This window comes from Streptomyces sp. GQFP, from assembly GCF_021545335.1.
Classification (GTDB): domain Bacteria; phylum Actinomycetota; class Actinomycetes; order Streptomycetales; family Streptomycetaceae; genus Streptomyces.
The window spans coordinates 453,064-1,375,809 of the sequence record NZ_CP089312.1 but is presented as its reverse complement, the minus strand read 5'-3'; the positions used below and the strand labels follow the sequence as shown (position 1 = coordinate 1,375,809).

Here is a 922,746-nt window from a genome sequence, read left to right as displayed (position 1 = left end):
TCGGCCAGTTCTGGTAGTTGCCCCGGTAGGGTGACCCGAGCATCCAGAAGGCGGGCCAGTAGCCGAGCGCGGAAGCGCCGGTGACGTTCGGCACCTGGAGGCGGGCCTCCACGCGCAACTTGCCGCCCGCCGGGGGCTGGAAGTCGGTGCGGTTGGTCTCGATGCGGCCCGAGGTCCAGTTGCCGGCGGAGTCGCGGATCGGGGTGATGCGGAGGTTGCCGCTGCCGTCGAGCGAGACGTTGTTGGTGCTGTTCGTCATCGTCTCGATCTCGCCGGTGCCCCAGTTGGCCGGCCCGCCGGGATACGAAGTCCCGGTCGCGTACTGCCAGTTGGTGGTGGAGACGCCGGTCCCGGCGGTGCCGTCGAAGTCGTCGACGAAGACCTGCGTCCAGCCGGTGGGGGGTGTGGGCGCGGAGGCGCCGGCGGGGAGGGTGGCCGCCGTCGCCACGGCGGCGGCCAGACCGAGGGTGCTCAGGACGGCGACGAGAGCCCGTCGCCGTCTGGGTATGCCGGAGGTTTCACTCATGGGGGTGCCTCTCGGTACGGAGAAGTGAGCGCGGGTGTCTTCGAGAAGGCTTGAGAGCGCTCTCAAAGTGGGCCCAATGTGCTCTCCGGTACCGGGGCCGTCAAGACTTAAAGCAGGGAAAGTCCTTTCCTGGCGCGGAAGTTCACGTCATGAACACCGCATACGTGCTAAACCGCGCTGCCCGCCTTCCAGTCCGCCCAGGACAGGTTCCAGCCGTTGAGGCCGTTGGCGGGGTCCACCGTCACCTCGCCCGAGTTCTTGACGATCACCACGTCCCCGAGCATCGAGCTGTCGTAGAACTTGTAGCCCGGTACGGAGGTGTCGTTCGCGCCCTTCGTGTCGTGCAGGCCGACGCAGCCGTGGCTGGTGTTGGTGCTGCCGAACACCGAGGTCGAGGCCCAGTAGTTGCCGTGCACGAAGGTGCCGGACGTGGTCAGGCGCTGGGCGTGCGGGACGTCGGAGATGTCGTACTCGTCGCCGAGCCCGACCGTCGAGGACTCCATCCGGGTCTGCTTGAACCGCTCGCTGATCACCATGATCCCGGACCAGGTGGTGTGCTCGGCGTCGCCGCCGGAGACGGGATAGGTGGCCGTGGTCGCGCCGTCCCGCTGGACGGTCATGGTCTTCGCGGCCAGGTCGACCGTGCTGATCTGCTCGCGGCCGATGTGGAAGGTGACGTCCTTGGACTGGGTGCCGTAGACCCCGTCCGCGCCCTCGACATCCTTGAGTCGCAGCCCGAGCGTGATCTTCGTACCGGCGGCCCAGTAGGTCTCCGGCCGGAAGTCGAGCCGGGTGTCGCTGAACCAGTGCCCGACCACCTCGACGGCCGGTTCGGCGGTCACGGTGATCGCCTTCTGGACGGCGGCCCGGTCGGTGACCGCCTCCGTGAAGTTGATCGACACCGGCATACCGACACCGGAGGTGGAGTCGGCCTCCGGCGTGAAGTACCCGACGAAGGTCGCGGAGGGCGAGGCGGTGGTGAAGGTCGCGGTGTGCGTGGCGGCGTCGGTGACCTGCGCGGACACCTTGTACGTCGTCCCGGAGTACGGGTTCCCGGTGGACGTCCACTTCGTACGGGCCGCGTCCAGGGCCCCGGCCAGCACGCTGCCGTCCCCGCCGGTGACCGTGACGGAGGTGAGGGTGCCGTCGGTGACGGTGACCTCGACGGGGGCGGCGAAGTCGGCGTGCTGGGTGCCGTCGGCCGGGGTGACGGTGACGACGGCCTTCCTGGCGGCCTTCGCGGAGGCGCTCGCGCTCGCCTTGGTCGCCGCCGAGGCGTCGGCGGAGCTGCTGCAGCCGGTGAGCACGGCGGCCGGGACGACTCCGAGCACGGCGAGGACCCCGCGCCGTGACCACGCCGATGGCTGCTGTCCGCTCGGCTCGGACGGGTTCGATATGTGCGGAACGCCCACGGCACGCCTTTCTGAAATGACCAGGAGTGATCGATACTGCGCATGCATGGTGCGCTTTCTGTATGGGTTTGTTCTTTGAAACGGGCGCTCACCGTCTGAGATTCAGGTAAGGACGCCAGAGCACGCCAAGGGGGCGGCCCCACCAGGGACCGCCCCGCACTCCGGAGGCTCAGGCGTCGACCGTCACCCGCTCCGGCACCGGCGCCTCCTCGCGCAGTCCGAACCGGTCGTGCACGCGGCGCAGCGGCGGCGGCGCCCACCAGGCCCGGCGTCCCAGCAGCGCCATGGTCGCCGGGACCAGCAGCATCCGTACGACCGTCGCGTCGATCAGCACGGCCAGCGTCAGCCCGAGCCCGATCTCCAGGATGGGCGCGAAGCCGCCCGTCATGAACGCGCCGAAGACGACGGCGAGCAGCAGCGCGGCGCAGGTGACGACGCGGCCGGAGCGGCGCAGCCCGGTCACCACGGCCTCACGGTCGTCACCGCTCTGGGCGCGGGCCTCGCGCATCCGGGCCAGGATGAACAGCTCGTAGTCCATCGCCAGCCCGAACGCGATCGCGATGATCAGCGGCGGCGCGGTCAGGCTGAGCGAGCCCAGCTCCTCGGAGCCGAGGAGCCCGGCCAGATGCCCGTCCTGGAACACCCAGACGACCACACCGAGCGCGGCACCGAGGCTGAGCAGCGTCGTGGCGATGGTCCGCAGCGGGATCAGCACCGACCCGGTGAAGGCGAACAGCAGCGCGAAGATCCCGATCAGGACGGTGACGGCGGCCCAGGGCCCCCGGTCGGCGAGCATCTCCCGGAAGTCGACCAGCTGCGCGGCGGGACCGGTGACCTGGACGGGCTCGGCACCGCGTACGTCCCTGATCCGCTCGACGAGATCGGTCGCGGCCTTCCCGTCGACGCTGCCGCTCGGCTGGAGTTCCAGCACGGTCGTCCCACCGGGCAGCGTACGGGCCTGGGTGGTCGGCGAGAGGGCGCTGATCCGGTCGGCGGTCGCGGGGTCGGCGCCCGGCTTCAGGACGACGGTGATGGGCGTGACCCCGACACCGGGCGGGAAGTGCGCCCGTACGGTGTCCTGCAACTGCCGTGCCTCGCTGCTGGTCGGCAGCTGGGTCGCGTCCCCGAGGTTGATCTTCATCCCGGTCACGGGCAGCGCGAGGACGAGCAGCACGGGTACGACCGCCACGAGCACGGCGATCGGACGGCGCGCGGCGAAGGTGGCGAGCCGGGCGAACACCTTGCCCTCCTCACCGTCGGCCCGCACCTTGGCCGGGGGGATCTTCGCGCCGAACCGCGTCAGCAGGGCGGGCAGCAGGGTGAGCGCGGCCAGCATGTCGACGACGACCACGGCGGCCACGGCCAGCCCCATGCTGCGCAGGAAGGTGCTCGGGAAGATCAGCAGCCCGGTCAGACAGACGGCGACGGTGAGCCCGGAGAACAGCACGGTCCGTCCGGCGCGGGTGACGGTTCGGTGGACGGCCTCGACGACGTCGTCGGTGTGCCGGCGCTCCTCCCTGAACCGGACCACCATCAACAGGGCGTAGTCGACGGCGAGTCCGAGCCCGAGCATGGTCGTCACCTGGATGGCGTGCACGGAGATGTCGGTGACCTGGCTGAAGAGGAACAGCGCGAGAAACGCGCCCGCGATGCCACTGACGGCGACGAGCAGGGGCAGCCCGGCGGCACGCAGCCCGCCGAAGATGACGAACAGCAGCACCAGCACGACCGGCAGGGAGATCAACTCGGCCTTCTTGACGTCCTCTTGTGCCTGCCCGCCCAACTGCTTCCCGAGCAACGGCCCGCCGCTGACATGCACTTCGGGAGCGTCGATCGCCTCGATCCGATCGACGGCCGAGTCGATGACGGAGTCCTCGGCATCGTCGTCGAGCCCGCTCTTCAACGTGACAGGGATGATCACGGCCCGCCCGTCCTCGGCGACGAGCCCCTCGGTGACGTACGGGTCGGGCACGGCGGCGACACCGTCGACGGCACGCAACTCGGCGACGGCCCGCTCGACTTGGGCCCGCAGCCCGGGGTCGGACACGGCGAGTCCGGCGACGACACCGGTGAGGGTCTCCCCGGTCGGGGACACCCCGTCGAGATAGGCGGCGGCCACCTCGGACTCGGTCCCCGGAACGTCCGGAACATCGTCGGACAGCTTGCCGAAGACACCGGTCCCGAGACCGAACCCCAGCAGCAGAAAGAGCACCCAGACGGCAATGACGGTGAGCGGGCGGCGAGTTGTCGCCCGGGTGACGGTGGCGAGCACGGTCCCTCCCACGGGATCGGTGGACTTGATGTCACCGAACAGGCTGCTGCCGGGCGGGGGGTGGGGGGATCGCCGGGGGGAGGGGTTTCGGGGGTCGCTCTTGCGGGGGAGGGGCGGGGCGGTATGGGTCGTGCGGGGGAGGGGCGTCGCGCAGGGGTCAGCAGGCGGTCGCCGGGGTGATCTTCCGGACGTCGGCGGTGCGGAGTACGAGGGGTTTGGTGGTGTCGCCCGTGGTGGGGAGGAGGGTGACGTTCGCGGGGGTGTAGGAGACGAGCTGTCCGCAGAAATCCCCTGTGGCGGTGGCGACTTTGACGAGGTCGGCGGCGGGGTCCTCGGTCCGGGTCCAGGAGACGCCTAGGGCGGCGGCTACGAGGGTCATGCCGAGGGTGAAGGCGATCATGCTCAGGTACAACGCCTGGCGCACCCGCCGGATCTCGGTGAGGGTCCATTTCCGCAGCGACTGCCCGCCGAGATGGAGCACTTCGCCGGGCTTGCCGAAGGAGGCGCGCACAGCGATCAGCGAACCCACCACGAGGAGCAGGAAGGCCGAACCGAGCAGCACGGTCGCGACGGTCTGCCAGGGCGAGGGGAGCTTGGACAGGTCGTCGCGGCCCTTGAGTACGGCGAGGACCGTGACGAGCGCCGTGAGCCCGATCAGCCCGTTGCGCCAGCCCTCCGCCTGCTTGCGCAATTGGTCGAGCTGACTGAACTGGAGTTCCCGGGCCAGCTCCTCCCAACGACGGTCCGCACCGGCGCTCAAGGCTTGAACTTCCACTGGGCGCCGCAGCCCTCGAAGAGGGTGTTCTCCGGCTGCCCGGAGTGCGCGAAGCCGCATTCGCAGAAGAACGTCTCGGTTGCCTTGAGAGCGGCCTGTTCCGCGAGGGACGGCACCTTGTCCTTGGACCAGGGGAACAGGCCCTTCGTGCCCGCGATCCCCAGGGGGAACGTGGTGGAGGTGCCGCCGTCGCAGCGGGGGCAGACGCCGGTGACGGTGATTCCGTCGGTGTCGGCGGTGACCTGGAAGAGGTCGTCGACCCGCCCGACGTCGACCTGGGCGTATTCCAGGTTCTGCTGGTGGGGAGGGGTGCTCAAGTTGCTTGCTCCTGGGGTGCGTTCGAGGCGTCGGCGGCTTCGGTCTCGGCGACGTCCAGCTGGAACATGGCCGCGTAGACGCGCAGGCGCTCCGTCACCCAGGCGCTGTCGGTGTCCAGTTCGCGGGCCAGGGATGCGACCTGGGCTGCGGAGACGGTGCCGTGGAGGGCCGGTTCCTGGCCGTTGAGGCCCTCGCTGAGGAGGACGAGATCCTGCCAGAGGGGGAGGGTGTCCGGGGCGTCGGGGACGTCGAGGACGACGCCGAGGGGTTCGTAGCGGCTGAGTCGCTCGTGCACCCTCTGGACGGTCCGGCCGAGGCGGGCGGCTATGGCCACCAGCTCCAGGGGTCTGATGGGGGAGGAGGCCCGCGGTTGCTTGAGGGCCATGTACGCGGACAGGGCGAGGAGGTCGTGCTTGTCGGGTACGAGTCCGGTCACCGAGGCACGTTGTGCGTCGGTGAGTTCGGGGATCGGCGCGCCGAGGGCGCGGTACGGGGCGAGTTGGTCGAGTGCCTCGTCGATGGTGAGTTTGGCCTGGTGGCTGTATTCGGCGAGTCGGAACGGTGTGATGTCGTTCCAGACCGCCCGGAAGGGCTCGCCGGTTTCGATACCGCTCAACTCCGTCAATAGGGCGGAGCCACCGTCGCCCGGCGTGAGATCGAGGGCCGCAGGCGAAAGAGCCGGGGACTTCTTGCGGAGCTTGGGCCCGTGAGTGGTCAGCCGCCGCAGGGAGTCACCCAGCGACTCCCCCAGCTCGCCCGCCGCACAGACCAGAGTGGCCGCGGTCCAGGGGACACCGGGGTCGAGGCTGCTGATGAGGAGGGCGATGCGGTCGCGCGGGGAGAGGTCCAGCCAGTGGCGGAGGGGTTCGAGATCGTCGGGGACGCCCATGCCGAGCTCTTCCAGCCGCCGAAGACGGGACACGAAGGCGTCCCACGGCTCGTAGTCCAGGTCCGCGCCGAGGCCGGGCACTCTTCCCCCGGGGGCGTAGCACAGAGCCAGGACGTCGATGGGGATCGACTGGGTGGGCAACGGACTCCTGGTGCTCCCGTCGATCGTGAGCAGTTTCAGATCGCTCTCCTCCAACGGGCGGGCCTCGGCCGGCCCCGGGCTCAGGTCGGGCAGCCGCATTCCGGCCTGGGCGGCGAGATCTCCGACGGACTGCAGGAGGGCGTTGACCGTGATCTTGCGGCGTGCCGCCTCCGCCAGCAGGGACTGGAGGGTGGGCGTCCGCAGGTCTTTGGACGGGTCCCAGAACCGACTGAACATCTCCCACTGGTCCGAGCTGGGGGCGGCCGCCAACAATTGGTCCTCCGACGGCAGCCGATAGCCGAGGAACTCCCAGGGCCGCAGCTGTGCCAGGACCTCGGCGCTGGTGAGCGCGAGCCTCTCAGCCAGTCGGGCGATATGGACCGGCAGGACGTGTACCGGCAGCCCGTCGACGCTGTTGTGGCGCTCGTTCTCCGTCCAACCCGCCAACAGTTCGGCTTCCCTGGAGGTCGCGACATGAGCGGCGATGTCGGCGACCGGCACTTCGGGGACGGTCAGGCCGAGCGGTGCGTACTGGCGGCAGCGCTCCAGCAGCGCGCCGATGCTCTGACCGCTGTCGGCCGATATGGAGAACAACGCCCCCGCGGCGGGCTGCCATTGAGCCCTGCCGGGCTCCGCCCACTCGCGCATCCAGGTGAGCAACTCCAGGTCGACGCTCTCGGGAACGAAATCCAGGGCGGGCGTGTCGTCCGCCGCGACCGGGGGGATCTCCAGGCGGGGGCCGAGAATCGCGAAACGACGCAGGTCACGCAGAGCCTCGGCGAGGGTCCGGTCGTATGCGCGAGTGTAGGTGGCCAGGTCCCTGATGTCGCTGGTCATGTTGTCGAGGAGTTTGTTGTCGCCCGGGCGCGGTACGGGGTGCCCGGTGACGTTCTCGGGGAGCACGACCGTTCTGCCCACGTCGTCGACGAAGCGGATGCCCTGGTCGCGCAGGACCGCCAGGCGCCACGATTCGGTGAGGTCGGTGCCGCCGGGGGCAGAGGTTCCGGGCTCCGGCGGAAGGAGGCTGCCGTCATCCGGAAACCAGCCGACGGAGTCGAGACTGACGTCCGGCTGATGATGGGCGGAGATCCGCCGGACGGGCAGGGTGAGCCCGCTTCCGGCCAGCTCGGCGGCCACGGTCCTGGCCAGTGAGTCCTTGTCCTCCTCCAGACTCCACAGCCACTGGAGGTCCAGTCCTTCCCACCCGGCCAGGTCGGCCACGGCCCGGCGCACCTCCTCGGTGGCCCACTCCCGGTCCCAGCCCAGCAGACTGTTGCGGTTGACGCTGAGCTGCGGGGCGTGGGGGCCGGTCAGATTGATGACGTATCCGAAGGGTTCCTGCGAGGTGACGATGCCGTCGGCGAGCACCATGCCCGTGTTCGGCACCCACCACACGTGGCCTTGGGCGTCGAGCGGCGGGACGAACCTGGGTTCGTCCCGGGGGGCGGGGTGCCGCAGCTCTCCCGCCGGCCACACCACAGGTTCGCCGCCCTCTTCGCAGAGGACCAACTCATGCTCGTTCAGCCGTACTTGGTGTCTCAGCACATCCAGCGCCGACACCAACCCCTCGTTCCCCTCCGGCTCGCTCAGCATCAGCCGGACCAGAGTCCCCCCGTCCCGTATCGGATCACCCCCGTCCTTGTCCTCGTACCGCCGGATCCGGAACAGGCCGCTGCTGCTCGAAATGTCGACGATCAGGGCCTGTTGGGCGATCGAACCCTCGGCGTCCACCTCGCGGGTCACCAGGGTGACCTCGTCGGCGATCATGAAGTAGCTGAGTACGCCGATGCCGAACCGGCTGTACGGGTAGAGCTGCAGCTCGGGGGCCTCCTCCAGCCAGCGGGCCTGTTCCTGCCGGAACGCGCGGGTCTGGGAGAAGCGGCGGCCGGCCCGGCTGAACGTCTGCTCCAGCTGGGCCCGGCCCATACCGACGCCGTTGTCGCGGCACTCGATGTAGGCGCGGCCCGGGCGGCCGTCCACGGACGGTTCACGGCCCTGGGTGATACGGATCTCCGCGGTCCACTTGGAGGGGGCGCCGCCTTTGCGCCTCAGGTACTCCCACCTCAACTCGCGGTAGCGGCAGGCGTCGGCGGCGTTCTGGTACAACTCCCGTACGGCCAGGGACCGGTCGCCGTACAGCTGATGACCCATCAGCAGTTCGCGGATCTCGTCCTGGGCCAGTGCGAAGCGCAACAGCGGGGCGGAGTAGACGCGTTCCTCCGACTGCGGGCGCCGCGCGGGCAGCAGATCCCGGGTGGTGACCCGGCCCGGCAGCCGGTCGGGGAAGTCACCGCGCTGCTGTTCCCGGGCCGTGTGCAGGGCACGCAGAACGGTGTCCGCGCGCAGCGCGAGGTCGGTGAGGCCCTCGTGGAGCGCCGGGTGCGGGCACAGCATCTTCAGGTGCAGGTCGTTGCCCTCGTTGGCCCACTCCAGCTGATCGTGCAGGGTACGCACGACATCGGCCGGCCGGACCGGGTCGGCCACACCCACGTGATCGGGCAGGACATCGGGGAACTGCCGGATGTCGGCGGCGAGGAGACCGGCGAGCCGAACCAGCCCCAGCACGCTCCACAGCCGTACCGGGCACCGCTCCTCGGCGGTCGTGAGGGCCGTGGGCGCGTCCGCCAGGTAGGGGTTGTACGAGGCCAGATCGACGGGGTCGTCGGCCAGGAACCGGATGCTCTTCGCCAACAGCCAGCGAACCTCGTCGAGTTGCTCCTGGTGGTCCTGCCCCGGTCCGAGCAGCGCCCTGGCCAGGCGGCCGATCAGCTCCAGCCCGCCGGAGTCGGGCGCGTCGACCAACTGCTCGGCCACCCAACGGTGGGCCAGCCACGCGGCCAGCGCCCGGTGTGCCTCGCTCTCACCCCGTCGGCCGTGACCACGGGCCTTGCGCAGCAGCTGAGGGTGGCTCTCGTGCACGTACTGAAGCTCGTTGCGCATCTTGGAGCGGTTCTCGTCGTGGCGTACCGGATCCAGGTTCAACGGGTCCGCCTCGGAGAGCCTGCTGAGCTTGCGGGCCCACATGGCCTCCCGCAGGAACGGCAGGGCCACCAGCAGCCCGGTCTCGACCGGGGAACGGTCGGTGCCGCCGTGCAGCAGCTCCGGCATCACCCGGCGCACGGTCCGGGTGGGCAGCCCGGGGTCGTTCCACGGGTCGTCGAAGCGGCGCCGGTCCTTGAGGACGGAGACGGCGCATTCGCGCGCGAACTCGGCGATGCGCTCCCGCATGGGTGAGTCCGGGCCCTCCACACCCGGTCCGGAGATCCACAACGGGGCCTTCTCCACGTCCTCGCGCCAGCGCAGCGGGATCTCCGTGCCCTCGCACAGCTCAGGGAAGGCCGAGGCGGGCTCGTCCCCGGGCGCGTAGCTCACCTGGGGGTGTTGCTCGCCGGTGCGGCGCGCGTAGTCGGTGGTGCGCTCCTTGGCCTGGCGGAACACCGTTTCGAGGGTGCGCTGAGGGGCGTACGGGTCCAGGGCCTCGGCGAGTGCGCGGGTGAAGTGGCTTCCGGTGGCGTCGAATTGGCAGCGTTCCTCGCGATCGCAGCCGACCAGTAGCGCCAGCCGCTTCGACGGGGCGCGGACGGTGGTGGCGCCGAAGCCCGCCGAGTCGTCGTCGGGCGCGCTGTCACGGCATGCGTCCACGATGTAGACGACCGACTCCGCCTTGCATCCTGCCAGGTAGGACGTCATGTCGACGGGGAGGAGCGAGTCGAGCTGGGCCTTCGACCACTGCTGGCCGCGCGCGGGGGCGAGCGCGTCCCCGGGAACCAGGTAGTCGGTGTCTCCGACGTGCACTCCGTGCCCCGTGAAGTAGACGAGCAGCAGCTCGCACTCCTCCTGGGCCGCCCGCTCCAGCGCGGTGGTGATGTCGTTCCGCTCCACCTGCCCGTCGTCGCCCTGCCCGAGGGTGTGGACGGAGTAGCCCGACGCGGCGAGCTGTGTCCCCATCGCTTCGAGGTCCTGTGCCACCGGCTCCGTCAGGGAACCGAACCTCGACGCGGCACGCGGGGTGTCGCCCACTCCGATGAGAAGGGCGGATCGTCTGATCGTCACGCGGGGACGTTAGCGCGACTTCGGCGCGCTGTCAGGGCGTCCCCGGTGTCACCAACCCCGTCTCGTACGCGCAGATCACCGCCTGCACCCGGTCCCTGAGCCCCAGCTTGCTCAGCACGTTGCTCACATGCGTCTTGACGGTGTGTTCGCTCACGAACAGGGTCGTCGCGATCTCCGCGTTGGACAGGCCGCGGGCCAGTAGCCGCAGGGTCTCCTCCTCGCGGCCGGTGAGGATCTCCAGGCGCTGCGGAACGGGCTCGGCGGTGGCCTTCTCGCGGCGGCTGCGGACGATGTCGGCGACCAGGCGGCGCGTCACCGTGGGGGCCAGGAGGGAGTCGCCGGCCGCCACCACCCGCACCGCGTGGACCAGGTCGTCACGGCGTACGTCCTTCAGGAGGAAGCCGCTGGCGCCCGCGTACAGGGCCTCGTAGACGTACTCGTCGAGGTCGAAGGTGGTCAGCATCACGACCTTGCAGGTGGACTGCGCGCATACCCGGCGTGCCGCCTCCAGGCCGTCCATGCCGGGCATCCGGATGTCCAGGAGGACGACGTCGGGGGTGTGCCGGACCACCGCTGCGACGGCCGCTGCGCCGTCCCCGGCCTCCGCGACCACCTCGATGTCCTGCTGTGCCTCCAGGATCATACTGAAGCCGCTGCGGACGAGTTCCTGGTCGTCGGCGACCACCACCCGGATGCTCATCGCGTCACCCCGGGGCCGTCTGCCGGTCCGCGGCGGTCGGCAGGTGGACGACGACGCGGAAGCCGCCGCCCGGGCCGGGGCCCGCGGTCGCGCTGCCTCCGCAGGCGGCGGCCCGCTCCCGGATGCCGATCAGACCGTGGCCGCCCCCGTGCGCGTCCTGCTCCGGGCCCCGCCCGTCGTCCGTCACCGTCAGCTTCAACTCGTCCTCCCCCCAGTCGAGTTCGACCTGCGCGCTCGCAGCGTACGCGTGTTTCACCGTGTTGGTCAGGGCTTCCTGGACCACGCGGTAGGCGGCCACCTCCGTGTCCGGGTGGAGGGGGCGGGGGGTGCCTGTCGTGAGCAGTTCGGTGCGCAGAGCGGTGGAGTCCCGTACTTGTTGGATGAGGGTGGGCAGGGATGCGATGCCGGGTTGTGGGAGGTGGCGTCCGTTCCCGTTCCGGTTTCTCTTCTCTGCTTCCTCCTCCTTCAACACCCCGAGGATCAGCCGCAGTTGCCGCATCGCGTCCCGGCCGGCCCCGGCGATCGCGTCGAAGGCCGCCTCCGCGCGTTCCGGATCGCTGCGTACGACGACCGGTCCGGCCTCCGCCTGTACGACCATCAGGCTCACCGCGTGGGCGAGGATGTCGTGCATGTCGCGGGCGATCCGGGCCCGTTCCTGGGCCAGGGCGCGAGCGGTGTCGGCGGCTCTCTCCCGCTCCAGCCGGCGGGCGCGGTCCTCCACGGCGGCGGTGTAGGCGCGTTGTACGCGGGTCAGCACCCCGAGGCCGTACGCGCAGCCCAGGCTGGTCAGATGGAAGGCGTACTCGAAGGGAAGAGCGTTCTCCTTGTGCTGCATGACCAGGATGCCGCCGGTCACCCAGCCCACGAGCATGGCCCGGCGCTGCCAGGGCGGGGCCTGGGAGGCCATGGTGAACAGGACCACGAGGCCGGCGTACTCCACGTCGGGCGGCGGCGCGTGGTAGACGGCCATCGCCGGAGTGGCCACCGAGACCGCGCAGGCGCACACGAAGGGGGCTCGGCGGCGCCATACCAGGGGGAGTGCGGTGGCTGCGGCAAGGAGCCAGCCCTGCCAGGTGAGTTGGTCGTCGCCCTCGTCTGGGAACATCCACTGGAGGGAGGCGGCGAAGAGGACCAGTGCCGCCAGGGCGGCATCGACGGCGTAGGGGTTCGCTGTTCGTAGGCGGGCCAGGGCTGTTGAGGTCCAGGTGGGTGGGGGCATGTGCGGCTCCTTCGGGGCAAGGGGCCGGTTCAGTATTGCGAGGGGTGTGCTGCCGCGTCCTCACCGGTGCGGGGGATTTTGGCTGCGGGTGCGTTGTGGCTTGTCGCGCAGTTCCCCGCGCCCCTATCGGGGGGCTTCGCCCCCTCCTCAAGGGCGCCAGCCCAGGGCTCGGGAGATGCCTCTTGCCGCCAGTCTTACCGCCGGGACCAACACCGGTACCTGGGCGTCTGATTGAGGGACCACGATTGATACCGCTGCCACCACCCCGCCGGTCTGTCCGCGTACCGGGGCCGCCACCGACAGGGCGTCGTCGGTGACTTGGCGGCTGCTGACCGCTACGCCTGTGCGGCGGACCTCGGCCAGGACTCGGCGGAGTTTGGTCGGGTCGGTGATCGTGTGGGGGGTGAAGGCGGTCAACGGGCCCTCGCAGTAGGTCTGTTGGAAGTCAGGGTCGCTGTGGGCGAGGAGGGCGAGGCCGACGCCTGTGGCATGGAGCGGCCAGCGGGCGCCTACCCGGATGTGGACGCCGACCGCCGAACGGCCCGACAGCCACTCGATGTAGACGACCTCGCCGCCGTCCTGTACCGCCAACTGCACGTTCTCGTGCGTCGCTTCGTACAGGTCCTCCAGATACGGCAGTGCGATCTGGCGCAGCGCCAGCCCGCGTGGGGCGAGTGCCGCGACCTCCCACAGGCGGAGGCCGACGTGGTAGACGCCGGCCTCGTCCCGCTCCAGGGCGCCCCAGTCGGTGAGGGCGCCCACGAGGCGGTGGGTGGTGGTGAGGGTCAGCCCGGCCCGTCGGCTGATGTCCGTGAGGGACAGCGCGGGGTGCTCGTGGTCGAAGGCGCTGAGCACGGACAGCAGCCGGTCGGGCGCGGAGCGGGTGGTCATGGGCGGGCTGCTCCCCGTGCTACGTCGTACGGGCGGGGGTACTCCGTCGGGCGGTAGGTGACGTAGCGCCCCGCTGTGGTCGGATCCGCCTGCTCCGCGCGGGAGTTGAGGGCGGTCGCCGACGTGTCCCAGTGGCCCGTGTCCAGGCGGTCCTCCAGGGCGTGTACGGCGGCGACGGTCTCGCCGGTGGTGAACGTGCAGTGTCCGGGGCCGTCGACATGGGCCTGGCTCAGCAGGCGGCGGCCGACGCGGTCGGCGAGCGCCACGCAGGAGGCGATGGTCACGGCCGTGACGACCTGTGGCCTGCTGTACCCGTTGCCGGTGGCGTTGGTGTGACGCGGCGCAACTCCCTGGTGCCGGATGAGCGGGTTGGCTGCACGGGGTGCTCCCTGATGCCGATGCCGTGGGGGGACGTCACCGGTGTGGGGACCGAACCGGTGCCCGGTGAAGTTAGGCATCAGTTGTGTGGCAGTCAATAACTTGCACAACATCAGTTCCTCGTCGCCGGTCTCGTGTCAGCCGAGCCCGTCCTCCGCGATCCGCTGGAGCAGGGCGTGCAGGGAGTCGCGTTCGGACTGGTCGAGTGGGCCGAGCAGGTCGTTGGTCACGCGCTGGCCGGCCTCGTCGGTGTCCCGGAGGAAGGCGCGGCCGTTCCCGGTCAGGACGACGATCCGGCTGCGGCGGTCGTCGGGGGAGGGGCGGCGTTCGGCGAAGCCGAGCTTCTCCAGGTCGTCGACCAGGCCGACGATCGCGGACGGGTCGTAGCCGAGGCGTGCGCTCAGCTCGCGCTGGAGGGTGCCCTCGGCAGTGCTCAGGAAGCGCAGCACCGCGTAGTGACGCAGACGCAGGCCGGACTCCTGGAGGAAGGAGTTGAAGAGCTGACCCGAGCGCAGGCCGAGGCGGTAGAGCAGATAGCCGGTGTCCCCGTGCAGCCCGCGCATCCACGGCTCCTGCGCGTCGATCGAGGCGGGGTTCTGGACGTCCTGCTGGCGTGCGATGGCGGGCTCCCTCGTCGAGGCCCCCGGGCGGGGCGGTCTTCGTGTCCTGATCCGTGTGCTGATTTCAGCATGACGCACATGTCTGATGGCAACAACTATTGACGTCAACAATTATTGCTCCTAACTTCGATCTCGAAGCCGCACCCCATGTGAAGGGACCACCTCGTGCCCAGCATCGATCTGACCGGCAAGGTCGCCGTCGTCACCGGCAGTGGCCGTGGCCTCGGCCTCGCCTACGCACACGCCCTCGCCGCCGCAGGCGCCTCCGTGGTCGTCAACGACATCGACGAGAACGTGGCCGAGCAGGCCGTGAAGTCCATCACCGCGGCGGGCGGCACCGCCGTCGCCGAGGTGGTTCCGGTCGGTACGACCGAGGCCGCCGAGCGGCTCGTGAACCGCGCGGTCGAGGAGTTCGGCCGGCTGGACATCCTGGTCACCAACGCGGGCATCCTGCGCGACAAGGTGCTGTGGAAGATGACCGACGACGACTTCGACGCGGTGATCACCACCCACCTCAAGGGCACCTTCACCTGCGCCCGCGCCGCCGCCGTACGCATGCGCGAGCAGGGCGAGGGCGGCACGCTGATCCTGGTCGGCTCCCCGGCCGGCCAGCGCGGCAACTTCGGCCAGACGAACTACGCCGCCGCCAAGGCCGGCATCGCCGCCTTCGCCCGTACCTGGTCGATGGAGCTGGGCCGCGCGAACATCACCGTCAACGCGATCGTGCCGGTGGCCGCCACCGCCATGACCGAGACGATTCCTGCCTTCGCGCCCTACATCGAGGCGCTGAAGAACGGCGAGCCGTTCCCGGCCTTCCTCCGCAAGGGCGAGGGCTTCGGCACCCCCGAGGACTGCGCCGCCCTCGTCCCCTTCCTCGCCTCCGAGGCCGCCCGGGGCATCACCGGCCAGGCCATCGGCATCGGCGGCGACAAGGTGGCACTCTGGTCGCATCCGCAGGAGATCAAGACCGCGTACGCCGACGGCGGCTGGACCCCCGAGGCCCTGGCCGACGCCTGGCCCACCTCGGTCGGTGCCGAACTCCAGTCGGTGGGCATCCCCGCCCCCAAGTTCCCGGAGGCGTAACCATGGCGAACCTCAATGTCGAGGAACTCGTCGCGATCGACGTCCACACCCACGCCGAGATCTCCTCCAAGGGCACCTCGTCCCTGGACGACGACCTCCACGACGCCTCGTCGGCCTACTTCAAGGTCGAGGGCAAGCGGAAGCCGACCCTGGAGGAGACCGCCGCGTACTACCGCGAGCGGAAGATGGCCGCCGTCATCTTCACGGTCGACGCCGAGTCCGCGACCGGCACCGAGCCCGTCCCGAACGAGGAGGTCGCCGAGGCCGCCGCGGCCAACCCGGACGTGCTGATCCCCTTCGCCTCCATCGATCCCTTCCGGGGCCGGGCGGGCGTCAAGCAGGCCCGGCGGCTGGTCGAGGAGTACGGGGTCAGGGGCTTCAAGTTCCACCCCAGCATCCAGGGCTTCTTCCCCAACGACCGCTCGGTGGCGTACGAGCTGTACGAGGTGATCGAGGAGACCGGCACGATCGCCCTCTTCCACACCGGCCAGACGGGCATCGGGGCCGGAGTCCCCGGCGGCGGCGGAATCCGCCTGAAGTACAGCAACCCGCTGCACGTGGACGACGTGTCCGCGGACTTCCCGGAGATGAAGATCATCCTGGCGCACCCCTCCTTCCCCTGGCAGGACGAGGCGCTCGCCGTCGCCACGCACAAGCCGGGTGTGCACATCGACCTCTCCGGCTGGTCGCCGAAGTACTTCCCGCCGCAGCTGGTGCAGTACGCCAACACCCTGCTCAAGGACAAGGTCCTCTTCGGCTCGGACTACCCGGTGCTCACCCCGGACCGCTGGCTCGCCGACTTCGAGAAGCTGCCGATCAAGGACGAGGTCAGGCCGAAGATCCTCAAGGAGAACGCGGCCCGCCTGCTAGGCCTCACCAAGCCGTAGTCATAGCCATAGCCGTAGCCATGGCTCCGTAACTCGTAACTCGTATCTCGTAGAGGGGCGCAACGATGCGCAACGAGGGACTGGGGTCTTGGCCCGCCCGCCGGGCCCGCAAGACCCCCCAACGCACCGCCCTGATCCACGGCGACACCACGCTCAGCTACGCACAGCTGTACGAGCGCACCACCCGCCTCGCACACGCCCTGCGCGAGCGGGGTGTGCGCCGCGGTGACCGGATCGCCTATCTGGGCCCGAACCACCCCTCCTACCTGGAGACACTGTTCGCGGCGGGCACGCTCGGCGCGGTCTTCGTACCGCTCAACACCCGCCTCGCCGGGCCGGAGATCGCCTACCAGCTCGCCGACTCCGGTGCCAAGGCCCTCGTCTACGGCCCCTCGCACGCCGGTCTCGTCGCCGGACTGCCGGGCAACACGGACGTGCGTACGTATGTCGAGGTCGGCGCCGAGTACGAGGCGGCGCTCGCCGGGGCCTCCGTCGAGCCGATCGACGCGCCCGTCACCGCCGACGACACCTGCATCATCATGTACACCTCGGGCACGACGGGCCGGCCCAAGGGCGCCATGCTCACGCACGGCAACCTGACCTGGAACGCCGTCAACGTCCTGGTCGACCAGGACGTCATCACCGACGAACGCGCCCTGGTCTCCGCCCCGTTGTTCCACACGGCCGGGCTGAACATGCTCACCCTGCCCGTGCTGCTCAAGGGCGGACTCTGCGTCCTGGTCGAGTCCTTCGTCCCGGAGGACACCTTCGACCTGATCGAACGGCACCGGATCACCTTCATGTTCGGCGTGCCGACGATGTTCGACCAGATCGCCCGGCATCCGCGCTGGGCCGACGCCGACCTGTCCTCGCTGCGCATGCTGTCCTGCGGCGGCTCGCCGGTGCCGACGCCCCTCATCGCCAGGTTCCAGGAGCGCGGGCTCACCTTCCTCCAGGGCTACGGCATGACCGAGGCCTCGCCCGGGACCCTGTTCCTGGACGCCGAGCACGCCGTCAGCAAGGCCGGTTCGGCGGGCGTACCGCACTTCTTCAGCGATGTCCGGGTGGTACGGCCGGACCTGGCTCTCGCGGAGGTCGGCGAGACCGGCGAGATCGTGGTCCGGGGGCCGCACGTCATGCCGGGCTACTGGGGGCTGCCCGAGGAGACGGCCGCCTCCTTCACGGACGGCTGGTTCCGCAGCGGGGACGCCGCCCGGATCGACGAGGACGGATACGTCTTCATCGTCGACCGCATCAAGGACATGATCATCTCGGGCGGGGAGAACATCTACCCCGCCGAGATCGAGGACCTGCTCCTGGCCCACCCCGACATCGTCGAGTGCGCGGTCATCGGCGTCGCCGACGAGAAGTGGGGCGAGGTGCCGCGCGCGGTCGTCGTGCTCCGCGAGGGCGCGGCCCTGGACGCGGACGAGGTACTGGCCTCACTGTCCGGGCGGCTCGCCAAGTACAAGATCCCGAAGTCGGTCGTCCTCGCGGACGAACTCCCCCGCACCGCCTCCGGAAAACTCCTCAAGTCCCGGGTGCGCAAGGCATACGGCGCGGGTGCCCCGTAAAGGGGCGCGGGGAACTGCGCGACCAGCCCCCACCGGCCCGCGGCTTCAACACTGCGCTTCCACCGCAGCATCAACTCTCAGTTAAGGAACGCAACATGAGCATCACCGTCAACGGCATCGACGAACTCAAGAAGCTCGCCGGCAGCGACCTCGGCACCAGCGAGTGGATCGAGGTCACCCAGGAGCGCATCAACACCTTTGCCGATGCCACCGGCGACCACCAGTGGATCCACGTCGACCCGGAGAAGGCCGCCGAGGGCCCCTTCGGCGCCCCGATCGCCCACGGATACCTGACCCTCTCCCTCTTCATCCCGCTCTTCACCGAGCTGCTGGACGTCCAGGGAGTGACGACGAAGGTCAACTACGGCCTCAACAAGGTGCGTTTCCCCTCGCCCGTGAAGGTCGGCTCGAAGATCCGCCTGGTCGGCAGGCTGGCCGGCGTCGAGGACGTGCCGGGCGGGGTGCAGATCACCGTCGACGGCACGATCGAGATCGAGGGTGCCCCGAAGCCGGCGGCGGTGCTGCAGAGCCTGTCCCGTTTCTACGCCTGAGCATCACGGACCGGCACCAGATCGAGAAGGCGTTCCGAGGCGTCCTGGGCGAGCGGTGTGAGCCGTTCGTACACCGTCCGGAACGTCTTCTCGGCCGGTTCCGCCGGCCAGCCGTCCGGGAGGTGCTTCACCGGGAGGCGCGGATCGCGGCGGATGATCCCCAGCCACTCGGCCTGGAGGACCAGGCGCAGGGAGAGGGCGTCGTCCGCCGCCGGCAGCTCCGTCTCCCAGGGCTGCCACCGCCGTACGAACGCCTCGTAGCGCGCGGCCAGTTCGGACAGTTCCCAGGTCTCCTCGATCATCGCGCCGATGTCCATGCCCGAGTCCGCGTGCGCCCGGAACACCTTCACATGGGCGGACAGGCCGAGTTCGGCCACCAGGGCGGCGACGTCGACCTCACCCGGCGCGATCCACAGGCCGTTGAACAGCGGGCCGAAGCCGCTCCACGTCAACTGCGAGCGCAGATCGTGACGTTGACGCTGCCAGGACTCCGGGAGGGAGAAGCCGAGCAGCGTCCAGGTGCCGTCCCACTGCCGGTTGACCGCGCCGGTGTGCCAGACGCGCCGCTCACCGTCGCCCAGCACGTCCGCCGAACGCCCGGTCAGCCCGAAGTACATCCGGCGCCCCTCGCGTTGTCGGCGCAGCAGACCCCGGCTCACCATCCGGGTCAGTGTCGAGCGGGTCGCCTGCTCTCCGACGCCCGCCCGCGCGAACACGTCGATGACGCTGCCCGAGTAGACACAGACGTCACGCCCGAGCACCTGATCGCCCAGGAACGTCAGCATCAGGGACTGCGGCCGCAGCGACTCTTCGGTGGTCACGCGGCCAACGGTACGCCCCGGCGATCAGTACGTCAGCCCGTGACCTGCTGGTACGAGTACACGGTGGTCGCCAGTGCGCAGATGCCGGGCTGGATCACCTCGGCGCGCAGGGTGCCGCTGTTCACGTCGTAGTCGACGCCCTCCGCCTCGTACGCCGTCCCCGTGCAACTGCTGCGCTGCGGGAGGGCGAACAGGCTGGTCACATGGCCCGTGACCGGCTGTCCGTCCACCGCGCGTTCCAGGTCGACCTGGAGCAGCGGGCGGCTCTCCGGGAACAGGGTGCCCGAGTCGTCGTCCGAGGCGCAGAGCAGCCGGGTCGCGGTGACGAAGTCGCAGCCCTGGATGTCCCGCACCGTCTTGTCCAGGGTGATCTGCCCGGCTTCCGCCAGCGCGCCGCCCGTGGCGGGGGTGGACGCGTTGAGGAGCGGGGCCGGGAACACCTGGAGGCGGCCCTGGTCGCCCCACTCGCCCGAGACCAGCCACTGGCCGTCGGGCGAGACGGTGGCGAAGGAGTTGTTCAGCTTCTCGCCCGAGTTGAGCGCGTGCACGTACTGGTATCTCTGCCCGGCCGGGGTGGTGACCGCGAACATCTTGGACGTGGCCGTGTCCGAGCCCTGGTAGGCGTCGAACACGTACCCGTTCGCGATGTCCGGGTCACCGATGTGGTTCCAGCCGGCGATCCGCAGGTCCAGCGGGATGGAGGTGAGCCCGCGGTACAGGAGCGTGCCGTCCGCACGGGACGCCAGCCCCTGACCGCTGCCGAGGGTGTCGACCTGGGCCGAACCCGTCTCCGCCCACTGCGCGTCGGTGGCGGACGCCATGCCACCGCCGCCGAGCGCGAACGCCCCCGAGAGACCTAATAACGTTGCCAGGGACAGGAGTTGACGCTTCATCAGATCAGCCGCCTACGACGTCGACGAACACCGGGTTGGAATAGAACCACGTATCGGCCCACGGGTCACCGTTTCCGGGCTCGTGCGGGATCGGGCCGTGCGGGTCGACCGAGGCGCCGAGGTAACCGGCGCCGTGCCGGTTGCCGTCGCTGCCGCGCAGCCGGACGTAGAACGACTCGTCGCCTGCGGTCAGCGGCACGCGCAGGGTGTACGTCCCCGTGCGGCCCGACACGTCCTTCGACTTGACGACCTTGGTGTCCGGAGCCTGCCAGGTGTCCCGGTCGGCCACCGGACCGCGCACCGCGCCCCGGATCACGTCCACGTGCGCCAACTCCGGCAGGATTCCCTGGGGGTTGAGCCGCGAGGCGCTGGTCACGGTGATGTTCAGCGTGAGCTTCTCGCCCCTGCGGACCCGGAGCCGACCGCCCAGCGTGACACCCCGGCCGAACTCGCAGTCACGGGTCAGCCGGACGTCGAGCCCGTCGAGCAGATGACCGTGGTCCAGCCAGACCCGGCCCGCGCGCATGCCCTGCATCACGGCACGGTAGCCGTAGCCCGTGACGCCGACGTGGGTGCGGCTGAACTGGCCGGGCCAGAAGTCGCTGCCGGGCTGCGGGGTGTCGGTGTTCACCGGGTCGGGCAGCCTGCCGGTGTTGTCGAAGTTCTGCCCGGCCGGCCAGTCGCCGTTCTTCCAGGTGTCGAAGACGATCCGGTGCGCGTCGGAGTTCGTGGTGATCGAGAACAGGCTGCCTTCGGCCAGCATTGAGTCCCACAGACCGCCGACCGTCGCGGTCGCCCAGTCGAAACCGCCGTACGTCAGATACCCGGCCGCCGGATAGCCCGCCCAGGACTGCGCCGACGGCTTGTTCTCGTACTCGCCGCGGATCGAGGTCGTCCCGCGCCAGCCGGGGATGGCCGCGCCCTGGGCGCCGGGTGCGCCCTCCATGCCGATCATGACCTCGGGCGCCGCGTCCCGCCAGTTGCGCATCTCGTGCGGGGAGTCGATGCCCAGGCGCATCGGGTGGTTGGCGAGGACCAGCACGTCGTCGACGTATCCGGTGCGGCGCTGCTCGGCCAGCCACTTGATCGCCTTGACGGCGTGCGCCTCGTTGCGGGCGGTGTCCGTGGCACCCGTCGAGCCCTCGGTGTAGCCGAGGAGCTTGCCGTCGTAGGCGCTCTCGAACTTGGTGAGCAGATCGACCTCGTGCTTGCCGGGCGGGGAGAAGACCGTGCAGTGCTCGGCGCCCGGGATGTACCACTCCAGGCCCTGGAAGATCAGCTGGCGCGGGTTCTCCTTCCGCGCCTTGAGGATCTCGGCGTGTTCCAGCGGGGCGCCGTACTGGGCGTGCCCGAAGTTGGAGTGCTCGGTGAACACCATCCAGTCGAGGCCGAACTTCTCACCGGCGGCGGCCAGTTGGGAGAACGTGTACTTGGCGTCGTGGCTGTACACGGTGTGGATGTGATGGTCGCCGACAAGATAGGCGAGCCGAGGGTCGCTGCCACCCAGCCGGTGCGGGCCGGCGGCAGCGGCGGCGGGCGTCGCCAGCGACCCGGCGGCGAAGGCGGCACCGAACAGGCCCGCCCGGTGCAGGAGTTGACGCCGGGAGACGCCCTGGGCGTCAAGACCGGCGGGGGAGACGGAGGGGTCGGCCCAGGCAGGCAGTTGCTGCTCTGTCATGGTCGTGAGAGTCCCTTGGAGTCTAGGAAAACTAGGGGTGTCAGTGGTTCATGAACGAGCTGACGGGCAGCGCCCGTTCGACGATCCGTACGTCACCGAGGCGCGCGTGCAGGATCTGGTCGATCTTCCCCGCGTACTCGTAGCCGCCGAGCAGCCAGGGGAGCCCGACCGAGGTGATGCCGATGGAGGTCGCCTTCGGGTTGCGGACGACCGGGCAGCCCTGGACGTACAGCGTGGTGTGCCTGCCGTCGTTGACGACCGCGAGGTGCCACCAGGTCTCCAGCGGAGTCTCCTGGCCCCAGTTGGTGGCGATGCCCTGCTGGTTGAGGGGGCGCATGGCCCACTGCGGCTCGCGGTCGTTGGAGAGGGAGAGGGTGGCCAGGGGCTCGTCCGGGTCGTCGGCGGTCTTGCCCGCGGCGCCGCCCGTACCGGTACGGCTGACCACTCCGGCCCAGGCGTGGTGGTCGGGGTCCCAGTCGGCGGGGAGGCGGTAGAACGCCTCGATGGTGTAACCGGCCTTGAACGTCGCCGAGTTGAGGGGCGCGCCGTCGACCGTCCGCAGATAGGCGCCCTTCAGCGGTGACTTGAAGCCGTTGAAGTCCAGGCTGCCGTGTCCGGGCTGGTCCGGGTGGTGGTCGCTGGACCAGTTCAGGGTGGCGCCCCCGACCGTCACCAGCTGGAGGTCGTTGCCACGCCCGGACTGGTCGCGGACCGTCCCGGTGAGGGCGGCCCCGTCGGTCTGTCCGTCGAAGCGCCAGTAGGCCACCGTGCCCGGGATCACCATCTTCGACGCGGGCCGGGCGGGACGCGCGGGCACCGGGGCGAACCCGGCGAAGCGCTCCGTGAAGTCGATGTCGACGGAGAACCGGTCGGCGTCGCCGCTGAGTTCGATCTCCTGGCGCTCCAGCTCGTTGAGGCCCTTCGCGGCCCGGCCCAGGATCCACGGGGAGACCGTCTCCACGTCGATGGTGTTCCGGTCGAGGTCGAAACGGTAGAGGCGGATCATCGCCGCGCCGCCGAAGTACCGGTTCTGATAGTTCGTCAGATGCAGCTCGACGTTATGTCCGGCCGCGTTCTTGCGCGTTGCCCGACCGGCGGGCCAGTAGTGCCCGTTGAGGGTGAGGAAGATCTGGTCGTGGTCGGCGATCAGCTTGTCCCACAGCTCCTGCCCGTACGCCGACAGGGAGTCGTCCTCGACGACCAGCTCGTGCGTCGTGAGGACGACGGGCAGGGTCGGGTGCTTCGCCAGGACGTCCTTCGCCCACGCGTAGCCCTTGTCCGACAGCCGCCAGTCCAGTGCGAGGACCAGCCATTCCCGCCCGGCCGCCTTGAACACGTGGAAGGTGTTGTAGCCGTCGGCCGAGGCCCCGCCGAAGGTGCGCTTCCCCTTGAACCGGTCAGGACCGAACACGTCGAGGTACGGGGAGGCGCCCCGCTGGTCGGTGGTGGAGGACTTCACGTCGTGGTTGCCCGCGAGGACGCTGTAGCCGACGCCCTTCCGGTCCAGGAGCCGGAACGCCTCGCCGATCGCGGCGACCTCCGGCGCGGCACCGTTCTGGGTGAGGTCGCCCAGGTGGGACAGGAACACGATGTTCTCGTCCCGCCCGTGCTCCAGCAGATAGCGCAGCGATGCCTCGACGGGCGCCTTGTCGATGCTCGGCCCGTCGAAGAGGTACTGGGTGTCGGGCATCACGGCGAGCGTGAACCGACGGCTCTGCGTGTCGGGCCGCCACGACGACGAGGACGCGGATGCCGCCTTCTCCGTCACGGCCTCGGCGGCCGTCGGCAGGGCGACGGACGTGGTCGCCGCCGCCCCGATCAGCGCGGTCGCCCGCAGGAAACTACGCCGGCCGGCGCCCGCCTGGGGTGCTTCCAGGGCAGGCTCGTGCCCGGACTCGTGCGAGGTGCACACAACTGACTCCGTAAGTGGTTCTGTGAGGTGAGGGGGAGTGCGTGGGGGGAGTTACAGCGTGCGAAGAGTCCAGGCCCAGCGGTGGGTGCCCGGCTGTACGAGATAGGAGGGGAAGGTGTCGGGGCCGCACGACGCCGTGCCGAGCCCCCGGTGTGCCGCGTCGATGTGCACCACACAGCCGGGCCGGGGCCTCAGCTGGTCGTGGTGGGTGGCGGCGGCCAGGTCCCCGGCGCGGAACCGGGTCACGGAGACCTGGCGCGGCCGGTCCAGCACGACCGAGAGACCGGTGGCGTCCGGCGCCGACAGCCTGAACTGTCGTACACTGTGCCGTCCGCCGCTCTCCTGCGGCCGCAGATAAGGGGTGAACAGGGAGTCCACGGGAGCCGAGTGATGCCCGACGGGCGCTCCGGCGGCGCGGTCCGGGTAGGACTCCCAGGGGCCCTGCCCGTACCACTCCAGCAGGTCGAGCCCGGACACCGTCTCGAACACGGAACCGACCCGCGCCACATCGGCGTAGGCGTCCGGCAGTTCGGCGGTCTCCTCGACGCGGATGCCGCCCTGGACCGGAGTGAACACCTGCTCGTGGCGGATGACGCCCGCGTTCCCGGCGTACTCGGCGAGCACGGTCACCCGGCCGCCGTCGCGCCGCACGTCCACGGCCTTGCGTACGAGGGAGTCGAGGCCCCAGTCCTGCCAGCGGGCCGCCATGCCGCCCAGCTCGTCGTTGTCGGTCGGGGCCCGCCACAGGGACAGCGCGGGCGCCGACGTCAGCAGCGGGTGGACCAGCAGTCCGTCGCCGTCGACCTTGACGGGCGGTCCCGCGACCGCCCGCTCCGGTGCCTCCGGGGCGGCCCGCAGCAGCAGCTGGGGCACGCAGACCTCGGTGCCGCGCGGGGCCCACGGCTCGTCGTCGGCCGTCGTCACCCGCAGGGTCAGCCAGGCCTCGCCGCCGTCCGCCGGCAGCTCGAAGGGCAGCGGTACGGCCGCCGTCTCGCCCGGTCGCAGATCCGGCAGTTCGGCGGGCGCGGTCAGCGTACGGCCGTCCGCGAGCGTCAGTTCCCAGGTGGCCGTGAGCCAGTCCAGGCCCCGGAAGCACTGGTGGTTGGAAAGCACAAGCCCCTCGTGCCGGAACGCCTCCAGGCGCACCGGAGCCGCGATCTCCCGGTGCTCGTACATGACCGGCTTGGGCGTGCGGTCGGGGAAGACGACACCGTCGGCGATGAACGCGCCGTCGTGGATCGTCTCGCCGAAGTCGCCGCCGTACGCCCAGCGCAGGCCGGGGGCGGCGACACCGTTGTCATAGAGCCCGGCGCCCGTGCGTCCGAGTGGTCTGCCGCTGTTCACGCACTGGAGAATGCCGTGGTCCCAGAACTCCCAGATGAACCCGCCCTGAAGCCCCGGCGTTGACTCGATGGCGGCCCAGTGGTCGGCGAGCGTGCCGTTGCTGTTGCCCATGGCGTGCGAGTACTCGCACTGGACGAGCGGCTTGGTCTGCTCACCGGACAGGGCGTGCGCGACACAGTCCTCCAGCGGCGCGTACATCGGACAGGCGATGTCGGACGCCACGGCCGGATCGGCCCAGCCCGTCTTGGCCGCGCCCTCGTACTGGAGGGGCCGGGTCGGGTCGTGACGGCGCAGCCAGCCCGCCGCCGCGTCGTGGTTGGCGCCGTAGTCGGACTCGTTCCCGAGCGACCAGATGATGATCGACGGGTGGTTCTTGTCCCGCAGGACCATCCGCGAGACACGGTCCACGAAGGCGTTCAGATAGCGCGGATCGTCCGCGATCTCGTGCGCGTGGTCGTGCGACTCGATGTCCGCCTCGTCGACCACGTAGAAACCGAGTTCGTCCGCGAGGTCGTACAGCGTCGGGTCGTTCGGGTAGTGCGCGGTGCGGATCGCGTTGAACCCGAACCGCTTCAGCAGCACGAGATCGGCGCGCATGTCGTCGTACGACACGGTCCGCCCGGTCAGCGGATGGAAGTCGTGCCGGTTGACGCCCCGGATGTAGATCCGCTCGCCGTTGACCAGCAGGTCCCGCCCGACGATCTCGACGTCCCGGAAACCGATCCGCCGGTACGAGGTGTCGGCGACCGTTCCGTCGGCGCGGTGCAGCCGGACGGTCAGGCCGTACAGCTCGGGCGTCTCGGCGGTCCACGTGCGTACGTCGGGCACCCGGGCGCACATCCGGGGCTCGCCGAGGAAGTCGGAGACCCGGTCGTCCTCGGCGTTGAACCGGTCGAACTCGGCGTCCTGCGTGAGGAGTTGACCGTCGATCTCGCCGCTGACGTACCAGCCCCCGGGCAGCGCGCCGCCCGCGTCCCGCACCCGGCAGTCCACCCGCAGCTCACCGGAGGCGGGGGCACGCACGGTGATGTCCGCGAGGTGCAGCGGGTCGGTCGCGTACAGCAGCACCGAGCGCGTGATGCCGCCGTGCCACCACTGGTCCTGGTCCTCGATGTGGGTGGCGTCGGACCACTTGACCACCGTCAGCCGTACGGTCGCCGAGCCGCCCGGCCAGACGACGTCGGACAGGTCGAACTCGGCCGCCACATGGGAGTCCTTGGAGATCCCGACCGGCCGCCCGTCGACGTGCACGAGCAGCACGCTCTCGGCGGCGCCGACCTGGAGCACGATCCGCAGGCCCGCCCACTCGGCCGGGACGTCGAACTCACGCTCGTACACGCCCGTCGGGTTGGCGTCCGGAGACGCGGGCGGGAAGTCGCCCCACGGCATCTGGACGTTGGTGTACCAGGGCAGGTCGTCGGTGTCCTGGAGGGTCCAGGCGCCGGGGACTTGGGCCGAGGACCAGTCGTCGCCGACCTCGGCCGTCGGTGTCGGGAGGAGCTGGAAACGCCAGTCGCCGTCCAGGGAGGTCGCCCCGGCACGCCGGTCGACGGCGTTCATGGGGAGCCGCCCCCAGGAGGTCACCTCGGGTGACTCCCAGGGGCGCAGGGCCAGCAGCGGATCGTCTGTCATCCGCGGACCGCTCCCTTCGCGAGGTCGCCGATGATCTGCTTGGCGCCGATGGCGAACACGATCAGCAGCGGGACGAGGGCGAGCAGCGCGCCGGTCATCACGATGCCGTAGTCGGTGGTGCCGTGGGTGCCGTTGAGCTGGGACAGCGCGACCTGGAGAGTCACGTTGTCGGGGTTGGTAAGGGCGATCAGGGGCCAGGCGAAGTCGTTCCACTGGCCCATGAAGGTGAAGATGCCGAGGAAGGCGAGGCCGGGGCGGACCACCGGCAGCGCCACATGCCAGTACTGGCGCAGGAAGTTGGCGCCGTCCAGCTTGGCGGCGTCGAGCAGCTCGTCGTGGATGGCCGTCTTCATGTACTGACGCATCCAGAAGATGCCGAAGGCGTTGGCCGCGGCCGGCACGATCAGCGCGGTCATCGAGCCGATCCAGCCGATCTTCGCCATGACGACGAACTGCGGGATGACCGACAGCTGCGCCGGGACCATGAAGATCACCATGAGCAGCCCGAACAGCAGCCCCTTGCCCGGGAATTCGAACTTGGCGAAGACGAACGCCGCGAGGGAGTCGAAGAGCAGGACCAGGAAGGTCACCGCCGTCGCGACGAGCAGCGAGTTCCACATCGACCCGAAGAAGTCGATGGCGTCGAAGAGATTGCGGACGTTCTCCAGGAAGTGCGTGCCCGGCAGCAGCTTCGGCGGGTACGAGAAGATCTCCGACGAACTGTGCGTCGACATGATCACGGCCCAGTAGAACGGGAAGGCCGAGATCAGCGTGCCGACGATCAGCGGGAGGTGCAGCGCGAGCCCTCTGCGGCGGGACCCCTTGATGAATGCCATTTGCGGGCCCTTCCTAGTCGCCCCGGCGCTGCACGAGGCGCCAGTTGATGATCGAGAAGAGGACGACGACGAGGAAGATGCCCCACGCCACCGCGGCTCCGTACCCGAAGTCGTTGTTGTCGAAGGTCTGCTGGAAGAAGTAGAGGACCATCGTCTGGCCGGAGTGGCCCGGACCGCCCGCGAACGTCGAGTCGTTGGACGAGGTCTGGAGCAGCACCTGTGGTTCGGAGAAGCTCTGCAGACCCGTGACCGTCGAGACGACGAGTACGAACAGCAGCGTGGGCCGCAGCAGCGGCAGCGTGATCCGGAAGAAGGTCTGGATCGGGCCCGCGCCGTCCATGCGCGCCGCCTCGTACAGCTCGCTCGGGACGGTCTGGAGCCCGGCGAGGAAGATGATCGCGTTGTAGCCGGTCCACTGCCAGGTCATCAGTGCCGCGATGGTGACCTTGATGCCCCACGGTGTGTTCAGCCAGGCGATCTGGTCGATCCCCACCGCGTTGAGGATGGCGTTCACCATGCCGAAGTTGGTGGAGAAGATCGAGCCGAAGACGATCGCGATGGCGACGACGGAGGTGACGTTCGGCAGGAAGTACGCGAACCGGTAGACGTTCTTGAAGCGGACCGCCGAGTTGAGCATCACGGCCGTGACCATCGCCAGGAAGATCATGGGGAAGGTGGCCAGCGCCCAGATGATGATCGTGTTGCCGATCGAGTTCCAGAAGTCGCTGTCGGTCAGCAGGTACTGGTACTGCGAGAGCCCTGCCCACTCCATCGAGCCGAGGCCGTCCCAGCGGTGGAACGACAGATAGAGCGAGAAGCCGACCGGGAACAGGCCGAAGCCGAGGAAGATCAGATAGAAGGGCGAGATCGCGGCGTAGAGGTGCCAGTACTTGCGCCACCCCTTCTTCGGCCCGGCCGGCGAGGGCCGCTGCGCCACAGCCGGCGGGGACTGCTCGATGACGGCCATCAGTAGCTCACCCCCAGGTGCTTCGCGATGCGACGGCACTTGCTCATGGCGTCACTCCAGGCTTTCTTGGGGTCCTTGCCGAGGACGCCGACGTTCTTGATCTCGTCCTTGATGGGTGTCCCGAGCGCGATGTCGTACGGGCTGTTGTAGGCGACCACGATCTTCTGCGCGGCGGGCCCGAAAATGTCGGTGGTGACCTGGCCGCCGAAGAAGGGGTCGGCCTCCCGCAGTTGCTTCAGGTCGTAGGAGGCGGGCGTGGAGGGGAAGAGGCCCGCGTCGACGTAACCCTGGGCCTGGTTGGCCGCGTTGAGTATCCAGGTGATGATCTGGAAGGCCTGCTCGGGCTCCCGGCACGCCTTGGTGATCGACAGGAACGAGCCGCCGTTGTTGGCGGGCCGCACCGGCATGTCGGCGATCCGCCACCTGCCCTTGGTCTTCGGCACACCGTTCTTGAGGTCGAACGTCGCCCAGGAGGCGCCCAGTTGGCTCGGCAGCTTGCCGTCCTGCACGGCCGACAACTGGTCCGGGGTGCCGTTCACCAGGTCCGAGACGATCCCGCGCTGCTTGGCCTCGACGGCGAGCGCCCAGGCGTCGCGCACATGCTGCTGGTCGCCGATGAAGTGACGGTCCTTGTCGACGTACCGTTTCGAGCCCTGCTGGACGACGTTCTCGAAGACGGAGTTGACGTCCGTGAGCAACTGGGTGCCCGGAATACGCTTCTTGAGCTGCTCGCCCGCGGTGAAGAACGCCTCCCAGGTGCTCAGCTCCTTCGACACGTCGGCGGGCTCGTACGGCAGACCCGCCTTGCGGAACACCTCGTACTGGTAGAAGTGCGCGACCGGGCCGCAGTCGATCGGGAAGCCGACCATCGTGCCGTCGTCGGCGATGCCCTGGTCCCACTTCCACGGCAGGTACTGGCTCTTGTACTTCTCCGCGCCCAGCGTCCGCAGATCGACGAACTGGTCCGCGTTCGGGAGATAGGCGGCCATGTCCTCGCCCTTGAGCCCCGCGATGTCGGGGACATGGGCCTGGCCGGTGATCGTGGTGATGAGCTTCGAGCGGTACTGGCCGCCGATCTGGATCGCCCGGAGGTCGACCGAGCTGTCGTAGCGGGCCTTGGCGTTCTTGACGACGGTGTCGCTCAGACCGCCGCTCCAGTACCAGAGGACCATGTTGCGCCCGGTGGAGCCGGTCGGAACGGCGCAGCCGCTCGCCAGGCCGCCGAGCGCGGTGGCGGCCGTGCCGGCCAGGCCCGCGCGCAGTAGGCCTCTTCGTGAGAGCTGCACAGCTCCCACCGCCTTTCGGATCTGTTCGGTACGTGCGTTAAGGGGGGAATTACGGGAGGAAGGTGGGGGTCTCAGGGTGTGACGGGTGCGAACCGCACCGGCGGGCCGGGATCGGCCGGCAGCCGGTCGGCCAGGAAGCCGTAGGCGCGCCGCAGTTCGGGGTCGTCGAGCGTGTGCCACCAGCGGTGGACGTGGTACCAGCCGGGCGCGGCCAGCGCGCCGCCGTGATGCCGCACGGAGAGGGAGGCGGCCAGTACGGCGAACCGCAGCCGTTCCTCCAGCGGCCAGCCGCCGAGCGAGGCCGCGACGAAACTGGCGCCGAAGACATCACCGGCGCCCGTCGAGTCCACGACGTCCACGGGCAGCGCCGGGACCTCCGCGTACTCGCCGGTCGTCTGGTCGACGGCGACCGCGCCGTCCCCGCCGCGCGTGACGACGGCCACCGGGACCAGCTCGCTGAGCGTGCCCAGGGCGGCGACCGCGGTGTCGGTACGGGTGTACGCCATGGCCTCGGTCTCGTTCGGGAGGAAGGCGTGGCACAGGGCGAGCTGGTCGAGCAGGTCCGAGGACCACTGCTGGGTCGGGTCCCAGCCGACGTCCGCGTAGATCTGCGTGCCGTTCGCCGCGGCCTTGGCCAGCCAGCGGTGGGGCTCGGCCTCGATGTGCACGAGCGCGGTGCGCGCCTCGGGCGGGTCGCCGAGGAGTTCGTCCTGGGAGTACGGCGGCGGCTGCCCGTGGGTGATCAGGGCGCGGTCGCCGGCGTAGGCGAGCGAGACGGTGACGGGGGTGTGCCAGTCGTCCGCGGTGCGCGAGAGCGAGAGGTCGACGCCCTCCTGGCCCGCGAGGACGGCACGGCAGTGGGCGCCGTAGGCGTCGTCGCCGAAGACCGTGGCCAGCGAGGTCTTCAGACCGTAGCGTGAGGCTGCCACCGCGAGGTTCGCGATCCCGCCGGGGCTGGTGCCCATCCCCGACGTCCAGATCTCCTCGCCGGGCGTCGGGGGCTTGCCCAGGCCGGTCAGGACGAGGTCGAAGAAGAGCAGCCCGGTCAGCAGCACATCGGGCCGTTCGTCGTCCACGCGCGCATCCTCTCGTCAAAACTCGTCAGTTTGATGAGTTTGATGACCGGAATCGTGCGCGTCTTCGGAAGATTTGGCAAGAGTCGAGCAGAACTGAGCATAGAAATGATCGAAGATGACGAGTACTGTTCAGCGCGTGCTGGCAGAACGACGACATCAACTCATCCTGCGGGCCCTGCGCTCGGGCGGCCCCGCGGCCGTGACCGATCTCTCCGAGCAACTGGGTGTGAGCCCCGCCACCATCCGGCGTGACCTGGTCAGACTGGAGGAGGAGGGCCTGCTCACCCGTGTCCACGGCGGCGCCGTGGTGGAGGAGGGCGACCAGCCCTTCGCCGAGGTCGCCGAGGTGCGCGTCGCCGAGAAGGACGCGATAGCGGCCAGGGCCGCCTCGCTCGTCGCGGACGGCCAGTCGGTGCTGCTCGACATCGGCACCACCGCCTACCGGCTGGCCCGCCAGCTGCACGGCCGCCGGCTCACCGTGATCACCAGCAACCTGGTGGTCTTCGAGGAGCTGGTCGACGACGAGGGCATCGAACTGGTGCTCCTCGGCGGCATGGTCCGGCGCGAATACCGCTCCCTGGTCGGCTTCCTCACCGAGGACAACCTGCGCCAGCTGCACGCCGACTGGCTCTTCCTCGGCACCAGCGGCGTCCGCCCCGGCGGCCAGGTGATGGACACCACGGTCGTCGAGGTACCGGTCAAGCGCGCCATGATCAAGGCCGCCGACCGGGTCGTGCTGCTCGCCGACCGGGCCAAGTTCCCCGGCACGGGCATGGCGAAGGTCTGCGGCCCGGACGAACTGGACATGGTGGTGACGAACGCGCCGGTGGACCCGGCGACGCAGTCCTCTCTGCAGGAGGCCGGGGTGCAGGTCATCACGGCAGGAAAGGTGCAATAGCGTGAAGCTGACGATTCTGGGCGGCGGCGGATTCCGCGTGCCGCTCGTGTACGGGGCGCTCCTGGGCGACCACGCCGAGGGCCGGGTGACCCATGTCGTCCTGCACGACCTGGACGCGGGCCGCCTCTCGGCGGTCACCCGCGTCCTGGCCGAGCAGGCGGCGGGGGTGCCCGACGCCCCCGTGGTGAGCGCCACGACCGACCTCGACGAGGCGCTCACCGGCGCCGACTTCGTCTTCTCCGCGATCCGTGTCGGCGGGCTGGAGGGCAGGGCGAACGACGAGAAGGTGGCCCTCGACCAGGGCGTCCTCGGTCAGGAGACGGTCGGCGCCGGCGGCATCGCCTACGGCCTGCGCACGGTCCCGGTCGCCGAGGACATCGCCCGGCGCGTGGCCCGCGTCGCCCCCGACGCCTGGGTCATCAACTTCACCAACCCGGCAGGACTGGTCACCGAGGCCATGTCACGCCACCTCGGCGACCGCGTCATCGGCATCTGCGACTCCCCGGTGGGCCTCGGCCGCCGTATCGCGCGCGTGCTCGGCGCCAACCCCGGCGAGGCGTGGATCGACTACGTCGGCCTCAACCACCTCGGCTGGGTGCGCGGCCTCAGGATCAACGGCCGCGACGAACTCCCGCGCCTGCTCGCCGACCCCGACCTCCTCGGCTCCTTCGAGGAGGGCAAGCTCTTCGGCACCGAGTGGCTCCAGTCCCTGGGCGCCGTCCCGAACGAGTACCTGCACTACTACTACTTCAACCGCGAGGCCGTACGCGCCTACAGCGAGGCCGAGAAGACCCGCGGCGCCTTCCTGCGCGACCAGCAGGCCGGTTTCTACGACGAGATGACCCGGCCCGACGCCAGCGCCCTCACCGCCTGGGAGCGCACCCGCGCCGAGCGCGAGGCGACCTACATGGCCGAGGCCCGCGAGACGGCGGGCGCCGGCGAACGCGACGCCGACGACCTGTCCGGGGGCTACGAGAAGGTCGCCCTCGCCCTGATGCGGGCCATCGCGCGCGACGAGCGCACCACCCTGATCCTCAACGTCCGCAACCGGAAGACGCTCTCCGTGCTCGACGCCGAGGCCGTCATCGAGGTGCCCTGCCTGGTCGACGCCAACGGCGCCCACCCCGTCACCGTCGACCCGCTGCCCGACCACGCCTCAGGGCTGGTCTGCTCGGTCAAGGCGGTCGAACGCGAGGTGCTCGCCGCCGCCGAGTCCGGCTCCCGTGCGACGGCCGTCAAGGCGTTCGCGCTGCACCCGCTCGTCGACTCGGTCAACGTGGCCCGCAGGCTGGTCGACGGATACACCGCCGTCCACCCCGGCCTGGCGTACCTTAAGTAAGCGCTTTCCCTCCCGCTCGTATCTGGAGACCTCTCATGCACGACGAACGCCAGCGGATCGAGGAGCGCGTCCAGCGCCTCCACGACCAGCGGATCAAGGCGGCGATCTACGCGGCCACGGTGCCCTTCACGGTCGAGGCCTGGCAGGCGCCGGGCGAGCCGGTCTCCTTCGAGGAGGCGGCGGCCGCGCCGTACACGCCCTTCGCCATGGACACCCCCTGGGGCCCGCCCTGGGGCACGACCTGGTTCCGGATGCGCGGACAGGTGCCCGCCGAGTGGGCCGGGCGGCGCGTCGAGGCGGTCATCGACCTCGGCTTCATCGGCGACTGGCCGGGCAACCAGGCCGAGGCCCTGGTCCACCGCACCGACGGCACCCCGCTGAAGGCGGTCAACCCGCTCAACCAGTACGTGCCGATCGCCAACCCGGCCGTCGGCGGCGAGGAGATCGACTACCTGGTCGAGGCGGCCTCCAACCCGGACATCCTCGCCGACAACTTCTCCAAGATCACCCCCATGGGTGACATCCTCACCGCCGGTGACAAGCCGATCTACACCTTCCAGCGCGCCGACCTCGCGATCCTGGACGAGGTGGTCTTCCACCTCGACCTCGACATCCAGGTCCTGCGCGAGCTGATGCTGGAGCTGGGCGAGCACGACCCGCGCCGCCACGAGATCACCCACGCCCTGGACCGCGCGCTCGACCTGCTCGACCTGGACGACGTGGCCGGTTCGGCGGCGGCGGTACGAGCGGCCCTGGCGCCCACGCTGGCCAAGCCCGCCAACGCCAGCGCCCACAAGATCTCCGGTGTCGGGCACGCGCACATCGACTCGGCGTGGCTGTGGCCGATCCGCGAGACCAAGCGCAAGACGTCCCGCACCTTCTCCAACGTCACCTCGCTGGCCGACGAGTACGAGGACTTCATCTTCGCCTGCTCGCAGGCCCAGCAGTACGAGTGGGTGCGCGACAACTACCCCAAGGTGTGGGCGCGCATCCAGGAGTCCGTGAAGAAGGGCCAGTGGGCGCCGGTCGGCGGCATGTGGGTCGAGGCCGACGGCAACCTGCCCGGCGGCGAGGCCATGGCCCGCCAGCTGATCCACGGCAAGCGATTCTTCATCGAGCACTTCGGCGTCGAGACCAAGGGCGTGTGGCTGCCGGACTCCTTCGGCTACACCGCTGCCTACCCGCAGCTCGCCAAGCTCGCCGGCAACGACTGGTTCCTCACCCAGAAGATCTCCTGGAACCAGACCAACAAGTTCCCCCACCACACCTTCTGGTGGGAGGGCATCGACGGCACCCGCATCTTCACGCACTTCCCGCCGGTCGACACCTACAACGCCCGTTTCAGCGGCGAGGAGATGGCCCGCGCGACGCGCAACTACCAGGAGAAGGGCGTCGCGAACCGCTCGCTGGCCCCCTTCGGCTGGGGCGACGGCGGCGGCGGCCCCACCCGCGAGATCATGGAACGGGCGCGCAGGCTCGCCGACTTGGAGGGCTCGGCGACGGTCGAGATCGAGCACCCCGACGACTTCTTCGCCAAGGCCCGCGAGGAGTACCCCGACGCTCCGGTGTGGGTCGGCGAGCTGTACCTGGAGCTGCACAGGGCCACGTACACCTCCCAGGCCCGCACCAAGCAGGGCAACCGGCGCAGCGAACACAAGCTGCGCGAGGCCGAGTTGTGGGCGACGACGGCCGCGCTGCACGCGCCGGGCTACGCCTATCCGTACGAGCACCTGGACCGCCTCTGGAAGACGGTCCTGCTCCACCAGTTCCACGACATCTTGCCGGGCTCGTCCATCGCCTGGGTGCACCGCGAGGCGGAGGCCGAATACGCCCGCGTGGCCGAGGAGTTGGAGGCGCTCACCGCCGAGGCGGTGGCCGCGCTCGGCGGCGGCGAGTCCCGTGCGTTCAACACCAGCCCGTACGACCGGGCCGAGGTGGTCCGCACCTCGACGGGTGTCCCCATGTACGTGGAGGTCCCGGCGAGCGGCAGCGCCCCGCTGGCCGTCGCGGAGCCCCTGCAGCCGGTGACGGTCACGGGCGGCCGGATCCTCGACAACGGCCTCGTACGCGTGGAGGTCGCGGAGGACGGCACCCTGTCCTCGGTCCGCGACCTGCGGGCGAACCGCGAAGTCCTCGCAGACAAGGGCAACTTGCTCCGCCTGCACACGGACCTCCCGAACTACTGGGACGCCTGGGACATCGACAAGCACTACAAGAACCGCTACACGGACCTGCTCGACGCGTCCGCCGTCACGGTCGTCGACGAGGACCCGCTCCTCGGCGCCATCCGCGTGGAGCGCGCCTTCGGCAAGGACTCGAAGATCGTCCAGACGATCACCATCCGGGCCGGCAGTCCCCGGATCGACTTCGAGACGGAGATCGACTGGCACGAGGCAGAGAAGATCCTCAAGGCGGCCTTCCCGGTGGACATCCGGGCGGCGCACTCGTCGGCGGAGATCCAGTTCGGCCACGTCCAGCGGCCCACGCACACCAACACCAGCTGGGAGTCGGCCCGGTTCGAGGTCTCCGGCCACCGCTGGGTGCACCTCGCCGAGCCCGGCTACGGCGTCGCGGTCCTCAACGACTCGACGTACGGCCACGACGTCTCCCGCACGGTCCGCGAGGACGGCGGGACGACGACCACGGTCCGCCTGTCGCTGGTGCGCGCCCCGCGGATCCCGGACCCCGGGGCCGACCAGGGCAAGCACCGCTTCACGTACTCGCTGCTGCCCGGCGCGAGCATCGAGGACGCGGTCGCCGAGGGCTACTCGCTGAACCTGCCGCTGCGTGTCGCGGACGCGGCGGGGGCGCCGGAGCCGGTGGTGTGGGCGGACGGCGACGGTGTGACCATCGAGGCGGTGAAGCTCGCCGACGACGCGTCCGGTGATGTCGTCGTGCGGCTCTATGAGTCGCGGGGTGGTCGGGCGGAGGGTGTGCTGTGCATCGGGTTCCCGTTGGCGGGGGCTCAGATCACCGACCTGCTGGAGCGGCCGTTGTCGGAGGCTGCAGTGGAGGGTGACTCGGTGGCGGTGACGTTGCGGCCGTTCGAGGTGCAGACGTTGCGGTTGGCTGTCGGCTCCGCCGGATAGGCGGTTCTTTGGCTGCCGGCCCGGTGGGGGCTGGTCGCGCAGTTCCCCGCGCCCCTTAGGGGCGCGGGTGTGGGCGGGCCGTGTTTATGCGGCCTGCCCGAGTCATTGCCGCATCCGCCCTGACCGTCCCCGGACATGCCGAAAGCCCCCGCAACGGGTCGCGCGATCGCGCGGACGGTTCTTCCCGATGCGGGGGCCTCGTACGGGCTCCTTTCCCTGAGGGCTCTCAGGGAAGGGGGTTACGCGGTGGCTGCCGCCGGCGCTCCCGCCGATGCCTCGGCCGTCGCCTCGGCGACCGGCTCCTCGACGGTCACCGGTGCCGGTACGGCGGACAGTGTGGGCGCCGGGACCTCGTCCGCGTGGGCCGGTACCGATGCCGCGCGCACCGGACGCGGCGCGGAGACCACGGCGTAGTCCTGGCCGAGGAACGGCGGCACCAGGTCGCCCGGGTCCTCGCCGAGCGCCAACTGCACTGCGGCCCAAGGGGCGTTGATGCCGCACAGCTGGAGCTGGTGCAGTCCGCCGGCCGGGCGGGTGTTGACGTCCATGAGGACCGGCCGGTCCCCGTACATCCGGAACTGGATGTTGCTCAGGTGGTGCAGTCCGAAGCCCTCGGCGATGAGGCGCGCGGGCTCCAGCCAGGCCTCGTCGAGGGTGAAGCCGCGCCGCCTGCCGTTCTTGGTGCGGCCGATCGCCATCCGGATGCGCGAGTCGGGGCCCGTGAGGCAGTCGACGGACACCTCGGGCTGCTCCAGACGGGGCATCACCAGCCAGTCGACGCCGTCCTCGGAGTTACGCAGCACGTCGAGGACCATGTCCAACTGGACGTAGGGGCTGGGGAACCCGTTCAGGTGCGCCATCGAGAAGGGGGCACGGGTGATCACCCGGAAACCCACACCGCCCGCGCCTGCCGCCGGCTTGAAGCACGCCTTGTGGCCGTCGGCCTCCAACTGCTCGACGGCGACAAGGAGTTCGTCCGCGTTGCGCACCCGCCACCACGGCGGTACCGGCACCCCGACCGCCTCGACGGCCTGGTACGCGGTCGCCTTGTCCTGGAAGACGGCCACCGCCTCGGGCGTCGGCGCGAGCAGCTTGGTGCCGACGGCCTCGAAGTCCGCGCGGTGCTCGACGATCGCGTCCTGGTGCAGTCGCGGCACGAACACGTCGATCTCGCGGCGGTCGCACTGGTCGAGCGCGTATTCGACGTACGCGGCGGGGGACAGGCCCTCGGGCTCCATCGCGGCGGTGTCGGCGGCGGCCAGGACGGGGGAGTCGGCGTCCCCGTGGGTGGCATGGATCTCGACCGCGCGGTCGCTGGGATTTCTCCGCAGCTGTTCAATGAAGAACACGTTCTCCGCGTACGTGCGGTTGAGCCAGACGCGTACGCGAGAGACCATGCAGGGGCCACCTTTCAAGGATCACGGGCACGGCGGAGCAAGGCCGAGCCCGGCCAGGGGAGAGTTGGGAACACGACAAGCCGCCGGGTGCGAACCGGGTTTGTGGCGGAAGTGTTGAGGCGATCATAAGGCTCCGCGGACCTTGATACTGCTACGTGCGTGTTACGGAATTGACAGCAGTACACCGTGTGTTGCCTTGTGCACCAGCAGTGGCCCCTGTAGTGATCTTCACCGCCGCCCGTGGATCTTCGTGGAGGGGGCTTCCCGAGCGCGGGGAGCCCTACTTGTCCGGCCGCCGGGGATGTGTTCTTGTGGGTCCGAACGCGCGCTCGCGGAGGCGGAGTTCGGATGCGGAAGGGGCTGGGGTGGAGACGACGGCCGGCGGTGCCGGACAGCTGCTGGCGATCAGCGATCTGCACATCGGCTACCCGGAGAACCGCGCCCTGGTCGAACGGATGCACCCCCACTCGGACGACGACTGGCTCCTTGTCGCCGGCGACGTGTCGGAGAGCGTGGCCGATATCCGCTGGGTCCTCGAAACCCTCGCCGGCCGGTTCCGGAAGGTCATCTGGGCACCCGGCAACCACGAGCTGTGGACCCACCCCAAGGACGCGGTCACCCTGCGCGGCGTCGCCCGCTACGAACACCTGGTCGCCCTCTGCCGCGAACTGGGTGTGGTGTCGCCCGAGGACCCGTACCCAGTGTGGGAGGGCCCCGGCGGCCCCGTGGCCGTCGCGCCGCTCTTCCTCCTCTACGACTACTCCTTCCTGCCGCAGGGCTGCGCGACCAAGGCGGAGGGCCTCGCGTACGCGGAGAGCACCGGCATCGTCTGCACCGACGAGTACCTTCTGCACCCCGACCCCTATCCGACCCGCGAGGCCTGGTGCCGGGCCCGGGTCGCGGAGACCGAGCGGCGGCTCGCGGAGCTGCCCGAGGACCTGCCGACGGTGCTCGTCAACCACTATCCGCTGGACCGGCATCCGACGGACGTGCTGTGGCACCCCGAGTTCGCCATGTGGTGCGGCACCACGCTGACCGCCGACTGGCACCGCCGCTTCCGCGTCGCGACCATGGTCTACGGTCATCTGCACATCCCTCGGACCACCTGGCACGAGGGCGTCCGCTTCGAAGAAGTGTCGGTGGGCTACCCCCGCGAGTGGCAGAAGCGCCCCGGAGACCCGGGAAGGCTGCGCCGCATACTGCCGATGGAGGTCGGATCCGGTGATCGAGGAGCTGCTTCCGGCCACGGTGGTGGCCGTGGAAACGCACGGTGACGAGACCGTCGGCGGTGGGGACGGGGCCGGTGGACCCGGGAGCGGTGGGCCGGCCACCGGTGGGCTGGGCACCGGTGGCCTTGGAGACGGTGGCCTTGCGGGCGGTGGCCTCGGTGGCGCGACGCTGTATCCCGAGGAGCAGGCGCTCGTGACCCGGGCGGTGCCCAAGCGCGTCCGCGAGTTCACCCTCGTCCGCGCGTGTGCCCGCCGTGCCATGGAGAAGCTCGGCGTGCCGCCGCAGCCCGTGCTGCCCGGCGAGCGGGGCGCCCCGCAGTGGCCGGCCGGGCTGGTCGGCAGCATGACCCACTGCGAGGGCTACTGTGCCGCCGCACTGGTCCGCGCCACCGACCTGGCCTCGATCGGCATCGACGCCGAACCCCACCAGCCGCTGCCCGAGGGCGTCCTCGACTCCGTGGCCCTGTCCACGGAACGGGAACACCTGCGGGAGCTCGCGGAGGGCGGCCCCGGCGCGCACGGAATCCCCGTGCACTGGGACCGGCTGCTGTTCAGCGCCAAGGAGTCGGTCTACAAGGCGTGGTTCCCCCTCACCGGCAAGTGGCTGGACTTCAGCGAGGCCGACATCGCGTTCACGGCCGCCCCCGGCGCGCACCCGTACGGCACCTTCCGGGCCCGACTGCTGGTGCCCGGACCGGTCGTCGATGGCCACGAACTCGGGTACTTCGACGGCCGCTGGACCGTGCGGCGCGGGCTGCTGGGTACGGCGGTCAGCGTGCCGCACCAGCCTGCCTGAGCAGCTCGAAGAACCTCTCCTCGTTGCCCGAGAGGCCCGCCGCCGCCAGCGCCGCCTCCGCCTCGGCGAGAACGGCGGGCGGCACGACGGGTGGTCGGCGGCTTCCCGGCGGCATGTCGAAGGCCGCGCGCACGGTGTGCAGCAGCCTCAAGTAGGCCTGTACGGCGGTGCGCTCACGGTCGGTCAGTACGGCGGTCGGCATCGGTCGGCTCTCCCCGTGTCGGCGTCATTCCTGCACCTCCCAGCTTGCCGCGCGCCACTGACAATCCGGTTCCCGTACGCGTCGGTTCGCTCGCTTAGCGGAGGCGAAACCTCCTCGAAACGCCTCGTGAGAATGGGGTTCTACGCTGAAGGGAAAGGCTTTTCAGCAAGGGGTCGGCGCGTCAGCGCACAGGAACACGGGGAGGTGGGCGGTGTGACGGACGTCTCGCGTCACGGACCGGCACGCGCCGTACGGCTGCGTTCGGTGGGCGACGGCGAACTGGAACTGCGGTACCGCGTCGTGCACGGGTACCGTCGGGCCTTCCGCATGGCGGGCTCGGGCCCCGCGCTCGTCCTGATCCACGGCATCGGCGACTCCTCGGCGACCTGGGCCGAGCTGATCCCCGACCTCGCCCGCAGCCACACCGTGATCGCCCCCGACCTGCTCGGCCACGGCGCGTCCGACAAACCGCGCGCCGACTACTCGGTGGCCGCCTACGCCAACGGCGTGCGCGATCTGCTCACCACCCTCGGCATCGAGTCCGCGACGCTCGTCGGACACTCGCTCGGGGGCGGGGTGGCGATGCAGTTCGCCTATCAGTTCCCCGAGCGCACCGAGCGGCTCATTCTCGTGAGTGCGGGGGGTGTGGGGCGTGAGGTGAACCCGGTTCTGCGGGCCGTGTCTCTGCCCGGTGCCCATCTCGCGTTGTCCGCACTGCGGTTGCCGGGGATGCGCTTGCAAGTGGGGCTTGCCGTACGGCTGATGAAGCTGCTGGACACCGATCTGGGGCAGGACGCGCCCGAGTTGCTCACGCTGGTGGACGCGCTGCCCGACGAGACCTCGCGCAACGCCTTCATCCGTACGCTGCGGGCGGTGGTCGACTGGCGGGGGCAGGTCGTGACCATGCTCGACCGGTGCTATCTGACTGAGGGCATGCCGACGATGTTGCTGTGGGGGGACCGGGACAGTGTGGTGCCGGTGCGGCATGCGTATGGGGCGCATGAGGCCATGCCCGGTAGTCGGCTGGAGATTTTTGAGGGGGCGGGGCATTTTCCGTTCCACAGTGATCCGGTGCGGTTTGTGGAGCTGGTGGAGGAGTTCACTGGGGGGAGTGCGCCGGCTGACTGGAGTCGGGAGCATTGGCGGGAGTTGTTGGTGGATGGGCGGCCTGTGAGGGAGGGGGTGGGGGAGGAGGAGTTGCGGGAGGTGAGTGAGCGTAGTGCGACGTAGTTTGCTAGGTGCGGGCCGGTGGGGGCTGGTCGCGCAGTTCCCCGCGCCCCTAAAAGGCCGTCCGCGCCCCCTACTGCCAAGCCACCGTTGCTTCTCGTACCGCCGCTACCACCGGTGATTTGCGCAACGCGTGTGACATGGCCAGCAAGTCTCGGGGGCCCTCGGACGGTGCTGACGGGCCGTTCTCTGTCGCCGCCGCGTTGATCACCCTGCCCTCCGGGTCCGCTGACCTGGCCCGTATCGCCGCCGTCACCATCGCCGCGTCCGCCTCTGCCCTCGCGCCCTCGGGGGACGAGCCGGCGGCGACCGCGGCCTCGTAAGCCCTGCTTCGGACCGTTGGGTCGAAGTACGGGTACAGGCTGAGCATGCCGTCGTGGATGTCGGACTCGCGTTGGGTGACCTGGAGTTCGGCCGGGGACCACCAGGCGATGCGGACCCCGCGGTCGCCGTGGTCCGAGAGGGGGGCCAGTTCCCGCCACAGGGGGCTCAGGCGGCGGTAGGTCGACCAGGTGCTCCATACGTCGCCCACGCGCTGGAAGGCCAGCGGGATGCAGAAGCCGGCCGCGGTGACGACCTCCGCGGCGGCGGCCATCGCGGGGGCCACGTACGTGCTCAGATAGTCGAGGTTCTCGCCGTTCCAGCGGGCAATCACTGCCGTCATCTTGGCGGCGGCGAAGGCGATGTTGCAGAAGAAGCCGGCCACGATGACGAGCAGGCCGACCCGCAGCCAGCCGTGCACCTGGAGCGCCCACGGCCAGCACATCATGTTCATCGCTATGTTCGCGACGGTCAGTGCCACTAGGTACAACACGATCATCTCGCGGGTGTACGGCGTGTTCGCGTAGTGCGTGTCGAAATCGCGCAGGCGTTGCTCGGGGGCGTCGCCCAGGGCGAACAGAGCCGCCGTCGCCACGATCACCACCGCGTATCCGGCGATCCAACGGCGCGAGGCGCGGCGGGTGGACTCGGGCGGGCCGCCGCGCCAGTTGATGATCAGCACCAGGCAGGAGGCGCTGAAGGCGCTCAGCAGGCAGTACACGAGGGGCGCCGAGATGTTCGGGACGGCGGTGACGCGGTTGACCCAGGAGATCGTCGGCGGGGCCGCGAAGAAGAACACCAGCACGGACAGCAGGAGCAGCGCGTACACCGACCGCAGCAGCGGGTCCCGCCAGGCGCGCAGTACCGTTCGGCCCTTGAGGAGGAGGACGATCACCATCGCGGCGGACGGCACGTAGTAGCTGGAGTCGTTCACGCCGGGCCCTGCCTCAGCTCTGCGGCCCGCGATAGCCGAGGGAGGCCTCGATCCGGCCCGCGAGCTGGTCCCGCTGAACGGGCTTGCGCAGCGCCGAACCGGCCAGCCACGTACGGCACTTGCTGGCCAGCAGCAGGCCGAAGCTCTCGGCCTCCTGCTCGTCCGCGAGGTCGAACCGGGTGCGGGCGGCCACCTTGCGGACCGTGGCCTGGAGGTCCGCGGTGTCGCTGAGCAGGCGGGCGGCGACCGCGGCGCCGTCGACATGATGGCCGCAGTGCCCGGACTGCATGTGCCACAGCTCGTGGCCCAGGATCACCAACTGGTGGTCGGGCGCGGTGCGTTCCTCGACCACGATGAGATCCTGGTCGGCCATGTCGAGCCACAGCCCGCTGGCCGTGCCGGGCGGGAAGGGCGCCGCGCGGAACAGGACGGGACGGCCGCGGCGCCTGCTCATCGCGTCGCACAGCGCGGTATAGAGGTCGGCGGGTTCCGCCGGTGCCGGGAGCTTCAGCTCGGTGACCAACTCGCCGCACAGGCGGCGCATTTCCTTGCCGATGTTCACAGTCATCCCTCGGATCACGACTCCGGCCGCTTGACGCTCTCCAGAAGCATGTCCAGCCACTCGGCGACCTTGTCGCGATGCTGGTCGGAGGGCAGCTGCGCGGCCCGCCAGGCGATTCCGCGGACTCCGTGGTCCTGCAGCAGCCGCTCCAGCGGGTCGAAGGCGGCCGCCGCCGCCTCGCGCTCACGGTCGGCGAGCTGCTGGAGAAGCTCCTGCTCGGTGCGCTGGAGGGCGCCCGCGAGCGCCTCGGGGTCCTCCGCGGTGAGGAATCCGGCGTGCACCCTGAAGAAGCGCTGGATGGCGTCGCAGTGCTCCATCGTGGGGCGCCGGTCGCCGTTGATGAGGGCGCCCGCCTGCTGGCGCGACATACCGGCGCCGTCGGCGATCTCCTGCTGGGTGTACTTACGGCCGTTCGGCTTGAGCCGCGTGCGGCGCAGCAGGCCAAGGCGTTGCAGGAAACGGGCCTGGAGATCGGGTTCGCCGGCGCTCTGGCCGCTCAGCAGGGCCTTGACGACGCTCTCGGGGACACCGGACGCGGTGGAGAGCTGCGCCGTCCTGAAGACCTCGGTGTGCGGTACGCCGAGCCGGTCCGCGAGCGCGGTGACACGGGCCACTACGGCGGACAGCAGAACCGTCGCCGTGGCGCCCGGAACCTCGTAGCCATCCGTCACCGACAGGTCTCCCACGTCTTGGTCCGTCTTCGTCTTCGTCCGGCATCGCTGTTGCCGCGAACTGCCCGGAGAGAGTAGCGGGTTGTTCGAACTCACATCCAGCTCTCGCCACATCTGTGGCCAGATTCAGCCGTCAACAGGCATGAAATGCCACGATAGTTGACACGGCTCGTGCCGGGGCAGCAGGATCAGGGCGCCGCGTGAAGGCCGCATAGGCAAGAGGGGTGACCTCCCGATGGCATTTCAGGCAGGAGGGCAGCGGCCGGCGCCGCGGCCGGTCCCCGAGAGTCCCGAGGCCCAGGCGTATCTGCGGGACTACGCCACGCTCGTTGAGGCCGTGCCCTTTCCGTCCGTCGTCCTCGACCACCGGTGGGACGTGGTCCTCTCCAACACCGCGTTCGAGACACTTTTCCGCGCCGTCGGCCCGCATCCCACGGCCATGCCCGGCGACAACTTCCTCCGTTTCGTCCTCTTCCACCCGGACGCGGGCACGGTCCTCGGCGAGCACGAGTCGAGCTGGTGCCTGCCGATGCTCGCGCACTTCGCCGCCGCCGTGGAACGGCACAGCCAGGACCGCGGCCTGCAGTCCATCCGCCGGGACATCGCCCAGGACCCGATCATGGAGGCCGCCTACCGGCAGGGCCTGCCGCACTGGATCCGGGCGGTCGGCGCGGAGGCCGTCCAGCGCGACGGCGCCGTACGCCCCCTGCTGCACCCCGACCCGCGCTGGGGCGCCACCGAGTGCCGGGTCGTGGGAGAGACCTCCAAGTCCCTTCAGGACATGGGCTATACGAGGCTGACGCTGGTGCTCCGCGAGACGCGGCGCCCGACGGACGCCCCGCGAGGACCACGCCGCCCGCGGCGCTCGGCGAGCCACCTGAGTGTGGTGCCGGCCCCGGAGGCGTGACACGGGGACCCGGCCCCGGAACCGTCGGCGTTCAGGTCGCCGACGGCACCGGGGCCACCGCCCTGTCAGCCCCAGCACCATTCCCGGATCAGTTCTTGTCCACCGCCCTGTCCGCGACGTCCTCGACCCTGTCCGTCGGGCCGGGTGCCGGGTTCCCGCGTTTGGCCGCCTGGATCTGCTCGTACACATGGGTGCGCAGTTCGGCGAAGCGCGGGGCGACCCGGGTGTGCAACTGGTCGCGTTCGTCCGGGAGATCGATCGTCAGCTGCTCCCTGACGACGGTCGGGGACGCGGACAGGACGAGCACCCGCTGACCCAGGTACACGGCCTCGTCGATGTCGTGGGTGACGAACAGGATCGTGATCCCGCGCTGCCGCCACAGGCCCCGTACGAGGTCTTCGAGGTCGGCGCGGGTCTGGGCGTCGACCGCCGCGAACGGCTCGTCCATCAGCAGGACTTCGGGCTCGTAAGCGAGCGCGCGGGCGATCGCGACCCGCTGCTGCATCCCGCCGGACAGCTGCCACGGATACGCCCCGGCGGCGTCCGCGAGCCCGACCGAACGCAGCGCGTCCGCGACCAGTTCACGGCGCCGGGACTTGGACAAACCCTTCTGCTTCAACGGGAGTTCGACGTTGTCGCCGACGCGCATCCAGGGGAACAGGCTGCGACCGTACTCCTGGAAGACGAACGCCATCCCGGGCGGCGGACCGCTCACCGGCCGTCCCGCGAGCGTCACTTGGCCCGCCGTCGGTGTCATGAGCCCGCCCACGCACTTCAGCAGGGTCGTCTTGCCGCAGCCCGACGGGCCGACCAGGCACACGAGTTCACCCGCCTCGATGCCGAAGGTGAGGTCCCGCACCGCCTCGACCCGGCGCCCGGACCCCTCGTAGACCTTGTTCAGCCCGGATACATCGAGAAGCGCGCCCATGGACCGCCCTTTCACGTTCGAGAGGCTCACTGCGACCGCCGGGCCGAGGCGCGCAGACCGTGGTACCAGCCGAGCACCCGCCGCTCGACCAGCTGGAAGACGACGGAGAGGACGAAGCCGAGCAGGCCCAGGACGAGGATCCCGGTCCACATGTCCGGTATGGCGAAGCCGCGTTGGAACTGCACGATGGTGAAACCGAGGCCGTTGCTGGCGGCGAACATCTCGCTGATGACCATCAGGATGATGGCGATGGACAGCGCCTGGCGCAGCCCCGCGAAGATCTGCGGGCTCGCCGAGCGCAGCACCACGTTCCGCAGTCGGGCGGCTCCCGTGATCCCGTACGAACGTGCCGTTTCGGCCATCACCGGGTCGACCGCGCGCACCCCCTCGACGGTGTTGAGGAGGATCGGCCAGACGCAGCCGCTCGCGATCACGGTGATCTTCATGGTGTCGTCGATGCCCGCGAACAGCATGATGACGGGGATCAGGACGGGCGCCGGGATTGCCCGCAGGAACTCCAGTACCGGCTCGCACAGGGCCCGCACCCGCCGGTAGGAGCCGATGACCGTGCCGAGGGCCACTCCGACGACGGCCGCCACCGTGTACCCGGCGGCCAGCCGCAGGACGCTGGGCAGCACGTCCGCGCGGAGCCGTTCGGGGGTCCAGACGTCGGGGAAGGCCGTGAGGATCGTCCGCAGGGGTGGCCAGAAAGGGTTGGTGCTGTCGTCGGAGGCGAGCCACCAGAGCCCGAGCAGGACGACGGGCAGGGCGACGACGAAGACCAGCCGGAGCAGGAGCCGGGTCACACCGCCACCTCCCCGCGCACCGACTGGTGCCAGGCCAGCGCCCGCCGTTCCACCGTACGGGCGCCCACGTTGATGACAAGGCCGAGCAGCCCGGTCACCACGATGAGCGCGTACATCTCGGGCACCGCCTGCGAGTTCTGCGCGATGGCGATACGCGCGCCCAACCCCGGTGCCCCGATGACCAGTTCGGCGGTCACCGTGAGGATCAGCGCGACGGCCGCGGCCAGCCGTACGCCGGTCATGACGTACGGCAGCGCGGTCGGCCACAGCACGTACCGGATGCGCGCCCAGCCGCCCAGACCGTACGAGCGGGCCGTCTCGTCCGCGACCGGGTCCAAGTCCTGGATGCCGTACAGGACTTGGACCAGCACCTGCCAGAAGGAGGCGTACACGACGAGGAGGAGGACCGAGCGCAGTTCGCTGCCGTAGAGGAGGACGGCGAGCGGGATCAGCGCGACCGACGGGATCGGGCGCAGGAACTCGATCGTCGACGCCGTGGCCTCGCGCAGATACGGCACGACCGACACGAGCACCCCGACGGCGATGCCCGCGCTCACCGCGATGGCGAGGCCCAGCGCCCAGCCGGTGAGCGTGTCGCCGAGCGCCGCCCAGAAGGTGTCGTCGGACAGCTCGTCGCGGAGGGCGCCGGCGATCCGGGCGACGGGCGGGAAGTACGCCTCCTTGACGAGACCGAGCCGCGGCACCGCCTCGCCCAGGGCGAGGAAGACCGCGAGCCCGGTCGTGCCGAGAACGGCGTTCGTCCCTCTCACGGCAGCAACTTGTCCAGGTCGGGGGTCTTCTTGAAGAGCCCGTCCTCCTCGCCGAGCTTCATCAGCGCCTCGATCGAGGCACGGTTGGCCTCGGCGGGCCACTTCGGCAGGGTCACCTTCGCCAGTACGTCCGCGGGGATCTTGGTGTACGTCGTGATGATCTGGCGGGCCTCGTCCGGGTGGGCGTCGGCGTAGGCGAGGGACTCGGCGGTGGCCTCCTGGAACTTCTTCACCAACTCCGGGTTCTGCTGGGCGTATTGGGTGGAGGTGAAGTACATCGCGACGGTGCAGTTCGGCGCGATGTCCACCAGCGGCCAGCCGATCTCCACACCGCCCTGGCTCTTGACGGTCGCGAGGGCCGGTTCGACGACCTGGGCGGCGTCGATCTGCCCGCTGTCGAGGGCGGCGGGCATCTGGTCGAAGGCCAGCTCGACGAAGGTCACCTTGTCCGGGTCACCGCCCGCCTTGCGCACCGCCTCGCGCACCGAGGTCTCGTTGATGTTCTTGAGGGTGTTGACGGCGACCTTCTTGCCCTCCAGTTCCTTCGCCGACTTGATCGGGCTGTCCTTCTTCACGGTGATCGCGCCGAAGTCCTTGCCCTTCACACCGGTCGAGGCGATCCCGTTGACGACGGCCTTGACCGGCACGTTGTTGGACTGGGCGATCATCAACGACGTCACGTTGCTGAAGCCGAACTGGAACTGGCCGCTGACGACACCCGGCACGATCGCCGCGCCGCCCTGCGCGAGGGTGAGGGACAGCTTGAGCCCGCGCTCGCTGAAGAAGCCCTTCTGCTGGCCGAGATAGAGGGGCGCCACATCGACGATGGGGATGATGCCGACCTTGACCGTGGTGATACCGCTGGACGACGTGGTGCCGCCCGACGAGCCGGAACCGTCCGACGAACCACAGGCCGTCGCGGTGATCAGGAGCGTGGCGGCCGTGAGGCCGGTGAACAGACGACGCATGACTCCTCCTGTGGGACCGATCCTGGTGCTCCGACAGGTTGTGCCAGATGGTGGCGGATTGTGCGCAGACAGCACGGGCGTGCTCAGGGAGAACGTCTCAGCGGGAACGTAGAGCCCCGTACGAGCCAGGGTCAATGCCCGTGCCGTACCCGGTTGTTGACGTACACGGCACGCACTCATAGCGTGCGCACAGCGCACACTCGTACGTCCCCTGGAGGCTACGATGACCGCTGCCGCCCGCGCCCCGCACTTCGTCCGCTCCTTCGAACGCGGCCTGGCCGTCATCCGCGCCTTCGACGCCGAACACCCGGCGCTGACGCTCAGCGAGGTCGCCCGCGCCTGCGAACTGACCCGTGCCGCCGCCCGCCGCTTCCTGCTCACCCTCGCCGACCTCGGCTACGTCCACAGCGACGGCCGGCTCTTCCGGCTCACGCCACGCGTGCTGGAACTCGGCTACGCGTACCTCGCCGCCTTCACCCTGCCGCAGATCGCGGAACCGCATCTGGAGCAACTCGTCGCGCAGGTGGGGGAGTCGTCCTCGCTGTGCGTCCTGGACGGCGACGACATCGTGTACGTGGCCCGCGTCCCCATCCGCCGCATCATGACCGCCGCCATCACCGTCGGCACCCGCTTCCCGGCCCACGTCACGTCAGTGGGAAGGGTGATCCTCGCGTATCTGCCCGAGGATGAGCTGGACGCCCGCCTCGCCGGCGCCGACCTGCGCCCGCTGACCGACCGGACGATCACCTCAACGGCCGTACTGCGGGCGGAACTTCAGCGCGTGAGGCGACAGGGGTACGCCGTCGTCGACCAGGAACTGGAGGAGGGGCTGCGCTCGGTCGCCGCCCCGGTGCGGGACCGGGACGGCGAGGTGGTGGCCGGCGTGAACATTCCCGTCCACGCCGGCCGCAACTCCGTGGAGTCGGTACGCCGGGACCTGCTGCCCCATCTCCTGGCGACCGTCGCCCGGATCGAGGCCGACCTGGCGATGGCTACAGGTCGAGGACGAGCCGCGGACCACGGCACCGGGACACACAGATGAGCATCGTCTCGCCCGCCTCCCGCTCCTCGTCCGAGAGCACCGAGTCCCGGTGGTCCGGGGTGCCTTCGAGGACGTCCGTCTCACAGGTGCCGCAGGTGCCCTCGGTGCAGGAGTAGAGCACCTCGACCCCGGCCTCGCGCACGGTGTCAAGCACGGACACGTCGACGGGCACGGTCAGCGTACGGCCGCTGCGCTGCAGCACGACCTCGAACTCGCTGTCGTCACCGCCCTGTTGCGCCTTGGGCGTGAACCGCTCGACGTGCAGCGCACCGCCCGGACAGACGGACTCCACCGCGTCGAGAAGGGCCCCGGGACCGCAGCAGTAGACGAGGGTGCCCTCCGCCAGCCGCCCGACCTCCGAGTCGAGGTCGAGGAGCCCCGTCTCGTCCTGCGGAGCGAACGTGACCTTGTCCCCGTACCGCTCCAACTCCTCCGTGAACGCCATGGAGTTGCGGGTGCGCCCGCCGTACAGCAGGGTCCACTCGGCGCCCGCGGCCTCGGCGGCGGCGAGCATCGGCAGGATCGGGGTGATGCCGATACCGCCCGCGACAAAGCGGTAGCGGGGCGCCGGCTTGAGGGCGAAGTGGTTGCGGGGGCCGCGTACCCGGACCTTGTCGCCGAGCCCCAACTGCCCGTGCACGTACGCCGATCCACCGCGCCCGTCCGGCTCGCGCAGCACCGCGATCCGCCACGCCGACCGGTCGGCCGGATCCCCGCACAGCGAGTACTGGCGCTCCAGCTCGGGCCCGAGCACGACGTCGACATGGGCGCCGGGCTCCCACGGCGGGAGTTCTTCACCCAGCGGATGCCGCAGACTGAGCGCGAGCACGCCATCGGCGGCCAACTCGCGCCGATCAACGACGAGTTCGGCTTCGTACACGCTCATGAGCTGCTTCCTTGCGGCTGGTCGGCCTGCGGCTGATGTCCCTGGGGGTGGGAGAGCATCCACTCCCACATCTCGATGGGGTCCTGCGAGCTGTGTTCACGGCCGCAGTGACAGGTGCCGTGCAGGATGTCCGTGCCCGGCAGCCAGTCGATGCGGTAGACCTCGCCCGTGGGGCTGCTCACAGGACCTTCTCCACGGGCTTGTCGCCCTCCTCGACCAGCCGGGCGAGGATACGGCGGGCGGCGAGACCACCGGTGTCGATGTTGATGCTCAGCTCCTGGTAGCCGGTGCGCTCCGAACCCAGCGTCTCCTGAAGGAGGTTGAGCGCCACGACGTCCTGCATGACGACCGTGTGGTTGTTGCTCCGCAGGAACTCGGTGACCTCGTCGTCGTCCGTGGCCCAGTCCCGCGAGACCATCCAGAAGTCGTACACCTTGCCGTCGGACGACGGAGTGATCGCGTACGTGATCTCGGTGTGGAAGCCGTTCGGGTCGCTGCCGTCCGCCTCGGGCACCACGCCGACCGGCGCGATCCGGCTGTGCAGCAGATACAGGCACGGCGCGTGGTACTCGATGTCCTGCCAGCGGGTGATCCGCCCCTCGATCCCGGTCGACTTGGCGTAGAACGGCGGGCATTCGGCGTCCGCCATGTGCCGGCTGACCCGGACGATCCCGGCGCCCTCGTCGACCTCGGTGGTGATCGGCGTCTCGGCGACCTCGGGGGTGCCGATGTAGCCGCCGTGCAGATAGGTCTCGTGGGAGAGGTCGAGCAGGTTGTCGACCAGGAGCCCGTAGTCGGCGTCGATCGGCTCCATGCCCTGGATGGTCGTCCAGCCGGGGGAGTCGAGGTGCCGGGCGCGCGGGATGGTCTGCGGGTCGGCCAGTGCCGGGTCGCCGATCCAGACCCAGATCAGCGAGTCCTGCTCGACGACCGGGTAGGAGGCGACGCGGGCGGTGCGCGGCACCCGTTTCTGCCCCGGCACGTACACGCACGTACCAGTGGTGTCGTAGGTGAAGCCGTGGTAACCGCACACGATCCGGTCGCCGTCGAGTCCGCTCTCGGAGAGCGGGTACCGGCGGTGCACACAGCGGTCGTGCAGGGCTATCGGCGTCCCCTCGCCCTCGGTGCGATAGAAGACGAGCGGCTCCCCGAGAATCGTCCGTCCGAGCAGCTCCCGCCCCACCTCGTGGCTGTAGGCGGCGACGTACCACTGGTTCCTGGCGAAGGCGGTGGTGTGCGGCATCGTTGCGGCTCCCGTCGTTGGGTGATGGCGACATCGTCCGGAAGGGCGTCAGGGGGGCGCAATACTGCTTCCGCCTCGCGGAAGGCTCGATGGAAAAGGCCTGTTCAGAGGGCCACCCGACGGACCAGCCTTCGTCGGTCGGCCGGACCCGGCCCGTCCACGGGCAGGTCAGTCGGCTTCGGCCCCGGGCAGCAGGCGCGAACCCGCCACGGTGAAGCCGATCCGGGCCCCGCCGCCCGGGCGGGGGCCCGCGGTCACCGTGCCGCCGTGGACCTCGGCGACGTCGCGGACGATGGCGAGGCCGAGTCCGGTCAAGTGACCGCCGTCAGCCCGCCCTCGGCAGCGGTACGGGATCGGAGCCGGTCCGTTCCTCCGGGGCGGCCTCGGCGCGCGGCCGGAGGGCGACCACGCCCGCCTCCGGCACGGTGACGGGCGGGACCGCATCGACGCTTCGGCGCCCGGCTGCCCGGCGGGACTCGAGAGCCGCGATGCCGTACCACGCCAGCAGCGGCGCTACCGCGGCCGACAGCGTGCCGAGCGCGTGGTGGTCCGGGGTCAGTACCGCCGCCGTGACCGCGAACAGCGCGACGGCCGTCGCCGCGGCCCGTACCCGGCACCTCGCTGTGAGGGCGACGACCGCCAGCGCCATCAGCACATACCCGCCCGCCAGCACGCCCGGCAACGCCAAGTAGCCGCCGACGAGGGCCGCCTCGTCCGCCGGGAAGCCCTGGACGGAGGCGAAGACGGCCAGACCGGCCGCGTTGGACACGAACAGCGCGAGGGCGCCGCGCAGATAGACCGGCTGGTTCCGGGACGCCAGCCAGAACAGGGTCAGCGCCATCAAGGGCCAGGCGGCGAAGGTCTCGACGTGGCCTAGGGTCACCGTCGTGGCCTCGCTTACCGTCGCCCAGCCGGCTGTCACGGCGGTCCCGAACGGACGGGCGTTCTCGGCGGCGGACCCCGCCCAGCCGAAGCCGAAGAGGGCGTTGCCGTCCGCCGTCACGGCGAGGAGGCCGCCGTACACGAGACCCGTTCCCGCCACACCCGCCGCCCCGCGCCGCAGGCCCCTGCCCGTGATCACCTTGGACGGCGCGAGGCGTCCCCGGCGTTCCTCGCGGTGTGCGCGACGGCGCGGGGCACACGCCGTGATGCAGCTCATCGTCCGACAGCCTCCTGATCGGCCGAGGACACGACACCTCGGTGGACGCGTCGACACCCTGTTCCTGGATGCTCTTGGATCAGGTAACTGGACTGAACTCTCCGCTTATTCCCCCTGCGGTGAGTGGGACGGGTGTGATGCGCGAGACATCGAATGGGCACCTGGGGTCCCCGGAACGGCCGTCACGGTCGGTGCGACCCCAGGCCCTTCGTCTCCGCGTGGCCGATCAGAGCCCGCTCCGCCTGCAGTGGTGTGGGCGCGGCAGGCAGCGGGTCCGTGTGGTCCGCCCTGCACGCCGTCAGCAGGAACGCGACCAGGCGTCGCCAAGCGTGCGGGGCGGCGCACCGGGTCACCTTCACGACCCCCGCATTGGCCAGCAGGAACAGGAGAACGTCCTCCGGCACGAAGTCGTCCCGCAGGGCTCCGGCTTCCTGGGCCTGCCGCACGAGCTTGGTCAGGGCGGCGGACTGCCGGTCGCAGAGGATCGTCGCGACCTCCGAGTCGGGCAGCCGGAGGGTGAACAGGTCGCTCAGGCCGCGATCGGCCGCCTTCACGCCCTCCGCCGCAGCCATACGTCCGGCCTAGCAACCGGACTACAGTCTCCGGTTACTGTGCGCCACCACGGCGGTCGGGAGCAGCCGGTGGGCCCACGCCCGTCCATCTGCCCACCCGGTCACCCGCTCACCCGCTCACCCGCTCACCTGGTCATCCGGTCGCAAGGGAGACCTCCGTCGACTTGATCAGGGCGACGACCGGTGAACCAGCGGCCAGGCCCAGATCGTCCACTGCCTCCGTGGTGATCGCGGCCGTCAGTTCACCGCCCGTGACGGCGACCTTGACGGAGGCCATGGCGGCACCCGTGGTGATGCCGGCGACCGTGCCGGGGAGCTGGTTGCGGATGGAGACGCCCTCGACGGCGGCGGTGGCCAGCGAGACCTCCGTGGACTTGACCAGGGCGCGCACGACGGTGCCCTCGACAAGGCCGAGTTCCGTGACGGACTCCCGGGTGATCGCGGCGGTGAGGTCCTGACCGCCGTCGAGCCGGACCTTGACGGTGGCCATGACCTCTCCGGCGGTGACCGCGGTGACGGTACCGGGGATCTGGTTGCGGATGCTCAGACTCATGACGGAACGCCTCACAGGGGAAGGGGTGCGGAATGTCGTCCTTCGGTGTTTTTGTGAGGCTCACGCTAGCCGGGGCGGGCGCGGGGTCAGGTCAGGCCGGGTGCGCGTGGGTCCGTGTCGCCCCGAAGGGCCGACGGGTTGCCGCCCCATCGTCGACTCCCGCCGATGGGGCGGCCGTTCACGCCCCCAGTTCCTTGCGAATGCGGTCGAGCATGAACGCGGAGGATTCCTTGGCGCGTTCCTCCCAGGCGAAGACGCAGGCGGTGGCGACGCCGTCGAAGTCCAGTTCGCGCAGGGTGGAGAAGAAGACGTTCCAGTCGACCTCGCCCTGGCCGATGTCCAGGTGCTGATGGATACGGGCCGTGGTGCCGGGCGGGTTGAGGATGTAGCGCAGGCCCGACGAAGCCTTGTGGTTGAAGGAGTCCGCGATGTGGACGTGCTGGAGCTTGTCGCCCGCGTACCGCATCATCGCCGCGATGTCCGCACCGACCTCCGAGGCGCCGGAGAGATGGAAGGAGTGCGGGGCGCAGTAGAGGTAGTTCACCCAGGGCTTGTTGACGGCCCGGACCAGGTCGACCGCCGGAGTGTTCTCCTCGCAGAAGTCGTCCGGGTGGGCCTCCAGGTTCAGCGCGATGCCCTCGCGCTCGAACAGCGGCAGCAGCTCCTCCAGCGAGCGCCAGAACGCGGCCTCGCTCTCGGCGGCGCGCTCGGGGCGGCCGTTGAACTCCGAGTTCATCAGCGGGCATTCGAGGTCGGCGGTGATCTCGATCATCCGCTTCCAGTAGCGGACGGCGGCCTGCCGCTCGCCCTCGTCGGGTGAGGACCACTTGTACAGCGGCAGCACGGACGACAGCTGCACGCCGTGTGCGCGCAGGGAGTTCTTGAGTTCCGCGATCCGCTCGTCGTCCGCGCGCGGATGCAGGAAGAACGGCATGAAGTCGTCGCGCGGCGACAACTCGATGTACTCGTAGCCGAGTTCGGCCACCGTGCGCACCATGGCGTCGATCGGCAGCGCACGGAACATGTAGGGGTCGAGGGCGATCTTCACGCGGCACCTCCGTAGAGCGCGGGGCGGGGCTTGAGGTCGGTGGCGACGACGCTGCCCGACTCCAGGGCCTCGACGGTCGCGCTGGTGATGACGGTCGCGGCGTAGCCGTCCCAGGCGGACGGGCCGGTGGGCTCGGCAGCCGCCGAGACGCCGGCGATCCACTCGCGGAACTCGGTGTCGAAGGCGTCCGTGAAACGGTCCACCCAGTCCGTGAGGATCTCCGTGCTGTGCCGGCCCGCGCTGCGCAGCCCGACGGAGGCGGGGTCGGGCAGCCTGACGACGCCCTCCTCGCCGACCGCCTCGCACTGGATGTCGTAGCCGTACTGGCAGTTGACGAAGACCTCCAGATCGATCCGGACGCCCTTGGCGGTCTCGAAGAGCATGATCTGAGGATCCCTGAGATGGTCGAACCGCTTGCCGGTGGCGCGCGGGACGACCACCTGGGCGGAGACGATCTCGTCGTCGAGCAGCCAGCGCAGTACGTCGACCTCGTGCACGGCCGTGTCCAGGGCGGCCATCGCCGACGTGTACGACTCGGGGACCGTCGGGTTGCGGTGGGCGCAGTGCACGATCAGCGGCTCGCCGATCCGGCCCGAGTCGATGACCTGCTTCATCTTCCGGTAGCCGGCGTCGTAGCGGCGCATGAAGCCGACCTGGACCAGGCGGCGGCCGAGTGCCGTCTCGGCCTCGACGATGCGCAGACAGTCCTCGACGGTGGTGGCGAGGGGCTTCTCGCAGAACACCGGCTTCCCGGCGGCCACCGCGTTCAGTACGTGCTCGGCGTGGGTCGGGCCCCAGGACGTCACGAGCACCGCGTCCACGTCGTCCGCCGCGATCAGGGCCGCCCCGTCGGGCAGCACCTGGGCCCCGGCCGGCGCCGCCGCCTCCTCGGCGCGGGCCGCGTCGATGTCGGTGACCGCGGTGACGCGCGCGCCGGTGACGGTGTCGGTGAGGCGCCGGATGTGCTCCTTGCCTATCCAGCCGGCGCCGATGACGCCTACACGCACAGTCATGAGTGGTGTTCCTTTCCGCGGGGACACGCAGGGTTCCCGTATCGCTCTGCCGCGCTCTACTAGCGCGCGCTAGTTCGCTGCTGCGAGTACGATGACCCCTGTTCAAACGTCATGTCAATGGCTTCGGAGGGTTGGTTCACAGGTGGATGCGTCGGGCAGGCAGCGGCCCACGATGGTGGACGTCGCCGAGAAGGCGGGCGTCTCCCGGGCGCTCGTCTCGATCGTCTTCCGCAACCAGCCGGGAGCCAGTGAGGAGACCCGGGAACGGGTGCTCCGGATCGCGGACGAGATCGGCTACCGCCCCGACAACGCGGCCCGGCTCCTCGCCCGGGGCCGCAGCCGCACCCTCGGCGTGATGTTCACCGTCCACCAGGCCTTCCACACGGACCTCATCGAGGGCATCTACCCGGCGGCCGAACACCTCGGCTACGACGTGCTGCTCTCCGCCGCCGCCCAGGGCCGCAGCGAGGCCAAGGCCGTCGAGGCCCTGCTCAGTCACCGTTGCGAAGCGCTGATCGTCCTTGGCTCCGCCGCCGATGCCGCCTACCTCGACGCGCTCGGCGCCCGCACGGTCGTCGTCTCGGTCGGCCGCCGCGTCCCCGGCGCCCCCGTGGACTCCGTGCACAGTGCCGAGGGCAAGGGCATACGGCAGGCCATGGACCACCTCGTCGAACTCGGGCACCGCCGGATCACGCACATCGACGGCGGACGCGGCCCGGGGTCGGCCGACCGCCGGCGCGCCTACCGGGCTGCGATGCGCAGGCACGGACTGGAGCCCGAGGTCCGGGTGATTCCCGGCGATCACACGGAGCGGTCGGGCATCGAGACCGGGCAACTGCTCCTGGCGGAACGCGACCAGGGGCAGCCGCTGCCCACCGCGGTCCTCGCGGGCAACGACCGCAGTGCGATGGGCCTGTTGATGGCCCTGACCCGGGGTGGCGTCGAGGTCCCGCGCGATCTGTCCGTCGTCGGGTACGACGACAGCCACCTCTCCCACCTCATGCCGATCGGCCTGACCACCGTCCGCCAGGACGCGGTGCTGATGGCGGAGCACGCGGTGGACTTCGCCGTCCGGCGGCTGGAGAAGCCGGGGCTGGAACCGCAAGAGGCCGTCCTGGAACCGAAGTTGGTGGTACGAGGCACGAGCGGGCCACCCCCGGAAGGGGTGGCCTGAGCCGGTCAGCGCGTGCCCTTCGCCGCGAACTCCGCGACGGAGTCCGCGTTCTCCTTGGTGATGAAGGCGGGCCCGGTGAGGACCGGCGCCGTCCCGCCGCCGCTGAAGTTGCCGTTCGTCTTGTAGAGCCACAGGGCGTCGACGGCCAAGTAGCCCTGGAGGTAGGGCTGCTGGTCGACGGCGAACTGCACGGTCCCGTCCTGGACCGCCTTCACCAGGTCCTTGTTGAGGTCGAAGGTCGCGAGCTTGGCCTTGCTCCCGGCGTCGGACAACGACTGGACGGCGGTCAGTGCGATGGGGGCGCCGAGAGTGACCACCTCGTCGATCGAGGGGTCCTGCCGGAGCTTCGCGGTGATCGTCGACTTCACGGACGGCATGTCCGTACCGTTGACGTAGAGGTTGTCCGTCTTGCCGCTGAAACCCTTCTTCAGGCCGGCGCAGCGGGCCTCCAGGGCGACCTGGCCCTGCTCCTGGACGACACACAGGGCGTGCTTGGCGCCCAGCTGGTTCAGCCGCTCGCCGAAGGCCTGTCCGGCGATGTTCTCGTCCTGGCCGAAGTACTCGAGCATGCCGAGCTCCTTCCAGTTGTCCAGGCCGGAGTTGAAGCCGACGACCGGGATGCCGGCCGCCACGGCCTTGGCCACCGCGTCCTTCATGGCGTCCGGCTTGGCCGCGGTGAGCGCGATGCCGTCGACCTTCTGGTCGATCGCGTTCTGCACCAGGTTGGCCTGGTTCCCGGCGCTGGGGTCGCTGGAGTAGACGAGCTTGATGTTGTCCTTGGCCGCGGCGGCCTCGGCGCCCTTGCGGATCAGGTCCCAGAAGGTGTCGCCGGGCGCGGCGTGGGTGACCATCGCGACCGTCATCCGGGGCGTGGTCGCCTTCCCGGCCGAGGCGGCGTCCGCGCCCTCCTCGGACTTCTTGCCGCCGGAGCCGCTGGAGCAGCCGGCGGCGAACAGGACGCCGGCCAGAGCGGTGGCGGTCAGGCCGGTGGCTCGTTGGATTCTGCGCATGTCCCGTGCACCTCGCTGTGCTGGTCATGATGGGAGACGGCCATCGGCGGGGCCGCCCGCCGGTGCCTCTGGAGCGCATTAGTAGCGCGCTCTAGTGGCACGTACTATGGAGCCGCCCAACGGTGATGTCAACGGGTATGTCAGGACGTCCCAACAAAAGGTCCGGAGCTGTTCCCGGTGCGCCCGGCGCCCGCGTCGATCTGACTCCCCGTCAATTCCCCGCTTCCTCCCCCGACGCCCACAGGCGAAGCCGGAAGAGTGGCCGCGCAGCCACCCCGATCAGGGCCCCTGCCGTCCCCTCATGCCTGAGGAAGCCATGACACCCACACCCCACGCCCCCACACGCGCCCTCGCCAGGAGCCGCCCGGCCCCGTTCCAGCCCGCCTCCCGCTCACTCGGACCGGCCCCCGGCACCGCCACGGTGGAGATCGTCATCCCCGTGTACAACGAGGAGCGCGCCCTGCCCGGCTGTCTGCGCACCCTGCACGCACGCCTCGACGACGGGTTCCCCTTCCCCTGGCGGATCACCGTCGCCGACAACGCAAGCACGGACGCGACGCTCACCACCGCCCACGGTCTCGCGGACGAACTGCCCGGCGTGAGCGTCGTACACCTGGACCGCAAGGGCCGCGGTCTGGCGCTGCGCACCGTGTGGGCCGGCAGCGACGCCGACATCGTGGCGTACATGGACGTCGACCTGTCGACCGGCCTGGACGGACTGCTCCCGCTCGTCGCCCCGCTGGCCAGCGGCCACTCCGACCTGGCGATCGGCAGCCGCCTCGCCGCCGGCGCGCGTACCGTGCGCGGACCCCGGCGCGAGTTCATCTCCCGCTGCTACAACGGCATCGTCCGGCTCACCCACGGCGTGCGCTTCACCGACGCCCAGTGCGGATTCAAGGCGGCCCGTACGGACGTACTGCGGCCCCTGCTCGAAGTGACCCGCGACGACGCGTGGTTCTTCGACACCGAACTCCTGCTGCTGGCCGAGCACAACGGACTGCGCGTCCACGAGGTGCCCGTCGACTGGGTCGAGGACGTCGACACCCGCGTGGACGTCGTCTCCACCGCGACCGACGATCTGCGCGGCCTGTGGACCATGGCCCGGCTGAAGGCGTCCGGCGCCGGACGCGTCGAGCTGCCCCGCCGCCCCGAACCGGCCGCCGAGCACCCCGACGCGGTCCTGGCGCCCACCGGCCGACGCGGCGCGCTGTCCTGGGAGGTCGGTTGCTTCGTCGCGATCGGGATCGTCTCCACCCTCGGACAGGCCCTGCTCTACTGGCTGTTGCGCTCCTGGTGGTCACCCGCGGCGGCCAACCTCGTGTCGCTGCTGGCGCTCACCGTCCTCAACACCGAGGCGAACCGCCGGCTCACCTTCCGGCACACGGCAGCCCCGCCGACCCGCGCCCATCTCGGCGCCGGAGGCCTGTTCGTGCTCGGCTACCTGGCCACCTCGGCCGCCGTCCTGTGGTTCACGCACGCCGTTCCCGGCGCGTCGACGGCCGCCGAGACCGCCGTACTGGCCGCGGCGTCCGTCGTCGTCACCGTCGTGCGGTTCGCCGTCCTGCGCTCGGCCGTCTTCCGCAGCCCCCACCGCCGTACGTCCTGACGAGAGCGACCCCCTCCTCATGAGCGACTCCACGCACACCCTGCCCTCCCCGGCACCCGCCTCCGACCGACCGCTCGGCCCGGCCCGCCGCGCCCTGCCCTCCTGGGCCGCGCCCGCCGCCCTCGCGGCGATCCTCGTCCTCGCGACCGCCCTGTACGGCTGGGCTCTGGGCTCCCTCGGCTGGGGCAACAGCTACTACTCGGCGGCCGTGAAGTCGATGGGCCGGAACTGGACCAACTTCCTCTTCGGCGCCTACGACCCGGCCGGGGTCATCACGGTCGACAAACCGCCGGCCGCCCTGTGGCCGCAGGTCGTCAGCACCAAGATCTTCGGCCTTCACGGCTGGGCGCTGATCCTGCCCCAGGTGATCGAGGGCGTGGCCGCGGTGTTCGTGCTGCACCGCACCGTGCGCCGCTGGGCGGGGGAGGCCGCGGCACTGACCGCCGCCCTGGTCCTCACGCTCACGCCCATCACCGTGGCGATCAACCGGGACAACAACCCCGACACCCTCCTCGTCCTGCTTCTGGTGTCGGCGGCGTACGCGCTCACCCGCGCGCTGGCGGCCGACGGCAGGACCGCCACCTGGTGGCTGTGCGCGAGCGGCTTCCTGATCGGATGCGGCTTCCTCACCAAGATGCTCGCCGCCTGGATGGTCGTCCCCGCCTTCGCCGTCGCCTGGCTCGTGGCAGGAAGCGGCGCCTGGGCACCGCGAGTCGGGCGGCTGCTGGGCGCGGGCGCCGTCCTGGCGGCGTCCTCCCTGTGGTGGGTCGCCATGGTTGCCCTGTGGCCGGGCGACCGTCCGTACATCGGCGGCAGCGAGGACGGCTCCGCCTGGGATCTGGTGATCGGCTACAACGGACTCGGCCGTGTCTTCGGCTCCGAGGGCGGAGGCCAGGGCCCGGGCGGTGGTTCGTTCGGAGGCGGTGGCGGGTTCGGCGGTGCCTCCGGCCTCGGGCGTCTCTTCAACGACCAGGTCGCGGGGCAGATCAGCTGGCTGCTGCCCCTCTGCGCGGTCGCCCTGGCCGTCGCGGCGGGCTGCGCGGTGCTGCGCCGACGCGGCCGACTGCCGGACTCCGTACCGCTGCCCGCCGCCGGCTGGCTGCTGTGGGGCACCTGGCTGGTGGTCTGCGCGGCCGTGTTCTCCACCCAGCAGGGCATCTTCCATCCGTACTACACGACCCAACTCGCCCCCGCGATCGGCGCGTTGTGCGGTGGCCTGGTGGCCACGCTCGTACGGGCCCACCGTGCCGGACTCCGCTGGGTCCCCCTGGTCGGTGTCGCCGCGGTCGCGGTGAGCGTCGGCTGGGCGGTGGCGCTCGTCCGCCGCGACCAGGACTGGAACGGCTGGCTCGTCTGGCCGGTGCTGCTGTCCGGCTGCCTCGCGATCACCCTGCTCCTGCTGTCCCGGCGGGGCGGGCGACTGCTCACCGTGGCGGCCGGCGCGGCGGTCGTGTCGGTGCTGCTGGCGCCCGGGGCATGGGCGGTGAGTGTGCCCGCCTCGACGAGCGCGATCGGCGGGAATCCGACAGCGGGGCCGACGGGGCTGGGCTTCGGCGGGGGAGGGGACATGCCGCGGATCGGCTCCGGAGACGGGGGCCAGCCCTCGGAGCTGCCGTCCGGAATGCCCTCCGGCATGCCCGACCTCCCCGGTGGTTCTGGATCGGGTCAGGGCCAGTCCGGTGAGGTGCCGTCCGGTGGGCTGCCGACCTTCCCCGGCAACGCCAACGGCTCCGGCGCAGGTGTTGGAGCCGGAGGAGCCGCAGGACTCGGCAGCGGTGCACAACTGACCGACGATCAGCGCAAGATCCTCACCTACGTGGTCGAGCAGGCGCCCGACGCCCGTATCAAGCTCGCCGTCGAGGGCGGCGCCATGTCCACCAGCGCCTTCATCCTCGGCAGCGACGAGACGGTCGTCGGTATGGGCGGCTTCACCGGCTCCGACGACGCGCCGTCGGTCGGGCAGTTGGAGAAGTGGACCAAGGACGGCGACCTACGCTACGTACTGGGCTCGGAGTCGGGCGGCGGCCTCCCCGGCGCGTCCGGCGGGACGTCCCAGCAGCGCTCCGACTGGCTCGCGGAGAACTGCACCGAGGTGCCCGCCTCGTCGTACGGGGGCACGTCGTCCCAGGACAGCGGCGCGGGGGCGACGGGATTCGGCGGTGCCACCGTGCTGTACGACTGCGCCGCCCGCTGAGCCGACACGTACGACGCACCCCAGAACGGACGGACCGGCGTCATGACCGAACGGACCGCGGCCGAGGCCCGGCGCAGGCTTCTCGTGGTGGAGGACGAACCCAGCATCCGCACCCTGCTGGAGTCCACCCTCCGCCTCACCGGATACGAGGTGACCAGCACCGACAGCGGCCGAGCGGCTCTCACGGAGACCGCGCGCCTCGTCCCGGACCTGATCCTCCTGGACGTGACCCTGCCCGACCTGGACGGATTCGAGGTGACCCGGAGACTGCGGGCGGCGGGGAACGACGTACCCGTGCTGTTCCTGACCGCCCGCACCGGCCTCCACGACCGTCTCACCGGCCTGGGCGCCGGCGGGGACGACTACGTGCCCAAGCCCTTCAGCATCGAGGAGGTGCTGCTGCGCATCGAGGCGATCCTGCGCCGCACCGGCGCCGCGCTCCCGCCGGCCGAGGAGGAGCAGCGGCTGGGGTTCGCCGATCTGGAGATGGACGAGCACGCGCACGAAGTGCACCGCGCCGGCGCGTACGTCCCGCTCTCGCCCACCGAGTTCAAGCTGCTCGGCTACCTAATGGAGAACGCCACCCGGGTGGTGAGCAAGGCCCAGATCCTCAACCACGTGTGGGGGTACGACTTCGCGGGCGACGCACGCATCGTCGAGACGTACATCAAGTACCTGCGCAGAAAGATCGACCACGTCGATCCGCCGCTGATCCACACCGTGCGCGGGGTCGGCTACTGCCTGCGGCTGCCCCGCGAGCGGACGGGGGCCGACGGCCGGTGAGACCACTTCCGCACCGGCCGCCGGGTTCGCTGCGCACGCGGCTGATCCTGGGCGTCACCGTCCTGGCCACGGCGGCGGTGCTGGCCTCCCAGGTGGTCGGCTTCGTCGTGCTGCGTTCCTGGCTGCTGGACCGGGTCGACCAGCAGCTCGCCGACTTCCATCCACCGACGCGCGCCTACACCGACGCGCTCCGCGACGACCTCCCCGGCCCCGGCACGCTGCCCTCCGACTTCCGGGTCTACTTCTACGACTCCGAGGGCCGGCGCCTGAACCTGTCGATGGGTACGGGAAAGCGGACCGGGCCCCGGCTTCCCGACTCCGCCGCCGGTCTCCGGCTGCGCGAGGCACGTCCGGCGAGTGTCCCGGCGGCGGACGGCGACAGCAACTGGCGGGTGGTCAGGTACTCGGGGCCGGACGGGATGAGCGCGGTGGTGGCGCTGCCGCTGGACACCGTCGAGGGCGCCCTGTCGAGGCTCGGGTGGCTGGACCTCGGCCTGCTGGCGGTCACGGTCGTGGGCCTGGTCGCCCTCGGCCGATGGGTGGTCCGGCTGGGGCTGCTGCCGCTGACCCGGATGGAACGCACCGCCGAGGACATCACCGCCGGCGATCTCGGCCTGCGGCTGACCGACACCGACGCGCGCACCGAGATCGGCCGGCTGGGCAGGGTGCTCAACACGATGCTGGACCGGCTGCAGCGGGCCCTGCGGGAGGGGGAGGCGTCGGAGGCGCGGATGCGGCGCTTCGTCGCCGACGCCGGCCATGAACTGCGTACGCCCCTCACCGCGATCCAGGGGTACGCCGAACTCGCCCTGCGTCCCGAGGCGCGCCCGGAGCGCGAGCGACGGGAGGCCAACCGGCTCATCGTGCACAACGCGGAGCGCATGAGCCTGCTCGTGGACGACCTCCAACTGCTCGCCACCCTCGACAAGGAACCCTCCTACCGGCGCGAACCGGTGGACCTCCTCTCGCTCGCGGCGGACGCCGTCAGCGCCGCCGCCCTGCACGGCACCACCCACCGGGTCGACCTCGGCCCGCTGCGCACCGACGCCGACCCGACCGGCACCGACGAACTCGAACTCGTCGAGACGGTGGGCGATCCGCACCGCCTGCGGCAGATCCTGGAGAACCTGCTGTCCAACGCGCGGACCCACACCCCGCCGGGCACCGCCGTGCACATCCGCGTGGGCACGGACCGCCAGGGCCGCACCGGCGCCTCACCCGCCCTGCCCGAGGGGGCTCCCGTGGCGGTGGTCGAAGTCGCCGACGAGGGCCCGGGGCTCGGTCCGCACGACGCCGCGCACGTCTTCGAACGCTTCTACCGGGCCGATCCCTCCCGCTCCCGCGCCCACGGCGGCAGCGGGCTCGGCCTCGCCATCGCCGCCACCATCGCCGAGGGGCACGACGGCCGCCTCGAACTTGACACGGCCCCGGGCCACGGCTGCGTCTTCCGCCTCGTCCTGCCGTACCTGCCCGCCGAGTGGCGGACCGACCGGCCGGGCCGACGGGCCGACGGCGAGGCATAGCGGTCTCTTGGGCAGGGCTTGAAGGCGCCGTTGGCCGGACTTGGCCCGCCCCTCATCTCGTGTACCGACGACCTTCACACCGACGCCACCAGACCCTTCCGTGCCGTTCGGTACCCCTGGGAAACTCCAGGCGCCCCCATTCCGTCACGTACCGCTCATCGCCGTCATCAGGACGAGAGGCCCTTCACCCATGCCCGAAGTCAACCGGCGCCGCTTCCTCCAACTCGCGGGCGCGACCACGGCGTTCACCGCGCTCTCCAGCAGCATCGAGCGTGCCGCCGCCCTTCCCGCGCACCACCGCACCGGCACGATCGAGGACGTCGAGCACATCGTCGTCCTGATGCAGGAGAACCGGTCCTTCGACCACTACTTCGGTGCGCTGCGCGGAGTGCGGGGTTTCGGTGACCCGCATCCGGTCACCCTGGACAACGGCAAGTCGGTCTGGCACCAGTCGGACGGCACCAAGGACCTGCTGCCCTTCCACCCGGAGGCCGACGATCTCGGCATGCAGTTCCTGGAGGGCCTCCCGCACTCCTGGCCCGACGGGCACGCCGCCTACAACGGGGGCAAGTACGACAAGTGGGTGCCCGCGAAGGGCGCCACGACCATGGCGTACCTGACCCGCGAGGACATCCCCTTCCACTACGCGCTCGCGGACAAGTTCACCGTCTGCGACGCCTACCACTGCTCGTTCATCGGCTCCACCGACCCCAACCGCTACTACATGTGGACGGGTTACACGGGCAACGACGGCAAGGGCGGCGGCCCGGTCCTCGGCAACGACGAGGTCGGCTACGACTGGACGACCTACCCCGAGCGGCTGGAGGGGGCCGGTATCTCCTGGAAGATCTACCAGGACATCGGCGACGGCCTGGACGCGGCCGGTTCCTGGGGCTGGATCCAGGATGCCTACCGAGGCAACTACGGCGACAACTCCCTCCTTTACTTCAACAAGTACCGCAACGCCAAGGCGGGCGACCCCTGGTACGACAAGGCCCGCACCGGCACCGACGTGAAGAACGGCGACGGCTACTTCGACCGCCTGAAGGCCGACGTCAAGGCGGGCACGCTCCCGCAGATCTCCTGGATCGCCGCCCCCGAGGCGTTCTCCGAGCACTCCAACTGGCCCTCGAACTACGGCGCCTGGTACATCTCGCAGGTGCTGGACGCGCTCACCTCCAACCCCGAGGTCTGGGCGAAGACGGCGCTGTTCATCACGTACGACGAGAACGACGGCTTCTTCGACCACCTCGTACCGCCGCTGCCGCCGAAGTCCGCCGAGCAGGGCAAGTCCACGGTGGACGTGACGCTGGACCTCTACAAGGGTGACGCGAGCCGGGTGGCCGGCCCGTACGGTCTCGGCCCGCGCGTGCCGATGCTGGTCGTCTCGCCCTGGAGCAAGGGCGGTTACGTCTGCTCCGAGACCCTCGACCACACGTCGATCGTGCGGTTCATGGAGGAGCGCTTCGGGGTGCGCGAGCCCAACATCTCGCCCTGGCGCCGGGCGATCTGCGGCGACCTCACCGCCGCCTTCGACTTCTCCCGTAAGGACGCGCACCCGGTCCCGCTGCCGGAGACCGACGGCTACGAGCCGCAGGACCGGGACCGCCACCCCGACTACAAGCCCACCCCGCCGGCCGACCCGCGCATGCCCCGCCAGGAGCGCGGCACCCGCCCGGCCCGCCCGCTCAAGTACGCCCCGTACGTGGACGGTTCGGCCGACCCGGCGGCCGGGAAGTTCACGCTCGCCTTCGCCTCCGGCAGCCACGCCGGCGCCGCCTTCGTGGTGACGTCCGGCAACCGCACCGACGGCCCCTGGCACTACACGACCGAGGCAGGCAAGACCGTCGCGGACACCTGGAACTCGGCCTACTCCAAGGACGTGTACGACCTGACGGTGCACGGCCCCAACGGCTTCCTGCGGGTCTTCAAGGGCCGGGGCAAGGGCACCGCCGGACCCGAGGCGACCGCACGGCACACCGGCGACGACGTCGAGCTGACGCTCACCAACAAGGGCTCCGGCACAGTGGAGTTGACGGTGAGCAACGGGTACGGGGGACAGGCCCGCAAGATCAGGGTGCGGGCCGGGGCGACCGTACGGCACCGGGTGGACCTGGGCGCCAGCAGGCGCTGGTACGACCTGACGGTCACCTCCGGCGCTGACGCGTCGTTCCTGCGCCGGTTCGCCGGGCACGTGGAGAACGGCCGGGTGGGCGTGAGCGATCCGGCGATAGCCGCCTGCTGAGGGGGTGGGGAGTGGGGCCGGGGCGCCTTGACCGGGACATGGTTGTCATCCAGCCATGCCACGGTAGTGTGCCCCGGTGACCACGCAATCGAACATACCTGCAGGTTGGTACCCGGATCCCCACGGAGCCCCTCAGACGCTCCGCTACTGGGACGGATCTCAGTGGACCGACCACACCAATGTCGACCAGCAGCAGGCGCAGCAGCCCCCGGCCCAGCAGCCGCATGCCCAGCAGCCGCAGGCGGCGCCGGTTCAGCTGCCCCAGCAGGGATTCGGTCAGCCCCAGGGCCAACCGCAGAAGGGGTTCGGGTCGGCGCAGCCGGCCGCCGGTGCCGACCCGCGGGTCCAGCGGCAGGTGCAGCAGCAGGCCGGGGTCGCGGCGGGCGGGGCCGGTGGCGGCACGCTGTTCAGCGAGCCGGTGCTGGTGGTGAACCAGAAGGCCAAGCTGATCGAGCTGACCAACGAGTACAAGGTCATGGACCAGCAGGGCAAGGAGCTGGGCTCGGTCGTCCAGGTCGGCCAGAGCGCGCTGAAGAAGATCCTGCGGTTCGTCTCCAGCCTCGACCAGTTCATGACGCACAAGCTGGAGATCCGGGACGCCCACGGGCAGCCGGTGCTGCTGCTGACGCGGCCCCGGAAGTTCATGAAGTCGCGGGTGCTCGTGCAGCGTCCGGACGGCTCGCCGGTCGGTGAGATCGTCCAGCAGAACATGATCGGGAAGATCAACTTCGCGATCAACGCGGGCGGTCAGCAGGTCGGCGCGATCAAGGCCGAGAACTGGCGGGCCTGGAACTTCGCGATCGTCGACCACGCGGAGAACGAGGTCGCCCGTATCACCAAGACCTGGGAAGGTCTGGCTAAGACGATGTTCACGACCTCGGACAACTATGTCCTGCAGATCCACTACCAGCTGCCCGAACCCCTGCTGAGCCTGGTGGTGGCGACGGCGCTGACCGTCGACACGGCGCTGAAGCAGGATTCACGGGGTCTGGGCTGACGGGGCTGTTCACGGCTGGCGGGGCTGTTCGGTCGGTTCACAGGGGCTGACCGAAGCCGCTGTTCACAGGCGTGTTGATGACGGCCCGCCGGTTCACGGAGGGCTGGCGGTTCACAGGTGCCGGTCGGTTCACAGAGGGGCGTGACGCCCCGGCTCCGCGGCGTGTTCACAAGGACCGGTCGGTTCACAGAGACCGGTCGGTTCACAGAGCCGTGAGGGGCTCAGGCTCCGAGTCCGGTTAACGGGAACCGCTCGGTTCACAGGAACCGGTCGGTTCACAGCGACGTGAGGTGTCCCGGCTCCGACGGCTGCCGGGGCATCAACGACGGTTCGTACGGCGCCGGGTGGGCCGGGTGGGCCTCCAGCGCGAGGACCGACGCCACCGGATGCTCCTCGTCATCCAGGACCGAGACCTCAACCGCAGCCGGAATCGAGGCGGGCGCCGACACGGGCACCGACACCGGGTCCGGCGTCGACCGTGACAGTGTCACCACGCCCCACCCCGCGAGCCCCGCGCCCGCCAGCGCCAGCAGCAGGCCCGCCGCCCCGCCCTGGAGCCGTTCGCCGAGCAGCGTCAGGCCGATGACCGCCGCCGCGACCGGATTGGCCAGGGTCACCAGGGCCAGCGGGCCGCCGAGGCCGCCCCGGTAGGCGGTCTGGGACAGGATCAGGCCGCCCGCCGCGAAGGCCGAGACCAGCAGCGCCACCCCGATGACCTGCCAGCCGGGCAGCGCACCCGAGCCGGCCGTCGCCGCGACCGTGACCGTCTGGGTGAGCGCCGAGGCCACCCCGGACGCGATGCCGGACGCGCTCGCGTGCCGCAGCCCGGGCTTGGCGCCGGGGCGGGCCAGCACCCCGATCAGGACCATCGTCGTACCGGCGACCGCGAGGGCCTCCGGCAGACTCAGCACGTCGTCGGGCGCCGGACCGGACGCCGTGACCAGGATCGCCGCCAGACCGAGCAGCGTCAGGGCGGTGCCCCGCCACTCCACCGCGCTGACCCGCCGCCCGGCGACCCGCGCGCCCAGCGGCACGGCGGCGACCAGGGTGAGCGCACCCAGCGGCTGCACCACCGTGAGCGGACCGTACTTGAGGGCGACCACGTGCAGCAGCGCGCCCGCCGCGTTGAGCAGCACCGAGCCCCACCAGGCGCCGGTCGCCAGCAGCCGCCGTATCCCCGCGTCGGCGTTGCGGGAGGCGAGCCGTTCCTGGGCGACGGCAGCGGCGGCGTAAGCGACGGCCGAGAGCAGGGAGAGGGCGACGGCGACGAGAGTGGCGGTGTTCATCGTCCCGCTCCCAGTCCCGCGCCTACGAGAGCGGGCTCGTCGGCCGGGGCGAGCCTGCTGCCCTGCCCCTGCCCGGCTGTCGACTCGGTGCGGTGCGGCAGGTGGACGACCGCGAGGGCGATGCCCAGCAGGGCCGACGCCACGATCGCGTCGAGCCAGTAGTGGTTCGCCGTACCGACGATGACCAGCAGCGTCACCAGCGGATGCAGCAGCCACAGCCAGCGCCAGCGGGAGCGGGTCGCGACGATCAGGCCGATCGCCACCATCAGGGCCCAGCCGAAGTGCAGCGACGGCATGGCCGCGAACTGGTTGGACAGGGTGTCGGCCTCGGGCGAGGCGCCGTAGACCGTGGGCCCGTACACCTGGCCGGTGTCGATGAGGCCGGCCGCGCCCAGCAGCCGGGGCGGGGCCAGCGGGAAGGTGAGGTGGATGACCAGGGCGGCCCCGGTGACCACGGCGAGGACCCGGCGGGCCCAGACGTAGTGGGTGGGGCGCCGCAGGTAGAGCCAGACCAGGAAGGCGGCGGTGGCCGGAAAGTGCACGGTCGCGTAGTAGGTGTTCGCGACATGGACCGCGGTGTCGCTGTGCAGCAGCGCGGACTGCACGGCGCCCTCGCCGGGGAGGTGGAGGGCACGCTCCCAGTCCCAGACGCGGGTCGCGTTGTGGAAGGCCTCGGCGGTGTGTCCCGTCGCCAGTTGCCTGCCGAGTTTGTAGACGAGGAACAGGCCCGCGACCAGCAGGAGTTCACGGACGAGCGGCGGCCGTCGTATACCGGCGGGTTCCGCCTTGACAGGCGCGGTGCGGGCTTCCATCCCCCGACCCCTTCGGTAGTGCGTTTATGGGCGTGAACTCGTCTGTACGGGCGCTCAGCTCATCGATACGTTGGTGTACCGATACGCCAGTGTACCGAAACGGATCCGTTCCGGTACACTGGCGTATCGATGGACTTACGCCACACTGGAATCGGGAATAAGCCGCAGAGCAGCCCGACACGAACGACAGAAGTGACAGAAGCGATAGGAATGAGGAGCGCAGGCATGACGTCGCAGGCCGCGGAGGGATCGGAACCGGTCGTCGCCTCCCGCCGCTCCAAGATCACGCCGGAGCGTGAGCAGGAGTACTTCGACGCCGTGCTCCTCCAGATCCGCGAGTGCGGGTACGAGGCGCTGACCATGGAGGGCGTTGCCGCCAGCGCGCGCTGCAGCAAGTCGACGCTCTACCGGCAGTGGAAGACGAAGCCACAGTTCGTGGCCGCCGCGCTGCGCGCCAACCGGCGCGCCCGCTTCGCCGACGTGGACACGGGGACCCTCGCCGGGGACCTGCGCGAGGCGGCGCGGGCGGCGGGCGAGTGGTCGGGCCACGACACCCGGCTGATGCAGGCCCTCGGCCATGCCGTCATGCAGGACCCGGAGCTCCAGGAGGCGCTGCGCGAGGCGCTCGTCGAGCCGGAGCTGTGCGCGTTCCGCGAGATGATCCGGCGCGGGATCGAGCGCGGCGAGATCGCCGCCGACCATCCGGCGCTGGAGTACGTACCGGCGCAGATGATGGGCGTCCTGCGGGTCCGCCCGGTCCTTGAGGGTCAGTACGCCGACCCGGAGTATCTCGTGAGGTTCGTGGAGGCCGCGGTGCTGCCCGCACTCGGACTCACCTGAGACGCAGGTCGCCGCCCGTGGCATGACCGGACGGTGACCTGTTCGCGCCGACCCGTGGGGACGGGGGCGGCGCGCACCCCCCGGCCGGGTGGGGTTCCTCTTGAGCGGAGAGGCGCCCCACCCGGCCGATCCACGTGATCACACGTTCTGCCCGCTGCCGTCCCCGGACGAGACCTTGATGCCGGCGGTGATCTCGTCGATCACCGACTCCTTCTGGTCGGCGTCGACACCGAACCGGACGACGACGATCTGCTGCGGGTTGGCGGGCGCGGGGAAGGCGAGCGACTCGACGAACCCGTCGGCGCCCTTGCTCGTGATCGCCTTCCAGCGGACCAGATAGCCCTTCTGCCCGGCCACGGTCACCGCCTTGGAGGCCAGCACCTCGTGCGAGGTGATCTTCCCGTAGGTCGTACCGCCGTACGACTCCTCGGCGTTGGCCTCGATGTCCGCCTTGGCGACCGCCTCAGCGGTGCTGCCCGAGGTGCCGAGCGCCAGTGCGGGCGCCGAGTACGCCCCGCCCTTCGTGCAGGTCTTCGTCGTGTCGCCCGGGCACTTGTACGAGCTGTCCGAGGTCACCTGCCCGCCCACGCTGAGCGACTGGCCGTACCAGCCGTCGGGGATCGGAATGCTGATCCCGTTGACCGAGTCGGGCACCGACCCGCTGTCGATCGTCGGGCTCTCCGAGGGCTCGGACTGCTGCGGATCGGGCGTCTGCCCGTCCGAGCCGCCGCCGGTGCCACCACCGGGCCCGCCCTGACCACCACCGCTCTGGCCACCTGGCCCACCCTGCCCACCGGTGCCACCCTGCCCGCCGGGCACCTGCGAGCCCGCATTGCTACCGCTGCTGCCGTCGTCCTTGGTCAGCGCGTACACACCGCCGCCTATACCGGCGAGGACGGCTATCGCCACCGCGACGGCTATACCGGTGCGCAGCCCGCGCCGGGTGCCGGTGTCCGTCGGTGAATGGTCCGGATACTCCGGATACGCCCCGCCGGCGGCCAGCACCGGCGGACCCCAGGCGGGGGCCGAGCCGTCAAGACGGGTCTGTTCCGTCCATGCCTTACCGTCCCACCAGCGCTCGGTGGCGGGGCCGTCACTTGTCTGCCCGGGGTCGGGATACCAGCCGGGAGGAGTCTCCTGCGTCATGCCCCCACCGTATGAGGCAAGGGTGAAAGCCGGATGAGAGGAGTCATCTTTCCTCGGGGAAAGACGCAGAATGGCGGTCCGAGATGCGGAGATAGGGGGATACGGGAGGTCAGGTGCCGTCCACCGGCAGCCGCAGCGGGACCTTCTGGCCGCCCGGGGCAGAGGCTGGGGGTGACTGAGCCGAGGATGCTCGGGTGTCAGGCGCTGGTGCTTTCCGGGCGGGTGCCCGCGATGCCGTAGAGGTGGGCTGAGATGCCGGGACGGTCAGGGGCAGGAGCCCTCGACCAGCGGCCGCGCAGGCGCCTCCTGGGCTGTCGGGGGCAGCCGCAGTCCCTCCCCTGCCAGGGGTGCGCGAGCCAAGGACGCCGGGCGCCTGTCCTGTCCGCCGGGTGCGCGGGGAGGCCGTGGGTGGTCAGGAGTCCGAAGGCCGCGAAAGCGTGCGTCTGTCTCGCGGCGGAGGGCGGTCCCGGCTCGACGGGCGGTCAGGCGCCTTCCACCACCAGTCGCACCGGCGCCTTCTCCGCCGCCGGCGGCAGTCGCAGGCCCTCCCGGCCGGGGGTGACCGAGCCGAGGATGCTCGGGTGGTGGGCTCCGGTGCTGGCCGGGTGGGTGCCAGGCAGGCCGTGGGTCGTCAGGAAGCCGAGGACCGCGAAGGCGTAGGCCTCCTTGGCGGGGGACGGCAGGCCCAGTTCGTCCGAGGTGCGTAGCGGCACACCGGGGAGGCGGGCTCCGAGCATTGCCATCAGTACGGGGTTGCGGGTGCCGCCGCCCGAGGCGATCACCTCTGTCGCGCCCACGGTGCTGACGGCGTCCGCGACCGTCCTCGCCGTGAGCATCGTGAGCGTGGCGATCACGTCCTCGGCGGACAGGGTGCCGAGGCCGGCCAGGGCGTCCTGGAGGTAGCCGAGGTGGAACAGCTCCTTGCCGGTGGTGCGGGGTGCGGGCAGTGTGTAGTACGGCTCGTCCAACAGGCGTCGCAGCAGCGGGCCGTGGACTGTGCCCCGGGCAGCCAGGGCGCCCTCGGCGTCGTACGTGAGCCTGCCGCCGCTGAAGCCCTTCGCCGCCGCGTCGATCAGCGCGCAGCCCGGTCCGGTGTCGAAGGCGGTGCCGTCCGGGGCCGTGAGGTTGGCGATGCCGCCGAGGTTCAGGGCGACGGGCGTGCCCGGTCGGCCGCGCAGCCACAGCAGGTCGACCAGGCTGACCAGCGGGGCGCCCTGGCCGCCGGCGGCGATGTCGCGCGGGCGGAAGTCGGCGACCACGGGCAGTCCGGTCGCCTCGGCGATCCAGGCCGGTTGGCCGAGTTGGAGGGTGCCGTGCGCCTGCCCGGCATCCACCCAATGGTAGACCGTCTGGCCGTGCGAGGCGATCAACTCCGCTTCCCCGCCGCACAGTTCGCGCACCGCACGGACGGCCGCCCTCGCGAAGGCCTGCCCGATCCTGGTGTCGAGGCGGCACACCTCGGACAGGGAGGTGGCGGCCGGAGGCAGCGCCGCCGCCAGCGACTCCCGCAGTTCGGCGTCGTACGGCTCGCTCACCATTCCCAGCGGGCGCAGTACGAGGCTGTCGCCGACCAGGGTCAGCTCGGCCGCCGCCGCGTCGATGGCGTCGTACGACGTCCCGGACATCAGACCGATCACCCGCATGCCCTCAACCCGCCTTTCCGGCAACGAACTTGGGGGAGGCGGCGAGCGCGAGCACGCTCACCGCGCACACCGTCGCCGCGTAGTACGCGGGGACGTCCACGTTCCCCGTCCGTTTCACCGTCTCCGTGATGATCAGGCCCGCGCACCCCGAGAACACCGCGTTGGAGAGGGCGTAGGCGAGGCCGAGGCCCGTGTATCGCGCGCTCGTCGGAAACAGTTCGGCGAGCATCGCCGGGCCCGGACCCGCCATCAGCCCGACCACCGCGCCCGCCCCGAACACCGCCACCCCCTTCACCGGGTTCGAAGTACCCGCGTCCTGAAGGAGGTTGAGCAGCGGCACCGCCAGGACCACCACCAGCACCGCCCCGGCCAGCATCACCGGCCGCCGCCCCACCCGGTCGCTGAACCACCCGGCCGGTACGATCGTCGCCGCGAACCCCAGATTGGCCAACACCGTGGCGAGCAGCGCCTGTTGAAAGCTCGCGTGCAGGGTGCTCTGGAGGTAGGAGGGGAGTACGACGAGGAAGGTGTAACCGGCGGCGGCCCAGCCCATGATCCGCCCGGCGCCCACCGCGACGGCCCGTGCGATCTCACGGGCGGGCGGGCTCTCCGCGGCGGTCGCGGTGGCGGTCGCTCGTTCGAAGTCCGGGGTTTCCTCCAGTCGCAGTCTCAGCCACAGCGCGCCCAGCGCCAGCGGCAGTGTCAGCAGGAACGGCAACCGCCAGCCCCAGTCGGCCAGTTGGGCCTCGGTGAGCAGTGTGGCGAGCAGGGCCGCCGCGCCCGCCCCGGCCAGCAGTCCCAGCGCCACCGTGAACGACTGCCACGACCCGTACAGCCCGCGCCGCCCCGGTGGCGCGAACTCGGTCATCACGGAGACCGCGCCCCCGAACTCGCCGCCCGCCGAAAGCCCTTGGACCACCCGGAGCAGCGTCAGCAGCCAGGGTGCGAGGGCGCCGACCGTGTCGTACGTCGGCAGCACGCCGATCAGTGTCGTGGCGCCCGTCATCAGCGCGATCACCAGGATCAGCACCGGCCGCCGGCCGATCCGGTCACCGAGCCGGCCGAACACGGCCGCGCCCACCGGCCGGAAGAAGAACGCCAGTCCGAAGGACGCATACGTTTTCACCAGCGCCTCGGCCTCGCTGCCGCCCTCCGGGGTGAAGAAGCGGGCCGCGATCACCGTCGCGAAGTAGCCGTAGACGCCGAACTCGTACCACTCGATGAAGTTCCCCACCGAGCCCGCGAACAGGGCTCTGCGGGAGTGCTCCGGACGAGGGGGCCGCAGGTCGGGGGCGGGCGCGGGCGCGCTCATGGAGGTCCTTTCCGGGGGCGCGGGCGGGGCGGTCGAGGGGGCGCGTCAAGGGGCGGATGCGCGCCCGCCGCGACGGAAAATTAGCTTCATTTCAGGGGGTGTTGACTGTCAATAACTTTCACGACGCCTGGTGGCGGGCCCGCGGCGTCGCCCTGCCGTACTCCCTGTCACTCGTCCCGGCAACACCTGCGCGGACCCGCCTCCACTTCGGCAGCCGGACGGCTAGTCTCAAGTTCTGTACGTCGTTCAGGCGATACCGGGGAGGTAGCGGGATGACGGAGGAACGGCCCGGGACGGCCGGTTCTGCCGCCCTGTGGGAGCGCGACACACAACTCGCCGCCGCCGAGCGGGCGATCGACGCCCTGTGCGCCGACGCCGCCTCCTCGGGCAGCCTGCTGCTCCTCACCGGCGAGGCGGGCCTCGGCAAGACCGCGCTGATGGCCGAAACCCGGCGCATCGCCGAGCGGCGCAACTGCACAGTGTGGTCGGCACGCGGCGGCGAGACCCTCAAGTCGGTCCCCTTCAACGTCGTACGACAGCTGCTGCAGCCCGCGCTCCTGTCGCTGATGCCGGAGGAGGCCCGCGAATACCTGGGCGACTGGTACGACATCGCCGGCCCCGCCCTCGGCATCTCGGAGCCCGGCGACCGCATGGCCGACCCGCAGGGCGTGTGCGACGGCCTGGTCGCGGCCGTACGACGGCTCGCCAAGCGTGACTGGCCGCTCGTCCTGCTGATCGACGACGCCCACTGGGCCGACCAGGAAACCCTGCGCTGGCTGGCCGCGTTCGCCGAGCGGCTCGACGACCTGTCCGTCCTGGTCGTGGTCGCCCGCAGGCCCGACGAGGCCACCGGCGACCGCGCCGACCACCTGGAGGCGATCGCCAGGACGGCGGTGGGCCCCGTCGCCGCGCTCGACGCGCTGACCCCGGCAGCCGCGGCCGGCCTCACCCGCGCCACCCTCGGCCCGCACGCCGACGGCCCGTTCTGCCGCGAGGTGTGGGCGGTCACCGCAGGCAACCCGTACGAGACCGTCGAACTCCTCGCCAAGGTCCAGGACGCCGGACTGGCCCCCGTCGAGGCGTCCTGCGGAAGCCTGCGCGAACTCAACAACTCGGCGCGCGGCGGCGGCCTCGTCGCCCGTCTCCAGGACCTGGGCCTCGCGGCCACCCGCTTCGCCCAGGCCGCGGCCATTCTCGGCTCGGGCATCAGGGTGGACCTCGTGGCCCGGCTGGCCACCCTGGGTCCCAACGAGGCCTACCGCTGCGCCAACCTCCTCTGCACCGAACGCATCCTCACCGAACCCGACCTGACGGCCGGTCAGGTCACCGACAGCGAGCTGGAGTTCGTCCACCCGCTGATCGCCACCGCCGTCTACGACTCCATCCCGGACGGCATGCGCACCGCCATGCACGGCATCGCCGCTCAGGTCGTCACCGAGTCCGGGCAGGGTGCCGCGGCGGCCTCGCACCACCTTCTGCACGTCTATCCGGACGACGACGAGGAACTCGTCGACCAGCTCCGCGAGGCGGCCCGCGAGCACCAGGCGGTCGGCGCCCCGGACGCGGCCCGCAGCTGTCTGGAACGCGCCCTGCTGGAACCGCCCCGCCCCGAGAGCCACGCGCACGTCCTCTACGAACTGGGCTGCGTCACCCTCCTCACCTCGCCCGCCACCACCATCGGACACCTCCAGACGGCGCTCGCGCTGCCCGGCCTGGAGGGCGCCCTGCGGGTCGACGCGATCGTCCGCCTCTCCCAGGCCCTGCTGCACAACGACCAGATGGAGGAAGCGGTCCGCACGGTCGAGGAGGAGGCCACCCGGCATCAACCAGGCCCCGCCCGTATGCGGTTGCAGGGCGCGCAGTTCATGCTGGAGTGCCTCCACGGGGGCGACGCGCCCGCGCCGGGCCGCTCCGAGCGCCTCGCCGAGCTGGCCCGCCCCTGCACCGGCCGGGACAACTCCGAGCGTGCGCTGCTCATGCTGCGCGGCTTCGACGCCATGGCCCACGGCGAGAACGCCGAGGAGGTCGTGGAGGTGTGCGACCGCGCCCTCGTCAACGGCCGCCTCGCCCCCGGACTCGGCTGGACCGACCCCGAGTGGGGCATCGAACTGCTGCTGATGCTGGCCTGCTCGTACGCCTACACGGACCGTCTCGACCGCGCAGAGGCCCTCTACAACGAGGCCCTGCGCGCCTACGAGGCGGCGGGCTGGAGCGGCGGCCACCTCTCCCTCGCCCATGCGTACGTCGGTCTCGGGCACCGCAGGCGGGGCCGACTCAGAGAGGCCGAGACCTCCCTGCGCGAGTCCCTGCGCCTCGCCGAACGCGTCGGGCGCGGCCTGCCCCTGTACTGGTCGGCGACCTGCAACCTCGTCGACACGCTGCTCGCCCGCGGTCATGTCCAGGAGGCCTGGACCGTCGCCGAGCAGTACGGCTTCGCCCCGCCCTACCCGTCCACCATCGTGTTGCCCGAACCCCGCGCCGTACGCGGCCGGTTGCTCCTCGCCGTCGGCCGCACCAAGGAGGGCATCAACGAACTTGAGGCCGCGGAGAAGGCGGCGACCGCGCGGGGCTTCCACAACCCGGTGCTCGCCACCTGGGCCGTCGACCTCGCCCGCGCCCTGGCGACGGAGGACCCGCTCCGCGCCGCCACACTGGCCTCCGACGCCCGCCGGCACGCCGAACGCTTCGGCACGGACACCGCCATCGGCGAGGCCCTCCGCTGCCTGGCAAGCCTGGAGACCGGCCAGCGGGCGGTCCGGCTGGCCGCCCAGGCGGTCGCCTACCTGGAGGCGTCACCCTGCCAGTACGAACACGCGGCGGCCCGCGTCGAGTACGGCATCCTCGCCCGCTCGGTCGCCGAGATCCAACGCGGCCTGACCCTGGCCAAGTCGTGCGGCGCCGACGGCCTGGTGGCCCAGGCACGGGACGTACTGGAGACGGGCCGGGGCCTGCGCTGACCGACGAGGCGCCCGGCACGTGGGTCACACCCGGAGCAACTGCTCCGTGACCTTCTCCAGGCGCCTCCGCACACCCTCGTCGTATGCCTCCTCGTGCGCCCGCGCCGGGCTCGTACCGTCGAAGTACCGTCCGCTGCCCGACTCCCGGGTCACCAGCGCGAGGACGCCCGCCGCGCCGTCGGCGACGCTCGACCAAGGGGTGACCCCGGCCTCGCGGACCATCGTGGTGTCCATGTAGGTGGCCGGGTGCAGCACGTTGACGGAGATGTCCTGGGCCGCCAACTCCTCGGCCAGGGTGAAGGTATGGGCGGCGAGCGCGAACTTGCTGCGGACGTACGCCGTGGTCCCGCTGTAGCCGCGGGTGAGTTCGGGATCGGTGAAATCGAGGGGTGCCTGACCGGCCGAGCCGACGTTCACGATCCGCGAGGGCGCGCCCGCGCGCAGCGCCGGCAGCAGGGCGCGGGTGAGGACGACCGGCGCGAGGTAGTTCACCGCGAGCCGCAACTCGTGCCCGTCGGCGCTCAGTTCACGTCCCGAGCCGCGCGGACCGGCCCCGACGCCCGCGTTGTTGACGAGCACGTCGAGACTCGGGTGCGCGGCCGAGACCTCGGCGCCCAGCTTCCGTACGGCGGCCAGCGAGGCCAGGTCCGCGACGAATCCCTCGGCCACGCCCTCGGTCCGCAGCTCGGTGACGAGCCGCTCGGTGCGGCCGGGGTCGCGCCCATGGGCGAGCACGGTGTGCCCGGAACGGACCAGCTCGAAGGCGACGTACCGGCCGAGCCCCGAGGTGGCGCCGGTGATCAGAACAGTGGAATGACCAGTGGACATGCCTCCACGGTAGGCACGGGAGGCAGGCACGTACGAGATGCTGCTGGGACTACGACCGGCAGGGTCACCCTTCCGTACGGTCCTCCTCTGTGCTGTCTTCCTCCGCCAGCACGCGCTGCGCCGCCGCGAACGCCGAGTTGGCCGCCGGAACCCCGCAGTACACGGCCGTCTGGAGCAGCACCGCGCCGATCTCCTCGGGGGTGAGGCCGTTGCGGCGAGCAGCCCGGACATGCATCGCCAGCTCGTCGTAGTGGCCGTGCGCGACCAGCGCGGTGAGCGTGATCATGCTGCGCTCGCGCCGGGTGAGCGTCGGATCGGTCCAGATCTCGCCCCACGCGTAGCGCGAGATGAAGTCCTGGAAACGGGCCGTGAAAGGCGTCTGGCGCGACTGGGCCCGGTCCACGTGCGCGTCGCCGAGTACCTGCCGCCGCACCTCCATGCCCCGCAGGGGCACCGTCCCGAAGTGCGGGCGCAGCGCGGCCAGTACGGCTTCCGGGCACTGCGCGACCGCCAGATGCGAGGCGCCCGGCAGCTCGACGAGCGTGGCGCCGGGCACGGCGTCCGCGATCTCCCGCAGATGGGCCGGGGGAGTGGCCGGGTCCTGCCGCCCAGCGACGAGCAGCGTGGGCACACCGATCTCGGTCAACCGGTCGCGCAGATCGAAGGCGCCCAGCGCGTCGCAGCAGGCGGCGTACGCGTCAGGATCGGCGTTCCGGTGATCCGCCACCAGCTCCGGCACGGTGAACCCGGACGTGAACCAGCGCGCGTCGGCACTCTCCGCGAGCCCGGCCAGCCCCTCGCTCCGCACCAGCGCGGCCCGCTCCTCCCACGGCTTGCTGCCGTTGAAGTGGGCCGAGGAGCAGAGCACGGCGAGCGAGGACACCCGCTCCGGGTGGTGGAGGGCCAGGTGCAGACCGACGGCACCGCCCAACGACACGCCCGCGTAGGCGAATTGGGCGATCCCGAGCGAGTCGGCGAGCGCCAGGACCAGCGCGGCGAGATCACCGACGGTGGCCCCGGGCCCGATCAGCCCGGGCGCCGAACCCCCGTGCCCCGGCAGGTCCCAGCGGACCACGCGATGCGTGACGGACAGCTCGGGCGCCACCTTGTCCCAGAGGGCGTACGACGTCCCGAGCGAGGGTCCGAGCAGCAGCGGGGGAGCGGTGGCAGAGCCCTCGACGCGGTGGTGCAGCAGCTTGTCGGTCACGGTCGCTCCAGAGCACGGTCGGTGAGGTCTCCGGCGGAGCCGGTGTAACGGGCGGGGTCGGTCAGGTCGTCGAGGGGGAGGTCCTTCAACTCCGGCTCCTCGGCGAGGAGTTCGGCGAGCGATCGGCCCTCGGTGTAGGCACGGGCGGCCACTTCGGTGAGCAGGGCCTTCGCGCGGGCCCGGCCCAGCACGGGCGCGAGTTCGGCGGCCAGCCGCTCGGAGACGATCAGCCCGTGGGTGAGGCCCAGGTGTTGGCGCATGGTGTCCGCGTGAACCCGTAGTCCCGTGGTCAGTTCAGCGGCGTCCAGGGCGGCGCCCCCGACGGTCCGCAGCAACTCCCTGAGCGGCTCCCACTCGGCGTGCCAGGCGCCGGCCGGCCGTTCGTCCTCGGCGACGAGAGCGCCGTACAGGGTGGCTGCGAGCTGTGGTGCACGCCGGGCGGCAGCCGCGATCAGCGTCGACCGTACGGGATTTGCCTTGTGCGGCATCGCGGACGAACCGCCGCCGCTGCCCTCGGACACCTCGGCGATCTCGGTACGGGCGAGGGTGAGTACGTCGGCGGCGATCTTCCCGAGGGCTCCGGCCGTGAGGGCGAGCGCTCCGGCGAGATCCGCGACGGGGGTGCGCAGGGTGTGCCAGGGCAACAGCGGTTCGGCGAGGCCGAGTTCACGGGCGTAGGCGGCGACCAGGGCCTGCGAGTCAGTGGTTCCGTACGCGGCGAACGCGGCCAAGGTGCCTGCGGCGCCGCCGAGTTGGGCGGGGAGTGCGTGACGTACGGCCGTCAGACGGTCGCGTGCGTCCAGCACCAGCGAGCGCCAGCCCGCCGCCTTCAGGCCGAACGTCGTCGGTACGGCGTGCTGGGTGAGGGTGCGGCCCGGCATCGCCGTGTCACGGTGCTCGGCGGCGAGCCGGGCGAGGGCACGGGCGGTGCGGTCGAGGTCCGTGAGGAGCAGGTCCAGAGTGCGGGCGGCGACCAGCATCGTCGCCGTGTCCAGGATGTCCTGGCTGGTCGCACCCCGGTGGACGTACGGGCCGTACTCCGCGCCGACCGCCGCCGTCAGGTCCGCGACCAGCGGGATCACCGGGTTGCCGCCGGACCGGGCGCGCAGCGCGATCGACCGTACGTCGAAGGTGTCCGGGGAGTCGGCTGCCGCGTCGACCGTCGTGGCCGCCTCCGCCGGAGCCAGCCCCAGCCCGGCCTGGGCACGGGTCAGCGCGGCCTCGGCGTCCAGCAGTGCCCGTAGATACGCGGTGTCGCTCGTCGCGGAGGCCGCCGGGGAACCGGCCCACCCGGGGGAGAGCAGGCCGGTGTCGGCGTCGTCGGCGGTAGCGGCATCGGCAGGTGGTGTCACTCGAACTCCAGGAAGACCGTCTCGCCCTCGCCCTGAAGGCGGATGTCGAAACGGTACGTCCGCCGGAGGCCCTCGGCGGCGATCAGCGTGGCGCGCCGCTCGGCCGACAGGGAGTCGAGCAGCGGGTCGGCGCCGTCCGCCAGATACGCCCGCGTGTACAGGTGGTGCAGCAGACCGCGCGCGAACACGCACACGCTGATGTACGGCAGACCGGCGTTGCCCGGGGGCAGCGTGTACAGCGCGAAGTGGCCGTCGGCGTCCGTGGCGACCCGCCCGAAGCCCGTGAAGTCGGTGCCGTTGCGGCCCAGGTGGCCGCCCGTCACCGGGTTGCGGCGCAGGGAGCCGGGGGCGCCGGTGAGGGAGCCGTCGGGCGCCGCCTGCCAGAACTCCAGCAGGGCGTCGGGGATCGGATTGCCCTCACCGTCCAGGACGTACCCGTGGACGGTGATCGTGTCCGGGTGGCCCTTGGGCGCGACCTGCTCGCCCTCGGGGAAGGGGAGCGCGTAGCCGTAGAAGGGGCCGACGGTGTGGGACGGGGTGGGGAGAAGGTGCTCCGGGGACTCCGGGGACTCCGGGGACTCGGTCGGGGACAGCTGGGACTTCTGGGAGACGCTCATCAGTCGCGGCCTTCTTCGATCCAGGTGGCGGAGGGACCGTCGAGGACGATGTCCCACTCGTAGCCGAGCGAGAACTCGGGCTGGGACAGGTCGTGGTTGTACTGGGCGACCAGCCGGTCACGGGCGGCCTCGTCGGTGACCGAGCGCAGGATCGGGTCGTAGCGGAACAGCGGGTCGTTCGGGAAGTACATCTGCGTCACGAGCCGCTGCGTGAACGCCGTGCCGAACACCGAGAAGTGGATGTGTGCGGGCCGCCAGGCGTTGGTGTGGTTGCGCCACGGGTACGCGCCCGGCTTGATCGTCGTGAACTTGTACCGTCCCTGATCATCCGTCAGGACCCGCCCCACACCGGTGAAGTTGGGGTCGAGCGGCGCCGGGTGCTGGTCCCGCAGATGCGCGTATCGGCCGGAGGCGTTGGCCTGCCACAGCTCGATCAACTGGCCGCGCACGGGGCGCCCATTGCGGTCGAGGAGCCGTCCGGAGACGGTGATGCGCTCGCCGAGCGGCTCGCCCTGGTGCTGGATGGTGAGGTCGCTGTCGATGTCGGTGATGTCGGTGGCACCGAACACCGGCCCCGACAGCTCGACCGTCTCCGGGTCCCCGCCGTTCACCGCGACCAGCGGCTGTTTCGGGTAGCGCAGCAGCGAACTGCGGTACGGGGCGTAGTCGCGCGGCGGATGGTTCTGTACGGGGGCGCCTTCGGCGACCGCCTTGTCGTAGGCGTCCTGGAGGTCGCCGACCTCGATGTCGATGTCCGACTGGGAGAGAGCCATGGGGAGTTCCTAGCGTTCGAGGACGAGGGCGAGGCCCTGGCCCACGCCGATGCAGAGGGTGGCGACACCGACTCCCGTGCCCTGGCGGGCGAGTTGGTGGGCGACGGTACCGGCGAGGCGAGCGCCGGACGCGCCGAGCGGGTGGCCGATGGCGATCGCCCCGCCCTGAGTGTTGAGGATCGCCGGGTCGAACTCGGGCCATTCGGCGACGCAGCCGAGGACCTGGGCGGCGAACGCCTCGTTGAGTTCGAGGGTGGTGAGGTCGGCGAATGTTCTGCCGGCCTTGGTGAGGGCGCGGTTGACGGCTTCGACGGGGGCGAGGCCGAAGTAGTCCGGGTCGAGTGCGTTCACGCCGGTCGCGGATACCCGGGCGAGGGGCTCGCGGCCGGTGGCCTTCAGGCCCTCCTCGTCGGTGAGGAGGAGGGCGGCGGCGCCGTCGTTGAGAGGGGAGGCGTTGCCCGCGGTGACCGTGCCGCCCTCGGTGCGGAACGACGGCTTCAGCTTGGCCATCGCGGCGAGGGAAGCGTCGGTGCGGACGCATTCGTCGGTGGCGAAGACGACCGGGTCGCCCTTGCGCTGGGGGATGGTCACGGGGGCGAGTTCGGCATCGAACAGGCCCGCCTGCTGTGCGGCGGCGGCCTTGTGGTGGCTGGCGAGGGCGTATTCGTCCTGTTGCTCGCGGGTGATCTTGTGCTTGTCGGCGATGAGTTCGGCGGACTCACCCAGGGGGATGGTCCACTGCGGGTCCATCTTGGGGTTGGTCATGCGCCAGCCGAGGGTGGTCGAGTACAGCTCGGTGTGCCCGGCGGGGAAGGGCCGGTCGTTCTTGGGCAGGACGTACGGCGCACGGGTCATCGACTCGACGCCGCCGGCGAGGGCGATGGAGGCGTCGCCGAGGGCGATGGCGCGGGCGGCCTGGATCACGGCTTCGAGGCCGGAGGCGCACAGCCGGTTCACGGTGACACCCGGCACGGAGGTGGGCAGGCCTGCGAGGAGGCCGGCCATGCGGGCGACGTTGCGGTTCTCCTCGCCGGCGCCGTTGGCGTTGCCGAAGTAGACGTCCTCGATGCGGGAGGGGTCCAGGTCGGGGGTGCGGGCGAGGAGTGCGCGGAGGGCGTGGGCGCCGAGGTCGTCCGGGCGCACCGAGGAGAGGCCGCCGTTGTAGCGGCCGATCGGGGTGCGGACGGCGTCGACGATGTACACGTCCTTGAGACGGCTCACGCTGCTCATGGCTGGATCTCCTCGGGGATGCGGACCTTCGCGGCGGTCTTCGTCACGATCTCCTCGACCGTGACGCCCGGCGCGGTCTCGACGAGCACGAGGCCGTCCTCGTTGACGTCGAGAACACCCAGATCGGTGATGACCCGGTTCACACACGCCTTGCCGGTGAGCGGGAGTTCACACTGCTCCAGGATCTTCGGGGAGCCGTCCTTCGCGGTGTGCGTCATGACGACGATGACCGTGCGGGCCCCGTGCACGAGGTCCATGGCGCCGCCGATCCCGGTGATCAGCTTGCCCGGGATCGCCCAGTTCGCCAGGTCCCCGCCCGCCGAGACCTGCATCGCGCCCAGCACGGCGACGTCGATGTGCCCGCCCCGGATCATCCCGAAGGACAGCGCCGAGTCGAAGAAGGAGGCCCCCGGCAGGACGGTCACGGTCTCCTTGCCGGCGTTGATCAGGTCGGGGTCGACCTGGTCGTCGGTGGGGTAGGGGCCGGTGCCCAGGATGCCGTTCTCCGACTCCAGGATCACCTCCACCCCGGCAGGAAGGTAGTTGGGGATCAGCGTCGGCAACCCGATGCCGAGATTGACGTACTGCCCGTCGCGCAGCTCGCGCGCGGCACGCGCGGCCATCTGTTCACGTGTCCAGGCCATCAGCTGCTCACCGTCCGCTGCTCGATCATCTTGGCGCTCGCCTGCTCGGGGGTGAGGGCGATGACCCGCTGCACGAAGATGCCCGGCAGGTGCACCGCGTCCGGGTCGATCTCACCCGGCTCGACCAGCTCCTCCACCTCCGCGACCGTGATCCGGCCGGCCATCGCGGCGAGGGGGTTGAAGTTCCGGGTGGATTTGTTGAAGACGAGGTTGCCGTGCCGGTCACCCTTGGCGGCGCGGACCAGCGCGAAGTCGGTGCGGATACCGCGCTCCAGCACGTACTCCGTGCCGTCGAACTCCCGTACCTCCTTCGGCGGTGAGGCCAGCGAGACGCCGCCCTGGCCGTCGTACCGCCAGGGCAGTCCGCCCTCCGCGACCTGGGTGCCGACGCCGGCCGGAGTGAAGAAGGCGGGGATGCCGGCGCCGCCGGCGCGCAGCCGCTCGGCGAGGGTGCCCTGCGGGATCAGCTCGACCTCCAGTTCACCGGCCAGATACTGGCGGGCGAACTCCTTGTTCGCACCGATGTACGAGCCGGTGACGCGGGCGATACGGCCCGCCGCGAGCAGTACCGCGAGGCCGGACTCCATGGCTCCGCAGTTGTTGGACACCACCGACAGGCCCGAGACCGCGCGCTCGTACAACGCCTGGATCAGTACGTTCGGCACACCGCTGAGCCCGAAACCGCCCACCGCGAGCGACGCGCCGTCCGGCACATCGGCCACCGCCTCCAGGGCTGTGGCGACCACCTTGTCCATCCGTGAAGCCCCATCTCTTCCGAGCGTCTTCCGTGCTCTTCCGCGCGCGATTACTCAGGGCACTGAGTATTTCGGCGAGGTTTCCTTCACGCTGCCACTCGCGGGTCATGGCGTCAAGAGGGGTTGGGAAATTGCAGGTGGTAGCCCTGTTCCCGGACTGGAGACAGGGGGAGGGGTGGGCTGTATCGTCAGTACACCAACGAAATTCCGTACGCCCATACAGGCGATCACGCAGACGACCCCAGGAGCGGACATGGCCGCGGTGGACCTCTCCACCCACCCCGGGCACCTCGCCCGGCGACTGCAGCAGGCGCACTACCTGCTGTGGAACACGATGGTCTCCGAGGAGATCACCTCACCGCAGTTCGCGGTCCTGAACGCGCTGGTCGCCGAACCCGGCATGGACCAGCGCACGGTCGGGGAACGGGTGGGCCTCGACCGGTCCACGGTCGCCGAGGTCGTCAGCAGGCTCGGCCGCCGGGCCCTCATCGACAAGGTGCGCGACCCGGAGGACGGCCGCCGCTCCCTGCTGCGCCCCACGGACGACGGCGTGCGCACCCACCGCAAGCTGACCGTGCGGACGGCCCGGATGAACCAGGTCTTCCTGGCCCCGCTCTCCGCCGACGAGCAGACCGTGTTCCTCGACCTCATCCAGCGCGTCGCCGACGCGGCGGAAGGTCTGCGCAACCCGGGGGAGCCGCTCGCCTCCCAGCGCTGACCTGGTTCCCTCCCTGCCACCGGGTCCGCCCAGCGGACCTGGAACGGATACCGTGCAGGGCGAGACCGCCGCCCGGACCAGGGGATGGCCGGTCGGGAGCCGAGGAGGAAACAGGAATGGCAGCCGGAGCATCCGGGGCAGGGGCCGCGACCGAGTCCGAACCCGCGGGGATGCGTACCGTCCAGCGGGCCATCGACATCCTCGGACTCTTCGACGAGGTCCGCCCCGCGCTGACCATCCGCGAGATCGTCAGCGCCTCCGGGCTGCCGAAGACCACCGTGCTGCGCCTGCTCCAGACCCTGCGGCTCAATGGGCTCCTCTGGGTCGACGAGCACGGCCGCTACATCGCGGGCCCCGCACTGCTGCGCTGGTCCCGGCTCGCCGAACAGGCCTGGCGGCTCCCGGCCGCGGCCCAGGCGCTGCTGCGCGACCTCGCCGCCGAGCACAAGGAGACCGTGCATCTGTACGTACGCCGGGACATCCGCCGCGTCTGCATCGCCCAGGAGGAGGGACCGCAGGCGCTGCGCCAGGTCGTGCGCGTGGGCGACGAACTCCCGCTCTGGGCGGGCGGCGTCGCCAAGGCCCTGCTCCTCGACGCCCCGGACGCGCTGCTGCTCCGGGTCGCGGAGGCCTCACCGTACGGCGCCGGACATCTGACGACCCTGCGGCGCTGGATCGAGGAGGCCCGCGGCCACGGGTATGCCGTCAGCCACGGCGAGCGCGAGGAGGGCCTGTCGGCGGTGGCCGTTCCGGTACGGGGGAGGAGCGGGGCCGTGGTGGCCGCGCTGTCCTTCGGCGGGCCGAGTACGCGGTTCACGGACGAACGGGTGGTGCGATTCGCGGGGGCGCTGCGCGGAGCGGCGGGGGAGTTGGGGCGGGCGGGGTTGCCGTTCGAGGCGTGAGGTGGCGGCAGTTGGCGATGCGGGGGGATGCGGTGGGTGGCGTGGCTGGTGATGTAGCGGGTGATGTGGTGAGCGCTGGTCCGCTGACCGGACCAGTAGTTCCGCTGTGCGGATCGCGGGGTTACCCTGGAAGTCCGCACAGCACGCCACCCGGCACGGAAGGCGAACCCCCGTGAGCCCGACCCTCGTCACCCGGCCCCCGCACACCCCCGCCGACTGGTGGGTCACCGCAGACCAGGCCCGCCGTACGGCGCAGGACGGTCTCGCAGACGCCGCGACGGCACCCGACCTGCTGCGCACGCTCGCCGAACTCGACCGGGCCCGCCGTGCCTCCCTCGTCGCCGCCGGAGCCGCCGCCGAGGCCCTGCTCGCCGCGGGCACCGGCTGGCCGGAGATAGCGGCGGCCCTCGGTTTCGCCTCGGCCGACGAGGCCCGGGAGGCGCTCGGTGTCGCCAGGGCGGAGGCGGAGTCGGCGATCGGGGAACGCCTCGGCCATCGCGCCTGAACCGTAGGGGGGCTTGGCCAGGCGCTCATGAGGGGAACGGGGCCTTGGTCAGGCGCTCATAAGCGGAACGGGGACTGGCCAGACGCTCATGAGCGGAACAGGGATCTGGCCAGGCGCTCCCGAAGCCGTCCGGGGACTCGGTCAGGCGCTCCTGAGTCGTCCGGGGGGCTAGGTCAGGCCGTCGCGAACACCACCCACACCTGCCCCTTCGCGAAGTTCACCGGCGTACCGTCCGCCGTCGTGAAGTCCGTCCCGTCCGCCGCCGTCCCGCGCCGCCACTCCACCTCGAACACCCGCCCGTCGCGCAGGACTTGGGCCCGGCCCGAGCCCACGGTCTGGGTGTACGGCGAGTTGTTGCCGAGGACGTCGTGGAACCGCGACTCGCGCACCTTCACGTACTGCACGACGACCGTCGGAGCGGCGAGCCGCTTGCCGTCGGTCGCGAGGGTCGGGGTGCCGTCCATCGACACCAGCCAGCCGTGCCGGTCCGCGGACCAGGTGAAGGTGAAGCGCGCCGACGGGAAGCGGACGGTGCGCGACTTCGCCGGGGTCCCGCCCTCGGGGGCGGCGCCGTACCGGAAGCCGGTCGTCAGCGCCGCCGCTCCGGGCACGGCGTCGAGCAGCCGCTGCGGTCGCAGGTAGAGGTTGTGCGGCGCCACTTTGCCGACGCCCCGGTAGTAGGCGCCGGAAGCGGCCGACGACGGTGACTCGGCGTTCAGTGGCGCCTTGTCGATCAGCGGCAGCAGCTTGCCCTGGGCGCCGGAGAAGGCGAGCGTTGGCTCCTGGAACTGGCGGAGCAGCTCCAGATCGGACTCGCGTGCGCTGCGTACCGGCCCGACGGCCTTCGGCAGCTGTGTCGCGTACACCGCCATCAGCCGGCTCAGACCGCCCTCGACCTGCTCGGCGTACACGATGTCCGCCGCCTCAAGGCCCGTCTGGGGGCGGGCCGCGCGGACGTTGTCGATCTTCACGGCGAGGGCCGAGCCGGCGCTCATCGGGTCGTGCCCCTCGGATTCGCGCTGGTCGGGCTCCTGGCTACGGCTGTGGGTCTGTCCGCGCCCATCGTCGGGTCGGTCGCCCGAGGTGCAGCCGGCCATCAGGGATGCCGTCACGGCAGCGGCCGCCACCAGCGCCGCCGTGGCCGTTCCGCGGCGCCGTGTGCGTGCCGTTCGCGCGATCTGTCGCATGTCCACCGTCGCCACCAGTCCGTATCTCTACGATTGTGCGCTTATCTGTTCATTGGTGGCCATACCCGATTGATTCTGATCGCGCGCGGCGAAGGGGCCGAACGGCCCACGGCCGAGGTCCCCCGGGGGTGGCCTCAGCCCTCCGGGCCGAGGATCTCCGCGAGGTCGTACCCCACCGGCTCCTCCAACTGGTCGTACGTGCAGCTGTCGGCCGTACGGTCCGGGCGCCAGCGGCGGAAACGGGCCGTGTGCCGGAAGCGCACGCCGTTCTCCATGTGGTCGTACGCCACCTCGGCCACCAGTTCGGGCCGCAACGGGATCCACGAGAAGTCCTTCTTCGCCGACCACCGGCTAGGCGCCCCCGGCAGCCGCGAGGCCTCGTGGGCCGCCTCGTCCGCCCAGGCGGCCCACGGATGCTCACTCACGTCCGCCAGCCGTAGCGGCTCCAGTTCCTCTACGAGTTCGGCCCGCCGCTTCATCGGGAACGCGGCGCTCACCCCGACATGCTGGAGGGTGCCCCGGGCGTCGTACAGCCCGAGCAGCAGCGAACCCACGATCGGTCCGCTCTTGTGCAGCCGGTACCCGGCGACCACGACATCGGCCGTCCGCTCGTGCTTGACCTTGAACATGACCCGCTCGTCCTGGCGGTAGAGCAGGCTGAGCGGCTTGGCGATGACACCGTCGAGCCCGGCCCCCTCGTACTGCTCGAACCACTGCTGGGCCACCTCGATGTCGGTGGTCGCCGGCGCCACATGCACGGGCGCGGTCACGCCGGACAAGGCCAGGGTGAGCAGCGCGCGCCGGTCGGTCAGCGGGACGTCGAGGAGCGACTCGTCGGCCAGCGCCAGCAGATCGAACGCGACGAACGAGGCGGGCGTCCGCTCGGCCAGCGTCCGCACCCGGGACGCGGCCGGGTGGATCCGCTCGGTCAGCGCGTCGAAGTCGAGCCGCCCACCGAGCGCGATCACGATCTCCCCGTCCAGCACGCACCGCTCGGGCAACCGGTCCCGCAGGGCCGCCACCAGCTCCGGGAAGTACCTGGTCAGGGACTTGCCGGTGCGGCTCCCGATCTCGACCTCGCCGCCGTCCCGGAACACGATGGCCCGGAAGCCGTCCCACTTCGCCTCGTAGTGCATGTCCGGGGGGATCTTGGCTACGGACTTGGCGAGCATGGGTTTTACGGGGGGCATGACCGGGAGATCCATGGTTCGACTCTACGAGTCGTCCATGGCGTCCGCGCGCTGCGCGATTCGTCCACCGCAGCCCGGCTGTCCTGCACTTTTACCAGTGCGTGTCAGCCGGACTGTGAGACGAATGTGAGATGCCGCCGCGCTCAGCTATCCGACGGGCGGCTCGCTCTTCGGCCGTCCGCCCTTGCAGGCGCGCCGCTCGGCCAGTTCCTGCTCGGCGGTCGCGAGGTCGGCGTGGTCCTGCTCGTCTCCGTGCTCGCGAACGCGCGCACGCATGTGGTCGAGCAGATCGTTCGTGCGGTCGGTTTCGAGCCGCCCGTAGATACGCCCGTAAGCGTCTCGTAGCGAGCCCGGCACCCGGATGGGGCAGGGCTTGGTGCGCCTGGGTGGGGGACTCTCCCGCCCGCAGCTCACGCTGCTCCCTCTCTGCGGAGGCAGGGAACCTTCGCACGAGGCTTGTGCATCTGCAAGGTTTCCAGATTCTGCGTAGATGCGTGGTTAGCCATTTCGGGAAACGGAAACGGCCCTTGGTCGGTGCTCGCAACACCGCCCAACGACCTGACGGAATCCACCTGACTTAACCAGGAGACCCGCTGTGCAGAAGCCTGCCATACGTCGCGAGCGGCGCGTCACGCGTCGTATCCTCCGCGCCGCCATCTGCCTCGTGCCGTGGCCGGCCGCGCTCCCTCGCCGCGTGGCTGATCGCCTCCGGCGCCGACCGTGAGACGGTGACCGGCTGTGCCAACGGGCTGCGGACCGCGGCGAAGCGCGTGTGAGTCGAGCCAGCGGTGACCGCCCGTACGCGCCGCACCATCCACGGTGGCCGTGCCCACCAGACCCGCACAGGTCTGCCGCTACACCCGGGCGCAGGTCGCCCGCCTCGTCTCCCTGTACCGGCCGAGGGAGGCGGAGTGCAAGGCCGCGGTCGACTGCCTGGCCCTCGCCGTCGCGGCGTAACAGCCGCTCAAAATCTCCGAAATGGCGCATTTTACGCGCCATTTGCCAGACGGGTATTCGGTCTCGGGGTAATGCCCCTCGAACGGAGAAGGCCCGTCTGGCCCGCCCTCATCAGGGCGACTACCAAGAAAAGAAGAACGGCCTCGGTTGGTGGTTACGTCACCGGCCCCGAGGCCTGGGCCCATCTCTCCATCGAAGGAGCAAGACCATGGCGAAAACAGTAACAAGCGTCGCTCCCGTCGGCGTCACCAAGCACCTTGCTTCGCCGTCCCCACAGCCCGAAGCCCTCAATCTCGACGCAGAAATGCAGGCCCGTGTCGAGCAGGACGCCGCCCGCATCATGGCCGCCATCACCGACCCCACCACCGCGATCAAGGCGCTCACCGCTGCGCACGGAATCCAGGTCGTGGAGTTGGACGACCCCTTGGACGGCCTGTACGCGCACTACCTGGAGGCTGGCGGCACTCACCTCCTTGTCGTCCCCGCCGACCAGGACCCCGTCACTACCCTGTGGGCCGCCCGCGCGCTGATCGCCAACCAGGGCGTGATGCCGCGATGATGACCACTGGCACCACTGTGTGCGCGTACGAGGGCGGTCCCGCCGTCACGGTCCGCACCGGCCAGGCCGGCAACCAGTACGGGCTGTGCGCCCAGTGCGCCGTCCACACCGACCGCTGCGACACTGCCGAGACCATCCTGGAAGGCCTGCGCACCGGCTTCCGGGACGCCGGACACCTCACCGAAGGCATCAACAACCTCATCGACCAGCTGATGATCATCGTCCCGCTGACGCCCGGCAGCAACCCGCTGGCCATGCTCACCGCCGCCCTCCGGCACATCGCCCCTCAGGACGGCACCGCGGCGGAGGTGCCGGCATGACAATCACCATCCCTCGCGACCTCGCGCTAACGGTCCGACGAGGCCCCGTCACCTCGCCCGGCAAGGTCGCGGAAATCTGTGACGTCCGCCGCACAGATGGCACAGCCACCCTCGTCTACGACCGGCACCGCATCAACCCCGGCACTGCCGTGTGGTTCGCCCGCATCCTCCTGCGCGAGCACGGGTACGCCGTCTCCGAGGTGATCCTCGACGGTATGGGGCCGGACATCACCGCCCTGTTCCGGGATGCGTCCCGGCTCCGTCTGAACATCGAACTGGGCTCCCGCGTCACCACGCCCAAGGTAATCGACTGTGACGATAACGGCCCTGCCTCGTACCAGGTCCCGGGCGGCTGGGATCTCGCGGACGCGACCGACCGGCTCCCCGCAGCGCACGCGGCGGCCCGGCCGAAAGTTGTTCGCGCTCTGCGGACGATCGCCGAGGAAAAGAGGAAGAACGGCGGCATCATCGACACGGCGCTGGACGTAGCGGCCGGGATGATCCTGGAGACCGGGGACCCCGACCAGGTGTGGGACGCGCTCACCCGCGCCCTTGGCCAGGATGAGTCCGAGCGGACACAGGTTTCCGCATGAGGACCGCCGCCACGATCATCGAGCAGCTTGAGGCCAACCACGCTGCGAGCAACGCGGCCGGGCTCGGCAGCCCCGAGCTGGACGCCTTCCATAACCTGCTTGTCGAGCTGATCGCCGAGGCTCCCGAGCCGGAGTTCCGTCTCCGGGAGATCGTGGACCTCCTCGCCCGCGAACACAGCATGAGTGCCAAGTCCGCCTGAGCGGCATCCCGTTCACGGCCCCGGGCCGGCGTCCTTCGGCCGGCCCGGGGCCTGGACTCGATCCTCCTTCACCAAGGAGTTGAGGCATTGTCCAGGACAGTAACCACCTGCGCCCAGCAGCCCACCCCGATCCGACTTCCCGAGCCCGTCCGCAACCTCCTTGAGACCGTCCTCGAAGCCCTCGACCTGCCGCACCGCGGACGAGAGTCAGGTATGAGCACCCTGCCCCGCACCACCGACCACTGGTGGTACCTGACCACACCGTACGGGCAACTGCTGGACACTCTCGGCATGAAGGTGTTCACCGCCCATCCGCCCGCCGAATGGCCCGCCGACCGCGAGTTCGTGGCGGGGATCGTGATCACTCCGTCCGGCGGCATCTCTCACATCGAAGCGGTCCCCGACCTGGTCGGCATGGAACGGGAGTACACCGTCCGTGGCCTGCTCGCCAAGTGGCACGGCGTCGACACCACCGACTGGCCGGTCGCCGTGGCATGGTCCGAGAAGGGGCAGCGATGACTGAGCCCCGCACCATCACCCTGCCCACCGCGGACCACGGCCTGGTCACCGTGACCTGCCCGGCCTGGTGCGTGGGCCACCCCAACCACAGGCCCGACGACCACCGCGCCGACATCCTCCACTGTGGACCGGACGTCGCCCTTGTCTTCCGGGGCCACGACATCGGCGACGCGAGCCTCGTGCAGTCGCCGTTCTCCACGGCCGAGATCCCAGAGTTGTGCAGCAGCACGCCCGGGGTGTCCGTCAGCCTCCTCGGCCTGACCCTCGCCCCCGCCGCCCTGTGCGACTTCGCCGCCGCCCTCGACCGGCATGCCGACCAACTGCGCGACCTCGCCGACCAGTTGTACGCGATCCTTGCCGGAGGCGACCGGTGAGCCGCAGCCTCCTACGCCGCCCTACTGAGCACGCCGCCATCCGCGCCGCATGCCGGTCGCCTCGGCGCCTCCCGCCCGTCCCTGACCTCCTGGTCGCGCTCCTCGATGTCGACGCGTGCGGCGACCGCGAGGGCGTCATCCTCTGCGCGCACTGTGCAGTACGGGCCGCTGAACCGGAGGCGGGCGAGTCGTGACCAACCGTCGTTGGCGATGTAGTCGCCGACCGCGGACGTTCTCCGGGGCCTCCAGGACCGCGGCCCGGTCGAGTACGGCAGCTGGTCGTTCCGGGACCTGAAGGCCATCTTCGACGCGACCGGGCACGGCGAGTACAAGACCGGCGGCAAGATGCACGTTGGCCTTGGCCTGATCCTGGACGCCATCGCGGCCCGCGAGGAGGACGACCCCGACGACGAGGGGGCAAGGGAGGCAGGTCTTGATAGCTACGGGAAATCGGAAACGGGCACTTCAGCCTTCCCGCCGCGCCTACGTTCCCACGCTTCGGCCTGTGTGCACACAACACATGGCGCGGCGCCAGCTGACTGCTGCTGCCGATGGATTTGGGAATCGAGCGACGTGGCGCGTATGGTGCCGCTCCGCTGTAGGACCACCCGCAGGAGGGACTACGCATGACCGCTCATCAGGACGCGCTCGCCAAGGCCACGACCGCGTACATCAGCGCGGACGAGGCCCTCTCGGCGGCCATCACCTCGGCCGTACGTGTCTCAGAGATCAAGGCGGTATGGGACACGGCGCGGGCCACGCGCCTTGCATATGCCAAAGCCCTGGAAGACGCCGGGCACTCCGTGTCAGCGGGACTGGACTACGACAAGGACGCCGAGTAGGCCTGTCGCTCCGAATGCCCCAAGTGGGCGCATTCCAGGGGCATCTCTGCGTTCTCAGTGACGTACCCAGCGGCGCATGGAACACAACAGACGCACGACGAGGCCCCAGCCGAGTCCTCCCGGCTGGGGCCTCGTCGTGCTCGTGCCGACCTACAGACTGTCGAGGATCTGCGCACGCCGCTGGGCGTACTCCTCATCCGAGACGAGTCCCTGCCCCCGCAACTGATCGAGCGTCGCCAACCGGCTCGCGATGTCCGGCGCACCCGTCGGCGCGGAGCCCCCTGCCGGACTCGCAGGGGTTGAACCAGGGGCCGTTCCCTGGGCGATGTGCCGCCGCAGATCATCGGCCAGAACCTTGCCCTGATCCTTCGGCATGTTCTTGATGTCTGCCCGGTTGCCCGAGGTGTACACCGTGAGCGTGCCCAGAAGGATGCCGCCCTGCCACTGCACCGAGGAGACCTTCCCGTAGGGGAAGTCCTCGACCTTCTGCGACATGATCCCGTTCTTGTAGAAGATCAACCGCAGGTTCGTCATCGCGATCAAGCCAGCACCACCGCCGTACTGTCCTGTGGCGAGCATCTCGACCGTCTCGCCCTCCCACAGCACCTCGGGCAGTCTTTGGATCTCCCGCTTCGACCCCATAGTGCTACTTAGTTTCGCGGCCGCAGCGTCGATGTCCGGTCGCACATTGAACGTCGCCATGACGTCCCCCCTTACTGAATCGTGCCCGGATCGTACCGACCCGTCCGCAACAGCACACCGGCCACGCAAAGCCGATCAGCAGTCGAGGGGCTCGTGGTCACCGACCGCAGCGAACTCACCAGCTACCAGTTGCGGCAGCTACGCGCCCGCACCCACGCCACATCCCACGTATGCATCGTCTGCGGCCACGCCGCATCCGACAACGCCACGCCTTCCCCGCGGCCCCGCGTGCGGGGACAGGCTGGGGGACGCACGCTGAAGCCATGAACAGCCGGACTCCTTCAGGCCTTCCGGACGGACCGCTGCAACTCCCGGACCCCGGTGACGGGACGCAGTCGGCGTCGCGCCCCGAGCGCTCCCACTGGAAGATCCTCACCCATGCAGGCGCGGCCCTCGTCGGTCTGCTCGTTGGCGTGCTGATCGGCGTCACGAGCAACTCCAGCACCAACAAGGCAGCCCCTTCAGCGACGGTCACCACCACAGCGACCGCCATGCGCGCGGCCACCGACAACACCGCGTCAGCGGCCGGCAAGGTCTCCTCGGGCGAGTTCCCCGGCGATGGCACCTACGTCGTCGGCAACGACATCAAGCCCGGCACCTACCGTAGCGAAGGCCCACAGGGCGGCCTCATCGCCAGTTGCTACTGGGCCAGGCTCTCCAGCACCTCCGGCGAGCTGAAGGACATCATCGCCAACAACGCCACCAGCGGCCAGACGACCGTCACGATCGCCGCCACCGACAAGGCGTTCAACACCACGGGCTGCAAGGCATGGAAGAAGATCAGCTAGCGGAAGGCCATTCACCCCGTGCCGTGTACGCCGATTGTTCGGCGCCGCCTCCGGCTCAGGCCGCACCATAAAGGTCACCCGAAGATCCTCTGCACCCGAACTCGCGCAACGCCAGGGGCGGGTGAGGAACAGTGTCCGTAACGTGCGCCGCCGCGCCGCTCGCGCGCCCTGTATTCCCGGACGCGCCGGCCGTAGCGTTCAACCGCCGACCTCACCAGTGGGCTGGGCCGGGGCATCCGGTGCCCGGTGTCCACTGGGGGATCCCGGAGCCAGAAGTACCGGGACCCCGGCCCAACAAGTAGAGGTGAGGTGGGCGTATTGGTGGCAATCGAAGGCGCTCCGCCCCGCAAGGGGTGGGTGCGTGAGGTAGCTGAGCGGCTAGGTGTCGCACTCGCAGCGCGTGCGCTGTGGAGCCTGGTCGAGCGACTGCTCAACCACCACTAGGGGTCCGCGACCCCACGGCAGCCCCCGGGTGTATCCCCAGTCGCACGGGGGTTGCCTCCTTTCTTCGGCGGAGTCACACACTCCCCGCATTGCGACTATGCGGCACGTAGCTCTCACAAAGCCCCGCCGCGTTGACCAGCGCTTTCAATGCACCCAATCGCCCGGGCCGCCACCACTCCACTCGATCAGCCCGGACTCGGCTACGTACGTTTCGTCGATGTCCTCGATCCCGGCCCGGCGCAGGAACTCGGCGACGTCCCGCAGCGAGTACGCCCGCCCGAGGAGTTCCCCGTCGACGCGCACGCGCCGGCCGCCGTCCTCGTCGGGCGGTACACGAACACGGTCATCACGGAAGCCATGCCGTCAGCCTCTCCCACGCCAGCGTCACCCGCACCTGTGCCCCCGAGGGACGTGCCATCGCCCCGGTAAAACCACAGATCACGGCTAACACGCCGCATCGTCTTTGCCGTTGGAGCGGTCCGTCGCGCGTCGTCCAGCAAGATCCGAGATCTTCACTCATCTGTGGTCACAACACGGGCACACCGCCTCCACACGGCACACGAGAGGACGGATGATGCCCTCCTGCACACCACGTCCTTGGGGGGACCATGACTGACAGCACGCCACCACCCATGCCCGACTTCCCGCCGCCGCAGGAGCCGGTGGTGAAGAAGAACCACACCAACGCGATCGTCATCGGTGCAGCCGCTGCCGTCATCGCCGCGATCGTCACCACTGGCATCATCGTCGTGCAGTCCACAGACAACGACAGCAAGCAAGCCACCACCACTGCCGCCTCAGAGTCGAGCGCACCGGAAGAGGACGCTGTGACCGCCGTCGCAGAGGAGCCAGAGCCGACGTACGCCGAGGTCGACGCCGACAGCTTCACGATCAAGCTGCGCACCACCGAACGGCAGTGCTTCGGGTCGGCGGGCTGCAATATGACGGTCGAGCCGGACCTGACCCTGTTGGTCGACAGTGCGGACCTCGACCCGGATGCGGTGTACGAGATCACCTATGAGATCCGCGGTGACGAGTCCGGCCCGGTCATTGAGACGGCAGAGCTTTCGGACCAGACAAGTCTGAACTACACGCCGTCTCTGATCAGTACCTCTTCGGCGAGCAAGAAGATCTCGGTGGAGATCACGGATGTCGTGACCCAGGGGTGATGAGGCCACGTGAACGGCAGTACCGGCGCTGGCTGGCCTGACGTCCAATGCCCTGGCGGGGCCCGCTCGGAACACGTCCCGGGCGGGCCCTTCGTCATGCCCAGGGGTACCCGTCAACGTGAACTCCCTCGTCAGTCGTCGAGAGGCTCGGCCATGTGGGCCTTGGCGATGGCGTCGATGCGCTGGGCCAGGTCGAAGTCGGCGGCCGTCAGCCTGTGCCCGGCGTCGTGCGTCGTGATCGCGAAGCGCACCTTTCCCCACCGCAGGTCGATATCCGCGTGGTGGCTGACGAGCCGCTCGACGTCGGCGACGTGCACGATCAGCGCCACCCCGCCGTGGTAGCGGATGCCGAACGTGCGGGTGATCTCGTCACCCTCCCGGCGCCAGCCCGGTACCTCCCGCAGGGCCGCGTCGATCTTGTCCTCCGTCAGTGGCACGGATGCGTCTGCCATGCTCAGCTCCCCTCGGTCGCGGGCGCCAGAACCTCTGTGAGGTCTTGGCCGACCGGGGAATCCTGCCACGGCCGCATCGCCCGCTGAAGGGTGGCCAACTCCCGTCGCATGCGTTCCGACCGGGTCTCGACGGCGATGTCCACCACCGTGCGGGCGATCTCCAGCGCCTGGTCCGGCTCGCCCGCCCCGGCCGCCGCGGTCGCATGCCGTGCGAGATACACGCCACGGTCCCGGCGGGCCGTCTTGGGGACCATGTCGAGGACCTGGTCCCACAGGGAGACGGCCTCAGCGCCGAGGCCGAGCCGGCCGTAGCAGGTGGCGCGCTGTACTTCGAGGTAGCCGGGTGTTCGTCGGCAGGCGTTGCCCCACGGAAGGTCGTCGTCGACCCGGCCGAGGAGTCCGTCCGCCTGGTCGATGAGCCGGTCCACGGCCGTCCGGTCGCCGGTGAGGCTGGCGCCGTGGGCTTGCTGCTGCATGGCCATGATGCGGACCTTCGGCACCAGGCGCCCGGCGTCGTCGAGGGCCGCCTCGCACAGGTCGATGACCGCGTGCCCGTCCCCGAGGTCGGTGCGTACTTGCGCCTGGTTGACGAGGGAGTAGCCGATCAGGTGCAGGTCGCGGGAGCGCATCGCGATCTCCTGCGTGACGCCCCGCCAGAAGTGGGCGCCGTCCATGTCGCCGGCGTCCTGGTACAGCCAGCCGACGAGCGCCGCGTAGGCCGCGCCAACGCGGAGCAGCCCGCGGCGGGTCTCACCCTTGGCCGAGCGGACCAGCTTGTCGATCAGCTGATATTGGGCGGACACCGTGCCGATCAGGTCGTGCGGGCCGAGGAGCATGTCGGCCCGGTAGTGGCCCTCCAACTGCGTCTGGAAGTAGTCGATCAGCGCGGGGTCGACGTGCTGCGAGGCGACGGGACCAGGGACGAGCGCGGCGGCGGTGACGGACATGAACGCACGGCGTTTCACATCTGCCTCTTCGTGGTGCTCAGGGCGGATCCAGCCGGGAGGGGTGGTGAATCCGAGGTCTTCGGGCCATCGGCCGAGCGCATCGTGGATGACGATCGCGGTCTCCTCGGGCGGCCAGCCGGGGCGGTCGCCCTCCCAACGGCGCCAGGTACGCGCGGAGACGGTGAACTGCCTGTCATCGAGGAGACGTTGCCCATGCTCGGAGAGTTTGGCGGCGGCCTGCTCGACGGTGCGCCAGCCCACCCGGAGCCGTGCGGCTCTCAGGGCGTCGTTGCGGCTCATCCGCCCAGCATGAGGTGTCATCGCGCCTGCCTGTAGCCATGGCCGCCACGTGGCTGCACATGGCCACGTCGCGGCCTGGTTGTGCCTCACCGTGCCCACTCATCATCATGGTGTGGCTACAGGACGTACACAGAACGCAGCAGATGGCACCGATGCACGGCGAGACCAGCGCCCCCCGGACATCGAGACGATGCGTGACAGTGCTCGGATACTCCTCGTCGAAGGCGCCGAGTTGCCCGCGCCTGACGAACTGGCCACGCTCACCAAGGTGCTGCGCGGGCACATCCACCTACTCATCCCCGAAGTAGCAGCGGCAGTCGCACGGGCGCCGAAGGACAGCATCCCTCGCTACTGCGCGCTGGCCTGCATCGGGGAAGCGCGCAACAAGCTGAGCTTGGGCGAGGGCGGCACGCGGCCCATCCGGGTCTCGGTGGCGCGGAAGCTCGCCCGCGTCGTCAACGCCCTGTGCGACCACCACGAGAACCTGAACGGCGTCCGCCCGTGACTGCGACGCTGCGCGCGTGCCGCTACTGCGACGGCCTGATCACCGACCCCGAGGACGCGGTCGAGGTCGCCTACGAGCACGTGAACTCCGGGCCCGGCCGTACCGTGTGGGCCCACCGCGCACACGCCGATCTCGTTGACCTGATTGACCTCGATGTGCTGCGCATCCTGACCCGCATATGGGCCCACCATCTGCGCGACTCCTGAGCCCTCGCCGCCGACGTCCATACCCCGGGCCGGTGGCGGGCGGGCGGGTTCAAGCCCCAGTCGGTACGCGTCTCCCGGCCGGTGGCGTCGGGGTTGCGTCCGTCAAGCTGACGGACGCAACCCCGCCCCAGACGCGCGGCGGCATCATGGGCGCCGTGACCTTCTCGCACTACATGGGCATACGAACGCTGCCTTCACCAAGGTCAAGTACATCGTTCCGGATGCTGAGGATCTCCGTTCGGCGGCCACGGTGCTCGACGGCCTGCACGGGGTGGGGTGAGAGAAACGAGTGAGATGGCGAGTTCATATGGCATCTGACCTGCGGCTATGTGGCTCTTCGTAGATCCCTGGTTCGATTCCGTGCGCCCCCCGCCCGTAATCGCCCGGTATGCGAGCTTCATGCGGGACGCCTACCGTGGCTCCCATGGGCGAAGCGGTGGAGCTGGAGGCATTCGGGCGGACGGTGCGGCTGTCCAGCCCCGGCAAGGTCTTCTTTCCGGAGCGTGGGTTCACCAAGCTCGATCTCGCCCAGTACTACCTCGCCGTCGGCCCCGGCATCCTGCGCGCGCTGCGTGACCGGCCCACGACCCTGGAGCGGTACCCGGACGGTGTGGCCGGGGAGAACTTCTTCCAGAAGCGGGCGCCCAAGAACATGCCCGACTGGATTCCCACCGCCCACATCACCTTTCCCAGCGGTCGCAGCGCCGACGAGATGTGCCCGACCGAGGTCGCGGCCGTGCTGTGGGCCGCCCAGTTCGGCACTCTCACCTTCCATCCCTGGCCGGTGCGGCGCGCCGATGTCGACCGCCCCGACGAGCTGCGCATCGACCTCGACCCGCAGCCGGGAACGGATTACGGCGACGCCGTTCGCGCCGCGCACGAACTGCGGGCCGTGCTCGACGAGTTCGGGGGGCTGCGTGGCTGGCCCAAGACCTCCGGTGGGCGGGGGCTGCATGTCTTCGTGCCGATCGAGCCGCGGTGGTCGTTCACGCAGGTGCGGCGGGCGGCGATCGCGGTCGGGCGGGAGTTGGAGCGGCGGATGCCGGAGCAGGTGACGACCAAGTGGTGGAAGGAGGAACGCGGGGAGCGGATCTTCGTTGATTACAATCAGACGGCGCGAGATCGCACCATCGCGTCCGCCTACTCCGTACGGCCTCGGCCGCACGCCCCTGTCTCGGCGCCGTTGACCTGGGACGAGGTCGGTGATGCTCAGCCCGGCGACTTCGACCTCGTCACCATGCCCGAACGGTTCGCCCAACTCGGCGACGTCCACGCCGACATGGACGACCACGCCTTCTCCCTCGACGCCCTGCTCGAACTCGCCCGCCGCGACGAACACGAGCACGGACTCGGCGACCTGCCGTATCCGCCGGAGTACCCGAAGATGCCGGGCGAGCCCAAGCGTGTGCAGCCAAGTCGGGCCCGGAAGGACTGAGTTCACCATCGCCGACTTGGCTGCCACGGAGATCGTCTAGATCCCTCTGAATCTCCCTCCCGTCACAGGTCCTTGATCCGGATGTCCCGGTACGAGACCACGTCGGTCGTGCCGTGGACCTGGAGGCCGATGTATCCGGACGCGAACCGCCGGCCGTCCGTGCCAGGGTCGTCCGAGCGGGGCGGGGTGAAGTCCTGGCCGCCGATGTTGTCGAACTCGTTGATCAGGACGCCGTTGCGGTAGATCGAGTAGTGCTGGTCGACCACCCGGATCTCGTAGTCGTTCCAGGTGCCCTTCTGAGTGACACCCGCCCCGGCGAGCCCCACGCGGTCGAAGCCGTAGACGGAGCCGGTCTTGTACATGTCGCCGTCGGGCCGGTCGAGCACCTGCACCTCGTGCCCGTACTTGATGGCGACCCACTCCGGGCGTGCCTCCTCCGGGTGGTCGTGGACCCACGGGAAGCGCACGAACACACCGGAGTTGGCGTTGCCCGTGCCCGGTGCGTCGTCACGCCACTGGAGCTTGAGGGAGAAGTCGCCGTACTTCCGCTCCGGGAACCACAGCATGCCCAGACCCCCGACCGAGGTGCCGCTGGTGATCGACCCGTCGCCGTTCGGCGCGAACGAACCGCCGCCCACCTGCTGCCACTTGGCGAAGGACTCCGCCGTACCGTCCAGGATCGTGCGGTAGCCCTCGGTCTGGCCCGGCTTGCCGATGCCGGACTCGCGGGCCGCCTCGTCGATCGCCGCGTCCTCTCGTTCGTCGATGGCGCCGTCCTTGAAGAGCTGGTCGAGGACGGTACGTACGTGCTTGAGGAACAGGGCGTGGGACGTCCACTCCCGCTCGTCCTCGATCAACTCGCCTATCCGGCACCGGTTGTTGGTGACCCGGTTGGGCACACCCGAGTCGACCGTGCCGACGATCACCGTCAACCGCTCGTCGTATTCGGGACAGTTGGGCGCCGGAACCCCGCCGCCCGCCACGATCGTGAGGCTCACCGAGCGTGCGTCGCTGGTGTTGCCCGCCTTGTCGCTCGCCCGGTACGTCACGGTGTGCGCGCCCGCCCGGTCGACGACCACCGGCGCGGTGTACGCCAGATAGGGCCCGCCGTCGAGCGAGTACTCGACCGTGGCGACACCCGAGCCGCCGTGGTCCGTGGCGCTGACGGTCACCTTGGCGTTGTTGACGTAGGCGCCGTTCGCGTTCCGGGTGCCCTCGACGGTCACCCCGGTCACGGGCGGAGTCGTGTCCTCGGCGGGCTGCGCCACGACCGTGAACGCGACGCTCTTCTCGGCGGAGACGTTGCCCGCCTTGTCGGTGGCACGGTAGCGGACGGTGTGACTGCCGACCTGATGCACCATCACCGGCCCGGTGTACGGCTGCCAACTCCCGCTGTTCACCGCGTACTCGACGGTGTTGACCCCGGACCCCGTGTCCGACGCGGAGACGGTGACCGTCGCCATGTCGAGATACGCCCCGTCCGGGTTCTGCTCGCCGCTCACCGTCGCCGAGGTCTCAGGCGGCGCCGTGTCCTCCGTCGGCGGAGGGACCACCGTGAACGCGACGCTCTTCTCGGCGGCAGCGTTGCCCGCCTTGTCGAACGCCCGATAGCGCACCGCATGGTCGCCGACCTGGTCGATCACGACCGGCGTGGTGTACGGCTGCCAGGCGCCGTCGGCACCGATCGCGTACTCGACCCGGTCGACGCCGGAACCGCCCTCGTCGGTCGCGGCTATCGCCACACTCGCCGAACCGACGTACTCACCCTGCGAGTTCTGCGCCCCGGTCACGGTCGCCGAGGTCTCCGGGGCCGTCGTGTCGGAACCGGTGCCCTCCTGGACCACGAGGATGCCCTGCATCTGGCCGTGGCCCGGAATCGTGCAGTAGTAGCGGTAGCGGCCGGGGGTGAGCGTGACCTCGGCGGTGTGTCGGCCGTCCTGGTCGTCGTTCGGGTTGGCCAGGATGTTGAGCGGCACGTCGTTGTTGTACTCGGGGTCGACGACGTCGAACGTCAACGTGTGCGGCATTCCCATGGTGTTGCCGGTCGCCGTGCTGTTCTCGAAGACGATCGTCGTCGCGCCCGCCACGGCGGTCGTGGGCGCCGAGTTGTACTTGGTGATGTCGTCGCCCGCCGTCCAGGTGAGGACCTGCGCGGCTGCGGGCTCGGGCGCCGGATCATCAGCGGTACGCGCTCCCGCCGCCGACGTCAGTCCGAGGACCATCAACAGGGACGCCAACAGGGCCGTCCAGAGATGCCTGCGTCTGCGTGTCACTCCGCTGCTCCCCTCGCGAGATCGCCGACCGCGGGCGTCGGGCCCCCGCCGGTGTAAGTGACCCGCCACAGCGCCGACTTGGCGTCCGAGGTGAAGAAACCCCGGCCGTAGTCGAGGACGTACAGCGCGCCGTCGGGACCGAACTTCCAGTCCATGAGGTTCTTGATGCCGTCGTTCCCGATCGGCACGATCTTCTTCAACGACTCGGAGTGGACGGGCAGTCCGCCGTCGCCCTGGGTCTTCGGATCGGTGAGCACCGCGTTGCGCGGCTGGTCGGCGTCGTAGAAGTCGCCCACGAACCACTTGCCGTCCCAGTAGGCCGGCCACTTGGTCGTGCTCGCGCTCGCCGCGTCGTAGCGGTACACCGGACCGTTCATCGCGGCCTGGCCGCCGCCCTTCAGCCATGGCAGCAGATACGTGCTCTCCGCCTGCTTGTAGGACGGGACGCCGTTCGCGTCGCGCGGGAAGTCCGGGGCGCCGCCCTGGGGCGAGTACCAGATGTTGTTGCCGGTGACCGGCGGGAGGTTGACGAGACCGTTGTTGTTCGGCGACTCGTTCTTCGGGTTGTCGCAGTCGTACCAGCCCAGCGGCTTCGACGGGTCGGGCAGATTGCGGTCACGATAGGGCTGCTTGTTGCCCATGCAGTACGGCCAACCCCGGTTGCTCGCCTTGGTGATGACGGCGAACGTGTCGTACTTCGCCGGACCCCAGGTCGTCGAGGGCGCGCTCGCGTCCGGACCGACCCAGCCCGCGTACAGCGTGTCCGTGGTCCTGTCGACGGCGATACGGGCCGGGTTCCTGACCCCCATCACATAGATCTCGCCGCGCGTCTTGCCGCCGCCCTCGTCGGTCTCCTGGCCCGTGAACAGGTTGCCCTGGGGCAGCGTGTACGTGCCGTCGGCCTCCGGATGGATGCGCAGGATCTTGCCGTTGAGGTTGTTGGTGTTGCCGGCGGTGCGCCGGGCGTCGGCGAACGACACGCCCTTGTAGGCCGGTTGGGGGTTGTTGCCGGAGTAACCCTCGCTGAACTGGCTGGAGTTGTTGTCACCGGTGGCGATGTACAGGTTGCCCTTGGAGTCCCAGGCCATCCCGCCGCCCGAGTGGCAGCAACTGTGGATCTGCACCGGCCACTTGAGCAGCACCTTCTCGCTGTTCAGGTCGAGCCGGTTGGTGGCGAGGTCCAGCGTGAAGCGGGAGACGTACCGCTCGGCCATCCTCGTGTCACGGTTGATCCGCGAGTGAGGCGTGTAGTGGAGATACACCCAGCCGTTGCGCTCGAAGGACGGATCCAGCTCGATCCCGAGCAGCCCCTCCTCGACCTTGATCAGCTCGTCCCCGCCGCCCTTATTGCCGAAGACGGTCAACTCGCCCGCCAGAGTGACCTTCTTGGTCCTCGGGTCGTAGACGTGGATCTGTCCCTTGCCCTTGCCGATGTCCGGGTTGTTCCAGTCGGTGATCACCGGCTGGGAGGAGTCGGCGCCGCCCCGGCCGATGTAGAACACCCGCCCGTCGGGCGCGGTCACCAGCCCGTGCGGCTCCCCGATCTGGTCGTTCTGCCCCGCCTGGTTGGGCTGCGTCAGCCGCTCCGCCTTGTAACTGGCGTTGATGGTGGCCTTGCAGTCGGCCTGGGCCAGCCGTGTCGTCCACAGCAGCGCCCCGCGCAGATGGGTACGGAAGTCCGTCTCGTCGTACGACGACACCGTGCCGCCCATGGCGGTGTAGAAGGAACGTCCGCCGTCGTAGTCACGGCACCAACTCACCGGATGGTCCCAGCCGTTGGCGCTCGCACCGGGCGTGTACGTCGACTCGCGCACCCGGGCCACGGTGTGCACCTCGCCGGACGGGTTCTTCACCCAGTTCAGCCACTGGTCCGGCCGCTTCCACTGCACCGGCAGATCCTTGGTGGCCGGATGCCGACGGTCGCCGACCTCAACGGTCGCCCGCTGCACGGTCGTTGGGCTGGTGGCCGCCGGTCGGGCGCCCACCAGCCCGGTGAACCAATCGGAGTACGGTTCCGCCCGGGCCGCGTCATGGATACCGACGAAACCGCCGCCGGCCTCCATGTACGTCTCCAGCCCGGCCTCCTGCTCCGGGTCGAGGACGTCACCGCCCCCGGTCAGGAAGACGATCGCGTTGAAGGTCCCGAGCCGGGGCCCGTCCGTGAACACGGAGGCGTCGCCCGTCGCCTCGATCTCGTAGCGCTGTTCCACCGGGCCGGACAGCCCGATTCGCTCGATCGCCTCGATACCGGCGTTGACGACCGGCGACTCGTCCCCGGCCGCCGCCGAACCGTGGAAGACCAGGACACGTACACCGCTGCCGCCGGGCGGCGACTTCACGGACATCGTTGTCAATGACGGGTCCGGAGCCGGCCGCGCACTCGCGGCGGGCCCCGACAGCAGCCCGGCGGTGACGACCGTGGCGGCGACGGTGGCCGCCCAGGTACGTCTCCGCCCGCTCAACCCTCGTAAGGCCATAGGTTTTTGATGCGATGTGAACCGCACGTGGTCACCCACCCCTCTTCGGTCACAGCAAACGCCAAGGAAGCTAGACCCCTTTGGGCGGCCCGCCAAGAGGAATGACCGGGATCGCACGAACTTTGTCCTGGGTGTGGATAAACGGGTGCCGGGCCGCTACCGTCTCAGCGGTTCCTCTCGTTCCCGCTGCGCATCTTCCGTACCAGGGTGGGGAGTTCGGCATGGACAGACGTGACTTCAACCGGCGTGTGCTGCTCGGGGGCGCGGCCGTCGCGACATCGTTGTCGGTGGCTCCGGAGGCCGGCAGCGCGACCGCCGCAGCCGCGTTACCCCCGAAGACCGCCCCGGCCGGCGGCGCGGTACGGCACATCCAGCTGTACGCCGAGCGGCTCGCCGACGGGCAGATGGGCTACGGCTTCGCGAAGGGCACCGCCTCAGTCCCCGGCCCCCTGATCGAGCTGAACGAGGGCGACACGGCGCACATCACCCTGGAGAACACGACGGACGTGGCCGTGAGTCTGCACGTCCACGGCCTGGACTACGAGATCTCCAGCGACGGCACGAAACTGAGCCGCAGCGAGGTCGAGCCCGGCGGCAGCCGCACCTACACCTGGCGCACCCACGCCCCCGGCGCCCGTACGGACGGCACCTGGCGGGCGGGCAGCGCCGGTTACTGGCACTACCACGACCATGTCGTCGGCACCGAACACGGCACCGGCGGCATCCGCAAGGGCCTCTACGGCCCGGTGATCGTCCGTCGCAAGGGAGACATCCTCCCGGACACGACGTACACGATCGTCTTCAACGACATGACGATCAACAACCGGCCCGGCCATCAGAGCCCCAACTTCGAGGCCACGGTGGGAGATCGCGTCGAGTTCGTGATGATCACGCACGGCGAGTATTACCACACCTTCCATATGCACGGTCACCGCTGGGCGGACAACCGCACCGGCCTGCTCACCGGCCCCGACGACCCGAGTCAGGTCCTCGACAACAAGATCGTGGGCCCGGCGGACTCCTTCGGCTTCCAGGTGATCGCGGGGGAGGGGGTCGGCGCGGGCGCGTGGATGTACCACTGCCATGTGCAGAGCCACTCGGACATGGGGATGGCGGGGCTGTTCCTGGTGAAGAAGACGGACGGGACGATTCCCGGGTACGAGCCGCACGGTGCGGCGAGTGCGGCGGGCTCCGCGGGTACTGCGGGTACTGCGGGTGTTTCTGGCGGGGCGGGGGAGCAGCAGCTGTCGCACGAGCACTGACCCGGTCCGAGAGCGCTCTCATCCGGCGCCCGGCCGGGACTATCCTGATCGGCAACCCGCCGATGAGGAGCCCCGAAGTGACCGAAACCGCGTCGCGTCCCACCCTGGAGGCCGTCGCCGCACGGGCAGGGGTCTCCCGGGCCACCGCGTCGCGGGTCGTGAACGGCGGGGACGGCGTACGCGAACCCCTTGTCGAACGGGTCAGGCAGGCCGTGGAGGAACTCGGATACGTGCCCAACCAGGCGGCCCGCTCCCTGGTGACCCGGCGGCACGACGCCGTCGCCGTCGTCATCGCCGAGCCGGAGACCCGGGTCTTCGCCGACCCCTTCTTCGCCCTCCAACTCCGGGGGATCAGCAAGGAGTTGACCGCCCACGACTCCCAGCTCGTGCTGCTCCTCACCGAAGGGCGCGACGACCACTCCCGCGTCGGCCGGTATCTCGCCGGCGGGCATGTCGACGGCGCGCTCGTCTTCTCCCTGCACCTCGACGACCCGCTGCCCGGCCTGGTCCAGCGTGCCGGCGTGCCCACCGTGTTCGGCGGGCGGCCCGGCTGGAGCGAGGGCACGCGTGACGCCGTGTACGTCGACAGCGACAACCGGGGCGGCGCCCGGGCCGCCGTCCAGCATCTCGTCGACCTCGGGCGGACGCGCATCGCGCACATCACGGGCCCCCTCGACCAGACCTCGGCGGCGGACCGGCTCGACGGGTTCCGGGAGGTCGCGCCCGACGCGGACCCGCGACTGATCGCCGAGAGCGACTTCACGCCGGCCGGAGGGGAGCGCGCGATGCGTGAACTGTTGGACCGGCGTCCGGACTTGGACGCCGTGTTCGCCGCGAATGATCTCGCGGCCTCGGGTGTTCTGCGTGTTCTGCGTGAACGTGGGCGACGGGTGCCGTCGGATGTTGCCGTGGTCGGGTTCGACGACATGTTGGCTGTCGCCGAGCAGACGGATCCGGCGTTGACGACGGTTCGTCAGCCCATCGAGGAGATGGGGAGGTTGATGGCGCGGCTGTTGTTGGGGGGTGGGGTGGATGCGGCGGCCAGCGTGGTGCTGCCGACGACACTTGTTCGGCGCGACTCTGCCTAAGCATCGGACAGGTAGTTCGTTGGCTGTCAGCCGGTGGGGGCTTGTCGCGCAGTTCCCCGCGCCCCTTAGGTGGGACCAGGCGCGCTCTTGATTACTGCGAACCGTGCTCCGTACGGGTCCGTCAGCTTGGCGATCGTGCCGACGCCCTCCACCTCCGTGGCCGGCATGCGGACCTGGCCGCCCAGTTCCTGGGCCTTGGCGACGGTCGCCCCGGCGTCGGTGACCTCGAAGTACGGGAGCCAGTACGGGGTGGTCTCCGTGCCGGTCGGGTCGTCGGCGATGTCGATGACGCCGCCGAACATCCCGTCCTCACCGGCGCCCGCCGGGTTCACGCAGGTGTACGAGCCGCCCGGGAACGGTACCGCCGAGGTCTCCAGGCCCAGGACCGTGCCGTAGAACGCGGCGGCCTTGGGTACGTCTGTCGTGTACAGCTCGACCCAGCACAGGGAGCCGGGGGCGCCGGTCACTTCGAGGCCCTTGATCCGGGCGGGCTGCCAGAGGCCGAAGACGGCGCCGGCGGTGTCGGTGAGGACGGCCATCCGGCCCGCGTCCATCACGTCCATGGGCGGCATCGGTGCGGCGCCCCCGACCTGCTCGGCGGCCTTGACGGTGGCGTCGACGTCCGGGGTCTGGAAGGACACCGTCCAGGACGGCGCACCCCCCTGCTCCTCCGTCATCTGCATGCCGCCCCCGGCGGTCCTCCCGCCCAGCTGGAAGAAGCCGTACCCGCCGGCCTCGGGGCCCGCCGACTGGAAGTCCCAGCCGAAGAGCGCACTGTAGAAGGCGGTGGCGCCCTCGATGTCGGGGGTGCCGAGATCGATCCAGTTGGGAGCGCCGGTGACGAAACGGGTGGTGAGCATCATTGCCCTCCTCTGTGGGGCGCCGCCCTCGTGCGGAGCCCCCGTTGCCTGCTCTGCCGAGTCTTGCACCGCCCACTGACAATCGCTGCCGGAGTGCCGCAGGGGGCGGCGGGCGCTGGAGGCGGTCACCCTGGGTGAGGACGAAGGCGCGCCTTGTTCCAACACGTTCCGCGCGCCGCCGTGCGCTCGCGCATCCGGCGGGAGCATGATCGTGCGACCGGCGGGATGCCGGGGCCGCGCGACGGACGGCCCCGGTGTCCGGCGTTGATCGGACGTTGAGCGAACGTTTTTCACCGTCCGGCACGATCTCGTGCATGCACTACGAGACGATCACCCCGATGGACAGCGCCTGGCAGGCGCAGGCCCTGTGCGCGGAGACCGGGGCCGACTTCTTCTTCCCCGAGCCGGGCAGCTCGGTGCGCGAGGCGAAGCGCATCTGCGGGATGTGCGAGATGCGCCCCGCCTGCCTGGAGTACGCGCTCAGCAACGACGAGCGGTTCGGGGTCTGGGGCGGCCTCTCCGAGAAGGAACGGCTCCACCTCCGGCGCACCTCGCCCACCTCCCACTGACTTCCCGGCCCACCTCCCGCTGACCTCTTGGAAGGCAATTCCCGTACGCCGACCGCTGCCGAGCGGGCACAATCCAGCTCATGCCCCGTACCCCGCTCCAGCAGGTCGACAGTCTGCTGAACGATCTCGACCCGCTTCCGTATCCGCAGCGCATGCGCGAACTCGCCGCACGCGCAGGGGAGTTCGCACCGTTGAGACCGGTGCTGACGGAGCTGGAGGAACGCGGGTCGTACGGCCGTGACCTGGCGATCGTCGCCGCGGCCGTCGGGCGCGACGCCGAATGGATCGCGGACCGGATCGCCGATCCCGACCCATTTGTGCGCGGCCATGCCCTTCAGGTCGCAGACAGCCTCCAAGTCCCCGACTCCGCCTACGAGTCGGGACTCATCGACGCCTCCGAGACGGTACGCCGGGACCTGCTGCGCGCGATCGTCACGGGCGGGCGCACCGCACTCGCCGACCGGCTGCTGGACGGAGTACGGCAGGACTGGGGAGACACCGAGGCGGCACGACTGCTGCCCGGGTGTTCGACGGAGACGGTGGCGCGGCTGCTCCCCGAGATGTTCCACGCCTTCGACGGCTCTCGAGCGCTCGCCCGACGCCATCCGGACCTCCTGCTCGACGTGCTGGAACGGGAGTTGGCCGAACTGCCGGCCGCGCTCTACGACTCCTGGTGGGAGTCCTTCGGCGGAGCCGTGGCCGCCGTCGCACCGCACGATCCGCCGCGCGTCCTCGGCTTCCTGGAGCGACGGCCGCCCAGGGTGTTTCCCCGTCAACTCTCCTCCCGTATCGGCCTGTTCGCCCCCATGGCCCCCGAGCGCGTACTGCGCCTGCTCGGCATGCCCGGCTGGGCCGGTGTGGGTGTGCGCTCGCTGAACACCTCCGTGCTGCGCACGCTGGCCCGCTCCGGAGCACCCGAACTCCTCGCCTACGGCAAGGTGTTGGCGGCTTCCGGAGACCTCCCGGTGCTGCTCGCCGCCATGCCGCCCGGCCGGCGCCACGCCTTCCTCACGGCCGTGCAGGAGGGGCGGGGTACGGCTTCCGCCACCGTCGACCACGCCGTCCTGGCGGCGCTGCCGCGCACCCACGCACCCGACGAGGCCCGTCGGATGGCCGCCGCCGCGCGTGAGCGGGGTGCCGCATGGCATGACGTACTCCTCGTCGAATCGTTCCTGCCCGTCGACGAGATACGGGGCACGCTCCTCAACGCCACCCGCCGCCCCGCCGCCGAAGACCGCGCCCTGGCCTGGCCGTTGCTGATCCGCAACGCCGAGCGCTCCGCCGACCCGGACGCCGTCACCGCCGTACTGTCGGACATGGGGCGGCTGCGGAACGAGCAGGACCCCGTTCGCTCGGCCGCGTTGGGAGCGCTGGCCGACGTCCGCGCGGCACTGTTCACCGAGGACGCCGAACCGCACCTCGACCGGATCACCGCGGATGCCGTGGAGGCCCGGGACTCCTCCGCCCTCACCCGACAGCGGCTCAGCACTCTTGCCCTCGGGGTGCTGCGCGAGCACGCGGCGGGCGGGCCGAGGGAGTTGGTGAACTGGGCGCTGCGCACCCTGGTCCGCATCACCGGCCACACCGGCACCGCCGACCTCGGCCGTCTCGACCGGACCCTCGTGCGCGGCCAGGAACACCGTGTGTACGAGGCGCTGCGACCCTGGATCGAGGCGGGCGCCGAAAAGGCCGACTACAGCCTCGCGTTCGCCCTCACCCGGGCCGTCGGACGCCGCGCCGCCGACATGCCCGAACTCCAGGATCTGCTCTGGCAGGCGATCCGCTACGGCGGCAAGGACGCGACCGTACGCACGGCGATCGACCTCTGGCTGGAGCCGCACGCCACCCGCGACGAACGCGTCGCACGCATCCTGGCCCACGAACCCTCCGCCGGAGCACTCCCGTCGGTGTGGCGCGTCCTCGCCCGCCGCCGCACCGATCTGCTCGGCCCGTTCCTCGCCGAGACCCCGCCGTACGGCCGCTTCCTGCCGAAGCGCGAACCCTGGACCGCACCGGTCCACTACGACCTCCGGCGCTGGCTGCCCCGCCAACAGCGGGATGTCGTACGCCAGTTGGCGGATGTCGCCGACGACTTCGCGCTGCCGCTGTACCGTCGGGTCGGCGCGATCCAACAGGCCGCGCACGTCCCGGAGTTCGGCGCCGCGCTGGTGCGCCAGTGGACCGGGTCCGGGGACGTCGTCCTCGCCGAGGCGGCCCTGGCCGCGCTCTCCCGCACCGACCGGCCGCACGAGGCGCTCCCCGAACTGCTCGCGCACGCGGGCGGCGACCGGGCCCGCGTCGCCGTCTACGCGGCCACCCGCGCCTCCCGCTACGCGCCGCCGTCGCTGCTGGCCGGACGACTGGCGGAGGTGCTGCGCGCGCCGGACGTCAAGGTGACCAGCCGCAAGGAGGCCGTCCGGCTCGCCGCGACCCGTCTCCCGGCCCGGTCGGCCGCGACGCTGCTCTGCGAGACGTACGGGCGGCCCGGCGCCCACCGTGACGTCCGTACCGCGTGTGTGGCCTTCGCGGGCGCGCTCGTGGCGCACGAACCGGTCTGGGAGGTGCTGCGCGACGCGGCCGGCGCAGAGCCGGTGCTGCGCCGGGCCGTGCTGCGGATCCACCCCCTCGACCTGCCCGAACCCCACCGCGAGCGCTACGCCCACCTCGTGCACGCCGTGTGCGCCACCGACGACCCGGAGACCGCGGCCCTCGCCCTGGGTGCCCTCGCCCACTGGACGCCCTGGTCGCCGGACGCGCCCGCGGTGCTGGTCCGGTCCGCGACCAACCTCGACGACCGGACGAACTGGCAGGTGGCGGCCAGAGGCCTGGTGACCGTCGCCGAGGGCTCCCCGCAGGGCGCGCACTGGCTCCTGGAGGCCCTGCGGACCCTCGCCGAGCACCCGGCGGCCGACGACGCAGACCTGGACGCGGGAGAGCGGCGCGACCGTCCGGCCCGCCGACGCGTGGAGTACCTCGTCTCCTGCCTGGTCCAGCACGGCAGGCCGACCACCGAAGCCGCCCGCCCCGCCGCCCTCGCCGCGAGCGAACTGCTCGCCGGATACGACACCCACGTACCGCAGGCCGCGACCCTGGCGGCACACCACCTGGACCTCGACGCCCGACCGCCCCACCTCGGACAGTTGGCCGCGCTCACCGCGGGCCGCCCCGCCCTCGCCGTCCGCACCGCCGGTGAACTAGGCGCACGCCTGGAGAGCCGGGACCAGGAGGGCGACCCCGAGGTGCTACTGGCCGAGGTCGGCCGTCTGACCACCCACGGAGGCCATGCCGAGGGCCTGCTCGCGGTCGCCGTCACCGGAGCACTGGGCAGCCGCACGGACTGGGCAGCGCCCTGGCGCGAGCGCCTGACAGCACTGCGCCGCCACCCCGAGGCCGACGTGCGGGACGCGGCGCTGGACGAGGTGACGGCGTACGAGTGACTCTTCCGGGGGCTGTGATGTCGGCGCCTCCGCCGCAGGCCCCCGGCGGACAAGCAGGCCCGCCGGGATCACCGGTGTTCGCGGTGGCCGTCGTCGGCGCGGTGCGCGGCTGTACGGAATGGGCGGGGCCTTGGCGTGAGCGCCTGACAGCACTGCGCCGTCACCCCGAGGCCGACGTGCGGGACGCGGCGCTGGACGAGGTGATGGCGTACGGCTGAGATTTCCCGGGGGGCGACCCCCGGACCCCCAGCAGAAAGGCGGGCCGACCAGGATCACCGGCGCTGAGGCTGCGAGGAAGCCTCAGGGCCCGGAGGGCCGGGGCAGGCCGGTCGGGATCACCGCGTGGAGATCGCGAGGCGGATCCGAGCGACCGGACGGCCGGGGCGGGTCAGCCGGGATCTCCGGCGCGGAGATTGCGAGGCGAGGGGCGGGGCAGGTCAGCCGGCGGCGCGGGCCGCCATGCGGGCCTTGCGGGCCGCTAGCTTCTCGTCGAACTTGGAGGCCTCCGAGTCCAGGCCGCCCATGAACATGCCCAGCTCCTCCTGCGCCTGCAGGCCCTCGGGGCCCAGGTCGGTCATGTCCATGACCTTCAGGTGGCGCAGGACCGGCTGGAGGACGTCGTCGTGGTGGATGCGCATGTTGTAGACCTCGCCGATCGCCATCTGCGCGGCGGCCCGCTCGAAGCCGGGCATGCCGTGACCGGGCATCCGGAAGTTGACGATCACGTCACGGACCGCCTGCATGGTCAGGTCGGGCGCGAGGTCGAACGCGGCCTTGAGGAGGTTGCGGTAGAAGACCATGTGCAGGTTCTCGTCCGTCGCGATGCGGGCCAGCATGCGGTCGCAGACCGGGTCGCCCGACTGGTGGCCGGTGTTGCGGTGCGATACGCGGGTGGCCAGCTCCTGGAAGGCGACGTACGCCACCGAGTGCAGCATCGAGTGCCGGTTGTCCGACTCGAAGCCCTCGGCCATGTGGGCCATCCGGAAGGCTTCCAGCTTGTCCGGGTCGACCGCGCGCGAGGCGAGCAGATAGTCGCGCATCACGATGCCGTGCCGACCCTCCTCGGCCGTCCAGCGGTGCACCCAGGTGCCCCAGGCGCCGTCGCGGCCGAACAGGCTGGCGATCTCGTGGTGGTAGCTGGGGAGGTTGTCCTCCGTGAGGAGGTTGACGACCAGGGCGATCCGGCCCAGCTCGGTGACCTTGGACTGCTCCTTGCCCCAGGCCTCGCCGTCCTCGAAGAAACCGGGGAAGTTGCGGGCGTCGCTCCACGGCACGTACTCGTGCGGCATCCAGTCCTTGGCGACCTTCAGATGCCGGTTGAGTTCCGTCTCGACCACTTCTTCCAGGGCGAACAGCAGCCGGGCGTCGGTCCAGGCGCCGGACGGACTGCCGAGGTGCGGAGAAGTGATCGTCATGAATGCTCCAGAATGACGTGCGAGCGGACTACGGGGGACGGAACTCAACCTACGGCATCGTAGGCTACGTTCCCGTAGGTTACGACACCGTAGGTTAAGGGTGTTGTAAAGACCGCTGATCAGCGGGTACACGCCGATGCGTGCCGAGGACGCGCCACGGCCCCGGACCCGCAGGCCAGAGCCGAACGGGTACCCCGATCGCCCGGTCAGATGTACAGGTCCCGCAGTCTCACCGAGAGGCATGTCACACAGCCCTCGAGCTTCTCGAACTCGCTGATGTCGACGACCACCGGCTCGTGGCCGAGGTCGGCGAGGAGCTCGGCCGTCTTCGGCGCGCTCGCCGCCATCAGCAGCTTTCCGCCGCCCAGCAGCACCACATGCGCCCCCGACTCCTCCGGCACCGGCAGGAAGCGCGGGAAGAGGGACGGGGTGTCCACCAGCGGCGGATACCCGATCACGGTCCCGTCCGGTAGCGCCGTGACCGCCGACTTCAGATGCAGCACCTTGCTCACCGGTACGGCGACGACCCGGGCGCCGAGCGGTTCGAACACGGCCTTGAGCTGCTGCACCCCGGCGGCGTTCGTCCGCCCGCCCCGCCCGACGTAGAGGGTGTCGCCGATCTTGAGGACGTCGCCGCCCTCCAGGGTGCCCGGCTCCCAGACCCAGTTCACGGAGCAGCCGAGGCGGGCCACCGCCTCCTCGACACCGCCGGTCTCACCGCGCCGGGACGCGGCGCCGGGCCGGGCGATCAGCGCGACGTTCCGGTGGATGACCACCGCGTCCTCGACGAACACCGAGTCCGGGCAGTCGTCCGCCGGATCCACCTCGACGGTCTCCCAGCCGTGCGTGCGCAGCGCCTCCGCGTACGCCTCCCACTGCCGCGCGGCGAGGCCGGCGTCGACCTCCTCGCGCTCGATGTGCGTGACGAGGCCTTCGGCCAGGCGTGGGCTGGGGCGACGTATGAGGGCCTTCTTGCTGGGCACGGGCGGAACTCCGAATCGCAGGGGGCGTCCGCGCACATCATGCAGGGCGGGTCGGTGCGGACAAAAGCCCCGGAGGTCAGAACGGGGCCCGCACGCCCGCCCAGGACACTCGCGTCACCCCACCTCCTCCGGGCCGATCTCCCTCAGTTCGCCGTCCAGGAGCAGCCACCGGGTGATCCCGATCGACTCCAGGAACGGCAGGTCGTGGCTCGCGACGATCAGCGCGCCCTCGTACGACTCCAGGGCCGTCGTGAGCTGTCGGGCGCTCGCCATGTCCAGGTTGTTGGTCGGCTCGTCCAGCATCAGCAGCTGGGGAGCGGGCTCGGCCAGCATCAGGGCGGCCAGGGCGGCGCGGAAGCGTTCACCGCCCGACAGGGTCCCCGCCCGCTGGTCGGCGCGGGCGCCCCGGAACAGGAAGCGGGCCAGCCGGGCACGGACCCGGTTGTTGGTGGCGGCGGGCGAGAACCGGGCCACGTTCTCGGCGACGGTCAGCTCGTCGTCGAGAACGTCGAGCCGCTGCGGCAGAAAACGCAGCGGCACGTGCGCGCGTGCCTCCCCGGAGACCGGGGCCAGTTCCCCGGAGATCGTCCGCAGCAGGGTCGTCTTGCCGGCCCCGTTCCGCCCGATCAGCGCGACCCGCTCGGGCCCGCGCAGATCGAAGGAGCCCACGCTCGCTCCGTACGCCAACTCCAGGTCCAGGAGCGTGAGTACGGTACGGCCCGGCGGTACGGCCGTGTACGGCAGGTCGACGCGGATCTCGTCGTCGTCCCGTACGGCGTCCACCGCCTCGTCGAGCCGTTCCTTCGCGTCGGCGAGCTTCTCCTCGTGCAGGATGCGGTACTTGCCGGCGGACACCTGCGCCGTGCGTTTGCGCACCCGCATGACAGCCCTCGGCTCGCGCTTCTGGTCGAACATCTTCTGCCCGTACCGCTTGCGCCGGGCCAAAGTGACCTGGGCGTCGGCCAGTTCGCGCTTCTGCTTCTTCAGGTCGGCCTCGGCGACGCGCACCATCCGTTCGGCCGCCTCCTGTTCGGTGGCGAGCGCGTCCTCGTACGCCGAGAAGTTGCCGCCGTACCAGGTGACCTCCCCGGAGCGCAGATCGGCGATCTGGTCGACCAGGTCCAGGAGTTCACGGTCGTGGCTGACCACGACCATCACCCCGGGCCAGGACGAGACGGCCGTGTAGAGGCGTCGACGCGCGTACAGGTCGAGGTTGTTGGTCGGCTCGTCCAGCAGGAGGACGTCCGGGCGGTCGAGGAGCAGCGCTGCAAGGTGCAGCAGGACCGACTCGCCGCCCGAGATCTCGCCGATCGTGCGGTCCAACTCGATGTGCCTGAGCCCGAGTTCGCCGAGCGTGACAAGGGCGCGTTCCTCTACGTCCCAGTCGTCGCCGATCGTCTCGAAGTGCCCCTCGGCCACGTCACCCGCCTCGATGGCGTGCAGCGCGGCCCGCTTGGCGGAGATGCCGAGGGCCTCGTCGACGCGCAGGGCGGTGTCGAGGGTGACGTTCTGCGGGAGGTAGCCGATCTCGCCCGCGACACGGACGATGCCGTCGACGGGGCGGAGTTGACCGGCGATCAGCTTCAACAGGGTTGATTTTCCTGAGCCGTTGACGCCGACGAGTCCGGTGCGGCCGGGGCCGACGGCGACGTCGAGGCCATCGAAGACGGGGGTGCCGTCGGGCCAGGCGAAGGACAGGGAGGTGACGGCGATGGAGGTGGTGGCGGACATACGGCCTCGCGGTTGCTTGATGGGGTCTGGGCAAGCGCGTATCGAGACACCGACGGGCGGCGGGCGGGAGATGTCCGGGTGACACGAGAAAGGCCCTGCTCCGGAGGGAGGCACGGACGGCTCGAACACCGAGGTCGCACGCTGCGCGGACACACCACTGGAGGGTGTGGGGCGCGGTGTCTCAGGACCTCAGTAGAGCAACGTCCTTCTCCAATCGACGGCAACAGGACCGCTGTCAGCGTAGGAAGAGGCGTTTCAGGCTGTCAAAGCATTAAAGGCATCGAGCGGGGCCGTCACAGGGCGTCGCGCATCAGCTCCGCCAGGTCGTGGTCCAGGTCGGTCTGCAGGTGCTCCAGGCCGACGGGCACCAGTTCGGTCGTGGACGCCAGGAAGCGCCGCAGCTCGCCCGAGCGGACATGGACGACCGCGGTGCCCTCGGGGGCGTGGAACTCCAGGACCGTACGGTCGTAGCCGTACGGCCGTACCCGGACGTCGCCGTGGCCCTGCGGCTCCCGCATGCCGTCGGAGAGGAGCTCACGGGAGAACGTCCAGCAGACCTCGACGCCCTCCAGCGTGGCCGGCGCGGGGAAGGTCATCCGGACCGCGAACGGGTCGCTCCGGTCGTAGGTGAGCGTTGCGGGAATGCTCGGCATCCGCGGTGCGGCGGCGACGAGACGGGCCTCTACGAGTTGCTCGATGACGGTGGTGGACAACGCCTGCTCCCTTGTGACGGTTGGCCGGACTCCTGGATGGAACGGGCCGCACACTGAAGGAGACGCCGGAATGAGCCAATCAGTGCACCTGAATTTCTAGTGACCTCTGTCACCGAGTTCATTCCCTGCTACTTTCGCCCGCCATGAGGATCTTGAGCGCGAAGCGACAGCCGGGACGGACGATACGGGCGAGCCGGACGAAGTGGGCCGTGGTGGCGGGTGCGTACGCGGCGGCACTCGCCGCCGTCGCCGCCGGACTGGCCGCCCCCGCACAGGCGTACGAGGCGACGGGCGCCGGGCAACGGGCCCCGCACTGGGCGGCGAAGGACAGCGGCGCCGCCGACGTGCGGTTCCGGGGACTGTCCGCCGTCAGCCGGAACACCGCCTGGGTCGCCGGTACGGCGGGCACCGTACTGCGCACCACCGACGGCGGGGCGAACTGGCGGAACGTCTCTCCGCCGGGCGCGGCCGAACTCCAGTTCCGGGACATCGAGGCGTTCGACGCGCGGCGGGCCGTGGTCCTGGCCATCGGTGAGGGCGAGGCCTCCCGGGTCTACCGCACCGACGACGGCGGGCAGACCTGGACCGAGTCCTTCCGCAACACCGACGCCAAGGCCTTCTACGACTGCCTCACCTTCTTCGACCCCCGCCACGGCCTCGCGATGAGCGACCCGGTGGACGGCAAGTTCCGCATCCTCTCCACCAGCGACGGCGGACGCTCCTGGAAGGTGCTCCCCAATGACGGCATGCCGGCCGCGCTGGAGGGCGAGGCGGGCTTCGCGGCGAGCGGGCAGTGCCTGGTCAGCTCGGGGCCGCGCGATGTCTGGCTGGCCACGGGCGGGGGTGCCCGCGCGCGTGTGCTGCACTCCGCGGACCGCGGGCTCACCTGGACCGCCTCCGACACACCGATCCCGGCGGGCGACGGGGCGCGCGGTGTCTTCGCGCTCGCCTTCCGCGACCGTACGCACGGACTTGCCGTCGGCGGCGACTACCGCGCCGACCAGGCCTCCCCGCGCGCGGGAGCGGTCACCACGGACGGCGGCCGTACCTGGACCACCGCGGCCACGCCCCCGCCCGCCTACCGCTCCGGCGTCGCCTGGCTCCCGCACAGCCGCACGGCCGCACTCGCGGTCGGCCCGACCGGCACCGACCTCACCACGGACGCCGGACGCACCTGGAAAACCGTCGACACGGGCTCGTACGACACGGTGGACTGCACCCCTGACCTGGGCTGCTGGGCCGCCGGGGAGAAGGGGCGCGTGGCACGGCTCGAATCGTGAGGCCTGGGTACCCGTTCACCGACCCGAGCGAAGGGAGTGAACGGCCATGCCACGCGGTGCGAGCCCGAAGCGGGAACGCCAGTACGAACACATCAAGGAGAGCGCGCTCGACCGGGGTGAGAGCGAGAAGCGCGCCGAGGAGATCGCCGCGCGGACCGTCAACAAGGAACGCGCCCGCGCCGGCGAGTCCAAGACCGCCAGCCGTACATCCACCCAGGACATGTCGTCCGCCAAGCGCGGCGGTCAGCGCTCGCACAAGGGCGCCCAGGGACCGACGTACGACCAGCTCTACGAGGAGGCCAAGCGGCGGAACGTGCACGGCCGCTCGGACATGAACAAGGAGCAGCTGAAGCGGGCCCTCGGCGGCAAGTGACCTCCCGCGCGCGTGGGACGTACGCTCGTCGTCACCATGGAGCTGACGACGAGCGTGCCCCTTCCGGCGGACTGGCCCACGACCGAGGCGGAGGCCCGCGCGGTCCAGGACGAGCTGCGGCTGCGCGTGGTGCTCGACGAGCCGGGACCGCCGGCCGGGACAGGCCACGTCACGGGTGTCGACGTCGCCTACGACGACGAGCGGGACCTCGTCGTGGCCGCCGCGGTCGTCCTGGACGCGGCGAGCCTCGACGTCGTCGCCGAGGCCACGGCCGTCGGGCGGGTCCCCTTCCCGTACGTGCCCGGCCTGCTCGCGTTCCGCGAGATCCCGGCGGTCCTGGCCGCCCTGGAGGCGCTGCCCGTACCGCCCGGCCTCGTCGTCTGCGACGGCTACGGCCTGGCCCACCCGCGCCGCTTCGGCCTCGCCAGCCACCTCGGCGTCCTCACCGGGCTCCCGACGATCGGCGTCGCGAAGAACCCGTTCACCTTCACGTACGAGGAGCCGGGCGCCCCGCGCGGATCGGCGGCCCCGCTCCTGGCGGGCCCGGAGGAGGTCGGCCGCGCCCTGCGCACCCGGGGCGCCGTCAAGCCGGTGTTCGTCTCGGTCGGCCACCGCACGACCCTCGACACGGCCTGCGCCCACGTCCTGGCGCTCACCCCGGAGTACCGCCTCCCGGAGACGACCCGCCGGGCGGACGCCCTGTGCCGACGGGCACTGAAAGAGGCCACCGAGGCAGGGCTCAAATGATCATCTGAGTATGTGTTCTGAGTACCTGTACGGATGTCGGTGGGCCGGAGCTGTCGGCAGGCTGTGTCCATGACCACGCACCGCGCCCCGAAGCCCGCCGCCAGCCCCGCCCAGCCCGTCGAGCGGGCCGTCACGGCCGCGCTGATCGTCGCCGTACTGGCGGGACTCGCCTGGATCGTCGGCATGATCTACACGGTCACCGGCTGGGCCCAGTGAACCGCTGACGGGCCCGTCCGTCAGCGACTCGACGCCACCCGGAACGTGATCCCCGCCTTGCGCAGGCGGTCGATCAGCGCGTCGCCCATCGCCACGGCGGTGGTGACCTGCCCGGACGTCGGCGGGAGGTCGTCGAAGGCCAGGGAGAGCGCCGACTCGGCGAACATCTTCGCCGTCTCGTCGTAGCCGGGATCGCCGCCCGCGACCTCCGTGAACACCCGCCGGCCGCCGCCTTCACCCACGAACCGCACCGTGAACGAGCTCTTCGCCCGCCGCTCCGCGCTCGGTCCGTCGCCGGGCCGCAGCCGCCCGGACAACCAGCGCCGCGCGGGCGGCAGTTGGGCCGCCGCGAACACCGCGCCGACCGTGGCGACCCCGCCCAGCGCGAAAGGCAGCCGCCGTACCGCCGCGTAATGGCGGTAACGGAAATCAGGGCCGTACCGTTCCAGCGCGCGGGCCGAACGCAGCACGACCTGCGGGTCGATGGTGGGCAGCGGCAGCGCCCAGGCGTCGACCTCCTTGGCGTACCGGGGAGTGCCCGTGGGGGCGGTCGCCCGGCGCCCCAGCAGTCGTGGCTCGTGCCGTCGGCGGTCGCGGGCGGCGGTCAGCATCCGCGGCCCCCGGGAGAACTGGTTGAGCGCCGAGGCGAAGGTGCCGCCCGAGAACATCGCGTCGGCGCGCACGAACCCGTCCACGGTCAGCGGCACGCCCTCGGGCAGCTGGGCGACGGTGAAGTACGCGCCCAGGTCGTGCGGGACGGAGTCGAAACCGGCCGCGTGCACCAGCCGGGCACCGGTCTCCCGCGCGCGTGCGTCGTGCCGGACGTACATCAGGTCCACGAACTCCGGCTCACCACTGAGGTCGAGATAGTCGGTGCCGGCGTCCGCGCAGGCGGCGACCAGTTCCTCGCCGTACGTCAGATAGGGGCCCACCGTCGTGGCCAGCACGCGCGCGTGCCCGGCGAGTGCGCGCACCGAGGCCGGATCGGACACGTCCGCCTCCAGCACCCCGACCTCGGCGGCCTTGCCGACACCCGAGAGGCGCTCGCGCAGCGACTCCAGCCTGTCCCGGCTGCGGCCGGCGACCGCCCAGCGCAGACCGTCGGGCGCGTGCGCGGCGAGGTACTCGGCGGTGAGGGTGCCGACGAAGCCGGTGGCTCCGAACAGCACGATGTCGTACGGACGTTCCACCCTGCTCGGCCTGCTCATGACACCTCTCGTTGCGCGGTCCCGCGCCGTTGTCGGTGGTCGAGGCTAGCGTGAGGGGGTGTGGGGTCGTGCGCCCGGTCCGTCGTCGATTCGTCGGCCGGTCCGCGGCCGGAACGAGGGAGTTTTGGCCAAGCGCTTGCTTAATATGTGCCCTGCGAAGCCTTGTGCGGAGCAGCGGGGCGTTCCTAGCATCGCTGGTGTCATGTCGGTTGTGTCACGGGAGTGGGGGGCTCGATGTCAGTGGCAGGGGAAGCGGGCAGCGGCCCGCTCGCCGGGGTGCGGGTGGTCGAGCTGGCGGGCATCGGGCCCGGTCCGTTCGCCGCGATGCTCCTCGCCGACCTGGGCGCCGACGTGGTCCGTGTGGACCGGCCCGGGGGCACCGGACTGGCCATCGACCCCGAGTACGACGTGACGAACCGCAACAAACGGTCGGTGATCGTCGACCTGAAGGCGCCCGACGGTCCCTCCCGCGTCCTCGACCTCGCCGCCCGCGCCGACATCCTGGTCGAGGGCTACCGCCCCGGTGTCGCCGAGCGCCTCGGCGTCGGGCCCGAGACCTGCCACGCCCGCAACCCCGGGCTCGTCTACGGCCGGATGACGGGCTGGGGCCAGGAGGGCCCGCTCGCCCGCCGCGCCGGGCACGACATTGCCTACCTGGCCCCGACCGGCACCCTCGGCCTGATCGGCAGCCCGGACGCCCCGCCGCCCGCCCCGGCCAACCTCCTCGGCGACTACGCGGGCGGCTCCCTCTATCTCGTCGTCGGGGTCCTCGCCGCCCTCCACCACGCGCGCGCGACGGGCGCCGGCCAGGTCGTGGACGCCGCGATCGTCGACGGCGCCGCCCACCTCGCCACGATGATCCACGGCATGCTCGCGGCGGGCGGCTGGCAGGACCGGCGCGGCGCCAACCTCCTCGACGGCGGCTGCCCGTACTACGGGACCTACGAGACCGCCGACGGCCGGTACATGGCGGTCGGCGCGCTCGAACCGCAGTTCTACGAGGAGTTCCTCGACCTGCTCGGCATCCACGACCACTCCGCCGCCCGCAAGGACATCGCCCGCTGGAACGACCTGCGCGAGGCCGTCACCGCCCGCTTCAAATCCCGTACGAGGGACGAGTGGACGGCCGTCTTCGAGGGCTCCGACGCCTGCGTGGCGCCCGTACTCTCGCTGCGCGAGGCCCCGCACCACCCGCACCTGGCCGCCCGCGGCACCTTCACCGACCACGGCGGCATCACCCAGCCCGCCCCCGCGCCCCGCTTCTCCGTCACCCACACGTCGATCCACAGCGGCCCCGCCCAGCCCGGCGCCGACACGGCGGACGTGGCGCGCGACTGGGACGTGCCCCGACTCCTGCAGGATGGCGGCTGACCCCGGCCGACGCCCGCTCGCCCACCCCACCCCGAAAGGCCTTCCAGTGAGTACCGAAGCGTACGTGTACGACGCGATCCGCACCCCGCGCGGGCGCGGCAAGGCGAACGGATCCCTGCACGGCACCAAGCCCGTCGACCTCGTCGTGGGCCTCATCCACGAGATCCGGAACCGCTTCCCGGACCTCGACCCGGCCGCGATCGACGACATCGTGCTGGGCGTCGTCGGACCGGTCGGCGACCAGGGCTCCGACATCGCGCGCGTCGCCGCCGTCGTCGCGGGACTGCCGGACACGGTGGCCGGCGTCCAGGAGAACCGCTTCTGTGCGTCGGGTCTGGAGGCCGTCAACATGGCCGCCGCCAAGGTGCGTTCGGGCTGGGAGGACCTCGTCCTCGCGGGCGGCGTCGAGTCCATGTCCCGGGTGCCGATGGCCTCGGACGGCGGCGCCTGGTTCAACGACCCGATGACCAACCTGGCCGTCAACTTCGTGCCGCAGGGCATCGGCGCCGACCTCATCGCCACCATCGAGGGGTTCTCGCGGCGCGACGTCGACGAGTACGCGGCGCTGTCCCAGGAGCGGGCGGCGAGCGCCGTGAAGGACGGCCGCTTCGAGCGGTCCCTCGTCCCGGTGAAGGACCGCAACGGCCTCGTCGTCCTCGACCACGACGAACACCTGCGGCCCGGCACCACCGCCGACTCCCTGGCCCGGCTGAAGCCGTCGTTCGCGGACATCGGCGACCTGGGCGGCTTCGACGCGGTGGCCCTCCAGACGTACCACTGGGTCGAGAAGATCGACCATGTCCATCACGCGGGCAACTCCTCCGGCATCGTGGACGGTGCCTCGCTGGTCGCCATCGGCTCCAAGGAGGTCGGCGAGCGCTACGGGCTGCGTCCGCGCGCGCGGATCGTCTCCGCCGCCGTGTGCGGCTCCGAGCCGACCATCATGCTCACCGGCCCGGCGCCCGCCACCCGCAAGGCACTTGCCAAGGCCGGGCTGACCATCGACGACATCGACCTTGTCGAGATCAACGAGGCGTTCGCGGCAGTCGTCCTCCGCTTCGCCCGCGACATGGGCCTCTCCCTCGACAAGGTCAACGTCAACGGCGGCGCCATCGCACTCGGCCACCCGCTGGGCGCCACCGGCGCGATGATCCTCGGCACGCTCGTCGACGAACTGGAGCGCCAGGACAAGCGGTACGGCCTCGCCACGCTGTGCGTGGGCGGCGGGATGGGCATCGCGACGATCGTCGAGCGGGTCTGAACTCCCGGCGGAATCAGCTGAATCAGCCGAATCGGCCGGCTTGTCCACACCGGCGGATTCAACGGCATCCAGAGACTTCTGAGCTTCTACGGAGATCCCCGTCATGACACAGAGCACCACCATCCGCTGGGAACAGGACCGCACCGGTCTCGTCACCCTCGTCCTCGACGACCCGGACCAGTCCGCGAACACCATGAACCAGGCGTTCCGGGACTCCCTCGCGGTGGTCACCGACCGTCTGGAGGCCGAGAAGGACACGATCCGCGGGATCATTCTCACCTCCGCCAAGAAGACGTTCTTCGCGGGCGGCGACCTGCGCGACCTCATCCGGGTCACCCCCGACACGGCCCAGGAGCTGTTCGACGGCGGCCTTGCCATCAAGCGAAACCTGCGCCGCATCGAGACCCTGGGCAAGCCGGTGGTCGCGGCGATGAACGGCGCGGCCCTGGGCGGCGGTTACGAACTCGCGCTGGCCTGCCACCACCGGATCGCGCTCGACACACCGGGCACGAAGATCGGCTGCCCCGAGGTCACCCTCGGTCTCCTCCCCGGAGGCGGCGGGGTCGTCCGTACGGTACGCATGCTGGGCATCGCCGACGCACTGCTGAAGGTGCTGCTCCAGGGCACCCAGTACAGCGCACCGCGAGCCCTGAAGAACGGGCTCATCGACGAAGTGGCCGCCACCCAGGACGAGTTGCTGGCCAAGGCCCGCGCCTTCATCGACGCCAACCCCGAGTCGCAGCAGCCCTGGGACAAGCCCGGCTACCGCATCCCGGGCGGCACCCCCGCCAACCCCAGGTTCGCGGCGAACCTGCCCGCCTTCCCCGCCAACCTGCGCAAGCAGACGAACGGCGCGCCCTACCCGGCCCCGCGCGCCATCCTCGCGGCGGCTGTCGAGGGCGCCCAGGTCGACTTCGAGACCGCGCAGGTCATCGAGGCCCGCTACTTCGTGGAACTGGCCGCTGGACAGACCTCGAAGAACATGATCCAGGCGTTCTTCTTCGACCTCCAGGCCGTCAACTCGGGAGCCAACCGCCCCAAGGGTTTCGAGCCGCGCCCGGTGCGCAAGGTGGCGGTGCTGGGCGCCGGGATGATGGGCGCGGGGATCGCCTACTCGTGCGCCCGCGCGGGCATCGAGGTGGTGTTGAAGGACGTCTCGGCGGCAGCGGCGGCGCGGGGAAAGAACTACTCCGAGAAGCTGTGCGCGAAGGCGGTCTCCCGGGGACGTACGACTCAGGAGAAGGCGGACGAGCTGCTGGCCCGCATCACACCGACCGCCGACCCGCAGGACGTGGCCGGCTGCGACGCGGTCATCGAGGCGGTGTTCGAGGACCCGGCGCTGAAGCACAAGGTGTTCCAGGAGATCCAGCACATCGTCGACCCGGACGCGCTGCTCTGCTCCAACACCTCCACGCTGCCGATCACGTCTCTCGCCGAGGGAGTCGAACGCCAGTCGGACTTCGTCGGGCTGCACTTCTTCTCGCCGGTCGACAAGATGCCGCTCGTCGAGATCATCAAGGGCGAGCGGACGGGGGAGGCGGCGCTGGCGCGCGCCTTCGACCTGGTCCGTCAGATCAGGAAGACCCCGATCGTCGTCAACGACTCGCGTGGCTTCTTCACCTCACGGGTCATCGGGCACTTCATCAACGAGGGTGTGGCGATGGTCGGCGAGGGCATCGAGCCCGCGTCGGTCGAACAGGCGGCGGCGCAGGCCGGCTACCCGGCGAAGGTGCTGTCCCTGATGGACGAACTGACGCTGACGCTGCCGCGAAAGATCCGGGCGGAGTCCAAGCGGGCGGTGGAGGAGGCGGGCGGTACATGGCCGACGCATCCCGCGGAGGCGGTGATCGACCGGATGGTGGACGAGTTCGGGCGTACCGGGCGGAGTGGCGGCGGGGGGTTCTACGAGTACGGGGAGGACGGCAGGCGGGCCGGGCTGTGGCCGGGGCTGCGGGAGCACTTCGGGCGCGGAGAGGGCGCGGAGGGGGTACAGATCCCCTTCGAGGACATGCAGGAACGGATGCTGTTCTCGGAGGCGCTGGACACGGTGCGGCTGCTGGAGGAGGGCGTACTGACGTCGGTCGCCGACGCCAACATCGGCTCGATCTTCGGGATCGGGTTCCCGGGGTGGACCGGGGGTGTCCTCCAGTACATCAACGGCTACGAGGGCGGCCTGCCGGGGTTTGTGGCGCGGGCGCGGGAGTTGGCGGAGCGGTACGGTGAGCGGTTTGCTCCGCCGGGGTTGCTGGTGGAGAGGGCGGAGAAGGGGGAGGCGTTCGGGGACCGTTAGTTGTTTTCGCCCCCGCCGCCCCTACCCGTCCCATCCTCGGGGGCTGCCGCCCCCGAACCCCCGCTCCGGCCCTGAACGGGCCTTGTCCTCAAACGCCGGACGGGCTGAAATACCTGGACCTGGGCTGAAAAATCAAGCCCCGACCGCAACCCTCCAGCCCGTCCGGCGTTTGAGGACGAGCGCGCTCAGCGCGACTCTCCCACCCACCCGCCTGCACCCCCACCCAGCCCGTCCGGCGTTTGAGGACGAGGCCGTTCAGGCCGACAGCGGGGGTCTGGGGGCGGCAGCCCCCAGGGATGGGAACGGGTAGGGGCGGCGGGGGCGAGGAACCGTATCGCTCAGCGACACGACTCGCTTGCTCCTTGTCCGCCCGCCCCGGACGCTGACCAGCAACCGGTCCTCATCTCCCCGCCCCCGAGGAGCCCCCATGGGATCCCGTCCCGCCCTCGCCCTGCTGGAGATCCTGCGCGGCGAAGGCGTGGACCGCGTCTTCGGCAACCCCGGCACCACAGAACTCCCCTTCCTCGCCGCCCTCGCGCACACCGAGGGCGGCACCGAGGTTGACAAGGAGAGCTACACCCCCGAATACATCCTCGGCGTCCACGAAGGCGCCGTAGTCTCCATGGCCGACGGATACGCCCGCGCCACCGGCCGCCCCGCCTTCGTCAGCCTCCACATCGCCGCCGGGCTCGCCAACGGCCTGATCGGGCTGCTCAACGCCCGCCGCTCCCGCACCCCCCTCGTCGTGATGGCGGGCCAGCAGGACCGCCGGCACCTCCAGCAGGACCCGATGCTCTCCGGCGACCTCGTCTCCCTCGCCGCCCCCGCCGTGAAGGCCACCTTCGACATCCAGCACGCCCACGACCTCCCCCTCGCCCTGCGCCGCGCCTTCGCCCTGGCCGTCAGGCCCCCGGCCGGGCCCGTCTTCCTCTCCGTCCCCATGGACCTGTTCGCCGAGGACACCGAGGTCGAGGTGCCGGTTCGGAGCGTCCCACCCCCGCCCGGCCCGGCCGCAGGCCTCGATCGGGCCGCCGTCATCCTCGGCGCCGCCGCCCGGCCCGTGATCGTCGCCGGTGACGGAGTCGGCCGCGAGGACGCGGTGAGCGCCCTGGTCAGGACCGCCGAGGCCTGCGGTGCCACCGTCCATCACCAGCCCATGGCCGACTGGCTCGACTTCCCGACCACGCACCCCCTCCACGCGGGCATGCTCCCGCCCCGCCACGACGCGATCCGCGCCGCGCTCTCCCCGTACGACACCGTCCTGATCGTCGGCGCCCACGCCTTCACGCCTCACCACTACACGCCCGGGCCCGCGCTCCCGCCCGGCATCCACGTCGTACAGCTGGACTCCGACCCGGACGAGATCGGCCGCAACTTCCCGGTCGCCGCCGGGCTGGTGGGCGCGCTCTCGCCCTCCCTCGACAAGCTCGCCGAGCTGCTGCGCAGCCAGGTGCCGGCGCACACCGCGAAGGCCCGGATCCTGCGCGCCGGTGAGCGGCACACCGCCGAGCGGGAGCGGGCGGAGGCCGCCGCCCTGGCCGCGTACTCACCGGCGCCGCTCGCGCCCTGGGCCGCCGCGCACGCCGTGGCCCGAGGGCTGCCGCCGGACGCCGTGGTGGTCGAAGAGGCCATCACGGCAGGGCTGTTGCTGCGCCGGCTCGTACGGCTCGACCGGCCCGGAAGTTACACGCATACCGTCGGCGGCGGGCTGGGCTGGGGCATCGGTGCCGCCGTCGGACGCTCGCTCGCCGAGCCCGGGCGGCCGGTCGTCGCCGTACTGGGCGATGGATGTGCCCTGTTCGGGCTTCAGGGGCTGTGGAGTGCGGCCCGTACGCAGGCCCCGGTGCTCTTCGTCGTCATGAACAACGGCGTCTACCGCACCCTCCAGGACACGTACGCGGCGATGGGCGGCCAAGGCGTCTGCCCCGGCACGGAGTTGGGGCCGCTCGACTTCACCCAGGCGGCCCGGTTCTTCGGCGTCGACGCGGTACGGGCGACCGGCGCCGAGCACGTACGGGAGATCGTCGCCGGGGCAGGGGAGTTGACGCGGCCGCTGCTGCTCGACGTACCGGTGCGGCAGCAGTAAGGAGACGTTCCGGACTCATAGTCACGCGCGTCTTGTCACCCGGCCCCCCGGGCCTGACCATCTCCCCATGACGGACGGACCGGTTCCGAAGTCGGTGCTCGCGCGGGGCGTGACGCTGCTGCGAGTCTGCGGTGACTCCGACACCGCGCTGAGCCTCGCCGAACTCGCCCTGCGCACCGGGCTGCCCAAACCGACCGCGCACCGGCTGATCGGCGAACTGGTCCGGCTGGGGCTCGTCGAACGCACCCCCGAGGGCTCGTACCGCATCGGGCTTGCCCTCTTCGTCCTCGGCCAGTCGGCGCCGTCCATACGCGAACTCCGGGACACGGCACTGCCGTTCCTCGGCGATCTGCACGACGCGACGAAGGAGAACGTCCACCTGGCCGTGCCCGACGGCACCGACACCCTGTTCCTGGAGAAGATCACCGGCCGCCGTGCCACCCCGATCGTCTCCCGCACCGGAGGCCGGCTCCCCGCCCACTGCACGGCCACCGGCAAGATATTCCTCGCCCACGACCCCCGGCTGCCCCGGGCCTCCCTGCCCCGTCTCACGCCCCGCACCCTCACCCTGCCCGGCCAGCTCGCCCGTGACCTGGCCCTGACCCGGGCCCGTGGCTACGGCGTCAACCTGGAGGAGGCCGAGGTCGGCATCTCGGCGGTCGCGGCCCCGGTCTACGGCCGTGGCTCCCGTCCCGTCGCCGCCATCTCGGTGACCGGCGGCACCCGCCGCCTCGACGTGGACCGGGTCGGCGCCCATGTGTGCGCGGCGGCCCGGGCACTGACGAGGCGACTCTCGGCCTGAACCGAGCACCGCGTGCCGGTCGCCACGAACCGCTTACCGCGCCCCTCCGCCGGCCCTCACCCGCACCGCGCCTCAGCGACGCACCGCTACCGCGCGCCCACTCGCACCGCGCCTCAGCCACGCACCCCCGCACCGCACTCCCCCCTCACTCCACCCTCGGCACCCCTCGCTGAATCGCCACCGCCAACTCGTGCTCCGTCATCCGCTCCCCGTGCACCTCCGCCGTGATGCGGCCCCGCACGAACACCAGCACCCGGTCGCACACCTCCGTCAGTTCGGCGAGGTCTGTCGAGGCAACCAGGACGGCCGCGCCGCCCGCCGCCAACTCGCCGACGATACGGTGCATTTCGGCCCGTACGCCGACATCGACGCCCCGCGTCGGGTCGTCCAGGACCACGATCCTCGGGTCGGTCGCGAGCCACTTCGCGAAGACGACCTTCTGCTGGTTGCCACCGGAGAGCCGGCCCACGATGTCGTGCGGACCGCCGCGTAGTCGCAGACGCTCCGTCAGTTCCGCTGTCCTGACGACCAGTTCGGCCCGGGACGGCATGACACCACCCCGCCCCAGCGCCAGCCAGCTCACCGCCGTCGCGTTCTCCCACACCGTGCGGCCGGTCATCAGCCCGTACCGCTTCCGGTCGCTCGGCACGAACGCGACCCCGGCCCGTACCGCGTCCCGCAGCGAGCGGGGCTGCCCCCGGCCCCCTATGTCGACCCGCCCCGCGGAGATCGTCGTACGGCCGCACACCACCTCCAACGCGCCCAGATGGCCCGCCCCTTGGAGCCCCGCGACCCCGACCACCTCGCCCGCCCGCACCGTGAACGTCACATCCGTGAGCCGCCCGGGCACACTCACCTCGGACAGCACCACCGGCGGCGGTGAGGTGTCGACCGCCCTGCGCGTCCGGCGGGCCGGTGGTTCGGGGCGGCCGCCGAGCATCGCCGTCACCAGCTCGGGTACGTCGAGTTCGGCGCGTGGCACCCCGGCCAGCGCGACCCGGCCGTCCCGCAGGACCGTCACGCGCTGCGCGAAGCGCATCACCTCCTCCAGGAAGTGGGTGACGTACAGGACCGCGATGCCCCGCCCCGTGAGGGTGCGCAGGACGCGTTCGAGGCGGTCCACGGCGGCGGCCGGGAGCGCCGACGTCGGCTCGTCGAGCACCAGGAGTCCGGGGCGGCGCAGCAGGGCCCGGGCGATCTCCGTCAACTGCTGGTCCGCCAGGGGGAGTTCGCCGAGCAGGGTGCCTGGCTCGACATCGAGGCCCAGGTCGGCGAGGACCGGCCGGGCCGCCCGGTCCATGGCGCCGTGGTCGAGCAGGCCGAAGCGGCGCGGCGGGCGGTGCGGGAAGAGGTTCTCCCGGACGGTGAGATCGGGGAAGAGGCTCAACTCCTGGGAGACAACGGCGATTTGCGTGTCGCCCGCCAGCCTTACCGCCCCTTCGTCCGCCGTCAGCGTCCCCGAAAGGATGCGTACCAGCGTGGACTTGCCGGCCCCGTTCTCACCGACCAGCGCGTGCACCTCACCGCCCCGCAGTCTGATCCCGGCTCCGTCCAACGCCCGTACCCCGCCGTAGGACTTGACCAGTTCCTGCGCCACCAGGACATCGCCGTACGTCATTTCAGCGTGCGTCCTTCAGCGGCTTGAGGTTGGCCTGCTGGTCGCCGAGGAGCTTGTCGATCGTCGGTTTGTACCAGTCGTACGCCGCGTCCGCGGACTTCTGGCGGGTGATGACCTCGTCGATGTTCGAGGAGTCCACGACCCCGCCCGGCGACAGGAACCAGCCGTCGAGCAGCTTCCCGTCGTTCTCCCGGACCGCCTCGATCATCATCGCCGTCGACAGATAGCCCTTGAGGAAGTGCTGCGGGTCGATGGTGACGAAGTTCGAGCCGTCCTTGACCGCGTCGAGAGTCTTCGGGTCGACGTCGAAGCCGGCCGTCAGCCACTTGCCGCCCTCCGCCTTCTTGATCTTGGCGAGGTTGTAGCTGTCGGCGTCCCCGACCCCGAGGAAGGCGAGCGCGTCCGGGTGCGCGTTGACCTGCGCCGACCAGGAGCTGTAGTTCTGCCCGGGATCGCTGTACGTCTGGAAGGGGCCGAGGATCTTGACGTTCGGCGCCTCCTTCGCGAACGTGTCGGCGATTCCCTTGGCCCGGTTGTCGAGCACCGGCGTCCCGGGGTTGGGTACGCCGATGACGATCTCGCCTTTCGGGTCGTCGCCGAGCCGCTTCAGGGCCTCCGTGGCCATCAACTCGCCCAGCGCGTAGTTGTCGTTGCCCACATAGAAGGTGACCTTGCTGCCGTCGGTGGGGGAGGTGTCCAGGGCGACGATCGGGATGCCCTGGTCGACGGCGCGGGCGGCGGGCCGGGTGAAGATCGGCGGGTCGAGGTTCTCCAGGACGATGCCGTCCTTGGCGCGGGCGGTGAGGTTCTGGAAGAGCTGCACCTCGGCGGGGCCGTCGGTGTTGGGCGGACCGACCGCCTTGAAGTCGATGTTCCCCGCGTGATCGGCGGCGCTCTCCGCGCCGAGGACCATCTCGTGCGCGAAGTTGAGCGAGATGTTGGCAACTGCTATGCCCATCTTGAGCTTTCCGCCCGAACCGGCGGAACTGCTGTCGGAGTCGCCGCATCCGGCGGCGGCCATCAGCACCAGCGCGCCGAGGGCGGCGGACAGCGTACGGAGTCGGCGGTGCATTCAGGGCCTCCAAGGGAGCGGCTCACAGGGGCACTTGGTGTGTCGGTGTGGGGGATCGGCAGCGAGGTGGAGGGAGTTACTTGCGTCGGCGTCCGGTCCGCCGCAGCGCGCTGTCGGCCGCGACCGCGACGAGGATGACCCCGCCGGTCGCGAACGACGTCCAGTTGATGGGGACTTCGAAGAACACGAGCCCGGCGGCCACGACCGACAGGATCATCGCCCCGGCCACCGCGCCGATCACCGAACCGCGTCCGCCGGCCAGCGGGGTACCGCCGATGATGCACGCGGCGATGGCCTGCAACTCGTAGCCCTGCCCGAGCGTCGGGTCACCGGCGCCGTAGAAGGCGAGGGCGAGGGCGGCGGCGCAGGCCGTGGTGAGGCCGGACAGGGCGAGGGCCTGGATCCGGGTGCGGACGACGGGGATTCCGCTGAACGCGGCGGCGTCCGGGTTGGAGCCGATCGCCCGCACCCGGGCTCCGAAGCGGGTGCGGGCGAGCACCACCGAGAGGACGACGACCACCGCGAGCAGCACCCAGAGCGCGAACGGGACTCCGCCCGCGTCGCCGCCCGCGAGGGTGAAGAACGAGTCGTCCAACGGCAGATCGGTGATCTGCTTGCCGTCCGCGAGGGCCAGCCCGACCCCCCGGAACAGCAGCAGCGTGCCCAGCGTGACAATGAACGACGGCAGCGCGAGCAGCGTCGTGACCAGCGCGTTGAACACCCCGAGCAGGATCCCGGTGGCCAGCATCACCGGCACCGCGAGCCAAGGAGGCGTGCCCTCCCGCACCAGCAGCGCCCCCACCACCAGGCACATCGCGTAACTGCCGCCCACCGACAGATCGACCTCGCGCATGGCGAGCGCGAACACCATCCCGCACGCCATCAGCGAGATGTACACGGAGTTGTGCGCGGTGGAGAGCAGGTTGTCGCTGGCGAGGAAGTCGGGGTACGGGATGCCGATGCCCGCGATCAGCAGCCCCAGGACGAGCAGAACGCCCAACTCGTCCCGTACCACCCGGCGCGGCAGCAGCCCGGCGAGCCGCGGCGGCACCCTGAATCGCCGCCGCCCGTCGTCCTGTTCGCGGGCGCGCTCGGCGTCGTCCACGGCACGCTCGGTCTCGGTCATCGGGCACGGCTCCCGTACGGGCGGCTGCAGCATCGGCTGGGGGGTGCACCGCAGCGTGGGCCCCTTGGGCGCGGGCGGCAACCGGGCCGTTCCGGCGAGTGAAATGCGCTCTTGCCGAGCGGCCGGTGCCTCATCACACTCGCCCCATGGAGACGCGTACCGCACTGGTGACCGGCGCGGCGCAGGGCCTCGGCCACGAGTTCGCCGTCGCGCTCGCGGGCCACGGCTACCGGGTCGCGGGCCTGGACCTGGTACCTCAGCCCAAGACCGCCGGAAAGGTCCTGGACTACCTGGAGCTGACCGCCGACGTCACCGACGAGACCCAGGTACGGCAGGCACTGGAACGCGTCATCGACCGCTTCGGCACCCTGCACGTCCTCGTCAACAACGCGGGCGTCTACCCCTCCGCGCCCTTCGAGGAGACGACCCCGGAGGAGTGGCGACGCGTGATGCGCGTGAACCTGGAGGCACCCTTCCTGATCACCCAGGCGGTACTGCCCCACCTCAGGGCGGCAGGCTGGGGGCGCATCGTGAACATCGCCTCGGCGGCCGTCCTCACCGCCCCGCCGACGATGGTCCCGTACGTCACCTCGAAGATGGGCCTGATCGGCTTCACCCGCGCCCTCGCCTCGGCCCTCGGCCCCTGCGGCATCACGGTCAACGCCATCGCCCCCAGCATGGTCCGCACGGCGACGGCCGAGCGGACCGTCGGCGCGGACGGCGGCTTCGAGCACGTCCGCGCCCAACAGGCCGTCCCCCGTACGCAGTTGCCGTCAGACCTCGTCTCGACACTCCTGTACGTGATCGACGAGGGCAGCGGCTTCCTGACGGGCCAGACCCTCAACGTGTCAGGCGGATCGGCCTACTTGTGAGGCACGGAAGCCCGATGGCCCGGTTCAGCGTGCCCCTCGTGCACCGAGTTGGTCGCCGCGATCTCCTTCCACGACTTCGGCATCACGGGAGCCACCGACGCCGATGCCCGCGCCGCCGCCGGAGCGGCCGGCTTCGACGCCTGGAACAGCCAGGTGTCGAACAGCGCCCCCAACGACTCGCCGGCCACCTGTTCGGCGTACGCCTGGAAGTCGGCGACGGACGCGTTGCCGTACGCGAACTTCGTCGGCCACCCCTTCAGGATCGCGAAGAAGTCCGCGTCGCCGATCTCGTTGCGCAGTGCCTGGAGGGCCAGCGCGCCCCGGTCGTAGACGGCCAGGTGGAACTGGTTCTCGGGGCCCGGGTCGCCCGGCTTCACGGTCCAGAACGGGTCGTCGGCCGAGTGGACGGCGTACACGTAGTCGGCGAGTTCCTGTGCCGTGCCCTCGCCCTCGTGCTCGGACCACAGCCACTGCGCGTACCGCGCGAAGCCCTCGTTGACCCAGATGTCCTTCCAGCCGGCGACGGACACCGCGTCGCCGTACCACTGGTGGGCCAGCTCATGGACGACGACGGAGACGTTCGTCCCGTTCGCGAACTGGCGGGGGCTGTAGAAGGGCCGGGTCTGTGTCTCCAGGGCGTACCCCGTGTTCGTGTTCGGGACGTATCCGCCGAGCCCGTTGAACGGGTACGGGCCGAAGTACTCCGCCAGCCAGTCCGCGACCTCCCCGGTCCGTTCGATGCTCGCCCGCGCGGCCCCGTAGTTGTCGCCGAGGTCCTTGCTGTAGGCGTTGACCACCGGGATGCCGCTCTCGGTCGTCCCGGTCGTGACGTCGAACTTCCCGACCGCGAGCGTGGCGAGATACGTGGCCTGCGGTTTGTTGGAGCGCCAGTTCCAGCGGGTCCAGCCGAGGCGTGAACTCGTCGACTGGAGCGTGCCGTTGGAGATCGCCTGCGAGCCGTCCGGGACGAGCACCGAGACGTCGTACGTGGCCTTGTCGAGCGGGTGGTCGTTGCTGGGGAACCACCACCAGGCGGCCTCGGGTTCGTTGGCGCCGACGCCGCCGTCAGGCGTGCGGTGCCAGCTGGTGAAGCCGTACGCCTGCTTCGACGAGGGCACTCCGCTGTACCGCACGACGACCGTGACCGCCGTGCCCTTGGCCAGGGGAGTACGCGGAGTGATCTCCAACTCGTGCTCGCCGGAGGTGACGAACGCGGCCCGGACACCGTTGACGCGAACCTCGCTCACGTCGAGAAGAAAGTCCAGGTTGAACCGCGACAGATCCTGGGTGGTGGTGGCGAGGAGGGTCGCCGTGCCCTCCAACTCGTCCGTCGCGGGCTGGTACTTGAGCCGCAGGTCGTAGTGCGAGACGTCGTATCCGCCGTTGCCGTACGCCGGGTAGTAGGGGTCGCCAATGCCCGGTGCGCCGGGAGAGTAGCTCGCGGCGGACGCCGGGATCGCCAGCATCAGGGAGGCCGTCGCGAGTGCGCCCGACGGGATGAGTCTGCGGTGCACGAAAGCTCCAAGTCGTGGGGGGGGCGTGAAGTCTGTTCGCAGCCTATTCATCACCTGTGGGACCAGGCGTGTCCACAACCACCCCTGTCACACGATCGCCATTCGGCCGTCATGGGCCCAAGAGACCCTCTTTTGCACGGGAGTTGACCGCAGTACCGTCCGGCACATGCCGAAACGCACGCGCTTCACGACCTGGAGAACGCTCGCGACGGCGGCCACCGCCGCCCTCATGGCCGTCCTGCTCACCCCGGCCGTCGCCCACAGCGCCCCACGGGAGAGCAGACCCGTCTACTCGTACGACAACGCCATCCGCGAGGCCGTCTGGGTGGACACCGGACTCGACGGCGACAGCGACGGGAAGACCGACCGCGTGGCCGTCGACATCGTCCGGCCGCGCGAACTCGCCGCGCGGGGCCGCAAGGTACCCGTGATCATGGACGCCAGCCCCTACTACTCCTGCTGCGGACGCGGCAACGAGAGCCAGCGCAAGACGTACGACGCGAACGGCAACGTTGTCCAGATGCCACTGTTCTACGACAACTACTTCGTACCGCGCGGCTACGCCTTCGTCGGCGTCGACCTGGCCGGCACCAACCGCTCCGACGGCTGCGTCGATGTCGGCGGACGCTCCGACATCCAGTCCGCGAAGGCCGTCGTCGACTGGCTGAACGGCCGCGCCAAGGCATACACGACCCGCACGGGCACCGACCGCGCCAAGGCGACCTGGACCAACGGCAAGACGGGCATGATCGGCAAGAGCTACGACGGCACGATCGCCAACGGCGTGGCCGCCACGGGCGTCAAGGGCCTGGAGACGATCGTCCCGATCAGCGCCATCTCCTCCTGGTACGACTACTACTTCGCCAAGGGCGCCCCCCTCTACGACTCCGGCCCCGAATGGCTGTCGGACTACGTCGAGAGCCCCGCCGCCCGCGCCAAGTGCGCCGCCGTACAGCGGAAGATCGTCGACGGAGCCCCGCGTTCCGGCGACTGGACCCGCTTCTGGACCGAGCGCGACTATGTGAAGGACGCCCGGAAGATCAAGGCCAGCGTCTTCGTCATCCACGGCCAGCAGGACCTCAACGTCCGCCCCAAGCACTTCGGTCAGTGGTGGGACGCCCTCGCGAAGAACCGCGTCGAGCGCAAGATCTGGCTCTCCCAGACCGGCCACGTCGACCCCTTCGACTTCCGCCGCGCCGCCTGGGTCGACACCCTGCACCGCTGGTTCGACCACGAACTCCTCGGCTACGACAACGGCATCGACGACGAGCCCATGGCTGACATCGAACGCCACCCCGACCAGTGGGTCACCTCGAACACCTGGCCGCCCCGCACCACGGACACCGTGACCCTGCGCCCCGGCACCGGCGCACAGCCCGGCGTCGGCACCCTGGGCCTGCGCAAGCAGTCCGGCACGGAGAGGTTCACCGACGACCCGACCCTGAGCGAGACCGACTGGTCGGCGCAGATCGACAGTTCGACACCCGGCAAGGCCGGCTTCACCACCGCACCACTCGCCACCGACCTGCGCGTATCGGGCTCGTCCACGGTGACCGTGACCGCCACCCCAAGCACCACCACGGCCCACTTGACCGCCGTCCTGGTCGACCTCGGCCCCGACATCATCCGCGACTACGCCGACCCCGCCGAGGGCATCACCACCCTCACCGACCGTACCTGCTGGGGCCCGAGCACCACCGGCGACAGCTCCTGCTTCCGCTCGACGCAGGCGAAGACGACCGCCGTCGACTACACGATCCTCAGCCGCGGCTGGGCCGACCTGGGCAACCACGCCTCGGCCACGAAGGGCGTCCCGCTCACCCCGGGCAAGCGCTACACGATCACCCTCGACCTGCACGCCACCGACCACGTGATCCCGGCGGGCCACCGCCTCGCCCTGATCGTCGCGGGCACCGACAAGGACCTCATCGACCCGCCGTCGACCACCCCGACCCTCACGCTCGACCTGTCCCGTACGACGGCCAGGGTGCCCCTCGTCGGCGGTGCGGGCACGTTCGCGCGGGCCACGACGGGTACCGTCCCGGCCACCCAGACCCCGACCCTCCTCGACGGCGTACGCGACCCGCGCGCCGCCCACCGCATCCCGGGAGCGATATGAACCCGCGTCTGGCCGTGGTGACCGCCGCGGCCCTCGCCGCACCGTTACTGTCGGCCCCCGCCTATGCCGCCGATGCCCAACCGGCGCCCCCACGCACCGGATTCGAGCAGACGAACGGCGCCCGCTGGACCAGCCAGCCCGAGGAGCAGGACTTCCTCACGGCCGTAGACCGGGCGAGCGCCCGAGTGACGCTCACTGGCATCGGCACCACCAAACAGAACCGCCCCCTCCAACTCGTACGCATCGGCGAACGCCCGACCACCCGCACCGTGCTGCTCATCTGCAGCCAGCACGGCGACGAGCCGTCCGGCCGCGAGGCCTGCCTGACGACGATCCGCGACCTGGCGTACGCGAAGGACGCGCGGACGAAGGAGTTCCTGTCCCGCACCACGGTGCTCGTCGTCCCCACGGCCAACCCCGACGGCCGGGCCGCCGACACCCGGGGCAACAGCGACGGCGTCGACATCAACCGCGACCACCTGTCCCTCCAGACGGCGGAAGCGCGCGCGATGGCGGCGGTCCTGCGCGACCGCCAACCCGACGTCGTCTACGACCTGCACGAGTACGGCGCCACGCCCCTCTACTACGACAAGGACCTGTTCGACCTCTGGCCGCGCAACCTCAACACCGACGCGGCCGTCCACACCGAGGCACAGACCCTGTCCCAGACGTACGTACGGCCGGCCGCCGGAAGCGCCGGGTTCACGACCGGCACGTACGGCATCTGGACCGACCCCGTCACCGGTGACCCGATCCGCCAGGTCGCCGGGGACGGGCAGGAACGCATCCTGCGGAACATGTCAGGCGTGAAGCATTCGGTCGGGCTGCTGATCGAGAGCCGCGTGGAGCCATTGACGGAGGGAACACCCGAGCCGGACAACAACCGACGCCGGGTGAACTCCCAACTGGCCGCCCTGAAGGGCCTGTTCAGCTTCGCCGGAGAACGGGGCCGACAGGTCGACACGGCCACCGCCACCGCCCGCCTGACCGGCTACCGGGACACCGGCCCGGTCTACCTCGGCGGCGCGGACAACGACCCGGCCGAACCGTCCGAGGTCATAGAGAACCCGGCATGCGGCTACCGGCTCACGGGCGAGCAGTACGAGGAGGTGGCCGACGAGTTGGCGCTGCACGGAGTACGGGTCAGGCCGGAGACGGACGGGGCGTATGTCCCCCTGCGCCAGTCACTACGCGCCCTGGTACCACTGCTCCTGGACGAGCGTGCCCCGTACCACCTGACGGAGGGGGAGCCGGACACGAACTGCTGAGCGGGCAGGAAGCGGGTTGTCCGCGGTGGTCCGTTGCGGAGGGGGCGGGAATCGAGTTGTCCGTGGCGGAGGGGGCTGGGCTGGTGATGTCGGGTGGCGCGCGAGCGCCCCCGACAGGGGCGCGGGGAACTGCGCGACCAGCCCCCACCGACCCGCAGCAAAAAACAAACCCACTCACCCCCCGACAAGCCGCGCAGCGCCCGCCGCACACCCCCAGGCGACCGTAACCCCCGCCCCACCATGCCCATAGTTGTGCACCAACACCCGCCCCCCACCGACCAGTTCACGTTCCAGCCGCACCGCATCACGGGCGGGCCGCAGCCCAACCCGATGACCCAGCACCCTCGCGCCGGCGATCGCCGGCCGTACAACCGCACAGCGCCGCACGATCTCCTCGGCCACTGCCGGATCAGGCACCAGCGACCACTCGTCCTCCTCCGCCGTACCGCCCAGGATCAGCCCGCCCGGCTGCGGGAAGAAGTACGTGGTCTTCGAGCCGGAGTGCCCGGCCGCGGTGAACCACGTCGTGATCCCCGGGTTCTCCACGACGACCAACTGCCCCCGCACGGGACGTACGGCCGGATCGGGCACAAGATCGCGCGCCCCGAGCCCCGTGCAGTTGACGACGACATCCACCCCGTCGGCCCCGGTCGCCTCGGCGAGACTCTCGACGGACCGTTCCTCCACGACCCCGCCCGCCGCGAGGAACCGTTCCCGCAGCCACCCCAGATGCACCGGCATGTCGATCAACGGCAGCCGGGCCCGAAGTCCTTCGCCCGTCTCCCGCAGCCCCGGTACCCGCGCGGCCCACGGACCCAGCTCGTCCAGCCGCTGCCCGGCCTGTACACCCTCGACCATGCGTACGCCCGTCTCCCCGGGCCGCTCCGCCAGCGCCTCGTAGACGGAGAACGACGCGAGCGCCCACTCCCCGGTGAGCGCCTCCGGCTCGATCCGGTACGGCCACCACAGCGCACCCGCAACGGCCGAGGTGGTCCGCTCGGCGGGCTCCCTCTGCCACACCCGGACCCGCCGGCCCTGCTCGGCCAGCACCACCGCCGTCGTCAGGCCGATGACCCCGCCGCCGACCACGATCACCTCACCACTCCGCCGCGTCTCCACGCGCGGACGGTAGCGGAATATGTCATGCCGTGCTCAGATCACTCCCAGTCTGGGGATACTCACATCATGTCTGCCGAGTACGCCACCTTCGGCCTGGCACCGGCGATGCGTGCCGGTGGAGTCCTCGCCAACGGTGACTACCAAGTCCACCGGGACTTCCTCGACTTCATCGTCGACGGCCGTCCCCTCCTCTACCAGCTCTCCGACCTCGACGCGGTCTCCCCGCTCGCCTCCGACGTCCCGCCCGCGATCTTCACCGCCCAGGTCCGCGGCCTGCTCCTGGAGGCCGACGCACCCCTGGAGGGCGGCCGGTACGTCATCTACGGCTGTCCCGAGTGCGCGGACCTCGCGTGCGGTGCCGTGACGGCGGCCATCGAGAAGGACGGCGACGACTATGTGTGGCGCGACTTCGCCTGGCAGACGGACACCCACGCCGACCTGGAGCAGAACGGCTACCACGGCATCGGGCCCTTCCGTTTCCCGGGCGCCGAGTACCGGGAGGCCCTCGGCTCCCTCCTCGACACCGCGGAGGCGGCGGAGTCCGTGGAACCGGGCGCGGCCCGCCGCCGGGTCCTGCTGATCGGCGCCCGGGTCGCCGTCCTCGCCAAGCTCGCCGCCGCCCTGCGCACCATCGGCATCGGCGCGGACATCACCCGGGACGCCACGGACGTCCCCGCCGACGAGCTGCGCGGCTACGGCGCCGTCGCCTTCGGCCGCGCGATCGACGAGGAGGAACGTGCGTCCGTACGCCGTTCCTTCGAACACGCGGGCGTCGAGGTGGCGTACGTCGACGGGCTCGCCCCGATCGTCCCGCTCCTCGTCGCCCAGATCGAACACGCCCTGGACCGCAGCCCGTTGGAGCGGCGCCGCCTCACCCGCCTGGTCGCGGCCGACGGCGAGGCGGGCATAGAGGTCACCTCCACCTGCCGCGTCCACCTCACCGCGTACCGCCAGGACCGCCTGTACCGCACCCAGGCCCAGGAGGTCTTCGACGGCATCCTCGAACCGGGCCGGCACCGCATCGCCCTGGACGCGAAGGCGGTGAAGGGTGAGTCGTTCATCGTGGCGCGTACGTCGGGAACCGTGCTGGTGGAGCCGATGGCACGGTGAAATCCCGGACGCGGCGGACCACGGACGGCGGTTAGGATCGGCAACCTGATGACTGCCACCCTCGTCGCCAAGAACCTCGCCGCCGGCCACGGCGACCGCTCCCTCTTCTCCGGGCTCGACCTCGTCGTCGCGCCCGGAGACGTGATCGGGCTGGTCGGAGCCAACGGCGCGGGCAAGTCCACGCTGCTGAAGATGCTCGCCGGGCTGCTCCCGCCCGAGCAGGGCGAGCTGCGGCTCTCCCCGCCGACCGCGAGCGTCGGCCATCTCCCGCAGGAGCCGGAGCGCCGGGAGGGCGAGACCGTCCGCGATTTCCTCGCGCGCCGTACGGGCGTGGCCGAGGCCCAGCGGGTCATGGACGAGGCGACCCAGGCCCTGGTGGACGGCTTGCCGGGCGCGGACGACGCGTACTCGACAAGCCTGGAGCGCTGGCTCGACCTCGGCGGCGCCGACCTCGACGAACGGGCGGAGGAGGTCGCGGACTCCCTGGCCCTGACGGTGGACCTGGACCAGCCGATGACGTCCCTGTCGGGCGGCCAGGCGGCAAGGGCGGGCCTGGCCTCGCTCCTCCTCTCCCGCTACGACGTCTTCCTCCTCGACGAGCCCACGAACGACCTGGATCTCGACGGCCTGGAGCGCCTGGAACGCTTCGTCAAGGGCCTGCGCGCGGGCACGCTCGTCGTCAGCCACGACCGCGAGTTCCTCACTCGCACGGTCACGAAAGTCCTCGAACTCGACCTGGTCCAGCAGCAGATCAGGCTGTACGGCGGCGGCTACGAGGCCTATCTGGAGGAGCGCGAGGTCGCCCGCAGGCACGCCCGCGACGACTTCGAGGAGTACGCCGACAAACGCTCCGCCCTCCAGGACCGGGCCCAGATGCAGCGTGGCTGGATGGACAAGGGCGTCAAGAACGCCCGGCGCAAGGCGAACAACGACAACGACAAGATCGGCCGCAAGTTCCGCAGCGAGGCGAGTGAGAAGCAGGCCGCGAAGGCCCGCCAGACGCAGCGCATGATCGAACGCCTGGACGTCGTCGAGGAGCCGCGCAAGGAGTGGGAGCTGCGCATGGAGATCGCGGCGGCCCCGCGCTCCGGCTCGGTCGTCGCCACCCTGCGGGACGCGGAGGTGCGCCGCGCGGGCTTCACGCTCGGCCCGGTGAGCGTCCAGATCGACTGGGCGGACCGGATCGCGGTAACGGGAGCGAACGGCGCGGGCAAGTCGACGTTCTTGGGCGCACTGCTCGGCCGTGTCCCGCTGGACGCGGGGCACGCCGCGCTCGGCTCGGGTGTGGTGGTAGGGGAAGTGGACCAGGCCCGCAAACTCTTCCACGGCCCGGAGGCCCTGCTGGACGCGTTCTGCGAGGCGGTCCCGGACACGGAGCCGGCGGAGGTCCGCACCCTCCTGGCCAAGTTCGGCCTGAAGGCGGAGCATGTCCTACGCCCGGCGGCGACGCTGTCCCCCGGCGAGCGCACCAGATCAGCCCTGGCACTTCTCCAGGGCCGAGGCGTGAACCTCCTGGTCCTGGACGAACCGACCAACCACCTCGACCTCCCGGCTATCGAACAACTGGAACAGGCCCTCGACTCGTACGAGGGCACGCTCCTCCTCGTAACCCACGACCGCAGAATGCTGGACGCGGTACGAGTCACCCGCCGCTTCGAGGTGGCAGCCGGCAAGGTGTCGGAGCTGGCGTAGCGGGCCTGGCTGCGGCCCGGTGGGGGCTGGCCGCGCAGTTCCCCGCGCCCCTGAAAAGCCCGTCCGTCCCTGGCTGTCCGGCTGCGGGTCGGTGGGGGTTGATCGCGCAGTTCCCCGCGCCCCTGAAGGGGCGCCCCAGCGGGCCGGAGCCCGCAGGCGCCGAGCCGCGGGGCCGGCTCGCCCGCCGACTCCCGCCCAGCTGAGCATGCGCGCTGCTGGGCGGTGCCCACCCTGGCGGCTCCCGCCTCGGCGGCACCGTCAAACCCGCTTAGCTGCGGGCATGCGTGCCGCTAGGGGCGGCACGGGTGGGCGCAGCGGCACCCCGTACAGCGCCGGGCTGCGCGACCCACCCCGCGGTCGGCGCCAACGCCGGGTGCCCTCATAACCAAGGGCACCCGGCACTCACCAGCGTTCACCTCCGTTTGGGATCCACCAACCCCGCCTTCCGCAACGCATCCGCCATCGCACTGTTCCCCGGCGCGGGCGCCCCCTGCCGAGCGCCTCCGCTTCCACCTCCCTGCCGCTGCTGCTGCCGAGGCTGAGGCGGCCGACCGCCACGCTGCTGAGGCCGGCCCCCGCCCTGCCCCTGCCCCTCCCCGGAGGGCACCGCCTCGTCGTCCAGCCGCAGCGTCAGCGAAATCCGCTTCCGGGGAATGTCCACGTCAAGCACCTTCACCTTGACGATGTCCCCGGACTTCACGACGTCGTGCGGGTCCTTGACGAACGTCTTCGACATCGCCGACACATGCACCAGCCCGTCCTGGTGGACACCGACATCCACGAACGCCCCGAAGGCCGCCACGTTCGTGACCACCCCCTCCAGCACCATCCCGGAGGACAGGTCGCCGATCTTCTCGACCCCGTCCTTGAAGGTGGCCGTCTTGAAGGCGGGCCGAGGGTCGCGCCCGGGCTTCTCCAGCTCGCGCAGGATGTCCGTCACCGTCGGCAGACCGAACGTCTCGTCGACGAAGTCGTCGGGCCGCAACGACCGCAGCACCGCCGTGTTCCCGACCAGGGAGGCGACCCCGCTCCCCGCCGACTTCACCATCCGCCGCACCACCGGATACGCCTCCGGGTGCACACTGGACGCGTCCAGCGGATCGTCCCCGCCCCGGATCCGCAGGAACCCCGCACACTGCTCGTACGCCTTCGGCCCGAGCCGCGCGACCCCCTTCAGCTGGGACCGCGACTTGAACGGCCCATTGGCGTCCCGGTGCGACACGATGTTCTCCGCGAGCCCGGAGGAGATGCCGGAGACCCGGGAGAGCAGCGGCGCGGAAGCCGTGTTGACATCAACACCCACACCGTTCACACAGTCCTCGACCACCGCGTCCAATGACCGCGACAGCTTCACCTCGGACAGGTCGTGCTGGTACTGCCCGACCCCGATCGACTTCGGGTCGATCTTCACCAGCTCGGCCAGCGGGTCCTGCAGCCGCCGCGCGATCGACACCGCCCCGCGCAGCGACACGTCCATGTCCGGCAGCTCCTGCGAGGCGAACGCCGACGCCGAGTACACGGACGCGCCCGCCTCGGACACCATCACCTTGGTGAGCTTCAACTCCGGGTGCTTGGTGATGAGTTCACCGGCGAGCTTGTCGGTCTCGCGGGACGCCGTGCCGTTGCCGATCGCGACCAGCTCGACCGCGTGCTCCTTGGCGAGCCGCGCCAGCTTGGCCAGCGCCTCGTCCCACTTGTTCGCCGGTACGTGCGGATAGATCACGTCCGTGGCGACGACCTTGCCCGTCGCGTCCACCACGGCCACCTTCACGCCCGTACGGAACCCGGGGTCGAGCCCCAGCGTCGCGCGCGTACCGGCCGGAGCGGCGAGCAGCAGGTCGCGCAGGTTCGCCGCGAACACGTTGACCGCCTCGTCCTCCGCGACCGTACGCAGCCGAAGGCGCACGTCGATGCCGAGGTGCACCAGGATCCGGGTCCGCCAGGCCCAGCGCACGGTGTCGACGAGCCACTTGTCGCCGGGCCGGCCGCGCTCGGCGACCCCGAACCGGTGGGCGATGATCCCCTCGTACGAGGAAGGGCCCTCCGTCGGCTCCTCCGGCTCCAGGACCAGGTCGAGGACGTCCTCCTTCTCGCCGCGCAGCATCGCGAGGATGCGGTGCGAGGGCAGGGCGGTGAAGGGCTCGGCGAAGTCGAAGTAGTCGGCGAACTTGGCGCCCGCCTCCTCCTTGCCCTCCTTGACCTTGGCGGCCAGCCGCCCACGCACCCACATGCGCTCGCGCACCTCGCCGATCAGGTCGGCGTCCTCCGAGAACCGCTCGGTGAGGATCGCGCGGGCGCCGTCCAGCGCGGCCTGCGGATCGGCGACGCCCTTGTCGGCGTCCACGAAGGCAGCCGCCGCGGCGAGCGGGTCCACCGTCGGGTCGCCGAGCAGCCCCTCGGCCAGCGGCTCAAGACCGGCCTCGCGCGCGATCTGCGCCTTCGTCCGCCGCTTCGGCTTGAACGGCAGATAGATGTCCTCCAGGCGCGCCTTCGTCTCGGCACCGCGGATCTGCGCCTCGACCTCGGGCGTCAGCTTGTCCTGCTCGCGCACCGATTCGAGGATCGCGGCCCGCCGCTCCTCCAGCTCCCGCAGATAGCGCAGCCGCTCCTCCAACGTGCGCAGCTGCGCATCGTCGAGCATCTCGGTCGCTTCCTTGCGGTAGCGGGCGATGAAGGGAACCGTCGAACCCCCGTCGAGCAACTCGACGGCGGCTCTCACCTGCCGCTCCCGTACGCCGAGTTCCTCGGCGATCCTGCCTTCGATGGACCCTACGAGGGGTGTCGTCACGATCCCGTACCGCCTTCTCCACTGAGGTTGCGCGGCAATTGTGGCAGGTGGCACCGACAACCGGGGATCAGGCCGCCGGACCGGCGGGCCGGGGCGGCCCCTGGGTCAGGCTCGTCGGCGACGAGTCGACCCCGAGGCCCCGCCGAAAAGCCGGGCCAGCGCCCGGAACGGCAGGGTCACGACGGTGGCTATGGCGCCACCGATCTGGCGCAGTATGTCTGCGATAGCACGGAACACGCGACTCTCCTTTCGTCTCCCGGCCACCACGGCCGGAACAACCGGGTACCTCGGAGATCGCCGTCCATGCGTGGCACCCGTCAGGGGCGAGGCGCGGGGCCCGTCCAGGAGAACTCCGGCCGCCGCCGCTCCAAAAACGCGGCGACCCCCTCCGCGGCCTCGCGGCCGTCCCGCGCCTGCTCTGCCCAGTACGCGTCCCGGTCGGTGCGTCCGTTCGCGAACTCCTTCGCCGCCGCCTGGGTGAGGCGTGAGCGTGAGGTGAGGACGCGGGTGAACTCCGCGACCCGCTTGTCGAGTTCGTCGCCGGGCAGCACCTCGTCGAGGAAGCCGGTGCGCAGTGCCCGTTCCGTGTCGATCAGCTCGCCCGAGAACAGGAGGTACTTGGCCGTCGCCGGGCCGACCAGGGCTGCCAGCCGGCGGGTCGACGACGCCGGGTACACCAGGCCCAGCTTCGCCGGTGTCACCCCGAACAGTGCCCCCTCCTCGGCGAACCGCAGGTCGCAGGCCGCCGCGAGCTGTGCCCCGCCGCCCACACAGTGCCCGCGGACCGCCGCCAGCGTCGGCTTGGGGAAGGCCGCGAGCGTGTCCTCCGCCCGTACGGCCAGCCGCTGCGCCTCCTCCGGCGAGCCCTGGAGCGTCGAGATGTCGGCCCCCGCGCAGAATGTCCCGCCCGCCCCGGTGAGCACCAGGACCCGCACGTCCGGATCGGCGGCCAGGGTGTCGAGCAGCGGCGGCAGCGCCCGCCACATGCCGGCCGTCATGGCGTTGCGCTTGGCCGGGTTGCGGATGACGACGGTGGCGATACCCTCGGCGGCACTGTGGGTCAGCTGCGGCTCCATGGGCCGGATCGTATCCGCCGTACAACCCGAAAAGTTCACGAAGCCAGCAGCTTACGACCAGGTCCAGTCGCATATATGCATCGCCCGCACCTCACTCGTCAGAAGCGCTCGATACGTGCTGACTTCTGTTCAGTTCTCCGGTGGGGACCCGGCGTTACCAACACTCGTCGTGTGGTGACAATCGAGCGCGAGGGCGGCGACCGGACGATGGAGAACCATGGGCGCGAGTCGGACGCACGCCCAGCGGACGACGGCGTACCCATCGAGCGGAGACCCCTGGATCCGCTTCCCTACGAAGGGGTCTGGAGGTTCACCGCTCCCGCTGTCGACGCCTCCGTCCCGCAGGCGCGGCACGCCGTCCGGGACCTGCTGTACCGGCAGGGCGTACCCGCCTCGCCGGACCTGGTGCACGGACTGCTGCTGATCGTCTCGGAGCTGGCGACCAACGCCGTACGGCACGCGGCGCTGCTGTCGCCGACGCTCGCCGTGGAGGTCGCCGTCGGCGCCGAGTGGGTGCGGGTGTCCGTGGAGGACAACCACCCCTACCGCCCGACCGCCCTGGAGGCCGACCACGGCCGGACCGGCGGACGCGGACTGCTCCTGGTCCGCGAGATCGCCAGGGAGGCGGGCGGGGTGTGCGACATCGAACACACGGCGAGCGGCGGCAAGGTCGTCTGGGCGGCCCTGCCGCTCAAACCCGCACCACCACTGCCGTAGCGGTCACCCGGTCGTCACCAGCCGGCCGTCGGGCCCGTCAGTTCCCGGACCGCCGGGCGGGCCGCGTCGAGGACGGTCATGAACCAGGCCGAGAACGGCTCCTTCGCATGCCGCTCCGCCAGCTCGGCCGGGGTCACGAAGGCCGTGTCCCCGACCTCCTCCGGGTCCGGCGCGAGCGGCGACTGCGCCATTCCGACGAACAGATGGTTGTACTCCTGCTCCACCAGGCCCGACTCCGGGTCCGGGTGGTTGTAGCGGACCGTGCCCGCCTCGGCGAGCAGCGACGGGGAGATCCCCAGCTCCTCGTACGTCCGCCGGGCCGCCGCCGCGAAGGGCGCCTCACCGGGGTACGGGTGGCCGCAGCAGGTGTTGGACCAGACACCGGGGGAGTGGTACTTGCCCAGCGCGCGCTGCTGGAGCAGCAGCCGGCCCTGCTCGTCGAAGAGGAAGACGGAGAACGCCCGGTGGAGCCGGCCCGGTGGCTGGTGGGCGGAGAGCTTCTCGGCGGTGCCGATCGTCGTGCCGTTCTCGTCGACCAGTTCGAGCAAGATCGCTTCTGCTGTGCCGTTCGACGAACTGTTGTGCGTCGCGGTGGCAGGTGTGATCGGCATACCCATCCTTCGCCTCGGTCTTCGAGCCCCAAGTCTGCCGTACGGATCCGGCACTCCCGGCACTTCGCGGCACCCCCGCATGTCCGGCGCGAAAGCCCCCGGACAGCGACCGGATAGTCAATCGTGCCCTGTTCCCCGGCCGTGGAACCGCCCGGAAGGGGGGCTTGAAGAAGGGGACGCGGGCGCGCGCCGGACGGCTGCGTTCCGGTCGGGACGGCCCGTGGAACGGGCTCAGTGGCAGATGGACTCGTGCTCCGCGTGCCCGCCCGGCTCCAGCTGGAAGGTGCAGTGCTCCACGTCGAAGTGGTCGCCCAGGCAGCCCTGGAGCTCGTGCAGCATCTTCTCGTGCCCGATGCTGCTCAGCACGTCCGAACTGACGACCACGTGCGCCGACAGCACCGGCATCCCGGAGGTGATCGTCCAGGCGTGCAGATCGTGTACGTCCTCCACGCCGGGCAGCGCCACTATGTGGGCCCGAACCTCCGCCATGTCGACGCCCCGGGGAGCCGCCTCCAGGAGCACGTTCAGGGTCTCGCGCAGCAGCTTGACGGTGCGCGGGACGATCATCAGACCGATGACGACCGAGGCGACGGGGTCGGCCCGCTGCCAGCCCGTGGCCATGATGACCAGCGCCGAGACCAGCACCGCCAGCGAGCCCAGCGCGTCCGCCGCGACCTCCAGGAAGGCGCCGCGCACGTTCAGGCTCTCCTTCTGGCCGCGCATCAGCATCGTCAGCGAGATCATGTTCGCGACCAGACCGATCAGACCGAAGACGACGGTCACCCCGCCCTCCGTGTCCGCAGGGGTGACGAACCGCTGGATCGCCTCGTACAGGACGTATCCACCGACGCCGAGCAGCAGCAGACAGTTGGCGAGCGCGGCGAGGATCTCGGCGCGGGCGTACCCGAAGGTGCGGTTGCCGCTCGGCGGGCGGTTCGCGAAGTGGATCGCGAGCAGGGCCATGCCCAGGCCCAGCGCGTCCGTCGCCATGTGCGCCGCGTCCGCGATCAGCGCGAGCGAGTCGGCGACGACCCCGCCGACGACCTCGACCACCATGACGGTGAGCGTGATGGCCAGCGCGATACGCAGCCGCCCCTGGTACGCGGCTGCCGCCGTACCCGTGGTCGGCGCGCCGTGCGCGTGCCCGTGATCGTGCCCAGCCCCCATGGAAGCCGCCTCCTGTGTCGTCCCGCACTCAGTCCGAACCCCCGTCCCGTGATCACAGTGAACTACGGGTGGGGGGTATGTGGCAACGCGACGCTGAACACCGTTGTCATGTGCCCTGACCTGCGGAAACGAATCGCAGGTCAGGGGTGCGGAGATCGCCCGGGTACGGGTTCGGCGGCAGCGGTCGCGATGGTCCCCGACGCCGGTCACGGCGGGGGGCCGTGAACAGCCGGTGAACACGGGCGCGGCCTCATCCGATAACCTCTGCCGACATGCTGCCCGGCCACCGTGGGTCAGGGTTTCCCCCACCATCATGTAAATGACCGGCGTGCACGCGTCGGTGTCCAGGGAGTGAGTTCGGTTGCCGACCGCCATCCTCACGGGTCAGCCGGTTCCCGGATCGTCGATCGAGGACGATCTGCGGTTCCTCGGCTTCGACGTGCGGAGCGCGACCGACGTCGCCGACACCGAGACCCTCCTCGCCGAAGCAGCCTGCGACGAACGGGTCGCCATCGTCGACGCCCGCTTCGTCGGACACCTCCACGCCCTGCGCCTCGGCCTCACCGACCCCCGCTTCCCGCTCGCCGCCGTACCGGGCGCCGTCACGGCCCAGCCCGACGCCGGCCGCACGGCCCTGACCCGCGTACTGGCCCGGGAGATCTCCACGGACGCGGACGCCCCGACGGGCCCCGGCAGGGCCACCTCCGCCTCCGCCGTCGCCGTGGACAGCCTCGCCGACCGCATCGCCCTCGCCCTGGAGGCGGACGGCACCGACGTCCACCGCCCCGAGCTGGGTAGCCTGACCGCCGCCGTCCCCGCCGACCCGCAGGCCCGCAACGAGGCACGGCAGGCCGTAGCCACCGTCGACGACGAGGCCGTACGCCTGAAGTCGGCCGTGAAGTCCCGGGACGGCTTCTTCACGACCTTCTGCGTCAGCCCGTACTCCCGCTACCTCGCGCGCTGGTGCGCCCGCCGCGGACTCACCCCGAACCAGGTCACCACCGCCTCGCTGCTCACCGCGCTGATCGCGGCGGGCTGCGCGGCCACCGGTACACGCGGCGGCTTCGTCCTCGCCGGCGTGCTCCTGCTCGTCTCCTTCGTCCTGGACTGCACGGACGGCCAGCTCGCCCGTTACTCCCTCCAGTACTCGACGCTCGGCGCCTGGCTCGACGCCACCTTCGACCGCGCCAAGGAGTACGCCTTCTACGCGGGCCTCGCACTGGGCGCGGCCCGGGGCGGCGACGACGTCTGGGCCCTCGCCCTCGGCGCGATGATCCTGCAGACCTGTCGGCACGTCGTCGACTTCTCCTTCAACGAGGCGAATCACGACGCCACGGCCAACACCAGCCCCACGGCCGCCCTCTCCGACCGCCTCGACAGCGTCGGCTGGACGGTCTGGGTACGCCGGATGATCGTCCTGCCGATCGGCGAGCGCTGGGCCCTGATCGCCGTCCTCACGGCGTTCACGACCCCCCGGACCACCCTGACCGTGTTGCTCATCGGCTGCGGCTTCGCGGCGACGTACACCACGGCGGGCCGCGTCCTGCGCTCACTCACCCGAACGGCCCAGCGCACTGAACGGGCGACGCGTGCCTTGGCGGACCTCGCGGACAGCGGGCCGCTCGCGGAGCGGCTCGGGCGCATCCCCATGCCCAATCCGACTTCGCGCTTCCTCGCGGCGCTGGAATTCACGGTCCTGCTGACCGGCGCCGTGTGGCTGTTCCCCTACGGCAGTTGGGTGCCCGTCGCCTTCGCCGCGCTGTACGTGCTCGGCGCGGCCGGCGCGGTCGGTCTGCCCCTCATCGGACGCCTCGACTGGCTCGTCCCCCCGCTCTTCCGGGCCGCCGAATACGGCACAGTCCTCCTTCTCGCGGGCAAAGCGGAGGTAAACGGAGCACTTCCCGCGGCTTTCGGCCTCGTGGCCGCCGTCGCCTACCATCACTACGACACGGTGTACCGCATCCGTGGCAACGCCGGAGCGCCCCCGCGCTGGCTGGTACGGGCGAGCGGAGGGCACGAGGGCCGGACGCTGGTGGTCGTCGTACTGGCCGCACTGCTCAGTGCCTCGCAGTTCGTGGTCGCGCTCACGGTCCTCGCCGTGGTCGTGGCCCTGCTGGTGCTCGCCGAGAGCATCCGCTACTGGGTGACCGCCCACCAGGGCGGCGCGCCCGCCGTACACGACGAAGGAGAACCCGCATGATCGGCCTCGTGCTGGCGGCCGGCGCCGGACGGCGTCTGCGCCCCTACACCGACAGCCTGCCCAAGGCTCTCGTGCCGGTCGGCCCCGCGGGCGACGAGGACGGCCCCACCGTCCTCGACCTCACCCTCGCCAACTTCGCCGAGATCGGCCTCACCGAGGCCGCGATCATCGTCGGATACCGCAAGGAGACCGTGTACGAGCGGCAGGCGGCCCTGGAGGAGAAGTACGGGCTGAAGCTCACCCTCATCGACAACGACCGCGCCGAGGAGTGGAACAACGCCTACTCCCTCTGGTGCGGCCGGGACGCCCTCGCCGACGGGGTCATCCTCGCCAACGGCGACACCGTGCACCCCGTCTCCGTCGAGAAGACCCTGCTCGCCGCGCGCGGCGACGGGAAGCGCATCATCCTGGCCCTCGACACGGTGAAGGATCTCGCCGACGAGGAGATGAAGGTGGTCGTGGACCCGGAGAAGGGCGTGCGCAGGATCACCAAGCTGATGGACCCGGCCGAGGCCACCGGCGAGTACATCGGTGTCACCCTCATCGAGGGTGCCGCCGCCGACGACCTGGCCGACGCCCTGAAGACCGTGTGGGAGACCGACCCCCAGCAGTTCTACGAGCACGGCTACCAGGAACTGGTCGACCGCGGCTTCCGGATCGACGTGGCACCCATAGGCGAGGTCCCGTGGGTCGAGATAGACAACCACGACGATCTCGCCCGAGGACGGGAGATCGCGTGCCGGTACTGACGAGGCTGATCCCCTCGCCGGTCGTCGTCGACATCCGCCGGGGAGCCCTGAACCATCTGGCGGACGTGCTGTTCGACCAGCGGATCTCGCACTCCGGGAAGATCGCCGTCGCGGTCAGCGCCGGCTCCGGCGCCAAGCTGCGCGCCCGGCTCGCCCCGGCGCTGCCCGGCGCGAGCTGGTACGAGGTCGCCGGCGGCACCATCGACGACGCGATCCGACTGGCCGACGCCATCAAGTCCAGCCACTACGACGCCGTCGTCGGCCTCGGCGGCGGCCGGATCATCGACTGCGCCAAGTTCGCCGCGGCCCGCGTGGGCCTGCCGCTGGTCGCCGTCGCCACCAACCTCGCGCACGACGGTCTGTGCTCCCCGGTCGCCACCCTCGACAACGACGCGGGGCGCGGCTCGTACGGCGTTCCGAACCCGATCGCCGTCGTCATCGACCTCGATGTGATCCGTGAGGCGCCGGCGCGGTTCGTGCGCTCCGGGATCGGCGACGCCATGTCGAACATCTCTGCGGTCGCCGACTGGGAGCTGGCGAGCGAGGTCAACGGCGAGAAGGTCGACGGCCTCGCCGCCGCGATGGCCCGCCAGGCCGGCGAGGCCGTGCTGCGCCACCCCGGCGGGGTCGGCGACAACGCGTTCCTCCAGGTGCTGGCCGAGGCACTGGTCCTCACCGGTATCGCCATGTCGGTGTCGGGTGACTCCCGCCCCTCCTCGGGCGCCTGTCACGAGATCAACCACGCCTTCGACCTGCTGTACCCCAAGCGCGCCGCCAGCCACGGCGAACAGTGCGGCCTCGGCGCCGCGTTCGCCATGTACCTGCGGGGCGCGGCCGAGGAAGCGGCGTACATGGCCGAGGTACTGCGCCGGCACGGGCTGCCGGTGCTGCCGGAGGAGATCGGCTTCACCACGGACGAGTTCGTACGGGTCGTCGAGTACGCCCCGCAGACCAGACCCGGTCGCTACACGATCCTGGAACACCTCGACCTCACGAACGACCAGATCAAGGACACGTACGCGGACTATGTCAAGGCCATCGGTAGCTGAACTACGCCCCGTCGTCCACCCCGAAGGGGTGAAGGACCGGCGCAGCGGCGAGCACTGGGCGGGACGCCTCTACATGCGTGAGGTGTCCCTGCGGGTCGACCCGTACCTGGTGGACACCAGGATCACGCCCAACCAGCTCACGTACCTGATGGTCGTCGCGGGCGGTCTGGCGGGCGCGGCCCTCCTGGTGCCCGGCCTCACCGGGGCGGTTCTCGGTGCCGTACTGATCCAGCTGTACCTGCTCCTCGACTGCGTCGACGGCGAGATCGCCCGCTGGCGGGGCCAGACCTCGATCACCGGCGTGTACCTCGACCGCATCGGCCACTACCTGTCCGAGTCGGCCCTGCTGATCGGCTTCGGGCTGCGCGGCGCCGACCTGTGGGACGGCTCCGGGGCACCCGAGTGGCTGTGGGCGTTCCTCGGCACCCTGGCCGCGCTCGGCGCGATCCTGATCAAGGCGGAGACCGACCTGGTGGACGTGGCCCGCTCCCGCAGCGGTCTGGAGGCGGCCAAGGAGGAGCTGTCGGTGCCGCGCTCCGAGGGGCTCGCCCTGGCTCGCAAGGCCGCTGCCGCGCTGAAGTTCCACCGGCTGATCGGCGGCGTCGAGGCGAGCCTGTTCATCCTCTTCGTGGCGATCCTCGACGCCTTCGGCGGCGACCTGTTCTGGACCCGCCTCGGCATCGCCGTACTGGCCGGCATCGCGATCCTGCAGACCGTGCTGCACCTCGTGTCCATCCTCGCCTCCAGCAGGCTCCGGTGAGGAGCGCCATGAGAGTCGGCGCGGTGATCATCACCATGGGCAACCGCCCCGACGAACTGCGCGCCCTCGTCGACTCGATCGCCAAACAGGAGGGCGACCCGGTCGAGGTCGTCGTGGTCGGCAACGGCTCGCCCGTCCCCGACCTCCCCGAGGGCGTACGGAGCATCGAACTGCCCGAGAACCTCGGCATCCCCGGCGGACGCAACGTCGGAATCGAGGCGTTCGGCCCGGCCGGCGGCGACGTCGACATCCTGATGTTCCTGGACGACGACGGCCTCCTCGGCCACCAGGACACCGCCGAACTGTGTCGCCGTGCCTTCACCGACGACCCGGAACTCGGCATCATCAGCTTCCGCATCGCCGACCCCGACACCGGCATCACCCAGCGCCGCCATGTGCCCCGCCCGGGCACCACGGACCCGATGCGCAGCTCCCGCGTCACCAGTTTCCTGGGCGGCGCCAACGCCGTCCGCACCAAGGTCTTCGCCGAAGTGGGCATCCTCCCCGAGGAGTTCTTCTACGCCCACGAGGAGACCGACCTGGCCTGGCGGGCCCTCGACGCGGGCTGGATGATCGACTACCGGGCCGACATGCTGCTCTACCACCCCACGACCGCGCCCTCCCGGCACGCGGTCTACCACCGCATGGTCGCCCGCAACCGGGTCTGGCTGGCCCGCCGCAACCTTCCCGCCCCCCTCGTACCCGTGTACCTGGGGGACTGGCTGCTCCTCACACTCCTCCGAAGGCCCTCCCGCCCGGCGCTCAGAGCCTGGTGGGGCGGGTTCAAGGAGGGCCTGACCACCCCGTGCGGACCCCGCCGGCCCATCCGGTGGCGTACGGTGTGGCGGCTGACCCGACTGGGCCGCCCACCGGTGATCTGACAAGCTCTCCCTGAGAGCCCCGCGAGCCGACCGGATCCCGGTCACGGCCCGCGCTCTGCCCCGTTCAGCTGCGCATATTGAAGACGAAAGTTTCCATTTGTGAGTGAGACAACGCATGACGGCGGTGTCGCGGTGAGCGACCGACCGTCACCCGACGACGGCCTCTCCGCGGCCGGACTCGCCGCGAAGTACGGGCTCGCCGTGAGCGGCGCCCGTCCCCGACTCGTCGAGTACGTCCGCCAGTTGTGGGGACGGCGTCACTTCATCCTCGCCTTCTCGCAGGCGAAACTGACCGCCCAGTACAGCCAGGCCAAGCTCGGCCAGCTGTGGCAGGTGGCCACACCGCTGCTGAACGCGGCCGTGTACTTCTTCATCTTCGGCGTGATCCTCGAAGCCGACCGAGGCATGCCCCGCGAGGTGTACATCCCGTTCCTCGTCACGGGCGTCTTCGTGTTCACCTTCACGCAGAGCTCGGTGATGGCGGGCGTCCGCGCGATCTCCGGCAACCTGGGCCTGGTGCGCGCCCTGCACTTCCCGCGCGCCGCCCTGCCGGTCTCCTTCGCGCTGCAGCAGCTCCAGCAGCTGCTCTTCTCGATGATCGTGCTGTTCGTGGTGGCGGTCGGCTTCGGCAGCTACCCCAAGGCGTCCTGGCTGCTGATCGTCCCGGCGCTGGTCCTCCAGTTCCTCTTCAACACCGGCCTCGCGCTGATCATGGCCCGGTGGGGCGCGTCCACCCCGGACCTCGCCCAGCTGATGCCGTTCGTGATGCGTACGTGGATGTACGCGTCCGGCGTGATGTTCTCCATCCCGGTCATGCTCGCCGACAAGCCCCAGTGGCTCGCCGACGTCCTCCAGTGGAACCCCGCCGCCATCTACATGGACCTGATGCGCTTCGCGCTCATCGACGGCTACGGCTCGGAGAACCTGCCGCCGCACGTCTGGGCGGTCGCGGGCGGCTGGGCCGCGCTCCTCGCCGTCGGCGGCTTCGTGTACTTCTGGAAGGCGGAGGAGAGGTACGGCCGTGGCTGACCCGATTCCCGGGGACAAGATCCCCACTGTCATCGCGGACGAACTCCACATCGTCTACCGCGTCAACGGCGCCAAGACCGGCAAGGGCAGCGCCACCTCCGCCCTCAGCCGCATCGTCAAGCGCGGCGAGTCACCCGGCGTACGCAAGGTGCACGCCGTACGGGGCGTCTCCTTCACCGCCTACCGCGGTGAGGCCGTCGGCCTGATCGGCTCCAACGGCTCCGGCAAGTCGACCCTGCTGCGTGCCATCGCCGGGCTGCTCCCCGCCGAGAAGGGGCACGTGTACACGGACGGGCAGCCCTCCCTCCTCGGCGTCAACGCCGCTCTGATGAACGACCTCACGGGCGAACGGAACGTCATATTGGGCGGCCTCGCGATGGGTATGTCCCGCGAGGAGATCAAGGAGCGCTACCAGCAGATCGTCGACTTCTCGGGCATCAACGAGAAGGGCGACTTCATCACCCTGCCGATGCGCACCTACTCCTCCGGCATGGCGGCGCGGCTGCGGTTCTCCATCGCCGCCGCCAAGGACCACGACGTACTGATGATCGACGAGGCACTGGCGACCGGCGACCGCTCCTTCCAGAAGCGCTCCGAGGAACGCATCCGCGAGCTGCGCAAGCACGCGGGCACGGTGTTCCTCGTCAGCCACAACAACAAGTCCATCCGCGACACCTGCGACCGCGTCCTGTGGCTCGAACGCGGCGAACTGCGCATGGACGGGCCGACGAACGAGGTGCTCAAGGAGTACGAGAAGTTCACCGGCAAGTAGTCGGGAAGCCCAGCGGTGATCAGCCGGGCGAATCGGGGCCCCGCCGGAACTGTTCCGGCGGGGCCCTGCGTCTGCAAAGGAAACGTCAACTCCGGCCCGCCCCAGGAATCTTGACGCCAATCGGTTCGTTCTTGTGATGCGCAGGACACCCCGACGGACCATGCCGCGTTGTACAACGTAAGCTGTACCAGTGCTGAATCGCGGCAAGTAGGGCGATACCGCGCGACACCCGGCATCGGACCGCCGCGCGGACGGCTGGGCGGCGTGTCCGAAATAGTGCCCATTGGGTCAGCAGTGTAGAACGGGAGATGTGACGGCGATGGCTACGGAAACTCCCCAGCTCCCCACAGCGTGTGCCGTCCCCGCCCCGGGCAGTGAACGGTGACGGCAACCGGCCATGCGCGTGCCGGTGACACGGAGCGCGGCACGCTCGACAAGGCCGCGGACGAGAACTTCCCCGTGGCACCCTTCTTTTTGCCCAAGGCCTGGCGCACCGACCTCATGGCCGTCTACGGCTTCGCCCGCCTCGTCGACGACATCGGCGACGGCGACCTGGCCCCCGGCGGCGCCGACGCCCGGCTGCTCGGCGTCGCCCCCGAAGCGGCCGACGACCGGCTCGCCCTCCTCGACGCCTTCGAGACCGACCTGCGCAGAGTCTTCGACGGCACCCCGCACCACCCCCTCCTGCGCCGGCTCCAGCCGACGGTGCGCCGCCGCGCCCTCACCCCCGAGCCGTTCCTCGGCCTGATCGCCGCCAACCGCCAGGACCAGCTGGTCAAGCGGTACGAGACGTACGACGACCTCCTCGCCTACTGCGAGCTGTCCGCCAACCCCGTCGGCCGCCTCGTCCTCGCCGTCACCGGCACCGCGACGCCCGAGCGGATCCGCCGTTCCGACGCCGTGTGCACGGCCCTCCAGATCGTCGAACACCTCCAGGACGTCGCCGAGGACCTCGGCCGCGACCGGATCTATCTGCCCGCCCAGGACATGAAGCGCTTTCACGTCCAGGAGGCGGATCTCGCCGTCCCCACCGCAGGAGCGTCGGTGCGCGCACTGATCGCATACGAAGCGGAACGCGCCCGTGACCTGCTGAATGAAGGCACCCCCCTAGTGGGTAGCGTCCACGGCAGGCTGAAGCTGCTGCTCGCGGGTTTCGTGGCGGGGGGAAAGGCGGCAATCCAAGCGATCGCCGCCGCCGAATACGACGTACTTCCCGGCCCGCCCAAGCCCGGCAGGATCCAGTTGCTGCGCCAGGTGGGCACAACCCTGCGAGGAGAGGGGTGATCCGGACCGTGGAGTCGGAACCACACGTGTCCGCACCGGTACTCGCCGCTTACACCTACTGCGAGTCCGTCACCGGGCAGCAGGCCCGCAACTTCGCGTACGGCATCAGACTGCTGCCGACGCCGAAGCGGCGCGCCATGTCCGCCCTGTACGCGTTCTCGCGGCGCGTCGACGACATCGGTGACGGCACACTGGCCCCCGAGGTCAAGGCGGCACGGCTGGAGGACACCAGAGCACTGCTCACCCGGGTGCGCGAGGGCGCGGTCGAAGAGGACGACACCGATCCCGTCGCGGTCGCCCTCAGTCACGCGGGGACGCACTTCCCGATCCCGCTCGGCGGCCTCGACGAACTCATCGACGGCGTCGTGATGGACGTACGCGGTGAGACCTACGAGACGTGGGACGACCTGAAGGTCTACTGCCGCTGTGTGGCCGGGGCCATCGGGCGGCTGTCCCTGGGTGTGTTCGGCACGGAGAGGGGCGCGCGGGGAGCGGAACGCGCCTCGGAGTACGCCGACACGCTGGGGCTCGCGCTCCAGCTCACCAACATCCTGCGGGACGTCCGCGAGGACGCCGAGGGCGGGCGGACCTATCTGCCTTCCGACGACCTCGCCAAGTTCGGCTGCTCGGCCGGGTTCAGCGGGCCGAACCCGCCGGAGGGCTCCGACTTCGCGGGCCTCGTCCACTTCGAAGTACGGCGCGCCCGCGCCCTGTTCGCCGAGGGCTACCGGCTGCTGCCCATGCTCGACCGACGCAGCGGCGCCTGTGTCGCCGCCATGGCCGGCATCTACCGACGGCTCCTCGACCGCATCGAGCGCGAGCCGGAGGCGGTGCTGCGCGGCCGGGTCTCGCTGCCCGGACGCGAGAAGGCGTACGTCGCGGTGCGCGGCCTGTCCGGTCTGGACGCCAGGCATGTCTCCCGGTGGACCGTCAGGAGGCGGGCCTGATGGACAATTCGGCCCAAGGTGATGTGACCGAGGCGAAACGGCGCGCAACCCTCCGGTCGGGGACGGCGTCCCTGACTTCAACGGCCTGCCGTGCGGCGTTCATCCGGCGCGGCGGGCGCACAGGGGGGAGTGCGCGATGAGCGACGGTACGCAGCCCGGAGAACGTCCGGGCCACCACGGCGAGAAGAGCGCCGTGGTGGTCGGCGGCGGACTGGCGGGCATCACCACGGCACTGTCCCTGGCCGACGCCGGGGTCCGCGTCACACTGCTCGAAGGCCGGCCGCGGCTCGGCGGGCTCGCCTTCTCCTTCCAGCGCGACGGACTCACCGTCGACAACGGCCAGCATGTGTACCTGCGTTGCTGCACCGCCTACCGCTGGTTCCTCGACCGCATCGACGCAGCCGAACTCGCCCCGGTGCAGGCACGTCTCGACGTGCCGGTCGTCGACGTGGCGAAACCCGCCGGTCGGCGCCTGGGCAGACTTCGGCGCGATCCGCTGCCCGTACCTCTGCATCTCGGGCGCAGCCTGGCCACGTATCCGCACCTCTCGCTCGCGGAGCGCGCCAGAGTAGGGCGTGCCGCACTCGCGCTCAAGGCGCTGGACCTCGCGGATCCGGCGCTGGACGCACAGGACTTCGGCAGCTGGCTGGCCGCGCACGGTCAGTCGCCGCGTGCCGTCGAGGCACTGTGGGACCTGGTGGGGGTCGCCACCCTCAACGCGGTGGCCGGGGACTCGTCCCTCGGGCTCGCCGCGATGGTGTTCAAGACCGGTCTGCTGTCCGACCCGGGCGCGGCCGACATCGGCTGGGCGCGCGTCCCGCTGGGCGAACTGCACGACACTCTGGCCCGCAAGGCGCTCGACTCCGCGGGCGTGCGTACCGAAGTCCGTACACGCGTCACCTCCATCCAACACAACGAGAACGGCCGTTGGACCGTTGAGGTTCCCGGCGAGACGCTCGACGCGGATGTCGTCGTGCTCGCCGTGGCTCAGCAGGAGGCGCACGATCTGCTGCCCCAGGGTGCGCTCGACGCTCCCGAGCGGCTGCTGGAGATCGGCACCGCGCCGATCCTCAACGTGCATGTGGTGTACGACCGGAAGGTGCTGAGCACGCCGTTCCTCGCGGCGCTCGGCAGCCCGGTGCAGTGGGTGTTCGACCGGACCGAGGCGTCCGGGCTCGGCGGCGACGGCCAGTACCTGGCGCTGTCGCAGTCGGCCGCGCACGACGAGATCGACGAACCCGTGGCTGCGCTGCGCGAGCGGTATCTGCCGGAGCTGGAACGGCTGTTGCCCCGCGCGCGGGGCGCCGAAGTTCGGGACTTCTTCGTCACCCGGGAGCGGACAGCGACGTTCGCCCCCACCCCCGGCGTCGGACGGCTGCGGCCCGGCGCCCGCACCAAAGCCCCCGGCCTGTACCTGGCCGGTTCGTGGACCGCCACGGGGTGGCCCGCGACCATGGAGAGTGCGGTCCGCAGCGGCGTCAGTGCGGCCGGCGCCGCGCTGGGCGCCCTGGGCCGGCCCCGCCACCACCTCTTCGACGTCGAGGAGGCAGCGTGATGCTCGATCATCCGCAGGCGACGGGGCTCCGCACCCCCAGCACCGCATCTAGAGGAGAGACTGTGCCCACTGTGCCCCCGGCCCCGAAGGCTGCCGACGTAGTGGACGTGACCGCGCTCCTGGAGCGCGGCCGGACCCTGGCCACTCCGGTGCTGCGGACGGCGATCGACCGTCTCGCGGCTCCCATGGACACCGTCTCCGCCTACCACTTCGGCTGGATCGACGCCCAGGGCAGGCCCGCGGCCGGCGACGGCGGCAAGGCCGTACGCCCCGCGCTCGCCGTCCTGTCCGCCGAGGTCACCGGCGCCGCACCCGAGGTCGGCATCCCCGGCGCGGTCGCCGTCGAGCTGGTGCACAACTTCTCGCTGCTGCACGACGACCTGATGGACGGCGACGAACAGCGCCGCCACCGCGACACGGTCTGGAAGGTGCACGGCCCCGCCCAGGCGATCCTCGTCGGCGACGCCCTGTTCGCGCTGGCCAACGAGATCCTCCTGGAACTCGGCACAGTTGAGGCAGGCCGCGCCACCCGTCGCCTCACCACCGCGACCCGCGCCCTCATCGACGGCCAGGCGCAGGACATCTCCTACGAGCACCGCGACCGCGTCAGTGTCGAGGAGTGCCTGGAGATGGAGGGCAACAAGACCGGCGCCCTGCTCGCCTGCGCCAGCTCCATCGGCGCGGTCCTCGGTGGCGCGGACGACCGCACCGCCGACACCCTGGAGAAGTACGGCTACCACCTCGGCCTGGCCTTCCAGGCCGTCGACGACCTCCTCGGCATCTGGGGCGACCCGGAGGCCACCGGCAAGCGGACCTGGAGCGACCTGCGCCAGCGCAAGAAGTCCCTGCCCGTCGTCGCCGCCCTCGCGGCGAGCGGCCCGGCCGCCGAGCAACTCGGCGAACTCCTCGCCGCCGACGCGAAGAGCAGCGACTTCGAGAACTTCTCCGAGGAGGAGTTCGCCGTCCGCGCCGCCCTGATCGAACAGGCGGGCGGCCGGGAGTGGACCGCCGAGGAGGCGCGCCGGCAGCACACCATCGCCGTCGACGCACTGAACGCCATCGACATGCCCGACCGGGTGCGTGCGCAGTTCACGGCGCTCGCCGACTTCGTCGTCGTACGAAAGAGATGATCACTATCGGTCGAATAAGCCTCGCGTAGTCGCCGGCCGGCGCCGCCTTCAGCGGCGCACCGGCCGACGGCGGACCCACAGCAGAGACATCCACTGCACGAAGGGGAAGCCATGACAGCGACGACCGACGGAAGCACCGGGGCACTGCCGCCCCGCGCTGCCTCGGCCAGCGAAACCGACACCGACACCAACGCCCCAGTGGCGGCAGGGGTTCATGATGCCGCCGCACGTGCCGTCAGGCGCGCCACCGAACATCTGCTCGCGCGTCAGGACGCCCAGGGCTGGTGGAAGGGCGACCTCGAGACCAACGTCACGATGGACGCCGAGGACCTGCTGCTCCGTCAGTTCCTGGGCATCCGCGACGAACAGACCACCCAGGCAGCCGCGTTGTTCATCCGCGGCGAGCAGTGCGACGACGGCACCTGGGCCACCTTCTACGGCGGACCCGCCGAACTCTCCGCCACCATCGAGGCGTACGTCGCCCTGCGGCTGGCCGGGGACGCCCCGGACGCGCCGCACATGGCGAAGGCGTCCGCCTGGATCCGGGACCGGGGAGGCATCGCCGCCGCCCGGGTCTTCACCCGGATCTGGCTGGCGCTGTTCGGCTGGTGGAAGTGGGACGACCTACCCGAACTCCCGCCGGAACTCATCTACTTCCCGAAGTGGATGCCGCTCAACATCTACGACTTCGGCTGCTGGGCCCGGCAGACCATCGTGCCGCTCACCATCGTCAGCGCCAAGCGCCCGGTCCGTCCGGCGCCCTTTCCGCTCGACGAGCTGCACACCGACCCCGCGGTACCCAACCCGGGCAAGTCCCTTGCCGCGCTGGTGAGTTGGGACGGCGCCTTCCAGCGGCTCGACAAGGCCCTGCACGGCTACCGCAAGGTCGCGCTGCGCAGGCTGCGCAAGGCGGCCATGAACGCCGCCGCCCGCTGGATCATCGAGCGCCAGGAGAACGACGGCTGCTGGGGAGGCATCCAGCCGCCCGCCGTCTACTCGGTGATCGCCCTGCACCTGCTCGGCTACGACCTCGAACACCCCGTCATGCGGGCCGGGTTGGAGTCCCTGGACCGCTTCACGGTGTGGCGCGAGGACGGGGCCCGGATGATCGAGGCCTGTCAGTCGCCGGTGTGGGACACCTGCCTCGCGGTCATCGCCCTCGCCGACGCGGGTGTGCCCGCCGACCACCCCCAACTGGTCAAGGCCGCCGACTGGATGCTGGGCGAGCAGATCGTCCGGCCCGGCGACTGGTCCGTACGCCGGCCCGAACTGCCGCCGGGTGGCTGGGCGTTCGAGTTCCACAACGACAACTACCCCGACATCGACGACACCGCCGAGGTCGTCCTCGCGTTGCGTCGGGTCCGGCACCACGATCCGGAGCGGGTCGAGAAGGCCATCGGGCGCGGGGTCCGCTGGAACCTCGGGATGCAGTCGAAGAACGGCGCCTGGGGTGCCTTCGACGTCGACAACACCAGTCCGTTCCCCAACAAGCTGCCGTTCTGCGACTTCGGCGAGGTCATCGACCCGCCGTCCGCCGACGTCACCGCGCATGTCGTGGAGATGCTCGCCGTCGAGGGCATGTCCCACGATCCGCGCACCCGGCGCGGCATCGAGTGGCTGCTCGCCGAACAGGAGGCCGACGGCTCGTGGTTCGGGCGCTGGGGCGTCAACTACGTCTACGGCACCGGCTCGGTGGTGCCCGCACTGACCGCCGCGGGCCTGCCCACCGCGCATCCGGCGATCCGGCGCGCGGTGGACTGGCTGGAGAAGGTCCAGAACGACGACGGCGGCTGGGGCGAGGACCTGCGCTCCTACCAGGACAGCAAGGGCTGGAGCGGCCGGGGCGCCTCCACCGCCTCCCAGACGGCCTGGGCGCTGCTCGCCCTGCTGGCCGCCGGGGAGCAGGACTCCAAGGCCGTCGAACGCGGAGTCGAGTGGCTCGCCGCGACCCAGCTGCCGGACGGCTCCTGGGACGAGCCGTACTTCACCGGCACCGGCTTCCCCTGGGACTTCTCGATCAACTACCACCTCTACCGCCAGGTCTTCCCGCTCACCGCGCTCGGCCGGTACGTCCACGGAGAGCCGTTCGCCGAGTCGTTCGGCAAGGTCAAGGGGGGCTGATGGACAGGAAGCCCGAGCCGGCCCCGCTGCTGATCGCCTGCGCGCTCGGCATCGAACGGCTCGCCCTGCGCCGGGGCACGCGCGGCGACGGTCCCGTCACCGTGCTGCGTACGGGCATGGGGCCCGAGGCGGCCGAGGCGGCCGTCACCCGGGCCCTCGCCGACCCGGCGATGCGCGACGCCGTCGTGCTGGCCACGGGCTTCTGCGCGGGACTCGCACCCGGGATGCACCCCGGTGACCTGGTGGTCGCCGAGGAGACCCGGGACCCGCGCGGCGTCACCCGCTGTGACGGCGTCGAATTTCTCGTCAAGGAACTGGTGCGTGCCGTGCCCGGGCGCACCGTCCACACCGGCCCTCTCACCGGCTCCGACCACGTCGTACGAGGTCACGAGCGGTCGGATCTGCTCGCGACCGGCGCAATCGCGGTCGACATGGAGTCGGCGGCCACGCTTCACAGCGCCGGGCGCACGGGCGTGCGCCCGGTTGCGGCCGTACGGGTGGTCGTGGACGCTCCAGAACATGAACTCGTCCGGATCGGCACGGTACGCGGTGGAATATCGGCTTTCCGCGTTCTTCGTTCGGTCCTTCCAGCATTTGTCGAATGGCACCGTTCCTTGCTGCTCCCCAGGAGGTGAGTCAGATGGCCATGCCGCTCCGCCAGACCATCAAGATCGCTACATATTTGGCCGAACAGAAACTCCGCAAGCGGGACAAGTTCCCGCTGATCGTCGAACTCGAACCGCTCTACGCCTGCAACCTGGCGTGCGAGGGCTGCGGCAAGATCCAGCACCCGGCGGGTGTGCTCAAGCAGCGCATGCCGGTCGCCCAGGCCGTCGGAGCGGTGCTGGAGTCCGGGGCGCCCATGGTGTCCATCGCGGGCGGCGAACCCCTGATGCACCCTCATATCGACGAGATCGTGCGGCAGTTGGTGCAGAGGAAGAAGTACGTCTTCCTCTGCACCAACGCCATGCTGCTGCGCAAGAAGATGGACAAGTTCACGCCCTCGCCGTACTTCGCGTTCGCCGTGCACATCGACGGCCTGCGTGAGCGGCACGACCAGTCTGTCGCGAAGGAGGGGGTGTTCGACGAGGCTGTGGCCGCCATCAAGGAGGCCAAGAAGCGCGGTTTCCGGGTCACCACCAACTCGACCTTCTTCAACACCGACACCCCGCAGACCATCATCGAGGTGCTCAACTTCCTCAACGACGACCTCCAGGTCGACGAGATGATGATCTCGCCCGCCTACGCCTACGAGAAGGCCCCCGACCAGGAGCACTTCCTCGGCGTCGAGCAGACCCGCGAGCTGTTCAAGAAAGCTTTCGGCGGCGGCAACCGGCGACGCTGGCGGCTCAACCACTCCCCGCTCTTCCTGGACTTCCTGGAGGGCAAGGTCGACTTCCCGTGCACGGCGTGGGCGATCCCGAACTACTCGCTGTTCGGCTGGCAGAAGCCCTGCTACCTGATGAGCGACGGGTACGTGACCACGTACAAGGACCTCATCGAGAAGACCGACTGGGACTCCTACGGCCGCGGCAAGGACGACCGGTGCGCCAACTGCATGGCGCACTGCGGCTATGAGCCGACGGCCGTCATGGCCACCATGGGGTCCCTGAAGGAGTCGCTGCGAGCCATGCGCGAGACCGTCGCGGGAAACAGGGAGTGACGTCGTGACCGCCATCTCCTTGGGCGTCCCCGAGGTACCGGTCCGTCCGATCGCCGAGCGCCGGGTCTCCCGGCGCATCGAGGTCGGGCCGGTGGCGGTCGGGGGCGGGGCCCCGGTGTCCGTGCAGTCGATGACGACGACGCGTACGTCGGACATCGGCGCCACGCTCCAGCAGATCGCCGAACTCACCGCGTCCGGCTGCCAGATCGTCCGGGTCGCCTGCCCCACGCAGGACGACGCGGACGCCCTGGCGACGATCGCGCGCAAGTCGCAGATCCCGGTGATCGCCGACATCCACTTCCAGCCGAAGTACGTGTTCGCGGCCATCGAGGCCGGTTGCGCGGCCGTACGCGTCAATCCCGGCAACATCAAGCAGTTCGACGACAAGGTAAAGGAGATCGCGCGGGCCGCGAAGGAGCACGGCACGCCGATCCGGATCGGGGTCAACGCCGGTTCGCTGGACCGGAGGTTGCTCCAGAAGTACGGCAAGGCGACCCCGGAGGCGCTCGTCGAGTCGGCGCTGTGGGAGGCGTCGCTGTTCGAGGAGCACGGCTTCCGGGACATCAAGATCTCCGTCAAGCACAACGACCCGGTGATCATGGTGAACGCCTATCGGCAGCTCGCCGAACAGTGCGACTACCCGCTGCACTTGGGCGTCACCGAGGCCGGTCCCGCCTTCCAGGGGACCATCAAGTCGGCTGTCGCCTTCGGGGCGTTGCTCAGCGAGGGCATCGGGGACACCATCCGGGTCTCGCTGTCGGCGCCGCCCGCAGAGGAGGTCAAGGTCGGCATCCAGATCCTGGAGTCGCTGAACCTGCGGCAACGACGCCTTGAGATCGTGTCGTGTCCGTCCTGCGGGCGGGCCCAGGTCGACGTCTACAAGCTCGCCGACCAGGTTACAGCGGGCCTGGAGGGCATGGAAGTGCCGTTGCGTGTCGCCGTCATGGGGTGTGTGGTCAACGGCCCCGGCGAGGCACGGGAGGCGGACCTCGGCGTCGCCTCCGGCAATGGGAAGGGGCAGATCTTCGTGAAGGGCGAGGTCATCAAGACCGTGCCCGAGTCGAAGATCGTGGAGACCCTGATCGAGGAGGCGATGAAGATCGCCGAACAGATGGAGCAGGACGGCGTCGCGTCGGGGGAGCCGGCGGTCTCCGTGAGCTGAGCAGCAGCACGGGCTGACGAGTACGGAAGAAGAGGGGGCCCGAGCGTGACGATTCTGGAGAACATCCGGGGACCACGCGACCTGAAGGCGCTGTCCGAGGCGGAACTCGGTGAACTGTCCGACGAGATACGGGAGTTCCTGGTGCACGCGGTCGCCAGGACCGGCGGCCATCTCGGGCCCAATCTGGGGGTGGTGGAACTCTCCATCGCGCTCCACCGGGTCTTCGAGTCACCGGTCGACCGCATCCTGTGGGACACCGGCCACCAGAGCTACGTACACAAACTTCTGACGGGACGTCAGGACTTCTCCAAGCTGCGCGGCAAGGGTGGCCTGTCCGGCTATCCCTCGCGTGAGGAGTCCGAGCACGACGTCATCGAGAACAGCCACGCGTCCACCGCGCTCGGCTGGGCCGACGGGCTCGCCAAGGCCCGCCAGGTGCAGGGCGAGAAGGGGCATGTCGTCGCGGTGATCGGCGACGGCGCGCTCACCGGCGGGATGGCCTGGGAGGCGCTCAACAACATCGCGGCCGCGAAGGACCGGCCGCTGATCATCGTCGTCAACGACAACGAACGCTCCTACTCGCCGACCATAGGCGGCCTCGCCAACCATCTCGCGACCCTGCGGACGACGGACAGCTACGAGCAGGTGCTGGCCTGGGGCAAGGACGTACTGCTGCGCACCCCCCTCATCGGCAACACCATCTACGAGTCGCTGCACGGCGCGAAGAAGGGGTTCAAGGACGCGTTCGCGCCGCAGGGCATGTTCGAGGATCTGGGGCTGAAGTACGTCGGCCCGATCGACGGGCACGACATCGGGGCGGTGGAGTCCGCGCTGCGGCGCGCCAAGCGGTTCCACGGGCCCGTGCTCATCCACTGTCTGACGGAGAAGGGGCGCGGTTACGAGCCCGCGCGCTCGCACGAGGAGGACCACTTCCACACCGTCGGGGTGATGGACCCGCTCACCTGCGAGCCGCTCGCGCCCTCCAACGGGCCTTCCTGGACCTCGGTGTTCGGCGACGAGATCGTGCGGATCGGGGAGGAGCGGGACGACGTGGTCGCGATCACGGCGGCCATGCTGCATCCCGTGGGCCTCGGTAAGTTCGCCGAGCGGTTCCCGGATCGGGTCTGGGACGTCGGGATCGCCGAGCAGCACGCGGCCGTGTCGGCGGCGGGACTGGCGACAGGGGGTCTGCATCCCGTCGTCGCCGTGTACGCCACCTTCCTCAACCGTGCCTTCGACCAGTTGCTGATGGACATCGCACTGCACCGGTGCGGGGTGACGTTCGTGCTGGACCGCGCCGGCGTCACGGGAGTTGACGGAGCGTCACACAACGGGATGTGGGACCTGTCCATCCTCCAGGTCGTGCCCGGACTCCGCATCGCCGCCCCGCGTGACGCCGACCAACTCCGCGCCCAGCTGCGGGAGGCGGTGGCCGTCGACGACGCGCCCACGCTGATCCGGTTCCCCAAGGAATCGGTGGGGCCGGCGATCGAGGCGGTCGGACATATGGGCGGGATGCATGTGCTGCACCGGTCGGAGGAAGCTCCCGACGTGCTGCTCGTGGCCGTCGGGGTGATGGCGCCGGTGTGTCTGCAGGCCGCCGAGCTGCTGGAGGCGCGGGGCATCAACTGCACGGTCGTGGACCCGCGTTGGGTCAAGCCCGTCGACCCCGCGCTGCCGGGCCTCGCCGCCGAACACCGCATGGTGGCCGTCGTCGAGGACAACAGCCGCGCGTCCGGGGTCGGAGCGGCGGTCGCGCTGGCTCTCGGCGATGCCGATGTCGACGTGCCCGTACGGCGGTTCGGGATCCCGGAGCAGTTCCTCGCGCACGCCAAGCGCGGTGAGGTGCTCGCCGACATCGGCCTCACGCCCGTCGAGATCGCGGGACGGATCAGCGCCGGGCTGGCCGTCAGGAACGAGCTGTCCAAGGAAGAGCCGCCCAAGGGGAAGGCCAAGGAGAAACAGGAATGACGACCGCTGAACCCGGTTCCCCGTCGGGGGAGTTCGACCTCGGCGCGCTGCTGGCCGAGCGCGGCGCCGAACGCTACGAGCTGCACGCCAAGCACCTCAACCACCAGCTCCCGCGCATGCTGCACACCATCGGCTTCGACAAGGTCTACGAGCGGGCCGAGGGCGCGTACTTCTGGGACGCGGACGGCGACGACTACCTCGACATGCTCGCCGGGTTCGGGGTGATGGGCCTCGGCCGCCATCACCCCGTGGTCCGCAAGGCGCTGCACGACGTCCTCGACGCCCAGCTCGCCGACCTCACCCGCTTCGACTGCCAGCCACTGCCCGGGCTGCTCGCGGAGCGGCTCCTCACCCACAGCCCGCACCTGGACCGGGTGTTCTTCGGCAACAGCGGTACGGAGGCGGTGGAGACCGCGCTCAAGTTCGCCCGGTACGCCACTGGGAAGCCGCGCGTCCTCTACTGCTCGCACGCCTTCCACGGCCTGACCACTGGCTCTCTCTCCGTCAATGGCGAGGACGGCTTCCGGGACGGCTTCGCCCCGCTGCTGCCCGACACCGCCGTACCGCTCGGTGATCTCGACGCCCTGGCACGGGAGTTGAAGAAGGGCGACGTGGCCGCCCTGATCGTCGAGCCGATCCAGGGCAAGGGCGTGCACGAGGCACCGCCCGGATATCTGCGCGCAGCCCAGGAGTTGCTGCACAAGCACAAGGCGCTGCTCATCGCGGACGAGGTGCAGACCGGGCTCGGGCGGACCGGCGACTTCTACGCCTACCAGCACGAGGAGGGGGTCGAGCCCGACCTGGTGTGCGTGGCGAAGGCGCTGTCCGGCGGCTATGTGCCCGTCGGGGCCACGCTCGGCAAGGAGTGGATCTTCAAGAAGGTCTACTCGTCGATCGACCGCGTCCTCGTGCACTCGGCCAGCTTCGGGGGCAACGCCCAGGCCATGGCGGCGGGCCTCGCCGTGCTGTCGGTCATGGAGAACGAGCAGATCGTCGCCAACGCCCGGGCCACCGGGGACCAGTTGAGGTCCCGGCTGGCCGCGCTGGTCGACAAGTACGAGCTGCTGGCCGACGTACGCGGCCGGGGTCTGATGATCGGCATCGAGTTCGGGAAGCCCAAGTCGCTGGGGCTGCGCAGCCGTTGGACCATGCTCCAGGCGGCGCGCAAGGGGCTCTTCGCCCAGATGGTCGTCGTACCGCTGTTGCAACGGCACCGGATCCTCACCCAGGTCTCCGGCGATCACCTGGAGGTGATCAAGCTGATTCCGCCGCTGGTCGTCGGCGAACGGGAGGTGGACCGGTTCGTGGACGCCTTCACCGCCGTGATGGACGACGCGCACGGTGGGAGCGGCCTGATGTGGGACTTCGGAAAGACGCTGGTCAAGCAGGCGGTGGCCAATAGATAGCCTGTGAACAGGAGAGCGGTATTTGCCTCTGAGGCAAGAAGTTTGCCCCGGAGGCAAAACTGCGGCTGAATGGAGGGCATGAGCCTTCCCGAGGAGTCCGGGCCGGTCGAGGACCTGCCCGTCGTCGCACCGCAGCTCCGGGCGCTGCGTCGCAGGGCCGCCCTCACCCTGGAGGCGGCGGCCAGGGCCGCCGGGCTGTCGCCCGCACACCTCTCCCGCCTGGAGACCGGGCAGCGCCAGCCTTCCCTGCCGATGCTGCTCGGGCTAGCCCGTATCTACGGTACGACGGTCTCCGAACTGCTCGGTGAGACGGTCGCCGACCGGGACGCCGTCGTGCGCGCCGCCGACATGGAGCCGACGGCCGCCGGCGGCTGGTCGTACTGGCAGGCCGGTGCGTCCGGACGCGGAATGCAGGCGCTGCGCGTCCATGTGCCGTACGGGGCGCAGGGCGACATCGTGCGCGTCCACCCGGGCGAGGAGTGGCTGTACGTCCTCAAGGGGCGGCTGCGGCTGCGCCTCGGGGACACCGCGCACATCCTCGCGGCGGGAGACAGCGCGCACTTCGACTCGCTGACACCCCACCGCCTCGCCGCCGACGGCCGCGACGGCACCGACCTGCTCTTCGTCCACACCCTGCTGCAGAGCCCCACCGCCGCGCTCTGCCTCGGCCCGACCCCTGGAGTCACGCCATGACGGACATGGAAGAGAAGTTCCCCCGGGCACTGTGGGTCCGGCTGATCATCTACATCGCGGTCGGGCACGTCTTCGCCGCCTTCATCTACCTGCTGTTCGAGGTGGGCGCGAAGCAGTAGCCCGCACAGGCGGCGGGCTCAGTCGAGGAGCCGCTCGCGCAGCCGCTCCCGCGTCTCCGGGGAGACGCCCAGCCCCTGTGCCAGATAGCTGTCGACGCTGCCCCAGGTCTCCTCGACCGTCTCCATGGCCGTCGTCAGATACTCGGGCCGGGTGCCGAAGAGCGGGTTGAGCAGCTCCAGGACCTCGGGGCTGTAGACCTGGGCACCGGAGCCGTTGCGGCGCACCTTGTAACGGCGGTGCTGCGCGTTCGACTCCATGTAGTCGGCCACGATGGCATCGCGCTCCACCCCGACGGCCAGCAGCGTCACCGCGATGGACAGACCCGCGCGGTCCTTGCCGGCCGCGCAGTGCATCAGGGCCGGGACACTGTCCTCGGCCAGCGCGTGCAGCATCCGGGAGTGCTCGGCCGTGCGGTCCCGGATGATCTGGCGGTAGGAGTTGATCATCCGCTGCTCGCCCTTGCCGTCGGCCAGGAGGCTGCGCAGTTCGTCGAGATCGCCGTCCCGGACCATCTTCCAGAACTCCGCGCCGTGCGCCGGGTCGGACAGCGGGATGTTCACGTTGCGCACACCCGGCAGCTCGACGTCCTGTCCCTCCAGTTTGATGTCCGCCGCGTTGCGGAAGTCGAAGATCGTGTGCAGCCCGAGGGAGTCGAGGAAGGCCGCGTCCTCGTCGGTCGCGTGGGCGAGATGACCGCTGCGGAACAGCCGCCCGGGCGCCACCCGCCGGCCGTCCACGGTCGGCAGTCCGCCCACGTCACGGAAGTTTCGTACGCCGCCCAGCTCGGGCTCGGTCGACGGGACCTGCTGCGTCACGAGGGCTCCCTCCCACACCGCCCCGCGGACGCTGCTCGTCGACGGGCGCGCTTCGACGATACGACATGGGTGAACAGGCCAAGGAGTTTTCCACAGGCGTTGCCGTCGACGGCCGTGGCGCCGATGATGTTGAGACTTGGGCGTGCCTGTTCGAATCTGTGGGGACATGATGCTGGAAATCGCCGGAACCGGTCGTACGTGGCTTCTCTCGGGGCCCACGAGCAGTTACGCCGTCCATCTCACCGAGGACAACGAGCTGCTGCATCTGCACTGGGGCCCGCGGATCGCCCTGGCCGACGCGGAGGCGCTCGCCGTCCGTCCGCTGCCGGACTACTGGCCCTTCGAGTCCCCGCTCGACGGCCGCGAGGAGTACCCGGTCGAGGGCGGCCCCCGTTTCGTACGGCCCGCCCTGTCCGTGCGGACCGACGAGCGCCGGGGTACCGAGTGGCGGTTCGAGGCGTACGAGACCGAGGAGGACGAACTCCGGCTGACGTTCCGGGACACCGGGCTGGCCATCACGCTCCACTACCGGATGCGCCACGACGTGGTCGAGCGCTGGGTGACCCTCACCCATGACGCGCCCGACGGAACCGGCCCCCTGGAGCTGCTCCGCGCGGACTCCGCCACCTGGACGCTCCCCGACCGCGACGGCTGGCGCCTCTCCCAGCTGCACGGGCGGTGGGCCGCCGAGTCCCGGCTCGTGAGGACCGACCTCACCTACGGTGAGAAGGTCATCGGCAGCCGGCGCGGGCACACCGGGCATCAGCATCTGCCCTGGGTGGCGCTCGACACCGACGCGACCGAGGAACGCGGCGAGGTGTACGCGTGCGCGCTCGGCTGGTCCGGGTCCTGGCGGATCGCCGTCGCCCAACTGCCCGACGCGCGCGTGCAGATCACCGGCGGGGCGGGGTACGACGACTCCGGGCTGCTGCGGCTGTCGGCCGGGGAGTCCTTCGTCACGCCGGTCTTCGCGGGGCTGTGGACCGATGCCGGGCACGGTGGGGCGAGCCGGGCGTGGCACGCGTACCAGCGCGCGTTCGTCGTGCCGGACGCAGACCGGGACCGACCCGTGCTCTACAACTCCTGGGAGGCCACGGAGTTCGACATCTCCGAGGAGCAGCAGGGGACGCTGGCCCGGCGGGCCGCCGCGATCGGCGTCGAGCTGTTCGTCGTGGACGACGGCTGGTTCGGGACCCGCACCAGCGATCGGGCCGGCCTCGGCGACTGGACGCCCAACCCGGACCGTTTCCCGGCGGGGCTCAAGCCGCTCGCCGAGTATGTGCACGCCCTGGGGATGCGGTTCGGCATCTGGGTCGAGCCCGAGATGGTCAACCCGGACAGCGAGCTGTACCGCGCCCACCCCGACTGGGTGCAGTTCCAGCCGGGACGAAAGCGGACGGAGTCCCGCAATCAGCTCGTACTGAACCTCGCGCGCGAGGATGTCCGGCAGTACCTCTGGGAGCAGCTCGACGGGCTGCTCTCGAGCGCCCCGATCGACTATGTGAAGTGGGACTTCAATCGCTGCTTCACCGACGCCGGCTGGCCCGGCGAGGACTATCCGCAGCGCCTGTGGGTCGACCACGTGCACGGGCTGTACGCGCTGCTGGACCGACTGCGGGCCGCCCACCCGGACGTCGCCTTCGAGTCCTGCTCGGGCGGTGGCGGCCGGATCGACCTCGGTGTCCTCGCCCGTACGGACCAGGTGTGGACCTCCGACAACACCGACCCGCTCGACCGGCTCGCCATCCAGGAGGGCTTCAGCCAGATCCATCCGGCGCGGGTCATGGCCGCGTGGGTCACCGATAGCCCGAACACTCAGCTGAACGGCAGGGTCAGCTCGTTGCGGTTCAGGTTCGTCAGTGCGATGGCCGGGGTGCTCGGCGTCGGTGGCGACCTCACCACGTGGACAGAGGAGGAACTGGCCGAGGCGGGGGAGTGGGTGGGGCTGTACAAGGAGATCCGGCCCGTCGTGCAGCGCGGAGACCTCTACCGGCTGCGGCGGCCGACCGGCGGACTGAGTGCGGTGCAGTACGTGCTCGGTGACGACGCCGTCGTCCTCGCCTGGCTCCAGGCGCAGCACCACGGCGAGCCGGTACCGGCGCTGCGGCTGCGCGGACTTGACCCCTCGGCGACGTATGAATGCCGCGAAACGGGCGAAGTCCACCGAGGTGCCGTGTTGTTGCATCACGGGCTGCGGACCGGACTTAAGGGTGACCTCGATGCGGCAGTTATCCGGCTGCGTCGCATCTGATGCTTCTGCCCTATATGGACTCTATGGCGTCTTCGTTCCAACTCGCCTGGGAATAAAGGTTGCTGTGAATCGGGCGAGTGAGCAGCGTCATATTCGTGACCGTGTGTCGCCGTCATGTTCACGTAATTTCGGCGTGTTTTCAGGGAGTTCGAGAGGTGGAAAGATCCGGAATTCACGGACAGTGACCGGGAATTCTGGGGAGGACCACAGGAAACCTGTACACAGGGAACCTCAAGCTTGTTTCCGTGCGTCTTAGTCGCTTACGTTCGCCACCAATCCGGACGGACGCCCAATCCTGCCGCCGCCCGGAGCCCGCATCGAACACCCGACAACGGCAGGAGCGGGGGACCCACAGGTAGAACGCCTGTTCCGGTCTCTGGAACAGGCTTGGGGTTAAGTCACGTTCAGGCGTGGCCGGACATCTCCAGTCCGCACCCGACAGCTCACCTCGCAGGCGACGGAGAGGAATTCGTCATGCCCGCGAAGGGTAAGCACCGCCGTCCGAAGTCCCAGCGTTTCACCCGTTCGATAGCCGCTGCCGGAACCGGCGGAGCGGCTCTCGCCCTGCCGCTTCTGGGCGCCACCGGCGCCCATGCGGCCACGGCGGAGTCCACCGCCCAGTCCGTTTCGTCGCTTTCGGAATCGGCCAAGTCCGCATCGGCCGAGTCCGTTTCCGCGAAGACGGAAAAGGCCGGAAAGGCCGCCGCGTCCACGCCTTCCGCCGCCAAGAAGGCGAACGTCAGGACCTACTCGGTCCAGGCAGGCGACTACCTTTCGAAGATCGCCCAGGAGCAGAGCGTCAGCGGTGGCTGGCAGAAGCTCTACTCGGACAACCGGACCGTCATCGGCGCCGACCCGAGCCTGATCCACCCCGGTCTGAAGCTGACGATCGGCAAGAAGGCCGAGTCGACCTCTTCGTCTTCCTCTTCGTCTTCGGCGAAGTCGAAGTCGTCGTCCTCCTCGAAGTCGACCCAGACGGAGACGTCCAAGCCGGCCGCCGAGAGCGCGAAGGCCGACACCTCGACGACCGAGGCCGCCGACACCGGCAGCTCCAGCGGCTTCGCCCTCCCCGTGGCCGGTGCCAGCGTCGGCACCGCCTACCACGTGTCGGGCAGCATGTGGTCCAGCGGCTACCACACGGGCGTCGACTTCGTCGTCCCGACCGGCACCTCCCTCAAGGCTGTCGGCGCCGGCACGGTCGTCTCCGCGGGCTGGGGCGGCGCGTACGGCAACCAGGTCGTCATCAAGCTCGCCGACGGCTACTACGCCCAGTACGCCCACCTCTCGCAGCTCTCCGTCTCGGCCGGTCAGACCGTGACCGAGGGGCAGCAGGTCGGCCTCTCCGGTGCCACCGGCAACGTGACCGGACCGCACCTGCACTTCGAGATCCGCACCACTCCGGACTACGGCTCCGACGTGGACCCGATCGCCTACCTCCGCTCGAAGGGCGTCGCCGTCGGCTGACACGGAGTCTCCGAGGCAGCATCCGCCGAAGGCCGGACCCCGATCCCCGGGTCCGGCCTTCGGCGTGTCCGTATGTGTCCCTTCATGATCATGGCATTGCAGTCTTGTGGCGCGTGTGCCCGGAGCGTCGACAGGGCGAGAAGGTGGGGGCACAGTGAACTCCGTTGCTGCGCAAGCGCTTTCTACTCCCTGCGACTGTCTACGGAGGACCTGTGCATTCCAGTCGACGCCGAAGAACCGGCGCCGTCGTCGCCGCGATCCTGACGGCCGGGGCGCTCTCCGCGCCCGCCGGAGACGCGGCCGAACCCCCGCGCCGGGTGGTCGAGAACCTCGACCGAGGCCTGGTCGCCGTACCGTCCGGCAAGGGCACCTTCCTCAGCTGGCGGCTGCTCGGCACCGAGTACGCGCGCCATGGCAACGCCATCGCCTTCAACGTGTACAAAGGCGGACGCCGCCTCAACGCCGCGCCGATCGTCAGGTCCACGACGTACCAGGACGACAGCCGGGGCACGGGCGCCTACAGCGTCCGGGCGGTCGTCAACGGGCGTGAGCTGCGGCCGAGTTCGGCGCTCACGTTCGACAAGGGGTACGCGGAGATCCCCCTGGCCTCGGCCGACGGCTACAGCGTGCAGCACGCCTGGCCCGGCGACCTGGACGGCGACGGGCGCTATGAGCTCGTCGTCAGCAGACTCTCCCAAACCCGGGACAGGCCCGATCTGTTGGAGGCGTACGCGCTCACCGGCGAGCGGCTGTGGCGGGTCGACCTGGGCCCCGGCTCCTACACCCAGGTAGGCGGAAACGGCGCCAACGACCCTGCCCCTGCCGCGATCAGCGGTTCCACGCCCATCGGCGGCTACCGCAACGACGACAACGTCACGGTGTACGACCTCGACGGCGACGGCAGGGCCGAGGTGCTGGTGCACACGGCCGACGGCACCACCTTCGCGGACGGAGCGAAGGTCACCGCCAACTCGCCCGCCAATCAGTTCATTTCGGTGATCGACGGCGCCACGGGAACCGAACGCACCCGCCAGCCCGTGCCCGACGACCTGGTCGCCGACGGCCCGTCGGGCGGCCACTTCGGCATCGCCTACCTCGACGGCGAACACCCCAGCCTGGTCACGAAGTTGGTCACCCGGGTCGGCGCCCGGCGCGGCGCGTTCCGCATCCTCGTCCAGACCTGGGACTTCAACGGCCAGGATCTGACCAGGCGTTGGAAGTACGCGGTGCCGGCGGCGAGCGGCGCGACCAGCTTCCACCAGATCCGGACCGTCGACGTCGACCAGGACGGCAGGGACGAGATCGCCGACGGCAACTACGTGGTCAACAGCGACGGCACGCTCCGGTACGTCGTCGACGGCGCCGGACACGGCGACCGCTTCGACATCGCCGACCTCGATCCCGACCGCCCGGGGCTGGAGGGATTCGCCATCCAGCAGGCCGAGTTGGGCGTCGTACCGAAGTTCCCCTGGTACTACTACGACGCCGACACCGGTGAGAGTCTGGTGACCGGGCAGCACCCCGCGAGCTGGGAGAACGACACCGACATCGACGTCGGCCGGGGCAACGCCGCCGACATCGACCCCGGCCACCCCGGCTACGAGTACTGGACCTCCACCGCCGACGTCACGGCGCCCGGCGCGGGCGTCCGCAACGTCCAGGACGGCAAGGTCTCCACGACCACGCCGAGCGTCAACTTCCGTATCTGGTGGGACGGCGACAAGACGGCCGAACTCCTCGACTACACGCACGTGGAGAAGTGGGACCCGAACACCGAGACGAGTACGAGGATCTTCGAGCCGTCCGGGGTCGTCTCCGGCCCGCGCAACGCAACCCCTTTCTACGGCGACCTGATCGGCGACTGGCGCGAGGAGATCCTCGCCGAGACCGCCGACCACACCGCACTGCGCCTCTACACGACCACCGAGCCGACGCGGACGCGCGTTTACACGCTCGCCCAGAACCCCGCGTACCGCCTCGGCTGGACCGTGCGCGGCTATCTCCAGTCGACGTACACGGACTACTACCTCGGCACCGAGACCCGCAGGGTGCCGAAGCCCTCGATCACGACCACCAAGGGAGCTGCCTCGTGACGACCACCCGTAGAGCCTTCGGAGCCCTGGCCGTCGGCGGGGCACTTGCGGCCCTCGCCCCGGCCGGCCAGGCGAGTGCCTCGCAGGGCCACCACCGCGGACGGCTCATCGCCCGCGACGACTTCCGGCACGGCCTGGGCCAGTGGGCCGTCGAACTCCAGGACGGCGGCAGCGTCACGGCGACCCGGGGAGTCCTGGAGGTCGACGTACCGAGCGGCGCGACGATCTGGTTCAAGCGGAAGCTGACAGGCCCGTACGTCATCGAGTACACGGCGACGCCGGTCTCGGCCGGCGGGGTCAACGACCGCGTGTCCGACCTCAACAACTTCTGGAACGCCGTCGACGTCCGCTCCCCGGACGACCTCTTCGCCACCCCTCGGGGCGGCGCCCTCGCGGAGTACGACTACCTGAAGACGTACTACGTCGGCTACGGCGCCAACACCAACACGACGACGCGACTGCGCCGTTACGTCGGCGAGGCCGGGGTGCGCCCGCTGATCTACGATTACACGGAGCCGCTGCTGGTCCCGAACGAGCCGCATCGCGTGCGGATCGACTCGGCCGGTTCGACGGTCCGCTGGTGGAACAACGGGCGGCTCGTCTTCGACTACAGCGACCCCGAGCCGTACACGAGTGGGCACTTCGCCTTCCGTACGACGTGGAGCCATTTCCGGATCACCGATTTCAGCGTCCGTGAGCTGCGTCTCCCTATTATTCCGGGTTGACCAATACTTGACGAGTGGCTTATCTCACCGCGAGTCAACCCTTTCCTACGGTCGCGTAGCTCACATCGGTAGGTGAATCATGGGCCGATGTGGCAGACGATTCGAAGAATGACAGCAGAGCAGTGATCGGGTCGTACGTGGCGGTGGGGGACAGCTTCACCGAAGGCGTCGGCGACCCCGGCCCCGACGGGGCGTTCGTCGGCTGGGCCGACCGGTTCGCGGTACTGCTCGCGGACCGGCGCCCGGAAGGCGACTTCGACTACACCAACCTCGCGATACGCGGAAGGCTGCTCGACCAGATCGTGGCCGAGCAGCTTCCGCAGGCCAAGGAACTGGCGCCCGACATGGTCTCCTTCTGTGCGGGCGGCAACGACATCATCCGGCCCGGCAGCGACCCCGACGAACTCGCCGAGCGTTTCGAGCGGGCGATCGTCGATCTCACCTCGGTGGTCGGCACGGTCATGGTGACGACGGGCTTCGACACCCGCAACGTGCCCGTGCTGAAGCACATGCGCGGCAAGATCGCCACGTACAACGGCCATATCCGGGCCATCGCCGACCGCTACGGCTGTCCGGTGCTCGACCTGTGGTCCCTGAAGACCATCCAGGACCGCAGGGCCTGGGACGGCGACCGGCTGCACCTCTCTCCCGAGGGCCACACGCGCGTGGCGCTGCGCGCGGGCCAGGTCCTCGGCCTGGAGATCCCGGCCGACCCGGACCAGCCCTGGCCCGCACTGCCTCCCCGAGGCACCTTGGAGATCCGCCGCGACGACGTCCACTGGGCGCGGGAGTACCTGGTGCCGTGGATCGGGCGGCGGCTGCGAGGTGAGTCGTCGGGGGATCATGTGACGGCGAAGGGGAGTCTGTCGCCGGACGACATCAAGAGCCGGATTGAGTGGGTCGCGTGAGTCGAGTGGGTGGCCTCAGCGTTCTCGGCTCGGCGTTTCAGCGCCGGGCGGGGATCTTCAGCCCGTCCGGCGTTTGAGGACGAGGCCGTTCAGGCCGACAGCGGGGGTCTGGGGGCGGCAGCCCCCAGGTCCGGCGGCCACACCGACCTACCTGCCCGACGTCAACGCCGCCCGCTCAAGCCCCAGTTCCCCAGCCAGCGCCGCGTCCACCCACTGCTCGGCCCGCGCACGCGAAACCCCCTCGTACGCCGTCATCTGGACCGCCAGTCCGTCCAGCAGCGCCGTGAGCCGCAGGGCCGTACCCGTCGGGTCGGAGCACTCGAACTCGCCGGCGGCGACGCCCTCCGCGATGACCTCGGTGATCGCGGCCTTCCAGCGCCGGTCCAGGTCCCCGGCGACCTCCCGCAGCACGGGGTCGCGCAAGGACACCGCCCACCCCTCGATCCACAGCCGCCAGCCCTTGGCCTGGCCCGTCGGCGCGTACCAGCGCACGGCGGACCGCAGTCGGCGCAGGGCAGGGGAGCGGCGTCCGAGGAGCTTGCCCAGGTGGGTGAGGTCGGCCTCGGCGGCGTACCGGAACGCGGCGGCCACCAGCTTCTCCTTGGCCGAGAAGTGGTACAGCACCAGCGCGTTGCTCACCCCGAGGGCGGCCGCCACGTCGGCGATCCTGACCGCCGCCACGCCCCGCGCCTCGATCTGTTCGATGGCGGCCCGCAGCAACTCCTCGCGCCGCTCGGCCACGCTCAACCGCACTCTTGCCACGCCGTCACAGTAATCCGTCACCGGACACGATGTCGGGGCAGGTCCGTCAATGCCTGTAAATCCCCGCCAATGTGGCCGGTTCGCAGGGAAGCCCCTCAGGACGCCCCGCCGGACACCGTCACCGATACCACCCGAACCGCTCCGCGATCACCGGCAGCCGCTCCGCCACGATCGCGTGCGCCGCCGCCCGGGGAGGCGTCCCGTCGGTCTCCGCGCGCGCGAGCACCTGGTCGATCAGGGCGCGCATCGAGCGCCGGGTGTACGCGAACGCCTCCTCCGGGTCCGCGCCGATGTCCCCGAACAGCGTCCACCACCACCAGGCGTTCGTCCCCGAGTTCACGACCACGTCCGGCAGTACGACGATGCCGCGCGCGGCGAGCAGCTCCTCGGCCTCCGGCAGTACGGGCATGTTGGCGGCCTCGACAACCCAACGCGCGGTGATCCGCTCCTGGTTCCCGGTGTCGACGGCGTACGAGACCGCAGCCGGCACCAGCACCTCCGCGGGCACGGACAGCCAGGCCTCGCCCGGCAGTTCGCGGTCGTCGGGACGCAGTACCGCGCGGTCCACGGTGCCGTACGAGTCGCGGGCCGCGAGCAGTGCCTCGATGTCGAGTCCGGCCGGGTTGGCGATCGTGCCCTTGATGTCGGAGACGGCCACCACCGTGAGCCCCGCGCGCGTGAGGAAGCGTGCCGTGGCCCCGCCCATCGTGCCGAGCCCCTGTACGGCGACGCGCGTACCGGCGTACGGCACCTCGGCCCGGTCGAGCGCCGCGAGCACGGACTCGGCGACCCCGCAGCCGCCGACCAGCTCGTCGAGCCCGATGCCGTCCACCTCGACCGCGAACGCGTCGGCGAGCCGCGCGCGGGCCGCGCTCTCGTCGTCCAGCAGTGGATAGACCGCCTGGATCGACGAGACGAGCCCGGCCTCGGCCGCCGCCCGGTCGACGAGGTCCTGGGTGAGGCCCAGGTCCTCGCCCGTGGTCCACACGCTCTCGACGTACGGCCGCATCGCGCGCAGATAGCGCACCAGCAGGTCGTACGCCCCCGGGTCCTGGGGGTCGCAGTCGACTCCGCCCTTGGCGCCGCCCAGGGGGATGTAGCGGCCCTCGGGGTTGTAGTGCAGGGCTTCCTTCATGGTCATGCCCCGGGCGAGCCCGGCGACCTCGTCCAGGGTGCAGCCCTCGCGCATCCGCAGCCCGCCGCTGGACACGCCCCGCACGAGTCTGTCCACGACGAGGAAGCCCTGGCGGCCGGTGAGGTGATCGGTCCAGGTGAGGGAGAGCAGGGGAGCGCCCTGAGGGGTGGCCATGCGGGCAATATACTGACTCGCCGTTCAGTTGTGCGCCGCCGTGCGCCCTCGGCTCCGCGCGCCTTGCCCGCCGCGTGCACCACCTGTGTCCGGGTGGTCGCTCTTCGTCGCCCCGGAATCGATTCGCCGTCCCGAGCGTTGGAGTTTCCTTGGAAAGACCCGGCCGACGCCCGCGCGACGACCGGAGTGTCAGAGGCGGCGACCATAATGGAATGCCTGACCGACTCCACCTGGAGGTACCGTGACCGGATTCCCCTCTCCGAGCCCCCGGCTGCGCGCGCTGCGGCCCGCCGCCTTCGGCGCGGACCCGAGCGGGGAGCGCCTGGCACGGATCCGCAGATCGCCCCACTTCGCGGACGGCGTCTTCCAGAACCCGCCGGGTACGCCCCGGCAGGACGGCGCCATCCTGGAGTTCGCGAAGTCCTCCCTGCGCAAGGAGGACCGGGTCCGCCGCGCCCCGGCCGGCACGGTGCCGGTGCACGCCACGACGCTCGCCGACCTCGCCAAGCCCCCGGTCACCGGTCTCCGGCTGACCTGGATGGGCCACTCCAGCGTGCTCACCGAGATCGACGGACAGCGGGTGCTCTTCGACCCCGTCTGGGGCGAGCGCTGTTCGCCGTTCGCCTTCGCCGGGCCCAAGCGGCTGCATCCGGTGCCCCTGCCGCTGGCCGCGCTCGGCCCGGTCGACGTCGTCGTCATCTCGCACGACCACTACGACCATCTGGACATGCCCACGATCAAGGCGCTGGCCGACACGGACACCCTGTTCGCGGTCCCGCTCGGCGTCGGCGCCCATCTGGAGCGCTGGGGCGTCTCCGCCGACCGGCTGCGCGAGCTGGACTGGCACGAGTCGACGAAGGTCGGCGGTCTCACCCTGACCGCCACCCCGGCCCGCCACTTCTGCGGGCGGGGACTGCGCAACACCCAGCACACCCTGTGGGCCTCCTGGGTCGTCGAGGGCGCGGAGCACCGCGTCTACCACAGCGGCGACACCGGGTACTTCGAGGGCTTCCGGGACATCGGCGCCGACCACGGCCCGTTCGACGCCACGATGATCCAGATCGGGGCCTACAGCGAGTACTGGCCCGACATCCACATGACCCCGGAGGAGGGCATGCGCGCCCACCTCGACCTCCAGGGCGGGACGCCGAGCGGGCTGATGCTGCCGATCCACTGGGGCACGTTCAATCTGGCGGCGCACGCGTGGTCGGACCCCGGCGAGGGCACGATCGCCGCCGCCCGCAAGGCCGGGGCGCGGATCGGGCTGCCGCACCCGGGCGAGCCCTTCGAACCCACGGCCGAGACCGTCCCCTCGGAGCCCTGGTGGCGGGGCGTGGCCCTGACTCCGCCGGGCGGCTGGCCGACGCTCGACGCGGCTGATGTCACTCGTACGGCTGATGTGGAGGACACCCGGACCGACACGGCCGGTGACATTCAGGGGTCTGCCGCTGACGGCAGCGGGGAGCCCAAAGTGGTGTCCGCGGGCTGACCGCGAGGGGCGAAAACGGACGACAGTCGGACAGTCGTACGGACGGCGAGGGTCGGGGAGCAGGTGACTCCCCGGCCCTCGCCGTTTTTTCGTGACCGGTTCCGACCAGTGCTGATCGATTCGGTGGGTCGGGGGAACGTACGTCCGAGGTGCTTATCGGTCTGCCGTGCGAGGCCTCATACCAGAGCGGTTCTCTCCGTGGGGGAGTTTGTCAACTGCCCACCGCACATGTTGCGTTGCCGACTACTGTGAGTGGCCGTCGGGCGACACAGGGCCGATCTTTTCGGCTCTCGACGCGCGATCCCCCAGGTCCCGACGCACCAGTACGAGGACGAAGATGTCTCACCTCCGAGCACCGGCCCCCCGCGCAGACCGCCGTGAGGGCGGGCGGCACGGTCGGCCGGTCGCCCGTACCGTCCCCTCGCTGCCCGAGACCCACATACGGCCCCAGCTCATGCGGCTCGCCGTGCTGCCGCCGCTCGCGGTCGCCCTCAGCGCCTGCGCCGCCGTCCTGTTCATCGTCCGTACCGGCGGGGTGCGGCCCACCCTCACCCTGTTCGCCGTGCTCGCCGGCGCGTTCGCGGTCGCCCTCGGGGGCATCGTGATCGCGCTGGTGGCCGCCGACCGCGCCGCCAGGTCCGTGCAGGAACGCCTAGGCGCTCTGCGCCGCACCAGCGCCCGCGGCGAGGCCGACCTGCGCGCCCTCGTCGAGGCGCTGCGGCGCGGCGACGCACCGCCGGCCCGCAGGACACGCGGTGTACCCGCGGCCGACGCCGACGACTTCGAACTCCTCGGCGCCGACCTCGCCCGTGCCCACGACGGCGCCGTCACCGCCGTCGTCCAGGCCTCGCAGCTCTCCAGCCAGGCGGGCAGCGAGCAGAAGGTCGAGGTCTTCGTCAACCTCGCCCGGCGCCTTCAGTCGCTCGTGCACCGTGAGATCTCCATCCTCGACGAGCTGGAACACGAGATCGAGGACCCGGACCTCCTCAAGGGCCTCTTCCACGTCGACCACCTCGCGACCCGTATCCGGCGGCACGCCGAGAACCTCGCCGTGCTCGGCGGCGCCGTCTCCCGCCGCCAGTGGAGCAACCCGGTCTCCATGACGGAGGTGCTCCGCTCGGCCATCGCGGAGGTCGAGCAGTACTCGCGGGTCAAGCTCGTGCCCCCGATCGACGGCACCCTGCGCGGCCACGCCGTCGCCGACGTCATCCACCTCCTCGCCGAACTCGTCGAGAACGCCACCGTGTTCTCCGCCCCGCACACCCAGGTGCTGCTGCGCGCCAACCTCGTCACCTCGGGGCTCGCCGTCGAGGTCGAGGACCGCGGCCTCGGCATGCCCGTGGGCGAACAGCACAAGATGAACACGCTGCTCACCGACCCCGACCAGGTCAATGTCGCCAGCCTGCTCCAGGACGGCCGCATCGGACTCTTCGTGGTCTCCCAGCTCGCCCGCCGCCACGGCATCCACGTCCGCCTCCAGACCAACATCTACGGCGGCGTACAGGCCGTACTCGTCGTGCCGCAGGGGCTGTTGGGCACGGACACACCCCCGGGCGGATCCGGGGGCGTACCGCAGCCCCGGCCCAAGGACCCTGTTCAGACCACCGCACAGGAGACCGGCGGTATGCGGCGGGTGGCCGAGCCGCCCCGGCAACGTCCGTCGGCCGCAGGCCACGAGGGACGGCCGTCGACGCCCGGAACACCCGGCCCGGGCACACCGCCCGCCGGTTCGACGCGCCGACGCCCGGAGGCGGCCCGGCCCGCCGCACCGGCGCCGAACGGCCGGGGCCCGGTGCCGCTGCCCGTACGCGGGGCCCAGGGGGAGCGGCCCAACCCCGCGGAGGCGATGCCCGGCATCCGACCCGACGACCGGCGGGCCGCCGCGGACAACCTGGCCGCGCCGACCGCCCCCCGGAACGGCGCCGTGCGCGGCACCATGGGCAAGCCCCAGCTGCCCCGCCGCCGCGCCCAGGAACACATCGCGCCCCAACTGCGCGGCGGCCCGGCGGCGCCGCGCCCCGAGGGCGAACTCGTCGGACACGACCCCGGCCTCGTGGCCGCCTTCCAGCGCGGCATCGGGCTCGCCGAGGCGCGCCAGCTGGAGCCGGGCTACACGGACCCGGCCATCGCCGCGATGGAGAGGGAGTACGCGGCGGCGTACGGGGAACCGGCCCCCAGGCCGCGGACGCCCACGGAACCGACGTACGCGGAACCCGTGCACCCCGCCGCACCGGACGCCGAACCCCTGGAGCCGCTGTCCATGGAGCGTGTCTCCATGCGGCCGACCGGCCCCGACACCCCTCTGCCGCCCACCGACGCGGCCCGCGTTGACGACGTACCGCCCCGGGACCCGTCCCACATAGCCGAGGTGCACCGACTGCGCACGCCCGGACACGACCTGGACCTCACTGCCCGGCACGACGGGAGCGCACCGGCCGGATGACCACCCCCCGCTGTTCCACCCCTGCCCCCACCTTCAGCGCTCCCGCAGACCTTCGTACCCCAAGGAGTCGATCCACCATGGCGAGCGATGTGCCGACCGGCCATGTATCCGATCTCGACTGGCTGATGAGCGGCCTCGTCCAGCGCGTACCGCACACCACGAGCGCGGTACTCCTGTCCTGCGACGGACTCGTGAAGTCCGTCCACGGACTCGACCCGGACAGCGCCGACCACATGGCCGCCCTGGCCTCCGGTCTCTACTCCCTCGGACGCAGCGCGGGCGTCCGGTTCGGGGACGGCGGTGAGGTCCGGCAGGTCGTCGTCGAACTCGACTCGACCCTGCTGTTCGTCACCACCGCCGGCTCCGGCACCTGTCTCGCCGTGCTGGCCGGCCGCGAGGCCGATGCCGCCGTGCTCGGCTACGAGATGGCGATGCTGGTCAAGAGCGTCCGCCCCTACCTGATGACCGCGCCCCGGCAGTCCGCCGAACCCTCGGCGATGAGGCCTTGAGCGTGACGGCGGCCGGCGACGGGCCCTGGCTCGACGACGCGGCCGGACGGCTCGTGCGCCCCTACACCGTCAGCAACGGCCGGACCCGGCCGACCACCGCCCTCGACCTCATGTCCCAGGTGATGGCCACCGGGAACACCCCGCTCGGCTACCTCGGCCCCGAACACGCCCAGGCGATCGACCTCTGCCGGGTGCCCGTCTCGGTCGCCGAGGTGGCCGCCCATCTGAAGCTGCCGGCGGCCGTCACCAAGGTGTTGCTGTCCGACCTCGTCGACTGCGGGGCACTCACGACGAAACCGCCCGAGTTCTACCACAACCCCACTGACCGGTCTCTTCTGGAGGCAGTGCTCGATGGACTACGACGACAGCTCTGATCCCTTCCCCACCGCATTGAAGATCCTGGTGGCGGGAGGATTCGGAGTCGGCAAGACGACCTTCGTCGGCGCGGTGAGCGAGATCGCGCCGCTCAGCACGGAGGAACTGCTCACCACGGTCAGCGCCTCGACCGACAGTCTCGAAGGCATCGAGAACAAGGTCGAGACCACCGTGGCGATGGACTTCGGCCGCATCACCCTGGACCCGCAACACGTCCTCTATCTGTTCGGTACGCCCGGACAGGAACGGTTCTGGTTCATGTGGGACGAGCTGTCCGAGGGCGCCCTCGGCGCGGTCATCCTCGCCGACACCCGGCGCCTGGAGGACTGCTTCGCGGCCGTCGACTTCTTCGAACAGCGCGGCCTCGGCTTCATCGTGGCGATCAACGAGTTCGACGGCTCGTACCGCTACGACCCCGAGGAGGTGCGCGCCGCGATCGATCTCGACCCCGACATCCCGATCGTGCGCTGCGACGCCCGGATCTCCAGTTCGGGGGTACAGACACTGCTCACCCTCGTACGGCATCTGCTCGCCCACGCGCCCGCGCCCGCACCCACCGCACACAGTGAGGGAGCCCGCCCATGAGCTACGACCCGCCGCGCCCGGCCGGTCGTCTGCTGCTGACTCCCGAGGACAAGGACGCCCCCGCCCGTATCCGCCGACTGCGTGGACTCGGCCTCGGGGAACGGCCCGAGCCCGCCCTGGACGCCTTCGCGGACCGCCTCGCGGAGCTGGTCGGCGCGCCCTACGCGATGGTCAACTTCATCGGCGAGGAACGGCAGTTCTTCGCCGGGCTCCATGTTCCGGCCGACACCGGCACCTCCGGACGGACCGGCGCCGACTCCGACGAGGAAAAGCCACGCGTGGGGCGGCAGCTGCCGCGCGACCACGGGTTCTGCCCGCATGTCGTGGTCCGGCGCAAGGCGCTCGTCCTGGAGGACGTCCGCGACTATCCGCGGTTCGCGGGCAACCCGGTCGTCGACGAGTTCGGCATCCGCTCATATCTGGGCGCGCCGCTCATCGACACCACGGGCATGGCGCTGGGCACGGTGTGCGCCGCCGACCTCGAACCGCGCCCCTGGGGGAGGGCGGGGCTGGAGACCATCAAGGCGATGGCGGCGGAACTCGTCGGACAGCTCGCTCCGCTCCCACCGGGGGACGGCCTTGGCTGAGGGCGTGCGTCTCCGCCACGCGGGACTGCGTCTCCGCCACGCGGGACTGCGTCTCCGCCACGCGGGACTGCGTCTCCGCCACGCGGGACTGCGTCTCCGCCACGCGGGACTGCGTCTCCGCCACGCGGGACTGCGTCTCCGCCACGCGGGACCACTTCACCGGCACGAGGGTATGCGTCGCCGTCACACCGAGACCGTCTCGCCGTCCGGGAACATGATCAGGGCGCGGCCCTCCTCCGTCACCGCGCACGACACCGCCTCGCGCAGGGCCTGCGGATGCACCGCGTCCCGGGTCAGCGCGACCAGGGTCACGAACAGCCTGCTCGCGCCCGGGGATTCGGCCGCGCGCTGGAGATACGGCGTCGCCGAGTGCGGGCCGAAGGCGTTCGCGTCGACCTCGCGGGCCACGCCCGAGGTCTCGTCCCAGCCGTGCAGTGCGACGACCACGCTGGTCAGCCCGGAGCCGGTACGGGTCAGGGCCCAGCCGTCACCTCGCTCGACCTCGGGCAGAGCGGTGTCGGCCACCGCGTAGCCGCCCTCCCTGACCGCCGCCTCGGCCGGTGCCTGGACGCGGTGCACGCGGATCTCCCAGGAGCCGTGCAGCACGCTCGTCGACTCGACCCGGAACTCCCCTTCCACGCCGGGGAGTTCGGCCTCGTACCGGGAGGCGGCGACCTTCCCCGAGCAGTGCAGCGGAAGGATTCTGCACCTCCGTGACGCCGTGCCGTCGGGGGCGAGCAGCGCCAGGTGGCCGTCGACGTTCCGCTGCCAGGCCACCGCGCCCGTCTCCGGTGCGGTGGCGGTCGAGTAGCCGAACTTGGCGTAGTGCGGGTCGTCTGCGGCGGGTCCCTCCATCGAGTTGTGGTCGCTGCCGTGGTTGACGAGCCGCACGATGCCGTCGTGCCGCGTGCCGTGCAGCAGCCAGCCCGGCCCGGGCAGCGCCGTGTACTGGTCCGACTCCTCGACGGGCAGCGGGCGTTCGGGCGCCGTCCACACCAGGTGCTCCGGGGGCAGCAGCAGCCCCAGGAACGCCATGCTCGACCAGTACGGCGATCCGGGCCCCGAATACGCCTGGGTCGCCGGCAGGAACGTGCCGTACCAGCCCAGCGGCAGCAGCCCGCGCTCGTCGGGCACCCCGCGCTCCACGAAGTGCGCCACCGCGCCCGAGGCCAGCCGCCGGGTCAGCCCCGGGGCCAGCGGAGTGCACTCGGCCAGGGCACCCAGCCAGACGGGGGCGGTCGCGGCGAAACGGTACGTCAGGGAGCGGCCCTGGTGGACGGGGGCGCCGTCCGCCCCGAAGAACTGGGGGTAGGAGGCGAGGAACTGGGCCAGCCGGCGACGGTGGACCCGGCCGCGCCCGCCGTCCTCGCCGCCCGTCATCCGGCACCACAGCAGCGGGTAGAGGTGCAGGGCCCAGCCGACGTAGTAGTCGAACGTACGGCCGTCGCCGTCGCTGTACCAGCCGCCGCCGACATACCAGTCGTCGAGCCGGTCGAGGCCGCCGTCGATGTCCTCCTGGCGGTGCGGCGCACCCACCGAGGCCAGGAACTGTTCGGCGACCACCTGGCACAGCCGCCCGCTGTCGTCCCGGGTGCGGCGGCCCACGAACCCCCACAGCCAGTCGACGATCCGCTCCTGGACGTCCACGTCGAGCCGGTCCCAGATCCAGGGGCGGGTTTCGTGCAGCCCGATCGCGATCGAGGCCGCCTCGTTCATGGGCTGGGAGCGGTCGGTGAGTTCGGGCCAGGCCTCGCCGCTGTCACGGTCCGTGCCCGTTGTCAGACCCTGCGCGTAGCGTTCCACGAGACGCGGATCCACGTCGCCCGCCGCTCCCGCGATCCGGAAGGAGGCCAGCAGGAACGACCGCGCGAAGCCTTCGAGTCCGTCCGACACCACGCCTGCCGAGGAGGCGCGGCCCGGCAGGCGGTACTGAGCGAGACCCGGCGTCGCATGGGGGACCAGCGCCTCCAACTGCCGGTCCGCGAGCCTCTCCCAGTGCGCCCGGGTCCAGCCCGTGAACAGCGACAGGACCCGGTCGTTGGGCGGGAGCGCCAAGTGCGGTGCGGGCATGTCGGGTTCCTGACTCCTTCGTCGGGCCCCGGGTGGGGTCGGGGCGCGACTGTCGGTTCGCGTGTTGGTTCACATGGGGGCGCGCGGCTTCTCGGAAGGGATACGGCTCAAGCTTCCGGTCCGATCAACAGGTGTGCGGCTGTTGTCGTTCATCCGGCCAATGGGGATATGCCAGTCGTCGTCCCCCTCGGGGGGGAGTTGACCAGCTTGGAGAGCTGGAGTTTCGGCGGGTGGTCCACGAGGAGGTGGACGTGGTCCTGTTCGCCGTTGAACTGCTTCAGCTCGGCCTCGAAGTCGGTGCAGACCTCCCGCGTGTACTTCGTGACAAAAACAAAGACAACGGTCCGCCGGACAAGTCCTGGGTGTCCCGCCCCAGCGTCCGTAGCGGAACGCACTCGCCGAGTGATTGTCAGTGGCATTGGCTACGGTGCGTTGCATGCCGGAAGCCGAAGACGTACGCCGTATCTCCCTCTCCCTGCCGGACACGACGGAGAAGATCGCCTGGGGCATGCCCACGTTCCGGGTCGCCGGGAAGATGTTCGCCACGCTGCCCGAGGACGAGACCTCCATCGCCGTGCGCTGCCCGAAGGAGGAGCGCGACGAACTGGTCCTGGCCGAGCCGGAGAAGTTCTGGATCGCCGACCACGAGGCGGGCTTCGCCTGGGTCAGGGTCCGCCTGGCCGCTCTGGAGGACGAGGACGAACTGCGCGACATCCTCGCCGACTCCTGGCGCCAGGCGGCCCCGCCCCGACTGGTGGACGCCTACCCGGAGTTGGGGGCGCCGGGTGCCGACTGAACCCGAACGGCGCGCTCAGGTACGTACGGAGGAGACGTGCTCGGCCGCCACGAACCCCTGGATCCGCTCCCGGAGCGTCCGTGCGTCGAGCCCGTGCGTGGTGATGTGCTCGTCGATCTCCCCGTACTTGCGGAGTTCGCGGCGGCCCACGCCCAGGCCCAGCACCCGGTGGGGCACATCGGAGAGCGCGTCGTTCACGACGGCCGTCGACGTGCCCGCGAGGTACGGCTCGACGAGGACGACGTCGGTGCCCGCCGCCTCCGTGGCCCGGCGCAGCGCGGCCGTGTCGAAGGGCCGTACGGTCGTCGCGTACAGGACGGTGACGTCGAGCCCGGCCGTGGCGTCGAGCACCGCGTCGAGCATCGGTCCGACGGCGATCACGACACCGGAGTGGCCCTCGCGGAGGGTGAGGACCCGGCTGCCGTCGACGGGGAGCGCTTCCGCGTTGGGCTGCACCGAGAGCCGTACGTACACCTTGTCGTCGCCCGCGGCGACCGCGTGCCGCAGCAGGGTCTCGGCCTCGTCGGGGTGCCCCGGCACATGGACGGTCCAGCCGTCCAGGGTGTCCAGGAGGGCCACGTCACCGGGTGACATGTGCGTGAAGCCGCCGGAGGGCCAGTCGAAGGAGGCGGCGGCGCTCACCAGCACGGCGCCGAGGTCCTGGTGCCCGAGGTCCAGCTTGACCTGCTCGAAGGGCCGCTCGACGAGGAAACTCGCGAAGGTGTGCACGACCGGGCGCATACCGGTGAGCGCCAGGCCCGCGCCCGCGCCGACGAGCAGCTGTTCACGGATGCCCACGTTGATCACGCGGTCGGGATGCCGGGCCCGTGTCTCCGTGAAGGCGGCTGCCCCGATCTCGGCGAGCACGAGGGCGACGCGCGGGTCCTCGTCGAGCAGCCGGGAGAGGACGGGGGCGAAACGGTCACGCATGGTGTCCATGGGGGAGTGGATCCTTTCGGTCGGTCGGGGTGGGTGTGTGGGGGCCGTACGTTCAGTCGGTCTTCGGTTCGACCCGCGCCACGACCACGTGCGGGCGGCCCGGATGCGGTGCCGTGAAGGCGGTGTACAGGGCCTCGTGGTCACGTCCGTCGACCGTTGCCGTGGACCAGCCCGCGGCCTTGAAGCGGGCGGCGATACCGCCCGGCCGGGCATGGCTGGCGGACGAGTTGTCGACGACGACGGTGTGCAGGCGTTCGAGACCGGCGGGCCCCGCGAAGGCGATCGCCTCGTGGTTGCTGCCCTCGTCCAGTTCGGCATCGCCGGTCAGGACCCACACCGCGGGCCCGTCGAGCCCCTGGGCGCGCAGCCCCAGCGCCGTACCGACGGCGATCGGCAGACCGTGCCCGAGCGAGCCGCTGCCGATCTCGGCCCCCGGCACCAGCACCCGGTCGGGGTGGTGGCCGAGCGGTGAGTCGTACGAGCCGAAGCCCGGCAGCCAGTCCACGGGCAGGAAGCCCTTGGCGGCGAGTACCGCGTAGTACGCCGTGGGCCCGTGCCCCTTGGAGAGGAGGAACCGGTCCCGCCCGGGGTCCGTCATCCGGTCCGGGCCGACCCGCAGGACCCGGTCGTAGAGCACCCAGAGCACGTCCAGCGTGGAGGTCGCCGCCGGCCCGTGTTTCTCGTCGCCGGTCATCAGCCCCATGAGGCCGGTCAGCTCGGCGTATTCGTACGTGTCTGCGTGGCTGGGAGTCGCTGTGATGGTCATGCAGTCGATCGTGCGACCTCGACCAAACTTGAGGTCAAGGCTCCGCAGCGTGAATACCGGCGCGGATAAAGGAGTGCGCGACCATCGGCCCGAGTGCGGTATTGTTTCCATGCGCGTTCGGCCAGGGGAAACCCCAGGTCAGACGGCACCGGGACGTGGCGCAGCTTGGTAGCGCACTTGACTGGGGGTCAAGGGGTCGCAGGTTCAAATCCTGTCGTCCCGACGGTGCGAGACGAAGGGTCTTCACAGGCGAGAGCCTGTGGGGGCCCTTTTGGCATGGGGGCAGGTTCACTCGGCCACCCACGTGAGTCCGTCCTCCGAGGCCATCAGGCCGCCGGGGTGCAGCGGGGTCTCCTTCTCCAGTGGGCCGCCGAAGACACCCCGTTCCTGGAGGATCGTGCCCTCCTGGAAGACCTGGCGGATCGAGGCGGACTCGAAGAGCGGATTGCGCAGGCCGTCGGAGTCCGGGAGCCGGCCGACCGCGTGGTCGAGTTCCGAGGCGGTGGCCGTCAGCCGGGTACCCGCTTGTCCGGGGCCGGCGAGGGAGGTGTCGCCGGAGGCCAGTCCGCCCACCAGTTCGACGAACGCCTCCATTTCCGTCGCGTCGACGTGGGTGACCTTGCGGGCCTTCCAGAAGTACGACCGTTCGTCCTGGTGCATGTCGTAGAAGGAGACCAGGAACTCGTGGAACAGGCCGTATTCGTGCCGGTAGCGTGCCTCGAACTCGTCGAAGAGGTGGCTCTCGTCGAGGGTTCCGGCGAGGCCGCTGTTGATGGAGCGGGCCGCGAGCAGGGCGCCGTAGGTGGCGAGGTGCACTCCGGAGGACAGCACCGGGTCGACGAAGCATGCCGCGTCGCCGACCAGCACCATGCCGGGCCGCCACAGCTGTGACTTCCAGTACGACCAGTCCTTGCGGACCCGCACCTGGTCGTACGGCGCCTCGGTGGCCTGCGGCACGCTGTGCAGGAGGTCCCGGACCTCCGGGCAGGAGTCGATCAGCCCGCGCCAGGCCGTCACCGGGTCCCGCTGGATCGCGGCGGCGTTCTCCCGGCCGACCACCGCTCCGACGCTGGTGAGGTCGTCGCGGAGCGGGATGTACCAGAGCCAGCCCTCGTCGAAGGCGGCGCAGAAGATGTTGCCGTCATTCGGCTTCGGGAGCCGCTTGCCGCCGGCGAAGTAGCCGAACACCGCGATGTTCCGGAAGAAGTCGGAGTAGGTCCGCCTGCCGCCGACCTCGCCGTGGATCCGGCTGCCGTTGCCGGACGCGTCCACGACGTAACGGGCCCGGGCTTCGCGGGTCTCCCCGGTGGGGCCCGTCCAGCTGACGCCCCTCACCCGCTCCTCGTCGCCGAGCACGCCCTTGACCCGGCAGTCCTCCCGTACGTCGACGCCGACCCGGCGGGCGTTGTCCAGCAGGATCGCGTCGAACCGGGAGCGCTCGACCTGGTAGGCGAAAGAGGTCGGGTCGGCCAGTCGTGGGGACAGGGCGAAGGAGAACTGCCACGGGTCCGGGTTCCGGCCCCAGCGGAAGGTCCCGCCGCGCTTCGTCTTGAAGCCGGCCCGCGCGACCTCCTCCTCGACGCCCAGGATGCGGCACACCCCGTGCACGGTGGAGGGAAGCAGCGACTCGCCGATCTGGTACCGGGGGAACGTCTGCTGCTCCAGCAGGAGGACGCGGTGACCTCGCAGGGCGACGGCCGTGGCGGCGGTCGACCCGGCCGGGCCGCCGCCCACGACGATCACGTCGAACTCCTCGGTCGCTGCTGTCTCCGCTGTCTTCCCTGTCTCGTGGTCGGGGTTCACCGCTCTCCTTCTGTTTCTGTCTTCGGCGTCGACGGGGCGTCCGTTCGGCCGAGGGAATCGATCCACGTGCGGACGGCCGCCGCCGTGGTGGCGGTGTGTTCCCGCATGAGCGAGAAGTGGTCGCCGGGGACGTCGACCCGGGTGTGCGGCAGCGGCCAGGAGGTCCGCCACTCGTCCGGGGCCGCGCCCGCGGCCATCGCGGGCGTCGGCTCGGTGGCCCGGACCAGCAGGGTCGGGGTGGCGACGGGCTCCGGCTTCCAGTCCAGGAACATCCGGGTGTACGCGCCCAGCGCGGCCACCCCGGTGTCCTCGTCCCCGGTGAACTGGTTTCCGCCGAGGCGAGGTGCGATCACGGCGGGCAGGGACAGCAGCCAGTCCTTGCCACTGTTGCCGTCGTTGATGACGTACGTGTCGAGCAGCACCTGTCCGACGGGTGGCCTCCCCATGGCTTCGAGCCGCCGGGTCACCGCATGGGCGACCGCGCCTCCGGTGCTCACGCCGACGATCACGAAGGGCCGGTCGTCGACGTGCCTCAGCACCGTCTCCGCGTGTGTCCGGGCGAGCGTGTCCCGGTCGGCGGGCACGGCAGGGCCCGCCCCGATGCCGGGGTGCGGGAGTTCGAGGACGTCCAGTTCGCCCTGGAAGTGGGCGTGGAATCCGGCGAACTCACCACCGGGGGCGGCGAAGGGCGGGTGGAAGCCGTTGAGGAAGACGAGTACCGGCCCGGCTTGGGAACCGTCGGCGCGCCGCAGCGGGGGCAGGGCGTGCTCCCGGCCGGCGTCCGGGCCGAAGGTCGGCAGCGCCCAGGAGGCCGTGACCAGCATGTGCATCGCCGCGACCACCTGCCCGGCCTCACAGACCCGCCGGTAGAGCGAGGAGAGCGTCTGCGCGGGCCGGTCGTCCGCGGGCGCGCGCTCCGGCTCCGGTGCGACGTCGGGCAGGTCGTCCAGCAGACCGAGTACGTGGCGGGCCAGACCCTGGGCCGTCGGGTGCTCGAACACCACGGCGGCGGACAGCCTCAGCCGCAGGGCCATGCTCAGCCGGTTGCGGACCTGGACCGCCATCAGGGAGTCGAAGCCCAGTTCGGCGAAGGACTTGCCGGCCGGCAGCGCGTCGGCGTCCGGGTAGCCGAGGACCGTGGCCACGTCGGCGCGCATCAACTCCGCGAGGGCGTCATCCCGTTGGGCGGCGGGCAGTCCGGCCAGCACCTTGCGCCAGGCGCCCGGCTCCCAGGGCTGCTCCGCACCGGGCGAGGAGCCGGTCCCGGCGCCCTCCCCGGTCCCGGCGGCCGGCCTGCGGGGCGGCACGAGTCCGCGCAGCAGCGGCGGCAGGGGTCCCTGGGCGGACCTGAGAGCCCCCCGGTCCAGCAGGACCGGCGCCAGTACGGGCTCGCCCGCGCGCAGCGCCGCGTCGAAGAGGGCCAGGCCCTGCTCGACGGAGAGCGACTGGAGCACATCGCGGGGCGACTGGTGGGGGACACCCGCGCCCGTACGCGCGCCGACCGTCCGGCTCGGGACCTCTGTGTCCGCACCGGCGGCACCGGCCATCCCGGCCCCGTGGTCCCAGGGCCCCCAGGCCAAGGACACGGCGGGCAGCCCCAGTTGGGCGCGGTGCCGGGCCAGGGCGTCCAGGAAGGCGTTCGCCGCCGCGTAGTTGCCCTGGCCGGCGCGGCCCAGCAGGCCGGACACCGAGGAGAACAGGACGAACGCCGACAGGTCCAAGTCCCGCGTCAGCTCGTGCAGATGCCAGGCCGCGTCCACCTTCGGCCGCAGCACGGCCGTCATCCGGTCGGGTGTCAGCGCGGCGAGGACACCGTCGTCCAGCACCCCCGCCGCGTGCACTACGGCGGTCAGCGCGGGCGAGGACCCCTTGATCACCTCGGCCAGCGCGGCACGGTCGGCCGCGTCACAGGCCACGATCCGCACTTCGGCGCCCAACTCCTCCAGTGTGACGCGCAGTTCCTCGGCGTTCGGCGCCTGAGGCCCCTGCCGACCCGTGAGCAGCAGGTGCCGTACGCCGTGGGAGGCCACGAGGTGGCGGGCGACCTCCGCGCCGAGCGCGCCGGTGCCTCCGGTGATCAGGACCGTGCCGTCGGGTCCGAAGCTGCCGCCCTCGGCGGAGAGGTCACCGGCGGCGACCAGGCGCGGTACCGCCAAGTGCCCGTTCCGCACGGAGAGTTGGCTCTCGGCGCTGGCCACCGCAGCGGGGAGCAGCCGCAGTGATTCCGGCCGCCCGTCCACGTCGACGAGGACGACACGTCCGGGCAGCTCCGCCTGTGCCGCGCGCACCAGCCCCCACACGGCGGCCCCGGCCGGATCCGGCTCGGGTGCGGTCGCGTTCCGCGTCACCACGATCAGACGGGAGCCCGCCGTCCGAGGGTCGTCCTGCCAGTCCTGGAGGGTACGCAGCACCCTGCCGGTCAGCCGGTGTACGGCGGCGGGCAGTGGATCGGCGTCCGCCCCCGGGTCGCCGTCGACGGCCGTGACGACGACGGTATCCGGTTCGGGGGCGTCGGTCCCCACGAGGTCGGGAAGCGCTCCGCGCAGGTCCAGTTCGTCCGGGCCGACCAGCGCCCAGCGTCCACCGGTCACGGGCCGCCGCTCGCCCTCCGACTCCTCGACGTCGGTCCACTCGGGACGCAGCAGGGCCCGGCGCACGACATCGGCCGCCGATTCGACTGTCTCGGCGGGGAGTTCACGCGTGGTCATGGAGTCCACGTGCGCCACCGGGCGTCCCGACGGGTCGGTCAGCGTGACCGTGACCGAGTCCGTCCCGCTCTGGGTGATCCGTACCCGTACCTCCGACGCGCCCGTCGCGTACAGACGTACGCCGTTCCACGCGAACGGCACCCGGACGGTGCGGGAGTCGGGCGCCGAGCCCGCGAGGAGCGGGGCGTGCAGGGCCGCGTCCAGCAGTGCCGGATGGATCCCGAACCGGTTCGCGTGCCCCGACTCCGCCTCGGGCAGACGGACGTCTGCGAACATCTCGTCGCCGCGCCGCCAGACCGCCCGTACGCCCCGGAATGCCGGGCCGTACGAGAGGCCGACCTCTGCGAGACCGTCGTACGCGTCGGCGAGGTCGGCCTCGGTCGCGTCCTGCGGCGGCCACACCGTCGGTTCCGACTCGGGCCGGGTGGTTTCCGTGCCGCCGAGGAGCCCTGTGGCGTGCCGGGTCCAGTCGGGCTCGGAGTCGTCCGTGGCGGGCCGGGCGTGGATGTCGACCGGGCGTCGGCCGGAGTCGTCCGCCGGGCCCACGACGACCTGGACGCGAACGCCCGTGGCCGCGGGCAGGATCAGCGGGGCCAGGACCACGAGTTCGTCGAGCGTGCCGAGGCCGACCTCGTCGCCCGCCCGTACGGCCATCTCCACGAACCCCGTCGCGGGGACCAGGACCGTTCCGCCGACCACATGGTCGGCGAGCCATGGGTGGGTGGTGGTGGAGAGCAGGCCGGAGAACACCGTCCGGCCGGTGTCCGGTACGGCGAACGCCGGTCCCAGCAGCGGGTGTTCGTGCGGGTTCGAGGCGAGGGTGGGCGTGCTCGGCGCGTCCAGCCAGTACCGCTGCCGCTGGAAGGCGTACGTCGGCAGATCGTCCACGTGCCGTGCACCGCTGCCCGCGAACACGGTGGGCCAGTCGACGCGCGTTCCGCGTACGTGGAGGCGGGCCACTGCGGCCAGCAGGCTCTTCGGCTCGGGATCGCCGACGCGGGTGGCGGCGGCACACACGGGGGCGGGGCCCTCGCTGTCCGGGACGGTCAGACAGTCCTCGGCGGCGGCGGTGAGCGTCGGCCCCGGGCCGATCTCCAGGAACGCCGACACCCCGTTGTCCCCGAGCCATCGCACGGCGTCGGCGAACCGCACGGGCAGACGGGCGTGCCGTACCCAGTACTCCGGCGAACACAGTTCCCCGGCCTCGGCGGGGCGGCCCGACACGGCCGAGACGACCGGGATCCGCGGCGGCCGGAACGTCAGCCTCTCGGTGACCCGGCGGAAGCCGTCGAGCATCGGCTCCACGAGCGGCGAGTGGAAGGCGTGGCCGACCCGCAGCCGGACGGTCCTGCGACCCCGCGCCTCGAACCCGGCCGCCACGGCCAGTACCGCGTCCTCCGCTCCCGAAATCACCACCGCACGTGGTCCGTTGACCGAGGCGATCGCCACCTGGCCGCCGAACGTGGGGAGTTCGGCGAGGACCTCCTCCTCCGTCGCGTGCAGCGCCACCATCGCCCCGCCGCCCGGCAGGACGTGCATCAACTGGCCCCGGGACGCCGCGAGTTCGGCTGCGTCGGCCAGGTCCAGCACTCCGGCGACATGGGCCGCCGCCAGTTCCCCCACGGAGTGCCCGGCCAGGAAGTCGGGGCGTACTCCCCAGGACTCCAGCAGCCGGAACAGGGCCACCTCGAAGGCGAACAGGCCGGTCTGGGTGAAGTCCGTACGGTCGAGCAGGGAGGCCTCCGGCGTACCCGGCTTCGCGGACAGCACCACGTCGAGAGGGTGCTGCAGACGGCCGTCCAGTGCCCGGCAGGCCTCCTCGAACGCCGAGTCGAAGGCGGGGAAGGCGGCACGCAACTCCGCACCCATACGGGCACGTTGAGAGCCCTGGCCGGTGAACAGGAAGGCCGTACGGACGCCGGGATCGGCGACGGCACGATCCGCTCCCCTCCCGTCGGCGAGCGCCTCCAGCGCGGTCAGCATCCGCGCCCGGTCATCGGCCGGAACCATCGCCCGGTGGGCGAGCGGGGACCTCGACACGGCGAGGGAGACACCGACGTCGGTGGGCGAGAGGTGGGGCCGGGCCGCGAGGTGAGCGGCGACACGGCGGGCCTGGACGCGCAGGGCTGCCTCGTCGGCGCCGGAGAGCAGCCAGGGAACCGGGAGCCGCGTGGCGCCCGGCGCGGCGTGGGGCGGCGGGGTCTTGCCGAGGGGTGGCGGGGCTGTGCCCGAGGTCGGCTGGGTCGTGCCCGAGGTCGGCTGGGTCGTGCCCGAGGTCGGCTGGGTCGTGCCCGAGGTCGGCTGGGTCGTGCCCGAGGCCGATTGGGTCGTGCCCGAGGTCGGCTGAGCCGTTCCCGAGGTCGGCGGGGCCGTGCTCAAGGTCGATTGGGCCGTCCCCGAGGTCGGCTGGGCCTCGTCCAGGTTCGGCCGGGCCTCGTCCAGGTTCGGCAGAGTCTCCTTCTCGGTCTGAGGGGCCGCTCCTGGGGTCGGCCGGGCCTCGTCCACGACCGGCGGGGCCTCCTCCAGGATCACGTGGGCGTTGGTCCCGCTGATGCCGAAGGCGGACACGCCGGCCCGGCGCGGCCGGGAGCCTGTCACCGGCCAGGGGCGGGACTCGGCCAGCAGTTCGACCCGGCCCGCCGACCAGTCGACGTGCGGGCTGGGTTCCTCTGCGTACAGCGAGCGCGGGAGCCGCTCGTGCCGCATGGCCTGCACCATCTTGATGACCCCGGCGACACCGGCGGCGGCCTGGGTGTGCCCCAGGTTGGACTTGACCGAGCCCAGCCACAGCGGTGGCCCGTCCACGGCCCGCCCCTGTCCGTAGGTGGCCAGCAGGGCGCTCGCCTCGACGGGGTCGCCCAGCGTGGTGCCCGTGCCATGTGCCTCCACCACGTCCACGTCGTCCGCGCCGAGCCCGGCGTCGACCAACGCCCGTGCGATCAGGCGCTGTTGGGCCTGGCCGTTCGGTGCCGTCAGGCCGTTGGACGCACCGTCGGAGTTGACGGCGGAACCGCGCAGCACGGCCAGGACGGGGTGGCCGTTGCGACGGGCGTCGGAGAGCCGCTCCAGCAGCACCAGTCCCGCGCCCTCGCCCCAGGCGGTGCCGTCCGCCGATGCCGAGAACGACTTGCAGCGGCCGTCGGGCGACAGCGCGCGCTGTCGACTGAAAGCCGTGAACGCCTTGGGAGTCGCCATCACGGTGACCCCGCCGGCCAGGGCCAGGGAACACTCGCCGGAGCGCAGCGCCCGCGCCGCCCAGTGCAGGGCGACCAGCGAGGACGAGCACGCGGTGTCGAGGGTGATCGACGGCCCGCGCAGGCCGTACACGTACGAGATCCGGCCGGAGGCCACGCTGCCCGCCGAGCCCAGGGCCAGATGGGCCTCCAGGTCGTGCTTGTCCAGGCGCGTGGAGTAGTCCCCGTGCATCACGCCGACGAACACACCCGTGTCACTCTCGCGCAGCGCCGCCTGGGAGATGCCCGCCCGTTCCCACACCTCCCACGAGGTCTCCAGCAGCAGCCGCTGCTGCGGGTCCATGGCCAGTGCCTCGCGCGGCGAGATCCCGAACAGGCCCGCGTCGAACTCGGCGGCCCGGTGCAGGAATCCGCCGCTGCGGGTGTACGACGTGCCGACCCGGTCCGGGTCCGGGTCGTACAGGGCGGCCAGGTCCCAGCCCCGGTCGGTGGGGAAGCCCGAGACCGCGTCCCGGCCCTCCACCACCAGGTCCCACAGGTCCTCGGGGGAGTACACGTCGCCGGGGTAACGGCAGCCCATGGCGACGATCACCACAGGGTCGTCCGCTTCCGTCGCGGAGCGGACGTGCGGCACGGGTTCGGGCGCCGGGGTGAAGAGGATGTCGTGCACGTGCCGGGTCAGGGCGTCCGGAGTGGGGTGGTCGAAGACCAGCGTCGACGGGAGCCGCAGCCCGGTCGCCTCGCCGAGCCGCTCGATCAGCGTGACGGCTCCCTCGGACGTCAGCCCGAGATCGGTGAACGGGCGGTCGGCGTCGAGCCGTTCACGCGGGCCGGCGGCGTCGAGCCGTTCGCGCCGACTGTCGGCGGCGGGCTGTTCACGTGGACCGTCGGCGTCCGGCCGCTCGTTCGATCCGTCGGCGTCGAGCCCTTCGTATCCTTCATATGATCCGTCGCCGCACACCGCGGACGTCTCCGCGAGCACCACCTCGCGCAGGGCGCGTTCCCTTCCCTCCGGCGGGAGAGCGAGCAGGCGCCGGCGCAGGGCACCGTCGGTCGCCGTCGGGGAGGCGGGGCGGACCTCGGGTACCGGTCGGGCCAGGTCCGGCAGGACCGCGTGGCGGGTGATCTTGCCGGACGCGGTACGCGGGACGGCCGCGATCTCGTGGATCTCGACGGGCAGCTTGTACGCGGCCAGCCGTTCCCGGCACGCGGCCAGTATCCGCCCAGGGTCGAACCCGTCCGGTCCCGGAACGACGTACGCCACCGGGACCTCGCCGAGGACGTCGTGCGGCCTGCCCACCACCACCGCGTCGCGCACGCCGGGACAGTGCAGCAGGGCCTGCTCGATCTCGGTGGGGTGGATGTTCTCCCCGCCCCGGATGATCAGCTCGCTGACCCGGCCGGTGAGGGTGAGATGCCCGTGCGCGACACGTCGCCCCAGGTCACCGGTGCGGTACCAGCCGTCCCGCAGCGCGGACGCCGTCGCCTCGGGCTGATGGTGATACCCGGTCATCAGACTCGGCCCACGCGCCCAGATCTCGCCCTCGTCGCCGTCCGCGACATCGTTGCCGGAGCCCGGATCGACCAGCCGGACGTCCATCCCCGGGACCGGCGGCCCACAGGACCCGTCGACCCTCGGCCCGTCCGGCCGGTTCACCGCGATCATCCCGCAGGTCTCGGTACTGCCGTACGCGTCGAGCAGCGGCGCCCCCAGCAGGTCCTCCACCGCCCGTCGCAGGGCCAGCGCGCTCGGGGCGCCCGCCACGACACACGTCCGCAGAGCAAGTACGGGCGAGGTGTCCTCGGCCGCCGACGCCACCAGCTGGTGGTACACGGCGGGCACCCCGGCCAGGACGGTGTAGGAGCCGCCGAGCGACGCGCGAGGCGTGCGCAGCTCCCTCAACAGGCCGCCGGGAGGCAGCAGTTCGCCGGTGATCCGGGCGCTCGCGCCGACCGCGGTGACCCCCAGGATCGCCAGCGAGTGCCCGAAGCTGTGGAACAGCGGGAGCGGCCAGAGCAGCCGGTCCTCGGGGGAGAGCCCGAAGATCGGCGCGTAACAGGCCGCCACCGACCACAGGGCCGCACGCTGCGTGGACAGCACGCCCTTGGGCCGGTGGGTGGTGCCGGAGGTGTAGAGCATCCAGGCCGGCTCGTCGAGCCCGAGATCGTCGCGGGGCGGTACGGCGGGCTCCGCCCCGGCCGCCGCCTCGAAGAGGGCCGTGCCCTCGGGGGCGTCCGACGGCACGGGATCCGTGCCGGTGAGCAGGACGCGCGTACGGCCCCCCGCGCGGTTGAGGCGGGCCAGGTGCGTGCGGTCGGTGACGACGACCGAGGCCCCGCTGTCCTCCAGGAAATGGGCCAGTTCGGCGTCCGAGGACCGGGGGTTGAGGGGTACGCCGACCGCTCCCGCCCGGACGCCGGCGAGGACGCTCTCCACCATCTCCACGCGGTTGCCCAGCAGGATCGCGACCCGGTCCCCGCGCCGCACACCCGCCCCCGCGAGATACGCGGCCAGTTGACCGGTGCGCCGCTCCAACTCGGCGTAGGTGACGTCCCGTTCGTCGTCGGCGTACGCCACCCGCGACGGCGACCTCTCGGCGTGCGCCTTCAGCAGTTCGGGTAGCGGCCGGATCAGCTCGTCGCGCGTCATGTACCCGACCCTCCGTCAATCTCCTTGCAGAGCAACGGTATTGAGCGTAAGGCCAGGTCCCCCCGATGATCGAATGTTCCGAAGACCGGCGTTGCGCATTGTTCTGGTGCGTCAGCCGCCGCCGTCCAGGTCGGCGCGGCGGCGCAGCACCCGTAGCTCCTGGCCGGCGAACTCCATCTCGTACAGCTTGCCCCGCGCGTTCTCGAAGGGGCGGTGGAGGATCATCATCAGCCGGCCGTCGAACGTGTGGAAGAGCATGCCGTGGCCGCTGTCCTCGCGGACCAGCGGCCGGTGCTGCTGCCAAGGCCCCTCGATGCCGCCCGACTTCGAGGTGGCGTAGGTCTGCACGTAACCGCCGCTGATCGTCCCGTCCTTGCCGGCCATGTTCTTCTCGTACGTCGACCACAGCATGAGCAGGGAGCCGTCAGGGGTGCGGTGGAGCTGCGGGCCGTCGGTGACATAGGGCGCGAGCTGATGCGGCCGGCCTGCGGGGATCTCCTCGGTGATCCAGGACGCGTCCGAGGCCTTGAAGAGGAAGACCGGGTCTCCGATCGTGCGGGACAGGTCCGGGGCCAGGCGGATCGCCTCCATCGTTCCGTCGATCGTTTGCAGCCACTCGTGTGCGTACACCATCCACGGCTGCCCGGACGGATCGATGTACAGCGTGCCGTCGAGGGTCATCAGGTTCGCGGGTGGGGTGGGGCGCGCGGGGTCTACGACGGTGAACGGGCCCAGCAGCGCGGAGGACACAGCTGTGATCGTGCCGCGCATGTAGGACGGGACCTGGAACGGCGTACCCCACTGGTTGGGCGGAGGCAGCGGAAGCGGTCTGTCCTCGTTGTGGAGTGTCGTGAACAGGTAGTACCGGCCGCCCCATTCGTGGACCTCCGGCGCCCAGCCGCCGTCGGTCGCCCAGATCCCCTGCTGCTCGGCGGTGAGGAAGGCCACGACCGGGCGCGTCCAGTCGCGCAGGTCGGGGCTGCGGTAGACCATCGTGCCGGTGCCGTCCACGCCCGACACGGACGGGTCGTTGGACGTGTAGAGGTGATAGGTGCAGGTCCTCGCGTCGGCGACGACGAACGGATCGTGCAGCGGCATGTCGGGAAGCCGCATCGGTTCGGTGTCAGCCATGGCCGGAGAATACGTCGCCCCTGCAAGGCCCCCTGTTGGCTGGGTTGTCGGCCAAGTCCGTGGCCGAGAAAAACGCTTGGACTGCCCCGGCGCCGTCGCGGGACACTGCGATGCCCGAAATGCGTACCGGGCCGCCGTTTCGACACCACAGGATTGGCATGGAATCGTCTGAATCGCGCGGGGTCACGCCGGGCAAGGGCTCGGTGCTCCTCGCACTTCGTTACTACGGACGGGAGTTGGCCCGCCTCCGGCGGCTGACGGTACCCGCGATGCTGCTGCCGGCGCTGGGCAACATCGGGATCAACTACATCGCGCCGCTGATCGTCGCGAAGCTCGTCGGCCGTATCGCGGGCGAGGACGGGATCAGCGTCGGCGCCACGCTGCCGTACGTCCTCGGCTTCGGCGGTGTCCTGCTGCTCTCGGAGGTGCTGTGGCGCGGGGGCCTGCACTGTCTGAACCGCGTCGACGCCCGGGGCATCGAGCATCTGTACGTGATCGGCATGGACGAACTGTTCGCCAAGGACGCCTCGTTCTTCCACGACAACTTCGCCGGGTCGCTGACCAAACGGGTCCTGAGCTTCGCCTCCCGGTTCGAGGAGTTCGTCGACACGATCACGTTCCAGGTCGTCGGCAGTCTGGTGCCGCTGCTGTTCGGGTCGGTGGTGCTGTGGCGCTATGAACCGCTGCTGGTCGTCGGCCTGTTGGCGATGATCGCGCTGACGGCGGTGTGCGTGGTGCCGCTCATCCGCCGCCGTCAGGCGATCGTCAACAAGCGCGAGGAGGCCATCGCCCGGGTCTCGGGCCATGTCGCCGACAGCCTGATGAACATGGACACGGTCCGCGCGTTCGCCGCCGAGGAGCGCGAGGCCGCCGAGCATCGGTCCCGCGTAGCGGCCTCGCGGCGGCTCATGCTGCGGTCGTGGGACTACGGCAACCTGCGCATCGACACGCTGGTCGCGCCCCTGTCCGTGCTGACCAACGCCCTGGGCCTGCTGCTCGCGGTCACCCTGGCCGGAGGCGGGCACGGCGTGGAGGCGGTCGTCGTCGCCTTCACCTACTACTCGAACGCGACGCGGATCATGTTCGAGTTCAACCAGATCTACCGTCGCCTCGAAAGCTCGATGACGGAGGCCGCGCAGTTCACCGAGCTGCTGCTGACGTCGCCGACCGTGCTCGACCCGGAGTCCCCGGAGGCCCTGCTGTCCCGGGCCGCCGACGTCCGCTTCGAGAACGTGACCTTCGCCCACGCGGGCGCGGAACCGCTCTTCCAGGGACTCGACCTGGCCGTGCCCAGCGGGTCGAGGATCGGGCTCGTCGGCCGTTCCGGCGGCGGCAAGACCACGCTCAGCAGACTGCTGCTGCGCATGACGGACATCGACTCCGGCCGGATCCTGATCGGCGGCCAGGACATCAGCCGACTGCGCCAGACGGACCTGCGTAGCCTGATCGCCTACGTGCCGCAGGACCCGGCGATGTTCCACCGCACCCTGCGGGACAACATCGCGTTCGCCCGCCCGGACGCCACCGACGCCGAGATCCGCCGCGCGGCCGAGGCGGCCCACGTCACGGAGTTCGCCGACGCGCTGCCGGAGGGCTTCGACACCATGGTCGGCGAGCGCGGGGTCAAACTCTCCGGCGGACAGCGCCAGCGGGTTGCCCTCGCCCGGGCGATCCTGCGCGACGCGCCGATCCTGCTGCTCGACGAGGCCACCAGCGCCCTCGACTCCGAGAGCGAGATCCTCGTCCAGGAGGCGCTGTGGCGGCTCATGGAGGGGCGGACGGCGCTCGTGGTGGCGCACCGGCTGAGCACGGTCGCCTCCATGGACCGGCTCGTCGTCCTCGACCGCGGCCGGATCGTCGAGCAGGGCACGCACCAGGAACTCCTCGCGACGGAGGGCGCGTACGCCAAGCTGTGGCAGCACCAGTCGGGCGGCTTCCTCGACGACGAGTCCTTCGACGACCCGGTCGACGACAGTCCCGCGCGGGCCGATCTGCTCTAGACGTGGGTTTGATGGCTGCTAGTGGCCCGGTTCACATGGCGCAAGTCGGGCCGGGCCGACACCATGGGGCGCGTCACCGGCAGGCTGAAGGGATCCATTGATGTTCCGCAAGGTGCTGGTCGCCAACCGTGGTGAGATCGCGATTCGCGCGTTCCGAGCCGGCTATGAGCTGGGCGCGCGGACCGTGGCCGTCTTCCCGCACGAGGACCGCAATTCACTGCACCGGTTGAAGGCCGACGAGGCGTACGAGATCGGCCAGCCGGGACATCCCGTCCGGGCGTACCTCTCCGTGGAGGAGATCGTCCGCGCCGCGCGGCAGGCGGGAGCGGACGCCGTGTACCCGGGCTACGGGTTCCTGTCGGAGAACCCCGATCTGGCGCGGGCCTGCGAGGAGGCCGGCATCACCTTCGTCGGGCCGAGCGCGGACACCCTGGAGCTGACCGGCAACAAAGCGCGTGCGGTGGCCGCCGCCCGCGCGGCTGGCGTACCGGTGCTCGGGTCCTCGGAGCCCTCCTCCGACGTGGACGAACTCGTCCGCGCCGCCGGGGACATCGGCTTCCCGGTGTTCGTCAAGGCCGTCGCCGGCGGTGGCGGGCGCGGTATGCGGCGGGTCGAGGACCCCGCCCAGCTGCGCGAGTCCATCGAGGCGGCGGCGCGCGAGGCGGCCTCCGCGTTCGGCGACTCCACGGTCTTCCTGGAGAAGGCCGTCGTCGAACCCCGTCACATCGAGGTGCAGATCCTCGCCGACGGCGAGGGCAACGTCATCCACCTGTTCGAACGCGACTGTTCGGTCCAGCGCCGCCACCAGAAGGTGATCGAGCTGGCCCCCGCGCCGAACCTCGACCCGGAACTGCGCGACCGGATCTGCGCCGACGCCGTGCGGTTCGCCCGGGAGATCGGCTACCGCAACGCCGGCACCGTGGAGTTCCTGCTCGACCGCGAGGGCAACTACCACTTCATCGAGATGAACCCGCGCATCCAGGTCGAGCACACGGTCACCGAGGAGGTCACCGACGTCGACCTCGTCCAGTCCCAGCTGCGCATCGCCTCCGGCGAGACGCTCGCCGACCTGGGGCTCTCCCAGGAGACGGTCACCCTGCACGGGGCCGCGCTCCAGTGCCGTATCACCACCGAGGACCCGGCCAACGGCTTCCGCCCGGACACCGGGAAGATCAGCGCCTACCGCTCGCCCGGCGGTTCGGGCATCCGCCTGGACGGCGGCACCACCCACGCCGGTACGGACATCAGCGCGCACTTCGACTCGATGCTGGTCAAACTCACCTGCCGGGGACGCGACTTCAGCACCGCGATCGGCCGGGCCAGGCGTGCCGTGGCCGAGTTCCGCATCCGCGGCGTGGCCACCAACATCCCGTTCCTGCAGGCCGTGCTCGACGACCCGGACTTCCGGGCCGGGCAGGTCACGACGTCGTTCATCGAGAAGCGCCCGCATCTGCTCACGGCACGTCACTCCGCCGACCGCGGTACGAAGCTGCTCACCTACCTCGCCGACGTCACCGTGAACAAGCCGCACGGCGAACGGCCCGAGCTGAGCGACCCGGTCACCAAGATCCCGGCCCTGTCGGCAGGGGAACCGCCCGCCGGCTCCCGGCAGCGGCTCGTCGAACTCGGCCCGGAGGGCTTCGCCCGCTGGCTGCGCGAGTCACCGGCCATCGGCGTCACCGACACGACGTTCCGCGACGCCCACCAGTCGCTGCTGGCCACCCGGGTCCGTACGAGGGACATGCTCGCCGTCGCCCCGGTGGTGGCACGCACCCTGCCCGAGCTGCTCTCCCTGGAGTGCTGGGGCGGCGCCACCTACGACGTGGCCCTCCGCTTCCTCGCCGAGGACCCGTGGGAACGCCTGGCCGCACTCCGCGAGGCCGTGCCCAACATCTGCCTCCAGATGCTGCTGCGCGGCCGCAACACCGTGGGCTACACGCCGTACCCGACCGAGGTGACCGACGCCTTCGTCCAGGAGGCCGCGGCCACCGGCATCGACATCTTCCGGATCTTCGACGCGCTGAACGACGTGGGGCAGATGCGGCCCGCCATCGACGCCGTACGGGAGACGGGAACGGCGATCGCCGAGGTCGCCCTGTGCTATACCTCCGACCTGTCCGATCCGTCCGAGCGGCTCTACACCCTCGACTACTACCTCCGGCTCGCCGAACAGATCGTCGAGGCGGGCGCCCACGTCCTGGCCGTCAAGGACATGGCGGGGCTGCTGCGGGCTCCGGCCGCCGCGACCCTCGTATCGGCGCTGCGCCGCGAGTTCGGTCTGCCGGTGCATCTGCACACCCACGACACGGCGGGCGGTCAGCTGGCCACCTACCTCGCCGCGATCCAGGCGGGCGTGGACGCGGTCGACGGGGCGGTGGCGTCGATGGCGGGCACCACCTCGCAGCCGTCGCTGTCGGGCATCGTCGCCGCGACCGACTACTCCGAGCGGTCCACCGGGCTGAGCCTCGCCGCCGTGGGCGACCTGGAGCCGTATTGGGAGAGCGTCCGCAAGATCTACGCGCCCTTCGAGGCGGGCCTCGCCGCGCCGACCGGGCGGGTCTATCACCACGAGATCCCCGGCGGGCAGCTCTCCAACCTGCGCACCCAGGCGGTCGCCCTGGGCCTCGGCGACCGCTTCGAGGCGATCGAGGCGATGTACGCCGCCGCCGACCGCATCCTCGGCCGGCTGGTGAAGGTCACCCCTTCGTCGAAGGTGGTCGGTGACCTCGCGCTCCACCTGGTGGGCGCCGACGTCTCGCCGAAGGACTTCGAGGCGACGCCGAACAGGTTCGACATCCCCGACTCCGTCATCGGCTTCCTGCGCGGCGAGCTGGGCAACCCGCCCGGCGGCTGGCCGGAGCCGTTCCGCACCAAGGCCCTGGAGGGCCGCGCCGCCCCCAAGCCCGTCCAGGAACTGACCGCGGACGACCGCGAGGGGTTGGTGAAGGAGCGGCGGGCGACCCTCAACCGGCTGCTGTTCCCCGGGCCGACCCGCGAGTACGAGACACACCGTCAGACCTACGGCGATACCAGCGTCCTGGACAGCAAGGACTTCTTCTACGGGCTGCGCCCGGGGAAGGAGTACTCCGTCGACCTCGAACCGGGTGTACGGCTGCTCATCGAGCTGGAGGCCGTGGGCGAGGCCGACGAACGCGGTATGCGTACGGTGATGTCCACCCTGAACGGCCAGCTGCGGCCGATCCAGGTGCGGGACACCTCGGTCGCCTCCGACATCCCGGCGACGGAGAAGGCCGACCGGGCCAACCCCGGCCATGTCGCCGCGCCCTTCGCCGGGGTCGTGACCCTCGCCGTCACCGAGGGCGACGAGGTGGCGGCCGGTGCCACGGTGGCCACCATCGAGGCGATGAAGATGGAAGCCTCGGTCACCGCCTCGAAGGCCGGGAAGGTGACGCGGCTGGCCATCAACCGGATCCAGCAGGTGGAGGGCGGCGATCTGCTCGTCGAGATCGGCTGAGGCGGGGCGGCCGGCGCTTCTCAGGACGCCTGTCCGCCGTAGTAGTAGCCCTCGGGGCCGGTGAACTCGGCGTACGGGGGAGGCGTGAACATCGGCGGGAACGGTTCGGCCGGTCCCGCCGACGTCTCCGTCCGGGAGCTGTGTAGATGGGCGTACGTGCCGCCCAGGGCGAGGAGTTCGTCGTGGCGGCCGGACTCGGTGATGCGGCCCCGGTCGATGACGAGGATGCGGTCGGCGTCGGGGGCCAGATCCAGGTCGTGCGTGATCACGATGGTGGTGCGGCCGGCCATCAGCCGGCGCAGCGGTTCGACGATGCGGCGGGAGGCGATCGCGTCGAGGCCGGTCGTGGGCTCGTCGAGGACGAGGACCGGTGCGTCGCGCAGTACGGCCCGGGCGATGGCGAGGCGCTGCAACTGGCCGCCGGACAGCCGTGCCGAGTTGGGGTCGACCCGGGTGTCGTACCCGTCGGGGAGCGCGGTGATGAAGTCGTGCGCGTCGGCCGTACGGGCCGCCTCCTCGATGGCGTGGTCGCTGGCGCCGGGCCGGCCGCAGGCGATGTTGGCGCGGACCGTGTCGTGCAGGACCAGGGTCTCCTGGGGCAGCAGGGCGACGTACTCGCGCAGCCGGTCCAGGGGGAAGTCCCTGAGCGGGGTGCCGTCCAGGAGGACGGCGCCGGAGTCGGGGTCGTAGAAGCGCAGCAGGAGCTTGGAGAGGGTGGACTTTCCGGCCCCGCTCGGCCCGGTGACGATCACCAGTTCGCCGGGGCGCACGGTGAACGACAGTGAGTCGAGCGCCGTGGCGTCGGCTCCCGGGTAGCGGAAGGAGACGTCCCGCACCTCGACGCTGCCGTCGGGCCGCCTGGTCCCGGCGCGCTCGGGTCCGGCCGGGTCGCTGACGGCGGGCCGGGAGTCCAGTATCTCGATGAGCCGCTCGGCGCCGGCTGTGGCGGCTGTGATGACCAAGCCCAGCTGGGCGAGGCCGCGGATCGGCGGGTAGAGGTAGCTGAGGAGGGCGGCGAACGCGAGCAGCTGACCGAGTGTCATCTGCCCCTCGGAGATCTCCCAGACGCCGATACCGATCACGGCCAGCACGCAGATCGTCTCGATGACCTGTACGAGCTGCCCGTACGCCTGGTTGAGGCGGGCCGAGCGCACGGAGGCCCGGAACCACGCCGTCGCCTCCTGCTTCAGCTTGCGCCGCTCGGCGTCCTCGCGGCCGTACGCCTGGGTGAGGACGAGGTTGCCGAGGGACTCCTCCACCACGGAGGTGACCGCGCCGTCGGCGATCCGGCCGTCCCTGGCCACGGACTTGACGCCGGCGGAGAACCTCCGTGCGGCCAGCCAGAACAGCGGGGCGAGGGCGAAGGTCACCGCGGCGAGGTCCCACTGCAGCCAGAACGCGGCAGCCGCGTAGAAGACGGCGCTGAACAGCGCGGACGCGGTGCCGATGAGACCGGAGACGGCCATCTGCTCGATGGCCTCGATGTCCCCCGTCAGCCGGGAGAGCAGATCGCCCTGGCGGTGGCGCTGGAAGAAGTGCGGGGGCAGCTTCTGCACATGGTCGAAGACCCGTTCGCGCAGCCGCATCACGAACCGCTCCGACACCCACACGGAGAGGGAACCGCCCGCGTACCCGATGGCCGCGCCCACCACGGCGATGGCCAGCCACTGCGCGGCGGGCGTCCAGAAGGCGTCGAGCGAGCCGTTCTGGAGCGCGTTGTCGGTGAGGTCGCCGAAGAGCAGGATGGCGGACGTCTCGGCGAGGGCGCCGAGGACGGTGCACAGCCAGACGGCCACGAGCCAGCGCCGCAGCCCCTTCGTCAGCGGCCAGAAACGACGAAAGGCCGTACGGGCGGGGACGGTGGGGGTGGTGGACGATTCGTATTCGTCGTCGACGTAGATGTCGTCCGGTTCGTCGTAGATATTGCCCGGATCGCTCCCCGCATTCTTTTCCGAATTGATCGGGAATCCGTATTCGGACAATTCAATACCCGGTGGGACGCTTCGCGGATGGCCGGTCCCTGAATTGCCCCTGGTTTTGGTCGCACGCATGATTCTCCTGTGATGCATGACTTTACGGAGCAAGCTCCCGTGGTTTCCGGGACTTTGCTCGATCGCCAGGTGTTTCCGGGGAGATCCACAGTCCGTGCACAGTGCAGCGGAGCGGTGCGGAAACGCCGGGAGGGCCGGTGGAACACCACCGGCCCTCCCGTGTGAGCAGGGATTACGTCAGTTGCCGGCCCGGGGCGGGACGGGCTCGCCGGGTCGCGGGCGCCGACGGCGCGCCTGCTGCGCGTCCTGCGGGGGCTGCGGGAACTGGTTGGCGTTCGGGTTCGCGTTCGCGTTCCGCTGCGGGGTGAGCGGGGCAATAATCCTGAAGCTCATACTGACTCCTTCTGAGTTTCCAGTACTGCACGGGACGATTCCGCTTGGACGGGCAGGGGCTCAGGGCTCTCGCCCCGGGCTTTCCCGCCGCCCTGATGAAAGAAAACTTAACACGGCCCCGTGCGGTGTTAGTCGAAATCTCAGAATTCAATTGCCATGGGAATGCTGTGAGAACCTTGGTAATTCCTGGGTTTTGATTGTCCGCCCAGCTCAGGACAGGCGGCCGACATGGGCCAGGGCCTGCTTGAGGAGCACTCCCTGGCCGCCCGGCATCTCGTTCTGCACCAGCGGGGAGGAGGCTTCCTCGGGGCTGAACCAGACCAGGTCGAGGGCGTCCTGGCGGGGGCGGCAGTCGCCGGCCACCGGGACGATGTAGGCGAGGGACACCGCGTGCTGGCGCGGGTCGTGGAACGGGGTGACCCCCAGCGTCGGGAAGTACTCCGCGACGGTGAAGGGCTGCGGGGAGGCCGGGACCCGGGGCAGGGCGACCGGGCCGAGGTCCTTCTCCAGGTTGCGCAGGAGGGCGTCGCGCACCCGCTCGTGGTGCAGGACGCGGCCCGACACCAGGGCGCGGCTGACCGTGCCGTCCGAGCCGATGCGCAGGAGGAGGCCGATGCTGGAGACTTCGCCGTTGTCGTCGACGCGCACCGGTACGGCTTCGACGTACAGGATCGGCATCTTCGCGCGAGCCTGTTCGAGCTCGTCGGGTGCCAGCCAGCCGGGCGTGGTTTCGATCATGTCAGACATTGGCTGATCGTACTTTCAACTCGTCCTGTTTCTGCATAGCCGTTCCACGTCGAACGCGCCACATCCGGGGCGGGGGGCCTCACGCCTCCGGGCGGGCGTGCCCGTTCTGCCAGGCCCAGGCCGCGATCTCCACCCGGTTCCGGGCGGCCGGCTTCAGCTGCACGCTCGACAGGTGTGTCTTGACCGTGGAGAGGGAGACGAACAGGGCGGAGGCGATCTCGGCGTTGGTGTGCCCGAGGGCGACCAGCCGGACCACGTCGAGTGCAGTACGCGCCCGACGACGTCGCCGGGACGCACGACCACCCCTTCGAGGAGACGTACTTGATCCTCGAAGGGGTGGTCGACGCCACCTTCGACGGCGAACGTCATCGTCTTCGCCACGGCGACACGGCCTGGGCGGGCGCCGGTTGTGTGCACGGCTTCACCAACGCCGGTGACGGGCCCGTCCGTTGGCTGGAGACACAGGCCCCGCAGCCACCGCCGCGCCACTCCTACCGGTTCACCCGGGACTGGGACCACCTGAAGGACGTACTGGGAAACGCGGGCGATGGGGACGATGGGGAGGAACGGGCATGAGCAGTGTGGTCGTTGTCGGTGGTACATCCGGAATCGGCCGCGAGTTCGCCAGCGCGCGCGTCGAACGCGGCGACGAGGTCGCCCTCACCGGCCGCGATGCCGATCGCGCCGGCACGGTGGCCAAGGAGATCGGCGCGCGGGGCCTGGCCCTCGACCTCTCGCGGCCCCGGGACATCGCCGCCGCGCTCGCCGACGTCGAGCGGGTCGACCATCTCGTCCTCGCCGGTGTCTCGCGCGACGAGAACCGGGTCACCGCGTACGACATCGACGCGGCCCTCCATCTCGTCACCCTCAAACTCGTCGGCTACACCGAGGTTGTGCACACGCTGCGCCCGCGTCTCCACGACGCGAGTGCCATCGTGCTGTTCGGCGGCCAGGCCAAGGAGCGGCCCTACCCGGGTGCGACGACGGTGGCGACCGTCAACGTCGGTGTAACCGGGCTCGTCCGTACCCTCGCGGTCGAACTCGCGCCGATCCGGGTGAACGCCGTGCATCCGGGGGTAGTTGGCGACAGCCCGTACTGGCGGAACAGACCCGCGGAGGTGCTGGAGGGCCTGCGTGCCCACACACCCGCCGGCCAACTCGCCACGATGGCCGACGTGGTGGACGCCGTGGACTTCCTGCTGCGCAACCGGTCCGTCAACGCGATCGACCTGAGCGTGGACGGGGGCTGGCTGTTGGGGTGAGCGAGTCCGCAAGTCCGAAGAGAAGCAGGTCAGTTGGCGCGCTGTGCGTTCTCCGCCTCGAACATCCAGCGCTGCTTCTCCAGTTCGGCCGTGATGCCGATCAGCAGATCCTGGGTCACCGGGTCGGCCTTCTCCGTCGCCTCGATACGTTCGCGCAGGCGCCCGATCGCCGTTCCCAGCGCGTCGACGAGGAGCTGCACGACCTCCGTGTCCTGCAGCCAGCCGTCCTTCGGGTCCTGGAACGGAAGGGACGAGGCGATGGTCTCGGGGCGGCCGTCCGGCGGCACACCGAGGGCCGCCGCGCGCTCCGCGACCGTGTCGGAGAAACCGCGGGCTGCCGTCACGACCTCGTCGAGCTGCAGATGGATCGAACGGAACCTCGGCCCCACGATGTTCCAGTGGGCCTGCTTCCCGATCAGCGACAGCGCCAGCAGATCCACCAGGGTCCCTTGCAGGGCGTCACCGGTGATCCGGCGCTCCGGCTCGGGCAGGCTGCTCTTGACGACAGTCATGGGTGCTCCTCCTTGTGATACGGCGTGCGTGCTGCGGTGGCCCGGTTTCCCGTTCTTCCGTCACCGGACCCGTTCTCTGGCGGTACGGAGCAGTTCGGCGCGTTCGTCCTCGCCGGTGCCGCCCCACACGCCCGACGTCTGCCCGCTGCGCAGGGCCCAGTCCAGGCACTGCGCGGCCACCGGGCAGCGGGCGCACACGCGTTTCGCGGTGGCGATGTCCCGCAGCGCCGGCCCTGCCGTGCCCACGGGGAAGAACAGTTCGGGGTCCTCTCCCGCGCAGGCTGCTTGCCGCAACCACTCCATGGGGACGCGGGTTCCCAGGACGGATGGGCGGAAACGTGAGGGAATCGGCCGCATGAGGCGGGGGAGGGGTGAGCGGGGGCCGGAGGGGAGGGGGATCAGCCGTGCGAGGGAGGGATCGTTGGGACGGGAACGGGGTCATGCGGCCCGGGTCGCGAGCACCCGGTCCACGAAGGCGGTCAGTTCGTTGAAGGCCGCCGCTCTGTTCGTCTCCAGGAAGACGTCGTGCCGGGAGCCCGGGAAGATCCGCTCGGTCCAGTCGAAGCCGCGCAGCTCCTCGACGCCGACGCGGCTCCCGGCGAGCGGGACGAGCCGGTCGTCGTCGCCGTGCAGCCACAGCAGCGGCAGCGCTCCGATGTCACCGCTCTTCGCCACGGTCGCCAGCGTCCGTACGAACGCCTCCAGCGTCGGCCGTTTCATCGGGCCGTGCCAGACCAGCGGGTCCGCCGCGTACGCCGCCCGGACCGCGGGGTCGCGGGAGAGCGCGGCCGGGCTGATGGGCCGGTCGGGGATCTCGTCGAGCGCGAGCAGCCGCCCCGGGAGGTCCCAGTTGCCGAGCACGGGCGCGGAGAGCACGAGAGCGGCCAGTTCACCCCGGTACCGCTGCGCGAAGCGGGCCGCGACGAGACCGCCGGTGGAGTGGCCGATCAGGACGACCGGTACGCCGGGGTGGGCGGCCCGGGCTCGACCGGCGACGGTGTGTAGATCGGTGACGACGTCCTCGAAGTCCTCGATCACCGCCCGCTCGCCCGCCGACCTGCCGTGCCCCTGGTGATCGGGGCCGAGGACGGTCGCGCCGTGGGCCACGAGGACGTCGGCGAGTTCCTCGTAGCGGCCCATGTGTTCGGCGTACCCGTGGGAGAGGAGGGCGAGATAGCGGGGCGGTTCGAGCGGACGTTCGGAATCACTCGGAGTCGGGCGGGGCCATTCGCGGACGGCGACCGCACCTCTGGTGCCGGTGAGGACGTACTCGTGGAACTCGGCCATGGCTCCTCCGGCTGCGTCGTGGACGGGGTGAGTGGAAGGTGTTGCGCGCAAGGGTGTGTCTGGATCTTCCCAGGGGAGGGGCGGCCGGTCCACGGTGACGCGTCGGCCACCGTCTGTGGCCGGACTCGGACGGGGGCCGCGTGGGGCAGGGGTCACCTGGCGAGAAGCTCCTTACGGTGGCCAGTTCGGTGGGCATAGCATCGGTCTCCGCATGAACACGATGACGCTCTGGCACATAACGCACTGGGAGTTCGCCGCGCTGGCCGCCGCGGCGCTGCTCGTCGGCTTCTCCAAGACCGCCGTCAGCGGGGCCAACACGGTCAGCCTGGCGATTTTCGCGGCCGTCCTGCCCGCCCGCGAGTCCACCGGCGTACTGCTGCCGATCCTGATCGCGGGGGACGTCCTCGCCGTCCTGACCTACCGCAGACACGCCCACTGGCCGACGCTGTGGCGGCTGTTCCCGGCGGTCGCGGTGGGCGTGGTCGTCGGCACGGTGTTCCTGGTGTGGGCGGACGACGAGGTCGTACGGACCTCGATCGGGGCGATCCTGCTGCTGATGGCCGGGGTGACGGTGTGGCGCCGACGCCGGGCGGACGCGGAAGCGGAGGAGGACGACCCGGACGCGGTGAGCACACCCGCCGGCCGGATCAAGGCCCGCTCGTACGGCGTCCTCGGCGGCTTCACGACGATGGTCGCCAACGCGGGTGGCCCGGTCATGTCGATGTACCTCCTGTCGGCCGGCTTCCGAAAGCTCGGCTTCCTGGGCACGTCGGCGTTCTTCTTCCTGATCGTCAACGTCTCGAAGGTCCCCTTCAGCGCAGGCCTGGGCCTGATCGACGGCCACTCCCTGCTCCTTGACGCCGCACTCGTGGTGTTCGTGATCCCCGGGGCGTTCATCGGCAAATGGGCTGTGAACCGAATCAACCAGCGATTGTTCGAACAGTTGGTGATCGCGGCGACGGTGGTGGGCGGGGCGCAGTTGCTGCTGCGCTGATCAGCGGGGGTTCGGGTGGCGGCTGGTGCTGACCGATGCCTGGATGCGGTCGGCGGCGCGCAGGGAGGCAGCGACGAACTGTCTGATGTGGGTGAGGTGGCCGTGACCCCGACGCCGGGGCACCCGGATTGTCGAGGCGACGGTCTCCCACAGCCGGGCACCTGACACCTGGCCGTGGTTCACCCCGGCCAGGTGTCAGGTGCCCGGCTGTGAACCGGACGTCCCTCCACCCGTACCCGAGCCCGCCCCCGCCAGCGCCGCAGGCCGACTCGGCAAGGTGCTGCTCAGGTCCTCCACCAGGAGGCGTTTGGCGATGGTGTCCACCGCGGTGCGCAGGTCCGTGCCCGGGGGGTGGCCCAGGTCCTGTTCCACTCGGCCGGTCAGCCAGGTGCCCCATGCCTTGCCGATCACCTGCGCCTCGCGGGCGCCCGCCTCCGTGTGGGAGAAGAAGGTGCCTGTGCGGGTCAGGTAGCCCTCCTCGACCATGCGGTCGAAGACAGGGAGGATTACTTCGGGCGGCATATGGCGGCGGGCGGCGATCAGGCCCAGGCTCGCGTGGCCGACCATGCGGGTGAACAGTTCGACCTGCATGACGGCCCAGGCGCCCGCGATGTCGAGGCGAGTGTCGGAGTCGCTGACGATCCGGCGTGCGGTGTCCAGATCCGTACTGCCGATGATCTTTCCGACGGAGGCTTCCAGCAGGCGCCGTGAGTCCGCGGTCGACGGCTGCGCGAAGCCGTCGCCCATGTCCGTCGACGCCATACGGGCGCTGTCGCGCAGCTGGACCTGTTTCAGGAACAGGGCGACGACGAAGCCGACCAGCGCGACCGGCACGGTCCACAGGAAGACGGTCTGGATGGTGTCCGCGTATGCGTCGATGATGGGCGAAGCGGCCTCGGGGGGCAGGTTGTGCAGGCCCTCCGGGCTGGTCGCCGCCCTGGTGATGGTGGCGGTGTCCGCCGCGCCCGTGCGTGCGGCTTCCGCGATGCCCTCGGAGAGGTTCGGGGTCAGCGAGTTGGTGTAGAGCGTGCCGAAGACGGCCGTGCCGAACGAGCTGCCCAGCGTACGGAAGAAGGTGACGCCGGAGGTCGCGGTGCCGAGGTCGGCGTACTCGACGGTGTTCTGCACGGCGATCGTCAGCACCTGCATGCCCAGGCCGATACCGGTGCCGAGGACGAACATGTACAGCGAGGCCAGCCAGGTGCTCGTCGACGCGTCCATCAGGGAGAGGAGATACAGGCCCACACCCATCACCAGCGAGCCGATGATCGGGAAGTAGCGGTACTGGCCGGTCTTGCTGACCACGTTGCCGCTGAAGACGGACGCGATCAGCAGGCCGAGGACCATGGGGAGGGTCCGTACGCCGGACACTGTCGCCGAGTCGCCGTCCACGTACTGGAGGAAGGTCGGCAGGTAGGTCATCGCGCCGAGCATCGCGAAGCCGACGATGAAGCTGAGGATCGAGCAGACCGTGAAGACGGGGTTGGCGAACAGCCGCATCGGCAGCGTCGGTTCGGCCGCGCGGGACTCGGCCCAGCAGAACAGGCCGAGCGAGACCGCGCCGCCGACGAACAGCGCGATGATGACGCCGGAACCCCACGCGTACTCGGTGCCGCCCCAACTCGTCGCCAGGATCAGCGCGCTGGCGCCGATCGCCACGAACGCGATGCCCAGATAGTCGATGACCGGCCGCACCGCCGACTTCACCACCGGGATGGTGCGGGCCGCCGCGATCACGACGACGATCGCGATCGGGACGTTGACGTAGAACGCCCAGCGCCAGGTCAGATGGTCGGTGAAGAGACCGCCGAGCAACGGCCCGATGACCGTCGCCACCCCGAACACGGCCCCGATCGCGCCCTGGTACTTGCCGCGCTCCCGCAGCGGGATCACATCCGCGATCAGGGCCATCGCCGTGACCATCAGCCCGCCCGCGCCGATGCCCTGCAGGGCCCGCCAGACGATCAGCAGTGTCATGTTCGTGGACAGCCCGCACAGGAACGAACCCGTGATGAAGACGATCGCCGAGACCTGGAAGACCACCTTGCGGCCGAACAGGTCGCCGAACTTGCCGACGAGCACCGTGGCCACGGTCTCCGCCAGCAGATACGACGTCACCACCCACGACATGTGCTCGGCACCGCCCAGGTCCGACACGATCGTCGGCAGGGCCGTGCCGACGATCGTCTGGTCCAGGGCCGCCAGCAGCATGCCGAGCATGATCGTGACGAAGACGATGTTGCGTCGGCGGGGGTCCAGCACGGGCGGCTGGGCGGCGGCGGGAGGCGCGGTGTCCTCGGCGACTGTCACGAGGTCACGATCACACCGGGCGTCCGGCCGCGCATGCGGGGACGGTCCGCCCGGGTGCCCGCCGCCTACGGCTGCCAGGGCCTGTCCGGCGGATCAGGTCGCGGGACAGCAACGGCGCCGCATCATCGCCGGTGAGCGGGGTCTGGTGCGCGCAGCTGCAAGGCGGAGAGGGCGTGCCAGACCCCGCGTCCGCGACATGATCAGCCGGACATGCCCTAGGGCCGTGGATTCCGGCGCAGCAGATACGTGTCCATGATCCAGCCCTTGCGTTCCCGGGCCTCCGCGCGCAGTCGCTCGATACGGGGACCGGCCTCGGCGATCGGCCCGGAGACCAGGATCTCGTCCGGGGTGCCTATGTAGGCGCCCCAGTAGATGTCGATGTCCTCACCGGCGTACTCCCGGAAGGCCTGATGCGCGTCGAGCATCACCACCACGTCGTCGACATCCGCCGGGAAACCCTCGGCCAGCCGCCGCCCGGTGGTGATCTGCACGGGCCGCGCGACCCGGTTGAGCCCGGTGCGGTGTCGGCCCACGAGCGCCGAGACACTGCTGATGCCGGGTACGACGTCGTACTCGAACTCCACCTCGCCCCGCCCGAGGATCTCCTCCAGAATCCCGAGCGTGCTGTCGTACAGAGACGGATCGCCCCACACCAGGAACGCCCCGCTCTCGTCCGCGCCGAGTTCCCCGGCGATCAGCCGCTCGTAGATCTCGGCCCGGGCGCTGCGCCAGTCCCCGACGGCAGGGGCGTACGCACCGCCCCCGGCCGTCCGGTCCCGGTCCGGGTCGCGCGCCTCGACCAGGCGGTACGTCCCTTCCGGCACATGCGTGTCGAGCAGCTGCCGGCGTAGCCCGACCAGGTCGGACTTGGCCTCGCCCTTGTCCAGGACGAAGAACACGTCGGTGCTCCGCAGCGCCCTGACCGCCTGCAGGGTGAGCTGTTCGGGGTCGCCCGCGCCGATACCGATGACATGAATCTTCCGCACGCCCCCGAGTCTGCCCCACCCCACTGACAACGCGGTGGTCGCCCCTGGTCAGCCGCCGGCCGTACCGCCCGACAGACGCGGCGCCCGGGCCCCCGCGTCGACGGCCACGGCGTCCCGTTCCACCTCCGCCGCCAGCTCCCGCGCCCAGGCCACGACCCCCGCGAGGTCCATCCCGTACGGCTGCTGCCGCGCATCCCCGGCCGCCCACTCCTCGACCGCCCCGGCCCCGCGCCGCAGCAGCCGCGCCCCGCCGGTGACATTCCCGCGCGCGGTGTGCGTGAGCCCCACGGCCAACTGCGCGAGCCCCCGCCACAGGGCGCGGTCCTGATCGGGACCCGACTTCCAGGCGTCCTCGAAGACCTCGTGCGCGTGGAACGGTTTCCCCGCGTCCAGCAGCGCCTGGGCCTCGGCGACGGTCTCCTCGGGACGGCGTACGACTCCCTCGGGTTGCCGGGCCACCCCGTGCTCGCCGTACGGCAGCGGGCGCCCGAGCCCGTCCCGGGGCCGGGCGTTGCGCGCCCGCCCCTCCTCGTCCCGATCCCGACCGCCCACTGCCGCCCGACCCTCCGATGCACTGCCCATACACCGATTGTCGCGCGGATCCCGCCGGCTACGGGGCAGCCCCTGACGTGGGGTAGGGTTCTGTTCGCGTGATCACGCGGGGCAACCGCGGTTCAACGCAACGGGACGTGGCGCAGCTTGGTAGCGCACTTGACTGGGGGTCAAGGGGTCGCAGGTTCAAATCCTGTCGTCCCGACTCGAACGAGTCGCAGGTCAGGGGCGGTTTCGGAGGAATCCGAAACCGCCCCTTGATCATTTGTCGTCCACCGCGATCACCGGGACTTCGAAACCGTCCTGGGGTCCCGGCACAGCGAGGTCATCACCTCGTCAGTGCTGGGGGTGCGGGTCAGTCATCGTGTCCGGGCCCGTGACCCGGGTCCGGCGGGCGCGCGGGTTCCGGTGGTGCCTGTGGGCCGATCCGCGCTTCGCCATGGCCAGGCCCAGGCAGAAGATCAGTGCCAGGGCGAGGCCGGAGCAGAACACGGCAAGGGTGTTCATGGTGGCGATGTCGTTGCCCAGCACCGACACGGTGTACTCGGGTCCGCCGGGCAGGTTGTCCGCGATCACCAGAGCGGTGAACGCGCCGGTGGCCGCGAGGAGGAGCAGTCCGATGAGCAGCATCCGAGTCATCTCCTCAGGTAGCCCGAAAGGACCTGCAAGGTCGTCAAGGTCGTCAAGGTCGTCAAGGTCGTCAAGGTCGTCAAGGTCGTCATGTCCCGGTACGGGTACCCCTGATCCGGCAAGCCACACGACAGCGCCCCCGCCGGGAATCGCTGCGCGAACCGTTGACGCGCAAGGAGTTCGATTCTACGGTCCCGTTCGAAGTCGTGACCGACGTTCACCATGTCGAACACGTCCGGCCGGGGTCGTCCCCCCACACAAGGAGGATCCGCGTGAGCCGCACCTCCCGCAAAGACGCTCGCACAGCCACCCGCAGAGTCCCCAGGACCACTCGTAGAACCACTCTCCTCGCCGTCCCCGCGGCGATCCTGCTCGCCCTCGTCCCGAGCTCGGCGTCCGCGTATCCGAACCCGGGCACCGTCACCGGCTCGATCGTGGTCCACGATCCGACGATGATCCGTACGTCCTCGGGCCAGTACCTGCTGTACGCCACCGGCGGCGGCCTCGCATACAGGACCTCGGCCAACCGGATCGCCTTCAGCGCGGGCGGAGACGCCTTCGGCACCAAGCCCGGCTGGTGGTCGTCGTACGCCACCGAGGCATGGGCGCCCGACATCTCATACCGCGGCGGCAAGTACCTGATGTACTACGCCGTCTCGACCTTCGGCTCGAACAAGTCGGCCATCGGGCTGGCCGGTTCGACGACCGGACTGCCCGGCTCCTGGAGCGACTACGGGACGGTCTACACATCCACCACCTCCAGCGACTACAACGCCATCGACCCGAACCTCTTCGTGAACGACGACGGCAAGTGGTGGCTGTCCTTCGGCAGTTGGTGGACCGGGATCAAGATGATCCAGATCGACCCGTCGACCGGGAAGCAGCTCTCGTCCAACACCACCCGCTACTCGCTCGCCTCCCGCCCCACCGGAACCAAGGCCGTCGAGGCCCCGTCCATCGTCGAACGGAACGGCTACTACTACCTGTTCGCCTCGTACGACACCTGCTGCGCCGGCACGAGTTCCACGTACAAGGTCAAGGTCGGCCGGGCCACGAGCGTCACCGGCCCGTACTACGACAAGAACGGCGTCGCCATGACGAACAACGGAGGTACGCCCGTACTGGAGTCGCACGGCCGGTACATCGGCCCCGGCGGGCAGTCGATCATGAACGACGCGGACGGCGACCTGATCGTCTACCACTACTACGACGGCCAGGACAACGGCACTCCGAAGCTCGGCATCAACCTCCTGGACTGGAGCAGCGGCTGGCCCGTCGCCTACTGACCTTGCTGCCTGTGCCGGTGGTGGCAGCTCGATCCGTGATCGCCGCCAGTCGGGCAGCGGCAGATCGGGGATGTCCACCGACCGTGAGGCCACCCGTCGCCGGTGCTCGTCCCGGTCGGAGTAGACGACCTCCATCTCCACGGCGGGCACAGCCGCCCGCACGGCTGTCGACCGCCACCCGTCGCGCGTGACGGTCAGTGGATTGACCGACTCCGCGATCACGGTCAGCCCCTGCCGGAGATGCTCCTCGGCCAACGCGTATCCCACGACGTAGCCCGCGGGTCCCACGGGGTGCGGGGTCAGCCCCGAGCGCACAAGGGCCTGTTCGATGGTGCCGACCCGCAGATGGACCGCGCCGATCCGGGCCGCCAGGAGGCGGGCGAGCGTGGTCTTGCCGGCGGCGGGGAGGCCGCCGATGACGATCAGCATGCGTCACCCTACGACTCGCCCGGCGAGCGGACGCCGGCCGCTCCGCCCGGCGAACCAGCAGCGGGATCGCGACCATATGGGCAGGCCGGGCGCGGTCACTTCGCCGGGGCCGTCTGCTCCGCCAGCCGGGTGCGCAGTCGGGTCAGGCGGTCGATCTCGGCGTCGAGGGCCGCCAGCCTGCGGTTCACGACGCCGGTGCCGGGGCCGTCCGGTTCGCAGCCGCTGCATCGGCGGCTCGGGTTGTCGACGAGCAGCGGGATGCGGTCGGCGAAGCCGCTGAGGTCGTCCACGGTGAGCCCGAGGGCGAGCAGTTCGCGGATCACCTTGACCCGGGCCACGTGGTCCTGACCGTACTCGCGCTGCCCGGCGGCCGTGCGCGGCGGCGCCGGCAGCAGACCGCGCTCCTCGTAGAACCGCAGTGCCCTTGGTGTCGTGCCCGCCGCTGCCGCCGCGTCCCCGATCCGCATCCCGCTCCTCTCGACCGGTACGAGGAGCGTGCCGTCACCTCACCGTCACGGGAGTTCCACGACGACCGTTCCGGTGTGCCGCCCCTCGAACAGTTCCTGCAACGCTTCGGGAGCGCGATCGATGCCCGGGATCCGTACCTGGGGGAAGACGATCTCGCCGGAGCGCAGCCACTCGCCGAAGCGTTTGGTCCACTCCGCCGTGATCGGGCCGAGGTCGGCGCCGCTGATGCCGTGGAGCGCGATGCCGTGGGTGATGATCCGGAAGGTGTCGAGCTCCGCCGGGGCGCTGGAGCCGTCGCCGTCCCGCTCTGCCGCCAGCTGGCCGGAGAGTGCGCCCACCAGTGCGAACCGTGCGCCGTGGCGGGCCGCGCCGACGGCAGCGGTCAGCTGTTCGCCGCCGACCGTGTCCAGCAGGACGTCGATGCCGTCGGGCGCGGCGGCGGCCAGTTGCTCGGCGAAGGGGATCGCGCCCGGCACCAGCACGGCGTCGTAGCCGAGTTCGGCCCGGAGCCGTTCCGCCTTGTGCGGGGAGCGGGTGGTGCCGACGACCCGGCCGGCGCCCAGCAGCCTGGCCACCTGCCCCGCCAGGCTCCCCACGGCTCCTGCCGCGCCGGTGACGAGGACCGTGTCGCCGGGTCGCACGGCGGCGATCCGGGAGAGGGCCGCGTACACGGGTGTCCCTGACGCCAGATGCGCCACGGGGTCGGGCAGTGCATCGCCCAGCGGGGCGCAGTCGGTGTCGGCCAGCAGGGCGTGCTCCCGCCAGCCGAGCAGGTGGGTCACCTCGTCGCCCGGGCGCAGACCGCTGCCGGGGCCCACCGCGACGACCTCGCCGACGGCGGGACCGTACAGCGCGTCGCCGACGTGCAGGGGAGGCAGCGGTACGCCCTCGGCCTTGCCCACGATGAGTGTGCGCAGCCCCGGGAAGACGAGGAAGTACCGGTTGCGGACGACGACTTGGCCCGGTCCCGGTGCGGGCAGTGGTGTCTCGACGGCGGACAGGTGGTCGGGCCCGGGCAGGTGCTCGGGCAGGCTGACGAGTCGGATCTCCCGGGTCGTGGACGGTGTTTCGGTGCTCATCTCGGCAACTCCAGGCTTCAGTTGACGGGGCGTCAGGAACCGGCGCCACGGGCGCTGTTCGGCCGTGGCGGTCGACGCACGCTAATCCCTGACGTATGCGTCAGAGGCAAGGCCGTCTGCCCGGAGTGCCGCTCTCAGTCCTCGTGGCGGACCGGGAGGGGCGTGCCCCACCGCTCCGCGAAGAAGGTCTCCGCCAGGGGGCGCCGTTCGCGGGCGGCGGTCTCGCGTTCGCGCAGGTCCGGCGGGAGGAGGTCCGCCGCGGCCAGGGCACCGATCGCGGTGACGGACTGCGGCTGGTAGCCGTCGGGGACGCCCAGCGAGGTGCGCAGCCGGTCCCGGTCGAAGCCGCCCATCTGGTGGGTGTGCAGCCCCAGCGCGTGTGCCTGCACCGACAGCTGGGCCACCGCGAGCCCGGTGTCGTACGCGGAGCCGTACAGCGGGGTCCCGTCGTCCAGGCGCTCCCCGGCGACCGCCGCGACGAGCAGTGAACTGTTCCCCGCCCAGCGGCGGTTGGTGCTTCCGAGGGCACCGAAGATCTGCTCGTACGTCGAGTCGCCGCGGCGGCCGACCAGGAAGCGCCACGGCTGCCTGTTGTAGGCGGAGGGCGCCCAGCGGGCCGCCTCCAGCAGGGAGACGAGTTCCTCGTCGCCGATCGTGTGGGCGGCGTCGAACGAGCGGGGGCTCCAGCGTTCGGCGAGCAGGGGGTGGACGGCCACGGCGGTGTTCGCGGTACGGGGTGACATGCGGGGGCCTTTCATGGGCAGCGCGGTTGCGGTGACGGGAAGGGGCGGCCGGAGGCCGGAGAGGCCGGAGCGTGGTGTCAGCTCGCGGACGGACAACCCATGGTGGTGACACGTGCGTAGTCGACGTGGCGGCGGGACACGAGCACGGTCATGCGGCCAGGTAATCACACGGAGGGATCCGGGCACCAGCATGCCGAGGGCGCGCACACCGGGCGGGCGGTCAGGCCCTGCTTGGTGTACGCGCCCTCGGGTACTGCTGTCCGGCGTGGTCAGTGCATCCGGCCTAGTGGCCGATGACGATGCCCTTCGTCGCGGTCCCTGTGAGGTTGTCGTACACGACGTCCCCCGTGGACTTCTTCCAGATCCGGATGCGGAAGGTGTCCGGTCCGTCCGTGGCCGTGACGCGGAAGGCGTAGCCGCTCACGCCGTTGACCGTGCCGGAGCCCTGGTACACGGCCTTGGAGTCCGTCACCACCAGCCAGTCGGAGGACGTGGCGCGCAGCCGCACGCCCGTCTTGGACTTGCCGTCCGGCGTGAAGTCGAAGGACGCCGTGCCCGCCGGGATCGTCGCCCCCTTCTTGTAGAAGGCGCCGAAGGAGAAGCCCGCCTTGCCGGTCAGTGCCGGGTCGGCCGGGTAGGCACCCGCCCGGGACGGGATCACGCCGATGCCCGTCGCGCGGCCGGCGGGGTTGTACACGACCAGCTCGGGGAGCTGGGCCGTGTCCGAGGCCCCGTCGTCGTCCGTCACCGTGACCGTCGGGCGGAAGAGGCCCGCCGAGAGGTAGGCGTGGGTCGCCTCGCAGACGCCGCCCGTGACCTTGCCGGGCGTCGGGGTGGTGCCGTCCTTCCAGTCGACGGTGCAGGTGTGGGTGTCGGAGCGGCCCGGGTCGGTGAACATCACCGTGAGGGCGGCCGGGGTGCGCTTGCCCGCCGGGACCGGGGTCTTCGGGCCCTGGGCCGAGGTGATCGACGGGGACGCGTTGGTGACCGTCACCGTCAGAGTGTCGGTGCTGCGGCCTCCGGTCAGGGTGACCTCGTACGTGCCGTTGTCCGTGCAGGTGAGGGATGCCGGGATGGCGGTGCTGTTCGCGATCGTGCAGGGGGTTGCCGCGCCGACGCTCCAACTCGGGGTGCCTGCCCCGGAGATGGTGCCCGTGAGCGGGATCGCGCTGCCCTCCTGGCCCGTTGTGTCCGCTCCCGCGTGGACGATGGTCACCGGGTCGATGCTCGACAGGGTCGGGACGACCTTCTTGATCAGACCGTCGGCGTCGAACTCCAGCTTGTCGATGGTCGTTTCGCGGTGCATGCCGTCGCCGCCGGGGATCGCGAACCGGTGGTAGGCGATGTACCAGTCGTCGGTGTTCGGGACGTTGACCACCGAGTGGTGGCCGGGGCCCTTGATGCCGAGCGAGAGGTCCTTCTCCAGGATCACGCCCTGCTTGGTCCAGGGACCGGTGGGCGAGGGGCCGGTGGCGTAGGCGACCTGGTAGTTCTCGTCACGTGTGTCGTTCTCCGACCACATGAAGTAGTAGGTGCCCTTGCGCTTGATGACGAAGGTGCCCTCGTTGTAGTTGCTCGGCGTCATGTTGGTGACCTTCGAGGCGTCGAAGGAGACCATGTCGTCGCCCAGCGGGACGACGTAGGCGCGGCCGTTGCCCCAGTAGAGGTAGGACGTGCCGTCGTCGTCGGTGAAGACCGCCGGGTCGATCATCTGGCCCGTGTAGTCACCGGCCTTCAGCAGCGGCTTGCCCAGGGCGTCCTTGAAGGGGCCGGTCGGCGAGTCCGACACCGCCACACCGATGTTCGCGTCGGCGCAGAAGTAGAAGTAGTACTTGCCGTCCCTCTCCTCCATCGCCGGCGCCCAGGCGCGGCTGTCGGCCCAGGAGACGTCGGGGCCGAGGTCCAGGATGACGCCGTGGTCGGTCCAGTGGACCAGGTCCTTGGACGAGTACGCCTTGAACTGCGTACCGCTCCAGCCCTCGAAGCCGTCGGTGGTCGGGTAGATGTAGAAGGTGTCGCCGAAGCGGACGATGTTCGGGTCCGCGTTCAGGCCCGGCAGCACCGGGCTCTTCATCTCCACGGCCGTCACCGTCCAGGTGCGCTTCTTGCCGTCGGAGCCGGTGACCTCGTACGTGACCGGCTCGGTGAAGTCGCGCAGGGCGCCGGAGGCGGGGCTGATGGCCGCGCCGTGGGCCAGGGTGAACTCCGGTGCCAGGGCGGTGACATCACTGCCCGAAATGAGCGGCAGGACGATCTTGCTGTCCTTGTCGGTGATGATCGCGTCGGTCTTCAGCGCCGGGTGGGTCGCCGTGGCGATCCCGGTGGTGTTGCCGCTGATCTCCAGGACCTCGGCGGGCGTCAGGGCCCGGTTGTAGATCCGGAAGTCGTCGACCTCGCCGCCGAAGTACGGGTCCGAGGAGTACAGGGACTTGCCGATGTAGCCGGAGTAGTCCTTCGCGGAGTCGTACAGCTCGGACGGCTTGATGGTGACACCGCTGACACGGGCCGCCTCGGCGCCGTCCACGTAGAGGATCGCCGTCTCGGTCTCGCCGTTCAGCGTGACGGTGACGTGCTTCCACTCGCCCGCGGTGAGCTGGGAGCCGCCGATCAGCTGCTTCTCACCGGACCAAGTCGCCTTGGTGATCGCGGAGAAGAGCTTCCCGCCGCCGTTGGAGGGCGTGGCGAACAGGTACTTGTCGCTGTCCGGGCCGAGGCCGAACAGCCACTGGAATTTGTCGCCGCCCTTCCACTTCACGTACGTGGAGACGGTGACGCTGGTCGTGTCCTTCAGGACCCCGCCCGGGATCTTGACGTACGGCGAGCTGGAACTGCTGTTGCCGCCGGACATCTTGAAGGAGCCGCCCTCGACTCCCGTACCGAAGTCGGGAGTTCGGACATAGGTGCCGTGGTAGCCGTGGCCGCTGGAGTCGCGGGCGATGCTGCCGCCGGTCTCGTCGAAGTCGTAGTGCAGGAGCAGGTCGGCCGGGACGTCCGGGCCCTCGGCGGAGACCGTGACCTCGGCGCTGACCCCGATCGCGGAGTCGCCCGCCAGGTCGCCCCTCACGGTGAAGGTGCCGGCCTGCGCGTACTGCGACTCGGCCACGGCCTCCCAGGTGACGGCGACGGGCCGCTTCACACCGTCCGCCGACTCGGCGATCACGGTGGCGGGCAGGACCGGGGCGTCACCGATGCGCGTCTCGACCTTGACGTCCTCGGCGCTCGTGATGATCTGGTCCGGCTGGTAGGTCTTCAGGAGCCGGTCGTACTCGGTCTGGGTGACCGGGAGCACGGTGCCGTGGCGGGGCTTCGACGGCAGGTCGTAGCCGGTGGACGGGGTCCAGACGCCGGAGTCCAGGTCCGTCGTCTCGAAGGGGATGTAGCCGCGACCGCCGAACTCGTCGAGGAACGCGTACCACTTCTCCTCGGTGTTCGACTTGAACACCAGCGGGCCCTCGGCCGCGCTCATCACGCCCTTGCCGATGCCCTCGGCGACGGCGGTCCAGGAGAGGTTCTTCAGCGAGTCACTCTTCTCCTCGAAGATGAACTTGCTGTTGGGCGTGGAGGAGCTGTTGTTCCGCTCGTCCTTGGAGAGGCGGTAGTACTCGCCGTCGTGCTGGACGACCGTGGAGTCGATGACCGAGTAGCCGCGGTCGACCCAGACCTTGGGCTCGCTGAAGGTGTAGAAGTCACGGGTCGTCGCGTACATCATGCGGTTGTACGTGTCGCCGGAGTGGTCGGCGGTCGTGTACAGCTTCGACGCCCAGAAGACCACGTACTCGCCGAGCTTCTCGTCGTAATAGGCCTCCGGCGCCCAGGTGTTGCCGGCCGAGTCGGGGGAGACCTTCACCAGACGCTGGTTGGTCCAGTTCACCAGGTCGGTGGACTCCCACACCATGATGGACTTGCTGCCGGTGCGCTGGGAGGCGTCCCAGTCGCCGTTGCCGTAGATCCGCAGGTCGGTGGCGATCTGGTAGAACTTGTCGCCCTCGGGGGAGCGGATGATGAACGGGTCGCGCAGGCCCTTCTCGCCGAGCGTGGAGGTCAGGACGGGCTTGCCGTCGTTCAACTCCCGCCATTTCAGCGGGTCGTTGCCCTTGCTGAGGGCCGCGTAGAGCTGCTCGCCGTCCGAGGTGCCCTCGCCGGTGAAGTAGCTGAACATATAGCCCTTGAGGGCTTCCTTCGCGGGGAGTTCGGGGACCTTGGCGGTCAGCGTGCGGGTCGTGGTGGCCGTGCCCTTGGTGACGGTCGCGGTCAGGTCGACCGTCGTACCGCCGTCGCCGTGCGCGGGGCGGTGGACCACACCGTCGGCCGTGACGACGTCCGGGTTCGCCGACGACCAGGCAACCGCCGTGCCGTAGACGCCCGTTGAGGGAAGGGTGAGGTTCCCCCGTACGTCGTCGATGTTCGGGACGGTCAGTGCCTCGGCGGCCCGCTGGGTGGCCGTCGTGTCGTCGAAGGTGGCCGGGACGGTGACGTCGAAGGTCTTGGTGTCGCTCACCGGGCCCTTCTTCAGGGTCGCCGTGAGCGTGGCGTGGCCGTCCGGTTCACCGGCGGCCGGGCGGGTCACCGCACCGCTCGCCGACACCACCGAGGCGTGGTCGGTCGCCCAGGTGATGGCGGAACCGCCCGCCGGGCCCGCGCTCGGCAGGGTCAGATCGGCGATCACCGCGCTGGTGTCGCCCAGCGTCAGCGCCGACTTGTCCGCCGCTACGCCCTGCGTGGCGACGGGGAGGGAGAGTTCCTCGACCTCCGTGGTCGCCAGCGCCCGGTCGTAGATCCGGAAGTCGCGGATGTTGCCCTTGAAGAGGTTGTCGCCGGGATAGACCGACTTGCCTATGTAGTTGGCGGTGGTCGTGCCCGAGCCGATGGAGCCGGGGGTGAGGGTGATCGCCGTGTTGCGGCCCACCTCCACGCCGTCCTCGTAGAGCACGCCCGTGTTGCCGGTCTGGGTGTAGGTGATCTGCTTCCAGACCGCGCGCTGGAGGTTGGTGCCCGCGGAGCGTGTCGTCTGTTCCGTCGACCAGTTGCCGCTGGCGATGGAGGTCCGGAAGGAGTTGCCCGTGGTGAACAGGTAGCCGTTGCCGACCGTGCCGCTGGTGTTGCCGAAGCCGTAGATGAAGTACGGGTTGGACTGGGCGGTGTCGACCTTCACGTCCATCGAGACGGTGATCGAGTCCATCCCGCTCATGATGTTGTCCGGCACCTTGATGTAGGTGTCCGAACCGTTGAAGGCGAGTCCCTCGCCCGAGTCGGACCAGCCGGCGGTGCCGTTCACCGTGCCGGTACGGCCGTTGCCCGAGGCGTCTGCCACGGCGGTACCGGAGGCCGCGTCGAGCTTGTACCAGAGGGTCAGACCGTCGGTGATGTCGGCCGCGGCGGCCTGGGCGGGGGCGGACAACACCAACGGCCCGGCGAGGCCGAGGAGAAGGGAAGCGGCGGTCAGTCCGGCGAGCCGTTCCGACCAGCGTCTGGTACGGCCGCGCGATCTCGGGAGGTGCATCGTTTCGGCTTCCTCTGCTCAGGCACGGGGGAGGTGACGGAGGGGCGCAGATTTCGTCTGTGTGTCCTCGCGTTGCGAGAGTGTCAATCGCTGCGACCAGGGGCGTCAAGACTTTTCGAACAGCGTTCGGCGGGTCGGACAACTTGTTTTTACACGCTGGACGTCAACCGGAACCGAAGCTGTCACAAGCGTTGACGTGTGCACCTCGCGTCCCTATGTTCTGGTCGAAGTTGCGTACATGGTCCGGGATTTCGAACAACATGAACAATGTGGCCATAAGAAGGGGACCTGTTGTGTTCCGTACCCGTCACTGGTTGACCCTCCTGGCAGCGCTTCTCGCGCTGCTCGTGCCCGTCGTGGGCATCCAGCCCGCCGCCGCGGCCGAGGGACGCCCGTACACGAACCCGGTCAAGTCCCAGAAGGGCGCCGACCCCTGGCTGGAGTACTACAACGGCAACTACTACCTGGTCACCACGTCCTTCACCGGCGTCCTGACCATGCGCAAGTCGCCGACCCTGGCCGGACTTTCGACGGCTCCCAGCGTGCAGGTCTGGAGCGACACCACCTCGACCCGCAACAACAACTTCTGGGCGCCCGAGCTGCACTTCTTCGACGGCCACTGGTATCTGTACTACTCCGGCGCGCCGAGCGGGGCCGCCTGCTGTGACCAGCAGCGGACGTACGTCGTGGAGAGCGCCGGCACCGATCCGATGGGCCCGTACACCTTCAAGAACCAGCTCACCGGGTCCAACCTCGACCCGGGCGGCTGGCTCATCGACGCCACCGTGCTGAAGTACAACAGCAAGCTCTACCTGGTCGGCAGCGGTGCCATCGGCGGCAGCAAGCAGAGCCTCGTCATCGCGCCGATGACCAACCCGTACACCATCAGCGGCTCCACCTTCAGCCTGATCTCCCAGCCGACGCTGGCCTGGGAGACCTCCGGGGCGCCCGTCAACGAGGGGCCCGAGCCGCTCTATCACGACGGCCGGACCTTCCTCACCTTCTCGGCGAGCTACTGCGTGACAGCCGACTACAAGCTCGGTCAGCTCGAACTCACCGGCACCGACCCGCTGTTGGCGTCCTCCTGGACGAAGAAGCAGACGCCCGTCTTCCAGCGCAACGATGCCGCCGGGGTCTACGGACCGGGCCACAACGGGTTCTTCACCTCGCCGGACGGCACCGAGAACTGGCTCGTCTACCACGCCAACGACTCGGCCTCGGGCGGCTGCGGCAACGGCCGGACCACCCGCGCCCAGAAGTTCACCTGGAACGCCGACGGCACGCCGAACTTCGGCACGCCGGTCGCGCTCGGCACCACGCTTCCCGGCCCGGCCGGTGAGACCGCGGTGACCCCGACCGCGTACACGCTGGTCAACCGCAACAGCGGCAAGTGCCTCGACGTGGAGGGCGGGAACACCGCCGACGGCACCAACATCTTCCAGTGGACGTGCAACGGCGGCGCCAACCAGAAGTGGCGCATCGAGGACCAGGCCGACGACACCAGCCGGCTGGTCAACGTCGCCACCGGCAAGGTGATGGACACCGCGGACTGCGCAACGGCCGACGGCACGGATCTGCGTCAGTGGTCCTGGCTGAACAACAACTGCCAGAAGTTCAGGCTCGTTTACACCGCCACCGGTGACTACGTCCGCATCGTGAACGAGTCCACCGGCAAGGTCGCCGACGTCGCCGACTGCTCCTCCGCGGACGGCGCCGACGTACGCCAGTGGACCTGGCTGAACAACAACTGCCAGCAGTGGCAGATCAGGCCCACCACGTGAGCCGGAAGTCCCTATAGATGGCTGTGGCCCGACCGCAACTCCGGTCGGGCCGCAGCCATATGAGGGGACGTCAGCTGGTCGGCTCGGTCACCTTCGTGTCCGTCTTGCCGTCGACGGCCGCCGACAGCTGCGGGACCAGTCGCTCCAACATGTACGGCAGGCTCAGCACCGACACGAACGACACCGAGTTGCCGTAGTCGCTGCTCTCCTTGACGAAGACCTCACGGTCCTCCTTGGCCACCTTCAGGTCCGCGTACAGGGCGTCTTTGCGCAGCGTCGCCTTGTCCTTGGTGGTGTCGGCGACGATCCACACGATCGCGTCCGTGTTCAGGAGGTCGGTGCGCTCCTTGCTGATGTTGGCGCCGAACTCGTCACCGATGACCTTGTCCAGGTCGGTGGGCAGCTTGAAACCGAGGTTCGTGAGGACGCGCGAGCGCGGGTCCTGGCTGCCGAAGACGAAGATACCCTCGTACGGGGTCGCCATCAGGCCGGTCTTGCCGGCGAACTCGGGGTGCTCGGAGGCAGCCGTCTTGAAGTCGGTCTCGACCCCGGTGACCAGCTCCTTCGCCTTGGCCTCCTGGCCGAGCGCCTTGCCGATGATCTCGGTCTGGTCCTGCCACGGAACGCCGAAGTCGTTGTACTCCTTCGGCTGGGCCACCACCGGGGCGAACTTCGACAGCGTGTCGTACTGCGCCTTCGTCAGACCGCTGTAGACCGCGAGGATCAGGTCGGGCTTGAGCGCGGCGATCTTCTCCGCCGACGGGCCCGTGCCGGTGTCCTTGAGGACGGTCGGCACCGCCGCGCTGCCCAGCTTGTCCGCGGCCCACGGGCCGATGGCACCCTTGTAGCCGCCCAGCCACTCGGTCGTACCGACCGGCACCTTGCCCAGCGCGAGCACGGCGTCCTGGTCGGTCAGACCGACAGTGACGATCCGCTTCGGCTCGGACTCGATGGTGGTGCTGCCGTACTTGTGCGTCAGGGTCACCGGGAAGGCGGAGTCGGCGGACGCGCTGGCCGTGGAGCCCGCCGTGTCGGAGGAGTCGTCGTCGGAACCGCAGGCGGTGGCGGTACCGAAGAGGAGCAGTACGGAGGTGAGCGCCGCGGCGAGCCGAGAGCCTCTGGGAGAGCCGAGCATCAGTGGTCCTTCATGGTGGTGGTTGTGTCGGTGCTGGGACGTGGCGTGGGGGGCTTCTCGGCTGTGGAACGGGTGCCGGACCAGGCTTCCCACAGGGAGGCGTAGGTTCCGGCCGCCGCGCACAGCTCGTCATGGGTGCCGCTCTCCACGATCCGCCCGCCGTCCATGACGACGATCCGGTCCGCGTCCGCGGCCTGGGTGAGACGGTGGGCGACCACGAGGGCCGTACGGTCCTCGATCGCCCGGTCGGCTGCCTTCTCCAGCAGCCGTGCTCCGGTACTGCCGGCCTCGGCCGTCGCCTCGTCCAGCACGGCGACCGGCGGATCCGCCAGCACCAGCCGGGCCAGGGCGAGTTGCTGCACCTGGGCGGCGGTGAGCCGGTGCCCGCCCTCGCCGACGACGGTGTCCAGGCCCTCGGGCAGGCCCGACACCCAGTCCAGCGCGTCCACTTCGGTCAGGGCCGAGCGCAGGGCCTCGTCCGTCGCGTCGGCGCGCGCGAGCCGCAGATCGTCGGCGAGCGGGCCCGCGAAGACATGCGTCTCCTGGGTGACCAGGGCAACGGGCAGGCTGTCGGCGGTCGTTGACACACCCGTGAGGTGGACCGTGCCGGAGGTCGGCTCGTGCACCCCCGCGATGAGCTTGGCGAGCGTCGTCTTGCCCGCGCCGCTCGGCCCGACCAGCGCGACCCGCTCCCCGGCGGCCAGCGTGAGATGCACGTCCCGAAGGACGGGACGCCCCGGCACGTACTCGTGGTGGACGCCGGTCACGGTGACCGTGCCGGGCTCCCGGTGCTGTGCCGTGGGCGCCGGGGGAGTGGCCCCGGGGGCCGGTACGTCCGCCACGCCGACCAGCCGGGCCAGCGCCGCCGTCGCCGACTGGGCGTCGTCGAGCAGGGCCAGGGCCTGGTTGACCGGGCCGAAAAGACTGTGGAAGTAGAGCGCGGCAGCCGTGGCCGTACCGATGGACACCGAGTCGGCACGCACCAGCAGGAACCCGGTGACCAGGACGGCGGCCAGACCGGTGTACTCGGCGATGTGCAGCCGGTTGTAGAAGCCCAGCACCAGCCGCACGCCCCGCATCGTCAACGCGACGGCGGCGGACGACCGTCGGGTCACCGACTCGGTGTGCGGCTCCTCCAGCCGGAACGCCCGTACGGTCCCGGCGCCCGCGATCGTGTCCAGGAGCTGCTGCTGCTGGGACCCCATGGCGATGCGCTGCTCGGCGTACAGGGGCACCGCGTTGCGTACGTACCACCGCGCGGTCCCCGCCTGGATGGGCACCGCGAGCAGCGCGGCCAGCAGGAAGCGCCAGTCCAGGGCGGCCAGCGCGGCGAAGGTCAGCACGATGGCGAGCAGGGAACGGGCCAGCTCGGGCAGCGCGTTGCGCACCGCCTCGCCGACCACCGAGACATCCCGGGTGACCCGGGCGTTGAGGTCGCCGGACCCGGCCTTCTCCACCTGTTCCAGGGGCAGTTGCAGCGCCCGCTCGACGAACCGTTCGCGCAGCTGGGCCAGTACGGTCTCGCCGAGCCGGGACACCAGGGACAGCCCGAGTGCGGTGGTGCCGCCCTGGGTGACGGCCACCAGGACCAGGAGGACGACGGGCAGGGTGAGTTCGTCCGGCGGGCGGTGGTCGGCGACCAGGTCCACCATGCGGCCGAGCAGCGGCTGGACGAGCAGTCCGACGCCGGTCGCGGCGACCATCACGGCGAACGCGCCGATGGCGAGCCCGCGGTGCGGGCGGACCAGTTCGCCGACGGCGGCACGGGTGCGCCGGGGCGTCGCCGTGGGCAGCAACTCCCGTGTGGCGCCGGGGAGTTCGTGGTCGCTCATGACAGCACCGCCGCTCGGTAGGTCTCATGACGGTGTATCAGATCGGCGTGCGGTGCCGCGTCGGTCACCCGTCCGTCCTCCAGCAGGACGACCCGGTCGGTGACCGACAGCAGCGCGGGACTCGTGGTCACCAGCACCGTCGTACGGCCCTTGCGGATCTCCCGGACTCCGGTGGCGATGCCCGCCTCGGTCACCGCGTCCACGGCGGTGGTCGGATCGTGGACCACCAGGACGGGCCGCTCGGCCGCCAACGCCCTGGCCAGCGCGACGCGTTGCCGTTGCCCGCCGGAGAGCGAGCGGCCCTGCTCACTGACCGCGGTGTCCTCACCGTCCGGGAGGGTCTGCGCGACCTGGGCCACCCCGGCCGCCGTCATCGCCGGTTCGGGGTCGGCCCCGTCGGGTGCGGCCGCCGTGACGTTGCTGCGGACGGTGCCCTCGAAGAGGTCCGCGTCGTGCTCGGCCACCAGCAGCGCGGTGCGCAGCTCGGCCGGGTCCAGGTCCCGCAGGGGGATGCCGTCCAGCTCGACGGTGCCCGCCTCCGGGTCGGAGCGGCGAGCCAGACAGCGAAGCAGGTCGGTGGCGTGCGCGGGGTCGGTCGCGACCACGCCGAGCAGTTCACCCGGTGCGATGTCGAGGTCGAGGCCCTGGAGTCCGCCGAAGCTGACGCCGGTGAGACGGACCGCGCCACGCACCGGCTCGGCCAGGGTCGCGGTGCCCGGGGCGACGGTGTGCGGGGCGGCCAGCACCTCCGCGATCCGGGTCGCCGAGGCACGGCCCTGGGCCAGCTCGGCGTTGACCCACGCGAGGACCTCCAGCGGGCCGAGGAGGAAGAGGGCGAGCCCGACCGCCGACACCAACTGGCCGAGACTGATGTCCCCTTGGGCGGCGAGCCGGCCGCCGACCAGGGCGACGGCGGCGATCAGACAGCCGGTGAGGGTGAGCACCATGCCGCTCTGGAAGGCCTGCGCCCGGGCCGCCTTGAGGGTGGCCTGGAGGGAGTCGCGGCTGGTCGTGCGGTAGCGGGCCAGGGCGGTCGACTCGCCGCCGATGCCCTTGAGGACACGCAGACCGGCCACCAGATCGGCGGCGACTGCCGAGGCGTGCGCGGCCCGCTCCTGCTCGGCCTCGCTGCGCGACTCCAGCGGCTTGCTCAGCAGATGGCCCAGCCACAGCAGCACGGGCGTGCCGAGCAGTACGACCAGGCCGAGCGTGACGGACGTACGCAGCAGGACGATCGCGCTGACGAGGACCCCGGCGAGCGCCGAAATCCCGGCCATGGCCGCCATGTTGACGGCGCCGACGCGTTTGGCGTCCTCGGTGGCGATGTTGGCGAGCGCGCCGGGCAGTCGGCCCTCCTCCGCGCCGCCCCCGGGGGCCAGGACCCGGCGTACGAGGGAGATACGGAGGGTGTGTTCGGCCTGGGCGGCGGCCCGGTCGGCGGACCAGGCGCTGAAACGCCAGCTCAGCGCGAGACCGACGTAGACGACGGCGAGGACGACGAGCCAGCTCACCAGGGAGCCGGTGTCGGAGCCCGTGACGGCGCGGTCGATGACCAGACCGATCAGGACCGGCACCAGCGCCTCGCCCAACTGGTGGCCGGAGCCGAGCAGCGAGCCGACGGCGACATCGCGCCGCTGCCCTCTGACTGTCTGTCGCAGGACGTCCCGCCCCGACAGCTGTGAAGGACTACTCACCCGTAACCCCTCTGGGATCGGACGACTGTTTGGGCCGGTAAGGCCTGCCTAAGTGCGTGTGCGTGTACTCGGGCAGGCCTAAAACTTAGGTGAGGCTACTCTAAGTTGAAGATGGCTGCCCAGTGCTCGCACCCGCCTCGACCGTGCGACGGTCGAGCAGCGAGTCGAGGATCTCTCCCGAGCGAACGGCGGTCGTCGACAGCAGCGTCGAGGTGAGACCGTGCGTGTGCTCGGTCGCGCCCTGGAGGTAGATGCCGGCGGTGACTTCGGGCGCCGCCTCGACCCGGTGGTCGCGGCCGACCCGGACGGCGTCGTTGTCGTCCCGCAGGCACAGTTTGGCGGCTCTGCCCAACAGGCTGTCGAGGTCCCGGGGCCGGTATCCGGTGGCGTGCACGAGCACGTCGCAGGAGAGCACCTCCCGTTCCCCGGTGGGGAGATACTCGACGGTGACGTCCAACCGGTCGTCGAACTGCTCGACGTCCCGGATGCGGGAGACGTTGCGCATCCGCAGCCGCTCGTGGCCCTGGACCTTCTCGCGGTACATCGTGGCGTACAGCGACTCGATCAAGTCCATGTCCACCACCGAGTAGTTGGTGGAACGGTGGTAGTCGTACAGCGACTGTTTCACCTCCGGCCGGGACCGGAAGTAGACGTCCACCGCCTCCGGGTCGAAGATCCGGTTGGCGAACGGGCTGTCGTCGGCGGGCGTGTAGCCGTATTTGGCGAAGACCGCGCAGACCTCGGTGTCGGGGAAGGAGCGGTGCAGGAAGTCGACCGCCTCGGCGCCGCTCTGGCCTGCGCCGAGGACGAGAATGCGGTCCACGGAGGCGCCCGTACCGCTCAACTCGCGGGTACGCGGCACCAGTTCGCTGTTGTGCCAGATGCGGTCGGACAGCGCGGTGCCGGGCGGCACATGCGGTTCGAGACCGACGGCCACCGAGATGTTGCGGGCGCGGCGGACCACCGTACGCTCCGGCCGGCCGGGCACACGGCTGACGACGTCGAACCAGCGGACCTCGCCGCCCTCGGTCAGCACAGGCTCGACGGACACGACCTCCGCGTCGTACGTGACCTGGTCCGCGACCCGGCCCGCCGCCCACTCGAAGTACTCGTGGAACTCGATCCGCAGCGGGAAGAGGGTCTTCGCGTTGAGGAAGTCCACCAGCCGGCCGCGGTCCCGCAGGAAACACAGGAAGCTGAAGTCGCTGGTCGGGTTGCGCATGGTGACCAGGTCCTTGAGAAAGGACACCTGCATGGTCGCGTCGTCGATGAGCATGCCGCGGTGCCAGCCGAACCGTGGCTGGCGCTCCAGAAACTCGGCGCGAATGCGCTCCTCAGGCGCGGCTTGTGCGTTGTGTTCCGCGATCGCTATGGCCAGCGCCAGATTTGACGGGCCGAAGCCGATGCCGAGCACGTCATGGATGGCGTCCGGTTCGTCGTGCAGTGCGTTCACCGCAACTTCCCTTCCCCTAGGCGCACTGATGTTAAATAAGGTTAGCCTTACCTTGCAATGGTGTGTCCTACGGAAGGATCGACTATGCGGGTCGTCATGTTCGGCTATCAGACCTGGGGGCACCGCACGCTCCAGGCCCTGCTGGACTCCGATCACGAGGTGGTCATGGCGGTCACCCACCCCAAGAGCGACCACGTATACGAAAAAATCTGGGACGACTCGGTGGCCGACCTCGCCGAGAAGCACGGCATCCCGGTGCTGCTGCGCAACCGCCCGGACGACCCCGAACTCCTCACCGCGCTACGGGAGTTGGTGCCGGACCTGATAGTCGCCAACAACTGGCGCACGGTCCTGCCCCCGGAGATCTTCGACCTCCCGGCGCACGGCACGCTCAACATCCACGACTCCCTCCTCCCGGCGTACGCGGGCTTCTCCCCGCTGATCTGGGCGCTCATCAACGGCGAACGGGAGGTCGGAGTCACCGCGCACCGCATGAACGCGGAGCTGGACGCCGGTGACGTGCTGCTTCAGCGTGCGATCCCTGTGGGCGCACGCGACACGGTCACGGACCTCTTCCACCGCACTGTGGACTTGATCACACCGGTGGTCCACGAGTCCCTCGCGCTCATCGCATCGGGCCGCGCGGAGTGGATCCCCCAGGACCGCAGCAGGGCGAGCTTCTTCCACAAGCGGTCGTTGGAGGACAGCCGCATCGACTGGAGCTGGCCGGCGGAGGCGATTGAGCGCCTGATCCGCGCCCAGTCGGACCCGTACCCCAACGCCTTCACCCACCACAAGGGTCAGCGCATACGCATTGTCGAGGCCGCGGTCTCGGAGGGCTGCTACGGCGGCACCCCGGGCCGCATCTTCATCCGCGAGGGCGACGGCATCGTGGTGGTAGCGGGCGCGGAGGCGCGGAACGGGCGCCTGCGGGGCCTGTTGGTGAAGCGGGTGCGGACGGAGGACGGGGCGGAGATCGCGGCGACGGAGTACTTCCGGACGATGGGCGGGTATCTGACGGCGCGTCCCTGACGCGGTTTCCTCGCCCCCGCCGCCCCTGCCCCCGTCCCATCCCTGGGGGGCTGCGCCCCCAGACCCCCGCTACGGCCCTGAACGGGCCTTGTCCTCAAACGCCGGACGGGCTGAAAATCAGCCCCTCCGGCGTTTGAGGAGCGGGGGTTCGGGGGCAGCGCCCCCGAGGATGGGACGGGTAGGGGCGGCGAGGGCGAAGAAAAGTTACCGGTCCCCGTGGTGGCGGCCCATCGGGATCACCATCGGCGTGTTGCTGACCGGGTCCAGCGTGATGCGGCAGTTCAGGTCGAACACGTCCTCCACCGTCTCCGCCGTGATGACCTCCGCCGGCGCCCCCTCCGCCACGATCCGCCCCGACTTCATCGCGACCACGTGATCGGCGTACCGGCAGGCCTGGTTGAGGTCGTGCAGGACCATCACCACCGTGCGGTTCTCGCGCCGGTTGAGGTCCGTGATCAGGTCCAGTACGTCGATCTGGTGGGCCAGGTCGAGATACGTCGTCGGCTCGTCGAGCAGGAGTACGGGCGTGCCCTGGGCGACCGCCATCGCGATCCACGCCCGCTGCCGCTGCCCACCGGACAACTCGTCCACCGGACGGTCCGCGAGGTCGGTCATGTTGGTCGCGGCGAGCGCCTCGTGCACGGCCTGCTCGTCCGCCTTCGACCACTGCCGCCACCAGGTCTGGTGCGGTGAACGGCCCCGGTTGACGAGGTCGATGACCGTCAACCCCTCGGGCGCCACCGGGCTTTGGGGCAGGATGCCCAGGCGCTGCGCCAACTCCCTTGTGGGGATGGAGTGCAGAGCCCGTCCGTCCAGGTGGACCGCACCCTCTCGGGGCGCCAGCAACCGGGCCAGAGCCCGCAACAGCGTTGACTTTCCACACGCGTTGGCGCCGACGATCGCCGTGATCCGGCCGGGCGGCACCGCCAGGTCCAGGCCGTCCACGACCACCCGGTTGTCGTACGACAGCCGCAGGCCCGTCGCTCTCAGGTCCGGGTCGGCGACCGGCTCCCGGGTGCTCGTGGGCAGAGGGTCCGCCGGGAGCACGGCGTCCTCGGTGGTGGTCGTGGCCTCGGTCGTGGACTGGACGTCCGTGGGGTCCGTCGACATGGGGATCAGCCTCCTGAACCCGCGCGGTTGGCGCGGACGAGCAGCCAGAGCAGGACGGGCGCGCCGAGCACGCCGGTGACGATTCCGACCGGCAGTTCCGTGCCGGAGATCAGCGTACGGGCGATCAGATCGCTGCCCAGCACCATCAACGCCCCGGTCAGACCGGACGCGACCGTGGGCGGCCAGGCGGTGCGTGCGAGGCGCTGGGCGATCTGCGGGGCGGCCAGCGCCACGAAGGCGACCGGTCCGGCGGAGGCCGTCGCGAAGGCGATCAGGCCGACGCCGGAGAGCAGGATGGCGAGGCGTACGGGCTGGACGCGGGTCCCGAGACCGGTCGCCACGTCGTCGCCCAACTGGAGCGTACGCAGCAGCCTGCCCAGCAGCAGCGCCGTCGGGAGGAGGACCGCCAGGGCGATCGCGAGCGGCCCGACGTCCGACCACGTACGGCCGTTGAGGTTGCCGACCAGCCAGCCCAGCGCGGCCTGTGCCTGGAACCGGCCGCCCTTGGCGACCAGGTAGTCGGTGGCGCTCGTACAGATCCAGGCGACGCCGATGCCGACCAGGATGATCCGGTAGCCGGTGGTCCCACGCCGCCAGGCCAGCGCGTACACGAGGAGCGCCGTGGTCAGCGCGCCCAGCAGACCGAGGGTCTGGGTGCCGAGGCCGCCGTCCCAGCCCAGGACGATGCCCGCGACCACGAACATGCCCGCGCCCTGGGTGAGGCCGATCATGTCGGGGCTGGCCAGCGGATTGCGGGTCATCGTCTGGAACAGCCCGCCGGACACCCCGAAGGCGATCCCGGCCAGCAGCCCCACCAGGGCGCGCGGCAGGCGCAGTTCCTGGACGACGAGCACGGTACCGGGGTCGCCGGAGCCGGCCAGGGCGCGTACGACGTCCCCGAAGGCGATCGGGTAGTCGCCGATCGTCAGACTCCAGCAGAAGAGGAGGAACGTGCCCACGGCGAGCAGCGCGCCGACCGTCACGAGGCGGGGGCGGAGGATTCCGGAGACCGGGGGGACCGTCAGGCGGTAGGTGCGCTGGACGCGGCCGGAATGGCGAGCGGGCTCCAACGTGGCTTTGGGGTTCGTCATGTTCACACCTCCGCCAGTTTCCGCCGCCGCACCAGGGCGATGAAGAACGGCCCCCCGATGAACGCGACGATCACCCCGGCCTGGACCTCGATGGGCCGGGCGATCAGGCGCCCGATGATGTCCGCGGCGAGCAGCAGACTCGGCGCGAGTACGGCGGACAGCGGCAGCAGCCAGCGCTGGTCGGGGCCGATCCCCGCTATCTGGGCCAGCACCCGGGCGACATGCGGCACTACCAGCCCGATGAAGACGACCGGGCCGATGACCGCGACGGCGGCCCCGGTCAACAGGGTGACCGCCGTGACGCCCTGGAGCCGCACCAGGCCGAGGCGGCGGCCGAGCGAGGCCGCGACGTCGTCGCCCAGGGCCATGCTGTTGAGGGCGGGCGCGGAGGCGAAGGCCAGCAGCGCGCCCACGGCGAGGAAGGGCAGGATCCGCAGGACGGTGTCGCCGTCCTGGTCGGCCATCGAACCCGCCGACCAGAAGCGGTAGCGGTTGAGCGCGTCGGCGTCGGTCAGCACGATCGCGCTGGTCAGGGAGGAGAGAAGGGAGGTCACCGCGATGCCGGAGAGCGCGAGTTTGACTGGGGTGAGCCCGGAGCGCCCCAGCCTGCCCAGGAAGTACACGAGGACGCTGGCCGCCATCGCACCCGCGAACGCGAACCACACGTACCCGTAGAACGACGCGAATCCGAACACTCCGACAGCCAGCACGATCGCGAACGAGGCACCGGCGCTCACCCCGAGGATCCCCGGGTCCGCGAGCGGATTGCGGGTCAGCGCCTGCATCAGCGCGCCCGACAGACCGAGCGCCGCCCCGGCCGCCAGCCCGAGGGTCGTACGGGGCACCCGTGCCGACCAGATGACGTTGTCGACGAACCGGCTGGGCGCGTCACCGAACAGCGCTCGCACCACCTGATCGGGCGGAATGCTGGCCGCGCCGAGGGCGAGTGACAGAAGGCACAGTCCGAGCAGGACGGCGCCCAGCACCGCCACAAGAAGAACGGGGCGAACCCTTCTGCCCCGCGTCACCGTGCGGTCTCCAACGGGTAACTCCCTTAGGTTAGGCAGACCTTAATAGTAGTGGTGGGAATGGGGTCCGCCGGGACTGGGGTCTTTTGGTTAGGTAATGCTTACCTTAGTATGGCCCGCGGTCCTCCGGCTGAGCCGGTCCGTACACTCTGGAGGCACGGTCGCCTGTGTCCGGTTTCGAAGTACGTGTGCCCGGTATCGACGACGACGCGGAAGGCGCGCTCTCGGCCTTCTGGCGACGGCTGCTCGAACCGCTCCCGCAGGAGACCGCTCTTCCGGTCGACTTCCCGTACCCATTGCGCCCTTCCGGTGAACGACACACTCTGCGTCGCCCGTTGGTCGCGGCGGTCGCACCCAGCGAATCGATTCTGCTGGCCGTGTACGCCGCCCTGCTGCACCGCTACAGCGGCGCCCACGACATCACCTTCGGGTACGAGGGCCTGCCGCTGCGGATCACTGTCGACGGCGGCGCCTCCTTCACGGACCTCGTGCGACGAGTGACCGACGCGCGCGAGAAGGCCCTGGCCCACCGGGTCGAACACGCCACCCTGGTCGACTGGTTGCGGCCGGAGCCCACCCGGGGCGGCGGACTGCTGTTCAACGCGGCGTTCGGTGACGTGCAGAACGGCGAGGACCGGCTCGACCTCGCTCTCGCCGTCCACGCCGGTGAACTGCGGCTGACCTACCGCGAGGACCTCTTCGAGGCCGCGACCGCCGAGCGCGTGGCCGGCCACTACACGACCCTGCTCGCCGACGCCGTCGCCCACCCGCACACCCCCGTCGGCGAGTTGGCGCTGCTCGACGCCGAGGAGCACGGCCGCGTCCTGCGCGAGTGGAACGACACCGACCACGCCGTACCGCTCCGCACTTGGCCCGAGATGTTCGCCGACCAGGTGCGGGAGCGCCCGGACGAGATCGCGCTGGTCTTCGAGGACACCTCGCTCACCTACGCCGAACTGGACGAGCGGGCGGGCCGGTTGGCCGCTGCCCTGATCGCCCGGGGCGCCGGTCCCGAGCGTGTGGTAGCCCTCGCGGTGCCCCGCTCGGCGGAACTGATCGTCGCCGAGGTCGCGGTGTTGAAGTCCGGTGCCGCTTATCTGCCCATCGACACCGACTACCCGGCCGACCGCATCTCGTACATGCTCGCCGACGCCCATCCCGTCTCCCTGGTCACGACCGCCGAGGTCGCCGCGGACATCCCGGCGAACGACGGCACTCAGGTCCTGGTCCTCGACGCACCCGACACCGTACGGGAGTTGGCGGGGCAGCAGCCGACGGGCACCGATCCGAGCGCCCTGACGATCGCCAACGCCGCGTACGTCATCTACACCTCCGGCTCCACCGGCCGCCCCAAGGGTGTTGTCCTCACCCACGCGGGCGTCGCCAAGCTGGTCGCCACGCAGAGCGAGCGGTTCGGGATCGGCCCGCACAGCCGGGTGCTCCAGTTCGCCTCGCCCAGCTTCGACGTGGCCTTCTGGGACCTGTGCCTCGGTCTGCTCTCCGGTGGCCGGCTTGTCGTCGTGCCGTCCGAACGCCGGGTGCCCGGCCCGGCGTTGGCCGCCTACGCCCACGCGCACGGCATCACGTTCATGATCCTGCCGCCCGCCCTGCTGGCCGCGATGCCCGAGGACGTCGAACTCCCGCCCGCCACCCTGCTCGCGGGCACCGAACGCGTCTCGCCCGAGCTGGTCGGACGGTACGCGCGGGGCAGGATGATGTTCAACGCGTACGGCCCCACCGAGGCCACCACCAACTCCACCCTCGGCCTGTGCGACCCCGACATCCCGGCCGGCTCCATCGTCCCCATCGGCATCCCGGACCCGGGCACGCGCGCATACGTCCTCGACGCCCGCCTGAAGCCCGTCCCGGCCGGTGTCCCGGGCGAGTTGTACCTCGGCGGCGCCGGGCTCGCCCGTGGCTACCTCGGCCGCCCCGACCTGACCGCCGAGCGGTTCGTCGCCGACCCGTTCGGCGCACCCGGCGAACGCCTTTACCGCACAGGCGACTTGGTCCGCTGGCAGGCCGACGGCCGACTCGTCTTCCTCGGCCGCGCCGACTCCCAGGTGAAGATCCGTGGCTTCCGTATCGAGCCCGGTGAGATCGAGTCCGTGCTCCGCGCGCACCCGGCGGTCGACCAGGCAGCGGTCGTCGTACGCGAGGACCGCCCCGGCGACCGGCGCCTCGCCGCGTACGTTGTGCCCGCGCTGGACGCGGACACGGCCCGCCACGACACCGCCGACCAGGTCCAGGAGTGGAAGGACCTGCACGAACTGCTCTACTCCGCCGCCGGATCGGAGGGCGGCACGGACGGCCCGGCAGGGCTCCGCGAGAACTTCGCGGGCTGGAACAGCATGTACGACGGCCTGCCCATCCCTGTCGAGGAGATGCGCGAGTGGCGTGCGGCGACCGTCGCCCGCATCACGGAACTCGCACCGCGGCGCGTACTGGAGATCGGCGTCGGCAGCGGTCTGATCCTCGCCCGAATCGCCCCCGACTGCGACGAGTACTGGGGCACCGACCTCTCCGAGGAGGCCGTACGCGCCCTGCGCACCCAGGTCGAGGCGGTGCCCGAACTCGCTGACCGGGTACGGCTGTCCGCGCAACCCGCGCACGACGTGAGCGGACTTCCGGCGGCCCACTTCGACACCGTCGTCATCAACTCTGTCGCCCAGTACTTCCCGAGCGCCGACTATCTGACCGATGTCGTCCACGCGGTCGGCACGCTTCTCGCCCCCGGCGGGCGGCTGTTCATCGGCGACGTCCGCAACGCCCGCCTCCTGCGCTGCCTGCGCGCGGCCGTCGAGAGCCGCCGCGCCGGCGACGCGGAGGACAAGCAGGCTCTGCGGGCCGCCGTCGAGCGGTCGGTCGCCTGGGAGGGCGAACTCCTCCTGGACCCCGACTACTTCGCGGCCCTCGACGGCTTCGACGCCGAGATCCACGTCAAGCGCGGCGCGCACCACAACGAACTGACGCGGTACCGCTACGACGTCGTCCTCAGCAAGCAGGCCTCTGCCCCGGCTTCTGTTGACGGTACGGAGATCGTCTGGAGCGGGCCCGAGGCCCTTGAAGCCCTCCTGGCCGACGGGCCCGCACTGCTCCGGGTCACCGGTGTCCCCAACGCCCGCCTCGCCGAGGATCTGGCCGCGCTGTCCGCCCTGGACGACAGCAGCCGTACGGCGGACGCCCCGGACCCCGAGGTCTTCCACGCCCTCGGCGCCCGCTCCGGCCACCGGACCGCCGTCACCTGGAACGGCACCGCCGACGACGGCAGCCTCGACGTCGTGTTCGCCCTCGGGGACACCCCGCTCACCGGCCTCTACCGCCCCTCCGGCACCGCCCCGCACGCCAACCGCCCGGCACCCTTCCGGGACATCAACGCCCTGATGCGGGCGCTGCGTTCGTACGCGGCCGACCAACTCCCGGAGTACATGGTCCCGGCGGCCGTCGTCCCCCTCGACCGGCTCCCGGTCACCCCGAGCGGCAAGCTCGACGCCGCCGCGCTCCCGACCCCCGACTACGGCGCGCTCAGCGCGGGCCGCCCGCCCCGCGACGCCCGCGAGGAACTCCTCTGCGCGGCCTACGCCGATGTCCTCGGCCTGCGCTCGGTCACCATCGACGACGACTTCTTCGCCCTCGGCGGCGACAGCATCACGGCCATCCAACTGCTCGTCCACGCCCGCCGTGCCGGCCTGCGCCTCAGCTCCCGGGACGTCTTCAAACACCGCACGGTCGCCGCCCTCGCGGCAGCGGCGGGCGAGGTCGTCCAGGAGGAGACGGAGTCGGACGCCCCGCTGGTAGTCCTCGACTCGATCGAACTCGCCGAGATCCAGGGCGAGTTCCCGGTCACCGTCAGGGAGGCGCTGCCGCTGAGCCGCCTCCAGGAGGGCTTCTACTTCCACTCCCTCGTCGACGGCGCCGACTTGGACGCGTACGTCGTCCAGCAGGCCCTCGAACTGACCGGCCCGGTCGACGGCGAAGCCCTGCGCAGGGCCGCCCAGCGCATCCTGGACCGGCACGTCCCGCTGCGGGCCTGCTTCCGCCGCCGCCCGGACGGGCAACCCGTGCAGATCATCGCCGGGGACCTCGAACTGCCCTGGCGCGAAGTCGACCTGACCGTCCACGACGGACCCGCCCGCGTCCCGCTGGCCGACGCGGTCTCCGCCGCCGAACGCACCCGCCGCTTCGACCTCGCGAACCCGCCCCTCATGCGCTGCGCGCTCATCCGCCTCGACGAACACCGCAGCCGACTGCTCCTGACGTTCCATCACATCATCGCCGACGGCTGGTCGTTGCCGGTCCTGCACCGCGAACTGATGGCCTCCTGCGGGGAGATCCCGGCCGCGCTGCCGCAGCCCGCGCCCTACAGCGCCTACCTGCGCCGCCTGGCCACCGCCGACCGCGAGGCCGCGCGCACCGCCTGGCGTACGGCTCTCGCCGGGGTCGAGGAGCCCACCCGGCTCGTCGAGACCCCGGCCGACGGTACGCCCGTCGAGCCCGCGCAGATCCGCCTCGAACTGTCCGAGCAGGTCACCGCCAGGCTGGCCGCGCGGGCGCGGGAGAACGGCGTGACCCTGGGCACGGTCGTCCAGGGCGCCTGGGGGCTGCTCATCGGGCGGCTCACGGCACGCCAGGACGTGGTGTTCGGTACGACGGTCTCGGGGCGTGACGCCGAGGTCGAGGGCATCGAGTCGATGATCGGCCTGTTCATCAACACCCTTCCGACGCGCTTCCGTTGGGAGCCCTCCGACACCCTCGCCGGCCTCCTGGGCCGACTCCAGGACGAGCAGTCCCAGCTGCTGGACCACCAGCACCTCGGCCTCGCCGAACTCCAGCGCGTCGCGGGCCTCGCGGGCGCCGGTGAACTCTTCGACACCCTCGTCGTCTTCGAGAACTACCCGGCCGCGACCGACCTCGCCGACCCGACCGGCACCCTCCGCCTGACGGGTCACGAGTTCCATGACGCCGTCCACTATCCGCTCGCCCTGATCGTCAAGCCGGGCCGACGCCTCGACCTGCGACTCAAGCACCACGCCCAGCGACTCGACGCCGACGCGGTACGCCGGATCGCGGACCGCCTCTCCCGCATCCTGCACGCCCTGGCCGCCGACCCGGCGCAGTCCGTTGCCGACGTGGACCTGCTGTCGGCCGAGGAACTCCTCGACGCCCATCCGACAGGCGAACACCGGGACATCCCGGCCACGACACTCGCCGCAGCCTTCGAGGCACAGGTGGCCCGCACCCCGGACGCGACCGCGGTCGTGTACGAGGGTGAGACGCTCAGCTATCGCGAACTCGACGCCAGAGCTGGGGAGTTGGCGCGCCGGCTGACCGCCCGGGGTGTGCGCCCCGGCACGGTCGTCGCCGTCGCCGTCCCGCGCTCGGCCGAGTTGATGGTCGCGCTGCTCGGCGTACTGAAGTCGGGCGCCGCCTACCTGCCGGTCGACGTGGACTACCCGGCCGACCGGGTGGCGCACATGCTCGCCGACTCCGGCGCCGGCACGGTGGTCACTACCTCGGCGACCGCTCCTCAACTCCCTTCAGGGCACGCTCTCCTGCTGCTCGACACCCTGGCCGAGGCGGTCGGCCCCGAGCCGCTCCCGGCCCACCCCGACGACCCGGCCTACCTGATCTACACCTCCGGCTCCACCGGCCGTCCCAAGGGGGTCGTCGTCACCCACCGGGCCATCGTCAACCGGCTGGCCTGGATGCAGGGCGCGTACCAACTGACCGCCGCCGACCGGGTGTTGCAGAAGACCCCGGCCAGCTTCGACGTCAGTGTCTGGGAGTTCTTCTGGGCGCTGTGCGAGGGGGCGGCCGTGGTCCTCGCCCGCCCGGACGGACACCGCGACCCCGCCTATCTCGCCGGGCTGATCCACGAACAGGGCATCACCACGATGCACTTCGTGCCGTCGATGCTGGAGGCCTTCCTCCAGTCCGACGAGATCACCGACGACCCGACCTGGGCCGCCTCCCTGCGTAACGTGTTCAGCAGCGGGGAGGCGCTGCCCGGCGCCGCCGCCGCCCGCTGGCGTGAGCTGACCGGCGTACCGCTGCACAACCTGTACGGCCCCACCGAGGCCGCCGTCGACGTGACGTACCACCCGTACGACGGCACACCCGGCACCACCGTGCCCATCGGGCGTCCGGTGTGGAACACGGGCCTGCGTGTCCTCGATTCCTGCCTGCGTCCGGCGCCCGAAGGGGTGCCCGGCGAGCTGTATCTGACGGGTGTTCAGCTGGCGCGCGGCTATCACGCCCGGCCGGAGCTGACCGCCGAGCGGTTCGTCGCCGACCCGTACGGCGCGCCCGGCGAGCGCATGTACCGCACCGGTGACCTCGTGCGCCGCCGCGCCGACGGGGTGATCGAATACCTCGGCCGTACCGACCGTCAGGTGAAGATCCGGGGCAACCGGATCGAACTCGGCGAGATCGAGGCCGCGTTGACCCGTCAGCCGACGGTCGCGCAGTCCGCCGTCACGGTGAACGGTGGCCAGCTGGTCGCGTACGTCGTGCCGGCCCGCGACGCCCAGGTCCCGCCGCCCGCCGAACTCCAGGCCGCGCTCGGCGAGGAACTGCCCGCCGCAGTCATCCCGGCCGCCTACGTCGTCCTCGACGCCCTCCCGCTCACCCCGAGCGGCAAGCTGGACCGGGCCGCGCTGCCCGCCCCGCAAGCGGTACGGGCGGAGACGCGCGCCCCGCGCAACGAGCGGGAACACGCCCTCACCGGGATCTTCGCCGCCGTACTGAAGCTCGAAGAAGTCGGTATCGACGACGACTTCTTCATGCTCGGCGGCGACAGCATCACCTCCATCGGCGTCTCCAGCCGCGCCCGCCGGGCAGGCCTGGACCTGGGCCCGCGTGACGTCTTCGAGCACCGCACCCCGGCCGCCCTCGCGGCAGCTGCGGCGCCCGTGGCCGAAGTAGCCGCCCTCCGCTCCTCGTTCGCCCTCACGGCCGAGGAGACCGAGCGCGTCCACCGGCTCAGCCCCGACCCCGTCGAGGACATCTGGCCGCTGGCCCCGCTCCAGGAAGGCCTGTTCTTCCACTCCACGTACGACGACAGCGCCCTCGACGTCTACACCGTCCACGAGTCCTTCGACCTCGCCGAACCCCTCGACACCGACCGACTCCGCGCCGCCGTACGGGTGTTGCTGACCCGCAACCCCAGCCTGCGCGCCGGGTTCACCAGCGAGGGCCTGCGCCAGCCGGTGCAGTTCATCGTGCGCGACCCGGAGATCCCGCTCGAAGAGGTCGACCTCTCGGGGCTCCCGGCGGACGAACAGGACATCCGCCTGCGGGAGTTGACCGACGCCGAGCGCTCCCGGCGCTTCGACCTCACCCGGCCGCTGCTCTTCCGTATGCTCCTCGTCCGCCTCGGCGCGGACCGGGGCGACCGGCTGGTCGTCGGGCGTCATCTGCTTCTCTGGGACGGCTGGTCCGCCTGGATCTTCCTCGACCAGCTCTTCGCCCTGTACGAGAACGGCGGTGACACGAGCGTCCTGCCCGCGCCCGGCAACTACCGTGACTACCTGACCTGGTTGGAGGTCCAGGACGCGGACGTCGCCACCGGAGCCTGGCGCCGCGCCCTCGCCGGACTCGACGAGCCCACGCTGCTCGCCGCCGCCGACCAGGGCCTCGAACCGGACATCCCGGCCAGTCTCGACGCCCTCGTCCCCGACGAGGTGGGCGAGCGGCTGCGTGCCATCGGACGAGCGCACGGGCTGACCCTCAACACCGTGCTCAACGCGGCCTGGGGGCTCACCCTGGCGAGCGCGACCGGCCGTACCGACGTCGTCTTCGGCACGACCGTCGCCGGCCGGCCGAGCGAGGTGCCGGACATCGAGAACGTCATCGGCATGTTCCTCAACACCGTCCCCGCGCGCATCGCCTACGACCCGGCCGAGCCGGTCCTCGGGCTGCTGCGCCGCGTCCAGGACGAGCGGCTCGCCGTCATGCCGTACGAGTACCTGGGCCTGGGCGTGCTGCAGGCGGAGACCGGGCACCGACGGCTGTTCGACACCCTGTTCGTGCTGCGCAACAACGACACCGAGGAGCGGCTCGCCGAGCTGAGCGACCGCCACGGCGCCACGGCCGTCGCCAACGTCGACGCGACCCACTACCCGGTCAACCTCGTCGTCACCCCGGGCCGCTCCATCCAGGTCACCCTGACCCACCGGGCCGACGTCATCGCCCGCCCCCAGGCCCAGGACCTGCTCGACCGCTTCACCCTCCTCCTGGACCGGCTCACCCACGACCTCGACGCCCCGGTGGGCAGCCTCGACCCGCTACTCCCGGCCGAGCACACCGAGTTGGAGCAGGAGCGGGCCGCCGGACGCGTCCCCGACCCCACGGAGACGATCGCCGACCTGCTGGCCGCCCAGGCCGCCGCAACCCCCGACTCGACGGCCGTCGTCTTCGGCGACCGCACCCTCACCTACGCCGAACTCGACACCCGCATCAACCAGATGGCCCGACTGCTCATCGCGCGGGGCGCCGCCCCCGAGCGGGTCGTCGCCCTCGGTCTGCCCCGCTCCCTCGACATGGTCGTCGCCCTGTTCGCCGTACTGCGCACGGGCGCCGCCTATCTGCCGCTGGAGCTGGACTACCCGGACGACCGGCTCGCCGCGATGCTCGACGACGCCCGCCCGACGATGCTCCTGTCCACGGCCGCCGTGTCCGCGCGGCTCATCGGCGAGACGCCTCGCGTCCTGCTCGACGACCCGGCGATCGCCGCCGAACTCGCCGCGCTGCCCGGCGACTTGGTCTCCGTCGCCTTCAGCCTGGAGCACCCGGCGTACGTCATCTACACCTCCGGTTCCACCGGCCGCCCCAAGGGCGTCGTCACGCCCTACCGGGGTCTGACCAACATGCAGCTCAACCACCAGAAGGAGATCTTCGAACCGGCGATCGCGTCGGCGGGCGGACGGCGGCTGCGTATCGCGCACACCGTGTCCTTCGCCTTCGACATGTCGTGGGAGGAACTGCTGTGGCTGGTCGAGGGGCATGAAGTCCACATCTGCGACGAGGAGTTGAGGCGCGACGCCGAAGCCCTGGTCGCCTACTGCGAACGCCACCGCGTCGACGTCGTCAACGTGACCCCGACCTACGCCCATCTCCTCATCGAGGAAGGCCTGTTGGAGGGCCACCGCCCGCCGCTGGTGCTGCTCGGCGGCGAGGCCGTGTCGGAGACGGTGTGGAACCGGCTGCGCGACACCGAGGGCACGTACGGCTACAACCTCTACGGGCCGACCGAGTACACCATCAACACGCTGGGTGGCGGCACCCTCGACAGCGCGACTCCGACCGTCGGGCGTCCGATCCGTGGCACCCGCGCCCACATCCTGGACGCCTGGCTGCGGCCGGTACCGGAAGGTGTGCCGGGGGAGCTGTACATCGCCGGTATCGGTCTGGCGCGCGGTTACCTCAACCGGCCGTCCCTCAGCGCCGAACGGTTCGTCGCCGACCCGTTCGGTGAGCCCGGCGAGCGCATGTACCGCACCGGCGACCTGGTGCGCCGCAACCCCGACGGCAACCTCGACTTCCTCGGGCGTACCGACGACCAGGTCAAGATCCGTGGCTACCGTGTCGAGTTGGGCGAGATCGAGACCGCCCTCGCCCAGCACGACCGGGTCGCCCACGCCGCCGTGATCGTCCGCGACGAACGCCTCGTCGGCTACGTCGTTCCCGCCCAACTCGCGGGCACCGACCGGGACTCCGCCGAGCGCGACCAGGTCGGCGAGTGGCAGGAGATCTACTCCGACGAGTACGAGGAGATCAGCACCGCCGTCTTCACCGAGGAGTACGCGGGATGGGATTCGTCGTACGACGGTCAGCCCATCCCCTTCGACCACATGCGGGAGTGGCGCGAGGCCACCGTGGAGCGCATCCGCTCCCTGGGCCCCCGCAGGATTCTCGAGATCGGCGTCGGGTCCGGCCTGCTTCTGTCCAAGCTCGCCCCGGACGCGGAGGCCTACTGGGCCACCGACTTCGCCGCTCCCGTCATCCGGAAGATCGGCCAGGAGCTGCTCCAGGACCCGGAGTTGGCGTCCAGGGTCAACCTCCGCGCCCAGCCCGCCGACGACCTCACCGGGCTGCCCGGCGATGGCTACTTCGACACCATCGTGATCAACTCCGTCATCCAGTACTTCCCCAGCATCGACTACCTGACCTCGGTTATTCGGGGTGCGATGGAGCTGCTGGCCCCCGGCGGCGCGCTGTTCGTCGGTGACGTCCGCAACCTGCGGCTCGCCCGCGCCTTCCAGACCGAGATCCAGGAAGCGAAGGGCGTCAGCGGCGACGCGCTGGGCCGGGCCGTCGAACGCGGTCTGCGCCTGGAGAAGGAACTCCTCGTCGACCCCGACTACTTCACCACCCTCGGCTACGGCGTCGACCTGCGCACCAAGCGCGCCCGCCACCACAACGAACTCACCCGCTACCGCTACGACGCCGTTCTGTACGCCGACGAGCCGGGCCTGCGGTTGTCGGATGTGCCGAATGTTCCCTTCGACGCCGGTCAATTCGGCGCCGAGGGTGGCGACTTGGCGGAGCTGCTGGCTGAGGTGCCCCTGCGCCTCACCGGCATCCCCGACGCCCGTATCGGCACCCCCGGGGGAGTCGACCCGGAGACCCTGCGTGACCTCGCCACCGAACTCGGGCACCGCGTCCTGACCACCTGGTCCGGCCAACCCGGCACGTACGACGCCGTGTTCGTCACCGGAGAGGTGCCCTCGCTGACCGCCGGTCTCTATCTCCCCGGCGGCGGAGCGGCCCCGTACGCCAACTCCCCGACGGCCGCCCGCGACGCGAACAGCCTGATCCGGCAGCTCCGCGTGGACCTCAAGCAGCGGCTGCCCGAGTACATGGTCCCGGCCGCGTTCGTCACCCTCGACCGGCTGCCCATGAACGACAACGGCAAGCTGGACGTCCGTGCCCTGCCCGACGCCGAACCGGCCGTCGCCCTCGGCACCGGCCGGGGACCGCGCACCCCGCAGGAAGAGGTGCTCTGCCGACTCTTCGCCGAGGTGCTCGGCCTGCCCGAAGTCGGCGCCGAGGACGGCTTCTTCGACCTCGGCGGCCACTCCCTGCTGGCCACCCGTCTGATCAGCCGCGCCCGCACCGAACTGGGTGCCGAGCTGGCCATCCGGGACCTGTTCGAGGCGCCCACGCCCGAGCAGCTCGCGGCCCGCGCCGACAGCTCACGCCCGGCCCGCCCGGCTGTCGCCCCCGCCACCCGGCCCGATCGCATCCCGCTGTCGGCCGCGCAGCGCCGGCTGTGGCTGGTCGAACGGATCACCGGCAGCGGCGTCGCCTACAACTTCCCGCTGGTCTTCCGCCTCCGCGGCGACCTGGACCTCGACGCGCTCCGGGCGGCCGTACGGGATGTCGCGGGACGCCATGAGGCGCTCAGGACGATGTTCCCCGAGCAGGACGGCGAGCCGTACCAGCTCATCGTTGAAGCTGCCGAGGCCGACCCCGAGTTCACCGTGACGGACTGCGGGGAGGCGGAGTTGGCCGACCGGATCGAGTCGGCGCAGCGCCGCCCCTTCGACCTCACGACCGAACTCCCTCTGCGGTGCGAGGTGTTGAGGCTCGGCCCGGCCGACCACGTCGTGGCCGTCGTCCTCCACCACATCACCACCGACGAGTGGTCCGACCGCCCCTTCCTGGCCGATCTGACGACCGCCTACCGGACCCGGCGCGCGGGCCGCGCCCCCGAGTGGGAGCCGCTGCCGGTCCAGTACGCCGACTACACCCTCTGGCAGGAGTCGTTGCTCGGGCAGGTCGGCGAGGCCCAACTCGCCCACTGGACCGAGACTTTGCGGGACCTCCCGGAGGAGCTGCACCTGCCCCTCGACCGGCCCCGCCCCGCAGAACCCACCGGGCGCGGAGGCAAGGTCCGGCTGGAACTGCCCGCCGACACAGGCCTCACCCTGCGCGACCTGTCCGGCACCACCGGCACCAGCATGTTCATGCTGTTCCAGGCCGCCACGGCCGCGCTGCTGCATCGCCTCGGTGCCGGGGACGACATCCCCCTCGGCGCCCCGATCGCGGGCCGCACGGACGACGCGCTCGACGACCTCGTCGGCTTCTTCGTCAACACGCTCGTGCTGCGGACGGACGTGTCGGGTGACGACCTGACCTTCCGTCAACTGATTGCCCGGGTGCGGGAATCGTCCCTGGCCGCGTTCGAGCACCAGGACCTGCCCTTCGACCAGGTCGTGGAGGCCGTCAACCCGGCCCGCGTGCCCGGCCGCAACCCGCTCTTCCAGGTCATGCTCGGCTACCACTACCGGCCCGACGGCGACCCCGACGTCCTCGGCATGCCGACGGACTGGTTCGACATGGACACCGGCATGGCCAAGTTCGACCTCCACTTCACCTTCGTGGACGACTCGGACCGCCTGACCCTGCTCCTGGAGTACGCGACCGACCTCTGCGACGAACTGACGGCTACCCAGACCGCCGGGCGCCTGGTGCGGCTGCTGGAGCAGGTGGCCGGTGAACCCGACGTGCTGGTACGGGACTTGGAGGTACTGGAGGAGTCCGAGCGGCAGCTCGTTCTGGGCGACTGGAACGGCGCCGCCCGCGACGTGGCGGCCACCAGCCTGCCCGCGCTGTTCCGGGCGCAGGCGGCCCGTACACCGGACGCGCTGGCGCTGGTCTTCGGCGAAGAGCGGCTGACGTACGCCGAGTTGGACGAACGCGTCGAGCGCACGGCGAGCGTGCTGGCCGGCATGGGAGTGGGCCCGGAGCGGACGGTCGCCGTCGCGCTGTCCCGCTCGGTGGACCTGGTGGTGGCGCTGCTGGCCGTACATCGTGCGGGCGGGGCGTATCTGCCGCTGGACGCCGACTATCCGGAGGAGCGGCTGGCGTTCATGCTGGCGGACGCCCGCCCGGTGGCCGTCATCAGGGACGCGCTCCCGGATGGCCCGGCTGGTGCTGAACTTCCGGACAGCTACGACCCGTTGAGTCCCGCGTACGTCATCTACACCTCCGGTTCGACCGGGCGTCCCAAGGGTGTTGTGGTGCCGCACGAGGGCATCGTGAACCGTCTGCTGTGGATGCAAGGGGAGTACGGGCTGGGTGCGGACGACCGTGTGCTGCAGAAGACGCCGTCCAGCTTCGACGTGTCCGTGTGGGAGTTCTTCTGGCCGCTGATCACCGGCGCCGCGCTGGTGGTGGCCAGGCCGGAGGGGCACAAGGACCCCGCCTATCTGGCCGAGGTGATCCAGGAGCAGGGCATCACGACCGTGCACTTCGTGCCGTCGATGCTCCAGCTGTTCCTGGAGGAACCCTCGGCGGCGGGCTGCCTGGGACTGCGGCGGGTGATGTGCAGCGGGGAGGCGCTGCCGGACGAGTTGGCCCAGCGCTTCCGTGCGGTACTCCCGGCTGAGCTGCACAACCTGTACGGGCCGACGGAGGCGTCCGTGGACGTCACCGCGGGTCAGGTGACGGAGGGGACCGATCGGGTGTCGATCGGTCGTCCGGTGTGGAACACGCGTACGTACGTCCTGGATGCGGCGCTGCGGCCGGTTCCGCCGGGTGTGGCGGGGGAGCTGTATCTGGCCGGTGTGCAGTTGGCGCGTGGTTATCTCGGTCGTCCGGGGCTGACGGCGGAGCGGTTCACAGCGGATCCCTTTGGTGAACTCGGTTCACGCATGTACCGGACCGGTGACCTGGCACGCTGGACAACCGAGGGAACGCTCGAATACCTGGGTCGGACCGACGACCAGGTGAAGATCCGTGGGTTCCGTATCGAGCTGGGCGAGATCGAGTCCGTCCTCGCTCGCCACGAGACCGTCGGGCATGTGAGTGTCGTCGCCCGCGATCAGCGGCTGGTGGCGTACGTCGTGCCGGCCGCTGCCGCTGCGGCAGCGGCTGCGATCGACAGCGCCGCACTCCGCCGGCACGCGGCCGCCGCTCTCCCCGAGCACATGGTCCCCGCCGCTTTCGTCGTCCTCGACGCGCTGCCACTCACCCCCAACGGCAAGCTCGACCGCCGTGCCCTCCCCGCCCCCGACTTCTCGGCGGCGGCCGGAGTGGGCGAAGGCCTGCCGCGTACCCCGCGTGAGGAGATCCTCTGCGGCCTGTTCGCGGACGTACTGAACGTCGAACGAGTCGGCGTGGACGACGACTTCTTCGCCTTCGGCGGTCACTCGCTCCTCGCGATGCGACTGGTCAGCCGTGTTCGTACGGCGCTGGGCACCGACCTCACAGTCCGTACCGTCTTCGAGGCGTCGACCCCCGCCCGCCTGGCCGAGCGTCTCGGCGTGGGCACCGACACGGCCCTGCCCACGCTCGCACCCCTCGCGCACGACCGGGACGGGGACGAGCCCCTGCCCCTGTCCTTCGCCCAGCAGCGGCTGTGGCTGCTGCACCGCATCGACGGCCCCGGGGCCACGTACAACATCCCGGCGGCCTGGCGTCTGACCGGCGCCCTACGACTCGACGCCCTGACCACCGCAGTCCGGGATCTCGTGGTGCGCCACGAGAGTCTGCGCACGGTGTTTCCCGACCGCGACGGCCGCGCCCACCAACTCATCCTGGGTCCGGACGAGTTCGAGATCCCGGTGCACCACGAGCGGGTGACCGAGGCCGAACTTGCCGACCGGCTGGACGAGGCTGCCGCACGCGGCTTCGAGATCGACCGTGAACTGCCGCTGCGGGCCCATGTGTTCGAGACCGCTCCGCAGGAATACGTTCTGCTGCTCGTCCTGCACCACATCGCCGGCGACGAATGGTCGGACCGTCCCCTGTGGCGCGACCTCGCCACGGCCTACCGGGACCGAAGCGAAGGCCGTGCGCCGGAGTGGGCGCCGCTGCCCGTGCAGTACGCCGACTACACCCTGTGGCACCACCGGCTCCTCGGCGAGGACTCCGACCCCGCCAGCCTGCACGCCCGCCAACTCGCCTACTGGGAACAGGCGTTGGCCGGGCTTCCCGAAGAGCTGGTCCTCCCGGTCGACCGCCCGCGTCCACCGGAGGGCAGCCAGCGTGGCGGTGCCGTCGGGCTGACCCTCGACGGTGAGCTGGAACGCGCCCTGCGTGGCCTCGCCAACCGGCACGGCGCCAGCATGTTCATGGTCGCCCAGGCGGCCGTGGCCGTGCTGCTGCACAGGCTCGGTGCCGGGGACGACATCCCGCTCGGCACCCCCATCTCGGGCCGTGGCGACGAGAAGCTGGAGGACCTGATCGGGTTCTTCGTCAACTCCCTTGTCCTGCGTACCGACTTGTCGGGCGCCCCGACCTTCGCCGAACTGCTCGACCGGGTGCGCGACACCGACCTCGCCGCCTACGAGCACCAGGACCTGCCATTCGAACGCCTGGTGGAGGCCCTCAACCCGACCCGCTCACTGGCCAGGCACCCCCTGTTCCAGGTCATGGTCGTCTACCTCGGCGACCCCGGCGGCAGCCCCGACTTCCCGGGACTGGCGGCGAGCCGGGAGCCGCTCCGGCAGCAGAGCGCCAAGTTCGATCTGAGCTTCGACTTCATCGAGCAGGGCGACGGGTCCGGCATCCAGGGCTGGATCGAGTACAGCGCCGACCTGTTCGACCACACCACCGTCGAGCGACTCGCGGGGCGGCTGGTGCGGCTCCTTGAGCAGGTGGTGGCCGAACCCGACGTGCTGGTACGGGACTTGGAGGTGCTGGAGGAGTCCGAGCGGCAGCTCGTTCTGGGTGACTGGAACGGCAGCGTCCGCGAGGTCACGTCCACCAGCCTGCCCGAGCTGTTCCGGGCCCAGGTGGCCCGTACGCCGGACGCGACCGCCGTCGTCTTCGGCGAACAGCAGTTGACGTACGCCGAGTTGGACGCCCAGGTCGAGCACACCGCACGCGTCCTGGCCGGCCTGGGCGCCGGTCCCGAACAGACCGTCGCCGTCGCGCTGCCCCGATCCACCGAACTGATCGTCGCCCTGCTCGCGGTCCACCGCACCGGGGCCGCCTATCTGCCGCTGGACGCCGACTACCCGGAGGAGCGACTGGCCTTCATGCTGGCGGACGCTCACCCGGTGACCGTCATCAGGGACGCGCTCCCGGATGGCCCGGCGGGCCCTGAACTCCCGTCCTCGTACGACCCGTTGAGCCCCGCGTACGTCATCTACACCTCCGGCTCCACCGGCACTCCCAAGGGTGTTGTGGTGCCGCACGAGGGCATCGTCAACCGCCTGCTGTGGATGCAGGACGAGTACGGGCTGACCGGCGACGACCGTGTCCTGCAGAAGACGCCGTCCAGCTTCGACGTGTCCGTGTGGGAGTTCTTCTGGCCCCTCGTCACGGGCGCGACCCTCGTCGTCGCCAAGCCCGAGGGACACAAGGACCCCGCCTACCTGGCCGAGCTGATCCGGCAACAGGCCGTCACCACCGTGCACTTCGTGCCCTCGATGCTCCGCGCCTTCCTCGACGAGCCCACCGCCGCGAACTGCACGGGCCTGCGCCGCGTCCTGTGCAGCGGCGAGGCACTGCCTCTCGAACTCGCGGAGCGGTTCCACGCCGTCCTGCCGGCCGAGCTGCACAACCTGTACGGGCCGACGGAGGCGTCGGTGGACGTCACGGCGGGTCAGGTCTCCGAGGCATCCGGCCGGGTGTCGATCGGTCGCCCGGTGTGGAACACACGTACGTACGTCCTGGATGCGGCGCTGCGGCCCGTACCCCCGGGTGTGGCAGGAGAGCTGTATCTCGCAGGTGTCCAGCTCGCGCGTGGATATCTCGGTCGTCCGGGGCTGACGGCGGAGCGGTTCACAGCCGATCCCTTTGGTGAACTCGGTTCACGCATGTACCGCACGGGTGACCTGGCACGCTGGACAACCGAGGGAACGCTCGAATACCTCGGCCGGACCGACGACCAGGTCAAGATTCGCGGCTTCCGTATCGAGCTGGGCGAGATCGAGTCCGTCCTCGCCCGCCACGAGACCGTCGGGCACGTGAGTGTCGTCGCCCGCGATCAGCGACTCGTCGTCTACGTCGTACCGGTGCCCGGCGCCGGAGACGCGCCCGATTCCGCCGCCCTCCGCGCCCACGCGGCCGCCGCGCTCCCCGAGCACATGGTCCCCGCCGCCTTCGTCGTCCTCGACGCGCTGCCCCTCACCCCCAGCGGCAAGCTCGACCGCCGTGCCCTCCCCGCCCCCGACTTCGCCGCCGAGACCACAGACACGCTCCCGCGCACCCCGCGCGAGGAGACCCTCTGCCGCCTGTTCGCGGACGTACTGAACCTCGAACGAGTCGGCGTCGACGACGACTTCTTCACCCTCGGCGGCGACAGCATCGTCGCCATGCAGCTGGTCGCCCGCGTGCGTGCGGCCGGGCTGGCGGTCAGCCCGCGTGACGTCTTCCGCCACAAGACGGCCGCCGGGCTGGCCGCCGCGGCCCGCGACCTGAACGGCGACAACGGGCCCGGCGACACACCGGCCACCGACGCCACGCTCACCGCCCTGCTCGCCCTCACCGACGAGGAGCGCACCGAGGTCGCCGCCTTCGGCGGCACCGAAGTACTGCCGCTGACGCCGCTCCAGGCGGGGCTGCTGTTCCACGCCTCCTTCGACTCCGGGGACGAGGGACCGGACGTCTACACCGTGCAGGTGGCGTACGACATCGACGGTCCGCTGGACGCCGTACGGCTGCGCGACGCCGGTCAGGCGCTGCTCGACCGGCACGGGAACTTGCGGGCCGGCTTCCGGTACCTGGCGTCGGGGCGCCCCGTGGCCGTCGTACCGCGTACCGCCGCACTGCCCTGGCGACAGCTCGACCTCTCGGAGCTGGACGCAGGCACCCGCGAGGAGCGGTGGGCCAAGGCGCTCGACCAGGAGCGCCGACGCTTCGACCCAGCCCAACCGCCGCTGCTGCGGCTGATGTTGGTCAAGCTCGGGGACGCCCGGCATCGGCTCGTACTGTCGCACCAGCACCTGCTGCTCGATGGCTGGTCGGTACCCCGGCTGGCGGCCGAACTGTCCGCGCTGTACGCGGAAGCGGAAACCGCATCGGCCTCGACGCTGCCAACTCCCGTGCCCTACAAGGAGTATCTGGCCTGGCTCGGACAGCAGGACGCCGATGCCTCCGCCACCGCCTGGGCCGAGGCCCTCGACGGGCTTGAGGAGCCCACGCATCTCGTCCCCGCCGACCCCAACCGGGCGCCGGTCGTACCCGAGACGCTCACCACGTTCCTGTCGCCGGAGCTGACCGAGGCGCTGACCGGGCTGGCCCGTTCTCGCGGGCTGACCGTCAACTCCCTTGTGCAGGGCGCCTGGAGCGTCGTACTCGGTCGGCTCACCGGGCGTACCGATGTCGTGTTCGGCGCGACCGTGTCCGGACGGCCGCCGGAGCTGGCCGGTGTCGAAGCGATGATCGGGCTGTTCATCAACACCGTTCCGGTGCGGGTCCGTATCGACGAGCGCGAGTCGCTCGCCGCGTTCCTCGACCGGCTCCAGGACGAGCAGTCACGGCTCCTCGACCACCAGCACCTCGGGCTCGCCGACATCCAACGGCGGGCCGGACTGGGGGAGTTGTTCGACACGCTCGTCGTCTTCGAGTCCTACCCGGACGGCGGCGAGATCGGCGGAGGGGCTGGTGGCGGGCTTCGGATGGAGGTGCGCGACCATCAGGACTCGACTCACTATCCGTTCGCCTGGGCCGTCGAGCCTGCCGAACGGCTGCGCCTGACCGCTGAGTTCAGGACCGACCTGTTCGACCGTGCGGCGGCCGAACGCATCACCGCCGCAATGGTCCGCCTCTTCGAGGCGATGACCACCGACGCCGAGCAGCCGCTGGGCCGCGTCGACATCCTCACCCCCGAGGAACGCCACACCCTCCTGGAGACCTGGAACGACACCCGCCTGCCGGACGTCGACGGGCCGACCACCGTTCCCGCGCTCTTCGAGGCACAGGTTGCTGCGGCTCCCGATGCCGTGGCCGTCGTCGCCGGGCCGGTCACCTGGACCTTCGCCGAGCTGAACGAGCGCGTCAACCGGCTCGCCCGGCTGCTCACCGAGCACGGCGCCGGACCCGAGCGGATCGTCGCCCTGTCGCTGCCGCGCACGGCGGACTTCCTGCTCGCGATCCTCGCCGTCCTCAAGTCGGGCGCCGCCTATCTGCCCATCGACGCGGACCTGCCCGCCGAGCGCGTACTCGCGATGCTCGACGACGCCGAGCCCCAGCTCGTCCTCACCACGGAGACGCTCGCCGCCGGCCTGCCCGACAGCGACGTACCGCGCCTGCTGCTCGACACCGACGACACCGCCGTACGACTGGCCGCGCAGCCCGCCGACAACCCGGCCGCCGGTCCCGATCCGGAGCACCCGGCGTACGTCATCTACACCTCGGGTTCCACCGGGCGGCCCAAGGGAGTCGTGGTCTGCCAACGCAGCGTGGCGAACCTCTTCCACAGTCACCGGCGGGCCCTGCACGATCTCGCCAAGGCGAACACCGGGCGGCGGCATCTGCGGGTCGGGCACTTCTGGTCGTTCTCGTTCGACGCGTCCTGGCAGCCGCAGCTGTGGCTGCTCGACGGGCACGCGCTGCACATCCTCGACGACGAGACGCGCCGTGACCCCGAACTGACCGCCGCCGCCATCCGGGCGGAGGGCATCGACTTCATCGAGGTCACGCCCTCGTTCCTGGCCCAGATGGCCGACAGCGGGCTGATCAAGGATGGGGAGTGCCCGCTCGCGGTGGTGGGTGTGGGAGGCGAGGCCGTGTCGGACGCGCTGTGGAGCGAACTGGCCGCGCTGCCGAACACCGAGGCCTTCAACCTGTACGGGCCGACCGAGGCGACCGTCGACGCGCTCGCCGCACGGGTGCGGGAGAGCGAACGGTCGGTCGTCGGGCGGCCCGTGGGGAACACGCGTGCGTATGTGCTCGATGCCGGGCTGCGGCCCGTGCCGCCGGGTGTCACCGGTGAGCTGTATCTCGCGGGGGAGGGGCTGGCCCGTGGATACCTCGGTCGCCCGGAACTCACGGCCGAACGGTTCACAGCCGATCCCTTTGGTGAACTCGGTTCACGCATGTACCGCACGGGTGACCTGGCACGCTGGACAACCGAGGGAACGCTCGAATACCTCGGCCGCGCCGACGACCAGGTGAAGATCCGCGGCTTCCGTATCGAACTCGCCGAGATCGAGGCCGTCCTCGACCGGCAGCCGACGGTCGGCCAGGTCGTGGTCGTCGCGCGCGAGGACCGGCCGAGGATCAAGCAACTGGCCGCGTACGTCGTCCCGGCCGAGGGCACCACCGCCCCGGACCCGTCCGAGCTGCGCGCCCAGGTCGCCGCCGCACTGCCCGACTACATGGTCCCGGCAGCCGTGGTCGTCCTCGACGAGCTGCCGCTGCTCTCCAACGGCAAGCTCGACCGCCGGGCGCTCCCCGCCCTGCAGTTCACCGGCGCCGCCGGTGGCCGGGCGCCCGCGAACGACCTCGAACGCACCCTCTGCGCCCGCTTCGCCGAAGTCCTCGGCCTGCCCGAGATCGGCGCCGACGACGACTTCTTCACCCTCGGCGGAGACAGCATCGTCGCCATGCAACTGGTCAGCCGGGCCCGCGCGGCCGGGCTGCGGATCACCCCGCGCCAGGTCTTCCAGCACCGTACGGTCGCCGCCCTGGCCACCGTCGCCACGGAACTGGACGCCGACTCCGCCCGGCCCGCGCACGACGACGGCTCCGGCACCGTGCCGCTGACGCCGATCATGCACGCGCTGCGCGAACTCGGCGGACCGATCGCGGGCTACCACCAGGCCGCGTTCGTCCAGACCCCGGCCGGACTCGACGAGACCGCGCTGCACGCCGTACTCCAGGCCGTCACCGACCGGCACGACCTGCTGCGGGCCCGGCTGGAGCGGATCGGCCGCTGGTCGCTGCACGTACCGCCGACGGGAAGTCTCACCCCGGAGTCCTGGCTGGTCCGGGCGGACATCACCGGTGCCGACGAGGCGAGGCTGCGGGAGGTAGTCGCCGAGCAGGCACGAGCCGCGCAGACACGGCTCGACCCGGACGGCGGGCGGATGATCCAGGGCGTGTGGTTCGACGCCGGACCGGACACCCCCGGACGACTGCTCCTGCTGATCCACCACCTGGTCGTGGACGGCGTGTCCTGGCGCGTGCTGCTGCCCGATCTGCCCGCCGCCTGGAGCGAGGTGAAGGAGGGCCGGACGCCCGCCCTGGCACCGGTCGACCTGTCCTTCCGCAGGTGGTCGGAGCTGCTCGCCCAGCGAGCCGTCGAGCCGGTCACCGAGGACGAACTCCCGCTGTGGAACCGGGTGTTGGCGGACACCGACCCCCTTCCGCTGCTGCGGCCCCTCGACCCGGAACGCGATGTCACCGAGGCCTCGCGCCACCTGTCCCTCACCCTCCCGGCCGACCGTACGCAGCCGCTGCTCAGCCGCGTACCGGCAGCCTTCGGGGCGAGCGTCAACGACGTCCTGCTGACCGCGCTCGCGCTCGCCGTGGCCGACTGGCGCGGGTCCGCGTCCGGCGGGTCCGTCCTCGTCGACCTCGAAGGACACGGCCGCGAGGACGAGTTGGCCGGGGACGCCGACCTCTCGCGTACGGTCGGCTGGTTCACCACGGTCGTCCCGGTACGGCTGGACACCGGGACCGTGGACCTCGGCGACGCGCTCGCTGGTGGCCCCGCGCTCGACTCGGCGCTCGCCCGTGTCCGGGAGCACCTGACCGCCCCGCCGATGTCCGGCATCGGACACGGACTGCTCCGGCACCTCAACCCGGAGACGGGCCCCGAGCTGGCCCAACTCGCGCGCCCGCAGATCGAGTTCAACTACATGGGCCGCTTCGGCGTCCCCGAGGCCACCGACTGGTCGTACGCCCCCGAGGCCGACGCGTCCGACCTGGAAGCCGACCCCGGAATGCCCCTGTCCCACGCCCTGACCGTCAACGCCCTGACCGAGGACCTCCCCGGCGGCCCCGAACTCTCCGCCCACTGGACCTACGCCCCCGGCGTCCTGCCCGAGGAAGCGGTACGGGACCTCGCCGAACGCTGGTTCCGGGCGCTCGGGGCGCTGGTGGACCGGGCGGAGACCGTCGCCGACGCCCGCCGAACCAACTGACCGACCGACCAACAGACCACCAACCGAACCCCTGCACCCGCAGTAGCCACTGAGAGAGGAACACCCCATGACGAACCCCTTCGAGAACCCCGACGGCGTCTACTCCGTGCTCGTCAACGACGAGGGCCAGCACAGCCTGTGGCCCGACTTCGTCGACGTCCCGGCTGGCTGGACCGTCGTCCACGGCCCTGCGCCCCGCCAGGAGTGCCTGGACCACATCGAGACCAACTGGACGGACATGCGGCCCAAGAGCCTCGTGGAGCGCATGGAGCCGAGCGCCTGAAGCCGCGCGCCTGAAGCCCGGATCCGGAACCTCGACGAGGATTTGCCCATGCTCACCACGCGACTGACCAACGCCCGCATCCTCACCATGGACCCCGACCACCCCGTCGCCCACGACCTGGGCATCTGGCGGGGCCGGATCGTGGGCCTGGACGACGCGGTGACCGGGCTGCCCGCCGAGCGGGTGATCGACCTCCAGGGTGCGACCGTGCTGCCCGGGTTCATCGACAGCCATGTGCACCTGGCCTGGACGGGGTTCAAGGCGGCCACGCCGACGGTGGCGCCATGCGACCGGGTCGAGGACGTGCTCGCGGTCGTGGCCGAGGCGGCGGCGCAGGTGGCGCCCGGTGGCTGGGTGGACGTCGCGGGGTACGACCAGCGGGGGCTCGGCCGGCATCTGACCCTCGCCGAACTGGACAAGGCAGCCGCCGGGCGCAAGGTGCTCCTGATGCACGACTCCGGACACGGCTGCGCGGTCAGCAGCCCGGTGCTGGACCTGCTGCCCGGCCTCGTCCCGCACGAGGGCGCCTTCCTTGCCGAAGGAGCCATGGGCGCGGCACGGGCGCTTCGACTCCCGCACTCCCAGGAGGAGTTGGCGGAGGCCATCGGGCGGGCGGCCCGGGCCTGTCTCGCCGAGGGAGTCACGGCGTGCGCCGAGGCGGGCATCGGCGGCGCCCTGCTCGGCAACAGCCCGGTCGAGCTGGGCGCCTACCAACTCGCCCGGGAACGCGGCCTGTTGCCCCTGCGGGTCCAGCTGATGGTGGCCGCCGACCGGCTGCATCCCGTCACCGCGCACGAGGACGACGGCATTCCGCGCGCCATCGACCTCGGGCTCCGTACGGGCCTCGGTGACGACTGGCTGTCCGTCGGCGCGCTGAAGGTGTACACCGACGGCGGCATGATGGCCCGTACCGCCGCACTCAGCAGCCCCTATCAAGGGCTCGACACCGCAGGGCAGTTGCAGGAGGACCCCGAACTCCTCACCCGGACCATCGTGGACGGGCATCTCGCCGGCTGGCAGCTCGCGGTGCACGCCATCGGCGACCGTGCGGCCGATGTCGCGATCGACGCGCTGGAGGAGGCGCAGCGGCTGCGGCCCCGGCCGGGCGCCCGGCACCGGATCGAGCACGCCGGGCTGATCCGGCCCGATCAGCTGCCCCGGCTGGCGGCGCTCGGTGCGACGGCCGTCGTACAGGCCAACTTCCTGCGGTACTTCGGCGACGACTACGCGTCGATCATGGGGGAGGAGCGGGCGCCCTGGCTGTACCGGGGGCGCGGCTTCCTGGAGCACGGGATCCGGCTGGTGGGCAGTTCCGACCGGCCGGTGACGGACGGGTCGCCGCTGCGGGCCATTCAGTTCATGGTCGAACGGGCCTCGCTGTCAGGGCAGTTGATCGGTCCGGATGAGGGCATCACCGTCGACGAGGCGCTGCGCGCGTACACCGTCGACGGCGCCTGGGCCTGCCACTGGGAGGACAGCGTGGGAAGCCTCACGCCGGGCAGGCGTGCCGATGTCGTCGTTCTGGGAGACGATCCCGGAAGCGTCGACAGCTCGCGCATCGGGGACATCGAGGTCGTGGCGACACTCGTCGACGGCCGGGAGACCGAGGAGGGAACGCTGTGAGCGCTCCGACGACGGACGTCATCGGCGACTACACCCATCTGTGGCAGGACTCGCCCCACGCACCCCGATGGGTGCTCTGGGACACCGCCGGGGAAGTCCTGGTGTTCGACCGGGACGTCAACTGTCCCCTCTACATCGACGACGAGGGGGTCCGGGGCGAGGTGCTGCGCAGGATGCGCGCGGCCGGAGTCCCGGAGAGCGCGGAGTATCCGGGACGGCCCTGCGCCTGATAGCGGAATCCCAACAGCCGTAGAAGCACAGGTGTGTTGACGAACCGTCAGAACCCTTGTGCGGCGGCCTTTCCGTGCAGCAGCTCCCGCAGCAGTTGGTCGGTGGTGCACACGACTCCCGTGCGTGCCACCCACTTGAGGGCCATCGTGTGGTCCTCCGCGCAGTCGTCGGCCACCGCGTCGGCGACGACGAACGGCTGGATGTCGTGCATGAACGCGTCCGCCGCCGTCAGCAGTATCCCGAGGTGGGCGCGGACCCCGCACAGGATGAGCTGGTCCCGTCCAGCCTCCCGCAGCAGTCGGCCGAGATGGCTGCGCAGGAAGGCGTTGTGGCGCACGTTCAGCAGCAGATGCTCGCCCACGCGCGGAGCGAGCCGGGGGACGATCGAGACCGCGTTGGTCTCCGCGCTGAAGACGACGGGCATGCCCAGCGTGCCGGCCAGCTCGCGCAGGGTCGCGATGTTCTCGACCAGCTCCACGACGGGTGAGCCGCCCTCCGGGAACGCCTGGACGAAGGGATTCTGCATGTCGTGGACGAGCAGGGCGGCGCGTGCCGGATCGATGGCCCAGGGCTGGGCCGAGCGCGGTACGGCAGAGCTGTCGGGCATCGGATAGGAGCCGACGACTGGTGCGCCCATGGCGTGGTACCTCCCCCTGACGGCGTGCATGACACGAGCCGCTTCCTGCAAAGTTAGCTTAGCCTAAGCTAACTTTCCGTGTCGGTGTTAAGGGGTATCCAGTCGACAGGATGCCCAGAGTGCAGGGAGCGCAGCCAGTGCCGAGCAGGAGCCGTACCTACCGCGATGCCTGGGGCATCCCGCACCTCCGTGCCGCCGACCCCCTCCAACTCGCCTACGGGCAGGGCCGCAACGCCGCTCACGACCGCGCCTGGCAGATCGAGGTCGAACGCCACCGCTCCCAGGGCACCGCGGCCGCCTTCCTCGGCACCCCCGCCCTCTCCTGGGACCTCCTCGCCCGCCGGGCCCGCCTCGACGACACCGCCCGCCGCTGCTTCGACGCCCTCGACCCCGCCACCGCCGCCTGGGTCACGGCGTACGTCGACGGGGTGAACGCCGGTCTGGAGCAAGGGGCCGCCGCCGCACCGGAGTTCGCGGCGACCGGACTCGCGCCGACCCCCTGGCGGCCGTGGACACCCCTCGGCGTCTGGCTCGCCCACCACATCCTGTTCGCGGGCTTCCCGACCAAGCTGTGGCGCGAGGAGGTCGCCCGCCGCCTCGGCGACCACGCCCTCGAACTCTTCGCCACGGACGGCCCGGGCACCGCCGGCTCCAACGGCTGGCTCGTCCCCGGCCACCGCACCGCACACGGTGCCCCGATCATCGCGGGCGACCCGCACCGGCCCCTCCAGAACCCCGGCTTCTATCAGCAACTCCACCTCTCCTGCCCGGAGTTCGACGTCGTCGGCTTCGCCGTACCGGGCGTCCCGGGCATCGCCCACTTCGGCCACACCGGCACGGTCGCCTGGGCCATCACCAACGCCATGGCCGACTACCACGACCTGTACGAGGAGCAGCTGCGCGGCACGGAGGACGGCCAGGTGGAGGCACTGGGCCCCGACGGCCGGCGACCCGTCCTCCACCGGCACCGGGAGACCGTCGAGGTCGCGGGCGGCGACCCGGTCGACATCGACGTGATCGAAACGGAACGCGGCCCGGTCGTCATCGGCGACACCGAGAACCTCGACGGCGCGGGCGGCGAGGCGACCGTCATCAGCCTGCGCTACCCGCCCCGCGTCACCGCCGACCTCGGCTTCGCCGCGCTCCCGGCTCTGCTGCACGCCCGTACCGTCGCCGACGTCGACCGGGCGTTCGACCGCTGGATCGAGCCCGTCAACGTCGTCCACGCCGCCGACACGGAGGGCGGTCTGCTGCACCGGGTCGCCGGGTACGTTCCGGTCCGCCACCGCGACAACACGCTGCGGGTCGTCCCCGCCTGGCAGTCCGGGCATGACTGGAAGGGCCGCCACGACACCCCGCGCGCCGAGGTCGACGACCTCGCCGTCATGGCCAACGCCCGCGGCATCGCCACCCCCCTCGGCACGGAATTCGCCCCGCCGCACCGCGCCGACCGCATCACCGAACTGCTCCGCCGCTCCCACGACTGGACGGCCCCGGAGATGGCGACCGTCCACATGGACACCCAACTTCCCTCGGCCGCACCCCTGTTGGACCGAGTCGCGGAAACAGGCCTCCGAATCCCCGCCGCCGCACGCCTGCGCGACCGCCTCCTCGCCTGGGACCGCCGTATGGACGCCGGCAGCACGGACGCCGCCGACTACGCACGTCTGCGCTCGGCCGTCGTACGCCGGATCGCCGCCGCCCCCCAGCTGAAGAGCCTCGCCGGGCCGCTGCCCTACCCGGCGGTGTTCGAGCCCTGGCTGAACCTCACCGGCAAGGTCGCGTTCGCGCTGGAGAACCTCCTGTCCACGGATCTGCTGCCCGGCCCCGACCTCCCGGGCATCGTCGCCGACGCGCTGGAGGAGACTGCCGAAGCGGGCCCGGTGACCTGGGGCGAACTGCACCGCCTCGCCCCGCTGAGGGCTCTCCCCGGCAGCGGCGACGAGGAGCCATGGCCCGGCCTCGGTGGCGACCACGACTGCGTCCTCGCCACCTCCAGCGTCCCCGGCCTCACCGACCTCAGCTCACGCGGCCCCTCCGCCCGGTACGTCTGGGACCTCGCCGACCGTGACAACAGCCTCTGGATCGTCCCGCTGGGCGCGAACGGCGTCACCGGGAACGCACACCACCGCGACCAGCTGCCCCTGTGGGCGAGCGGTCAACTCGCCCCGGTCGTCACCGACTTCACCCGACTCACCGAAGAGACCGAGGGTGACCGGGGTGAGGAGCCTCAGGGTCGCATCAGCAGCTGGAAGTCGAAGGCGTAACGCGACGCCCGGTAGATGTGCGTGCCGTACTCCACGGCCCGTCCGGTGTCGTCGTACGCCGTGCGCTGCATGGTGAGCAGGGCGGCGCCCTCCGGTTCCTCCAGGCGTTTGGCCTCCGCCTCGGTGGCCGAGCGGGCGCCGACGGTCTGGCGGGCGCTGTGCAGGGTGATGCCCGCGCCGCGCAGCATCCGGTACAGGCCCGTCGACTCCAGCCGGGCGGCGTCGAGTTCGAGGAGCCCCGAGGGCAGGTAGTTGACGAGGAATGCCACCGGCTCGCCGTGCGTGCAGCGCAGCCGCTCCAGCACGACGACCTCGCTGCCCTCCTTCACCCCGAGGGCGGCGGCGACCTCGGCGGACGCCGGCTGCCCCTCGTTGCGCAGGACCTGGGTGGTCGGCCCCTGTCCGGCCGCCTCCAAGTCGTCGTACAGGCTGCTCAGTTCGAGCGGGCGCTTGACCTGGCTGTGCACGACCTGCGTACCGACGCCTCTACGGCGTACCAGCAGGCCCTTGTCCACCAGGGACTGGATCGCCTGGCGGACCGTGGGTCTGGACAGACCGAGCCGGACCGACAGGTCGATCTCGTTGCCCAGGAGATTGCCCGGCGCCAGGACTCCGTGCTCGATCGCCGCCTCCAGCTGCTGAGCCAGCTGGTAGTAGAGCGGGACCGGGCTGGAGCGGTCCAGCGTGAAGTCCAGGGTGTCGAGCGGGGAGCCGGACACCGCACGGGCACGATCACCGGGTGTCGCCACCGGGGCACCTCCCTTCAGGTAATGACGATGCGTCAGATAGTGATGCCGCGTCAGGAATGGCTGGGGAAACCGAGGTTGATACCACCGTCGGACGGATCGGGCCAGCGCGTCGTGATGACCTTCCCCTGGGTGTAGAAGGCGATGCCGTCGTTGCCGTAGATGTGCAGATCGCCGAAGAGCGAGTCCTTCCAGCCACCGAAGGAGTGGTAGCCGACCGGCACCGGGATCGGCACGTTCACACCCATGCCCGCCTTGACCTGGCCGGGTTGTATACGGCGCCGAAACGGCCGGATGTGCTCTCGACGGGCTTGCCGTCGATCCAGTGGGTGATGGTCTTCATGGTGCGGCCCTTTCAGGGGGTGCGGCCCCCTGGGGGAGGGGGCCGGTGGGTCAGAGGTGCCGGCGGCGGTCGGCTACCTGGCGGTCGTACGTGACACGCGCCTGTACGGCTGCCTCGCGGACGGCGGTCTCGGCGACCGGTACGTCCCACCAGGCCTCCGCCGGGGGAGCGGTCGGCGCCGGGTCGGTCTCGACGTACACGCAGGTCGGCCGGTCCGATTCGCGGGCCGTCGCCAGGGCGGTACGCAGCTCGCCGACGGTCTTGGCGCGCAGGACGTCCATGCCGAGGCTGGCCGCGTTGGCCGCGAGGTCGACCGGGAGCGGGGCGCCGGTGAAGGTGCCGTCGGCGGCCCGGAAACGGTAGGGCGTGCCGAAGCGCTCGCCGCCGACCGACTCGGAGAGGCCGCCGATGGAGGCGTACCCGTGGTTCTGGATGAGGATCAGATTGACCGGCAGGCCCTCCTGGACGGCGGTGACGATCTCCGTCGGCATCATCAGATAGGTGCCGTCGCCGACCAGCGACCAGACCGGGGTGTCCGGGGCGGCTTGCTGGACGCCGATCCCGGCGGGGATCTCATAGCCCATGCAGGAGAAGCCGTACTCCAGGTGGTACTGGCGGGGGCTGCGGGCCCGCCACAGCTTGTGCAGGTCACCGGGGAGCGAACCGGCCGCGTTGATGATCACATCGTCGTCCCCGACGACCGAGTTGAGAGCGCCGAGCACCTGGGTCTGGGTGGGCACGACGTTCTCGTCGGCGGCGCTGAAAGCGGTGTCAACAACCTGCTCCCAGCGATCCTTGCCGGCACGGTACTCAGCCTCGTAAGCCGAGTTCACACGGTGATCGGACAACGCCTCCGTCAACGCCGTGAGACCCGCGCGGGCGTCGCAGACCAGGGTCCGCGCCGCAAGTTTGTGGGCGTCGAAGGCGGTGATGTTGAGGTTGAGGAAACGTACGCCGGGGTCCCGGAACAGGGTGTTCGAGGCGGTCGTGAAGTCCGTGTAGCGCGTGCCGACGCCGATGATCAGGTCGGCGGCGCGGGCCAGATCGTCGCTGACGGCCGTGCCGGTGTGGCCGATGCCGCCCAGGTCGGCGGGGTGGTCGTAGCGCAGGGAGCCCTTGCCGGCCTGCGTGGAGGCCACGGGAATGCCGGTGGCGTCCACCAGCGCCTTCAGCGCCTCCTCGGCCTGGCTGTGGTGGATCCCGCCGCCCGCGACGATCAGCGGACGCTCGGCGCCGCGGATGGCCCGGACCGCCTCGGTCAGCTCGTAAGGGTCGGGCGCGGGACGCCGTACGTGCCAGACGCGCTCGGCGAAGAACTCCTCCGGCCAGTCGTACGCCTCCGCCTGCACGTCCTGCGGCAGCGCGAGCGTCACGGCACCGGTCTCCACCGGGTCCGTGAGGACACGTACGGCGTTCAGCGCGGACGGGATCAGCGCCTCGGGGCGCGTCACCCGGTCGAAGTAACGGGAGACCGGACGCAGGGTGTCGTTGACGGACAGGTCCGCCTCGACCGGGTGCTCCAGCTGCTGGAGCAGCGGGTCCGCGGCGCGCGTCGCGAAGTAGTCGCCGGGGAGCAGGAGCACCGGGAGGCGGTTGATCGTGGCCAGCGCCGCGCCGGTGACCAAGTTGGTGGCGCCCGGGCCGATGGAGGTGGTGACGGCCTGCGTGGAGAGCCGGTTCAGCTGGCGGGCGTAGCCGACGGCCGCGTGAACCATCGCCTGCTCGTTGCGACCCTGGTGGAACGGCATCGCGTCCTCACCGGCCTCCAGAAGCGCCTGACCGAGGCCCGCGACATTGCCATGGCCGAAAATGCCCCACGTTCCGGCGATCAGCCGGTGGCGTACGCCGTCACGCTCCGTGTACTGGACGGACAGGAACCGCACCAGCGCCTGGGCGACGGTCAGACGGCGGGTAGGGGTGGTGCTCATCAGGACTTCTCCGGGGCCGTGTAGAGGGGGAGGCGGGGGTCGACGGGCTGTTCGGGCCAGGTGGAGCGGACCCAGGCGTGATCGGGGTGGTCGCAGATCAGCCAGGCACGGTCGGCCTCGGGGCCCGCCATGACGTTCAGGTAGTACATGTGGTGGCCGGGCACGGCCATGGACGGCCCGTGCCAGCCGTCGGGGATCAGGACGACGTCCCCGCCGCGCACCTCGGCCAGCACATCCGTGTTCCGGCCCTGGCCGGAGGGGGAGACCCGCTGGTAGCCGAGGCCGGGCGTACCCTCGTGGTCCGCGAACTCGAAGTAGTAGATCTCCTCGAGGACGGACTCCTCGCCGGGCCGGTGCTCGTCGTGCTTGTGCGGCGGGAAGGACGACCAGTTCCCGCCAGGTGTGATTACCTCGACGGCGATCAGCTTGTCGCACTCGAAGACACCGGCCGCGCCGAAGTTGTTGACCTGCCGGGAGGAGTTCCCGGTGCTGCGCAGCTCCACCGGGACGGAGGAGGCGGGGCCGTAGCGGGCCGGCAGCCGCCGGGTGCAGCGGGCGCCGGTGAGGGCGAAGCGCCCGCCGGCGGGGGAGGTGATGGTCGCACGGGCGTCGCGTGGCACGTACACGAAGTCACTGACGCCGCTGAAGACGCTGTCGCGGCCGTGCACCTCGAAGGTGGAGTGGCCGAAATCGTCCGTCGCGTCGACCGTGCAGGCGCCGCTCAGGGAGAGCAGGATCCACTCGCTGTCGCCGGTGGAGAAGGCGTGCGAGCCGCCCGGCGGCAGCTCCAGCACCCGGAGGCTGGAGTAGCCCCAGCCGGCCTTCTCGGGGTTGACGTCGACGACGTACGGGCCGCCGAGGGCCTTGCCTGCCGGGAGGTGGTAGGCGGTGGTCATGGTCTGTCACTCCTGTTCACGGCGGATCTGTTGTCACCCGTGTTCACAGCGGGATCCGTGTCGCTCCGGTTCACGGCGGATTCCGTTTCGGCCGCGTTCACAGTGGGTCCCGTGTTGACCCTGTTCACAGCCGTGCCTTCGTTGCCTCGGTTCACAGCCGTGTCTTCGCTGTCTCGGTTCACGACCACGCCTTCGCGGCCACGGTTCACGGCGAGCCTGCCGTTGACTCGGTTCACAGCAGCCCCACCGCCGTGTCCACGGCCGTCTCCACACTGCCCGAAGACGGATAGAGCAGCGACCTGCCCACGACCAGACCCTGCACGGTCGGCAGCCGCAGCCTTGCGCCACTTCTCGTACGCGCCCTCCTGGTCGTCGCCGACCTCGCCGCCCAGCAGCACGGCGGGCAGCGTCGACGTCTCCAGCACCTCGGCCATGTCGTCCGGGTCGTGCGTGACGGGGAGTTTCAGCCAGGTGTAGGCGGAGGTGCCGCCGAGGCCCGACGCTATGGCGATCGAGCGGGTGACCGCCTCGGCGGACAGATCGCTGCGTACCCGGCCGTCGACCCGGCGTGAGATGAACGGCTCGACGAACAGCGGCAGTTGGAGCGCCGCCATGTCGTCCACGGCCCGGGCGGTGGACTCCAGGGTGGTGAGCGAGCCCGGGTCGTCGTAGTTGATGCGCAGCAGCAGCTTGCCCGCGTCGAAGCGCAGCCGGGCGATGTCCTGGGCGCGGTGCCCGGTGAAGCGGTCGTCCATCTCGAAGACCGCGCCGGCCAGCCCGCCGCGGTTCATCGACCCCATGACGACCTTGTCGTCGAGCACGCCGAGCAGCAGCAGGTCGTCCAGGATGTCGGCGGTGGCCAGCACCCCGTCCACACCGGGCCGCGACAGCGCCACGCACAGGCGTTCCAGCAGGTCGGCGCGGTTGGCCATGGCGAGCCGGTGGTCGCCGACGCCCAGGGCGCCGCGTGCCGGATGGTCGGCGGCCACGATCATGAGCCGCCCGCTGTCGCCGATCAGGGGCCGCCGGACCCGGCGGGCGGCGGCCTCCGCTACGGCCTCCGGGTGCCGGGCTCTCAGCGTGGCGAGATCGGCGATGCTGATGGTCAAGACAGGCTCCGTTCGGGGGTCAGGGGCGCCAGGTCGGCCGTCCCCGGAGTTGCCGGGATCGCCGGGGTCGCCGCCGTCCCGTGCTCATTCACAGACTGCAGAGGATGCAGAGGATGCAGGGGCCGCACAGGTTTCAGCCGTTTCGGCGGCCGGGGCGGCTTCATCGGCGCGATCCGCTCGTGAGGAGGCCGTCGACCTCGGACTCGGTGGGCATCGCGGACGAACAGGCGAGGCGGGAGGCGACGAGGGCGCCGGCCGCGTTGGCGTATCGCATGGTCCGCTCCAGCTCCCAGCCGGACAGCAGCCCGTGGCACAGCGCGCCGCCGAACGCGTCGCCCGCGCCCAGGCCGTTGACCACCTCGACGGGCACCGGCGGGACCTCGGCCGTGGTGCCGTCGCGATGCACCGCCAGCACGCCCTTCGGGCCCTGCTTGACGACGGCCAGTTCGACCCCGGCGGCGAGCAACTCCTCGGCGCAGGCGCGTGGTTCGCGTACGCCGGTGGCGATCTCGCACTCGTCGAGGTTGCCGACCGCCACGGTGGCGTGGCGCAGGGCCTCGGCGTAGTACGGGCGGGCTTCCTCCGGGTCGCTCCAGGCTGTGCTGCCCCAAAGCGCCGGCCGCCAGTCCAGGTCGAACACCGTGGTGCCCGACCGGTCGCGGGCCTTGAGGGCGGCGAGCGTGGCCGAGCGGCTCGGTTCCTCACTCAGGCCGGTGCCGGTGATCCAGAAGACGCGGGCCGCCCGGATTCCGAAGAAGTCCAGCTCCTCGGTGCGTATCTGCAGATCAGGGGCGGTCGGCCGACGGTAGAAGTACAGCGGGAAGTCGTCCGGCGGAAAAAGTTCGCAGAATGTGACCGGAGTCTGCAGGCCCTCCACGGGGGTCACCCAGCGGTCGTCGACCCCGAATTCCTTGAGCGCTTGGTGCAGATAGTCGCCGAAAGGGTCCGTTCCGGTACGGGTCACGACGGCCGAGGAGCGGCCCAGACGGGCCGCCGCGACCGCGACGTTGGCGGCGGACCCGCCGAGGAATTTTCCGAACGTCTGCACTAGGGTCAGCGGTACACCGGACTGCAGCGGATAGAGATCAACTCCGATGCGGCCCATGGTGACCAGGTCGAAGGGCGGGGCTGACTCGGTCATGCGATGCTCCTTCGAGCTGCGGAGGATGCGGGTCCCGAGGGGCCTGTCGTCTCCCAGGTGTAGGACTCGGAGGGCGACGCTGTCAAGAGTTTGTTCTTACATTCTGACCTGCTTGTGAAATAATGTCTTAACAAAGTATTGACAGCGGACAGTTCCAAGCATTTGGATTCGGTCCCAACACGACTGCCGTGTTCGCGGCACACGGCCCGGACCTCCGGGACCCGGGCCCGGGATCGCTAAGATCCCCACCCTCTCCCCGGTCGCACAGTGAGGTGCAGGAAAGATGGACCGCTCTTCTCGCTCCCGCAGAATCGCCCCCGTTGTTGCCGCTGCCGCGGCAGCGGCACTGGTCCTTGCGGGCTGCTCCAGCAGTTCCGGCGGCAAGGACTCGGAGGAGGACGGCACCGACGCCTCTGCGGGCAAGGCCACCACCCCCCAGATGACCGTCGCCCTGGTCACCCACCAGGCGCCCGGTGACACCTTCTGGGACATCGTCCGCAAGGGCGCCCAGGCCGCCGCGGACAAGGACAACGTCAAGCTGATCTACTCGGCCGACCCGAACGCGGGCAACCAGGCCAACCTCGTCCAGAACGCGATCGACCAGAAGGTCGACGGCATCGCCATCACGCTGGCCAAGCCGGACGCCATGAAGGACGTCGTGGCCAAGGCGACGGCGGCGGGCATCCCCGTCGTCGGCCTCAACTCGGGCCTGAGTGACTGGCAGACCCTCGGTCTCCAGCAGTTCTTCGGCCAGGACGAGTCCGTCGCGGGCGAGGCGTTCGGCAAGAAGCTGAACGAACTCGGCTCCAAGAAAGCCGTCTGTGTGGTCCAGGAGCAGGGCAACGTCGGCCTCACCCAGCGCTGTGACGGTGTGGAGAAGACGTTCACCGGCACGCTGGAGGTCCTCAACGTCAACGGCACCGACATGCCGTCCGTGAAGTCGACGATCACCGCGAAGCTCAACCAGGACAAGGCCATTGACTACGTGGTCGCGCTCGGCGCCCCCTACGCGCTGACCGCCGTCCAGTCCGTGAGCGACGCCGGCAGCAAGGCGAAGGTCGCGACCTTCGACCTCAACAAGGAGCTGACCGACGCCATCGCGGCGGGCACCATCCAGTTCGCGGTCGACCAGCAGCCGTACCTCCAGGGCTACTTGGCCATCGACGGTCTGTGGCTGTTCAAGAACAACGGCAACTACAGCGGTGGTGGCGAGCAGCCCGTCCTGACCGGTCCGGCCTTCGTCGACAAGACCAACGTCAAGGAGATCGCCGCGTTCGCCGCGAAGGGCACTCGGTGATGACCATGAGTCAGACAACGGCACCGGCGGCGAGTTCCTCGCCGCCGGCTCCGCCGGCCACTCAGAAGGACGGCCGCACCAACCAGCGGTCGCTGGGGCGCAGGCTGCTGGCCCGCCCCGAGGTCGGCGCCCTCATCGCCGCCATCGGTGTGTACGTGTTCTTCTTCGCGGCGGCACCTTCCTTCCGGGAGACCAGCGCCCTCGCGACCGTGCTCTACCAGGCCTCTGTCATGGGCATCATGGCGCTGCCGGTGGCCCTGTTGATGATCGGCGGGGAGTTCGACCTGTCCGCCGGTGTCGCGGTCACCACCTCGGCGCTGACCGCCGCGATCCTCAGCTTCCAGCTGTCCATGAACGTGTGGACCGGCGTGATCGTCGCGCTGATCGTGTCGCTCGCCGTCGGTGCCTTCAACGGCTGGCTGCTGATCAAGACCGGGCTGCCGAGCTTCCTCGTCACGCTGGGCTCGTTCCTGATCCTCCAGGGCGCCAACCTGGCCGTCACGAAGATCTTCACCGGGAACGTGGCGTCGGACTCGATCTCCGACATGGACGGCTTCGACCAGGCGAAGAGTGTCTTCGCGTCCGAGTTCAGCATCGGCGACGTGAACTTCAAGATCACGATCGTCTACTGGCTGGTGTTCGCGGCGATCGCGACCTGGCTGCTGCTGCGCACGAAGTTCGGCAACTGGATCTTCGCGGTCGGTGGCAGCAAGGACTCCGCCCGCGCGGTCGGTGTCCCGGTGAACTTCACGAAGATCGCCCTGTTCATGGGCGTGGGCGCGGGTGCCTGGTTCGTGGGGATGCACCTGCTGTTCTCGTTCAACACGGTGCAGTCCGGCGAAGGCGTCGGCAACGAGTTCCTGTACATCATCGCGGCGGTGATCGGCGGCTGTCTGCTGACCGGCGGTTACGGCTCGGCGGTGGGCCCGGTGATCGGTGCGTTCATCTTCGGCATGGTGTCCCAGGGCATCGTGTACGCCAACTGGAACCCGGACTGGTTCAAGGCGTTCCTCGGCGTGATGCTCCTGGTCGCCGCCCTCGTCAATCTGTGGGTCCGCCGCCAGGCGACCCGGAGGTGATCGCATGACAACCAACGAAACCTCCCCCAACGGCACGCTCAGCAAAGAGAGTTCGCCCGAGGACGGCAAGCCGATCGTCGAACTGCGCGACACCGGCAAGTCGTACGGCAACATCCGTGCCCTGCACGGAGTGAACCTCACGGTCCGTTCCGGTCAGGTCACCTGTGTTCTGGGTGACAACGGCGCCGGCAAGTCCACGCTGATCAAAATCATCTCCGGGCTGCACCAGCACACCGAGGGCGAACTCCTCGTCGACGGCACCCCGGTGCACTTCGGCACGCCTCGCGAGGCGCTGGACGCCGGTATCGCCACGGTCTACCAGGACCTGGCGACCGTGCCGCTGATGCCGGTGTGGCGCAACTTCTTCCTCGGCTCCGAGATGACCAAGGGCCCCTGGCCGGTCCGCCGTCTCGACATCGAGAGGATGAAGGAGACCGCGGACGCGGAACTGCGCAACATGGGTATCGTCCTGGACGACCTCGACCAGCCCATCGGCACCCTCTCCGGCGGCCAGCGCCAGTCCGTGGCCATCGCCCGCGCCGTCTACTTCGGCGCGCGGGTCCTGATCCTGGACGAGCCGACCGCGGCGCTGGGTGTCAAGCAGTCGGGTGTGGTGCTGAAGTACATCGCGGCCGCCCGGGACAAGGGACTTGGGGTCATCTTCATCACCCACAACCCGCACCACGCCTACATGGTCGGCGACCACTTCAGCGTCCTGCGCCTGGGCACCATGGAGTTGAGCGCGGCCCGCAGCGAGGTCAGCCTCGAAGAGCTCACCAATCACATGGCCGGCGGCGCCGAACTCGCAGCCCTCAAGCACGAGTTGGCCCAGGTGCGCGGCGTCGACGTCGAGGAACTCCCCGAAGTGGAGGATCTCCAGACGTCGGGCACCGCCTCCTCGGAAGGGACGAAGTCGTGACGACTTCACTCGACCGCATCCGGGTCGGCTCGGCGCCGGACTCCTGGGGTGTCTGGTTTCCCGAGGACCCGGTCCAGGTGCCGTGGGAACGGTTCCTGGACGAGGTCTCCGAGGCCGGCTACCGCTGGATCGAACTGGGCCCGTACGGCTATCTGCCGACCGACCCGGCCCGGCTGACGGACGAGATCGTCAAGCGTGACCTGAAGGTGTCGGCCGGTACCGTCTTCACCGGCCTGCACCGGGGTCCGTCCGTGTGGGAGTCGACCTGGGAGCACGTCAGCCAGGTCGCCGCGCTCACTCAGGCGATGGACGCGAAGCACCTGGTCGTCATCCCGTCGTTCTGGCGGGACGACAAGACCGCCGAGATCCTGGAGCCGGCGGAACTCACCGCCGAGCAGTGGGGTCACCTCGCCCGGGGCATGGAACGGCTCGGGTGGGAGGTGAAGGAGCGGTACGGGCTCGACATCGTCGTCCATCCGCACGCGGACACCCACATCGACACCGAGGCGCACGTCGAGCAGTTCCTCGACGCGACCGACTCCGACGTGGTCAATCTGTGCCTGGACACCGGGCATTACGCGTACTGCGGTGGGGACAGTGTCAAGCTGATCGAGACGTACGGTGAGCGGATCGGGTATCTGCACCTCAAGCAGGTGGATCCGGCGATCCTGGCCGACGTGGTCGAGAACGGGGTGCCGTTCGGGCCGGCCGTGCAGCGGGGGGTCATGTGTGAACCGCCCTCTGGGGTGCCGGAGTTGGGGCCTGTGTTGACTGCTGCGCAGGGGCTTGGGGTGGATCTGTTCGCGATTGTCGAGCAGGACATGTATCCGTGTGAGCCTGACACTCCGTTGCCTATCGCGGTGCGTACGCGGCAGTTCCTTCGGTCCTGCGGCGCGTAGGTTCGGGGTTGTGCGGTTGGTTGGCGGGTGCGGGTCCGGTGGGGGCTGGTCGCGCAGTTCCCCGCGCCCCTAAGTACGTCCCCTGCGCCGCCTGTTGAGTAGTACCGATCTCCTTGGAACACGTCGAACGGCCCGCGTTGTGCTGCTGACAGCGCGGGCCGTTCGCTTTGTTGAGCCTGCTCAGACTGTGCGTACTTCCTCGATGCGTACCGGGCGGTGCTCCTGGAGGGACAGGGTGCACGCGTCGGCGATCCAGCCTGCCTCCAGGGCCTCGGCGACCGTGCACGGGGACGTACGCGTGCCTGCGACGACCTCTGTGAACGCTGTCAGTTCGGCGCGGTAGGCCGGGATGAAGCGGTCCATGAAGAAGTCGTGCGGGACGCCCGCCGGGAAGGTGACACCCGGCTCCACGGAGCGCAGCGGGAGCTTGTCCTCCAGGCCCACCGAGATGCTGTCCTTGAAGCCGTGCAGGTCCATGCGGACGTCGTAACCCCGGGCGTTGTGGCGGGAGTTGGAGACCACGGCGATCGTGCCGTCGTCCAGGGTGAGGATCGCGCCGGTGGTGTCGGCGTCGCCCGCCTCCTTGATGTAGTCGGCACCCCGGTTGCCGCCGACCGCGTACACCTCGGTCACCTCGCGGCCCGTCACCCAGCGCAGGATGTCGAAGTCGTGCACCGAACAGTCCCGGAAGATGCCACCCGACGCGGCGATGTACGCGGCCGGCGGCGGCGCCGGGTCCAGCGTGGTCGACCGGATGGAGTGGAGGAGGCCCAGCTCGCCGCTCTGCACGGCGTTGCGGGCGGCGGTGAAGCCCGCGTCGAAGCGGCGCTGGTAGCCGATCTGGATCTCGACGCCGCTGTCCTTGACGGCGTTGAGGACCGCGACGCCCTCGGCCATCGAGCGGGCCACCGGCTTCTCGCAGAACACGGGGACACCCGCCTCCACGGCGGCGAGGATCAGGGCCGGGTGGGCGTCCGTCGCCGCGGCGACGACGATGCCGTCGACGCCGGCGGCGAAGAGGGCCTCGGGGGAGTCCGCCACCTGGGCGCCGAAGCGCTCGGCCGCGGCCTTGGCGGCGTCCGCGAAGGGATCGCTGACGACGAGGGAGTCGACGGCGTCGAGACCGGAGAGGGTCTCGGCGTGGAAGGCGCCGATGCGGCCGAGGCCGAGGATTCCGATGCGCATGGGTTGTGCTGCTCCTTGGTGAATGGTGGTGCGGGTGTCTTGCCGGGGGAGGAGAGGAAGAGGGTCAGTCCAGGCCGCCGAGGACGTTCTGGTCCCAGTCGATCACCGAACCGGTGACCACGCCCGACCGGTCGGACAGCAGGAGGACCACGAAGTCGGCGATCTCGTCCGGCTGGCCGAGCTTGCCCATGGGCAGGCGTTCGGCTGCCTGGTCGAGCCAGTCGTCGCCCGCCCCGTGGAAGGCCCGCTGGGTGGCGTCCTCGCCCTCGGTCGCCGTCCAGCCGATGTTCAGGCCGTTGATCCGGACCCGGTCCCAGCGGTGCGCGTGCGCCGCGTTGCGGGTCAGGCCGATGAGGCCGGCCTTGGCGGCGACGTACGGGGCCAGGAAGGGCTGTCCGCCGTGCGCGGAGGACGTGATGATGTTGACGACCGTGCCGGGCGCCTTGCGCGCCACCATGTCCGCCACCGCCGCCTGCATGGCGAAGAACGGCGCCTTGAGGTTGATCGCGATGTGTGCGTCGAACAGCTCGGGCGTGGTGTCGAGCAGCGTGCCGCGCGAGGTCAGACCGGCCGAGTTGACCAGGCAGTCGATCCGGCCGTGCGCGGCGACCACCTCGGCCACGGAAGCCTTCGCCTGCTCGGCGTCCGCGAGGTCGGCCCGTACGAACATGGCCTTGCCGCCCGCCGCCGTCAGCTCCGCGACCAGCGCCTCGCCCGGCTCCGGGCGCCGCCCGGACACCGCGACGACGGCGCCCTCGCGGACGGCGGCCCGGGCGATGGCCGCGCCGACGCCCTGACTGCCGCCGTTGACGAGGACGACCTTGTCCTGGAGAAGTCCCATACCGTTCGGTTCCTCAGCTCTCACGTCGTTCGGCGCCGGCCCGCAGTGCCTCGCGGAGCGCCTCGGGAGTCCACTCCTCGCGCAGCGCACGCCGTACGAGGTCCGCCTGCGAGGGCGGGGCCAGTCCGTCGACCGGCGGATCCCGGTCAAGGTTGGTGGGGAAGGGGTAACCCTCGGCCGAGGCCGCGACGACCGCGTCCAGCCAGGCCTCGTCCACGCCCTCGGCCTTGCGGGCGAGCAGCACCGGGTAGACGGCGTTGACGGTCGCCTCCCGGTCCACGGTCTCCATGGCCCGCCCGAACGCGGAGGACACCTGGAGGAGGTTCGCCATCCGGCGGATGTCCGCGGACCGGTTGGTGCCGGCCGCGTGGAAGAGCGCCGGGTTGAAGAACACCGCGTCGCCCTTCGCCAGCGGCAGCTGCACGTGATGGGCGTCGAAGTACTCGACGAACTCCGGCAGCCGCCAGGCCAGATAACCGGGCTCGTACGACTGCGAGTACGGCAGGTACAGCGTCGGCCCGGACTCGACGGGCATGTCGCAGTGGGCGACCGCGCCCTGCAGCGTCAGCACGGGGGAGAGCCGGTGGACGTGCGCCGGGAACGCCGCTGCCGCCTCGTTGGACAGGAAGCCGAGGTGGTAGTCGCGGTGCGGGCTCTGCGCGGCGCCACCGGGGTTGACCACGTTGATCTGCGAGGTGACCTGGTAGCCGGGGCCGAGCCAGGCCGTCGAGACCAGGGCGACCATGTCGTTGGCGTAGTAGTCGGCGAACGCCTCCGGCGCGCGCAGGGCCGTCTTCTCCAGGGCGTTCCACACCCGGTCGTTGGCACCCGGCTTGGCGAAGTGGTCGCCCGCGACGGTCCCGGCCGCACGCTGCTCGGCGATGAGCGCCTCGAAGGCGGCGGTCGCCCGGTCCACGACCGACGGATCGGCGAAGGCCCGCTGCAGAACCACGATGCCCGGACCGTCGGTGAGCGCCCGGACCAGCTCCACCAGCACCTGCCGGCGCCCGCCGGGCGTGGTGACGGCGGCACGCAGGCGCTCACTGTCGTAGACGAGGACGTTCTGCTCGACGGCGGTCGCGTACGCGTAGTCGGCGGCGTCGGTCGTCCGCTCGACCTCGGCGCGGAAGGCGTCGAGATCGCAGTCCTGCTCGGACAGCCACGCAGGGCGTTGTGCGGCGGTGAGGGACATCGTCGTCCTTCTCTCGTCTTCTCTCGATCATCAACGGCTACCTGTTGCTGTCATTGTTGTCATGACAAACTCGTCAAACAACCGGCAGACGGCCATCAAAAACCCTTCAAGACGAAGCCGAGGAACCTCCCCATGGGCCACCCCTATCCGATCCGGGAGATCGCACGTCAGGCGGGCCTCAGCGAGGCCACCGTCGACCGTGTCCTGAACGGCCGGGGCGGCGTCCGCGAGAGCACCCAGCGGGAGGTACGGCAGGCCATCGCGGACCTGGACAGGCAGCGCACCCAGGTCCGGCTGGTCGGCCGTACGTTCATGATCGACATCGTGATGCAGGCGCCCGAACGGTTCACCACCGCGGTCCGGGCCGCCCTGGAGGCCGAACTGCCCGCCCTCCACCCGGCCGTCGTACGCTCCCGCTTCCACTTCCGTGAGACCGGACCGGTCACGGAACTGACGGCGGCCCTCGATCGCATCGCCCGGCGTGGCTCCCAGGGCGTCATCGTCAAGGCACCGGACGTACCCGAGATCACGGCCGCCGTCGGCCGCCTGGTGGCCGCCGGAATCCCGGTCGTCACCCTGGTGACCGACCTGCCCTCCAGCGCCCGCCTCGCCTACGTCGGCATCGACAACCGGGCCGCGGGCGCCACCGCCGCCTACCTCATGGGCCAGTGGCTCGGCGAGCGCCCCGGCAACGTCCTCACCAGCCTCAGCAGCGGCTTCTTCCGCAACGAGGAGGAGCGCGAGATGGGCTTCCGGGGCACGATGCGGGCCCGGCACCCGGAGCGCGCCCTCGTCGAGATCACCGAGGGTCAGGGCCTGGACGCCACCCAGTACGACCTCGTCCGCGACGCCCTGAAGCGCGACCCCGGCATCCGGGCGGTCTATTCGATCGGCGGCGGCAACATCGCGACGCTACGCGCATTCGAGGACCTGGGCCGCGAGTGCGCGGTCTTCGTCGCCCACGACCTCGACCACGACAACACCCACCTCCTGCGCGAACACCGCCTGTCCGCAGTCCTCCACCACGACCTCCGCCAGGACATGCACGAGGCCTGCCGCACGGTGATGCGCGCCCACGGCGCCTTGCCACCGGCGGGCCCGACGCTGCCATCGGCGATCCAGGTGGTGACGCCGTACAACATGCCGCCACGGTGAACTGTGTCTCGCCCCCGCCGCCCCTACCCATTCCCATCCCTGGGGGCTGCGCCCCCAGACCCCCGCTCCGGCCCTGAACGGGCCTTGTCCTCAAACGCCGGACGGGCTAAAAAATCAAGCCCCGGCCGGCACCACCCAGCCCGTCCGGCGTTTGAGGACAAAGGGGGGTCTGGGGGCGCAGCCCCCAGAAGGATGGGACGGGTAGGGGCGGCGGGGGCGAAGAAGATGCTGCCCCCCACCGCGTCACACCGTCTCCCACCCCCCCGACTCCACCGACCGACTCATCGCATCCAGCGCGGCAGCGCTCCGCACCGCATCCGCCAACGTCGCCCCGTACGCCGTCCCCTCAGCCACCGACCGCACAAACCGATACGCCTCGATCACCTTCAGATCGTCGTACCCCATCGCATTCGCCGCCCCCGGCTGAAACGCCCCGAACTCTCCGTCCCCCGGCCCGACGAACACCGTACTCACCGGCTGATCCTGATACGCAGCCCCCGTACTCACACCCAGCTCGTTCATCCGCCGGAAGTCCCAGAACACCGCACCCTTCGTACCGTGCACCTCGAACCCGTAGTTGTTCTGCTCCCCGACAGAGACCCGGCACGCCTCCAGGACACCCCGCGCACCGGAGGCGAACCGCAGCAGGCAGGACACATAGTCCTCGTTCTCCACGGGCCCCAACTCACCACCCGACGCCCGCGCATGCCCGGCCGTCGCACCCGTCGGACGGGCCCGCTCGGGCACGAACACCGCCGTGTCGGCGATCAGCGCGGAGATGTCGCCGAGCAGGAAACGGGCCAGGTCCGCACCGTGCGAGGCGAGGTCGCCCAGCACTCCGCTACCGCCGCGCTCCCGCTCGTACCGCCAGGTCAGCGCACCGTCCGGATGGGCCGCGTAGTCGCTGAAGAGGCGCACGCGGACATGCGTGACCGTGCCGATCTCGCCGGAGGCGATCAGCTGCCGCGCCCGCTCCACGGCAGGCGCGTTGCGGTAGTTGAAGCCGACCGCGCCCTGGACGCCGGCCTTGGCGACCGCGTCGGCGACCGCGCCCGCGTCGGCCCCCGACAGGCCCACCGGCTTCTCGATCCAGATGTGCTTGCCCGCCTCGGCCATCGCGACCCCGATCTCCCGGTGCAGGAAGTTCGGCGCGGTGATGCTGACCGCCTGCACGCGCGGGTCGGCAGCGACGGCACGCCAGTCACGGGTCGTCGAGGCGAACCCGAACTGTGCGGCGGCCTCCTCGGCCCGGCCCGGCACCTCCTCGGCGACCATGACCAGTTCGGGCCGCAGCCCCAGCTGCGGGAAGTGGTGCGCCAGGCGGACGTACGCCTGCGTGTGCACCCGTCCCATCCAGCCGAACCCCACGACGGCGACACCGAGCGTACTTGCCATGACAGCCCCTCTTTGGACCGGTCCAGAACATTTCCCACTCACCCTCGGTGCCCTCGGCCTTTGCTGTCAACCCTTTGACAGGACATGGCGGCCTGTGGAACGGTCCAAGGCATGAGACCGCCGACCATCCGAGACGTCGCCGAACGCGCCGGTGTGTCGAAGTCCCTGGTCTCGCTGGTGCTGCGCGGCTCCGAACAGGTGCGGCCCGAGAAGAGGGAAGCGGTCCAACTCGCTGTACGGGAACTCGGCTACCGGCCGAACGCCGCCGCGCGCAGCCTCAGCGAACAGCGCACCCGGACGGTCGGTGTCCTCCTCAACGACCTGCGCAACCCCTGGTTCGTCGACCTGCTCGACGGACTCAACTCCCTCCTCCACGACAACGGCCTGCACATGCTGCTCGCCGACGCCCGCCTCAACCGGCGCAGTGGCCAGGACCTCACCGGCCCCTTCCGCGATCTCGGCGTCGACGGCCTGATCGTGGTCGGCACCCTGCCCGACCCCGCGGTCCTCGGCACCCTCGCCGAGCGCATCCCGGTCGTCGTCGCGGGCGCCCGCGAGCCCGTGCTGCCCGGCGTGGACGTGGTCGCCAACGACGACGAGCACGGCGCCCGGATCGCCACCGAGCACCTGATCGGGCTCGGCCACCGCCGGATCGCCCACATCGCCGGGTACGGCGCCGTCGGCGAACTGCGTCGGCGCAGCTTCGAGGCGACCATGCGCGCGCACGGTCTGGCGGACAGCGCGCTCGTCGAGGCCGGCGACCTGACCGAGGAGGGTGGCTACCGAAGTACCGTCCGGCTGCTCGGGGACCCTGCCAATCGGCCCACCGCCGTCTTCGCCGTCAACGACATGACCTCCGTCGGCGCGATCTCCGCCGCCGAGGAACTGGGGCTGAGCGTGCCCCGCGACCTGTCGGTCATCGGCTACGACAACACGAACATCTCCCGGCTGCGCCACGTCTGGCTGACCACCGTGGACAACGCCGGCCACGAGGTCGGCCGCCGCGCCGCCCGCTGCCTCCTCGACCGGCTCGACCTGCCCGCCGGCCCGGTCAGCGTCCACCTCGCCGCCCCGACCCTGGAGATCCGGGGGACGACGGCACCACCAGCCCCAGGGTCTGTCGTACGGAGCGGGCCGAAAGGAAGCGACGGCGCTTCGTGAGCACCGGTGATCGGGGCGATGCGCGCCTGCCTCGGAGCGACTGAGCCACCGGCGCCTCGCGTCCACGGACTCTGATCCGAACGGCGGGCTCCAGGTCCATGAGGCCGCCTCAGGCCTGGTACTCCCGCAGCTTCCGGTAGAGCGTCGCGCGGGCGATACCCAGGGCCGTCGCCGTACGGGCCTTGTTGCCGCCGTTGCGGCGCAGTGCCTCCAGGATCGCGGTGCGCTCGGCGTGCTCCATCGGGCTGAGCGGGCGCGCGGCGGGCCCTTCCCTTACCGGGTCGGGGAGTTCGGCCCGTCGGACCGGTCCCGACGCCCGCCGGTTCTCCGCCAACGTCCGTACCAGGTAGGCCAGTTCGGTCAGGTTCCCGGGCCACGGGTACCGCTCCAGCGCCCGCAGCGCGTCCAGTGTCCAGGTCAGCGGCGGTGTGCCGTCGACCGGCCTGGGAGCCAGCGTCGGGAGCAACTCCCGGATGTCCTCCGGGCGTTCGCGCAGCGCGGGCAGGGTGACCGAGCGGGCGGCCAGGGTGTCCAGGAGCCGTTGGAGACAGGGGCCCGGGGGAGTGCCCGGTGTGTACGTCGCCAGGAGGTGGACGTCCGGATGCTCGTCGAGGAAGCCGTTCAGCGCGGCGACGTCCGACTGGGCGAGCCGCTCGGCGTGCCGGAGGAGAAGTGGGCGGTCGCCCGTCAACCTGCCGTCCCCCAGGCCCAGTTCCGGCGCCTCGGCGGCATCGAGGACCAACGGTTCGGTGCCGCCGAGCAGTTCGCGGGCCAGCGCGGTCTTGCCGGAGCCGCGCTCCCCGGTCAGCAGGAGCGGTTCGCTGCCGTGCGCCAACTCCCTTGCCCGGCCCACCGCGTGGCGCCACGGCACCGAACTCCCGGCCAGCCGACCGGCCGCCGGACGCGGCAACGCCCGTACGACCGCACCCTCGGTGACCGGCTCCAGCACGGCGACGATCCCGAGCACCCGGCCACCGCCCTGCTCCCGCACCGGACGGAACTCGGCGGTGCAGCCCGCCCCTTCGGGCAGCGCGATGTCGTACGACTCGACAGGCGCCGCCGATCGCAGCAGCGTCCGCGCGCCCCGCTCCAGCGACTCCAGCACCTGCGGCGACACCAGCCGTACCGCCGCCTCGCTGACCAGCCGGTTGCGTCCGTCCAGGGCCACCACCGCCCGCTCCTGAACGCCCGACGGTCCGCCTGTCGCGCGGGTGTAGGCGTCGAGGAGTGTCCGTTCCGCCGAGCGGGAGCGCGCCAGCAGCTCCGCCTCGACCGCCGCCGCTGCCGCCTCCGCGAGGGCGGCCCCGGGGTGCGGACCGGCGTCGGCGCACAGACCGGAGGCGACCGTGATCGTGCCGAGGGGGCGGCCGGACTCCGGGGCGAACACCGGGACGCTGACCGCCGACACGTTCTGCCACACGTCGAGGAAGTGCTCGGGGCCGTGCACCTCGGCCCGCTGCCGGGTGCGCAGGGCGAGCGCCGCGCTGTTGTGCCCGACCTCCCGCTCGGCCAGATCGCGGCGCAACTCCCCGCCGGGCGCGCTGCCCGCCGACCACAGCACCCGCAGCCGCTCGTCGGTCAGCAGCAGCGCCGACCGGCCGGTGCCGAGCGCCGGGGCGAGCCGTTCGAGGACCGGCCCGGACGCCGCCAGCAACGCCGACCCGACCACCAGACCGTCGACGGAGGCGGGCTCGCGCACATCGTGCCGTACGCCGAGGAAGCGGGCGCGGCGCCAGGCGGCGACGGTCTCGTCGGGGACGTCGTCGGGCAGCGGACGCCCGGTCAGGAACCGCTGACGTGCCTGACTGAGCAGGAGGAGGGCGGGGGAGCCCTGGGCTGTGTCGTCGGCTGTTTCTTCGGCTGTGGTCATGACACCACTCACGGTATCGGGCCGGGTCCGGAGACCGTCGGAGAGGTGCTGAGGAGTGTGGAGTGTCTCGTATTGAGACACCCGGAAACCGCCGTTCCGCTCCACCATCACGGATGGCCGTCCGTCCGGAATCTGGAGCGTCTCCCGTGCACACCGTTGTCGACACCGACGTACTGATCGTGGGCAGCGGCCCGGCCGGGGCGTCGGCCGCGCTCGCGCTGAGCACCTACGGCGTGCCCAACATCGTCGTCACCCGGTACGCGAGCCTCGCCGACACACCCCGCGCGCACATCACCAACCAGCGCACCATGGAGGTCCTGCGCGACCTCGGTGTAGAGGAGGACGTGGTCGCCAAGGCCACGCCCCAGCACCTCATGGGCAACACGACCTTCTGCACCAGCCTGGCCGGCGAGGAGTTGGGCCGGGTCCGCTCCTGGGGCAACGACCCGCTCGTCCAGGCCGCGCACGAACTGGCCAGCCCCACCCGCATGTGCGACATGCCGCAGCATCTGATGGAGCCGGTCCTCGTCGACGCGGCCGTCGCGCGCGGCACCCAACTCCGGTTCCAGACCGAGTATCTGACGCACACTCAGGACGCGGGCGGTGTCACGGCGACCGTCCGCGACCGGTTGCGCGGCGACACGTACGAGATCCGCGCCCGCTATCTGATCGGCGCCGACGGCGGCCGTTCCAAGGTCGCCGAGGACGCCGGACTGCCCATGGGCGGCCAGATGGGCGTCGCGGGCAGCATCAACATCGTCTTCGACGCGGACCTCGGCGCGTACACGGCCCACCGTCCCTCCACCCTCTACTGGGTCCTCGCCCCCGGCGCCACCGTCGGCGGTATCGGCGCGGGCCTCGTCCGCAACGTCCGCCCCTGGAACGAGTGGATGATCGTCTGGGGGTACGACGTCACCGCCGGTGCCCCCGACCTCACCACCGAGTACGCCGAGTCGATCGTGCGCAGGCTCGTCGGCGACGACGACATCCCCGTGACCATCAAGTCGTCCTCGGCCTGGACGGTCAACGAGATGTACGCCGAGACCTACGCCAACGGGCGCGTGTTCTGTGCCGGCGACGCCGTCCACCGGCACCCGCCGTCCAACGGCCTCGGCTCGAACACCTCCATCCAGGACGCCTACAACCTGGCCTGGAAGCTGAAACTGGTCCTCGCCGGGGTCGCCACCCCCGCACTGCTCGACACCTACACCGCCGAACGCGCCCCCGTCGGCAAACAGATCGTCACCCGCGCCAACAAGTCCATCGCCGAGACCGCCCCCATCTTCGAGGCACTCGACGGGCTCTCCCCGCAGACCCCCGAGGAACTGTGGGCCAACATCGCCGCCCGCAAGGACACCACCGAGGCCGCCGCGAAACAGCGCGCCCGGCTGCGCGAGGCGATCGCCGCCAAGGTGTACGAGTTCAACGCCCACGGAGTCGACCTCAACCAGCGCTACGAGTCCGCCGCGATCGTCCCCGACGGCACCCCCGACCCCGGCTTCGCCCGCGACCCCGAGCTGCACCACCAGCCCTCCACCCGCCCCGGCGCCAGGATCCCGCACGCCTGGCTCACCTCCGGCACCCGCACCCTGTCCACCCTCGACACCGTGGGCCGGGGCCGCTTCACCCTCCTCACCGGCATCGGCGGCGACGCCTGGGTACGCGCGGCGAAGGCCCAGCCCCTCGACATCGCCACGGTCGTCGTCGGCCCCGGCCAGGAGTACGAGGACCCGTACGGCGACTGGGCCGGCCTGAGCGAGGTGTCCGACGCGGGCGTGCTCCTCGTACGCCCGGACGGGTTCGTCGCCTTCCGACACGCCGAAGCGGCCGAGAACGCCGAACAGTTGCTGACGGACGCGCTGCGGCAGATCCTCGGACATGCCTGACGGGACGGGACGCACGGGACGAGGAGCACGGAATGACCACGGAGACCGACACGGGTGAAGGCGCCGGATTCACCACGGCCGTCACCGAAGCAGTCGTCGACAGCATGAGCGGGACCGCCGACCCACGTCTGCGCGACCTGCTCACCGCCCTCACCCGCCATCTGCACGCCTTCGTACGGGAGACCGAACCGACGATGGCGGAGTGGGAGCGGGCCATCGGCTTCCTGACGGCCACCGGACAGTCCTGCACCGACACCCGGCAGGAGTTCATCCTCCTGTCGGACGTCCTCGGCGTCTCGATGCTGGTGGAGTCCATCAACGGCCACGGCGACCCTGGTGCCACCGAGTCGACCGTCCTCGGCCCCTTCCACATGACCGAGTCGCCGGTACGCGAACTCGGCGCCGACATCGACCTGGTGGGCACCGGCGAGCCGTGCGTGGTCAGCGGGCGGGTCCTCGACCGGGACGGAACTCCGTTGCCCGGAGCGGTACTTGACGTCTGGCAGGCCGACGCCGAGGGCTACTACGACGTCCAGCAGCCGGACGTACAGCCACCGGGCAACGGCCGCGGACTCTTCACCGCGGACGCGGAGGGCCGCTTCTGGTTCCGCACCTGCGTGCCGAGCCCGTACCCGATCCCGACGGACGGCCCGGTCGGCGAACTCCTCCACGCCACCGGCCGCCATCCCTACCGCCCCGCCCACATCCACTTCATCGCCACGGCCGACGGCCACGAGCCCGTCACCACCCACATCTTCGTTGCGGGCAGCGACTACCTCGACTCGGACGCAGTGTTCGCGGTCAAGGAGAGCCTCGTCCAGGACTTCACCGAGACCGACGACCCGTCCCTGGCAGGGGAGTTCGGCGTAACGAACCCGTTCCGCCACGCACGCTTCGACCTCGTACTCGAGAAGTCGGAGAAGAACTCGTGATCGGTGGACCGGACTTCGTGTACGAGGCCCAGCCGATGCGGGTCGTGCTGCGGGCCGGGGCCGCCGTGACCGCGACGGCCGGGGAGGCCGAACGGCTCGGTCTGCGGCGGCTGTTGGTGGTGTGCGGGGCACGCGGCAAGGACACCGCACAGGCCGTCGCCGACTCGCTCGGACCGGCCCTGGCCGGTCTGCACGACGAGGCGCGGATGCACGTACCCGTCGAAGTCGCCGACCGGGCCGTCGAGGTGGCGCTCGCGGCGGGCGCCGACGGGTGTGTGGCTGTCGGCGGCGGCTCCGCGATCGGGCTCGGGAAGGCGATCGCGCTACGCACCGGGCTGCCGCTGATCGCCGTGCCCTCCACCTACGCAGGCTCGGAGATGACCCCCGTCTGGGGTCTGACCGAGGGCGGCGTGAAACGCACCGGCCGCGACCGGGCCGTCCTCCCGCGCAGTGTGGTGTACGACCCCGAACTGACCCTCTCCCTGCCCGTCCCGCTCTCCGTCACCAGCGGAATCAACGCGATCGCGCACGCCGTCGAGGCCCTGTACGCCCCCGACACCTCACCGATCGTCTCCCTGATGGCACGGGAGGGCGTACGGGCGATGGCCGAGGCGCTCCCGGACGTGGCCGCCGACCCCGCGTCCCTCGACGCGCGCGGCCGGGCCCTGTACGGGGCGTGGCTGTGCGGCTCCTGCCTCGGCGCCACCACCATGGGCCTGCATCACAAGCTGTGCCATGTCCTCGGCGGCACCTTCGGCCTGCCGCACGCAGAGACCCACACGGTCGTCCTGCCCTACGCGTTGGCCTACAACGCGCCCGCCGCACCGGACGCGGCCGACGCCGTCGCCCGTGCCCTGGGTGGCACGGCTGATGCCCCAACCGCCCTGTGGGAACTGGCCGGACGCCTCGGCGCCCCGCGCTCCCTCGCCGAACTCGGCCTCATCGAGGCCGACTTGACGGTGGCGGCGGACCAGGTCACCGGGCAGCCGTACGCCAACCCGCGCGAGGTCACGGCTGAGGGCGTGCTCGGGGTGCTGCGGGCGGCGTACGGGGGCGCGGCGCCCGGGTCGCGCTAGGGTCCGCTCTGGACAGCACGAGTAATGGATCACCCTGCGGTGCTGCGCGCCTCGGGGTGCGTACATCGAAGGCGATGTCGCGGGGAACGACGCCATGACCGACTCGGCTTCGGCCCCGATCCATCGTGGAAGGCGCCCGCGAATTCCGCGGAAGGGACGCCACCGAGGACCGGGTGCGGCGGACGTCCGCCAAGAAGGCCGAACCGTCGGTGAAGCAGGCGGTGCGGAGGGGGCTCACGTACGGGATCTTGAGACCGTGAGCTGCTCATGGCAGGCTCATGCCGCATGATCGATGGATTCGCGAAGGACAACCTGCACGGGAGACTGCGGCGGGACCGCGAGGCGCTGCTCTGGAAACTCGACGGCTTGTCCGAATACGACGCCCGCCGACCTTTGACAGCGACCGGGACCAACCTCCTCGGCCTGGTCAAACACGTGGCCGCCGTCGAGGCCAGGTACTTCGGCGAGGTCTTCGACCGCCCTTCCCCGGAACCGCTGTCCCGGTGGCAGGACTACGACGGCAGTGATCTGTGGGCGGCCGAGGACGAGACCCGCGATCAGATCATCGGGTTCTATCGGCGCACGTGGGAACACTCGGACGCGACGATCAGCGAGCTTCCCCTCGACGCCCCCGGCCACGTGCCGTGGTGGCCGGAGCCTTCTCCCAACACGAACCTGTTCGCCGTCATGGTCCATGTCCTCGGCGAGTCCATCCGGCATACCGGGCACGCCGACATCCTGCGCGAGGGCCTCGACGGCCGGACCGGGTTGCGCCCCGAACACGAGCAGCAGATCGACGAGGAAGCCCGTGCGGCCTACTGCGCGAAGATCGAGCAGGCCGCCAGGTCGGCCGCAAGGTCGGCCGCACCGATCAAGGCTTAGAGGTGTCTCACGGGACTTGATGCTCGGGCGAGCTGGACTGGACCTCGGCGATCGTCGACGCGGCCTCCGTTCGCGCCAAAAAAGGGGGGCGCCGACCGGGCCGAAACAGACCGCTTCATGGACTGCGGTGCGTCCGCGATGGCTCCCCCCCCGTTCTGTCAGGTCCGACTCACTTCCAGGTGGCCACGTACTCGGCGATCTTCTCCCGCATGAATACCGAGGATTCCTTGGCGCGTTCCTCCCAGGCGAAGACGCACGCGGTCAGCGTGCCGTCGAAGCCGTTCGCGTGCAGCTCGCGGAAGAGCTCGTCGAAGTCGACCTCGCCCTCGCCCATGTCGAGGTGCTGGTGGATGCGCGCCGTGGTGCCGGGCGGGTTGAGGATGTAGCGGTTGCCCGAGGACGCGGTGTGGTCGAGGGCGTCGGCCAGGTGGACGTGGGTGAGAAGGTCACCGGCGTACTTGATGATCCCTGGGGCGTCGTTGCCGATGTGGAACGTGTGCGGGGCGCAGTAGAGGAACGAGACGTTGGGGTGGTTGATCCCGCGGATCAGGTTGACACCGTCGTAGCCGTTCTCGATGAAGTCGTCCGGGTGGGGTTCCAGGGCGAGGTGGATGCCCTCCCGCTCGAACACCGGCAGCAGCTCGTCGAGCGACTTCCAGAACTGCGCCTCGCTGCGGTCCGGGTCCTCGGGGCGGCCGTTGAACTCGGAGATCATGCTGTCCACGCCGAGGTCGGCGGCGATCTGGATCGAGCGCTTCCAGTACCGTACGGCGGCCTGGCGGGCGTCCTCGTCCGGGCCGGACCAGCGGAAGAGGGGCAGCACCGAGGAGATGCCGACGCCTGCCGTGTCCAGTGCCTTGCGGAACTTCCGTACGGTGGCGTCGTCGACGCGCGGGTGGCGGAAGAAGGGGATGAAGTCCTCGCGGGGGGAGAGTTCGATCCACTCGTATCCCAACTCGGCCACCACGGCGGGCAGTTCGAGCAGCGGGACGTTGCGGATCATGTAGGGGTCGAGGGCGATCTTCATACTGAGTGCTCCTTGGTCTCATCGGCTCCGGCGCGGGGGCCGCCGGAGCCGTTCCCCGTTCCTTGGGGGTTTGTGGGTCAGTGGGTGCGCTTCGCCGGGAAGCGATCGCGCCGCTCAGACAGGACGAGGTGTACCGCTGGACGCGCTGGTGCCTCCGTCGACGGGGAGCACGGCCCCCGTGATGTATCCGGCGTCGGGGCCGGCGAGGAAGAGCACCGCACGCGCGATGTCCTCGGGCTGGGCGACCCGGTCAAGTGCGACGCGGTCGAGGAGCCGCTCGGAGAACGTCGGGTCGTCAAGGCGCTCCTGAGTCAGTCGGGACACGGTGAAGGCGGGCGCGATGGCGTTCACCCGTACGCCGTCGGCGCCGAGGTCGAGGGCGAGGCTCTGCACAAACGCGTTGACCGCTGCCTTGGTGGCGTTGTAGGCGAACTGGCCCCAATCGCCACGCAGGCCGGCGATGGAGGAGATCGCCACGAAGTTGCCGCCGGTGGCGCGGAGCAGCGGCACGGTCAGGCCGGCGAGACGGATGACCGCGTCGAGGTTCACCGACCGCAGGCGCTCCCAGGCCGCGTTGTCGAAGGTGTCGATCAAACTGGGCTCGCTGGTGCCGGCGTTGGCGACGACGACGTCGAGGCGGCCGAAGCGTTCGCTGATCGCGGCCACCGCGTGCTCGAGCGCGTCGGCGTCCGTCACGTCGGCGCCGAGCACCTGCACGCGCTCGGCGTCGAAGCCGGCCACGGCTTCTCGCAGTGGCTCCGGACGGCGGCCGAGGACCGCCACGCTCGCTCCCTGCTCGAGGAACGCACGCGCGGTCGCCCGGCCGATGCCGGTGCCCGCTCCCGTGACGAGGACGACCTGGCCCTGGTAGGGGTAGCTGGCCCAGGCGATCATGACCGCAGTGACTCCTGCAGTGCCGCGTCGGCTGCCTTGAGTACTTCGGCGGCCACGGCGACGCCCTCGACCCGGCCGAGCTCGGTGTCCTCGTGCTCGATGTTGACCAGCATGTCCGGGTCGACCTCATGGAGGGCGCGCAGGAACTCGGTCCAGTAGGCGACGTCGTGTCCCTTGCCGAGGGCGACGAAGTCCCAGGCGGAGGCCTTGGGCCACTCGTTGGCCCACTCGTCGCCGCCGAGGTTGGTGCGCGCCTCGTCGGGCGACAGGCGTCGGAAGCTGTTGTCGAGTACTCCGTTGAGGGCGGCGTGCTCGGGGTTGACGCGGACGTCCTTGGCGGCGGCGTGGAAGACGAGCTCGCCGAGGTGACGGACGACCTTGACGGGGTCCATCTGCTGCCAGAACAGGTGCGAGGCGTCCAGCTCGACGCCCACGTGGGTCGCGCCGGTGAGGTCGATGAGCTTGTGCACGTCGGCGGAGTTGAACACGACGTTCTGCGGGTGCAGTTCCAGGGCGACCTTGACGTCGTGGTCACGGGCGAGCCGGTCGGTCTCGCGCCAGAAGTCCGCGACGATCTTCCACTGGTGGTCCAGCACGTCCAGGGCCGCGGAGTTCCACGCGTTGACGATCCAGTTCGGGCGGGACGCGCCCTGCTCGCCGCCGGGCAGACCCGACATGGTGACGAGGCGGTGCTGTCCGAGCCGCTCCGCCAGGCGGATGGAGCGGCGGATGTCTTCGGCGTGCTTCTCGCCGATGGTGGGGTTCGGGTGCAGCGGGTTGCCGTTGGCGTTCAGACCGGCGATGGAGACGCCGGTGCCCTCGAAGAGGCCGAGGAAGTCGTCCCGGGCGGTGTCGCTGACGAGGATGTCGTCGAAGGTCGGCACATGCACGGCCGGCAGGAAGCCACCGGTGTTGATCTCGATGCCCGTCAGGCCCAGATCGGCGATGACTTTGATCGCTTCCGGCAGCGGCCGGTCGTGCAGGACCGCGTTGTAGAGTCCCAGCTTCATCGTGTGTTTCCTCAGGCATTCTCGATGGTGATGGTGGTGCTGTCGGCGGGCGCGGGTTGCCGTCGCAGCGGAGCGCGGTCAGGGTGATGCCGTACTCCGGGCACTGCCCGGGGTACTCCGCCCTGGCGGGTGCGGATGCCGGCGGCGGGCAGCCGCGGGGCGGGCCCGAAGCCGTCGGAGTCGATCTCCGTACCGGGAAGCCCGGGCTCGCGCGGCGCGGCGGGGGCCTCGGCCAGGGGCTTGTCATGGGGGACGGCCGGGTAGGCACCGAGCCTCATGGAAGTTCCTTCTGTCGGGGAGCTGTTGGGGGAGCTGTTCGGCGAGGGGGAGCCAGGCGGGGGCGGGTCACTGGACGGTGACGGCCTTGCCGCCGGCGTCGGAGGAGGCGACGATCGCGTCTATGACGCGCAGGTTGTGCAGCCCGTCGGCGAGGGTGGGGCAGGGCGGCAGCCGGTCCAGGCCCGCGATCTGCTCCAGGAAGGCCCGGGCCTGCCAGACGAAGAACTCGTGCTGGCCGTGGCCGACGCTGGGGAAGTCCATGGGCAGGCCGCCGGCGATGTAGGGGTGGCCGGGACCGACCACCACTCGCCGGTAGCCGTCGACGGGGTCGGAAGCGGCTGAGTCGGCGATGGTGAACTCCGCCGGACGTGACAGTTCGAAGGTCGCCGCACCGCCCTTCGAGAACACCTCGAAACCAAGGGAGTTGGCCAGACCGCGGGCGATGCGCGAGACGGAGAAGGTGCCGACGGCGCCGGAGGCGAACGTCGCGGTGAAGGTGGCGATGTCCTCGTTCTCGACCGGCTCGCGCTCCTGGCTCACCTGTACGTCGGCCGAGTGCCCCACCGCGGTGCCCAGCGGTACGGGTCGCTCGTGGAGTTGGGTCGACAGGACGGCGCCCTGGACGCGCTGCACCGGACCGCAGAAGTACTCGCCGACGTCGATGAGGTGGCTGCCGATGTCGGACAGCGCCCCGGAGCCGGGTGCGCCTTTGTAGCGCCAGCTCATCGGTGCGTCCGGGTTGTGTCCGTAGTCGCACCAGTAGTGCCCGTTGAAGTGCTGGACGGGCCCGAGTGAGCCTTCCCGCACCTGTTGCCGGATGGCGTTGACGGCGGGTGAGCGGCGGAAGGTGAAACCGGTCGCGGCCACCAGGCCGGTGCCCTCGGCGGCCTTCACCATGGCTTCGGCGTCGGCCACGGTCGGCGCGAGCGGCTTCTCGCACAGCACGTGCTTGCCCGCCGCCAGCAGGGCCTCGACGATCTCGCGGTGCAAGGAATTGGCGACCACGACGCTGACCGCGTCGATGTCGTCGGCCTCGACGATCGCCCGCCAGTCGGTCTCGGCCCGCTGGTAGCCGTAGCGGCGGGCGGCGTCCACGGCGAAGGGCTCGTGGGCGTCGGCCACCGCGACCAGACGCACCTCGGGCAGCCCGGCGCCGTACTGGGTCGCGGCCTGCCGGTAGCCGTTGAGGTGCGCCCGGCCCGCCATTCCGGCTCCGATGACGGCCACCCCGATCGGCCTTGTGCTCATGGTGATTCCTCTCCGGCGAGGGCGCCGTGGCTAGGGGACGGGGGAGGGACCGGGCACCGCTTCCGGTCGGGAGCGGGTGAACCGAGTGCTCGCGAACGTCCTGGCGGGGTTTGGCCAGTCAAGACGTCGATTAAAGCGCTTTAAGTCCTGGTACTATCAGCGGCGTCACAGGCAGATGTCAAGAGTGTTGCCACAGAACCACGGGAGGTCGTGTGGACGAGTTCGGCTCCGCTGCCCCCGCGGGTGGCAACGGCGCGACTCAGCGCCCCCGGCTGGAGGATGTCGCCGCGCGCGTCGGCCTGTCGACGGCGTCGGTGTCGCTGGTGCTGCGCAACGTGCCCGGCCCCAGCGAGCGCACCCGGCAGCGCGTCCTGAAGGCGGCCGCCGATCTCGGCTACCGCCCCGACCGCACCGCCAGCGCCCTGGCGAGCAGGCGCAGCCGGCTGCTCGGTGTCATGATCGACGTCCACAGTGCCTTCCAGGCCGAGTTGGTCGAGCACCTGCACACGGCCGCCGAGGAGGTCGGATACGACCTCGTCCTGAGCACCCAGACCCGGACCCGCGACGAGAACACGGCCATAGAGACGCTGCTGGCCTTCCGCTGCGAGGCGCTGATCCTCCTCGGCCCGGTGGCCCCCGTCTCCGTTCTCGCCGACCTCGACCGCAAGGCGCCCGTCATCTCGGTGGGCCGCCGGATCGTCGGGGCCGATCTCGACGTCGTACGCAGTGCCGACGACGACGGGGTCGGTCAGATCATCGACCATCTGGTGGGCCTCGGCCACCGTGCGATCGCCCATGTCGACGGCGGCAAGGGCGTCATCGCCACCGACCGGCGCCGCGGCTACCGGAGCGCCATGCGCCGCCATGGTCTCGACGGGCAGATCAGGATCCTCCACGGGGACCTCACCGAGGAGGCCGGTGAGAAGGCCGGTCGTCACCTCCTCGACGGTGGTGGCCTGCCGACCGCCGTCGTGGCGTTCAACGACCGGAGCGCCATCGGCCTGCTCACCGCTCTCCGGGGAGCCGGGGTGGACGTCCCTGGCGCCGTTTCCGTCGTCGGCTACGACGACGACACCCTGTCCCGGCTGAGCTGCTTCAACCTGACCACCGTCAGCCAGAACGCCGAGGAACAGGCCCGTCAGGCCGTGGCGGCCGCCGTCGAACGCCTCGACCAGGGTCGCACCGCGCCTCGCGAGATCGTCCTCGCCCCCTCGCTCGTCGTGCGGGGAACCACGGCGCAGCCGAACTGATTCCGTCGGACCGCTCCGCGCGAGGTGGCCGGAGCGTGCTCGTCGACCGTGGGACGCGGCAGCGCAGGCGGCAGATATGTGGCTGATGCAACTTTTCATGGGTGGATACGGCACAGCGTGCATTTGTGAGCAGACTCTTGACACGTTTCCGAAACACAAGCATGCTCTGGCCACCGCTTAAAGCGATTTAAAAGATCGCGGAGCCCTTATCCACCACTCAGACCGGCGTTGCCGTGATCGGTGCCGGGACACCCCCGCGACGAGCCGTTCTGCTGATCTCCGACGCCTCTATGCCCGTCCGAGCGAATACCTGGTGTGGCGGACGTGCCGGTCTTTCCCCGCATCCGCGCGGCCTGTTCGCGCGCACCCTCCGTCGCGCCGACACACCCGAGAAATGCCTGGCCCGCTTACGCCCCGCCCGGCATCACACGAAGGAGCACCCCAGCACATGGAACGCACTCAGATCGGCCGGCCGCTGCTCGGCCGTCGCCTCTCCAGAAGGGCCCTGGCCGCGGTGAGCGTGCTCGCCGTGGCGGCGACCGCGCTGACCGGGTGCGCCAGTGGCAAGGCCACGGGCGACAGCGACGCGCAGTCGACAGCGCCCGCCGGGGACGGATCGACGTCCGGCACGAAGAGCAGCGGCAAGAACTCCATCTACGTCATCGGCGGCAAGTCCGACGACCCGTTCTTCTCCGCGGTCAAGCGCGGTGTCGAGGATGCGACGAAGCTGGTGAAGGCGGGGGGCGGCAAGGTCACCTACCTCGGCCCGCAGAACTACGACAACCTCGGCCCGGACGTCGCCAAGCTGACGTTGACCGCCATATCGCAGAATCCGTCGGCGATCCTCGTGCCGGACTGGGTGCCCGAGAACCAGGACTCCGCGATCAAGCAGGCCATCGCCAAGGGCATTCCCGTGTTCATCTACAACTCGGGTGGCATCGACGCGGCCGAGCGGGTCGGCGCCGTGAAGTACATCGGGTCGGACGACTACGAGGCCGGCAAGGCCGGCGGTGCCAAGTTCGCCGAGGAAGGCGCCAAGAACATCCTGTGCGTCAACACCGTGCCCGGTTCCGCCAACCAGGAGGCCCGCTGCAAGGGCATCAAGGACGGCGCCACCAGCAAGGGCTCCTCGTCCGAGCAACTCCCTCTGCCCTCCTCCAACTTCGGCAACCCGTCGGCCGTCACGCAGGCGATCAAGGCCGCGCTGCTGAAGGACAGCAGCATCGACGCCGTGGTGACGATCGCCGTCGGGGACGCCGACAGCGCCGCGTCCGCGATCAAGCAGGCCCAGGTCGGTGACAAGGTCGAGCTGGGCACCTTCGACCTCTCGCAGAGCCAGCTCGACCGGATCAAGGCCGGCGACCAGCTGTTCGCCATCGACCAACAGCCGTACCTCCAGGGCTTCTACGTCGTGTCGATCGCCAACCAGTACCTGTCCTACGGCGTCCTCCCGCCGCAGAACCCGATCCTGACCGGCCCGCTGCTGGTCACCGAGGACAACGTCGACGCGGCGATCTCCGGCACCAAGGCCGGCGTGCGCTGATCCACCCTCAGGTGCCGGGCCCGGCCCGGGCCCGGCACCTCTCCCCGGTACTCCACCCAGCACCCATCCAGATCCACGAAAGTGACACGACTCCGATGACAACCTCACTTCCCGACACGACGACCGAGAAAGAGACGGTCGTCGCTCCCCCGAAGCAGTCCGAGAGCCCGCTGGGGCAACTGCGACATCGTCCCGAGGTCGGCGCGCTCATCGGAACGATCAGCGTCTTCGTCTTCTTCGCGATCTTCGGCGGCGAGAAGTTCCTGGCCGCGGGAGGAGCGGCGAGCTGGCTGAACATCGCCGCGGAGCTCGGCATCATCGCCATCCCCGTCGGACTGCTGATGATCGCCGGCGAGCTCGACGTGTCCGTGGGTTCGGTGCTGGCCGGCAGCTCGATGACGCTGGCCATCGTCTCCGGCCACTGGGGTGCCCCGATGATCGTCGGCATCCTGTGCGCGCTCGCGCTCGGGCTGCTGACCGGCCTGCTCAACGGGATCCTGGTCACCCGTACCAACGTTCACTCACTGGTCGTCACGCTGGCCACGCTGTCCGGCATGGCCGGTCTCACCCTTGGCCTGTCCCGCGTCACGACCGGCACCACGAGCGTCCCGATCAGCCCCGACCCCCTGTCGAAGTCGTTGTTCGGGCAGCTGATCGGCGGCCAGTTCGAGGTCGCGATCTTCTGGTGGCTCGGCATCGCGGTCTGCGTCACGGTGGTGCTGCAGATGATGAAGTACGGCAACTGGATCTTCGCCATCGGCGGTGACAAGGAGAGCGCTCGCGCCACCGGCATCCCGGTCAACAGGGTGAAGATCGCCCTGTACATGGGCAGCGGATTCGGCGCCGCCCTGGTCGGGGTGATCCAGACCATCCTGTACAACGGCGCCCAGGTGGCCAATGGCCAGTCCTTCGTCTTCAACTCCATCATCGCCGTGGTCATCGGCGGCGTGCTGCTGACCGGCGGGTACGGCTCCGTCGTCGGCGTCGTCCTGGGAACGCTGACGTTCGCCATCGTCAACCAGGGGATCTACTACACCGGTTGGAACTCCGACTGGGCCAGCCTGATCCTCGGCATCCTCATCCTCACGGCCGTCCTGATGAACAACACGTTCCGCCGGCTCGCCCTGTCCTACAAGCCCCGCACCGCGAAGAAGGCCTGACCATGACCGCACCCGTGCTGCGCCTGGACGGCATCAGCAAGTCGTTCCTCGGCACCAACGCGCTGCAGGACATCTCCCTTGAGGTGAACGCCGGGAAGGTGCTCTGCCTGCTCGGCGACAACGGCGCCGGCAAGTCCACCCTCATCAAGATCATGGCCGGGTTCCACAAGCCCACCACCGGCACCATCGAGATGGGCGGCGAACCGGTCGCCTTCGACAGCCCCCGCGACGCAAGCGCCCGCGGTATCGCCACCGTGCACCAGTTCGGCGGCACCTTCCCGCTGATGGGCGTGGGCCGCTGCTTCTTCGTCGGCGCCGAACCCACCAAGGGCTTCGGCCCGTTCAAACTGTTCGACAAGAAACTGGCCGGTGAGATAGCCGTACGCGAGATGCAGTCCCTCGGCATCACGCGAGTCACCGACGGCGGCCGCCTCGTGGGCAGCCTGTCCGGCGGCGAGCGCCAGGCCCTCGCGATCGCGCGCGCCGTCTACTTCGGCGCCAACGTCCTCATCCTCGACGAGCCCACCGCGGCGCTCGGCGTCAAGGAGGCCGCCCACGTCCTGCGGATCGTCATGCAGGCCCGTGCCAAGGGCGTGGCCGTCATCCTCGTCACCCACAACGTCCGGCACGCGATGATGGTCGGCGACCATTTCGCCGTCCTCATACGCGGCCAGAAGGCCGACGACTTCCGCAAGGGCGAGCGCACCCGCGAGGAGATCACCGATCTCATGGCCGGCGGCGAAGCCATGGCCGACCTCGAAGCCGAGTTGGCACAGTTGCAGGCCGACGCCTGATCGCGCGAGGCACGGTTCGCAACCGTGCCTCGTTCGCCGGCGTCGCCGTGGCCTTCTGGCCAGAAGAGCCGCCCAGGGCTGCGTGCCCTGGGCGGCTCTGTCGTGCGGAAGATCGCGCAGCGCGCGGGTGCGAGGGCCCGACCGGAGGGCCGACCAACGGCGTTCGGTCGCGTCGAGTCCCCGGAGGCCGGGAAGAGCCAAGGCCGGTCCGCGGCATCGGGGAGGCGCGGACAAGGGGAGGAACCGCGCCTGGCACAGGGATGTCCCACAGCCAGGATCCGGCGCAGAGGGTTGGCGAGGATGTCGTTTCCGACCCGGCATGAACGTGACGACGCCGGTGTCGGCTTCCTCCCGGGCAGCGGTTCTTCTTCATTGTGCTGCATGGCGCGGGTCTGCCCACCGTCCCCGACCACCTCGATGAAACGCCTCGGCCGCCCACTCCCAAGGAGTGGACGGCCGAGGCGGTGTTCGGTCTTCTTGTCAGGCGCCAATCACACAGGTGCCGAGGGGTACTTTCACGCGGTGCCGCCGTAGAACGCGGGCCGGGGCTTCATGTCCGTGGTGACGATGCGGCCCGACTGCCGTGCCTCGACCGTGGCGTTGGAGATGACGGTTGCCGCGTAACCGTCCCACGCGGACGGACCCGTGGGCTCGTTGCCGGCGGCGATGCCCGCGATCCACTCGCGGAACTCGGTGTCGAAGGCGTCCGCGAAGCGTCCCACCCAGTCCGTGAGCACCTCCGTGCTGTGCTGTCCCGCGGTGCGCACGCCGACCGCGGCGGGGTCGGGCAGTCGTACGAGGCCCTCCTCGCCGACGGTCTCGCACTGGATGTCGTAGCCGTACTGGCAGTTGACGAAGACCTCCAGATCGATCCGGACGCCCTTCGCGGTCTCGAAGAGCATGATCTGCGGGTCCTTCAGATGCGCGAAGCGCTTGCTCGTGGAGCGCGGCAGGACCACCTGCGTGGAGACGATCTCGTCGTCGAGGAGCCAGCGAAGGACGTCGATCTCGTGCACTGCCGAGTCCAGCGCGGCCATGTCGGTGTGGTACGACTCGGGCACGGTCGGGTTGCGGTGGGCGCAGTGCACGATCAGCGGCTCACCGATGCGGCCGGATTCGATGACCTGCTTCATCTGCCGGTAGCCGACGTCGAAGCGGCGCATGAAGCCGACCTGCACCAGGCGGCGGCCATGGGCCCGCTCGGCCTCGACGATGCGCAGACAGTCCTCGGCGCTGGTGGCCAGCGGCTTCTCGCAGAACACCGGTTTCCCGGCGGCTATCGCGTTCAGCACGTGCTCGGCATGGGTGGGGCCCCAGGAGGTGACGAGCACCGCGTCGACGTCGTCCGCCGCGATCAGCTCGGCGCCGTTCGCGAACACCTGGGCGCCGACCCGGGCCGCCGCCTCCTCGGCGCGAGTGGCGTCGATGTCGGTGACCGCGGTGACCTGGGCGCCGGTCACGGTCTCGGTCAGCCGGCGGATGTGTTCCTGACCGATCCAGCCGGCCCCGATCACTCCTACGCGCACAGTCATGGGAGTTCCTTTCTGCGCCCCCGGACCCCGACGGGACCGGCGGCAGGGGGTGTTCAGGAGAAGCGGGCCCTGAGTTCGTGTTCGAGGTTCTCGAGGGAGCGTCCGCGCGTCTCGGGCACGTACTTCTTGACGAAGGCGACCGCGAGGAGACCCAGGACGACGAAGACGAAGAACGTGTTGGACACGCCGACCGCGTCGACCAGGACCGGGAAGACCAGCCCGATCAGGAAGTTGGTGATCCACAGGGCGAAGGCCGCGATACCCAGGCCGAAGCCCCGCATTTTCAGCGGGAAGATCTCGGACAGCATCAGCCAGGTCACCGGGGAGATCGCGCCCTGCTGGAAGGCGAGGAAGGTGATGGTCATCGCCAGGACCGCGAACGCGCGGCCGTCACCGGCGGGCAGGATGAGCGAGAAGACGCCGATCAGCAACTGGGCGGCGATGGTGCCGATCTGACCGATCATCAGCATCGGGCGGCGGTCGACACGCCCCAGCAGCCAGATGCCGACGAAAGTGGCCAGTACCGAGATCACACCGTTGGCGATGTTCGCGGTGAGGGCGCTGTCGGCGGCGAAGCCGGCGTCGGTCAGGATCTGCGTGCCGTAGTACATGATCGTGTTCACGCCGGTGATCTGCATGACGATCGCGATGCCGACACCCACCAGGACCAGTTTGCGCACCCACGGCACACGGAGGTCGTCCCAGCCGCCGAGCTTGGCCTTCTCGTCCTCCACGGCCATCGCGGAGACCTCGCTGAGCTCGGCCTCGGCACGCTGTTCGGAGCGGACCTGCTTGAGGACCGCCAGGGCATCCGCGTACCGGCCCTGGGAGGCGAGCCAGCGCGGGCTCTCCGGCATGACCAGCATGCCGAACCACAACGCGACCGCGGGCAGGGTCGCGATGACCAGCATCCAGCGCCAGACGCCGGCCGACTCGCCGCCGACGTTGGCGATGACCGCGTTGAAGGTGAACGCGGCCAGCTGACCGCTGACGATCATCAGCTCGTTGCGGGTGACCAGACGCCCGCGGCGCTCGGCGGGCGAGATCTCCGCCAGATACACCGGCACGGTCACCGAGGCACCGCCGACCGCGAGGCCGAGCACGAAGCGTGCCACGATCATGAGTTCGGTGGTCGGTGCCAGGGTGCAGCCGAGTGCTCCGAAGAAGAAGACCACGGCGAGGAGCAGGATGTTGCGGCGCCGGCCGCGGGCGTCGGAGAGCCTGCCGCCGAGGAGCGAACCGAGCGCCGCACCGAGCAGGAGCGAGCTGGTGACCATTCCCTCGGTGAAGGGGGTCAGGCCCAGGTCCTCGGTCATGTAGGGCAGGGCGCCGTTGATGACGCCGGTGTCGTAGCCGAAGAGGAGTCCGCCGAAGGTGGCGATGACGGTGATGATCCGCAGCCGCCTCCGGACGGGAGGCGGGGCGTCGTCGATGAGGGTGTAGGGCGTTTGAGTCTGGGTCACGTCGTCGTCCTTGACGTCCATGGCCGTCTCCTGTCGGAGAGGGGAGGGGGAGGGGTTGTGGTCGCAGCGGACGGTGGTCGCGCGTGCGTACGACGGCGGGGCGGCCGTCTGCCGTCAGCTGGAGGTGGGGAAGCTGAAGCCGGCGGTCGTCTGCTGGGCGGGCTGGGGCCAGCGGGTGGTGACGACCTTGGGGCGGGTGTAGAACCGGATGCCTTCGGGGCCGTGGATGGGGGAGTCGCCGATGAGGGAGTCCTTCCAGCCGCCGAAGGAGTAGTAGGACATCGGGACGGGCACGGGGACGTTGATGCCGATCATGCCGACCTTGATGTTGCGCTGGAATCGACGGGCGGCTTCGCCGGAGGCGGTGAACAGGGCGGTGCCGTTGCCGTACGGGTTGGCGTTGATCAGCGCGATCGCATCGTCGAGCGACTCGGCGCGGACGACTGCCAGAACCGGGCCGAACAGTTCTTCCTTGTAGGCGTCCATCTCGGTGGTGACGTGGTCGAGGAGGGAGGGGCCGGTGAAGAAGCCGTCCTCGTGGCCGTCCACCTTGAGGCCGCGTCCGTCCACGACGACGGTGGCGCCCTGGGTGGCCGCGACCCCGACGGCGTTCTCGACGCGTTCCTGGGCGGCCTTGGTGACCAGCGGGCCCATGTCGGTGCCGGGCGTGTCGCCGGGGCCGACCTTGATCTCGCGGGCCTTGCGCTCCAGCACCTCGACCAGCCCGTCCGCCGCGTCGCCGACGGCCACGGTGACGGAGACGGCCATGCAGCGTTCGCCCGCGGAGCCGTAGGCGCCGGCGGTGATGTGGTTGGCGGCGAACTCCAGGTCGGCGTCGGGGAGGACGACGGCGTGGTTCTTGGCGCCGCCGAGGGCCTGGACGCGCTTGCCGTGGGCGGTGGCCGTCTCGTGGACGTACTTGGCGATGGGCGTCGACCCGACGAAGGAGACCGCCTCGATGCCGGGGTGGGTGAGGATCGCGTCGACGGCGGGCTTGCCGCCGTGGACGACGTTGAAGACGCCGTCCGGCAGGCCCGCCTTCCTGTAGAGCTCGGCGACGAAGTTCGCGGCGGAGGGGTCGCGTTCGCTGGGCTTGAGGATGAAGGTGTTGCCGGTGGCGATCGCGATGGGGTGCATCCACAGCGGCACCATGGCGGGGAAGTTGAAGGGCGTGATGCCCGCGACGACGCCGAGCGGCTGGCGGAAGTTGTGGACGTCGATGCCGCGGGAGACCTGGTCGGAGAAGGAGCCCTTGAGGACGTCGCCGAGGCCGCAGGCGAATTCCACGACTTCGCGGCCGCGGGTGATCTCGCCGCGTGCGTCGTCGACGGTCTTGCCGTGTTCGGCGGAGATGATCCGGCCGAGTTCCTCCTCGTGCTCGACGAGGAGTTGGCGGAAGGCGAACATGACCTGGGTGCGCTGGGTGAGGGAGGACTCGGACCAGGTCTCGAAGGCGTGTGCGGCGGCGGTGACGGCCGCGTCCACGTCGTCGGAGCCGCCGAGGGCGACCCGGGCCTGCTCGGCGCCGGTGGCGGGGTTGAACACGGGGGCGGTGTCGGTGCCGGGGACCGGGGATCCGTTGATCCAGTGAGGGATGGTTGTCACGTGAGGGTTCCTTCTCAGAGGTAGTGGCGCTGGGCTTGCTTGTGGGCGGAGTAGGTCCCGTACGCGGCGCGGGTGGAGTCCAGGGCGGACGTCTGGGCGACGGGGACGTCCCACCAGCCGTGGCCGGGCGGGTTGGGCCCGTACAGGTCGGTCTCGACATGCACGACGGTCGTCCGGGTGGCCGCCTTGGCCTTCTCCATCGCCGCCCGGAACTCGTCGACGGAGGTGGCGTGCAGGACGTCGGCGCCGAGCGAGGAGGCGTTGGCGGCGAGATCGACGGGGAGGACATCGCCGTCGAGCTGGCCCGAATCGCCGTTGCGGTAGCGGTACTTGGTGCCGAACCGCTGCGAGCCGAGCGACTCCGACAGCGCCCCGATGGACGCGAAGCCGTGGTTCTGGACGAGGACGACGATGACCTTGAGGCCTTCGGAGATCATGGTCACGATCTCCTGAGCCATCATCAGATACGAGCCGTCGCCCACGAGTACGACGACCTCCCGCGAGGGATCGGCCATCTTCGCGCCGACACCGGCGGCGACCTCGTAGCCCATGCAGGAGTACGCGTACTCGACGTGGTAGGCCTTCGGATCCCGGGCCCGCCAGAGCTGTTGGAGGTCGCCGGGCATGGATCCGGCCGCGTTGATGACGACGTCACGGTCGCCGAGTACGTCGTTGAGCGCGCCCAGGATCTGGGTCTGGGCGGGGAGTTCGCCTGTGTTGCGCTCCGGGGCGAAGCACTCTTCCTCGATCTCCCTTGTACGGGCGATGAGTTGGCGTGTCCGGTCGCGGTACTCCTGGTCGACCTCCCAGTCCGTGAGCGCTCCCGCGAGCGCTTGGATACCGAGCCGGGCGTCCGCGACGAGGGGTTCGGCGGAGTGCTTCACGGCGTCCAGGCGGGCCACGTTGAGGTTGACGAAGGTGACGTCCGGGTTGCCGAAGACGGTGTGGCTGGCGGTGGTGAAGTCGGAGTACCGGGTGCCGATCCCGAGGACGACATCGGCATCGCGGGCCAGTTCGTTGGCGGCGTAGGAGCCGGTCGAGCCGAGGCCTCCGACCGCGTACGGGTGGTCCCACGGCACCGCGCCCTTGCCGGCGTGGGTGTCGGCGACCGGGATCCCGGTGGCTTCGGCGAAGGCCCGCAGAGCGGTCTCGGCACCCGAGTAGACGGCGCCGCCACCGGCGACGATCAGCGGCTTCCGCGCACCCCGCAGCAGGGCGGCGGCGCGTTCCACAGCGGCTGCCTCCGGCACCGGGCGGCCCACATGCCAGACCCGGCGCCGGAAGAACGCGACCGGCCAGTCGTACGCCTCCGCCTGCACGTCCTGCGGCAGGGCGAGGGTGACGGCGCCGGTCTCGACGGGGTCGGTGAGGACCCGCATCGCGGCGAGCGCGGCCGGGATCAGCTGCTCGGGGCGGGAGATACGGTCGAAGTACTTGGAGACGGCGCGGAAGGCGTCGTTGACGGTGACGTCCCCGCCCCGGGCGTCCTCCAGCTGCTGGAGGACGGGGTCGGCGGCGCGGGTGGCGAACATGTCGGACGGCAGCAGGAGCACCGGGATGCGGTTGGTGGTGGCCAGGGCCGCGCCGGTGATCATGTTGGTCGAGCCGGGCCCCGTCGACGCCGAGCAGGCGAAGGTGGCCAGCCGGTCGCGCATCTTCGCGTAGGCGACCGACGCGTGGACCATGCCCTGCTCGTTGCGGGCCAGGTAGTAGGGGAGATCGGCCTCTTTGGTGACGGCGGCCTGGAGGAGCGCCTGCCCGAAGCCGGCCACGTTGCCGTGCCCGAAGATGCCCCACACCCCGGGGATCAGCCGTTGCTCCTGGCCGTCGCGCTCGCTGTACTGGTTGGCCAGGAAGCGGACCAGGGCCTGGGCGGTGGTGAGTCGGACGGTAGTCATTGGTTCTCTCCGAAGGGCAGCCGGTCGTCGACGTCCTGGGACTCCCAGGTGGAACGCACCCAGCCATGGGCGGGGTCGTCGCAGATCAGCCAGGCGCGGTCCTGACCGGGACCCGCCATGACGTTGAGGTAGTAGAGGTCGTAGCCGGGGGCGGCGATCGAGGGGCCGTGCCAGCCGTGCGGGATGAGCACCGTGTCGCCGGAGCGGACCTCGGCGAGCACGTCGATCGGCCGGTCCTCGGTCCCGTACACCCGCTGGTAACCGAAGGCCCGCTCGCCGCCGTCGACCTCGAAGTAGTAGATCTCCTCCAGCTCGGATTCCACCCCGGGGCGTGCCTCGTCGTGCTTGTGGGGCGGGTACGAGGACCAGTTGCCGCCGGGGGTGAGCACCTCGCAGACGAGCAGCTGCTCGGCCTCGAAGGTGCCCGGCAGGCAGTAGTTGTTGACCTGGCGGGAGCAGGCTCCGGCCCCGCGCAGCTCGACGGGGACGCCCTCCTTGGGGCCGTACCGGGCGGAGAGTGAGCTCCGCCCGGTACGGGCTGAGGGCAGCGCGAACCGACCGCCGGTCGCGCTGCTGATGAGGGCCTCCGACTCGCGCGGGAGGTACGCGAAGTCGGTGACCGAGGCGAACACGCCTGTCCGCCCGGCGAGTTCGAAGACCTTGCCGTCCGTGGTGACGGTGCAGGAGCCCGTCAGTGGCAGGACCAGGAACTCGGAGTCCCGGGTGGACAGGGCGTGCGCCTCGCCCGGCTTCAGGGTCAGGATCCTGAGGCCGGAGTATCCCCAGCCCGCCGACTCGGGCGTGACCAGGAGGTCGTAGGGTCCGTCGGCCGAACTCCCTTTGGGGAGGTGGTACTTACTCGTGTCCGTCACAGCAGGCTCACCGCCTTGTCGACCGCACCGGCGACATCGCCGTCCGAGGGGTAGAGGAGGGAGCGGCCGACGACCAGACCCTGCGCGGTGGGCTGCTTCAGCGCCTTTCCCCAGGACGCGAACGCGGCGTCGGCGTCCTTGACCTCGCCGCCGAGCAGCAGCGCGGGGAGTGTCGAGGCGGACAGCACGCGCTCCATGTCGTCCACGACCGGGAGCTTCAGCCAGGTGTAGGCGGTGCGGCGGCCCAGTCCCGAGGCGATGGTGACCGACTTGACGACCGCGTCGGTGGAGAGGTCGTTGCGGATCCGGCCGTCCTGCCAGGTGGAGAGGAACGGCTCGACCATGGCGATGAGTTGACGGTCGTTCAGCTCGTCGACGGCACGTGCGGTGTTCTCCAGGACGGACGGGGTGGCCGGGTCGTCGAGTGCGATACGGGTGAGCATCTTGCCGCCGTCGAAGCCCATCGCGGCGATCGTCTCGGCGTCGTAGCCGGTGAACCGGTCGTCGATCTCGAACACCGAACCCGCGAGGCCCGCCCGGTTCATGGAACCGAGGACGCTCTTGCCGTCGAGGACGCCGAGCAGCAGCAGGTCCTCCAGGATGTCGGCGGTGGCCAGCACACCCGTCACGCCCGGCCGCTCCAGGGCGACACACAGGCGGTCCAGCAGCTTGGAACGGTCGGCCATGGCGGTGGAATCGCCCCCGACGCCGTTGGCGCCGCGCGCCGGGTGGTCGGCGGCGATGATCATCGCCTTGCCGTGCTCGCCGAGCAGCGACGTGGCTTTGGCGCGTCGGGTGGCGGCGGCCGCGACGGCGCCGGGGTCGTTCACCCGGGCGGACACGATCCGGCTCAGGTTGTCGGACAGCACGTCGTCAGGCCTTTCGTTCGGTGGAGGCTTCGGTGGGGGCGGGGGAGGACTCGCGGAGCTTGTGGTCGACCTCGGCCTCGGTCGGCATGGCGTCGGAGCAGGACAGCCGGCCCGCGACGATCGCGCCGGCGGCGTTGGCGAAGGACACCGTGCGCCGGGTGTCCCAGCCGGACAGCAGGCCGTGACACAGGGCGCCGCCGAAGGCGTCACCGGCACCGAGCCCGTTGACGACGTCCACCGGCACCGGCGGAATCTCGGCGGTCTGGCCGTCCCGGCCCATCGCCAGCACACCCTTGGGGCCCTGCTTGACCACCGCCAGCTCCACGCCTGCGGCCAGCAGTGCCTTGGCGGCGGCGTACGGCTCGCGCTCACCGGTGGCGACCTCGCACTCGTCGAGGTTGCCGACGGCGACGGTGGTGTGGCGCAGGGCCTGCGCGTAGAACTTACGGGCCTCGGCCGGGTCGGCCCAGAACATCGGCCGCCAGTCGAGGTCGAACACAGTCGTGCCCGCCTTCGCCCGGTGCGCCAGGGCGTCGAGGGTGGCCGAGCGGCTCGGCTCCTCGCTCAGCCCGGTGCCCGTGAACCAGAAGATCGCCGCGTCCCGCACCGCGTCCAGGTCCAGCTCGTGGGGCTGGATGTCCAGGTCCGGGGCCTTGGGCAGGCGGTAGAAGTACAGCGGGAAGTCGTCCGGCGGGAAGATCTCGCAGAACGTCACCGGGGTCGGCGCGATGTCCGACGTACCGACGAAGCGGGTGTCGACGCCGTAGCCCTCCAGCGCCGACCGCACGAAGTCCCCGAACGGATCCCGGCCCGTCTTGGTGATCACGGCGGCCGAATGTCCGTACCGGGCGGCCGCCACGGCGACGTTGGTCGGGCTGCCGCCCAGGTACTTGCCGAACGAGGTGACCTCGGCCAGCCCTACGCCGGTCTGGAGCGGATACACATCCACTCCGACCCGGCCCATGGTCAGGACTTCCAACGGCATGACGTGGGTTCCCTTCGCTCCGGAGCCCCCGGGTATGGAGGCCGCGGCGCCGACGACGATCGTTTAGAGCGCTTTAAAAGCGCTCTCTAAGGCGAGTACGATGCCGTCAGGGAAATGTCATGTCAATAGGTTGTTGCTACTGGGTTTCCGTAAGCTGTCGGATTAGACCCTGCAGGACGCATGGAGCGGACAGATCCCCCGATCCGCCGTTACCGGCCCGGGACGCCGAAGTGGTGTGTTCCCGGGGTGACTTCGGTGCGGGTGCCGTCCGGGAGGCGGATCTCGGCGCGGGTGCCCGCGGGCACCGTGACATCGAGGTGGAAGGTGCCCTGCTCGATGCGCCACGCGGAGCGGATCCGGCCGTACGGGCTGTCGTGCTCGGCCTCCGCGCGGCGCATCCCGCCGCCCGGCCGGGGTTCGACGAGGAACCGGCGGTAGCCGGGTTCCAGCAGCCGGATGCCCGAGGTGCGGGTGTGCAGGAAGGAGATCACGGCGCCCTTGCTGTAGTGGTTCAGGGAGCCGTGCGGGGCGCCGTCCTCGTCGATGCCCTCCCAGGACTCCCAGACCGTGGTGGCGCCGCGGTCGAGCATCCCGAGCCAGGACGGCGGGGTGCGGCGCAGCAGGAGTTCGTACGCCAGGTCGAGGTGGCCGTGGTCGGCGAGCACGGGCAGCAGGTCGGGCGTGGCGAGGAAACCGGTGCCGAGGTGGGTGTCCGCCTCCTTGACCAGGGCCGCGAGGCGGTCGGCCACGGCCTCGCGAAGCCGCTCGGGGACGAGGCCGAAGGCGAGGGCACGGACATGGGTGGCCTGGGTCGACGGGGTGAGTCCGCCGTCCGGGGCGAGGCACGCGGCCTGCCAGGCGCGCAGCGCGCCCGCGGCGATCTCCTCGTACCGTTCGGCGTCCCGGCCGCGGCCCAGCAGTCGCGCGCTGCGCGCCAGCAGGTCGGCGGAGCGGTGCAGGAACGCGGTGGCGACGTCGCTGTGGTCCAGCGTCGGGTCGATCACCTCGGTGCCGCCGGGCTCCAGCCATTCGCCGAAGTGGTGACCGGTGTCCCAGAGATACGGGTCGTTGGCCGCCCTGTCCGGGTGCTGCTTCCCACGGGCGCACCGGGCGGCGTGGTCCACCCAGGCCGTCATGGACGGGTACTGCTCGCGCAGGATGTCGAGGTCGCCGTACGCCTGCCACAGTTCCCAGGGCACGATGACGGCCGCGTCGCCCCAGCCCGCGGAGCCGTCCAGGGCGTCCATCACACCGGACGGGCCGCGCGGCACGATGCAGGGCACGTTGCCGTCCGGCCACTGGTCGGCGGCCAGGTCGCGCAGCCACTTCACGCTGAAGCCGGCGACGTCGTACAGGAACGCGGCGGTGGGGAGGTAGAGCTGCCAGTCGCCGGTCCAGCCGGCCCGCTCGCGCTGGGGGCAGTCGGTGGGGATGTCGCAGGCGTTGCCGCGCAGACTCCACACCGCGGCCTCGTGCAGGCGGTTGAGGTCGTCGTGGTCGCAGTCGAACCAGCCGGTGCGGCGCAGATCGGTGTGGACGACGACACCGGTGAGGTCGTCGGGGCCGAGTGCGCGGGGGTGGCCCTCGATCCGTACGTACTGGAAACCGTGGGTGGTGTGCCGGGGCTCGAAGGACTCCCCGGGGCGGTCGGAGGCGGTGACCCGGTCCCGCTGGTGCAGGGGGAACGGCTCTCCGGTGACGTAGTGATGCGCCGTCAGGTGATCGAGGGTCACATCGCCGTCGGGGCCGAGGGCTTCGCCGTGGGTGAGCGTGACGGTGCTGCCAGCGGGCCCGGTGTCGTTCAGCCGCACCCAGCCGTTGATGTTCTGGCCGAGGTCGACGATCTGCCGGCCCGAACCGGGAAGAAGGGTGACGGCGGCCGGCCGGAGGGTCTCCACGCGGCGGACCGGGGGAGCGGGGGAAGAGGTGAGGCGGTCGAAGTCGTCGTACACCCCGCCCGTGGCGAGGCGTACCGGCCGCCACCCGCACGGCGTCCGGCGCAGGTCGGTGGTCTGGCCGAGAAGCAGGTCGGCGGCGGTGACGGCACTTTCGGCACTGTGCCATCCCCGCCCGGTGCCGACGACGGTGCGGCTGCCGTCGGGGTGGGTGACGACGAGCTGGGCGAGGAGCGCCACCTCGTCGCCGTAGCCGTCCGGTTCCTGGAGGGCGCCGGTCACCCCGCGGTACCAGCCGTCGCTCAGGAGCACGCGCAGGTCGTTTCCGCCGCGGCGGAGTTGGTGGGTGATGTCGTACGTCTGCACCTGGAGGCGGTGGTGGTACGACGTGAAGCCGGGGGTCAGTTCGAGGTCGCCGACACGGACGCCGTTCAGCTCGGCCTCGTACACGCCGTGGGCCGTGGCGTACAACCGGGCGCTCCGGACCGGGCGTTCGAGCCGGAAGCCGCGGCGCAGCACATACGCCGGACGCTCACCGGGCCGCGGTACCGAGTCCTCGTGCGGTTCGATCCAGCGGGCCGTCCAGTCGGACGGCCCCAGCAGTCCCCACTCCCAGGGTGCGGCGTCGGACCACTCGCTCTCGCCACGCTCCGTCCAGACCTTGACCTGCCACTCGACACGCCGCCCCGAACGGGCCGTGCCGCCGGGCCAGGGGACGAGGAGATGCCGGTCGGACGGGACACGGCCGGTGTCGGCGCCCAACGAGCGGATGCGGTACGCGAGTTGGCCGCCCGCCCCCTCGGGGAGCCGCCAGGACAGCCGGGGGCGGCGCTCGGTGATGCCGAGGGCCTCGTCGAGGTGCTCGACACGCAGACCCGTCGGCCGGTTCACCGCGCCACTCCCGCACGCCAGGCGCCGACCGGGCCGGCCGAGTCGCGGACCATCACATGGGTGCCCATCCGGATGTGCTGGACGGGGTGTTGCTCTTGATTGAGGGCCAACTTCACCGCGCTGCGCCCCAGTTGCTCGTGCGGGACATGCACCGTGGTCAGGGCGGGGAAGAGGTCGGAGGCGAGCGGAATGTCGTCGTACCCGACCACGGAGACGTCCTCGGGTACGCGTACCCCGGCTTCGCGCAGTGCCTTGAGCACACCCGCCGCGATCATGTCGGTGACCGCGAAGACGGCGGTGAAGTCCTGTCCTGACGAGAGGAGTTGGCGCGTGGCCTCGTAGCCGGACTCTCGGCTGTGCGTGCCCGGGAGCACGAGGTCCGGGTCGAAGGCCAGGCCCCGGCTCTCCAGCGCGCGGCGGTAGCCGCCCACCCGCTCGCTGGCGGTCGACTGCCTCTCGACCCCGAGCAGTGCCACCCGTTCGTGGCCGAGGGAGAGGAGATAGCTGGTCATGGCGAAGGCGCCGCCCTCGTTGTCGTACTCCACGACTGTCTGCGGGATGTCCGGATCGCCGGCGAGCGGTGCCCGCCCGCACAGGACCAGGCGGGAGCCCTCCGCGTCCAACGAGTGAGCGAGCTTGACCATGCGCTCCGTGTACTCGGGGGTCTGCGCGGTGCCCCCGACGAGGATGACCGCCTCGACGCGCTGCTGGCGCAGGAGGTTGATGACTGCGAGTTCGCGGGCCTGGTCGTTGTGCGTGGTGCACACCAGACACAGGCGGCCCTCTTCGGTGGCCTGCTGCTCGACGCCGTCGGCGATGAGGGAGAAGAACGGGCCCTTCACGTCGGCCACCACGAAGGCGACCGTGTTGCTGGTGGTCTGCCGCAGACCGCGGGCACCGGCGTTGAGCACGTAGTCGAGGTCATGTGCCGCCCGCTGGACCCTGACGCGCGTGGCGGCTGCCACCGGGTAGTTGCCCGCCAGGACCCGGGACACGGTGGCTGTGGACACCCCGGCCCGCGCCGCGACCTCCTTGACCGTGGCCCGTTTGCTCCCGTCGTCCGCGCTGCCCGCGGCGCGCCTGCTCATCGCAGTGCTCTCCCGTCTGTGTGGTCCACCGTGGCAAGTGTCCGGTTCCGGGGCCCGGTGGGGAGGCCCCGGCGGAACCGGAGTGACGTCACTCGGCTCACGCCACGTGGACGAGGTCGGCGTGGCGTACTTCGTGGACGAGCTGCCTCCCGTCGACGAGCCGCTCGGCCTCCTCCACGACGGTCTGCCCCAGGCGTGCCAGCTCGTTGCCGATCGAGCCCGCGATGTGCGGGGTGAGGAAGACGTTGGGCAGCCGGTGGAGCGGCGAATCGGCGGGAAGCGGCTCCGGTTCGGTGACGTCGAGCACCGCGGCGATCCGCCCCGACACGAGTTCCTCGGTGAGTGCGACGGGGTCGATCAGGGAACCGCGCGAGGTGTTGATCAGGACGGAGCCGTCCGGGATGAGGGCGAGTCGCTCGCGGTCCAGCATCCGGTGGGTCGCGGGGATCTCCGGTGCGTGCAGACTGACGACGTCGCTGGTGCGCAGCAACTCGTCGAGGGGCAGCAGCCGGGCACCGAGGGCCGCCGCCTCCGCCGCGTCGACGTACGGGTCGTGCAGAGTCACCCGCAGATCGTAGGGGCGCAGGAGTTCGAGAACGCGACGGCCCACCCGGGAGGCGCCGATGACGCCCACCCGGCGGCCGTTGTTGCCCAGCGTCGCGAGGTCACCGACGGGCGGATAGACATGCTCGGCGCGATAGCGCTCGTGCAGGGTGAAGGCGTCCTTTCCGGCCAGCAGGATCATCGCCAGGGTGTACTCCGCCACGGGCAGGGCGTTGGCCTGCACCGCGCTGGAGACGACCAGGCCGCGCTCCCAGCAGGCGTCGGTGACATAGCTGCGCACGCTGCCTCCGGTGTGCAGGACGGCCCGCAGCCGCGGAGCGGCGGCGAGCAACTCCGCGTCCAGCGGAGGGCAGCCCCAGCCGGTGATCATGATCTCCGTGCCGGTGAGCGCTTCCGTGACGGCCGGCGAGGTGAAGTCCTGGGCGATCAGCCCCTCGTCGATCCGCACGAGCCGGCCCAGCCGGTCCAGCAGGGGGCGCGGGAAGAACTCCGCCAGATGCACGGGGTTCATGGCGAACAGGGCCGTCGGACGGTCACGCATCGGGCTCCTCGGTCATCAAAAGTAATCGTGTACTAGGACCGTAGCGGTGCAATCTCCATGAGGTCAACGCGTGTACGTGAGGTGATCGAGGCACTTCCAGGCTGTGAATCCCAACCGTTATGCGATGAGAAATGCCTGGTGAGAGACGCTATCCGTCACGGATGGGAAAATTCCCCGAAACAAAACACCGCCTGGCCTCTTGCCGTGTCCGCATCCGGGGTCGTACGTTCCACGGCAATCGATTACTACGACCTGTGGAGTGCCAGCCGTGACTGTGCCGCAGGGGCAGCTGACCACCGTCGCAGCGCGCTCCGATCCCGAGAAGACCCCCGGTCCCGTCCCGGCCGACGCCGAGCCCCGGCGGGTCCGCAAGAGGGTCGGACGGGGTGGGCGCGGGATGGCGCCACCATGGTGGTTCCTCGTCCCCGGACTGCTGTTCTACGCCTACATCGTGATCGTCCCGAGCATCCGAGGCGGCGCCTACGCCTTCACGGACTGGACCGGGCTCGGCAACCAGTTCGACTGGGTGGGCTGGGACAACTTCCGTGACGTCCTCGACGACGACGCGGCCCGCAGCGCGATCGGCAACACCCTGCTGCTGGCCCTCGTGGTCACCGCCGGACAGATCGTGCTGGGCCTGCTGCTGGCGCTCGGCGTGCACTCGCGGGTGAAGAGCCGTCTGCTGCTGCGCGTCCTGTACTTCGCCCCGGTGGTCATCACCCCGCTGGTCGCCGGCTTCGTCTGGCAGTACCTGCTGGCACCGACCGGCTCGCTGAACTCCTTCCTGGGCTCGGTGGGCCTGAAGTCCTGGCAGCAGGACTGGCTGGGCGATCCCCACCTGGCGCTCTGGTCGGTCTGCGCGGTGATCATCTGGCAGCACACCGGCATCGCCATGTCGATCTTCCTCGCCGGACTGCAGAGCGTCCCCCAGGACGTGCTGGAGGCCGCGCACCTCGACGGCGCGGGTCCCTACCGGCGCTTCTGGTACGTCGTACGGCCGTTCCTGCTGCCGGCGTTCACCATCAACCTCTCGCTGACCGTCATCAACGCGCTCAAGCAGTTCGACATCGTGATGGTGATGACCGGCGGCGGCCCCGGCAACGCCTCCGACACCATCTCCACCCTCATCTACAAGGACGCCTTCAACCTCGGCCAGTTCTCCTACAGCGTCGCCCTGGCCCTCGTCCTCACCGTCTTCGTCCTGGCCATCTCGGGCGTGCAGTACGCCCTCATGAACCGTCCCGGGAGGCCGTCCTCATGATCACGCGCTACACCTGGCGGACCGGCGTCCTCGAAGCCGTCCTGATCCTGGGCGCCATCCTCTTCATGGTCCCGCTCTACGCCCTGGTGAACATCTCCCTCAAGCCGGCCAACGCCGACTCGGGGATGCTGAGCCCGGCACTGAGCCCGCACTTCGACAACTTCGCCGACGCCTGGAAGACCGCGGCGCTCGGCCCGGCCCTCGGGAACAGCTTCCTCATCACCGGGGCGAGCCTGCTCCTGCTCGTGCCGATCGCGGCCCTCGCCTCGTACCCACTGGCCCGTGTCACCCGTACCTGGTCCAGGCTCACCTTCTACGGCATCGCGGCCGGCCTCGTCCTGCCCATGCAACTCGCCCTGCTGCCCCTGTACACGAGCATTCGCGACCTGGGACTGCTCGGCACTCCCTGGTCCCTGATCGTCTACTACGCCGGACTGACCTTCCCGTTCTCCGTCTTCCTCTACACGGGCTTCCTGCGCGCCCTGCCCGTGGAGTACGAGGAGGCCGCGGTGATGGACGGCTGCTCGCCGCTGCGCACCTTCGTCAGCGTCGTCTTCCCGCTGCTGCGGCCGGTCACCGGCACGGTGGTGATCCTCAACGCGATCGCCATCTGGAACGACTTCTTCGCCCCGCTGCTGTTCCTCAGCGGCACCGAGAGCCAGACCGCCCCGGTCGCTCTCTACGGTTTCGTCGGCCAGTACGTCTCCCAGTGGCCGATGATCTTCGCCGGGCTCACCGTCAGTATCGTCCCGGTCCTCATCGCCTACCTCTTCCTGCAGAAATACATCATCCAGGGGTTCTCCGGCGGCCTGAAGGGCTGACCGCACCACCGCACCTGGCTCAACCCCCAGAGGGCGGGGCCCTCTTACTCAACGAGGAGTAGTCGTGAACAAGGCAAGATCCCTCTCGGCCGCCGCAGTCCTGGCCCTGCTGCCCGCAACGGCCCTGACGGCCTGCGGTGGCGGCACCGCCACCACCAGCGCCTCCGCCGACGAGGGCACGGTCACCATGGTGACCGACACGAAGGCCGACGTGGAGCCCCTGATCAAGGCGTTCGAGAAGAAGTACCCCAAGATCAAGGTGAAGCTCTCCGTGCCCGCGGCCGGCGCCATCATGACCCAGGTCCGCACCCAGCTCACGGCCGGCACCGCGCCCGACGTCATCCGTGTCTGGCCGGCCGGCGGCAACCCGCTGAGCATCCAGGAACTGACCGAGCAGAACCTGCTCAAGGACGTGTCGTCCGACTCCTGGACGAAGGACCTCGACGACGCCTCCCGGACCGCGATGTCCGTCGACGGCAAGGTGTACGGGGCCCCGGTCACCGTCACCGGCATCGGCGCCCTCTACAACAAGCAGGCCCTCGCGGACCTCGGCGCCTCGGAGCCGACGACCTTCAGCGAGGTGCTCGATCTGTGCGCCAAGGCCAAGGCGAAGGACAAGTCGGCGTTCTCCATAGGCGCCAAGGAGTCCTGGACCACACAGATGGTCACGTACGCCCTCACCTCCACCCTGGTCTACGGCCCCGACCCCGACTTCTCCGCCAAGCAGGCCAAGGGCGAGGTGACCTTCGCCGACTCGGACTGGAAGCAGGGCCTCACCGAGTTCGGGCAGATGGTGAAGAAGGGCTGCTTCCAGGAGAGCCCCAACGGCACGAGCTACGACGAGTCGATCAACCGGGTCGCCAAGGGGGACTCGGTGGCCGTGATCATCGCCACCAACGCCGAGGCCGCCCTGAAGCAGAAGGCATCGGCCGGCACCGAGTTCGGCCTCTTCTCGCTGCCCGCCACGGACAACGCCGCCGACACCTACGCGGTGGGCGGCATCGGCTCGGCGTACGCCATCAACGCCAAGGCCAAGAACCCGGGTCTCGCCCAGAAGCTTCTCGACTTCATCGCCTCCCCCGAGGGCATCGCCCTGGTCGCCACCCAGACCGGCAGCGGCCCGGCGCTCCCGGCCGCGAGCAGCTACCAGGCCACGGACGTCCTGAAGCCGATCCTCGCCGCCCAGAAGGCCGGCCGGCTCACCGTCGCCCCCGACCAGGCGTGGCCCGACGCCACCGTCCAGGCCGTACACCTGACCGCGCTCCAGGAGATGCTCGGCGGTCAGCTGGACGCCGACGGCGCCCTGGAGAAGCTCGACGACGCCTACGCCAAGGCCAACGAGAAGTAGGACGAACGGCATCATGACCGCCACGGCCAGCGGCGGCCGGTTCCGCTCCCCCGGACCGGCCGCCGCCCTCCCCGCAACCCTGAGCAACCCCGTGCTGCGCGGCTTCGAGCCCGATCCGTCGATCCTGCGCGTGGGCGACGACTACTACATCGCCACCTCGACCTTCGAGTGGTACCCCGGCGTCCGCATCCACCACTCCCGCGACCTCGTCAACTGGCGCTGCCTGGGCGGCGTTCTCGACGACAAGCGCCTCCTCGACCTCCAGGGCGTGCCCGACTCCGGAGGCATCTGGGCCCCCGGACTGTCGTACGCCGACGGACTGTTCCACCTCGTCTTCACGGTCGTCGACACCTACGGCGAGGGGTGGAAGGACCTCCCCAACCACCTGACCACCGCGCCCTCGATCGAGGGCCCCTGGTCGGACCCGGTGCCCCTGCACGCCCGCGGGTTCGACACCTCGTTCTTCACCGACGAGGACGGCTCCAGCTGGCTGCTGAACATGCGCTTCGACTGGCGGCCCGGCCACGAGTCCTTCGCCGGCATCCAGCTGCAGCGCTACGACCGGGCAGCGCGCCGGGTGGCGGGGGAGCCCCGCACCATCTTCCGGGCCAAGGACGCCTGGGTCACCGAAGGCCCGCACCTCTACCGCAAGGACGGCTGGTACTACCTCGTCACCGCCGAGGGCGGCACCGGCTACGACCACCAGACCACCGTCGCCCGCTCCCGCGCCATCGAGGGACCGTACGAGACCGACCCGGCGGGTCCGATGCTGACGTCCCGTCACGACCCGGCACTGGTGCTGCAGAAGGCGGGCCACTGTTCCCTGGTGGAGACCCCGGAAGGTCAGTGGTACGCCGCGCACATCGTCGCCCGCCCCTACACGGAACGAGGACGCTGTGTCCTGGGCCGGGAGACCGCCCTCCAGCCCGTCGAGTGGAGCGAGGACGGCTGGCCGCGCATCGCCGGCGGCATCCCGGCGGTGGAGATCCCCGTCCCCGCACTGCACCCGGCCCCGGTCCCCGAGCCCGCCGCGACCGACCTGTTCGAGGCACCGCGTCTCGGCCCCGAGTGGTCCACACTGCGTCGTCCGGCCACCCCGGACTGGGTCACCCCCGCCCCCGGACGGCTGCGCGTCCTCGGCGGACAGTCCCCGGGCAGCCGCCGGGCCCCCAGCCTGGTCGCCCGCCGGGTCACCGATCCGACGTGCGTCTTCGAGACCCGGATGACCTTCGAGCCCCGCACCAGCGACCATCTCGCGGGTCTCACGGCGTACTACAACACCCGGAACTGGCACTACCTCCACCTGACCGCGGACGACGACGGCACCGCGGTGCTGCGGCTCCTCAGCTGCGAGGCGGCCAGGCTCACCGCGCACGAACCGGCGATCACCGTCGGGGACGCCGACTCGGTGGTGCTGCGTGCCGAGTTCGACGGGCCCGTGCTGCGCTTCTCGTACGAGATCGGCGGCCGGCCGCGGCAGTTCCCGGTCGAACTCGACGCCACCACCCTGTCCGACGAGGCCGCCGACGAGTTCCACGACGGCATGATGCGCACCCTCGGCTTCACCGGCGCGATGCTCGGCCTGTGGGTCCACGACCTCGACGGCGCCGGCGTGCACGCCGACTTCGCCTACGCCACCTACCGGGACGGCCGCCCATGACCGCCCTCGACCTGTTCCGTACGGACCTCGGCCGTGTCCGCAAAGTCCCTCCCGCCCGGCGGCGACTTTGCGGACACGACCCAGGCCCGCCCGAGGCCATGACGCTCTCCGACGCCGGCACCGACCTCGCCGAGTCGCTGTGCCGCCAGGCCCGGGAGGGGTGAGGGCCATGTCACGTACGTCCTCGTCGTCACCGACCCTTGCCGAGATCGCCCGGCTGGCGGGTGTCTCGGTTCCCACCGCCTCCCGTGTGGTCAACGGCAGGCAGAACGTCGCCCCCGACACCCGGCTGCGGGTGGAGGAGGTGATGCGTCGGGCCGGCTACGAGCGACGCCCCCGCCCGGACCGGACGGGCCTGGCCCCGCTCATCGACGTGGTCGTGCCCGGTCTCGGAGGGGGCTGGTCCGCCGAGGTGTTGCGAGGCGCGGAACTCGCGGCGGCCGAGGCGGGTTTCGGAGTGGTCGTCACCTCCAACGGAACAGATCGGTCAGCGGGTGACGGGACTCCAGGACAAGCGAAGCGGACGCTCGACCGCCTCCATGCGCACGGCACCGCCGCGGCCCTGTTCGCCCTCACCGAGCTGCCCCCCACCCGGCATCTCTGGCTGACCGTGCACCGGATCCCGTACGTCGTGGTGGATCCCGGCACCGAACCGCCGCCCGGTGTGCCGACCGTGACCGCTGACAACCTCGGCGGCGGCCGTCGTGCCACGGAGCACCTCCTGGACCTGGGGCACCGGCGGATCGCCGTGCTCGCCGGTCACCGGCGCACGCCGTCCAGCGCCGCGCGCGTCGACGGCTACCGACAGGCACTGCGGGCCGCCGGCCTGCGGCACAGGCCGGAGTTCATCCGCTACGCCCGCTTCGACGCGGCACTGGCCGAGCGTCTGACCGGGGAACTGCTCGCGCTGCCCGAACCGCCCACCGCCCTCTTCGCCTGCTCGGACGAGATGGCGGCAGCCGCCATCCGCGCGGCGACGCTGCGAGGGCTCAGCGTGCCCGGCGACCTCAGCGTGGTCGGGTTCGACGACCTCCCCGAGGCCCGGCGCCTCCTGCCGCAGCTCACCACCGTCCGGCAGCCGATCGCTGACATGGCCGCCGACGGCATCGGGTTACTCGCACGTGCCATGAGCGGGGAGCCGGGCGAATCCCTGCGCGCCGAACACCCGACCCACCTGGTGGTGCGGGGCAGCACGGCGTCACCGCGCACCTGAGCGCACGTCATTCACTCCTGGAACCTCTCGACTTCCCCGGCGAGCCGGCGACTCCTCGTCGCCGCCGGACTCGACCAGCCGCACTTCCCGACCAGCAAGGAGGCTCGCCCATGCGAGCGATCAGCCGCCGTGACATCCTGCGCGGAACCGGAGCCGTCGCCGGCGCCGCCGCGATCAACGCCCAGTGGTGGATACCCGCCGAGGCCTCGGCAGCGGGCCAGGCCAAGGCGTCGGCGTCCGTCCTGGACACGGTCGTCTTCGGCAACGCCGCCTCCGAGACCGCGCACAGTCTCAGCTCCGAGCTCTCCGACATCATCGCGGGCGAACTCGGCCAGTCGGCACGGGTGTTGAACCCGAAGGAGACCGCCGAGTGGTGGGGCGGCACCACCGCGTTCACCCTCAAGGTCGACCCGAAGGCCGCCAACTACGTCTCCGTCAAGTTCTGGGGCGGCGACTACGCCGAGACCGCCGACGAGGCCTGGCGGCTCCAGCTCTTCCTGGACGGCAAGGCCCTGGGCTGGTTCGACCAGTGCGTGGTGGACAACATCGACATGATCGACGTCGCGCCCAGGCTGCCCGGCCGGTTCTTCTGCCACACCCTTCCGCTGCCGCTCAGCGCCACACAGGGCAAGAAGACCCTGGAGATCGAGATCCGAGCCATGGGCCGGATCTGGCCCTACGGCCAGGCGAACAACTTCTACTACCCGATGACCAAGCCCTCGCGCGGTCTGTACCGGGCCTACACCCACACCGCACCGCACTTCACGCCCGCCGGCAACGACGAGTTCGGCAGCGTGGACGCACCGACGACCCGCACCAGCACCGACGACGAGCTGATCGCCAAGGTCAGGGCGCGGGTCCTCAAGGACCAGAACAACCTGGTCTACGGCGCCACCGCGAACGGCATGGACGCGTGGGCGTACGAGACCCTGCTGCGCGGCTACTACTGGCCGGACTCCCCGGCCTACCAGAACGCCGACGTGCTGGAGAAGGTCTGCCAGGCCATCGACAGCCGCTATCTGGCATGGAAGAAGGACAGCAAGGTCCTCACCGACTCAGACCAGCAGTGGGAGGGCTTCGGCCGGGTGGGCCTGGCCCTGTTCACGGCCTGGGACGACATCCAGGACGCCCTGGACGGCAACGTCACCTCCGGCCCGACCTCGCTGAACAACCTCGGCTTCGAAGGCGGCGACGACACCCCGTACGGCTGGGTCACCCCCGGCTGGGCCGACGACGGCACCTTCACCCGCGACACGGACGTCACCCACGGCGGCAGCGCCTCGCTGAAGGTCGTCTCCGCAGGCAGCAACATGCTGGTGTCGCCCAGCGGCAAGGCCAGCACCGGCCTGGGGGACTTCACGTACTCGGCCTGGGTGAGGACCGCCGGCTCCAGCGCCCACATCGAGGCGCACTTCTGGGACGACAGCAGCACCTACGTCGGCAAGTCGAGCAGCACCTACGTCGCGTCCGGCTCGTCCGCCACCTCGGACTGGCAGCAGCTCACCAACACCTTCAGCGTCCCGGCCGGGGCGACGAAGTACGAGTTCTGGATGGTCGTCACCAACGGGGAGACGGCGTACTTCGACGACGTCGTGATCAGCTCACCCGATCCCTCCGTCACCAGCGCGCCCCTGGCCAACCTCGGCTTCGAGGCGGGCTCCGCCACCCCCACCGGCTGGACCGTCCCCGGCTGGGCGAACGGCGGCTCGTACAGCCGTGACACCGACGTCTCCCGGACCGGATCCGCCTCGCTCAAGATGGCCTCCTCCGGCGGTACCCTCCTGGTCTCGCCCAGCGCCAAGGCGGTGACCGCCGCGGGCGACCTCACCTTCTCGGTGTGGGCGAAGACCGACGGCACGGTCACCACGCCGCGCGTCAGCGTGCAGTTCTGGGACGACAACCTCAACTTCGTCAGCGGATCGGCCGAGATCCGGGTCGCGGCCGGCACCACGGACTGGCAGCAGCTCACCAAGACCGTCACCGTGCCGTCGGGCGCCACGAAGTACGAGTTCTGGATGGTCACCAGCGGCGGCGCCACCGTCCACTTCGACGACATCGAGATCACCGCGCCCCAGCCGGACGCCGCCGACCCCGTCCCGCGCCGGACCGCGTACAAGGACATGCTGGTCTCCAGCCGCGAGTACTGGCGCCAGCACCAGCGCCACTACACCAACCAGGCCATGTTCACCGCGCTCGGCATCTACGAGTGCAACCGCGGCCTGAAGCTGCTCTCCCCGGACGACGCCTGGGACGAGGACAAGGCCATGCGCTGGGTGTACGAGTGCGTCGGCCTGGTGCCCTGGCGCGGCGCCGAGGCCGAGGACGGCACCGCGAGCTGGCCGCTGGGCAAGGACTACCTCGTCGTCACGCCCAAGGGCCTGTCCCGCGAACTGGGTTACGTCGCCGACTACGGCGAGACCTCCGGGATGCTCGCCCGCATCTACGAGTCGGTCACCGACGGCAAGGGCGGCTACGAGGACACCAAGCTCAGGAACCGCATGATCGAGATGGCCAAGGCCCGCGGCTGGTTCCGCTACCAGGCCGAGGACGCCGACGGCAACAAGGCCTTCCGGATCGAGACCCAGATCGGCTGGCGCAACGAGCCCTTCCCCGGCGACATCGTCTACACCGAGCGCACCGCCTGGGACGACACCCCCATCTCGGCCACCGCCGTCTTCGCCGACCCCGACCTGCTGGGCTGGAGCCAGCAGATGATCGCCGACGGCCAGTTCGCGCCGCAGCTCGAACTGCTGGTGAGCACCAGCCTCTACAACCGGGTCGGTCTGAGCGCCTTCAAGTTCATCGCCACGCACCTGCCCGCCTTCAAGAAGCAAGCCGCCTCCAGCAGCCGTATGCCGGCGGGCTGGGACCGGCCCGACTTCGTCTTCACGGACGAGGTCAACGCCTGTGTCGCCGTCAAGCACGGTGAGGAGATCCTCTACTCCTCGCTCTACTGGCGGGCCCGCCAGGGCGTCAACGACCTGGCCCGCGTCCACCTGATCACCCCGCAGTCGGAGCGCTCGGCCACCGTCCGCGAGACCTCCGTCTTCGACAAGGCGAACGCCGACACCTTCACCGTCCAGGACTGGGTCTGCTGGGACTTCGCCATCAACGACTCCGGCAGCGCCTCGTCCGTCCCGGCGGGCGGCTGGACGTACACGGGCCCCACTCTGCACCAGGCCATGGCGGGGGAGACCTTCCACCTGGCGCCCGTCGCCGACGACGTCGACCCGGGCCTCGGCACCACCACGCTCGGCGTCGAGAAGGTCCTCGTCGGCAAGGCCCCCTTCTATCTGCTGGAGTACGCCGGCTACCTCGTCGCCATGAACACCACCACCGACCAGACCATCACCCACCGCCTCCCCGGCACCGGCTCCGCCGTCAATCTCAGAACCGGCCGCCCCGTCGCCCTGGGCCGCGACATCAAGGTGCCGCCGCTCACCACCGTCGTGCTGTACGCCGCGCATCGCCGCGACTGCTCCTGACCGATGCCTCACCGCAGGCCGCCGAGGATCTCGGCGGCCTCGGCGGCATGTCCGCGGGGGCGCTGCGGGGTCCAGGCGGGATCCAGCGCTGAAAAGTTTCCTCTTCGGTCCGCGGTGATGTGGACGGGGTTAACTGCTGGCAAAAATACGGAGCGTTGGACTCCGTGCGACCCGCACCCGTACCCGCAGAAACGGAATCGCCATGAACGACGGACTCACCGCCGACTCCGGACAAGGCCCCGCACGACGGAAGTTCCTCAAGCTCACCGTCATCGGCGCCGGCATGGCCGCGCTGCCCGCCACCGCGCTGGCCACGGCGGGCCCGGCGAGCGCGATCACCTCCCCGCTGACGGCGTTCACGCATCCGGGGATCCTGCACAACGGCACCGATCTGGCCCGGATCAAGAGCAAGGTCGCTGCCGGAGCCGCGCCCTGGCTGGCCGGGTACAACCAGCTCGCGGCGAGCGGTTACTCGTCGTCGTCGTATGCGATGGCCGGTCCCTACGCGACGGTGCAGCGTGGCACGGCGGGCTACAGCGGCAACGACGCGCTGTGGACCGACGCCAACGCCGCCTACCAGAACGCCCTGATGTGGTACATCACCGGCACCACGGCCCACGCCACCAAGGCCCTGCAGATCATCAAGGCCTGGTCCTCCACCCTCACCCTGATCACCGGCACCGAGGCGAAGCTGGCCGCGGGCATCTACGGGGCCAAGCTGGCCGCCGCCTGCGAGATCATGCGCTACACCGCGCCCTCCGGGAGCTGGACCTCCTCCCAGATCGCCCAGACCGTCGCGATGTTCGAGGACGTCTTCGTCCCCGTCATCGAGGGCTACGACGACAGCGGCTGGGGCGTGATGTGCGTACGCGGCATGTTCCAGATCGGCGTCTTCTGCGACAACCTCACCGTGTTCAACTCCGCGTACAACGCCTTCTACACCAACAGCTGCTGCTCGCTCGGACGCATGATCAACACCGTGGGGCAGTGCACCGAGAGCGGCCGCGACCAGCAGCACACCCAGAACATCCTCGGGGCCCTGGCGGAGATCTGCGAGACCGGCTGGATCCAGGGCCTGGACCTGTACGGGGCCGCCGACAGCCGACTGCTGTCCGGCTTCGAGTACACCGCCAGCTACAACCTCGGCAACACCGTCGCCTACACGCCCTGGGGCGGCTGCCAGGTCACCTACAACACCATCTCCAGCAGCTACCGGGGCGAGTTCCGGCCGATCTACGAGATGGTCTACAACCACTACGTCAAGCGGCTCGGCGGCTGGGCCGGCTACACCTCCCAGGTCGCCGCCAACCTCCGCCCCGAGGGCGCCGCCTTCCAGGGCGACCACCCGGGCTTCGGCACACTCCTCTACACCCGCTGACCTCTCGCCCCCGGCGCGCTCTCATGCCCGGCGCCCGGGGGCGGTCGGCCGGGCGGGTTCGATCGATCCGCGGCTCGCGCCGGCTGGAGGCGGCGGCCCAGGATCACCACGGCATACAGGGACGACGAGCCGCAGCGGTTCAGGGACGGGGTCCGGCCGAAGGGTGCCCCACCCGGTGACGGCGTGGCGGGTGGCGGAGGAACTCGGCTGGGGGAGGGGGCCCGGACGCGGCACACCCCGAGGGCGGTATCGGGGAGTGCGCACTCCGGCGCCGCGGCCGGGCCGCCGTGGGGGCAGTGCTCCCGATCACCGCGGCGCCCCGGAACCGCCGGCACGGACCGGTCAGGACGGCGGCTACACCGTCTGGTGATCCGTCGAGGCCTCGGCCTCCAGTCCCCGCATGACGTGTTCGAGCAGCGAGACCAGCACGGACTTGACCGACTCCCGGTCGCGGGCGTCGCACAGCACCAGAGGCACGCTGGGGGACAGGTCGAGCGCGGCGCGGATCTCGTCCGGGTCCTCCTCGCACCGGCCGTCGAAGCAGTTGACGCCCACCGCGAAGGGGATGCCGCGGAGCTCGAAGAAATCGACGGACGCGAAGCACTGGTCGAGTCGCCGGGTGTCGGCCAGCACGACCGCGCCCAGGGCGCCGCGGGACAGGTCGTCCCACATGAACCAGAAGCGGTCCTGCCCCGGCGCACCGAAGAGGTAGAGGACGAGCGCGGAGCTGACGGTGATCCGGCCGAAGTCCATGGCGACCGTCGTCGTGGACTTCTGCTCGATGCCGACCATGTCGTCCACACCGACGCTGGCCTCGGTGATGAGTTCCTCGGTACGCAGCGGCGCGGTCTCGCTGACCGCGCCGACCAGGGTGGTCTTGCCGACTCCGAACCCGCCGGCTATCAGGATCTTGGCCGAAGCCGCGTTGCGGGCAAGTGTGGTCTCGCCGGTGTCAGAGTCTACGAATGCCATCGATCACTGCCTGAAGAAAACGGGCGTCGGGGGTGCCGGCCGCGGAGGGGGAGGAGACGGAGATGAGCTCGTGGTCCAACAGATCCCCGAGCAGCACCCGCACCACGGCGATGGGCAGGTCGAGCCGGGCGGCGATCTCCACCAGGGCCGTGGGGGCACGGCACAGCGCGAGCATCTGCTGCTGCTCGGGTTGCAGCCGATCGGCGCGGGTCGGCGGTCGGATGGTGCTGACCAGCGAGATCAGTTCGATGTCGGTGTGGATCGGCGGGGTCCGACCGCCGGTCAGTGTGTAGGGGCGGATGAGCGGACCTGTGCTCTCGTCCGACCAGGGGTCTTCCTGCGACCAGTGCCTCATCCATGCTCACCACCGGCTGCTGGGCCGGGGATCCGGTACTCGGGGAAGCGCGGAGCGGCGCTGAGGTACTGACCGACCTGCCGGACGAGCATCGCCATCTCGTAGGCGACGGTGCCCACGTCCACCGCCGCGGTGGCGAGTACGGCGAGGCGGGCGCCGCCGCCCGCGGTGGTGACGAACAGGAAGAGATCGTCCATCTCGATGACGGTCTGCTGCACCCGGCCCCCGCCGAAGTGCCGACTGGTGCCCTGGGCCAGGGACTGGAGGCCCGAGGCGATGGCCGCGAGCTGCTCGGCGTCCTCGCGGGCCAGCCCCTCGGAGGCGCCGACGAGCAGACCGTCCTCGGACAGCACGATCGTGTGCCGGGTCTCCGGGATCCGCGTGATCAGGCCGTCCAGGAGCCAGGCCAGCCCGTTCTGCGTCGTGTTGGTCGCTGTCATGGGGTATTCCTTGTCGGACGTGGGCGGGTGAGCAGCGGGCGTTGTTCGTCGGGAGGCGTGGCGGACCAGTCGTGATGGGGGACCTCTGCTTCGGCCCGGGCCCGCTGGGTGCCGTCCCGGAGAGCGGCGAGCATCGAGCGCGCGTGCTCCGGCCGACGCTCGTCGGCGTTCTGCCCGGTGTCGTGGCCGTGCTGCGGGTCGGCGTACTTCTCCAGGAGCTGTGGCGCGAGGTGGGTCTGCCGAACCCGGCGCGGGAGGCGGCCGGTGACGGGGCTGCGGGGGCCCGACGAGGAGGGTGCGGGTGCCGGGGCCTGGGCCGTCGGGGCAGGGGCGGGAACAGGGGCAGGGGCGGCGTGCGGCACCGTACGCACGCGCTTCGGCATCCCGCTGGGTGTCACCCCGGCCGGCGGGGAGCTTTCCACGGGGGCCAGGTGGCGGTCGGCCCGGCTGTCCAACGGCATCGGCGCGGGGCGGACGACCGGCTCGGTGAGAGCCTGCGGGAGTACGACGACGGCCATCGATCCGCCGTACGACGAGGGGCGCAGGGTGACGGTGAAGCCGTGACGCTGCGCGAGGTGGCTGACGGTGAACAAGCCCAGGCGGGGGTCGTCGCCCAGCGTGCTGAAGCTGAAGTCCGGCGGATTGTGCAGGAGATCGTTGGCCGTCGCGTACTCCTGCTCCGACAGTCCGAGGCCCCGGTCCTCCACTTCGACCGCGATGCCCTGCGCCACCGGCAGCGCCCGCACCCGTACCTCCGTGTGCGGCGGGGAGAAGGCCACGCCGTTCTCGATCAGCTCGGCCATGAGATGGATCGTGTCGCCGACCGCGGGTCCGGTCACCGCGATCGGCGGCATCGGTTCGACCACCACCCGGGCGTAGCCCTCGATCTCGGACACCGCGCTGCGCAGTACGTCCTCAAGGGGTACCGCCTGCTTCCACCGGCGCCGGGGTATCGCACCGGACAGGACGGTCAGGCTCTCCGCGTTGCGTCGCATCCGGGTCGCGAGATGGTCGACGGTGTAGAGGTCGGCGAGGAGTTCGGGGTCCTGCTCCCTGCGTTCCATGCCGTCGATCACCGTGAGCTGGCGGTGCACCAGGACCTGCGTGCGGCGGGACATGTTGAGGAACACCAGCCGCGTGCCCTCGCGCATTTCGGCCTGCTCCAGCGCGACGGCCACGGCGGTGCGCTGGGCGGCGTTGAAGGCGTCGGCGACCTTTCCCAGCTCGTCGGACCCGTAGTCGAGTTCGGGCAGTTCGTCGAGGTCGGCCCGGCTGCCCTCGGTGCGCAGCCTGGTGACGAGCTCGGGCAGCCGGTCCCGGGCCAGCTCCAGCGTCTCCCTGCGCAGGCTGGACATGCGGCCGATGAGCGACCTCGTGATACGGAGGGACATCACCGCGATCGCGAGCACCGCGGCCAGCGCGAGGCTGCTGCCCAGCAGCACCCTGTCGAGCAGCGTGTCGTCGTTGGCCTCGCCCTGCTTCTGGATGTCCGCCAGGTACTGGAACTGCACGCCCTGCACCGCCGTGGCCGCGCGGGCCGGGGCGGCCACGGCGGCAGCCGGGACACGGGAGACCGTGATGGTGCCGTCGTCCGCCTTGGACGAGACGGGGATGGCCGCCTCGAAGGCGGTCAGGGCCGCCCAGTCCGGGCCGGCGAAGATCTTCTTCAGCGCGGCCTGATGGTTCGCGGGCAGGTACGGCATCACCTGATTGGTGAAGGTGTAGTCGCGTACCGCCGTCGCGGCCGTCAGGTCGGCCCGCTCCTTGGTGCTCAGTCGTTCGGATGCCGCGACTCCGGCGAGGACCGCGCCCTCCTGTGTCAGCGCCTCCAATCCGCGGATGAACACCAGGGCACGGTAGGCCTGGGTGGCGACGTCGCCGTCGTTGCTGCTCATGATGCCGAACAGGTTCAGCATGGAGAGCACGGTGGTCGAGTAGTCGGCGTAAGCCTGCTGCCGGGTTTTCTTCCCGTCGTCGATCGCGGTCCGTTCGGCGGTCAGTCCGGCGAGTCGCTCGCGCACGTCCGCGAGCTTGGCCAGGAACTCCGCGGATCCGCTTTTGCCGATGTCATCGGCCTTGCGGAAGGTGGCGAGCGCGGCGTCGGTCCGGCGCCGCTGGGTGTCGAGAGCGGAACGGCTCCCGTCCGACGCCAGCTCGGCGACCGTCTGCTGACGCTCCTTCTGGAGCTCGGCCATGACGGGCATCAGGGCGAACGCGGTCTTCGACGTCTCGGCGGCATTGTCGGCCGACCGCCACTGGTTGAGCAGTACGGCGGAGCCGCTGGCCCACAGCACGACCAGGGCCAGCGCGGGGACCAGCGCGAGCGCGATCAGCGAGCCCCGGATGCTGCGGCCGCGGGTCCTTCCCGGAGCTCTGCCTGAGGACTTGCCCCGGCGCCCGCTCACCGCACCCCCCTGCGTTCGATGGCACAGCGAAGAACGGGAGCTGCGGCTGAGGGCTGGAGCACCAGCGGATTCCTTTCCAGGGCGGCGCGTCGAGCGTCTGACGAACCGGCTGGGCACGCGAACACATGCCAGCAGGGGCTAGCCGGTGGTCGAAAGCACGGCGGGTACGCCGGACACCTGTGGAATCGCGGTGGGCGACTGTGCCCGCCGCGCGGTTGGGTTGGTATGTAACCGAGCATGAGGACGGGGGTCAACCCATCCGGGATGTGCACCGAACGCCCTTTTGTGGTTTGAGAGTTGCTATGCCTGTTATGGGTTGGGCGTTGCTACGCACGCAGACCGTTCGACTACAACTGGTGTCCGTCGCCCCTGTCGGTGACGTTTCGGCTGAGCACGGGGGTGGACGGGGCTGCGACGCAGGTCCGCCGGTGTTGCGAAATCACCAGCGGGCGATGGGGGCAAGCCGTCGGACCTAAACACATGTGTGAGATGTATAACAAGGCGAGCGGGAGGCTTTTTGCGTACTCCCACGGGCCGACTGGGCCTGGTACGGGGTGGTTGTACCCTGCCCGTCCGGCGTCACCGGCGCCGGACGAGCAGCTTGGTGTGCCGGGTTCCCCGAAGGCTGCCCCGCTCAGGCGACGAGTTTCCCAGTCGCGGCGTCGGTGTCAGATATCGCGGAGGTGGCCCATTGCGGCCTGCGCCTGCGCAGGTACGCGATCAGGATGAGTGCGGCCGCGATGACGAGCAGGACGAGCGGCGCGATGTCGGTCATGAGAGTCAGAAGCAGGCCGGCCGATGCCGCTTGGTCACCGAGATCGTTCACGCTCGCAGGGGTGATCTTGAAGTTGAAGGCGGACACCGGCAGCAGACTGGTCCGGCTCCCCTCAAGTACGGTGTTGGCGATGACCTGTTGGTCGATCGTCTGGTCGATGGCGATGCCGGTCTGCTGGTCGACGTAGGCCAGGATCGTCGTCTTCCCGGTGTAGGCGAGCGGCACCGGATCCGGCAGAGCGGCAACCGCGGCGGGCGTGAACTTGGCCCGGGTGGCCTCAGGCAGGCTGGCGCCCAGACCGCCGACGAGCTTCTTCGGGAGGGCCGCCGGCAGTGTCTTGAGCATCGAGGGATCCTTGACCGGGCCGGCGGCCGTGATCTTGTACACGTTCACCGCACGTCCTTCCCGTGTCGCACTATCCGTGTACTGGACGGGCACGACGGCGCGGGTGGTCGAATCGTAGAACGTGCAGGAGTCGTCCCTCTTGCCGTCGGCCGGGAAGGCGGAGCTCAGGGCGCCCTTTGACGGCTCCACGCTTGTCCCGGACGGTGGTGTCGAACCCCTCATGTCCTTCCGGTCGATGGCGTAAGTATGGGTGCTGAGCAGATCCTGACTCCCGGCGTGAACTGTCAGAACGTCCTTCATGACCGCCGTGTCGCCGTGTGTCGAGGTGACCCGCAGTCGCCGGTCGACGGTGATGGGGACGTTCGAGTCGATGGCGTGCGCGGTATCTCCTGACTGCAGGGCCTCGCTGTTGAGCATCGTGGCCCTGCCGGAATAGCGCACGGTCTCGTCGGTGTCGCCGGGCAGTTTCGTGGCGATCGGAACGACGACGTAACGGACCAGCACCGCCAGGGCAGCCAGGACGAGACCCACGGATGCGAGCACGATGGACGAGCGGCGAATGGACACGATGTCCTCCTCCTCGGGGGCAGTTGTGAGCCGACGTCGTGACATGGCTGTCAGAAGTCCGGCGGTACGGAGTATGGAGTACGGAGTGCAAATCGGGAATGGCGTGCGCAGGATCGGCAGTCGGTCATTCGGTGCGCAACGCGGCGGGCGCGGGCCCCGCCGGGCCGGTGCCCTTGCGCAGGCCGCCTCCGGAACAGGCCGGCCTCTGGACAGGCCAGTGCACGGCGTGCGGCGGATCGCCAAGAACCTCACGGCCTGTGCCCGTTGCCACCGGCTTGCCGTCCTTGCGGACGGACGGGGCAGGGAGGTGCCGCGGAATCAGCAGGTCCAAGCGATGGTGAAAGGGGCTCGCCTGGCTGACCGGCCGGGCGGGAGAGGTCGCGGGCGTGGGAACGGCTCAGCGTTCGCGGGTGCCCAGGATGAGACCGTCGAACACGAGCGTGGTGAACTGGCTCACCAGGTCCTGCGGGCTCAGCCTGCCGTCGGGTCGGTACCACTCGACCGCCCAGTTGAGCGCCCCGATCAGCATCATGACCGTCACCGACGGGTCGAGATCGTCACGGATGTCTCCGGCCGCCACCGCGTCCTGGAACGACTGGCGCCAGTAATCGACATAGGCCCGCTGGTGGGTGACCACCTGCTCGCGCACGTCCTCCGGAACCTGCCCCAGGATGCGCATCAGCGCTGACGTGTAGGCGCCGCTCTGCAGCACCGAGAGCAGATGGGCCGCGATGGCCGTGGTGAGGCGCTGCAGCGGTGCCGCGTCGGCGGGCAGCGCGTTCACGCTTTCCCTGACGAGGTCGTTCGTCCGTTTCCAGGCGGCCAGGAGCAGGTGGACGACCAGGTCCTCGCGCGAGTCGAAGTGGTAGTACATGCTGCCGGTCTTGATGCCCGCCGCCTCCGCGACGTCGACCAGACGGGTCCCCGCGTAGCCCTTCTCCCGGAACACGGCCGCGGCCGCGTCCAGGATCCGCTGGGCGCTGCCGGCCAGGTCCGTGGTGGCGGTGAGCCCGGCGCAGGCGGCTCGGCCCGCTTCGACGGCGGCCAGTTCGGTGTCGACCGACCGGTGGCCGCGCACCTTGTCCGTGGCGACGCCCTCCGTGAACACCACCACGCACTGTCGCTCGAACTGCTCGGCGGAGAGTCCTGGCTGGCCGGGGCGGAACCAGTCGGGCGACGAGTTCATCGCACCCAGCAGGAACATGCGCACGACCGAGCCGTCCAGGTCCGACCGGATCTCTCCGGCGGACTCGGCACTGTCGACGAGACTGCGCCAGAACAGCCCGTACTCGCGCTGCTCGTGCAGCCGCCGTTTGCGGATCTCGTCAGGGACCTGGCCCAGGATCCGGATGGTGGCGGCGGTGTAGTCGCCGATTTCGAGGATCGTGGCCAGATGGGCCTCGATCGCCTCATGCAGCCGGTCGAGATGTGTGGCGTCCTCCGGCAGGGCGGCCACACGTCGGCGTACGTAGCCGCTCGTGCGTTCCTGCCCGACCCGGAGGACCTCTTCGACCAGGTCCTCGCGGGAGCTGAAGTGGTAGTACATGCTGCCGGCCTGTGTCTTCGCGACCTTGGCGACGTCCGACAGCCGGGTCCCCACGTACCCGTTCATCCGGAAGACGAAGGCTGCCGCGTCCAGGATGCGGGCCCTGGTGGCGGTCCCCTTCTTTCCTGGCCGGTTACGTGCCTCGCTCACGCGTCTCCTCCCGGTGCCGCCCGGTCCACTTCGCCGAGGAAGGAACCTGACCGCGATTCGTTGATGGTCAGCCTACCTTTTCTGCGGCAGTGGCTTCCGGCTCCGCCGTCACGCCTTCTTCCCGAGCCGGAGTGATTCCAATGAGAGTTAGGCTCCGCTCGGCCTATGTCCGGAGCGGTGGCTCCGCAGGCTCGCGATCACCTAATCCAACGTAGACAAGATTCAGGAACAGTGGACAGTGGCTGTCCATTTCCATTGACCCGTAACCAAAACCCATGTAGAAAATAGCCCACCCGGGCGTCCTGGCCGGTGTGGCCGGGGCCTGACCTGACAGAGGTGGAAGCACCATGACGGTTCAGGACAACAGTGCGGTTGTCCGGAGGTTCACCGCCGGGCTCCGGGCCGGCGACGTCGCAGGTTGCCTGGAGCTGCTGGACGACGAGATCGTTTTCTCCGAGGCCATGAGCCTGCCCTTCGGTGGCGATTACCTCGGCAAGGACGCTTTCGTCCAGCTCCTGCGCAAGGTCGGCCGGGACTTCCGAGTCGAACTGGACACACCGGAGATCGGTGACGCCGGTTCGTTCGTCGCGGTCCGGATGCACGGCACCATGACGTCCCGCGTGACCGGGCGCAGTATGCCGATGCGGGTCGTGGACCTCTATCAACTGCGCGGCGGCAAGATCGTGCGGGTCGACGTCTTCTACCAGGACTCGCACGCCGTGAGTGAACTGTGCCGCGGTGACACCACGGCGGCCTCCCTACACCGCGACCACCAAGGCGCCACGACATGAGCGAGCAGACGGACCGGTGCTCCGCGCAGCAGGCGCTCGGGCACGACTACGACCACTACGACCCCGGCTTCGCGCTCGACCCCCATGCCGAGTACGCGACGCTCCGCTCCAAGTGCCCCGTCGCACACACGGAGAACTACGGCGGCTTCCACATCCTGTCGAAGTACGCCGATGTCTCCGAGGTGCTGCACGACGCCGCGCGGTTCTCGTCCTGGCCGGCCGACACCCCGCCGACCCCCGGGCACAACCGCGCCCTCATCCCGTTGGAAGTGGACCCGCCCGAACACCGGCGTTACCGGATGATCGTGGACCCGCTGTTCCGGCCCAAGGCGATCGCGCACATCGCGGACTCCGTTCGCACGTACGCGGTGCGCCTGGTCGACGGGATGCTGGAGAAGCGGGAGTTCGACTTCGTCACCGAGTTCGCGCAGCCCTACCCGAGTGCGGTGTTCCTGAGCCTCGTCGGCCTGGACTTCAGCGTCGAGCGGCGCGACCAGCTGTGCGCGTGGGCGGGAACGATCCTGCACACCACCACCGACGGCGTGCGGCACGGCGATGCGGAGGCCCAGACCGCCGCTCGGCTGAGGGCCGGCAAGGAACTGAACAACTTCCTTCGAGGTCTGCTCGACGAACGCCTTGAGTCACCGGGCGACGACATCATCTCCGTCCTGGTCAACGCCCGGATGGCCGGGCAGCGCAAGCTCGAGTACAAGGAGATACTCAACTTCGCCTACGTGCTGGTGCTCGCGGGCCTCGACACGGTGACCACCGCGCTCGGGTTCAGCTTCATGCATCTCGCCCGCCGTCCCGACCTGCAGGACCGGCTGGCGGCCGACCCGTCGCTGATCCCGGGAGCCATCGAGGAGTTACTGCGCTACGAGCCGATCGTGCACATGAGCCGCACCGTGACCGAGCAGTGCGTGATCCGGGATACGCAACTGCGGCCCGGAGACCGCGTGGTGCTGCCGCTCGCGTCGGCCCATCGCGACGAGGACGCCTTCGAGCACGCCGACGAGCTGCTGATCGACCGGGAGCCCGACCGCACGATGGTTTTCGGCGCGGGCAACCACCGCTGCCTGGGCTCGCACCTCGCGCGCCTGGAGATGACCATCGCCTTCGAGGAGATCCTCCGCCGCGTGCCGCGGTTCTCCCTCCCCGACGGGGCGCGGCTCGCCGCCCACGGTGGCCAGACACGCAGCCTCGCCACCCTTCCCTTCCGCACCTGGCGCGACGACTAGACGCGCCCATGCTCAGGGAGGCCCGATACCCATGGCGGTCGACGACGCAGTGGCGGCGCCGAACCCGGCACTTCCTCACCGCCCCGGAGGATCTCCAGAACGTCGTGCGGGACCTGCGCGAGATCCGACGTCGTACGCGACTCGCGGGTCATTGATGCCGGCACCATGCCGACGATCACGACAGAACGGGTGGCTGAGCTGATCCGGTCTCCGGCCGGCCTGTCTCCCGATCCACGAACGGGTCCGGTCGGCCTCCGACCGGACCCGAACCCCAACACGGCCGCCGGCGCAGGTTCGTCCCGCGGGTCCGGCGATCCGTCGACGCAATCCTGGAGCGGACCAGCACGGTGGACACAAAGGGGAGCGACGCAATGGTTTCCGAACCGCGGAAGATCGATCGGGTTCTCGGTGACTGGCTCCGGGAGGAGGCGGCCCTCGACCCGGACCGGCGCTTTGTCCAGTGCATGAGTGACTGGTTGACCCTCGGTGAGCTGGACCGCCGGTCCGACAGGGTGGCAGCGGCACTGCAGGCGATGGGAGCGGCGAAGGGCGACCGGATCGCGGTCAGCCTCCCCAACCGCATCGAGTACGTGGTGCTCATCTACGCGATAGCCAAGACCGGCGCGATACAGGTGCCGCTGAACACGTTCCTGCGTGGGGAGTTCCTGCGCCACCAACTGGAACAGACCGGGCCCAGCATCTACATCACCGACGAAGCCGGACTGAGGATGCTCGAACCGATCCTCCCCGAGCTGCCGGAGCAGCCGCGGCTCGTGCTGGTGGGTGGTGCCTCCGGCGATGCAGCCTCACCGGCCACGCTCGACTACGCCGAGTTGGAAGCGGTGACGGCCGAACCGGCCCCGGTCCTGATCGACCCCGCGGACGTCTGCGCGATCATCTTCACCTCGGGGACGACCGGGCCGTCGAAGGGTTGCACGATCAGCCACGGCTACTACTGCAACCTCATCAACGTCTTCATCGACTTCGGGTGGTACGAGAAGGGCGACGTCATCTTCGGCGCCAACCCGCTGTTCCACTTCAGTGGCCAGACGTGGTTGGTCGCCGCCGCGCTCGCCGTGCGTGGCTCCGTGATCGTCGAACCGTCGTTCAGCGCGAGCCGGTACATGGCGCGGATCCGCGAGACCGGCGCGACGGCCGCGCTGGGGATGGGTGCGATGGGTATGGCTGTGCTGGCACAACCACCCAGCGACGAGGACCGCGATCACAAGTTGCGGCACATCACGTTCATGCCGTCCACCCCCGATCTCGTCCAGCGTTTCGAAAAGCGCTTCGGCATCGCTCCGTTCGCCGAGGTGTTCGGGCAGTCGGAGTGCTGGCCGGCCTTGCTGGGAGACCCTCGCGGCCCGCGCCGCCCCGGGAGCATGGGCAGGGTCACGCCCGGCCTTGAGGTCAAGATCGTCGACGACGATGACGTCGAGGTGGCCGACGGCCGGCCGGGCGAGATCGTCATTCGGCCGACGGAGCCGTTCCGCCTCTTCTCCGGCTACTGGAACCAGGCCGATGCCACGGTCCAGACCTTCCGTAACCTGTGGCACCACACCGGCGATCAGGGACGGATCGACGAGGAAGGCTACTTCTGGTTCGTCGACCGCAAGAAGGACTCGTTGCGCCGCAGGGGCGAGAACATCTCCTCGATCGAGCTGGAGCAGGCGCTGCTGAAGCACCCCGCGATCGCGAACGTCGCGGTGCACGCGGTCCCGTCGGAGCTCGGCGAGGATGACATCAAGGTGTGCATCCTGCTCGTTCCCGAGGCCCGGATCGAGCATGCCGAGCTGTTCGAGTTCTTCCGGGTGTCCCTGCCGTACTACGCGGTGCCGCGCTATGTGGAATTCCTTGACGAGCTGCCGGCCAACGTGAACGGACGGGTGCTGAAGTACAAGCTCCGCGAACGCGGGATCACCGATGAGACGCTGGACTTCGAGAAGCTGGGCCTGGTCGTCGCGCGTGCCGACCGGAGGACGGGCTGAGAGCGTGCCGTCGGGTGCGCGACCGCGCGCCCCGAAAGGGGCGCGGGGAACTGCGCGACCAGCCCCCGCCGGCCCGCAGGTTCATCACAGCGCTTCCAGCGGAGCGCTCAGCGCTCGCCGGACCGGCGAAGGCGTCTCATCCGGTGGCGGTGCCGGCCGCCACCGCCTTGGGGCTGAAGTCCGCGGCCCGCACCTGGTCCGGTGTCACGGGCGTCGGGGCGGCCAGCAGCCTGCGGGCCGCCATGTGGTCCGCGGGACGGTTGACCGACTCGACGCCGAGCAACCGGCCGTCGGCGAAGCAGTAGGCCGAGAAGCGCTCCGTCTCCCGGTCGCCCTTGACCACGACCTCGTGGTGGCCGCTCGTCAGGCCGGCGATCTGCAGCTTCAGGTCGGCCTGGTCGCTCCAGAACCACGGAATGCTGTCGAAGCGACCGGGACGGCCGGCGAGGGTCGCGGCGACGCGGCGCCCCTGTGCCACGGCGTTCTGTACGGACTCCAGACGCACCCGCCTGCCGTCGGCGCGGACCTGGGGGAACGACACACAGTCGCCGATGGCGTAGACGTGCGGGTCCGATGTGCGCAGCGACTCGTCGACGGCGATGCCGTTGTCGACCTCGATGCCGGCGGCGGCGGCCGGCTCCACGTTCGGTACGGCGCCGACACCGACCAGGACCAGGTCCGCCGGGATACGGCGTCCGTCGGTGGTGTCCACACCGGCCACCGTGCCCGCGGCGGTGCCGACGATGGTGGCGACCGTCGTGCCGAGTTCCGTCTCGACACCGCGTGAACGGTGGGCCCGCAACAGAAAGGCCGCCGTCTCGGCCGACAGCACGCGTCCCATGAGCCGGTCGGCCACCTCGATGACGGTGGTGCTCTTCCCCAGACGCGCGGCGGTGGCGGCGACCTCCATGCCGATGAAGCCGCCGCCGACGACGACCACGCGCCGGGCGTGCCGGAGGCGGTCGCGGACGTCGTCGGCCTCGTCGAGCGTGCGGAGCCTGACCACCCCGTCCAACCCGGTACCGGCGACCGGCAGTTCCCGGTGGCGGGCGCCCAGCGCGAGAACGAGCTTGTCGTAGGCGAGGACCTCACCGTCGTCGAGGAGCAACTCGCGGTCCTCGCGGTGGAGTGCGGTCATCCGTGTCCCCGTACGGACCTCGACTCCGTGCTCGGCGAACCAGGACCGGGGCCGCAGCCACAGAGTGTCCCGGTCGGCGCTTCCGGTCAGGTGCGCCTTGGACAGCGGCGGACGCTGGTACGGAAGGTGCTGCTCGGCACCGACGAGCAGCACCCGTCCGGCGAAGCCCGCTTCGCGCAGCGAGAAGACGGTCTGGCAGCCGGCCTGGCCGGCTCCGACCACGACGACGGTCGGCTCCGGCATCAGTACTGCTCCTCGGGGAGGTGTACGACGAGGCCGTCCAACTCGGCGCTCAGCGGCAGTTGGCAGCTCAGGCGGCTGCCCGCCTGCCGGGGTACGGCCGTGAAGTCGAGCATCTCCTCCTCGTCCGGCCCGACCGGAGGCAGGGCGTCGAGATGCTCGTCGGGCACGAAGACATGGCAGGTCGCGCAGGCCAGCGTGCCGCCGCACTCGGCCACGATCTCGGTGATGCCGCGCGCCACCGCCGCCTGCATCACGCTCTGTCCGTGAGCCGCGTCGACGACGACCGCGTCGCCGTTCGGTCGCAGGAAGGTCACCTTGGGCACCGTAGGCCCTCCTTGTCACGGTGGACTGCCGCTGTGCGGCTGGCGTTCGTCTGTCGTTCCAGGACCATATTCTAACTTGATTTCGGTACTTGCGCGCTACTTGACCCTGGCTTAGATTCTTGGCGAAATTAGGTTGTGGCGCAGGATACATCCGGGTGGGCCGGCAGGCCGGGGCCCGGCACCGCAACCGCTGCGGACCGCTGCGTGCGTCACGGCGACGCCGGTACGGCCGGAGCCGACATGGCCGGACGGTGCGACCCCCAGGAGCGTGACATGACCAGTTCGGAGAAGACGAGTACGGGCGAGGATCAGGAGGTCGTTCGTTTCGGTCCGCTGGATCCGGCCCTCGCCGCCGACTTCTGGCCCCGCACCAACGACCTGCGCGAGAGGTGCCCGGTCGGCTGGAGCGACCAGCCCTGGAGCGAGGGGCGCGAGGGGTTCTGGGTCGTCAACGACTACGCCGATGTCATGGCCGCGAGCACCGACTGGCGGGGCTTCAGCAACGCCCAGGGTGCGGCTCCGGTGCAGTTCGACCTCGACGTCCTGCGCATGATCCCGCTGGAGACCGACCCGCCGCTGCACCGTGGCATACGCCGTCTGCTCAACCCCTTCTTCACCGTCGGGGCGCAGCAGGCGGGCGAGGCGGGCATCCGCGAGAAGGTGGACACGCTTCTCGGCCGCTGCCTCGACAGGGGCGAGGTCGACTTCGTCGCCTCCTTCACCCAGCTCCTGCCGCCCGTGGTGTTCTTCGAGACCTATCTCGAACAGAGGGAATCGGAGATCGGCTGGGTCCTCGACGTACTCAACACGCTGCTCACCCAGCCCGAAAGGGCCATGGAGGTCGCGCCGAAGCTGCTCGGGTGGGGCGCCGAACTGCTCGCCGCGCGCCGGGCCGCCGGGCGCCGCGACGACCTGGCCGGCACCATCGCCCACCTGGGGCTCGACGGCAGCGACGGCCTGGAACTCGACGAGAAGCAGCGTATCGAGACGATGAACCTCATGATCATGGCGGGTATGGAGACGACGATGGGCGGGCTGGGCAGCATCGCCGTGCAGCTCGCGGGAAACCCGTCGCTGCGCGAGGAGTTGCGGGCCGCCGACGAGAAACGGCTGGACCGGGCCGTCGACGAGTTCCTGCGCTTCGAGTCGCCCGTTCCGACCGCGGGCCGGACCCTGGCCGCCGATGTCGAGATGGGCGGCTGTCCGATGAAGAGCGGAGACCGGGCCCTGCTCAACTGGGCCGCGGCCAACCGTGACCCCGGCCAGTTCCCCCACCCGGACACCCTCGACTTCGACCGGGACAACACCTCCTCGCACGTCGCCTTCGGCGCGGGCATCCACCGCTGCCTCGGCAACCACCTGGCGCGGCGCGAGATCAAGGCCAGCATCAGGGCGATCTGCGCACTGACGACCTTCGAGTCGGAGCCGGGCTTCACTCCCGACTACCGGCCCGGCTTCGCCCGCGGACCGGTCAGCCTCCCTGTCCGTCTGGCGCGCTGACACCGTCCGTATCTCAGCTTCCCCTCGGATCGCTGGAGAGACATGACGATGACGGACACCCCGACTGAGCTCGCCCTTCTGCAGGGCGCCCGGCTCAAGGGTCGGCTGACCGCCGAGTCGGCGGCGCTGTTCGCCGGCGACTCCGCGGCCGTACACGTCAAAGCCCTTGAGCTGCGCGGGCTGATGAAGCCCGGCCCGGCCGGGGCCAGGCTGACGCCGGCCGGCAAGGAGCGGCTGCGCGCACTGCTGGCGCAGGAGCGGTCCGCCGTCGACACCGCCACCGTCCGTCGGCTCTATGCGGAGTTCGACCGCCACAACTCGGCGCTCAAGGAGATCGTCGGCGCCTGGCAGTTGCGGCTGGACGGCACGGCCAACGACCACGCCGACGGCGCCTACGACGCGGACGTACTCGACCGTCTGGCGGCCGCATACCACGACGCGGCACCGCTGTTGAGCCGGATCGGCGCGGCTGTCCCCCGACTGGTCGGCTACGCCCACCGGTTCTCCCGGGCGATCGAGAAGGTGCGGCGGGGCGGGCACCAATGGGTCGCGAACCCCCTGGAGGACAGCTACCACCAGGCGTGGTTCGAGTTGCACCAGGACCTGCTCGGCGTCCTGGAACTCGACCGGGTGGACGAGGCCAGGCAGGGGAGGGCGTAGTGGACCCGATCCCGCTCGACGGGACCGTGGCCCTGGACCGTGCGCTCGTCGGCGGCAAGGCCTGGGCGGTCAACGATCTGAGGCGGCTGGGCATGCCGGTGCCCCCGGCGTTCACCCTCGGCACCGACGCGTGCCGGCGGACCCTGTTTGACGGTGCTCTGCCCGAGGCCGCGGCGGACGCGTTGCGCCGGGGTGTCCGCCGGCTGGAAGAGGAACTCGGGCGGAGCTTCGGCGGCGGCAGCCGACCGCTGTTCGTCTCCGTGCGCTCGGGCGCCGCCCGCAGCATGCCGGGGATGATGGACACCGTGCTCAACGTGGGGGCCACGGCCCCGGCACTGCGGGCACTCGCCGCCGAACGGGGCGACGGCCTGGCCGAGGACGTGGCCGGCCGCTTCGCCCACCAGTTCGCCAAGGTGGTCGGCGTCGCGCCCCCGGACGACCCCTGGGACCAGCTGGTCGCCGCCGTGACCGCGGTCTTCCGCTCCTGGACGGCACCGCGCGCCGTGGCGTACCGCGGGCATCACGGGCTGGCGGACGACGGCGGTACGGCCGTGACCGTACAGGCCATGGTGTTCGGCAACGCGGACGAACGATCAGGTACGGGGGTGCTGTTCACGCGCAACCCGCTCACCGGGGCGGCGGCACCCCACGGCGAGTGGCTGCCGCGGGCCCAGGGCGAGGACGTGGTGTCCGGCCGCGTCACCCCGCAACCCCTCGACGCCCTCGCCGAGTCGCTGCCGCAGATCCACGCGAGGCTCCTCGACGCGGCGCGTCGTCTGGAGCGTGAGGCCCGGGACGTGCAGGACATCGAGTTCACGGTCGAGTCCGGGCGCCTGTGGCTGCTTCAGACGAGGGCCGCCAAGCGCTCCCCGGAGGCCTGCGTGCGGATCGCCGCCGCCATGGTCCGGGAGCGGCTGCTGACCACCGGGCAGGCACTGTCCCGCGTCTCGGCGGACGATGTCGCGGCTGTCCTGCGCCCCCGGGTCGACCCCGCCGCCGCGGCCACGGCGACCGTGCTCGCCCGCGGGGAACCCGCCTGCCCCGGTGTGGGTACGGGCACCGTCGCGCCCTCGGCGGACGAGGCCGAGGAGCGGGCCGAGGAGGGCGAGGATGTCGTCCTCGCCACCGTGACGACCGACCCGGACGATGTGCACGGCATGGTCGCGGCGACCGCCGTCGTCACGGAACTGGGCGGATCGACGTCACACGCCGCCGTGGTGAGCCGGGAACTGGGACGCCCCTGCGTGGTCGGCTGCGGGGCGGGAAGCCTGACAGGCCTGGCGGGCCGTCAGGTGACCGTCGACGGCGGCGCCGGAATCGTCTACGCCGGACCGCTGCCCCTCGTGCCCGCCGCCTCGCCGGACGACGCCGACCTGCGGGAGATCGCCGGCTGGCTCGGCATCGGCGACCTCGCCGAGTTACCCGCCGCCCTGGCCGCCCCGCTGCCGGGGGTGCGGTCGGCACATCACGCACAGCCGCGTTGACCGACGTTGACCGACAAGGTCTTCCTGCCCCTGGCGGGGGCGCGCATCAGGCACCCGTACCGACGGGCCCCGTGAGACGTAATGAGGGGAACGCACATGACCGTGGAACCGACTGTCGAGGGCTGGGATCCGCTGCACAGTGCGAGTGACCCCTCGGCGTACTGGAGCACCTCGAACTTCGGGGAGGCCATGCCCGGCGTGATGACTCCCCTCGGGTGGTCGCTCTGGGGTCCCACCGCCGAACGCGCCACCAGGGCCGCCTTCGCGAGCATGGGCGCGCTGACCCGGCGGGAGAGCCGCTTCCCCGACGATCCTCTGGACCGGGTGTGCAACGTCTTCTACGGTCGGGTCGCGGGGCGGGTCGATTTCCTGGTCGGCATCGGGGACAGGCTCCCCGGCACGACGGGCGCCGCCGTCGCCGAGCAGGTGGTGGGTGCCATGCCCGACGAACTCAGCAGCGTCCACAGCCGTCGGCGCTATCCCGTCATCGCCTTCCGCTTCCCCTACAGCTTCGCCACGATCGGCCGGAAGGTGAGGAAGGCGAACGAGCTGACCGAACGCTGGTGGATCGGGTGCGTCGGCAGGACGGGCACCCTGTCGAGGGCCGGGGCCACCCGCCAGTATCTCGACGCCGCCCGGCGCTTCGACCACAACGTCACCGTCCAGGGCACCCACGTCCTGTGTGCGGTCCAACCGGTCTACGACCAGCTCACGCAGCTCGTCGAGCGCTCGGGCGTCGGTGATGTGACGTCGTTCATGAGCGGCTACGGCGCCCACGCCGAGAGCGCGATCGTGACCGATATGTGGGCCGCCTCCCGGGGCCGGATCCCGATCGAGGAGGTGGTGCGCAGGCATGGTTACCACGGGCCGCGCGAGGGCGAGATCTCCGGCCGGGTGTGGCGCGAGGACGACACCGCGCTCCGTGGACTCCTCGACGGATACAAGGCGCTGGGCGACGAGGCCGATCCGGCCCTGGGGGAGGAGTCCCAGCGCAGGGAGCGCGAGGCGCTGGAGGCCGCGCTGCTCGCGTCGCTGCCGGCCCGCGGGCGGCCGGGTGCCCGCCTCGTCATGAGGCTGGCCAAGTACGTCATCCCGCTCCGCGGTGTCGGTAAGGCCGCGTTCCTCCAGTCCTTGGACATGGCCCGCGCTTCGGCCCGCCGCATCGGTGAGTGCCTGGCGGACGAGGACGTGCTCGACGACTCCGAGGACGTCTTCTTCCTCACCTCCGAGGAACTCGTGTCCCCGCCCCGGGACGCCCGCGACCTGGTCGCCCGCCGCCGCGAACGGCACGCCCACTACGCGACGTTGGAGGTTCCCGCGGCGTGGCTCGGACAGCCCGTGGCGACGCCGCGGACGGTGGGCGACGAGCGGGGCGAGGGTAACCTGATCGAGGGCGTGGGGGCCGCCCCCGGCACGGTCGAGGGCCCGGTCCGTGTCGTGACCGACCCCGACGACGCCGACGTGCGGCCCGGCGAGATCCTCGTCGCGCCGACGACCGACCCGAGCTGGGCCTCGATCATGTTCATCTCGAAGGCGCTGGTGGTCGACATCGGCGGAGTACTCAGCCACGCCGCCATCGTCGCCCGGGAGTTGGGCATCCCGTGTGTGGTCAACACCAAGGCGGGTTCCAGGCGGCTGAGCACCGGAGATGTCGTCCGGGTCGACGGGGCCGCCGGCCGGGTCGACATCCTCAGCCGTGCCGTCGGCCGACCGGACGGAGACGAGGGGCCCGATGCGCGTCCACGAACCTTGTGAGCGTACCTAACCAGTGTTAGATTCGGCAGATGCCACCCATCGGAGGTAAGCAGCGCATGGGAACTCTCGACGGACGCGTGGCCATCATCACGGGGGCCGGCCGCGGCATCGGCGGGGCGGTCGCCAGGCTCTACGCCCGCGAAGGCGCCGCAGTGGTGGTCAACGACATTGGCGCGTCACTGAACGGCCTGGAGAACGACGGCAGTCCCGGCCAGGACCTCGTCCGTGAGATAGAGGCCGCGGGCGGCACGGCGATGCACAACGGCGCCGACGTGTCCGACCACGAGGCGGCCCGTGACCTCGTGGAGTCCACCGTCAAGGCGTACGGAAAGCTCGACGTCCTGGTGAACGTGGCGGGCATCCTGCGGGACCGAATGATCTTCAACATGGCCGAGGAGGAGTGGGACGCGGTGATCCGCGTCCACCTCAAGGGCCACTACAACACCATCAAGCCCGCGGCGGCCTACTGGCGGCGTCTCGGCAACGCAGACGCCCAGCACCGCGTCATCAACTACACCTCGCGCGCGGGACTCCACGGCGCGCCCGGCCAACCCAACTACTCCGCCGCGAAGATGGGGATCGTCGGCCTCACCTACTCCTGCGCCGTGGCGCTCAGGAAGTACGGCGTCACCACGAACGCCATCTCGCCGGCGGCCGCCACCAGGATGACCGACACCGCCAAGGTGTCGGGCGTCGACGGCCTGGCCGCGAACGAACTCTCGCCCGACAACATCGCCCCCGTCGCCGCCTGGCTCGCCTCCGAGGACTCCGGATGGTGCAACGGGCACGTCCTCCACGCCCGCGGCTTCGAAGTGTCGCTCTACAGCGACCCACAGCCCCTGACCACGATCAGGGCGAAAGACGACGCCTGGGACCTGTCGACGATCGGCAAGCAACTGGAGACCGCGTTCCGCCCGTTCACCGACGCGGCACCCCCGAACCCGTTCGTCTGAGGCGGCACTCGTGAGCATCAAGGGCAAAGCCCTCATAGCCGGGGCCTACGAGCACCCGGGACGCGAACTCCCCGACACCTCCATCCCCCAGATCCACGCCGAAGTGGCGCTCGGAGCGCTCGCCGACGCCGGTCTGACCCTGTCCGACGTCGACGGCTACTTCTCCGGCGGCGACGCCCCCGGACTCGGCGGGCTCGCCATGGCCGACTACCTCGGCCTGAACGTGCGGTACATGGACTCCTCCGACATGGGCGGATCGGTGTACCTCTCCCATGTCGGCCACGCGGCCGCCGCCATCGCGGCCGGAAAGTGCGACGTCGCCCTCGTCACGCTGGGCGGACGGCCCCGTACGACCTCGCTGCGGGCCCCCGGGCAGCTCATGGGAGCGCCGCCCGAGGCGGCCTTCGAGCCGGTCTTCGGCATGAACGTCAGCGCGGTGTACGCGCTCGCCGCCGCCCGCCACATGTACCAGTACGGCACCACCGCCGAGCAGTTGGCGCAGATCAAGGTCGCCGCCTCGGTCCACGCGCAGCACAACGAGAACGCAATGCTGCGCAAGGTCGTCACCGTCGAGGACGTCGTGGGCAGCCCGGTCGTGAGCAGCCCGCTGCACCGACTGGACTGCTGCGTCGTCACCGACGGCGGCGGCGCGCTCGTGCTCGTCAACGCCGACATCGCCAGGAGCCTCGACCGGGACTGCGTCGCCGTGCTCGGCCACGGCGAGGCCATCGAGCACACCAGGGGCGGCCGGCAGGACATCACCGTCACTGGCGCCGTCCGGTCGGGCCGCGACGCCTTCGCCGAGGCGGGAGTCGGCCGCGGCGACATCGACTACGTCGGCATCTACGACTCGTTCACCATCACCGTGCTGCTGGCCCTCGAGGACCTGGGGTTCTGCGAGAAGGGCGAGGGCGGCAGGTTCGTCCTGGACGGTGCGCTGCAAGCGCCGTACGGCAGGCTGCCGTTCAACAGCGACGGCGGGTCGCTGTGCAACAACCACCCCGCGAACCGGGGCGGCATGACCAAGATGATCGAGGCGGTACGCCAGCTCCGCGGCGAGGCCCACCCTGCGGTACAGGTCCCCGACTGCGAACTCGCCCTGGCACACGGCACCGGCGGCTGGCTGTCCACCCGTATGGGCAACGCGACCGTCATCCTCGGCAGGGAGGACGCATGACCACCACCCCCGCCTCCAGGGCCTACGGCCCGCTGCCGGCGCCCGCGCCCGAGGTGCACCCCGAAACCGCCGCCTTCTGGGCGGGCACGGCACGCGGTGAACTGCTCCTGCAGCACTGCCAGGACTGCGCGTCGGCGATCTGGTACCCGCGCTTCCTCTGCCCGCACTGCCACAGCACCCGGCTGGAGACGGTCGAGGCCACCGGCCGCGGCACCCTCTACAGCTTCACGCTGACCACCCGCGGAATCCTCGACTACAAGGACTGCGGTCCCTATGTGCTCGCCCTCGTCGAGCTCGACGAGGGCCCGAAGATGATGACGAACATCGTCGAGGCCGACCCGTCCGAACTGGCCATCGGCCAACGGGTCGAGGTCGTCTTCCACGACACCGGCGAGGGCACCGCCCTGCCGCGCTTCCGGCCCGTCCCGGCGCAGAACGGCTGACGGCGGTGGCGCTGCGCTTCCCGGTGGAGGAGGGCCACGTCCTCGCCTTCGCCCGAGCCGTCGGGGAACCGCCGCCCGGCCCCGGTGACCTCGTGCCGCCGACGTTCACCGCCACGACGGTGCAGCACGATCCCGAGCACATGCGCGACCTGCGTCCGACCGGCGCGCTCGCGGCGGCGACTGCCGACGAGGGCGCCACGGTTCTCCACGCCGAGCAGCACTTCGAGTACCTGGCGCCGGTACGGGTCGGGGACGTCCTGCACGTGGCGGAGACGCCCGGCAGGACCTGGACCAAGCAGAGCGGGCAGGGCGGCACGCTGACGTTCACGGAGCTGGTCAAGGAACTCCGGGACGACACCGGATCCGTCGTGGTCCGCTCGCGGATGGTACTGGTGACGATCCGTCAGGAGCCGTCGTGAGTACGGCGCCGCCGAAGGTCGGTGAGTCGCGCGAGCTCGTGGTGTGCGAGGAGCTGACGCGCACTCAGATCGTCCAGTACGCGGGCGCCTCCGGCGACTTCAGCCTCCTGCACACCGACGAGCCGGCGGCGCGGGCGGCGGGCCGTCCCGGGGTCATGGCGCACGGAATGATGACGATGGCCGTCAGCAGCCGTGTCGTCACCGGCTGGTTCGGCACCGAGGCCCTCCGGTCCCTGGGCGCCCGGTTCACCGCGCCGGTCCGGCCGGGGGACCGGCTCGTCAGCACGGCGACCGTCGAGGCGACGGAGACCGCCGGCGCGCTGACGCTCGTACGGCTGGCTCTGCGGACCACCGATCAGGACGGTCGCGTGGTGCTCACCGGCAGGGCGGACGTCACCCTCGACGCGCCATTCGAATCGTGAGGAGAAGGCACACATGACGGACCGAGCCGCGAACCCACCCGAGGAACACCCGCACGCCGTCGCGGTACGGCGTCTCATGGCGGCCTTCTCGTCCCAGGACCGGACGACCGTCGAGGAACTCCTCGATCCCACGTGTGTCTGGCGCGTCCCCGGCCACAACGGCCTTGCCGGAGAGAGAGTCGGTCTTCCCGAGGTCATGGGACTCTTCGGCACGCTCAAGCGCGTCCTCGCCGTGCCGGCGCGGTTCGAGGTCATCGACATCGCCACCAGCCCGGAGCGGGCCATCGTCTACCAGTACGGCGTGGTCGTCGTCGGCGAGAGGACCGTCCGGATGAAGGAATGCCTGGTCTACCGGTTCCGCGAGGGTCGCATCGTCGAGGTGGACGAGTTCCAGTACGACCAGGCGGGCTTCGACGAGGTCTTCTCCCACGACGCCATCGCCACAGCTACTGCCAGTGCCAGGGCTGCCGCCGCTGCCACCGGGTCGGAATGATGGTGCTGCCGCACCGCTCGGCACGCGATGCCCTGGCCCGGATCGCCCGCGGTACCCACATCGTCTCCGCGCCGGGGATGGGCGCCCCGACGACGCTGCTGGCCGAGATCGGCGAACTGGCCCCGGGGCGGGACTGGACCCTGAGCTCGGGACTGCTGCTGGGCGAATACCCCTTCCTCCCGGCCGTCGTTGACGGAGACCTCGCCTACCGCACCTGGCATGTCATGGCACCCGTACGCGGCCTGGTGGCCGACGGCACCGTCGGTTACGTACCCGCGCGGGCATCGCGGCTGGCGAAGTTGCTACGCCGGTGGGAGACCGGCGCCGCCCTGGTGCGGATCAGCCCCCCGGACGCCCACGGGTACTCCTCGCTGGGCCCGTCGGTGGGCTACGGCCTCGCGGCCCTGCGGACGGCCGACACCCTGATCGCCGAAGTCGATCCCGCCGTGCCCCGCACCTGCGGTGAGTCCTACGTCCACATCTCCGTGTTCGACTCCCTCGTCGAGTCGACGACCGCGTTGCCGCACTACAGCTCCGCCAAGCCCAGTCCGACGAGCACCCGGATCGCCGAGCACGTCCTCCAACTGCTCCCGACAGAACCGACGTTGCAGATCGGGATCGGCGCCATTCCCGAGACGCTCGTACGGTCCCTCAAGGACGCCGACCTCGGCGGCGTCCGCTTCGTCGGCATGGCGACCGACGAGATGGTGGACCTGTTCGAGGCCGGTGTACTGCGCGCCGGCGAGGTCGTACCGTCGCCCGCCGTGCTGAGCCCGGAGATGATGGGCACCGAGCGGCTGTTGTCCTTCGGTCACGAGAATCCGTCGATCGGCATGTACCCGTCGTCGGTGTCCCACGACTCGGGGCGGCTCGGCGACATCGAGCGCTTCGTCTCCGTCAACACCGCGGTCGAGGTCGACCTGCACGGCAACGTCAACAGTGAGGTCGTCGCCGGGCGCCAGATCTCCGGGCCCGGCGGCAGCCTGGACTACATCGACACGGCGGCGCGCTCCAGGGGCGGGCTCCGGGTCATCGCGCTGCCGTCCACCTCGTCCGACGGCTCGGTCTCCCGCATCGTGCCGTCGCTCGGCACGGTCACGGTCCCCAGGTCGATGGTGGACGTCGTCGTCACCGAGCACGGCGTCGCCCGCCTCGACGGACTCACCACGCGCGAGCGGGCGCGGGCGCTGCTCGCGATCGCCCACCCCTATCATCAGCAGGCACTCGGAGAGGCGGTGGCGCGGTGACCGTCCACACCCGCCGCGGCCGCTATCTGGACGAGCTCGTCGTGGGCGACATCTACCGGCACACCCCCGGACGGACCGTGACCGACGCCGACAACGTCCTGTTCACCACCTTGACCATGAACACGCAGAGTCTGCACCTGGACGCCGACTACGCCTCGCGGACCGAGTTCGGACACGTCCTGGTGAACAGCCTGTTCACCATGGCTACGGTGGTCGGCCTCAGCGTCACGGACCTGACCGAGGGAACCACCGTCGCCAACCTCGGCTTCACCGAGATCGTCTTCCCGGCGCCGGTCGCCGTGGGGGACACGCTGTTCGCCGAGACCGAGATCCTCGCGGCACGCGAGTCGAAATCCCGGCCCGGTCAGGGCGTCGTCGAGTTCGAGCACCGCGGACTCAACCAGCGCGGAGACCTGGTCTGCCGGGCGAGGCGTTCGGCGCTCATGCTCAGCGCGGCGGCGGGAAAGGCGCGCGACAGCGGTCGGCCCCAGCTGCGTTGACCCGCCGGATGCATTGACCGTTGGCACATCGAGCCATCCACACGCACAGGCTGGAGCAGACATGACCGACGAGGTATTCGACTACGTGGTCGTCGGAGGAGGGTCGGCGGGCTCGGTCGTCGCCGCCCGGCTGGCAGGGGCGAACGCCAAGGTGCTGCTGCTCGAAGCCGGCGGCACCGACCGGCGCCGGCTGGAGATCCTGGTCCCCGCAGGAGTGGCGGTGGCCTACCAGAAGGCCAACTGGAAGTACCCGGCCGAGCCGGACCCGTCCCGGGGCAGCCGCCCGGAGGCGTGGATGGCCGGCAAGGTCATGGGCGGAGGCGGATCGATCAACTCGTGTGTCTACGTCCGGGGCAACCGCGCCGACTACGACGGCTGGGCGGAACTGGGCTGCACGGGCTGGGACTACGCGTCGGTCCTGCCGGCCTTCAGGCGGATCGAGACCTGGGAGGGCGGAGCGGACGACTACCGCGGCGGCGGCGGCCCGATCTCGGTGACGACCCAGAGCAACCGGGGCGAGGCGAACATGACCTTCATCGAGGCGGCCAAGCAGGCCGGACACACCGAGACGCCCGACTACAACGGCGCCACCCAGGAGGGCATCGGTCTTGCCCAGGTCAACCACCGTCGCGGCACCCGGTCGTCGGCCTCCCGCGAGTACCTCAAACGGGTCGCGCCCAAGGGCTTCCTCACCGTCCGCACCAAGGCCATGGCCCATCGGGTGCTGATCGAGGGGAGAACGGCCGTCGGTGTCGAGTACGAGCACGGCGGCCGGATCAGGCGGGCTCGGGCACGGCAGGAGGTCGTCCTGAGCGCCGGGACGATGGCGACGCCCAAGCTCCTCATGCTCTCGGGTATCGGGCCGCGCGCCCACCTCAAGGAGCACGGCATCGACGCCGTGCTCGACCTGCCGGGAGTCGGCGGCAACCTGCACGAGCACGCCTTCCTCATGCAGCGCTACCACTCGAGGATCCACACCTTCAACAAACCCAGGATCGGCGACATCGCCGGGGCCCTGAAGGACTATGCCCTGCACGGGACCGGCGTGCTGGCGATGACCATGGTGCAGGTACAGGTCATGGCGAAGACGGACCCTCAACTCGCCTCGCCCGACGTCCAGTTGCAGTTCACCCCGCTCGCCATCACCCGCGACGTCGACGAGCACGGCATGTTCAACGTGCAGCCCGCCAAGGAGGAGGGCTTCCTGGCATCGTCGACGTTCACGCACACGCGCTACCGCGGGCGGATCAGTCTCCGCAGCGCCGACCCCCAGGCCGCCCCCCGCATCGAGATGCAGCTGCTGGGCCACCCCGACGACCTGCGCGACACGCTCTGCGGGGCGCGGCTGATCCGCGAGATCATGGAACAGCCGGCCATGAAGGCCATTACGAACGGTCACTTCTCCCCGGAGTCCGAGTGCGAGACCGACGCGGACTGGGAGGCGTACGCCCGGGAGTACGCCGTGCCGTCCTACCATCCGGTGGGCAGCTGCAAGATGGGTGTCGACGACGCCGCGGTCGTCGACCCGGAGCTGCGGGTGCGGGACATCGACGGTCTGCGGGTGGCCGACGCCTCCGTGATGCCGAAGGTCACCACCGGCAACACGAACGCTCCGTCGATGATGATCGGGGAGAGGGCAGCCGACTTAATCCTGGGCCGAGGGTGACGACGGGGTACTGCATTTTCCGGGAGTTCAGGGCCGGAGCTGGACGAACAGCGCTTCCGCCTCGGCCAGAATCTGCTCGCCGTGCAGCAGTTGCCCGTACGCGAAGATCTTGCGGCCCTCCGTACGCCGGATGCGGCCCTCCACCCGCAGTTCCACGCCGAGCGGTGTCACCTTGCGGTAGTCCACGCGGAGGTATGCCGTACGTGACCGGGGCCGGCCGATCGATGCCAGACGGCCGAGGAGTTCGTCGAACAGCAGCGGCTGGACACCGCCGTGAGCGGCCTTGCCCCCGCCGAGGTGAGCCCGGTGGAACGTGACCCGGCCCCGGACCTCGTCCGGCCGTTCGTGGTCGAGGACCAGGGGCACGAGCAGGGGACTGCCCCGTCCGGGAAGGTCGGGCCGGTTTCCGGCCGGTGCCTGCTCCTCCTCCACGCCGTACGGCTCCAGCGCGGCGCAGGCGGCTTCGATCTGACGGGTCGCGGCCAGCACGACCTCGTCGGGCGCCTCGGCCGCGGCCACCGCGTCGAGCAGCCTGCGCGCACTCTCCAGGAGGCCGCCGAACTCCGGTCCGCCGGGCGGGCGTTCGCCGCTCACTTGAGCCCGAACCGCTGTGCGCCGTCGATACGGATCGTCTCGCCGTTGACGTAGTCGTTGCCGACCAGGAAGGAGACCAGGTCGGCGTACTCGTCCGCCCGCCCCATCCGCTTCGGGAAGGGGACCGACCTGCCCCATGCCTCGTGCGCGGCCTCCGGTTCCATGCGGAAGGCGGGCGTGAAGAACGTCCCCGGCGCGATGGTGACGACCCGGATGCCGACGGCGGAGAGGTCGCGTGCGGCGACGAGACCGAGCCCGACGACGCCCCCCTTGGCCGCGCTGTAGTCGGACTGGCCGACCTGCCCCTCGTACGCGGCGATGCTGGCCGTGTTGACCACCAGACCCCGTACCCCTGATTCCAGGGTCTCCAGAGCCGCCATCGCGGCGGCCGTCTGGCGCAGCAGGTTGAAGGTGCCGGAGAGGTAGACGCGGAGGGTCCGGTCGAACAGCTCCTGCGGCATCGGGGAGCCGTCCCGGCCGAGGATCCGCTGCTGCGCGACGGGTCCGGCGTGCGCGCACACCGAGACCCGTAGCTCGCCGAGTTCGGACGCGGCGGCGACGGCCGCCGCCACGGACGCCTCGTCGGTGACGTCGGTGCGGACGAAGACCGCGGCGTCGCCCAGGTCGGCGGCGAGCTCCTTCCCGCGGTTCTCGTCGAGGTCGGCGATGACGACGCGCGCGCCGTCGGCGACGAGGCGCCGGACGGTGGCCTCGCCGAGACCTCCGGCGCCGCCGGAGACGAGCGCGGCCTTTCCACGGATCTCCACTGCGGGGCTCCTCCTGGAGTCGGTGTCGGGTGCGGTGACCGTGGTGGTTCACGGGTTCCGCCCGGTCGCCGGTGCGGGGGCGACCCTTGTAGTCGAACCTAACCTAAATCATAATCGAATCACGGCCAAGAGTGTACGGCCGCGAAGCGGGCGGGAGTCGGTCCTGGCCGTCGAGTTGCCTTCGGATCGTGTTCGCCGCAGGTGACCGCGCCCCCCCAGCCGGCCCGCCCGCACGTCGAGAGGACTCGCTCATGGCAACGCAGGCTCAGGAATCGGCGACCGGTGGTGCCGCGACCGGTGTCATCGAGGTGCACTGCCCGGCCGACGGCCGCCTGGTGGGCACGGTGCCGGACCTCGGACCGGCGGGAGTGGCCGCGGCCGCCGGGCAACTGCGCGCGGCGCAGCCGGCCTGGGAGGACCTGGGGCCCAAGGGGCGGGCCAGGCACATGCTCCGCTTCCTCGACTGGATCCTCGACAACGAGAAGAACCTCGTCGGCATCATGCAGGAGGAGACCGGCAAGTCCTGGGGCGACGCCGGCCTCGAGGTCGCCTCGGCGGTCGATCTGATCAACTACTACAGCAAGCACGCCGCGGACTTCCTCGCCGACCGCAAGGTCCGGTCGTGGGGTGCCGCCGGCATGACGAAGAACCTCCGGGTCTTCGCGCGCCCCTACCAGCTCGTCGGCATGATCACGCCCTGGAACGGGCCGCTCGGCGGGCCGATGCTGGACGGTGTCGCCGCCCTCATGGCAGGGGCGTCGGTCCTCTTCAAGCCCTCCGAGGTCACGCCTCTGACCTGGGCGGAGGCCACCCGCGGCTGGCTCGAGGACCTGGGCGCCCCGCCGGTGATGGCGAATGTGACCGGGGGCCCGGACACCGGCGCCGCCGTCGTCGACGAGGTCGACATGATCATGTTCACCGGCTCGACCCGCACCGGCCGCCGGATCGCCGCCCGCGCCGGTGAGCGCCTGATCCCGTGCAGCCTCGAACTCGGCGGCAAGGACGCGATGATCGTCCTCTCCGACGCCGACCTCGACCGCGCCACCAGCGCCGCGGCGTGGGGGGCGATGTGGAACTCCGGCCAGATCTGCATCTCGGTGGAGCGGGTCTACGTCGAGGCCCCCGTCTACGACGAGTTCGTGAGCAAGGTGACCGACAAGGTCAGGAACCTCCGCCAGGGAATGGACGAGGACGGCAGCTACACCACCGATGTGGGCGCCATGGCGACCGAGAACCAACTGGGCATCGTCGAGAGCCATGTCCAGGACGCGGTCGCCAGGGGCGCCAAGGTCCTCACCGGTGGCAGGCGCGCTTCCGAGGGGCTGTTCTTCGAGCCGACCGTGCTCGTCGATGTCGACCACTCGATGCTGTGCATGCGCGAGGAGACCTTCGGGCCGACGCTGCCCATCATGAAGGTCGCCGACGAGCAGGAGGCCCTGCGGCTGGCCAACGACTCGCCGTACGGCCTGTCCTCAAGTGTCTGGACGGGTGACCGCGGGCGCGCCGACCGGGTCAGCCGCCAGGTCGAGGCCGGCGCGGTCAACCAGAACAACGTCATGATCAGCACGTTTCAGCTGCCGCTGCCCATGAGCGGCTGGAAGACCTCCGGGATGGGGAGCCGGTCGGGCGGCGCGGCCGGGATGCTGAAGTTCTGCCGCCGGCAGTCCGTGGTCTCGGAGAAGGTGCGTCTGAAGTCCGAACCGCACTGGTACCCGTACAAGCCCGGGAGCAGCGAGTTCCAGGCGCGCATGGTCCGCCTGCTGGGCGCCCATGACTGGCGGCGCAGGCTCGGCCGTACGCCCCGTACTCCCAAGGTCTGAACTGGCCGGGATCGCTCGGTCGGCCCTTGCCTTACCTGTTTTTCTAAACTAACTTAGGTCAGGAAATCGCGGAACGGTGTGCCTGATCGGGAGCACCGGCCGGCTCGGAGGGAGAGATGCATGGCGGTGGCCGAGGGCACGACTCCCATCGACCCGACGGCACTCCGCGACGCACTCGACGTCGCCAACATCCCGACCCTGGTCCCCCTGCTCTTCCAGCTCACCGGCGACCCCAAGTGGACGCGTGACCCCTACCGGCCGACCCGCCCGCGCGGCACCGACGACCACGACGACGCGGGACTGCCCGCGGACGTACGGGACGAGATCCGGGCGGCCGTCGCGGAGGCCGTGCTCGCGTGGGCGGCCGGGCGCCCCGTCGCCAGGCCCGCTCCGACCGGTCGGGAACTGCTCGACCTCCTGACGCTGAGCGTGGGGGAGGAGGTGCCCGAGGAGTACGAGCCCATGACCGCCGAGCACATGGGGTTCCGTGCCAAGTGCCCGCCGACCGTGGCGACTCCGGGTTCCGCCGACTTCCACGTGCTCGTCATCGGGGCCGGGGTGTCGGGCCTGACCGCCGCCAAGCACCTGCGTGACCTCGGGATCAGCCACACCGTCGTGGAGAAGAACCCCCGCGTGGGCGGCACCTGGATCGAGAACCGCTATCCGGGCTGTGGTGTGGACACGCCCAGCTATCTGTACTCGCTGTCGTTCTTCCCCCGTGCCTGGACGCATCACTTCGGCAAGCGCGGTGAGTTGGAGACGTACCTCGACGAACTCGCCACGCACTTCGGGCTCCTCGACTCCATCCGCTTCGGCACCACCGCCGTGTCGGCCGCGTGGGACGACGACACCGAACGGTGGACCGTCGTGGTGCGCGACCCCCAAGGCCGTGAGCGGACCCTCACGGCGAACGCGCTCATCTCGGCCGTGGGACAGCTGAACGTCCCGAAGATCCCCGACCTGCCGGGCCTGGCGGACTTCCACGGTCCGGTCTTCCACTCCGCTCGCTGGCCGGAGGACCTGGACCTGCGGGGCAGGACGGTGGCGGTCATCGGCACCGGTGCGAGCGCGATGCAGATCGTGCCGGCCGTGGCCGGCGAGGTCGCCGCCCTCGACGTGTATCAGCGCTCCCCGCAATGGGTGTCGCCGAACAAGAACTACTTCCGCCCGGTGGGCGACAAGGTCCACTGGCTCATGGAGAACGTGCCCTACTACCGCGCGTGGTACCGCTTCCGGCTCGCCTGGGCCCACAACGACCGCGTCCACGCCTCGCTCCAGAAGGACCCGGACTGGCCGCACCCCGAGCGGTCGCTGAACGCCACGAACGACGGGCACCGCAGGTTCTTCACCAGGTACATCCTGGACCAGCTCGACGGACGCCCCGACCTGGTGGAGAAGGCCCTCCCGGACTACCCGCCGTTCGGCAAGCGGATGCTGCTCGACAACGGCTGGTTCGCCGCCCTCCGAAGGCCCGGCGTGGAGCTGATCACGGCATCGGTCACCGCTCTCACCCGGACCGGTGTCGTGACGTCGACGGGCGAGGAGCGGCCCGCGGACATCGTCGTACTGGCAACCGGCTTCGAGGCGCACCGCCCGATCCGCTACGACATCGTGGGGCGGGGCGGCCAGGTCCTGCGGGACCTCTGGGGCGAGGACGACGCGCGCGCCTACCTGGGCATCACCACGCCGGGCTTCCCGAACCTGTTCTTCATGTACGGGCCCAACACCAACCTCGGTCACGGCGGCAGCTTCATCTTCCTCGCCGAGAGCCAGATCGACTACATCACCGACTCGCTGTGCCGGATGGTGAACGAGGACATCAGCTCGATCGAGTGCCGCCCCGAGGTCGGCGAGCGGTACAACGAGGCCCTCGACCAGGCGCATCAGCGGATGGTGTGGACCCATCAGGGAATGGACACCTGGTACCGCAACTCGAAGGGGCGGGTCGTGACGAACATGCCCTGGCGCGTGGTCGACTACTGGACGATGACACGGGCGGTCGACCTCGACGACTTTGTCGTCAGGCACCGCCCGGCTGCCGCCGGACAGGCTCCCGGAGCGTGAGTCAGTAACGAGCCGGCGGTCGGCCGGCTCGGTTCGCAGTCGTCCCCGCCGGTATGTGTCGTGTCTGCGCCGGGGCGTCGGAGGTGATCACCGCCCCCTCTCGCTGCTCCTCACTCGTGAGGTTTGCGCTCAAGGCCCCAAAGCGCGATCTTGGACATCGCCTCAACGAGTTGTTTCGCAGCGTCGAGAAGCCTTCCGAAACACTCGAAGACCTGCCACTCATACGGCCGAAATGACTGCCGGCCACAGCTAATAGGAGCGGGGCAGGCCCAAGCCTTCGGTGGCGATCTGGTTGAGTGCCAGCTCGCGGCTCACCGGCACGGACTTGAGCAGGCGGGCAACGAGATAGGGCTCCAGCAGCCCGACGTCGGCGGTGTAGCCGCTGCCGCCGAAGGTCTGCAGCGCACGGTCGAGGGCGTAGAAACCGGCATCGGCGCAGGCCAGCTTGGCGGCGTTGGCGAGCTTCCCGCCGGCCTTGCCCTCGGAGTACCCGCGCGCGGCGCAGACGAGCAGCGCCCAGGCCGCCTCAAGCTGCACGTACGACTCGGCCAGAGGATGCTGGACGGCCTGGTGTGAGCCGATCGGCGCGTCGAAGACCTCGCGTTCCTTCGCGTAGCCGACCGCTCGGCGGAGCCCGTACCGGCCGAGTCCGAGCGCCTGGGCACCCACCAGCAGGCGCTCGCAGTTCAACGCCGCGAACATGGCGCGGAAGCCCTTGCCCACCTCGCCGACCACGGCGTCCGGGCCCAGCTGGAGATCGTCGATGAACAGCGTGTAGTGCCGCTCGTAGATGGTCATGCCCAGCTGCACAGGCTGTGCGGCGATCTTCGACTGCGGGTCGTCGACGATGAACAGGGTGATTCCGCCGTCGTGCGGCGCGTTGGCCACGAGCAGCATCACGTCGCACTCGTCGAATGCCGTGATGTAGGTCTTCTCGCCGTTGAGCACCCAGCCGTCACCCTTGCGCCGGGCCGTGGTGCGCATCTTCAGCGCGTTGGATCCCGCCTCCGCCTCGGTCAGCCCGAACGAGAACCGCACCGAGCCGGAGGCGACGCGGGGCAGCCAACGCCGGCGCTGCTCCTCATTGCCGGCGCGCAGCAGGATGCGCCCGCACATGCCCTGCCCCAGCAGCAGGCGGGTGGCCGGAAACCCGGCGGCCGAGGTTCGCTCGGTCGCGAGGACCAGGGGGAACAGGTCTTCTCCCGCGCCCCCGTACTCCTCGGGCACGCCAAGGCCGCACATGTCCGCCCGGCGGCACTCGTCCCAGTACGCGTCGAGGGCGGCGCGGTCGCCGAACGACCGGCCCGCGAAGCCCGAGGCGATCTCGTAGGCCACCTCGGCGAACTGCTGCTCCTCGTCGGTCAGACCGGTGAGCACGTGCACTGGACCGGGCATCCTGTCTCCCCTTTCCTCAGGTGTGGCATGGACCATGAGGTGATCTCTGTCGAACGGGACGACACCGACTTGGAGGCGTTCACCGGTGGCCCGCCGCGGCCCTTGTCGCACGATCCGTCGCTGCTCTCATCGCGCGATGCGGACCGGCAGACTGTCGAGGCCGCGCGCGAACGAAGGCTGGTACCGCGGGACGAACCCGGGTTCCACCTCGAAACGACTCAGCGCGACGATGGCCTTGAGGGTCGCGGACATCTCACGGCGGGCGAGGTGGTTGCCCAGGCACCGGTGGATTCCGGCGCCGAAGGCCACGTGGCCGGACAGGTTCTCCCGCTCGAAGTCGAGCTCGTCCGGCTCGGCGAACTTCTCCGGGTCGCGGTTGGCGGCGGCCCAGTTCAGCAGGACCCGGTCACCCGCCTTCATCGGGCACCCACTCATCTCGACGTCCTCGGTCAGTGTGCGGGCGCCGGTCGGGACGGCGGTCTCGTACCGGAGGAACTCCTCGACCGCACGATTGATCCTGCGGTCATCGGCGCCGCGGAGCCCGGCACGCAGTTGCTCGTCGGAGGCCAGTCGGTATGCAAAGCACCCGGTGGCGCCCATCGTCGTCGCCATGCCGGCCATGATCATCAAATTGATCACCTCGACGCGCTGCTTCTCGTTCAGCTCCAGGCCGTCCTCGCCGGTCAGCCCCATGTGCGCGATGGTCCCGGCCAGGTCGTCACGGCGTCCCGCGGCTCGCCGCCGCTCCAGCAGGTCCGCGCAGAACGCGAACAGTTTCGGCGCCTCCTCCAGCGCTCGTTCCGGCTGTGTGTGGAGGACTTCGAGAACGTCCAGCACCCAGCCGATCTCCGACTCGTCCTGCTCCAGAAAGGACTCGAAGAAGACCAGTGGCGGAAGAACGTTGACGAAATCGGCGACGAAGTCACACGATCCCTTGTCCACGCAGCGCCCGATGAGCCGGTCCACCTTCGCCGCGATGTCCGTCTCCCGGCCGCGCAGCGCCTCCGGGGTGAAGAACGGGTTGAGCAGCCTGCGAATCCCTCGGTGCAGCGGCGGGTCCGACTCCAGCGGGAGCTGCCGGAGGACGTCCAGATCGAACTGGACGGGGGTGGCGCCATCCGCACTGCTGAAGGCGGTCGGATTCGTGGCGGCGGCCATGACGTCGGCGTGCTTGTTGATGATCCAGAAGCCGCTGTCCCCCCTCTCGTGCCAGACCTGGTCGCTCCACGCGACCGGACACGACTCACGCAGCGCGTTGATCCTCGGCCAGAACTCGGCGGCGAGCGCGGGTTCGAGCGGGTCGAAGTGGGTGGTGACAGCTGGGACAGGGCCGACCTGACGTGCGGTCTCGTCCATCGCGTCTCCCCATGTTCGTGGTAGCCCAGGTTGGATGCGTATCTAAACCAGTTCTGATTCTATGCGGAGACAGAATCCTGACACGGCTCAGAGCAGTGGGGAAGTCCCTGGAGTCAGGCCATTTTTCTGACCCTGAAGGCTCTCGAAAGCTGCGCCGAGAGGTGTTGACGCAGTCCGAATGTTAATTAGAATCAGGTCGACTTTCGACAGAGGAGGAGCAGCCTGATGGGACAGCGTCCGATTTCGCTGCAGGACCGGGTTGCCGTGATCACCGGTGCCGGGCGTGGCCTCGGTCTGGCGTACGCGGTGGAGATGGCCGGCCGTGGCGCGGCGATCGTGGTGAACGACATCGACGCGACGTGTGCGGACGAGGTCGTTTCGACCATTACCGAGCAGGGTGGCATCGCGATCGCCTCGTACGACGACGTCAGCACACCGGACGGCGGCGCCGCACTCGTGGCGAGCGCGCTCGCACGATTCGGGAAACTCGACGTGGTGGTCAACAACGCCGGGATCCTACGGAACGGTTTCTTCGAAGACCTGTCGCTGGAGGAGATCGAGGCCGTCCTCAGGGTCAACCTCGCGAGCGCGTTCTACGTGACCCAACCGGCGTGGCGGATCATGAAGGACCTACGCTACGGCCGAGTCGTGATGACCTCGTCGAGTACCGGCCTCTTCTCGCACGGGGGCGCCGCGAACTACGCCGCGACCAAAGCCGGGCTGTACGGCCTGACGAAGGCACTGGCGTTCGAGGGGCAGGACTTCGGCGTGCGTGTCAACGCCGTACTGCCGTGGGCGACCACGACGATCGCCGCCGGAAACCCCGTGCCGGGCCACGTCGAGAACTGGCGTCGGCTCTGTGGCCCGGACGTCCCGCCGGACGATCCGCGCCGGAGCCCCGAGTTGATGGCGCACCTCGTCGCCTACCTGGCATCGGACCACTGCACGACCACCGGCGAGGCGTTCTCGGTCTGCCGTGGCCGATACGGTCGCGTGTTCGCCGGCGTCGCCGACGGCTGGAGCGCCGAGGATCCGTCGAACGTCACCGCGGAGCAGGTCGAGGAACACGTCGACCAGATTCGTGACATCGGGCGGCACACCGTGCCGATGTGGGTTTTCGACGAGGTGCGAACGGTTGTCGAGCCACTCGTCACGCACGCACGGGGATGACGCCGCGCCCCTCCACTGAGAGAAGAGGGTTCATGATTGATCTCCTGCGCAATGTGCGGGTACTCGAGTGCGCGGTGCTGCCGACCGGCGATCAGGCGGGGCGCCTGCTGGGCGACTTGGGCGCCCAGGTCATCAAGGTCGAGCAGCCCGGGATCGGGGACTACATCCGTGATCTCGGGGACATGATGGCCCCCCGGCACAGCACCACCCACATGCTGATCAACCGCCACAAGCGCAGCATCACCCTGAACCTGCGCAGCGATGCCGGCCGCGAGGTCTTCTACAGGATCCTCCCCACCATCGACATCTTCGTGGACGGCTTCGCGAGCGACGCGTGTGAGCGTCTCGGCGTGGGCTACGAGGCCCAGCGCAAGGTCAAGCCCGACATCATCTACTGCCAGGCCAACGGCTTCGGCACCCGCGGTCCCTACGGGAAGATCCCCGTCCACGGATACATGATGGGGGCCACGGCCGGCTCGACGCAGCTCAAGGTGCGCGAGGACGGGCTCGTACAGGAGGCGGTCGAGCCCAGTGAGCTGAACTTCCCGGGTTACGTCGACGGCCCGCTGATGGGTGGCCTGTTCGGCGTTTTCACCGCTGTCGCCGCGTTGAACTACCGCAACGCGACAGGGAAAGGCGTGTACATCGATTCGTCGGGTACGGACGCCACTCTCGCCGTGCAGTCGCTCGACGCGTCGAGCCTGTGGAATCTCGCTCGCACGGATCGTGGGGTCAACCTGCCGCCGACCGTGGGGCAGGACCCGCTGGAGCGTCCCAAGTACGCCTTCTACCTGACCAAGGACGACAAGTACGTGCTGCTCGCCGCCATCGAGCACAAGTTCTGGGACAACTTCTGTGACGTGATCGAGCGTCCGGACCTGCGGGAGATGAAGTACCTCGACTCGCCCGTGGACTTCCGCAACCAGAGCGGGGACAAGAACCTCGCGCACACGCTGCGACCGATCATGGCCTCGCGCACCCTGGCCGAGTGGATGGACGTCGCCGAGAAGTACGACATCCCGATGAGCCCCGCCAATACCGTGCAGGGCACCCTGGACGACCCGCATCTGCGCGCGCGGGAGATCATCCACGAGTCAGTCCATCCGGTGGCCGGCGCGTTCACCACCGTCGGCTGGCCGGCCCCGGTCGCTGACCAGCCGTTCGACGTGGAGCACCACGCCCCGACCCTCGGCCAGCACACCGACGAGATCCTCGGCGAACTCGGCTACTCGGCCGAAGCCATCCAGCAGCTCCGCGACCAGGGGACAGTGTGACCGCCCGACGCCCGAAGCGGGCGCCGGCGCGGGGCGGTCGGCGATGAAGCTCGACGGCATCCTTCCGGCTCCCGCGTGGTCCGAGGTGGGCGCCACCGCGGCACGGATGGAACAGCTGGGCTTCGACGGCCTGTTCACCTCGGAGGTGACGAACGACCCGTTCCTGCCCCTGGCGCTCGCCGCGACCGGGACCGAGCGGATGGACCTCGGGACGTCCATCGCCGTGGCCTTTCCCCGCAGCCCCATGCATCTGGCCCAGGTCGGGCGCGATCTCCAGGCGAATTCGGGAGGCCGCTTCATCCTGGGTCTGGGCTCGCAGGTGAAGGCGCACATCGAGCGGCGCTACAGCGCGTCGTTCGACCGGCCCGCCGCCCGGATGCGCGAGATGGTGCTCGCGATCCGCGCGATCTGGGACTGCTGGGAGAACGGCACCCGGCTGGATTTCGACGGCGAGTTCTTCCGTCACACGCTGATGACGCCGTTCTTCGACCCCGGTCCGAGCGGCCACGGGCCCGCGCGCATCTTCCTCGCCGCCGTCGGGCCGATGATGACCGAGGTCGCCGCGGAGGTCGCCGACGGCATGTTCGTGCACGGCTTCAGCACCGAACGCAACCTGCGCGAACGCACGCTGCCCGCGTTGGAGCGCGGCCTGAGCCGGGCCGGCCGCTCCCGCGCGGACATCGAGCTGTCGTACCCGCTGTTCGTGATCACCGGCGACGACGACGCCGAGTTCGACACCGCCGACAGGGCGGTACGCGAGCAGATCGCCTTCTACGCCGCCACCCCGTCCTACCGCCCCGTACTCGAACTGCACGGCTGGGGCGAGCTCCAGACGGACATGCAGACGCTGGCCAAGCAGGGCCGCTGGAAGGAAATGGGCGCCCGGCTGCCAGTCGAACTGGTCGACGCCTTCGCGGTTCGTGGCCCGGTCAGTGAACTGCCCTCGATCATCTCCGCGCGTTACGGAGACCTCATCGACCGGGTGTCGCTGTACGCGCCCTACCGACCCGAGCCCGAGCAGTGGGCGGGGCTGATCGCCGCCTTCAGGGAGATGTCCCATGCCTAGCGACAACCATGCCGCGCCCAGCGGCAACCATGCCGAACCCGCGGTGCTGGTCGAGCATCCCGCCGAGGGAATCACCGTCCTGCGCCTGAACCGCCCGCGGCGGCTCAACGCCATCAACAGCGAGCTCATCGACGGCCTGCTCGACGCGGTCGCCGAGGTGCGCCGGGACCGCCGATGCCGTGCCGTCGTGCTCACCGGTTCGGGCCGGGGATTCTGTGCCGGCGCCGATCTCGCCGGATACGGCGTGCCGAGGGGCTTCGACGATCCTCGGGAACTGCAGCGCAACTACGCCGTCCAGGAACACCTTTCGGCCGCAGTGACCTCCCTGACGAGCCTTCAGGTGCCGGTCGTCGCCGCGGTCAACGGGCCGGCCGCGGGAGGCGGCATGGCGCTGGCCGCCGCCGCCGACATCCGCGTCGTCAGCCCGGACGCCACGTTCACCGTGGCCTTCGTCAAGGTCGGCCTGTCCGGCTGCGACCTCGGCCTGTCGTGGCTGCTGCCTCGGATGATCGGCGCCGGCCGGGCGTACGAGCTCATGCTGACCGGCCGGACCGTCGAGGCCGAGGAGGCTGGCCGGATCGGGCTGGCCAACCGCGTGGTGGCCGCCGATCAGCTGCTCGACGAGGCGCTGCGAACCGCGGGCCTGATCGCGGCCAACAGCCCGTGGGGAGTCCGGATGACCAAGCAGGTCATGTGGTCCCAACTGGAGGTGGGCAGCCTGCGGGCAGGAATGGAGCTGGAGAACCGCACCCAGGTGCTCAGCACCTACACCGGGGATGTCACCGAGGCGATGCGGGCGTTCCAGGAGAAGCGCGCTCCGCAATGGGCGGGTGATCAGTCATGACGTCCTCCCCGGACCCGGCCCCGGCCCCGGACAAGGTTCTCGGTGACTGGCTGCGTGCCGAGGCAGCCGCCGACCCCGACCGGCCGTTCGTACAGTGCGGCGGCGACTGGGTCACCCTCGCCGAGCTGGACCGGCGTTCCGACGCGGTGGCAGCCGGCCTGCAGGGCCTGGGAGCCGGCGTCGGTGACCGGGTCGCGGTCATCCTGCCCAACGGCATGGAGTACATCGTGCTGGTGTACGCGATCGCCAAGGCGGGCGCGGTCCAGGTGCCCGTCAACACCTATCTGCGGGGCGCGTTCCTCCACCACCAGCTCGCCGAGTCGGGCGCGTCCGTGGTGGTGGGCGACGGTCACGCGCTGGGGCAGGTCGGTCCCCTCGTCGAGGAACTTCCCGCGCTGAAGACGTTCGTGCTGGTCGGCGACGCGCCGACGGGATCGGCGGAGCGGTTCCCCCTTCCGCTGGTGCGCTACTCGGGCCTTGAGGGCAGCGGCCGCGCCCCGGTCCCGGTGGAGCTGTCGCCCGACGACCTCTGCGTCATCATGTACACCTCCGGTACGACCGGGCCGTCCAAGGGCTGCATGATCAGCCACGGCTACTACTGCGCGATTCCCGCCCTGTTCCTGGAATACGACTGGTTCCACCCCGGCGAGCGCATCTTCGGCGCCTCGCCGATGTTCCACTTCACCGGGCAGGTCACGGTCGTCGCCAATGCCCTGGCCGCGCGCGGGTCGGCGGTGCTGGAACCGGAGTTCCACGCGACGACGTTCATGGCGCGTGCCCGTGAGGTGGGCGCCACCGCGGTGTTCGGGGTGGGGGCGATGGCGATGGCGATCCTCTCCCAGCCGCCGGACCCCGGCCGCGACCGTGACCACGGCATCCGGCAGGCCACCTGGATCCCGATGACCGGACCCGACCAGGAGCGGTTCACCGAGCGCTTCGGGATCCCCGTCCTGTCCGAGGTCTACGGCCAGTCCGAGTGCTGGCCGGGGACCCTGTCCCGGGCCGGGGATCTGGCGAACCGGCGGGCGGGCAGCCTGGGCCGCACCATGGAACACCTCGACCTCCGGCTCGTCGACGACGACGATCTCGATGTGCCCACGGGCCGGGTGGGCGAGATCCTGCTCCGCCCGAAGATCCCGAACCGGATGTTCGGCGGCTACTGGAACAGCCCGGACGCCACGGCCGAGGCGAGCCGTGACGGCTGGCACCACACCGGTGACAACGCCCGGTTCGACGAGGACGGGTTCCTCCACTTCGTCGACCGCAAGAAGGACTGCATGCGGCGACGCGGGGAGAACGTGTCGAGCATGGAACTGGAGGCCGCCATCCAGCGGCATCCGCTGGTCGCCGCCGTGGCGGTGCACGCGGTGCCCTCGGCACTGGGCGAGGACGAGATCAAGGCCTGCGTCGTGCTCGCCCCCGGGCAGCAGTTGGCCATCGACGAACTCTTCGCCTTCTTCAAGGCGACGCTGCCCTACTACGCGGTGCCGCGCTATGTGGAGTACCTCAAGAAGCTTCCGGTGAACCAGACCATGCGCGTTCAGAAGTTCGTCCTGCGCGAGCGGGGCATCACGGACGGGACCGTCGACCTGCATGCCGCTGGTCTCGTGGTCGGGCGGCACGAGCGGCGCGCACCGGTGAGCGGGCTTCCAGGCGAGTGACGAGCGCAACGAGGAGAGCAGATGAGCCAGTTGGCGAGCACCAACGCCGTGGACAGCCCCGAGGTCGAACGGCTCTTCCGCCTCACCGACCGCGTGGCGATCGTGACCGGAGGCACGCGGGGAATGGGGCGCGCCGTGGCCACCGGCTTCGTCGCCGCCGGGGCGAAGGTCGTGGTCGCGAGCCGCAAACCCGAGGCGGTGCGGGAAGCGGAGCGCGAGCTGCGGGAACGCGGCGCCGAGGTGCTCGGGGTGGTGGCCCACATGGGCGACCTGGACCAGGTCCAGGACCTGGTGGACAGAACCGTCGACCGGTTCGGCGGCATCGACATCGTCATCAACAACGCCGCGAACCCCCTCTCGCTCCCGATCGGCCACCACACACCCGAGGCATGGGCGAAGTCCTACGACGTCAACCTCCGAGGCCCCGTCTTCCTCGTCGAAGCCGCGCTCCCGCACCTCCGGCGCAGCTCCCACGGGGTCGTCGTCAACGTGCTCTCCGCCGGCGCGTTCGCGTACTCGCCGGACACCGCCATGTACTGCGGGGCCAAGGCCGCCATGGTCAGCTGGACCAGGTCGATGGCTGCCGCGCTGGCACCCGGCGTCCGAGTCAACGCCCTGGCCCCCGGGGTCATCCTGACCGACATGATCCTGCGCACCGACCCGGAGTACCGGGAACGCATGGAGAGCGCGTCACTGATGCGCCGTGGTGCCCAGCCGGAGGAGATGGTGGGACCCGCGCTGTTTCTGGCGTCCGACGCGTCCAGCTTCATGACCGGGCAGGTGCTGATCGTCGACGGCGGGCTCACGCCGGCCAGCCCCGTGTCGTAGCGGCATCCCGTGCCGTAGCGGTCCCGAGCCCCTCAGTCGCGGCGGACCAGTCCATGGAAGATCATGGTCGTGAACTGCGCGGCCAGTGTGGTGGGGTCGAGGCGCCCGTCGGGCCGGTACCACTCGGCGGCCCAGTTGCTGGTCCCGATGAGCATCATGGTCACCGAGGGAACGTCGACGTCGGCGTGGATCTCGCCGGCTTCCTGGGCGGACGTGAGCAGGTGGCGCCAGTACGCCGTGAACGCCAGCCGGCCGGCGAGGCTCGGGCGCCGCACCTCTTCGGGAAGCTGTTCGAAGATGCGCAGGAGCCCCGAGGTGTACGAGCCACGGCCAAGTGCCGAAAGCATGTGTGCCGTCACCGCGGCGGACACCCGGTCCAGACGTGAGGCATTCGCGGGCAGGTCCGCCACGGCCTCGCGGACGAGGCGGTCCGCATGCTCCCAGGCCTCGGCGAGCAGGCCGGCGAGGAGATCGTCGCGCGAGTGGAAGTGGTAGTAGAGGCTTCCTGGGCGTAGTCCGGCGACTGCGGCCACGGTGCTGATCCGGATCCCGCCATAGCCTTGCTCCCCCAGTACCCGGGCGGCCGCCTGGAGGATCCGGGCCCGGGTCGCCGCACGGCGCGAACCGTCGACGCCGGGCAGCGCCGGACGCGGCTTCAGGCGGGCCTCCTCCGGTTCTGCCGGTGCGATGGCGGTCGGGCGGTGCCCCGTGGCCAGACCCGTCAGGAACAGGTCGCCCAGCGCGGGCCTGAGCTTCGCGGGGGAGAGGTCCTCGCCGGAGCAGTACCAGTCGGGCGAGGAGTTCAGCGCGCCAAGGATCAACATCATCATCGCCGGGAGGTCGACGTCGGTGCGCAACTCCCCGCCGGCCTGCGCCTGTTCGAACAGGCATCGCCAGTACCCGCCGTATTGACGCTGGTCGTGCAGCCGTCGCCGATGGACATCCTCGGGCACCTGTCCGATGATCCGGATCATGGCGCTGGTGTAGTTGCCGATCTCCAACACCATCTCCAGGTGCGCGGTGATGAGTTCACGCAGTCTGGCGAGGTGCGTCGCGTCCGGAGGCAGGGACGCCACGCGCTGACGGACGAACCGGTCGACGCGCTCCTGGCCGACGCGCAGCACTTCGTCGACGAGTTCCTCGCGGGTGCGGAAATGGTAGTAAAGGCTGCCGGAATGTATCGCCGCCTCGGCGGCGATGTCGGACAGCCGTGTCTCCGTGTAGCCCTTGCGACTGAACACCTTCGCGGCCGAATCGAGGATCCGGGTGCGCGTCTTGTCGGCCTTGGTCAGGCGAGGGCGACCGTTGCCGGGCACCGATGTCGGCACAGCAGGGTCATCGGGTGCGGCGGTCCCGCCGGGAGCGCCGTCCCGCCCCGCCGCGGCGGTCGAGACCATCCGCTGGGGCTCGGTACCGTCCGCCGCGTGTCGGGACCCGAGGTAGGCACGGCGAGTCTCGATCGCGCCGACCAGCCGGCCGTAGACCGCCGCGTCACGCGGGTCGTCCAGCCACTCGTCCGCCGCCACGGCGACAAGGCGGTCGAGCGCCGCCAGTCGTCCGTCCACCACCCCCAGAGTTTCACCCATCACGGCACGACTGTCGACCTCGGTCGATCCGTTGCGAGAACGCTTCGCCCATTCCGATCGTGCGCCCCTGGGACAACCCCGACGATCTACGCCGCGAGAGGTCCCCCATCGCGGCGGGGGCGGGAACGCACCCCACTTCACCGAGACCGCTCAGGACCTGGGCTCCGTGCCGACAAGGGACACGAAGGACACACACTCCCCGGGGCCGCCGCCGAGGTTGTGCGTCAGGCCGAGCCTGCCGCCCGGCTCCGGGATCCGGCGATCCTGCGGCGCCTCGCCCCGCAGCTGGAGCCAGCACTCGAACAGCATCCGCAGACCCGACGCGCCCACCGGGTGCCCGAAGGCCTTGAGGCCGCCGTCGGGATTGACCGGCAGTGAACCGTCGAGGTCATAGGCGCCGGCGAGGACGTTCTTCCAGGCCGTACCGCGGTCGGCGAAGCCGAGGTCCTCCATCAGGACGAGTTCGGTGACCGTGAAACAGTCGTGCACCTCGGCCATCGCGATCTCCGTACGCGGGTCCTGGACTCCGGCCTGGCGGTAGGCCTCCCGGGCGGAGGACGTCACTTCGGGGAACGTGGTGAAGTCGTAGTCCGGATCGACGTTGCCGTCCGCCGCGCCGGAGACGAACGACAGGGCCTTCACGTAGAGCGGCTTGTCGGTGTAGCGGTGCGCGTCCTCCGCCCGTACGACGATCGCCGCCGCGGCGCCGTCGGACACCCCCGAGCAGTCGAACACGCCGAGGTCGCCGGCGACCAGGGGCGAGCCGGCGATCGTCTCCTTGGCGACCTCCGTGCGGAACTGCGCCCTGGGATTGCGGGCCCCGTTGCGGTGGTTCTTCCACGCGATGCGGGTGAACACCTCCTTCAGGCGCTCGGTGTCGACGCCGTACTTCCGCGCGTACGCCGGCGCCAGGAGGCTGAAGTTGGCGGGAGCCGACGTCGTACCCAGTGTGCCGCCGGTGCCGTCGCCGGGAATGGACTGGCGGGTCAGCCCGGAGAAGCCGGAGTCCTTGAGCTTCTCCACCCCGACCGCCATCGCGGTGTCGTAGGCGCCACTGGCCACCGCGTAGCACGCGCCGCGCAGTGCTTCCGAGCCGGTCGCGCACATGTTCTCGACGCGGCTGACGGGCTTGTCCCGCAGCCGGAGCGGCCGGCTGAGCGTCAGCCCGGACACCCCGGACAGGTAGGTGCCCAGCCAGAAGGCGTCGATGTCCGGCACGGGCAGCGCGGCGCTGCGCGAGGCGGCGACGGCGGCCTCGACCAGCAGGTCGTCCGTGCCCCGGTCCCAGTGCTCGCCGAAGGCCGTGCATCCCATGCCGACTATGGCGACCCGGTCGCGAATTCCCCTCGACGCCATCAGGTCTCGACCTCACCGTTCGTTCGTGTCCGCACCGGCCTGGCCTTCCAGAAGTAGTTGTGTACGCCGTCCGCCGTGAGCAGGCGGCGGAAGGTGAGTTCGACGCGCATCCCGATCGTCACCTCGTCGGGCCCCGCGTCGGCGAGCTCACAGCGGAAACGGCCCCCGCCGTCGAAGTCGACGACGACGGCGACCATCGGCGGGCTCGGGGTGAAAGCCAGCCGGTCCACTGTGAAGGTGGCCACCGTCCCGAGGGCGTCGCGCATCGGGTGTCCGGCCATCCGGTCCACCGCGGAGCAGGAGTAACACACTCTGGACGGCGGCAGGTTGACGGTCCCGCAGGCTTCGCAACGCGTGGCCTCGAAGGCGTACTTGTACCCGCTCGCGCGGTGCGACGGCGGCGCCGCGGGGGCGTCGGGCTCGGGCCGCCGGGGCGGTTCGCGGTCGAGCAGGCCGCGCCAGGTGAGGAAGAGGTGGTAGCCGAGCCCGGGGGAGCCCCCGGTGACCTGGCCGGTGACGGAGACCCGGGGCCTGGTCGTGCCGATGTGCTCGGTCGTACGGAGCACGATGGCCGTTGCCCCGTCGGCGAGTTGCACGAGCACCACGTACTGGCCGGGAACCGCCCGGTCCAGCACGTCGGCGAGCAGCAGGCCGGGCTGCGCCGTCCCGGGATTGCCCACGCTGTCGGTGAGCGACGGCGCGACCGCCCCGGTGCGCACGCCGCTACCGCGCGCGAACGCCGCGTTCGGCCGGGACGCCGATCCACAGACCACCAGGTGGTCGACCTGCTCGGGAGTGAGGCCCGCGGCCTTGAGCGCGGCGGCGAAGGCATCCTCGGTGAGCGGCCCGTACACATGCCCGCCGAAGCGGTCCTCCCAGGTGCGCGAGGCCGGCGCGCCGGGGAGCCGCCAACGCTCCAGGAACTCCTCGGTCGTGGACGCCGAGCCCACGACCTCCGCCAGCACCGGGGCCCCGGGACCGCCGGGTCCGAAGAGCAGCGCGGCGGCGGCGTCACCACCGTCGCGCTCGTCGCCGCTGCCCGGCAGCCCGGTACGGATGTCGGACAGCAGCGCGAGTGTGGGGACCGGCGCGTCGGCGGCCGCCAGCAGTGCGCCGATCGCGGAGCGGGGCGCGCCGCCCATGTCGACGGCGAGCGTGGACCGGTCGAGGCCCAGGGCGGCATGGACGGCCGCGGCGTTGGTCTTGTCGAGGTAGGGCGGAGCGGATGTCGCGAGGTACAGCCGCTGCGGGCGGACGCGCACGGAGTGCAGCGCGTTCCGGGCGGCCTCCACAGCCATCGAGGTGGTGTCCTCGTCGTAGGAGGCGACCGCGCGGCTGCCCTTCCCCGCACGGCTCCCCAGCGCCGCGCCCAGGTCCCGTCGCAGCAGCCGGTGGTAGGGCACGTACGCCCCGTAGGCGAGCAGGCCCGTCATCGGAGTCCTTCCCCAAGGAGGAGCCTATTTTATAATCTAAGTCAGGTTCAGTCCAGGTGGCCACATAGCGTCAGTCAGACGCGTGCACCTTGCGTCGTCAGTCAAAATCTGCGTTCATTTAGGCACCGGCTCGTGTGATGGCGCGGGCGCCGCCCCCTCGCTCCAGGAGGCCTTTCATGGTCGACTTCGTTCGGCCGGAAGACGACTACTTCCACCAGACCACCATGACGGACAGCCCCTTCTGGAACGAGAGCGCATGGTTCCCCTTCCATGTGCCCGAACGCGATCTGAGCGGCTTCGTCTACATGAACCACCGGCCCAACATGAACTTCTCCATGACCGGTGTCGCGCTCTGGGATCCCAGCGGCGAGGAGATGTACGACTGCCTCTACCACGACTGGCACGAGTTCGCGCCGCTCGACATCTCCGCCGGCACGACCGAGATGTTCGACTACACGACGCCGAACGGCCTCACCCTGCGCTGCGTCGAGCCGCAGAAGACCTTCCTCATGCAGTACGACCGCGACGGCTGCCAGTTCGATCTGCGCTTCGACGCCACCATGGAAGTGGCCAACGCGGGTTTCCCCGACGGTTCCGAGGAGTGGGGCCCCCACCACTACGAGCAGGGCGGCAGGGTCAGCGGCAAGGTCTGGGTCAACGGCGAGGAGATCGACGTCGACTGCGGATCCAACCGCGACCACTCCTGGGGACCCCGGCTGTACCGGGACAATCCGCGCGGGGACTTCCCGTGGTTCAACGACGGCAAGGGGTTCGCCGTCCAGATGTACAACATGGGCACCGAGCCGCGCGAGAGCGACCCCGTCGTCGGCACGACCGAACCCGCCATCACCGGCTGGATCCAGAAGGACGACAAGGTCAGCAACATCGTCTCCGGCACCCGCAAGGTGGTCGAACGCCGCCCCGACGGCGTCCCGTGGAAGCTCGTCATCGAAGGCACCGACGACCTGGAACGCACCGTGCGGGCCGAGGGCGAGTGCAAGAACGTCCTCAAATGGGTTCCATGGGCCCGCTACCTGCAGTTCTGGTCCCTGTGCGAATGGACCCTCGACGACGGCTCCAAGCAGTACGGCGAGGCCATCGAGTGGTTCCCCGGCATCCAGGCCCGCGGTTTCCTGCGATCCCTCCGCACGTCATGATCCGGCTCCTGGAGGGCATCCGCGTCCTGGAATGCGCCATGCTGCCGACCGGCGACCAGACCAGCCGCCTGCTCGGCGACCTCGGCGCCGACGTCATCAAGATCGAGCGCCCCGGCACGGGCGACTACCTGCGCGAACTCGGCGACCGGATCACCCCGCAGAACAGCGTCTTCCACCTGCTCTGCAACCGCAACAAGCGCAGCGTCGAACTCGACCTCCGCGGCGACGACGGCCGGAGCATCTTCTTCGACCTGCTCAGGACCGCCGACATCTTCGTCGACGGCTTCGCGGGGGACGCCTGCGAGAAGCTCGGTATCGGCTACGCCGCGCAGGCCGAGGTCAAGCCCGACATCATCTACTGCCAGGCCAGCGGCTTCGGCACCCGCGGACCCTACGGCCAGATCCCGGTGCACGGCTACATGATGGGAGCCGTCGCCGGCCAGGAACAGTACGAGATCGACGACGAAGGCGTCGTCCGCCAGGTGCTCAACCCGCAGGGGCAGTACTTCTCCGGCTCCATCGACGGCCCGCTGTCGACGGCGCTGTACGCCGGCCTCACCGCGGTCGCCGCCCTGCGCCACCGCGACCTGACCGGCGAGGGCGCCTACATCGACGCCGCGGGCGCGGACGCGGTACTGGCCAACCAGTGCCTGGACGCGGTGATGTCATGGAACGCCGACCGCGTCACCGACCGCCGCAACCCCCCGCCGCCGGTGGGGATGGATCCCCGGAAGCGGCCGAAGTACACCTGGTACCGGACCAAGGACGACAAGATCGTGCTGCTCGCCGCGATCGAGCACAAGTTCTGGGACAACTTCTGCCGTGCGGTCGGCCGCGAGGACCTCCTCGACGTGAAGAACACCACCTTCGCGGTGGACTTCGCCGACGGCGGGCGACGTGATCTGCTCGATGAACTCGTCCCGGTCTTCCGCGAGCGGACGGCCGCGGAGTGGGTGGACATCGCCCGCCGGTACGACATCCCGCTCAGCCCCGCCAACTCCAAGCTCGACCTCCTGTCGGACGAGCATCTGAGGGCCCGCGAGATCGTCCACGACTCGGTCCACCCGGTCGCGGGCCCGTACACCAGCACCGGCTGGCCCGCGCCGGTGACGGGCCAGCCCTTCGACCTCCGCAGGCCGGCTCCCGCGCTGGGGCAGCACACGGAGGAGGTGCTCGCCGAACTCGGCCTGTCCGCCGACGAGGTGGCGGGCCTGCGCAAGCGCGGCGTGGTATGAGGCGCCGCGTCTTCGAGGAGGAGCACGACCTCTTCCGCGAGAGCTTCCGCCGCTTCCTCGACAAGGAGGTCGTGCCGCACCACCTGGAGTGGGAGCGGGCCGGCATCGTCCCCCGCGAACTCTTCACCGCCGCCGGGCGGCACGGGTTCCTCGGCATCAGCCTGCCCGAGAAGTACGGGGGCGGCGGTGTCCAGGACTTCCGCTACAACTACGTGATGCACGAGGAGGTGCAGGCCGCCGCCGTCAACGCCTCCGGCCTCGGGTTGAGCCTGCACACCGACACCGGCATCCCGTACCTGCGGCAGCTGGCGACCGAGGAGCAGGCCGGCCGCTGGTTCCCCGGCCTGATGTCCGGCGAGACCATCACCGCGATCGCGATGACCGAACCGGGCACCGGCTCCGACCTGGGCGCCGTACGCACCACAGCCGTTCGCGACGGGGACCACTACCTCGTCAACGGCTCGAAGACCTTCATCACCAACGGCATCAACGCCGATCTCGTGATCGTCGTGGTGAAGACCGACCCGTCGGCGGGCGCGCGGGGCATCAGCCTGCTGGCGGTCGAGCGCGGTACCCCCGGCTTCACCCGCGGACGCAACCTCGACAAGATCGGGATCCACGCCCAGGACACGGCGGAACTGTTCTTCGCCGACGCCCGGGTCCCCGCCGCCAACCTGCTCGGCACGGAGGGCGCGGGCTTCGGCTATCTGTCCGCCAACCTCCCGCAGGAGCGGCTGTCCATCGCCACCATCGCCGTTGCCGCCGCCGACGCGGCCCTGGGCTGGACCCTCGCCTACGTCAAGGAGCGCACCGCCTTCGGAAAGGCGGTCGGGTCCTTCCAGAACAGCCGCTTCGCGCTGGCGGAAATGGCGACCGAGGTGCGGATCGCACAGACCTACATCGACGGTTGCGTGCTCGCTCATGTCGACGGCGAACTGTCGGCGGAGGAGGCGGCCATGGCGAAGTGGTGGTGCGCGGAACTGCAGAACCGGGTGACGGACCGCTGCCTCCAACTGTTCGGCGGCTATGGCTATATGACCGAATACCCCATCGCGCGCGCGTTCGTCGACGCCCGCGTCCAGAAGATCTACGGCGGCACCAACGAGATCATGAAAGAGATCGTCGGCCGCTCGCTCGGCCTGTGACGATCGAGGGGAGGCACCGGCATGGTGATGTACGCGCCGCAGGAGGTACGGGCCGACGGACTGCCCGACCGCGTCACGATCTACGAAGTGGGCGCCCGCGACGGACTGCAGAACGAGAAACAGGTCGTCCCCACCGAGGTGAAGGCCCAGTTCGTCGAGCGGCTCGTGGCGGCCGGACTGCGCACGGTCGAGACGACCAGCTTCGTCCACCCCGCATGGGTCCCCCAACTCGCCGACGCGGAGGAACTCATCGACCGGCTCGAACGTGCCCCCGGCGTCCGTTACCCGGTCCTGGTCCCCAACCTCAAGGGCCTTCGGCGCGCGCTGGACCGGGGCGTGCGGGACGTCGCGGTCTTCGCCTCCGTCACGGAGACGTTCTCCCGGCGCAATCTCAACCGGAGTGTGGCGGAGGCGCTGGAGATGATCGCCCCCGTCGTCGACGGAGCGCGGTCGGCCGGCGCGGGTGTACGGGTCTACGTCTCGATGGCCTTCGGTGACCCGTGGGAGGGCGAGGTGCCGCGCGAGCGGGTCGTCGATGTGGCCGGCCGCCTCATGGCCCTCGGCTGTACGGAGATGAGCCTGAGCGACACCATAGGCACGGGAACGCCCGGTCATGTCACCGCACTTGTCGCCGACCTGGTCGACAGCGGCATCCCGCTGGAGCGCATCGGGGTGCACTTCCACGACACCTACGGCCAGGCCCTCGCCAATGTGCTGGCGGCCCTGCAGGCCGGAGTGACCACCGTGGACAGTTCCGCCGGAGGGCTCGGCGGATGCAACTTCGCCGAGAGCGCGACCGGCAACCTCGCCACCGAGGACCTGGTGTGGCAGCTCCACGGCCTCGGCATCGAGACCGGTGTCGACCTCGACGCCCTGGTGCGGACCAGCGTCTGGATGGCCGGGCAACTGGGACGCCCGAGCGTCTCCCGCACGGTCCAGGCCCTGGCCGGCACCGCAGGCCGGCAGCGAGGAGCGGCATGACCCCCGGCAGCACCATCGCGGAACTCGTCGTCCCGGACGGCACCACCGCCGACGAGCTGCGGGTGCGGCTGCGCGGCTGGATGAAGGAGCACGCCCCACCGGGCCTACAGGACGTGCTCGACTGGAACGCGCGCGTCGACCTTCCCGGCTCCGTGGGGAGCGCCGTCAGCGAGGAGCAGTACGCCGAGGCGCAGCGGCACCCGCTGTTCCGGGCATGGGAGCGATCCTGCCTGCGGGCGCGCCTGGTCTGCCCGTCCTGGCCGCGGGAGTACGGCGGCCGTGGCTGGCAGGCACCGGAGATGACGGTGCTCGACGAGGAGTTCCACCGGGCGGGCCTGCCGCGCGTCGACCGCGTACAGGGCGAGTCGATGGTCGGCCCCTCGGTCATCCTGCACGGCACGCCCGAACAGAAGGCGCACTTCCTTCCCCCGATCATCTCGGGAGAGCACCGGTACTGCCAGGGCTTCTCCGAGCCCGGCGCCGGTTCCGACCTCGCCTCGGCCACGACCCGTGGGGAAGTGGCCGGCGACGAGGTCGTCATCACCGGTCAGAAGGTGTGGACCAGCCGGTTCGCCACCGCGAACATGATCTTCGTCCTCTGCCGGACGGACCGCACCGCCACCAAGCACCGGGGGCTGTCCTACGTCATCGTGCCGTTCACCCCCGGAGACAACGGCATCGACGCCCGTCCCATCCGGCAGATGACGGGGGCTCAGGAGTTCGCCGAGGTCTTCTTCGACGGCACCCGGGCCCCGCTCTCAGGTGTCATCGGCGGCCTCGGCAACGGTTGGGGTGTGGTGCAGTCGACGCTCGCCTTCGAGCGGGCGGCGGCGGGCCGGGCGACGACCATGCTCGTCCAGGCGCGCGAACGCGAACTGGCGGCATTGGTGGCGCTGGCCCGTACGAACGGCAGGAACCGCGATCCCCTGATCCGCCAGCAACTCGCCTGGGCGCACACCCAGGTCCGACTGCTGCGGGCGATGTGGGAGCGCACCGTCGCCGAGGTCGCCGCCGGTCGTGAACCCGGGCCGCAGCTGTCGGTGTGGAAGCTGTTCTGGAGCGAGTACCACCTCAGGCTCGCGGCGATCGCCCTCGACATCGCCGGTCCGGACGCGCTCGTACGGCCGTCCGGACCGGGCTACCCGGTGGACCAGTGGCAGGACACGTTCCTCCTGGCGCACTCCGGGACGATCTACGCCGGTACCAGCGAGGTACAGCGCAACATCATCGGGGAGAACGTCCTCGGCCTGCCCCGCGAGCCCAGAGCCGCCGCTACGGAGGTGCGGAAGTGAGTTTCCGATTCCCGGTCGAAGCCGGAGCCATCCTGATGTTCGCCCGTGCCCTGGGCGACCTCGACCCGCGCTGGTACGACGAGGAGTCCGAGGCCGCGCGGCGGCACGGCGGCGTGTCGGCCCCGCCCACGTTCGTCGCCTCCGCCGCCCATTTCGACCCCGAGTGGCCCTACCGCCCGCGACCCGATGTGCCGTGGTGGGGATCCGGCCGGGGGCCCGGCAGCCCCGCCCCCGGCACCGGAGGCTCGGGTGGCACGAGCCTGCACGCCGAGCAGCACTACGAGTACCACCGGCCGCTGCGTCCCGGCGATGTCCTGACTGTCGAGCATCAGCCGGGCAAGACCTGGGAGAAGCACAGCGAGCGGTCCGGCACGCTGCGTTTCGATGAGGAGATCATCCGCTTCACCGACCAGCGGGGAGAACTCGTGCTGACCGCCACCCGGGTACGGGTCATCACCGAGCGACCGGTCGGGGGCTGAGCCATGAAAGTCGAGGAACTCACCGTTGGCGACAGTCGCACCGATGTGGTGGTCGCCGAGCTGTCCCGGACCCAGATCGTCATGTACGCGGGCGCCTCCGGGGACTTCAACCCGCTGCACACCGACGAGGTCCACGCCACTGAGGTCGCCGGATACGCCGGTGTCCTCGCCCACGGTCAGCTGACCATGGGCCTGACCGCCAAGCTGGTGACCCAGTGGCTCGACGAGGCCGAGCTGATGACGTTCGGAGTGCGCTTCAGGAGCCAGGTGTGGCCGGGCGACACACTCACCACCACCGCGACCGTGGCCTCCGTCGACGCGGGACCACAGGGCCCGGAGGCCGAACTGTCGCTCAGGACCACGAACGCGGACGGCCGCGAGGTCGTCACCGGTTACGCGCGCCTGCGCGACGCCGTGAGCACGGACGCCGTGAGCACGGGCATCGTCAACACAGACGTCGTAGCCACAGACGCCGCAAACACAAGGGAAGCCACATGACGCTGACGCAGTCGTCGTCCGAGACCGCCAAGCAGGCACTCGTCGCCGGGGGCAGCGGTGGCATCGGAGCCGCGATCTGCGAGGCCCTCGCCCGCGAGGGATTCGACGTGGCGCTCACCTACCACCGCAACGCCCAGGCTGCCGGGCTGACGGCGAAGGCGGTCCGGGGCCACGGGCGCGAGGCCACCGTTCACCAGCTCGACCTCACCGCGGCGGCGGACGTCGAGCGACTCGTGCGGAGCCTGCCACGCCTGGACACCGTCGTGTACGCGGCGGGCCCGCCGATCCCCATGCGCTACACCGGCGCCATCGACCAGGAGACGTTCGCCGAGCAGATGACGCGCGACGCCGTCGCCGGATTCAACCTGCTCCGGCCCGCGATCGAGCCGCTGCGGGCGACCCGGGGCACGGTGGTGTGCCTGGTGACCACGGCCCTGCGGCGTTACGCGACCCGCGACCTGCTCTCGGCGGCGCCCAAGGCGGCGGTCGAGCAGGTCGCCCGCGCGATCGCCGCCGAAGAGGGCAAGTACGGCGTCCGCGCCAACTGCGTCGGGGTGGGCACCATCGAAGCCGGGCTCTGGGACGACCTGCTGGCCAGCGGCGACTACGACGAGCGCGCTCTGGACGCGGCCCGCCGGGCGACCGCCCTGCGAAGGTTCGGGTCCGCCGCCGAGGTCGCCGAAGCGGTGGCGTTCCTCGCCGGTCCGCGTTCGTCGTACGTGACCGGTCAGACGCTGTGCGTCGACGGCGGATACTCGCTCTGAGCCACAAGTTTTGGTCCCCCCCCAACGACGCGGGAGGAGTAGCGACATGACTCAGGTGTACGAGCCGTCGCTGTCCGGGAGCACGCGGTCTTTCCCGGCCCGATCACCGTTCGGTCATCTGATCGACGGCGAGTGGCCGATGAGGGGTCGCGATCGTGAGCTGGAGCGGCTCCGGTCGTTGCTGAGAGGCGATTCGTCGGGGGTGATCCTTGCGGGTCCGGCGGGTGTGGGGAAGACCCGGTTGGCGCTGGAACTGCTGCGGACGGCCGAACGGGAGGGGCTGGCCGCGGTTCGGATCACCGGTGGACGGGCGACGGCGAAGGTGCCGTTCGGGGCGCTGGCCACGTTGCTTCCGGCGTCGGATCACGGGAGAGCGACGGAGGTGGATCACCGGACAGATCTGATGCGCCGCTCCGCGGCGGCGATCGTCGAGCGGGGGAACGGCCGCCGCCCGGTCCTGATGGTGGACGACGTCCATCTTCTGGACGAGCTGTCGGCCGCGCTGGTCTACCAGTTGGTGACCCGGCATGACGCCTTCGCGCTGGCCACGCTACGCACGGGGGCACGGGCTCCGGAGTCGGTCGTCGCGCTGTGGGCGGATGGTGTCGTGGAGCGGGTGGATCTCGCCGGTCTCGACGCCGCGGCGATCGGCGAGGTGGTGTCGGGTGTCCTGGGCGGTCCGGTGGATGCCGCGGTGGTGGCCGAGTTCGTCTTCCGGTGCCAGGGGAATGTGTTGTTCCTGCGGGAGCTGGTGCTGGGTGCGCTGGAGGATGGCGGGCTCAGCGACAGCGACGGGATCTGGCACCTGGCGCGGCCCCTGCATCCGTCGGAGCGGCTCTCCGAACTGGTCGAGGCGCGGTGGGGGCAGCTGACGGCGCCAGAACGGCAGTTGCTCGATCTGGTGTCCTTCGCGGAGGTGATCGGGCCGGCGGAGCTCGACGCGTTGTCGAGCACGGAGGCGGCCGAGAGCTTGGAGCGCAAGGGAATCCTGGCGACCAGCCGCAACGGTGCGCGGCTGGAGATCCGGCTCGCCCATCCGCTCTACGGCGACGTGGCGCGCAGCCGGATCCCGGCGTCGCGGGTCCCGTCCATGGCCCGGTCACTGGCAGGGGTCGTCGAGGGCAAGGGGGCGCGCCGGCGGGAGGACACGCTTCGGGTCGCGACGTGGCGGCTGGATGGCGGTGGTGCGAGCCCGGAGCCGATGCTGGCAGCGGCGAGGACCGCGCGCTGGCGTTACGACTTCCCTCTCGCCGCGAGACTTTCCGAGGCGGCGGTCCGGGCTGGCGCCGGGTTCGACGCGGCGCTGCTGGCGGCTCAGGTGGCGGGCCTGGAGGGTCGGGGTGCGCAGGCGGAGGCGCAGCTGACGGTGTTGGCCGCCAAGGCGACCGACGACACCGAGCGGGCCCTGGTCGCGATCGCGCGGCTGGACAACCAGGTCTACTTCCTCGGTCAGATCCCGGAGGCGCTCGTGATCGCCGACGAGGCCGATGCCGCCGTCACCGACCTCACGTGGCGCGACGAGATCACCGCGAAGCGCGGCGGGCTGCTGCTGGCCATGCATGGCCCTCGCGCGGCGGCCGAGGCAGTGGCTCCGCTGCTGGTGCAGGCCGACGGCCGGGGCCTGGTGTGGGCCTGCGTGATCGCGTCCTACGGGTTCGGTCGGATGGGGCGCATCGAGGAAGCGCTGGCGGTGGCCGAGCGGGGGCACGCGGCCAACCTCGAGTTGGCCATGCCGATGGAGTGGTACCCGTGGTACCACCTGTTCCACCGCGGGGAGGCGCTCGCCCACGCCGGCCGGTTCATCGAGGCGGACACGCTGGCGACCCGTCGGTACGAGCAGGGGCTCGCGGAGCGGTCGGCGGAGGCCCAGGCGTTCTTCGCCTGGCAGCTGTGCAAGCGGGTCGGCGAGCGCGGTCACGTCCGAGCGTCGATCCACTACGGCCATGAGGCGGTGGCGCTGTTCCGCCAGCTCGACCGGCCGCAGTACGTGGGCTTCTGCCTCGGGTACGTCGCTCTCGCCCACGCCCTCGGCGGCGAGCCGGAACAGGCCCGCACCGCCCTCGCAGACCTCGATGCGTTGGGGCTGCCCGAGACGCACTTCATGGGGGTGGACCTTCTGCAAGCCCGCGCCTGGACCGCGCTGGTCAGTGGAAACGCCCGAGATGCGCGCCGGCTGCTCACCGCGGCCGCCGCGACCGGCGAGGAGATCGGTGACATCGTCGGCGCCGCGTCCGCACTGCACGGTCTGGCTCGCCTGGGTGCCGCGGCGGAGGTCAGCGACCGGCTGGCCGGTCTCGGTGCCGTCATCGAAGGGGAGCTCATCACCGCCCGCGCCGCGCACGCGCGGCATCTGGCCGACGGCGACGCGGCGCGTCTTGAGCACACCTCGTCGGATTTCGCCGCGATGGGTGCCGATCTACTGGCGGCGGAAGCAATGGCGGACGCCTCGCAAGCCTGGCGGCACACCGGAGACATCCGTCGTGCCTGCGAGGCGGAGCGCCACGCCCGGACGCTACTCGCTCGTTGCGACGGAGCTGTCACCCCGAGCGTCCAGCGGATCGGGCTTCGGGTCCACCTCACGCCGGCCGAGACGGACACCGCGCTGCTGGCGGCATCCGGCCGGTCGAACAAGGAGATCGCCGACCAGTTCCGGCTGTCGGTCCGCACCGTCGAGAGCTACCTCCAGCACGTCTACGCGAAGCTCGGCATCCGCAGCCGCGCCGAACTGCCCGGTGCCCTCGAGACCTCGGACGGGGCGATCGGCTGACCGGGACCGTAGGCGGTCACCATGTCAACACGGTCTCGCGAGGGGCGCGGAGTTCGGGAAGGCCGACATCCCGATTGAGGTCACCGCCGGCACCGCGCTCTACCTGAACTCGGATCTGGTGGCGGCGGTCACCGGCGGGACATCCCCGTCGATTCGGGACACCTGCTCCTTCCGGGGATGAACCCAGCGCCGGTCAAGTAGCTGTGCCCGGCGGGGCAACCACCGTAGTAGCCGACCGGGAGGGCCGTACCGGTTACGGTTCCGGTCGCCCCCGACTGCCGAGATGCTCGACTTGAGCCGCACGTATCGCTGGGAGGCAACCGATGACCGCTTACCTTCTCCGGTTCGACGACGACGGCGCGGACCAACTGGCGAAAGTCGGCGGCAAAGCCGCCAATCTGACGTCCCTGACCCGTGCCGGTTTCGATGTACCTCCCGGGTACACCGTGACGACGGACGCCTACTGCCTGTTCCTCGACGAGAACGGCCTGCACAAGTCGATCGCGAACGCGCTTGCCGCGATCGACTGGAGCGCGCCCGCGCAGGTGGACCAGCTGACGAGCGAGATCCGCGACGCCATCATGGCGGCGGCGGTACCCGACGCGATCCGTCGTGACGTCGAAGCAGGTTACGGCGAGTTGGGTACCGACGTCTTCGTGGCGGTGCGGTCTTCGGGCACGGCGGAGGATCAGGCGGACGCGTCGTTCGCGGGCCTGCACGACAGCTTCCTCGACATCCGCGGCGCGGACCAGGTTGTCGACGCGGTCAAGCGGTGCTGGGCCTCGTTGTGGACCGCCAGGGCGACCTCGTTCCGTCATGACAGGGGCTTCGACCGAGCCGAGCCGCGGATCGCGGTCGTCGTGCAGGCGATGGTCGAGTCGGACTCCTCCGGAGTCATGTTCACCGGCAATCCGGTGACGACAGCGACCGACGAGATCGTGATCAACTCGGCCTGGGGGCTGGGCGAGGCGGTGGTGCAGGGCATCGTCACGCCCGACCAGTACACGGTGGACAGCCGCGGCCTGCGGATCCGGGAAAGCGTCGCGGGCACCAAGCCGGTGCGTATGGTGCGGGACCACGCCACCGGTAACGGCGCGGTGACCGAGGCCGTCGCACCGCAGGAGCAGGATGCCTTGTCGCTGTCCGACGAGCAGGCCGTGGCGCTGGCCGAACTGGGTCGCCGGATCGAACTGCACTACGGAGGCGTTCCCCAGGACATCGAGTGGGCCTTCGCCGGGGGCCGGCTCCACCTGCTGCAGTCCCGGCCGATCACCGGGGTCGAGTTCTCGTGGGACGCCGAGGTCGACGCGAGCATGTTCCCCTGGCACATGACCGAGCCGGGCGACGACGTCGTCTGGACCCGGGCGTTCTCCGATGCCGTCAACACCGGAGCGGTCACCCCGCTCACCTACACCGCGCGCTACGAGCACATCAACACGAACGGCTGGGGCCGGGCGGCGATGCTGGCCGGGCTACCCCATCTGTCCCGGCTGCGGCTGTTCAAGTACCACAAGGGCACCTTCTACTACAACACCGACTGGGAGCGGCAGGTCGTCGAGCGCGTGGGGATTCCCGCGTTGCGGCCCGGAATGCTCGAATGGCTGAGCCCGGCGCAGCGCGAGGAGATCGTGACAGCGCCCTTCAGCTACGCCGCCTACCTGCGCTTCCACCTCGCGGTGATCGCCGCGGACCCGCGGGCGAATCCGTACCATCTGCCGGACCGGCTGGAGCGGTGGCGAACCGCGCGGCCGGAGATCAACGGGCTTCCGGCCGACCAGCTGCGGACGATGTCCGACACCGAGGTCAGGGACTACACCGAGCACATGCTCCGGCTGGAGGAGGAGTACAACGCCGAGTTCGATGTCGGCTTCTACGTGTACTTCCGTGAATGGATGCTGATACTCGCGAAGATTCTCCAGCGTTGGTACGGGAACGAGGACTGGCAGCAGGTGCTGGGGCAGCTCCTCACCGGTAGCGACGAGCAGACCGACACCCTGAAAGAGAACACGGCGTTAGTCGGTTTCGCGAAGCGGATCGCGGGTTCGGAGGTCCTTCTCCAGACGTTCCGGGAGTACCGGGACGGGGAGTTCTTCGCCCAACTCGAGACCACACCCGAGGGCCGGGAGTTCCTGGCCGAGTACCAGCCGTGGGCGCGGGAGTACGGGCACCGCGGAGAAGCCGACCGAGACATGATCTATCCCCGCCGCTGCGAAGACCCCGCGCTCGACTACGGCTCGTTCCAAACCTTCCTCAACATGGAAGACCTCGCCAACTTGGACCCCATGGCACAGGAACGGGAGACCAACCGTCGCCGCGCGGAAGCCTATGAGTCGGTCGTGACGACGATAGGCCGGCAACCCTTGGGGCGGTTGAAGGCCGAGGCCTTCAAGTTCACCTACCGCGTGATGCACCGGTGGATCGTGGCACGGGACAACGAGCGGCAGAGCCCGACCGACCGGATCATGATGAGCTTCAAGCGCGGGTTCGTGGAGATCGGACGCCGAGTCCACGAACGCGGTCACATCGACGAACCCGACGGATACCACTACCTGAGCAAGCACGAGCTTTACGACGTCCTGAAGGGACACGTGCCCCATCGAAGCCTGCTGAACATGAAGATCGCCGCCCGGCGAAGGGAATGCGACCGCATCCACCACGGTGAGGCCGAGCTACCCATGTTCCTGCGGGGAGGCCGGGCGGTCGATCTCCAGGCCGGCACCGCCGGGAGTGACGCGATGCGCGGAACCGGTAACAGCCCTGGCACCGTGACCGGCGTGGCCAGGGTGGTTCCCACCCTCGCTGACGTCGTACGAGTGCGGCAGGGCGAGATCCTCGTGACCCATGCCACCGATCCGGGTTGGACACCGGTCTTCCTGCTCATCAAGGGCGTTGTCGTCGAGACCGGTGGAATGCTCTCCCACGCCTCGTGCATCGCCCGCGAGTACGGCTTCCCGGCGGTCCAGCTTCCGAAGGCGCAAAAGCTCATCCCGGACGGCGCGACCATCACCGTCAACGGCACCACCGGCCAGGTCACGATCATCGAGGAAGACGGTGATGGCGACCTCGCGGGGGGCCACGTCGGCTCCCATCCGACCGTGGATGCCGCTGCCACGCCGGGCAGCTGACACCCAAGCCACAACGTCGCCGATTCGTGAAACGAGGTAGTGAGCCATGGGGCAGACGATCGAGGCCGTTCTCTTCGACTACGGAGGTGTCCTCACGGAACTTCCGGGGCCGAGCATGCGTCTGTTGGCCGAGTCCGCCGGCGCCGACCCGGCAGAGTTCTTCGAGTTCTTCTTCGGCGCATACGCCGCCGATGCGGGCGACCGCCCCCTGCACAAAGTCGAAAGGGGCGAGATGACCCTGCGGGAACTTGACGACTGGGGCCGGTCGGAAGGGCTTCGGCGCGGCTGGACGGTCAACCTGGCCGGCCTGGTCGAGGTGGTGGCCCGGATGCCGGTGCGGCCCAGGATGGTGAGTTATGTCAGCGAGCTGCGCGAGCGCGGCTTCCGGACGGCGCTGGTGACCAACACCGCCCGGGAGTTCTCCGACTCCTGGCGCTCCAAACTGGACACCGACGATCTGTTCAACGTGGTCGTGGCCTCCTGCGATGTGAACGTCCGCAAGCCGGACCCGGCGATCTACGAACTCGCTCTGGACCGACTCGGTTCGGTGCCTCCTGAGCGCGCCGTGTTCATCGATGACATGGCGGGGAACCTCGACGGAGCCCGGAGCGTCGGTATGCACACCGTTCTGGCCGACGACGACACCGAAGCAGCCATCGACCGGCTCGAGTCACTGGTCCGTTCCGCGTGAGCGGCCGGACCGGGGCGTCGGGCCCCATGCTTGAGGACCGGGTGGCCATCGTGACCGGCGGTGCTCAGGGGATCGGGCGGGCTACCGCGCTGACCCTGGTGGAGCACGGAGCGAGGGTCGTGGTGGCCGACCTCGACGGCGACCGGGTGAACGGGCTCGTGAGCGAGATCGGCGGGAAGTCCGCGATCGGCTTCGTCGGAGATCTCACCGCTATGGGGGCGCCGGACGCTCTGGTAGGCCAGGCGATCGACGCGTTCGGCCAGCTCGACATCGTGGTGAACAACGCGGGTTACAACTGGGACGGTCTGCTCCACAAAATGAGCGACGAGCAGTTTCAAGCCCAGCTCGACATCCACCTCGTCGCGCCGTTCCGGATCCTGCGCGCCGCCGCGCCGCACCTGCGCGGGCCGGCCAAGGCGGAGGCCGCGCAAGGGATCGAACGGTTTCGCAAGGTCGTCAACGTCAGCTCCGTCGCGGCGGCCCTCGGACAGGTTGGTGCCGGTAACTACGCGGCGGCCAAATCCGGGCTGATCGGACTCACCCGCGCACTGGCCAACGAGTGGGGCCCGCTGAAGATCAACGTCAACGCCGTCGCATTCGGCGGGATCTCCACCCGGCTCGCCGCCCCGGCCCAGAGTGACCGCCGCGTCGTGGTCGGTGGCCGCGAGGTTCAGGTGGGTCTGGCCGATACCGCCGCCAGAAACCTCGGCATGGAGCCCGGACGCGAGATGACCGACGAGGAGTTGTACGCGCCGCGGCCCATGCCGGTGCCGCTCGGGCGGAGCGGTACGGCTCAGGAAGCGGCGAACTCGATTCTCTACCTGTGCTCTCCCCTGTCGAACTACGTCCACGGGCACGTGCACGTCGTCGGCGGCGGAATGGGTTACGGCCTGACGTGACCCGCGTCCGGCCCCCAGCGAGGTGCGACGCGGCCTCGCCCGTCCACATCGTTTCGAGAACCGCGAAAGGAGACCCACATGGAGACCGACAGCGGAGGCGCCGCACCCCAGGCGAGCGCAGGTCAGAGGCCGACGGTCGACTTCGACATCCTGGACCCCACCCTCGCCAACAGCCTCTGGGAGCGGACTCAGGACATCCTGGGGCACTGCCCGGTCGGATGGTCGGATCAGCATGACGGCTTCTGGCTGCTCAACCGCCATGACGACGTGAGTACCGCCGCCCAGAACTGGAGGCAGTACAGCTCCGCCGACGGTGCCGCTCCGGTCCAGTTCGATCTCGACGTGTTCCGGATGGTCCCGCTCGAGACCGACCCGCCGTTTCACCGTGAGGTGCGTAAAGTCCTGAGCCCACTGTTCATGCCCAAGGAGCTCGAGCGGACGGAGCCGCTCATCCGAGGCATCATCGGTGAGCTGCTGGACAAGTGCGTCGAGCTGAGCCCGTGCGATCTCGTCCGCTATTTCACGATGGCCCTGCCATCGCAGGTCTTCTTCAGGACGTTTCTCCACGGCGAACGGCCCGAGGACGTCGACTGGGTGATCGGCATCATCGACGAGCTCTTCTTCCGCCCCGAATCGGCGGTAGAAAACATCCCCCAGCTCGGAGCGTGGTGCTCGGAGATGATGCAGAACCGCAGAAGTGAGGGCCGGCGCGACGACCTTGTCGGCACGATCGCCCACGCCGGCCTCGACGGGGCGTTCACCATGGACGACCGGCAACGGCTGGAGACCATGCTGCTCGTCGTGATCGCAGGCATGGAGACGACGGCCTCCGCGCTCGGCAACGTCGCCCGGCAACTGGCCGTGAATCCATCCCTGCGTCGGCAACTTCGGGGCCGGCCGGCCTCCGAGATCGACCGTGCCGTCGACGAGTTCCTCCGGTTCGAAGCGCCTGTCCCGGCCGCGGCCCGCACTCTGACCGAAGACACCGAGCTTCGAGGCTGCCCCATGGGAAAGGGCGAGCGTGTGATCCTGAACTGGGCGGCGGCCAACCGCGACCCGGAAACGTTCCCCGATCCTGACGTTCTGGACTTCGGTCGGGACAACCATGCCAAGCATGTGTCCTTCGGGGCAGGCATCCACCGCTGCCTCGGGGCTCCCCTCGCTCGTCGCGAACTCCGCCTCGCGATCGCGGCGATCTGCGAACTCGGCACGTTCGAACTGCTGATCCCCGGAGAGGACGTGCAGTACCGCCCTGGACCGGCTCGTGGACCGGTCGAACTCCCCGTCCGGTGCGGACGGTAGAAGGCGGTCAGCTTGATCCAGGCGGCACTGCGCAGGGCGACACGCGGGCGCGGGACGGCCGTGGCGAGTTGGTCCTGCTGACCACCCCCAACGATGCGGGAGGAGTAGCGACATGACCCAGGTGTACGAGCCGTCGCTGTCGGAGAGCACGCGGTCTTTCCTGGCCCGGCCAGTGCTCGGTCATCTGTTGGACGGCAAGGTGTGTGCCTCCGTCGACGGGGCGACCATGGATGTGACCGATCCGGCGACCGGTGCCAAGATCGCCGAGGTTGCTCGGGGTGGCACCGGGGATGTCGACGCGGCGGTCGAGTCGGCCCGGCGGGCCTTTGACGACGGCCGGTGGCGCGGTCTTGCGCCGTTCGAGAAGGAGCGTGTGCTGCGCCGGTTCGGAGAACTCCTGCGGCAGCACGCCTCGGCCATCGCCGAACTCGATGTGCTCGACAACGGCATGCCCAGAGTCTTCGCCGACTACACGGTGGGCATGTGCGAGGAGATCGTGACCTACTACGCCGGCTGGCCGTCCAAGCTGGACGGGGTTGTTCATCCGGCCGCGGACAGCATGCACGTGTATTCGGCGCGCGAGCCGATCGGTGTATGTGTGGGGATCATTCCGTGGAACGGGCCGGCGGGCGCGTTCATGTGGAAGATGGCGCCGGCCGTCGCCTGCGGCAACAGTATTGTCATCAAGCCTGCCGAACAGACGCCGCTGTCCGCACTCCTGCTGGCCGAATTGGCTCTGGAAGCCGGCATCCCGCCGGGCGTGGTGAACGTGGTGCAGGGCACCGGCGCCGACGTGGGCGCCCGGCTCGTCCGGCACCCCGACGTCGACGCCGTGGTGTTCACCGGATCGACGGCCACCGGGCGCCGTATCCAGGCGCTGGCCTCCGATCCACTCAAGCCGGTACACCTCGAACTCGGCGGCAAGAGCGCCAACATCGTCTTCGGCGACGCCGACCTGGCCGACGCGGCCGCGGGCGCGGTAGCGACGGCCTGGGGTAATTCCGGGCAGGCATGTCTGGCCGGAACCCGTCTGCTCGTAGAACGCCGTATCCACGACGAATTCGTTCGGACACTCGTCGAGTTCACCAAGCCCATGAAGCTGGGCAGTGGCTTCGATCCTTCCGTCACGATGGGGCCGCTGGTCTCCGATGTGCAATTGCGCCGGGTCATGGACTACATCGATATCGGCCGGGGCGAGGGCGCGGAGATCGCCTTCGGCGGTAACACCGTCGGCGATGTCGGGTACTTCGTCGAGCCGACGATCCTGACCAACGTGTCGAACGAGATGCGGGTGGCCCAGGAGGAGATCTTCGGGCCGGTGCTCTCGGTCATTCCGTTCGACAGCGACGAACAGGCCTACGCGATCGCGAACGACACTCCGTACGGACTCGCCGCCGGAATCTGGACCAACGACGTTTCTCGCGCGCACCGCGGCGCGCGGGCACTGCGCGCCGGCACCGTGTGGGTCAACACCTATGGAGTGCTGTCCTCCAACGTGCCCTTCGCGGCCCGCAGGCAATCCGGCCACGGAACCGAACTCGGCACCGGCTCGATCGAGACGTTCACCCAGACAAAGTCGGTCTACGTCAATCTCGGGAACGGTTAACGGCTCCGACCTACCACGCACCAGCGACCCGACACTGTCGTCCGAGGGTATCGCCCTGGGGTACAAGTAACTTCTGGAGGTCGAGCGCGGCCGGCGCGAGATGAAGACCGTGCTCGACCTCCGGCTGGTCCACCACCGCCGCGAGGACCGCATCCGCTCCCACGTCCTGTTCTGCCGGCTGGGGCTGCTGCTGATCCGTGTCGCCGAAACACGCACCGGCCGGCGCCGGCCCGACCTGCGGCGCGAACTCGACCGCGTCCACCTGGGCACCTTGACCGGCCCGCCCGGACGTTCCGCCGCCGCACCGAACTCACCAGCAGCCAGACCGCGATCCTCACCGCACTCGGCCTACCCATCCTTGATCGCCGAGCTCGTCACGAGCCACACCAAAAACCGCGCCGACCCATCCGGCGCGAACGAGCCCGGTACAGTCGCCCAGCGGCGAGCCGAAGCACTACGCCACGCAGCCCGTCGCAAACGTGAGACCGCCACCGCACGAGCCGAGACCGCGATCCGCGAACTCGTCAAAACCCAGCAAGAGATCACCTTCCGGTCGGTCGCCCGCACCGGCGGGATCAGCCTCGACGTCCTCTACGCCACTACCGATCTGCGCCGCAGGATCGAAACACTCCGCGCCCAACCAGGCCTCGCAACCAAACCAGAGCCACCCGCCCCCAAAGACACCGCAGGCAACATCGTGCACGCCTTCACGTCGACGGCGGATACTCGCTCTGAGCCACACGTCCCCGCGGGCACTTACAGATTCATCGACCGGGCAAGCAGCTCCCGGTGCTCGCTGGGGCTGCCGAGCAGTCCCTCGGAGCTCTTGGCGCGTTTGAGGTAGAGGTGGGCGTCGTGCTCCCAGGTGAAGCCGATGCCGCCGTGGATCTGCACATTGCCCGAAGCCACCCGTGAGAAGACCTCCGAGCAGTGCGCCCGCGCCAGGCTCGCCGCCTCGGCCGGGTCACCGTACTCATCGACGCCATCGCGCCCGTCGGCACCGTCGAGAACGGAGACGGCGTACAGGACCGCCGAACGGGCCGTCTCGACATCGAGCAGCATGTCGGCGCAGCGGTGCTTGACGGCCTGGAAGCTCCCGATGGCGCGGCCGAACTGCGCCCGGGCGCCGGCGTACTCGACGGCCATGTCGAGGCAGCCCCGGGCTCCCCCCACCTGCTCGGCGGCCAGCAGTACCGCCGCCCGCTGGAGGGTGCGGCGCAACACCGGCCCGGCACCGCCCAGTTCGCCGACCAGCATCGCCGGGGCCGCCTCCAGGTCCACGGCTGCCAGCCCCCGCGTCTGATCGAGAGCGGGCTGCATGCGCCGACGAACCCCTGACGCCACCCCCTCAAGGACGAACAGTGAAAGGGCGGACGGGTCCTGTGCGCTCGCTGCCGTCACCAGCAGCAGGTCGGCGGACTCGCCGTCCACGACCAGGGTCTTCGCGCCCCACAACCGGTACCCGCCCGCCTCGTCCCGCTCCCAGCGGGTCGAACACGTCGCACCGTCCCAGGGTCCGCCCGGCTCGGCGAACGCGAGGGACGCGGTGACCTCGCCGGCCGCCAGGCCGGTCAACAGCGCGCTGTGCCGTTCGGTGTCGCCGGATGCCAGCAGGGCCGTGGCCGCGAGGCAGATGGTGGAGAAGAAGGGGCCGTTGTAGAGCGTGCGGCCCATCTCCTCGACGACGAGGGCGAGTTCGGCGGTGCCGTAGCCGGCACCGCCGAACTCCTCGGGCAGGCTGAGCCCTTGCAGACCGAGCTCCTTGCCCATCCGCTCCCACACGGCCGGGTCGAATCCACCCGTGTCGAGAAAGCGTCGTGTCTCGGACAGCGGCGCACGCTCCGCCAGGAACCGGCGGACGAGCCGCGTCAGTTCCTCCCGCTCCGCGGTCATCGTGGCGATCACGTGATCGGCCTCCGGGGCAACTCGTTGACCTGATTCAAATTCTATGTAGAAATATAGAGTCCGGCCGCGACCGTGACAATGGTCCTCGGCGTTTCCCGGCTCATCCATTGACGGCCATCACAGCGAGAGAAGGACAGGACGACCATGTCGGTTGACCAGTCGGCAGGCCTCGGTACGGAGCCGCGGGCGGCGCTCCGGCCGGAGGTGGCCCGGATCTTCCTCGAACCCCGCTCCGTCGCCGTCGTCGGTGTCTCGACCGGCACCGGCCGGGCCTACAAGGCCGGTGGTCGTGCCGTCCTCGATCACCTCGGCGTCTACGGCTACGCCGGACAGGTGAGCGTCATCCACCCGACCGCGACCTCGGTGGACGGCCGGCCCGCCGTTCCGTCACTCAAGGACCTCGACCACGTTCCCGACGTCGTCGTGATCGCCGTTCCGGCGCGCCATGTCCTGTCCGTGCTGGAACAGTGTGCCCAGGTGGGCGCCCGGCACGTGCTGGTGCTGACCGCGGGGTTCGGCGACATGGGGCCGGAAGGGCATGCGCTGGAGGAGTCGCTGCTCGACTTCGCCCGCCGCCACGGCATCGACGTGGTGGGCCCCAACAGCACGGGACTGGTCACCGTCGGCAGCGGCCTGGCGATGAGCATGACGTCCGTACTGACCGAGGGTGAGCCCATCGCTGTCGGCGGGCTCGCCGTCATCGCCCAGAGCGGCGCCATCGGCAGCACCGTCGTGGAGCGGGCACGGCTGGCCGGCGTCGGCATCTCCCACATCGTGAGCACCGGCAACCAGCGGGACATGGACATCCCCGACTTCGTGTCCTACTTCGCACAGGAGTCCGACGTCCACACCGTGGCCCTGTATGTCGAGTCGATCCGGGACGGTGCGCTGTTCGCGGAGGCCGTACGGGAGTTGCACGCCGCCGGCAAGCGGCTGGTCGCCTACCTGGGCGGGCGGACCGACGCGGGGGAGCGGGCGGCGGCCAGTCACACCGGGAAGATCGTCGGGCGGGGGGCGCTCGAACTCGGCCTGCTGCGCGCGCTCGGTGTCACGGTCGTGGACGACCCGGACGACCTGTGGGTGCTCGGCGCGGTGCGCGACACCGGATCGGCCTTCCCGCGCGAGTGGGGAATGGTGGCCTACTCCGGCGGCATGGCCGTGCTCGCGACCGAGCAACTGTCGGCGGCCGGAGTGACGTTCCCGCCACTGTCCCGGGAGACCTTCGAACGGGTCAAGGTGAAGTCACCGCAGTTCACGGCGGCCCACAACCCGCTCGACGTCGGCCCCGGTTCGATGCCGCGAGACTTCCGCGACTACCTGTCCGCCGTGGCCGCCGATCCGGCCGTCCAGGCGGTCTGTGTTCCCTTGCCCATGGGCGCGCGCGGCTGGAACCAGCAGAGCGTCGACGATGTGCTGACGGTCATGGACGAGAGCGGCAAGCCCTTCGTAGTGCTCTGGTACGGCGGCCACGCCCTGCGGCCCTACATCGAGCAGTTGCGGGCGCGCGGTGTGCTCGTCGCCGAGAAGCCCTCCGACCTGGGCCGTCTCGTACGGGCCCTGCTGGGGCCGGAACGGTCCCTGCCACGCCCCGGCGCGCACCGGGCCGAGGCGGCCGCTCCGGCCGCCGCCTCCACCGGCGGTGCGACGGCGCTGCGCCTGCTCGAACAGGCGGGCGTCGACGTCGCCCCCATGCGCGTCTGCGGCAACGACGTGACGGAGGTCGGCGCGGCGGCCGAGGAACTGGGCTACCCCGTGGTCGTGAAGTCGGGCGACGAGGGCGTGGCGCACCGGATGGAGCTCGGCCTCGTACGGGTCGGGCTCGGCAGCGCCGACGCCGTCGTGAACGCCTTGGGAGGCATGCGGACCCAGGCGGCCAAGGCGGGCCTGCCGCCCCAGTCGTCCTGGCTCGTACAGCGGATGGTCAGTGGTGGCGTGGAACTCGTGCTGACCGTCCGTGACGCCGGCCGTCTCGGCGTCTTCGGCAGCGTCGGTATCGGCGGAGCGGCGGTGGAGGTCCTCAGGGACATCGAGTCGGTGCCGCTGCCGTGCGGCGAGGACACCCTGCGTCGCGCGTTGCTGCGGCTGCGCACGGCCGAGCTGCTCTTCGGCTTCCGGGGCACGGGCCCGATCGACGTCGGCTGGGTCCACCGCACGCTCCATCAGCTGGCGGCGATCCTCCGCGACGAGCACCTGAGCGAGCTCGAGGTGAACCCCGCTCTGGTCGGCGCTGACGGGGGAGCGGTCGTCGACGCCCTCCTCGCGCGGGCTTGAACGCACCTTGACGGGTGCCTAATTCTGGATAGAGTTAGAAAACAAAACCAGCCCTTGCGTGTGCCCTGCACGCGGCGCAGTGGGCGCGAGACCACGGAGCGGGAACCATGAGCGCTGACGCCAAGCTGCCGGTCTTCGACTGCGACCAGCACTACTACGAGCCTCTCGACGCGTTCACACGCCACTGCCCCAAGGGCTGGGCGGAACGCACGGTCCAGATCGCGACCATCGACAACCGGGTCCGCGCCATCGTCGGCGGGAAGATCGACCGTACGGTGACCAACCCGACCTTCGACCCGATCGTGAAGCCGGGCGTGATGGCGGACTACTTCCGCGGCAACAAGGCGGGCAAGCCGCTGTCGGAGTACCTCGCCGAACGCGAGCCGCTGCCCGCCTACTACCGCGACCGCGACGCGCGCATCGCCAAGCTCGACGAGCAGGACCTCCAGAGCATCTGGCTGCTGCCGACGGTCGGCATGGGATACGAGGAAGGCCTCCAGTACGACGTCGAGGCGGCCGCGGTCGCCTACAAGGCGTTCAACCGCTTTGTGCTCGAAGACTGGGGCTACAACTACCAGGACCGCATCTTCGCGGCCCCCTACCTCGCCTTCGGCGATGTCGACGCCGCCGTCGCCGAGGTCGAGCACGGGCTCGCCAACGGCGCCCGAATCTTTGTCGTACGGCCGGGGGCGGTCTACACGCGGGACGGCTGGGTCAGCCCCGGCAACGCCGTCTTCGACCCGATCTGGGCCCGGATCGCCGAGGCCGGCGCCACCCTGGTCCCGCACATCGGCGAGGTCGGCGGCGCGGGCCTCGACAAATACGTCGAGCACCACGGCAACATCATCGGCGGCGTCGCGCCCCCGCTGGAGGTCGCCGTCGGCCACGACCGCGCCATCGGCAACTACCTCGGCGCGCTCACCTGCGACCGGCTCTTCGAACGCTTCCCCACCCTGCGGGTCGCCTCGGTCGAGAACGGCGCCGAGTTCCTGCCGTTGCTCCTGGCGGGCCTCAACCGGGCCGGCTTCCAGCGCCCGGGCTACTTCGCGTCCGACCCCGTCGAGCAGTTCAAGCAGCACGTCTGGGTCGCCCCCTTCTGGGAGGACAACCTGCGCGAAGTCGTCGGCCAACTGGGCGCCGAACACGTCCTGTTCGGTTCGGACTACCCGCACCCGGAGGGCCTCGCCGAGCCCCGGCAGTTCGAGAAGATCGTCGGGGAGCTCAATGACCCCGCAGGCGAGCGCCGGATCATGTGGGCCAACACGGCCGAGCTGACCGGTCTGAACTGACCGCGTCCGGGCCGGATCAGGAGGCCGTCGGCGGATCGGGAGGGCACCAGGTGGAGCTGAGGGACAAGGTCGTCGTGGTGACCGGCGGCGCGGCCGGCATGGGTGAGGCCATGTGCCGCCGGTTCGCCGCCGAGGGAGCGACTGTCGTCGTCTCGGACATCGACGGGCCCGGCACCGCCCGCGTCGCCGCGGAACTGGGCTGCCTCGGTCACGCCGTCGACGTACGGGTCGAGGAACAGGTCTCCGAACTCGTCGAGGTGACCACGGCGCACCACGGCCGGGTGGACGTCCTCGTCTCCAACGCCGGTGTGCTCTGGGGCGAACCCCACGACGGCGTCACACCGCTCCAGGAGCGCGGCAACCCATGGGCCTCCAACGCCGCCTGGCAGCAGGTCTGGGACGTGAATGTCATGGCCCAGGTGTACGCCGCCCGTGCCGTGCTGCCGCAGATGCTTGAGCGCGGCGACGGCTACCTGGTGCAGAACGCCTCCGCCGGCGGCCTGCTCACCGCGCTGGGCAACGCCCCGTACACGACCAGCAAGCACGCGGTCGTGGGCCTGACCGAGTGGCTGTCCATCCACTACGGGGACGCCGGCGTCAAGGTCTCCTGCATCGTGGCCGAAGGCGTGCGCACGGACATGCTGCGCGGGGCACAGGGTGAGTGGTTCGCCGTGGCCGGCGCGATCGGGCCCGAGGAAGCCGCCGACTGCGTGGTCGACGGGATGCGCAAGGAGGACTTCCTCATCCTCACCCACCCGAACGTACCGAAGTACTTCCAGGGCAAGGCGGCCGACTACGACGGCTGGCTGGCGAAGATGCGGCGCCTGCACGCCAAGACGCCGCGGTGAGGAGAGCACCGTGATCATCCGCGACGCCCACTACATCGACGGCACCTGGTGCCCGTCGGACAGCCCGGCGACCCTCGACGTGCGCGGCGCCGCCACCGGAGAAGCGGTGGGCAGTGTCCCGGACGGGACGGCGCGGGACGTGAGTGCCGCCGTGGCCGCCGCCCGCCGCGCCTTCCCCAACTGGTCGGGCAGGCCGATGGCGGAGCGCCTCGATCTGCTGAGCCGGCTTGAGGAGGCGCTCGCCGAGCGGGCCGAGGAGTTCGCCGCGCTGATCACGACGGAGGTCGGCACCCCGCTGCGCGTGTCCCGCATGCTCCAGGCCGACGCGCCCCGCGCGGCGCTCACCAACTACCGCCAACTGCTGCCGCATCTGCCCCTGGAGGAGAAGATCGGAGCCTCCGTCGTCGTCCGCGAACCGATCGGTGTCGTCGCCTGCGTCACGGCGTGGAACTTCCCCCTCCAGCAGGTCCTGGGCAAGATGGGCGCGGCCCTGGCCACCGGCTGTACGACCGTCGTCAAGCCCTCCGAGATCGCCCCCCTGAGCGCGTTCCTGCTCGCCGACATCGTCCACGGACTCGGCTTCCCCGCCGGTGTCTTCAACCTCGTCAGCGGCACCGGAGCCTCGGTCGGCGAGCCCTTGGTCGAGCACCCGGACGTGGACATGGTCCACTTCACCGGCTCGACCGGAACCGGCCGCCGTATCGGAGAAGCGGCGGCCCGAACGGTCAAGCGCGTGGCGCTGGAACTGGGCGGCAAGTCGGCGAACGTCATCCTCGACGACGCCGACCTGCCGCAGGCCGTCAAGGTGGGCGTGGCCAACTGCTTCACCAACACCGGCCAGACCTGCACCGCGTGGACCCGGATGCTCGTCCACCGCTCTCAGCTCGACCAGGCGGAGGAACTCGTACGGACCCGCGCCGCGCGCTACCGGCTCGGCGACCCGCTCGACCCCGACACCACCATGGGCCCCCTCGTCTCCGCCGCTCAGCAGGACACCGTACGCGGACACATCCGGCGCGCGCTCGAACAGGGCGCGCGGCTGGTCTGCGGCGGCCCCGAGCAGCCGGACGGGCTGCCGGACGGCTTTTCGGACGGCTTTTTCGTGGCGCCCACGGTCTTCTCCGACGTCACCGTCGACATGGCGCTCGCCCAGGACGAGGTCTTCGGCCCCGTCCTCGCCATCCTTCCCTACGACACCGACGACGAAGCCGTCGAGATCGCCAACTCGACGATCTACGGCCTGGCCGGCGGCGTCTGGTCACGGGATCTGGAACGGGCCGAGCGCGTGGCCCGGCGGCTGCGCACCGGGCAGGTCGACATCAACGGCTCGTACTTCAACGCCCTCGCGCCCTTCGGCGGCGTCAAGCAGTCCGGCATCGGCCGGGAACTCGGAGTCCACGGGCTCCTGGAGTTCTACGAGTTCAAGTCGCTCCAGTTCGCCCAGACCTGATCCCCGCCTGATTCACACCCGAACCGCGCCTGATCGCGCGGACCCGGACACCATGAGGAGCGGCACACCGTGGACTTCACGCAGGACCAGGATGTCCAGCTCATCCGGGACGCCGTCCGCAGCATCTGCGCCAAGTTCGACGACGCCTACTGGGCGGACAAGGACGCCAAGCACGAGTTCCCCTGGGACTTCTACAACGCGCTTGCCCACGGCGGCTGGATCGGCATCGCCATCCCCGAGGAGTACGGCGGTGGCGGCCGCGGACTGCTGGAGGCCTCGGTCATCCTCGAAGAGGTGGCCGCCTCGGGGGCCGCAATGAACGGCTGCAGCGCCATCCACCTGTCCATCTTCGGCATGCACCCGCTGGTCCTGCACGGCAGCGAGGAACTCAAACAGCGCTACCTTCCCAGGGTCGCCGCCGGGGACCTGCACGTGGCCTTCGGCGTCACCGAGCCCGACGCGGGCACCGAGACCCTCGCCATCCGCACCAGTGCCGTGCTGGAGGGTGAGCACTACCGGGTGCGGGGACAGAAGGTGTGGACCTCCAAGGCCCTGGAGTCCGAGAAGGTGCTCCTGCTGGTGCGGACCACTCCCGTGGAGCAGTGCGTCAAGCGCACCGACGGCCTCACCCTGCTCATGGCCGATCTGCAGGACCCGGCCGTCACCATCCGTGCCATCCCCAAGGCGGGCCGCAACGCGGTCGCCTCCTGCGAGACCGTCTACGACGACCTCCTGGTCCATGTCTCCGACCGGGTGGGGGAGGAGGGGGCCGGCTTCCGCTACCTCCTCGACGGGCTGAACGCCGAGCGCATCCTCATCGCGAGCGAGGCCATCGGTATCGGCCGGGCCGCGATGCGCCGGGCGGTCGCCTACGCCAAGGAGCGGGTCGTCCACGGTCGGCCGATCGGCCAGAACCAGGGCGTCGCCTTCCCGCTGGCCCAGGCCCACGCGCGTCTCCAGGCCGCCGAGCTGGTCACCCGCCGCGCCGGCTGGCTGATCGACCAGCGCCTCCCGGCCGGGGCCGAGGCCAACACGGCCAAGTTCCTGGCCACCGACGCGGGCTTCGAGGCCGCCGACGCCGCCATGCAGGTTCACGGCGGCTACGGCTATGCCGAGGAGTACCACGTCGCACGTTACTGGAGGGAAGCCCGACTGATGAAGATCGCGCCGCTGCCACAGGAACTCATCCTCGCCTACATCGCGCAGCATGTGCTCGGCCTGCCGAAGAGCTATGGAGATCACTGAGTCGGCTCCAGCGCAACGGCTCGGCGGCCGGGCCGGCGCCGGCACCTCGTCGCCGGCAGGCCACGCGACCGCCTCGGCCGTGAGCCCGGCCCGGGTCGCTGTCCGGACCGTCAGACCGACAGGGGTTGTTCGGCCCAGATGGTCTTTCCCGTGGGGGTCTGGCGGCTCCCCCAGCGTTCGGCGACCTGGGCCACCAGGAGCAGTCCGCGGCCTCCCTCGTCGAAGACCCGGGCCCGTCGCAGGTGCGGTGCGGTGCTGCTGGCGTCGGAGACCTCGCAGATCAGCGTGTCGTGGCAGATCAGCCGCAGCTGGATGGGCGGGGCGCCGTAGCGGATGGCGTTGGTGACCAGCTCGCTGACGATCAGCTCCGTCGCGAATGCCGACTCCCCCAGCCCCCAGGCGGCCAGCTGCTCGCCGGCCGTCCGCCGGGCGCCTGCGACAGCCGCCGGGTCCGACGGCAGTTGCCAGGTGCGTACATGGTCGGCATCGAGCGCCCGGGTCCGGGCCAGGACCAGGACGATGTCGTCGTCGGAGCGCTGGGTCAGTACCGTGCCCAGCACCTCGTCGCAGGTCTGCTCCAGGGTGGGGGCGGGGTGGCGCAGTGCCTCCCGCAGGAGGCCGAGGCCGACGTCGATGTCCCGGTGGGCGGCCTCGATCAGACCGTCGGTGTAGAGGGCGAGCAGGCTGCCCTCGTCGAGTTCGATGTCGGTGGCCTCGAACGGCAGGCCGCCGAGGCCGAGCGGCGGCCCGGCGGGCAGGTCCAGGAACCGTACGGCGCCGCCGGCGGTGACCACGGCGGGCGGCGGATGCCCGGCCCTGGCCAGGGTGCAGTGGCGGGACACCGGGTCGTACACGGCGTAGAGACAGGTGGCGCCCACTTCGCCGCTGGCCTCCTGCGGCTGCCCGCGTACCTCCGGTCCCTCATCCCGGTCGAGGCGGATGACGAGGTCGTCCAGCTGGGTGAGCAGTTCGTCCGGGGCGAGATCGATGTCGGCGAGAGTCCGTACGGCGGTCCGCAGGCGGCCCATGGTGGCGGACGCGTGGATACCGTGGCCCACCACGTCACCCACGACCAGGGCGACCCGGGCGCCGGACAGCGGGATCACGTCGAACCAGTCACCGCCGACCTCGGCCCCGGCGCCGGCCGGCAGATAGCGGTAGGCGACCTCCAGCGCCGCCGGCTGTGACAGCCGGTCGGGAAGCAGGCTCCGCTGGAGGGCCAGGGCGGTGCGTCGTTCGCGGGTGTAACGGCGGGCGTTGTCGACGCACACCGCCGCCCGGGCGACGATCTCCTCCGCGAGCAGCAGATCGTCCTCGCTGAACGTCTCCGCCGTGCGGTGCCGCAGGAAGTGAACCAGCCCCAGAGTGACCCCCCGGGCACGCAGCGGCACCATCATGATGGAGTGGATCATGTACTTGCGTACGGCCTCGGCGCGAGCCGGGGACGATGTGACCCACTGCCCCATCAGGGGCTCGCCGGAGTGGTGCCGGGCGCTGCGGCCGGTGGCCAGCACCTGGACCGGTGACGAGCCAGGAGGATAGACGTCCGCGTCTCCCGGCTGCAGCACCGCCTCCGGACAGCCCTCCAGGACCGACTGCTGTGCGGAGCGGCGGTAGCCGACCGGACCGGCGGGCGACACCGGTTCCGGCTCGTCGCCGCGGGCCACGGAGTCCAGGAGGTCGACCGTGACGAAGTCTGCGAACCCCGATACGGCCACCTCCGCCAGCTCCTCGGCCGTCCTGGTCACGGCCAGGGTGCTGCCGATGCGCAGGCTGGCGTCGTTGAGCACCGCCAGACGGCGGCGGGCCCAGTACTGCTCCGTGCTGTCGAACGCCGCCGTCGACATGCCTCGCACCGTGCCGTTCTCGTCCTTCAGCGGCGAGTAGGTGATCGCCCAGGAATGGGCCCGGGTCTCGCCGGGAGTCAGGACGTGTGCCTCGTGCAACACGGTCTCACCTGTGCGCAGAACCTGCCGATGGAGGCGGTCGAACTCGTCGAACGGCTGGTGGGGCTCGATCTCCCACAGGCTCAGACCCCGCATCTCCTCCACCGGCTTGCCCAGCACGCGAGTCATGCGCTCGTTGGCGCCCACCATTCGCGCGTTGTGGTCGTAAACCGCGACGGGCAGCGGGAGCTGAGCGAGCGTCCAGTCCCACAACGCGGCCGCCCCCGGGTCGGACGGCCCGGCCGGGCTCTCTGGTGCCGCCCCGGTCACGAACCACGGGGTTCCGCGGTCCGCGTCCAGGAGCGGCACCCCCCGAAGACGCATCATGATCCGGCTGCCGTCCCGGTGCCGCAGCGCCACCTCGCTGACGCATCCGTGCGCCTTGGCCACGTGACGCCGCGCGGACCGGGGCAGGTCCGCGGCGAGCAGATCGGCGGCGGCACGCCCCACGACCTCATCGGGCTCGTATCCGAGCACGCGCCGGGCTTCGGCGCCCCAGGCCATGATGAAACCCCGGGCGTCGATGACCGCCGCCAAGTCCTCCGGCACGCGTCCACCCCCGGTCCCTGCGGATGCGACGGGCACGTCGTCCATGGGGTTCTCACCCTCGTCCTCACCGCGGCCCGAGCCCGGTGCCAAGCAGACCCCGGCGAGCTTCTCGGGTGCCGTCACCAGCATCCCGCCGAACCGGCTCGCGCTCAACCAGAGCGCGACCCCGCACGCCCCGAACCCCGCCGTGGACACCACCGGCCGTCCGTGCACCTGTCCTTCGACGCGCCGCAGGTGGCGCTGGATGTCGGCCTTGTCCTGGGTGCAGCGGGGCCGGGGCGGGTACGGATCGTGGTCCGTACCCGCCCCGGCCGGGGGCTGCGGCCGTCAGTGCTGGTCGGCCGCGCGGAACGACCGAAGACGCAGTGAGTTGCCGACGACGAAGACCGAGGAGAAGGCCATGGCCGCTCCGGCGATCATCGGGTTGAGAAGACCGGCCGCCGCGAGCGGGATGGCTGCCACGTTGTAGCCGAAGGCCCAGAACAGGTTCGACTTGATGGTGCCGAGCGTCCTGCGTGACAGCCGGATCGCGTCGGCGGCGGCCCGCAGGTCACCACGGACCAGGGTCAGGTCACCGGCTTCGATCGCGGCGTCGGTGCCGGTGCCCATGGCGAGTCCGAGGTCGGCCTGGGCCAGGGCGGCGGCGTCGTTGACGCCGTCGCCGACCATCGCGACGCTGCGGCCTTCGGCCTGCAGCCGCTTGATGACGTCGACCTTGTCCTGCGGCATGACCTCGGCGATGACCTGCTCGATACCGACCTCGGCGGCCACCGACTCGGCGACGGCCGTGTTGTCGCCGGTCAGCAGGATCGGCGTGAGGCCCAGGCCCCTGAGCCGCTCGATCGCCTCGGCGCTGGTGTCCTTGACCGCGTCCGCGACTTCCAGGACGGCGCGGGCCTCGCCGTCCCAGGCGACCGCGATCGCGGTCCGCCCCGCCTTCTCGGCCCCTGCCTTGGCCCGGGCCAGCGGCGCGGGCAGTTCCATGGCCCAGTCGGTGAGCAGCTTCTCGCGGCCCACCAGAACGGCGTGGCCCTCGACGACGCCCTGGACACCGAGTCCGGGAACGTTGGCGAAGTCCTCGGGCACCGGCAGGGCCCCGACCTTGTCGGCCGCTCCCTGAGCCACGGCCTGGGCGATGGGGTGCTCGGAGGAGTGCTCCAGGGCGCCCGCCAGGCGCAGTACGTCCGTCTCGTCGGTGCCTTCGGACGTGTGTACGGCGAGCAGGGTCATCCTGCCGGTGGTGACGGTGCCGGTCTTGTCCAGGACGATCGTGTCGACCTCGCGGGTCGACTCCAGGACCTCGGGTCCCTTGATGAGGATGCCGAGCTGCGCGCCGCGTCCGGTGCCGACCATGAGGGCGGTCGGGGTGGCCAGGCCCAGGGCGCAGGGGCAGGCGATGATCAGTACGGCGACGGCGGCGGTGAAGGCGGCGGTCAGGCCGGAGCCGTTGCCGAGCCAGAACCCGAGGGTGGCGAGCGCGAGCGCGATCACGATCGGCACGAAGACGGCGGAGATCCTGTCGGCCAGGCGCTGGGCCGCGGCCTTGCCGTTCTGCGCGTCCTCCACCAGCTTCGCCATCCGGGCCAGCTGGGTGTCGGACCCGACACGGGTCGCCTCGACCACCAGGCGCCCGCCCGCGTTGAGAGTCGCGCCCGTCACGGAGTCGCCGACGCCGACCTCGACCGGTACGGACTCGCCGGTCAGCATCGAGGCGTCCACCGCGGAGGCGCCCTCGGTGACGGTGCCGTCGGTGGCGATCTTCTCGCCCGGCCGCACGAGGAACCGGTCCCCGACGGCCAGGTCCGCGGTCGCGATCCGCACCTCACGGCCGGCGCGAAGGACGGTGACCTCCTTGGCGCCCAGCTCCAGCAGCGCCTTCAGGGCGGCCCCGGCCTTGCGCTTGGAGCGTGCCTCGAAGTACCGCCCGGCCAGGATGAACGCCGTCACACCGGCCGCGGCCTCCAGGTAGATGTTCCCGGAGCCGTCCGAGCGGTCGATCGTCAGCTCGAAGGGGTGCGTCATGCCGGGCATGCCGGCGGTGCCGAAGAACAGAGCCCACAGCGACCACAGGAACGCGGCCGAGGTGCCGACCGAGATGAGGGTGTCCATGGTGGCCGCGCCGTGCCGGGCGTTGGTGAAGGCGGCCTTGTGGAAGGGCCAGGCGGCGTAGGTGACGACCGGAGCGGTGAGAGTCAGCGACAGCCACTGCCAGTAGTCGAACTGCAGCGCCGGGATCATCGCCATCGCGATGACCGGGACCGCCAGGACCACGGCGGTGGTCAGTCGCTCGCGCAGCGGACGCAGGTCGTCGGCCTGCTCGGAGGCTCGGTCGCCCTCCTCGCCGGAGGACCGGGTTCGGGCGGGCGCCGGCTCGCGGGCGGTGTAGCCGGTGGCCTCCACCGTGCCTATGAGATCGGTGACCGAGATGCCCTCGTCGAAGGAGACCTTCGCCTTCTCGGTGGCGTAGTTGACGGTCGCGGTGACGCCGTCCATACGGTTGAGCTTTTTCTCGATCCGGGCGGCGCACGAGGCGCAGGTCATGCCGCCGATGGCGAGCTCGACCTCGGCGGCGCCGGCCTGAGTGGTGGTCATGGGTGCTCCTCGTGCTGGGAGGACCGCCGGGGCCGAGACCTGGCCCCGGCGGTGGGTGAAAGGGGAAGGGATCAGGCGGCGCGGCCGGTGACCTCGTAGCCGGCGTCGTCCACGACGCCCGCTATCACCTTGTCGTCCGGCTCGGCCGCGCTGATCACGGCCACCTGCCCGGCCTCCAGGTCGACCTCGACACGGCTGACACCGTCGAGAGCGCCGATCGCCGTGGTGAGGGTGTCCTTGCAGTGACCGCAGGTCATGCCGGAGACGGCATAGAGAGTGCGCACGCCCTCGATCGCGACCGACTGCTCGGTGTTGCCGGCGTTGCAGCTGTTGTCAGGGGTGCAGCAGGACGAAGACATACCGGGTTCCTCCATAAAGACCTGAGACTTCGATCGACCCCACAGATACCGGGTGGGGGTATCCTGTGATCGCTTCTCAGGTATACCCCCCACCCGTATGGAGTGCAAGTGTGAGGGGTGCCTGCATGGGTAGTGGGGTCCACCCCGCGTCAAGGGGACGTCGTCGTCAGAAGTGAGTCGCTGCCAGCCGCGATGAAGCTCAGTCTGTGCAGGATATAGACGACACTGATGTCAGATGTTAGCGTCGCAGTGCTGCTCTTGGCTGCCGGGCGAGCTGACTTGGTGGAGAGAAAGAAGACATGACGGAACAGGCGACGACGACTTCCGCCGGATACCGGAGTATCTGGACCGAGCTGCGCGATGTCGCCTTCACCCAGGCATGGGTGAAGGCCGACGGCATCGACACCCGTTACGTCGAGGCGGGCCCCAAGGACGCACCCGCGATCGTGATGCTGCACGGCACCGGTGGGCACTGGGAGACCTTCGCGTCCAACCTCGGCCCGCTGTCGAAGCACTTCCGCTGCATCGCCGTCGACATGGTGGGCAACGGCTTCTCCGAGAAGCCGGACCACGACTACGAGATCGCCGTGTACGTCCGTCACGTCGCGGCACTCATGGACGAACTCGGCATCGAGAAGGCCTCGTTGATGGGCACCTCGCTCGGGTCCTGGGTCGCGGCGCGGTTCGCGCTCACCCACCCCGATCGCACCGGGAAGCTGGTCCTGATGTCTCCGGCGGGACTGATCGCGACGGCCGCCAACATGGCACGGGTCCGCGCCGAGCGGACGCGGGCGGTCGAGAACCCCGACTGGGACTCCATCAAGGCGATGTTCGAGAACCTCATCGCCGAGGAACGAAACCGGATCCCGGACATGATCGCGCTGCGCCAGGCCATCTACCGGCTGCCCGAGACGCGGGAGGCGATCGACCACGTCCTGATCCTCCAAGACGCGGAGGTCCGCGCGCGGAACCTGCTGACGAAGGAGGAATGGGCCGCCATCGAGGCTCCCGCGCTGGTGATCGCCTCGGGCAAGGACCACAACGAGTACCAGAGCACGGCCCGCCAGGTCGCCGGGATCATCCCGAACGCCGAGGTCCTGGAGATGCCGCACGTCCGGCACTGGCCGCACTTCGAGGACCCGGACACCTTCAACGCCGCGGTCCTCGACTTCCTGCTCGGGAAGTGACGGGGCGATGAGCGAGAAGGAAGCCCCTCCGGCCCGGCCGGCCGCGGCGGTCGGGAAAGGCGTGCGGACCCTGGACGACGAGCGCGTGCGCGAGATCGCCACCCGGCTGCGCCGGGCCGAGACCACCCGCACACCGATCCGTCAACTGTCCCTCGACCACCCGGACATGACGATCGAGGACGCCTACGCCGTCCAGCACGCCGGCGTCGCCCTGAAGCGCGCCGAAGGCCGGCGGCTCCTGGGCCGCAAGATCGGCCTCACCTCGCGGACGATGCAGCAGGCGGTGTCGATCGACGAACCCGACTACGGCGCGCTGTACGACGACATGTTCTTCGAGGACGGCACCGAGATCCCGTACGACCGGTTCATCAGGCCCCGGGTCGAGGTGGAACTGGCCTTCGTGCTGGGGGACAGCCTGAAGGGGCCGGGGTGCACGAAGTTCGACGTACTCCGGGCCGCGGAGTACGTCACCCCGGCGCTGGAGATCCTGGACGCGCGTGTGCAGATGGCCGATCCCGAGACGGGGCACACCCGCACCATCGTCGACACCATCGCCGACAACGCGGCCGATGCCGGGCTCGTCCTGGGCGGACGCGTCGTCCGGCCGATGGACACCGACCTGCGATGGGTGTCCGCCCTGCTCTACCGCAACGGCGTCATCGAGGAGTCAGGGGTCGCGGCGGCGGTGCTCAACCATCCGGCCAACGGTGTGGCGTGGCTGGCCAACAAGCTCGCGCCGTACGGAGTGTCGTTGGAACCCGGCCAGGTGATCCTGGCGGGATCCTTCACCCGCCCCGTCCACGCCTACGACGGTGACACCTTCCACGCCGACTTCGGCCCGCTGGGCAACATCACGTGCCGGTTCATGGGGGAGGCGCCCGATGTCCGCGACTGATCGCGCCTCCTTCGCGGAGGCACTGCGGGGTGGCACACCGCAGATCGGGATGTGGGTCGCCTCGGGCAGCCCTCTGGTGGCGGAGATCTGCGCCGGCAGCGGCATCGACTGGCTGCTGATCGACAGCGAGCACGCGCCGAACGACGTCCGTTCCCTGCTTCCCCAACTGCAGGCGTGCGCCGCGTACGACGTGCACGTCGTGGTCAGACCGCCTGTCGGTGACACGGTCATGATCAAACAGTTCCTCGACATCGGGGTGCGGAACCTGCTGATCCCGATGGTCGAGTCGGCGGACCAGGCCCAGGAACTCGTACGAGCCACGCGGTACCCCCCGGCCGGCGTGCGAGGTGTCGGCAGCGCACTGGCCCGGGCGTCGCGATGGAACCGTGTCTCCGACTACCTGCCGACAGCGGACGCCGGGATCTGCCTGACCGTCCAGATCGAGTCCCGGCGAGGGATCGAGGCGATCGAGGAGATCGTCGCCGTGGACGGGATCGACGGGGTCTTCATCGGGCCCGCCGACCTGGCAGCGTCGATGGGACACCTCGGGAAACCGGATCATCCGGCCGTCGTGGCAGCCGTCGACGACGCCGTCAAGACCATCAGCGCGCTCGGCAAACCGGCGGGTGTCAACGCGTTCCAGGAGTCACGGGCACGCGGGCTCATCGACCTGGGCGCCCGGTTCGTCCTCGTCGGCGCCGATGTGGCGCTGCTCGCCCGCGGAAGCGAGGAACTCGCCGCCCGATACCGCTGAACCACGGAACCGGCCCCGACCATCTCGTCGAGTTGAGAGAAGACACATGGAACGCTTCGGAATGACGATCGGCGGCGAACCGCGCCCGGGCCGGACGACTTTCACGACGGTCGATCCCTACACCGGTGAACCGTGGGCCGAGGTCGCGGAAGCGACCGAACAGGACGTCGCCGACGCCGTGAACGCGGCGCGCGCGGCCTTCGACGGCGAGTGGGGTGCGATGCCGGGCCGCGAACGGGCCCGGCTCCTGCGGCGGCTGGGCGAACTCATCTCGGAGGCGGGGGACGACCTGGCTCTCTGCGAGACCCGGGACAACGGCAAACTGCTCCGGGAGATGTCCGGCCAGTTGCAGGCGCTGCCGGCGTACTACGACTACTACGCGGGCCTCGCCGACAAGATCGAGGGCCGGGTGGTGGACACCGGACGCCCCGACTTCTTCGGCTACGTGAGCCGTGCGCCGGTGGGTGTGGTGGCCGCGATCCTGCCCTGGAACTCACCCCTGCTGCTGCTCACCTTCAAGCTGGCGCCCGCGCTCGCCGCCGGCTGCACCGTCGTGGCCAAACCCTCTGAGCAGGCCCCCGTATCGATCCTGCGCCTGGCGGAGCTGTTCGAGCGCGCGGGATTCCCCCCGGGCGTCTTCAACACGGTCAGCGGCGCCTCGCGGCAGGTGGGCGAGTGGCTGGTCGCGAACCCGGACGTGGACCGGGTGTCGTTCACCGGCTCCGAGGTCACCGGCGCCGCGGTCGCGAGCGCGGCCGCGCAGCACCTGGCCCCCTCCACACTGGAGTTGGGCGGCAAGTCCGCCAACATCGTCTTCCCCGACGCCGACCTCGAAGCCGCCGCCAACGGACTGATCGCGGGCATCTTCGCGGCCGCCGGACAGACCTGCATCGCGGGCTCCCGCGCACTGATCCACGAAGAGGTCTACGACGAGGTGGTCGCCAGGGTGGCGAGCCGCGCGGCGACCATCACGATGGGGGACCCGAAGGCACCGGAGACCGAAATGGGGCCCATCTGCTTCCCGGGGCAACTGGACAAGATCCGTGGCTTCGTGGAGTCCGCCCGGTCCGACGGCGCGACGATCCGGGCCGGCGGTGGCGACCGGGGGATGGGGGGCCTCTTCTTCGAGCCCACGATCATCACGGACGTCACCAACGAGGCCGCCGTCTGCCAGGACGAGATCTTCGGGCCGGTCCTCAGCGTGCTGCGCTTCAAGGACGAAGGGGAGGCGGTGGCGCTCGCGAACAGTTCCCGCTACGGCCTCGCGGCGGGGATCTGGACAGCTGACGTCCGACGGGTCTTCCGGATGACCAAGCGGCTGCAGGTGGGAACGGTCTGGGTCAACGCCTACCGGACGCTCAACTACGCGATGCCGTTCGGCGGGGTCAAGAACAGCGGCTTCGGCCGGGAGAACGGCACCGAGGGGCTGGGGGAGTACCTGGAGGACAAGGCCGTATGGATCGAGACCACCGGCAACACCCGTGACCCGTTCGTCCTCGGCTGACGGGAAGGGGTATTCCATGGCAACCGAGAAGCTGGTCGTCTGCGCCAGCCACAGCCCCGGTATGGAGCGCGACGAGCAACACGTCCAGGGGCTCGGGTTCCGTGCCGGTCTGGAGGAAGCGCGGCGCCGCGTGGCCGACTTCGCGCCCGACTGCGTGGTGCTGGTCGGTGGCGATCACCGTCGTACGTTCCGGGAGATCGTCCCGGCCTTCGCCGTCGCCCTCTCCGCCGGGATCATGGCCGAGGCGGGGCATCCCAGCGCGCGCCTCAAGGTGCCCGAGGGCATCGCTCGTGGCCTCGTCGAGGATCTCCTCGCGAAGAACTTCGATGTCAGTGTCTGCCGCGACGTGGAGTTCGATCACGCCTTCGCGCAGCCGCTGCGTGTCCTCCTGGGGGGCCTCGACGTGACACCGGTCGTCCCGGTCGCTGTCAACTGCGCCACCCCGCCCCTTCCGTCGGCTGCGCGTGTGCTCGCGTTCGGCCGCGCGATCGGCGGGTTCCTCGACCGGCAGGGGGGCCGGGTCCTGGTCATCGGCAGCGGCGGGCTCTCCCACTCGCCCCCCAGCCTTGAGGTGGATACGTACGATCTGAGCGACGAGGAGCGGGCCCGGCTGATCTCCGAAGGGGCGGAAGCGGCGAAACGCAAAGTCCGCCCCGAGTGGGACCAGGCGCTGCTGCGTGCGCTCGCCGACTGGGACGAGAAGGAACTCGTCGAACTCGTCGACCACGCGACCGAACGGGCCGGTGTCGGCGGCAACGAGGTCCGTACCTGGCTGACCGCCGCCGCGGCGGGCGGAGTTGGCCTGGAGACCATCGCCTACGAGCCGGTCCCCGACTGGATCACGGGCATGGGAGTCGCGGCGTCGACGACTCACAGCCGCGACTAGGGGCCGCGCCCGGCGCACTGCCTGCGGCCCGCGGCGGGACGGACTCTGCCGATGTCCCGAGGCGGAGCCCGGACGCGGTCGTGCCGACGCCGTGTGTCCTTTGGCGGCGGGGAACGTGCGTCACCTGCCGTGGGTGTGGTCTGACGCACCCGTCACGGTAGGCTGGTCCAGGAGCCGGCACGGCACGACGCCCCTTCTCGGGGCGTGGCCGCCGACCGGAACTGTCCGAAGCGAGGGAGTGGGATGTCGGAAATGCTCGAACGCCTCGAACGCGGAGTGCCCCTGGTACAGAAGGACAGGGTCGCCCCGGGAGCGGCGCCCGGCGCGCCCGCTCAGGCGTCCGAGCCGGGGCTGTGCTGAGGCCATGTCCAGCGAGGAGATTTTCCGGCGGGCGAGCTATGGCCCGAGCAGTCCTGTCGTAGGCGAGCGCGGCGCGCGGACGCGCCAGCGCATCGTGGATGTCACGCTCGAACTCTTCGCCGCCCGCAGCTTCCACGAGACGTCGGTGGACGACATCGCCAAGGCCGCGGGCATCTCCCGGGCCACGCTCTACCAGTACTTCGGCAGCAAGGACGAGATCTTCATCGAGCTGATGGAGGAGTGCGGTTCGGCGCTCATGCGCGTGGTCCGGCGCCTCGGCCCGCTGGGGGCCGACCCGCAGGGTTTCGACAACCTCCACTGGTGGCTGGGCGAATGGGCCTGGGTGTACGACAAGTACGCCACCATGTTTGCCCAGTGGGCCCATGTCGACTCCGCGGAGACGTCACTGAAGCCCATGATCAACAAGTTCGTCGACGCCTACGCGGCCCGGGTCACGGGGCGCCTGGAGTCCTCCGGAGTCGAGGGTCTGGAGCTGTCGCACGCGGCGGCCGCCCTGGAGGCTCTGGTCACCCGGTTCAACTACCTGCGGCATTCGCCGGTGACCGCCGGGCTGGACCAGGACGCGCTGCTGGACGGCCTCGCCGTGGTCGTCCAGCTGGTGCTGTTCCCCGGGACACCGGCCCAGGCGCTGGCCAGTCTGGAGCTGGAGTCGGGGGAGACGGCGCGGCAGGCGTTGCCCGAGACGCTGCCGCGGGCGCGGGCCGACAGGTTCGACGACCTGAGCCCACGAGCCCGCCGCACGGTCGAGGAACTGATCGACGCCGCGTGCCGTATTTTCGCCGTCCGCGGCTACCACGCCGCGAACATCGATGTCGTCGTGGCTGAGGCGGGCTTCGCCCGGGGCACCTTCTACAAGTACTTCCGCGACAAGCTCGACCTTCTGACGGCCGTCGCGGAAACGGCGTGCGAGGACCTGGTCGAGGTGTTTGCGCGGTTCGCGGACATCCGTCCCGGCCCCGACGCCCCTACCGCTCTGCGGACCTGGCTGCGCGCCTACCTGCCGGTCCACAAACGCTACCTGGGGGTCATCCGGGTGTGGACGGAGCGGCAGCCCGAGGACCCGACCCTGACCTCCTTGTCGATCCAGGTGAGTCACGCCTTGGAGGCGGCCCTCGCCACAGTCCTGGGCCACCTGGAGCGTCCGTACCCGGTGGACATCAAGGCAGCGGTGCTGCTGCTGCACGTCATGCTGGAGCAGGTGCCCGTGGCCGTTCCTGAAGGGGCCCGCGGGGCGAGCGAGGACGAAGTGATCGAGATCGTGGCCCTCTTCGTCGAACGGGGGCTGCTGAACGGCACACCGGTCTCCCGCCGCCGTGCCGGTGCCTCCACCGCGAAGAAGTCCGCGTAGCCGGTCCTTGATGCGGCCGGCACTCCCGGCCGGGGCACCTCCCGGGCGGCGGTAGCCGGGGGAGACGCGAGCCGATCGGGCGGCGCATCCTGGACGACCTGCTCTTGGTGCGCCGGGACCGGCCGTGGTCGGCCGCACGGTCGACCGCCCGCCGTGGGTCGGCGGTGCGGGACGGCACTGGGACGCGCGTGACGGAATGCCCGCCTCGGGTCTTGTCCGTTCGACAGCGATCTGACACGATGTTCATCGAATGTTGTGGCATCTTGTTGCATAGTGCGTGAATGCGCTTCGCTTCTTCTGACGACTCTGTCTCTCGGGGGAAGGTGGTGTTCGACCGGCAGCCGATGGCAGCCGGATCGCGCGCGAGGCGAACTCGGCGGCGCCGCGCGGGATGAGCGCCCAGCCGCCCCAAGACGGACGTCAGCACGCCAGGCCGCGCGTGCCCTGTATACGCGGCCTCCGGAGCCGAACGCCCTCTGCCCACCGCCGCCCCCCTTGACCCGCCCCCCGCCGGAGCGACTGCCTCGGCGCGTGCTCATCCGGAGGTATCACCATGGCTGGACCGTATGACGTGCTCGTACTGGGCAGTGGTGCGGCGGGACTGACCGCAGCGTTCATCGCGGCCACGGAAGGTGCCTCCGTCGGCCTCTTCGAGAAGGCCGACCAGGTGGGGGGCACGACCGCGTGGTCCGGCGGAAACGTCTGGATTCCGAACAATCCGCTGATGCCCGGTGTCGGCGTCGAGGACAGCGCCGAGGACGCCTTCACCTACATCATGTCGCTGTCCCGCGGCATGCTTGACGAGCGTCTCGTGCGCGCCTACGTGGAGGCGGGCCCGGAGATGGTCCGCTTCCTGGACGCCAAGGCCCGTACGGAGTTCTATGTGGCCGAGGGGTTCCCGGACTACCACGCCGAGCATCCGGGCGGGAAGCCGCAGGGCGGCCGGTCGTTGGAGACTCCGCTGTTCCCGTTCGACGAGCTGGGCGAGTGGAGCGACCGGGTCACGCCGGGGCCGTACTTCGCGAGCAATCTGCACCTGGTACAGCGCGAGACGCCGATCGGCGCGGCGGTGCCGCAGCCGCCCGCCGCCGAGGAGTTGGAGCGCCGCAAGATCCGCGACGAGCGAGGGCGGGGTCAGTCGCTCGTCGGCCGGCTGCTCAAGGCGTGCCTGGACGCCGGTGTCGCGATCGAGACAGGGCACCGGGCCCGCGAGCTCGTCGTCGACGACGGCCGTGCCGTCGGTGTGGTCTTCGAGACACCGGAGGGCCGCGTCGAGGTGCGGGCCCGGCGCGGTGTGGTGCTCGCGACCGGTGGTTTCGAGTGGAACGAGGAGTACAAACGGGCGTTCCTGCGCGGACCGTTGACCCACCCGGTCACCATGCCCACCTGCGAGGGCGACGGCCTCTACATGGCGATGAAGGCAGGCGCGTCGCTGGGGAACATGCGGGAGGCATGGTGGAGCCCGGTCGCCGAACTGCCCCCCGGCATCAACGACATGAACCGCGTGATGGTCAACGCCGACCGCACGCGCCCACGCTCCGTCATCGTCAACCGGCGCGGACGGCGGTTCACCAACGAAGCGGCGAACTACAACGCGTTCGGCGGCGCCTTCCACGCCGAGGACGTCACGACGTTCAGCTACGCCAACCTGCCGTGCTGGCTGGTGTTCGACCAGGAGTACCTGCGTCGGTACGGCACCGTCGGCCCCCACCCGGCCGGCGAGGAGCCGCCGGCGTGGCTCACCCGGGGCGCCACCCTCGCCGAGCTCGCAGGCAAACTCGGCATCCCGGCCGACGGGTTCGAGGCCACCGTACGGCAGTGGAACGAGTACGCGGCCGCGGGCCAGGACCCCGACTTCCGCCGCGGCGAGAGCGCACACGACCTGTGGTGGGGCGACCCGTATCTGAAGGGGAAGCCCGAGGCGACCCTGGGCCCGCTCGACGAGCCGCCGTACTACGCGATCCCGCTCGTCAGCGGTGCGCTCGGCACGAAGGGCGGACCCCGCACCGACGCCGACGCCCGGGTCCTCGACCTCGACGGTGCTCCCATCGAGGGCCTGTACGCCGCGGGGAACGTCATGGCATCCCCGTTCGGCATGACCTACGGCGGTGCGGGCGGCACGCTCGGCCCCGCGATGGTGTTCGGTTACCTCGCCGGCCGCCATGTGGCCGCCGCTGCCGGAAACCGGGCGTGACGGGCCGGACTGTGTCGCCGTCCACCGAGCGGGACGAGCGGGAGGGCCACCATCTCGCGAGGCGCGCGGCGTTGGCCGACGGCGTAGACACGGTCTGCCTGCTTTTCGTGGCCAGGAACGCACCGGTCCAGCGGCGATGTCCGCGCTCATGCCCCGCTGTTTCGACCGGGACCAGCGGTACTTCGGCGTTGCGCTCGGCCACGACACCGGCGTCATGCTCACCGGCGGCTTCACTCCGCTCATCGCGACCTGGCAGACGAGGACCCCGGGAGCGCCGACGCACCGGCCACCCGGCCCGGTGTCATCCGTGCGGCCTCCGACCGGCCGATCTCCCCAAGGAAGTGACGCAGTGACCCTGGCAGACACCACCGGCCCCCACCTGACCGCCGACCGCCTGTGGGACCTGGTGGCCGCCCGGGCCCGGGCGACCCCCGACGGCCTCCTCGTCGTCGACGAGCGCCGCCGCCGGATGACCTTCGCCGGGTTCCGCGACGCGGTCGAACGGACCGCGGCCGGGTTCGCCGCCCGTGGCGTCCGCGAGGGCACCGTGGTGTCCTGGCAGTTGCCGAGCCGGATCGAGACGATGGTGCTCACGTTCGCGCTGTCGCGGCTCGGCGCGGTGCAGAACCCCATGGTCATGATGTTGCGTGAGCGCGAAGTGGAGTTCATCTGCCGCCAGGTGGGCGCCGAACTGCTCATCGTGCCCGAGGAGTTCCGCGGCCACGGCCACGGGGCGATGGCCCGTACCGTCGCCGGCCGCCTGCCGGCACTCGAGATCCTGGTCACCGACGGGACGCTGCCCGAGGCGGACCCGGCCGGGCTGCCACCCGAGCCGGTCGGCCCACCCGCGCGCTGGGTCTTCTACACGTCCGGCACCACCTCGGACCCCAAGGGCGCGCGACACACCGACGCCGGTCTGGTCGCGGCCGCCACCACCTACTGCCGTCACGTCGGCCCGGGGCCGGACGACCGGATCGCCGCCCTCGCCCCGATCGCGCACGTGGGCGGCGTCCTGCACGTCCTGTCCGCGCTGATGTCCGGGGCCGGGCTGATCCTCACCGACGCCTTCGAGCCCGCCGCCACCGCACGGCTGCTGAGCGAGGAGGGCGTGACCTACGGCGGCAACGGCACCCCGTTCGTGCAGGCGTTTCTGCGGGAGCAGCGCAAGGACCCGACGAGGAGGCTCTTCCCGCATCTCAAGGCGTTCCTCATCGGCGGGGCGCCGCGGCCGGAGTCACTGCACCAGGAGACCCGCGAGGTGCTCGGCGGCAGGGGCATCGCCTCGGGCTACGGGCTCACCGAGTGTCCGTTCTTCGCCTGGGGGAGCCCGCTCGCCGACGACCGCACGATGGCCACGACGGAAGGCCGGCCGGGGCCGGGGGCGCGGGCGCGTATCGTCCGCCCGGACGGCGGCCTCGCCGGGACGGGGGAGCGCGGCGAACTGTGGTTGAAGGCACCGCAGTTGATGGTGGGCTACGTGGACTCCGCGCTCGACGCGGAGGCGTTCGACAGCGACGGCTGGTTCCGCACGGGCGACCTCGCGTTCCTCGACGAGCAGGGCTGCCTCACGATCACGGGACGGATCAAGGACGTGATCATCCGGAACATGGAGAACATCTCCGCACGGGAGGTGGAGGACGAGTTGGTCACCTACCCGGGGCTGCGGGATTCGACGGTCGTCGGACTGCGCGACCCGGCGACCGGCGAGCGGGTCTGCGCGGTGGTGGTGCCCGAGAACTCCTCGGCCCCGCCGACACTGGATGGCGTGTGCGCGCACCTGCTGGCGCGCGGGCTCAACCGGCGAAAGCTTCCCGAGCAGCTCGAGATCGTCGACGAGCTGCCGCGCAACGCCATGGGAAAGGTCGTGAAGGCGGCCCTGGCCGAGCAGTTGACGAAGGCGGGACCTGGGGCCGGCCGCCCGCTCGCCTGACCGCAGGGTGAACGCCCCTCGCATATGCGCTTTCCGACGTGACCGTCACCCGAGTGGTTTTGCCGCACTGCCGGACAGGGCCTTCCCAAGCATCTAATCTGACGTTAATGTCACCTTGGGATCCAAGACCAGGAACAGCGAGGGAGTGTCACCGTGAACACCCGCAGGAACGCACCGCACGAGCACGGAGCCCCCCGATGACCCGGCGCGCTGTCATCGCGGGTGTGGCCCTGTCCGACTTGGGACGTGTCGACGACCTCTCGCCCTATGCGCTGACCGCGCAGGCCAGCAGGCGAGCCCTGGCCGACGCCGGCCTGACGCCTTCCGACATCGACGGCTTCTGTTCCACCGGACTCGGCGCACTCGCCCCCGTCGACGTGGCGGAGTATCTCGGCCTGCGGCCACGGTGGTTCGACTCGACCGCCGTGGGCGGCTCGACCTGGGAGGTGATGGCGGCGCACGCCGCCGACGCCATCGCCGCCGGGCACGCCGACGTCGTACTGCTGACGTACGGCTCGACGGCCCGCGCCGACATCCGCCAGAAGAGGCGTACCGCCAGCCTGAGTTGGGGGACCCGGGGCCCGCATCAGTGGGACGCGCCCTACGGGCACACCCTGATCTCCAAGTACGCGATGGCGGCCCGCCGCCACATGCACGAGTACGGCACGACGATCGAGCAACTGGCCGAGATCGCCGTGTCGGCGCGTCACAACGCCAGGGACAATCCAGAGGCGTACTACCGCGATCCGATCACCGTCGAGGACGTGTTGTCCGGGCCGATGATCGCGGACCCGTTCACCAAGCTGCACTGCTGCATCCGCTCCGACGGCGGCGCCGCCGCCGTGATCGTGGCCGAGGACCGCATCCCCGATCTCCCGAAGGCCCCCGTGCGGATTCTCGGCACCGGTGAGAGCCTCAGCCACCTCGCCATGAGCCAGTGGCCCGACTTCACCACCGGGCCGGCCGCGGTCTCCGGTCGGCTCGCGTTCGAGCGGGCAGGTGTCCAGCCCGAGGACATCGATGTCTGCGAGCTCTACGACGCCTTCACCTACATGCTCCTTGTCACCCTGGAGGACCTCGGGTTCTGCAAGAAGGGGGAGGCCGGGCCCTTCGTGGAGAGTGGCGCGCTGCGGCTGGGGGGTGCTCTGCCGACGAACACCGACGGCGGCGGGCTCTCGGCCTGCCATCCGGGACAGCGCGGCCTGTTCCTGATCGTCGAGGCCGTCCGGCAGCTGAGGGGCGAGAGCGGGCCCCGCCAGGTTCCCGACGCGAAACTCGCGTGCGTCAGCGGGACCGGAGGGTGGTTCTGCTCCAGCGGCACGATGATCCTCGGCGTGGACTGAGGCGTCGACGGGATCCGGGCCGGTGCCCGTCGGCATCAGGCCCGGGAATGCGGCGCAGCCCATCCGGGTTGCGCCGCCTCCGCCTCAAGGCCGGCGCCGTGCTCCTTCGCCGGCGAGCCTCACTGCAACATCACGCCCGCGTCGACGGGGAGGCAGACACCCGTGACGTATCGGCCGGCGTCGGAGGCGAGGTACACGACGGCGCTGGAGACGTCGTCGACCTCGACGACGTGGATCCCCATGGCGTTCGTATTGGCCTGCACGGCGGTCGGGTGCTGCTCACTGAATGCCGCGAAGGCCTCGTTGTCGATCATCGGGGTCAGCACGCCGGTGGGGTGCACGGTGTTCACGCGGATCTGCTCGCGCCCGAGTGCTCGGGCGTACATCCTCATGAGACCGACGACTCCGTGCTTCGCCGCGTGGTAGCCCGCCATCCCGGGTGTGTATGCGTCCATGTCCATGATCATGCTCTTCAGTCCCGCGACGGAGCTCGTGATGACGATCGACCCGCCCTGGCCCTGCTCCCGCAGGACGGGAATCGTTGCGTCGAGGGTGTGGAATACGCCGGACAGCATGATGTCGATCGCGTCGTGCCAGGCCGCGGCGCTCTTGGCCTCGTCCCCGGCCATCGGCATGATCCCGGCGTTCGCCAGCACGATGTCGAGTCTGCCGAGCTCGGACAGCCCCTCCTGCAGCACCTTCTGGACCGAAGCCACGTCGCGCACATCGCCCTGGCGTGCGACGATGCGGCGCCCCGTGGCCTCGACCAGCTCGACCGTCCTGGCCAGGTCGGCACTCGTGGCCATGGGGTAGGCGACCGACTCCACCTGGCCGCAGAGGTCGATCCCGATGATGTCGGCGCCCTCGTTCGCGAGGCGGACCGCGTGGCGCTGCCCCTGACCACGCGCGACCCCGGTGATGAACGCGACTTTCCCTTCGAGTGAGCCCATCTGTCTTCCCTTCGGTTGTCGGCCTGTCGTTTCCGCCCTCGCGTCGCCGGCGTCACACGCTCTCGGGGATGCTCAGCCGGGGAGGCGAAGGCCGGCGGCCCGGGTCCGGAACACGTCGGTGGCCATGACCGGACCCAACTTGGAGGCGTCCCAGCGCTTCCCGCCGTTGCTGACGGTCCGTGCCTCGGTCCAGCCCTCCATCAGGTGGATGTGCTCACCCATGGCACGGATCACCTGGCCGCTGACGTGCGCGGCCTCCTCGCTCGCCAGCCAGGCGACGACGGGGGAGCACAGCGACGGGTCCTTGGGGTCGAACTCGTCCTCGGGACGCTCGTCCGGCTCGAGCGGTGCCGCATGACCGGGCAGGGCGGCCGAGATCCGGGTCGTACCACCGGGGCCGATCACGTTGGTCGTGACACCGATGCCGCTCAGTTCGAGATTGAGGGTCAAGGAGAGCCCCACGATCGCGGCCTTGGCCGCGGCGTAGTTCGACTGGCCGAAGTTGCCGAGGAGACCGGCGCCGGAGGTGGTGTTGATGATGCGGCCGTAGACCTTGCCGTCGCCGGCCTTCGCCCGGGTCCGCCAGTGCTGTGCCGCGGCGTGGCAGGTGAGCCAGGTGCCCCGGACGTGCACCCGCATGACGAGGTCGAAGTCCTGGGCCGACATGTTCCAGATGGCGCGGTCGCGGACGATGCCGGCGTTGTTCACCAGGATGTCCAGCTTCCCGAACTCGTCGTGGGCCTGCTCGACCAGCTCGGTGGCCTGCTGCTCGTCGCCCACGTCCGCGAAGTTGGCGACGGCGTGGCCGCCGCGTCCCTTGATGATCTCCACGACCTTCTCGGCGTCGCGGCCGCTGCCTTCGCCGCTGACCGAGGTGCCGAGGTCGTTGACGATGACGGTGGCGCCGTGCCGGGCCAGTTCCAGCGCGTGGCCACGACCGATGCCGTGGCCCGCGCCGGTGACGACGGCCACCTTTCCTTCGAGCAGACGGGACATGCATGTGCTCCTTGAGCTCTTGAACGGGGATGCGTGGTGACGGAAAGGGGCCGGACCTTCTTGTTCCGTCAGTCTCCGGACCGCGGGTCCGGACGGAAGGCGACGGCCGTCACGTCGTCGGTCACCTCGGTGAACTCGGCGACCAGCGACATACCGATCGAGAGCTCGTCCGGCGGGCAGCCGACGATCGTGGTCATGAGGCGGGGTCCCTCGGCGAGGTCGACGACCGCCGCGACGTAGGGAAGGCGTTCCTTGAACGGGGGCAGGTCGTTCACGAACACCGTGGAGTACGTGTAGAGGGTCGCTCGGCCGCTGGCCGGCTGGTCCGTGAGGTCCTCGCTCCAGCACTTCGGGCAGAACGGCCTCGGGTAGTGGTGCACGTGACCGCACGAGTCGCAGCGGACGAGCAGGAGGACGCCGTCCCTGGCCGCCGTCCAGTAGTGGGCCGCTTCTCCTTCGACGGTCGGCAGATCGCTTCTCATCGTGGTCATGTCACCATCCCTTGAAGCGCGGAGCGCGGCGCTCCATGAACGCCGCGACGCCCTCGGACGAGTCGTGTGCGTGGGACTGCATCTCCTGCGCCATCCCCTCCAACAGGAACGACTCGTCCCTGTCGGCGTCGAGGGAACGGTTGAAGAGCTTCTTGGTCAGGGCGATGGCGCTGGTGGGCGCGGCGGCCAGCCGCTGAGCGAACTCGTCGACGGTCGGCCGGAGTTGTTCTGCAGGGACGACGCGGTTCACCAGGCCGAGTGCGAGCGCCTCCTCGGCAGGAAGCCTGTCTCCGAGGAAGGCCAGCTCCTTCGCCTTCTGCAGACCGATCCTGCGGGGCAGCAGATAAGCCCCGCCGGCATCGACGACCAGTCCACGCAGGACGAACGCCTCGATGAATGCCGCCGACTCGGCAGCGACGACCAGATCGCACGCGAACGCCAGGTGGGCTCCCAGTCCGGCCGCCGGCCCCTGCACAGCGGCGATCACGGGTTTGCCGCAGTCCAGGACAGCGGCGATCAGCTGTTGGGCTCCACCCATGATGCGGCGCATAGTGTCACCCACCCGCTTCTCCGCACCGTTGTTCCCGATGCCACTCACGTTCGCACCGGAGCAGAAATGCCTTCCGGTCGACGCGATGACGACGACGCGCACCTCCGGATCGGTGTCGGCCTGGTCGAACAGCTCGATGATGCGGTCCCGTTGCTCGGGGGCGATCGCGTTGGCGGTCTGCGGGCTGTTCAGCACGATCCGCAGGATGCCCGCGGACAGTTCGTGCAGCACCAGCTCCTCGGCAGGGGCCTGCGCTGTCATGGTCAAAGTCTCCTGCCCGTACGGCTGATGAGGGACTGACGGTGCCTCGGGACGACGTGGCGGCGGGCATCGCGAGCACGGAGGCGGAGCCCGTGCGGCTGCGGCCTCGCGCACGGCCGGTTCCCTGGGGCGTTCGGTGATGTCGTCGAGGTGGACCGGTGCTGGCACCCGGCTACGATCCGAACATAGCGCACTCTGACAGTAATGGCACCAAAGATTCGTGGCCTATTGGTGCCTTGCCCTCCCTTGTGGAATGGTGAGGGTCTTGAGTATCTGACATTCATGACACCATTTCGTGGCCCCGCGGTCGCCGAGAGGAGCACGATGACAGGCGCTGAGAACGCGACGATCACGTATGGGGTGGTCGACAACGTCGCCACAGTCACCCTCAACCGTCCGGACCGCTACAACGCCTTCAACGAGCAGATGACGCTTGAGGTGCAGCGGGTCTGGGAGCGGGTCCGCGGCGACGACGACGTCCACGCCGTCGTGGTGCGCGCGGCCGGTGACAACGCCTTCTGCACCGGGATGGACGTCCGGGACGGGCCCTGGTGGCAGGACGTCAACGTGTGGAGCCGCGAGGACCCCGGTGTCAGGCTCGGGCCGAAGCAGCAGGGCGTCTTCAAGCCCGTGGTGGCCGCTGTGCACGGGATGGCCGCGGGCGGTGCCATGTACTTCCTCAACGAGTCCGACATCATCATCTGCTCCGACGACGCCACGTTCTTCGACCCGCACGCGAACGGCGGCATCGTCTCCTCCCTGGAGCCGGTCGGCATGCTGCAGCGCGGAGTTCCGCTGGGAGACGTGCTGCGCTGGGCGTTGATGGGCAACGAGGAGCGGATCGGCGCCGAGACGGCGCTGCGACTCGGCATCGTGACCGAGGTGGTACCGCGCGAGGAACTCTGGGAACGGGCCGACGGCATCGCCCGTCGGATCGCCGAGCGGCGTCCGGAGGCCATCCAGGGGACCGTCCGCGCGATCTGGGAGGCCGTCAACCAGCCGCCGGCCATCACCCGCGCCAGCGGCCTGCTGTACCCACAGGTCGGCAACGGCGACGCGCGGCCACGGATCGAGAAGAACGGGCAGAAGCCCAGGATCCGTTGAGGGGGCTCGGGTTTCTGACGGAACCATTCACTACTGTTGCCAGGGCGATCCGCACGTCCTGCCCTGAATTGCGGGTACGGCATCGAGGGTAGACAAGGGAACCCTCCTGTTCCAGACTTTGATTCTGACACCATTGTCTAGTGTTGGGCAGGCTTCAGTGACCCCATCGATCGATGCCGATGTTCTCGTCGTCGGCGCGGGCCCGTGCGGCATGACCCTGGCGAACCTGCTGGGGGTGTACGGGGTCTCGTGCATCCTCGTCGACCGCGATACCGAGGTGTTCGACTTCCCCCGCGCCGTCGGCATCGATGACGAGTCCCTGCGCAGCTACCAGGCGGCGGGCCTGGTGGATGACGTTCTCGATGACGTCATCCAGAACACGGCGATCCGCTACTACACCTCGTGGGGACGCCTTCTCGCCCACGTCAGTCCGAGCGGCCGCCCGTTCGGCTGGCCCCGGCGGAACCTCTTCCTGCAGCCGCTCTTCGAGGCCACGCTCCGCCGCGGCGCGCGGCGATTCGCCACCATCGACGTGCGCCTCGGCCACGAACTCGTCCACCTGGAGCAGGACGGCGAGGGCGTGCGGGCCACCGTGAAGTCGGCCCAGGGCGAGCCCGTCGCACTGCGGGCGCGTTACCTGGTCGGGGCGGACGGCGGCCGGAGCACCGTACGCCACGAGGTCGGCGTGCCCCTGACCGGCACCACGGCCCCCGTCCGATGGCTCGTCGTCGACGTCGCCGAGGACCGGATGGAGGGGCTGTACTCGGCGGTCCACTGCGATCCGGTACGCCCCGTCCTCACCATCCCGCTGCCGTACGGACACCGGCGTTTCGAGTTCAAGCTCCGGCCGGACGAGGACGAGGAGGGCGTCACCCGCCCGGAGAACATCGGGGCGCTCCTCGCCCCGCTCTACGGCTCGACGCCGCTGCCCACCGTCCTGCGCGGCCGCGTCTACCTCCACCACTCGCGGATCGCCGACACCTTCAGCTCCGGCCGGGTGTTCCTGGCGGGGGACGCCGCGCACCTCCAACCCCCGTTCTTCGGGCAGGGGATGAACTCGGGAATCCGCGACGCCACCAATCTGGCGTGGAAGCTCGCGGCCGTCGTCTCCGGCCGGGCCGACGAACGGCTGCTGGAGACGTACGACACCGAACGCCGCGGCCACGCCGCACAGATGGTGGGCTTCGCCACCCGGATCGGCCGCATGTACAGCCCCTGGAGCAGGCTGACCGAGCGGCTGCGCACCCTCGTCTTCCGGGCCGTCAGCCGCGTGCCCGGCGGCCGTGACTACATCCTGCAGATGAAGTACAAACCGATGCCTCGCTATGCCACCGGAGCGCTGGCCGCCGACCCCGCACGTCCCCGCAGCCACCCCGTGGGCAAGATGTTCATGCAGCCGTACGTCGAGACCGGCTCCGGAGCGAAGGCGAAACTGGACGATGTGCTCGGCCCCTGGTTCGCCCTCGTCGGTGTGCGGTTCGACCCGGCCGAGCTGCTCGGCCCCGAGGAACTCGCCTGGTGGCGCGCGCTCGGCGGGAGGCTGATCCAGGTGGACTGGCCGCGCTCGGAGTCACGCCCACTGCACGGAGGCGGCCAGGCCGGCCGGCCGCGGGCGGACACGGGCACCGAGGTGGTCGAGGACGTGGACGGGGCGTTCCGGGAGTGGCAGGCGACCCGGCCGGACGACGAGTTCTTCGTGCTGCGTCCGGACCGCTACCTGGCCGCCGTCAGCGACCGGAGCGGGGCCACGGCGGCACTGCGGGGTCTGCGGGACGTACTGGGTGGTCCGAGTCCGGACCGTGTCGGCTGACGCTTCTCGATCGCACCGCGGGGTCCCTCGGTGCGGTTGGGACGGTCGTGGCCGCGCGTGTCCTGGGTCGTGAGGCAACGGCAGCGTCGGTCGCTGTCGGTGGCCGATGGGGGGTCGCGGTGGCGAGGCGTGCTGGGTGGTCCGAGTCCGGGCCATGTCGGCTGATGTTTCTCGGCTGCGCCGCGGGGTCTCTCGGTGCGGTCGGGACGGTCGTGGCCGCACACGTCCGGGACCGTGAGCCAACGGCAGCGCCGTTCACTCACGGTCCCGGATGAGACCGGCCTGGTTGTCAGGCGTCGTAGGTGGCGACCAGACGGCCGACGACATCGCCCTTGGAGAGGCGGTCCAGGCCCTCGGGGATCTCGTTGAAGGTGATCGAGGTGAGGGTGGGGTTCAGCTCGCCGCTCGCCAGCATGTCGTAGACGCCCTTGATGTCCTCGACCGAGCCGCCCAGGGAGCCGATCAGGGTGATCCGGCGGGTGACCAGGGCCGTGGTGTTGATGGTGGCCTCCATGCGGCCCAGGCCGACCTGGACGACCGTGCCGCCCGGGCGGACCGCCTCGATGGCTCCCGCGGTGGTGGTGCCGAAGCCCGCGAAGTCGATGATCACGTCGAGGTTCTCGCCGGCGAACTCTGTGACGTCGCTGACGATCCTCGTGACGCCGATCTCCTCGCCCAGCGGCCAGACCTGCTTGTTGGGCTCGGCGACGTGGACCTCGCAGCCGCGCAGCACGGCGATACGGGCGCCGATCTGCCCGAGGCCGCCGAGTCCGATGATGCCGACCCGGTCGCCCTCCTTGACCCCACCCGCGGTGACCACGGCGTGGTACGAGGTCATGCCGGCGTCCGTGCCGGCGGCGGCCTGCTCGAAGCTGAGCGACTCCGGCACCGCGACCAGGGACTTGGCGCTGGCCGCGCACTTGAAGGAGTAGCCGCCGTCATGGGTGTAGCCGGGGGAGGTGGCGCCCTCCTCGCTGGGGCAGACGCCGACGCGGTCGCCGACCTTCCACCCCTCGACGTCCTCGCCGACCGCACTGATCACTCCGGCGATCTCGTGGCCGGGGGTGAGCGGGCGCGGGCCCAGCATGGGCAGCCAGCCCTCGTCCTCCAGCAGACCGACATCGGAGTGGCACAGGCCGGCCGCCTTGATGTCGATGACGACGTCGTCGGGGCCGGCGGTGGGCTCGGGCACCTCATTGAGGACCAAGGGCTCGTGGGTGTTGGTGAATTGCCAGGCCTTCACGGGGAAATTCCTTCCTGCGCGGGCGGGTTGCCTCCGGGGACGGCCGTCCGCCGCGTGCACTACAACGATGGGGCGACGAGTGTGAGAGGGCAGCGCCGCCGTCGGCCGGTACCGGCCGACGGCGGGCAACTACTGCTGAAGTGCCAGCTCCTGATGCCACTCGGCCGTGGTCAGCACCGTCGCGAGACGCGGCGGCTGCTTCGCCAGCTCGAGCAGGGCGGGGTGCAGACCGGGATCGGGGTCGGCACAGGCGTCGCTGAGGATCGTCACGCCGAAGCCCTTGTCCGTCGCCTCACTCATCGTTCCGAACACGGTGCCGCCGGTCGTGATACCGGCGATGACCAGGTGGGTGATGTCCAGGCTGCGCAGCACGGCGTCGAGGTCGCTGCCGTGGAAGGCGCTGATCCGCACCGCACGGAACACGTAGTCACCCGGCTGGCGGGCGACCTTCTCGTGCTCGCGGTCCGAGTCGCCGAGGAGCAGTTGCCCGCTCGCCGCGAGCGGTGCGCGGCTCGCGTCGTCGAGCTCCGGATAGCCCGGGCGGTAGCCGAGGTTGGAGTACATGACGGGGATACCCGCCTTGCGTGCTCCCTCGATCGCGTGGGCGATCCGGTCGACCACGTCCGCGTCCACCATGTAGGCGATCGCGGGTTGTACATGCAGCACCAGCAGCGCGGTGCGACTGGCGGAGCGGCTCTCCGTAACCACGTACGTATCTCCTTGTCATGCGGCGACGGGAGCGGCCTGGCATGGGCCGACCGCCGCGGAACGAGAGGCTTCATCACGGGATCGGCCGCGAGCGCGGCGCGGATCCTCGCCGATGCGGTGCGGGGCTAGAGCTCCCTGATTCCGTCGAGCGACGTCGCCTGCAGCCGCTCCGGCTCGCCCTCGGTCACGAGATACGTCTCGCCGCTGAGCATCATGTCGACATGGTCGGAGCGCAGCATGGGGTGCGCGACCAGGGTCATCCCGGGCTCGAACCGGAACGGCTCGGTGCCCACGCGCGGCTCGGTGATGTCGAGCCCCAGCAGATGGCCGATGTTCCCGTCGGTGGAGCTGTACCCGTCCGCCGCGAGGGATTCGGTCATCGCCTTCGCCGCTGTGCGGGCGTCCACCCCGGCTCGGACGTACTCGAGAGACGCCCGGCGTGCCTTGACGATCGAGTCGTGGGAACGCTGGATCTCCGGGTCGGCCTGACCGATGGATATCGCACCGGTCAGCTGGGAGTAGTACCCCTGGATCCGGGGCGAGATCTCCAGGCTGAAGATGTCCCCCTCCGCCAACGGCTCGGACATCCGGTACCAGTTGAGCAGCGGGGTCGGGAAGAGGATGACGACGAGCGAGCCGTAGTACGCGTCGAGCGGCGCGTCGCAGCCGTGGCTGACGAGATAGTGCTGGATGTCGCCGAGGATCTGCCGGGGCGAGCGGCCCACCCGGACGAATTCGGCGGCCTTCTCCCAGACCTCGTCGGCCAGTTGGGCGCTGGTCCTGAGAATCTCCAGCTCTTCCTTGCTCTTGACGTAACGCAGGGCCTGCACGTCGTGCAGCACCGAGTGGGTCTCGATCCCCGAGCCGGCCTCACCGAGAGCGGTGACCCAGGGGGCCGTGTCGCCATCTCCCACACTGACGCCGACCCGCCGGGCCCCTTGGGCGGCCAGCCAGTCGACCACGCGTGTCGGCACGGGGGTCCTGCCGGGCTGCTCATGGACCACTTCGAGCGAGCCACCCGCGATCTGCTCCGTCGAGCTCGGCCGGAACCCCCGTACGACCAGTTCGTTGACGCCCTCGCGGGAGAGCAGATAGTACGTGTCGTGCGACGGCATCCACGCACCCGTCAGATAAATCATCTCGGGGCTCTGTGTCGCCCCGCGTACGACCATCGCGTCCAGCCCGCGTTCTTCCAGGATCGCCTGGGCCCTGGATCGACGGTGGGCGATTTCCTCCATACTGATGCGCATTGCGACTCCTCGCTGCCAGTAGGGTTGGTGGTGCTCGATAGGTGCGACTCGGCGCCGCAAGGTTACGAAGGTGTCAGATCCGGTTCGATACGCGTGGGTGCCCAGCGTGATCGCGTGCGGCCGTCGGACCCTCCCGCAGGTCGGCGGCGCTCCTGCCCGACACGGTTTCGTGAGCGGCACCGGTCATGGGATTGACCATACCGGCGGTGTCGCACAGGATGAAGCGCAAGATTTACCAGTACATATGCATGCCATGCATAGGCGACCTCCGGGACGAGGTGCGATGAACCAATGGATCTGGACAAGCTTTCTCATGCTGTAACCGTGGCCCGCGAGGGCAGTCTGTCGGCTGCGGCAAAAACAATTCCCATGTCGCAGTCGGCCCTGACCCGCAGCATTCAGTCCCTGGAGAAGAAGTACGGACTCAGGCTGTTCGAGCGCAGCAAGAACGGCGCCAAGCTCACCCCGGAGGGGACGGTCTTCATCGCGGCGGCGGAGGAGGTCCTGTGGAGCGCGCGGCGTGCCGACGAACGCCTTGTCGCCGTCGCCACCGGGCAGAACTCCACTGTCCGTTTCGGTGCGGGGCCGGTCATGACGGCCTGCATCCTGCCCCGCGTGCTTCCCCGCCTCGCGAACATGAAGGCGAACTTCCAGATCCGCACCGGTTCGAATGCCAGCCTTCGGTCGCTGCTCAGCCGGGGCGAGATCGACTTCTTCGTCGGAGGGGCACCCGCGGGCTCCGACCACTTCTCCTCGGCGTACGGGTTCCGGCTCCACCCCACCTGGTCCGAGACGGGATCGACGGAGATCTTCGTCCGGGCCGGCCATCCGCTCACGGAGGTGTCCTCGCCCCTCCAGGACCTCTCCCGCTACCCGGTGGCCTGCGCGTCCTTCACGCGGGACCGTCTCGGTCCCGAGGGCTTCCACGCCCTGGGGCTGCAGCGGCCGTCGGTGGAGGTCGACGACTACCACGTCCTGACGGCCCTGGTCTGCGCGTCGGACTTCCTGCTGATAGGGACCCCGACCGTACGGCAGATGCGTCCCGAGTCCGAGATGGTCATGCTCTCGCTGGACACCCGCGGCATGCTCCAGCCGTGGAACTGGGCCGTCGTCTCCCACTCCAGGGGCCCGCTCTCGGCTGCCGGTTCAGCGCTCGTAGGGGTGCTGGGCGAGGAGTTCGACCGGATCCAGGCGTACTCGGACTGAGGGCACGGGGACCGGCGGGCCGGGCTGGAGCGCGAGCCGGAACGGGGCCCCGAGGGGCGACCCGCCGCGGGTTCGGGCCGCGCAGCCATGCACGCCGTGCACGTATGCCGCCGTATTTTGCACTTTTCACTTATCAGTACCGCCGTTAACGTCGGATGCATGAGCCAGGTTTCTTACGAGAAGATTGAGACGAACGTCGCCGCTCTGGACGGACGATTCCGCGAGACCATGGCAAGGGTCGCTGCATCTGTTGCCGTGGTAACGGCAATTGACGGTGACGGGCCGCACGGAACGACGGTCACCGCATTCATGTCCCTTTCCATGTCGCCACCGATGGTGCTCGTCTCGCTCAACCGAAATTCTCAGTTGCTGGAAATAGTCCGGAACACCGGCCGCTTCGGCGTCAATGTCCTGAGTGCGGATCAGAGCGCGTTCGCGGACGTGTTCGGGCGTAAGGGCCGCGACAAGTTCGCCGGTATCGACTGGTCGGCCGACCACGGCGTCCCGCGGCTGTCCGGTACCGCGGGCTGGGTCGCCTGCGCGACCACGTCCCTGATCTCGGCGGGCGACCACGAGCTCGCACTCGGGCTCGTCCTCGAGGCCGAGAGCGACGCCACGTTGTGGCCTCTCACCTACCACCTCCGCACCTTCGGTACGCACGTCCCGGCCGCATAGCCGCCCCGACCCTCTGCGTTCCCCACCTCATCTCGTCCCGCATCACGTCAGGAACAGGAAACCCATGCGCAAAGACACCATGCTCCTCGCGGCGTTCACCCAGGCCTCGGTCACCCAGACCGGTGTCGGAGCGTGGATGCACTCCGGCAGTGACCCGCACGTGCTCGATGCGGACTACTACATCAACCTGGGGCGCGAGGTGGAACGGGGCGGATTCGACCTGATCTTCTTCGACGACCGGCTGGCCGCGCCCGCGGCCTACGGCGGCTCGGTGCGCGAGGCGGTGCGGCGCGGCTCCCGTGTCATCAAGCTGGACCTGCTGACCATCCTCACCCTGGTGGCGGCCAACACGAGCCGCATAGGTCTGGGTGCGACGTACTCGACGACCTACTACAACCCGTACCACGTCGCCCGCGCCTTCGCGACGCTGGACCACGTCTCCAAGGGCCGTGCCGTCTGGAACATCGTCACCTCGCTCAACGCCGAGGAGGCCGCGAACTTCGGCGTCGGCGAGGTGCTCGAGCACGACCAACGTTACGACCGCGCCGACGAGTTCCTGGAGATCGTGACCGGCCTGTGGGAGAGCTGGGAGAAGGACGCGATCCAACTCGACCGTGAGACCGGGATCTTCGCCGACCCGGACAAGGTCCACCAGCTCGACTACCGGGGGAAGTACCTGTCCTCGCAGGGCCCGCTGACGGTGCCCCGCCCCCCGCAGGGCTGGCCGGTCCTGCTGCAGGCCGGGCAGTCCGGCCGTGGCCGGCAGTTCGCGGGACGCTGGGCCGACCTCATCTTCGCCGCCTCGACCGAACTGGAGGGTGCCAAGAAGAGCTACGCGGCCCAGCACGACGTCGCCGCCGAGGCGGGCCGGACGGCCCCGCCCGCCCGCATCCTGCCGTGTGCCCAGGTCGTCGTGGGACCGACGGAGCAGGTCGCCCGCGAGAAGAAGGCGTACCTGGAGAGCCTGGGCGACCCTGTCGAGGGGCTCATCCAGCTCGCCGAGCTGGCCGACGTGGACCTCTCCGCCTTCCCGAAGGACGAGCCGTTCCCGGACGACCTGCTCGACCGCGTCACCGGCTCGAAGGCCGTCATGCAGAACCTGCTGGCCGGCACCGAGAAGGCGTACGGCCGCAAGCCCACCCCGGCCGACCTCGGCAACTTCTTCGCCGGCCGGACCGGCGGCCACCAGTTCGTCGGCGATCCGGGACAGGTCGCCGACGAGATGGCCGAGTGGTTCCACGGGTACGCCTGCGACGGCTTCGCGATCGCGCAGAACGACAGTCCCGGCAGTTTCCAGGACTTCGGGCGCTACGTGGTCCCGGAGCTCCGCAAGCGCGGGCTCGTCCCCGAGGTCGACGCCACGCCCCGCACCGTCCGCGACCGTCTCGGCCTCGGGTCACGGGTGTCCCGGGGCGCGGACCAGGCGTAGTGCCCACTGCCGTTCCGGTCGCCAGGCCGCGTGGCCCGGCACCGGGACGGTTCCCCGGGGAGGGTTTCCGTCCCGTGCGGGGCGGGGTGGTGACTGACCCTCAGTCCTCCAGCGTGATCGCCCGTTCCGGGCAGTCCTGGGCGCCGGCGCGGGCCTGCCGCTCGGCTCCGGCGGGCACCTCACGGGAGGCGAAGGCGACGTACCCCGAGTCGTCGATGTCGAAGAGTTCGGGCGCCGTGGCGTTGCAACGGGCGTGCCCCGAGCACTTGTTCTGATCGACGGTGATCTTCATTCCAGCTCCTGGGTCTCGGTCACGGTGAAGGCGGTGGCGGCGCGGGCAGGGGTGGCGGTACGGCGGATGCCGGCCGCGGCCTGGGCGTTGGGCAAACAGCCAGTGGATTGATCCCGCTGTGCGTCGCATGCCGCGCTCTCATGGTCCGTCTGTCCGGGATGACTTCGCAAGACTTCCTGCACAAGACTTCCCATGAATATAGCTAGCTGTTTAGATCGAAGCATCGAAGAATCCCCGCGAAGGGAGTCCGGCATGGGCCGCGTTGCCGACAAGGTTGTTTTCATCACAGGAGCCGCTCGAGGGCAGGGGCGGGCGCACGCGCTGGCGCTCGCCGCCGAGGGCGCAGACATCATCGGAGTGGACCTCTGCGCGGACATAGCGACGAACACCTACGCTCTTGCCACCGCCGAGGATCTTCAGGAGACCGCCCGGCTGGTGGAGAAGGCGGGCCGCAGGATGGCCTACCGCACCGCCGACGTCCGGGACGCGGGGCAGCTGCGGGAGGCACTGGACGCGGGGGTCGCCGAACTCGGCGGCCGACTGGACGCGGTGGTCGCCCAGGCGGGCATCTGCCCGATGGGCGTCGACGACCCGCAGGCCTACCTGGACGCGATGGCGGTCGACTTCAACGGTGTGGTGCACGCCGTGCAGGCCGCGCTGCCGCACCTGGGCGAGGGTGCCTCGATCGTCGCCACCGGAAGCCTCGCCGCGCTGCTGCCCGGGGCGGCGGACAGCCCGCAGACAGGGCCCGGCGGCATGGGCTACACCCTGGCCAAACGGTTTGTCGCGCAGTTCGTCAACGACCTGGCGATCGTGGTCGCCCCGCGGAAGATCCGGGCCAACGCGGTGCACCCGACCAACTGCAACACCAACATGCTCAACAGCGACGTGATGTACCGGATCTTCCGGCCCGACCTGGAGAACCCCTCCCGTGAGGACGCCCTGCCCGCGTTCCCGGCGATGACCGCGATGGGCGTGCCCTTCGTGGAGCCGGAGGACATCGCGCAGGCGGTGCTCTTCCTGGTCTCGGACGAGTCGCGGTACGTCACCGGGATGCAGATGCGCGTGGATGCGGGCGGCTATGTGCGCAACCGGCCCCAGCAGCCCACCTTCTGACCCGGCGGGGCGCGAGGTGACAACCATCGGATTCACCGGCGCGGGGCGGATGGGGCGGCCCATGGTCGACCGCCTCGCGGCGGCCGGTCACCAGGTCGTCGTGCACGCGCGCCGGGAGGAAGCCAGGAAGGAACTGACCGCGGCGGGCGTCACCGCGGTCGAGGACGTGCGCGAGGCCGCCGCCTCGGCGCAGATCATGCTCGTCTGTCTCTTCTCGGACGAGCAACTGACGGAACTCGCCCCGGCGATCCTGGACGCGCTGCCCCGGGGCGCCGTGCTCGCCTCGCATGTGACGGGTGCCCCCACCACGCTCGAACGGCTCGCGGAACGGGGCCGGACACGCGCGGTGGAGGTGGTCGACGCCCCGGTCAGCGGCACCCCCGAGGACATCCGGGCCGGCCGGCTCACCGTCCTGCTCGGCGGCGGCACGGAACCGGTGAAGCAGGTCGCGGGCGCCGTGTCCGCCTACGCCGACCCGGTCCTGCGCACCGGAGACCTGGGCACCGCGCTGAAGGCGAAGCTCGTGAACAACCTGCTCTTCGCGGCCAATGCCCAACTGCTCGCAGCGGCAGGGGAGTTGGCGGACACTCTCGGTATCGGCCAGCGGTCGCTCCTCGATGTCCTGGCGTTCTCCAGCGGTGGCAGCCGAATGAGCGAGTACGCCGCGGTGCGCGGAGGCATCACCGCGTTCGGCGCCGAGGTCGCCCCCTTCGTCGCCAAGGACGTCACCGCCTGCCGAGCCGTCACGCGTGAACTCGGCGTCCCGTCCGGCTGGCTCTTCGACGTCGTCTCCCGTGGCCCTCTCCCGCTGGCCGCCCCCGACGACGGCCGGTGACCGAGCCCCCCTCGGCGCCCCTGGAGCGACACGCCGGTCTCACCATCTCAGGCACGCCCCTCCGAACCCGCCACCGCCTCCAGCGTCGGCCCGGGGAATCGGAATCACACCCTTTCAGGAGAACCAGTGACCGACACCAAGAACGCGGGCAAATGCCCTGTGGTCCACTTCGACTTCGCCGAGGCCGATCGGCCGGTCAACGAGATCGTGCGGGACTACGACCGGATGCGGGCCCAGGCCCCGGTGCTCCGCAGTGACCACGGCGAGCACGGCTACTGGGTGCTCACCAAGCACGAGCTGATCCTGGAGGCGTTCCAGAGCCCCGACCTCTTCTCCAACCGCGCGATGGTCGTCAACGAGCCGGACCCGGCCTACCTGTGGATCCCCGAGATGCTGGACCCGCCGGAGCACACGGCCTGGCGCCGGCTGCTCGGTCCGTACTTCTCGCCGGGCCGGGTGGCCGCGATGGAGGAGAACGTGCGCCGCCGTTGCGTCGAGCTCGTGGAAGGGCTCAAGGACCGCGGGGAATGCGAATTCGTCCGCGACTTCGCCCAGCAGTACCCGACCACCATCTTCCTGGAGCTGTTCGGACTGCCCACCGAGGACCTGGACACCTTCCTGACCTGGGAGAACATGATCCTGCACCCGGGAGCCGAGCAGCAGCTGGGCGGGGCGGGGGAGACCCGGCAGGACGTCCAGATGCGGGGGATGGGCGAGGTGATGGGCTACTTCGGCGCCCTGATCGCCGAGCGCCGCAAGAAGCCCCGCGCCGACATCCTCAGCGATGCCCTCACCTGGCAGATCGACGGAAAGCCGGTCTCCGAGGAGCAGTTGCTCTCCTTCTGCCTGCTCATGTTCATGGCCGGCCTGGACACGGTGACCCAGACGCTGGGCTACTCCTTCCACCACCTCGCCACCCACCCCGAGGACCGCCACCGGGTGGCCACCGAGCCGGAGGTGGTCCCGCTGGCGATCGAGGAGTTCCTGCGGGCCTACGCGATCGTGATGCCCGGCCGTCTGGTCACCCAGGACGTGGACTTCCACGGCTGCCCGTTCAAGAAGGGCGACATGGTGCTGCTCCCGGTCAACTCCGCCACCCGGGACAGCGCGGTCTTCCCGGACGGCGAGCAGGTCGTCATAGACCGCTCGCCCAACCCGCACATCGGCTTCGGCAGTGGCCCGCACCGCTGCCTCGGCGCCCATCTGGCCCGTCGTGAGCTGCGGGTGGCCATGGACGAATGGCACCGTGCCATCCCCGACTACCGACTCGCCGAGGGCGCGGTGGTGCGCGAGCACGGCCAGCAGCTGGGCATCGACAAACTGCCGCTGGTGTGGGACGTCTGACCGGAGGCCGCGACGGCCCGGCTACTCGCGGACGAGGGCCGGGCGGTCGGCCGGCGGGTAGAGCCGGTACAGCTCCGGGCGGCCGGAGATCGCGTCCCCGCCCTGGAACCGGGCCATGTGCTGATGGCGGGCCCACAGCTGCTCGGCGGCGTCGCCGTCGCCCGCTTCGATGGCGTCGACCAGCTGGGAGTACCACACCGCCGCGGACCTGATGACCGCGCGGACGACGCCGTCCCGGGTGCCCTTGAGCGATGCCACGTACGAATCGGGGAGCAGGGTGGAGAGCAGTTCGCCGATCATGGCCAGCGTGGTGTTCCCGGACACCTTCATGATCATGAGGTGGAATCGTGCGGCGAGCGCGCCGAACTCCTCGATGTTCGTGCAGGATTCCACCTCGGCCACCAGTTCGCGCAGTTGGGAGATGTCCTCCGCGTTCCGCGCCCGCGAGGCGAGCCGGGCCGCGCCCGGCTCGATGACGGACTGCGCGTCCTTCAGGTCGTGGAGGGTGACGCCGCGTGCCTGGAGATGTACGCCGACCAGCCGGGCCACCGGGGCGAGCGGCATGCTGCTGACCACCGGGCCGCCGTTGACGCCCCGGCGCACCTCCACCAGTCCGTCGGACTCCAGGATCCGCAGCACCTCGCGCATGGTGGGGCGCGCGACCTGGAAGGCCTCCATCAACGCGCTCTCCGACGGCAGGGCCTGGCCGACGGGCAACTGGCCGTTCGCGATCATTCCGCGGATCTCGTCCGCCACGGTCTCGAAGACCCGCCGGTTGCCGTTGCCCTCCTTGCCGCCTCGGTCGCTCCGCTGGGATCGCGGTACGGGCACTGCTCCTCCTCCTGTAAAGCAGTCAGCGCTTTCCTGCCGACCCGGCGTTCCGTCGAGCATGGCACCGGCCAGTGCCTCGGACCAACTCTCGGATCTCCGTATTTCACCGAGGTGTTGCTCGTCACACTTAAAACAGTAAGCTATTTCAATTGCGTGTCAAGACAATGCTATTGACACAGAGAAACGGACCGAGGAGGCATGGATGGACAGGCCCATGGAGGGTGTGCGCGTCTTGGAGGTCGCTCAGTTCACCTTCGTTCCCGCGGCGGGTGCGGTCCTGGCGGACTGGGGCGCGGACGTGATCAAGGTCGAGCATGCGGAGACCGGTGACGCTCAGCGCGGGCTGGTCAAGGTGATGGGTCTGGACGCGATCTCGGGGGGCACCACCTTCCACCCGATCATGGAGGGCCCGAACCGGGGCAAGCGCAGTATCGGCCTGGCCCTGGAGAAGCCGGAGGCCATCGAGGTCCTCTACGAACTCGCCCGCACCAGCGACGTCTTCCTGACCAACTTCCTTCCCGGGGCCCGCAAGCGACTGGGCATCGAACTGGACGACATCCGCGCCGTCAATCCGGACATCATCTATGTGCGGGGCAGTGGCTTCGGCAGTCGCGGCCCTGACGCCTCGAAGGGCGGATACGACTCCACGGCCTACTGGTCCCGCGGCGGGAGCGCCGCCGGAGTCACCCCGCCCGACGCCGACCGGCTGATCGAGATGCCCTCCGGCGCGTACGGCGACTCCATCGGCGGGATGACCATCGCCGGCGGTATCGCCGCCGCGCTGTACGGACGGAGGACGACCGGCCGTACGTCCGTGCTGGACGTCTCGCTGCTGGGCGTCGGTGCCTGGGCCACCCAGTACTCGGTCAACCAGGCCCTCATGATCGGCGGCCCGCCGCCGTCCCGGCCCCCGACCAGGCACGGCGCCCCGACCAACCCGCTGGTGGGCGCTTACAAGACCGCGGACGGACGGTGGCTGATGCTGTGCATGCTGCAACCGGGCCGGTACTGGCCGGAGTTCTGCCGGATCGCGGGCCGCCCGGAGCTGGCCGCGGACGAGCGCTTCGACAGTGCGGAGAAGCTGATGGCCAACGCGGCCGAGGCCGCGGAGTTCGTCGCCGAGATCATGGCGTCACGCCCGTACGAGGCGTGGGTGGAGGCACTGTCGGCGGGCGAGGGGCAGTGGGCGCCGGTGCAGGGTCCGTGGGACGTCGCCAACGACGCCGCGCTCCGCGCCAACGACATGATCGCGACGGTGGTGGACGCCGAGGGGATCGAGCGCGAGCTGGTCACCAACCCGGTCCAGTTCGACGAGAGGGGCGTCGAACTGACCCGCGCCCCGCAGTTCGCCGAGCACACCGACGAGATCCTGCGTGAACTCGGCCGGAACGACGAGCAGTTGATCAAGCTGAAGATCGCGGGTGCGGTCAGCTGAGACAGGCGTCGACGAATTCACCTTCGACGCCCTCGCGGCCCGGGCCGGTGTCTCCAAGGCGACGCTGTACCGCCGCTGGTCCGGCAAGAGCGAGCTGATCGCCGAGGCGGTCCGCCGGCGGGTCGGCTTCTTCCTCAGGGAGTTCGACCGGCAGAGCTTCCGGGGCGACGTCCTGTACGTCCTGGGCGAGGTGACGACGTGGCTCGTCCGGGACGCGGCCGTCCTGCGCACCCTGACCGACGCGGGCCGCCGGGACGCCGCGCTGCGTGAGGCCGTCGAGCGCCGACTCGCGTGGCCCCTCGACGCTGTAGGGGAGGGCGTTCTCGACAGAGCGCGCGGCAGAGGGGAACTCCGCTCGGACGTGGACCTGTCCTGGCTCAACGAGCTGAGCCAGGCCGTGCTGTTCAACCGGATCCTCCGCGACCGAAGCGGCACGGCTCTCACCTCACGGGCCCGTGAACCCGTGAAGGCGCACCAGCACATCACCTCGAAGGAGCAGTACTCGAGCGATTCCCCCACCGCGGCCAAGAACAACACCAGCGTCCTCGTCTCCGGCGCCGGCATCACGGCCGCCCACTGGCTGCACCGATACGGCTTCGACGTCACCGTGGCCGAACTGGCACCCGCCCTGAGGCGCGGCGGTCAGGCGATCGACGTGCGGGCCTGCGCGGTATGACGATGGAAGACCGGCCAAACAACGAGACCTTCCGCACCACCGAGGGGACCGCGACCGGCGGAACCATCGACAGCCCCGACGTCGAGATCATGCGCGACGAACTGGTCGCCGTACTCCACCAGACGACGGCCGACTCCGTGGAGTACCTGTTCGACAACGCTGTCACCGGCATCCGGCAGGACGAGGACACGGTCCACGTCACCTTATAAACGGTGCCCCGCGCGCCTTCGACCTGGTCATCGGCGCCGACGGACTCCACTCCACCGTGCGCCGCCTGGTCTTCGGCTTCCAGACGATGGACCAGATTCACATGGAGAGCTGGTCCCAGGGCCGCGTGGCCCTGGTCGGCGCCGCCGCGTTCGGCCCGTCACCCGCGTCGGGGCAGAGCGTGACCGTCGCCGTCGGCGGCGGCTATGTCCTGGCCGGAGAGCTCGCCGCCGCAGCCGGCGACCACCGCGCCGCGTTCGCCGGTCACCAGGACGAACTGCGCGGATACGTCGCCGACAACCAGGAACTCGCCCTGATCAACGTGAACAAGGCCCTCGCCAACGACTACGAGGAGTTCGGCAAGGCGGTCGACGGGCTGGTCCTCAAGACCTACTGACACTCCCGTCTCTCTGCCGGCCCCCGCAGAGCGGTGGCCGGCAGAGAGACGGCGGTTCGGCCCCCCGTCAGCCCTGCATGGCGCTCCAGGTGATGGTCTTGGTCTGGAGGTACTCGTCCAGACCGGCCTCACCCCATTCGCGGCCCAGGCCACTCTGCTTGTAGCCGCCGAAGGCGGCGTGCGGGGTCACGGCACCGCCGCCGCCGTTGACCGCGACGGTCCCGGTGCGGATGCGCTTGGCGATCTCGTAGGCGTGTACGGGGTCCTTCGCCCAGACCCCGCCGCTCAGGCCGAAGTCGCTGTCGTTGGCGATCCGGACGGCCTCGTCGTCGTCCTGGAACGGGATGACGACGCCGACCGGACCGAAGAACTCCTTCCGGGCGATCGTCATGGAGTTGTCCACGTCGACGAAGAGGGTCGGCTCGACGAAGAAGCCCTTGTCCAGACCGACGGGCCGGCCGCCTCCGTAGGCGAGCCGGGCGCCCTCCTCGGCCCCGGTCCGGATCAGGGACTCGACCTTCTCCCGCTGCGCGGCGCTGATCAGCGGGCCCATCCCGGTCTTGGGGTCGAAGGGGTCGCCGACCCGGATCCCGTCCAGCGCGGCCGTGACCATCTGGATGAGTTCGTCCTTGCGGCTCTCGTGCACCAGGGTGCGGGTGAGGAGCGCGCAGCCCTGGCCGGCGTGCATCGTGATGCCCATGATCACGTCGACGACGGCCCGCCGCAGGTCCGCATCGGCACAGATGATGTTGGCGGACTTGCCGCCGAGTTCCAGCACGACCTTCTTGAGCGAGGGCGCCGCCTGGGTGTAGACGTGCCGGCCGACGACGTCCGAACCGGTGAAGCTGATCAGGTCGACCATCGGGTGGGTGGTCAGCTCCCGGCCCGCCTCCACATCGCCGGTGACCACGTTGAGCACGCCCGGGGGCAGCCCGGCCTCCTCGGCGATCTCGGCGAAGAGGAACGCCTCCAGCGGGGTGGTGGGCGCGGGCTTGAGCACCACCGTGCAGCCGGCCGCCAGGGCCGGGGCCAGCTTCATGGTGTTGAGGAAGAAGGGGAAGTTGTAGGCGGAGATCAACGCGGCCACCCCGAACGGCTCGCGGCGGATCACACCCTGCCCGATGCCCGCGCCCGGGACGATCGTGGGCATCATCGGGCGCTCCCACGCGAAGCCGAGCATGGCCCGCTCGGCCATGTCGCGGAAGTGGTCGATCGGGATGCCGGCCTGGATGCTCTCGGCCAGCCACCGTACCGATCCCGCCTCGCGCATGTTCAGCTCGATGATCTCGTTCCGCCTGCGGTCCATGACCTCGGCCATGCGGAGCAACACCCTGGAGCGTTCCTTGACGGACATGGTCGGCCACGGCCCCCGGTCGAAGGCGCGCCGGGCGGCTTCGACGGCGCGGACCACATCGGTCCGGGTGGCTTGCGGGACGAGACCGATGACCTCCTCGGTGGCCGGGTTGAGGACCTTGAGCTCCTCACTGCCGTCGCTGTCCTGCCAGGCGCCGTCGATGTAGAGCCGATATGTGGGCATGGACATCGCATCTCCTCGTCGTGGGTGTCGCGGGTGTCGTGGTGTCGTGATGTAGGGGGTGTCCGTGTGTCGCTGGGTCAGCGGTTCGTGAGTCCGCCGCCGGTCACTGGGCCGCCCCTTGGGCGAGCAGTTCGGCCAGTACGTCGGTCGGCTCGGCGAGCAGGTGGTGCAGTACGTGGGCACGCTTGAGGTAGAGGTGCGTGTCGTGCTCGTCGGTGAAGCCCATGCCGCCGTGCAGTTGGATGCACACCGCGCCGTTGGCGATGGCCGCGCGGCCCGCGACGGACTTCGCGGCCAGCAACTGGAAGCGGGCGTCCGGGCGCGCCGAGCCGACGCTGACCGCGGCGAACAGCGTCTGCACCACGGCGGCCTCCGACCGTACGGCCATGTCGACGCAGGCGTGCTTGACGGCCTGGTTGATGCCGATCGGCTTGCCGAACTGCACCCGGTTCTTGGCGTGTTCGGTGGCCAGCTCGCAGCTCGCCTCGGCGATCCCGGCCAGCATGGCGGCGTTGAGGACCATGGCACGGGCCTGGACCGACTCGGTGGCGGCGGGCAGCCACTGGGACACCTCGGTGGTCTCCAGCGTCGCGGCGGCGAGTCGGGTGCCCGGGTCGATGGACTCGATCACCTCGGTCTGCCCGGGGTCCGGGGCGGCGTAGAGTCCGGCGCCGTGGGCGGTCACGACCAGCAGGTGATCGCAGTCGACGGCGTCGACGAGGTCGAAGGTGCCCTTGATCCCGTCCGGGCCGATCTCGCCGTCGCCGCGCGGTTCCGCGAGGCCCACCAGGGTGCGGCCCGATCCGATCCGGGTGGCGAGGTCCGCGTCACCGCACAGTGCCGCCACGCGTGCCCCGAGCGTCGCGGCGAGGTAGGGGCCCGGCGCGAGTTGGCGGCCCAGCTCCCGGAAGAGAAGTGCCTCGTCCTCCAGCGGGCGCCCCGAACCTCCGTGGTCCACGTCGAGACCGAGCGTCAGCAGGCCGATCTCACCGCCCGCCGCCCACTGCTCGCGGTCGACCGCACAGGGTTCGTCGACGCGTGCCCGCAGCGTCGGTATCGGATGTTGGCCGGTGAGGAACTCACGGGCCAGGCCGAGGAGTTCGAGCTGTTCCTCGGAAGGCAGAAGGTCCATGGTGGTTCTCCCCTTTCACCTGGGCAGACCGAGGACCCGGTCCCCGATGATGTTCCGCTGGATCTCGGACGTACCGCCGCCGATGGAGCTGGAGAAGGCGAACAGGTAGTTGCCGACCCAGTCGTGTCCGTGGTGCCGTGCGCCGCGGCGCAGCGCCTCGGGGCCGACGATGTCCATCGCCAGCGCGGCGACGTCCTTGTAGAGGTTCGAGTAGTGCAGTTTGAGCATCGAGCCCTTGGGGCCCGGGGTGTCGGACTGCATGCTGCGGCAGATGCCCGCGTACGTCATCGCCCGCAGCGCCGCGACGTCGGCACGGGCCCGCGCCAGCCGTCGGGCCGTCTCGTCGTCGGCGATGGCGGGGCGGCGGCGGTCGGGGCCCACGTGGTCGCGTGCGTGGTCGATGAGATCCTCGACGATCCGTGCCAGATGGACCTGGGAGGCGGTGAAGGCGGTGCCGCGTTCGAAGGCGAGGGTGGACATCGCGACGCTCCAGCCGTTGCCGAGGCCGCCGACCACGTTGGCGAGGGGGACGCGCACCTCGTCGTAGAAGACCTCGCAGAACTCGGCTCCGCCGTCCATGGTGCGGATCGGGCGGACCTCGATGCCGGGGCTGCGCATGTCGCAGACGACCCAGGTGATGCCCTGGTGCTTGGTGCCCGACGCGTCGGTGCGCACCAGGAGTTCCTGGTAGTCGGCCGAGGCGGCGAAGCTGGTCCACACCTTCTGCCCGGTGACGACGAGTTCGTCGCCGTCGATCTCCGCCCTCGTGCGCAGCGAGGCGAGGTCGGAGCCCGCCTCCGGCTCGGAGAAGCCCTGGCACCACACCACTTCGCCCCGCAGGATCTTCGGCAGGTGGAAGCTCTTCTGCTCCGGGGTGGCGCGGGTGATGAGCGTGGGCCCCGCGTGGCTGAGCCCGACGAAGCAGGCGTCGATCGAGGGCAGTCCGTGCGCGGCGTACTCCTCGTACCAGATGAGCTGTTCGGCCAGGGTGGAGCCGCGTCCGCCGTACTCGGAGGGCCAGGTGATGCCCGCCCAGCCTCCTTCCCACTGGGTGCGCTGCCAGGCGAGGTCGTACTCGCGGATGCCCTGGGCATCCGCGGGCCGGAGCCCGGGGGGCCGGTTCTCTTCCAGCCAGGTGCGTACCTGGTCGCGGAACTCAAGCTGTTCCGCGGTGAAGTTCAGATCCATCGGCGGCCTTTCGGGGAGACGGTCACGAGGGTCGCCCGTAAGTAGCGGTGAGAGTCAGAAGTGAACTGACCGTCTCCATCATGCGTCTTCATGAATGGTCATGTGAACAGCGAGGAAGGGTGGGATTTGGAAGGTGACGAGGTTGTCATAAACAATTGTTTCTGACAGTTGTATCCGCTATGACTATGAGGGGGCGCCCGCTGACTGGCAAGCAGTGCCAGGGGCGGCGACACGCATCAGCCAAGGAGTGCGGATGTATCGATCAGGCATACCGGCGCCGGTCATCGTGGCCGGGGCCAGGACAGCCGTCGGCCGGGCCTTCAAGGGCAGCCTGCGGGACACCCCGGCGACGGACCTCGCGCGTGTCGTGGTCGAGGAGGTGCGGCGCCGCTCGGGACTGGACGCCGCGCTCGTCGACGACGTCATCCTCGCGGAGTCCAACTACGGTGGCGGCGACCTCGCCCGGCACGCGGCCGTCGAAGCGGGCATGCTCCAGGTGCCGGGACAGGCCGTCAACCGGCACTGCGCCGGCAGCCTCACGGCCATCGGCGACGCGGCGGCGGTGATCGCCGCCGGGGCCGAACGGGCCGTCATCGCGGGCGGCGTCGAGTCGGCCTCGACCGCGCCGCTGCAGAGGTTCCGGGTGCCCGGCACCGCGGACTCCTTCGAGGAGCGGTGGATGTCGCCGTCGCATCCGGACACCCCCGAGGCCTCCAACCGGGACATGTCGCTCACCGTCGGCTGGAACACCGCCCGGGAGGTGGGCATCACCCGCGAGGAGATGGACGCCTGGGCGGCCCGCTCCCACCAGCGGGCGATCGCCGCGATCGACGCGGGCGCGTTCGGCGAGGAGATCGTCCCCGTCCGGGCCCTGCGCCCCGACGGGTCCTTCGCCGACTTCGCCGTGGACGAGCACCCCCGCCGCGACACCAGCGTCGAGAAGCTCGCCGGGCTCAAGGTCCTGCACCCCGAGATCGAGGGCTTCTCCATCACCGCGGGCAACGCCGCCGGCATCAACGACGGGGCGGCGGCCGTCGTCGTCACCGACAGCGCGTTCGCAGCCGAGCAGGGGCTGACCGTCCTCGCGGAGGTCCGCGCCTGGGCGGCCACCGCGATCGAGCCCGCGCGCACCGGTCTCGCCGTCCTGGACGTCATTCCCAAGGTGCTCCAGCGTGCCGGCCTGGAGGTCTCCGACATCGCGCTGTGGGAGATCAACGAGGCCTTCGCCTCCGTGCCGGTCGCCGCGTGCAAGAAGCTCGGCATCGACGAGGAACTCGTCAACACGGCTGGCAGCGGCTGCAGTCTCGGCCACCCGGTGGCCGCCTCCGGTGCCCGTATGGTCGTCACACTGCTGCACGAACTGCGGCGGCGCGGCGGCGGGTACGGCCTCGCGGCGATGTGCGCGGGCGGCGGCCAGGCCGGCGCGGTCCTCCTCCACGTTCCCGGCGAGCAGCGGCAGACGATATGACCTGCACCCCCATGGAACTGCCCGGATCGGGGGTACGGCTCGCCGCCGACGTGTGGACTCCCCGCGGGCGTCGCTCCCCGCACCGCGGCATCGTCGTACTGCTGCACGGCGGCGGACAGACCCGGCACTCCTGGCGGCGCACCGGCGAGCGGCTCGCCGCCTCCGGCCGGCTCGCTGTCACCGTCGACCTGCGGGGCCACGGCGACAGCCAGTGGGCTCCCGACGGCGACTACGGTGTGAGCGCCCACTTGACCGACATACGTGTCCTGGTGGCCGAGCTCAAGCGGACCTGGGGCGACCTGCCGGTGGCCCTGGTCGGTGCCTCCCTCGGCGGTAAGGCCGCGCTCCTTGCCCTGGGCGAGGAGCCGGGGCTCGCCCAGGCGCTGGTGATGGTGGACATCGCGCTGAAGGTCGAGGCCAAGGGCGGCAACCGCGTCAAGGATTTCATGAGGGCCGCGCCCGACGGTTTCGGCTCGCTGCGGGAGGCGGCGGACGCGATCTCCGCGTACAACCCGCATCGCAAGCAGCGCGGTTCGCTGGAGGGGCTGAAGAAGAACCTGCGCGAGCGGGACGGCCGCTGGTACTGGCACTGGGACCCCGCGATGGTCGCGCCGCACGACGAGGCCGCCGACACCGCCCTGATCCACCGCCGCGCCCGGCGTGCGGCCCGCACGCTCACCTGTCCGGTGCTGCTCGTGCGCGGCCGGGAGTCCGACGTCGTCTCGGACGCCGGTGTCACCGAGATGCGGGATCTGATCTCCGACCTGACGGTCACCGACGTCCGTGATGTCGGGCACATGGTGGCCGGCGACGACAACGACGTGTTCTCCGAGCGGCTCCTCGACTTCCTCGACCAGGCGATACCGCCCGCATCCGCGAAGGACGTGGGCTGACCGTGCGCCCGCCCGGCGCTTCCGGCCTCGTCACCCAGCCGGACTTCCCCGCCGAGATCCGCGCCCCCGGGGCACCCTGCCCGGCTTCTCCGGCTTCCAGATCCGGATCGGGGACCACGGGCGTTCCCGGACGACAGGCGCCGCCGCGGGCGGGACCACCTCCCTCCAGGAGACGCCGCACGGTCGCCCCACCTGGACCGTCCGGTGAGGACGACATGGCCATGGCACTTCGAAGTGGCAGGAGCGTGACCCTGTGGCACTGAAGTTCAACCTCACGTTTCCCATGCGGGCGGTCAAGCACTACGAGCGGTGGATCGGAGACGCCGGAGGCCTGGGCGCGGTCGCGCGCGTCGTCGAGAACGCCGGTTTCGACGCGGTCTCCATGAGCGAACACCCGTATCCGGACCGCGAGTGGCTGGCCAACGGCGGGCACCATGCCTTCGACCCCTTCGTGTCGCTGAGCATGATGGCCGCCGCCACCGAGCACCTACGGGTGATCACCTACGCGATGGTGCCGGGCTACCGCAGCCCGTATCTGGCCGCCAAGTCCGCGGCCAGCCTGGATCTGCTCTCCGGCGGCCGGCTCACGCTGGGCATCGCCGCCGGCTACCTGGAGACGGAGTTCGAGGCGCTCGGCGCCGACTTCGGACGACGCGGCAAGCTCCTCGACGAGGCGATCGCCGCGATGCGCGCCACCTGGGCGGGGGAGGAGCACCACGGTCCGGAGTACGGCGTAGAGGGACATCTGACGCTGCCCGGCCCCGCACAGCCGGGCGGGCCACCGATCTGGATCGGCGGCAACAGCGCGCCCGCACAGCGACGCGCGCGGGAACTGGCGGACGGCTGGATGCCGATGGCGCAGTCCGCGCAGATGGCCGAGGTAACCCGGACACCGCCGCTCACGGACCTCGCGACCCTGCGCCGGATGATCGGCGAGCAGAACGCCCACCGGGCCGACGCGGGCAAACCGCCGGCGGACATCTCGTTCGTCACCTTCGAGAACGGCCTGCTGCGCGACGCCGACGTGACGGCGTTCTGCGACGCCCTGGAGCCGAGGCTGGACGACTACGCCGACGCCGGAATCACCTGGATCACGATCGAACCGGCCAGCCGCAGTTTCGCCGACTTCTCGGCCGACGTCGCGACGCTGGGCCGACGGCTCCTGAAGCACTGACCGCAGCGCCGGCCCCCAAGAGAGGTGCGTGACACAGCATGGCTTCCACGACCGGCAACGAGCAGGCGCCCGCCGCCATGACACCCGCCCTCGTGCCCCCGCTGCGCGGCGACGCCGCCGTCCTGGGGGAGGCCCTGGCAGCGGCGGCACGACAGTTCGGCGAGCGCGAGGCGTACGTCGACGGCGCGGACCGGATCACCTTCGGTGCCTGGCACGGGCAGGCGGACGCGGTGGCCGCGGAGCTGGCGGCCCGCGGAGTCCGGCACGGAGACGTGGTGGCGCTGATGCTGCCCTCCGGCATCGACTTCGCCGTCGCCTACGCCGCGGCCCTGCGGCTCGGCGCGGTGGCCACCGGCCTGGGCACTCGCCTGGGTGTCCAGGAGACAACCGGAATCCTCGATCAATGCCGGCCGACCCTGGTGATCAGGGACGCCGGCGCGGACCTGCCCCTGGTCCGCTCCCGCTTCCCGCTGATGTCCCGCGAGGAACTCGTCGCCGCCCGCCACGGAGCGCCGCGCTCGTTCCGGCGGGAGCAGGTGGCGCCGGACGACCCGGCGGTCATCACCTGGACCAGCGGCACGACCGGGGCGCCCAAGGGTGCCTGGTACGACCATCGCGGCCTCGCGGCGGCGGCCGTGACCTCGGGGGTGATGAGCGCGCCGTTCGACCGCAGGCTGTTCGCGACCCCGTTCGCGCACGCCGGATACCTTGCCAAGGTCTGGGACCAACTGGCATGGGGCATCGCCCTGGTGATCAGTCCAGTGCCGTGGAAGGCGGCCGACATGGCGGACCTTCTGGAGCGCGAACGCGTCACCGTGGCGGCCGGAGCGCCCACCCAGTGGGCGAAGCTGCTGGAGGAGCCCGGCATCGAGCGCCGGGCCCTGCCGCGGCTACGGCTGGGTGTCAGCGCCACCGCACCGGCCCCGCCCGAACTCGTGGAGCGCGTCAACCGCGTGCTCGGCACGCCGCTCGTAGTGCGCTACGCCATGACGGAATCACCGAGTATCAGCGGCACGGACCCCGAGGACCCGCCCGAGGTGCAGTTCCGCACCGTCGGACGCCCGCAGACCGGCGTGGAGGCGGAGGTCGTGGACGACGACGGGCACCCCCTCGCCCCGGGAACGGTCGGACACGTGCGGGTGCGCGGCGCCTGCGTCATGCGCGGCTACTGGCGCGACCCGGAGCGCACGGCGGAGGCGCTCGACGAGGAGGGCTGGCTGCGTACCGGCGATCTGGGCACCTTCACGCCCGAGGGGCACCTCGTGCTGACCGGGCGGTCCACCGACGTCTATCTGCGCGGGGGATACAACATCTACCCGCTGGAGGTCGAGAGCGTGCTCGGTGAGCACCCGCGGATCGCCCAGGTGGCGGTGGTGGGCACCCCGGCCCCCGTCATCGGCGAGATCGGCGTCGCGTTCGTGGTGCCCCAGGACGCGGCGGACCCGCCCAGCCTTGAGGAACTGCGCGCCTGGACCCGTCGCCGGCTCGCCGACTACAAGGCCCCCGACCGACTGGAGATCGTCGACGCGCTGCCCCTGACCCCGATGCTGAAGGTGGACCGGACGGCGCTGCGGGGCCTGGCCGCCCTCTGAGGGGGACGCCTCGACGTCCCCCCGCCCGGCTGCGACCCGCCCGCCCGGTCACTTCCTCTCGCGCGGCAGCTTCAGCACGCGCTCGGCGATCTGGTTCCGGCTGATCTCCGAGGTGCCTCCGCCGATGCTGAGCCCCCGGCTGTAGAGGAGCGCGCCGACGACCTCGGGCTCGGCTCCCGCCAGAGCGGCCGGTCCGCACAGGGCAAGGGCCAGACTGGTGGCCCGCTGGGCGTGCTCCGCCGACAGCAGCTTGCCGATGTTCCCGTCGGTGCCGCCCTCGTGACCGTCGATCGTCGCCTGCACGTGTCGCAGGTTGAGCATGGTCATCGCGGCTTCCTCGGCGATCACCTCGCCGAGTCGCTGCCGCAGCGGTCCGTCCACGGTGCCGTGGCGCACGGCCAGGTTCGTCAGGACCCCGGAGTCGACCGCGGTGCCGCCCTGGCCGGTACCGATGCTCACGCGCTCGTTGCCGATGGTGGCGCGGGCGACGGTCCAGCCGGCGTCCACCTCGCCCACCACGTCCGCGTCGGGCACGAACACGTCGTCGAGGAAGACCTCGTTGAACGCGGCTGCCCCGGTCATGTCCCGCAGCGGCCGGATCGTCACGCCCTCGGCACGCAGATCGACGACCATCATCGTCACCCCGGCGTGCTTGGGTGCCGACGGGTCGGTGCGGACGGTGATCAGGCCGCGGTGGCAGCGCTGGGCGTCACTCGTCCAGGTCTTCTGGCCGTTGAGGAGCCAGCCGCCCTCGGTCCTGCGGGCGGCGGTGCGGATGGCGGCCGCGTCGGATCCGGCCTCGGGTTCGCTGAACAGCTGACAGAACCTCAGCTCGCCGGTGAGGCCCGGCCACACCCAGCGTTCGACCTGGGCCGGGGTTCCGTGCTGTACCAGCGTCGGCAGGATCCAGGCGCCGACGCCCAGGTCGGGCTGCTCGACGCCGCGCAGCTCCTCCTCGACGACCAGCTGCTCCACCGGCCCCGCGGACCGGCCGAAGGGACGCGGGTAGTGCGGCACGAGGTAGCCGGACCGGGCCAGCGCCGCCCGCCGCTCCCCGGCGGGCAACGCGTCGAGTTCGGCGCGCAGCGCCCGGACCTCGGCCCGGAACGACGCGGCCTCCTCGGGGAGTTCGGGCAGTGCGGCCACGGAGCGACCGGCGACCGCGCCGGTGACGACGTCGTCGATGACCTTCGCGCCGAACAGCGTCTCCAGCGCCAGTGCGCGCTTGAAGTACAGATGGGCGTCGTGCTCCCACGTGTAGCCGATACCGCCGTGCAGCTGGATGTTCCGGCCCGCGCAGTGCGTGGCGGCGGGCAGTGCCTGGGCTGCGGCGAGTGCCGCGGCGTACGCACCCTCCTGCGCCGACAGCGCGGGCCGTGCGGCACCCCATGCGGCCGCGGCGGCGAGTTCGGCGGCGACCAGCATGTCCGCGCACTGGTGCTTGACGGCCTGGAAGGATCCGATCGGGCGGCCGAACTGCTCACGGGTGAGGGCGTGGTCGCGGACCTGCAGCGTGCAGGTGTCGGCGATGCCCGCGGCCTCGGCGGCGGCCAGCGTCCTGGCGACGCGCACGGCCTCGGCGTACGCACCGCGCAGTACCGCGGACTCGTCGACCGGAACGGCGGCGCAGACCACGGTGGCCGCGTGCCGGGTGGGATCGAGGCTGTCGCCCTCCCGCACCGTCACCCCAGGGCTGTCGTGGTCGAGTACGACGGCATCGGCACCGACCGCCAGCACCAGCAGGTCGGTGGTGCCCGCGCAGAGCACGGCGGGCGTCTCACCGTCGACCTGTCCGTCACGGAGCGAGAGCGTGCCGGGCACGAGCCCGATCGCGGCCGTGGCGGCGCCGGACGCCAGCGCGGGCAACCACCTCGCCCGTTGTTCGGGGCTGCCCGCCCGGTCGATGACGGCGGAGGCGATCACGGTGGACAAGAAGGGGCCGGGAGCGACCACCCGCCCGAACTCCTCGGCAACGACGGCCGTCTCGGCCAGGCCGAAGCCCTGGCCGCCGACGTCCTCGGGCAGATGCAAGCCGAGCCAGCCGAGCTTTTCGAGCTGCGGCCAGTACGCCGGAGGCGCACCGGAGCCCTCGTCGAGTGCCTCACGCGCCGGACCGGTGCCGCCCTGGGCCCTGAGGAAGGAACGAGCCACCTCCGCCAGGTTCCGGTGGTCGGCGTGAACTGCGAGAGATGCCATCAAGTGTCCCCGGTGTGTGTCGGATGCTGGTCGGCGCGGAGCCCGCATCCCAGGGCAAGCCCCCTCCTCACCTGCGTGATGGTCAGCGTATCTGACGCCTTCGTCATGTCAAGGGAATCTGTTCGCGTCCACGCTGTAGGTCTGGAAAGCCTGGTTCTGCACGAGTCTTGTTTCGCTCTCCCGCTCGGGCTACGTTTCTGACGGCGTGTACTTCTGACGCCGTAGAACTCATTGGCCGCGCCGCCGGGACGGACCTCGACGGTTCTTTCGGCCGCTTGTCGTAGCAGTGGAGGAGCGAGGCATGGGCGCTGGGCAAGACGCGATCGATGGGGTGCGGCTACGGGAGCGGTACGGCCCCTGGGCCGTGATCGCGGGCGCGTCGGAGGGCATGGGCCGCGACTACGCCCGCATGCTCGCCGAGCAGGGCGTGCACTGCGTCCTGGTCTCACGGCGGCAGCCACTGCTCGACGAACTCGCCGCCGGCCTCGAACGCGACCACGGGATCCAGACCCGTGCGATCGCTCTCGACCTGTCCGAACGCGACGCCTCGCAGCGCCTGTTCGACCTGACGGCCGACCTCGATGTCGGGTTGTACATCTCCAACGCCGGTGCTGATTCGCGCGGCGCGTACTTCCTGGACTGCCCGATCGACGACTGGCTGGGCATGCTCCAGCGCAACACCGCGACGGTGATGGGCTGCTGCCACCGCTTCGCCACCGCGATGAAACAGCGCGGGCGCGGCGGGATCCTGATCATGGCCTCCGGCGCCGGCCTCGGCGGCGGACCGCGGCTGGCGGTGTACTCGGCGACCAAGGCGTTCGAGATCGCGTTCGCGGAGTCGCTCTGGTCCGAGCTGGGACCGCATGGGATCGACGTGACCTGCCTCGTCGCCCCGGCGACCGACACGCCCGCGCTGCGGCGGCTGCTGGAGCGCAGCGGGCTGACGCTGGAGGGGCTGTTCGCCTCCGAGGAGGTCGCCCGCACCGGACTGCGCGAGCTGGGCCGCGGCCCGACCTACATCTTCCCCTTCGCGGACGTCACGCCGGAACAGGCGGCCGCCGACACCGCGGCCCGCCGGGAGCGGGTGGAGAAGACGGCACGCTCGGCCGGGATGTTCTTCGGCGACGCGGACTAGGCCCTGTCCGGCGGATCGGGTCGGAGAAGATCGGCGGTGTGTCATGGACGCTGGTGAGCGGGGCGATGGGGGTCCCCCGCGCGAGGTTGTTCGAGCGCGGGGGAGCGTCGGGCCGCAAGGCGGAGGAGGGCGGCGACGCGACGGCGGTCCCCCCCCCGCGATGCCGCGCGGGGGAGCGTCGGCGAACGCCGACAACGCCGCAGACCGGCGTGGAACGCCCCGCGTCTCCGGCGGGATCCTCCGGACTGGGCCTGGCGGTACGCACCCGGCGCATGCCGCCGCCTCTCGCCGTATCGCCCCTACGTCCGACAACCCTGAGGAGCCCTGATGAGCGCTGGTCTGATCGACCTCACCGGCAAGGCCGCCCTGGTCACCGGTGGTGCCCGCGGCCTCGGACTCGACATCGTCAGGGCGCTGGCCGCCGCGGGCGCCGCTGTCATGATCATGGACTTCCGGGAAGCTGTGGCAGTGAAGGCCAAGGCCGAACTCAATGCCGAGGGGCTGCCCGTCGACATGGTGCTGGGTGACGTACGGATGGCCGCGGACGCGAACCGTGCCGTGGCGGCGACGGTCGACGCCTTCGGTTCGATCGACATCCTCGTCAACAACGCCGCCGTCTTCAGCGTCATCCGCACCGACCGGCTCACGGAAGACGAGTGGAATCGCGTCATCGACATCGGCCTCAAGGGCACCCACCTGATGTGCCAGGCGGCCATGCGGGCCATGCTCGACCGGCCCGACGCCCCCTGTCGGATCGTCAACATCGCCTCTGTCGGGGGTATCGCCCCGGTGGTGGCCGACGGACTGATGGTCCACTACAACGCCGCCAAGGCCGGAGTCATCAGCTACACCCGCACCCTGGCCAAGGAACTCATGAGCAGCGGAATCCGCGTCAACTGCGTGGCTCCCGGCCAGATGGGCATGACGCCCGGAAACCAGGAGGTCCTGGTGGACGCGACACCGGAGCAGACCGAGAAGTTCGTCGCCGTCAGCACCGCGGGTGCCCAGACGTCGACGGAGGAAGTCGCTCGCATGGTTCTCGCCCTCGCCAGCCCCCTCGCGGACGGCATGCGGGGCCAGACCGTGGTCGTCGACGGCGGCCTGCTCCTCATGCCCTAGAGACGCCCGACCCCGCGACGAAGGAAGACAAGGAAGACACCGTGGACAGTAAACCCGACCCCGGAACCCGTAGCGCCCCACCCGCCGTGACCGCCGAGGTCAGCGAAGTGCTGGTGCGGTACGCCACCGGAATCGACCGCCGTGACTGGGAGTTGTTCCGCACCTGCTTCACCGAGGACTGTCAGGTCGACTACGGCAAGATGCCCACCGGGGAAGTCCTGCGGTGGACCCGCGCCGAGGACATCACGGCGTGGATGGAAGCGGCGCACCGGGACATGGGCCACACCCTCCACCGCATCACCAACCAGCGCGTCGAGCCGGACGGCGACGGGGTGACGGCGTGCTCCTACGTGGACGTGCTCCTGACCACCCCGGACGGTCGGCTCACCATGAACGGCGCCGGCTTCTACGACGACCGCCTGGTGAGGACCACCGACGGGTGGAAGATCGCGGAGCGGCGGTTCACCCCCGTCCTCATGCGGCCCGGCCAGACATGAGCGCCCGGCCAGACATGAGCGGATCAATGTCATCTCAGGAGGCCGTCGTATGACGGATCCCATTCCCTCGCACCAGTCGCACCAGCCTCGTGCCGTCGGCCCGGGAACAGGAACCGACCTCGCCGCGCTGATTCTGCGCGGCACCCTGGGACCGATGCTCTTCGCCCACGGGTGGAACAAGGTCGCGGGCCCGGGCGGACTGCGCGGCACCACGGGCTGGTTCGAGTCGCTGGGGCTCAGGCCCGCGGGCGTGCACGCCCGGCTCGCCGCCGCCACCGAGATGACCGCCGGGGCGGCCCTCACCGTCGGCGTCGCCCACCCGCTGCCCGCCGCGGCCGCCGTCGGTCTGATGGCGGTCGCGGGGCGGACCGACCACCGTGGCAAGGGGTTCTTCGTCTTCAAGGGCGGCTGGGAGTACACCGGGGTCGTGGCCGGCGCCGCCGTGGCGCTGGCCACGCTGGGCCACGGCAGGTACTCGGTCGACCGCTTCCTGCCCCGCCGCCGCGCCGGACTCGGCAGTGCCCTGCTCGCCGCGGGCCTCGGCACGGCGGGAGCCGCGCTGCTGCTCAAGGTCTCCTACCGGCCCGAAGAGCCGCCGGAGCCGGGGCCCGGGCCGGAACCGGACCTGGATCCGGACAGGACCGCGGAGACGACCGCCGAGACCGCCGAGACCGCCGAGACCATGTGACGACCACCGGCTACCAGGCACCGACTGCTGGCTGTCCGTCTGCCCGTCTGCCCGTCTGTCCGTCCGCCGCACGACGGCAGTGGCGTCCCGCGGTGGTAGCGGGGCGCGCGTTTGCCGCGATCGAAGAGAACTGGTATATCTGACGCTCATGTCACATGCACCCGTGGAGGACGGACAGACCGGGAGCGCGACGGCGTGGACCGTGCGGCCGGCCACTCAAGGGCCCGACGCGCAGGCGTTCGGCGCGCTCGTCGAAGCGGTGAGAAGGCTCCAGTCGGCCGTCGTGACCGCCGCTCCGCCCGCCGCGGTTACCGCGGACCTTCTCGGCTCGCTGCGACGGACCGTGGAACGCCTCGAACAGTACGAAGTCCTGGAAGACGAGCGGTTCGTGGCAGCGGCGGTGCTCTTCGGGCCGGGCCACCCGCTGTTGGTGCGGTACAGCCTCGGGGCGATGGACGACCGGTCGCTGCGGGCGACGGTCACCTTCGGCGCGGAGCATGTCGGCGGGAACGGCGCGGTGCACGGCGGCTTTCTGCCCCTGCTCTTCGACGATCTGCTCGGCACGTTCGTCAGCACCCAGGGGCAGCCGGGTTCACGTACCGCATTTCTGACAGTCAACTACCGTAAGATCACCCCCGTTCACCGCGAGCTCCAGCTCGACGCGACGATCGACAGGATCGACGGCCGCAAGACCTTCGTCTCCGGGCGGCTGCGCGAGGGCGAGGACCTGCTCGCCGACGCCGAGGCGCTCTTCGTACAACTGCGACCCGGCCAGCCATGACGTACGACACCGAGGCGAAGGCGACGGGGCCTGCGCAGTTCGGTCTCTACCAGCCGCAGTTCAGAACGGACGTCACCACGATGCGCGCGCTCGCGCGGACGGCCGAGGACAGCGGCTACGACTCCTTCTGGCTCATGGACCACCTCCTCACCCCCGGCGCCCCGCCGTGCGACACCCTGGAGAGCTGGACGCTGCTGACCGCCCTGGCCACCGCGACCTCCACGATCCGCCTCGGCCATCTCGTCGGCTGCAATCCGCTGCGCCCGCCGGCCCTGCTGGCGAAAATGGCGGCCACCGTGGACCAGATCAGCGACGGCCGGCTCGACCTGGGCCTCGGCTGGGGATCCGTGGACGAGGAGCTGACCCGCTTCGGCCTCGGCACGTCGTCCCGACGGCAGCGCGCGGAGCAGCTCGGGGAGACCTTGGAGATCCTTGAGGCGATGTGGACCGGGCGCCCCTTCGACCACGTGGGACGCCACTTCACCCTGCGCGGGGCCTACGGGCTGCCCGTCCCCGTGCAGGGCAGGATTCCGGTGCATCTGGGCGGTGCGGGGCGGCAACTGACGATGCCTCTGGTCGCGCGGTACGCGGACTGGTGGAACTGCGTCGGATCGGCGCGCCACCGCCTGGAGGAACTGGCGCCGCTGCGCGGGAGCGCCAGGATCTCTGCGCAGTACGCGGTCGGCCTGGCGGCCACCCGTGCTGAACGCGAGCCGGTGGCCGAGGCCACCTCCCGACGGCTGCCCGAGTGGGCGTGGGGCCGCGCGCTGACCGGGACTCCGGACGAGCTGGTCGCGCGCTTCCTGGAGGAACGCGCGCGCGGTGTGGAGCTGTTCATCGTCCGGTTCCACGACTTCGGGCGGCCGGAGACGGTCGAGCTGTTCGCCCGCGAGGTCGCCGCGGTGGTCCGTGGCGTACGCGCGGCTGATGGTCTGCGCGAGCCACAGCCCCGCCAGGGAACGTGACGCGGAAGCCGTGACTGCCGGCGGTCGCCGTATCAGACGGTCATGCGGTCATGCGGTCAGTCCGACGGGAGCAGCAGTCCTCTCACCAGCGCCTCCTGCAACTCCGCCAGGACGGCTTCGTTCTCGGCGTGCGGGTGCGGCAGGGTGTGCCAGAGCGCGAACTGGCCGTGCATGCCGGTCCACAGCAGAATTCCCAGTCTCCCGGCCTCCTCGCGCCTTTCCGGGCAGGCGGCTGTCAGGTATCTCTCGACCGCGTCGGTCCAGGCGTGGAGGACCCGGGTGAGCGGATGTCCGGTGACGCGCCGCTCCGCCGACGCCTGCTGCTCCAGGCTGAACATGAGCTGGTAGCGGCGGGGGTTGTCGACGGCGAACCGGCGGTAGGCGTCGGCAGCGGCGCACAGCTGTCCCCACGCGTCCCTGTCCGATGCGGCGGCGGACCGCTCCGCCTCGACCATGGCGGATGCCAGGGCGGAGTACGCGGTGTCGAGTACCGCCCAGATCAGGTCCGTCTTGTTCTTGAAGTGCAGGTAGATGCTCGGCGCGGCGATGCCCACCTCGCGGGCGATACCGCGCAGGGACAGCGCGTCCTCGCGGCCGGACTCCTCCAGGATGCGGGTCGCGGAGTCCAGGATCTCCTGCCGCAGACGCTCCCCTTCGCCCAGCCGGTTGGGCACACGCTGCCCCGGTGCCACCGAGCCCACGGTTCCTCCTCCACACGCCCGCCACTGGTCGTGACCAGACGTCCATCATCGGTCATCTCCAGCGGTGGCCCGTCCCATGGCCTCCCTGACAGGAAGCGCCTAACGCTGTTAGGATCCCACTCAGAACCACCTAACGCCGTTAGGTGGATGTGGAAGGGACCATTCATGAGCTCTGCGACCACCCCCGAATTCGTCCTCACCCGACCGAGGAACGCTCCGCTCGCCCCGCCGCCCCAGTACTCCCGGCTGCGCGACGAGCAGCCGATCACCAGGGTCACCATCTGGGAGGGCAGGCTCAGCCCCTGGTTGGTGACGCGCTGGGAGGACGCCCGCGCGGTGCTCGGCAGCCCCGCCTTCAGCAGCGACCCGACGTCGGCCGGTTTCCCGGCGCCCCGCGAGAACATGCCGCCACTGCCGCCCGGGTTCTTCGCCAACAGCGACGCGCCCGTGCACACCACGATGCGGCGCGCGCTCACCCGCGAGTTCATGGTCAAGAGGATCGAGGCGCTGCGCCCGGCCATCACCAGGACGACGGGAGAACTCCTCGACGAGATGTCCCGGGCGCCGGCGCCGGTGGACTTCGTGGAGCGGTTCGCCCTGCCGCTGCCCTCGCTGGTGATCTGCGACCTGCTCGGCGTGCCGTACGAGGACCACGACTTCTTCCAGTCCCACTCGAAGACCTTCGTCGACCTCGGCACCACGCCGGAGCAGTTCACGACCTCATGGGATGCGCTCAACTCCTACCTGTCCCAGCTGATCGCCGCCAAGCGGAGCAAACCCGGCGACGATGTACTGACCGGCCTCGCCGAGCACGTCGACGCCGGCACGGTCACCGAGCGGGACGCCACCGACATGGCGGTGTTCCTGCTGTTCGCCGGTCACGAGACCACCGCGAACATGATCGCGCTGAGCACCCTCACCCTTCTGCAGCACCCCGAGCAGATCCCCCACCTGTTCGCCGGCCCGGCCCAGACCGCGATCGCGGTGGAGGAACTGCTGAGGTACCTCGCCATCGTGCACGGCGGACTGCGCCGCTACGCCCTCGAAGACGTACGCGTCGGCGAGGTCGCCATCCGCGCCGGCGAGGGTGTGATCGTCCCCCTCCACGTCGCCAACCGTGACCCGGAGGTCTTCGCCGACCCCGACGGCCTCGACCTCGGCCGGGCCAACGCGCGCCATCACGTCACGTTCGGATACGGCGTCCACCAGTGCCTCGGCCAGCCGCTGGCCCGCGCAGAACTCCAGATCGTCCTGCCCGAACTTTTCAGGCGACTGCCCGACCTGCGGATCGCCGTTCCGCTGGAGGACATAGCCTTCAAGCAGAACACGATGGTCTACGGAGTCGAAGAACTGCCCGTCTCGTGGTGACAGCGCCGCCCGGCCGCCGCTGACCCGGCTGGTGCGGGATGAGCCCTGCCGGGAGCTCCCTCTACGCAGGCAGGGCTATCAGGGCGCGGCCACCGTGACAGGTCGACGAGCCTCGCCTTCGGTACGACCGGCCGCTTGTCCACGCAGCTCCGCGGTAGGGCGAGTGAGCCGGCAGGGCCGGTGAGCCCGGGCGGCGGCGCTCACTGACTGCGCCCGCCGGCGGCGCTCACCGACTGCGCCCACCGGCGGCGATCGCCGAGGGCTCCCGCCCGGCACACCCTGACTGCTGCCCCCTGGCCACCCCCCCCGCCATACCGGCTGTCTACCGCCCCCGCCACACCGGCGCGCGCTTCTCGACGAACGCGAGGGCGCCTTCCTTCGCGTCCTCGGAGGCGGCGATGAGCGGGAGGGCCTGGGCCGTCGCGGCCCAGCCCGGTTCCTCCCGGGGGCGTTCGCCCGCCGGGCCCTGCGCGAGGGCGATCCGTTTGTGGGCCTGCACGGCCAGCGGGGCGTTGGCCGCGATGGTGCGGGCCAGGCCGAGCGCCGTATCCAGGACTTCGGGGCCCGGCACCACGCGGTTGACGAGGTTGAGTTCCGCCGCGCGGCGCGCGCTGATCGGCTCGCCGGTGAGCAGTAGCTCCATCGCTATCGCCGCCGGCAGCTTGTCCATGAGCCGGAAAGCACCGCCGGCAGCGGCGACCAGCCCCCGCTTGACCTCGGGCAGCCCGAACTGCGCGTGCTCGGCGGTCACCACGAGGTCGCTGGCCAGCGCGAGTTCCGTACCGCCGCCCAGCGCGAGGCCGTTGACCGCGGCGATCGTGGGCTTGCTGATGGAGTGCGAGACGTAGCCGGCCAGGCCCCAGTGCTCCCGGCCGGGCGGAATCACCGGTTCGCCACGGCTGATGGCCTTGAGGTCGGCCCCGGCACAGAACGCCTTGTCGCCGGCCCCGGTGAGCACCACCACCCTTATGTCCTGGTCCCGTTCCGCCTCCTCCAGCGCGTCACCGACCAGGACGCACATCTCGGCGTTGACCGCGTTGCGGGCGGACGGACGGTTCAGGGTGATGAGCATGACGGGGCCCAGGCGCTCCACCAGTGCGGCGGGCTCCGCACCGGGAGCGGTGGCGTCGGCCGGCGTGTGTTCCGCGTGCATGGGTCGGTCTCCTTCGACGAGGTCCGGCCGCGGCCCACCGGTCCGGTCTCTCACGATCGCCGCATACTGTTCGGGCCGCTCAGTCACTGGAGGGCAGCGGTTTGGCGGTCTTGAGCGTCAGCGCCTTGCCGTCCAGGGCGAGCGAGCCCGCGCCGTCGTGCGTGACGAGGACCTCGATGGTGTTGCCGTCGTCCGTGTAGCGCTTGCCGAGGACGCTGCCCCCGGCGAAGGCGGCGTCGATCGCGAATCCCCGCTCGGGGTCGGCGGTGAGGTCGATCATGGGGTGTCCACCGCAGTGCACTACGGCGTCCGCGTTGCCGGCGCGCACCACGACGACCTCGGTCCCGCAGACCTGGCTGCGCAGACGGGCTCCGGTCTTGAGCATGCTGTTCTCCTCAGTCACCGGTCTGAACCGGCCTTGGTGACAATCCCGGCGACGATGTCCTTGCGCAGGATCTTGCCGGTGGCAGTGATGGGCAGCGCGCTCTGGAAGACGACACGGTCGGGGGTGCGCGAGCCGCGGAGCCGCTCGCGCGCGTACTGACGCAGCTGTTCCTCGTCGAGGTCGGCCCCGTCCTCGACGACCACGGCCGCGACGATGGCCTGGCCCCAGTGGTCGTCCGGTATTCCGACGACGGCGACGGAGCGCACCTGCGGGTGGGTGACGAGCACGTCCTCTATCTCGGCGGGCGCGATGTTCTCACCGCCGCGGATGATGGTGTCGTCGCCTCGTCCCACGATGAACAGATAGCCGTCGGCGTCCTCGTGGGCCAGGTCCCGGGTGGGGAACCAGCCCTCGCTGTCCAGCACCGACGCGGCGCCCAGGTACTCGCCGGAGACCTGCGCTCCGCGCACCCACAGCTCACCCTGCTCGCCGGGCGCGACGGGGTTGCCCGCGGGGTCGCGGATCTGCGCCTCGATGCCGGGCACGGGCCGGCCGATGGAGGCGAGCCGGGCCCGCACGAGTGGGTCGGTGCTGTTCAGGGCCGCCCGGTGGTCGTCGGGGCCGAGCAGCGCGATGGTCGAGCTGGTCTCGGTGAGCCCGTAGGCGTTGACGAAGCCGGCCTCGGGGAAGGCGTGAAGGGCCGCTTCGAGGGTGGGGCGAGGCATGCGCGAACCGCCGTAGGACAGGGTCCGCAGCGTCGGGACGTCGGCGGTCGCCCCCTTCGGCAGGCACTGCACGATGCGTTCGAGCATCGTCGGCACCACCATCGCCGATGTCGCGCCCTCCTCGCGGGCGAGGTCGATCCAGCGCCGCGGCTCGAAGTCCGGCAGGTAGACCATCCGGCGCCCGGCGTAGAAGTTCGTCAGAACCGTGCCCGTGCCCGCGACATGGTAGGGCGGGACGCTGATCAGCGCGGCGTCCGTCTCGGCCGCGGAGGCGAACTCCACCGTGCCCATGACGTAGCTGAGCAGATGGCTGTGGCGCAGTACGACGCCCTTGGGCGCCGAGGTCGTGCCGCTGGTGAACAGGATGATGGCGGGGGAGTCCGGGTCGACGGTCCGCGGCGGCAGCGGCGTCTCGGTGCGGGCCCGCATCCGGGCCGTGAAGTCGTCGGTCGTGACGAGGGGGGCGCGGGACGCGGCGGCGACCTCGTGGTAGCGGGGGTCCACGATCACGAGCGCCCCGTCGATCCGGTTGATCAGCTCGGTGAGCTGGGCCTGGCCGAGGCGGTAGTTGACGGGGGAGAAAGGGATACCCGCGTGGGCCGCCGCGAAGAGGAGCGTGGCCTGCTCGATGCCGGACCCGGCGAGGAACACGACGTGCTCGGCGCCCGACTCCTGCAACAGGGTGCCCGCCCGGGCCACCGCGTCGGCGAACTCCTGGTAGGTGTGCGTCGTGCCGCCGGTGGTGACGGCCGCGCGGTCGGGATGGCCGGAGGTGGCCATCTCCAGGATCAGTGAAATGCTCATGTGAGTTCCGATCGAGGGGCGCGATGGCGGGTCGCTCGTCTTCGCGCGCGGCGTGGGGGCGCCGGGGAGCGCCGGCCGGGGGAGTACGTGCCAGAAGCCGCGCGGCAGCCGCCACGTATGACAACTCACCCTGGCGGCAAGGCACGCACCTCACATCACTTCGGCTGGAAACGCAGCGCTCCGTCGAGGCGGATGACCTCGCCGTTGAGGTAGTCGTTCTCGGCGATGTGCTGCACCAGTGCCGCGTACTCGGAGGGGCTGCCCATCCGGTTGGGGAAGGGTACGGCTGCCCCCCAGCGCTGTTCGGCCTCCTCCCGCTCCATACGGAAGGCGGGCGTGAAGAAGGTGCCCGGCGCGATCGCCATGACGCGCACCCCCACCTTGGTCAGATCGCGGGCCGCGGGGAGCGTGAGCCCGACGACCCCGCCCTTGGCCGCCGCGTACGCGGTCTGGCCGACCTGCCCCTCGAAGGCGGCGATGCTCGCCGTGTTGACGATGACGCCGCGCCCGCCGTCCGGGCCTGCCACGTTCTTGGCCATGGCGGCGGCGGCCAGCCGCAGCACGTTGAACGTCCCGTTGAGGAAGAGGCTGACGTACCACTGGAACTGCTCGAAGGACGCGGGTGATCCGTCCCGGCCCACCACCCGGGAGGCGCCCGCGGCGCCGCCGTGCGCGCTGACCGCGATGCCCAGGGGAGCCAGGGCGGTCGCCGCGGCGATCGCCCCGTTCACTTCGGCCTCGTTCAGTACGTCGGTTCGTACATACGCCACGCGGCTGCCGAGTTCGTCGGCCAGGGACTTGCCACGGTCGTCGTCCAGATCCGCGATGATCACTGCAGCGCCCGCGGCGGTGAGCCTGCGGACGGTGGCTTCGCCCAGTCCACCGGCGCCGCCGGTGACGAGCGCCGAAACGCGACTGATGTCCATACCGGAAGTCCTCTCTGCGACTCGGCCGCCATGACAGCGACGCGAACCGGGAATCCAAAGTGACACACTTGTTAGATACGTGCAACCGTCGGGTGGTGGACCTTTGTTGGTCGTCGAGGGTGGTTGACGTCAAAGGTGGGTGAATATGTCAGATCAAGGTGCTGTCGTACGAGGTGCGGCGGCATCGGCGGGCAGCAGGAAGTCCGCCGAACCGCTGATGGCCACCCCGCCGGTCTGCCGCGTGCAGGTGAGCGCCACGGTGACCAGATCCAAGCCCTCTCCGTGCGGGGCGACGGCGGTGACCTCGCCGGCGCAGGTGAGCACGTCGCCCGGCCACACCTGCTCGCGGAAGCGGACGTGGAAGCGGCGGACATGCTCGGCGCCGAGCCAGTCCGTCGCGAAGCCGGCCAGCAGCGCGGCCTGGTGCATGCCCTGCGAGAAGACGGAGGGGTGGCCCGCGGCCCGTGCCTGAATGTCGTCGTAGTGCATCGGGTTGAGATCGCCCGAAGCCCCCGAGTAGCGGACGAACATCCTGGTCGTCAGCGGCCCGAACCGGCGGGGCGGGGCGACGGTTCCCTTGGCGTACGTGAGCGGCGCCGTCGTCACTTGGCTCCCTCCTTCGCGGCCGTCTCGATGTAGGTCGCCCGTGCCTCGGCGACCAGATCCCCGGCGGGGGAGCGGAATTCGGTGGTCACCACGGCGAAGCGCATCTCACCGCCGCGCTTGCCGGCCTTCGTGTAGCGGTCGATCAGCCGCTCGCGGGCGATCAGGGTGTCCCCGGCGCGCGGGGGCGGGCCGTGGAAGACGTACTCCTGTTCCCCGTGCAGCAACCGGGCACGCTCGAAACCCGTCTCGATCCGCCCGCCCTCGGGGGCCCAGCGGGCGGCGCAGGCCAGGAACGTCGGCGGGGTGATGGCCTGAAGCCCTTGATAGGCGGGGTTCTCGGACTGCATGGCGGCGGCGAATTCGCTGATCTTGCCGCGTTCTACAGGCACTTCGTACTCGGTGCCGGTCGCGCCGACCGGCGCGGACTGTGGGGGTGGGGTGGTCACTAGGCCTCCTGGTCCACGGCGGAATCTGACGCCACGTACATTATTTGTGACTGCGTTTCCTGTCGAGTGTCGAGGTGGGATCCGTATGTTCGCGCCCTGAGGGCTGTCGAGGGGTCCTGAACTCCATGTGTTCTGACATGTTCGTCGTTTTGGGTGGTTCTCTGTCGCGAAGGCGGCTCCCCGTCGAGGTGTGCGTAGGGGGCCGACGAGTCTCGATGGTCGTATAGCACTGTCAGAGAACGCTGTAGGCCGTCGGCTGTGACGGGCTGCTGGTGGCTGCTGGGGAGCCCTCTCCGCTTGCTGCCCACGGCGGGCGGGTTTGTGCGGCTCCATCCTCCGGCCGAGGTGTTGCAGCGTGCGGCGGGTGCCCCGACTGCAGCACGTCGGCGGTGCGAATCAGCAGTTCATGATGGTTGTGAGAGGGATCCGAGCCGATGTGCTCCCGGCGTTCGCGGCCCTCGTGTGCCGCCCGTGACCCGCCCGCTCGACGGGGACCGCGGTCCCGTCCTTCGACAGTTTGCATGGAACGGACTGTTTCGTGACACGACCATCAGATGTTACGGTCCGAACGATTGGCCAACCAGGTCCGGGAAGCCGGTCGTCCGGGCTCCGCCGCGCCCGAAACGGCGTGGCGCACAGTGCCGCAGTTGATTCCCGGAGGAATCCCATGTCACAACAGTCGGGCCGCATACTTCCGGAAGTGTCCGAAGAATCCCGTCCCTTCTGGACCGGTGGATTCGACCACGCCCTTCTCATTCACCGTTGCCGTTCCTGTCGGCGGTACTTCCACCCCCCGGTGGGCGCGTGCCACCGCTGCCGAAGCCGCGACGTGGGACCGGAGAAGGTGTCCGGCAGGGCGACGGTCGCCGCCTACACCGTGAACCACCATCCATGGTTCGACGCCTTCCCACCGCCTTACGTGATCGCCGCCGTCGAACTCGACGAGCAGCCCGATGTCCGGCTCACGACCTGTCTGGTCGAGTGCGACATCGAGCAGGTCACGGTCGGGATGCCCGTCGAAGTCGTCTTCGACGAACAGGACGACATCGCGCTCCCCTTCTTCCGGCCGGTGACGTCATGACCTTCGCCGACGACCGTGCCGTGGTCACCGGCATCGGGCAGTCCCGGATCGGCCGGCGCCTCGGCCGCACCGGCATCGATCTGGCCCTGGAAGCCGCCGAAGTCGCCGTCCGGCACGCCGGCCTGACGTTCGACGACATCGACGGAGTGGCCAGCTATCCCGGCCCCGTCGCCGCGGAGGACGGATTCGTGGGGGCGACCACGCACGACGTCCGAGACGCTTTCGGCCTGCGCACCCGCTGGCACACGAGCTCGGTCGAGACCTCCGGCCAGATCGGCACCCTGCTCGACGCCGCCGCGGCCATCGCGACCGGACGAGCCACCCATGTGCTCTGCTTCCGCTCGGTCTGGGAGGCCACGGCACAGGCGAAGGGCCGGGCCGCCGCCCTGACCGGGAAGGCGCAACGTGCCTCGGGGCACGCGGAGTTCCGGGTGCCGTTCGGCGCCGCATCCCCGGCGAACTGGATCGCCATGTACGCCCAGCGCTACATGCACGACTTCGGGCTGACCCGGGAGCAGCTCGGCAAGCTGGTGGTCAACACCCGCACCAACGCGGGCCGTAACCCCCAGGCGATCTACCGCGAACCGATGACGCTGGAGGAGTACCTCGACGCGCGGCTGATCTCCTGGCCGTTCGGTCTCTACGACTGCGACGTCCCGTGCGACGGCGCGACCGCGATCATCCTCTCCCGACGTGAGGAGACCGCCGGCCTGCCGAACCCGCCGATCTCGATCGAGGCCGCCGGGGCCGCGCTGTACGAGCGTCACACGTGGGACCAGCGGGCCGACCTGACCACCATGGCCGCGCACGATGCCGCGCGGTCCATGTGGGAGACGACGACGATGACCCCGTCGGACGTCGACTTCGCCACGCTGTACGACGGCTTCAGCTACCTGTGCACCCAGTGGATCGAGGCGCTCGGCTTCTGCGAACACGGCAAGGTCGGACAGTTCCTCGACGACGTCGACACCTACCGCCTGGACGGCACCCTGCCGATCAATCCGCACGGCGGCCAGCTGTCGGCGGGCCGAATGCACGGCTACGGCTTCCTCCACGAGGCCTGTCTGCAGCTGTGGCGTCAGGCAGGAGAACGACAGATCGCCAAGGACGTGAGAACCGTCGCGGTGGGAATCGGTGGCGGGCCCGAAGCGGGCTGCCTGCTGCTCCACCGCGCCGGCTGAGCGTCCGGGAGAGCGGCGCGCCCGCGCCCCGCAGCACACATTCGTACGAACTCGAAGGAAGCAGCCGGCACCTCAGGGACTGGCCCGGTCCGGCTGTCGTCGACGCTTGGGAGGAACCATGCCGCTTCAGGATCACATGCAGCTGATATCGGTGGACGACCACCTGATCGAGCCGCCGTCGCTGTGGACGGACCGGCTGCCGAAGAAGTTCCAGGAGGACGGTCCGCGGATCGTCGAAATGGACGCGAGCGAGACCACGAGCGACGACGCGTTGGTCGCCAGCCTCTTCAGCGCCGGCCGGGAGGGTGGAGAGTACAAGAAGCGGCTCGCGGAGGTCTGGACCTACGAGGGGAGGATCTACCCGAACATCGGCCTGAACGCGGTGGCGGGCAAGCGGCCCGAAGAGTACGGCATGGACCCGACCCGCTACTCGGACATGCTGCCGGGCTGTTACGACGTGCACGCGCGCGTCACGGACATGGACATCGACGGGGTTCAGGCCGCCCTGTGCTTCCCCACCTTCCCCGGCTTCGCCGGCACGGTGTTCATGGAGGGCAAGGACCCCGAACTGGCCCTGCTGTCGGTGCAGGCGTGGAACGACTTCCACCTCGACGAGTGGGCCGCCGCCTACCCGGACCGCTTCATCCCGATGATCGTTCTGCCGCTGTGGGACGCCGACGAGTCGGCACGGGAGATCTACCGGTGCGCGGCCAAGGGCGCGAAGGCGATCAGCTTCCCGGAGAACACGGTCGGGCGCGGCCTTCCGTCGTTCTACACCGACCACTGGGACAAGGTCTTCCGCGCCGCCGAGGAGACCGGCCTGCCGCTGTGCATGCACTTCGGCTCCTCGGGCAAGCCGCCCATCACCTCCCCGGAGGCACCGATGGCGGTCATGACCGCGCTGTTCGGCTGCAACTCCATGTACGCGACGGCCGACCTGCTGTTCTCCCAGGTCTTCTACAAGTTCCCCGAGTTGAAGGTGGCCCTCTCCGAGGGCGGCATCGGCTGGGTCCCGTACCTGCTGGACCGCATCGACCTGACCTGGGAGAAGCACCGCTGGTACCAGAACGTCAACAAGGAGGTCCGCCCCTCCGACCTGTGGCGCAAGAACATGTTCGGCTGCTTCATCGAAGACGACGAGGGCATTCTGCGGCGGGAGAAGGTCGGGATCGACAACATCATGTGGGAGGCCGACTACCCCCACTCGGACTCCCTCTGGCCCAAGAGCCGTCAGTACGTGGCCGACGCGATGCAGGACGTGCCGGACGACGAGGTGCACAAGATGGTGGAGCTGAACGCCCGGCGCGCTTACAACTTCCCCCGCTCCGAGTAGATCGCCGAGGAACTCAGGAAGAGAAGTCACCGGGCGGTCGTGCGTTCCGTGACCTTCTGCACGGCGACTGCCGGCTGGGGCGTGCGGCGGCGCGCGAGAGTGTCATTGGTGTCAGACAGTCTCCGGTCGCAAGGTGCTGCCGCACCGCGTCGCCAACGCCCCAACGGGTGAGCAAGCACGTCAGAGATGTTGACGCCCATGGTCTCCGTGCTTAGTGTACGGAGTGTCAGAAATGCGATATGTAGCGTCGGTGCCGGACTCTTGACCGGGGCCGTCTTCAAGCCCTGGAGCTGAGCATGAGCCACGGACGGGACATTGCGGCGTCCGACTGGACCGACGAGGACCTGCTGACGCGCGACGAGGCGAGCGGTCGGCTGAAGGAAGAGATCGACGCGGTCCGTGAGCGTCTCGCCATGCTGGAGAGCGGCGGGTCCGACGCACCTGCAGACGCCGCTTCCGTACTCCTGCTCACCCGCCGCCTCTCCGCGCTGGAGAAGCTGTACGGCGCGCTGTGACGGGAGACAGGCTGCACGGCAAGGTGGCGCTGATCTCGGGATCCACGAGGGGCATCGGACGCTCCGTCGCCGAGCACTTCGCCACCGAAGGCGCCCGCGTCATGGTCGCCGGGCGCACGGTGGACCGTGGCGAGAAGGTGGTCGCGCGCATCCGTGAGGCCGGCGGCGAGGCCGCGTTCCAGTATCTCGACATCGCCGACGAGCAGAGCGTCCGCGAGGCGGTCGAGGCCACTGTGGAGCGGTACGGGGAGCTGCACACGCTGGTGAACAACGCGGCCCCGACCGGTGTGGTGGCCCGCACCGTCAAGCCCATGTACGAGTACACGACGGCCGAATGGGACGCCATCGTGCGTGACACGCTCACCGGCTCCGTGTTCTGGACGACCAAGTACGCCTGGCCGCACCTCGCCGCCGCCGCGGGTGCCTCTGTCATCAACGTCTCTTCGGGGCAGTCCGTGGCGGGCTTCAAGGGGTTCAGTGCCTACGGTGCGGCCAAGGGCGCCGTGAACAGTCTCACGCGGACGCTCGCGGTGGAGGGCAGTGCGGACGGTATCCGTGCCAACTGCCTGATCGTTGGCCGGGTGGTCGCCCTACGTGGGGACTCCGGCCTGCACACCGGCGGCGGCCGGCTCACCAGGATCGGTCAACCGATGGACATCGCCTACGCGGCGACGTGGCTGGCCTCGGACGAGGCCACGTTCGTCACCGGCGCGACGGTCACCGTGGACGGCGGGTTCTCCGTCAACGGTGACGCCGCGTCAGATGCCGAGAGGTCCCTCGCCTGAGAGGGGCCGCACACGGCGAGCGACGGCCCGGTTCTCGCCGGTCCCCGCAACAGGGAACGCTCCGGATCGAGGGTGCCGCGCCGGCGACAGTCGCAGGCCGCGCTCGACCGCTCCCCGTCCCGGACGAGCGGTCGAGCGCGGCGGCCACCGGCCGTGCTACGCCGCGAGCCCGTCGCCCACCGCGGCGCTCCACTCCTGCCGGGCGGCGACGGCCGCGCGCCAGGTGCGGATGGTCTTCGGCGGCATGCCGACCGAGAGGGCGCCCACCAGGTGGTCGCCGGTCCGGTAGACGGCGATGAAGCGGCGCGAGGCCAGATCGCCCTCCACGACCGCGACCTCGTCGTGGCCGCGCAGATAGCCGTACGCCTGGATCTTCATGTCGTACTGGTCGGACCAGAAGTACGGCACCGGTGCGAACGGCTTGCGGGCGTCGGGGGCGAGCAGGTTGCGGGCCACCGCCATGCCCTGCTCGGCGGCGTTGGTGCGGTGCTCGATCCGCATCGACGTCTCGAACAGCGGGTTGTACCAGCGGGCCACGTCACCGACCCCCCACACACCCGGCGCGGCCTGGCTGTACTCGTCGCAGACGAGGCCGTTGTCGAGGGTGAGCCCGCTGCCCTCCAGCCATTCGGTGTTGGGATGCGTACCGATGCCGACCACCACGTCGTCCGCCGGTACGACGGTCCCGTCCGTGAGCCCGACTCCGGTGACCTGCCCGCCGGAGGAGACGATCTCCCGCACCGTCACGCCGGTGCGCAGATCGACGCCGTGGTCGTGGTGCGCCTGTGTGAGGGTGCGTCCGATGTCCTCGCCGAGGGCGTGGGCCAGCGGTACCGGTGCCGGTTCGAGCATCGTCACCTCGATGCCGAGCCCGCGGGCGACCGCGGCCGCCTCGGCGCCGATGAATCCGGCACCGACCACCACCAGACGCCGCCCCGGCGCCAGCCGTTCCTTCAGCGCGGTCGCGTCCTCCAGGGTGCGGATGACATGCACCCCGCGCACGCCCGTGCTGCCCGGCAGGCGCCGGGGCCGGACTCCGGTGGCGACGACCAGGGCGTCGTAGCCGACCGTGTCCCCGTCGGCCAGGGCCATGATCCGGTCCTGGACGTCCACGCCCACGGCCGCGCCGCCCAGCCGCAGTTCCAGGCCGAGGGCGCCGATGTCCTCCCGCGAGCGAAGGGGGAGCCGGTCGGGTCCCCACTCTCCGCTGAGGATCTGCTTGGACAACGGAGGCCTGTCGTACGGGAGATGCGGCTCGTCGCCGATCAGGGTGACGGTGCCCTCGTAACCGTGCCTGCGCAGGGTCTCCGCGGTCGCCAGTCCGCCGGCGGAGGCGCCGACGATGACAACCCGCTCCATGTCATACCTCCTGCAGCCGGATGGCCGCCGCCGGGCAGACCATCGCGGACTCGCGTACGCCGTCGTGCAGTTCGGGTGCCGGGTTCTCGTCCAGCAGGACGACCATGCCGTCGTCGTCCCGCTGGTCGAAGACCTCGGGTGCGATCAGCACACACTGCCCGGAGGCGACGCACTTCGGGACGTCGACCTCGACTTTCATGGTGGTCATATATGGATCCGCCTTCCAGTGGGGGGGCTCAGGGGAAGCGGTGTCCCGCACAGGCCTGTACGGGACACCGCCGGGGGGGTCAGTTCGGGAACGGCATTTCGAGCAGGCCGGTGAAGACGCCGCCCATCGTGCCGCCGTCGGTGATCACCGGGGCCCCCGTGACGCAGGAGGCGGCCGAACTGCCGAGGAAGAGAAGGACATCGGCCTGCTCCTCGGGGGTGGCCGGGCGGCCGAGCGGGATCGGGAAGGAGTCCCAGAAGTCCTTCCCGACCGCGGCCTCGAACTCGGCCGTCATCGGAGTGATCGTCGGCCCGGGCATCGTGCAGTTGAGGCGGATGCCCTTCTCGCCGAGCGCCACCGCGGCGTACTGGGTCCAGATGACCGCGGCCTCCTTGGACGTGACGTAGGCGTGGGCGATCTCGTCGGGGTGCTTCTCGCACCACTCCCGGGCGTCGTCGAATCCTTCGGTGCGGATCAGGGGGCGCAGGGTCTCGACATTGCGCATCCAGCCCGACCCGGCCTGGGAGGCGATCGTGGTGACCGAACCGCCCGGCAGCATGTAGGGGACGACGGCTTCCGTGAGGTGCCGTACACCCACGAAGTTGATGAGTACGGTGTCCAGGTTCGAGGTCTTGTTGCTGGGGACGCCCACGCAGTTGAACAGATGGGTGACCGGACCGCCGATCTCGGCGACGGCGGCGGTCATCGCCTCCGCGTCCTTCAGGTCCGTGGCGTGGAAGACGGCGCCGGTGTCGGTGTCGGGGGCCTTGAGGTCCAGGACGTGGACCTCGGCGCCCAGCGCGGTGAGCTTGGCCACCAGCGCGGCACCCATGCCCGCGCCGCCGCCCCCGCTGACGATGATTCGGGAGCCCTCATATCCAAGATCGATGGAAGCCATGTCTGTTGTTCCCTTCTGGACTTTCGGATGGTTACGGGTGCCGGCCGGGGAGCCGAGGTCACCAGGTGACGGGGAGGGACCAGACGCCGTAGATGTCGGCGTCGGTCTTGAAGGCGACCTCTTCCAGCGGTACGGCGAGCCGGAGAGTCGGTATACGCCGGGCCAACGTCTCGTAGAACACCTGGAGTTCGACGCGGGCGAGCGGCTGGCCGAGGCACTGGTGGATGCCGTAGCCGAAGCCGAGGTGGTCGCGGACGCCGCGCCGGATGTCGAGCGCGTCGGGGTTGTCGTAGTGGCCCTCGTCACGGTTGGCGGAGAACGTCAGCGGCTGCACCGCGTCGCCGGCCTTGATCTGCCGGCCGCCGATGACCGTGTCCTCCTTGGCGAACCGGTAGTTGGGGTCGTCGTTGATGGTGAGGTAACGCATCAGTTCCTCGACGGCGCCCGGGGCGAGGGCGGGGTCCTGGCCGAGTGCCTCGTACTGCTCGGGGTGCTGGAGCAGCGCGAGGGTGCCGAGCGCGGCCATGTTGCCGGTGGTCTCGTGTCCGGCGACCAGCATGAGCATGGCCATGGCGTGGACCTCGTTGCGGTCCAGTCGGCCGCTGCGAAGCTGGTCGTGGACGAGGCGGCTGATGATGTCGGCCTCGGGGTCCAGGTCCGGGTCGGCGATGCGCTGGTCGACGAGGCCGAACACGTAGCCGTTGAGCTCCATGGTCTTTTCCATGCGCACGTCGTCGGGGACGTCGCGTTTGAAGGCGTACGTGGTGCGGTCCTCGAAGAAGGCGTGGTCGCTCTGGGGTACGCCCAGCAGCCAGCAGATGACCGTGTTCGGCATCGGCATGGCGAGCACCTCGAAGAGGTCGGCGGGCTGGGGGCCGGCCAGCATGTTGTCGATCAGTCCGTCGACGAGCTCCTGGATCCTGGGCCGCATGGCCTCGACGCGCTTGACCATGAAGTCGCGCGTGAGCATGCGGCGCAGGTCGTCGTGTTCGGGCGGGTCCATCTTCAGGAAGGACCCGATGTTGCCGCCGCCCGCCGCCTCCAGGCCGGCCTTCATGCCGGGGGTCAGCGGGAAGTGGGGATGGGTGATGTCGGCGCTCAGCGACTCGCTCTGCAGCGCCTCGCGGACGTCGTCGTACTTGGTGAGCAGCCAGGCGTTCTTGCCGTACAGCGTGGCCGGGGCGACCGGGCACTTCGAGCGGAGCTCGGCGTACTCCGGCGGCGGGTCGAAGGGGGTGGAGCGCTGCATCGGGAAGGGGAACCGGTCGTTGCCGCCGGAAAGGCGCTTGATCAGATCGCGGGTGTGGTCGTCGATGTGGTCGTCACCGGGGTCTCGGACAGTTGTTTCGGTCATCTCGCATACCTCCGCCGTTGTGGGGGATGAGGCTTGAGTAAGCACTGATTACTTACGCGTTAACACCGTAAACCAATTGAACCGGGTGGGGACAGCCCCGGGGGAGGTTTTGTTGGATGCGCGGGTTGTCCGAGACTGTCGGGATCCGAAGTGCGAGAGGGGTCGAGCGGTCGATGAGTGCTGGTCAGACGGGCGTAGCCGTAGTCGTGGAGAAGACGGAGCAGCCACGAGTGCGCAATCCTCGGGGCGAGGGGCAGCGGCTGCGCCAGGAGATCCTGGATGCCGCCGGGCGTCTGCTGGAGGAGAGCGGGCAGCCCGGCGCGGTGTCGCTACGGGCCATCGCCCGCGAGGCCGGTGTCACTTCCGCGGCCGTCTACAAACAGTTCAAGGACAAGTCCGAGCTGATGTGGGTGCTGCTGGACGATGTCTACGCGACCTTGGCGGAGGAGATGCGTGCGGCACGGCTGGCTGCGCCCGCCGATGATCCATGGGCGGGTCTGATCGCCGCCATGGACGCGTACTGCCGCCACGCGCTGGACAGTCCACGCCGCTACGAGCTGCTGTTCCACACGGGCCCCGCCCTTCCGCCGCCCGAGCGGACCGGCCGCCACCCCATGAGCAGGCTGCTGCGCGCCTGGCGGCAGGCCGTCACTCCCTGTGTGGACGAGGACGACGGCAGAGTCGGCCCGCTCACCGCTGACCGGGTGGCGAAGCTGCTGTGGACCGGACTCCATGGCCAGTTCGGGCTGTGGCGGAATGCCCCGGAGGCCATCGACGAGACGGAACTCAGGGCATTGCGCGACTCCCTGCTGTTCGCGCTCTTCGGACGCTGCTGACCTGTTCCGGGCGACGGCTCGACGGTGCGGCCGGAGGGTCAGGGGTCCCTGCGGCAGCCTGCCCTCGCCCGGCGGACCCGGGCGAGGGCAGGCAGCGGCGCCGGGTGTCAGCCCAGATCGGCCAGATCAGCCAGATCAGGGCGGTGCACCAGGCTGATCCCGCTCAGCACCGGTGGCAGCGAGCCTCTCCGGCCGGTGAAACCGACCGTGACATGGCCGCCTTCGCCGACGGTCACCAGGAAGGTCTGCCGGTCCGCGGTCAGTGTGCCGACCGCCTCGGTGATGTCGTATCCGGACAGCGTCGTCCTCCCGTTGGCGGTGACATCGAAGGCCCGCGAGCCGGGCGCGGTGCCCTTCCTCGGCTCGGCGAATTCGAGCGTCACCTGGTAGGGGCCGGACGGGAGGTTGTCGAACCGGTAGGCGTCCATGCCCTCGCGCTGGGTGCGGTACAGCTTGTCGTCCGCCGTACCCGCGATGGCGGTGGAGGAGCCGAGCGAGACGACGCGTGAACTTCCCGTCCAGCCGAAGGAGTCGGCGCGGTATTCGCGGTCGGCGCTCCATCGCGTACCGGAGCTGTCGGTGTACGTGTCACGGGCCCCCGCGTCGACGGCCTGCTGATGGGCGGAGACCACGAGCTTGACCGGAAGCGTCACCGGCCCGGCCCGTCCGGAGTCGGCGGCGAGTTCCACATACGCCTTGTAGGTGCCCGACTCGAGGTCCGCGGTGTCCGCCGTGACGGTGACCGTCGCCGACTCTCCGGGCTCAAGAGCGGTGTCGGAGACCTTCGTCGACAGCCAGCCGACGTCGCTGGGCGCCGTGTGGCCGCTGCTCACCCGGTAGACGGTGCTGGTGGACGGGGTCGAGATCCACAGGTCGCCGGACGGGTCGGTGTCGATGCCGCTCACCGCGATCTTCTGGGCCTCCGGGTCGGGTACGGTGCCGGTCTGCTTGCAGGTGCCCATGTCGTACGTGAAGATGTCGCCGCCGCCGACCAGGTACAGCCCGCCGGTGCCGGGGTGGTAGGCGACGCCGTACACCGCCTTCGTCCACTGGCAGCCGGTGATCAGCTTGCCGGGCTTCTCGTGGGAGAGGCCCGCCACCTGGTAGATCTTGCCGGTGTCGGCGCTGCCCAGGTAGAAGGTGTCGTCGTCGGCCCGGTAGCCGAGACCGCGCGAGATCCCGCCGCCGACCGCTGACACGTCGAGGTGCTTGGTGGTGCCCGTCTTCGGGTCGATGCAGGCGATCAGGGACGCCGGCCCGATCTTGGTCGGCTGGCACAGCAGGCCGTGCCGGGTGTCGTAGGTGAAGTCCACATCGTCCGAGGAGTACCAGGCGGTGTTCTCGCGTCCGGTGGGCTCCAGTTCCTTCCTGTCGTACTCGACATGGGTCTTGGACGGGAAGTCGTTGAGCCAGACGTTGCCCTCCCCGTCGACGGCCGTGCCGGAGATGTTCTTCAGGTCCGGTGCCTGGAACTCGGATATCACCTCACCGGGTTCGCGTGCCCCGGTCGTTTGCGCCCCTCCGCCGAGCTCACCCGCGGAGAAGGTCAGTGGCTTGCTGCCGGTGTTGGTTACCTTGACCGGGACGCTCGCCTTGCCGCCCTTCTTCACCACCCATGGGTCGAGGTCACCGTCGACCTCCGCCTTGAGCGCTCCCGCGGGCAGCGCGATGCCGAGGTCGCTCCATGCGTCGTTCTTCACCTGCGCGGTCACCAACTGGGTCGAGTAGCCCGACGCGTCGACCGAGACGTCGTAGCCGGTGCCCGGCGGGACGCGGAAGGCGAAGCGGCCCGCGGAGTCCGTCGTCGTGGCGGCGATCTCCTCGCCGTCGGCCGAGACCGTGACGGTGGCCCGGCTGACCGGGTCGCCGTCGTTCTCGTCGGTCACCGTGCCGTTGAGGTAGCCGCCGTCGGGCGGTGTGATCCGGACGGCGCGTTCGTCCGACAGGGGCTCGGAGCCCAGGTGGGAGTACTGGAGGGCGTCGGTGCCGGTGGCGTTCTCGATGCCGACCGTCGCCGAGTGGCCCAACTCGTACGGGTCTTCGGGGTTCAGATCGCGGTAGGCGAAGACGATGTCGCCCGTGGTCTCGTGCAGTACCGTCTCGAAGTCGACACGGACCCAGCTCGCCGAGAACATGGTGGCGTCGCGGAACTCGATGACGAACCTGCGGTTCGGGGCCTCACCCAGGGTCTTCGTGTAGACCTTGGAGGTGCCGTCCAGTTTGACGTCGTCCCAGAAGGGATAGATCGCCGCGTTCGGATCGGTCTTGTCGGGGAGCGGTTTGTTGAACGGCCAGACCAGGTGCGGCTGGAAGCCGAGGTAGCCGTCGCTGGCCAGCCAGCCGCTGCGGTAGACCTGGTTGTACAGCGGGAACGCGAACGGCAGGTCGATCTTCGCGCTCATCTCGTCGCCGGAGAGGGCGAACGGCTCGTCCGCCTCGATGTACTCCGCCGTCTCCACTCCGCAGGTGTAGCCGAACTTGTCGCGCTTGGAACCGAGCGTCACGTCCTGGCTCTCGTCGCCGTCCACGGTGAGCTCGATGCTCGCCGAGCCCAGACAGCCCTGCGGAGTCGCGACCTGAAGGGTGTATGTCCCCGCCGCGACCTCGGGCAGGGTGTAGCGGCCGTCGGCGTCGGAGACCACCGGCTGGACCGGTGTGTCCGACAGGGACACCGTGGCCCCGGCGACCGCCTTGCCCCCGTCATCCCTCGACACCGTCCCCGAGACCTTCCACACCGCCTTGGCCGCGAGCGCGAAGTCCTGGGTGACGGCGGCCTTGTCGGCGACGGTGACGGTCGCGGTTCCGGTCTCGTATCCGTAGATCGAGGCCTTCACGGTGTACTCGCCGGGCGTCACGGTCAGTTGGTACGTGCCGTCGGCCTCGGTGGTGACATTGCGGTCGGAGGCACCGGTCAGACTGACGCGGGCGCCCGGGACGGGCTTGCCGGTGGACTGGTCCGTGACGGTGCCGCTCAGCGTGCCCGCCTCGGCGCCGGGCGCGCGCCGGACGGCGGCCAGGGCGTCCAGCTTGCCCTCGCCCCAGGTGTTGTTGTCGTCGGCGCTGCCGCCACAGGTGGTTTCGTCCACGTCCACGGCGGTGTCGTCGAGGATCGCGACGGTCTCCTGGTACCGGCCGATCAGCCCGGGCGACGCGGACCACAGCAGCGCGACCGTGCCCGCGACATGCGGCGCCGCCATCGACGTACCGGACGAGGAGCCGTAGCCGCCGCCGGGCAGGGACGAGCGCACGCTGCTGCCGGGGGCGGCGATGTCCGGCTTCACCTTGCCGTCGGCGCCGGGCCCGCGGCTGGAGTACGAGGCGATGGACCCGGCGCTGGTGAAGGCGCCGACCGCGTAGGCGGACGAGGAGTCGGCGGGCGAACCGGCCGTGTCGCAGTTCGGGCCGTCGTTGCCGTTCGAGAAGACCCCGAAGATCCCGGAGGCGGTCCATGCCGTCACGATGTCGTCGAAGAAGGGGTTCTCGTCGCCGCCGTTGGTCTCGCCCCAGGAGTTGTTGATGATGTCGGGGCGCAGATCGGCGCGCGCGTTCTGCCCGCTCAGGTCGGTCGGGGCGAGCATCCACTGCGCCGAGGCGAGCAACGACTCGGTGGTGCAGCTGTTCGACTCGCAGCCCTTCGCGGCGATCCACTTCGCGCCGGGCGCGACCCCGATCTGATTGCCGGCGCCGTCGTCGCCGACCATGGTGCCCATGGTGTGGGTGCCGTGACCGTAGTTGTCGCAGGGAGCCACGGACGGGGTGCCGCAGACGGCGGCCGGGTCGTACCAGTTGTAGTTGTGGTTGTAGGTGCCGTCGTCCTGCGAGCCCCGGTACTGGGCGACGAGCGCCGGATGGTCGTACTGAACCCCGGAGTCGATGCTGGCAACCGTGATGCCCTGCCCGGTGGCGCCGCGCTCCGACCACACATCGTCGGCGTTGATCGCGGCCAGGCCCCATTCCACGGAGTTGACCTCGGCGGCGTCCTTGGCGTCCGTCGGCTCGATCAGCTCGGTCGGCTGCGACTCGGTGATCTTCTGGATGCCGGGCAGCTCGGCCAGTTCGGTGACGAGCTTCTCCGAGGCCCCCGGCACATGGATCTGGTTGGAGATCCAGTACGAGGTGAACTCCGCGCCCTCGCCCCGCAGTTGGGCAGCGGTCTCCGCCTGGGCGGCGCCGGCGGCCGCCTTGAGCGCGTTGATGACGGCCTCGCCGCGGTCGGTCCAGCCCTCGGTCTCGGCGGCCTTCGACAGATCGGCCTCGTCCTCGAAGACCAGCCACACATCGGCGGCCTTCTTCTCCTCCAGGGTCTCGGAGACCTCGGCGGTGATCTCCGCGCGGTCGTCCGCGGCCGAGGCGACGGGGAAGGAGGCCACCAGTGCGGGTGCGAGGAGGGCCAGGGCCAGAACGGCCGCACGCGTTCTGCCACGACCACGGCCGCGTCTTGGTATGAGTGCCGGTGGGCTATCCGGGAAAGGCATGGCGACTCCAAGTCGAGGACAGTCGGATGTGCAGACCGGTCACCCCGTTCACCGCGTGAGCGGCGAGCACGGTGTGCCCCCACCGCGCGCACCACGCGCCGATGGCCTCGGGGACCTCCGGATGCCGCGTGTGGATCTCCAGTACGCCCCCGGCCAGTTCCCGCGCGTAACGGTCGAGGAGCACCTCGACCCGCGGCCACTCCTCACCGCCCGCGTCGACGACTGCCTGCGGGGTGTTCTCGGGCATGGATCCTCACGATGGCTCGGGGGCGCTGTCGGTCTGTGCGCGGAACCGTAAGGTCCGGCAGTTACCGTCGCGTTCCCCGGTGTGGTAACTCGCCGAGGCCTTCAAGGAGTTGGGTGGCGGACGTACGGGCCTGGCCGTCTCCGTTGGCGTCGGCGATGCCGAGCGCGTCCGCCAGGATCCCGGCCGCCTCGCTCTCCCGCCCCAGCCGGATGAGCACCCGCGCCTGGTTGGTGAGCGCGTACGGCAGGCACCAGGTCTCGCCAAGGCGGCGGGCCAGGGTCAGCGCCTGCGCCGCGTGGTCCGCCGCGGCCGTCAGGTCACCGAGGTTCAGGGTCTGCTGTACGAGATTGCCGCGGGCGAGGACGACATCCGCCGGATCACCCGCGAACTCGACCAGCTCAAGCACCCGTTCGCCGTGCGCGTGCGCCTCGGCGAACCGCCCTTCGCGCTGGGCGAGTTGTGCCAGGACGTTGAAGGGACCGACCAGGCGCGCCGGATCCCCGGACGCCTCCGCCGGTGCCAGCGCGCGCTCCGCGGTCCGCCGGGCCTCGGGCAGCCGACCGAGGAGCAGAAACGCGGACGCCCTGTTGGCCAGGGCCCGGGCCAGCAACAGCGGCTCACCGCCGCAGAGTTCCTCCGCTCTCCCTGTGGCCTCCAGTGTCTCCGTATAGCGACCGGTGCCGAAGTACAGGACACTCGCGGCGAGATGGAACAGCGCGGCCGTACGGGCGTCCACCGCTGCGGAGTTGTGTTCCGCGAGGGCGGGGTCGTGCTCTGCGAGTCCGGGACTGTGTTCCGCGAGGCCGGAGTTGTGCTCTGCGAGTCCGGGACTGTGTTCCGCGAGGCCGGAGTTGTGTTCCGCGAGTCCGGGACTGTGCTCCGCGAGTACCTCCAGTCCTTCCGCGGGCCGTCCGGCGCGGCTCAGTACCTCCGCCAGCGCCGCCGCCGCCCGTACCGCCCGAGCCGTGCTGCCGGCGTCGGCGAAGGCTCGCATCGCCGCCCGCAGGACTTCCTCGGCCCGGTCGTAGCGCCCCAGCGCCCGCAGCACCGCACCCCAGGCATGGCGATCCTCGGCCGCCGGGAGTCCGGCGGCGTCCAGCCGGGCGACGAGATCTCGGTAGTGGCCGTCGGCGGTGTCGTTGGCGTACATCGAGGCCGCCCGGCGCGCGGCCCGCCGCAGGAAGTCGACGGCTCTCGGGTCGTCGGCGCGGCTGAGGTGGTGCGCGGCCGTGTCCACCGCCTCGGGCCGGTGCCGTACGAACGCGTCGGCGAGGAGCATGTGCAGCTTGCGCTGCCGTGCCGCGGTGAGCGCGTCCCGGCAGGCCAGCCGGATCAGGGGATGCCGGAATCCGTACGTGACGGACGGGAGCCCGCTCTTCACCGCGGGGGACTCGCCGATGATTCGGCTGCGTACCGCCTGGTCGAGATCATCGAGCAGTGCGGTGTGAACCAGCCCCAACTCTCCTGCTGCCTCGGTGAGTTCCGCGGCATGCAGCGGCTCACCCGCCACGGCGAGCAGCTCGGCGACCGCCTGCGCGCCAGGGTTCAGAGCCTGGATCCGCTGGGCCGCCAGATAGCCGATGCGCTCCGGAACGGTGCCTTCGCCGTGCCGCAGGGCCGCCGCCCGGTCCGGCGCCGCGGCCAGTTCCCGAGCGAACAGCGGGTTGCCGCCGGAGAGTTCACAGCACGCCCGCACCGTGGCTTCGTCGGCCTCGCCGATCGCGTCGATCACGAGCCGCCGGCAGTCCTGCTCGGCCAGTCGCATGATCTCGACCCGGCCGGCCATTCCCTGGGCCAGCAGCGAGGTCAGCGGCCTCATCCGCGGGTCGGCGGGAGAGAGCTCACCCTCGCGCAGCGTGGCCAGGACCCGGAGGCGCCCGGCACCCACCCGGGCAAGGTGGTAGAGCAGTTGGAAACTCCCCAGGTCCGCCGCGTGCAGATCGTCCAGGACGAGCCAGAGGCCGGTCCTCGCCTCCTGCCCTGCCTCGGCGAGCAGCGAGGCGACCGCGTGGAACAGCTGGGTCCGTTCCTCCTCCGGACCGCCCTGGCTGCGAGGACCGCCCTGGCCGTGAGCACCGCTCTGGCCGCGCGGACCACTCTGGTCTCGACGCGCGCCCGTCGTCGGCAGCAGTCCGGCCAGGGCGGGATGACGTACCAGCGCGGCTTGTCCGTCCGGGTCCGGCAGGGCGGCCAGATAGTCGTTGACCGCGTCGCCGATCACCCCGTACGGCGTCGGTCCCTCGGCGTCGTGCGCGGTTCCCCACAGCACCACCGCCCCGCCCTCGGCGGCCAGCCGGGCCGCCTCGGCCGCGAGCCGTGTCTTTCCCGCCCCGGCCTCGCCGCTGATCACCACGACCGGCCAACGCGGTTCGGCCAGCTCCTGAAGGACCCGCTCCCTGCCCCGCATGGGTGTGTCGACGTGGCGGTTCACGGCTTCCGGCAGCCGCCGCTCCGGGGTGACGGGCAGCGCCCGGGCCAACCGCTCACGCAGCACCACCAGTTCGGCCTCGTAGGGTGCCAGCCAGTCGGCATACCGGTCCTCGGGCAGCAGCTCCTGCCCGAGACGTCCGACCGCCTCCGCCAACGCACCGCGGTTTCCCTCGCGCAGCGCCGACCGCACCTCGTCCACATCGACCCGTACATGACGCAGGATCACCATCTCGCCGTCGGCGACGAGATAACTCCGCCCGGCCCCCTTCTCCAGCCCCGACTCCAGGACGTGCCGTGCGGCGTGCAGAGCCGCCCGGAGATTACGCCCGGCCGCCGCTTCCTCCGCGCCCGGCCAGCACGCGTCGATCAGCCGCTCGCGATGCAGCCGGTGACCGGGGGCGAGCGCGAGCACCTTCAGCACCGTCCTGGCACTGGAGCGGCGCCAGTTCCCGGTCAGGGGTGTGCCGTCACGGGACAGACCGAACCCGCCCAGCAGTGACACGGTCACCACAGGCGGATCACCGGTCACGGTCCCACCTCCAGCGGCTTGGGCAACGGTGTGTCGGCCGGCCCCGCAGCATAAGGATCACCGGCACCGCTCACAAGACCGTTCTCAGCGGAGATTGCGCCGCAGTCGTACCCGGTACGAGTAGTGCTCGGGCAGGAAATGGCTGATGGCCAGCTCGACCGGGTGGCCCGTGGCGGACAGGTACAGCCGGTCGATGCGCAGCAGGGGGTGGGCCGGCGGGCAGCCGAGACGGGCGGCGGTCTCCGGAGTGGCGAGGCCGACCGTGACGGACTGCTCGGCCTCCGCGATGGGGTCGGGGAGTCGGCTGTCGAGCAGGCCGATGACCGTGACGCGGCTGCGCGCCCCCTCCTCGGTCAGTTCCGGCCGGTCGGCCAGGAGTTGCCCGGCGCCCGGCGGCAGATGGACCGTCGTCAGACAGAACGGGGTGTCCTCGTGCAGCCGCAGGAAGGTCAGGGTGTCCACCCGGTCGGAGTCCAGCCGCAGTCGGCCCGCCGCGTCCAGGTCGACGCGGCGGCGCAGCGGTGACACCAACCGCATCGTCGTGTCGAGCGAGAGCGCCATGAGGTCCTCGACCGAGCCGAACTGGCGCAGGTACTGCTCCTCGCGGGGTGCGGCGAAGGTGCCGCGCCCCGGGACCCGGTGGACGAGGCCCTCGGCGACCAGGTCCTGGAAGGCGCGCCGCACGGTCTGACGGCTGAGGCCGCGGGACGCGGCCAACTCGGCCTCGGTGGGCAGCCGCACACCCTCGGGGTACTCGTGGCGCAGGATCGCCTCGCGCAGCTCACGGGCGAGCCGCACATAGGCGCTGTCCCGGCCGCCGGGCCCTTGACCTGCCCGGGTCGCCTGTGTCCGCGTAGTGCGCGCCATGTCCGCCGTCTCATCGCCCTGCCGGAGTCCCGTGAGTTTCTCATGGCCGCGAAGGCACGTCCGTTCAGGCGTCCAGGCCGCCGCGCGCGACGAGTTGCCGCACGATCACGTTCCGCTGGATCTCGTTGGTGCCCTCCCCGACGATCATCAGCGGGGCATCACGGAAGTACCGCTCGACGTCGAACTCGGTGGAGTAGCCGTACCCGCCGTGGATGCGCATCGCGTTCAGCGCGATCTGCATGGCCGTCTCGGAGGCGAAGAGCTTCGCCATGCCCGCCTCCATGTCCACGCGCCGCCCCGCGTCCGCCTCCCGGGCGGCGTGCAGGGTGAGCTGGCGGGCGGCGGTGAGCGAAGTCGCCATGTCGGCCAGGTAGTTGCCGATGGACTGGTGCTTCCAGATCGGCTCGCCGAACGTCTCACGCTCCTGCGCGTAGCGCAGTGAGTCCTCCAGCGCGGCCCGGCCGACGCCCAACGCCCGTGAGGCGACCTGGAGTCGGCCGGTCTCCAGGCCCTTCATCATCTGGCCGAAGCCCTTGCCCGCCACACCGCCGAGCAGCGCGTCGGCGGGCACGCGGTAGTCGTCGAAGGTCAGCTCGCAGCTCTCCACGCCCTTGTAGCCGAGCTTGGGCAGATCGCGCGAGACCGTCAGTCCTGGGCCGTGCTCGGCGAGCAGGATGGAGATGCCCCGGTGCTTGGGTTCGGCCTCGGGGTCGGTCTTGCACAGCAGCGCGATCAGCTGGGAGTGGCGGGAGTTGGTGATCCACGTCTTGCCACCGTTGACGACGTACTCGTCCCCGTCGCGCCGTGCGACCGTCCGCATGGCCTGGAGGTCGGAGCCGCCGCCGGGCTCGGTCAGCGCCATCGTCGCGCGGAACTCGCCGGTGGCCATCTTCGGCAGGTAACGCTGCTTCTGCTCCTCCGTACCGAAGTGCAGCAGCAACTTCGCGACGACCGTGTGGCCGCCCATCGCGCCCGCCAGGCTCATCCAGCCGCGCGCCAGCTCCTCGGTGATCAGGACGTAGCAGGGGGTGGAGACGGGTGTGCCGCCGTACTCCTCGGGGACGGCCAGGCCGAAGATGCCGAGCTGCTTCATCTGCTCGATGAGGGCCTCGGGGTAGGTGTTGGCGTGCTCCAGCTCCCGTACGACCGGGCGGACGTCCTTGTCCACGAAGTCGCGCACGGTGCCGACGACCAGCTGCTCGTCGGGGGAGAGGATGTCGAGAGAACTCACTGCGCCGCTGCTCCTTGCTCGTGGTCCCCATGTTCGGGGTCCGGGGTGTCGATGACGCCTTCCGCGCGCAGTCGGTCGATGTCGGCGCGGCTGCGGCCCAGGGTGGTGAGAATCGCTTCCGTGTGCTGCCCGGCGGCCGGGACCGGATCCATGCGCGGGCTGACGCCGCTGAGGTCGGCCGGCGGCAGCAGCGCCTGGACGGGGGCTGAGGCGCCGGGGACGCGGATGTCCCGCCAGCGGTCGCGTTCGGTGAGCACGGGGTGGTCGAGGAACTCCGGGATCGAGTTGACGCCGGCATTGGCGATGCCCGCCATGTCCAGCAGCGCCATGGCCTCCTCGCTGCCCAGTCCGGCGAAGCGCGCGGAGACGATCGCGTTGAGAGCGTCGCGGTGGGCGACCCGGTCGGCCCCGGTGGCGAAGCGCGGGTCGGCGGCCAGCCCCGGGTCGTCGAGCACCTGGCCGCACAAGGCGTTCCACTCCCGCTCGTTCTGGATGGACAGCAGCACGTCCTTCCCGTCCGAGGCGGTGAAGGGCCCGTACGGCGCGATCGTCGCGTGCTGCGCGCCCACACGTGGCGGCTGTGTGCCGCCGTAGCGCGTGTAGTAGGCGGGCTGGCTCATCCACTCGGCGAGCGCCTCGAAGAGGGACACCTCCACGGCGGGCGCGCGGCCTGTCGTCGCCCGCGTGTACAGCGCGGTCAGAATGCCGCTGTAGGCGTACATCCCGGCGGCGATGTCGGCCACCGAGATGCCGACCCGCGCGGGTTCTTCCGGGGTACCGGTGATGGACAGCAGGCCGGTCTGGCACTGCACCAGCAGGTCGTACGCCTTGCGGTCCTGCCATGAGCCGCTGGTGCCGTAGCCGCTGACCGTGCAGGGGATCAGGTAGGGGTAGCGGGCCTGGAGTTCGTCCGCGCCCAGGCCCATGCGGGCGGCGGCGCCGGGCGCCAGGTTCTGCACGAACACATCCGCGCCGGCGAGGAGTTCGTGCAGGATCTCCCGCCCCGCCTCGGACTTCAGGTCCAGGGAGAGGGATTCCTTCGAGCGGTTGAGCCAGACGAAATAGCTGGCCTGGCCGTGTACGGACGTGTCGTAGCGGCGCGCGAAGTCCCCGCCGCCGGTCCGCTCGACCTTGATGACACGGGCGCCGAGATCGGCGAGCTGACGGGTGGCGAAGGGCGCGGCGACGGCCTGCTCCAGGCTGACGACGGTGATGCCCTGCAGGGGCAGGGCGGCGGGGGTCATCGGGTGGCCTCCTGGGGGAGTTCGGCGAGCAGCAGGGCGCGCGCCGAGTCCCATGTCGCGTCCTTGAGCATGTCCGGTACGTCGTTGCCGCAGGCGGCGAACTTGTCGGCCAACTCGGAGTCGGTGGGCGGGCGTTCAGGGGAGCCGGGGGGCTGGGTCAGCGCGGTGTGCAGGACGCTTCCGTCGGTGAGGGTGACGCGGAGGGTGGCCTCGCCGTCCAACAGGCCCGAGCCGCCACCGGTGCGTACCACGTCCACGGCGGTCACCAGCCGCTGTGCTTCAGGCCTGCGGACGGCCGCGTCGGTGAAGGCGTCGAAGCCGGGATAGTCGTCGAGCAGTGCGGTGGCGACGGCGTACTGCATGCTGAACTTGCCCTCCAGGCCGGTGGCCGGCCGGTCGTGGATGAGGGGGTGCATGGTGGCGGCAGGAGTGGTCACCCGAACCTGCGCCACGTCGCGCGCCGCGCACTTCGCGCGAATCTCGTGCAGCGCGGCGATCGGCCGCTGCATCGCGTAGCAGCACGGGAACATCTTGACGGCGAGACCGCCGGGCACGGCCGGGCCGCCGCTGTCCACACCATTGCCCTTGCCGGCGCTTTCGGCCCCTACCAGCTCCAGCCACGCGTCGAGGGCCCGTGGATCGGCCGTGGCCCCGGCTGCCGCAAGCCGCGCCGCCCGCACGCCCGCCTCGGCCGCGAACCCGACCTGCAACGACTTGCCGTGCGTACCGAACGCCGCCTGCACCCCGCCCGCGCCGGGCAGTGCCAGCGCCATCGCGGTCGCCAGTTGCCGGGGTCCCAGGCCGAGGGCGATCCCGGCGGCGACGGCGGCGGCCGGAGCGCCCGCGGTGCAGGTCGCGTGCCAGCCCGCCGCGTAGTGCGACCAGCCCAGCAGTCCCCCCAGCCGGGCCATCACGCCGGCTCCCGCCAGATACGCCCGCGCGTCCCCGCCGGTCGCCAGCACGGCCGGCACCACCACGACGCTGATGTGCGTCGTCGACTCGATGTGCAGATCGTCGAAGTCCAGCACATGCCCGACCGCTGCCCAGCGCGTCGCGTCCGGCAGCGGCGCGGTGAGCGCCCGCACCGGATGGTCCCGCCCGGCCAGTGTCACCGCGACGGTGTCCAGCAGCGAGCGCCGGGCGAGCGCCAGGTCCCCGCTGCCCGGCTCATATGCGTACGCCCACTCGGCGAGCGACTCCGCGATGACCACCATGGCTTCCTTGGCTTCCTTCCGCGACCGCGCAGCGGTGTGCGAGGTCGTCCAGTATTTGTACGGCCAAATGGTGCGGTCGTCAACGGTCGTAACTGAGGGCGTTCAGGTGGGAGTTAATGGTGAATGGCTTGACTGGGAGAGTGTATGGCCGGAGGCTTGGATCACATTTGTACGGCACAAGATATGTTGTGGTCGGCTACTGCTTCCCGGAGGTGTCAGAGGTGTCGGAAGTGCCCCTCGAAGACCGTGCAGGCCTCGCCCGCCACCTCGACTCCTGGAGCCCGGCCCCCGTCACCGTGCGGGACGTGATCGCCGCGGCGCCCGTTGCCGCGCTCGGCGCCGTACTCGATCAGGAGACGCAGGAGAAAACAGTTGCCGGTGACGGGGAGGAGCTGCCCCCGCTCTGGCACTGGCTCCACTTCCTCGACTGGCCCGCACAGAGCGAGCTGGGAGCCGACGGGCATCCGGCGCACGGGCACTTCCTGCCGCCGGTCCCGGACCGCAGGCGGATGTTCGCGGGTGGCAGGGCGGAGTTCACGGCGCCGCTACGGGTCGGAGCCCCGGCCGACCGCACCAGCAGTCTCGCCAAGACGGAGATCAAGCAGGGGAAGACCGGCGAGATGGCATTCGTGACGGTGCGTCATGAGATCAGCCAGGGCGGGCAGGTGTGCGTCGTCGAGGAGCAGGATCTCGTGTACCGCAGCGGCGAGGGCGAGCGACCACGCGCCGACATCGCCCTGGACCTCGGGGACGCGGACGCGGCGGCCGTGGACGCGCCATGGCAACTGGCCGTGCGCCCCTCGCCGACGCTGCTCTTCCGCTACAGCGCACTGACCGCGAACGCCCACCGCATCCACTACGACGAGCCGTACGCCCGTGACGTGGAGGGATACCCCGGGCTGGTCGTGCACGGACCGCTGCTCGTGATGCTCATGCTGGAACTGGCCCGCCACAACGCCCCGTTGCGCCGGGTCCGCACCCTCACCTACCGGCTGCGCAAGCCCGTCTTCGCCGGCGAACACGTACTCGCCCTCGGCGCTCCGGCGTCGGAATCGGAAGGCGCCGGGCCGGCGCAGCTGCGCATCGCGACCCGGCGCGACGAGCGGCACGCCACGGCAGAGGTGAGCTTCGCATGACCCTCGACCACGCCGCGCTCACCACCGCCCGTACGTTCCTCTTCGTCCCCGGGCATCGCCCCGACCGCTACGACAAGGCCACCGCGTCGGGCGCCGACGTGGTCGTCCTCGACCTGGAGGACGCCGTGGCCCCCGCCGACAAGGACCAGGCCCGCCGGAACATCGCCGCCTGGCTCGCCCAGGGCGGACGGGCCGTCGTACGCGTCAATGCCCCCGGCACCCTGTGGTTCGACGACGACCTGGACCTCGTCACCACACGACGCTGCCCGGTGATGCTGCCCAAGGCCGAGCGGGCCGACCTGCCGGAGCGGCTGGCCGATGCCTGTGCGGTGATCCCGCTCATCGAGACCGCCTTCGGAGTGGAGTCCGCCCTCGACGTCTGCCGCGCCCCCGGTGTCGTACGTGCGGCTTTCGGCAGTGTCGACCTCGCCACCGAACTCGGCGTACGCCACGACGACCGGCTCGCTCTGGGCTACGCGCGCTCCCGGTTGGTCGTGGCCAGTGCCGCGGCCGGCCTCGCCGCGCCGGTCGACGGAGTCACCACCGCCCTCGACGACCCCGACACCCTCGCGGACGACCTACGGCACGCCCGCCGACTCGGCTTCGGCGGCAAGTTGTGCATTCACCCGCGCCAACTGGACGCCGCGCGAACCGGGTTCGCCCCGACGGAGCACGAACTGCGGTGGGCGCGACGGGTGATCGACGCGGGCGACGCGGTGTCCGTCGTGGACGGGGCGATGGTCGACAAGCCGGTACTGGAACGCGCGCGACGACTCCTGGACGCGGCCGACCGATAACGCCCCCGGCGACGATCGCGTCCCACCTCACGCACACGCCAACCCCCGGCCGGGTCACCGTCGCAGACCGCAACGTTCACATGCGGTACTTCTTCGGTGACCCGGCCAGCGCCTTCTCCAACAGCTCGACAAGCGTGCGCAGTTCGTCCGGCGTGAGCTTGGCGAGCGGGGATCCGGTCGTCATGGCGAGGACCTGGCGTTCGCGTACCGAGACTCCGGTCGGGGTCAGGGCCACTGTCGTCTTGCGCCGGTCCTTGGCGTCGGAGCCTCGCTGAACGAGGCCTTTCTCGACGAGCTTGTCGATGAGGAAGGTCGCTGTCGAAGGCTCGCACCGCAGCTTCTGGGCGAGCGCGCTCATGGTGATCGCAGGCAACAGCGGGTCGAGCACCCACACCACATCGGAGAGTGGCCTGGTCAGGTGGAGGTCGCTCAGTAGCTCGTCGATGTGTATGTCGGAGAGCTCCACCACGTTGTAGATCGCTTCAACCGCGTCGTACATCAGGGTCTCTCCCGTGGGCGTCGTCATGGCCATATGTTACTTCGAGATTAAAAAGGTTCGAGACTCTAGGTAAGTGAGCTGCCTGTCGATACATTCGAGCCTCGAACCTTTTCAGACTCGAAGCTATCACGGATGATCCAGCTGACGAAGGGCCGCCATGGGCATGCACGAGGCGTTCGACGCTTCACCGTTACGCCGAGCCGCCCCGAGATTGATCCTGTCCACGCGAACAAAGGCGCGAAGTGAACACCACATCAGACACTTTGAGAGGGAGAGCCGTGGCTGTTGCCATGGCCTCTGCCCTCGCACTGGCTCTGGCTAGCTGTTCGAGCCCGGGCTCCACGTCCGCCGGTGCTTCCGGCGACACGATCAAGATCGGCCTGGTCACATCGCTGACCGGTACCGCCAGTACTGACTTCGCCGAGTCCGAGGCCGGTGCGAAGGCCCGTATCGCCCTGCTGAACAGCAAGGGCGGTGTGAACGGCCGCAAGCTGGAGCTGGTGACGGCCGACGACCAGTCGACCGCGGCCGGGGTGGTGACCGCGGTGCACCAACTGGTCGAGCGGGACAAGGTCTTCGGAATCATCGGTATGTCGACGACGCTGTTCTCGGCCACGAAGTACCTGCAGAAGCAGAACGTACCGGTGACCGGGGCCGGGTTCGACGGACCGGAGTGGGGCCAGAAGCCCAACACCAATATGTTCTCGACCGACCCGATCGACCCGTCCTATCCGCCCACCACCGTCTGGGGCGAGTTCTTCAAGTCGATCGGCGTGACGCGTGTCGCCGGTATCGCCTTCGCGGACATTCCGTCCTCCAGCGGCAGCCTCAAGCAGGTCCAGAGCAGCGTGGAGGCCGCCGGACTGAAGGCCGCGTACACCAACGTGTCCATTCCCTATGGCACGACGGACTTCACCGCGGTCGTCCTGCAGATGAAGAAGGCGAAGGTCGACGGCTACGTCTGCTCGTGCGACAAGCCCACCGAGCTGGCCCTCGCCACCGCGGTGAAGCAGGCCGGTCTGAACGCCAAGGGCGTCCTGTCCACGGCATACGCGCAGTCCACGCTGGACGACGCGTCCATCAAGGCGACGGTCGAGGACCTGTACGCCTACTCGTACTACGTGCCCTACGAGCTGCACACGAAGGGCACGGACGCGATGCTCGCCGCCCTCGCGAAGTACGACGAGAAGTACGAGGCCGGCGACATCCCCGGCTACGGGATGTCCAGCGGCTATCTCGCGGCCGACATGATGATCAAGGGCCTGGAGAAGGCCGGCGACAAACCCACCCGAGCGTCTTTCATATCCGGTCTGCGGACCGTGAAGTCCTATGACGCGGACGGAGTGCTGCCCGCCCCCATCAGCTTCGCTCCCGACCAGTTCGGCAAGTCGCTGTCGAAGCCGTGCAATTACTTCGTACAGCTCGTCGGTGACAAGTTCGTACCCCAGCCCAAGATCTGCGGCACGCTCGTCAAGAATTCCTGAGCCCAGGCATCACGGGCCAGGTGTCAACCAGTAAGCGCATGACATGAGGAGAAGAGTCACATGCGGGAACTACACACCAGCATCATCTCGACGGTCGACGGTTTCTACGAGGGCCCCGGAGCGGACTTCCGCTATGCCGACAAGTTCGAGGAGGAGGAGTTCAAGCTGCACTCCACCGAACACCTCAAGAACTACGACACCCTGATGTTCGCCCGTAAGACCTACGAACTCGGCCAGCAGTACTGGACGACCGACATGGCCACCAAGGCCGACGAGAACCCGATCGTCATCGACAAGATGAACAACTTCAACAAGGTCGTCTTCTCCACGACCTTGGATGACCCGGACTGGGGCAACACCACGGTCTACAAGGGCGATGTCATCGATACGGTGAGGGAACTCAAGCAGCAGCCGGGCGATGACATCCTCCTCATCGGCAGCACCAGTATCCGGTCGGGGCTGCTCCAGGCCGGGCTGATCGACCGCATCAAGATCTGGTACTTCCCGCTCATCCTCGGCGCCGGCAACTCGATCTTCAAGGGGTTCGACGATCGGATCAAGCTGGAGGTCATGCGGGTGTCGGCCTTCCACAACGGAAACATCCTCGTCGAGTACAAGGTCCCCATCGGCCAGTCCTTCCCCGATCTCTTTCCCCCCGTCGAGACCAGCTGATCCATCTGCGACGGCGCTCTGACGAGTGCCGGAACGAGAGGTGCGGTGGTAACGGCGCGGGCCCCGCCGTTACCACCGCCCCCTCCACGGACAGACGCTGACGCAGAAAAGGAACTGACGCACATGCTTCAGTACGTCATCGCAGGCTTGGTCCTCGGCGGGATCTACGCCATTTCGGCGGCAAGCCTCACAGCGACCCACCGCTCGGCCGGCATCTTCAACTTCAGCTTCGGCGCCATGGCGTATTTCGTCGCGCGTTTCTACTACTACCTGCACACACAGCACGGCTGGAACATCGGTGGTGCGGCGGCCGTCTCCCTGCTGGTCGTGGCGCCCGCCCTCGGCGTCGTCCTGTACCTCGCGCTCTTCCGGTTCCTGCGGCAGGCCTCCGCACTCATCAAGGTGGTCGCCACCCTCGGTCTGTCCGTGTGCATCCCGCCGATCGCCACCGTGCTGTTCGGCAACGTGGCCGTGCTCAAGGCCCCGGGGCTCGCGCCCGAACCGGTCAGGGTCTTCCACCCCTTCGGCGTCCCCGTCACCATGGACCAGGTCATCGTCTACGGCTGCGTGGCGCTGCTCGGCGCGGCCGGCGCCGTCATTCTGCGCTACAGCGACATCGGCCTGCGGGTGCGGGCCATGGTCGACTCCCCGGCGATGACGTCGCTGACCGGGACCAGCCCCAACACCGTCTCGCTCGGCGTCTGGGCCCTCAGTTCCTTCCTCGCCGGCCTCGCCGGTGTCCTGTCGGCGCCGATCGTCGGCCTCGACCCGGACGCCTTCACGCTGCTGATGGCCGCCGCCTTCGCCGCCGTCATCGCCGGCCGGCTCAGCAACCTGCCGGTCGCGGTCGTCGTCGGCCTCGGCATGGGAGTCGCGGGCTCACTCGTGCAGTCGTATCTGCCCTCCGACAGTTCCTTCACCGCCGCCGTCCTGCCCAGCATCCCGTTCGCGGTCACCGCGGCCTTCCTCACCTACACCACCCTCAGGCGCGGACGGCTGAACGAAAGCGACGGCGTGGGCGGAGCCCTGGACCGAGCGATCACCCCGCAAGGCGGCCCGCTCCGGGTGTCGCCCAGGAAGACAACACCGACGACAACACCGACGCCGCGTCGCGCGGTCACCTCCTACAGGTGGGCGTGGGAACCCTCGACGCTGGTCCTCGTCGCCGTCGCGGCGGTCCTGCCGTACGTCATCGACCCCTTCTGGACCAACTACCTGGCCCAAGGCGCGGCCTTCGCCGTCATCTTCCTGTCCTACACCCTCGTGACCGGTGAGGGAGGCATGATCTGGCTCTGTCAGATCACCTTCGCCGGCGTCGGCGCCGTGACCACCGCCCAGTTGGCGACCAACCACGGATGGCCGGTACTCCTCGCGGTGGTGGCGGGAGGAGCGCTCGCCGCCCCGATGGGACTTCTCCTCGGGCTCCTGACGATCCGGCTCGGGCCGCTGTACGTAGCCCTCGTGACCCTGACCTTCGGGCTGCTGATGGACAAGCTGGTATTCACCCGGGAGCTCTTCGCGCAGCGGGGACTCGGCGTATCGGTCGAACCGCCGGACTTCGCCGCAACGGACTCCGCGCTCACGCTGCTCGGTCTCGCGGTGTTCCTCGCCGTGGCGTACTTCATCGTCAACCTCCGCCGGTCCACCACCGGGCTGGCGCTGAACGCGGTCAGATGGAGTGAGCCGGGTGCGAAGACGATCGGCGTGAGCGTGGTGCAGATGAAGGTCCTGGTCGCCGCCCTGGCGGCCGCGATCGCTGGGATCGGCGGCGGGCTGCTGGCGGTCGCGGGCGCCGGGGCAGTGCCCGCCGACTACGCGACGCTGGGCGGAGTCGTCCTGCTCGCCACCCTCGTCACCGCGGGGATCGGCTCCAACGCCGGGGCGCTGCTCGCGGGCGTCACCTACACCCTCTTCCCGGCGGCCCTGCAGGTGTATCTGCCGGACACCTACAGCCCGGTGCCCGTCATCCTCTTCGGCCTCGGAGCCGTGTACATCGCCAGGAATCCCACCGGGTGGATTCCCGAGATCGGCGAACAGCTGTCGGGGCTGTCCCAGCGCCTGCTCAGCCTGCGCCGGAGCGCGGAGCCAGGCACGGATCCACGTATGGGGGAAGGCACGGATCCCGGTTCCCGTCCCGAGACCCTCGACCACCCGCTGAGCGAATCGAGCCGGGCATGAGCACGAACACAGGCGTCAGCGCGACGCACCTCGACCGGACACCGGCGACAGCCGTCCCCGTCCTCGAAGCACGCGACATAGGGATGCGCTTCGGCGGAGTCACCGCACTCCAGGGCGTCGACCTCACGGTCATGCCCGGCGCCGTCACAGGGCTGGTGGGTCCCAACGGAGCCGGCAAGACGACGATGTTCGCCGTCCTGTCGGGCCTGCTGAGAACCGCCACGGGCACGGTCGTGCTGGGCGGCCACGACGTCACGTCGGCGACCCCGCAGGCCAGAGCGCGCCTCGGACTCGCCCGCACCTTCCAGCAGCCGGAACTCTTCCTCGGACTCAGTGTCCGCGAGCACCTCGTCCTCGCCTACCGCGCCCGGCACGCACGTGCCCGGCTGTGGACCGACGCCTTCACCGGCGGTGCGCTGCGACGCCCCGACCCGAAGGAACAGCAGCGGGTGGACTCGCTGCTGGAGACCCTCATGCTCGTCGACGTGGCCCACCACCCGGTCGGGTCCCTGCCGCTCGGCACGAGCAGGCTCGTCGAGGTCGGGCGCGCCCTCGCCACCTCGCCGACCGCCCTGCTCCTGGACGAACCCCTGGCAGGCCTCGACACCTACGAAGTGGCCAGGCTGGCGCAGGCGCTCCAGCGTGCCGTCGCCGAAGAAGGCACCGGGATGCTGCTCGTCGAGCACGACGTCGCCATGGTGCTCAGCCTCTGCCGGCACATCTACGTACTGGACTTCGGCGAGCTGATCGCCCAGGGCACCCCGGCAGAGATCCGCACCGACCCGCAGGTGAAGGCGGCCTACCTCGGTGACGAGGAGTTCGACCGAGGAGAGCAGTCATGAGCACGGTAGCCACGTACGACCCCGCCGCCGCATCGGAATCCAGCGCGAACGGCGGCCTGGTCCTCCGGGACCTCACGGTCACCTACGGAACGGCCCAGGCACTCTTCGACGTATCGCTCGAAGTCAAAGGCGGTACGACCCTGGCGGTCCTCGGGGTGAACGGCGCGGGGAAGAGCACACTCGGCCGCGCGCTCTCCGGCCTGGTCCCGGTCAGCGGCGGGCGAATCCACTTCGACGGCGCCGACATCACCGGACTCGCACCGCACCGCGTGAGCCGGGCGGGGCTGCGCTACATCCCCGAGGGCCGGGGCATCTTCCCCGGACTGTCGGTCGCCGACAACCTCCGCCAGGCCGTCCTGCAGCTGGGCAAGGCCGACCGCAAGAACGCGATCGACGAGACCTTCGAGGTGTTCCCGGTCCTGGCGCAGCGCCGCAGCCAACGCGCAGGAAGCATGTCCGGCGGGGAGCAGCAGATGCTGGCCATGTCCCTGTCGCTGGTCGCCGGACCGCGGCTCATCATCGCGGACGAGATGTCCCTCGGCCTGGCCCCCAAGATGGTCAACGTCGTCTTCGAGAGCCTCGAACGCGCCCGGAGCGCCGGAATAACCATCATCCTGATCGAGCAGTTCATCCACCGGGCACTGGCCTTCGCCGACGACTGCGCCATCTTCAGCCGCGGACGCGTGACGTGGAGCGGCCCCGCCCGCACCGCCGGCAAAGAGGTTCTCGACAGCTACCTGGGCGAGGCGACGGACCATTGAATCGAACGGCCGGGTACCACCCGGCCGTTCGCGTCCGTCAGTGCGCGTGCGCACCCACGAGGTGGACAGGACCGTGCGCATCCGGGCAGTGGGCCGGCCGGTCGTCTTCGGACTCCACGACGGCGGGTGAGTGGTCGACCTGGAGCGTGACATGGGTGACCTCGTACTCCGTGTGCAGGACCCTCTCCAGGTCCTGACGCACGGCGTGGCAGTCGGCACCCGGTGCCGCGAGGACGTGCGCGGACAGGGCGGGCTGGCCGGAGGTGATGGCCCACACGTGCAGATCGTGCACTTCGGTGACCGAGGGACGGCCCACCAGGCGGTCACCGATGTCGTCCGGGTCCAGACCGGCGGGTGCCGCTTCCAGGAAGATCCGGCCGGAGTCGCGGACCAGGCCGTATCCGGCCTTGACCATGAGGACGACCACGACGAGGGTGGCGATGCCGTCGGCACGGGCGAAGCCGGTGGTGACGACGATCAGACCGGCGACGGCGGTACCGATGAAGGCGAACAGGTCGTTGAGGATGTGCTGGTAGGCGCCCTCGACGTTCAGCGAGGACCGGTTGGCCTTGGAGATGCACCACGCCGCGGCGATGTTGACGACGATCCCGGCCAGCGCCGTCCCCAGCACGAGGCCACCCTCCACCGCCGGCGGATCGATCAGCCGGTGAACCGCCTCATAGCCGAGCCAGGCCGCGAGCAGCAGCAGGGTGAGTCCGTTCGCCTGCGCGGAAAGGATCTCGGCCCGCTTGAGGCCGAAGGTGAATCCGCCGCGGGCCGGACGGGCCGACAGCCGCATCGCGATCAGCGCCAGCACGATCGAGACGGCGTCGGTGAGCATGTGCGCCGCATCCGATATCAGAGCAAGGGACTGGGCGGCGATACCGATGACGACCTCCCCCGCCATAAAAGTGGTGATGAGGATCAGGGCGGCGGACAACCACCGCTTGTCGGAGTCCCCGCTCACGCCGTGACTGTGGTCGTGTCCAGAATGCGCGCCGTGGTGGCTGTGACCTGCCATCAGACTGTCCTTTTCGTAGAAAAATCCGTTTACCGATAACAGTGGGTCATCCTCAGAAGGGAATCCTTCAGAGGAGTGTTCGGGCGGCCCAGAATTCGGGTGAGATCCGGGAAGACATGACCGAGATCTCCTTGGGTGATGCTTGTCCAGCTGCGAAGCGCTTTGTCTATCTCGGAGTCAGGGGTGTCAGCGGCATGGAGCAGAGTGGTGAACTGGGCTTCGCTCAGAATTTTCTTGGTCACCGGGATTCCGGTAACCGCCGTGACTGCGGAGGCGAGTTCGGTGAAGTTCCATGCGGTATCCCCGCTGAGCTCGTAGCGTCTCCCCAGGTGCTGAGGGTCGGTCAGTACAAGTGCGGCGGCTTCGGCCAGGTCCTTTGTGCTTGCGCTCGCGACTCGCGCTGTTGAGGAAAGTGAGTAAAGAGTCCGTGTTGCGGGCACGCTGAACAGCGCGTCCTCAAGGTTTTCCGTGTACCAGCCGTTGCGAAGAATCACCGCCGGCAGGCCGGTTCCGCGGAGAATGTCTTCAGTTATCGCATGTTCGACCCCGTACGGCATGTGGGATCGGTCGGCTCGCGAGATACTCACGTATGCGAGGCGCTCCACCCGGTTGATGACCGCCGCGTGGATGAGGTTCCAGTTGCGTGCAACCATCCTTTCTTCCGGACCGGAAGGGATCAACAGCAGCCGACGGGCATCCTTCAGTGCGGAAACCGCCGAATCGGTTTCCTCGTGGTCGGCAACGCGGACACGGACTCCCGGAGGTGGGGAGAATTCCGTGTGTGCCCGGATATCGATGATCGCCAAGACGCGGGCCGGGCCGTGACGCGCGGCGAGCTCTGTGACCGCCTGCTGTCCGAACCGGCTACCGGCGTTCGTGACGGCGAAAATGGTTTCGGTCATGTTCTGTCCGATTTTCTGATGTAGATCGGCGTGAAAACCCGTCCAGGACTGGACATTGATGCGAGGACAGCCTCACTCGGACGGTGTCGCTGATTCCGGTGCTGCCGATTCCTCACACGGCGACGCGGCACGGAAGATCTCAATGCACCGGCAGGCGAGGCGAATGACGTCGAGGTCTTCCTGGGCGGCCGAAACAACGAGCAGACGGCCTGCGAGACGGTGTGCCGCGCGGCATATGAGCAGCAGTTCGGCAGGGCTGCTCCGCTCGCTGGTGGAACGGCGCTGGCGCAGGCCCACCGTTGGGCTGAAAGGTATGGGTCGCCCCCGTGGGGCTCTGGTGCGGATGGCTGCGGTGAGTTCGACCAGGGGCGCAGTGACCCGGGAGTGCAGGCCGGGGTCCGTATCCGCTGCCCTCACCTGGAGATACCGCGTCAGGTCCAACAGCGCCGCCAGGTGGGCCAGTTCCTGTTCCCGCCATGGCCCGGCAGCAGGCGTGGCCCAGGAGTCGTCGACAGGGGTGGCGGGGATGGCGGTGCTCATGTGCGAACACCGGATGCTGCCTCGTACCGGCTGTAGCCCTCGTTCTCCAGCTTGTCGGCGAGTTCGGCGCCGCCGGACTCGGCGATCCGGCCGTCGGAGAAGACGTGGACGTGGTCGGGCTTGATGTAGCGCAGGATGCGCGTGTAGTGGGTGATCAGCAGGGTGCCGACCTCACCGGTCTCGCGGACGCGGTTGACGCCCTCGGAGACGATCCGCAGCGCGTCGACGTCCAGACCGGAGTCCGTCTCGTCGAGGATCGCGATCTTCGGCTTGAGGAGCTCCAGCTGGAGGATCTCGTGGCGCTTCTTCTCACCGCCGGAGAAGCCCTCGTTGACGTTGCGCTCGGCGAAGGAGGGGTCCATGTTGAGGCGTTGCATGGCCTCCTTGACCTCCTTCACCCAGGTGCGGAGCTTGGGCGCCTCGCCGCGGATGGCGGTGGCGGAGGTGCGGAGGAAGTTGGAGACCGAGACGCCGGGGACCTCGACCGGGTACTGCATCGCCAGGAACAGGCCCGCGCGGGCGCGCTCGTCGACGGACATCTCCAGGACGTCCTCGCCGTCGAGCAGCACGGTGCCGCCGGTGATCGTGTACTTCGGGTGACCCGCGAGGGAGTAGGCGAGGGTCGACTTGCCGGAGCCGTTGGGGCCCATGATGGCGTGCGTCTCGCCCTGCTTCACGGTGAGGTCGACGCCCTTGAGGATCTCCTTCGTGGCGTTGTCGGCCTCGACGGTGACGTGCAGGTCTCGGATTTCAAGCGTTGGTGCCATGAGTGAACTCCTGGATGGGGAAGACGAATACGTCGCTCCGTGGGATGTGTGCAGTGCGTGAGGGATTCAGACGGTGGACTCCAACTCGGCCTCGATGGAGGCCAGTAGCCGTTCTTCCACGCTCGGCACACCGATCTGCTGGACGAGTTCGGCGAAGAAGCCGCGCACGACCAGGCGGCGGGCCTCGTCGGCGGGGATGCCGCGGGCCATCAGATAGAACAGCTGCTCGTCGTCGAAGCGCCCGGTCGCGGAGGCGTGCCCGGCGCCGACGATCTCGCCGGTCTCGATCTCCAGGTTCGGTACGGAGTCCACGCGGGCCCCGTCGGTGAGGACGAGGTTGCGGTTCATCTCGTAGGTGTCGGTGCCCTCGGCCTTGGCCTCGATGAGCACGTCACCGATCCACACCGCGTGGGCGTCCTGGCCCTGCAGTGCGCCCTTGTAGACGGCGTTCGACGTGCAGTGCGGCATGTTGTGGTCGACCAGCAGGCGGTGCTCCTGGTGCTGGCCGGCGTCGGTGAAGTACAGGCCGAACAGCTCGGCCTCGCCCCCGGGACCGGCGTACGTGACGCGCGGGTGCAGGCGTACGAGGTCGCCGCCGAAGGTGACCACGAAGGACTTGAAGGTGGCGTCCCGGCCGATCAGCGCGTTGTGCTGGGCCACGTGCACGGCCTGGTCGTCCCAGTCCTGGACGCAGACGACGGTCAGCTTGGCACCGTCGCCCAGGACGTACTCGACGCCTGCGGCGAGCACGGCGTCACCGGTGTGGTCGATGATCACGACGGCCTCGGCGAAGGCGCCCAGCTCGATGACCTGGTGGCCGTAGGCCACCCCGCCCTCGCCGTGCACCGCGACCCGGATCGGCTCGGCGAGGACCGTCTCCCTGGGGACGGTGATCACACCGGCCACCTCGAAGGAGGAGTACGCCTGCGCGGCGATCCGGTCCACGGGGATGCCGGCCCGGCCCAGGCGGGCGTCGTCACGGCCGACGGTCTCGACGGTGACGCCCTCGGGTGCCTGGACGTCGACCTTCACACCGGTACCGGTGGCGAGGGCGGTGCCGTCGTGCAGCCCGCGCAGCCGCTCCAGCGGGGTGAACCGCCACTCCTCCTCACGGCCGTGGGGGACGGGGAAGTCCGCCACGTCGAAGGAGGGCGGCGCGCTCATGCGCGTGGCGACGGTCGACTCGGCCGCGGCCGCAACCGCGATCGAGCCGGCGGTGGTACTGCCCACCGGGATATTCTGAACCTCAGCCATGGCTGTCGGTCTGCTCTCTTTCCTGCGTAAGTGACGTGATGGGGACCGCGGTCGACGACTAGCCGACCGAGCCCTCCATCTGGAGCTCGATCAGCCGGTTGAGTTCGAGCGCGTACTCCATGGGCAGTTCCTTGGCGATCGGCTCGACGAAGCCGCGCACGATCATCGCCATCGCCTCGAACTCGGACAGACCACGGCTCATCAGGTAGAAGAGCTGGTCGTCGGAGACCTTGGAAACGGTCGCCTCGTGGCCCATGGACACGTCGTCCTCACGGACGTCGACGTACGGGTAGGTGTCCGAGCGGGAGATGGTGTCCACCAGCAGCGCGTCGCACAAAACGTTCGACTTGGAACCGTGCGCACCCTCACCGATCTCGACCAGACCACGGTAGGACGTACGGCCGCCACCACGCGCCACCGACTTCGAGACGATGTTCGACGACGTGTTCGGCGCCATGTGGACCATCTTCGAACCGGCGTCCTGGTGCTGCCCCTCACCCGCGAACGCGATCGAGAGGGTCTCACCCTTGGCGTGCTCACCCATCAGGTAGACCGCCGGGTACTTCATCGTCACCTTGGAGCCGATGTTCCCGTCGATCCACTCCATCGTCGCGCCCTCATACGCCACAGCCCGCTTGGTGACCAGGTTGTAGACGTTGTTCGACCAGTTCTGGATGGTCGTGTAACGGCAGCGGGCGCCCTTCTTCACGATGATCTCGACGACCGCGGAGTGCAGCGAGTCCGACTTGTAGATCGGCGCCGTACACCCCTCGACGTAGTGCACATAGGCACCCTCGTCGACAATGATCAGCGTCCGCTCGAACTGGCCCATGTTCTCCGTGTTGATACGGAAGTAGGCCTGCAGCGGGATCTCCACCTGCACACCCTTGGGCACATAGATGAACGAGCCGCCCGACCACACCGCACTGTTCAGCGACGCGAACTTGTTGTCACCGACCGGGATGACCGTCCCGAAGTACTCCTTGAACAGCTCCGGATGCTGCTTCAGCGCGGTGTCGGTGTCCAGGAAGATGACACCCTGCTCCTCCAGATCCTCACGGATCTGGTGGTAGACGACCTCCGACTCGTACTGCGCCGCGACACCCGCGACCAGGCGCTGCTTCTCCGCCTCCGGGATACCGAGCTTGTCGTAGGTGTTCTTGATGTCCTCGGGCAGGTCCTCCCAGGACTCCGCCTGCTTCTCCGTGGACCGCACAAAGTACTTGATGTTGTCGAAGTCGATACCCGACAGGTCCGAGCCCCAGTTCGGCATCGGCTTCTTCTCGAAGAGCCGCAGACCCTTCAGACGCAGCTTGGTCATCCACTCCGGCTCGGACTTCTTCGCGGAGATGTCACGGACGACATCCTCGTTGATGCCGCGCTTGGCAGCGGCACCGGCCACGTCGGAGTCGGCCCAGCCGTATTCGTACGTACCCAGGCCTTCGAGCTCGGGGTGGGCAGTCGTGGTCATGAGACGGCTCCTTCGATGCGTGGACAACCCGTCGGGACGATCCTGGCGAGGGGAAGCAGAGGATTCCTGTCGAGCGGGCTGAGCAAGGGGGAGTGTCAAGCCCGCTCGGCAGGAACCGCATCTCAGAGACTAGCTCAGATTGAAACGCCATGTCACATGAGGTGAAACACATTGCTCAGTGACTTCTTGGGTGACCCGACAGCTCCCCGGCTCGTCAAGAGACCTTCAGTCCGCGCATCGTCATGCCGACCAGCAGTTCCCGGCTCGTCTCGCCATCCCAGTGATGGTTGTCGCGTAGATGGATGTACGGCCAGAAGACCGCGCTGAACACCAGCTCGGCCGAACGTCGGAGGTCCGCAGGCAGTCGGAGGGAACCGTCCTGAACGCCGTCGCTGAGGATCCGCTCCACCACCGTCGCCGGATCGTCCGCGCCCGGATGGGCGGTATGGAGCTCATGGAACCGGGTGGGGAACGCCATGAGCGGCACCAAGTGCTTGTCGATCACCAGGCATGTGGCCCGCAGGGCTGCCTCCAGCCGCTGGGCACCGTTGTCGGGTTGCACCAGGACGGGCCACAGTGCGGCACGGAAGTCCTCGGCGAATCGGTGCAGCAGTGCGTCGCGCAGCTCGTCCTTGCCGCCCAGCTGGCGCCACAAGGTGACACGGGTCACGCCGGCTCGATCGGCCACCTGCTGCAGTGTCAGCTGCTCCCACTCATGGTCGGCCAGGAGTTCCACGACGCAGTCGAGGGCCCGTGTCGCCAGTTTGTTGTCAGTGTCACTCACCATGAAACGTGATGTTATATGGCAGGGTGCGGCAAGGTCGCTGTCCGGACTGCGGCTGCTTATCCGGGCCGGGCCACGGCGGACGCCTGCGGCGCTCGGCCGATACCGCGGAGATGGTGTTGCTCAGTGCTCAGTGCTCAGTGCTCAGTGCTCGGTGACGTCGGTGTCCGTCCGCGTCGGAGAGGGCGGGCGAGCATGCGGTCGGCCGCGGCCTGCAGATGCAGGCGCAGGTCGTCGTCGGGGACCTCGGGGAAGGAGGCGGCGGCGTCGCGCAGCCCGCCGAGTGCGACGGTGACGTGGACCTGCTCGGCGAGGTCGGTCCAGTCGGTGACGAACAGTCTTCGCAGCTCGTCCGAGAACGCGGTCATCCGGTCGTGGATGACCGGGCTGGCGGCGGCTCCCGGGTCTTCGACGAGCAGGAACATGAGTTCCCGGTGTCTCACCAGCAGGTCCACATAGCCCGCGACCGCATGACGCCTGCGGGCCGCCTTTGCGTGCTGCGTGTTCAGCGCGTCGAAGTAGGCGCGCAGGTCGTCGAAGGCGGGGGCGGCCACCGCCGCCAGCAGTTCCTCCTTGGTGCGGAAGTGGTAGGAGATCGCTGGCTTCGTCACGCCCGCGGCCGAGGCGATCATCTGCAGCGACGCGCCCTCATAGCTGTGCTTGGCGAAGAGCTCGCGGGCGATGCGGATCATCCGGTCCCGCGTCCGCTCGCCGGCGACGGCGTCTGTCATGGGATCCCACTCGCATCGAGATCGACTTTACGAGTGTTCAGACTATCACTTTACGATCGTGCAGGATTCGACTTTACGATCGTTCAGAGGAGAGTTACGGTGTTCCTGAACGAACGTAAAGCTGATCCTTGGAGGAGAGCATGTCCGCATACATGGCCGACGCCCCGGCCGCCTTCCGTTCCCTCGGGCTCGAACGCGGCGCCGTCAAGCCGTGGGAGGACGGCATCCGCACCGACCCGAGCGAGCACAGCTACGAGTGGTGGTACTTCGACTCGCACCTGGAGGACGGGTCGTCGCTGGTGATCGTCTTCTTCACCAAGCACCTGCTGTCCCCGCACCAGCCCCTGACCCCCATGATCGAGATCGAGCTCGACCGCCCGGACGGCACCAGCATCAAGCGCGAACTGGTCTTCGCTCCGGGCGAGTTCTCGGCCGCCACGGACAACTGCGAGGTGCGCATCGGCCCGAACGCCTTCGCGGGCGACCTCGGCACCTACCGGATCCACGTCGAGGATGCGGAGATCACCGCGGACGTCACCCTCACGCGTGCGGTCCCCTCCTGGCGGCCCGAGACCGGGCACATGTACTTCGGTGATGGCGAGGGAGGCCCGGAGAAGCTGTTCGCCTGGCTGCCGTCCGTGCCCGAGGGCGCGGTGGAGGCCACGCTGACGCTGAACGGCACCACCGAGACCGTCCGGGGCACCGGCTACCACGACCACAACTGGGGCGACGCCCCGATGAACCAGCTCATCCACCACTGGTGGTGGGGGCGGGCGAAGGTCGGCCCCTACACGCTCATCTCGTCCTACATCACCGCCGAAGAGGCCTACGGCAGCGACGAGATCCCCATCTTCATGATCGCCAAGGACGGCCGGATCCTCGCCGACGACGCCAGGCACCTCTCCTTCAGCACGAGCGACACACACCTCGACGAGGTCACCGGGAAGCCGGTGGCGGGCCGCCAGGTCTACGAGTACACGGACCCCGACGCGCACTTCCGGGTGACGTGGCGGCGCGAACAGGACATCGTGCGGCGCAACTTCATCGACGAGTTCCAGGGCGCACAGCTCGAAGCGGCCCGCGCCGCCGGCTTCGACTCCAGCTACCTCCGCTTCACCGGCACGGCCACCGTGGAGCGGTTGGAGGGCGGGGAGGTGGTGGAGAGTCACACCGCTCCCGCCATCTGGGAGCTGATGTACTTCGGGCACGCTCGCTGAACCCGGTCAACCTCTCGTCGCAACCCGTCGGGGCGGTCGGACCGTACGGTCCGACCGCCCCGACGGGTTGCGCGATCAGATCGGGCGGCTCATGGCATGGCGCCCGGTGGAGCAGATGCTCGCTCCGGCCGGCCGTGGCCCCGGCGGTCATGTGAAGGTTCCCGCAGCCGGAGTTCCGCGACCAGTCCCATGTCGACGACGCTCATCGCGTTGCCCGCGGCGACACCGCGCGGGCGCTGTCCGTGACGAGCGTGGCACCCGCTTCGCGGGTCAGCCCGTCGCGGGGTCCACCGCTGCCAGAGAACGGGTGAGTTCGTCGACGAACGCGTGCGTGTCCGCCGACGACCCGGCGCCACCGGCGGACCGGCGGAGAACGAGTTGCCCGTGCACCGACGACCACACCGACACGGCGCCGGCCTCGGGGCTCTGGATGAGCCGCATACCGGTGTCGGCCAGTCGTGCGACCGCCGTACGCCACCGCTGCGCGACCCGGTCCGGGCCGTCCCCGGACAACTCGGCCGCATTGAACATGATCCGGAAACTCGCCGGGTTCTCCTCGGCGAAGTCGCAGTACGCGTGGGCCAGTGCCGCGAGCCGCTCCGCCGGGGGCAGGGCGGCGGCGTCCGCGTCCGCGCGGTCCATCGCCTCGACGAGCCGTCCGAAGAGGCTGTCGAAGGCTGCCTGGCTGAGCGCCTCCTTGTCGGGGAAGTGCCGGTAGATGGCGGGCGCGGTGACGCCCGCCTCGCGTGCCACCTCGCGCAGGGACAGGGGAACGGGGCGCATGCGTTCCTCGTCGGCCATCAGCCGGAGCATCGCCTCCAGGATCTCCGTGCGGAGCTTCTCCCCCTCCCCGCGGGCGTTGCGGGACCTGGGTCTGACCGCTGGTGGAGCAGGCGAATGCGGCGTATCGGCGTGTCTGGACATACCTCCACCCTGACACAGGGGAGGTCGTCGCTCGAACGTGGTTCAACTCACAACGGACGCGGAGGAGATGGGCTGTGCGCCGTAAATGAACGTGTGTAAATTTACATTCGTTCATTTACTGACGGACGTCGGGCGCGCCGGAGTGCGCCCCGGCCGATTGGAGCACCATGCAGATCACCATCGACGAGGAGAAGTGCTGCGGAGCGGGCCAGTGCGTACTGGTGGCGCCCGATGTCTTCGACCAGCGTGACGAGGACGGTGTCGTAGTCCTCCTCGATGCCGCGCCCCCGGCCGACCAGCTGGACACAGTCCGCGAGGCGGCCGCCGTCTGCCCGGCCGCGGCCATCGAGGTGTCCGCGTGACAGCGCCGCGCAGGGTCGTGATCGTCGGCGCCTCGGCCGCCGGTCTTGCGGCGGCCGAGGGGCTGCGCCGCGCCGGCTACGACGGACGGCTCGTCCTGGTGGGGGAGGAGCGGCACTATCCGTACGACCGTCCGCCCCTGTCGAAACAGCTGCTGTCCGGCGACTGGCCCGCCGAGCGACTGCTGCTGCGTCCCCCCGAGGCGTACGGCGACCTCGATGTGGAGGTCCGGCTCGGTGCGCGGGCGCGGGCGCTGGACACCGCCGCCCGTGAGGTCGAGCTGGACGGCGGCCACGAACCGCTCGCGTACGACGCCCTGGTCGTCGCCACCGGCGTGCGCGCCCGCACACTGCCCGGCGCCGAGGGCGTTGAAGGCGTCCATGTGCTGCGCACCCTCGACGACGCGGTCGCCCTCGGGGACGCGCTCGCGCGGCGCCCGCACCTCGTGATCGTCGGTGGGGGCTTCATCGGGGCGGAGGCCGCCGCCGTCGCCGTGGGCCTCGGCTGCGAGGTCACCCTGGTGACCGACCAGGCGGTGCCGCTCGCCGACGCGGTCGGTGCGGACGTCGGCGGAATGCTGACGGATCTCCACCGTGAGCACGGTGTGCGGATGGAGACGGGAGCGCTCGTCGAAGGAGTGGTCACCGACGGCGGGCGCGCGACGGGCGTCCGGCTCACCGACGGGCGGACCCTCCCGGCGGACGCCGTGCTGATCGGCATCGGCACCCGGCCCAACGTCGAATGGCTCGCCGGCAGCGGGATTCCGGTCGGCAACGGCGTCCAGTGCGACGCCACACTGCACGCGGGCAGGGGCGTCTGGGCCGCCGGGGACGTGGCCTCCTGGCCGGACCCGGTCACCGGGGAACGGCTGCGCATCGAGCACCGTACGAACGCCTCCGAACAGGGGCTGGCCGTCGCCCGCAACATCATCGCGGGACCCGAGGCCGCCACCGCCTTCACCTCCGTGCCGTACGTCTGGTCCGACCAGTACGACCTGAAGATCCAGATCCACGGCCGGACGCGTGGCGCCGACCGGATGCGCATGGTCGAAGGCAGCCTGGAACAGCGGAAGTTCACCGCGCTGTACGCCCGCGGCGCACAGGTCACTGCTGCCCTCGGCGTGAACATGGTCCGCCCGCTGCGCGCTCTGCGCCCGCTCGTCGCCGACCGCGCCGACTGGGAGTCGCTCACCGCGCCGGTGTAACACCACACCCCCCCAAGGTAAGGAGTTCCCCCCATGACCGTCTCCGCCACCGCCACCGAACAAGCCCCCCAGTTCCCGTTGAAGCGGGGCTGCCCCTTCGCCCCGCCCGAGACCGCCACCGAGTTCCGTGAGAGCGGCACCCCGCGCCGGGTGACGATCTGGGACGGCAGCACGCCGTGGCTCATCACCCGCCACGACCACATCCAGCAGATCCTCGGCGCGGGCGACAGGATCAGCGCGGATGTCACCGCCCCGGGCTTCCCCAACACCAGCGACGCCCAGCCGGCCGTCGAGGGCGACATCTTCTTCCGCAAGGACGGCGACCAGCACCTGCCCATCCGCCGCATCCTCAACCCGGACTTCACCGCCAAACGCTCCGAGGCGCTGCGCCCGCGCATCGCCGAGCTGACCGACCTTCTCATCGACGAACTCATCGTCATGGAACGGCCGTTGGACCTGATCGAGCACTTCGCGCTCGCACTGCCCACCGTCGTGATCTGCGAGGTGCTCGGCGTCCCGTACGAGGAGCGGCACACCGTCCACGAGTCGTCGAAGAAGTTCGTCCAGCTCAGCGTTCCGCACGAGGAGAAGATGGCGGCGCACGCGGCGCTGCACGCGAATCTGAGCGCGCACATGGAGAGCAAGCGCACGCGGCCCGACAACGGGCTGCTCTCCCGCCTGGTCAACGTCCATGTCGACGAGAAGGGCGACCTCACCTTCGAGGAGGCCGTGGGCCTGGGCGCGCTGGTGATCGGCGCGGGCCACGAGACCACCGCCAACATGATCGGCCTCGGCATCCTCGCCCTCGTCCGGGAACCGGAGCAGCGCGCCATCATGCTCTCCGACCCGGCGAAGTACGCCTCGACGTGCGTCGAGGAGATGATGCGGTACTGGAGCATGGTGCAGACCGAGCCCCGCCGGGTCCTCACCCAGGACATGGAAGTCGGCGGCGTCCTGCTGCGCGCGGGCGAGGGCATCATCTGCAACCTGCCCGCCGCCAACCGCGACCCGCTGGTCTTCGCCGAGCCGGAGAAGCTCGACATCACCCGCGTCGAACGCAAGCACATGGGCTTCGGGTACGGCGTCCACCAGTGCCTGGGGCAGAACCTGTCCCGGGTCGAGATGCAGGTGGCCTGGCCCCGCCTGTTCCAGCGCATCCCGGACCTGCGGCTCGCCGTCGAGGAGAGCGAACTGCACTTCCACGACGACGCGTTGACGTACGGCCTCGAGACCCTGCCGGTGACCTGGTGAGCGCCGTGAGCGACCGCCGTGCGACGGACAACTTCGCCCACCTCGACGCGATCGGCCGGGCGACGCAGGCCGAAGTCATGTGCGTGCCCGCCGAGTTCATCGACAACGAGCCCGGCTCGGTCAGTGATCTGGCCACCAAGGTCGTCTTCGGTGACCTGTGGAACCGGCCCGGCCTGACGGTACGGGAGCGGCGCATCGTCACCCTCACCGTGCTCGCCATGCTCCAGGCCAACCAGGTGCACGGGCCGCTCCATGCCAAGGCCGCCCTGGACAGCGGTGACCTGACGGAGGACGAACTGCGGGAGATGGCCGCGCAGATCGCGTACTACGCGGGCTGGCCCATCGCCACGGCCTTCGAGTGGACCGTGGACAAGGTCACCGGCAAGAAGACGGAGGTGGAGGACCTGTGAGCGGGCGACTCGACACAAAGACCGCCGTGGTGGTCGGCGGCGGGCAGACCCCCGGCGCCACCACCGGCAACGGCCGTGCCGTCGCGCTGACCTTCGCCCGTGAGGGCGCCCGGATCCTCGTCGTGGACCGGGACCTCGCGTCGGCGGAGGAGACCGCGGAGCTGGTACGGAAGGAGGGCGGGACCGCGACCGCGCACCGGGCCGACATCACCGTCGAGGACGACTGCGCCGGCATCCTCGACGCGGCCCTCACCGAACTCGGGCACGTCGACATCCTGCACAACAACGTCGGCATCGTGCCCTTCGGCCGCACCGAGGACCTGCCCGTCGAACGCTGGCGGCACGGCTTCGAGGTCAACCTCACCGGCATGTGGCTGACCTGCAAGGCGGTTCTGCCGCACATGCGGGAGCGGGGGAGCGGCGCGATCGTCAACATCTCCTCCATGGCCGGGCTGCTCGCCGGCGGCGAGACCATCGCGTACACCACGTCCAAGGCGGCGGTGCACGCCATGACCCGCAGTCTCGCCCTGGAGTACGCCCCGCACGGGGTCCGGGTGAACTGCGTCGCGCCCGGGATGATGGACACCCCGATGGGCGTCGACGCGACAGCCCGCGCGGGCGGCGTCGAGCGGGCGGAGGTGGCCGCCAGACGCGCCGCGATGGTTCCGATGGGTCACCAGGGCACCAGCTGGGACGTGGCCAACGCGGCACTGTTCCTCGCGTCCGCGGAGTCGGAGTTCGTCACCGGCACGGTTCTCGCGGTGGACGGCGGGTTCACGCTGAGGGCGGGCGTGCAGTAGGCGAGGTGGCGCGAACGGTCCCTCCGCCTCCTCCTCGGGTGCCTCGGCGGAGGGACCGTTCGCGCTCTCGAATCGCGCGCTTCGACGGCTACGGTCCGGCGGACAACGTTGGCCACGACACCGTGGCACCGCCCCACGGCATCCCCTTCTCGCCGGTCGGATCAGCCGCGCAGGAACGCCGTGACGAGCTCGGTGAACTCGGCAGCCCTCTCGATCTGCGTCCAGTGCCCGCAGCGGGCGAAGAGGTGCAGATCGGCCTCGGGGAGCAGTTTGGCCATGTTCCAGGACACCTCGGGCGGGACGACCTTGTCCTCGCGGCCGTGCACGAGCAGTACCGGTGTCCGGATCGACCGGACCTGCTCCTCCGTGATCCCCAGGTCGTTCCCGGCGTGCCTCTCGTCGAAGAACATCGCACGATATGCGCCGAAGGACTCGACGCTCGCCTCATAGCGAATGCGGACGAGCTCGTCGGTGATGATCGACTTGTCGACGGCGAAGTAGTCGACCAGGAGAGCGCGCATGTTCTCCGGCGAGGGCTCGTAGCCGCGTAGTGCCTTGAGGCCGTCGGTGACGGTCATCCCGACGCCGGGGGAGCCCATGAGGATCATGCGGTGGACGCGGTCCGGATGCTGCTCGGCCAGGGCGAGGGAGATCCGCCCCCCGAGGGAGTTCCCGACGAGAGACGCGCGCTCGATGCCGAGCGCGTCCATGAACCCGAGCACGTGGTCCGCCCAGGTCTCCAGCGAGTACCGCACGTCCTGCGGCCGGGATGTCGCTCCGTAGCCGACGACGTCGGGGGCGAGGACGCGGAACTCCTCGGCGAGGCCGGGGATGTTGTGCTGCCAGTTGGCCAACGCGGAGACGCCGGGTCCTGATCCGTGCAGCAGGATGACGGGATCGCCGGCACCGGCTTCGAGATAGAAGGTGTCGATGCCGGCGACGTCGACTCGGCGGCCCGCTGAAAGGTCCGTAGTGGTGGTCATCGCTGCTCCAGGGAGAAGTTGGCGAAAGGATCGTTGGCGCATCGGGGAGGCGCCGACACCGAACAGTGCCTAAGGCAACAAACTGTGCCTGAGGCACCGGTTCGGCCGCGTGGGGCGGCCGGTCGGCTCGCGCCTGTACATGGCTGGTCTGTTGCGCTGAACCCCGGCAGGCGACGGACGGTCGGTGCGCCCCGGTCGACAGGCCTCTGCCATGGCTACCTCCTCGTCCCGCTGACCGGGACGGCCCCACCATAGGCAATTATGCATACATGTTTCAAGAAGAAGTGCCGCTGACTACAGACAGGCGCTCCGTTTCGCCGCCGCGGGGGAGCGGGACGAGTCGCTGGCCCGCACGAGATCCTGCCGGTGAAGGACCATCAGTTTGGCCAGGGCTTCCCGGTCCTGTTCCCGGATCGCGGTGGCGATCTCGGCGTGTACCTCGATGCTGTGCGTGTACATCTCTTCGTGCCCGGGCAGCAGTTCGACCTTGGTCACGCTTCCCGTGATGATCGTGGCGACCGCCTCGTACATGCCGGTCAGGACGGTGATCCGGGCCGCCCTGGCGATCGCCATGTGAAACCGGAGATTGGCGTCGAGGAACGCGCGCGGTGTCGCGGCCGACCTCATCTCCTCCACGGCCCACTCCATGTCCCGCACGTCGGAGGGGCCCGCGCGGTCCAGTGCGACCGGCGTCAGGGTGTCCTCGAGATGGGTCCGGGCCTCGAACATGTCCAGCGGGTCGGTGGCCGTCTGGGAGAACCAGACGTCGAGCGCGCCGAGGCGGACCTGCGGAGGTCGGCTGGCCACGAACACGCCGCCGCCCGGACCCGGCTTGACCACGACGAGCCCCCGGTCCCGCAGGATCCGCAGCACCTCGTTCATGATCATGGGGCTGACCTGGTGCTTCTCCATCAGGTCCGTGCGCCTGCCCAGCGATGTGCCTACCGGGGTCCGGGCTGCGAGCAGCTCGTTCTCGATCGCGGAGGCGACCTGTTGGGCGCGTGACGGGTTGGTTCCCTGGCGCGATGACATGGGGTCCCTTCAGGGGCGGGGTGGCGCCGACCAGGCCGGTCGTAGGGGCGAACCGGGTCGCTCGTGTGCCACCTGCGGACGATCCTGCAGCCAGGATAGAGGAATCGCGTCCCTCCCCAGCAGTCGTTTTGGGGGTTGACCCCTCTGATCAGCGTAGATATCGCAGATCATGCAGTCATAATCGCTGCTCAGATACCTCGGGATGCAAAACTCTTGAATCGTGTGTGCAGGATTGTTAACCTGCGCGTAGCCAGCCCGGCGATACCCCGGGAGGGCTCACAAAAGGATCAAACGTCAGCAACTGAGAAGAGACGACGATGTCACGACTCGCCCAAGCCGATGCAATCCAGCCACCGCAGACCGTCGAGGCCGATGCCCGCCAGCCGCTCGGCGACTCCGCTCGCTTCCTGGAGCGCGTCGACGCCATCCTGCCCCTCCTGAGGGAAAACACCTTCAAGGCCGACGAGATCCGGCGCGCGCCCGACGAGAACATCCAGGCGATGACGGACGCGGGCATATTCCGCGCGATGCAGCCGAGGCAGTGGGGCGGACTCGAGATCGACCCGTCGACCTGGGAGGAGGCGCTCGTCCGGCTCGGTTCGGCCTGCCCCTCCAGCGGCTGGGTCGGCGGGATCCTCGGAGGACATTCCTGGTACATCGGTCTGTACTCCCAGCAGGCCCAGCAGGACGTCTGGGGCGAGAACCCGGACGCCCGGGTGGCGTCGTCCTTCGCGCCCACCGGCAAGGTGGAACGCGTCGGCGACGGCTTCCGGCTCACGGGGCGGTGGAAGTTCCTCAGCGGTGTCGACCACGCCCAGTGGATCTGCCTCGCGGGCATCATCCCGGACGAGGGCGACGGTCATGAGTACCGGGTCTTCCTGGTGCCGGCGGCCGACTACGAGATCGACCAGGACAGCTGGCGGGTCGCGGGCCTCCAGGGGTCCGGAAGCAAGGACGTCACGGTCGACGCCGTCGTCCCGGAGTACCGCACACAGACCGTCGACGACGTCTACCACGGCAACGAGCCGGGCAAGGCCGTCAACACCAGCCCGATCTTCGAGCTCCCCTGGCTGTCGATGTGGGCCTACAACATCGCCTCGCCCGCGATCGGTGCCGCGGTCGGAGCCCTCGACGCCTTCATCGACGACAACAGGCGCCGCGCGTCCGCCCTGCTCGGCACGGTGGCCGCGCAGAACTCGGCCGTTCACATCCGTCTGGCCGAAGCCATGACCCTGGTCAAGGACGCACGGGCGCGTATCCCGCGCACCTGGGACTCCATCCACGCCGATGTCCTCGCGGGCGTGCCCGTCTCCAACGAGAAGCGCGCCCAGGCCCGGTTCGAGGCCTCCTACGCCGTCGGACAGTGTCTCGGCGCGGTGACCAAGGTCTTCGAGATCGGCGGCGGCGCCGTACTGGGCAGCGACAAGCTGTTCCAGCACTACATGCGCGGCCTGATGGGGATGCGCAACCACCCCTACGCGGTCTACGAGAACTGGGCCGGTCTGTACGCCACCACGCTGTTCGGGGCCCCGCTCGACCCGCCGTTCACCAAGGAACACCTCGGCTGTCTGGTCTGAGGCCGACATGGATCTGGTGGGAAGGGTCGCCCTCGTCACCGGTGCGTCCGGTGGCATCGGCAGAGCTGTCGCACAACGGTTGACCGAAGCGGGCGCAGCGGTGATCGCCGGCTACTACGGGGCGCAGGACGGAGCCGAGAAGGCAGCGGGCGAACTCGTCGAGGCGGGCCAGTGCGCCGATCTCGTCGAGCTCGACCAGCGGTCGTCGGCCTCGATCGAGGACTGCGTGGGCAAGGTGAGAGCCCGGCACGGCCGGTTGGACATCCTCGTCAACAACGCCGCGTGGAACACGCCGATCCCCTTCCAGGATCTTGACGCCCTGACCCCGGATCTCTGGGATCGCGTCCTGGAGACGAACCTGCGTGGACCGTTCCTGCTCGCCCGCGGATTCGCCTCGATGCTGAAGGCCGAGGGTGGCGGCCACATCGTCAACATCGCGTCGACGGGCGGGTTCGTCCCGGCCGCCAGCAGCATCGCCTACGCATCCAGCAAGGCCGGGCTCCTCCACCTGACGCGGTGCCTGGCCGTCGCCCTGGCTCCCGAAGTAGCCGTCAACTCCGTCTCCCCCGGAGTCGTCGAGAACACCGGAATGTCCAACCGTGTGATGGACGCCGAACAACAGCGCACCGCCAGCGAGGCGTCCCTGCTCGGACGCACCGCGCAACTGGCCGACATCGCCGAGCAGGTGCTCGCGCTCGTCCGATCGACCTCGGTGACCGGTCAGACCATCGCGATAGACGGCGGTACCTCGCTGGCGAGCCACTGAACTCCGGCGCCCGTTCGAACTCAGAAAGGTATGACATGACCTCCGCACTCGAGCCGTTCGACTACAACGACGGCGATGTCACCTGCAAGGGCCGGCTCGCGCTGCCGCCCGGCGACGACCTCCGCCCCGGCGTCGTGGTCTTCCACGACATCCAGGGCGTCGGCGAGCACCCCATCGGCAAGGCCACCCGCCTCGCCGAGGAGTTCGGCTACCTGGCCCTGGCCGCCGACGTCTACGGAAACGGGCAGCCGCCCGAGATGTCCGGCGCGGACAGGGTGGTCGCCTCCTGGCTCTCCCGGCCGGACGACCTCGTACGACGCGCTTCGGCGGCCGTGGAGGCGCTCAAGGCGCATCCCCGCTGCAATGGACGCATCGGAGCGATCGGGTTCTGCTTCGGCGGCGCGACGGTCCTGGCGCTGGTCCGCTCGGGCCTGTCCGGCCTGCAGGCGGCCGTCAGCTTCCACGGTGTGCTGGGCACGGCCAAGCAGGCCGTGGTCGGCCAGGCGCACCCGAAGACGCTGGTGCTGCACGGTGCCGACGACCCGTTCGCGGGTGACGTCCCGTTCCTCGACATGGCAGGGGTCGTGCACTCCAAGACCCTGCCCGACTTCCTTGAGGAGATGTCGAACGCCAACGTCGACTGCCAGGTCGTCGCCTACGCCGGCGTCGTGCACGCCTTCACGATCCCGAACGCCGGCGACTTCGGCGTGGTCGGCGCGAAGTACGACGAACTCGCGGACAAGCGGAGCTGGGAGTCGATGGGCGCCCTGTTCCGCGAGGCGCTCTGACCTCGACAACGGGCTGGGCCGCCTCGGCCCGGCCGCCTCACCCACTGCGGCGCACTGCACAGAAGGAGACGACATGAAGATCAACGCACTCGGCTATCTGCGGGTGGAAAGCCCGGACGCCAAGGAATGGGCCCAGTTCGGTTCCGACGTACTCGGCCTGATGATTACGGATTCCCCCGAGGGACACCCCGACACCGTCTCGCTGACCCCGGACGACCGACCCGGCCGGCTCCAGGTGAGCCCCGGGGAACGCAACCGGCTGGAGTGTGTGGGCTGGGAGGTGCCGAACGCCACCGCTTTCGACGAAGCCGTGGCCGAGCTCGAAAGCGCGGGAGTGGAGGTCTCGCGCGCGACGGACGAGGACCGCGCCCGTGCCGGGGTACGTGACCTGGTGCGCTTCACGGACCCCGCCGGGCACACGCACGAGATCTTCTGGGGACAGCTCGTCGTGCCGCTGTCGTTCCGCCCCGGGCGGGCGATGAAGGGGTTCGTCACGGGCTCGCAGGGACTCGGGCACCTCGTGCTGATCGTTCCGGACCTCATCGAGTCACTCGACTTCTTCCGGTCGGTGCTGGGCTTCACGGTCAGTGACGAGATCGACCTGCACGGCAACCGCGTGGTGTTCCTCCACGTCAACCCGCGTCACCACACCCTCGCCCTGATCGGCATCCCCGGCCACCGCGGCCTGCACCACCTGATGGTGCAGACCGAGGAACTCGACGACGTGGGTACCGCCTACGACCGGTGCCTCAAGGACGAGATCCCGCTGGCCATGACGCTCGGGCGGCACACCAACGACAAGATGGTCAGTTTCTACGTCCGGTCGCCGAGCGGCTTCGACGTCGAGTACGGGTGGGGCGCCGACACGGTCGACGACGAGAGCGCGTGGACCGTCACGCACATGAAGAGCCCCAGCACGTGGGGTCACCGCCCCGGCGGGGCACCTGCCCCCGCGTGCATCGAGCCGATCGCCGCGGAGGAGCCGTCGTAGGCGCCGGCACGAACAGCAGTACCAGCACGATGACGAGCACATGATCGACCGGCCCGTGGCCGCGGCCCCACTCTCGGGATGACAGCCACATCGCGGCGTGCGAGCCACCGGCCGTGTCCCGAACCCCGACAACATCGCCTACCTGCGCACCACGTGCACAAGGCTCAACCACGCACTCGGCGGGAGTGAACCCTCATGACAGACACCCTCAGCACCGAAACACGCCGTTTTCGAGAGGCCATGGCCTCGTTCCCCTCCGGCGTCACCATCGTCACCACCACCGACGAGACAGGAAAAGAGCGCGGCTTCACGGCGACCTCGTTCTGCTCCGTCTCGATGGAACCGCCGCTGGTCCTGGTGTGCCTGGCGGCCAACGCCGAATGCCACCCCGCCTTCACCAGCGCCGCACGCTGGCTCGTCCATGTGATCACCGACGAGCACACCGAACTCGCCATGCGGTTCGCCACCCGCGGCGCCGACAAGTTCGCACATCCCGGCTTCACCCTCAACGAGCACGGCCTCCCCACGCTCGACGGCGCCAGCGTCACCCTCGAATGCACCACCCACGCCATCCACCCCGCCGGCGACCACACGGTCCTCGTAGGCCGTGTCGACGACGTCCATCTCAGCGACGGCACTCCCACGCTCTACTACCGGCGCAACTTCCACCCCCTCGAGTCCGCCACGAGCCGATGACAGCCGGTCCCAGACGAGGAGATGAGCCATGAGCTCGCTGGACGCCTTTCTGTCCGCTCGCGAGGTCCTGCTGCGCCACCGCGCCGACTACGACGCCGCGTGCCGTGAGTTCAGGTGGCCGGAGCTGTCGACATTCAACTGGGCGCTCGACTACTTCGACCGCATAGCCGAAGGCAATGACGCCCGGGCCCTCTGGGTGATCGACGAGGACGGCACCGAGCACACCCGCACCTACGCGGAGATGTCCCGGCGCTCCCACCAGATCGCCAATTACCTCGCGTCTCTGGGCCTGGAGCGCGGCGACCGCATGCTGGTCATGCTCGGCAACGTGCCCGAGTTGTGGGAGGTGATGCTGGGCGCGATCAAGCTCGGTGCGGTGGTCATCCCCGCGACCCTGTTGCTCAGCTCCGAGGATCTCGCCGACCGTATGGAGCGGGGTGAGGTACGTGCCGTGGTCGCCGCCGCGGAGGTGACGGAGCGGTTCGACGGCCTGCCGGGCGGCGGGATCCGTATCGCCGTGGGCGGTGAGCCGGCGGGCTGGCATCGCTTCACCGACGCCGACGCGGCCGACGAGACCTTCACCCCGCGCGGCGAGACGTCGGCGGACGACCCGCTGCTTCTGTACTTCACCTCCGGCACGACCTCCCGGCCGAAGCTCGTCGAGCACACCCACGCGTCCTACCCGGTCGGGCATCTGTCCACGATGTACTGGATCGGCCTGCGGCCCGGCGACATCCACCTCAACATCTCCTCGCCGGGCTGGGCGAAGCACGCGTGGAGCAGCTTCTTCGCCCCGTGGAACGCCGAGGCGACCGTGCTGGTCCTCAACTACGCGCGCTTCGACGCCGATCAGCTGCTGGAGGTGCTCTCGCGGTGCGGAGTCACCACGATGTGCGCGCCGCCCACGGTGTGGCGCATGCTCATCCAGGAAGACCTCGCGGCGTACGAGGTGAGCCTGCGCGAGCTGGTGGGAGCCGGAGAGCCGCTCAACCCCGAGGTGATCGAGCAGGTGCGCAAGGCCTGGGGGCTCACCATCCGGGACGGTTTCGGGCAGACCGAGACGACCGCGCAGATCGGCAACCCCCCGGGGCAGCCGATCAAACTCGGCTCGATGGGCCGCCCGTTGCCGGGCTACCACGTCGCGCTGCTGGGTCCCGACGGAACGCCCTCCGACGAGGGTGAACTCAGCCTCGATCTGGCCAAGCGCCCCATCGGACTGATGCGCGGATACCGGGGAGACGACGAACGCACCGCCGAGGTCATGCGCGACGGGTTCTACCGCACGGGCGACGTCGCCTCGCGGGACGCCGACGGTTACATCACCTACGTGGGCCGGACCGACGACGTGTTCAAGGCCAGCGACTACCGCATCTCGCCCTTCGAGCTGGAAAGCGTGCTGATCGAGCATCCCGCGGTGGCCGAAGCCGCCGTCGTGCCCTCGCCCGACCCGCTGCGACTCGCGGTGCCCAAGGCCTTCGTCGTGCTGGCCGTGGGACAGCGACCGAGCGCCGAACTGGCCGCCGAGATCCTGCGGTTCACCCGGGACCGCCTCAGCCCGTACAAGCGGATCAGGCGGCTGGAGTTCGCCGACCTGCCCAAGACCATCTCCGGCAAGATCCGGCGGGTCGAACTGCGTGCCCAGGAGCAGCGGCGGGACGGCGAACGCGGGCGGAACGAGTACTGGGAGTCCGACTTCCCGAGTCCGAGGAGCTGACGTTCCGTACGTGCGTCTGCCCGCCTGCCGTTGACTCCGGCAGGCGGGCGGACACGTCAGGAGGTCGGGACTACCGGACGGTCCGGTAGGCGTTCGAGAGGGTCTCCGTCACCGAGTTGCCGTCGGTGTCGACCAGCGTGGCCCTGAGGCTGACCTTGCCGGGCTTGGCCGGGTGGGCCAGGGTCACCGACCGCTTGCCGGCCTGGCCGGTGTGCACGGTCGTGCGCTTCCAGGTGCGGCCGCCGTCGTACGACACCTGCACCGTCAGGGACTTGACGGCGCCCTTGGCCGCGGCCGGGCCCTGGATGCCGATCGGGAGGGTGAGCCTGGCGCCCGCCTTCGTGGTGCCGGTCAGGGACAGCTTCGGGGTGAAGCGGATCACGGAGAGCGGAAGCCGCTTGATGGAGGTGCTGGGTACGTGCGCCGAGGTGAACGTCCACACCGTCGTGACCCGGTTGCCGATGGTGACATCACCGGCGGGGTAGGACGCGTCCAGACTCAGCCGGTACGTGGCCTTCTCCGACAGCAGCCCGCCCGACACCTCACCGCACGGGTCGTGACGGAAGTCGGTGATGGTCTTGCCGCCGGAGGTGAGACGCAGGTGCGTGGTCGCCAGGGACGTGTTCGAGTGGCCCGCCGCGTCCGACATCAGCGGGACGCACACGGCGTAGAAGTCGCCGCTGCGCGAGGCACCCGGATCGCTGAGAGCGGTGGAGGTGGTGATGATGGGCGAGAAGACGCCGGTGTTGTACGTCTCCCGGTAGGTGCGGCCGGGCTCGAAGCGGCGGGGCCTGAGCGGGGCCAGGATGCTCATGGCCGGGTACTCGGCGGAGTCGACGCTCCCGCCCAGGTTCCAGCGCAGTCCGCCTTCCGTGGTCACGTAGTGCACGACGGACGTGCTCGGTACGGCGCGCGAGTTGCCGAAGTACGAGCCCAGCAGATCGGAGACCATCGACCAGCCCGGCACGTTCCAGTTCGCCGTCGGGCGCACCGTGCTGCCCTTGGCGTTGGAGCCGAACGGGGTGACGACCTTGGCCAGGCCGCGGGTGGTGAAGGTGTGGGTCAGGCCGGTGAAGAAGGAGCCCTTGCGGGTGGTGACGAGGTCGTACAGCGGGCCGGTGGAGCCGTGCTGCCAGGTGCCGCCGATCTGGGCGATGAAGTTCTTGGCGGAGGCGGACGGTCCGGCCTGGGCGAGGTAGAGGCGGCTGTAGGAGCCGGTCAGATCCTCGCTCGAGGCGTAGTCGTAGTCGCTCTTGGCGCCGCGCGCGCCGAATATGACGGTGCCGCCGGCCACCTTCGCGCGGGGGTCGGGGGCGGTGATCTTGACGGGCTTGCCGGTGCGGGCGTCCAGCGACATCGTGGTGTCCTTGTTCACCTCCAGGCCCGGTGAGACCAGCTGGGTCATCTCGGAGGAGGAGGTGTCCGTGCCACGCGTGAGCTGGGCGGAGATCAGGTAGCGGCCCTTGGGCACGCGGATCTTCGTGGTGCTGGTGGCGTCCTGTCCGGTGCCGTCGTCGGCGTACATCCACCACTTGCCGCTGTCCAGGCCGATGATGTTCAGGTGGTGCGGGGTCGCGGCCCTGCCGTCGCGGCCGACGGCCTTGAGCGTCAGGTTGTACGACTCGGGTTCGCGGGTGACGCCGAGCGTGGTGCGGACGCTCTCGCCCGTCGTGGCCGTCGCCGTGATGGTGCCGCCGTACACGCCGTCGGTCGCGTTGACACGGGTGTCGGCGGTGACGGCGGTCTGTGCGGTGCCGCCGGCCGGGACCGTCACCTTGGCGGGTGACAGAGTGATCATGCCGCTGGGGGCGGCCTTGCCGTCGGGGTCGGCCGTCGAGGCGGACAGGTCCAGGGTGACGGGCTTGTCGCCGGTGTTGCGGTAGGTGAGCTGCTTGGTGACCGGCTGGTCGTCGGTGTGCGGCCACTTCTGGAGGCCGAAGGAGAGCGACGGGTCGTCGGCGAACACGGTCTGGTGAACGGCCCGCAGCACGTCGACCCGGCCGGTGCCCTGCTCGTACGGGGTGGACGAGTCCTTCAGCGGCACCGTGGAGCCCATCAGCGCGGCCTTGATCCGCTGCCCCGTCCAGTCCGGGTGTTCCTGGGCGAGGATGGCGGCGGCACCGGCGACGTGCGGGGTCGCCATCGACGTACCGCTCATGGAGACGTAGCCCGCGGCGGCGGTGTCGCCCTCGCTGCCGTGCGCCGCCTTGGCTCCGATGATGTCCACGCCGGGGGCGGTGATGTCCGGCTTGAGGTCGTCGTCCGCGGTCGGGCCACGGCTGGAGAAGTCCGCGAGCTTGTCGTTGCTGTCCGCGGCGGCCACGGTGAGCGCGGCGGCGGCGGCCCCGGGCGAGTCGACGGTGCCGGCCGTGGGGCCCTCGTTGCCCGAGGCGATGACGAACAGCGCCCCGGAGGAGGCCGACAGGTCGTCCACCGCCTTCTCCAGCGGGTCGACGCCCGTGCTGTCCTTCATACCGAGGCTCATGTTGACGACCTTGGCACCCTGCCCGGCGGCCCACTGCATGCCGGCGATGATCCACGAGTCCTGGGCGGCGCCGTTGTCGTCCATGACCCGGCCGAACAACAGCTTCGCGCCGGGCGCGACCCCCTTGTACTTGCCGCTGCTACGGGCGCCCGAGCCGAGGATGGTGGAGGCGACGTGCGTGCCGTGGCCCTGTCCGTCGTCGGTGGTCCCCGACCCCGTGAAGTCCTTCGTCGCGACGATGGCGCCCTTGACGTCGGCGTGCGTGGCGTCGATCCCGGTGTCCAGGACCGCGACCTTGACGCCCTTGCCGTCGTACCCGGCCTTCCATGCCTCGGGCGCGTGGATCTGCGCGGTGCCCTGGGTCGGGTCAAGGTTGCCGTCCTGCTGCGGCAGCGCCGTGACCTTGCCGTCCAGCCAGACATGGTCGACACCGCGCTCGGTGGTGACGGCGTTGCCTGCCGGGCGGGTCAGCGCGTTCCAGACCTTCTCCGTGTCCGGTTTGTCGGCGGTCACCGCCTGGCCGCGCAGGGCGGGCAGCTGGCGCTCCACCTCGGCGACCGCCGAGTGCAGCGCCGCCTTCGCGCTGTCCGCCGCGGAACCCTTGTAGGAGACGATCAGCGGCAGGGTCTTGCGGTGCGCGTCGTCGTAGCCGTCGGCGACCAGCTGCGTCACGTCGAACAGACGCCGGTCGAGGCGCCCGCTCGCCAGCAGCGGCGCCGCGTCGTCGGGGATGACGTACGTGTGCCCGCCGAGGCTCTGCACAGAGACGGGTATCTTCGACCGGCCCTCGCCCCGGTCCACCCCTACCACTCGGGTGCCGCCGGTCACCCCGACGGTGTCGCCGGTGACCAGCGTGACGCGGGCGGTCGCTCCGGTCAGGCTGGTCGAGGGTTCGGCCGCGGCGTCGGGGGCGGCCAGGGTGGTGACGGCGGTGGCGGTGAGGCCGGCGATCGCCAGTAGTGCGGCTGTGCCGTACGTCACTGCCCTGCCTCGCTTGGTGAGTCTGTGCTTGTTGCGCAACGGATGTCTCTCTTCCCCACATCGATGGCGTGCGGTGGCTGCGCGCGGAGCGCGCACAGGCGGCCCCAGGCCAAGGGGGGACAGGGCCTGGGGCCGCCGCGGGGCGCCGGGGACGGGGGGTGTCACCCGGCTGAGAACGAGTCTTGGCGGCCTGCGGATTGGTCAGTAGGTCCGCAGCGGCTCTGATCAATCGGCGGCGGGAGCGGATCGGCGGGGATTGCGCCGCATTCGGGCGGAAACGTAGGTTGGTCGCCGATCGCCTCTTTGAAAGTTGGAAGGCTTCCGCCCGGTGGGACGACGCGAGAAACCGGTAGACCCCGACTCCGGCCCCGTACAGCGGCTCGCGCATGACTTGCGTGAGCTCCGTGAGAAGGCCGGCAAGCCCACGTACCGGGAGATGGCACAGCGCGTGCCCTACTCGGCGAGTGCGCTGTCCCAGGCGGCGGCCGGCGAACAACTGCCGTCGCTGGCGGTGGTCGTGGCCTACGCGGAGGCGCTGGACGCGGACGCGGGGGAGTGGGAGGAACGCTGGCGGGAGGCGGACCGGTCCGCCCGGGAGGCCGCGGAGTCGGACGGGGACGCGGTGCCGCCGTACCGTGGGCTGGCGCGCTTCGAACCGGACGACAGCGCACTGTTCTTCGGCCGGGACAAGTCGGTGGGCGAGCTGCTGGAGCTGGTGCGGGAGCACCGGTTCGCGGCGGTGTTCGGGCCGTCCGGCAGCGGCAAGTCCTCACTCCTGCGGGCCGGGCTGATTCCGGCGCTGCGCGAGATGTCGGGCTCCGAGCGGCCCGCGGTGATCCGGGTGCTGGCGCCGGGGGAGCGGCCCGCGGACACACACCAGAAGGCGCTCGTCGCGCAGAACGGCGACCTCGACACCTGGGTGATCGTCGACCAGTTCGAGGAACTGTTCACCCTGTGCCGGGACCGTGCGGAGCGGGACCGCTTCCTGGACCTACTGCTGGCGGCCCGTGAGCCGGAGAGCCGGCTGCGAGTGGTCGTCGCGGTCCGCGGCGACTTCTACGGCCACTGCGCCGGCCACCGTGAACTGGCGGAGGCGGTCAGCCGGGCCAACCTCCTGGTCGGGCCGATGGGCCGGGACGAGCTGCGTGAAGTGATCACCGGACCCGCGACCGCCGTCGGCCTCAACGTGGAACGCGCGCTCACCGCGCGGATCATCGACGAGGTCACCGACCGGCCCGGCGCGCTGCCCATGCTCTCCCACGCCCTGCTGGAGACCTGGCGCCGGCGCCGCGCCCGCACCCTGACCGTCGCCGCCTACGAGGAGGCGGGCGGCGTTAGTGGTGCCATCGCCGCCAGTGGGGAACAGGCGTACGGCGACCTGTCCGTGGCTCAGGCCCCCGCCGCCCGCCGCATCCTGCTGCGGCTGATCGCCCCGGGTGACGGCACCGCGGACACCCGCCGCCCGGCGGAGCGGGCCGAGCTGGAGACCGGGCCCGACGACGCGGCCGTCGTCGAACGCCTCGCCGCCGCCCGGCTGATCACCCTCAGCGAGGACACCGTCGAACTCGCCCACGAGGCGCTGATCACCGGCTGGCCGAGGCTGGCCGAGTGGATCGAACAGGACCGTGAGCGGCTGCGCGCGCAGCGCAGGCTCGGCGAGGCCGCCCGCGCCTGGGAGGAGCTGGGCCGCGATCCCGGCGCGCTGTACCGGGGGACGCGGCTGGCCCGGGCCGAGGAGCTCTTCGCCGGACGGCCGGACGACGAACTCACCCGCGCGGAGCGGGCCTTCCTCACGGCGTCGCTGGCCGGTCGGGACGCGGACCACGCGGCCGAGGTCCGCACCACCAAGCGGATGCGCACCCTCGCGGTAGCCGTCTCCGCTTTTCTCGTGCTGGCTCTGACCGCCGGTCTCGTCGCCTGGCAGCAGAACCGGGCGAGCGACCGGGAGACCGCCAAGGCCGCCGCCCGCCGTATCGCGTCGATCGCCGGCAGCCTGCGGTCCACCGACCCCCGTACGGCCGCGCTGCTCGGCGTCGCGGCCTGGCGGATCGCCCCGCTCACCGAGTCCCGTTCGGCGCTGCTCGCCGGACTGGTCCAGCCGGAACGGGACGCTTTCACCGACCCGCAGACGGACAAGGACACCCGGCGCTACCTCACCGACGGCGGCCGGACCCTGGTCAGCGTGACGGGCCGCCGGGTGAGTGTCCGCGACGTGGCCGGCCACCGCCTGACCGCCTCGTACCGTCTGCCGCCGGACACGCAGGTCACCGCCGTCGGCCCGGACGCCCGGACGGTCGGCCTCGCCGGGCCGGACGGCGACCAGCTGTGGGACCTCGCCGCCGGAAATCGCGTCGCCGGCCTCGGGGACGCGACGCTGCTGGACTTCGGGGCCGACGGGCGCAGCTACCTGGTCGCCCCGCCGGAGGGGACGGGTTCCGTGCGGCTGCTGCGGACGGCGGACGGCAAGGCGGACTTCGAGACGGCCGTGCCGCACGGTCTGGCCTCGGCAGCGGTCGGCGCGAACGGCCGACTCGCCGCGCTGTGCCCCGCGGACGGGGCGCCCCAGGTATGGGACACCGTGCACGGAAAGCGGCTGCCCGGCGCCTGGAACACGGCCGACAAGGATGTCTGCGGCACCGGTACCGGTGCCGACACCGGCAACCGGATGGTCCGGTTCAGCCCCGACGGCAAGCGGCTGGCCGTCGTCTCCGGTCCTGTCCTGCGCGTGTGGGACGTACCCGGCGGACGGCTGGTCGCCGAGCTGTCCAGCAGCGACGAGGGCGGCTTCACCCAGGCCGACTTCTCGCGGGACGGGGCGTACGTGGCCACGGCGGACGATCAGGAACTCGCCGTCTGGCGGGTGGACGCGGACGGCAGCCAGGTGTTCCGCCGGCCCCTCGCCGATGCCGACGTCCGGGGGTTGGCCTGGGCCCCCGGGAAGAGCCGGGTCCTGCGCTACCTGGACGGCGCCACCGTCCACACGTACGACCTGACCGCGAACCTCGCGGCCCGCCGGCCAAGCACCACGCCCGACGCGGCGGTCCTCGGCCCGGACGGCACCGTCCTTGCCACGGCGACCCGTTCCGGAGCGGGCTACGGTTTCGAACTGAGCTCGACGCGCAGTGGCAGTGTCCTCGCCCGGGCGGCCCTCGGCCCTCTGCAGGGGGCCAACGGGGACGTCCCGCTGTTGTCCTTCAGCCCGGACGGCCGGACTCTCGCCGTCGCCGACACCGTGGGGTCGCAGCAGCGGCTCACCGTGTGGGACGTGCGCGCGCACAAGGTCCGTACGTCGTTCCGGCTTCCGTTGACGAGCGACCGCCCGCTCTCCGGTCTTGCCCTCGGCCCGGACGGCCGCACGCTACTGGTCTCGCGCATCGACGGCACGGAGGTGTGGGACACGGGCGGCCAGGCCCCGCACCGGAAGGGCACGCTGCGGGGTCTGGCCGACGACTCCCTCGTCCTGCGGGCCGACGGACGGCTGGCGGCCGGCTCCGACGACCAGTACGCGGCGCTCCCGTCCGGCCCGGTCACCGGCCGCGCGCTCGCCGACGGTAAGGAGGTCACCGCGCTGGCGTTCAGCCCCGACGGCACCCGGCTCGCGGTGGGAGACGCATCCGGCAGGGTCACCCTGTGGGACGGCGACGTCCGCCGTCGTACGGGAGTCCTGAGCGGTACGTCGGAGGGCGGCGCCCCCAAGGCGGTGGAAGCGCTGGCCTTCTCACCCGACGGTGGCACTCTCGCCGTCGGCGGCGAGGACAGCGCGCTGCGGCTGTGGGACACCGCGTCCCAGCAACTGCTCGGCGGTGACCTGCCCACTCCCGGCGACGAGATCCGCTCGCTCGCTTTCAGCCGGGACGGCGCCACCGTGTACGCCGCCGGCCCGCAGATGCCGGTCCAGGCGTATGCCATCGGCCCGGAACAGGCGGTCGCGAGCATTTGCAAGCGCACCGGGGGAGTGGGGCTGACCAGGACCCGGTGGAACGCCTACGTGTCCGACGTGCCGTATCGCGAGATCTGCGACCTGACCTCCTGAAGCGCGGGGCGCCGGGTGTCGCGCTGTCGGGGACGGGATTGATCAGGTTGTCGTAGCGCCTGTTAATCAATGGTCGACCTGGTGAGGATCGGGTTCTGGCGCGGCCGTGTATCCGGCTCGCCACCTGAGGCAGCCAAGGGCTCCCTGCCCGTGTCTCCCCTCCCACGTTCCACCTCTGAGGTCTGGTCGCATGCGCAAATACACTCTGCTCTCCTCGCTCGTCCTCCTCGGTTCCCTGAGCCTGATGTCGGCCTGTGCCGGAGGCTCCGCGGAATCGTCGGGATCCGACTCCTCGGCCGCCCACGGCGGAGCGTCGCCCGCGCCCTCGAGCGAGACCGCGACCGTCGACCCGGCGAAGATCAAGGGTCTGAACGTCGTCAACGACAGCAGCAACGACCGCTCCTGCCCCTGGGCCACCAGCTACCCGGATGTGCCGGGCGCCAAGGCGATGACCGCCGCGATGCGTGCGGACGTGCAGGGATACCTCGACGGCTACCTCGGCAAGGACAGCAGCGGTCAGGCGACGGCCTGCGGTGGCGCGGCCACGTCGAACGCCTCCGAGCTCCCGGAGCTGAACATCAGCTTCTCGATGATGGTGGCCTCCGGCGACGTTCTGGGCGTGCGGCTGCTGACGCAGAACCGCATGGGGACCGGGGACGGGCTGACGACCAAGACGTACTGGTACGACGGTGCCGCCGCCAAGTACCGGACGACGCTCGATCTAGTCGCGGACGGCTCTCGGGACGCTTTTACGAAGGCGGTGAAGGACCAGCTCAAGCAGAAGGAGGGCATCGACCTCACACTGCTCGACCAACTGGGCGCGTCGGAGATGGACGACGCCTCCTTCACCTCCGGCGGCGACCTGAAGATCACCTTCGACCGGGGCTCGGTGGGCGTCCCTGCGGCGGGACGCATGACCGTGACCCTTCCGGAGGCGACCGTCAGCCCCTGGCTGTCCGACCTCGGCAAGCGCGCGCAGAAGCAGACCACCGACCCGAGTGGGACGCTCGACCTCGGTGCCACCAGCACGCCGGCCGCCTCGGTCCCCACGGAGTCGGCCACCGGAAACGACACCACCGACTGCGCCGAGGTGAAGTGCATCGCCCTGACCTTCGACGACGGGCCCGCCGCTCCTGAGACCGCGACGCTGCTGAAGTACCTCGCCCAGTACAAGGCGCGGGTCACCTTCTTCACCGTCGGCCAGAACGTCGCCGCCCACCCCGAACTCGTCCGCGCCGAAGCGAAGGCCGGGCACGAGGTCGGCAACCACTCCTGGAGCCACCCCGACCTCACCCGGCTCACCCCCGCCCAGGTCCGGCAGCAGCTGGAGCGCACCACCGCGGCGATCAAGGCCGCCACCGGCAAGGCACCGACCCTGTTCCGGCCGCCGTACGGTGCTGTCAACGCCCAGGTCAAGGCGGCCACCACGCTCTCGCCGGTGCTGTGGGACGTCGACACCGAGGACTGGAAGTACCGCGACTCCGCCAAGGTCGCCCAGACCGTCATCACCAAGGCCTCGCGCAACGACGTGGTCCTCATGCACGACATCCACCCGACATCGGTGGCCGCCGTCCCGGAGATCCTGCGCACGCTGACCGACGAGGGCTTCCACTTCGTGACGGTCTCCCACCTCCGCGCCACTCTCTGAGTCCTGTCCGATCACGTGAAGCGACTCGGCGGCTGGGCCGGCTACACCTCCCAGGTCGCCGCCGACCTCCGCCCCGAGGGCGCCGCGTTCCAGTGGCGACCACCCGGGCTTCGGCACGCTGCCGTACCCCCGCTGACCCGCCTCCGGCGCGGTCTCACGGACGGTGCTGGGAACGGCAGCGAGGACCGGCCTCCCTACGCCCGGCCATTGCGGACACAGCGGCCCGGCGTCAGCACTCGGTGCGCAACCTGGAACTTCTCGACGTGCCGGATCCCGGCCTCGTCCGTGAGATCGGGGAGCGGCATGCCGAACCCCACGCGCAGCAGGAGGATCTCCGACGGCGGTCGGCAGCAGCTTTGGAGAAAGACGACGGGCCACGCCGAGCCGGGGAGTCGGAACCGCTGAGCCATCTACCGGTGACCCCTGCCCACGATCACCGCAGGGGTACCGGATCGGCAAGCCGGTCACGCTTTGACCTCCTGTCGGTGGTCGGACAGCAGAGCGTGATCCGGGTGCTTCCCCGGAACCGCCGGCGCGGGCCGGTCAGGACGGCGGCTACACCGTCTGGTGATCTGTTGAGGCCTCGGCCTCCAGTCCCCGCATGACGTGTTCGAGCAGGGAGACCAGTACGGATTTGACCGACTCGCGGTCGCGGGCGTCGCACAGGACCAGGGGCACGGTGGGGGAGAGGTCGAGCGCGGCGCGGATCTCGTCCGGGTCTTCCTCGCACTGGCCGTCGAAGCAGTTGACGCCGACGGCGAAGGGGATGCCGCGGAGTTCGAAGAAGTCGACGGACGCGAAGCACTGGTCGAGTCGCCGGGTGTCGGCCAGTACGACCGCGCCCAGGGCGCCGCGGGACAGGTCGTCCCACATGAACCAGAAGCGGTCCTGTCCTGGTGCACCGAAGAGGTAGAGGACGAGTGCGGAGCTGACGGTGATCCGGCCGAAGTCCATGGCGACCGTCGTCGTGGACTTCTGCTCGATGCCGACCATGTCGTCCACGCCGATGCTGGCTTCGGTGATGAGTTCCTCGGTGCGCAGCGGCGCGGTCTCGCTGACCGCGCCGACGAGGGTGGTTTTGCCGACTCCGAACCCGCCGGCTATGAGGATCTTGGCCGAGGCGGCGTTGCGGGCAAGGGTGGTTTTGCCGGTGTCAGAGTCTACGGATGCCATCGATCACTGCCTGAAGAAAGCGGGCGTCGGGGGTGCCGGCCGCGGAGGGGGAGGAGACGGAGATGAGTTCGTGGTCCAGCAGATCCCCGAGCAGTACCCGCACCACGGCGATGGGCAGGTCGAGCCGGGCGGCGATCTCCACCAGGGCCGTCGGGGCACGGCACAGTGCGAGCATCTGCTGCTGCTCGGGTTGCAGCCGGTCGGTGCGGGTCGGCGGTCGGATGGTGCTGACCAGCGAGATGAGTTCGATGTCGGTGTGGATCGGCGGGGTCCGACCAGGACTCTTCCTGCGACCAGTGCCTCATCCATGCCTATTTCTGGTACGGGGTGGTTGTGTGCGAGGGGTCGGGCCGGGTGCGCTGTTGCAGGCATTGGCCGACGGCCACCGTCAGGGCCACGCTCGCGAGGGCGAAGCGGGGATGCTCGAACTCGGCGACGGGCGCGGTTGCGTCCCTGGGGACGGTGCATGGGTTCGATCTGATCCGGGGGTTTGCTCCGGTATCGGGATGGTGCCCGCAGCGGCCCCGGCACGCTTTCGTGGCAGACAACCCCGCCGTGGCGAGTCCTGATCTGCAACGCTGGATACGGGCAGGTCAGCGACGAACGCATCAACCACCGCAACGGATATCGCCCGCGCGAGCGGGACGCGAGGGCCGGCAGTGGTCGAGTCGGCCATTCCCAGGCCGCGCTCGGGAGCACGTGCGCGCCACGCTGCCGGGCCGCAAGGTAGCGCACCGACGGCCTCACCCTGCTACGACGATCTCCTGGTCCATGCCTCCGACCGGGTCGGGGAGAGGAGGGGGCCGGCTTCCTGTGTCTCCTCGACGGGCTGAAGGCCGAGCGCATCCTCGTCGCGAGCGCGGCCCTCGGCATCGGCCGCGCCGCGATGCGCCGGGCGGTCGCCTACGCCAGGGATCGGGTCGTCCACGGCCTAGCCGTCTGTCTGAGTCTGCATTGATCCTGTGTCGGTGCTGAATCAAGGTGCGGATCATCTCGGATCGTGCCCTGGCCGCGATCTTCGAACCCCGGCCTGCCCGGCGCCGGTGGCGCCGGGCAGGCCGGGGCGGGTTTCCCGAAGGCTGCCCCGCTCAAGCAACGAGCCTCCCAGTCGCGGCGTCAGCCTCGGATATCGCGGAGGCGTCCGATTGCGGCCTGCGCCTGCGCAGGTACGCGATCAGGATGAGTGCGGCCGCGATGACGACCAGCACGAGTGGCGTGATGTCGGTCATGAGAGTCAGCAGCAGGCCGACCGATGCCGCTTGGTCGCCGAGTTCGCTCACGCTTGCAGGAGTGATTTTGAAGTTGAAGACGGACACCGGCAGCAGACTGGTCTGGCTCCCCCCGAGTGCGGTGTTGGCGATGACCTGCTGGTCGATTGTCTGGTCGATGGCGATGCCGGTCTGCCGGTCGACGTAGGCCACGATCGTCGTCTTCCCCGTGTAGGTGAGCGGCACCGGATCTGGCAGAGCGGCAACCGCGGCGGGCGTGAACTTGGCCCGGGTGGCCGCAGGCAGGCTGGCGCCCAGACCACCGACGAGCTTCTTGGGGAGGGCCACCGGCAGTGTCTTGAGCATCGAGGGGTCCTTGACCGGCCCGGCGGCCGTGATCTTGTACACGTTCACCGCACGTCCTTCCCGCGTCGCGCTACCCGTGTACTGGACGGGCACGATGGCGCGGGTGGTCGAATCGTAGAACGAGTAGGAGTCGTCCCTCTTGCCGTTCGCCGGGAAGGCGGAGCTCAGGGCGCCCTTTGACGGCTCCACGGCTGTCCCGGACGGTGGTTTCGAGCCGTTCATGTCCGTCCGGTCGATGGCGTACGTATGGGAGCTGGAGAGATCCTGATTGCTGGCGTGGACTGTCAGAAAGTCCTTCATGATCGCCGTGTCGCCGTGTGTTGAGGTGACTCGCAGCCGCCGGTCGACGGTGATGGGGACATTCGAGTTGATGGCGTGTGCGGTGTCTCCTGACTGCAGGGCCTCGCTGTTGAGCATCGTGGCCTTGCCGGAATAGTGCACGGTTTCGTCGGTGTCGCCGGGCAGTTTCGTGGCGATTGGGGCGATGACGTAACGGACCAGCATCGCCAGGGCAGCCAGGACGATTCCCACGGCTGCGAGCACGATGGACGAGCGTCGAAGGGACACGATGTCCTCCTCTTTGGGAGCAGTTGCGGGCCGGATCTGTGACGTGACTGTCAGAAGGTCAGCGGTACGGAGTATGGAGTACGGAGTGCAAATCGGGAATGGCGTGCGCAGGATCGGCAGTCGATCATTTGGTGCGCAACGCGGCGGTCCGGGTTCGCCGGGCCGGAAATCGTCCACATCGAGCCGGGAGCGCAGCGGAAGGCTGCCGCGTCATGGCGAGAGCGGACAGTGAAGCGAGAAGTCCGGGGTGGTAGGCACATATCAGCCGGGGCCACCAGGACCCGGAGAGCCCGCGCGGCAGCCGGAACGCCAACCCCACCCCACCCGGGGAGCAACGAGATCGGCCGCCTCAATCCCCTCTCTGCCGGCCTTGGGTGAGACGCCCCGTCCTGCGGGCTTGGCCTGAGGGGGTACGGCAGAGCGCGGCCCTGCGCCGGGAACGGCTCTACCACTTGGGGTATCGCCCCGCTCCCGTTCTGATCGCTCGACGCTCCATGGGTGCCGGTGTCCGCCTGTTCTGGCCGCCGTACGTCGCCGTCCGTGTTCACTTCGAGGACTGGAGTCATCTCCCGCCTCGGCGCCCACCGTCCGGGTCCTGTCCGGTCTCTTGACACCCTCAGCGGCCGCTCCTACGTTGACCTGTGCCAATAAACGGTACACATTCCCATTCGTTGGGACGCGAAGGAAGTGGCCGCTCTATGAACCCAGACATCCGAGCCGCCGCGGTGCACAGCGCCGCGTCGAAGATTCTCCGGCGCGTGGTGCCGGTCTTCGCGGTCATGATGATGTGCAACCAGCTCAACCGCTCGAACATCGGCTACGCCCAGGACCGTCTGGAGGCCGACCTCGGGATCGGAGCAGCCGCCTACGGCCTGGGCGCCGGGCTGTTCTTCATCACGTACATGCTCTGCGAAGTCCCGTCGAACCTGCTCATGGCACGGTTCGGCGCGAAGATCTGGCTCTCCCGGATCTGCGTCAGCTGGGGCATCGTCTCCGCCTGCACGCTCTTCGTGCAGGGCCCGGTCAGCTTCTACGCGCTGCGCTTCCTGCTCGGTGCCGCGGAGGCCGGGTTCGTGCCGGCCGTGCTCTACTACTTCTCCACCTGGCTGCCCAACGACTACCGGGGCCGCGCCAACGCCCGTTACGCAGTCGGAGCGCTGGTGGCCTTCTCCGCCTCGGGCCCGCTGTCCGGGCCGCTGCTGGGCATGGACGGCGTACTCGGACTGCACGGCTGGCAGTGGATGTTCCTCATGGAGGGCCTGCTCTCGGTGGGTGTCGGCGTCTTCGCGTTCTTCTGGCTGGACAGCCGGATCGAGGACGTGACCTGGCTGAACCGTCACGAGAAGGCGGCCCTGACCGAGGCCATCGCGACCGAGGAGAAGGCGGCGGTCGAGAAGTACGGCGACGGCCGGGCCTCCTTCCTCAGCGTGCTGCGCGACCCGAAGATCGCCCTCTTCGTCTTCATCTACTTCGCGACCCAGATGTCCATCTACGCCAACACCTTCTGGCTGCCGTCGATCGTCGGCGACATCCCGGGCACCAACGCGGTCACGGTCGGACTGCTGTCCTCGCTGCCCTGGCTGTGCGCGATGGTGGCGATGTTCGGCCTGGCCCGCGTCGGGGACCGCACCGGCCGCCGCAAGCCCATCCTGGTCGGCCAGTTGCTGGTGGCGGGGACCGGCACCCTGGTCGCCGCGCTGGTCTCGCCCTGGTGGGCACTGGTGTGGCTGTGCGTGGCCGCCATGGGCTTCAAGTCGATCAGCCCGGTCTTCTGGCCGATCGTCCAGCGCACGGTGAACCCGATGACGATCGGCGTCGCCATCGCCGTCATCAACTCCGTCGCCAACCTGGGCGGGTTCGTGGCACCGTTCGGCTTCGGACTGGTGAAGGAGCACACCGGCAGTACGCAGTGGGCGCTGATAGCGCTCGGCTGCCTCTCCTTCGTCGCCGCCTTCGCCTGCCTCTGGGTGCGGGACCGTGACGTCGCCGAGCAGGAAGACGCCGCACCGGAGTCCCGTACAGAGGGAATTGATCCTGTTCAGCGGGATGCCGCGGAGCCGGCACGATGAAGGGCGGACGGATGCGACCCGGCACGATCTTCGGCATCGGCCTCAACTACGTCGACACCATCAAGGAGATGGGGTGGCAGACCCCGGCCGCCCCCTACCTCTTCCCCAAACTCGCCTCCAGCGTCATCGGCGACGGAGAGGCCATCGTCATCGACACCGCGCTCACCAGTCGCGTCGACTGGGAGACGGAACTCGCGGTCGTCATCGGCGAAACCGCCCGCGATGTGCCCGCCGCGGAGGCGCTGGGCGTGGTCCGCGGCTACACCGTCGCCCAGGACATCTCCGCGCGCGACCTGCAGGAGACCGACGGACAGTGGGTGCGCGGCAAGGGACTGGACACCTTCTGTCCGCTGGGGCCGGAGGTGGTGCCGGCCGCCGACGTGCCCGACCCGCAGCAGCTCGCCGTCCGCACCTGGCTCAACGGGGCACCTGTGCAGGACGGTTCCACCAAGGACATGGTCTTCACGGTCGCGGAGCTGATCGCCTACCTCAGCTCGTACTTCACCCTCCGGCCCGGTGACGTCGTCCTCACCGGCACGCCGTCGGGGTGCGGAGACTTCCGTACACCTCGGATGTCACTGAAGCCGGGTGACGTCCTGGTGTCGGAGGTCGAGGGGATCGGCCGGCTCACCAACCCCGTGGTGGCGAAGGCGTAGTGCGGTGCCACGAGCTGTCACTTCGCCGGCGGGACGTACCCGAGCGCCGCCGAGAGTTCGGCACACACCCGCGCGACCACCGGCCCGTACGTGGCGATGGCCGGCGCCATGCGCTCGGCCACGCCGGCCACGCTGATCGCGGCCACCGGGAGTCCCGTGTGGTCGTGGACGGCCGCACCGCAGCACACACTCGACGCGTCGAACTCCCTGATGTCCTGGGCGTATCCGCGCTCACGCGTACGCACCACCTCCGCGTGCAGGTCGGAGACGGTCGCCGCGCTCACCGGGGAGTCGGGGGAGCGGACCAGCTCCACCAGGGTCTCCTCCAGCCGGGGTCCGGGCAGTGCCGCGAGATAGGCACGTCCCAGGGAGGTGATGTGCATGGGCCGGGCCGCACCCAGCTCGGCGGTCACGGCGGCCGGACGCGGTCCGCGCTCGCGGTGGACGAACACCATCGACAGGCCGTTGGGTACGGCGAGGCTCACCGTCTCCTGGGTGAGATCGACCAGCTTGCGCAGGGCGGGAGTCGCCGCGTCCAGCAGGCTGTTGGAGGCGACGGCGGCGTTGGCGAGCCGCATGGCGGTGGGGCCGAGCCGCAGATGCCCGCTCACCGGGTCGAGGCTCAGCCAGCCCTGCTCGCGGAGCCGCTCGACCAGGCGGTACGCCGTCGACCGGGAGAGCCCGAGCTCCTTGGCGAGCTCGGCGGTCGTACAGCTGCGCGCCCGCGCGAGGTGGTCGAGGATCGCGAGGCCGCGGTCCAGCGCGCCCGGTCCGCGCTCGATTGCTGTCCCCATGGTGAAGGTGCCTCCCGCTGACCCGTCCGGAATCAATCCCGACGATCGAATCCCAATGAATGAGACTACCCGGCTCTTGTGTGGTCCGGAAGTCCGTTGCTAGATTCATGATGTTCATTCATTGGGACAGTGAACTACTGAATGAGACAGAGAGGGCTCCCCGTGACCTTCGCGGCCCCCGCAGGCCCCCGCATCGCGGACATTCGCCTCACCCCCATCCTCATCTCCGACCCGGCCTTGCTGAACATCGCCGGCGTCCACCAGCCGTACGCCCCCCGCCTGATCGTCGAGGTCGAGACGGAGACCGGCACGGTCGGACTGGGCGAGACCTACGGCGACGGCGCCTATCTCCGGCTCGCCGCCGAACTCGCCCCCAGGCTCAAGGGCCGCCCGGTCGGCGAGATCAACGCCATCCTCCAGACCGGCAAGGACCCCGCGGGCAGCCGCGTCGTCGACGCCAACCCCGACGCCTCCGGCTACCGGGGACTGCTCACCACCGAGAAGATGCGGCTCTCCGTCGTCTCCGCCCTCGAAACCGCCGCCCTCGACGCCTACGGTCGTGAACTGGGCGTCCCCGTGCACCAGTTGCTCGGCGGCAAGGTCCGCGACCGGGTGGAGTACTCCGGCTACCTCTTCTACAAGTGGGCCGCCCAGCCGGGTGCGGAGCCGGACCCGTGGGGCGAGGCCCTCGACCCCGACGGCGTGGTCGAACAGGCTCGCAGGTTCCACGCGTACGGCGGCTTCCAGTCCTTCAAGCTGAAGGGCGGCGCCTTCCCCGCCGAGGAGGAGGCCGACGCAGTCAAGGCGCTCGCCGCCGCCTTCCCCGACCACCCCCTGCGCCTCGACCCGAACGGCGCCTGGTCGCTGGAGACGGCCGTCAAGGTCGCCGAGGAACTCGACGGCGTCGTCGAATACCTGGAGGACCCCACCGCCCGGCTTGAGGACATGGCCGAACTGCGCCGCCGTACCGGCGTGGTCCTGGCCACCAACATGGTCGTCACGGCCGTCGAGGAGATCAGGCCCGCCTTCGACCTCGACGCCGTGCAGGTCGTCCTCTCCGACCACCACTTCTGGGGCGGACTGCTGGCCACCCGCGACCTCGCCGCGGTCTGCCGGGCCTACGGGCGAGCCGTGTCCATGCACTCCAACACCCACCTCGGCATCAGCCTCGCCGCCATGACACACGTGGCCGCCACGGTCCCCGACCTGCGGTACGCCTGCGACACCCACTACCCCTGGCAGGCTGCGACCGGGGAGGACGTCATCACCGAGCCGTTCACCTTCGACCGGGGACGCGTCGCCGTCACCGACACCCCCGGTCTCGGCGTGGAACTCGACCGCGACATGCTCGCCCGGCTCCACGAGCGCTGGCAACAGACGCCCGGGATGCGCGAGCGCGACGACATCGCCGCGATGCGCGCCGTACACCCCGGATACGAACGCCCGACGCTGCCCAAGTTCTGATCCCCCCACCCCCTTACAGGAGTCACGCCATGTCAGCCTCGTACGACAGCAAGCTCCCGCCACTCGCCCCGGGCGTCCGGGAGACCCTCTCCCAGATCTCGACCGCCACCCTGGCGACCCGACTGTTCGCGCTCGGCCTGCGCCAGCAGTTCCTGGTCGGGGTGAGCCCGCTCAACGAGAGCCTCGACGGGTTCGTCGGCGAGGCGTTCACCATGCGCTTCATCCCGGCACGGGAGGACATCGACACCCTCGACTCCCTGCACCAGGAGGACAACCTGCAGTGGCTGGGCGTCGAATCGCTGAGCGACGGCCAGGTGCTGGTCATCGACAGCCGCTCCGACATCAGCGCCGCCTCCGCCGGCGACATGCTGGTCACCCGCGCCCTGCACCGCGGAGCCGCGGCCGTGGTCACCGACGGAGCGTTCCGCGACGGCCACGTCCTGAAGGCCCTGCCGCTTCCGACGTACGCCCGGACGGTCACCGCCACCACCCGGCTGACCAGCTTCCATGTGGCCGACCTCCAAGTCCCCATCGGTTGCGCGGGAGTTGCCGTCTATCCCGGCGACGTCCTGGTGGGGGACCGCGACGGCGTCATCGTCATACCCCGCCATCTGGCCGAGCGGATCGCCGAAGAAGGCCGGGAACAGGAGGAGTTGGAGGCCTGGCTGCACCACCGCGTCCACCAGGGCGAGCCGCTCCTCGGCGGGCTCTACCCGCCGAGCGAGCAGACCAAGAAGGAGTTCGCGGCCTGGAAGGCCGCGGGCCAACAGAACGAACAGAAGGAGACCGCGCAGTGACGACGCCCTTCGCCGCGCTCCCCGAGGGCGAACGCCGGGCCCGCATGGAGCGGACGATCCGCACCTACTTCGACGGCTGCAACGAGGCGGACGTCGAGAAGATGGCCGCGTGCTTCACCGCCGACGCCGTCCACTACTTCCCGCCGGGACTCGAGGGGCCGTGGAAGGGCGCCCGCACCATCGCCGAGCACTGGCGGCGCCTCGTCCTGACCATCGGCTCCGCCTGGACCATCGACCGGCTGATCACGGACCCCGCCTCCAACCAGGCCGTCATCGAGTGGACCCACTACAAGACCGCCCTGAACGGCTTCCTGCGCGGCGACGAGTGGTACGCGTTCGACGGAGAGTCCGGCCTGATCACCGAGATCCGGGCCTACTACGCCTCGCGTGGAGACGGCCGGGACCATGTCGAGCTGGAGGGCTTCGACTACGAGGGCCGCGGCTACCACCTGGCCTGCCCCGTCCCGCGCCCGCACCAGGACGCCGCCCCGCAGCACACCGCCGAGGAGACCACCGTATGACCACCACCAGTGAGCGATCCGGCGCGCGATCCCTCGCCCCCGCCGACGCCGTGGCGTTCAAGCCATGGGCCCAGGCCCCCGGCGAGGCGACCACCGACCACATCACCGGTGTCCGCCTCTCCCTCGTCAACCTGCCTCTGCACGCGCCGATCTCGGACGCCAAGGTCCTCACCGGCCGGCAGAAGCCGCTCACCGAGATCGCCTTCCTCTTCGCCGAGATCACCACCGAATCCGGTCACGAGGGCCTCGGCTTCGGCTATTCCAAGCGGGCCGGCGGTCCCGCCCTGTACGCCCACGCCAAGGAGATCGCGCCCGAGTTGATCGGCGAGGACCCCTCGGACATCTCCCGGCTGTGGTCCAAACTCGTCTGGGCCGGCGCCTCCATGGGCCGCAGCGGTGTCGCCGTCCAGGCCCTCGCCGCCCTCGACATCGCCCTGTGGGACCTCAAGGCCCGGCGCGCCGGACTGCCCCTCGCCAAACTGCTCGGCGCCCACCGCGACTCCGTCCCGGTCTACAACACCTCCGGCGGCTACCTCTCCGCGCCCATCGAGGAGGTCCTCGACAACGTGGACCTCGCCCGCGCCCGCGGTATCGGCGGCATCAAGCTCAAGGTCGGCTCACCCGATGCCCGCGTCGACCTGGAGCGGGTGCGCCGCGTCCGCGAACACCTCGGCGACGACGTGCCGTTGATGGTCGACGCCAACCAGCAGTGGGACCGCCTCACGGCGATCCGTATCGGCCGCCGGCTGGAGGAGTTCGACCTCACCTGGATCGAGGAACCCCTCGACGCCTACGACGCCGAGGGCCACGCCGACCTCGCCGCCACGCTCGACACCCCCATCGCCACCGGCGAGATGCTCACCAGCTTCGGCGAACACGCCCAGCTGATCGAGGCCCGCGCCTCGGACTTCGTGCAGCCCGACGCCCCGCGCGTCGGCGGCATCACCCCGTTCCTCCAGATCATGCAGCTGGCCGACTACAAGGGCCTCTCCCTCGCCCCGCACTTCGTGATGGAGATCCACGCCCACCTGTCCGCCGCCTATCCGCGCACCGCCTGGGTCGAGCACTTCGAGTGGCTGGAGCCGATGTTCAACGAACGGCTGGAGATCACCGACGGCCGGCTGATCATCCCCGACCGCCCGGGGCTCGGTCTGTCCCTGAGCGAGCGGACGGCGTCCTGGACCGCTGAGAGCACGGAACTGGGCAGTGCCGGCGGATGACCTGCTCCGGGGCGGGAGCAGGGGTTACTTGCCAGTAGGATCGGGTCATGCCTACAGCCCTGGTCACCGGCGCAACGGCCGGAATCGGAGCGGCGTTCGCCCGGCGTCTCGCCGCGGACGGCTTCGATCTCGTCCTGCTCGCCCGTGACACCGCACGCCTCGAAGAGGCCGCCGAGAAGTACCGGACCGCCCACGGGATCGAGGTGGAGGTCCTCACAGCGGACCTGAACACCGAGACCGGCCTCGCCGCCGCGGAGCGACGCGTCGCGAGAGATGTGGACCTGGTCGTCAACAACGCCGGGTTCGGGCAGCGCGGCGAGTTCCTCGACACCGAGCTGTCCGAGGAACTCGCGATGCTGCGGGTGCACTGCGAAGCCGTACTGCGCCTCACGCGCGCCGCGCTGCCCGGCATGGCGGAGCGTGGTCGCGGTGGCGTCATCAACGTCGCCTCGGTCGCGGCGTTCTTCCCGCGCGGCACCTACAGCGCGTCCAAGGCCTGGGTGGTGACGTTCAGCGAGAGCGCGTGCCAAGAGGTGAGCGGCACCGGTGCCCATGTGATGGCTCTGTGCCCCGGCTGGGTGCGCACCGAGTTCCACGAGCGGTCGGACATGGACGTCTCGGGGATCCCCGACGCGCTGTGGCTCGACGCGGACCAGCTGGTCGACGGCGCGATCCGGGACTTCCGCAGGGGCGTCGCGGTGAGCGTGCCGTTCAGTCGCTACAAGGCGATGGTCGGTCTCGGCCGCGTCCTGCCCCGCCGGCTGGTCGCCCAGCTGTCCGCGCGGGTGGGCTGAGCGGCGCTGAGTGCTGCTCAGCAGGTGCTCCCGTAGGGGAATACCCCGACACCCACCCCTAGGGATCACTGAGTCGGCCTGTGCGATGACCCGGGTACGCACAGTCCCTGCCGACGATCCGGCCGTACGGCGTGAGCGCCAGGGTGGGAGTCACTCGTACACCGCGAGATCGACTCCTCTCCCTGGAGCTTCACCATGACCGTTCGCACCCGCACCGCGCTGGTCGCCTCACTCGTGCTCGCCATCGCGGCCGGCCCGGTCGCCGCCTCACCGGTCTTCGCCGCTTCGCCCTCCCTCGCAGCCTCGGTTGCACACCCCGACGACGAGGCGCTGCGGGCGGCGATCGCCGGCCTGCCGGACGCCGACGCCACCGCGGCCCTCGTCCGGGTCGCCGGCACGGACGGCAGCTGGCGCGGCTCCAACGGCGTCGCCGAGACCGGCAGCGGGCGCAAGGCGCTGGAGCAGGGCCGCTTCCGTGCCGGTTCCACGACCAAGGTGTTCACGGCGGCCGTCGTACTCCAGCTCGCCGCCGAGCACCGGATCGACCTCGGCGCGCCCGTCCAGGACTACCTGCCGGGCCTGCTGCCCGACGGCCCGCCCATCAGCGTCCGCCAACTCCTCAACCACACCAGCGGACTTCAGGAAGCCCACGACGACAAGCCCTTCGCCGAGGCGTACGAGCACCGCTTCGACACCGTCACCCCACGGCAGCTGGTGGCGGCCTCGGCAGCCAAGCCCCGCGAGTTCGCCCCCGGCACCCAGCAGCACTACGTCGGCGTCAACTACACGCTGCTGGGCCTGCTGATCGAGAAGACGACCGGTGACTCGTACGAACAGCAGGTCTCCCGGCGCGTCCTCGGTCCGCTCGGCCTGCGCCACACCTCGTTCCCCGGCACCGACCCGCGCATCCACGGCCCGCACAACCACGGTTACCAGGCCGTCAAGAACTCCGACGGGACGACCGAACTGCGCGACGTCACCCAGTGGAATGTCTCGGACGTCTGGGCCACGGGCAACCTCATCTCCACGACAGCGGATCTGGAACGCTTCCTGCACGCACTGTTCCGCGGCCAGGTGGTGCCGGAGGCCCAACTGCGGGAGATGTTCACGGTCCCGCAGGGCATACCCCTCTACGGCAGCGACCAGCCCGCCACATACAGCGCCGGCCTGACGCGCTTCACCTTGCGGGACGGCACGGTGGGCTGGGGCAAGACCGGCGGCCTCTACGGATACAACACCGCCGTACTCGCGGCCCGCGACCTGAGCCGCACCCTCGTCTACTCGGTCAACTCCACGGATGCCAAGGGCCGCGACATGAACAAGGTTGTCGGACGCATCATCTCGGCGGCGTTCACCCGGTGAGCACCATGTACTGATCAGGTGCGCGACCCAGTGTCCCGGCCCAGCCGGATCATGGCCCGGTACAGGGCGCTGGGGGCGGGGGGCGGCGGCAGCGCCTCGGCGGTGTCCGCGGTGTACGCCTGGAGCATGTAGGCGATCTGGCGGCGCCAGGCGTCGGGCGCGGCGTCCCCGGTGGCCGTGACGACACCGGCGTTGGCCATCAGCAGGACCGGCAGGTCCTGGGGGGAGAAGTCGGCGCGCAGCCGGCCGGCCTCCTTGGCCCGGGCGATCAGCCGGAGCCAGCCCTCGTACGCCTCCGCGCGCTTGGCCTCCAGTGCCTTGGCGGTGGGGAAGGTCAACGTGAGCAGGTCGGCGAAGCCGCGGTCGGCGGCCTGCATGGCGCAGACCCGCTCGATGTACGTGGTGAAGCCGTGCCAGGGGTCGGGGTCGGCGAGGGCCTCGGCCGTGGCTTCGGCGTAGGCGTCCATCCGGTCGGCGAAGACGGCCCCTATGAGGTCCTCGCGGGTGGGGAAGCGCCGGTAGAGGGTGGCGATGCCGACGCCGGCACGGCGGGCGATCACCGTCATCGGCACATCGAGCCCCTGCTCGCAGAAGACACTCCGGGCAGCCGCGAGCACACGTTCGCGGTTGCGCTCGGCGTCGGTGCGCAGGGCGGCCCGCGCCTCGTCGGGCTGCGCTTCGTCGGGCTGCGCTTTCTCGGGCTGCGGGGTGCCGTCGGGCTCTGTGGACGCTTTCATGACAGCCATCCTAACCAAGTGGAATACCCCATCCACTTCCGCTGCTATCGTGGACGCACTGGAAGTGGAAAACCCTATCCACTTCACTTGGCGAGATTCGAGGAGGCACGTCATGCGTGCTCTGACCGTTCCGTCCGTCCCCGCCACCCCCGCCGTGGCCGAGGTACCCACGCCGCGGCCCGAGGCCGGCGAGCTGCTGGTGAAGATCGCCGCGTCGTCGGTCAACGGCTTCGACGCCGCCACCGCCGCCGGATATCTGCAGGGCATGATGGAGCACCGTTTCCCACTGGTCCTCGGCAAGGACTTCGCCGGCACCGTCGAGGCGGTCGGTGAGGGTGTCGACGGCTTCGCTGTCGGGGACGCCGTGTTCGGCGTCGTGGCCAAGCCCTTCCTCGGTACCGGCTCACTCGCCGAATACGTCACTGTTCCCGCCGGCTACGGAGTCGCCCGCATCCCGGACGGGCTGTCCGCCACCGATGCCGGGGCACTGGGCCTGGCCGGGACCGCCGCCGTCGACAGTCTGGACGCCGTCGGCCTCAAGGAGGGCGAGACGGTGCTGATCGCCGGGGCCACCGGTGGAGTCGGCGCGATCGCCGTGCAGTACGCGGCCTCCCTGGGCGCCAGGGTCATCGCCACCGCCCTGCCGGGCGCGCAGGCCGACTTCATCAGCTCGCTCGGCGGCGCGAACATCCAGTTCGTCGACTACACCGGTGATCTCGCCGCGCAGGTGAAGATCCTCGCCCCTGAGGGTGTGCACGCCGCGCTCCACCTGGCCGGCGACGGTGCCGCCCTCGCCGACCTGCTGGTGCCCGGCGGCCGCCTCGCCTCCACCCTCGGCTTCGGGCCCGACGCCGTCGAGGGCCGCGACCTGACCGCCGTATCCGTGATGGCCGACGCCAACGCCGCCACCCTGGAGCGCCTGGCCGCCGATGTCGCCGCGGGCCGCCTCCGTGTGCCGGTCACCGCGACCTACCCGCTGGAGCAGGCGCCGCAGGCGTTCGCCGACTTCGGCGCCGGCGCGCTCGGCAAGCTCTCCGTCACCTGCGCCTGATCCGTCCCTTCACCCCGCTCACTCCGCTCACCTTGCAAAGAGAGACCCGACGACGATGAACGTCTTCCTGTGGATCGTCCAGGCCGTCCTGGCCGCCATGTTCGCCATGGGCGGGCTGATGAAGTCCACGCAGCCCAGAGAGAAGCTGACCAAGAGCCTGCCGTGGGTGGAGGACTTCTCCACCGGCACCGTCCGCCTCATCGGCGCGGTCGAACTCCTCGGCGCGCTCGGCCTGATCCTGCCCGGTGCCACGGACCTGGCCACCGTGCTGACCCCGCTGGCCGCGACCGGCCTGGCCGTCGTCATGGTCCTCGCCGCGATCACCCACGCCCGCCGCAAGGAGCCCAGCGCCATCGCCTTCAACGTGGTGCTGCTCGCCCTCGCGGTCGTCGTCGCCTGGGGCCGTTTCGGTCCGTACGCCTTCTGAGGCCCGCTTCCCGGCGCGCCCTCACCTCGTGAAGAGCCTCCCCTGGGCGTCACGGTCTCCGGTCTCCTCGGCCCAGTCGCGGAGGAGCCCGATCGTGCGCTCGGGGTGCTCCTCGTGCAGGTAGTGCCCGGTGCCGGGCCAGTGGTCCACACGGGAGCCCGGCGTGTGCAGGGTGCCGCGCTCCCAGGCGGTGGCCTCGGCCGACGTCCACACGGTGAGCGCGGGCTGAGTGCGACGGCGCAGGTACGCCTCGCTGTGCGGGCGGACGCCGACCGCGCCGGGCTCGGTGTACATCCCGGCGTAGGACTGGGCGATGACGTGGTCCGGCGTGCCGAGCATGGTGCGGATGTGTGCGGTCCGCAGCCCGCGCGGGGCGTCGGGGCGGAAGGCCCCGGCCACGAAGGCGGCTGCCGCACGGGCGCCGTTCTCGCGGTAGTCGGCGAGGCGGGCCGGGATCCCGTCGACCTCCTCGCCGTGCGCGCCGTGCGCCGGATCGAGGGCGACGACCGACCGTACGGCCCGCGGATGCCGGACCGCGAGCAGGTTCACGACCTGACCGCCCATGGAGTGCCCCACGGCGGTCACCGGCCCGGTACTGAGGGCTTCCGTCAGCGCGGCCAGGTCGTCGGCCATCTCCGCCGGGGTGTTGCCCTCCGCGGGCACCGCGGACCGGCCGTGCCCGCGCAGGTCGGGTACGACGACCCGGAACCGGTCGGCCAGCGCCTCGGCGTGCGGCGACCACTCCCGGCCGTCACCGCCCCAGCCGTGCACGAGCAGCAGGGCGGGGGCGTCGGCCCGGCCCAGGACCGTGTGGAACAGGTCGACCCGGCCCGTCACCGCTGCCGCTCCTCGTAGGTGGCGTGAGCGAAGTCGCCGTACACACCCGCTCCGTCGAGGTCCTGGACCCACAGCCCGAGCATGGCGCCGGTGAAGCCCAGGACCCGCAGCTGACCGTCGTGGAACTCGTCGGCGTGCTCGTCCGACAGGACGGTGGCGTCGAGATCGAGGGGGAGGACACACGGCTCTGAGTCGCTGGTGCCGTACGAGAACCGGAGGGCCGGTCCGTCGAGTTCGGCCCGCAGCACCACCGGGCGTCCGGGTTCGAGCCCGACCGCGACCGGGTGGGCCGTGACATTCCCGGCCGCGCAGCTCAGGGCCGTCAGCAGGGGGCTGCCGTCGTCGTTCGCGGTCACGTACAGATAGTGCCAGTTGCGGGTGTTGTAGTAGGCGGTGAGCCCGGCCAGGTGGTCGGGGGTGCGGGGTGCGAAGGTCAGCCGGGTCTCGAAGGAGCAGTGCTGTGCGGTGACCCGGCGGGCGACCAGGCTGGGCGTGCGGCGGCCGGCGGGGGACTGGCCGCCGTGGATCCGCAGCCGGCCGCGGGCCGGTTCGACCCAGTCCGGGGTCGCCGGGCGGCGCAGCGTCGACCACTCGGGCCCCAGGACGTCGAAGTGATCGGCGGCCGGCTCCTCGGGCAGCGGAGCCGACGGCAGCGCGGGAGCGGGCACCGTGACCGCCGGCACCCCGCCCGCGATCCTCGGCCAGCGGTCCTCGGTCCAGGTCACCGGTTGCAGCGCGGTCTCCCGGCCGAGCACGCACCGGCCCCGCTCGCCGTAGGGACGGGCGGCGAGATGCGCGGCGTACCACTCCCCGGTGGACGTCTCGACCAGCGAACAGTGCCCGGCCTTCTGCAGTGCCAGCGACGGGTCGTGACGGGACGTCAGGAGTGGTCCGGCGGGGTCGGGTTCGTACGGGCCGAAGAGGTCCCGGGAGCGGGCGACGGCCGCCCCGTGCTCGTAGCCGGTGCCGCCCTCGGCGTGCACGAGGTAGTACCAGCCGTCCTTTCGATAGAGGTGCGGTCCCTCGGCGACACCGGCGGCGGTGCCGACGGAGATCGTGCGGGGCTCGCCGAGCAGCTTCCGCGAACCGCGGTCGTACTCCTGGAGTTCGATCCCCGCGAACGACTCCCGTCCCGGCCGCCAGTCGAACCGCATGTTGAGCAGCCAGCTCCGCCCGTCCTCGTCGTGGAACAGGGACACATCGAAGCCTCGGCCGTGCAACGGAACGGGGTCCGACCATGGTCCCTCCATGGAAGGTGCCGTCGTCACGTAGTTGGGCAGGTCCTTCCACCCCTCGGCGTACGTGTCGACGACCGTGAACACCAGGTGGAACAACCCGTCCGTGTACGACAGTCCGGGCGCCCAGATGCCCCCGGAGTCCGGGACGCCGGCCAGGTCGAGTAGGCGTCGGCTGTCCAACGCCCCGCCCAGAGTGCGCCAGTTCACCAGATCCCGGGAATGGTGGAGACGTACGCCCGGATACCACTCGAAGGTCGAGGTGGCGATGTAGTGGTCGTCGCCGACCCGCACGATCACGGGGTCGGGTTCGAAGCCGCGCAGGACGGGGTTCTGGATCAACGAGGTCACCGAGTGCTTTCGATCAGAGGGCGGGCCGATGCGGTCCCCCGTACCGCATCGGCCCTGACGACAGGTCAGCCGCGGTACAGCACCAGGCTGCTGAGCGGTCCGAGCTTCGGACGGTGTCCGGCGCCGACCGTCCTGCCGGTCGCGAGGTCGCGGGCCGGCCCGAAGTCGGGGCGGGGAGGCAGGGTGAAGGTCTTGTCGGTGCTGGTGTTCATGGCGATGAGGTAGTCACCGTAGACGCAGAGGTAGAAGGGGGCGCGGCCGACGAGCATGGTCTCGACGCCCTCGAAGTGGACGCCGAGGGCGGGGTCGGGGACGTCGGCGGGGATGGGGGCGAGGTGGTAGACGTCGCCGGCGAGGGCCTGGTGGAGGGTGTCGCCGGGGGGCGGGAAGCCGCCGGGCGGGATGTGGGCGGCGGCCGGGTCGTTGATGGCGTAGTCCCACAGGATCCAGTCGTGGACCGTGTAGGTGTCGTCGGTGGTGCCCGCGCCGCGCTGCCGGACGGTGGCCGAGCGCTGGTCGACGGGCGTCACGTGGTGGACGCGGGCGTAGTCGTTGACGCCCTGGCGGGCCCGCCAGTACAGGGACGCGAAGAGGAGCTCCCTGCCGTTCTTGACGGCGACACAGCCGTTCTCCTCGTCGGTGACGACGAAGTCCGGCCGGTCCCAGTCGGCCGGAATACGGGCCGGGCGGGCGGGGAGGGACTGGAAGGCGTCCCAGTCGCGGGAGACCAGCCGCAGGGCGTTGAGGCCGACGCGCGTCCAGGTGTGCGTGGCCTGGAGGCCCAGCTGCGGATACAGCTGGCCGTCCGCCACCATCTCCTGGGTCCAGCCGACGATGTCGGGGTCCTTGAAGGCGACGGCCGCCATCAGGGGGTTGGAGTCCCAGGCGGTGCGGGAGGCGTACCCGGTCTCGCCCGGGTAGACCTCGTTGCGCCAGCCGATGACGGTCTCGATGCGGGAGATCCGGCAGTTGTCCGCGTCGACGTCCAGGATACGGAAGTTGCCGCGCGCCTTGGTCATCCTGACCATCTGCTCGCGCAGTTCGGGAGCCTCCTGGCCCCCGTGCCCGCGCGTGACGGACTCGTACATCATCACGAGCCAGTCCATGACCTCGCCGTAGTTGCCGACGTAGCCGAGTTCGCGGGTCAGGCCCGCCTTCGTCACCTGGTAGTAGCTCTCGCCGAGCGGCTTGGTCGGGTTGCCGTCCGCGTCCTCCGGGCCGAGGTAGGGCTTGATCCCGATCGCCTGGTACATGTAGTCGCGGGCCCGGTCCTCCGGCAGCGCCAGGTCCGGGGCGAGCAGGCCGAGGCCGCGGTTGGCCTGGTAGAGGCCGATGGCGCAGATCTGCGACTGGTTGCTGTAGTGCGGGAAGTGCTGACGCCAGTAGTCCCGGCTCGACTTGAGCATGTCGATGTACGCGTCCCGGCGCACCGGCGGTACGGGGGTGTCGGTCGCCGTGGGCGAGACGAGCGTGACGTCGTCGAACCAGGCCGTACCGGGGCCGCTCAGACGCAGATGCAGCTCGATCTGGGTGGCACCGGCCGGGGTCTCCAGGTCGATCGAGACGTACTCCCAGTCATGGGTGCCGGTGCTCGCGTACTTCTTGTGGTCGCCGCCGACCAGATTGCCGCTCGCGTCGAAGAACAGCGGGTCGATATGGGCGCCGAGACCGGTGACCCCGTCGGTCCTGATCCAGGCGCCGTACGTGTAAGTGCCCGCGCCTACACGGGTCTTGGGCGCGGAGAAGACGTAGCTGTAACCGCTCGTGGCGGTGGCCTGGAGCTTGAGCGAGGCGGAACCGGACCGGGAGACAGTCGTGTCGCGCGCGAAGGTCCCGCCACCACCGAAGGCCCAGCCGGGAGCCTCCCAGGAGGTGGGCTTGTCGGCGCCCGACTCGAAGCCGGGGTTGGCGATGGCGTACGGCGAACCGGTGACCTGCTCGCCGAGCCGGTTGTCGCCCAAGTGCTCCCAGAGCAGGGCCAGTACGAGACCCACGCGGCCGAAGCCCTGCCACTGCTGGTCGGAGCCCGTGAGCACCTTGCTGTCGGACTTCCACGCCAGATAGCGGCCGTCGATCGCCTGCAGAACCCGGTCCAGTGCGGCGTCCTGCTGGTGGGCGGGGCTGCCGGACCACAGGTAGCCCTCGGCGAGGGACTGCATCGCCCAGCCATCCATGGTGGCGGGGTTCGCCGTGGTGAGGTAGTTCTTCTGGTCCTTCTGCACCCGCGCCTTGATGGCGTCCATGACCTCCTCGCCGCCGGTGCGGGTCTTCGGCTGCGGGGCGGGGCCCTGGACCTCGCCCTTGGGCGCCACGAAGTACGGGTCGGTGTGGGTGTAGAGGCGGTAGATGCCCCGCGAAGGGGTGGTCATGCTGTAGAAGAGCTGGGCCTGGTTCTGGCCGTAGGGCCAGATGCGGCCCAGCGCACGGATCTCCAGCGTCACCTTCCTCTTGCCGGCGGTCAGCTTCTCCGGCAGGGGGAGGGTGTGGAAGAAGAAGCGGCCGGGAGTGCGCGGCGCGGTGTCGAGGATGTCGAGGCTGTCGACGGCGCCCTGGTCCTGATGGCCGACCTGCTTGCCCTCGCAGAACAGCTGCAGTCGCCACATCCGGGAGCCGAACCCGGCCTCCTCGGCGCTGTCGTCGTGGTCGTCGCCCCACAGGCGGACCGTCACATAGGTGGTGCCGGTCGGGCTGACAGCGACGTCGAACGTGAGTGTGCCGCCCCAATAGGACGCCGGATCGGACGGGTTGAGCACGCGGGCGCTCTGGCCGAGACCGCCGGTCACCGTGTCCGAGAGGGTGGCCGTCAGGCCGTGGGCCGCCTCGGAGGCCGCGTCGCCGAAGACAACGATGTCCAGAGGAGCGCACCTCCCGGCGGCCCTCGCCGGGGTCGCGGCCACGGCCGGCGAGGCTCCCGGCCAGCCGAGGCCGGCGCCGGCGACGGCGACACCGGCCGTCGTACCGGCGTACTTGAGCACTTCACGACGTCTGGGTGCGTGGGACACGACGACTGGTCCTTTACTTCAGGCTGCCCATGAGGATTCCGCTGCGCCAGTACTTCTGGAGCGCGAACATGAAGATCGCCAGCGGAATGATCGACAGCAGGGAACCGGTGAGGACGAGCGTGTTCATGTCCCGGGAGCCCTGCGCCTGCTGCACCCAGGAGAAGAGGCCCAGGGTGACGGGGAAGGTGCGCTCGCCGTTGAGCATGAACAGGGGCAGGAAGAAGTTGTTCCAGATGTTGATGAAGTCGAGCATGAAGATCGTGACGCCGCCGGTGCGCATGAGGTTCAGCGCGATCGAGAAGAAGATCCGCGTCTCGCTGGCCCCGTCGATCCGGGCCGCCTCCATCAGCTCGGCCGGCACCGAGGTGTCGGCGTACACCTTGCCGAGGTAGACCCCGAACGGGTTGATGAAGTACGGGATCAGCACGGCCCAGATGGTGTTGGTGAGCCCGATCTCCGAGAAGACGAGATACAGCGGGAACGCGAGCAGCGTGCTCGGCAGCAGCGACGCGCCGACGATGACCGCGAACATCGCGCCCCGGCCCCGGAAATCGAACTTCGAGATGCCGTAACCGGCGGCGAGCGAGATGAAGGTGGAGCCGGCCGCGCCGACGGTGGAGTAGAGGACGGAGTTGCCGATCCAGCGTCCGAAGACGCCGTCGTGGTAGTCCCAGATCGCGGTGAAGTTGTCGGCGAAGTGGTTGGAGGAGAACCACAGGCCGAACGTGGAGTACAGGTCGGTCTGGTTCTTGGTGGACGACACCAGCAGGAACCAGGTGGGCGCGATCGAGTACAGCAGGAAGACGATCAGCAGGCCGGTGGTCAGGGCGACCGCGCCGCGGGTGGGGCGCACCCCGCCCCCTGAGGTACTGGTGGCGGGGGAGGCCTTGGTGGCGGCGCTGCTCATGACATCTTCCTGTTCGTGACGCGGTAGAAGACGAAGGCGAGAATGCCGGTGACGACGGCCAGGACCAGCGACTCAGCCGCGGCGTACTGGTAGTTGCCGGTCTTGAACGCCTTGTCGAAGATCTCCATCATCGGCGTGAAGTCGGTACTGATGGACTCCGGCGCCACATACCTCAGCAGCAGCGGCTCGGCGAACAGCTGGAGCCGGCCGATCAGCGAGAACATGCCGGTCAGCACCAGGATCCCGGTGATGTTCGGCACCTTGATCGACCAGGCGATCCGCCACTCGCGGGCCCCGTCGATCCGGGCCGCCTCGTACAGCTCGCGGGGCAGGGCCTGCAGCGAGGCGGAGATCAGGATCATGTTGAAGCCGATGCCCTGCCAGGTGAGCAGATTGCCCAGCGAGAGATACGTGTTGAGGCCGCCGAAGAGCGAGAGGTGCACGCCCGCCCGGTCGGCCAGGTCGAGGATGGGGCTGGCCGTCGGGCTGTAGAGGAACAGCCACATGAGCGTCGAGACCACGCTCGGGACGACGTACGGGATGAGCAGTCCCGCCCGGAAGAAGCGGACCGCCCGGGCCGCGACGCCGTCGAGGAGCAGGGCCAGCAGCAGGGAGATCCCCAGCATGACGGTGATCTGTGCGGCTCCGAAGAGGAGCGTGCGCAGCATGCTCGACCAGAACGCGCCGTCGGACAGGATCGTCGCGAAGTTGGAGAAGCCCGTGTAGACGACCTTGGTCGGGCCGAAGCCGATGCCGCTGCTCTTCTTCTCGCGCAGGCTCTGGTTGAAGGCGTACGCGATCGGCAGGACGTAGGTGAACAGGAACCCCACGAGGAACGGCAGGGTGAAGAGAACGCCCTTGTAGGCTCCCCGCGTCCCCGCCCGGCGGGGGGAAGTCCGCCGGGCCGGGGAGTTGGCGGCGACCTCGGGCGGTCGCGTCAGGGTGGACACGGAAATCTCCAAGTCAGGTGCGACTGTCTGTTGAGCGTGTGCGAGGGGTCAGTCGCCTGCGACGGCGTTGACGCCCTTCTCCTTGAGGTCGGCGAGCGTCCACTCCTGGAGGTTCGTCAGCATCTCCTTGACCGTGAGCTCCTTCTTCAGGACCTTGCCCCACTGCTTCTGCATCTCGGAGTACATGGAGGCGTAGTTCGGCCCGTACTGCCACTGGTCGCCGACCCGGGAGGCGGCCGTGGTGATCACGTTCGCGCTGTCGGACTCCCCGTTGAACATCTCGGTCGGGATGATCTTGTCGACGTACGGGGAGACGTCGTTGACCGCCGGGAAGAGGCCGGACTTGGACGCGGGGTCGGTGAGCGTGGTCAGCGACTCCTTGCTGCTGGACAGCCAGGCCGCGAACTGCGCGGCACGGTCCGGGTACTTGCAGCCCTTCAGTACGGCCGACACGTCGAAGTTGCTGGACGTCTGCGGGTTGGCGGTGTCGAAGAGGGGAGCGTCCGCGAGCTGCCACTTGCCCTTGGACTCGGGGAAGTTGGTGTCGTAGATCGGCAACTGCCAGGTGGACGTGGTCATCAGGATCGTCTTGCCGAGGTCCCAGGTCTTGAACACACCCGGGTCGGCGTACGAGGCGCTGGAGGCGAGGTTGTTGTCGACCAGCTCCTGGACGACGTCGCCCGCCTTGAGCGCCTCGGGCGAGGTGAAGTCGATGACCCAGTGGTCGCCGTCGACCTTGTACCACTGGGCCCCGGCCTGCCAGGACAGGTCGACCAGCGTGCTCGGGTCCTCACCGGCCATGTTGTAGATCTTGACGTTCTTGTCCTTCTTCTGCACCGCCTTGCCCGCCGCGATCAGGTCGTCCCAGGTCTTGGGCGCCTCGATGCCGTACTTCTTGAACAGGTCCGCGCGATAGGCGGTGAACAGCGGTGAGGAGCCGGTGGGGATGCCGTAGGTGGCGCCGCCGGGGCTCACGGCGTTCCAGGCCGGCGTGGTGTAGCTCGACTTGTACTGGGCGGCGATCTTGGTGATGTCGGTGAGCAGCCCGTCGGCGGCGAAGTTCGCCAGGTTCATCGCGTCCATCTTGGACAGGCAGGGGGCGTTGCCGGAGGTCACCGCGGCGCGGAGCTTCTGGTAGACCGTGTCGCCGGCCGCGTTGACGAACTTGATCTGGGTCTCGGGGTGCTCCTTGTTCCAGACCTTGACCTGGGCCTCGATGCCCTCGGTCCAGCTCCAGAACTCCATGTTCACCTTGCCCTCGGTGCTGGGCTCGGCGGCGGCGTCCGAGTCGCCACCGCTGGAACAGGCGGCCAGGACGAGGGACAGAGAGAAGGCGGCGGCAGCGCCGGCGAATGCTCTCGTGCGGATGGTGCTCACGGGTCCTCCAGGGAAGGACGGGACAGCGCTGCGATGGGGGGACGGCGCGGTCGGCTCAGGCGAGGGAAAGGAAGGCTGCCGGAAATGATTCGGTAACCGTTTGCTGTGGGACCGTAGGGCTCGGAGGGGGCGGCCGACAAGAGGCGGGAACCTGTGTGTTTCACCAATCTTGCCTGGAGGATACGAAACAGCGACGTTGACCTGGTGTTTTTCCCAAGGTGGAGATTTGGATGAGCTGTGGGCGGATCAAGGGCAGTGGCTTGACGGTGGTGAAGTATCCGTTGACCTGTCGACGATCTCGTCAGTAGCCTGAATACGGTTACCATCCGATTTCACTTCTTCCCTCTCTACGCCGAAGCGGGAGTTCCATGCCCTCGTCCCAGCTGCCGCGCGCCCTGTTCGCCATGGACCCGGTGCACCTGCCCGAGCTGTTCCCGCCTCGGCTGATGGCCCGGCTCCAGGACCTGGCACACGTCGATCCCGAGCTTGCCGTACGGGACTTCGCCGATCCGGAGGCGGCACGGGCGCTCGCCGACGCGGAGATCCTGATCACCGGCTGGGGCTGCCCGCACATCGGCGCCGACGTGCTGGCCGCGGCGCCCCGGCTGCGGGCCGTCCTGCACGCCGCCGGCAGTGTGCGCGGTCTGCTCGGCGACGCGGTCTGGGAGCGCGGCATCTCCGTCTCCAGCGCGGTGCAGGCCAACGCGCTGCCGGTTGCCGAATACACGCTCGCCGCGATCCTGTTCGTCGGCAAGGACGCCTTCGGCCTGCGGGAACGCTTCCGGACCGAGCACACCTACCCGGCGCCCGGCGACCACGGGCCGATCGGCAACCTCGGCCGACGGGTCGGGATCATCGGCGCGTCCAGAGTCGGCAGACGGCTCCTGGAGCTGCTGCGCCCCCTCGATCTCTCGGTCACGCTGTACGACCCGTACGTGGACGCCGCCGAGGCCGCCGCGCTGGGCGCGGTGCCGCTGTCGCTCGACGAGCTGATCCGTACCAGCGACATCGTCAGCCTGCACGCCCCCGACATCCCGGAGACGTACCGGATGCTCGACCGCGCGAGGCTCGCGCTGATTCCGGACGGCGGCGTGCTCATCAACACGTCACGGGGCGCTCTCGTCGACCCCGAGGCACTCACCGACGAACTGGTCAGCGGGCGGATCAGCGCGGTGCTCGACGTCACCGAACCCGAACCGCTCCCCGCGGAGTCGCCCCTGTACCGGCTGCCCAACGTGTTCCTGACACCGCACATCGCCGGGTCGCTCGGCAACGAACTGCAACGCCTCGGCCGCACGGTGGTCGACGAGCTCGAACGTCTCGCCGAGGGACATCAGCCCGTTCACGCGGTCTCATGGGCCGACCTCGTGAAGAGCGCCTGAAGCCGGTCCCGTTCGGACCGGCCCCGGGCGGCGCGGTGCTGCCCCCCGGGGCCAGCGGTGCTGCCCCCCGGGCGCGACCTGCTGCGAGCCGCGGGGTCCGAGCCGCGGGGTCCGAGCCGCGGGGTCCGAGCCGCGGGGTCCGAGCCGCCGGGCCCGAGCCGCCGGGCCCGATCTGCTGTGCTGCCACCGGGCTTGACCTGCCGTGTTGCCGTCCGGGCTCGACCTGCTGTGCTGGCGTCCGGGCTTGGCCTGGCGCGAGCTGCCGGGCACAACTCGCCGTGAGCCGCCGTGCTGTCACCCGGGCTTGACCTGTCGTGTTGCCGTCCGGGCTCGACCTGCTGTGCTGGCGCCCGGGCTTGGCCTGGCGCGAGCTGCCGGGCACCACCCGCCGTGAGCCGCCGTGCTGCCGTCCGGGTTCGACCTGTCGTGTTGCCGTCCGGGCTTGGCCTGCTGTGCTGGCGTCCGGGCTTGGCCTGGCGCGAGCTGCCGGGCACCACCTGCCACGAGCCGTCGTGCTGGCGTCCGGGCTTGGCCTGCCGCGAGCTGCCGGGTACCACCCCGCCGCGAGCCGCCGTGCTGCCACCCGGGCCTGACCCGCGGTGTTGCCGTCCCGGGCTTGGCTGCCGCGAGCTGCCGGGTACCACCCGCCGCGAGCCACCGTGCCGCCGCCCCGGGCCTGACCCGCCGTGCTGCCACCCGGGCCCGACCCGCCGCGAGCCGCCGGGCACCACCCCACGCAGGCGGCTGGTCCGCTCGCCCGTTGGCCGTCAGGGCCGGGTCGGGGGTTCCAGAGTGATCAGCACCGCGGAACGCTCCGTCGGCAGGCCCACGCGCAGAGTGCGCCCGCACTCGTCCCAGTCGAGCGTCGCCCGCACTCCCGCCTCGAACAACACCCGCGGGCGGTCGCCCCCGCCGGCCCAGGGCAGCGGGACGTGCACGGTCGCCGGGGCGCCGTCGCGGCGCCACAGAGCCAGCAGGGTCATGCCGTCCCGCGTGGTGAGCGCGAGGGCGAGCCAGCCGTCGCGCCAGCCCGGCAGACCCAGCGGCCAGCGCGGGCGGGCGGTGGGCAGGAGATGGCGGTAGGTCTTGTACGTGGCCAACGCCTCACACACGACGGCCGTCTGCTCCTTCGTCAGGAGGTCGGGCCGGCCGCTGAGATGGACGCGGCCGAGCAGCGCCGACACCATCACCATGCCCAGCTCCGCGTGGGTGTGCTCCGGCAGCGGGTACGCCCAGATCGCGCCCTGCTCCGGAGTGACCGCGGCGGGAGCGGCGGCGGCGATGGCGGGCAGCAGCCGGAAGTCCTGCTGGTCGGTCACGGAGTGCACGGGCAGCCGGGACAGGACCGCGTGGTCGGTGCGGCTGCCGCCCGCCGCGCAGCTCTCCAGGACCAGGCCGGGATGGCGGTCGAGGACGCCGTCGAGCCAGTCGAGGTAGGCGCGGTTGTGGCCGAGCAGGCCGTCGCCGGGACTGTCGGTGCCGTCCGGGCCGTCGGTGCCCGCGCCGATGTCGATGTTGTAGTCGAGTTTCAGGTAGCCGACGCCGTAGTCGCGCACCAGCCGGTCCACGACCGTGTCCAGATGGGCCCGGGCCGCCGGGTGCCGCAGGTCCAGTTGATGCCGGCCCCACTCCGTGACGCGTACACCGCCCCGGCGGAAGAACGCCTCGTCGGGGAGCGAGGCGGCCACCGGGCTGCGCACGCCGACCACTTCGGGCTCCAGCCACAGCCCCGGGACCATGCCGGTCCCCCGGATGCGGTCCAGGACCTCGCCGAGCCCGCCGGGGAACCGGGTCGCCGACTCCCGCCACTCGCCCACCGCGTCCCACCAGCCGGGGACCCCGCCGGGGCCGACGGTGCCGGGCGGCTCCGTGTCGTACCAGCCGGCGTCGATACAGAAGTACTCGGCGCCCGCTGCCGCCGCCGCGTCGACCAGGGGGAGCAGGGCTCCGGTGCTGGGCTCGCCCATCAGGCTGTTCATGAAGTCGTTGAAGACGACGGGGAGCCGCTCGTGGTCCGGATGTGTCCGGCGGGTGGCGCGGCGGTGAGTGGTCAGTGCCGCGAGCGCGGCCTCGAAGCCGCCTTCGGGCACAAGGGCGACCGTGACCGGGACAGCGCGGAAGGACTCACCCGGGGCGAGACGCCGGCGCCACTGGTGTTCGCGGTCGGTCGGACCGGACAGCGCCAGGTACACGTCGTCGAAGCGGTCCGCGAGTTCGGCGTGCCAGGAGCCGTTGTGCTCGATCTGCCACAGCAGGGCGCGGCCGGACGCGGTCTCCTCCAGACAGCCCATCGGCAGGTACTCGGAGGAGGACCAGGAGCCGGTGCTGGTCACGGCGATGCGGTTCTTCGAGCCGGTCTGACCGTACGGGACCATCCCGACGTCGTACAGTCCGCGCTCGGCGAGAGTGGCCCGCGACCAGCGGAACTCGCCGCTCCAGGGGTTGGCGGCGAGCCAGAGCGACAGGCCGTCCTCCCAGCGTTCGCCGTCGGACAGATGCCGGGCCAGGTTGGACACGGCGAAGGAGGAGACGTACTCCAGAGCGATCGCGCGATCGCCGCGGTTCTCGACCGTCACCTCGCTGTGCAGTACGGGGGTGTCCTCGCGGAGGGTGTAGACCGCGGTGGCCCGCAGCCCGCTGTCCTCATCGGCCATGCGCACACGCAAGGTGCGTATCCCGGCGGTGCTCTGCTCGTCGTGGCCGGTGCAGCGCAGGCCACGTGAGACCGCCCCGTCCACGTGGCGCTTGCCGGAGGTACCGAGACGGCCGCCGTCCGTGGTCTGGATCTCCACCAGAGGCAGCGCCCGGTGCGCGAGCCGTGCGCACCGCTCCGGTTCGCGCGCGGGGTCGGGCAGTGAGGGGGCCTCGCCTGCCGCCAGGAGGCGCACCGGGCCCGCCGGGTCGAGCGAGATGAGCAGGGACAACGCGTCGGTTCCCCAGCGGAGGTGGGTCATGGACATCGCTGATGCACTCCGGCTGTGAGCAGGACGAAGGGTGGAAGGTAAGGGGAAAACGTTTACTCCCGAGGGACGGTAGTTCTCGTCGCACGCCACTTCAAGAGGCTTCCGATGCAGTAACGTCGAGTTGTGATGGATCAGGAGACCGGAGCCCGCCCGACGGGTTCCGGAACCGGGAGCGGCAGGCGTCGGCGTGGCGGGACAGGTCAGGACAAGCCCAGCACGATCCGTGACGTCGCCGCGAAGGCGGGCGTGTCCGTAGCAACCGTTTCCCGTGCCCTGGCCGGGAACTATCCGGTCTCCGGGGACACCCGGGCCCGCGTCATGGCGGCGGTCGAGTCACTGCACTACGTCGTGAACGTCCATGCCAAGGCGCTGTCCGGCCGGGTCGCGGGCCCCATAGGGCTGGTCATCCAGGACATCACCGGCCCCTCGCTGGCTCATGTCGCCGCCGGCGTGGAGCAGGAGGCCGCCACCCACGGCAGGCTGAGCCTGGTGTGCGCGACCCACGGGGACTCGGACCGCGAGGACGACCTGGTGCAGCTCATGCGCGAGCAGCACGCGGCGGCCGTGGTCCTCGTCGGCGGAGCGGTACCGGGCGAGGCCTATCACCGGCGCATGGCCCAGTACGCCACAGCCCTGGACGCGGCCGGGTCCCGGCTGGTGCTGTGCGGCCGCCCGCCGCTGCCCGAAGGGCTGCCGGTCACGGTGGTGCACTACGACAACAAGGGCGGCGCCTTCCAGGCCGCCGACCATCTGCTCACGGCGGGCCACCGGCGCATCCTCTTCCTCGGGGGCGAGCCCCTGCAGAGCAGCTCCGAGGAGCGCCGGGCCGGCTACCGCCAAGCACTGCGGGCCCACGACGTGCCGTACGCCGAGGAACTGGACCTCTCGGGTTCGTACACCCGTGGCTCCGGCTATCAGCGGACCCGGGACGTCCTGCGGGCCGGCCTGGACTTCACGGCGGTGTTCGCGGGAACCGACATGGTGGCTGTCGGAGCGCTCGCCGCCCTGCGCGAGGCCGGGCTGGACGTCCCCGGCGAGGTGTCGGTCGTCGGCTTCGACGACGTGCCCTTCGCCGCCGACCTGACGCCGTCCCTCACCACGGTCCGGGTGCCGTACGAGGAACTGGGACGCACCGCCGTACGCCTGGCGCTGGGGCGTGCGGAGCAACTCGCCGGGGACAACCACGTGGTGCTCAGTACGCAACTGGTCATCCGTCAGTCCGTACGCCGGACACCGTGAGCGGAACCGGCGTCGGCCGGACGGATCGCACGGATCGCAACGACCCGCGCGGTGGCGCGGGTTCGTTCCTCTGATCATTGACCCGTCCGTCGCGGTGGTGATTGTGCAGCACCCGGTTTCGACCTTCTTTGAGGCCGCTCAACGGGGTGGGGCCACTGCGGACGAGGAGCGGGCGCGACGATGCCGAGGCGGGCGACGGACGGCGGGCGGGCGACGGTCAAGGACGTCGCGGCCCGGGCCGGGGTCTCCGCCGCGACGGTGTCCAGGGTTCTCGGGGGTACGTACCCGGTGGCAGCCGTCACGCGGATCCGGGTTCAGCGGGCGCTCAGGGATCTGGACTACGTCGTCGACGCCAACGCGCGGTCGCTGGGCCGGGCGACCAACAACACCGTCGCCTTCGTCGTCAACAACGTCACCGGGCCGTCGTTCGCGCACATCGCTCAGGGTGTCGAGCAGCAGGCCACCGCGGAGGGCCGGTTGTGCCTGGTGTGCACGACGCACCACGACCCGGCTCGTGAACTCGCTGTCATCAACCTCATGCGTGAGCAGCGCGCCGAGGCCGTGATCCTGGTCGGCGGTGCCGTGCGGACGCCCGAGTACACCGACCGGATGATCAAGCTCGCCCGTTCCCTGGACGCCGAGGGCTCGCGCCTGGTGCTGTGCGGACGGTCCTCCCTCGGTCCCGGCGTCCCCGAGACCGTCGTGGAGTACGACAACGAGGGCGGCGCCTTCAGCATGACGAGCTATCTGCTGTCCCTCGGCCACGAACGCATCGCCCTGGTCGGCGCCGAACGCCACAGCATCGCAGGCGGGCGCCTGTCGGGGTACCGGCGAGCGCTGGAGAGCCGGGGCCTGTCCTACGATCCTGATGTGGTCGTTCCCGGCCAATACACCCGCGAGGCGGGCTACCGGGGCACCCGTGAACTCCTCGACAAGGGCGCCGAGTTCACGGCCGTTTTCGCGATGACGGACATGGTCGCGGTCGGCGTGTACAAGGCGCTGCGCGAAGCGGGGCTGCGGGTCCCGGACGATGTGTCGGTCGTCGGCTTCGACGACATCCCGCTCGCCGGTGACCTGGTGCCCGAGCTGACCACCGTCCACGTCCCGCACGAGGAACTGGGTCGCGCCGCGGTGCGGCTCGCCCTCAACCGGGCCGACCATCCGGTCCAGCACCTGACCATGGGCACCCATGTCGTCGTCCGCGGCTCGGCCGGGCCGGTCGGGGCACAGCACCCGGGCGCGTGAGAACGCCCGCCACCCGCCCTTGTTCCGCGCACCTCGCCCAGCCCCTGGGCCTCACCGAGCGACGCCGAGGGGCTTGAGGGAAGCGGATCGTCTCCACCTGGCCATTCATCTTGCGGCAAGCATTGACAAGATTGCGCAAGCTTGTCGAACATAGGTCGCGAAGAGTTCAGGCAGCGGTTACCGCGGAATGGAGTGGCAGCGTGGCCCCCACCTTGACCGACGTCGCGAAGCGCGCCAACGTGGCGCTTTCCACGGCCTCCCGGGCGTTCAGTGACCCCCAGCGGCTGGGCCCGGAAACCTTGCGCAAGGTCCTGGAGGTTGCGCAAGAGCTGGGCTACGAACCGCCGCCGCCCCGTCCTGCCGAGCTGCCGTCGGACACCGACACCGTGGCCGTGGTCGTGCCGGACATCGCCAACCCCGTCTTCGGCGCCTTCGTGAAGGCGGCGCAGACCCAGGGCTGGCACCGCGGGCAGACCATCGTGCTCGCCGACACCGACTTCGACCCCGACCGGGAGCGGGAGGTGATCACGCATCTGCGTGCCAGGTCCGCGGGGCTCGTCGTCTGCTCGCCCCGGCTCGACGCCGAGGACGTCCTCACCCTCTGCGGCGACACCCCCGTCGTCCTGGTCAACCGCGAGACCACCACCGCGGACTGCGTCCTCGCCGACGCGGCCGACGGCCTGCGCCAGACCGTCGAGTACCTGGCGGCGCTGGGCCACCGCCACCTCGCGTACGTCCAGGGTTCCCAGCACTCGTGGTCCAACAGCCACCGTGTCGACCTGGCCCGCGCCCAGGCCGAGCGGGCCGGCCTGGAGCTGGAGGTGCTCGGCTGGCAGTCCGAGACGGTGGCGGGAGGCACCGCCGCGGCGGCCGGCGTGATCGCGTCCGGCGCCTCCGCTGTCATCGCGCACAACGACCTCGTCGCCCTCGGTGTGATCGCCGGAGCGCGCCAGCTCGGGGTGCGCGTACCGGAGGACCTCAGCGTGGTGGGCATCGACGACATGCCGCTCGCCGCGACCGCGTACCCCGCCCTGAGCAGCATCGCGGTGCCCATGGACCGGGCCGGGTCCCTCAGCCTGGAGATGCTCTCCCAGGCCATCGCCGACGAACGGCGGGAGCCGCGCACCCTGCGGTTGCCCACCCAGCTGGTCGTCCGCGGCTCCACCGGACCGGCCGCGGCCCGCACGCTTCCCGCCACCCGGGAGCACGCGTGAAGTGCCCGCACGCCACTGCCGAGCCTTACGAGTCTCACGAGCCGAAGGGGCGCCCATGAACACCGATGGTCTGAACGTCGTCGTCGCCGATCCCAATCTGGTGCCCCTGCGTGAGCGGTTCGAGGCCGCCCTGCCGAGCGGGACCACCGTGAACTGGCCCGACCCCACGGACACCGGCGCCGTCGTCGAGGCACTGCGCGACGCCGATGTCCTGGTGTCCGGGGTCTGTTCGCCGGAGATGGCCGCGGCGGGCAAACAGCTGCGGCTGGTGCACGCCGCCGGCGCGGGCCTCGACGGGATCGACGTCGCCGCGCTGCCGCCGGGCACCCTCGTCGCCAACACCTTCCACCACGAGGACTCCATAGCCGAGTACGTCGTCGCCGCCACGGTCCTGCTGACCCGGGGGTTCCTGCGCCAGGACGCGGCGCTGCGCCGCGGCACCTGGGACTCTCCCGCCCGCACCCCCGGCACGCCCTGGCCCGACGGGCTGGCGGACACCACCGTCGGATTCGTCGGGTTCGGGCACATCGGCGCACTCACCTGGCAGCGCTTCCGCGCGTTCGGCGCCCGAGGCGTGGCCGTCACCCGGCGCGGGGACGTCGACGCCGTCGCGGAGCGGCTCCTCTGGGCGGGGAGCGTCGACGATCTGGACACGCTCCTGGACACCGCGGACGTGGTGGTGGTCTCGGTACCGCTCACCGAGCGGACCACCGGGCTGATCGGCGCCGCGGAACTGGCACGGATGGGCGGGTCGGCAGTCCTGGTCAACGTCGGCCGTGGTCCGGTCGTCGACGAGGACGCGCTGTACGCCGCCCTGCGCGACGGCGTGATCGGGGGCGCCGCGATCGACGTCTGGTACGACTACCCGGACACCGGCAACACGGGCGCGCCCAGCCGCCACTCCTTCCACGAGCTGCCGAACGTCCTCATGACTCCGCACTCCTCGGGGCTCACCCGGCAGACATTCGCCCGCCGCACGTCCGACATCACGGCCAACATCCACCGGCTGGCGGCCGGTGAGGGGCTGCACAACATCATGGAGAGGGCCCGATGAGCAAGCACGACACCATCGTCTCGGCGGACGTCATCGTCACCAGCCCCGGACGCAACTTCGTCACCCTCAAGATCACCACCGCCGAAGGTCTGGTCGGCTGGGGCGACGCCACCCTCAACGGCCGCGAACTCGCCGTCGCCTCCTACCTCCGCGACCATGTCGCCCCTCTGCTCATCGGCCGCGACCCGGCCCGTATCGAGGACACCTGGCAGTTCCTGTACCGCGGGGTCTACTGGCGGCGCGGCCCGGTGACCATGACGTCCATCGGCGCCGTGGACCTCGCCCTGTGGGACATCAAGGGCAAGGCCACCGGCCAGCCCGTCTACCAGCTCCTCGGCGGCGCCGTCCGCGACCGCGTCCTCACTTACACCCACGCCACCGGCTGGGACGTCCCCCAACTGCTCGACTCCCTCGACGCCCAGCGCGAGCGCGGCTTCCAGGCCATCCGGGCCCAGACCGGCGTGCCGGGTCTTGACATCGTCTACGGCGTCGCCAAGGAAGGCGCCGGGTACGAGCCGGCCGGCCGCGGCGCCGCCCCCGTCGAGGAGACCTGGGACACCGCCGCCTACCTGCGGCACGCCCCCGGCGCGCTGGCCGCCGCCCGCGAACACGTCGGACCCGAGGTGAAGCTCCTCCACGACGCCCACCACCGCCTCACCCCGAACGAGGCCGCGCGCCTCGGCCGCGCCCTGGAGGACGTCGACCTGTTCTGGCTGGAGGACGTCACCCCGGCCGAGAACCAGGAAGTGCTCCGCCACGTACGCCGGCACACCACGACACCCCTGGCCATCGGCGAGGTGTTCAACACCGTCTGGGAATGCCAGACACTCATCACCGAGCAGCTGATCGACTACATACGCACTTGCGTCACCCACGCCGGCGGCATCAGTCATCTGCGCCGCATCGCCGCCCTCGCCGACATCTGGCAGGTCAAGCTGGGCCCGCACGGCCCCTCCGACGTCTCACCCGTGGCACTGGCCGCGTCCCTGCACGTCGGCCTGTCCACCCCGAACTTCGCCATCCAGGAGTACATGGGCTACGAGCCGCTGGTCCACGAGGTGTTCCGGCACGAGTGGAGCTACGCCGACGGGCATCTGCACCCCGGCGACGCCCCAGGCCTCGGCGTCGAGGTCGACGAGGCACTGGCCGCCCGGTTCCCGTACGAAGGCGCCTACCTGCCCGTGGCCCGCCGCCGCGACGGCTCGATGACGGACTGGTGAGATGACGACCACGGACCTCCCCACCCTCAACTCCCGCACCACTCCCGCCCCTTCACTGCTGCACCGGCGCACGCTCGGCGAGACCGGCATCGTGCACCTGGGACTCGGCAACTTCCACCGCGCCCACCAGGCCGCCTACACCGCGGCCGCACTCGACCACACCGACGGCCCCTGGGGGATCCTCGGAGTGGCGAGCCGCTCGGCGGCCGTGGCCGACGCGCTGCGGGCCCAGGACTTCCGCTACAGCCTCGTCGAGATCTCGCCGGAGGGCTCCCGCGTCACCGTTCCCGCCGTGCACACCGGGGTCCTGGTCGCCGCAAAGCAGCCGGAAGCCGTCCTCGACGCAGTCGCCGCCCCGGCCACCAGGATCGTCTCGCTCACCGTCACCGAGCACGGCTACACCTTCTCGCCGCGCACCGGGCACCTCGATCTCGACCACGACGGCGTACAGGCCGACCTGCGCGGCGACACACCGCCGCGGACCACGATCGGCCAGATCGTACGGGGGCTGCAGCGCCGCCTGCGGTCGCACGCCACGCCCGTCACCGTCCTCAGCTGCGACAACCTGGCCGGCAACGGAGCGCAGACCGGGCTCCTGGTACGGGAGTTCGCCGAGGCCCTGCCATCCGCCGAACGCGCCGACCTCCTCCCGTGGCTGGCCGACGCCGTCACGTTCCCGAACACGATGGTCGACCGGATCGTCCCGGCCACCACCGACGAGTACCGCCGGACGGTCGCCGACCGGCTGGGCCTGCGCGACGAAGTCCCGGTGCCGGCCGAGCCGTTCACCATGTGGGTCCTGGAGGACCGCTTCGCCGCCGGCCGGCCCGGCTGGGAACACGGCGGGGCGCTGTTCACCGAGGACGTCGAGCCGTACGAACTGCTCAAACTGCGGCTGCTGAACGGCACCCACTCGCTCATCGCCTACCTCGGCGCGCTGGACGGCCGGGCCACCGTCCCGGACGCGATCACCCAGCCCTTCGTCGCCGAGGCCGCGCACCGCGTACTGCACGACGAGTACCTGCCCAGCCTCACCGTCCCGAGCGACATCGACCTCGACGCCTACGTGGCACAGCTCTTCGACCGCTGGGCCAACACGGCCCTCGGCCACCGCACCCGGCAGGTCGGGTCGGACGGCTCCGTCAAACTCCGCCAGCGGGTGCCGGACCCGGCGGTCCGCCAACTGCGCGGCGGCCGGATGCCCCACCACCTCGCCCTCACCGTCGCCGCGTACCTGTGCTGCATGGCGCCGCCCACCGGCCTCGACCCCGGCCCGCACGCCGCCGCGATGGCGGACCCGGCCCGCGAAGGGCTGCAGCAGACGGCCGAACGCGCCACGTCCGTACGGGACTTCGTCGCCTCCGTCATCGACGGCGGCCTGCTCGGCGACCGGCTCGCCGAACACCCCCGATTCACCGAGCGGGTCGCCGAGTTCATCGGCATCCTCGCCCGGCACGGTACGGCCTCGGCGGCGCAAGCCGCGGCTGAGGCCGCCGACTCGGAGCCGCTGCTGGCGGCCTGAGGCCTTCCGTCCCCTTCTCACAAGGATGTGAGACCGTGTCAGTCCCCAACACGACCAGGGCCGCCGTCTTGCACGGCCCGAACGACCTCCGCATCGAGGAGGTCCCGCTCCGCCCCCTCGGCCCCGACGAGGTGCTCGTCGAGATCGACGCCGTGGGTGTCTGCGGCTCCGACATGCACTACTACGCCAGTGGCCGCAACGGACAGAACGTGCTCCGCAGTCCGACCGTCCTCGGCCACGAGGCCTCCGGGGTCGTCACCGCGGCCGGGCCCCAGGCGTCCGTCGAGGTCGGTACACCGGTCGCGATCGAACCCGCCATCGGCTGCGGCGCCTGCCCGACCTGCCGTTCGGGCCGGTACAACCTCTGTCCGCACGGCACCTGTCTCGGCTCCCCGCCCACGCACGGGGTCCTCGCCGGACACGTCGTCGTCCCCGCCCGTGCCGTTCATCCGCTGCCGGACGGCATTCCGCTCGAACTCGGTTCCCTGATCGAGCCGTTGGCGGTCGCGGTCTGGGCGGTGCGCCGGGCCGAGGTCGCCTTCGGACACCGGGTCCTGGTGACCGGCGCCGGTCCGATCGGCATCCTCGTCGCCCAGGTGGCACGGGCCGCCGGCGCCGCCGAGGTGATCGTCACCGACGTGAACGACGCCCGGCTCGCCCAGGCCCGCAAGCTCGGCGCCACCACCGTGGTCAACACCGCCCGACAGGACCTCGAACTCACCGGAATGGACCGGCTGTTGGAGTGCTCGGCCCACCCTGCCGCGCTCTGGCAGGGCCTCCGCACCCTGAAGCCCGCAGCCCGCGCCACCGTCGTCGGCCAGGCCGCTCCCGCCGTCGACGGACTGCCGCTCGCACACCTCCAGCGGTGGGAGATCGACCTCGTCACCGCGTTCCGCTACGCACACGCGTTCCCCACCGCGCTCGCCCTCGCCGCGGACGGCCGGGTCGACCTCGCGTCCGTCCTCACGGGCCGCTTCCCGCTCGACCGGGCCGCCGACGCGCTGCGCGCGCCGGTCACGGACCCGACCCACCTGAAAGTCGTGGTCCGCCCCGCAACGGCGTGAGCGCGGCAACCAGCCCAGCAGTGTCAGATGCCCTGCCCTGCCCTGCGCTGCCCTGACCATCCCATTCAAGGAGGCATGGATGATGGACACACCCACCGGTTCCATAACGAACGACGCCGTACCCCCCGTCCCCACCAAGAACGCCCCCACCGACCCCGACCCCACCGCCGTACGTCGCGCGGCCTGGGCCGGACTGGTGGGCACCGCGCTGGAACAGTACGACTTCGTCATCTACGGCACCGCGTCCGCCCTCGTCTTCGGTGACCTGTTCTTCCCCAACGCCACACCGGCCGTCGCGCTCCTGGCGAGCTTCGCCGCCTACGCCGTCGGGTTCGCCGCACGGCCCCTCGGCGGCCTGTTCTTCTCCCGCTTCGGCGACCGGCTCGGCCGTAAATGGGTGCTGGTCACCACGCTCTTCCTGATGGGCGCCTCGACCTTCGCCATCGGACTGCTGCCGACGTACTCCCAAGTCGGCGTGCTGGCCCCGGCGTTGCTCGTCCTGTGCCGCTTCTTCCAGGGCTTCGGAGCCGGTGCCGAACAGTCCGGGGGCGCCACCCTGCTCACCGAGACGGCGGCGATCGGACGGCGCGGCAGACTGGCCTCGCTCGTGATGACCGGCGCCGCCCTCGGCACCGTACTGGGGGCCCTCGCCTGGATCCTCGTCCAGACGCTGTCCGACGAAGCCCTGATGAGCTGGGGCTGGCGGCTGGTGTTCGCCAGCAGCCTCCTCGTCACCGTCGTCGCGGTGGTCATCCGGCGCAGGCTCAGTGAGAGCCCGGTCTTCCAGGAGCTCAAGCAACAGCACGAGAAGCCCAAGTCGCCCGTGAAGGAGGTCTTCCAGCACGGCAGGAAGCCCATGCTCCTGGTGCTGTTCATGAACGTCGGCATCAGCGCGCAGTCGTACACCTACCAGGTCTTCATGGCCTCGTATCTGGTGTCCACCGTCGGCGTCGACGCCTCGTTCGTGCCCAAGGTGCTGATGATCGGGGCCACCTGTGGAGGCCTCGCGGCGATCGGGTTCGGCGTCCTCTCGGACCGTGTCGGGCGCAAGCCCGTGTACATGACGATCCTGGCCGCTCTCGTGCTGCTGCCCGGGCCGACCTTCATCGCGCTCAACACCGGATCGCCGATCGCCATCACCGTGGCTATAGTCATCGGCTTCGTCCTCGCCGGACAGGGCGCGGTCGGCGTGCAGATGAGCTACTTCCCCGAACTGTTCGGCAGCCGCTACCGCTACGCCGGCGTCACCCTGGGCCGGGAGTTCTCCTCGGTGCTCGGCGGCGGTGTCGCCCCGCTGATCTGCGCCTCCCTGCTCACCGCCTTCTCCGGCTCCTGGGTGCCGGTCGCCGCCTACATGACCCTGATGATGATCATCAGCCTGGTCGCGGCCCGACTGGCACCCGAGACCCTCGACCGGGACCTCACCCTCCACACCGACGCGACGGCCCCGCCGATGCAGAAGTCCGCGACCGAAGCGAGCACTCCATGAACCACACTCTCCCCGCTCACCACCCGCACCGGGCCGAACCCGGCGAAGCACTGCCGCGCACCGGAGTCGTGGCCGTACTGCGCGCCGACACCCCCGAACACCTGCTGCCCGCCGCCGGCACGCTGGTCGACGCCGGACTCGTCTGCCTCGAACTCACCCTGACCACCCCGGGCGCCCTCGACGCCCTGGAGCGGCTGCGCAAGGATCTCGGCGACACCGCGGACCTGGGGGTGGGCAGCGTACGGTCCGCCGAGGAGGCCCGGCGCAGCCTCGACGCGGGCGCGGGATTCCTCGTCTCGCCCGGATTCCACGCCGACGTCGTGGCGGAAGCGCGGCGGGCCGGCGTCCCGGTCTACCCGGGCGGGCTCACCCCGACCGAGCTGGCCGCGGCCTGGGACGCCGGGGCGACAGCGGTCAAGCTGTTCCCCGCCTCCACCGTGGGCCCCGCGCACCTGAAGGCGTTCACCGACCCCTACCCCGACGTCCGCGTGATGCCCACCGGCGGCATCGGCCTCGACGACATCGGCGCCTGGATCCGGGCCGGAGCCCTGGCCGTCGGACTCGGCGGTGCCCTGTCCGGGGACGCCCTGTCCGGAGGTGACCTCCGGGCCCTGGCCAACCGGGCCCGGCGTGCCCTCGACGCCGTCGCCGGAGCCCGCTCGTGAGCGCCGGGCGGGTCGTCACCCTCGGCGAGACGATGGGGCTGCTCGCCGCCACGACCGTCGGGCATCTGCAGCACGTGTCCCACATGGCGCTCGGCATCGGGGGAGCCGAGAGCAACGTGGCGATCGCCCTCTCCCGGCTCGGCACGCCCGTGAGCTGGATCGGCCGGCTCGGCGCGGACTCCGTCGGCGACCGCGTCGTACGCGAACTCACCGCGGAGGGCGTCGACGTGCACGCCGTACGGGACAGCGGGGCGCCCACCGGTCTGATGCTCAAGGAGCGGCTGCCGGGCGGGGCGGTGAAGGTCTGGTACTACCGCGCCCATGGGGCGGGGGCACGGCTGGCCCCGGCGGACGTGGACGACGCGCTTGTCGCCGGGGCCGGGCTGCTCCACGTCACCGGCATCACGCCGGCGCTCGGCGAGTCCGCCGCCGCGACGGTCTTCCACGCCGTGGACGTGGCCCGCGCGGCCGGGGTCACGGTGTCGGTCGACGTGAACCACCGGTCCGCGCTGTGGCCGCCCGAAACGGCGGCTCCGGTCCTGCGTGACCTGGTCGCGCGGGCCGACATCGTCTTCGCGGGCGACGACGAGGCCGCCCTGGTCCTCGGCCGTGAGGACGCCGAGCACGCCGAGGATCCCAAGGAACTCGCCACGGCGCTGACCGGCCTCGGCCCCGCCAGCGCCGTGATCAAACTCGGCGCCGAGGGCGCGCTCGCGCTGGTGGACGGCGTCTTCCACCAGCGGGCCGCCGTACCGGTCCAGGCCGTCGATCCGGTCGGGGCGGGTGACGCCTTCGTCGGCGCCTACCTCAGCGAGCTGATGGCGGGCGCCGACGTCGAGCGGTGCCTCGAAACCGCCGTCCTCGCGGGCGCCCTCCTGTGCACGGTGCCGGGGGACTGGGAGGGCATGCCGACCCGTGCCGTCCTCGACGGGTGGACGGGGGTGACGGACGTCCAGCGCTAGGCGCTCCGCTGGAGATGCGGTTCGTTCGCTGCGGGCCGGTGGGGGCTGGTCGCGCGGTTCCCCGCGCCCCTTTCGGGGCGCGGGCTGCACCTGACCTCACCGGTCCAGCTCAGAGGCTGTTACGGCCGTCGCCGCCCTGTGCGGCGAACGCGGCCGACACGGTGGCTCCCTCCCGTACGAAAACCGGGATGCGGGACAAGGGAGCCATGGCCTCCACGCTCGTTCCCCCCTCGTGGAACGTGCCGGTCGCCGGGTCCAGCCAGCGGCAGTCTCCCGGCAGGTACACGGACCGGGCGCGAGCGCCGGCCTCGTACACGGGGGCGACGAGCACATCCGGGCCGAGCAGGAACTGGTCGTCCACGTCCCAGGCCCGCTCGTCCTCCGGGAAGCCGAAGAAGAGGGGACGCATGGGGGGTGCGCCGGTGCGGTGGGCCTGCTCGGACAGTTCGGCCAGGTACGGGCGCAGCCGCTCGCGCAGCCGCAGGTGGTCGGCGAGGATGGGGTAGGCCTCCTCGCCGTACGACCAGACCTCGTTGGGGCCGCCGGTCATGTCGGCGCTGAAGGTGGGGTGGTTGGGCGCCCGGTCGCCGTGAAGGCGCATGATCGGGCTGAAGGTGCCGTACTGGAACCAGCGGACCAGCAGCTCCTGGTAGGCAGGGTCGGCCGGGTCGCCGCCGTTGAATCCGCCGATGTCGGTGTTCCACCACGGGATGCCGCTCATGGCGACGTTGAGGCCGGCCCGGATCTGCCGGGCCAGCGAGTCGAAGGTCGACGAGATGTCGCCGGACCACAGGGCGGTGCCGTGGCGCTGGCTGCCCGCCCACGCGGACCGGATCAGCGTCAGCGGCCGGTCGTCCCCGGCCGCGCGCAGACCGTCGGCGACGGCCTGCGCGTGGTAGAGCCCGTAGAGGTTGGTGACCTGGGTGCCGGGTCCCGTGGAGTAAAGCGCGCGGGCGGCCAGAGCCGGCGGCATGTCCGGTTCGGCGGAGTCCAGCCAGAAGGCGGTCACGCCCTGGGAACGGTAGTTGTCGTTCAGGCGCTGCCACATCAGTCGGCGGGCCATGGGGTTGGTGGGGTCGTAGTACGCCATCGGCTGGAGGTCCGCGCCATGACCCCGGGCCGGAAAGTCGAACGTCAGCGGCTCACCGTCGCGGGCGCCGTCCCGCACGAGTCCGTCGACGGCCTGCAGCGGCGCGTAGTTCTCGCTGTCCGGTTCGAGGGTCGGCCAGACGGAGACGGCCAACTTGACGCCCTGCGCCTCCAGTTCCTTCGCCATCGCCGCCGGGTCGGGCCACTCGCTCTCCTCGAACCGCCAGTCGCCCATCTTCGGCCAGTGGAAGAAGTCGCTGACGATCACGGACAGCGGCAGCCCGCGCTCCTTGTACTCCCGTGCCACGGCGAGGAGTTCGTCCTGCGTGCGATAGCGGAGCTTCGACTGCCAGAAGCCGGACGCCCACTCGGGCAGCAGCGGCGGATGCCCGGTGGCGTCGGCGTACGACTCCATGATCTCGGCCGGGTCGCCCGCGGTGATCCAGTAGTCGATCCGGTCCGCCCCGGGGGTCTCGGCCGTCCAGCGGGTGATGTCTGCGCCGAGTTCCACGCGGCCGAGCGCCGGGTTGTTCCACAACAGGCCGTAGCCGCGCGAGGAGTTCAGGAAGGGGATGGTGGCCACGGTGTTGCCCTGGACCAGGTCGATGACATGGCCCTTCTGGTCGAGCCGGCCGTGCAGATGCTGCCCGAGACCGTGGACGCGCTCACCGTCGTACGCCTCGAAGTGCTGCTCGACACGGCCGTCCGCGTACACCCGGGGTCCCTGGTACCAGGTGTACGCCCGTTTCTCCGCGAGGAGTTCACGGCCCGTGGCCGTATGCGTGAACCGGAGCCGTCCGTAGGTGTCGGCGTGCGCGGTGATGCGGCCGTTGACCAACCGTGCTGTGCCGTCGGGCAGTACGGAGACCCCGGCGTCCGGAGCGGTCGGCGCGGTGGAGTCGAGCGCGCCGGGCAGGTTCCGGTCGACGGCGGTCCCGGCGGTGGCGCTCACCCGTAGGGCGTGCGGGCCCCAGGGCTCGACGCGCAGGATCTCGTCGGCGGTCCGGCGCACCAGGCCGCCCTCGTGCTCCATGTAGTCGGACATCTTGTTCCTCATCGGCTCTCAGGAGTAGAAGTTCTTCTGCCAGCGGTGCTTGGCGAGGACCGCCAGCTGTTCGGCGGTGAGCGGCGGGAGGTCGCAGACGCCCGCGTTGCGTTCGACGTTGGCCGTGGAGCGCATGCCGACGATGACGGTCGAGATCCCTTCGCCGGCGAGGGCGAACCGCAGCGCGGTGCTCGCGATCTCGTCGGGTGCGATACCGAGGTCGTCGACGATCGCGGCCACATGCCGCTCGACCTGTGCGGGCCGGTCCTCCCTGAAGTACCAGTGGCGCCAGTCGCCTTCGGGGAAGGTGACGCCCGAGGTGATACGGCCCGTCAGTGCGCCTTCGTCCAGCGCGACCCGCGCGATCACGCCCACGCCGTGTTCCGCACAGGCGGGCAACAGGGCGTCGGCCGGGGCCTGTTCGAAGACGTTGTAGATCACCTGCACGGTGTCGAGGACCCCGGTGCGCACGAGTTGGATCGCGTTGTCCGGCTGGTGGTCCTTCACCGAGATGCCGAACATACGGATCTTGCCCGCCTGTTTGAGAGCCTCGACCATCTCCAGCCAGTCGCCGCGGCCGGTCCACGCGTCGTTCCACGTGTGCAGCTGGAGCAGGTCGATGTGGTCCCGGCCCAGCTCGGCGAGGCTGGTCTCCACGCTGTCGAGCAGATGGGAGGCGGGGTAGGTGTCGAGCGGGTCCAGACCGCGTTCGTCCAGGTCGACGGGGATCTTGGGCGACGCCTTGGTCGCCACGAGGACGTCGTCCGCGCCCGCTCCCAGTTCCCTGAGCGCCCGTCCGACGACGTGCTCGCTCTGCCCGTAGCCGCGCGCGGTGTCGATGAGGTTCACGCCCAGGTCGACGGCCCGGTGGAGGGCGCGGACGGACTCGTCCTCCGTGGCCCCCTTCCACGCGTTCCGGCCGATGCCCCAGGCGCCGTAGCCGATCTCCGAGACGGAGATGCCGCTGCGGCCGAGTTGTCGGTAGCGCATCCTTCGGTTCCTTTCACAAGCCGTGGGACGGGGGTGACGAACGGGGCCGGGCGCCTTACGTCGCCTCCCCGTCGGCGCGAAGACGCAGAGCTGTGAACGAGTGCGGCGGGAGGACGCAGTCGAAGGCCCCGCCCGCCTCGATGACCGAGGTGTGCGGATCCGCGAGCGAGCTCACCGGGTCACCTGCGAGGACGGTCCTGGTGGCACGGCCGGAGACACGGTCCGCGCCGTCGATCCCGATGTCGGCGACGAACTCGTCCGGGGCGAGATTGACGATCTTGACGAGGAGATCACCGGTGGCCGAGTCCCGTACGCAGGAGACGGAGAAGGTCTCCGGTGGGGTCCTGTCGTCCTCGACCTCATGGACCAGCACGTTGTCCAGGAAGCAGCGCACCAGGGGCCCGGTGACCTCGATGCGGATGTCGTACCAGCGTCCCGTCTCGATCGGCCCGGGCACCCGGGCGAGGTCCTCGACGAAGCCGTCGCACCTGCGGTGGAGGGTCAGGCTCTGGTTGTGCCAGCCACCGAGACTCCAGAGGTAGTGGTCCGGAGTGTCCACCGCGCCGAAGCCGATCACGAAGCCCTCCGCGCCCGCGTTCTTGCGTGCCTGGAGCTCGACGGTGTAGTCGGCCGCGCCACTGGTGACCCGCAGCCCGCGGTAGTCGGCCTGCGTGTCGGTCGTGGTGAGCAGCACGCCTCCGCCACGCAGCGGGTCGGGCGGGGGAGCGGCGGCCGGAGCACCGGTCACGGTGTGCGGCAGCCACACGTCCCCGTGGTGGGTGGAGTGCATCCGCTGCGCGTGGTAGCTGGGGGTGAGCCGCACGCTGGTGTTGTCGAAGTAGATGAGGTCCGGATTCCACTGGGTGTGGCCGGACTTGGCGAGCAGCGGGGCGTACGAGGCCAGCGCCACGACGTCGCCGTTGCGTTCGAGGCCGTTCATGAACGCCGCCTCCGCGAGCGCGTTGCGCAGGGTGCTGCCCCGGGACGCCCACTCGCCTACGTACACCTTCGGCCCCGCGCGGTCGTAGTCGTCGTAGCGGCGGGTGTTCTGCAGGAACCAACGCGGGGACAGGTACATGTGCTCGTCGACCATCGCGAGACCGAGCTTCCGGGCGAACTCCCAGCCCAGGTCGAAGTCCTCGCCCGCCGGGTTCGGCCCCACGGTCCCGACGACCGTGATCTCCGGATGCCGCTCGCGCAGCGCTCGGTGGATGATCTCGAACCGGTCCCGGAACTCCGGGGTGATCGCGTCCTCGTTGCCGACGCCGAGGTACTCCAGGCCGAACGGTTCGGGATGTCCGGCCTCCGCCCGCCGGGCGCCCCACACCGAGTCGGCGGGCCCATTGGCGTACTCGACGAGATCGAGGATCTCCCGTACGTACGCGGGCATCTCGTCCAGCGGGATGCCCTGCGGGCCGCCCGGTGTGTTCTGACAGCAGACTCCTGCGGCCACCACCGGCAGCGGCTTCGCTCCGATGTCCTCGCAGAACTGGAAGTACTCGAAGTAGCCCAGCCCGGCGGACTGGTGATAACCCCACAGGTTCCGCTGCTGGCGGCGCCCTTCGAGTGGGCCGATCGTGTCCTTCCAGCGGTACATGTTGCCCAGGCCGAGGCCGTGGGCCACGCAACCGCCGGGAAATCGAAGGAACTTGGGCTTCAGATCGGCGATGGCCTGGGCCAGGTCCGAGCGCAGGCCACCCGGCCGGCCGCGGAAGGTGGCCTCGGGGAAGAGGGAGACCAGGTCCAGGTGGATGGTGCCGGGCCGGGTGGCGAGGACGACGAGCCGTGCCTCGGGATCGGTGGCGCTTGAGGTCAGCGTCGTCTCGTACCGGGTCCAGGTGTCCGTCGGCTCGCCGATCGAGGCCTGGGCGTACGTTCCGCGGGCGCCCTCCAGCCGGACGGTGAGCGGGGCGCTCGGGCCCTTGGCACGGCGGGCGTGGAGACTGACGACGTACGACGCTCCGGCCTGGACCGGGATGCCGTCGAAGCCGTGGTTGGTCAGTCCGACGCCGTCCCCTGCCGTCACCTCCAACACCGCGTAGTGCGGGTTGGCGGGGTGCAGGGGGTCGGTCGTGGCGACGCCGACGCTGCCCTGTCCGCCGCGGAGTTCCACGAGTTCCCACGCTGTCAGGGCGTGCCAGCCGGCGGCATCCTCGGGGGAGTACTCGAAGGAGCGGTTCTGCACCAGCTCTGCGTACAGTCCGCCGTCGGCGGCGTAGTTGAGGTCCTCGAAGAACGCGCCGAACAGATCCCGGCCGATCGGCTTTCCGGCGTCCGGCCTCGCGTCGATCCGGATCGTCGGGCGGTCGACGGGGTGAGCCGGGTCACCGGTGCGGGCACTGCCGGTCGTGCGGGATGTCCGGCCCGGTTCGACGCCGTTCGTCATGCGGTGCTTCCCTTCGCGGAGAGGTTGTTGAGCGCTGCGGCCAGGTCGGGGGTCTCACCGAGGACGAGGGCCGCGCCGCCGAGCGCGCCGCTCCGGGCGCCGTGCCCCAACTCGGCCGGAACCACTTCCACATCCCGTACCAGCGACAGTGCCGTCCTGCGGATCGCTGAGCGCATCGGTGCGAGCAGGGCCTCGCCGGCCAGAGACAACTCGCCGCCCACGACGATGCGTTCGGGGTTGAGCAGATTGCACAGGTTGGCCAGTAACCGACCGACCACGGTGCCCGCACGGGTGAACACCCTCTCGCCCGCCGGATCTCCGGCCGCGGTGCGGACCAGCATCTCGTCCAGCTCGGCCCCCGTGCCGAACTCCCGCCGCAGCGCGGCGAGTACGGCCGGGAGGCCGGCGTGCAGCACGAGGCAGCCGCGGTTGCCGCACGGACAGACGGGACCGTCGATGTCCACCGACACATGGCCCAGCTCGCCCGCGGCGCCGACGGCTCCCCGGTGGAGGCGCCCGTCGAGGACGAGCGCTGAACCGATGCCGCTGGACAGACCGACGTACAGAAGATTCGCCACCCCCCGGCCCGCACCCCAGCGGGCTTCGGCCACGCCCTCCAGGCGGGTGCCGTTCTCCACCATGACCGGCAGGCCGAGCACTCGTTCGAGCTCAGCGGTGACATGCGCGTGGGACCAGGGCTGTCCGGGCAGCGACACGCTGACCACGCCCGTGCCGTGATGGATCGGCCCGGGCATACCGATGCCGACGCCGAGGACCCTGCCCCTGTCCAACCCCGCGTCGTCCAGCAGTCGTTGAAGCACCGATACGCCCGCTTCGATGCGCTCGGCCGGCCCGGTGCCGGGGGCCAGCACGGTGCCGGAGCTTGCGATCTCCCCCGTGGCGAGGTCGGTGAGGTTCAGCCAGACGCCGTCGACGGTGTGATTCATTCCCGCGACGACGGCTGCATGCGGGGTGATTAGCAACCGGTTTCTAACCCGACCGTCGAGATCGCCCGCTGGTTCGTCGTCCGCCTCGATCACCAGGCCGCGAGCCATCAGTCCACGGATGATCGTTGCCGCGGTGGTTCGGGAGACATCCGTTCTGCGCGCCAACTCGGCTCTGTGCAGGGGACCTTCGCAGATGAGCAGCCTGAGGATCTGGTCTTCGTTCGCTTTCCGGAGGCTCTGCAACGAGCCTCCAGCCCTTGGCGTCATGTCGCTGAGGTTACCCATTCTTTTCGAAAATCCGACGAAGGGCTTGACGTTGTTTCCGGACAGGAAGAAGCTCTGGCTCCATCAGACAGCAACCGGTTACTAGTCTGCAAGACCTCGCTGCCGGTAGCCCGCACCACACGAAGCAGGAGGTGACGCGTCGATGCGCGCACATTCCGGCGCTCCCCCGAGCCGCCGCCGTTTTCTCGCCCTGTCGGCGGGAGGTGCCGCGGCCGGAGCGGCCGCGTTGAGCGGCTGCGCTCTGAAGGTGGCCGGCGCCGCGACCGGCGGTGGCGAGAGCATCACGATGATGGTCTCCCTCGACGACATCTCCACGGAGCTGATCCAGCAGGCTCAGAAGGAACTCGGCATCAGCATCACCGTGGTGGCGAACGACATCACCCGGCTGATCGCGATGCTCACCAGCGGCAACGCACCGGACCTGGTACGTGGCGTCGGAGCCCTGGACGCGCCGTACTTCGCCGCCCGGGGCGTGGCCGAGGACCTGGATCCCTACTTCGCCAAGTCCACCATTCTCAGGACCGATGACCTGGACCCGGCCAACGACCTGTGGCGGTACGACGGCACCACCCAGGGCAAGGGCCCCCGCTACGGCATGGCGAAGGACTTCTCCCAGGACGCGATGTTCTGGTACAACACCTCGCACTTCGACAGGGCGGGTGTCGACTACCCGTCCGAGACCGAGCCGATCACCTACGAGGAGTGGCTGGACAACGCCAAGCGACTGGTCCAGCGCAAGAACGGCCAGACCACCGTATACGGCGGCAGCTACAACGGCCTGGGCCTCGCCATCCTCTTCGCGAACCTGACAGCCGCCGCCGGAGGCAGCCTCTTCTCGCCGGACTTCAGCCGCGTCGACTTCACCACCCCCGAGGCCCGCAAGGCCCTGACCTGGTACGTGGACTACGCCAAGGCCAAGGTGGGGCCGAGCCTCATCCAGCCCAACCCCGACGGCTGGGACGGGCCCACCTACGTCGCGGGCCGGATGGCCATGTCCGGCAACGGCTACTGGCTCGGCGGCATGATCAACGCCGAGGCGAAGGTGGCCGAGGTGTCCCGGCTCGCCCCCGCACCGGTCTTCGAAGGCGGCCCGCGGCTCAGCTCCTGCCAGGGTGGCACGGGCATGTGGATGCCGACGAAGGCACGGAACAAGGACGCCGCCTGGCGGGTCTTCGAGTGGTTCTTCGGGGAGGGTCCGGCCAAGGGGCGCGCGGAGGGCGGCTGGGGCATACCCACCCTGAAGTCGCTCCGCCCGCTGATGCCGCAGAAGGAGGACTACCAAAAGCGCGTCCTCAAGGTCCAGCAGGCTGAGCTGGAGCACTTCTCCGTGACGCCCTTCACGCCCTACATCAAGACCGAAGCCGCCGACGCGCTCATCAACCAGATCCTTCCGGCCGCGATGAACGGCCAGATCTCCGTCGACACCCTCGCCGGACGCCTCAACTCGACCATCAACGAGCAGATGAAGCGCGGTAAGGAGCAGGTGGGATGACAGTCGGCCAGATCCCTGAAGTCGCCGAGCGGCCCCGGCCCGCCGTTCGCACCCGGGCCGCCGCCGGCTCCGGTGACCTGCCCCGGACCTCCATGACCGCACGCCGGCGGCGGGCGTTCTACCTGTTCACCTCGCCCTGGATCATCGGGTTCCTGCTGCTGACCGTCGGTCCCATGGCGTACGCGCTGTGGCTGAGCTTCACCACCTTCGACGGCATCTCGCCCAACTGGCGCTACGTCGGGTTCGGCAACTACAGCGAGCTGCTGACCGACTCGGTGACATGGAACTCGCTGAGCCGGGCCGGCGTGTTCGCCATCACCTCGGTGCCGCTGTCGATCATCGCGGGGCTGGCCCTCGCGGTCCTGGTCAACCGGCCGATGAAGGCGCGCGGCCTGTTCCGCACCCTGCTGTATCTGCCGGCCGTGGTACCGCCGGTGGGCGCGGGGCTCGTCTTCAAGCAGCTCTTCAACCGGGACTCCGGCGCCGCCAACGGCGTCCTGAACATCTTCGGCATCGACGCCATCGCGTGGCTGGACGACCCGTACGCCCGCTACGTGATCCTGATGTCGGTGCTGTGGGCCGCCGGAAACATCATGATCATCTCGCTGGCCGGCCTTCAGGACGTGCCCCGCGAACTCCACGAGGCGGCCCGGATCGACGGCGCGAGCGCCTGGCGGACCTTCCGCAGCATCACCGTGCCGCTGCTCTCGCCGGTGCTGCTCTTCCAGGCCGTGACCGGGATGATCGCCTCGGTGCAGACCATCATGCCGCTGCTGCTGGCCTCCAAGCCAGGACCGCAGGGCGTCACCGAGATCCCGCAGACCAACTACATGTACATGATGCACGTGTTCGCGGAGTACTTCGCGCTCGGCCGCTACGGCTACGCCTCCGCACTCCTGTGGGTGCTCTTCGTCCTGATCCTCATCATGACCGGCCTGATCTTCAAGGTCACGTCCGGTGTGGTGTTCTACAACGTCGACCCGGAGGCGAAGAAGTGACCGCCACCAGCGTGACCCCCAAGCCCTCCGTCGCGCCGGCCGGCGTCCGGGTACGCGGCTCCCGCCTCGTGCTCTACACCGTCCTGGTCGTGGTCACCGGCCTGATGCTCGGCCCCTTCGGCTGGCTCGTCATCACCGCCCTGAAGACCACGCCCGAACTGGCGGCCTCCCCGGTGCACTGGCTGCCCGACCAGGCCCAGTGGCAGAACTTCGCCGACGCCTTCACCGACATCCATTTCCTCGGCTACGCCCGCAACTCCCTCATCATCTCCCTGATCTACGCCACCCTGGTCACCCTGAGCTCCGCCTGGGTCGGCTTCGGGTTCGCCCGCCTGGAAGCTCCCGGCAAGAAGGTCCTGTTCGGTGTGCTGCTCGGTTCGATGATGCTGCCGCAGATGATCACGCTCTTCCCGACGTACCTCATCTTCGCGAAGCTCGGCATGGTCAACACCTACTGGCCGTGGGTGCTGTGGGGGCTGGCGGCCGCTCCGTATCTGGTCTTCCTGTTCCGGCAGTTCTTCGCCGGGATGCCACGGGAGCTGGAGGAGGCCGCGATCGTCGACGGCTGCGGCTACGGCACGATCTTCTGGCGGATCTTCCTGCCGCAGTCCTTGCCGGTCCTGGCCGCCAGCTTCGTGATCGCCTTCACCTGGACCTGGGGCGACTTCATCGCCCCCATGCTGCTCCTGGACAGCGACCGCACCACCCTCTCCGTCGCCATCATGACCTCGTACATCACCGAGGGCGGGATGCCGGTCAACAACCTCCAGGCGGCCGGCTCCGTCATGTACGTCGTCCCCATCCTGCTGGTCTTCCTGGTCGCCCAGCGCGGCTTCGTCGCAGGTATGTCCACCACCGGTCTCAAGTGACCCTCCGTACCGCCTCTTTCCCCTTCTTCCTTGTACAAGGAGCAATGGCATGAGCATGCCCATATCGCGTCGTACGACCCTCCAGGCCGCCGGCGTCACCGCCCTGGCCGGCTACCTGGCAGGCACCGCGGCAACCTCCGCCCAGGCCGACACCGCAGGCGCCGCCCCCGAGCTCGTGACGTACCCCATCCCCGACGGCGCCCCGGTCAAGACCGACAGCTACACCGTCAAGGTCCGTACCTCCGGCGGCAGATGGCAGAAGCTGGGCACCTATCTGGCCACCCTCAACTTCATCGACACCTCCACCGGCGCGGGGCTGATCCAGAACTCCTCGCTCGCCTTCTTCGACTTCGCGGGCTGCGTCGAGGTCGAGGTCACCTACATCAAGGGCGGCGTGAAGAAGGCCCGCATCCGGCCCGACTCGTACGGCATCGAGTTCGAGCGGCGCGCCGACACGCTGCGGTTCAAACTGACCGAGCCGCGCAACATCGTCGTCCAGGTCAACGACGAGGTCTTCGACGCGCTGCACCTGTTCGCCCGCCCGATCGACACCGACCGCCCGGCCGCCGACGACCCGGACGTCATCTACTTCGGCCCCGGCCTGCACACCACCGCCGACGGCCAGGTGACCGTCCCCTCCGGCAAGACCGTCTACCTGGACGGCGGCGCGGTCCTGAAGTCCCGGGTGTTCTTCAAGGACGTGGAGAACGCCGGCCTCGCCGGACGCGGAGTCATCTGGGCCGCCCCCGGCGGCGGCACCACCATCGAGGGTTCCAAGAACATCTCCATCGGCTCCGTCACCATGCTCAACCCCGACGGCTACGCCTGCACGATCGGCGAGTCGTCCGACGTGTCCGTCACCGGCATGGCCGCCTTCAGCTCCAAGGGCTGGGGCGACGGAATCGACGTCTTCTCCAGCAGCGACGTCACCATCGACGGCGTCTTCATGCGCAACGCCGACGACTGCATCGCCATCTACACCCACCGCTGGGAGTACTACGGCGACACCCGCAACATCACCGTCAAGAACTCCACGCTCTGGGCGGACGTCGCCCACCCCATCAACGTGGGCACCCACGGCAACACCGACGCGCCCGAGGTCCTGGAGAACCTGACCTTCCAGAACATCGACATCTGCGACCACCGCGAACCGCAGATGAACTACCAGGGCTGCATCGCACTCAACGCCGGCGACAGCAACCTGATCAGGAACGTGAAGGTCGACGGTGTCCGCGTCGAGGACTTCCGCCGGGGCCAGCTCATCCACATGCGGGTCATGTTCAACACCTCCTACAACACCTCGGTCGGACGCGGCATCGAGGACGTCTACGTCAAGGACCTCTCCTACAACGGCAAGCCCCTCGAAACCGTGCTGCTCCTCGGCTACGACGCCGACCACGGCATCAAGAACGTGACGTTCGAGAACCTCGTCATCAACGGCACCGTGATCGCCGACTCGATGAAGAAGCCGAGCTGGTTCCTCACCTCGGACTACGTGCCCATGTACGTCAACGAGCACGTGACCAAGCCGAAGTTCATCACCACGGCCGAGGCGGCTGCCCAGTGACCGATCCGTCCCACGGGCCCAGCCGTCGCGGCTTCCTCGGGGCGACGTCGCTGCTGCTCGCCGCCGGCGCGACCGGACTGGTCACGCCGGCGGCGGCCCGGGCCCAGAGCTCCACGGTGACCGGTGACGGTGACGGCGCCTTCACCTTCGCCCATCCCGGTCTGCTGCACAGCGCCGCCGACCTCGCCCGTATGAAGGCCGCGGTCGCCGCGCAGGAATCCCCTGTCCACGACGGCTACCTGGCGCTCGCGGCCCACGACCGGTCGAAGTCCACGTACGCGATCCAGAACACCGGCCAGGTCACCTCCTGGGGCCGAGGCCCCGCCAACTACCAGAGCCAGGCCGTCGCCGACTCGGCCGCCGCCTACCAGAACGCCCTGATGTGGTGCGTGACCGGCGACCGCGCCCACGCCGACAAGGCCCGCGACATCCTCAACGCCTGGTCGGCATCGCTCACCGCCGTCACCGGCGCGGACGGCCAACTCGGGTCGGGACTGCAGGGCTTCAAGTTCGTCAACGCGGCCGAGCTGCTGCGGCACACCGGTTACGACGGCTGGGCGGCCGAGGACATCGCGCGCTGCGAACGCTCCTTCCTCACCGTCTGGTATCCGTCCGTCTCCGGCTACATGCTCTACGCCAACGGCAACTGGGACCTGACGGCGATGCAGACCATCCTGGCCATCGGGGTGTTCTGCGAGGACCGCACCCTCTTCGAGAACGCCCTGCGCTTCGCCGCGGCCGGCGCGGGCGACGGCAGCGTCCCGCACCGCATCGTCATCGACGCGGGCCAGGGCCAGGAGTCCGGCCGAGACCAGGGCCACGAGCAGCTCGCCGCCGGCCTCCTCGCGGACTCGGCGCAGGTCGCCTGGAACCAGGGCGTCGACCTCTACGGCTACCTGGACAACCGGATCCTCGCCAACTTCGAGTACGCCGCCCGCTACAACCTCGGCGGCGACGTCCCCTTCGTCCCCGACCTCGACCGGACCGGCAAGTACATCAAGACGACGGTGTCGGCCATCTCGCGCGGGGGCCTGCCGCCGATCTACGAAATGGCCTACGCGCACTACGCCGGGGTGCGCGGCCTCGACGCCCCGTACACCAAGCAGGTCCTCTTCCGCGGCGCCGGCGGGACCCGGGCCGTGGAGGGCGGCAACGACGACCTGCCGTCCTGGGGCACCCTCACCTACGCCGGTGCAAAGGCCTCACCCGCGCCGCCGACGGCGCCCGCCGGGCTGTTCGCCACCGGCGACGACAACGCCGTCACCGTCTCCTGGCTGCCGTCCGCCTGGGCGAGCACCTACACGATACGGCGAGCCACCAGCCCCGAGGGGCCGTACCAGATCATCGAGTCGAACGTGAAGTCACCCATGTACACGGACCGTTCGGTGCGCGCGGGACGCACGTACTACTACACGGTCTCGGCCGTCGGCCCGGACTCGGAGAGCGCGAGTTCGGCGGACGTCGGCGCCACAGCCGGCCTGCCGGGTGCCTGGGACGCACGGGACGTGGGTGACGTACGGCGTAACGGAGCCACCCTCTGCGACGGCGAGCGGTTCCTCCTTGAGGCGGGCGGCGCCGACATCGGCGGCACGGCGGACGGCTTCCGGTTCGCGTGGCTGCCGCTGCGCGGGGACGGCGTCATCACGGCACGGGTCGTGTGGCCGCTCAGCTCCCAGTACTCCAAGGTGGGCGTGATGCTGCGCGGCTCCCTGGCGGCGGACGCGCCCCACGCGTCGATGCTGATCCAGGGCCTGCCGCTGCACACCTGGAGCGGTGTGTGGACGACCCGGTCCGCGCCGGGCGGGCCGACGACCGGCACCGGCAGCACCCCCGTGCCGCCGTCCCAGCAGCAGGCGATCACGACGAACGCCTCGTTCCCCATCTCCGACCTCGGCACCCTGCCCGAGTCGGCGACCCCGCTCGAGGCCCCGTACGTCGAGGGCGCCGGCGACGGCTACCGGCTGCGCAAGCCCTACTGGGTGCGGGTGACCCGCAAGGGCCGCCGCTGCACCGGGGAGATCTCGCCCGACGGCACCAACTGGACCGAAGTCGGGGCCGACGAGGTCGAGTTGGGGCGTACGGCGTACGCGGGTCTGGCGTTCGCCTCCTGTCTGGGCGTCAACGCCTCGTACGCCGAGACGGGTACCGCCGCGTTCGACAACGTCAGCCTGGTCGCGTCCGCCGGGACGGTCTGGGGCGTACCGCGCCCCGCACGCACCGCGACCGACCTGCGGGCCTCGGCCGGAGCGGATGCCGTCGAACTGGCCTGGACCGACCCCGACCTCTCCGCCCGGTACACGGTGCTGCGGGCCGGGGCCGCCGACGGGCCCTACGAGACGATCGCCACGGATGTGGGCCCGGTCGCTTCCGGTGCCCGCATCCGGTACGCCGATGCCACGGGGACGCCGGGCCGGAGGTACCAGTACGCCGTCGCCAAGACCAACTCGACGGGGCGGGGCCCGCGTTCGGAGTCCGCCGACGCGGAGATGCCGACCCCCGCCGCCCCGGAATTCATCTCCCCGGCCCTCGCCTTCGCCAACAGGGGAGTGCCCTTCCAGTATCTGATCCGGGGCACGCACGAGCCGGTGCGCTTCGCCGCGTCCGGCCTGCCCAAGGGGCTGCACGTCGACCAGCGCACCGGGCTGATCTCCGGAAGCCCCGGTGAGACGGGAAGGTTCACCGTCACCGCCAGGGCCACCAACGCCACCGGAACGGCTGCCGGCCCGGTCACCCTCGTCGTCACGACACCCCCGCCCGAGCCCTGGACGTACGGCGACCTCGGCGACTTCGTGCTGGACGAGCGCGAGTTGGGGACGTACGGCGTGGTTTCCGTGCGGACCCCCGGCAGCACGTCGTACGACAACGGGACATTCACGGTGCGCGGTGCCGGCACCGATCTCAATGTCAACGGCCAGGGAATGACAGGCCAGTTCGTACGGCGTCCGGTGAGCGGCGACTGCGAGTTCACCGCACGGCTCGTCTCCCGCACCGGCACCGCTGCCGACCGGGTCGGCCTGCTCATCGCCAAGTCCCTGTCGCCGTTCGACCAGGCGGCCGGAGCGATCGTCACATCCGGCACCACCGCGCAGCTCATGCTGCGCACCAAGGTCGCGGGCGCGTCCGCCTTCACCGGCAACGCGACCGTCCAACTCCCCAGCCTGCTGCGGCTGAAGCGCACCGGGACCGCCTTCGCCGCAGCCGTCTCCACCGATGACGGCGCCACCTGGACGACCCTCGCCTCCGGAGAGCTCTCCGGCTTCGGTGACGCCCCCTACTACGTGGGTCTCGTGGTCTGCTCTCGCGACCCCCTGACCCGCTGCACCTCACAGTTCGACGAGGTGAGCATCACCCCCACCTAGATCCTCCACTCGATTGGAGCCGCACCATCATGAGCCGCACCAACCCCCACAACAGTTCTCAGGACAGAGAGCTGAGCCGCCGCGGTCTGCTGAAGACCGCCGGCGGTCTCACCGCCGCCCTCGCCGTCGGGGCTTCCGCCTCAGCGGTCGCCGGCGGCACCGCGAGCGCCGCTCCCGCGACGTTCGTCCACCCCGGCGCCCTGCACGCCTACGGCGAACTCAACCGCGCCAAGGTCCGGGTCGCCGCGGGCAACGACCCGTGGCTGTCCGGCTGGAACCGGCTGACCGCCAACGGTCACTCGGCCAGCACCTGGAACCCCAACCCGCAGGCCACGATCATCCGCGGCGGCACCGGCGAGAACTACGGCACCCTGTACAACGACATCCACGCCGCCTACCAGAACGCGCTGCGCTGGCACGTCGCCGGGACCACCGCGAACGGTGACGCGGCCGTCAGGATCCTCAACGCCTGGTCGGCCACACTCACCACCGTCACGGGCAACGCCGACCGGTTCCTGGCCGCCGGGATCTACGGCTACCAGTTCGCGAACGCCGCCGAACTCATGCGCGGCTACAGCGGGTTCAACCTCGACCGGTTCAAGACGATGATGCTCAACGTCTTCTACCCGCTCAACAACCAGTTCCTCAACGGGCACAACGACGCCTGCATCACGAACTACTGGGCGAACTGGGACCTGTGCAACATGAACTCGATCCTGGCCATCGCGATTCTCTGCGATGACGGGGCCAAGTACGACCAGGCCGTGAACTACTTCAAGAACGGCGCGGGCAACGGCTCGATCACACACGCAGTCCCCTTCATCTACGACAACGTGGACGGGTACGCACTCGGCCAGTGGCAGGAGTCGGGGCGCGACCAGGGCCACACCATGATGGGCATGGGCCAGATGGGCGCCTTCTGCGAGATGGCCTGGTCCCAGGGCGACGACCTGTACGGCTACGACGCCAACCGTTTCATGAAGGGCGCCCAGTACGTCGCCAAGTACAACCTCGGGCAGAGCGTGCCCTTCACCACCTACACCTGGGGCACCGGCCAGAACTGCGCCCAGCAGTCGCACACCGCGATCTCCTCCGCGAGCCGCGGCCAGGTCAGGCCGGTGTGGGACATCCTGTACTACCACTACGCCAAGCGCCGCGGCCTGTCCGTCCCGTACATCCAGGCCATGGCCGAGAGCGTCCGCCCCGAAGGCGGGGGAGGTGACTACGGCTCCGCCAGCGGAGGCTACGACCAGCTCGGCTTCGGCACCCTGATGTACGCCAAGTAGGAGCTCGGCGGGACGAGATCAGCAGGACGAAAGACGAGGGGCCGGGCCGGCAACGGCCCGGCCCCTCACCCATGGTGTGCCCAGCATGGGCGATTGCTTGGGGGTGTGAGTCCCCTGGGGGAAGAGGTGGTGCTAACCCCGAGCCGGAGGCAAGGGCGTCATCGTGAGGTGGGGTCTGGAGGAAGCCCGAGGCGAGACCTGGGTACCGAGGAACACGAACCGTGTATGAGGCGTGCTGGTCGGGTGAGCCTGCCATGGAAGGTGATGCCCGTCTCCACCAAGAAGGCCAGTGCGTAAACGCGGCGGGGATCCAGGGACAGTGATCGTTCTTACCTGGGGAGATCTGTCCGGGTGTCGGTTGTGCTGAGGTTGTCGCCGCGCCGACGGTCCGTGCCGGGAGGTGGGGGCTGACCGGGCAGAAGTCAGCAGAGGCCGTAGTACCAGCCGGGATGGGCACGGCGGCTGGGAAGGGCCGAACATCGAGTGGAACGGATGATGTGGTGACTGCTCGTGCCGGTCACGTGGACCGCAGTAATACCGCTTCGGCGGTGCCGACCGGGGAGGGACCGGTGCATTCCGGAAGTGACCCGGCGGAGCGCAGTGACCGGCCGGCGCGTCTCACGGAGGACGTTCACCGCGAACAGGAGTGCTCTTTGTGGGAGTTGATGCTCTCGAAGGAGAACCTGCTCGCGGCGCTCAACCGCGTTGAAGTGAACCGGGGTGCTCCCGGGGTGGACGGCATGACCACGGCCGAACTCAGGCCGTGGATTGCGGTGCGCTGGCCCGAGGTGAGGGCCGAACTCGATGCGGGCATCTACCGGCCGTCGCCGGTCCGTCAGGTGGTCATCCCGAAGCCTGGCGGCGGTGAGCGGATGCTGGGGGTGCCGCGGGTGCTGGACCGCTTGATCCAGCAGGCCATCGCGCAAGTGCTCGTGCCCGTCTTCGACCCTGGCTTTTCGGGGTCGTCCTTCGGGTTTCGTCCCGGCCGGTCCGCCCATCAGGCGGTCCGGGTCGCGCGGCGGGCCGTCGAGGACGGCAACCGCTGGGTTGTGGACCTCGATCTGGACCGGTTCTTCGACCGGGTTCAGCATGATGTCCTGATGGCGCGGGTGGCGCGGAAAGTCAGTGACCGCAGGGTTCTGAAACTGATCCGCAGGTATCTGGAAGCCGGGATCATGGTGGACGGCGTGAAGATGCCGAGTGTGGAGGGGACCCCGCAGGGGTCTCCGCTGTCGCCCGTCTTGTCGAACATCATGCTCGACGACCTGGACCGGGAACTGTTCAGGCGCGGTCACCGGTTCGTGCGTTACGCCGACGACGTCCGCGTCTTCGTGCGGAGCAAGCGGGCCGCTCAGAGGGTGCTCGACTCGGTCACGGCCGTGGTCGAGCAGCGGCTGAAACTGAAGGTCAACCGGGACAAGTCGAAGGTGGTCCACGCCCGCGAAGCGGTGCTGCTGGGGTTCGGCTTCTACTTCGCCCGGGGCGGGAAGGTCGGTGTCCGGGTCGACCCGAAGGCGGTCAAACGCCTGAAGGAACGACTCAGGGAACTGACGTCGCGCCGGTGGAGCATCGCGATGCCCGAACGCATCGGGAAGATCAACCGCTTCACCGCTGGCTGGATGGGCTACTTCCGGCTCGCGGATGGTTCACACCTGTTCCGTGAGCTGGACAAGTGGCTGCACCGCAGGATGCGGCAGGTCCGGTGGAAGGAATGGAAGAGGCCGAAGACCCGTCAGCACATGCTGCGCAAGCTCGGGATCAACGAGCGGCTGTCCCGCGAGTGGGGCGGCACCAGCAAGGGCTACTGGCGGATCGCGGGCTCTGCCGTCCTCAACCAGGCACTGCCCACCACCCACTGGGACGACCTCGGCCTGCACATGCTCAAGCCGACCTGGCAACGGTTGAGATCAGCTGGATGAACCGCCGGATGCGTGGCCCGCATGTCCGGTGGTGTGAGAGGAGGGCCGGGCGACCCGTCCCTCCTACTCGATTCACGCCTCGTCGGGACCGTAGTACAGGAACTCGATCTCGGACACGTTGCAGCGCCCGTCATGGTTGTCGTACACACGGACCAGCGGATACGAGGCCGTCTCGGCGAGCTTCACCTCGTACCACTGGGCAGCGCTCACGCCGCTGACGGTGTGGAGGTCCGTCCAGGTGGCCCCGCCGTCGTCGGAGCCGCGGAAGACCGTGCCGTTGGCCCGGGTCAGATGGGTCGAGCGTGGGTAGAAGCGGATCTTGTCGATGGTGACGGGGCCGGCGTCGCCCGCGTCGACATCGATCCAGCTCTCCGCCGCGAGGGTGTCGGCGTACGTCGCGGTGTTGCCGTCGAAGGCCTTCCAGCCGTTGGAGGCCTTGGTGCCGGTGCCCGGCCACTCGATGGTCGAGGCGGCCACCATGGCGGCCGTGACCGGGAACTTCACCAGGAGCGAGTCCCGGGTCTCCAGCAGATCGTAGGCGGCGTAGACCTCGTCGATCAGCGCGTCCTGGTCCGCGCCCGACTCGGCACCCGCCTTCTCGATGCGGTCGAGCTCGGCGGTGAACGCCGCGTAGCTCTTCCTGGTCCAGTCGGAGGCGTCGGTCTTCCGCGCGCGGGCGAGCAGCTGGGCGAGGGTCTCGGCGACGGCGAGGGCCGCGTCCTCGCTGACGGTGGTGCCACCGCCCGCCAGGGAGGCGGCCACCTTGAACCAGCGACTGCCGTGCCGCAGTTCCTTCTCCGTCCAGCCGCGCAGCCGGGTGTCGGTGAGGACCTTGTCCCAACCCGCCGCGCTCTTCAGGGGGTTGGTGGCGGCCGTGTCGGCGTCAGCGGTCCGGAAGAGGGTGAACCCGGTCGCGTCCTCGGGCTTGTTCCAGGCGACGACAGCCGTGTCCTCCGCACGCTTCGCCACGTAGGGCAGCAGTGCGCCGCCCTCGGTGTCCCGCACCCGCACGGTGGCGAGGACGGCGTCCCCGGAGCCGGCGACCCCCGCGTGCACGGCGTACGGCAGCGGCATGAGCATCGAGCCCGTGTACGTCCAGGACGTGCCGTCGGGGGAGGCGAAGGCCAGGACCTGGTGGGTCTCGTAGTCGCGGATCAGCCGCAGGTAGGGGTAGTCGGCGGCGGTGAAACCGGCGATGCCCGCGTCACGCGGGGAACGCACCTGGTCCTGCCAGTCGTGGCGGCTGTCGCGGTCGCGGTTGCTCAGGACGAGCTTGCCGTCGGTGTCGGCGCCGAAGTAGAGGTAGCGGGTGTCGGCGTCGATCCTGTCGCGCAGCATCAGCCCGGTGAGCGCGCCCTTGTGGTCGTCGACGCGTGCGGTGACCGTGCCGGTGCCCGCCAGGACACGGCTGACGAAGAGGAGGGAGTCCTCGATGTCACGGGTGGCGACCTTGTAGTCGTCGCCCTTGCCGAGCCCCGTGCCGTCGCCGCCCGCGAGGGTGATCCTCGCACCGCTGACCGAGGTCCTGCCGCTCTTTTGCGAGCCCAGCCGGTCGTCGCGCCAACCGGTTCCCGAAAGGCCCCGCGAGACCGGCGCGGTGAACTCGACCTCGGCCCGCCAGGAGGACAGGCCGCTGCCCGCGCTGTTCACGGCGGTGACCGTGTAGAAGTAGCGGCGGCCCTGCTGGACCTTCTCGTCCCGCCAGTACAGGCCCTTGAGCCCCGCCGCGACGGTCTCGTACTCACCGTCCTCCCGGGTCGCCCGCCGGACGGTGTACGACGAGGCGCCCGCGGTCGGAGTCCAGGTGACGCCGATGTACGTGTCGCCGGGCAGGGCGGCCGCGTAGCGCACGACGGACGGCACCAGGATCTCGTCCGCGCCCTCCGACAGCTTCAGCACCACGGCGGTGAACGGCGGGACCGTCACCTTGCCTCCGTTGACCGGCAGCCGCTTCCCGGAGACCAGGTCCAGGACGGTGGAGCCGCGGTGGCCGGCGGGGACGGCGAGGCGGTGCGTGCGCTTGTTGCCGTAGACCTGGCGGGTGGTGTTGATGCCGAAGAGGTACGGGCCGTAGCGGGCCGTGAGGAAGTCGATGTACCCCGAGTAGGGCGTGTCGGCCTCGAAGTTCTCGCGGCGGACCTTGCCGACCCCCGGCTGGTACGCGATCGGGCAGATCTCACCGGTCAGGGCCTGCGGCGCCCAGTTGTCGCCGGTGTTGATGTCCTCCATGAAGTCGGCGTCGATGTTGTCGGTGCGGGCCCAGTAGTCCCGGAACTGGAAGGGGCCGTCGGTGCGCAGCTGGATGGTGTGTTCGTAGGCCGGGGCCATGACGTGCAGACGGCCGCTGCCCGAGATGCCTCGGTTCTGGACGAAGAGCGAGCCGAAGACGCGGGTGTCGCCGTCGCGCAGCGACACGAACATGTTGTCGATGTCGACCCAGGCGAACTGCTCGTAGTCGGCGGGGTCGACGCCCAGTTCGGCGAGTTCCGCGGCGCTGTAGGAGCGGAAGTCGGTCTGCGGCAGGACCTTCTTGGCCTTGACGGTGCCGAACCGGTCGTACTCCGCCCGGCCGCCGGTGAGGTAGGCCCAGGTCTCGACGAGCCGCAGATCGACCTTGAGCCACTGGGTGACGACGTTGAACTGGTTGAAGTACTGCCGGTCGGCGAGCTGTTGCTGCGTGAAGCCGACGGCCTCGCGGGCGTACTCCCAGTACGGCCCCCAGCCGCTGCCCGCGTACCGGTCGGCGTGCGCGGCCATGTGCGCCTCGACGGCGGCGAGGTAGAGCGACTGTCCCTGGTTGATGCGGGTGCTGTACCCGGGGATGCCGGGGACGTAGACGTTGCGCTCGTCGATGACGCCCTCTGTACGCATCAGACGGTTGTCGCCGCCGTCGTCCGCGGGGTAGCGGGTGTGGCCGCGGGCGTGGGAGTTGCGCAGGGTCAGCTTGAGGATCTCGTCGTTGAGGTTCTCGTCCCCCTCGTGGCCCCACGTCTTGAAGAAGTACTCGCTGAGGTAACGGGACGCCTCCTCGCCGTAGTTGCCGACGTACGTGTTCTCACGGGTGAGGCCGGCCGCTGTGAGGCCGGTGTAGTGCTTGCCATAGGGCAGCCGTCGCACGATCTCGCCGTCGGCGTCGAGCTTGCTCTTCGCCAGGCCCTTGGCGACGATCTTGACGTAGTCGTCGGTGAAGCGGGCCGAACCGTCGTGGTAGAAGAGCGAGTGGTACAGGTCGAGGTCCGCGCCGTCCGGTCCCACCAGGACCTCCTCGCCGAGGAACGGCACCAGCCCCAGGGTCTCGCCGAGGACCGCGTGGCTGCGCTTCTTCCCCTCGTAGAAGGGGGATCCGATCACCCGCAGACCCTCGTGCGCCTCCCACGCGCCCTCGTACGTGAACAGCACCTGGTTGTAGATGAGGGACAGCCGGGACCGCGCGAAGTCGAAGTTGGCCTTGAGGCAACGCCCCCATGCGGCCCGCCGGGTGAGCTTGCCGCCGTCGAAGTCGACGTCCTTGAGGGAGGTTTCACCGTCCGACGTGCCGGTGGTGAACTCCTCGTCGAGGAAGGCCTTGAAGGCGTCCGCGCCGTAGACGCCGTCGTCGCCGATGAGGTTCTCGGCGATGTAGAGGGCCTCGCCGAGCGCGCCGTAGTAGCCGCCCCAGTCGCCCTGGTGGCCGCCGCGCAGCAGCAGCCTCGTGTTGCCGTAGTAGTCCTTGACGTGGTTGTCGACGCACTTGAAGAGCCGGAGCAGAGCGGTCTTCTTCTCGGCGGGCGTCGAGGCGGGGGACCAGTCGGTCGTCAGGACCCCGGCGTAGAAGCGCAGGTCGTCGGTGTAGCGGACGATCGAGAGGTTGCCCGAGGCCGAGGCGTCGACCTGGGCGGAGAGCCTGCCGAAGAGGGCGACCTGCGCGGTACGCAGACCGTCGATCAGGTCCTGCTTCTGCTCGTCGGTGACATCGTCGGGAGTGCCGGTCGGCGGCTGGTAGGCGGGCAGATCCTCGCCGAAGACGTCGAGGAGCGCGGCGGTGTGGGTGTACACGCCGTAGTAGGTACGGGAGTTGGCGGTGACGGTCCCCTTGTAGCTGCCCTCGTACGTCCGCAGGGTGATCTCCACCTGCTCGCGACCGGCGGTCATCTCCAGCGGGAGCATGATCGTCTGGTACGTGAAGCGGCCCGGGGCGGGCTTGGAGAAACCGAAACTCAGCGGCTCGTAGTCGGAGTTGCGCCGGAAGCCGATCTGCTCGCCGTTGAGGTAGGCGAGGGTGACGTACGGCGAGGAGTCGCCGCCCCAGAGCTTGAGCGTGAGGTAGTTCTGCGCGACCGGGTCGGTCCGCACGGTGAACCGGAGTTCGCCGCCTCTGACGCCGACCGGGTCGAGGGGAGTGGCCACTCTGGCTCTGACATCGTTGCCATCCGTGATGGTCTCACTGCCGTCACTCGTGAAGGCGTGCGCGGCCTCGGAATCCTCGTCTCCGAGGACAAGGTGGTCGAGCAGGCCGGCTTTCCCGGTCTGCGCGGACTCCCCCGCGTACGCGGGGGACACGGCCTGCTGAAGCAAGGTGCTCGTGGCGGCTGCGGCGGTGGTGGCGCCGGCTATCTGGACGAAGTGACGGCGGCTCAGCGGCGATGCGGGCATGGCTCAGCCTCCTCCTCTGTCTGAGGGGTTCGGTATGGGGGGCAGCAGCTATAGAAACCGGTTGCCACGGTATGGCGACTCAGAGAGCAGGGTCAACGGTCGTGCAAGGGGTGATCCCGGTTGCCCAACAGGGGACTTGTGCCACGCGAGAGAGCCCGGTTCGCCGCAGAGGGGTGGTGATCGGTTTCCTGGCAGGCGGAAGTTTCTGTTATCCGGGTGCGTCCCGTCCGTCTCCTGTGCGTACGGTCCGAACTTCAAGGAGTCAGCCAGTGATTCAGGACAACAGCGGACGCACGATCAGTCGGCGCGGAGCCCTCCGCATGGCGGGTGCCGTGGCGGTGGCAGGGGCCGGTGCCGCCGCGCTGGGCTCCGCCACCGCCTCCACCGCGGTCGCCGCCGAGGCGTTCGTACACCCGGGCATGCTGCACACCCAGGTCGACCTGGACCGGATGGCGGCCAAGGTGAAGGCGGGCGCCGACCGCTGGAAGCAGGGCTATGCCAAGCTCGCGGCCAACTCCCACTCCCAGAGCGGCTGGAAGGCCAACCCGCAGGCGACGGTGTACCGCGGCGGCGGCACCCCGGAGAACTACGGCACGCTCTACAACGACATCCACGCCGCCTACCAGAACGCCCTGCGCTGGCACGTCACAGGCGACACCGCCAACGCGAACACCGCCCGCGACATCCTCAACGCCTGGTCGGCCAAGATGACCAAGCTCGAAGGCACCGCCGACAAGTTCATCGCGGCGGGCGTCTACGGCTACGAGTTCGCGAACGCCGCCGAGCTGATGCGTGGCTACACCGGCTTCGACCTCGCCCGGTTCCAGAAGATGATGCTCAACGTCTTCTACCCGATGAACCACGACTTCCTCGTCAATCACAACGGCGCCTTCGTCACCAACTACTGGGGCAGCTGGGACCTGTTGACGGTCGCCTCCGTGCTGGCCATCGGCATCCTCTGCGACGACAAGGCCAAGGTCGACGAGGCCGTCACCTACTTCAAGTCCGGCGCGGGCAACGGCTCCATCAAGAACGCCATCAACGTCATCCACCCCGGCGGCCTCGGCCAGGTCGTGGAGGTCGGCCGCGACCAGGGCCACGCCCTGCTGAGCGTCGGTCTGATGGCCAGCATCTGCGAGATGGCCTGGAACCAGGGCATCGACCTGTACGGCTACGACGACAACCGGTTCCTGAAGGGCGCCGAGTACACGGCCAAGTGGAACCTCGGCCAGGACGTTCCGTACACCGCTTACACCTGGAAGAAGGGTGCTCCCGGCGTCTGGTCGGGCCAGGAGACCCTCACCGCCGCCTCCGAGAACAGCCGGGGCCAGGCGCGCCCGATCTGGGAGAGCATCTACAACCACTACGTGAACCGGCGCGGCCTCGACGCCCCGTTCGTCACCGCCATCGCCGCCAAGGTCCGCCCCGAGGGCGGCGGCGGTGACTACGGCAGCGGCGGCGGCTTCGACCACCTGGGCTTCGGCACCCTGGCCTTCACCCGGGACGCCGGGGACACGACGAGGGCGACGAAGGCGCCGTCGGCCACGACGGCCACGGGGGCGACCTCCTCCGCTGCTCCGTCCGGTGCCTCCGCTGCTTCGTCCGGTGCCGCCGAGTCCTCCGCTTCCGCCGCGGGGTCGGCTTCCGCCGCCGGGTCCGCTTCCGCTTCCGCGTCTTCCTCGGCGGCCGGTGGCGGAGTCCAGGCGCAGGGCGGCAGCGGCGACCTGGCGACCACCGGCGCCGGAGACATCGCGGCCATCGCGGGCACCGGTGTCCTGGCCGTCGTGGGCGGCATCATCGCACTGCGCCGCCGCCAGGCCGGCTCGCGCCAGTAGCCCGCAGGGGCTCACGGATGCGGGTGGCGAGGGACAGCTCTCGCCGCCCGCACCCGTGACCTGCGCAGCCCCCGGGAGGTCGCTCCGAGCGGCCCCGGCGGAGTCCGGAGCCGAGAGCGGGGGAGCGGCCGGCCCCACCGGTCCCCACCGGTCCCCACCGGTCCCCACCGGCCCCCGGTGGACGAACCGCACAACCGGCGGAACGCTCAGCCGGAGACGACAGGGCCGTCCACGCCGAGGCGGCTGGTGGTGAAACTGACCCGGTCGGCCCGCCAGTGCGAGTACGCGAACTCCTGCGGGACCCCGTCGGCGTCGTGCACCACCTGCTCCTTGACCAGCCCCGGCGTGCCCTCGGCCGCGTCCAGAAGCCGGCATGTGCGCGCATCCAGCACGAGCGCGCTGATGGCCGTGTCCACGCGCCCCACAGGCGCACCCCAGACGAACTCGAACGCCGTGTCGAGGTCGAGGGGCTGGCCCCATCCACCGTCCGGTCGCAGGGCGCTGTGGTAGTACGCGGCTCGTACCCCGAGGGGCCTGCCGCCCATCGAGTAGCTGTGCTCGATCATGCCGACCTCGACGGCGTCGGTGTGCAGCCTCTCGCGGATGAGGGCCGTCGACGGCACGACCCTGTCCTCCAGCCGTTGCACCGTCATTCCGTCGGGCTGATGCCGGCCGGGCACGGGATCGAGAGGGATCTGCACGAGGCCGCCCACGATCGTCGTGCCGACGCGCGGTACCCGCTCCACGACTCCGAGCGAGGCCAGCATCTGCAGGCCTTCGCGCACCGCGTTGCGGCTGGTGGCCAGTTCGTGGACGAGCGCGTCCTCGTTGAGACGGTCGTCGGGCCGGAGCAGACCGTCCCTGATGGACGTGCGCAGGAGGTCGTGCACGCGGCGCGGCGATCTCTGCAACAGCTCCGCGTACTCCTGGCGCATACGAAACAGTGCGGCAGCCCCCTTGTTCACCGTCCTGCCCCGTCCTGACCGATGTGGTTTCCAAGATCTGCGGGATACGCATTCATGTCGGCTCCCTTGTGTCCGCAGGCCCTTCTCGGCCGGCAATCCGACTCGATCGCGGCGTGGCCCGAACGTACGACGTAACTGTTTCGCCGGTATTTCGTCGGCCGGGTGCTGAATATTCGTGGCGTGCGGATACAGGAGGGGGCCGGGCCGTTCGCCCGGGCCCGCCGGGCGGCGCGAGAGGTCATGGCGTGGGCGTCGCACGGGGAGCTGTCCTGTGCATGACCGCGTGGCGCAGGCGTCCGTCCCGGTCCTGCCGGATTGACCCTTCGTGCCGCGCTGACCAGTGGGTTCGCAGGTTACCCACAAGCTGCGACGCGCGACCGACGCGGGGGAGGACCGCACCGGTGGAGGCCGTGCGTGATCCCTCGCGCACTCCGCGGCGCGCGGTCGTGAGCCAGCGCAAACGGCACGGAACGTCGGGGATATTGCTGCGAAACAGCGGGTTCATACTGTCGTCTCACTCGATGAAGGGAACTGATTGGCACTCCGCCGGTCAGCACATCTCGAACCTCCGGAGTGGCGAATGACAGTGATCTGGCGCCGGAATCGCTGGTGGATAAGCCGTGTCGCTGTACTTCCAGTGCATCTGTTCCTGTTTTCGATCGTGGTCTTCTTTCTCGTACGGCTGATCCCCGGCGACCCCGTGTCCACGATGACGGCGGGACAGCCCGTGACACCCGAGCAGATCGAGAAGGCACGCGAGTCGCTCGGCCTCAGCGGAAGTCTCTGGGAGCAGTTGACGACCTACCTCGGGCATGTCGTCACCCTCGACTTCGGCAGCTCGATGATCACCGGTGTCCCGATCGGTCCGGACCTGGCACACCGGATCCCCCAGACGATCGAACTCGCGGCGATCGCCATGGGCGGATGCCTGTTGCTCACCGTGGCCGCCTCGCTGTTCGTCCTGCTGCGCCCGGGCAGCATCGTCGCCAAGGCGCTGACGCAGTACGCACGCACGGCGGGCGCGGTGCCCGACTTCGTGCTCGGCGTCGCCGCGATCTATGTCTTCTACGCGGTGCTGCACTGGGCGCCGGCCCCGCTCGGCCTCTACGACAGCCTGATGGAGGGGCCGCCCGAGATCACGTCGTTCCCCCTGCTCGACGCGATCCTGTCCGGTCGCTGGGATCTCGTGTCGTCGATCGCCGGGCATCTTGCCCTGCCGGAGCTGGTGCTGATCGTCACCCACACCCCGTTCCTGATGAAACTGTTCGTCCGCGCGGTGCAGGACTCCGCCGACGCACCGGCGACGCGGTTCCGGATCGCCTCCGGCGCGTCGAGGGTGATGGTGCTGACCAGCATCATCCGTCGGTCGTCGCCCTCGGCGATCGCCATGTTCGGCACCATGTTCGGCACCCTGCTCGGTGGTGCCGTCGTCATCGAGCAGTTGTTCAGCCTGCCGGGTCTCGGCTCGTTCGGCATCAGCGCCGTGAACACCGCCGACCTGGTGTCGCTGCAGGCGTTTCTCCTGCTCATCGCGGGGATGTCCCTGACGGTCTTCCTGCTCGTGGACATCGTGAACATGCTGGTCGATCCACGGCGCCGCCCCGGTGCCACAGAAGGGGCAGTCTGATGTCGCAGATCGATGACACCACCGTCGCCGGGGCTCAGGTGGCGCTCGACCCGGCCCCGACCGGGACCCCCGGCGACACGGCTCCGGCCCCTGCCCAACCCCGGCGCCGGTACCTCGGGCCGCTTCAGCGGCTGACCACGTACGGGGCCCTCGTCCCGGCTCTGCTCTTCCTCCTGCTCGCACTGGTCGGACCGTGGATCACGCCATGGAGTCCGACGGAGGCCGTGGCGAGCCCGCACATCAAGCCGAACGGATCGCACTGGTTCGGCACCGACTCCTCCGGGCTCGACATCTTCTCCCGGGTCCTGGCGGCAGCGCGCAACGACATCCAGATCGCCCTCACGACGGCGGTGATCGCCACGGTGGTCGGCATCTCGCTCGGACTGCTCATCGGCATGAACGAGTCCAAGGGGCGGCTGCTCGGTCCGTCGGCCCGCTTCATGGCCCGCGCCCTTGACCTCATGCAGGCCATCCCGACCGTGGTCATCGGCCTTGTGCTCGTGGCGTTCTTCGGTGCCAGCGTCCGCACGCTCATCATCTCGCTGGCCGTGATCCTCTTCCCCATCCAGGCCCGACTCGTACGCACGGAGGTGCTCCGGGTCCGCAGCGAGGCCTACCTCGACGCGGCCCGAATGGCCGGCGAGAGCGAGTTCCGGCTCACCGTGCGCCATGTCCTGCCGAACAGCAGCTGGCCCGCCCTGGAGAACTCCACCGTGCTGTTCAGCGTGGCCATCCTGATCACGTCCGCGCTCGGATTCCTCGGGGTCGGGCTGCAGCCCCCGACGCCCGAATGGGGCTCGATGATCGCGGGCGGCGCCTCGGACGCGGCCGTCGGCCGCTGGTGGTCCGGGCTGTTTCCCGCCCTCGCGATGACGCTCTGCGTCGTGGCGTACTCCAATGCCGGCCACCGCCTCATCGGCAGGCGGCATTGAACCGGGCCCATGGCCGAGGCGACGACACCACGAGGAGCTGCCATGTCTGAGATCGCACTCAAGGAAGCGACGACCCCCGACCAGCGGGAAGAAGATGTCACACCGCCGCTGCTGGCCGTGACGGACCTGACGGTGCGGTACGGCGCCTCGGGGCCCCGTCCGGTGACGGCACTGGACGGCGTGAGCCTGACCATCGCCCGCGGCGAGCGGATCGCGCTCGTCGGCGAGTCCGGGTCGGGCAAGACCACCATGGGGCTCGCCATCGCCGGCTTCCTCACGGGGCCCGACGTGGAGATCACCGCCGGAACCGTGACGTTCGACGGCGCCACGCTCGCCCGCACCGAACGTTCCGGCGTGCCACGTCGGACACCGGGCATGTCGATGATGTTCCAGGACGCCATGACGTCCCTCGACCCGGTGTGGACGATCGGCAGCCAGCTGCGAGCGGTGCTGCGGGCCAACGACAAACTGACACGCAAGGAGCAGAAGGACCGGGCCAGGGAATGGCTGACCCGGGTCGGACTCACCGACACCGACCGCGTGATGAAGGCCCGCCCCTACGAGCTGTCCGGCGGTATGCGCCAACGCGCCATGCTGGCGCTCGCCCTCGCGGGCGGCCCCCAGCTGCTGATCGCCGACGAACCGACGAGCGCTCTCGACGCCTCGCTCTCCCGTGAGGCGATGGAACTGCTGGTCGAACTCACCGACGACTTCGGTGCGTCGCTCCTCATCGTCAGCCACGACATCCACCTGTGCCAGGACTACGCGGACCGCACGATGGTGATGTACGGAGGCCGGATCGTCGAGCACGGCGACTCCCGGACCCTCGCCGAGACGGCGACCCACCCCTACACCGTCGGGTTGTTGCGCTGCATCCCGACGCTCGACAGCGCGAACCTCGACGAGCTGCCGACCCTGGCACGCGTCGCAGCCGAGCTCGCCGCGACGGGAGCGGAACGATGACCCTCACCGAACAGACGCCTCAGCGCCGTGACTCCGCGTACGCGCTGCTCGAAGTCGACGGCGTGTCCAAGCACTTCGGTGGTCGTGGCCACGGCAGGTTCACGGCGGTGGACGATGTCTCCCTGACGTTCGACTCGACCAAGATGATCGGCATCGTCGGAGAATCCGGCTCGGGCAAGTCGACGCTGGCGCGCATGATGGTCGGCCTCGAACACCCCTCGTCGGGCAGTGTCACCCTCAACGGTCGTGAGATGACAAGCCTGTTGGGTGCGACCCGGACCGACCGTGTCTATGCCCGCCGCACCCTGCAGTTCGTCGGGCAGGACACCACATCGTCGTTCGACCCGCGTCGGACGCTGCGCGACGCGGTACGCCGCCCGGCGACCCTGCTGCACGGACTCGACAAGGATGCGGCCGACGCCCGGGTCGACAGCGTCCTGGAACGGCTCGGCCTCTCGCCCGCGCAGGCGGACCGCTATCCCTCCGAGGTGTCCGGCGGTCAGCGCCAGAGGTTCGCCCTGGCCCGGGGGATGGTCGTCTCACCCCGGCTGCTGGTGTGCGACGAGGTCGTGTCCGCACTCGACGTCTCCGTGCAGGGCTCGATCCTCAACCTGCTGAAGAAGTACTGCGCCGAGGAGCAGGCGGGCCTCACGTTCGTGTCGCACGGGCTCCCCGCCACCGCGTTCATCGCCGACGAACTCGTCGTCATGTACCACGGAAAGATCGTCGAGCACGGGCCCACACAGCGCATCATCGACGCGCCCGAGCATCCCTACACGATGCGTCTGCTCGACGCCTACCGGGGACCCGCCACTCCAGCGGCCCAGGGCTGAATATTCGGGCAATTCCCGTCCGGCGCAACAGAATTGTAACTCGGGAAAACCGCCGCTGCGGCGGGGCATTTCCGGTCCGGAAAAGAGACCCGCAAGTGGCGCAATAGAGCGTAACCGGTGCGGGCCCGGCCAGAAACACCGCGCGTCGAGAGTAATACCAGAACCGCAGGGAGCCGGGGGCCGTCAATTCGAGCCCGCCCCGCGGAGCGCAGAATACATTTCAAGGAACCGAAAAGACCTTTCAAGGACCCGGATTCGGGCCCGCACACCGTAAGGGAAGTTCCCCGATGACAAGACGCGCCAGCACCGCCGGTGAATCCCGCCGCAGTCGTCGTACGACAAGCGGTACGTTCCTCCGCCTCGTCGCCCTCACCGCCAGTGCGGCGATCGCGCTGACCGCGTGCTCGGGCAGCGGCAGCTCCAGCAGCGCCGAGACCACGGCCAACACGCTGCGGGTCGTCGCCCCCGACAGCACGCTCGGCTGGGCACCGGACAACGGCGCGCCCTCCCACGAGGCCCAGATCAACACGCAGGCCACGCTGCTGCGCAAGCCCTACGTCAAGAGCTCCAAGAGCGATTCGATGCAGCAGGACGTGAACACGTTCGACGGATACCTGGCGTCGGGCTACAAGGTCAGCGGCGACGGCCGCACCTACACCTTCACCCTCAAGGACGCGATCAGCACCGCGGGCAACCATCTGACCGCCGACGACGTGATCTACACCTTCACGCGGAAGTTCGAGAGCCCCAAGGGCAACGGTCCGGCGGTCTGGACACCGGTCGTCACCAGCATGAAGCAGTTCAAGAAGATCGACGACCACAATGTCAGCATCACGGTCGCCAACGCCGGATACGGCACGACCCTGCTCGCACTGCTCTCCGACCGCACGACACAGATCTACGACAGCAAGCTGCTCAAGCAGCACGCGACGGACAAGGACCCCTACGCGGTGGTCTGGTCGTCGGAGAACCCGAACTACGGGTTCGGACCGTACAAGGTGAAGTCCGACACGCCCGGCGTCCAGGTGGTCCTGCAGGCGAACCCGAAGTTCGTCCTCGGTGCGCCCAAGATCAAGAACATCTCGATCAAGATCGTCGCCGACGCGGGCACCCGCGCCAACGCGGTGCGGAACAACCAGGCCGATCTCGCCGAGAACCTGCTGCCCGCAGACATGACGGACCTCAAGTCCAGCGGTTCCGGGGTCAAGCTCGCCGAGGTCGACAGTCCGAACCAGTTCATCATGATCCCGCTGGTCACCAACAAGGCGCCGTTCGACAACACCGCCGTGCGGCAGGCCTTCGCCTACGCGGTGCCCTACCAGAAGATCATCGACAACGTCTATCACGGCCTCGCCCAGCGCAACGGCCCGTCGTTCCTGCGCAGCGACGCCTCCGGCTACGACGGATCCGGCTTCACCGACTTCACCTACGACCCGAAGAAGGCGAAGTCGATGCTCGCGGCCGCCGGCTTCGGCAGCGGAGTCTCCTTCACCCTGACCGTCAGCGCCGCCGCCCCCGACATGCAGCAGGCGGCGATCCAGATCCAGACGTACGCCAAGGCCGCCGGATTCGACGTGAAGATCAACCAGCAGCCCGATGCCGCGATCACCGCCGGCCGTGCCGAAGGAACGTTCCAGGCCTGGGTGCTGCGCGACAGCGCCACCACCCTCACGCCGTCGTACGAACTCGGCATCTACACCGGCAAGGACAGCCCGAACAACCTCGCCAAGTGGGAGGACGCCGACTTCTACGCCGCCAAGGCCAAGGCCGACGCCGAGGCCGACCCGACGACCGAGGCCGCGGGCAAGGCCTTCAACGCCACGGAGCGGATCCTGGTCAACCAGGCGCCCATCGTCTTCGTCGCGCAGATCCAGCCGGACAAGGCGATGCGGTCGACCGTGGACGGCTTCGCGTGGCGGTCGGACAACCAGACCGACTTCTCCGCCATGTCCCTCTCGTCCGCCAAGTAGCCCGCACAGTCCTCGTCACAGGACTCCTCCAGGATTCGTCCCGGACTCGTATAAGGAGTGCACGACCATGTTTCGTCTCGGATGGTTTCTCGGCAGCGGCTTCGGTATCCAGCCGCCCTGGCACGGCCCGTGGGCCGGCACCAACGGCACCGACTGGATGAAGCCGGGGTTCTACGTGGACCTGACGACGGCGCTGGAGCGCGCGGGCTTCGACATGCTGTTCATCGAGGACTCGTCGATGGTCGAGGACACCTACGGCGGGTCGATGGAGACGACCCTGAAGTACGGCCGGATGGCGCCGAAGAACGACCCCATGCCGCTCATCCCGCTGCTCACCGCCGCCTCGAAGCACATCGGCGTGGTCGGCACGATCTCGACGATCCAGTACCCGCCGTTCATCGCCGCACGGCTGATGACCACGCTGGACCACCTCACCGAGGGCCGGGCCGGGGTCAACGTGGTCACCTCGGTGAGCCATCGGGTGGCCCAGAACTTCGGCTACGACCAGCACATGGCGCACGCCGACCGCTACGCCATGGCCGAGGAATGGATGGACGTCGTCACCGCCCTGTGGGAGTCCTGGGACCCCGACGCGGTGCTCATGGACCAGGACGAGCCCCGCTACGTCGACCACACCAAGGTCCGTCCGATCCACCACGAGGGCAAGCACTTCAAGGTGCGCGGGCCGCTCAACACCATTCCGGGACCGCAGGGGCGGCCGGTGGTCGCGCAGGCGGGGAACTCCGTGCCGGGCCGGGAGCTCGCGGCCCGGCACGCGGACACGATGCTCGCCCTCGCCGAGGACCCGGCGGCGATGAAGGCGCTCCGCCAGGACATGGACGAGCGGCTCATCAAGCACGGCCGCAAGCCGCAGGACCTGAAGATCCTGTTCATGGCCCTGCCGACGCTGGGCGAGACGGACGCCGACGCACAGGAGGTGTTCGACCGCGCCGACGCCCTCAGGTTCACCCCCGCGGCCATCGAGAACCGCCTGTGGGACATGTCGTACACGAGCGGTGGCGCCTTCGACTACTCGAAGTACGACCTCGACGGCCCGGTTCCCCAGCAGCTCGGCAACGGCGAGACCACCACGGCCAAGGCGCGGCTCAAGGGCACCGAGAACATGACCCTGCGCGAGATGGTCACCCGCCAGGACCGCTACGGCATGAAGTTCGTCGGGTCGCCCGACACCGTCGCCGCACAGATGGGCGAGGCCATGGAGGAGGCCGGCGGTGACGGGTTCCTCATCCGCGGGCCGATGACCCGCCGCTACATCAGCGAGGTCGCCGACGGCCTGGCGCCGGCACTGCGCAAGCGCGGGCTCATCCGCGACGGGTACACCCACGCGACCTTCCGCGAGAACCTGCTTGAGTTCTGACCTCACCGGGCCGGATCGCCGGCGGCACGCCATCGTGCCGCCGGCGATCCGGCCCGACGCGCGCACGGAGGAACGACACGGGGCAACGACACGAGGGAACGAGCCGAGAGGGGCCGACGCATGACCCGCACTCCTGCCCGCGATTCGGACGTGGGCGCCACCGACGCCCCCAAGGCCCCCGGCGGCCCCGCCGTCCCGGCCGGGCCCGGCGCGGGCCGCTACGGCTGGGTGGTCGTCGGGCTGGCGTTCACGATCCTCAGCCTCGTCGGCGGTCTGACGTTCTACGCGATGTCGGCGTACATCAACGCGCTGGTGAGCGAGCGCGGCTTCTCGCTCCAGGTCGCGTCCGCGGGCCCGACGATGTCCGCGTTCTTCGGCGGGTTCGGCGGACTCGCCACCGCGCGGCTGATGAGGACGGTGTCGACCCGTCTCATCATGGCCGTCGGCGCACTGGGCCTCGGCGTCTCGGTGTTCGGCATCGGATCCAGCCACGCCGTCTGGCAGTTGTGGGGGGCCTTCGCGCTGTCCGGCTGGTTCAGCGCCATGACCTCGGTCATCCCCGTGTCGTCGTTGGTCGCCCGATGGTTCCCCGACGCCCCGGCCCGCCCGCTCACCCTCGCCATGACCGGCCTGTCGGTCGGCGGTGCCGTCGTCCCGCCGGCCGTCCTGTGGGTACTCGGCGCGTACGGCCTCACCGTCGGCAGCGCCGTCCTCGGCGGCACCGTGGTCGTGCTGATCGGCGTCGCGGTCGTCTTCGTCAAGGAGCCGCCCGCGCGCCCGACCTCCGCCGCGTCCGGCATCGCCCCCGGCGAGCGTCCCTCGCTGACCGAGAAGCGTTTCGTCCTGCTCTTCCTCGGGATGACCTGCCTGTTCCTGTCCCAGGTCGCCACGACCGCGCACCTCGTCCGGCTCGCCGAGGAGGACGGCATCGGGGGAGCGGCCCTCGCGGTGTCGATCCTGGCGCTCGGCAGCTTCAGCGGCCGGATCGTCGGCATGCCGCTGCTGCCGCGGATCGGCCTGCGCCGGCTCGCCGTCGGGGTGGGCCTGGTCCAGGCGGCCGGGCAGCTCGTGCTGTCCCTGTCCCACTCGGAGGTCGAGCTCTGCGTGGGCACGTACCTCCTGGGACTGGCCATGGGCAACGTCTCGATCCTGCAGTCCCTGTTCACCATCGAGGCGTACGGCCTCGACGCCTACCCGTGGGTCCTCTCCCGGCTGAGCCTGGCCGACCCGATCGGCGCGGGCCTCGGCCCGCTGCTGGTCGGACTCATGCACGGCTGGTCCGACGGCTACCGGTGGCCGCTGATCACGATGGGGGCCCTCTCGGCGCTCGGTGCCGTCGGCCTCTTCCTCACCGGGGTCGACAGCCCGTCCAAGCTGCGTCGTCGCCGGCGCGGGCGGCGTTAGCCCGTCGACAGGGGCACAACGAGGAGCGGCTCGCAGCAGTGGTGCTGCGAGCCGCTCCTCGTTGTGCCCCTACAACCCCTACGCCGCTTGCGGCGGACGCACCGGGAGAAGCCGGCGGAAGCCGCTGTTGTGGAAGACCATCGGGGCGACGTCCGGGTTCGCCTGGAGGGAACAGATCCTCAGCAGGACCACGTCGTGGTCTCCGGCGGGGAGCTGGTCGTGCACCTCGCACTCCAGCCACAGGGTGGAGCCGTGGACGAACACCGCCCCCGACTCCGCGGCCTCCCAGGAGACGTCGGCGAACCGGTCGCCCTTCTTCGACGCCAGCGCCGAGACCTCACCGGTGTGGCCCTCGGCGAGGACGCTGACCCCGATCCGGGGAAGGGCGGCCAGTGTCGGCCAGGTCGTGGACGTGTGCGCCACGCAGACCGACACGAGCGGGGGTGCGAGGGACACGGACGTGAAGGAGCTTGCCGCCATGCCCTGAGGGACACCGTCGAGCATCCCGCACACGGCCGTCACCCCGCTCGGGAAGCATCCGAAGGCCCGCCGCAGCACGGCCTGGTCGAAGAGCATGTCGGTCCTTTCCACGCTGCTGGTCATCACGAACCCTCCGTCGGAAGCACGGCGCCCGCCCGCTCGAGCCACGCTGTGAGCTCGGGACTGTCCTCGTAGGCGGAGTCGAGCAGATACAGACCCGGGGCCGGGCACGAGCAGCCGATCTCGACCAGCACCGGCTTCAGTGACAGTTCCACGGCCAGCGCATGGTGCGGGGCGGCGCCCAGCATCAACGCCACCGTGGTGACGCCGCCGAGTTCACCGGCGCCGAACTGATCGAGGAAGAGCTTGAGGAGTCCCGTGTAGGTCGCTTTGAAGGTGGGGGAGGCGACCACGAGCAGGTCGGCGCTCTTCACCTGGTCCTTCGCAACGGCGACCGAAGGATCGCCCCAGCCGAGCAGCCCTGGTCCGAGGTCGGCGACGTCGATGACCACGTCGGGCTCGGCACCGGTGAGCCGCTCGGCCAGCAGCACCGCGGCGTGGCGTGTGCGCGAGCGAGGCTTTGGATTTCCGACTACTACGACCGTGCGCATCAGCACTTCCTCGTCGACGGGGATGTTGCTCTCACACCACAAGTCAAGAAGAGGGATATTTCCCGACGGCATCATGTGTATTGCGCCACCGATGCGCTGGGCGCCGCCGCCCTCGCCCCCAGTTGTACAAGGTGCTGGACCGGCTTTCCGCCGTCAACTCCGTCGATTACGCCGCCCGGAAGTCGTCGCCCAGGCGGTCGCCGAATCGACGTACGAGGAGTTCGAGGAGTTCAAGGAGCCGCTGTACGCGCCCCCGGGGGTTCCGCTGTCCGGAACTCACCGTTGGCAGAGGCCTGTAACGCTTCCAGCATGGCGACCATGCGGATTGCCGGCCGGAAGGCCATGACGCAGCCCTCGTGGAGGCCACCCGTGGTCGGCGTCCCGGGCCCGGACGGCACCACGGTCGCGGTGCACGACCTCGGCGGCGACGGACCCGCTCTGCTGTTCTCGCACGCGACGGGACTGCACGGACTGGTCTGGGAGCCTCTCGCGAGGCACCTCACAGCGAGCTTTCACTGCTGGTCCCTGGACCTGCGCGGCCACGGGGATTCCGCGCTGTCACCCGACGACGACCTGAACTGGGCCGGATTCGGGCAGGACGTTCAAGCCGCACTCGCGGTGACAGGCCGCACCGATGTGACCGGCGTCGGGCATTCGCTCGGAGCGGTCGCCTTGATGATGGCCGAGCTCGCCGAGCCCGGATCGTTCCGGCAGTTGATCCTCTTCGAGCCGGCGATGCGGGCGGCGACCACCGCGCTCTCATCGGAGGAGCTGCATTTCCGGGACCTGCTGGCCCGGGGCGCGGCGGCTCGGCGCCCGGTGTTTCCGTCGCGCGCCGAAGCACTGGCCAACTACGCGCGTAAGGCCCCGATGTCACGGTTTCAGGCGGCGTCCCTGCTCGCCTACGTCGATCACGGCTTCGCCGAACGAGCCGGCGACGGCGGCGGGGTGGAACTGAAATGCCGGCCGGACGTCGAGGCCAGGGTCTTCGAGCAGACCCACCGGCACGACACAGCCCAGCGGCTCCACGATCTTCGATGCCCGACCGTCATCGTCAAGGGCGCGCTCACCAGCCGGTTGCAGTCCATCAGCGCCGACGCGGTGGCCGGCGCACTCGGCGCGGCGGCCGTCGAGTGGGACGGCATGGATCACTTCGGTCCGCTGGCGCAGCCGGAGCGCTTCGCCGCGCTGACAACGCGGCTGCTGGGCGTGCCGGGCAGCTGACCCGGCCGGCTGCCCGGCCGCTCATTTCGGGTGCCGGGGCCGTCCGTTCCGCCTTGCGGAAATTTCACGGATCGACCGGGCGGCCGGTCCCTAGCCTCGACACGTCGGTTCCGATTGCCGGAGATCGGATCGCCGGTGCGGATCGTTCTGGCGAACGCCTGATGGGAGCGGAGCTTGAGCCTCGTTGACTACCTCGACAAAGGCGCGTCGCTCGGCCCGGACCAGCCCTGCCTGGTCGCCGGCGAGCGTACGTTCACGTACGCCGAGGTCCAGCACCTCAGCCACCGGGTGGCCGCTGCCCTTCAGCGGTCGGGAGTGCGGGCGGGTGACAAGGTCGCGATCCTGTCCGGCAACGATCCGGTCGCGTTCGCCTCGGTGTTCGGGATATCGCGCCGGGGAGCCGTGTGGTGTCCGATCAACCCGCGCAACGAGGCCGATGAGAACCGCGAGCTGTTCGAGCTGTTCGACTGCACCTGCCTGATCTTCCAGTCCGCGTTCGCGCCCATGGTCGAGCGGTTGGCCGCGCGGCTGCCCGGCCTCAAGGCGTACGTCTGCCTCGACGCCGAGACCCCGCTCGGAAACAGCTTCGACCGCTGGCTGGACGCTCCCGACGACACCACCGGCCCGGACCCCCGGCATGCCGACGACACCGTCATGCTCGTGGGCACCGGCGGAACGACCGGGAAGCCGAAGGGCGTCCAGCTGACCGACCGCAACCTGGAGACGATGTCGGCGATCACGCTGATGAGCTATCCGTTCGAGGGGCGCCCGGTCTACCTCGCGCTCGCGCCGCTGACCCATGCGGCGGGTGTGCTCTGCTTCCCGGTCATGGCGCTGGGCGGCCGTGTCGTGATCATGGCCGACGCGGACATCGGGCGGTTTCTCGCGTTGGTGCAGTCGCACCGCGTCACGCACAGCTTCCTCCCGCCGACCCTGATCTACCTGGCCCTGGCGCACCCGGACGCCCGGTCGACCGACTACAGCTCGCTGCAGTGCCTCTGGTACGGCGCCGCACCCATGTCGCCCGACCGACTGCGGGAGGCGATCGGGCTCTTCGGGCCGGTGATGGGGCAGTTGTTCGGGCAGTCCGAGGCGCCCATGATGATCTCGACCATGGCCCCGGCCGACCATCTGCTGCCGGACGGCAGTCCGGCGACGGGACGGCTGGCCTCGGCCGGGCGCCCCTCGCCGCTGGTCACCGTCGCGATCATGGCCGAGGACGGGACCCTGCTGCCTGCCGGCGAACGCGGCGAGATCGTGATCCGCAGCTCCCTGGTCATGGCGGGCTACTACAAGAACCCCGAGGCCACCGCCGAGGCCGCCGCACACGGCTGGCACCACACCGGGGACATCGGCTACCTGGACGACGACAACTACCTGTTCATCGTGGACCGCGCGAAGGACATGATCATCACCGGTGGGTTCAACGTCTACTCCGCCGAGGTCGAGCAGGCGCTCATGAACCATCCCGCCGTCCACGAGGCCGCGGTCGTCGGCCTGCCGGACGAGAAGTGGGGCGAGCGGGTGACGGCCGTCGTCCAGGCCGCGCCGGGCCACGACGTGGACCCGGCCGAGATCAAAGCCTTCGTGAAGGCCCGGATCGGCAGCGTCAAGGCGCCCAAGGAGATTCACCTGTGGCCGGACCTCCCGCGCTCGAAGGTGGGAAAAATCCTCAAGGTGGAGATCCGGGACGAGCTGGTGCTCGGGCAGAAGAAATCCGCTGACTGATCACGGAGTTCAGCGCAGTGGAAAGCGATCTTAATTCCACGCGGCTGCGGGTCGACAATCACCCGAGTACTGCTCGTGAAGTCATTTCCGAAAGGCGTCGAATCGTGTTCGACTTGTCTCTGACCGTGGAACAACAGCGCATCTCCACCGAACTGCATGACCTCGCCGTCGAGCGGCTGCGACCGCTGGCCGCGGAAGCCGAGGCCCAAAGCGCCTTTCCCGAGCCGATAGTGAAGACGCTGGAAGGCATCGACTGGCTGCCCGGCCGCGACGCCTTCGCCGCAGGAGCGGAGGATCCGCTGAGCTTCTGCCTGGCCGCCGAAGGACTCGCCTGGGCGGATCCGGCACTGGCGTACGCGTGGGTCACCTCCCGGCAGGTCGCCTGGCTGATCGCGGCGTGCGGCTCCGGCCCCCAGCGGGAGAAGTACCTCCCGCTGCTCGCCCGTTCGCCACTCGCCCCCGCCGGTCTGCTGCTCTTCGAGGGCTACGGCCGCGCGCCCTCAGAACTGGAGGCGACCGCGCGGCGCGACGGCGACGACTGGATCGTCAGCGCAGAGAAGACCGCTGTCGCCTTCGCGGGCCGGGCGGACGTCGCCGTCGTCATCGCCCGCGACGAGGACGGCGAACTGATCGGGTTCGTACTCGACGACCCCGCCGCCTCCGTCCGGTTCGAGGGAGAGCACGACCGCCGGCTGGCGCTCGGCGCCGCCGCGCTCGCCACCAGGGCGGTGGTCGACGAGCTGCGCATCGGCCAGGACGCGGTTCTGCGGCAGTCCGGGCTCGCCGCGGCGATCGGGGTGTGCCGCCTCGCGCAGGCCGCCGTATCCCTGGGCGCGGCGGAGTCCGCGACCCGCTACGCGGCCGACTGGGGGCTGAACCGTACGGCATTCGGCCGTCCCCTCGTCGGGTTCCAGGGCGTCGCGTTCGTACTCGCCAATCTGTTCATGGAGGCCGAGTCCACCCGCGCGGCACTCCAGGAGGCCGTCACGAGCCTGGCGACGGCCGACGACGCCGAGGACCGCACATCCCGGGTCGTGGCGCAGGTGAACCACCTGGTCCGGAACGCGTCGCGGGAGGGGATCGAACTCATGGGCGTCCACGGCGTCATCACCGACCACCCGGTCGAGCGCATCTACCGCAGCGCCGCCGTCCTTGCCTCGATCGACTTCGACCCGCTCATCAACCTCCTGGTGCTCAGCAACAGCTGAGCGGTCCGGAACAACCACGAACGAACACGAAGGTGTGGCCCGTGCTGACAACCGAGATATCACCGGAGACCAGGCAACTGCTGGCCGAGATAAACGACTGGACCATTGCCGAAGTGCGCCCCCGTGCCCGCGAGGCCGACGACACGCAGGCCTTCCCCGCGGACACTGACGAAGTCCTCGCCAAGTGCCCCGTCAAGCACAGCCCGCTCGACTTCCGCTACTCGGGCCCGGGTCACACCGATGACCCGCAGGTCCTGAAGAAGCTCGAAGGCGGTGGCGCGTTGCTGGGGCTGCTGGTCATGGAGGAGATGTGCTACGGCGACGGCTGGGGCTGGCAGGGACTGCCGGGCAACAACCTCGGCGAGCGCGCCGTACGGCTCCTGGGCTCCCCGGAGCAGGTGGAGAAATGGGCCGACGGCACCCTGCGGGGCGAGTACAAGTTCACCTCGATCTGCATGACCGAGGACCACTGCGGCTCCGATCTCTCCCAGATCAGGACGAGCGCGGTCCGCGACGGCGACCACTGGATTCTCAACGGCCAGAAGCGGTTCATCTCGCACGGCTCGACCTCTGACTATCTCGTGGTCTTCGCCCAGACCGAGCCGGGGGCGGGCCTGAAGGGGCTCCGGGCCTTCATCGTCGACCGCCAGGACGCGGGCCTCAGGACCACCAAGTTCACCGAGGACAAGCTGGGCCAGCGCTGGTATCCGCAGGCCACCATCGAGTTCGAGAACCTGGTGCTCGCCGAGGACCGCAGGCTGCCGAGCAACGACTTCGGCCAGATCATGGCCATCATGAACGGCACGCGGCCGCACTGCGCCGCACAGGGGCTCGGCATGGCCCGCGGCTCCCTTGACTACGCCTGGAACTGGGTCCAGGAACACGACAAGGGGTACTCCTCGCGCCGCCGGGACCGGCTGGTCGAAGACGTGGCGGAGATGCGGCACGCGCTCGACCGGGTGCGCGCGCTCGTCCTGCGCGCCGGCTGGATCCACGATCGGGGCGAGGCCAGCGCGACGGCCGCACACATGGCGAAGGCCTACGCGCTTCCGGTACTTGAGGCCGTGACCTTCCGCGCGATGCAGATGATGGGGCCCGCCGCGTCGTCGAAGGAACACCTCATCGAGAAGTGGTACCGGGACGTGAAGTTCCTCGACATCGTCGAGGGCACCGGGCAGCTGCACCGGATCGGCGTGGCACGGGCCCGTATCGGCAAGGCCGCCGCCACCGCCTAGACCAGGAGTCGGCTCATGGACCAGTACCAGCACCCGCTGTCCTCCCGTGTCGCCGTGGTGGTCGGCTGCGCCGGAGGCATCGGCGCGGCGACAGCGGCGACACTCGCCGCCCGTGGCGCGGCCGTCGTGCTCGCCGACATCGACGAGGCGGCCGTCAAGGAGAACGCGGCGCGCATCGTCGAAGCCGGCGGGACGGCGGCGGCGACGGGCTGCGACGTACGCGACGAGGGCCAGGTCGCCGCCACCATGAAGCTCGCGGTCGACAGCTTCGGGCGGCTCGACATCCTGCACAACAACGCCGCCGCCATGCACCTGCTCCGGGAGGACAGGGACGTCGTGTCGGCCGACATCGGCCACTGGGACCAGACCCTGGCGGTCAATCTCCGTGGTCAGCTGCTGGGCAGCAAGCACGCCATTCCGCACATGCTCGCGCGCGGCCGCGGCAGCATCGTCAACACGGCCTCGGTCACCGGACTCATGGGCGATGTGATGCTGACGGCCTACGGGGCCTCGAAGGCCGCGGTCGTACATCTGACGCTGTCCATCGCGACGCAGTACGGAAAGCGGGGGATCCGCTGCAACGCCGTGGTCCCCGGCCTCATCCGGGTGTCCCGGCCCGGCGGGGGCCTGTCCGAGGAAACGCTGCGGAAGCATCTGCGGCAGCAACTGCTCGGTGCCACCGGGCAGCCGCAGGACGTCGCGAACGCCGTCGCCTTCCTGGCCGGTGACGAAGCCCGCTTCATCACCGGCCAGTTGCTGAAGGTGGACGCCGGACTGACAGCGCACCAGCCTTCCTACGCGGACGCGGTCGACGCGCTCGACACGGCGCTCGACACGATGAGCTGAGGACGCGCCGACGGCGCGAGGACCGCGAGGACCTGGTACGCGTCACCGCAGCCGGTGGCGCGTGCCGCTGCGCGCGCTGCTCTCGACAACCGAGATCATCCGATGCCGGACCAGGGCATCCGCGAACGTGGGTACGGTCCTGGTGCCCTCGCGCAGGTCGCCTGCCAGCCGGGCGTACGACCTGGCGATGTTGGCGGCCGGCGAGTGGCCGAGGGTGTTGACGACGGCCACGGCCTCCGCGGGGACCCCGTAGGACGACGGGATGTCCACCGGCGTGCCGCTCGTCTCGCCGGCGCGGGAGACTGTGACGGTCAGCGGATAGATGCCGGGGTGCGAATGGCGGGCGGTGACCTGAACGGTGCCCTCGGTTCCGTTGATCTCCCACAGGAAGCTACTATGCCCGGTGAGACCTTCGCGGAAGTGCGCCGAAGCCGTCACGCCGCTGCCGAGTCTGCCGATGACCGCAACCTGATCGGGTGCCGTCTTGGGCCACGACTCGCCCGTTTCCTTGATCTTCAGTACGGGCAGGCGGGTGTCGGTGAACGAGGACAGCTCGTCGAACTCGCCGAGGCAGTGGCACAGGACGTCCAGGCTGTGCCCGCCGGCGATGGTCAGCGCGGTAGCCCCGTTGGCGGGGTCGGCCAGGTATGCGTGGGCCTTGGGCACCACGGTTCCCGGCATGGACGTGCCCACCATCGTGGTGGACAGGACTTCGCCCAGCCACCCGTCCGCGATCCGATCGCGGACGTAGCCGACGGCGGGGGCCGATCGCGCCTGAAGCCCGATCATCGTCGGCACGCCGGCCTGCGAGGCCAGGGAATCCATCGCCTCCGCCTCATCCAGGTTCGCGCCGAGCGGCCACTCGCAGTAGACGGCCTTGCCCGCGCGCAGGGCGGCACTCACCAGTTCGAGGTGATGAGGCACCTTGACGGTGACCACGACAAGATCGACGTCCGGGCAGCCGACCAGATCGCCGTGATGGTCGAAAGCATGGTCGGCGCCGAACGCCTTCGCCGCGGCGTCGGCGGATTCGCGCCGCGTGGTGGACACGGCTCGCAGAGCGAAGTCCGGCAGCACGCCCAGCGCGGGGATGTGCGCGGTGGCCGCCCAGCCGTGGTCCGGATTGGCCCCGATGATCCCTACTCCGACGGGTTTCCGTGCGTGCTCCGCAGTCTTCACGTTTCCCGCCTCTGACAGGTCTCGGTGGTGGTCATGTGAAGACCGCGAACACCTTGTTCGAGTTGAGGACCTCGGTCTGGACGAACTCGCTCTCCTGAAGCCCGAGGCCGAGTTCGTGCATCGCCCCCAGCAGGCAGAACCAGTTGAGCATTTCGTGCTGGCCGGCCGCGACGACCTCCCGTGTCGTGGTCTTCGTCCAGGCGTCGTAGTCGCCCGCCACCATCGCGTCGTAGAGCCTGCGGTCGGCCCCGGTGTCGGGGCGCAGATGCCAGTCCTTGTCGTTGAGGAACGCGTGCGACCAGCTGGACGAGGCGACCAGGGCGACCCGCCGGCCACTGTCGCGGACCGCCCGGCCCACCGCCTGGCCCATCTCGAAGCAGCGCCTGGGCGACGGCCCCGGCGGGTCGAGGTCCTCGCCGGCCTGGATGTCGGCGAACCGTGCGATGCCGCCCTTGCGGGCGATGACGTGCTCGCCGTAGCAGTTCACCGCGATGGGCACGATCGGATACGGGAACTCCCTGCCGATGTGGTCGTAGTCGAGGAAGATCTGCGTGTTGGCGAAGGCGTGCGGGAAGTGCACACCCTTGCGCTGTTCATAGGAGTACGCCACGTCCACCCCCTCGCTGCCGACATCGGCGACGAGCTGCTTGGCGAAGTCGAGCGCGCCGCGCATGGTGAAGGTGAGGTCCTGCGACACATCCCAGGCGTTGGGCACCTTGAGCAGCTTGAGGACCGCGAACGCCTCGACCTCGGTGTCGTCGTAGGCCAGGACGCAGAAGGACGGGATGACCTCCTCGCGGAAGTTCTCGTACTGGTCGTCGCCCCAGACCACCAGGAGGTCGGGCCCGAACTCGTCGATGGCGGTGCGTGCGCGCCGCAGACCCTGTCGCAGTACCTCGCGGTGGGCCGCGGCCGCGGTCGTACCCTCGTCGTCGCCCCATTCCGCTTTGGCCTGCGCGGGCCAGTTGGCGGGGTCCTTCAACTCGGCGGGGATGTCGGGATCCTTGAGGATTGTCTTCATCAGACTGGCCATGTGGGCGTCGGTGGCAGCCAACATCGGGTAGTGCGTCATGCCGATACCGATCACGTTCGACACGGTCGGGCCTCCTCTGCGGGGTTCCTGGGACTTATGTCTACCGGCCGACCCGCCGCCGCGCGACGCCGTGTTCTGCTGCCCGGAACCCGACGTTGGCCCGGCAAGGGACAGCGCCCAGACTCGCGAGATGGATTCGATCACCGGACCGGCGCCCGACCGGAAATGGCACCCGCAGTCGACCCTTCTGACACCGGCCGACGAGCTGATGGGCATCGTGAGCACGCGGCGAGCCGACGGCTCCGTCGACGCCCGGATGAGTCCGCTCGCCCGGTGTGTGGACGACTCCGGCGACATCGCGGCGGGCGCGCTCTTCGTACTCGCCGACGTCGTTCTCGGGCAGGCGAGTGTGAGCCGGCTCCCATCGGACCGGTCCATCGCCACGACCAACCTGCACCTCGACGTCGTCGCGCGCCCGACGCTGACGGGTGGCGACATCAGCGGCACGGGCCGGGTCGACGCCGTCGACGAGTTCGGCGTCATGTCCAGCGGCGAACTGGTGGACCAGGCAGGGCGATTGATCGCGGTGATCACGGGGCGGTTCGCGGTCGTGGCCGTGGGCAGCCGGAACGAGGGCACCTTGCCGGCAACCCCGGACCGGGCCGCGCCGCGATCAGCCGGGGCGGCGGACGGTGTGCCGGTGCACGAGTTGCTCGGGCTCAAGCCGCTCGACAAGGAAGGGCCGGTGCTTCGGTTCCAGATAGACGCCCGCCCTGAATTCGGCAATGGCCGTGGCGGGATCCACGGCGGTATCGGGGCGCTGATCGGGGAGCAGGCCGCCGGACACGCCCTGCGGAACATGCTTCCCTCGGGGAGCAGGATGCGACCGGTGGAGATCCGGGCCTGCTTCCTGCGCCCTCTTGAGGCCGGCGGTCCGCCCGTCGGATGCACGGCCGAGGTACTGCACACGGGGCGTCGCCTCGCGGCCACCAGCGCGCGGGTGTTGACACCGGACGGACGTCCTGCCGTTCTGGTCGACGTATTGCATGTCCCGGCTCACTGACGTGCCGGTACCGGAACCCGGCGACTCCGGGCTCCGGCACCAGGTGGTCCGTACGATCAGCCTGCCGGAGCGTTCGTGAAATCCGCGCCGGTGACGCGGCTGCCGAGCGGGGACAGGATGAACGCGCCGGTCTTTCCGAGAGCCTCGGTCGTCGCCATCGAGTCGCGCATCCGGCCGGCCGCCGCCCAGATCTCGCCGATGCTCTCGGCTTCCACCTCGTAGAACGCGTAGTACTTGAACGGTGCCTCGCCGGAGGCCACCTCGAACCGCTCGGCCGCGACGAACCCGGGTATGGCCAGGACGTCCTTCAGGTGTTCGCCGTCGTACCAGGCGTTGAACTCGTCGTCGCGGCCTTCCACCGGGGTCGTCTGGGCGATCATCAGATACCTCATGCCGGTCTCCTTCGACTTCTGCGGCTCAGGTGGTTACGACGAACTTGTGTGGACTGTCCGCGGTCGCGCCACCGTCGATCGCGACGACGGCACCGGTGATGAAGGGGGCTTCGTCGCTGAGCAGGAACGCGACCAGCGCGGCCACCTCGTCCGCCGTGCCCATCCGGTGCGACGGGTTGGTGAGCGTACCCGGCGTGGCCGGGCCCGCCGCCAAACCGGCCAGCATGCCCGGCACCGCGTGCAGGCCGGTGTCGATGAGACCCGGTGCGATCGCGTTCACGCGGATGCCCAGCGGGGCACCCTGCACGCCGGCGCTCTTCGCCAGACCGATGACACCGTGCTTGCTCGCGGAGTAGGCGGGCATCTTGGGAGTTCCCCGCAGGCCGGAGATCGAGGAGGTCAGGACGATGGAGCCACCGGTTCCCTGGGAGTTCAGGACGCGGAAGGCGTTCTTCAGCCCCAGGAACACACCGCGAAGGTTGGTCCGTACGACCTCGTCGAAGACCTCGGCCTCAAGAGCGTCGAACGTGACGATCTCCCCGGCGACACCCGCGTTGAGGTGGTACAGGTCAACGTGACCGAACCTGGAGACGGCACGATCGAAGACCGACGTCATGTCGTCGGCGGAGCCGACGTCACCGCCCAGCACCAAGGTGTCGCCGGTCAGTTCCTTCGCGACCGACTCGCTCCCCGGGACGTCCCGGTCGACCAGCACGACCTTCGCGCCTTCGGCCGAGAGCCGCCGGGCCGTGCTCGCCCCGATGCCGCCGGCGGCGCCGGTCACGAGCGCGACCTTCCCCGCCAGTCCGGTGAAGCTCATGACTCGGCCAGCTTGATGGCGCCGACGGGACAGACGGCGGCCGCGTCGCGGACGGCCTCCTCCAGATCCACGGGAGGCCGCTCGTCCAGGAGCACCACGACCCCGTCCTCCTCGCGCTGATCGAACACCTTGCCCACGAGGGTCGCGCACTGCCCGGCGGAGACGCACATCTCCTGATCCACTGTGACTCGCATGAATGCCGTTCCTTCCTCTGTCCCTGTGTTGTTTCGCTGGCTCTGTCGCCTGCCAACGGCGAACGCCTCGGTGGCCGGCGGTCCCGGGCGGCCTTCCTGACCACTCAGTCCATGACGAGCACCGGCTTGACGGTCCGGCCTTCCAGCGATGCCCTCTCGGCTTCGTTGATCGCGGCGAAGGGATACTTTTCGATCAAGCGATCGAAGGGAAACCGTCCGTCGCGCCAGAGCTTGATCAGGTGCGGAATGAACGTCCGGGGGTCCGCGTCGCCTTCGACCACGGAGCCGAGCTGCTTGCCGAGCAGCACGTTCCCGTCGAGTACCACGTCGCCCGTCTGTACTCCGACGAGAGCGCAGGTGCCTCGGGCCCGTAGGCATTGGATGGCGGAGAGAATCACCGCGGGCACCCCGGTCGTGTCGAAGCTGTAGTGCGCTCCCCGACCTGTGTGCTTCCGGATCTGTTCCACGACGTCCTTGTCGCCGCCCAGCACGGTGGCGGTGGCGCCGAGCTCGGCCGCCAGGTCCAGTCGCGACGGATGGAGGTCGACGGCGATGATCGATTCAGCCCCCGCTGCTTTCGCGGCGAGTAACGCGGCGAGTCCGACCGAGCCCGTACCGAAGATGGCGATGGACGTCCCGGGCTGCACCTGGAGCACGTTCAGGACACTTCCGGCTCCCGTGATCATCCCGCAACCGAGCGGGGCGAGAACGTCCAGCGGGAGGTCGCGGTCGACGACCACGGCGTTGTTCGCGTCGACGACAGCCTTGGTGGCGAACGACGACTGCCCGAACCAGCGAGCCATGACGGGCTCCCCGGCGGCGTCGGTGGCTCCTGAGCCGCCGGCAGCGGAGCGCCCGAAAAGGTTGCGCTCCGTGAAGGTCTCGCAGTACGCGGGATGTCTGCCGGCGCACTCCTGACACGTGGCGCAGGAGGCGAAGGACAGTACGACGTGATCGCCCACCTCGATCCCGGACACGTCGGAACCCCTCCACTCGACCACACCCGCGCCCTCATGGCCGGTGATCACGGGTGGGCCGACGGGGAACTCCGCGGCACGCGGCAGAACATCGCTGTGGCAGAAACCGGCGGCGGCGATCCGCACGACGATCTGGTCCTCACCGGGTGCGTCGAGAGTGACCTCCTCGACGGCATGCGGCCCGTCTTTGGCACGGAGAACCGCAGCAGACGCGTTGATCATCATCTGATCCTCATCGTGATCGATGTGGTGGGATATGAACCACGGGTGACAGGTACGCGGCGGCCCCGACCGCCTCCACGGCCGCCGCCCCGCGGACTCCGGCCGGTGTCCTCACCAACTGCACGGCAGCGACAGCGGCTTACGACTCTGGACGGACCAGAACTCGATGGCATCCAGGTCGTCGACGCGCAGACGCGGCATCCGCCGCAGCACCTCCTCCGCGACGACCCGCATCTCCAACTGCGCCAACGGAGCGCCGACGCAGCGGTGGATGCCGTCGCCGAAACCGAAGTGCCGGTTCGGACTCCGGTCGAGGTCGAACGTGTCCGGATCGTCGAACTTCTCCTCGTCCCTGTTCGCGGACGAGTAGGACAGCCAGACATGATCGCCGGCACTGAGCCGCGTGTCGCGGATGCAGACATCCTGGGTGAGCGTGCGCCGCATCCCCTGAATCGGCGCCTCCATGCGCACGGTCTCCTCGACCGCCTTGGGGATCAACGACCCGTCCGTGAGCAGGCGCCGCTTCAACTCCGGGTCGGAACCTATGTGCATCAGCAGCGATCCGATGCCGCCCACCGTTGTCTCGAAGCCTGCGACGACGATCGTCCAGGAGGTGCCGAGAGCCGCCTCCTCACTGATCGTGGCACCGTCGATCTCCGCCAGCGCGACGCGGGTCAGCAAGTCGTCCCGGGGGTTGGCGCGCCGGTCCGCGAGCGCCTGCCCGATGTGCCCGAAGAACGCGACGGCGGCCTTCCCGCCGGCCTCCGTGTCCCCTTCGACAGCTGCCTTGCTCATGACCGCGAGGAGTTCGGCGAACTGTTCCCAGTCCGACCGCGGAAAGCCCATCAGCTCGGCGATGACCACCGCCGGCAACGGGTCCGCGATCTCCTGCATGAGGTCGGCCGACCCACGCTCGATGAAGCCGTCGATGAACTCGTTGGTCAGCTCCCGGATCGATACCTCGAGTTGCTGCATGCGGCCTCTGCTGAACTCCTGCTGCAGGAGCTTGCGGTACCCGGAGTGCTCCGGCGGGTCGACCTCGAGCGGCGGCAGCGGAACGCTCGCTCCGATGGGCGGGAGAGTGATCCCCGCGGCGCTCGAGAACGTCAGCGGGTCACGCGTGGCGTTTTGGATGTCGTCATAGCGAGTGAAAAGCCAGAAGCCACCGAGCTTGGGTGAATGGAGAATCGGGCACTGCTCACGCAGAGTCTTGAACCGTTCGTCCGGATTTCGCGCGAACGCAGGATCCGTGTGATCGAACTCGGTGTCGGTCGTGAGGGGAGCGCCTTCGGTCGCCATTGAACCTCCAAATGCGGGGCGCTGGAACACGGCATTCGCGTCATGCGTATTCAGCCGGTCAGAGCTTCACGTAGACCGACTTGACCTCGGTGTAGTGCTCGTACCAGTTGGACCCGTGCTCGCGACCGACGCCGGACTGCTTGTATCCACCGAAGGGGAGGGAAAGGTCGTTGGTGTAGTAGTTGTTCACCCACACCGACCCTGCCTTCAGGCGCCGTGCGACCCGATGGGCACGGCCCAGATCGTTCGTCCACACGGCGGCGGCAAGCCCGTAGCTCGTGTCGTTGCCCTGGAGGACGGCGTCGTTCTCGTCCGTGAACGGGATCACGGAGACGACCGGCCCGAAGATCTCCTCCCGGGCGATCCGCATGTCGTTGTCGACGTCGACGAAGACGGTGGGTTCGACGAAGTAGCCGCGCCCGTCTGCGGGCGATCCGCCTGTGGTGGCACGAGCGCCTTCGGCCTTGCCGACGTCGAGGTACCCGGTGACCCGCTCGAACTGCTCCTTCGACGACAGGGGCCCCATGTCGCTGGCCGGGTCCAGTGGATCTCCCAACGTCAGGCCGCCCGCGTACCGCGTGAGCGTCTCCACGAACTCGTCGTGGGCGTCGCGTTGAACGAGGATGCGTGTGCCGGCCGCACAGATCTGGCCCGAGTTGAGCGAGAAGCCGGCGAGCGCGGTCGGTACGGCCGCGGCCATGTTCGCGTCGGCGAAGACGACGTTGGGTGATTTGCCGCCGAGTTCGAGGGTTACCCGCTTGAGATTGCCCGTGGAGGCACGCAGGATCGACCTCCCGACCTCGGTCGATCCGGTGAACGCCACCTTGTCGATTCCCGGGTGCTCGGCGATGGCGCTGCCCGCTCCCGGGCCGAAGCCGGTCACGATGTTGACGACGCCGTCGGGGATACCGGTTTCGAGCAGCAGTTCCCCGAGTCGCACGGCCGTCAGGGGCGTCTGCTCGGCGGGCTTGATGATCACGGTGTTCCCGGCGGCGAGCGCGGGTGCGATCTTCCAGACGGCCATCGGGATGGGCACGTTCCAGGGGATGATCCCGGCACACACCCCAATCGGCTCGCGCAACGAGTAGTTGAAGAACGATTCGTCGGTCGCGGGGGTCTCGCCGTGAATGCTCACGGCCGACCCCGCGTAGAAGTGCAGCGCCCCGACCGCGCCTTCGGTGATCATCGCCTTGGCGGTCGCCAGCGTCTGCCCGTTGTTGAGGCTCTCAAGCTCAGCGAGCTCGTCCAGGTTCGCCTCGATCGCGGCGGCGAACCTGAGGAGGTACCGTGCGCGCTCGGCCACGGGCAGTCGGCCCCAAGGTCCTTCGAACGCGGTTCGGGCGGCATCGACCGCCGCGTCGACATCGGCGGCGTCGCCTTCGGCCGCCCTCGCGAGAACATCCTCGGTCGTCGGATCGACAATCTCGAACGTCCTGCCGGAACGGGCGTCGACCCACCGGTTGTTGATCAGCAGTTTCTTCACCGGACTGGCGAGGAAAGCCTTTACACCGGGTTGGGTAATCCGCTGCGCAGTCGAGTAACCGACGGTCGCCATGGACCTCTCCTGTCGACTGAATTACGTTCTCTGCCGGTTCGTATGCAGAGAAGCTAAAGCCGGGCCGACCCAGAGCCCAACCGCCTGTTCTACGGAGCGGAACGAGCAATTCTCGTCGCATCCAATTGTGTAAAGCCGGGGCAGGGGCTGAAGATCTCCTCCCGCGCGATCCGCATGGAGTTGTCGACATCCCGGAACACCGTGGGTTCGACGTGGAAACCCCGCGGCAGGTCGGCCCGCCGGCGCCGGGGTGTTCCAGGGCGTGATGATGCCGGCGACGCCAACCACATGAGACCAGGCAGCTCGCGATCACGCGATGACCTGGCCTGTCGCCTACCAGGTGACCGGCAGTGAATGCACGCCGTAGATGATTCCCTCGTCCTTGAAATCGACCTGGTCCGGCTCGATCGCGAGCCGCAGAGTCGGGATGCGCCGGTAGAGGGTTCCGTAGACGATCTGGAGCTCGACCCTGGCCAGAGGCTGGCCCAGGCACTGGTGGGGGCCGAATCCGAAGGCCACGTGCTTGCGTGCGTCCCTGCGCAGGTCCAGGCGTTGGGGATCCGGGAACTCCTCGGGGCTGCGGTTGGCCGCGTCGAGCGACAGCGCCAGACCGTCTCCCGCGCGGATCGTGACCCCGTCCATCTCGATGTCCTCCAGAGCGAACCGCCGTGGGGCGATATGGGCTATCGAGAGGTAGCGCAGCATTTCCTCCACGGTGGACGCGAGCAGCTTCGGATCATCGGTGTCGCGCAGCACGGCGAGCTGCTCGGGGTTCTGGAGCAGGGCCAGCGTTCCGAGGGCGATCATGTTCGCGGTCGTCTCGTGGCCGCCGACGAGCAGCAACCGCCCGCTGATCGCGGCCTCGCGTGCGGTTATCCCTCCGGTGGCGACGTGTTTCACCGCCACATCGGAGAGGAGGTCGGCGCCGGGATGTTTCATCTTCTCGACGACCAGACCTTCGAGGTAGTCGAGCAAGGCCCCTTGCGCGGTGTTGACGACATCGGGCGGCGAGCCCGTGCTGATGATGATCCGGGCGGTCTCCTGGAAGAACGACTGCTTCTCGACCGGGACGCCCAGCAGCAGGCAGATGATCAGTGAGGGCACCGGGAGGGCGAAAGCTTCCACGAGGTCGGCCGGTTTCGGCCCGGCCAGCATGTCGTCGATCAGGCCGTCGACGCTCTCCTGGATCTGCGGACGCATACTCTCCACCCGTCGCGAGGCGAAGGGCGCGGTGACCATGCGGCGCAACCGCTGGTGCTCAGGGGAGTCCATGTTGACGAAGCTCTGGCCCTGCATCGCGCGTGCCTTGAATCCCGGACTCTCATGGGGATAACTGGGGTGCCTTGTGTCATGGCTGACGCGTTGGTCGGCGAACAGCGCACGGACGTCGCTGTACTTGGTCACCAGCCACACCCACCTGCCGTCCCACAGCCGGACCTTCCGCATACCCTGCTGTGCCTCAGGCGCGGTCAGTGCGGGAGGCGGGTCGAACGGGCACCCGGCCGCTCTGGGCATCGGGTAGGTCGCCGGTTCCGCTTCGTCGGTCGGTCGGACGATGTTGACGGCTGACTTTCCCATGATCAGGTAACCTCCACCGAATTGACTGGGGTCGTTCGCCGGCCGGCGTTCATCAGCCCCTGGAATCCTCGGTCCAGGACTCCAGCGTGAACTTTCCGCCCCGGCTCGGAAGCGGCGGAAGTTCCTGGAAGGCGGCGGGCCGGTTCTCGCGGAAGCTGGCGAATCCCTCGCGGAAATCGGGCTCGCCGCTCGTCGCGGTCATGACGTGCTCACCGGCCTGCGCCAACGCGGTCGACAGGTCGTTGCCGGTGTCGTCGAGCAGTTGCCGCTTGATGGTCGCCATGGCGGACGGCGAACAGTTCGCGGCCACGTCGGACGCCCAGGTTCTGGCGACGTCCATCAACTGGTCACGTTCGACCACACGGTTGACCAGTCCCATGCGCTCGGCCTCCTCCGCCACGATCGCGCGGCCGGACAACAGCAGGTCACTCGCGTGGCCATGTCCGATCAACCGGGGCAGCATCCAGGAAAGCCCGCGCTCGGCCACACAACCGCGTCGTGAGAACGACGTCGCGATCTTCACTCCCCTCGCCGCGAACCGCACGTCGCAGGTGGCCGCGTAGACCAGTCCGACGCCGGCGCAACCGCCGTTGATCGCGGCGACGACCGGCTTGCGTACCGCCATGGCGAATCGCTCCATCGGATGCGGAATGCCCTTGGCCCAGCCGCCCGCGTCGATGACCTGCTGGGCCACCGCCGCGTCGCCGCCGACACAGAACGACCTACCCGCGCCGGTGACGATCACAGCCCGGACGTCCCGGTCGTCGTCGGCCCGTACCAGAAGGTCGAGGTAGCGCTGCTCCAGCCGCGGATTCTGCGCGTTGTGCGCCTCGGGCCGGTTGAAGGTGATGGTGGCGACCCCGTCGGTCACGTCCCAGAGCACGGTGTCATCTGTATCCATGGTCGAGTGGCTCCCCTGGTCCGGCGGTCCTCCACCATCGCCTCGACGGTGCGCGGCTCGACAGCGGTTGTTCAGCACGGTGGAACCGCACCCCGACGACGTCGATCCGGTTCCGTGGAGTGGAATCCCGGCGCACACGCCCGGTCCGGGCCGAGCACGATGGCCCCTGATGTCGCGCCAAGGGAGGAAACATGACCACCGGAGCGAGGATTTCGACGTCCAGAATTCCCGTCGGCGAGGCCGAGATCCATCTCAATGAGTCCGGCGACCCCGATGCTCCGGCCATTCTCTTTCTGCATGGTTCGGGCCCCGGTGCGACCGGTGCGTCGAACTGGGAGGGCGTCCTCGCCGACCTGGGAAAGGACTACCACTGTCTGGCCCCCGACGTTCTCGGATTCGGTGACTCCACACATCCGAATCCCCCTCCGGCGGGTCTCGCTCCTTTCACTCAGCTGCGCATCGACACGATGATCGGCCTGCTGGACAAACTCGGCATCGACCAGGCCACCCTGGTCGGCAACTCGATGGGCGGCATGTGGTCGATCGGCATCACCGGGCAGGCGTCCGAGCGGGTCGACAAGCTTGTTCTGATGGGAGCCGGAGGATCACCGCCCGAGTTCTTCGGCCCCTCGCTGCCCCATCTGGTCAATTTCTACGACGACCCGTCGACGGAGGCGATGACCGGGCTGCTGCGGGACTTTCTGCACGACCCGGAGCGCCTCGGCGGCAGACTTGACGAGATCGCCGCCGCCCGACTGCCCCGTGCGGTCCGCCCTGAGGTGGAACGCTCCCACCGGGCGACGTTCGACATGAGCCAACCGTGGCGCATCACCGTGGACGACCTTGCGGCGATCACGCAGGAAACGCTGATCATTCACGGCCGGGAGGACAAGTTCGTCACGTTCGGCGGCGGGGTGTACTACTTCCAGCACATCCCGAACGCGCGGATCTACGGAATCGGAAACTGCGGACACTGGACGCAGATCGAGCACCACGAGAAATTCGTTGCCGCCATGCGAGGCTTCCTCGCCGGAGCTCTGTAATGAATGCCCGGTCAATAAGGCACCGCCGTCCTACTGACAAAGGAGTCAGCTCGGTATGGTGATCCCGTCTTCCAAAGTCACGATCGGCCACTTCGAATATGAGCGGTGGACCATCACCGAAGCGCTTCGCGAGAACCTGGCCCGGAGGCCCGGCCAGGTGGCCCTGGGCAGCCCGGTCGCGACGCTGACGTACCAGGAGGTGTGGGACCGCGCCTGCGAACTGGGGGCCGGCCTACGCGGTGCCGGGGTATCCGCAGGGGACCGGGTGCTGATCATGCTCGACAACTCCACGGACTACGCCCTGGCTTTGGTCGCCCTCAACTTCATCGGCGCCGTGGCCGTCCCGACGAACACGATGTACAAGGGCGCGATTCTCACCCATGTCGTGTCCGACAGCGGCGCGACGACCGCTCTCGTGGAAGCGCACTACCTGGAGACACTGTCCAGGTTCGACGGCGGCCTGCTGAAGACCCTTGTCGTCCGCGGCGGGAACGAAGAAGGGAACGGGACCAGGCCCGGGGACTTCTCCGGCCGGCGGCTCCTGCCCTTCACGGCGCTCCAGCTGAGTGGCCCGGCGATCGAACCGGTGGAGCGCCACGTCTGGGACCCGCTGCTCATCGGCTACACGTCGGGGACCACCGGAAAGTCGAAGGGGGTCGTGCTCACCAACGCCCACATGTTCCAGGCCGCTGATCCCGACACGATCCAGGGGATGCTGGGCGGCGAGGACGAGGTCGTGTACATCGTCTGTCCGATGTTCCACATACTGGGCATCGGCGGCATGGCCACCGCTTTCATCGTCGGCGGCAGCGCCTATATCGAGGAACGCTTCTCCGCCAGTACGTTCATCACCGACGCGACCCGGGTGGGTGCGACCCACACGCTGCTGGTCGCCACCATGGGCGAGTTCCTCATGCACCAGCCCCTTCGGGACTCCGACGCGGAGTGCAGCATCCGGACGGCGTACATGAACCCGGTTCACTCCAAGCACAAGGAGTTCACCGCGCGATTCGGGATCGTCCTTCGCTCGTCGTTCGGGTCCACCGAGGTCGGTGGCGTCATCGCGACCGGCGCCGATCAGACCGCGATCGACCGGATCTCCTGTGGCAAACCGCGCCCCGGAGTCCAGATCCGGCTGGTCGACGAACACGACATCGAGGTCCCGGTGGGCGAGCCGGGGGAGTGCATCGTGCGCCACATCTATCCGTGGACGCTGTGCCTGTCGTATCTGCACGACAGCCAGGCGACGGCGAACGCATGGCGCAACGGCTGGTTCCACACCGGTGACCTGCTCAGACAGGACAGCGACGGCTACTACTACTTCGTCGACCGGGTGAAGGACGCGATCCGGCGTCGCGGGGAGAACGTCTCGTCGATGGAGGTCGAGCGGGAGGTGCTGGCACACGAAGAAGTCGTCGGATGTGCCGCTGTCGCGGTCGACGCGGACGAGTTCGAGCAGGAGATCAAGATCTTCGTCGTCCGCCGTCCGGACTCCACCCTCACCGAGGCCGCCCTCACCGCGTTTCTGATAGACCGTCTGCCTCGCTATGCCGTTCCCCGGTTTGTGCGCTTCGCGGAGGACCTTCCTCGTACCCCGACCGGTAAAGCGCGCAAGGCCGAGCTGCGGAGGGAATCCAATGAGGGCTGCTGGGACCGCGAAGCGGCCGGGATCGTCGTTCCCCGCTGAGCGCGGTGGCGCGGTCGGCCGAAGAAGGAGAGTTCGCCATGGACGGGGCGGTTTTGGCGGTTCCCAGGATCAAGCCCGATACGTTCGCTGTCGAGCTGCCGGGAGGACGTCTCGATGTCGCGGAGATCCGCCTGGCCGGATCTCCGCGAGGGGCCGTCGTCGTGGGGTGTGAGGCGGGTCGGTTGGCCGGGGACGCCCCCGAAGTCATGAACCGCCTGGCGGAGCACGGATACGCGTCGCTCGCCGCGGACCTGTCCGCGGACGGGCCCACGGACGGCGAACTCGTCGCACGTGTCGGCGCGCTGCTGAGCACCCTCACCGACCAGGGCTGGTCCTACGAACAGGTCGGAGTCATCGGCTACGGCTTCGGCGGCCGGGTGGCGTTCCTGGCCGCCGAGGCCTTTGAACTGGGCGCCGCGGTCAGCGTGTCGCCCCGGGCGACGAACAGCGTCCGGAGAGGGCCGGCCGAGGCATCGCTGCGTACTCCGTGGCTGGGCCTCTTCGGGGAAGGGGAACGCGACGGCAACGCCCGGAGTCCGTCCCCGGCGGAGCTGTGCGCGGATCTCGGCACGTCGTCGGCGGCGCACACGTCGATCGTGACCTACCCGACGGTCGGCGACTTCTACCGGGACTCCGCGGCACCGGCCGTGCACGCGGCGGCATTCGACTCCTGGCAGCGGACGGTCGAGTGGCTCAACCTGCGAGTGGCGCCCCGGCCGACCCCGCTGTTCCAGGCGTGAGCCGAGTCAGGATCGAGAGAGGCAGCTGTCTTCCCATGAACCGACTGGCCGACAAGGTCGCCATCGTCACCGGCACCAGCCCGAACATCGGCGGCACGATCGCCGCCGGCCTCGCCGCGGAGGGAGCCAGGGTGGTCTGCACCGACGTCTCCGCGGACGTGGCCAAGACGTGCGCCTCGGCCATCGAGGCCCGCGGCGGCCAGGCGCTGGCCGCTGTCGGCGATGTGACCGACGCGGACCACGTGGAGGCGGTGGTCGCCCAGGCGGTCGACCGGTGGGGCCACGTCGATGTACTGGTCAACAACGCGGTCCAGTTCAACACCAAGGGCATCCTGACGATGCCCCTCGACGAGTACCGGCGGCAACTGGACATCATCCTCGCCGGCTCGTTCCTCTTCACCCGCGCGGTCGCACAGGCCATGATCCGCCGGCAGACCGGTGGCAGCATCATCAACGTGCTGTCGACCGCCGCCTGGCAGGGCCAGCCCGGGAACGTCGGATACTGCACCGGTAAGAGCGGCCTGATCAACTTCACCCGCTCGGTCGCGATGGAGCTCGCCGAGTACGGAATCCGGGTCAACGGGTTCACCCCCACCGCGACCATGCCGCAGGACCCGGAACTCCTGCGGAAGCTCGCCGAAGAACCGGGTGAGCCCAGCCGCTACCCGATGGACTTCGCGTCTCAGATCCCGCTCAACCGGCTGCCGGTTCCCGACGACTACGTACCGACGGTCGTCTTCCTGGCCTCGGACGAATCCCGCATGATCACCGGAAGCAACATCACCGTCGACGGCGGAGCCACCGCCAAGTACTGGCCGTGGACTCCGCACTGAGAACCTGAGGTGACCGGCCGCTACTTCCGGGCGATGGCCAGAGCCTTCTCCGCGAACGCCAGATGCTCGCCCAGGCCGTTCAGCCCCATCCAGTAGGTGACGACGCCGATGTGCGTTCCGCCGAACTCGCGCCACTGGGCAACCGTGTCGCCCATGCCGCCCAGGAAGTTCGGCCGGTCCCGCGGCCACCTGCCCTGGTCCGGGCCCGGCGGTGGGATCATCACCAGTTCCGTGGGGAAGCCCGCCGGGTCGCGGCCCTCCTCCGCCAGCATCCGGCGCAGGACCCGCTGCCGAGGAGCGATCTCCTCGATGAGGCCGGCGAAGGTGAAGCCGTCTCCGACGCGTGCGGCACGGCGCAGCGCGACATCGGCGTAACCGCCGAGCCACACGGGTACCGGCTCGCTCGGCCGGGGGTGGAGGCCGGCCCGGTCGACCCGTTCCGCCCCCGCCTCGCCGGTGGTCACCGGCTCCGACCACAGACGACGCAGCAGGGCGATCTGCTGGTCCATCCGCTTGCCGCGCTTGGTGAAGTCCTGCGCCAGAGCCTCGTACTCGACGAAGTTCCAGCCGATACCCGCGCCGATCCGCAGGCGGTTCCCGGAGAGCACGGCGACGTCTCCGGCCTGTTTGGCCACCAGCACGGTCTGACGCTGCGGGAGGATCAGCACACTGGTGGCGAACTCGATCCGGGTACTGATCGCCGCCATGTAGCCGGTCAGGACGAAGGGGTCGTAGAAGGCGTCCCTCTCGTCGTACGGGCCCCACATCCGCGGTTGGCGGTCGTGGGGCGCCCCGAGTACGTGATCGCCATGCAGGATGTAGTCGTACCCCATGTCCTCGACCGCGCGCGTGAAGGTGCGCACGATCTCGGGCGTGGAGTCGAGTTCGGTCGAGGGAAAGAAGATTCCTTGCTGCACTGAAACCCCTCACTGGGCGGGGGAGCGGTCAGGAACCCGCCGCGTCACGGCCCATCAGATGCCTGCTGATCAGCAAGCGCATGACCTGGCCGGTGCCTTCGAAGATGTCGAGGATCTTGATGTCGCGATACCACTTCTCCAGCAGCAGATCGGTGGTCGTGCCTTCGGGGCCGAGCAGCTGCATGCAGCGCCGGATCACCCGGTCGGCGTTGAGCGGCCCGAATCCCTTCGCGATCGAGGCCTCCGCGCGGTTGTTCATCGCCCGGTCGTTCATCCACTGGGCCCGCAGGTTCAACTGCCTCGCCCGGTCCAGCGTCCATGCCATCCGGACCAGCTCGTCCTCGATCACCGACCACCTGTGAGGCGCGAAGGACTGCCGTTGTTCCCTGAGCAGCGCGGTGGTCAGTTCGAGCGATGCGCGGGCGACGCCGATCGACTGGGAGGAGACGTTGGGACGGTTGTCGTTGAGTCCGGAGAGTCCCGCGTTCAGGCCGCCCGTCGTCGTCAGGTCCGTGTCGTCGCCGGACCATCCGAGCATGTTCCCGACCGGGATCACGCAGTCGTCGAAGGCCAGTTGTGACGTCATCCAGCACCGCAGCCCGAGCTTGTTCTCGTTGGCCTTCACGACCGTCAGTCCAGGGTGGCCGCGTTCCACGACGAACGCCTTGATGGCCGACTTGCCGCCGTCCTTGCTGATCCTGGCGAAGACGACGATGTAGTCGGCGACCGCTCCCAGGCTGCAGAACATCTTGGAGCCCTTGATGACCCAGGTGTCTCCGTCACGGGTGGCGGTGGTGGCGATGCGGCTGGTGTCCGAGCCGGCGCCCGGCTCGGACATGCCGAATCCGGTCTTGCCGCCCTTTGCGATGACCGGATCCCACCACCGCTCCACCTGCTCGGGTGTTCCGATGGCCTTCACCACGAAGTGGCCCACACCGCGGTTCAGTGACTCCATCAGCCACATGTCGCTGTAGGCGATGCTCTCGAACCAGATGACAGCGCGCGGGCCGGGGCCGTCGGGGACGTCCGGCAGGGCGTCCCTGGGGAACTCCTCCCTGCCCAGCGGTACCGGGGCGGAGTCGAGGATCTTGTCGGTGTCCGGTGGCAGGGCGTGCTCGGTGTCGGCCTGACGGGCGTAGCCCCGTGCCACGGTGGACCCCCACTCCCTGAGGTTCGCGGCGTACTCCGTCAGTTCAGGGCTCAGGGTGAAATGCATGGGGATTGCCTCTCCGTTCGCTCCGGACTGGTTCAGAGCGCCGGCGTGAACGCCAGGCAGGTGGGATCGAAATCAAGGGCGGTCAGGCTCGCGGTGGCGCGGTACCAGCGCTCGACGGGGTGATCGGCCAGGAAGCCGTGCCCGCCGAGCACCTGCACGCAGTCGCGGGTGACCTCCGAGGCGATCGACGTCGCGTACGCCACCGCGTGCGAGACGGCTCGCTCGGTGCCCGCCGCTTCGGTGGTCTCCAGCCCGGCGGCGGCCTGCCAGACCTGGAGCCGCGCGGCGTCGATCCGCATGCGCGCGTCGGCCATCAGGAACGCCACCCCCTGGAACACCGAGATCGGCCGGCCGAAGGCGGTCCGCTCGGTCGCGTACCCGGAGGCGTACTCGCAGGCGCGCTGCGCGCAGCCGATCGCGAGCGCGGCCGTGGTGAGGCGTGCCATGGACACCTCGTGCGCGAGTGCCGCATCGTCCGCATCCGGGCCGCCGAGCAGGTGCCGCTCGCCGACGGTGACATCGAGGTCGACCGTCGACATCGGAGCCGCGTCCAGACCCAGGTGCGGACTGGACGCCGTGACAGTGACCCCGCCCTGTCCGCCTTCGCCCTGTCCGTCATCGGCCGGGATCACCGCGGCGCGCAGCCGGTCCCCGGCCGACGGGTCGGTGCCGACCACGATCAGCGGGCCGCCGCCCGCGGTGAGCGGTACGCCGGTCTTACGGCCCCGGACCCGCCAGCGGTCGCCCTCGGCCTGGATGGTCGTGCGATATTCGGACGGCGCCCGGCCGAAGCCCTCGTACAGCGCGACGGCCGCCCGGAGCTCGGTGTCGGTGACGAAGGCGGGAAGCATCGCGTCGCGCTGTTCTGCGGTTCCGCAACTGCCGATCAGCAGCGCCGCGTTGCCGCTCCAGAAGGCCGAAGCGGCGATGGCGGCGTCCCCGAAGCCGAGGCCTTCGACGGCCAGGAGCCGGCTTGTCCCGTCCGGCACTCCGCCACCGCCGTGCTCCGGTGCCACGGGTGCGGTCAGCCCGGTGGACAGCAGCGTGCGCCACAACGCGTCGGCGACCCCGCGCGCGGCCTCCGCTTCCGGCGCCGCCGGGGAGACGGCGTCGTCGGCGAGAATCCTGGCGAGGTCCCGTACCGCGTCCTGCTCCTCGCTCAGGGTGAGATCGAAGGTCAACGTCCGCTCCGTTTCACGTTCGCGCCCGGCGTCACAGGATGAAGCTGACTTTTCCGTGGGGGCGCAGTGCCTCCAGGTCGAGCACCGATTTCCTTACGACGAACCGGAGTCGGCCCGACTCGTCCCGTTCGAGCGTGTGGTGGTACTGGCCGACATAGGTGTCGGCCGCGTCACTGCGGAAGCGGTACACCGCGAAGTTGGCCACCACGCGGATGCCGGGCCCGTCCTCGTACACGCGGACGTTGGTGATCAGCCGCCTCGTCCGGGAATGCGGGTACTCGGCGTGGGCCGCCCGGGTCTGCAGGGAGTTCACCCGGTGCTCCAGGAGGAAGCGGTCGTCCTGCACGAGGAACAGGTCGGTGTTCGGGTCGCCCTCCCGGTTGTCGGTCGACGGGACGAGGTACGTCCCGCCGGGGGTGAAGAGGTCCAGCCACTCGTGCAGCCGCCATTGGTCGAGCAGGTCCGCCTCTTCGTAGAGGAACTGCTCCACCTCGCGCAGGAGGTCCGGTCGTACGGCGGCGGTGGTCGTGTCGGTCATGCCGTCGGCTCCATCTGCGAAGCCGTGCGGCGTCCGGCGAAGACCCCGTCGATCGGGTCGTGGTTCTCGGGCGGCAGCTTCTCGCCGGTCATCAGTTCGTTCCAGCGTCGCCACCAGGTACGCATCTGCAACTCGTCGTTGGCGGAGACCACGGGCTTGTTCATGCCCCGCGAGATGTCCGACCAGGGCAGTTCCCGCGCCGAGGCGAAGGACTTCTGGCAGGTCTCCAGGGCCTCGACATCGTCCGGCGTGGCCAGCCCGCCCGGTCCCCAGAAGGTCAGGAAGTTGTCCAGCCGCTGCCTGCGCAGGTCGGCGCTCTCGTCCGGGGGGACCAGCTGCCACGCGGTGACTTCCATGTAGTCCGGCGTGACCGGGTCGATCTTCCGGATGATCACGCCCATCACCAGGTCGATCACCACCAGGTTGGGGAAGATCACCAGGTTGCGGCCGCCGGTCATCCGGTCGACCCAGGCATCGCCGTAGGCCTCACGGAACCGGGCGAGCCGCCCGTCTCGTTCGACCTCTGCCTCGGGGGAGAGCGGGCGGCCGAACAGCAGGCCGGTCGAGGGGCCGCCGGCCACGACCCCATGTCCGTTGCCCAGGTCGACGCCGCGGGAGTCGCCGAGTGCCTTGGGATCGATCGCACCACGGGCGGCGAGCACCATTTCCAGGTACCGCTGGTGGGCCGAGGTGGCGTGGTAACCGTCGTAGCTGTTCTCGACGAGCAGTTTCCAGTTCGCCTTGACCGAGTACTCGTGGGCGCCGGGCAGTACCTCCATGCCGGACAGCGACTGGTCGGCCACCAGATCCAGGTACTCCTTGGCGTCGGCGAGGTAGGTCGGCAGGTCGACGATGTCGGGGTCGAAGCTCAGGAACACGAAGCCGCGGTACGAGTCCACCTTGGCCGGGGAAGCCAGGCCGGGCCGGTCGAAGCCCGGACCGTAGGAGGCGTCGTCGGGCACCGAGACGAGCCGGCCGGCGTTGTTGAAGCTCCAGCCGTGATACATGCAGGTCATGAACCGGCCGTTGCCGGCAGGCTCACGGCACAGCATTGCGCCACGGTGCGGGCAGGAGTTGATCCATACCCGTACGGCGCCGGCCGAGTCGCGGGCGAAGATCACCGGCCGGCCCGCGACCCTGCGCGTCCTGAAGTCGTTCGGCTTGCGCAACTCGGTCTCGTGGCCGACGAAGAGCCAGGAGTGGTCGAAGATCAGATCGCGTTCCTCGGCGAGCACCTCAGGAGCGATCATGGCTTTGCGGTTCACCCGGAATCGGGGCATCTCCCGATCGTCGATCACGTACTCGGACACCGGAACTCGCTTCCTCTGCTGGGAATTGAGCAGCCCGTCCGCCGGAGAGCCGTGGGCTGCCCTGTCAGCTCGGCCAACAGCTTGACGAGGGATTCCAGGTCACGCATTCGGCTGTTCCACCTCGCGGAAACAGGACCGTCGGCGGGGCGGACGAGCGGTGACTACGCCCCGGTGTCGTCGATCCAGCGGCTGATCTGCTTGGCCGCCGAGCGTGCTTCGGCCGGGTCGGGCGCGGTCAGGCCACGGGAACCCACCCGGGTCACCGACACCGCGGCCACCGCCCGGCCCGCGCGGAACACCGGAGCCGCCACACAGAAAACCCCTGCCTGTGACTCCTCCATGTCGTAGGCGACTCCCGACTTGCGGATCTCCTCCAGTTGAGCGAGCAACAGCCTGGGCGTGACGATGGAACGGCGAGCGAGGACCGGAAGAGGCTTGGCGGCGAGTGCCCGTACGACGTCCGGCGGCGAGTGGGCCAGCAGCACCTTCCCGACGGCCGTGCAACTGGCGGGCATGTGCGCACCCACGCGCGTGGGGACCGATGTGCCGCCGCTCGCCGTCAGCTTTTCCAGGTACAGCACCCGGTCGCCGTCCAGAACCCCCAGATGAACGGTTGCCTTGGTGCGCTCGAAGAGCTCGGCGAGCGGAATCCGGGCCCGCTCGACCATCTGCAGCCACTCGGAGGAACTGAGCGCCTCCTGCAGGGCGAACCAGCCGGGGCCGAGCCGGTAGCGCGAGCCGCTGTGCGCGACCAGGCCCTCACCGATCAGCTCGGCGAGGACTCGATGTGTGGTGCTCTTCGGCAGCTCGGCCGACAGCGCGATCCGGGTGACTCCGAGTTCGCCGACTCCGGCGGTCGCCAGCGCCCGGAGAACCCGGGCCGCCTTCGCGATGGACGACACATTCTCGACCGGAGTCCGCTCGGACACGGGAGAAGCCGCAATGAGTGTCATGGTGGTCCGACCTCCCTGGCACATGTTTTTGCAGTGAGGACAATTCAGAAGCTCAGACTTCGTCACACAGCAAGTCGAGCTGAGCCCGAGTCTGGCATGCGTCATCCGGGGGTGCAAGAAGTTCGACCAGGGCGCTTTACGCCTGGTTCATCGCCCCGAAACGGGGGCCGGACCGCGGTGCTCCCGTGAGTCGCGTATCCGTGCAACCGGCACGGACGTGCTAGCCTCGATTCGGGTTGACGAATTCGATCTGGTATTTATCTGCTCCGTGACGAAGAAGAAGGTTGCCCAGGTGTCCAGCGCGGTTGGCGAGCCCGTTCACGGCGCGAACTCGACGCGCGGCAAGCTGGTCGCCGCGGCGCTGACCGCCTTCTGCGCCGCCAGCTTCGACGGGGTGTCGGTCCGTAACATCGAGCGACAGGCAGGCGTCGAACGCGGCCTCGTCGCCTATCACTTCGGGTCCAAGCAGAACCTGTGGAACGAAGCGGTCGACTCCGTGTTCAACCCCTACTACGAGGAGATGACTTCGCTGAGCGAAGCTCTCCGGGACGTCTCGCCGGGTGAGCGCGGACGGGCACTGACCATGGCCTACGTCCGTTTCAACGCCCGGCATCCGGAACTCTTCAAGCTTCTCGTCCTCGAGGGCCTGACCAGGACGGAACGCACCGAGCGGCTGGAGAGCCATCTGCGCCGCGCCCGGGTCCTGTTCCACGGGATGATCGGACTGCCCGAGTCGCACGACATCGACCAACTCATCCAGGTGTACCTGGTACTCGGCGCCGCCGGCACGCCGTTCGCGCTGTCCGCCTACCGGGAGCCGGCGCTCGGCGGGCCGGTGCGCGACGACGGGTCGGTGTACGACCCCGCCTTCGTGGAGAGATTCGCGCGGGCGGTGGCCGAGATCGCTGTCCCGCGCGTCCACAACCGGGACGAGTGGACCACGCACGGGCAACCGGACTCGTCATGGCCCGAGCCCGCCGCCGATCACCGCGGCTGATCCGTCGAGCGCGGTCGCAGCCGGCCGCGAGCGGTTCCGTCCAGCGGTACGAACGCTGGCGGCGCCCCATGGGGATCCCGAAGACTCGCGCCGTGCAGATGTTGATTGTTGGTGCGTCCGTTGCCGGAGTCCGTACGCTGCAAGCCCTCCGCAGGGAGGGTTTCGATTCCCCGATCACCATGATCGGGGAGGAACGACACCATCCCTACGACAAACCCCCACTGTCGAAGCAGATGCTGCAGGCCGGTGCGGACCGGCCGGTCCCGCTGGTCGCGGCGGAGAAGTTCGCCGCCCTTGACGTCGACCTGAGGCTGAACACCCGGGCCACCGCACTCGATGCCCAACGCCGGCTGGTGACCACGGCCGCGGGCGATCACCTCGAGTTCACCCACCTGGTGATCGCGACCGGCGTCATCCCGAGGACACTGCCCGGTATCGAGACACCCGCCGGGGTCTACACGATCCGGTCGGCCGACGACGCCGCCGCGCTGCGGGCCGAGTTGGACCACGCCCGGCGCGTGGTCGTGGTGGGGGCCGGGTTCATCGGCGCCGAGTTCGCGTCGTCGGCTGCCGCCCGCGGCGCCGACGTGGTCGTCGTCGAGACCCAGACGACGCCGATGGCCCATCTGCTCGGCGCCGAGGTCGGGGCACAGCTCGCCCGTCTGCACGCCGCGAACGGTGTCACCCTGCACAGCGGAGTACAGGTCACCGGCCTGCTCGGAACACCCAGGGTGACGGGAGTGGCCCTCGCGGACGGCAGGGTCCTCCTCGCCGATCTCGTGGTCGTCGGCATCGGCACGGTGCCCGCGACCGACTGGCTGCGGTCGTCGGGCCTGCCGGTCTCCAACGGCGTCGACTGCGACGAGCGGCTACGAGTGCCGGGCACCCAGGGGATCTACGCGGCCGGGGACGTCGCCTGCAGATTCCACCCTCGCTACGGGCTCCCGTTGCGCATCGAGCACTGGACCAACGCGAACGAACACGGCGAGATCGTCGCCGCCGACGTCGTCGGAGGGCCGCCGCCGAGGCAGCGGCTCCCGTACATCTGGTCCGACCAGTACGGACGCCGGATCCAGATCGTCGGCCGGCCTGGGGCCGGCGAGGTGGCGGCCGTACACGGAGGGATCGACGAGGAGCGGTTCGTCGCCGTGTACGCGGACCAGGCGGGCGTGGCGGTCGGAGCCCTGGTCGTGGACGACCCGCGGACGCTGATGAAGTGCCGGAAGGCGATCGACGCCGGCTTGGACGTCACCGGCCTCGATCTCGACGGCCGCGGCCTCGAAAGGCGGGTGGAGCGATGAGGCGCAGGTACGCCTGCATGGTCGACGACCTGGCGAACGGGACATCCATGACGATCGGCGGTGTCGACGGTGAGGTCCCGATCGCGCTGTTCCGCACGGAGGACGGGGAGTTCTTCGCCACCGAGGACTCGTGCACGCACGAACAGTGGTCGCTGGGCGAGGACAGTGACCTGGAGGGCGGCGAGGTGGTCTGCCCTCTGCACATGGCCCGGTTCGACCTGCGGACCGGGAAGGCGCTGTGCTTCCCGGCCACGGTGGCCCTGCGGACCTTCCAGGTGGAGATCGAGGACGGCCGGGTCTTCGTGCACGGCTGACGCCCCGGCGTCCTGGCGCGGTCACGGGTTGCGGGCGAGGAAGTCCAGCGCGTTGGCGCCGAGCACGCCGTCCGCGTCGGCCGCGGAAATCACCCCACTCGCCACGGCCTCGCGCACCATCGCCGGGGCCGCCGTGAGCTGGCCGGGAACGATCGGGTCATCGGTGCCGAGCATCAGGTGCCCGGCACCGAACCGAGTGCCGAGCAGCCGCAGGTGCTCGGGATCGAAGACGAGGGCGTCGGCCCACAACGTACGGAGCAACGCGTCAGCGCGCTCGGGGGTGGTCCCGTTCGCCGCCGCGGCCATGAGCCGGATCCGCGGGAACGCCCAGGGCAGCGCACCACAGCCGTGGGCCAGCGCGATCCGCAGACCCGGGTATCGGTCGAGCACACCCCCGAACACCAGCGCGGTCGCGGCCATCGCGGTGTCGGTGAGCATGCCGATACCGAACTCGTACGGCTGACCGGAGCGGCGAATCGCCCCCGCGCCGTCGGTGGGGTGTACGAAGACCGGGATGCGCAGCTGTTCCACCGCGGCCCAGAACGGCCGCAGGAACGGATCGTCGAACTCCCGTCCCGCCGGCAGCGTCGGCAGTTCGATGCCCGCCAGCCCCAACTCGCCCACGATTCTGGCCGCCTCGGCGACGGCTGCGTCGGGCGTCTTGTCGAGTTGGGGGAGGGGAACCGCGCCGAGTCCGACCAGCCGTCCGCCGGACCCGGCGACGGCCTCGGCGAGCAGTTCGTTCTGTGCCCGCGTCCACGCGATGGTGAGCTCGGGATCGGCCCAGTCGACGAGGGTGACCGGCACCGGCGAGACAACCTGCCGGTCGACCCCGGCCGCATCCAGCGCGGCAATCCTCGCGGCGACGTCCCAAAGCGTCCGTCCGGCCTTGCGTACGGGGATTCCGCACCGGTAGACCTTCGCCTCCGAGCCGTCGACGACGAGGGTGGGCCACCGGTCGTCACCGGTGCGTTCGGCCAGGTCGGGCATGTTCCTGGGGAACAGGTGGGCGTGGATGTCTACGATCTGGCGTTGCGGCATGGTCCAGATGGTGGCGGTGCCCGGCGGTCACGACAATCGGCGGTCCCGCCCGCCGGAACACCCTTCCCGAGCTTTCCGCAGAACGGAACAGTCGAAGGCGGCGTTCACGGCTGCACCGGTCTGGCCGTGCTTGTCAGCCGACGTAGTCCCAGGTGGAGGGGTCTTCGCCGATGCGGGTGGCGGTGTCGAGGGTGTCGATGGCGGCCAGGTCCTCGGCGTCGAGCTCGAAGTCGAAGACGTGGAGGTTCTCGGTGATCCGGGTGGGCGTGGCGGACTTGGGGATGACGATGTTGCCGAGCTGTATGTGCCAGCGGAGGACGATCTGGGCGGGCGTCTTGGTGTGCTTGGCGGCGATGGTGGCGAGTGCCGGGTCCTCCAGGAGGCCCTTGCCCTGGCCGAGGGGCGACCAGGCTTCGGTGGCGATGTTGTGGGCGGCGTGGAAGGCGCGCAGTTCGGCCTGGGGGAAGTTGGGGTGGAGCTCGATCTGGTTGACGGCCGGGACGATCGAGCCCTCGTCGAGGAGGTGCTGGAGCTGGGCGACGGGGAAGTTGGAGACGCCGATGGCCTTGGTACGGCCGTCGGCGTAGAGCTTCTCGAAGGCGCGCCAGGTGTCGAGGTAGAGGCCGCGGGCGGGCAGCGGCCAGTGGATGAGGTAGAGGTCGACGTGGTCGAGGCCGAGCTTGTCCAGCGAGGCGTCGAAGGCGCGCAGGGTGGAGTCGTAGCCCTGGTCGGCGTTCCACAGCTTGGAGGTGATGAAGAGTTCTTCGCGGGGCACGCCGGAGGCGGCGATGGCCCCTCCGATCTCCTTCTCGTTTCCGTAGATCGAGGCGGTGTCGATGCCGCGGTAGCCGGCTTCGAGGGCGGTGGTGACGGCCTCGGCAGGGACCGGCCAGGTGCCGAAACCGAGCTGCGGCAGCCGGACGCCGTTGTTCAGGGTGATGAGGGGAATGTTGCTCATGATCCGGTGTTCCTTGCGTTGTCGGACTGATGCCCTCACGGGCTGCTCTTGCCGTGCTTCCAGTAGCCGAGGAACGACACGTCGGTCTTGGGGACGTCCTGTTCCTTGACCAGGTGTCGCCGCAGGCCTGTGGCGAGGCCGCTCTCTCCGGCCACCCAGCAGTAGACGCGCCGGTCCGGGGGGAGCTTCCAGGAGGTCGTGACCGTCTCCAGAGCGAGTCGTCCCGGGATGGCGGCGTGGTCGTCGCGCGGCAGCCAGTGCACGGTGACTCCGGCGGGTGCCGTGACCGGTCGGATGTCGTCTTCGGTCGGCACTTCCAGATAGGCGTCCGCGACGAGGTCCTCGGGCGCCTGTTCCAGGATGGCGAGGACAGCCGGTACGGCGCTCTCGTCGGCCACCAGCAGTTGTGACTGAGCCGTCGCTGTGGGGAGGTACCCGACTCCCTCGGCGAACAGTCCCACCGGGTCGCCCGGGCGGGCGCGGGAGGCGAACGCCGAGGCGGGGCCCGCGTCGCCGTGCAGGGCGAACTCGATGTCCAGTTCGCACGCGTCGGGACGGAAGGCGCGCACGGTGTAGTTGCGCACCCAGGGCCGGGTGGCCGGCCGCATGACCAGGTACTGCGCCAGCCAGCCGTTGTGCGAGGCGGTCGGCATGGCGAGTTCCTGTTGCCCGTCGCGGCGGAAGAACAGGCGGATGCCCTGGTCGAACCCCATGGGATCGAAGTCCGCCAGGTCAGGATCCTGGACGGTCAGGGTGACGAAGCTCGGGCTGATGCGTTCGGTACGCGAGACCGCGGCGCGGAGCATCCTCCGCTGGGTCGGCGCCTTGAGTCTGGGCATGGTGTCTCCGGTTGGCGGGGAGTGTCAGGCGGGGTGCGCGAAGGCGGGGACGATGATCTCGTCCGTCAGGCGCTCGAGATACGCGTCGGTGACGGGGTCGTCCACCACGAGAAGCCGGTTGATCAGCACGCCTTGCGCCAGCTCGTTGAGCCAGGAGAGGTCCACGTCGGAGCGCAGCTCCCCGCGGTCATGGGCCCGGTCGATGACCTCTTCCCACATGTCGTCGAAAGGCTGGGCGATCTGGCGGTCGGTCTCCTCGCGCAGGTCCGCGTCACGACGGCCGGCGTCGATGAGGGTGCGCAGTATCGCCGCGTCCCGCCGCAGCCACTCACTGACCAGCTTCAGGGCCTGCAGCACGTCGGCGCGGAAGTTCCCCTGGTCCGGCACGGTGAAGGAGAAGTCCACCCGGCGGCGTACGGCGTCGATGACCAATTCGTGCTTGCTTGACCAGCGTCGGTAGAGGGTCGTCTTGGACACGCCCGCCCTGGCTGCCATGGCATCGAACGTAAGCCGGTCGAAGCCGACTTCACTGAGCAGCTCGGCGGCGACGCTGAGGATGTGGCGCTCGCGTTCCCTGATGCGCGCTCTCGATTGCATAGTACGAAACTGTACCGTATTTATTAGGCAAGGCAAACCTTAATAGCCTGGAGGACGGCAAAGCAGTGCCAGGCTCGTCGCGACCGCTCGGTTTCGCGACGAACCTGGCAAGGTGCTTCAACGCACTGGCCGCTGGGTCAGCTGTTGAGGAAGGGGGCCCGGGTGAGGGCGGCGAAGACCGACTTGGTCTGCAGGTACGGGTCCAGGCCCTCGGCGCCGAGTTCGCGGCCCCAGCCGGACTGCTTGTAGCCGCCCGCCGGGAGGGAGTTGTCCAGGACGTAGTGGCAGTTGAGCCAGACGAAGCCGGCCTGGATCCTCTTGGCGAGCAGGTGGGACTTGTTGATGTCCTTGGTCCAGATCGCGGCGCCGAGGCCATAGGTGGTGTCGTTGGCCATGGCGACGACGTCGTCGATGTCGTCGAAGGGGATCGCGGTCAGCACCGGGCCGAAGATCTCCTCCTTGATGACGCGGGCGCCAGGGTTGGGGTCGGCCAGGATCGTGGGCTGTACGTAGTAGCCCTGGTCACCGACGCGCTCTCCGCCGGTGATCAGCTCGGCGCCCTCCTCGATGCCGCTGGCGATGAGGGACAGTACGCGGTCGAGCTGCTTCTCCGAGACGATCGGCCCGATCTGGGTGGTGGGGTCCGAGCCGGGACCGATCTTCAGGCCCTGGGCGATCTCCGCGATGCCGGTGACGACCTTGTCGAAGACCGAACGCTGGACGTAGAGGCGCGAGCCCGCGGCGCAGATCTGGCCGGAGTGCATGAAGATGGCGTTGGCCGCGCCCGCGATGGCGGCTTCGAGGTCGGCGTCGTCGAAGACGATGACGGGGGACTTGCCCCCGAGCTCCAGGGTGACCTTCTTGAGGTTGCCGGTCGCGGCCTGGACGATCAGCTTGCCGACCTCGGTCGAGCCGGTGAACGCGATCTTCGCGACCTTGTCGTGCGCGGCCAGCGCGGCGCCCGCACTCTCGCCGTAGCCGGTCACGACGTTGATGACGCCGCGCGGCACGCCCGCCTCCTCGAACAGCTCGGCCAGCCGCAGCGCGGTGAACGGGGTCTCCTCGGACGGCTTGACCACCACCGAGCAGCCGGCTGCCAGCGCGGGCGCCAGCTTCTGCACGGTCAGCGTGCTCGGCGCGTTCCACGGAATGATCAGCGCGCACACGCCGACCGGCTCACGCAGCGTGTAGGAGTGGAACTGTGCCTCGGGCGAGGAGATCTCGCTGGTGACGCCGTACAGCTTGGTCGCCCAGCCCGCGTAGTAGCGGATCGTCTCGGCGGCGGTCGCGATCAGTACGTTCGCCATCGGTATGACCATGCCGTTGTTCAGCGACTCCAGCGCTGCCAACTCGGTGGCGTGCTCCTCGATGAGCTCGGCGGCCCGCCAGAGGATCTTCTGGCGGGCGGCACCGGACAGCCCCTGCCAGACCCGCTCGTCGAAGGTGCGTGCGGCGACTGCCACGGCGCGGTCGACATCGGCAGACTCCCCGTCCGGCGTCGTGCCGATCAGGTCGCCCGTGCTCGGGTTGAAGACGTCGATCGTCCGGCCCGACAGTGCGGGAACGCGCTCCTCGTCGATCAGCATCAGCTGATCACCCGAGCCGGGGATGCCCGTCGTGTCTGTTCCTTCATGCGTCACGGCTGTAGTCATGGGGGTCTCCTCCTGGAGCTGTTTGACCATGCCTGAAAAGTTGCACCAAGTGCAAAAGTTGCACCGAGTGCAAGCTACTGCACTGGGGGCATTTTTGCAATCGGTGCAACTTTTTTAGGAGGAGTGCGCAGGTCCTGCGGGGAGCGGGTTACGGTGTCATCTCTGACTGCACCGTCTCGAATGCCTCGCTCAGGTAGTCGCTCAGCGGGCCGCGGTGTTCCTCGGCGCTCCAGGCCTCGATGGCGAGGCGCAGTGTGCCGACCCCGACCATGGCGACGAGCCGTAGTGCGTGCCGCCGGTCCGGGCTCGGCCAGCGTTCGGCCAGGCCGTCGACGATGATCTGCTCCTGGCGCTCGTAGTTGGCCTTCTTGCGCGCGAGGAGCGTGTCCGTCGACCGCATCAACCGATCGATCGCCAGGGCTTCGTCCGTCTCGTAGCGAGTGGCCAGTCGGGCCAGGGCCTGCCGTGTCACGGCCAGTGGCGCGGGCAGGGGCGGCTGTTCGCTGACGGCGGCGCGCAGTGCGTCCTCCAGGCCGGTCTCCCAGGTCTCGAGAACACCGTCCTTGGAGTCGAAGTACGAGAAGAACGTCCGGCGGGAGACGTCTGCGGCGGCCGCGATCATGTCCAGGGTCGTGGCGTCGAAGCCGTTGGTCAGAAAGAGCTGCATGCCGACGTCGGCGATGCGCCGACGAGTCTCCCGCCGCTTCCGCTCGCGCAGGCCCTCGGGGGCCACTTCCGTGCCTGTCATGCAGGTGATCGTACAGCCCGTTGCACTCAATGTGATATTGCACCTGATGCAGAATTTTCGGCTGTCGTCGTCGCCCTGATGTCATGGGCCGTTACCGGACTGGCGGCAGTGCCGAATCCTATGGGTGGCGATCCGGCCGTGGTCCGAAGAGTGTCAGCAGCAACGATTCGCGCAGAGCGTCGAGTTCGGTGCGGCCGAGGGGCTTGGCCGCATCCGGGATGTTCCAGTAGAGGCCGAACTGGCCGTGGAGACCGCTCCAGAGCAGTTTCGCCGTCTGTTCGGCATCGAGCGAGCCTTCGGCGACGGGGACGGACTTGGGCAGGCAGGGAGCGACTGCCTCGATCCAGGCGTCCAGGACCACCCCCATCGGGTGAGGCTGGGCGTCGGGGAGGGGCGGGAGGTCCGGGCCGATGCGGAAGAGCAGGTGATAGCGGCGGGGCTCGGCGGTCGCGATACGGCCGTAGGTGTCGATGACGGCGCGCAGGCCCGTCCAGGGGTCGTCGGGGGCCGACCGCTGTGCCGTGCGCATGTCTTCGGCCAAGGTCGTGTACACGCCGTCCAGCAGCGTCCACATGAGCTCGGCCTTGTCTTTGAAGTGTTTGTAGATCGCGGGCGCCGTGATGCCCGCCTCCCGCGCGATGGCCCGCAGTGAGATCTCCTCCGGCCGCTCGCCCTGTTCCAGCAGGTGCTCGGCGGCTTGCAGGATCTCCTGGCGCAGACGGCCGCCCTCGCCCCAGCGGTTGGGCGCCCGTGACGGCTTGGTCCGTTCACTGGCGGGAGCGCTGGTCTGCTCGCCGGTCCGTGCTGCACTCATCGTTGGCTGGCTCCTCGCCCTCGTGTCCAGTGGCGTTCTCTTCGTGCTCGTCTGTGGCGTTCCGTCAGTGTCCGCGCATGGTGCCACGGTGTCCAAATCCGATCCCTCGGGGAGATTGGCCGACCCCCCGGTGGTTTACGGTGTTCACTTATCAAGTTTACAGCGTTTACCTATTTCGTGACCCGCATTCCTCCCCATTCCCCCATGGAGGCCCGCGACATGACCGAAACCACTGGCACCCGGGACCGCGACCCGGAAGCAGCATCCTGCCCTGTCGGCGGCAGCCGCGTGGACGACCGCACCCGGGAGCTGATCAAGCAGCTCGCCGGTGGCGACGACCGGCTCACCTTCCCGATGACGCGTTCCGCGCCCTTCGACCCGCCGCCCGAGTACGCCGCGCTCCGCTCCGCCTGTCCCGTCGCCCCGGCCCGTCTCTACGGTCACGACGCCTGGTTGATCGCCAAGTACGACGATGTCCGCGAGGCGTTTCTCAGCCCCGACCTGAGCGCCGACATCACCCGACCCGACTACCCGAAGAGCCCCGCCGGGAAGGCGAACGCGGCCATGGCCACCTCCGGCCTGCCGTCCTTCCTCCGTATGGACCCGCCGGTCCATGACGACCTGCGCCGTCTGGTCACCCGCGACTTCATGGTCAAACGGGTCGAGGCGCTGCGGCCCAGGATCCAGCAGGTCGTCGACGACCTGATCGACGAGATGCTGGCCGGGCCCCGGCCGGCCGACTTCTTCGAGGCGGCCGCCTCGCCGATGCCGAACACGGTCATCTGCTGGCTGCTCGGGGTTCCGCAGAGCGACCACGACTTCTTCCAGGACCGCACGCAGTACCTGTTCAAGCGTGGCGTCCCCGACGACGTGCGCTTCGAGAAACTCAGCGGACTCAACGACTACATCTACGACCTGGTCGACTCCAAGAACGCCGATCCGGACCTCGACCCCGGGGCCGACATCGTCAGCCGCCTCGTCGTCGAGCAGCTGCGCACCGGGAAGATGGACCGCCGGGGTGTCCAGGGCATGGCCTTCATCATGCTCGTCGCGGGGCACGAGACGACCGGCAACATGGCCGCGCTGGGCACCCTCGCGCTGCTCCGCAACCGTGAGCAGTTCGAGGCGCTCGGCAAGGACCCCTCGCTCGCGCCGGGAGCGGTCGAGGAACTGCTGCGCTATCTGACCATCCTGAACGAGGCGAACTGGCGGGTCGCCGCCAGGGACACCGTCATCGCGGGCCACCACATCAAGGAGGGCGAGGCGGTCGTCCCCCTGACCTTCTCCGCCAACCGCGACGACGGCCATTACGAGAACCCCGACGCCCTCGACATCCGCCGCGGCGCCCGCGACCACCTCGCCTTCGGCTTCGGTATCCACCAGTGCCTCGGCCAGCCGCTCGCCCGCGTCGAGCTCCAGGTCTTCTACGAGACGGTGGCCCGGCGCATCCCGACACTCGACCTCGCCGTACCGATCGAGGAGATCCCCTTCAAAACCGACGTCAACATCTACGGCGTCCACGCCATGCCCGTCACGTGGTGACACCCGGGCACTGTCACGAGGACGTGAATCCTCGTCCGTGCGCTACAAGGAGGTAGACGCATGACCGGACACGAGCTTGCCCAGGGAGCTCAGGGAGCGGAACTGGCCGAACCGCGCCTGCTCATCGACGGTCGGCTGGTCGAGAGCAGCGGCGAAGCCGTCTTCCCGAACGTCGACCCGGCCACCGAGGTGACCCTCGGACACACCTTCGACGCGTCCGCCGAGGACATCGACCGGGCCGTCACGGCGGCCCGCCGCGCCTTCGACGAGACGAACTGGGCCACGGACCGTGCCTTTCGCCGGCGCTGCCTTCTCCAGCTCCAGGACGCCCTGGAGAAGAACCGCGAGCTGCTGCGCTCCGTACTGGTCGCCGAGGTCGGGACACCGGTCTCGTTGACGCACGGCCTGCAGCTGGAGACCCCTGTCGGTGAGAACCTGAAGTGGCCCGTCCAGGCCATGAACGAGTTCCCCTGGGAGCGCGACCTGGCGGACAACGACAGCCGGGGTGTGACCAGTTGGCGCAAGGTCTACAAGGAGCCGGTCGGGGTCGTGGGCGCGATCGTGCCCTGGAACTTCCCGTTCGAGACCACTCTCAACAAGCTGGGCATGGCGCTGGCCACGGGCAACACCGTCGTCCTCAAGCCGGCCGCCCAGACGCCGTGGAACGCGACCCACCTGGGCCGGCTGATCGCGGAGGAGACCGACATCCCGGCAGGCGTCGTCAACATCGTCCCGACCTCGGACAACAGCCTCGCCGAACGGATCGTGGACGATCCGCGGGTCGACATGATCTCCTTCACCGGCTCCACCCGCGTCGGACGCCGCATCCAGGAGCGGGTCGCACCGATGACCAAGAAGTTGCTCCTCGAACTCGGCGGCAAGTCCGCGCACATCGTCCTCGACGACGCCGACTTCGACACCGCGCTGGCCGCATCGGGCCTCACGTCCTGTCTGCACGCCGGGCAGGGGTGCGCGCTGCTGAGCCGGGTGCTGCTGCCGCGCTCCCGGTACGCGGAGGGTCTGGAGATCATCGAAGGAGCGTTCCGCGCCGTGCCCTACGGCGACCCGGCCGACCCGGCCAACATCCAAGGGCCGCAGATCAGCGCCGACCAGCGGGACACGGTCGAGAAGTACATCCGGATCGGTCAGGAGGAGGGTGCCCGGCTCGTCCTCGGCGGCGGACGGCCCGCCCATCTGCCCACGGGCTACTACGTCGAGCCGACCCTCTTCGCCGACGTCACGCCCGGCATGCGCATCGAGCAGGAGGAGATCTTCGGCCCGGTGCTCGCCGTCCTGTCCTACGACGACGAGGAGGACGCGATCCGGATCGCCGACAACAGCCCGTACGGCCTGTCCGGAGCCGTCAGTTCGGCCTCGCCCGAGCGCGCGCTGGCGGTGGCCCGGCGTATCCGCACCGGCAGCGTCTCCATCAACGGCGGTTCCTTCCATGGCGCGGACGCCCCGTACGGCGGCTACAAGGGCAGCGGCCTCGCCCGCCAGGGCGGCTTCGAGGGCTTCGAGGCCCATCTGGAAACCAAGCTCATCGCTGGTGTCTGACCTGACGTACGAGGAGAACTGAGAGACATGACCACGAACAGTGTTGCCCTCGAACTCGGTTACACCGCCGCCCGCGTCATCGTCAGTGGCGGCGGCGGGTCCGGCATGGGTGCCGCCCTCGTCGGCAAGCTCGTCGCGCTCGGCGCCGAGGTCCACGTCCTGGACCTGAAGGCGCCGGAGACCGCCACGGGTGCCACGTTCCAGGAGGTGAACCTGAAGGACCCGGAGGCGATCAGCGCCGCCGTCGAGAAGATCGGCGGTCCGGTCTTCGCCCTGTTCAACTGTGTCGGCGTACCAGGCAACCGGACCTCGCCGCTGGACACCATGCTGATCAACTTCGCGGGCGTGCGGCATCTCACGGAGGCCGTCGTGCCGTACCTCCAGGCCGGAGGCTCGGTCACCACCGTCGCCTCGCAGGCCGGCTCGCGCTGGGCCGACGACATCGAAACCCTGCTGCCCCTGGTGTGGACCGAAGGTTTCGCCGGCGCCCAGGAGTGGTTGGAGAAGCACCCGGACGACATCGCCATGGCCTACCCGGTGTCCAAGGAGGCCGTGGTTATCTGGACCCAGTACGCGGCCGTGGGGCTCGGCCCGAAGGGCATCCGCGTCAACGCGATCATGCCCGGACCGACGGCCACCCCCATGACCGCCGACTTCGAGGCCATGCTGGGCAAGGAGTTCTGGGACACCTTCCCGATGCCGCTGGGCCGCCCGGCCACTCCCGACGAGCAGGCCGACGTCCTTCTCTTCCTCGGCAGTTCGGCCGCATCCTGCGTCACCGGAGCCGCGGTGATCACCGACGGCGGAACCGCCGGCGGCGTCGCCACGGGTCTGCTCCGGACCTCCCGCTGAACCCGACTCGCGATCGGTCACAGTCCGCGCTCACCAGGGCCGGGTAGCAGGTCAGCGGCCTCCCGGAGGGATTTCCGGGAGGCCGCCGCTGTGATCGGACTGACCCGGGGGGCGGTGGCTCCGGGTGCGCGGGTGTTGTCAGCGGGTGGCGAGAATGCCGAGTTCTCCGCTGGTGTCGTCGATGATCGACTGGATGGGCGTGAAGTACGAGTAGTTCTGGATGCAGACCGGTCGGCGGCGGCACAGGCAGACCTGGCTGCCGGAGCAGTTGGTCTGCTCCTGGTCGCCGGCCGAGTGGATGCCGTAGGCGTAGATGCCGCCGTTGACGGTGAGTTCGCGGGTGTACCAGGGGCCGCCGGAGTCGCCGGGCAGGGACTTGTCCTCGTCGGCCATGGCGACCTTGACCAGGCCGGTGACCGTACGGCCACCGGAGCTGAACGTCACGTTGGACGCGGCGACGCGGCCGCAGCGGAAGCCGGAGGTCGCACCCTGGTGGCAGACCGTGTCGCCCTGGCTGGAGTGGATGAAGCCGTTGACCTTGCGGACGCCGTGCAGCGAGTTGTAGACCCAGGGCTGGGGGACGATGGTCGAGTCGCTCTGGCTGAGGCGGACGGAGGTCCAGTCGTGGCGGTAGTTGTTCCAGATGGAGTCCGTGGTGCCGAGGAAGTGGGTCCCCCGGTACACCCTGGTGCCCGGGGAGCCGCAGTGGTAGGCGGTCACCAGGTACTCCCCGCCGAAGTCCTGTGAACCGCGCTTGTTGTCGGTGAAGACGAAGCCCGAGGTGCAGCCGCTTCCGCCCTGGCCGACCGGTGAGTTCATCCCGATCTGGAGACCGCCGTAGATGTCGTCCTGGAACTCGGGGGCGCCCGTGGCCCTGGAGGGAGTGACCGTCCGCACGTCCACCATCGCGGCCGGGGTACGCGTGGCCGCCAGTATCCGCCGCACGGCCGGCTTGTCCTTCGGTGCCGCGTTGACGACGACCTTGTCGGACGGGGCGTCGACGCTGTAGGACAGGCTGACGCCGCGGTCGGTCTTGACCGCGCCGAGCCGCTTGACCACGCCGCTCAGGGTCGATTCCGAGTACGGAACCAGGCGGGGGTTGAGCGATGCGGCACGCGCGACCTGCTCCGCGCGCCGGGTCGTGACGTTGGTGACGTACGTCCCGGAGGCGTCCAGGTAACTGCCGCCGTAGTCCTTGCCGAGCCGCGCCTGCTGCGCGGTGAGAGTCCTGTGATACGTGTCCTGACGGAGTATCAGCTGACGCGCCTGGGGAACGGAGACGTGGTCCGTCTTCGCCACCGCCTTCAGGAACTGCTGCGTGGAGACCGCGCCGGAGGGTGTCAGGTTCATCGCGGCGGGCGCCGCGTGACCCTCCGCCTGGGGCATCGCCTGCGACAGGCCCACACCGGTCAGCAGGGTCAGACCGGCCAGGCCGGCTCTGGAGCGTTTCGAGAGAGTGAACATGACGGATTCCTCCTGCTGTGTCCGCATCTGGAGCGTGCGGACCTCAAGCTAGGAGCGTGAGGTCTCAAGTATTCGGAGGCTGCGTAACAGTGGCTCATCGTCTTCGTGGGGTGGCCTGCCCGGCCTGCCGTCGTACGGCTCCGGCCGGCGATGGCGCGACTGTCACAGCTGTCCGGCGGATCTGTTACCCAGCCTACGAACGGGCGACGGACGGTCGCGACATGGCGCTTCTAGGGTCTGGTCCTGAATGTGGCCAACGACCGCCGAATGGTTCACAAGTGCTTTTCAGTTGATTCATCTGCCGTTATCCATCCCAACCTCCTATAAGGCATGCAGTGGCCGAAACGGACCTCATGGGGAGCCGGAGCGGCCGGGGTGATGTGTGCCCTGGCCGCTCTGGCCGGATGTGCCGCGCCGGGCGGATTGCGCGTCGAGGGCACGGCACCGGATCCGCTCGCCGAACCGCGGTCGGCGTACGTGCTGGATTACGCCTCGCATCCTTGGCGGCGTCCCGAGCGGTTGGCCTTGAGCGACGTGGACGTGGCGCTGCGGCTGCGATGGTCCTCCTGGGGCGCATCACGGGCGACAGCCTCCGGTTTCTTCACCACCCCGGTCTGTACACCCCGATGTACCGACCTGCGGAACACCACTTTCGCGGTGCGGGTCGTCCTCGACGGCCAGGTCCGCCGGCAGCGAGCGACGTACTACCGGTACGCGACGGTCCTCTTCCGTACTCCGAACCCCTCGAAGGCGGCGCAGTTCAGCCACGTCGCCCTGCCCGTGCCCGCCCCCTGAACCACCGGATCGGAAACGAGAACATGACCGAAGTGCTGCTCGTCGAGGACGACGCGGTGATCCGCGAGGCCACCCAAATCGCCCTGGAGGCGCACGGATACCGGGTACGTGCCGCCGAGGACGGGCTGACCGGCCTCAGCCTCTTCCGGGAGCAGGCGCCCGATGTGGCCGTGCTCGACATCATGCTGCCCGGACTGGACGGAGTGACCCTGGCGGGGCGCATCCGCCAGGAGAGCGGCGCCCCGATCCTGCTGATCTCCGCCCGCACGGACCCGGTCGATGTCGTGCTGGGGCTTGAGGCGGGTGCCGACGACTACCTCACCAAGCCGTTCCATGCCTCCGTACTGGTCGCCCGGATCCGCTCGGTGCTGCGCCGCGTCGCGCCCGTGCCCGGGGCCGAGGCTCACAGTGGCGCGGCTCTGCAGAGTTTCGGCGACCTCACCTTCGACCCCGCGTCGCTGGTGGTGCGCAGAGGAGGTAGCACGGTGTCCCTGACCACGACCGAGCTCAAGCTGCTGCGCGAGTTCACCGCGTCCCCCAGCACCGTACTCACCCGCGACCTGCTGCTCCAGCGTGTGTGGGACTACATGTGGGAGGGCGACACCCGGGTGGTCGACGTCCACATACAGCGACTGCGCGCCAAGATCGGCCGGGACCGGATCGAGACCGTGCGCGGCTTCGGCTACAAGCTCCGGCAGGACTGAACAGCGGATGCGCCTCGCCCTCCCCACCGCCGTACGCACCCTCGGAGTCAAGGTCTCCGTCGCCATCGCCGTCACAGCGGCCTTGGTGGCAACCGTGATCGGCGCTCTTGTCCACCGCCAGATGGCCGACGACCTGCTGACCTCCGCCCGCCGTGGACTGGACGGTCAACTCGTCCGGGCTGTCGAGGACTACGCCGCCGGGCGGAAACCGGACGCGCACCTGGACCCGGCGGACCTGCCCACGCCGGTCGCGGCGGCCATAAGACACGGTCGGCGGGTCACGTATCTGCAGAGCACTCGGGCCGGGCCGGAGTTGTGGGCGGCCACCATGGTGTCGGACCGGAACGTGCTGGCGATCAGCCGCCCGTACGAGCAGGAGACCCGGGACTTGGACAACTTGGACACCTCCCTGCTCACCGCGGGCGTGGGTGCCACCACCGTGGCACTGGTCGTCGGGCTGGGTCTGGGGGTCCGGGTGGGCCGCAGGGCGACCTCGGCCGCTCGCACGGCGGAGCGCATCGCCGAGGGCGACCTGGATGCGCGGGTCCGCCCCGTGGGGCGCGACGAGATCGCCCGGCTCGCGTCGGCCGTGGACACCATGGCCGACGCGCTGGGCGCGAGGCTGGCGGCCGAACGCCGGGTGACCGCGGACATCGCGCACGAACTGCGCACCCCCGTGGCCGGAATGATCACCGCGGCCGACGTACTGCCGCCCAGTCGCCCGGCCCAGCTGGTGCAGGAACGCTCGGAGGCGTTGCGGCTGTTGGTCGAGGACGTCCTGGAGGTGGCCCGGCTCGACGCCCGGGCCGTGCACGTTCAGACCGAGCCCTGTCTGCTCGACAGCCTGGCCCAACGGGCGCTCGCGCGCCTCGGCGATGATGCCGAGGACGTCGAGGTACGGGTGCTCGAAGGCGGCGCCGACGCCGTCATGGAGACCGACCCCCGGCGAGTGGAGCGCGTCATCGCCAATCTTGTCCTCAACGCGCTGCGGCACGGCTCGGCGCCGGTCACTGTCGAGATCAGGGCGGGTACGGTCCGGGTCCGCGACCGCGGGGCGGGGTTCCCGCCCGAGCTGCTGACCGTGCTGCGGACCTCCGGACCCCAGCGGTTCCGTACCGGCTCCGTCGCGCGCGGCCAGGGCACCGGACTGGGCCTGACCATCGCGGTCGGCCAGGCCAGGGTGCTGGGTGCCCGGCTCGATTTCGCCAACCACCCGGACGGCGGAGCCGAGGTCGAGCTCGACCTGCGGAGGAGGAGAGTGTGACCGTACGGGTTCCAGGTGCCGTGCGCACCCTCGGGGTGGCACTGGCCGCGATGGGCGCCGCTCTGAGCGGCTGTGCGCCCGCCGGTGTCGTACGGACCGAGGGCCCGGCGCCCACCGCGATCCCGTGGACGGGGCCGGTCTATGTCATGGACTCCGGGTCGGGAGCCAGACGTGAGCCCGAGATGATCGAGCTCACCAGGAAGAGCACCTTCCACTTCCTGGTCTGGAAACACTGGGGCAGCGCCCGGACCACGGCGACCGGTTTCGAGACCGACCTCGCCTGCCTGTCCGGCTGCAAGGCGGACGAACTGGACGGCTACCCGGTCACCATCGTGCTCAGCGACCTGGTCCGCCGGAAGTACGCGGCGTACTACCGCACGGCATCCGTCACCTCACCCGAGCCACTGCCCTCGTGGGCGGAGGACCTCTCCCTGATCCGCCTTCACGTACCGGCTCGGTGACCGCCACAACGTCACGGTGGCTGAGTGCGCGGACGTCAGTGCCGTCTGACCGGAGGCCGGGCACGGCACCCGCACCCGGACAAACCGACCGCAGCCGACCGCAGCCGATCGACCTGTCGGCCCAGCTCTTCGGCGTCAACGGCAGTCTCTCGACGGCCGTTGCCCCGTGCGCGACGCGGCGAGCGAACCGGAGCACACGGCGGCCCTGCTGTGTCACGTCGGCACCGCCGCGCGGCACCGCCCGGCGGGCCCGGTTCCGATGGACAGCTGTTACGCAGGCACCGAACAGCCGAGAAGGCCGCTGCCTACGGTGCGAACGCATCCGATCAACCCCTTCTGTCCGAACGGATTCCCACCCATGAACAGCAACACGTCCCGCGTCGTTCGCCGGATCGGCGCCTCGGCAGTCCTGCCGACACTGCTCGCCGGTGCCGTGGCCCTGTCCGGAGTCGCCGCGACCACCCCGGCCGCCACCGCGCACGGCAGCGGCGCCCGCACCACCCAGCTGAACAAGATCGACCTGGCGGCCAGCAGCAGCAAGGAACTGCACTGGGACATCAGCTCGGGCAAGAGCGGCTACGGCAGCATCATCACCCAACTCCGCAACCTGAACATCGCCACGACCGGCGCCACCCGCCAGGCCATCACCACCGATGGCACCAAGGTCTACGTCGACATCCTCAACAACCAGGCGACCAGCAAGTACACGACCGTCGAAGTGACCAACGGCAGCCGCTCCGTCCACCTGGTCATCCGCCTGAGCGACCTCTACGTCGTCGGCTACTACTACTTCAACGGAAACACCCGGATGTACACGCCCCTCACCGAGAACGCGCCGACATACAACGACGCCGTCGCCGACGGGAGCTGGATCGGCGCCGAGAACTACAACACACTCGCCAACCGCGGCAACATCGCGCTGCGCGATCTCACGGTCAACGCGGCCAACATGGGACAGGCCGTCTACGACCTCACCAACCCCAACGTCACCACCGCCAATCAGGCCCGTGCCCTGCTGCGCATGATCGTGACCCTCTCCGAGGGGGCCCGCTTCCGGGCGCTCGCCACCGATCTCGCGAACCGTTTCGGAGACGGTGGCACGGTGACGCTGACGCAGACCTACGAGGAGCTGATCCGCAACTGGGCGGGCCTCAGCCACGTCCTCGTCAGCCACGTCAACTCCCCCAACTCCACCGCCAGCATCACCCTCAGGACCTGGGGGACCTACGACACCGCCCAGCAGGCGGCCAAGTTGCTGATGAGCGCCCTCAACGACGGCTCGAACCCCAACCCGCACGACGAGCTGTGACCCTGCCGTCGTAGTGCATCTCGTCCCCGCTGAAGTACGTCCGGGCGTTCGAGGCACATCGCGGGGGGGACCGTTGTCCAGTGGCAGGGCCTGACGGCTGACAGTCAGGCCCTGCCTCCGCATCCCGGCATCGGCACGCATCCCGACACCGAACGGCCGGAGGGATTCAGCCGGAACAGATCCCACTGCCTCCGAGCCGCATCATGGCCCGGTACAGCTGGGCCGGGGTGAGGGGCGGTTCGGGCAGCGGACGGGCGCGGTCGGCGCGGAAGCCGTCGAGGAGCAGATGGAGGTGACGGCGCCAGACACCCGGGGCGATGTCGTGGGTGGCCTCGGTGATGCGGCTGTGCGACCAGATCACGAAGGCGAGATCCTCCGGAGTGAGGTCGGGGCGCAGGCTGCCCTGCTCCTGGGCGCGTTCGACGATGCGCACACCGAGTTCGTGGATGCGGGTCTGGGCGCCGGCCAGGCAGGCGGTCTCAGGCAGCCGCATGGAGGCCAGGTCGTTGAACCCCCGGTCCCCCGCCTGGAGTTCGCACATCGCCTCCAGGAAGTGGCACAGTCCCGCCCACGCGTCGTCCATGGCGACGGCCTTCTCGCCGGCCGCCCGCCAGACGGCCGTCTTCTCGGCGAAGACCGCCTGCACCAGGTCGAGCCGGGCGGGGAAGTGGCGGTAGAGCGTGCCGATGGCCAGCCCGGCGCGCTTGGCCACCTGCTCCAGGGGAGCCTCCAGGCCGTGTTCGGCGAAACAGGCGCGGGCCGAGGCGAGCAGGGCGTCACGGTTGCGCTGCGCGTCCCGCCGCAGGGGCCGCGCGGGGGCCGGGTTCTCGGTCGACGGACTACCCATGGTCATGCCACCCAGAGTAGCAACCTGAGGGGGGCCTCACATTAGCTGCTACGATCGCCTAACATGAGGCACCCCTCGACTTCATGAGGCGTGGAAGGTTCTGATCCGCGGGCCCCCACCGGCCCACGGCCGCGCCCTCATGACTGGCAGTGCCGCTGAACCCCTCATCAGTACCCCTCGTCCGCACGACCAAGGAGCGCATCCCATGCCCGTCATCGCCATCGTCGGGGCAGGCCCCGGCCTCGGCCTGTCCATCGCTCGCCGCTTCGGCGCGGAAGGCTTCCGGGTCGCCCTGATCTCGCGGACCCAGGAGAAGGTCGACACGCTCGCCGCCACCCTCGCCGAGGAGGGCATCGAGGCGGCGGGCTTCAGCGCGGATGTGGCTCGACCCGAGACGCTGCAGGCCGCCCTCGCCGCGGTCGCCGACCGGTTCGGCCCCGTCGACGTGCTGGAGTACTCGCCCGCCGACCGCGCCCTCGCCGGCGCCGCGGCCGTGGAGGCGACCGCCGAGGACATCCAGCGGCAGATCGACTTCTACCTGTACGGAGCCGTTGCCGCGGTCCGGCAGGTGCTGCCCGCCATGCTCGAACGCGGCACCGGCACGCTGCTGTTCTCCACCGGCGCCTCCTCGGTCCGGCCGCTGGGCGGGCCCTTCGGCGCCACCGGCGTCGCCGCGGCCGCGCTGCGCAACTACGCCATGGCTCTGGGCGCCGACCTCGCCGAGCGCGGGGTGCACTCCGCGCATGTCGCGATCGGCGTCTTCATCGGCACCGGTCCCGGCACCGAGGCCGAGACCATCGCCGAGCACTACTGGGACGCGTACACCAAGCGCGACCGGCCCGAGATCGTCCACACGGTCCCCGGCGGCATCTGGTGAGCGCCTCCGACAGGCCGACGTCCACGGCGCGGCCCGCGCCGGTGGTGAGGGTCTTCCGTGCGGCCAACAAGCTCGTACGTCCCCTGCTCGGCTCCCGTTTCCACCGGCTGCTCAGCGGACGGCTGATGCTGCTCACCTACAACGGGTACAAGACGGGACGCGAGTTCACCGTTCCCATCGGCTACTTCGACTGGGATCCCGGCACGGTACTCGCCATGTCCTCCCAGCTCGGCTGGATCCCCAGCCTGCGGGGCGGCTCCCCGGTCCGGTTGCGCATCCGAGGCGTGGTCCAGGGTGCCGTGCCCACGGTCATCGAGGACACCGCCGAAGTGGCCGCCCTGCTGGGCGAGTTCGTCGACCGCAAGGGGGCGAAGGCGGCCAAGGGGCTGATGCTCGGCCTGCCCGGCGACCGGCGGCCCACCGACGAGGAGTTGCGTACGGCCGCGGGCAAGACCCGGCTCGTACGCTTCCGGTTGCAGACCTCGTCGTAGGGCCGGAGACCGACTGCGCAGACGCCTACTCCGCGGCCGTGTCGGCCACCTCGATCCCGCACAGGGGAGCTGAGGTGGCCGGCACGGCCGTCGGCCGTCAGCGGGTGACCATGAGCTCCAGCACCCCGTAGTTGGTGCCGTGCGCGTCCATCGGCACCTCCTGCGCGGGGACCGCGAGCCGCAGGTCGGGGAACCGCTGGAAGAGGCGGGGCAGGACGGTCTTCAGCTCGGCGCGGGCGATGTTCTGCCCGAGGCACTGGTGGACGCCGTAGCCGAAGGCAAGATGACGGACGATCTTCCGGTCGAAGTCCAGCGCGTTCGGGGCCTCGAACGCCCTCGGGTCACGGTTGGCGGCGTTCATACCGACCACCACCAGGTCGCCCTGGCCGATCCGCTGCCCGCCGAGTTCCAGGTCTTCCTTGGCGACCCGGCCGAGGCCGAACTGCACGATGGTCAGGTAGCGCATCAGCTCCTCGACCGCCGGGCCCGCGGTCCGCTGCGGGTCCGCCAGCAGCCTCTGCTTCTGCTCGGGATGGGTCAGCAGGGTGAGCGTGGACAGGCCCATCATGGCGGCCGTGGTGTCGTGCCCCGCGAAGAGCAGCAGCACGCCCATGCCGATGAGCTGCCGGTCGGTGACGATGGAGCCCTCGGCGTCGGCGACCTGGATCAGTTCCGCGAGCAGCCCCTCGGTGGACCCGGTGCTGCGCTTGTCGTGCACGAGCGCGGTGATGTAGTCGATCAGCCATTTCGCGCCCTGGTCGCGCTCCGCGCGGCTCTTGGACATGTCCATCATCGCCTGGGTGGCGTGGTGGAAGCCGTCCCGGTCCGCGTAGGGCACGCCGAGGAGTTCGCAGATGACGAGGCAGGGGATGGGCAGTGCCATGGCCTTGACGAAGTCGAAGGTCTCGGGGCCGGCGGCGATGGCGTCGAGGTGTTCGTCGACGATCCGGTCCAGGTACGGCTGGAGCCTGGTCGCCACGCTCTTGGGGGTGAAGCGTCCGGTCAGCAGGCGGCGGTACGAGCTGTGTTCGGGCTCGTCCATCATCACGAAGACCGGATCGAACGGCGCGTCCTGCCCGGCCTCGGCGGCCTCGCCGGGGCGGGTGTCGTGCCGGGGGCGCATCGCGGACAGACGCGGGTCGGAGAAGACCTGGCTGCCCTCCTCGAAACGGGTGACGAGCCAGCCGGTCAGTCCGTTGGGGAAGCGCACCCGGGTGACCGGCTGCTCCTCCCGCAGCAGGTCGTACTCGACGGGCGGGTCGAGGAGGGTGGTGCGCTGGACGGGCATCTGCGGGACGGTGTCGGTCATCGGACCTCCTTGGTGGGGGATACGTCCGCGATGGCGTCCGCGACGCCCTGCTGGGCGGCGGTGGAGTTGCACCAGCCGACGTAGTAGGCGAGGTGCAGTACGGCTTCGCGGAGTTGGTCGGGCGTCAGTTCGTGGTTGTGCAGGGCGCCCCGGGCCTGGATCCGGATCAGCTCGGCGCGGCCCAGGGAGGCGCCGACGCCCATCGTGAGCAGTCGGCGGTCGCGGACCGACAGCCCCGGGCGGCTCCAGATGTCACCGAAGAGGTGCTCGACGGTCTCGGTCAGATACGGCTCGTCCGTCTCCGGCACGTTGTCGCTGAACCCCGGTCCGTAGACCTGGTCCATGAGCTCCAGGCCGCGTGTCCTGGGATCATCGGCCGGCTCGGTCTGCTGGTCCAGGGTCTGCGGGGTGCGCTGTCGGGCCACGTCCACCAGTGGTACGGCCACGCCCAGTTCGGCGGCGAGGGCGCGGGCGGCGTCGAGGTCCTTGGTCATCAGCGGCTCGACCTTGGCCGCCATCGCGTCGGGCAGCGCGCCCTCACCGGCGATCCGCAGGCCCAGCAGCTGGAGCAGTGTCCTGCCGCCGGGGTCGGCGGTGTCGATCACCTCGGTGAGCCGCGCCGGATCGACGCCCGCGGCCTCGGCGAGCGCGACGGCCTCCGCGACGATGCTCCAGCCGCCGTAGGTGACGACATTGCGGGCGATCTTGGTGGCCATGCCGGCGCCGAGCGGGCCGCAGTGCACGACCTTCTTCGCCCAGCCGGCCAGGACGGGGAGCGCCTGGTCCACCACATCCTGGTCACCGCCGAGGATGGCGACCATGCCGTTCTCGGCCGCCCGGTCGCCGGGAGTGACCCCGCAGTCCAGGAGGCCGACGCCCGCCTCGGCGCACATCAGGGCCAGCTCACGGACGACCGGCAGTTCGACGGTGGCGAGCAGCACCACCGTGAGGCCCGGCCGGGCACCTTCCAGCAGTCCGGCCCTGCCGCCGATCACCTCGCGGGCCTGGTCGGCGTCGACCACCGCGACCATGACGACGTCGCTGGCCGCCGCCACCTCGGCCGGTGAATCGAGCGGTGCGGGGACTCCGGCCAGGCCGTCCGCGGCGGTCGGCCGGATGTCGTACACCGTGGGGACGAAGCCACTGCGGGCCAGGCTGACGGCGACACCACCGCCGATCATGCCGAGACCGACCACTCCGGCGCGGAGCTGCTCGGTGTTCCGGTCTCTCTGGGTCTCAGTCATGACGTGCTCCTCGGGGGGTCGTTCAGGGGGGCGTTCATGAGGCCTTGCGGCAGGTTCTTCGGGGGGCGTTCGAAGTGGTTGCCTGGGTCACCTAACTAAGTTTAGTTACGGACATTACTCGCCCCCCGCGCTCTCGTCCACGCAGGGGGGTGGTCTTGACCAAAAAACGACTCTGGCTACCGTCCGCGCAGCTCAGAGGTGTCGGTGCCGATCGGAGCCTCAGGATCGGGAGCGGGATCCATGGCCGCCATGGCGCGGATCCGGCGTGACACGGAGTTCTCCGTGGCCGACGGCCAGGACCGTTCCGCGCCGGGGGCGGCGGACACCAACGCGTCCAGCAGGCCGTCGGCGAGGTCCGGCAGCATGGTGTTGAGTGAGGAGTCGTCGAACAGGCTGTGTGCGAGAGCCAGATTGCCGTGCAGTCCGGCCCAGAGCGTGTGCGCCGCCTGCTCCACCGGCATCGCGAGCCCGTAACCCTCCTCGCGGCATCGGCCGAACGCCGCTCGGAAGCCGTCCGGCACCCTGCGGGTCGGATGTCCGGCGATCCGGGCGGCGTCCACCTCGGGCTGGCGTACCTCGAACATCAGCCGGTAGTGGCCCGGATGCGCCAGTGCGAACCGGCAGTACGCGTGCGCCTGAGCGCGCAGCCGCTCCCGGGCTCCCCGCGCGGCGGCCTCGGCGTCATCGGCCGCCATCCCCGCGGCGAGGGCCTCGTACTTGTCCTCCATTGCCGCCCACAGCAGCTCGGTCTTGTCGGTGAAGTGCAGGTAGATGCTGGGCGCCGACACTCCTACCTCCGCCGCGACCGCGCGGACGGTGAGTTTCTCGATACCGCCCCATTCGGCCAGCAGACGGTTCACCGCTGCCAGGATGTCCCGGCGCAGTTGCTCGCCCTGCCCCCGCGGGCTGCGCCCCCGGCCCGCTCTCGCTCCACCACCGGTCGGCTCTGCCTTGACCACTGCACCTCACCTCTCCGAGACGAGCCTACGGGGCCGGGACGGGGTGGTGCGGGCACCGGACCGGCGACGGCCCCTTCGCGGCGGCAGGCCCGCAGGCTCACACCGCGAGCACGTCCCGGGCCCGCACCGGCAGGCCCGTCTCGAAGGACTGGTTCGCCGCCAGCCCCGTGACCAGGGACCGGGCTCCGTCCCCTGCGTCCGCAGCCCGCCCCAGCGGGTCCGGGGCACGCTCCCCGAAGAGGTCGGCGAGCATGCGTACGTCCCCGCCGCCGTGGCCACCCTCGCCGGTGGCGACCTTCAGCTCGCGCGGCCGCTCCCAGAACCGGCGCAGCAGCAACTCGGTGCGCCCTGCCGTGTCGTCGGCCAACTCGCCGTGCAGGACGGCCGAGGCGCCGTCCGTCCGCACCTCGGGGCGGGCCCAGGTGGTCTCCTCGACCAGCAGCTCAAGGCGCCCCTCGCTGCCGTTGAAGGCGATCCGGTAGCCCTCCCAGGGAGAGTAGGCGGTGAGGTGGTACGTCAGAGTGGCACCGGAGGCGTAGCCGACGAGGACCGCCATGTCGTCCTCGATGGTCACTCCGGGCGCGAAGACGTTCTGGTCGCGGTGGTAGCCGTCCTCGTGCTCGGCGTCCAGGTACAGCGACTTGAGTACGGGCGAGTCCGCCAGGTGTACGGCGAAGGGGTCGCCGTCGGCCGCCGGGGAGCCGTGCGCGCGGGTGTAGGGGCGGGCCAGGCCACGGCGCCGGCCGGCCTCGTCGCCGTAGAAGAAGAGGCCGCCCCGCGCGTACACGGTCTCGGGCTCGCTGCCCAGCCACCAGTTCACCAGGTCGAAGTGGTGCGTCGCCTTGTGCACCATCAGGCCGCCGGAGTTGGCCTTTTCGCGGTGCCAGCGGCGGAAGTAGTCGGCGCCGTGCCGCAGATCGAGCAGCCACTCGAAGTGCACCGAGCCGATCTCGCCGATCTCACCGGCGGCGAGGCTCTCGCGTACGGCCGAATGCACCGGGTTGTAGCGGTAGTTGAAGGCGACCCGCACCTCGCGCCCGGTGCGCCGCTGGGCGTCGAGGATGCGGCGGGCGCGGTCGGCGTCGGTGGTCATCGGTTTCTCGGTGACGACGTCGCAGCCCGCCTCCAGGGCCTGGACGATGTAGTCGTCGTGGGTGCGGTCCACACTGCACACCACGACGAGGTCGACGCGTTCGCGGCGCAGCATCTCCGCGAACTCCTCGGCCGGGTAGGCGGGCACGGAGGTACCGAGCCAGCCGTTGTGGACGGCCATCCGGTGGGCGTTGACATCGCAGAGGCCTACCAGCTCGATCCGGTCCGCGTAGGGAGCGTCCGGGCCGGCCAGCGCCTGGGTGAAGAGCCGGGCGCGGGCGCCCAGTCCCACTACGGCGCAGCGGCGGCGGTGTGCGGTGCCCGAGGTCATGCGGTCTCCGTTCGGGAAGGTGAGAACGACAGTGGCCGCCAGGTGTCGGCGGCCGTGGCGGCGAGAGCGAGGGGGCCGAGCACGATCAGCAGCAGGACGGGGGACATGGCCAGCAGCACGGCGGCGGCCACCACGGACCCGGCCAGCAGCACGAGGACGAGCGGCTGGTGCGGCATCGAGCGGAACGCGGCGATGACGACCGTCCGCCAGGCTGTGCCCTCGCGCCAGCCGGCCGCGCACCGCAACCCGAGCGCCGCCACGACCGCGGACGCCGCCGCGACGGGGGCGCCCAGGCCGGGCCCGTGCGCGTCCAGCGCGAGCGCGTCCAGCCACAGCAGGGCGAGCACGGCGCTCGGGACCAGCCAGACGGTGTGCCCCGAGCGCAGCACCCGGCGCAACGCGTTGACCAGCTGACGTGGTGTCACTCCTGGTCCGCCGTAGGCCTGTTCGCGCAGCACCGCGCAGCCGGCGACCAGAGCGGGGAAGGCGGTGACGACCGGAAGCGAGCAGACCAGCAGGAACACGCCGAGCAGCAGACAGTCGGCGAAGGGAGCGAACCATGAACGACGCATGTGCCCTATCCCTTCAGCCCGGAGGTCTGGACGCCCTCGACCAGCAGCCGCTGGAAGGCGAGGAAGAACAGCAGCACGGGCACGAGCGTGAGCACGGACATGGCGAACATCGGGCCGTAGGCGGCGCTGCCGGTCTGGTCGACGAACATCCGCAGCCCCAGCTGGAGGGTGTAGGTCTGCGGGTCGGCGAGATACATGAGCTGGGGGAGGAAGTCGTTCCAGCTCCAGATGAACGAGAAGATCGTCGTGGTGACCAGGGCGGGCTTGAGCAGCGGCATGATGACGTGCCAGAAGGTGCGGTACGGGCCGCAGCCGTCGAGCACCGCCGCCTCGTCGAGTTCACGGGGCAGCCCCCGGATGAACTGGACGATCAGGAACACGAAGAACGCCTCGGTGGCCAGGAACTTCGGCAGGATCAGCGGCAGGAAGGTGCCGACCATGCCCAGTTTCTGGAAGATGATGTACTGCGGGATCAGCACGACGTGCAGCGGCAGCATGAGCGTGCCGATCATGACCGCGAAGTACAGGCCGCTGCCGCGGAAGCGGAGCCGGGCGAAGGCGTAGGCGGCCAGGGAACACGACAGGACGTTCCCGACGACCGCGCCGACCGAGATGAACAGCGAGTTGCCGAACAGCCGCCACAGCGAGATGCCGCTGACCCCGTCGGCCGCCTCGGCGTAGTTGCCCGGGGTGAAGACGTCGGGGACGGGGCTCAGATTCGAGATGATCTCGGTGCCGGACTTCACCGACGCCGTGAGCAGCCACAGCACCGGGTAGAGCAGGACGAGCCCGATGGCCACGCAGACGATGTGCCAGAGCGCGCCACGCAGGGGAGCGGTGGCCGGGGAGGGTGCGGTGGCCGGCGTCGTGGTGGTGGTCATGACGCGTCCTCCTGTCCGTAGAAGACCCACGTGCGGGACGTGCGGAAGACGAGGAACGTGACCAGCGCGATGACGGCCAGCAGGACCCAGGCCATCGCGGAGGCGTATCCCATGTGGAAGTTGGTGAAGGCCTGTTCGTACAGGTAGAGCGAGTAGAGGAGCGTCGAGTCGGTGGGGCCTCCGGTGCCTCCGCTGATCACGAACGCCGAGGTGAACGACTGGAAGGAGTGGATGATCTCCAGGATCAGGTTGAAGAAGAGGACCGGCGTCAGCATCGGGAAGGTGATGGAGAAGAAGGTGCGCACGCGGCCGGCTCCGTCGATCGAGGCCGCCTCGTACAACTCCTTCGGTATCTGCGTCAGTCCGGCGAGGAAGATCACCATGGGGGCGCCGAACTGCCAGACGGTCAGGGTGATCAGCGGGTACAGCGAGTAGTCCGGATTGTCGGTGAGGCCGCCGACGTGCAGACCGAAGAAGGACATGGAGCGGTCGGTGAGTCCGCCGGTGGCGAACAGGGACCGCCACACCAGGGCGACGCTGACGCTCGCGCCGAGCAGTGACGGGGCGTAGAACGCGGCACGGTACAGGCCGACGCCTCGTCGGGCGCGGTTGAGCAGCAGTGCCACGGCGAGCGCGGCGGCGAGCTTGAGCGGGGCGCCGATGAGGACGTACTGCAGAGTGACGCCGATGGAGGCGAGGAAGCGCTCGTCCTCCAGCATGTACCGGTAGTTGGCCAGGCCGACCCAGTGCGGGTCGGTGAACAGGCCGTAGTCGGTGAACGACAGGTACAGCGACGCGAGCATCGGGCCCAGGGTCAGTACGACGATGCCGATCAGCCAGGGTGCGAGGAAGACATGCGCCGCGAAGGCGTGCGAACGGCGGCGTCCAGCCGAGGGGTTGTCGTCGGTGATGTCGCCGCGTGCTCGGGGCAGCGGTCGGGGCGGGGCGGTTGCCTGGGCCATCGTGGGTTGCTCCTCCACAGTGAGGATGGATGACGGCGGCAACGTTTGCATGCGTCCTCGGCTGCGGCAAGGGGTACGACGCGACCTATTCATTCCCTGTTTCTTTGAGATTTGGCATTGACTCAGCTCAGTCGGCACGCGTAACTTCCGGGCCAGTCGGAAACAAGATGGCAACGTTTGCAGTGGTCCTCCCGCCACCGCACCGGTTCTCCCGCCGCCCCCCAACTCCCCGTCGAGCGAAGGTCCGCGATGCCAGCGACACGCCCTACGCCCACCTTCACCTCCACCTCGTCCCCGTCCTCGCGCCGCCGGGTGCTCACCTCGCTGGGTGCCCTCGCGCTGGGCGCGGCCACCGCCGGATGCGGCACCTCACAGACGTCTGCCGACGGCACGGTGACGCTCAACTTCCAGTGGTGGGGCGGCGACGACCGCAACATCGCCACCGACAAGGCGCTACGGCTCTTCGAGCGCCGCCATCCGAAGATCAAGGTCACGACCTCGTTCAGCGGATACCAGGCCTACTTCCAACGGCTCGCCACTCAGGTCGCGGCCAACAGCGGCCCCGACGTGCTGCAGATGGACTACTACGAGCTGCGCTCGTACGCCGCGAACGGACTGGTCGCGAACCTGGACGGACCGGAGTTCTCCGGCGTTTCCCTCGGCCGGATACCCCGCACCTACGTGAACGGCAACCGGCTGGGCGGCAAGCTGTACGCGGTGCCGACGGGAATCTCCACCCAGGCGCTCTTCGTCGACCCCGCGATCTGGCGCAAGGCGGGCGTCGGCCTCCCGAAGGCCGGCTGGACCTGGGACGACCTGCTGGACGAGGTGGGACCCGCCCTGAAGAGGGCCGCGCCGGACAGGGCCGTGATCACCGACTTCGGCGGCTACAGCGAGACCTTCAACGTCTGGCTGGTCCAGCACGGCAAGTCGATCTACAAGAGCGACGGTTCACTCGGGTTCACCGTCGCCGATCTCACCACGTTCTGGGAGCTGACCGCACGGCTGCGGGACAAGGGCTTCTTCACCCCGCCCAACGTCACCGCCTCCTACGACGGTTCGACGGACAGTTCCCCGCTGGTACGGAAGCTGTCCACCGCCGAGTTCAACATCACCTCCACCGCCACGCCGTACTTCGAGGCCTACGGCGACGTCGCGGCCATCCCCTTCCCCACCCTCTCGTCCGGTGCACCGCTCGGGCTGACCGCCGGCGCGGGAGCGATGTGCGTACAGCAACGCTGCGCACACAAACGGGAGGCGGCGCTGCTGCTCGACTTCCTGCTGAACGATCCGGCGGCGGGCGGGATCCTCGGCGTGGTGCGCGGACTGCCGCCCAACCGGGGGGTCATGGACCGTCTCGCCTCCAGTCTCACCGGCGGCGACCGCGTCGTGTACGAGTACGTCGCCGGGTTGGAGAAGAGGTTCGCCTTGGCTCCGATACCGCCGTCCGGCTCCAACGAGGACAAGCTGGAGTTCCGGCGGGTCTACGAGGACCTGCTCTTCGGGAAGCAGAGCATACGGTCCGCGGCGACCAAGATGGTCGACAAGTACCACACCACCGTCCCGCAGGGCTGAGTCGCGTACCGGAGGCTGTCACGCATGATCATCCGGGAACTGCGGGTCACCCCCATAGCCTTCCGAGACCCCCCGCTCCTCAACGCCGACGGCGCCCACGAACCCCATGTGCTGCGCGCGGTCCTCGAACTGGTCGTGGACGACGGCCGGGGCGGCCAGGTGACGGGCCTCAGCGAGTGCGTCGGGCACGCCTGGCAGCTGGACTGGCTGGAGTTGGTGGGCTCGCGCCTGCCCGGCACCGGTGTGTACGAGACGGCGGCGCTGGCCCGGCTGGCCGGGGAACTGCTCGCCGGACGCGTGGACGGCGTCGCGTACGGTCCCGACGCACCCTGGCGGCGCTGGGCCGACCGCACCGGCTCGACCGGGTCGCGCGGGCCCGCCCCGATCCCCGCGCCCGCATTCGACGTACGCCGGGTGTACGCGGCGCTGGAGGTGGCGTGCCTGGACGCACAGGGGCGGCTGGCGGGCGTACCGGTGGTCGACCTGCTGGGCGGCCGGGCACGCGACGCCGTGCCCTACAGCGGCTACCTGTTCTACAAGTGGGCCGGACATCCGGGCGCGGACGAGGACGAGTGGGGTGCGGCCCTGGACCCGGGCGGCATCGTCGCCCAGGCGAAACGCATGGTGGACCGGTACGGCTTCCGGTCACTGAAGCTCAAGGGCGGGGTCTTCCCGGCGGACGAGGAGATCGCGGCGCTCCACGCGCTGCGCGCCGCGTTCCCTGACCACCCGCTGCGCATCGACCCCAACGCCGCCTGGAGTCTGCAGACCGCCCTGTCGGCGGTCCCCGAACTGGAGGGTGTCCTCGAATACCTGGAGGACCCGGTGGCCGGCATCGAGGACATGGCGGCCGTAGCCGCGCGCACGACGCTCCCGCTCGCCACCAACATGTGTGTGACCTCCCTCGACGCCATACGCCCCGCTCTGGAACGCGGTGCCGTACGGATCGTGCTCGGCGACCACCACATCTGGGGCGGGCCGCGCGCCACCGTCGCGCTCGGTGCCGTGTGCGAGGCCGTCGGCTGGGGGCTGTCCATGCACTCCAACTCGCATCTGGGCATCAGTCTCGCCGCGATGACCCACGCGGCGGCGGCCACGCCCGCGCTCGACCACGCCTGCGACACGCACTACCCGTGGAACGCGGCGGACGATGTCGTGGTGCCGGGCGCGCTGACCTTCACCGATGGGTCGGTGCGGGTGCCGCGCGGTCCAGGACTGGGCGTCGAACTCGACCGCGCCGCGGTGGACCGCCTGCACGCCACGTATCTGTCGCTGGGACGCGAGCACCGAAACGACGTGGCCTACCTGCGCAGCGTGCTGCCGGAGTTCGACCCGACGATGCCCCGGTGGTGAGCCGGGACAAGCGAAAGACGTGGAGGAAACATGACCGCCCCTCTGTTCAGGGACCCCATCCACGACGGTGCGGCCGATCCCACCGTCATCTGGAACCGTGCCGAGCGCGAATGGTGGATGGTCTACACGAACCGCCGGGCCGACGCGCCCGGCCCACGCCAGTCCTGGTTCCACGGCACCGACCTGGGCGTCGCGTCCTCCGCCGACCGGGGAGCGAGCTGGACCTATCGCGGGGTCATCCCCGGCCTTGAGTGGGAGTTCGGCCGGAACACGTTCTGGGCCCCCGAGATCCTCTGGCACGAGGACCGCTACCACATGTACGTCAGCTACATCCGGGGCGTCCCCGCCTACTCGGGCCGGGACACCCGCACCATCCAGCACTACACCTCGCCCGACCTCGTGCGCTGGGACTATCACGGGCCGATCTCGCTCGACACCCGCCAGGCCATCGACGCCTGCGTCCATCCGAAGCCCGGGGGCGGATTCCGCCTCTGGTACAAGGACTCGGCCGCCGGACAGCACACCTACGCGGCGGACAGCGAGGACCTCTACGCCTGGCGCACCGTCGGCCCGGTGATCACGGAGATCCCGCACGAGGGGCCGAACGTCTTCGCACTCGGCGGACACACCTGGCTCGTCGTCGACGCCTGGGACGGCCAGCGGGTCTACCGGTCGGACGACCTGGAAACCTGGGAACGCCGCGGGACCATCCTCGACAAGAGCGGCTCACGCCCGGACGACCAGGGGCCGGCCCTGCACGCCGACGTCGTCGTGCACCCCCACCGCCAGGAGCCCGGCGGCCCCGGCGACTCGGCCACGATCTTCTACTTCACCCACCCGGACCGCGAGGGCCGCGACGAGGCGACCTACACGGACCGACGGTCGGCCATCCAGGCCGCCACACTCCGCGTCGTCGACGGAACACTGGTGTGCGACAGGGACGCGGACGACGAGATCGACCTCGGCATACCGGACGACTGAGGCTCCGAGGCCGCCGGGAACCCGGTGAGCGGTCGGGCGGTCGGGCGGTTCGCTACGGCCGTTCGATCGCCGCCGTCGACCCGCGCACCACCAGATGCGTCGGCAGCACCCGCTGCAACGGCTCCACATCCTCCCCCGCCGGGGTGCCGAGCGTGCGGAACAGCAGATCGACCGCGGCCCGCGCCGCATGCGCCTTGGGCACATGGACCGTGGTGAGCGGCGGCGCGGCCATCCCGGCCAGCGCGATGTCGTCGCAGCCCACCACGCTCATCTCGTCCGGCACCCGCACCTTGCGCGCGCTGAACCGGCTGATCAGGCCGAAGGCGACGATGTCGTTGAAGGCCACCACGGCGGTCGCCCCGCTGGCCAGCACCACGTCGGCGGCACCCGTGATGCCGCCGTCGAAGTGCGGGGCCACGCTGCCGACCTGGATGATCTCGACCTTGCCGGACGACGCCATGGCCTCGATCCCGGCGGCCCTCTCCTGCGCGGTCCACGTGCTGCGGGGGCCGCCCACATAGGCGACACGGCGATGGCCGAGGGCGTGCAGATGGGTCAGCGCGTCCGTCATGCCCTCGACGAGGTCGGCGGTGACACTGGCGAAACCGGGTTCCTTGCGGTGCAGCAGGATGATCGGCTTGTCGGTGACGTCGCTCAGTGAGCGCAGTTCCTCGCTGCTCAACTGCGGTGCGCACAGCACGATGCCGTCCACCTCGGGAGCGAGGGTCCTGATCGCGTCCATCTCCAGGCCCTCGTCGCGTTCGGTGTCGCTGACGAACACCGCGTGGCCCAGCCCTCGTGCACGGGCCTGTACTCCCTTGCAGATGTCCGCGAAGAACGGGTTGAGCAGATCCGGGACGATCACGCCCACATGTCCCGTACGGCCGGTGATCAGACCCCGCGCGGCCCGGTTGGGCCGGTAACCGAGCCGGTCCGCGGCGGCCCGTACCCGCTCGCGTGTGACCTCGCTCACCGTCCCTCCGGGCGTGAGCGACCGTGACACCGTGGACGGGGAGACCCCGGCCTCCTTCGCGACTTCTCGAATCGTCACCTGCACGTGCCGAGGTTGACACCCTTGTCCACGAGCGTCAACGCATGATCGCGAGACTGTCCAGTGATCGGCGTCTCCGATGCGCTCTGGGGCTGGGGCCGGCTGTCGCGAAGCGCTTGTTGAGGCCGGGACAGTCGTGTCGTCCCAGCCCCTCCGCGGTGTGTTGTCTCGCCTCGGTCGTGGTCGAGTCGTCGGCCTCGGAGTCCGTCATCTGTGGGGCGTTCGCCCCGACCCCGGCTCCGGCGGGGATGTCGTCGAGGTCGATCGGGGCCGGTGACGAGGGTGACCCGGCGAAGAGCTGGCGCACTGGTTCACCCTCACCTCATTCAGCCGGGCCGGGTCCTTCGGCTGTCGGCACCTCTTGGACTTGCAGGGCTGGGGAGTTCGCTAGGCGGCTTCCTGAACGGACTGCTATCTTCCTTGCCGCCGGGAGGGGTGTATCGAAATGAGACACCCGCGTCGCGGTCGGTTGGACCAAGATCGCGATTGGATCATGGCCTTGTGCGGGAGGGCTGGTCTGTGCCCGGGTTCGCGTGGACAGCCAGCCTCGGCTCTGACGGAGTCGGCTCAGGCATTCTGCGGAGTTCGATTTTGACGGTACGTCAGGAAAGGTGAGCCGTATGGCTTTCGCGCTCCTCAGGCGTCGGCGGTCCAAGGTGGCCGGTGCCGGCTTGGCACTGCCTCTGCCGCCGGGCGCGGGCGCCCTCGGCTGCGAGGTCCTGGACCCGCTGGGGCAGCCGATGGGCGGCGCCGATGTGACCGTGTCGGCGGTCGACATCCACCATGTGATGGCGCGCGGGACGACGGACCCGTACGGCTTCTTCCTGGCAGTCCTGCCGCCGGGCCGCTACAGCCTGATGGTCGCGGCGGAGGGGCTGACGCCGCACCGCGAGACGGTCGAGGTCGTCGGCGACACCGCGCTTCCGGCGGAGCGCATCCAGCTGGAGCCGGCCCGTCAGCTGGACCTTCCCCTGCCTGGTACCTGGCTCTTCGATCCGCCGCACACGGCGATCCGGTTCATCGCCAAGCATGTCGGGATGGCGAACGTGCACGGCCGGTTCGAGCGGTTCGAGGGCGGCATCCAGGTGGCCCAGCAGATGACGGACTCCTGGGTGTCCGTCCGGATCGACGCGTCGAGCATCACCACGGGCAACCTCACCCGGGACAACCACCTGCGGTCCGCCGACTTCCTCGACGTCGAGCGCTTCCCGTACATCGACTTCGCGAGCACGCGGTTCGCGTACCGCGGCGGCAGCAAGTGGACGCTGCAGGGCACGCTGACCATGCACGGGGTGACGCGTTCGGTGGGGCTGGAGACCACGTACCTGGGCACCGTGAACGGCGGCTACGGCGAGGAGTTGCGCTGCGCCGCCCTGGCCAGGGCCGAGCTGCACCGCGAGGACTACACGCTCAACTGGCGTTCCATGCTGGCCCGTGGCATCGCGGTGGTCGGTCCGACCGTCCAACTGGAGCTGGACGTACAGGCCATGTACCGGACGCACGACACACCCACGCCGCCGGAGTAGCGAACGCGGAGTGGCCAAGACGTCCGCCGGGCGCCCCTGAAGCTTTCCTTCCGAGTGACCCATCCGTGACATGGGCATGCAAATCTGGCCGAGCCCCGCACCCCGGACGTCGATCAGGAGGCCCCAGTGAAGAGACGTGTGCGCATCCGCAGAGCCTCGCTCGTCCTCGGCAGCGCGATCGCGCTGCTCGTCGCCTTTCCCGGCACCGCCCTCGCCGCCCCGCCCGGGGCCCTGCTGGCCAACGCGGACGGCACCGAGCAGACGTACCAGCCGGCCTACGACTACGACACGGACGGCTGCTACTCCACCCCCGCCATCGGCCCCACGGGCACCCTCAACGGCGGCCTCAACCCGACCGGCGCCCTCAACGGCTCGTGCCGTGACGCCTCCGACCTCGACAACACCAACGGCTACTCCCGCTACAAGTGCAACAACGGCTGGTGCGCGATCATCTACGGCCTCTACTTCGAGAAGGACCAGGCCCTCGCGGGCAGCAGCATCGGCGGGCACCGGCACGACTGGGAGCACGTGGTGGTGTGGGTGCAGAACAACGTGGCGCAGTACGTCTCGACGTCCAACCACGGCAGTTTCAGCATCTACAACCGTAGCCAGGTCCGCTGGGACGGCACCCACCCCAAGATCGTCTACCACAAGGACGGCATCAGCACGCACTGCTTCCGCCTCGCCAACGCCAACGACGAACCGCCGGAGAACCACGAGGGCACCTGGCAGTACCCGCCGCTGGTCGGCTGGAACGGCTACCCGTCAGGCATCCGTGACATCCTGACCTCCGCCAACTGGGGCAGCGCCAACTTCGGCCTCAAGGACGGCAGTTTCAACTCCCACCTGGCGGCGGCCATGCCGGCGGGCATCACGTTCGACCCCAACGCCTGACCCTCGCAGCGGTCACTCGCAGCCGACCCCGTCGCCGTCCCGGTCGAGATGCCGTCCGTAGCCCGGATCGCCGGCACGCACCGGGGCGGCACCTGCCGCGCGGGCCGCGGTGCAGTTGTCGTAGTACACGCTCTCGTCACCGGAGCCGGAATCGGATCCAGAGCCGTCGTCGGAGCCGGAACCCGTGTCGGTGCCGGTGTCGGCAGCCGGTTCGGCCGTGACGGTCCTGGTCGCCAACACCGTGACCGTCGGGGCGGGTTCGGGTGCGGCCGTCTCGGTGGCGGTGACCGTCGCGGTCGCCGTTGCCGTGACGGTCGCGGTGGGCCGCGGTTCGGCGGACACCGGGTCCTTGCCGTCGTCGCCGGTGCCTATACCGACACCGATGAAGAGCGCCAGCCCGAGGCCGGGCAGTACGAATCTCTTGCGGGCCCATCTCGGGCTCTGCCGGTCCGGCCCGGCCCCCGGTATCGGAGCCGGTTGCGGGGTGCCGGGAGTGTTGTACGGGTTGCTCATGGTCGTCCCCCTGGGTTGTGTTTAAGGTGGGTCGACGGTAGTGCGGCGGATGATGCGGTAAGGGGCCCTTGATGCCTCGGTGACCGTTCCGTGACCCCTCGGAGGTACGGGCGGGTGTGCGGTAGGGTTTGTCTGTGCGATCACGCGGGGCAACCGCGGGTCGACGCAACGGGACGTGGCGCAGCTTGGTAGCGCACTTGACTGGGGGTCAAGGGGTCGCAGGTTCAAATCCTGTCGTCCCGACCAGCTCTGATGCCGGTCGGAGGTCGTTCTCTCGTTCACGAGTCCAGGCCCGTCGCGCCGGTCGCAGGTAGTCCTCTGCCCCGGCCGAACAGCGCCCGCACCGCCCGCAGCCCCAGGGGCCGTAGACCACCACCCGCTCTCCCACCGTCGGCCCGGTGGCCTCGGGCCCCGCTCTGCAACCCGGTCGGCGACCTCGTGCCCGAGGGTGAAGGGCGTCCGGTAGGGCAGGGCGCCGGGGCCGGCGTCGATCACGTGCAGATCGGAGCGGCAGAGCCCAGCCGCCTCGACGCGCACCAGGACCTCCTCGCCCCGAGGCGTCGGCCGTTTCACGTCGGTGACCGTCGGACCGCCGTCCCAGTGCGTCGACCGGACCGCTCTCATCACGCTCTCCCGTCGTGCCTGTTGACATGTGAAGGGCAGTAGCAAAAATGAACTCAGTTCAGTAAGGCTCGATACGACGACTGAGGCAGGTGGCTCGATGGATGCCGAGGGAACGGGACGCGGGCGTTTCGAGGGAAGGATCGCGCTGGTCACCGGTGCGGGATCCGGCATCGGTGCGGCGGTCGCCCGAGGGCTGGACGCGGAGGGTGCCAAAGCGGTCGTACTGGCGGACATCGACGGCCCGGCGGCCGCATCCGTGGCGAAGGAGGTGACGAGCGGACACGCGGTGGCCCTGGACGTGGCGGACGCCGGGCAGGTCGACGCGGCCGTCGACGAGGTCGTACGGGCGCACGGCCGGCTGGACGTGGTGGTGCACGCGGCCGGGGTCGACGATCCGGTGGCGAAGCGGTGGCTGGCGGAGGCGCTGGTCGCCGACCGCCCGCCCGAGGTGACCGCGCGGCTCGGCGACGGGGCATGGCAGCGGGTCCTGCGGATCAACCTGGACGGCACCTTCCACGTGCTGCGCGCCGCCCTGCGGGCGATGATGCCGAACCGGTCCGGATCCGTCGTCACCGTCAGCTCCTCCGCGGCCTTCGACGCCCTGGTCGGCTATCCGCACTACGCGGCCTCGAAGGCCGGCGCGCAGGCGCTGAGCCAGTCCGTCGCCAAGGAGGCCATCGCGTTCGGCGTCCGCGTCAACACGGTGGCCCCCGGACCGACGGAGACCGCCATGACCGCCAAGAACCCCGAGGTGATGCGCAAGGGCTTCACCGACCCGCGCGTGCGACCGTTCGCCACCCCGGAGGAGATCGCCGCCATCGCGCTGTTCCTGGCGAGCGACGAGGCGGCCAACCTCGTCGGCGCGGTGCTGCTCGCCAACGGTGGCCGTTTCACGGCATAGCGCCAGGCGCCTTCGCCGGCGGACCCGGAATCCCGTGCCATGGATTCCGGGTCCGTACGACCGCCCCTGTCAGAGCTTGTCGAAGACGTCGGAGCCCGCGACGGCCACGGCCACGATGACGCCCGCCGACGTCACCAGCGTCATGATCAGCGCGATCGCCGCGACCAGCGGGTACGAGCCGTTGGTCCAGTAGTCGAACAGGATGGTGCCCATGACCTGTGTCGTGGGCGCCCGTACCAGCAGCGAGGCCGTGAACTCGTGGGTGAGCAGCACGAACATCAGCGCCCCGGCACCCGCGAGGGTGGGACGCAGCAGCGGCAGCACGATCTCGGTGTTGGTCCGCAGCGCGCCCGCTCCACTGGTACGCGACGCCTCCAGGTACGTGTCGCCGAGGGCGACCATGCCGGACAACTGCATCCGGGTGGCGAAGGGCAGCATCAGCGTCACGTAGACGAGAACGATCACCGTGCGGGTGCCGTACAGCATGAACGGCTCACGGCTGTACGTCAGCAGGAAGCCGACGCCGAAGACCACGGCGGGGATGCCCAGCGGCATCGCCACGATGAAGTCGATCGCGGCCCGGATGAGCCGGAACCGGCGCCCCTTGAGCAGCAGTGAGGCGGCGACGAAGCCGATCGGGAGCGCGATGGCGACGGAGATGAGCGAGGTGGTGAGGCTGTTGACGATGGCGTCGGTGATCCCCGACTCCGTGAACACGCTCCGGAAGTTGTCCAGAGTGAACCCGCCCGCATCGATCGTGCCGCTCCAGAAAGGGGAGAGCGATACGACGATGAGCGCGCCCAGCGGCAGCCCCAGAGCCACCAGGCTGTAGGCGAGGATGCCCGCGACCGCGAGCCATGACGGCCGGCCGCTCGCCCTGAACGCCTTGCCCCCGTGGGTGACGAAGCGGCTGTGATCGCCGAGGAGCACCTTCTGGAAGAGGACGACGGCGATGCCGAAGAGCAGCAACGGGGACCCGATCGCGGCGGCGCGGCCGTAGTCGACCGGGCTCTGCGACACGGCGACGTACATGTCGGTGGTGAGTACGTCGATGCCGTTGGTCCGTCCCAGCAGCAACGGGCCGGTGAACTGGCCGAGCCCCAGGAGCAGGGCCACGAAACCGCCGTACACCAGCACGGGGCGGAGCAGCGGCAGGGTCACCCGGAAGAACACCCCGGGCGCGGACGATCCGCTGACCTGCGCGGCCTCGATCAGCTCGGAGTTGATGTTGGTGAATCCGGCGCTGACGAACAGGTAGACGAAAGCGGTCAGGCCGAAGCCCGTGATGACCACGATCCAGGGCAGCGTGTAGATGTCGACCGGCCCCTCGCGGAGGTGGTCCCACCAAGGCAGCTTGCGCAGAGCCGCGTTGAGGTATCCGGGCCGGGGCGAGAACAGGAAGGCCCAGCCGGTGACCGCGGCCACGGCCGGGACCACGATGGGCAGGATCGGCAGCGCGCGCAGCAGGCGTAGTCGGGGCGGCAGGCGGGTCGCCGCCCAGGCCAGGAACGTGCCGAGAACCAGGGCGATGGCCAGTGAGCCCAGGGCCAGGCCCGCCGTGGTGCGCAGCGTCGTGGCCATCTCGGGGCCGTCGAAGGCGGTCTTGTAGCCACGGGCGCCGTCCTCGAAGGCCAGCTGTTGCAGGCCCACCAGCGGCGAGATCACCAGGTAGCCGATGGCGGCCAGGAAGGCGAGGGCACCGAGCCGGGGCAGGAGACCCCGCGCACGGGTCAGGGCTGTCAGGGGCAGCGGGGCCCGGGGCGGCGGGGTCGTGGCCGAGGGCGGGGCAGGTACGGCGGGTGCGGGGGGTGCGGCCATGAGGTCACGCCCCGACCGCGGTGGCGGGCGCCCGCGTGCCTATGCGGACGCCGTCGGCGCCGTAGTAGATCGCCGCCTCGCCGGGGAACCATGCGGTGACCTGCTCTCCGGGCGCCAACCGCCGCGCCCAGGGCTGTTCGCCCAGGGGCGCCCGGGCCTGCAGGCGGCAGTCGGCGAACGAGACCACCACGTCCATATGGCGGCCGCCGAACTGGGCGTCGACGATCTGCGCCGGGAGGCCGACACCCCGGTCCGGCGGTTTCTCGTCGGCCGGAGCGAGCCGTAGATCGTCGGGGCGCAGCCGGACGGCGACCTCGTCGTGCGAGCGGGGCACCGGGAGTTCACCGGCCACCGGTTGCCCGTCGAGTGTCCATCCGCCGCCCTGGCGCCGGAGCGGCAGGCGGTTCGACATGCCGATGAATCCCGCGACGTACTCGGTGGCGGGTTCCTCGAACACCCGCTCAGGCGTGTCGAGTTGCTCGATCCGGCCCGCTTTCATGATCGCCAGGCGGTCGCCGAGCGCGAGCGCCTCACTCTGGTCGTGGGTGACGAACACGGCGGTGAAGCCCAGCCGTGCGTGCAGCTCGTGCAACTGGGCGCGTACCTGGTCGCGCAGCCGGGCATCGAGGTTGCTGAGCGGTTCGTCGAAGAGTACGAGGTCGGGCCGGGCGACCAGGCCGCGGGCCAGGGCGACCCGCTGTTGCTGGCCGCCGCTGAGCTGGCCCGGATAACGGTCGAGCAGGGCGCCGCAGTCGACGAGTTCCGCGGTCTCCTCGATCCACTGGCGGGACTGCTCGCGGTCCACGCGCCGGGCGCGCAGGGGATATCCGATGTTGCGGCGCACCTGCATGTGCGGCCACAGCGCGTACGACTGGAACACCATCCCGATCCGCCGCTTGTTCGGCGGCAGGTTGGTCTTCGCGCGTGCGTCGAGAACCGTCCGGTCGCCCAGCGAGATGCGTCCCTCGTCGGGCGTCTCGAGGCCGGCCAGACAGCGCAGCGTGGTGGTCTTCCCGCAGCCGCTCGGGCCGAGCAGAACGATGAACTCGCCCGCCTCGATCTCCAGTGACAGGTCGTCCACCGCGACCGACGGCGGCTTCCCCGCGAACCGTTTTGTCAGGCCTTCGATGCGCACGTGGGACATGGGGCAATCCTTACGTCTGAACGTCTGAAGTCACTGAACGTCTGAAGTCACTGAACGTCTGAGCGTCGGAAGAGTCGAAGGAAGCGGGTGGGCATCCACGGGTACGGATGCCCACGCCGATGTGCACCGGTCCTACTGGAACAGCGACTTCCACTTCTTCTGGTACGCGGCCACCTTCTCCGGCGTCAGCTTGGCCGGATCCTGCACCCGCACCTTGTCGTTGGTGATCAGAGTGCCGGGGATGTTCGGCAGCACCGACCCGGCCGAGGGTGTGATCAGCTCCTGCCCCTTGGCGGTCACCATGAAGTCGGCGAACAGCTGGGCGGCGTTGGGCTGCGGTCCGGTCTTCAGGATCATGCCGTAGTACCGGGCACCCCATGCGCCGGAGGGGGGCATGCGGAAGTCGACCGGCGCACCCTTCTTCTTGGCGGGGACGAGTGTGATCGGGGGCACGAAACTGCCGGCGGCGATCTCACCGGATGCCAGCGCCTCGCCCATGGGGAGGGAACTGGGATAGACGCGCGGCTTCTGGGCGGCCAGCTTCTCCACGAAGTCCGCGCCGTACGTCTCCTCCAGCCAGAGGTAGAAGTCGACGAAGGCGGGTGCGGTCGGCTCGACGACGCCGATCTTCCCGTTGGCGAGGGCCGGATCGAGCAGGTCCGGGTAGTCCTTCAGCCCCTTGGGGTAGAGATCGGTGTTCCAGCCGAAGGTGAGCACCGCGGCGTTGGTCTCGAAGAAGTTGCCCTTATGGACGTACTGCTTGGCGTCGTAGTCGCCCTTGCCGGTCAACTGGGGGCCGGTCGGCGCCAGGAACTGTCCCGCGTCGGCCTGGGCCTGTACCCAGGACAGGCTGGCGCTCACGTACATGTCGGCGATGCCCTTGCCGGTCTGGATCTCCGTCTCGACCTTGACACCGAGATCGCCGTCGGTGCCCCGGACGGTCTTGACGTCGATCCCCGGATACTTGGCCTCGAAGGCGGCGGCGAGGTTGTTCAGGTCGTCCAGACTCTGGGCCGAGTAGACAGTGACCTCACCCTCCTTCTTCGCCGCGGCGATCAGCGCGTCGATGCCTTTCGCCGCAGGCACGACCTGGGACTCGTTGCTGTCCCCGCCGCTGCCGCAGCCGGCAGCCATCAGTGTGGTCATCAGTAGCAGAACCATGGGCAAGGCCCCGCGCCTTTGCGGATGTGCTCGCATTCTCGGCTCCCTGTGTGAAACCGGCTCCCAGTCGAACCGACGGGCTCATACGCGGATTTGTCGCTGGGTGGCGGCCGGCTGGCTAGGATGGCGTGGAAGCTACCAAACTGAACTAGGTTGGGCAATAGTTTGGACGGTAGCCGTGGCTGCGTAACGGCACGCTTGATCGCCGGGCGCGCGATTCTTTTGAACTCATCTCAGTTCGATGCGGCGGAGGTGGGTGGGGGATCGGATCAGAGACGTTCGACGATGGTGGCGTTGGCCATGCCGCCGCCTTCGCACATGGTCTGCAAGCCGTAGCGTCCACCTGTACGGCGAAGCTGGTGCACCAGCGTCGTCATCAGGCGGGCGCCCGTGGCGCCGAGCGGATGGCCCAACGCGATGGCCCCGCCGAACGCGTTGACGCGCTCGGGTGGGGTGCCGATCTCCTTCTGCCAGGCCAGGACCACCGATGCGAACGCCTCGTTGATCTCGACCAGATCGATGTCGCCCATCGACAGTCCCGACAGGTGCAGCACCTTCTCGGTGGCCGGAATGGGTCCCGTGAGCATGATGATCGGGTCGGAGCCGACGACGGCCATGGCGTGCACCCGGGCAAGCGGGGTCAGTCCGTGCCGGCGCACCGCGTCGGCGGAGGCGAGGAGCAGGGCCGCGGCGCCGTCGGAGATCTGACTGGAGACGGCCGCGGTCAACCGGCCGCCGTCGCGCAGGGTCTTGAGGCCCGCCATCTTCTCCAGTGACGTGTCCGGTCGTGGTCCCTCGTCGACCGCCAGCCCGAAGGTGGGTACGACCTCCTCGGCGAACGCGTCCGCGGCCCACGCGTCGGCTGCCCGTCGGTGGCTGGCCAGCGCGAAGCGCTCCATGTCCGCTCGGGAGACGTTCCACTTCTCCGCGATGAGCTCGGCGCCGCGGAACTGTGACACCTCCTCGTCGCCGAAGTGGGCGCGCCACCCCTCGCCGTCGTAGGGATGGCCCATGCCTTCCCGTATGCCGACGATCGCGGGGCTGGCGATGGGCACAAGGCTCATCACCTCCACACCACCGGCGACGACGAGCTCGGCCGTCCCGGACATGACGGCCTGGGCGGCGAAGTGCACGGCCTGCTGCGACGAACCGCACTGCCGGTCGATGGTGGTGCCCGGCACATGCAGGGGCAGGCCGGCCGCCAGCCATGACGTGCGGGCGATGTTGCCGGTCTGAGCGCCCATCTGGCCCACGCAGCCCAGGTACACGTCGTCCACGGCGCCCGCGTCGACCCCGGTCCGGTCGATCAGCGCACGCAGTACGTGCGCGGCGAGATCGGCGGGGTGTACGCCGCTGAGCGCGCCGCCCCGGCGGCCGACGGGTGTACGGACGGCGTCGACGATGAAGGCCTCGGTCATGGTCCCTCCAGACTGCGGGGCGCCTTCGGGGGGCGCCCCGCTCCTTGCCACCGACTGTTGACAGGCGGCTTACGGTAGCAAAAATGAAGTCAGTTCAATATGGGGGCGAGGTGGTGGACTCATGGTGGACTCCATGGGCGACGGCGACGGCGACGGCGACGGCGACGGTGTCGGTGTCGGTGGTGGTGGTGGACGGCCGGCGGTGGGTGTCGCCACCGCTCTGCTGCCGGAGACCGAGGAGCAGCGGCAGTTGCGTGCCGTGCTGCGCGACTTTGTGGCCGGGACGTGCGGGCCGGAGGCCGTCCGCGAGCAGGTGGCCGGTTCGCGGGGGTGGGACCGGGTGCTGTGGGAACGGCTCGCCGGTGAGATCGGCGTGCACGGGCCGGCCGTACCGGAGGCGTACGGCGGGTCCGGGTACTCCTTCGCCGAGCTCGCCGTGGCGTTGCGGGGGCGGACGCGTTCTGTGTCCGGCGCCGCTGCTCCCGACCGTCGTGCTCGCCGGGTACACCCTGCCACTCAGCGGCGACCGGCGGGCGTGCGCCCGCTACTTGCCGCGGATCGCCGAGGTGCGCTGACCGCCACCGTGGCCGGGTTCCTCCATGCCGCCGAGGTGACCGCCGAACGTGCGGGCGGCGGCTGGGTGTTGCGGGGCGCGGCGGACTTCGTGCCCGACGGCCACGGCGCCGACCTGATGGTGGTGGCTGCCGGCGTGCCGGACGGCGGGGTGCGGCTGTTCACCTGTGAACCGGCCGCCGGGACGTGCGTCCGCACGCCGCGCCGGGTGCTGGACTTCACCCGCCGTCAGGCGCTCGTCGAGTTCCGGGGGGCTCCGGCCGAGCCGCTCGGGGAGGAGGGAGAGGTGCCCGGGGTCGTCGCGACGGTCCTGGACCGGGCGAGGGTGGCGCTCGCCGCCGAGCAGGTCGGAGGCTGTGGGCACGTCCTGGACGCAACAGTGGGCCATGTGCTGCAACGAAGTCGGTTCGGCCGTCTGTTCGGCTCGTTCCAGGCGGTCAAGCACCGGCTGGCCGATGTGCTGGTCGAGTTGGAGGCGGCGCGTTCGGCGACCGCCTTTGCGACGGCCAGCGTCGTGGAGGACGTGGAGGGCGCCGCGCGACTCGCGGTGGCCGCGAACGCGGCGGCGGTGGTGTGCTCGGGGGCCTATCGCCTCCCGACCGACGAATATGTGCAGTTCCATGGCGGTATCGGGTTCACGTGGGAGCACGCGGCTCATCTGTATCTGCGCCGGGCGCGCGGTGACGACGCGCTGTTCGGTACGGCCGACGATCACCGTGCCCGGCTGGCCGGAATGCTTCGGTTCGCCGGATCCCCCTGACGGGCCGTGGGCAGCTGTGGGCGGCCGATCTATTGACACGGGTCCGGGCGGCACCTAAGAATCGTACTGAATTCACTTCAGGTTGGGAGAGTGGAATGGCAGTCGAAGACGAGATCCAGTTCGAGCGTGACGGGCATGTCGCCCGGGTCTGGCTCAACCGACCGCACAAGAAGAACTGCGTGACCGTGCCGATCCTGGAACGGCTGGACGAGATCGTCACCGAGGTCGACGCCGACCCCGAGCTGCGCGTACTGATCCTTCGGGGCCGGGGCGGCACCTTCTGCTCCGGGTTCGACCTGGACAGCCTGAAGGCCGACTTCGTCGGCAGGTCCACCGCGATGGAGGTGGCCGTGAAGTCCGCGAAGATCTGCGACCGCCTCTACTCCATGAAGACCCCGTCGATCGCCGTGCTCGAAGGCCATGTCACCGCGGGCGGCTTCGAGTTGATGATCTCCTGCGACTTCGCGATCTCCGCGGACGACGCCCTGATCGGCGACTTCCACATCCGGCGCGCCCTGTACGGCGGGGCCGGCCCGATCTACCGGGTGCCCAGGATGATCGGCATCCGCAAGACCAAGGAACTCATGCTCACCGGCAAGCTGCTGACCGGAGTCGAGGCGGCCGAGTTCGGCCTCATCAACTCCTCGGCTCCGGCCGACAAGCTGGACGCGACGGTCGAGGAGTTCGCCGGGCAGCTCACCGACAAGAGCCCGTTCACCATGTGGATCACCAAGATGACCATCGACCGCAGCCTGGACGCCGACATCCAGTCGCTGATGGTCATGGAACACCTCGCGGTCGGCGTCGTGCTCAACTCCGACGACGCCTCCGAGGGCGTCTCCTCCTTCCTGGAGAAGCGCGAGCCGAAGTGGAAGGGGCGCTGACCGGCATGGCCGAGGCCCGGCCCGCCCCGGTCGGCGGTGCGCTGCGGGGCTCGCGCTGTTCCCGGTGCGCGGTGGCCGCATACCCGGCGGATCAGGCGTGCCCGCGCTGCGGAGGAGCGGCCGCCCCGGCGGTCCTCTCCGCAACGGGCACGCTGTGGACATGGACGGTGCAGCGGTTCGCGCCCAAGTCGCCGCCGTACGCCGTCCCGGAGGGCGGGTTCGAGCCGTTCCTGGTCGGCTGCGTCGAACTGCCCGAGGGCGTACGGGTCCTCGCCGTACTGGACGGCGTACGCCCGGAGGACGCGAGGATCGGCATGCCGCTGGCCGTCACGGCGACGGGCGGCGGAGTGCCGCGAGCGATCAGGGCCGCGGTGTGAGCGCCACCGACGTACTGGTCTGCGGCGCCGGGATCACCCCGTTCGGCCGGTCGGAGGCCACCGGCAGACAGCTCGCGGTGCAGGCTGTGAACGCCGCGCTCGCCGACGCCGGGCTGCCCTGGTCCCGGGTCCGGGCCGCGTTCGGCGGCAGTGACGCCGCCGGGAACGCCGACACCCTGGTGGCCGAACTCGGCCTGACCGGGCTGCCGTTCGTCAACGTCCGCAACGGCTGCGCCACCGGCGGCAGCGCCCTGGTCTGCGCCGTCAACGCGATCCGCTCCGGCGCGGCGGACGTGGCCCTCGCCGTCGGGTTCGACAAGCACCCGCGCGGCGCGTTCGACCCGGTGCCCGCCGACTGGGGGCTGGACGAGGCGTACGGCAGCGAGGGCCTCATGGTAACCACCCAGTTCTTCGCCATGAAGATCCAGCGCTACATGCACGACCACGGCATCACCCCGCGCACCCTCGCCCTGGTCGCCGAGAAGGCGTACGCCAACGGCGTCCGCAACCTGGGCGCCTGGCGCCGCAAGCCGCTCGACGCCGACGAGATCCTGGCTTCGGGCCTGGTCAACGACCCGCTGACCCGTTACATGTTCTGCTCGCCCGGCCAGGGCGCGGTCGCCCTGGTGCTGTGCTCGCGGGACGCCGCACGCGAGCTGGGCGGCACCCCGGTCACCCTGCGCGCGGCCGTCGTACGGACCCGGCGCTTCGGCTCCTTCGAGGTGTTCAGCCCCTCGTCGCCCGCCGGCACGCCGACCAGCGTCAGCCGGGACGCGGCGGGCGCGGCCTTCGAGGAGGCGGGGCTCGGCCCGGGAGACATCGACGTCTGCCAGCTCCAGGACACCGAGAGCGGCGCAGAGGTGATGCACATGGCCGAGTGCGGGTTCTGCGAGGACGGTGAGCAGGAGCGGCTGATCGCCTCCGGCGCGACCGGGATCGGCGGGGCACTGCCCGTCAACACCGACGGCGGCTGCATAGCCAACGGCGAGCCGATCGGTGCCTCCGGGCTGCGCCAGGTCCACGAGATCGTCCAGCAGTTGCGCGGCCGGGCCGGCGACCGCCAGGTGCCCGGCGGCCCGGGCACCGGCTTCACACACGTCTACGGGGCGCCGGGCGTCAGCGCCTGCACCGTACTGACCCGCTGAATGACCCCGCTGAATGACCCGCTGAATGGGGGTGGAAGAAGTGAACGCTGTTCCCGATCCGGAGGAGTTCCGGACCGAGGCCCGCCGCTGGCTGGCGGACGCCGCGAAGCCCCGCGACGCGCGGCGGGAATGGGGCAGCGGCGACGACTCCGTGGCCGTGTTCGAGAACTGGACCGAGGACGAGGAGCGTGCGTCCACCGAGCGTATCCGCGTATGGGAGCGCACCCGATACGACCAGGGCTGGGGCGCGCTCGGCTGGCCGGAGGAGTACGGCGGCCGCGAACTGCCCGCTCACTACGAGCAGTTGTACAGGGCGGAGGAAGCGGCCTTCGAGGTGCCCCGGCGTACCGAGGTCTTCCCCGTGACCCAGCAGCTGGTGGCCCCGGCGATCCGGATCTGGGGCACCGAGAAGCAGAGACAGCGCTGGCTGCGGCCCATGCTCCGCACCGACGAACTGGCCTGTCAGCTGTTCTCCGAGACCGAGGCGGGCTCCGACCTCGCCGCCGTCCGTACGAGGGCGGTCCGCGACGCGGACGGCGACGGCTGGGTGCTGCGGGGCCACAAGATCTGGACATCCGGAGCCCGGGTGGCCACCTGGGGCGTGGCCGTGTGCCGCACCGACCCGGATGTCCCCAAGCACGCGGGCATCACGGTGTTCCTGGTGCGGATGGACGCGCCCGGCGTGACCGTACGGCCCATCCGGCAGATGACCGGCGGCTCCAGCTTCAACGAGGTCTACCTCGACGACGTCGCCGTCCCCGACAGCGACCGGCTCGGTCCGGTCGGCGAGGGCTGGCGGGTCACGCTCACCGTGCTGGCCGCCGAGCGGCTGGACTCCGGCAGCCTCGGCCTGGACAACGCCGACCGCGCCCTCGAACTCGCCCGGCATCTGCCGCGGTTGCTCACCGGCGGCGAACAACAGCAGGCGGCCGACCTGTTCGTACGTACCCTGGTCCAGCGGTTGATCGGTCTGCGTGTCACGGCGGCCCTGGTCGCCGGCCACGAACCGGGCGCGGAGGCATCGGTCGGCAAGCTCTACGCCACCGCGACCATGCGCGCCACCACCGACCTCGTCGCTCAGCTCCTCGGGCCGCGCCTCGCCGCCGACACGGGGGAGTGGGGCACCTTCGCCTGGACCGAGCACCTGCTGGGCGCCCCCGGCTACCGCATCGCGGGCGGCAGCGACGAGATCCAGCGCACCATCCTGGCGGAACGGGTGCTCGGGCTGCCCAAGGAACCCAAGGGGGCCGCGCGTTGAACACTGTCACCGGCGTGACCGAACTGTCCGGGCGGGTACGGGAACGGCTCGCCGCGCTCCACCCCGGTGAGCCGCCCGGCGATCTGGAGACGCTGCCGGGCGGCCACTCGGGCCTGACGTACTCCGTCACGGTGGGGACCGCTGCCCGCTACGTCGTCAAGGCGGTGCCGCCCGGGCAGCGGCCGGTCGGCCGCAACGACGTCCTCCACCAAGCCCGGGTGCTGCGCGCGCTCGCCGGCTCCCCGGTGCCCGTGCCCGGCGTCGTCACCGTGGACGAGCGCGAACCGGCCTGGTTCGCCATGGAGTTCGTCACCGGAGAGGCGGTCGAGCCCGTCCTCGACGAGCACCGTCTCGACCCCGGACTGTGCCGGACGCGGATGCTGGAGCTGGCCGGCGTGCTGCGCAGGCTGCACCGGACCGATGTCCACGGCCCCGCCCTGGACGCGCCCGAGCCTCTCGACCCGGCGGCCGAACTGGAGCGGTGGAGCCGCACCATGCGCGCCGTACCGGCGGAACTGCGGCCCGGCGCCGATGAGTTGCTGCGCCGCCTGGCCGCCGCCGCGCCGCCCGGCCTGCCGCCGGCCCTGATCCACGGCGACTTCCGGCTCGGCAATGTGCTGTGCCGGGGCGAGAGCGCCGCCGCCGTCGTGGACTGGGAGATCTGGAGCACCGGCGATCCACGCACCGACCTCGGCTGGTTCCTGCTCTTCACGGACCACCGCAACTTCCCCGAACTGGGCAGGCCGGTCCCGGGCCTGCCCACCGAGCCCGAGCTGCTGGACGCCTACCTCGACGGGCGGCCCGCGCCGCCCGCGTTCGACTGGTTCCGCGCCCTGACCCGCACCAAGATGGCCGCGATCATGGGCCACAACCTGCGCAGGCACCGCGAGGGCAAGCACCACGACCCCGACCAGGAGCGGCTGCCCCCGACCATCGCGGCGATGATCCGCGACGCCCACGACATCCTCGGCTGAGAGGCCGGAAGGACCGAAGGAACCGAAGGACCAAAGGAGCGCCACCCATGGATTTCGGACTGTCCCCGAGGACCGAGGAGCTGCGGACGCGCATGGCCGCGTTCATGGACGAGTACGTCATCCCGGCCGAGGCCGTGTACGACCGGCAGCTCGCCGAGGCCGACGACCCGCACACGCTCCCCCCGGTCATGGTCGAACTGAAGGAGAAGGCCCGCGCCGAGGGCCTGTGGAACCTGTTCATGGCACACGGCGACTGGGGCGCGGGACTGACCAACCTCGAATACGCGCCGCTCGCCGAGCTGGCCGGCCGGTCCGTCATCGGCCCGGAGGTCTTCAACTGCTCCGCCCCCGACACCGGCAACATGGAACTGCTCGCCCTCTACGGCACGCCCGAGCAGCAGGACCGCTGGCTGCGGCCCCTGCTGGCGGCCGAGATCCGGTCCTGCTTCGCGATGACCGAACCGGAGGTCGCCAGCTCCGACCCGCGCAACCTCCGCACCCGGATCACCCGCGACGGCGACACTTACGTCGTCAACGGCCACAAGTGGTACACCTCCGGGATCCTCGACCCGGACTGCCGGCTGATCATCCTCATGGGAGTGTCCGACCCCGACGCGCCGACGTACCGGCAGCAGAGCATGCTGCTGATCCCGCGCGACACCCCCGGCATCACCGTCCTGCGCGACCTGCCCATGTTCGGCTACACCGACCGGCTCGGCCACGGCGACGTGCTCTTCGAGGACGTACGGGTGCCGGTCGGCGCCCTCCTCGGCGGTGAAGGCGAGGGCTTCGCCCTCGCCCAGGGGCGGCTCGGCCCCGGTCGGATGCACTACGCCATGCGCGCCGTCGGATTCGCCGAGCGGGCGCTCGAGCTGATGTGCCGCCGGACCCTGGCCCGGACCGCGTTCGGCGGCCCGCTCTCCGAACAGGGCGTCGTACGCGAGTGGATCGCCCGCAGCCGTGTGGAGATCGAGCAACTGCGGCTGCTGGTCCTCAAGTCCGCCTGGCTGATGGACACCGCGGGGAACGCCGCCGCCCGTACCGAGGTCGCCGCCATCAAGGTGGCCGCGCTGGACGTCGCCCACCGGGTGGTGGACCGGGCGGTCCAGGCCCATGGCGCGGCGGGCGTCAGCGACGACACCGTACTGGCTCGGCTGTTCGCGATCACCCGGGCGCTGCGCATCGCGGACGGGCCGGACGAGGTCCACCTGCGCACGGTCGCCCGCCGCGAACTGGCGAAGTACGAGAAGGAGTCGGCGTGAACGCACTGCACGGCCGCACAGCCCTGATCACCGGCGGCTCACGCGGCATCGGCCTCGGCATCGCCGCCGCGTACCGCGAGGCGGGCGCCCATGTGGTGATCGCCGCCCGCAAGGCGGACGGTCTCGCCGAGGCCCGCGAGGAACTGCTGCGGGTCAAGGGCGACGGCGACGTCCACGAGGTGGTCGCCAACGCGGGCGAGCCCGAGCAGGCCGAGCGGTGCGTCGCGCAGACCGTGGCCCGGTTCGGGCGGCTCGACATCCTGGTCAACAACGCGGCCACCAACCCCTACATGGGCGACCTGCTCGATCTCGACCTGCCGCGCGCCGAGAAGACCGTACGCGTCAACCAGTACGGCATGGTCGCCTGGACCCGGTACGCATGGCGCGCGTGGATGTCCGAGCACGGGGGAGCGGTGGTCAACATCGCCTCCGTCGGCGGCCTGATCGTCGACCCGCACATCGGCTGGTACAACGCCACGAAGGCGGCGATGCTGCACATGACCCGGCAACTCGCCTATGAACTCGGGCCGAAGGCGCGGGTGAACGCGATCGCGCCCGGCCTGATCAAGACCGAACTCGCCCGTGCCGTATGGGAGCCGCGGGAGCCGGTCCTGACCGCGAAGCTGCCACTGCGCAGGCTGGGGACGGTCGAGGACGTGGCCGCCGCGGCGCTCTTCCTGGCCTCCGACGCGTCCTCCTGGATGACCGGCCAGACACTCGTGCTGGACGGCGGGGCCACCGCGCTGCCGATCGGGGTGGAGGGATGACGCCGGCCGATCTGTTCTCCCTGCACGGCCGGACGGCCGTCGTCACCGGTGCCTCCTCCGGGCTCGGCGCCCGGTTCGCCGCCGTGCTCGCCGGGGCCGGCGCCACCGTGTTCGCCGCCGCCCGGCGCCTTGACCGGCTCAAGGAGCTGGCCGACGCCGACCCGCGCATCCACCCGGTCGCCTGCGACGTCTCACGCGACGTGGACCGCGTACGGCTGGCCGAGACCGCACTCACGGCCTCCGGGCGCTTCGACATCCTGGTCAACAACGCGGGCGCCCCAGGGGCAGTACGCGCCGAGGACGAGAGCGCGGACGACTTCGCGGCCGTGCTCGGGGTGAACCTGGTGGCCCCCTTCCACCTCGCCCGGTTGCTGGCCGAGGCGGATGCGCCGCCGGGTGACCTCGGCGGTCCCGGCGGTCCCGGCGGTCCCGGCGGTCCCGGTGACCCCGGCTTCGCTGGAGGCAGGTGCGTCGTGAACGTCTCGTCCGTCCTGGGCCTGGTGTCCGGGGCCCCGATGGGTGGCGCGGCCTATGCCGCGTCCAAGGCGGGCCTGGTCGGGCTGACCCGCGAACTGGCAGGCCAGTGGGGCCGGTCGGGGGTCCGGGTCAATGCCCTGGCCCCGGGCTGGTTCCGTACGGAGATGACCGAGGAACTGTTCGCGGACGACCGCTCCCGCCGCTGGGTCGAACGCGGCACCATGCTGGGCCGGGGCGGCGGCCCGGAGGAACTGGACGGGGCGCTGCTCTTCCTCGCCTCGGACGCCTCCTCGTACTGCACCGGGCAGGTGCTCACCGTGGACGGCGGATGGACGGCGCGATGAGGGTCACGGTAGGCGTCGACGGCGCCGGGGTGGCCCATGTCGAGATGTGCCGTGAGAAGGCCGGCAACGCGATCGACCTGGCCATGGCCCAGGGACTGCTGGACGCCGCCCGGTCGTGCCGACGCGCGGACGTACGGGCGGTGCTGCTCACCGGACAGGGGCGCTCCTTCTGTGTCGGTGGCGACCTCCGGGAGTTCGCGGGCCTGTCCGGCGAGCGACTCGCCGCGCATCTCACGGCGGTCACCGACGCGCTGCACGGGGCGCTGCGGGTGTTCGCGGGGCTCGACGCGCCGCTGGTGGCCGCCGTGCAGGGAGCGGTCGCGGGAGCGGGGGTGGGGCTTGCGGCGGCGGCCGACCTCACCATCGCCGCCTCCGACGCGACCTTCACCGCCGCCTACACCGGCATCGGATACTCGCCCGACGCGGGGGTCAGCTGGTCGTTGCCCCGGCTCGTCGGCCCCAAGCGGGCCCTGGACCTGCTGCTGACCAACCGTCGTGTCCCCTCGGCCGAGGCGGCCCGGATGGGCCTGGTGAGCAGGGTCGTCGCCACCGACCGGCTGCCCGAGGAAGCCGCACACGCCGCGACGGCACTCGCCCGCGGGGCCACCGGCGCACTCGGAGCCACTCGACGGCTTGTCGCCGGGGCACTGTCCACGGGCCTCGACGCACATCTCGACGTGGAGGCCCGCCACCTGGCCGCCGCCGCTGTCTCCGCCGAGGGCCGCGAAGGCGTGGACGCCTTTCTCGCCAAACGCCGCCCGGACTGGTCCGGTCCCCGGATGGACTCGTAACCGAGTTCAACTTGGGTTTACCCTCGGTATCCGACCAGTGATCGGTGCCGATCGCGGAACGCAGGGGAGAGACGATGATGAGGGCGCGGATCGTGGATCCGGACCAGGGACCCAGGTCCAAGCGGGCAGCCATTCTGACGGCCGCCGTCAAGTGCTTCGCCGAGGCCGGCTATGAGACCACCAAGTGGTCGGACGTCGCCGACCGGGTCGGTATCGGACAGACCGCGCTCTACCACTACTTCGAGTCCAAGGCTCACTGCCTGCTGACCATCATGCGCCTGGAACTGCAGCGTTCCCACGACATGTTCGCCGAGGCGACGGCCGGTGAAGCCGAGCCCGTCGAGGCGCTGCGAGCGGGAGTGCGCTCGGCCTTCTCGGTCTCTGAGCAGGAGATCCAGCAGATGCGCATCCTTCAGGCCAACATGTCGCTGCTCGCCACACCGCGGAAGTCCAAACGCGAGGAGACCGAGCGGGTGGCGGCACGGCAACTGGTGCAGATGGTCGAGCGGGACTGGACGAACCTGCTGATGCGCGGCATGGCGAAGGGCGCGTTCCCGGTGCGGGACGCACACACCCTCGGGCTCGCCGTGCTCGGCATGATCGTCAGCGTGTGGCGGTGGTACCGGCCGACCGGGGCGATCGCACTGGCGGAGATCAGCGAGATGATCGAGGGATGCGTGGTGCGCATGGTCGCCGACTGACGGTCCCTCCGCGGCTCCGGACAGGTGCCATGCCCCGCCTGTTGCCCCGCCTATTGCCTCGGCGGGGCCCTCGCATTACAGTCAAACTGAACTGAACTCAGGTTGATACCCGGAGTCTGGGGAGAGCGATCAGCATGGTGCTTCGCGAGTACATGGCCAGGATGGACGGACAGGACCCGGAAAAGGCGCTGGAACTCCTGGAGCCCGGAATCCGCTTCCTCATCGCCCTGCCGAAGGGGCAGCGGACCGGGGAGTCCCGGGAGGATTTCGCCGCGTACATCACCGGCCGCAACGCCGTGGACCGGGTACACGAGATCATTCGCCACTCGGTCGACGGGGATGTGGAGATGGTCTACGGCTTCGTGGTCGAGGCGGGCGTGCCGACCGGGGCGTTCCTGTCCGCCGCCGTCGTCTCCCCGGCCGGGCTGATGGCGCGTTACCAGTCCTTCTTCACCACCGACTTCAACCTGGTCGACCGGCCCTGAGAGGAGGTGCCATGTACAACCTCGTACTGCTGGCCTCGCGGCCGCCCGACTGGACCCATGAGCGGTTCATCGACTGGTGGCGTGGCGAACACGCCGAAATGACCTACCGGTTGCCCGGCCTGCGGTCCTGGCGGCACACCGAGATCGACGCGGCCCTCGAACCGCGCTCCGAGGGCTGGGACGGGGTGTCGGTCCTCGGGTTCGACACCGCGGAGGATCTGCGCAAGGCCCTGGACAGCCCCGAGTGGGCGGCTGCCGTCGCCCAGGTCGGCGACATGCGCGGACGCCGGATCGCCGTCATGGGCGGTGAGAAGGAGATGTACGCCGGCTGACGTGGCCGTCCCCCATCGTTCCACCACCTTTCGCGCGACGAAGCTACGAAGCGAGGAAGCGGGAAGCGGATGCGACAGACAGTGCGGGAGTACCGACTACGGGCCGAACGGTCCGACTTCACGGCCGTGGTCGACGACTCCGGCCGCCACTCCGCGCGAGAGCTCCTGGACCGCGCGACCGGCCTGGCGGAGGCGATCACGCCGGACGGGACGCCCGGCGGCACCGTCATGGTCCAGGCCGACAACTCCTGGCGGACCGTCGCGGCGACCCTCGCCGTGGGGATGACCGGCGGTGTTCTCGCCCTGGTCAACCGGCACACCACCGGCGCCGAGTTCACCGCTGCCCTGGAGGACATCCGGCCGGACGTGGTGATCGCCGAACCGGACGCGATCCGGGAGTGGCAGAGCCCCGCTCTGCCGGACGGACAGCGGGACGAGGTGCTCGACGGCTGGACCGCGCTGGCCGGCCGGGAACCCAGGGACGTCTCCCGCTGGTCCGGCGGCGCCGTCATCGGTCTCACCTCTGGTTCCACCGGGCGGCCCAAGGGCGTCGTCCAGTCCGAGACGGCCCTGCGGTACGCCTGCTCCTGCACCGCCGACATCAACGGCCTGCGCACCGGTGACGCGGTGGCCGCCGTCGTCCCGCTGTCCTCGACCGCCGCCTTCTGCTTCGGACCGTGGCTCTCCCTCATGCTCGCCGGCCCCCTGGTGATGACGGGCAGATGGGACCGCGAAGCCGCGCTCGCGCGGATGGCCGCCGACGGCGTCCGGTGGACCATGTGCGTACCGACGATGGCCCTCCAGATGGGCTCGGCGGCCGCCGGGTCGCGCGTGCTCGAAGGCGTCCGCTCGATCACCGTGGGCGGCGGGCCCATGGACCGGGGAGCCCTGACCCGCGCCGAACGCTCGCTCGGTACGAGGATCCTGCGGGTCTTCGGCATGTCCGAGTGCCTCGGGCACACCTCGCCGCGGCCCGACGACCCCGAGGAGATCAGGCTCGGCCGGGACGGCCGCCCCTTCCCCGGCACCGAGATACGGGCGGTCTCCGAAGACGGAACCGTGCTGGCCCCGGGGGAGACCGGCCGGGCTCAGGTCCGCGGCCCCTCCCTCTTCCTCGGCTACGCCCGCGGCGGCAAGGTCGAGCCGCCGGCCCTCACCCCGGACGGCTTCCTCCCCACCGGCGACCTGCTCATGGCCGGCCACGACGGCACCGTCACCATCATGGGCCGGGAGAAGGACGTCATCATCCGCGGCGGCCGCAATCTCGACATCACCGAGATCGAACGTGCCGTCGCCGGCCACCCCGCAGTGGCCAGGGCCTGTGTCGCACCCGTGCCGGACCCGCTGCTCGGCGAACGCGCGGCCGTACTCGTCGTGCCCGAGTCCGACGGAGGGGAACTCGGCCTCGACGACATCGTCGAGCACCTGGCGCGCACCGGCCTGTCCAAACCCAAGTGGCCCGAATTCGCCTTCACCGTAAGCGAGTTGCCGCAGACCACCGTCGGTAAACTCGACCGCGAGGGTGCCCGGGAACTCGCCCGCGAACTGCACGCGCGGCTTCACCGGCAAGGGCTTCACGATCGAGGAGACGCATGACAACCCGTTTGGACCGGGGCCAGTGGGCGGACAGCGGAGCCCAGACCGTACGGCCCGGAGTGCACCGGGTGCCGCTCCCCCTGCCGAACGACGGGCTGCGCGCCGTCAACGTCTACGTGCTGGAAGAGACCGACGGCCTCGTGCTGATCGACGGCGGATGGGCCGTCCCGGAGTCCCGGAAGGCCCTGGAGGACGCCCTCGCCGGCCTCGGCCACGGCCTCGACGAGATCACCGACATCCTCGTCACCCACATCCACCGCGACCACTACACGCAGGCCGTGGACCTGCGCAGGCTCCTCGGCTGCCGCGTCCACCTCGGCTCGGGCGAGCGGCGCGGCCTGGAGATGCTCGGCGAGCTGCGTACGGACCAGCCCGTCGGATCGCTGGACACGCTGCGCCGGGCCGGCGCTGGCGAACTGGCCGACCGCATCGGCGCCATGGACCACGGCGGCTTCGACCCCGGCGACTGGGAGGCGCCCGACCGCTGGCTGGAGGCGGAGGAACTGCGGTTCGGGCACGCCACGTTGCGGGTCGTGCCGACACCCGGCCACACCAGGGGCCATGTGGTCTACCTCGACCAGGCACGGGGACTGCTGTTCTCGGGGGATCACGTACTGCCGCACATCACCCCGTCCATCGGCTTCGAACTGGGCGGCCCCGGCCTGCCGTTGGGCGACTACCTCTCCTCACTGCGTCTGATGACCACCCTCGCCGACGCCCGGCTGCTGCCCGCGCACGGTCCGGTCGGTGACAGTGTCCACACCAGGGTCGCCGAGCTGCTGGCCCACCACGACGACCGGCTCGGCGAGACCCTCGCCGTCCTCGGCGAGCGCACCCTGGACGCGTACGCGGTCGCCCAGGGCCTGGGCTGGACCCGCCGCAGGCTGCCGTTCGGCGACCTCAACGCCTTCAACCAGATGCTCGCCGTCAACGAGACAGCGGCGCACCTGGACGTCCTCGCCGCCCGTGGCCGGGTCACGCAGACCTTGGCGGACGGCGTGACCCGGTACGCCGCCGTGGTTCCCGCCGTGGTTCAGCGGGCGGTCCAGCCTCCGTCGACGTAGAGCTCCGAGCCGGTCATGAAGCTCGCGTCGTCCGAGGCGAGGAACGCCACGGCGGCCGCGACCTCCTCGGTCCTGCCCAGCCGTCCCAGCGGCGTGCCGTCGATCATCGCGGCGAGCCGGGGCGTGCCCTGCCACAGCTCGCGGGACAGGGGAGTCTCGATGAAGCCGGGGTGCAGGGAGTTGACGCGCACCCCACGGGTCCCCCAGTGCAGCGCGGCGTTCTTGGTCATCAGCCGGACCGCGCCCTTGGCCGCGTGGTAGGAGAACTGCGCCCCGAAGCCGCCGACCGTGCCGAAGATCGACGCGACGTTCACGACGGAGCCGCCACCGGAGCGCTCGATCGCGGGCCCGCCGTGCTTCATGCCGAGCCACACCCCGGTCTGGGTCACGCCGATGACCCGGTCCCAGCTCTCCCGGGTCTCCGTCTCCACCGTGCCCATCGCGGCGATGCCGGCATTGTTGACCAGTACGGAGAGGCTTCCCAGCTCGTCGGTCACCCGGGCCACGACCGTCTGCCAGGCCGCCTCGTCGGTGACGTCCAGGGCCAGACCCATCGCCCGGCCGCCGGCCTCCGTCACTTCCCCGGCGAGCTTTGCGCACCGGTCCGCGTCGAGGTCGGTGACCACGACGGTCGCGTCCTCGGCCGCCAGCCGGCGCACGACCGCGTCACCGATGCCTCCGGTGGCGCCGGTCACCAGCGCCACCCTCCCGGACAGCCTTGCCTCCATCACGTCTCCTCACGTCCTCTCATGTCACCTCACGTCTCCTCACAGGTGGACAGACCGGAGCGCAGCAGCGCGGGCACCGCCGAGCCGACCCGGTCGAAACCCGGACCGACGGTGCGTCCGGCGAGATGGCGGGCGTGGATGCCCTCCGCGATGACGGCGAGCTTGAAGTACCCCAGCGCCCGGTGGAAGGGCAGCGCGCGGACATCCCGCCCGGACCGCAGCGCGTACCGCTCGGCCAGTTCGCGGCCGGAGGGAAAGCCGGGGTTGGCCGTCGGGACATGGCCCGTGCCGATCACCGGCTCGGACACCGGGTCCCAGTAGACGAGGAGCAGGCCGAGGTCGGCGAGCGGGTCGCCGAGGGCGGCCATCTCCCAGTCGACGACGGCCGCGATCCGCCCGGGGTCGCCGGTGGCCAGGATGACGTTGTCCAGGCGGTAGTCCCCGTGCAGGATCGCGGTTTCGGCCCGGTCCGGTACGTCCCGCTCCAGGCGGCGGTGCAGTTCGTCCAGCTCCGGCAGCGCGCGGGTGGCGACCCGGTCCCACTGGCCGCGCCACCTGCGCACCTGGCGCTCCAGGTAGCCGGCCGGGCGGCCTAATTCGCCGAGCCCGACCGCGTACGGATCGAGTGCGTGGAGCGCGGCCAACTGGTCGGCCAACGCCTCGGCGCACCGCCTGGCGTCACCGGCGGGCAGCCCGGCCGCCCGCTCGCCGTCCCGCAGCACCTCGCCGTCGACGAAGGAGACGACGGTGAACGGCGCGCCGATCACCGACGCGTCGGTGCACGACAGCACGGCCCGGGGCACCGGGATATCGGTGGCGGCGAGTGCGGCCATGACGCGGTACTCACGGTCCATGTCGTGCGCGGTCGGGGTGAGCGTGCCCAGCGGGGGTCTGCGCAGCACCCAGCGGTTCGTCCCGTCGGTCACGCGGTACGTGAGATTGGACCGCCCGCCGAGCAGCGGGCGCACCTCCAACGGGCCGGCGCAGTCCGGGACCTCGCGAGCGAAGAAGCGCCGCAGGGCGGGTAGGTCGACCCCCGTCACCGTGGTGGTCACCGTACGTCCCCTCGTTCGCGCGCGGCCCGAACCGCGCGCTTGGCGATGGCCCACCGGTGGGTCTCCGACGGCCCGTCGTAGATACGGAAGGGCCGGACCTCCCGGTACAGGGCGGACAGCGGCGTGTCGCCCGAGATGCCGAGGGCGCCGCAGATCTGGACCGCGCGGTCGACGACCCGGTTCACGGCCTCGGAGACGAAGGTCTTGGCGATGGAGGTGTGCTGGGCCGCCGGCCGGCCCTGGTCGAGCTCCCAGCAGGCCCGCCAGAGCACCGCCCGGCTGGTCTCGATGTCGATCTCGGAGTCGGCCAACTGCTGCTGCACCATGCCGAGTTCGGCCAGCGGGCGACCGAAGGCCGAGCGTTCGGCGGCCCGGTCCAGGGCGATGTCCTGCGCCCGGCGGGCCACCCCGAGCCACCGCATGCAGTGCGTCATCCGGGCCGGCCCGAGGCGCACCTGCGCGTACTCGAAGCCCTTGTCGACCTCGCCGAGGACCGCGTCGTCGGTCACCTCGCAGCCGTCGAAGGCGAGTTCGCTGTGGCCGGCGAACAGGGCCCGGTCGAGGGTGTCGATGTTCCTGACCACCTTCATGCCCGGGTTGTCGGCGCCGACCAGGAACATCGTCGCCCCGCCCGGATCGCCGGGCTCGCCGCTCGTACGCGCCATGACGATGGCGAACGCGGCCCCGTCGGCGCCGCTGATGAACCACTTGCGTCCACTGATCCGCCATCCGCCCGGAACCCGGACCGCCGCCGTGGCCAGCGCCCTCGGGTCGGAACCGGCACCGGGTGACGGCTCGGTCATCGCGAAGCACGACCGCACCTCCCCGGCCGCCAGGGGAGCGAGAAACCGTGCTTTCTGCTCCTCGGCGGCGACCACTTCGAGCAGATGCGTGTTGCCCTCGTCGGGAGCGGCGCAGTTGAGGGCCAGCGGCCCCAGGAGCGAGTATCCCGCCGCCTCGAAGACGACTGCCTGGCCGCGCAGATCCAGACCGAGTCCGCCCCACCGGGGAGGCACGTGCGGAGCGAACACCCCTGCCGCACGGGCCGCTTCCTGCAGGCCGCGCCGCAGCGGCTCGGGCCCGTCGTGCACGTCACCGTGGCTGCTGCCCTCCGCCGGCAGGACGGTTTCCCGTACGAAGTCCGCGGTGCGCCGCGCGATGTCGGCGACCGGTGGGTCGATGTCGAACTCGATGGGCATACGGCCCCTCTCGATCCGGTGGTTACTGGCCGGCGGTCCATGCCGCGGCCGTGATCCGCACGGCCGCCTCCCGCCCCTCGGCCACGGCGTGCGCGACGCGCCGTGGAACGACGGCGTGGCCCACCACGAGGACCAGGGGCGCGGCGCAGTCCGGGGACGTGCGGGGTCGCCGCTCACCCACCACCACGACGCGGTCGGCGTCCAGGGCCTTCGTACGTCCAGAAGTGAGGTGAGCGACGCCCACGCCGTCCGGTCCGAGACCCGTCGCCGTACACAGCGGCATGATCTCCAGGCCGCACTTCCCGGCCAGGCACCGCAGCAGCTGGACGCGGCTCTCGGTCGGGATCGCCCCGGCGAAGGCCGTCCCCGGAGTCACGAACGTGACGCGGGCAACGCCCGCCGGTACCGCCGGCTCCACGACGTTGCATCCGGGCCACCAGCCGAACCCGTCGTCGGCCACCACCACATGGGCGGCGCCGGCGTCGATCAGCGGGGACGTCTCCACGGCACCGGTGGTCGGCACGACCGCGTCGAAGCCGTCGAAGCCGTCGAAGCCGTCGAGTTCGGCTCCCGGCCCGGCAGCCCGGCCCAGCCGCACCTCCACGCCCGCCGCGGACAGCCCCCGCTCGTAGAAGTCGAGCAACGCGGGCCACCATCGCCTCGATCCCGTCGCGGTCCCGCGGATCGCACACGATCGCCTCCGCCTTGGCCCCGGCGGCCGATCGGCGGTCTCGGCCGCGGTCGACCCGTTCCGGTCGGCGACCACGACGGCGGACGGCCCCTGGCGCGCCAACTCCACGGCGATCGCCCGCCCGATGCCCTGCCCCGCGCCGGTCACCAAGGCGGTCCTGCCGCACAGTGCGGAAGGATTCGTCAACTGGGTGGACATGGGTACCCTCCGATCGGCGCCGCCCTGACGACCGCCTGGGGTGTCTTGAACTGAAGTAGCTTCAATTTGGTGCAGCGTACTCGGCCGGAACGGAACGTCACAAGGTCCGTGACGCGCGGAATGGGCGGAAACCAGGCTGTTGCAGCGTGAGAACGCCCTTGACCTGCGAAGACCAGGCAGGGAGCCGAACTCTGGGAGTGCTGAATGCTGCGTACACCTCAGGAGCCCAGGGCCGTAGCTGCCCTCTCCCGTGACCGTCCGAAGGCGCGGCACAGTGCGGCCGGCTTCGCCTCGACCATCGTGTCCATGAAGCGGGCCGCCGCCCGCGCGTCGTGCTCGGTCAGCACCTGGTCGAACCTCTTGCCCGTCACCCCGACGGCATCGCGCGGCGCGCGGGTCGCCAGCGGGCCCTCGCCCAGCAGCAGGCCCGCCAGTCGTTCCGCCTCGGCGGAGAGCAGGGTCTGCTTGCCGGACGGATAACGGCCCAGCCAGGCGTGGCCCTGGACGGGGAGCGTGTCCTCGACGACGAGCCCATGGGCTCGCGTTCACGGTACTTGCGGATGTCGTAGCGGCACGACCCCCACGCACAGTCACTCCCGGTCCAGCAGTCGCCCCATGTGCTTGATCGTCCGCAGGACCACCGAGCGGTCGTCGACCGTGAGACGCGGCAACTGGCGGGACAGATGGGCCTCGAAGTCGTGGACGTCGTGCAGGTCGCGCAGCCACACGTCGATCACCAGGTTGTGCGGGCCCGCGGTGATCGCGCACGAGCGGACCTCGCGCACCCCGGACAGCGCCCTGCTGGTCTCCGCCACGAACTGGCCCGGTACGGAGGCGATGTACACGGCGGACAGGGGCCATCCCGACAGCGGCCGGGCCAGATCGCAGCGCAGGCTCAGGCGTGCGGTGAGCAGCGACTGGAGTCTGCGGCGGACCGTGGTGAGGCTGGTGTCCGTCGCCGCCGACAGGTCCCGCAGGGACAACCGGCCGTCCGTGCTGAGCAGTTCGAGCAGCTGGGCGTCCAGGGCGTCCCAGCCGGCCTCGTCCACGGGTCGGCACGGCGGGGGCAGGGCCGCCTTGATACGGGCGCTCTGGACGGCGTCCAGGCTGCGCAGCCGCCACCGGCTGCCCTCGGTCGGGAGGCCGGTCGACACATGGGTGCGGGTCGCCCGTACCCCGGGGGTCCGCTGGAACAACAGCGTGGTGAGGTGCGCCAGTTCGTCCAGGCTCCGGGTCACCACCGAGGCCACCAGGTCCCGGCCGCCCGCCGTGAGCTTGATGTTCGTCACCGCCGGATCCGCCGCGAGGGCCCGCGCCACGGCCTGAGCGGTGCCCGGCTCGGTGTCCACCTCGACCACGGCGGTCACCACGATCCGCGAGTTGGACAGCCGGGGGTAGGCGGTCACCCACGCCAGCCCCGCCTCGGTGAGCCGATGCCAACGGCGGGCCGCCGTCACCGGATTGACCCCAGGGCGCCGTGGAAGCTGGTTGGCGAGGTGCTCGGCGATGTGCCCGCCTCCCTCGTCGCCCCGGGTCGCCCAGGGCTCGTAGAGGATGCAGACGTCGATCGAGCCCTGCTCCAGCAGGCCGGGGATCTCCGGCGGTGAACTCTCCACGATCTTCACGGAACTGGGGTCGATGTCGTTGTGCAGCAGATACCGGTGCGTCGAGTAGAGGCCGAGGCCGCCGATCGACGCCATGGTCTTGATCTGCTTCGGGGAGTCGATGCCGTCCCGCAGGACGACCTTCAGGTAGCGGTCCGAGGTCTGGAAGACGCCCAGGGCCCGCAGGTCGGGGTTGGTCACCATCAGCGGCAGGGCGGTGGAGTCGGAGTTGAGCCCGATCTGCGCGGTGCCCGCCGTCACGGCCTCGGACGCCGCCGGGCCGCGACGCCCCCCTCGGCACCCCGGGCGGCGCGAACACCTTCGGCCCCGTCGGCACCGACACCGCCCTGATCGGCTCTACGGCGCCGAGCCGGCCGGGATCCTGAGCCTGACCTGGTAGCCGCCCTCGGGAGTGGGCCCCGACCGGAAGGTGCCGTGCAGGAGCTCGGCGCGTTCCCGGAGGCCGACGAGGCCCTGGTGGGAGCCGGGCAGGGGGAGGGACGGGCGGGTCGGGGGCGTGTTGGTGACGGTCACGCCGAATCCGGCGCCGTCCGGGGCACGCCACAGCTGGACCGTCGCACGGGCCCCCGGAGCGTGTTTACGCACGTTGGTGAGAGCCTCCTGCACGGTCCGGTAGACGGCGCGCTGGGCCGGGGTGCCGATGTCCGGGGGGAGTTCACCGGTCAGCTCGGTCTCGATACCGCTCGTCGTGACAAGCCGGTGGAGGTCGGCCAGGGTGGGCTGCGGGGTCAGCTCGGTGGCCTTGCCGCCCGAGGCCCGCAACAGGGTGACCATATGGCGGAGTTCGTCCAGGGTGTCGACGCTCAGGGCACGGATCGTCCGGGCGCCCTCCCTGAACTCCGGTTCCTTCGCGGCGACTTGGAGCGCCCCGGCCTGTACGGCGATCAGGCTGACCTGGTGGGAGACGACGTCGTGCATCTCCCGGGCGAGCTGGGCGCGTTCCCGGGCCAGCACGGCCTGGGAGTGCAGCAGCCGTTCGTGCTCCCGCGCCTCCTCGATCTCGACGAGCCGCCCCGACAAGTCCCGCCGGGCCTGGAGGAGTTGGCCCAGGAGGACGGGGGCGGCGGCGGAGGCCAGGGTGTAGAAGAAGGAGACGACGGTCCAGGCACGGTCGTGCGAGGGCAGGTCGTCCAGCGGCCATGGCGCGGCCGACGCCATCGCGAACAGCAGGGCGCAGAAGGCGAGCAGACGGCGGTCCCGGGACTGTTCGGCGAGCGTGAACAGCGCGGCGAACGGGGCGAACACGATGTCCAGCATCAGGCTCGCGGGCAGGGTCAGCAGGAAGACCGCCAGCGGGAACCGCCGACGGAACACCAGCGCCCCGCAGGCCAGCACGGAGGCCGCGATCGAGGCGGGCGACTCACCGAACAGACTGATCAACGCGTCCACGGCCGCGACGGCGACCACAACGGCGTCGACACCCCGGTCCGGGACCCGCGCCCACCAGACAGGGCGGGCGTCGGCCGCGCTCACTGGTACCCCTCGCCGAACGGCCCGTCCAGCAGCCCGGCCCGCTGGGCGAGCAGCGCCGCCTGCACCCGGCTGCTCACCCTCAACTTGGTGAGGATCGCGCTCACATGGTCCTTGACCGTGCCCGCGCTGAGGTGAATACGCGTGCCGATGTCCGCGTTGGACAGCCCCTCCGCGACCAGCACCAGAACCTCGCGCTCACGCTCACTGAGTCGGCCCACCCGGGCGGCCTCGGGATCCTCGGCGCGGACGGCGGCGCCGGGGTGACTCTGCCAGACGGCACGGGATGCCTTCGGTGACATGACGACCCCGCCCGCCGCCAAGCTCCGTACCAGCTGGGCGAGTTGGTCCGGCTCGGTGTCCTTCAGCAGGAAGCCGGCGGCGCCGGAACGCAGGGCGGTCAGGATGTACTCGTCGGCGTCGAACGTCGTCAGCATCGCCACCACCGGGGGCTCCGGCAGCTCCCGTACCTCCCGCAGGACGGTCAGGCCGTCGACGTCCGGCATCCGGATGTCCAGCAGGACGACATCGGGGCGCTCCCGCCGTACGGTGTCGAGCGCGCCGGCGCCCGCCGTGGTCGCGACGACCTCGATGTCGTCGGCCGCGCTCAGGATCAGTTTGAAGCCGGACCGCACCAGGGCCTCGTCGTCCACCACCACTACCCGGATCACGTACGTTCCGCCTTGCCGTCGAAGTCGTCTCCCGACCTTAGAACGGCGAAAGCCCCGGTAGAACGCCGTTCCGGGACACTCCAGCCACCTGGGGGGAGGCTTCCAGCCGTCCGGGGGGAACCGCCGCGGACCGGACGGCACGGGGCACGCAACCAGAAAGCCGCCCGACCCCTCATACACAGGAGACGCACCGACAGCGGGCGCGGCGACGACCCGTCGGAGACCGACGGTGAGCGACAGGTATCGACAGGGGTGGCGATGGAACGGCAGTGGTCCCGTCGGAGGTTCATGGTCTACTCGCTGGCCGCCACCACCCTGACCGTGGCCGCGCCGATCGGCTGCGACACGTCCTCGGCCGAAGGCGCCGAGCGCTCCACGGCGGACGCGAGCGCGCGGGCAGGTGTCGTGGTGACCGGTGACGACGACGAGATGCTGGTCCTGGAGGTCACCGCGGCGAACCGGGTCGTCGTCCGGCTGCCGCGCGTCGAGGTCGGCCAGGGCGTCACCACCGCCGTCGCCATGATGATCGCCGAGGAACTGGACGCCCGCCTCGCCGACGTCGACATCCCGCTCGCCGACGCCCGCACCAAGGGCAGCCAGTACACCGGCGGTTCGAACTCGGTCAGCTCGCTGTACGGTCCCGCACGGGCGCTCGCCGCCACCGCGCGGGCCCGGCTGGTGACCGCCGCCGCCCGGCGCTGGCGACTCCCCGCACGAACACTGCGCACCCGTAACACGATGGTGGTCGCACCGGACGGGCGTACGGCCACCTACGGCTCGCTGACCGCGATCGCCGCGCAGGTCACCCGCCCGGCCGTGTCCAGCAAGCCCAAACCGGCCTCCCGGCACAAGGTGATCGGCAAGCCGACGACCCGGATCGACGCCCGGGACCTCGTCACCGGCGAGGCGCAGTACGCCGGTGACGTGCGGGTGCCCGGCGCGAAGCCGACCGTGGTGGCCCGGCCGCCGACGCTCGGCGGGAAGATCCGCACGCTCGACGACCGGGCGGCCCGAGCCATGCCCGGCGTCCGCGCGGTCGTCCGCGTCGCGGGCGGGGTCGCCGTGGTCGCCGACACGTTCCACCACGCCTTCAAGGCCCGCGACGCCCTGCGCATCACCTGGGCCCCGGGCCCGCTGGCCGCGCTCTCCGACACGGCGATCAGATCCCGGCTGCGCGCCGCCGTCCCACCACTGGGCACCGCGCCGAGCGGATCGACGCAGGTGACCGGCGAGTTCGAGTTCGCATTCGTCAGCCATGCCCCGATGGAGGTGCTGACCACGGTGGCCGACGTCCGCGCGGACCGCGCCGAACTGTGGTTCTCCACCCAGACGCCGATGGACGCCCGCGACAGCATCGCGGCGGCGGTCGGACTCCCGCCGTCGAAGGTCAAGGTCCATGTCATGCGGGGCGGCGGCTCGTTCGGACGGCGGCTGAACTTCGACTTCGCACTGGAAGCCGCCCTCGTCTCCAAGGCGGCCCGCCGGCCGGTCAAGTTGATGTGGAGCCGTAGCGACGACCTGCGGCACGGCCAGATGCGCGCGGCCACCCACCACCGGATCCGAGCCAGCCACGCGGGCGGCCGGGTGGTGTCCTTCGTCCACTCCACGGCCTCGGTGAGCGAGTCGTGGGAGGGCGAGGGCCTCGCCGCGCAGGGCGGTGGGAGGTCCCTGGCCGCGCGGGCGGGACGCGTCCGGGAGGCGGGCCCGCTGCCCAGCGACAGCGGGCTGTACAACTTCGGTCAGTTGTCCGGGGATTCGGGCGGCGTGGAACTGGAGGCGATACCCCTCGGCGCCTGGCGCTCGGTGGACTCCGGGACGACCCGGACCGTCGAGGAGATCATGGTCGACGAGATCGCCCGCGGCCTCGGCAAGGACCCGGTCGCCTTCCGGCGCACCACACTCCGCAGCAAGACCGTACGCACCGTGCTCGACAAGGCGGCCTCCGCCGGGAGTTGGGGACGCGCCCTGCCGGCCGGACACGGACAGGGCATGGCCGTCCACGAGGAGTACGGCTCCTGCGTGGCCTGTCTGATCGAGATCGACGCCACCGATCCGAGGAACCCCCGCGTCACCAGGGCGGTGATGGCGGCTGACGTCGGAACGGCCGTGAACCCACGCGGACTTGAGGCCCAGCTCATGGGCACCACGATCGACGGCATCTCCACGATCCTGCGGGCCGGCCTCCACATCGACCGGGGCGCCGTCCGCGAGGGCAGCTTCGCCGACTTCCACTACGCCCGCCAACGGCACGCCCCTCTGCACTTCGAGGCGCACATCATGCCGTCCAAGGGCGAGCCCGGCGGAGCCGGAGAACTCGGCGTGCCGGCCGCGGCGGGCGCGGTCGCCAACGCGTACGCCCGCGCCACGGGCACCAAGCCCCGCCGCTTCCCCCTCAACTTCTGACCGAACCTTCTGACCGACCGTCGACTCCGGCTCCTACTCCGCCCCCGAGAGGTACTGATGCCCCGCTACACCTTCGTCCTCAACGGCAAGCCGGTCACCGTCGAGGCCCCGGCCGACATGCCGCTGCTGTGGGTGCTGCGCGACCTGCTGCATGTGACCGGCCCCAAGTACGGCTGCGGGGTGGGGGTCTGCCGCGCCTGCACCAGCCACCTCGACGGCGCGGAGATCCAGCCCTGTGTCGTGCCCGTCGCAGACTGCGCCGACCGTAGGGTCACCACCATCGAGGGACTGGCCGACGGCGACACCCTGCACCCCGTCCAACAGGCCTGGCTCGACCAGGACGTGGCGCAGTGCGGCTTCTGCCAGCCGGGGCAGATCATGGCCGCGGCGGCACTCCTCCAGCGGACGTCGGAACCGACGGACGCGGACATCGACGGGATCGAGAACGTCTGCCGCTGCGGCACGTACTGCCGGATCCGCGAGGCCATCAAACAGGCCGCCGGGGGTAAAAGCAGGTCGGCCGGTATTGGCGAATAAAGTTCCTCAGTGGCTGATATGGGTATGCTGCACAGGGTGATTGATTCACTCCAGGGTTGATGTGACGTTTCTGCGCGAATTGATCGACCCGGCAGCAGTGAGGATTTTTATAGCACGACGCGTCGTGCGCCGGGGATGGTTCGTTCCTTTTCCATTCGGACGAGTGGTGCGCAATCGGCTCGGTTTGTCCGTGAGTTGACCCGGACAGTCCTTTCCCGTCGAGTCGGGAAACAGGAACATTTCGGGGCCGTGTACTGCATGAATTCGGAAGACCGCGCGGATGAGTTAGTGATCTGGGAAGAGATCGTCGGCCATCGGGAACGGCTGATGCGGCTGGTCCGCCGGCGGCTCCCGACCGCCCAGGACGCGGAGGACTGCGTCCAGGAGGTAATGCTGCGGGCGGCGGCCCACGACAATCTGGACCCGGAGCGGATCGGACCCTTTCTGACCTCGGTCGCGCTGCGGCTGTGCGTCGACCACTACCGTGAACTGGAGCGCAGACGGCGGCTGGCGGGCCGTACCGCGCACGTCAGCAGGCCCGAGCTGCCGGACGAGGACGTGTGCGACGAGGACTTCGGACGCTGGCTGCTGCGCCAGGTCCAGCAGCTGCGGGGCCGTGAGCGCCAGGTCATGCTGGCCCGCGCCGACGGTATCTCCACGATGGAGTTCGCCCGTATGCACCAGATCTCGCTGAAGGCGGCCGAGGGTGCGTTCACGCGGGGACGGGCACGGCTGAGGCTCGTGTGTGCCCAGACGCTGGACGGGGTCGCCGCACATCCCAGGTAACGGACGGCCGAATTCATTCTCGGTTCATGTCCGGCCTCTTGTGAACGACTTCCGGATTACGGGAGTTGAGTCGACAGGGAAGGCAGTTTCAGTGGGCAGGAACAATACTCAGGATACGATCAAGGACTTCATCGGCGATATCGCCGACAGTACGAAGAAGGCCTTCGATGACATTCTCGACCGAAGGAGCGACGACTCCCATGCCGTGGACTGGCTCACCGCGGCGAATCCTTACCAGGCGCTGAACGCATTGCCCGGGGATGTGCTGCGCACCGTCAGCGCGCTCTCGGCACTCGGCGGAGTGGCCAACCCGGTCGCGGCCCTGGCGAACGCGGCCAACGCCGCCGCCGGAGTCGGCGCCGCCAACCCGCTCGCCGCACTGACGAGCGGGGCACCCAACCCCTTGGCCGCCCTCACCGGCGCGGCTCCGAACCCCCTCGCCGCACTCGCGGCCGGGGGAGCGAATCCCCTCGCCGCACTGGGCGGCATGGCGGGCGCGGCCAACCCACTGGCCGCGCTCGGCGGCGGGGGAGCGAATCCGCTGGCCGCGCTCGGACAGGTGGCGGGCGGGGCCGCGTCGGCCGTGTCGGGAGCGGCGGACATGGCGGAGGGGCTGGCGGCACTGCCACGGCAGATCGCCCAGCTCTCCGAACTGGTCGCCAACCTGGTCGGCGTACTGGAGAGCGTGCAGGGAGTCGCCGGAGCGGTGACGGGCGGTGGCGGCCGGACACCGGCGGCACGCAAGAGCGGCTGACGCAGGGCGCGTGACGGCGGGGCGGGGCCGGACCCGCCCCGCCGGTCTCAGGAAACGCAGCACACACAGAAGGTCGTGACACATGGGCAGTGCCCTGCTCGGCAACCGGCTCCGGCTGGTGGTGAAGGTACTGGGAGGACTCGCGGCCGAAGAGGCCGGCCGACTGGCCCGGGACCGGCGCCGCACCCGGCGCGGAACCGACGGAGAGGCCACCGAGGACGACGGGGAGAGCGGCGACGGCACTCGGCGCGCCAGAGCCGTACGGCACGCCCTCGAAAGCCTCGGCCCCTTCTACGTGAAGCTCGGGCAGATCCTCTCCACGCGCCCCGACATGGTGCCAGCCTCGATGATCGCCGAGCTGCAGAACCTGCACGACCAGGTCGACGTCCAGCCCTTCGCCGTCTTCGAACCCGTCCTGCGGGACCAGCTCGGACCGGACTGGAAGCGCCGTTTCGACGACATCGACACCGTACGACCGCTCGGCGCGGCCTCCCTCGCCCAGGTGTACCGGGTCACCCTGCCTGGCGGTCGCCCGGCGGTGGTGAAGGTGCAGCGGCCCGGTATCCGGGACGCGGTCCGCGCGGACATGGCCCTGATGCGCAGGGCGTCCAGGATCGTCGCCCGCACCGCGCCCCGCTTCAACGAGGTCATCGACATGGAGGCGATGCTCGGCTCGATCTTCGACGCCATGGAACCGGAACTCGACTTCACCGGCGAGGCCCGCAACATGGACGAGGCCCGCGAACACATCCGCCGCTATCCGACCCTCGCCGTGCCCCGGGTCATCCACGCCACCCCCAAGGTGCTGGTCCAGTCCCTCGCGCCCGGTTCCTCCGTACGGCACCTGGACCGCGGCGAGTTCAGCGACCGTGAGCGCACGGACATCGGCAAGGACCTGCTGCGCTTCATGTACCGCGGCTACTTCGTCGACCGCATGTTCCACGCCGACCCGCACGCGGGCAACGTCTTCGCGCTGCCCGGCGGCCCGGCCACGCTCATCGACTGGGGCATGATCGGCCGCCTCGACCGGCGGACGAGCCTGCAACTCCTGCCCCTCCTCATGGCGTTGGCCCAGAACGACGGCCACGGACTCGCCTGGGCCTGGGCGGACATGGGGCGCGTCACCCCGTGGTCCAACCTGCCCGCGTTCGCCGCCGACATGGCCGCGCTCGTGCCCAAGGTCGCCACCGCCTCCCTGGAGGACATCAACTTCGGGGTGTCCCTGACGACCGTGCTGGAGAAGGCGACCAAGCGGGGCATCGGCTCGGCGCCCGCCATCTCCCTGCTGGGCAAGTCCTTCGCCAACCTGGAGGGTTCGGTGCGCTGCCTCGCACCGGACATCGCCCTCGCGGAGGTCTTCCGGGCGGAGGCACGGGGGATCGTCATGGCCCTGCTGCGCGAGTACTTCTCCCTCGACCAGGCGGCCCGCAACACGATGGACTTCCTGTCCTTCGCCGTGTCCGCGCCCGAGCAACTGCGCAGCCTCCTCTCCGACGCGGCGGGCCGGCAGTTCGCCCTCCAGCTCCACGAACCCCACACTCCAGCAGGCATGGGCGGGCAGCGGCCCTGGACGCCGTCGAGGGGCCTGCTGGCGCTCGGCGCCGCCGCCCTCCTCTTCGACCGCCGCCGCCCGCCCCACTGACGCGCCGGCCTTGGGGCCTGTCCGGCGGAGCATGCCGCAGACACGGGGTCTGGCACGCCCTCCCCCAGAGGGGGGACCCCCATCGCCCCCGCTCACCGGCGATGATGCGGCGCCGTTGATTCACTGCGATTGATTCACTGCGATCTGATCCGCCGGACAGGCCGCAGGTCGTGTCCGCAGAGTCCCGCCTGCCCGGCGACGCCTGGCACGCTGCTCCCCCAGAGGGGGACCCCCACTCGCCGCACCGGGCGAAGCCCCACGTACAACCAGTACGAGGGACTCCGCCGGGCCCGCCCTCCGGGCGGACGACGGGACTTCGCGGACACGGCCTAGCCCATCCGCCGCGCCACGTCGTGCAGCGACTCCGCCAGGCTCGTCAGGAAGAGCCGCACCTCTTCGTCGCCGACGATCGCGGGCGGGGTCAGGCGCAGCACTCGGGAGGCGTTGAGGGAGTGGTTCACGAGGATGCCCCGGCCGACCAGTTCGAGGATCAGCTCGCCGACGGCCCGCTCCTTGGTGAACTCCAGGCCGATCAACAGCCCCCGCCCGCGCACCTCTTGGACCAGCCCGCCGAAGTACGGCGCGCAGACCGCCTGTACGCCCCCGAGCAGACGCTCGCCGAGCCCGCGGGCGCGGGCGACGACGTCCTCCCTGTCCAGCGCCTCGACCGCGGCGCGCGCCGCCGCACAGGCGATCGGCGACGCGGCGAAGGTGGAGGTGTGGAGGTAGGGGTCGCGGGAGAACGGCCCGTACGCCGCTTCCGTCGCGACCATCGCCGCCACGGGCACCACGCCGCCGCTCAGCCCTTTCCCGACGAGCAGGACGTCCGGCACGACCTCCCCGGCGCCCTCGACGCCCTCCTGCCCCTCCCCGTCCAGCCCCCACCACGAGCCCAGCCGTCCCAGCCCCGTCTGGATCTCGTCGACGATCAGGAAGGCGCCGTACGCCCGGCACAGCCGGCTCACCTCCGCCAGATATCCCGGCGGCGGAATCCGTACCCCGCCCTCGCCCTGCACCGGCTCGACGATCACACAGGCCCGTTCGCCGAGCACGCCGAGTACGGCCGCCAGAGCGCCCGGGTCGCCGTACGGGACGACCTCCGTGTCCGGGAGCAGCGGGCGGAACGGCTCCTGGTACTTGGCGTTGGCGGTGGCGGAGAGCGCGCCCAGGGTCTTGCCGTGGTAGCCGCCGGACGTGCTGACCAGCACGGTGTGTCCATGGACACGCGCCAGCTTCAGGCCCGCCTCGGTCGCCTCCGCACCGGAGTTGACGAAGTGGACGCGGTCGAGGCCGGCCGGGGTGTGCGCGGTGAGCGCCTCGGCGGCGCGGGCCGCGACCGGCTCCAGGAAGACCCGGGAGGCCAGGGGATGGGCGTCCACCTGGCAGTGCACGGCCGCCGTGACGGCGGGGTGCCGGTGGCCCAGGATGAAGACCCCGTACCCGCCGAAGTCGAGGTAGCGGCGGCCGTCGTCGGTGAAGATCCACGCCCCGTCGGACGCCGTCTCCAGCATGCCGCCGAGCACCGTGCCCATGACGGCACGGCCGGAGGAGAGACGCTCGCGGTAGAGCCGGGTGATGTGGGCGCGGTTGTCGGCCATCGTGTCGGTGTCCGGCCGGAGCGGGGAGTCGATCGGAACGGTGGTCATGACGCCAACTCCCTTGCCTGTACCGCCTCTTGAGCGGAGGTGTTCGCCGACTGGATGAGTTGCCGGCCGCGCATTCCGCCGGGGCGGGCGGCCCAGGCGACCAGATTGCGCACCAGGGCCTCGCGCAGCTCCTCCTTGGACACCGCACGGCCGCAGTGCGGCGTACCGAGGGACGACTCGAAGGGCAGCGCGCGCTGGAAGACCAGCAGCAGTTCGGCGTACGTGTGGAAGCGGCGGCGCAGCGACTCCGGGAAGGTCGGTCCCTCGATCAGCGGCAGCAGCAGCCGGTGCACCGACTCCAGCGGGATCAGCCGGGGCGGATGCGGGCGGGGCCCGTAGCGTTCGGCGAACTCCAGGCAGGTGTCGATCACTTCGGTCTGGAGCAGCACCTCCGAACCGGCCGTCAGCCAGTACTCGCCCCCGGTGACCCCGCCGCGCATCAGGTCGCCCACCGCACGGGCGACGAGATCCTGCGGCACCATGTCGATCCGCGAGTCGGGCCCGCCCGGCATGACCGGAACCTGGCCCTTGACGATGGCTCCCAGTGCCCGCGTCAGCCCCTGCATCCCGGCGATCCGGCCGGTCACCGAGTCGCCCATCACCACCGACGGCCGCATGATCACCCCGGGCACCGGCGCCTCCCGTACCGCCTGCTCGGCATCCCGCTTCGAGGCGAGATACGCGGCGGCGCCCGGGAAACGCTCCTGCTCCTCCGGGGCCAGCGGGTTGGCGACGAAGGCGGTGCTCATGTGGAAGAAGGGCGCGTCGGCGAGGGCGGCGAGGTCGAGCATCGTACGGGTGCCGTCGAGATTGGCGCGCCGGATCAGGTCGGGCTCACACTGCCAGTTGGTGGCGGCGGCGGAGTGCAGCACGAGGTCGACCTCGGCGGCGAGGCGAACGAACTCGGCTCCGGACAGACCGAGTTGAGGCTCCATCAGATCGGCCCGGAACTCCCGTACTCCGGGTTCGTGCACCGGGGTGCGATGACGCAGGCAGACGATGCGGAAGTGGGGCCGCAGTTCGTCGATCAGGGCTCTGCCGAGGACTCCGGTGCCGCCGGTGAGCAGGACGGTGGGCCGGGTACCGGGTCGGTCACTGGGCCGGGATTCGGGCATGGCGAAGTTCCCCTCGTACGAAGTGCCAGTGCTGTGGGAGAGGTTCAGGCGACCGTCAGCGGTGCCTCGTCCAGGTATGCGGACAGCGGACCCGTCATCCGGGACCGCGACGGTGGGTGCAGGGCGAGGCCGTTGGTGCAGGCGGCGAGGTAGCCGACCTCGTCCGAGGTCATGAAGCGGAGCCCGCCGAGGAGTTCCACCGCGCGGGGGACCATACGGGCGAGCGTGTCCTGCACGGTGTAGCGGACGTAGAGCGAGTCGGCGAGCGCGGACTCGTCGGGGGAGCCCTCGTCCACCCGCCGGGCCAGGCCCTCCACGGCGGCCATCGCGCCCTCCGCCTCCACCAGCAGCCGCACCCGTTCGGCCTCCGGTACCCGATCGGCGCGCAGCACCCGCTCCACCAGGGCGCTCGCGGCGCCGAGATAGCTGCCGGTCATCAGCAGCTCGAACCAGACGAGCCCGGCTGTCTGTACGTCGTCGAGCCGCGCCCCGGCCGGGGACGCGGTGCGCACCAGCAGTTCCGGTGGCACGAGTACGTTGTCCAGCGTGACCCGGTCGCTCTCGGCGCCCGCGAGGAAGCTGCTCGACCAGAAGCCGCTGACGCTCAGCCCCTCCGTCTCCGCCGGCACCAGCGCCACCGCCAGTTCCTCACCCTCGCCGGTCTCGCACGGCACCATCACGCTCGCGGTGAGCAGGTCCATGGAACGGGCCAGACTGCACGGCTGTTTCACTCCGGTGATGCGCACGCCCTCGGGGGTCACCGTGGCGGACATCGCGGGGGAGAGGATGCCGGTGCCGCTGCGCCCCTCCGCGAAGCCGGACGCCATCAGCCGGTTGTCGGTCGCGACGCCCTGGACGAGCATCCACTCCAGACCCTCACCCCCGCTGGACTCGCTCAGTCCGACGAGCGTGGCCATCGAGAAGTGGTGCATGGTCGTCGCCACCGCCAGCGAGGGTGAACGGCTGCCCAGCGCCCGCTGCACCCGTACCGCTTCGAGGGCGGAGGCGCCCCGCCCCTGAAGGGCCGTCGGTGCGAGCAGCCCCGGGCCCCCGCACTCCCGGAACAGCCCGATGCCCGGACTGTGCGGGCTCTCCAGCGTCATCAGCGGCACGGCCCGCAGCCCCTCGTCGAGGCCGGGCAGCAACTTGGTGAGGGCCGCGCGCTCGCGCTCCAGGAATCTCATGTCGTCCCCTGCTTCCTTGGTCCTCGGATGCCGTAAGCGCTTCGTTTCTCTCTTCACGAGCTTTACGAGCCCACCGCGAGGACCCCTCGGCATCGTCCGACGTACGAGACGCCCTTGACGTGGGACGCGACCCGATCGACACTCCCCATGGGAATCCTAGTGAAAAGGTAGGGAAACGTGATACGCGTGGAGTCGAACGCCAGTCGGGTGGTTTCCGCACCCCGGCCGACCCCACTGCTGACCTCCCGCCGTCACATCGACCTCCAGCGCCTCCGCAGCGCCATCAGCCTCCTGAGCTGACCCCGGCCGCCCAACGCGCCGCCGGACCGACGGGCCCCGACTACGCATTCCGCCGCGCGTACGTCTGCGCACCACATCCTGGGGAGACTCATGACCGTCACACCACTGGCCGCCACCGCCGCCCGCCCCACCCCGGCCTTCCGCGGCCGGCTCGGCCGGGACGCGCGCAGCGGCCACTACGCCGTGCCGCGCCGCTACCGCCTCCACCTGTCCCCGGCCGACCCCGACTGTCTCCGGATCGCCGTCACCCACAGCCTGCTCGGCCTCGACGCGGCCTGTCCGGTGACCGAACTGCCCGCCGTGCCCGACGCGCCCGGCGGCGAACACTCCGCACTGCGCCCGCTGTACGAGGCGAGCGCGCACCGCTACTCCGGTGCGGCGACCGTCCCGGTGCTCAGCGACGACTGGTCGGGGCGGATCGTGAGCACGTACACCCCGGACATCCTGCGGGACCTCGCCCGGCACTTCGGCGCGGGGCGGTTCGCGCTGTACCCGTGCGGTCTGGAGGGGGAGATCGAGGCGGTCGAGCGGTTGTGCGCGCAGGGGATCGACGCGGCGGCGCAGCGGGCGGGGGACTCCGTCGGTTCGGCGGGTGACCGTGCCGAAGCGCTGGCCTCGTTGCTGCGGACGCTGGGGTCGCTGGATGCGCGGCTTGCTGCGGATCCGTATCTGCTGGGTGAGCAACTGACTGCGGCGGATGTGGAGTTGTGGGTCAGTCTGGTGCGGCTCGACACGGTGCACCGGTGGCACTTGGACGCGGCTGCTGTGCATCGGGTTGCCGATCATCCGGCGCTGTGGGCTTACGCCCGCCGTCTCGCCGGTCACCCGGCGTTCGGTCGCCACCTTGATCTTGATGCCATTGCCCGGCGGCATCATGCGGATTGCCGGGGGCTGGAGGCTGCGGGGGCGGCTGTGCAGATTCTGGACTGGGCGGCTCACGCTTCGCGTTCCGCCGGGTAGGTGGGTTGTTGGCTGCGGGCCGGTGGGGGCTGGTCGCGCAGTTCCCCGCGCCCCTTTGGGGCGCGTTGCCGGCCGTCGATCAAACCGCTCGGCCCATCTGAAGCCGGCCTGGTGGAAGCCGGGCGGATTTCATCCCGTCGATACAAAGTGGCGGAACACGCGGCCTCGTCCTCTTGTTGACGACGTCGTGCCGAAGCTCATCCCCTGTCGTCCGAGGTTGTACTCGCGGCGGCACATCGACCTGGTGCGTGTCGCCGGCGCGCTCTGTTGTTCCTGACTCGCTGTCTCGTCTCTTCGTACGGTCGATCAGGAAGGCGTTACTTTCGTGTCCTCGTCACCCTCTCCCTCTCCCTCTCCCTCTTCTCTGCACCTTGCCGTCGCTCTGGACGGTGCCGGCTGGCATCCGGCCGCCTGGCGTGAGCCTGTCGCCCGGCCCCGGGAGCTGTTCACCGCCCGCTACTGGGCCGACCTGGTCGGCGAGGCCGAGCGTGGACTGCTCGACTTCGTGACCATCGAGGACGGCCTCGGCCTGCAGTCCTCGCATCTCGTCGATCCTGACGGCCGTACCGATCAGGTCCGGGGGCGTCTCGACGCGGTGCTGATCGCGGCGCGGGTGGCGCCGTCGACCCGGCACATCGGTATCGTCCCGACGGTCGTCACGACCCACACCGAGCCGTTCCATCTCTCCAAGGCGATCGCCACGCTCGACTATGTGAGCACCGGCCGCGCGGGCCTGCGCGCCCAGATCACCGCCCGGCAGGACGAGGCCGCCCACTTCGGCCGCCGTCAGATACCGGAGCTCGGCCCGCTGAACGATCCGCGTACCTGGGAGTCGGTGGGCGAACTCTTCGACGAGGCCGCCGACTACGTGGAGGTGGTACGTCGGCTGTGGGACAGCTGGGAGGACGACGCGGAGATCCGGGACGCCGCCACCGGGCGGTTCGTCGACCGGGAGAAGCTGCACTACATCGACTTCGAGGGGCCGCACTTCAGTGTCAAGGGGCCGTCGATCACCCCTCGGCCGCCGCAGGGGCAGCCGGTCGTCACCGCGCTGGCCCACGCGACCGTCCCGTACCGGCTGGTGGCCCGTTCGGCTGACGTCGGATATGTGACCCCGCACGATGCCGGCCAGGCGCGTGCCATCGTCGAGGAGATCCGCGGCGAGCAGTCGGCGGCCGGGCGCGCCGGTGAACTCCTGCATGTCTTCGGTGACTTGGTCGTCTTCCTCGACGACACATCGGCCGCGGCTACGGCCCGTCGGGAGCGGCTCGACACCCTCGCTGGGTACGAATACACCAGCGACGCCCGGATCTTCGCGGGTACGCCCGCAGAACTCGCCGATCTGCTCCAGGAGTTGGCGTCGGCCGGGCTGAGCGGTTTCCGGTTGCGGCCCGCCGTCGCCGGGCACGACCTGCCGGCGATCACGCAGAAGCTGGTCCCCGAACTCCAGCGTCGGGGCGTCTTCCGGGAGGCGTACGAGGCCGACACCCTGCGCGGACTGCTCGGCCTGTCCCGTCCCGCCAACCGCTACGCCGGCACTGCCGCCGTCTGAGCGGGAAAGGATCCCCTGACATCATGAGCAAGCCGCTGAAGCAGATCCATCTGGCCGCGCACTTCCCCGGTGTCAACAACACCACCGTGTGGAGCGACCCGAAGGCCGGCAGCCATATCGAGTTCAGCTCCTTCGTCCACTTCGCGCAGACCGCCGAACGTGCCAAGTTCGACTTCCTGTTCCTCGCCGAGGGGCTGCGGCTGCGCGAACAGGGCGGAAAGATCTACGACTTGGATGTCGTCGGCAGGCCCGACACCTTCACCGTCCTCACCGCGCTCGCCGCCGTCACCGAGCACCTCGGTCTGACCGGCACCATCAACTCCACCTTCAACGAGCCCTACGAGGTGGCCCGCCAGTTCGCCAGCCTCGACCACCTCTCCGACGGCCGCGCCGCCTGGAACGTCGTCACCTCCTGGGACGCCTTCACCGGCGAGAACTTCCGGCGCGGCGGCTTCCTCCCGCAGAGCGAGCGCTACTCACGGGCCAAGGAGTTCCTGCAGACAGCGGGGGAGCTGTTCGACTCCTGGCGGGGCGACGAGATCCTCGCCGACCAGCAGACTGGCACCTTCCTGCGGGACGTGAAGGCCGGTGCCTTCGTGCACTCCGGTCAACACTTCGACATCGAGGGGCAGTTCAATGTGCCCCGCTCCCCGCAGGGCCGCCCGGTGATCTTCCAGGCCGGTGACTCCGACGAGGGGCGTGAGTTCGCCGCGTCGACCGCCGACGCGATCTTCAGCCGGTACGCGACCCTCAAGGAGGGCCAGGAGTTCTACACGGACGTCAAGGGCCGCCTCGCCAAGTACGGCCGCCGCGCCGACCAGTTGCTGATCCTGCCCGCCGCGAGCTTCGTCCTCGGCGACACGGACGCCGAGGCGGAGGAACTCGCCCACGAGGTGCGCCGGCAGCAGGTCAGCGGGGCCACGGCCATCAAGCACCTGGAGTTCGTCTGGAACCGTGACCTGTCCGCGTACGACCCGGACGGCCCGCTCCCCGACATCGACCCCGACCTCGGCGAACACACCGTCGCCCGGGGCCGGGCCCAGGTGCGGATGTACCGTGACCCGCTGGCCACCGCCCGTGAGTGGCGGGAGCGCGCCGAGGCCAACAACTGGTCCATCCGCGACCTCGTCATCGAGACCGGCAACCGGCAGAACTTCGTCGGCTCCCCGGCCACCGTCGCCGCCACCATCAACGACTTCGTCCAGGCCGACGCGAGCGACGGCTTCATCCTGGTCCCGCACATCACCCCCGGCGGCCTCGACGGCTTCGCCGACACGGTGGTCCCGCTGCTCCAGGAACGGGGCGTCTTCCGTACGGAGTACGAGGGCGCCACCCTCCGCGACCACCTTGGCCTCGCCCACCCCGACGCCGAGACGGCGGGGGAGCGGGCGGCTTCCTAGGGACCTGGGGACATACGGGCATGGCGTGGTCGAGGACGTCACCCTCCCCCATGAAGGTGACGTCCTCGACCGCTCCCCCGGGAGCCCGAAGGTGGTCTGATTCGTCCGCGTCGGCCGTCATGTGCTGGTCTCTGCCCCCAGCATCACCAGCACATGACGGCCGTCTCCCCCGATCCCCACGTGGAGTAGAGCCTGACGCGGACGAAGTAGTTGCGGCCCTTGACGAGCCGGACCCTGACATGGGCGTTGTGCGGAGTGCCGCCGTCGTCCTCGGCGGAGAGGTAACGGGGCTCGCCGTCGATCTCCTCGAAGACCGCGACGACCGTGTCGCTCTCCCCGAAGGTGCCCACGGTGTAGTCGCGGGTCTCCGGCGGCGCGATACCGAAGTCGGCCTGCTCACCCGCCCCGAGCCGCAGGGGAGCGGACCGGAACGGCACGAGTTCGGCCGACCCGGGTGTGCCCGTCGGCGGATACCAGCGGAGGACGAACTCCTTGTCGGCCGGGGAGAGCGTCCCCGGAGGCACGACCCCGGACCGGAACTGCTCCGGTTCCAGGATCAGCCCCGCCGAGAACGGATACTCCATGATCGACAGCGGGTCCCAGACGGAGCCGTTGACCTCGTCCGGGTCGAGCTTGCGCAGGATGTTGAAGTGCGTCTTGTCGCGGCCCCAGAAGTTCGGTGGCCCCGCCAGGTCGTCGTACACCGCCTCGTCGTCCCAGTGGATGCCGGCGAACGGGTTCTGGTGCTCGTGCAGCAGGCCCAGGGCGTGCCCGATCTCGTGCAGGGCCGTCGCGCGTTCCCCCGGCGCGGTCAGGTCCCACCCGAAATTCATCGTGCGCCGCCCCAGGCCCACCGACAGTGCGTCCCGCCCGACCGTGGAGTACGAACCGTCACCGGTCTGGAACCCGATGCGCAGTTCGGCCTCCGAGCGGTCGCGCACCTCCACGAAGGACAGCCCGATCCCCAGGTCGAGCCACTCCCGGAAGCAGTCACGGACGACATCGCGCTGTGCCTCGGCGCCGACCCATGACTCCCACCGGGTCTCCCCGGTCCCCGGCAGGGGGATGACCGAGCCGTCGCTGTCCCGGTCGAAGAAGTAGTAGTGGAGCACGGTGCCGTTCACCCACATCAGGCGCCCGGAGAGGAGCGCGCTGAGCCGCTCGGCCGGCAACCCCGGGGCGAACGTGGGGGCCGGTTGCTGCGGGAGTGAGCAGAACCGTGCGTTCATGGGGAACAGGTTGCAGTGCACATGCGCTCGGGCGCCTGAGTCGGGGGCTACTCAAGTCGGCCTGTATCAAAGCTGAGTAGCCCGGCTCTTGTTCAACGTGATGACTTTCGAACGGGACGCGAAGACCCTGGAACCGCCCTGGCCGTTCACCGGCCGGGACGACGAACTGGAGCTGCTCCGCCGGTCGTTGGCGGCGGAACGGCACGGCGTCGTGGTGACGGGTCCGGCCGGACACGGCAAGACCCGTCTCGTCACGGAGGTGGTCCGGGGCGCCGACTGCGCCAAGGTGAGCGGCACGCCCGAGACTCGGGACATCCCCTTCGCCGCGTTCGCCCACCTCCTCCCGGAGGAGGTCTCCCTGCACCGCGCGGTCCAACTCCTTTCCGGCGTACGGACCTTGCTGGTCGACGACGCCCACCTGCTGGACGACTCCTCGGCCGCCCTGGTCCACCAACTGGCGGTGCACGGCCGCACCCGGCTGCTGGTGGTGGCGACGGACGGCGCCCCGGCACCCGGCGCGGTGTCCCGCCTGTGGACGGGCGAGGTGCTGCCACGCCTGCCCCTGAAACCATTGCCCCGCGAGGAGACCGCCCAACTGATCGCGGCCGGGGTCGGCGCCCCGGTCGAGCCGCTCACCGCACGCCGCCTCCACCACCTCTGCCAGGGCGACCTGCGCCTCCTGCGCGACCTGGTCGCCGCGATACGCGAAAGCGGCGAACTGAGCCTGAACCCAGACGAGTTGATGTGGCGGGGCCCGGTACCGGTAACGCCTGCGGTACGCGAACGGGCGGGCGACGCACTGCTGAACCGCACCACCACCACCGAGGAACGGGACACCCTGGAACGCCTGGCATTCAGCGAGCCACTCCCACTGGCCCTGGCCACCCTGCCCCTACAGGCCTTGGAGAGCCTGGAAGCCGACGGCCTGATCCAGGTGGACGCCCGGTCCGAGGTCCGCCTGGCCCACCCCCTGCACGGCCCTGTGCTCCGCGCGGGCGCGGGCCAACTCCGCGCGAGGCGACTGTCCCGCCCCGCGGCGGAGTGCGAGTCCGCCCTGGACGCCGAGCGAGGGGAACTGGCCGACCGGATCGAGCGCACGGACGTCCAGGATCCGGCGGGCCCGGTAGGAGACTGGCTGGCGGCCGAAAAGGCGGTCCCCGCCTCCTACGCGACCGTCCGCTCCCGCTTCGCCCGACTGCGCGGAGAACTGCGCGAGGCCCTGTCCTGGGCCAGGGAGGGCCTGCGCGGCACGCCGGACGACCCGTCCTGCCGTACGGAACTGGCGCTGGCGGCAGCCCAGTTGAACGAGGTCACGACCGCGGGCGAGGCGCCCCCCGGCCGGGCGACCACCTGGCTGCGCGCGGCAAACGGTGACACCGAGGGCGCACTCCGGTCGGCCACGGCCCCCGAAGCCAGGGGCGAGGGGGAGGCGTACGTCCTGTACGACGCCGTACGCCTGGGCGCCCCGCACCTGGTGGCGGACCGACTGGCCCAACTACCCGCCGAGGAGGCGGAACCCCTGGCCCGCCACGCGGACGCGCTGGTCCGCCAGGACGGCCCCGCTCTGGACCGCGCCGCCGAACTCCTGGAGCGCCGAGGCCTGTTGCTCTTCGCCGCCGAGGCACACGCCCAGGCCGTCCCGGTGCACCGCGACCCTCGCGCGGCCCGCATGTCCCGCTCCCGGGCGATGACCCTGGCCCGCCGCTGCCAGGGCGCCCGCACCCCGGCCCTCTCCGCGCTGACCCTGGGCGAACTCACCACCCGCCAACGCCAGATCGTCACCCTGGCGGCAGCAGGCCTGAGCAACCGCGAGATCGCAGACCGCCTGACCCTGTCCATCCGCACAGTGGGAAACCACCTCTACAGCGCCTACACCCGCCTCGGCGCAAGCGACCGAGCCGCCCTGCCCTGGCTCCTGGAGGAGTCGCAGGCTGCACAGCCGGCGTGACGGACGACTGCGACGCGTCGAGCGCACCCCCGTCCCCTGGCGGGCCGAGCCACCGGGCAGAGCCTCGGCCGGGGAGAGGCCCGCGTTGAGGCCCGAGCCGGGCCTCAGCGGAACCACGGCCGTGTCGTGGACGGGAGCCTTGCCGCGGCTGCCGGTCGAGAGCTGGCCGCGCAGCCCGCGTGACCGCCGCCAAGGCCGACACCACAGGCCCACCCGGCCCCGAACAGGCACAGAAGCCGCTCGACGAGCCGAGCGCGGTCCCCGTGGCCGAACGCGTCCAGAGCGGCTCACGCCGAGCCGAACGCCGAGAACGCCCACCCCGTCGCCTGATGCGTCGCGTCGCCCGGTAGCGCCGCCCGTGCGTCCCGCAGGGCCTCCGCCAACGAGAGGCCCGCGCTGAGGCCCTTGTGGAGGGCCAGCATCAGGGGGACCACCGCCGCGTCGTTCACCGGTGCGCTGCTCGCCACCACGCCCGCCGTGCCCAGGGGGAGCAACGCCGTTACCAGGCCCAGGAGTTCGTCCGCGCCGACTGTCGCGAGGCGGCCGGTGTCGCAGCTCGACAGGATGATGCGGTACGGGCTGCGGTCCAGGCGTTCGAAGTCGTGGACGATCAGGGGGCCGTCGGCCATCCGGAGCGACGAGAACAGCGGGCTGTCCGCCCTGAACGTGCCGTGGGCCGCGATATGGGCCAGTGCGGCCCCGTCCAACGCTTCCAGCACCGCTGGTACCCGTGCGCCCTCGTGTTCGAGGACCGTCGGTCTGCCGTACCGGTCGACCAGGTCGGGCACCTCCGCGCCGCCGCTCGCCAGGCCGGGGCCCCGGACCAGGACGTGCCGGCCGCCCGGCGGGGGGCCGGTCTCCTGGGCGCGCAGCCAGCTGCTCGCCGACGGGGACACACTGAGCACCCGCTCGCGGAGGGAGGGGAGAAGAGCCCAGGGGACCCGGTGGAGGCTTCCCGGGGGGACCACGATCACCGGGCCCGTGCCCAGGTGCGGTACCGCCGCGCCCAGCAGGAGTTCCTCCAGCTTGCGGCCCGACGCCTCCAGCACCGCCAGCCTGCCCTCTGCCCCCGGGTGCGCGAGCCGTCGGAGCCCCGCCTGGACGTGTTCGGCCTCCGTCACCGCGTGAGCCAACAGGCCCGCCTCGAAACGGCGTACCTTTCCCTCGCCGCACAGCAGCACCTGCACCTGGCCGTCGACCACCGCGATCTCGATCAACCGCCCACCGCCGCCGAGACGTTCGAGCAACCGGGCCGGGTCGAAGCGGCGCCCGTCGCCGCCGGACTCGCCACGGATGTGCAGGGTGCGGGAGCGCACCTCCCGTTCCAGGCGCCGCTGTTCGCGCTCAAGGGCCGGCACCGGGCGGCCGTCGACGCGGGCCTCCTCCGCGCGGGCGGCGATCTCCCGGAACGCGGTGAGGCTCTGCCCGAGCGCAGGGTCGTCGGGCGGCCGGGTCGGAGGCGCCGACAGGACCGTGGCCCGCCACCGCTCGCTCCACACCAGCAGCCGCCGAGGACCGCCGGACTCCAGCGACGCCCGCTGGGCGAGAGCCGCCAGTTCGGCGCCCTGCGCCGTCGCCCGGGCCCGCAGCTCCGAGGCGCCGAGCGTCATCCGGTGGTCGTCCAGGACGGCGAGCCCACGCCGGCATGCCTCCAGCACACCCCGCGCCGACCCGGCGGCCTCCGCGCGCAGCGCCTGCGCCGCCCAGCCCGTCATCCGCGCCAGCGGCGGACCGACGCGCCGGCTGCGCGCGGCGACCTTCAGATGCTTCTCCGCGTCCTCCGTCCAGCCCAGCGCGAGCGCGATCCGCCCCGCGAGCAGCGACGCCTCGGGCGCGGACGGCGAACCGAAGGCGGCCAGCCGCTCGGCCAGCGCCGCCGCGTCCGCGACCAGCCGCCCGGACTTCCGCCCGGTCGCGACCCGCGCCTCGATCAGCACCAGCCGCGCGTGCGCCTCCCACCAGCTGCGCCGCTGCCCGGCGAACAGCCGTACGGCCACGGCCGCGCGGGCGATCGCGGTGTGCGGATCGTCCGCGAGCCGCGCGGCCTTCGCGGCGGTCAGCAGCAGCTCCGCCTTGCGGGTGCTCTGCCCGCCGATCCCGTCGAGCACACCGAGCGCCGCGTCGGCCTCCGCGACCGCCTCGGGGGCCAGCCCGGCCGCCATCAGCACCTCGCAGCGGCGGATGTAGAACACGAAGATCGGCGTGCCCAGCCGGTCGTACCGCTCCGCCGCCTCGTCGAACAGGCGCAGCGCCGCCGGGATGTCGCCCGCCCGGTACGCGGCCAGCGCCCGGCTCTCCACGACGTCCGCCTTGTCGTGGTCCTGCCCGGTGGTGTCCCACATCTGCTCGGCGGCGGTGAAGTCGGCGTCCGCCCGCTCGGGACGGCCCAGCGCCAGATGCACGGTGGCCCGCAGGGTCAGCGCCCGCGCCGTCCAGATGACGTCCTCCGCCTGCCGCAGCACGGGAATGGCCCGCCGTACGTCGTCCAGCGCCTCGCGATGATGCCCCAGCACCCACCACGCGTACGCCCGCCGGTACAGCACACGCGCGCGGGTGTGCCCCGTACCCCGGTCGACGCCCCGCTCGAACGCCTCCAGGCCCTGCCGGGTACGGCCCGCGTGGACCAGTGCCACACCGAGCGTGCCGAGGACGTCCGCCTCGCGCTCCGCGGAACCCGCGTCCGCCGCCAGGTCGCGGGCGCGCCGCAGATGACGCAGGGCGATGCGCATGTCGCCGAAGTCCCGCTGCCACATACCGATCACCTGATGGGCGACGGAGGCGTGCAGCGGCGTCGGATCGTTGCCGAGGACAGTCTCCGCCCGCGCGAGCGCGTCCTTCGGGCGGGCGAACACCATCGGCAGTAGTTCGAGAACCGTGTCGCTTCCCGCAGTCACCCAACGGATGGTAGTGCTCCGCGCCCCAAGTCACACAGGTTTGGCCATGGACAACCCACTGTCCAACGCTGATCGACCCCTGTATCAGGAAATGTGCGGCGGCACCTGTATCACGCGGCGGCCCCGCGACTCTCACTAACGGCAACAAAAGCAAGAAAGGGATCAGTTCCAGGGGGAGGACATTCCATGGCACCGCAGCGTTTCCAGGAGCAGTTCGACCACATCCAGCGCTCCATGCCCGGCGTGGAGCTGGCGACGGGGCCGGACGACGCGGCCGAGTTCATCTACGAGAAGGGCGTCGTCCTGGCCCGCGACGGCGAGGAGGCACGCCTCGTCGAGGACACCGTACGCGCCCACTTCACGACCTTCGCCGGCCTGACCGCCGACGAGGTGCGCCGGGACAGCCCGGAGACCAACCGCTCGGGCATCACCCGCATCCGCGTCGGCGACCCCGGCCAGGGTGACCGGCGCGGCGACCGCGCGGTGGCGGGCGCACTGCGCGCGCTCAGGGAGGCCGAGGGCAACGCGCGGCGGCGCCTGGTCAGCCGTAACCACGTGGTGCACATCGCCGTCAACGCCTGCCCGGGCGACGAGCCCGTACCCGTCGCGTACAGCGCGGGACCCAACCCGACGGTCGCCGAGAGCGGCTACGACGCGGACAGCGCCGTCGGTGTCCTGGTCATCGACACCGGCCTCATGAACGACTACGCCTCCTACCCGGCCATGGCCCACGTCCAGGGCGACACCCAGATCGACGAGTGCGACGCGAACGGCGTGCTCCGGCAGTACGCCGGGCACGGCACGTTCATCTCGGGGCTCGTCGCGGCCGTCGCCCCCAACACGAACATCGTGTCCCGCAACACCCTCAACGACGCCGGCGCGATCCTGGAGTCCGAGTTCGGCGACAAGCTCTTCGAGGCCGTCGAGCGCGACGGCTGGCCGCCCCTCATCAGCCTCTCCGCGGGCACGTCGAACGGCAGCACGGAAGGCCTGCTCGGCCTCACCGCGTTCATGGAGGCACTCCGTGAGCAGCCGCGCACCCTGCTGGTCGCCGCCGCCGGAAACAACGCCAGCGCGACCCCCTTCTGGCCCGCCGCCTACGCCGACAAGCCCGAGTACGCCCAGTCGGTGATCTCGGTCGGCGCCCTGCGCAGCGACGGCGAGTTCGGCGCCTGCTTCAGCAACCACGGCCCCTGGGTACGGGTCTACGCCCCCGGCGAGCGACTCACCGGCGCCCTGACGGGCTTCCAGACACCGGTGCCGTACACCTACCACCACAGCACGTACGACTCCTGCCGCCACGGCTTCACCTACGCCTGCACCTGCCAGGACCCCCAGCACCTCGGTCTGCTGACGGGGGAGTACGAGACCACCTCGGGCACCCCGGACCAGGTGCAGTTCGAGGGGTTCGCGCAGTGGAGCGGCACCTCGTTCGCCACCCCGCTGGTCGTCGCGATGATCGCCGCCCACATGACCGCCCACAAGGAGACCGACCCGCGCGCCGCCCGACAGCAACTCCTCGCGGCGAACACCGAGTTCGCGGAGGTCCGGGGCGCGGTCGTACCGGCACTGATCCCGCCCACCTGGAGCCCGGTGCCGGTCGTGAACATCCCGCCCGCCGTATAGGAGGTCAACAGGCCTCCGTACAAGGACAAATCGAGTGAGGACCATGCGCAGGACGAGTGGAGCACCCCCTTCCACGGCGTACGATGACTTGCCGTACACGAGGGGTGGGGACGTGGACCGAGCTGCGGTCGGCGCATTGGTCCAAGCCGCCGTCGACGGCGACGCGGCGGGCTGGAAAGCGCTGGTGGAAGGGCTGAGCCCACTGGTGTGGTCGGTGGCGCGCGCCCACCGGCTGTCCGACGCGGACGCGCACGAGGTGTACTCGACCGTCTGGTTCCGCTTCGCCCAGCATCTGGCCCGTATCCGTGAACCGGAGAAGGCGGGCTCGTGGCTCGCGAGCACCGCACGCCACGAGTGCCTCAAGGTCATCAAGAGCATCCACCGGATGACCCCGACGGACGACGCCCAGCTGCTCGACCGGATCAGCGACGACCGTACGCCCGAGCAGTGGGTGATCGAGTCCGAGGAGGCGTCCGCCGAGGCGGAGCGCATCCGGAAGTTATGGCAGGAGTTCGAGGAACTGGGCGCCCGGTGCAGGCAGTTGCTGCGCATCCTGATGTCCGCGCCGCCGCCCAGCTACCAGGAGATCTCCGCCGCCCTCGGTATCGCCGTGGGCAGCATCGGCCCCCTCCGCCAGCGCTGCCTGCGCCGGCTGCGGGTACGGCTCGCTGCCCGGGGGGTGCTGTGAGCGGCGACGCGCACGACAGCGACGGATTACCCCACGACTCCGACGACGACATGGATGGCGCGGCCGACATGAACAGCCCTGATGACATGCACGCCTTCGACGACGAACTGGACGGCGAAGCCGACGACTTAGCCGAGTTCGAAGGCGACGACTCGCTGGACAACGACCTGCTGGAGGAGACACTGCGCCAGGCCGCCGCCATCATGGACCCGGTTCCGGCGCAGCTCCAGCAGACCGCCGTCGAGGCCTACACCCTCTACTCGCTCGACTCCCAACTGGCCGAGCTGACCTTCGACTCGCTCGTCCACGGCATCCCCGTCAGAGGGGTTGTGGACGCGCCCCGGATGCTGACCTTCCGCACGGGTGAGCTGACGGTCGACGTCGAGGTGTCCGCACACGGTCTGATGGGCCAGGTGCTGCCACCGCAGGAGGCCAGGATCGAGGTGCTGAGCGGCCCGCAACTCTCCTCGCCGCCCACCCTCACCGCCGACGACATGGGCCGTTTCACCGGCGAACTGCAGGTCAGCGGCCCGTTCGCGCTCCGGCTGCGGACGGACGCGGAGGTCGTCGTCACGGAGTGGCTGCGCGCCTGACACACGGCTGGCGGGGGCGGGTCCAAGTGGGCCCGCCCCCGCCGCTGTTCCTAGGCGGCCGCGACCAGCGGATAGTGGCAGGCGACGGAGCGCCCGGAGGGAGCCATGGCCAACGGGGGCCGCTGCACCGCGCACACCTCCCGCGCGTACGGACACCGTGTGTGGAACGCGCAACCGGCCGGTCTGGCCGCCGGATCGGGTACGTCCCCGGTGAGGACGATCCGCTCCCGGCGTGGCGCGTCCGGGTCGCCTGTCCCGTCGTCGATCTCCGGCACCGCCGACATCAGTGCCTCCGTGTAGGGGTGCGCGGGAGCCCCGTACAGCGTCTCCGTGTCCGCGAGTTCGACGATCTCACCGAGATACATGACCGCGATCCGGTCCGAGACGTGCCGGACCACACCCAGGTCGTGCGCGATGAAGACATACGTCAGCCCGAACTCGTCCTGGAGATCCGCGAACAGGTTGAGCACCTGCGCCTGGATCGACACATCGAGCGCGGACACCGGCTCGTCGGCGACGATCAGCTTCGGTGCGGTCGCCAACGCCCGTGCGATACCGATGCGTTGCCGCTGGCCGCCGGAGAACTCGTGCGGGTACCGGTCCAGATGGGCCGCCGCCAGCCCCACCACGTCGAACAGCTCGGCCACCCGGCGCCGAACGGCGGCGGCATCTCCGTACCGATGGATCAGCAGCGGCTCGGCGACGATGTCCCCGGCGCGGCGGCGCGGGTTCAGGGAGGCCTGCGGGTCCTGGAACACGAGCTGCATCCCGGGCCGTACGGGACGCAGTCGGCGCGCGGACAGCGTGGTGATGTCCTGCCCGTCGAACTCGACCCGCCCGCCCGTGATGTCGGTGAGCCGGACCAGACAGCGCCCGAGCGTCGACTTGCCGCACCCGGACTCGCCGACGATCCCGAGGGTCTCACCCCCACGCACCTCCAGCGAGACCCCGTCCACGGCCCGCAGCACCTTGCGATGCCGGGTGAGGGAGTCACCGCGCAGACGGTAGTGCTTGGTGACGTCGGTGGCGCGCAGCAGCACGTCGGCGTCACCGGTCCGGGCCTGGGGGTCCGTGGTCACGGCGCCGCCTTTCGATCGAATGTGTCCGGTGCGGAGTGGGCCGTGCGGGCCGGTCCGCGCTCCCGGGCCGGTAGTCCGCAGCATCCCGCGGTGCGGCTGGGGGAGTCGCCGCGCAGTCGGTAGTGCTTGGTGACGTCGGTGGCGCGCAGCAGCACGTCGGCGTCGCTGGTTCGGGCCTGGGGGTCCGTAGTCATCGCGCCGCCTTTCCGCCGAGGGCGTCCGGTGCGGAGTAGGGCGTGCGGGCCGGTCCACGCTCCCCGGCCGGGAGTCCGCAGCGCCTTTGCGTGGCGTCGCCGGTCCGGGTGTCCGCCGTCATGGCGCCGCCTTTCGGTCCGGTGACGAGTGCGCCGCTGTGCGGGCGGATTCGCGCTCCCCGGCGGGCAGCCAGCAGGCATCGAGGTGCCCCGACTCGCCGCTCAGTACCGGGCGTTCGTCGCACCGGTCGTGCCGGGCCGGGCAGCGTGGCGCGAACGCGCACCCCTCCGGCACGGCGTCCGGCGACACGGGGACGCCCGCGATGGTGGGCAGTCGGCGCAGGCGCGGGCCGCCGACCCGGGGTACCGAGTCGAGAAGTCCCCAGGTGTACGGGTGTCGGGGACCGTGGAACACGGCCCGGCGCGGACCCTCCTCGGCCGCCCGTCCGCCGTACATGACCAGCACCCGGTCGGCGACCTCGGACACCACACCCATGTCGTGGGTGATGATCACGACCGCCGAGCCGCGTGCGTTCAACTCCCGCATCAGGTCCAGGATCTGGGCCTGGATCGTCACGTCGAGCGCGGTGGTCGGCTCGTCGGCGATCAGCAGCGCCGGTCCGCAGGCGAGGGCCATCGCGATGACCGCCCGCTGCCGCATCCCGCCCGAGAACTCGTGCGGGTAGGCGTTCACGCGCGAACCGGCGTCCGGGATGCCCACGTCCGACAGCAGTCCGACCGCCCGCACGAGCGCTTCTTTCTTGGACACCTTCTCGTGCGCCCGGATCTGCTCGGCGATCTGCCAGCCGACCGTGTAGACCGGGGTCAGCGCGGTCATCGGGTCCTGGAAGACCATGGCGATCTCCCGCCCGCGCACCGACCGCATCTCCTTGTCGGGGAGGGTGAGCAAGTCCCGCCCACGGAAGAGGACTTGGCCGGTGACGGTGACGTTCGGGCTGGTCAGCAGTCGCAGTACCGCCAGCATCGAGACGCTCTTGCCGGAGCCCGACTCGCCGACCACGCCCAGGATCTCGCCGGGCGCGACCGAGAAGGAGAGCCCGTCCACGGCGGTGACCGTGCCGGTGCGGGTGCGGAAGGAGATCCGCAAGTCCCGTACATCGAGAAGGGGTTCAGGCATGGCGGGCCCTCGGATCGAGTCGCGCGTACAGGATGTCGACCAGGGCGTTGGCGAGGACCACGAAGAACGCCGCGTACATGACCGTCCCCATGATCACGGGCAGGTCCAGGTTCTGCAGCGCGTCGAAGGTGAGCTTGCCGACGCCGGGCAGGCCGAAGACGACCTCGGTGAGCAGGGCCGCACCGCCCACCAGCGCGCCGAAGTCCAGGCCGAACAGCGACACGATCGGGATGAGCGAGCAGCGCAGCGCGTGCCGGACCAGGATCCGCCGCTCGGACAGACCCTTGGCGCGGGCGGTGCGTACGTAGTCCTCGCCGAGCGCGCTGACGACCTCGCCGCGCAGCAGCCGGGCGTAGATGCCGGCGTACAGCAGCGCCAGGGTCAGCCAGGGGAAGAGCAGATGCAGGGCCCACTGGCCGGGGTCCTTGCCCAGTTCGACGTACCCGGGTGGCGGCACCCAGGAGAACACCGAGTCGTGCAGGCGCTTCTGCGTGAGGAGGTTGACGACCTCGCCGAGCCAGTAGGCCGGCAGCGACACGCCCACGACACCCATCAGCATGATCACCGGGTCCGCGGCCGTACCGCGCAGAGCGGCGGCAGCCGTACCCATGAGGATGCCGACCGTCATCCAGATGACCGCCGCCCCGATCACCAGCGACAGCGTCACGGGCATGGCCTGCACGATCTGCGGGACGACCTTCGAGCCGCGGTTGACGAACGACTCCAGGTCCCGGTCGATCAGCAGGTGCCGCATCATCAGCAGATAGCGGACGGGCAGCGGCCGGTCGAGGCCGAAGGAGTGCCGTACCTGGGCGAGCGTGGCCGAGTCCGCGTTGCGCCCTGCGATACGTGCCGCCGGGTCGACTCCCGGTGTGGCGAAGAAGATCAGGAACACCAGCACACTGATCGAGAACATCACAAGGAGCGCGGACAGAAAGCGCCGGAGCGCGAAGTACAGCATCGGATCACACCCCTCCCCGCAGCCGGGCGCTCGGGTCGAGGGCGTCGCGCACCCCGTCGCCGAGGACGTTGAGGGCCGCCGTCGTCAGCGCGATGAGCAGCCCGGGCGCGATGGTCACAGTTGGGCGGGTGTACAGCAGCCCGAGGCCGTCCTCGATGATCGTGCCCCAACTGGCGTCGGGCGGCTGCACGCCGACCGACAGGAAGGACAGCGCCGACTCCGTGAGCATCGCGAGCGCGGTCATCAGCGGCAGGAACACGATCGCCGTGGGCAGCACGTTCGGCAGCACCTCCCGGCGCATCACGCGCAGCGCGGGCGCGCCCGACCCGATGGACGCCTGGATGAACTCCTTGTTCCGCAGCACCAGTACCTGCCCACGCATCGGCCGGGCCACGTACGGGACGTAGATCGCCGCGATGATCACGACCGGCAGCCACAGACTCCCGGCCTCGACGGTGACCGGTCCGAGACTGAGCCCGTCGGTGAGCAGGACCACGGACAGACAGATGGCCAGCAGATACACCGGGAAAGCCCAAATGACGTCCAGGACACGGGAGATGACCGCGTCGACGACCCCACCCGCGTACCCGGCGAGGACCCCGACGGCCGTACCGACGACACAGCACACCAGCGCGGCCATGACCCCGATGAAGAGACTGGTACGACCGCCGTACAGCAGCCGGGCCATCACGTCCCGGCCCTGGTTGTCGGCGCCCAGGAAGTAGTGGCCGAAGTCCCAGGTGGGCCCGATGGGCGTCACACCGAGCCCGAGCCCGGTGGTGCTCGGGGTGAGCACCGGCACGGTCTTGCCGTCGACGACCGTCGTCCCGGACACATGGGACTGGAACGGGTCGGTGTGCGCGATGTGGTCGGCGTACAGCGGAGCCAGCAGGGCCACCGTGACGACGGCGAGCAGGACGAGGGCCGCCGCCACCGCCGACCTGTTGCGCAACAGGTCGGCGGTGGCGGTCCGCCAGGGGCCCGGCGAACGTCGCCGGGCCTCGACGGAGGCCAACTGGGCGGTTGCGCCGCTCACTTGACCCACAACTGCCCGACGAGCATGTAGAACTGCTTGCTGAACTGGTAGTTGCCGACCCGCTTCGACGTGAAGTCGATGATCTTCGGGTTGATCACCGGGACCACCGGGGACTCCGTCATGATCTCCTGGTCGATGGCCGCCCACTGCTGGTCGGCGGCCTTCTGGTCGGTCTGCCCGGTCTTGAGCGCGGTCTGCATCTTCGCGTCGATGCCCCTTGTCGCAGAACCCGGAGATGTTGATGCTGGAGTCGCTGCCCGGGTGGAACGAGGCGCAGGACAACAGCACGTTGAGGAAGTCGGAGGCCGCCGGATAGTCCTGGTACCAGGACGTCAGCGCCAACTGCACCTTGTTCTTGGTGTTCTGGATGTACGTGAACTGGATGTTCCCGGACAGCGGCTTGAGCGTCGCCTTGTAGCCGAGCTGGGTCAGCAGACTCTGCAGATACTGCCCGATCGATTTGTTCACCTCGTCGTCCTGCACGACGATGCCGACCTCCTGCCCGGCCGTCCCCGACTGCTTGATGAGCGCCTTCGCCTTGGCGAGGTCCGGCGCCGACCAGGTCTTCCCGTCGCCCTTCGTGTACTGGCACTTGTCGACGTGCCCCGGGAAGCCGGGCGGCAGGATCGTGCACGCGGGAGAGGCGAGGTTCTTGCCGCCGTACAGGCCGACCACCGCGTCCCGGTCGATCGCCCAGTTGATGGCCTGGCGCGCCAACTTGTTGTTGAACGGGGCCGAGTTGACGTTCAGGGTGACGTACCAGAAGGCGGTCAGCGGATTGACGTGCGCCTGGGAGGCGTACTGCGTGCCGATCTCGCTCAGCCGGTCGGCGGGCGGCGGGTCGTACATCCAGTCCGCCGAGCCGTTCTGCACGGCGGTCACCTCCGACTCGACGGTCTGCCCGAAGGTGTAGTCGACGTTGTCGGCGTAGGCCTGCGGCTGCGCCTCCCGCGACCACTCCTTGAAGTACGGGTTGCGCACCAGCTTCAGCGCCCGGTTCGGGTCGTACGAGGCCGCCATGTAGGGGCCGGTCGTCGGCAGCGGCTTGGTCCCCGCGTCCTTCGTCGGCGAGTCCTTCGGCAGCACGCTGGCGTGCGGGACGGCCAGCTTGTACGGGAACTCCGGGTCCGGCGCGGTCAGGTTGACGGTGACCGTGCCGGCCGTCGCGTCACCGACGACACCCTTGGCGAGCGTGCAGGACGCGGGCGTCTTGAGACAGGCGTCCGCGCCGACGATGCCGTTGTAGAAGGTGCCCGCGGTCGGGCTGGACACCTTGAAGATCCGCTGGAAGGACGCCACCACGTCGTCCGTGGTCACCGCTTTGCCGGTGGAGAACTTGATGCCCTTGCGGAGCGTGAACGTGTACGTCTTCCCGCCGTTGCTGACCACCGGCATGGCCGCCGCCAGATCGGGGACGACGGTGAACGACTGCTGCCCGCCGGTCTTCTTGAACGCCAGCAGACCGTCGTACATCGACTGGTACAACTGCCAGTACTGGAGCGTGTAGTTGACCTGCGGATCGAGGCTTCCGGCAGCCGCGTGGGCGACCAGCTTCAGCGTGCCGCCCTTGTGCGCGGGCTGGAAGGCGCTCGACTGGGCGCCGCCGGTGGCGGTCGAGGTCGGGTCGGACGAACCGCCGTCGTCGGAGGACGAACAGGCGCTCGCGGTGAGCGCGAGGGCGGCGGTCACGGCGGCGAGAACGGTACGTCTGGTGGTCCGGGGCATCTTGGAACTCCCGTCGGTGGAGCGGGTGTTGAAGACGATGAAGGGTGAGGGGGGTGACTCAGTCGGTGGAGTCGAGGAAGTCGCCGACGACCTGGAGGTACAGCTCCTCCTCCTCGACGTGCGGCATATGGCTGGAGTGCTCGAACATGTGCCAGCGCACATCGGGGACGTGATCGGCGAAGGGCCGGAGCGTGTCGGGCGTCGCCTCGTCGTAACGGCCGGAGACCAGCAGGGTCGGCACGTCGATCAGATGCAGCCGGTCGACGACCGACCAGTCCTTCATGGTGCCGACGACATGGAACTCGTTCGGCCCGTTCATCGTGTGGTAGACGGTCGGGTCGGCCGCGATGTTGTCCCAGGTGGCCTGCACCTCGGCGGGCACCGGGACCGTACGGCACACATGGCGCTCGTAGAAGACCTGCTCGGCGGCCTGGTAGTCGGGGTGGTCGGTGGTCCCGGCGGCCTCGTGAGCGAGCAGGGTCTCCTGGACCTCGGGCGGCAGCGCGGCACGAAGTTCGGCGGCACCGGCCAGCCAAAGCTCCATGGAGGCGGGGGAGTTGGCGATGACCAGGCCGCGAAGCCCGGCCGGACGGCGCACGGCGTGCTCGGCGGCGAGCATGCCGCCCCAGGACTGGCCGAGCAGGTGGTAGCCGTCGGCGATCCCCAACTCCTTGAGCAGGTTGTCGAGTTCGTCGAGGAAGAGCTGGACGGTCCAGAAGTCGGCGCCCTCGTCGGGCAGATGGGTGGAGTGCCCGATGCCGAGCTGGTCGTAGTGCACCACCGGGCGGCCCTGCCGGGCGATGCCCGCGATGCGGAGCGTGTAGTCGTGCCCGGCACCCGGGCCGCCGTGCAGGACCACCAGCGGTGTCCGGCCGGGTTCACCGGTGATCCGGTACCAGGTGGACCAGCCGTTGAAGTCGATGGTCCCGGTGTGGTTCGGTTCGGGGATCGCCACTGAGGAGCCTCCGGGGGCAGGCAGAATCAGGCCAGTCCGTGTCTTAAACGGGTTGGTGTCTGTGGATGGCTGACATACTGTTTGGGTAAATGCTCAGTCCACAAGACCTTTTAAGGCCTTTTAGCGCGGGCCCGGCAGAAGTAACTGCGCGTTTACGCGCCCGGAATCCGCGCCCGACCGGGGAGGACCGCTGACCGTCGCACGAGAGCCGCTGGAGCCATCCGAGCCGTCGGGCCACGCCGACGAGTTCTCGAGGGTGCTCGACCGTGCCCTGTCAGGGGCCGGAGCCCCCTCGCCCGAACTGCGTCCGGTGCGGGTGGCCTCGGCGGTCGACGAGGTCTCCGACCGGCTGCTCACCGCGATCGCCGTCGGCGACTTCCTGCCGGGGGAGCGGCTCCCGGTCGAGCGCGAGCTGATCACCCTGCTCGGGGTGAGCCGCCCCACGGTGCGCGAGGCGGTGGGCCGGCTCCAGGCGGTCGGTGTCATCGAGATCCGGCGCGGCCGCAACGGCGGCGCCTACGTCCGCGACAGCTGGTCCGAGTCCTCCGGCGCCGCAGTCCGGCGCACCCTGGTGCCGCGCTGGGCGGAACTGGAGCAGCTCTTCGACCTGCGCGGCCTGGTGGAGGGCATGGTGGCGGCGACAGCGGCCAGGCGCCGACGCCCGGAGGACCTCGTACCCATGCACGAGGCCCTGACGGCCTACCTCTCCGCGAGCGACCCGCGCGAGGAACACGCCGCCGACAGCGCCTTCCACCGCAGCATCTGCGACGCCACCCACAACCCCCAGATCGCCATGCTCAGCCGCGACCTCCTGGCCCGCGCCAGCCTGGGCTTCCCGGTCGAACCCTGGGGCAAGGGCGAGAGAACCCACTTCCACAGGGGCGGCGAGGACCACAAGTCCCTCTACGAGGCAATCGCCTCCGGCGACCCCGAGCGGGCGGAACAGATAGCCCGGGAACACTTCACGATCAGCGCGGACATGATCCGCGAGGTACTGGCGAGGGTCAGGGACGCCACGCCGTCATGACGAACCCCGCGCCCCAAAGGGGCGCGGGGAACTGCGCGACAAGCCCCCACCGGGCCGCAGCAGACAAACTGCCGAACCAGCGGAGTTACAGCGTCGCCAACGTCGAGTTCCAGGTAGCAGAAGGACGCATGACCGCCTTCGCCTTCTCAACGTCAGGCTGGTAGTACCCGCCAATGTCCGCGGGCTTGCCCTGAACGGCGATCAGCTCAGCGACAATCGCGTCCGCGTTGGCGGTCAGCGCCGACGCGAACGACGCGAACGACTTCGCCAGCTCCGCGTCATCGCTCTGCGCCGCCAACTCCTGCGCCCAGTACAGCGACAGGAAGAAGTGGCTCCCCCGGTTGTCGATACCGCCGACCCGCCGGGTGGGCGACTTGTCCTCGTTCAGGAACGTCGCCGTAGCCCGGTCGAGCGTGTCGGCGAGAACCTGCGCACGCGCGTTACCGGTCGTCGTCGCGAGGTGCTCGAAGCTGGCCGCGAGCGCGAAGAACTCACCCAGGCTGTCCCACCGCAGGTAGTCCTCCTTGACGAGCTGCTGGACGTGCTTCGGGGCGGAGCCACCGGCGCCCGTCTCGAACAGCCCGCCGCCCGCCATCAGCGGGACGACCGACAGCATCTTGGCGCTGGTGCCCAGCTCCAGGATCGGGAACAGGTCGGTCAGGTAGTCACGGAGAACATTGCCCGTCACCGAGATGGTGTTCTCGCCGCGCCGGATCCGCTCCACCGACAGCTTGGTCGCGTCGACCGGGTTGAGGATCCGGATGACCAGGCCCTCGGTGTCGTGGTCGTCCAGGTAGGTGTTGACCTTGGCGATCAGGTTGGCGTCGTGCGCGCGGGTCTCGTCCAGCCAGAACACGGCCGGGTCGCCGGTGGCACGCGCACGCGTGACGGCCAGCTTCACCCAGTCCTTGATCGGCGCGTCCTTGGTCTGGCAGGCGCGGAAGATGTCACCGGCGGCGACGGGCTGCTCGATCACCACGTTGCCGGCCTGGTCGACGAGGCGGACCGTACCGGCGGCCGGGATCTCGAAGGTCTTGTCGTGGCTGCCGTACTCCTCGGCCTTCTGCGCCATCAGACCGACGTTCGGGACGGAACCCATGGTCGACGGGTCGTAGGCGCCGTTGGCGCGGCAGTCGTCGATCGCGACCTGGTAGACGCTGGCGTAGGAGGAGTCCGGGAGGACCGCCAGGGTGTCGGCCTCGGCGCCGTCCGGGCCCCACATGTGGCCGGAGGTGCGGATCATGGCCGGCATCGACGCGTCGACGATGACGTCGGACGGCACGTGCAGGTTGGTGATGCCCTTGTCGGAGTCGACCATGGCCAGCGCCGGGCCCTCGGCCAGCTCGGCGTCGAAGGACGCCTTGATCGCGGCGCCGTCGGGGAGCGCCTCCAGGCCCTTGTAGATGCCGCCGAGACCGTCGTTCGGAGACAGCCCGGCCGAGGCCAGCGTCTCGCCGTACTGCGCGAACGTCTTCGGGAAGAAGGCGCGTACGACGTGACCGAAGATGATCGGGTCGGAGACCTTCATCATCGTGGCCTTGAGGTGGACGGAGAACAGGACACCCTCGGCCTTGGCGCGGGCGATCTGCGCGGTCAGGAACTCGCGCAGCGCGGCGACGTGCAGCACGGAGGCGTCGACGACCTCGTCCGCGAGGACCGGTACGGACTCGCGCAGGACGGTGGTCGAGCAGTCCTCGCCCACCAGCTCGATGCGCAGCGCACCGGCCTCGGAGATCACCACGGACTTCTCGGTGGAGCGGAAGTCGTTCTGGCCCATCGTCGCCACGTTCGTCTTGGACTCCGAGGTCCAGGCGCCCATGCGGTGCGGGTGGGTCTTGGCGTAGTTCTTCACCGAGGCGGGGGCGCGGCGGTCGGAGTTGCCCTCGCGCAGCACCGGGTTCACGGCGGAACCCTTGATCTTGTCGTACCGGGCGCGGATGTCGCGCTCCTCGTCCGACTTCGGGTCGTCCGGGTAGTCCGGCAGCGCGTAGCCCTGGCTCTGCAGCTCGGCGACGGCTGCCTTGAGCTGCGGGATGGACGCCGACACGTTCGGCAGCTTGATGATGTTCGCCTCGGGCGTCTTCGCCAGCTCGCCCAGCTCGGTGAGGGCGTCCGCGATGCGCTGGCCCTCCTCCAGGTACTCGGGGAAGACGGCGATGATGCGGCCGGCCAGCGAGATGTCCCGGGTCTCGACGTTCACCCCGGCCTGCGAGGCGTACGCCTGGATCACGGGCAGGAACGAGTGGGTCGCCAGGGCGGGCGCCTCGTCAGTGTGCGTGTAAATGATGGTCGAGTCAGTCACCGGGTGCTCCGCTCCACGTCTGCAACATTGCTCGACATCAAGATATCTCGTGATCGGGTCTCACTCGACAGCGGTCCGTACCGAACTCGAATGCAGTCCGTTCGGACAGGCGCGCAACCGATTCCGTCGATCTTGTGGTCTAGGTGGTAGACCCGCACACAAGATCGGCGGCCGGACGTGACCACCCGGCTGCCCGAGTGAAAGCGAATCATGAGATATCGCACCAGACTGACGGCACCGGCGGCTGTTCTGCTCGGCACGGCCGCGGCGACGACCCTGGTTCCCTCGGCCCACGCGGCGTCCGGGGGGACCACCAAGGGAGCTTCCGGGGGAAGCGCAGGACCGGGCCCCGAGACCCTCGGTGACCCCGTCTACCCGAGCCTCGGGAACGACGGCTACCGCGTCTCCACCTACCACCTCGACCTCGCCTACGACGCCACGACCAAGCTCGTCGACGGCAAGGCGACCCTGCGCATCCGCACCACCCAGGCCCTGACCCGGCTCTCCCTCGACTCCCTCGGCCTGGACATCCGCTCCGTCCGCGTCGACGGCCGCACGGCCACGTACGAGCAGGTCGACGAGAAGCTGAGGATCACGCCCGCCCGTACGCTGCGGGAGGGCGCCTGGGCGACGGTCTGTGTCGAGTACGGCGCCGACCCGCGCCGTGTCCTGAGGCACACCGCCTGGGTCGCCACCCCCGACGGCTTCGCGGTGTGCCCGCAGCCCGACTCCGCGCACACCGTCTTCCCGTGCAACGACCACCCGGCCGACAAGGCCGACTTCACGTTCCGGCTCACCGTCCCGGACAACCTGCGCGGAGTCGCCAGCGGCGCCCTCGTCCGTACGGAGAGCCTGGGCGGCGCCCGGACCGCGTACACCTACCGTTCGCGCTCGCCGATCGCCACCGAGATCGTGCAGATCACCGTCGGCGACTACGTGATCAAGGATCGGCAGGGCCCGCACGGGCTGCCGCTGCGGGATGTCGTCCCGGTCGCGCGCGCCGAGGCCCTCGAACCGGCGCTGGCGCTCACCCCGAACCTGGTGGCGTGGGTCGAACAGCGGCTGGGCGCCTACCCGTTCGAGACGTACGGTCTGCTGCCGTGCAACTCCGACGACCCGGCCGCCTTCGACTTCACGGGCCTGGAGACGCAGACCCTCACGCTGTACAAGCCGAACTACCTCCTCCAGGAGGAGTCGAAGATCGGCTCGCACATGATGCACGAGCTGGTCCACTCCTACTTCGGCAACAGCGTCAGCCCCGGCACCTGGGCCGACCTGTGGATCAACGAGGGCCACGCCGACTTCTACGGGCTGCTCTACCGCTACGAGCGCGGCTGGGCCGACTCCATCGGCCTGACCACCATGGAAGCCCGGATGAAGAACACGTACGCGCGCGGCGACCAGTGGCGCCACGACTCCGGGCCGGTCGCGGCGCCCAACGAGGCCAACCTCTTCGACAGCCAGCGTTATCTGGGCGGCGTCCTCGTCCTCTACGCACTGCGCCAGCTCGTCGGCGAGGCCACCTTCGCCGCGATCGAGCGCACCTTCCTCGACCGCTACCGGGGCGCCTCGGCGACGACCGAGAACTACATCTCGGTCGCCTCCGAGGTCTCCGGCCAGGACCTCTCCGGCTTCCTGCGGGACTGGCTGTACGGCACGACGACACCGCGGATGCCCGGTCACCCGGACTGGACGGTCACCCCGGTGACCACGTCACTCGCGCCGCGCAACCGTACGGCGGCCGGTCACCACGACAACTCGGCCACCCTCTGACGCACCCTCAGTCGAGCCGGGCCGAGGACATCTCGCCCGGCTCGACCTCGGTGCCGCGCTGCTGCGGGATCACCACCGCGCCCTGCTGCAACGCCACCGTGCGGGTGGGCGCCGGGATCCGGATGCCCTCCGCGCGGTAGCGCTTGTGCAGGCGCTTGATGAACTCATGCTTGATCCGGAACTGGTCGCTGAACTCGCCGACGCCCAGGATGACGGTGAACCCGATCCGCGAGTCCCCGAAGGTGTGGAACCGGACGAGCGGCTCGTGGTCGGGGACGGCGCCGGTGATCTCGGTCATCACCTCGGCGACGACCTCGATGGTCACCTTCTCGACGTGCTCCAGGTCGCTGTCGTACGCCACCCCGGCCTGGACCAGGATCGTCAGCATCTGCTCGGGACGCATGAAGTTGGTCATGTTCGTCCTGGCCAGCTCCCCGTTGGGGATGACGACCAGGTTGTTGGAGAGGTTGCGGACCGTCGTCTGCCGCCAGTTGATGTCCTCGACATACCCCTCCTCGCCGCTGCTCAGCCGGATGTAGTCACCGGGCTGGACGGTCTTCGAGGCGAGGATGTGGATGCCCGCGAAGAGGTTGGCGAGGGTGTCCTGGAGGGCGAGCGCGACGGCCAGACCGCCGACTCCCAGGGCGGTGAGCATCGGCGCTATGGAGACGCCCAGCGTCTGCAGCACGACCAGGAAACCCAGGGCCAGGATGACGACCCTGATGATGTTGACGAAGATCGTCGCCGATCCGGCGACCGCCGACCTGGACTGGGTGACCGTCCGCACCAGGGTGCTGACCACTCTCGCGACCGTCAGCGTCGTGACGCCGATCAGCAGCACGGTCAGCGTCTGGTTGACGTTGTGTCCGACGGTCTTCGTCAGCGGCAGCGCCGCGGCGGCCACCGCCACGCCGGCGGCGACCGCCGACCAGGGCACCACCGTACGCACCGCGTCCACGATGACGTCGTCCCCGCTCCAGCGGGTACGGTCCGCGTGCCTGCCCAGCCAGCGCAGCAGCATCCGCAGCAGGAAGGCCGCCAGCAGGCCCACGGCCACGGCGATGCCCGCGACGACCAGATCGTCCACGGTGAGTTCTCGCTTCACCGGTCACCTCCGAGGAGTGGATCTGCGGCGCCCCGCGCCACCGACGGCCGGATGTGAAGTCTCGTCACGTGCCACCTGTTCGAAACGTCTTGAGAATGCGATCAAAGTCCGGACGTCTGTACGAAGTCCGGTGATCACTCATCCTGCCGCATCCGAACGACCGCTCGGCACCGAGCAGTGCGGAACCCGCCATTGAGCAGCTCGGACGGGGAGCGCATCGCAGACGTCCGCAGGGTGCACCTCCCATACGGGGAAGGGGTCCTCGTACGCAGTGTGTGCCAAGTCACCTGCGTACACGGCCAGTTCCGCCTCCGTCAACAGGGCGTGAACTCCAAGGTGCCCCTCAGATCACCTTGAGCCGCACCAGCGCCCCCAGCGTCAACGCCCCCGGCAGCAGCGGCACCCAGACGGTGATGATCCGGAACGCCAGCACCACCGCCGTGGCGACCGTCACCGGTGCGCCGACCGCGACCAGGGCCACGATCAGCGCCGCCTCGACCGAGCCGATACCGCCGGGCGTGGGTATCAGCGCCACGGCGACCGTCGCGGCGAGGTAGGCGAGCGCCATGTGCCAGGGCGGCACCGGCAGCCCCAACGCCATCCCCACGGCGGCCAGTCCGGCGGCCTGCAGTGCCGGGAACGCCAGCGAACCGCCCCACAGCGCCAGCGCCCGCGACGGCCGCATGTGCACGGAACGGGCCTCGCCGAGCGCCGTGTGCAGGAAGGAGAGCGCGGCCGTGCGCAGCCGACGCACGCAGGCCAGAACGCCCGCCGCCACCAGCAGGACCACGCAGATACCGATGAGCAGCGGGCCGAGAGCCGTGTCGGGGACGAGGCCGCCGAGTTTCAGGGCGTGCGGGAACGCGATCAGCAGGGCGGCCAGCAGGCCCAGCCGGCCGACGACCTCCGCGAGCAGATACAGGGCGAGCGCCGCCGAGGAACGGGCCAGCGGCAGACCGCACACCGTCATGAACCGCAGGTTCACCGCGCTCGCGCCGAGCCCCGTCGGCAGCAGATGGTTGGCCGAGCCCGCCGCGAACTGCGTGGCGAGCAGCCGCAGTTTGGGCAGCCGCTCGACGACGGCACCCTGCCGGCTGACGGCGGCGGCCACCCAGGTCAGACAGGTCGCACCGGCCGCCGCCAGCAGCCAGGGCCACTTGGCCGTCGCCAGATGACCGAAGCCCGCGGCGAGCACGTCCCGGTGACGCACCGCCACCACGGCGACGAGAACGAGGGGGAGCAGACACAAAATCTGGCGCACCGGTATGCGCCGACGCCGGGGCGGAGCGGGGGAGGACGGGGAGGGAGAAACCGCAGTCACGTTCGGAGAGGTTTTCCGCACCGCACCAACATCGGGTTGCGGGAGCACGACCTGGGGCTGTCCACCCGGGCAACGGCGGGCGGGGACGCATCGCCGACGCTTGACCTCAACTTCGCTTGAGGTCCTATGGTCGCTGCCATGAGCATGGAAACCACCGCCTGGACGCAGTTGCAGAGCGTCATGACCGCCCAACAGGAGCGGCGCCCCTTCGCCCGCGCGACCCTGCGCCGTATCGCGGAGTTCGCGCGCCCGCACCGCCGCCGTATCACCCGCTTCGTCGTCCTGAGCGTGCTGACCGCGCTGCTCGCCGTCGCGACCCCCGTCCTCGCCGGCCGTGTCGTCGACACGATCGTGTCGGGCGGCGACGAGAGCACGGTCGTCCGGCTCGCGCTGCTGATCGCGCTCATCGCGGTCGCCGAGGCGGCCCTCGGGATCCTCGGCCGCTGGCTCTCGGCGAAGCTCGGGGAAGGACTCATCCTCGATCTGCGGACGGCCGTGTTCGACCATGTGCAGCGCATGCCGGTCGCCTTCTTCACCCGCACCCGTACGGGAGCACTGGTCTCCCGGCTCAACAACGACGTCATCGGCGCGCAGCGCGCGTTCAGCAACACTCTGTCCGGGGTGGTGAGCAACCTGGTCACGCTGGTGCTCACGCTCGCCGTGATGCTCACCCTGTCCTGGCAGATCACCCTGCTCGCCCTGGTGCTGCTGCCGGTGTTCGTCGTCCCCGCCCGCCGGATGGGCAGCCGGATGGCCAGGCTCCAGCGCGAGGCCGCCGACCTCAACGCGTCGATGGGCACCCGGATGACCGAGCGCTTCTCGGCCCCGGGCGCCACCCTCGTCAAGCTCTTCGGCCGGCCCGACGAGGAGTCCGCCCAGTTCGCGGCCCGCGCCCGCCGGGTACGGGACATCGGCGTACGGACGGCCCTCGCGCAGTCCGCCTTCATCACCGCCCTCACCCTGGTCTCCGCCCTGGCACTCGCCCTGGTCTACGGACTCGGCGGCTGGTTCGCCCTGCGCGGCACCCTGGAACCGGGCGCCGTCGTCGCGCTCGCCCTCCTCCTGACCCGGATGTACGCGCCGCTCACGGCGCTCGCGGGGGCGCGAGTCGAGGTGATGAGCGCCCTGGTGAGCTTCGAGCGCGTCTTCGAGGTGCTCGACCTGAAGCCCCTCATCGAGGAGAAACCCGATGCCCGCGAGGTCCCCGAGGGCCCGGTCGCGGTGGAGTTCGACAACGTCCGCTTCGCCTACCCCGCCGCCGACCGCGTCTCCCTCGCCTCCCTGGAGGAGGTGGCCGCCCTGGACACCAGAGGCGGCACTGAGGTCCTGCACGGCGTCAGCTTCCGCGCCGAACCCGGCCAGACCATCGCCCTCGTGGGCTCCTCCGGCGCCGGAAAGTCGACCATCGGACAACTCCTGCCCCGCCTGTACGACACCGACGAGGGCGCCGTACGCATCGGCGGCGTCGACGTCCGCGACCTGAGCGCCGCCTCCCTGCGCGGCACCCTCGGCATGGTCACCCAGGACGGCCACCTCTTCCACGACACCGTGCGCGCCAACCTGGCCCTCGCCCGCCCCACCGCGACGGACGACGAACTGTGGGAGGCACTGACCCGGGCCCGCCTCGACGACCTGGTCCGCGCGCTGCCCGACGGCCTGGACACGGTGGTCGGCGAACGCGGCTACCGCCTCTCCGGTGGCGAACGCCAGCGCATGACCATCGCCCGGCTGCTCCTTGCCCGCCAGCGCGTCGTCGTCCTCGACGAGGCGACGGCCCACCTCGACAACACCTCGGAGGCGGCGGTCCAGGAGGCCCTGGCGGAAGCCCTGTCCGACCGCACGGCCGTCGTGATCGCCCACCGCCTCTCCACGATCCGCACGGCCGACCTGATCCTCGTGATCGAGGCCGGCCACATCCTGGAACGCGGCACGCACGACGAACTCCTGGCCCTGGACGGGCGGTACGCGCAGCTGTACCGGACACAGTTCGCGCAGCGGCCCGGAGAGCGGGCGGAGGCGGGCCTGCCGGTGGCGGACCTACCGCAAAATGCCGTACTGCCCGTGCGGTAGGCCGGTGTCAGCAGCGGCACGACGAGGCGGGGAGGGCGGGCGCGGGGAGCCTGGGGTGGCGTTCGGACCGGCGGTGCCGGTCCCACCTGGCGTCCGACAGGGGCGAACGAAGCAGCCCTACGACAGGGACAGGCAGCAGCGCATCTGTCCCCGCTGCGCGCAGCCGCTGATTCAGGTGGGCGGACGCTGTCCGTGCTGCTGCACTCCGGCGTCCGCTTCAACAAGAGCTGCTGCGGCGGGCCCGGTTACCGTCCCCGCACCCTGAGGGAGGTCCGTCAGCGGATGAAGTACGCCCGACGCAGCGGCGAGCCCTTTGCGAGGTCACTCGTACGGTACGAAGTGCCCTCTGCCCCGCCGCGCGGCTGAGAGCAGTGGTTGCGGACGAGGGCCACTCCGACCGGTATGGAAGCTAGTTCTCCAAGCGGACCGGCATCAGGAGTGAGAAGGCGCCTTCGTCGTCGGGCCGGCGGATCGCGAGCGGTGCGGTGGGCGCGCCCAGCTCCAGGACCAGCTCGTCCCGGGCTCCGGCGGTGAGCGCGTGCAGCAGGAACTCGCGGTTGACGGCGACGTTGTCCTGCTCGTCGTCACTGTCGTCGCACACGACCACGGTCCCGTTCTCCGTCACCCTGAGCACACTGAGGTCGTGGGGCTCGCCGTCCGGCTCACGGGTCTCGCTCGCGCGGACGGGACCGTTCTCCACCGCCGCGCGGAAGGTTGCCGTATCGATGTGCGCCCGGCGACCGGCCGGGAGGTGGATGAGGCGACGGTAGTCGGGGAACTCATGTCCGAGGCTCTGGCCGGCCGTCTGCCGGTCCCCGGTCTCCAGCGTGACGCGGTCACCGTCCACCGTGAGGTGGACAGGTTCGTCGTCGGTCAACAGCGCCCGCATAGCGTTGGCGAGCGGAAGAGGCACGATCACCTGCGTCCGGGGCCCGCCGTGCCCGGTGGCGCGTGCTCGCGCGACAGCCATCCGGTAGCGGTCGGTGGCCACCAGGCGGAGTTCTTCTCCTTCGATGTCGAACAGGATGCCGGCGAGAACCGGCAGCTCCGGGTCGGTGCTGGCCGCGAAACGGACAGTGTCCAGTGCTGCGGCCAGCACCGGTGCGGCGGCGGACACCCGGGTGGCAGCGGTGGCGCTGCGGAGCGAGGTCATGGGGTTCTCCCTGTGGTCGAGTAGAGCTCGGAGCGCGGAGAACTCGCTGCGGGCATCGGACAACCCCAGCTCGAGACGGCGCAGATGCGCCTGAAGGAGACCGCGCACCAGGTCCGTGTCCGCTCCTGCCCAGCCGGCCAGCACGAGCCGGATGTCGGCCAACGGCATGCCTGCCCGGCGCAGTCGGGCCAGCAACCGGGCCTCTTCCAACTGCTCGGGCCCGTACCAGCGGTAGCCGCTGACCGGGTCCACCCAGGCGGGTACCAGTACACCGGCACGGTCGTAGAACCGCAGCGCGCTCACGCTCAGTCCGCCGTCCCGGGCCATCTCCCCGATGCTGCGCATCTCGTTCTCCACAGCCGGAACTCTGAGCCCTCGACAAGGTCGAGGGTCAACCCCGGTCAGGTTCCTGCCCCGTCCCATGGCCGCCCAGTCTCGACCGGCCTGGGAGGAACGCACCGGCACGGTGTCGAATCCGTGCAGGGTCGATGTCTCGCAGATGGTGCCGTTCGAGCTGGGACGCCGGTCGGATCCCGGAGAAATCGGGTGCCCAGATGAGTCGTGGGCCGACAGGCGGTACACGGAACTGCGGGGTGCCGACGGAGACCGTGTGGCGTTCGGCCGAAGCCGGAGAGCCGCGCGCGGATCTCGATCCGAAAGCTTTCGAGCGCTGACCGAACATACGAATCGCTGTACGCTCTGGACATCGCCCTTGACCTGCAAAAAGCGGGCAGGGAGCAGACAATCCGGGAGTACCTCCATGCTGCGCACCATGTTCCGCTCCAAGATCCACCGAGCCACCGTCACCCAGGCCGACCTGCACTACGTCGGCTCCGTGACCATCGACGCCGACCTCCTCGACGCCGCCGACCTGCTGCCCGGCGAACTCGTGCACATCGTCGACATCACCAACGGCGCGCGGCTGGAGACGTACGTCATCGAGGGCGAGCGGGGGTCCGGCGTCGTCGGGATCAACGGGGCGGCGGCCCACCTCGTCCATCCCGGAGATCTGGTGATCATCATCGGATACGCTCAGGTGACCGACGCCGAGGCGCGGGCGCTGCGGCCGAGGGTGGTCCACGTGGACCACCGCAACCGCGTCGTGGCGCTGGGCGCCGACCCGGCCGAGCCGGTACCGGGCTCGGACCAGGAACGCAGCCCGCAGGCGGCCAGGGCTTGACGATCCGGCGAAATCGACGCATCGGCGTATCGGTGAACCTTCGAGGGGAGTGTCCATGAGCAGCGACATCGAGATCCGCGACGACCGGACGGCGGGCCGCCTGGAGGCGGTGGCGGCGGGTGAAGTCGTGGGTCATATCGAGTACTTCGTGCTGGCTGCGCGCGGACGTGCGCTGGTCCCGGTCCACACGATCGTCGAGCCGGCGCACGAGGGAAAGGGCATCGCGGGCTCGCTGGCCCGCGAGCTGTACGTCATGGCCGCCCGCGAGGGCATCGTCGTCGCCCCCCTCTGCCCGTACGTCGTGAAGTGGGCCGAGCGTCACCCCGCCGAGGCCCCGGCGGCGGACCCCGGGCTCATCCAGGCCGCCAAGGAGTGGCTCGCGGCGCACCCCGACCGCCTCTGACGTCCGACAAGGGGACTCGCCTCACCATGCTCGCCCTGCTGCACACCTCACCCGTGCACGTCCCGGTGTTCGACGCCCTGCGCGACGAGGACCACCAGGGCCTGGAACTCACCCACGTCGTCCACGAGGACCTGCTGACCAGGGCCCGGGCGGCAGGGCCCGACGCCGTGGCCGACGACGTACGGGCGGTCCTGGAACAGGCGGTCGCCGACGGTGCCGTGGCCGTCCTCTGTACCTGTTCCTCCATCGGCGGTGTCGCGGAAGCCGCCGCCGAGGAGATCGGGGTGCCCGTGCTGCGGGTCGACCGCCCGATGGCCGCCGCCGCGGTGGCCGCCGGCCCGAGGGTGGTCGTCGTCGCGACCTCGGAGAGCACGTTCGGGCCGACGGTCACCCTCGTAGAGGAGGAGGCACGCCGCGCAGGACTCCCCGCCGACGTACGGACACTGTTCGTCGACGGCGCCTGGGCCCTCTTCCAGGAGGGCGACACGGAGGCCTACGTCCGGACGGTGGCCGACGCGGTCGACTCGATCCCCGGCGACAGCGCCGACGCGATCATCCTCGCCCAGGCCTCCATGACCCCGGCCCAGCTGCTGACGACAACGGCGGTACCGGTGCTGTCCAGCCCCCGCCTGGGCCTGGCGGCGGCAGTGACCCACATGGAGTGAGTGAGGGCGCGTCGGTCGGGTACGCGGGGAAGGAGTCCAGAGCCGAAGCACCGACTGGCTGGAGGACACCGTGACCCACCCGGACCCACACCCCGTACCACCGAGCCCCACTCCGGGCCCCTTCCCGGACCCCGCCCCACCCCCGACACCCCCGGACCCAGTCCCACAGCCCCCGGGCCCCGAACCAACCCCCGCCCCAGAACCGGGCCCACCGCTGTCCTGAACACCGGGTGCGCAACCGCGCCCTCAGAGGCGCGGGGAACTGCGCGACAAGCCCCATCGGGCCCGCGGCCAAAGAGGATGGGCGGCCGGAAAACCCGACCGCCCGTCATCACACCGGGTGCGCAACCGCGCCCCTTAAGGGGCGCGGGGAACTGCGCGACAAGCCCCCACCGGGCGGGCAGCCAAAGAACCACCCACCCCGCAGGGAGCGCACGTCAGCCAGTAACCTCGGACCGGTCCCCACCCCACAGCGTGTGGAACGACCCCTCCCGGTCAGTACGCCGATAAGTGTGCGCACCGAAGAAGTCCCGCTGCCCCTGCGTAAGCGCCGCAGGCAACCGCTCCGCACGCAACGCGTCGTAGTACGCGAGCGCCGCCGCGAACCCCGGCGTCGGCACACCCTGCCGCGTCGCCGCGACCAGCACCTCGCGCCAGTCGTCCTGCGCCCCCGCGATCTCCCGCGCGAACGTCTCGTCGGACAGCAGGCTCGGCAGGTCCGCCCGCGTGTCGTACGCGGCGCGGATCCGGTCCAGGAAGGCTGCCCGGATGATGCAGCCGCCACGCCAGAGCGCGGACACCGCACCCAGGTCGATGTTCCAGTCGTACTCGGCGCCGCCCGCCGCGATCTCGTGGAAGCCCTGCGTGTACGACACGATCTTCGACGCGTACAGCGCCTGCTCGACACGGTCGGCGAAGGCCGCCGCCTCAGACTCGCTCAGCGGGGTCGCCTTCGGGCCCGCCAGGTCGCGCGAGGCCTCGCGCAGCGCCGCGTGGCCGGACAGCGAGCGGGCGAAGACCGCCTCGGCGATGCCCGACACCGGTACGCCCAGGTCGAGGGCGATCTGTACGGTCCAGCGGCCGGTGCCCTTCTGCTCGGCCTGGTCCACGACGACGTCCACGAACGGCTTGCCCGTCGCCGCGTCCACGTGCGACAGCACCTCGGCGGTGATCTCGATCAGGTAGGAGTCGAGCCGGCCCGTGTTCCAGGTGCGGAAGATGTCGGCGATCTGGGAGGGGGAATACCCGGCTACGTCGCGCAGCAGCTGGTACGCCTCGCCGATCAGCTGCATGTCGGCGTACTCGATGCCGTTGTGGACCATCTTCACGAAGTGGCCGGCGCCGTCCGGACCCACGTGCGACACACAGGGGGTGCCGTCCGCAGCCTTCGCGGAGATCTTCTCCAGCATCGGACCGAGGGAGTCGTACGACTCGACCGGGCCGCCCGGCATGATGCTCGGGCCGAGCAGCGCGCCCTCCTCGCCACCCGAGACGCCCATGCCGACGAAGTGGATGCCCTGCTCGCGCAGGTCGCGCTCGCGGCGCCGGGTGTCCGCGAAGTGCGCGTTGCCGCCGTCGATGATCATGTCGCCGGGCTCCAGGAGCGGGGCGAACTCCTGGATCACGGCGTCGGTCGGCTCACCGGCCTTCACCATGACGACCAGGCGGCGCGGCCGTTCCAGCGCGGCCACGAACTCCTTGGCGGTGTCGGCCGCGACGAAGTCGCCCTCGGTCCCGAACTCCTCGACCAGAGCGTGCGTACGCGCCGCCGTCCGGTTGTGCAGCGCGACCGTGTAGCCGTTGCGCGCGAAGTTGCGGGCGAGGTTGCGGCCCATCACCGCGAGTCCCGTGACGCCGATCTGGGCTGAGTTGCTCATGCGGATGGCTCCTAGTGGGTCCTGGAAAACGGTGGTGCCGGTAGGTCCTGGAAGCGATGGTGCCGTTTGTGCCGTGCTCGCCAGTATTGCCCTTCGGGCCATCCTGACGTGCCGGTACGCCGACCGCACATCCGGGTCCACCGTTCCTGCGTACGCAGATACGCACCAGAACCCCCACCTGCCTCAGCATTTACGCAACAGATCCGTATTCCCGGCCACTTCGCTGTCCCATCAGGCGTACTTCGGCCGTATGGAGGCTGATTGCCGTCTTGTCATGGCCTGTTCGTGGCGCTTACTTTGGCGGCCACTGGCATAGTGAGGGGGCACTTCCATGGCCGTACGCGGCAAGCACCGCCGGTACCAGCCGAACCGGATCAACCGGGCCTCTCTCACCGTCACCGCGGGCAGCGCCGGTATCGCGCTGCCGTTCGTCGGTGCCGGAGCCGCGGACGCGGCGGACGTGAGCACCTGGAACAAGGTCGCGGCCTGCGAGTCCACCAACGACTGGAACATCAACACCGGCAACGGGTACTACGGCGGGCTCCAGTTCAGCCAGTCCACCTGGGAGGCGTACGGCGGCACGGTCTACGCGGGACGAGCGGACCTGGCCACCAAGGACCAGCAGATAGCCGTGGCCGAGAAGGTGCTCAAGGGGCAGGGCCCCGGCGCCTGGCCCGTCTGCTCGGTCCGCGCAGGCCTCACCCGCGGCGGCGACACCCCCGACATCAACCCCTCGGGTAATTCGGGCAAATCGAGCACCTCCGAGCGGAAGACCCAGCCCAGGACCGAGCGGACCGTCCGCGACGTCAAGCCGCAGACCACGCCCCAGTCCCAGGCGGGCACCGCCCAGATGTACACCGTCGTGCACGGCGACACCCTCTCCGGCATCGCCGACGAACGCGACGTCCGGGGCGGTTGGCAGCGCCTCTACGCCGCCAACCGCACGACGGTCGGCACCGATCCGGACCTGATCGTCCCCGGCCAGCGGCTGAACCTCCGTACGAAGGCCGCGCCCGCAGCACCCGCCACCGCCGAGCCCGCGCGCAAGGCCAAGTCCAAGCCCAAGACGGAGCAGGCCCCTTCGCGCGCCGTCGAGAAGGTAGCCGCGACCAAGGCCCCCGCGACCACCACCACGCTCAGCGCGCCCGTGAGCGCCGCGACCGGGACGCCCTACCACAAGGCGGGTTCCTCCTGGTCGAAGGGCTACCACACGGGTGTCGACTTCCCGGTGCCCACCGGCACCTCGGTGAAGTCCGTCGGGGCGGGCGAGGTCGTCGACGCGGGCTGGGGCGGGTCGTTCGGGTACCAGGTGGTGATCCGGCACGCCGACGGCCGCTACTCGCAGTACGCCCATCTGTCGGCGATCTCCGTGAAGGCGGGCCAGTCCGTGTCGGTCGGGCAGCGCATCGGGCGCTCCGGCTCCACGGGCAACAGCACGGGCCCGCATCTGCACTTCGAGGTGCGGACGGGGCCCGGCTTCGGTACCGACATCGACCCGGTGGCCTATCTCCGGGCCGGCGGCGTCAGGATTTGACCCGCGTGCGGTGCCGGCCGAGGGCGGGGATCGGGATCGGCACGTACGGGACGCCGTAGAAGGGTCCGAAGTGGATGGGCGTGCCCTCGTCGGACACGTCCTGCTCGGGCGCCGGCACCGCCGCGTTGGCCGGCACCAGGTCGTCCTCGTGTGCGGGCGCGTCGGGCTGCGGGGGAAGTCCCGCGAGCGCCGGCAGGACCTCGGCCGGGACCGGCCCGGGAGCCTTCTCGCCGCTCACTTCCGCCGCCGTTTCCTCGGCGTGCCCGGCTTCTGTCCGTTCCGGGGCCGAGTGCGCTGGAACAGGGGGAACAGAGGATGCAGGGTCAGGAAACACAGGCAGCGCCTCGGCGTGCGTGCTGTGCTGCAGCCGCTCCGTCGTCAGCAGGATCAGACCGCCGGCGGCGACCACACCGCAGCTCAGCGCGAGGATGGTGCCCGTGGTGCCGTACCGGAAGGTCTCGCCGAACATCGTGATGCCGACCGCGGCCGCCACCACCGGATTCACGACCGTCAGCGTCGCGAGCGGCGCCGCGAGGCCACCGCCCCGGTAGGCCGCCTGCGAGAGCAGCAGACCGGAGACACCGAGCACGGCGATCAGGGCCAGCGTGGGCAGGTCCGCGGCCGTGATGCCGCCGGACCAGTCCACGGCGACCACCTTCGTGAACACCGACGACATACCGAAGGCGATACCGGACGCGATCGCGAGCAGCGTGCTGCGCACCGCCGGGTGCCGGTGCGCCGCGCGGCCCGCCACCATCAGCGTCACCACCGCGGAGCCGGTGACCACGGCCAGCAGCACCCGCTCGGTCGTGCCCAGGGACTGCGCCTCGGACGCGCCGACCAGGGACAGCAGCCCCGCGAGTCCGAGCGTCGCCATGATCGCGCCCCGCCAGGCGGTCGCCCCGGCCTTGCGCCGCACGAACAGGGCCGCCATCGGCAGCGCGAACACGATCGTCAGGGCGCCCATCGGCTGGACGACGCTCAGCGGCCCGTAGGCCAGCGCCACCACGTGCAGCACGCCGCCGAAGCCGTTCAGCGCCACGGCGGCCCACCAGACCGGCCTGCGCATCGGCGCGTAGGACCGGCCGTGTTCGGAGTCAGCGACACGCTCCTGCATGATCGCTCCGCCCGCGTAGGCGACAGCGGAGACGAGCGACAGCAGGATGGACAACGCGAGGGCGCTCATGAGCAACTCCTCTGCGTGCGGCGCTGGCCCGGGGCCCGGCGCGGCGAACGGTCGGCTTCCATAGTGACTACGATCCCTCCTCGCGCGCGCCACGTCGTCGTACCAGAGCATCCATTGGGTCCTACTGCCGATGGAGTACGTGGAGCCCAACGTCCTCCCCAGGGTGGGTGACGCGGAGGTGAAGCCGCTGCGCAGGACTACGGCTCTCCTTGGTACTACTGCTCCCCGTGGACCTCGACCCTGATCTCACGGCTCTCCGACCGCTCGGCGGCTTCTTCGTACTACGCACGGCCGGAGCACCCGCCGACCGGCCTCCGACACTCGCACAGGCGTACGCACATCGCGGCGAGGACGTTTACGCGGATTCTGTAACTTTCCGTGTCCAAACGGTCGCGTACCGTCTCCATACCCCTGAGCTGCGGGTTTCCGCGTCCATCGCCCAACAGGCGCTCGCGGCCAGACTGTGGTCCGTCGCCCTCGGCTGCGCGGTCCTGTACGGCGGCGTCCCCGACCTCGACCCCCGCCTCCTCCTCTGGGACGCCGCCGCGAGCGCCCCCGACGACCTGTGGCTGACGGAGGTACGCCCCCGGCCCGCCGACGCGGCGGCGGTCGCGGACATCGTCGTACGAGGGCACCTGGAGCCCCTCACGGCCGCCCTGCACGCCCGGTACGGCGTCGCCGAGGGCCTGCTGTGGGGCAACGCGGGCTCCGCCCTGGCCGGCGCGGCCCGCGAACTCGACCGCTGGGCCCGTGGAACGGACCCGGAGGCCGGCGCCCGTGCCCGCACTCTCGCCGCCGAACTGTTCACCCACCCCCGCCTGGCCCCGACCGGCACCCTCACCGGCACCGCCTTCCGACGCCGCAGTTGCTGCCTCTACTACCGGGTGCCCGGCGGCGGGGTCTGCGGAGACTGCTGCTTCACCAGGCCCCCACGGTCTTCCCCGGGAGACGCATCTGGGTGACCATGTGGGAACCAACCGCCGAGACAGGGAGTTTTGGGTGCGTGTGGGCCTGCTGACCCGGGAGTACCCGCCGGATGTGTACGGCGGTGCGGGTGTCCATGTCGAGTTCCTGGCCCGGGAGTTGGGCGCCCTCACCGACCTGGAGGTGCACTGCTGGGGCGAGGGTCGAGGAGTCGGCGTCATCCGCCACCGGTCCTGGCCGTCGCTCGACACCGCCAACGACGCCCTGCGCACCTTCTCCACGGACCTCTCCATCGCCGCCGCCCTCGAAGGCCGCGAACTCGTCCACTCCCACACCTGGTACGCCAACCTGGCCGGCCACTTCGCCAAACTCCTCTACGGCATTCCGCACGTCATGACCGCCCACTCCCTGGAGCCCCTGCGCCCGTGGAAGGCCGAGCAACTCGGCGGCGGATACGCCCTGTCGAGCTGGGCCGAGCGCACCGCCATCGAGGCCGCCGACGCCGTGATCGCCGTGTCCGGGGCCATGCGCGAGGACATCCTCGCCTGCTACCCGGCCCTCGACCCGGCCACCGTCCATGTCGTGCACAACGGCATCGACACCACCCTCTACCGCCCCGACCACGGCACCGACGCCCTCACCCGCATCGGCGTCGACCCGGACCGCCCGTACGTCCTGTTCGTCGGCCGCATCACCCGGCAGAAGGGCGTCCCCCATCTGCTGCGCGCGGCACGGGACATCGACCCGGCGGCCCAGGTCGTGCTGTGCGCGGGCGCGCCCGACACCCCGGAGATCGACCGGGAGTTCCGCGAACTCTTCCAGGAACTGAGCGCCGTACGCGAGGGCGTGTTCTGGGTCCCGCAGATGCTGCCGCGCGCGGACGTCATCCAACTCCTCACGCACGCCGCCGTGTTCGTCTGCCCTTCGGTGTACGAGCCGTTGGGCATCGTCAACCTGGAGGCGATGGCCTGCGGAACTCCCGTCGTGGCCTCGCGGGTCGGGGGCATCCCCGAGGTGGTCGACGACGGCAAGACGGGCGTACTCGTGTCCCTCGACGAGGACTCGGGTGCCTTCGAGGCGGACCTCGCGCGGGCCCTGGACTCCGTGCTCGGTGATCCGGAGGGCGCGCGGCGCATGGGGGAGGCCGGACGGGAGCGTGCGGTGGGCGAGTTCGGCTGGGACGCGGTGGCCCGGCGGACCGTACGGCTCTACGAGGAGATCCTCAAAAAAGGTCAACAGGCTTAGCGCGACCGGCGTACGGGCAAGCAACCTGCACAACCACGGTGAGGGGAGCGGCGATGCGTCGTGGTGGACCTTCTGTGCTCGGAATCGTACTGGCGGGCGGAGAGGGCAAACGCCTGATGCCCCTGACCGCGGACCGCGCGAAACCGGCGGTCACCTTTGGCGGAACGTATCGCCTGGTCGACTTCGTCCTGTCCAACCTCGTCAACGGTGACATCATGCGCATCTGCGTGCTCACGCAGTACAAGTCGCACTCGCTGGACCGCCACATCACCACCACCTGGCGGATGTCCAGCCTGCTCGGCAACTACGTCACCCCGGTCCCCGCCCAGCAGCGCCTCGGCCCGCGCTGGTACCTGGGCAGCGCCGACGCCATCCTCCAGTCCCTGAACCTCGTGCACGACGAACAGCCCGACTACGTCGCCGTGTTCGGCGCCGACCACGTGTACCGCATGGACCCCCGCCAGATGATCAACCAGCACATCGACAGCGGCGCCGGGGTCACGGTCGCGGGCATCCGGGTGCCGCGCACCGAGTCGTCGTCCTTCGGTGTGATCAGCCCCGGCTCCGACAACCAGACCGTGCAGGGCTTCCTGGAGAAGCCCGCCGACCCGCCCGGACTGGCCGACGACCCCGAGTCCGTGTTCGCCTCGATGGGCAACTACATCTTCACCACCAAGGCCCTGATAGAGGCCCTCCAGCGGGACGCCGAGGACGGCGACTCCGTGCACGACATGGGCGGTTCGATACTGCCCGCGCTCACCGAGCGGGGCGAGGCCCAGCTGTACGACTTCAGCGAGAACCACGTGCCCGGCGAGACGACACGCGACCAGGGCTACTGGCGGGACGTGGGCACGCTCGACGCGTACTACGACGCCCACATGGACCTGATCGCCGAGCGCCCCGCCTTCAACCTCTACAACCGCAGCTGGCCCGTCTACACCCACTCCGGCCAGCTGTCGCCCGCCCGCTTCAACTCCGGCGGCATCGCCAGCGAGTCGATCATCAGCGCGGGGTGCCTGATACGCGGGCAGGTGACGCGCTCGGTGCTCTCACCCGGGGTGCGCGTCGATCCGGGCGCGGTGGTGCAGGGGTCGATCCTGCACGACAACGTGCGCATCGGGCGGGGCGCGATCGTGCGCGGGGCCGTCCTCGACAAGAACGTCGAGGTCCCGCCGGGCGCGACGATCGGCGTCAACCCGGAGCGCGACTCCGACCTCTACACCGTCTCCAAGGGCGGAGTGATCGCCCTCGGGAAGGGCCAGCACGTCTCATAGGGCGGGTACGCCCACGCCCCCGACGGCCCCGGTGAGTCCGTGCTCACCGGGGCCGTCGGCATGTCCGGGGCCGCCGCGAGTGAGCCGAACGGGCTGTTGCCGTACGGCCGCGAGGTGACCGTGCCGCGCGGGGTGCGGATCGGGACAGCAGGCGAGGAACGGATGCGGGACACGGCCGCCATCCGGCCCGAACCCACGGAGGACCGCCCTGTGAGATGGACGCTGCGCACCGCGGGGGCGGTGACGGCCGCTGCCCTGTTCGCGGGCGCGCTCTCCGCACCCGCCGCCCATGCCCGTGACGAGCGGCTCACCGACCTCGTCAACCCGTTCATCGGCACGGAGAACGAGGGCAACACCTTCCCCGGCGCGACCGTGCCCTTCGGCATGGTGCAACTGTCGCCCGACACCGGGCACAAGACCGGCTACCGCTACTCCCAGACCCGCATCCGAGGCTTCTCCCTCGTCCACCTCTCCGGCGTCGGCTGCCGCATCGGCGGCGACCTGCCGGTCCTGCCCACGACCGGCGACATCACGAGCACCGACCACGCGACCTACGCCGCCGAGTACGGCCACGACCAGGAGCGCGCCACTCCCGGCTACTACCGGGTGGGCCTGGATTCGGGCATCGACGCCGAACTGACGGCGACCACCCGCACCGGCGTCCAGCGCTACACCTTCCCGGCGACCACCAAGGCCAACATTCTCCTCAACGCGGGCCAGTCTCTCCACGCCAAGGTCGAGAACCGGGTCGAGATCCTCGACGACCGGACCGTCCGTACGACCATCACCGGCTCCGGCTTCTGCCGAGGCACCAAGCCGTACACCGTCCACACGGTCACCCGCTTCGACCGGCCCTTCACGGCGTACGGCACCTGGGACGGGTCCACGGTCACCGACGGCTCCCGGACCGGCGGCGATGGCGCCTACGTCCGCTTCGACACCACCGACGGCGACCGCACCGTCGAGGCGACCACCGCACTGTCGTACGTCGACGCGGAGGGCGCCGCCGGCAACCTGAGCGCCGAGGGCGGACGTCCGTTCGACGCCGTACGGGAGGCGGCCCGGGCGGCCTGGGAGGCGCGGCTCGACGACGTGCGCGTGACCGGCGGCTCGGAGACTCTCCGGCGGACCTTCTACTCGTCCCTCTACCGGAGCTTCCTCGCCCCCAACATCGGCAGCGACGCCGACGGCCGCTACACCGGCTGGGACCTGAGGATCCACCGCGCGCGGGACTTCACGTACTACCAGAACTGGTCCCTCTGGGACACCTACCGCACCCAGGCCCAGCTCCTGTCGCTGCTCGCGCCCCGCGAGGCCCGTGACATGGCGCTCTCGGTGCTGAAGATCGACGAGGAGGGCGGCTGGCTGCCCAAGTGGGGCTACGGCACCGTCGAGACCAACATCATGACCGGCGACCCGGTCACCCCCTTCCTCACCCACGCCTACCAGCAGGGCCTGCTGCACGGCCACGAGGAGCGGGCCTACCGCGCCCTGAAGAAGAACGCCGACGGCGTGCCACCCGCCGCCCTGCCCATGCTGGGGCGCGAGGCCAACCAGGAGTACATCGCGGACGGCTTCGCGCCCTATCTCAAGGGCCGCCCGCGCACCAAGCTCGGCGACTCGGACTACCACTGGGGCGCCTCCGTCACCCTCGAATACGCCCTGTCCGACGCGATGCTGGCCCAGATGGCCCGCGACCTGGGCCACAAGTCCGACGCCGACCGATACGCCCGCCGGGCGCAGAGCTACCGTGCCGTCTTCGACCCCGCGACCGGCTTCTTCCGGCCCCGGGACGGCTCGGGAACCTTCACCGGCGACCCCGATCCGGCCAAGGGCGAGGGCTTCCACGAGGGCACGGCCTGGCAGTACCAGTGGCTTGTCCCGCAGGATCTGCCGGGCCTGGTGGACCTGCTCGGCGGCAGACAGGCGGCCAACGACCGGCTCGACGCCTTCTTCGCGTACGACCAAATGAAGGCGGACCCGGCCGGGACGGCCCGCGAGGTGTGGGTGAACGGCCCGTACGCCTACTACGACGCGGACAAGTACAACCCCCAGAACGAGGTCGACCTCACCGCTCCGTACACCTATCTCTCCACCGGTCAGCCCTGGAAGACGACGGAGGTCGTGCACGCCGCGCTGACCCTTTACACCGACGGCCCGACCGGTATGACGGGCAACGACGACATGGGCACGATGTCCGCCTGGCACGTCCTGTCCGCGATCGGGATCTTTCCGGTACAGCCCGGCTACGACACCTGGGGCCTGTCCACCCCGGTCTTCGACCGGACCGATCTCACCCTGGACCGCCGCTACTACCCGCTCGGAGCCCTCACGGTGACGGCACCGGGTACGTCGGACAGCCGACGGTACGTCCAGTCGGTGGCCGTCGACGGGGTTTCGTACAGCCGTACGTATGTGACGAGCGCGTTGCTACGGGGTGCGCGTGCGCTGGAGTTCACGGTCGGCTCGGAGCCGTCCGGGTGGGGAACGGGGGCGGACGAGGCGCCGCCCGCCCTGAAATAGCGGCCCTGCAGCTGCCCGCGTGTGCTGACATAGCCTCATACGTCACTTAAGTCCCGCTGCTCGCGGAGCAGCGGGACTTAATCCGTTGTTAACTGTGCGTAGCTTGATCGTACTTGACCGTAATCGGCCGCAGGCGATTGACTGCTGGCTCACCCGTCGTCGACGCGAGAGCGATCCCTTGACCTCTGAGACCTCGGACCTGCTCGCCCCCCTCGACCTGGCGTTCTGGAACATGGATTCCGACCTGCACCCCATGCACCTGGGTGCCCTCGGCGTGTTCTCGTCCCACTCACCCACCGCCGGAGCCCACGCGGCCGATCTCCTCGCCGCCCGCGCCCCCGCCGTACCCGGACTGCGCATGCGTATCCGGGACGTCTGGCAGCCGCTGCTCCCGCTGGCCTTCGGGGGCGCCACCCGCGAGTCCGTACCGGACTTCGACCCGCTCGACCACGTACGGCTGCACGCCCCCACCTCCGACTTCCACGCCGAGGCCGGACGGCTCATGGAACGCTCCCTGGAGCGCGGCCGGCCGCCGTGGGAGGCACACGTCCTGCCCGGCGAGGACGGCACCTCCTTCGCCGTGCTCTTCAAGTTCCACCACGCCCTCGCCGACGGCCTGCGCGCACTGACCCTCGCCGCCGGTGTCATGGACCCCCTCGACCTGCCGGCGCCCCGCCCGCGCCCCGAACCGCCGGCCGCCGGTCTCTTCCCGGACGTGCGCAAGCTGCCCGGGATGGTGCGCGGCGCCTTCTCCGACGTGGGGCGTGCCCTGGACATCGGTGCCTCCGTCGCCCGGTCCAGCCTGGACACCCTGGGCGCGCGCTCCTCCGCCGCGCTCGTCGCCGAACCGAGCGGCACCCGCCGTACCGCCGGAGTCCTCCTCGACCTCGACGACATCCACCTGGTGCGCAAGACGGTCGGCGGCACGGTGAACGACGTACTCATCGCCGTCGTCGCCGGGGCACTGCGGCGCTGGCTCGACGAGCGCGGCGACGGCAGCGAGGGAGTCGCTCCGCGTGCGCTCATCCCCGTCTCCAAACGGCGTCCGCGCACCGCGCATCCGCAGGGCAACCGGCTCTCCGGCTACCTGATGCGGCTGCCCGTCGACGACCCGGATCCGCTGCGGCGCCTCGACTCCGTACGCAGCGCCATGGACCGCAACAAGGATGCCGGGCCCGGACGGGGCGCGGGCGCGGTCGCGCTGCTCGCCGACCATGTGCCGCCGCTCGGGCACCGGCTCGGCGGGCCGCTGGTGAAGCAGGCCGCGCGGCTCTGGTACGACATCCTCGTCACCAGCGTGCCGCTGCCCAGCCTCGGGCTGAGGCTCGGCGGCAACCCGCTCGTCGAGGTCTACCCCTTCGCTCCGCTCGCCCAGGGGCAGTCGCTTGCGGTCGCCATCTCGACGTATCGGGGGCAGGTTCACTTCGGGCTGGTCGCGGACGCGGAAGCAGTGCCGGACCTCGACCGGTTCGCCGCCGCGGTGACGGCTGAGGTGGAGGTGCTGGTCGCTGCCTGCGCCCCCTGAGTGGCGTCATGGGCAGGGGTTTGGAGCTGCTGGCGCTGGAGTGCGCTGGTGAGCGTGAGTGAGTGTGGGTGGTCGGTGTCGTGTCGCGCTCCTCGGCTGTGGTGTCAGTTTTCGGTGGGGAACTGACGTTCTCTCATCGAATGCGTGACCTTCATGGGTGGCGCTCGTTCCCATGGCGACCGGGTTCTTCGGGGTGAGTGCCGGGCGGGGGTGACGGGGTGGGTGAGCTGAGGAGCATCGCGGCGCCGTTTGTCGCGTCCGGTCCGAGTGGTGTGGCCGTCCGGACCCGTCTCAAGCAGCTGGCGCCGGACGATGAGAAGGTGCTGCGCATGGTCGGCGACCATCTGGGGTCGCTGGCCTCGAAGGACCTCAAGACGCGCTGCCGGGACGCCTTGGCGCACTCCGGTGAGTCGTGGGCGGTGCGTAAGCGGGAGCTGACGCCGCTGTCGTCGTCGCGGTGGGCTGGCAGTATCACCAAGGCCACTCATGACCAGTGGGCGCTGGCCCGCCGCTGCCAGCTGGCGCACATCCAGAACCTGGAAGCTGGCGTCCGTACCATCGAGGACCGGCTGTCCCAGCCGGTCGGGCAGAAGGGGACGAAGAAGGCGCCCGGGGGTTACCGGTCCCAGCGGGAGTGGCACGCGAAGTCGAGGCGGCTGCGGGTACTGGAAGACCGGCTGACCGCAGCGCGGGCCGACCGCGAGGCGGGCATTGTGCACGTCGTACGCGGCGGCAAACGCCTGGCCCGCACCCGCCACCACCTGGACGAGGCCGGGCTGACCGAGGCCGCGTGGCGCGGGCGCTGGGAGGCCGAGCGCTGGTTCTGCCAGGCGGACGGGGAGTCCGGCAAGCGCTACGGCAACGAGACGATCCGCATCAACCCCGACGGCGAGGCGAGCATCAAGCTTCCCGCGCCGCTGGCGCATCTGGCGAACGCCCCGCACGGCCGCTACGTCCTCTCGTCCAGGGTCGTGTTCGCGCACCGGGGTACCGAGTGGGCGGATCGCGTCGCGGCCAACCGGGCGATCGCCTACCGCATCCACCTCGATACCGGCCGGGACCGCTGGTATCTGACCGCGTCCTGGCAGATCCCACCCACCCCGACCCTCCCCATCGAGGCGGCGCTCGCCCACGGCGTGATCGGCGTCGACATGAACGCCGACCACCTCGCCGCCTGGCGCCTCGACACCCACGGCAACCCCACCGGCAGCCCGCGCCGCTTCTTCTACGACCTGACCGGCACCGCCGACCACCGCGACGCCCAGGTCCGCCACGCCCTCACCCGTCTCCTGCACTGGGCCCAAACGTGCGGCGTCAAGGCGATCGCGGTCGAGGACCTGGACTTCACCGCCGAGAAGACCCGCGAAAAACACGGCCGCAGGAAACGCTTCAGGCAGCTGATCTCCGGTATGCCCACGGGGAGGCTCCGCGCCCGGCTGTCTTCGATGGCGGACCAGACGGGCATCGCGGTCATCGCCGTTGACCCTGCCTACACCAGCCGCTGGGGCGCCCAGCACTGGCAGAAACCCCTCACCACGACCACCCGCACAACCACCCGCCACGATGCTGCTGCCGTGGCGATCGGAAGGCGCGCCCAGGGACACCCGATCCGGCGACGGACGACACCGCCCCCACACGACCGGAGTGATCGTGCGGGGCATCGGACCGTCCAGGCCGGTCGGCGTGTTCCCGGGCGTGAGGGAACCCGCCCCCGCATCCCCGGACCACGGACACGATCCGTGCCGCCCGGACGCGGAGCGAACGCGGGCAACCAGAACGCCCAACACCGTCCGGGGCGTTCGGCCGAGCATGAGACCTGGCAACAGGACTCACTCCCGCTCAGTCCATAGGAACGGTACGAGTGGGGTCATGATCGTCGCGGGTTTGGTGACTGGGGTCGGGCTTCCGTAAAATCGCCTGTTCGAGAGCGGGCGCGGTCAAGGCGCCGCGACGGCGACCCAGGGAACGGCAGCGCGATGACGGTGACAGAGGACGGCCCGACGGCCGTGGACGGCCTGGACGACGTGGACAACGTCTCCTATGGTCCGGGCATCGACCCCGAGCGCATGGCCGTCTGCCTCAGCGTGCTCGAAGAGCTGGACAAGCTGGACGTCGACCACCCCGACGCCATCGCCGTGCGCCGCGCCACCGCCGGCGTCTACCGCACGGTCAAGCAGCGCCGCAGGCAGGAGCGCCGGGCCGCCAAGACCGCCCACGACAAGGCGGTCACCGAGTCCACGGCGACCGGCTCCGCCCAGCGCATCGACGACGAGACCGAGGGCATCCTGCCGTCGTCGGTGACCGAGGAGGGGCAGATCGCGGGGATACTCCAGCGCCCGCGCTCCTGCTACACCTGCAAGACCCGCTACGTCGAGGTCGACTACTTCTACCACCAGCTCTGCCAGGACTGCGCCGCCCTCAACCGCTCCCGCCGCGACGCCCGCACCGACCTCACCGGCAAGCGCGCGCTGCTCACCGGCGGCCGGGCCAAGATCGGTATGTACATCGCGCTGCGGCTGCTGCGCGACGGCGCGCACACCACGATCACCACGCGGTTTCCGAAGGACGCCATCCGCCGCTTCAAGGCCATGGACGACTCGGCGGACTGGATCCACCGGCTGGAGGTCGTCGGCACCGATCTGCGCGACCCGGCCCAGGTCGTGGCCCTGGCCGACCAGGTCGCGGAGCAGGGACCGCTCGACATCCTGATCAACAACGCGACCCAGACGGTACGCCGGCTGCCCTCCGCGTACGCCGCCCTGGTCGAGGGCGAGAGCGCTCCGCTGCCCGCCGGGGAACTGCCCGCCCACCGGGTGATCGGCGCCTTCGGATCCGGCGCGGTCGACGGACTGGCCGCGCTGCCCGTCGGCATCAGCGGCCTCGACGCCCAGCAGGTCGCCGACCTCGCCCTCGTCGCGGGCAACGCCAGCATCGCCCGGCACCTCGACGGCACGGCCATCGACGCGGGCGGGCTCGTCCCCGACGTCGTCGACACCAACACGTGGGTGCAGACGATCGAGCAGATCTCTCCGGTGGAGCTGCTCGAAACCCAGCTGTGCAACTACACGGCGCCGTTCATCCTGATCAGCAAGCTGCGGCCGGCTATGGCGGGGGCTGCGAAGGGTGCGGTGAGTGGGCGTGCGTACGTGGTCAACGTGTCGGCCATGGAGGGGGTGTTCGGGCGTGGGTACAAGGGGGCCGGGCATCCGAACACGAACGCGGCGAAGGCCGCGATGAACATGGTCACGCGGACCAGTGCGCAGGAGATGTTCCAGGCCGACGGGATTCTGATGACCTCGGTCGACACGGGGTGGATCACTGACGAGCGGCCTCATTACGACAAGCTGCGCTTGGCCGATGAGGGGTTTCATGCGCCGCTTGATCTTGTGGATGGGGCGGCTCGTGTATACGACCCGGTCGTGCGGGGGGAGTTGGGCGAGGATCTGTACGGGGTGTTCTTGAAGGACTACGCGCCTGGTAAGTGGTAGGCGGGGGGGTGTGGGGCGTGTGCCGGCCGGTGGGGGCTGGTCGCGCAGTTCCCCGCGCCCCTAAAAGGTTCGCTGCAGTGCCGCTCTGACTCTTGTACCGCCGTCCACCAGTAGGTCGGCTCCAGTCACCCACTTTGCTGCGTCTGACGCCAGCCATAGCACCGCTTGGGCGATGTCCTTGGGTTCGCCGATTCGGGCGAGGGGGAGGCCGGACGCGATCTCTTGCTCGCTCGGCTCCCATACGAAGCGGGCCATTTCTGTGCGGACCAGGCCGGGGGAGACCGAGTTGACCCGGACCCTTGGGGCCAGTTCGCCTGCGAGTTGTTGGGTGAGGTGGAGCAGGGCCGCTTTCGTGGTGCCGTATGTGCCGATGTTGGGGCCTACGTGGGTGGCACCCTCCGTGCAGATGTTGATGATCGTGCCGCCGTGTTCGCGCATCCAGGCCCGCCACACGTGCTGCGTCAGGCGTAGGGGAGCCTCGACGTTCGTGGTGAAGGCTGTGCGCCATTCGTCCGGGTTCGCGTCCATGAGGGGGCCGTAGGGCTGGTTCGTGGCCGCGTTGTTCACGACGATGTCGATGCGGCCGAAGGTGTCGAGTGTGAACTCGGTCAACAGGGACAGGTGGGCGGGATCGGCGGCGTTGCCCGCCAAGCCGATGCCGCCGAGCGTCTTGGCGGCCCGCGCGACCCCGTCCGGATCGCGGGCCGTTACGCACACCTGCGCTCGCGCCCGCACCAGCGCCTCCGCGACGGCCAGCCCGATGCCTCGCGTGCCCCCGGTGACCAGGGCGACCCGTCCGTCCAGTCCGTACGGCGACGTCATCCGCGTACCGTCTCATGACGGGCCGTCAGTCAACAGCCCCCGGACGTACGGTGGTTGAGGGGATTCAGTCCACGGCGCCCAGGCGGGAGTGCTGTTCCGCGACCAGTTCCAGCAGGGTGCGCCAGTCCTCCAGGACGCCCGCGTCGAAGCCCGGGGTGCGGCCGGCCTCGTCCGCCTGGCGCAGGGTCAGGGTGTCGGCGTCGACGTGCGGGTCCAGGTCCGTGGCGTGCGGGCTGTCGTGTACGAGGCGGGCGACCCGTTCGCCGAGCAGGTGCCGTACTGCGTCCGCCGCGGTTCGGGCGTGGCGGGTGGGGTCGCCGGGGGCCAGGAGCCGGCCTATGACGTGGACCAGGCCCGCGATCTGGAGTTCCTTGTCGGCCGGGCGACTTCGGCGCAGCAGGGCGGCCGTCTGGAGTGCGTGCTGGTGCAGGTCGACGGGGTCGGCGGAGTCCGCCGTACCGGCGAAGGGGCCGCCGCCGTGCTCGGGGGTGCCCCGGCAGGCGTGCAGCAGATCCATCAGCTCCTCGACGCCGCGCAGCTCCATGCGTCAGTCCTCCCGAGTCCTACCGCGGGACCAGCCGTTGCCTTCGGGCAGCAGATCATGGGCGACTTGCGCGCGGGCCAACGGGAGCTGAACTGCCGGACGTGTTCCGGCAATGCCGTACGAGGGTCCGTCGGCTGAGCCGTACGGGTGATGCTCAAACCGTGCTCCAGGTAACAAACAACCCCAGATTATGGCTGAATGAACACTGAGCGACGTGAGATCTTTACCGCTTGTTTTCACCCCATCGAGCGGGCATGCGCTCATTTGGTTAATACTGGAGCCGACGGGCAGCACGACTGGGTTCCACCCACACCCACGGTCCGTTACCGGCGCCACCGCGTCCTTACTGCTCTTGACCAAGACCCGAGTGGACGTGGAGCGACCGGCATCAGACTGGTCCCGATTGTCCTGAGGGTGACCCGACACATAAGGAGTGCGCGGTGACACCGGAGAAGACGAATCTCGAACAAGGCCCTGAGGAACGCACGACGGCCCCTGTCGACCGGAGCGACCGGCTCGGCAGCCTCGACGTGTGGGCCAGGTCGGCCCCGATCCGCCTGGCGGGCTACGAGGACGACCTCGCCGAGCCGCACATCCTGCCCAGCGTCGACTAGTACCCGTCGAGATTGACGTCGGCATGGGCGTGCCACACTCACGTCCATGCTGATCATCAGGGAAGCCGCGGCCGGTGACTGGCCGCGGATCTGGCCGTTCTGGCACCGCATCGTCGCCGCCGCAGACACCTACACCTGGGCCCCGGACACCTCCGAGGAAGCGGCCCGCGCCCTGTGGATGAGCCCGGCCAAGAGGGTGTACGTCGCCGAGGAAGGCGCGGGGGCTGTCGTCGGCTCCGCCTTTCTCACCCCCAACTACGGTGGCCCCGCGGCCCGTATCGCCAACGCCGGTTTCATGGTCGACCCCGACTGCGGCGGTCGTGGCATCGGCCGAGCGCTCGCCGAACACGTCCTGAGCGAGGCCGAGGCCCACGGCTATCGGGGCATGGTCTTCAACGCGGTCGTCGAGACCAACCCGGCGGTCAAGCTGTGGACTTCGCTCGGCTTCACGATCCTGGGCACGGTCCCGGACGCGTTCGACCATCCCCGGTACGGCCGGGTGGGCCTGCACATCATGCACAAGGCCCTCGGCTCCGACTGACCGACTTCACAAGGGCCTAGGCGAGCGGAGCCGTCCGCTGCCAGGGGTGCAGCTCCTCCAACTGCTGTGCCACGTCGAGGAGTACGGCCTCCGAGCCCGGTCGGCCCACCAACTGGACGGCGCAGGGCGCGCCCGAGGGCAGGGTGCCGAAGGGTACGGCCATCGCCGGCCAGCCCGTCAGGTTCCACGGGGGTGTCATCGGCGAGTAGTTGGTGTTGGCGAGGATGTTGCGCAGCCAGCCCCGCTCGTGCCAGGCGGCGGCGGCGGGGGAGCGGCGGGCGAGGGCCGGGGTGAGCAGGACGTCGTGCTCGGCGAAGAACGGCTCCAGGCGGCGGCGCAGTTGCTCCTTGTGCTGTCCCCGCTCGACGTAGCCGAGGAACCGGCGCCCGATGGCAGCGTGGACCCGGGTGCGTCGGGTCAGCCCGCTCCTGTCGAAGCCCTCCGCGTCCCGTGCCGTGCCCGCAGTCCAGTGGGTGAACGAGGTGACGCCGATCGACAGCGGGTACGGCGGGTCGGCGGGCCGCACCTGGTGACCGGCGCCGTCGAGCAGCGCGGCGGCCTCGCGCGCGGCGGAGACGTACGGCCTGCTGATGGTGACGCCGGTGATGGGGCTGCGGACCGAGAGGGCGACCTTGCGGCCGGCGTGCGCGTCCGACCGTACGAACTCGGTGTCCGCGAGGATCGACAGCATCAGGCGGGCGTCCTCGACCGTCGTCGCCAGCGGGCCGTTCTCCGACATGCCGAACCAGTCGCCGTTACCGATGCCCGCCGGAACGACCCCGAGGCCCGGCTTGATGGTGACGACGCCGCAGTTGGCGGCGGGGATGCGCAGCGAGCCCATGCCGTCGTTGCCCAGGGCGATCGGCACCATCCCGGCGCCGACGGCCGCCGCGCTGCCGCCCGACGAACCGCCCGCCGTACGGGTGGTGTCCCAAGGGTTGCGGGCCGTGCCGAGGGTGCCCTCCGTGGTGCCCCAGATGCACAGCTCGGGCACATTGGTGACGCCGACGACGATCGCGCCCGCCGCGCGGAGCCGGGCCACGGTGATGTGGTCGTGGTCGGCGGGGGTGTCCGGCGTCGCCGTGGTGCCACGCCGGGTGGACTCGCCGCGCACGCCCAGGTTGTCCTTGACCGCGATGGGTACGCCCGCGAGCGGCAGGTCGGCCAGATCGGTGCGGGCGGCCACCTCGTCCGCCTCGGCCAGCGCCTCCTGCGCCCGCAGCCGGCGGAACGCTCCGACGCGGGCGTCCAGCAGCTCGATGCGCGCCAGATGTTCGGCCACGACTTCACGGGGCGTGACGCGCTTCTCGCGTACGGCGGCGGCGATCTCGGTGGCGGTACGGCCTGCCCAGCTGGTCACGGGGGCTCCTCGGGGTGTATGCGACACATCGTGCTACGCGTGAGGCGATGAGGCTACTCGTGAGTACAAGTGGCGTCGAGGGTCGCCGAGAGTCGTTGGGGGGTCGCCGAGCTTGGACATTCGGCACGGGCCTCTTGGACTTTTCGTGCACCGAGGTGCCCGGTTCTCGTCATTGATCCGCTGGTCATCCGATCACTGGCCGAACTGTGCTGGCTCCGGACCCCATTGACAGTCCCTGAGGTGCGCTCGATCATCACACCTCCGATGAATGGGAGCTTCCAGATGAGTACGTATCCAAGACGTCGGCTCCTGGGCACGCTGGTCGCCCTTCTGCTGCTGGCCGCCCCGGTTCCGGCCGTCGCCGGCACGGTGGCGGCGAGTGCCCCGGTCACCGTGCCCGCGCTCGCGAACTGGACCCCGGAGCAGGGGAGCTATCAGTACGGCGGCTCTGCCCGACTGGTCGCCGATACGGCGCCCGAGCGCAGGGTCGCGGACACCCTCGCCGACGATCTGCGCGACGCCGGGCATGGCGACGTACCCGTGGTCAGCGGCGGTGCGCGTACCGGTGACATCGTTATCGAAGTCCAGCCGGGCAGGGCCGCGTTGGGCGCCGAGGGGTACGAACTCCGGGCGGGCGCACGGCTGTCGGTGACCGGCGCGAACGAGCGCGGTGCCTTCTACGGCACCCGGACCGTCCTCCAACTCCTCGCCCAGGGCGACCGGATCCCCGCCGGACGCACGGTCGACGTGCCCCGGTACGCGGAACGGGGCGTCGGTGTGTGCGCCTGCTACATCCACATCTCGACCGCGTGGCTGGAGAACCTCGTACGCGACATGGCGTACCACAAGCTCAACCAGCTGCTTCTGGAACTCAAGGTGAAGAGCGACTCCCACCCCGAGGCCAACACCTGGGGCTACTACACCAAGGACGAGATCCGGCGGCTCGTCGCCCTCGGCGACAAGTACCACGTCGAGATCATTCCGGAGATCAACTCCCCGGGCCACATGGACCCCTGGATCGAGAACCGTTCCGATCTCCAGCTCACCGACTCCGACGGCAACAAGCAGCCCAGCCGGCTCGACATCACCCAGCCGGCCGCCTTCGACTACTACACGAGCCTGATCGACGAGTACGCCCAGGTGTTCACCGGCGGCTCCTGGCACATGGGCGCCGACGAGTACATGCTCGGTTCCGACTTCGCCAAGTACCCGCAGGTCCTGCGGTACGCGCAGGAGAAGTACGGGGCGAACGCCACACCCCAGGACGCCTTCATCGACTTCGTCAACCGCGTCCAGGCCTACGTGGCCGCCGAGGGCAAGAAGCTGCGCATCTGGAACGACGGGCTGACCGGCGCCAACACCGTGCCGGTGACGGCGGGCACGACGGTCGAGCACTGGCTGAACGTGGCCGTGAAACCGAGCCAACTCCTCGCCCAGGGCTACCCGTTGATGAACGCGGCCTATGCGCTGTACCTCGTCCGGGGTGGCTTCCATACCGACACCAAGGGCCTGTACGACCAGAGTTGGGACCCGCGCAGCTTCGAGGGCGAGAAGGTCGCCTCCAGCCAGGGGATCACCGGCGCGAAGATCAGCCTCTGGCCCGACAACGGGCGCGGCGAGACCGAGAACGAGGTCGCCGTCGACACCGACCCCGCGCTGCGGCACGTAGCACAGGCCACCTGGGGCGATCCGCATCCCGACGCCACGTACGCCCAATTCACCGCGCGGGGGACGGCTGTTGGGCACGCGCCCGGCTGGCGGGACCTGACCCGGGTGCCGGTCACGGACGGGACGTACACCTTGCGGGCGGGCGTCGCCTCCCTCACCGCCGAGGTGCGGCGCACACCCGACGGATACGTCACCCTGCGGACCGGGACCGGCTGTCTCGAGGTGCGCGGCGGGAAGCTCACGCTCAACACCCCGCTCCAGCCAGGCGTCGAGATCACGGCCCAGACCTGCGATGCCGGAAACACCGTGCAGCGCTGGGAGTTGGAGCAGGTCGCCGGGGGCTTCACCCTCGTCAACGCGATCACACGGATGGCGGTGCACGTGACCGACGACGGTCGGCTCGTGCAGTATCCGCCCGACCAACAGCAGCCCGCTGCTTGGCACTTGACCACCATCCACTGACTTGCTGATCTACTGACCACTGACCCGAGGAGTCCGTTCCCCATGACAGTCTCCAGACGTCTCTTCGTCACGGCAGCCGCCTCGCTCGTCGCCTCCAGAGGCACCTCGCTCGCCCTGGCCGCCACGGCTCCGGCGGGAGCCTCGGCTGTGGCTTCGGCTGCGGCTTCGGTCGCGGAGGAACCGAACTTCCGCATCCCCGTCAGCGCCACCGACTCCGCCGACGTTCTCGTCGCCAAGGCATCCCAAGTCCGGCCCACCGCACGGCAGATCGCCTGGCAGCGGCTGGAGCGGACCGCGTTCCTGCACTTCGGCGTCAACACCTTCACCGGCCTCGAATGGGGCACCGGCGACGAGGACCCGAACGTCTTCCAGCCGACCGGCCTCGACACCGACCAGTGGGCGCGGGCTCTGCGCGACGGCGGTTTCAAGCTCGCCATCCTCACCGTCAAGCACCACGACGGCTTCGTTCTCTATCCCTCCCGGTACACCAACCACTCGGTGGCGTCGAGCAGTTGGCGCGACGGACTGGGCGATGTGCTGCGCTCCTTCGCCGACTCCATGCGGCGGTACGGACTCAAGGTCGGTGTCTACATCTCACCCGCCGACGAGAACCAGTACCTCCACGGCGTCTACGCCAACGGCAGCCCGCGCGTCGAGCACACCATCCCGACCCCGGTCGAGAACGACGACCGTCCGGACGGCCCGACGTTCACCCTCCCCGCCACCGACTACGGCGCCCATATGCTCGACCAGCTCTACGAGGTCCTCACCGAGTACGGACCCGTCGACGAGGTCTGGTTCGACGGCGCCCAGGGGCACATCCCGCCGGACAAGGTCGAGAAGTACGACTGGGACAGCTGGTACACCCTCGTGCGCACCCTCGCCCCGGACGCCACGATCGCCGTCTCCGGGCCCGATGTCCGCTGGGTCGGCAACGAGGGCGGGCTGGCGCGCGAGAACGAGTGGAGCGTCGTACCGGTCACCGAGAAGGACTACGGCAAGACCGACTTCGCGCTCTCCTACGACGCGGCGGACATGGGCGGCCGGGACGCGCTCGTGGCAGCCCGTTCTGTCGCGGACTACGTGCAGTGGTGGCCCGCCGAGTGCGATGTGTCCATCCGGGACGGCTGGTTCTACCACGCCGACCAACAGCCCAAGAGCGTCGACCAGTTGACCGAGATCTACTTCGGCTCGGTCGGCCGCAACGCCGTCCTCCTCCTCAATGTCCCGCCGGACACCGACGGCCTCCTCGCCGCCTCCGACGTCACCCGGCTGCGGGAGTTCCGGGAGCGCGTCGACAGCGAACTGCCGGCCGACCTGACGATCGGCGCCTCGGTGACCCGGACCCCGGGTGTCGTGACCGTCGACCTCGGCAGGGAGGTGGCCGCGGACCGGATTCGCCTCGCGGAGGACATCGCCCACGGGCAGCAGGTCGAGGCCTTCGTCGTCGAGGCGTTCACCGGGGGCCGCTGGACCAAGGTGGCGGGCGCGGGCACGATCGGCGCGAGCCGGATCCTGTTGCTGGCGGCGCCGGTTCGGGCGCGGCGGTGGCGAGTTCGGGTGACACAGGCGCGGGCGGAGGTGCGGATCGCGGAGTTCGGGCTGTACCGCTCCCACGTCTGAGGAGCACCGACCGGGCGGTCACAGGTCATCAGGGGGTCGGTGACCTGTGACCGCCCGCAGGCTTCAGCGCAGGTGCCGTTCGAAGAAGTCCATGGTGGTGTCCATCGAGCGGCTCCACTGGGGATAGAAGGTGTGGCCCTCGCCCTGGTAGGTGCGCAGTGTGATGTCCTTGCCGGCCTTCTCGAAGGCTGCCACGGTTTGGCGGGTCCAGCGGATGGGGCAGGTTGTGTCGGCCGTGCCGTGGTGGATGAGCAGGGGGTCGGTGACCCGGTCGACGTAGGTGACAGGGGAGACCTCTCGCCAGAACTTGGGGTTCTCCTCGGGCGTGCCGTGGGCGGATTCGATCTCGGCGACGAGCGGGTCGCCCTCGGGGCGCTGGAACTGGTCGATGTTCTCCTCGGGGCGCGAGCTGACCGGCGCGAAGGCGACGGCGGCGTCGAACAGACCCGGCGCCACCACGAGCGTGTTGTAGACGACTCCGCCGCCCATCGAGCGGCCTAGCAGGCCGAGACGGTCGGTATCGATCTCCGGGCGCCCTGACGACCGTAGAGCCATGGCGGCGCCGATGACGTCCTCGGTGTAACCGAGGCGCAGGTTGCGGTCGTTGTCCGCATCCTTGTCCGAGTCCGCGTGATTGCGGTAATCGGTGTGCAGGACCACGTAGCCGCTGCGGGCGAGGAGATCCTGCTCGCGGTTGAGGCCGCGGCCGGTGGTGTAGATCGCCGGGTCGATGTAGCCGTGCGCGAGCACCAGCGCGGGGAAGGGGCCCTTGCCCGCGGGAATGTTCATGAGACCCGAGATCGTCAGCCCGTTCGCCTCGTACGTCACCTCGTAACTGGTGTAGGCAGAGGTACGGGCGAGCACGGCGCCGAGCTTCAGACCGGAACCCTTGTGCTCGCGCTGGATCAGGCCCGGGAGTGAGACGGGGTTGACCGGTGTCGGGGTGGGGGAGGGCGTTGCCGTGGGGCTCGGACCAGTGGCGCGGGCCGACACCGGCGGGCTCGTGCGCGCCTGATCGTCGTCGCGGTCGCTCGCGGTGCAGCCCACCGCGGCCGCCAGCGTCAGTGCGGTGGTGACACGGATCGTTCCCCTCAGCCGCATACGGTCATTGTCCCCACCGGGGCCCGCCGTGTCCTCCGGCCGGGTCAGACCGCCCGCGCCGCCGGGTCCGGGGGGACGCGGACGGCGCACGCCCGCAGGTCGGAAGGCAGGAGGTCGAGGATGTGGGCCCGGTCCTCGGGGCTCGGCTCGCGTCCGAGGGCCAGACGGAGCAGGCCCAGATGGGCCTCGGCCGGTTCGCGGACCGCGATCAGCTTCTCGGCCGCCTCGATCCGAACGGCGACGGGCACGTCGCGGTCGGCGAGCACCGATCGGAGGACTCCCTTCGCCCGACGCGTCGCAGCAATCCGGACGCGGTGTCGCGCTCGCCGAGGTTGAGCAGCTGCGTCGCCGTGTCCCGGCAAACGTCTCCGGGCAGGGCGTCGTCCGCCGCGATCTTGGTCAGCAGATCGACTCCGGCCGTCGGATCCACCTCGTCCAGGGCTTGCACTGCTTCGAGCCGGTCCGCTGCCCCGATGTCCGCATCTGTCGCCATGCGCGACAAGGGGGTGTGCAGTACGTCCGTGGCGCCCAGACCGATCAGTGAGGCCAGGTGGTCGAGCCGGTCGACGACGGCGAGCGCCGGATCGTTGAAGGCATCGACAGAATCTGCCGACACCTCGTCGACTCCCCGAGTAGGCGAAGGAGGTGGGCCAGGAGGCTACGGAGCCACTGGTCTTCGGGATCAGCCAGGAGAAGGTCCGCGCAGTCCACCGCGACGGACGGTCGACCGAGTTGGGCGAGTCGTTCAACGGCCTGCATTCGGGTGTAGCCGCTCAGCCGTTCGTCCCGTGCCAGGCGCTCGGCCAGCCCGACATCGCCGATCCCGCTGACTGCCGAGGCCACGGCGTCCTCGGGCGACGAGGCACTCTCGACGACCTGCGTGCAGACGAGGCGTACGGCCTCCGCGCCCCGGCTGCCGGATTCGGAGAGCCCCCATGTCGCCCTGTGCCGCAGGGGCAGCGGCACGGAGGGGTCCTCGCACAGTTCCTCGAGAACTCCCGGGCGTACGGGGGCCAGCAGCATCCCCTGCAGGTAGTGGGCCATGTGCGGATCCCCGGCCAGAACGGGGTTGTCGTGCAGGGCGTCAGCCAGGGTGGTGCGTGCTTCCTCGGACAGGTCGTCGGGGAGGATGCCCAGCGCGTTCTCGACGTCCGGCACCGTGAACTCCGCAGTCCGCAGGAGCATGCCGAGCACATCCGTTCCGGCGGGAGCGTCCAGCGCGAGGAGCGCGACGGCCGACGCCTGGCGGGTCTCGGGGACCTGGCCGGGATCCTCGGCCAGGTCGATCAGGCGGCGGCACGCGGCCGTGGCATCGCCGGAGCGTCGAAGCGCAGGAACGCGATGTCCAGGCCGTTCGACGTTCGGTGGAGCGACTCGCCGGACACGGGCAGCGTGAGTTCGGCCCCGGTCGCCACCATCCGGCCCCGCACCGTGTCCGCCCCGGCGACGACATGCGCGCAGGTGACCACGGTTCCGGGGGCGAGGACGAATCCCGTTCCGCCGCCGCTGTCTCCCGGGAGGTCCAGGGCTACGGTGGAGGCCTCCAGCAGTGCTCTCCAGCGGTCCATGGCTACGCCTCCGGGGGTTCCCTCGGCTCCGGCGCGGTCCACTCCAGCGTCACCTTCCACGCGGACTTCGAGGATGCCTTGCCCACCACGGCCAGCAACTGGCCGGTGTCCAGGGAGACATCGCAACCGAACTCGACAGTCGCCTTCGACGCGCCGGTCTGCTGAAGTCGCGTGCCCATGGCCCGCGCAACGGCGGTCAGGCTGTCGAGGACCGTCTCCAGGCGTGGGGTCCGCCAGCTGATCTCCTGCTCCTCGGCCGGCCCGCCGAGCGCGCGCTGTCCCGCCGGGCCGACCGAAACGAGGATCTTCTGTCCATCCACCTCGACCGGGACCGTCACGTCCGCTTCCTCGCCCAAGTGCCTTGCCTTTCCCCTGATCGGACGGACTGTCCATCGTGGCGGCCGTCACCGCCGCGCCGCCCCTGTACTGCCCCGCTCGATCAGCCGGGGCACCGGCACCCGTACCGTGCGGGCCGGGCCGCCGTCCAGCAGGGCCGTGAGTTCCGTCGCCGCCGTGCGCCCGAACTCCGCGCTGTCCCGGGACAGCGCGGACAGCCACGGTTTGACCATGCGGCACAGTGCGGAGTCTTCCCAGGCCACCACTGACACGTCGGCCGGCACCGAGAAGCCGAGTTCGCTCGCCGTGCCGACCCCGGCGACGGCCATCACGTCGTTGTCGTAGATCAGGGCCGTCGGGGGAGTGGGACCCGCCAGGACCCGGCGGGTGACGGCCGCGCCCTCCGCGTCCGAGTAGTCGGTGGTCACCGACTGCACCTCCGTCAGTCCGCGCCGCCGCGCCTCGGCGCGCAGGGTCCGGATCCGGCGCTCGGTGTGGGCGAGGCCCGGCAGCCCGGCGATGTGCACGATCCGCCGGTGGCCGAGCGCGTACAGGCCGTCCACGACCGAGGCCATCGCGCCCGCGTCGTCCGCCCACACCGTCGACCAGCCGGGGTGCCGCTCGTCCGGGGCGCCGCCGATCACCACGGCGGGCAGGCCCAGTTCGTCGAGGAGGCCGGGGCGGGGGTCGTCCGTGCGCGGGTCGACGACCAGCACACCGTCGACCCGGTGCTCGGCCCACCAGCGGCGGTACACCGCGCACTCGTCGTCGACGCCTTCCAACACCTGGAAGAGCAGGCCGAGATGACGCTCCGCCAGCACTTCCTGGATGCCCGAGATGAGCTGGAGGAAGAAGGAGTCGACGCCCAGGGTGTCGGCCGGGCGCGCCACCATCAGCCCCACCGTGGCCGAGCCTTCACCGGACAGTGCGCGCGCCGCGGTGCTGGGCCGCCAGCCCAACTGCTCGGCGACCCGCCGCACTCGATCCCGGGTGACCTCGGAGACTCCCGGACGGCCGTTGAGCGCGAACGAGACCGCGCTCTCGGAGACCCCGGCGCGCTGCGCGATGTCCTTCATCGTCGGCCTGCGCGCGGGCGACCGCTTGGCCGGCATCCTTGCTCCCCAATTCCCGGTGGCCACGCACTAATGCGCTTGAGCCCGGCAAGCCTAAAGCGCATTAGTGATCGGCCGCAATACCGCCAACTCAACTGTCTGACCTGGCATGTTGACCAACTAATGAATTTAGCTGAGCGGAATCCATTGACTTGCCCGGCGCGGGGCGTGCAGGGTCTGCCCCGGCACCATTGGCCACCGCCGCCGCAAAGGAGCCCGTCCGCCGTGCGCATCCCCCGCAGAGTTCTCGCCACCGCTGCCGCCATCGCCGTCGTCCTGCCGCTGAGCGCCTGCGGCTCCGGGAGCGGCGACAGCGGTTCCACCGACGCCTCCGGCAAGATCGAGGGCGACATCACCTTCCAGACCTGGAACCTCCGCGCCAACTTCAAGTCGTACTTCGAGGGGCTCGTCGCCGACTTCGAGAAGAAGTACCCGGGCACCGACGTGAAGTGGATCGACCAGCCCGCCGAGGGCTACGCCGACAAGATCAGCGCGGACGCGGCGGGCGGCACCCTGCCCGACGTCGTCAACGTCTCGCCGGACCTCGTCGCTCCGCTCGCCAAGGCCGGCCTCGCGCTCGACCTCGACAAGGCCGCCGCCCAGTACAAGAGCGAGTATCTGCCGGGGGCCTGGGCGAGCCACGAGATCCCGGGCATGACCGGGACGTACGCCTTCCCCTGGTATCTGAACACCGGCCCGCTCTTCTACAACAAGTCCCTGTTCACGGAGGCGGGCCTCGACCCCGAGCAACCGCCCAAGACGTACGACGAACTCTTCGCCGACGCGCTGGAGTTGGCCGACAAGAGCGAGGGCAAGGTCGCCACGCTCGCCAACGTGCCCACCATCGAGGACTTCGGCCGCTACGGCGTCCCCCTCATGAACGACGCCGGTACCGCCTTCGCCTTCAACGACGCCAAGGGAGTCGAACTCCTCGCCAAGTACAAGGAGTTGTACGACGCCAAGGCGCTCGACCCGCAGGCACTGACCGCGACCCCCGAGTCCTCCGGCAAGAAGTTCCTGACCGGAGCCGTCGCCATGAACCCGGGCAGCGCCCTGGACCTCGGCAACTTCAAGAAACAGGCCCCGAACCTGTACAAGAACATCGGCATCACCGACCAGATCACCAGCACCGGCAAGGTCAACATGTACGTCATGGGCGTGATGGTGAACGCGCAGAGCAAGCGCAAGCCCGCCGCCGTCGCCTTCGCGCACTACGTCACCGACGCCGAGCACCAGATGTCGTTCGCCAAGAAGGTCGCCATCTTCCCCAGTACCGCCGGCTCGCTCGACGACCCGTACTTCACCACCGAGGACGGTACCGACGAGACCCGGGTGCGGATCGCCGCCGCCAAGTCCCTGAAGAACGCGGTCAATTACACGCCCGTGCTGTTCAGCGAGCAGATGAAGACCGAACTGCGCAACTCCGTGGCGCGGGCGCTCCAGGGGAAGCAGAGTCCCAAGGAAGCACTCGACAACGCTGTCAAGGCCTGTAACACCCTTCTCCAGCAGCAGGGATAGCGCGCGATGGCCCTGTCCACCGTCTCCCGGGTACGGCGTGTCCGGCGCCAACTGCCCACCAGCCCCTGGCTGTTCGCCGCCCCCGGGCTGCTGATCACCGGCGCCTTCATCCTCTACCCGTTCGTCTCCACCCTGATCAACTCCTTCACCGACCGCCGGACCCTGATCCCCGGCGAGTTCGTGGGCCTCGCCAACTTCCGCGAACTGCTGCACGACGACATGTTCTGGATCGGCCTGCGCAACAGCACGCTGTACGTTGTCGGGGTCGTCCCCGCACTCGTCCTGCTGCCCCTGCTGCTCGCGCTGCTGGTCCAGAAGAACATCCCCGGCATCACCTTCTTCCGGTCGGCCTTCTACACCCCGGTCGTCGCCTCGATCGTCGTCGTCGGGCTCATCTGGGTGTGGCTGCTCGACGAACGCGGCCTGGTCAACTCGCTGTTGGAGGCGATCGGCGTCGGCCGGGTCGGCTTCCTCAGCGACCAGTGGCTGCTTCTGCTGAGCGCGATGGCCGTCACGGTCTGGAAGGGCCTCGGCTACTACATGATCATTTACCTGGCGGCGCTCGCCAACGTCCCGCGCGAACTGCACGAGGCCGCGGCCGTGGACGGCGCGGGCGCGGTACGCCGCTTCCTCACGGTCACTGTGCCCGCCGTCCGCTCCACCATGGTCCTGGTCGGCGCGCTGTCCTCGGTCGCCGCGTTCAAGGTGTTCTCCGAGGTGTACCTGATGGCCGGCCCGGACGGCGGCCCGGCGGGCGAGGACACGACCCTCGTCATGCTGGTCCAGCGCACCGGCACCGGCCTCACCGGCCGCGTCGGCTACGCCTCCGCCCTGTCCGTCGTCGTCTTCGCCGTCACCGTCGCGCTGATGCTGCTCGTCCTGCGCGCCGACCGCAGGGAGGACACCCCGTGAGCGTGCTGGAGAAACGGCCATCGGCGGTACGTCCGACCGAGCGCCCGGCGCCCGCCCGGAAGCGACGGGTCGTGGACGAGCACGGCCGACGCGTCCGCGCCTGGGAACTCGCCCTGCGCTACGCCCTGTTGCTCGGCGTCCTCGCCCTGACCGTCGGCCCGTTCCTGTGGCAGCTGTCGACCTCCCTCAAGGGCCCGACCGAGGACATCTTCAGCTCCCCGCCGAAGTTCCTGCCGGGCGACCCGACCCTCCACAACTACGAACGCGTCGCCGACACCATCCCCGTCTGGGACTACGCCCTCAACTCCCTGAAGGTCGCCGGCGCCAACGTCGTGACCAACTGCGTCGGTTCGGCACTCGCGGGCTACGCCCTGGCCCGCCTGCGCTACCGGGGCCGCCGCGTGGCCACGCTTGCCTTCATCCTCGCGATGCTCGTGCCCGTGGAGGGCATCATCATCGCCCAGTTCACAACCATGCGGGAACTCGGCCTGAACAACACCCTCATCGGGGTCGTCCTGCCCGGCTGCATCGGCGCCATGAACGTCCTGCTGATGCGCAACGCCTTCCTCAACCTCCCCTACGAGATCGAGGAGGCGGCCTTCGTCGACGGCGCCAACTCCTGGCAGCGATTCCTGCGAATCGCGCTGCCGTCGGTGAAAGGCACCCTCGCCGTCGTCGCGATCTTCGCCTTCATGGGCGCCTGGGACGACTTCCTGTGGCCGCTCATCGTGCTCAGCGACCCGTCCAAGTTCACCCTGACCATCGGCCTCAACTATCTGCACGGCACCTTCGCCAACGACGAACGGCTCGTCGCCGCCGGCACGGTCATCGCCGTGGCACCGCTGATCGCCCTCTTCGCCTGTCTCCAGCGGTACTTCTTCCGCGGGGTCGGCGAGGGCGCCGTCAAGGGCTGACACCCCCAACGAGCCGACACCCCCAACGAGCCGACACCCCCAACGAGTTGACACCCCCATCGAGTTGACACCCCCATCGAGTGCAAGGACACCGCATGCCCCCTGCCGTGCGCTTCGGCGTCAACTACACCCCGAGCGAAGGGTGGTTCCACCACTGGCTCGACTTCGACCTCGACTCCGTACGCGCCGACCTCGACTCCATCGCGGAACTCGGACTCGACCACATCCGGGTCTTCCCGCTCTGGCCCTACTTCCAGCCCAACCGCACGCTGATCCGCCCCCGGGCCGTCGAGCAGCTCGTGCAACTCGCGGACGCCGCCGCCGAGTTCGATCTCGACGTCAATGTGGACGGACTTCAGGGACACCTGAGTAGCTTCGACTTCCTGCCGGCCTGGACCCGGACCTGGCACCGGCGGAACCTCTTCACCGACCCGGAGGTCGTCGAGGGGCAGGCGGTCTACCTGCGCACACTCGCCGCCGCCCTCGCCGACCGGTCCAACTTCATCGGCATGACCCTCGGCAACGAGGTCAACCAGTTCTCGGCGGGCCCTCATCCGGACCCGGACCGGGCGACCGCCGACCAGATCGACGCCTGGCTGGAGCGGATGCTCGCCGCCTGCGAGGAGGGCGCCCCGGGCAGGCTGCATCTGCACGCCGAGTACGACGCGACCTGGTACCAGGACGACCAGCCGTTCACCCCGGCGCAGGCCGCCCGGCGTGGCGCGGTCACCGCCGTGCACTCCTGGGTGTTCAACGGCACCGCCCAGCGGCACGGCCGTACCTCCGTGCCGACGGAGCAACACGCCGCGTATCTCGTCGAGTTGAGCAAGGCGTGGGCCGACGATCCGGGCCGTCCGGTCTGGCTCCAGGAGGTCGGGGCGCCCGCGCCGCTGGTCCCCGCCGAGCACGCCGCCGCCTTCACCGCCGCGACCGTCGCGAACGCCCTCGACTGCCCCGACCTGTGGGGCATCACCTGGTGGTGCTCCCACGACGTCTCCCGCGACCTCGCCGACTTCCCCGAACTCGAGTACGGTCTCGGCCTGTTGACCAACGACCGGCAACCCAAGGACTCCGCACGGGTGTTGGAGCGCGCGGCCCGCGAGCACGCGTACACCCCGAAGCCCCGGACCACCGCGCTCGTCGTACCGGCGGACCCCGCGGCCCGCTCGGCCTGCGCACCCGGCGGGCCGGTTTTCGACGCGTTCTTCCGGCTCACCACCGACGGGGCCCGCCCGGCCACCGTCCTCGACACGCGCGCGGACGACCCGGCCCACCTCGCCGCGCGTGGCATCACCGAAGTCGTCACTCCCGACCAGGTACTCCCCACCCCACAAGGAGACACCCGCTCGTGAACCCCACCAGACGCACCGTCCTGCTCGCCGCCACAACAGCCGCCCTGCTCCCGGCACTTCCGGCTGCGGCGGCCTCCGCGGCCGCCGCTGCGGCACCGCCGTACGCCTCCTACTGGTACCCCGACTCCCTGCCCTCGGGCACCCCGGGCGCGGGCATCACCTGGCGCAGTCTGAAGACCTGGAGCGCGGCCGGTGACGCCGACCTCGCGTTCAACACGGCGTCCGTGCCGCTCGCCGCCCGCTTCACCCCGACCCCGGCCAACGCGACCGCCCGGTCCGGCCAGGCCCGCGTCCAGTCGCTCGTCTCCTTCGGCCCGACAGCCTCCAACCCCTCCCAGGGCTCGGCCACCGCCGACTACTACGCGCTCACCCACTGGTCGTACATCGACGAACTCGTCTTCTGGGGCGGCTCGTCCGGCGAGGGCCTGATCCTCGCGCCGAACGCGCCGATCGTGGACGCCGCCCACCGGCACGGCGTACCCGTCCTCGGCAACATCTTCCTGCCGCCCGTCGCCTACGGCGGACAGTTGCAGTGGACGCGCGACCTGGTGCAGAAGGACGCAGCGGGCCGCTATCCGCTTGCCGCCCAACTCGTCGCCGTCGCCGCGGCATACGGCTTCGACGGCTGGTTCGTCAACGCCGAGACCAGCGGCGGCAACACCGCACTCGGCACCGAGATGCTCGGTTTCGTACGGGAGTTGAAGGCGCTGTCCGTGGCGGCGGGGCAGCGGGTGACCTGGTACGACTCGATGACAGTGAACGGCACGGTCAGCTGGCAGGGCGCGCTCAACAGCCAGAACCAGGCCTTCTTCCAGGCCGCCGACTCCATGTTCGTCGACTTCCGCTGGACGGCGGCGAAGCTGACGTCATCCGGTCAGACGGCCGATCAACTCGGGCGCAGCCGATACGAGTTGTGGGCGGGCGTGGACGTGGAGGCGAACGGCTGGAACTCCTCCGTGAACTGGGACGCCATCGTGCCGACCAACAAGGCACACGTCGCCTCGGTGGGGTTCTACCGGCCCGAGTGGACCCGCAACCACCTGCCCGCCGGCCGCACACCCGGCGACTTCCACGCGGCCGACGACCGGTTCTGGACCGGACGGTCGCTGGACCCGGCCGCGCCCGACGGAACGGACAGTTGGCGGGCGCCTGCGGTGTCGGTCGCGGACCGGTCGACGGTGACGTCGGTTCCGTTCGCCAGTGTGTTCAACACCGGGCACGGGGTGAAGTGGTACGAGGAGGGGGCGGTCACCTCGGACGCGGCCTGGAACCACCTCGGGCTCCAGGACCGGCTGCCGTCGCGGCGGTGGGTGGTGCGGACGGAGGGCGTGCGGCCCGCGGTCTCGTTCGACTTCGCCGATGCCTGGCGTGGTGGCAGCAGCGTCCTGGTCAGTGGCTCATTGGATGAGCCAGTCGCCGTCGATGTGTACGCGACTCGGCTGCCGATCGGTGTGAACACGGTTGTCGAGCTGACGCATCGCACGGACGCTGGGAGTGTGAACGTCGAGCTGGCCGTCGCCACCGCCGAGCCGAGCGCGCCCGGTGCGACACCGCCGTACACGTATATCCCTGTGAACTCGGTCAACAGCGGCATGCCTGTGAATTCGGTCAACGGCTGGCAGACCGTGACCGTGCCGCTCACGAACCTGATCACCAACGGGACCGTTCACGCGCTCGGCGTCCGGCTTACCCCGACCGGTGTTGACCCGGTGCAGTGGCGGCTCGGCGGTATCGCCGTTCACAACGGTGTCGAGACGCCCGCCGCCCCGGCCGACGCACAGGTCACCGGCGCCACCGGAGGCGACCTGCGTTTCGCCTGGAGTCCCGGCCCCGGCCCGGTGCCCGTACGCCACCACACCCTCCACCGCGTCCTCCCCGACGGAACCCGGCGCTTCCTCGGCGCCACCGGCCAGCGGGCGTTCTTCGTCGCCGGCCTGGCACCCGAACAGGGCGAGCAGAGCGCACGGTTCGAGGTGCGCGCCGTGGGGGAGCTGTACACCGCGTCGGCCCCCGTGACCGTCACGCACACCTGGTAACCGGTAACCGCCGAGTCGATTCGGAGCACCTCACATGCATGACGACCGCAACCTGGTCGAAGGCCGTCTGAAGCGTGTCCTCGACGAACGCATCCGACCCGCCGTGTACCCCGAGTCCGTACCGCTGGACGTGGCCGTGTGGCACGCCCCCGGAGAGCCGGTGCCCGTCGCCGAGGGGCTGGCCGGCGCGCCCGAGCCGATCGAGGTGGGCGCCCGGTGGGGCGCGCCGTGGGGCACCAGTTGGTTCCGTGTCACCGGAACCGTCCCGCAGGCATGGGCCGGGCGGACCGTCGAGGCGCTGCTCGACCTCGGGTTCGACGAGAACATGCCCGGCTTCCAGTGCGAAGGCCTGGTGTACCGGCCCGACGGGACCCCCGTGAAGGGGCTCAACCCGCGCAACCAGTGGGTGCGGATCGGGGAGCCCGTCGAGGGCGGCGAGGAGGTGCGGCTGCACGTCGAGGCCGCGTCCAACCCCGTCATCCTCGACTACCACCCGTTCCTGCCCACCCAGTTGGGTGACAAGGAGACAGCCGGCAGCGAACCGCAGTACACCCTTACCCGCATGGACCTGGCCGTCTTCGACGAGACGGTCTGGCAGCTGGTGCTCGACCTGGAGGTGCTCGGCGAGCTGATGGCCGAGCTGCCCGTGGAGTCGGCGCGCCGCTGGGAGATCCTGCGGGCGGTGGAGAAGGCGCTGGACGCCGTCGACCTCCAGGACGTGGGCGGTACGGCGGCCCAGGCGCGGGCCCGCCTGGAGACCGTGCTGTCCGAGCCCGCCGTACCCTCCGCCCACCGCATCAGCGCCGTCGGCCACGCCCACATCGACTCGGCCTGGCTGTGGCCGCTGCGTGAGACGGTGCGCAAAGTGGCCCGCACGACCGCCAACATGACCGCGCTGATCGAGGACGAGCCCGAGTTCGTCTTCGCCATGTCGCAGGCCCAGCAGTGGGCGTGGGTGAAGGAGTACCGGCCTGAGGTGTGGGCCCGGGTGAAGAAGGCGGTGGCCGACGGGCGGTTCGTGCCGGCCGGGGGCATGTGGGTGGAGTCGGACACCAACATGCCGGGCTCGGAGGCGATGGCCCGTCAGTTCGTGTACGGGAAGCGGTTCTTCCTCGACGAGTTCGGCATCGAGAACGACGAGGCGTGGCTGCCCGACACCTTCGGCTTCGCCGCCGGACTCCCGCAGATCATCAAGGCGGCCGGCTCCAAGTGGCTGCTGACACAGAAGATCTCGTGGTCGCAGACCAACAAGTTCCCGCACCACACCTTCCAGTGGGAGGGCATCGACGGCACCCGGATCTTCACGCACTTCCCGCCCGTCGACACCTACAACTGCTCGATGAAGGGCAGCGAACTCGCCCACGCGGCCAGCAACTTCAAGGACAAGGGCGTCGCCCGGCACTCCCTCGCCCCGACCGGCTGGGGCGACGGAGGCGGCGGCACCACCCGCGAGATGGTTGCCAAGGCGGCCCGGCTGGGCAACCTCGAAGGCTCGGCCACCGTGGAGTGGGAGACCCCCGGCGAGTTCTTCGCGAAGGCCGAGGCCGAATACCCCAACGCCCCTGTCTGGATGGGCGAGTTGTACCTCGAACTGCACCGAGCCACCCTCACCAGCCAGGCGAAGACCAAGCAGGGCAACCGCCGCAGCGAGCACCTGCTCCGCGAGGCCGAACTGTGGGCGGCGACCGCGGCCGTCCGCACCGGATTCCCTTACCCGTACGAGGAGTTGGACCGCATCTGGAAGACGGTCCTGCTCCACCAGTTCCACGACATCCTGCCCGGATCGTCGATCGCCTGGGTCCACCGCGAGGCACGCGCCACGTACGACCGCCTCGCCGCCGAGCTGAACGCCATCATCGACGCCGCCCAACACGCCCTGGCGGGAGAGGGTATGACGGAGTTCGTCTTCAACTCCGCGCCCCACAGCCGCGATGGGGTCCCGGCGGGCGGTGCCCGCACCCCGGAACCCACCGGCGAAACGGCCCTCGCACCCCGCCTCGCAGGCGGCTACACCCTCGACAACGGGCTCCTCCGGGTCGAGATCGACGCGACGGGGCTCGTGGTGTCGGCGTACGACATCGAGGCCGACCGCGAGACCGTCGCCTCCGGTCACGCCGCCAACCTCCTCCAACTGCACCCCGACTTCCCGAACATGTGGGACGCCTGGGACGTCGACGAGTTCTACCGCAACACGGTCACCGACCTGACCGACGTCGACGAGATCACCGCAGGTGAGGACGGCGAGTCGCTGCGGATCGTACGGTCCTTCGGCGGGTCGCGCGTCACCCAGGTGCTGTCGCTGCCGCCGGGTGAGCGGAAGCTGGTGATCGACACGGAGGTGGACTGGCACGAGACCGAGAAGTTCCTCAAGCTTGCCTTCCCGCTCGACGTGCACGCCGAACGGTACGCGTCCGAGACCCAGTTCGGGCACTTCCACCGTCCCACGCACACCAACACCTCATGGGAGGCGGCCAAGTTCGAGGCGTGCAACCACCGCTTCGTCCACGTGGCGGAGCCGGACTGGGGCGTCGCCATCGTCAACGACTCCACGTACGGCCACGACGTGACCCGCACGGTACGCACCGACGGCGACCGGGGTACGACCACCACGGTCCGCGTCTCCCTCCTCCGTGCCCCGCGCTTCCCCGACCCCGAGACCGACCAGGGCGTCCACCGCTTCCGGCACGCGCTGGTACCGGGCGCGGGGATCGGCGACGCGGTGCGCGAGGGCTGGCGGATCAACCTGCCCGAGCGGCGGGTGACCGGCGCCCGGGACGTGGCCCCGCTGGTGAGTGTCGACCGGGACGCGGTCGTCGTGAGCGCCGTGAAGCTCGCCGACGACGGCAGCGGGGATGTCGTGGTCCGCTTCCACGAGGCCCACGGCGGACGCGCCCGCGCCACACTCACCGCCGGCTTCGCGTTCACGTCCGTCACGGTCACCGACCTGCTGGAACGCCCGCTCGCGGAGGCGCTGGCACCTCAGCTCGACGGCGCCCGGATCGCCGTACGTCTGCGTCCGTTCGAGCTGGTGACGCTGAGGTTCGTACGGGCCTAGGAGCAGGTACTGCGGACCCCGCGCCCCGACAGGGGCGCGGGGAACTGCGCGACCAGCCCCCACCAACCCGCAGCCAACTCACGACCTCACATCGGCGCATCCAACTGGGCTCGCAGCCATTCCTCCACCTCGCCCACATGGGCGGCGGCTGCCGCCCGCGCCGCCTCCGGATCATGGGCGACCAGCGCACGGTGGATCGCCGCGTGCTCGCGGCGCGTACGCGCGAACGCGCCCTCCTCCTGGTAGCCGCGCCAGACACGCGCACGGAACGTGCGTGAGGAGAGGCCCTCAAGAATCGCCGCCATCGTGTCGTTGCCCGCCGCCCCGGCGATCTCGCGATGGAAGGCGAGGTCGTGGGCGAGGATCTCCTCCGGATCGTCGGTGGCGTTCATCGCTGTGAGGTGCTTCTCCACCTCCGCGAGCTGGTCAGGGGTGATCCGCGCGGCGGCCAGCGCGGTCGCCGTCGACTCCAGGATGCGCCGGACCTCCAGCAGCTCGACCAGCCGTGGGCCCCGCGAGAGGTCCGCGACCACACCGAAGGTCTCCAGCAGGTCGCCGGCCTCCAGCTGGGTCACGTAGATGCCCGAGCCGTGCCGGGCCTCCAGTACGCCCATCACGGTGAGCGCCCGGATCGCCTCCCGCATCGAGCTGCGCGAGATGCCCAGCCGGACGGCCAGATCACGCTCGGTGGGCAGCCGCTGGCCCGGCTCCAGCCGGCCCTCGCCGATCATCGCCTTGATCTGCTCGATGGCGCGCTGCGTCACCGTGCCCTTCTGCGGGACCGCCTCTGTGCTGCCGGCCGGGATCTCGTCCATGCCGTGTCCTCCTGTCGCCGGGTGCGCCGCAGTCTAACCAGCAGGTTGGTCGGACCACTACGGCCGAAATCGAGGAAAAATTGGCCCTGCGGGGTGTTCCAACCTCGAAGTGGTCTGATAAATATGCGGGCATCTGCTCGATCACGCTCGATGAGGAGCTGCCAGATGCTCGACAGAACAGTGGGGAAGCGGGAGACGCGGCGGGAGAAGCGGGGCAGGGTGCGGGTGCTCGGTGCGGTGGCCCTGGCCGCCTGTACCGGCCTGGTGCTCAGCGCCTGCGGCAGTACCAAGGACTCCGTCGCCTCGGGCGGCAGTGACGGCGACGGGACGGGCAAGGTCGGCGTGATCCTGCCGCTGCTGACCTCGCCGTTCTGGCAGTCGTACAACGACTACGTGCCGAAGATGGCCAAGACCGAAGGAGTCGACGCGCTGAAGACCGTCAACTCCAACAGCGACCCCTCGCAGCAGATCACCGACATCAACAACCAGCTCAACCAGGGAGTGAAGGGGCTAGTCGTCGCGCCCCTCGACAGCGCCGCCATCGAGGCCGGCCTCGACCAGGCCGAGCGCAAGGGCGTGCCTGTCGTCGCCGTCGACGTGGCGCCCGAGAAGGGCAAGGTCGCCATGGTCGTACGCGCCAACAACGTCGCGTACGGCGAGAAGGCCTGCCAGTACCTCGGTGAGCACATCACGTCCGGCAAGGTCGTGCAGATCATGGGCGATCTCGCCTCGGTTAACGGGCGGGACCGGTCGGAGGCGTTCCGGGCCTGTGTGAAGGAGAAGTTCCCGAAGCTGAAGGTGCTGGAGATACCGGCCAAGTGGGAGTCCGACACGGCCGCCTCCAAGCTCGACACACTCCTCAACGCCAACCCGGACATCAAGGGCATCTACATGCAGGCCGGCGGCGTCTACCTCGCGCCCACCCTCCAGACCCTGAAGTCCAAGGGAATGCTGAAGACGACGGGCCAGGCCGGACACATCGCGATCGTCTCGAACGACGGCATCCCGCAGGAGTTCGACGCCATCCGCAAGGGCGAGATCGACGCGACCGTCTCCCAGCCCGCCGACCTCTACGCCAAGTACGGCATGTACTACATCAAGGCGGCGATGGCGGGGAGGACCTTCGAGCCGGGCCCGACCGACCACGACTCCACGATCGTCAAGCTGCCCAGCGGCATCCTGGAGGACCAGCTGCCCGCTCCGCTGGTCACAAAGGAGAACGTCGACGACGCCGCGCTCTGGGGCAACACGGTCGGATGAGCAGCCAACCACGGGAGAACCCGGACCCCCCTCTCGTGCCGCTCGTCGAGGCGCGCGGCATCACCAAGCGGTACGGCCCCACCACCGCACTCCAGGACGGTCAACTCACCGTCCTGGCAGGTGAGTCGCACGCCCTCGTCGGCCGCAACGGCGCCGGAAAGTCCACCCTGGTCACCATCCTCACCGGCCTCCAGGCACCCGACGAGGGCACGGTCCGCTTCGACGGTCAGCCCTCGCCCCCGCTCGCCGACCGCGACGCCTGGCGCTCCAAGGTGGCCTGCGTCTACCAAAAGCCCACCGTGGTCCCCGAGTTGACGGTCGCCGAGAACCTCTTCATCAACCGCCAGCCGACGGGTCGTGGCGGAGTCATCAGCTGGCGTCGGCTGCGCACCGAGGCCGCCGAACTCCTCGACACCTGGGACGTGCACGTCGACCCGGAGGCCCGCACCGCCGACCTCAAGGTCGAGGACCGCCAAATGGTCGAGATCGCACGGGCGTTGAGCTTCGGCGCCCGCTTCATCGTCCTCGACGAACCGACCGCCCAGCTCGACAGCCGGGAGATCGACCGGCTCTTCACCCGGATGCGCGCACTCCAGGACTCCGGCGTCACCTTCCTGTTCATCTCGCACCACCTCCAGGAGGTGTACGAGGTGTGCCAGACGGTGACCGTCCTGCGGGACGCCCGCTGGATCACGACCGCCCCCGTCGCCGACCTCCCGCGCACGGCCCTGGTGGAGGCCATGGCGGGGGAGACCATCGCCGAACAGGCCTTCACCCCCAAGGGAGTTGAGCCGGGGGCACCGGTGCTGCTGGCCGCCGAGGGGCTCACCTCACCGGCGTACGAGAACATCGACCTGACCGTGCGCCGCGGTGAGGTCGTCGGACTCGCAGGATCCAGTGGCAGCGGCAAGATCGAGCTGGCCGAGTCCTTCGCTGGGCTCCACACTCCGACCGGCGGAGGCGCTCAACTCGACGGCGGATGGCTGCCGTTCGGGGATGTGCAGGCGGCGCTCACGGCGGGCGTCGCCTGCGTCCCGCGCGACCGGCACGAACAGGGGCTGGTCTCCGGCATGACCGTCGGCGACAACGCCACCATGAGCGTCCTGCGACGCCTCGGCCGGTACGGGTTCGTCGCCGGCGACCGCAAACGCGGCTTTGCCACCGCCCTCATCGAACGCCTCGACATCCACACCGAGGGCCCCGACCAGCCCGTCTCCGACCTGTCCGGCGGCAACGCGCAGAAGGTCGTCATGGCCCGCGCCCTCGCCTCCGACCCCAAACTGCTCGTCCTCATCAACCCCACCGCGGGCGTCGACGTGAAGTCCAAGGAGTCCCTCCTCGCCCGCATGGACAGCGCCCGCGAGGACGGGACCGCCGTCCTGGTCGTCTCCGACGAACTCGACGACCTGCGCCGCTGCGACCGCGTCCTCGTCCTCTTCCACGGCCGTGTCGTCGCCGAGCACCCGGCGGGCTGGCACGACCACGAGCTGATCGCCTCCATAGAAGGAGTGGACCATGGCTGATACGAAGGCCCCGCCGCTCGCCCCCCTACGGGCCCCGGACCCGCGCTCGGCCAAGACCGTACTCCTCCGCCGTGCCCGCGAACTCGCCCTCGTACCGGCCCTGTTGGTGCTCATGGTGCTCGGTACGGTGGTCAACGACTCGTTCCTCACCGAGCGCAATCTGATCTCGATCCTCGGTGCCTCCGCCGCCCTCGCGATGGTCGTGCTCGCCGAGTCGCTCGTCCTCATCACCGGCAAGTTCGACCTCTCCCTGGAGTCGGTCGTCGGCATCGCCCCGGCGGTCGGCGCGCTGCTCGTGCTGCCGGTCGCGCAGTCCGGGTGGGGGACCGAATTCCCCGCCGTACTGGCCCTGTTGGCGATCCTCGTCGCCGGAGGTGTCGTCGGAGCGTTCAACGGCATCCTCGTCGTCAAGTTCAAGCTCAACGCGTTCATCGTGACGCTCGCGATGCTGATCGTGCTGCGCGGACTGCTGGTCGGCGCGACCAAGGGCAAGACCCTGTTCGGCATGCCCGACTCCTTCTACTCCCTCGCCACCACCACGTTCCTCAGCGTCCCGATGTCGGTGTGGGTGGCCGGGGCGTGCTTCGCCGTCGCCGGGCTTGTGCTGAGGTACCACCGCGTCGGGCGCGCGTTGTACGCGATCGGCGGCAACGCGGATGCGGCGCGCGCCGCTGGTATCCGGGTCGAGCGGGTGATGCTCGGGGTGTTCGTCGTCGCCGGTGTGCTTGCCTCCGTCGGGGGGATCATGCAGACGGGGTATGTCGGGGCGATCAGTGCGAACCAGGGCAACAACATGATCTTCACCGTGTTCGCTGCGGCTGTCATCGGGGGGATCAGCCTCGATGGGGGCAAGGGGACGATGTTCGGGGCGTTGACCGGGGTGTTGTTGCTGGGGGTTGTGCAGAATCTGCTGACCTTGGCCCAGGTGCCTTCGTTCTGGATTCAGGCGATATATGGCGGAATCATTCTGGTTGCGCTGATGATCGCGCGAGTTACGACAGGGCGTGCTCAGGACTAATGACTAAGAGCTCGGCTGGATCTGTGGTTTGTCGTCTGCGGCCCGTGGGGGCTTCTCGCGCAGTTCCCCGCGCCCCTTAAAGGCGCGTCACCTCATCCGGCATCGAGCCATTCCGTATCTCTGCCCCTGACCGAAAGGCCTTCCGTGTCACCGACCCCCGCCCGCGTCATCGCGGTCGACACCTACGACATCCGGTTCCCCACCTCGCGCGAGCTCGACGGCTCCGACGCGATGAATCCCGACCCCGACTACTCGGCGGCCTATGTCGTGCTGCGTACCGACGCGGGCGACGGGCACGAGGGGCATGGGTTCACCTTCACCATCGGGCGGGGCAACGAGGTCCAGGTCGCCGCGATCGACGCGCTGCGCGGGCATGTGGTCGGCCGGGCCGTCGACGAGTTGTGCGCGGACCCGGGCACCCTGAACCGCGACCTGATCGGCGACAGCCAGCTGCGCTGGCTCGGACCCGAGAAGGGTGTGATGCACATGGCGATCGGTGCCGTCGTCAACGCCGTGTGGGATCTTGCCGCGAAACGGGCTGGTCAGCCGCTGTGGCAGTTGCTCGCTGAGGCCGAGCCCGAGTGGCTCGTCCGGCAGATCGACTTCCGGTATCTCACCGACGCGCTCACCTCCGAGGAGGCCCTCGACCTGCTGCGCCGGGGCCGGGAGGGCGCCGTCGAACGTACGGCCGACCTGATGGCGAAGGGCTTCCCCGCCTACACCACCTCCGCCGGCTGGCTCGGCTACGACGACGAGAAGCTCACCCGGCTCGCCGCCGAGGCCGTCGCCGACGGCTTCACGCAGATCAAGCTCAAGGTCGGAGCGGACCTCGACGACGATGTACGGCGCTGCCGCGTCGCCCGCAGTGTCGTCGGGCCGGACATCCGCATGGCGATCGACGCCAACCAGCGCTGGGACGTCGACGAGGCGATCCGCTGGACCAAGGCGCTCGCCGAGTTCGACCCCTACTGGATCGAGGAGCCCACCAGCCCCGACGACATCCTCGGCCACGCCGCGATCCGCCGGGCCGTGGCCCCCGTCAAGGTCGCCACCGGCGAACACGTCCAGAACCGGGTCGTCTTCAAGCAACTCCTCCAGGCCGACGCCATCGACGTCGTGCAGATCGACGCGGCCCGCGTCGGCGGCGTCAACGAGAACCTCGCCATCCTGCTGCTCGCGGCCAAGTTCGGCGTCCCCGTCTGCCCGCACGCGGGCGGCGTCGGCCTGTGCGAACTCGTCCAGCACCTGTCGATGTTCGACTACGTCGCCCTGGCCGGCACGACCGAGAACCGGGTCATCGAGTACGTCGACCATCTGCACGGCCACTTCCTCGACCCCGTGGTGATCGGGCAAGGTCATTACCGGGCACCGACCGCGCCGGGCTTCTCCGCGACCATGCGGCCGGAGTCCATCGCGGAGTTCACGTTCCCCGGCGGCACCTTCTGGGCCGCCGACCTGGCGAAGGAGAAGGGGCAGGCCGCATGACCGACTTCGAGGGTCTCAAGGCGCTGGTCACGGGCGGTGCGTCCGGTATCGGCCGGGCCGCCGCGGAGCTGCTGGCGGCGCGCGGCGCACAGGTCGCCGTCCTCGACCTGGACCCGTCGTCGGTCGAGAAGCCGCTGCTCGGCTACCGGGCCGACGTCACCGACGACACCTCCGTACGGGAAGCGGTGGCCGCCGTCGTCGCCGCGCTCGGTGGCCTCGACGTCGTGGTCAACAACGCCGGGATCGGCGCCCAGGGCACCGTCGAGGACAACGACGACGAGCAGTGGCAGCGTGTCTTCGACGTCAACGTGATCGGCATGGTCCGTGTCGCCCGCGCCGCGCTGCCGCATCTGCGGAACTCGGCGCACGCCGCCATCGTGAACACCTGCTCGATCGCGGCCACGGCCGGCCTGCCGCAGCGCGCCCTGTACAGCGCGACCAAGGGCGCCGTGTACTCGCTGACCCTCGCCATGGCCGCCGACCACCTCCGCGAGGGCGTCCGCGTGAACTGCGTCAACCCGGGCACGGCCGACACCCCGTGGGTCGGACGCCTCCTCGACGCGGCCCCCGACCCGGCCGCCGAACGCGCCGCGCTGGAGGCCCGTCAGCCCAGCGGCCGGCTGGTCTCGGCCGCCGAAGTAGCGGGCGCCATCGCCTACTTGGCGAGCCCCCTGTCCGGCGCCACCACCGGCACGTCCCTCGCCGTCGACGGCGGCATGCAGGGCCTGCGACTGCGGCCGGTGGGCCAGTGAGCACGCTCGGCGGCAGCGGCGTCCCGGTCAGCGGGCTGGGCTTCGGCGGCGCCGTCATCGGCAACCTCTTCACGGAGGTGACCGAAGAGCAGGCGCACGCGGCCGTGGCCGCCGCCTGGGATTCCGGCATCCGCTACTTCGACACCGCCCCGCACTACGGCCTCGGCCTGTCCGAACGCCGGCTGGGCCAGGCCCTGAGCGCCTACCCCCGCGCGGAGTTCACGGTCTCCACGAAGGTCGGACGCCGACTGGAGCCCTCACCGGGGGAAGGCGACGACCTCGCCAACGGCTTCGCGGTCCCCGCCACCCTGCGCCGCGTCTGGGACTTCAGCGCCGACGGCGTACGCCGTACTCTGGAGGCCAGCCTCGAACGCCTCGGCCTCGACCACGTCGACGTCGTCTACCTCCACGACCCCGACGACCACGCCGAACAGGCCTTCCACGAGGGCTATCCGGCCCTGGAGAAACTCCGCTCGGAGGGCCTGGTCGGTGCGATCGGCGCCGGGATGAACCAGACGGCGATGCTCACTCGCTTCGTCCGCGACACGGACGTCGACGTCGTGCTGTGCGCCGGCCGCTACACCCTGCTCGACCAGAGCGCCCTCACCGACCTTCTGCCCGCCGCCGTCGAACGAGGCGTCTCCGTGGTGATCGGGGGCGCCTTCAACTCCGGTCTGCTGGCGGACCCGAAGCCGGGAGCCACCTACAACTACGCCGAAGCGCCTGGGGACTTGCTGCAACGGGCCCTGCGTATGCGGGAGATCGCCGAGCGGCACGGCATCACCCTGCGGGCCGCCGCCCTCGCCTTCTGTGCGACCCACCCTGCCGTCGCGAGCGTGCTGGTGGGCGCCCGCTCGGTGGCCGAAGTCCAGGACGCCGCCGCCCAGTTCGCGACCCCGGTACCTCCCGCCTTCTGGCAGGAACTGCGTGCCACCGGGCTCCTGGCCACCGAAGAACCGCCGGAGGACCCCTCATGAGAGTCGCCCTGCACACCAAGGTCCGCGCCGACCGCGTCGCCGAGTACGACGCCGCTCACCGCGAGGTCCCCGTCGAGCTGACCGACGCGATCCGCGTCGCCGGTGCCACCTCCTGGACGATCTGGCGCAGCGGCACCGACCTCTTCCACGTCCTGGAGTGCGAGGACTACGCCCGCCTCCTCGCCGAGCTGGAGAGACTGCCGGTCAACGTGGCCTGGCAGGCCCGGATGGCCGAACTCCTCGACGTGGTGCACGACTACTCCGACGAAGGCGCGGACGCCGGCCTGCCGGTCGTATGGGAGCTGCCGTGACGGTCGTGGACGCGCACCACCACGTCTGGGACCTGTCGGTCCGGGACCAGGACTGGATCGCCGAAGACAGCCCGCTGCGGCGGGACTTCACCATGGCGGACCTCGCGCCGGAGGCCCACGCGGTCGGAGTCGACCGCACGATCCTCGTCCAGACGATCACCGTTCCCGAGGAGACCCCGGAGTTCCTGGCGCTCGCGGCGGAGCACGAATTCATCGCGGGCGTCGTCGGCTGGACCGACCTGACCCGGACCGACATCGCCGACGAGCTGGCCAGGCTGTGTGAACTCCCAGGCGGCGCCTATCTGAAGGGCATCCGCCACCAGGTCCAGGGCGAGCCGGATCCGGAGTGGCTGCTGCGCCCGGACGTACGTCGTGGCCTTGCCGCCGTCGCCGAAGCGGGCCTGGTGTACGACCTGGTCGTCCTCCCGCACCAACTGCCCGCGTGCGTGAAGGCGGCCGAGTCGCTGCCGCAACTCACCTTCGTCCTGGACCACTTGGGCAAGCCGCCGATCGCCTCCGGCGCCCTGGAACCCTGGGCCTCGGACCTGCGCTCGCTGGCCGCCCTGCCCAACACGGCCGCCAAGCTCTCCGGCCTGGTCACCGAGGCCGACCCCACGGCCTGGACCCTGGACGACCTGCGCCCGTATGCCGAGACGGCCCTGGACGCCTTCGGGCCGGACCGGCTGATGTTCGGCTCGGACTGGCCGGTGTGCACGCTCGCGGCGACGTACGGCCAAGTCATGTCCCTGGCCGAGGAGTTGACCATCTCCCTCGACGCGGGCGGACGCGAGCAGCTCTTCACGCACACCGCGAGCCGCGTCTACGGCCTCTGAGCCGGTGGGGCGACCAGCCGCGTCGGCGGCATGAACTCCCGTACGTACACCCGCTCCCAGCACGCCCCCGTCGCCCGCAACTCCCGCCAGGTCGTGTACCGGTAGCGGAAGAGGCGGGCGCGGACATAGCGCGGCGGCGCGTCCGGCGGGAACGGGGAGTGGCGCAGCAGGCGGAGTGTGTCGCGGTCGTTCTCCAGGAGGCGTTCGGTCATCGGGCCGAACCACGATCCGGCGTAGGCGGGTGACAGCGCGGCGAACCACATCATCCAGTCGAGCCGCAGATGGTAGGGCGCGAACTGGCGTGGCCAGCGCCCCGGTTGACCCGGCTTGCCCTTGAACTCGTACTCCCGCCAGTCGGATTCCTCGCGCGGTACGTCGTCGGCCGTGCCCTCGACGACCACCTCGTACCGGATGCGGCTGACGCTGCCGAACGCGCCGTAGGTGTTGACCAGGTGGAGCGGGTCGAAGGAGCGGTTCATGACCTGGCGGCGCGAGAGCATGTTGCGGACCGGGCGGTAACTGAGGCTCAGCAGTGCTGTCGCGACGGACAGGACCACGATCTCGTACCAGAGCGGGGTGTCCGGGACGGATGTCGGTGCCGTGTCCGGGAGGCGTACCGCCGACAGGGCCAGCACGATCGTGAGCCAGTTCAGCCAGGCGAAGTTGCCCGACAGAACCAGCCACAGCTGGGTGGCGATCATCAGGGACGCAGCCGCCGTCGCCACGGGTTGTGGGGTGAACAGGAGGACAGGGACGGCGAGTTGGGTGACATGGTTCGCCGCAGTCTCGATCCGGTGCACCGGTCTCGGGAGGTGGTGGAAGAACCAGCTCAGCGGACCCGGCATCGGCTGTGTCTCGTGGTGGAAGTCGAGACAGGTCAGCTTCCGCCAGCACGCGTCGCCGCGCATCTTGATCAGACCGGCGCCGAACTCCACCCGGAACAGGATCCAGCGCAGCAGGAACAGCACCACGACCGGCGGCGCGACCTCGTCGTTGCCCAGGAACACGGCGAGGAAGCCGACTTCGAGGAGCAGGGACTCCCAGCCGAAGCCGTACCAGGTCTGGCCGACGTTGACGATCGACAGATACATCGCCCACGGCAGCAGCCACATCAACATGCCCGCCCAGAGCGGCAGTTGCGCGTCCAGCCCGGCGAGCAGCGCCACCGACACCGCACACCCCGTCCAGGCCCAGACGGCGAAGAAGCGGTCGGAGTAGTGGAGTTGGAACACGCTCGGTGCCTGCCGGAACGGCACACGGGCGACCAGCCGGGGGACCGGCAGCATGCCCCGCTCGCCGATGAGCGCCCGGAACTGGAGGGCCGCGCCCAGGAACGCGACCAGATAGACGCAGGCCAGGCCCCGCTGGAAGAGCACACGGCTCAGCCAGTACTCGGATGCGGTGAACCACTCCACGCGGACCCCTCTCCTCTCTCCTCCATTGTGACGCTGGGTGACCGTCTCGGCTTGCGTGCGCCGAGTGGGTGACGCAGACAATGGGGAATGCACCGAACTCTTGTCACCGCCTGTGCACTCTCGGCAGCCCTGCTCGTCGGCGGCTGGGACGGCGACCCGCCCGGCGAGGAGGTCGTGTCCCCGGACGACCTCGGCTTCGGCACGGCCCAGGACGTCTGCGACGAGATCGGCCCCGACACCGTCCCCGAGATCCCCGACCTCCCCGACGGCGGCGGCTTGATTCCCGACGAGACAAGCACCGCATACGGTGCGTATGCCCCGTACGACCCCTGCGAAGGTGTCGGCGAGTGAACGATGCCCGACGAAAGACGTCGGACAAGTCGAAGAATCAGCCAAACACTGGCAAGGTGGCCCCATGGCTGATCGGGGAGCGAGCGCCCTGTCACTCCCGGACGACTGGCCCGCCCACCCGGATCCGATTCTGGCGCTCAACCGTATGGGGACGTTCGACTGGGACCTGGACGCCGGCCTGTTCCACATGGACGCGTTGGCACACCAGATCTTCGACCTGCGCCCCGACGAATACGACGGCCACCCCGAGAGCCTGGGCGCGCGAGTGCCCCGGATGGAGGGCCTCCGGATCGACTCCGTGGTCGCCGAGGCCATGAAGGACGGCAGCGAGAACTACGGCGTCTACTTCCGCCTCCGCCGCCGCGACGGCAGCCTCCAGTGGACCCACACCCAGGGCTACATCCGCCGTGACGAGACGGGCCGCCCGCGCCGCGTCATCGGGATCGTCCGCGACGCCACGCAGGAGCTGCGGGACAGCCAGACCCGTACCGAACAGGCCGCCAAGGACGAGGTCAGGCGCCGCCAGATCAACGTCGTGCAGGTCATCACCGCGGCCCTCGCGCACGCCCGCACCGTGGAGGACGTCATCGACGTCCTCACGAACTCGCCCGGCGTCCCGCACCTCGGCGCCGCCAGCCTCGTCATGGGCCTGGTGGAGGCCGGCCGGATCCGCCTGGTCGCCGAGGGCCCGGCGGGCGCCTCCGTGCCCGGCACCCGCATCACGCGGATCGACGAGCCCTACCCGATGGGCGACGTCGTACGGACCCTCAGCCCGAGGTTCATCGAGTCGCCGGAGGAGTTCGCGGCCGGGTACCCGATCCTGTGGCCGCATCTCATCGACCTGAAGGTCACCTCGGCCGCCTACCTGCCCCTCATCGCGCAGGCCCGGCCGATCGGCGCGATGGGCCTGCTCTACAACGACCGCTACGGCTTCTCGGCGGAGGACAGGGCCGTCCTCGTCGCCCTCGGCACCAGCATCGCGCAGTGCCTCCAGCGGGCCATGCTCTACGAGCAGGAGAAGGACCTCGCCCAGGGCCTCCAGCAGGCCATGCTGCCGCGCACCATCCCCAGCGTGCCCGGCGCCGACATCGCCGTCCGCTACCGCGCCGCCTCCTCCGGCGGCCAGCTCGGCCGGGACATCGGCGGCGACTGGTACGACGTGATCCCGCTGCCGGGCGGCCGGGTCGGCGCGGTCATCGGGGACGTCCAGGGCCACGACACGCACGCCGCGGCCGTCATGGGCCAGCTGCGGATCGTCCTGAAGGCCTACGCGGCCGAGGGGCACCCGCCCGGCACGGTGATGGCCCGCGCCTCCGTCTTCCTCGACGAACTCGACACCGACCGCTTCGCGACCTGTCTGTACGCGGAGGCCGATCTGGCCACCGGGGTGGTCCAGGTGGTCCGGGCCGGCCATCTCGACCCGCTGGTGCGAAGCGTCGACGGCACCTGCAGGCGCGTCCCGGTCGACGGCGGGCTGCCGCTCGGCCTCTCCGCCGAGTTCGGGCGCCTCGCCTACCCGGTGGCCATCCTCGAACTGGAGCCCGGCGAGACCCTGGTGCTGTGCACCGACGGGCTCATCGAGGAGCCCGGCGCCGACCTCGACGACGGGATGCGGACCCTCAAGGCGCTCATCGCCGCAGGCCCCGAGAGCGCCTGGGAACTGGCCGACCGCCTCATCGAGGTGGCCGACGAGCGGGGCGGCGACGACGACGTGGCCCTGCTGCTCCTGCGCCGCCGGGGCCTGGCCGCCGTACAGTCCGGCGGGCGGCTCCAGCAGCACGTCGCGCAGGCCGACCCCGACGCGCTGAGCGAGGCCCGGCACATGATCGGCGCCGCCGTCCGCGCCTGGGGCGCCCGCGAGCGTGCCGACGAGGTCGAACTGATCGCGGACGAGCTGATCACCAACGCCCTGATGCACACCGAGGGCCCGGCGATCGTCACCCTGCGCGTGCTGACCGCCCCCGAACGCAGGCTGCGCGTCGAGGTCGAGGACTCCTCCAGCGCCCTGCCGCGCCGCCGGGATGCCGGCGAGTCCGGGGTCTCCGGGCGCGGTCTGCTCCTGGTCGACCTGCTCTCCGACACCTGGGGCGTGGAGGCGCGTGGCGGCGGCAAGGTCGTGTGGTGCGAGTTCGCGGTGCCACCCAGGAGCTGAGACCCCGGGCGGGCGGTGGCACCCTGGACCTATGCCGGAACTTCCCGAGGTCGAGGCGCTCAGGGACTTCCTGACCGAACGGCTCGTGGGCCACGAGGTGGTCCGCGTGCTGCCCGTCGCGATCAGCGTCCTGAAGACGTACGACCCACCGCTCACCGCCATCGAGGGCCGCGAGGTCACCGCCGTGCACCGGCACGGCAAGTTCCTCGACCTGGCCACCGACGGCGGCCCGCACTTCGTGACCCACCTGGCCCGCGCGGGCTGGCTGCACTGGCGCGACCGCCTCCCGGACGGCCCGCCGAAACCCGGAAAGGGCCCGCTCGCGCTGCGTGTCGCCCTGGAGACGGGGGAGGGCTTCGACCTGACCGAGGCCGGCACACAGAAACGGCTCGCGGTGTACGTCGTACACGATCCGCAGGAGGTGCCCGGCGTGGCCCGTCTCGGTCCCGACCCGCTGGCCGACGACTTCGACGAGGAGCGGCTGGCCGGTCTGCTGGCGGGGGAGCGGCGCCAGCTCAAGGGCGCGCTGCGCGACCAGAGCCTGATCGCTGGGGTGGGGAACGCCTACAGCGACGAGATCCTGCACGCCGCACGAATGTCCCCGTTCAAACTGGCCGCCTCACTCACACCCGAGGAGAACGGACGACTGTACGAGGCCCTGCGCAAAACACTGGCCGAGGCGATCGAACGCTCCCGCGGCCTGGCGGCCGGCCGCCTGAAGGCGGAGAAGAAAACCGGCCTCAAAGTCCACGGCCGAACCGGCGAACCCTGCCCGATCTGCGGAGACACAGTCCGAGAGGTCTCCTTCAGCGACTCATCACTCCAGTACTGCCCAACGTGCCAGACAGGCGGCAAACCCTTGGCGGACAGACGAATGTCCCGCCTATTGAAGTAGAGCCCCGAAGGGGCTCACTGAAGGGGCGCGGGGAACTGCGCGACCAGCCACAACGGCGCAGCACCCGAAGTACGAGACCTCACGGCGCGTCGAGCGTAACCAGATGCAACCCATCGGTCGTACGCAACTCATACCGATCGATCTGATCCGGATGAAACGTGGACGCCCCCATCATGGTGCTGGCGCGAGCGTCGTGCTCAGGCACATTCCAGTTCGTCAGCGTCTCCTCCGTGCCATCGTCCGAAACAGCGACAAGCTGACACGCGCGGGGCCCGGCCCCATCCTTCACCTTCAGCTCGATCTGGCTCCCCCAGACCGTGTTCTCACTGGTGACCTGCGCCCAGACGCCCGACCGCTCGTCGGTCGCCTCGACCTTCTGCGTCCGGTCCGCGCCGTCGCCGCCCGCCATGATCGCGATACCGGGCCCGGCCACGGCGAAGACCACCGCGGCGGCCACGGCGAACAGCCAGCGCCGCCGCCCGGCCCGCCGCCGGGACGCGACCTCACCGAGCAGCCGGTCCAGAAGCCTGGGACCGGGTTGGGCCATGGGGTGCACGGAGCGCGGCGTGGCCCGCTTGTACAGCAGCAACTGCCGTGTGGCGGAGCCGAATTCGGTCACTTGGACCGCGCACTGGGGGCACTCCATGAGGTGGTCCTCGAAGCGGAAGGCCTCCGCCTCGTCGAGCACGCCGAGCGCGTATGCGCCGACGTCGCGATGCCGTTCCAGGGACCTCATGCCGAATCCTCGTGCCGATGGTACGGGTGGGGTGGTGTTGCTCCCACCGGTACGCACCGGATCGCGGAATCACTCAAGCCCCATACCGAATCGAGACCTTAGGTGTTCGGAGCGGTGGGGCCCGCGGATTGGTCTGATTTAAAAAAGATGGATCGCCAGATGGCCCAGCGGCAGTCCGAGCCGCCAGGCCGGGGTCCACACCTTCGGTCCGTCGTCCTCACCGAGCACGGGCCCACCTCCTGGAACGGCGTCCAGGTCCGGGGCGAGCAGCTCGGTCTCCTCCAGCCAGCGCCAGGCGGCGGCGGCCAGGTCCAAGTCCGGTGCCGGCGCCCCCGAGTCGAGTGCGTCGGCCGCCAATCTGGACATACGTTCGCGGACCCAGTCCTGCCAGGGCTGGTCGTACGCCGTGAGCGAAAGCCACTTCTCCAGTTGCGTGATGACCCGGATGCCCGAGAGTTCCCCGCTGGTGTCGGAGAGGAAGATGGTGAGTGCCAGCGCGTCCCGACCCGCGCGGAACTCGAAGGACGTGGGCGGCATCAGGTCGCCCGTCCGCAGCAGCTCGTCGGCGATGTACTCGGCGTACAACCAGGCCATGGGGACGGTGAGTTCGCCCCCGCCGGCGCCGTCCGTGCTCTCTTGACCTCTGTGCAGCATCCCTTCCTGCCTTCCTCCGGTGCGTGCGCGTCGCCCGACCCCGGGCATCCGGGACTGGTGCCAGTCCGGAACACGGATGAAGACAGCTGATGGCTCAACCATGGTCCTCAGCAAGGCGCTTTACCGAGGTTTGACTCGACCATTGGTTTCACCGCAGGTCGGCCGCATAACCCGGCAGGACTCGGCGCAGGGCGCGCAGCGCGTAATACGCGCGAGACTTCACCGTACCGGGAGGAATCCCGAGGGCTGTGGCGGCCTCCGCCACACTCGCACCGTGGAAGTACACGAGCACCAGGACTTCACGGTGCTCGGGAGTGAGTGTCTTCACAGCCTCCCGCACATCGAGGGTCGCCGCGGACCGTTCCGCGTGATCGGCACACACCCGCGCGTTCTCCAGGATCGCGTCCCCGACCTCGGCGGGCCGCGCCTGCCGGGCCCGCCGCGCGTCGATAGCGAGCCGTCGCCCCACGGTCATCAGCCAGGGCCGTACGGACTCGAAGTCGTCGGCGCGCAGCGCCTCGGGGTGTTGCCAGGCGCGTACGAGGGTCTCCTGCACCAGGTCCTCGGCGCGCTGCCGGTCGCCGTCGCACAGGCGCAGCAGCAGGGCGAAGAGCGGTCGGCCGTGCTCGCGCTGCAGCGCGGCCAACTCGTGCTCGGCGGTCGTCGTCCCGTGGGTGATGGTGGTTCCGGCCGTCATGGCCGTATGGCATCTCAAGGTCCCGATCCGGGACAGAGCACGGACCGGAGTGTGCGGCGGACGGTCGGACCCGTCGACGAACGGTGCGACGAACGGTCTGAACGGCGCATTCCTCATCCGGACGGCAGCCGGCCGGTCCGACGACGGGCCAGCGGTGCCCCCGGTCGCTGCTACGGCACGACCGTCACAGGCCAGCGGCCCGCCTTCACCAGCCGGATCGCGACCGAGCCGATGATCCGGTGGCCCGCCTGCTCGGACGCGCCGACGACCACGGCGTCCGCCTTGAGATCGTCGGCGGCCTTCACCATCCCGGCGTACGGGTCCCCGCGGAAGGTGTGGAACTCCCAGCGGACGTCGAAGATCCCCTTGACCTGGTCGGTGCCCTCGCGAATCTGTGCGATCAGGTCCTCGGCGATCTGGTCCGTCGTCTCCGCCACCGGCGCCCCGAACGCGGCGCCCGCCGCCATCACCGGCTGGACGTACACCAGGGCGAGCAGCGCGTGCTGGCGCCGGGCCAGTCCCGCGGCGTAGGCGGCGGCGCGGAGCGAGGAGTCGGAGCCGTCGACGCCGACCACGATGACCTTCGGACCGTCCGTGCCCCGCTCGAACTGGTGCCCTGACCGGGCTGAGTGCTGCTCTTCCGTCACACCGCGAGGCTATCGGGCGCCCGGGGCCTGCAGGAGACGCGGGGGGAGGGCCTGATCGGCGCGTACTGGTCCAGGCGGGTGCTTTCCTGCCGCCGCACCGGTGTCGATGCGGGGCGTCGGGTCCGTACCGGGCGACTCATGAGTCATGACGAAGGATCAGTTGCTCACACGGCGCCGGGTGTTGACGATCGGCGGGGTCGCCGCCGTGGGAGCGGCCGGTACGGCCGCGCTGCTCACCGTGGGCCCCGACGGGACCCCGGCCGCCAAGCCCGCCGCCCCCGCCGCCGGCCCCCCGGCGCACCGCGCGCTCAAGCCCTCCGCATACCGCCTGGAACCCCTCACCGGTTACGGCCCGCCACCCGCCGCCGCGCACGGCCGCACCCTGGTCCGCCACGAGCCCCTGCTGCGGGTGTCCGGACGTGGCCGCACCATGGTGCTGACCTTCGACGACGGCCCCGACCCCCGCTACACCCCGGACATCCTGCGGACCCTGCGCGAGCACGACGTCCGCGCGATGTTCTTCGTGTGCGGGGAGATGGCGGTCCACAACAAGGACCTGCTCGCCGAGATGACCGAGGGCGGACACGTCGTCGGCAACCACACCTGGTCCCACCCGCTGCTCACCCGCCTCAGCCGCGCCGAGATCCGCTCCCAGATGGAACGCACCAGCGAGGTCGTCGAGGACGCCTGCGGTGAGGCGCCCGTCTGGTTCCGCGCCCCCTACGGCGCGTGGAACCGGGCCGCCTTCCAGATCGGCGCCGACCTCGGCATGGAACCCCTCGCCTGGACCGTCGACACCCTCGACTGGATGGCCCCGGGCGCCGACACCATCGTCGACCGGGTCGAGCGCGGCGCCGCCCCGGGGGTCGTGGTGCTCTCGCACGACGCGGGCGGCGACCGCTCACAGAGCGTCCGGGCGCTGCGCGACTATCTGCCGGAACTGCTGGATTCCGGGTACCGCATCACCGTACCGACACGGCATTACACGTAACGGAATTACCGGAGTCACTGGACACGGGCTTTCGCCCGCCCGGTCGGGGAACGCTCAGCGGACCTCGACCAGGCGGGCGAAAACGACGACGTTTCCGTTGTAGCCGTTCTGTTTGGAGAAACCGCCCCCGCAGGTGATGACCCGCAATTCCGGGGTGTTCCTGCTGCCGTAGACACGGTCGCCGGGGAAGTTGTCCTTCTCGAAGACCTCGATGCCGTAGATCTCGAAGACGGCCACTTTTCCGTCCTGGCGCTGGACCTCGACACGATGTCCCTTCTTGAGGGCCCCGAGTCCGTAGAACACGGCGGGGCCCTGTTTGTTGTCGACATGGCCGACGACCACCGCGGTGCCCTTCTCACCGGGCGACACGGCACCGGTGAACCAGCCCGCCAGATTCGGGTCCTCCGCGGGCGGGGCGTCCACCCATCCGGCCGCGTCCAGACCCACCGGCAGCACCGGTGCGTCGACCTGGATCGCCGGGATCCGCACCCGGTCGACCACGGAGTACGGCAGTGCGGCCGGGGTGCTGGAGAAGGTGCCGCCCGGGAGGCGGCTGTCCGCTGCCGCCGCCGACGCGGGCTGCGGCGGACCCACCTCGAACTCTCCCGAACCATTCCGAATGAGCGCGAGGCCGGTCAGCAGAACAAGCGCTATCACGCCCCACGGAGCGCGCTTCTTCCGCCGCTCCTCCTCTTCCGCCAGCTCGGACGCAGACATTCGCCTTCCCCTCTCGACCCGGCCGTCGCCGGGTCAATCGCGCATACGAGAACGCTAAGTGCCCGGCGGGAAACCGGCGACGGGGCAGCAGCGAACGGGTGGCGCTTGTGTCGTCCGTGAAGCGTTCGTGAGCCATCCGGGTCGCGGGAAAAAGTATTTTTCTGACGGTCCGTGACCTGCGGCAATATCTGATTGTGCGGTCATTGCCCGGCGTGTCCCCTCACCAGGACGGACCATTCCCGAAATGCGGCTGCGCGCACGGCATCTGAGGGTTCGTCTGGGAGGCGTTTTCTCGCCGATCGACCGGGGACGGGTCCCGGGGCGCCTTCCGCGGAGGTTCAACATGCGTACTACTCGTGCCCTGGTGGTGTCTGCCGCCACGGCTGCCGCGGTGGGGCTCGCCGCCCCGGCGGCCTCGGCCTGGGACCAACCGACCAGCGTCACCGCCGCACCGAGCGTCATCGCCCCGGGCGGCCAGCTGGTCCTCACGGTCAACGGTTCCGCCTGCACCATGCAGGGCAGCACCGTCAGCTCGAACGCCTTCCCGGCGACCAAGCTGAAGTCGATGGGCGGCAGCACGGCGACGGCGACGGTGACCGTCAACTCGAACGCCACCGCGGGTTCGTACAGCGTCACCACCAACTGTGAGAACAAGTCGAAGACCTTCACCAGTGTCTTCACGGTCATCGGCGGTGTCCGGGGCGGTCTCGGCGGCAGCACGTCCACCGGGGCCACACCGGCCGACATGGCGATCGGTGGCGGTCTTGTGGCCGCCGCGCTCGTCGGTGGTGGTGTGTTCTGGATGCGCCGCCGGTCCGAGAACCGGATCTGACGCTCATCCCCTTCGGAGCGCGGACCGCACGTCGACAGCCCTTCGCCCCGGACCCTGACGGGTATCCGGGGCGAAGGGCTGTGCGGGTGCCGGCGGGTCAGGCGCCGCCGTCGCCCGTACCGCGGCGGGAGAAGTGGTACGCGACTGCCAGCGACCCCGCGATGAGCGCCGCGCCGAGGCCGATCTCCTTGAGGTCGAAGCCGGCGACACTGCCGCCCTCGCCCGCGTGCACACCCCGCTGGATCGGCACGGGGTGGTGCGTCGGGTCGTTGGGGTTGCCGCCGGCGATGGTGAGGTCGGTGTGACCGCTCTCGCCGCCGCAGGTGAACGTCACCCGGTACGCGGCCCCCGGTTCGGCGTCCCAGTCGACCTTCGCCGTCACCGACGACTGCCCCTTCGGGATGGTGATCGGATCGAACACACCGGAGGACACCCGGGTGTCGTCGTTGCAGTTGTCCACGCGCAGGGTGACCTGCCCGCCCGCCGCGATCGTCGAGGGCACGACACTGAACCCGAACGACGTGACGCTGTTGTCCGAGACGGCCGCGTGGGCGGCGGGCGAGGCGAGGGTGAGGGCGGTGACGCCCAGCAGTGCGGCCGAGGCGACGCGTATCGCGCGCATGTGAGTCCTCCGGGTCCCCGAGGAGCAGCTGCGGACCTTTTCCGCTCGCGCCATACCGTTCGCGCCAGAAATGCACCTCGATGACCGAAACGCTAGGAACACGTGTGCGTACGCGCGATCGGTGTCGTGCGAATGGGGCACGGATGTGGGCCGGTCAGGGGATTCCGTTGAGCGAGTCGGGGGACACGCGCGCGTGGCGGGTGTCCCCCGTGGCCGCGGCCGGTGAGGAACCGTCAGCGGGTCCCCGCCGGTCGCGAGCGGTCATCCGTGGACGGTCTCAGCGGTCCGCGCCCGGAAAGAGCGTCAGGAACGGCTCCGCCGTGGCGGTGATGCCACGGCTGTAGGGCGCGTCGAAGTCCCAGATGAGGAAGAGCAGGAACGCGATCAGGGTCGAGAACAGCCCGGCGAGGATCATCTCGCGGGGTGTGCGGCGGATCTGGAGGGCGAAGATCATGCCGACCGTGATCAGGCCTCCAGCGATGAGGCCGAACCACACGACGCCCGGCATGGTCGGCCCGGTCGAGTCGGCGCGGGCCGTACGGGCCTGGTCCGCCGTGGTCACCTGGTCCAGGAGCGGCTGGTAGGCCTGCGCCTGGAAGTCCGTCTTCGGCTCGTAGTCCGTGACGTCGGCGCGGATACGGTCCAGCAGCTGGTCGCCCCGCTCGGTCACCTTGCCGTTGTCGGACATCTCCTTCCACTCGGTCTTGACGACGTGTCCGACATAGGCGTTGACATCGTCCCGAATGCGGTCACGGACGTCGGGCGGATAGACCCGGACGCGCTCGGAGATCTCGTGCAGCGCGTGCGCCTCGGTCGACACATGGTCCTGGGCGACGCCGCGGGCCTCCCAGACACCGGCGATGGCCAGGCCCAGCACGATGGCGTAGACCACACCGATCCACATCGTCATGTACTCGATCACGTCCGGGGTGTCGGACGGATCCTCGTCCTCCGGGGCCCTGCGATCCCGTACGACGGTGATGATGACGACGACCGCGCACGCGGCCGCGATCGCGAGGGCGAGAACAAGCCATTCCGACAAGGGGATGCCTCCAAGAGGTCAGCGCGGACGCAGTGCGATGACGGCGATCAGTGCGGGCAGGGTGACGAGCAGCGTGAGCGAGACGAGCGACGGGCCACTGCGGACGGTCCGTTTGCGGGCGGACACGTGGTACGGCGGATAACTCACCGTCGTCGGTGACGCCGTCGGACTCGGGCTCGGGCTCGGCTTCGGGGTGCGCGTCGGTGTGTACGAGGGGGTGGGCGCCGGCGCGGGAGGCGGCGGCGGAGCCGGGGCGGGCGGAGCGGCCGGTGGCTCCGGTACCGGTGTCGGCTTCTGCGGGGGAGTGGGCTTCGGGGTCGGCGTCGGGGTGGGTGTGGGACTCGGCTTCGGTGGTGGCGGCGGTTCCTTCGTGGGCGTGGGTGCGGGCGGGGGAGTCGGCGTGGGTGTGGGGGTCGGTGACGGCGTGGGTGTGGGCGTCGAGGTGGGGCAGGGCGGCGGTGGTGTCGGGGTCGGGCACCAGGAGCCGGTGCCGACGACCACCGCCGTACCGTTTCCGGTGACCGCCGCACCGCCGTTGCCCGCGTCGACCGACCAGCCGTCTCCGTCTCCGGTGGCGGCCGGGACGCCGGTGCCGACCGCGACCGTGGCGCCGTTCCCGGTGACCGTCACCGATGTACCGCCGCCCTGTTCGGTGGCGACGGAGACACAGGTCGTCGCGCCGGCCATGCCGATCGGCACGCCGACGAGCAGCCAGGTCAGTGCCAGCAGCGCCAACACCCGTATGGCGAGGGCGAATCGGGTCCGTGTGGGTCCATACACGACGAAGATCATGTGCGCTGGGCGCTCTCGCGCGCGCGGGAGCGCGAGGAGATTGCCCCGAACGAGTGACATATGTCGTGCCGCGGTTTGGATCAGGCGTTCTAGCTGTGTCCTGTGATCCGTCCTCGTGTACGAGGTGTGACGGATGACGGTGTGCCGGCAGTGACGGGTGGGGCCACAGGGATCGGAAAGAAATTTGTGCAGAGGTTGAACACAGTGACCATCCCCGCCCGTACCTAGGACCGTGCGGCGGCCCAGCAGGGCGTCGCAACACCCTAACGATTACGGGGAGTTTCATTATGAAGACCTCCTGGCGGAGCGCCTCACTCGTAGCGTCAGCTGCGGCCGTGCTGGCGCTTACGACGGCGTGCGGTCAGGACAAGGCCACCGACACGAGCAGCCAGAACGTCGGCGCGGCGGCACCCGCCGCCGCCGGTGGCGTCGGAACCGTGGCCGGCACGGGTACCGGTACAGGCACGGGTACGGGTACCGACACCGGTACGAATGCCAATGGAGAGCAGGCCGCCGCGGGCAGCCAGGCCGCTGCGGGCCAGCTGAACGTTGTCGCCAGCGCGGAGATCGGCAAGGTGCTGGCCAGCAGCGCCGGCCGTACGATCTACCGCTTCGACGCGGACACGGCCGAACCGCCGAAGTCCAACTGTGACGGCGACTGCGCCACCGCCTGGCCGCCGGTTCCGGCGGACGATGTCACGGCCGGTGCCGGTATCGATGCCGCGCTGCTCGGCGAGGTGACCCGCGCCGACGGCACCAAGCAGCTGACGGTCGGCGGCTGGCCCGCCTACTACTACGCCAAGGACACCGCGGCCGGTGACATCAAGGGCCAGGGTGTGGGCGGCAAGTGGTACGGCCTCGCTCCCGACGGCAAGAAGGCCACGCTGGCCTCGCTGCCCGGCCTGTCCACCCGCAACGACGCCGAGCTCGGTGAGATCGTCGTCGACAAGAACGGCATGACGGTCTACCGCTTCATCAAGGACGAGGCCTGGCCGAAGCCCGTCTCCGCCTGTGTCGGCGCCTGCCTCGAGAAGTGGCCGGTCGTCGCACCGGTCGAGGTCAACGACACCAAGGGCGTCCAGAAGAAGGGCCTGATGAGCTTCACCCGGCCCGACAACAACGTCAAGCAGATGACGGTCAACTGCTCGCCCATCTACACCTTCATCAACGACAAGAAGCCGGGCGACACCAACGGCCAGGGCGTCGGCGGCACTTGGTACGCCGTGGCACCCGACGGCAAGCTCGTCGGCGCGCCGAACGAGTAGTAACCGGCAGCAGCAGAAGCCGACTTCTCCGGGCCTGCTCCCTTCGTGCCGCACACGGTCCGTGTGGCGTGAAGGGAGCAGGTCGCTTCGGCATGTCCGTGACTCCGCGACAACTCGGCGACTCCGCAACGCGTCGACAGGCAGGGCGATTTGTCGGGGAATCGTCCCCGACTCGCCGTGTTTCCACGGGAGTCGGCGGCCACTGTTCGTAACCCTTGGGAACTCTTTGGAATGCTCCGGATACATTTCGTAGAGAGTTCGCGGTACTTGAATTCGGCACGTGCCGCAGGCAGTGACCGGGAACGGATGGTCAATTTCCGTTTCCGCTCGCTCCTTTGGCAGGCGATCAGTAACCTCAGCTCGAACACTGGAGCGCCAACGCCTGCCAACTCCTTGGAGAGAGATAGATGGAGCGTCCCGCCTGGGCCCCCCGGGGCATCGACATCTCGGTGCCGAGCGTCTCCCGGATCTACGACTTCTACCTGGGCGGTTCGCACAACTTCGAGGTCGACCGGGAAGCGGCCCGCCGGGCCATGGAGTTCATGCCGGGACTTCCGAAGATCATGCAGGCGAACCGTGCGTTCATGCGCCGGGCCGTTCGATTCGCGGCCGCCGAGGGCATCACCCAGTTCCTCGACATCGGCTCCGGCATTCCCACCTTCGGCAGCGTCCACGAAGTGGCGCGGGCGGTCTGCCCGGAGGCTCGGGTGATGTACGTCGACCACGACCCCGTTGCCGTCGCACACAGCCAGGTGGTCCTGGCCGGTGACGAGCGCGCGGACGTCCTCGCGGCCGATCTGCGCAAGCCCCGGGAGATCCTGGACAGCCCACAGGTACGGGGTCTGATCGACCAGAACCGGCCAGTGGCCCTGCTTCTCGTTGCCATACTGCACTTCGTGGAAGACATGGACGACCCGTACGCGGCGGTCGCCGAGCTGCGTGACGCGCTCGCGCCCGGCAGCCTGCTCGTCCTGTCGCATGCCTCGTACGAGGGAATCCCGTTGCCGCCGGAGCGGGCCGAGGGCGCGGTCGACGTATACAAGGACATTCGCAACCCGCTGGTCATGCGCTCGCGCGACTCGATCGCGCGGTTCTTCGAGGGGTACGACATGGTGGAACCGGGACTGGTGCCGATGCCGCGCTGGCGGCCGGAGACGGCACCGGAGGACGAGGACGCGTACTCCTTCTCCGGATTCGCCGGCGTGGGGCGTACGGCGTGACCGCGGAGCCGGACGGGCCCCAGGACAGACTGCGCCGGTTCGTGACCATCTGGAGCCGGTCGGTGTACCAGGTGACCTCCACGTCGCTCACCCGGCCGGAGTTCGAGGAGCAACTCCTGCCGCTCGCCGGGCGGTTGAGTGAGGCGCTGCGGGCCAGGACGTTCGACGCCGAGGAGGGCAGGGCGGTCGGCGCCGCGCTGGTCGCCGCGCACTGCACCGACCCCGAGGCGCTCAGCCGCTCGCTCGACTGCGTGGACGCCTATCTGGTGCTGTACTGCGGTGAGGACGGCCCGCAGGAGGATCTGCGCAACCGTTCGTCGAGGCTCCAGCACGCCATGGCCGCCGGGTACGCCGGCGCGCTGCGCGACCGGACGCTGGCCGAGCAGGAGGCGATCGCGTGGGCCGCGCAGAGCGCGCGCAGCACGGTCGCCGAGGCGCTGCACGACAGTGAGGCCCGCTTCCGCGCGGTCTTCGAGGGCGCGGCCATAGGCATCGGCATCGCCGACCTCGACGGCAACATCCTGCAGATCAACGGCGCGCTGCAACGCATGTTCGGCGGCTCGGAGCAGACCGTACGGGGCCGCAAGGTCACGGAGTGGACCCATCCGGACGACGGCCCCCAGGTCTGGAAGCTGTACGAGGAACTCGTCCAGGGCGAGCGCGAGCACTACCACGCCGAGAAGGCGTTCTACCGCCCCGACGGAACGGTCCTGTGGACCAACCTCACGGTCTCCCTCCTCCGGGACGCCGACGGCCGGCCGCAGTACCAGCTGGCCCTGATGGAGGACACCACCGAGCGCCGGCTCCTCAACCTCCGGCTGCGCTACGAGGCCACGCACGACGCGCTCACCGGGCTGCCCAACCGCACACTGTTCTTCGAACGCCTGGAGAAGGCCGTGACGGCGGGCGAGGGCCAGCGCTTCGGTCTGTGCTATCTCGACCTCGACGGCTTCAAGACCATCAACGACAGCCTCGGCCACGCGGCCGGCGACCGGCTGCTCGTCGAGGTCGCCGACCGGCTGCAGTCCTGTGCGACCGCGCCGGGCGAGATGGTGGCCCGGCTGGGCGGCGACGAGTTCGTGGCGCTGACCACCGGCCCCGACACCGAGGCCGAGGTCGACGAACTCGCCGCCCGCATCATGCACGCGCTGATCGCCCCGGTCAGCGTCGACGGCCGTGAGCTGACCGTGCGCGGCAGCATCGGCATCGTGGAGGGCCCGGCGGGGGAGCGCGGCCCGGCGGAGGTACTCCGAAGCGCCGACATCACCATGTACCGGGCCAAGTCGGCGGGCGGCAACCGCTTCGAACTCGCCGACCCCGAGGCCGACTTGAAGGCGATCACGCGTCACGGCCTGACGACGGCCCTGCCGGCCGCGCTGGACCGGAACGAGTTCTTCATCGAGTACCAGCCGCTGGTCAACCTCGGCGACGGCAGCGTCCGTGGCGCCGAGGCCCTGGTGCGCTGGCTGCATCCGCAGCACGGCGTCCTCGGCCCCGACCGCTTCATCCCGCTCGCCGAACACACCGGCCTGATCGTCCCGCTGGGCCGCTGGGTCCTGGAACAGTCGGTGCGCCAGGCCCGAGACTGGCAGGAACGCTACGGAGGCCACCCGGCAGGCGGTCCTCTCCGAATCAACGTCAACCTGTCCCCCTGCCAGCTCACCCACCCGGGCCTCGTCCAGGACACGGTGGACATCCTGGAACGCGCGGGTCTGGAACCCGAGGTGCTGTGCCTGGAGGTGACGGAGTCGGCGTTGATCGGCGCCGACGACGACCTCCTCAAACCCCTGCGCCGCCTCGCGGAAATGGGCGTGGACATCGCCCTGGACGACTTCGGCACCGGCTACTCGAACCTCGCCAACCTGCGCCGTCTCCCGGTGAGCATCCTCAAACTGGACCGCTCCTTCACTCAGGGCATGCAACAGTTCCCGGCGGACCCCGTCGATCTCAAGATCGTCGAGGGAATCGTCTCCCTGGCCCACAGTCTGAACCTCGCGGTGACGGTCGAGGGAGTGGAAACAGGCGCCCAGGCCGAACAACTCCGCATACTCGGCTGCGACTCCGCCCAGGGCTGGTACTACGCCCGCCCGGGCCCACCGGAGCGGCTGCACGAGCTGGCGTTGGTGGATGCGACGGGGTGAGACCTTTTGACCCAGGAATCAGCTGACGCGAAGGAGGCCATCGAGGGCGAACTGCTCCTGATGGACCCCGCCTTCCGTGCCTCCGGCGAGGCCGCCCGCCTGATCGACCCCGAGTTCGTGGAGGTCGGCGCCTCCGGCCGACGCTACACGTACGAGGAGACGATCGCCGAACTGCCCACCAAGCCGGGCAGTTCGGCGGGGGGTCCGCGCTACGAGCCGTCGGCGATCAGGGGCGTCCTCCTGGCCCCCGGCCTGATCCACCTCACGTTCGAGACGGTCTTCGACGGCAACAGGGCCCGCCGCAGCTCTCTATGGCGCAAGCAGGACGAGGAGACGGGTTGGCGCATGTACTACCACCAGGGAACTCCGGTGCCATAGACGCGCCCCAAAGGGGCGCGGGGCTGTGACATTTGCGGCTCCGCCGCGCGGGCGCGACCAGCCACGGACGGCCTGAGCTGTGTCCACAACCCCCACGTCCCCGTCAACTACCGTTCAAACAGCATCCGCTGCAACTCCCGAGCCGCCCGAGGCGGAGCCACATCGCTTCGGTGGGCCAGGGCGATCGCCCTGAACAACCCCGGCCGAGCCAACGGAGTCACCCGTAGCCCACGCCCCGACCGGCTGGCCACCATGCGCGGTACGACGGCCACGCCGAGCCCAGCCCGCACAAAACCAAGGACCGCGTCCATCTCGCCGCCCTCCACCGCGAACTCCGGCTCGAACCCAGCGGAGCGACACGCGGCCACGGTCAGTTCGCGCAGGTCGTAGCCGTGTCGGAACATCACCAGGCGCTCGCCCTCCAGGTCGGCGATGCTGACGGTCCGCCGGCCCCGGCCGGGTGCGGGCGCCTCCGGGGACGACACCACCACCAGATCCTCGCGCAGCACCTCCAGCGTGGTCAGCGCCGGGGACGGGGTCGGCAGCGGCAGGACGACCAGGGCCAGGTCCAGGGCGCCTCGCGCCAGCTGCCGTACCAGGTCGTGCGACCCGCCCTCCTCGATCAGCAGCCGGATGCCGGGATAGCGGTCGTGGAACGCGCGCAGCACCTCCGGCAGCAGCCCCGTGCACAGGCTCGGGGTCGCGCCGAGCCGGATCCGGCCCGCCCGGAGCTGGACCAGTTCCTGCACCTCGTGCCGGGCCGTGTCCGCGTCGGCCAGGATGCGCCGGGCCAGCGGCAGGAGCGCCTCGCCGGCGTCCGTGAGCGTGATGTTGCCGCGTGCCCGCAGGAACAGTTCGGCCCCCAACTCCCGTTCCAGCGCCTTGATCTGCTGGGACAGCGACGGCTGCGCGACATGGACGAGATCCGCGGCGCGCGTGAAGTGCCGGGTCTCGGCGACCGCCACGAAGTACTGGAGCTGCTGGAACTGCATACGGCCAGCGTACTGCCTGCATAGGCATTGGCTATCGAAACGAGCCGGACCATGTCTTGGACCGATCAGGGTCCCGCCGCCTAGCGTCTGATCCATGGCTCTGGCAACGCGGACGGACCGACGGCCGTCGATGGCGCGTACCGTGTGGGACTCGTCCGTCGGCAAGAAGACCGTGATGGCCGTGAGCGGCCTGATCATGCTCCTGTACCTCGTCGTTCACATGATCGGAAACCTGAAGATCTTCTTCGGGCCCGGCGAGTTCAACCACTACGCCCACTGGCTGCGCACGGTCGGCGAGCCCTTCATGCACTACGAGTGGACGCTCTGGCTCATCCGGATCGTCCTCGTGGTCGCCGTCGTCGCCCACGCCACCTCCGCCTACCAGCTCAGCCGCCGCGACATCCGGGCCCGGCCGAGCAAGTACGTGCACAAGAAGGCGCGGGCCAGCTACGCGACGCGCACCATGCGCTGGGGCGGGATCATCCTCGGCCTCTTCATCGTCTGGCACATCCTCGACCTGACCACCGGCACCGTGCACTCGGGCGGATTCCAGGAGGGGCACCCCTACCAGAACGTCGTCGACACCTTCTCCACCTGGTACGGCAACGTCATCTACATCGTCGCGATGCTCGCCCTCGGCCTGCACATCCGGCACGGTTTCTGGAGCGCCGCCCAGACCCTCGGCGTCGGCAGCCGCAGCCGCGACCGCGCCCTCAAGTCCGTCGCCAACGTCCTCGCGCTGCTGCTCACGGCCGGTTTCCTCGCCGTACCCGTGGGCGTCATGACCGGAGTGGTGAGCTGAAATGACCTACACCGAATACGTCACCGGCGAGCCCCTCGTCGATCAGAAGGCGCCCGCCGGACCCGTCAACGAGCGCTGGGACACGCGCCGTTTCGAGGCCAAGCTGGTCAACCCCGCCAACCGGCGCAAGCACACCGTCATCGTCGTCGGGACAGGGCTCGCGGGCGGTTCCGCCGGGGCCACGCTCGCCGAACAGGGCTACCACGTCGTCCAGTTCTGCTATCAGGACTCCCCGCGCCGCGCCCACTCGATCGCCGCCCAGGGCGGAATCAACGCGGCGAAGAACTACCGCAACGACGGCGACTCCGTGCACCGGCTGTTCTACGACACCGTCAAGGGCGGCGACTTCCGCGCCCGTGAGTCCAACGTCCACCGGCTGGCGCAGATCTCCGTCGAGATCATCGACCAGTGCGTCGCCCAGGGCGTGCCCTTCGCCCGCGAGTACGGCGGACTGCTCGACACCCGCTCCTTCGGCGGCGTCCAGGTCTCGCGGACCTTCTACGCCCGCGGCCAGACGGGTCAGCAGCTGCTCCTCGGTGCCTACCAGGCGCTCAGCAGGCAGATCGCCGCCGGGAACATCGAGATGCACGCCCGCACCGAGATGCTCGACCTGATCGTCGTCGACGGACGGGCCCGGGGAATCGTCGCCCGGGACCTGATCACCGGCGAGATCTCCAGCCACTTCGCGGACGCCGTCGTACTGGCGAGTGGCGGCTACGGCAACGTCTTCTACCTCTCGACGAACGCCATGAACTCCAACGCCACCGCCGTCTGGCGGGCCCACCGGCGTGGCGCCCACTTCGCCAACCCCTGCTTCACCCAGATCCATCCGACCTGCATCCCGCGCACCGGCGAGCACCAGTCCAAGCTCACCCTGATGAGCGAGTCGCTGCGCAACGACGGCCGGATCTGGGTGCCGAAGGCCAAGGGGGACCAGCGGCCCGCGAACGAGATCCCCGAGGACGAGCGCGACTACTACCTGGAGCGCATCTACCCCTCCTTCGGCAACCTGGTGCCCCGCGACATCGCCTCCCGCGCCGCCAAGAACGTCTGTGACGAGGGGCGCGGCGTAGGACCCGGCGGACAGGGCGTCTACCTCGACTTCGCCGACGCCGTCCGGCGGATGGGACGCAAGGCCGTCGAGGAGAAGTACGGCAACCTCTTCGACATGTACGCGCGGATCACCGCCGAGGACCCGTACACCGTCCCCATGCGGATCTATCCCGCCGTGCACTACACGATGGGCGGACTCTGGGTCGACTACGACCTCCAGACCACCGTCCCGGGCCTGTTCGCGATCGGCGAGGCCAACTTCTCCGACCACGGCGCCAACCGGCTCGGCGCCTCCGCGCTGATGCAGGGCCTGGCCGACGGCTACTTCGTCCTCCCGGCCACCATCAACGACTACCTGGCCCGCCACCCCGGCCAGACCCCGGTCGACGCCCAACACCCCGCCGTACAGGAGGTGTTGGCAGAGACCGAGGACCGCCTCAACCTCCTCCTCTCCGTCGACGGCGACCGCACCCCCGACTCCTTCCACCGTGAACTCGGCGAACTGATGTGGGAGTTCTGCGGGATGGCGCGGAGCGACAGCGGACTGCGGAAGGCTCTGGAGCGCATTCCGCAGATCCGCGAGGAGTTCTGGCGGCGGATCAAAGTCCCGGGCACCGGCGAGGAGTTCAACCAGTCGCTGGAGAAGGCCAACCGCATCGTCGACTACCTCGAACTGGCCGAGCTGATGTGCCTCGACGCCCTGCACCGCGCCGAGTCCTGCGGCGGCCACTTCCGCGAGGAGTCCCAGACCCCGGACGGCGAGGCGGAGCGCAGGGACGACGAGTTCTCGTACGCCGCCGCCTGGGAGTTCACGGGAACGGGCGAGGCCCCGACCCTGCACAAGGAAGACCTCGTCTTCGAGTACGTCCACCCCACCCAGCGGAGCTACGCATGAAGCTCACCCTGCGCGTCTGGCGGCAGCGCGACGCCGACGCCGACGGCGCCATGTCCACGTACGAGGTGGACGGCATCTCGGCCGACATGTCCTTCCTGGAGATGCTCGACACCCTCAACGAGGAACTCATCCTCAAGGGCGAGGACCCCGTCGCCTTCGACCACGACTGCCGCGAGGGCATCTGCGGCGCCTGCTCGCTCGTCATCAACGGCGACGCGCACGGGCCCGAGCGCACCACCACCTGCCAGCTCCACATGCGGTCCTTCGCGGACGGCGACACCATTGACGTCGAGCCGTGGCGCGCCGCCTCCTTCCCGGTGGTGAAGGACCTGGTCGTGGACCGGTCCGCCTTCGACCGGATCATCCAGGCCGGCGGCTACGTCACCGCCCCGACCGGCGCCGCCCCCGAGGCACACGCCACCCCCGTACCCAAACCGGACGCCGACTTCGCCTTCGAGCACGCCGAGTGCATCGGCTGCGGGGCCTGTGTGGCCGCCTGCCCGAACGGCGCGGCGATGCTCTTCACCTCGGCGAAGATCAACCACCTCAACGTCCTCCCGCAGGGCGCGCCCGAGCGCGAGACCCGCGTCCTCGACATGGTCGCGCAGATGGACGAGGAGGGGTTCGGCGGGTGCACGCTGGCCGGCGAATGCGCGACCGCCTGTCCGAAGGGCATCCCGCTCGTCTCCATCACCGGAATGAACAAGGAGTGGCTGCGGGCGACCCGCAAGGCGGGCAGCAGGTAGCCGCCGCCCCCGGAGATGACCGCCTCCCCACCGGGAGATGACGGCCTCCTTACCAGGAACGTTCGCCGACAAGGTGCGGACGGGCGGGACCGGCAGTGGTGCTCATTGCCGGTCCCGCCAGGCACCCCTGGCATTCAACAAGCTCACACCCGCACTCTCTTCGAGGGTCACGCGCAGGACAGCCGCGGTCGGAAGAACTGATGCGGCCGGACGTAACGGGACCGGCCAGCTCGCCGCCTCGCCGTCCCCGGCCCGTGACCAGGAGAGAGCCATGACCGGCGTTTCCACCATCGAACGTCCCCCGCTCCCCGCCGCACCCACCCGCTACACCGTCACCCTCGCCCGCGACGAGGACGACGTACGCGCCGCGCAGCGGCTGCGCCACGACGTCTTCGCCGGTGAACTCGGTGCCCTGCTGTCCTCCCCGCAGCCCGGCCTCGACGTCGACCCCTTCGACGCGTACTGCGACCACCTGCTGGTCCGCGACACCGTCACCGGGCAGGTCGTCGGCACCTACCGGCTGCTGCCCCCGGAGCGGGCCGCCGTCGCCGGACGCCTGTACTCCGAGGGCGAGTTCGACATCGCGCGGCTCGACGCGATCCGCCCCGGCCTCGTCGAGGTCGGCCGCTCCTGCGTCCACCCCGACCACCGCGACGGCACCGTCATCGGCCTCATCTGGGCCGGGATCGCCCGCTACATGGTCGACCGCGGCCACGACTGGCTGGCCGGCTGCTGCTCCATCCCGCTCTCCGACGGCGGCACCCTCGCCGCCGGCACCTGGGACCGCGTCCGCGACCGGCACCTGGCCCCGGAGGAGTTCCGGGTACGTCCGCTGCTGCCCTGGTCCGCCGAGGGCGTGGCCCGTCCCACCGGCCGCACCGAACTGCCCCCGCTGCTGCGCGGCTACGTCCGCCTCGGCGCCTGGGTCTGCGGGGAGCCCGCCCACGACCCGGACTTCGGGGTCGCCGACCTGTACGTGCTGCTGTCGATGCGCCGGATCAACCAGCGCTATCTGCGGCACTTCCTCTCCCTCGTCCCGGCCTGATGAGCGTCTGGCTGCCCAGCGCGCCCTGCACCCCGAGAGCGTGCGTGGAGACGAAGGGTGCCACGACGACCCCACCCCTGGCCGTCCTGCGACTGATGACCGTCCTGGTCGTCCTGCTCGCCGGCATCACGCTGTGCCCGCTCGGCAGGAGAATCCCTGCCGGGTGGGTACGGCTCTGGGTCCGCGTCATCGTGCGGGCGGCGGGGGTCCGGCTCAGGGTGACCGGCCCCACCGCCCCCTCCGGGGGACTCCTGATGGTCGCCAACCACATCTCGTGGCTGGACATCCCGCTGATGGCCGCCGTACGGCCCGCCAGGATGCTGGCCAAGGCCGAGATCCGGGGGTGGCCGGTGGCGGGCGCGCTGACCGCGAGCAGCGGGGCGCTGTTCATCGAGCGGGACCGGTTGCGGGCGTTGCCGCAGACGGTCGGGAAGATCGCGGAGGCGTTGCGTGAGGGGACGGCTGTTGTCGCCTTCCCCGAGGGCAGCACCTGGTGCGGTAAAGCCCAGGGGCACTTCCGCCGGGCCGTGTTCCAGGCGGCGCTGGACGCGGGGGTGCCTGTCCAGCCGGTGCATCTGCACTATCGGCTCGCCGGGGGAGCGGCGAGTACTGCGCCTGCGTTTGTGGGGGAGGACTCGTTGTTGACTTCGGTGTGGCGGGTCGTATCGGCTCGGGGGTTGGTGGCCGAGGTGGAGGTGCAGGGTGCGATAGCGCCGGGTAGCCATCCGGACCGGCGTGCTCTGGCGCGTGCGGCGCAGCCGCCGGTTGTGGGGGTGCATTAGCCGTCGTGGGCGGGTGCGGGTTCGTTGTGGCTGGTCGCGCAGTTCCCCGCGCCCCTGAAAAGAAGAGGCTGGCTGCACCGCCTCTTCTTTTCAAGCCAGCAGGTCTGCCAGTCTGCGGTAGGAGTCCAGTAGAGCCGTGCGGTCGTAGGTGCTGGTCGTGATCAGGATCTCCTGGGCGGCTGTCTCCTTCAGGACCGTTTCCAGTTCGTGGGCCACCTCTTCCGCCGTTCCGGCGAGTTGGCCCGCGAGCCCCGACTCGAAGAAGCCGCGCTCCTTCGTGGTCATCGTGCGGGACTCGACGTCTTCCGCGGGCGGCAGCGGCGGGAACGTGCCGTGGGTGCGGGAGTACGCCATCGACCAGGCCTCGGGGATCAGGAGCCGTCGGGCCTCCTCCTGCGTGGCGGCCACCGCTACCGTGCCCGAGATGACCACGTACGGCTCACTCGCCCAGGGCGACGGGCGGAAACCGGCACGGTACGTGTCGATGCCGCGCAGCATCCGCTCGCGGGAGCGCAGGTCGCCGATGACCATGGGCAGGCCGGCTCGGGCGGCGATCGTGGCGCCCTCGCCCATCGCGAGGACGAAGGGTGGGACGGTGAGGCCCTCGGCGGGGCGGGCGTGGACCCCCGTTGGGGAGGTGCCGGCGAACCAGCCGAGCAGTTCGTCGAGCTGGGTGGAGAAGTCCTCGGCCATGTCCTTGTCGCGGCCCAGGGCTCTGCGTACACCGTCGGTGAAGCCGACCGAGCGGCCCAGGCCCATGTCGATCCGGCCTGGGAAGAGGGATTCCAGGACCCCGAACTGCTCGGCCACCACCAGGGGTTGGTGATTCGGGAGCATCACTCCGCCCGTGCCCACCCGGATCGTGCGTGTCGCGGCTGCGACCGCCGCGGCCAGTACGGTGGGCGCGGAGCCAGCTACACCGGGCACCCCGTGGTGTTCCGAGACCCAGAAACGGTGGAAGCCGAGTCGCTCCGCCTCCCGGGCCAGGGCGACCGTGTCGCGCAGGGCCTCGGCGTCAGGGTGGCCCTCGCGGGTGCGGGAGCGGTCCAGGATGGAGAAGCGGGTCGCCGACAGGGCCGAGCCTGTGGCGGGGTGTGGTGCTGGGTTCGGCATGGCTGCTGCTCCGGACATCCTCGGCTGTGTCCGTGTCAGCGATCTTCCGGCCGCCTCTATTCCTCGCGGCCCGCCGGGCACCTGTGCAAGGGTGCTGCACATGTCGACTACACCGGACGGCCGTCCGATACCTCCCCCGCACGCCGACGAACGCGCCATGCTGAGCGCATGGCTCGACTTCCACCGTGCCACTCTCGCCCTCAAGTGCCAGGGCCTCGACGACCGGCAGTTACGCCTCGCCTCGGCGGCCCCCTCGGAGCTGACCCTGCTCGGACTCGTCCAGCATCTGGCCGAGGTCGAACGGAACTGGTTCCAGCGGGTGTTCGCGGGTCTGGACGTGCCCCTCGTCTACGAAGAGGGCAAGGGGGACGGATACACCCTCGTCCCCGAGCGCGGGCTCGACGAGGCGCTCGTCGTCTGGCGGGCGGAGATCGCGCGGAGCCGTGAACTCGTCGCCGCCGCAGCCTCGTTGGACGACTCCGGGCGGCTCTCGGAGGCGGAGGCGGCCCACGTCGGTGGCCAGGGGATCTCGCTGCGCTGGATCATGGTGCACATGATCGAGGAGTACGCCCGCCACAACGGCCACGCCGACCTGCTGCGCGAACTCGTCGACGGGGTCACGGGGGCCTGAGCCCCGACAAGAGGCTCAACAACAGTTCAACACCAGCCATCAGCAAGGGGACTCAACGTGTCTGCGCCACGCCTGCGGGCGACTCCGCTGCCGGGTATAGGAGTTCAGTACGACCTGGTCACGCGTGAGCAACGGCATCTGTCGGTCGTGGCCCACCGCGACGGCGGCCGTATCGTCAACCTGTACCAGGCCGACGATCCGGACTCGTGCGCCCAGTCGCTGCGGCTGACCGCGCCCGAGGCCGCCTCGCTGATCGACGCGCTGAGTCCGTCGCACCACAGCCCCAGTCTGCTCTCCATCACTCCGCTGGGACTGGTGGCGGAGCGGATCGAGGTGGCCGGCGGCTCGCACTGGAACGGGCGGGTGCTCGGGGAGACACGGATGCGGACGGAGACCGGTGCGTCCGTGGTCGCCGTACTGCGGCGCGCAGAGGCGATCCCCTCCCCGGCGCCCGACTTCCGGCTCGCGGGCGGGGACGTGATCATCGTGATCGGCACCCGCGAGGGCGTCGACGCGGCCGCGTCGATACTCGGACGGGAGTGACATCGCCATGCACTCCCAGGTTCTGCTGATCGAGTTCGGCTCCATCATCCTCGCGCTCGGGCTGCTCGGCCGGATGGCCGCCCGGCTGAGCTTCTCCCCGATACCCCTTTATCTGCTCGCCGGTCTCGCCTTCGGCAAAGGCGGGCTGCTGCCGCTCGGCGCGAGCGAGGAGTTCATCGCAACCGGCGCCGAAATCGGCGTCATACTCCTGCTGTTGATGCTCGGCCTTGAATACACGGCCAGCGATCTCGTCTCCAACCTCAAGTCCCACTACCCGGCAGGGCTGGTCGACTTCACCCTGAACGCGCTGCCCGGTGCCGCCGCCGCGCTGCTGCTCGGCTGGGGTCCGGTCGCCGCCGTCGTGCTCGCCGGGGTCACCTGGATCTCGTCCTCCGGAGTCATCGCGAAGGTGCTGGGCGACCTGGGAAGGGTCGGCAACCGGGAGACCCCGGTCATTCTCAGCATCCTGGTCCTGGAGGACCTGGCGATGGCGGTCTATCTGCCCATCGTCACCGCGCTGGTGGCCGGCGTCTCGCTCGCCGCCGGCAGTGTCACCCTGGCGATCGCGCTCGGGGCCGCCGGACTGGTGCTGTTCCTGGCCGTCCGCTTCGGCCGGGTCATCTCCCGCTTCGTCTCCAGCGACGACCCCGAGAAACTGCTGCTGGTCGTCCTCGGCCTGACCATCCTCGTCGCGGGCATCGCCCAGCAGCTCCAAGTCTCCGCCGCCGTAGGGGCGTTCCTCGTCGGGATCGCGCTGTCGGGGGAGGTCGCCGAGGGCGCGCACACCCTGCTCAGTCCGCTCAGGGATCTGTTCGCGGCCATCTTCTTCGTCTTCTTCGGGCTGCACACCGACCCGGCGAGCATCCCGCCCGTCCTGCTGCCCGCCCTCGCCCTGGCCGCCGTCACGGCGTTGACGAAGATCGCCACCGGCTACTGGGCGGCGCGGCGCGCCGGGATCTCGGTCAAGGGCCGCTGGCGCGCGGGCGGCGCGCTGGTCGCCCGCGGTGAGTTCTCCATCGTCATCGCGGGGCTCGCGGTCACCGCGGGCGTCGAGTCCGACCTCGGTCCACTGGCGACGGCGTACGTCCTGATCCTGGTCGTCGCGGGCCCGCTCACCGCCCGCTGGACCGAGCCCCTGGCCGCCCGCGTCGGCGCGTGGCGAGCGGGGCGCGAGACCGCGGCGGCGGCACCGGTGGACGAGGCGGTGCAGCCCTCGGCGGTCGGCGACTGACGAGACCGCTCCCAAAGGAAGCCACTCACCCGGGCGGTGGGTGGCTTCGTCGTTTCCGCAACTGCCGTATCTCCTACGGAGGTTGATGGCCCTTTGCTTCCCGTTGACATTCGCCGCACCGTGAAGTTAGGTATGCCTTACCTAATCGCCAGTCATGAAAGGTGCCCACCCGATCATGAGATCTCCGCTGTCCGCACGTACCGCCGCCCGTGCCGGTCTCGCCGTCGTCGCCTCCGCCGCGCTGACCCTGGGTCTCGCCACCTCGGCGTTCGCCGCGACCTCGACCCGTACCGTCGTCGACGGCACCACCACCTACAACCTGTCGCTCACGGCGCCCGACACCGCCGCCGCGGCGGGCCAGGTCATCACCGTCACGGGCAGCGGCTACAACACCAGCCAGGGCATCTACGTCGGCCTGTGCGCGGTGGACGGCGCCGCGGGCGTCAACAAGCCGACGCCCTGCCTCGGCGGCCAGGACGAGAGCGGTTCGACCGGTGCCTCGCACTGGATCAACAACACCTTCGGCGGTCTCTTCGCCAACAGCTCCACGTTCGGCACCGGCGGCACCTTCAGCGTGCAGATCTACGTCAAGGCCACCCTCGACGACGGCCAGGTCTGCGGCGAGGACGTCACGTGTGCCGTCGTCACCCGCGCCGACCACTTCGACACCGACGACCGCAAGTACGACGTCCACGTGCCGATCACCTTCCAGTAGCCGTCCCGCAGTCACGGAACGGGGCCCGGCCGGTCGATACCCGGCCGGGCCTGGGCCCTGTCCGGCGGATCATGCCGGAGACGCGGGTCTTGGCACGCACTCCCCCAGAGGGGGACCCCCAGCGGCGTTGTCGTCGGTTGCCGACTCCCCCACGCTCGAACAACCTCGCGCGGGGGGACCCCCATCGCGTCGACGCCCTCCTCCGCCTTGCAGCTGCACGCACCAAGACCCGCTCACGTGCGCCGAAAAGTGCCGCTGCTTTCCTCCAGCCTGATCCGCCGGACAGGCCCAGCCCGCCTGGCCCACCCCGAGGACCCCATGACTCCTTCACGCCGCAGACTCTGGGCGGCGGCCTCGCTCTCCGCCGCCTCCGCCCTCTCGCTCGCCACCCTCGGCGCCGGCTCCGGTGCCCAGGCCGCCGACACGCCGAAAACCGCCCTCGGCAAAGAGGGCCAGCGGCTCACCGTCTCCGCCTCCGCCGGTCTCGCGCCCGACGGCGAGACCCTCCAGGTCACCGGCGCGGGATACGACCAGACCAAGGGCATCTACGTCGCCCTCTGCAAGGACAACGGCGACAACCGCGTCCCCAGCCCCTGCCTGGGCGGCGCCGACACCTCCGGCGACGGCGCGGCCTCCCGCTGGATCGTGCCCAAGGGCGACACCTACGAGGGCGACCTCGCCGTGCCGTACGGCGACGGCGGCACCTTCGACGTGACGCTCGACATCAAGGCCGCGGGCGACGGCCTCGACTGCGCCACGGTGTCCTGCGCGATCGTCACCCGCGTCGACCACCGGGGCAGCGGCGACCGCTCCCAGGACGTGCGCGTCCCCGTCACCTTCACCGGCCAGGAGCCCGGAGGCGGCGGCGAGGGCGTCGACGTACCCGCCGGGACCGTCAGTTACCGGCAGGCGGCCGAGTTCACCACCACCGGCAAACCGCTCGACGTGCTGCTGCACCCCGACTCCGGGAAGCTGTACGTCGGTTCGGACAACCTCGCCGACACGGCCGACGTCGACGAGCGCGGCCTGTACGTCCTCGAACCCGCCGACGGCACCGTCCGCAGCCACATCAGCCAGGCCCCCGGCACCAACGGCGTCCTGCGCACAGCCGCAGCCGCCCAGATCGCCGCCGCGCTCCCCGGGGACGGCGTCCTCTACCGCTACCCCCTGCGCGGCATCGGCACCGCGAAGGACGGCGACGCGAGCGCCAAGGGCGTCTGGCTGACCGGCGCGACCATCACCGACCTCGCCCCCGGCACCGCCTCCGACACCGTCCTGGTCGCCCAGGGCGCCACCCTCTCCGAGCTGGAGACGGCCACCGGAGCCGTCCGCCGTACCGTGCCGCTGGACGGCGGACGCCGGCTCGCCCTCGACTCCGCCCGGTCGGTCGTCTGGTCGGTGGGGGCCTCCGGCGGACTGCTGCGCCGCGTCGACACCGGCACCTTCACCGTCACGGCGACCGCCGAACTCCCGGACGCGTCCATCGGGTTCGTCGAGACCGACCCCGCGACCGGCAACGTCTGGGTGGGCGTGGGCAGTTCGGTGCTCGTCTTCGACCAGGACGCGAAACTCCTCGCCACCGTCGAGGGCACCGACGAGGCCGCCGCAGCCGCCTTCGACCCGTCGACGGGCCGCGTCTTCGTCGTCCGGCAGGACAACGGCGACACCGGCAGCGGCGGCGACAACAACGGTTCGCTCGCCGTGTACGACACGACGACGTACAAGGCCGCGGTGGAAGCGGTGCCGCTGCCGGGCAACCACTCCCAGCTCGGCTCGGCCGCGATCACCGTCGCCGCCGACGGCAGGACGGTCTACGTGACCAGCCCCGCCGAGGGCAAGGTCGTCAAACTGGACCGGTTCGTGTCACCCAAGGTCGTCCAGGCGCCGACCGACCAGACGGTCACGGTCGGCGACACGGTCACCCTCATCGCCCAGGCGGAGGGCACCCCGGAACCGACTGTGCGCTGGCAGGTCAGCACGGACGGGGCACAGACCTGGCAGGACCTGCCGGACGCGACGGCGAACACGTACGCCTTCACCGCCGAGACCGGCCACGACGGCCACCGCTACCGCGCCGAGTTCACCAACACGGCCGGCACCACCCGCACCACGCCCGTCACCCTCACCGTGACCACCGAGTCGACCACCGGAGGCGACACGGGCGGGGACACCGGGGGAGACACGGGCGGCGACACTGGCGGTGACGGCGGCACGACCGGCGGAACCGACGGCGGCACCACCGGCGACAGCACCAACGGCGGTACGACGGGCGGTAGTTCGACCGGAGGGAGCACGGCGGGAGGCAGCACCACGGGCGGTACCGACACCACCGGCGGCACCACGGCCACCGGCTCCACCGGCGGCAGCCTCGCCTCCACCGGCGTCGGCGTCATCGGGATGGCCTCGGCCGCCGCAGCGCTCACCGCGGCCGGCGTGATCGCCTACCGCCGTGGGCGGGGGCAGGGCACCGACGGGCTCAGCCCCCACACCGGAACAGATTGAACCTGAACGACTCCATGTCCCGCCGCTTGACCCTCCCCAGCACCGCGAGCAACAGCCTGTAGGGGAGGGGCAGGCGGAGGTGGAGCGCGGCGGGCAGATGGACGAAGGTGCAGGACTCCTCCAGGCGCACATCCGTACGCCAGGACTCGACACCGGCGGGGTCGTCGCAGCGCCAGCGCATCCGGGCCGCCATGTCGCCGAGCACGTCGTGCCTGTCCTGACTGTCGATCAGATGACCGGCCGCGGTCTCCAACGCGAGCCGAGCGCCCGGCAGTTGCTCGGCGACGAGGTCGAACACCGAGCGCACCTGCGGCTCTTCGAGGTAGATCAGCACCGCTTCCGCGACCAGGAAGTACGGGCCGGGGCTCGCCAGGACCTCCTCGGTCCAGGCCGGGTCGGTGACCGACGCGGCGATCATGCGCCGGCGGTTGGTGTCCTCGAAGAAGTTGCGCCGCAGCGCGATCGAGTCGGGCAGGTCGAGGTCGAACCAGTGCACCGTGCCGTTGTCGAGGCGCTCGAACCGGGTGTTGAGACCCGTACCGATCTCCACGACGGTCCCGGACGGATGCCGGGCGAGGAAGTCGCTCACCCAGCCGTCGAACAGCAGCGTCCGCAGATTGGCGCCGACCAGGCTCCGGGCGCCGTCGAACCGGGAGAAGTCGTAGTCGATCGCGTCGACCATCTCCACGGCACGCGGATCGGACAGCATGCCGTGGCGTTTGCCGGTCTCGACCGCGCGCCCGTAGAGCGGGATGAGCAACGTCTCCTGGATATCGCCCAGTTGGGGCACGTGCTTGGAGTGAGCCACGGTGATCACCGTCTCCCGTCGTCGCCGGACGAGCCCGCTAGCGGCAAGGGAAGGCTAACCTAACTACGCCTTGGGTGGCAGGGGTCGTACGAGCCCCGACTGGTAGGCGATGACGACCAGTTGGGCCCGGTCGCCGGCGCCCAGCTTCGTCATCGCGCGGTGCACATGGGTACGGACGGTCAACGGGCTGACGTACAGCTTCTCCGCGATCTCGTCGTTCGAGCCGCCCTCGGCCGCCAGGCACATCACTTCCCGTTCACGGGTGGTGAGCGCCGCGAGCCCCTCCGGGGTCGCCAACTGGGTGCCCGGAACGGGGGAGTTGAGGAAGCGGGTGATGAGCGTGCGGGTGGCGTTGGGGGAGAGGAGCGAGTCACCGGCGGCCACGGTGCGGATGCCGGCGAGCAGCGCCTCGGCGGCGCCGCAGGCGTCGTCGCCAGCGCCGTACCGCCGACCTCTACGGTCAGCCCCGAGCCCTGGGCCTCCTTGATGGCGGCCCGCCTTGGCCTGGAAGGGAGCGGCGGTGGACGAGACCTGCGAACCGCCGGCCACCTCGCCCACGAACTTCTCGATCGCCGCCCGGTTCTCGGTGGCGGTGACCTTCTCGCCGCCCGGGGCCACGAAGACCACCCGGGCGCTGGCGCCATGTGCGTTGGAGCCGGGGAAGCGCTGGTATCAGGTCGAACGCCTTCTGGGACTCGATCCCCGGCATCGTGTTGTCCGCGTCGGGAGCGGCGGGCGCCGTGGCCGCACCGGCACCGACGGCGGCGAGCACCGCCACCCACATCAGGGCGACGTACCAGCGCCGCCGGAAGGCCAGTCGGCCCAGCTTGTACAGGAAGGTAGCCACGAGGGGGAGGTCTCCAGATCGTCGGATCTCGGGTACCTGCCAAGGCTCCCGGGACCGACCCCCTCCCGGCACCGACCCCCTCCCGCCGTCGTGCGCCTGTCGACAATCGCGACTACTGAGAACGCAGTACACACGCCCTCACCGGTCGTTCCTGCGGCCGACGGGCGGTACCCCTCGGGTAGGGGTACCGCCTGCGACGATCACGAGACGTACGGCGGTCAGGACACGTACGACGCGCCCTGCGCCGTACTCACGACCGTGTTCGCGTTCGCCTGCGTGAGCAGCCCCGCCGTCACCCAGGCAGCCGTCGTCGACTGCACCCGCGCCACCAGCGCCGCCTTGTTCGCGAAGGGCGCCCCGGCCCAGATCTCGTCGAGCAGGGTGGTGCCGTCGGCCTTCGCCGGATTGGCGACCCCGGAGGAGACGGTCCCGAACACGACCGTCGGCTCGGCGCGCCGGACGTAGGCGTGCGTCGGGTCCTCGGTCCCCTCGGAGAAGGGGGCGAACTCGGTGCCGTTCAGCGTGTAGTGCAGCGGCTTGCCGCTCACCGGGGTGAGGGAGGGCAGCAGATCGCCGGAGAGGGCCGCGTTGCGGTACAGCCCGAAGGAGAGGTAGCTGGTGCTCGAACTCCGGGCGACCAGGTTCACCGGACCGTAGAACAGGGTCTGGAGCGACGGGTCGTCCAGTGCCTTCTCGACCCGCAGCCGGAACGGCACGCTGATCCGTACGACATCCCCGGCGCGCCAGGTCCGCGACACCGCGAAGTAGCTCCCGGCGACCGGAGTCCCGCTCACCGCCTGTCCGTTGACCGTCACCTGGAAGCCGGCCGTCGCCCACACCGGCACACGCAGCCGCAGCGCGAAGGCCGCGCTGCCGCCCCCGAAGGTGAGCGTGGTGCCCTGCTCCTGCGGATACGCGGTGGTCTGGGTGACCGTGACGCCCTTCTCGGCCCAGGTCAGGGTCGAGGGGCTGTACAGATTGACGTACAGGGAGGCGCCGTCGGCCGACTTGAAGTACACCGAGTCTTGGTACTTGGTGGCGCTCTCCATGCCCGTGCCCTCGCAGCAGGTCGTGCCCTGCTTGGGCGTGTAGTCGCGCACATGCCCGGGGGTGAGCCCGATGAAGTACGTGACGAGGGGCTTCTCGGCGTCGGCCTTGTCCTGCTTGGAGCCGAGCACCTGGTTGTAGAGCGTCCGCTCGTAGTAGTCCATGTACTTCGGGTCCTGCTCGTGGAAGAACAGCATCCGGCTCAGCTTGAGCAGGTTGTGGGCGCAGCAGGTCTCGGCGGTCGTGTCGCTGAGCGTGCCCGCGATCACCCCGCGCGCCTTCCAGAACTCGGCCGTGCTGGTGCCGCCGATCCCGTACATGCGCTGCGGGATCACCATGCCCCAGAAGTTCTTCGCGGCGGTCAGATAGCGGGTCTCGCCCGTCGCGTCGTACAGCCGGACGTATCCGGTGAAGATCGGGATGTGCTGGTTGGCGTGCAGACCGTTGAGGATGTCGTTGTTCGCCGCGCACGCGTCGATGAGCGTGTCGAGGTCGAACAGCTTGGCCAGGGCGAGGTGTTCGGCCTTGCCGGTGATCGTGTACAGGTCGACGATCGTCTCGACGATCCCGCCGAACTCACCGCTGGAGAAGATCCCCCACATCCGCTGGAGAGTGGCGTCGGGCAGCTTGGACAGCCGGGAGTACATCCAGTCGCACATGCCCGACGCGAGGTCCAGCGCCCGGGCGTCGTCCGTCGCGAGATAGGCGTCCAGTAGACCCTTGAGGATCTTGTGCGCCGTGTAGTAGGGCGCCCACACCTTCGTGTAGTCGCCGCTCGTCATCGACTCCAGCGCGATGAACTGCGTCTCCGGGTAGGCGGCGAGGAAGCCCTGGTGGCTGGGGCCGCCCCAGGTGCGGTGCAGGGTGGCGGTCAGTCCGCGCCCGGAGGCGTCGCCGAAGGTGGAGCCGGTGGTGGTGGAGAAGTAGTACGAGGCGAGGTTGCCGAGTCCTGCGGAGGAGTTCTTGGCCTCGTTGCTCTGGAGCGAGGTGATGTCGGCGGCGGTCAGGGCGCGCGAGTAGACGTTGAACTCGTCGAAGGCGCCCGCGTAGACGGGGTCGCCGGAGTAGTTGGAGCGGCCGAGCCAGTTGTTCGTCAGGGTGCCCAGGACGGACGGGTTGACGGTCATCGCGGTGTTCGTCGCGACGGCGGTGCCGTTGACGTAAAGGGTGCCCGTGGTGCCCGAGATGGTCACCGCGAGGTGGCTCCACTGGTTCAGCGGCAGCGCGGCGGTGCCGTTGAGGCCCTGTTCGGCGCCGGCGCCGTTGGTGGTGATGGCGAAGCGCGGCACGCCGCTCGCGTTGCGGGAGGCCAGGTACATGTACCGGGTGGTGTCGTTGCCGAAGTCGAAGACGCGCTGCCAGTTGGCGTCGTGCGTGGGCTTGACCCAGATCGACAGGGTGATCGCCGCGGCGCCGCCCAGCACGGCCGCCGGGAGGTCGACGTACTGGTAGGAGCCCCGGACGTTCTCGTGCGCGCCGCCCCACTTGCCGGTGACGGTGAGCATGCGCGGGTCGGTGCGCAGCGCGGCGCGTACGTCGGTCAGCGCGCCGACCATCGTCCCGATCTTGGTGGCGTAGGCCTGGTCGCCGGTGCTCGCGTAGGCCTGCGACAGCATGCTGAGGAAGTGCCCGGTGTAGTGGCCGCGGAGGTTGCCGTTGGCCTCACCGTCCAGGCCCTCCCAGCCGCCGGGCGCGACCGCGCCACCCGTGGAGAGCCCGGCGTTCGCCCGGAACACCTGGAGCAGCCGGTTGACGTCGTAGCCGCGCCCGTGGTCCAGCATCAGCTGGCGCTTGCTCGCGAAGACGCCCTGGCCGAGCGAGACCTCCTTCAGCTCGAACGGGCGCAGCGTCCAGGCGGACGGCGCGGGCAGGGCAGCGGCGGCGGCCCGGCCGGAGGCCGCGTAGGCGAACGCGGGTGTCGCTGCCGCGAGGATCGCGCTCTGGAGTAGGAAACGTCTGGGGAGGTGGGGGGTCACATGTGCCTCGTCTCTGAGGTGACTGAGGTGACTGAGGTGACTGGCGTGTCTGATCCGGGCTGTACTCGGCGCTCTACTCGGCGTAGAAGGTCGCGTCCTGCTGGTCCAGGGAGGTGCTCAGTGTCTGGAGCTGGAGCAGGCTGTTGTAGTGCCGGATGTAGCGGCCCGGGAAGTTGTACGACTCGAAGGACACCCCGGCCGAGTCGGCGAGGCCCGCCCGCCGGGTGAAGGAGGCGTCGGCCAGGAAGGCGGCGGTGCCGTCGTTCTTCTCCACCCACAGCTCGTAGTTCTTGTGCCGGAGGTAGTAGCCGGGGAAGTTCGCCGACTCCAGCGAGACCGTGCCGGAACCGGTCAGCCCGGTGACGATCCGGAACTGCGAGTCGGCGAGGTTGGTGACGTTCGCCTCGATCCTCGCCCGGAACTCCCAGTGCCGGATGTACCGGTCGGGATAGTTGAACGAGGAGAGGCGGACCGGGGTCAGCCCGTCGGAGACCGGGATGCCGAAGTTCGGGGTGTCGTCGGCGTTCCAGTACAGCTTCTGGTAACGGGTGCGCCGGTTGGGGTCGTTGAGCGGATCGCCGCTGATGTCCTTGTAGTTGCGGTCGTGGTAGACGAGGACGTCGGACTTGCCGTCCTCGGAGACCGTGAACGTGTTGTGGCCCGGCCCGTACTGCCCGGTCGAGGCGTTGCTCGTGAACACCGGCGTCGAAGTCTTCGTCCAGGAGGCCGGGTTGAGCAGATCGGCGGAGGCGGACGCGGTGAGCAGCCCCAGGCAGTAGTTGGCGTCGGTGGCGCTGGCCGAGAAGGCCATGAAGATCTTGCCGCCCCGCTGGATGACCGACGGTCCCTCGTTGACCGTGTGCCCGATGATCTCCCAGGACAGCGTGGGCCGGGAGATCATTGCCGGAGTCCCGCTGATCGTCCAGGGGTTGGACATCTTCGCGAGGTACAGGTTGGTGCCGTCGCCGACCGCCGGGTCGTTCTGCGCCCAGCTCAGATAGCGCGTCCCGTTCACCACGAACGTCGTCGCGTCGAGCGAGAAGGTGTCCAGCGGCAGCGCGATGCGGCCCTTCTCGGTCCAGGTCCCGGTGATCGGGTTGGCGGCCGAGGTCTCCAGGACGTACGGCCGGATCTTCCAGATGTCGTCGGAGGCGCCGGCCGCGAAGTAGATGTACCACTTGCCGTCGATGTGGTGGATCTCCGGAGCCCAGATGTGGGCGCCCATCTCACCGCTGGCGTGCTTGGTCCAGATGGTTGTCTCGGCGGCGGTCGCCAGGCCCTGGAGCGTGGTGGCCCGACGCAGCACGATCCTGTCGTACGCGGGGACCGTGGCGGTGAAGTAGTAGTAGCCGTCGGTGTGCTTGTAGATGTGCGGGTCGGCGCGCTGCGCGGCGATCGGGTTGGTGAAGGTGACGGCCGGGGAGGCCGGGACGGCGGCGAACACCGGAGCGCCCACGGCGACGGGCACGGTCACGGCCACGACCAGGGCCGTGCAGGCCTTGAGGAGCGTACGTCTGCTGGTCGAGCTGCTGCGGGTGCGGTCCACGGCGAGTCTCCTTCAGCGGCCTGTTCCTCGGCCGACATTGTTCGATATATGGAACGGCGTACGGAGGTTCGACCAGAAGATAGGTATGGGGCGGGAGTGCGTCAATGTTTCCGACACGTTGAATTCCCGGCCGTCTAGGGTCGGTGACTGTGACTCAGCACAGCAAAGGCCCTCTACCGCTCGCGGTGTTCGACCTGGACAACACACTGGCCGACACGGCACACCGGCAGCGGTTCCTGGAGCGCAAGCCCCGCAACTGGACGGCGTTCTTCGCCGCCGCACCGCACGACCCGCCGCTCACCGAGGGCGTTGCACTGGCCCTGGAGAGCGCGCGGGAGTGCGAGGTCGTCTACCTCACCGGCCGGCCCGAACGCTGCCGCCGGGACACGGTCGAGTGGCTCGCCGCGCACGGACTGCCCGAGGGCCGCATCTGGATGCGCCGCAACGACGACCGCAGGCCCGCCCGCGCCACCAAACTGGAGACCCTCCGCACACTGGCCCGGAACCGCGAGATCCGCGTCCTGGTCGACGACGACGAACTCGTCTGCCAGGACGCGGAACGCGCGGGCTTCACCGTCGTACGGGCCCGCTGGACGGCCGAGTCCGACGCGCTGAAGGAGGCGCAGGAGAGCGAGGGCCGGACCTGAGGGCCTGACTGTCGACCTGGGCTGCCTACTCGCCGTCCTCCAGGCGGAAACCGACCTTCAGGCCGACCTGGTAGTGCTCGATCTGCCCGTCCACGATCTGGCCCCTGACCTGCGTGATCTCGAACCAGTCGAGGTTGCGCAGGGTCTGCGAGGCCCGGCTGACGCCGTTGCGGATGGCCTGGTCGACGCCTTCGTGCGAGGTACCGACGATCTCGGTGACCCGGTAGGTGTGATTGGTCATGCGGGTACTCCTCTTCGCCGTGCTCGATGTGGCTGGCGGCACTCCACGTTCCACCGTGCCCCATGTGGCGGAGCTTCGCGAGGCGTCGCTAGTAGGCGACGCTGAGCGACAGCGCAAAACGGCCCTGCTCGTCCGTCCACCACCGGGTCGGTACCAGCCGGGCCGCGTCGAGTTCGTCGCCCACATCCGCCTTACGAAACTTCGCAGACACCTCCGTACGCATCTCCTCGCCCACCGCGAAGTCGACGGCGAGATCGAGCGCAGGAACCTTCACGGTCTGCTCGGCGAGCGACCGCAGCCGCATCTCGATCCACTCGTTCTGCGAATCCCACAGCGCCACATGCTCGAAGGCGTCGGGGTCGAAGTCGGCGCCCAACTCACGGTTGACGACGGTCAGTACGTTCTTGTTGAACGCGGCCGTCACCCCCGCCGCGTCGTCGTACGCCGGGACCAGCACCGACTCGTCCTTGACCAGGTCCGTGCCGAGCAGCAGCGCGTCGCCCGGCGACAACAGGGCGCGGACCGAGGACAGGAAGCCGGCCCGCTCGGCGGGCAGCAGATTGCCGATCGTGCCGCCGAGGAACGCCACCAGCCGGGGCCCGGGCGTGCCCGGCAGTGCCAGACCGCCGGTGAAGTCGGCGATCAGGGCGTGTACGCCGAGCCCGGGCCGCTCGGCGATCAGCGCCTCGCCTGCCTGCCGCAGCGCGCTCTCACTGACGTCGACCGGGACGTACGTCTCCAGCTCCGTCAGCGCGTCCAGCAGGTACCGAGTCTTCTCCGACGAGCCGGAACCCAGCTCGACCAGCGTGCGCGCACCGGTCACGGCGGCGATCTCCCCGGCCCGGGCGACGAGGATCTCGCGCTCGGCCCGGGTCGGGTAGTACTCGTCCAACTCGGTGATCTGATCGAAGAGTTCACTGCCGTGGGCGTCGTAGAACCACTTCGGCGGGAGGGTCTTGGGTGTGCGGGTGAGCCCGTGGAGAACGTCGGCGCGCAGGGCGGCCTCCGTCGCGTCCTCGGGCAGGGTGCGGGTGACCAGGAACGGACTCACGTACGAAGCTCCTCGGGTGGTACGGATGCCATGTCGCCGCTCGTGTCGCTCAAGTCCTGGAGCGGGGTGAGCCGTACCTCGGTGCGGCTCGCGATGACGAGGGTGCGGTCGGGTACCTCCTGCCAGCGGGGATCGTCGTCGTACGGTTCGGAGGCCACGACCGTGCGCGGTCCTGGCCCGGTGAGGTGGAAGAGGGTGTCGCCCCAGGTGGTCGCGGCGATCGTCGTGCCGTCGGTGAGCAGCAGGTTGAGCCGGGACCCGGGGGCCGCCTCGGCGACCTCCAGGACCGTACGGGCCAGCGCCCGCCCGACATCGTCACCGGCGCGCAGCCGGTGCAGCACCAGGGCCCACACGAACGCCGAGTCGCAGCGCGCCTCCATCGACAGCAACTCCTCGGCGGGCAGGGCCTGTACGAGCGGGGCGAGCGACCCCGGCCAGCCCTTCACAGCCCCGTTGTGCCCGAACAGCCAGGCACCGGCGGCGAACGGCGCCGCCGCGGCCTCCCCGTCGGCGCCCGCCACCGTCGCGTCCCGTACGGCGGCGAGCAGCGCGCCGGTCCGTACGACCCGGGCGAGGTCGGCGAAGGAGGGGTCCGCCCAGACGGGCCCGGTACGCCGGTAGCGGGCCGGCACCGGATCGCCCTCCGCGTACCAACCGACCCCGAAACCATCGGCGTTGACGGTGCCGTACCGCTGGTGCCGGGGTGCCCACGACTGCCGGTACACCCCGTGCGGCGGCTCCACGACGAGGCTGCCGATCGCCTCCGGTGGCCCCAGATAGGCGAGTTGACGGCACATCAGACGGCCTCCGGGGTACGGGCGGTGCGGAACCCGGAGAAGATCTGCCGCCGGATCGGATAGTCCCAGTTGCGGAACGTCCCCCGGCAGGCCACCGCGTCCACGGCGAACGAACCACCGCGCAGCACCTTGTACTCGGGCCCGAAGAACACCTCCGAGTACTCCTTGTACGGGAACATGCTGAATCCCGGGTACGGCGCGAAGTCGCTCGCCGTCCACTCCCACACGTCGCCGATCAACTGCCGTACCCCGAGCGGCGATTCACCGGCCGGATACGAACCGGCGGGCGCCGGCCGCAGATGCCGTTGACCCAGGTTGGCGTGCTCGGGCCCCGGATCGGCGTCGCCCCACGGATAGCGCGTCGAGCGGCCCGTCGCCGGGTCGTGCCGGGTGGCCTTCTCCCACTCCTCCTCGGTGGGCAGCCGGCGCCCGGCCCAGCGGGCGTACGCGTCCGCCTCGTACCAGCAGACGTGCACGACGGGCTCGTGCGGCGGCACCACCTCGGTGACCCCGAACCGCCGCCGCAGCCACTGCCCACCGTCCCGGAACCAGAACAGCGGTGCGTGGAGCGAGTGTTGGCGGATGTGCGCCCAGCCCTCCGGTGTCCACCAGCGCTGGTCGCCGTAGCCGCCGTCCTCGATGAACCGCTGATAGGCGGCGTTCGTCACCGGGACGGTGTCGATGAAGAAGGACGCCGCTTCCCTCCGGTGCGCGGGCCGTTCGTTGTCCAGGGCCCATGGCTCGGCGGAGGTGCCCATGGTGAACGGGCCACCGGGGACCAGGACTTCGGCCGGACCGGCGAAGAGGGGAACGGGCTCGGGATCGGGAGCATGGAGAACCGCAGCCCCCTTCCTGAGCTGATGGGTGATCAACATCGTCTCGTCATGCTGCTGTTCGTGCTGGGCGATCATCCCGAAGGCGAACCCGGCCTCGGTCAGCCGGGCGCCGGTCCCCTCGAACGCGGCGTTCTCCAGCACGTCAAGGGCCCGGCCGCGTACCTCCGCCGCGTACTTACGGGCCTCGTCGGGCGGCAGCAGCGGCAGCGAGGGCCGTTCGGCGCGCGAGTGCTCGAAGGCGTCGTACAGGCCGTCGATCTCGGGCCGCATCGCCTCCCGCCCGGCGACCGCCCGCAGCAGCCACATCTCCTCCTGGTTGCCGATGTGCGCGAGGTCCCACACCAGCGGGGACATCAACGGCGAGTGCTGGGCGGTGAGTTCGGGATCGTCCACGGTGGTCAGGAGCGCGGTCCGCGCCCGCGCGGTGGTGAGCGCGGCGAGCGCACGCTCCCGCAGCGCCTCCGGATCCAGGGCGGGGTCGGTCATGTGCGGAGATCCTTCCCGTACGAGGTCCCGTGCGCACGCCGGTCCGTGCCGCCCAGGCGGTCGAGCAGGTCGTCGGCGGGGCAACGGCCCGGTATGACATAGCGGTCGAGGTACGCGGCGACGGCGCCGACGACCTCCCGGCTCGCGCCGAGCCGGGGCAGCGCCTCCAGGGCGGCCGAGAAACAGACGACGGCCACCTCGTGCAGCTCCGGGTCGGTCAGTCCGTAGCGGGCCGCGTCGGCCCACAGCGGGTTGTGCGGAGCGGGCAGCGACTGGGCGCGCTCGGCGAGCGGCTTGACCGCCCGGTAGGCCCGCTCGGCCGCCTCGGGGTCGTCGAAGAGCGCCGCAGTCACGGCGAGCGGGACGATCCAGCCGTCGTCGCCGGGCTGCGCGTCGATCATGCGCAGTTCGAGATGGCCACGCGGTCTGACCGGCGGGAACAAGGTCGTCAGGTGGTAGTCGAGATCCTCCTGCGTCGGCGGCCGGGGCACCCCGGACCGGATCCACTCCCGGAATGTCAGCCCGTCCTCCGGCACGTCCCAGGGCCCGCTGTCCCGTCGTATGCACATCACCGGGGCGTCGAGCACGTGCTCGGCCCACGCGTGCCGCGGGTCGGCGTCCAGAGCGGGAGCCCCCGCCCGTCCGGCGCCGATCTCCATCCACAGCACCTGCCGGGTGGAACGCCAGCCGGTGGGGTTGCGTGCGGCGAGCGGGGAGTTGGCGAAGGCGGCCACGAGGACCGCGCCGAGCTGGTGGGCGAGCCACCAGCGCCGTCCGTGCCCCAGGGGGCCGGGCTCCTCGTGACCGGCGTCGAGGCACACCTGCACGGAGGCCGAGGTGCACATCATGGCGCGGCCGGCCGGGCCGGTGAGGTCGAGGGAGCGCTCCAAGGCGTCGTAGCGCGGCTCGTGCAGGAAACGCCGGGGCGGGTGCCAGGGATCCTGGCCGATACCGACGAGACCGAGACCGTCCTCGCGCAGAACTTGGCGGACGGCGTCCAGATCGGCGGAGACGGATCCGATGCACTCCATCAGGGTGTCGGCGGGAGCGGAACTGAGTTCCAGCTGACCGCCCGGTTCGACGGTGAGCGCCGACCTGAGAGGCAGGGTCCGCAGGGAAGCGTAGGCCGCTTCGAGCCGTGCGGGTGTCACGGGGAGCTGCGGCTGCCGCAGCTCATGGACGAGCCATTCCACCTCGACGCCGAGGGTACGGGGCGGTCCGGTCTTGAAACAGATTCCCCGGACGAGGGCTTCGACCTCGGCCTCGGAGAGGGCGGTGCGGCGTTTGGTACAGCCACTCACCGAATCGGACATGTCGGGATCCTCCTGAGATTCCACCATGTCGCCGGCCCGGCTTCGGGTGGGCCGGTCAGGCAACGCTCGTCCCACCCAAACCCCTCACGCCGAATCGCACAAGGGTGCACATGGGTACTTACGGGACGGTGTATCTCCGTTTCCGTGGTGTTTCCGGGCCGTTCGCCGACCCGGGAAACTCTGTTGCACCGCATGTCCAGCATCACCCACGATGCCTGCATGAGCACGGCGGGCCAGCAAGTACCGGGCGGCTATGGCGCACACGGGGGTGGCGCCATGGCCGCCCGCAGGCTCTAGCGAAGGTATTCGAACACGCGTTCAGTGGGGTCTTTAGGGGCGCGAGGAACTGCGCGACAAGCCCCCACCGGCCCGCGCTATGAGAACGACCTCACCGCCACCCATACCGCTCCTGCAACCGCCGAACAACAGAGTTGAACCGCATACGATCCAACGCACAAGCCTCCCGCCGCATCCCGTCCTCGAACAGCCGCAGCACCCGATCCACATCAACCCACGAGTCCCGCCCGGTCCGATCCCACGGCCCGCTCCCGATAGCGACCCACTCCCGATCCCCGTCATGCCGCTTACTGGACAACTGCACGGCAAGAAACGTCCCCGCAGCCTCCCGAGCGACAACAAGGACCGGCCGGTCCTTCCCCCGCCCATCGTTTTCCTCAAATGGCACCCAGGTCCACACGATCTCCCCGGGATCGGGATCCCCGTCGTGGGCGGGCGAGTACTCCGTACGCACCCGCCCCACATCGCGAGGAGCGGCCTCGGTGGTGGCGGAGGGGCCAAAACGCCCCGGGACTTCGGCATTGGGAAAGGCAGTCACGAGGCTCACGTTAGAGCCTGCGGACTGCCCCTCCACGCATCACCCCTAGTCCTTCTCCACCGCCACCTTCTGCACTTCAGGCCCCGCCACCCCGTTCAGCGCCGAAGTCCCGTTCGCCGCCTGCCCGTTCTGGTTCATGGAGCGCGAGCAGCTGCCGTGCGAGGCCCAGCCCCGTACCGCCCATCGTGAGTGCCTTGGCCAGCATCTCGGCCATACCGTCGGCCCCGTTGAGCACCACCATGTTGTCCACGCTGCCGAACGCGGACGCGCCGGCCTTGACGATCTCCGGCCAGTTCTCGGCGAGTTGCTGGGCGACCACGGCCTCCTGGTTCTCCGCGAGAGCCGCGGCCCGCGCCTTGATGGCCTCCGCTTCAGCAAGGCCCTGCGCCCGTGTCGCCTCGGCGGCGGCGAGCCCCTTCGCCTGGGACGCGGCGGCCTCCGCCTCACCCGTGGCCTTGGTCGCCATTGCAGCAGCCGCACCCCGTGCCTTGGTCGCCTCGGCCTCTGCGGTCGCGGCCGTCTTGACCCGGTTCGCCTCGGCCAGGGCCGCCAGCTCGGTCTCCTTCGCCTTGGCCTGCGCCGCCGAGATACGCGCGTCACGCTCGGCCTCGGCCCGCGCCCGTGTCTCGTAGGCCTGCGCGTCCGCCGGCTTTCGGACGTCCGCCTGGAGCTGCTGTTCCCGGCGCAGGGCGTCGAGTTCGGCGATGCGGGTCTCCTGGACGACGACGTCCTGCCGGGCGGCCGCGTCTGCGAGCGGTCCGGCCTGGCGGGCCTTCGCCGCCGCCTTGTCGCGCTCCGCCTGGTACCCGGCCTGGAGGATCTCGCTGTCCCGGGTGGCCTCCGACATCCGCGCCGCGGCCTTCTGCTCGGCCTCGGTGGCGAGCCGGTTCGCCTCCGCCTGCGCGATCCGCGCGTCCCGCTGGACGGCGGCAGCGTGCGGCATGGCGAGGTTCTTGATGTACCCGGTCGGGTCCTCGATCTCGTGGATCTGGAGGGAGTCGACGATCAGCCCGAGCTTCTCCATCTCGGTGCCGCACGCGGCCCGGGTCTGCCCGGTGAGCTTCTCGCGGTCGCGGATCATCTCCTCGACGGTCAACCCGCCGACGATGGACCGCAGATGACCGGCGAACACGTTGTGCACCCGCTCCGACATCAACTTCTGCTGGTCGAGGAAGCGGCGGCCCGCGTTGGCGATCGACACGAAGTCGTCGCCCACCTTGAAGATGACCACGCCCCGCACCTTGAGCGGAATGCCCTGGGTGGTCACGCAGTCCACGTGCAGCTCGGTCTCGTTGAGGTCGAGCGAGATCTTCCGCACCGCCTGCACCCCGGGCATCACGAGGGTGCCGCGCCCCGTGACGATCCGGAACCCCATGCCTTCCTCAAGGCCTTCGGTCCTGTGCTTGGAACCGGAGATGATGAGTGCCTCGTTGGGTTCAGCGACCCGCCACATCATCTTGAACACACCGATGAGCACGAGGATCCCGGCTACCGCGATCCCCGCAACGACGCCGACGAACATCGGCATACGCCCCCTTTGCATGGTGCCCTTTCGGCACCGAACGAAGGCAAGGGTGCTCCTGCGCGACGCAGGGGTACAGATGCTGACGAATCCTTGTTGCAAGCTTGACGCACACGTGATCATCCGCAGACGAACCGGTCACCCGGTGTGCCCGGCCGGACTCAACTGTCGTACGCGGCGGTGACGTAGACCGTTCGCGGCGGCAGATACTCCACGACCATCACCACCGTCCCCCGCTCGATACGGTCCTGCGCGGCGGCCGGGTAAGCCAGGAAGTGCTCGGCCCCGCCGCGCACCCGGACGATCACCTCGCCGACCAGCCCCGGTCCGATCGTGCCGGTCACCCGCCCCATCAAGCCGACCATCGGCGCGTCGTCCATGGCCACAGCGTACGGGCCGAAACCCCCTACGCGGCCGTCGAGTCGGCAACCGGCTCGAACGGCGGCCATCGCTCGTGCCAGCGCAGGTCCGCCTCCAACTGCGCGGCCAGCGAGACGAGCAGCGGCTCACTGTTCGCCGGACCGAGCAACTGGGCGCCCACCGGCAGCCCTTCACCCACGAACCCCGCCGGGACGTTCACCCCGGGCCAGCCCAGCACGTTCCACGGCCAGGCGTACGGACAGGCGGCGATCATCGCGCGGTCGGTCGCGAACCCGTTCAACGGCAGCAGCGCCCCGATGCGCGGCGGGGGAGCGGCCGTGGTCGGGGCGAGGACCACGTCGTACGAGGAGAAGAGGGCGCCGATCCGCCGCTGCAGCGCGGACTCCGCGCGCCGGGCCAGCCGCAGCGGGGGCCCGCCGAGCAGTCGGCCCAGCCGGGCGGAGTCCCGGGTGCGCCGGTCGAGCAGTGCGGGGAACGGGGCCTCGCGGACCCGCTCGGCGAGACCGGCGGTGGCGCGGGGAATGAAGGTGAGCCCGATCTGCCCGTACGCCGGGTCGGCCTCCTCGACCGTGTGGCCCAACGCGGCCAGTTTCTCGGCGAGTTGGACGATCCGGGCCCGTACGTCGGGCTGGAGCCGGGCGGGCAGTGCGGTGAACGGCGGTTTGAGGGAGAGTGCGATGCGCAGCCGCCCGGGGTCGCGGCCGGCCGCCTCGGACGCGCTGATCGGCGGCGGCTGGTGCAGGTCCCGTAGGTGGTTGCCGCTCGCCGCGTCCAGGAGGAGGGCCGCGTCCGCGACAGTACGGGCCAGGGTGCCGTTGACCGTGATGCCCTGGAAGGACTCGGGGAGCGGCCAGGTCGAGACGCGCCCGCGCTGCGGCTTGATGCCGATCAGATGGGTCCAGGAGGCGGGGATGCGGACCGAACCGGCGCCGTCCGAGCCGAGGGCGGCGGGGACCAGGCCCGCGGCGACGGCGGCGGCCGAACCGCCGGACGAGCCGCCCGGGGTGTGGCCCAGGTGCCAGGGATTGCGGGTGGCGCCGAAGGCGGGGCCCTCGGTGAAGGGCCACTGGCCCAGCTCGCAGGTGTTGGTCTTGCCGACGACGATCGCGCCGGCCGCGCGCAGCCGCCGTACCGCCTCCCCGTCCTCGGCCACCGGCGGGAACTCGCCCGCGCAGCCGAACGCGGTCGGCTCGCCCGCCACGTCCGTGTCGTCCTTCACGGCCACCGGTACGCCGAGCAGTGTCCGGCGTCCTCCGGCCGCCAACTCTCGGTCGGCGGCGTCGGCTTCGGCGAGAGCCGCCTCGGCCCGTACGAGCCGGAAGGCGTTGAGGGAGGGCTGGCTCGCCCCGATCCGGGCGAGGGCCTGCTCGACGAGCGTCCGCGAGGTCACCTCGCCGGCGGCCAGCGCACGGGCGCACTCCGCGAGTCCGGCGGCACGCTCGGCAGTCATACGGACACCTCCGTCGCACACCGTCGCGCCGCGGCGGTGTGTTCCCCATAGCGATTTCACAGCTTCCTACCGAACGGTAACGGCTGGCGCGGCGACGCGGTGCGGTATGTCGAATGTGGCGCGGCCGGGCAGAAGTTCACAGGTCCGGAGCGTGTCGGAAGTATTGACGTGCGCACGACTCGGACCTACGGTCTGACCGATTTACCGAACCGCGTTCGCAATGTCGAACGTGAAGAGCCGTCGGTCGGATCGTCAAGGAGCCGCTCGTGACCAGACCCCGCCCCACCCCCTCCCGCCGCAGCCTCCTGCGCGCGCTGGCCGCTCTGCCCGCTTCCGCGCTCGTCCTGGGCGAATTCCCCGGACTGCTCGGCACCGCCGCCGCGGCGGCCCCGCCCAGCGGCTCCGCCACGCGCTACACCATCGTGCCGTTCCTCAACAGCAACGACGGCACGGTGAACGTCTACCAGTCCGACGACGCCACCGACTTCCGGCTCGTGCAGTCCTCGGCCTACACCCCGCCCAGCAACCGCATCCGCGACGCGAGCGTCTTCAAGCACACCAACGGCTACTACTACGTCACCTACACCACGCACACCTGGCAGGACACCAGCACCACCATCGGCTTCGCCCGCAGCACGGACCGCGTCAACTGGACCTTCCTGTACGACTACACGGTCCCGATCACCAACCTCTCCCGCGCGTGGGCGCCCGAGTGGTTCGTCGACAGCGACGGCAGCGTCAACATCATCGTGTCCTGCTCGGTCACCAGCGACGAGTGGATCTTCACCCCGTATCTGCTCAAGGCGACCAACACCGCGCTCACCGCGTGGAGTTCACCGGTGGCCCTGTCCGGCATCGGCTCGAACCATATCGACACGTACATCGTGAAGATCGGCTCGACGTACCACGCCTTCCCGAAGAACGAGACGACGAAGTACATCGAGTACGCCACCGCGACCAGCCTCGCCGGGCCCTACACGATCTCGAAGACCGGCAACTGGGCCGGCTGGGGCAGCTATCGCGAGGGCCCGTCCGTGATCCAGCTCGACAACGGCGGCTGGCGGATCTTCTTCGACGGCTACGGCGACGGGACCTACTACTACAGCGACAGCTACGACACGTTCGCCACCTGGACCGCCCCCAAGGCACTGCCCGTGGTGTCCGGCACGGCACGCCACTTCACCGTCGTCAAGGAGACGGTCAGCGGCGGCCCGACCCTGTCGAAGGGCGTCACGCGCTCCTTCCAGTCGGCCAACTACTCGACGCGGTACTGGACGGTGGAGTCCTCCCTGCTCAACCTCCCCGTGGTGAGCAGCTCCAGCACCACCGCGGTCAAGACGGCGGCCACCTTCACGGTGGTGGCGGGCCTGGCAGACGCCAACGGCTACTCCTTCAGAGACAGTTCGGGCAACTACCTCCGCCACTACAACTACCGCGCCCGCTTCGACGCCAACGACGGCACGGCGACCTTCGCGAAGGACGCCACGTTCATCGCCCGGACGGGCACGACGTCGGGCTCGATCCGCTTCGAGTCGTACAACTACCCCGGCTACTTCCTGCGCCACTACAACTACCAGCTGCGCGTGGACGTGACGGACGGTACGGACACTTTCCGCCAGGACAGCTCCTTCACGCCGGTGACGGCCTGGGCGTAACTCCTTTGCCGCCCACGTGAGTTACGCGCGCCCCAAATGCCGCATGGTCAGGGCCAGTTGCAGTCTGAGTCTGCCCTGCGGGGTACGGACGGGCCACCCGAGCAGGGCTTCGGCGTGGCCCAACCGGTCCTGGAGCGTGGAGTGGTGGACGTTGACCTCGACGGCGGCTCCCCGCAGGCTCGCCGTCGAGGCGACGGCGTGCAACGTCGCCAGCATCCAGGGCGCGTCCGCGACCGCCGCCTCCAGTGACTGCACATCGGGCGGCGGATCGGCCCCCGGCACGACCAACTCGGCGAGCAGCCCGATGCCGCCGAGCTCATCGGCGTACACGACGCGGGGTCCGGGGGAGTGCGGGGAGCCGTCGGCCGTGAACCGGAGCGCGGTGCGGGCGGCTGTCCAGGAGCCCGGCAGGTCGAGCACCGGCACGGCGGGGCCGACACCGACCCGGCCGGGCGGGAGAGCGGGGTCGGGGGATCCGACGTGATCCGGCGAGTCCGGGCCGCCTTCGACGGGGGCGGGCCTGCGGAGTGCGGCAGCGGGCAGGATGCGGGGCGGGCCGTTCAGCGGAGCGACCGCGCGTGCCGGGGCGGCCGGGTCCAGGCCCAGCGCGCGGGCCGCGTGCAGCCGTACCTGCTCGGGGGCGGTGGCGTCGAGGAGGGTCTCGACGAGCGCCGGGTCGTCGGCGCGGGTCGCCGGTGCGCGGCCGCGGGTGCGGTCGAGGACGGTACGGATGGCTGCCGCCGCGCGTTCCAGGATCACCGCGTCGACGACGCTGGGCGCTCCGGCTCGCTCCAGCCACAGGGCCGGGGCGGTGTCCGGGGACAGCGGGGCGGACGGCCAGGCGGGGTCGGGCGGCTGGTCCGTGTCGCGGCGGCGGCCGTCGGTCTCGACGCGCAGATGCACGCGGCGGCTGGCGTCGGCGAGGCGGGCCGGGCAGCCGGCCAGGACGGCGGCGCCGCGCACCAGCGCCTCCAGGCCGGCGCGGTGCTCGGCGAGGCGGTCGAAGTAGGCGATGACCCGGACGGCGGCGCCGGCGTCCGGGTCCAGCGCGGTGAGGCGCCCCGCCAGCTCTTTCATGGGCCCATGGTGCCAGTTGCTCCGCAGGTTGTGCGGTTTCTTGTCTGCGGGCCCGGTGGGGGCTGGCCGCGCAGTTCCCCGCGCCCCTTTGGGCGTATCTCCTTCAACCGCCCCGGGGGCGCGTTTTGCCGCGAAAGTGAGACTCGGACTCCCGAAGCCTGTCACTACGAGTAGTTGCCTTCGATAGCTCCGACGTCTCCTCGGCCCTGCTGGCAAGTCATCGCTTTATGGACGTCCCGTCCGGCAGGAGTCGGCCTGGATGGGACGTCCTCTCCGCTGGGGGACCGTGCTCAGTGGATCTGCACGGTGGAGTGCATCTGGACGTGGTTGACGTCGATGCCCCGGAGTTCGGGAGCGAAGAGTGTGCAGTCGATGTTCAGCGCGGCGGTGAGGCGACGAGGAGTCAGCGCATGCCTTTCTTCCGCGGCTCCCCCGGGACACCCCCCGGTGTGCCGGACAGAGCGATGCCGAGAGTGGTTCGCTCGTGGTAGGTGAAGCGTCCCACGCGGTAGCTCGTCACCAGACCCGCTTGACGCAACGCGGCGATATGCCCGGACACGGTCGAGGGGCTCATGCCGTGGACCCGGGCCAAGGTACTGGTCGGCGTGGGCTGGTTGAGTTCACTGAGGATGCGAGCCCGGGTGCGGCCGATGAGGCGCTCAAGTGCGTGCGTGCTGTGTGTGTCCGTGGTGGAGCGCCACAAGTCGCCGATGCCGCGGGCGGGGTAGATGACTGTGGGCTGCCATGGGTGCTCGGCCACTACGGTGAGGGCCGGCCAGACGAATACGCTCGGCAAGAGGAGGAGGCCGCGGCCGTTGAGGCGCTGTGTGATGCGGTGAGGTGTTGCGATCACCAGTCGGTGATCCTCGTGCCATTGCACGGAAGAGTGCAGTTCCCTGAGCATGTGCTGGAACCCACCTGCGGCGACCTGCTGCGAGCGCAACGCGATGTCGGCGTGCAGGAGGTCTCGCAGCTGTGCCCACTGCGGGGCTACGAGGCGGTCCCAGCACAGGCGGATCAGCTTGCTGAGTTCGGTTACGGTGTGTGCGGGCTCGCTGAGCAGGCGGTCGGCGAGTTCCTGGTTCGGTGGGGCACCGCGCTCAGGCCCGTGGAGGCATCGGTGCAGTTCCGCCTCTACCTGGGCGAAGGGCGTGGCGGTCACCTGCTCCAGTTCGTCGTCGAAGGTTGCCATGGGGCCGGAGGGCGGCGGTGTAAGGAAGTCGGGGGTGTAGCCCGTACGCGGCAGCAGAGTGAGCAGCGGAGCGAGCGCGGCATCGTCGATGAGTGGGCGCACCTGCCGTACCCAGGGGACGTGGTACGCCTGACGTCGTGGGTCGGCCAGGGTGCGGACTGCAGCCACGGTCTCCCAGAGGGGCGAGAGCGCGAAGCGGCATCGGAGCAGGTCCTCGGTCTCCACCAGTAGTTGCACCGCCATACGTCCTCCTGCCCCCCAACCTGGTTACCTGGCGGATTCGAGTATTTCCGAATTGATTGAGCCATGGCACTGCGGCCCGCGATGCTGCGGCCCATGTCACAGCAGAGTTCTCCCTCCTCTTCCCCTGACGCGGGCCCCCAGGGAACCGCGGAGCCCCCCACCTACCAGGCCATTTTGGCTGTTCCCGAGTTCCGAGTGATGTTCCTTGCACAGATCGTCGCTACGCTGGGCAATGCGACCGCCCAGATCACGCTCTCGGTGGTGGTGTATGAGCGGACGAAGTCTCCCCTGCTGTCGTCCCTGACCTTCGCGCTGGGCTTCGCCCCTTATCTGTTCGGCGCCACGTTCCTGTCCGCCCTCGCCGATCGGTACCCCACCCGTGACGTGCTGGTGGCCTGCCAGGTCGTCAGCTGCGTGCTTGTCGGCCTGATGGCCATCCCGTCAGCCCCGATCCCGGTTCTCCTCCTGCTTCTGCTGGTCCTGGGAACCGTTGCCCCCGTGTTCCAGGGGGCTCGCGCAGCCAGCCTCCCGGATCTGTTGTCGGGAGCGGGGTACGTCCTGGGCCGTTCTTTGCTGCGGCTGGTGTCGCAGAGCACTCAGATCATCGGCTTCGCGGCCGGAGGAGTGCTGCTGATCGCTCTGACGCCCACGCAGGCACTGCTGCTGGCGTCGGTGGGGTTCGGGGTTGCGGCGCTGCTTCTCCAGTGCGGTACCCGGCGGCTGCCGGCTCGTCAGGGACACGACCGCTCGTCGGTGACGCGTTCCTCGTTGAGCGGCGTCCGACAGGTATTCGCTGTTCCCAGTCTGCGGCCGTTGCTGCTGCTTACGTGGCTCCCGCCCACGCTCGTCGTGGCGCCGGAGGCGCTGGCTGCCGCGTACGCCGACCAGTTGGGCGGTAGCTCCACGGCGACTGGCTTGCTACTGGGAGCCGCGCCGGCGGGCTCGGTGATCGGTGAGATCCTGGCGGGGACGCTGCTTCGGCCCGGTACCCGGGTCAGGCTGGTGCTGCCGCTCGGCTGCTTGATGTTCGTACCTTTACTGTTCTTCGTTTTCGCCCCCGGGCTTGTCCCGGCGACACTCTTGTTGGTGGCGTGCGGATTCGGATTCACCTACGCGATGGGGCTGGACCAGCGCGTACTCGATGCCACCCCCGAGGAGTTGCGGGGCAGGGCGCTCACGATCACCACGGCAGGGCTCATGATCGGTCAGGGCGTCGGTTTTGCCGCGGCCGGTGCCGCGGCTGAGTTCCTGCCCGCTCATCTCGTCGTCGCGGTAGCCGGAGTCCTGGGACTGGCCAGTGTCGTGGTGTGCAGCGTGCGCCTCTCGCCGCGTGGCCGCGCCGGTCGGCTCAATGCGGGTAGCGTGGACGTACCCAACGCCGAGCGGTCGCCTTCGTGATCCAGCAGGGGACTTGGGTGATCCCCTACTGGGTCGGGCGAAGCAGTGCCCACTCCCGTTCCTCGTCAAGCCACCGGTCCAGGGAAAGCCCGGCGGACGTAGCCAGTTTCTCCATGTCTTCGTCGGAGTAGACAACATCGGTCCACGAGTGTGTCCACGTCGTTTCCTTGAGGCGACACTCCTGGGCTGCGTGCAGGACACCGCCGTCAAGCCGGGCCTCCGTGATCGTGATCAAGAACTCTCCGGATCGGTGCTCCTGGCCCGGCTGCAGTGACGCAGCCCAGTCTGGAGAGGTCCGCTGGACGAGCACGACACCGTCGTCCGCGACGTGCCGTCTGCCGGCGGCCAGGAAGGCTTCCCGCTGGCCGGGGACGATGGTGTTGATCAAGAAGCTGGCGAGAACCACGGCGGGGAACTCTTGCGGCAGGTCAGGTTCCTCGATGTCGGCGCGGACCCGTGTGGCGCCCCGCACGCAGGCAAGCATGTTAGCGCTCTGGTCAACCGCGACCACGGGGTGCCCAAGGTCTACGAGTGCGTGGGTGATCCTGCTTGAACCGCAGCCGAGTTCGAGTACGGCACACCCTGGAGGGACCGCTCCGTGGATGAGTGCCGGTTCCCGGCCCGGAGGGAACGAGCGGTACAGGCCGACCGGGCTGCCGTCCGGCGCCACCGCGCCGCCGTCGGAGGAGATACCGGTGCCGAGAGGGCTCACGCGGCACCCCCACTCACCGGCAGAGTGGGGAGCCCGCGCAGGGTGGCGTGACGCCAGTGGACCGGCTCTCCGGCGAGCCTCAGCTGCGGAGTGTGCCGGAGGCCATCCGGCCCAGGGTGGAAAACGCTGGCAGCTTCAGCCGCTCCTTCTGCCAGACCAGCTCCTCCAGCGCCACGTTCACCAGATCCGCGGTATGCCCCTTCACGGAGGCGCCGCCGCCCGCATCGCCGCCTCCGCGACCCCCCGGGCCTCGCCCAGCCTATGCCTCAGCCCCAAGCGTTCACGTACGGCCGACCGGTAGCGCTCCTCGCTCCGCTCGGAGTCCGCCTCCGGCACCGTCTCCGCATGGAGCCCTGCCTGATCGCGCACGTTAGCCACGATCGCCTCGGGTATCGCCCTGAGCCTGGGGACACGGCCCATCCGTGCCGCGGACTTCAGTATCACCAGCAGCGCCAGGACCCGGCCCGGGCGGTCATGCGTATGCTCGCGCGCCCACGCCACATCCTCCGCCGACGGCGTGAAGAACTCCCGCAACTCCCGTTCCGAGATCAGCCTCTTGAACCTCGGATACGCCGTCCGCTCCAGCGACGCCACACCAACCGCCCCACGCCCGACCGACTGACAGCCGACACCATAAACAGCGACGATCCCGGGAGTGGGGCCAGGGCCAGATTACCGAGCGTACCCACACTCACCGTATTTGATCGTCACGCTCTGCTGTGAAGTGGCGGCTATTACGCGTATCTCCTCCACCTACCCTTCGGGGGCTGCGCCCCCCGGTTCCCCGGCCACAGGGGCTGCTGGCTCGGCGGTCTGGTGCGGGTTCGGTGGGGGCTGGTCGCGCAGTTCCCCGCGCCCCCATAGCCCGCGTCCCTGGGGGCGCGGTAGGGGCCCTTTTTTTGGGGGGCGCAGCCCCACCCAAAGGGGCGCGGGGAACTGCGCGACCAGCCCCCACCGGGCCCGCAGCGAACAACCGCCCCCACACCCCCTGTACTGCGCTTACTCGGCGAGTAGCCTCCGCAGCCACGTCACCTGGGCCGTCTGGCAGGCCTGGGAGAGGGTTGCCTGGGGGGCGAAGCCGTCGAAGCCGTGGAAGCCGCCCGGCCAGACGTGCAACTCGGCGGAGCCGCCTGCCTGCCACAGGCGGGTGGCGTAGGACACCACCTCGTCGCGGAATGTTTCGGCGGAGCCGACGTCGAGGAAGGCCGGGGGCAGGCCGGACAGGTCCTCCGCGCGGGCCGGGGCGGCGTACGGGGAGACGTCCGGGCCGCCGCGGTCCGCGCCAAGCAGCGCCGTCCAGCCCGTTTCGTTGGCCGTGCGGTCCCACACGCCGAGGCCCGCCATCTGGTGCGAGGAAACAGTCTCGTTGCGGTCGTCGAGCATCGGGCACATCAGCAGCTGCCCGAGAGGTCGCGGACCCTTGCGGTCCCTGAGGAGCAGCGCCAGCGCGGCCGACAGGCCACCGCCCGCGCTGGCCCCCGCGATCACGATCCGCTCGGCGTCGGCACCGATCTCCGCAGCGTGATCGGCGGTCCACAGCAACCCGGCGTAGACGTCGTCGATCGGTGCCGGGTGCGGATGCTCCGGCGCCAGGCGGTACTCCACCGACACCACCACCGCGTCCAGTTCCTTGGCCCACCGCAGCGCGGCGTCCACGCCGACGCGGTTGTTGCCGATGACCATGCCGCCGCCGTGGACGTGGTAGATCACGGGGAGTGGATTCTCTGTCGCCGGAGCGGTCGGGCGACAGATCAGCAGCGAGATGTCGGGCGCGTTCTCGGGGCCCGGCACGACCCGGTCCTCGACCTCGAAGGCCCCGCCCAGCGTCAGGTCCAGGTCCGCCAGCATCGCGAGACCGGGCCCGTTGCGGGTGGCCTCGATCTCGTCCATGGTCAGCTGGGGCGGCACCGCGTCCTTGAGTATCTCCAGGACGGCGTCGAGTTCGGGGTCGAACGGGGGCGGCGTAAGCGTCATTGCCTCTGCTCCTCATGCTGCGTGCTGCGTGCTGCGTGCTGCGTGCTGCGGCTCGTACGAGGATGATCCGCGCGTCCGCCGCGTTCCGGAGCGCCGCCGTCCGGCGGGACTTGCCCGCCATTCGGCGGGTAGTCCGGGCGGCCCAGCCTCGGCCGGAACCCTACACACGCTGATGACCTGGGATTTTGCCAGGCAATGGGCCGTTGTTCACCGCTTCGGGGTGGAAGTGATCTCTGGCGATGACAACGCTGCCATTGCCCCATTTTTTCTTTGGAGTACCTGTGAACGTCTCTTTCGCCGTCTGGGCGCTGACGGTCGTCGCCCTCTGCGTCCTCGTCGCCGTCGACTTCTTCATCGGCCGCAAGCCCCACGACGTGTCCCTGAAGGAGGCCGGTACCTGGACCGTGGTGTGGGTGGTCCTCGCCTGTCTGTTCGGGCTCGGGCTGCTGATCTACGGCGGGGCCAAGCCCACCGGCGAGTTCTTCGCCGGGTACATCACCGAGAAGTCGCTGAGCGTCGACAACCTCTTCGTCTTCGTCCTGATCATGGGCAAGTTCGCGGTGCCCTCGCAGTACCAGCAGCGGGTGCTGATGGTCGGCGTCCTCGTCGCCCTCGTACTGCGGGCCGGGTTCATCGCGGCCGGCGCGGCGATCATCTCCACGTTCTCGTGGGTGTTCTACATCTTCGGCGCCTTCCTCATCTGGACCGCCTGGAAGCTCGTCCAGGACGCCAAGAAGGGTTCGCACGAGGAGGGAGCCGAAGAGTACGAAGAGAACAAGCTGCTCAAGATGGCGGAGGAGAAGTTCGGCGTCGCCGACCGGTACCACGGCACCAAGCTGTTCATCGTCGAGAACGGCAAGCGGATCATGACGCCGATGATGGTGGTCATGCTCGCGATCGGGTCCACGGACGTGCTGTTCGCACTCGACTCGATCCCCGCCATCTACGGGCTGACCCAGGACCCGTACATCGTCTTCACCGCCAACGCCTTCGCCCTGATGGGCCTGCGCCAGCTGTACTTCGTCATCGGCGGTCTGCTGAAGAAGCTGGTGCACCTGAGCTACGGCCTGTCGATCATTCTCGGCTTCATCGGCGTCAAACTGGTGCTGCACGCGCTGCACGAGTCCGGCGTCCACGTCCCGGAGATCTCCATCCCCTTCTCGCTCGGCTTCATCGTCCTCGTCCTGGCCGTCACGACCGTGACGAGTCTGCGGGCCTCGAAGAAGCAGGAGGAGGCGGAGGCCGAGGCCGAGGCCAACGCCGGGGCTTGACTTCGTGTGCGCTCCAAGAACTAGCGTCGCTCGGGGAACCACCGAATTACCGCTGGATGCAGGCGAACGGAGACGGACATGCGGCTCGGCGTGCACATCAACAAGTTCAACCACTCCTCGGGTGCAGCCGCGCTAGGCCCCGAGCTGGCGGCGGCCGGTGCCGCGGCCGAGGCGGCAGGCGTCCACCGGCTCACGGTCATGGACCACTACTTCCAGATGGAGTTCAACGGCGGCGCCGAGGACCCCATGCTGGAGGCCTACACGACCCTCGGCTTCCTCGCCGCCCACACCTCCACGGTCCGCCTCGGCGCGCTGGTGACCGGGGTGACGTACCGCCATCCCGGACTGCTCGCCAAGATCGCGACCACTCTCGACGTCCTGTCCGGCGGCCGAGCGACCCTGGGCATCGGGGCGGCCTGGTACGACCGTGAGCACGAGGGGCTCGGGGTGCCGTACCCGGCAACCGCCGAGCGGTTCGAGCGGCTGGAGGAGACCCTGCGGATCTGCCTCCAGATGTGGGACCAGGACGCCAACGGGCCCTTCGAGGGCACCCACTACCGGCTCGCCGAGACCCTCTGCGTCCCGGCGCCCGTCAGCTCACCGCACCCGGAGATCATGATCGGCGGCGGCGGGGAGCGGAAGACCCTGCGCCTGGTCGCCCAGTACGCGGACGCCTGCAACCTGTTCGCCACCAGCCCGGAGGAGGTCGGGCACAAGCTCGACGTCCTGCGCGGCCACTGCGACAGCGTCGGACGCCCGTACGACGACATCACCAGGACGCTGCTCTACATGGGCGACGCGCTGGCCGAGAACGACGTCGACGCCTTCGTCCGGGACATCGAGGGCTACGCCAAGTTCGGCATCGAGACGGTGATGCTGGGACCGCACACGGGCGAACCGGCCGCGTGGATCGAGCAGTTCGTGGCCCCGGCGGCGCGCCGCGCGGCCGAACTGGGCTGAGACCGGGGCGCCAGGGGGCCAGGGGGACAGGAAAGAGGGCTCGAAGCAGGCAGGAAAGAGGGCCCGGAGGAGACAGGAGAAAGGGCCGGAGCCCCGCGCGGGGCTCCGGCCCTTTCTCCTGTGTACGTCGTCAGGCGTACGTCGATCAGGCGGCGGCGGGCGTCGCCTCGCCGTGGATCAGGCCGATGACCTCGGTCAGCTGCGCGGCGACCTCGGCATCGTCGGCGGGGTGGGTCTCGGCGAAGCGGACCACGGACTCGGAGATGGACAGCTTGACGTCCTCCAGCACCTTGGCACCGGCGATGCCCGCGGCCTTGCGGGCCTCGTCCTGCGCCCAGACGCCGCCGAACTGGCCGTAGGCGGTGCCGACCACGGCGAGCGGCTTGCCGGTGAGGGCGCCGGCGCCGTACGGGCGGGACAGCCAGTCGATGGCGTTCTTCAGGACGGCCGGGATCGTGCCGTTGTACTCGGGGGAGAAGAGCAGGAAGGCGTCCGCCGTGCCGGCGGCCTCGCGCAGCGCGGCGGCGGCGGCCGGGACGTTGCCCTCGACGTCGATGTCCTCGTTGTAGAACGGGATGTCGGAGAGGCCTTCGTACAGGACGACATCGGCGCCCTCGGGGGCGTGCTTGACGGCGGCCTCGGCGAGCTGACGGTTGTGGGAACCGGCACGAAGGCTGCCGACGAGAGCAAGGATGCGAACAGACATGGGGGACTCCACAGGGGCTGTACAGAGGGCTGAAACATTGTCGTTACGATCCGGACCGAGGTCCGTTTAAAGTTGTAGCATCTAAACGGACCAGGGTCCAGTTTCATTCCTGGGCGTTACGCTGGCCCCATGTCCGAGTCCCTGCCGCCCTTCCCGAAGCCCCTGGGGTGGGCCGACGAACCCCGTTTGCTCGAACTGGGCGCCGGTATCGGCCCCGAGGCCGACGAGCCGTGCCTGCGTGCCGATGCCGCACGCAACCGCGCCCGGCTGCTGGAGGCCGCCGCGCAGCTGGTGGAGCAGTGCGGTGTGGGATGCGTCACCATGGAGGCGGTGGCCGCCGCGGCGCAGGTGGGCAAGGGGACCGTGTTCCGGCGCTTCGGGGACCGCACCGGTCTGCTGATGGCGCTGCTCGACCACTCCGAGAAGAAGCTCCAGGCCGCCTTCCTGTCCGGCCCCCCACCGCTCGGACCGGGAGCGCCGCCGGTGGAGCGGCTGCACGCCTTCGGCGTCGCGGTGTTGCGCCGGACCGTGGACGAACTGGAACTGCAACTGGCCGCCGAGGGCGAACCGGGCCGCCGCTTCGCTTCCGCACCCCGCATGGTGCTGTCCGGACACGTCGCGCTGCTGCTGCGGCAGGCCATTCCGGACGCCGACTGCGAACTTCTCGCGAAAACGCTGATGGGCTATCTGGATCCGGCCCTTGTCCACCACTTGACCAGGCAGTGTGGGATGCCGACGGCGCGGCTGGAGGCGGGCTGGATCGACCTCGTCGACCGGGTCGCCGGCGGTACGCCTTCGTATTGACCGCGATTTTCGGCCAATTGCCGGGCGCGTGCTCCGGCCCGCACGGGTGATCAACCAGCGTAATCCGTCCGGGACTTGGGGTGGGCTGTCCGGAAAGCGCGTTCGGTGCGCGGCTGTTCGGGACCGGGCCCTGAAGTCGTAGTCCAGCGGGCCTCGGCAATCCGGAAACGATCTTTGAATGATCTTTCTGAAACGTTTCGGGAAAGCGCTTTACTGAAGCGCTTTCGTCAACCGCCTTTGCTGGCGGATCGATTGCGAAGTTCCCCCGCTCCGACCCTTGCCCCGAGCTTCTGCAAAGATGCCGTACGTCATGGTGCAGATACCGAATTCGGCCGCCCCGGCGACGTCCCAGCCACGCTCCGTGCCCACGAGCGCGGATGTGGCCCGCCTGGCCGGCGTCTCGCGCGCAACCGTCTCCTACGTCCTCAACAACACCAGTGCCGTCCGGATCAGCGAACCCACCCGCCGCCGCGTCCACGAGGCCGCGGAGGAGCTCGGGTACGTTCCGCACGCGGCGGCCCGCAGCCTGCGGGCCGGCCACAGCCGTATGGTCCTGATGCCCGCCCCGAGCGTGCCGATCGGCCCGCTCTACAGCCAGTTCATCAACGAACTCCAGTGGGCGCTCAGCCGGCTCGACTACACCGTCGTGCAGTACGCCTCCGTCGGTCTGCGCGGCGACGATGCCGCCCGGGCCTGGGCCGAACTGCGGCCCGCCGCCGTCCTCGTGCCCGTCGGCGGGCTCGGACCCCAGGGCGTGGCCGTCCTCAAGCGCTCCGGCGCGCGGGCCGTCGTCACGCTCGGTTCCGAGCGCATCGAGGGCGCGCACAGCATGCTCATCGACCATGAGGGTGTCGGCCGCAGCGCGGGCGCGCACCTGTACGCCCGTGGCCGCCGCCGGATCGGTGTCGTCGTGCCCGAGGAGCCGGGCATGAAGGTCTTCTCCAAGCCCCGTCTCGACGGGGTGCGCAGAGCGGTGGAGGGTACGGACGCCTCGGTGACCGTCCTGTCGCTCGCCTACGAGGAGGAGTCCGCGGCCCGCCTCGCCGCTCGCTGGCCCGAACTCGGCCTCGACGGCGTCTTCGCGTTCAACGACGAGTACGCGATGCTCCTGATGCGCGCCCTGCAGGACGCGGGCGTCACCGTCCCCGACGACACGGCGCTGGTCGGCGCCGACGACCTGGTCCTCGGCCGGCTGCTGCGGCCCAGACTGAGTACGGTCCACATCGAACTCCCGGCGGGCAAGGACCTCGCCGAACTCGTCGACCGCGCGGTGCGCAACCCCGGCGCCGCCCCCGAGACCCACCACGTGCTCGGCGTGACACTCGTCCACCGCGACTCCAGCTGAACCGCGGCGCTCGGCTGTGCGGTTGGGTGCGTGAGGTTGGGGGTTCTCTGCGGGTCGGTGGGGGCTGGTCGCGCCCCGCGGCGGAGCCGCTGATGGATACAGCCTCGCGCCCCTTTTGGGGCGCGTCTGAGTGTTGCCCCCTCGGTGTGATGCTTGTCCATCGCGACTTCAGGTGAGCTGCTGCGTGGGGCTGTGGGGTTGGGTGTGTGAGGTTGGGGGTTCGCTGCGGGCCGGTGGGGGCTGGTCGCGCCCCGCGGCGGAGCCGCTGATGGTATACAGCCCCGCGCCCCTGTGGGGCGCGTCTCGGTGATCGGCTGTTTGCCTGCGCCGTGACTGTCGTGCCGGTGCTGGTGCCTTCCGTCGGCCCGATCCGGCTGACAGGCCATAGGATGTTGCACGCTCAACCAGATGGGGATGCCGTCGAACACCGGACACCGCGTGCTGCTCTGCCGTGCGCCGGGTCACCGCATCCCGCTCCGCGGCCGACGAACGGCCGCGAACCACACGGGACCCGCGTTCGCTCCGCGCGTCCCGCCGGTGACTGATCGGAGAGCCGCAATGCCGTTGCTCGACCCCAAGACCTGGCAGTCCCACGCCGCCCGTCCCCTTTCGGGCCCCGAGTACACCGTCACCGAGCCCGCCACCGGCGAGGCGCTCGGCACGGTCGTACTCGCCACCGGTGAGGACGTCGGACCGGCCGCGCAGGCCGCCCGTACCGCCCAGGCGGCATGGGCACGCACCCCGCACTTCGTCCGTGCCGGGGTGCTCCGCAAGGCCGGGGACCTCTTCGCCGCGCACGCCGAGGAACTGCGCGACTGGATCGTCCGTGAGTCCGGCTCGATTCCCGGCAAGGCCGAGTTCGAGCTGCACGTCGCCGCGCAGGAGTGCTACGAGGCCGCCGCCCTCGCCTCCCGCCCCGCCGGACAGGTGCTGCCCTCCGAGGCGCCCCGGCTGTCGTACACCCGGCGAGTGCCCGTCGGGGTGGTCGGCGTGATCTCGCCGTTCAACGCCCCGCTGATCCTCTCCATCCGCTCCGTCGCCCCGGCGCTCGCGCTCGGCAACGCGGTCGTCCTGAAGCCGGACCCGCGTACGGCGGTCTGCGGCGGGCTGTCCCTGGCCGCGATCTTCGCCGAGGCGGGCCTGCCCGAGGACCTGCTGCACGTGCTGCCAGGCGGCCCCGACGCGGGCCAGGCCCTGGTCGCCGACCCGCTCGTCCCCGTCATCTCCTTCACCGGCTCCACGGCTGCGGGCCGCGCCGTCGGCGAGGCGGCCGGCCGTCACCTCAAGCGGGCCCATCTCGAACTCGGCGGCAACTCCGCCATGATCGTGCTGGAGGACGCCGACCTCGACGCGGTGATCTCCACCGCCGCGTGGGGCTCCTTCTTCCACCAGGGCCAGATCTGCATGACGACCGGCCGCCACCTGGTCCACCACTCGCTGTACGGGGAGTACGTCGAGCGGCTCGCCGCCAAGGCCGACTCCCTCGCCGTCGGCGATCCGCACCGCGCCCAGGTCCACCTCGGCCCGATCATCGACGGCGCGCAGCTCGCCAAGGTCCACGGTCTGGTGGAGTCCAGCACGGCGAGTGGCGCGAGGCTTGCGGCCGGCGGCACGCACGAGGATCTCTTCTACCGGCCGACGGTTCTCGCCGACGTCGACGAGCGGACCCCCGCGTATGCGGAGGAGGTCTTCGGGCCGGTTGCGCCCGTACGTTCGTTCGCCACCGCCGACGAGGCCGCCGCGTTCGCCGCCGCCGGCGAGTACGGGTTGTCGCTCGGGATCGTCACCCGGGACACCGCGCGCGGGCTCGACCTCGCCGAGCGCATTCCGACCGGGATCGTTCACATCAATGACCAGACGGTCAACGACGAGGCCGTGGCGCCGTTCGGTGGGGTTGCGGCCTCCGGGACTGGTGCGCGGTTCGGTGGGGAGTCGAACCTGGAGGCGTTCACCGACGTGCGGTGGACCACCGTGCGGGGGGATGTCGCGCCGTACCCCTTCTAGAAGGATCCGGTGCGTTGTCGGCCGCGGGCCCGGTGGGGGCTGGTCGCGCAGTTCCCCGCGCCCCTTCGGGGGCCTGCGGCCCCCCTTGGGGCGCGGGCTACTCCGCCTGCTGGGCCGCCACCGACGTGCGGACCTCGTCCATGTCCAGCTTGCGGGCCTGGCCGATGACGTCTGTCAGGGCGGCCTCGGGGAGGGCGCCCGGCTGGGCGAAGACGGCGACCTGGTCGCGGACGATCATCAGGGTCGGGATGGACTGGATACCGAAGGCCTGCGCCAGCTCCGGCTGCGCCTCCGTGTCCACCTTGCCGAAAACCAGATCGGGGTTCTCGTCGGCGGCCTTCTCGTACACCGGGGCGAACTGACGGCACGGTCCGCACCACGATGCCCAGAAGTCGATCAGCACGAACTCGTTCTCCGTGACCGTCTGGTCGAAGTTCTCCTTGGTCAGCTCCACGGTGCTGCTCATGACCTGATTCCTCTTCCTGCTGTCGGGTCGTTACCGGTGAGTCGCGCTCGCACAACACGTCCCGGCGACGGCGTATTCCGCGCGCGTACCCGTGTGGCCACGGGCCACACCACCCACCAGACTGGCCCTATGACGGAAACGGAATCCAACGTGTACGACGTCGTGGTGCTGGGTGCCGGACCCGTGGGGGAGAACGTGGCCGACCGCACCCGCGCGGCCGGCCTCTCCACCGCGATCGTGGAGAGCGAACTGGTCGGCGGCGAGTGCTCCTACTGGGCCTGTATGCCCAGCAAGGCCCTGCTGCGCCCGGTCATCGCCCGCGCCGACGCCCGCCGCGTGCCCGGGCTCAGCCAGCTCGTGCAGGGCTCCCTGGACGCCGAAGCGGTTCTCGCCCACCGCGACTACGAGACCTCGAACTGGCAGGACGACGGCCAGATCGGCTGGCTCGACTCCATCGGCGCCGACCTCTACCGGGGCCAGGGGCGCCTCGCCGGGCCCCGCACGGTGACGGTGACCGGCGAGGACGGCACCACACACGTGCTCACCGCCCGGCACGCGGTCGCCGTGTGCACGGGCACCCGCGCCCAGCTGCCCGACCTGCCGGGCCTCGCCGAGGTCGGGCCCTGGACGAGCCGGGAGGCGACCAGCGCCAAGTCGGTGCCGGGCCGGCTCATCGTGGTCGGCGGCGGTGTCGTCGCCGTCGAGATGGCCACCGCCTGGCAGGCACTCGGCTCGCAAGTCACCCTGCTGGTCCGGGGCAAGGGCCTGCTGCCCCGCATGGAGCCCTTCGCCGGTGAGCTGGTCGCCGAGGCGCTCGCGGAGGCGGGCACCGACGTCCGTACGGGGACCTCGGTCCGGTCGGTGACCAGGGAGAACGGCACCGTCGTGGCGGTCACGGACACCGGCGACCGGATCGAGGCCGACGAGATCCTCTTCGGCGTCGGCCGCGCCCCGCGCACCGACGACATCGGCCTCGACACGATCGGCCTGGAACCGGGCTCCTGGCTGCCCGTCGACGACAGCCTCCGGGTCACCGGCAGCGAGTGGCTGTACGGGGTCGGCGACGTCAACCACCGTGCCCTCCTCACCCACCAGGGCAAGTACCAGGCCCGGATCGCGGGCGCCGCCATCGCCGCCCGCGCGGCCGGCGTACCGCTTCTGGAGACCGACCGCTGGGGCGCCCACGCGGCCACCGCCGACCACGGCGCGGTCCCGCAGGTCGTCTTCACCGACCCGGAGGCTTCGGCGGTCGGCCTCTCCCTGGCCGAGGCCGAGCAGGCGGGCCGCCGGGTGCGTGCGGTCGACGTGGAGTTCTCCTCGGTCGCGGGCGCGGGCCTGTACGCCGACGGCTACCGGGGACGCGCCCGCATGGTCGTCGACCTGGACAGCGAGACCCTGCTCGGCGTGACCTTCGTCGGCCCCGGCGTCGGCGAGCTGATCCACTCGGCGACCGTCGCCGTCGCCGGCGAGGTGCCGCTGAGCCGGCTGTGGCACGCGGTGCCGTCGTATCCGACGATCAGTGAGGTCTGGCTGCGGCTGCTGGAGGCGTTCCGCGACGGGAAGTAGGGACGAGAGCGCGGGAGGCGAGGCGGTCAGAGGGTGAAGCCCAGCTCATCGGCCGCCTCCGCCGGGGTCGGCTGACCCCACCGCTCCACCACGGCCGCGCTGGAGGACAGCGAGCGCAGTTCGGCACGGTCCAGATAGAGCGTGCCGTCCAGATGGTCGGTCTCGTGCTGGACGATCCGGGCCGGCCACCCCGTGAACACCTCGTCCACCGGACGTCCGTACTCGTCCTGGCCCGTGAGCCGTACCGCCGTGGGCCGGGACACCACCGCCTGCCAGCCCGGCACGCTCAGACAGCCCTCGAAGAACGCGGCCCGCTCGGTGCCGACCGCCTCGTACGCCGGATTCACGATCACCCGGAACGGCAGCGGCACCCGCCCACGCACCACCCGCACCTCCTCCGGCACCGGAGCCGGGTCCTCGATGACCGCGATCCGCAGCCCCACCCCGACCTGAGGGGCCGCCAGACCGACGCCCGGGGCATCGCGCATGGTCTCGCGCAGCGCCTCGACGAAGCGGGTCAGCAGCTCCGGACCGAGCTGTCCGTCGAAGGGCACGGAGGCGCGCCGCAGTACCGGGTCTCCGGCGGCGACGATCGGCAACGGGCCGCCGACGGCCAGGAGTCGTTCGACATGGTCGGCAAGGGCGCTCGGGTCATGGGGAGTTGCCATGGCGTCAGGATGCCACGCACCTCTGACAACCGACGTTCCCTGGTGTGACGTACGCCACTTGAGAGGCCGGGAACTCGACGGCCCGTCCATCCGACTACTGGATCGCCCCCACAGCTGTACGCCCGCACGGCCGCCCCCCGCTCACCGTCCCCAGCCCTCCGGAGACCCCGCCGATGTCCACCGCTCCCACGACCACGACGGACGAATCCCCGGACTCCCCGGATTCGCCGGACGGGTCGAAACCCTCCGCCCCGGCGAAACCGTCCGCAGCCGCCACGCTCCGCCCGCTCGTGCTGCGGCTGCACTTCTACGCGGGCGTGCTCGTCGCCCCGTTCCTGCTGGTCGCCGCTCTGACCGGCTTTCTGTACGCGGCCTCGTTCCAGGCCGAGAAGATCATCTACGCCGATGAGATGACCGTCTCCGTCGGGGACACCAAGCTGCCGATCTCCGAGCAGGTGGCCGCCGCCCGCGAGGCCCACCCCGAGGGCACCGTCACGGCCGTACGCCCCTCGCCCGAGGACGAAGAGACAACACGGGTGATGCTGTCCGGCGTGCCCGGTGTCGGGGAGACCCACACGCTCGCCGTGTTCGTCGACCCGTACACCGCGAAGGTCGAGGGCGCGCTCGAACAGTACGGCTCGACGGGCGCGCTGCCGGTGCGGACCTGGATCGACGAGTTCCACCGCGATCTGCACCTCGGCGAGAACGGCCGTCTCTACAGCGAACTCGCCGCGAGCTGGCTGTGGGTGATCGCGGGCGGCGGTCTGGTGCTGTGGTTCGCCCGGCGCCGTGCGCAGCGCAAGATACGCGGCACCAGCGGGCGGCGCCGCACCCTCGGTCTGCACGGCACCGTCGGCGTCTGGGCCTCGGTCGGCTTCATCTTCCTCTCCGCGACCGGCCTGACCTGGTCTGCCTACGCGGGCGCCAACATCGACGTCCTGCGCACCTCCCTCGGCCAGTCCACCCCGTCGGTCTCCTCCGCAGGGGGCGGCGAGCACACGGGGCACGACGCGGCCGCCGGTTCCGGGAGCACCACCGAGCACGGCGTCGGCCTCGACAAGGTCCTCGCCGCCGCCCGCGCCGAGGGCCTGAGCGACCCCGTCGAGATCGTCCCGCCCGCCGACGAGACCTCCGCGTACGTCGTCAAGCAGGTTCAGCGCAGCTGGCCCACCAAGCAGGACGCGGTCGCTGTGGACCCGACGAGCGGCGAGGTCCTCGACACCGTCCGGTTCGCGGACTACCCGGTGCTCGCGAAGCTGACCCGCTGGGGCATCGACGCGCACACCGGCGTCCTCTTCGGGATCGTCAACCAGCTCGTCCTGATGGCCCTGGCGGCCTCCCTGGTCCTGCTCATCCTGTGGGGCTACCGCATGTGGTGGTTGCGCGGCCGGGCCTCCGCCTTCGGCCGCCCGATCCCGCGCGGCGCCTGGCAGCAGGTGCCCCCGCTGCTCCTCGTACCGCTGATGGCGGTCGTGGCCGTCGTGGGCTACTTCGTTCCGCTGCTCGGCATTCCGCTCGCCGCCTTCATCGCCGTCGACGTGATCCTGGGTGAGATCGATCACCGGCGCGGCAACCGGACGTACAAGGAACGGGCAGGCGCGCAGTAGGGAGTCGTACGAAACGGCCCGGCTCCCCTGTAGGCGGGGAGCCGGGCCGTCGTGCCCGTCGTACGGTCGACTACTCGAAGTCGCCCGCGAGGGCCGAGGCGAGCTTCATGTGCGGTGCGGCTTCCTCGTGGCGGCCCTGGCGCTGGAGGGTGCGTCCGAGCAGCAGCCGGGCGTACTGCTCCACCGGGTCGCGCTCGACGAGGACGAGCAACTCGGCTTCCGCGCGCCGCAGTTGGGCCGAGTGGTAGTAGGCGCGGGCCAGCAGCAGCCGGGGTGCGGTCTGCTCCGGCACCTCCTCGACCAGCCCGCCCAGGACCCGCGCCGCACCGGCGTAGTCCTTGGTGTCGAAGAACAGCCGCGCCCGCTCCCAGCGCTCCGCCGCCGTCCCGTGGTCGTAGTACGTGTCCGTCGTGGTCTTCACTCGTGCCTCCTTCGGAGGCGGTAACCGGCCCGGGCGGTCGTTCATTCCACCGCTGGTCAGGCCATGGCGGCCAGCTCCGCGTTGGCCCGCTCGGTGATCAGTGACAGCACCCGGCCGGCGACGGCCAGATCCCCGTCCGGGATACCGGCGTAGATCCGCGCGGAGTAGGGGGCGGTCTCGGCGCTGGTGGCGCGGTACAGCTCGCGCCCCGCGTCCGTGACCGTGAGCAGGGCGGACTCGGCCGTCAGCAGCCCGCCCTCGACGAGTTCGTCGACGACCGTGTGCGCGTCGGCCTTGTCGATCTTCAGCGCGTCGACGACCTCACCGACGAGGTGCTCGCGGTCGACGGGCCCGTCGGCGACGACGGCGAGCCTCAGCGTCACCGACTGCTGGAAGGTGACGCCATGACGGGCCAGCACGTTTTCGAGGACCGCTCGCGCGGCGTAGTGGGCCAGGGCTATGACACGAGGGTTGAGCGCGGGTGAGGTCGGGGCTGTGGTCATGGCTGTTCCTTCTCGGGGTCGGCGTGGAGCGGGGTGTCGAGCAGTAGCGCCAGGTCGCGGGTGAACTCCCGGGTGCGCTCGCTGTCCAGGCCGCCGAGGGGCTCCAGCAACTGCTGAAGCAGCCCCTGTACGACCTTGATCGCGCGCCGGGCGACCTCGCTGCCCTCCTCGGTGAGGGCCAACTGCACCGCGCGCGGGTCCTGCGGGTCCCGCGCGCGTTCGAGCAGGCCGGCGGTCTCCAGGGCGCGCGCGAGCTTCGACACGTACAGCGGTTCGAGACCGGTGTGGTCGGCGAGCCGGCGCTGACTGGGGCGCAGACCGGCGCGCCGCATGCCGTACAGCGAGGCGACGAGCGAGTACTGCGCGTGGGTCAGCCCGAGGGGCGCGACCGCCCGGTCGACGGCCACACGCCACTTCGTCGACAGCCGCCAGACCAGGTAGCCGGGGGTCGCGCCCTCGGATGTCTTACTCATGCCGGATACGGTACATGGCTACTATATCCATGGCTACTAAATATGACCACTGTGAAGCGGGGAGGGCGTCGGGCGCTTTCCGGCTGCCGCCCGCTTCGGCTACCGCGTCCGACCGCGAGGCTTGAGCGGGGTCGGGGGCAGTTCGGGGGCGGGGAGAGCGCTGCCGTCGTACCCCTTCACGTCACCGAACCGGGTGCCGGTCATCCAGTCCGAGCGAGCCTGCTCGATCTCCGCCTGGGTGCGCCCCACGAAGTTCCACCACATGATCAGCTCCTCCTCGAACGGCTCGCCGCCCAGGAGCATCACGCTCGCGTCGGACGCGGCGCGCAGCGGGAGTTCGGTGCGGCCGCAGCCGAGGTAGAGCATCGAGCCCGGCAGTACCGGCACCCCGTCCACGTGCACCTCGCCGGACATCGCCAGCACCCCGTACTCGAAGTCTGGCACGAGCGGCAGGCGTACGTCCGTGCCGTCCGCGAGGGTCAGGTCGGCGCCGACGATCGGGGTGTACGTCGTGCCGGGCGAGGCCGCGCCGTCGAGGGCGCCGAGGATCACGGTCGCCGTCACGCCGGGTGCCGTGACCGTGGGCAGGTCGGCGTGGTGTTCGAAGTGAGGGTCGGTGTGGCGGTGTTCGTCCGGGAGGGCGACCCACAGCTGCGCGCCGTGCAGGAACCGCGCGTGGGACTTGGGGCTCTCCTCGGAGTGGCTGATCGCTCGGCCGGAGGTCATGAGGCCCAGCTCGCGCGGGCGGATCGTCTGGAGGCTGCCGGTCGAGTCGCGGTGCAGCACCTCGCCCTCGTGCAGCCAGCTCACCGTCTGCAGGCCCATGTGCGGGTGCGGCGGCACCTGCATACCGGGCTCGTCGGCGATGTCGTCCGGCCCGTAGTGGTCGACGAAGGCCCACGCGGCGATCATGCGCCGACCGAGGTTCGGCAGCAGTCGGCGTACCTCGGTGCTCTCGCCGAGTTTCACGACTCGGGGGCTCAGCAGTTCACGTACGGGTTCGGCGACGACGAATCCACGGCCGCCACAGACGCTGGGTACGGGCGCGCGGTCAAGGTTGCTCATGGCGCACAACTTAGTGGGGAGCGGGCTTGTCCTCGCTTTCGGAGGCGAGAAAATCGGAAGCCTTGGTCCCTCTTCGGTGTCGTGGTTCGTATAGTGAATAACCATTCACTGTGGCGTGAGGGGGCTGTCGATGAGCGCAGCCGAGTTTCCCGAGGTCAGCACGGTGGCGGGCGCTGTCCGTGGGCGTCGTGAGGGCGGCCTCGCGGTGTTCCGGGGTACGGGAGGCGTTCGCGTTCGGGCCTCCGCCGCCGCAGGAGATGATGGGCCCCGAGGTTCCGTCCGCCGGGGACGACTGGCTGACCGTCAACGTCTGGACGCCCGACGCGGACCCGGCGGCGCGCCGCCCAGTGCTGGTGTGGATCTACGGCGGCGCCTACAAGTTCGGCTCCGCCGACGACCCGAACTACGACGGCAACCGCCTCTCCCGCGAGGGCGGGACCGTCGTGGTCACCCTCAACTACCGGGTCGGCATCGAGGGGTTCGCCCGGATCGAGGGCGCCCCGGCCAACCGGGGACTGCTCGACCAGGTGGCCGCCCTGGAGTGGGTACGAGAGAACATCGCGGCGTTCGGCGGCGACCCCGACCGGGTCACCGTCTTCGGGGAGTCGGCCGGCGCCGGGTCCATCGCCGCACTGCTCGGCATGGAGCGGGCGCGCGGACTGTTCCGGCGGGCGATCCTGCAGAGCGTGCCCGGCACGTACTTCTCGGACGCGCTGGCCGGGGACATCGCCGAGGCGCTCGCCGGTGAACTCGGGCTGCGTCCGACGGTGGACGACCTGTCCGGCGTGGACCCGCGCAAGCTGCCCGAGGCCGGGGCCACCCTCAGCGCCCGGATGCGCGAGTACGTGCCGAGGTGGGGCGCGGTCGCCCTCACCCCGACCCCGTTCTCGCCCGTGGTCGACGGCGAGGTCCTGGCGACCACCCCGTTCGAGGCCCTGGCGGGCGGCGCCGCGCGGGACGTCGAGCTGATCCTCGGACACACCCGGGACGAGTACCGTCTCTTCCTCATGCTCGGCGGGCTGTTCGGCCGGGTGGACGACGAACTGGCGGCGACCGTCCTGCGTCTGTTCGGCCCCGGCACCGACCCCGAGCAGGCCTACCGCGCCGCGTTCCCGGACGCCTCGGCGGAGTACCTGTTCGAACTCGTGCAGTCCGACTGGCTCTTCCGGATGCCGGTGATCCACCTCGCGGAGGCACAGATCGCCGCGGGCGGCCGGGCCCACGTCTACGAGCTGACCTGGGCCGCTCCCGCGAACGGCGGCGTCCTGGGTGCCTGTCACGGCCTGGACGTGCCCCTGGCCTTCGGCGTCGGCGGCGACGTCAACGGCGGCCTCGGCGGCATGCTGATGGGACCCGTGCCCCTGCCCGAGGCCGAGGAACTCTCCGCCCGACTCCGCTCCGCCTGGACCTCCTTCGCCGCCACGGGCGACCCGGGCTGGCCCGCGTACGACACCGGACGGCGCCTCGTCCAACTCCTCGACACCGAACCGACCGTCGCCGCCTACCCGGAGGAGGCCTCCCGGCGCCTGTGGGAGCGGCACACGTTCGGCGCGCTGCCCCTGACGGCGGAGTAGCGCAGCCCTATCGGGCGGCGAGCAGCCGCAGCACCCGGTCGGAGACCGGCGCGGGCAGGGCACGCAGTGTGCGGACCAACGCCGTTGTCTGCCAGGGGAAACAGGCCTGCGCCGGTTCCCGTTCCAGGGCGCGCACGAGGTACCGGGCCGCGCGCTCCTGGCTGACCTGGAAGGGCTTGGGCAGGCCGTCCCCGTCGACGCGGTCCGTGCCCACGAAGCCCGGGTGGATCGAGGTGAACCGGATGCCCCTGGGCGCCAGTTCGACGCGCGCGGCGTCGAGGAGGGTGCGTACGGCCGCCTTCGCCGCCGAGTACGGGCCCTGGCGGGGGATGCCCATCAGCCCGGCGAGGGAGTTGGTGTGGGCGATGAGACCTCCGTCGGGCTGCTCGCCCAACTGCCGGATCAGCGGGACCAGATAGTTGACGACGACGTCGTAGTTCAACGCCATGATCCGTGCGACGTCGGCCGTGCCGACCTGGTCCATGGACATGTCCGGTCCCTGGCCCGCGTTGAGCAGCGCGATGTCCACGGAGCCGAACTCCGCGACGGCGGCTGCCACGACCCCGGACGCCGCATCCGGGTCCAGGGCGTCGGCGGCGATGTCCAGGCAGGCGCTGCCTGCCGCCCGTACCTCCTGGGCCACGGCGGCCAGTTCGGGGGCGCGGCGGGCCGTGAGGACGAGCCGGTTGCCCGCCGGGGCGAGCTGCCGGGCCACCGCCGCGCCGATACCCGAGGAGGCGCCGACGATCAGGACCGTCCGGCCGGTGATGGTCGTGGCGGTCACAGTCACAGGAAGTGGTGTCCCTCGCCGCGGTAGGTGGGCACGGTGTCGACCACCGCGCCGTCGCTGACCAGATGCAGGTCGCCGATGCGTTCGCACAGTTCACCGGCCTTGGCGTGCCGCAGCCACACCCGGTCCCCGATGTTCAGGACGCTCGCGGCCTTGCCCACCAGCGGGGTCTGCACCTCACCGAAGGACTCGGTGGCGGTGACCCGTAGCCCCAGAGGCCAGGCCAGTGTGGGCAGCCGGTCCTTGCCGAGCGGCCCGGACGCGATCCAGCCGCCGCCCAGGAGTGTGGCGACCGAGGAGGAGGGACGGCGTACGACGGGCAGCACGAAGTAGGCCGCCGGGACGGGTCGGAAGGCGCGGTAGAAGTCGAACAGGCCGGGACCGTACAGGCCGGAGCCCGCCGCGAGTTCGGTCACGGAGTCCTCGCGGGTCGTCGTCTCCAGGCTGCCCGTGCCGCCGCCGTTGACGAACCGCAGCGGTGTCACCGCCTGTACGGCCGCGACCGCGGCTTCCCGGCGGTGGCTCAGCTCCTCGACGGAGGAACGCTGCATCGCCCGTACGACGGCCCGCTTAAGCGCGTTGCCGGGCACGTTGTCGCCCAGACCGGCGACCTGACCCTCGTACCCCATGATGCCCGTCAGCTCGAAGCCCGGCCGGGACGCGACCTCGCGCGCGAACGCCTGTGCCTCCTGCGGGGTGTGCACCGGGGACCGGCGCGGCCCCAGGTGGACCCGGCCGCCCGCCAGACGCAGGGCCGCGTCCAGTTCCAGGCAGACCTGGATACGGGTCTCGCGGGGGCCGGTCGCCGCGTCGATCAGGTCGAGATGCTCGACGCAGTCCACCATCAGGGTGATGCGGGACGCGAGCCGTTCGTCGGCGGCGAGTCGGCGCAGTGCCGTGCGGTCGGCGGTGGGGTAGCCGACGACGATGTCGTCGAACTCCTCGGCCAGCCACAGGGCTTCGGGCAGGGTGAAGCCGAGGATGCCGGCGAATCCCGGGCGGTCCAGGGCGCGCCGCATGAGGGCGCGGGAGCGGAGCGACTTGCTGGCCAGCCGGATCGGCTTGCCGCCCGCACGGCGCTCCAGGTCGAGGGCGTTGGCGTCGAAGGCGTCCAGGTCGATGACGCCGAAGGGCGGTTCGAGGCCGGCGGTCGCCGCCCGCAGCCGGTCGAAATGGCTCTGCGTCGCGGGAGCCGAACCGGCTCTGGGAGCAGTGGTGTTGAGGGTCATCGGTCGGTGTCTCCTTGCTCGGATGCTGCTGTCGGGGCCGGGACGAGACCCGTGCTGCGCCGCTCGGCCATGGCCACCACTTTGGGGATCACGAAGCGCATCAGCCGGGGGAACACACCGGCGGCCCGCTGCACGCGTCCACCGATGGCGGGGTGGACGACTTCGACGGGCTTCTTCTCGATCGCGTCGACGATCACCGAGGCGACCTTCTCGGGGCTGAGCGGCTTCTCGGCGAAGGTGATCACCGCGCTGGGGTCGGCCATCTCCTGCTCCAGCATGGGGGTTCGGGTGCCGGGCGGATGGACGATGCTGAAGGTCACGGGCCCGTCCCGTTCCTCGATGGCCACGCTGTGGTGGAAGGCGCGCAGCCCGTGCTTGGTCGCGCCGTAGGTGGTGTAGCCGGGCAGCGGCAGGAACGACGTCATGCTGCACACGGTGACGATGTGCCCGTGGCCCTGGGCGCGCATCCGGGGCAGGGCGGCCAGCATGCCGTTGATCGGGCCGAGCAGGTTCACCTCGATCATGTGGCGGTGCCGGGACGGCGCCAACTGGCGTGCGTAGCCGGTGTGGATGATCCCCGCGTTGTTCACGAGCACGTCCACCGGGGCGAGTTGGTCCGCCACGGCGTCCAACGTCGCTTCCCATGCGGCCTCGTCGCGGATGTCCAGCTCGAACGCGTGGGCGCCGGGCCCGAGTTCGTCGGCGATCCGAGTCGCTCCGGCCAGGTCGATGTCGGCTAGCGCGACCCGGTGACCCCGGCGCACCGCCTCGCGCGCGGTCGCCGCGCCGATGCCGCTCGCGGCGCCGGTGATCAGCACGACGCGTGCGGCCGGGGCGCCGTCCGTTCGAGGTGCGTGCATGGGAACTCCCGGGAAAAGAGGGCCGGTTGGCGAGGGACGCGGTCAGGACGGCAAGGCGTACGCCTCCAGCCGAGACCCGCCCAGACCGGCCGCTCGCTGCGGGTCGTCGGTCGGTGTCGTGGCCGCGTACAGGGTGTTGCCGTCGGGTCCGGCGACCAGGCAGCTCAGGGTGGGTTGACTGGTGGCGACGCGGTCGAGGATCGCGCCGCCGGGTCCGACCCGGACGCACTCGCCGCGCAGCGCGTTGGCGACCCAGGCCGTGCCGTCCCGGCCGGGTGCGATGCCGTCGGGGGCGATGGGGCTGGCGGAGCGGTCGGCCACGGCACGGTGGTCGAGGAGGGCGGAGATCCGCCGGGTGAAGCGGCCCAGGAGACCGGGGTGGTTGAGGGAGGTCCACAAGGCGGAGGGGATCAGGGGAGCCCAGGGGCGGGGCGGGCCCAGGCGGCCGTCGGCGAGTACGGGGAGCGCGGTGAGGCGCATCGCGAGGGTCTCGGCGACGAGCAGGGTGGACTCGTCGTCCAGGAGGAACATGCCGTTCGGGAACACCAACGGCTCGCTCAGGCCCAGGAGTTCGCCCTCGGGGGAGAGACAGGCGATCGGTGTCCTGGGCGGCCCCGGTGGGACGTACAGCATGGAATTGGGCTGCCGACGGACGAAGCCGTGATAGTCGAAGCCGAAGTTGCCGACGTAGGCGCGGCCCAGCCGGTCGACGAACATGTCGTTGACGGGACCCCCGGCGATGCCCTTCAGATCGGCGTGCACGACCAGCGAGCCGTCCGGCTCCCGCCGGTACACACAGTGCCCGTCCATGGAGACGACCAGCATCCGCCCGTCGGGCAGCCACCCCAGACCGCCCGCCCGGCCGGGTACCTCCACCACCGTCTCCGGCTCACCTCGGGTGTCCCAGCGGTGCACCGTCCCATGGGCGAGATCGCAGAACCACAGGGCGTCGTCGTGCCAGCGCAACGACTCCAGGACGCCGTAGCCGTCCAGAACCACTGTGGCCCTCGGTCGCACCACTGCCTCCTGAGGCTGCTGAACGGATCCCGCGCCCCCGATAGGGGCGCGGGGCTGTATCGATTTGCGGCTCCGCCGCGGGGCGCGACCAGCCCCCACCGGCCCGCGGGTGAACGAAGCACATGCCCGTCCCCCGCACGCTACGGTGGCCCAAGCAAGAGAAGTAAGTCAAGCGTCCTGGACATCTGACTTACTTCTTAAGGACCGGTTGGCTATCCTGACGACCGAACCAACAGGTGAGCCCCATGCGGAGAGGAGAACGCGTGCCCCGCATGGCGGCGAGCGACCGGCGAGCGGAGCTCCTGGAGGCGGCGATCCGGGTCATGGCGCGCGACGGCGTCGCCAAGGCGACCACCCGCGCGGTGGTCACCGAGGCGGGCATGACCCTCGGAGCCTTCCACTACTGCTTCGAATCCAGGGCCCAACTGCTCGAACTCGTCACCGAGACCCTCACCGAGCGGTACGTCGCCGAGGTCCGCGGTCTGTTCGCCCCGCACAAGGACATCCGCGACAGCGTCCTCGACAGCCTGCACGCGTTCTGGAAGGGCTTCGAGGCCAACCCCGGTGAGCACCAGATCAGTTACGAGCTTACGCAGTACGCCCTGCGCAACTCCGGCTTCGAGGACGTCGCCGGGAAGCAGTACGAGATCTTCCTGCGCGCTTTCGCCTCGCTGCTCGAACTCGCCGCCGACAACGCGGGGATCGAGTGGACGAAACCCGTGCCGGTGCTCGCGCGGTACGTCCTGTCGATGATCGACGGCCTCAACATGATCTGGCTCGTCGACCGCAACACCGACGACAGCCGGGCCGCGCTGGAGATGCTCGCCGATCACCTCCTCCTGCACGCCCGGCCACGAGCCGCCTGAGCCGTGGGCCGCTCGACCTGAGGGAAAGGGTGTCCGCATGGCGTTCGCCGACTACCAGAACGAGATCTACCTCAACGGGCTGGGCGGAGTTCTGCCGTCCTTCCCCATGGAGTTCGCCGAGTTGGAGGAACGGGCCCGCGCCGCGCTCCCGCCGTCCGCCTGGTCCTACGTCGCCGGGGGAGCCGGCGACGAGCGCACCCAGCGGGCCAACGTCGAGGCATTCGCCCGCTGGGGCCTGATCCCGCGCATGCTCGTCGGTGCCGCCCAACGGGACCTGACCGTCGAGCTGTTCGGGACGACACTCCCGTCACCGGTGTTCCTCGCCCCGATCGGCGTCATCGGACTGTGCGCCCAGGACGGACACGGCGACCTGGCCACGGCCCGCGCCGCCGCCCGCACCGGAGTGCCGATGGTCGCCTCCACGTTCTCCGTCGACCCGCTGGAGGACGTGGCCGCCGAACTCGGCGACACCCCCGGCTTCTTCCAGCTCTACACCCCGACCGACCGGAACATCGCCGAGAGCCTCGTCCAGCGTGCCGAGCACGCCGGGTACCGGGGCATCGTCGTCACCCTCGACACCTGGATCACCGGCTGGCGCCCCCGGGATCTCGCGACGGCCAACTTCCCCCAGCTGCGCGGTCACTGCCTCGCCAACTACACCGGCGACCCGGCGTTCCGGGCCGCGCTCGGCCGACCGCCCGAAGAGGATCCGCAGGCCGCGATCCTCCACTGGACCCAGATCTTCGGCAACCCGCTCACCTGGGACGACCTGGACTGGCTGCGCTCGCTGACCGACCTCCCCCTGATCCTCAAGGGCATCTGTCACCCCGAGGACGCGCGCCGCGCCCGCGACGCGGGAGTGGACGCCCTCTACTGCTCCACCCACGGCGGCCGGCAGGCCAACGGCGGCCTCCCCGCCCTCAACGTCCTGCCCGGCGTCGTCGAGGCCGCGGGCGAGCTGCCGGTCCTGTTCGACTCCGGCGTCCGCAGTGGCGCCGACATCGTCAAGGCACTCGCCCTCGGCGCGACAGCGGTCGGCATCGGCCGCCCGTACGCCTACGGTTGCGCCCTCGGCGGCACGGACGGCATCGTGCACGTACTGCGGGCCCTGCTCGCCGAGACGGACCTGATCATGGCCGTGGACGGCTACCCGTCCCTCAAGGACCTCGTACCCGAGGCACTCCAGGCCGTCTGACCGACTGACCGTCCGACCGCCTGCCCATCCGGCCACCCCGTTCAACCGATCGGCTGAACGGGGATTCAACCTGCCGCTCTCCCCCTCGCTCCTTCCAGCCGACGCGAAGACCCTCTCGCTCGCGTCAGGATCGAACCGCAGACCCCCCAGGAGAACCCCCCATCAGAGAGGCCCGCAGAGTGTCCAGCTTCCTCAGCAGACGACGTGTACTCGCCACCGGAGCCGGAGCGGCCCGGGTGGACCTCGAAGTCAGCGACGACGGCGTCGGGTTCGACCCGGCCGAGGTCTTCGCCCGCACCCCGCACGGCGCGGGCCGTGGCTTCGGACTGCCCGCCGCACGGGCGCGGCTGCGCGAGTACGGCGGTGACCTCGGCGTCTGCGGCGAGCCCGGCCGGGGCACCCGGATCCGGGCCACGGTCTCCGCACGGCCCCGACCGCAGCCCGCAGCCGCGCCCGTCCCCACGGCGACTGCCGGATGACCGCGGACCCGCCCGGTGCGCCCGGGCCGCTGCGCCTCCTGATCGCGGACGACCACGCCGTCGTACGGGCCGGCCTGCGCGCGCTCATCGAGGGCGAACCGGACCTCGATGTGATCGCCGAGGCCGGCAGCGCTGAGGAGGCTGTCTCTCTGGTCGCCCGGATGCTCCCGGATGTCGCGCTGATGGACCTCCGGTTCGGGAGTCCGGGCGGCGGGATCGACAGGATCGAGGCGATCCGCCGGCTCGTCGCCGAGGCACCCGGCGTGGCGGTGGTGATGCTGACCAGCTATGCCGGACGGGCCGATGTCGTACGGGCGTTGGAGGCGGGCGCCCGGGGTTATGTCCTCAAGGCGGGGCCGCCCGAGGAGTTGTTCCGCGCGGTGCGCGGGGCCGCGGCCGGGGCTCTGGGGCTGGCCCCGGAGGTCGTCGGGGAACTCGTCGGCCAAGTGGTCAGCCCGGAGCACGAGTTGAGCGGGCGCGAGATCGAGGTCGTACGGCTGATGGCCGAGGGGCGCAGCAACCGGGCCATCGCCGAGGCACTGTTCCTCAGCGAGGCCACGGTCAAGACGCACCTCGTGCGCGTCTACCGCAAGCTCAAGGTCGACAACAGGGCGGCGGCGGTGTCGGAGGCCGTGCGCAGGGGAGTACTCGAACTCGCCTGACCTGGATGGGGAGTTGCTGCTCCTCCCGGCCGTGGTGGGCCTGACGTCCACTGACGCACGCCAGGACATACGGGGCATTGCTAAATATGATAGGAGAAATGCCGCTGTCCCACTGCGGGAGGCCGTGATGATCCGGTTCACGATGATGCCCGGCGAGGACGGCGACTGCCTGCTCCTCGAATACGGCGACGACACGTTCGTCCATCGGATCCTTGTCGACGGTGGACGCGCGGGCACGTATCCGCTGATCAAACCGGTGCTCGCCGGACTCGACGGGCTGGTCGACGTCCTCGTCGTCACCCATGTCGACCAGGACCACGTCCTAGGTGTCCTCGCCCTGCTGGAGGATCCGGAGCGGTCGGTGGAGTTCGGGGACGTGTGGTTCAACGGCTTCGACCACCTGGTCGACGCCGAGGGGTTCGGCGCGCAGGACGGCGAGAGGCTCACCAGTGCGTTGCTGGGGCAGAACATGCCCTGGAACGATGCCTTCGGCGGGCGCGGTGCCGAGGTCGGGCAGCGGATTGGGTGGTTCGACGACGGGTCCACGATGGAGGTGCTCTCGCCCGACCGCCGGCAACTGGAGCGGCTGGCCCCGGTGTGGGTGGACGTGTGTGCCGAGCACGGGCTGATCCCGGGCCGGGACCCCGATGAGCCACCCCCTGTAGACGGCTTCGAGCCCTTCGGCGGCGCCGTGGACGTGGAGCAGCTCGCCGCGACGCCGTTCAAGCGGGACCCCTCGCCGACGAACGTCTCCAGCATCGGGCTGCTCTTCGAGTTCGAGGACCGGCGGATCGTCCTCACCGGCGACGCGGACGACCGCCGACTCGTCGAGTCGCTGCGGCCCCGCGCCCAGGCGGCGGGCGGACGGCTCCATGTGGACGTCCTCAAGGTCGCCCACCACGGCAGCAAGCACAACATCTCCACGGACCTCCTGGACCTTCTCGACTGCGACCGTTATCTGATCTCCACGAGCGGCGCCCGGCACCACCACCCCGACGACATCGCCATGTCCCGGATCCTTCAGCGCGGCGGCGCACAGAAGGAGATCGTCTTCAACTACCGCGACCGCGCCGCACCCTGGGACGTCACCTCTCTCAAGGACCGCTTCGGCTACACGGTGACGGCACCGGCGCCGGACGCGGACGACGGCTTCGTGACCTTCGAACTCTGACACCGGCACATCGCTCGGATGGCGGCCCCGGCTTGACAGGCGGACGATGGAAGGGAGCGGGGGTCCGACAGCCATGACGGGGGACGGGAGGCACGACATGCTGGAGATCAAGACAGTCGAGAAGCCTGACGAGCGGCGCGATTTCCCCCGGGGACACCTCGAAGCCGTACACCTCACGGGGCTCGACTTCGCCATCGGAACCTTCGAACCGGGCTGGCGCTGGTCCGAGTCCGTCGGGCCCATCGTGGGCACGAAGAGCTGCGAGATCCACCACAACGGCTATGTCCTCCAGGGCCGGATGCACATCCGCATGGACGACGGCGGCGAGAGCGAGGTGGGACCCGGCGATGTCTTCGTGTGTCCGGCCGGGCACGACGCGTGGGTCGTCGGCGACGAGCAGGTCATCGTCCACGACTTCGCGGGAGGCATGGCGCAGGAGTACGCGAAGGCACCGGAAGGAAGCTGACAGAACTCACCCCTGTCAGGGATGACGCCGGTTCGCCTCAGACCGTGATGACGACCTTCGCCCGCGCATGCTCCTTCACGAGATACCGCATCGCGTCGGGAACCTCGCTCAGCGCATACGTACGGTCGATGACCGGGGCTATCTTCCCGGCCTCCGCCAACTCGCACAGTGCCGTGAGGTTCTCCCGGCTCGCCACAGCCGGTAGTTCGAGGAGCCGCTGGCGGACGAAGGGCGCCACCAGCCTCCGCTTGATGAACAGCCCCATGGGTCCCACGAGGCTGCCGCCCTCGTACACCCCGCCGCCCGACAGCAGGAGTGTCCCGGTGGGTGTCAGGACGCGCCGGAACGCGCTCAGGGAGTGGTTGCCGACCAGGTCGAGCACGACGTCGTAGCGCTTGTCGCCGAGGGTGAAGTTCTCCTGGGTGTAGTCGATGACGTGGTCCGCGCCGAGTGAGGCGACCATCTCCACGTTCCGCGTCCGGCACACGGCGGTCACCTCCGCGCCGTACGCCTTGGCGAGCTGCACTGCGAACGTGCCCACGCCGCCCGACGCGCCGTTGATCAGCACCGTCTGCCCCGGCGCCAACCGGGCCAGGTCGCGCAGGCCGATGAGGGCGGTATTCGCGGCCAGGGGGATCGCGGCGGCCTGTTCGAAGGTGAGGCCGGCGGGTTTGCGGGCCACCGAGTCCTCGGCCGCGCACACGTACTCCGCGAAGGCCCCGTCCGCCTCGCCGTACACCTCGTCGCCGAGCGAGATGCCCTTGACCTCGCTGCCGACCGCCTCCACCCGGCCGGCGAAGTCCCGGCCCCGGACCTTCAGCTTCGGCCTCGACAGCCCGAATGTCGCGCGCGCCAGCTTCGGGTCGCCGTGCATGAAATGCCAGTCGTACGCGTTCAGCGACGAGGCGTGCACCCGCACCAGCACCTGCCGGGCCGTCGGCACCGGCTTGTCGATGTCGCTCACCTTCAGCACGTCCGCCGAGCCGTAGGCGTCCTGAGTCACTGCCTTCATCTCGTCCCGTCCCCCCCCCTCGCGCACGGCACTCGCCGCTACTCGCGAGCCTAGGGGGAGCGTCATGGGCGCGGGTATCCGGGAAAAGCCGTATTCGACCCGTAGGGGTCCGACCGCACTTGCCCCGAGAAACCGATCGGTTTACGCTCGTGAGAGCCGGATGGAAACCGATCGGTTTCCTCGGTGGTTCAGGCGGGCTCTGCCCGCACCGCCCCTTGTCCCACGCTCCAGGAGAACCTCATGACGCGCATCGAAGGCTCGGTCGTCCTCGTCACCGGCGGCAGCCGCGGTATCGGACGGGCGCTGGTCGAAGCGCTCTACGGGCGGGGCGCGAAGAAGGTGTACGCCACGGCACGCGACCCCCGGGCCGTCACCCACCCCGACGCCGTACCGCTGGCCCTGGAGGTGAGCGACCTCGCGTCCGTCGCGGCGGCGGCCGAGCTGGCCCAGGATGTGACCGTCCTGATCAACAACGCGGGCGCCTCGGTGAACGCCAACTTCCTGGACTCGCCCGTGGACGACGTGCGCCGCGAGTTCGAGACCAACTTCTACGGCCCCCTCCTCGTCACCCGGGCCTTCGTCCCGGTCATCGAGCGCAACGGCGGCGGCCACATCCTCAACGTGCACTCGGTGCTGTCCTGGATCGGCCTCGCGGGCTCCTACAGCGCATCCAAGGCCGCCTTCTGGTCCCAGACCAACTCCCTGCGCCTCGACCTGAAGCCGCGCGGCATCGACGTCACGGGCCTGCACGTCGGCTACGTCGACACGGACATGACCGCCGGTATCGACGCCCTCAAGTCGACCCCGGACGGCGTCGCCGCACAGGCCCTGGACGGCATCGAGTCCGGCGCCTTCGAGGTACTGGCCGACGACCTCAGCCGCCAGGTGAAGGCGGGCCTCGCGGCGGGTGTCGAGGTGCTCTACCCCCAACTCACCGCATAGTCACGCCGGTTACCCGGTTACCCGGTTGCCCGGTTGCCCGGCCACCGTCACACCGGCAGCAACCGGGTGATCAGCGCGCCGAGTTGGCGGGCGTTGCGGCACTCGCGCATCTCCACCAGCTCGGCGTACGCGGGCGCCGCCGAGTCGCCCGTGCCCCACTGGGACCGTCCCTCGGGGTTCAACCAGTAGACGCGGCGGGCCCGTTCGGCCAGCTGCCGTACCGCGGGCAGATTCGGGTCGCTCATGTTCGTACGGGCGTCACCGAGCACGAACACGGTGGTGCGCGGGCCCACCGCGTCGGCGTACCGCTCCGTGAACTCGCCCAGCGCGACGCCGTAGTCGCTGCTGCCGTGCCAGCCCGTCAGGGTCGCCTCCGCACGGATGCGGGCGCCGAGCCCCTCGGGGTCGGCGGCGCCGTGCACGAGCAGGCCGGTCACCTCGTCGACGCGGTTGACGAAGGCGAACACACGGACCTTGCTGAACTGGTCGTGCAGCGCCTGCACCAGCAGCATCGTGAAGTCGGAGAAGCCGGCCACCGAGCCCGACACATCGCACAGCAGCACCAGTTCGGGCCGGGCGGGCCGGCGTCGGCGCAGTACGGGCCGCATCGGCACCCCGCCCGTCGACAGGGAGGCGCGCACCGTGCGGCGCAGGTCGATCGAGCCGCGTGCGGCCTTGCGGCGGCGCGCCGCCAGCCGGGTGGCGAGTTTGCGCGCGAGCGGCTGAACGGCCCTGCGCAGTTCGGTCAGTTGGGCGCGTCCGGCGATCAGGAAGTCGACCCGGTCGGCGGTCGGGGCCACCGCCCGTCGGGCGATCTCGTCCCGGCCGCGCCGCTCGGCCACCCGGCGCCGGGCCTCCGCGCCGACCAGTCGCCGGAACGCCTCGATCCGCCGCCGGATCTCGTCGTCGAGCAGCCGGTCGGCGAACTCCGTCTCCCCGGCGCCCTCACGGAGGCTCGCCCGCACCCGGGCCAGCAGTGTCTGTGGCCGAATCCGGTCCAGGGTCTGGTACGACGACCAGCCGTCCGACCCCGGCGATGAGCCGTATCCGCCGAAGCCGTCGACCGCCTCGACGGCCAACTGGGCAAGCAGCGCACGGTCGTTGGCGGCCAGCGCGGCCGCGATCCGGTCCCGCAGTTCGTCCCGGTCCGCGGGCCCAGCAGTGCCGGGCGCTCCGACACTGCGCGGAAAATACAAGTCGAAGACCGGGTCGAACACCGGACGCTGGTCCGTGCCGTGCAGCAGGGTCGCGGCCAGCCCCTCGCGCAGCAACTCCCGGTCCGCGAACCCGAGTACGGCCACCGCCTGTGCCGCGTCCACGGTCTCCCCGGTGCCGATCCGGACGCCGTGCGAGCGCAGTGCACCGACGAGCCCTGTCAGGCGTTCAGTGACATCGGCGCCATAACTGGCCTCAGTGGAGCGCGCGTTCACAGTGCGTCCAGGTCCAACTTGGCGCTCGCCTTGAGGACGTCGTCCTGGTGCTTGAGGAGGACGCCCAGGCTGTCCCGTACGACCGTCTCGTCGAGCGTGTCCGCGCCCAGGGCCAGCAGGGTGCGGGCCCAGTCGATGGTCTCGGAGACCGACGGGACCTTCCGCAGGTCCATCGCGCGCAGCGCGCCCACCACCCGTACCACCGACTCGGCCAGTGCCGCGTCGAGGTCCGGCACCTTCAGCCGTACGATGCGACGCTCCAACTCGGCGTCGGGGAAGCCGATATGGAGGAAGAGGCAGCGGCGGCGCAGGGCCTCGGAGAGTTCGCGGCTGGCGTTGGAGGTGAGGACGACGAAGGGGCGGCGGGTCGCGGTGATCGTGCCCAGTTCGGGGACCGTGACCTGGAAGTCGGAGAGCACTTCGAGGAGCAGGCCCTCCACCTCGACGTCCGCCTTGTCGGTCTCGTCGATCAGCAGCACCTTGGGCTCGTCGCCGCGAATGGCGGTCAGCAGGGGCCGCGGGAGCAGGAACTCCTCGCTGAAGATGTCGGTGCGCGTCGCGTCCCATGTCTCGTCGCGGCCCGCGCTGATGCGGAGCAGCTGCTTGGCGTGGTTCCACTCGTACAGCGCCCTCGACTCGTCGACGCCCTCGTAGCACTGGAGACGGATCAGCTCCGCTCCGGCGATCTCGGCGACGGCCTTGGCCAGCTCGGTCTTGCCGACACCGGCCGGGCCCTCCACCAGGAGCGGCTTGCCGAGGCGGTCGGCCAGGAAGACCGTGGTGGCGACGGCGGGGGAGGCCAGGTAGCCGGTCTCGGCGAGGCGCGCGGAGACGTCGTCGACGGAAGTGAACAACGGGGCCTCCAGCGTGGGCGCGAATGGGGTGCGAACAGGTTCGGATCTACTATCTAAGCGCTTGTTCATGCCCTCTGTCACGAGTGAACCGATCGGTTTCCCCGGCTCCGGCCCGCGAGGTAACCTCGCACTATGGCCACTACGGACAAGGCGACCCCCCGCGACCGGCTGCTCGACGCGGCGGCCGAGCTGTTCTACCGCGACGGCGTCTCCATCGGCGTCGAGGCGCTGTGCAAGGCCGCAGGAGTCTCCAAACGGTCGATGTACCAGCTCTTCCCGAGCAAGGACGAGGTTCTCGCGGCCAGCCTGGACCGACGCTCGGCCGGGTACGCCGAGCAGCTCCTGCCCGGCCCGCAGGACGCCGGCACCCCGCGCGAGCGCGTCCTCGGCCTGTTCGAGCGGCTGGAGAAGGCGTCCACGGAACCCGGCTACCAGGGCTGCCCCTTTCTGGCCGCGCTCGTCGAACTGAAGGACCCCGGGCACCCGGCGAGCGTGGTCGCCCAGCAGGCCAAGCAGCGCCTCCAGGACTGGTTCCGCACCCAGGCGGAAGCGGGCGGCGCGCGCGAACCCGAGCTGCTGGCCCGGCAGTTGATGCTCGTCTTCGACGGCGCGAGTGCCCGCTCCGGCGCCCGCATCGAGTCCCTGGCCGGGCTGACCACGGTGACGGTGGCGTCGCTGATGGACGCGGCGGGAGTGGCGTAGCCCCCGCACAACGGGACGCCCGATCAGCGCACAACGGGAGGCCCGATCAGTGGCCCCCACCACTCACCAGCACCACCTCCAGAGTGCGCGGCCCGTGCACCCCCTCGACCCGGTCCAGCTCGATGTCGCTGGTCGCCGATGGCCCGGAGATCCAGGTCAACGGGCGTGCAGGGTCGAGGAGTTCGAGGGCCTGGGGCACGGACGAGACGACCTGGTCGGGGACCCTTACAACACAGATGTGATGGTCGGGGACGAGCGTGATCCGGCGGCGGCCCTGGTCGGGGGAGCCGTCCAGGACGATGGTGCCGGTCTCGGCGACGGCGAGGGCGCAGGCCGTGACCACACTGTCGACCCGGTCCAGGTCGTACGGTGTGCTCTCGCCCCGGTCCGGGACGCGTACGGCGTCGGTGGCCGACAGCCAGCGCTCGTCCAGACCGGGCGGTACGGCCACGGAGGCCGAGCCGTGTCCGGCCAGTGTCCCGGCGAGGAGAGTCGGCAGCTCGTCGTCGGTGCAGCGGTGCACGATCGCCCGGTAGTCCGCCAGGTTCTCGGCGAGGAGTTCGACCGTCTCCTCGACGCCGCGGTTTCCGTGCTCGCGCAGATAGTCGCGGTCGACGGCCTGGTCGTACGGCGGGTCGTCACGGGGCACGTCGGCGAGGGCGCGGCGCACCCGGCCCAGGATCAGGTCGCGGCTGTTCACTTGCTGGTGTCCTTTCCGCCGTTGGTGCGCTGCCACCAGTCGCGGAACGGCTCCGCCGGTACGGTCGGCAGATCGCGGGTGCCGCTCCAGGCCTTGCCGGGCCCCGGCAGGGTGCGGGGATGGAAACGGCGCGTCCGGGACGCGAGGCGCTGCCCGGTGCGCAGGGCGCCGGGATGGCTGAACGCCCAGCGGGCGGCGCGCATCGCGGCCCGCTCGGCGGCGTGGCCCTTCGCCGGCTTCAGGACGACCTTGTTGCCCTCCCGTGTCACCGGCCCGCCCTCCACGACACGTTCCCGCAGATGCACCAGCACCTCGGGGATGTCGATGGCGACCGGGCACACCTCGTAGCAGGCCCCGCACAGCGAGGAGGCGTACGGGAGCGAGGCGTCGATCTCGCTTGCGATGCCCCGGAGTTGGGGGCTGAGGATGGCGCCGATCGGGCCGGGATAGACGGAGCCGTAGGCATGGCCGCCGGCCCGCTCGTACACCGGGCAGACGTTGAGGCAGGCCGAGCAGCGGATGCAGCGCAGGGCCTGACGGCCGACCTCGTCGGCGAGGGTGTCGGTGCGGCCGTTGTCGATCAGGACCAGATGGAAGGTCTGCGGGCCGTCGCCGTCCGTCGTACCGGTCCACGTCGACGTGTACGGGTTCATGCGCTCGGCGGTCGAGGAGCGGGGGAGGGTCTGGAGGAAGACCTCCAGGTCGCGCCAGGTCGGCACGATCTTCTCGATGCCGACGACCGAGATCAGCGTTTCCGGCAGGGTCAGGCACATCCGCCCGTTGCCCTCCGACTCGACCACCACCAGGGTGCCCGTCTCGGCGACCATGAAGTTGGCGCCGGAGACGCCCACCTTGGCGCGCAGGAACTTCTCCCGGAGATGGACGCGTGCCGCTTCGGCCAGCTCGGCGGGCGTGTCGGTGAGACCCTCGGGAGCCGGGCGGCCCCACTCGCTCATCTCGCGCACGAAGATGTCCCGGATCTCACCGCGGTTCCGGTGGATCGCCGGGACGAGGATGTGCGAGGGCCGGTCCTTGCCCAACTGCACGATCAGCTCGGCGAGATCGGTCTCGTAGGCGCTGATGCCCTCGGCCTCCAGGGCCTCGTTCAGCCCGATCTCCTGCGTTGCCATCGACTTGACCTTGACGACCTCCGACTCCCCGGTCATCCGCACCAGTTCGACGACGATCCGGTTGGCCTCCTCGGCGTCGGCGGCCCAGTGCACATGGCCACCCGCCGCCGTGACCGACTCCTCCAACTGGACGAGATAGCGGTCGAGATGACGGAGCGTATGGTCCTTGATCCGCTTGCCCGCCTCCCGCAACTCCGCCCAGTCGGACACCTCGGCGACGGCCTTCGCCCGTTTGCCGCGGATCGTGTGGGTGGCGTGGCGCAGATTTCCGCGCAGGGTCTGGTTGTTGACCGCCTCGTGGGCCGCCTTGGGAAAGGCCGGCATTCCGACGAACGTCCCGCCGCTCATGTCAGGGGCTCCTCTTCCGTGCTCGCCAGGATCTCCGCGATGTGCACCGGCCGCATCCCGGTGGAGAGCCGGGTCATGGTGCCGCCGATGTGCATGAGACACGAGTTGTCGGCGGCGCACAGCACCTCCGCGCCCGTCGACTCGGCGTTGCGCACCTTGTCGGCCCCCATCGCCGCCGAGACATCGGAGTTCTTCAGCGCGAACGTCCCGCCGAAGCCACAGCACTCGTCGGCCCCCGGCAGCTCGAGCAGCTCCAGCCCCTTGACGGCCTGGAGGAGCCGACGCGGCCGGTCGGCGAGCCCGAGCCCGCGCAGACCATGACAGGTCGGGTGATAGGTGACGGTGTGCGGGTAGTAGGCGCCCACGTCCGTCACCCCCAGCACATCCACCAGGAACTCCGTCAACTCGTACGTCTTCGGCACCACGGGCGCCAGCGTCGCGGCGAGGGTGTCCCCGCGCCCCTCGGCCCGCGCCCGCTCACCCATCCGGGGATAGAGATCGCGCACCATCGCCCCGCACGACCCGGAGGGCGTCACGATCGCCTCGTACCCCCCGAAGACATCGGAGAAATGCCGGGCGAGCGGCTCGGCCTCATGGCGGTACCCGGTGTTGTAGTGCGCCTGCCCACAGCAGGTCTGCGCCATCGGGAAGTCGACCTCGACGCCCAGCCTGGTCAGCAGTTTCACCACGGCGCGGCCCGTGTCCGGATAGAGCGTGTCGTTGACACAGGTCAGGAACAGGGCGACACGCATCGCAGCTCCTAGTGGTCGATCATCGGATGAGTGCAGGGTACGCGGAGGGCGCACAGGGAGGGAGCCCCCTCACCGGCCTTCGGTGAGGCGGGCTTGGGTGAGCCGGGCCTCCGCCGCCCGCCAGGCCGCCGGGTCACCGGACGGCTCGTAGCGGGTCAGTGGCTGGGTACGGGCGAGCAGTCGGCGCATGTCCGTACGGTCGCCGACGAGCCCGTGGGCCCGGCTCTGGACGAGGACGTTGCCGAGCGCGGCGGCCTCGGCCGGCCCCGCCACCACCGGCAACCCGCAGGCATCGGCGGTGAGTTGGCACAGCAGCGCGTTGCGCGTCCCGCCCCCGACGATGTGCACGACGTCGACGGCATGCCCGGCGAGCCGCTGAGCGTCGGCCACAGCCCGCCGATGCGCGAGGGCGAGGGAGTCGAGGATGCACCGCGTGATCTCGCCCGGCGACCGAGGAACCGGCTGCCCGGAGACCCGACAGGCCTCGGCGATCCGCTCCGGCATCCGCCCCGGCGCCAGAAACCCCGCGTCACCGGCATCCACCACGGACCTCAGCCCCGGCGCCTCGGACGCGGCCCGCAGCAACGTACCCAACTCCGGGTCCCCCCAGGCCCGTACACACTCCTGGAGCAGCCACAGCCCCATGATGTTCCGCAGATAGCGGACCGTACCGTCGAGCCCCAGCTCATTGGTGAAGTTGGCGGCCCGGCTCTCCTCGGAGAGCACGGGCGCGTCCAGCTCAAGACCGGCCAGCGACCAGGTGCCGGTGCAGATATAGGCGAACCGCTCGTCGACGGCAGGCACGGCCGCCACCGCCGAGGCAGTGTCGTGCGAACCGACCGTGGTCACCGGCACGGGCCCGGTGAGCCCGGTCTCCTCCAGCACCTCGGCGCGCAGCACGCCCGCCGGATCACCCGGCTGCCGCAGCGGCGCGAACAGCCCGAGGTCGATGTCCAGCTTCCGCGCGATGTCGTACGCCCAGTCACGCGTCCGGGGATCGATCAGCTGGGTGGTGGAGGCGTTGGTCAGCTCGGTACCGGCCTCGCCCGTGAGCCAGTAGGTCAGTAGATCGGGGATGAGCAACAGGCGTGAGGCGGCGGCCAGTTGCCCGGTACCGCGTGCCGCCGTCAGCTGATAAAGGGTGTTGAAGGGCGCGTACTGCAACCCGGTAGCCGCGTACAACTCGGCGGCCGGGACGGACGCCCACACCTTCTCCGCGACACCCTCGGTACGGGCGTCGCGATAGTGCACCGGATTGCCGAGCAGCGCACGGTCCCGGTCCAGCAGGCCGTAGTCCACGGCCCAGCTGTCGATGCCGACGGAGTCGACCTGCCCCGCTGCCCGCAGCCCGTCCAGCACCCCCGCGTACAGGGACAGCACATCCCAGCGAAGCCCCTCGGGCACCCGCACGGGCCGGTTCACGAACCGGTGCGCCTCGGCCAGCTCCAGCGTGTCGGACCCGACCCGGCCGACCATGACGCGCCCACTGGACGCGCCGAGGTCGACAGCGGCGTACGACCTGACGGTCCGGCTCATCGCAGGAAGGCGGCGGCGACGCCGGCGTCGACCGGGACGTGCAGCCCCGTGGTGTGCGTCAGCTCGCCGCCGGTCAGCGCGAAGACGGCGTTGGCGACGTGCTCGGGCAGCACCTCACGCTTGAGGATGGTCCGCTGGGCGTAGAACTCACCGAGCTTCTCCTCCTCGATGCCGTACGTGGCAGCGCGCTGGGCACCCCAGCCCCCGGCGAAGATCCCGGAGCCACGGACGACCCCGTCAGGGTTGACACCGTTGACCCGGATACCGTGCGCCCCCAACTCGGCGGCCAGGAGCCGCACTTGGTGGGCCTGGTCGGCCTTGGTCGCGGAGTAGGCGATGTTGTTGGGCCCGGCGAAGACGGCATTCTTGGACGCGATGTAGACGACGTCACCGCCCAGCTCCTGGGCGATCATCACCCGCGCTGCCTCACGCGATACGAGGAACGACCCGCGCGCCATGATGTCGTGCTGCAGATCCCAGTCACGCGCGGAGGTCTCCAGCAGCGGCTTGGAGATGGAGATTCCTGCGTTGTTGACCACGAGGTCCACTCCACCGAAGGCAAGCACGGCGTCCCGGAAGGCCGCGCCGATCTGCTCCTCGGAGGTGACATCCACAGTGACGGCGACGGCCTTGTCGGGCCCACCGAGCTCCTCCGCCACAGCCGCCGCGTTCTCCGCGTTGAGATCGGCGACGACGACACACGCACCTTCGGCAACGAGCCGCTCGGCGATGGCCTTCCCGATCCCACTGCCCGCACCGGTCACGAGAGCGACCCGAGTAGCCAGCGCCTTCGGCTTGGGCATCCGCTGAAGCTTGGCTTCCTCCAGCGCCCAGTACTCGATCCGGAACTTCTCCGACTCCTCGATCGGCGCGTACGTCGAGACCGCCTCGGCTCCGTGCATCACGTTGATCGCGTTGACGTAGAACTCGCCGGCGACGCGAGCGGTCTGCTTGTCCTTGCCGAAGGAGAACATGCCGACGCCGGGCACGAGCACGATCGCCGGGTCGGCGCCGCGCATCGCGGGGGAGTCAGGCAGGGCGTTGCGCCGGTAGTAGGCGGCGTACTCCTCGCGGTACTCGGTGTGCAGCTCCTTGAGCCGCGTGATCGCCTCGTCGAGGGGAGCGGAGGCCGGCAGATCGAGGACGAGCGGCCTGACCTTCGTACGGAGGAAGTGATCAGGGCAGGAGGTACCGAGGGAGGCCAGCCGAGGGTGTTCGGCACGCGAGACGAAGTCCAGTACGACGTCGGAGTCGGTGAAGTGGCCGACCTGCGGCTTGTCCTGCGAGGCGATGGCCCGGACATAGGGAGCAAGGGCAGCGGCACGCTCACGCCGCTCGTCCGGTGCGAGGGGGCCGTACCCCTCGACAACCGAGCCGAACGGCTCGGCCTTCCCACGCTCGACGAGGAACGCCTCAGCGGTACGGATGATGTGCAGCGAGTTGTGCTCGCACTCCTCGGCGGTGTCGCCCCAGGCGGTGATGCCGTGTCCGCCGAGGACGCAACCGATGGCCTGCGGGTTCTCGGCCTTCACGGCGGCGATGTCCAGCCCGAGCTGGAACCCGGGCCGCCGCCACGGCACCCACACCACACGGTCCCCGAAACACTCGGCGGTCAGCTTCTCCCCGTCGGCCGCGCAGGCGAGCGCGATCCCGGAGTCGGGGTGCAGGTGATCCACGTGGGCGGCGTCGACGAGTCCGTGCATGGCGGTGTCGATCGACGGCGCCGCCCCACCCTTGCCGTGCAGGCAGTAGTCGAACGCGGCGACCATCTCGTCCTCGCGCTCCACCCCCGGATACACACCCTTGAGTGCGTGCAGCCGGTCCAGCCGCAACACAGCCAGCCCACCCTCGGTCAGGGTCCCCAGATCACCCCCGGACCCCTTGACCCACATCAGCTCCACATCACCCCCGGTGACGGGATCGACATCGGTCCCCTTGGCGGACGTGTTCCCACCGGCGTAGTTGGTGTTCCGGGCATCAGCACCAAGCCGACGAGACCGAGCGATAAGGGCGGCGGCTTCAGGATGGATAGCCATGACGTGAAGAGTCCTTACGTGATGTGGAGCGCCCCTTTAGGGGCGCGGGGAACTGCGCGACAAGCCACAACGGACCGGCAGTCCGCGATGAACCGAACCAGGCAGACGAGACGCGGAAGTCACGCTCCCCAACCGGCCTGCTCCCCACCAACCCGCTCCGCAGCGATCTTCGCCCCCCACCCGCTCCGCGCATACGCAGCGATCGGATCCCCGTCCAACCCCAACTCCTCCCGAACCTCAACAAGCAACGGCCGCACATCCGTGTTGTACGCGTCCATCAAAACCGCGTTGGCGGCCAAGACATCCCCAGCCCGCTGAGCAGCCCCCAACGCCGACGCATCAACAAGGAGCGCCTTGGCGGTCGCCTCCTGCACATTCATCACCGACCGAATGATCGCCGGAATCTTCGCCTCGATGTTGTGACACTGATCCAGCATGAACGCCACCTCAGGCACGAACCCCCCACCCCGGATCACCTCGTACATGATCCGGAACAGCTGGAACGGATCAGCGGAACCGACCATCAGGTCGTCGTCCGCATAGAACCGTGAGTTGAAGTCGAACGCGCCGAGCTTCCCCTCCCGCAGCAGCGTCGCGACGATGAACTCGATGTTGGTCCCGGGAGCGTGGTGCCCGGTGTCGACGACGACCTGTGCCTTCGGCCCGAGCTTCAGGCAGTGGGCGTACGCCGTCCCCCAGTCCGGTACATCGGTCGTGTAGAAGGCCGGCTCGAAGAACTTGTACTCAAGGAGCATCCGCTGGTCGTCGCCGAGCCGCTCGTACACCGCGGCCAGTGCTTCCGAGAGCCGGTCCTGCCGCTCACGGATGTCGTCCTGACCGGGATAGTTGGTCCCGTCGGCGAACCACAGCTTGAGATCGGCGGACCCCGTCGCATCCATGATGTCGACGCACTCCAGCAAATGACCGAGCGCCTTGCGCCGCACCACCGCGTCCGGGTGGCAGATGCTGCCCAGCTTGTAGTCGTCGTCCTGGAAGGTGTTCGAGTTGATCGCGCCCAGCTTCAGGCCGCGCTCCTCCGCGTACTTCGCCAGGGCCGCGTAGTCCTCGACCTTGTCCCACGGAATGTGCATCGCGACGGTCGGCGCGACCCCCGTGAAGGCGTGCACCTGGGCGGCGTCGTCCAGCTTCTCGAAGGGGTTGCGGGGTACGCCGGGCTGGGCGAACACCTTGAAACGGGTCCCCGAGTTCCCGTACGCCCACGACGGCGTTTCGATGGCCTGGGTCTTGAGAGCGGCCTTCACCGCGCTGCGCTCGGTCACTGCGGGACTCCTGTGACATCGGGTCGGAACGACGACTGGGAAACAGTCTGCGGAACGACGTTCGGAACGACGATCTGATGAAACGATTCAGAACGGGAAGCTATGAGCCCCTCGAAGGGGTGTCAACCCCTCTGACCAACTCAGGTTGCCGTGACTTGGCCGCGACCTTCAACTATCGAAAGAATTTCGACACGGACCCATTGACGTGACATGGCTCCCGTGTCTAACGTCCCGGCAACCCAGTTGAAACCTTTCACGACATCGTGAGGCCAGTCCCAACGGCGTCGTCGAGGAGCCCTCATGACCCACCCGTCCGACCCGGGGCCGGCCCCAGTGCTGGCGCTCAAGGACATCTCCAAGTCCTTCGGTGCGGTGCGTGCCCTGCGGGACGTCTCCCTGGAGCTGTTCCCCGGTGAAGTGCACGCACTCGCCGGTGAGAACGGCGCCGGCAAGTCGACCCTCATCAAGACGCTCGCCGGCGTGCACCGACCGGACGCCGGCCAGGTGCTGCTCGACGGCGCGCCCGTCGTCTTCCACGGCCCCGGCGACGCCCGCGACGCCGGAATCGCCGTGATCTACCAGGAGCCGACGCTCTTTCCCGATCTGTCGATCGCCGAGAACATCTTCATGGGCCGCCAGCCGCGCCGGGCCCTCGGCCGGATCGACCACAAGGCCACCCACTCGGCGACCGCCGCCCTGATGCGGCGCCTCGGCGTCGAACTCGACCCCGACCGTCCCGCTCGCGGCCTGTCCATCGCGGACCAGCAGATCGTCGAGATCGCCAAGGCCCTCTCCTTCGACGCCCGCGTCCTGATCATGGACGAGCCGACCGCCGCCCTCACCGGCAGCGAGGTCGCCCGCCTCTTCGGCGTGGTACGCACCCTGCGCGAACAGGGCGCCGCCGTGCTGTTCATCTCGCATCGACTGGAGGAGATCTTCCAGATCTGCCAACGGGTGACGACCCTCCGCGACGGCGCCTGGATCGCCAGCGAGCCGATCGACGGCATGACCGAGGACGATCTCGTACGCCGCATGGTCGGCCGCGACCTCGACGAGCTGTACCCCAAGCAGGACGTGACGGCCGGTGAAGTCGCCCTCAGTGTGCGGCGGTTGACCCGCGAAGGCGTCTTCACCGACGTCTCCTTCGAGGTGCGGCACGGCGAGATCGTGGGCCTCGCGGGGCTTGTCGGCGCCGGCCGTACCGAGGTAGCCCGGGCCGTCTTCGGCATCGACCGCTGGGACGCCGGCGAGGTCGAGGTGGACGGCACGGTCCTCACCAACGGCGCCCCCTCCACGGCCATGGCCGCCGGGCTCGCCCTCGTCCCCGAGGACCGGCGCGCCCAGGGCCTGGTGATGGACATGTCCATCGAGCGGAACATCGGCCTCACCGGTCTGCGTACGACCGTCAAGGCAGGCCTCATGGACCGGGGCGCCGAGCGCAGCCGCTCCCTCGACTGGGCCGTCAAGCTCCAGGTCAAGTACGCCCGGATCGCCGACACCGTCAACACGCTGTCCGGCGGCAACCAGCAGAAGGTCGTCCTGGCCAAGTGGCTCGCCACCGGCCCCAGGGTGCTGATCGTCGACGAGCCCACCCGGGGCATCGACGTCGGTACGAAGGCCGAGGTGCACCGCCTGCTCGGCGAGTTGGCCGCCGACGGGGTGGCCGTCCTGATGATCTCCTCCGACCTGCCCGAGATCCTCGGTATGGCCGACCGCGTGCTCGTGATGCACGAGGGCCGCCTCACCGCCGAGATCCCGCGCTCCGAAGCAACCGAGGAAACGGTGATGGCCGCAGCCACCGGGAGGGCCGCCGCATGACGGTGACCGCTCCCAACCCCGCCCCCGCCGCCGAGGTGCCCAAGGCCGGCGCCACCCGGCTGGTGGACCGCGTCTTCAAGATGCGCGAACTCGCCATCCTGGTCGTCTTCCTGGTGATGATCGCCGTCACCCAGGCAGGCAACAGCGAGTTCCTGTCCGAACAGGGCATCAAGGACCTGCTGCTGAACGCGACGATCCTGGTCCTGGTCGCCACCGGCCAGTCGCTCGTCGTCATCACCCGCAACGTCGACCTGTCCGTCGGCTCCACCCTCGGCATCAGCGCCTTCGCCGCCGGGGTCTACCTCCAGGACGGCGGAAACCCCGTCGTGGCCGTCGCCCTGGCCGTCCTCATGGGTATCGGGTTCGGGCTGCTCAACGGGCTGCTCGTCAGCTTCGGCCAGGTACCCGCGCTCGTCGTCACCCTCGGCACGCTCTACATCATCCGCGGCATCGACTCCATCTGGGTCGGCTCCCGCCAGATCACGGCGGCCGATCTCCCGGACGGATTCGTCGACTTCGGCTCGGGCGGCATCACGGCGGTGCCCTACCTCGCGCTGATCGCGCTCGCCGTACTCATCGCCACCGCCTACTACCTCAAGCACTTCGGCGGCGGCCGTGAGCTGTACGCGCTCGGCTCCAACCCCGAGGCCGCCCGGCTCGCCGGCATCCCCGTGCGCAAGCGGATCCTCGCCGCGTACACCTTCTGCGGCGCTCTCGCCGGACTCGCCGGCGCGCTCTACCTCGCCCGGTTCGGCAACGTCGACTCCAGCACCGGCAACGGCTACGAACTCACCGTCGTCAGCGCGGTCGTGGTCGGCGGTGTGGTCTTCACCGGCGGCTCCGGCAGCGTCTACGGGGCCGCGCTCGGCGCGCTGCTGCTGACCTCCATCAACAGCGTGCTGCCCGCCCTCGGCGTCAGCTCGGTGTGGGTCATGGCCATCAACGGCATCCTGCTCATCCTCGCCATCGCCGTCGACCGGATCGTCGCCCTGCGCGTGGCGTCCGCACTGAAGAAGAGGAACGCCCGCCATGGCTGACTCGTCACTCGCGCGCGCGATCCGCGGGTCCTCCTTGAAGAGGTGGGACTCCGCCGTCGGCGTCCTCCTCGTCGTCGTGCTGCTGCTGTCCTTCGGGTTCGTGGACGGGTTCGGCAACGGGCTCAACCTGTCCTTCCTGATCGGCAACACCCTCCCGATCGCGCTCATCGCGCTCCCGATGACCCTCCTCGTCGTCTCCGGCGAGATCGACCTCTCGGTCGCCTCCACCGCAGGCCTCTCCGGCGCGGTGATGGGCGCCCTGTGGAACCAGGGCATGACGATCGAGACGATCATCCCGATCTGTCTGCTCCTCGGGGTGGTCTGCGGACTGATCAACGGGCTGCTCGTCACCCGGCTCGGGCTGCCCTCCCTCGCCGTCACCATCGGCACCATGGCCGCCTACCGGGGCATCGCACAGATCGTGCTCGGCTCCGACGCGGTGACCGACTTCCCCACCCAGTACCTGGACTTCGCGGCCGGACGCATCGGCGACACGTTCGTCCCGTACGCCCTGCTGCCCTTCCTGGTGCTGCTCGCGATCGCCGTGGTCGTGCTGCACGCCACCCCGTTCGGCCGGTCGCTGTTCGCGATCGGGGCGAGTGAGGAGGCCGCTCGCTTCGCCGGTATCCGGGTGAAGCGGCAGAAGTTGATCCTGTTCGCGGTGACCGGGCTTACGGCTTCTCTGACCGGGATCTTCTGGGCGCTGCACTACGCCAGCGCTCGCTATGACAACGCCACCGGGCTTGAACTCTCCGTGATCGCCGCCGTGTTGCTCGGTGGGATCGACTTCGACGGGGGGAAGGGCACGCTGGGTGGCGCCATCGCCGGGGTGTTCCTGCTCGGGGCGCTGCAGAACGTGATGAGCCTTCAGGATGTCTCGGCTCAGTCGCAGATCGTCGTCACGGGCGTCTTGCTGGTGCTCTCCGTGCTGGGACCTCGGGTCGCTCGGCAGGTCTCACTGGCTCGGGCCTCGCAAAGGCTGACGTAAACGGTTGTTTGCAGACTGCGGACCGGTTGTGGCTGGTCGCGCAGTTCCCCGCGCCCCTGTCGGGGCGCGTCTCACTCGCCCTCTGTTCAAAGGAACCCGTCATGCGTAAGTCATCCGTCCGTCGTGCCTCCGCGGCGCTTGCCGCGGCCACCTCGCTCGCTCTGGCCCTCACTGCCTGCGGTGGTACCACCAAGGAGGATGTGAAGGACGAGGGGGCCTCGGCCGCCGCCACCGGTAAGGCCGACCCGAACGCGGCCACCAAGAAGGGGCTGACCGTCGGCTTCCTGCCGAAGCAGGTCAACAACCCGTACTTCACCTCCGCCGACAAGGGCGGCGAGAAGGCGCTCCAGGCACTGGGCTCCACCTACAAGGAGGTCGGGCCGTCCAGCGCCACCGACACCTCCGGGCAGGTGTCGTACGTCAACACGCTCACCCAGCAGCAGGTCGACGCGATGGCCGTGTCGGCGCAGGACCCGGGTGCCCTGTGCACCGCGCTCAAGCAGGCCATGAAGAACGACATCAAGGTCGTCACGTACGACTCCGACACCAAGGCCGACTGTCGCAACGCCTTCGTCTCGCAGGCCAGCGCCGAGGACCTGGGCCGTACCGAGGTGCAGCTGCTCGCCGAACAGATCGGCTACAAGGGCGAGATCGCGATCCTGTCCGCCGCGCAGACCGCGACCAACCAGAACGTCTGGATCGACTTCATGAAGAAGGAGCTGGAGGACCCGAAGTACAAGGACATCAAGCTGGTCAAGATCGCGTACGGCAACGACGACGCCCAGCAGTCCTTCCAGCAGACCCAGGGTCTCCTCCAGGAGTACCCGAACCTGAAGGGGATCATCTCCCCGACCACCGTCGGCATCAAGGCCGCCGCCCAGTACCTGTCCGGCTCGAAGTACAAGGGCAAGGTCAAGCTGACCGGCCTCGGCACCCCCAACGACATGCGCAAGTACGTCAAGAACGGCACCGTCGAGGGCTTCGAGCTGTGGGACCCGGCGAAGCTCGGCGAGCTGGCCGCGTACACCGCCGTCGCGCTGGTGTCGGGGCAGATCACCGGCAAGGAGGGCGAGACCTTCAAGGCCGGCGACATGGGCTCGTTCACCATCGGCGCGGACGGTGTGATCAGCCTCGGCAAGCCCACCGTGTTCACCAAGGACAACATCGACCAGTTCAACTTCTGATCCCCTGGGGGCTGTTGATGCAGCGCGTGTGCTTTCTGCTGAAGGTCAGGGCGGACCGCCTCGACGAGTACCGCGAGCGGCACGCCGCCGTGTGGCCCGAGATGCTCGACGCGCTCTCGGCCACCGGCTGGCACAACTACTCGCTCTTCCTGCGTGAAGACGGCCTGCTGGTCGGCTACTTGGAGACCGAGGACTTCGCCGCCGCCCAGGCCGGCATGGAGGCCGCAGAGGTCAACGCCCGTTGGCAGGCGGAGATGGCGCCGTTCTTCGAGTCGCTGGACGGCGCCCGCCCCGACGAGGCCATGAAGCCCCTCACCGAGGTGTTCCACCTCGCCTGAACCCCGCTTGAACTCCTCTCTCACCTCGCCAGACAATGGAGTCCCCCGAGATGAAAAGACGTACGTTGCTGGGCGCCGCCCTCGCCGGTGCCGTGGTGACCCCCGCCTTCGCCGTCGGCAGCGCCCGCGCCGCCGACCCCGGCCCCTCGGTCACCCAGACCGGCAACACCACGCTCGACTCCCAGGCGGTCTTCTTCGTCTCCTACGACGGCCTGGTCAACAACAACTCGTTCCAGAAGAACGCCCTGTTGACCTACAAGGGCTACCAGTACGCCGTCTGGTACACCGCCGACAAGAACGCCGTCGTCGGCCGCCGCGTCCTCGGCGCCACCACCTGGTCGACGGTCCAGGTCGGGCACACCCTCAAGTACAGCGACTCCCACAACGTCATCTCGATGGGCGTCTCCAAGGTCGACGGCCGGCTCCACCTCAACATGGACTCGCACAGCGACGGCTTCACCTACGTCAAGTCGGTCGCCGGGCTCATGGACAATCCCGCCGGGCTCAGCTGGACCGCCGCCCGCTTCGGCTCACCCCAGTCGACGCTCGACGGACTCGCGCTCACCACCCAGTTCACGTACCCCCAGTTCATCTCGACGCCCGAGGGCAGGCTCCAGCTCAGCTACCGCGTCGGCGTCTCCGGCAACGGCCGCAACGCCCTTGCCGAGTACGACGGTTCGACCTGGACGGCGCTCGGCGAGTGGACCAGCTCCACCGGCACGTACACCAGCGAGCACGGCTCCTCGACGGTCCGCAACATGTACCTGCACGGCATCGACTACGACAAGAACGGCCGCCTGCACTCGTTCTTCACCTGGCGCGAGCAGAACGGCGCCGTGATGTGCAACAGCGGCGGCATCACCAACCACGACACCGGCTACGTCTACTCCGACGACCGGGGCCGCACCTGGCGCAACAACGCGGGCACCGCCGTCGGCACGACCGGCGGCACCGACACGGTCGCCGTGACCGACAGCGGGCTCGTCGTCGACTCCCTCAACCCGGACCACTCCCTGATGAACCAGGAGAGCCAGTTCACCGACTCGTCCGGTCTGCCGCACGCGATCATCAGCTACGTCCCCGGCCGCTTCGGCCAGTGCACGACGAACTACGTCACCAACCGCACCGCCAACGGCCGCGCCTTCCACGTCCGCAAGAACTCCGCCGGCACCTGGCAGAAGACCGAGATCCCGGTCCCCCTCAACTCCAGCCAGCGCACCAAGCTGGTCCTCGACAAGTACGACAACGCGTACGCGATCCTCCCCTTCGGGCGGATAGCCGGCGCGTCGAAGTCCTCCGGGTACACCGACTGGGCGCTGCTCTACGACGGCAGCACACTCAACGCCTTCGGTGAGGTCGTCGTCGACGAGACACGGATCGCCCAGGACAACGTCCTGTCCGTCCTCTACCAGGAGAAGTCGAGCGGTACGACCCCGTCCGCGCTCCATGTCGTCGACTTCAGCCTTCCCGCGTGACCGGATTAGGCCGGATTGGCAAGGGCCGGGCAGGTCGCGGTTAATGTAAGGGCCTGCCCGCCACCGTTCGTTTCCCTGGAGGTCCCCGCCCGATGGCCCAGCCGGTGGGTATCAAGGACGTCGCCCGTGCCGCCGGAGTCTCCGTCGGCACGGTCTCGAACGTCATCAACCGTCCGGACTCGGTCGCCACCGAGACCCGGGCCCGGGTGTTGTCCGCGATCGACCGTCTCGGCTACGTCCGCAGCGAGTCTGCGCGTCAGCTGCGCGCCGGGCGCAGCCGCATCATGGGGCTGCTCGTCCTCGACATGGGTAACCCCTTCTTCGTGGACGTGGCACGCGGCGCCGAGCGGGCCGCGCGCGACGCCGGGCTCGGTGTGATGGTCTGCAACAGCGCGCAGAGCGCCGGCGAGGAGGCCGACTACCTGTCGCTCTTCGCCGAGCAGCGGGTACGCGGAGTGCTGCTCACCCCGGCCGACGCCACCGGCCGCAACATCGCCTCCTTCCGCCGGCACGGCATCCCGTTCGTGCTGGTCGACCGGGTCGCCGAGGGCACCACCGAGTGCTCGGTCTCCGTGGACGACGTCGCGGGCGGCGCCCTGGCCGTCCGCCATCTCATCGACGCCGGCCATCGCTCCATCGCGTACGTCAGCGGCCCGCCCGGCTTCAACCAGGTCCGCGACCGCCGTACGGGCGCCCTGAACGCGCTCGCCGAGGCCGGCCTCAGCCCCTCGGCCCTGCGCGAGCTGCCCACCGAACGCCTCGACGTGGCGGCGGGCCGGGACGCGGGCGCCCGCCTGCTGGGCCTCGCCGAGCGCCCCACCGCGGTCTTCTGCGCCAACGACCTGCTCGCCCTCGGCGTCCTCCAGGCCATGTACGCGGCCGGCGTCGGCGTCCCCGACGACCTCGCGATCGTCGGCTACGACGACATCGAGTTCGCCGCCGCCGCGGCCGTCCCGCTGACCTCCGTACGCCAGCCCGCCGTGACCATGGGCGCCCTGGCCGCCGAACTCCTCCTGGAGGAGACCGAGGCGGAGACGGAGACCGGGCCCAGGCGGCACGAGCACCGCAGGGTCGTCCTCCAGCCGGAACTGGTGGTCCGCCGCTCCAGCCTGTCGGCCCGCTGAAGTCCGGAACTGATCGTGCGTTCAGTACGTTGTCATGATCCAGGGGCTCGGCAGGGCCGCGAACATGTGCTGAACTGGGGCGGCCTGGAATCCAACCGTCTCGGGAGCACCGTTGACCGTCAGCTACCGCCAGCCCGGCGTCGTCCTCACCGACCGCCGCTTCACCGTGCCCCTGGACCACGACGACCCCGGGGGCGAGACCATCGAGCTGTACGCCCGTGAGGTCGTCGCGAGCGGCGAGGCGGACCGGGACGACCTGCCGTGGCTGCTCTATCTCCAGGGCGGTCCGGGCTTCGGGGCGAATCGTTTCGTCGGCCAGGCGGCCTGGCTCGGCCGGGCCCTGGAGGAGTTCCGTGTCCTCCTCCTCGACCAGCGCGGCACCGGCGCCTCCACCCCCGCCAACCGCCAGACGCTCCCGCTGCGCGGCGGCCCCGCCGAACAGGCCGCCTACCTGACCCGCTTCCGCGCGGACTCGATCGTCCGGGACTGCGAGGCCATCCGCCCGTCGGTCACCGGCGGCGCCCCCTGGACCGTCCTCGGCCAGAGCTTCGGCGGCTTCTGCGCGGTGCACTATCTGTCGTCGGCGCCCGAGGGTCTGACCGCCGCCCTGATCACCGGCGGCCTCCCGTCCCTCGACGGACACGCGGACGACGTCTACCGGGCCGCCTACCCCCGTATCGAACGCAAGGTCACCGCGCACTACGCGCGTTACCCCCAGGACGTGGAACGCGCCAGACGCATCGCCGAGTACGTGATCGGCCACGAGCCGCTCCTCCCGAACGGCTACCGCCTGACCGTCGAGGCATTCCAGTCCCTCGGCAACCTCCTCGGCAGCGGCGAGGGCAGCCACCGGCTGCACTACCTCCTGGAGGACGCCTTCGTCCGCACCCCCGACGGCACGGCCCTCTCCGACGCGTTCCTGGAAGAGGCCCAGGGCCTCCTGTCGTACGCCGGACATCCGCTGTACGCCCTCGTCCACGAGGCCTGCTACGGCCAGAACTCCCGCCCTACCGACTGGTCCGCCGAGCGGGTACGCGCCGAGTTCCCGCAGTTCGACGCGGGCAAGTCCCTCGCGGGCGACGCCCCGTTGCTGTTCACCGGCGAGTCGGTCCACCCCTGGTTGTTCGACGTCGACCCGGCTCTGCGCCCCCTGCGCGAAACCGCCGAACTCCTCGCCGCCCACACGAACTGGCCGCCCCTGTACGACCGTTCCCGCCTCGCCGTCAACGAGGTGCCGGTCGCCGCGGCCGTCTACCACGACGACATGTACGTCGACACGGGCCACGCCCTGGAGACCGCGCGGGCGATCCGGGGGCTGCGCACCTGGGTGACCGACGAGTTCGAGCACGACGGGGTACGGGCGGGCGGACCGCGCGTACTCGACCGGCTGCTGGCCCTGACCCGCGACGAGGTGTGAGGACGGGCAGCCGGTGAGTCAGGCGGCGACGGCCAGGGTGCCGACGCCGCGCAGCGGGCCCACCGCCCGGCCGTCCGGCAGGAGTTCGCCGGTGTCGTCGAAGACGATCGTGCCGTTGCAGAGCAGGTTCCAGCCCTGCTCGGGGTGGGCCGCGACGATGACCGCGGCGTCGTGGTCCGGGCTGTCGACGGACGGGCACGGAGGCTGGTGGGTGCACATGGTCTCTCCCGTGTGTCAAAGGTCTGCCTCAGTAGTAGAGCGGAGGTTGTTTTCCTCTGTATGTGGAGACCCCGACACGCCAGGAAATTCATCTGTGAGGTTTCTGCTCAGGCAGCCGCCAACTCCTCGCCCGGGGCCCGGCGTTCGAGGTGCAGCCGCAGCCCCTCCGGCATCACCGTCAGCCGTTCCGTCACCCGCAGCCGGTAGTCCGGGTCGGGCTTGAGGTCGTAGCGGCGCAGCAGCAGGCCGAGGACGAGTGTCGCCTCGTGCAGCGCGAACTGGCGGCCGATGCACGCCCGTGCCCCGGTGCCCCAGGGCTTGAACGCGTGGGCGGGGCGGGCGCGTACGGCCGCCGCGTCGAAGCGGTCCGGGTCGAACCGGTCGGCGTCGGCGCCCCAGACCGCCGGGTCGCGGTGCAGCAGCGGAGCGAGGACCAGCGTCCAGGCGCCCTCCCGCATCGGATGCTCCCCGCCGAGCACCGTGTCGTGCCGGGCCTCGCGGGAGAAACCGGGAGCCGTCGGCCACAGCCGCAGCGACTCGTCCAGCACCCGGCGCACGTACCGCAGCTTGGCGACCTGGTCGTAGCCGGGGACGGCCGCCCCGCCCCAGACGCGGTCCACCTCGGCGCGGGCGCGGGCGGCGATCTCCGGGTGCTGGGAGAGATAGTGCAGGGCGAAGGAGAGCGCGCCGGACGTCGTCTCGTGGCCCGCGATGAGGAAGGTGAGCACCTGCCGGCGCACGTTCTCCGGCGCGAGGCGTTCACCGGTCTCCGGGTGGGCGGTGTCGAGCATCCGGTCGAGCAGATCGCCGCCGCCCTGGCCGTCCGACGCCCGGCGGGCCCGTACGAGGTCGTCGACGGTGCGGTTCAGATACGCCATGGACGCCTCGTTGCGGCGCGTCGCCCGGCGCAGCAGCAGCGGGGCGAGCGGTGCAGGGACGACGTTCAGATACTGCGCGTGGTTCAGGGCGCCGACCATCGCCGTCACGAACGGGTGCGGACGGTCGCGTTCGAACGAGCCGAAGTCGTGCCCGAAGCCGGTGCGGGCGATCGTCTCCAGGGTCAGTTTCGTCATGTCACCGGGCACGTCCACCGCGCGGCCCGCCGCCCGTTCCCGGTCCCAGTGGTCGGTGAGCCGCTCGGCCACGGCCAGCATCATCGGGTGGTAGTCGGCCATCGCCTCGCGGCTGAAACCGGGGGCGAGGACGTCGTGCGCCAGCTGCCAGTTGGGCTCGTGGTTGTACGCCGTGAACAGCCCGTCCCCGGCGATCGGGCGCAGGTTGGCCACCCCGAGGCCAACGTGCTTGGCGAAGCGTGACTCGTCCGCGAGATCGGCGGTGAGTTCCGCGCCCCACACGAACACGATCTCCTTGCCGAACGCCTTGCGCCGGAAGATCGGCCCGAGGCGCTGCCCGACGCTCATCGAGTCCTGGAGGGGAGTGCGGGGACTGACGCCGACCAGGTCGCCGAGCAGCGGAATCCGGCGCGGCGGATGCGGAATGCGGTGCAGCTCCGGCCAGCCCAGCTCGGCACTGCGGAATCCCCTGGGCGAAGCGCTCCGGGTCGCCGTCTCGGTCATGACGCCATCTCCCTTGATCCAGTGGCGTGTTGAGCCTGTTGTACGTGGATTCAATAACGGTTTCAGTCTGGTCCCGCTGTTGAATCGACGTCAAGTAGCGTCGAGTAAAGTGCGGGCATGACCGCGAAAGAGGGGGAGCGCACACGACGGCGGTTGAGCACCGGCGAGCGCCGGGAGCAGCTCCTGTCGGTCGGTGCGCGTCTGTTCTCGGAGAGTCCGTACGACGAGGTGTGGATCGAGCAGGTCGCCGAGATCGCCGGTGTCTCGCGCGGGCTGCTCTACCACTACTTCCCGACCAAGCGGGACTTCTTCGCGGCGGTCGTGGAGCGTGAGAGCGAGCGCATGATGCGGATGACGGCCGCTGTCCCGGGCGTCCCCGCACGCGAGCAACTGGACGCCAACCTCGACGCGTTCCTCGCGTATGTCGAGGAGCACGCGCACGGCTATCGCGCCTTCCACCGTGCCGACGCGTCCGGCGACCAGGCCGTACGGAAGGTCTATCAGCGGGCGTTGGCCACGCAGGAGCGGCAGATCCTCGAAGCGCTCGCGGCCGACCCGGAGTTCGGGAGACTGGCCGAGGAGCGGCCTGAACTGCGCCTCGCCGTCCGTGGCTGGCTGGCGTTCACGACCGCAGTCTGTCTGGAGTGGCTGCGCGGCTCGGACTTGTCCCGGGAGCAGGTGCGGGATCTGTGCGCACGGGCGCTGCTGGGCACCCTCGCGCTCTGAACGCCCCCTGAACCCGGCCGATTCGCGGTCGATTCACGGCTGGGTCGCGGTACAGGAATCGCACAGGATCACGGGAGGTGGTTGGCGTGCGCCCAGATCTTCGATAGGTTAGGCAAGGCTTACCTAAGGAGGTTTGGGATGGGTGACAGTCCGACCTGGACGGCCGCGCCCGCGGCGGCGGAATGCGCGCGCTCGGTGCTCGCGGCCGCGTGGTCCTGCGCGGTGACCGCGGACGGCGGGCGCGAGGAGTTCGTCGGCGCGCACACCGTCGGCGAGGACGGCCGGGTGATCCTGGACGTGCCGGCGGACAGCACGCTGCTCGCCGCCGCCGTCTGTGCCCCGCGCGGCGAGCCCTCGGCCGTGCTGGAGTTCGCCGACGTCTCGCCCGTCCCCGTGCGCAACCGGATCCGCGCCCGGCTGTGGATGGCCGGCTGGTTCTCCGTCGAGGGCGAGCAGCTGGCGTTCCGGCCGACGCGGGTGGTGCTGCGCCAGACGTCCGGTGCCACCGTCGTCGACCTCGACGAGTTCGCCGCCGCCGAGCCCGACCCGCTGGCCACGGCCGAGGCCGGCCTGCTGACCCACCTCGCCGACTGCCACGGCGACGCCGTCGAGCGCCTCACGCGGCTGGTCGAGCCGGAGAGCCTGCACGGCGCCGTCAAGGTCCAGCCGCTCGCCGTCGACCGGCACGGACTCACCCTGCGCATCGAGCGGGCCCGCGCCCACGGCGACGTACGGCTGGCGTTCCACCGGCCCGCCGACACCGTGGCGCAGCTCACCGAGCGCATGCACATCCTCCTCACCCAGGCCAGCGCCGCCTCCTGTCCCCGCGCGCTACAGCGGCAGCGCACAGACGACGACGGGTGACGCGAACGGCTCGCCCGCGAGCCGCAGTTCACCGCTCGCAGGGTCGACGCGGAAGACACTGACCGTGCTCGACCGCTGGTTCGCCGCGAACAGCAGGTTCCCGTACGGGGAGAGGGCGATGTGGCGCGGGAAGTCACCGGCGACCGGCACCGTGTCGAGGAGCCGCAGCCGGGCACCGTCCGCCTCGATGGCGTACCGCGTCAGACTGTTGTGGCCGCGGTTCGCCAGATACGCGAACCGCCCGTCCGCGGTCACCACGAACTGGGCCGGGTAACTCGTGCCCGAACCGGTCCCCGTGGACTGCGCCTCCCCGATGGACAGTCGCCCGGTGGCGGGGGAGTAGCCGCAGACCGCGACCGTGTTGTCGACCTCGTTGGCGAGATACACGTACCGGCCGCCGGGATGGAAGACGAGATCGCGCGGGCCCGCGCCCGGCCGGGTCTGGTCGCGCGAGACTTCCGTGAGCGTGCCGCGCGTGAGGTCCAGGCGGTACGTGTAGACCGTGTCCGTGCCCAGATCGACCGCGAGGACATGGCCGCCGTCGGGGCTGGTGACGAACTGGTGCGCGTGCGGGCCCTGTTGGCCCGGGCCCGGCGCCGGACTGGAGTGCGTGACCAGGTCGGTGCGCTCGTCCAGCGCGCCCGAGGCGTCGATGGGGTGCACCGCCACGCTGCCGGAGCCGTAGTTGGCGCTGAGCAGCCACCGTCCGCCCGGATGCACGGACAGATGACACGGCCCCGCACCGCCGGTGCTACGTGTGCCCAGCACCTGATGCGGCTCGCCCTCGCGGCCGAGTCGGATCGCGGTCACGCCGCCGTCCTCGCGCTCGTTGACCGCGTACAGGGTGCGCCCGTCGGGATGCACGGCGAGATACGACGGGTCACCCACGCCGGTGACGGTCCCGGCGCCGGTGATCCGCCCCGATTCCGGGTCGTAGGTGGCCAGGCCGATGCCGGTGCCGCCGCCCTCGACGGAGGTGTAGGTGCCGAGGAAGAGGGGGCGGGGAGCGGTCGGTAGAGGGGCTGCCGCTGCGGATGATTCCGGTGCCGGTGATTCCGGCGCGGTGGCGGATTCCACCGGTACGGCCGCCATGGCTCTGGCCGGGACGGACGCGGCCGCGGCGCTGCCCGCCGCCGCACCCACGAACCGACGCCTGCTCCAGCCGCCGCGCGTACCTCGCGCCGGTTCCGTACCACCGCTCATTACCTGCACCCCGGGTCTCGGTCGCCTCGGCCGCTGTCGACTGTGACAGCAACTCTGACGTGGATCACCTGTGATGTGCAAGAGGAGCAATGGGCGTTGCATAGGATGCAATGGGTGGGGGTGGTTTTTCTCGCCCCCGCCGCCCCTACCCGTCCCATCCCTGGGGGCTGCGCCCCCAGACCCCCGCTTATCGGCCTGAACGGCCTCGTCCTCAAACGCCGGACGGGCTGGAGGTGGCTGGCCTGGGTGGGCGGGCTGAACGGGCCTCGTCCTTGAATGTCGGCCGGGGTTGGCATTTCAGCCCGTCCGGCTTTTGAGGACGAGCGCGTTCAGCGCGACAAGGGGGGTCTGGGGGCGCAGCCCCCAGGGATGGGAACGGGTAGGGGCGGCGGGGGCGAAATCAGCTACCAGTCGCCGTCCTCCACCGGCTTCCCCGCCAGCGGCTTCACCTGTCCGGGCGACGGCTCCTGCCACGGCTCGTGGTCGTCGCCGAGCCAGTCGCCGACGGGTTTCACGGCCCCGAGGGGATCCGTGGGGGCGAGATCCTCGGCGTCCTCGTCGTAGTAGTCGAACCAGGGCAGGCCCGCCCGGGTGTAGGCCGCCCGGTCCACGGGCGACGGCGGCGGGGCCTCGCCCGTAATGCGGCGCCACTCGGGCGGCGTCACGAGGTGTACGAACACGCGTCCGGCGGGGCGCTCGGCCCATGCCGTGAGCGGCCGGTCGTCCCGGTAGACCTCCTGGCGCATCGAACCGCCGACACCCAGCCCCATCGCCGCCCCCGACCGCTGCGGAGCCGCCGCGCCACTCGGCGCCGGCATCGCCATGGGCGCCATGGGTACAGGCCCGCCGTAACCCCGGTTCCGGGCGGTCGCCGCCCGTTCCGCCCGCCGGCGCTCCTCCTCGCGCCACTTCGCCAGTTCCGCGTCGGACAGCGGGAACGACTGGAGCTGTACGCCGCCCCACACCTCCTCGCCCGTGACCTGGCCCTCGACGGTCGCGCCCAGCCCGAGTGGCACCGCCACGAACTGCCGGACCGTGCCCTTGCCGGAGTTGATGCCGTCCAGCCAGGGCTGGCGCGGCAGCACCACGTAGTTCTGCGGCTTCCGCGACAGCCGGTCGCTCCACGGCTCGCCCGACACCGCGCACACCTTGCCCACACCCACCTGCAACGCGGCGGGCTCCACGGTGCCCGCGAAACTCAGCCACATCGCCTCGCGCAGATACACCGGCAGCAGCACCCCGCCGCGCGCCCGCCAGGCCTCCGGCACGGTGTCGGGATAGTCGGCGACCCGGCGCACCGGGAACTCGCCGAGCCCCGGCGGCAGCGGATGCGTGCCCGTCTCCGGCAGCCGGAGGGTGCGGACGAACCGTACGGCCACACCGCCCGGCAGCCGCAGGGTGTTGCCTTCGATCCGCACGCCGGAGTCACCCATGCGCCGCCCCCTTGGTCCTCAGTCGTTCTATGTGACGTTCTATGTGACTTTCTATGTGACTTCGTCACATAGAACGACGTGACACGGCCTTGCGGTTCCTGCCCGGCACGCGCACCCGCTTCAGGTGCTTCCGCAGCCGGGTCAGCCGGGGCATCCGCTCCCGCTCCTCCCGGGTGCAACGGTCCAGCTCCTCCAGGAGCCGCCGGGAGCGGTGCTCGGTGTCCAGCTCGTCGAGGATGCGGTTGACCTCGGTCAGGACGGCCCCGTGCAGCTGCCACTGGGCCGCGTCCTGCTGGATCTCCGCCAGGAGCAGCTGGGCCAGCTTGTCGCGGGTGGCCGTCGCGGCCCGGAGTTCGGTGGCGAGCCGGGTCTCCGCCGACTCGGCGCTGACACTGACGTCGGTGGTCACGAGGACCGCGAAACTGACCACGGCGTCGGCGATCTCGGACAGCAGCCGCTCCAGCGCGGCGCCCGTCTCCGGGGCGAACAGCGGCTCGGGTTCCCGCTCCTTGGCCAGGTCGGTGAGGCTGCGGGCGAGGACGCGCAGGACGACCGTGCAGATCTCCAGCGTGTCCAGGCCGGTGCGCAGCACCACCCGGTGCAACAGGCCCTCCCGGACCCTCGGGTTGAGCCGCAGACTGTCCTCGGCCTGCTGCAGGGCCGCGTCCACCTCGACGATGTCGTGGTCGAGCCGACGGGCCTCGTGCAGCCGGGCGGTCGCGTGGTCCACGGGAGTGCGGCCGGCGGCCTCCTCGCCCATCCGCAGCATCAACTGCCGTACCCGGCGCGCCAGATCCTCGATGGACTCGCCGGCCGCTTCCACCCACACCGGGGGAGCCAGCAACAGGTTGAAGGTGAGCCCGACGACCGCGCCGATCACGGTCTCCAGGACCCGCGCCCAGGCCGTGTCCCCGACCCGGGTGACCCCCAGCACCAGCATCGCGCTGATCGCCACCTCGGGCACGAACTCGCTGACCCGCACCAGATGCCCGACCACCAGCGAGGCCAGGATGATCAGTGCCAGGCTCCACCAGGTCAGGCCCATCAGCACGCTGAAGCCGATCGCGATGACGACCCCGGCGACCACGGAGTTCACCCGGCGGATGCCGGTCTTGATCGTGGCGTAGAGGGTGACCTGGACCACCAGGAGCGCGGTCAGCGGAGCGGTGAGCGGCGCGGACTCGGGACTGACGCGGAGGGCGACGACGTACGCGATCGTCGCGGCGGCCGCCGACCGCAACGTCTGGACGACCACGGGCTCGCGGTGCCTGCCCACGAACCGGACGACGGACGCCGTCCACTCACCGGGTACCACTCGCATGTGCGCGCACGCCTCCTTCCCGCCCATCCCGCAAACGGACCGAGCGTACTCACGGCAGGCCGCGAGCGCGTGCGGCGCGGAGGGAGGTATTCCTCACGTGATCAGGGATGTTTCCCTTCGTTGACCACAGGTTTTGTTGACGAGGTCGACCAGGTCGACCAATAAGTTGTGGATCTTCGGGCCGTCCGGTGATCTGCTGGTTCGTATGGCCGACGACCCTGATTCCCCGCACGCGAAGGCGCTCCGCCATGTCGCAGCCCTCTCCACCGGCCCCGCCGTGCCCCCGGATCTCCGGGTGACCCTGAACTTCCACCCCGACCGGACGGTCCGCGAACTGCCCCTGCTGCGGGCGCTGGCCCAGGAGGGTGTCTACCGCTCGCAGTTCGTCACCGGCACCAGCAACGGCGGGCTCACCGCCCGTCCCGGTGGCGACCGCTGGCGCTGGGAGAGCCGGATGTTCGCGGGGACGTACGACCGCGTGCCCGCCCACCAGCGCCCGGTGTACGGCGCGTTGAACTTCCGCCGCCAGGTCGTCGGCGCCGCCCCGAGGTTCGGCTCCTCGCACTTCCGGCTGACCGGCGCCGCCCTCGCGCGGGCCACCTTCTGCTACCCGGACAGCGCGGCGGAACCCGCCCACTTCGGGGTCGCCGCCGGAATGTCCCTCCTCGCCCTGGCCGAGGCGGACGAGCGGGACGCGCTCGACGACTACATCGAGGCCCAGATCCACGGCCCCGTCCTGCTCGACCGGGACGTCGAGGCGCTGGTCCTCGACGCGAGCTATCGCGGCACCCCGGTGGAGAAGGCGGCCCGCACCCTGCCCGTACCGCTCGAATGGCACCCCGGATACCGGCTCTCCGTACGGGAGTTGCGCCGCCACGCCGACTACCGGGGACCCGAGTACGTCGAACTGGGCGCCCGGATCGCCGAGGACGGCCATCTCGACCCACGGATCATCGGGGACGCGGTCCGCACCGGCCGTCATGAACTCCAGCACCTGAAGATGGTGTGGCACTGCCTCGCCCGGTTCGGAGCCCCCGAGGGAGCGGGCACCGCCCGTTCGAGCTGAGCGGCAAAGGGTCCAGAATGTCCCTGCACAGCTGGCCTGTCCTGTGGCGGACGGGTCCGGTTCCCGATCCGTTCCGCCCCTGCTTCCGTACTCTGTTCCGGGGCCGCTCGCAGGGCGCGGACGCGGCCGGTCGAGACAGGGGAGGCACGGAGACGGTGACCGATTCGTGGGAGCGGGCCAGACAGATCCTCATATCGGCGGGGTTGCCGCCGGACAGCCTCGTGGGCTGCCGTCCGCTCACCGGTGGGACGTACAACGCCGTCGAGGAGCTTCGGCTGGCCGACGGCAGCCGGTACGTCCTGAAGGTCCCGCCGCCGGAGACGGTACCGGGGCTCAGTCACGAGGTCCGACTGCTCGTCTCCGAGGCGGAGTTCTACCGCGCCGCCGGCGAGGTCGGCGTACCGTCGCCGAGTCTCGTGGCCCTCGGCGACGGCCATCTGCTGATGACCGCCTGCCCGGGCGACCCCTGGGACGACTCCCCGACCGATGCCGAGCGCGTGCTCCTGAGGGGTGAGCTGGGCGGCCTGGTGGCCCGCCTGCACACGGTCACCGGATCGGCCTACGGCTACCCCTCCGGCGCCCTCGGCCCCCTCGCCCCCGACTGGCGTACCGCCTTCACGACGATGTTCGACGCGGTGCTCGACGACGCCGTTCGCTACGGCGCGTGGCTGCCGGTCCCGGTGGACGAGGTGGCCCGCACCGCCCGGGACGCGTACGACGCCCTCGACGAGGTCACCGTGCCCCACCTGGTCCACTTCGACCTCTGGCAGGGGAACATCCTGGTCGACCGCTCGGCCGGGGCGCCGCGCATCGGTGGCCTCATCGACGGCGAGCGCATGTTCTGGGGCGATCCGGTGGCCGACTTCGTGTCGCTGGCGCTGCTGGAGGACATCCGGGGCGACGAGGCGTTTCTGCGGGGCTATCGGGATGCCGGAGGACAGGTCGAGTTCGATGAGGGGGTCTGTCGGCGGATCGCTCTGTACTGCTCCTACCTGTACCTGATCATGCTGACCGAGGTGGTGCCCCGGGAGATGGGGGAGGAGCGCAAGGAGTGGGCACGGAAGGTGGTCGGGCCTGCGCTGACGGGAGCCTTGGGAGATCTCCCACGGGCGCGCCGCCCGCGCTAGTTCGGTGTGTCGCAGTGCGTTGTCTGGTGCGGTGCAACTGTCTTTGGGAGAACGTGTGCGGTGGTCGGTGGCCCGATGACGGACTTCGGCGCGATCGACGCCCTGCTGGCCGGTGCCCGCCAGGAGGTGCCGGCCCTCGGTCGAGGTGCGGCGCGGGCTGCGGGAAGGGCTGAACCTCTCGCGCGCCCAGGTGGCGCAGGCCCTCGGCGTGAGTCCCTCCACTGCCGGGGGGTGGGAGTCGGGGCGGGACCCCAGCGGCGAAGTGCGCGAGAAGTACGCCTACTTCCTCGACGGGGCGCGTACGCGGCCACGGCCAGTGAGCCTCCCACGACCGCGAAACCCGCAGCCCCTGCAACCGCCGCCGTCGCTGCACTACCTCACGCGTACCGACCATGCCAGGTCGGCGGCACGGGAGGCGGGGCTGACGGTCACCGACCGTACGCTCAAGGCGTGGCTGGAGGGCAGACGCAGCCCGTCGAAGCGGAACCTGGAGAAGATCGAGACGGCGTACTGGACGGTCCGCCGTCAGAACGTCGCCCGGTATCTCGTCGGGCGGCTCAACGCCCGGGGCCGGGGCACGCGAGTCGAACTGCACCCCCTCAACCAGTCCCAGGTGGACCGGCCGCGCCAGCGCGTGGTCGAGTTCCGCACCCTCAACATCCGGCACTGGGACCTGCTCGTCGAGGCCTGGTCCACCGGCGACACCCAGGCCTTCGACGACGCCTGGACCGACCAGATCGTCGACCTCGGCTCCCAGTGGGGCCAGTACGAGTACGTCACGAACGTCGGTTTCGCCGCCTGAACCCCGGCCCCGAACCCGATCCCGGAGCCGGGGCCGGCGCGAGATGATCGTGCCATGAGTGAGATCATCCTGATGTCCGACGCGAAGGTGGCCGCCGTACCCGTCGAAGAGAGCGGCGACCCGCTCGTGGACGTGCGAGGCGCCCTGCTCACCGACGACAGGCAGCAACACGCGTCCGGCGGCGCCCAGTTCCACCTGCGGCAGGGCGTCCTCGGCCGGCTGCTCGACGCGCAGGCACTGCTTCCCGACGGCATCCGGCTGCTGTTCGTCGAGGGCTACCGGCCGCCCGCCCTGCAACGCCGCTACTTCGACGAGTACTCCGCCGAACTGCGCGCCCAGCACCCGGACTGGCCCGAGGACCGCCTCCGTTCCGCGGCCAGTCGCTATGTCTCCCCGCCCGAGATCGCCCCGCACAGCGCGGGTGCCGCCGTCGACCTGACCCTCGCCGACACCGACGGCCACGAACTCGACCTGGGCACAGCCATGAACGCCAACCCCGAGGACAGCGCGGGCGCCTGTTACACCCACGCCACCAACATCGACGCCAAGGCCCGCACCCACCGAGAGATCCTCGGCAAGGCCCTCAGCGAGGCCGGCCTGGTCAACTACCCCACGGAGTGGTGGCACTGGTCCTACGGCGACCGCTACTGGGCCCTGACGACAGGAGCCCCGACGGCACTGTACGGCCCCAAGGAGCTGGCCCCCAGGCACGCCTGACGGCACTGGAACGGGGGGCGGCTTTTTTTGGGGGCTCGGGCGCGCACCGCGCCCCGATAGGGGCGCGGGGAACTGCGCGACCAGCCCCCACCGGCCTGCACCAAACAAACGACCCACCCCCCGGAGCGCTCACGCAGAGAACGCGTTCACCCCGGTCAACTCGGCCGACACCTCCCACAACCGCGCCGCCGACTCCGAATCAACCGCATAATCCCGCACCCCACTGGTCTGATCCCCCGGCGTGGCGGGTTCAGCGACATCGCAGTCCTCGCAGTAGACCCCGCCCATCCCCGCCAGCTGCGGGGACGTAGCGGCCCACACCTGAGTGGCCGCACCCTGCTCGGGCGTCTTGAAGCCCTCAGGGTCGAGCGCGTTGCCCTCGGCGTCCCGCCACCCGCGTTCGATCTGCTCGGCGATCGGGATGTGACGCTGGAGCGGGGTGAAGATGGCGCCGGGGTGGAGCGAGAAGGCCCGTACGCCGGCGTCGCGGCCGAGCTTGTCCAGGTGGACGGCGAACAGGACGTTGGCCGTCTTGGCCTGGCCGTACGCCTCCCACTTGTCGTAGCCGTGCTGCCAATGGATGTCGTCCCAGCGGATGCCGGAGAAGTGGTGGCCGCGCGAGGAGACGGAGACGACGCGTGCGCCGCCGGGAGCGATGGCCGGCCACAGCCGGTTGACGAGCGCGAAGTGGCCGAGGTGGTTCGTCGCGAACTGGGCCTCCCAGCCGGGGCCGACCCTGGTCTCGGGGCAGGCCATGATCCCGGCGTTGTCGATCACGAGGTCGAGGGGGCGCCCGGAGGCGAGGAAGCGCTCGGCGAAGGCGCGCACGCTGTCCAGGTCGCCGAGGTCGAGTGCGTCCACCTCGACACCCTCGACGCCGGTCAGCTCCTCTCGCGCGTGCTCCGGACGGCGGGCGGGTACGACGACCCGCGCGCCCGCCTTGGTGAGGGCACGGGTGGTCTCCAGGCCGAGGCCCGAGTAGCCGCCCGTGACAAGGGCGAGCTTCCCGGAGAGGTCGATGCCCGCGAGGACGTCGTCGGCGGTGCTCCGGGCATCGAAGCCCGAGCCGATCTTGTGCTGTGCGGTGGTCATGCACAGCACGCTACGAATTGGAGCACGCTCGAAGTCAAGAGACACCACCGCCCTGCCTGACGCCGACCAGCCGGACGAGGCCGGGGGACCGCGGGCTGCGCTTCATGGCCGAACGTGAGCCTTGGTCGGCGACAACGCCGCCGGGGCCCGTCGGGGGCGTGCGCCGGTCGCCGGACGGGGCCTCGGCCCGGGGCGGCAGTGGGCGCTTCCGCGAGTGCCTTGTGGGCGGACATGGTCCTGGCGGAGCCGGCAGGCGACGGCAACGCCGCTGGGGTCCGTCCGGGAGAGTGTGCCCGCCGACGGAGGGGGCCTCAGTCCGCTCGCAGTCGGCGCTTCCGCGAGCGACTCATCCGCGGACGTGAGCCCGGCGGAGCCGGCAGCTGCCGGCAAGGCCGCTGCGCGGGAGCGCGCCCGCTGCCGAGCGACACCGCGTCCCCACCGCCCCGGTCACCGGAACGATCCGCCGGACAGGCACTCAGGCCGATGGCAGCTCGCGCTCCCGCGACCACGCCAGCAGCGCTTCCACCGGCCAGGTCGTGACCACCCGTTCGGCCGGTACCTCGCACTCCTCCGCGCGGGCGCAGCCGTGGATCTGCCAGTCCAGCTGGCCGGGGGCGTGTGCGTCGGTGTCGATCGAGAAGAGGGTGCCTGCCGCGACGGCCTGTCGTAGCAGGCGGCGTGGTGGGTCCAGGCGTTCCGGGCGGCTGTTGATCTCCAGGGCCGTGCCCGTCTCGGCGCAGGCGGTGAAGACCGCGTCCGCGTCGAACTGCGACTCCGGTCGTGCCTTGCCTCCGCCCCGCTCGCCCCGTCCGCCACCGCCACCCCGGGGCTCCCGCCCCACCAGCAGCCGCCCGGTGCAGTGCCCGAGCACGTCCGACAGCGGATTGCGTACGGCGGCCACCATCCGGCGGGTCATCGAGCGGGCGTCCATACGCAGCTTGGAGTGCACGGACACCACCACGACGTCCAGCAGTTCCAGAAGGTCCGGGTCCTGGTCCAGGGAGCCGTCGTCGAGGATGTCGCACTCGATGCCGGTGAGCAGCCGGAAGGGCGCCCAGGTCGCGTTGAGTTCCTCGATCACCGTCAGTTGCTCGCGCAGGCGGTCGGCGGTCAGGCCCCGCGCCACCGTGAGGCGCAGTGAGTGATCGGTGAGCACTGCCCACTCGTGCCCGAGCCGCGCCGCCGTACGGCCCATCTCCTCGATCGGGCTGCCGCCGTCCGACCAGTCGGAGTGCAGATGACAGTCCCCGCGCAGTAGCGCCCGGAGGCGTTCCCCGTCCCCGAGAGGCGGGGTCACCCCCTGCTCGCGCTCCAGTTTCTCCAGGTAGGCGGGCACCTGCCCGGCCAGCGACTCACGCACCACCTGCGCCGTCTTCGGGCCGATGCCCTTGAGGGACTCCAGCGTGCCGGTGTCGGCCCGCTGCCGGATCTCCTCCGGGGACAGCTCCGTCAGCACGTCGATCGCGGTACGGAACGCCCGTACGCGATACGTGGGAGCCAGGGAACGCTCCAGCAGGAAGGCGATCCGGTCCAGCGCCTCGACGGGATCCAGTGACATCGCCATCGTCACCTCCGTCTCCAGCGTGGCGCGGGCTCGGCGGGCCCGCACCACGGAAGGGGCGGAGGCGGTGCCGCCGACCCCTCTCGTGGCCGGTACATGATGGCCGGATTCGCTCTACGCTCTATGCATGACCGAAATCGGGAGCCCGTACATCGCTCACCCGCGGATCATGGTGCTCGGGGTGCAGCCGGGCGTGCCGCCGTTCCGCATCATCGAGATCGACGGCGAGGTGGTCGGTGCGGCGCGGGCGCTCACCGATGTACTGGTGGTCGCCGCCGCGGCCGGCATCACGGTCCACGATCTCGACGATCCGGACATGATCCGCTGGGTCGGCGGCGACAAACTCACCTGGACCAGAAGGCAGAGATAGCTACGACCGTTTCTTCGGTGCGTGCACCGCGCGGCTGAGCCGGCGGCCGAGGAGCAGGTACCCGATCAGCGCGCCTGTCGTGTTGAGGATGACGTCGTCGATGTCGAAGGCGCGCCCGGTGACCAGCGCGCCCTGGGCCACTTCGACCATGAGCATGACGGTCGCGGTCAGGAACAGCACCCGCAGGACTCCCCGCGCCTTGGGCAGGACGATGGGCACCAGGAGGCCGAAGGGCACGCCGAGCAGCACGTTCCCGCCGATCTGCCGGATGGCGTCCCGCATCTCGGGCTGGTCCAGATAGGCGCGCAGCGAGCGGCCCGGATGCAGGTTGGTGTGGGTCAGCGCCGCGGACGCCGGGGACGGCTCAAGGGTCAGCCGGGCCAGGATCACGGCGAACGCCACCATGAACACGAAGGCGCACAGAATCGTCAGCAGCCGGGCCAGGAAGACGAACGGACGGCGCTTCGGCGGAGCCTTCTCGGGCGGCTTCGGGGCGGCCTTCGGTGAGGTCTTCGGGGTCCTCCGGAACTTCGAAAGGGACTTCGGCGCGGGCTTGGCCGCAGGCTTCGGTGCGGACTTCGACGGCGACTTCGACGATGCCTTGAGTGTGGCCTCCTTCGAGGTCTCGGGCGGCTTGCTCTCGGCCTTCGCGGGGCGCAGGCGCAGCGCGGCGAGGGAGCGCGGAGCTGATCGGGCCATCAACGTCCTCCGGTCTTCAACTGACCCCCGTGCAACGGCGGTTACCCCCGATCAGGCCGGGGACTCCGCTCCGGCCCGCCCGGATCCCGGGACCCGGGCGGGCCGGTCTCCCTCAGGTGCCGTAGGTCACGGTCACCGTGGTGAAGCCGAGGGAGGCGAGCAGACCCTTGAGCATGCTGGTCGTGTTCTCCTCGGCGCGCGCGGTCAGACCGCTTTCCTTCGCCGCGTCGCCGATGTGCCGGACCGCCAGCTTCTGGACGGCCTGTTCGTCGTTCGGGTTGTCGGAGAAGAGATCGGTTATCCGGTCGAAGATGCCGCGCTGCTTGGAGACGGCATAGGAGCGGTCGGGGTTCAGCGAGGGCTTGCCGAGTGCCGCGTGCGGCAGCCGGAGCGTCGCGGTCGTCCGGTCCTCGTTGACCGTCACGTCGTCCTTCGCGATCTTGCCGAGATCGACATAGGAGTCGACCGTGCCCGCACCCACATAGAGCACCCGGGTGCCCTTGATCGCGTCGGGCAGATACTTGGTGTCCTTCTCCAGGTCCACGACGATCTGGAAGTTGCCGGACGCCGCTTCGTAACGGCTCATGTCCTGGATCGATTCGAGGAGCGCGGGCCCTGAACGGTCGTTCGTCTCCTCGCCGAAGATGTCCCCCAGCCCCGGAAGCACCGCCAGCCGTAGCCCGGCCAGCAACAGCACGAACACCAGCACCACGGCACTCAGTACCTTGGCCCAAACAGGCATGCGCCGCACGGCCTTGATGGACGTCGTCATGGCGACGGACCCCTTTCTTCCTGCGTACTGAACCGAATGCCCTCCAAATGCCCCGTCAGACCGCTCTGTTGATGGATCGGGACAAATGAGAGGGGGCCTACCGGAGTGCGCGGTCGCCCGACGGGCGCGACCACCACACGCCCTCCCCGTGCGTCAGCCCCGGCAGCCGCAGCTCGGCCTCGCGCACCCGCCGGGCCGCCAGCGCACCGGTCAGCTGCCAGGTCTCCCCGCCTCCCGTGGCCCCGCCTCCCTCGGTCGGGCCGAACTCTGCGCCGAGGGACGCCAGCAGACCGGTAACCGGCGCCAGCGCGCTGAACGGGATCTCCAACTCGAAGGCGTGGTACGGCTCGTACACCCGCGTCCCCGCCCGTTCCAGCGCCCGGCGCAGCACCACCGGCGTGAGCGCCCGGAAGTCCGCGGCGGTGCTGAGCGGCCCGATGAACCCGGAGCGGACGAGGACGACCCGGCAGTCGGTGACCGGCCACTCGCGCGGACCGGCCGACAGGCTCGCGTGGACCGTGTCCTCACCGCAGCCGCCGCAGCGTCCTCATCAGCACGCGGGTCTGCGCCTGGACGCCCTCCACGGCCGACAGCAGCAGCACCGCCCCGTCCAGGACCTCCAGGGCGCGCTCGACCTCGGCGACGAAGTCGGAGTGCCCCGGGGTGTCGATGAGGTTGATCTGGGTGTCGCCGACAGTGCTGCATCTTCCCGGGGGATAACCCCCGGACCCCCAGCAGAAAAGCAGGTCAGCAGGTGTCCCCGGCGTGGGCATCGCAGGGCGAACCTGAGTGAACGAGGCGACCGCCGAGCGGATCGTGATCCCGCGCTGCCGCTCGATCGCGCCGTCGTCCGTACGGGTGTCGCCTGAGTCGACGCTGCCGAGCCGGTCGATCGCGCCCGCGTCGAACAGCAGCCGCTCGGTGAGGCTGGTCTTACCGGCGTCGACGTGGGCCAGGATCCCGATGTTCAGGGTGTGCGAGATGGGCACGGAGTGCATGGGCGGTCGAGTCCTCGAGAACTGTGGTCCGGCATGGGCGGCGGAGAGTTCCGAGGAAACGGCGCATTCCGTGCTCCTGAGGTCGAGGAGAGGCGGGGAGAGACAGGGGAGAGCCGGGAAGAATCGGCCGCCGCCATCATGGCGTCGCTCCGGCGGCCGGCCGCAACCGCTTTTCGCGGCACGGAGTGCCAGGAGCGGCCAGTACGATGGGCCGTGGCCGACCGGAATGATCATGCGAGGAGCGGTTCGTGCGAGACATCGCCGTGTTCAGCGGTAGTGCCCATCCCGAGCTGGCGGCCGAGGTCTGCGAGCACCTGGGCGTGCCGTTGCGGCCCACTCAGGTCAGCCGGTTCGCCAACGACTGCCTGGAGGTGCAGCTCCAGGCCAACTGCCGGGAGCGGGACGTCTTCCTCGTCCAGCCGCTGGTCGTCCCGGTCCAGGAACACCTCGTCGAGCTGCTGATGATGTGCGACGCGGCGCGTGGCGCGTCCGCCGGGCGGATCTCGGTCGTCATGCCGCACTACGCCTACGCCCGCTCCGACAAGAAGGACATGCCCCGGATCTCGCTCGGCGGGCGGCTGGTCGCCGACCTGCTGGTCGCGGCCGGCGCGAGCCGTGTCCTCGCGATGACCCTGCACTCCCCGCAGGTCCACGGCTTCTTCTCGGTCCCGGTCGACCATCTGCACGCCCTGCGCGAACTCGCCGCGCACTTCCGCCAGTACGACCTGTCCCGGACGACGGTCGTCTCGCCCGACCTCGGCAACGCCAAGGAGGCCGCGCACTTCGCCCGGCTGATCGGCGCCGAGGTGGCCGCCGGGGCCAAGCAGCGGTTCGCGGACGACCGGGTCAGCATCAGTTCCGTGATCGGCAAGGTCACGGGCCGGGACGTCATCGTGCTGGACGACGAGATCGCCAAGGGCAGTACGGTCCTCGAACTCCTGGAGCGGCTGCGGGAGTTGGGGCCGCGGTCCATCCGGGTCGCCTGTACCCACGGGCTGTTCGCGGCGGGCGCGCTGAAGCGGCTGAGCGAGCAGCCCGACGTGCTGGAGATCGTGTGCACCAACACCGTGCCGATCCTGGAGGAGGAGCGCACCGAGAAGCTGCGGGTGCTGTCCATCGCCCCGGCGCTCGCCGAGGCCGTGCGTCGCATTCACAACGGTGAGTCCGTCAGCGCCCTGTTCGACGCCCCGGGAACCTGACAGACAGGAAGGATGACCCCGTACTGGGTGCCCGGCGGGGTCATAACGTGCCGGACGTGGCCTCGGGCTGCCCCAGGGCCGCGTCCAGCGAGGCCGCGGGCGGCAGTACGGTGGCCAGGCCGGTGACCTTGAGGACACGCAGGGTGAGCGGGTGCGTGCAGACCAGGTGGAGGCGGCCGTCGTGGCTGAGCACCCGGTGGCGGGCCCGGTACAACAGACGCAGCCCCGAGCAGTCGAAGAACTCGACATCCGTCAGGTCGATCACGATCCGGGCGTCCGGACGGCCGGTCGCCGCGTCCAGGTGCGGGATGATCTCGACGGCCGCGGCGATGTCGATCTCGCCGTGGAACTCCAGCACGGTGTGGCCACGGTCCTCGTGGACACGCAGATGCCGGGTGGGCGGTGCAGGATCCTGCTGCACTACGACATCGCCTCCAACCGCCTGCTGAGGTGACGGGACCCGCGGATGAGAGCACAAGTGACTTCCCCGCCCTGCAAGTTACCCTCGATGGAGTGAATTTGAGCATGTTCGATTGACATATGTCTGCGAAATCGATGTGAGTCTCGCACGCGTCCTCCCGCGATCTGCGGGGCGGGACTACGACAGCGAGTGCCAGGCCTTGGACAGGGCCTGACGGAACTGGTCCGCCTGGTGCGAGGTGAGGTCGCGGATCATCCGTTCCTCCAGCTCCCGCACGGGTTCCGTGAAGCGTTCGAGCAGCTCGCGGCCGGCGTCGGTCAGCAGGATCAGCAGCTCTCTGCGATTGCGTGGATTGCGCTCCCGCCGCACGAGCCCGCGGTTCTCCAGGGACCGGACGAGATCGGCGATGGACTGCGCGGTGACGAAGGAGTCACGGGCCAGCTGGGCCGCGGAGAGGCCGTCGTGTCGCTCCAGGACGGTGAGCGAGGTGTACTGGAGTGCGGTGATTCCAGCTGGTCTGACCAGCTCGTCCAGATGGGAGCGGACTACGAGCTCCACCTGTTTGACCATGTAGAGCAGTGAGGGCGGTGCCTTGGTGCTGACCATGGATCGAGACTAGAGCATTGACAGGAAACCTGTCTGTAATCAGACTGCGGACCAACAGGAATCCTGTTGATTGAAATCTTGGCGACGATGCTGAGGAGTAGTGATGGCCACCTTGGAGATCGAACCCGGGCGACTGTTCATCGGAGGACAGTGGCGCGAGGCGGCGGACGGAGCGCGTACCGAGGTGGTCGACCCGTCCCGGGGCACCGTCGTCGCGACCGTCGCGGAGGCGTCGGCGGCCGACGTGGACGCGGCCGTGCGTGCCGCGCGGGAGGCCTTCGAGAGCGGCCCGTGGGCCGCGACGACCGGACGCGAGCGCGGCCGGATCCTGAACCGCGTCGCCCAGCTCATCCGGGAGAACGCGGACGAGATCGCGCAGCTGGAGAGCCTCGACGTGGGCAAGCCGATCAGCCTGTGCCACGCGGTCGACGTGACGAACGCGGCCAACGACTACGAGTACTTCGCCGCCCTCGCCTTCTCGCTGGACGGCGCGACCCGCGAGACGGTCCACAACGCCCTCGCCTACACCAAGCGCGACCCGATCGGCGTCGTCGCCGCGATCACGCCCTTCAACTTCCCGCTGATCCTGGCCGGTTCCAAGCTCGGCCCGGCGCTGGCCGCAGGCAACACGGTGGTGCACAAGCCCGCCGACGAGACCCCGCTCAGCGCCCTCTACATGGCCAAGCTGCTCCAGGAGGCGGGCGTACCGGACGGCGTCGTCAACGTCGTCACGGGCACCGGCCCGGTGGCGGGCGAGGCGCTCCTCCGCCACCCCGGCATCGACAAGATCGCCTTCACCGGCTCCACCGCCATCGGCCGCCATGTGGCGAGCGCGGCTGGCGAGGCGCTCAAGCCGGTCACCATGGAGCTGGGCGGCAACGCGGCGCACATCGTCTTCGAGGACGCCGACGTCGAGAAGGCGGTCGGCGCGGTCATCAAGGGCTTCGTCTTCAACACCGGCCAGTTCTGCATGGGCGGCCCGCGCCTGCTGGTCGCACGCCCGGTGTACGAGACCCTGCTCGGCATCCTCGCCGACGCGGTGCCCGGCGTCCCGCTCGGCGACCCGCGGCAGCCCGAGACGGTCGTGGGGCCGATGGCGGGGGAGAAGCACCTGCGCAAGGTCGAGGAGTTCGTGGCGCTGGCCCGCAAGGAGGGCGCCCGGATCGTCTGCGGCGGCGAGCGGCTCGACCTGGACGGCGGCTACTACTACAAGCCCACGGTGATCGCCGACCTGGCCAACGACTCCCGGGTCGTCCAGGAGGAGATCTTCGGCCCGGTCCTCACCGTCCAGCCCTTCGACACCGAGGACGAGGCGGTCCAGCTCGCCAACTCCACGCCGTACGGCCTGGCTTCGGGCGTCCAGACCACCAACCTGGCCCGCGCCCACCGCGTGGCGAACCGGCTCCAGGCGGGCATCGTCTGGGTCAACGACTGGGCGATGCTCGACCCCGCGATCCCCTTCGGCGGCGTCAAGGACTCCGGCTTCGGCCGCGAGTACGGCCCCGAGGCGCTGGCCGCGTACACGAAGGTCAAGTCAGTGGTCGTCTCGCTGGACTGAGTCCGTCAGCTGTCTCGTATTCACGCCAACTCGTTCAGCCCGTAAGGGAGTTCAGTATGTCCATCACCACCCGCGCCGCGGTCGTCGAGTCCGGCGGTGCCCCCTTCACCCTCTCCGACGTCGAACTGGCCGACCCCGCGCCCACCGAGGCCCTCGTACGTCTGGTCGCGACGGGCCTGTGTCACACGGACCTCGGTGTGGCGAGCGGCGGACTGCCCTTCCCCCTTCCCGGAGTTCTGGGGCACGAGGGCGCGGGCGTTGTCGAGGCGGTCGGCTCCGCCGTCACCGGCATCGAGCCCGGCGACCATGTCGTCCTGTCCTTCACCTCCTGCGGCGGCTGCCGCAACTGCCGTGACGGGCACCCCGCGTACTGCGTGACCTGGCTGCCGCTGAACCTCCTCGGGGGCCGCCGGGCCGACGGCACCGCCACGATCAGCCGCGACGGCACGGAGCTGGGCGGCCACTTCTTCGGCCAGTCCTCGTTCGCCGAGCGGGCGTTGGTCGATCAGCGCAGCCTGGTCAAGGTCGACGCGGACGTACCCCTGGAGTCCATCGCCCCGCTGGGCTGCGGAGTCCAGACGGGTGTCGGCGCCGTCTGGAACGTACTGAAGCCGGGCCTGGGCAGCACGGTCCTGGTCCTCGGCGCCGGAGCGGTGGGCCTCTCGGCGGTCATGGCGGCCGCGCTCACCCCCGCGACGAGGATCATCGCCGTGGACAAGGTCGGCGAACGCCTGTCGCTGGCCAAGGAGTTGGGCGCCACCCACACGATCAACGCGGGCGAGTCCGACCTCGGCGAGGCGGTCGCGAGGATCACCGACGGCCAGGGCGCCGACGGCGTCGTCGAGACCACCGGCAGCGTCGCTGTCCTCCGCCAGGGCGTCGACGCCCTCGCCCAGCGGGGCACGCTCGTTGTGGTCGGCGCCCCGCCCTTCGGCACGGAGGTCGCCCTGGACGTCAACGGGATGCTCGGCGGCAAGCGCGTCGTCGGCCTCACCCTGGGCGACGTCGAGACGCAGTCCTTCATCCCGGCCCTGGTGGACCTGGTGAAGGCGGGACGGCTCCCGCTGCACCGCCTGATCAGCACCTACCCGTTCGCGGACATCGACCAGGCGGTACGGGACATGAGCGCGGGCAAGACGATCAAGCCGGTACTTACCTTCGGCTGACGCGGCTGTTCCTGTGGTCCGACGGGCCGTCGAGCGTGTGTGGCTCGGCGGCCCTTGGACGTGCTGAACCAGACGGTCACCCGCGTCACGGTTGGTCAGCCGTGGTACAGCCCGGAGGACGCCCCGCTCCCTTGGAAGTTGAACTTGTACTGGACTCCGGCCGTGACATCCGATGCGAGCTTATTCCAGGTGTTCGCGTAGGCGTATGTGTAGCTGCTCGGGCACCGCACGTTGTCTCTGTAGCCGATGCACACCTTGACGTACCGGTTGGTGTTGGGCTTCAACCAGATTTCGTCGCAACCGCGAGACAGGCGGAGCCAGGTGCCGCCAGGGAAGGATGCCGGGTAGCCGTGGGTCTCCGAGGGTTTCGCGTACTCATGGCTCACGCACGGGGGCGCGGCGGCCTTGGGGATTGAGCGCTCCTGCGGTGCCGCGTTGGCGGTGACGGCGCCTGTCGTGAGGCCGCCGACTGTAACGACGATGCAACTCGCCACTGCTGCGAGCTTCCTGGCCGAATTCCGCATCATATTCCGTCTCCTTGTCGGTTCGGGAAAGGTGCGGTTGCCGTGGACTGGGCCGCGTTGTGAACAGGGACCTGCCGGAACCCCGCCTGCCGCACCCTATGAGGCACTGAACCCAGGATTGCGCACCCTGTTGGGTTTCGCATGTCTGCGGCAAATGGCGTCCAGACAAAGGCTGAGCCGCCGTCGACGGCGTCGTGCTCACCGGCTCCGGTGCAGCGCCACCAGCAACTGCCACACCTGGTGCGCGATTTCCTCCGACGTCGCCTCGATCCGGCCGTGCAGCCAGTCCGCCAGGACCCCCGCGAAGGTGGCGGCCACCGCCGAGGCGACCAGCGGCGCGTCCGCCGCGCCCGCGAGTTCGCGTTCCGCGAGGCTCCGGGCACGCAGGTCCCGGTGCAGTACCTGGCCCAACGGGCCCCCGCCGCCCGGGCTCAGCAGGGCCCGGTACAGCGCGGTGTGCGGGGTGAGGTCCGTGAAGAACTCCACGAGCGCGACCGGCGCGATCACCGGGTCGGGTCGGCCACGCCAGGCATGCAGGGCGTCCACCGCCTCCCGTACGACATCGGCGCAGGCGTCGACGGCCAGCGCCTCCAGGTCGGGATAGTGGACGTAGAAGGTGGCCCGTCCGACCCCCGCCCCGCGCACCAGCGCGGCGACGCTGACCTCCGCCAGCGGATGCTCGGCGCACTCCGCCAGCAGGGCCTCGCGCAGCTTGGCCCGGGTGCGGGCGGCCCGCGAGTCCTCGGGCTCGCCGCGGGTCACCGCGCGACGAGGACGGCGGCCAGGGCGATGGCGCCGGGCAGCGCCTGGGCGAACAGGATGCGCCGGTTCGCCGTCGCGGCGCCGTAGACGCCGGCCACGATCACACAGGAGAGGAAGAAGACCTGCGCCCGGAACCCGGTCGGATCGGCGGCGATCAGCCCCCAGACCAGGCCCGCCGCGAGAAACCCGTTGTAGAGCCCCTGGTTGGCGGCCATCTTGGCGGTCGCACGGGCCATCTCCGCGTCGAACCCGTGGAACTTGCGCCCCGGCGGACGCTGCCACAGGAACATCTCCAGCACCAGGATGTACGCGTGCAGCGCGGCCACCAGACCGACCAGCACGTTCGCGACCGTCTCCATGCTCGGCAAACTCCTATGTAGGATTCTTGGACAGGTGTCCAGCATACATGGACGGTTGTCCAGCAAGTCGACCTGACGCCGGCACCCGTGATCCGAGCGTCGACGCCGACTGGCCGCGCGAGCACGCGGGCACCGGAGTTCGGGGGCCGGGGCACGCCTGGTGGACGCCTTCGTCCGCTGGGCGGCGGGCAGGGCGCCGAGCACGCCGAGGTGACCGCCTGCGCGGGCAACACGGACGCCATACGTTTCTACGAGCGGAACGGCTTCGCACCGCAGTCCCTGACACTCCGTCTGAGCCTGGGCACGGGCCGGTAGTCAGGCTGCCCCCTCCGCCGCGTACACCCGCTCACCGCCCACATAGGTGAGCGCCACCTTCGTCTCCGCGATCGCCTCCGGGGGCCCCGCGTACGGATCGCGGTCCAGGACCGTCAGGTCGGCCAGCGCCCCGACGCGCACGCTGCCCGTGTCGTCCAGGTGGTTGGCGTACGCCGAACCCGCGGTGTACGCCGTGAGGGCGGCCGTCAGACCGATGCGTTCGGCGGGGAGGAACACCCGGGGCGACGCGGAACCCGGTGCCGCGCGGTTGACCGCGACGTGGATCGCCTGGAGCGGGTCGGGGCTGCTGACCGGCCAGTCGCTGCCCGCCGCCAGAGTGGCCCCGGAGCGCAGCAGCGCGCCGAACGGGTACTGCCACGCCGCCCGTTCGGGACCGAGGAAGGGGATGGTCAGGTCGTCCATCTGGGGTTCGTGCATGGCCCACAGCGCCTGGATGTTGGCGACCGCGCCGAGCCGGGCGAAGCGCGGCACGTCGTCCGGGTGGACCACCTGGAGATGGGCCAGATGCGGCCGGGTGTCGCTCGGCCCGTTCGCCGCGCGCGCGGCCTCGACGGCGTCCAGGGCGTCCCGTACGGCCCGGTCGCCCAGCGCGTGGAAGTGGCACTGGAAACCGAGGGCGTCCAACTGCGTGACGTACTTCGGCAGTTCGGCCGCGTCCACGAAACTCGTGCCCCGGTTCGCGGTGACGCAGCCGCACTTGTCGAGGTAGGGGTCGAGCAGTGCGGCCGTGCCCGTCTCGGCGACCCCGTCCAGCATCAGCTTCACACTGCCCGCCCGGAACCTGCCCCCGCTCAACGCGGCCCGCCGCGCCACGAGTTCGGGGATCTGCTCGGCCCCGCGCTCCCGGTCCCACCACAGCGCGCCGACCACCCGCGCGGTCAGCGACCCGTCCCGGGCGGCGGCGAGATACGTCTCCGACGGGTCCTCCATGCCGAGGAAGGAGCCGACCAGCGCGTCCTGCCAGGCCGTGACACCGAGCGAGTGCAGCCGGCGCTGAGCGGACAGCAGCGCCGCCCGTCGTTCCGCCGCCGTGACCGGCGGGGTCAGCCGGCCCACGTACTCCATGGCCCCTTCCTGGAGCATGCCGGTCGGCTCGCCCGAGGCGTCCCGCTCGAAGCGGCCGTCAGCAGGGTCCGGGGTGTCCCGGGTGACGCCCGCGAGTTCGAGGGCACGGGTGTTGACCCAGGCCCCGTGATGGTCCCGGTTGGGCAGATACACCGGCCGGTCCGCGACCACCGCGTCCAGCGACTCCCGGGTGGGCGTGCCCCCTTCGAAGGCCTCCATGGACCAGCCGCCGCCCGTGATCCACTCCCGCTCGGGATGCGCGAGGGCGTACGCGCGGACGACGGCCACCGTGTCCTCGGCGGTCTTCGCGCCCGTCAGATCGCACTGGGTCATCTCCAGCCCGGCCGGCAGCGGATGGACGTGCGCGTCCTGAAAGCCCGGCAGCAGCAGCCGCCCCGCGAGATCGACCGCCTCGGTCCCCGGCCCGACCAGATCGTTCACCTCGCCCCGCCCCACAGCGACGATCCGCCCGCCGCTGACCGCGACGGCCATGGGATTCCCGGGGGCGAAGACCGGACCACCGGTGAAGAGGAGATCAGCGTGCATGTTCCGTTTCCTTGAGTTGTGGGGGAGTGGGAAGAGAGGGGGCGATGGGCGCGCCCCAAAGGGGCGCGGGGAACTGCGTGACCAGCCCCCACCGGCCCGCAGACAAATGAACCGCTAGCCTGCAGACGACGCCTCCGTCACCGCAAGCAGCTGCGGCGCATCAGCGTCGGTACCCAGGCCGGTGCTGAAGTACGGAGACCTACGTCCCCACTTCGCCCACGCGGCGGCCAGAAAACCGGACGCGACCATGTTCAGCCGGGAGTAGGCGCCCGCGATGCCCAGGATCGGCAGGAACGCCAGCAGCATGATCGAGGGCAGATACAGCCCGACCACCCCGGCCGTGACCCCGAGACCGATGCCGATGCTCGTCGTGGCAGCCGTGCTGGACGCGGCGATGGCGACGCCGTCCAGCACACCGAGGGACTTGCGCAGCGCGGCTGGGGGTGCGCCGTAGGGCTGGGGGTCGGTCATGGCGGTCTCCGCTCACACCCGGGGGCCTCGGTCGACCCCGGTGAACGCACATGAAACTGCCCGGGACCTTAACAGGTCAACGGTGTTGTCATAAGGTGCCCGCGCCGGCCCACCGCGCCACGCAGGCAGGGTCGTGAGCGACCGCCCAGGAGGAAGCCGATGAGCGACCGTGTCGTCCCGCCCGCCGCCCGGCGGCGCAGACGCCCCACCAAGCAGGGCGTCGTCCTCTCCGAGGAGCTGATCGTCGAGACGGCGATGCGGCTGCTCGGCGAACACGGCGCCGAGGCCCTCTCCGTGCGCCGCCTCGGCCGCGCCCTCGGCGCCGACCCGAGCGCCCTGTACCGCTACTTCCGCGACACCGACGAGCTGATGCTCGCCATCGCCGACGAGTTGATCGGCCGTACGCTGCGTACCTGGCGCCCCAGCGGCGACTGGCGCGCCGACCTGCGGGATCTCGGCCTGCGGATGCACGCCGGAGCGCTCGCCCAGCCGCAGGCGGCGGTGCTCAGCTCGTTCCGGGTGACCGGACGGGCGTACGAGATCCAGGCCGTGGAGACGGGCCTCGGTGTGCTGCGCGGCGCAGGGTTCCCGGACGCCGAGGCCGTACGGATCTACCACGCCTTCGTCGACCAGGCGCTCGCCTTCGGGGCTCTCGACTCGGCGAACGCGGCGCTGCCGAAGGCCGCCCGTGAGGCGGAGGCGGCGGTGTGGCGGGCGACCTACGCCCGGCTGCCCGCCGACACCCACCCGCACATCAACGCGACCGCCCGCCATCTCGTGATGGACATGCGGCACAGCTCCTACCCCGCTGCCCTCGACCTGTTCCTGACAGCGGCGGCGGCCCGTCTCGCGCAGCTCACCGCGCCCGGCGGCGCGCATCCCGTGTGATTCCGGTGGGCGGGGTACCCGACCAGAGAGGGCAGCGGCGACCGGACCCGCCCCGGACTCCGTACGGAGGAAGCATGACCTTGGTGACAGCAGGCGTCGTGGTGCTGGATTGTGCCGAACCTGAGAAACTCGCCGCGTTCTACATGGAGTTGCTGGAGGCCGAGGAGACGGTGACGACCGTCAACCGCATCGAGATCAGGGCCGCCGAGGGAACCCGGATGGAGTTCCGCCTCGACGCGAACATGACCCCGCCGAGCTGGCCGCGTGCCGAGGCTTCCTTCCAGGTCCACCTGGACTTCCGCGTGAGCGATCTCGACGAGGCGGAACGCAGGGTGGTCGGGCTCGGCGGACGCGCCCTGGAGACGAACGACGCCGGTACACCGTACGAGGAGCGGGGGTACGCCGACCCGGCCGGCCACACCTTCACCCTCCGCCGGGACACACCGACGGCGTCCGAGCAGCTTTGACGGCTCGTGGGGACGGGAGGGAAGCGGGGGCTACGTCGTCCGCGGACCGGCGGACGCGGCTGACCGTGCTGGTGGCGTTGGGCGCCAATCTGCTGATCGTCTCGCCAAGGCAGTGGGCGGGCTCGTCAGCGGGTCGCCCGCACTGCTGTCCGAGGCCGCGCACTCCGTGGCGGACAGCCTCAACGAGGTCTTCCTGCTCGCCGCCCTGCGCCGCAGCCGCCGCCCCGCCGACCGGCGGCACCCCTTCGGCTACGGCAAGGAACGGTTCTTCTGGTCGCTGCTCGCGGCCGTCGGCATCTTCGTCATGGGCGGCTGTTTCTCCTTTTTCCAGGGCGTGGAGGCGTTCAGGGGCGGCGCCGAGGAGTCCTTCGACGGCTATGTGGTGGGCCTGGCCGTGCTCGGGGTCGCGCTGCTCGCGGAGGGCGCCTCACTGCTGCGGGCCGTACACCAGGCGCGCCGGGAAGGCGCTGCCGGCGGTACGGGCGCTCTGCGCGATCCCGCTCTGCGTACGGTGATCGCCGAGGACGGAACCGCCGTGCTCGGCGTGACGCTCGCCCTCGTGGGCATGGTCCTGCACATGGTCACCGGGCAGGTCGTGTGGGAGGCGTCCGCCTCCCTCGCCATCGGGGTACTGCTCGTCTGCGTCGCCTACTGGCTCGGCCGGGACGCGCGCGCCCAGCTCGTCGGTGAGGCCGCCGATCCGGAGCTGAGCCGCGAGATCCGCGAACTGCTGGCGGCCCAGCCCGAGATCGACAGCGTGGAGGCCCTGTTCACGATGAAGATGGGGCTCGACTCCACGCTCGTGGCCGCCCGGATCGATCTCGTCCCCGGTCTGGACAGCGAGCGGGTCGAGGAGATCGCCGTACGCATCAAGCGTTCCGTGGCCCGCGCGGTCCCCGAGACCGGCGAGATCTTCCTCGACGTGACCGACGCGGACGCGAAGGAGGCAGCGAAGAGCCCCGCCGCGACGGGGGAGCGCGGCGGGGCCTGAGGCTCGGGTGCCCGGGGGTGAGGACTTCATGCCTCCCGGAACCAGAATTTCTTTTCCCCGGCGGGGATCAGTTCCCGTCGGCCGGTTCGAGGACGAACACCGGGATCTCCCGGTCGGTCTTCTTCTGGTAGTCGGCGTACGGGGGATACGCGGCGGCCGCCCGCTCCCACCACGTGGCCTTCTCCTCGCCGGTCACCTCACGGGCGACGAAGTCCTGGCGCACCGGCCCGTCCTGGAGGTCGACGTGGGGATCGGCGAGGACGTTGTGGTACCAGACCGGATGCCTGGGGGCGCCGGCCAGCGAGGCGACCACCGCGTACACGCCCTCGTGCTCCACCCGCATCAGCGGTGTCCTGCGGATCTTGCCGCTCCGGGCACCCCGGGTGGTCAGCAGGATCACCGGCATACCGGTGTCCATCAGGGTCGTTCCCTTGGTGCCGCCGGAGCTCTCGTACAACTCCACCTGCTCCCGCACCCACTGGGTCGGACTGGCTTCGTACTCGCCCTCAAGAGGCATGGCTCACGTCCCGTCGTCTCGTCGCGTGTGACTGCTGCTCATGAGGGGTGAACACCTGGGCGGAGCTTATTCATCCGCGGCGCGTTCGAAGCGGCCTTACCCGCGAGGTAATCGCCTGTGGCCGGCGTACTCGGCCACAGTGGGACGCATGACATCCGCAACCACCACCACCCGTACCGTCGTGGCAGATCTGCTGGCCCGGATCGGCGAGGGCGATCCGGAGCGGATCGCGGACCTGTACGCGGAGGAGTTCGACTGGCGGCTGAACTGGCCGGAGGACGAGCACGGCCGCGCCGCCACCCCGTGGATCCGCCATCGCGCCGGCCGCGCGGACGCCGCCGCCCACTTCCGCGACCTGGCCGCCCACCATGTCCCCGGCGAGGCCGCCACCGAGATCGAACGGGTGCTGGTCGACGGCGAGGACGCGGTCGTGCTGGGCGAGATCCGGCAGACAGCCAGGGCCACCGGGCGCCCCTACCGCGCCCGGTTCGCCCTGCACCTGACCGTCCGGGACGGTCTCGTCGTACGCCATCACGTGTACGAGGACAGCCTCGCCGTCGCCCGGGCCTTCGCACCGGACGCCGACTGAGGAAGTCGCCCGCGGCCGTGCGTCATGTCAGCTACACCACCATCCGCACGGCCAGCGCCATGATCACCGCGCTGGACACGAGCGCCGTCACCAGCCGCCCGCGCCGGCCCGTGAGCGCCCGGCCGAGCAGGGCGCCGCCGGAGGCGACCAGCAGCTGCCAGCTGGCCGAGGCGAGGAAGGCCGCGAGCACGAACACCCCTTGTTCCCAAGGGGATACGGCGTCCGAGGCCCGGCTGCCGAGCACCAGGGCGGCGAAGTAGATCACGGTGGTGGGGTTGAGCAGCGTGATGCCGACCAGCAGGAGGAACGCCCGGAGCGGACTGGGCGGTGTCGGGTCGGCGCGGGTGGAGAGCCCGCCGCCGCGGTACTGGCGCAGGGCGCCGAGCCCGCCCCGGAGCGCGAGCACGGCCAGCACCAGGGCGGAGGCCCAGCGCAGCGGCACCAGCACCGGCTGCAGGGCACCGGCCAGCGCGGAACCCCCGAGGGCGGCCAGCAGGGCGTAGAGCCCGTCGGCGGTGGCGATGCCGAGCGCGGCACAGACACCGGTCCTGAGGGACGTACGGGCGGTGAGGGAGACGAGATACGTCGTGACGGCGCCGACGGGGATGGCGATGCCGTACCCCGCGAGCAGCCCCGCGACCAGCGCGGCCGTCATGACCGGGGAAGCGCGGGCCTCCGGGGACGGCCGGGCTGCTGCTGGAACCGCACCGGACGAGCGGCGGCGGACATCAGCGGCAGGAGGGCATCGATCGTGGACATGGCGTGATCCTGGAGGCGGAGACTGGGTACCGGCAACTCATTTAGGGTTTCCGGATGACCGAGACGACCCGACAGGCCCCGAAGCCCTTCCTCTACGTCATCGTCTGCGCCGCCGGAATCGCCTCCGACATCAGCAAGTTGATCACCGCCGCGCAGGAACGGGACTGGGAGGTCGGGGTCATCGCGACGCCCCTGGCGATGGGGTTCTTCGACCCGGCCGCCGTCGAGGCGCAGACCGGGCGCCCGATCAGGTCCGCGTGGCGCAAGCCCGGTGATCCACGGCCCTTCCCGGCGCCGGACGCCGTGCTCGTCGCGCCCGCCACCTTCAACACCCTCAACAAGTGGGCGGCCGGCATCGCCGACACCCTCGCGCTGGGCACGCTGTGCGAGGTGTACGGGATGGGGGTGCCGATCGCCGTACTGCCGTGCGTGGGCGAGGCGTTGGCTGCCCATCCCGCGTACCGGGCCAGTCTGGAACGGCTGCGCGGGATGGGCGTGCGGTTCGGGGATCCGTACGCCGGAGAGGTTCAAGAGGGCGACGCGCGGCCGGAGTTCGGGTGGGAGCGGGGGCTGGAGCTGCTCGTCACACAGTGATCGGTCACACAGTGATCGGTCACATGGCGATGTCCAGTGCGGATGCCGGAACGCGGCGGTGGCCCGCAGCATCACCAGCCGGGCGGTCTCGGCCGGACCGGACGCCTCCGGGCCGATCCCCAGCCGCTCGGCCGCGCCCGTGACATAGCCGAGGTCGCCGCCCGGTTCGGCGGCGGCCAGCAGCAGCCAGGTCTGCGTGGACTCCGGCAGTGCGCGGACCTGTTGGAGGTAGTGCGCCGCCAACCGCCCGCCCACCGGGAGCGGTTCGGGCAGCGCGAGGCCGCCCGCCAGCTGGTCGGCGGACAGTTCCTGGCCGAGGTCCGCCAGCGCGAGGGGGTTCCCGGCGGTGGCGGTCACGATTCGCGCCGCGACCCGCGCGTCCAGCGGTCCGGCGACGGCCTCGCGCAGCAGCTCCAGCGCGAACGGCTCGGCCAGCCCGGTGACTTCGGTGACGGGCAGCCCCGCCGGTACGTCGAACCCGGTACGCGCGGCGAACAGCAGCCCGACGTCCTCCGCGAAGCAGGAGCGACGCCCGAACAGGGGGCGATGATCATGTTCCGGCCTCGACTCCGGGTGAGATCAGGGGTGTTGGCCGGTCAGCGGGTCTTGCGGAGGTACTCGGCGCTGTCCGGCGTCGACACGCCGACATCCCTGCGGACGATGCTCAGCCGGTCACCGAAGGTCGCGACGGCCTTGTGCAGCCCGGAGTCGGTGTACTCGATCACCACGACCCGGTCGTCGAACGCCTCCGCGTACTCCCCGCATTCGTCGAACTCACCGCACTCCTCCGCGACCGCGAAGTCCAGTCCGGCCTTCTTCCTGAGTCCGGCCAGTTCCACGGTGTTCTTCTGCCCGATGGCCAGCCCACGGGTGTGCGCGTGCCGGGAGAGGAGGGTGACGAAGGCGGTGGCGTCGGCGGCGGTCAGGAGGGCGTCGGAGCGGGTGTAGCTGTCGTAGTTGTCGGGCTCGACCGCGTCGAAGCCCTTGTCGGCGCAGCCGTCGATCCACTCGTTCACCCGCGCCGCGATCCGCTTCCGCTTCGCCGCCGTACCGATGTCGAGCAGCGCCTCGTCCCAGTCCTCGTCGATGACGACCTCGCCGTCCGAGTCCCGCAGCAGCAGATCGGCGGGCCAGGACTTCTCGGCATCGGGCTGGGCCTGGAAGGCGTTGACGTAGCAGATGTTGTACAGGCCGGGCGCGGGAGCCGCCGTACGGTCGCGGCTGACGATGCGCACACCCGCCGGAGGAGGGTAGGCGCCGCCGATCTGGTAGTCGAAACCGGCGTTCAGCGGCGGCAGTCGGACCTCGGCCGAGGGCGTCGACCGCGGCTCGTCCTCGTCGTTCGCCTTCGACGGCGAACCGCACGCCGTCAGCCCCCACAGGGCCGCGCAGACGGCCGCCAGCACGATCCCGCCCCGGACACCGTGGCGCTGCCGGCGACTTGGGCCGGACTCGATCTTCACGACCAAGATCCAAGCGCCCGGCATGCCCGCAGTCAAGCGGGCCCCGGTGCGCGGAGGTCCGACACCGCACGAGCCGGTGATCACGCCAGGACGTAGGCTCGCTCCGGTACCCGTTACGTCAGCCGAAGGCGGGAGCAGCAACGATGCAGTACGTGAAGCTCGGTTCGACCGGACTGGACGTGTCGCGGATCTGTCTGGGCTGTATGAGCTACGGCCTTCCCGATCGCGGCGCCCACGAGTGGACCCTCGACGAGGAGGCCTCGCGGCCGTTGATCCGGCAGGCCCTCGACGCCGGGATCAACTTCTTCGACACGGCGAACATCTACTCCGACGGCACCAGCGAGGAGATCGTCGGCAGGGCGCTCGCCGACTTCGCCCGCCGGGACGAGATCGTGCTGGCCACGAAGGTGCACGGTCGGATGCGGCCCGGGCCCAACGGCGGCGGTCTGTCCCGCAAGGCGATCCTCGCCGAGATCGACCACAGCCTCACCCGCCTCGGCACCGACTACGTCGACCTCTACCAGATCCACCGCTACGACTCCGTCACCCCGGTCGAGGAGACCATGGAGGCGCTGCACGACGTCGTCAAGGCGGGCAAGGCCCGCTACATCGGGGCGAGTTCGATGTACGCCTGGCAGTTCTCGAAGGCCCAGTACACGGCCCGGGAGCACGGCTGGACCCGGTTCGTGTCCATGCAGAACCACTACAACCTCCTCTACCGCGAGGAGGAGCGCGAGATGCTGCCCCTCTGCGCCGACCAGGGCGTCGGCGTCCTGCCGTGGAGCCCGCTCGCCCGTGGCCGGCTCACCCGCGACTGGGGCACCGCCACCGAGCGCAGCGAGCGCGACGACTTCGGCCGCACCCTCTACCCGGAGGGCGACCGCACGATCGTCGAGGCGGTCGCCCGTATCGCGGCCCAGCGGGAGGTCCCGCGTGCGCAGGTGGCCCTTGCCTGGCTGCTCCGGCAGAGTCCGGTGACCGCCCCGATCGTCGGCGCGACCAAGCCGCACCACATCGACGACGCCGTGGCCGCCGTGGACCTCGACCTCACCGACAAGGAGATCGAGGAACTCGGGCAGCCGTACACCCCGCACCCGATCAGCGGCCACTGACCGCTCCGGACCGGCCGTGGCATGATCGCGCCACATACGGGGAGGGGGCGGCGTATGTGGCCGTGGGGGCGGGGCGGACGGAAGCGGGAGCAGGCGCTGCGGGACGCGGCGGCGGGGTTCTACGAGGTCGAGGTGAGCCTGCGGCGCATCACCTTCCTGCGGGACGAGGTGCAGCGGCTCATCGACGAGCGGATCGGCCTGAACCGCGCACAGTGCCAGCAACTGGTGGCCGGCACCGAGGCGGTCCTCACCCGGCACAACACCTTCTATGCCGACTACTTCACCGATCTCGACGCGTGGACCCCGCTCGCCAGGCACGACACGGCGGCCCGGCTGGACGACGCGGCAACGGTGTTCTGGGGGTGGTCCGGCACCTGGGACGGGATCCTCGACAGCCACCGCGACGGCAGGACGAGCGCGCCGAACTCTTCGACGCCCTCGCGCGGTTCCGCACCGAGTGCCGGCCGATCCTCACCGACGCCGCGGAGTCGACGGCGGCGGCCCGGCGCGACCTCGACAGCCTGGCCGACGACGGCGTCCGCAGCCGCTCGCTCGGGCGTGCCCTGCGCACGCTGGAGGGCGAGTTGGACCGCCTGTCCGACGGCCGCACCACGGTCGCGAGACGGAGCGACGTCGCGTCGCGCGGGCGCCGGCCGCACGCGGAGGCCGACGACATACGGCGCCGGTTGCGCGCCGTCCGACCCCGGCTCGCGGCGCTGACCGAGGCCGCCAGGGTCGGTTGACGCCGACCGGGCGCCGCCGTCAGTGCGGCGCAGACGTCGCCCCGAACTCCGTACCGCACGGACCCGCCCCCTCGCTCTCGCGCAGCCGGACCCGGTCGCCGTCCATCGAGATCGTGCGGTAGAAGTGGCCGATCCGCTCGGCCGAGCGGCCCACGTAGTGCCCGATGAACGAGCGGCGGAACCGGTCGGCGCTGCGGTTGGGCTGTGAGCCGTGCACCAGGCTGCCGTTGAAGAACAGGACGTCACCCGGCGCCATGTCGACCGGCACCGTGGCCAGGCCGGGCGGCGGCGGCACGTACTCCCGGGCGAAGGACACCCCGGCGTCCGCCTCCTCCGGACAGAACAGGTCCATCCGGTGCGTGCCCGGCACGACCTCCAGGCCGCCGTTGTCCCGGTCGATCGGCTCGCAGGCGATCCACGCGGCCACACAGGTCCCCGGCTCGACCCGGAGATAGAAGTTGTCCTGGTGCAGCGCCTGGCCCCGCGCACCCGGCGGCTTGAAATAGAACATGCTCTGCGCGGCCAGCACCTCCTCGCCGAGCAGCACCTTGAGGACGGAGCGCAGCCGGGGGTCCAGCAACAGGGCGAGCGACGGCTCGTGGAACTCGTGCGGCTGCATCACGCGCGGATACGCGTCCAGCGGATCGGCCGGACGCCCGTCCTGCCCGGACGGCCGCGGCTCGAAATGCCCCGGCACCGGACCGGCCGCGTGCAGCGCCGTGAATCCGGCACGGAGCGCGGCGATCTCCTCGTACCCGAACAGACCCCGTACGACGGTGAATCCGTCCTCCTCGAACCGTCGGCGCCCCTCCTCCGGCAGGATGGGAGCGCCGACGGCGCCGATGCCTGTGACTGTCATCGTTCACTCCTTCGGTCCGCTGCGACTCGCCGTCACACTAGGGGCGCCGCACCCCGGGGGAGGATGCCTGTGAACGCTGACGGATTGCCCGAGACCGCCGTCCCCGCACCACCGCCCGGCCTGGTGACCGTCGGGCGCTACGACGAAGGGCCGGGGTACGCCGTCAACCGGCCGCGGGGCGCCGACAGTTGGCTGTTCACCTGGACGACCGGCGGCCACGGGCTGCTGACCCAGGGCACGGCCGGGGTGCGGGCCGGCGCCGGGGACCTGGTCGCCCTCGGCCCCGGAGTGCGCCACCGCTATCAGGTCCAACCGGGCGCCCGGCACTGGCGGTTCTGGTGGGCGCACTGCCAGGCCCGCCCGTCCTGGACGCCCTGGCTGAGCCCGTACGCCGTCGGCGACGGCATGTACGTCGTCGCCCCGGTCCCGGAGGCCCTGCACGACCGGATGGCGACCGCGTTCGCCCGAATGCTGTCCGACGCCCGCTGGCCGGGCAGTGGCACAAGGCCGCCCAATTCCCCGCCCGATTCCGCTGCTTCGTCTCCGCCCGAGAGCCCGATAGTCGTCGCGCACGGCACCGCCGCCCGGGAACTCGCCCTCTGTTCCCTGGAGGAAATCGTCCTGCTCGCCTCGGCGGCCGCCCGGCCCCTTCCACAACGGCCGGGAATCGACGTCCGGGTGAGCCGCGTGGAAGCCCTTATCGCCGCCGATCCCGCCGCCCCGCACACCGTCCGCTCCCTCGCCGAGGGCGTCGCGCTCTCGCCCTCGCGGTTCGCGCACCTCTTCACCGAGCAGCTCGGCCGTTCCCCGATGCGGGCACTGCGCGAGGCCCGACTGAGCCATGCGGCCCGGCTGTTGGAGGCCACCGACCTGCCGGTGGAACGCGTCGCCGTCGCCTCCGGCTTCGCCAGCCCGTTCCACTTCAACCGGGTGTTCCGTGAACGCCATGGGATGCCGCCGGGCGCGTACCGGACGCTGTGCAGGCGCGTACCAGCGGTAACCGATGATGCTATTGGTTCTGTGGTGGCTTCTGGGTGGCGAGGTGAAGGAACCGTTCAACTCCCGTGACGGCGCCGTGTGTTGCAGGGATTTACCACACACCCGGAACGTGAGCTGGGGAAACGCACAGGAAGCGTCGGCGGGACGGCGTGGACGGACGGTTTTGCGCCACCGGTGGTGGACTGCCGCCAATGGTTGCGAAACGGCCCCCGAGCGAAGTGAATACCGTTTGCAATGAGGATGTTGATACAGTGGCAATCCCAAAGATGCATCCCATTGACACGCCGTCAACTGTATTAGTCCGTACCGGAATGCGGAAAACGGCGTGATCTCTTGTTCCAGCTCGATGAGCTGTGCAAAGGTGTGCACGTCGGCGTGCGGACAGTCTCTTTTCCCCCTGCACGTACGCGGCGTCCCCGTTGGCTCCCCGCTCCAAAAGAGCTGTCCGCTGCGGGCGTTCGCGATGCCGATTCCCCGTTTGGTCCGATCCTGTCGTTTCGTCGGCCGGGTCGCATACCGCTAGGTATGGACTAAAACCCGCGTTGTCCGTGGAGGAATGCAGACGTGAAAGACGCAGGCCTGTCGAATTCCCCAACCCCAGCTCCGGCTTACGACGCTTCGGACGTCGAACTCAGCGCCGAGCTGACGAAGTGGACGGGGACGACGCCCGCACTCCATCCCGTCGGTGAACTGCTCGACCGGCACTGGGAAGCAGCTTTCGCCTACGCCCGTCTGTGCACCAGCGGCGCGCGCCCCGCCGGAATGCTCACCACCGCCGCGTTCACCCGCCTCTTCGGGGAGTCTCTCCGGCACAACGGCCCCACCTCCGCGTGGCGGCCCCAACTCCTGGTCACCGTCCGCCGTCTCGCGGCCGAGTGGGAGAGCGACCACCGCCACGAGATGCTCCACCCCGAGCTGCGCACCACACCCGGCGGCGGAAACCGCGTCGCCGCCCGTCTGCTGCCCGCCCCCGACCGGCGGCTGCTCTCCAGGGCGTTCCAGAACCTCTCGCAGTCCGCGCGCTGTCTGCTGTGGCACGCGGAGGTCGAGGGCGAACCGCTGGAGATACCCGCCGCCCTGCTGGGCCTGAGCGTGACCGACGCCGCCGTGGAACTCGGCCGGGCCCGTGGCCGCCTCCGCGAGGAGTGCCTGCACGTCCACCGCGAGGTCGTGCCCCGCGACGAGTGCCGCCGCTACATCCGGCTGATCGACGTCACCTGCCGACGCCGCAGCCTCGACGTCGACCCCGATCTGGCCAAGCACCTCGCCGACTGCAAGCACTGCCGGTACGCCGGCGACCAGCTGAACCAGTTCAACGGCGACCTCGCCCTCGCACTGGCCGAAGGCGTGCTCGGCTGGGGTGCGCGCGCCTACCTGGAGTCCAGACCCGGACGTGCCGCCGAGAGCGCCATCGTGGAGGTCGAGCAGGCCCCGATCGTCGAGATCGCCACGGTCGAGAACCTGCTCCCGGTCCCGCGCGTCCTGGCCCAGGCCCCGCCCATGCCCACCACGGCACCCGTCTCCACCGAACTGGTCGTCCGCCCCGGATCGCACCGCTCCGCGCACAAGGCGGCCCGGCGCGCGGTCCGCCGCCGCAACCGCGCCCTCGCCGTCGCGACCGTCAGCGCGCTGGTCCTCCTTCCCTTGGTCCTGTGGAACGCCCTCGGCCAGGGCGACGAGGAAGGCCCGACGGCCCAGACCAGCCCCTCGGACACCGCCACCAACGGCTCCGGCACCTCCGACAACGACACCTCCTGGATCGGCGCCGGGGAGACCACGAAGGGCGCCCTCCTCGGCCGGCTGCACAACGTCGAGTCCGGACTGTGCATCGGCGTCGCCGGCGGCAAGCCCGTCAAGGGCGCGGAGACCGAGCTGACCGGCTGCTCGTCGGCGGCCGGCCAGCAGTGGGCGTACGAGAAGGACGGCCTGCTGCGCAGCATCGCCGCCCCGGACCTCTGCCTCGACTCCCACCTCGGCTACTCCGTCCAGCTCGCCCCGTGCACGGGCACCGCCCAGCCCGCCACCAAGAACGTGCGCTACGACTTCACCCTCCAGGGCACCCTGGTCCCGCGCTGGGACCAGGACCTGGCGCTGACCCCCGCCGACGCCAAGAACAAGACCGCGCTGGTCCTGAAGACACGCGAGGAGTCCGCGGACCAGCACTGGGTCTTCGACTCCTCGGCGCCCTCGCTCCAGATGAAGGCTGTCAACTGGGACGCGGCCACCGAGTCGAAGGCCCCCGTCGTCAAGAAGAGCCCCAAGCCCTCACCGACCCCGACACCGACCCCCACAGAGGCCGAACCGACCCCGACCCAGTCGACGGCCCAGCCGACCCCGTCGGCCTCGTACCCGTCCAACGTGCCCTGCTACTACTACGGCTACCACGCCTGCTCCTCCAACGGGCAGTACGGAGACAACGACAACAACTACGGCTACGGCAGCGGAAACGGATACGGCGGCTACGGCTACGGCGGTGGATACGGCGGCTGGGGAGGCCGCTGACGACCGGGCCCCGCCCGCCCCTCAGCCCCCGACGACCAGCAGCGAGCCCCACAGCGCCACCACGGCCGGGATCAGCGCGGCCGGCACGGAGATCAGCCCGAGCCGCGTGAACTCCCCGATCCCGACCTCGTGTTCGTACCGCTGCACGATCCGCCGCCACAGCAGGGTCGCCAGCGATCCGGCGTACGTCAGGTTCGGACCGATGTTCACCCCGAGCAGCACGGCGAGCACCGCACCCGGACCGGCCGTGGCGGTCAGCGGCAACAGCACCAGCACCGCGGGCAGGTTGTTGATCAGATTGGCGAGTACGGCGGCCAGCGCGGCGATCCCGAGCAGCGCGACCAGTCCGGTCCCGTCGGGCAGCACCCGGCCGAGCGCGTCGGCGAGCCCGTTGTCCACGACCGCGCGGACGACGACGCCCAGCGCCAGCACGAACGCGAGGAACCCGGGTGCTGTGGCCCGCAGGACAGCCACCGGGGTGGCGCGCCGCCGCACCAGCGCGCGCCCGGCGAGCACGAGCGCCCCCGCGAGCGCGGCCCACGCCGGGTCGATGCCCACCGCGGAGCACACGACGAACCCGGCCAACGTGCAGCCCACGGTGACAAGGGCGAACAAGGGGAACGCGGGCTCGTCCTCTGTCGCCGTCTCCGGGCGTGACACGGCGTCCGGCGCGGGCACCGCCAGATCGGCGGCGAAGAACCGCCGGAACACCAGGTACTCGGCGCCGATCGCGACCAGCCAGGGCAGCGCCATCAGCGCGGCGAACCGGGTGAAGCTCAGTCCGCTCGCGCTGAACGCCAGCAGGTTGGTGAGGTTGGAGACCGGCAGCAGCAGCGACGCCGTGTTCGACAGATGCGCGCAGGCATAGGCGTGCGGCTTGGGCCGGATCCCGCTCCGGGCGGCCGTGGCGAACACCACCGGCGTGAGCAGCACGACGGTCGCGTCCAGACTCAGTACGGCGGTGATCGCCGAGGCGAGCACGAAGAACGAGGTCAGCAGCCGCCCCGGCCGGTTCTCCGCCCGACGGGCCATCCACGCCCCGCAGGCCCGGAAGAGCCCCTCGACATCGCAGAAGTGGGCCAGCACCAGCACCGCCGCGAGGAAGCCGACCACCGGCCCGAGCCGCTCGGCCTCCTGCCACGCGTGCTCCGGCGAGATCGCGCCGGTGACGACCACGAGCCCGGCGGCGGGAACCGCCACGACCGCCTCCGGCAGCCCGAACGGGCGGACGACGGCACAGGCCAGGACGGCGACGAGCAGCACGACGGACAGTGCCTCGGCGGACGCGGAGTTCAGGGTTCGGTCCTCCGGGACGGAAAATGCGGAACCGACCCATGAAAGCAGGCGGCGGTCAGGGGCCTGCCCGGCGGGTCGGGGTGCTGGTCAGGGGTTGGCCCGGTGGGTCGGGGTGCTGGTCAGGGGTTGGCCCGGTGGGTCGGGGTGCTGGTCAGGGGTTGGCCCGGTGGGTCGGGGTGCTGGTCAGGGGTTCGCCCACCGGGTCGGGTGCACTGCTCACGGGTTTGCTCGCCGGGTCGGGGTGCTGGTCACGGGTTTGCCCGCCGGGCCGGGGCGCCGCCCACCGGCTCGCCCGCCGGGTCAGGGCGCCGCTCACCTTGCCCGCCCACCGGGTCGGGCGCCCCTGCCGGGTCACGCGCCGCTGCCCGGGCCGAAGACCGTCAGGAACACCGACGACTCGTTCCCGCCGACGGGCACCTCACCCTTGTCCCACGCCACCTTCAGCGGGTCCCGTTCGTCCGGCGGGGTCACCAGCAGCGCGGCCGGGGTCGCCGTCTCGGCCTCGCTGATCTCCGGGTTGGCGAAGCTCAGGCCCGCCCAGGCGCTGCTGCCCGGCGCCAGCTCGACCGTCGTCGGCGTGGCCTCGGAGCGCTTCGGGTCGGGGCCGAGCTGCTTGCCGGCCGCGTTCACGAAGGCGGCGCCCGGGTAGCCGCGCAGGGTGCAGACGCGGTCGGAGTCGTTGGTGAGGACGACGGGGAAGTTCTTCTGCCCGGCGCCCGGATCGAGCCGCCCGACGGAGGCACTCAGGTCGGCGGTGCGGCAGCGGGTGCCGTCGGTCGACGGGGCGGGCGTCGAGGGGGCAGCCGTCGAAGTGGCGGACGCCGATGGAACGGTTGCCGTCGGGGCGGTCGTGCCGCCGCCGTTGTCGCAGGCCCCGAGGAACAGGACCGGTAAGGCGAGCAGCGCGGCTCGGGATGTACGGAAGATCGCCATGTCGACACTCCTGGAAGTCGCTCCGCGTACGGCGTCTCGTGCACCGTCACGAGTGTCCGATGCGGCCGGAGCCAAAATGGTTCACGCCCCGTTGGAGTCAGGAATCACACCTCGTCCGTCAGCGACAGCTCCGCCCAGATCGTCTTCCCGTCGGGCGTGTGCCGGCTGCCCCACCGCTCGGTGAGCTGGGCGACCAGCAGCAGACCCCGCCCGCCCTCGTCGAAGGTCCTCGCCCGCCGCAGATGCGGGGCGGTGTGGCTGCTGTCGGAGACCTCGCAGATCAGCCTGGCCGAATCATGGATGAGGCGCAGCCGGATGGGGTGCGAGCCGTACCGGATGGCGTTGGTGACCAGTTCGCTCACCACCAGCTCGGTGGTGAACCCGGCCTCGCTCAGGTCCCAGACGTCGAGTTGCTCACCGACCTGCTTGCGGATCGGCCCGACGAGCGCCGGGTCCGGCGGGATGTCCCACGTCGTCACCCGGGAGGCGGGCAGCCCCTGGGTGCGGGCCAGCAGCAGCGCCACGTCGTCGGCCGCGCCGCCCGGCGGGAGCAGGGTGTGCAGGATGCGGTCGCAGGTCTCGTCGAGCGAGTCCGCGTACGCCGCCAGCGCCTCGCACAGCAGCCGGTGACCGGTGTCGATGTCCTGCTCGCGGCTCTCGATCAGCCCGTCGGTGTAGAGGGCGAGGACCGTGCCCTCGGGCAGATCCAGTTCCGTCGACTCGAAGGGGAGCCCGCCCAGCCCCAGCGGGGGACCGGCGGGCAGCCGGATCTGCCGGGGTCTGCCGCCCGGCGTGAGCATGATCGGCGGCGGATGCCCGGCTCGGGCGATGGTGCAGCGTCGCGCCACCGGGTCGTACACCGCGTACAGACAGGTGGCGCCGACCTCGCCCGGGCCGCCCTCGCTGCCGGCCTCGGCGGACAGCCGGACGACGAGGTCGTCGAGGTGGGTCAGCAGCTCGTCCGGGGCGAGGTCGATGTCGGCCAGCGTGCGCACGGCGGTGCGCAGCCGGCCCATGGTCGCGGAGGCCTGGATGCCGTGGCCGACGACGTCCCCGACGACCATCGCGACCCGCATCCCGGACAGCGGGATCACGTCGAACCAGTCGCCGCCCACCCCGGCCCGCGCCGCCGGGAGATAGCGAGAGGCCGCTTCGAGGGCGGCGGTGCGCGGCAGGGTCCGGGGGAGCAGGCTGCGCTGCAGGGCGAGGGCCGTGTCGCGTTCGCGGGAGAACCGGCGGGCGTTGTCGATACAGACGGCGGCCCGGGCGGTCACCTCCTCGGCGAGCAGGACGTCGTCGGGGGTGAACGGGTCGGGCCGCCGGTACCGGGTCAGGACGGCGACGCCGAGGGTCGTGCCGCGTGCCGTTATCGGGACGGACATCGTGGAGTGGATGCCGAACTCCCTGACCCGGTTGAAGCGCGCCTTGTCCCAGGACAGCCACTGTTCGAGGTCGCCGGAGGGCACGGTGGCCATGATCGAACGGCCCGCGAGGAGGGAGTCGGCCTGGGGCGAGAAGGCGGGGTACTGGTCCAGCTGTCCCGGCTTGGCGACGGCCTCCGGGCTGCCGGGGAGGACCGAGCGGTGGGCGGCCCGGCGGAGGCTGATGGGCGCGGTCAGTTCGGCCGGGCGGTGGTCGCCGCCGTGCTGCGGCGGGTCCAGCAGATCGACGCTGACGAAATCGGCGAGGGCCGGGACACAGACGTCCGCCAGCTCCTGAGCCGTCCGGATGACGTCGAGGGTGGTGCCGATGCGCACGCTCGCCTCGTTGACCAGCTGGAGCCGCTCCCGGGCGAGGAACTGCTCGGTGAAGTCATGGGCCGCGAGACAGACCCCCCGCACTTGCCCCTCGGCGTCCTTGAGCGGCGCAAGCCGGGCCAGCCAGGCATGCGCGTGGTCCTCGCCGCCGGTCCGCAGATAGGTCTGTACGTCCTTCGCCCGGCCGCTGGTCAGCAC

General features: G+C 70.3%; 779 protein-coding genes, 3 tRNA genes, 19 pseudogenes and 1 riboswitch (2 of these 802 cut by a window edge). Of the genes and pseudogenes, 427 read left to right on the top strand and 374 right to left on the bottom strand.

Annotated features, from left to right (window positions below; genetic code table 11):
• From LUX31_RS06055 to LUX31_RS06005, 11 genes and pseudogenes are all read right to left on the bottom strand, one after another.
• Window positions 1–526, bottom strand: the 5' portion of a protein-coding gene (locus LUX31_RS06055) for a glycoside hydrolase family 16 protein (RefSeq protein ID WP_235473689.1). Its footprint begins 866 nt before the window's first position; only the first 526 of its 1,392 coding nucleotides appear in the window; its start codon is at window positions 524–526; its stop codon lies beyond the left edge, outside the window.
• Window positions 527–693: 167 nt separating this feature from the next.
• A complete protein-coding gene (locus LUX31_RS06050; protein ID WP_235473687.1) occupies window positions 694–1,938 on the bottom strand; it encodes a L,D-transpeptidase in 1,245 nt (414 codons plus the stop codon).
• A 169-nt stretch (window positions 1,939–2,107) separates the two neighbouring features.
• Window positions 2,108–4,210 carry an MMPL family transporter gene (locus LUX31_RS06045; protein ID WP_235473685.1) on the bottom strand — a complete coding sequence of 701 codons (2,103 nt, stop codon included), beginning with the start codon at window positions 4,208–4,210 and terminating at the stop codon, window positions 2,108–2,110.
• Between the two features lie 157 nt (window positions 4,211–4,367).
• On the bottom strand, window positions 4,368–4,970 hold the full coding sequence (locus tag LUX31_RS06040; RefSeq protein ID WP_235473684.1) for a hypothetical protein: 603 nt from the start codon (window positions 4,968–4,970) through the stop codon (window positions 4,368–4,370).
• On the bottom strand, window positions 4,967–5,302 hold the full coding sequence (locus tag LUX31_RS06035) for a hypothetical protein (protein WP_235473682.1): 336 nt from the start codon (window positions 5,300–5,302) through the stop codon (window positions 4,967–4,969). Before LUX31_RS06035 ends, LUX31_RS06040 begins: the two co-directional genes overlap by 4 nt.
• Window positions 5,299–10,386, bottom strand: coding sequence for a wHTH domain-containing protein (locus tag LUX31_RS06030; RefSeq protein WP_235473681.1), 5,088 nt, complete (start codon window positions 10,384–10,386; stop codon window positions 5,299–5,301). The genes LUX31_RS06035 and LUX31_RS06030 overlap by 4 nt, the downstream gene beginning before the upstream one ends.
• 31 nt (window positions 10,387–10,417) lie before the next feature.
• A complete protein-coding gene (locus LUX31_RS06025) occupies window positions 10,418–11,086 on the bottom strand; it encodes a response regulator (protein WP_235473680.1) in 669 nt (222 codons plus the stop codon).
• Between the two features lie 4 nt (window positions 11,087–11,090).
• The gene (locus LUX31_RS06020) at window positions 11,091–12,305 is read right to left on the bottom strand and encodes a sensor histidine kinase (protein WP_235473678.1); all 1,215 of its coding nucleotides are present in this window, start codon (window positions 12,303–12,305) and stop codon (window positions 11,091–11,093) included.
• A gap of 147 nt (window positions 12,306–12,452) precedes the next feature.
• Window positions 12,453–13,196 carry an IclR family transcriptional regulator gene (locus tag LUX31_RS06015; protein WP_235473677.1) on the bottom strand — a complete coding sequence of 248 codons (744 nt, stop codon included), beginning with the start codon at window positions 13,194–13,196 and terminating at the stop codon, window positions 12,453–12,455.
• Window positions 13,193–13,522 (bottom strand): annotated as a pseudogene (locus tag LUX31_RS06010) (hypothetical protein); the annotation flags it as partial. The gene LUX31_RS06015 and the pseudogene LUX31_RS06010, both read right to left, overlap by 4 nt.
• Window positions 13,523–13,711: 189 nt before the next feature.
• Window positions 13,712–14,137, bottom strand: coding sequence for a MarR family winged helix-turn-helix transcriptional regulator (locus LUX31_RS06005; RefSeq protein ID WP_235473675.1), 426 nt, complete (start codon window positions 14,135–14,137; stop codon window positions 13,712–13,714).
• Between the two features lie 222 nt (window positions 14,138–14,359).
• On the opposite strand from LUX31_RS06005, the gene LUX31_RS06000 reads away from it, so the two are divergent.
• The 4 genes from LUX31_RS06000 (at window position 14,360) to LUX31_RS05985 (ending at window position 18,289) form a co-directional block, all read left to right on the top strand.
• Window positions 14,360–15,277: an SDR family NAD(P)-dependent oxidoreductase gene (locus tag LUX31_RS06000; RefSeq protein WP_328285640.1), complete on the top strand. Its 918-nt coding sequence runs from the start codon at window positions 14,360–14,362 to the stop codon at window positions 15,275–15,277.
• 2 nt (window positions 15,278–15,279) lie between these two features.
• Window positions 15,280–16,164 carry an amidohydrolase family protein gene (locus LUX31_RS05995; RefSeq protein ID WP_235473674.1) on the top strand — a complete coding sequence of 295 codons (885 nt, stop codon included), beginning with the start codon at window positions 15,280–15,282 and terminating at the stop codon, window positions 16,162–16,164.
• Between the two features lie 65 nt (window positions 16,165–16,229).
• On the top strand, window positions 16,230–17,738 hold the full coding sequence (menE, locus tag LUX31_RS05990) for an o-succinylbenzoate--CoA ligase (RefSeq protein ID WP_235473673.1): 1,509 nt from the start codon (window positions 16,230–16,232) through the stop codon (window positions 17,736–17,738).
• 95 nt (window positions 17,739–17,833) lie between these two features.
• Window positions 17,834–18,289, top strand: coding sequence for a MaoC family dehydratase (locus tag LUX31_RS05985; protein ID WP_235473671.1), 456 nt, complete (start codon window positions 17,834–17,836; stop codon window positions 18,287–18,289).
• Here LUX31_RS05985 and LUX31_RS05980 read toward each other — a convergent pair.
• The 9 genes from LUX31_RS05980 to LUX31_RS05940 all read right to left on the bottom strand — a co-directional run bounded on the left by LUX31_RS05980 (window position 18,280) and on the right by LUX31_RS05940 (window position 30,734).
• Window positions 18,280–19,110 (bottom strand): PaaX family transcriptional regulator, encoded by an 831-nt coding sequence (locus tag LUX31_RS05980; RefSeq protein ID WP_235473670.1) that lies wholly within the window; start codon window positions 19,108–19,110, stop codon window positions 18,280–18,282. The genes LUX31_RS05985 and LUX31_RS05980 overlap by 10 nt on opposite strands.
• A 32-nt stretch (window positions 19,111–19,142) precedes the next feature.
• On the bottom strand, window positions 19,143–20,003 hold the full coding sequence (locus LUX31_RS05975) for a hypothetical protein (RefSeq protein WP_235473668.1): 861 nt from the start codon (window positions 20,001–20,003) through the stop codon (window positions 19,143–19,145).
• Between the two features lie 4 nt (window positions 20,004–20,007).
• Window positions 20,008–21,681, bottom strand: coding sequence for a PHP domain-containing protein (locus LUX31_RS05970; protein WP_235473667.1), 1,674 nt, complete (start codon window positions 21,679–21,681; stop codon window positions 20,008–20,010).
• Between the two features lie 40 nt (window positions 21,682–21,721).
• The gene (locus LUX31_RS05965; RefSeq protein WP_235473665.1) at window positions 21,722–23,593 is read right to left on the bottom strand and encodes a LamG-like jellyroll fold domain-containing protein; all 1,872 of its coding nucleotides are present in this window, start codon (window positions 23,591–23,593) and stop codon (window positions 21,722–21,724) included.
• Window positions 23,594–23,644: 51 nt separating this feature from the next.
• Complete coding sequence (locus LUX31_RS05960; protein WP_235473664.1) at window positions 23,645–26,569, bottom strand: glycoside hydrolase family 2 TIM barrel-domain containing protein; 2,925 nt, start codon at window positions 26,567–26,569, stop codon at window positions 23,645–23,647.
• Window positions 26,566–27,405, bottom strand: coding sequence for a carbohydrate ABC transporter permease (locus LUX31_RS05955; RefSeq protein ID WP_235473662.1), 840 nt, complete (start codon window positions 27,403–27,405; stop codon window positions 26,566–26,568). The genes LUX31_RS05960 and LUX31_RS05955 overlap by 4 nt, the downstream gene beginning before the upstream one ends.
• Before the next feature lie 13 nt (window positions 27,406–27,418).
• Window positions 27,419–28,372 (bottom strand): carbohydrate ABC transporter permease, encoded by a 954-nt coding sequence (locus tag LUX31_RS05950; RefSeq protein ID WP_235473661.1) that lies wholly within the window; start codon window positions 28,370–28,372, stop codon window positions 27,419–27,421.
• On the bottom strand, window positions 28,372–29,658 hold the full coding sequence (locus tag LUX31_RS05945) for an ABC transporter substrate-binding protein (RefSeq protein WP_235473659.1): 1,287 nt from the start codon (window positions 29,656–29,658) through the stop codon (window positions 28,372–28,374). Before LUX31_RS05945 ends, LUX31_RS05950 begins: the two co-directional genes overlap by 1 nt.
• A gap of 71 nt (window positions 29,659–29,729) precedes the next feature.
• The gene (locus tag LUX31_RS05940) at window positions 29,730–30,734 is read right to left on the bottom strand and encodes a carbohydrate kinase family protein (RefSeq protein ID WP_235473657.1); all 1,005 of its coding nucleotides are present in this window, start codon (window positions 30,732–30,734) and stop codon (window positions 29,730–29,732) included.
• A 136-nt stretch (window positions 30,735–30,870) separates the two neighbouring features.
• Between LUX31_RS05940 and LUX31_RS05935 the strand changes: the two genes are divergently transcribed.
• Genes LUX31_RS05935 through LUX31_RS05925 form a run of 3 tightly spaced genes read left to right on the top strand, consistent with a single transcriptional unit; the run spans window position 30,871 to window position 36,060 of the window.
• Window positions 30,871–31,632 carry a DeoR/GlpR family DNA-binding transcription regulator gene (locus LUX31_RS05935; protein WP_235473655.1) on the top strand — a complete coding sequence of 254 codons (762 nt, stop codon included), beginning with the start codon at window positions 30,871–30,873 and terminating at the stop codon, window positions 31,630–31,632.
• Window position 31,633: 1 nt separating this feature from the next.
• Window positions 31,634–32,971: a 6-phospho-beta-glucosidase gene (locus LUX31_RS05930; RefSeq protein WP_235473654.1), complete on the top strand. Its 1,338-nt coding sequence runs from the start codon at window positions 31,634–31,636 to the stop codon at window positions 32,969–32,971.
• A gap of 35 nt (window positions 32,972–33,006) precedes the next feature.
• On the top strand, window positions 33,007–36,060 hold the full coding sequence (locus tag LUX31_RS05925) for an alpha-mannosidase (RefSeq protein WP_235473652.1): 3,054 nt from the start codon (window positions 33,007–33,009) through the stop codon (window positions 36,058–36,060).
• A gap of 239 nt (window positions 36,061–36,299) precedes the next feature.
• Here the strand turns inward: LUX31_RS05925 and LUX31_RS05920 are convergent, their stop codons facing one another.
• Window positions 36,300–37,457, bottom strand: a complete 1,158-nt coding sequence (locus tag LUX31_RS05920; protein ID WP_235473650.1) for an ATP-grasp domain-containing protein — start codon at window positions 37,455–37,457, stop codon at window positions 36,300–36,302.
• A gap of 365 nt (window positions 37,458–37,822) precedes the next feature.
• On the opposite strand from LUX31_RS05920, the gene LUX31_RS05915 reads away from it, so the two are divergent.
• Window positions 37,823–38,731 (top strand): metallophosphoesterase family protein, encoded by a 909-nt coding sequence (locus LUX31_RS05915; RefSeq protein WP_235473649.1) that lies wholly within the window; start codon window positions 37,823–37,825, stop codon window positions 38,729–38,731.
• A gap of 64 nt (window positions 38,732–38,795) precedes the next feature.
• Window positions 38,796–39,482, top strand: a complete 687-nt coding sequence (locus LUX31_RS05910; RefSeq protein ID WP_235479808.1) for a 4'-phosphopantetheinyl transferase family protein — start codon at window positions 38,796–38,798, stop codon at window positions 39,480–39,482.
• Here LUX31_RS05910 and LUX31_RS05905 read toward each other — a convergent pair.
• Entirely contained in the window at window positions 39,457–39,684 is a 228-nt protein-coding gene (locus LUX31_RS05905) for a hypothetical protein (protein WP_235473647.1), read from the bottom strand. The genes LUX31_RS05910 and LUX31_RS05905 overlap by 26 nt on opposite strands.
• Before the next feature lie 204 nt (window positions 39,685–39,888).
• On the opposite strand from LUX31_RS05905, the gene LUX31_RS05900 reads away from it, so the two are divergent.
• Window positions 39,889–40,914, top strand: a complete 1,026-nt coding sequence (locus LUX31_RS05900; RefSeq protein ID WP_443045929.1) for an alpha/beta fold hydrolase — start codon at window positions 39,889–39,891, stop codon at window positions 40,912–40,914.
• A 70-nt stretch (window positions 40,915–40,984) separates the two neighbouring features.
• Here the strand turns inward: LUX31_RS05900 and LUX31_RS05895 are convergent, their stop codons facing one another.
• Genes LUX31_RS05895 through LUX31_RS05885 form a run of 3 tightly spaced genes read right to left on the bottom strand, consistent with a single transcriptional unit; the run spans window position 40,985 to window position 43,399 of the window.
• Entirely contained in the window at window positions 40,985–42,166 is a 1,182-nt protein-coding gene (locus tag LUX31_RS05895; protein ID WP_235473644.1) for an MAB_1171c family putative transporter, read from the bottom strand.
• A gap of 13 nt (window positions 42,167–42,179) precedes the next feature.
• Complete coding sequence (locus tag LUX31_RS05890) at window positions 42,180–42,710, bottom strand: toxin-antitoxin system, toxin component (RefSeq protein ID WP_235479807.1); 531 nt, start codon at window positions 42,708–42,710, stop codon at window positions 42,180–42,182.
• 32 nt (window positions 42,711–42,742) lie between these two features.
• Window positions 42,743–43,399, bottom strand: coding sequence for a helix-turn-helix domain-containing protein (locus LUX31_RS05885; RefSeq protein WP_235479806.1), 657 nt, complete (start codon window positions 43,397–43,399; stop codon window positions 42,743–42,745).
• 235 nt (window positions 43,400–43,634) lie between these two features.
• Between LUX31_RS05885 and LUX31_RS05880 the strand changes: the two genes are divergently transcribed.
• Window positions 43,635–44,306: an MmyB family transcriptional regulator gene (locus LUX31_RS05880; protein ID WP_235473643.1), complete on the top strand. Its 672-nt coding sequence runs from the start codon at window positions 43,635–43,637 to the stop codon at window positions 44,304–44,306.
• An 88-nt stretch (window positions 44,307–44,394) separates the two neighbouring features.
• Here the strand turns inward: LUX31_RS05880 and LUX31_RS05875 are convergent, their stop codons facing one another.
• Genes LUX31_RS05875 through LUX31_RS05860 form a run of 4 tightly spaced genes read right to left on the bottom strand, consistent with a single transcriptional unit; the run spans window position 44,395 to window position 47,778 of the window.
• Window positions 44,395–45,234, bottom strand: a complete 840-nt coding sequence (locus LUX31_RS05875; protein WP_235473642.1) for an ABC transporter ATP-binding protein — start codon at window positions 45,232–45,234, stop codon at window positions 44,395–44,397.
• Window positions 45,235–45,260: 26 nt separating this feature from the next.
• A complete protein-coding gene (locus LUX31_RS05870; RefSeq protein ID WP_235473640.1) occupies window positions 45,261–46,040 on the bottom strand; it encodes an ABC transporter permease in 780 nt (259 codons plus the stop codon).
• The gene (locus LUX31_RS05865) at window positions 46,037–46,810 is read right to left on the bottom strand and encodes an ABC transporter permease (protein ID WP_235473638.1); all 774 of its coding nucleotides are present in this window, start codon (window positions 46,808–46,810) and stop codon (window positions 46,037–46,039) included. Before LUX31_RS05865 ends, LUX31_RS05870 begins: the two co-directional genes overlap by 4 nt.
• Entirely contained in the window at window positions 46,807–47,778 is a 972-nt protein-coding gene (locus LUX31_RS05860) for an ABC transporter substrate-binding protein (RefSeq protein ID WP_235473637.1), read from the bottom strand. Before LUX31_RS05860 ends, LUX31_RS05865 begins: the two co-directional genes overlap by 4 nt.
• Window positions 47,779–48,001: 223 nt before the next feature.
• Between LUX31_RS05860 and LUX31_RS05855 the strand changes: the two genes are divergently transcribed.
• Window positions 48,002–48,820: an IclR family transcriptional regulator domain-containing protein gene (locus LUX31_RS05855; RefSeq protein WP_235473636.1), complete on the top strand. Its 819-nt coding sequence runs from the start codon at window positions 48,002–48,004 to the stop codon at window positions 48,818–48,820.
• Here the strand turns inward: LUX31_RS05855 and LUX31_RS05850 are convergent.
• The 9 genes from LUX31_RS05850 to LUX31_RS05810 form a co-directional block, all read right to left on the bottom strand.
• Window positions 48,771–49,706, bottom strand: a complete 936-nt coding sequence (locus LUX31_RS05850) for a PDR/VanB family oxidoreductase (RefSeq protein WP_235473634.1) — start codon at window positions 49,704–49,706, stop codon at window positions 48,771–48,773. The two genes, LUX31_RS05855 and LUX31_RS05850, sit on opposite strands and share 50 nt — an antisense overlap.
• Window positions 49,703–49,888 carry a hypothetical protein gene (locus LUX31_RS05845; RefSeq protein WP_235473633.1) on the bottom strand — a complete coding sequence of 62 codons (186 nt, stop codon included), beginning with the start codon at window positions 49,886–49,888 and terminating at the stop codon, window positions 49,703–49,705. Before LUX31_RS05845 ends, LUX31_RS05850 begins: the two co-directional genes overlap by 4 nt.
• A complete protein-coding gene (locus LUX31_RS05840; RefSeq protein ID WP_235473631.1) occupies window positions 49,885–50,949 on the bottom strand; it encodes an aromatic ring-hydroxylating dioxygenase subunit alpha in 1,065 nt (354 codons plus the stop codon). Before LUX31_RS05840 ends, LUX31_RS05845 begins: the two co-directional genes overlap by 4 nt.
• Before the next feature lie 168 nt (window positions 50,950–51,117).
• Window positions 51,118–51,264: an ATP-binding protein gene (locus LUX31_RS05835; RefSeq protein WP_443045928.1), complete on the bottom strand. Its 147-nt coding sequence runs from the start codon at window positions 51,262–51,264 to the stop codon at window positions 51,118–51,120.
• A gap of 10 nt (window positions 51,265–51,274) precedes the next feature.
• Window positions 51,275–52,108, bottom strand: a complete 834-nt coding sequence (locus tag LUX31_RS05830; protein WP_235473630.1) for a hypothetical protein — start codon at window positions 52,106–52,108, stop codon at window positions 51,275–51,277.
• A 182-nt stretch (window positions 52,109–52,290) separates the two neighbouring features.
• A complete protein-coding gene (locus LUX31_RS05825) occupies window positions 52,291–52,680 on the bottom strand; it encodes an SbtR family transcriptional regulator (protein WP_235473628.1) in 390 nt (129 codons plus the stop codon).
• A 133-nt stretch (window positions 52,681–52,813) separates the two neighbouring features.
• On the bottom strand, window positions 52,814–53,233 hold the full coding sequence (locus LUX31_RS05820; RefSeq protein ID WP_235473626.1) for a TOBE domain-containing protein: 420 nt from the start codon (window positions 53,231–53,233) through the stop codon (window positions 52,814–52,816).
• A gap of 178 nt (window positions 53,234–53,411) precedes the next feature.
• Entirely contained in the window at window positions 53,412–54,281 is an 870-nt protein-coding gene (locus LUX31_RS05815) for a sugar phosphate isomerase/epimerase family protein (protein WP_235473624.1), read from the bottom strand.
• Entirely contained in the window at window positions 54,278–55,294 is a 1,017-nt protein-coding gene (locus LUX31_RS05810; protein ID WP_235473623.1) for a Gfo/Idh/MocA family oxidoreductase, read from the bottom strand. The genes LUX31_RS05815 and LUX31_RS05810 overlap by 4 nt, the downstream gene beginning before the upstream one ends.
• A 172-nt stretch (window positions 55,295–55,466) precedes the next feature.
• Here LUX31_RS05810 and LUX31_RS05805 point away from each other — a divergent pair, with 172 nt between their 5' ends.
• On the top strand, window positions 55,467–56,468 hold the full coding sequence (locus LUX31_RS05805; RefSeq protein ID WP_235473621.1) for a LacI family DNA-binding transcriptional regulator: 1,002 nt from the start codon (window positions 55,467–55,469) through the stop codon (window positions 56,466–56,468).
• 5 nt (window positions 56,469–56,473) lie between these two features.
• Here LUX31_RS05805 and LUX31_RS05800 read toward each other — a convergent pair whose 3' ends face one another.
• Complete coding sequence (locus LUX31_RS05800; RefSeq protein WP_235473620.1) at window positions 56,474–57,478, bottom strand: substrate-binding domain-containing protein; 1,005 nt, start codon at window positions 57,476–57,478, stop codon at window positions 56,474–56,476.
• 316 nt (window positions 57,479–57,794) lie between these two features.
• Between LUX31_RS05800 and LUX31_RS05795 the strand changes: the two genes are divergently transcribed.
• The 6 genes from LUX31_RS05795 (at window position 57,795) to LUX31_RS05770 (ending at window position 66,826) form a co-directional block, all read left to right on the top strand.
• Window positions 57,795–59,084: a glycosyltransferase gene (locus tag LUX31_RS05795; protein WP_235473618.1), complete on the top strand. Its 1,290-nt coding sequence runs from the start codon at window positions 57,795–57,797 to the stop codon at window positions 59,082–59,084.
• 19 nt (window positions 59,085–59,103) lie between these two features.
• The gene (locus LUX31_RS05790; RefSeq protein ID WP_235473616.1) at window positions 59,104–61,278 is read left to right on the top strand and encodes an ArnT family glycosyltransferase; all 2,175 of its coding nucleotides are present in this window, start codon (window positions 59,104–59,106) and stop codon (window positions 61,276–61,278) included.
• A 42-nt stretch (window positions 61,279–61,320) separates the two neighbouring features.
• The gene (locus tag LUX31_RS05785; RefSeq protein WP_235473615.1) at window positions 61,321–62,061 is read left to right on the top strand and encodes a response regulator transcription factor; all 741 of its coding nucleotides are present in this window, start codon (window positions 61,321–61,323) and stop codon (window positions 62,059–62,061) included.
• Window positions 62,058–63,584 carry a sensor histidine kinase gene (locus LUX31_RS05780; RefSeq protein WP_235473613.1) on the top strand — a complete coding sequence of 509 codons (1,527 nt, stop codon included), beginning with the start codon at window positions 62,058–62,060 and terminating at the stop codon, window positions 63,582–63,584. The genes LUX31_RS05785 and LUX31_RS05780 overlap by 4 nt, the downstream gene beginning before the upstream one ends.
• 190 nt (window positions 63,585–63,774) lie before the next feature.
• Entirely contained in the window at window positions 63,775–65,829 is a 2,055-nt protein-coding gene (locus LUX31_RS05775) for a phosphocholine-specific phospholipase C (protein ID WP_235473611.1), read from the top strand.
• Between the two features lie 76 nt (window positions 65,830–65,905).
• Entirely contained in the window at window positions 65,906–66,826 is a 921-nt protein-coding gene (locus LUX31_RS05770) for a phospholipid scramblase-related protein (RefSeq protein WP_235473609.1), read from the top strand.
• Window positions 66,827–67,101: 275 nt separating this feature from the next.
• Here LUX31_RS05770 and LUX31_RS05765 read toward each other — a convergent pair whose 3' ends face one another.
• Entirely contained in the window at window positions 67,102–68,112 is a 1,011-nt protein-coding gene (locus LUX31_RS05765; RefSeq protein WP_235473607.1) for a hypothetical protein, read from the bottom strand.
• Window positions 68,109–68,924 (bottom strand): phosphatase PAP2 family protein, encoded by an 816-nt coding sequence (locus tag LUX31_RS05760; RefSeq protein ID WP_235473605.1) that lies wholly within the window; start codon window positions 68,922–68,924, stop codon window positions 68,109–68,111. The genes LUX31_RS05765 and LUX31_RS05760 overlap by 4 nt, the downstream gene beginning before the upstream one ends.
• 225 nt (window positions 68,925–69,149) lie before the next feature.
• On the opposite strand from LUX31_RS05760, the gene LUX31_RS05755 reads away from it, so the two are divergent.
• Window positions 69,150–69,764 carry a TetR/AcrR family transcriptional regulator gene (locus LUX31_RS05755; protein ID WP_235473603.1) on the top strand — a complete coding sequence of 205 codons (615 nt, stop codon included), beginning with the start codon at window positions 69,150–69,152 and terminating at the stop codon, window positions 69,762–69,764.
• 138 nt (window positions 69,765–69,902) lie between these two features.
• Here LUX31_RS05755 and LUX31_RS05750 read toward each other — a convergent pair whose 3' ends face one another.
• The 3 genes from LUX31_RS05750 to LUX31_RS05740 form a co-directional block, all read right to left on the bottom strand.
• Complete coding sequence (locus LUX31_RS05750) at window positions 69,903–70,910, bottom strand: DUF2510 domain-containing protein (RefSeq protein ID WP_235473602.1); 1,008 nt, start codon at window positions 70,908–70,910, stop codon at window positions 69,903–69,905.
• A 482-nt stretch (window positions 70,911–71,392) separates the two neighbouring features.
• Window positions 71,393–72,553: an anhydro-N-acetylmuramic acid kinase gene (locus LUX31_RS05745; RefSeq protein ID WP_235473600.1), complete on the bottom strand. Its 1,161-nt coding sequence runs from the start codon at window positions 72,551–72,553 to the stop codon at window positions 71,393–71,395.
• Between the two features lie 4 nt (window positions 72,554–72,557).
• Window positions 72,558–73,865, bottom strand: a complete 1,308-nt coding sequence (locus LUX31_RS05740; RefSeq protein ID WP_235473598.1) for an MFS transporter — start codon at window positions 73,863–73,865, stop codon at window positions 72,558–72,560.
• A gap of 272 nt (window positions 73,866–74,137) precedes the next feature.
• Here LUX31_RS05740 and LUX31_RS05735 point away from each other — a divergent pair, with 272 nt between their 5' ends.
• The gene (locus tag LUX31_RS05735) at window positions 74,138–76,822 is read left to right on the top strand and encodes an ATP-binding protein (protein ID WP_235473596.1); all 2,685 of its coding nucleotides are present in this window, start codon (window positions 74,138–74,140) and stop codon (window positions 76,820–76,822) included.
• Between the two features lie 24 nt (window positions 76,823–76,846).
• Here the strand turns inward: LUX31_RS05735 and LUX31_RS05730 are convergent, their stop codons facing one another.
• The 8 genes from LUX31_RS05730 to LUX31_RS05695 form a co-directional block, all read right to left on the bottom strand.
• Window positions 76,847–77,650 (bottom strand): SDR family NAD(P)-dependent oxidoreductase, encoded by an 804-nt coding sequence (locus LUX31_RS05730; protein ID WP_235473595.1) that lies wholly within the window; start codon window positions 77,648–77,650, stop codon window positions 76,847–76,849.
• Window positions 77,651–77,714: 64 nt separating this feature from the next.
• Entirely contained in the window at window positions 77,715–78,857 is a 1,143-nt protein-coding gene (gene pcaDC, locus LUX31_RS05725) for a bifunctional 3-oxoadipate enol-lactonase/4-carboxymuconolactone decarboxylase PcaDC (RefSeq protein WP_235473593.1), read from the bottom strand.
• Entirely contained in the window at window positions 78,854–80,209 is a 1,356-nt protein-coding gene (pcaB, locus tag LUX31_RS05720; RefSeq protein WP_235473592.1) for a 3-carboxy-cis,cis-muconate cycloisomerase, read from the bottom strand. Before pcaB ends, pcaDC begins: the two co-directional genes overlap by 4 nt.
• The gene (pcaG, locus tag LUX31_RS05715) at window positions 80,206–80,826 is read right to left on the bottom strand and encodes a protocatechuate 3,4-dioxygenase subunit alpha (RefSeq protein WP_235473591.1); all 621 of its coding nucleotides are present in this window, start codon (window positions 80,824–80,826) and stop codon (window positions 80,206–80,208) included. The genes pcaB and pcaG overlap by 4 nt, the downstream gene beginning before the upstream one ends.
• On the bottom strand, window positions 80,826–81,599 hold the full coding sequence (gene pcaH, locus LUX31_RS05710; RefSeq protein WP_235473590.1) for a protocatechuate 3,4-dioxygenase subunit beta: 774 nt from the start codon (window positions 81,597–81,599) through the stop codon (window positions 80,826–80,828). Before pcaH ends, pcaG begins: the two co-directional genes overlap by 1 nt.
• Window positions 81,600–81,608: 9 nt before the next feature.
• Complete coding sequence (locus LUX31_RS05705) at window positions 81,609–82,829, bottom strand: thiolase family protein (RefSeq protein ID WP_235473588.1); 1,221 nt, start codon at window positions 82,827–82,829, stop codon at window positions 81,609–81,611.
• A complete protein-coding gene (locus LUX31_RS05700) occupies window positions 82,826–83,473 on the bottom strand; it encodes a CoA transferase subunit B (RefSeq protein ID WP_235473586.1) in 648 nt (215 codons plus the stop codon). Before LUX31_RS05700 ends, LUX31_RS05705 begins: the two co-directional genes overlap by 4 nt.
• On the bottom strand, window positions 83,473–84,228 hold the full coding sequence (locus LUX31_RS05695) for a CoA transferase subunit A (protein ID WP_235473584.1): 756 nt from the start codon (window positions 84,226–84,228) through the stop codon (window positions 83,473–83,475). Before LUX31_RS05695 ends, LUX31_RS05700 begins: the two co-directional genes overlap by 1 nt.
• A 253-nt stretch (window positions 84,229–84,481) precedes the next feature.
• Between LUX31_RS05695 and LUX31_RS05690 the strand changes: the two genes are divergently transcribed.
• The 3 genes from LUX31_RS05690 (at window position 84,482) to LUX31_RS05680 (ending at window position 86,353) form a co-directional block, all read left to right on the top strand.
• Window positions 84,482–84,946: a MarR family winged helix-turn-helix transcriptional regulator gene (locus tag LUX31_RS05690; protein ID WP_235473583.1), complete on the top strand. Its 465-nt coding sequence runs from the start codon at window positions 84,482–84,484 to the stop codon at window positions 84,944–84,946.
• A gap of 116 nt (window positions 84,947–85,062) precedes the next feature.
• A complete protein-coding gene (locus tag LUX31_RS05685) occupies window positions 85,063–85,848 on the top strand; it encodes an IclR family transcriptional regulator (RefSeq protein ID WP_235473581.1) in 786 nt (261 codons plus the stop codon).
• Window positions 85,849–86,020: 172 nt separating this feature from the next.
• Window positions 86,021–86,353 (top strand): hypothetical protein, encoded by a 333-nt coding sequence (locus LUX31_RS05680; protein ID WP_235473579.1) that lies wholly within the window; start codon window positions 86,021–86,023, stop codon window positions 86,351–86,353.
• A gap of 173 nt (window positions 86,354–86,526) precedes the next feature.
• Here LUX31_RS05680 and LUX31_RS05675 read toward each other — a convergent pair whose 3' ends face one another.
• From LUX31_RS05675 to LUX31_RS37430, 3 genes are all read right to left on the bottom strand, one after another.
• Window positions 86,527–87,540, bottom strand: a complete 1,014-nt coding sequence (locus tag LUX31_RS05675) for a DUF3048 domain-containing protein (RefSeq protein WP_235473577.1) — start codon at window positions 87,538–87,540, stop codon at window positions 86,527–86,529.
• Between the two features lie 134 nt (window positions 87,541–87,674).
• Window positions 87,675–88,745, bottom strand: a complete 1,071-nt coding sequence (locus tag LUX31_RS05670; protein ID WP_235473576.1) for an ATP-dependent DNA ligase — start codon at window positions 88,743–88,745, stop codon at window positions 87,675–87,677.
• A gap of 132 nt (window positions 88,746–88,877) precedes the next feature.
• Window positions 88,878–89,006, bottom strand: coding sequence for a hypothetical protein (locus LUX31_RS37430; RefSeq protein ID WP_268828118.1), 129 nt, complete (start codon window positions 89,004–89,006; stop codon window positions 88,878–88,880).
• A 549-nt stretch (window positions 89,007–89,555) separates the two neighbouring features.
• Here LUX31_RS37430 and LUX31_RS37425 point away from each other — a divergent pair.
• From LUX31_RS37425 to LUX31_RS05630, 9 genes are all read left to right on the top strand, one after another.
• Window positions 89,556–89,687: a hypothetical protein gene (locus LUX31_RS37425; RefSeq protein ID WP_268828117.1), complete on the top strand. Its 132-nt coding sequence runs from the start codon at window positions 89,556–89,558 to the stop codon at window positions 89,685–89,687.
• 208 nt (window positions 89,688–89,895) lie between these two features.
• Entirely contained in the window at window positions 89,896–90,246 is a 351-nt protein-coding gene (locus LUX31_RS05665; RefSeq protein WP_235473574.1) for a hypothetical protein, read from the top strand.
• Window positions 90,246–90,566 (top strand): hypothetical protein, encoded by a 321-nt coding sequence (locus tag LUX31_RS05660; protein WP_235473572.1) that lies wholly within the window; start codon window positions 90,246–90,248, stop codon window positions 90,564–90,566. The genes LUX31_RS05665 and LUX31_RS05660 overlap by 1 nt, the downstream gene beginning before the upstream one ends.
• Window positions 90,563–91,159 carry a hypothetical protein gene (locus LUX31_RS05655; protein WP_235473571.1) on the top strand — a complete coding sequence of 199 codons (597 nt, stop codon included), beginning with the start codon at window positions 90,563–90,565 and terminating at the stop codon, window positions 91,157–91,159. The genes LUX31_RS05660 and LUX31_RS05655 overlap by 4 nt, the downstream gene beginning before the upstream one ends.
• Window positions 91,156–91,359 (top strand): hypothetical protein, encoded by a 204-nt coding sequence (locus LUX31_RS05650; RefSeq protein WP_235473569.1) that lies wholly within the window; start codon window positions 91,156–91,158, stop codon window positions 91,357–91,359. Before LUX31_RS05655 ends, LUX31_RS05650 begins: the two co-directional genes overlap by 4 nt.
• Window positions 91,360–91,446: 87 nt before the next feature.
• Window positions 91,447–91,878: a hypothetical protein gene (locus LUX31_RS05645; protein ID WP_235473567.1), complete on the top strand. Its 432-nt coding sequence runs from the start codon at window positions 91,447–91,449 to the stop codon at window positions 91,876–91,878.
• A complete protein-coding gene (locus LUX31_RS05640; RefSeq protein WP_235473566.1) occupies window positions 91,875–92,252 on the top strand; it encodes a DUF6907 domain-containing protein in 378 nt (125 codons plus the stop codon). The genes LUX31_RS05645 and LUX31_RS05640 overlap by 4 nt, the downstream gene beginning before the upstream one ends.
• Entirely contained in the window at window positions 92,249–92,446 is a 198-nt protein-coding gene (locus LUX31_RS05635; protein ID WP_235473564.1) for a hypothetical protein, read from the top strand. The genes LUX31_RS05640 and LUX31_RS05635 overlap by 4 nt, the downstream gene beginning before the upstream one ends.
• Before the next feature lie 432 nt (window positions 92,447–92,878).
• Entirely contained in the window at window positions 92,879–93,094 is a 216-nt protein-coding gene (locus tag LUX31_RS05630) for a hypothetical protein (RefSeq protein ID WP_235473563.1), read from the top strand.
• A gap of 150 nt (window positions 93,095–93,244) precedes the next feature.
• Here LUX31_RS05630 and LUX31_RS05625 read toward each other — a convergent pair whose 3' ends face one another.
• Window positions 93,245–93,796: a PH domain-containing protein gene (locus LUX31_RS05625; protein WP_235473561.1), complete on the bottom strand. Its 552-nt coding sequence runs from the start codon at window positions 93,794–93,796 to the stop codon at window positions 93,245–93,247.
• A 263-nt stretch (window positions 93,797–94,059) separates the two neighbouring features.
• Between LUX31_RS05625 and LUX31_RS05620 the strand changes: the two genes are divergently transcribed.
• Window positions 94,060–94,584 carry a hypothetical protein gene (locus LUX31_RS05620; protein ID WP_235473559.1) on the top strand — a complete coding sequence of 175 codons (525 nt, stop codon included), beginning with the start codon at window positions 94,060–94,062 and terminating at the stop codon, window positions 94,582–94,584.
• A gap of 588 nt (window positions 94,585–95,172) precedes the next feature.
• Here LUX31_RS05620 and LUX31_RS05615 read toward each other — a convergent pair.
• Window positions 95,173–95,387, bottom strand: a pseudogene (locus tag LUX31_RS05615) (hypothetical protein).
• Between the two features lie 249 nt (window positions 95,388–95,636).
• Between LUX31_RS05615 and LUX31_RS05610 the strand changes: the two are divergent.
• The gene (locus LUX31_RS05610) at window positions 95,637–96,197 is read left to right on the top strand and encodes a hypothetical protein (RefSeq protein ID WP_235473556.1); all 561 of its coding nucleotides are present in this window, start codon (window positions 95,637–95,639) and stop codon (window positions 96,195–96,197) included.
• Between the two features lie 131 nt (window positions 96,198–96,328).
• Here LUX31_RS05610 and LUX31_RS05605 read toward each other — a convergent pair whose 3' ends face one another.
• Both LUX31_RS05605 and LUX31_RS05600 read right to left on the bottom strand, forming a co-directional pair.
• Window positions 96,329–96,649, bottom strand: a complete 321-nt coding sequence (locus LUX31_RS05605; protein ID WP_235473555.1) for a 4a-hydroxytetrahydrobiopterin dehydratase — start codon at window positions 96,647–96,649, stop codon at window positions 96,329–96,331.
• 2 nt (window positions 96,650–96,651) lie between these two features.
• Window positions 96,652–97,896 carry a Twin-arginine translocation pathway signal gene (locus LUX31_RS05600; RefSeq protein WP_235473553.1) on the bottom strand — a complete coding sequence of 415 codons (1,245 nt, stop codon included), beginning with the start codon at window positions 97,894–97,896 and terminating at the stop codon, window positions 96,652–96,654.
• 190 nt (window positions 97,897–98,086) lie between these two features.
• On the opposite strand from LUX31_RS05600, the gene LUX31_RS05595 reads away from it, so the two are divergent.
• From LUX31_RS05595 to ligD, 3 genes are all read left to right on the top strand, one after another.
• A complete protein-coding gene (locus LUX31_RS05595; protein WP_235473551.1) occupies window positions 98,087–98,401 on the top strand; it encodes a DUF6415 family natural product biosynthesis protein in 315 nt (104 codons plus the stop codon).
• Window positions 98,398–98,607, top strand: a complete 210-nt coding sequence (locus LUX31_RS05590) for a hypothetical protein (RefSeq protein ID WP_235473549.1) — start codon at window positions 98,398–98,400, stop codon at window positions 98,605–98,607. The genes LUX31_RS05595 and LUX31_RS05590 overlap by 4 nt, the downstream gene beginning before the upstream one ends.
• Window positions 98,608–99,031: 424 nt before the next feature.
• Window positions 99,032–100,042: a non-homologous end-joining DNA ligase gene (gene ligD / locus LUX31_RS05585; protein ID WP_235473548.1), complete on the top strand. Its 1,011-nt coding sequence runs from the start codon at window positions 99,032–99,034 to the stop codon at window positions 100,040–100,042.
• 62 nt (window positions 100,043–100,104) lie between these two features.
• Here the strand turns inward: ligD and LUX31_RS05580 are convergent, their stop codons facing one another.
• Together LUX31_RS05580 and LUX31_RS05575 are read right to left on the bottom strand one after the other, a co-directional pair.
• Window positions 100,105–102,264: an OmpL47-type beta-barrel domain-containing protein gene (locus tag LUX31_RS05580; protein WP_235479805.1), complete on the bottom strand. Its 2,160-nt coding sequence runs from the start codon at window positions 102,262–102,264 to the stop codon at window positions 100,105–100,107.
• A 47-nt stretch (window positions 102,265–102,311) separates the two neighbouring features.
• Window positions 102,312–104,792, bottom strand: coding sequence for a ThuA domain-containing protein (locus tag LUX31_RS05575; protein ID WP_235473547.1), 2,481 nt, complete (start codon window positions 104,790–104,792; stop codon window positions 102,312–102,314).
• A 221-nt stretch (window positions 104,793–105,013) separates the two neighbouring features.
• Between LUX31_RS05575 and LUX31_RS05570 the strand changes: the two genes are divergently transcribed.
• Both LUX31_RS05570 and LUX31_RS05565 read left to right on the top strand, forming a co-directional pair.
• Window positions 105,014–106,054, top strand: coding sequence for a multicopper oxidase domain-containing protein (locus LUX31_RS05570; RefSeq protein ID WP_235473545.1), 1,041 nt, complete (start codon window positions 105,014–105,016; stop codon window positions 106,052–106,054).
• Between the two features lie 77 nt (window positions 106,055–106,131).
• Entirely contained in the window at window positions 106,132–107,142 is a 1,011-nt protein-coding gene (locus LUX31_RS05565; RefSeq protein WP_235473544.1) for a LacI family DNA-binding transcriptional regulator, read from the top strand.
• A 65-nt stretch (window positions 107,143–107,207) separates the two neighbouring features.
• Here LUX31_RS05565 and LUX31_RS05560 read toward each other — a convergent pair whose 3' ends face one another.
• Window positions 107,208–108,002 carry a VOC family protein gene (locus LUX31_RS05560; RefSeq protein WP_235473543.1) on the bottom strand — a complete coding sequence of 265 codons (795 nt, stop codon included), beginning with the start codon at window positions 108,000–108,002 and terminating at the stop codon, window positions 107,208–107,210.
• 314 nt (window positions 108,003–108,316) lie between these two features.
• Here LUX31_RS05560 and LUX31_RS05555 point away from each other — a divergent pair, with 314 nt between their 5' ends.
• The 3 genes from LUX31_RS05555 (at window position 108,317) to LUX31_RS05545 (ending at window position 112,226) form a co-directional block, all read left to right on the top strand.
• Entirely contained in the window at window positions 108,317–108,571 is a 255-nt protein-coding gene (locus LUX31_RS05555; protein WP_235473542.1) for a WhiB family transcriptional regulator, read from the top strand.
• 80 nt (window positions 108,572–108,651) lie between these two features.
• A complete protein-coding gene (locus LUX31_RS05550) occupies window positions 108,652–112,008 on the top strand; it encodes a hypothetical protein (protein ID WP_235473541.1) in 3,357 nt (1,118 codons plus the stop codon).
• 17 nt (window positions 112,009–112,025) lie between these two features.
• Window positions 112,026–112,226: a hypothetical protein gene (locus tag LUX31_RS05545; RefSeq protein WP_235473540.1), complete on the top strand. Its 201-nt coding sequence runs from the start codon at window positions 112,026–112,028 to the stop codon at window positions 112,224–112,226.
• Between the two features lie 219 nt (window positions 112,227–112,445).
• Here the strand turns inward: LUX31_RS05545 and LUX31_RS05540 are convergent, their stop codons facing one another.
• The 4 genes from LUX31_RS05540 to LUX31_RS05525 all read right to left on the bottom strand — a co-directional run bounded on the left by LUX31_RS05540 (window position 112,446) and on the right by LUX31_RS05525 (window position 116,790).
• Complete coding sequence (locus LUX31_RS05540; protein ID WP_235473538.1) at window positions 112,446–113,423, bottom strand: acyl-ACP desaturase; 978 nt, start codon at window positions 113,421–113,423, stop codon at window positions 112,446–112,448.
• A gap of 206 nt (window positions 113,424–113,629) precedes the next feature.
• Window positions 113,630–114,406 (bottom strand): dimethylargininase, encoded by a 777-nt coding sequence (gene ddaH / locus LUX31_RS05535; protein WP_235473536.1) that lies wholly within the window; start codon window positions 114,404–114,406, stop codon window positions 113,630–113,632.
• Window positions 114,407–114,520: 114 nt separating this feature from the next.
• Window positions 114,521–116,137 carry an ABC-F family ATP-binding cassette domain-containing protein gene (locus LUX31_RS05530; RefSeq protein WP_235473534.1) on the bottom strand — a complete coding sequence of 539 codons (1,617 nt, stop codon included), beginning with the start codon at window positions 116,135–116,137 and terminating at the stop codon, window positions 114,521–114,523.
• Between the two features lie 293 nt (window positions 116,138–116,430).
• Window positions 116,431–116,790, bottom strand: a complete 360-nt coding sequence (locus tag LUX31_RS05525) for an SsgA family sporulation/cell division regulator (RefSeq protein ID WP_235479804.1) — start codon at window positions 116,788–116,790, stop codon at window positions 116,431–116,433.
• 203 nt (window positions 116,791–116,993) lie between these two features.
• Between LUX31_RS05525 and LUX31_RS05520 the strand changes: the two genes are divergently transcribed.
• The 4 genes from LUX31_RS05520 to mmpA all read left to right on the top strand — a co-directional run bounded on the left by LUX31_RS05520 (window position 116,994) and on the right by mmpA (window position 119,466).
• Window positions 116,994–118,130 (top strand): WD40/YVTN/BNR-like repeat-containing protein, encoded by a 1,137-nt coding sequence (locus LUX31_RS05520; protein WP_443045927.1) that lies wholly within the window; start codon window positions 116,994–116,996, stop codon window positions 118,128–118,130.
• Window positions 118,131–118,176: 46 nt separating this feature from the next.
• Complete coding sequence (locus LUX31_RS05515; protein ID WP_235473533.1) at window positions 118,177–118,503, top strand: plasmid stabilization protein; 327 nt, start codon at window positions 118,177–118,179, stop codon at window positions 118,501–118,503.
• 36 nt (window positions 118,504–118,539) lie between these two features.
• The gene (locus tag LUX31_RS05510) at window positions 118,540–119,250 is read left to right on the top strand and encodes an endonuclease V (RefSeq protein ID WP_235479802.1); all 711 of its coding nucleotides are present in this window, start codon (window positions 118,540–118,542) and stop codon (window positions 119,248–119,250) included.
• A 69-nt stretch (window positions 119,251–119,319) separates the two neighbouring features.
• Window positions 119,320–119,466 (top strand): morphogenic membrane protein MmpA, encoded by a 147-nt coding sequence (gene mmpA / locus LUX31_RS05505; protein ID WP_235473531.1) that lies wholly within the window; start codon window positions 119,320–119,322, stop codon window positions 119,464–119,466.
• 20 nt (window positions 119,467–119,486) lie between these two features.
• Here mmpA and LUX31_RS05500 read toward each other — a convergent pair whose 3' ends face one another.
• Window positions 119,487–120,674 carry a saccharopine dehydrogenase family protein gene (locus tag LUX31_RS05500; protein ID WP_235473530.1) on the bottom strand — a complete coding sequence of 396 codons (1,188 nt, stop codon included), beginning with the start codon at window positions 120,672–120,674 and terminating at the stop codon, window positions 119,487–119,489.
• A gap of 234 nt (window positions 120,675–120,908) precedes the next feature.
• Here LUX31_RS05500 and LUX31_RS05495 point away from each other — a divergent pair, with 234 nt between their 5' ends.
• The 5 genes from LUX31_RS05495 to LUX31_RS05475 all read left to right on the top strand — a co-directional run bounded on the left by LUX31_RS05495 (window position 120,909) and on the right by LUX31_RS05475 (window position 128,484).
• Window positions 120,909–122,045 carry a CaiB/BaiF CoA transferase family protein gene (locus tag LUX31_RS05495; RefSeq protein ID WP_235473528.1) on the top strand — a complete coding sequence of 379 codons (1,137 nt, stop codon included), beginning with the start codon at window positions 120,909–120,911 and terminating at the stop codon, window positions 122,043–122,045.
• Between the two features lie 46 nt (window positions 122,046–122,091).
• Window positions 122,092–123,306 (top strand): acetyl-CoA C-acetyltransferase, encoded by a 1,215-nt coding sequence (locus LUX31_RS05490; protein ID WP_235473526.1) that lies wholly within the window; start codon window positions 122,092–122,094, stop codon window positions 123,304–123,306.
• A 103-nt stretch (window positions 123,307–123,409) separates the two neighbouring features.
• Window positions 123,410–125,596, top strand: a complete 2,187-nt coding sequence (locus LUX31_RS05485; RefSeq protein ID WP_235473525.1) for a 3-hydroxyacyl-CoA dehydrogenase NAD-binding domain-containing protein — start codon at window positions 123,410–123,412, stop codon at window positions 125,594–125,596.
• Between the two features lie 427 nt (window positions 125,597–126,023).
• Complete coding sequence (locus tag LUX31_RS05480) at window positions 126,024–127,682, top strand: thiamine pyrophosphate-binding protein (protein WP_235473523.1); 1,659 nt, start codon at window positions 126,024–126,026, stop codon at window positions 127,680–127,682.
• A 67-nt stretch (window positions 127,683–127,749) separates the two neighbouring features.
• A complete protein-coding gene (locus LUX31_RS05475; protein ID WP_235473521.1) occupies window positions 127,750–128,484 on the top strand; it encodes an IclR family transcriptional regulator in 735 nt (244 codons plus the stop codon).
• Between the two features lie 145 nt (window positions 128,485–128,629).
• Here the strand turns inward: LUX31_RS05475 and LUX31_RS05470 are convergent, their stop codons facing one another.
• The 3 genes from LUX31_RS05470 to LUX31_RS05460 all read right to left on the bottom strand — a co-directional run bounded on the left by LUX31_RS05470 (window position 128,630) and on the right by LUX31_RS05460 (window position 132,300).
• On the bottom strand, window positions 128,630–130,102 hold the full coding sequence (locus LUX31_RS05470; RefSeq protein ID WP_235473520.1) for a sugar ABC transporter ATP-binding protein: 1,473 nt from the start codon (window positions 130,100–130,102) through the stop codon (window positions 128,630–128,632).
• A gap of 1 nt (window position 130,103) precedes the next feature.
• On the bottom strand, window positions 130,104–131,174 hold the full coding sequence (locus tag LUX31_RS05465; RefSeq protein WP_235473518.1) for a sugar ABC transporter substrate-binding protein: 1,071 nt from the start codon (window positions 131,172–131,174) through the stop codon (window positions 130,104–130,106).
• Window positions 131,175–131,250: 76 nt separating this feature from the next.
• Window positions 131,251–132,300: an ABC transporter permease gene (locus LUX31_RS05460; protein ID WP_235473517.1), complete on the bottom strand. Its 1,050-nt coding sequence runs from the start codon at window positions 132,298–132,300 to the stop codon at window positions 131,251–131,253.
• 146 nt (window positions 132,301–132,446) lie between these two features.
• Between LUX31_RS05460 and LUX31_RS05455 the strand changes: the two genes are divergently transcribed.
• Window positions 132,447–133,172 carry an SDR family NAD(P)-dependent oxidoreductase gene (locus LUX31_RS05455; protein ID WP_235473515.1) on the top strand — a complete coding sequence of 242 codons (726 nt, stop codon included), beginning with the start codon at window positions 132,447–132,449 and terminating at the stop codon, window positions 133,170–133,172.
• On the opposite strand, the gene LUX31_RS05450 is transcribed toward LUX31_RS05455, so the two are convergent.
• A complete protein-coding gene (locus tag LUX31_RS05450; protein ID WP_235473513.1) occupies window positions 133,163–134,686 on the bottom strand; it encodes a M1 family metallopeptidase in 1,524 nt (507 codons plus the stop codon). The genes LUX31_RS05455 and LUX31_RS05450 overlap by 10 nt on opposite strands.
• 166 nt (window positions 134,687–134,852) lie before the next feature.
• On the opposite strand from LUX31_RS05450, the gene LUX31_RS05445 reads away from it, so the two are divergent.
• Both LUX31_RS05445 and LUX31_RS05440 read left to right on the top strand, forming a co-directional pair.
• The gene (locus LUX31_RS05445; protein ID WP_235473512.1) at window positions 134,853–136,805 is read left to right on the top strand and encodes a Xaa-Pro dipeptidyl-peptidase; all 1,953 of its coding nucleotides are present in this window, start codon (window positions 134,853–134,855) and stop codon (window positions 136,803–136,805) included.
• Window positions 136,802–138,073, top strand: coding sequence for a M14 family metallopeptidase (locus tag LUX31_RS05440; protein WP_235473510.1), 1,272 nt, complete (start codon window positions 136,802–136,804; stop codon window positions 138,071–138,073). Before LUX31_RS05445 ends, LUX31_RS05440 begins: the two co-directional genes overlap by 4 nt.
• A 174-nt stretch (window positions 138,074–138,247) precedes the next feature.
• Here LUX31_RS05440 and LUX31_RS05435 read toward each other — a convergent pair whose 3' ends face one another.
• Entirely contained in the window at window positions 138,248–139,168 is a 921-nt protein-coding gene (locus tag LUX31_RS05435) for an FAD-dependent oxidoreductase (protein WP_235479801.1), read from the bottom strand.
• A 90-nt stretch (window positions 139,169–139,258) separates the two neighbouring features.
• Here LUX31_RS05435 and LUX31_RS05430 point away from each other — a divergent pair, with 90 nt between their 5' ends.
• Together LUX31_RS05430 and LUX31_RS05425 are read left to right on the top strand one after the other, a co-directional pair.
• On the top strand, window positions 139,259–140,302 hold the full coding sequence (locus LUX31_RS05430) for an oxidoreductase (protein ID WP_235473509.1): 1,044 nt from the start codon (window positions 139,259–139,261) through the stop codon (window positions 140,300–140,302).
• Between the two features lie 48 nt (window positions 140,303–140,350).
• On the top strand, window positions 140,351–141,994 hold the full coding sequence (locus tag LUX31_RS05425; RefSeq protein WP_235473508.1) for an ABC-F family ATP-binding cassette domain-containing protein: 1,644 nt from the start codon (window positions 140,351–140,353) through the stop codon (window positions 141,992–141,994).
• A 412-nt stretch (window positions 141,995–142,406) separates the two neighbouring features.
• Here the strand turns inward: LUX31_RS05425 and LUX31_RS05420 are convergent, their stop codons facing one another.
• The 3 genes from LUX31_RS05420 to LUX31_RS05415 all read right to left on the bottom strand — a co-directional run bounded on the left by LUX31_RS05420 (window position 142,407) and on the right by LUX31_RS05415 (window position 145,858).
• Complete coding sequence (locus LUX31_RS05420) at window positions 142,407–144,782, bottom strand: Tex family protein (RefSeq protein ID WP_235473507.1); 2,376 nt, start codon at window positions 144,780–144,782, stop codon at window positions 142,407–142,409.
• A gap of 105 nt (window positions 144,783–144,887) precedes the next feature.
• Window positions 144,888–145,019 carry an LPFR motif small protein gene (locus tag LUX31_RS37420; RefSeq protein ID WP_268828115.1) on the bottom strand — a complete coding sequence of 44 codons (132 nt, stop codon included), beginning with the start codon at window positions 145,017–145,019 and terminating at the stop codon, window positions 144,888–144,890.
• A gap of 80 nt (window positions 145,020–145,099) precedes the next feature.
• Complete coding sequence (locus LUX31_RS05415) at window positions 145,100–145,858, bottom strand: enoyl-CoA hydratase/isomerase family protein (protein ID WP_235473506.1); 759 nt, start codon at window positions 145,856–145,858, stop codon at window positions 145,100–145,102.
• Between the two features lie 207 nt (window positions 145,859–146,065).
• Here LUX31_RS05415 and LUX31_RS05410 point away from each other — a divergent pair, with 207 nt between their 5' ends.
• Entirely contained in the window at window positions 146,066–146,575 is a 510-nt protein-coding gene (locus LUX31_RS05410; RefSeq protein ID WP_235479800.1) for an ATP-binding protein, read from the top strand.
• Window positions 146,576–146,589: 14 nt separating this feature from the next.
• Here the strand turns inward: LUX31_RS05410 and idi are convergent, their stop codons facing one another.
• Both idi and LUX31_RS05400 read right to left on the bottom strand, forming a co-directional pair.
• Complete coding sequence (idi, locus tag LUX31_RS05405; protein WP_235473505.1) at window positions 146,590–147,186, bottom strand: isopentenyl-diphosphate Delta-isomerase; 597 nt, start codon at window positions 147,184–147,186, stop codon at window positions 146,590–146,592.
• A gap of 231 nt (window positions 147,187–147,417) precedes the next feature.
• Entirely contained in the window at window positions 147,418–148,353 is a 936-nt protein-coding gene (locus tag LUX31_RS05400) for a cation diffusion facilitator family transporter (protein WP_235473504.1), read from the bottom strand.
• 361 nt (window positions 148,354–148,714) lie between these two features.
• On the opposite strand from LUX31_RS05400, the gene LUX31_RS05395 reads away from it, so the two are divergent.
• From LUX31_RS05395 to LUX31_RS05300, 20 genes are all read left to right on the top strand, one after another.
• Window positions 148,715–150,553 (top strand): DUF5941 domain-containing protein, encoded by a 1,839-nt coding sequence (locus tag LUX31_RS05395; protein ID WP_235473502.1) that lies wholly within the window; start codon window positions 148,715–148,717, stop codon window positions 150,551–150,553.
• The gene (locus LUX31_RS05390) at window positions 150,550–151,302 is read left to right on the top strand and encodes a phosphocholine cytidylyltransferase family protein (protein ID WP_235473501.1); all 753 of its coding nucleotides are present in this window, start codon (window positions 150,550–150,552) and stop codon (window positions 151,300–151,302) included. Before LUX31_RS05395 ends, LUX31_RS05390 begins: the two co-directional genes overlap by 4 nt.
• Complete coding sequence (locus LUX31_RS05385) at window positions 151,290–152,351, top strand: iron-containing alcohol dehydrogenase family protein (RefSeq protein ID WP_235473499.1); 1,062 nt, start codon at window positions 151,290–151,292, stop codon at window positions 152,349–152,351. The genes LUX31_RS05390 and LUX31_RS05385 overlap by 13 nt, the downstream gene beginning before the upstream one ends.
• On the top strand, window positions 152,329–153,111 hold the full coding sequence (locus LUX31_RS05380) for a CDP-alcohol phosphatidyltransferase family protein (RefSeq protein WP_235473497.1): 783 nt from the start codon (window positions 152,329–152,331) through the stop codon (window positions 153,109–153,111). The genes LUX31_RS05385 and LUX31_RS05380 overlap by 23 nt, the downstream gene beginning before the upstream one ends.
• A gap of 8 nt (window positions 153,112–153,119) precedes the next feature.
• Window positions 153,120–153,992 (top strand): glycosyltransferase family 2 protein, encoded by an 873-nt coding sequence (locus LUX31_RS05375; protein ID WP_235473495.1) that lies wholly within the window; start codon window positions 153,120–153,122, stop codon window positions 153,990–153,992.
• A 99-nt stretch (window positions 153,993–154,091) separates the two neighbouring features.
• Window positions 154,092–155,021 (top strand): ABC transporter permease, encoded by a 930-nt coding sequence (locus LUX31_RS05370; RefSeq protein ID WP_235473493.1) that lies wholly within the window; start codon window positions 154,092–154,094, stop codon window positions 155,019–155,021.
• Window positions 155,014–155,793, top strand: coding sequence for an ABC transporter ATP-binding protein (locus LUX31_RS05365; protein WP_235473492.1), 780 nt, complete (start codon window positions 155,014–155,016; stop codon window positions 155,791–155,793). The genes LUX31_RS05370 and LUX31_RS05365 overlap by 8 nt, the downstream gene beginning before the upstream one ends.
• Window positions 155,794–156,174: 381 nt before the next feature.
• Window positions 156,175–157,077 (top strand): squalene synthase HpnC, encoded by a 903-nt coding sequence (gene hpnC / locus LUX31_RS05360; RefSeq protein ID WP_235473490.1) that lies wholly within the window; start codon window positions 156,175–156,177, stop codon window positions 157,075–157,077.
• On the top strand, window positions 157,074–158,024 hold the full coding sequence (hpnD, locus tag LUX31_RS05355; protein ID WP_235473488.1) for a presqualene diphosphate synthase HpnD: 951 nt from the start codon (window positions 157,074–157,076) through the stop codon (window positions 158,022–158,024). The genes hpnC and hpnD overlap by 4 nt, the downstream gene beginning before the upstream one ends.
• Window positions 158,024–158,164, top strand: a complete 141-nt coding sequence (locus LUX31_RS05350) for a DUF6380 family protein (protein WP_235473486.1) — start codon at window positions 158,024–158,026, stop codon at window positions 158,162–158,164. Before hpnD ends, LUX31_RS05350 begins: the two co-directional genes overlap by 1 nt.
• Complete coding sequence (gene hpnE, locus LUX31_RS05345; RefSeq protein ID WP_235473485.1) at window positions 158,161–159,579, top strand: hydroxysqualene dehydroxylase HpnE; 1,419 nt, start codon at window positions 158,161–158,163, stop codon at window positions 159,577–159,579. The genes LUX31_RS05350 and hpnE overlap by 4 nt, the downstream gene beginning before the upstream one ends.
• A gap of 62 nt (window positions 159,580–159,641) precedes the next feature.
• The gene (locus LUX31_RS05340) at window positions 159,642–160,709 is read left to right on the top strand and encodes a polyprenyl synthetase family protein (protein ID WP_235473483.1); all 1,068 of its coding nucleotides are present in this window, start codon (window positions 159,642–159,644) and stop codon (window positions 160,707–160,709) included.
• Window positions 160,710–160,820: 111 nt separating this feature from the next.
• Entirely contained in the window at window positions 160,821–162,830 is a 2,010-nt protein-coding gene (shc, locus tag LUX31_RS05335; RefSeq protein ID WP_235473482.1) for a squalene--hopene cyclase, read from the top strand.
• Window positions 162,830–163,465, top strand: coding sequence for a phosphorylase family protein (locus tag LUX31_RS05330; RefSeq protein WP_235473480.1), 636 nt, complete (start codon window positions 162,830–162,832; stop codon window positions 163,463–163,465). The genes shc and LUX31_RS05330 overlap by 1 nt, the downstream gene beginning before the upstream one ends.
• Before the next feature lie 5 nt (window positions 163,466–163,470).
• Entirely contained in the window at window positions 163,471–164,493 is a 1,023-nt protein-coding gene (gene hpnH / locus LUX31_RS05325; protein ID WP_235473478.1) for an adenosyl-hopene transferase HpnH, read from the top strand.
• 4 nt (window positions 164,494–164,497) lie between these two features.
• On the top strand, window positions 164,498–165,655 hold the full coding sequence (gene ispG / locus LUX31_RS05320) for a flavodoxin-dependent (E)-4-hydroxy-3-methylbut-2-enyl-diphosphate synthase (RefSeq protein WP_235473476.1): 1,158 nt from the start codon (window positions 164,498–164,500) through the stop codon (window positions 165,653–165,655).
• Window positions 165,656–165,700: 45 nt separating this feature from the next.
• Window positions 165,701–167,626, top strand: a complete 1,926-nt coding sequence (dxs, locus tag LUX31_RS05315) for a 1-deoxy-D-xylulose-5-phosphate synthase (protein ID WP_235473474.1) — start codon at window positions 165,701–165,703, stop codon at window positions 167,624–167,626.
• Window positions 167,623–169,032 (top strand): aspartate aminotransferase family protein, encoded by a 1,410-nt coding sequence (locus tag LUX31_RS05310; RefSeq protein WP_235473473.1) that lies wholly within the window; start codon window positions 167,623–167,625, stop codon window positions 169,030–169,032. The genes dxs and LUX31_RS05310 overlap by 4 nt, the downstream gene beginning before the upstream one ends.
• A gap of 69 nt (window positions 169,033–169,101) precedes the next feature.
• Window positions 169,102–169,725, top strand: a complete 624-nt coding sequence (locus LUX31_RS05305) for a helix-turn-helix domain-containing protein (protein WP_235473471.1) — start codon at window positions 169,102–169,104, stop codon at window positions 169,723–169,725.
• A complete protein-coding gene (locus LUX31_RS05300; protein WP_235473469.1) occupies window positions 169,722–169,844 on the top strand; it encodes a DUF6126 family protein in 123 nt (40 codons plus the stop codon). Before LUX31_RS05305 ends, LUX31_RS05300 begins: the two co-directional genes overlap by 4 nt.
• A gap of 18 nt (window positions 169,845–169,862) precedes the next feature.
• On the opposite strand, the gene LUX31_RS05295 is transcribed toward LUX31_RS05300, so the two are convergent.
• Window positions 169,863–170,660, bottom strand: a complete 798-nt coding sequence (locus LUX31_RS05295) for a tyrosine-protein phosphatase (protein ID WP_235473468.1) — start codon at window positions 170,658–170,660, stop codon at window positions 169,863–169,865.
• A 169-nt stretch (window positions 170,661–170,829) separates the two neighbouring features.
• On the opposite strand from LUX31_RS05295, the gene LUX31_RS05290 reads away from it, so the two are divergent.
• The 5 genes from LUX31_RS05290 (at window position 170,830) to LUX31_RS05270 (ending at window position 178,101) form a co-directional block, all read left to right on the top strand.
• Window positions 170,830–172,911 carry an alpha-galactosidase gene (locus tag LUX31_RS05290; RefSeq protein ID WP_235479799.1) on the top strand — a complete coding sequence of 694 codons (2,082 nt, stop codon included), beginning with the start codon at window positions 170,830–170,832 and terminating at the stop codon, window positions 172,909–172,911.
• Window positions 172,912–173,223: 312 nt separating this feature from the next.
• Window positions 173,224–173,383: riboswitch (cyclic di-AMP (ydaO/yuaA leader) on the top strand.
• 2 nt (window positions 173,384–173,385) lie between these two features.
• Window positions 173,386–174,375 (top strand): M23 family metallopeptidase, encoded by a 990-nt coding sequence (locus LUX31_RS05285; protein ID WP_235473467.1) that lies wholly within the window; start codon window positions 173,386–173,388, stop codon window positions 174,373–174,375.
• A gap of 212 nt (window positions 174,376–174,587) precedes the next feature.
• Window positions 174,588–176,468 carry a rhamnogalacturonan lyase family protein gene (locus LUX31_RS05280; RefSeq protein WP_235473466.1) on the top strand — a complete coding sequence of 627 codons (1,881 nt, stop codon included), beginning with the start codon at window positions 174,588–174,590 and terminating at the stop codon, window positions 176,466–176,468.
• A complete protein-coding gene (locus tag LUX31_RS05275; protein ID WP_235473465.1) occupies window positions 176,465–177,193 on the top strand; it encodes a DUF6250 domain-containing protein in 729 nt (242 codons plus the stop codon). The genes LUX31_RS05280 and LUX31_RS05275 overlap by 4 nt, the downstream gene beginning before the upstream one ends.
• A gap of 122 nt (window positions 177,194–177,315) precedes the next feature.
• A complete protein-coding gene (locus LUX31_RS05270) occupies window positions 177,316–178,101 on the top strand; it encodes an SGNH/GDSL hydrolase family protein (protein ID WP_235479798.1) in 786 nt (261 codons plus the stop codon).
• Window positions 178,102–178,248: 147 nt separating this feature from the next.
• Here LUX31_RS05270 and LUX31_RS05265 read toward each other — a convergent pair whose 3' ends face one another.
• Window positions 178,249–178,863 carry a TetR/AcrR family transcriptional regulator gene (locus LUX31_RS05265; RefSeq protein ID WP_235473464.1) on the bottom strand — a complete coding sequence of 205 codons (615 nt, stop codon included), beginning with the start codon at window positions 178,861–178,863 and terminating at the stop codon, window positions 178,249–178,251.
• Window positions 178,864–178,981: 118 nt separating this feature from the next.
• On the bottom strand, window positions 178,982–180,172 hold the full coding sequence (locus LUX31_RS05260; RefSeq protein ID WP_235473463.1) for a glutamate dehydrogenase: 1,191 nt from the start codon (window positions 180,170–180,172) through the stop codon (window positions 178,982–178,984).
• A 241-nt stretch (window positions 180,173–180,413) separates the two neighbouring features.
• Between LUX31_RS05260 and LUX31_RS05255 the strand changes: the two genes are divergently transcribed.
• The 6 genes from LUX31_RS05255 to LUX31_RS05230 all read left to right on the top strand — a co-directional run bounded on the left by LUX31_RS05255 (window position 180,414) and on the right by LUX31_RS05230 (window position 186,160).
• On the top strand, window positions 180,414–181,661 hold the full coding sequence (locus LUX31_RS05255) for an MBL fold metallo-hydrolase (RefSeq protein ID WP_235473462.1): 1,248 nt from the start codon (window positions 180,414–180,416) through the stop codon (window positions 181,659–181,661).
• Between the two features lie 337 nt (window positions 181,662–181,998).
• Window positions 181,999–184,104 carry a sensor histidine kinase gene (locus LUX31_RS05250; protein WP_235473461.1) on the top strand — a complete coding sequence of 702 codons (2,106 nt, stop codon included), beginning with the start codon at window positions 181,999–182,001 and terminating at the stop codon, window positions 184,102–184,104.
• A gap of 77 nt (window positions 184,105–184,181) precedes the next feature.
• Window positions 184,182–184,613 (top strand): roadblock/LC7 domain-containing protein, encoded by a 432-nt coding sequence (locus tag LUX31_RS05245; RefSeq protein WP_105969869.1) that lies wholly within the window; start codon window positions 184,182–184,184, stop codon window positions 184,611–184,613.
• Between the two features lie 2 nt (window positions 184,614–184,615).
• Complete coding sequence (locus tag LUX31_RS05240; RefSeq protein WP_235473460.1) at window positions 184,616–184,987, top strand: DUF742 domain-containing protein; 372 nt, start codon at window positions 184,616–184,618, stop codon at window positions 184,985–184,987.
• On the top strand, window positions 184,965–185,573 hold the full coding sequence (locus tag LUX31_RS05235) for a GTP-binding protein (protein WP_235473459.1): 609 nt from the start codon (window positions 184,965–184,967) through the stop codon (window positions 185,571–185,573). The genes LUX31_RS05240 and LUX31_RS05235 overlap by 23 nt, the downstream gene beginning before the upstream one ends.
• Window positions 185,570–186,160 carry a GAF domain-containing protein gene (locus LUX31_RS05230; protein ID WP_235473458.1) on the top strand — a complete coding sequence of 197 codons (591 nt, stop codon included), beginning with the start codon at window positions 185,570–185,572 and terminating at the stop codon, window positions 186,158–186,160. Before LUX31_RS05235 ends, LUX31_RS05230 begins: the two co-directional genes overlap by 4 nt.
• A gap of 183 nt (window positions 186,161–186,343) precedes the next feature.
• Here LUX31_RS05230 and LUX31_RS05225 read toward each other — a convergent pair whose 3' ends face one another.
• Together LUX31_RS05225 and LUX31_RS37805 are read right to left on the bottom strand one after the other, a co-directional pair.
• Window positions 186,344–188,230 carry a DUF2264 domain-containing protein gene (locus tag LUX31_RS05225; RefSeq protein WP_235473457.1) on the bottom strand — a complete coding sequence of 629 codons (1,887 nt, stop codon included), beginning with the start codon at window positions 188,228–188,230 and terminating at the stop codon, window positions 186,344–186,346.
• 194 nt (window positions 188,231–188,424) lie between these two features.
• Window positions 188,425–188,637 (bottom strand): annotated as a pseudogene (locus LUX31_RS37805) (transposase); the annotation flags it as partial.
• Window positions 188,638–188,666: 29 nt separating this feature from the next.
• On the opposite strand from LUX31_RS37805, the gene LUX31_RS05215 reads away from it, so the two are divergent.
• Window positions 188,667–189,026, top strand: a complete 360-nt coding sequence (locus LUX31_RS05215; protein WP_235473456.1) for an MmcQ/YjbR family DNA-binding protein — start codon at window positions 188,667–188,669, stop codon at window positions 189,024–189,026.
• Between the two features lie 15 nt (window positions 189,027–189,041).
• Here the strand turns inward: LUX31_RS05215 and LUX31_RS05210 are convergent, their stop codons facing one another.
• A complete protein-coding gene (locus LUX31_RS05210; RefSeq protein WP_235473455.1) occupies window positions 189,042–189,965 on the bottom strand; it encodes a transketolase family protein in 924 nt (307 codons plus the stop codon).
• A gap of 52 nt (window positions 189,966–190,017) precedes the next feature.
• The gene (locus LUX31_RS05205) at window positions 190,018–190,731 is read right to left on the bottom strand and encodes a transketolase (RefSeq protein ID WP_235473454.1); all 714 of its coding nucleotides are present in this window, start codon (window positions 190,729–190,731) and stop codon (window positions 190,018–190,020) included.
• Between the two features lie 149 nt (window positions 190,732–190,880).
• Between LUX31_RS05205 and LUX31_RS05200 the strand changes: the two genes are divergently transcribed.
• Window positions 190,881–190,954 (top strand) — tRNA-Pro (locus LUX31_RS05200).
• 65 nt (window positions 190,955–191,019) lie between these two features.
• Here LUX31_RS05200 and LUX31_RS05195 read toward each other — a convergent pair.
• From LUX31_RS05195 to LUX31_RS05185, 3 genes are all read right to left on the bottom strand, one after another.
• Window positions 191,020–192,534, bottom strand: coding sequence for a tryptophan 7-halogenase (locus tag LUX31_RS05195; RefSeq protein WP_235473453.1), 1,515 nt, complete (start codon window positions 192,532–192,534; stop codon window positions 191,020–191,022).
• A complete protein-coding gene (locus tag LUX31_RS05190) occupies window positions 192,531–201,086 on the bottom strand; it encodes a type I polyketide synthase (protein ID WP_235473452.1) in 8,556 nt (2,851 codons plus the stop codon). Before LUX31_RS05190 ends, LUX31_RS05195 begins: the two co-directional genes overlap by 4 nt.
• Window positions 201,087–201,197: 111 nt before the next feature.
• Window positions 201,198–202,217 carry a glycoside hydrolase family 43 protein gene (locus tag LUX31_RS05185; protein WP_235473451.1) on the bottom strand — a complete coding sequence of 340 codons (1,020 nt, stop codon included), beginning with the start codon at window positions 202,215–202,217 and terminating at the stop codon, window positions 201,198–201,200.
• Window positions 202,218–202,375: 158 nt separating this feature from the next.
• On the opposite strand from LUX31_RS05185, the gene LUX31_RS05180 reads away from it, so the two are divergent.
• Together LUX31_RS05180 and LUX31_RS05175 are read left to right on the top strand one after the other, a co-directional pair.
• Window positions 202,376–204,217 carry an ABC transporter ATP-binding protein gene (locus tag LUX31_RS05180; protein WP_235473450.1) on the top strand — a complete coding sequence of 614 codons (1,842 nt, stop codon included), beginning with the start codon at window positions 202,376–202,378 and terminating at the stop codon, window positions 204,215–204,217.
• 100 nt (window positions 204,218–204,317) lie between these two features.
• Entirely contained in the window at window positions 204,318–207,692 is a 3,375-nt protein-coding gene (locus tag LUX31_RS05175) for a pyruvate carboxylase (protein ID WP_235473449.1), read from the top strand.
• Between the two features lie 20 nt (window positions 207,693–207,712).
• On the opposite strand, the gene LUX31_RS05170 is transcribed toward LUX31_RS05175, so the two are convergent.
• From LUX31_RS05170 to LUX31_RS05155, 4 genes and pseudogenes are all read right to left on the bottom strand, one after another.
• Entirely contained in the window at window positions 207,713–209,593 is a 1,881-nt protein-coding gene (locus LUX31_RS05170; protein WP_235479797.1) for an ABC transporter ATP-binding protein, read from the bottom strand.
• 327 nt (window positions 209,594–209,920) lie between these two features.
• Window positions 209,921–210,076 (bottom strand): hypothetical protein, encoded by a 156-nt coding sequence (locus LUX31_RS05165; protein WP_235473448.1) that lies wholly within the window; start codon window positions 210,074–210,076, stop codon window positions 209,921–209,923.
• A gap of 210 nt (window positions 210,077–210,286) precedes the next feature.
• The gene (locus LUX31_RS05160) at window positions 210,287–210,814 is read right to left on the bottom strand and encodes an NUDIX hydrolase family protein (protein ID WP_235479796.1); all 528 of its coding nucleotides are present in this window, start codon (window positions 210,812–210,814) and stop codon (window positions 210,287–210,289) included.
• Window positions 210,815–210,902: 88 nt separating this feature from the next.
• A pseudogene (locus tag LUX31_RS05155) lies at window positions 210,903–211,085 on the bottom strand (response regulator transcription factor); the annotation flags it as partial.
• Between LUX31_RS05155 and LUX31_RS05150 the strand changes: the two are divergent.
• Both LUX31_RS05150 and LUX31_RS05145 read left to right on the top strand, forming a co-directional pair.
• Window positions 211,085–211,399, top strand: a complete 315-nt coding sequence (locus LUX31_RS05150; RefSeq protein ID WP_235473447.1) for a cupin domain-containing protein — start codon at window positions 211,085–211,087, stop codon at window positions 211,397–211,399. The pseudogene LUX31_RS05155 and the gene LUX31_RS05150 overlap by 1 nt on opposite strands.
• On the top strand, window positions 211,396–212,085 hold the full coding sequence (locus tag LUX31_RS05145) for an SDR family NAD(P)-dependent oxidoreductase (protein ID WP_235473445.1): 690 nt from the start codon (window positions 211,396–211,398) through the stop codon (window positions 212,083–212,085). Before LUX31_RS05150 ends, LUX31_RS05145 begins: the two co-directional genes overlap by 4 nt.
• Window positions 212,086–212,114: 29 nt before the next feature.
• Here the strand turns inward: LUX31_RS05145 and LUX31_RS05140 are convergent, their stop codons facing one another.
• From LUX31_RS05140 to LUX31_RS05130, 3 genes are all read right to left on the bottom strand, one after another.
• Complete coding sequence (locus tag LUX31_RS05140; protein WP_235473444.1) at window positions 212,115–212,597, bottom strand: Dps family protein; 483 nt, start codon at window positions 212,595–212,597, stop codon at window positions 212,115–212,117.
• A 60-nt stretch (window positions 212,598–212,657) separates the two neighbouring features.
• Window positions 212,658–212,900: a WhiB family transcriptional regulator gene (locus LUX31_RS05135; protein ID WP_235473442.1), complete on the bottom strand. Its 243-nt coding sequence runs from the start codon at window positions 212,898–212,900 to the stop codon at window positions 212,658–212,660.
• A 135-nt stretch (window positions 212,901–213,035) separates the two neighbouring features.
• Entirely contained in the window at window positions 213,036–213,884 is an 849-nt protein-coding gene (locus LUX31_RS05130; protein ID WP_235473441.1) for an alpha/beta hydrolase, read from the bottom strand.
• Between the two features lie 211 nt (window positions 213,885–214,095).
• Between LUX31_RS05130 and LUX31_RS05125 the strand changes: the two genes are divergently transcribed.
• Window positions 214,096–214,878 carry a sulfite exporter TauE/SafE family protein gene (locus LUX31_RS05125; RefSeq protein ID WP_235473439.1) on the top strand — a complete coding sequence of 261 codons (783 nt, stop codon included), beginning with the start codon at window positions 214,096–214,098 and terminating at the stop codon, window positions 214,876–214,878.
• Here the strand turns inward: LUX31_RS05125 and LUX31_RS05120 are convergent, their stop codons facing one another.
• From LUX31_RS05120 to LUX31_RS05105, 4 genes are all read right to left on the bottom strand, one after another.
• On the bottom strand, window positions 214,879–215,061 hold the full coding sequence (locus LUX31_RS05120; RefSeq protein WP_235473438.1) for a hypothetical protein: 183 nt from the start codon (window positions 215,059–215,061) through the stop codon (window positions 214,879–214,881).
• 12 nt (window positions 215,062–215,073) lie between these two features.
• Window positions 215,074–217,188, bottom strand: coding sequence for an MDR family MFS transporter (locus tag LUX31_RS05115; RefSeq protein ID WP_235473436.1), 2,115 nt, complete (start codon window positions 217,186–217,188; stop codon window positions 215,074–215,076).
• Between the two features lie 215 nt (window positions 217,189–217,403).
• Window positions 217,404–218,174, bottom strand: a complete 771-nt coding sequence (gene cobF / locus LUX31_RS05110; RefSeq protein ID WP_235473434.1) for a precorrin-6A synthase (deacetylating) — start codon at window positions 218,172–218,174, stop codon at window positions 217,404–217,406.
• 48 nt (window positions 218,175–218,222) lie between these two features.
• Window positions 218,223–218,756 (bottom strand): DUF309 domain-containing protein, encoded by a 534-nt coding sequence (locus LUX31_RS05105; protein ID WP_235473433.1) that lies wholly within the window; start codon window positions 218,754–218,756, stop codon window positions 218,223–218,225.
• A 101-nt stretch (window positions 218,757–218,857) separates the two neighbouring features.
• On the opposite strand from LUX31_RS05105, the gene LUX31_RS05100 reads away from it, so the two are divergent.
• A tRNA-Pro gene (locus LUX31_RS05100) sits at window positions 218,858–218,931 on the top strand.
• A 131-nt stretch (window positions 218,932–219,062) separates the two neighbouring features.
• Here LUX31_RS05100 and LUX31_RS05095 read toward each other — a convergent pair.
• The gene (locus tag LUX31_RS05095) at window positions 219,063–219,356 is read right to left on the bottom strand and encodes a hypothetical protein (RefSeq protein ID WP_235473431.1); all 294 of its coding nucleotides are present in this window, start codon (window positions 219,354–219,356) and stop codon (window positions 219,063–219,065) included.
• 272 nt (window positions 219,357–219,628) lie between these two features.
• Between LUX31_RS05095 and LUX31_RS05090 the strand changes: the two genes are divergently transcribed.
• Window positions 219,629–220,642, top strand: a complete 1,014-nt coding sequence (locus LUX31_RS05090; RefSeq protein ID WP_443045926.1) for an arabinan endo-1,5-alpha-L-arabinosidase — start codon at window positions 219,629–219,631, stop codon at window positions 220,640–220,642.
• A 44-nt stretch (window positions 220,643–220,686) separates the two neighbouring features.
• Here the strand turns inward: LUX31_RS05090 and LUX31_RS05085 are convergent.
• The 5 genes and pseudogenes from LUX31_RS05085 to LUX31_RS05065 all read right to left on the bottom strand — a co-directional run.
• Window positions 220,687–221,071 (bottom strand): annotated as a pseudogene (locus LUX31_RS05085) (AAA family ATPase); the annotation flags it as partial.
• A 95-nt stretch (window positions 221,072–221,166) separates the two neighbouring features.
• On the bottom strand, window positions 221,167–221,538 hold the full coding sequence (locus tag LUX31_RS05080) for a MerR family transcriptional regulator (RefSeq protein WP_235473429.1): 372 nt from the start codon (window positions 221,536–221,538) through the stop codon (window positions 221,167–221,169).
• Window positions 221,539–221,583: 45 nt separating this feature from the next.
• Complete coding sequence (locus tag LUX31_RS05075; protein ID WP_235473427.1) at window positions 221,584–222,618, bottom strand: MDR family NADP-dependent oxidoreductase; 1,035 nt, start codon at window positions 222,616–222,618, stop codon at window positions 221,584–221,586.
• Between the two features lie 134 nt (window positions 222,619–222,752).
• On the bottom strand, window positions 222,753–223,361 hold the full coding sequence (locus LUX31_RS05070; protein ID WP_235473425.1) for a nitroreductase family protein: 609 nt from the start codon (window positions 223,359–223,361) through the stop codon (window positions 222,753–222,755).
• A gap of 283 nt (window positions 223,362–223,644) precedes the next feature.
• The gene (locus tag LUX31_RS05065) at window positions 223,645–228,861 is read right to left on the bottom strand and encodes a family 43 glycosylhydrolase (RefSeq protein ID WP_235473424.1); all 5,217 of its coding nucleotides are present in this window, start codon (window positions 228,859–228,861) and stop codon (window positions 223,645–223,647) included.
• A gap of 260 nt (window positions 228,862–229,121) precedes the next feature.
• Here LUX31_RS05065 and LUX31_RS05060 point away from each other — a divergent pair, with 260 nt between their 5' ends.
• Window positions 229,122–230,642: a family 43 glycosylhydrolase gene (locus tag LUX31_RS05060; protein ID WP_235473422.1), complete on the top strand. Its 1,521-nt coding sequence runs from the start codon at window positions 229,122–229,124 to the stop codon at window positions 230,640–230,642.
• 70 nt (window positions 230,643–230,712) lie between these two features.
• Here LUX31_RS05060 and LUX31_RS05055 read toward each other — a convergent pair whose 3' ends face one another.
• The 4 genes from LUX31_RS05055 to LUX31_RS05040 form a co-directional block, all read right to left on the bottom strand.
• The gene (locus LUX31_RS05055) at window positions 230,713–231,777 is read right to left on the bottom strand and encodes an iron-siderophore ABC transporter substrate-binding protein (protein ID WP_235473421.1); all 1,065 of its coding nucleotides are present in this window, start codon (window positions 231,775–231,777) and stop codon (window positions 230,713–230,715) included.
• The gene (locus LUX31_RS05050; RefSeq protein WP_235473419.1) at window positions 231,777–233,609 is read right to left on the bottom strand and encodes an ABC transporter ATP-binding protein; all 1,833 of its coding nucleotides are present in this window, start codon (window positions 233,607–233,609) and stop codon (window positions 231,777–231,779) included. Before LUX31_RS05050 ends, LUX31_RS05055 begins: the two co-directional genes overlap by 1 nt.
• Entirely contained in the window at window positions 233,606–235,303 is a 1,698-nt protein-coding gene (locus LUX31_RS05045) for an ABC transporter ATP-binding protein (RefSeq protein ID WP_235473418.1), read from the bottom strand. The genes LUX31_RS05050 and LUX31_RS05045 overlap by 4 nt, the downstream gene beginning before the upstream one ends.
• 100 nt (window positions 235,304–235,403) lie before the next feature.
• Window positions 235,404–236,756, bottom strand: coding sequence for a lysine N(6)-hydroxylase/L-ornithine N(5)-oxygenase family protein (locus tag LUX31_RS05040; protein ID WP_235473416.1), 1,353 nt, complete (start codon window positions 236,754–236,756; stop codon window positions 235,404–235,406).
• Between the two features lie 84 nt (window positions 236,757–236,840).
• On the opposite strand from LUX31_RS05040, the gene LUX31_RS05035 reads away from it, so the two are divergent.
• Entirely contained in the window at window positions 236,841–237,788 is a 948-nt protein-coding gene (locus LUX31_RS05035) for a methionyl-tRNA formyltransferase (RefSeq protein WP_235473414.1), read from the top strand.
• 204 nt (window positions 237,789–237,992) lie between these two features.
• Here the strand turns inward: LUX31_RS05035 and LUX31_RS05030 are convergent, their stop codons facing one another.
• Genes LUX31_RS05030 through LUX31_RS05020 form a run of 3 tightly spaced genes read right to left on the bottom strand, consistent with a single transcriptional unit; the run spans window position 237,993 to window position 241,017 of the window.
• Window positions 237,993–238,898 (bottom strand): ABC transporter ATP-binding protein, encoded by a 906-nt coding sequence (locus LUX31_RS05030; protein WP_235473413.1) that lies wholly within the window; start codon window positions 238,896–238,898, stop codon window positions 237,993–237,995.
• Between the two features lie 5 nt (window positions 238,899–238,903).
• Entirely contained in the window at window positions 238,904–239,989 is a 1,086-nt protein-coding gene (locus LUX31_RS05025) for a FecCD family ABC transporter permease (protein ID WP_235473411.1), read from the bottom strand.
• Between the two features lie 2 nt (window positions 239,990–239,991).
• Entirely contained in the window at window positions 239,992–241,017 is a 1,026-nt protein-coding gene (locus LUX31_RS05020; RefSeq protein WP_235473409.1) for a FecCD family ABC transporter permease, read from the bottom strand.
• 167 nt (window positions 241,018–241,184) lie between these two features.
• On the opposite strand from LUX31_RS05020, the gene LUX31_RS05015 reads away from it, so the two are divergent.
• The 4 genes from LUX31_RS05015 (at window position 241,185) to LUX31_RS05000 (ending at window position 265,199) form a co-directional block, all read left to right on the top strand.
• Entirely contained in the window at window positions 241,185–263,063 is a 21,879-nt protein-coding gene (locus LUX31_RS05015) for a non-ribosomal peptide synthase/polyketide synthase (RefSeq protein ID WP_235473407.1), read from the top strand.
• Window positions 263,064–263,130: 67 nt separating this feature from the next.
• Window positions 263,131–263,346 (top strand): MbtH family protein, encoded by a 216-nt coding sequence (locus LUX31_RS05010; protein WP_235473406.1) that lies wholly within the window; start codon window positions 263,131–263,133, stop codon window positions 263,344–263,346.
• Window positions 263,347–263,394: 48 nt separating this feature from the next.
• A complete protein-coding gene (locus LUX31_RS05005) occupies window positions 263,395–264,969 on the top strand; it encodes an amidohydrolase (RefSeq protein ID WP_235473404.1) in 1,575 nt (524 codons plus the stop codon).
• The gene (locus tag LUX31_RS05000) at window positions 264,966–265,199 is read left to right on the top strand and encodes a hypothetical protein (RefSeq protein ID WP_235473403.1); all 234 of its coding nucleotides are present in this window, start codon (window positions 264,966–264,968) and stop codon (window positions 265,197–265,199) included. Before LUX31_RS05005 ends, LUX31_RS05000 begins: the two co-directional genes overlap by 4 nt.
• 47 nt (window positions 265,200–265,246) lie before the next feature.
• On the opposite strand, the gene LUX31_RS04995 is transcribed toward LUX31_RS05000, so the two are convergent.
• Entirely contained in the window at window positions 265,247–265,837 is a 591-nt protein-coding gene (locus tag LUX31_RS04995; protein ID WP_235473401.1) for an isochorismatase family protein, read from the bottom strand.
• Between the two features lie 137 nt (window positions 265,838–265,974).
• Here LUX31_RS04995 and LUX31_RS04990 point away from each other — a divergent pair, with 137 nt between their 5' ends.
• Window positions 265,975–268,104, top strand: a complete 2,130-nt coding sequence (locus tag LUX31_RS04990) for a penicillin acylase family protein (protein ID WP_235473400.1) — start codon at window positions 265,975–265,977, stop codon at window positions 268,102–268,104.
• Here the strand turns inward: LUX31_RS04990 and LUX31_RS04985 are convergent.
• The 6 genes and pseudogenes from LUX31_RS04985 to iolC (LUX31_RS04960) all read right to left on the bottom strand — a co-directional run bounded on the left by LUX31_RS04985 (window position 268,068) and on the right by iolC (LUX31_RS04960) (window position 274,267).
• Complete coding sequence (locus tag LUX31_RS04985; protein ID WP_235473398.1) at window positions 268,068–268,853, bottom strand: GntR family transcriptional regulator; 786 nt, start codon at window positions 268,851–268,853, stop codon at window positions 268,068–268,070. The genes LUX31_RS04990 and LUX31_RS04985 overlap by 37 nt on opposite strands.
• A gap of 50 nt (window positions 268,854–268,903) precedes the next feature.
• Window positions 268,904–269,113, bottom strand: a pseudogene (locus LUX31_RS04980) (methylmalonate-semialdehyde dehydrogenase (CoA acylating)); the annotation flags it as partial.
• A 130-nt stretch (window positions 269,114–269,243) separates the two neighbouring features.
• Window positions 269,244–271,121, bottom strand: coding sequence for a 3D-(3,5/4)-trihydroxycyclohexane-1,2-dione acylhydrolase (decyclizing) (iolD, locus tag LUX31_RS04975; protein WP_235473397.1), 1,878 nt, complete (start codon window positions 271,119–271,121; stop codon window positions 269,244–269,246).
• Window positions 271,121–272,017, bottom strand: a complete 897-nt coding sequence (gene iolB / locus LUX31_RS04970; protein WP_235473395.1) for a 5-deoxy-glucuronate isomerase — start codon at window positions 272,015–272,017, stop codon at window positions 271,121–271,123. The genes iolD (LUX31_RS04975) and iolB (LUX31_RS04970) overlap by 1 nt, the downstream gene beginning before the upstream one ends.
• A 232-nt stretch (window positions 272,018–272,249) precedes the next feature.
• Window positions 272,250–273,126: pseudogene (locus LUX31_RS04965) on the bottom strand (Cgl0159 family (beta/alpha)8-fold protein).
• A gap of 160 nt (window positions 273,127–273,286) precedes the next feature.
• A complete protein-coding gene (iolC, locus tag LUX31_RS04960) occupies window positions 273,287–274,267 on the bottom strand; it encodes a 5-dehydro-2-deoxygluconokinase (RefSeq protein ID WP_235473394.1) in 981 nt (326 codons plus the stop codon).
• Between the two features lie 283 nt (window positions 274,268–274,550).
• Here iolC (LUX31_RS04960) and LUX31_RS04955 point away from each other — a divergent pair, with 283 nt between their 5' ends.
• Genes LUX31_RS04955 through LUX31_RS04940 form a run of 4 tightly spaced genes read left to right on the top strand, consistent with a single transcriptional unit; the run spans window position 274,551 to window position 278,461 of the window.
• A complete protein-coding gene (locus LUX31_RS04955) occupies window positions 274,551–275,564 on the top strand; it encodes a substrate-binding domain-containing protein (protein WP_235473392.1) in 1,014 nt (337 codons plus the stop codon).
• 5 nt (window positions 275,565–275,569) lie between these two features.
• Window positions 275,570–276,643: an ABC transporter permease gene (locus tag LUX31_RS04950; protein ID WP_235473391.1), complete on the top strand. Its 1,074-nt coding sequence runs from the start codon at window positions 275,570–275,572 to the stop codon at window positions 276,641–276,643.
• Window positions 276,644–276,647: 4 nt separating this feature from the next.
• On the top strand, window positions 276,648–277,562 hold the full coding sequence (locus tag LUX31_RS04945; protein ID WP_235473389.1) for an ATP-binding cassette domain-containing protein: 915 nt from the start codon (window positions 276,648–276,650) through the stop codon (window positions 277,560–277,562).
• The gene (locus LUX31_RS04940) at window positions 277,559–278,461 is read left to right on the top strand and encodes a sugar phosphate isomerase/epimerase family protein (RefSeq protein ID WP_235473388.1); all 903 of its coding nucleotides are present in this window, start codon (window positions 277,559–277,561) and stop codon (window positions 278,459–278,461) included. Before LUX31_RS04945 ends, LUX31_RS04940 begins: the two co-directional genes overlap by 4 nt.
• A 180-nt stretch (window positions 278,462–278,641) precedes the next feature.
• On the opposite strand, the gene LUX31_RS04935 is transcribed toward LUX31_RS04940, so the two are convergent.
• The 3 genes from LUX31_RS04935 to LUX31_RS04925 all read right to left on the bottom strand — a co-directional run bounded on the left by LUX31_RS04935 (window position 278,642) and on the right by LUX31_RS04925 (window position 281,679).
• Window positions 278,642–279,646, bottom strand: a complete 1,005-nt coding sequence (locus LUX31_RS04935; RefSeq protein WP_235473386.1) for a Gfo/Idh/MocA family protein — start codon at window positions 279,644–279,646, stop codon at window positions 278,642–278,644.
• A gap of 64 nt (window positions 279,647–279,710) precedes the next feature.
• On the bottom strand, window positions 279,711–280,487 hold the full coding sequence (locus LUX31_RS04930) for an SDR family oxidoreductase (RefSeq protein WP_235473385.1): 777 nt from the start codon (window positions 280,485–280,487) through the stop codon (window positions 279,711–279,713).
• A gap of 13 nt (window positions 280,488–280,500) precedes the next feature.
• Window positions 280,501–281,679, bottom strand: a complete 1,179-nt coding sequence (locus LUX31_RS04925; RefSeq protein ID WP_235473383.1) for a phytanoyl-CoA dioxygenase family protein — start codon at window positions 281,677–281,679, stop codon at window positions 280,501–280,503.
• Between the two features lie 132 nt (window positions 281,680–281,811).
• On the opposite strand from LUX31_RS04925, the gene LUX31_RS04920 reads away from it, so the two are divergent.
• Window positions 281,812–282,834 (top strand): LacI family DNA-binding transcriptional regulator, encoded by a 1,023-nt coding sequence (locus LUX31_RS04920; protein WP_235473381.1) that lies wholly within the window; start codon window positions 281,812–281,814, stop codon window positions 282,832–282,834.
• 243 nt (window positions 282,835–283,077) lie between these two features.
• Here LUX31_RS04920 and LUX31_RS04915 read toward each other — a convergent pair whose 3' ends face one another.
• A complete protein-coding gene (locus LUX31_RS04915; RefSeq protein ID WP_235473380.1) occupies window positions 283,078–284,229 on the bottom strand; it encodes a Gfo/Idh/MocA family protein in 1,152 nt (383 codons plus the stop codon).
• A gap of 111 nt (window positions 284,230–284,340) precedes the next feature.
• Between LUX31_RS04915 and LUX31_RS04910 the strand changes: the two genes are divergently transcribed.
• Window positions 284,341–285,390 (top strand): LacI family DNA-binding transcriptional regulator, encoded by a 1,050-nt coding sequence (locus LUX31_RS04910; RefSeq protein WP_235473378.1) that lies wholly within the window; start codon window positions 284,341–284,343, stop codon window positions 285,388–285,390.
• A gap of 109 nt (window positions 285,391–285,499) precedes the next feature.
• Here the strand turns inward: LUX31_RS04910 and LUX31_RS04905 are convergent, their stop codons facing one another.
• Window positions 285,500–287,260 (bottom strand): helix-turn-helix domain-containing protein, encoded by a 1,761-nt coding sequence (locus LUX31_RS04905; RefSeq protein WP_235473376.1) that lies wholly within the window; start codon window positions 287,258–287,260, stop codon window positions 285,500–285,502.
• Between the two features lie 146 nt (window positions 287,261–287,406).
• On the opposite strand from LUX31_RS04905, the gene LUX31_RS04900 reads away from it, so the two are divergent.
• The 4 genes from LUX31_RS04900 to LUX31_RS04885 all read left to right on the top strand — a co-directional run bounded on the left by LUX31_RS04900 (window position 287,407) and on the right by LUX31_RS04885 (window position 292,036).
• Entirely contained in the window at window positions 287,407–289,146 is a 1,740-nt protein-coding gene (locus LUX31_RS04900) for an FAD-dependent oxidoreductase (RefSeq protein WP_235473374.1), read from the top strand.
• Window positions 289,147–289,178: 32 nt separating this feature from the next.
• The gene (locus LUX31_RS04895; RefSeq protein ID WP_235473373.1) at window positions 289,179–290,078 is read left to right on the top strand and encodes an intradiol ring-cleavage dioxygenase; all 900 of its coding nucleotides are present in this window, start codon (window positions 289,179–289,181) and stop codon (window positions 290,076–290,078) included.
• Window positions 290,079–290,113: 35 nt separating this feature from the next.
• The gene (locus LUX31_RS04890; RefSeq protein WP_235479794.1) at window positions 290,114–291,154 is read left to right on the top strand and encodes a maleylacetate reductase; all 1,041 of its coding nucleotides are present in this window, start codon (window positions 290,114–290,116) and stop codon (window positions 291,152–291,154) included.
• A gap of 285 nt (window positions 291,155–291,439) precedes the next feature.
• Window positions 291,440–292,036, top strand: coding sequence for a DinB family protein (locus LUX31_RS04885; RefSeq protein WP_235473371.1), 597 nt, complete (start codon window positions 291,440–291,442; stop codon window positions 292,034–292,036).
• A 169-nt stretch (window positions 292,037–292,205) separates the two neighbouring features.
• Here LUX31_RS04885 and LUX31_RS04880 read toward each other — a convergent pair whose 3' ends face one another.
• From LUX31_RS04880 to LUX31_RS04860, 5 genes are all read right to left on the bottom strand, one after another.
• On the bottom strand, window positions 292,206–293,063 hold the full coding sequence (locus LUX31_RS04880; RefSeq protein WP_235473369.1) for a sugar phosphate isomerase/epimerase family protein: 858 nt from the start codon (window positions 293,061–293,063) through the stop codon (window positions 292,206–292,208).
• Between the two features lie 114 nt (window positions 293,064–293,177).
• Window positions 293,178–293,957 carry an SDR family NAD(P)-dependent oxidoreductase gene (locus tag LUX31_RS04875; RefSeq protein WP_235473367.1) on the bottom strand — a complete coding sequence of 260 codons (780 nt, stop codon included), beginning with the start codon at window positions 293,955–293,957 and terminating at the stop codon, window positions 293,178–293,180.
• Window positions 293,954–294,967 carry a sugar phosphate isomerase/epimerase family protein gene (locus LUX31_RS04870; protein ID WP_235473365.1) on the bottom strand — a complete coding sequence of 338 codons (1,014 nt, stop codon included), beginning with the start codon at window positions 294,965–294,967 and terminating at the stop codon, window positions 293,954–293,956. Before LUX31_RS04870 ends, LUX31_RS04875 begins: the two co-directional genes overlap by 4 nt.
• A gap of 11 nt (window positions 294,968–294,978) precedes the next feature.
• The gene (locus LUX31_RS04865) at window positions 294,979–295,245 is read right to left on the bottom strand and encodes a hypothetical protein (protein ID WP_235473364.1); all 267 of its coding nucleotides are present in this window, start codon (window positions 295,243–295,245) and stop codon (window positions 294,979–294,981) included.
• Between the two features lie 67 nt (window positions 295,246–295,312).
• Window positions 295,313–296,494 (bottom strand): Gfo/Idh/MocA family protein, encoded by a 1,182-nt coding sequence (locus LUX31_RS04860; protein WP_235473362.1) that lies wholly within the window; start codon window positions 296,492–296,494, stop codon window positions 295,313–295,315.
• A 212-nt stretch (window positions 296,495–296,706) separates the two neighbouring features.
• On the opposite strand from LUX31_RS04860, the gene LUX31_RS04855 reads away from it, so the two are divergent.
• The 4 genes from LUX31_RS04855 to LUX31_RS04840 all read left to right on the top strand — a co-directional run bounded on the left by LUX31_RS04855 (window position 296,707) and on the right by LUX31_RS04840 (window position 301,241).
• Window positions 296,707–297,744, top strand: a complete 1,038-nt coding sequence (locus LUX31_RS04855; RefSeq protein ID WP_235473361.1) for a LacI family DNA-binding transcriptional regulator — start codon at window positions 296,707–296,709, stop codon at window positions 297,742–297,744.
• 448 nt (window positions 297,745–298,192) lie between these two features.
• Window positions 298,193–299,287, top strand: coding sequence for a sugar ABC transporter substrate-binding protein (locus tag LUX31_RS04850; RefSeq protein WP_235473359.1), 1,095 nt, complete (start codon window positions 298,193–298,195; stop codon window positions 299,285–299,287).
• A 95-nt stretch (window positions 299,288–299,382) separates the two neighbouring features.
• Window positions 299,383–300,447: an ABC transporter permease gene (locus tag LUX31_RS04845; protein ID WP_235473357.1), complete on the top strand. Its 1,065-nt coding sequence runs from the start codon at window positions 299,383–299,385 to the stop codon at window positions 300,445–300,447.
• A gap of 2 nt (window positions 300,448–300,449) precedes the next feature.
• Window positions 300,450–301,241 (top strand): ATP-binding cassette domain-containing protein, encoded by a 792-nt coding sequence (locus LUX31_RS04840; protein WP_235473355.1) that lies wholly within the window; start codon window positions 300,450–300,452, stop codon window positions 301,239–301,241.
• Between the two features lie 515 nt (window positions 301,242–301,756).
• On the opposite strand, the gene LUX31_RS04835 is transcribed toward LUX31_RS04840, so the two are convergent.
• The 10 genes from LUX31_RS04835 to LUX31_RS04790 form a co-directional block, all read right to left on the bottom strand.
• Entirely contained in the window at window positions 301,757–302,773 is a 1,017-nt protein-coding gene (locus tag LUX31_RS04835) for a Gfo/Idh/MocA family protein (RefSeq protein ID WP_235473354.1), read from the bottom strand.
• A gap of 53 nt (window positions 302,774–302,826) precedes the next feature.
• A complete protein-coding gene (locus LUX31_RS04830) occupies window positions 302,827–304,257 on the bottom strand; it encodes a sugar porter family MFS transporter (protein ID WP_235473352.1) in 1,431 nt (476 codons plus the stop codon).
• Between the two features lie 93 nt (window positions 304,258–304,350).
• A complete protein-coding gene (locus tag LUX31_RS04825; RefSeq protein WP_235473350.1) occupies window positions 304,351–305,841 on the bottom strand; it encodes a CoA-acylating methylmalonate-semialdehyde dehydrogenase in 1,491 nt (496 codons plus the stop codon).
• Window positions 305,842–305,855: 14 nt separating this feature from the next.
• On the bottom strand, window positions 305,856–307,739 hold the full coding sequence (gene iolD, locus LUX31_RS04820) for a 3D-(3,5/4)-trihydroxycyclohexane-1,2-dione acylhydrolase (decyclizing) (protein WP_235473349.1): 1,884 nt from the start codon (window positions 307,737–307,739) through the stop codon (window positions 305,856–305,858).
• The gene (gene iolB, locus LUX31_RS04815; protein WP_235473347.1) at window positions 307,736–308,611 is read right to left on the bottom strand and encodes a 5-deoxy-glucuronate isomerase; all 876 of its coding nucleotides are present in this window, start codon (window positions 308,609–308,611) and stop codon (window positions 307,736–307,738) included. The genes iolD (LUX31_RS04820) and iolB (LUX31_RS04815) overlap by 4 nt, the downstream gene beginning before the upstream one ends.
• Window positions 308,608–309,480 carry a Cgl0159 family (beta/alpha)8-fold protein gene (locus LUX31_RS04810; protein WP_235473345.1) on the bottom strand — a complete coding sequence of 291 codons (873 nt, stop codon included), beginning with the start codon at window positions 309,478–309,480 and terminating at the stop codon, window positions 308,608–308,610. Before LUX31_RS04810 ends, iolB (LUX31_RS04815) begins: the two co-directional genes overlap by 4 nt.
• 4 nt (window positions 309,481–309,484) lie before the next feature.
• A complete protein-coding gene (iolC, locus tag LUX31_RS04805; RefSeq protein WP_235473344.1) occupies window positions 309,485–310,465 on the bottom strand; it encodes a 5-dehydro-2-deoxygluconokinase in 981 nt (326 codons plus the stop codon).
• A gap of 209 nt (window positions 310,466–310,674) precedes the next feature.
• The gene (locus LUX31_RS04800; RefSeq protein WP_235473343.1) at window positions 310,675–313,251 is read right to left on the bottom strand and encodes a family 78 glycoside hydrolase catalytic domain; all 2,577 of its coding nucleotides are present in this window, start codon (window positions 313,249–313,251) and stop codon (window positions 310,675–310,677) included.
• The gene (locus LUX31_RS04795; protein WP_235473341.1) at window positions 313,248–314,339 is read right to left on the bottom strand and encodes a LacI family DNA-binding transcriptional regulator; all 1,092 of its coding nucleotides are present in this window, start codon (window positions 314,337–314,339) and stop codon (window positions 313,248–313,250) included. Before LUX31_RS04795 ends, LUX31_RS04800 begins: the two co-directional genes overlap by 4 nt.
• A gap of 97 nt (window positions 314,340–314,436) precedes the next feature.
• A complete protein-coding gene (locus LUX31_RS04790; protein ID WP_235473339.1) occupies window positions 314,437–315,444 on the bottom strand; it encodes a hydroxyacid dehydrogenase in 1,008 nt (335 codons plus the stop codon).
• 268 nt (window positions 315,445–315,712) lie between these two features.
• Between LUX31_RS04790 and LUX31_RS04785 the strand changes: the two genes are divergently transcribed.
• From LUX31_RS04785 to LUX31_RS04750, 8 genes are all read left to right on the top strand, one after another.
• Window positions 315,713–316,705, top strand: coding sequence for a carbohydrate ABC transporter permease (locus tag LUX31_RS04785; protein ID WP_235473337.1), 993 nt, complete (start codon window positions 315,713–315,715; stop codon window positions 316,703–316,705).
• Window positions 316,702–317,526: a carbohydrate ABC transporter permease gene (locus LUX31_RS04780; RefSeq protein WP_235473336.1), complete on the top strand. Its 825-nt coding sequence runs from the start codon at window positions 316,702–316,704 to the stop codon at window positions 317,524–317,526. The genes LUX31_RS04785 and LUX31_RS04780 overlap by 4 nt, the downstream gene beginning before the upstream one ends.
• 64 nt (window positions 317,527–317,590) lie before the next feature.
• Complete coding sequence (locus LUX31_RS04775) at window positions 317,591–318,874, top strand: ABC transporter substrate-binding protein (RefSeq protein ID WP_235473334.1); 1,284 nt, start codon at window positions 317,591–317,593, stop codon at window positions 318,872–318,874.
• Window positions 318,875–318,887: 13 nt separating this feature from the next.
• Window positions 318,888–320,534: a glycoside hydrolase family 43 protein gene (locus tag LUX31_RS04770; protein WP_235473332.1), complete on the top strand. Its 1,647-nt coding sequence runs from the start codon at window positions 318,888–318,890 to the stop codon at window positions 320,532–320,534.
• The gene (locus LUX31_RS04765; RefSeq protein ID WP_235473331.1) at window positions 320,531–320,698 is read left to right on the top strand and encodes a hypothetical protein; all 168 of its coding nucleotides are present in this window, start codon (window positions 320,531–320,533) and stop codon (window positions 320,696–320,698) included. Before LUX31_RS04770 ends, LUX31_RS04765 begins: the two co-directional genes overlap by 4 nt.
• A gap of 5 nt (window positions 320,699–320,703) precedes the next feature.
• Complete coding sequence (locus tag LUX31_RS04760) at window positions 320,704–321,747, top strand: LacI family DNA-binding transcriptional regulator (RefSeq protein ID WP_235473329.1); 1,044 nt, start codon at window positions 320,704–320,706, stop codon at window positions 321,745–321,747.
• Between the two features lie 110 nt (window positions 321,748–321,857).
• Window positions 321,858–325,232, top strand: coding sequence for a Tat pathway signal sequence domain protein (locus LUX31_RS04755; RefSeq protein WP_235473327.1), 3,375 nt, complete (start codon window positions 321,858–321,860; stop codon window positions 325,230–325,232).
• A gap of 202 nt (window positions 325,233–325,434) precedes the next feature.
• Window positions 325,435–326,610: an alginate lyase family protein gene (locus LUX31_RS04750; protein ID WP_235473326.1), complete on the top strand. Its 1,176-nt coding sequence runs from the start codon at window positions 325,435–325,437 to the stop codon at window positions 326,608–326,610.
• Between the two features lie 354 nt (window positions 326,611–326,964).
• Here LUX31_RS04750 and LUX31_RS04745 read toward each other — a convergent pair whose 3' ends face one another.
• The 6 genes from LUX31_RS04745 to LUX31_RS04720 all read right to left on the bottom strand — a co-directional run bounded on the left by LUX31_RS04745 (window position 326,965) and on the right by LUX31_RS04720 (window position 334,165).
• Entirely contained in the window at window positions 326,965–327,582 is a 618-nt protein-coding gene (locus LUX31_RS04745) for a GTP-binding protein (protein ID WP_235473324.1), read from the bottom strand.
• Window positions 327,563–327,937, bottom strand: coding sequence for a DUF742 domain-containing protein (locus LUX31_RS04740; protein ID WP_235473322.1), 375 nt, complete (start codon window positions 327,935–327,937; stop codon window positions 327,563–327,565). Before LUX31_RS04740 ends, LUX31_RS04745 begins: the two co-directional genes overlap by 20 nt.
• Complete coding sequence (locus tag LUX31_RS04735) at window positions 327,934–328,377, bottom strand: roadblock/LC7 domain-containing protein (RefSeq protein ID WP_235473321.1); 444 nt, start codon at window positions 328,375–328,377, stop codon at window positions 327,934–327,936. Before LUX31_RS04735 ends, LUX31_RS04740 begins: the two co-directional genes overlap by 4 nt.
• Window positions 328,374–330,782: a sensor histidine kinase gene (locus LUX31_RS04730; RefSeq protein WP_235473319.1), complete on the bottom strand. Its 2,409-nt coding sequence runs from the start codon at window positions 330,780–330,782 to the stop codon at window positions 328,374–328,376. The genes LUX31_RS04735 and LUX31_RS04730 overlap by 4 nt, the downstream gene beginning before the upstream one ends.
• A 634-nt stretch (window positions 330,783–331,416) precedes the next feature.
• Entirely contained in the window at window positions 331,417–332,469 is a 1,053-nt protein-coding gene (locus LUX31_RS04725; protein ID WP_235473317.1) for a porin PorA family protein, read from the bottom strand.
• Between the two features lie 397 nt (window positions 332,470–332,866).
• Entirely contained in the window at window positions 332,867–334,165 is a 1,299-nt protein-coding gene (locus LUX31_RS04720) for a TetR family transcriptional regulator (protein WP_235473316.1), read from the bottom strand.
• Between the two features lie 347 nt (window positions 334,166–334,512).
• Between LUX31_RS04720 and LUX31_RS04715 the strand changes: the two genes are divergently transcribed.
• The 3 genes from LUX31_RS04715 (at window position 334,513) to LUX31_RS04705 (ending at window position 338,182) form a co-directional block, all read left to right on the top strand.
• Entirely contained in the window at window positions 334,513–334,956 is a 444-nt protein-coding gene (locus LUX31_RS04715; RefSeq protein ID WP_235473315.1) for a nuclear transport factor 2 family protein, read from the top strand.
• Window positions 334,953–336,194, top strand: coding sequence for a cytochrome P450 (locus LUX31_RS04710; protein ID WP_235473313.1), 1,242 nt, complete (start codon window positions 334,953–334,955; stop codon window positions 336,192–336,194). Before LUX31_RS04715 ends, LUX31_RS04710 begins: the two co-directional genes overlap by 4 nt.
• A gap of 371 nt (window positions 336,195–336,565) precedes the next feature.
• Window positions 336,566–338,182, top strand: a complete 1,617-nt coding sequence (locus LUX31_RS04705; protein ID WP_235473311.1) for an AMP-binding protein — start codon at window positions 336,566–336,568, stop codon at window positions 338,180–338,182.
• Window positions 338,183–338,318: 136 nt separating this feature from the next.
• Here the strand turns inward: LUX31_RS04705 and LUX31_RS04700 are convergent, their stop codons facing one another.
• Together LUX31_RS04700 and LUX31_RS04695 are read right to left on the bottom strand one after the other, a co-directional pair.
• Window positions 338,319–339,563: an NAD(P)/FAD-dependent oxidoreductase gene (locus tag LUX31_RS04700; RefSeq protein WP_235473310.1), complete on the bottom strand. Its 1,245-nt coding sequence runs from the start codon at window positions 339,561–339,563 to the stop codon at window positions 338,319–338,321.
• Window positions 339,563–339,886 carry a 2Fe-2S iron-sulfur cluster-binding protein gene (locus LUX31_RS04695; protein ID WP_235473308.1) on the bottom strand — a complete coding sequence of 108 codons (324 nt, stop codon included), beginning with the start codon at window positions 339,884–339,886 and terminating at the stop codon, window positions 339,563–339,565. The genes LUX31_RS04700 and LUX31_RS04695 overlap by 1 nt, the downstream gene beginning before the upstream one ends.
• A gap of 273 nt (window positions 339,887–340,159) precedes the next feature.
• On the opposite strand from LUX31_RS04695, the gene LUX31_RS04690 reads away from it, so the two are divergent.
• The 13 genes from LUX31_RS04690 (at window position 340,160) to LUX31_RS04630 (ending at window position 352,605) form a co-directional block, all read left to right on the top strand.
• Window positions 340,160–341,386 (top strand): cytochrome P450, encoded by a 1,227-nt coding sequence (locus LUX31_RS04690; protein WP_235473306.1) that lies wholly within the window; start codon window positions 340,160–340,162, stop codon window positions 341,384–341,386.
• Between the two features lie 42 nt (window positions 341,387–341,428).
• Window positions 341,429–342,046, top strand: coding sequence for a hypothetical protein (locus LUX31_RS04685; RefSeq protein ID WP_235473305.1), 618 nt, complete (start codon window positions 341,429–341,431; stop codon window positions 342,044–342,046).
• Window positions 342,046–343,530, top strand: coding sequence for a pyruvate, phosphate dikinase (locus LUX31_RS04680; protein WP_235473303.1), 1,485 nt, complete (start codon window positions 342,046–342,048; stop codon window positions 343,528–343,530). Before LUX31_RS04685 ends, LUX31_RS04680 begins: the two co-directional genes overlap by 1 nt.
• 96 nt (window positions 343,531–343,626) lie before the next feature.
• Window positions 343,627–345,285, top strand: a complete 1,659-nt coding sequence (locus LUX31_RS04675) for a PEP-utilizing enzyme (protein WP_235473301.1) — start codon at window positions 343,627–343,629, stop codon at window positions 345,283–345,285.
• A 56-nt stretch (window positions 345,286–345,341) separates the two neighbouring features.
• Window positions 345,342–346,238, top strand: coding sequence for an SDR family NAD(P)-dependent oxidoreductase (locus LUX31_RS04670; RefSeq protein WP_235473299.1), 897 nt, complete (start codon window positions 345,342–345,344; stop codon window positions 346,236–346,238).
• Window positions 346,239–346,248: 10 nt separating this feature from the next.
• Window positions 346,249–347,415: a thiolase domain-containing protein gene (locus tag LUX31_RS04665; RefSeq protein ID WP_235473298.1), complete on the top strand. Its 1,167-nt coding sequence runs from the start codon at window positions 346,249–346,251 to the stop codon at window positions 347,413–347,415.
• Window positions 347,412–347,858 carry a Zn-ribbon domain-containing OB-fold protein gene (locus tag LUX31_RS04660; RefSeq protein ID WP_235473296.1) on the top strand — a complete coding sequence of 149 codons (447 nt, stop codon included), beginning with the start codon at window positions 347,412–347,414 and terminating at the stop codon, window positions 347,856–347,858. Before LUX31_RS04665 ends, LUX31_RS04660 begins: the two co-directional genes overlap by 4 nt.
• A gap of 5 nt (window positions 347,859–347,863) precedes the next feature.
• Complete coding sequence (locus LUX31_RS04655; RefSeq protein WP_235473295.1) at window positions 347,864–348,277, top strand: FAS1-like dehydratase domain-containing protein; 414 nt, start codon at window positions 347,864–347,866, stop codon at window positions 348,275–348,277.
• The gene (locus LUX31_RS04650) at window positions 348,274–348,699 is read left to right on the top strand and encodes a MaoC family dehydratase (RefSeq protein WP_235473293.1); all 426 of its coding nucleotides are present in this window, start codon (window positions 348,274–348,276) and stop codon (window positions 348,697–348,699) included. Before LUX31_RS04655 ends, LUX31_RS04650 begins: the two co-directional genes overlap by 4 nt.
• A gap of 13 nt (window positions 348,700–348,712) precedes the next feature.
• Window positions 348,713–349,192, top strand: a complete 480-nt coding sequence (locus LUX31_RS04645; protein ID WP_235473292.1) for a nuclear transport factor 2 family protein — start codon at window positions 348,713–348,715, stop codon at window positions 349,190–349,192.
• On the top strand, window positions 349,189–350,439 hold the full coding sequence (locus LUX31_RS04640; protein WP_235473290.1) for an acetyl-CoA hydrolase/transferase family protein: 1,251 nt from the start codon (window positions 349,189–349,191) through the stop codon (window positions 350,437–350,439). Before LUX31_RS04645 ends, LUX31_RS04640 begins: the two co-directional genes overlap by 4 nt.
• Window positions 350,436–350,939: a MaoC family dehydratase gene (locus LUX31_RS04635; protein ID WP_235473288.1), complete on the top strand. Its 504-nt coding sequence runs from the start codon at window positions 350,436–350,438 to the stop codon at window positions 350,937–350,939. The genes LUX31_RS04640 and LUX31_RS04635 overlap by 4 nt, the downstream gene beginning before the upstream one ends.
• 61 nt (window positions 350,940–351,000) lie before the next feature.
• The gene (locus LUX31_RS04630; RefSeq protein ID WP_235473287.1) at window positions 351,001–352,605 is read left to right on the top strand and encodes a GMC family oxidoreductase; all 1,605 of its coding nucleotides are present in this window, start codon (window positions 351,001–351,003) and stop codon (window positions 352,603–352,605) included.
• Window positions 352,606–352,632: 27 nt separating this feature from the next.
• On the opposite strand, the gene LUX31_RS04625 is transcribed toward LUX31_RS04630, so the two are convergent.
• Window positions 352,633–353,199, bottom strand: a complete 567-nt coding sequence (locus LUX31_RS04625) for a PaaI family thioesterase (RefSeq protein WP_235473285.1) — start codon at window positions 353,197–353,199, stop codon at window positions 352,633–352,635.
• A complete protein-coding gene (locus LUX31_RS04620) occupies window positions 353,196–353,966 on the bottom strand; it encodes an SDR family oxidoreductase (protein WP_235473283.1) in 771 nt (256 codons plus the stop codon). The genes LUX31_RS04625 and LUX31_RS04620 overlap by 4 nt, the downstream gene beginning before the upstream one ends.
• A 251-nt stretch (window positions 353,967–354,217) precedes the next feature.
• On the opposite strand from LUX31_RS04620, the gene LUX31_RS04615 reads away from it, so the two are divergent.
• Together LUX31_RS04615 and LUX31_RS04610 are read left to right on the top strand one after the other, a co-directional pair.
• Entirely contained in the window at window positions 354,218–355,786 is a 1,569-nt protein-coding gene (locus tag LUX31_RS04615) for an aldehyde dehydrogenase family protein (protein ID WP_235473281.1), read from the top strand.
• A gap of 120 nt (window positions 355,787–355,906) precedes the next feature.
• On the top strand, window positions 355,907–357,850 hold the full coding sequence (locus tag LUX31_RS04610; protein ID WP_235473280.1) for an FAD-dependent oxidoreductase: 1,944 nt from the start codon (window positions 355,907–355,909) through the stop codon (window positions 357,848–357,850).
• A 249-nt stretch (window positions 357,851–358,099) separates the two neighbouring features.
• On the opposite strand, the gene LUX31_RS04605 is transcribed toward LUX31_RS04610, so the two are convergent.
• Entirely contained in the window at window positions 358,100–359,245 is a 1,146-nt protein-coding gene (locus LUX31_RS04605) for an acyl-CoA dehydrogenase family protein (RefSeq protein ID WP_235473279.1), read from the bottom strand.
• A 126-nt stretch (window positions 359,246–359,371) separates the two neighbouring features.
• Window positions 359,372–360,601 carry a cytochrome P450 gene (locus LUX31_RS04600; protein WP_235473278.1) on the bottom strand — a complete coding sequence of 410 codons (1,230 nt, stop codon included), beginning with the start codon at window positions 360,599–360,601 and terminating at the stop codon, window positions 359,372–359,374.
• A gap of 225 nt (window positions 360,602–360,826) precedes the next feature.
• Here LUX31_RS04600 and LUX31_RS04595 point away from each other — a divergent pair, with 225 nt between their 5' ends.
• From LUX31_RS04595 to LUX31_RS04570, 6 genes are read left to right on the top strand one after another with little or no spacing between them, the layout of a single operon-like run.
• Window positions 360,827–361,771: an SDR family NAD(P)-dependent oxidoreductase gene (locus LUX31_RS04595; RefSeq protein WP_235473276.1), complete on the top strand. Its 945-nt coding sequence runs from the start codon at window positions 360,827–360,829 to the stop codon at window positions 361,769–361,771.
• A gap of 32 nt (window positions 361,772–361,803) precedes the next feature.
• A complete protein-coding gene (locus LUX31_RS04590; protein WP_235473275.1) occupies window positions 361,804–363,045 on the top strand; it encodes a CaiB/BaiF CoA transferase family protein in 1,242 nt (413 codons plus the stop codon).
• A 43-nt stretch (window positions 363,046–363,088) separates the two neighbouring features.
• Window positions 363,089–364,111: a TIGR03617 family F420-dependent LLM class oxidoreductase gene (locus LUX31_RS04585; RefSeq protein WP_235473273.1), complete on the top strand. Its 1,023-nt coding sequence runs from the start codon at window positions 363,089–363,091 to the stop codon at window positions 364,109–364,111.
• Window positions 364,104–364,955, top strand: a complete 852-nt coding sequence (locus LUX31_RS04580) for an enoyl-CoA hydratase/isomerase family protein (protein ID WP_235473271.1) — start codon at window positions 364,104–364,106, stop codon at window positions 364,953–364,955. The genes LUX31_RS04585 and LUX31_RS04580 overlap by 8 nt, the downstream gene beginning before the upstream one ends.
• Window positions 364,952–366,616 carry an AMP-binding protein gene (locus LUX31_RS04575; protein WP_235473269.1) on the top strand — a complete coding sequence of 555 codons (1,665 nt, stop codon included), beginning with the start codon at window positions 364,952–364,954 and terminating at the stop codon, window positions 366,614–366,616. The genes LUX31_RS04580 and LUX31_RS04575 overlap by 4 nt, the downstream gene beginning before the upstream one ends.
• Window positions 366,617–366,637: 21 nt before the next feature.
• Complete coding sequence (locus LUX31_RS04570) at window positions 366,638–367,444, top strand: SDR family NAD(P)-dependent oxidoreductase (protein WP_235473267.1); 807 nt, start codon at window positions 366,638–366,640, stop codon at window positions 367,442–367,444.
• 32 nt (window positions 367,445–367,476) lie between these two features.
• Here the strand turns inward: LUX31_RS04570 and LUX31_RS04565 are convergent, their stop codons facing one another.
• From LUX31_RS04565 to LUX31_RS04555, 3 genes are all read right to left on the bottom strand, one after another.
• Window positions 367,477–369,030, bottom strand: a complete 1,554-nt coding sequence (locus LUX31_RS04565; protein WP_235473266.1) for a TetR/AcrR family transcriptional regulator — start codon at window positions 369,028–369,030, stop codon at window positions 367,477–367,479.
• Between the two features lie 150 nt (window positions 369,031–369,180).
• Window positions 369,181–370,386 (bottom strand): acetyl-CoA acetyltransferase, encoded by a 1,206-nt coding sequence (locus LUX31_RS04560; protein ID WP_235473265.1) that lies wholly within the window; start codon window positions 370,384–370,386, stop codon window positions 369,181–369,183.
• The gene (locus LUX31_RS04555) at window positions 370,386–371,819 is read right to left on the bottom strand and encodes an OB-fold domain-containing protein (protein ID WP_235473264.1); all 1,434 of its coding nucleotides are present in this window, start codon (window positions 371,817–371,819) and stop codon (window positions 370,386–370,388) included. The genes LUX31_RS04560 and LUX31_RS04555 overlap by 1 nt, the downstream gene beginning before the upstream one ends.
• 176 nt (window positions 371,820–371,995) lie before the next feature.
• On the opposite strand from LUX31_RS04555, the gene LUX31_RS04550 reads away from it, so the two are divergent.
• The 15 genes and pseudogenes from LUX31_RS04550 to LUX31_RS37800 form a co-directional block, all read left to right on the top strand.
• Window positions 371,996–372,976 (top strand): DUF7065 domain-containing protein, encoded by a 981-nt coding sequence (locus LUX31_RS04550; protein ID WP_235473263.1) that lies wholly within the window; start codon window positions 371,996–371,998, stop codon window positions 372,974–372,976.
• Window positions 372,973–374,211, top strand: a complete 1,239-nt coding sequence (locus tag LUX31_RS04545; RefSeq protein ID WP_235473262.1) for a CaiB/BaiF CoA transferase family protein — start codon at window positions 372,973–372,975, stop codon at window positions 374,209–374,211. Before LUX31_RS04550 ends, LUX31_RS04545 begins: the two co-directional genes overlap by 4 nt.
• The gene (locus LUX31_RS04540; protein WP_235473261.1) at window positions 374,208–375,356 is read left to right on the top strand and encodes an acyl-CoA dehydrogenase family protein; all 1,149 of its coding nucleotides are present in this window, start codon (window positions 374,208–374,210) and stop codon (window positions 375,354–375,356) included. Before LUX31_RS04545 ends, LUX31_RS04540 begins: the two co-directional genes overlap by 4 nt.
• 21 nt (window positions 375,357–375,377) lie before the next feature.
• Complete coding sequence (locus tag LUX31_RS04535) at window positions 375,378–376,337, top strand: hydroxymethylglutaryl-CoA lyase (protein ID WP_235473259.1); 960 nt, start codon at window positions 375,378–375,380, stop codon at window positions 376,335–376,337.
• Window positions 376,334–377,629 (top strand): acyl-CoA dehydrogenase family protein, encoded by a 1,296-nt coding sequence (locus tag LUX31_RS04530; protein WP_235473257.1) that lies wholly within the window; start codon window positions 376,334–376,336, stop codon window positions 377,627–377,629. Before LUX31_RS04535 ends, LUX31_RS04530 begins: the two co-directional genes overlap by 4 nt.
• On the top strand, window positions 377,626–378,108 hold the full coding sequence (locus LUX31_RS04525) for an FAS1-like dehydratase domain-containing protein (RefSeq protein ID WP_235473256.1): 483 nt from the start codon (window positions 377,626–377,628) through the stop codon (window positions 378,106–378,108). Before LUX31_RS04530 ends, LUX31_RS04525 begins: the two co-directional genes overlap by 4 nt.
• Window positions 378,109–378,111: 3 nt before the next feature.
• On the top strand, window positions 378,112–378,606 hold the full coding sequence (locus tag LUX31_RS04520; protein ID WP_235473253.1) for a MaoC family dehydratase: 495 nt from the start codon (window positions 378,112–378,114) through the stop codon (window positions 378,604–378,606).
• The gene (locus LUX31_RS04515) at window positions 378,603–379,370 is read left to right on the top strand and encodes an SDR family NAD(P)-dependent oxidoreductase (RefSeq protein ID WP_235473252.1); all 768 of its coding nucleotides are present in this window, start codon (window positions 378,603–378,605) and stop codon (window positions 379,368–379,370) included. Before LUX31_RS04520 ends, LUX31_RS04515 begins: the two co-directional genes overlap by 4 nt.
• A 46-nt stretch (window positions 379,371–379,416) precedes the next feature.
• Window positions 379,417–382,137: an AAA family ATPase gene (locus LUX31_RS04510; protein WP_235473250.1), complete on the top strand. Its 2,721-nt coding sequence runs from the start codon at window positions 379,417–379,419 to the stop codon at window positions 382,135–382,137.
• A gap of 323 nt (window positions 382,138–382,460) precedes the next feature.
• The gene (locus LUX31_RS04505; RefSeq protein ID WP_235473248.1) at window positions 382,461–385,262 is read left to right on the top strand and encodes a PEP/pyruvate-binding domain-containing protein; all 2,802 of its coding nucleotides are present in this window, start codon (window positions 382,461–382,463) and stop codon (window positions 385,260–385,262) included.
• Between the two features lie 46 nt (window positions 385,263–385,308).
• The gene (locus LUX31_RS04500; RefSeq protein WP_235473246.1) at window positions 385,309–385,953 is read left to right on the top strand and encodes an HAD family hydrolase; all 645 of its coding nucleotides are present in this window, start codon (window positions 385,309–385,311) and stop codon (window positions 385,951–385,953) included.
• A gap of 41 nt (window positions 385,954–385,994) precedes the next feature.
• Window positions 385,995–386,852, top strand: a complete 858-nt coding sequence (locus tag LUX31_RS04495) for an SDR family NAD(P)-dependent oxidoreductase (protein WP_235473245.1) — start codon at window positions 385,995–385,997, stop codon at window positions 386,850–386,852.
• A gap of 78 nt (window positions 386,853–386,930) precedes the next feature.
• Entirely contained in the window at window positions 386,931–388,154 is a 1,224-nt protein-coding gene (locus LUX31_RS04490; RefSeq protein WP_235473243.1) for a cytochrome P450, read from the top strand.
• Window positions 388,155–388,266: 112 nt separating this feature from the next.
• On the top strand, window positions 388,267–389,760 hold the full coding sequence (locus LUX31_RS04485; RefSeq protein ID WP_235473241.1) for an aldehyde dehydrogenase family protein: 1,494 nt from the start codon (window positions 388,267–388,269) through the stop codon (window positions 389,758–389,760).
• A gap of 10 nt (window positions 389,761–389,770) precedes the next feature.
• Window positions 389,771–390,111, top strand: a pseudogene (locus LUX31_RS37800) (IS1634 family transposase); the annotation flags it as partial.
• 405 nt (window positions 390,112–390,516) lie between these two features.
• Here the strand turns inward: LUX31_RS37800 and LUX31_RS04475 are convergent.
• Window positions 390,517–391,665, bottom strand: coding sequence for an acyl-CoA dehydrogenase family protein (locus LUX31_RS04475; protein WP_235473238.1), 1,149 nt, complete (start codon window positions 391,663–391,665; stop codon window positions 390,517–390,519).
• Window positions 391,666–391,809: 144 nt separating this feature from the next.
• Between LUX31_RS04475 and LUX31_RS04470 the strand changes: the two genes are divergently transcribed.
• The 5 genes from LUX31_RS04470 (at window position 391,810) to LUX31_RS04450 (ending at window position 398,768) form a co-directional block, all read left to right on the top strand.
• On the top strand, window positions 391,810–393,936 hold the full coding sequence (locus LUX31_RS04470) for an acetate--CoA ligase family protein (RefSeq protein ID WP_235473236.1): 2,127 nt from the start codon (window positions 391,810–391,812) through the stop codon (window positions 393,934–393,936).
• A gap of 107 nt (window positions 393,937–394,043) precedes the next feature.
• Window positions 394,044–395,225: an amidohydrolase family protein gene (locus LUX31_RS04465; RefSeq protein ID WP_235473235.1), complete on the top strand. Its 1,182-nt coding sequence runs from the start codon at window positions 394,044–394,046 to the stop codon at window positions 395,223–395,225.
• Window positions 395,226–395,275: 50 nt separating this feature from the next.
• The gene (locus tag LUX31_RS04460; protein WP_235473233.1) at window positions 395,276–396,073 is read left to right on the top strand and encodes an SDR family oxidoreductase; all 798 of its coding nucleotides are present in this window, start codon (window positions 395,276–395,278) and stop codon (window positions 396,071–396,073) included.
• Between the two features lie 10 nt (window positions 396,074–396,083).
• Entirely contained in the window at window positions 396,084–397,523 is a 1,440-nt protein-coding gene (locus LUX31_RS04455) for an aldehyde dehydrogenase family protein (RefSeq protein WP_235473231.1), read from the top strand.
• Window positions 397,524–397,592: 69 nt separating this feature from the next.
• On the top strand, window positions 397,593–398,768 hold the full coding sequence (locus LUX31_RS04450; RefSeq protein WP_235473230.1) for an acyl-CoA dehydrogenase family protein: 1,176 nt from the start codon (window positions 397,593–397,595) through the stop codon (window positions 398,766–398,768).
• 110 nt (window positions 398,769–398,878) lie between these two features.
• Here the strand turns inward: LUX31_RS04450 and LUX31_RS04445 are convergent, their stop codons facing one another.
• The 3 genes from LUX31_RS04445 to LUX31_RS04435 all read right to left on the bottom strand — a co-directional run bounded on the left by LUX31_RS04445 (window position 398,879) and on the right by LUX31_RS04435 (window position 404,214).
• Window positions 398,879–401,308, bottom strand: coding sequence for a SpoIIE family protein phosphatase (locus LUX31_RS04445; protein ID WP_235479793.1), 2,430 nt, complete (start codon window positions 401,306–401,308; stop codon window positions 398,879–398,881).
• Between the two features lie 282 nt (window positions 401,309–401,590).
• Window positions 401,591–403,855 (bottom strand): heavy metal translocating P-type ATPase, encoded by a 2,265-nt coding sequence (locus tag LUX31_RS04440; RefSeq protein WP_235473228.1) that lies wholly within the window; start codon window positions 403,853–403,855, stop codon window positions 401,591–401,593.
• A 71-nt stretch (window positions 403,856–403,926) separates the two neighbouring features.
• Window positions 403,927–404,214 (bottom strand): heavy-metal-associated domain-containing protein, encoded by a 288-nt coding sequence (locus LUX31_RS04435; RefSeq protein WP_235473226.1) that lies wholly within the window; start codon window positions 404,212–404,214, stop codon window positions 403,927–403,929.
• Between the two features lie 299 nt (window positions 404,215–404,513).
• Here LUX31_RS04435 and LUX31_RS04430 point away from each other — a divergent pair, with 299 nt between their 5' ends.
• The 9 genes from LUX31_RS04430 (at window position 404,514) to LUX31_RS04390 (ending at window position 416,636) form a co-directional block, all read left to right on the top strand.
• Entirely contained in the window at window positions 404,514–405,401 is an 888-nt protein-coding gene (locus tag LUX31_RS04430) for an alpha/beta fold hydrolase (RefSeq protein ID WP_235473224.1), read from the top strand.
• Between the two features lie 7 nt (window positions 405,402–405,408).
• Window positions 405,409–406,296, top strand: a complete 888-nt coding sequence (hpaH, locus tag LUX31_RS04425) for a 2-oxo-hept-4-ene-1,7-dioate hydratase (RefSeq protein WP_235473223.1) — start codon at window positions 405,409–405,411, stop codon at window positions 406,294–406,296.
• Window positions 406,283–407,050 carry an aldolase/citrate lyase family protein gene (locus LUX31_RS04420; protein ID WP_235473221.1) on the top strand — a complete coding sequence of 256 codons (768 nt, stop codon included), beginning with the start codon at window positions 406,283–406,285 and terminating at the stop codon, window positions 407,048–407,050. Before hpaH ends, LUX31_RS04420 begins: the two co-directional genes overlap by 14 nt.
• A 46-nt stretch (window positions 407,051–407,096) precedes the next feature.
• On the top strand, window positions 407,097–408,554 hold the full coding sequence (locus tag LUX31_RS04415) for an aldehyde dehydrogenase (protein ID WP_235473219.1): 1,458 nt from the start codon (window positions 407,097–407,099) through the stop codon (window positions 408,552–408,554).
• Between the two features lie 16 nt (window positions 408,555–408,570).
• Window positions 408,571–409,440, top strand: coding sequence for a 3-carboxyethylcatechol 2,3-dioxygenase (locus LUX31_RS04410; RefSeq protein WP_235473218.1), 870 nt, complete (start codon window positions 408,571–408,573; stop codon window positions 409,438–409,440).
• Between the two features lie 364 nt (window positions 409,441–409,804).
• Window positions 409,805–411,169 carry a TetR/AcrR family transcriptional regulator gene (locus tag LUX31_RS04405; RefSeq protein WP_235473217.1) on the top strand — a complete coding sequence of 455 codons (1,365 nt, stop codon included), beginning with the start codon at window positions 409,805–409,807 and terminating at the stop codon, window positions 411,167–411,169.
• A gap of 553 nt (window positions 411,170–411,722) precedes the next feature.
• Window positions 411,723–413,363, top strand: a complete 1,641-nt coding sequence (locus tag LUX31_RS04400; RefSeq protein WP_235473216.1) for an FAD-dependent oxidoreductase — start codon at window positions 411,723–411,725, stop codon at window positions 413,361–413,363.
• A 349-nt stretch (window positions 413,364–413,712) separates the two neighbouring features.
• Window positions 413,713–415,293 (top strand): class I adenylate-forming enzyme family protein, encoded by a 1,581-nt coding sequence (locus LUX31_RS04395; RefSeq protein WP_235473215.1) that lies wholly within the window; start codon window positions 413,713–413,715, stop codon window positions 415,291–415,293.
• Between the two features lie 197 nt (window positions 415,294–415,490).
• Window positions 415,491–416,636 (top strand): acetyl-CoA acetyltransferase, encoded by a 1,146-nt coding sequence (locus tag LUX31_RS04390; protein ID WP_235473214.1) that lies wholly within the window; start codon window positions 415,491–415,493, stop codon window positions 416,634–416,636.
• A gap of 119 nt (window positions 416,637–416,755) precedes the next feature.
• Here the strand turns inward: LUX31_RS04390 and LUX31_RS04385 are convergent, their stop codons facing one another.
• The 4 genes from LUX31_RS04385 to LUX31_RS04370 all read right to left on the bottom strand — a co-directional run bounded on the left by LUX31_RS04385 (window position 416,756) and on the right by LUX31_RS04370 (window position 419,884).
• Window positions 416,756–417,586 (bottom strand): mycofactocin-coupled SDR family oxidoreductase, encoded by an 831-nt coding sequence (locus LUX31_RS04385; protein ID WP_235473213.1) that lies wholly within the window; start codon window positions 417,584–417,586, stop codon window positions 416,756–416,758.
• Window positions 417,587–417,658: 72 nt separating this feature from the next.
• On the bottom strand, window positions 417,659–418,582 hold the full coding sequence (locus LUX31_RS04380; protein WP_235473212.1) for an SDR family NAD(P)-dependent oxidoreductase: 924 nt from the start codon (window positions 418,580–418,582) through the stop codon (window positions 417,659–417,661).
• Between the two features lie 68 nt (window positions 418,583–418,650).
• Window positions 418,651–419,073 (bottom strand): Zn-ribbon domain-containing OB-fold protein, encoded by a 423-nt coding sequence (locus LUX31_RS04375; RefSeq protein WP_235473211.1) that lies wholly within the window; start codon window positions 419,071–419,073, stop codon window positions 418,651–418,653.
• 1 nt (window position 419,074) lies between these two features.
• Window positions 419,075–419,884, bottom strand: coding sequence for an enoyl-CoA hydratase/isomerase family protein (locus LUX31_RS04370; RefSeq protein WP_235473210.1), 810 nt, complete (start codon window positions 419,882–419,884; stop codon window positions 419,075–419,077).
• 324 nt (window positions 419,885–420,208) lie between these two features.
• Between LUX31_RS04370 and LUX31_RS04365 the strand changes: the two genes are divergently transcribed.
• Together LUX31_RS04365 and LUX31_RS04360 are read left to right on the top strand one after the other, a co-directional pair.
• Window positions 420,209–420,988: an enoyl-CoA hydratase/isomerase family protein gene (locus LUX31_RS04365; RefSeq protein ID WP_235473209.1), complete on the top strand. Its 780-nt coding sequence runs from the start codon at window positions 420,209–420,211 to the stop codon at window positions 420,986–420,988.
• 157 nt (window positions 420,989–421,145) lie between these two features.
• Window positions 421,146–422,798: a bifunctional 3-(3-hydroxy-phenyl)propionate/3-hydroxycinnamic acid hydroxylase gene (locus tag LUX31_RS04360; RefSeq protein WP_235473208.1), complete on the top strand. Its 1,653-nt coding sequence runs from the start codon at window positions 421,146–421,148 to the stop codon at window positions 422,796–422,798.
• A gap of 289 nt (window positions 422,799–423,087) precedes the next feature.
• Here LUX31_RS04360 and LUX31_RS04355 read toward each other — a convergent pair whose 3' ends face one another.
• From LUX31_RS04355 to LUX31_RS04345, 3 genes are all read right to left on the bottom strand, one after another.
• Window positions 423,088–424,041 (bottom strand): zinc-binding dehydrogenase, encoded by a 954-nt coding sequence (locus LUX31_RS04355; RefSeq protein ID WP_235473207.1) that lies wholly within the window; start codon window positions 424,039–424,041, stop codon window positions 423,088–423,090.
• Between the two features lie 129 nt (window positions 424,042–424,170).
• Window positions 424,171–424,749, bottom strand: coding sequence for a cysteine hydrolase family protein (locus LUX31_RS04350; RefSeq protein WP_235473206.1), 579 nt, complete (start codon window positions 424,747–424,749; stop codon window positions 424,171–424,173).
• 125 nt (window positions 424,750–424,874) lie between these two features.
• On the bottom strand, window positions 424,875–425,999 hold the full coding sequence (locus LUX31_RS04345; protein ID WP_235473205.1) for a M24 family metallopeptidase: 1,125 nt from the start codon (window positions 425,997–425,999) through the stop codon (window positions 424,875–424,877).
• A gap of 291 nt (window positions 426,000–426,290) precedes the next feature.
• Here LUX31_RS04345 and LUX31_RS04340 point away from each other — a divergent pair, with 291 nt between their 5' ends.
• From LUX31_RS04340 to LUX31_RS04330, 3 genes are all read left to right on the top strand, one after another.
• Entirely contained in the window at window positions 426,291–427,205 is a 915-nt protein-coding gene (locus LUX31_RS04340) for a LysR family transcriptional regulator (RefSeq protein ID WP_235473204.1), read from the top strand.
• 159 nt (window positions 427,206–427,364) lie between these two features.
• Window positions 427,365–427,880, top strand: a complete 516-nt coding sequence (locus LUX31_RS04335; protein ID WP_235473203.1) for a flavin reductase family protein — start codon at window positions 427,365–427,367, stop codon at window positions 427,878–427,880.
• 64 nt (window positions 427,881–427,944) lie between these two features.
• Window positions 427,945–429,309, top strand: a complete 1,365-nt coding sequence (locus LUX31_RS04330) for an NtaA/DmoA family FMN-dependent monooxygenase (protein ID WP_235473202.1) — start codon at window positions 427,945–427,947, stop codon at window positions 429,307–429,309.
• A 100-nt stretch (window positions 429,310–429,409) separates the two neighbouring features.
• On the opposite strand, the gene LUX31_RS04325 is transcribed toward LUX31_RS04330, so the two are convergent.
• The gene (locus LUX31_RS04325; RefSeq protein WP_235473201.1) at window positions 429,410–429,601 is read right to left on the bottom strand and encodes a ferredoxin; all 192 of its coding nucleotides are present in this window, start codon (window positions 429,599–429,601) and stop codon (window positions 429,410–429,412) included.
• 252 nt (window positions 429,602–429,853) lie between these two features.
• On the opposite strand from LUX31_RS04325, the gene LUX31_RS04320 reads away from it, so the two are divergent.
• The 3 genes from LUX31_RS04320 (at window position 429,854) to LUX31_RS04310 (ending at window position 432,896) form a co-directional block, all read left to right on the top strand.
• A complete protein-coding gene (locus tag LUX31_RS04320; RefSeq protein WP_235473200.1) occupies window positions 429,854–430,717 on the top strand; it encodes a mycofactocin-coupled SDR family oxidoreductase in 864 nt (287 codons plus the stop codon).
• Between the two features lie 16 nt (window positions 430,718–430,733).
• A complete protein-coding gene (locus LUX31_RS04315; protein WP_235473199.1) occupies window positions 430,734–431,552 on the top strand; it encodes an NAD(P)-dependent oxidoreductase in 819 nt (272 codons plus the stop codon).
• A gap of 126 nt (window positions 431,553–431,678) precedes the next feature.
• On the top strand, window positions 431,679–432,896 hold the full coding sequence (locus LUX31_RS04310) for a cytochrome P450 (RefSeq protein ID WP_235473198.1): 1,218 nt from the start codon (window positions 431,679–431,681) through the stop codon (window positions 432,894–432,896).
• A gap of 21 nt (window positions 432,897–432,917) precedes the next feature.
• On the opposite strand, the gene LUX31_RS04305 is transcribed toward LUX31_RS04310, so the two are convergent.
• Entirely contained in the window at window positions 432,918–433,727 is an 810-nt protein-coding gene (locus LUX31_RS04305) for a FadR/GntR family transcriptional regulator (RefSeq protein WP_235473197.1), read from the bottom strand.
• Window positions 433,728–433,929: 202 nt separating this feature from the next.
• On the opposite strand from LUX31_RS04305, the gene LUX31_RS04300 reads away from it, so the two are divergent.
• The 4 genes from LUX31_RS04300 to LUX31_RS04285 are packed head-to-tail and all read left to right on the top strand — an operon-like array spanning window position 433,930 to window position 436,442.
• Complete coding sequence (locus LUX31_RS04300) at window positions 433,930–435,162, top strand: CaiB/BaiF CoA transferase family protein (RefSeq protein WP_235473196.1); 1,233 nt, start codon at window positions 433,930–433,932, stop codon at window positions 435,160–435,162.
• Window positions 435,149–435,838 carry a TetR/AcrR family transcriptional regulator gene (locus LUX31_RS04295; RefSeq protein ID WP_235473195.1) on the top strand — a complete coding sequence of 230 codons (690 nt, stop codon included), beginning with the start codon at window positions 435,149–435,151 and terminating at the stop codon, window positions 435,836–435,838. Before LUX31_RS04300 ends, LUX31_RS04295 begins: the two co-directional genes overlap by 14 nt.
• Window positions 435,835–436,047 (top strand): hypothetical protein, encoded by a 213-nt coding sequence (locus LUX31_RS04290; RefSeq protein ID WP_235473194.1) that lies wholly within the window; start codon window positions 435,835–435,837, stop codon window positions 436,045–436,047. The genes LUX31_RS04295 and LUX31_RS04290 overlap by 4 nt, the downstream gene beginning before the upstream one ends.
• Window positions 436,048–436,103: 56 nt before the next feature.
• The gene (locus tag LUX31_RS04285) at window positions 436,104–436,442 is read left to right on the top strand and encodes a hypothetical protein (RefSeq protein ID WP_235473193.1); all 339 of its coding nucleotides are present in this window, start codon (window positions 436,104–436,106) and stop codon (window positions 436,440–436,442) included.
• Between the two features lie 67 nt (window positions 436,443–436,509).
• Here LUX31_RS04285 and LUX31_RS04280 read toward each other — a convergent pair whose 3' ends face one another.
• From LUX31_RS04280 to LUX31_RS04270, 3 genes are all read right to left on the bottom strand, one after another.
• Window positions 436,510–437,985 carry an aldehyde dehydrogenase family protein gene (locus LUX31_RS04280; RefSeq protein WP_235473192.1) on the bottom strand — a complete coding sequence of 492 codons (1,476 nt, stop codon included), beginning with the start codon at window positions 437,983–437,985 and terminating at the stop codon, window positions 436,510–436,512.
• A gap of 97 nt (window positions 437,986–438,082) precedes the next feature.
• Window positions 438,083–439,111: an acyl-CoA dehydrogenase family protein gene (locus LUX31_RS04275; RefSeq protein ID WP_235473191.1), complete on the bottom strand. Its 1,029-nt coding sequence runs from the start codon at window positions 439,109–439,111 to the stop codon at window positions 438,083–438,085.
• A gap of 15 nt (window positions 439,112–439,126) precedes the next feature.
• A complete protein-coding gene (locus LUX31_RS04270; protein ID WP_235473190.1) occupies window positions 439,127–440,299 on the bottom strand; it encodes an acyl-CoA dehydrogenase family protein in 1,173 nt (390 codons plus the stop codon).
• A 253-nt stretch (window positions 440,300–440,552) separates the two neighbouring features.
• On the opposite strand from LUX31_RS04270, the gene LUX31_RS04265 reads away from it, so the two are divergent.
• The 4 genes from LUX31_RS04265 to LUX31_RS04250 all read left to right on the top strand — a co-directional run bounded on the left by LUX31_RS04265 (window position 440,553) and on the right by LUX31_RS04250 (window position 445,426).
• Window positions 440,553–441,767, top strand: a complete 1,215-nt coding sequence (locus tag LUX31_RS04265; RefSeq protein WP_235473189.1) for a thiolase family protein — start codon at window positions 440,553–440,555, stop codon at window positions 441,765–441,767.
• Window positions 441,764–442,660, top strand: a complete 897-nt coding sequence (locus LUX31_RS04260; protein WP_235473188.1) for an alpha/beta fold hydrolase — start codon at window positions 441,764–441,766, stop codon at window positions 442,658–442,660. The genes LUX31_RS04265 and LUX31_RS04260 overlap by 4 nt, the downstream gene beginning before the upstream one ends.
• Before the next feature lie 253 nt (window positions 442,661–442,913).
• Window positions 442,914–443,834, top strand: coding sequence for a TIGR03619 family F420-dependent LLM class oxidoreductase (locus LUX31_RS04255; RefSeq protein WP_235473187.1), 921 nt, complete (start codon window positions 442,914–442,916; stop codon window positions 443,832–443,834).
• A 38-nt stretch (window positions 443,835–443,872) separates the two neighbouring features.
• Window positions 443,873–445,426: a class I adenylate-forming enzyme family protein gene (locus LUX31_RS04250; RefSeq protein ID WP_235473186.1), complete on the top strand. Its 1,554-nt coding sequence runs from the start codon at window positions 443,873–443,875 to the stop codon at window positions 445,424–445,426.
• A gap of 48 nt (window positions 445,427–445,474) precedes the next feature.
• Here the strand turns inward: LUX31_RS04250 and LUX31_RS04245 are convergent, their stop codons facing one another.
• The gene (locus LUX31_RS04245) at window positions 445,475–447,622 is read right to left on the bottom strand and encodes an acyl-CoA dehydrogenase (protein ID WP_235473185.1); all 2,148 of its coding nucleotides are present in this window, start codon (window positions 447,620–447,622) and stop codon (window positions 445,475–445,477) included.
• A 301-nt stretch (window positions 447,623–447,923) separates the two neighbouring features.
• Between LUX31_RS04245 and LUX31_RS04240 the strand changes: the two genes are divergently transcribed.
• The 6 genes from LUX31_RS04240 (at window position 447,924) to LUX31_RS04215 (ending at window position 452,807) form a co-directional block, all read left to right on the top strand.
• Complete coding sequence (locus LUX31_RS04240) at window positions 447,924–448,757, top strand: SDR family NAD(P)-dependent oxidoreductase (RefSeq protein ID WP_235473184.1); 834 nt, start codon at window positions 447,924–447,926, stop codon at window positions 448,755–448,757.
• A 327-nt stretch (window positions 448,758–449,084) separates the two neighbouring features.
• Window positions 449,085–449,876, top strand: coding sequence for an SDR family NAD(P)-dependent oxidoreductase (locus LUX31_RS04235; RefSeq protein ID WP_235473183.1), 792 nt, complete (start codon window positions 449,085–449,087; stop codon window positions 449,874–449,876).
• Window positions 449,877–449,917: 41 nt separating this feature from the next.
• Entirely contained in the window at window positions 449,918–450,373 is a 456-nt protein-coding gene (locus tag LUX31_RS04230; RefSeq protein ID WP_235473182.1) for a nuclear transport factor 2 family protein, read from the top strand.
• 49 nt (window positions 450,374–450,422) lie between these two features.
• A complete protein-coding gene (locus tag LUX31_RS04225; protein ID WP_235473181.1) occupies window positions 450,423–451,061 on the top strand; it encodes a DoxX family protein in 639 nt (212 codons plus the stop codon).
• Window positions 451,062–451,209: 148 nt separating this feature from the next.
• A complete protein-coding gene (locus LUX31_RS04220; protein ID WP_235473180.1) occupies window positions 451,210–451,842 on the top strand; it encodes a PaaI family thioesterase in 633 nt (210 codons plus the stop codon).
• On the top strand, window positions 451,839–452,807 hold the full coding sequence (locus LUX31_RS04215; RefSeq protein ID WP_235473179.1) for an LLM class flavin-dependent oxidoreductase: 969 nt from the start codon (window positions 451,839–451,841) through the stop codon (window positions 452,805–452,807). The genes LUX31_RS04220 and LUX31_RS04215 overlap by 4 nt, the downstream gene beginning before the upstream one ends.
• Before the next feature lie 56 nt (window positions 452,808–452,863).
• Here LUX31_RS04215 and LUX31_RS04210 read toward each other — a convergent pair whose 3' ends face one another.
• Complete coding sequence (locus tag LUX31_RS04210; RefSeq protein ID WP_235473178.1) at window positions 452,864–453,508, bottom strand: TetR/AcrR family transcriptional regulator; 645 nt, start codon at window positions 453,506–453,508, stop codon at window positions 452,864–452,866.
• A gap of 165 nt (window positions 453,509–453,673) precedes the next feature.
• Here LUX31_RS04210 and LUX31_RS04205 point away from each other — a divergent pair, with 165 nt between their 5' ends.
• The gene (locus tag LUX31_RS04205; protein ID WP_235473177.1) at window positions 453,674–454,876 is read left to right on the top strand and encodes a cytochrome P450; all 1,203 of its coding nucleotides are present in this window, start codon (window positions 453,674–453,676) and stop codon (window positions 454,874–454,876) included.
• A gap of 322 nt (window positions 454,877–455,198) precedes the next feature.
• On the opposite strand, the gene LUX31_RS04200 is transcribed toward LUX31_RS04205, so the two are convergent.
• The 6 genes from LUX31_RS04200 to LUX31_RS04175 all read right to left on the bottom strand — a co-directional run bounded on the left by LUX31_RS04200 (window position 455,199) and on the right by LUX31_RS04175 (window position 459,921).
• Complete coding sequence (locus LUX31_RS04200) at window positions 455,199–456,029, bottom strand: crotonase/enoyl-CoA hydratase family protein (RefSeq protein ID WP_235473176.1); 831 nt, start codon at window positions 456,027–456,029, stop codon at window positions 455,199–455,201.
• A gap of 79 nt (window positions 456,030–456,108) precedes the next feature.
• Complete coding sequence (locus LUX31_RS04195) at window positions 456,109–456,414, bottom strand: hypothetical protein (RefSeq protein WP_235473175.1); 306 nt, start codon at window positions 456,412–456,414, stop codon at window positions 456,109–456,111.
• Between the two features lie 14 nt (window positions 456,415–456,428).
• Entirely contained in the window at window positions 456,429–457,943 is a 1,515-nt protein-coding gene (locus LUX31_RS04190) for a class I adenylate-forming enzyme family protein (protein WP_235473174.1), read from the bottom strand.
• A 155-nt stretch (window positions 457,944–458,098) separates the two neighbouring features.
• The gene (locus LUX31_RS04185; RefSeq protein ID WP_235473173.1) at window positions 458,099–458,869 is read right to left on the bottom strand and encodes an SDR family NAD(P)-dependent oxidoreductase; all 771 of its coding nucleotides are present in this window, start codon (window positions 458,867–458,869) and stop codon (window positions 458,099–458,101) included.
• A gap of 153 nt (window positions 458,870–459,022) precedes the next feature.
• A complete protein-coding gene (locus tag LUX31_RS04180) occupies window positions 459,023–459,475 on the bottom strand; it encodes a MaoC/PaaZ C-terminal domain-containing protein (protein ID WP_235473172.1) in 453 nt (150 codons plus the stop codon).
• Window positions 459,472–459,921 carry an FAS1-like dehydratase domain-containing protein gene (locus LUX31_RS04175; protein WP_235473171.1) on the bottom strand — a complete coding sequence of 150 codons (450 nt, stop codon included), beginning with the start codon at window positions 459,919–459,921 and terminating at the stop codon, window positions 459,472–459,474. Before LUX31_RS04175 ends, LUX31_RS04180 begins: the two co-directional genes overlap by 4 nt.
• A gap of 667 nt (window positions 459,922–460,588) precedes the next feature.
• On the opposite strand from LUX31_RS04175, the pseudogene LUX31_RS04170 reads away from it, so the two are divergent.
• The 6 genes and pseudogenes from LUX31_RS04170 to LUX31_RS04145 form a co-directional block, all read left to right on the top strand.
• Window positions 460,589–460,741, top strand: a pseudogene (locus tag LUX31_RS04170) (zinc ribbon domain-containing protein); the annotation flags it as partial.
• Window positions 460,742–460,750: 9 nt separating this feature from the next.
• Window positions 460,751–461,002 (top strand): Zn-ribbon domain-containing OB-fold protein, encoded by a 252-nt coding sequence (locus LUX31_RS04165; RefSeq protein ID WP_235479792.1) that lies wholly within the window; start codon window positions 460,751–460,753, stop codon window positions 461,000–461,002.
• Window positions 460,999–462,183, top strand: coding sequence for a thiolase family protein (locus tag LUX31_RS04160; protein WP_235473170.1), 1,185 nt, complete (start codon window positions 460,999–461,001; stop codon window positions 462,181–462,183). Before LUX31_RS04165 ends, LUX31_RS04160 begins: the two co-directional genes overlap by 4 nt.
• Window positions 462,184–462,301: 118 nt before the next feature.
• On the top strand, window positions 462,302–463,516 hold the full coding sequence (locus LUX31_RS04155; RefSeq protein WP_235473169.1) for an amidohydrolase family protein: 1,215 nt from the start codon (window positions 462,302–462,304) through the stop codon (window positions 463,514–463,516).
• A gap of 296 nt (window positions 463,517–463,812) precedes the next feature.
• On the top strand, window positions 463,813–464,031 hold the full coding sequence (locus tag LUX31_RS04150; RefSeq protein WP_235473168.1) for a hypothetical protein: 219 nt from the start codon (window positions 463,813–463,815) through the stop codon (window positions 464,029–464,031).
• Window positions 464,028–464,816, top strand: a complete 789-nt coding sequence (locus tag LUX31_RS04145) for an SDR family NAD(P)-dependent oxidoreductase (RefSeq protein WP_235473167.1) — start codon at window positions 464,028–464,030, stop codon at window positions 464,814–464,816. The genes LUX31_RS04150 and LUX31_RS04145 overlap by 4 nt, the downstream gene beginning before the upstream one ends.
• Before the next feature lie 156 nt (window positions 464,817–464,972).
• On the opposite strand, the gene LUX31_RS04140 is transcribed toward LUX31_RS04145, so the two are convergent.
• The 4 genes from LUX31_RS04140 to LUX31_RS04125 all read right to left on the bottom strand — a co-directional run bounded on the left by LUX31_RS04140 (window position 464,973) and on the right by LUX31_RS04125 (window position 468,635).
• Entirely contained in the window at window positions 464,973–466,175 is a 1,203-nt protein-coding gene (locus tag LUX31_RS04140; protein WP_235473166.1) for an NAD(P)/FAD-dependent oxidoreductase, read from the bottom strand.
• Window position 466,176: 1 nt separating this feature from the next.
• Entirely contained in the window at window positions 466,177–466,374 is a 198-nt protein-coding gene (locus LUX31_RS04135) for a ferredoxin (RefSeq protein WP_235479791.1), read from the bottom strand.
• An 88-nt stretch (window positions 466,375–466,462) separates the two neighbouring features.
• Window positions 466,463–467,281 (bottom strand): coniferyl-alcohol dehydrogenase, encoded by an 819-nt coding sequence (locus LUX31_RS04130; protein ID WP_235473165.1) that lies wholly within the window; start codon window positions 467,279–467,281, stop codon window positions 466,463–466,465.
• Between the two features lie 58 nt (window positions 467,282–467,339).
• A complete protein-coding gene (locus tag LUX31_RS04125; RefSeq protein WP_235473164.1) occupies window positions 467,340–468,635 on the bottom strand; it encodes a cytochrome P450 in 1,296 nt (431 codons plus the stop codon).
• 173 nt (window positions 468,636–468,808) lie between these two features.
• Here LUX31_RS04125 and LUX31_RS04120 point away from each other — a divergent pair, with 173 nt between their 5' ends.
• Window positions 468,809–469,471 carry a TetR/AcrR family transcriptional regulator gene (locus LUX31_RS04120; protein WP_235473163.1) on the top strand — a complete coding sequence of 221 codons (663 nt, stop codon included), beginning with the start codon at window positions 468,809–468,811 and terminating at the stop codon, window positions 469,469–469,471.
• A gap of 107 nt (window positions 469,472–469,578) precedes the next feature.
• Here LUX31_RS04120 and LUX31_RS04115 read toward each other — a convergent pair whose 3' ends face one another.
• The 7 genes from LUX31_RS04115 to LUX31_RS04085 all read right to left on the bottom strand — a co-directional run bounded on the left by LUX31_RS04115 (window position 469,579) and on the right by LUX31_RS04085 (window position 481,708).
• Window positions 469,579–473,946, bottom strand: a complete 4,368-nt coding sequence (locus LUX31_RS04115; protein ID WP_235473162.1) for a S8 family serine peptidase — start codon at window positions 473,944–473,946, stop codon at window positions 469,579–469,581.
• Window positions 473,930–474,193: a sulfurtransferase TusA family protein gene (locus tag LUX31_RS04110; RefSeq protein WP_235473161.1), complete on the bottom strand. Its 264-nt coding sequence runs from the start codon at window positions 474,191–474,193 to the stop codon at window positions 473,930–473,932. Before LUX31_RS04110 ends, LUX31_RS04115 begins: the two co-directional genes overlap by 17 nt.
• A 61-nt stretch (window positions 474,194–474,254) precedes the next feature.
• Window positions 474,255–477,152, bottom strand: coding sequence for an ATP-binding protein (locus LUX31_RS04105; protein ID WP_235473160.1), 2,898 nt, complete (start codon window positions 477,150–477,152; stop codon window positions 474,255–474,257).
• Window positions 477,153–477,236: 84 nt separating this feature from the next.
• A complete protein-coding gene (locus tag LUX31_RS04100) occupies window positions 477,237–478,019 on the bottom strand; it encodes a GntR family transcriptional regulator (protein WP_235473159.1) in 783 nt (260 codons plus the stop codon).
• A gap of 64 nt (window positions 478,020–478,083) precedes the next feature.
• Window positions 478,084–479,250, bottom strand: a complete 1,167-nt coding sequence (locus tag LUX31_RS04095; protein ID WP_235473158.1) for an acyl-CoA dehydrogenase family protein — start codon at window positions 479,248–479,250, stop codon at window positions 478,084–478,086.
• Entirely contained in the window at window positions 479,247–480,494 is a 1,248-nt protein-coding gene (locus LUX31_RS04090; RefSeq protein ID WP_235473157.1) for a CaiB/BaiF CoA transferase family protein, read from the bottom strand. Before LUX31_RS04090 ends, LUX31_RS04095 begins: the two co-directional genes overlap by 4 nt.
• A complete protein-coding gene (locus LUX31_RS04085) occupies window positions 480,491–481,708 on the bottom strand; it encodes an MmgE/PrpD family protein (protein WP_235473156.1) in 1,218 nt (405 codons plus the stop codon). The genes LUX31_RS04090 and LUX31_RS04085 overlap by 4 nt, the downstream gene beginning before the upstream one ends.
• A gap of 221 nt (window positions 481,709–481,929) precedes the next feature.
• Here LUX31_RS04085 and LUX31_RS04080 point away from each other — a divergent pair, with 221 nt between their 5' ends.
• Window positions 481,930–482,844 carry an FAS1-like dehydratase domain-containing protein gene (locus LUX31_RS04080; RefSeq protein WP_235473155.1) on the top strand — a complete coding sequence of 305 codons (915 nt, stop codon included), beginning with the start codon at window positions 481,930–481,932 and terminating at the stop codon, window positions 482,842–482,844.
• On the top strand, window positions 482,841–483,641 hold the full coding sequence (locus tag LUX31_RS04075; protein WP_235473154.1) for an HpcH/HpaI aldolase/citrate lyase family protein: 801 nt from the start codon (window positions 482,841–482,843) through the stop codon (window positions 483,639–483,641). Before LUX31_RS04080 ends, LUX31_RS04075 begins: the two co-directional genes overlap by 4 nt.
• Before the next feature lie 76 nt (window positions 483,642–483,717).
• Here LUX31_RS04075 and LUX31_RS04070 read toward each other — a convergent pair whose 3' ends face one another.
• On the bottom strand, window positions 483,718–484,167 hold the full coding sequence (locus LUX31_RS04070) for a MarR family winged helix-turn-helix transcriptional regulator (protein ID WP_235473153.1): 450 nt from the start codon (window positions 484,165–484,167) through the stop codon (window positions 483,718–483,720).
• A gap of 251 nt (window positions 484,168–484,418) precedes the next feature.
• Between LUX31_RS04070 and LUX31_RS04065 the strand changes: the two genes are divergently transcribed.
• From LUX31_RS04065 to LUX31_RS04045, 5 genes are all read left to right on the top strand, one after another.
• Complete coding sequence (locus LUX31_RS04065) at window positions 484,419–485,624, top strand: ABC transporter substrate-binding protein (RefSeq protein WP_235473152.1); 1,206 nt, start codon at window positions 484,419–484,421, stop codon at window positions 485,622–485,624.
• Window positions 485,625–485,684: 60 nt separating this feature from the next.
• Window positions 485,685–486,296: a dihydrofolate reductase family protein gene (locus LUX31_RS04060; RefSeq protein ID WP_235473151.1), complete on the top strand. Its 612-nt coding sequence runs from the start codon at window positions 485,685–485,687 to the stop codon at window positions 486,294–486,296.
• A gap of 123 nt (window positions 486,297–486,419) precedes the next feature.
• Window positions 486,420–488,474 carry a branched-chain amino acid ABC transporter permease gene (locus LUX31_RS04055; protein ID WP_235473150.1) on the top strand — a complete coding sequence of 685 codons (2,055 nt, stop codon included), beginning with the start codon at window positions 486,420–486,422 and terminating at the stop codon, window positions 488,472–488,474.
• Window positions 488,471–489,316 carry an ABC transporter ATP-binding protein gene (locus tag LUX31_RS04050; RefSeq protein ID WP_235473149.1) on the top strand — a complete coding sequence of 282 codons (846 nt, stop codon included), beginning with the start codon at window positions 488,471–488,473 and terminating at the stop codon, window positions 489,314–489,316. The genes LUX31_RS04055 and LUX31_RS04050 overlap by 4 nt, the downstream gene beginning before the upstream one ends.
• Window positions 489,313–490,077 carry an ABC transporter ATP-binding protein gene (locus tag LUX31_RS04045; RefSeq protein ID WP_235473148.1) on the top strand — a complete coding sequence of 255 codons (765 nt, stop codon included), beginning with the start codon at window positions 489,313–489,315 and terminating at the stop codon, window positions 490,075–490,077. The genes LUX31_RS04050 and LUX31_RS04045 overlap by 4 nt, the downstream gene beginning before the upstream one ends.
• Before the next feature lie 37 nt (window positions 490,078–490,114).
• On the opposite strand, the gene LUX31_RS04040 is transcribed toward LUX31_RS04045, so the two are convergent.
• From LUX31_RS04040 to LUX31_RS04005, 8 genes are all read right to left on the bottom strand, one after another.
• Window positions 490,115–491,098: a cation diffusion facilitator family transporter gene (locus LUX31_RS04040; RefSeq protein WP_235473147.1), complete on the bottom strand. Its 984-nt coding sequence runs from the start codon at window positions 491,096–491,098 to the stop codon at window positions 490,115–490,117.
• Window positions 491,099–491,127: 29 nt separating this feature from the next.
• Window positions 491,128–492,000, bottom strand: a complete 873-nt coding sequence (locus LUX31_RS04035) for an NAD(P)H-binding protein (protein ID WP_235473146.1) — start codon at window positions 491,998–492,000, stop codon at window positions 491,128–491,130.
• A 72-nt stretch (window positions 492,001–492,072) separates the two neighbouring features.
• Window positions 492,073–492,540: a hypothetical protein gene (locus tag LUX31_RS04030; RefSeq protein WP_235473145.1), complete on the bottom strand. Its 468-nt coding sequence runs from the start codon at window positions 492,538–492,540 to the stop codon at window positions 492,073–492,075.
• Entirely contained in the window at window positions 492,537–493,307 is a 771-nt protein-coding gene (sufC, locus tag LUX31_RS04025) for a Fe-S cluster assembly ATPase SufC (RefSeq protein ID WP_235473144.1), read from the bottom strand. The genes LUX31_RS04030 and sufC overlap by 4 nt, the downstream gene beginning before the upstream one ends.
• Window positions 493,308–493,373: 66 nt before the next feature.
• Window positions 493,374–494,561, bottom strand: a complete 1,188-nt coding sequence (sufD, locus tag LUX31_RS04020) for a Fe-S cluster assembly protein SufD (RefSeq protein WP_235473143.1) — start codon at window positions 494,559–494,561, stop codon at window positions 493,374–493,376.
• A 58-nt stretch (window positions 494,562–494,619) separates the two neighbouring features.
• The gene (gene sufB, locus LUX31_RS04015) at window positions 494,620–496,032 is read right to left on the bottom strand and encodes a Fe-S cluster assembly protein SufB (RefSeq protein ID WP_235473142.1); all 1,413 of its coding nucleotides are present in this window, start codon (window positions 496,030–496,032) and stop codon (window positions 494,620–494,622) included.
• A gap of 214 nt (window positions 496,033–496,246) precedes the next feature.
• The gene (locus LUX31_RS04010; RefSeq protein ID WP_235473141.1) at window positions 496,247–496,819 is read right to left on the bottom strand and encodes a TetR/AcrR family transcriptional regulator; all 573 of its coding nucleotides are present in this window, start codon (window positions 496,817–496,819) and stop codon (window positions 496,247–496,249) included.
• Window positions 496,820–496,953: 134 nt separating this feature from the next.
• The gene (locus tag LUX31_RS04005) at window positions 496,954–497,547 is read right to left on the bottom strand and encodes a TetR/AcrR family transcriptional regulator (protein WP_235473140.1); all 594 of its coding nucleotides are present in this window, start codon (window positions 497,545–497,547) and stop codon (window positions 496,954–496,956) included.
• A 140-nt stretch (window positions 497,548–497,687) separates the two neighbouring features.
• Between LUX31_RS04005 and LUX31_RS04000 the strand changes: the two genes are divergently transcribed.
• Window positions 497,688–498,764, top strand: a complete 1,077-nt coding sequence (locus tag LUX31_RS04000) for a lipocalin-like domain-containing protein (protein WP_235473139.1) — start codon at window positions 497,688–497,690, stop codon at window positions 498,762–498,764.
• A 270-nt stretch (window positions 498,765–499,034) separates the two neighbouring features.
• On the opposite strand, the gene LUX31_RS03995 is transcribed toward LUX31_RS04000, so the two are convergent.
• A complete protein-coding gene (locus LUX31_RS03995) occupies window positions 499,035–499,688 on the bottom strand; it encodes a TetR/AcrR family transcriptional regulator (protein WP_235473138.1) in 654 nt (217 codons plus the stop codon).
• Between the two features lie 167 nt (window positions 499,689–499,855).
• Here LUX31_RS03995 and LUX31_RS03990 point away from each other — a divergent pair, with 167 nt between their 5' ends.
• From LUX31_RS03990 to LUX31_RS03970, 5 genes are read left to right on the top strand one after another with little or no spacing between them, the layout of a single operon-like run.
• The gene (locus LUX31_RS03990; protein ID WP_235473137.1) at window positions 499,856–500,050 is read left to right on the top strand and encodes a ferredoxin; all 195 of its coding nucleotides are present in this window, start codon (window positions 499,856–499,858) and stop codon (window positions 500,048–500,050) included.
• A complete protein-coding gene (locus tag LUX31_RS03985; RefSeq protein ID WP_235473136.1) occupies window positions 500,047–501,252 on the top strand; it encodes an NAD(P)/FAD-dependent oxidoreductase in 1,206 nt (401 codons plus the stop codon). The genes LUX31_RS03990 and LUX31_RS03985 overlap by 4 nt, the downstream gene beginning before the upstream one ends.
• A 33-nt stretch (window positions 501,253–501,285) precedes the next feature.
• Window positions 501,286–502,503, top strand: a complete 1,218-nt coding sequence (locus tag LUX31_RS03980; protein WP_235473135.1) for a cytochrome P450 — start codon at window positions 501,286–501,288, stop codon at window positions 502,501–502,503.
• A 5-nt stretch (window positions 502,504–502,508) separates the two neighbouring features.
• Complete coding sequence (locus LUX31_RS03975; RefSeq protein ID WP_235473134.1) at window positions 502,509–502,913, top strand: carboxymuconolactone decarboxylase family protein; 405 nt, start codon at window positions 502,509–502,511, stop codon at window positions 502,911–502,913.
• On the top strand, window positions 502,910–503,713 hold the full coding sequence (locus tag LUX31_RS03970) for an SDR family NAD(P)-dependent oxidoreductase (protein WP_235473133.1): 804 nt from the start codon (window positions 502,910–502,912) through the stop codon (window positions 503,711–503,713). The genes LUX31_RS03975 and LUX31_RS03970 overlap by 4 nt, the downstream gene beginning before the upstream one ends.
• A gap of 161 nt (window positions 503,714–503,874) precedes the next feature.
• On the opposite strand, the gene LUX31_RS03965 is transcribed toward LUX31_RS03970, so the two are convergent.
• Window positions 503,875–504,696 carry an alpha/beta fold hydrolase gene (locus LUX31_RS03965; protein ID WP_235473132.1) on the bottom strand — a complete coding sequence of 274 codons (822 nt, stop codon included), beginning with the start codon at window positions 504,694–504,696 and terminating at the stop codon, window positions 503,875–503,877.
• 294 nt (window positions 504,697–504,990) lie between these two features.
• Window positions 504,991–505,728: a FadR/GntR family transcriptional regulator gene (locus LUX31_RS03960; RefSeq protein ID WP_235473131.1), complete on the bottom strand. Its 738-nt coding sequence runs from the start codon at window positions 505,726–505,728 to the stop codon at window positions 504,991–504,993.
• A gap of 317 nt (window positions 505,729–506,045) precedes the next feature.
• Between LUX31_RS03960 and LUX31_RS03955 the strand changes: the two genes are divergently transcribed.
• From LUX31_RS03955 to LUX31_RS03930, 6 genes are all read left to right on the top strand, one after another.
• Window positions 506,046–507,305: a hypothetical protein gene (locus LUX31_RS03955; RefSeq protein ID WP_235473130.1), complete on the top strand. Its 1,260-nt coding sequence runs from the start codon at window positions 506,046–506,048 to the stop codon at window positions 507,303–507,305.
• 7 nt (window positions 507,306–507,312) lie between these two features.
• Window positions 507,313–508,071 carry an SDR family NAD(P)-dependent oxidoreductase gene (locus LUX31_RS03950; RefSeq protein ID WP_235473129.1) on the top strand — a complete coding sequence of 253 codons (759 nt, stop codon included), beginning with the start codon at window positions 507,313–507,315 and terminating at the stop codon, window positions 508,069–508,071.
• A 35-nt stretch (window positions 508,072–508,106) separates the two neighbouring features.
• A complete protein-coding gene (locus LUX31_RS03945; protein WP_235473128.1) occupies window positions 508,107–508,859 on the top strand; it encodes a dienelactone hydrolase family protein in 753 nt (250 codons plus the stop codon).
• 73 nt (window positions 508,860–508,932) lie between these two features.
• Window positions 508,933–509,850: a VOC family protein gene (locus LUX31_RS03940; RefSeq protein WP_235473127.1), complete on the top strand. Its 918-nt coding sequence runs from the start codon at window positions 508,933–508,935 to the stop codon at window positions 509,848–509,850.
• A 195-nt stretch (window positions 509,851–510,045) separates the two neighbouring features.
• Window positions 510,046–510,546 carry a flavin reductase family protein gene (locus LUX31_RS03935; RefSeq protein WP_235473126.1) on the top strand — a complete coding sequence of 167 codons (501 nt, stop codon included), beginning with the start codon at window positions 510,046–510,048 and terminating at the stop codon, window positions 510,544–510,546.
• 28 nt (window positions 510,547–510,574) lie between these two features.
• Entirely contained in the window at window positions 510,575–512,260 is a 1,686-nt protein-coding gene (locus LUX31_RS03930) for an AMP-binding protein (protein WP_235473125.1), read from the top strand.
• A 70-nt stretch (window positions 512,261–512,330) separates the two neighbouring features.
• Here LUX31_RS03930 and LUX31_RS03925 read toward each other — a convergent pair whose 3' ends face one another.
• Window positions 512,331–515,765: a S8 family serine peptidase gene (locus LUX31_RS03925; RefSeq protein WP_235473124.1), complete on the bottom strand. Its 3,435-nt coding sequence runs from the start codon at window positions 515,763–515,765 to the stop codon at window positions 512,331–512,333.
• Between the two features lie 352 nt (window positions 515,766–516,117).
• Here LUX31_RS03925 and LUX31_RS03920 point away from each other — a divergent pair, with 352 nt between their 5' ends.
• Together LUX31_RS03920 and LUX31_RS03915 are read left to right on the top strand one after the other, a co-directional pair.
• The gene (locus tag LUX31_RS03920; RefSeq protein ID WP_328285639.1) at window positions 516,118–519,759 is read left to right on the top strand and encodes an nSTAND1 domain-containing NTPase; all 3,642 of its coding nucleotides are present in this window, start codon (window positions 516,118–516,120) and stop codon (window positions 519,757–519,759) included.
• Window positions 519,760–519,949: 190 nt separating this feature from the next.
• On the top strand, window positions 519,950–521,407 hold the full coding sequence (locus tag LUX31_RS03915) for a polysaccharide deacetylase family protein (RefSeq protein ID WP_235473123.1): 1,458 nt from the start codon (window positions 519,950–519,952) through the stop codon (window positions 521,405–521,407).
• A gap of 194 nt (window positions 521,408–521,601) precedes the next feature.
• Here the strand turns inward: LUX31_RS03915 and LUX31_RS03910 are convergent, their stop codons facing one another.
• The 3 genes from LUX31_RS03910 to LUX31_RS03900 all read right to left on the bottom strand — a co-directional run bounded on the left by LUX31_RS03910 (window position 521,602) and on the right by LUX31_RS03900 (window position 522,803).
• A complete protein-coding gene (locus tag LUX31_RS03910; RefSeq protein ID WP_235473122.1) occupies window positions 521,602–521,817 on the bottom strand; it encodes a hypothetical protein in 216 nt (71 codons plus the stop codon).
• Window positions 521,818–521,962: 145 nt separating this feature from the next.
• Window positions 521,963–522,580, bottom strand: coding sequence for a GTP-binding protein (locus LUX31_RS03905; protein ID WP_235473121.1), 618 nt, complete (start codon window positions 522,578–522,580; stop codon window positions 521,963–521,965).
• A complete protein-coding gene (locus tag LUX31_RS03900) occupies window positions 522,561–522,803 on the bottom strand; it encodes a DUF742 domain-containing protein (RefSeq protein ID WP_235479789.1) in 243 nt (80 codons plus the stop codon). Before LUX31_RS03900 ends, LUX31_RS03905 begins: the two co-directional genes overlap by 20 nt.
• Window positions 522,804–523,148: 345 nt before the next feature.
• On the opposite strand from LUX31_RS03900, the pseudogene LUX31_RS37795 reads away from it, so the two are divergent.
• Together LUX31_RS37795 and LUX31_RS37630 are read left to right on the top strand one after the other, a co-directional pair.
• Window positions 523,149–523,290 (top strand): annotated as a pseudogene (locus LUX31_RS37795) (transposase); the annotation flags it as partial.
• Between the two features lie 38 nt (window positions 523,291–523,328).
• Window positions 523,329–523,538 carry an acyl-CoA dehydrogenase family protein gene (locus tag LUX31_RS37630; RefSeq protein ID WP_328285723.1) on the top strand — a complete coding sequence of 70 codons (210 nt, stop codon included), beginning with the start codon at window positions 523,329–523,331 and terminating at the stop codon, window positions 523,536–523,538.
• Window positions 523,539–523,668: 130 nt separating this feature from the next.
• Here LUX31_RS37630 and LUX31_RS03885 read toward each other — a convergent pair whose 3' ends face one another.
• Window positions 523,669–524,721 carry a porin PorA family protein gene (locus LUX31_RS03885; RefSeq protein ID WP_235473120.1) on the bottom strand — a complete coding sequence of 351 codons (1,053 nt, stop codon included), beginning with the start codon at window positions 524,719–524,721 and terminating at the stop codon, window positions 523,669–523,671.
• 698 nt (window positions 524,722–525,419) lie between these two features.
• Here LUX31_RS03885 and LUX31_RS03880 point away from each other — a divergent pair.
• Together LUX31_RS03880 and LUX31_RS03875 are read left to right on the top strand one after the other, a co-directional pair.
• On the top strand, window positions 525,420–526,790 hold the full coding sequence (locus LUX31_RS03880; protein WP_235473119.1) for an MFS transporter: 1,371 nt from the start codon (window positions 525,420–525,422) through the stop codon (window positions 526,788–526,790).
• Complete coding sequence (locus LUX31_RS03875; protein ID WP_235473118.1) at window positions 526,787–527,446, top strand: fumarylacetoacetate hydrolase family protein; 660 nt, start codon at window positions 526,787–526,789, stop codon at window positions 527,444–527,446. The genes LUX31_RS03880 and LUX31_RS03875 overlap by 4 nt, the downstream gene beginning before the upstream one ends.
• Window positions 527,447–527,463: 17 nt before the next feature.
• Here the strand turns inward: LUX31_RS03875 and LUX31_RS03870 are convergent, their stop codons facing one another.
• Entirely contained in the window at window positions 527,464–528,240 is a 777-nt protein-coding gene (locus LUX31_RS03870) for an IclR family transcriptional regulator (RefSeq protein ID WP_235473117.1), read from the bottom strand.
• 141 nt (window positions 528,241–528,381) lie between these two features.
• Between LUX31_RS03870 and LUX31_RS03865 the strand changes: the two genes are divergently transcribed.
• The 6 genes from LUX31_RS03865 (at window position 528,382) to LUX31_RS03840 (ending at window position 534,398) form a co-directional block, all read left to right on the top strand.
• Entirely contained in the window at window positions 528,382–529,704 is a 1,323-nt protein-coding gene (locus LUX31_RS03865) for an enolase C-terminal domain-like protein (protein WP_443045925.1), read from the top strand.
• 29 nt (window positions 529,705–529,733) lie between these two features.
• On the top strand, window positions 529,734–530,501 hold the full coding sequence (locus LUX31_RS03860) for a ribonuclease activity regulator RraA (protein WP_235473115.1): 768 nt from the start codon (window positions 529,734–529,736) through the stop codon (window positions 530,499–530,501).
• Window positions 530,498–531,022, top strand: coding sequence for a nuclear transport factor 2 family protein (locus LUX31_RS03855; protein WP_235473114.1), 525 nt, complete (start codon window positions 530,498–530,500; stop codon window positions 531,020–531,022). Before LUX31_RS03860 ends, LUX31_RS03855 begins: the two co-directional genes overlap by 4 nt.
• A complete protein-coding gene (locus tag LUX31_RS03850; RefSeq protein ID WP_235473113.1) occupies window positions 531,019–532,242 on the top strand; it encodes an L-talarate/galactarate dehydratase in 1,224 nt (407 codons plus the stop codon). Before LUX31_RS03855 ends, LUX31_RS03850 begins: the two co-directional genes overlap by 4 nt.
• 47 nt (window positions 532,243–532,289) lie before the next feature.
• Window positions 532,290–533,036: an SDR family NAD(P)-dependent oxidoreductase gene (locus LUX31_RS03845; RefSeq protein WP_235473112.1), complete on the top strand. Its 747-nt coding sequence runs from the start codon at window positions 532,290–532,292 to the stop codon at window positions 533,034–533,036.
• Between the two features lie 195 nt (window positions 533,037–533,231).
• The gene (locus LUX31_RS03840; protein ID WP_235473111.1) at window positions 533,232–534,398 is read left to right on the top strand and encodes a serine hydrolase domain-containing protein; all 1,167 of its coding nucleotides are present in this window, start codon (window positions 533,232–533,234) and stop codon (window positions 534,396–534,398) included.
• Between the two features lie 14 nt (window positions 534,399–534,412).
• On the opposite strand, the gene LUX31_RS03835 is transcribed toward LUX31_RS03840, so the two are convergent.
• The gene (locus LUX31_RS03835) at window positions 534,413–535,135 is read right to left on the bottom strand and encodes a TetR/AcrR family transcriptional regulator (protein WP_235473110.1); all 723 of its coding nucleotides are present in this window, start codon (window positions 535,133–535,135) and stop codon (window positions 534,413–534,415) included.
• 112 nt (window positions 535,136–535,247) lie between these two features.
• Here LUX31_RS03835 and LUX31_RS03830 point away from each other — a divergent pair, with 112 nt between their 5' ends.
• On the top strand, window positions 535,248–536,186 hold the full coding sequence (locus tag LUX31_RS03830; protein WP_235473109.1) for an NADP-dependent oxidoreductase: 939 nt from the start codon (window positions 535,248–535,250) through the stop codon (window positions 536,184–536,186).
• 55 nt (window positions 536,187–536,241) lie between these two features.
• Window positions 536,242–536,613, top strand: a complete 372-nt coding sequence (locus tag LUX31_RS03825) for a DoxX family protein (protein WP_235473108.1) — start codon at window positions 536,242–536,244, stop codon at window positions 536,611–536,613.
• Between the two features lie 21 nt (window positions 536,614–536,634).
• On the opposite strand, the gene LUX31_RS03820 is transcribed toward LUX31_RS03825, so the two are convergent.
• From LUX31_RS03820 to LUX31_RS03795, 6 genes are all read right to left on the bottom strand, one after another.
• A complete protein-coding gene (locus tag LUX31_RS03820) occupies window positions 536,635–537,450 on the bottom strand; it encodes an alpha/beta fold hydrolase (protein ID WP_235473107.1) in 816 nt (271 codons plus the stop codon).
• On the bottom strand, window positions 537,447–539,027 hold the full coding sequence (locus tag LUX31_RS03815; protein ID WP_235479787.1) for a glycoside hydrolase family 43 protein: 1,581 nt from the start codon (window positions 539,025–539,027) through the stop codon (window positions 537,447–537,449). Before LUX31_RS03815 ends, LUX31_RS03820 begins: the two co-directional genes overlap by 4 nt.
• 74 nt (window positions 539,028–539,101) lie before the next feature.
• The gene (locus tag LUX31_RS03810; RefSeq protein ID WP_235473106.1) at window positions 539,102–542,038 is read right to left on the bottom strand and encodes a Tat pathway signal sequence domain protein; all 2,937 of its coding nucleotides are present in this window, start codon (window positions 542,036–542,038) and stop codon (window positions 539,102–539,104) included.
• A 13-nt stretch (window positions 542,039–542,051) separates the two neighbouring features.
• Window positions 542,052–542,945, bottom strand: coding sequence for a carbohydrate ABC transporter permease (locus LUX31_RS03805; protein WP_235473105.1), 894 nt, complete (start codon window positions 542,943–542,945; stop codon window positions 542,052–542,054).
• Window positions 542,942–543,895, bottom strand: a complete 954-nt coding sequence (locus LUX31_RS03800; RefSeq protein ID WP_235473104.1) for a carbohydrate ABC transporter permease — start codon at window positions 543,893–543,895, stop codon at window positions 542,942–542,944. The genes LUX31_RS03805 and LUX31_RS03800 overlap by 4 nt, the downstream gene beginning before the upstream one ends.
• A 48-nt stretch (window positions 543,896–543,943) precedes the next feature.
• Window positions 543,944–545,272, bottom strand: a complete 1,329-nt coding sequence (locus LUX31_RS03795) for an ABC transporter substrate-binding protein (RefSeq protein WP_235473103.1) — start codon at window positions 545,270–545,272, stop codon at window positions 543,944–543,946.
• Between the two features lie 368 nt (window positions 545,273–545,640).
• Here LUX31_RS03795 and LUX31_RS03790 point away from each other — a divergent pair, with 368 nt between their 5' ends.
• On the top strand, window positions 545,641–546,654 hold the full coding sequence (locus LUX31_RS03790; protein WP_235473102.1) for a hydroxyacid dehydrogenase: 1,014 nt from the start codon (window positions 545,641–545,643) through the stop codon (window positions 546,652–546,654).
• 767 nt (window positions 546,655–547,421) lie between these two features.
• Here the strand turns inward: LUX31_RS03790 and LUX31_RS03785 are convergent.
• Window positions 547,422–549,614, bottom strand: a complete 2,193-nt coding sequence (locus LUX31_RS03785) for an alpha-galactosidase (RefSeq protein WP_235473101.1) — start codon at window positions 549,612–549,614, stop codon at window positions 547,422–547,424.
• 129 nt (window positions 549,615–549,743) lie between these two features.
• Here LUX31_RS03785 and LUX31_RS03780 point away from each other — a divergent pair, with 129 nt between their 5' ends.
• From LUX31_RS03780 to LUX31_RS03735, 10 genes are all read left to right on the top strand, one after another.
• Window positions 549,744–550,856, top strand: a complete 1,113-nt coding sequence (locus tag LUX31_RS03780; protein ID WP_268828110.1) for a LacI family DNA-binding transcriptional regulator — start codon at window positions 549,744–549,746, stop codon at window positions 550,854–550,856.
• Between the two features lie 180 nt (window positions 550,857–551,036).
• Complete coding sequence (locus tag LUX31_RS03775; protein ID WP_235473100.1) at window positions 551,037–552,101, top strand: LacI family DNA-binding transcriptional regulator; 1,065 nt, start codon at window positions 551,037–551,039, stop codon at window positions 552,099–552,101.
• Window positions 552,102–552,301: 200 nt separating this feature from the next.
• Window positions 552,302–553,315, top strand: coding sequence for a LacI family DNA-binding transcriptional regulator (locus LUX31_RS03770; protein WP_235473099.1), 1,014 nt, complete (start codon window positions 552,302–552,304; stop codon window positions 553,313–553,315).
• 55 nt (window positions 553,316–553,370) lie between these two features.
• Complete coding sequence (locus LUX31_RS03765; RefSeq protein ID WP_235473098.1) at window positions 553,371–554,369, top strand: 2-hydroxyacid dehydrogenase; 999 nt, start codon at window positions 553,371–553,373, stop codon at window positions 554,367–554,369.
• Window positions 554,366–555,589, top strand: a complete 1,224-nt coding sequence (gene manD / locus LUX31_RS03760; protein ID WP_235473097.1) for a D-mannonate dehydratase ManD — start codon at window positions 554,366–554,368, stop codon at window positions 555,587–555,589. Before LUX31_RS03765 ends, manD begins: the two co-directional genes overlap by 4 nt.
• A gap of 1 nt (window position 555,590) precedes the next feature.
• Window positions 555,591–557,111: a mannitol dehydrogenase family protein gene (locus LUX31_RS03755; protein WP_235473096.1), complete on the top strand. Its 1,521-nt coding sequence runs from the start codon at window positions 555,591–555,593 to the stop codon at window positions 557,109–557,111.
• A 35-nt stretch (window positions 557,112–557,146) separates the two neighbouring features.
• Window positions 557,147–558,175 (top strand): NAD(P)-dependent alcohol dehydrogenase, encoded by a 1,029-nt coding sequence (locus LUX31_RS03750; RefSeq protein ID WP_235473095.1) that lies wholly within the window; start codon window positions 557,147–557,149, stop codon window positions 558,173–558,175.
• Between the two features lie 79 nt (window positions 558,176–558,254).
• Complete coding sequence (locus tag LUX31_RS03745; RefSeq protein WP_235473094.1) at window positions 558,255–559,664, top strand: MFS transporter; 1,410 nt, start codon at window positions 558,255–558,257, stop codon at window positions 559,662–559,664.
• Complete coding sequence (locus LUX31_RS03740) at window positions 559,661–560,329, top strand: bifunctional 4-hydroxy-2-oxoglutarate aldolase/2-dehydro-3-deoxy-phosphogluconate aldolase (RefSeq protein WP_235473093.1); 669 nt, start codon at window positions 559,661–559,663, stop codon at window positions 560,327–560,329. The genes LUX31_RS03745 and LUX31_RS03740 overlap by 4 nt, the downstream gene beginning before the upstream one ends.
• Entirely contained in the window at window positions 560,326–561,291 is a 966-nt protein-coding gene (locus tag LUX31_RS03735) for a sugar kinase (RefSeq protein ID WP_235473092.1), read from the top strand. The genes LUX31_RS03740 and LUX31_RS03735 overlap by 4 nt, the downstream gene beginning before the upstream one ends.
• A 109-nt stretch (window positions 561,292–561,400) precedes the next feature.
• Here LUX31_RS03735 and LUX31_RS03730 read toward each other — a convergent pair whose 3' ends face one another.
• Genes LUX31_RS03730 through LUX31_RS03715 form a run of 4 tightly spaced genes read right to left on the bottom strand, consistent with a single transcriptional unit; the run spans window position 561,401 to window position 567,856 of the window.
• Window positions 561,401–563,425: a glycoside hydrolase family 31 protein gene (locus LUX31_RS03730; RefSeq protein ID WP_235473091.1), complete on the bottom strand. Its 2,025-nt coding sequence runs from the start codon at window positions 563,423–563,425 to the stop codon at window positions 561,401–561,403.
• 18 nt (window positions 563,426–563,443) lie between these two features.
• A complete protein-coding gene (locus tag LUX31_RS03725) occupies window positions 563,444–564,415 on the bottom strand; it encodes an aldo/keto reductase (protein WP_235473090.1) in 972 nt (323 codons plus the stop codon).
• Window positions 564,416–564,470: 55 nt separating this feature from the next.
• On the bottom strand, window positions 564,471–566,801 hold the full coding sequence (locus LUX31_RS03720; RefSeq protein WP_235473089.1) for an alpha-L-arabinofuranosidase C-terminal domain-containing protein: 2,331 nt from the start codon (window positions 566,799–566,801) through the stop codon (window positions 564,471–564,473).
• Window positions 566,798–567,856, bottom strand: coding sequence for an ROK family protein (locus LUX31_RS03715; RefSeq protein ID WP_235473088.1), 1,059 nt, complete (start codon window positions 567,854–567,856; stop codon window positions 566,798–566,800). The genes LUX31_RS03720 and LUX31_RS03715 overlap by 4 nt, the downstream gene beginning before the upstream one ends.
• Before the next feature lie 319 nt (window positions 567,857–568,175).
• Here LUX31_RS03715 and LUX31_RS03710 point away from each other — a divergent pair, with 319 nt between their 5' ends.
• From LUX31_RS03710 to ltrA, 7 genes are all read left to right on the top strand, one after another.
• The gene (locus LUX31_RS03710; protein ID WP_235473087.1) at window positions 568,176–569,525 is read left to right on the top strand and encodes an extracellular solute-binding protein; all 1,350 of its coding nucleotides are present in this window, start codon (window positions 568,176–568,178) and stop codon (window positions 569,523–569,525) included.
• Complete coding sequence (locus LUX31_RS03705; protein WP_235473086.1) at window positions 569,522–570,523, top strand: carbohydrate ABC transporter permease; 1,002 nt, start codon at window positions 569,522–569,524, stop codon at window positions 570,521–570,523. The genes LUX31_RS03710 and LUX31_RS03705 overlap by 4 nt, the downstream gene beginning before the upstream one ends.
• The gene (locus LUX31_RS03700) at window positions 570,520–571,392 is read left to right on the top strand and encodes a carbohydrate ABC transporter permease (RefSeq protein WP_235473085.1); all 873 of its coding nucleotides are present in this window, start codon (window positions 570,520–570,522) and stop codon (window positions 571,390–571,392) included. Before LUX31_RS03705 ends, LUX31_RS03700 begins: the two co-directional genes overlap by 4 nt.
• Window positions 571,393–571,441: 49 nt before the next feature.
• The gene (locus LUX31_RS03695) at window positions 571,442–572,959 is read left to right on the top strand and encodes a glycosyl hydrolase family 28 protein (protein ID WP_235473084.1); all 1,518 of its coding nucleotides are present in this window, start codon (window positions 571,442–571,444) and stop codon (window positions 572,957–572,959) included.
• Window positions 572,956–576,318, top strand: coding sequence for an alginate lyase family protein (locus tag LUX31_RS03690; protein ID WP_235473083.1), 3,363 nt, complete (start codon window positions 572,956–572,958; stop codon window positions 576,316–576,318). Before LUX31_RS03695 ends, LUX31_RS03690 begins: the two co-directional genes overlap by 4 nt.
• A gap of 29 nt (window positions 576,319–576,347) precedes the next feature.
• Complete coding sequence (locus LUX31_RS03685) at window positions 576,348–577,604, top strand: alginate lyase family protein (protein ID WP_235473082.1); 1,257 nt, start codon at window positions 576,348–576,350, stop codon at window positions 577,602–577,604.
• Window positions 577,605–578,104: 500 nt separating this feature from the next.
• A complete protein-coding gene (gene ltrA / locus LUX31_RS03680) occupies window positions 578,105–579,523 on the top strand; it encodes a group II intron reverse transcriptase/maturase (protein WP_235473081.1) in 1,419 nt (472 codons plus the stop codon).
• Between the two features lie 72 nt (window positions 579,524–579,595).
• Here ltrA and LUX31_RS03675 read toward each other — a convergent pair whose 3' ends face one another.
• Window positions 579,596–584,155, bottom strand: a complete 4,560-nt coding sequence (locus LUX31_RS03675; RefSeq protein ID WP_235473080.1) for a Tat pathway signal protein — start codon at window positions 584,153–584,155, stop codon at window positions 579,596–579,598.
• Window positions 584,156–584,475: 320 nt separating this feature from the next.
• Here LUX31_RS03675 and LUX31_RS03670 point away from each other — a divergent pair, with 320 nt between their 5' ends.
• Entirely contained in the window at window positions 584,476–585,990 is a 1,515-nt protein-coding gene (locus LUX31_RS03670) for an alginate lyase family protein (RefSeq protein WP_235479785.1), read from the top strand.
• 206 nt (window positions 585,991–586,196) lie between these two features.
• Here LUX31_RS03670 and LUX31_RS03665 read toward each other — a convergent pair whose 3' ends face one another.
• Window positions 586,197–586,925 carry a GntR family transcriptional regulator gene (locus LUX31_RS03665; protein ID WP_235473079.1) on the bottom strand — a complete coding sequence of 243 codons (729 nt, stop codon included), beginning with the start codon at window positions 586,923–586,925 and terminating at the stop codon, window positions 586,197–586,199.
• 610 nt (window positions 586,926–587,535) lie between these two features.
• Between LUX31_RS03665 and LUX31_RS03660 the strand changes: the two genes are divergently transcribed.
• From LUX31_RS03660 to LUX31_RS03630, 7 genes are all read left to right on the top strand, one after another.
• Window positions 587,536–588,582 (top strand): ABC transporter permease, encoded by a 1,047-nt coding sequence (locus LUX31_RS03660; protein ID WP_268828109.1) that lies wholly within the window; start codon window positions 587,536–587,538, stop codon window positions 588,580–588,582.
• Window positions 588,582–589,514 carry an ABC transporter permease gene (locus LUX31_RS03655; RefSeq protein WP_235473077.1) on the top strand — a complete coding sequence of 311 codons (933 nt, stop codon included), beginning with the start codon at window positions 588,582–588,584 and terminating at the stop codon, window positions 589,512–589,514. The genes LUX31_RS03660 and LUX31_RS03655 overlap by 1 nt, the downstream gene beginning before the upstream one ends.
• 42 nt (window positions 589,515–589,556) lie before the next feature.
• Window positions 589,557–590,477, top strand: a complete 921-nt coding sequence (locus tag LUX31_RS03650; RefSeq protein ID WP_235473076.1) for an ABC transporter ATP-binding protein — start codon at window positions 589,557–589,559, stop codon at window positions 590,475–590,477.
• The gene (locus tag LUX31_RS03645) at window positions 590,474–591,310 is read left to right on the top strand and encodes an ABC transporter ATP-binding protein (protein ID WP_235473075.1); all 837 of its coding nucleotides are present in this window, start codon (window positions 590,474–590,476) and stop codon (window positions 591,308–591,310) included. The genes LUX31_RS03650 and LUX31_RS03645 overlap by 4 nt, the downstream gene beginning before the upstream one ends.
• A gap of 287 nt (window positions 591,311–591,597) precedes the next feature.
• Entirely contained in the window at window positions 591,598–593,280 is a 1,683-nt protein-coding gene (locus tag LUX31_RS03640) for an ABC transporter substrate-binding protein (protein ID WP_235473074.1), read from the top strand.
• Window positions 593,281–593,347: 67 nt separating this feature from the next.
• Window positions 593,348–594,658 carry an NtaA/DmoA family FMN-dependent monooxygenase gene (locus LUX31_RS03635; protein WP_235473073.1) on the top strand — a complete coding sequence of 437 codons (1,311 nt, stop codon included), beginning with the start codon at window positions 593,348–593,350 and terminating at the stop codon, window positions 594,656–594,658.
• A gap of 120 nt (window positions 594,659–594,778) precedes the next feature.
• Window positions 594,779–596,062 (top strand): MFS transporter, encoded by a 1,284-nt coding sequence (locus LUX31_RS03630; protein ID WP_235473072.1) that lies wholly within the window; start codon window positions 594,779–594,781, stop codon window positions 596,060–596,062.
• 78 nt (window positions 596,063–596,140) lie between these two features.
• On the opposite strand, the gene LUX31_RS03625 is transcribed toward LUX31_RS03630, so the two are convergent.
• A complete protein-coding gene (locus tag LUX31_RS03625) occupies window positions 596,141–596,665 on the bottom strand; it encodes a flavin reductase family protein (protein ID WP_235473071.1) in 525 nt (174 codons plus the stop codon).
• A complete protein-coding gene (locus LUX31_RS03620; RefSeq protein ID WP_235473070.1) occupies window positions 596,665–597,153 on the bottom strand; it encodes an NADPH-dependent FMN reductase in 489 nt (162 codons plus the stop codon). Before LUX31_RS03620 ends, LUX31_RS03625 begins: the two co-directional genes overlap by 1 nt.
• Before the next feature lie 309 nt (window positions 597,154–597,462).
• On the opposite strand from LUX31_RS03620, the gene LUX31_RS03615 reads away from it, so the two are divergent.
• The 5 genes from LUX31_RS03615 (at window position 597,463) to LUX31_RS03595 (ending at window position 603,394) form a co-directional block, all read left to right on the top strand.
• The gene (locus tag LUX31_RS03615; protein WP_235473069.1) at window positions 597,463–598,377 is read left to right on the top strand and encodes an alpha/beta fold hydrolase; all 915 of its coding nucleotides are present in this window, start codon (window positions 597,463–597,465) and stop codon (window positions 598,375–598,377) included.
• 174 nt (window positions 598,378–598,551) lie between these two features.
• Window positions 598,552–600,105: an acyl-CoA synthetase gene (locus tag LUX31_RS03610; RefSeq protein ID WP_235473068.1), complete on the top strand. Its 1,554-nt coding sequence runs from the start codon at window positions 598,552–598,554 to the stop codon at window positions 600,103–600,105.
• A 104-nt stretch (window positions 600,106–600,209) separates the two neighbouring features.
• Window positions 600,210–601,313, top strand: a complete 1,104-nt coding sequence (locus LUX31_RS03605; RefSeq protein ID WP_235473067.1) for an acyl-CoA dehydrogenase family protein — start codon at window positions 600,210–600,212, stop codon at window positions 601,311–601,313.
• 41 nt (window positions 601,314–601,354) lie between these two features.
• Entirely contained in the window at window positions 601,355–602,548 is a 1,194-nt protein-coding gene (locus LUX31_RS03600) for an acyl-CoA dehydrogenase family protein (RefSeq protein WP_235473066.1), read from the top strand.
• Window positions 602,549–602,563: 15 nt separating this feature from the next.
• The gene (locus LUX31_RS03595) at window positions 602,564–603,394 is read left to right on the top strand and encodes an SDR family NAD(P)-dependent oxidoreductase (RefSeq protein WP_235473065.1); all 831 of its coding nucleotides are present in this window, start codon (window positions 602,564–602,566) and stop codon (window positions 603,392–603,394) included.
• Window positions 603,395–603,436: 42 nt separating this feature from the next.
• Here the strand turns inward: LUX31_RS03595 and LUX31_RS03590 are convergent, their stop codons facing one another.
• Together LUX31_RS03590 and LUX31_RS03585 are read right to left on the bottom strand one after the other, a co-directional pair.
• Entirely contained in the window at window positions 603,437–604,573 is a 1,137-nt protein-coding gene (locus tag LUX31_RS03590) for a Gfo/Idh/MocA family protein (protein WP_235473064.1), read from the bottom strand.
• A gap of 31 nt (window positions 604,574–604,604) precedes the next feature.
• On the bottom strand, window positions 604,605–605,669 hold the full coding sequence (locus LUX31_RS03585) for an extradiol ring-cleavage dioxygenase (RefSeq protein ID WP_235473063.1): 1,065 nt from the start codon (window positions 605,667–605,669) through the stop codon (window positions 604,605–604,607).
• Between the two features lie 127 nt (window positions 605,670–605,796).
• Here LUX31_RS03585 and LUX31_RS03580 point away from each other — a divergent pair, with 127 nt between their 5' ends.
• On the top strand, window positions 605,797–606,669 hold the full coding sequence (locus LUX31_RS03580) for a PaaI family thioesterase (protein WP_235473062.1): 873 nt from the start codon (window positions 605,797–605,799) through the stop codon (window positions 606,667–606,669).
• A gap of 56 nt (window positions 606,670–606,725) precedes the next feature.
• On the opposite strand, the gene LUX31_RS03575 is transcribed toward LUX31_RS03580, so the two are convergent.
• The 9 genes and pseudogenes from LUX31_RS03575 to LUX31_RS03535 all read right to left on the bottom strand — a co-directional run bounded on the left by LUX31_RS03575 (window position 606,726) and on the right by LUX31_RS03535 (window position 614,607).
• A complete protein-coding gene (locus LUX31_RS03575) occupies window positions 606,726–607,061 on the bottom strand; it encodes a DUF4286 family protein (RefSeq protein WP_235473061.1) in 336 nt (111 codons plus the stop codon).
• 25 nt (window positions 607,062–607,086) lie between these two features.
• Window positions 607,087–607,881, bottom strand: a complete 795-nt coding sequence (locus LUX31_RS03570; protein WP_235473060.1) for an SDR family NAD(P)-dependent oxidoreductase — start codon at window positions 607,879–607,881, stop codon at window positions 607,087–607,089.
• Window positions 607,878–608,075 carry a ferredoxin gene (locus tag LUX31_RS03565; protein ID WP_235473059.1) on the bottom strand — a complete coding sequence of 66 codons (198 nt, stop codon included), beginning with the start codon at window positions 608,073–608,075 and terminating at the stop codon, window positions 607,878–607,880. The genes LUX31_RS03570 and LUX31_RS03565 overlap by 4 nt, the downstream gene beginning before the upstream one ends.
• Before the next feature lie 104 nt (window positions 608,076–608,179).
• Entirely contained in the window at window positions 608,180–609,277 is a 1,098-nt protein-coding gene (locus LUX31_RS03560; RefSeq protein WP_235473058.1) for an NAD(P)-dependent alcohol dehydrogenase, read from the bottom strand.
• A gap of 108 nt (window positions 609,278–609,385) precedes the next feature.
• Window positions 609,386–610,573, bottom strand: coding sequence for a cytochrome P450 (locus LUX31_RS03555; protein ID WP_235473057.1), 1,188 nt, complete (start codon window positions 610,571–610,573; stop codon window positions 609,386–609,388).
• Between the two features lie 58 nt (window positions 610,574–610,631).
• Window positions 610,632–612,128, bottom strand: a complete 1,497-nt coding sequence (locus LUX31_RS03550; RefSeq protein WP_235473056.1) for an aldehyde dehydrogenase family protein — start codon at window positions 612,126–612,128, stop codon at window positions 610,632–610,634.
• A 143-nt stretch (window positions 612,129–612,271) separates the two neighbouring features.
• Window positions 612,272–612,370 (bottom strand): annotated as a pseudogene (locus LUX31_RS03545) (aldehyde dehydrogenase family protein); the annotation flags it as partial.
• 91 nt (window positions 612,371–612,461) lie between these two features.
• A complete protein-coding gene (locus LUX31_RS03540) occupies window positions 612,462–613,706 on the bottom strand; it encodes a cytochrome P450 (protein ID WP_235473055.1) in 1,245 nt (414 codons plus the stop codon).
• A 52-nt stretch (window positions 613,707–613,758) separates the two neighbouring features.
• Window positions 613,759–614,607, bottom strand: coding sequence for an enoyl-CoA hydratase-related protein (locus LUX31_RS03535; protein ID WP_235473054.1), 849 nt, complete (start codon window positions 614,605–614,607; stop codon window positions 613,759–613,761).
• Window positions 614,608–614,798: 191 nt separating this feature from the next.
• On the opposite strand from LUX31_RS03535, the gene LUX31_RS03530 reads away from it, so the two are divergent.
• From LUX31_RS03530 to LUX31_RS03515, 4 genes are read left to right on the top strand one after another with little or no spacing between them, the layout of a single operon-like run.
• Window positions 614,799–615,650 carry an alpha/beta fold hydrolase gene (locus LUX31_RS03530; protein ID WP_235473053.1) on the top strand — a complete coding sequence of 284 codons (852 nt, stop codon included), beginning with the start codon at window positions 614,799–614,801 and terminating at the stop codon, window positions 615,648–615,650.
• Window positions 615,651–615,705: 55 nt separating this feature from the next.
• Window positions 615,706–617,337 carry an AMP-binding protein gene (locus LUX31_RS03525; RefSeq protein WP_235473052.1) on the top strand — a complete coding sequence of 544 codons (1,632 nt, stop codon included), beginning with the start codon at window positions 615,706–615,708 and terminating at the stop codon, window positions 617,335–617,337.
• 38 nt (window positions 617,338–617,375) lie between these two features.
• Window positions 617,376–618,077 (top strand): dienelactone hydrolase family protein, encoded by a 702-nt coding sequence (locus tag LUX31_RS03520; protein WP_235473051.1) that lies wholly within the window; start codon window positions 617,376–617,378, stop codon window positions 618,075–618,077.
• A 35-nt stretch (window positions 618,078–618,112) separates the two neighbouring features.
• On the top strand, window positions 618,113–618,910 hold the full coding sequence (locus tag LUX31_RS03515; RefSeq protein WP_235473050.1) for an SDR family NAD(P)-dependent oxidoreductase: 798 nt from the start codon (window positions 618,113–618,115) through the stop codon (window positions 618,908–618,910).
• Window positions 618,911–618,930: 20 nt separating this feature from the next.
• On the opposite strand, the gene LUX31_RS03510 is transcribed toward LUX31_RS03515, so the two are convergent.
• The 6 genes from LUX31_RS03510 to LUX31_RS03485 all read right to left on the bottom strand — a co-directional run bounded on the left by LUX31_RS03510 (window position 618,931) and on the right by LUX31_RS03485 (window position 625,025).
• Window positions 618,931–619,827 (bottom strand): TIGR03619 family F420-dependent LLM class oxidoreductase, encoded by an 897-nt coding sequence (locus LUX31_RS03510; protein ID WP_235473049.1) that lies wholly within the window; start codon window positions 619,825–619,827, stop codon window positions 618,931–618,933.
• A 28-nt stretch (window positions 619,828–619,855) separates the two neighbouring features.
• Complete coding sequence (locus LUX31_RS03505; protein WP_235473048.1) at window positions 619,856–621,043, bottom strand: acyl-CoA dehydrogenase family protein; 1,188 nt, start codon at window positions 621,041–621,043, stop codon at window positions 619,856–619,858.
• A 32-nt stretch (window positions 621,044–621,075) separates the two neighbouring features.
• Window positions 621,076–622,224, bottom strand: coding sequence for an acyl-CoA dehydrogenase family protein (locus LUX31_RS03500; protein ID WP_235473047.1), 1,149 nt, complete (start codon window positions 622,222–622,224; stop codon window positions 621,076–621,078).
• 31 nt (window positions 622,225–622,255) lie between these two features.
• Entirely contained in the window at window positions 622,256–622,762 is a 507-nt protein-coding gene (locus tag LUX31_RS03495; RefSeq protein WP_235473046.1) for an aromatic-ring-hydroxylating dioxygenase subunit beta, read from the bottom strand.
• Window positions 622,759–624,072 carry an aromatic ring-hydroxylating oxygenase subunit alpha gene (locus tag LUX31_RS03490; RefSeq protein ID WP_235473045.1) on the bottom strand — a complete coding sequence of 438 codons (1,314 nt, stop codon included), beginning with the start codon at window positions 624,070–624,072 and terminating at the stop codon, window positions 622,759–622,761. Before LUX31_RS03490 ends, LUX31_RS03495 begins: the two co-directional genes overlap by 4 nt.
• 161 nt (window positions 624,073–624,233) lie before the next feature.
• Window positions 624,234–625,025 carry an IclR family transcriptional regulator gene (locus LUX31_RS03485; RefSeq protein ID WP_235473044.1) on the bottom strand — a complete coding sequence of 264 codons (792 nt, stop codon included), beginning with the start codon at window positions 625,023–625,025 and terminating at the stop codon, window positions 624,234–624,236.
• A gap of 292 nt (window positions 625,026–625,317) precedes the next feature.
• Here LUX31_RS03485 and LUX31_RS03480 point away from each other — a divergent pair, with 292 nt between their 5' ends.
• The 3 genes from LUX31_RS03480 to LUX31_RS03470 all read left to right on the top strand — a co-directional run bounded on the left by LUX31_RS03480 (window position 625,318) and on the right by LUX31_RS03470 (window position 627,637).
• Window positions 625,318–626,022, top strand: a complete 705-nt coding sequence (locus LUX31_RS03480; RefSeq protein WP_235473043.1) for a TetR/AcrR family transcriptional regulator — start codon at window positions 625,318–625,320, stop codon at window positions 626,020–626,022.
• Between the two features lie 98 nt (window positions 626,023–626,120).
• Window positions 626,121–627,323 (top strand): NAD(P)/FAD-dependent oxidoreductase, encoded by a 1,203-nt coding sequence (locus LUX31_RS03475; RefSeq protein WP_235479784.1) that lies wholly within the window; start codon window positions 626,121–626,123, stop codon window positions 627,321–627,323.
• Window positions 627,320–627,637, top strand: coding sequence for a non-heme iron oxygenase ferredoxin subunit (locus LUX31_RS03470; RefSeq protein ID WP_235473042.1), 318 nt, complete (start codon window positions 627,320–627,322; stop codon window positions 627,635–627,637). The genes LUX31_RS03475 and LUX31_RS03470 overlap by 4 nt, the downstream gene beginning before the upstream one ends.
• Before the next feature lie 21 nt (window positions 627,638–627,658).
• Here LUX31_RS03470 and LUX31_RS03465 read toward each other — a convergent pair whose 3' ends face one another.
• From LUX31_RS03465 to LUX31_RS03435, 7 genes are all read right to left on the bottom strand, one after another.
• Window positions 627,659–628,678, bottom strand: coding sequence for an amidohydrolase family protein (locus tag LUX31_RS03465; RefSeq protein ID WP_235473041.1), 1,020 nt, complete (start codon window positions 628,676–628,678; stop codon window positions 627,659–627,661).
• 133 nt (window positions 628,679–628,811) lie between these two features.
• Entirely contained in the window at window positions 628,812–629,636 is an 825-nt protein-coding gene (locus tag LUX31_RS03460) for an aldo/keto reductase (RefSeq protein ID WP_235473040.1), read from the bottom strand.
• 35 nt (window positions 629,637–629,671) lie between these two features.
• Window positions 629,672–630,475 carry a siderophore-interacting protein gene (locus LUX31_RS03455; RefSeq protein ID WP_235473039.1) on the bottom strand — a complete coding sequence of 268 codons (804 nt, stop codon included), beginning with the start codon at window positions 630,473–630,475 and terminating at the stop codon, window positions 629,672–629,674.
• 24 nt (window positions 630,476–630,499) lie between these two features.
• Window positions 630,500–631,072, bottom strand: coding sequence for a TetR/AcrR family transcriptional regulator (locus LUX31_RS03450; RefSeq protein WP_235473038.1), 573 nt, complete (start codon window positions 631,070–631,072; stop codon window positions 630,500–630,502).
• Window positions 631,073–631,209: 137 nt separating this feature from the next.
• Entirely contained in the window at window positions 631,210–632,724 is a 1,515-nt protein-coding gene (locus LUX31_RS03445; RefSeq protein WP_235473037.1) for an aldehyde dehydrogenase family protein, read from the bottom strand.
• 148 nt (window positions 632,725–632,872) lie between these two features.
• On the bottom strand, window positions 632,873–633,472 hold the full coding sequence (locus LUX31_RS03440) for a TetR family transcriptional regulator (protein ID WP_235473036.1): 600 nt from the start codon (window positions 633,470–633,472) through the stop codon (window positions 632,873–632,875).
• A gap of 118 nt (window positions 633,473–633,590) precedes the next feature.
• Window positions 633,591–634,286 carry a TetR/AcrR family transcriptional regulator gene (locus tag LUX31_RS03435; RefSeq protein ID WP_235473035.1) on the bottom strand — a complete coding sequence of 232 codons (696 nt, stop codon included), beginning with the start codon at window positions 634,284–634,286 and terminating at the stop codon, window positions 633,591–633,593.
• A gap of 219 nt (window positions 634,287–634,505) precedes the next feature.
• Here LUX31_RS03435 and LUX31_RS03430 point away from each other — a divergent pair, with 219 nt between their 5' ends.
• From LUX31_RS03430 to LUX31_RS03420, 3 genes are read left to right on the top strand one after another with little or no spacing between them, the layout of a single operon-like run.
• Complete coding sequence (locus LUX31_RS03430; RefSeq protein ID WP_235473034.1) at window positions 634,506–635,828, top strand: cytochrome P450; 1,323 nt, start codon at window positions 634,506–634,508, stop codon at window positions 635,826–635,828.
• Window positions 635,829–635,888: 60 nt separating this feature from the next.
• Window positions 635,889–637,385, top strand: coding sequence for an aldehyde dehydrogenase family protein (locus LUX31_RS03425; RefSeq protein ID WP_235473033.1), 1,497 nt, complete (start codon window positions 635,889–635,891; stop codon window positions 637,383–637,385).
• A gap of 27 nt (window positions 637,386–637,412) precedes the next feature.
• Complete coding sequence (locus LUX31_RS03420; RefSeq protein ID WP_235473032.1) at window positions 637,413–638,237, top strand: coniferyl-alcohol dehydrogenase; 825 nt, start codon at window positions 637,413–637,415, stop codon at window positions 638,235–638,237.
• Window positions 638,238–638,375: 138 nt separating this feature from the next.
• On the opposite strand, the gene LUX31_RS03415 is transcribed toward LUX31_RS03420, so the two are convergent.
• Window positions 638,376–639,701: a S1 family peptidase gene (locus tag LUX31_RS03415; protein ID WP_235473031.1), complete on the bottom strand. Its 1,326-nt coding sequence runs from the start codon at window positions 639,699–639,701 to the stop codon at window positions 638,376–638,378.
• 330 nt (window positions 639,702–640,031) lie between these two features.
• On the opposite strand from LUX31_RS03415, the gene LUX31_RS03410 reads away from it, so the two are divergent.
• The 5 genes from LUX31_RS03410 to LUX31_RS03390 all read left to right on the top strand — a co-directional run bounded on the left by LUX31_RS03410 (window position 640,032) and on the right by LUX31_RS03390 (window position 644,234).
• Window positions 640,032–640,496 (top strand): hypothetical protein, encoded by a 465-nt coding sequence (locus LUX31_RS03410; protein ID WP_235473030.1) that lies wholly within the window; start codon window positions 640,032–640,034, stop codon window positions 640,494–640,496.
• Between the two features lie 23 nt (window positions 640,497–640,519).
• Entirely contained in the window at window positions 640,520–641,200 is a 681-nt protein-coding gene (locus LUX31_RS03405) for a response regulator transcription factor (RefSeq protein ID WP_235473029.1), read from the top strand.
• Window positions 641,201–641,207: 7 nt separating this feature from the next.
• Window positions 641,208–642,464: a sensor histidine kinase gene (locus LUX31_RS03400; protein WP_235473028.1), complete on the top strand. Its 1,257-nt coding sequence runs from the start codon at window positions 641,208–641,210 to the stop codon at window positions 642,462–642,464.
• Complete coding sequence (locus tag LUX31_RS03395) at window positions 642,461–642,925, top strand: hypothetical protein (RefSeq protein ID WP_235473027.1); 465 nt, start codon at window positions 642,461–642,463, stop codon at window positions 642,923–642,925. The genes LUX31_RS03400 and LUX31_RS03395 overlap by 4 nt, the downstream gene beginning before the upstream one ends.
• A 358-nt stretch (window positions 642,926–643,283) precedes the next feature.
• Window positions 643,284–644,234, top strand: a complete 951-nt coding sequence (locus LUX31_RS03390; protein ID WP_235473026.1) for a ribosome-inactivating family protein — start codon at window positions 643,284–643,286, stop codon at window positions 644,232–644,234.
• 166 nt (window positions 644,235–644,400) lie between these two features.
• On the opposite strand, the gene LUX31_RS03385 is transcribed toward LUX31_RS03390, so the two are convergent.
• Window positions 644,401–645,087 (bottom strand): TetR/AcrR family transcriptional regulator, encoded by a 687-nt coding sequence (locus LUX31_RS03385; RefSeq protein ID WP_235473025.1) that lies wholly within the window; start codon window positions 645,085–645,087, stop codon window positions 644,401–644,403.
• A 199-nt stretch (window positions 645,088–645,286) separates the two neighbouring features.
• Between LUX31_RS03385 and LUX31_RS03380 the strand changes: the two genes are divergently transcribed.
• A complete protein-coding gene (locus LUX31_RS03380; RefSeq protein ID WP_235473024.1) occupies window positions 645,287–645,958 on the top strand; it encodes an SDR family NAD(P)-dependent oxidoreductase in 672 nt (223 codons plus the stop codon).
• On the top strand, window positions 645,955–646,449 hold the full coding sequence (locus tag LUX31_RS03375; RefSeq protein WP_235473023.1) for a hypothetical protein: 495 nt from the start codon (window positions 645,955–645,957) through the stop codon (window positions 646,447–646,449). The genes LUX31_RS03380 and LUX31_RS03375 overlap by 4 nt, the downstream gene beginning before the upstream one ends.
• Before the next feature lie 97 nt (window positions 646,450–646,546).
• Here the strand turns inward: LUX31_RS03375 and LUX31_RS03370 are convergent, their stop codons facing one another.
• The 7 genes from LUX31_RS03370 to LUX31_RS03340 form a co-directional block, all read right to left on the bottom strand.
• Window positions 646,547–647,758, bottom strand: a complete 1,212-nt coding sequence (locus LUX31_RS03370) for a cytochrome P450 (protein ID WP_235473022.1) — start codon at window positions 647,756–647,758, stop codon at window positions 646,547–646,549.
• Window positions 647,755–649,002, bottom strand: coding sequence for an NAD(P)-binding domain-containing protein (locus tag LUX31_RS03365; RefSeq protein WP_235473021.1), 1,248 nt, complete (start codon window positions 649,000–649,002; stop codon window positions 647,755–647,757). The genes LUX31_RS03370 and LUX31_RS03365 overlap by 4 nt, the downstream gene beginning before the upstream one ends.
• Before the next feature lie 176 nt (window positions 649,003–649,178).
• Entirely contained in the window at window positions 649,179–649,961 is a 783-nt protein-coding gene (locus tag LUX31_RS03360; protein ID WP_235473020.1) for a TetR/AcrR family transcriptional regulator, read from the bottom strand.
• Window positions 649,962–650,058: 97 nt separating this feature from the next.
• Entirely contained in the window at window positions 650,059–651,384 is a 1,326-nt protein-coding gene (locus LUX31_RS03355) for a Gfo/Idh/MocA family protein (RefSeq protein WP_235473019.1), read from the bottom strand.
• On the bottom strand, window positions 651,381–651,956 hold the full coding sequence (locus LUX31_RS03350) for a hypothetical protein (RefSeq protein ID WP_235473018.1): 576 nt from the start codon (window positions 651,954–651,956) through the stop codon (window positions 651,381–651,383). The genes LUX31_RS03355 and LUX31_RS03350 overlap by 4 nt, the downstream gene beginning before the upstream one ends.
• A gap of 5 nt (window positions 651,957–651,961) precedes the next feature.
• Window positions 651,962–652,837 (bottom strand): carbohydrate ABC transporter permease, encoded by an 876-nt coding sequence (locus tag LUX31_RS03345; RefSeq protein ID WP_235473017.1) that lies wholly within the window; start codon window positions 652,835–652,837, stop codon window positions 651,962–651,964.
• Window positions 652,834–653,799: a carbohydrate ABC transporter permease gene (locus tag LUX31_RS03340; RefSeq protein ID WP_235473016.1), complete on the bottom strand. Its 966-nt coding sequence runs from the start codon at window positions 653,797–653,799 to the stop codon at window positions 652,834–652,836. The genes LUX31_RS03345 and LUX31_RS03340 overlap by 4 nt, the downstream gene beginning before the upstream one ends.
• Before the next feature lie 249 nt (window positions 653,800–654,048).
• On the opposite strand from LUX31_RS03340, the gene LUX31_RS03335 reads away from it, so the two are divergent.
• The 3 genes from LUX31_RS03335 to LUX31_RS03325 are packed head-to-tail and all read left to right on the top strand — an operon-like array spanning window position 654,049 to window position 657,708.
• On the top strand, window positions 654,049–655,374 hold the full coding sequence (locus LUX31_RS03335) for an ABC transporter substrate-binding protein (RefSeq protein WP_235473015.1): 1,326 nt from the start codon (window positions 654,049–654,051) through the stop codon (window positions 655,372–655,374).
• Window positions 655,375–655,398: 24 nt separating this feature from the next.
• Entirely contained in the window at window positions 655,399–656,727 is a 1,329-nt protein-coding gene (locus LUX31_RS03330) for an enolase C-terminal domain-like protein (RefSeq protein ID WP_235473014.1), read from the top strand.
• Between the two features lie 30 nt (window positions 656,728–656,757).
• A complete protein-coding gene (locus LUX31_RS03325; protein WP_235473013.1) occupies window positions 656,758–657,708 on the top strand; it encodes a glycosyl hydrolase in 951 nt (316 codons plus the stop codon).
• Between the two features lie 52 nt (window positions 657,709–657,760).
• Here LUX31_RS03325 and LUX31_RS03320 read toward each other — a convergent pair whose 3' ends face one another.
• Window positions 657,761–658,759: a LacI family DNA-binding transcriptional regulator gene (locus tag LUX31_RS03320; RefSeq protein WP_268828253.1), complete on the bottom strand. Its 999-nt coding sequence runs from the start codon at window positions 658,757–658,759 to the stop codon at window positions 657,761–657,763.
• A gap of 620 nt (window positions 658,760–659,379) precedes the next feature.
• Here LUX31_RS03320 and LUX31_RS03315 point away from each other — a divergent pair.
• A complete protein-coding gene (locus LUX31_RS03315) occupies window positions 659,380–660,285 on the top strand; it encodes a YceI family protein (RefSeq protein ID WP_235473012.1) in 906 nt (301 codons plus the stop codon).
• A 126-nt stretch (window positions 660,286–660,411) separates the two neighbouring features.
• A complete protein-coding gene (locus tag LUX31_RS03310) occupies window positions 660,412–661,179 on the top strand; it encodes an NPP1 family protein (RefSeq protein WP_235473011.1) in 768 nt (255 codons plus the stop codon).
• Window positions 661,180–661,191: 12 nt separating this feature from the next.
• On the opposite strand, the gene LUX31_RS03305 is transcribed toward LUX31_RS03310, so the two are convergent.
• Complete coding sequence (locus LUX31_RS03305; protein WP_235473010.1) at window positions 661,192–661,692, bottom strand: excalibur calcium-binding domain-containing protein; 501 nt, start codon at window positions 661,690–661,692, stop codon at window positions 661,192–661,194.
• 169 nt (window positions 661,693–661,861) lie between these two features.
• Between LUX31_RS03305 and LUX31_RS03300 the strand changes: the two genes are divergently transcribed.
• Window positions 661,862–661,938, top strand: a tRNA-Pro gene (locus LUX31_RS03300).
• A gap of 27 nt (window positions 661,939–661,965) precedes the next feature.
• Here LUX31_RS03300 and LUX31_RS37790 read toward each other — a convergent pair.
• Window positions 661,966–662,316: pseudogene (locus LUX31_RS37790) on the bottom strand (alcohol dehydrogenase catalytic domain-containing protein); the annotation flags it as partial.
• Between the two features lie 97 nt (window positions 662,317–662,413).
• On the opposite strand from LUX31_RS37790, the gene LUX31_RS03290 reads away from it, so the two are divergent.
• Complete coding sequence (locus LUX31_RS03290) at window positions 662,414–663,217, top strand: SDR family NAD(P)-dependent oxidoreductase (protein ID WP_235473009.1); 804 nt, start codon at window positions 662,414–662,416, stop codon at window positions 663,215–663,217.
• Between the two features lie 69 nt (window positions 663,218–663,286).
• Here LUX31_RS03290 and LUX31_RS03285 read toward each other — a convergent pair whose 3' ends face one another.
• From LUX31_RS03285 to LUX31_RS03270, 4 genes are all read right to left on the bottom strand, one after another.
• Window positions 663,287–665,035: an ABC transporter permease gene (locus LUX31_RS03285; RefSeq protein ID WP_235473008.1), complete on the bottom strand. Its 1,749-nt coding sequence runs from the start codon at window positions 665,033–665,035 to the stop codon at window positions 663,287–663,289.
• Window positions 665,036–665,039: 4 nt separating this feature from the next.
• Window positions 665,040–666,179 carry an ABC transporter ATP-binding protein gene (locus LUX31_RS03280; protein ID WP_235473007.1) on the bottom strand — a complete coding sequence of 380 codons (1,140 nt, stop codon included), beginning with the start codon at window positions 666,177–666,179 and terminating at the stop codon, window positions 665,040–665,042.
• 132 nt (window positions 666,180–666,311) lie between these two features.
• The gene (locus tag LUX31_RS03275; protein WP_235473006.1) at window positions 666,312–667,325 is read right to left on the bottom strand and encodes an extracellular solute-binding protein; all 1,014 of its coding nucleotides are present in this window, start codon (window positions 667,323–667,325) and stop codon (window positions 666,312–666,314) included.
• 284 nt (window positions 667,326–667,609) lie between these two features.
• Window positions 667,610–668,758 (bottom strand): acetyl-CoA C-acetyltransferase, encoded by a 1,149-nt coding sequence (locus tag LUX31_RS03270; protein ID WP_235473005.1) that lies wholly within the window; start codon window positions 668,756–668,758, stop codon window positions 667,610–667,612.
• A 121-nt stretch (window positions 668,759–668,879) separates the two neighbouring features.
• Here LUX31_RS03270 and LUX31_RS03265 point away from each other — a divergent pair, with 121 nt between their 5' ends.
• The 15 genes from LUX31_RS03265 (at window position 668,880) to LUX31_RS03195 (ending at window position 682,548) form a co-directional block, all read left to right on the top strand.
• The gene (locus LUX31_RS03265) at window positions 668,880–670,091 is read left to right on the top strand and encodes an acyl-CoA dehydrogenase family protein (RefSeq protein ID WP_235473004.1); all 1,212 of its coding nucleotides are present in this window, start codon (window positions 668,880–668,882) and stop codon (window positions 670,089–670,091) included.
• Window positions 670,092–670,186: 95 nt separating this feature from the next.
• Window positions 670,187–670,975 (top strand): enoyl-CoA hydratase/isomerase family protein, encoded by a 789-nt coding sequence (locus LUX31_RS03260; protein WP_235473003.1) that lies wholly within the window; start codon window positions 670,187–670,189, stop codon window positions 670,973–670,975.
• Window positions 670,976–670,980: 5 nt separating this feature from the next.
• On the top strand, window positions 670,981–671,352 hold the full coding sequence (locus LUX31_RS03255; RefSeq protein ID WP_235473002.1) for a Zn-ribbon domain-containing OB-fold protein: 372 nt from the start codon (window positions 670,981–670,983) through the stop codon (window positions 671,350–671,352).
• Window positions 671,349–672,497, top strand: coding sequence for a thiolase family protein (locus LUX31_RS03250; protein ID WP_235473001.1), 1,149 nt, complete (start codon window positions 671,349–671,351; stop codon window positions 672,495–672,497). Before LUX31_RS03255 ends, LUX31_RS03250 begins: the two co-directional genes overlap by 4 nt.
• A gap of 40 nt (window positions 672,498–672,537) precedes the next feature.
• On the top strand, window positions 672,538–673,755 hold the full coding sequence (locus LUX31_RS03245) for an acyl-CoA dehydrogenase family protein (protein WP_235473000.1): 1,218 nt from the start codon (window positions 672,538–672,540) through the stop codon (window positions 673,753–673,755).
• Window positions 673,752–674,729, top strand: coding sequence for a phosphotransferase family protein (locus tag LUX31_RS03240; RefSeq protein WP_235472999.1), 978 nt, complete (start codon window positions 673,752–673,754; stop codon window positions 674,727–674,729). The genes LUX31_RS03245 and LUX31_RS03240 overlap by 4 nt, the downstream gene beginning before the upstream one ends.
• A 47-nt stretch (window positions 674,730–674,776) precedes the next feature.
• Window positions 674,777–675,991 (top strand): acyl-CoA dehydrogenase family protein, encoded by a 1,215-nt coding sequence (locus LUX31_RS03235; RefSeq protein ID WP_235472998.1) that lies wholly within the window; start codon window positions 674,777–674,779, stop codon window positions 675,989–675,991.
• Window positions 675,988–676,758, top strand: a complete 771-nt coding sequence (locus tag LUX31_RS03230) for an SDR family oxidoreductase (RefSeq protein WP_235472997.1) — start codon at window positions 675,988–675,990, stop codon at window positions 676,756–676,758. The genes LUX31_RS03235 and LUX31_RS03230 overlap by 4 nt, the downstream gene beginning before the upstream one ends.
• The gene (locus tag LUX31_RS03225; RefSeq protein ID WP_235472996.1) at window positions 676,755–677,579 is read left to right on the top strand and encodes an SDR family NAD(P)-dependent oxidoreductase; all 825 of its coding nucleotides are present in this window, start codon (window positions 676,755–676,757) and stop codon (window positions 677,577–677,579) included. The genes LUX31_RS03230 and LUX31_RS03225 overlap by 4 nt, the downstream gene beginning before the upstream one ends.
• Complete coding sequence (locus LUX31_RS03220) at window positions 677,576–678,370, top strand: enoyl-CoA hydratase/isomerase family protein (protein ID WP_235472995.1); 795 nt, start codon at window positions 677,576–677,578, stop codon at window positions 678,368–678,370. Before LUX31_RS03225 ends, LUX31_RS03220 begins: the two co-directional genes overlap by 4 nt.
• A 74-nt stretch (window positions 678,371–678,444) precedes the next feature.
• Complete coding sequence (locus LUX31_RS03215) at window positions 678,445–679,071, top strand: TetR/AcrR family transcriptional regulator (RefSeq protein ID WP_235472994.1); 627 nt, start codon at window positions 678,445–678,447, stop codon at window positions 679,069–679,071.
• 134 nt (window positions 679,072–679,205) lie between these two features.
• Window positions 679,206–679,556 (top strand): nuclear transport factor 2 family protein, encoded by a 351-nt coding sequence (locus LUX31_RS03210; protein ID WP_235472993.1) that lies wholly within the window; start codon window positions 679,206–679,208, stop codon window positions 679,554–679,556.
• A gap of 11 nt (window positions 679,557–679,567) precedes the next feature.
• Window positions 679,568–679,888: an EthD family reductase gene (locus LUX31_RS03205; RefSeq protein WP_235472992.1), complete on the top strand. Its 321-nt coding sequence runs from the start codon at window positions 679,568–679,570 to the stop codon at window positions 679,886–679,888.
• Between the two features lie 69 nt (window positions 679,889–679,957).
• Window positions 679,958–681,484 carry a class I adenylate-forming enzyme family protein gene (locus LUX31_RS03200; protein ID WP_235472991.1) on the top strand — a complete coding sequence of 509 codons (1,527 nt, stop codon included), beginning with the start codon at window positions 679,958–679,960 and terminating at the stop codon, window positions 681,482–681,484.
• Window positions 681,481–682,548 carry an MBL fold metallo-hydrolase gene (locus tag LUX31_RS03195; RefSeq protein WP_235472990.1) on the top strand — a complete coding sequence of 356 codons (1,068 nt, stop codon included), beginning with the start codon at window positions 681,481–681,483 and terminating at the stop codon, window positions 682,546–682,548. Before LUX31_RS03200 ends, LUX31_RS03195 begins: the two co-directional genes overlap by 4 nt.
• Here the strand turns inward: LUX31_RS03195 and LUX31_RS03190 are convergent.
• The 8 genes from LUX31_RS03190 to LUX31_RS03155 form a co-directional block, all read right to left on the bottom strand.
• Entirely contained in the window at window positions 682,518–683,276 is a 759-nt protein-coding gene (locus tag LUX31_RS03190; RefSeq protein WP_235472989.1) for an SDR family NAD(P)-dependent oxidoreductase, read from the bottom strand. The genes LUX31_RS03195 and LUX31_RS03190 overlap by 31 nt on opposite strands.
• Window positions 683,277–683,305: 29 nt before the next feature.
• Complete coding sequence (locus LUX31_RS03185) at window positions 683,306–684,331, bottom strand: phosphotransferase family protein (RefSeq protein ID WP_235472988.1); 1,026 nt, start codon at window positions 684,329–684,331, stop codon at window positions 683,306–683,308.
• Complete coding sequence (locus LUX31_RS03180) at window positions 684,328–685,530, bottom strand: acyl-CoA dehydrogenase family protein (RefSeq protein WP_235472987.1); 1,203 nt, start codon at window positions 685,528–685,530, stop codon at window positions 684,328–684,330. The genes LUX31_RS03185 and LUX31_RS03180 overlap by 4 nt, the downstream gene beginning before the upstream one ends.
• Window positions 685,531–685,552: 22 nt before the next feature.
• Entirely contained in the window at window positions 685,553–686,419 is an 867-nt protein-coding gene (locus tag LUX31_RS03175; protein ID WP_235472986.1) for an SDR family NAD(P)-dependent oxidoreductase, read from the bottom strand.
• Between the two features lie 218 nt (window positions 686,420–686,637).
• A complete protein-coding gene (locus tag LUX31_RS03170; RefSeq protein ID WP_235472985.1) occupies window positions 686,638–686,790 on the bottom strand; it encodes a hypothetical protein in 153 nt (50 codons plus the stop codon).
• Between the two features lie 219 nt (window positions 686,791–687,009).
• Window positions 687,010–688,284 carry an Lrp/AsnC ligand binding domain-containing protein gene (locus tag LUX31_RS03165; protein ID WP_235472984.1) on the bottom strand — a complete coding sequence of 425 codons (1,275 nt, stop codon included), beginning with the start codon at window positions 688,282–688,284 and terminating at the stop codon, window positions 687,010–687,012.
• 96 nt (window positions 688,285–688,380) lie between these two features.
• Window positions 688,381–689,517: a sensor histidine kinase gene (locus LUX31_RS03160; RefSeq protein WP_235472983.1), complete on the bottom strand. Its 1,137-nt coding sequence runs from the start codon at window positions 689,515–689,517 to the stop codon at window positions 688,381–688,383.
• Entirely contained in the window at window positions 689,514–690,185 is a 672-nt protein-coding gene (locus tag LUX31_RS03155; RefSeq protein WP_235472982.1) for a response regulator, read from the bottom strand. Before LUX31_RS03155 ends, LUX31_RS03160 begins: the two co-directional genes overlap by 4 nt.
• Before the next feature lie 288 nt (window positions 690,186–690,473).
• Here LUX31_RS03155 and LUX31_RS03150 point away from each other — a divergent pair, with 288 nt between their 5' ends.
• The 5 genes from LUX31_RS03150 (at window position 690,474) to LUX31_RS03130 (ending at window position 696,307) form a co-directional block, all read left to right on the top strand.
• Entirely contained in the window at window positions 690,474–692,588 is a 2,115-nt protein-coding gene (locus LUX31_RS03150) for a xanthine dehydrogenase family protein molybdopterin-binding subunit (RefSeq protein ID WP_235479782.1), read from the top strand.
• Window positions 692,589–692,645: 57 nt separating this feature from the next.
• Window positions 692,646–693,125, top strand: a complete 480-nt coding sequence (locus LUX31_RS03145; RefSeq protein ID WP_235472981.1) for a (2Fe-2S)-binding protein — start codon at window positions 692,646–692,648, stop codon at window positions 693,123–693,125.
• A gap of 288 nt (window positions 693,126–693,413) precedes the next feature.
• A complete protein-coding gene (locus LUX31_RS03140; protein ID WP_235472980.1) occupies window positions 693,414–693,911 on the top strand; it encodes an RNA polymerase sigma factor in 498 nt (165 codons plus the stop codon).
• Between the two features lie 91 nt (window positions 693,912–694,002).
• Window positions 694,003–694,665 (top strand): hypothetical protein, encoded by a 663-nt coding sequence (locus tag LUX31_RS03135; protein ID WP_235472979.1) that lies wholly within the window; start codon window positions 694,003–694,005, stop codon window positions 694,663–694,665.
• 82 nt (window positions 694,666–694,747) lie between these two features.
• Window positions 694,748–696,307: an ABC1 kinase family protein gene (locus LUX31_RS03130; protein ID WP_235472978.1), complete on the top strand. Its 1,560-nt coding sequence runs from the start codon at window positions 694,748–694,750 to the stop codon at window positions 696,305–696,307.
• A 329-nt stretch (window positions 696,308–696,636) separates the two neighbouring features.
• On the opposite strand, the gene LUX31_RS03125 is transcribed toward LUX31_RS03130, so the two are convergent.
• The 3 genes from LUX31_RS03125 to LUX31_RS03115 are packed head-to-tail and all read right to left on the bottom strand — an operon-like array spanning window position 696,637 to window position 700,252.
• Entirely contained in the window at window positions 696,637–697,953 is a 1,317-nt protein-coding gene (locus tag LUX31_RS03125) for an aspartate aminotransferase family protein (RefSeq protein WP_443045924.1), read from the bottom strand.
• The gene (locus tag LUX31_RS03120) at window positions 697,950–699,068 is read right to left on the bottom strand and encodes an SDR family oxidoreductase (protein WP_235472977.1); all 1,119 of its coding nucleotides are present in this window, start codon (window positions 699,066–699,068) and stop codon (window positions 697,950–697,952) included. The genes LUX31_RS03125 and LUX31_RS03120 overlap by 4 nt, the downstream gene beginning before the upstream one ends.
• Before the next feature lie 44 nt (window positions 699,069–699,112).
• Window positions 699,113–700,252, bottom strand: a complete 1,140-nt coding sequence (locus LUX31_RS03115) for an acyl-CoA dehydrogenase family protein (protein ID WP_235472976.1) — start codon at window positions 700,250–700,252, stop codon at window positions 699,113–699,115.
• Between the two features lie 390 nt (window positions 700,253–700,642).
• Between LUX31_RS03115 and LUX31_RS03110 the strand changes: the two genes are divergently transcribed.
• From LUX31_RS03110 to LUX31_RS03100, 4 genes are read left to right on the top strand one after another with little or no spacing between them, the layout of a single operon-like run.
• On the top strand, window positions 700,643–701,512 hold the full coding sequence (locus tag LUX31_RS03110; RefSeq protein ID WP_235472975.1) for a glutathione S-transferase C-terminal domain-containing protein: 870 nt from the start codon (window positions 700,643–700,645) through the stop codon (window positions 701,510–701,512).
• Window positions 701,406–701,789, top strand: coding sequence for a putative leader peptide (locus LUX31_RS37785; protein WP_443045923.1), 384 nt, complete (start codon window positions 701,406–701,408; stop codon window positions 701,787–701,789). The genes LUX31_RS03110 and LUX31_RS37785 overlap by 107 nt, the downstream gene beginning before the upstream one ends.
• Before the next feature lie 48 nt (window positions 701,790–701,837).
• The gene (locus LUX31_RS03105; protein ID WP_235472974.1) at window positions 701,838–703,064 is read left to right on the top strand and encodes an LLM class flavin-dependent oxidoreductase; all 1,227 of its coding nucleotides are present in this window, start codon (window positions 701,838–701,840) and stop codon (window positions 703,062–703,064) included.
• 23 nt (window positions 703,065–703,087) lie between these two features.
• Window positions 703,088–704,464 carry an NtaA/DmoA family FMN-dependent monooxygenase gene (locus tag LUX31_RS03100; RefSeq protein WP_235472973.1) on the top strand — a complete coding sequence of 459 codons (1,377 nt, stop codon included), beginning with the start codon at window positions 703,088–703,090 and terminating at the stop codon, window positions 704,462–704,464.
• 143 nt (window positions 704,465–704,607) lie between these two features.
• Here LUX31_RS03100 and absR1 read toward each other — a convergent pair whose 3' ends face one another.
• Window positions 704,608–705,693 carry a beta-glucuronidase AbsR1 gene (gene absR1, locus LUX31_RS03095; RefSeq protein WP_235472972.1) on the bottom strand — a complete coding sequence of 362 codons (1,086 nt, stop codon included), beginning with the start codon at window positions 705,691–705,693 and terminating at the stop codon, window positions 704,608–704,610.
• A gap of 100 nt (window positions 705,694–705,793) precedes the next feature.
• Between absR1 and LUX31_RS03090 the strand changes: the two genes are divergently transcribed.
• Complete coding sequence (locus tag LUX31_RS03090) at window positions 705,794–707,641, top strand: LuxR family transcriptional regulator AbsR2 (RefSeq protein WP_235472971.1); 1,848 nt, start codon at window positions 705,794–705,796, stop codon at window positions 707,639–707,641.
• 287 nt (window positions 707,642–707,928) lie between these two features.
• Here the strand turns inward: LUX31_RS03090 and LUX31_RS03085 are convergent, their stop codons facing one another.
• Window positions 707,929–710,496 (bottom strand): CHAT domain-containing protein, encoded by a 2,568-nt coding sequence (locus tag LUX31_RS03085; RefSeq protein WP_235479780.1) that lies wholly within the window; start codon window positions 710,494–710,496, stop codon window positions 707,929–707,931.
• A 225-nt stretch (window positions 710,497–710,721) separates the two neighbouring features.
• Between LUX31_RS03085 and LUX31_RS03080 the strand changes: the two genes are divergently transcribed.
• The 3 genes from LUX31_RS03080 to LUX31_RS03070 all read left to right on the top strand — a co-directional run bounded on the left by LUX31_RS03080 (window position 710,722) and on the right by LUX31_RS03070 (window position 713,442).
• Window positions 710,722–712,161, top strand: a complete 1,440-nt coding sequence (locus LUX31_RS03080) for a S8/S53 family peptidase (RefSeq protein ID WP_235472970.1) — start codon at window positions 710,722–710,724, stop codon at window positions 712,159–712,161.
• 43 nt (window positions 712,162–712,204) lie between these two features.
• The gene (locus tag LUX31_RS03075; protein ID WP_235472969.1) at window positions 712,205–712,849 is read left to right on the top strand and encodes an RNA polymerase sigma factor; all 645 of its coding nucleotides are present in this window, start codon (window positions 712,205–712,207) and stop codon (window positions 712,847–712,849) included.
• Between the two features lie 68 nt (window positions 712,850–712,917).
• Window positions 712,918–713,442 carry a hypothetical protein gene (locus tag LUX31_RS03070; protein WP_235472968.1) on the top strand — a complete coding sequence of 175 codons (525 nt, stop codon included), beginning with the start codon at window positions 712,918–712,920 and terminating at the stop codon, window positions 713,440–713,442.
• A gap of 50 nt (window positions 713,443–713,492) precedes the next feature.
• Here the strand turns inward: LUX31_RS03070 and LUX31_RS03065 are convergent, their stop codons facing one another.
• The 6 genes from LUX31_RS03065 to LUX31_RS03040 all read right to left on the bottom strand — a co-directional run bounded on the left by LUX31_RS03065 (window position 713,493) and on the right by LUX31_RS03040 (window position 720,530).
• Window positions 713,493–714,482, bottom strand: a complete 990-nt coding sequence (locus tag LUX31_RS03065; protein ID WP_443046042.1) for an ABC transporter ATP-binding protein — start codon at window positions 714,480–714,482, stop codon at window positions 713,493–713,495.
• A gap of 35 nt (window positions 714,483–714,517) precedes the next feature.
• A complete protein-coding gene (locus LUX31_RS03060; RefSeq protein WP_235472966.1) occupies window positions 714,518–714,715 on the bottom strand; it encodes a hypothetical protein in 198 nt (65 codons plus the stop codon).
• A 118-nt stretch (window positions 714,716–714,833) separates the two neighbouring features.
• Entirely contained in the window at window positions 714,834–715,853 is a 1,020-nt protein-coding gene (locus LUX31_RS03055) for an ABC transporter ATP-binding protein (protein WP_235472965.1), read from the bottom strand.
• Window positions 715,846–716,814, bottom strand: coding sequence for an ABC transporter permease (locus tag LUX31_RS03050; RefSeq protein ID WP_235472964.1), 969 nt, complete (start codon window positions 716,812–716,814; stop codon window positions 715,846–715,848). The genes LUX31_RS03055 and LUX31_RS03050 overlap by 8 nt, the downstream gene beginning before the upstream one ends.
• 4 nt (window positions 716,815–716,818) lie before the next feature.
• Entirely contained in the window at window positions 716,819–719,575 is a 2,757-nt protein-coding gene (locus tag LUX31_RS03045; RefSeq protein WP_235472963.1) for an ABC transporter substrate-binding protein, read from the bottom strand.
• Window positions 719,576–719,633: 58 nt separating this feature from the next.
• Window positions 719,634–720,530: a proline iminopeptidase-family hydrolase gene (locus tag LUX31_RS03040; protein ID WP_235472962.1), complete on the bottom strand. Its 897-nt coding sequence runs from the start codon at window positions 720,528–720,530 to the stop codon at window positions 719,634–719,636.
• A 256-nt stretch (window positions 720,531–720,786) separates the two neighbouring features.
• On the opposite strand from LUX31_RS03040, the gene LUX31_RS03035 reads away from it, so the two are divergent.
• Window positions 720,787–721,557 carry a FadR/GntR family transcriptional regulator gene (locus tag LUX31_RS03035; protein ID WP_235472961.1) on the top strand — a complete coding sequence of 257 codons (771 nt, stop codon included), beginning with the start codon at window positions 720,787–720,789 and terminating at the stop codon, window positions 721,555–721,557.
• Between the two features lie 85 nt (window positions 721,558–721,642).
• Here the strand turns inward: LUX31_RS03035 and LUX31_RS03030 are convergent, their stop codons facing one another.
• Entirely contained in the window at window positions 721,643–723,859 is a 2,217-nt protein-coding gene (locus LUX31_RS03030; protein WP_235472960.1) for an NADP-dependent isocitrate dehydrogenase, read from the bottom strand.
• 210 nt (window positions 723,860–724,069) lie between these two features.
• Here LUX31_RS03030 and LUX31_RS03025 point away from each other — a divergent pair, with 210 nt between their 5' ends.
• Window positions 724,070–725,632, top strand: a complete 1,563-nt coding sequence (locus LUX31_RS03025; RefSeq protein ID WP_235472959.1) for a M1 family metallopeptidase — start codon at window positions 724,070–724,072, stop codon at window positions 725,630–725,632.
• A 7-nt stretch (window positions 725,633–725,639) separates the two neighbouring features.
• On the opposite strand, the gene LUX31_RS03020 is transcribed toward LUX31_RS03025, so the two are convergent.
• A complete protein-coding gene (locus LUX31_RS03020) occupies window positions 725,640–726,737 on the bottom strand; it encodes a mechanosensitive ion channel family protein (RefSeq protein ID WP_235472958.1) in 1,098 nt (365 codons plus the stop codon).
• Window positions 726,738–727,080: 343 nt separating this feature from the next.
• Window positions 727,081–727,998 carry a lysylphosphatidylglycerol synthase transmembrane domain-containing protein gene (locus LUX31_RS03015; protein ID WP_235472957.1) on the bottom strand — a complete coding sequence of 306 codons (918 nt, stop codon included), beginning with the start codon at window positions 727,996–727,998 and terminating at the stop codon, window positions 727,081–727,083.
• Window positions 727,999–728,202: 204 nt separating this feature from the next.
• Here LUX31_RS03015 and LUX31_RS03010 point away from each other — a divergent pair, with 204 nt between their 5' ends.
• Together LUX31_RS03010 and LUX31_RS03005 are read left to right on the top strand one after the other, a co-directional pair.
• A complete protein-coding gene (locus tag LUX31_RS03010; RefSeq protein WP_235479779.1) occupies window positions 728,203–730,128 on the top strand; it encodes an ABC transporter ATP-binding protein in 1,926 nt (641 codons plus the stop codon).
• Window positions 730,129–730,201: 73 nt separating this feature from the next.
• Window positions 730,202–730,494 (top strand): annotated as a pseudogene (locus LUX31_RS03005) (deoxyxylulose-5-phosphate synthase).
• A 43-nt stretch (window positions 730,495–730,537) separates the two neighbouring features.
• On the opposite strand, the gene LUX31_RS03000 reads toward LUX31_RS03005, so the two are convergent.
• The gene (locus LUX31_RS03000; RefSeq protein ID WP_235472956.1) at window positions 730,538–731,626 is read right to left on the bottom strand and encodes a DNA polymerase III subunit beta family protein; all 1,089 of its coding nucleotides are present in this window, start codon (window positions 731,624–731,626) and stop codon (window positions 730,538–730,540) included.
• A 415-nt stretch (window positions 731,627–732,041) separates the two neighbouring features.
• Between LUX31_RS03000 and panD the strand changes: the two genes are divergently transcribed.
• Genes panD through LUX31_RS02985 form a run of 3 tightly spaced genes read left to right on the top strand, consistent with a single transcriptional unit; the run spans window position 732,042 to window position 733,529 of the window.
• The gene (gene panD, locus LUX31_RS02995) at window positions 732,042–732,461 is read left to right on the top strand and encodes an aspartate 1-decarboxylase (protein ID WP_235472955.1); all 420 of its coding nucleotides are present in this window, start codon (window positions 732,042–732,044) and stop codon (window positions 732,459–732,461) included.
• A gap of 55 nt (window positions 732,462–732,516) precedes the next feature.
• Window positions 732,517–732,864, top strand: a complete 348-nt coding sequence (locus tag LUX31_RS02990) for a GNAT family N-acetyltransferase (protein ID WP_235472954.1) — start codon at window positions 732,517–732,519, stop codon at window positions 732,862–732,864.
• A gap of 26 nt (window positions 732,865–732,890) precedes the next feature.
• Window positions 732,891–733,529: an aspartate/glutamate racemase family protein gene (locus LUX31_RS02985; protein ID WP_235472953.1), complete on the top strand. Its 639-nt coding sequence runs from the start codon at window positions 732,891–732,893 to the stop codon at window positions 733,527–733,529.
• Window positions 733,530–733,966: 437 nt separating this feature from the next.
• Here LUX31_RS02985 and gndA read toward each other — a convergent pair whose 3' ends face one another.
• A complete protein-coding gene (gndA, locus tag LUX31_RS02980; RefSeq protein WP_235472952.1) occupies window positions 733,967–735,406 on the bottom strand; it encodes an NADP-dependent phosphogluconate dehydrogenase in 1,440 nt (479 codons plus the stop codon).
• Window positions 735,407–735,737: 331 nt separating this feature from the next.
• On the opposite strand from gndA, the gene LUX31_RS02975 reads away from it, so the two are divergent.
• The gene (locus tag LUX31_RS02975) at window positions 735,738–736,940 is read left to right on the top strand and encodes a transglycosylase family protein (protein WP_235472951.1); all 1,203 of its coding nucleotides are present in this window, start codon (window positions 735,738–735,740) and stop codon (window positions 736,938–736,940) included.
• Here LUX31_RS02975 and LUX31_RS02970 read toward each other — a convergent pair.
• The gene (locus LUX31_RS02970; RefSeq protein WP_235472950.1) at window positions 736,930–738,126 is read right to left on the bottom strand and encodes a DMT family transporter; all 1,197 of its coding nucleotides are present in this window, start codon (window positions 738,124–738,126) and stop codon (window positions 736,930–736,932) included. The genes LUX31_RS02975 and LUX31_RS02970 overlap by 11 nt on opposite strands.
• Before the next feature lie 227 nt (window positions 738,127–738,353).
• Between LUX31_RS02970 and LUX31_RS02965 the strand changes: the two genes are divergently transcribed.
• The 7 genes and pseudogenes from LUX31_RS02965 (at window position 738,354) to LUX31_RS02935 (ending at window position 749,105) form a co-directional block, all read left to right on the top strand.
• Complete coding sequence (locus LUX31_RS02965) at window positions 738,354–739,088, top strand: (2Fe-2S)-binding protein (protein WP_235472949.1); 735 nt, start codon at window positions 738,354–738,356, stop codon at window positions 739,086–739,088.
• 37 nt (window positions 739,089–739,125) lie between these two features.
• Complete coding sequence (gene glgA, locus LUX31_RS02960; protein ID WP_235472948.1) at window positions 739,126–740,295, top strand: glycogen synthase; 1,170 nt, start codon at window positions 739,126–739,128, stop codon at window positions 740,293–740,295.
• Window positions 740,296–740,348: 53 nt separating this feature from the next.
• Window positions 740,349–741,569 carry a glucose-1-phosphate adenylyltransferase gene (gene glgC / locus LUX31_RS02955; protein ID WP_235472947.1) on the top strand — a complete coding sequence of 407 codons (1,221 nt, stop codon included), beginning with the start codon at window positions 740,349–740,351 and terminating at the stop codon, window positions 741,567–741,569.
• 162 nt (window positions 741,570–741,731) lie between these two features.
• The gene (locus tag LUX31_RS02950; RefSeq protein WP_443046041.1) at window positions 741,732–744,092 is read left to right on the top strand and encodes a GH92 family glycosyl hydrolase; all 2,361 of its coding nucleotides are present in this window, start codon (window positions 741,732–741,734) and stop codon (window positions 744,090–744,092) included.
• Window positions 744,093–744,270: 178 nt separating this feature from the next.
• A complete protein-coding gene (locus tag LUX31_RS02945; protein WP_268828107.1) occupies window positions 744,271–745,617 on the top strand; it encodes a wax ester/triacylglycerol synthase family O-acyltransferase in 1,347 nt (448 codons plus the stop codon).
• 218 nt (window positions 745,618–745,835) lie between these two features.
• A pseudogene (locus tag LUX31_RS02940) lies at window positions 745,836–747,467 on the top strand (IS200/IS605 family accessory protein TnpB-related protein).
• Between the two features lie 126 nt (window positions 747,468–747,593).
• Window positions 747,594–749,105: an SDR family NAD(P)-dependent oxidoreductase gene (locus LUX31_RS02935; RefSeq protein ID WP_235472946.1), complete on the top strand. Its 1,512-nt coding sequence runs from the start codon at window positions 747,594–747,596 to the stop codon at window positions 749,103–749,105.
• A 60-nt stretch (window positions 749,106–749,165) separates the two neighbouring features.
• Here the strand turns inward: LUX31_RS02935 and LUX31_RS02930 are convergent, their stop codons facing one another.
• Window positions 749,166–749,927, bottom strand: coding sequence for an SDR family oxidoreductase (locus LUX31_RS02930; protein WP_235472945.1), 762 nt, complete (start codon window positions 749,925–749,927; stop codon window positions 749,166–749,168).
• Between the two features lie 64 nt (window positions 749,928–749,991).
• Window positions 749,992–750,471, bottom strand: coding sequence for an inositol oxygenase (locus LUX31_RS02925; RefSeq protein ID WP_235472944.1), 480 nt, complete (start codon window positions 750,469–750,471; stop codon window positions 749,992–749,994).
• Window positions 750,472–750,911: 440 nt separating this feature from the next.
• Between LUX31_RS02925 and LUX31_RS02920 the strand changes: the two genes are divergently transcribed.
• Complete coding sequence (locus LUX31_RS02920; RefSeq protein WP_198655181.1) at window positions 750,912–751,085, top strand: hypothetical protein; 174 nt, start codon at window positions 750,912–750,914, stop codon at window positions 751,083–751,085.
• Window positions 751,086–751,134: 49 nt separating this feature from the next.
• Window positions 751,135–751,626 (top strand): GNAT family N-acetyltransferase, encoded by a 492-nt coding sequence (locus LUX31_RS02915; protein ID WP_235479776.1) that lies wholly within the window; start codon window positions 751,135–751,137, stop codon window positions 751,624–751,626.
• Window positions 751,627–751,642: 16 nt separating this feature from the next.
• Here LUX31_RS02915 and LUX31_RS02910 read toward each other — a convergent pair whose 3' ends face one another.
• On the bottom strand, window positions 751,643–752,986 hold the full coding sequence (locus LUX31_RS02910; protein ID WP_235472943.1) for an amidase: 1,344 nt from the start codon (window positions 752,984–752,986) through the stop codon (window positions 751,643–751,645).
• A gap of 282 nt (window positions 752,987–753,268) precedes the next feature.
• Here LUX31_RS02910 and LUX31_RS02905 point away from each other — a divergent pair, with 282 nt between their 5' ends.
• Together LUX31_RS02905 and LUX31_RS02900 are read left to right on the top strand one after the other, a co-directional pair.
• Window positions 753,269–755,116 (top strand): family 20 glycosylhydrolase, encoded by a 1,848-nt coding sequence (locus LUX31_RS02905; protein ID WP_235472942.1) that lies wholly within the window; start codon window positions 753,269–753,271, stop codon window positions 755,114–755,116.
• A gap of 42 nt (window positions 755,117–755,158) precedes the next feature.
• Window positions 755,159–756,739 carry an alpha-L-fucosidase gene (locus LUX31_RS02900; RefSeq protein ID WP_235472941.1) on the top strand — a complete coding sequence of 527 codons (1,581 nt, stop codon included), beginning with the start codon at window positions 755,159–755,161 and terminating at the stop codon, window positions 756,737–756,739.
• Between the two features lie 63 nt (window positions 756,740–756,802).
• On the opposite strand, the gene LUX31_RS02895 is transcribed toward LUX31_RS02900, so the two are convergent.
• From LUX31_RS02895 to LUX31_RS02870, 6 genes are all read right to left on the bottom strand, one after another.
• Window positions 756,803–757,840 carry an alpha/beta hydrolase family protein gene (locus LUX31_RS02895; protein WP_235472940.1) on the bottom strand — a complete coding sequence of 346 codons (1,038 nt, stop codon included), beginning with the start codon at window positions 757,838–757,840 and terminating at the stop codon, window positions 756,803–756,805.
• A 44-nt stretch (window positions 757,841–757,884) separates the two neighbouring features.
• Window positions 757,885–758,106, bottom strand: a complete 222-nt coding sequence (locus LUX31_RS02890) for a hypothetical protein (protein ID WP_235472939.1) — start codon at window positions 758,104–758,106, stop codon at window positions 757,885–757,887.
• A 271-nt stretch (window positions 758,107–758,377) separates the two neighbouring features.
• Window positions 758,378–759,025, bottom strand: a complete 648-nt coding sequence (locus tag LUX31_RS02885; RefSeq protein WP_235472938.1) for a hypothetical protein — start codon at window positions 759,023–759,025, stop codon at window positions 758,378–758,380.
• 101 nt (window positions 759,026–759,126) lie between these two features.
• Window positions 759,127–759,408: a trypsin-like peptidase domain-containing protein gene (locus tag LUX31_RS02880; RefSeq protein WP_235472937.1), complete on the bottom strand. Its 282-nt coding sequence runs from the start codon at window positions 759,406–759,408 to the stop codon at window positions 759,127–759,129.
• Window positions 759,409–759,410: 2 nt separating this feature from the next.
• Window positions 759,411–759,746, bottom strand: a complete 336-nt coding sequence (locus tag LUX31_RS02875) for a CU044_2847 family protein (RefSeq protein WP_235472936.1) — start codon at window positions 759,744–759,746, stop codon at window positions 759,411–759,413.
• Window positions 759,747–759,812: 66 nt separating this feature from the next.
• Window positions 759,813–760,856, bottom strand: coding sequence for a LacI family DNA-binding transcriptional regulator (locus LUX31_RS02870; protein ID WP_235472935.1), 1,044 nt, complete (start codon window positions 760,854–760,856; stop codon window positions 759,813–759,815).
• A gap of 225 nt (window positions 760,857–761,081) precedes the next feature.
• Between LUX31_RS02870 and LUX31_RS02865 the strand changes: the two genes are divergently transcribed.
• The 6 genes from LUX31_RS02865 (at window position 761,082) to LUX31_RS02840 (ending at window position 770,643) form a co-directional block, all read left to right on the top strand.
• Window positions 761,082–762,374, top strand: coding sequence for an ABC transporter substrate-binding protein (locus LUX31_RS02865; protein ID WP_235472934.1), 1,293 nt, complete (start codon window positions 761,082–761,084; stop codon window positions 762,372–762,374).
• A 6-nt stretch (window positions 762,375–762,380) separates the two neighbouring features.
• The gene (locus LUX31_RS02860; protein ID WP_235472933.1) at window positions 762,381–763,286 is read left to right on the top strand and encodes a carbohydrate ABC transporter permease; all 906 of its coding nucleotides are present in this window, start codon (window positions 762,381–762,383) and stop codon (window positions 763,284–763,286) included.
• On the top strand, window positions 763,283–764,200 hold the full coding sequence (locus LUX31_RS02855) for a carbohydrate ABC transporter permease (RefSeq protein ID WP_443045922.1): 918 nt from the start codon (window positions 763,283–763,285) through the stop codon (window positions 764,198–764,200). The genes LUX31_RS02860 and LUX31_RS02855 overlap by 4 nt, the downstream gene beginning before the upstream one ends.
• Window positions 764,201–764,295: 95 nt before the next feature.
• On the top strand, window positions 764,296–765,552 hold the full coding sequence (locus LUX31_RS02850) for a glycoside hydrolase 5 family protein (protein ID WP_235472932.1): 1,257 nt from the start codon (window positions 764,296–764,298) through the stop codon (window positions 765,550–765,552).
• Window positions 765,549–767,588, top strand: coding sequence for an endo-beta-N-acetylglucosaminidase (locus LUX31_RS02845; protein WP_235472931.1), 2,040 nt, complete (start codon window positions 765,549–765,551; stop codon window positions 767,586–767,588). The genes LUX31_RS02850 and LUX31_RS02845 overlap by 4 nt, the downstream gene beginning before the upstream one ends.
• Before the next feature lie 34 nt (window positions 767,589–767,622).
• Window positions 767,623–770,643: an alpha-mannosidase gene (locus LUX31_RS02840; protein ID WP_235472930.1), complete on the top strand. Its 3,021-nt coding sequence runs from the start codon at window positions 767,623–767,625 to the stop codon at window positions 770,641–770,643.
• A gap of 86 nt (window positions 770,644–770,729) precedes the next feature.
• Here the strand turns inward: LUX31_RS02840 and LUX31_RS02835 are convergent, their stop codons facing one another.
• A complete protein-coding gene (locus LUX31_RS02835) occupies window positions 770,730–771,458 on the bottom strand; it encodes a FadR/GntR family transcriptional regulator (RefSeq protein WP_235472929.1) in 729 nt (242 codons plus the stop codon).
• A gap of 165 nt (window positions 771,459–771,623) precedes the next feature.
• Here LUX31_RS02835 and LUX31_RS02830 point away from each other — a divergent pair, with 165 nt between their 5' ends.
• The 8 genes from LUX31_RS02830 to LUX31_RS02795 all read left to right on the top strand — a co-directional run bounded on the left by LUX31_RS02830 (window position 771,624) and on the right by LUX31_RS02795 (window position 779,617).
• Window positions 771,624–772,718, top strand: a complete 1,095-nt coding sequence (locus tag LUX31_RS02830; protein ID WP_235472928.1) for a sugar ABC transporter substrate-binding protein — start codon at window positions 771,624–771,626, stop codon at window positions 772,716–772,718.
• The gene (locus tag LUX31_RS02825) at window positions 772,715–774,241 is read left to right on the top strand and encodes a sugar ABC transporter ATP-binding protein (protein ID WP_235472927.1); all 1,527 of its coding nucleotides are present in this window, start codon (window positions 772,715–772,717) and stop codon (window positions 774,239–774,241) included. Before LUX31_RS02830 ends, LUX31_RS02825 begins: the two co-directional genes overlap by 4 nt.
• A complete protein-coding gene (locus LUX31_RS02820; protein ID WP_235472926.1) occupies window positions 774,234–775,259 on the top strand; it encodes an ABC transporter permease in 1,026 nt (341 codons plus the stop codon). The genes LUX31_RS02825 and LUX31_RS02820 overlap by 8 nt, the downstream gene beginning before the upstream one ends.
• A 144-nt stretch (window positions 775,260–775,403) precedes the next feature.
• Window positions 775,404–776,744: an L-fuconate dehydratase gene (locus tag LUX31_RS02815; RefSeq protein WP_235472925.1), complete on the top strand. Its 1,341-nt coding sequence runs from the start codon at window positions 775,404–775,406 to the stop codon at window positions 776,742–776,744.
• Window positions 776,741–777,496 carry an SDR family NAD(P)-dependent oxidoreductase gene (locus tag LUX31_RS02810; RefSeq protein WP_235472924.1) on the top strand — a complete coding sequence of 252 codons (756 nt, stop codon included), beginning with the start codon at window positions 776,741–776,743 and terminating at the stop codon, window positions 777,494–777,496. Before LUX31_RS02815 ends, LUX31_RS02810 begins: the two co-directional genes overlap by 4 nt.
• Entirely contained in the window at window positions 777,493–778,473 is a 981-nt protein-coding gene (locus LUX31_RS02805; RefSeq protein WP_235472923.1) for an aldo/keto reductase, read from the top strand. Before LUX31_RS02810 ends, LUX31_RS02805 begins: the two co-directional genes overlap by 4 nt.
• Window positions 778,470–778,784 (top strand): L-rhamnose mutarotase, encoded by a 315-nt coding sequence (locus LUX31_RS02800; RefSeq protein WP_235472922.1) that lies wholly within the window; start codon window positions 778,470–778,472, stop codon window positions 778,782–778,784. The genes LUX31_RS02805 and LUX31_RS02800 overlap by 4 nt, the downstream gene beginning before the upstream one ends.
• On the top strand, window positions 778,769–779,617 hold the full coding sequence (locus LUX31_RS02795) for an amidohydrolase family protein (protein ID WP_235472921.1): 849 nt from the start codon (window positions 778,769–778,771) through the stop codon (window positions 779,615–779,617). The genes LUX31_RS02800 and LUX31_RS02795 overlap by 16 nt, the downstream gene beginning before the upstream one ends.
• Here LUX31_RS02795 and LUX31_RS02790 read toward each other — a convergent pair.
• Complete coding sequence (locus LUX31_RS02790) at window positions 779,605–781,032, bottom strand: lipase maturation factor family protein (RefSeq protein ID WP_235472920.1); 1,428 nt, start codon at window positions 781,030–781,032, stop codon at window positions 779,605–779,607. The two genes, LUX31_RS02795 and LUX31_RS02790, sit on opposite strands and share 13 nt — an antisense overlap.
• Before the next feature lie 87 nt (window positions 781,033–781,119).
• Here LUX31_RS02790 and LUX31_RS02785 point away from each other — a divergent pair, with 87 nt between their 5' ends.
• From LUX31_RS02785 to LUX31_RS02775, 3 genes are all read left to right on the top strand, one after another.
• A complete protein-coding gene (locus LUX31_RS02785) occupies window positions 781,120–781,383 on the top strand; it encodes a hypothetical protein (RefSeq protein ID WP_235472919.1) in 264 nt (87 codons plus the stop codon).
• Between the two features lie 64 nt (window positions 781,384–781,447).
• Window positions 781,448–783,535, top strand: a complete 2,088-nt coding sequence (locus LUX31_RS02780) for a SpoIIE family protein phosphatase (protein ID WP_235472918.1) — start codon at window positions 781,448–781,450, stop codon at window positions 783,533–783,535.
• 31 nt (window positions 783,536–783,566) lie between these two features.
• Window positions 783,567–784,430, top strand: a complete 864-nt coding sequence (locus tag LUX31_RS02775) for an Fpg/Nei family DNA glycosylase (RefSeq protein ID WP_235472917.1) — start codon at window positions 783,567–783,569, stop codon at window positions 784,428–784,430.
• A 79-nt stretch (window positions 784,431–784,509) separates the two neighbouring features.
• Here the strand turns inward: LUX31_RS02775 and LUX31_RS02770 are convergent, their stop codons facing one another.
• The 4 genes from LUX31_RS02770 to LUX31_RS02755 form a co-directional block, all read right to left on the bottom strand.
• Window positions 784,510–785,166 carry a zf-HC2 domain-containing protein gene (locus tag LUX31_RS02770; protein ID WP_235472916.1) on the bottom strand — a complete coding sequence of 219 codons (657 nt, stop codon included), beginning with the start codon at window positions 785,164–785,166 and terminating at the stop codon, window positions 784,510–784,512.
• A 138-nt stretch (window positions 785,167–785,304) separates the two neighbouring features.
• A complete protein-coding gene (locus LUX31_RS02765) occupies window positions 785,305–785,820 on the bottom strand; it encodes a hypothetical protein (RefSeq protein ID WP_235472915.1) in 516 nt (171 codons plus the stop codon).
• Window positions 785,821–785,968: 148 nt separating this feature from the next.
• The gene (locus tag LUX31_RS02760) at window positions 785,969–786,517 is read right to left on the bottom strand and encodes a sigma-70 family RNA polymerase sigma factor (RefSeq protein ID WP_235472914.1); all 549 of its coding nucleotides are present in this window, start codon (window positions 786,515–786,517) and stop codon (window positions 785,969–785,971) included.
• A 170-nt stretch (window positions 786,518–786,687) separates the two neighbouring features.
• On the bottom strand, window positions 786,688–787,164 hold the full coding sequence (locus LUX31_RS02755) for a universal stress protein (protein WP_235472913.1): 477 nt from the start codon (window positions 787,162–787,164) through the stop codon (window positions 786,688–786,690).
• A 145-nt stretch (window positions 787,165–787,309) separates the two neighbouring features.
• On the opposite strand from LUX31_RS02755, the gene LUX31_RS02750 reads away from it, so the two are divergent.
• Window positions 787,310–788,155: a polysaccharide deacetylase family protein gene (locus LUX31_RS02750; protein WP_235472912.1), complete on the top strand. Its 846-nt coding sequence runs from the start codon at window positions 787,310–787,312 to the stop codon at window positions 788,153–788,155.
• A gap of 54 nt (window positions 788,156–788,209) precedes the next feature.
• On the opposite strand, the gene LUX31_RS02745 is transcribed toward LUX31_RS02750, so the two are convergent.
• Window positions 788,210–788,872, bottom strand: coding sequence for a class F sortase (locus tag LUX31_RS02745; protein ID WP_235472911.1), 663 nt, complete (start codon window positions 788,870–788,872; stop codon window positions 788,210–788,212).
• Window positions 788,873–789,215: 343 nt separating this feature from the next.
• On the opposite strand from LUX31_RS02745, the gene LUX31_RS02740 reads away from it, so the two are divergent.
• Window positions 789,216–789,704, top strand: coding sequence for a hypothetical protein (locus tag LUX31_RS02740; protein WP_235472910.1), 489 nt, complete (start codon window positions 789,216–789,218; stop codon window positions 789,702–789,704).
• A gap of 97 nt (window positions 789,705–789,801) precedes the next feature.
• Here the strand turns inward: LUX31_RS02740 and LUX31_RS02735 are convergent, their stop codons facing one another.
• From LUX31_RS02735 to LUX31_RS02725, 3 genes are all read right to left on the bottom strand, one after another.
• Window positions 789,802–790,326, bottom strand: coding sequence for a hypothetical protein (locus LUX31_RS02735; protein WP_235472909.1), 525 nt, complete (start codon window positions 790,324–790,326; stop codon window positions 789,802–789,804).
• Window positions 790,327–790,603: 277 nt separating this feature from the next.
• Window positions 790,604–791,368 (bottom strand): bestrophin-like domain, encoded by a 765-nt coding sequence (locus LUX31_RS02730; RefSeq protein ID WP_235472908.1) that lies wholly within the window; start codon window positions 791,366–791,368, stop codon window positions 790,604–790,606.
• Between the two features lie 18 nt (window positions 791,369–791,386).
• Window positions 791,387–792,148, bottom strand: a complete 762-nt coding sequence (locus LUX31_RS02725) for a hypothetical protein (RefSeq protein ID WP_235472907.1) — start codon at window positions 792,146–792,148, stop codon at window positions 791,387–791,389.
• A 299-nt stretch (window positions 792,149–792,447) separates the two neighbouring features.
• Here LUX31_RS02725 and LUX31_RS02720 point away from each other — a divergent pair, with 299 nt between their 5' ends.
• The 4 genes from LUX31_RS02720 to LUX31_RS02705 all read left to right on the top strand — a co-directional run bounded on the left by LUX31_RS02720 (window position 792,448) and on the right by LUX31_RS02705 (window position 797,164).
• A complete protein-coding gene (locus LUX31_RS02720) occupies window positions 792,448–793,425 on the top strand; it encodes an SCO0930 family lipoprotein (protein ID WP_235472906.1) in 978 nt (325 codons plus the stop codon).
• A 407-nt stretch (window positions 793,426–793,832) separates the two neighbouring features.
• Complete coding sequence (locus LUX31_RS02715; RefSeq protein WP_235472905.1) at window positions 793,833–794,645, top strand: SAM-dependent methyltransferase; 813 nt, start codon at window positions 793,833–793,835, stop codon at window positions 794,643–794,645.
• Window positions 794,642–796,786, top strand: coding sequence for a putative bifunctional diguanylate cyclase/phosphodiesterase (locus LUX31_RS02710; protein WP_235472904.1), 2,145 nt, complete (start codon window positions 794,642–794,644; stop codon window positions 796,784–796,786). Before LUX31_RS02715 ends, LUX31_RS02710 begins: the two co-directional genes overlap by 4 nt.
• A 6-nt stretch (window positions 796,787–796,792) precedes the next feature.
• Window positions 796,793–797,164 (top strand): nuclear transport factor 2 family protein, encoded by a 372-nt coding sequence (locus LUX31_RS02705; protein WP_235472903.1) that lies wholly within the window; start codon window positions 796,793–796,795, stop codon window positions 797,162–797,164.
• 107 nt (window positions 797,165–797,271) lie between these two features.
• Here LUX31_RS02705 and LUX31_RS02700 read toward each other — a convergent pair whose 3' ends face one another.
• Window positions 797,272–798,156, bottom strand: a complete 885-nt coding sequence (locus tag LUX31_RS02700; RefSeq protein ID WP_235472902.1) for a LysR family transcriptional regulator — start codon at window positions 798,154–798,156, stop codon at window positions 797,272–797,274.
• Window positions 798,157–798,286: 130 nt separating this feature from the next.
• On the opposite strand from LUX31_RS02700, the gene LUX31_RS02695 reads away from it, so the two are divergent.
• From LUX31_RS02695 to LUX31_RS02675, 5 genes are all read left to right on the top strand, one after another.
• The gene (locus LUX31_RS02695; RefSeq protein ID WP_235479774.1) at window positions 798,287–798,958 is read left to right on the top strand and encodes a succinate dehydrogenase; all 672 of its coding nucleotides are present in this window, start codon (window positions 798,287–798,289) and stop codon (window positions 798,956–798,958) included.
• A 1-nt stretch (window position 798,959) separates the two neighbouring features.
• Entirely contained in the window at window positions 798,960–800,906 is a 1,947-nt protein-coding gene (locus tag LUX31_RS02690; RefSeq protein WP_235472901.1) for a fumarate reductase/succinate dehydrogenase flavoprotein subunit, read from the top strand.
• A complete protein-coding gene (locus LUX31_RS02685; protein WP_235472900.1) occupies window positions 800,903–801,652 on the top strand; it encodes a succinate dehydrogenase/fumarate reductase iron-sulfur subunit in 750 nt (249 codons plus the stop codon). The genes LUX31_RS02690 and LUX31_RS02685 overlap by 4 nt, the downstream gene beginning before the upstream one ends.
• Window positions 801,653–801,923: 271 nt before the next feature.
• On the top strand, window positions 801,924–802,697 hold the full coding sequence (locus LUX31_RS02680) for a GNAT family N-acetyltransferase (protein WP_235472899.1): 774 nt from the start codon (window positions 801,924–801,926) through the stop codon (window positions 802,695–802,697).
• A complete protein-coding gene (locus tag LUX31_RS02675; RefSeq protein ID WP_235472898.1) occupies window positions 802,697–803,479 on the top strand; it encodes a lysophospholipid acyltransferase family protein in 783 nt (260 codons plus the stop codon). Before LUX31_RS02680 ends, LUX31_RS02675 begins: the two co-directional genes overlap by 1 nt.
• Before the next feature lie 90 nt (window positions 803,480–803,569).
• Here the strand turns inward: LUX31_RS02675 and LUX31_RS02670 are convergent, their stop codons facing one another.
• Complete coding sequence (locus tag LUX31_RS02670; RefSeq protein ID WP_235472897.1) at window positions 803,570–804,592, bottom strand: LLM class flavin-dependent oxidoreductase; 1,023 nt, start codon at window positions 804,590–804,592, stop codon at window positions 803,570–803,572.
• A gap of 100 nt (window positions 804,593–804,692) precedes the next feature.
• On the opposite strand from LUX31_RS02670, the gene LUX31_RS02665 reads away from it, so the two are divergent.
• The 5 genes from LUX31_RS02665 to LUX31_RS02645 all read left to right on the top strand — a co-directional run bounded on the left by LUX31_RS02665 (window position 804,693) and on the right by LUX31_RS02645 (window position 810,214).
• Window positions 804,693–805,223: a DinB family protein gene (locus LUX31_RS02665; protein WP_235472896.1), complete on the top strand. Its 531-nt coding sequence runs from the start codon at window positions 804,693–804,695 to the stop codon at window positions 805,221–805,223.
• Window positions 805,224–805,280: 57 nt separating this feature from the next.
• On the top strand, window positions 805,281–805,766 hold the full coding sequence (locus LUX31_RS02660) for a cation:proton antiporter regulatory subunit (protein ID WP_235472895.1): 486 nt from the start codon (window positions 805,281–805,283) through the stop codon (window positions 805,764–805,766).
• A 7-nt stretch (window positions 805,767–805,773) separates the two neighbouring features.
• The gene (locus LUX31_RS02655) at window positions 805,774–806,997 is read left to right on the top strand and encodes a cation:proton antiporter (protein WP_235472894.1); all 1,224 of its coding nucleotides are present in this window, start codon (window positions 805,774–805,776) and stop codon (window positions 806,995–806,997) included.
• 175 nt (window positions 806,998–807,172) lie between these two features.
• Window positions 807,173–807,712, top strand: a complete 540-nt coding sequence (locus LUX31_RS02650) for a hypothetical protein (RefSeq protein ID WP_235472893.1) — start codon at window positions 807,173–807,175, stop codon at window positions 807,710–807,712.
• A 318-nt stretch (window positions 807,713–808,030) separates the two neighbouring features.
• Complete coding sequence (locus LUX31_RS02645; RefSeq protein ID WP_235472892.1) at window positions 808,031–810,214, top strand: hypothetical protein; 2,184 nt, start codon at window positions 808,031–808,033, stop codon at window positions 810,212–810,214.
• On the opposite strand, the gene LUX31_RS02640 is transcribed toward LUX31_RS02645, so the two are convergent.
• From LUX31_RS02640 to LUX31_RS02625, 4 genes are all read right to left on the bottom strand, one after another.
• Window positions 810,189–811,022, bottom strand: coding sequence for a class I SAM-dependent methyltransferase (locus LUX31_RS02640; protein WP_235472891.1), 834 nt, complete (start codon window positions 811,020–811,022; stop codon window positions 810,189–810,191). The genes LUX31_RS02645 and LUX31_RS02640 overlap by 26 nt on opposite strands.
• Window positions 811,023–811,085: 63 nt before the next feature.
• Window positions 811,086–811,649, bottom strand: coding sequence for a helix-turn-helix transcriptional regulator (locus LUX31_RS02635; protein ID WP_235472890.1), 564 nt, complete (start codon window positions 811,647–811,649; stop codon window positions 811,086–811,088).
• A gap of 438 nt (window positions 811,650–812,087) precedes the next feature.
• Window positions 812,088–814,892, bottom strand: a complete 2,805-nt coding sequence (locus tag LUX31_RS02630; RefSeq protein ID WP_235472889.1) for a beta-L-arabinofuranosidase domain-containing protein — start codon at window positions 814,890–814,892, stop codon at window positions 812,088–812,090.
• Between the two features lie 73 nt (window positions 814,893–814,965).
• Window positions 814,966–816,378 (bottom strand): family 43 glycosylhydrolase, encoded by a 1,413-nt coding sequence (locus tag LUX31_RS02625; RefSeq protein ID WP_235479773.1) that lies wholly within the window; start codon window positions 816,376–816,378, stop codon window positions 814,966–814,968.
• A 209-nt stretch (window positions 816,379–816,587) separates the two neighbouring features.
• Here LUX31_RS02625 and LUX31_RS02620 point away from each other — a divergent pair, with 209 nt between their 5' ends.
• Window positions 816,588–817,085 (top strand): phosphatase domain-containing protein, encoded by a 498-nt coding sequence (locus tag LUX31_RS02620; protein ID WP_235472888.1) that lies wholly within the window; start codon window positions 816,588–816,590, stop codon window positions 817,083–817,085.
• Window positions 817,086–817,110: 25 nt separating this feature from the next.
• Here the strand turns inward: LUX31_RS02620 and LUX31_RS02615 are convergent, their stop codons facing one another.
• The 9 genes and pseudogenes from LUX31_RS02615 to LUX31_RS02575 all read right to left on the bottom strand — a co-directional run bounded on the left by LUX31_RS02615 (window position 817,111) and on the right by LUX31_RS02575 (window position 825,997).
• Window positions 817,111–817,326: a dodecin gene (locus LUX31_RS02615; protein ID WP_235472887.1), complete on the bottom strand. Its 216-nt coding sequence runs from the start codon at window positions 817,324–817,326 to the stop codon at window positions 817,111–817,113.
• An 88-nt stretch (window positions 817,327–817,414) separates the two neighbouring features.
• A complete protein-coding gene (gene egtD, locus LUX31_RS02610) occupies window positions 817,415–818,377 on the bottom strand; it encodes an L-histidine N(alpha)-methyltransferase (RefSeq protein ID WP_235472886.1) in 963 nt (320 codons plus the stop codon).
• A complete protein-coding gene (gene egtC / locus LUX31_RS02605) occupies window positions 818,374–819,174 on the bottom strand; it encodes an ergothioneine biosynthesis protein EgtC (protein WP_235472885.1) in 801 nt (266 codons plus the stop codon). The genes egtD and egtC overlap by 4 nt, the downstream gene beginning before the upstream one ends.
• A complete protein-coding gene (gene egtB / locus LUX31_RS02600) occupies window positions 819,174–820,496 on the bottom strand; it encodes an ergothioneine biosynthesis protein EgtB (protein ID WP_235472884.1) in 1,323 nt (440 codons plus the stop codon). Before egtB ends, egtC begins: the two co-directional genes overlap by 1 nt.
• Complete coding sequence (egtA, locus tag LUX31_RS02595; protein ID WP_235472883.1) at window positions 820,493–821,809, bottom strand: ergothioneine biosynthesis glutamate--cysteine ligase EgtA; 1,317 nt, start codon at window positions 821,807–821,809, stop codon at window positions 820,493–820,495. The genes egtB and egtA overlap by 4 nt, the downstream gene beginning before the upstream one ends.
• A 388-nt stretch (window positions 821,810–822,197) precedes the next feature.
• On the bottom strand, window positions 822,198–822,644 hold the full coding sequence (locus LUX31_RS02590) for a type II toxin-antitoxin system PemK/MazF family toxin (protein WP_235472882.1): 447 nt from the start codon (window positions 822,642–822,644) through the stop codon (window positions 822,198–822,200).
• A 45-nt stretch (window positions 822,645–822,689) separates the two neighbouring features.
• A pseudogene (locus LUX31_RS02585) lies at window positions 822,690–824,172 on the bottom strand (flotillin family protein).
• A 155-nt stretch (window positions 824,173–824,327) separates the two neighbouring features.
• On the bottom strand, window positions 824,328–824,552 hold the full coding sequence (locus LUX31_RS02580) for a hypothetical protein (RefSeq protein WP_235472881.1): 225 nt from the start codon (window positions 824,550–824,552) through the stop codon (window positions 824,328–824,330).
• 20 nt (window positions 824,553–824,572) lie between these two features.
• On the bottom strand, window positions 824,573–825,997 hold the full coding sequence (locus LUX31_RS02575) for an amidase (RefSeq protein ID WP_235472880.1): 1,425 nt from the start codon (window positions 825,995–825,997) through the stop codon (window positions 824,573–824,575).
• A 266-nt stretch (window positions 825,998–826,263) separates the two neighbouring features.
• On the opposite strand from LUX31_RS02575, the gene LUX31_RS02570 reads away from it, so the two are divergent.
• Window positions 826,264–827,652 carry a glycoside hydrolase family 43 protein gene (locus tag LUX31_RS02570; protein WP_235472879.1) on the top strand — a complete coding sequence of 463 codons (1,389 nt, stop codon included), beginning with the start codon at window positions 826,264–826,266 and terminating at the stop codon, window positions 827,650–827,652.
• 21 nt (window positions 827,653–827,673) lie between these two features.
• On the opposite strand, the gene LUX31_RS02565 is transcribed toward LUX31_RS02570, so the two are convergent.
• Window positions 827,674–828,729 carry a helix-turn-helix domain-containing protein gene (locus LUX31_RS02565; protein ID WP_235472878.1) on the bottom strand — a complete coding sequence of 352 codons (1,056 nt, stop codon included), beginning with the start codon at window positions 828,727–828,729 and terminating at the stop codon, window positions 827,674–827,676.
• 403 nt (window positions 828,730–829,132) lie between these two features.
• Window positions 829,133–830,164 (bottom strand): ArsR/SmtB family transcription factor, encoded by a 1,032-nt coding sequence (locus LUX31_RS02560; RefSeq protein WP_235472877.1) that lies wholly within the window; start codon window positions 830,162–830,164, stop codon window positions 829,133–829,135.
• Window positions 830,165–830,338: 174 nt separating this feature from the next.
• On the opposite strand from LUX31_RS02560, the gene LUX31_RS02555 reads away from it, so the two are divergent.
• The gene (locus LUX31_RS02555; protein WP_235472876.1) at window positions 830,339–831,562 is read left to right on the top strand and encodes an MFS transporter; all 1,224 of its coding nucleotides are present in this window, start codon (window positions 830,339–830,341) and stop codon (window positions 831,560–831,562) included.
• Between the two features lie 25 nt (window positions 831,563–831,587).
• Here LUX31_RS02555 and LUX31_RS02550 read toward each other — a convergent pair whose 3' ends face one another.
• The 4 genes from LUX31_RS02550 to LUX31_RS02540 all read right to left on the bottom strand — a co-directional run bounded on the left by LUX31_RS02550 (window position 831,588) and on the right by LUX31_RS02540 (window position 834,248).
• Window positions 831,588–832,274: a class I SAM-dependent methyltransferase gene (locus tag LUX31_RS02550; RefSeq protein WP_235472875.1), complete on the bottom strand. Its 687-nt coding sequence runs from the start codon at window positions 832,272–832,274 to the stop codon at window positions 831,588–831,590.
• A gap of 79 nt (window positions 832,275–832,353) precedes the next feature.
• A complete protein-coding gene (locus LUX31_RS37415) occupies window positions 832,354–832,479 on the bottom strand; it encodes a hypothetical protein (protein ID WP_268828106.1) in 126 nt (41 codons plus the stop codon).
• Entirely contained in the window at window positions 832,476–832,868 is a 393-nt protein-coding gene (locus tag LUX31_RS02545) for a DUF4158 domain-containing protein (protein WP_235472874.1), read from the bottom strand. Before LUX31_RS02545 ends, LUX31_RS37415 begins: the two co-directional genes overlap by 4 nt.
• Window positions 832,869–833,273: 405 nt before the next feature.
• Window positions 833,274–834,248 carry an alpha/beta hydrolase gene (locus LUX31_RS02540; protein WP_235472873.1) on the bottom strand — a complete coding sequence of 325 codons (975 nt, stop codon included), beginning with the start codon at window positions 834,246–834,248 and terminating at the stop codon, window positions 833,274–833,276.
• A 281-nt stretch (window positions 834,249–834,529) separates the two neighbouring features.
• On the opposite strand from LUX31_RS02540, the gene LUX31_RS02535 reads away from it, so the two are divergent.
• Together LUX31_RS02535 and LUX31_RS02530 are read left to right on the top strand one after the other, a co-directional pair.
• The gene (locus LUX31_RS02535) at window positions 834,530–835,519 is read left to right on the top strand and encodes a TerC family protein (RefSeq protein WP_235472872.1); all 990 of its coding nucleotides are present in this window, start codon (window positions 834,530–834,532) and stop codon (window positions 835,517–835,519) included.
• Between the two features lie 78 nt (window positions 835,520–835,597).
• Window positions 835,598–836,479: an LLM class F420-dependent oxidoreductase gene (locus tag LUX31_RS02530; protein WP_235472871.1), complete on the top strand. Its 882-nt coding sequence runs from the start codon at window positions 835,598–835,600 to the stop codon at window positions 836,477–836,479.
• A gap of 145 nt (window positions 836,480–836,624) precedes the next feature.
• Here LUX31_RS02530 and LUX31_RS02525 read toward each other — a convergent pair whose 3' ends face one another.
• Window positions 836,625–837,185, bottom strand: coding sequence for an NAD(P)H-dependent oxidoreductase (locus LUX31_RS02525; protein WP_235472870.1), 561 nt, complete (start codon window positions 837,183–837,185; stop codon window positions 836,625–836,627).
• A 129-nt stretch (window positions 837,186–837,314) separates the two neighbouring features.
• On the opposite strand from LUX31_RS02525, the gene LUX31_RS02520 reads away from it, so the two are divergent.
• The 3 genes from LUX31_RS02520 to LUX31_RS02510 all read left to right on the top strand — a co-directional run bounded on the left by LUX31_RS02520 (window position 837,315) and on the right by LUX31_RS02510 (window position 841,338).
• Entirely contained in the window at window positions 837,315–837,989 is a 675-nt protein-coding gene (locus LUX31_RS02520; protein WP_235472869.1) for a TetR/AcrR family transcriptional regulator, read from the top strand.
• A 310-nt stretch (window positions 837,990–838,299) separates the two neighbouring features.
• On the top strand, window positions 838,300–839,334 hold the full coding sequence (locus tag LUX31_RS02515) for a LacI family DNA-binding transcriptional regulator (RefSeq protein ID WP_443045921.1): 1,035 nt from the start codon (window positions 838,300–838,302) through the stop codon (window positions 839,332–839,334).
• Window positions 839,335–839,892: 558 nt separating this feature from the next.
• Complete coding sequence (locus LUX31_RS02510) at window positions 839,893–841,338, top strand: aldehyde dehydrogenase family protein (RefSeq protein ID WP_235472867.1); 1,446 nt, start codon at window positions 839,893–839,895, stop codon at window positions 841,336–841,338.
• Between the two features lie 97 nt (window positions 841,339–841,435).
• On the opposite strand, the gene trxA is transcribed toward LUX31_RS02510, so the two are convergent.
• Window positions 841,436–841,804: a thioredoxin gene (gene trxA / locus LUX31_RS02505; protein ID WP_235472866.1), complete on the bottom strand. Its 369-nt coding sequence runs from the start codon at window positions 841,802–841,804 to the stop codon at window positions 841,436–841,438.
• A gap of 129 nt (window positions 841,805–841,933) precedes the next feature.
• Here trxA and LUX31_RS02500 point away from each other — a divergent pair, with 129 nt between their 5' ends.
• Window positions 841,934–843,370: a dihydrolipoyl dehydrogenase family protein gene (locus LUX31_RS02500; protein WP_235472865.1), complete on the top strand. Its 1,437-nt coding sequence runs from the start codon at window positions 841,934–841,936 to the stop codon at window positions 843,368–843,370.
• Between the two features lie 26 nt (window positions 843,371–843,396).
• Here LUX31_RS02500 and LUX31_RS02495 read toward each other — a convergent pair whose 3' ends face one another.
• Entirely contained in the window at window positions 843,397–844,038 is a 642-nt protein-coding gene (locus LUX31_RS02495) for a peptide deformylase (RefSeq protein ID WP_235472864.1), read from the bottom strand.
• Window positions 844,039–844,211: 173 nt separating this feature from the next.
• Here LUX31_RS02495 and LUX31_RS02490 point away from each other — a divergent pair, with 173 nt between their 5' ends.
• Window positions 844,212–845,645: a PepSY-associated TM helix domain-containing protein gene (locus LUX31_RS02490; RefSeq protein ID WP_235472863.1), complete on the top strand. Its 1,434-nt coding sequence runs from the start codon at window positions 844,212–844,214 to the stop codon at window positions 845,643–845,645.
• Between the two features lie 70 nt (window positions 845,646–845,715).
• Here LUX31_RS02490 and LUX31_RS02485 read toward each other — a convergent pair whose 3' ends face one another.
• From LUX31_RS02485 to LUX31_RS02470, 4 genes are all read right to left on the bottom strand, one after another.
• The gene (locus LUX31_RS02485) at window positions 845,716–846,066 is read right to left on the bottom strand and encodes a tetratricopeptide repeat protein (protein WP_235472862.1); all 351 of its coding nucleotides are present in this window, start codon (window positions 846,064–846,066) and stop codon (window positions 845,716–845,718) included.
• 56 nt (window positions 846,067–846,122) lie between these two features.
• A complete protein-coding gene (locus tag LUX31_RS02480) occupies window positions 846,123–846,569 on the bottom strand; it encodes a MarR family winged helix-turn-helix transcriptional regulator (protein ID WP_235472861.1) in 447 nt (148 codons plus the stop codon).
• On the bottom strand, window positions 846,566–847,042 hold the full coding sequence (locus LUX31_RS02475) for a MarR family winged helix-turn-helix transcriptional regulator (protein WP_235472860.1): 477 nt from the start codon (window positions 847,040–847,042) through the stop codon (window positions 846,566–846,568). Before LUX31_RS02475 ends, LUX31_RS02480 begins: the two co-directional genes overlap by 4 nt.
• 99 nt (window positions 847,043–847,141) lie before the next feature.
• On the bottom strand, window positions 847,142–848,107 hold the full coding sequence (locus LUX31_RS02470) for a pirin family protein (RefSeq protein WP_235472859.1): 966 nt from the start codon (window positions 848,105–848,107) through the stop codon (window positions 847,142–847,144).
• Window positions 848,108–848,286: 179 nt separating this feature from the next.
• On the opposite strand from LUX31_RS02470, the gene LUX31_RS02465 reads away from it, so the two are divergent.
• A complete protein-coding gene (locus tag LUX31_RS02465) occupies window positions 848,287–849,681 on the top strand; it encodes a carboxylesterase/lipase family protein (RefSeq protein ID WP_443045920.1) in 1,395 nt (464 codons plus the stop codon).
• 7 nt (window positions 849,682–849,688) lie between these two features.
• On the opposite strand, the gene LUX31_RS02460 is transcribed toward LUX31_RS02465, so the two are convergent.
• From LUX31_RS02460 to LUX31_RS02445, 4 genes are read right to left on the bottom strand one after another with little or no spacing between them, the layout of a single operon-like run.
• Window positions 849,689–850,465 carry an SDR family NAD(P)-dependent oxidoreductase gene (locus tag LUX31_RS02460; protein WP_235472858.1) on the bottom strand — a complete coding sequence of 259 codons (777 nt, stop codon included), beginning with the start codon at window positions 850,463–850,465 and terminating at the stop codon, window positions 849,689–849,691.
• Between the two features lie 2 nt (window positions 850,466–850,467).
• Window positions 850,468–851,700, bottom strand: coding sequence for an amino acid deaminase/aldolase (locus LUX31_RS02455; RefSeq protein ID WP_235472857.1), 1,233 nt, complete (start codon window positions 851,698–851,700; stop codon window positions 850,468–850,470).
• The gene (locus tag LUX31_RS02450) at window positions 851,697–852,560 is read right to left on the bottom strand and encodes an SDR family NAD(P)-dependent oxidoreductase (protein ID WP_235472856.1); all 864 of its coding nucleotides are present in this window, start codon (window positions 852,558–852,560) and stop codon (window positions 851,697–851,699) included. Before LUX31_RS02450 ends, LUX31_RS02455 begins: the two co-directional genes overlap by 4 nt.
• Window positions 852,561–852,602: 42 nt before the next feature.
• A complete protein-coding gene (locus LUX31_RS02445; protein ID WP_235472855.1) occupies window positions 852,603–853,577 on the bottom strand; it encodes an SMP-30/gluconolactonase/LRE family protein in 975 nt (324 codons plus the stop codon).
• Window positions 853,578–853,849: 272 nt separating this feature from the next.
• On the opposite strand from LUX31_RS02445, the gene LUX31_RS02440 reads away from it, so the two are divergent.
• From LUX31_RS02440 to LUX31_RS02415, 6 genes are all read left to right on the top strand, one after another.
• Window positions 853,850–854,443: a TetR/AcrR family transcriptional regulator gene (locus LUX31_RS02440; RefSeq protein ID WP_235479772.1), complete on the top strand. Its 594-nt coding sequence runs from the start codon at window positions 853,850–853,852 to the stop codon at window positions 854,441–854,443.
• 37 nt (window positions 854,444–854,480) lie between these two features.
• On the top strand, window positions 854,481–855,638 hold the full coding sequence (locus LUX31_RS02435; RefSeq protein ID WP_235472854.1) for a lactate 2-monooxygenase: 1,158 nt from the start codon (window positions 854,481–854,483) through the stop codon (window positions 855,636–855,638).
• 179 nt (window positions 855,639–855,817) lie between these two features.
• Window positions 855,818–856,117, top strand: coding sequence for an ATP-binding protein (locus LUX31_RS02430; RefSeq protein ID WP_235472853.1), 300 nt, complete (start codon window positions 855,818–855,820; stop codon window positions 856,115–856,117).
• Window positions 856,114–856,779 carry a response regulator transcription factor gene (locus LUX31_RS02425; protein WP_235472852.1) on the top strand — a complete coding sequence of 222 codons (666 nt, stop codon included), beginning with the start codon at window positions 856,114–856,116 and terminating at the stop codon, window positions 856,777–856,779. Before LUX31_RS02430 ends, LUX31_RS02425 begins: the two co-directional genes overlap by 4 nt.
• A 127-nt stretch (window positions 856,780–856,906) precedes the next feature.
• Complete coding sequence (locus LUX31_RS02420) at window positions 856,907–857,950, top strand: hypothetical protein (RefSeq protein WP_235472851.1); 1,044 nt, start codon at window positions 856,907–856,909, stop codon at window positions 857,948–857,950.
• A gap of 97 nt (window positions 857,951–858,047) precedes the next feature.
• A complete protein-coding gene (locus LUX31_RS02415; protein ID WP_235472850.1) occupies window positions 858,048–858,416 on the top strand; it encodes a cupin domain-containing protein in 369 nt (122 codons plus the stop codon).
• A gap of 37 nt (window positions 858,417–858,453) precedes the next feature.
• On the opposite strand, the gene LUX31_RS02410 is transcribed toward LUX31_RS02415, so the two are convergent.
• Complete coding sequence (locus LUX31_RS02410; protein ID WP_235472849.1) at window positions 858,454–859,428, bottom strand: NAD(P)-dependent alcohol dehydrogenase; 975 nt, start codon at window positions 859,426–859,428, stop codon at window positions 858,454–858,456.
• A 240-nt stretch (window positions 859,429–859,668) separates the two neighbouring features.
• Between LUX31_RS02410 and LUX31_RS02405 the strand changes: the two genes are divergently transcribed.
• Entirely contained in the window at window positions 859,669–860,370 is a 702-nt protein-coding gene (locus LUX31_RS02405) for an SDR family oxidoreductase (RefSeq protein WP_235472848.1), read from the top strand.
• 47 nt (window positions 860,371–860,417) lie between these two features.
• Here the strand turns inward: LUX31_RS02405 and LUX31_RS02400 are convergent, their stop codons facing one another.
• A complete protein-coding gene (locus tag LUX31_RS02400) occupies window positions 860,418–861,800 on the bottom strand; it encodes a vWA domain-containing protein (protein WP_235472847.1) in 1,383 nt (460 codons plus the stop codon).
• Complete coding sequence (locus LUX31_RS02395; RefSeq protein WP_235472846.1) at window positions 861,797–862,654, bottom strand: AAA family ATPase; 858 nt, start codon at window positions 862,652–862,654, stop codon at window positions 861,797–861,799. Before LUX31_RS02395 ends, LUX31_RS02400 begins: the two co-directional genes overlap by 4 nt.
• A 132-nt stretch (window positions 862,655–862,786) precedes the next feature.
• Between LUX31_RS02395 and LUX31_RS02390 the strand changes: the two genes are divergently transcribed.
• On the top strand, window positions 862,787–863,356 hold the full coding sequence (locus tag LUX31_RS02390; protein WP_235472845.1) for a TetR/AcrR family transcriptional regulator: 570 nt from the start codon (window positions 862,787–862,789) through the stop codon (window positions 863,354–863,356).
• Window positions 863,357–863,402: 46 nt separating this feature from the next.
• On the opposite strand, the gene LUX31_RS02385 is transcribed toward LUX31_RS02390, so the two are convergent.
• The 6 genes from LUX31_RS02385 to rhaI form a co-directional block, all read right to left on the bottom strand.
• A complete protein-coding gene (locus LUX31_RS02385) occupies window positions 863,403–864,056 on the bottom strand; it encodes a LutC/YkgG family protein (protein WP_235472844.1) in 654 nt (217 codons plus the stop codon).
• Window positions 864,053–865,534, bottom strand: a complete 1,482-nt coding sequence (locus tag LUX31_RS02380; RefSeq protein ID WP_235472843.1) for a LutB/LldF family L-lactate oxidation iron-sulfur protein — start codon at window positions 865,532–865,534, stop codon at window positions 864,053–864,055. The genes LUX31_RS02385 and LUX31_RS02380 overlap by 4 nt, the downstream gene beginning before the upstream one ends.
• The gene (locus tag LUX31_RS02375; RefSeq protein ID WP_235472842.1) at window positions 865,531–866,286 is read right to left on the bottom strand and encodes a (Fe-S)-binding protein; all 756 of its coding nucleotides are present in this window, start codon (window positions 866,284–866,286) and stop codon (window positions 865,531–865,533) included. Before LUX31_RS02375 ends, LUX31_RS02380 begins: the two co-directional genes overlap by 4 nt.
• A 69-nt stretch (window positions 866,287–866,355) precedes the next feature.
• A complete protein-coding gene (locus LUX31_RS02370) occupies window positions 866,356–867,822 on the bottom strand; it encodes a rhamnulokinase (protein ID WP_235472841.1) in 1,467 nt (488 codons plus the stop codon).
• On the bottom strand, window positions 867,819–869,858 hold the full coding sequence (locus LUX31_RS02365; RefSeq protein WP_235472840.1) for a bifunctional aldolase/short-chain dehydrogenase: 2,040 nt from the start codon (window positions 869,856–869,858) through the stop codon (window positions 867,819–867,821). Before LUX31_RS02365 ends, LUX31_RS02370 begins: the two co-directional genes overlap by 4 nt.
• A gap of 119 nt (window positions 869,859–869,977) precedes the next feature.
• A complete protein-coding gene (gene rhaI, locus LUX31_RS02360; RefSeq protein WP_235472839.1) occupies window positions 869,978–871,138 on the bottom strand; it encodes an L-rhamnose isomerase in 1,161 nt (386 codons plus the stop codon).
• A gap of 300 nt (window positions 871,139–871,438) precedes the next feature.
• Between rhaI and LUX31_RS02355 the strand changes: the two genes are divergently transcribed.
• The 8 genes from LUX31_RS02355 to LUX31_RS02320 all read left to right on the top strand — a co-directional run bounded on the left by LUX31_RS02355 (window position 871,439) and on the right by LUX31_RS02320 (window position 880,519).
• On the top strand, window positions 871,439–872,956 hold the full coding sequence (locus LUX31_RS02355; RefSeq protein ID WP_235472838.1) for a sugar ABC transporter ATP-binding protein: 1,518 nt from the start codon (window positions 871,439–871,441) through the stop codon (window positions 872,954–872,956).
• Window positions 872,953–873,993 carry an ABC transporter permease gene (locus LUX31_RS02350; protein WP_235472837.1) on the top strand — a complete coding sequence of 347 codons (1,041 nt, stop codon included), beginning with the start codon at window positions 872,953–872,955 and terminating at the stop codon, window positions 873,991–873,993. The genes LUX31_RS02355 and LUX31_RS02350 overlap by 4 nt, the downstream gene beginning before the upstream one ends.
• Window positions 873,986–874,981 carry an ABC transporter permease gene (locus LUX31_RS02345; protein ID WP_235472836.1) on the top strand — a complete coding sequence of 332 codons (996 nt, stop codon included), beginning with the start codon at window positions 873,986–873,988 and terminating at the stop codon, window positions 874,979–874,981. The genes LUX31_RS02350 and LUX31_RS02345 overlap by 8 nt, the downstream gene beginning before the upstream one ends.
• Before the next feature lie 101 nt (window positions 874,982–875,082).
• Window positions 875,083–876,165, top strand: coding sequence for a rhamnose ABC transporter substrate-binding protein (rhaS, locus tag LUX31_RS02340; RefSeq protein WP_235472835.1), 1,083 nt, complete (start codon window positions 875,083–875,085; stop codon window positions 876,163–876,165).
• A 17-nt stretch (window positions 876,166–876,182) separates the two neighbouring features.
• A complete protein-coding gene (locus LUX31_RS02335; protein WP_235472834.1) occupies window positions 876,183–876,503 on the top strand; it encodes an L-rhamnose mutarotase in 321 nt (106 codons plus the stop codon).
• Window positions 876,504–876,553: 50 nt separating this feature from the next.
• The gene (locus LUX31_RS02330; protein WP_235472833.1) at window positions 876,554–877,978 is read left to right on the top strand and encodes a BNR repeat-containing protein; all 1,425 of its coding nucleotides are present in this window, start codon (window positions 876,554–876,556) and stop codon (window positions 877,976–877,978) included.
• Between the two features lie 92 nt (window positions 877,979–878,070).
• Window positions 878,071–879,102 carry a LacI family DNA-binding transcriptional regulator gene (locus LUX31_RS02325; RefSeq protein ID WP_235472832.1) on the top strand — a complete coding sequence of 344 codons (1,032 nt, stop codon included), beginning with the start codon at window positions 878,071–878,073 and terminating at the stop codon, window positions 879,100–879,102.
• A 112-nt stretch (window positions 879,103–879,214) separates the two neighbouring features.
• On the top strand, window positions 879,215–880,519 hold the full coding sequence (locus LUX31_RS02320) for an alpha/beta fold hydrolase (protein WP_235472831.1): 1,305 nt from the start codon (window positions 879,215–879,217) through the stop codon (window positions 880,517–880,519).
• An 18-nt stretch (window positions 880,520–880,537) separates the two neighbouring features.
• On the opposite strand, the gene LUX31_RS02315 is transcribed toward LUX31_RS02320, so the two are convergent.
• Both LUX31_RS02315 and LUX31_RS02310 read right to left on the bottom strand, forming a co-directional pair.
• The gene (locus LUX31_RS02315; RefSeq protein WP_235472830.1) at window positions 880,538–880,738 is read right to left on the bottom strand and encodes a DUF5999 family protein; all 201 of its coding nucleotides are present in this window, start codon (window positions 880,736–880,738) and stop codon (window positions 880,538–880,540) included.
• A 107-nt stretch (window positions 880,739–880,845) separates the two neighbouring features.
• Window positions 880,846–882,315, bottom strand: coding sequence for a cytochrome P450 (locus tag LUX31_RS02310; RefSeq protein WP_235472829.1), 1,470 nt, complete (start codon window positions 882,313–882,315; stop codon window positions 880,846–880,848).
• Window positions 882,316–882,432: 117 nt separating this feature from the next.
• On the opposite strand from LUX31_RS02310, the gene LUX31_RS02305 reads away from it, so the two are divergent.
• Together LUX31_RS02305 and LUX31_RS02300 are read left to right on the top strand one after the other, a co-directional pair.
• A complete protein-coding gene (locus tag LUX31_RS02305; protein ID WP_235472828.1) occupies window positions 882,433–883,041 on the top strand; it encodes a TetR/AcrR family transcriptional regulator in 609 nt (202 codons plus the stop codon).
• Between the two features lie 138 nt (window positions 883,042–883,179).
• Window positions 883,180–883,905, top strand: a complete 726-nt coding sequence (locus LUX31_RS02300; RefSeq protein WP_235472827.1) for a DUF2470 domain-containing protein — start codon at window positions 883,180–883,182, stop codon at window positions 883,903–883,905.
• Here LUX31_RS02300 and LUX31_RS02295 read toward each other — a convergent pair.
• The 3 genes from LUX31_RS02295 to LUX31_RS02285 form a co-directional block, all read right to left on the bottom strand.
• Entirely contained in the window at window positions 883,873–885,108 is a 1,236-nt protein-coding gene (locus LUX31_RS02295) for a lactonase family protein (protein WP_235472826.1), read from the bottom strand. The genes LUX31_RS02300 and LUX31_RS02295 overlap by 33 nt on opposite strands.
• Before the next feature lie 404 nt (window positions 885,109–885,512).
• Window positions 885,513–886,541 (bottom strand): hypothetical protein, encoded by a 1,029-nt coding sequence (locus LUX31_RS02290; RefSeq protein WP_235472825.1) that lies wholly within the window; start codon window positions 886,539–886,541, stop codon window positions 885,513–885,515.
• Window positions 886,542–886,605: 64 nt separating this feature from the next.
• Entirely contained in the window at window positions 886,606–887,862 is a 1,257-nt protein-coding gene (locus LUX31_RS02285) for an aromatic acid exporter family protein (RefSeq protein ID WP_235472824.1), read from the bottom strand.
• 205 nt (window positions 887,863–888,067) lie between these two features.
• Here LUX31_RS02285 and LUX31_RS02280 point away from each other — a divergent pair, with 205 nt between their 5' ends.
• From LUX31_RS02280 to LUX31_RS02265, 4 genes are all read left to right on the top strand, one after another.
• Entirely contained in the window at window positions 888,068–888,928 is an 861-nt protein-coding gene (locus LUX31_RS02280; protein WP_235472823.1) for a DUF3626 domain-containing protein, read from the top strand.
• A gap of 155 nt (window positions 888,929–889,083) precedes the next feature.
• Window positions 889,084–890,055: a phosphotransferase family protein gene (locus LUX31_RS02275; RefSeq protein ID WP_235472822.1), complete on the top strand. Its 972-nt coding sequence runs from the start codon at window positions 889,084–889,086 to the stop codon at window positions 890,053–890,055.
• Between the two features lie 112 nt (window positions 890,056–890,167).
• Window positions 890,168–890,857, top strand: coding sequence for a helix-turn-helix domain-containing protein (locus LUX31_RS02270; RefSeq protein WP_235472821.1), 690 nt, complete (start codon window positions 890,168–890,170; stop codon window positions 890,855–890,857).
• A gap of 54 nt (window positions 890,858–890,911) precedes the next feature.
• Entirely contained in the window at window positions 890,912–891,574 is a 663-nt protein-coding gene (locus LUX31_RS02265) for a M15 family metallopeptidase (RefSeq protein WP_235472820.1), read from the top strand.
• A gap of 129 nt (window positions 891,575–891,703) precedes the next feature.
• Here the strand turns inward: LUX31_RS02265 and LUX31_RS02260 are convergent, their stop codons facing one another.
• Window positions 891,704–892,666, bottom strand: coding sequence for an SDR family NAD(P)-dependent oxidoreductase (locus LUX31_RS02260; protein WP_235472819.1), 963 nt, complete (start codon window positions 892,664–892,666; stop codon window positions 891,704–891,706).
• 475 nt (window positions 892,667–893,141) lie between these two features.
• On the bottom strand, window positions 893,142–894,230 hold the full coding sequence (locus LUX31_RS02255) for a PHP domain-containing protein (protein WP_235472818.1): 1,089 nt from the start codon (window positions 894,228–894,230) through the stop codon (window positions 893,142–893,144).
• Window positions 894,231–894,354: 124 nt separating this feature from the next.
• On the opposite strand from LUX31_RS02255, the gene LUX31_RS02250 reads away from it, so the two are divergent.
• Window positions 894,355–894,597 carry a hypothetical protein gene (locus tag LUX31_RS02250; RefSeq protein WP_235472817.1) on the top strand — a complete coding sequence of 81 codons (243 nt, stop codon included), beginning with the start codon at window positions 894,355–894,357 and terminating at the stop codon, window positions 894,595–894,597.
• Here LUX31_RS02250 and LUX31_RS02245 read toward each other — a convergent pair whose 3' ends face one another.
• The 5 genes and pseudogenes from LUX31_RS02245 to LUX31_RS37770 all read right to left on the bottom strand — a co-directional run.
• Window positions 894,598–895,296: a VanZ family protein gene (locus LUX31_RS02245; RefSeq protein ID WP_235472816.1), complete on the bottom strand. Its 699-nt coding sequence runs from the start codon at window positions 895,294–895,296 to the stop codon at window positions 894,598–894,600.
• 112 nt (window positions 895,297–895,408) lie between these two features.
• Window positions 895,409–896,068: a DUF4230 domain-containing protein gene (locus LUX31_RS02240; RefSeq protein WP_235472815.1), complete on the bottom strand. Its 660-nt coding sequence runs from the start codon at window positions 896,066–896,068 to the stop codon at window positions 895,409–895,411.
• Between the two features lie 97 nt (window positions 896,069–896,165).
• Window positions 896,166–896,462, bottom strand: a complete 297-nt coding sequence (locus LUX31_RS37780; RefSeq protein WP_235472814.1) for a hypothetical protein — start codon at window positions 896,460–896,462, stop codon at window positions 896,166–896,168.
• Window positions 896,463–896,492: 30 nt separating this feature from the next.
• Window positions 896,493–896,573, bottom strand: a pseudogene (locus LUX31_RS37775) (hypothetical protein); the annotation flags it as partial.
• 22 nt (window positions 896,574–896,595) lie between these two features.
• A pseudogene (locus LUX31_RS37770) lies at window positions 896,596–897,066 on the bottom strand (GTP-binding protein); the annotation flags it as partial.
• A gap of 248 nt (window positions 897,067–897,314) precedes the next feature.
• Here LUX31_RS37770 and LUX31_RS02220 point away from each other — a divergent pair.
• Complete coding sequence (locus LUX31_RS02220) at window positions 897,315–898,265, top strand: ribose-phosphate diphosphokinase (protein WP_235472813.1); 951 nt, start codon at window positions 897,315–897,317, stop codon at window positions 898,263–898,265.
• A gap of 40 nt (window positions 898,266–898,305) precedes the next feature.
• Here the strand turns inward: LUX31_RS02220 and LUX31_RS02215 are convergent, their stop codons facing one another.
• Both LUX31_RS02215 and LUX31_RS02210 read right to left on the bottom strand, forming a co-directional pair.
• Window positions 898,306–898,686 (bottom strand): anti-sigma factor antagonist, encoded by a 381-nt coding sequence (locus LUX31_RS02215; protein WP_235472812.1) that lies wholly within the window; start codon window positions 898,684–898,686, stop codon window positions 898,306–898,308.
• A gap of 177 nt (window positions 898,687–898,863) precedes the next feature.
• Window positions 898,864–899,292: a MarR family winged helix-turn-helix transcriptional regulator gene (locus LUX31_RS02210; protein WP_235472811.1), complete on the bottom strand. Its 429-nt coding sequence runs from the start codon at window positions 899,290–899,292 to the stop codon at window positions 898,864–898,866.
• A 103-nt stretch (window positions 899,293–899,395) separates the two neighbouring features.
• On the opposite strand from LUX31_RS02210, the gene LUX31_RS02205 reads away from it, so the two are divergent.
• Together LUX31_RS02205 and LUX31_RS02200 are read left to right on the top strand one after the other, a co-directional pair.
• Window positions 899,396–900,850, top strand: coding sequence for an aldehyde dehydrogenase family protein (locus LUX31_RS02205; RefSeq protein WP_235472810.1), 1,455 nt, complete (start codon window positions 899,396–899,398; stop codon window positions 900,848–900,850).
• A gap of 56 nt (window positions 900,851–900,906) precedes the next feature.
• Window positions 900,907–902,016 carry an NAD(P)-dependent alcohol dehydrogenase gene (locus LUX31_RS02200; protein WP_235472809.1) on the top strand — a complete coding sequence of 370 codons (1,110 nt, stop codon included), beginning with the start codon at window positions 900,907–900,909 and terminating at the stop codon, window positions 902,014–902,016.
• Window positions 902,017–902,111: 95 nt separating this feature from the next.
• On the opposite strand, the gene LUX31_RS02195 is transcribed toward LUX31_RS02200, so the two are convergent.
• The 3 genes from LUX31_RS02195 to LUX31_RS02185 form a co-directional block, all read right to left on the bottom strand.
• Window positions 902,112–902,543: a hypothetical protein gene (locus LUX31_RS02195; RefSeq protein WP_235472808.1), complete on the bottom strand. Its 432-nt coding sequence runs from the start codon at window positions 902,541–902,543 to the stop codon at window positions 902,112–902,114.
• 195 nt (window positions 902,544–902,738) lie between these two features.
• Window positions 902,739–903,302 (bottom strand): TetR/AcrR family transcriptional regulator, encoded by a 564-nt coding sequence (locus LUX31_RS02190; protein ID WP_235472807.1) that lies wholly within the window; start codon window positions 903,300–903,302, stop codon window positions 902,739–902,741.
• Window positions 903,299–903,661, bottom strand: a complete 363-nt coding sequence (locus tag LUX31_RS02185) for a DUF1304 domain-containing protein (RefSeq protein WP_235472806.1) — start codon at window positions 903,659–903,661, stop codon at window positions 903,299–903,301. The genes LUX31_RS02190 and LUX31_RS02185 overlap by 4 nt, the downstream gene beginning before the upstream one ends.
• Window positions 903,662–903,748: 87 nt before the next feature.
• Here LUX31_RS02185 and LUX31_RS02180 point away from each other — a divergent pair, with 87 nt between their 5' ends.
• Window positions 903,749–903,976: a hypothetical protein gene (locus LUX31_RS02180; protein ID WP_235472805.1), complete on the top strand. Its 228-nt coding sequence runs from the start codon at window positions 903,749–903,751 to the stop codon at window positions 903,974–903,976.
• Here the strand turns inward: LUX31_RS02180 and LUX31_RS02175 are convergent, their stop codons facing one another.
• Window positions 903,977–905,608: an amidohydrolase gene (locus LUX31_RS02175; protein WP_235472804.1), complete on the bottom strand. Its 1,632-nt coding sequence runs from the start codon at window positions 905,606–905,608 to the stop codon at window positions 903,977–903,979. It lies immediately after the preceding gene.
• 243 nt (window positions 905,609–905,851) lie between these two features.
• Window positions 905,852–906,079, bottom strand: a pseudogene (locus LUX31_RS02170) (amino acid transporter); the annotation flags it as partial.
• Between the two features lie 159 nt (window positions 906,080–906,238).
• Here LUX31_RS02170 and LUX31_RS02165 point away from each other — a divergent pair.
• The 3 genes and pseudogenes from LUX31_RS02165 (at window position 906,239) to LUX31_RS02155 (ending at window position 908,425) form a co-directional block, all read left to right on the top strand.
• Window positions 906,239–906,967, top strand: coding sequence for a TetR/AcrR family transcriptional regulator (locus LUX31_RS02165; protein ID WP_235472803.1), 729 nt, complete (start codon window positions 906,239–906,241; stop codon window positions 906,965–906,967).
• Window positions 906,968–907,041: 74 nt separating this feature from the next.
• Entirely contained in the window at window positions 907,042–907,434 is a 393-nt protein-coding gene (locus LUX31_RS02160; RefSeq protein ID WP_235472802.1) for a VOC family protein, read from the top strand.
• Between the two features lie 65 nt (window positions 907,435–907,499).
• Window positions 907,500–908,425 (top strand): annotated as a pseudogene (locus LUX31_RS02155) (cation diffusion facilitator family transporter).
• A gap of 67 nt (window positions 908,426–908,492) precedes the next feature.
• Here the strand turns inward: LUX31_RS02155 and LUX31_RS02150 are convergent.
• On the bottom strand, window positions 908,493–908,942 hold the full coding sequence (locus tag LUX31_RS02150; RefSeq protein ID WP_235472801.1) for a nitroreductase family deazaflavin-dependent oxidoreductase: 450 nt from the start codon (window positions 908,940–908,942) through the stop codon (window positions 908,493–908,495).
• 148 nt (window positions 908,943–909,090) lie between these two features.
• On the opposite strand from LUX31_RS02150, the gene LUX31_RS02145 reads away from it, so the two are divergent.
• Window positions 909,091–909,531, top strand: coding sequence for a nuclear transport factor 2 family protein (locus LUX31_RS02145; protein ID WP_235472800.1), 441 nt, complete (start codon window positions 909,091–909,093; stop codon window positions 909,529–909,531).
• A gap of 31 nt (window positions 909,532–909,562) precedes the next feature.
• Here LUX31_RS02145 and LUX31_RS02140 read toward each other — a convergent pair whose 3' ends face one another.
• Entirely contained in the window at window positions 909,563–910,186 is a 624-nt protein-coding gene (locus LUX31_RS02140) for a LysE/ArgO family amino acid transporter (RefSeq protein WP_235472799.1), read from the bottom strand.
• Between the two features lie 158 nt (window positions 910,187–910,344).
• On the opposite strand from LUX31_RS02140, the gene LUX31_RS02135 reads away from it, so the two are divergent.
• The gene (locus LUX31_RS02135; protein WP_235472798.1) at window positions 910,345–910,884 is read left to right on the top strand and encodes a flavoprotein; all 540 of its coding nucleotides are present in this window, start codon (window positions 910,345–910,347) and stop codon (window positions 910,882–910,884) included.
• 346 nt (window positions 910,885–911,230) lie between these two features.
• The gene (locus LUX31_RS02130) at window positions 911,231–911,434 is read left to right on the top strand and encodes a hypothetical protein (protein ID WP_235472797.1); all 204 of its coding nucleotides are present in this window, start codon (window positions 911,231–911,233) and stop codon (window positions 911,432–911,434) included.
• A gap of 46 nt (window positions 911,435–911,480) precedes the next feature.
• Here the strand turns inward: LUX31_RS02130 and LUX31_RS02125 are convergent, their stop codons facing one another.
• A complete protein-coding gene (locus tag LUX31_RS02125; RefSeq protein ID WP_443045919.1) occupies window positions 911,481–912,347 on the bottom strand; it encodes an endo alpha-1,4 polygalactosaminidase in 867 nt (288 codons plus the stop codon).
• Window positions 912,348–912,490: 143 nt separating this feature from the next.
• On the opposite strand from LUX31_RS02125, the gene LUX31_RS02120 reads away from it, so the two are divergent.
• Both LUX31_RS02120 and LUX31_RS02115 read left to right on the top strand, forming a co-directional pair.
• The gene (locus tag LUX31_RS02120; protein WP_235472796.1) at window positions 912,491–913,459 is read left to right on the top strand and encodes an aldo/keto reductase; all 969 of its coding nucleotides are present in this window, start codon (window positions 912,491–912,493) and stop codon (window positions 913,457–913,459) included.
• Between the two features lie 362 nt (window positions 913,460–913,821).
• A complete protein-coding gene (locus LUX31_RS02115; RefSeq protein ID WP_235472795.1) occupies window positions 913,822–914,202 on the top strand; it encodes a hypothetical protein in 381 nt (126 codons plus the stop codon).
• Window positions 914,203–914,221: 19 nt separating this feature from the next.
• On the opposite strand, the gene LUX31_RS02110 is transcribed toward LUX31_RS02115, so the two are convergent.
• Window positions 914,222–915,061: a phytanoyl-CoA dioxygenase family protein gene (locus LUX31_RS02110; RefSeq protein ID WP_235472794.1), complete on the bottom strand. Its 840-nt coding sequence runs from the start codon at window positions 915,059–915,061 to the stop codon at window positions 914,222–914,224.
• A 63-nt stretch (window positions 915,062–915,124) separates the two neighbouring features.
• On the opposite strand from LUX31_RS02110, the gene LUX31_RS02105 reads away from it, so the two are divergent.
• Together LUX31_RS02105 and LUX31_RS02100 are read left to right on the top strand one after the other, a co-directional pair.
• Window positions 915,125–916,129 (top strand): helix-turn-helix domain-containing protein, encoded by a 1,005-nt coding sequence (locus tag LUX31_RS02105; protein WP_235472793.1) that lies wholly within the window; start codon window positions 915,125–915,127, stop codon window positions 916,127–916,129.
• Window positions 916,130–916,624: 495 nt separating this feature from the next.
• A complete protein-coding gene (locus LUX31_RS02100) occupies window positions 916,625–918,562 on the top strand; it encodes a ricin-type beta-trefoil lectin domain protein (RefSeq protein ID WP_235472792.1) in 1,938 nt (645 codons plus the stop codon).
• A gap of 21 nt (window positions 918,563–918,583) precedes the next feature.
• Here LUX31_RS02100 and LUX31_RS02095 read toward each other — a convergent pair whose 3' ends face one another.
• The 4 genes from LUX31_RS02095 to LUX31_RS02080 form a co-directional block, all read right to left on the bottom strand.
• Window positions 918,584–919,858, bottom strand: a complete 1,275-nt coding sequence (locus LUX31_RS02095; RefSeq protein WP_235479770.1) for an arsenic transporter — start codon at window positions 919,856–919,858, stop codon at window positions 918,584–918,586.
• Window positions 919,859–920,009: 151 nt separating this feature from the next.
• On the bottom strand, window positions 920,010–920,213 hold the full coding sequence (locus LUX31_RS02090; RefSeq protein WP_235472791.1) for a hypothetical protein: 204 nt from the start codon (window positions 920,211–920,213) through the stop codon (window positions 920,010–920,012).
• Complete coding sequence (locus tag LUX31_RS02085; protein ID WP_235472790.1) at window positions 920,210–920,791, bottom strand: DUF4232 domain-containing protein; 582 nt, start codon at window positions 920,789–920,791, stop codon at window positions 920,210–920,212. Before LUX31_RS02085 ends, LUX31_RS02090 begins: the two co-directional genes overlap by 4 nt.
• Window positions 920,792–920,895: 104 nt before the next feature.
• Window positions 920,896–922,746, bottom strand: the 3' portion of a protein-coding gene (locus tag LUX31_RS02080; protein ID WP_235472789.1) for a SpoIIE family protein phosphatase. 534 nt of this gene lie beyond the right edge of the window; only the last 1,851 of its 2,385 coding nucleotides appear in the window; its start codon lies beyond the right edge, outside the window; its stop codon occupies window positions 920,896–920,898.

Coding starts and splice junctions, on each gene's coding strand:
- LUX31_RS06025 (WP_235473680.1), bottom strand. CDS start 11,086: ATGAGCATCCGGGTGGTGGTCGCCGACGACCAGGAACTCGTCCGCAGC.
- LUX31_RS06020 (WP_235473678.1), bottom strand. CDS start 12,305: ATGCCCCCACCCACCTGGACCTCAACAGCCCTGGCCCGCCTACGAACA.
- LUX31_RS06015 (WP_235473677.1), bottom strand. CDS start 13,196: ATGACCACCCGCTCCGCGCCCGACCGGCTGCTGTCCGTGCTCAGCGCC.
- LUX31_RS06005 (WP_235473675.1), bottom strand. CDS start 14,137: ATGCGCGGGCTGCACGGGGACACCGGCTATCTGCTCTACCGCCTCGGC.
- LUX31_RS05995 (WP_235473674.1), top strand. CDS start 15,280: ATGGCGAACCTCAATGTCGAGGAACTCGTCGCGATCGACGTCCACACC.
- menE (WP_235473673.1), top strand. CDS start 16,230: ATGCGCAACGAGGGACTGGGGTCTTGGCCCGCCCGCCGGGCCCGCAAG.
- LUX31_RS05985 (WP_235473671.1), top strand. CDS start 17,834: ATGAGCATCACCGTCAACGGCATCGACGAACTCAAGAAGCTCGCCGGC.
- LUX31_RS05975 (WP_235473668.1), bottom strand. CDS start 20,003: ATGAAGCGTCAACTCCTGTCCCTGGCAACGTTATTAGGTCTCTCGGGG.
- LUX31_RS05970 (WP_235473667.1), bottom strand. CDS start 21,681: ATGACAGAGCAGCAACTGCCTGCCTGGGCCGACCCCTCCGTCTCCCCC.
- LUX31_RS05960 (WP_235473664.1), bottom strand. CDS start 26,569: ATGACAGACGATCCGCTGCTGGCCCTGCGCCCCTGGGAGTCACCCGAG.
- LUX31_RS05955 (WP_235473662.1), bottom strand. CDS start 27,405: ATGGCATTCATCAAGGGGTCCCGCCGCAGAGGGCTCGCGCTGCACCTC.
- LUX31_RS05950 (WP_235473661.1), bottom strand. CDS start 28,372: ATGGCCGTCATCGAGCAGTCCCCGCCGGCTGTGGCGCAGCGGCCCTCG.
- LUX31_RS05925 (WP_235473652.1), top strand. CDS start 33,007: ATGCACGACGAACGCCAGCGGATCGAGGAGCGCGTCCAGCGCCTCCAC.
- LUX31_RS05920 (WP_235473650.1), bottom strand. CDS start 37,457: ATGGTCTCTCGCGTACGCGTCTGGCTCAACCGCACGTACGCGGAGAAC.
- LUX31_RS05905 (WP_235473647.1), bottom strand. CDS start 39,684: ATGCCGACCGCCGTACTGACCGACCGTGAGCGCACCGCCGTACAGGCC.
- LUX31_RS05890 (WP_235479807.1), bottom strand. CDS start 42,710: ATGCGCCGCCTGTGCGGCGAGTTGGTCACCGAGCTGAAGCTCCCGGCA.
- LUX31_RS05880 (WP_235473643.1), top strand. CDS start 43,635: ATGGCATTTCAGGCAGGAGGGCAGCGGCCGGCGCCGCGGCCGGTCCCC.
- LUX31_RS05875 (WP_235473642.1), bottom strand. CDS start 45,234: ATGGGCGCGCTTCTCGATGTATCCGGGCTGAACAAGGTCTACGAGGGG.
- LUX31_RS05860 (WP_235473637.1), bottom strand. CDS start 47,778: ATGCGTCGTCTGTTCACCGGCCTCACGGCCGCCACGCTCCTGATCACC.
- LUX31_RS05855 (WP_235473636.1), top strand. CDS start 48,002: ATGACCGCTGCCGCCCGCGCCCCGCACTTCGTCCGCTCCTTCGAACGC.
- LUX31_RS05850 (WP_235473634.1), bottom strand. CDS start 49,706: ATGAGCGTGTACGAAGCCGAACTCGTCGTTGATCGGCGCGAGTTGGCC.
- LUX31_RS05840 (WP_235473631.1), bottom strand. CDS start 50,949: ATGCCGCACACCACCGCCTTCGCCAGGAACCAGTGGTACGTCGCCGCC.
- LUX31_RS05830 (WP_235473630.1), bottom strand. CDS start 52,108: ATGAGCTGCATCACGGCGTGTGCCCCGCGCCGTCGCGCACACCGCGAG.
- LUX31_RS05825 (WP_235473628.1), bottom strand. CDS start 52,680: ATGGCTGCGGCGGAGGGCGTGAAGGCGGCCGATCGCGGCCTGAGCGAC.
- LUX31_RS05820 (WP_235473626.1), bottom strand. CDS start 53,233: ATGAGTCTGAGCATCCGCAACCAGATCCCCGGTACCGTCACCGCGGTC.
- LUX31_RS05810 (WP_235473623.1), bottom strand. CDS start 55,294: ATGACTGTGCGTGTAGGCGTCATCGGCGCCGGCTGGATAGGCAAGGAG.
- LUX31_RS05805 (WP_235473621.1), top strand. CDS start 55,467: ATGGTGGACGTCGCCGAGAAGGCGGGCGTCTCCCGGGCGCTCGTCTCG.
- LUX31_RS05800 (WP_235473620.1), bottom strand. CDS start 57,478: ATGCGCAGAATCCAACGAGCCACCGGCCTGACCGCCACCGCTCTGGCC.
- LUX31_RS05795 (WP_235473618.1), top strand. CDS start 57,795: ATGACACCCACACCCCACGCCCCCACACGCGCCCTCGCCAGGAGCCGC.
- LUX31_RS05790 (WP_235473616.1), top strand. CDS start 59,104: ATGAGCGACTCCACGCACACCCTGCCCTCCCCGGCACCCGCCTCCGAC.
- LUX31_RS05785 (WP_235473615.1), top strand. CDS start 61,321: ATGACCGAACGGACCGCGGCCGAGGCCCGGCGCAGGCTTCTCGTGGTG.
- LUX31_RS05775 (WP_235473611.1), top strand. CDS start 63,775: ATGCCCGAAGTCAACCGGCGCCGCTTCCTCCAACTCGCGGGCGCGACC.
- LUX31_RS05765 (WP_235473607.1), bottom strand. CDS start 68,112: ATGAACACCGCCACTCTCGTCGCCGTCGCCCTCTCCCTGCTCTCGGCC.
- LUX31_RS05760 (WP_235473605.1), bottom strand. CDS start 68,924: ATGGAAGCCCGCACCGCGCCTGTCAAGGCGGAACCCGCCGGTATACGA.
- LUX31_RS05755 (WP_235473603.1), top strand. CDS start 69,150: ATGACGTCGCAGGCCGCGGAGGGATCGGAACCGGTCGTCGCCTCCCGC.
- LUX31_RS05750 (WP_235473602.1), bottom strand. CDS start 70,910: ATGACGCAGGAGACTCCTCCCGGCTGGTATCCCGACCCCGGGCAGACA.
- LUX31_RS05745 (WP_235473600.1), bottom strand. CDS start 72,553: ATGCGGGTGATCGGTCTGATGTCCGGGACGTCGTACGACGCCATCGAC.
- LUX31_RS05740 (WP_235473598.1), bottom strand. CDS start 73,865: ATGAGCGCGCCCGCGCCCGCCCCCGACCTGCGGCCCCCTCGTCCGGAG.
- LUX31_RS05735 (WP_235473596.1), top strand. CDS start 74,138: ATGACGGAGGAACGGCCCGGGACGGCCGGTTCTGCCGCCCTGTGGGAG.
- LUX31_RS05730 (WP_235473595.1), bottom strand. CDS start 77,650: ATGTCCACTGGTCATTCCACTGTTCTGATCACCGGCGCCACCTCGGGG.
- pcaG (WP_235473591.1), bottom strand. CDS start 80,826: ATGAGCGTCTCCCAGAAGTCCCAGCTGTCCCCGACCGAGTCCCCGGAG.
- pcaH (WP_235473590.1), bottom strand. CDS start 81,599: ATGGCTCTCTCCCAGTCGGACATCGACATCGAGGTCGGCGACCTCCAG.
- LUX31_RS05705 (WP_235473588.1), bottom strand. CDS start 82,829: ATGAGCAGCGTGAGCCGTCTCAAGGACGTGTACATCGTCGACGCCGTC.
- LUX31_RS05700 (WP_235473586.1), bottom strand. CDS start 83,473: ATGGCCTGGACACGTGAACAGATGGCCGCGCGTGCCGCGCGCGAGCTG.
- LUX31_RS05695 (WP_235473584.1), bottom strand. CDS start 84,228: ATGGACAAGGTGGTCGCCACAGCCCTGGAGGCGGTGGCCGATGTGCCG.
- LUX31_RS05690 (WP_235473583.1), top strand. CDS start 84,482: ATGGCCGCGGTGGACCTCTCCACCCACCCCGGGCACCTCGCCCGGCGA.
- LUX31_RS05685 (WP_235473581.1), top strand. CDS start 85,063: ATGGCAGCCGGAGCATCCGGGGCAGGGGCCGCGACCGAGTCCGAACCC.
- LUX31_RS05675 (WP_235473577.1), bottom strand. CDS start 87,540: ATGCGACAGATCGCGCGAACGGCACGCACACGGCGCCGCGGAACGGCC.
- LUX31_RS05670 (WP_235473576.1), bottom strand. CDS start 88,745: ATGGATCTCCCGGTCATGCCCCCCGTAAAACCCATGCTCGCCAAGTCC.
- LUX31_RS37430 (WP_268828118.1), bottom strand. CDS start 89,006: ATGCGTGCGCGCGTTCGCGAGCACGGAGACGAGCAGGACCACGCCGAC.
- LUX31_RS05665 (WP_235473574.1), top strand. CDS start 89,896: ATGGCGAAAACAGTAACAAGCGTCGCTCCCGTCGGCGTCACCAAGCAC.
- LUX31_RS05660 (WP_235473572.1), top strand. CDS start 90,246: ATGACCACTGGCACCACTGTGTGCGCGTACGAGGGCGGTCCCGCCGTC.
- LUX31_RS05655 (WP_235473571.1), top strand. CDS start 90,563: ATGACAATCACCATCCCTCGCGACCTCGCGCTAACGGTCCGACGAGGC.
- LUX31_RS05650 (WP_235473569.1), top strand. CDS start 91,156: ATGAGGACCGCCGCCACGATCATCGAGCAGCTTGAGGCCAACCACGCT.
- LUX31_RS05640 (WP_235473566.1), top strand. CDS start 91,875: ATGACTGAGCCCCGCACCATCACCCTGCCCACCGCGGACCACGGCCTG.
- LUX31_RS05630 (WP_235473563.1), top strand. CDS start 92,879: ATGACCGCTCATCAGGACGCGCTCGCCAAGGCCACGACCGCGTACATC.
- LUX31_RS05625 (WP_235473561.1), bottom strand. CDS start 93,796: ATGGCGACGTTCAATGTGCGACCGGACATCGACGCTGCGGCCGCGAAA.
- LUX31_RS05620 (WP_235473559.1), top strand. CDS start 94,060: ATGAACAGCCGGACTCCTTCAGGCCTTCCGGACGGACCGCTGCAACTC.
- LUX31_RS05610 (WP_235473556.1), top strand. CDS start 95,637: ATGACTGACAGCACGCCACCACCCATGCCCGACTTCCCGCCGCCGCAG.
- LUX31_RS05605 (WP_235473555.1), bottom strand. CDS start 96,649: ATGGCAGACGCATCCGTGCCACTGACGGAGGACAAGATCGACGCGGCC.
- LUX31_RS05600 (WP_235473553.1), bottom strand. CDS start 97,896: ATGAGCCGCAACGACGCCCTGAGAGCCGCACGGCTCCGGGTGGGCTGG.
- LUX31_RS05595 (WP_235473551.1), top strand. CDS start 98,087: ATGCGTGACAGTGCTCGGATACTCCTCGTCGAAGGCGCCGAGTTGCCC.
- ligD (WP_235473548.1), top strand. CDS start 99,032: ATGGGCGAAGCGGTGGAGCTGGAGGCATTCGGGCGGACGGTGCGGCTG.
- LUX31_RS05580 (WP_235479805.1), bottom strand. CDS start 102,264: ATGGTCCTCGGACTGACGTCGGCGGCGGGAGCGCGTACCGCTGATGAT.
- LUX31_RS05575 (WP_235473547.1), bottom strand. CDS start 104,792: ATGGCCTTACGAGGGTTGAGCGGGCGGAGACGTACCTGGGCGGCCACC.
- LUX31_RS05570 (WP_235473545.1), top strand. CDS start 105,014: ATGGACAGACGTGACTTCAACCGGCGTGTGCTGCTCGGGGGCGCGGCC.
- LUX31_RS05560 (WP_235473543.1), bottom strand. CDS start 108,002: ATGCTCACCACCCGTTTCGTCACCGGCGCTCCCAACTGGATCGATCTC.
- LUX31_RS05555 (WP_235473542.1), top strand. CDS start 108,317: ATGCACTACGAGACGATCACCCCGATGGACAGCGCCTGGCAGGCGCAG.
- LUX31_RS05550 (WP_235473541.1), top strand. CDS start 108,652: ATGCCCCGTACCCCGCTCCAGCAGGTCGACAGTCTGCTGAACGATCTC.
- LUX31_RS05545 (WP_235473540.1), top strand. CDS start 112,026: ATGTCGGCGCCTCCGCCGCAGGCCCCCGGCGGACAAGCAGGCCCGCCG.
- LUX31_RS05540 (WP_235473538.1), bottom strand. CDS start 113,423: ATGACGATCACTTCTCCGCACCTCGGCAGTCCGTCCGGCGCCTGGACC.
- LUX31_RS05530 (WP_235473534.1), bottom strand. CDS start 116,137: ATGTCCGCCACCACCTCCATCGCCGTCACCTCCCTGTCCTTCGCCTGG.
- LUX31_RS05525 (WP_235479804.1), bottom strand. CDS start 116,790: ATGCCGAGCATTCCCGCAACGCTCACCTACGACCGGAGCGACCCGTTC.
- LUX31_RS05520 (WP_443045927.1), top strand. CDS start 116,994: ATGAGGATCTTGAGCGCGAAGCGACAGCCGGGACGGACGATACGGGCG.
- LUX31_RS05515 (WP_235473533.1), top strand. CDS start 118,177: ATGCCACGCGGTGCGAGCCCGAAGCGGGAACGCCAGTACGAACACATC.
- LUX31_RS05510 (WP_235479802.1), top strand. CDS start 118,540: ATGGAGCTGACGACGAGCGTGCCCCTTCCGGCGGACTGGCCCACGACC.
- mmpA (WP_235473531.1), top strand. CDS start 119,320: ATGACCACGCACCGCGCCCCGAAGCCCGCCGCCAGCCCCGCCCAGCCC.
- LUX31_RS05500 (WP_235473530.1), bottom strand. CDS start 120,674: ATGAGCAGGCCGAGCAGGGTGGAACGTCCGTACGACATCGTGCTGTTC.
- LUX31_RS05495 (WP_235473528.1), top strand. CDS start 120,909: ATGTCAGTGGCAGGGGAAGCGGGCAGCGGCCCGCTCGCCGGGGTGCGG.
- LUX31_RS05485 (WP_235473525.1), top strand. CDS start 123,410: ATGACACAGAGCACCACCATCCGCTGGGAACAGGACCGCACCGGTCTC.
- LUX31_RS05480 (WP_235473523.1), top strand. CDS start 126,024: ATGGGATCCCGTCCCGCCCTCGCCCTGCTGGAGATCCTGCGCGGCGAA.
- LUX31_RS05475 (WP_235473521.1), top strand. CDS start 127,750: ATGACGGACGGACCGGTTCCGAAGTCGGTGCTCGCGCGGGGCGTGACG.
- LUX31_RS05470 (WP_235473520.1), bottom strand. CDS start 130,102: ATGACGTACGGCGATGTCCTGGTGGCGCAGGAACTGGTCAAGTCCTAC.
- LUX31_RS05465 (WP_235473518.1), bottom strand. CDS start 131,174: ATGCACCGCCGACTCCGTACGCTGTCCGCCGCCCTCGGCGCGCTGGTG.
- LUX31_RS05460 (WP_235473517.1), bottom strand. CDS start 132,300: ATGACCGAGACCGAGCGTGCCGTGGACGACGCCGAGCGCGCCCGCGAA.
- LUX31_RS05455 (WP_235473515.1), top strand. CDS start 132,447: ATGGAGACGCGTACCGCACTGGTGACCGGCGCGGCGCAGGGCCTCGGC.
- LUX31_RS05445 (WP_235473512.1), top strand. CDS start 134,853: ATGCCGAAACGCACGCGCTTCACGACCTGGAGAACGCTCGCGACGGCG.
- LUX31_RS05440 (WP_235473510.1), top strand. CDS start 136,802: ATGAACCCGCGTCTGGCCGTGGTGACCGCCGCGGCCCTCGCCGCACCG.
- LUX31_RS05430 (WP_235473509.1), top strand. CDS start 139,259: ATGTCTGCCGAGTACGCCACCTTCGGCCTGGCACCGGCGATGCGTGCC.
- LUX31_RS05425 (WP_235473508.1), top strand. CDS start 140,351: ATGACTGCCACCCTCGTCGCCAAGAACCTCGCCGCCGGCCACGGCGAC.
- LUX31_RS05415 (WP_235473506.1), bottom strand. CDS start 145,858: ATGGAGCCGCAGCTGACCCACAGTGCCGCCGAGGGTATCGCCACCGTC.
- LUX31_RS05410 (WP_235479800.1), top strand. CDS start 146,066: ATGGAGAACCATGGGCGCGAGTCGGACGCACGCCCAGCGGACGACGGC.
- idi (WP_235473505.1), bottom strand. CDS start 147,186: ATGCCGATCACACCTGCCACCGCGACGCACAACAGTTCGTCGAACGGC.
- LUX31_RS05400 (WP_235473504.1), bottom strand. CDS start 148,353: ATGGGGGCTGGGCACGATCACGGGCACGCGCACGGCGCGCCGACCACG.
- LUX31_RS05390 (WP_235473501.1), top strand. CDS start 150,550: ATGATCGGCCTCGTGCTGGCGGCCGGCGCCGGACGGCGTCTGCGCCCC.
- LUX31_RS05380 (WP_235473497.1), top strand. CDS start 152,329: ATGTCAAGGCCATCGGTAGCTGAACTACGCCCCGTCGTCCACCCCGAA.
- LUX31_RS05375 (WP_235473495.1), top strand. CDS start 153,120: ATGAGAGTCGGCGCGGTGATCATCACCATGGGCAACCGCCCCGACGAA.
- LUX31_RS05350 (WP_235473486.1), top strand. CDS start 158,024: ATGGACAATTCGGCCCAAGGTGATGTGACCGAGGCGAAACGGCGCGCA.
- hpnE (WP_235473485.1), top strand. CDS start 158,161: ATGAGCGACGGTACGCAGCCCGGAGAACGTCCGGGCCACCACGGCGAG.
- shc (WP_235473482.1), top strand. CDS start 160,821: ATGACAGCGACGACCGACGGAAGCACCGGGGCACTGCCGCCCCGCGCT.
- LUX31_RS05330 (WP_235473480.1), top strand. CDS start 162,830: ATGGACAGGAAGCCCGAGCCGGCCCCGCTGCTGATCGCCTGCGCGCTC.
- hpnH (WP_235473478.1), top strand. CDS start 163,471: ATGGCCATGCCGCTCCGCCAGACCATCAAGATCGCTACATATTTGGCC.
- LUX31_RS05310 (WP_235473473.1), top strand. CDS start 167,623: ATGACGACCGCTGAACCCGGTTCCCCGTCGGGGGAGTTCGACCTCGGC.
- LUX31_RS05305 (WP_235473471.1), top strand. CDS start 169,102: ATGGAGGGCATGAGCCTTCCCGAGGAGTCCGGGCCGGTCGAGGACCTG.
- LUX31_RS05300 (WP_235473469.1), top strand. CDS start 169,722: ATGACGGACATGGAAGAGAAGTTCCCCCGGGCACTGTGGGTCCGGCTG.
- LUX31_RS05290 (WP_235479799.1), top strand. CDS start 170,830: ATGCTGGAAATCGCCGGAACCGGTCGTACGTGGCTTCTCTCGGGGCCC.
- LUX31_RS05285 (WP_235473467.1), top strand. CDS start 173,386: ATGCCCGCGAAGGGTAAGCACCGCCGTCCGAAGTCCCAGCGTTTCACC.
- LUX31_RS05260 (WP_235473463.1), bottom strand. CDS start 180,172: ATGGCCACCCCTCAGGGCGCTCCCCTGCTCTCCCTCACCTGGACCGAT.
- LUX31_RS05250 (WP_235473461.1), top strand. CDS start 181,999: ATGTCTCACCTCCGAGCACCGGCCCCCCGCGCAGACCGCCGTGAGGGC.
- LUX31_RS05245 (WP_105969869.1), top strand. CDS start 184,182: ATGGCGAGCGATGTGCCGACCGGCCATGTATCCGATCTCGACTGGCTG.
- LUX31_RS05235 (WP_235473459.1), top strand. CDS start 184,965: ATGGACTACGACGACAGCTCTGATCCCTTCCCCACCGCATTGAAGATC.
- LUX31_RS05230 (WP_235473458.1), top strand. CDS start 185,570: ATGAGCTACGACCCGCCGCGCCCGGCCGGTCGTCTGCTGCTGACTCCC.
- LUX31_RS05225 (WP_235473457.1), bottom strand. CDS start 188,230: ATGCCCGCACCGCACTTGGCGCTCCCGCCCAACGACCGGGTCCTGTCG.
- LUX31_RS05215 (WP_235473456.1), top strand. CDS start 188,667: ATGCCGGAAGCCGAAGACGTACGCCGTATCTCCCTCTCCCTGCCGGAC.
- LUX31_RS05210 (WP_235473455.1), bottom strand. CDS start 189,965: ATGGACACCATGCGTGACCGTTTCGCCCCCGTCCTCTCCCGGCTGCTC.
- LUX31_RS05205 (WP_235473454.1), bottom strand. CDS start 190,731: ATGACCATCACAGCGACTCCCAGCCACGCAGACACGTACGAATACGCC.
- LUX31_RS05190 (WP_235473452.1), bottom strand. CDS start 201,086: ATGACGCGCGACGAGCTGATCCGGCCGCTACCCGAACTGCTGAAGGCG.
- LUX31_RS05185 (WP_235473451.1), bottom strand. CDS start 202,217: ATGGCTGACACCGAACCGATGCGGCTTCCCGACATGCCGCTGCACGAT.
- LUX31_RS05180 (WP_235473450.1), top strand. CDS start 202,376: ATGGAATCGTCTGAATCGCGCGGGGTCACGCCGGGCAAGGGCTCGGTG.
- LUX31_RS05175 (WP_235473449.1), top strand. CDS start 204,318: ATGTTCCGCAAGGTGCTGGTCGCCAACCGTGGTGAGATCGCGATTCGC.
- LUX31_RS05165 (WP_235473448.1), bottom strand. CDS start 210,076: ATGAGCTTCAGGATTATTGCCCCGCTCACCCCGCAGCGGAACGCGAAC.
- LUX31_RS05160 (WP_235479796.1), bottom strand. CDS start 210,814: ATGATCGAAACCACGCCCGGCTGGCTGGCACCCGACGAGCTCGAACAG.
- LUX31_RS05145 (WP_235473445.1), top strand. CDS start 211,396: ATGAGCAGTGTGGTCGTTGTCGGTGGTACATCCGGAATCGGCCGCGAG.
- LUX31_RS05140 (WP_235473444.1), bottom strand. CDS start 212,597: ATGACTGTCGTCAAGAGCAGCCTGCCCGAGCCGGAGCGCCGGATCACC.
- LUX31_RS05135 (WP_235473442.1), bottom strand. CDS start 212,900: ATGGAGTGGTTGCGGCAAGCAGCCTGCGCGGGAGAGGACCCCGAACTG.
- LUX31_RS05130 (WP_235473441.1), bottom strand. CDS start 213,884: ATGGCCGAGTTCCACGAGTACGTCCTCACCGGCACCAGAGGTGCGGTC.
- LUX31_RS05125 (WP_235473439.1), top strand. CDS start 214,096: ATGAACACGATGACGCTCTGGCACATAACGCACTGGGAGTTCGCCGCG.
- LUX31_RS05105 (WP_235473433.1), bottom strand. CDS start 218,756: ATGGGCAGTGCATCGGAGGGTCGGGCGGCAGTGGGCGGTCGGGATCGG.
- LUX31_RS05095 (WP_235473431.1), bottom strand. CDS start 219,356: ATGCTGCTCATCGGACTGCTCCTCCTCGCGGCCACCGGCGCGTTCACC.
- LUX31_RS05080 (WP_235473429.1), bottom strand. CDS start 221,538: ATGCGGATCGGGGACGCGGCGGCAGCGGCGGGCACGACACCAAGGGCA.
- LUX31_RS05075 (WP_235473427.1), bottom strand. CDS start 222,618: ATGAGCACCGAAACACCGTCCACGACCCGGGAGATCCGACTCGTCAGC.
- LUX31_RS05070 (WP_235473425.1), bottom strand. CDS start 223,361: ATGTCACCCCGTACCGCGAACACCGCCGTGGCCGTCCACCCCCTGCTC.
- LUX31_RS05065 (WP_235473424.1), bottom strand. CDS start 228,861: ATGCACCTCCCGAGATCGCGCGGCCGTACCAGACGCTGGTCGGAACGG.
- LUX31_RS05060 (WP_235473422.1), top strand. CDS start 229,122: ATGAACAATGTGGCCATAAGAAGGGGACCTGTTGTGTTCCGTACCCGT.
- LUX31_RS05055 (WP_235473421.1), bottom strand. CDS start 231,777: ATGCTCGGCTCTCCCAGAGGCTCTCGGCTCGCCGCGGCGCTCACCTCC.
- LUX31_RS05050 (WP_235473419.1), bottom strand. CDS start 233,609: ATGAGCGACCACGAACTCCCCGGCGCCACACGGGAGTTGCTGCCCACG.
- LUX31_RS05035 (WP_235473414.1), top strand. CDS start 236,841: ATGCGGGTCGTCATGTTCGGCTATCAGACCTGGGGGCACCGCACGCTC.
- LUX31_RS05030 (WP_235473413.1), bottom strand. CDS start 238,898: ATGTCGACGGACCCCACGGACGTCCAGTCCACGACCGAGGCCACGACC.
- LUX31_RS05025 (WP_235473411.1), bottom strand. CDS start 239,989: ATGACGAACCCCAAAGCCACGTTGGAGCCCGCTCGCCATTCCGGCCGC.
- LUX31_RS05010 (WP_235473406.1), top strand. CDS start 263,131: ATGACGAACCCCTTCGAGAACCCCGACGGCGTCTACTCCGTGCTCGTC.
- LUX31_RS05005 (WP_235473404.1), top strand. CDS start 263,395: ATGCTCACCACGCGACTGACCAACGCCCGCATCCTCACCATGGACCCC.
- LUX31_RS04995 (WP_235473401.1), bottom strand. CDS start 265,837: ATGGGCGCACCAGTCGTCGGCTCCTATCCGATGCCCGACAGCTCTGCC.
- iolD (WP_235473397.1), bottom strand. CDS start 271,121: ATGAGCACCACCCCTACCCGCCGTCTGACCGTCGCCCAGGCGCTGGTG.
- iolB (WP_235473395.1), bottom strand. CDS start 272,017: ATGACCACCGCCTACCACCTCCCGGCAGGCAAGGCCCTCGGCGGCCCG.
- iolC (WP_235473394.1), bottom strand. CDS start 274,267: ATGACCGAGTCAGCCCCGCCCTTCGACCTGGTCACCATGGGCCGCATC.
- LUX31_RS04955 (WP_235473392.1), top strand. CDS start 274,551: ATGGACCGCTCTTCTCGCTCCCGCAGAATCGCCCCCGTTGTTGCCGCT.
- LUX31_RS04950 (WP_235473391.1), top strand. CDS start 275,570: ATGAGTCAGACAACGGCACCGGCGGCGAGTTCCTCGCCGCCGGCTCCG.
- LUX31_RS04945 (WP_235473389.1), top strand. CDS start 276,648: ATGACAACCAACGAAACCTCCCCCAACGGCACGCTCAGCAAAGAGAGT.
- LUX31_RS04935 (WP_235473386.1), bottom strand. CDS start 279,646: ATGCGCATCGGAATCCTCGGCCTCGGCCGCATCGGCGCCTTCCACGCC.
- LUX31_RS04930 (WP_235473385.1), bottom strand. CDS start 280,487: ATGGGACTTCTCCAGGACAAGGTCGTCCTCGTCAACGGCGGCAGTCAG.
- LUX31_RS04925 (WP_235473383.1), bottom strand. CDS start 281,679: ATGTCCCTCACCGCCGCACAACGCCCTGCGTGGCTGTCCGAGCAGGAC.
- LUX31_RS04920 (WP_235473381.1), top strand. CDS start 281,812: ATGGGCCACCCCTATCCGATCCGGGAGATCGCACGTCAGGCGGGCCTC.
- LUX31_RS04915 (WP_235473380.1), bottom strand. CDS start 284,229: ATGGCAAGTACGCTCGGTGTCGCCGTCGTGGGGTTCGGCTGGATGGGA.
- LUX31_RS04910 (WP_235473378.1), top strand. CDS start 284,341: ATGAGACCGCCGACCATCCGAGACGTCGCCGAACGCGCCGGTGTGTCG.
- LUX31_RS04905 (WP_235473376.1), bottom strand. CDS start 287,260: ATGACCACAGCCGAAGAAACAGCCGACGACACAGCCCAGGGCTCCCCC.
- LUX31_RS04895 (WP_235473373.1), top strand. CDS start 289,179: ATGACCACGGAGACCGACACGGGTGAAGGCGCCGGATTCACCACGGCC.
- LUX31_RS04890 (WP_235479794.1), top strand. CDS start 290,114: ATGCGGGTCGTGCTGCGGGCCGGGGCCGCCGTGACCGCGACGGCCGGG.
- LUX31_RS04885 (WP_235473371.1), top strand. CDS start 291,440: ATGATCGATGGATTCGCGAAGGACAACCTGCACGGGAGACTGCGGCGG.
- LUX31_RS04880 (WP_235473369.1), bottom strand. CDS start 293,063: ATGAAGATCGCCCTCGACCCCTACATGATCCGCAACGTCCCGCTGCTC.
- LUX31_RS04875 (WP_235473367.1), bottom strand. CDS start 293,957: ATGATCGCCTGGGCCAGCTACCCCTACCAGGGCCAGGTCGTCCTCGTC.
- LUX31_RS04870 (WP_235473365.1), bottom strand. CDS start 294,967: ATGAAGCTGGGACTCTACAACGCGGTCCTGCACGACCGGCCGCTGCCG.
- LUX31_RS04865 (WP_235473364.1), bottom strand. CDS start 295,245: ATGAGGCTCGGTGCCTACCCGGCCGTCCCCCATGACAAGCCCCTGGCC.
- LUX31_RS04860 (WP_235473362.1), bottom strand. CDS start 296,494: ATGAGCACAAGGCCGATCGGGGTGGCCGTCATCGGAGCCGGAATGGCG.
- LUX31_RS04850 (WP_235473359.1), top strand. CDS start 298,193: ATGGAACGCACTCAGATCGGCCGGCCGCTGCTCGGCCGTCGCCTCTCC.
- LUX31_RS04845 (WP_235473357.1), top strand. CDS start 299,383: ATGACAACCTCACTTCCCGACACGACGACCGAGAAAGAGACGGTCGTC.
- LUX31_RS04840 (WP_235473355.1), top strand. CDS start 300,450: ATGACCGCACCCGTGCTGCGCCTGGACGGCATCAGCAAGTCGTTCCTC.
- LUX31_RS04835 (WP_235473354.1), bottom strand. CDS start 302,773: ATGACTGTGCGCGTAGGAGTGATCGGGGCCGGCTGGATCGGTCAGGAA.
- LUX31_RS04830 (WP_235473352.1), bottom strand. CDS start 304,257: ATGGACGTCAAGGACGACGACGTGACCCAGACTCAAACGCCCTACACC.
- iolD (WP_235473349.1), bottom strand. CDS start 307,739: ATGACTACCGTCCGACTCACCACCGCCCAGGCCCTGGTCCGCTTCCTG.
- iolC (WP_235473344.1), bottom strand. CDS start 310,465: ATGCCGTTGGAAGTCCTGACCATGGGCCGGGTCGGAGTGGATGTGTAT.
- LUX31_RS04795 (WP_235473341.1), bottom strand. CDS start 314,339: ATGAGCAGGCGCGCCGCGGGCAGCGCGGACGACGGGAGCAAACGGGCC.
- LUX31_RS04790 (WP_235473339.1), bottom strand. CDS start 315,444: ATGCGTGACCGTCCGACGGCCCTGTTCGCCATGAACCCCGTGCATCTG.
- LUX31_RS04780 (WP_235473336.1), top strand. CDS start 316,702: ATGATCACGCGCTACACCTGGCGGACCGGCGTCCTCGAAGCCGTCCTG.
- LUX31_RS04770 (WP_235473332.1), top strand. CDS start 318,888: ATGACCGCCACGGCCAGCGGCGGCCGGTTCCGCTCCCCCGGACCGGCC.
- LUX31_RS04765 (WP_235473331.1), top strand. CDS start 320,531: ATGACCGCCCTCGACCTGTTCCGTACGGACCTCGGCCGTGTCCGCAAA.
- LUX31_RS04760 (WP_235473329.1), top strand. CDS start 320,704: ATGTCACGTACGTCCTCGTCGTCACCGACCCTTGCCGAGATCGCCCGG.
- LUX31_RS04755 (WP_235473327.1), top strand. CDS start 321,858: ATGCGAGCGATCAGCCGCCGTGACATCCTGCGCGGAACCGGAGCCGTC.
- LUX31_RS04750 (WP_235473326.1), top strand. CDS start 325,435: ATGAACGACGGACTCACCGCCGACTCCGGACAAGGCCCCGCACGACGG.
- LUX31_RS04745 (WP_235473324.1), bottom strand. CDS start 327,582: ATGGCATTCGTAGACTCTGACACCGGCGAGACCACACTTGCCCGCAAC.
- LUX31_RS04740 (WP_235473322.1), bottom strand. CDS start 327,937: ATGAGGCACTGGTCGCAGGAAGACCCCTGGTCGGACGAGAGCACAGGT.
- LUX31_RS04735 (WP_235473321.1), bottom strand. CDS start 328,377: ATGACAGCGACCAACACGACGCAGAACGGGCTGGCCTGGCTCCTGGAC.
- LUX31_RS04715 (WP_235473315.1), top strand. CDS start 334,513: ATGACGGTTCAGGACAACAGTGCGGTTGTCCGGAGGTTCACCGCCGGG.
- LUX31_RS04710 (WP_235473313.1), top strand. CDS start 334,953: ATGAGCGAGCAGACGGACCGGTGCTCCGCGCAGCAGGCGCTCGGGCAC.
- LUX31_RS04705 (WP_235473311.1), top strand. CDS start 336,566: ATGGTTTCCGAACCGCGGAAGATCGATCGGGTTCTCGGTGACTGGCTC.
- LUX31_RS04700 (WP_235473310.1), bottom strand. CDS start 339,563: ATGCCGGAGCCGACCGTCGTCGTGGTCGGAGCCGGCCAGGCCGGCTGC.
- LUX31_RS04690 (WP_235473306.1), top strand. CDS start 340,160: ATGACCAGTTCGGAGAAGACGAGTACGGGCGAGGATCAGGAGGTCGTT.
- LUX31_RS04685 (WP_235473305.1), top strand. CDS start 341,429: ATGACGATGACGGACACCCCGACTGAGCTCGCCCTTCTGCAGGGCGCC.
- LUX31_RS04675 (WP_235473301.1), top strand. CDS start 343,627: ATGACCGTGGAACCGACTGTCGAGGGCTGGGATCCGCTGCACAGTGCG.
- LUX31_RS04670 (WP_235473299.1), top strand. CDS start 345,342: ATGGGAACTCTCGACGGACGCGTGGCCATCATCACGGGGGCCGGCCGC.
- LUX31_RS04660 (WP_235473296.1), top strand. CDS start 347,412: ATGACCACCACCCCCGCCTCCAGGGCCTACGGCCCGCTGCCGGCGCCC.
- LUX31_RS04645 (WP_235473292.1), top strand. CDS start 348,713: ATGACGGACCGAGCCGCGAACCCACCCGAGGAACACCCGCACGCCGTC.
- LUX31_RS04640 (WP_235473290.1), top strand. CDS start 349,189: ATGATGGTGCTGCCGCACCGCTCGGCACGCGATGCCCTGGCCCGGATC.
- LUX31_RS04630 (WP_235473287.1), top strand. CDS start 351,001: ATGACCGACGAGGTATTCGACTACGTGGTCGTCGGAGGAGGGTCGGCG.
- LUX31_RS04615 (WP_235473281.1), top strand. CDS start 354,218: ATGGCAACGCAGGCTCAGGAATCGGCGACCGGTGGTGCCGCGACCGGT.
- LUX31_RS04610 (WP_235473280.1), top strand. CDS start 355,907: ATGGCGGTGGCCGAGGGCACGACTCCCATCGACCCGACGGCACTCCGC.
- LUX31_RS04605 (WP_235473279.1), bottom strand. CDS start 359,245: ATGCCCGGTCCAGTGCACGTGCTCACCGGTCTGACCGACGAGGAGCAG.
- LUX31_RS04600 (WP_235473278.1), bottom strand. CDS start 360,601: ATGGACGAGACCGCACGTCAGGTCGGCCCTGTCCCAGCTGTCACCACC.
- LUX31_RS04595 (WP_235473276.1), top strand. CDS start 360,827: ATGGGACAGCGTCCGATTTCGCTGCAGGACCGGGTTGCCGTGATCACC.
- LUX31_RS04590 (WP_235473275.1), top strand. CDS start 361,804: ATGATTGATCTCCTGCGCAATGTGCGGGTACTCGAGTGCGCGGTGCTG.
- LUX31_RS04585 (WP_235473273.1), top strand. CDS start 363,089: ATGAAGCTCGACGGCATCCTTCCGGCTCCCGCGTGGTCCGAGGTGGGC.
- LUX31_RS04580 (WP_235473271.1), top strand. CDS start 364,104: ATGCCTAGCGACAACCATGCCGCGCCCAGCGGCAACCATGCCGAACCC.
- LUX31_RS04575 (WP_235473269.1), top strand. CDS start 364,952: ATGACGTCCTCCCCGGACCCGGCCCCGGCCCCGGACAAGGTTCTCGGT.
- LUX31_RS04570 (WP_235473267.1), top strand. CDS start 366,638: ATGAGCCAGTTGGCGAGCACCAACGCCGTGGACAGCCCCGAGGTCGAA.
- LUX31_RS04565 (WP_235473266.1), bottom strand. CDS start 369,030: ATGGGTGAAACTCTGGGGGTGGTGGACGGACGACTGGCGGCGCTCGAC.
- LUX31_RS04560 (WP_235473265.1), bottom strand. CDS start 370,386: ATGGCGTCGAGGGGAATTCGCGACCGGGTCGCCATAGTCGGCATGGGA.
- LUX31_RS04555 (WP_235473264.1), bottom strand. CDS start 371,819: ATGACGGGCCTGCTCGCCTACGGGGCGTACGTGCCCTACCACCGGCTG.
- LUX31_RS04550 (WP_235473263.1), top strand. CDS start 371,996: ATGGTCGACTTCGTTCGGCCGGAAGACGACTACTTCCACCAGACCACC.
- LUX31_RS04545 (WP_235473262.1), top strand. CDS start 372,973: ATGATCCGGCTCCTGGAGGGCATCCGCGTCCTGGAATGCGCCATGCTG.
- LUX31_RS04540 (WP_235473261.1), top strand. CDS start 374,208: ATGAGGCGCCGCGTCTTCGAGGAGGAGCACGACCTCTTCCGCGAGAGC.
- LUX31_RS04535 (WP_235473259.1), top strand. CDS start 375,378: ATGGTGATGTACGCGCCGCAGGAGGTACGGGCCGACGGACTGCCCGAC.
- LUX31_RS04530 (WP_235473257.1), top strand. CDS start 376,334: ATGACCCCCGGCAGCACCATCGCGGAACTCGTCGTCCCGGACGGCACC.
- LUX31_RS04520 (WP_235473253.1), top strand. CDS start 378,112: ATGAAAGTCGAGGAACTCACCGTTGGCGACAGTCGCACCGATGTGGTG.
- LUX31_RS04515 (WP_235473252.1), top strand. CDS start 378,603: ATGACGCTGACGCAGTCGTCGTCCGAGACCGCCAAGCAGGCACTCGTC.
- LUX31_RS04510 (WP_235473250.1), top strand. CDS start 379,417: ATGACTCAGGTGTACGAGCCGTCGCTGTCCGGGAGCACGCGGTCTTTC.
- LUX31_RS04505 (WP_235473248.1), top strand. CDS start 382,461: ATGACCGCTTACCTTCTCCGGTTCGACGACGACGGCGCGGACCAACTG.
- LUX31_RS04500 (WP_235473246.1), top strand. CDS start 385,309: ATGGGGCAGACGATCGAGGCCGTTCTCTTCGACTACGGAGGTGTCCTC.
- LUX31_RS04490 (WP_235473243.1), top strand. CDS start 386,931: ATGGAGACCGACAGCGGAGGCGCCGCACCCCAGGCGAGCGCAGGTCAG.
- LUX31_RS04485 (WP_235473241.1), top strand. CDS start 388,267: ATGACCCAGGTGTACGAGCCGTCGCTGTCGGAGAGCACGCGGTCTTTC.
- LUX31_RS04470 (WP_235473236.1), top strand. CDS start 391,810: ATGTCGGTTGACCAGTCGGCAGGCCTCGGTACGGAGCCGCGGGCGGCG.
- LUX31_RS04465 (WP_235473235.1), top strand. CDS start 394,044: ATGAGCGCTGACGCCAAGCTGCCGGTCTTCGACTGCGACCAGCACTAC.
- LUX31_RS04445 (WP_235479793.1), bottom strand. CDS start 401,308: ATGGACGACGTGCCCGTCGCATCCGCAGGGACCGGGGGTGGACGCGTG.
- LUX31_RS04440 (WP_235473228.1), bottom strand. CDS start 403,855: ATGACCACCACTCAGGCCGGCGCCGCCGAGGTCGAGCTCGCCATCGGC.
- LUX31_RS04435 (WP_235473226.1), bottom strand. CDS start 404,214: ATGTCTTCGTCCTGCTGCACCCCTGACAACAGCTGCAACGCCGGCAAC.
- LUX31_RS04430 (WP_235473224.1), top strand. CDS start 404,514: ATGACGGAACAGGCGACGACGACTTCCGCCGGATACCGGAGTATCTGG.
- hpaH (WP_235473223.1), top strand. CDS start 405,409: ATGAGCGAGAAGGAAGCCCCTCCGGCCCGGCCGGCCGCGGCGGTCGGG.
- LUX31_RS04420 (WP_235473221.1), top strand. CDS start 406,283: ATGTCCGCGACTGATCGCGCCTCCTTCGCGGAGGCACTGCGGGGTGGC.
- LUX31_RS04415 (WP_235473219.1), top strand. CDS start 407,097: ATGGAACGCTTCGGAATGACGATCGGCGGCGAACCGCGCCCGGGCCGG.
- LUX31_RS04410 (WP_235473218.1), top strand. CDS start 408,571: ATGGCAACCGAGAAGCTGGTCGTCTGCGCCAGCCACAGCCCCGGTATG.
- LUX31_RS04405 (WP_235473217.1), top strand. CDS start 409,805: ATGTCCAGCGAGGAGATTTTCCGGCGGGCGAGCTATGGCCCGAGCAGT.
- LUX31_RS04400 (WP_235473216.1), top strand. CDS start 411,723: ATGGCTGGACCGTATGACGTGCTCGTACTGGGCAGTGGTGCGGCGGGA.
- LUX31_RS04390 (WP_235473214.1), top strand. CDS start 415,491: ATGACCCGGCGCGCTGTCATCGCGGGTGTGGCCCTGTCCGACTTGGGA.
- LUX31_RS04385 (WP_235473213.1), bottom strand. CDS start 417,586: ATGGGCTCACTCGAAGGGAAAGTCGCGTTCATCACCGGGGTCGCGCGT.
- LUX31_RS04380 (WP_235473212.1), bottom strand. CDS start 418,582: ATGTCCCGTCTGCTCGAAGGAAAGGTGGCCGTCGTCACCGGCGCGGGC.
- LUX31_RS04375 (WP_235473211.1), bottom strand. CDS start 419,073: ATGACCACGATGAGAAGCGATCTGCCGACCGTCGAAGGAGAAGCGGCC.
- LUX31_RS04370 (WP_235473210.1), bottom strand. CDS start 419,884: ATGACAGCGCAGGCCCCTGCCGAGGAGCTGGTGCTGCACGAACTGTCC.
- LUX31_RS04365 (WP_235473209.1), top strand. CDS start 420,209: ATGACAGGCGCTGAGAACGCGACGATCACGTATGGGGTGGTCGACAAC.
- LUX31_RS04345 (WP_235473205.1), bottom strand. CDS start 425,999: ATGCGCATCAGTATGGAGGAAATCGCCCACCGTCGATCCAGGGCCCAG.
- LUX31_RS04340 (WP_235473204.1), top strand. CDS start 426,291: ATGGATCTGGACAAGCTTTCTCATGCTGTAACCGTGGCCCGCGAGGGC.
- LUX31_RS04335 (WP_235473203.1), top strand. CDS start 427,365: ATGAGCCAGGTTTCTTACGAGAAGATTGAGACGAACGTCGCCGCTCTG.
- LUX31_RS04330 (WP_235473202.1), top strand. CDS start 427,945: ATGCGCAAAGACACCATGCTCCTCGCGGCGTTCACCCAGGCCTCGGTC.
- LUX31_RS04325 (WP_235473201.1), bottom strand. CDS start 429,601: ATGAAGATCACCGTCGATCAGAACAAGTGCTCGGGGCACGCCCGTTGC.
- LUX31_RS04320 (WP_235473200.1), top strand. CDS start 429,854: ATGGGCCGCGTTGCCGACAAGGTTGTTTTCATCACAGGAGCCGCTCGA.
- LUX31_RS04300 (WP_235473196.1), top strand. CDS start 433,930: ATGGACAGGCCCATGGAGGGTGTGCGCGTCTTGGAGGTCGCTCAGTTC.
- LUX31_RS04290 (WP_235473194.1), top strand. CDS start 435,835: ATGACGATGGAAGACCGGCCAAACAACGAGACCTTCCGCACCACCGAG.
- LUX31_RS04280 (WP_235473192.1), bottom strand. CDS start 437,985: ATGTCCATGCCCACATATCGGCTCTACATCGACGGCGCCTGGCAGGAC.
- LUX31_RS04275 (WP_235473191.1), bottom strand. CDS start 439,111: ATGGACCTTCTGCCTTCCGAGGAACAGCTCGAACTCCTCGGCCTGGCC.
- LUX31_RS04270 (WP_235473190.1), bottom strand. CDS start 440,299: ATGGATCTGAACTTCACCGCGGAACAGCTTGAGTTCCGCGACCAGGTA.
- LUX31_RS04265 (WP_235473189.1), top strand. CDS start 440,553: ATGTATCGATCAGGCATACCGGCGCCGGTCATCGTGGCCGGGGCCAGG.
- LUX31_RS04260 (WP_235473188.1), top strand. CDS start 441,764: ATGACCTGCACCCCCATGGAACTGCCCGGATCGGGGGTACGGCTCGCC.
- LUX31_RS04250 (WP_235473186.1), top strand. CDS start 443,873: ATGGCTTCCACGACCGGCAACGAGCAGGCGCCCGCCGCCATGACACCC.
- LUX31_RS04245 (WP_235473185.1), bottom strand. CDS start 447,622: ATGGCATCTCTCGCAGTTCACGCCGACCACCGGAACCTGGCGGAGGTG.
- LUX31_RS04240 (WP_235473184.1), top strand. CDS start 447,924: ATGGGCGCTGGGCAAGACGCGATCGATGGGGTGCGGCTACGGGAGCGG.
- LUX31_RS04235 (WP_235473183.1), top strand. CDS start 449,085: ATGAGCGCTGGTCTGATCGACCTCACCGGCAAGGCCGCCCTGGTCACC.
- LUX31_RS04225 (WP_235473181.1), top strand. CDS start 450,423: ATGACGGATCCCATTCCCTCGCACCAGTCGCACCAGCCTCGTGCCGTC.
- LUX31_RS04220 (WP_235473180.1), top strand. CDS start 451,210: ATGTCACATGCACCCGTGGAGGACGGACAGACCGGGAGCGCGACGGCG.
- LUX31_RS04215 (WP_235473179.1), top strand. CDS start 451,839: ATGACGTACGACACCGAGGCGAAGGCGACGGGGCCTGCGCAGTTCGGT.
- LUX31_RS04205 (WP_235473177.1), top strand. CDS start 453,674: ATGAGCTCTGCGACCACCCCCGAATTCGTCCTCACCCGACCGAGGAAC.
- LUX31_RS04200 (WP_235473176.1), bottom strand. CDS start 456,029: ATGCACGCGGAACACACGCCGGCCGACGCCACCGCTCCCGGTGCGGAG.
- LUX31_RS04195 (WP_235473175.1), bottom strand. CDS start 456,414: ATGCTCAAGACCGGAGCCCGTCTGCGCAGCCAGGTCTGCGGGACCGAG.
- LUX31_RS04190 (WP_235473174.1), bottom strand. CDS start 457,943: ATGAGCATTTCACTGATCCTGGAGATGGCCACCTCCGGCCATCCCGAC.
- LUX31_RS04185 (WP_235473173.1), bottom strand. CDS start 458,869: ATGGACATCAGTCGCGTTTCGGCGCTCGTCACCGGCGGCGCCGGTGGA.
- LUX31_RS04160 (WP_235473170.1), top strand. CDS start 460,999: ATGACCTTCGCCGACGACCGTGCCGTGGTCACCGGCATCGGGCAGTCC.
- LUX31_RS04155 (WP_235473169.1), top strand. CDS start 462,302: ATGCCGCTTCAGGATCACATGCAGCTGATATCGGTGGACGACCACCTG.
- LUX31_RS04150 (WP_235473168.1), top strand. CDS start 463,813: ATGAGCCACGGACGGGACATTGCGGCGTCCGACTGGACCGACGAGGAC.
- LUX31_RS04140 (WP_235473166.1), bottom strand. CDS start 466,175: ATGGAGCGGGTTGTCATCGTCGGCGCCTCCGCCGGCGGACTGGCGACC.
- LUX31_RS04135 (WP_235479791.1), bottom strand. CDS start 466,374: ATGAAAGTCGAGGTCGACGTCCCGAAGTGCGTCGCCTCCGGGCAGTGT.
- LUX31_RS04130 (WP_235473165.1), bottom strand. CDS start 467,281: ATGGCTTCCATCGATCTTGGATATGAGGGCTCCCGAATCATCGTCAGC.
- LUX31_RS04125 (WP_235473164.1), bottom strand. CDS start 468,635: ATGACCGAAACAACTGTCCGAGACCCCGGTGACGACCACATCGACGAC.
- LUX31_RS04120 (WP_235473163.1), top strand. CDS start 468,809: ATGAGTGCTGGTCAGACGGGCGTAGCCGTAGTCGTGGAGAAGACGGAG.
- LUX31_RS04115 (WP_235473162.1), bottom strand. CDS start 473,946: ATGCCTTTCCCGGATAGCCCACCGGCACTCATACCAAGACGCGGCCGT.
- LUX31_RS04110 (WP_235473161.1), bottom strand. CDS start 474,193: ATGCCCGAGAACACCCCGCAGGCAGTCGTCGACGCGGGCGGTGAGGAG.
- LUX31_RS04100 (WP_235473159.1), bottom strand. CDS start 478,019: ATGGCGCGCACTACGCGGACACAGGCGACCCGGGCAGGTCAAGGGCCC.
- LUX31_RS04090 (WP_235473157.1), bottom strand. CDS start 480,494: ATGACCCCCGCCGCCCTGCCCCTGCAGGGCATCACCGTCGTCAGCCTG.
- LUX31_RS04085 (WP_235473156.1), bottom strand. CDS start 481,708: ATGGTGGTCATCGCGGAGTCGCTCGCCGAGTGGGCGTACGCATATGAG.
- LUX31_RS04075 (WP_235473154.1), top strand. CDS start 482,841: ATGACCCTCGACCACGCCGCGCTCACCACCGCCCGTACGTTCCTCTTC.
- LUX31_RS04070 (WP_235473153.1), bottom strand. CDS start 484,167: ATGACGACGCCCACGGGAGAGACCCTGATGTACGACGCGGTTGAAGCG.
- LUX31_RS04060 (WP_235473151.1), top strand. CDS start 485,685: ATGCGGGAACTACACACCAGCATCATCTCGACGGTCGACGGTTTCTAC.
- LUX31_RS04055 (WP_235473150.1), top strand. CDS start 486,420: ATGCTTCAGTACGTCATCGCAGGCTTGGTCCTCGGCGGGATCTACGCC.
- LUX31_RS04050 (WP_235473149.1), top strand. CDS start 488,471: ATGAGCACGAACACAGGCGTCAGCGCGACGCACCTCGACCGGACACCG.
- LUX31_RS04045 (WP_235473148.1), top strand. CDS start 489,313: ATGAGCACGGTAGCCACGTACGACCCCGCCGCCGCATCGGAATCCAGC.
- LUX31_RS04040 (WP_235473147.1), bottom strand. CDS start 491,098: ATGGCAGGTCACAGCCACCACGGCGCGCATTCTGGACACGACCACAGT.
- LUX31_RS04035 (WP_235473146.1), bottom strand. CDS start 492,000: ATGACCGAAACCATTTTCGCCGTCACGAACGCCGGTAGCCGGTTCGGA.
- LUX31_RS04030 (WP_235473145.1), bottom strand. CDS start 492,540: ATGAGCACCGCCATCCCCGCCACCCCTGTCGACGACTCCTGGGCCACG.
- sufC (WP_235473144.1), bottom strand. CDS start 493,307: ATGGCACCAACGCTTGAAATCCGAGACCTGCACGTCACCGTCGAGGCC.
- sufD (WP_235473143.1), bottom strand. CDS start 494,561: ATGGCTGAGGTTCAGAATATCCCGGTGGGCAGTACCACCGCCGGCTCG.
- sufB (WP_235473142.1), bottom strand. CDS start 496,032: ATGACCACGACTGCCCACCCCGAGCTCGAAGGCCTGGGTACGTACGAA.
- LUX31_RS04010 (WP_235473141.1), bottom strand. CDS start 496,819: ATGGTGAGTGACACTGACAACAAACTGGCGACACGGGCCCTCGACTGC.
- LUX31_RS04005 (WP_235473140.1), bottom strand. CDS start 497,547: ATGACAGACGCCGTCGCCGGCGAGCGGACGCGGGACCGGATGATCCGC.
- LUX31_RS04000 (WP_235473139.1), top strand. CDS start 497,688: ATGTCCGCATACATGGCCGACGCCCCGGCCGCCTTCCGTTCCCTCGGG.
- LUX31_RS03995 (WP_235473138.1), bottom strand. CDS start 499,688: ATGTCCAGACACGCCGATACGCCGCATTCGCCTGCTCCACCAGCGGTC.
- LUX31_RS03990 (WP_235473137.1), top strand. CDS start 499,856: ATGCAGATCACCATCGACGAGGAGAAGTGCTGCGGAGCGGGCCAGTGC.
- LUX31_RS03980 (WP_235473135.1), top strand. CDS start 501,286: ATGACCGTCTCCGCCACCGCCACCGAACAAGCCCCCCAGTTCCCGTTG.
- LUX31_RS03965 (WP_235473132.1), bottom strand. CDS start 504,696: ATGACCACCACTACGGACCTTTCAGCGGGCCGCCGAGTCGACGTCGCC.
- LUX31_RS03960 (WP_235473131.1), bottom strand. CDS start 505,728: ATGTCATCGCGCCAGGGAACCAACCCGTCACGCGCCCAACAGGTCGCC.
- LUX31_RS03955 (WP_235473130.1), top strand. CDS start 506,046: ATGTCACGACTCGCCCAAGCCGATGCAATCCAGCCACCGCAGACCGTC.
- LUX31_RS03950 (WP_235473129.1), top strand. CDS start 507,313: ATGGATCTGGTGGGAAGGGTCGCCCTCGTCACCGGTGCGTCCGGTGGC.
- LUX31_RS03945 (WP_235473128.1), top strand. CDS start 508,107: ATGACCTCCGCACTCGAGCCGTTCGACTACAACGACGGCGATGTCACC.
- LUX31_RS03940 (WP_235473127.1), top strand. CDS start 508,933: ATGAAGATCAACGCACTCGGCTATCTGCGGGTGGAAAGCCCGGACGCC.
- LUX31_RS03935 (WP_235473126.1), top strand. CDS start 510,046: ATGACAGACACCCTCAGCACCGAAACACGCCGTTTTCGAGAGGCCATG.
- LUX31_RS03930 (WP_235473125.1), top strand. CDS start 510,575: ATGAGCTCGCTGGACGCCTTTCTGTCCGCTCGCGAGGTCCTGCTGCGC.
- LUX31_RS03915 (WP_235473123.1), top strand. CDS start 519,950: ATGCGCAAATACACTCTGCTCTCCTCGCTCGTCCTCCTCGGTTCCCTG.
- LUX31_RS03910 (WP_235473122.1), bottom strand. CDS start 521,817: ATGGCTCAGCGGTTCCGACTCCCCGGCTCGGCGTGGCCCGTCGTCTTT.
- LUX31_RS03905 (WP_235473121.1), bottom strand. CDS start 522,580: ATGGCATCCGTAGACTCTGACACCGGCAAAACCACCCTTGCCCGCAAC.
- LUX31_RS03880 (WP_235473119.1), top strand. CDS start 525,420: ATGAACCCAGACATCCGAGCCGCCGCGGTGCACAGCGCCGCGTCGAAG.
- LUX31_RS03875 (WP_235473118.1), top strand. CDS start 526,787: ATGAAGGGCGGACGGATGCGACCCGGCACGATCTTCGGCATCGGCCTC.
- LUX31_RS03870 (WP_235473117.1), bottom strand. CDS start 528,240: ATGGGGACAGCAATCGAGCGCGGACCGGGCGCGCTGGACCGCGGCCTC.
- LUX31_RS03865 (WP_443045925.1), top strand. CDS start 528,382: ATGAGACAGAGAGGGCTCCCCGTGACCTTCGCGGCCCCCGCAGGCCCC.
- LUX31_RS03860 (WP_235473115.1), top strand. CDS start 529,734: ATGTCAGCCTCGTACGACAGCAAGCTCCCGCCACTCGCCCCGGGCGTC.
- LUX31_RS03850 (WP_235473113.1), top strand. CDS start 531,019: ATGACCACCACCAGTGAGCGATCCGGCGCGCGATCCCTCGCCCCCGCC.
- LUX31_RS03845 (WP_235473112.1), top strand. CDS start 532,290: ATGCCTACAGCCCTGGTCACCGGCGCAACGGCCGGAATCGGAGCGGCG.
- LUX31_RS03840 (WP_235473111.1), top strand. CDS start 533,232: ATGACCGTTCGCACCCGCACCGCGCTGGTCGCCTCACTCGTGCTCGCC.
- LUX31_RS03835 (WP_235473110.1), bottom strand. CDS start 535,135: ATGAAAGCGTCCACAGAGCCCGACGGCACCCCGCAGCCCGAGAAAGCG.
- LUX31_RS03830 (WP_235473109.1), top strand. CDS start 535,248: ATGCGTGCTCTGACCGTTCCGTCCGTCCCCGCCACCCCCGCCGTGGCC.
- LUX31_RS03825 (WP_235473108.1), top strand. CDS start 536,242: ATGAACGTCTTCCTGTGGATCGTCCAGGCCGTCCTGGCCGCCATGTTC.
- LUX31_RS03805 (WP_235473105.1), bottom strand. CDS start 542,945: ATGAGCAGCGCCGCCACCAAGGCCTCCCCCGCCACCAGTACCTCAGGG.
- LUX31_RS03790 (WP_235473102.1), top strand. CDS start 545,641: ATGCCCTCGTCCCAGCTGCCGCGCGCCCTGTTCGCCATGGACCCGGTG.
- LUX31_RS03785 (WP_235473101.1), bottom strand. CDS start 549,614: ATGTCCATGACCCACCTCCGCTGGGGAACCGACGCGTTGTCCCTGCTC.
- LUX31_RS03780 (WP_268828110.1), top strand. CDS start 549,744: ATGGATCAGGAGACCGGAGCCCGCCCGACGGGTTCCGGAACCGGGAGC.
- LUX31_RS03775 (WP_235473100.1), top strand. CDS start 551,037: ATGCCGAGGCGGGCGACGGACGGCGGGCGGGCGACGGTCAAGGACGTC.
- LUX31_RS03765 (WP_235473098.1), top strand. CDS start 553,371: ATGAACACCGATGGTCTGAACGTCGTCGTCGCCGATCCCAATCTGGTG.
- manD (WP_235473097.1), top strand. CDS start 554,366: ATGAGCAAGCACGACACCATCGTCTCGGCGGACGTCATCGTCACCAGC.
- LUX31_RS03755 (WP_235473096.1), top strand. CDS start 555,591: ATGACGACCACGGACCTCCCCACCCTCAACTCCCGCACCACTCCCGCC.
- LUX31_RS03745 (WP_235473094.1), top strand. CDS start 558,255: ATGATGGACACACCCACCGGTTCCATAACGAACGACGCCGTACCCCCC.
- LUX31_RS03740 (WP_235473093.1), top strand. CDS start 559,661: ATGAACCACACTCTCCCCGCTCACCACCCGCACCGGGCCGAACCCGGC.
- LUX31_RS03730 (WP_235473091.1), bottom strand. CDS start 563,425: ATGTCCGACTACATGGAGCACGAGGGCGGCCTGGTGCGCCGGACCGCC.
- LUX31_RS03725 (WP_235473090.1), bottom strand. CDS start 564,415: ATGCGCTACCGACAACTCGGCCGCAGCGGCATCTCCGTCTCGGAGATC.
- LUX31_RS03720 (WP_235473089.1), bottom strand. CDS start 566,801: ATGACGAACGGCGTCGAACCGGGCCGGACATCCCGCACGACCGGCAGT.
- LUX31_RS03715 (WP_235473088.1), bottom strand. CDS start 567,856: ATGGCTCGCGGCCTGGTGATCGAGGCGGACGACGAACCAGCGGGCGAT.
- LUX31_RS03710 (WP_235473087.1), top strand. CDS start 568,176: ATGCGCGCACATTCCGGCGCTCCCCCGAGCCGCCGCCGTTTTCTCGCC.
- LUX31_RS03705 (WP_235473086.1), top strand. CDS start 569,522: ATGACAGTCGGCCAGATCCCTGAAGTCGCCGAGCGGCCCCGGCCCGCC.
- LUX31_RS03695 (WP_235473084.1), top strand. CDS start 571,442: ATGAGCATGCCCATATCGCGTCGTACGACCCTCCAGGCCGCCGGCGTC.
- LUX31_RS03685 (WP_235473082.1), top strand. CDS start 576,348: ATGAGCCGCACCAACCCCCACAACAGTTCTCAGGACAGAGAGCTGAGC.
- LUX31_RS03675 (WP_235473080.1), bottom strand. CDS start 584,155: ATGCCCGCATCGCCGCTGAGCCGCCGTCACTTCGTCCAGATAGCCGGC.
- LUX31_RS03670 (WP_235479785.1), top strand. CDS start 584,476: ATGGCGGGTGCCGTGGCGGTGGCAGGGGCCGGTGCCGCCGCGCTGGGC.
- LUX31_RS03665 (WP_235473079.1), bottom strand. CDS start 586,925: ATGCGCCAGGAGTACGCGGAGCTGTTGCAGAGATCGCCGCGCCGCGTG.
- LUX31_RS03660 (WP_268828109.1), top strand. CDS start 587,536: ATGACAGTGATCTGGCGCCGGAATCGCTGGTGGATAAGCCGTGTCGCT.
- LUX31_RS03655 (WP_235473077.1), top strand. CDS start 588,582: ATGTCGCAGATCGATGACACCACCGTCGCCGGGGCTCAGGTGGCGCTC.
- LUX31_RS03650 (WP_235473076.1), top strand. CDS start 589,557: ATGTCTGAGATCGCACTCAAGGAAGCGACGACCCCCGACCAGCGGGAA.
- LUX31_RS03645 (WP_235473075.1), top strand. CDS start 590,474: ATGACCCTCACCGAACAGACGCCTCAGCGCCGTGACTCCGCGTACGCG.
- LUX31_RS03640 (WP_235473074.1), top strand. CDS start 591,598: ATGACAAGACGCGCCAGCACCGCCGGTGAATCCCGCCGCAGTCGTCGT.
- LUX31_RS03635 (WP_235473073.1), top strand. CDS start 593,348: ATGTTTCGTCTCGGATGGTTTCTCGGCAGCGGCTTCGGTATCCAGCCG.
- LUX31_RS03630 (WP_235473072.1), top strand. CDS start 594,779: ATGACCCGCACTCCTGCCCGCGATTCGGACGTGGGCGCCACCGACGCC.
- LUX31_RS03625 (WP_235473071.1), bottom strand. CDS start 596,665: ATGACCAGCAGCGTGGAAAGGACCGACATGCTCTTCGACCAGGCCGTG.
- LUX31_RS03620 (WP_235473070.1), bottom strand. CDS start 597,153: ATGCGCACGGTCGTAGTAGTCGGAAATCCAAAGCCTCGCTCGCGCACA.
- LUX31_RS03615 (WP_235473069.1), top strand. CDS start 597,463: ATGGCGACCATGCGGATTGCCGGCCGGAAGGCCATGACGCAGCCCTCG.
- LUX31_RS03595 (WP_235473065.1), top strand. CDS start 602,564: ATGGACCAGTACCAGCACCCGCTGTCCTCCCGTGTCGCCGTGGTGGTC.
- LUX31_RS03580 (WP_235473062.1), top strand. CDS start 605,797: ATGGATTCGATCACCGGACCGGCGCCCGACCGGAAATGGCACCCGCAG.
- LUX31_RS03575 (WP_235473061.1), bottom strand. CDS start 607,061: ATGAGGTATCTGATGATCGCCCAGACGACCCCGGTGGAAGGCCGCGAC.
- LUX31_RS03570 (WP_235473060.1), bottom strand. CDS start 607,881: ATGAGCTTCACCGGACTGGCGGGGAAGGTCGCGCTCGTGACCGGCGCC.
- LUX31_RS03565 (WP_235473059.1), bottom strand. CDS start 608,075: ATGCGAGTCACAGTGGATCAGGAGATGTGCGTCTCCGCCGGGCAGTGC.
- LUX31_RS03560 (WP_235473058.1), bottom strand. CDS start 609,277: ATGATGATCAACGCGTCTGCTGCGGTTCTCCGTGCCAAAGACGGGCCG.
- LUX31_RS03555 (WP_235473057.1), bottom strand. CDS start 610,573: ATGGCGACCGAAGGCGCTCCCCTCACGACCGACACCGAGTTCGATCAC.
- LUX31_RS03550 (WP_235473056.1), bottom strand. CDS start 612,128: ATGGCGACCGTCGGTTACTCGACTGCGCAGCGGATTACCCAACCCGGT.
- LUX31_RS03540 (WP_235473055.1), bottom strand. CDS start 613,706: ATGGGAAAGTCAGCCGTCAACATCGTCCGACCGACCGACGAAGCGGAA.
- LUX31_RS03535 (WP_235473054.1), bottom strand. CDS start 614,607: ATGGATACAGATGACACCGTGCTCTGGGACGTGACCGACGGGGTCGCC.
- LUX31_RS03530 (WP_235473053.1), top strand. CDS start 614,799: ATGACCACCGGAGCGAGGATTTCGACGTCCAGAATTCCCGTCGGCGAG.
- LUX31_RS03525 (WP_235473052.1), top strand. CDS start 615,706: ATGGTGATCCCGTCTTCCAAAGTCACGATCGGCCACTTCGAATATGAG.
- LUX31_RS03520 (WP_235473051.1), top strand. CDS start 617,376: ATGGACGGGGCGGTTTTGGCGGTTCCCAGGATCAAGCCCGATACGTTC.
- LUX31_RS03515 (WP_235473050.1), top strand. CDS start 618,113: ATGAACCGACTGGCCGACAAGGTCGCCATCGTCACCGGCACCAGCCCG.
- LUX31_RS03505 (WP_235473048.1), bottom strand. CDS start 621,043: ATGCATTTCACCCTGAGCCCTGAACTGACGGAGTACGCCGCGAACCTC.
- LUX31_RS03495 (WP_235473046.1), bottom strand. CDS start 622,762: ATGACCGACACGACCACCGCCGCCGTACGACCGGACCTCCTGCGCGAG.
- LUX31_RS03485 (WP_235473044.1), bottom strand. CDS start 625,025: ATGACACTCATTGCGGCTTCTCCCGTGTCCGAGCGGACTCCGGTCGAG.
- LUX31_RS03475 (WP_235479784.1), top strand. CDS start 626,121: ATGTTGATTGTTGGTGCGTCCGTTGCCGGAGTCCGTACGCTGCAAGCC.
- LUX31_RS03470 (WP_235473042.1), top strand. CDS start 627,320: ATGAGGCGCAGGTACGCCTGCATGGTCGACGACCTGGCGAACGGGACA.
- LUX31_RS03465 (WP_235473041.1), bottom strand. CDS start 628,678: ATGCCGCAACGCCAGATCGTAGACATCCACGCCCACCTGTTCCCCAGG.
- LUX31_RS03460 (WP_235473040.1), bottom strand. CDS start 629,636: ATGAGCAACATTCCCCTCATCACCCTGAACAACGGCGTCCGGCTGCCG.
- LUX31_RS03455 (WP_235473039.1), bottom strand. CDS start 630,475: ATGCCCAGACTCAAGGCGCCGACCCAGCGGAGGATGCTCCGCGCCGCG.
- LUX31_RS03450 (WP_235473038.1), bottom strand. CDS start 631,072: ATGCAATCGAGAGCGCGCATCAGGGAACGCGAGCGCCACATCCTCAGC.
- LUX31_RS03445 (WP_235473037.1), bottom strand. CDS start 632,724: ATGACTACAGCCGTGACGCATGAAGGAACAGACACGACGGGCATCCCC.
- LUX31_RS03440 (WP_235473036.1), bottom strand. CDS start 633,472: ATGACAGGCACGGAAGTGGCCCCCGAGGGCCTGCGCGAGCGGAAGCGG.
- LUX31_RS03435 (WP_235473035.1), bottom strand. CDS start 634,286: ATGAGTGCAGCACGGACCGGCGAGCAGACCAGCGCTCCCGCCAGTGAA.
- LUX31_RS03430 (WP_235473034.1), top strand. CDS start 634,506: ATGACCGAAACCACTGGCACCCGGGACCGCGACCCGGAAGCAGCATCC.
- LUX31_RS03425 (WP_235473033.1), top strand. CDS start 635,889: ATGACCGGACACGAGCTTGCCCAGGGAGCTCAGGGAGCGGAACTGGCC.
- LUX31_RS03420 (WP_235473032.1), top strand. CDS start 637,413: ATGACCACGAACAGTGTTGCCCTCGAACTCGGTTACACCGCCGCCCGC.
- LUX31_RS03415 (WP_235473031.1), bottom strand. CDS start 639,701: ATGTTCACTCTCTCGAAACGCTCCAGAGCCGGCCTGGCCGGTCTGACC.
- LUX31_RS03410 (WP_235473030.1), top strand. CDS start 640,032: ATGCAGTGGCCGAAACGGACCTCATGGGGAGCCGGAGCGGCCGGGGTG.
- LUX31_RS03405 (WP_235473029.1), top strand. CDS start 640,520: ATGACCGAAGTGCTGCTCGTCGAGGACGACGCGGTGATCCGCGAGGCC.
- LUX31_RS03400 (WP_235473028.1), top strand. CDS start 641,208: ATGCGCCTCGCCCTCCCCACCGCCGTACGCACCCTCGGAGTCAAGGTC.
- LUX31_RS03390 (WP_235473026.1), top strand. CDS start 643,284: ATGAACAGCAACACGTCCCGCGTCGTTCGCCGGATCGGCGCCTCGGCA.
- LUX31_RS03385 (WP_235473025.1), bottom strand. CDS start 645,087: ATGACCATGGGTAGTCCGTCGACCGAGAACCCGGCCCCCGCGCGGCCC.
- LUX31_RS03380 (WP_235473024.1), top strand. CDS start 645,287: ATGCCCGTCATCGCCATCGTCGGGGCAGGCCCCGGCCTCGGCCTGTCC.
- LUX31_RS03370 (WP_235473022.1), bottom strand. CDS start 647,758: ATGACCGACACCGTCCCGCAGATGCCCGTCCAGCGCACCACCCTCCTC.
- LUX31_RS03365 (WP_235473021.1), bottom strand. CDS start 649,002: ATGACTGAGACCCAGAGAGACCGGAACACCGAGCAGCTCCGCGCCGGA.
- LUX31_RS03355 (WP_235473019.1), bottom strand. CDS start 651,384: ATGACCTCGGGCACCGCACACCGCCGCCGCTGCGCCGTAGTGGGACTG.
- LUX31_RS03350 (WP_235473018.1), bottom strand. CDS start 651,956: ATGCGTCGTTCATGGTTCGCTCCCTTCGCCGACTGTCTGCTGCTCGGC.
- LUX31_RS03345 (WP_235473017.1), bottom strand. CDS start 652,837: ATGACCACCACCACGACGCCGGCCACCGCACCCTCCCCGGCCACCGCT.
- LUX31_RS03340 (WP_235473016.1), bottom strand. CDS start 653,799: ATGGCCCAGGCAACCGCCCCGCCCCGACCGCTGCCCCGAGCACGCGGC.
- LUX31_RS03335 (WP_235473015.1), top strand. CDS start 654,049: ATGCCAGCGACACGCCCTACGCCCACCTTCACCTCCACCTCGTCCCCG.
- LUX31_RS03330 (WP_235473014.1), top strand. CDS start 655,399: ATGATCATCCGGGAACTGCGGGTCACCCCCATAGCCTTCCGAGACCCC.
- LUX31_RS03325 (WP_235473013.1), top strand. CDS start 656,758: ATGACCGCCCCTCTGTTCAGGGACCCCATCCACGACGGTGCGGCCGAT.
- LUX31_RS03315 (WP_235473012.1), top strand. CDS start 659,380: ATGGCTTTCGCGCTCCTCAGGCGTCGGCGGTCCAAGGTGGCCGGTGCC.
- LUX31_RS03305 (WP_235473010.1), bottom strand. CDS start 661,692: ATGAGCAACCCGTACAACACTCCCGGCACCCCGCAACCGGCTCCGATA.
- LUX31_RS03290 (WP_235473009.1), top strand. CDS start 662,414: ATGGATGCCGAGGGAACGGGACGCGGGCGTTTCGAGGGAAGGATCGCG.
- LUX31_RS03285 (WP_235473008.1), bottom strand. CDS start 665,035: ATGGCCGCACCCCCCGCACCCGCCGTACCTGCCCCGCCCTCGGCCACG.
- LUX31_RS03280 (WP_235473007.1), bottom strand. CDS start 666,179: ATGTCCCACGTGCGCATCGAAGGCCTGACAAAACGGTTCGCGGGGAAG.
- LUX31_RS03275 (WP_235473006.1), bottom strand. CDS start 667,325: ATGACCACACTGATGGCTGCCGGCTGCGGCAGCGGCGGGGACAGCAAC.
- LUX31_RS03270 (WP_235473005.1), bottom strand. CDS start 668,758: ATGACCGAGGCCTTCATCGTCGACGCCGTCCGTACACCCGTCGGCCGC.
- LUX31_RS03265 (WP_235473004.1), top strand. CDS start 668,880: ATGGTGGACTCCATGGGCGACGGCGACGGCGACGGCGACGGCGACGGT.
- LUX31_RS03260 (WP_235473003.1), top strand. CDS start 670,187: ATGGCAGTCGAAGACGAGATCCAGTTCGAGCGTGACGGGCATGTCGCC.
- LUX31_RS03255 (WP_235473002.1), top strand. CDS start 670,981: ATGGCCGAGGCCCGGCCCGCCCCGGTCGGCGGTGCGCTGCGGGGCTCG.
- LUX31_RS03235 (WP_235472998.1), top strand. CDS start 674,777: ATGGATTTCGGACTGTCCCCGAGGACCGAGGAGCTGCGGACGCGCATG.
- LUX31_RS03225 (WP_235472996.1), top strand. CDS start 676,755: ATGACGCCGGCCGATCTGTTCTCCCTGCACGGCCGGACGGCCGTCGTC.
- LUX31_RS03220 (WP_235472995.1), top strand. CDS start 677,576: ATGAGGGTCACGGTAGGCGTCGACGGCGCCGGGGTGGCCCATGTCGAG.
- LUX31_RS03215 (WP_235472994.1), top strand. CDS start 678,445: ATGATGAGGGCGCGGATCGTGGATCCGGACCAGGGACCCAGGTCCAAG.
- LUX31_RS03210 (WP_235472993.1), top strand. CDS start 679,206: ATGGTGCTTCGCGAGTACATGGCCAGGATGGACGGACAGGACCCGGAA.
- LUX31_RS03205 (WP_235472992.1), top strand. CDS start 679,568: ATGTACAACCTCGTACTGCTGGCCTCGCGGCCGCCCGACTGGACCCAT.
- LUX31_RS03200 (WP_235472991.1), top strand. CDS start 679,958: ATGCGACAGACAGTGCGGGAGTACCGACTACGGGCCGAACGGTCCGAC.
- LUX31_RS03195 (WP_235472990.1), top strand. CDS start 681,481: ATGACAACCCGTTTGGACCGGGGCCAGTGGGCGGACAGCGGAGCCCAG.
- LUX31_RS03190 (WP_235472989.1), bottom strand. CDS start 683,276: ATGGAGGCAAGGCTGTCCGGGAGGGTGGCGCTGGTGACCGGCGCCACC.
- LUX31_RS03180 (WP_235472987.1), bottom strand. CDS start 685,530: ATGCCCATCGAGTTCGACATCGACCCACCGGTCGCCGACATCGCGCGG.
- LUX31_RS03175 (WP_235472986.1), bottom strand. CDS start 686,419: ATGTCCACCCAGTTGACGAATCCTTCCGCACTGTGCGGCAGGACCGCC.
- LUX31_RS03150 (WP_235479782.1), top strand. CDS start 690,474: ATGGTCTACTCGCTGGCCGCCACCACCCTGACCGTGGCCGCGCCGATC.
- LUX31_RS03145 (WP_235472981.1), top strand. CDS start 692,646: ATGCCCCGCTACACCTTCGTCCTCAACGGCAAGCCGGTCACCGTCGAG.
- LUX31_RS03130 (WP_235472978.1), top strand. CDS start 694,748: ATGGGCAGTGCCCTGCTCGGCAACCGGCTCCGGCTGGTGGTGAAGGTA.
- LUX31_RS03125 (WP_443045924.1), bottom strand. CDS start 697,953: ATGACCACCGTTCCGATCGACTCCCCGCTCCGGCCGGACACCGACACG.
- LUX31_RS03120 (WP_235472977.1), bottom strand. CDS start 699,068: ATGCCCGAATCCCGGCCCAGTGACCGACCCGGTACCCGGCCCACCGTC.
- LUX31_RS03115 (WP_235472976.1), bottom strand. CDS start 700,252: ATGAGATTCCTGGAGCGCGAGCGCGCGGCCCTCACCAAGTTGCTGCCC.
- LUX31_RS03110 (WP_235472975.1), top strand. CDS start 700,643: ATGACCGTCACACCACTGGCCGCCACCGCCGCCCGCCCCACCCCGGCC.
- LUX31_RS37785 (WP_443045923.1), top strand. CDS start 701,406: ATGCCATTGCCCGGCGGCATCATGCGGATTGCCGGGGGCTGGAGGCTG.
- LUX31_RS03100 (WP_235472973.1), top strand. CDS start 703,088: ATGAGCAAGCCGCTGAAGCAGATCCATCTGGCCGCGCACTTCCCCGGT.
- absR1 (WP_235472972.1), bottom strand. CDS start 705,693: ATGAACGCACGGTTCTGCTCACTCCCGCAGCAACCGGCCCCCACGTTC.
- LUX31_RS03090 (WP_235472971.1), top strand. CDS start 705,794: ATGACTTTCGAACGGGACGCGAAGACCCTGGAACCGCCCTGGCCGTTC.
- LUX31_RS03085 (WP_235479780.1), bottom strand. CDS start 710,496: ATGGTGTTCGCCCGCCCGAAGGACGCGCTCGCGCGGGCGGAGACTGTC.
- LUX31_RS03080 (WP_235472970.1), top strand. CDS start 710,722: ATGGCACCGCAGCGTTTCCAGGAGCAGTTCGACCACATCCAGCGCTCC.
- LUX31_RS03075 (WP_235472969.1), top strand. CDS start 712,205: ATGCGCAGGACGAGTGGAGCACCCCCTTCCACGGCGTACGATGACTTG.
- LUX31_RS03070 (WP_235472968.1), top strand. CDS start 712,918: ATGAACAGCCCTGATGACATGCACGCCTTCGACGACGAACTGGACGGC.
- LUX31_RS03060 (WP_235472966.1), bottom strand. CDS start 714,715: ATGACTACGGACCCCCAGGCCCGAACCAGCGACGCCGACGTGCTGCTG.
- LUX31_RS03055 (WP_235472965.1), bottom strand. CDS start 715,853: ATGCCTGAACCCCTTCTCGATGTACGGGACTTGCGGATCTCCTTCCGC.
- LUX31_RS03050 (WP_235472964.1), bottom strand. CDS start 716,814: ATGCTGTACTTCGCGCTCCGGCGCTTTCTGTCCGCGCTCCTTGTGATG.
- LUX31_RS03045 (WP_235472963.1), bottom strand. CDS start 719,575: ATGCCCCGGACCACCAGACGTACCGTTCTCGCCGCCGTGACCGCCGCC.
- LUX31_RS03025 (WP_235472959.1), top strand. CDS start 724,070: ATGAGATATCGCACCAGACTGACGGCACCGGCGGCTGTTCTGCTCGGC.
- LUX31_RS03010 (WP_235479779.1), top strand. CDS start 728,203: ATGGAAACCACCGCCTGGACGCAGTTGCAGAGCGTCATGACCGCCCAA.
- LUX31_RS03000 (WP_235472956.1), bottom strand. CDS start 731,626: ATGCGCAGCATCGGGGAGATGGCCCGGGACGGCGGACTGAGCGTGAGC.
- panD (WP_235472955.1), top strand. CDS start 732,042: ATGCTGCGCACCATGTTCCGCTCCAAGATCCACCGAGCCACCGTCACC.
- LUX31_RS02990 (WP_235472954.1), top strand. CDS start 732,517: ATGAGCAGCGACATCGAGATCCGCGACGACCGGACGGCGGGCCGCCTG.
- LUX31_RS02985 (WP_235472953.1), top strand. CDS start 732,891: ATGCTCGCCCTGCTGCACACCTCACCCGTGCACGTCCCGGTGTTCGAC.
- gndA (WP_235472952.1), bottom strand. CDS start 735,406: ATGAGCAACTCAGCCCAGATCGGCGTCACGGGACTCGCGGTGATGGGC.
- LUX31_RS02975 (WP_235472951.1), top strand. CDS start 735,738: ATGGCCGTACGCGGCAAGCACCGCCGGTACCAGCCGAACCGGATCAAC.
- LUX31_RS02970 (WP_235472950.1), bottom strand. CDS start 738,126: ATGAGCGCCCTCGCGTTGTCCATCCTGCTGTCGCTCGTCTCCGCTGTC.
- glgC (WP_235472947.1), top strand. CDS start 740,349: ATGCGTCGTGGTGGACCTTCTGTGCTCGGAATCGTACTGGCGGGCGGA.
- LUX31_RS02950 (WP_443046041.1), top strand. CDS start 741,732: ATGCGGGACACGGCCGCCATCCGGCCCGAACCCACGGAGGACCGCCCT.
- LUX31_RS02935 (WP_235472946.1), top strand. CDS start 747,594: ATGACGGTGACAGAGGACGGCCCGACGGCCGTGGACGGCCTGGACGAC.
- LUX31_RS02930 (WP_235472945.1), bottom strand. CDS start 749,927: ATGACGTCGCCGTACGGACTGGACGGACGGGTCGCCCTGGTCACCGGG.
- LUX31_RS02925 (WP_235472944.1), bottom strand. CDS start 750,471: ATGGAGCTGCGCGGCGTCGAGGAGCTGATGGATCTGCTGCACGCCTGC.
- LUX31_RS02905 (WP_235472942.1), top strand. CDS start 753,269: ATGAGTACGTATCCAAGACGTCGGCTCCTGGGCACGCTGGTCGCCCTT.
- LUX31_RS02900 (WP_235472941.1), top strand. CDS start 755,159: ATGACAGTCTCCAGACGTCTCTTCGTCACGGCAGCCGCCTCGCTCGTC.
- LUX31_RS02895 (WP_235472940.1), bottom strand. CDS start 757,840: ATGCGGCTGAGGGGAACGATCCGTGTCACCACCGCACTGACGCTGGCG.
- LUX31_RS02885 (WP_235472938.1), bottom strand. CDS start 759,025: ATGCTCCTGCGGACTGCGGAGTTCACGGTGCCGGACGTCGAGAACGCG.
- LUX31_RS02880 (WP_235472937.1), bottom strand. CDS start 759,408: ATGGACCGCTGGAGAGCACTGCTGGAGGCCTCCACCGTAGCCCTGGAC.
- LUX31_RS02870 (WP_235472935.1), bottom strand. CDS start 760,856: ATGCCGGCCAAGCGGTCGCCCGCGCGCAGGCCGACGATGAAGGACATC.
- LUX31_RS02860 (WP_235472933.1), top strand. CDS start 762,381: ATGGCCCTGTCCACCGTCTCCCGGGTACGGCGTGTCCGGCGCCAACTG.
- LUX31_RS02850 (WP_235472932.1), top strand. CDS start 764,296: ATGCCCCCTGCCGTGCGCTTCGGCGTCAACTACACCCCGAGCGAAGGG.
- LUX31_RS02840 (WP_235472930.1), top strand. CDS start 767,623: ATGCATGACGACCGCAACCTGGTCGAAGGCCGTCTGAAGCGTGTCCTC.
- LUX31_RS02835 (WP_235472929.1), bottom strand. CDS start 771,458: ATGGACGAGATCCCGGCCGGCAGCACAGAGGCGGTCCCGCAGAAGGGC.
- LUX31_RS02830 (WP_235472928.1), top strand. CDS start 771,624: ATGCTCGACAGAACAGTGGGGAAGCGGGAGACGCGGCGGGAGAAGCGG.
- LUX31_RS02825 (WP_235472927.1), top strand. CDS start 772,715: ATGAGCAGCCAACCACGGGAGAACCCGGACCCCCCTCTCGTGCCGCTC.
- LUX31_RS02820 (WP_235472926.1), top strand. CDS start 774,234: ATGGCTGATACGAAGGCCCCGCCGCTCGCCCCCCTACGGGCCCCGGAC.
- LUX31_RS02810 (WP_235472924.1), top strand. CDS start 776,741: ATGACCGACTTCGAGGGTCTCAAGGCGCTGGTCACGGGCGGTGCGTCC.
- LUX31_RS02800 (WP_235472922.1), top strand. CDS start 778,470: ATGAGAGTCGCCCTGCACACCAAGGTCCGCGCCGACCGCGTCGCCGAG.
- LUX31_RS02795 (WP_235472921.1), top strand. CDS start 778,769: ATGGGAGCTGCCGTGACGGTCGTGGACGCGCACCACCACGTCTGGGAC.
- LUX31_RS02785 (WP_235472919.1), top strand. CDS start 781,120: ATGCACCGAACTCTTGTCACCGCCTGTGCACTCTCGGCAGCCCTGCTC.
- LUX31_RS02780 (WP_235472918.1), top strand. CDS start 781,448: ATGGCTGATCGGGGAGCGAGCGCCCTGTCACTCCCGGACGACTGGCCC.
- LUX31_RS02775 (WP_235472917.1), top strand. CDS start 783,567: ATGCCGGAACTTCCCGAGGTCGAGGCGCTCAGGGACTTCCTGACCGAA.
- LUX31_RS02770 (WP_235472916.1), bottom strand. CDS start 785,166: ATGAGGTCCCTGGAACGGCATCGCGACGTCGGCGCATACGCGCTCGGC.
- LUX31_RS02765 (WP_235472915.1), bottom strand. CDS start 785,820: ATGCTGCACAGAGGTCAAGAGAGCACGGACGGCGCCGGCGGGGGCGAA.
- LUX31_RS02760 (WP_235472914.1), bottom strand. CDS start 786,517: ATGACGGCCGGAACCACCATCACCCACGGGACGACGACCGCCGAGCAC.
- LUX31_RS02750 (WP_235472912.1), top strand. CDS start 787,310: ATGACGAAGGATCAGTTGCTCACACGGCGCCGGGTGTTGACGATCGGC.
- LUX31_RS02745 (WP_235472911.1), bottom strand. CDS start 788,872: ATGTCTGCGTCCGAGCTGGCGGAAGAGGAGGAGCGGCGGAAGAAGCGC.
- LUX31_RS02740 (WP_235472910.1), top strand. CDS start 789,216: ATGCGTACTACTCGTGCCCTGGTGGTGTCTGCCGCCACGGCTGCCGCG.
- LUX31_RS02735 (WP_235472909.1), bottom strand. CDS start 790,326: ATGCGCGCGATACGCGTCGCCTCGGCCGCACTGCTGGGCGTCACCGCC.
- LUX31_RS02720 (WP_235472906.1), top strand. CDS start 792,448: ATGAAGACCTCCTGGCGGAGCGCCTCACTCGTAGCGTCAGCTGCGGCC.
- LUX31_RS02715 (WP_235472905.1), top strand. CDS start 793,833: ATGGAGCGTCCCGCCTGGGCCCCCCGGGGCATCGACATCTCGGTGCCG.
- LUX31_RS02700 (WP_235472902.1), bottom strand. CDS start 798,156: ATGCAGTTCCAGCAGCTCCAGTACTTCGTGGCGGTCGCCGAGACCCGG.
- LUX31_RS02695 (WP_235479774.1), top strand. CDS start 798,287: ATGGCGCGTACCGTGTGGGACTCGTCCGTCGGCAAGAAGACCGTGATG.
- LUX31_RS02690 (WP_235472901.1), top strand. CDS start 798,960: ATGACCTACACCGAATACGTCACCGGCGAGCCCCTCGTCGATCAGAAG.
- LUX31_RS02685 (WP_235472900.1), top strand. CDS start 800,903: ATGAAGCTCACCCTGCGCGTCTGGCGGCAGCGCGACGCCGACGCCGAC.
- LUX31_RS02680 (WP_235472899.1), top strand. CDS start 801,924: ATGACCGGCGTTTCCACCATCGAACGTCCCCCGCTCCCCGCCGCACCC.
- LUX31_RS02675 (WP_235472898.1), top strand. CDS start 802,697: ATGAGCGTCTGGCTGCCCAGCGCGCCCTGCACCCCGAGAGCGTGCGTG.
- LUX31_RS02670 (WP_235472897.1), bottom strand. CDS start 804,592: ATGCCGAACCCAGCACCACACCCCGCCACAGGCTCGGCCCTGTCGGCG.
- LUX31_RS02665 (WP_235472896.1), top strand. CDS start 804,693: ATGTCGACTACACCGGACGGCCGTCCGATACCTCCCCCGCACGCCGAC.
- LUX31_RS02655 (WP_235472894.1), top strand. CDS start 805,774: ATGCACTCCCAGGTTCTGCTGATCGAGTTCGGCTCCATCATCCTCGCG.
- LUX31_RS02650 (WP_235472893.1), top strand. CDS start 807,173: ATGAGATCTCCGCTGTCCGCACGTACCGCCGCCCGTGCCGGTCTCGCC.
- LUX31_RS02645 (WP_235472892.1), top strand. CDS start 808,031: ATGACTCCTTCACGCCGCAGACTCTGGGCGGCGGCCTCGCTCTCCGCC.
- LUX31_RS02615 (WP_235472887.1), bottom strand. CDS start 817,326: ATGACCAATCACACCTACCGGGTCACCGAGATCGTCGGTACCTCGCAC.
- egtC (WP_235472885.1), bottom strand. CDS start 819,174: ATGTGCCGTCAACTCGCCTATCTGGGGCCACCGGAGGCGATCGGCAGC.
- egtB (WP_235472884.1), bottom strand. CDS start 820,496: ATGACCGACCCCGCCCTGGATCCGGAGGCGCTGCGGGAGCGTGCGCTC.
- egtA (WP_235472883.1), bottom strand. CDS start 821,809: ATGTCCGATTCGGTGAGTGGCTGTACCAAACGCCGCACCGCCCTCTCC.
- LUX31_RS02575 (WP_235472880.1), bottom strand. CDS start 825,997: ATGACTGCCGAGCGTGCCGCCGGACTCGCGGAGTGCGCCCGTGCGCTG.
- LUX31_RS02565 (WP_235472878.1), bottom strand. CDS start 828,729: ATGAAAGAGCTGGCGGGGCGCCTCACCGCGCTGGACCCGGACGCCGGC.
- LUX31_RS02560 (WP_235472877.1), bottom strand. CDS start 830,164: ATGGCGGTGCAACTACTGGTGGAGACCGAGGACCTGCTCCGATGCCGC.
- LUX31_RS02540 (WP_235472873.1), bottom strand. CDS start 834,248: ATGACGCTTACGCCGCCCCCGTTCGACCCCGAACTCGACGCCGTCCTG.
- LUX31_RS02530 (WP_235472871.1), top strand. CDS start 835,598: ATGCGGCTCGGCGTGCACATCAACAAGTTCAACCACTCCTCGGGTGCA.
- LUX31_RS02525 (WP_235472870.1), bottom strand. CDS start 837,185: ATGTCTGTTCGCATCCTTGCTCTCGTCGGCAGCCTTCGTGCCGGTTCC.
- LUX31_RS02520 (WP_235472869.1), top strand. CDS start 837,315: ATGTCCGAGTCCCTGCCGCCCTTCCCGAAGCCCCTGGGGTGGGCCGAC.
- LUX31_RS02515 (WP_443045921.1), top strand. CDS start 838,300: ATGGTGCAGATACCGAATTCGGCCGCCCCGGCGACGTCCCAGCCACGC.
- LUX31_RS02510 (WP_235472867.1), top strand. CDS start 839,893: ATGCCGTTGCTCGACCCCAAGACCTGGCAGTCCCACGCCGCCCGTCCC.
- trxA (WP_235472866.1), bottom strand. CDS start 841,804: ATGAGCAGCACCGTGGAGCTGACCAAGGAGAACTTCGACCAGACGGTC.
- LUX31_RS02500 (WP_235472865.1), top strand. CDS start 841,934: ATGACGGAAACGGAATCCAACGTGTACGACGTCGTGGTGCTGGGTGCC.
- LUX31_RS02495 (WP_235472864.1), bottom strand. CDS start 844,038: ATGGCAACTCCCCATGACCCGAGCGCCCTTGCCGACCATGTCGAACGA.
- LUX31_RS02490 (WP_235472863.1), top strand. CDS start 844,212: ATGTCCACCGCTCCCACGACCACGACGGACGAATCCCCGGACTCCCCG.
- LUX31_RS02480 (WP_235472861.1), bottom strand. CDS start 846,569: ATGACCACAGCCCCGACCTCACCCGCGCTCAACCCTCGTGTCATAGCC.
- LUX31_RS02475 (WP_235472860.1), bottom strand. CDS start 847,042: ATGAGTAAGACATCCGAGGGCGCGACCCCCGGCTACCTGGTCTGGCGG.
- LUX31_RS02470 (WP_235472859.1), bottom strand. CDS start 848,107: ATGAGCAACCTTGACCGCGCGCCCGTACCCAGCGTCTGTGGCGGCCGT.
- LUX31_RS02455 (WP_235472857.1), bottom strand. CDS start 851,700: ATGACCCTCAACACCACTGCTCCCAGAGCCGGTTCGGCTCCCGCGACG.
- LUX31_RS02450 (WP_235472856.1), bottom strand. CDS start 852,560: ATGCACGCACCTCGAACGGACGGCGCCCCGGCCGCACGCGTCGTGCTG.
- LUX31_RS02440 (WP_235479772.1), top strand. CDS start 853,850: ATGGCGGCGAGCGACCGGCGAGCGGAGCTCCTGGAGGCGGCGATCCGG.
- LUX31_RS02435 (WP_235472854.1), top strand. CDS start 854,481: ATGGCGTTCGCCGACTACCAGAACGAGATCTACCTCAACGGGCTGGGC.
- LUX31_RS02425 (WP_235472852.1), top strand. CDS start 856,114: ATGACCGCGGACCCGCCCGGTGCGCCCGGGCCGCTGCGCCTCCTGATC.
- LUX31_RS02420 (WP_235472851.1), top strand. CDS start 856,907: ATGATCCGGTTCACGATGATGCCCGGCGAGGACGGCGACTGCCTGCTC.
- LUX31_RS02415 (WP_235472850.1), top strand. CDS start 858,048: ATGCTGGAGATCAAGACAGTCGAGAAGCCTGACGAGCGGCGCGATTTC.
- LUX31_RS02410 (WP_235472849.1), bottom strand. CDS start 859,428: ATGAAGGCAGTGACTCAGGACGCCTACGGCTCGGCGGACGTGCTGAAG.
- LUX31_RS02405 (WP_235472848.1), top strand. CDS start 859,669: ATGACGCGCATCGAAGGCTCGGTCGTCCTCGTCACCGGCGGCAGCCGC.
- LUX31_RS02390 (WP_235472845.1), top strand. CDS start 862,787: ATGGCCACTACGGACAAGGCGACCCCCCGCGACCGGCTGCTCGACGCG.
- LUX31_RS02380 (WP_235472843.1), bottom strand. CDS start 865,534: ATGAGCGGCGGGACGTTCGTCGGAATGCCGGCCTTTCCCAAGGCGGCC.
- LUX31_RS02375 (WP_235472842.1), bottom strand. CDS start 866,286: ATGCGTGTCGCCCTGTTCCTGACCTGTGTCAACGACACGCTCTATCCG.
- LUX31_RS02370 (WP_235472841.1), bottom strand. CDS start 867,822: ATGAGCCGGACCGTCAGGTCGTACGCCGCTGTCGACCTCGGCGCGTCC.
- LUX31_RS02365 (WP_235472840.1), bottom strand. CDS start 869,858: ATGGCTATCCATCCTGAAGCCGCCGCCCTTATCGCTCGGTCTCGTCGG.
- LUX31_RS02355 (WP_235472838.1), top strand. CDS start 871,439: ATGACCCACCCGTCCGACCCGGGGCCGGCCCCAGTGCTGGCGCTCAAG.
- LUX31_RS02350 (WP_235472837.1), top strand. CDS start 872,953: ATGACGGTGACCGCTCCCAACCCCGCCCCCGCCGCCGAGGTGCCCAAG.
- LUX31_RS02345 (WP_235472836.1), top strand. CDS start 873,986: ATGGCTGACTCGTCACTCGCGCGCGCGATCCGCGGGTCCTCCTTGAAG.
- rhaS (WP_235472835.1), top strand. CDS start 875,083: ATGCGTAAGTCATCCGTCCGTCGTGCCTCCGCGGCGCTTGCCGCGGCC.
- LUX31_RS02335 (WP_235472834.1), top strand. CDS start 876,183: ATGCAGCGCGTGTGCTTTCTGCTGAAGGTCAGGGCGGACCGCCTCGAC.
- LUX31_RS02330 (WP_235472833.1), top strand. CDS start 876,554: ATGAAAAGACGTACGTTGCTGGGCGCCGCCCTCGCCGGTGCCGTGGTG.
- LUX31_RS02325 (WP_235472832.1), top strand. CDS start 878,071: ATGGCCCAGCCGGTGGGTATCAAGGACGTCGCCCGTGCCGCCGGAGTC.
- LUX31_RS02315 (WP_235472830.1), bottom strand. CDS start 880,738: ATGTGCACCCACCAGCCTCCGTGCCCGTCCGTCGACAGCCCGGACCAC.
- LUX31_RS02310 (WP_235472829.1), bottom strand. CDS start 882,315: ATGACCGAGACGGCGACCCGGAGCGCTTCGCCCAGGGGATTCCGCAGT.
- LUX31_RS02305 (WP_235472828.1), top strand. CDS start 882,433: ATGACCGCGAAAGAGGGGGAGCGCACACGACGGCGGTTGAGCACCGGC.
- LUX31_RS02300 (WP_235472827.1), top strand. CDS start 883,180: ATGGGTGACAGTCCGACCTGGACGGCCGCGCCCGCGGCGGCGGAATGC.
- LUX31_RS02295 (WP_235472826.1), bottom strand. CDS start 885,108: ATGAGCGGTGGTACGGAACCGGCGCGAGGTACGCGCGGCGGCTGGAGC.
- LUX31_RS02290 (WP_235472825.1), bottom strand. CDS start 886,541: ATGGGTGACTCCGGCGTGCGGATCGAAGGCAACACCCTGCGGCTGCCG.
- LUX31_RS02285 (WP_235472824.1), bottom strand. CDS start 887,862: ATGCGAGTGGTACCCGGTGAGTGGACGGCGTCCGTCGTCCGGTTCGTG.
- LUX31_RS02280 (WP_235472823.1), top strand. CDS start 888,068: ATGGCCGACGACCCTGATTCCCCGCACGCGAAGGCGCTCCGCCATGTC.
- LUX31_RS02265 (WP_235472820.1), top strand. CDS start 890,912: ATGAGTGAGATCATCCTGATGTCCGACGCGAAGGTGGCCGCCGTACCC.
- LUX31_RS02260 (WP_235472819.1), bottom strand. CDS start 892,666: ATGACCACCGCACAGCACAAGATCGGCTCGGGCTTCGATGCCCGGAGC.
- LUX31_RS02255 (WP_235472818.1), bottom strand. CDS start 894,230: ATGGCGATGTCACTGGATCCCGTCGAGGCGCTGGACCGGATCGCCTTC.
- LUX31_RS02250 (WP_235472817.1), top strand. CDS start 894,355: ATGACCGAAATCGGGAGCCCGTACATCGCTCACCCGCGGATCATGGTG.
- LUX31_RS02245 (WP_235472816.1), bottom strand. CDS start 895,296: ATGGCCCGATCAGCTCCGCGCTCCCTCGCCGCGCTGCGCCTGCGCCCC.
- LUX31_RS02240 (WP_235472815.1), bottom strand. CDS start 896,068: ATGACGACGTCCATCAAGGCCGTGCGGCGCATGCCTGTTTGGGCCAAG.
- LUX31_RS02210 (WP_235472811.1), bottom strand. CDS start 899,292: ATGGTCAGCACCAAGGCACCGCCCTCACTGCTCTACATGGTCAAACAG.
- LUX31_RS02205 (WP_235472810.1), top strand. CDS start 899,396: ATGGCCACCTTGGAGATCGAACCCGGGCGACTGTTCATCGGAGGACAG.
- LUX31_RS02200 (WP_235472809.1), top strand. CDS start 900,907: ATGTCCATCACCACCCGCGCCGCGGTCGTCGAGTCCGGCGGTGCCCCC.
- LUX31_RS02195 (WP_235472808.1), bottom strand. CDS start 902,543: ATGATGCGGAATTCGGCCAGGAAGCTCGCAGCAGTGGCGAGTTGCATC.
- LUX31_RS02185 (WP_235472806.1), bottom strand. CDS start 903,661: ATGGAGACGGTCGCGAACGTGCTGGTCGGTCTGGTGGCCGCGCTGCAC.
- LUX31_RS02175 (WP_235472804.1), bottom strand. CDS start 905,608: ATGCACGCTGATCTCCTCTTCACCGGTGGTCCGGTCTTCGCCCCCGGG.
- LUX31_RS02165 (WP_235472803.1), top strand. CDS start 906,239: ATGAGCGACCGTGTCGTCCCGCCCGCCGCCCGGCGGCGCAGACGCCCC.
- LUX31_RS02160 (WP_235472802.1), top strand. CDS start 907,042: ATGACCTTGGTGACAGCAGGCGTCGTGGTGCTGGATTGTGCCGAACCT.
- LUX31_RS02150 (WP_235472801.1), bottom strand. CDS start 908,942: ATGCCTCTTGAGGGCGAGTACGAAGCCAGTCCGACCCAGTGGGTGCGG.
- LUX31_RS02145 (WP_235472800.1), top strand. CDS start 909,091: ATGACATCCGCAACCACCACCACCCGTACCGTCGTGGCAGATCTGCTG.
- LUX31_RS02140 (WP_235472799.1), bottom strand. CDS start 910,186: ATGACGGCCGCGCTGGTCGCGGGGCTGCTCGCGGGGTACGGCATCGCC.
- LUX31_RS02135 (WP_235472798.1), top strand. CDS start 910,345: ATGACCGAGACGACCCGACAGGCCCCGAAGCCCTTCCTCTACGTCATC.
- LUX31_RS02120 (WP_235472796.1), top strand. CDS start 912,491: ATGCAGTACGTGAAGCTCGGTTCGACCGGACTGGACGTGTCGCGGATC.
- LUX31_RS02110 (WP_235472794.1), bottom strand. CDS start 915,061: ATGACAGTCACAGGCATCGGCGCCGTCGGCGCTCCCATCCTGCCGGAG.
- LUX31_RS02105 (WP_235472793.1), top strand. CDS start 915,125: ATGCCTGTGAACGCTGACGGATTGCCCGAGACCGCCGTCCCCGCACCA.
- LUX31_RS02085 (WP_235472790.1), bottom strand. CDS start 920,791: ATGGCGATCTTCCGTACATCCCGAGCCGCGCTGCTCGCCTTACCGGTC.